The organism is Shewanella sedimentimangrovi (assembly GCF_017354965.1).
In the GTDB taxonomy this organism is placed as follows: domain Bacteria; phylum Pseudomonadota; class Gammaproteobacteria; order Enterobacterales; family Shewanellaceae; genus Shewanella; species Shewanella cyperi.
The window spans coordinates 2,638,387-3,561,132 of the sequence record NZ_CP071502.1 but is presented as its reverse complement, the minus strand read 5'-3'; the positions used below and the strand labels follow the sequence as shown (position 1 = coordinate 3,561,132).

The window sequence follows — 922,746 nt, the reverse complement described above, 5'->3', positions numbered from 1 at the left end:
GTTCGGCAGGGTCATTTTCAACAATACTGTGGCAATGGGCGCGTGCAGCAACCCGTGCTTGTCTCTCATGGCCTGGATGTGTCTCTTCTTACCTGGATGCATTACCGGGATGCATTGGCTGGATGCTGGCATGGTGTGTATGGCGCGACTTGGCGCTTTTAGCCTGTGGCAACCCAATTCGCGCGCCGATCTTAACAGGAATGACAGGCAATAAAAAATTCACCGCAAAAAAATCCAAAATTTTTTGGCCCCCGGACTTGTATCCCAAAGCAGCCATCCCCATATAGTTTCCATCCTGCAGCCTGGCTGCACATGTAAACATAACCGCCTCGATTATTGGGCAAAAATCATTAGGAGACTCCATAGATGAATATTCGTCCATTACATGACCGCGTCATAGTTAAACGTCTCGAAGTGGAATCCACTTCTGCCGGTGGCATTGTCCTGACCGGCAGCGCGGCCGAAAAATCTACCCGTGGTGAGGTTCTGGCCGTGGGCAATGGTCGGATCCTGGAAAACGGCACAGTACGTCCGCTGGACGTGAAGGTCGGTGACAAGGTGATCTTCAACGAAGGTTACGGCGTCAAGAAAGAAAAAATCGACGGTCAGGAAGTGTTGATCCTCTCCGAATCTGACCTGATGGCTGTGGTGGAATAATCCCCTCTCCATAGTGACATTTCAGTTTAACGCAAAGAATTTAAAGGAAATTAAACATGGCAGCTAAAGAAGTTAAATTTGGCAATGACGCTCGCGTGAAAATGCTCGCCGGTGTCAACGTACTGGCCAACGCGGTAAAAGTGACCCTGGGTCCCAAGGGCCGCAACGTGGTGCTGGAAAAGAGCTTCGGCGCGCCGCTGATCACCAAAGACGGTGTATCCGTGGCCAAGGAAATCGAACTAGAAGACAAGTTCGAAAACATGGGCGCCCAGATGGTGAAGGAAGTGGCTTCCAAGGCCAACGACGCCGCCGGTGACGGTACCACCACTGCAACCGTTCTGGCTCAGGCCATTGTTAACGAAGGTCTGAAGGCCGTTGCCGCCGGTATGAACCCAATGGATCTGAAGCGCGGTATCGACAAAGCCGTTATCGCCGCAGTGGAAGAACTCAAAGCCCTGTCCCAGGAATGTGCCGACTCCAAGGCCATTGCCCAGGTAGGTACCATCTCCGCCAACTCTGACGAGTCAATCGGTCAGATCATCGCCACCGCCATGGAAAAAGTGGGCAAGGAAGGCGTGATCACCGTTGAAGAAGGTCAGGCGCTGGAAAACGAACTGGACGTGGTTGAAGGTATGCAGTTCGACCGTGGCTACCTGTCTCCTTACTTCATCAACAAGCCTGAAACCGGCTCAGTGGAACTGGACCACCCCTTCGTGCTGCTGGTGGACAAGAAGATCTCCAACATCCGCGAACTGCTGCCTATCCTCGAAGGTCTGGCCAAAACCGGTAAGCCACTGCTGATCGTGGCCGAAGACGTGGAAGGCGAAGCCCTGGCGACTCTGGTTGTGAACAACATGCGCGGTATCGTGAAAGTTGCCGCCGTTAAGGCCCCTGGCTTCGGTGACCGTCGCAAGGCCATGCTGCAGGATATCGCCATCCTGACCGGTGGTACTGTGATCGCCGAGGAAATCGGTCTGGAACTGGAAAAAGCCACCCTGGAAGATCTGGGTACCGCCAAGCGTGTGGTCATCACCAAGGACAACACCACCATCATCGATGGTAACGGCGAGCAAGAGCAGATCAAGGCTCGCGTGGGTCAGATCAAGCAACAGATCGAAGAAACCACTTCCGACTACGACAAGGAAAAACTGCAAGAGCGTATGGCTAAACTGGCCGGCGGTGTTGCCGTAATCAAGGTTGGCGCTGCCACCGAAGTGGAAATGAAAGAGAAGAAAGCCCGCGTTGAAGACGCCCTGCACGCTACCCGCGCCGCCGTTGAGGAAGGTGTGGTACCAGGCGGCGGTGTGGCCCTGGTGCGCGTTGCCTCCAAGATTGCCAACGTTGAAGTGGCCAACGAAGATCAGAAGCACGGTGTGGTTATCGCCCTGCGCGCCATGGAAGCCCCACTGCGTCAAATCGCCACCAACGCCGGCGAAGAGGCCTCCGTGGTTGCCAACAACGTCAAGAACGGCTCAGGTAACTACGGTTACAACGCCGGTAACGACACCTACGGCGACATGCTGGAAATGGGTATCCTCGACCCAACCAAGGTAACCCGCTCTGCGCTGCAGTTCGCCTCTTCCGTGGCCGGTCTGATGATCACCACAGAAGCCATGGTCGCCGAGCTGCCAAAGCCTGAAGCTGCGCCAGATATGGGCGGCATGGGTGGTATGGGTGGTATGGGCGGCATGATGTAATATCATCGCCTTATCAGCCGATGATCTAAACTTCGTTTAGATTACGCCTGAAAGCTTAAAAACCCCGGTTCGCCGGGGTTTTTGCTTTCCGGCTGCCAGGAAAAGGCCCGCGTATCGAACGCGGGCCTTTTCCATTTCTGGGGTATCTGCGAGTGACTGGCACTACCTAATGGGTATCGAATGGCTGTAAGCATTGGATGCTACCCATTGCCTGCCGCAGGCCTTCGCACAGGCACCCCAGTGACACGCTGTGAATACGTCCCTGTACGCTCAACGGCGACGTCCTGCCGCCGATGGTCACTGGTGCGCCTGTGCTAGGAGTGGGTGTATCCCTCAGCGTGAGATGTTGTGTGAGTGTCTTTCTTAAATATTCAAATTCTTACGGAGCACCTCTAAAAGGCTCTGACATCTTATGTATATTCGGCCGATTCAAGCGGAATTGTTATAACCGTTTGACATAATGTTTTGCTTTCTTGGTCATTTGCGCCGCAATAGAAAAAGATAAGGCTGCTTCGAAAAGCAGCCCTCTTTAGCCTTTGACCTTATGTGTGTGCGCCTTTCGGCCAATGCAACGAATTTCTTCATCACAAGAATTCTCAAAAAGAGAAAAGACAGATAGAACTAAACAGTCAAACAGATAGAACTAAACAGTCAATAGGTGTCAGGCAAACCAAATCTAACAAAATTAGTATGTAGGACTCAACTCTTTTTTCAACAATATTTTGCGTATATCTAAGTTATTCCAGTTTGTAAACCAAAAGTTTGACTTGGAAAATTCAATAGCTTCCATTATGTCATCTGATAGCTTTTTCTTTGATCTAGGTATTGCATAACCAGCTGTGTGAGCTTTTTTCTTAAAGCTATCAGATGCCATTATTTTCATACTAAGGTTTGTTTTTCTTTGATCGTCAATATGCGGACAGCTTAAGTAGTCCAAATACATGTGCATTAGTTCTGTAAGAATAAAGCCATCAGAAGAACAAAGGTTTTCAATGTAATTCTCTAAAGAATCTATTAATGTTACCTTTAAATTAGAAAGACTTGATGACTTTCCTGAATAGTACAATAGAGTGATATAATCAAAGTATGTTAAAGATGGAATTTTATTTATTGTGGATTCAGATATGGTATCAGCAGTTGCCTCATATCCACCATTTAAGTGTTGAAGCGTTAATACAATATTATAGAACTCTACCTTATTACTTTCCTTTAACTTATCCAATGACGTTATTATTTTATTTCTCAAAAAATGTGAAATTTTATCATTAAAATATATTTGATAAACATCCGATGTTTTCTTTATAAATTCTACCAATATTATTATGGTCAAACAGAATGAAAATGACACAGTTGTTCTTCTATCTAGAGAGTAGAAGTATAAAAGTATATCTAAATAAATAGATAAATAATCAAAATCATCTTTTGAAAATGACATGGAGTATCTATGCGATATGTCAATATGATTAAATATCAAATTTTTTATAGATTTTATTATGTAGGGTGATAAGTCATTAATATTAACGTTTTCTTCGGATGTTATTGATTTTATCTCTCGAATAGTACTTGCGACAACTCCTTCCTTATCTTTTCTTTTTAATTTAGGCCTTCTTAACTTTATGTCTTCTAGAGTAATTAAATCTGTTATCGAAAAATTTAGCTCTTTTATAAGCCTTCTTACTTTGTCAATGGCAATATCTTTTGATGTATAAAAAGGTCTTTTCTGAAGAACTCTCTTACTCTCATTTTTTGACAGCTTGTATTCGAATAGAATATCAGAAAGAACACTCTCTATCTCTTTCAGAGTATCTTTAGAATTTGAGAAAATGAAGTAATCGTCTACATAGCGATAGAAAATATAATCAACACCAAACCTGTAACCTTTTTCTGTGAATTCATTAATTACACAGTTATCTATTTTTTGTAATATGATCTCACTAAAGATTCTTGATACTTCTGGTCCAACAACAATACCATTAGTTTCATTGTAATTGGCACGCTGCATAAGTTTATCAAAATTGTTTTCAAAGTTATCTCTAGAAGAGTTGCTCTTCGAAAATTTTTTGTCTTTTACAGCCCAACAAATTGAGTGTGTGTAGATAGACTCGAAACAAGATTGGATATCAAGTCTAAGGAGAAACTTGAAATCACCCTCAATATTTAAAAAATCGTTGGATGATGTGAAAAAGTTAATGTGTGCAAATTTTTCATATGCAAAATATGAGTTTTGATACGAAGTTTTATCCTGCATGTCTATAGTATCAACTAGTTCTGATTTTATTTCAGTATCGATTTTTTCATATTTACTAGAAGAGTACTTTGATGCGAGGGATTTTGGCCTTCTCAATGAGCATGGACTTAATCCGCACGAGTCAATTATTCTAAAGTTATTTTCATTGTAAAATTCTAACATTTCCATCTGTATAATTGGATGAATAAGCGCAAGTCTTCTCTCTGAATTTGAATCTTTGTCTATTTTAAAAGCGTATGGCACGGTGTAGCTATTCTTTTCTTGAGCCAATATGGATTTTATTACTATTGGCAAAGATTCAAAATTGCAAAAATTTTGATAGAATCCTGTATTTGAAAATATCAATGGAGTTTCGAAAGGAGTAAACTCAGTAATCAATGCTCTTGCTTTATCATTTAAATTTATTTTTTTAAGCATTGTTCCAACACTCCTTAATTTCATTTATGTCTTTAAAGTGATAAATTGGTTTTGACTTAAATGAAGAAGTAAATGACACGTTTCTTATAAAGTTACTTCTTGTAAGAGATATCCCTTTTCTTAAGAGCACTTTTTGAACTCTACTGTTTCTAGAAAATACTAAAGATTTGTAGTAATTATCAAGCTCTACCAGTGCAGTGGAGTTTTCTGGATTAATTTTACTATAACTGGCACTCAATCCTACACAAAAACTGAGTCCATTTTTTAATTCTATAAATCGGTTCCCAGTAATATATTTGATTCTTTTAATTAGAAGGTTGATATCCATATTTTTTGAGTATTCAATAAAAGCTTTTGTTAGCCTGAACTTAATTTTTTTTACTTTGTTGTCAGACAAATCAACTTTTATGCATTTTTTCTTATTTGCATGGAACTTATACCCTAGATAGCTAAATTCTTTTTGATCTGTATTATCTAGGTTCACCTCAAAACATTTATTATTGCTCTCATGTAGTTCCATCGGTTTTGGTAGGATATCTTGAATAATACTTCTGAAATTCACTTTCTTTTTATATGATACAATTATTATGTCATCAACAAATCTTGCATAGTAGTATACACCTTCTATGTCTCTAATAGCCTTGTCCATTTCTTTCATGTAGTATTCTGCTAATGCAGTGCTTAGGCTAGTTCCTCTACCAACGCCACGAATTGAATGACTTTCAATGGCATCTAAAAACAATCTTATCAGTTCTTTGTTTTTCGGTGATATAAGATGGTCGTCTAATATTTTATTATAAATAAGGTTAGGGTGTATAGATTCATAAAACCTTTTTATATCATATCTATAGACATATTTTTCTGTATCCTCGTCCATGATCTGAATTATGTTTGATACTATCGATGCTCTATTTTGTTGCTTGGCTGCATGAATGTTTTTTAAGACGCTAGACATGTGGTTTGTTATTAGCTTTGACTCTTTTGAAGTAAGCGTAACTACAGGTTTTTTTAGTATCCTAATAATTTTTATATTATTTTCTAATAATTGAGTTCCGTTTAACAAATTTACTGCGCACGATAAGAGCTGATGATTTTTCAGATCATTGGATAATGTTGGGGAGAGATATTGATTGCTAAATGTCTTCATGTATAACTCCAAATGAATCTAGCTATAAAAGCTACTGCTCTTGCTAACTGTTCAAGCGATCATTTTCCATTTTTCTTTGTTCGTTTGATGTCTCTAACCAATACCAAAGTTTTGTTTGGCTTACGAATCTCAAAAAGATCTATGGCGGCAAATAGATCTACAAGCTTCTTAAAGCCGTAGTTTCTCTGGTCAAAAGAGCTTTGGTTGGAAATATGGCTACCAATCGCTCCCAATTGAGCCCAACCATGCCCTTCCTCGGTAGCTTCAATAGCCTGGCGCAGTAGGTTGATGAGCTTGGTGTCACTTTTCAGATTGCACTTTTGCTGGGCGGCTGGTTTGGGTTGTGCTTGAGCGGCTTTGGTTGGCGAATCCTGCGCCGTCGGCACCACGGCTGGTTCTGCTTGGAGCGTCGTATCTGGAATCGCATCTATTTCTTCTGGTTCAGATACAGACACAGGTTCTGCGTCGAGGTAGAGGAAGCGGGAGCAGCTGTTAACGAAGGCCGAGGGGGCTTTGCGCTCGCCAAAGCCAAACACGGTTTTGCCGTCGGCCAAAGCACGGGTAACTAATGGGGTGAAGTCACAATCTGATGAAATCAGGCAGATGATATCGATATCTTTGGTGTAGAGAATGTCCATCGCATCAATGACCAAGGCAATGTCAGTGGCATTTTTGCCCTTGGTCAGGTCGAATTGTTGGATGGGTTGAATAGCGTATTCGTGCAGTATGTCTTCCCACTGCTTCAACCCTGGGCTCTTCCAGTTTCCATAGGCCTTACGAATGCTGATCACGCCATGTTTGGCAAGCTCTGCCAGCACCACATCAAACTTCTTTGCCGGTGCATTGTCGGCATCGATGAACACCGCAATTTTCTCTTTATCTCTCATGCTTATTTTTTAAATCCTTCCTCTGGATGTTTGAGCTTGGCTGAATCCAGTCATTATTCAGCCACCACTAAAGGCCTGTGTTACCACAGTAATCGCAGGTGGCACCGGTCACTTTCCCCATCGGTGCCGCTGAAGGGCGTTGGGGAAAATGGCGTGGCGAGGCATGGATGCCGATGCAGCGCCAGTCGAATCATGGATGAGCGTCTGGCGCGCTAGCCAATTTTCACCATAAGCCCGAGGGGCTGTCGGCACCGCCGGGGGCGGCAGGGGAGATCCAAGAGGGGATTGCTGTTGATCCCCTCTTGGCCGGGTGTGGGTTGGAGACCCACGACCTTCGCCAAGCACGGCTTGGCATCTGCTCCCACCGACATAACTTCCATCAGGGATGGCTACCGCACGGGCTCTGGCTGCCAGACAGCGTGCAAATCCAAATTAAAATCATGAAAAACAACGTTAAAAGTACCAGTATGTTGCGGCCAAAACCTTGGTTCAGGTCAACATCTGAGTTGGTGGGGGGAGAGCCTGCTGCTTATGCATAAAGCAAGGGGCAAAGGCGGGGGCGAAGCTGAGGGGGTAAAAGCTAATCCTTGCTGCGCGCATCTTCCCTGATCCACATTGTTGTTTTCGTCGTTGCTTAACTACCGCTTATTGTTCATAAGCTTATTCTTCAAAAACTTAGAGCTAAACGTCTATTCGCAAAAAGTTGAACCAGCGTACAACATACGGCTGACTTGGGCAATACACCGAAGGGGGGGCTGAGGCGCAAAAAGCCCCGATAGCTTTGGGGTTACCGTTGGAAATAAAAGAGTGAAATGAAAGGGTCAGAGCCGTTTTATTACTCACAATACTGAAGCCAACTGGAGTTTGTCTCAATGCACTAATCCTGAAGGTGGCACCCGTTTCCCCATCGAAGCCGCTTTGGCTGTTGGGCTAAGTAAAACGGCCGAGCCGAAACAGGGATGTTGAGGCAATGACCGTCGAGCAAGGGCGAGTATCGCAACGTGATAAGCTTACGAGCGCGAGGCTCTGACGCCGAGCTGGGGTGGATTTACACGGATGTAAATCCGGGAGTCGGTCATGGTGGTCGTTTTCAGCCCATAAGGCCAAAGCGCTCGGCTTCGTCGGGGGCGGCTGGGGGATTTATAAGGGCTCATGCTCGTCAGAGCGTTAATGAGCGCGAACCAAGGATGGAGAGCTGGCTCTTTTGCATGGACGCAATTGCCAGTCCGCACGGCCCCCTTTCCCCGGTGTGGTGCGGAGCACCACGACTCTGGTCGCTTGAAAAGCGACGTAAGCCCATAAATGGGATTAGGGCCATTTACCATAGGGGCTGGATCCAATCACCCATGGATGAATCCCATGCACTAGGATTTCGATGACTTGTAGCCGGTGATCATGGCCCGGACCAGATCTTCCTTGTGGGCCCTGGAGGAGAGGATCACCCCGGCGACGTGGAGCAACACCAGGAACACAGTGAAGTTGGCAAAGAATTCGTGGATCTCTTCCCACAGTTCATGATCCGGGCTTTCTTTTCCGTCGTGGCTCTTGCCTGAGTGCTCCTTGCCTGCATGCTCATCATCCTTGACCAGAGTCAGCTCGGCAGTCGTCTGGGTCACAGCCAACGGTCCCTTGCCCTCGTAACCGTAGGTCTTGAGGCCGGAGAAGCCGGTCAGGGCTATGCTGAGCAACAGGGCCAGCACCATCAGGCCGCCGGCCGGGTTGTGGCCGCGGTAGTGTTTGACATCACCGCGGCTCAGCCCCTTGAGGTAGTCTATGGCCGCCGCGGGTGAGCGCACGAAGTCGCTGAACCTGGCATGCTTGCTGCCGATAAAGCCCCAGAGGATGCGCACTGTCAGTAGCGCCAGGATCAGGTAGCCCGAGTAGACGTGCAGCGTGTCCCACTCGTCGCCGCTCAGGTAGCTGACCACAAAGGCCGTTACCAGCAGCCAGTGAAAACAGCGCACCAGCAGGTCCCACACATATACACGTTCAGTCATGGTTTTGTCCTTTGTTAGCCAGCTCAGAGGCCCAGGTCATGGGCCCGGTTCTTTGGTTCAGAGCATTGACCCAGTTCTTTGGTTCAGAGCATTGACCAAGCGCATTGGCTTAAGTGAATTTAGTCCTTATTATGGGAGCCGAAAGGGGAAAGCACATTGGGCAAATGCCTGAATAGCCTGTCTTTAGGACATATGTCCGATAGCCAGAACGGCCGTAGGCCTTGGAGGGTTTAATTGAGCCGGGATTCACTCACCATCACCTTGTTGCTGTTGGTCATCGTCGCCAGCGGCGCGGATATCACTTCGGATCTCGGCCAGGGGGCCTCGCCGCTGCACCTGGCCCAGGAAGGACTGCTGTTGACCCTGGCAACGGCGCTGCTTGGCTGGATCTTGCTGAGCCTCAGGCGGCAGCAACAGCAGATCCAACGGCTGACCCGGGAGCTGGACGAGGCCCGGCAACTGCCGCTGCCGCAGGACGAGATGCTGCTGGATGCCAGGCACAGGCTCGCCGACCTGATGGCGAAACAGTTTCAGATCTGGGGCCTGTCACAGAGCGAGAAGGAGGTGGGGCAGTTGCTGCTCAAGGGCTTGTCGCTAAAGGAGATTTCGCTGCTGCGCGGCACCGCCGAGAAAACCATACGCCAGCAGGCTTCCGCCATCTACAAAAAGGCCGGCGTCAGCGGCAGGCATGGCTTCGCCGCCTGGTTTATCGAAGACTTCCTCTAGCCGGGCTTGTCGGTAATGCTAGCCAGGCTCGCTGGCCACATCCCCACTTATCAAAGATTTCCTCTGGCCGGACTTGCCGACACAGTTAGGCAGGCTCATCGGCGACATCCCCACTTATCGAAGATTTCCTTTAGCCTGGCTCACTGGCAAAACTAGCCAGGCTCACCGGCCAAATCAGCGCTGAGCCACTGGGCCAGCTGGTCCCACACCGCCTCGGCGGCGCGGCTGCGACTGCTGCGGCCAAGGCACAGCAGATGGACCGGCAGGCTCTCGGGATGGTGCCAGTCCTCAAGCACCTGCAGCAACAGCCCTTGTTGCAGGTAGCGCCTGGCCAGCAGCAGATCTCCCATGGCTATGCCCTCACCGGCGAGCGCCAGTTCCAGCAGCGAACGGCTGTCGGAGCAACTGATGGCTGCCTGCACCTTAAGCTCCCGGATAACGCCCCGGGCGTCGCAAAAGCGCCACAGATCCAGCTGCAGTTGGCGGCCTTTGTACACCAGGCAGCTGTGCTGCCCCAGTTCCTCCGGGGTTTGCGGCGTGCCGCGGCGCTTGAGATAGGCCGGGCTAGCGAGCCAGCCAAGGCGCTTGGTGCCCACCCTGCGGGCCAGCAGTGAAGAGTCCGGCAGATGGCCAACCCGCACGGCTATGTCCACCCCTTCGGCCAGCAGATCGACCATCTCATCGCGAATATCCAGCTCCAACTCTATGTCGGGATACAGGCGCCTGAGCTCGCCGATACGCGGCAGCAGGTACTCGTGGGCCAGCAGGGTTGAACAGCTCGGGATAAAGGGGTCGGAGTTAATTAAAACCAATCATCGGGATAAAGGATAAAGGGGTCGGAGTTAATTAAAACCAATCATCGGCAACCTGACGGGCTAAGCAAAACAAGGCCACCCACAATTTCGCCCCAAGGATAAAGGGGTCGGAGTTAATTAAACCCCAGTTCTGTCGTAATGCACAGACCCTAAAGGTTGCACCCATTTCCCCATCGGTGCCGCCGAAGGGCGTTGGTGAAAATGGCGTGGCGAGGCATGGATGCCGAAGCAGCGCCAGTCGAATCATGGATGAGCGTCTGGCGCGCTAGCCAATTTTCACCAATAAGTCCGTAGATAAAGGTAATAAAGGGGTCGGAGTTAATTAAACCCAATAAAAGGGGTCACAGCCGTTTTAACAGTTAACTAAAACGAGAACACCCACAGTTCGGCCCCGTTGCACAAATCTTAAAGGTTGCACCGATTTCCCCATCAGAAGGCGCTTTGGCTGTTGAGCTGAGTGAAGCACCTCATGCGAAGGTTTTGCGTCTCTGTTGCGCCACTTATGTGCCAATGATACGGGCAGTGTCCTTTCAGACCTGACTGAAACAAATGACGCTGAACATTCACGTTAGTCAACGTTATAAGCATTTTCTTTACTGAGAATGTGCTTTCTAAAGCTATCACCAACTGCATTATAGATTATCGAATTCGATTCTTGATTGAACTCTGGTGTTTTAATATTGAATTTTTTATATGCAGGTGAGTTCATGAATTCAAGTATTTTCTTTTGCTCTGATTCTGTGAGTTTAACTTCCTCAGCTGAAGTGTCGCCCATGCTCGCACGATATTTATAGCGAAAGTGTGCAAGCATAAGTTTACCTGTGTTAGTTGAGAAAAATTCAGCTATCTCACTTAAAGTGGATAACTCAAAATATTTGTCATTAAGAGCTGCAAGCTCATTTTCTAGTTGTTTTTTGTCGGCATCCGGCATCGAAAAACTTTTTGCTGCGCTGCAAATTTCTTCGATATAGTCTTTGGGATTACATGCTCCATACATGAACCCTTCGATGGCCTGGTTTACGCTATTGAGTTCCACGACGACTTGTAAAGCTGCTTTGGATGGTTGTTCATTCGCATTGGCTATAGTAGAAAAAAATAGCGGGATAATTACTAGGTACTTAACATTCATTTTTTATCCTTGGTTGTTTCAAATACATCGAAAAAGACAGAACACCCATATCTCTGCTCCCATATTCCACCCCTTCAGATAGGCCAAACCCAGCTTGAAGCTGAAGCGGCTAAAGATAAAGGGGTCGGAGTGAATTAAACCCAATCATTGGCGACCTGACAGGCTAAGCAAAACAAGGCCACTCACAATTTTGCCCCAAAAGAAGAGTGCGGACACCCACAACTTTCGCCAAGCGCAGCTTGGCATCTGTCCCCAGCAGCGATGGCTACCGCACGGGCTCTGGCTGCCAGACAGCGTGCAAAATCAAATTAAAATCATGAAAAACAACGCTAAAGCTAACAGTTAGTCGTTGCCAAAACCTTGGTTTAGGTCAACATCTGAGTTGGTGGGGGGAGAGCCTGCTGCTTATGCATAAAGCAAGGGGCAAAGGCGGGGGCGAAGCTGAGGGGGTGAAAGCTAATCCTTGCTGCGCGTATCTTCCCTGATCCACATTGTTGTTTTCGTCGTTGCTTAACTACCGCTTATTGTTCATAAGCTTAGAGCTAAACGTCTATCCGCAAAAAGTTGAACCAGCGTACAACATACGGCTGATTTCGGCAATATCCATGGTGGCCGGGCAGAGCGGTGGCCAGCTCAGCTTGATTGCAGGTGTGCCTGACAGGCACTTTCAAGCAGCTCCACCAGCATGCGTTCCACGTGGCTGCCGCCGATGCCGATACGGGCTTCGGGGGAGAGGCTGGCGAGGGTGTCGGCGGCGCCCTGGAAGTCACCGCTGCTAAAGCGGTCGAGGGCCCGCACCAGGGCCAGGGACAGGTCGCGGTTGGCGCTCTGTGGCAGGGCGGCGAGGGCTTCCTCGCAGTATTGCAGGCCGTTGATATCCCCGGCGCTGGCGTAGAGGGCGGCAACGTGCAGGGCAATAAAGGGATGGCCCAGCATGCCCCAGACGGTTTCTATATGCTTGAGCACATCGGCATCCAGGGGGCGGGGCTGACCTGTTTTCAGGAAATCCCGCAGCAAAAAGCCGCCGCAATCGGCCAGGGTTAAAATGGGGCCGCAGCTGGTGGTGCTCGGGGCGCAATACCTTTGGTAGCGGGCCATGGCGGCGTCCCGCTGCCCCAGTTGCCACTCTGACAGGGCCAGGTGCCACTGCACATGGCCATACATCTGGCCTTCCCGGGCCCCCGCTTCATATTGCTTAAGCCAGTTTTGCAGCAGTTCGGCAGATTCTGCCGCCGCGCCTTCATCGTGCAGCAGATGGGCCATGCCGTGAATGCTGTACAGGGACTGGGGCCTGAGAGTCAGGGCCCGTTGCAGCAGCTCGCGTCCCCTTGGCCTTTGGCCGGCCTCACTGGCGGCAAAACCCAGGCGCGCCAGCAGTGCCCAGTCGTCACCGAGCGCCGGTGCCACCGACTCAAACAATGCCAGCACAGTTTCCAGTTTTTTCGGGCCATCGAAAAAGAACATACGTCCCGCCAGTTGCGACACTATCAACAGATCCGCCGGGTTCTGCTCAACATAGGCCATGGCCAGATCGCGACTGCTACCGGGGGCCTCAATCAAGTCCAGCAGCACTTCCACATGCTGCCTTTCCCAATCGCTGGCATCCTTGGCGGCGGTTTGTGCCTGGTCCCGAAAGCGCTCGGCATCGGGCTCACCCGCGTCCATGGCAATGCAATAGCGCGCCGCTGCCGCCAGAGCAAAGTGCTGGTCGAGGGTAAGGGCCCTGTCCAAAGTTTCCGCGGCGCCGGACTCTGACCCCAGAATGAGATCCACCCCCTCTTGGTAGAGTGTCGCCGCTTCAACCGAGCGGGTGCTCAGCGGTTTGCCGGTACGTGCTTCAAGCATAGAGGGATCCTTATGCCGACCCGAGTCGATTGCGGGAGTGTTCTGAAACTCTAGCAGCTGGAATGGGTGAATGCTCTTTGGCGTGCCTAAGGTCGCTCCTTCACGTCAATGCAAACGCGACATTGGCGTGCTCCTACCGTAGGTGATGCAGTACACACCTGACGTTGCAGTTTTAAAAAAGCTTATAAAGAAGCTGCGTTTTAAGCAGCATAAAGTCGTGGGTTTCAAACCGGGGGCGCCTAGCCCACACCCGGGCAAGGGGCTTAGCTCGTCCGCGAGCAACTTCCATGTTTAACGGCCAGCTCGCCATCCATGGCTCGCGCTCATAGCGCTCTAACGATCTTCGCCCTAGCATCCCAAAGGGCGGAAGCGGCCATGATAGTGGTAAAAACGCAAACAGTTTTGCGTTTTTAGCGAAAGCCGAAGCGCTCTGCGCGCCACGCGGGACGCCCCCAGTCGGAGCCGACAACCCCTCGGGCTTATGGGCGAAACAGCCAACGCGACAGACTCGCGTCCTGCTCGACTGTCGCTACTTCGGCATCCTTGCCTCAGTTGTCGCCGTTTCTTACCCAACACCCTCGGCGGCTCCAAAGGGGGGAGTTGTGGTGCAACAACCAAACTTCTTCATACTTGTTTGAATTTTGATGATCCAACGTTTGCTGGAGAGGAACACCAATAGCAGCACTGCCGCACCAGCGACCATCGGCGACAGGGACGTCGCCGGCGAGCCTCCAGGGAAGGACTTGCGGCGTGTCGCGGGTGCGGCAGTGCGAAAGTTCGCTCCTTCGCATCTGACCACCATGCGTCCACGACATTGGCGCATCCATGCGCGGCACCCACCGCAGGGGGATAAGCGTGTCGCCAGACAGCGAGATGAACAGTTTCATCTCGCGAGCGTTCCCCGAAGGCCTGTGGCCGCCACGCGGGGATTAGGCATCCGATGGTTGAAGTTGTGCAGCAACATAGAGGTAGCCGCTTTGCCAGCGACAGTCTGCGGCCAGACTTAAACAAGGTCCCCTTTGTTGACCTGGGCAACAAATTTCCCCACGACTTCACGGTTTCTTGATCAATGCTATTGTTTTAACAGTTATAAAACAGTTAAAAAAGAACCGTAGGCGGTTGCTTTTTGTTCAGCGACCGTGCCGTCCTGCAAACCCAGGCACCTGGCCGGCCAGGTGCGCCCCGCTGCCCGGTGGGCAGCGTCCAGATCAGGATGATGACCTTGAACAAGACCGACATTTCAGGTGTGCAGTACTTCCACAAGGTGGTGGACTGCCAATATGCCTGTCCGGCACACACTCCCGTGCCCGAATACATACGTCTCATCGCCGAACGCCGTTACACCGAAGCTTACATGGTCAACTGGCGCTCCAATGTCTTCCCCGGCATCCTCGGCCGGGTCTGCGACCGCCCCTGTGAACCCGCCTGCCGCCGTGGCCGTGTGGAAGAGCAGCCGGTGGCCATCTGCCGCCTCAAGCGGGTCACCGCAGATTACAAAGATGAAATTACCGGGCTGTTGCCCAAGATCCCGACCCAGAAAAATGGCCGTCATATCGCCCTGATTGGCGCCGGGCCCGCCTCGCTGACAGTGGCGCGGGATCTCTTGCCCCTTGGCTATGAGATCACCCTGTTCGACAGGGACCCCAAGGCCGGCGGCATGATGCGCTCGCAGATTCCCGCGTTCCGCCTGCCGGTCGAAGTGCTCGATGAGGAAACCGACCTTGTCCTCAATATGGGCCTCAACTGCCGCTTCGGGGTGGAAATGACCAGCATGGCCAGCCTGTTGGAGCAGCCCTTCGATGCCATCTTTGTCGGCACCGGCGCCCCCAAGGGCAAGGACATGCGCATTCCGGGGCGGGACGAGGCCGATGAGTGGGTGCACATAGGCATAGACTGGCTCGCCGGGGTCAACTTTGGCCATATAGACAGCATAGGCAAGAAGGTGCTGGTGCTCGGTGGCGGCAACACCGCCATGGATTGCTGCCGCACCGCCAAGCGCCTCGGCGGCGAAGACGTCAAGGTGGTGGTGCGTTCCACCTTCGAGGCCATGAAGGCCTCGCCCTGGGAGAAGGAAGATGCCGCCGCCGAAGGGGTGGAGATCATCTGTGAGCATACCCCGAGGGAGTTTGTGCTGGAGGACGGCAAGCTCAAGGGGGTGCTGTTTGACGAGGTTAAGTCTGTGTACGACAGCCGCGGTCAGCGGGAGCTGGTGCCAAGTGGCAAGACTTTGATGCTGGAGTGCGACGCTGTGCTCTGCGCCGTGGGTCAGGACAATGCCTTCCCCTGGATAGAGCGAGATCTGGGCATAGAGTTCAACCGCTGGGATCTGCCCAAGCTCAACAAGCTCAGCCTGCAGTCTACCCTGCCGCGGGTGTTCTTTGGCGGCGATGCCGCCTTTGGACCGAAAAATATCATCACCGCCGTGGCCCACGGCCACCAGGCGGCTATCTCCATCGACCTTTACTGCCAGGGTGAAGATCCCGCGGTGCGCCCGGACAGCGACTACCAGCTGGTGAGTCAGAAGATGGGCATTCACGAGTGGAGCTACCAGAGCGCCATCGATCACGGTGCCCGCAAGGCGGTGCCCCATCTGGACTGGCAAGAGGCGGTGGCGCAACTCAGCGCCGAGGTGGAACTGGGCTATGACGAGCGCCTGGCGCTGCAGGAGGCACACCGCTGCCTCAACTGCGATGTGCAGACGGTATTCGAGGAGGCCCGCTGCATAGAGTGCAGCGCCTGTGAGGACATCTGTCCCATGGACTGCATCAACTTTGTCGACAATGGCCCCGACGAGCAGGTGAAGGCCGCGCTGCGGGTGCCGGAGCTTAATCCCGACCAGGCCCTGTATGTGTCGGGGGCGCTGAAAACCGGGCAGATCATGGTCAAGGACGAGGACGTGTGCCTGCACTGTGGCCTGTGCGCCGAGCGTTGCCCCACAGGCGCCTGGGATATGCAGAAATTCAGTATCGACAACCTGGAGGCCGTGATTAAATGAACCAGAAAATCAATGATTTCGTTGTGAGGTTCGCCAACACCAACGGCACGGGGTCCGCCAGCGCCAACAACATGTTTGCCAAGGCGATTTTCCGCATGGGCATACCCGTCAGCGCCAAGAACATCTTCCCCTCCAACATCCAGGGCATGCCCACCTGGTACGAGGTCAGGGTCAGCGACAAGGGCTACCTCGGCCGTCGCGGTGGCCGCGCCGATCTGCTGGTGGCCATGAATGCCCAGAGTCTGACGGCGGATATCCAGAGCGTCGAGAGTGGCGGCTACCTGCTGTACGACTCCTCCAAACCCCTGGACGAGGCCGTGCTGCGGGACGACATCCATATGCTGGGGATGCCGATTTCGATGATCTGCGTGAAGGAGTACAGCGATCCGCGTCAGCGACAGCTGTTTAAAAACGTCATCTACATAGGCGCCCTGGCGGCGCTGCTGGAGATAGAGTTTCAGGTGCTCAAGGATCTGATTTCCGATCAGTTCAAGGGCAAGGAAAAGCTCATCACCCCCAATATTCACGCCCTGGAGATCGGCTTCCAGTTCGCCACCAGTCATTTTGACTGTCCGCTGCCGTTTCGGGTGGAGCGGCGGGAATACAACCGCGGCAAGATAATGATGGACGGCAACACGGCCACGGCCCTGGGGGCCCTGTACGGCGGCGCCACAGTAGTGGGCTGGTATCCCATCACCCCCTCCACCTCTGTGGTGGAGAAGTTCGCCGCCTACTGCCAAAGGCTGCGGATCGATCCCGCCAGCGGCAACAATAACTTTGCCATAGTCCAGGCCGAGGACGAGCTGGCGGCCATGGGCATGGTGCTGGGGGCCACCTGGAACGGCGCCCGGGCCTTTACCGCCACCAGCGGTCCCGGGGTGTCGCTGATGACCGAATTTTTGGGGCTGGGCTATTTTGCCGAGCTGCCGGCTGTGCTTATCAATGTGCAGCGGGCCGGTCCCTCAACCGGCATGCCGACCCGCACCCAGCAGGCGGATCTGCTGGCCTGCGCCTATGCCTCCCACGGCGACACCAAGCATGTGCTGCTGTTTCCCGCCGATCCCGAGGAGTGTTTCAGCCTTACGGCCCAGGCGTTTGATATTGCCGATCAGCTGCAGACCCCGGTGATCCTGATGAGCGATCTGGAGATCGGCATGAACGATCATCTGTGCTGCGAGCTGGAATGGCAGGATGACTACCAGTATCAGCGTGGCAAGGTGCTGAGTGCCGCCGAGCTCGACGAGCTGGAGCGCTACGGCCGTTACCTCGATGTGGACGGTGACGGCATCTGCTACCGGGTATTGCCGGGGGAGCATCCCCAGAAGGGCGCCTTCTTTACCCGAGGCACCTCCAGGGATCGCTTTGCTGTCTACACAGAGAAGGGCGATGAGTATGTACAGAACATGACCCGGCTGGCGGAGAAATTCCGCACCGCGGTGCGTTACCTGCCCAGACCCGAATGCCGCGAGGGTGACAAGAGCGCCGCCATTGGCCTCATCTATTACGGCAGCACCACTGCGGCCATAGAGGAGGCCCAGGATCTGCTGCGGGATCAGGGACTGAGTTCCGATTGCCTGCGGATCCGCGCCTTTCCCTTCCATAGCGAGGTGCAAGACTTTATCGAGCGCCATCAGCAGGTGTTTGTGATAGAGCAAAACCGCGACGGCCAGATGCGCACCCTGCTGACCATGGAGCTGGAGCAGGATCCGCAGCAGCTGCAAAGCGTGCTCCACTTCGATGGCTTGCCCATCAGCGGCCGTTTTATTGCCGCCGAGATAGTGGCCAGAATGGCCCGTGACGCCCAAACCCAGGAGGCAGGCTGATGAGTTTCCAGAAATCCAAGTTCCACCATCCCAGGTTACCGCTCAACGAGCTGGGACTCAGCTACCGCGACTACGAGGGCAGCCTGTCGACCCTGTGTGCCGGTTGTGGCCACGATGCCATCAGCGCCGCGGTGATCCAGGCCTGCCATGAGCTGTCTATTCCGCCCCACAGGGTGGCGAAGATGTCCGGCATTGGCTGTTCCTCCAAGGCGCCGAACTACTTTATGAACCGGGCCCACGGCTTCAATACCGTCCATGGCCGTATGCCGTCGGTGACCACGGGGGCCAACATGGCCAACCGCGAACTGATCTATATCGGCATGTCCGGTGACGGCGACACCGCCTCCATCGGCCTGGGGCAATTTGCCCACGTGGTGCGTCGCCGCCTCAACATGCTGTACATGGTGGCCAACAACGGCGTCTACGGCCTGACCAAGGGCCAGACCGCGGCCACAGCCGATCTCGGCAGCCACAGCAAGAGCGGCGAAGCCAATCTGTTTGCCGATATCGACCTGTGCGTGATGGCGCTGCAACTGGGGGCCAGCATGGTGGGCCGCAGCTTCTCCGGTGACAAGAAGCAGCTGGTGCCGCTGATCAAGGCCGCCCTGTCGCACCGGGGTTTTGCCTTCCTCGACATCATCTCCCCCTGTGTGACCTTCAACAATCACGCCACTTCGACCCGCTCCTATGACTATGTCCACGAGCATATCAAGGCCGCCGGGGTGGTGGATTTTGTGCCGGCGCGCACAGAAATCGTCAGCAAGTTCGACAACCAGAAGCTGGAGGATATCTGTCTTCACGATGGCTCGATTCTGCGCATCCGCCGCACCGACGATGACTATGACACCCACGACAGCCGCAAGGCGGTGGCGGCCATAGAGGAGCACAAGGCCAAGGGCGAGATACTCACTGGGCTCTTGTACATAGACCCGACGCCCCAGGAGTACCACGAAATGGCGGGCACCTCGGCCACGCCGCTTTCGCGCTTGAGTCAGGAAGATCTCTGTCCCGGCAGTCGGGTGCTGGCCAATATCAATGCCAGCTTCCGCTGAGGTCTGGGACAAGGCATAAAGGCACTTAAACAAACGCCGGGATTATCCCGGCGTTTTTTATGACAGCGTAACTTGAGCCCCGGTTATTCCAGGGAGCGAAAACGGGCGGTAAAGTGGCGCAGCACCGGCGGCTCATAGTCAAAGGCCAGGCCCTTGATTTGGCCGGCACGGCTTTTCAGTTCGATCAGGCAGTCGGCGATATAGTCCATATGGTCATTGGTATAGACGCGTCTGGGTATGGTCAGGCGCAGCAGCTCCAGCGGCGAAGCCTTTTGCTCACCTGTTTTGGCATCGCGCCCCAGCAGCAGTGAGCCAATTTCCACCCCGCGAATGCCACCCTCCAGATACAGGGCGTTGGCCAGGGCCTGGGCCGGGAACTGCTGGGCGGGAATGTGCGGCAGCAGCCGCGCCGCATCGACAAACACAGCATGGCCACCGGTGGGATACTGGATCGGAATGCCGCCCTCCAGCAGGCGGCTGCCGAGGTATTCCACCTGGGCGATGCGGTACTGCAGGTAGTCGAGATCCGTGCCTTCCTTCAGACCTATGGCCAGGGCCTCCATGTCGCGCCCGGCCATGCCGCCGTAGGTGACAAAACCTTCCATGGGCACACACAGGCACTGCACCTGACGGAACAGCTCCTCATCGTCCTTGAAGCAGCACAGGCCGCCGATATTCACTAAGCCATCCTTCTTGGCCGACATGGTGAACATGTCGCCGTAGCTGAACATCTCCAGGATGATGTCGCGGATAGGGGTATCCTGGTAGCCGCTCTCCCGCTGGCGGATAAAGAAGGCATTTTCGCTGAAGCGGGCGGCGTCTATCACCACGGGAATGCCATGGGACTTGGCCAGCTGGTAGACGGCGCGCATGTTGGCCATGGACACGGGCTGGCCGCCGGAACTGTTGCAGGTGATGGTGGTGATCACAGCCGCTATGTTGGACGCACCATGTTCCTTGATGGTGCGCTCCAGCGCCTCGAGATCGAAATCCCCCTTCCACTCGTAATAGTGGTGGGTGTCGAAGGCCCTGGGGGTCACCAGGTTCAGCGGTGTGGCACCGTTAAGTTCCACATGGGCGGCGGTGGTGTCGAAGTGGTAGTTGGACAGAAATACCGGAGCGCTGGAGTTCAGACGCTTGATAAGACAGGGAAACAGGATCTGCTCGGCGCCGCGGCCCTGGTGCACCGGCAGGGTATAGCGGTAGTTGAACAGCTCGGAGACAGTGTCCTGCAGATGGCGGAAGTTGCGGCTGCCGGCATAGGATTCATCCCCCAGCATCAGGCCGCTCCATTGGCGGTCGCTCATGGCACCCGTGCCGCTGTCGGTCAGCAGGTCGATGTAGACCTCGTCGCTGTTGAGCAAAAAGGGATTGTAACCGGCCCGGGCCAGGGCGGCCTGGCGCTCCTCTGGGGTGCAAATACGTATGGGTTCCACCATCTTGATGCGGAAGGGTTCGGGAATTCGACGCATGAAAAATACTCGCTCTTAATAAACGCTTGAATACACTGGCGCTCTGCCAGCAATGTCAGATTGATTTGCCCGGAAGGGCTGGTTTAATGGCGTGGTTCAGCGGCGAGGGAAGTCATAAGCAAGGCGGATATCCTGCGTATACCAGGCAGGGATCAGACAGGGCATACCTGAAACTGTGTTCATTTGGCTCTCCTGTTGCTTATGGGGGATGGTTCGATACTAGGACCTGCTCGGGGAACAAGTAAAGCCCGGGCCCTTTGGCGTGGGACAGCTCCCTGTCACGAAAAGTCTCCAGCCTGGCTCCGGGCGCTTGCTCCCGCGGGCGAAATCGTCAACTATGGTGCCAGTTAGCAATGCGGAGCCCCCATGTCCAATCCCTATTCCCGCCAGGAATGGCAACGCCTCAATCTCGCCTGCCAGGGCCTGCTTGATCCCCCCACAGATGTGGCCGATGCCGTTAATCGCTTGGGCTATGTGCAAATCGATTCCATCCATGTGGCCGCCCGGGCCCATCACCATGTGCTGCACAGCCGCTTGCCGGATTACAGCCAGACCGATCTCGATGCCGCCCAGGCACGGGGGGAGATTTTTGAATACTGGTCCCATGCCGCCGCCTATCTGCCGATGGCGGATTATCGCTTCAGTCTGCAGCGCAAGCTGGCGCTGAAAAACGGCGATCGCCACTGGTTCGAGCGCGACAGCCAGGAGATGCGTGAGGTGCTGGCAAGGATCCGCGCCGAGGGACCGCTGAGGGCGGCGGATTTTGAGTCGGCCAAGGGCCGCAATAATGGCTGGTGGGATTGGAAACCGGCCAAGAAGGCGCTGGAGCAGCTGTTTATGGAAGGGGATTTGATGGTGCTGCGCCGGGACAAGTTCCAGAAGGTCTACGACCTGACGGAACGGGTGTTACCGGCCCATGTCGATTGCCGGGAGCCTGGGGAGCAGGAGTTTGCCGGCTATCTTATCGACCGTTTCCTCGGTGCCCATGGGGTTGGCACAGTGAAACAGATGGCCTATCTGAGGCGCAATGTACAAGCCGCGCTGACCCGGGAGCTGGCTGAGCGGCGGGAGCAGGGGCGACTGCAAAGCTTTAAAGCCGACGGTCAGGAGCACTGGTTCGACCCGACCCGGGTGCCGCCTGCGGCGCTGCCGGATAAGGTCTGGCTGCTGAACCCCTTCGATAACCTCATCATCCAGCGGGAGCGTCTGCGCCATTGGTTCGATTTTGATTACCTGCTGGAGGTTTACGTGCCCGAGGCCAAGCGGCGCTTCGGTTACTACACACTTGCGGTGCTGTGGCAGGACAGCTTTATCGCCCGACTCGATGTGAAGGCCGACAGGGACAAAAAACTTCTGCTGCTGCGGCAACTGACCTTGGAGCCCCAGGCCTATGACGCAGCGGGAAACCTCAAGCCCTTCCTGCCCGCGCTGAAGCAGGCCGTCGCCGACTATGCCCGCTTCAACGACTGCGAGCGCTGGAAGCTGGAACTGTGCAGCGACAAGCAGCTGAAAAGCCACTACCGCCGTCAGCAGTGGCTATAGTCCGAACTGGCGCTCGCAGGGGATGCCGTCATGATCGCCATCCATCTTGGTATTTGGACAATTTTTCAGGAAAAACTCGGCTTCAGCGAAGGAGCGCATTTGGCTGCAATGTTGCCGGCCATCACAGGTAAATTGAGGTAATTGAGGTGTTTGCGAGAGTGGCTCTTGCTCAAACTCGCTCTCAATAACGTCTTCTTCCTGTATGTCGGCGCCATCGGACGTTGCCAAATTACGCTGTTGGTAATGCCAGGCAAGAGTTGCCAAGGCCAGAATCAAGATTAACTTTTTCATTTTCCTTGTCCTTGTCCTTAAATCCTTTGGAAGTCGCAGCTTATTCTGGTGCTTGAAAATATTCAAATTTTCCATCGCCGGTTATTACTGAGTGGCATGGATCTGCATCAAGCCCATTGGGTAAAATGCGCTTTTTTGGCAAGCAGGAAGATGGCATGACCGACATTCGCCTTGAAGTCACGGCCGATGGCTCCCACACCCTGGTCAACACGGCGCTGGCAGAGAGCTATCACGCCTTTAACGGTGCCCTGACCGAATCCCTTTATGTCTATATCGACTCGGGTCTTTGCGCCCTGGCCGAACATACTCAGGAAGTTCGCATTCTCGAGGTGGGTTTCGGCACCGGGCTGAACGTGTTGCTGACCCTGCAAAAGGCCCGCGAGCTGGGGCTCAGGGTGCACTACACCAGCCTGGAGCCTTATCCCGTGGCGGAAGCGCTGCTAGCCCACCTCAATTATCCGGCGCAGTTGGCCTCCCTGTATCCGGCGGCGCCGCTGGCGGACGATTTTGCCGCCATTCACCAAGCCCCCTGGGATGCGCCGGTGAAGCTGAACGGGGATTTTGTGCTGCACAAGCGCAACCTGGGGCTTGAATCTCTGCCATTGGCCGCTGCCGCTGCCAACCTGATCTATTTCGATGGTTTTGCCCCGTCAAAGCAACCGGAGCTTTGGGGGGCGGACAATTGCCGCAAATGCTTTGCGCTCTTGGACGCACCGGGCCTGTTGGTGACCTACTGCGCCAATGGCCAGTTCAAGCGGGATCTCAGGGCGGCGGGCTTTCGGGTCCAACCCCACCCAGGCGCTTTGGGGCGCCGGGAAATGACCCGCGCCTGGAAGGACTGAGTACATAGGGCTCGAAAGCAGCATAAGCTTCAGCCTTAAGACCAGGCCAAAAGATTAAACCAAAAGATTAAACCAAAAGATTAAACCAAAAGATTAAACCAAAAGATTAAGCCGAAAGATTAAGCCCAATGGCTCAGCAGAAAACACTCCAGCAGCAACAGGGTAAGGCAGACAAAGGCTCCCAGGCTGAAGCGCTGCGGCCAACGGGCCGCCAGGCATTGCAGGCCCAGGGTCAGGGCCAGTAGCAGCAGGGCACTACGCCAGCCGGGCAGCGCAGGCAAGCACAGGGGCAACATCAACGTCGTTTGGACCAATAGCAAGCCCTTGGCCTGGCGCTGCTTGGGCAGGCTCGCCAGCCACAGCTTGAGCGCGGCAAGCTCACGATTGAGCACGAATTGCCAGGAGGCCGCTATGCAGGCCAATAACCAGATAAGCATTAGCTGGCCGTAGGGTTGCAGTTCGCTGGGCAGGGAAGCGATGGGCGCCAGGCGCGCCAGCCCCAGACACAGAAGGGCCCGCAGCAGCCAGCCGCGACCTTTGTGTAGCAGCAGTGACGCGCTGAGTGCCAGGGCTGGAGGGAGCTTAAATGTTTGCCATCGGCCCTTGGGCTGTTTGGCATTCAGTTTTCCGGCCGCCGTCGCCATTCGGGGCAGGACAGTGAGCAATGCCAGCAGAGCAACTTGCCCGCTCGTGGACATCAGCCAGGAAGGCGGCAGGGTCAGCAGCGGTAGCGGCAGGAGCAATAACCAGGGCAGGCAATGGGGTCTGTGCAGCAGCAGGCGACTCAGCTGCGCCAGATTGGCCAACAGCAGAAACTGTGCCGCCAGTTCGGGCCAGCGGCCAGGCGGAATCGACAGCAGGATCAGCGCCGGCAACAGCCATAGCGGGCTCAGCAGCGCCAGCAGCAATTCCAGCCCTTGGTGCCAGCTGTGGTGGGATCGGGATTGGACTAACAGCAACTGAAATTCACTGGCCCTGAGCAGCGGCGTCAGAGTCCAGATCCCGAGTCCCTGCAGCAGCAATATCGCTTGCCAAATCTGCAGGCGTTCAGCTGCAGCCAGTTTGGGATCCAGCAATATGCCAAAGGCGTAAATGAGCGCAAACAGGGCTGCGGGTAAGGCACTGCCGAGCAGGGTCAGGGTCAAAAGACCGCTCTGGCGCAGGGCACTGAGCTGGGCCTTAAGTTGTTCCGCCAGCAGCAATAATCTCAGTTGCAGATAACTCATGGGGGGCTCAGCCTCAAGCTCGGCTCGAAACCTTTCTCAATGAATTCTTCAGCTTCATGGCTGGTGGCAATGATCTGACCGGGATAGTCGTCCAGCAGCTGCCAGAATACCTCCCGGCTTGCCTGGTCCATGGCGCTGTTGGCCTCGTCAAGCAACAGCAGCTCACTGGGGCGTGCCAGGGCCATCAGGAGCTGCAGTTTCTGCAGATTGCCGCTGGACAGATGGCTGATGCCTTGCCCCAGGTGGATCTCCAGGCCGAGACGCTGGGCCAGCGTCGCCATGGGCTCGGGCGCCAGCTGCCATTGCCCTCGCCAGTACTCCAGCAGAGCGCGGGCACTCATGAATCCCGGCAGGGTGACCAGTGCCGAGCACAGACTGGCCTGATTGGGGGCTTGCGGCAGGGGCTTTCCCTGCCACAGCAACTGACCGGCATCGGGGCGGTAAAGCCCGGCGATCAGGGCCAGCAGGCTGGATTTCCCTATACCGTTGGGCCCCAGCAACAGGCATCTTGGCGCCTCGAAGCTATGGTTGAGACCAAGGAAGAGTTGCCTCTGGCCCAGCTGGAAATGCAAATCTGTTATGGTAAGCATGTTAGGTATAACTGCGGTGACATGAGCTGTTAGGCGGGCAGTAAATCGAAAAGTTCCCTGTAATTTAAAGGGATTAAGGCCCCGAAACGGGGCCTTATATGGACAAACTTGTCACGCCGGACGGACGTCCAGTTCCTGACTGAGGGCGCGGATCCGCCGCTGCAGCAGGGCAATTTCACTGTGCAGTGCCTGTTCTCTTTGCCAGGGTTGCTGCTCGCTCTGGCGCACCCATTGGTAAAGGGTTTTGCTGGAAATGCCATATTCCTTGGCCACATCCGACAGCAGGCGGCCCCGGGCCTTGACCTCAGCTATCAGCAGGAGTTTGAGATTATCCTGATCGAGATTCATGTCTCAGCCCTCCCTTATGGCATCCAGTACCGGGTCCAGCTCCCATTGGCTGCATCCCACCCGGCTGAGATAGAACCACTCGCAATGGCACAGGGTTATCAGTCGTTGCAGTTGATTCATGGGTCACTCCTTGGTTGCTAACTTCGCCGCAGTCAGCCATGACAAAAGTGTGCCAAATTAGAGCTTTTATTTTTATTCAATAAGATCAGTACGATATAAGTGTTATGTGAATAGCTGCTTATCAGGGCCGAGATCCTCTTGGTGCACCTTGCCCCGATTTAGTGCTTGCACAGCTGCTTACTCCCTCGCCGCTTGCCATTTCTGCCATTGCCAGATTGCGTCAGGTCACTATACTGGCGGAAACACTAATATGAGGTGAAGCATGAAAATTAAAGCTATTTGCGCTGCGCTGGCGCTGAGCGTCGGCGTTTCCGGCTGTACCACGGTCAATCCCTATACCAATGAAGAGCAAACCTCCAAGGCCACCAGTGGCGCCATTATAGGTGCCATCGCCGGTGCTGCAGTGGGTGTGGCATCTTCCAGCAAGAAAGATCGCGGCAAGGGTGCCCTGATAGGCGCAGCCTCCGGCGCCGCCGTGGGCGGTGGTATCGGTTATTACATGGACGTGCAGGAAGCCAAACTGCGTGAACAGCTCAAGTCCACCGGTGTCAGCGTGACCCGTGAAGGCGATAACATAGTGCTGAACATGCCCAATGAAGTGACCTTCGAAGTCAACAAAACCGAACTGAACCCCGGCGCCAAGCGGGTGTTGGATTCAGTGGTACTGGTGGCCAAGGAGTACGACAAGACCCTGCTCAATGTAGAAGGTCATACCGACAGCAGCGGCAGCGACAGTTACAACCTGCGCCTGTCCCAGGTGCGCGCCAGTGAAGTGGGCAACTATCTGTTGACCAAGGGCCTGCCTGCCAAACGTGTTGCGACCGAGGGTAAGGGCGAGATGGAACCCATAGCATCCAACGCCGATGCCGCCGGACGGGCCGAGAACCGCCGGGTGGAAATCATCCTGTCGCCACTGCAATAAGCGCCGGACGGGCCCAGGGCTCGCAAGCGAATCCCAAAGCGCCGCCATCCGGCGGCGCTGTTTTTTCCCCGTCAACAATCCTTGGCACAATTTCGTCCTGTTTATCAGTCGGATAAAGCTTGCCTGAAGTTCAGATTCATTTTTTAATGGAACGACCTGCCGTAAAAATCAAATGAGGGTGGCATGAGTGATCCCAAAGGCCTGCCTATCGCCGTCGAGTGCCTCGGTGATGAGGTGTACCTGCAATCACTGCATTATGATCTGGCCGGCCTGTCCCTGTGCCTGAAGGTGGAAAATCGCCTGGTGGAAGTCTGCTTTCACTCTATTCAGGGGCTGCGGATGCTTAACGAAGGCGACCTGTTGGAGTTCTGGGCCGAATTCAGTCTGTCCAATGGCTGGTTGTATCAGCTGTCGGAAGGTGGTTGGTTTGCGCTAGAGTCCAACCGCAGCGGCTTTATGGCCAGCGGCGGCAAGGTGCTCAATGAATTTCTGATCGTGACCCGCAAGGAATGTGTTTCCGTGCTGTCGGCCGAGTCCATGCCCTCGGTGCGCTGGGGTTGATTGCTTAATCAGCGCAGCAGGAATAGGGTCGCCAGTCCCAGAAAGGCAAACAGGCCGATGACGTCGGTCACTGTGGTCAACAGCATGCCGCCGGCCAGCGCCGGATCCACCTTGAGTTTCTTCAGCAGCAAAGGTATGGCGGCCCCCGCCAGACCGGCAACCGTCATATTGATTAACATGGCGCCGCCAATCAGGGCCCCCAGCTGCCATTCGCCCTTCCAGACCCAGATGGCCAAGCACACCAGGCTTGACCACAGCAAACCGTTGAGAAATCCAATGGCCAGTTCCTTGCCTAGCAGCCAGCGGGAGTTGCTCTGGCCTATGTGGCCCAGGGCGATACCGCGGATCACCAGCGCCAGGGTTTGATTGCCGGCAACACCACCCATGCTTGGCACTATGGTCATCAGAATGGCTATGGTGGCAAATTGCTCCAGGGTGTTTTCAAACAGGTTGCTGACCGAGGCCGCCAGCAGAGCCGCGAACAGGTTGATGGTCAGCCACATGGAGCGGCGCAGGGTGCTTCTGAGTACGGGACCGAAGGTATCTTCGTCCTCGTCCATACCGGCCATCCCCATCATGGTGTGATCGGCATCTTCACGGATCACGTCCACCACATCGTCAATGGTGATCCGCCCCAGCAGGCGGCCGTCCTGATCTATGACCGGCGCCGATAGCCAATCGTGGCGTTCAAACAGCTGTGCCACTTCGGAATCGGTCATGGTGACGGGAATCGCCTCCAGATCCGCATCCATCAGTTCCCGTACCGGGGTGCTGGGATCCCGGGTCAGCAGGGTGGCGATATTGACGCCGCCGAGCAGTATGTCGCGCCTGTCGACCACATACAGGGTATCTGTGGCCTCCGGCAGGCTGCCGCGCTGCCTCAGGTAGCGCAGGATCACGTCCAGATTCACATCGGGTCTGATGGTGACAGTGTCGGTGTTCATCAGGCCGCCGGCGCTCTCTTCCGGATAGGCCAGGGCCTGCTCGGCGCGGCTGCGATCCTGGCTGCCCATGGATTGCAGCACCTGCTTGTAGAGGCTATCCGGCAGGCTGCGCAGTATGTAGGCCAGATCGTCGGTATCCAGACCGGCGGCGGCCCGGGCCAGACGTTCGGGGCTCATTTGGCGGATCAGCTGATCTTTCAGCTCTTCCCCCAATTCTTCCAACACTTCGCCGGTTTGTTCCTGATCTATCAGTTGCCACAGGATCTGGCGGGTGCGCGGCGGCGAGGATTCCAGTACCAGGGCGATGTCGGAGGCGGCCATATTGAGCAACATCTGCCGCACATGGACAAACATACCGCTGCCCAGTGCCTGGTTGAGCTGGCTGAGCCTGAGTTCCGTTTGTTCATTGTCCAGCAGCTCTACCGCCATGGCATCTTCCCCCAAGAATAGAAGGGCTTATGGTAACAAATTTATTGATACAGCAGGAGGGGGAAGCGTTGCGGTCGAATGCCGCAGTGAGTGAGCTGACTCAGCAGTCTTCGTCGAAGCGGGCCTTGACCAGGTTGCACAGGGCATCCATGGCTTGCTCTGCATCTTCACCTTCGGCCACTATGCGCATGGTTTTGCCCATGCCGGACTCCAGCATCAGCAGTCCCAACACACTGGACGCCGGTGCCTGTTTGTCGCCTTGGATCAGGGTCACGCTGGCCTTGAATTCGGACGCCAGTATCGCCATTTTGGTGGCGGCACGGGCGTGCAGGCCCAGTTTATTGACTATGGTGATATCACGTTCAAGCCTTGGCAAGATTAAGCTCCCTGTGGCGTGCCTCGACCTTGTGTTTGGTGTTGCTGAAGCGTTTGGCCAATTGTTCTGCGACATATACCGAGCGGTGCTGACCGCCGGTGCAGCCTATGGCTATGGTGAGGTAACTGCGGTTGTTGCGCTCCAGATGGGGCAACCAGGTTTCCAGCAGATTCTCTATCTGCCAGATAAATTTATTCACCAGCACCTGGCGTTCCAGGAACTGTTGTACCGGCTCATCGAGGCCGGTCAGGGGCCTGAGTGCAGTCTCCCAATGGGGATTGGGCAGAAAACGTGCGTCGAACATAAAGTCGGCTTCCGCCGGCATGCCATGCTTGAAGCCAAAGGATTCGAAAATGATCACCAGCTCCTTCTCGCTGCGGCCGAGGAGGATTTCACGCACCATATCACTGAGTTCATAGACATTGAGTTTGGAAGTGTCTATGTAGTGGTCCATCAATTGTGACAGGGGTTCAAGCAGCTTGCCCTCGAGCTTGATGGCGTCCGCCAGGGACATCTTGCTTTTGGACAGGGGGTGCAGTCTGCGGGTTTCGCTGTAGCGCTTGAGCAGCACCTTGTCGCTGGCATTGAGGAACAGGCTGATCAGCTCGGTACCTTCGGGCAGGGCGGCCAACTGTTGTTCCAACACCTTGTGCTGTTCCGGCAGGTTGCGGACATCGACACTGATGGCCACCAGTTCATTGCTGCTTTTCAGCTGGGCCAACAAGGGGCCTATCAGCGGCAGTGGCAGGTTGTCGACACAGTAATAGCCGAGGTCTTCCAAGACCCTCAGGGCAACGGATTTGCCCGAACCGGAACGCCCCGAGACTATGACCAGTTTCATCCGGTGATCACCTGATAGAGTTCACCGTCATCCTGGCTTTTGCGCAGTTGCTTGATGATCTGCTTGTCGTTGAGCTTTTCTGCCATGGCGGCGAGTGTGCTCAGGTGCTGCTGACATTGGTCCGATGGCACCAGCAGCGCAAACAGTATGTCAACCGGTTGTTTATCTATGGCGTCAAAGCTGATGGCCTCTTCACATTTGACCAGCACGGCGATCGGGGTCTCTATGCTGTTCAGGCGGCCATGGGGGATGGCAATACCATTGCCTATGCCTGTGCTTCCCATTTTTTCTCGGGCCAATAGGCTTTCGAAGATCTCTTGAGAAGAGAGGGTGGGGTACTGGGCGCTGGCGATATCGCTGATCAGTTCCAGTACCTTTTTCTTACTGCCCGGAGTGGCACAGGTGGTGCACTCCGGCCTCAGGATGGTACTCAGTTCCATCTTTTAGTGCTTAGTCAGTTTCTCTTTGTGTTTGATGACCTGACGATCCAATTTATCAATCAGAGCGTCGATGGCGGCGTACATGTCTTCATGCTCAGACGTGGCAAACACTTCACCACCATTGAGGTGCAGCTTGGCTTCTGCAATCTGCTGCATTTTTTGAACATTGAGAACAACGTGCACATTATTGATCTGTTCGAAGTGGCGTTCAAGCTTGGTAAATTTGCTCTCTACATAGTTACGCAGTGAATCTGTAATTTCGATATGGTGCCCAGTCAGATTGATTTGCATAGACACTTTCCTCCAGTATTTACAGTGAGTTATAAGCTTTTACGCTGGTTTGACGGCGGGATCAGCATTGCTTCACGGTACTTTGCAATGGTACGTCTAGCAACGTTGATTCCCTGTTCCGCCAGAAGTTCCGCCATTTTGCTGTCGCTCAATGGTTTCTTCTGATTTTCTGCAGCCACCAACTTCTTGATAAAGGCGCGGATGGCCGTAGACGAGCATTCTCCTCCGTCTTCCGTACTGACATGGCTGGAGAAGAAATATTTCAATTCGAAAATGCCCCGAGGGGTATGCATGTACTTTTGGGTGGTCACCCTGGAAATGGTGGATTCATGCATTTCCACCGCTTCGGCTATGTCGTTCAGCACCATGGGCTTCATGGCTTCTTCACCGTATTCGAAAAAGCCCTGCTGGAACTGCACTATGCAATTGGCCACCTTGAGCAGGGTGTCGTTGCGGCTTTCCAGGCTCTTGATAAACCACTTGGCTTCCTGCAGATGGCCGCGGATAAACTGGCTGTCGGCCTGACTGCGACTGGTGCGGGCCATGGCGGCGTAATGCTGATTGACGTTGAGCTTGGGCATGCAATCGGGATTGAGCTCCACCACCCAGCGGCCATTTTTCTTACTCACAGAGACGTCGGGGATAACGTACTCGTCCTTGCCGGACGTGACCTGTTCGCCCGGACGGGGATTGAGGCTCTGGATCAGCACTATGGCTTCACGCAGCTCATCTTCCTTCAGACGGGTTTTACGCATTAGGGTGCGGAAGTCCCGGGCGGCAATCAGATCCAGATGGTCGCGGATCAGTAGTTTGGCGTTTTCCAGGTGTGGTGTGTCGGCGGCAAAGTGGGCCAGCTGGATCAGCAGGCATTCACTGAGGTCCCTTGCCGCCACCCCTATGGGGTCGAAGTGTTGGATGCGCTTAAGTACGGCTTCCACTTCGTCCAGCTCCACTTCATCGTCGCCCATGGCTTCGAGTATGTCTTCCGTGGTCTGGGTCAGGTAACCGCGTTCATCTATGGCGTCTATGATGGCGGTGGCTATGGCCATGTCGGTGTCTGAGAAAGGGGTGAGGTTCTTTTGCCATTCCAGGTGTTCATAAAGACCGTCGCTGGTCTCTCCCTGGAAGGGCATATCATCATCGCGCATCATGGAGCCGCTGCCGGAAGCAGGGGCGGCGGTGAACACTTCGTCCCAGGTGGTATCCATGGGCAATTCATCGGGCATGGACTGCTGGGTCAGGGCGTCGGAGGTTTCCAGGGTGGAGCTGTCATCGTTACTGCTGGCGGTGACGGGCTCGGAGAAGTCGTCCTGCTCCCTGTGGTCTGAATCGCTGCGCTCCTGGCTGTCGAATTGGTCATCGTCCAGCTCCAACAATGGGTTGGAATCCAGCGCTTGTTGAATTTCCTGTTGCAGTTCAAGTGAAGAAAGTTGCAACAGCCTGATGGCCTGTTGCAATTGCGGCGTCATGGTCAGTTGTTGGCCCAGCTTGAGCTGGAGTGACGCTTTCATCTACTGCGGATCCTTGACTGTTATTGTTATCAGAAAGCTGTTTTCTATCAGTTTTGTGAACTGCTGGCCAGTTGCACTCTTCCTTAATGAGATAGAGATCAGGCTAAATTTAACTATAGCCTGAATTGCTCACCCAAGTACACCGCCCGCACCTGCTGATTGTCCAGAATCTCGGCAGGGGTGCCTTCGGCGATGAGGTTGCCATGGCTGACTATGTAGGCTTTTTCACAGACATCAAGGGTTTCTCTGACGTTGTGATCTGTGATTAATACGCCGAGGCCGCGGCTCTTGAGCTGCTCAATTATTTTCTTGATGTCGATGACCGAAATAGGATCGACGCCGGCGAAAGGTTCATCGAGCAGAATAAAGCGCGGATTGGCGGCCAGGGCCCGGGCGATTTCGACCCGGCGCCGTTCACCACCGGACAGGGACATGCCCATGTTGTCGCGGATATGGGTGATGTGGAACTCTTCCAACAGCTGCTCCAGTTCCTCTTCGCGCTGATCCTGGTCCAGCTCCTTGCGGGTTTGCAGTACCGCCATGATGTTGTCATACACGGACAGCTTACGGAAAATACTGGCTTCCTGGGGCAGGTAGCCTATGCCCTTGCGGGCCCGCAGGTGCATGGGGTCCAGGGTCAGATCGTCTTCGTTGATATGGATGCTGCCCTTGTCACTTTTCACCAACCCCACCACCATGTAGAAAGTGGTGGTTTTGCCGGCGCCATTGGGACCCAGCAGGCCGACCACCTGGCCGGTGCGCACGCTCAGACTGACGTCCTTGACCACGGTGCGGTTCTTGTAGCTTTTGGCCAGGTTGCTGGCCTTAAGGGTCAGTTCCGTCATTGGCGAACCGGCTCCTTATTCTGATCCTGTTCTTCGGGCTTGGGCTCCAGCTGTTCCTGGTAATTCTCGGGCTTGATGATGGTAATTACCCGCTCGTCACCCTTCTGGCTACTGTCGGCCTTCAGCTGCTGCTTTTCAATGTCATAGACGATTTTGTCGGCGCTGACCTGGCTACCTTCCTGCTCGATTTTGGCATTGCCCGTGAGCGTCATGGTGCGATTGTCCATGTTGTAGCTAATCTCATTGGCGCTGGCGCTGGCCTCGCGGCCGTCATCCAGGGTCTGACTGTAGGTGGCGGGCTGGCCCTTGGCCACCAATACCCTTTGTCCCGTGGCTTCATCTGTATAGGCACTGAGTTCCTGGGCGTTAATCTTCAGGCTGCCCTGGGTCAGCAGTACCGGCCCACCATAGACCACCCTCTTGTTCTTGATGTCGGCAAATTGGGTGGCGGCGGCAATTTTCACTTCCTGCAACAGGTCGTTGTTTTTGGCTGTGGCCATGGTGGTGCACAGGCACAGTGCCAGTGCCAGCAGGGTTTTACTTGGGTTCATAGCTTCCTTTTACCTGACTGAGCAGTTTGACTTCCTGGGCATTGAGATCGGCGTACAGACCTTGGCCGGTGACATTGAATCCGTTGCCTAAGACCAGAATTGGCCTATCCGAAGTCATTATCATAGTGTTCAAATCCAGCTCCAGATAGCTGGTGGACAGATTTTGCAGCGGTTCCTGTTGGCTGATGGCCTGGATTTGCACGTCCTGCTCCAGTACCACCTTGCCGCTGTTTTTGCTGAGCTTGCCGCGACCGGCGGACAGACGCCATTGGGCCGCACCTTCATTGGGGTAAATCAGATACACGGGCTCGGTGAATTCGGTAATGTTGCTGGCCTGGAAATGCTCCATGTAGCTGGCACTCACCTTGCTGCTGAGCTGGCCTTTGTCATTGTATTCGACACTGCGCAGCTCGGTGGCGATAAAGTCCGGTTGCAGTAAGGATGGGGTTTGCTTGCCTTCGCCCGCATTCTGTTTCGACTGCACCTGCCAGTAGAGCAGCAGCGCGGTGCCGAAGAAGGCGATAATGGCCAGGGTCACCCGGTTCATACGCTCATCCCGTGGGCGCTATCAAACTTGTCCTGGGCCATCAGCAACAGGTCGGCCAGCTCCCGCAGGGCGCCAAAACCGCCACCCTGGTAGGTGACCAGGTCCGCATGCCGTCTGACCCAGGGATGACCATCGGCAACACAGACCGACAGGCCTACCGCCTGCATGACGGGCAAGTCCACCATGTCATCGCCTATATAGGCCGTCTGTGTGGCGCTGACGCCGTAGAGCTTCAGCAGCTCCTCATAGGGTTCGAACTTGTTGTCCACGCCCTGATAAATGTGCTTGATGCCGAGCGCCTTCATGCGGTTCTCAACAATCTGTGACTTGCGGCCTGTGATCACTGCCACCTGGATACCTGCGCCGAGCAGGGCCTTGACCCCGAAGCCGTCGCGGGTGTGGAAGGTCTTGAGTTCTTCGCCCTGGTTACCCAGGTAAATTCGGCCATCGGAAAATACCCCATCCACGTCGCAAATAAGCAGTTTTATCTGTTCGGCTTTCTGCCAGTTGGTCTCTGAGACCGGGCCATAGAGTGCTTCTCTCATCAGATCACCCCGGCCTTGACCATATCCAGCATGTTGAGGGCGCCTATGGGACGCTTGTCGGCATCGACCACTATCAGGCCGTTGATGTTTTTGTCTTCCATCTGTTTCAGGGCCTGGGCCGCCAGAATGTCGGCGCTGGTGGTGATGCAGTTGCGGGTCATAACCTCGGCAATCCGGGTTTGTCTCAGGTTAATCTGGGCGTCTATCACCCTTCTGAGATCACCGTCGGTGAAGATCCCCTCCAGACGGCCGTCTTCATCGATAATGGCGGTCATACCCAGGCCTTTTTTGGAGATCTCGTAGAGGGCCTCGGTAATACAGATATCGTGTCCCACCAAGGGCAGGTCGTCACCCTTGTGCATCACATCACTGACCTTGAGCAGCAACTTGCGTCCCAGGGCGCCGCCCGGATGAGACAGGGCAAAGTCGTCCTTGGTGAAGCCCTTGGCCTGCAGCAGGGCCACGGCCAGGGCATCGCCCATCACCAAAGTGGCTGTGGTACTGGAGGTGGGTGCCAAGCCGAGGGGACAGGCTTCTTCCTGTACCTTGATACACAGATGCAATTGCGCCAGCTTGGCCATGGTGGATTCGGGCTTGCCTGTCATGGCTATCATGGGAATGCCCTGGCGCTTGATGACCGGCATCAGGGTCAGGATTTCGCTCGATTCGCCGGAATTGGAGATGGCCAGCACTATGTCATTGCTGCTCAGTACGCCCAGGTCGCCATGGCTGGCTTCGCCAGGGTGCACGAAAAATGCCGGTGTGCCCGTGCTGGCCAGGGTAGCGGAAATCTTGTTGCCAATGTGCCCGGATTTACCCATGCCCATGACTATCACCTTACCGGTGCATTGCAGTATCAGTTCGCAGGCGTCGGCAAATTCATCGCTGTCGACGAACTGGTACAGGTTGTCCAGCGCCGCTTTCTCTATATCGATGACCTTTCTGCCCCATTGGCGCAGCTGCTTTCTGTCTAGCATAAAACTCTCTCTCGTTATTGCCTGGTGCCTATGCGTGGCTTTGGAACAACAGGTATTGGTAGGCGCCAAAGATCAGCAGCAGTACCACGCCGTGCCAGCGTTGTAACTGACGCTTGCGACCCGTGGTCAATACCAGCAGCGCCAGGGCTGCGCTGGTGGCCAATACCATGTAAAAGTCACGTCCGGCAGCCTGGGCGTCAATGGCGCCGGGCGCTATCAAGCCCGGTAACGCCAGCACTGCCAGAATATTGAATATGTTGGAGCCGACGATATTGCCTATGGCGAGATCGTCTTCCTTTTTCAGCACCCCGGCGACGCAGGCCGCCAGTTCCGGCAAGCTGGTGCCAACGGCGATGATGGTGAGGCCAATGACCAGATCGGACAGGCCATAGAATTTGGCTATGCCCACTGCGCCTTCCACCATCCAGTTGGCAGCCAGTGGCAGCAGGATTATGCCCACGACCAACCACATCAGCGCCCTGGGCGTCGGTACATCCCGGGGAATTTCACTGTCGGCTTCATCGGCCAAGGGGTCCTGTTCCTTGCTGGTCGTGGCATGCCAGATAAGATAGGCCATCAGGGCCAGGAACATCAGCAGCAGTATCACACCTTCGGTGCGGGTGAACAGTTTGTCATGGAGAAAGACACCGGCGAGCACTGTGGCGCCCAGCATCAAGGGAATTTCCCGTTTGAGAGTCTGGGAGCTGACACCAATGGCACCCAGCAAGGCCGTCAGACCCAGGATCAGGGTGATATTGGCTATGTTGGAGCCCAACACATTGCCTATGGCCGTATCCATCATACCTTCCATGGAGGCGGTGGCAGCGACAAACATCTCAGGCGCCGAGGAACCCATGGCGACTATGGTCAAGCCTATCAGCATGGGGGGCAGTCCCATATTGCGGGCGAACGCGGCAGCGCCGTAGACGAACTTGTCCGCACTCCATACCAGAACGGCTAAACCGGCAACCAACAGGAAAATATTGAATAACATTTATTCACAATAATATTGGTGTTAAAGGCGCATTTTCGCTGGAAATCAGGCAAATTGAAAGTATCAGTAGGAAGTTAGTCTGCAGGCGGTTGTAGCCAGCTGTGCAATTCCGTACAATTTGCCCCTCTTCAGCACTGTGCCAGGACGGCCTATGTCACCCCATTTCAGTTACCGGAATCCACTATGAATCAAACTGCCAGTACGCTGGTCGAAATCCGTAATCTGGGATTCAGCCGCGGTGAGCGGATTATTTATGACGATATCAGTTTATCCATTCCCAGGGGCAAGGTGACGGCCATCATGGGGCCCAGCGGCATAGGTAAAACCACGCTGCTGAAATTGATCGGGGGGCAATTGACTCCGGATCAGGGCCAGGTGCTGTTTGATGGTGTCGATGTTCATCAGGCCAGTCGCAGTGAACTGTTTGAATTGCGCAAGCGCATGAGCATGCTGTTCCAGAGCGGCGCCCTGTTTACCGATATGAATGTGTTTGATAACACTGCATTCCCACTGCGGGAGCACTCGGGGCTGCCGGAATCCATCATTCGCCGCATAGTGTTGATGAAGCTGGAGGCGGTAGGGCTGCGCGGTGCCGCTTTCCTGATGCCCAATGAATTGTCCGGCGGTATGCAAAGGCGGGCGGCTTTGGCCCGCGCCATAGCGCTGGAGCCGGAAATGGTGATGTACGATGAGCCCTTTGCCGGTCAGGATCCCATTTCTATGGGGGTGCTGGTTAAGCTCATCAGGGAGTTATCCGACGCTCTCAATTTGACCTCGGTTGTGGTCTCCCACGATGTGGATGAGGTGCTCGGCATTGCCGATTATGTGTATGTGATTGCCGACCGCAAAATCATCGCTCACGGTACGCCTGCTGAGCTTAAACAGGCTGACAATCCCCAGTTGAAACAGTTTATCGGTGGTGAGCCCGATGGCCCGGTGCCATTCCATTATCCGGCGGCGGATTACAAAAAGGAGTTATTGGGTGTTGGTTGATGCAATCGCCCGTCTGGGCGGATGGACGATAGACTTGGTGACCGGTCTCGGTCGGGCCGGGGTCATGCTGTGGCGCTCCGTGATGCGGGTGCCAAGACCTGCCAAGGGCACGCCACTGCTGATCAAACAGCTTTACGTTGTGGGTGTGCAGTCCATGGTGATCATCCTGGTGTCCGGGTTGTTTATCGGCATGGTACTGGCACTGCAGGGATACACGATATTGGTGGATTTTGGCACGGAGGACAGTTTGGGCCCCATGGTGTCCCTGAGTCTATTGCGGGAGCTGGGGCCTGTGGTCACAGCGCTGCTGTTTGCCGGCCGTGCCGGTTCGGCGCTGACGGCAGAAATTGGCCTGATGAAAACCACAGAACAGCTTTCCAGCCTGGAGATGATGGCCATAGATCCCCTGCGGCAAATTATCGCGCCCAGATTCTGGGCCGGGGTGATCAGTATGCCGCTGCTGGCCATACTGTTTTCCACTGTGGGGATCTGGGGTGGCCACTTGGTGGGCGTGGAATGGAAGGGCATTGACAGTGGTTCCTTCTGGTCCATCATGCAGGCCTCGGTGGAATGGCGCCAGGATATAGTGAACTGTTTGATAAAGAGCGTGGTCTTTGCCGTGGTGGTGACCTGGATAGCCCTGTATCGGGGCTATGAGGTGGTGCCCAACCCCGAGGGGATCAGCAAGGCCACCACCTCAACCGTGGTGCAATCCAGCCTGGCGGTATTGGCCCTGGATTTTTTGCTTACCGCTATCATGTTTGGTTAATGCATACGTTGCTGAAGGATTTGCTACAAGGGTAAAGAGATGTCGACACGTAAAATAGAGATTTTGGTTGGAACCTTCCTGCTGGCCGGCATCGCCGCCTTTTTGGTGTTGGTGTTCAAGGTCGCCAATGTGGAAGTGAATACCAACGAGGGTACCTACACCCTGTACGCCAGATTTGCCAATGTGGGGGGCCTTAAGGTGCGCTCACCGGTGAAGGTCGGCGGTGTGGTGGTTGGCCGTGTCAGTGCCATTAACCTGGATGCTGACAAGCTGGAACCGGTAGTAACTTTGACCATGGACAAGCGTTATGCCGGCTTTCCCGAAACCAGCAGCCTGGCGATACTGACCTCGGGCTTATTGGGGGAGCAATTCCTGGGCCTGGTTCCCGGTTTTGTTGATGATGATATTGCCATCCTGGCCGATGGCGATCGTATTGAAGACACCCGTTCTGCACTGGTACTGGAGGATCTGATAGGTCAGTTCCTGTACAGTATGGGTTCCAAGGATAAATAGGAGAGCAAGCCATGTTTAAAGTCGTACTTGGCCTGATACTGAGTCTGTGGCTGGGCCTGGCCCAGGCCGCTGAGGTCAACACCATGGACCCCTACGCCATGGTGCGTGAGGTGTCCAACAATACCTTTGACCGTTTCAATCGCGATCACGACCTGATTGAAGCCAATCAGGATCACCTCAAGGTGATAGTGCGTGAAGAGCTGATGCCCTACATAGATTACAAGTATGCGTCATACAAGGTGCTGGGCCAGTATCTGAAAGAGACCACCGAAGACCAGCGCAATCGTTTCGTGGCGGCGTTCGAGGAATACCTGGTGGCTACCTATGCCCAGGCTTTTACCGAATACACCAATCAGGCGGTGGAGTTTTCCCCGGCGGCCGACTTTGCCGGTGAGAAAATGGTGGATGTCAATGTGCAGATCATTGAGAAAGGCCGTCCGCCAATCAAGCTGCTGTTCAAGGTACGTCGCTTGAAGGATGACAGCTGGAAGGCATTTGATCTGGTGGCCGAAGGTGTCAGCCTGCTGTCCTCCAAACAATCCGAAATAGGCAATATCATCCGCCAGCAGGGCATAGATGCTGTGATTAACATGCTGAAGGAAAAAGCCGTAGCCAAGGTGAGCCGCAAAGACAAAATCGAAAAGGTGGCCGCCCAGTGATCGAGTTTATCTGTGACGGTGACAGCTGCCGGATCAGGGGACGCCTGGATACCGCTGAGGTCAGGCGTCTGAGCGACCAAAAGGGAGACTTGATTGCTGCAAGCACAGGTCGCCTCGATTTGAGTGAGCTTGAATACAGCGACAGTGCCGGCATCGCATTTTTGCTGGAATTGTGGCAAGGTGCCGCAAGTCGTGGCCAAGCCCTGACGCTGGTCAATCCTGCGCCACAGATCAGTAAGCTGATCGCTCTGTACGATTTAGACGTCTTTTTTAATGAAAAGACCAGTAACTAAAGGTTAAGCCATCCATGGATTGCAAACAGATTGAAGAGATTTTGAAAGCCGCCCTGCAACTGGAAGAAGTGCGGGTGACCACCGACGGTAGCCATTACCAGGTTTTGGCCGTGGGTGAGTGCTTTGAAGGCATGAGCCGAATCAAACAACAACAGGCCATTTATGCCCCTCTGATGGAACAGATCACCAGCGGTGCCCTGCACGCCCTGTCAATCAAGACCTTTACGCCCACCCAGTGGAAGCGTGAAAAAGTCTTCAACATGTAAGCGAGCCGTAGTGGATAAATTAAAGATTCAGGCAAGCGGAGCGCTTGCCGGCGATGTGGTGATCTCCGGAGCCAAGAACGCGGCCTTGCCGATTCTGATGGCCGGTGTACTTGCCGAAGGTGAGTTTGTGGTAACCAACGTACCGCAGCTCAAGGATGTGGACACCAGCTGCAAGTTATTGCAATGCCTGGGGGCCAGGGTTGAGCAGCAGGATGGCACAGTGCGCATCGACTGCGCCGATATCAACCATTTTGTGGCCCCCTATGAATTGGTGAAAACCATGCGGGCCTCGATCCTGATCCTGGGTCCCCTGCTGGCACGCTACGGCAAGGCCGACGTGTCCCTGCCCGGTGGCTGTGCCATAGGTGCCCGCCCGGTTAACCTGCATTTGCAGGGGCTGGAGCAAATGGGCGCCAAAATTGAGGTCAAGGAAGGTTATATCAAGGCGCGGGTCGATGGTCGCCTCAAGGGCGCCCACATCTTTATGGATATGGTCAGCGTCGGTGCCACCGAGAACCTGCTGATGGCCGCAGCCCTGGCAGACGGCGAAACCGTGATTGAGAACGCCGCCCGTGAACCTGAAGTCATAGATCTGGCCCACTGCCTGCAGGCCATGGGGGCCAAGATTTCCGGCATAGGCACAGCCACACTGAAAATTACCGGTGTTGAAAAGCTGAGCGGCTGCCACTACCGGGTCATGCCTGACAGAATTGAGACAGGTACCTTTCTGGTGGCTGCGGCCGTGACCCGCGGCAGCATTCGTTGCCTGTCGGCGGATCCGGGTTCCATGGAGGCGGTATTGGCCAAGCTGGAAGATGCAGGTGCCGAGATTAGCACCGGGCCCGATTGGATTGCTCTGGATATGAAAGGTCAGAGACCCAAGGCAGTTAACATCAAAACGGCGCCTTATCCCGCATTTCCAACCGATATGCAGGCGCAGTTCTGTGTGCTTAACAGCTTGGCAGAGGGTTCTGCCAATGTGACCGAGACCATTTTTGAAAACCGCTTTATGCACGTGCCCGAGCTGATGCGCATGGGGGCGGATATGGAGCTGGAAGGTCATACCTGCATTATTCACGGGGTCGAGCGCTTGAGCGGTGCCCAGGTGATGGCTACCGATCTGCGCGCCTCAGCCAGCCTGGTGATCGCGGGTCTGATGGCCGACGGCGTGACCATAGTGGATCGCATCTATCATCTGGATCGCGGCTATGAACACATCGAGTCCAAATTTTCCGGTCTTGGCGGTTCGGTAGAAAGGATCCGCTGATTATTTTTTGGAATATGATGCTTAAAAAACCACCTTGACCGGTGGTTTTTTTGTTATAGGATGGTTACAAATCTCGGTTGGCATTGGGAGCCATGGACATGATGAAGATTGCAAGGTGGGCGGTGCCGGCACTGTTGCTGCTTGCCGCGGCGGTGAGTTATCTCGCCGGTGCAAAAATGCCATCCATGGTGCTGTTGGCCCTGGGGGTGTGTTTAGAAATGGCATTTTGGGTCCGGCTGGTGGATTTGGCCAGCCCTTCGGATAAGCGCTGATAGCCTACTCAACAAATACCTCAATAAAAAGCCCGGACACGCCGGGCATTTTTTTAGTATTTACGGAAGGGATGCGGGCTAATTGTACTGGCTCACCTTCTCACCAATTATCACGGGAACGGTATAGGACTCTCCCTTACGGATTATGGTCATAGTGATCTCGGTCCCGGGGGCGGTTTCGGCAATCCTGTCCATCAGCATATCCACACCGGGTACATCTTCGCCGGCATACTGAATTATCACATCCCTTGGCATTAACTTGGCTTGGGCGGCCGGTCCCGCGGCATCAATATCGGTAATGATAACGCCACGCAAATCGGGCAGCTTGAGGATCTGGGCCATCACGGGCACCACTGGCATGCCCGAGAAACCCATGGCGCCGCGGATAACCCGTCCATTTTCGATGAGCTTGCCCATGATGGAATAGGCCAATTTGATTGGAATGGCGAAGTTGATGCCATGGCCGCCACCCTCGCCGCCAATCTGAAATGCGGCGGTATTGATACCCACCAGTACTCCTGCGGTATCCACCAGGGCACCGCCCGAATTGCCGGCGTTAATCGCGGCATCGGTTTGTAGGAAATCCTGGTAGCCAGAGCTCAAACCATTTCGGCCTGTGGCGCTGATAATGCCCTGAGTGATGGTTTGTCCCAGGTTGTAGGGGTTGCCAATGGCCAGCACCACATCCCCCACCTGGGGCAGGGAATTGAGATTGAGTGGCACCACAGGCAGGTTATCGCCTTCAATCTTGAGTACCGACAAGTCGGTTTCCGGATCCGAGCCTACCACCTCGCCGCTGAACCTGCGTCCATCCTGAAGGGCCACCACTATTTCATCGGCCTTTTTGATCACGTGGTAATTGGTCAGTACATAGCCCTGTTTGCTCATGATAACGCCCGAGCCCAGTCCCTGCAGGGCGCCGGAATTGAGTGGTTGGCGCTGGTCTATGCTGAGGCTATAAATATTTACCACCGCCGGAGCCGCCCGGCGAACCGCCTTGGCAAAGGACAGTTCGGCGGTATTGTCATCGTTCGCACGGAACAGATTATTGGCCTGATTGCCTAGCAAGTGATTGACCAGCAGGAACACCGCAGCCATCAAGAGACCGAAGACAATGGCTTTGGTGAAATAGAGCAGTGTGTGTTTCATCATCAGGGACAGTGAACGTTAAAAAGTTGAGCTAGATTAGCATGGTTATCAAGAAGAAGCCCAGCATGGGAGCTGGGCTTCTGGGCTTAGCGCAGTACCAGATACAGTTGGGTTCTGCCCCGGAGGATCTTCAGTGCTGCGGCACCGTCCTGCTCCTTGAGCCTTTCACGCAGTTGCTTGAGATCTTTTACGGGGGAGCGATTGACGCCGACAATCAGGTCGCCTTTTTGCAGGCCACTGAGTGCTGCTGGAGAGCCCTGATCAAGTTCGGTGATCTCCACTCCTTTATCGGCATTTTCCAATTTTGCCCCCGAGAGTTGCGGATGTACTTCACCTGCTGCGGCCGTGGTTTGACTGGCTTCGCCGAGGGTGACCTTCACGGTTTTTTCGTCACCGTCGCGGATAATACCCAGCTCCACCTTGGCGCCGGCCCCCAGGGTGGCCACCTTGGCCCTCAGTTCCTGGAAGGATTTGATCTTACGGCCATTGACGCTGACTATGATATCGCCGGCCTTGATACCGGCCTTTTCGGCGGCGCTGTCGGCGAGGACTTCATTGACGAAGCCGCCGTGCTGGGTATCAAGACCGAAGCCCTGAGCCAACTGGTTGTCGAGATCCCGCCCGGAGATCCCCAGTACACCGCGGCGCACTTCGCCGTGCTCAATAATTTGTTGCACCAGGGCATGCACCATGTTGGCGGGAATGGCAAAACCAATCCCCACGTTGCCGCCTCCGGGGGCCACAATCGCGGTGTTGATGCCTATCAATTCGCCGCGCAGGTTCACCAGCGCTCCGCCCGAGTTACCACTGTTGATGGCGGCGTCCGTTTGGATAAAGTTTTCCAGCATCTCGATGCCAAGGCCGCTACGCCCCAGGGCCGAGACGATTCCCGAGGTAACCGTCTGTCCCAGGCCAAAGGGATTGCCTATGGCCACTGCAAAGTCACCCACTCGCAGCTTATCTGAGTCGGCGGCCTTGATGGCGGTGAGGTTCTTGGCTTCTATCTGCAACAGGGCGATATCGGACTCACTGTCGGTGCCAATTAACTTGGCTTCCACTTCCCGACCATCGTGTAAACCGATTTTGATCTCGTCGGCGCCATCGATCACATGGTTGTTGGTGACTATGTAGCCCTTGTCGGCATCGATAATCACCCCCGAGCCCAGGCCGCGGAAGGGCTGTTCCTGAACCTGCTCGCGGGGGGCGTTGGGGCCAAAGAAATAGCGGAACACATCCGGAACTCTTTGTTTGGACACATGGGTGCCGGAAACGGCGACCGACACGACCGCCGGGGTGGTTTGCTCCAGCATGGGGGCCAGGCTCGGCATGGTTTGACCTTCAAAGACTTGCGGTAAGGCTGCCTGGGATACGGCGGGTACCAGGGTCAGACTGGCACTGAGAATGGCGGCAGAAACTAGACTGAGTTTGGTTTTCATGGCTGTTAGGCTCCAAATCTGGGTATCGGATTATCTGGAATTGGCTCCAGTTTAATTCCTCCGACTCGGGGGTTGCATCAAAGTTCGTGTTGATTAACAAAGGTTAATCAATCCTTTAAGTCCAACTGCCAGCCCCGGTATCGGAACGACACCCTGCGGTCTGGCCGCTGCTATACCTTAGCCGTGCCGGCCATGGTAACATGCTGCGATTTTCATATAAGGCTAGAAGAGAAGAATTCAAGTGTCGCATCTGAGTCCCTGGCAGCATTACCAACAGGATTTGACCCGCGAAGGTTTTTCCCACGACCTCGCCCAGGAGCAGGCGGTCAAAGCCTTGCAACGGGTCTACGAGGCTTTGCTTGAGGCTCAGGCCCCAAAGGGCTTGCTCAGCCGCCTCGGCAGCCGCATTGGCTTTGGCAAGAGCGATGATTTTGTTCTGGGCTTGTACCTGTGGGGTGGGGTGGGGCGTGGCAAAACCTACCTGATGGATACCTTCTATGAGGCCCTGCCCGGTCAACGCAAGCTCAGGGCGCACTTTCACCGCTTCATGCATCAGGTGCATCTGGATCTGGACCGGCTCAAGGGCACCCGGGATCCGCTGCTGGTAATTGCCAAACAAATGGCCGAACGTTATCAGGTCATTTGTTTTGATGAGTTTTTTGTCTCCGATATCACGGATGCCATGCTGCTCGGCACCCTGTTTGAGGCGCTGTTCCGGGAAGGGGTAGTCTTGGTGGCCACCTCCAATATTATTCCCGACGATCTCTATCGCAACGGGTTGCAGCGGGCGCGCTTTTTGCCGGCCATTGCCCTCATCAACAAGCATTGTCAGGTATTGAACGTGGATTCGGGCATTGACTATCGTCTGCGCACCCTGGAGCAGGCGGAGATTTACCATCACCCGCTCGATCCCCAGGCAGATACCAACCTGTTGAGCTATTTTGCCCAGTTGGCGCCCGAGTCTGAAATCAGTCGGGACAGCATCGAAATTGAAGGACGGGATATAGTGATTCGCCAGCAGGCCCAGGGGGTGTTACTGGCGGACTTCCGTGCCCTGTGTGACGGCCCCCGCAGCCAACGTGACTATATGGAGTTGGCTCGCCTGTATCATACCGTGCTGCTCAGTGGTCTTGAGCAGATGGGGGCGCAGCAGACCGGCGATGACATTGCCCGCCGTTTCCTGGCCCTGGTGGATGAGTTCTATGAGCGCCATGTGAAGCTGATTATTTCGGCCGCGGTACCCCTGGAACAGATTTATACCGACGGTCAGTTAAGCTTCGAGTTCCGCCGTTGCCGCTCTCGCTTGATTGAAATGCAATCCCACGATTACCTGGCACTGGAACACTTGCCCTGATAGTCGCGGATTTTTATTTTCAATGTGAAAAAGCAGGTGATTTTTAACCAGGTCTTGGCTATAATCCGCCACCTGCCCACGTTACTCCGCCAATTGGGCGGATTTTAATAGCCAATTTCTCTGCTCGAAGGGGCACGGGAAAGGCAATTTTGTGTTATCTGACAACAGGTAACATGTGAGACAGAATTTAACTTTGGGTTTTTGTAATAATGAAGACTTTTACTGCTAAGCCAGAAACTGTAACTCGTGACTGGTACGTTGTTGACGCCGAAGGCAAGACCCTCGGTCGTATCGCTACTGAAATTGCTCGTCGCCTGCGTGGTAAGCACAAGGCTGAGTACACTCCTCACGTTGATACCGGTGATTACATCATCGTTGTTAATGCCGAGAAAGTGACTGTGACCGGCAACAAAGCAGCTGGCAAAATGTACTACTCGCACTCAGGCTTCCCTGGTGGCATCAAGCAAATCAGCTTCGAGAAGCTGCAAGCTCACAAGCCAGAAATGATCATCGAGAAAGCAGTTAAGGGTATGTTGCCAAAAGGCCCTCTGGGTCGTGAAATGTTCCGCAAGCTGAAAGTTTATGCTGGCGCTGAACATAACCACGCTGCACAACAACCTCAAGTTCTTGATATCTAAACGGGATTAAGCAAATGGCTGCAACACAGTACTACGGCACTGGCCGTCGCAAAACTTCTACCGCTCGCGTATTCGCTAAAGTAGGCAGTGGTAACATCATCGTTAACCAACGTCCTCTGGATGTTTACTTCGGTCGTGAAACCGCTCGTATGGTTGTTCGTCAACCTCTCGAACTGGTTGAAATGACTGAGAAGCTGGACATCTATGTAACCGTTAAAGGCGGTGGTATCACTGGTCAAGCCGGTGCTATCCGTCACGGTATCACCCGTGCTCTGATGCAACTGGATGAGGCTCTGCGTCCTACTCTGCGTGCTGCTGGTTTCGTTACCCGTGACGCTCGTGAAGTTGAGCGTAAGAAAGTGGGTCTGCGTAAAGCACGTCGTAAGCCACAGTTCTCCAAGCGTTAATATCGCGACGAGAGGTTTGTGCATCAAAAAACCCGGCCTGTGCCGGGTTTTTTATTGTCACCCTAAAACCACCTCCTATGGAGGTGGTGATCGTTCTGGTGGGGCTTTGCCCGGAGAATGCCCATGCTAAATACTCCCTCGGTTTGTTACCAGCAAATCAAGGAGTAAGTAGCATGAGCAGATATGAATCCGCGTCTCACGTATTCTATCGTTGTCAGTATCACCTCGTTTGGACACCCAAGTACAGGTACAAAATCCTGAAAGGTAATCTCGGCAGAGAGCTTTATCGAAGTATCTATGTTTACTGCAACATGAAGAAATGCAGAGTCGTGGAACTAAATGTTCAGGAAGATCATGTCCATCTAGTAGTCAGAACCCCACCCAGTCTAAGCGTGTCGGATTTAATGGGTTTTGTTAAAGGGAGAACCGCGATCAGGATGTTTGCCAAATTTCCTTATTTAAGAAAGCACAAGCTCTGGGGGAATCACTTCTGGCAACGGGGTTATTTTGTGGACTCAGTAGGAGCAAACGAAGACATAATCCGTAGATATGTACGGCACCAGGAAAAGACAGCCAAAGAAGAAGAGAAACGGCAAATAGCGTTAGGGTTGGAAGGTTAGTTTTTAAGCCCCCTTTTAGGGGGCTGTGTCAAAGCCACCTGCTATGCAGGTGGATTTTTACTGCCGTTAAAATGGCTGAAAGCGGCGAAAGTCAGGGTTTACCCGTTGGCCGTTCTTTGAGTAAAGGAAGTCACAGCTTGGGAGCTATTACCAGACAGAACATCCTGGCTGGATTTAAAGTGCCTTTGAAATAAAGACTTGCGATTCACTTGCCAGTTTTTGGTTGTCGGGTCACACTGGAAACTCAGGAAAAGGAGGGAAAGATGTCGCTGCAACTCATGATGCTGTCTCTGGCGCTGGTACTGATTTTAGAAGGTTTGGGTCCATTATTATTCCCAAATCGTTGGAAGCAATATTTGATCGAAATTTCCAATCAAAATCAGTATGTTTTGCGTCGGATCGGTGGTGGTTTGGTCACTGCGGGCCTGGTTTTGCTGATTATTTTTTCATAAATATCTTGCTTGTCCCCCCTGTTGGTCTGTTAAAATTCCACTTTAACCGCAACCTTGCAGCAAACAATGGGCAAAAACGTAGTTGTTCTCGGCACTCAATGGGGTGACGAGGGAAAAGGTAAGATTGTCGACCTTCTGACAGAACAGGCAAAATACGTAGTTCGTTACCAAGGTGGCCACAACGCTGGTCATACTCTGGTTATCGATGGTGAGAAAACCGTTCTTCATCTGATCCCTTCAGGCATATTGCGTGATAATGTGAAATGCATTATCGGCAACGGTGTGGTTTTGGCCCCCGATGCCCTGATGAAAGAGATCAACATGCTCAAAGAGCGCGGCGTTCCCGTTGAAGAGCGTCTGCTGATCTCCGAGGCCTGTCCTCTGATCCTGCCATTCCACTGTGCACTGGATATCGCCCGTGAAAAGGCCCGTGGCAACAAGGCCATTGGTACTACCGGTCGTGGTATCGGTCCAGCCTATGAAGACAAGATTTCCCGTCGCGGTTTGCGCGTGGGTGATCTGTTCAATGCCGAGCTGTTCGCCGAAAAGCTGAAGGAAGTGATGCAGTATCACAACTTCATGCTGACCGAATACTATGGTGTTGAGGCTGTTGACTACCAGAAGACCCTTGAGGATGCGCTGGCCATGGCCGACTACCTCAAGAGTATGTGCGTCGATGTGACCGACCTGCTGGACATCGCCCGTAAGAATGGTGAAAACATTCTGTTCGAAGGCGCCCAGGGCACTCTGCTGGACATTGACCACGGTACTTATCCGTTCGTGACCTCGTCCAACACCACAGCCGGTGGCGTGGCCACAGGCAGTGGTTTTGGTCCACGTCATCTGGACTACGTGCTGGGTATCATGAAGGCCTATGCCACCCGTGTGGGTGCAGGTCCATTCCCGACAGAACTCCTGTGTGAAATCGGTGATCACCTGGGTACCAAGGGTCATGAATTCGGTGCGACCACAGGTCGTAAACGTCGTCCGGGTTGGTTGGACGCCGTGGCCATGCGCCGTGCCATCCAGATCAACAGCCTGAGCGGCATCTGTCTGACCAAGCTGGACGTGCTGGACGGTCTGAAAGAAGTGAAGATTTGTGTGGGTTATCAGTTGCCTGACGGCACTGTGACCAAGGTAACGCCTCTGGCGGCTGAAGGTTATGAGCAGGTCACTCCTGTTTATGAAACCCTGCCTGGCTGGAGCGAAAACACCTTTGGTGCCACCTCCATGGATCAGCTGCCACAGGCGGCCATTAACTACATCAAGCGTATCGAAGAGATCCTCGAAACTCCAATCGACATCATCTCTACCGGTCCTGATCGGAACGAAACCTTTATCCGGGTGAGTCCGTTCAACTGATGCAGTAATAAGGCCGCGTAAAGCGGCCTTTTTATTGGCATCTTCCAACTCAAGAATTGAGTTATACTGCCGATGTATTGGTCATTGCTTCTTTGTTGGAAACCGATATGTTGCGTTCAGTCTCTGCATTGATTTTCAGTCTGTCAGTTGCCGGCCTGGTCCACGCCGAAACCAAGGCGGTGGATGTCTATACCCAGGAACAGTTGCTGGACATGATCCGCGGTGGTTATTACCTTACCAAGGTTAAGAACGACGAATGCCAGCTGGTCCAAGATATAGAAGCCAGGGCCGAAGTGCTTAAGCAGCCCCTTTACCAGTTCCTGTGGGGGGAAATGTTTATTCACGGTGTGTGCCTTAAGGCCGATCCCGCCCGCGGCGTTTCCATGTTGAAGGAAGCGGCGGAACAGGGCAGTGCCGAGGCCATGCTGAAAATTGCCCGGTATTATGAAGAGGGCAAATACGTGTTCAAGGACAAGAACCGCGCCGTCATGTACGTGTTACCGGCGGCGGCAAACGGTGATCTCCTGGCTCGTATGGCGCTGGTGCGCCTATATAATGAAGGTTACGGTAGCCCCCGTGACTATGAACTTGCCTATCACTGGCTCTATAACGAAGTGTTCGGTGATGAAAAAATGAAGCAGGACGCTTGGAAACTGCTGCAACAACTTGAATCCAAAATGCCCGCCAGTTCCGTGGCCAGAGCCCGGGGTGAGCATATGTGGAGTTATTGAACGCCCTCGGGAATGAGGGCAGAAAACAATGGAATTTGAATGATTAAAGACCCTCATTTTGAGCGTGAACAAGATAAGTACGACAACCCGATCCCCAGCCGGGAATATATCCTCGATTACCTGAGATCCCAGACCTCGCCCCTGACACGCGATCATATCGCTGACGCCCTCAATATTCATGATGAAGAAAGGCTGGAAGCCCTGCGTCGGCGTCTGCGTGCCATGGAGCGCGATGGCGAGTTGGTGTTTACCCGTGGCCAGAGCTATGGCCTGCCCGAGCGCATGGATCTGATGTGTGGCACTGTGCTGGGTCACAGAGATGGTTATGGCTTTTTCCGCCCCGACGAAGGCGGTGATGACCTGTTCATCAACGAACGCGATATGCAACTGTATTTCCACGGCGACAAGGTGCTGGCACAAAAGGCCGGAGTCGATCGCCGTGGTCGCCGCGACGCCCGCATCGTGCGCCTGGTGACCGAGCGCAGCGCCCCCCTGGTGGGACGTATGGTGGTGGATGCCGGCATGGCCTTTGTGGTGCCCAATGACAAACGCATCACCCAGGAAATCCAGATAGCCAATGAAGATAAGGCCGGTGCCCGTCACGGCGATGTGGTGGTGGTGGAACTTACCCGTCGTCCCGGGCGCTATGTGCGTGCCGGTGGCAAGATCACCGAGGTGCTGGGCAAGGAGATGGCGCCGGGCATGGAGATTGAAATTGCCCTGCGCAATTACGATCTGCCCCATACCTGGTCGGCATCCATAGAGAAAAAGCTCAAGCGCATTCCCGATGAAGTCACCGAAGAAGACAAGGCCGGCCGTGTTGATCTGCGCCAGTTGCCGCTGGTGACCATAGACGGTGAAGATGCCCGTGACTTTGACGATGCGGTGTATGCCGAGCGCAAGAAGGGCGGCGGTTGGCGCCTGTGGGTGGCCATTGCCGACGTCAGTCACTATGTGCGCACAGGCTCGGCCCTGGATACCGAGGCCCGTGCCCGCGGTAACTCGGTGTACTTCCCGTCCCAGGTGATCCCCATGTTGCCTGAGAAGCTGTCCAACGGCCTGTGCTCCCTCAATCCCGGGGTGGACAGGTTGTGCATGGTGGCCGAGATGACGGTATCCGCCAAGGGCGGGCTGTCCGGCTACAAGTTTTTCCCGGCTGTGATGCATTCCCATGCTCGCTTTACCTATACCCAGGTGGCGGCCATGCTGGAAGGGGGAGACATCAAGCCCGAGCATCAGGCGCTGTTTCCACACCTGAAGGTGTTGCAGGAGCTGTATCTGGCGCTGGATGAGCAGCGTGCCGGTCGTGGCGCCATTGCCTTCGAAACTCTGGAAACCCAGTTTATTTTCAACGATCAGCGCAAGATTGAACGCATAGTGCCCAGAGCCCGCAACCAGGCGCACAAGATCATTGAAGAGTGCATGATCCTGGCAAACGTGGCCGCGGCCAAGTTTGTCAAAAAGCATAAGGGTGAAGTGCTGTACCGGGTACACGAGTCGCCCTCAGAGCAAAAGCTGACCCAGTTCAAGGACTTTCTCGCCGAGCGTGGCCTGAGCATGGGTGGTGGTCTGGAGCCGCAACCGAGCGATTATCAGGCGCTGATGGAACTGGTTGCCGGTCGTCCCGATGCCGAGCTTATCCAGGTGATGTTACTGCGCTCCATGCGTCAGGCCATTTATACCCCGGATAACGAGGGGCACTTCGGCCTGGCGTTGGAGGAATACTCCCACTTTACCTCGCCGATACGCCGTTATCCCGATTTAGTATTGCATAGGGTGATCCGTTACCTGCTGAGCAAGGAGCAGGGCGAGGCCACTGAAAAATGGACCGCCGATGGGGGCTACCATTACCAACTGGATGAGCTGGATTTACTCGGGGAAGAGTGTTCCAATACCGAGCGCCGCGCCGATGAGGCCACCCGTGATGTGTCTGACTGGCTCAAGTGTGAGTTTATGCAGGATCACGTGGGAGATACCTTCAGTGCCGTGATTGCCTCTGTCACCAGTTTTGGTTTGTTTGTGCGCCTTGATGAGCTGTTTATTGATGGCTTGGTGCACATCTCCAGCCTGGGCAATGACTACTATCAGTACGATCCCAATCGCCAGCGCCTGATTGGCGAAAATTCGGGCCAGATCTACCAGATAGGCGATCCGGTCACGGTCAAGGTGGCAGCGGTGAATCTGGACGACAGGCAAATCGACCTGCTGATGGTGGGTGACGATGGCGGTCGACGCAAGGGAGCCAAACGTCCCATGAGCGCCCGTGAGCGGGTAAATCTGGAAGGGGCCAAGCTGGCGAAAGGCGACAAGGGCGCGAAAGGTGAGCGTGATGCCAAGAGCGGTAAGTCGCGCCGTGGCAAGCCCGCAGCCAAATCAGCAGCAGCGGCCAAGAAAGATGCCCCTAAAAAGCCCAAGGCAGCGAAAAGAGTCAAGAGAAAGAAGTAAATGAAAAAACAGGAATTGGTATTTGGTATTCATGCGGTCGAGTCCTTGCTGAAGCATGCCCCCGAACGTGTGCTGGAAATGTGGTTGCTCAGTGGCCGTCAGGACGAGCGCATAGTGCCGCTGCTGGACATAGCCCAGACCTGGGGGGTCAAGCCCCAGGCGGCATCCCGCAAGACCCTGGATGATAAGGCCGAGAGTCCACAGCACCAGGGCATTATTGTGCGGGTCCGTCCCGCAAAGGTGTTGACCGAGAACGATCTTGAGGTACTGCTCGACAAGACAGAAATGCCATTTTTGCTGATCCTTGATGGCGTGACCGATCCCCATAACCTGGGGGCCTGTCTGCGCAATGCCGATGCCGCCGGTGTCCATGGTGTTATAGTGCCCAAGGACAATTCCACCGGACTGACGCCAACCGTCAGCAAGGTGGCCTGTGGTGCCGCCGAGACGGTGCCTTTGTTTCAGGTCACCAATCTGGCGCGCACCATGAAACGTTTGCAGGAGCGCGGCGTGTGGATTGCCGGCGCTGCCGGTGAAGCCGACAGCAACCTGTTCCAGGCGGATCTTAAGGGCGCGTTGGCCATCGCCATGGGTGCCGAGGGCAAGGGGCTGAGACGCCTGACCCGTGAGTGTTGCGACAGTGTGATTTCCATTCCCATGGCGGGTAGCGTGTCGAGTCTCAACGTGTCTGTGGCGACCGGCATATGCCTGTTTGAGGTGGTACGCCAACGTTTAGCGTAACCGCAAGTCAATAAAAAAGGGATTGCAGTGCAATCCCTTTTTTTGTGTCTGCAACTTAGAACACCAGTTCTACACCGGCAAAGAAGCCCTTGAATTCCATGTTGCTGCTGACATCTGAGAAGTTGTTGACGTCGAAATTGAAGTCACGGTAACCGCCGCGCACCCGGGTATCCAGGGCCACACCATCGAATTCCCATCCCAGACCAACGGCATAGTCATAGACACTGGTTTCATCTATGCCGGTCAGCACGTCGGCAAAGCCATACAGGCCCAGGCCGGGTACGCCGATGCTGGCACTGGCATAACCCATGATGATACCGCTGTCGATATTCATCTGGCCGGGCAGGCCGTCTTGTTCAACCCGGATGGCGCCGTCCATCAGCTTGTAGGCGGCACCCAGATCCAGTGATACCAGATCGTTGTCCAATAATTCGTAATAGAGCACGAAGTCGGTATTGGTCAGATCGCTGTTGGCGCTCAGGGGACCGTTGAAGTCACGGCCGCCGAAGCTGAACTCGCCGTTAAGCTCACCGTCGGCATCGAGGCTGTTCTGACGGATCATCACATTGGGCAGTGCCGGTACCGGATGCTCCATCGCCACCCACAGACTGGTCTGGGCTGAGCTGTCATAGTCAAAGCCCTGGTGCTGGCCGCTGCCATCAGCAAAAGTACCGCTGACATCTGTGTGCCAGTAGTCGGCTCCCAATTTGAAGCCAATGACGGTGGCGGCCTGGGCCGAAGAAACAGAAGCGGCAAGCAAAGCGGTCGCCAGTATAGCTTTTTTCATAATTAACCCTGTGAAAGCAAGTTGGTTAAATCTATCACCGCGGCATTGGCGCGGGACACGTAGTTGGCCATGACCAGGGAATGGTTGGCCACCAGGCCAAAGCCGCTGCCATTGAGGATCATCGGACTCCACACCGTTTGCTGGGTGGATTCCAGTTCGCGGATGATCTGTCGCAGGCTGACTTCGGCGTTCTTCTTTTTCAGTACGTCGGCAAAATCCACTTCCACCGCGCGCATGAAATTAAGCAGTGCCCAGCAGGAACCACGGGCTTCATAAAACACGTCATCTATCTGCCACCAACCGGTTTTAATGTGCTGGCTGGCGAGATTGGGCGTGGATTGGCGAGCGGCGGTATCGCCGGCCAGATCCGTATTCAGCCTGTCCTGTCCCACACTGGCCGACAGGCGCTGGGACATGCTGCCCAGGCGCTTCTGCACTTCCTTAAGCCATTCGTTGAGATTGTCTGCCCGGGCGTAGAACTGGGCATTTTGGTTGTGGCTGTCGGCAATCCGGGCGCGGTACAGCTTGAGCAGTTTTATCGCATCACTGTATTGGCTTTCGGCACTGGGGATCAGCCAGTTGCTGTGGGCTATGTTGAGCTTGGAGTGGGCCTCGAACAGGTCGTTGTCGGCGGTGGACTGGGACTGGGAGCGGCTGAATTCCTTGCGCATGATCAGTGCCAGATCCCGCGCTTGTTCCAAAGCACCGAATTCAAAAGCCGGCATGTTGTCCATCAGCACCGACGGCGGTGCCACGTCGTTTGATAACCAACCACCGGGTTTGCTGAGCAAGGTATCCAGGGTATTTATCAGGGCACTGGTAGTGGCGTAGCCGGTAATGATTTCGCCGGTTTCCGTGTTCAGTACTTCGGGTTCAAGGACATCGGGTTCACTGCTCCACCAGATGCTGACACCGTACAGTATCAGTATGACTGTGGCAGCCAGGGCCAGGATCTTCTTCCATGTGATTTGCATCTAACATACTCCCTAGTGGTGATGTTCGTGTGGCGCTGCATTGGTCCCTTGTTTGGCAACCGGCAAAGTGATCTCCAGGCTTTGACCATCGGCAAAGGTCAGGGTCAGGGCGATCTTCTGTCCTTCCTGCAGCGGTGCTTTCAATCCCAGCAACATGATGTGGTTGCCGGTTTCACTGAGGCTGACTGTGCCATGCTCGGGTAACTCCAGGCTGTCGAGTCGGCGCATTTTAACCAGCTCATTTTCGGTGATCAGGGTATGCAACTGTGCCTCATCGGCCGCCGGCGAGGAGACTGACACCAGCTTGGTGGCCGGGCCGTGGTTCATGAGGGTGAAATAGGCGGCACTGTTGGGCACGGAGGGCGGCATGGCGCGTACATAACCGTCCATCACCATGACTTGGGCCTGGGCCGACAGGGCGAAAGCGGCCAGCAGACTGGCTTTAAACAGTTGTTTGAATATCTGTCTCAATGTCATAAACTCCATGTAAAACCATCATGTCTATGAGGACACAACGCATGAGTACCATTCAGGTTCAGGATGATCAGGGAGTGCGGGTTATTCGTTTTAACCGCCCGGATAAGCGCAATGCACTCGATCTTGATATGTACCGGCAGCTCACAGAATACCTTATGCAAGGCGAGAGCGACAACGACATTCGTGCCTTTCTCATCACCGGCGAGGGCCATTGTTTTACCTCGGGTAATGATGTCGGAGATTTTTTAAAAAATAATGACTTAGGCGCCAATCATCCTGCCGTCCGCTTTCTCTATTGCTTGCTGGAACTGAAGAAACCCCTGGTGGCTGCGGTCTCAGGCGCCGCTGTCGGTATCGGCACCACCTTGCTGCTGCACTGCGATCTGGTGTATGCCGACGAAACCGCCCGCTTCCAATTACCCTTCGTTAACCTGGCCCTGGTACCCGAGGCCGGTGCCAGCATGCTGTTGCCTGAGTTGGTGGGTTACCAGAAGGCTGCCGAGCTGTTATTGCTGGGGGAGTCTTTTGGCGCCGACGATGCTCTGTGCATGAGGCTGCTCAACGATGTGGTCCCCATGGACGAGTTGCAGGCATTTGCCCTGGCCAAGGCCCACAAACTGGCAGAGCAACCTCCCGAGGCTTTGGGGATCACCCGACAACTGATGCGACCCCATAAGCACAGGGTGCAGCATCAGATGCATCTTGAGCTGGAAGCCTTCTCCGAACGGCTCAAGAGTGATGAGGCCAAAAACCGCTTTGCTGCCTTCCTTGGCAAGAGCCGCTGATCCCCTCCTCCTGCGACAGGCTCTGTGACAAAACCTGTTGCAGGAGGAGCGCTTGTCCGGCGATTTACCAGAGATCAGCGCTCCCACTTGTCCATGACCAGCGCCAGGGCAAAGTAACAGAGCAGTGCCATGGCCGGATTGAGTATCACCAACACGGCTGTGACTATCCGGGTCCAGAAACAGGACCAGCCAAACTTGTGTGCCAGTGAGGCGGCCACGCCACACACCAGGCGGCGGGGATTGTGCATACGGGACTCGATTGACATTCAGCGTCTCCTAATCAACTTTTCAATATCAGAATCTGTGCCAGCGCATCAGGCAGATGAGCCAGGAGCAGAAGGCGAAGGTGACCACCGGCAGCATAAGTACAGCGGCGGTCATCAGCGATAATCCTGCTGTCAGCCACATACCCCTTACTCCTTGGCTTGAGTCAGCTGAGTGTCGGTGCTGTCGGCTTGCTCATTGCTCTGGGGCTCAGCTTCGACCATTTCATACCAAGCTGTGGCGACTTCTGCCTGCAATTGCAACTGCAATTCGGTGGCAAAGGCTTTCAGTGCTTCCTGGGTATTGGCGCTTACGGTTTGTTCAACGGCGCTCAACAGATCTGTGCTGCTCACCTCGGCGGCATTGGCGGTGGTACTTCCCAGTCCCAACATCATCAAGACAGCTATCGGGGCAGAGAACTTGCGTATTTGACGATTCAACATGATGGCATTCCTTTGTAGTTACCAGTGACATACAGGTGATTACAAATGGCGTGCCAACTTTTCAATCCTTATTAAGATGTTGATAAATAATTGATTTATTTATTTGAGGCTGATGTGTGACAGGATGAGTAGTTGCCCTTTGGTGAAATTTGCCACAAGTGTGGTGAATTTCACCAAAGGGGATATTGAATGTGCTTCAGTCGTTGCCGGCCATGGCTTTGATGGCGGCTTCCACCACTTCAATCCCGGCACCCGGCTTGTGGGCATTCTCGCTAAGATAACGCCTCCAGGCCCGTGAACCTGGAAGTCCTTGGTATAAGCCTATGATATGACGGGTAATATGGTTCAGCCGTCCGCCATCTGCCAGATGTTTTCCTATATAGGGAAGTAATTTCCCGATAACCTCATCCCGGGTGATGACGGGAGAGGTGCGGTTACAGAGTTCGGTATCAACCCCGGCGAGTATATAGGGGTTTTGGTAAGCTTCCCGGCCGACCATCACGCCATCCAGATGTTGCAGATGCTCCTTGGCCTGTTCCAGGCTGGTGACGCCACCATTGATGCTGATGGACAGCTGCGAAAAGTCGCGTTTGAGTTGATACACCCGGTCATAATCCAGTGGCGGGATTTCACGGTTTTCCTTCGGGCTCAGGCCCTGTAACCAGGCCTTGCGCGCGTGGATGATAAAGGTATCGCAGCCGGCCGCCTCGACTTTGGAAATGAAATCGGTCAGGAATTCATAGCTGTCCTGCTCGTCAATGCCAATGCGGGTCTTGACCGTCACCGGAATGCCGACCTGTTGCCGCATGGCATCGACACACTCGGCCACCAGTGTGGGTTCGGCCATCAGACAAGCGCCGAAACGACCATTTTGTACCCTGTCTGAAGGGCAACCGACGTTGAGGTTGATTTCATCGTAGCCACGGGCTTCGGCCAGCCTGGCACAGGCGGCGAGATCCTTGGGATCCGAGCCTCCGAGTTGCAGTGCCAGCGGATGCTCTTCTTCGTTATAGGCCAGGTAATCTCCGCGGCCATAAAGGATGGCGCCCGTGGTCACCATCTCGGTATAGAGCAGGGCTTCTTTGGACATCAGTCTGGCAAAAAAGCGGTAATGGCGATCTGTCCAGTCCAGCATGGGGGCGACCGAAAAGGTGCGGTTGAGTGCCGCGCTAGCCAAGTTGCCTGATTTTAAAGGGGTTTCACTGAGCTGTTTCAGAGTCATTTAACGCGTTTTCCAGTCTTGTTTGATTGCACTACCCCCTGGCTGCCCAAGAGCTTGAGGGACAGGTCAATTCCGAGAGGTCAGGAAGGGCGGTTACCGGATAGATAAACGCAAGAGCAGTAGGCTATCGCTGACCGTCAGGGAACATGGGAGTGGGGCGCCAGTATACAGTGAATTACGCTGCTTTGGCAGACCGGGGCTGTCCATGACGGCAAAGCGCGCAAGCTATGCCGCTTATTGGCTCGAGTTGGCTTCCACATGGGTACAAAAGGTTACTGCAAGTCACCGGCGCCATTTACCGATGGAGTTTCCAGCTTTTCTATATACAGCAGTACCTCTCCGACCCGGAAACCCCACTTCTGGATTTCGGCCCGGTTAATCAGTCGCTGCTGATCCAGCAGATACATCCAGTCATCAAAATCGACCTTCACCTGCTCACCGTCCGGCAGCCTGAGGTTAAGGGTATAGCGCCAATTGAGCGCAAACCCCTGGGTGTGGCCCGAGGCTTCACCCACAACGTCATCGGCACGACCTCGCCAACTGCCGTCGGCTGACTGCTCCAGGATCCAGGTGCGCGTTTCACGGCGACCATCGTCAAAGTAGAATTGTTCGAACAGACGGCCTTTACCGTTCTGCCAATCCCCCTGCAAGGTGGCGGTAAAGCGGCTGCCTACGCTACCCGAGCGGTCAAGCACTATGCCGTGGGCCACCAGCGGGCCGTTAAAAAAGTTCGCCAAATCCCAATTTGGGCTTGAGCCCCGATACTCCTCGATGCGATTGCCACAGCCACCGATAACTAATGCCATCAGGCTGGCCCACACGATACAAAACCTGTTGCTCATGGTTTACTCTCTCCTCGCAGTTGCCGGGTCAGGGCCGGGTTGCGGCTGCGTTCATCCAGCCAGATGGCCAGAAAGGCCGGGGCGAAATCAGGGGGCAGCAGCTGACCAAGCGCATGCTCCCCATGCCAAAACTGGCTGTGTCCCTCCTTATCGACATAGAGGGTCAGCCTGTCGCCGGCCTGTATGTCCGGCCAGGTGGCTGCCAGCTGTGAAAGCCACTTTTCCTGCAGGTCTCTTGGTTCCTGCAACAGGCGCTGCCATTCCTCACGGGTTGCTGCCAGCAAATCCTCTCGTTCAATATCACGGGCATAGAGGATGCTCAGCGCCAGGGGCCTAGCATCCTTGTGGTATCGTCCATTGGGGCTGTAGAGCGTGGCGTCATAGAGTTTGAACCAGAGCCAATGCATTTCGCCCTGGCCGACGGGCTGAAGCTCTGCCAGCATGGGGGCCCCAGCGGCAGGCAAGCCCAGCAACAGACTGGCGGTAAGGATCATGGCTTTCATTTTCTCTCCTTGGCATGGGGTGCGGCATGGGATGCGCTGGCCGGGGGCCTGCTCCGCTGTTTGACTATTGCTACCAGCACGGGCAGCAGAACTGCCCAGATAAGCGCCAGCACAACCGCAGACCAAGGCGCACCAAAGGGCAGTGCCACACCGCCGAACTTGGCTCCGACCAGATATGCCAGCGGGCCGACAATGGCACCAAGCAGTGCCACCCACAGCGGGGACCATTGCTCAAGCCATCCCATGCCGTGGGGCAGGGTCCAAACAAAGCCGACCCAAAGCCCCAGCAGCCATAGGGGAAATGCATTAAACGCCAGCACTCCCTGGCCCCAGAGCAGCAGGTCTATGCTGAAGCCGCCTGCCGCCAGCGGCAGCAGCCACAGGTCCCGCTGCCGTGACGGGGTTAGCCACAGATGCAGTGCCAACATTGGCAGCAGGGGCCAGGGCGAGCGGAGCACCACCGCCAGGGTCCAGTAGATATCGAACCCAAGTAATTGGCCCCAGCGCCATGCGGTCTGACGTCTCATGGATATTGCCAGGAGCCGGCCCCGGGTTTGGCCGCTTCAAAGTGCACCAGGCTGATGCTGCGCTCGCGGAAACCACCCTCGCAGTAGGCAAAATAGAAGTGCCAAAGTCGGATGAAATCATCACTGTAGCCCTGGCGTCGCAATTCAGGTGCCATGGCGAGGAAGCGTTGGCTCCAGTCGCGCAGTGTCTGGGCGTAATGCAGTCCGTGATCATGAAGTCGCACCAAGGCCATGTCGGTGTGGCGGGCCAGCAGGTTGGTCATGTGGGACACACTGGGCAGGCAACCTCCGGGGAAAATGTAGCGTTGAATAAAGTCCACGCCTTTCAGGTACTGCTCAAAGCGCTGATCGGCTATGGTGATGGCCTGCAGCAACAGACGGCCTCCGGGTTTGAGCAGATTCGACAGCCGCTGGAAATAATCGGGTAAGAAGGCATGGCCCACGGCCTCAATCATCTCTATGGAGACCAGCTTGTCGAATTGGCCCTCCAGCGCCCGGTAATCTTCCAGCAAGAGGGTGATGCGATCTCCCAGGCCTTCGTGCTCGATCCAGATCCTGGCATAGTCCTGCTGGGCCCGGGATATGGTGGTGGTGGTGACGTGGCAGCCGTAGTGCTTGGCCGCATGTATGGCAAGGCCGCCCCAGCCTGTACCTATCTCAAGCAAATGATCTCCCGGCTGCAGCGCCAGGCGTTGGCAAATCAGATCCAGTTTATGTCGCTGCGCTTCATCCAGGGATGCGCCGCCATGGGGGTAGATTGCCGAAGAGTACTGCATGTTAGGGTCGAGAAAACCCTGGTACATGGCGTTGCCGAGATCATAGTGGGCTGCGATATTGGCCCGCGAGCCTTTGAGTGTGTTGCGGTTGGCCAGATGACGCAGCCGATTGAACGGAAATGTGAGCCAGCCAAGGCGCCTCTCCAGGGTATCCAGCAGGCTCATATTACGGGCCAGCAGGCGCACCAGAGCAACCGGATCCGGGCTCTGCCACAGTCCCTCGACCCAGGTTTCTCCGGCGGCGATACTGCCTCCCAGCAGCAGGCGGCGCCAGAAGCGGCCATCGCTGACACACAGTTCGGCATAAAGCTCGCCGGCAGTGCCGAAACGATGGATTTGGCAATCGCCGTCACTCTCATCAATCAGCGTCAACTGACCGTCCCGCAGACGGGGCAGCAGGCGAAGCACAATATTGCGGGCCATGCGATCAAGCTGGCTCAAGGGGCGGGAAGGGGCTACAAGTTCCATTCAGAGTCTCTCCGGATGAGAATAAAAAGGGGTGCGTTTCAGCCACAGTCTGAGGGCATGCCAGTAGATGCCAAGCAGTACCGTCAGTGTCATGCTTGGCCAGCGTCGCAGCAGCTGCCCCACTCCCGCCTTGTCTAGGGGCCGGGGGGTCAGAACCAGGGTGACATCAAACAGCTTGCTGTCAGCCTGTTGTGGATGGGTTTCGATGTGCACGTTCAGATCGCCACGGCCCGCCTGCGGTGGTCGTACCCGCCAGTGGTAGTCCATGTTCAGGTGCATAAAGGGCGAAACATGGAATGCCTTGCCTTGGGGGCGAGGTGCATCGAGATCGATGAGATAGTGAAAACGCTCGTTCCAGGGGGTATTGGAGACTTCAGCAAGCAACCAGCGAGCATGCTCACCCTCATAGCAGAAGTAGAAATTGACCGGGCTGAAGTAAAGCCCCAGACAGCGGCCATGGCCGACAAACAGGACGCGCCCGTCGCCCTTGCCTCCCAGCTCATGCACCCGTTTCCACACGGCATCCTTGAGAGGCATCGCCGGGTCGCCGAGGTAGTCCTTGCGATGAAACGCCAGCAGTGCCGGCCGATCAACACCGAATCGCGCTCCGCCCTGGTCGAGCAGTGGCAACTCGTCAAGATCCAGGGCGAGCATATAAAGATCATAGGAAAAATGGTGTGCCCGCGGCGCAAAGCGGCGATGGCGCACCTGACCTGTCAGCAGGGCACTGTTCACAGCCGTCCCCCCAGGCGTTCCACCACATCGAGTGCGCTTCGTACGCCGTCCTCATGAAAGCCGTTGTACCAGTAAGCACCGCAAAAATGGGTGTGCCCTGTGCCGCAGATTTCGTCACGCCGCCCCTGAGCTGCCAGGGAAGCCTGGTTGAATACAGGATGATCATAGACAAAGCGGCGCAGCACACAGCGCTCGTCCACCGCGTCGCCGGGATTGAGGGTAACGCAGAAGGTGTGAGGTGCTTCGATACCCTGCAGTATGTTCATGTTGTAGGTGACCAGTGGCAGTGATGCGTCGTCCCCATTGAGGCGATAGTTCCAGCTGGCCCATGCCTTGCGCCGGCGTGGCAACAAGCGGGTGTCGGTGTGCAACCAGACCTCGTTGGCTTGGTAGGTCATGGCGCCGAGCACCTCGCGCTCTGCTTCACTGGCATCATCGAGAAGGGCAAGCGCCTGATCGCTGTGGCAGGCGAAAATCACTTCATCAAAGGCCTCATCACCGACCTTGCTGCGCACCACGACACCATCGCCGTTGCGGCTGACCCCAAGCACAGGGGTGGCCAGGCGTATCCCACTTTCCCAGCCTTGGGTGAGCGGGGCTATATACTCCCTCGAGCCGCCGGGAATGACATACCACTGGGGGCGATTGGCCATCTCAAGCAAGCCGTGATGGGCGAAAAAACGCAGGAAAAAACCGAGCGGAAAGGCGCGCATGTCGGCCAGGGTTGACGACCAGATGGCTGCGCCCATCGGCAGTATATAGTGACGGGCGAAATGTTCAGAGAAGCCTTCCCGGAGCAAAAAGTCTCCCAGGGTCAGTCCAAAGGCGTCGCCCTGGGCCAAGGCCTCTTTCCCCAGACGGTTGAAGCGCAGGATTTCGCGGATGAAGTTCCAGAACCTTGGGCGCAGCAGATTGCGTCGCTGGGCAAACAGGGTATCGAGATTATGGCCGTTGTATTCGAATCCCTCCGGCGTACTCACCGAAAAACTCATCTCGGTTGGTTGCGCCCCCAGGCCTGTGCGCGCCAGCAGGCGCTGAAACCTGGGGTAGGTGCGATCGTTAAAAACAATAAAGCCGGTGTCTATGGCATAAGTGCGCCCGTCCAGGGTTACATCCACTGTGGCTGTGTGGCCCCCAAGAGAGGGCGCCGCTTCAAACAGGGTGACGGCATGGTGGCGGTGTAGCAGATGGCCTGCGGTTAATCCTGAGATTCCGGATCCTATGATGGCGATTTTTTTCATGCGGTCGCGTCCTTGGAACGGGTGATAAAGCGTGACAGTCGCAGCCACAGACTGCTTGGCAAAGCGCCCAGCAGACGCAGCGGCCAAATCAGCCGGCGCGGGAAATGTACCTCGTGCTGGCCGCGCGCAAGACCATGGCGGATCAGGCAAGAGGCTCGCTCCACTGTTTGCAGGGCCGGCATGGGAAAATCGTTACGTGCCGTCAGGGGAGTCGCCACGAACCCTGGCCTGACCAAGGTTACCCCTATGCCTGCTGCTGCAAGATCCAGGCGTAGGGTCGCTGCCAGGTAGTCAAGGGCCGCCTTGGAGGCGCCATAGGCTTCGGCCCGTGGCAGTGGCAGCCAGGTTACCGAGGAGCTGACCAGGGCCAAACGGCCTCCGCGTTGCAGTCGGGGCAGGAATGCCGCCAATACATGGGCCGTGGCAATCAGGTTGGTTTCTATAACCCGGGCAAACAGCAGGCTGTCAAACTCGCGGGCATTGTCTATGTACTCGCAGCTCCCGGCATTGAGGATCAGCAAATCCAAGTCTTTAACCTCGTCGGCCACCTGATGACAGGCTTGAGGATTACGTCCGTCAAAGCACAGCACATTGGCCCCGAGTGCCTGTAGCTGAGCCAGTCGCCCGGCATCGCGCCCGCAGGCCCATACCTGGTGACCTTCCTTTAGGTAGTCCATGGCCAGCTGGCGTCCTATGCCTGAGCTGGCGCCAGTAATGAGCACCCGCTTCATGCACCAAATCTCCTTTTTAGCGCCCTGACCACGGGACCGAGCAAGGGCAGGTGCTCGTAGAGCAATGCCCCGAGATCAAAGTAATCCCTGTGATGCAATACCATGCCGTGTTCGTCAAAATTGAGCCGGCTTGCGCCGCTGACAGTCACTGATTTGCCGGACGCAAGCCTTGGGTGACTCAGGGTCATGGTCCAGCTCAACCAGGCATACTGATCCGCCATGGTGGCTGACTCAATCTCAAAATGAATCGAATCAAGCTCCTTGTAGAGTGCTGAAAAATAGCGCTCAAGTGCCATCCTTCCTTGTATGCGGTGCGCCGGATCTTCAAACAGGATCCCATCGGCATAGACTTCGGCAAGCAAATGAAGGTTGTCCTTGTCCAAGGTCCGGTAGAGCTCTATAACGCGCACCAGGCGCTGATCCTGTTTCATGTTTCACTCCAAGGGTTTCAACATGTCATTGCATGCACTTAAGGTAAAATTAATCTTGTACACAATGATTGATTTTGTACAACTATGTATAGTTATAGCACTTATACAAAAAAAAGGAAGTTGTACAAGTTGGGAAAGTGCACTTATCAGTGTCAAATAGTCATAAGTATTTGTATTTTAGTAATATGCAGAATGAAAATACCGTTAGTCTGCTTTGTGAGGCCAAGGGCAGCAGGATGTTATGAGTAATGGCGGGCGCTGACTTTGGGCAGATGGGCATTTGCTGAGGGGGGAATGCTGACGGCAATAAGGGGATGCCTGCCAGGTTGTTAGCCCTCAAAGACAAACCGGCATGGCAGCTCTTTGTAAGCAACAAGGCGCATAGGATTAATCTGTTGCAGCGCCTTATTCACCATTGCCGCAATTAACATAAACCCGGACCTTAATTCCGCTTTGCCAGTTGTGAACATTTGTCACAATCACGGGCACTGCAGTATGGCTTGTCGGGAAAATGACTTATGCTTTAGAGAATTGTGAACCTTTACTTGGAAAAAGTTTTGCTGTTGGTTCACCATAAAAGCAGAGGCTTGGGGTTCTGGGCAGGTTATATCTCAGGATGTGGGGCTCTGGTTTGTACTTCTTTTGATTTGCTTAAGGGTGTCCCGAGATATGAACGTAGAATTCATCAATCCTTTTCTTCAGTCGCTGTTGAATGTCATTTCCACCATGGCATCAATGCAGTTGAATCCGGGTAAACCCAAACTCAAAACCGATAACCTGGCCAAGGGAGATGTCTCGGGGCTGATTGGTATGGTGGGGCCCCAAACCAGGGGTTCGATGTCCATTACCTTTGAGCAGGGACTTATTCTGGAAATCATGCAGAACATGCTGGGAGAAAACCCCGGTACCATCAATGATGAGGTGACAGATCTGGTGGGGGAGATCACCAACATGGTGACCGGCGGCGCCAAGAACCTGTTGGGGGAGAAGGGCTATAACTTTGAAATGGCAACCCCAATGGTGGTGGCGGGCCTGGGCCACAGGATCTCCCACAAGGCCGATGGCAAGAAGATCATCATGCCTTTTACCAGCCCACACGGCACCGCCTACATTGAAATCTGCTTCGAAAACTAACTGCCTCAGGCGAGGCAGACAGCTACCCTCGGGGTTAATTTGGTCACCAGTTCATAGGCGATAGTGCCTATGTGCTGGGCCACTTCTTCCACCGGTAAGTCCCGGCCCCACAGCAAGGCTGAGTCTCCCACTTTGTCCGTGGCATCCAACCCCAAATCCACCGTCAGCATATCCATGGACACCCGGCCCACTATGGGCACCCGACGACCATTGATAAGTACCGGGGTACCTTCGGGCGCATTGCGCGGATAGCCGTCGCCATAGCCTATGGCCACCACACCCAGCTTGGTGTCCTTGGGGGCTGTCCAGGCCGCGCCATAGCCGACGGGTTCACCGGCGCTGTGATCACGTACCGCAATCAATTGGGATACCAGCTCCATGGCGGGAATAAGGCCATGGTTGCTGCCAAGATCGCCGCAGACAGGGGATACACCGTACAAAGCAATACCCGTGCGGATCCAGTCTCCCTGACTTTCGGGCCAGTAGAGGGCGCCGGCGGAATTGGCCAGGGTTCGCTCTCCGGGCAGATCCCGGGTCAGGTCGTTGAATACCTTGATTTGCCTGGCGGTAAAGTCGTTGTCCGGTTCATCCGAGCAGGCAAAATGAGTCATTAAATGGATTGGCTTGGCCACATTGGGGCAGGCCAGCAACCTTTGATACAGCTCGTGAAACCGCTCCGGCGTAACCCCCAACCTGTGCATGCCGGAATCCAGCTTGAGCCAGACGGTTACGGGGCGGCTCAGGGTGCAGGATTCCAGCATCTGTAGCTGGGACTCGTGGTGCACCACGGTTTCTATGTCGTGTTCTATCAGTAAGGGCAGGTCTTCCTGGCGGAAAAACCCCTCAAGCAGCAACAGCTTGGCCTTGACCTTGCCGGCTCTCAGTTCCAGGGCCTCCTCCAGGCGTGCCAGGCCGAAGCCATCGGCATCGGCGACGCACTGGGCCACGTTGAGCAGCCCGTGGCCATAGCCATTGGCCTTGACCACGGCCATGACCCGGCTGTCCGGGGCCAATTGTCTGAGTCTGGCAAGATTGTGTTTCAGGGCGCTACTGCTGATTTCTGCGCGGGGAAAGGGTTTCAATCCATCAACCTTGTGTTGCGAATGCCTGTTGCCGGATCAGTCTTCTTCAAACTGAGGACCGGCGTAATTGTCAAAACGGGAAAATTGTCCCTGGAAGGTCAGGCGCACCCGGCCAATAGGACCGTTACGCTGCTTACCAATAATGATTTCCGCCGTGCCCTTATCCGGTGAGTCGTCGTGATACACCTCATCGCGGTAAATAAACATGATGAGATCCGCGTCCTGCTCAATGGAGCCCGATTCACGCAGATCCGAGTTCACCGGGCGCTTATCGGCCCTTTGTTCCAGCGAACGGTTCAGCTGTGACAGAGCGATAACCGGAATTTCCAGCTCCTTGGCCAGAGCCTTGAGCGAGCGGGAGATCTCGGCAATTTCCAGGGTCCGGTTGTCGGCCAGGGCCGGCACCTGCATCAATTGCAGGTAGTCGACCATGATCATCGACAGGCCGCCGTATTCCCGGGCGATACGACGGGCACGGCTGCGCACTTCGGTGGGGGTCAGACCCGAACTGTCATCTATATACATCTTGCCCTGTTCGAGCATGATGCCCATGGTGGATGACACCCGGGCCCAATCGTCATCATCCAGCTGACCGGTACGTATCTTGGTCTGATCGACCCGGCCCAGTGAGGCCAGCATACGCATCATGATCTGTTCCGAGGGCATCTCGAGACTGAAGATCAGTACGGGTTTACCTTCGTTAAGGGCCGCCTGTTCACACAGGTTCATGGCGAAGGTGGTCTTACCCATGGACGGACGGGCCGCGACTATGATGAGATCCCCGGACTGGAAGCCGGCGGTCATGCGATCGAGATCCGAGAAGCCACTGGACACACCGGTCACACCGTTGTGTGGGTTGTTGTACAGCTGCTCAATCTTGTCGACGGTTTTTTCGAGAATGGTCTTGATGCCTTCCGGGCCCTCGTTGGCGTTGGCCCGCTGCTCGGCAATCTTGAAAACCTTGGATTCAGCCAGGTCCAGCAGGGCGCTGGAGTCCCGGCCTTCCGGGTTGTAACCCGCGTCGGCAATCTCGTGGGCGACGCGGATCATCTCCCGCACCACGGCCCGCTCACGAACAATCTCGGCATAGGAGAGTATGTTGCCGGCACTGGGGGTGTTCTTGGCAATTTCACCCAGGTAGGCGAAACCGCCGGCATCTTCCAGTTCGTCGTTCAGCTCCAGTCGTTCTGATACTGTGATCAGGTCGATAGGCTGGCCGACTTCCACCAGCTTTTGCATGGCGCCAAAGATCATCCTGTGGGAACGGGAGTAAAAATCTTCCCGTACCACGGCCTCGGCCACCTTGTCCCAGGCCTCTGAATCCAGCATCAGGCCGCCGAGTACCGACTGTTCGGCCTCGATAGAGTGAGGTGGCATTTTGATCGCATCCAGCTGGGCGTCCCGCGTGGGCGACTTAGACTTAAATGCGGCTTGTTGAGACATTGATGCTCCCGATTTCCAACGACTTTGCAAAATATGATATAACCCCGGGGCACCGAACGGGCGCCCCTAACCCGCCTGTTTTCCATCCACAAAGGACATAAGAACATTAAGGAATGCACATGCGTAACGCTCTGGCGGTAACCTTGTTGCTGTCTTCCGGCATCGCCATGGCCGACGAAGGTCAGTGGCAACCATATCAGATGCCGTCCATCGCCGACAAACTCAAATCCCGTGGCATTGAGATCCCAGCCAAGGAGCTGGCAGACTTAAGCCAATACCCGATGAACGCTGTGGTGGGTCTGGGCTATTGTACCGCCAGTTTCGTATCCCCCCAAGGGTTGGCGGTAACAAATCATCATTGTGCTTATCGAGCCATCCAATTTAACAGTGATGCCCAGCACAATTACCTGGAACAGGGCTTCCTGGCAGCCAGTCTTGAGCAGGAACCGTCGGCCGGCCCCAATGAGCGCCTGTATGTGACCGAAGCCGTAACAAATGTGACCGCTGAGGTGACGGCGAAACTCAGTGACGATCCGCTCACCCGTTATGAGCAGATAGACGCCAACCAGAAGGCGCTGATCAAGGCCTGCGAGGCCGATGACAATTACCGTTGCTCGGTGCGCAGTTTCCACAATGGTTTGGAATACTACCTGATTAAGCAGCTCATTATCCGCGATGTGCGTCTGGTGTATGCTCCGCCGGAAAGTGTCGGCGCCTACGGTGGCGACATAGATAACTATGAGTTCCCCCGCCACAGTGGCGATTTCAGCTTTCTGCGGGCCTATGTGGGCAAAGACGGCAAGCCGGCGTCCTATGCCAAGGACAATGTGCCCTATCAGCCCAAGAGTTTCCTTAAGATCAATGCCGGCGGCGTTAAAGCCGGTGAGGGCGTCTTTGTGGCCGGTTATCCCGGTACCACTAACAGATATAGACTGACCTCGGAGCTCAAATTTGCCAGCGATTGGCTTTATCCGACCCAGGCCAAACGCTTTCAGTCCCGTATCGACACCGTCAATGCCATGGGCGCCGAGGACGAGGCGCTGGCCATAAAGTATTCCGGCACCAAGGCGGGCATGGCCAACCGCATGAAAAAGCTCAATGGCTTGTTGGATGGCTTCAGGGCCACAGACATAGCCGCCATCAAGCAGCAGCGGGAAGATGAATTCCGCGCCTGGTATGCCAGCCAGCAAGGAGATAACACCCTGGTCGCCAGCCTGGAGGACTTGGTAGCCGAGCAGGTCCAACAGATCCAGACCCGCTACTATTTTGATAACGCCCAGTCCAGCGATCTGCTGCAGGCGGCTATCGCCTTGTATCGTTTGGCCAAGGAGCAACAAAAGCCGGATGAAGCGCGGGAGCAGGGCTTCCAGGAACGAGACATGAAGCTGTTTGCGGCCAAGCTCACGCGTTTGGATGCCAGCTTCGACAAGCGGGTCGATAAGACGCTGTGGCTGGCCGATTTGCAGGCTTACCTGGCCCAAAGCAATAGAGTGGCGGCATTGGATGCCTTCTTTGGGGATAAAGGCCCTGAGGCGCTCGCGGCTGAGCTGGAGGGTTTCTATGCTGCCAGTGAGTTGGGCGCGCAGGATAAGCGTTTGGCCTGGATCGGTAAGCCGCCGGCGGAGTTTGAAGCAAGTCAGGATCCTTTTATCCGCCTCGCCGTCGCTTTGTTCGATACCAACATGGCATTGGAAAAAGCCGATAAGACTCTGGAAGGCAAACTCAGCATAGCGCGCCCGGCCTACATGCAGGCGCTCATTGATTACAACAAGGCCAAGGGCTGGCCGGTTTATCCCGATGCCAATGGCACCTTGCGGATCAGCTATGGCATGGTGGATGGCTACCAATCCCGCGACGCTCTGTACAAGCAACCCTTTACCAAGCTTGACGGTATAGTTGCCAAACACACAGGGGTGGCTCCATACAAGGCGCCGCAGAAATTACTGGATGCGATTAAGGCCGACGATCTGGGGCAGCACAGGGTTGCTTCCGTTTATCAGGATCCCCGCAGCTGGTTGTGTCGCTTGTTTTCCTGCCTTGAAAAGGTCGAGGACTTCAACTCGGTGCCGGTGAATTTCCTCTCCAGTGTCGACACCACGGGTGGCAATTCTGGTTCACCGGTATTCAACGGCCGTGGCGAGTTGGTGGGGCTCAACTTTGACTCCACCTACGAGGCCATTACCAAGGACTGGTTCTTCAATCCTGAAATTACCCGCGCCGTGCATGTGGATATTCGTTACATACTGTGGATGATGGACAAGGTTGACCATGCCCAGAACTTGCTGGATGAGCTGCAGTTGGTTCGCGATTGATACTTTGCATTGAAAAGCCAGGCAAAGCGCCTGGCTTTTTATGTCTGTTTGTGGAACAACACATAAAAAAAACACCGCCGATTGGCGGTGTTTTTCTTGGGTCAAATCTGATTATTCAGCAACAACAGTTACTTTAACAACAGACTTAACTTCAGCGTGCAGCTGTACTTCAACTTCGAAGTCACCAGTGGTGCGCAGAGCACCCAGTGGCAGACGAACTTCGGACTTGGCCAGTTCAACACCGGCAGCAGTCACAGCGTCAGCGATGTCACGGTTGCCTACAGAACCGAACAGCTTGCCTTCGTCACCGGCTTTAGAAGCGATAACAACGGCTTCCAGAGCAGCGATCTTCTCGGCACGCTCGGTAGCAGCAGTCAGCTCGGCAGCCAGTTTGGCTTCCAGTTCAGCGCGACGAGCTTCGAATACTTTGGTGTTTTCTTCGTTGGCTACAACGGCTTTACCTTGAGGCAGCAGGAAGTTACGAGCGTAACCGGCCTTAACTGCAACTTGGTCACCCAGGTTGCCCAGGTTTGCGATTTTATCAAGCAGAATAACGTTCATTATCAAATCCTCTCTAAATAGGCTTCAATGCTGGAATTACTGATGCAGATCAGTGTATGGCAGCAGAGAAAGATAACGAGCACGCTTGATAGCACGAGCCAGTTGGCGCTGATATTTTGCACTGGTACCAGTGATACGGCTTGGAACGATTTTGCCGCTCTCAGTGATGTAGTTCTTCAGAGTAGCAATATCTTTGTAATCGATTTCTGCAACACCTTCAGCGGTGAAACGGCAGAACTTGCGACGACGGAAATAACGTGCCATTTTGACAGTCTCCTAAGTTTTCAATTCGACATTTTCGGCGTGCAGTACCAGGCGGCTTTGGCCATTGCGATTCTGTTGAAGCGCGATAAAACCTTGTACCTGAATCTCCACACCTGCTTTCAGCTTGTCTGCGATGCACTCAAAGTGCTTGCCGCTCATCACTACCTGTATCAGGCAGTAGACGTTTCTTGGCAACTCGGCCTCAAAACGTTGGCTCCGGTGTTCCAACTGGATCACACAGTGTGGGATCCCTGCTGGGCTGTTAAAGCGTCTGGCCCGAATAACGGTGCCAGCCAACACCAGGTGATTGGCGGTCACAAATAAACTTACTCAGCGATTTCTTCAGCGTTTTCTTCGGCTTCTTCAGCGGCTCTGTCGCTATGGGCGCTACGACGTGCATCGCGCTCATCTTTGGCTTTGGCCATTGGAGAAGTTTCGGTGATGGCACCCTTGGTACGCATAACCATGCTACGCAGAACAGCGTCGTTGAAACGGAAAGCAGTCTCCAGCTCTTCAACAGACTCGGCAGTGGCTTCAACGTTCATCAGAACGTAGTGGGCCTTGTGCAGGTCTTGGATTGGGTAAGCCAGTTGACGACGACCCCAGTCTTCCAAACGGTGGATTTTGCCGTTAGCTTCGGTGATAACACCGGTGTAACGCTCAATCATACCAGGTACTTGTTCACTCTGATCTGGGTGAACCATAAATACGATTTCGTAATGACGCATTTATTGCTCCTTACGGTTAGTAGCCTCGTTATTGACTCAGTCGGATCAAATCTGGAGGCAAGGAACGAATTAAAGTGACTGATTAAGGCGCGAAATGGTACATAAAGCAGGCCGGAAACTCAAGCAATAACTTTGCCTGCATAGCGGCAGAGGTTATGATTGGCCCTCGTTTTGGCTTTGTGAGCCAATTGTCCGGCAGCAAGCGGTAAAATTCACAATAATGACCATGAAAAGAACAGTGACGGTTTTGGGGACGCTTCTCCTTTCATCTCGAGCCTTTGCCTTGGTTCCTCCCGACTATCAGGATCCTCCGAGCGACTTTCGGGCGGAGATAGAGGCCGGGTTGCAGATCAATACCGGCAACACCGAATCCACCAGCTTTAACGGTCGCACCAAGTTGGTGTATGACACCCGCAAGGCCAAGCAGGAGGCGGTGATAAAAGGCTACTTTGCTTCCGATTCCGAAAAGACCACTGCCGAAAAATACGAGCTGCAATTGCAGTCCAACTACAAGATTTCCCCCGGCTACGTCTTTGGTCGCGGCGATTTCAGCTGGGATCAATTCGGCAGCTACACCCATCAGTCCACCATGTCTGTCGGTTATGGTTTTGATGCGATCAAAAGTTACAAGACCAAGCTGAGTCTCGAAATCGGTCCCGGTTACCGCTACAACCAACCCATAGACAGCATCGATGATCCCAATCCCGAAGCCAAATCCGATGTGATTTTGCGCACCGCGGCCAAGTTTGAGCAGCGGTTGCACGAATACACCAGTTTCGGTGCCGATTTGACCGGTGAGATAGGGGAGGAGAACACCACAGTGACCCTAGATATGGGGCTGAAAAGTATCCTGTTCCAGGATTGGGCATTCAAAATCGGCGTCAATGTCCGTTACACCGAAGTGGTGCCGGCTGGCAGTGAGCAGACGGATACCACCACCACCTTCAATTTGCTGTACACCTTCCAGTGATCAAACACGGTCAATAAAAAAGCCGCCCTTGGGGCGGCTTTTTTGGTTTCACATTATCAGAGACTCTTGAGGCCACTGTTAATGGCAATCACGTCATCCTCTGTGAGGGTGCCAGCGGCTTGCTTTAGCGCCATGACGGAACTGATATAGCTGTAGCGGGCTTCTGACAATTTACGCTTGGAATCGTACAGATCACGGGTACGGTTCAGCACGTCAACTATGGTACGGGTTCCCACTTCGAAACCGGCCTGGGTGGCTTTCAGGGCGCTCTCGGAAGAGACCACTGATTGCTCATAGGCGCGGATCGAGCTGATGGACGCGGCCACGTTGTTAAAGTTGTTGCGCACATCCTTGACTACCCGGCGATAGGTTTGCTCCAGCTTCTCGCTGGCTTCCACATAACGGAACTGTGCCTGGTCGACCTTGGAGCTGACCTTGAAGCCTTCAAAAATTGGAATGCTCAGGGTCAGGCCCACGTTGGACTTGTCAAAATCGGGCTCGTTTGCATCACCCGCCTTTTGTTCAATGCCCTTGGTGTAACCGGCATTCATGCTCAGGGACGGCATATGGCCGGCCTTGTACAGTGTGATAGTTTCCTGGGCAATGTCCTTGCCGATGCGCTGGGCCATCAGATCCAGGCTGCTGGACTCCGCCATCTTCAGCCAGTCGGCAGAATTGTTTGGCGTGGGGACAGAAGCGCTGAACCTGTCGGTATCGAGCACGTTGATAGACTTGTGATCTATGCCGGTGATTTCGCGCAACGCTTCGTAGCTGTTGGCCAGGGTGTTTTCTGCCAGAATTTCGGTGGCCGAGGCCAGGTCAAACTGGGCCTGGGCTTCGTGCACGTCGGTAATGGCGGTCAAACCCACGGCAAAACGCTGCTTGGTTTGCTCCAACTGACGCTCGATGGCACGCTTTTCTGCACCGCGGAACTCGTAGCTATCCTTGGCGGTCAGCACATCGAAGTAGGCCTTGGTTACCCTGGTAATCAGGCTTTGCAGCGCAGACGCGTAGGCCGAGTCAGCCTGTGAGGCAGCCTTTTCGGCCAGGCTCAGGCCTATCCAGGCGCTGTGATCATAGATCACCTGGGTTAGCTTGACGCCGCCCGAGATACCACTGGTGTCCTGGCCAGGATCGCTCCAGTTCTTGGCATAGCCAATGCTGCCGCTGATGGTGGGCAGCAGGGGTGAACGGTTTTCTTCAATTTGAGCGTAAAGGGTGTCGCGTTGAGCCTTGGCTTGCAGCACCAGAGGATCACTGGTCAGCGCCTGTTGATAGATTTGCAACAGATCGTCGGCCTGCACTGCTTGTGCAGACGCCGCCAGGGTCAAAGCCGCGCACAGAGAACGGATCTTGAATTTCATTGGCTGTCCTTATTAGACAAATAGCCCTTATGAGGGGTATTAACTGGTTTAAACTGAATGCCTTTGTATTCAGGCGGTTTGCGCTTCCCGACGCTTCCCAATACAGCTAAAAGTTAATGGCTCAGATACTAAAAAATCAACCGTTTTAAAGTCAAACCGGAAGTGTAACAGATTTTATTTTAAATTAATGGCCAAAAGGACTGATAATAGTGGCAAAACAGCCCAGGGAAATTCCAGATGATAAAACGCTTTTTTGGCCGGGAAGACGTTGAAGTGCTTGGTGAAAGAACCGCTTTCAAAGGTTTTTTCACCCTGAAGGAGTATCGCTTCCGTCATCGGTTGTTTGCCGGTGGCTGGAGTCAGGAAGTGACCCGGGAGGTGTTCGAGCGCGGCCATGCCGTGGTGGTCCTGCCCTATGATCCTCGCAGGGATCAGCTGGTGCTGATTGAACAGATACGTTTTCCGGCAGTCGAAACCAGTAATAACCCCTGGTTGCTGGAGCTGGTGGCCGGCATGATAGACGCAGGGGAATCTCCGGAGCAGGTCGCCGAGCGGGAATTGCTTGAAGAGGCCGGGTTGAAGGCCAGGGCGGTTCACAGGGTAGGCAGCTATCTCGCCAGCCCCGGGGGGACCAGCGAACGTTTCTATTTCTATTGGGCCGAGGTCAATGCCGATGAGGCCTGCGGTATCCATGGCCTGGCCGAAGAGCATGAAGACATCCGGGTCCATGTGCTGGGTCGTGAAGAAGCCTACAATTTGGTGATCCAGGGCGAAATTGACAATGCCTCGACCCTGATAGGCTTGCAGTGGTTGCAACTCAACCATGAGAAATTACGTCGAACAAGTGAGTGATAGATATTGATCCTGAACAGAGCTAAACCCCGTTATCAACCCGACGTGAATCGCTTTCTGGCGCTTTGCGGGCGCAACTATGCCTTAATCCTGCGTTGGCTGCCCAGAGATTGGCCCGAGGGACAGAAGTTGAGGGCACAGGGAACCAAGGGGCATTTATTGCTTACGTTGCAGGAAAATACCCGTTATACCCAGCTGGTGGAAATCAGTCGTCCTCTGGGCGGGGAACCACTGGTAAGAGATCCGAAACTCTTGGTTCGGATTTACCATGATGCTAAATTAGCGGAAGTGTTAACTGGACAACAGATTTCCCTCCTCAGTGCAGTGTATGATTACCCGAACGTCTGCATGTACCAGAGTGATGAAAAATATCAGGTAAATGCGTTCCTGGAAGACTTATTGACCATTGGCTGCCGTCACGCACTGGCAGTGCAATCCTGACCTTGGGTATTCAAAGTGCTGAAAGAGGCCGTTTCTTATCAACTGCCAGAGGGAGAGAGTCTGCGTCTTTTGCAGATCACCGACCCACATCTGTTTGCAGATCATGAAGGTGAACTGTTGGGGGTTAATACCGCCAGCAGCCTTCAGGCCGTGCTTGATACCTACAAAACCTCTGATTTTCACGCCCAGCTAATGTTGGCTACCGGCGATATCAGCCAGGATTTTTCTGCCGACTCCTATCGCAATTTTGTTAAAGCCGTGGCGCAATTGGATATGCCCTGTCATTACCTGCCCGGCAATCACGATGACCCACGTATCATGCACCTGCACATGCAGGGCTACAGGGTATTTGGCCAGCAACGTATTTTGGCCGCAGGCTGGCAAATATTGATGCTCGACTCAACCGTGCGCGGAAAACCCGGTGGACACATGGCGGAGGCGCAATTTGCCATAATAGAGGCGGCAATTGCTGCCCATCCCGATCTGCACACCCTCTTGGTTATGCACCACAATCCGGTGTTGGTGGGCAGTGCCTGGCTGGATCAACATTGTATGGACAATGGCGAGGAGTTTCTCGAACGGGTTGGTCGCTATGCCAATGTCAGAGGCGTGCTCTGGGGTCATGTGCATCAGCAGCTCGACAGCAGCTATCAGGGGCGCCATGGTGCTATTCAACTGATGGCAACGCCGTCAACCTGTATTCAGTTTGAACCCAAATCGTCCTTTTTTGCCCTCGACAGCCGCCAGCCGGGCTTCCGTTTGCTGGAGCTTGGTGCCGATGGTAGCATTCACAGCCATGTTCAGCGGGTTGCAGGCGACAGCTTCGCTCCCGATAACAGTGCCAGCGGTTACTGATAAGCTGTGACCGCAGCGTGAGGACCTATGCTGCTCTACATTCATGGCTTCAATTCATCTCCCGACTCGGAAAAAGGGCGGGTGACTGCTGATTATGTGCGTCGCTGCCATCCGCAAGTTAACCTGGTTCAGCCACAATTGCCCTGTGATACACGGGCCGCCATGGCGCTGCTTGGTGAGCTGTGCGAGCAGGCGTTGGCCAAGGGAGAAACCCTGAGTTTTATCGGCTCTTCCCTGGGTGGCTTTTATGCCAGCTTCCTGGTACAGCGTTACGGTGGCAAGGCGGTCCTTATCAATCCGGCGGTGGCACCCTATCATTTGTTTGATGAGTTTCTCGGCCCCCAGCACAATCCCTACACGGGAGAGGATTACCAGGTGCTGCCGGAGCATAAAGATGCTTTGCTGGACTTTGATTTGCCCGCAATAGCCAACCCGGAACGTTTTTTTGTATTATTGCAAACCGGCGACGAGGTGCTCGATTACCGCGACGCGCTGACCAAATACCATTGTTGTGAGATGCTGCTGCAACCCGGAGGCGATCACAGTTTTATCGGCTATGGCGCCCAGCTGCCTGCCATAGGCCGGTTTTTACAGTTACCTTGACAAATCGACACGCCGGGCCGCACCATGGCCTGAATAACGATATAACAATTGCGCTATGACTAACCAATACACCTCTGATGCCATTGAAGTGCTTAACGGATTGGATCCGGTTAAGCGTCGCCCCGGTATGTACACCGATACCACCCGTCCAAATCACCTGGGTCAGGAAGTCATAGACAACAGTGTGGACGAAGCCCTGGCGGGACATGCGACCCGCATCGATGTCACCTTGCACACCGACAACTCCCTGGAGGTCATTGACGATGGCCGTGGTATGCCGGTGGATATCCATCCGGAAGAAGGCATTCCCGGGGTCGAGCTGATCCTTACCAAGTTGCACGCGGGCGGTAAGTTTTCCAACAAGAACTATCAATTCTCCGGCGGTCTGCACGGGGTGGGTATTTCCGTGGTTAACGCCCTGTCGAAACGGGTGGAGATCACTGTGCGCCGTGATGGTCAGGTGTACGACATGGCCTTCGCCAATGGTGACAAGGTGGAAGAACTGCGGGTCAGCGGCACCTGTGGTCGCCGCAACACAGGCACCCGGGTGCATTTCTGGCCCGATGCCAGCTATTTTGACTCGGCCAATTTTTCCATTACCAAGCTGACCCATCTGCTCAAGGCCAAGGCCGTGCTTTGCCCAGGTCTGAGGATCAAGTTCACCAACAAGCACACGGGTGAAGTGCTGGAATGGTTCTATGAGGCGGGTCTGCCGGACTATCTCAAAAGTGCTCTGGGCGATGTGCCCATGCTGCCGGAAGAGCCCTTTATCGGCAGTTTCAGCGGCAATCATGAGGCGGCCGATTGGGCCATTACCTGGCTGCCGGAGGGCGGCGAGTGTCTCAATGAAAGCTATGTCAACCTGATCCCGACGCCGCTGGGTGGTACCCATGTGAACGGTTTCCGCCAGGGACTGCTGGAGTCCATGCGTGAGTTCTGTGAATTCCGCAATCTCATTCCCCGCGGTATCAAGCTGTCACCGGAAGATATCTGGGACAGATCGGCCTACATCTTGTCGATCAAGATGCAGGATCCCCAATTTGCGGGCCAGACCAAGGAAAAACTGTCCAGTCGCCAAAGCGCAGCCTTTGTCTCCGGCATAGTGCGTGATGCTTTTTCCCTGTGGCTCAACAGCCACACGGACCTGGCCGAAGCTCTGGCGGAGATGTGCATCAGCAACGCTCAGAAAAGGCTCAAGGCTGCCAAAAAGGTGGCCCGTAAAAAGGTCACCTCGGGACCGGCCTTGCCCGGCAAGCTGACCGATTGCAGTGGTCAGGATCCCATGCGCTCAGAGCTGTTTCTGGTGGAAGGGGACTCGGCCGGTGGCAGTGCCAAGCAGGCCAGGGACCGCGAGTTTCAGGCGATCATGCCGCTGCGGGGCAAGATCCTCAACACCTGGGAAGTGGATGCCTCTCAGGTGCTTGCCTCCCAAGAAGTGCACGATATTTCGGTGGCCATAGGTTGCGATCCCGACAGTGAGGATATTTCCGAACTGCGTTACGGTAAAATCTGTATCCTCGCCGACGCCGACTCTGATGGACTGCATATTGCGACCCTGCTGTGTGCCCTGTTCCTCAAGCATTACCGGGTGCTGGTGGAGCGCGGTCATGTGTATGTGGCCATGCCGCCCTTGTTCCGCATCGACATAGGCAAGGACGTATACTATGCCCTGGATGAGGCGGAAAAAGATGGCATACTGGATCGGATTGCTGCCGAAAACAAAAAGGGTAAGGTGCAGGTGACCCGCTTCAAGGGCCTGGGTGAAATGAACCCGCTGCAGCTGAGGGAAACCACCATGGATCCCAACACCCGTCGCCTGGTGCAATTGACCATAGACGATACAGAAGACACCCTGGCCATGATGGACATGCTGCTGGCAAAGAAACGTGCCGGCGATCGCAAAACCTGGCTGGAAACCAAGGGTGATTTGGCGTCACTGCTGTGATGCCAGCCGTTGCCGATAACCAAAACGATTAGGCATGAAGATACGGATAATGAGTAACAAGAGCAGGACATCTCCCGCAGCCTGGTTGCTGACCTTGTCAATGGGCGCCATGGGAGCAGCCGAGGCCGCAACCCAGTCGATCATGATAACCGTCACCAAGGGCTTTGGTCTGACCCTGTACGCCTCGGATGTGGGCGATGCCAAGCAGTTGGCCCTGGGCAGCGATGGTACCCTGTTTGTCGGTTCCGGCAAGAGCGGCACCATACAGGCGCTGGTGGACAGCAATCAGGATGGGCGGGTGGACAAACGCTACACCATAGCCAAGGGGCTGGAAAATCCCAGCGCCATCGCCTTTCATGACGGTTCCCTGTACGTGGCGCTGGAAGATCGCATAGTGCGCTATGTGGACATAGAACAGCGCCTGCGTCGTCCAGGTCGCCCCAAAGAAGTGTACGACAGGTTGCCGAGCGAGAGCCGCAAGAGCGATCGGGCCATGGCTTTCGGTCCCGACGGCCGTTTGTACGTAGCCATAGGCGCGCCCTGCAATGTCTGTGAATCCGAGGCGCCCTTTGGCTCCATCATAGCCGTCAATGTGGACTCGGGCGCCAGTGAGCAGATTGCGACCGGCGTGCGCAGTGTCCATGGTTTCGATTGGTCACCCCTCGATGGCAAGCTGTGGTTTGTGGATACCGGCCGTGACTGGATGGGGGATAACCTGCCTCCGGACGAGGTCAACCGGGTTGAGCAGAAGGGCGCTCATTACGGTTTCCCCTATGTCCATGCCACCGACATTCTCGAGCCGGCCTATGAAAAGCCGGAAAACCTCAAGGTGACACCGCCGGTATTTGAACTGCCGGCCCACGTATCCCCCATGGGGGCGTTGTTTTATCGCGGCGGGCAATTCCCCGAAAGTTATCGTCAACAACTGTTTATTGCCGAAAACGGCTCCTGGAACCGCTCCAGCAAGATTGGCTATCAGATAGTGGTGCTGTCACTGGAGGGGAACAAGGTACTCAAGCGTGAGACCCTGGTGAGTTTTCTTGATGGTGAATTCCCGGTGGCCAGACCCCATTCCATGGTGATGGCCGCTGACGGTTCGCTGTACATCTCGGACGATCTCAAGGGCAATATTTACCGTCTTTATTACCGCGATGCCGAGTCAGACGCGGAGCCGGAAGTGCAGCCGGAACCTGTACAGGAAGCACAAGAATGAGTGACGCTATAGATCTCAGCCTCGATGGCGTGGAGCAGATGCCACTTAGGCGCTTCACCGAGGAGGCTTACCTCAATTATTCCATGTACGTGATCATGGACCGGGCGCTGCCACACATAGGTGACGGTCTTAAGCCGGTGCAGCGCCGCATAGTCTACGCCATGAGCGAATTGGGCCTGTCGGCCCAGAGCAAACACAAGAAGTCGGCCCGTACCGTGGGTGACGTTTTGGGTAAGTATCACCCCCACGGCGACAGCGCCTGTTATGAAGCCATGGTGCTGATGGCCCAGCCCTTTTCCTACCGCTACCCGCTGGTGGACGGTCAGGGCAACTGGGGGGCGCCGGACGATCCCAAATCCTTCGCTGCCATGCGTTATACCGAGGCCAGACTGTCGCGTTTCTCCGAGGTGCTGCTGAGCGAGCTGGGGCAGGGCACTGTGGATTGGGGCGTCAACTTCGACGGCACAATGAAAGAACCGCGGGTATTGCCGGCGCGCTTGCCACACATTTTGCTCAATGGCATCACGGGTATCGCCGTGGGCATGGCGACCGATATTCCGCCCCACAATGCCCGCGAGCTGGCCAATGCCTGTATTGAATTGCTCGACAATCCCAACACCGAATTGTCACGGCTGATGGAGTTGGTACCGGGGCCGGATTATCCCACCGAAGCCGAAATCATCACCCCGGCCGAAGATTTGACCCGCATTTATGAAAGTGGCCGCGGCTCCCTGAAAATGCGCGCCGTCTGGAGCCTGGACAACGGTGAGATAGTGATCACTGCCTTACCCCACCAGGCCAGCTCCGGCAAAATTCTGGAGCAGATTGCTGCCCAGATGCAGGCCAAGAAGCTGCCCATGGTGACTGATCTGCGCGACGAGTCCGACCATGAAAACCCGGTGCGCCTGGTCATAGTGCCACGCTCCAACCGGGTCGACAGCGAGCAGCTGATGGCGCACCTGTTTGCCACCACGGATCTGGAAAAGAGCTTCCGCATCAACCTTAACGTGCTGGGACTGGACGGCCGTCCCCAGGTCAAGGGGCTCAAGGCCATGCTCAGCGAGTGGCTGGTATTCCGTACCGAGACGGTAAGACGCAGACTGCAATACCGTCTGGATAAGGTGCTGGCCAGATTGCACATACTCGAAGCCCTGATGATTGCCTTCCTCAATATTGATGAAGTAATTGAGATCATCCGCTTCCACGACGAACCCAAGGCCGAATTGATGGCCAGGTTCAACCTCAGCGACAAGCAGGCCGAAGCCATACTGGAACTCAAGCTGCGCCATCTGGCCAAGCTGGAAGAAATGAAGATCAAGGCCGAGCAAAGCGAACTGGAAGCCGAGCGCGATAAGCTGGAGCAAATTCTGGGTTCCGAGCGCCGCCTGAAAACCCTGATCAAGAAAGAGCTGACCCAGGATGCCGAAACCTACGGTGATGAGCGCCGCTCGCCACTGGTTGTGCGCCAGGAGTCCCGTGCTCTCACAGAGCAGGAGCTGACGCCCACCGAGCCGGTGACCGTAGTCCTGTCCGAGAAGGGCTGGGTGCGCTGCGCCAAGGGCCATGACATAGATGCCGCCGGCCTGTCTTATAAGGCCGGAGACAACTTCCTGTGCAGTGCCATGGGGCGCAGCAACCAGCAGACGGTGTTTATCGACAGCGGTGGTCGTGCCTTCTCTACCGATACCCATACCCTGCCGTCGGCCAGAAGTCAGGGTGAGCCCATTACCACCCGCTTCAATCTGGCCCCGGGGGAAACCATGGAGCATGTGCTCCTGGGTGACGAGCAGCAGTGCTTCCTGATGGCCAGCGACGCGGGATATGGCTTTATCTGTACCTTTGCCGACATGGTGTCCCGCAACAAGGCGGGTAAGGCGCTGCTGAGTCTGCCGGCCAATGCCAAATCCCTGCCACCACGAAGAGTGGAAAAGGATGCCAATATGTCGATTGTGGCCATTACCAACGAAGGCCGGATGCTGGTGTTCGGTGTCGAGGCCCTGCCACAATTGGCCAAGGGCAAGGGTAACAAGATCATCGGCATTCCATCTGAGCGGGCCAAGCTCAGGGAAGAACTGCTGACTCACCTGCATCTGGTGCCGGCGGATTCGTCGGTGACCCTGTGGGCCGGTAAGCGCAAGCTGACCTTAAAGCCTGCGGATCTCGAACACTACCGCGGTGAGCGGGGGCGTCGAGGCGCCAAGCTGCCACGGGGATTGCAGCGGGTCGACAGTGTAGAGCTGGGTGGCGATGAAGCACCAAGCTTGTAATAGCTGATGCAATTGCCCAATAAAAAACGCTGCCCAAGGCAGCGTTTTTTATTTGATTCAGTGCGGGTTCTGGATCAGGCGACTTCGTAGTAATTCGGCTCCACGTCCAGTTGCCTTTGGATCACTTCGGCGGCCATCTTGGCGCACTTGCCACATTGGCTGGCAACCCCCAAACGCTTTTTAACATCGCTCAGGCTGCAATCGCCCTTGCTGACGGCGTCCTTAATCTGGGTATCTGTGATGGCATAACACACGCAAACGTACATGAAATGGCTCCCGCTTGAAGATGACAGGATTATAAATGAAAACGGTTCTCATCCGTAATAACGGTTTTTTATAAGGAAGGCGCAAAAAATGGGCAGTCGTTATCGTTAAAAGCAGTAAAAACGGGCCGGAAACGGTGCGGCTGCGCGTAAGCTATGGCGCTGCCTGATTTTTTGCAGCCAAACCGCGCCGAGCCCGTGTCTTTGAGCGCTCAATAGCCCCGCTCGAAATTGACCTGATGGGTGAGAGGCTCACCCTTGAGCAGCAGGTGATAGTTGCTGCTGAAGATCTCGGCCACCTGTTCCGGAAAGCTGGGGGCAGCTATATGGGGGGTGATGATCACATTGTCCCTGTCCCAAATGGGATGATCCTGGGGCAGGGGCTCCTGGTTGAACACATCCAGCACCGCCTGTTGTTCCGGCTGGTTTTGCAGCTGCGTTGCCAGGGCGTCGAGGTCGAGCACATCGCCCCGTCCCAGGTTAAACAGCACGGCGCCGGGCTTCATCAGCGCCAGCATTTGGGCGCTGAGGGCACCGCGGGTTTCCGGGGTGCTGGGAAGAATGCTGGCGATGGCATCGGCGCCGGCGATAAATTCCGGCAGGGCGTTCAGGGTGGCGACCCGATCAAAACCGGCGGTGGGTTTGGCGCTGCGGTTGATGCCGGTCACCTTCATGCCGAAGTGCTTGGCGGTGGCCGCCAGGTGTTTGGCAATGGAGCCTGTGCCCAGCAGCAACAATTCCTGCCCCTGCAGGGTGCGGTAGCTGCCCGGCAACCAGATCTTTTGCTGTTGCTGGCTGCGGTATTTGTCGTGCTCCCGCTGGCGTGCCAGCAGGTAACCGAACAGGTACTCACTCATCAGTGGGCCGAAAATGCCGCGCACATTGGTGAGACAATAATCCCGTCTTTGTCTGGGCTTGACCAGGAGATCGACACCGGCAAAGGTGGACTGCATCCAACGCAGTTGATCGGCATGGGCGAGCAGGGGGGCGGCCAGGGCGGGCTCGGCCAGCCAGATGTCGGCACGGCGGATATTGGCGGGGTCATCGTCCAGCAATTGCAGTCCCGGCAGGTGACAGGAGGCCAGCAGCTGGCGGTAACGCTCATTTTCCCGGGTAAGTAACAGAAGCTTGTGTGACATGGGGGCTTGCTCTTATTCTTGTTGTTATTTTCCTATCATAACGATTTTCAAACCATGGACACAATTGTCACCCTGCTCAAAGACCTCGCCTATCCCATTTACCCCTGGATGAACCAGGTGGCTACAGCCATAGTGGCCTGCCTGATGCTGGTATTTGCCCCTGATATCAACCGCACCCTGCGCCGCTGGGTTGGGGCCCGTTCCTTCTTCGTTCGCACCCTGCTGTTTATTCTGGTCAACGCCTTCGTCTATGGCCTGCTGATCGTCGGTCTGAGCCCCTGGCTGGCGCGGCAACTGGTGCAGGTACCGCCCTTATGGCTGCTGGCATTGCTTTGTGGTCTGTTTGTGTTTATCGGCGTCTGGGCCCAGCGCCAAAGACAGATTTAGTCAAACCAGTGGCCGTAATCACGCACTGAGGCAACTGCCAGCGCCGCTTGGGCGCGGTCGGGATAATTGGCGAAGATGCCATCGACCCCCAGTTGCCTGAGGGCTTGGATTTCATCGGCATCATCCACAGTGTAGACATAGACCTTCACCCCGCGCCTGTGGGCATCATCTACCATGGCGCGGCTGATAAAGTCCACGTCGAGATGTATGGAATAGGCACCAAGAGAGCCGGCCACGGCGGCCAGATCCAGCGGCAATGACCCCAGCAGTGGTGCCAGTCTGGCCTTTGGCAGCTGTTGCCGCAACTGCGCCAGATAAGGGTGGTTGAAGGACGACAGCAGCAGCTGCTCAGGGCTGAAGCCCAGTTCGGCAATAGCCCTGTGGTACAAGGGCACGAGCGGCGCTACAGTCCCCTGGCCCTTGAGTTCAATATTGACCAGGCAGCGGCCACGAATAAGCTCCAGCACCTGCCACAGGCTGGGCACTGCTTCTCCCCGGACCCTGACTTTGCTGAGTTCTGCCAGGGTCTTATGGCGGATAAAACCCTTGCCATCGCTTTTACCTTCGAGCCTTCGGTCGTGGAACACCATCAGTTCGCCCTCCACCGCATGGATATCCAGCTCTATGGCCTCGGCTCCCAGCTCCAGCGCCTTTTCCATGGCGGCCAGGGTGTTCTCCGGCGCATAACCACTGGCGCCCCTGTGCGCAAATATCAGCATATTCGGTCCTTATCGGCTCAGCTGCAGGCCCTGCTGGCCACCAAGCTGGTTAATGGTGATTTCCATTTGTGGGTACGCCAGTTCCAGCTGGTTTTCCCTGAGTTTGGCGCTGATACGCTTGTGCAGGTCGTGACGCAGCGGCCAGCGGTTACCCATGTCCTTGGCATAAGCACGCACCTCATAGTCCTGGGTGTGTTTGCCAAAACCGGCAAACCAGACTTCGGCTTCCGGGGTTTGCAAGGCGTATTGGCATTCCTTGATGGCCTGATACAGGGTGGCTTCAACCCGGGCAGGATCCGAATCCCTGGCCACGGACACATAGACTGTCACCCTGGTGATGGGGTCCGACAGCGACCAGTTGACCAGCTGCTCGGTAATGAAGGCCTTGTTGGGCACTATGATCTCTTTGCGATCCCAGTCGATGATGGTGGTGGCGCGAATTTGGATCTTGCTGACGGTGCCGGTGAGATCGCGAATTGTGACCGTATCGCCGATACGGACCGGTTTCTCAAACAAGATGATGAGGCCCGAAATAAAGTTGGCGAAGATCTCCTGCAGGCCGAAACCCAAGCCCACAGACAGGGCGGCCACCAACCATTGCAGTTTGGACCATTCCATGCCGAAGGTGGAAAAACCTACCAGGCCACCTATCAGCACCACCAGATAGCGGCTGACAGTGGTGATGGCAAAGCCGGTACCGGGAGTCAGATCCAGCCGCTGCAACAGCACCAGCTCCAGCAAGCCCGGCAGGTTGGTGGCTATCATCAGTGAAAAACCCACTATGATTGAGCCAAACAGCACGGATTTAAGGGTAATGGGCAGGGGTTGCTCTAGACCGTTGATATTGGTGCTGCTGGTCCAGAGGGTAATGCCATCGAGGAAGGAGAACAGCGCCGAGTGGGTTTGGCTCCACAGGCCTATCAGGCTGGCGAGAAAAGCCAGCAGCAAGAGTGAACGCACCAGCCCCAGTGACTGGCTGGAGATGGTCTCCAGATCCACCTTGGGTTCCTCATAGGTGTCCATGCCGTCGCTGGATACGGCTTCTCCCCGCTCCCTTTGGGCCAGCTTCTCGGCCCGTTTGGCCTTGGCTCGGTCAAAGGCGATGCGCCGCCTCTCGATCAGCATCCAACGTTTAATCAATTGGAACAGCAACAGGAACCCCAGCCCCAGCAGCAGCGACAGTTGCAGTTGCAGCAACATTTGGAAGGCACTGAAGTAGTAGCCCCGAATGGCGAGCACGGCCGCCAGCGGCGGGGTGACCAGCAGTAGGGTCCACAGCAAGCGCTGCAGCAGTTTGCTGTTTTTGCCACCGGGCGTGGGTTCCTGATGGCGACGCAGCAGCGCCAGCACATCCTTGTACAGCCACAGCAGCAGGAGACACACCAGAATAAAAGCGCCGCGCCCCAGGCTGTTGCGCACCAGAGATACCTCAAGCACCTCACTCATGCCGATAATACCTACCAGTGGCAGGGCTATGACCAAGGTGAGATTGCAGCGTTTCAAAATCTGCTCCACCAGGACCTTGGGCCGTTTGAAGTGGCCAACCAGCAAGCCCTTGTCCTGGCACAGTAACACCACCAAACGTTGCAGCCAGTAGAGGCAGCCCATGGCCAGTAATCCCATACCCACGGCCTGTACCATGTTGCGCTCTGACAGCAGCCAAATACTGCCCGCGAGTATAATGACGGTCGGGCGGAGCAAGGAAAAACCCAAGGTATAAATCAGGGCCTTGAAGGTGAAGATGAAATTATCCTGGGTAACGTTACCGACACTGACCAAACAGCTGTCCATGGCCCTGTGGTAAAGGGGGGTGATCAGATCCTGCAATATCAGACTGAGCACCAATACCAGAATCCACCAGTACCAATAGTCCAGCTGCTCATCCAGAGCCAAAGACAGTTGATCCCACTGGGCCTGTTGCACCAGCCACACCAGACTGCGATGCACATCTATCAGCCATAGTTTGCCGATGGCTGCGGCATTGGGAACCCAGAACAGGTGCTCGCTGAGAGTGCTTTTCAGCTGATGGTGTTGCTGGGTCAGTTGGTCATAACTGACCTTGAGCTTGCCCAATTCCCCAAGCAACTGGTCATGGCTCTCCAGCAATTGCCCCAGTAGTGTTTGTTGGGACTGTAATAAAGCTTGTTGGTCCTTGCTGAACAGGCCGCTGCTGCCCAGTTGCTCTTCATTGATGGCCAGCTGTTGCTCCAATTGGTAGCGCGCCAGACGCAGATCGGCAATTTGGTTTTGCAGCTGGTCGACATTGGGTACCTTGGGCAGAGACTGCAGCATCTGCAGGAATCTGTCGCCAAACGCCGCATTGGTTTTAACCCAGGTCAGTTGCTCTTGAATGCTGCCAAGCTGCTGGGCCTGATGCTGGTAACGCTTTTCGGCTTTTTCCTGCAGCTCCAGTACATTGTTTATCTGTAGCGTCAGGGTCTGCAGCTTTTGGCCGTAGAGGGCATTGTCGTGCCTGAGCTGTTCGCTGACGGGATCGCCCTTATCGGCAGATTCAATCCGGCTGTCTGCCAGGGTCGCAGCCGTCTGCTGCTGCCGCTGCTCATTGCCGGCGCGATTGAGACGCTCTATTAACTGTTCCTGCTGCACCAGTAGCTGGCGGGTGAGTTGCAGTTCCAGTTGCCTGAGTTCGATACGCTTCTGACTGCTGGCCTGTTCATTTTCCAGGGTCAGCAGGGACTGTTCATAGAAATTACGCTGCAACAATTGCAGCTGACCTCTGGGGGTGTCAGCCGGGGCCAAAGGTGCTTTTTGGTGTTGCTGCAGATTTTGTCTGGCACTCTCTATGGCGCCCGGTAAAGCGTTGTGGCGGGCCAGCAGGGCATTGACCTCCTGGGTCAGTGCGGCTTCGCGCTCCTTGAGGTTGGACAATTGTACATAGGCAGCCTCGGACTGGCTGGCCAAGGCCTTTCTTTTGCTCAGTGGCAAATCCTTGAGTGCGGCCAGCATTTCTTCACGCAGAGCCTGTTGGCGGGCATCGAAGCCCAGCAGGGCCTGCTGATAGTCACTGGCCTGCTGCGCCAGAGCCCGGGTGCTGGCGGCCAGCTCAGTGGCCTGTTTATCCATGGGTTCGGGCGCCGTGGTGGTGGCTGTCAGCCCCAGGCGTTTATCCAGCTGCAGTGAGGGATTTGCGCCGGCGACCAGGGGAAGAAGAGTAAAAACAAAGAGTAAAATACGCAGCATGCTAACCGAACAGAACAGGATAATCTGCGGCCCATGTTAGCCAAATCATGGTGCAATTGATATGCGCAGCGGAGGGATTTTGCCCTGACTCAAGCGTCCTTTTGCTGGCGGCGTGATCTGTGGCTCTGCTGGGTTTCAAATACCGCAGTGGCGACCACCAGGGCACCGCCCAGCAAGGTCTTGCCATCGAGTCCTTCCCCGAGAATGAACAGTGCCAGCAGGGCGCCGTACAGGGGCTGCAGACAGGACACCAGGCCCACGGTTTTGGCGCTCAGACGCCGCAGCGCCGAGGTGAACAAGCCATGTGGCAGGGCGGTGAAGGCGACCCCAAGTAACAGCACCAGTTGCCAGCCATCGCTGTCCAGAGCGCCTGGGCCCTGCTGCATGAAGGGGGCCAGGAACAGCGCTGCTACCAGGGTTTGGTAGAACATGGCGTGGGGGCCGCTGTACTGGGCAAAATAGCGTTTGTGCATCAGGTTGCGGGCGGTGAACAGGGCCGCCGACAACACGCCCAGTGCGATACCCAGGGTGACATTGTTCCCCAGGCTGGCTTCGGGGATCAGCAGGGCCACGCCAACCAGTACCGCCAGACCGCAGACCAGATCCATGGCGCGCAAGCGGGTGCCGGTCAGCAGTGGCTCCACCAGCACTGTCATCACAGGATAACTGAAGAAGGCAATCATGCCGATGGCGACCGACGACAGCTGCATGGAGGCGAAGTAGGTCACCCAGTGCAGGCTGACCGTGATCCCAAGTCCCATGGCTATGCCATAGTCCTGCCAGCGCGAAAGTTGCAGGCGCTGACCGCCGAGGCGCACCAGGAGCGCCAGTACCACAGCGGCGATGGCGCTGCGCAGCACGGTAATATCCAGTGCCGGTAAGGGAATGAGTTTGGAGAACAGCGCAGTGCCGCCAAACAGCAACACGGCCAGGTGCAGCTCCAGCAGTCCGGAGCGTTCCTGGCCGCCGTTTGGCGAAGGTGGCTTAATCAATCCTTGATCCTGGCAAAGGGCTCGCCCATGCGGGTGACGCTGCCGGCTTCAACGCCGTCGGCAAAACCGTCGAGGGCATCCTTGGCAAACAACATGACCACAGTGCTGCCGAGTTTGAAGCGACCCATTTCCTCACCCTTCTCCAGGGTGATGGCTTCGGGGCCTTCGGTGGGGTAATCCCAGCTGAACACTTTTTTGCCTGTGGGTGGCGTGACTGTGCCGGCCCAGACGGTTTCAATGCTGGCGACTATGGTCGCACCCACAAGTACCATGGCCAGGGGGCCTTTTTCGGTTTCAAAGATGGCCACAACCCGCTCGTTGCGGGCAAACAGACCGGGGACATTGCGGGCGGTAAGCGGATTAACCGAGAACAGCTCGCCGGGAACATAGGTCATTTTTGACAGGGTGCCCTTGATGGGCATGTGCAGGCGATGATAGTCCTTTGGCGCTAGATAGATAGTGGCAAAGTCACCTTCCGCGAAGCGCTTGGCATCTGCCTCTATGCCACCCAGCAGGGCCAGCGCCGAATAGTGATGGCCCTTGGCCTGGAACAGGCGGCCATCTTCAATGGGGCCCAGTTGGCTGACGGCACCGTCCACGGGCTGCACCATGATGTCGGCATCCGGAGTGATGGGTCGCAGGCCGGGCTTGAGGGCGCGGGTAAAGAAGGCGTTAAAGGTGCGGTAGGCCTCGGGTTGGCTCTCCAGTGCCTCTTGCATATTGATGCCATATTGCTTGATGAACCACTTGATGAAGGCTGTGGTCAACCAACCGGCTTCGGCGGCGGCAAACTTGCCTACAATCCTTGAGATCAAGTGTTTAGGCAGCATGTACTGCAGGGCAATCTTCACTTTGTCCACGTTATTTGTCCTTTAAATCTTTCTATCCGAAATCGTCTTAGTCTTCGCTGCCACGAAAATAGCGGGCATGGCGCTGTTCGTCCAGGCTGGCGATGATCCTGTGATAATTATTGAATCTGTCTTCGCTGATCTTACCCTCGGCCAGGGCAACCTTCAGGGCACAACCCGGATCGTCCAGGTGCTTGCAGTCACGGAATTTGCAGGTGCCGAGGAAGTCGCGAAACTCCACAAAACACCAGCCAACCCTGTCCGCCGGCAGATGCCAGAGGGCAAATTCGCGCACGCCGGGAGAATCTATCAGATCGCCGCCGCTGGGCAAGTGCAGCAATTTGGAGGTGGTGGTGGTGTGCTGGCCCAGCCCCGAGGTTTCGGATACGGCGCCGGTGAGCAGTTCGGCTTCCGGCAGCAGCGAGTTAACTATGGAAGACTTGCCAACACCGGACTGGCCGACAAAGATGCTGACCTTACCGTCGAGCAAATGCTTGATGTCGTCGATACCTTCACCGGTTTTGCTGCTGAGGCGAAACACCCGGTAGCCTATGGCCTGATAGCGTTGCAGCGCTGCCTCGATCTCCGGCTCCTGTTCCGGCGGCAAGAGATCTGTCTTGTTCAGTATGATGGTGGGCTCAATGCCGGTATCTTCGGCGGCCACCAGATAACGATCGATGATCTGGGTGGTGAAAGCCGGTACCACGGAAGACACTATCAAAATCTGGTCTATGTTGGCGGCAATAATCTTGACCCCGTCATAGAGGTCGGGGCGGGTCAGGGTGGAGTGGCGGGGATGCACGGCCTCAACCACGCCGCCAATTGCTGAACCAGACTCTGTGCTCAGACGCACTATGACCTTGTCGCCGGTTACCAGGCTGGCTATGGTGCGGCGGATATTGCAACGAACCTGCTCGCCGTCCTGGGTCTCCACATCGGCGTGTTGACCGAAACGGGAAATCACAGTTGCCGCCTGCTCCTGGCCGAGGGAACTATCATTAATTTCAGTAAGTTGATTTTCCGTGCTGCCGCGGCTCAGGCGTTTCTCGTGATTGGCCCGCATCCGGCGCAATTGACCGTGGCTCAGGGGTTTCTTTTTACTCACAGGGTGTCTTCGTCAATTAGATGATGTTGTGTTGCTATAAAAAGCAGTATGATACACGGTCTTTGATTAAAAAGCCTGAAATTAAGGCCCCTGGATACTTTGAGGCAGGTATATGACTGCGGATGCGAGAAATCTTATTTGGATAGATCTGGAAATGACCGGGCTTGAGCCCGAGGTTGACCGAGTGCTGGAAATTGCCACCCTGGTGACAGATCAAGAGCTGAATATTATTGCGCAGGGACCGGTATTGGCTATTCATCAATCCGATGAGGTATTGGCGGCCATGGACGAGTGGAACCAGACGCATCATGGTGCCTCCGGCCTGATTGACAGGGTCAAGGCCAGCAAGGTGGATGAAGCCCAGGCCGTGGCCGAGACCATTGCCTTTCTGGAACAGCATGTGCCCAAGGGCGCGTCACCCATGTGTGGCAACAGCATAGGTCAGGACAGACGTTTCCTGAACAAGTACATGCGTGAACTGGAAGACTTCTTTCACTATCGCAATATTGATGTCAGTACAATCAAAGAGTTGGTTAAGCGTTGGCAGCCAGAGGTGATGAAAGGTTTCAGCAAACAAGGCAGCCATCAGGCCCTGATGGATATTCAGGAGTCCATTGCCGAGCTCAAGTTCTACCGGGACAAGGTATTTAAAATTTGAGCGATTGATAGCGAAAGCGCAAAATGGGGGTTGCAGGCCAATGAAATTTTCATATAATGCGGCCTCGTCTTTGCGCTGGCTCGTGAATAGCGATAAAGATGCGATATGACATTAGCTCGGTTACCGTTGGAAAGGTTGATGCCTGAAAACAGTGATAGCAGCAAGATGTCAAGAGATGCGACATTAGCTCAGTTGGTAGAGCGATACCTTGCCAAGGTATAGGTCATCGGTTCGAACCCGATATGTCGCTCCAAATTTCAGATTAGCGGCATCTTTAAAGCTGCATGCGATGCGACATTAGCTCAGTTGGTAGAGCGATACCTTGCCAAGGTATAGGTCATCGGTTCGAACCCGATATGTCGCTCCAAATTTCAGATTAGCGGCATCTTTAAAGCTGCATGCGATGCGACATTAGCTCAGTTGGTAGAGCGATACCTTGCCAAGGTATAGGTCATCGGTTCGAACCCGATATGTCGCTCCAAATTTCAGATTAGCGGCATCTTTAAAGCTGCATGCGATGCGACATTAGCTCAGTTGGTAGAGCGATACCTTGCCAAGGTATAGGTCATCGGTTCGAACCCGATATGTCGCTCCAAAATTCAGATTGGCGGCATCTTTAAAGCTGCATGCGATGCGACATTAGCTCAGTTGGTAGAGCGATACCTTGCCAAGGTATAGGTCATCGGTTCGAACCCGATATGTCGCTCCAATTCTCTCTACTTTCCCCCCCAATTTTACTTGATTCAGCAAAGCGTTAATCAACGGCTGACATTTGCCGTGACCGCCTATTTTCGCGCTTGCAGCGGAAACTTGAACTGGCGCAAATCTTTCATTTTCGATAGCTCGCATAATATCACCATAATCTGATGAAGTTTGGCCCAAGCGCTACCGGAGCAGGCATGATGAGAATGCAACAACTGAAAGAATGGCTCGATTACCTGGTGCATTGCCGTCAGGATATGGCCTTACTGTATGGCCGGTTGCAGCAGCAGGCTGATGCCTCCAGGGTGAAATTGCTTTTGGGGTATTTACAGAAACAGCAGGTCCATATAGCCCAGGCCATGGAGGACTATATAGATCAAGCCCAACCCGGGAGCCTCGACGTCTGGTACAAGGACGTGGAGTTTGAGGATTTTCTGCATCGCTGTCAGGCCCTGATGCTGCCGGCAAATATGAATTCTGAAGATGTGTTGGCACTGCATCTTGATCTGGAAAATCGTCTGATTGCCTTGCTTGAGATGCTGGCGCAAAAATCTGCGCACAGTGATACCTGCAGCATGCTTGAGGATCTGGTGCGGGTCGAGCGGGTGCAGCAGCAGAGACTGGTACACAGCGCCCAGAGGATGGAAGATATCTAGCCATTACCACAAGGGCGGTAATTATAGAAAAACCGGTATGTCATACCGGTTTTTTTGTGCCTGTTTGATCTCAAAAAGCGTTAAAAGCATGACCTGGGTCAAAGAATTCAGCTCTGCGGCTCTGGTAGGTTGAGCGGATCCGTCACTGGGTATCGTCATCCTTATCCTGGATGGGTTGGGAGATGGCGCGGTAAAGACCGAACGCTACCAGCAGTATGCAGATGATCAATAATGCCTCTATCAGGATATTGGAATACAGCGGCAGACTGAGCAGCAATACGGCCAGAGCGAGTATCAGCAGTGTAATCAGCATCATCCTAATGCTAGCCATCGGTAAGCTCCATGAAAGTGGAGGAAGAAAGCTCCTAGACTAAAGTGTAGAAACCATCATGGGGCGGTGCCAGAAAATGACGGGATCCGGATCAATAATTCGTTAAATATTCAGGGGATTCCCAATGCCAAATTCAGTGTCCAGCTTACCTATGGCCCTGTATCGGCGAGAACAGATACGCCAAGCCGAATTTGCAGTATGCCAAGGGGACAGTGATGCCCTTTATCAATTGGTGGAACAGGCTGCCGATGCGGCGCTGGCCTTGTTGCGCCTGGAATCCAGGCTGGGGTTGCAAACCGTGCTGCTGGCCGGCAGCGGCAATAACGGCGCCGATGCGCTGGCCTTGGCGAGGTTGATGCTTGAGCGGGGACTGCCGCTGCGGGTACTGGCGAGTGCCGACGGCAAAACGGTGGAACACCGCCGGGCCCAAAAGTCCTTTGAAGCTGCCGGTGGCGTGGTGGAGCCCTACAGCAAAGAAGCGCTGGATGGCGCCGAAGTCATCATAGATGGCCTGCTCGGCAGTGGAACCAATGGTGAACTCAGGGCTGCAATGGCCGGGATAATTCAGGATATCAACGCCAGTGGTGCCTGGGTGCTCAGTCTGGATCTGCCCTCCGGGGTGGATGCCGATACCGGCAACGTTAATCCCATCGCCGTATGTGCTGATATGACCCTGAGCTTTGGTGGCCTCAAGCAGGGGCTGTTTACCTCAAGGGCCAGGCATTTTGCGGGCGAAGTGCGTCTGGCCTCATTGGGGCTGGAAGCGGCATTGTCGCAGGAGACCCCGTCGGCACAGCGGGTCGATGGTCGGTTTCTGAAGGATCTATTGGGGCGCCGCCCCCGTGACAGCCACAAAGGGCAATCGGGCAAGGTGACTGTGATGGGCGGCAATCACGGTATGGCCGGAGCCGTGAGGCTGGCCGGTGAGGCCTGTTTGCGTGCCGGTGCCGGTCTGGTGACTGTGATAAGTCAGCCGGAGCACCAGTTGACCGTTAACGCCAATCGCCCCGAACTGATGTTCTGGGGCTGTGAACTGGTGGACATGGAGGTTTATCTGCGGTTGGGCTGGGCGGATGTCTTGGTACTTGGTCCCGGGCTTGGGCGGGATGACTGGGGTTATAACCTGTTTAAAGCCGTGGGAATGAGCGATAAACCCTGCGTGCTCGACGCCGACGCACTGAACTTCCTCGCCAAGGAGCCCAGGCGGCAGCAGAACTGGGTGCTGACACCGCACCCGGGAGAAGCCGCCCGCTTGCTTGATATGAGTGTTGCCGAGGTGGAGCAGGACAGGTTTGCGGCGGTGCAGAAATTGCAACAAACCTATGGTGGCGTGGTGCTGCTGAAAGGCGCCGGGACCCTCATCTGTGATGGCGAGCAAGTGGTGGTGGCCCCGGTAGGCAATCCGGGATTGGCAAGTGGTGGTTGTGGAGATGTGTTATCCGGTATTATCGCCGCTTTGATGGCACAGGGCTTAGCCCCCATGACGGCGACCATTGCCGGGGTTGTGGTCCATGGTGAGGCCGCCGATCTGGCGGCGGCAGCCGGTGAACGCGGCATGCTCGCCAGCGATTTGATGCCTTTTATTCGCCAATTGGTCAATAGTGATTTAATCTAGGCGGAAATTTTGCCGGCGGCCGGAGTGCGCTCCGGCGCCAATGCAGCAATTTGAACGCCTAAATGACAGAAACACGCATTTATTTAGCTTCCGAAGAAGACACCATAGCGCTGGGTCGCCGTCTGGCTGCGGCCCTCAAGCCGCCACTTGTGCTGTACCTGAGTGGTGAACTCGGTGCCGGCAAGACCACCTTCAGCCGTGGGCTGATCCAGTCTCTTGGCCACCAGGGCGCGGTCAAAAGCCCTACTTATACCCTGGTGGAACCCTATGAACTGCCGGATGTCGAAGTATATCATTTTGATCTCTATCGCCTGGCAGATCCCGAAGAACTCGAATTTATGGGAATTCGAGATTACTTCACGCCCAATAGTCTGTGCATAGTGGAGTGGCCCGAACGCGGTCAGGGACTGCTACCGGCTGCGGATATACAGCTACAGCTGAAATATGCTAATAGTGGACGGGAACTGATTTTGACGTCGGCGACTGCCGCCGGCGATGCCTTGATAAACAGCCTTAAGTAATGAATAAAAATATTAAAAATATCTTTAAGTTACTTTCTTCCTTCCTGATTGTGCTAGCGGCTGCGCCGGCACTGGCGGCCAATAAGCTTGAGGGCGTCAGAATTTGGGCCGCACCCGAATCGACCCGGGTGGTGTTCGATCTCAGCGCGGCGCCCGAATACAGCTCCTTCAGTTTGAATCAACCGGAGCGTCTGGTGGTGGATCTCAAGTCCACCAGTACCAAGCTGGACCTGAATAAGCTTGCCAACAACAGTAAGCTGGTTAAAAAGGTCAGGATCAGCAAGCCTGAAACCAAGGGCACCCTCAGGTTGGTAATTGACCTGCAAAAGTCGGTCAAGGCGAATTTGTTCGCCCTGGCGCCCACGGCACCCTACGGCAACCGCTTGGTGGTGGACCTGGAAGACAGCAGTGTTCAGGCCAAAACCATAGCGGCGCCCAACAGCAGTCTGCGCGACATTATCGTAGCGGTGGATGCCGGTCACGGTGGTGACGACCCCGGCTCCATTGGTCCATCGGGTATGTACGAGAAGAAAGTAGTGCTGCCCATCGCCAAACGGGTGGCCGAGAAGATCAATGCCACACCCGGGATGAAGGCGGTGATGACCCGCAGCGGTGATTACTTCGTTAACCTCAACAAGCGCTCCGAGCTGGCGCGCAAGAGCAAGGCGGATCTGCTGGTATCCATTCATGCCGACGCCTTTACCTCACCGCAGCCCAAAGGGGCCTCGGTTTGGGTATTGTCCATGCGCCGGGCCAATACCGAAATCGGTCGCTGGTTGGAACAAAAGGAAAAACATTCGGAGCTGCTCGGTGGCGCCGGTGAAATTATCCAGAACACGGATAACGAGCAGTATCTGGCGATGACATTGCTGGACATGTCCATGGACAGATCCATGGCCATCAGCCACTCGGTCGCCTCCGACGTGCTCAAGGATCTGGACCGGGTGACGGAACTGCATAAACCCCGGCCGGAGTCCGCCAGCCTGGCGGTACTCAAGGCACCCGATATCCCCTCCATTTTGGTGGAAACTGGTTTTATCTCCAACCCCAAGGAAGAGCGACTGCTGACCAGCGCCGGCCACCAGGAAAAATTGGCTAACGCCATTTATACCGGTGTTGTGCGCTACTTTGAAGCCAATGCCCCGGTCGACACCCTGATGGCCAAAAAGGCAGTTATCAAGCATAAGGTCAAAAAGGGGGAGTCCCTGTCGGTGATCGCCTCGCGCTACAATGTGTCGGTCAGCAGTCTTAAGCAGGCCAACAACCTCAGCACTGATACAGTGCGCATTGGCCAGCAACTGCTGATCCCCGGCGCCTGAGTTAAGGATTTTTGATGGCAATTCAGATTTTGCCACCTCAGCTTGCCAACCAGATTGCAGCAGGTGAGGTGGTTGAAAGGCCGGCTTCCGTGGTCAAAGAGCTGGTGGAAAACAGCCTGGATGCCGGCGCCAGCCGTATCGATATCGAAATTGAAAAGGGCGGCAGCAAGCTTATCCGTATTCGCGATAATGGCAGCGGCATTCCCAAAGACGAATTGGCGCTGGCCCTGGCCCGCCATGCCACCTCCAAGGTGCATAGCCTGGAAGATTTGGAAGCCATTCTGAGTTTTGGGTTTCGCGGTGAAGCCCTGGCCAGTATCAGCTCGGTATCGCGATTGACACTCACCTCGCGCACCGCCGAGCAGTCCGAAGCCTGGCAGGCCTATGCCGAAGGCTCTGAGATGGCGGTCAAGGTGATCCCCGCCGCCCATCCCCGGGGCAGCAGCATAGATGTGGTGGATCTGTTCTTCAATACGCCGGCAAGGCGTCGTTTTCTCAAGAGTGACAAGACCGAATTTACCCACATAGATGAATGGCTTAAGCGTATTGCCCTGGTGCGTGCCGATATCCATTTCACCCTGAGTCACAATGGCAAGTTGGTGCGCCAGTATCGTCCAGCCAATAGCGATAACCAGTATCTGCAACGCTTGGCTCAGGTCAGTGGTAAACCTTTTGCCGATCAGGCCATAAAGGTTGATTGTCTACACGATGGTTTGCATTTGACCGGGTATTTACAGCATCCACATTCGCAGCAGGCCGTGGACTGCCATTATTTTTATGTCAATGGCCGCTTGGTCAGAGATAGGCTGGTGAATCATGCGGTGCGCCAGGCCTTTGCACCCCATGGCGAAGCGGAGCAACCCGGTTATGTGCTGATGTTGAGTTTGGATCCCCACCAGGTGGACGTAAACGTGCATCCGGCAAAACATGAAGTGCGGTTCCACCAAGCCAGATATGTGCATGATTTTATTCTGCAGGTACTGCAATCGGCCCTGGCACAGCTGCAGGAGCTGCCGCTGGGGCACACGCCAGTGCCTCAGACCCGCGACTTTGCACCGGTACCAAGCCCAAGGGAACCCTGGTCCGAGAGTGATACGCCGGCACCACACAGGGAGCCGGCAGCTTATGGCTTTGGTGCGTACAAGGGTGGCGATTATACCGGCCACGGAACCTCAGGCAGTGGCAGTACGGGGCAGGGGCGTCAATATGTGCGCGAACAACTGAGTCCGCCGCCAAGAAGCGCGGTCGCAAGCTATGCCGAACTCTTGCATACGCCCGGGCAACCGAGTGCCGCAGAACCCGTGGTCACCCATGGTATGCCACCGTTATTGGCAGGCCAATTTTGGGTGCTTACAGAAGGCGACAATCTCGAATTGCTATCCCTTGCCGATTGCGCCAAGGCACTGCTGAAGCAAGAGATTGGTCAGCGCTTGCCAACCGGCTTAACCTCACAGCCGCTGCTGATGCCGGTGGCCGTCAATGCCGAAGCTGATTGGGCCCAGGTATTGACCGAACGGGACACCCTGCTGCGGCAACTGGGGCTGGAACTAACAATTCGTGCCGGGCAGTTGATAATCAAAAAAGTGCCCCCATATCTCAGGGACAGCCAGCTGGTTAGGGCTATCCCCGAACTGCTGGAGTGGTTGAAATCCGAAGTGCCGGCCCAGGAAGCCCTGGTTGCCTGGTTGAGTCGCGAAGCTACACCGGCCTTTAGTGCGGCGCCCGAATTGTGGCACAGGCTCAAGGCCTTGCCTGAAGCATTACAAGCGCCGATTTTTGCCGGCAGCAAGCGCTTGCCGTGGCGCTCTTGGGTGGAAGACTCAGGGCTGGAAGAAAATAGGTTGAAAGAGCAGAAAACGAATGACTGAAGCCAAACCCAGAGTCCTGTTTTTGATGGGGCCAACCGCCTCAGGCAAGACCGCACTGGCAATGGAATTGGCCGAACATCACAATTGCAGCCTGATTTCCGTCGATTCTGCACTGATTTACCGTGATATGGATATAGGCACGGCCAAGCCCAGCGCCGACGAACTGGCCCGGGCACCCCATGCGCTGGTGGATATTCTCGACCCCTGTGAAAGTTACTCGGCTGCCGATTTCCGCCGTGACGCAGTGCAGGCGATAGAAGCCGCACTGGCCCAGGGCAAGACCCCGCTGCTGGTGGGGGGCACCATGATGTACTTCAAGACGCTGCTTGAAGGCTTGTCACCGCTGCCCAGCGCCGATGAAGGCATCAGGGCACAGATAGCGGCAGAAGCTGAACAACGGGGCTGGCAGGCGCTGCATGAGGAATTGGAGCGCATAGATCCTGTATCTGCCGCCAGAATACATCCCAACGATCCGCAGCGTTTGGCGCGGGCGCTGGAAGTGTTCAGGATCAGTGGTAAAACCCTGACCGAACTGACAGAGACCAAGGCCGAGGCTTTGCCCTATGACATGGTGCAGTTTGCCATTGCCCCGAAAGAGCGGGCGACGCTGCACAAACTGATTGGTATTCGCTTTCAGCAAATGTTGGCGCAGGGATTGATTGCCGAAGTGCAACGATTGAAAGACAGGGGCGATCTGCACCTGGAACTTCCCTCGATGCGTTGTGTGGGGTACCGCCAGGTTTGGCAGTATCTCGATGGCGAATTTGACCATGATACTATGGTCGAAAAAGCTGTTGCTGCTACTAGGCAATTAGCCAAGCGTCAATTAACATGGTTGCGCGGATGGCCGGAATTGCAATGGCTGATAAGCGGCGAAGAAGGGAATTTATTGAAACTTGTGCAACAATGCCGCTAGTGGGCTAGCCTTTGCTGTATAATACTCAATCTAAACAAAAAACCATCTTGCTGCAGTTTTTGAATTTACATAAAAAAGGAAATAAAAATGGCTAAGGGGCAATCTTTACAAGACCCGTTTTTGAACGCACTGCGCCGTGAGCGCGTTCCGGTTTCTATTTATTTGGTTAACGGTATCAAACTCCAGGGACAGGTTGAGTCATTTGACCAATTCGTGATTTTGCTGAAAAACACCGTCAGCCAGATGGTGTACAAGCACGCCATCTCCACCGTTGTGCCTGCCCGCCCATTCAATGTTGGCAGTCATCAGAGCGGTGGCAGCAACTACAATGCCCAACAGGATGACAATGGCAGTGCCGAATAAGGTCATAAGGGGTTTGCTTCTTGTTTGATCGTTATGAGGCGGGAGAAACAGCGGTTCTTGTCCATATCGACTTTTCCGACGAAAACAGCCGGGAAGATCTTGTCGAACTGCAGCTATTGGTGGAATCGGCAGGCGCCCGCGCCGTCGGAGTGATAACCGGAAGCCGCCGCGCGCCGGATCGTAAATTTTTTGTAGGATCCGGCAAGGCCGAAGAATTGGCGGCCCTGGTCGCGGCCACCGACGCCAATGTGGTGATTTTCAACCACGCCCTGAGCCCGGCTCAGGAGCGTAACCTGGAACAGCTGTGTCAGTGCCGGGTGTTGGATAGAACCACTCTCATCCTGGATATTTTTGCCCAGCGAGCCCGAACCCACGAAGGTAAGTTGCAGGTGGAGCTAGCGCAATTGCGCCACATGTCAACTCGCCTGGTCCGGGGCTGGACCCACCTTGAACGCCAGAAAGGCGGGATAGGTTTGCGTGGTCCGGGGGAAACCCAGCTGGAGACCGACCGCCGTTTGCTGCGTGATCGGATAAAGCACATTAACAAGCGCCTGGAAAAGGTCGACAAGCAGCGGGAACAAAGTCGCCGGGCCCGGCAGCGGAGCGATATGCCCACCGTATCCCTGGTGGGTTACACCAACGCAGGCAAGTCGACCCTGTTCAATGCCCTCACATCTTCAGAGGTGTATGCGGCCGATCAACTGTTTGCCACTCTGGATCCGACCCTGAGAAAATTGGAACTGGACGATGGCGCCGTGATCCTGGCCGATACCGTGGGTTTTATTCGCCACTTGCCCCACGATTTGGTGGCGGCATTCAAGGCCACGCTGCAGGAAACCCGTCAGGCCGACTTGTTGCTGCACGTGATAGACTGTGCCGATGAAAAGATGCATGACAACGTGGCTCAGGTGCAGGCTGTACTGGAAGAAATTGATGCACACGAGATCCCTCAGCTGCTCGTGTACAACAAAATCGATCTATTGGAAGCTGTTGAGCCCAAAATAGATTATGACGAGGATGGCAAACCCTACCGGGTTTGGCTGTCCGCCAGAGCGTCCCAGGGATTGGAATTGCTCGGTAAAGCCATTACCCACCTGGTGGGCGAGGCCATTGCCGAACTGACGCTGAGGATCCCGGCCAAGGCCGGACATTATCTTGGCCAGTTTTACCGACTGGACGCGATACAGCAGAAAGAGTATGACGATCTGGGGAACTGTATCTTGTCTGTGCGACTTGCCGATGCCGATTGGCGTCGGCTGGCGAAACAGAGTCAAGGTGAGTTGGAAACCTTTATTGTCGATACAGCGACGGATAGGGTAGTTTGTTAACAATCTCGTTTATATCATCCGATTATGGAGCATTAAATGGCTTGGAACGAGCCCGGGAACAAGGGTAACGACCCTTGGGGAAACAGAGGTGGCAACGATAAAGGGCCACCGGATCTGGACGAAGTCTTTCGCAATCTCGCAAAGCGTTTTGGTGGTAAAGGCAATGGCAATGGCGGTGGCGTCGGCCTTGGCGGTCTCAGCCTGGTGCTGGGTCTGGGCTTGGCTGTTTGGGGCCTGTCCGGTTTTTACACCATCAAGGAAGCCGAGCGCGGGGTGGCACTGCGATTCGGTCAACACATTGGCGAAGTCGGCCCCGGCCTGCACTGGAAGGCGACCTTTATCGATGAGGTCAGGCCCGTGGATGTGGCCAGCCGCCGTTCGATTCCCGCCTCCGGCAGCATGCTGACCGCAGACGAAAACGTGGTGCAGGTGGAACTGGATGTGCAGTACCAGGTCACCAATGCCTATCAATATCTTTTCAGTGCCGTGGATGCCAACTCCAGTCTGCGTGAAGCCACAGACAGTGCGTTGCGCTACGTGGTCGGCCATGCCCGCATGGATGACATTCTCACCACGGGCCGTGACAAGATCCGCACCGATACCTGGGCTGAACTTGAGCGCATCATTGAACCCTACAACCTTGGTTTGACCGTGATCGATGTGAACTTCCTGCCTGCCAGACCGCCGGAAGAGGTTAAAGATGCCTTCGACGACGCGATTGCGGCCCAGGAAGATGAGCAACGCTTCATCCGTGAGGCCGAGGCCTACAAGCGGGAAGTGGAACCCAAGACCCGTGGTCAGGAACAAAGGATCCGCGAGGATGCCCGCGCCTACAAGGAGCAGGTGATCCAGGAAGCAGAAGGTGCCGTGGCGCGTTTCGAAAAGCTGTTGCCCGAATATCAGGCAGCACCCGAGGTGACCCGTCAACGTCTGTACATCGAGACCATGGAACGGATATTGGGCGACACCAACAAGGTGTTGGTTGATACCAAGAATAACGGCAATCTGATGTACCTGCCGTTGGACAAGATGATCCAATCGCAGGAAGCCGTGGGCAGCGATGTGATGCAGACCAGTGAGCCGCAAGTGAACTCCGTACCCAATCCTGTGGGACGGGTCAGCAGCACACCCATGAGTGGTCGCCCCACCCGGGAAGAACGCAGTCGCCAGGGGAGGCAATAATCATGAGTAAGTTTGTATTGGTAGTGATTGCCGCCATCCTGGGCGTGAGTGCATCGGCCCTGATGGTGGTCAGTGAAGGTGAACGGGCGATAGTGTCCCGCTTCGGTGAAGTGGTAAAAGACAATATCGACGGTAAGCCGGTCACCCGGGTCTATGGACCAGGCCTGCATCTCAAGGTGCCGGTTATCGACAAGATCCGTTACCTGGATGCCCGTATCCAGACCCTCGACGGCGCGGCCGACCGCTTTGTGACCTCGGAGAAGAAAGACCTGATGGTTGACTCCTACGTCAAGTGGCGCATCAAGGATTTTGAAAAGTATTACCTGTCCACCAATGGTGGTATCAAGTCCTTTGCCGAGTCGCTGTTGCAACGCAAGATAAACAGTGATTTGCGCACCGAATTTGGTCAGCGCACCATTAAGGAGATTGTTTCCGGAGTGCGCAGTGGTCAAGGTGCCGAGCAAGAGGGCAGCAGCCGTGATGAACTGCAGCGCCGGGCCCTGAGCAATGCCGCCAAGAGCGCAGAAGATTTGGGTATTGAAGTGGTGGACGTGCGGGTGAAGCAAATCAACCTGCCAACCAACGTCAGTTCCAGCATCTTCCAGCGCATGCGCGCTGAGCGTCAGGCGGTAGCCAAGGAACACAGGGCAAAAGGTCGCGAAGAGGCCGAGAAAATCCGTGCAACCACGGACGCCAACCGGGTGGTGAAGCTGTCTACAGCCAAGCGTAACGGCGAAGTGATCCGCGGTGAAGGTGACGCCATAGCAGCCAAGATCTATGCCGACGCTTACAACAAGGATCCGGAATTTTTCGCCTTTGTCCGTAGCCTGGATGCTTACCGCGCCAGTTTCGATGGCAATTCCAATGTCATGGTACTGGAGCCGGACAGCGAGTTCTTCCGCTATATGAAACACGCCAAGGCCAAATAAGCCTGGGTTAGATGAAAAACCGGTCGCTTGACCGGTTTTTTTATGGCTGCCATTGACTTAAAAGTGACCAAGCGCGATTGGCCGCCGATAACAAGTGGCCAATTAAATTAATTCAAAATTAATTACGTTTTTTGCACTCAAGCTCAAAAAATCGCAATTCAGGTCTCGCTGCCAACGTCTTTTAACTATGATCTGGCTCTGGTTTTTCGCTATAATGAGCCCCGCCTAAAACTTTGATCTTGGTATCTGGGATTTATCTCATGCTAAGGTCTTGATAAAACAAAAATTCCAACACCCTCTGGGAGATATGTGGATGAGCAATGCGCCAGTCGATACCGGACGTCGCAGATTCCTGACAGCCGCAACCGCCGTCGTTGGTGGTGCAGGTGCCGTCGCGGCCGCGGTTCCTTTTATTAAGTCATGGAATCCGAGTGCCAAAGCGAAAGCTGCAGGTGCGCCGGTAGAAGTAAATATCAGTAAGCTGGAACCAGGCCAGTTGATTCGTGTTGAGTGGCGCGGAAAGCCCGTATGGGTGGTCCGCCGCACCGAAGCGGTCCTGAAAGAGCTGCCGGCTCTGGATGAACAACTGCGTGATCCTGCCTCTGAAGAAGAGCAACAACCAGAGTACGCCAAGAACGGTGTGCGCTCCATCAAGCCAGAGTACTTCATTGCCGTAGGTATCTGTACTCACTTGGGATGTTCCCCCACCTATCTGCCGGATTCGTTCGGTGAGCAGGTTGAAGGTGTGACTTCAGGCTTTTTCTGTCCATGCCATGGTTCCAAGTTCGATATGGCCGGCCGCGTGTTCCAGGGCGTTCCAGCTCCATTGAACCTGGTGATTCCACCACACCAATACCTGGATGACGCCAACGTCATCATAGGTGTCGACGGAGGGAATGCATAATGTTCAAGAGCATGATCGATTGGATCGACGCCCGTATCCCGATGACGGCCACCTATAACCGTCACGTGGGACAGTATGCGACACCCACCAACTTCAACTTCTGGTACTTCTTCGGCTCTCTGGCCCTGCTGGTACTGGTTAACCAGCTGCTGACAGGTATCTGGTTGACCATGAACTATGTGCCAACCGCCGAAGGTGCTTTCGCCTCCGTTGAATACATCATGCGTGATGTGGATTACGGTTGGCTGCTGCGTTACATGCACTCCACCGGGGCATCAGCCTTCTTCGTGGTGGTGTATCTGCATATGTTCCGTGGTCTGATCTATGGTTCTTACCAGAAGCCCCGCGAACTGCTGTGGCTGTTCGGTATGCTGATCTTCCTGGTATTGATGGCCGAAGCCTTCATGGGTTACCTGCTGCCTTGGGGACAAATGTCATACTGGGGCGCCCAGGTGATTATCTCCCTGTTCGGTGCAATCCCTGTTATCGGTGACGACCTGACCCTGTGGATCCGTGGTGACTACGTGATCTCCGGTGCGACCCTGAACCGTTTCTTTGCCTTGCACGTGATTGCCCTGCCGCTGGTGTTGGTGGTACTGGTGTTCCTGCACCTGATCGCCCTGCACGAAGTGGGTTCAAACAACCCTGATGGCATCGAGATCAAGAAGAACAAAGACGAAAACGGTTGGCCGCTGGACGGTATCCCATTCCATCCTTACTACACAGTGAAGGATATCATGGGTGTGGCCGGTTTCCTGATCGTGTTCTGCTATGTGCTGTTCTTCATGCCTGAGGGCGGTGGTTACTTCCTCGAGAAGCCAAACTTCGAGGCTGCCAACCCAATGAAGACCCCTGAGCACATTGCGCCTGTATGGTACTTCACTCCTTTCTACGCCATCCTGCGCGCCGTTCCCAACAAATTGGGCGGTGTAGTGATGATGGGACTGTCCATTGCCGTGCTGTTCATTCTGCCTTGGCTGGACCGTTGTAAGGTGAAGTCTGTGCGTTATCGCAGCATGCTGCATCGTCTGAACATTGGTCAGTTTGCGGTTTCATTTGTGGTTCTGGGTTACCTGGGTGCAGTACCTGCAACCCCGACCCTGACCATAGTGGCCCGTATTTTCACTATCACCTATTTTGGTTTCTTCCTGGCGCTGTGGCTCTACAGCAAGAATGAAAAGACCAAGCCAGTTCCAACGAGGGTGACACACTAATGAAAAAATTACTGATTGCATTGGTTGCCATGGTGCCGGTTCTGGCGTTTGCTTCCGGCGGCAATGTGCACCTCGAAAAGGCCAATATTGATCTGCACGACACCGAGTCGTTGCAACGTGGTCTGAACCTGTTCCAGCAATATTGCTCAGGCTGTCACAGCACCCAGTACCAGCGCTATGAACGTGTGGCGACCGATCTGGGCGTGTCTTTGGACGATATGCGTGCCAACAACATCTTCACCGGTGCCAAGATCGGTGAGCTGATGGAAAACGCGATCCCAGCCAAAGATGCAGCCAAGTGGTTTGGTGCTACTCCTCCGGATCTGACTCTGGTGGCCCGTGTGCGCGGTGAGGATTGGGTTTACTCCTACCTCAAGGGTTTCTATAAGGACCCAAGCCGTCCCTTCGGCGTGAACAACACTGTGTTCCCGTCCGTGGGTATGCCACACGTGCTGCAGGAGCTGCAAGGTACACCTGTTAAAAATGAACACGGTGAAACCGTTGCCAATGGTGGCAAGCTGAATGCTGAAGAGTATGACCAAGTTGCCAAAGACATCACCGGTTTCCTGGTGTATTCAGCCGAACCCGTCAAACTGGAGCGTGAAGCGCTCGGTTGGTGGGTGATGGGCTTCCTGTTTATCTTCTTCATCATTGCTTACCTGCTGAAGAAAGAATATTGGAAGGATGTACACTAAGTACCAATAGCGGGTAAAATACTTTATCTGCATAGTGTCAACGGGGGGCTTTGCCCCTCGTTGTTTTTATTTTGTTTCGACTCTGGAGGGTATCAATGGCTCTTGCTGCCAATAAACGCTCTATCATGACCCTGTTCTCAGGCGCCGATGATCTGTATAGCCACCAAGTGCGCATAGTGTTGGCTGAAAAAGGGGTAACCGTTGATGTATTGCAGGTCGATCCCAATGACATGCCTGAAGATCTGCTGGAACTGAACCCTTACAATTCAGTGCCTACCCTGGTGGATCGTGAGCTGGTGCTGTACGAATCCCGCATCATCATGGAATACTTGGACGAGCGTTTCCCGCATCCGCCGCTGATGCCCGTGTATCCTGTTTCCCGTGGCCAAAGCCGCCTGATGATGCACCGCATCGACACCGACTGGTATACCCTGGTTGAGCGCATCAAAAAGGGCGATCGTGCCGATGCGGCCCGCAAGGAGCTGCGCGAAGGTCTGATCTCCATTTCCCCTCTGTTTGGTGAAATGCCGTACTTCATGAGTGAAGAATTCGGTCTGGCCGATTGCTACCTGGGCCCCTTGCTGTGGCGTCTGCCTGCCCTGGGCATTCAGCTCGACACCGGCATTGCCAAAGACATCAAGGCCTACATGGCGCGTATTTTCGAGCGTGACTCCTTCAAGGCGTCACTCACCGAGGCCGAGCGCGAAATGCGCATGGGACTGTGATGAAGCCTTTGTCACCCAGCCGTCCCTATCTGTTGCGGGCCTATTATGACTGGTTGATGGACAACCAGCTCACGCCCCATGTGGTGGTGGATGCCTTTTTCAAGGGCACCCAGGTCCCACAGCAATATGTGAAGGATGGCCAGATAGTGCTCAACATTGCCGCAGGTGCCGTGGGCAATCTGCAAATCGGCAATGATGCGGTGGAATTCAACGCCCGTTTTGGCGGTGTTCCCCAGCACGTGGTGTTGCCCATGGGCTCCATAGTGGCTATCTACGCCCGTGAAAACGGTGCCGGCACAGTGTTTGATGCCGAAGATGCCTATCTGCTCGATGAAGACGAAGCCGCCCTGCTGGACGTGGTTGACAGCCAAAAGCCCGATCCCGACAGCGAGCCGCCCAAGCCCGAGAGCAAGCGTCGTGGCCATCTGACCCTGGTCAAATAGCCCAAAGGCAAGTGCGTACAGAAAAGCCGGCAGTCGCCGGCTTTTTTATTGGCTGACATCGGGGTGATACTTAAACACGACTGTGTTAGCATCTGCGCCCTGCACCCGGATGCAGAAGCCAAACGAGTGAGACAGGGGACAGCCGCAGCCATGTTGCTGATGATAGACAATTACGATTCCTTTACCTTTAACCTGGTGCAGTATTTTCAGCAGCTGGGGCAGGAGATCATTGTCAAACGCAACGACGAGCTGACAATTGGCGATATCGAAGCCCTCGCGCCAACTCACCTGGTGATATCCCCCGGCCCCTGCAGTCCTAACGAAGCCGGTATTTCCCTTGCCGCCATCAGCCACTTTGCCGACAAGCTGCCCATCCTCGGGGTATGTCTTGGTCATCAGGCAATGGCCCAGGCATTTGGTGCCAAAGTGGTGCGCGCCAAGCGGGTGATGCATGGCAAGACCAGCGACATCAGCCACTGCGGCGAGCGTCTGTTCCATGGGCTTGCCCAGCCGCTGCGGGTGACCCGTTACCATTCCTTGTTGGTGGAATCCCTGCCAAGTGAATTTATCCTGGATGCCTGGTATGACGACCCGGTACACGGGCGTGAGATCATGGCCATGAGTCACAAACGGCTGCCGCTGTATGGAGTGCAGTTTCATCCCGAATCCATTCTGACGCAGCAGGGACACGAGCTGCTGGCTAATTTCCTCGGCCACTGAGCCAATTCCTGTTACAAGTTTTCCCCGCTTTTTTGGTCTTTGTCTGCCTCCATGCCCGCGCATCTGTGATATAACAGACGGCAAAAATTTGTCCCGCGGGAATAACAATAACAAGGACTCATGATGATTAGCCTCAAAAAACACTTTGCTGTCAGTGCCCTGGCATTAGCGGTACTCAGTGGTTGTGCCGCTACGGCCGATGCGCCCAAGGTGGCTTCCGAAAAGCCCCTGACTGCCAACTTCCTGCCGCCCCTGGCAACCCCTCCCAAGGCTGACCAAGCCCTGACCCTGAACCAGATCATGGCCAACCCCGATTGGATGGGGATCTTCGCCAAGGGTGCCTACTGGAGTGATGATGGCCGCTCTGTGTATTTTGAACGTCAGGCCAGCAATGCCCCGTTGAAAAGCTATTATCAGCAGGCGCTGATCGGTGAGGCCCGTGAACTGGCCCTGGATGAGCTGCATCAGGCGTCGCAAAAGGACGGCGTGCTCGACAACGGCAAACAGAGCAAGGCTTACATCTATCAGGGCAACCTGTTCGTTAAAAATCTGAATGACGGCAGCATACGCCAGCTGACCAAGACCAATACCGCCGTCGACGGGGTGCGCTTCCTTAATAATGGCGATCTGGCCTACTGGCAGGGGGATGCCATCTTCCGCATCCACGGCGACACAGGTCTGACCGAGCAACTCGCCGATATCAAGATGAGCAAGGCCCCCCAGGGCGTGCAGGAGCCATCCAGCTATATCGCCAAGCAACAACACCGACTGATCAATTACGTGGCCCTGCAACAGCAAAATGCCAAGGACAAGCAGGCCTATCAGGAAAAGCTCCTGGCCGCAGATGCCAGCATGAGTGCCAAAAGTTGGTTTCTGGGTGACAGCGAAGTGGTATCCGAACTGAGTCTGTCTCCCGATGGCCGCTATGTCCTCCTGTCTCTCTCCGACAAGGATTACAGCTGGCGCAAGGATCACGACATCATGCCCAACTATCTGGGCAAGGATGGGTATGTCGATCCGGTGCCCGTGCGTGCAAGGGTTGCCGAAGATAAGGCCCCCGGCGAGCGTCTGGTGGTGCTGGATCTCAAGACTCACCAACAGATCAACGTCACCATTGAAGGCCTGACCGGCTTCGATGAGGACGTGCTGGCCAAGGTTAAGGCGGAAAATGCCAAAGTCAGGGGGGAAACCTACAAGAGTGAAAAGGCACCGCGTAAGGTGCAGCTGATGCAGGACTGGGGCTGGAGCCAGAGCGCCATCCAGTGGCACCCCACCGAAAACCGGGTACTGGTGATGCTCGAGGCCCTGGACAACAAGGATCGCTGGATTGCCGAAGTTAAACTGGAGCAGGGCAAGTTGGTCACGGAGCACAGGCTGCACGATGATGCCTGGGTCAACTATGACTACAACCAGTTTGGCTGGCTGCCCGATGGCAGTATCTATTATCTGTCAGAAGAAAGCGGCTTCTCACACCTGTATCTCAAGTCCCAGGGGGGCAAGGTACAGGCCCTGACCCAAGGGAAGTTTGTGGTCAGCGACATCAGCCTGAGCCCGGACAACAAGTTCATCTACTACCGTGCCAACAAGCGCCACCCCGGCATTTACAATGTGTATCGGGTGGCGCTGGACAGCGGCAAGGATGAACAGCTGACCCAGTGGGATGGCAATCTGGAGTATGTCTTGAGTCCGGATGGCGACAAGTTGCTGCTGACCGCATCGCGCCGCACCGAGCCCAATGAGCTCTTTGTGCAGACCATAGGTGGCGAGTTGCAGCAGCTGACCCATTACACCAGCGACGCCTTCAAGTCCTATCCCTGGCAGGCGCCCAATGTGGTGGCTGTACCTTCCACCCATGGTGCCGGCGAGGTCCACGCCAGGGTTTACTTGCCCCAGGGTTATGATGCGAGCAGCGCCCAGACCTATCCCGCCGTGGTATTCAACCATGGTGCCGGTTACCTGCAGAATGCCGACTATGGCTTCTCCGGGTATTTCCGTGAATTCATGTTCCACAACCTGCTGACCCAGCAGGGTTACGTGGTGCTGGATATGGATTACCGTGGCTCCAAGGGCTATGGCCGTGACTGGCGCACCGCCATCTACCGCAATATGGGGCATCCTGAAGTGGAGGATCTCAAGGATGGCGTAAGCTGGCTGGCGGCCAATGCCAAGGTGGATCCCAAGCGTGTCGGTACCTACGGCGGCTCCTATGGTGGCTTCCTGACCTTTATGTCGCTGTTCACCGAACCCGAGTTGTTCCAGGCCGGCGCCGCCCTGCGTCCCGTGACCGATTGGGCCCATTACAACGCACCATACACCTCGAACATACTCAACACGCCCGATGATGATGCCTTGGCTTACGAGCGCAGTTCACCCATTGAGCATGCCCAGGGCCTCAACAAGCCACTGCTGATCATGAGTGGGGTCATGGATGACAACGTGTTCTTTCAGGACAGTGTGCGCTTGGTACAGCGCCTGATTGAACTGGAAAAACCGCAGTTTGAAACGGCCATCTACCCGGTGGAGCCACATGGGTTCCGCCAGCCATCGAGCTGGCTGGATGAGTACCGCCGGATCTTCAAATTGTTTGAAGCCGAGCTCAAATAATGACAGGCCCCGCAATAGCGGGGCTTTTTATTTGCAACACGCTAAAATTGCTGAGACTTTTTGCGTACAATGTGCGTTAGGGCTGCCCGGTTCACCGGCGGCAGTCCCTTGGAATTCAATTTGGTAACTGGAGTTGGTGTCAGGGTGGCAATATCAGTAGCGGGCGGTATCAGACCGGGACAAGTGATCGCCATAGAGCGCAGGCTGTATCAGCAGCTGATCGTCGGTAAGCTCAAGAACCAGCCGGTGCTGGATGAGGTCGATGTTGAGCTGGAAGCGGCAGCCCATAAGCTGGAAATCGAGCGGGCGGCGGTATTCGAGCGCCTGCAAAAACAATTGCAGGCCCGTGAGGTATTCGACGCCGTTTCGGCCCAGCTAATCGATACGGTTGCCCGTGACATTGAACTGAATCTGGCGGAGCCCAAACGCCTTTTGCCCAAGATTGGCCTCAGCGAAAACCAGCTGTCGCTGCTGGAAATGCTGCATCTGGCCAATCCCGAGTTTAATCGCATGCGCTTGTTGATTTCCGATCTGCACTTTCTGGTGCGGGATCTCACCAATATGGTCAACAGCCCTGCATTTCGTCTGCGCCACCCCCAGCGGGCCGATGTGCGGGTGGTGGATATCAAGTTGGTGATGAACTTTATCGGCCTGGAAAACCTGCGTACCCTTATTCCTTACTATTGTCTGCGCAACTGGCTGCCCAGCGGCCATACCAGTTTGCTGTGGACCAACCGCAAACTGTGGCGCTATTGCATCATGACCGCCCGTGCCGCCCAGGCGCTGGGCAAGCTGCACGAGCGCAATGAGGCGCTGCTGTATGGCACTTCCATGATGAGTCAGCTGGGAACCTGTGCCGTGCTCGGCTGTTGCGCCGCCGCCTTTGAAAAACTCTGGGGCACCTGGTTGCGGGAGGCGAGTGCCAGCCGCGACAAGGAGGTATACGACGCCGTTATGGCCACCGAATTGCCGCCGGATCTGCTACTCAATCAGGTGCTTGAGTATGCAGGCCACTTCAACTGGATGCTGCCGGAGCTGTGTAAGTTCTCCGACAGCCCCATGGTCAATCTGCTGCGGGAATTGGATCAACAACCCAGTTTTGCCGAGTTGTCATTGGATGCCAAGCTGTTGGCCAAGGCCAGTTGTTTTATCCGGGTGATGTTGTTGGAAGAAGCCAGAATGCTGGACCCCCAGGAACGACGTCTGATGTATGACTATTATGAGCTGACCGAACAGGAAGTGCTGCGTCTCAAGGCCCAGAATTACCGCAAGATAGACCTGTTCTGAGTAACAGTCCCGGTACCGCTGAACGGCATCGGTTGCAAGCCCTGGAGTTTGGTTAATTATGCGTTATTGCTGCATAGGTTAGATAAAACAGCATAAATAAGATTTTTTATGACTATTTATGTCGAATTTCCCCGGTGTTAACGCTTGGTTAATGCAAATCTCCAAATCTTTATGCACTGTGAACGCTGGCTTGCAGAATGATGATTGTGAAAAACTGGTATTTTGATCACAATTTAGCTAATAATGACTCTCCAGCAACACAAGCCTCTGCTGAGTCACTAACTCTAGATAAAGACAGGCAGCGATAACCGGCGATCTCAGCGGGGTCGCTTTCACACAAAGGATGATAAGGAATGAGTGACAAGATGAATCTGACACGTGCCCAATTTGATGAAGTTATGGTGCCTAACTATGCACCAGCGGCGGTAATTCCGGTCCGTGGTGAAGGCAGCCGTGTCTGGGATCAGCAAGGCAACGAGTATATCGATTTTGCCGGCGGTATCGCGGTTAACTGTCTCGGTCATTGCCATCCTGCCCTGGTGGAAGCACTCAAGACCCAGGGTGAGAAACTCTGGCACCTGTCCAACGTGATGACCAACGAGCCCGCGCTGGAGCTGGCCACCCGTCTGGTTAACGCGACCTTTGCCGAGCGAGTGTATTTTGCCAACTCAGGCGCCGAGGCCAACGAAGCTGCCCTCAAGCTGGCCCGTCGTTATGCGCTGGACAACTATGGCGAAGACAAGACCGAGATCATCGCCTTTGACAAGGCTTTCCACGGTCGTACCTTCTTCACCGTCAGCGTGGGTGGCCAGGCTGCCTACTCAGATGGCTTCGGTCCCAAGCCCCAGGCCATCACCCACCTGCCATACAATGACGTGGCTGCCCTCGAAGCCGCCGTGTCCGACAAAACCTGCGCCATCATGCTTGAGCCGCTGCAGGGCGAGGGCGGTATCATCAATGCCACCCCGGAATTCCTCAAAGCCGTCCGTACCCTGGCCGACAAGCACAATGCCCTGGTGATCTTCGATGAAGTTCAGACCGGCGTGGGCCGTACCGGTGAACTGTACGCCTACATGGGCACTGACGTAGTACCCGATATCCTGACCACGGCCAAGGCCCTGGGTGGTGGTTTCCCCATCGCCGCCATGCTGACCACGGCCAAGATCGCTGCCCACCTCAAGGTCGGTACCCATGGTTCCACCTACGGTGGTAACCCGCTGGCCTGTGCCATCGGCAATGCTGTGATGAAAGTGGTTAACACTCCCGAGGTGCTCGATGGCGTCAAGCGTCGTGAGCAGCTGCTGCGCGATGGCCTGAACCGCATCAATGACAAGTACCACGTGTTCTCCGAAGTGCGTGGTGCCGGTCTGCTGCTGGGTGCCGTGCTGAACGAAAAGTACCAGGGCCGCAGCCGTGACTTCCTCAATGCGTCGGTAGCCGAAGGCTTGTTCAGCCTGATGGCCGGCGCCAACGTGGTGCGTTTTGCCCCTTCTCTGGTGATCCCTGAGGCCGACATCGCCGAAGGTCTGGAGCGCTTCGAGCGCGCCGTGGCCAAGGTGGCCGCCGCCTGAATCCTTGGGCAGGGCTTGGTCCCTGCCGATTCTGGAACAAAAAGCTGAGCCCCCTGCACACCGCCGGGTACCCCTTGGGGTAGCCGGTCCGGGTTGCGGTGGGTGCAAGTGAGGAGAAACAGAGATGTTAATCATACGTCCTATCCGATCCAGCGATTTTGACGCGCTTTACCAGATCGCCGTGGAATCCGGCCATGGATTTACCTCTTTGCCGGTCAACAACGAGTTGCTGCAAAAGAAAATTGCCCGCTCCGAAGCATCCTTTGTCAAGACGGTGGAACGCCCCTTCGATGAAGGCTATCTGATGGTGCTGGAAGACACAGATACCGGCGATGTAGTCGGCACCTGTGCCCTGGAAGCCGCCGTCGGCATGGAAGATGCCTTCTACCATTACCGTTTGGGTACCGAGGTCTATCACTCGGAGCAGATCCATGTGCGCAACGAGGTGGAAACCCTGACCCTGTGCCATGACTACACCGGCGCCGCCGAACTGTGCACCCTGTTCCTGCGTGCATCCTACCGCCGTGACAATAATGGTCGCATGTTATCCCGCAGCCGTTTCCTGTTCCTGGCCCAGCATGCCGCCCGCTTCGGTGAAACCGTGATTGCCGAAATGCGCGGTGTCAGCGATGAGAGCGGCCATTCGCCCTTCTATGGTTGGCTGCAGAAGCACTTCCTCGGCATTGATTTTGTCGAGGCCGATTACCTGTCCGGTCTGGGGCAGAAGGCCTTTATGGCCGAGATGATGCCCAGAAACCCCGTCTATGTCTGTCTGTTGCCGGAAGAGGCCCAAAAGGTCATAGGCGAGGTGCACACCAACACCCGTCCAGCCATCAGTCTGTTGCAGGCCGAAGGTTTCCGTTGTCGCGGTTACGTGGACATTTTCGATGGTGGCCCCACAGTGGAATGCAACCTGGCCGATATCCGCTCCGTGCGTGAGAGCCGCTTGCTGACCGTGACCATAGGCGAGATGCCCGCTTCAGACAGCTGTTATATTTTGTCCAATACCAAGTTGGCCGATTACCGGGCCAGCAGCGCCGATCTGCTGGTAAACGATAACGACGACAAGGTGATCCTGAGCCCCGAGCTTGCCGCTGGCCTGTTGGTCAGTGAAGGTGAGCAGGTGCGTGTACTGGCAATGTAGGAATCGATAATGACGCAATTTATTCAAGGCCAGTGGCTTGCTGGCGAAGGCAAGGACATGCAGTCCATCAATCCGGCCAATGGCGACGTCATTTGGACCGGCAAGTCTGCCACCCCGGCCCAGGTTGATGCTGCCGTGATGGCGGCCCGCAACGCCCAGTTTGACTGGTTTATGCTGGGTTTCGAGGGGCGTCAGGCCATAGTTGAGGCCTATCGTGCCCAGCTGGAGGCCAACAAGGCCGAGCTGGCCGAGACCATAGCCCAGGAAACCGGCAAGCCGGTATGGGAAACCCTGACCGAAGCCGCCGCCATGATAGGCAAGATTGGCCTGTCCATCAGCGCCTACCACAAGCGTACCGGCACCGAAGTCAATGACACCGCCGCCGGCCGCGCCGTGCTGCGCCACAAGCCCCATGGTGTGGTGGCCGTGTTCGGTCCCTACAACTTCCCCGGTCACCTGCCAAACGGTCACATAGTGCCGGCGCTGCTGGCGGGAAATACCGTGGTGTTCAAACCTTCCGAAATGACCCCAAAAGTAGCCGAGCTGATGCTGAGCCTGTGGGACAAGGCCGGTCTGCCCAAGGGCGTGATCAACCTGGTGCAGGGTGAGGTGGAAACCGGCAAGGCGCTGGCCTCCCATCCGCAGCTCGACGGTCTGTTCTTCACCGGCAGCTCACGCACAGGTCACCTGTTGCACCAGCAGTACGCCGGCCATCCGGGCAAGATCCTGGCGCTGGAGATGGGCGGTAACAACCCGCTGATCATCAAGGGCGTGAGTGATACCCGCGCCGCGGTACACGACATCATCCAGTCCGCCTACATATCTTCCGGCCAGCGTTGTACCTGTGCCCGTCGCCTGTATGTGGAAAAAGGTGCCGCCGGTGATGCGCTGCTCAAGCAGCTGACCGAGGCAGTGAAAAAGATCCAGGTCGGTCCCTGGAATGCCGAGCCGCAACCCTTCATGGGCTCCATGATTTCCGAAGCTGCGGCCAAGGGCATGGTAGCCGCCCAGCGCAACCTGCAAAACCTCGGTGGCGTGTCCCTGGTGGAACTCAAGCATCTCAAGGAAGGCACGGGCCTGGTGTCTCCCGGTCTTATCGATGTGACCGAGGTGATCGAGCTGCCGGACGAGGAATACTTCGGCCCGCTGCTGCAGGTGGTGCGTTACAGCGACTTCGATGAAGCCATACGCCTCGCCAACGATACCCGCTACGGCCTGTCAGCCGGTTTGCTGGCCGACAGTCGCGATGACTTTGACTACTTCATGGCGCGCATCCGTGCCGGCATAGTCAACTGGAACAAGCAGATCACCGGTGCTTCCGGTGCGGCCCCCTTCGGTGGCGTGGGTGCTTCCGGTAACCACAGGGCCAGCGCCTTCTATGCCGCTGACTACTGCGCCTATCCGGTGGCCTCCATGGAGGCCGAGGCGGTCAGCATGCCCGCTACCCTGAGTCCGGGACTGAGCATATAATCAGTGACCAGAGTGGCCCCCGGGCCACTCTCTTTTTATCGGCTCATTTTAATAGCCCTACATTAACAGTCCCATTGAAATGCCTGCAGAACCTGCAGGCGTTGGTCGTGGCACCAGGCATCCCTGCCACGACCTTATGAAGGAGTGATAGATGCACACCGATGTAAACGCGCTGTTTGCCGCCCTGTGGCAGGATTATATTGAAATGACCCCGTCTGCGGCCCGCGTCCACGCGCTGCTGGGCAAGGGACAGGCCATCATCAATGACCACATTGCCCTGCGTACCTTCAATATTGCCAAGGTCAACCTGAGCGTGCTGGCGGCCCACTTCGAGGCCCTGGGTTATCAGGCCTGTGGCGACTATGTGTTTGAGGCCAAGAAACTCAAGGCCAAGCACTTCGAGCATCCGGACCCAACCCAGCCCAAGGTGTTTATCTCCGAGCTGCTGGTGGAGGAATTCAGCCCCGAGCTGCAGGCCACCATCCAGGGCCTGATCGCCCAGGTTGACGAGGCGGCCACCCGCGCCGAGAACTTCCTCTATTCCGGCCGTCACTGGGAACTGGATTACGGCACCTACCAAAGCCTGTTGGCCGAGAGTGAGTATGCGGCCTGGGTGGCGGCCTTTGGGTACCGCGCCAACCACTTTACCGTGTCCATCAACCATCTGCCGGGCTTCAGCAGCATTCTTGAGGTAAACGACACCCTCAAGCAGGGTGACTTTGTGCTCAACAGCGTGGGCGGCGAGGTGAAGGGCTCTGCCGAGGTGCTGTTGGAACAGTCATCCACCATGGCGGACAAGATCCCGGTGGCCTTCAAAGACGCCAGCGTCGAGATCCCAAGCTGCTTCTACGAGTTTGCCCTGCGCTATCCCAAGGCCAATGGTGAGCTGTACACAGGTTTTGTGGCGGCGTCGGCTGACAAGATTTTCGAGAGCACCAACGTTAACTAAGCTGGCGTTAGCCGATGCTGGTTTACTGATAAAAATCCCGGCCATGGCCGGGATTTTTATTGGTTGAAATTCATATGCCAGTCAGGGGCTTACTGGGGCGGCAGGCTGAGGGTGACCTTGAGGCCGCCGAGGCGCTCGCCACGCTCGAAACTCAATCCCAAGTCATACTGCTCGCAGATTTCCTTCACTATCGACAAGCCCAGGCCATGGCCGCTGACGGCCTCATCAAGGCGTTTGCCGCGCTCGGTCAGCTCATGCAGCCGCTGCTCGTCTACCCCGGGGCCATCATCCTCTATGCTGAGCCACAGCCTGTCATTGAGGGGGTAGAGCCTGAGAATGACTTCGGAGCGCGCCCATTTACAGGCATTGTCCAGCAGGTTGCCTATCAGCTCCATACCATCTTCCCGGTGCAGCGGCAGCCTGGCAATACCTCGGGCCAGTTCCAGGTGAATGGGAATTTGCCGTCCCTGATGCACCCGCTCCAGGGTGGCACTGAGGCTTTCGAGATCCTTTGGCACCTGCAACTGGGCCGCCGGCAGCATGTCGCCGGTGATCCTGGCGCTGGCCAGTTTGCGGGCAATCAGCCTGTGCATGGCATCGAGCTGCTGGGCCATGGTCTGGGCCAGTTCTGGTTGGCTCAGGGCCAGGGTTTCCACCTGCTGCTGCATCACCGCCAGGGGCGTTTTCAGCCCGTGACTGAGGTTGCCAAGGTTATTGCGGCTGCGGGAAATCTGTTTGCCCGTGTATTCCAGCAGTTCGTTGTAGGTGGCGGCCAGCGGGTGCAGCTCGGTGGGAATGCTGTCCAGCTCCAGGGCGCGGATCTCTCCGTTTTTGAGTTGCGACAACGCCTGTTTAATCTGCCTTAACGGCTTGAAGGATTGGCGCAGCACGATAAAGATCCCCGCCAGCATGGCCAGTAGCATCCCCAGATTGACCATTAACTTGGTGCCGTTGATTTCACTGAACACCTTGCGGCCAATACTGAGATCCTGGGCCACCGTCAGGGTGGCACTGACGCTGCCATCGCTGGAGGCGACCCCCAGTGACAACAGTTGCATATCGTGATTCTTTGGTCCCTTGGCCTGCCAAACCCGGGTCTGGCCGGCGCTCAGGGGCTGGGTGTCCAGCTGTTGATCCCACAGGGAGCGGGAGCGGATCACCTGATCGCTGAGGTTAAGCTGGTAATAGCGGCCGGAAAAGGCCGGACGATAAAAACCGGACAGTTGGCTTTCATCTATGTGTATGGCGCCATCGTGAATTTGGGTGGCCAGCACTATGTGCTCGAGATCTTCTTCCAGGCGATTGATGATGGAGTCGTGAAAGGCCTGACGGAGCACGGATTCAAACAGCGCCAGGGCCACCAGGGTGGCCACTATCACCAGGGTTGTCAGCCACAGGCTCAGCTTGGCACGGATTGAAATCATGGACTGATGCCGTGGAAAATATAGCCTTGGCCCCGACGGGTTTCGATGGCGCTCTTGCCGAGCTTTTTACGCAGGTGGGTAACATAGACTTCCACCACGTTGCTCTCTTTCTCGTCGTCAAACTGGTACAGCTTGTCTGAGATCTGCGCCTTGGACAGCAGTTTTTTCGGTGATAACAGGAATAACCGCAACAGACGGAATTCCATGGCGGTCAATTCGTATTCCCTGCCTTCGACGACCACGGTTTGCTGGGATTCGTCCAGGGTGATGCCGCCGAAACTCAGGGATTTCTGCTGGCCGGTGGGGCGGCCCTGAGCGCGCTGGATCAGCGCCTGAATACGTGCCAGCAGTTCCTGGGTATGGAAGGGTTTACCCAGATAATCATCGGCACCGGCATTGAAGCCTTCCACTTTTTCATGCCATTGGCTGCGGGCGGTCAGCATGATCACCGGCATCATCAGGCTCTCGGCGCGCCAGCGGCTCAGCAGCTCAAGACCATTGCCGTCCGGCAGGCCAATATCGAGAATCACGCAGTCATACTGGGCTTCACGGACCAGATAGTCGGCCTCGCTGGCATTGGCTGAGGTATCGGTAACATAGCCGGCTTGTTTGAGCTGTTTTTGCAGCTCCTGCACCAGCTCGGTATTGTCTTCAACGAGTAGCAGTTTCATCTGGGTGGCACTCTTGGGGTATGTCGGTTTGGGGATGGCCCGTGCTGGCATCCAGGCTCAGCCTGATTATCTGACCATGTTGCAGCGCAAACTGCAAATCGTAGCGCCAATGGTCGTCCTCGCTGTACAGTCTGGCATCAAGCAACTCACCGGGACACAATTCCCTGAGTCCGGCCAAGGTGGTTTCCAGGGAAAGGATTTGGCCTGCGGCCACCAATTGTTTGGCCTGATAGTGATGCAGTTCAATGGGGTTGGCTGCGGCGGTCAGGGAAACCAGGAGGCCGCAACAGAGCAGTAAGGGCCTGAACATGGGGACTCCAAAAAGCAAAAAGTGGCGCGGGAATTAACCCGGCCACTTTATCCAAGCAGGCTTAAGCCAAGATGAAGGCGTTTAGCGGGTACCGTATACCACTATGGTTTTACCGTGTGCCTGGATCAGGTTCTGCTCTTCCAGCATCTTGAGAATGCGGCCCACGGTTTCGCGGGAGCAGCCTACTATCTGGCCTATTTCCTGTCGGGTGATCTTGATTTGCATACCGTCGGGGTGGGTCATGGCATCGGGCTGTTTGGCCAGGTGCAGCAGGGTTTGGGCGATACGACCGGCAACGTCGAGGAAGGCCAGGTTGCCGACCTTTTGGCTGGTGCTTTGCAGACGCAGTGCCATCTGGGATGCCAGTTTCATCAGGATCTCGGGGTTAACCTGGATCAACTGCTTGAATTTCTTATATGAAATTTCTGCAATTTCACAGGCTTGCTTGGCACGAACCCAGGCAGTACGCTCGGCCTGTTCTTCAAACAGACCCAGTTCACCGATGAAATCACCCTGGTTCAGATAAGAAAGGATCATTTCCTTTCCTTCTTCGTCTTTGATCAGCACGGCCACCGAACCCTTAACTATGTAATACAGGGTGTCCGAACCTTCACCGGCATGGATAAGGGTGCTCTTGGCCGGATACTTGTGAATGTGACAGTGGGACAGAAACCATTCCAGTGTCGGATCGGGTTTGGGTTTGCCAATCAGTGCCATAGTGAGTGTTCCTCGACTGATAAATACGAAAGTAAGAATTTTCTAAATAAGGAGTCTACGTCATTTTATTGCCCTAAACCTTGATACAGATCTTAGTTCAGTACTTTCGAATGGACGCAATAACTTATCAAAATTAGGGATTTATTTTGGTGGATAGACGGAAACTGTCAACTAATACCTGAGTGGGATCTCAGGAAAGCACTTAAGAGTGCAAGCGGGATCACACTCGGGCATGGAGCCACAAGACAGCAGACTCTGCTGGCACTCAGGACTTTGGTACGGTTTGATACTCGACTTTGAGCAAAAATTCTGGCTAACTCTGGGGATGTGTGACTGCCTATGACTACAGGAGCCAAAAAGTGAAGTATTGGCAATGGACGCTGGCCGCAGCCTGTCTGGCGCTGGACAGCCTGGGATCGGCGGCGGCGTTTTCTCTTCCCCGTCCCGAAGCCGAGGTAACAGCCCTCAAGGTGGCCCATATCGAATTGCGGGCCCAGGAAGGGGATAAGGATGCCGAGTATCTCCTCGGACTCATGTATCTGTCCGGTCGCCACGTGGGACGGGACCTGACACAGGGGCTGGACTGGATCAACAAGGCCGCCGAAGCCGAACATCTCAAGGCGCAGCAGACCCTGGCGGACCTGCATTTTGAAGGTCAGCTGGTGCAGCGCAACCTGCAGCTGGCCGAACACTGGTATCTGCATATGGGCGAGCGCGGCGAGCGCTGGGCCAATTTTCGCCTTGGCTTTATCTATGCCGCCGGTGGTGATGGCATCAAGCGCAACTGCGGTAAAGCGGTGGAGCGTTTCAGCCTGGCGGGCGATCAGGTGTCCCTGGGCAATGTGGCCTGGATCCTCGCTACCTGTCCCGAGGCCGAGTATCGGGATGGCAACAAGGCCCTGACCCTGGCCCAGCAGTTGCTGGCGACCAATGCCGATGATCCTTCCATTCTCGACAATCTGGCGGCAGCCTATGCCGAGCTGGGTCAATTTGAGCGGGCGGTGGACGTGCAACAGCAGGCAATTAAGGCGCTGTTACGTTCCAGTGAAACCGCCAAGGTAGACGAATTCAACAAGCGTCTGGAAAGTTACCGCCAGAATCGCCCCTTCCGCGAAGTGATCCCTCTGTTTTAACCGAGACGCCGCGCTGAGCCCATAACCCCTCCTGCTGACCCCTTCAGCGGGAGTCTGTTGCCAGCGGCCGGTGCGGTGTGCGCGAATTGGCTATCCACTGGGGCAACAGGGAGCCGGCAAACATGCCGGAGAATGAGGCCAACAGGCCCGCCAGCTGGGCCGGGAATATTTCGCCCCAGGGCATGGCAAGGAACAGCAACCAGAAAGTCATGCCCAATACCACGGCCGCCACCGCCCCCTGGGTTGTCGCCCTTTGCCAGTAGAGACCACACACCAGAGGCACGAAGGCGCCCACCAGCGGTACCTGATAGGCGCCGGACACCAACTCATAAATCGACGTCCCCTGCATCTTAATCGCATAGCTCAGCACGGCAGTGGCGAACAGCAGCACGGTTATCCGCATTGTCAGCAGATTGGACTGGTCGCTTCCAGCGGGACGGAACTGGCGCCAGATGTTCTCGGTAAAGGTCACGCTGGGGGCCAGCAGGGTGGCCGAGGCGGTTGACATAATGGCCGACAGCAAGGCGCCAAAAAACAACACCTGCATGATAAAGGGCATCTTTTCCAGTACCAGGGTGGGTAGAACCTTCTGGGGATCTTCCGCCAGCAGGGCCGCGGTTTGCTCAGGCATGATAATCAGGGCGCTCGCCACCAGAAACATGGGGACAAAGGCGAACAGGATGTAGGCCAATCCACCTATGACCGGGCCGCGGGTGGCGGACTTGACACTGTTGGCGGACATAACCCGCTGGAACACGTCTTGCTGCGGGATGGAACCCAGCATCATGGTGATGGCGGCGGCGAAGAAGAACAGCATCTCAGTGAGGTTGGGTTCGGGCCAGAAATTAAACAGCTCCCTGCTCATGGCAAAATCAATCACCTTATCGGCACCACCGGCCATATTGCCGGCGAACATGGCGATCGTCGTCAGCCCCAGCACCAAAATGATCATCTGGATAAAATCCGTGACCGCCACGGACCACATGCCACCGAACAGGGTGTAGGCCAGGATGGATACCACGCCAATACACATTCCCAGTGGGATGCTGACGGCACCGCCGGACAAAAGGTGGAAAATCAGTCCCAGGGCGGTGACCTGGGCCGATACCCAGCCCAGATAACTGAGCATGATAATGAGTGAACAGGCTATTTCTATGCCGCGGCCGAAGCGTTCGCGGTAATAATCGCTGATGGTCAAAAGGGTCATGCGGTACAGCTTGCCGGCGAAGAACAGTCCCACCAGGATAAGACAGACGCCGGCGCCGAAGGGATCCTCGACCACCTCCCCAAGACCGCCTTCGATGAACATGGCGGGAATACCCAGCACGGTTTCCGAACCAAACCAGGTGGCAAAGGTGGTGGTGACTATCATGTACAGCGGCAGGTGGCGCCCGGCGAGGGCGAAGTCAGTGGTGTTCTTCACCCGCTTGGCCGCGTACAGGCCAATGCTGATGGTGAGCAGCAGGTAAGCGATAACCAGAGGAAGCAGCACAGGGCGTTCTCCCTATCGGCCTGGCCTTGGCGCGGCCACTGGCGGCAGGCAATTAAGTATCCTTTAAAAGATATAGTGACTTATCTGCGGTTCCGGCAAGAAAACTTCCTGCATTATTGACCGGATGCCGCTGCCAGAGTGTTCAAAAGGGGGGGCCTTAGCATTTTGGCGTAGCCGGCAGAAGGTCATTCTGAGTCCCACATCCGGACTCGTTAGTTGGCAGTGTCATTACAGCGAAGTGAACAGTTATAGCGATCCCATAAGCTTCTCTTGGAGTATAGAAGTGTTTTTGTTTTTTAAATTCAATATTATCAAATGTTTATGATTAATCAATCGAATATGCCATCTAGCGGAATTCCTTCGTAAATGGTAAAAAATTCATATAAGTCTATTTGGATGAAAGGAGCAATGGAGTGTTTATAAGGCTGGTTGCAATTGCAGGTCTATTTTTTAGTCTGTTAAGTTCTAATGCTACAGCGATGCAGATAGACTCTGAAGAAAATTATATGAGTGTTGAGTTGCTCCCATTATGCAGTGAGCTGGGGCAGGTGAAGGTAGTTTATAGCAATGTATCAGGGAAAAAGCTCTTGATTGATCCTTATTACGGCGACCCAGCACTATATGATGCCCATAATCACGGAGTGTCATTAAATAACATTGATTTTAAAGGATTTGTACAGTTGTGGGCAACCAAAGATGGCTCTAAAGCGCTGGACTATTACTCGGTAATTATGCCGGGGCAATCGGTGGAGCACATAGTGAACTTTAATGATCACAATCCAGACATAGACAAGTCAAAATCATATATAGTCATGGGCGGTGGTGCGTTTTTTGCGATTACCGAAGATGGACAGAGAATAATGTTGAGGTTGGAATCAGCATTTTTGAATAAAAATCTAGAAATAGGGCCAGATTGCTGGAAATAGCACATGTTTGAGGTGCTTGGCATATTTAATCTGAATGGTTGCTCGTGCTATCTGGCTGAATTTGTTGAGTAGTGCTAAATATCTCTATGTTTTGGTTTGGATGATAGGAGCATTAAAATGTCAATGAGATATATTGCTTTTTTTGCCTTACTCTTAGGTATGAAATGCTGGGCAGATGAGATTGGCAGAGATAGTGAAGAACATTATTTGCGCCTTGAGCTTGCTCCCATATGCTCAGCAGAAGGACAAGTGAAACTGATCTTCACCAATGTCTCAGGTGGCAAATTGTTGGTTGATCCCCGCTATGGTGATGTAGAATTTTTTGATGCAGGAAATCAGGCAGTTTATCTTTCCACCGCCGATGGGCACCCACTTAAATTGTGGCCGAGAAAAGAGCGCCGTCCAACGTCGGATTGGACCGTGTTTGCTGCGGGGCAATCGGTGGAACACATTATTGACTTTAGAAGACACAATAATGAGCTGGATCTTTCTGGTAGTTATATTGCATCAATCGCAGCCCATTTTAATGTGATCGCCGAGGAAGGGAAGGCTGTCAGATTGACCATGTATTCGTCATTTCTCAATAAAGACCTGGAGATTGGTCCAGATTGCTTTAAGTAACTACATATTCCGTAGGCTAATGATGAAGCTAAGCCTTGGCATACCGCAGTCAAAATTAAATGTGGAACGTAAATTTTTTGCTTATATATTGCGAAGGATCGTTGAGACATGGATTGTAAAAAGTACACCTTAGATGCGCTTTTTTCTCTGCCTTTTAATGACATGCTGGAGAACGGAGGGGTTACGTACTTGAGGGCGCCAAAAGATCAGCTGGAATATTGGGCCAAGCAGATGTTTGAAGTACACATCAGTGTGCTGTTCTGTAAATTCCCGAGTCTATTTTTAGACAACATTTATTTCTTTGAAAAATCTATGGAGAATGCTAATGGGACCTGTAAACCATAGCCGAATATTGACGACCCTGGCCTCTTTGCTGCTGTCTCTTTGTCTCTCGGCAGTTGCTTGTGCCGATGAACTCAAATCTACTAGGTTTAACCCAGAGTACGATAAGGATGGCCGTTATATCTCGGTGGATCTCTTGCCCCTGTGTACAGCCGAAGGCCAGCTGATCATCAAGTTTACCAATGTCTCAGATCAGGACCTGCTGGTGGATCCCCGCTACATGCGTGCAGACCTTTTCGATGCCTATAACGCTGGTATCGATTTAATTAGCATGACAGCAGAACAAAAGATGATCGATGGAGTAAAAATAGGTCGGATTAAAAATGAGCACCCCTATGAAGCGGTAGACTGGTTTCCCCTGGCGGCGGGCCAGATTGTGCAACATGTGGTTGATCTCAGGGATTATGTCAAGGAGCCACTGGATTTTAGTCTTATATACTTACCTGGCTTTACGACACGCTACATGGAAATACTGACCACCAAGGAAGGCAAGCATGTCATAGGAAGGGTTGGCAACTTCAATGATCCACTTGAGGATCTAATATATGCTGATTGCTGGAAATAAGCTGAATTTGAGGCGCCAGGCGCTTCGCATCTGAATGGCAATCTTTGCTTTCACTCTTGCAATAGGTGAAGCAAAAAAGCGCACCTTGGGTGCGCTTTTTTGCTGTCGTTCAACGACAAACTGGGTGCTGACATACTCGAGGGAGCAAACAGATCAAGATGGGGGAATTCACCCCCAGGAGTATGTCAACGTATCAGTATTTCGCCTGAAATCCCGATGACATAAGCATACCCGCCGGGCCTTAAGCCAAAATTAACGCCAGCTGAACTCAGCCCTTGCCGGATTCTTGCTCCAAAATACGTTTGCGGTTATCGCGCAGATCGCGGATAAGGGGCGTCAGGATCAACTCCATGGCCAGTGACATCTTGCCCCCCGGCACCACCAGGGTATTGACCCTGGACATGAAGGAGCCCTGCAGCATGGTCAGGTAGTAGGGGAAATCGACATTGTTGATGCCGCGGAAACGGATCACCACAAAGCTCTCGTCCAGTGACGGGATGGCCTTGGCGCTGAAGGGGTTGGAGGTGTCGACCGTGGGCACCCGCTGGAAGTTGATATGGGTGCGGGAGAACTGCGGCGTCATGTGATTGATATAGTCGTCCATGGAGCGAACTATGGAGTTCATCACCTTCTCGCGGCTGTGGCCGCGCTCCGAGGTGTCGCGGACGATTTTCTGGATCCACTCCAGGTTGACTATGGGCACCATGCCGATCAGCAGATCCACCTGGCTGGCCACATCGTGCTCGGCAGTGACCACGCCGCCGTGCAGCCCTTCGTAATAGAGCATGTCGGTGTCATTTGGCAGCGGCTGCCACTGGGTGAAGGTGCCAGGCATCTGGTTGAAGGGTACGGCTTCATCGAAGGTGTGCAGGTAACTGCGGGTTTCACCCTGGCCCGTGGCGCCGTAGTCGCTGAAACATTGGGCCAGACGACCGAAGTTGTTGGCCTCGGGGCCGAAGTAGCTGATATTGCGGTTCTCGGCCTTGGCCTTGCGGATCATCACTTCCATCTCGGCCCGGGTGTAGTTGTGAAAGCTGTCCCCCTCGACGAAGGCGGCATTGATCCCCAGCTGCCGGAAAATATGGCTGAACGCCGTGGTGGTGGTGGTGGTTCCGGCACCTGAGGAGCCGGTCACGGCTATGATGGGGTGTTTGGCTGACATCGGGGTTCCTGTTGCTTTGGCGACACTTTGTTTGTGGTCACTGGTCGCTCATTTAGCATGACTACACTTGGTTTCTTGTTTCGTGATCCCATCCTTCGTGAACAATGCCCCGCTAAGGCGATCACGGCTCACTGGGGCGATCAAGGCTCACCAGGGCGAGCAAAATCCAATCACAAAACGTTAACACGCCCTAGTTATAAGTTACCGGGGCTGCCGGGGTCAATAAGTCCCGGGGGCCGTATGTTGCCGCTGACGTATGGCGATGCTTTCCTGCTCCTCGGCATATTCCACCACCAATTCGCCGCGTTTCAGGGCGGCGCGGCATTGGGCCACGGCGGCGCTCATGTCACCTAGGCTGTCGAAGCCGCCGTCCTCCACCTGGGTCAGCAGGTACTCGCGGATCAAGTTGTCCAGGGTGTCATTGGGCAGTTGCAGTAAGGCGTCATAGGGAACCAGCATGTTCAGCTCCTGTCGGTTAAAAAGGCCAGCACACGGCGCTCAAGAAAATAGCGCGGCTTGAACGGATGACCGCCATCGATAAAGCCCACGTGGCCACCGTGTGGATAAAGTTCATAGTGCACCGCACCCGACAACTGCGCCTGGGTCGGGATCACCGCCTCGGTCATAAAAGGGTCGTCCGCTGCATGCAGAATCAGGGTGGGGCTGGCGATGCGGCCCAGAAAGGGCAGACCGCTGGCCCTGTGGTAGTAGTCATCGACCCCGGTAAAACCATGCAAGGGTGCCGTCACCTTGTCATCAAATTCCTTGAAGGTATTCAGGCTGTCCACCTTGTCGGCGGCCACCGGCATTTGCATGGCCGGGTTGGCGATTTTAGCGCGCAGCTTCTGCTGCAGTTGGCGCAGCAGATAACTCTGGTATACCCGGGAGAAACCCTTTTCCAAACGCTTGGCACAGGCACTCAGGGTCAGGGGGGCCGAGACCACGGCGGCCCGCGTCAGCGGACTGTGCTCACCCTGCTCGCCCTGAAACTTGGCCAGCACGTTGCCCCCCAGGCTGTAGCCCACGGCCAGCAGCGGTGAGTGGGGGAAGCGGCTGGCAATGTGCCGCAAGCTGAAGGCCAAATCTTCGGTGTCGCCGCTGTGGTAGCTGCGGGGCAGGCGGTTGGGCATGCCCGAGCAGCTTCTGTGGTGATGCACCACGGTCGCCAGTCCCTGATTGCGGCACTCCAGCAACATGCGCCTGGCGTAGTGGGATTGGGCACTGCCTTCCAGACCATGGATCAGCACCAGCACGGGCTCTCCGTTGGCCGGGGTCTGCTGCCAGTCGAGATCAAGAAAATCGCCATCCGGCAGTTCCAGACGTTCACGTTGCAGTTTGGGTCTGGGGACCTTGGTCAAGACAGGTAATATGGTCTGCAGATGTGGATTTCTTGCCCACCAGGGGGCAGTAAAACTGTGGCTCATGGTCTGGATCACCGAGTCCGGGGCTTGCCCGGAAATAAAACGTGTGTTTAATTGTCAGTTCACGGGATTGTAACACAGGCCTGCCGGATCCGCCGGGTGCAGGCAGAGGAACTCGATGGACAGACGCACCTTTCTTCTCACGGCCCTGGGGGGCACGGCAGCACTGGCGCTCGGCAGCCACTTCTATCGGCCGTCCCTTGAGCTGCCAAGCGACGACAGCGGCCACAGGTTGCTGTTTGCCGCCCTGCTGCCCGTGCTGTTGGACGGCGCCCTGCCCGAAGTGGCGGGCCCCCGCGTCGCCGCCGAAAACCGCACCCTCGATGCCATCGCCGTCAGTATCAGCCAGCTGCCAGCGGAGCAACAAGCCGAGCTGGAGCAATTGCTGGAGGCGCTGGAGAACCGTTTTGGTCTCTTGCTGCTCACCGGCAGCATGACACCGCTGCTGCTGCGCAGTCCCACCGAACTCGGGGCCATGCTGGAAGCCTGGCGTGGCCATTTCCTGGCCTTGGCCCAGCAGGCTTACCTGGGACTCAGGGAGCTGGTGTTGACCAGTTTTTACGGCTGCCCCGAGCATTGGAGCGGGCTCAACTATGTTAAGCCGGACCTGTTTGGCAGCGGTGCCAATCCCCCCGCAGCTTCAGCCGCTTCGCCTGTTCAACCCGACAGCAGCCAAACCGAAAACGATCCGCTGCCAACCCCTAACCCTGGAGGGCTGTAATGGCCGTAGTGGATCCCATACTCACGGGCCTGGCGACCGGTTGGCAGCATCTGGATGGTGCCCTGCTGGAGCAGGATCTGACCCTGGAGGCCGATGTGGTCATCATAGGCACCGGGGCCGGGGGCGGCACCGCCGCCGAGATCCTGGCCGAAGCTGGCCTTAAGGTGATCATGGTGGAGGCCGGGCCGCTCAAGTCCTCCAGCGACTTCGATATGGAGGAGCGCCACGCCTATCCCAATCTGTACCAGCAGGCCGCGGCCATGAAGACCGCCGACAAGGCCATAGGCATTTTCCAGGGCCGGGCCGTGGGCGGTTCCACCACCATCAACTGGACTACCTGCATCCGCACCCCGGAACAGACTTTGGTTCACTGGGCCAGACACCATGGGGTGAAGGGGCTGACGCCCGGATCCCTGCAGCCCTGGTTTGAGCGCAGCGAGCAGCGGCTCAATATCAGCGAGTGGCTGTACCAACCCAATCGCAACAATGGGGCCCTGATGCAGGGCTGCACCAGTCTGGGCTGGGACTTTACCCATATTCACCGCAACGTGCTGGGCTGCTGGAATACCGGCTATTGCGGCATGGGCTGCCCGGTCAACGCCAAGCAATCCATGTTGGTGACCACCATTCCCGCAGCGCTGGACAAGGGCAGCACGCTGCTGAGCCGGGTGCGGGCGGTGGAGATTGAGCATCACAAGGACCAGGTGTACGGCATCCGGGCCCAGGCACTGGACGAGTCACTCCGCCCCAATGGTCATCAGATCATGCTCAAGGCGCGGCACTATATCCTCGCGGCCGGTGCCATACATACCCCGGTGTTGATGCTGAGATCGCGCCTGGCCGATCCCTACGAGCTGATAGGCAAGCGCACCTTCCTGCATCCAACCCTGCTCAGCGGCGCCCTGTTCGACGAGGCAATCAATGGCCACAGCGGCGCGCCCCAGTCCATTTATTCGGACCAGTTTGTTTGGCAGCAGGGCGCTGAGGGGGAGCTGGGTTACAAGCTGGAGGTGCCACCTGTGCACCCCATGCTGCTGGCGTCCAAGACCCTGGGTTATGGTCGCAGCCACGCCGAGCTGATGGCCAACTTCAACCGGCTGCAGGTGGTGATTGCCCTGGTCCGGGACGGTTTCCATCCCGAGAGTCAGGGCGGCAGTGTCAGCCTCGATGGTGAGTCCTTTAAGCTGGATTACCCTTTGAATGAGCTGTTCTGGCGGGCGGCCCGCCGCGCCTTTGCCAGCATGGCCGAGTTGCAGTTTGCCGCCGGGGCCCGCAAGGTCATGCCCATGAGCGAGGGTATGGGCATGTTGAATTCCTGGGCCGAGGCCAAGGCCGCCATTGCCGACATGACCCTGGCGCCGTTAAAAACCGTGGTGGCTTCGGCGCACGTGATGGGCGGTTGTCCCATGGGGGAAGACAGGCGTCAGGCCATGGTCAATGGGTTTGGCCGCAGCCATTATCTGGAAAACCTGTCGGTGATGGATGGCTCTGTGTTTCCCACCAGTTTGGGGGCCAACCCCCAGCTCTCCATCTATGCCATCAGTGGCCGCAACGCCAGTGCTTTGGCAACCGAGCTGACCGCCAAGACACAAGCGCAATAACTTGGGATTGAGGGATTGAGCGAAGAATTGGGGCTTAGTCGCGCAGGGCGGCGGCCCTGTCGGCCGTCAGGCCAAAGAGGCCAAGGTAAAGACACAGGTTACTGACGGGATGGTCGGCTGGGTTATTGGCGGGGGAGCTGTCTGCAGGGAACTCGGACGCTGTCAGCTGTTCCAAACGACAGCGCAGCAGGTGTTGCACCTTGCGCTCCATCATCAGTTCCACATCCAGCATCTGCTGGTATTCGGCCGGCTCCAGATTGGGTTTGGCCAGGCGCCGCAGCCGGCGAAAGGGGGCGATGAGGCGCTCGTCCCATTGGCGGGCCTCATCCAGCAGACCCTGCCAATCCTGCTGGGTCAGCGCCAGCTCGCGCGCATCGAGCTCGGCCGCCAGCAACAGCAAATTGACGTTAACGCCGTGCTCATCCTGCAGCGCAAGGCACAGTGCGCTGTGCCTGTGATAGCGCTGCTCGCAGCTGGGCCACACTCCCTCGCAATCCATTTTTGCTCCCTGATTAGCCACCAGGATCAGGCCTCCAGCACCTGCTGCTCCATGGCATCGATTTGCTCCTGCAATTCCAGCCATTGCAGCTCACTGTCTTCCTGGCGCTGGCTGAGCTCGGTACGTTCGGCCAGTATGGCCGTCAGCTCCGCCTTGTTGGCGGCCTCGTACAGGCCGGTATCCGCCAAGCGGTTTTCAATCTCCGCCAGCCGCTCTGTGAGTTTGGCCTGCTCGGTTTCCAGCTTGGCCTGCTGCTTTTTCAGCGGTGACAGCTTTTGCCTCAACTCGGCTTCCAAACGCTTCTGGGCCTTCTTGTCCTGGGCCGGTTTATCGCCGGCCTCGGCGGCCTTGGCGTTGGCGGCGCGGGCGGCATCCAGCAGCCACTGATGGTAATCGTCCAGATCGCCATCGAAGCTTTGCACCTGGCCATCGTCCACCAGATAGTAGTCGCTGCAGGTCAGTCGCAGCAGGTGCCTGTCGTGGGACACTATCACCATGGCGCCCTCGAAGGTTTGCAACGCCATGGTCAGGGCGTGGCGCATCTCCAGATCCAGGTGGTTGGTGGGTTCGTCGAGCAGCAGCAGGTTGGGGCGTTGCCACACCAGCAGGGCCAGCACCAGGCGGGCCTTTTCACCGCCGGAGAAGGGACCCACAGGCTCCAGCGCCATATCGCCGCGGAAGCCGAAGCCACCGAGGAAGTCCCGCAGCTCCTGCTCGCGGGCATCCGGTGCCAGCCGTTGCAGGTGCAGCAGCGGGCTGTCGTCCAGATGCAGGTATTCCAGCTGATGCTGGGCAAAATAGCCTATGTGCAGTCCGGGGTTGGGCTCGTACAGGCCGGTCATGGGCGCCAGTTCACCGGACAGCAGTTTGATCAGGGTCGACTTACCGGCGCCGTTGCGGCCCAGCAGGCCGATGCGGGCACCGGGCACCAGGTTCAGATGCACCTTGCCAAGTATCTGTTTGCCTGGGTAGCCCACAGCGACGTTTTCCATCTTCACCAGTGGGCTTGGCAGGGCTGTGGGTTCGCGAAATTCCATCTGGAACGGGTTGTCGGCCTTGGCCGGCAGCAACTCGGCCATTTTCTCCAGCGCCTTCAAACGGCTCTGGGCCTGCTTGGCCTTGCTGGCCTTGTAGCGGAAGCGGTCTACGAAGGACTGCATATGGGCCTTTTCCCGCTGCTGACGCTCAAAGGCCACCTGTTGCTGGGCCATGCGTTCGGCGCGGGTGCGTTCGAAGGTGCTGTAGTTGCCCTTGTAGAAATTCAGCTTCTGGTATTCCACGTGGACTATTTCATCCACCAGGGCGTCGATAAAGTCGCGGTCGTGGCTGATGAGCACCAAGGTGCCGGGATAGCTTTTGATCCAGTCCTCGAGCCAGAAGGTGGTGTCGAGGTCGAGGTGGTTGGTGGGTTCGTCGAGCAGCAGCAGATCCGAGCGGCACAGCAGGGCCTGGGCCAGGTTGAGTCGCATACGCCAGCCACCGGAGAAGTGTTTGACGCTGGCGCCTTGCTGGGCCTCGGAGAAACCCAGACCCGCCAGCAGGGCACCGGCGCGGGCACGGATGCTGTAACCGCCTATGGCATCGAGCTTGCCGTGCAGCTCGGCGATGGCGTGGCCGTCATTGCTGTGCTCGGCTTGGGCCAGGGCCTGCTCCAGTTCGCGGAATTCCTGGTCACCGTCGAGCACATACTCGAGAGCCGAGATTTCCAGCGCCGGCGTCTCCTGGGCCACCGAAGCCAAACGCCATTCCCGGGGGACGCTGATGTCACCCTTGTCCAGTGACAGCTTGCCCTGGATCAGCGCCAGCAGGGAAGACTTGCCGGTGCCGTTGGCGCCCACCAGGCCCACCTTGTGGCCCGGATAAATGGTGAGGTTGGCGTCTTCCAGCAGGGTCTTGCTGCCGCGGATGAGTTCCGCCTGGGAGATGGTGATCATGGACTTCCGTTATTGGGTGCGTGCAAAGGGTTGCATGATAACCAAGTTCGCCCCGCGCATCCAGCAAGGGCGGCGCCATTGCCACCGGGGGGCGCTTCTGTGGCACAATAGCGTCAGTATCCTTCAGGACCGAGCAAGATGAGCATAACCAAGAAACGATTTGTCGCCGGGGCCAAGTGTCCCAAGTGCGGTGCCAAGGACAGCATAGTGCTGTTCAAGGACCATGGGGTCGAAACCGTCGAGTGTGTCGAGTGCGATTATCGCGAGCAACAGGCGGAAGAGCAGGTCGCCAAACAGGCCTCCGGCGCCGTGATAGGTGTGTTCAAGCCCGACTGACACTTCGCTTAAATCGAAAGAATATTGCGCTATTTTGCAATATTCTTTCGCCAAAACCGGGTATATGCTGCTCCCAATTCCCGGGAGGTGAGTATGCAAATCAAACATCGTTTATTCGCCCGTCCGGCCATGGATGGCGATGGCGTCAATATCCGTCGGGTGGCCGACTTCGAGCGGCTGCAACTGGACCCCTTCCTCATGGTCGATGAAATCAAATCCGACGACAGCAGTGACTATATCGGCGGTTTTCCGCCCCACCCGCACCGCGGCATCGAGACCTTCACCTATATCCGCAAGGGCGGCTTTGAGCACCGTGACCACATGGGCAATGTGCGCGCCATCCTGGCCGGTGATGTGCAGTGGATGAGCACCGGCTCGGGCGTCATTCACTCGGAAATGCCCTTGGCCGATGCCAAAGAAGGCCTGCACGGCTTCCAGATCTGGCTCAACATGCCCGCTAAAGACAAGATGCGTCCGGCCCGCTATCAGGACAGCAGCGCCATGGCCAAACCCCGTCACGACAATGGCCGCGGTGCCAGCCTGTATCCTTTGGGCGGCCAATGGCAATTTGAGGGGGAAAAGGTTGACGGGCTGATCCAGGGGCTGGCGGCCGATGGCGCGGTCGCCGATCTCAGCCTGGAACCACAAGGCAGTGCAAAGGTGGACTTTAGCGGTTTCGGTTTTGCCGGGGTCTATATCCACAGCGGTGAGCTTAAAGACAGTCAGGGCAGCAGCTATTTCGCCGGTGAATACCTGCAGCTGGAGCCTGCGGAAAGCGAGTTTATCGCTGGGGACCAGGGGGCTGGAGTGCTGCTGTTTGGCGGTAGTCCCATCAGGGAGGCCATAGTGCACATGGGCCCCTTTGTGATGAACACCCAGGCGGAAATCCAGCAGGCCATCCGCGACTACCAGCAGGGCAAGTTCGGCGAGCTGAGCCTCTGAGGGGCTTTGACCTTGGATGCTTTCAGGCTCTGGCCGGAGTGCTGCTGTTTGGCGGCAATCCCATCAGGGAAGCCATAGTGCATATGGGCCCCTTTGTGATGAACACCCAGGCGGAAATCCAGCAGGCCATCCGCGGCTGTTAGCAAGAAAAGCAGCAGGGCAAGTTCGGCGAGCTGAGTCTCTGAGGGGCTTTGACCTTGGATGTTTTCAGGCTCTGGCCGGGTGCTGCTGTTTGGCGGCAATCACAAAGGGGAAGCCCATCAGGGAGGCCATAGTGCCCATGGGCCCCTTTGTGATAAACACCCAGGCGGAAATCCAGCAGGCCATCCGCGGCTATCAGCATGAAAAGCAGCAGGGCAAGTTCGGCGAACTGAGTCTCTGACCCAAAAGCCTCATGTGGCCCTGGCCGGGGTGCGGATAAACATCACGGCCATCAGCACCATGCCGGTTAGCACCAGCAGGGACGAGAGGATAAGCACAGGCTCTATGGTTTCGGGGGCCACATATTTGCCGTACAGCAGGAACAGGCCCACGGCCATCAGCACCATACCGGCCTGATGGGCGCCGAATTGCACCTTGGCCAGCAGGTTGCACAGGTTATTGAGCCACAGCTTGTGGCACAGGCCATAGAGGAAGGACACCACAAAACCGGCCAACATAATGTGGGCATGGGTCACCAGCTGACCGTGATCATTGCTGGCGGCCATCACTATGCCAAGACACATGCCGAGGATGGCGTAAACCAAGCCAGTGATAATAAAGGCTCTGTCCATGATTGATTACCTTGGGTGGGGATAGAGGCTTAATTATAGGCCCGGCTTTGAAAATCGGCCCGCCGCCTCAGCGTTGCCGCAACACCTGCCAGGCTTCGCAGATTTGCCTGAAGCGGGCCGCTTCACCCTCTGGGCGATCCGGATGCCACATAAAGGCGAGGCGGCGCCATTGGCGGCGGATATCCCGCTCGCATGCTTCTTCATCCAGCTCGAAGATGCGCAGGGCCTGGGCTCTGTGCATGTCGCTGTGCCCCAGGCCTATGTAATCCTGGTAGCGGCTCCAGAAGGCTTCCAGCATTTCCCGCACCACGTTGGCGCAGGTGTCGTAGTTGCCCCAGTCCAGGTAATAGCTGCGCAGGGCCGCATCCTGGGCCAGTTGCAGCTGGGCATCGGCCGGCGGCAGGCGCAGCAGGCGAATGTCCATGGCCTGCACCTGCAGCCACTGCCGTGGCAACAGCATCTCCTGCAGCTCGAACAGGGCATTCATCAGCAGGAAATTACGCTTGAACAGGTCTTTTTCCGGATTGTCATCCAGGTGTTGCATCAGGCCGCGGGACTGGAGTTCGCTGGCGAGGTGATGCACCTTCCAGCTTTGTACCGAGGCTTGCAGCAGGCTCAGCAGCGGCCAAATGAGAGGGTTGTCACCCTTGGCGGCGGGGACGTCCGTGTTGGCGTTTTCAAGTTGTGGCACTGTGGGGGCGAGCAACATGGGCACGATTCATCCTGAATAAGGTTATCGGTCACTATGCCACAGGCTTTGGGGATGACAAATTCCAATCTTTTATGAATTGCGGACGCTAATTGGGGCCGCGGGCATAACAGCCCGGGCCCATTGTAACCTGGATAAGTGGCTCAGATCTGACTGAAAATTTGCGCTTGCGGCAGGCGGGATTTCGGCAGGGCGGCGTTGAAGTCTTCCTCGCTGCGATAGCCCAGGGCCACAACCACAGAGGCGGTGAAACCCTTGTCCCTCAACCCCAGCTCACGGTTGAGCACAGTGGCATCGAAGCCTTCGATGGGGCACGCGTCTATGTCCAGCGCCGAGGCGCCCAGCAGCAGGGTGCCGAGGGCCAGATACACCTGCTTCTCCATCCAATGTTGGGCATCCTTGAGCTCATACCTGTGCATGTTGACGAAGAAGGAGCGGCCATTGTGCTGGTTTTGCTTGGCTTCTTCACCGGCAAAGCGGCCATCGGCCTGTTCCTGGTTCAATACCTGATGCAGATGATCTTCGTCCATCTGTTGTTTGGTGCACAGCACCAGCACGTGGGAGGCGTTCATTATCTTGGCGGTGTTGAAGGCAAACTGCTCCGTGGCCTTGGCGATAGTGGCCTTGCCCGCCTCGGTTTGTGCCAGCACAAAGTGCCAGGGCTGGGAGTTGGTGGAGGAGGGGGCAAACTGCAACAGGGTTTTGATGTGCTCTATCTTGTCGGCGGCAATCTTGCGCTTGGGGTCAAAGGCTTTGGTGGTACGGCGTTTTTTTACCAGCGAGCTTAAATCCTGCATTTTTTATCCTATATGAAGGTACGGCAATGGCGGCATTGTAGCTTTGGCTGCGCTAAAAAAAACCGGGTCCAGGCCCGGTTTTATTTCAAAAATATTTTGATAATAGCTTAGGGCTTGTTGACGTTTCAGGGGGGGGCAGCAGCCCGGTCGGTTTTCTATTCTACATAAACTAGCACTAACGCAGCAGAAAGACCGACCAAGCCCTAGTGTTAACCCTGCTGTTGCAGCAAGCGCTTGGCGAGCTTCACAAAGTCCGACGAGGTCACTATGCCTATCACCCGCATGTCGGCATCCAGCACGGGCAGGCAGCCGGATTTATTGTCGATAAAGTAATCCACCACCACTGTCAGGGGCTCATCCGTGCCCAGATGCTGGCCGGGAATTTCCATCACCTCGGCTATGGGGGTAAAGCGTTCCTTGCGGTCGAGGGCGCCGGCACCATAGCGATTGATCATGCTGACCACGCTGGCAATCATTTTCTTGTGGGTGAGCACGCCGCGATAACGGCCATCACTCTCGGCGATGACCGGCAGATGGCGCACGCCACGGCTTTGCATCAGCAGGTGGGCATCCCTGAGGCTGGCGCCATCGCTGATGCAAATTGGGTTGGCTGTCATTATGTCCTTGACCTGCATTTGGGGCTCCTTAACTCGGGGGCTAAACTCGGCAATTTGGCGCCAACTCAGTATAGCATCCTGTATAAGCGCTTGTTTTTAAGTTATTTAAATTAGCACTTATCAAGTTGTCACTCTTATGTAATATTAATGTTTCAACATTTTGACTCATTAGACCTCATACCACTTAAACAGCAATAAACTCAAGGGAATAATAATAATGAAACGGTCTTTTTCACGTCGTGACTTCCTGGCCATGTCGGCCAAAGGGGTGGGTGCCGCGGTACTTTCCTATGGCCTGATGGGCTGCTCCAGCAGCGATGACGATACGCCTGCGGTTGCCGTTGCCTTTAACCATGGCATTGCCAGCGGCGATCCCGCCCATGATGCGGTGATCCTCTGGACCCGGGTCACCCCGGAAACCGACGCCGATGTGCGTGTGTCCTGGGAAGTGGCCGCCGACGCCGACTTCAAGGACATAGTGACCAACGGCAGCACCATCACCAATGCCGACAGGGATTACACGGTCAAGGTGGATGCCATGGGCCTGACGGCGGGCACGGCGTATTTCTTCCGCTTCAAGAGCGGCAGCGTTACCTCAGTGACAGGCAAGACCCGCACCCTGCCGGAGGGGGCCGTCAGCCAGGTCAAGCTGGCCGTGGTCAGCTGTGCCAATTTCCCCGCCGGTTACTTCAACGTGTATGAACTCCTGACCGAGCAGCAGGATCTCGACGCCCTGGTGCACCTGGGGGATTACATCTACGAATACGAGCGCGGCGGCTACGCCAGCGAGCATGCGGCCGAACTGGGCCGTGAAGTGTTGCCGGCACACGAACTGGTTTCCCTTGGCGATTACCGTACCCGTTACGCCCAGTACCGCGGCGATGCCAGCCTGCAAAAGCTGCATGCCATGGTGCCCTTTATCACTGTCTGGGATGACCACGAGGTATGCAACGACGCCTGGCGCGAAGGGGCGGAAAATCACAATGAGGGTGAGGGCGACTTCAGCGCCCGCAAACAGGCCGCCATGCAGGCCTATTTCGAGTGGCTGCCGATCCGCCCCTGGCGCGAAGGCAACCATGAGGAGATCTATCGCAGCTTCAGCTTTGGCGATTTGGTGGATCTGCACATGCTCGATACCCGTCTGCTGGGCCGTGACCAGCAGCTGGACTTCAACACCTATCTGGACCCCAACACTGGTGCCTTTGACGGCGAAGCCTTTATGGCCGATGTGACCGCCACCGACCGTACCATGTTGGGTGCGCTGCAACTGCTGTGGCTGCAGGGCACCCTGCTGTCCGCCACCGGCAAGTGGCAGGTGCTGGGACAACAGGTGCTGATGGGCAAGATGCTGCTGCCGGCGGCCATCGCCACCCAGCAACTGAGTATTCCCCAGTTTGCCGAGCTGGCCGCCCTGGCTCAGTTGGCTGCCCGTGCCCAGGCCAACGATCCTACCCTGACCCAGAATGAGCTGACCTATCTGGTGGCCAACCAGTACAAGCTGACTCCGGAAGTTATTGCGCTGCTGAAACTGCCCGCCATCCCCTATAACCTGGATGCCTGGGATGGCTATGCCTATGAGCGCGAGGTGATCCTCGGTACCGCCAAGTCGAAAGATCATAACCTGGTGGTGATCGCCGGTGACACCCACAATGCCTGGGCCAACGAGCTGCGCGACGTTAATGGTGACGTGGTGGGGGTGGAGTTTGCCACCAGTTCGGTGTCTTCACCCGGGCTTGAGTATTACCTCAATCTGCCCACAGAGCAGATCCCGGCCACCGAAGCGGCCGTGGTGGGGCTGGTGGACGATCTCAAATATGCCAACCTCAAGGATCGCGGTTTCATGACCCTGACCTTTACCCAGGATGCGGTGCGCAGCGATTGGCACTTCGTCAGCAGCATATTGGACAGTGAATTCACCGAGGCCGAGGACAGGGGCTACAGTGCCATGACTCTGGCCGGCAGCCACGCCATAGTTCCCGTGAGCGAAACCTGATAGCCTTGGAAAGATAGAAAAATCCACCTGCGGGTGGATTTTTTTTGCGCTGGCGCAGGATCTGATCACCGCAGCGCAGCAAATGGGACCATAATGCGCTAGAATGCCGCCCCAAATCCCGGCGGCTGGTCCGGCATTGGCACTGTGTGGTCAATGTCAAAGACAGCGCAATAAATACAAAGCAATAACACAGAGATGATGGGGCACTTGTATGTCAGATAAATACTATATTACCGCGCAGCAGCTGCTGGAGGATTCCTTCCGTTTGGCAGCCCAGGTCTATGAAAGTGGTTTCCGGCCACAATTTATCGTGGGTATCTGGCGTGGCGGCGCCCCCATAGGTATAGCCGTGCAGGAGTATTTTGACTTCAAACAGGTGGAAACCGACCATATAGCGGTGCGCACTTCTTCCTACTACGGCATAGGCACAGACAAGCAGAGCAAGGAAATCAAGGTCCACGGCCTGCACTACATAGTGGAAAACGCCAATGCCGACGACGGCCTGCTGATTGTCGATGACGTGTTCGACTCCGGCCGCTCAATCCATGCGCTCAAGGAAAAACTGAGCCAGCTGATGCGCCTCAACATGCCAAGGGACGTGCGCATCGCCTGTCCTTACTACAAGCCCAAGAACACAGCCGTACCCTTGAAGCCTGATTACTATATCCACTCATCCGAAGACTGGCTGGTGTTCCCACACGAAGTCTCAGGCCTGACCCCGGATGAGATTGCCAACGGCAAGGGCGATTTGAGAAACATCCGCGACCTGTTTATTTAAGCCGCGCTTAACCCCTCTCCAAAAGGCCGTGCCGCTGTAACAGGTACGGCTTTTTTGCTGCTATCCCACAGCCCCCCGAGTTTGCGTCTGCTGTGCACTTATTTCGTGCCTTAGTCAGGTCAATTTGAAACCGCATTTCTTAAGGCCATTTACCTGGGATGACAAAGACAGTGGCCATCAATTTTGCTTGATCAGGAAACAGGTCACTGCTTGACCCCATCTTCCTCCCCTTTATCGATGATTTCCCCCCGCTTATCTGAATTGGCTGTTTTGGCCCGCGATGCCTGGATACATTGGCCATATCAACTCAGGAGATAAGCACATGAACTCATTATCAATAGAAAAATCATTAAAAAAACAGAAGCTTCTCAATGCAATGTTAGCTTTGGGACTCTTGGCGGTAACGGGGAAGAATCTGTACTCAGCCACCCAGGTGGCGGAATTTGATGAGATATCTGTCAAGCGGATCAACGTGTTGGAAGAGGATGGTCAGCTGCGTATGGTGATGGCCAACTCGGAACGCTCCCCGCAGGCGATAAAAGAAGGCAAGGTCTATATGAATGTCGGCAAGCGCCCCGGGCTGATTTTCTATAACGACGAGGGCACTGAGAATGGCGGCTTGATGTTCAGGGGCAAGAAGGAAGATGGCAAGGTCAATCATGGATTGCACATGTCATTCGATCGCTACAATCAGGATCAGACCATGGCATTGCAACACATTGAATCAGAGGATTATATGATCACCGGCATGACCATACTGGACAGACCCGACAGCGACATGTTCAGCCTGGCGCCACTGGAGGAGGCGGCGCAGCGAGGTGACGAGCAGGCAAAGCAGCAATTGGCCGAGTTGAACGCTGACGGTAAGCTCTACGGTGTGCAGCGGGCGTTTTACGGCACCCTGAACGGCGATGCTCAATTGCGCCTCAATGATGCCGAAGGTAACATCAGGATCCGCATGGTGGTGGATAAGCTAGGAGTCGCAAGGCTGGAGTTTTTAAACACCAAGGGCGAAGTAGTGCAACGCCTGCCGGATGATAAACAAGGAAAATAGCCCAATGGAAGGCAAGATGAAACCCATCATCAATATCACCATACTCTTCGCCTTCGCCAATCTTATGGTGTTGTACTCGGCGCTGCTGCAGGGCGGCAGCTCCTTCGTATATCACCCGGATGCACCTGTCTGGATCTTTCTGCAATGCTTGCTGGCCCAGGGGCTGACGCTTTTTTTGTACCGCAGCCTCAGCTGTCGCCGCGGCAACCAACCCTTTGAGCTGAGGCACTTTTTTGCGGTATTGGTCGCGAGCAATATCAGTTTTGTGTTGCTGAGCGCAGTGTTATCTCTGGGAGTGGAGCTGTTGTTTGGCTTACAGCAGCAGGAAGCTATCCACATAGTACTGATGTTGCTGATGAGCTTCATTCTGCATCTGGTGGTCGGCGGCTTCACCCTGGCCTTTAAGGCATTTGTACGTGCCAATCAACAGCAAGTGGCATTGCAGGCATCACAAAAATCCTTGGCCATGAGCCAGCTGAAAATGCTGCAACAGCAAATAGATCCCCATTTCCTGTTCAATAATCTCAATGTGCTGTCGGCCTTGATTCAGCGCAACCCCATGGATGCGGACGAGTTTCTGAATGCGTTCTGTGAGATTTACCGCTATGTAATGCAATCGCAGGATAAAACTTACGCCTCGCTGGCGCAGGAACTGGCTTTTGCCGAAGATTATATGCACTTGCTTGGGCAGCGATTTCAGCATGCCTACCGGCTGCAGCTGGAGGTTGATCCCAAGATGCTCGAGCGTCTGATTGTACCCTGTGCGCTGCAACTGGCATTGGAAAATGTGACCAAGCACAATCAGGCAAATCATGACGACCCCATGTTGATCCGGATTTTCGTCGAGGACGAGCACCTGGTCATCAGCAATCCCATTCGTGAGAAGCCCTTCAGGCAGCCATCCAATGGGATTGGGCTGAACAATCTCAGCCAAAGGTATTTGTCGGTGTTTGACAAAAACATAGGGGTAAAATCCACAGCGGGACAATTTTCCCTGTCTCTGCCCCTGATGACCCAGCCAGCTTAGGAATGCAGTATGAGAATTGTGATCATAGAAGATGAACCCTTGGCGGCGCAGAAACTGACGGGTTATATAGCGCAATACTGGCCCGAGGCCGAGATAGTGGCCGAGCTTGGTCTGGTATCACAGGTGCTGGCATTCTTTGCTGAATCACAGCAGATAGATTTGATTTTTTCGGACATAGAACTCGGTGACGGCCAGGTATTTTCCGCCATGCAGCAGCTCGACTTGCCTTGTCCTGTGATATTTACCACTTCATACGATAATTTCTGGATGGACGCCTTTCAAAGCCAGGGGATTGAATACCTGCTCAAACCCTTTTCCTATAAAAGATTCTGCCAGGCATTGACCAATTATGCCCAGTTGAGTGCTGCCATGACCAAGGGGGCAGAGTCTTCAAACGATAAGCAATACAAGACACGCTTTATCGTCAAAAAAAGCACTGGTAGTGTGGTGCTGCCCATCGCAGACATCAGCTGCTTTCGCGCCGCCAATGGAGTGATTTTGGCAAGGGACAAGCAAGGGGAATATCACATCATCAGCGAGTCTTCCATCACGGAACTGGAGGGGCGCCTGGATCCGCGGCAATTCTTCCGCCTCAATCGCAGCGAAGTGCTTAATCTAACCTATCTGGAACGGTTCGAGCCCTATGCCAAAGACACACTCGCCGTGTACGTCAAACAGCTCAATGAGCCCATTATCACCAGCAAAACCCGCAGCGCCGGCTTCAGGCGTTGGCTTGAGGGTTAACCGGGCGCCGCGCAATTTAACTTCTGGAACCTGTGGTTCCTTCCCCAAAGCTCCTTACCCGACTGTGGGCTCGGCGCCCCCGATTTGATACCCATGACTTTTTACCGTCGACACAGCGGCTAACTTGTGCTTTTGGGCAGCCTCCGGCATGGGAAGTTATCAATCACCTGCGGTGGGCTCTCGCACTGCTACCCCTGTGACACGGCGTGCATCCGTCCTTGGAGCCTCCTCTCGCCATCGATGGCTCGGACGGTCACTGGTGCAGCAGTGCCTAAGTGGGTGTTCCATTCCAGCCAGTATCTAATTGGACAAATTCCGAGAAGTAATCGAATGCCGGAATGTTGGACTTCATTGACTCATTGCACGCTTCCCCCTGCGGTGGCTGGCTGGTAATAGGCGGGACAAATTGTTCAATCAAAGCCAGTGTTTGCGATAGAAGAGCACCAGTTGTACTACCACCAGAAATACCAGCAGGCCGCAAAAGGCAGGAAAAGCCCAAGCGGTTTCGGCGCCCGGGATACCGCCGATATTGACCCCCAGCAGGCCGGTCAGAAAGCTTATCGGCAGGAAGACGGCGGTTACCAGCGACAGGAAATATAATCTCTGGTTGAGTTCTTCGGACTGGCGACTGAGCAGTTCTTCCTGGGTGACGTTGGCCCTGTCCCTTATCGCCTCCAGATCTTCTATGGCCCGCACCAGGCGGTCACGGATTTCCCGCAGCCGCATCTGCTCATGGTGAGTGAGCAAGGTGTCTTCGTCGGTCTGCATGGCCGCAAAGGCTTCACGTTGGGGGGCCAGATAACGGCGCAGTGCCACGGTCTGACGCCTGAGTTCGGCGATGTCGCTGCGCAGGTCGTGCTTGCTGCCGCTGACCAACAGCTCTTCCAGTTCATCCATCTTGTCATCTAGCTTGGCGATGAACTCCGTTTTGCGCAGGGTCAGGCGATCGCAGATCTCCAGGATAAACTCGCCGGTGGTTTTGGGGCCCTGGCGCAACATGATTTTGTCGGCCAGTTCTTTTACCGAATGCAGGCTGCGGCGGCTGGTACTGATGATGCGCGTTTCGCTGGCCAGCAGACGCAGTGCCACCATGTCTTCGGGATCCGCATCCGGATTGAGGTTGACGCCCCGCAGCGCCAGCAGCATGCCCTGTTCGGTCACTATGGCCCTGGGGCGGGTGTCCCGGGTCAGGAGGGCATCTATTTCCAACCGTGGCAAGGTTTGACCGTAGAGCCATTCGCGGGCATGTGTTTCCTCATAATTGAGGTGAACCCACAGCAGCCCTTGCTCCGGTGTCCAGGCCTGCAGCTCCTCAAAGCTGAGCATACTGCCGGCACGCTCGCCGCTGAGCAGCAGGCAATAGATAAATCCTTTGCGCATAAGCCGTTCCAAATTCGGTTGTGATAACGCTAACTTACCTTAGGGCCTGTCCCAAGCTCAAGCCTGTGAGCCGGCACTTGTCAGTCCCGGAAGCAAGTCCTGCGGATTTGGGATAAAATTGCTGGAAGATATTTTTTGCTTTTCAGGAACAGACGATGGAGTTTGAGTTTCGCCGCAACAGTCTCGATGGCAGCCTGTTTGCCAATTTCAGCATGGAACATGAGGTCATGGGGCGCTGGTTTTGCGAGGAACTGGGGGAAGACAGGGACGGTTGCACCCGATTGCTGGCCAAGGTGTCCCAGCTGCAGGCTGCTGGGCATGGAGAGTGGCGTCAGATTGGCCGCGATTTTACCCTGGAGCTCGATGCCGAGCAGGCGAGGATCTTTGCCAATGTGCTGGGCTACGACAGTCTGGATGAGCTGGACGAAGGCATGTCCATGTATGACAGTGAATCCGAGGCCAGCTGCGGCCTGGAAGACTTTCAACATGCCCTTGAAAGCTGGCAGCTTTTTGTTAATGACAGCCGCTGAGCCATGCCCGCGGCTGTCTCCTGCCATTAACGGTTGAGGTAACGCACCGCCATTTCGGTGCGGGACTTGGCGTTGGCCTTGCGCAGCAGGTTTTTGACGTGGACCTTAACCGTTCCTTCGCTGATATGCAGTTGCTCGGAAATGGTGCGGTTGCTCAGGCCCTCGGCCAGTTGGGTGAGGATTTGCATTTCCCGTGGCGTCAGTGAGTTGATCCACTCGTCCTCATCGGCGGCCTGCTTAAGCTCCAGTTGGTAGGCCTCGACTGCTTCGCTGATCACCCTGTGGCCCTGCATGGCATGTTTCAGTTTTTCCAGCAATAAATCCGGTTCGGTATCTTTCAGCAAATATCCATCGGCGCCGGCCCGCAGCAGGCGGATCACATCGGCTTTGGCATCGGACACAGTCAATATCACTACCCGGGCGGTCACTCCTTCCTGGCGCAGGCCGCTGAGGGTATCGAGTCCCGACATACCCTTCATGTTCAAATCCAGCAGTATGATGTCGGGTTCATTGTCGCCCACCATATTCAGGGCCTCAATTCCGCTGCCGGCCTCCCCCAGGAGGGTGAAGTCAGGATCAGAGTTGATTAATTGGCAGATGCCTCGGCGCAGCAGTGGATGGTCGTCGACCACCAGCACTGAATAGGGTTTACCCATGGTTTGTCTCCTGATGAGGGGGAAGGGTCAGGGATACAGTGGCACCGCCGGCGGCATTGCCGGAGAAATTCAGGCGACCGCTGAGCTTGGCGGCTCGCTCCTGCATTATGCTAATGCCGAAATGATTGTCCCTTTCCCGTAAATGATTGATGCCTATGCCATCGTCACTGATGCTGATGTTAATCAAGCCGGCATCATTTTTACAGCAGCAAATTTCTATGCGTTTGGCCTGGGCATGCTTGATGGCATTGAGTGTGGCCTCACGGGTCAGCTGCAGTATGTGAATATGTTGATTGGCGCCCAGCAGTTGTTGCTCCAGCCCGTAATCGAGCACTATTTCACAGCTTGTCTGGTTCCGCAGTTGTTCCAGCATGGCCTCGAGCGCATGTTGCAGATTGGGTTCCTTGATGGTCAGGCGGAAGGTGGACAAGAGCTCCCGCAGTTGCACATAGGCGGCGCTGACCCCGTCGTTGATTTCGCTCAGCTGCTGTTCTACCTGGGGGCTCAGGCAGCAATCATCCAGGCCCTTGCGCAGCAAATTGAGTTGGATTTTCAGGTACGAAAGCACCTGTCCCAGTGAATCGTGCAGTTCGCGGGCTATCACGCCGCGCTCTTCCATTAAAGCCAGTTGCTGCTTCTGTTCCGACGCTTGGTATAGCAGCAGGCTGCGGGCCAGGATCAGGGCAAAATTTTCCAACAGGGGGCCATTGCAGGGGCGGGCAGAAATACACTCCAGTTTGCCGAGGACGCTGCCTTCGAATGTCAGCGGAATGTGATATTGCGCCAGGGCCTCTTCGGGCCAACCACCATCGGCAGTGATGATTTCCTGTTGCTCGTCCCCATGACTGATGCACAGCCGCAGGTATTGCATGGCTTCAAAATGTTTGAGCTTGTCGAGGGCGGGCTTGAGGGCCCGATAATCCGGTTGTTTGCCGTGGAGCATCACCAGGGTGTCATACAGCAGGGCCAGTTCGCCGTTGGCACGGCTGAGGGCGCGGGTTTTTTCCTGTACCTGATGTTCAAGATCGCCATAGAGGGCCGACAGCTCTTTGGCCGTGCTGTCCAGGGCGTGGGTCAGCGCCTGCAGCTCCAGGTATTCGGTTTCGGGCAACTGCACATCGAAGTTGCCTTTGGCTATGGTGTTGGCCGAGTGCATCAGTTGCTGCAGCGGTACCACCACCTTGCGACGGGTATAGCGCACCGCGAAAAAGGCCACCAGCAGCATCAGTCCCAAGCCCATGGCCTGACTGGCGGCCAGCAGTTTTAGTTTGAAGGCGGCGTGGAGTTCGGTTTCCAGCACCAGCAGATCTATGGTGTCGACAAAATCCTGCAACAGTGCCCCATAGCGCCCGGAATCCTCGGCCATGGCCAGCTGCTTCATATGCTGCCATTTGTTCTGAACCAGCAAATATTGCTGCCGCAAGCGCTCCGGACTGGTCCAGTCCTGTGAGCGTTTGAGCGCATCTGAGTTGAGCGTGGTCTCAAACTCCTGGATTTTGGCTTGCAGCTGCTCCTTGCCCGCGTGGGTGTAAAGCATCAGGCGGTAGCTCTGCATCCGCAATGAGCCGGAGGCGTTCACCGCTCTGGCATCCCCCAGGCTGTAGGACAGATTGGCTATGGCAAACAGGGCCAATCCGGAAGAAAGCAGGATCAGGGTCAGCATAAGGCCGAGGATCTTGGAAGTGAGACTGCCCCTGTTCATAAATGCGTTTCTCGGTGTGGTAAAAGCTCTGTTTTACATTAGCTTTTGCTGCAACACATCCTTTGAAGCGCGAAAATGTGAAAGGGGCCACGACTATGGCCCCATTTTATTTATGTTGGCGATTATTTAATCAGTTGCAGCAGCGATTTGAAGCGTTCACCGCTGGCTTCGTGTTGCAGCTCGAACAGTAAAGATTCGACGTTGGTTAATGTGGCTCCGGCCTGTTGCATCATGGCCAGGCCAAGTTGCCGATTGGCTTCGGTGCGTGAACCCACAGCGTCGGCGACCAGATGTACTTCAAAACCTGCGTCCAGCAGATCGCGGCAGGTCTGGTAGACGCAGATGTGGGTCTCTATGCCGCACAGGATCACCTTGCGTCTGCCGCTGAGGGTCAGGGCGTCGCGAAACTCGGCGTTGGGCCAGGCACTGAAGTGGGCCTTGGCTATGGGCTGGCAACGCTGACGCAGTTCGCAGGCCAGCTCTTCTGAGGTCGCGCCCAGCTTATCCGGCAATTGTTCCAGCCACAGGGTGGGAATATCGAACAGACCTATCCCGCGGATAAGAGTGAGCAATTGGCCGTGCAAGCCATCGCTGTCGTGCATCATGCGGGCCAGCTTGCCCTGTACATCCACCACCAGCAGCAGTGCCTGATGTTCCATCAACATAAGTTGTTTCTCCTGTCTGCGTTTTATTCCAGTAAACGCCTTTTAAGCGTGAAAGCCAATACTGCTTAGGTCCAGTGTATAAGACCGTGCCCTGGCCCTGCGCCAACATGGGGCAGTGGTTGCATAAATGCACTAAAAAGGTGCGTTTTTATGCGTCATTTATGCGCTAATTATTATTTATCCGTTTAATAACAATGAGTTGAATATCTGGCCCGATGCTTGAATTGTCTTTGTCACAATTTGATAACGACAGCTTATGTTGGAGGTTGGGATGAAACTGATCAGCGCAATCATCAAGCCATTCAAACTGGATGATGTCCGTGAGGCCATCGCCGGTATGGGGATTGAGGGGATGACAGTGACCGAAGTGAAAGGCTTTGGTCGACAAAAGGGGCACACAGAGCTGTACCGAGGTGCCGAGTATCAGGTGGACTTTCTGCCCAAGATTAAGTTGGACATTGCCACCAAGGCCGAAAACGTCGAATTGTTGCTGGAGGCCATCACCGCCGCCGCTCACACCGGCAAGATTGGTGACGGCAAGATTTTCGTGATGGATCTGGAACAGGCGATCCGTATCCGTACCGGCGAAACAGACACAGAAGCGCTTTAAGGGGGACCAAGATGGAAGAAATTACTAAGCTGGGCCTGACGGTGGCCGAACTGAGATTTGCGTTGGATACCTTTTATTTTCTGATATCCGGTGCGTTGGTGATGTGGATGGCGGCCGGTTTCGCCATGTTGGAGGCCGGTCTGGTGCGCTCCAAAAACACCACAGAAATCCTCACCAAAAACGTGTGTCTGTATTCCATAGCCTGCATTACCTACCTGATGGTGGGTTACCACATCATGTATGTGGATAACAGTGAGGGAGGCTTCCTGCCGAGCTTCGGCGCCCTGATAGGCAGCCAGGCAGGGGATGCCAGCCATGCCCTGGAGTCGGATTTCTTCTTCCAGGTGGTGTTTGTGGCGACCTCCATGTCGATAGTCTCAGGTGCCGTGGCCGAGCGCATGAAACTGTGGGCCTTCCTGGCGTTTTCCGTAGTTATGACGGCGGTCATTTATCCGGTGGAAGGTTATTGGACCTGGGGCGGCGGTTTTGTTTCCAAGGCCGGTTTCGTTGATTTTGCCGGCAGCGGTATTGTGCACATGGCCGGGGCTGCAGCCGCGCTCGCCGGTGTCCTGTTGCTCGGCGCCCGCCGTGGCAAATACGGTCCCAATGGTCAGGTCAATCCGATCCCCGGCTCTAACCTGCCGATGGCGACCCTGGGGATGTTCATCCTGTGGATGGGCTGGTTCGGCTTCAACGGTGGCTCACAACTGATGGTGTCCGATGCTGCCAATGCGACATCCGTAGCCAAGATTTTCGTCAACACCAACTCGGCTGCTGCTTTCGGTGCCATTGCGGCTCTGGTGGTGTGTAAGATGATTTGGGGCAAGGCGGATCTGACCATGATTCTTAACGGCGCCCTGGCAGGTCTGGTGGCCATCACAGCGGATCCCCTGTCTCCGTCTCTGGGCTTGGCGGCGGCCATAGGCCTGACGGCCGGTGCCATGGTGGTGTTTGCCATTGTCGCCCTCGACAGAGTCAAGATTGACGACCCGGTTGGCGCTATCTCAGTGCACGGTGTTGCCGGTATCTTTGGCTTGTTGCTGGTGCCCCTGTCGAACGCGGATGCGACCTTGCTTGGGCAGCTTATCGGCATAGGTGCCATTTTTGCCTGGGTCTTTGCTGCCTCTCTGCTGGTATGGCTGGCTTTGAAACTTACCATGGGGATCCGCGTCAGCGAAGAAGAAGAGTACAACGGTATGGATGCATCGGACTGCGGTATCGACGCCTATCCTGAGTTTGTCACTGTGAAAAGTGCCGGCTGATTGAGAGCCAGGTTTGATGAAAGAGCAGATCCCCGGATCTGCTTTTTTGTTTTCCGGGGCTTTTTGACGGCCAAGGCTGGGACCGTGAGCTCAATGTCTGCCGTTATTCCTGTCGGTGGTGCCGGCAGTGGCTATGCTCAATTTATAAGTACCCATTGAGAGAGGGCTATGGCATATCGATTCACACCGGGCATATTGCTGTTAGGCCTCTTTCTGGCCCAAGCTGGTCAGGTGATGGCTGGAGAGGTCATAGTCAGACGGGAGCCTCAGGCGTTCGACGCCTTTGCCGCGCGGGATCAGGCGGCCGAAGAGTGGCGGCGGCAACAATCCCTGAAGTTGGCGGAGCAACAACGGATATGGCACTCCTTGCCCGTGGATTGTCTGACCCTGAAGGGGCCTGTCTATCTTTGTGGTGACAGCTTGCTGTATCCCGTGAACCGGCGTGGTGTCAGAGTGTTTATCCAGCTTCAGCCACATTCATTGATTAAGACTAAAGAATGAACATGTTTTGTAACTTTTTTGTGCTGACATTGTTGGGGAGTATGGCTTAGTCTCAGACTAAAGAAGTCGCACCAGAGGGTGAGAAGATGAGATTATTGGTCTTTTCCGGGTTGATATTAGGCATTGTGGCGCTCAGTGGTTGCAGCCATACGACCTCTATCCAGAGTGTGGACCTCAATGGCTATTGGCACGATGAGCTGTTTAATCCTGTATCTGATGTTCCCTCTCCTGAACAAGTCTTTGCTTTGCCCCAAAAGGCAAAATCCGAGTTATTGCAAAGTTATAACCGAGCCAATATGGGCTCCGGTAACTCCATCAGCGCCCATGATTGGCTGTCTCAGCAGTTAAGAGCCGATAAGGGCGGCTTCCAGTACTACGATAATTACACCCGAATAGCCGAAGTGACCTACCAGGAGCGCCAGGGGAACTGTATGTCTTTGGTGGTGCTGTCTGCCGCTTTGGCTGACGTTTTGAATGTGCCGGTAGAGATATACGAGGTGCAGGTGGAACCCGTGTGGGATAAGCAGGGGGAGTTTTATTTACTGAATGGCCACGTGAATATCCGGTTAATGCCACCTGAATTGATGCACACAGCCTATGTCAGACCCGAAGCTATTCAGATTGATTTCTTGCCGGAAAGAGCCATGCGCGGTTATGCCAAGAAAAAGATAAGCAGACAGGCATTCTTGGCCATGTTTTATAACAATTTAGCGGCTGAGTCCTTGATACAGGGACATCAAGATAGAGCGTATGCTTTAATCAAACAATCACTGTTGCAGAAGCCAAACTTCACCCCGGCCTTGAATACGCTCGCCATTCTGTATCGCTATCGCGGTCATGAGGACTGGGCCGAGGACGCCTATCGATTGGCCTTGAGATACACGCCGGAGGATCTGACCACCCTGTATAATTTGGCTTTGTTGCTGGGAGAGCAGGAACGGTTGGAGGAATGGGCCGAGATCCACAAGGTGCTGGAACTCGCCAGGATCCGCAACCCTTATTACTACTATGATATGGCCCAACAGGCTTTTTCCGACCACGAGTATCAGCAGGCTCTCACCTGGTATCTGCGTGCGGTGGAGAAAGCCGATTATCGACACGAATTTTATTTCGGCCTTTCAAAGGCCTATTGGGCCACGGGCAATGAGCGTAAGGCCAAGCAAAGTCTGGAAAAAGCCTTGGCATTGAGCCGCGATGGCGACCGGAAGCGTTACCAATCCAAACTGAATGCCATGGAACATCATTAAAAAAGCGCCCCAATCGGGGCGCTTTACGTTAAGGCCTGGACCTCAGAAGCTGAGGGCCTGTTGCTGGAAACTCAATCTTGCCATTTGCCCCTGATCCCTGAGCTCCAATTCCCGTAAATGAAATGGTGCCTGAAGGCCGCTGGCCTTGATGAGGTTCGGTGACAGTGGCAGCACCAGCAGAGGATTATCCGGGGTAACCCAGGCCGCGACTTGGGTGTTGAATATCGCTATTTCCTCTCCCTTGCCATTGGTGCCGGTGAACACTGCCCCCAAGGTGAATCGTCCCTCGCTCTTGAGCTCCAGATTGAAACTCAGTTGCTCAGGAATATCGTCCTGCCACTGGCTCAGTACTGTGTCGGTTAATCTGGCGCTGGCGACGTAGGGCTTGAACACGGTTTTCACTGTGCGTCTTACCGTGGTAGTACCCACCTTGGCGGTAACATCCACCAGGATTTCGCTCAGCCCGGCGTTGGAGCTGACCTCCATTTCAGGCATAACCAATTGCCAGCCGTCATCCTGGTGGTTCAAGGACAGAGACGTTACCTGCCCCCGGCTATCCCGCAGTGTTGCGCCCAACACCTCGAAACTGTCACTGCCGCTCAAGGACAGGCCGAGGTGCATCTTGTTTTCGCCCTGTGCCAGCATGACCGGAGCCTGGGCTGTCAGCTGGTAGGGGCTGTTTTTCTCTTTAACATTCACCAGGTAATTGGCCGAGGGCACCAGGGCTTTACTGACCCGCAGCAGATAGTTGCCCGGTTGTGCCTGTGCCGACATCTGCAGCGCCGCTGAATTGTCATCCAGACCAGCGCTGGCCAGGGCATCCGCATCCGCCAATGAGCGTATCAATTGTCGGTTGGCCTGTTTTTCTTTGGGAGCGGTCAGTTCAATGTCCTGGGGGGCCACAGGTTCTGCCTGCATCAGAGCGCCCGAACTGTTATCGGTACGGGCGGCGACACGGATCATGGCCCCGGCTTGGCTGATGGGCAGGTTCAGACCCTGGTTGAGTTGTGCACCGGTCACATTCATCCAATACTCATCGCTCTGACTTTGCTGCGTCATTACCGGGTGTTGAGGTACATAGACTTGTCCCAATGGCTGGACAAAGCTCACCTTGTCCCGGGACGCATTGAGTCCCGGCAGACTGGGCTCGGCGATAACCTCAGCCGTCAAATCACCCTGTGCCGGTGGCGCCAGCTGCAGATCTTTGCTGACGGTCTGGTTCTGTTCTTCTTGTGGTGCCCGTTCCTGCTGACAGGCAGACACCAGGCCAAGCAAGGCCAATGCAGTGGCCAGTTTTGTCATGGTATGCATGCTGTTCTCCTAGATGTGATTGCGGATCAGGCTGTCGAGCTTGAAACAGGCCCGGCGGCTTTGCTGGTGGCTCAAAGGCTCGGCACCGGCAGTTTTTTGCTTGTCGGTAAACCACAATGTGCCGGCGGCGCTCTGGGAGCTGCAGTTTAGGAAGCCATCGGAGCAACTGTCGAGCCAGTTTTGGGTGGTTTCCAGCGCGACCTGGTACTGGTAGCCGGCACAATAGCTGTCGCTGTCCCAAATCGCCGAGTCCACATCTGAGCCCACCACGGTTTCGAATGGCTTACCCAGACCGGGACGACCGCTGGTGCCATAGAGCCAGGTACTGTTGTAATAACTCATCCAGCCCACTTGCTGTTGCTTGACCGCATCACTGTCGTAGCCCAGCAGCCATCCAAGAGAGGTTTCAAAGACATTGCCTTCACTTACGGCATCCGCCAGAGGTGTGCCTGCACTGGACGGTGCCAGCGCAATCACCCGGCTGGTGGCGTTAACTATCTTGGGGTAGCGCGCATCCCAGGTGGGATTTGACAGAACCCAGCGGACTATGTTGCCGCCATTGGAGTGGGTCAGCAGGATCAGGCTGTCGATGTTTTTGGCATCGATAAATTGCCCCAGCTGGTTAACCAGGCAACCCGAGGCGGCCTCGTCCCACATGTACTGATCGAAATCGCAGTTGATTACTGTGTAGTTGCCGCTGTTGGCCAGACCCTGACGCACCGAATTGACAAATTCGCTGGTCCAGTAGTCGTTCAGGGCATCGGTTTGTTTACCGGTACCGTGCACAAAGGCTAGTCCGGTGACGGCTTGACTCAGGGGGCTGACAGCAAACAGACCCAGCAACATTAATGTGTTGGAGATCTTCATTGGCTTATTTCTCTTTTAGAGTGTTGATTTTATAACGTCTTGTTGAACAGGTAAGACGTCTGACGTCTGACCTGTTTTTGTAACCTAGCGTTAACATTTGCCTTGGCGCAAGCCTAATTTTTGAGCGGTATTTTTCGCTGGGAATGCTGCTGTTTCAGCCTTCTAATTGGCAGTGATAAGCGTTTGTTACGGCTTGGTTAACTAATGGGAATGGCGTGCGGTGTTGTTTTAAACATCATCGGTGACAGATGAAAAAAATATTCCTTGAGCAGCAGAAGGTTAGACTTTTTCTGCCTGTTTTCGTCTGCCCCCACTGTCTGTCCGCAAACCAAGGCTTTATAAGGTATGTTTAAAGTTGCTAATGAAAAAATACTTATAAAACAATTAATTGAAATTATATTCTTGAAAAAATATCAACTTGATTGCTAACGCTGGCAATACTGGCTAAATTGACTGAGTCATTGCAAATAGAGAGAGTTTTGCTTAACCCCGGTTTTGGAGCCTGAATTACCATGTATTACCAGAATGATGATGTTCGGATTAATGAAGTCAAAGAGTTGTTGCCCCCGATTGCCATTCTGGAGCGATTTCCGGCCACCGAAGCCGCCTCAGCCACGGTATTTAATGCCCGCAATAGCATTCACAGGATCCTGGGCAAACAGGATGACCGTTTGCTGGTGGTCATAGGTCCCTGTTCTATCCACGATCCCAAAGCCGCCATGGAATACGGCGAGCGTCTGCTGGCCTTACGACACAAGTATCAGCAACAACTGGAAATCGTCATGCGGGTGTATTTTGAGAAGCCCAGAACCACAGTTGGCTGGAAGGGGCTGATCAACGATCCCTACATGGATAACAGCTTCAAGCTGAATGATGGCCTGCGGACCGCGCGCAAGTTGTTACTGGATCTCAATGATGCGGGCATGCCCACCGCCGGTGAGTTTCTCGATATGATTACGCCACAGTACCTGGCTGATCTTATGTGCTGGGGCGCCATTGGGGCCCGAACCACAGAATCCCAGGTGCACCGTGAGCTGGCATCGGGTCTGTCCTGTCCCGTGGGCTTCAAAAATGGTACCGACGGCACCATACGCATTGCCATAGACGCCATAGGTGCCGCCGCCGCGCCACACCATTTTCTGTCTGTGACCAAATTTGGCCACTCGGCTATTGTTTCCACCAAGGGTAATCCAGACTGTCACATCATATTGCGCGGCGGTCGTGAACCTAACTATGGTGCGGCCCAGGTGGCGGCCATAAGAGCTGAACTGGCAAGTTCGGGCCAGGCGGATAATCTGATGATAGATTTCAGCCATGCCAACAGCAGTAAGCAGTTCGCCCGGCAAATGTTGGTGGCTGAGGATGTGGGAGCCCAAATTGCTGCCGGCAACAACGGCATTTTCGGCGTAATGGTGGAAAGTCACTTGGTGGAAGGACGGCAGGATCTGGTGCCGGGCCAACCTCTGACCTATGGTCAGAGCATCACGGATGCCTGCATAGGTTGGCAGGACAGTGAAATACTTCTGGAAGGATTGAATCAGGCCGTGTTGGCAAGACGCAACAGAACCTGAAATCAGAAAAGGCGCCCAAGGCGCCTTTTTTAATGGTTAGGATTTCAATTTCTCGGCCAGGTATTCATTGGCCTTGGCCAGGCTGCCGAAGGAGGCGATAAGGTTTTGACGGCCCTTGGCCTGAAGTTCTGGATTGCCTGATTCGATCATCATCCATACCCAAGTCTGTATCAATGGCAACGGAGGGTATGGAACTTTTGAAGAATCCAACATAAATCTTCCTTAAGTATTTGTTTTGAAGGAATAAAATTGTCACTTTCCGCATGGGTGATCTTAGTGTCACCTTTGGGAGAATCAGGGTTTGCACTGGGTCAGGGTATCAAATTCTTTTTTACTTCTTAAGCCGGATCACCGCTCATTCACAAAAAAAATACTATAACCAACCGAAAAGTATTATTAAGCATGCTTTGTGGTAAGTCAAAGGTGGTATTTGATGAGGGTGCACAAACAGATCGAAGGCGCTTTTCGGTGAGTATTCAACAGCGGGTAGCACTGATACACTGGTTTTTTTCTTCCAGCATAAAGTGCCTTCATGCGTCCCTCCGCCTATATCGACGAACCAGTCACCCACCTCAACTGGCAGGTGTTGCGCCTGCTTTGGCCCTATCTGCTTGAATATCGAGGCCGCATAGTATTGGCGCTGGCGTGTTTGGTGATTGCCAAGCTTGCCAGTGTCGGTATGCCATTTTTGCTGAAAAACCTGGTCGATACCTTGAATTTGGGAACCTCAAGTGCCTTATTGGCTGTGCCCTTGGGCCTGGTGTTGGCTTACGGCGGGGTGAGGTTCCTGATGTCCTTGACCGGCGAAATCCGCGATACCCTGTTTGGGCGGGTGACGGAGCGCGCCATTCGCCGTCTGGGACTGGCGGTGTTTGAGCATTTGCACCGGCTGGATTTGGATTTTCATCTTGAGCGGCGTACCGGCGGCTTGTCCCGCGACATAGAGCGGGGCACCAGTGGTGTCAGTTTTCTGATGCGTTTTATGGTGTTCAACATAGTACCAACACTGCTGGAAATTGGTTTGGTGGTGTGCATCTTTCTGGCTAAATATGGCTGGCCCTTTGCGCTTATCACCCTGGCATCTGTGGTGATTTACTGCCTGTTTAGTGTGATGGCCACCGAGTGGCGCACTACCTATGTCAGGGACGCGGCCAGGGCCGACTCCAGCTCCAATACCCGTGCCATAGACAGTTTGCTCAATTATGAGACGGTCAAGTATTTCAACAATGAGGCCTATGAAGCCGACCACTATGATAATGCCCTGGCCGAATGGGAGCAGGCCAAACGCAAGAATCGTCTGTCATTGTTTGTGCTCAATGCCGGTCAGGCGCTGATCATTGCGCTGGCAATGACGGCCATGATGGCGCTGGCTGCCAAACGAGTTTCCGAAGGTAGCATGAGCATTGGCGATTTTGTGCTGGTGAATGCCTTTATGATGCAGCTGTTCATGCCACTTAATTTTCTGGGATTTGTGTATCGTGAAATCCGCGGTTCTTTGGCCAATATTGAACGCATGTTTGCGCTTTTGCGCCAGCAGCCCAAGGTGGTGGAACGGGAGGATGCCAGCTCGTTGAATTGCAGTCATGGCGCCGTCAGTTTTGAGCACGTGGGCTTCGGTTATGCGGACAGAGAAATACTCAAGGATGTCAGTTTTGAGATAGCACCCGGGGAAAAGGTGGCTGTCGTCGGGGACAGTGGTGCGGGAAAATCAACCCTGATCAAACTGTTATACCGATTCTACGATGTGGACTCGGGGCGTATTTGTATCGACGGTAAAGACATCAGGGATTTGACCCTAAGCAGTCTCCGCCAGGCCATAGCCATAGTGCCCCAGGATACGGTGCTGTTTAACGACAGCCTGCTGGAAAACATCCGTTATGGTCGACCCGATGCCAGTGATGAAGAGGTTCGCCGGGTAATTCAACATGCCCACCTGCAGCATTTTGTCGCAGCTTTGCCCGACGGTTGGGACACTAAAGTGGGGGAGCGCGGTCTCAAACTCTCTGGCGGTGAAAAGCAAAGGGTGGCCATTGCCCGGGCCATTCTTAAGGGCTCACCAATCCTGGTGTTTGATGAAGCCACTTCATCGCTCGACAGTGGTGCCGAGCAGGCCATTTTGCAGGCATTGCGCGAGGTGGCCCAGGGGCACACCAGTTTGGTGATTGCGCACCGCCTCTCCACCATAGTGGATGCCGATAGGATATTGGTGCTCAGTCAGGGCCGAGTGGTTGAGCAGGGCAGGCATCAGCAGTTGTTGCAGTTGGGGGGGCATTATGCAAGATTGTGGCAGTTGCAACATCAACATAGGCTGAAGTAACAAGTCAGCCGCGATTCAGCAAAGACTGAGCATAATCATCTGGATGCAAGGAAGGAGTCTATAGATGAAAAATATTGCGCTGCAGGTCAGTATTGAGGGAAAAACCGAGAAAATTACCACGGATTGGCAGGCGCTTTCGCCAGTGCTGAAACAACGCAAACTGACCGACGCCGAATTGATCGAGCTGTATCAACAGCTATCTGCCGGACTCAGGGTGTCGACCCGCGGGTTGACACTGGCTAAAAAAAGCGAGAGCTCAGTGTATTGAGAGGCGGTTATGCCAAAGCGCCTTTTGCTAAGGTGAACTGCAGGAGTTATTTGCCGGACTTATTGCCGCGCCATCCTTCGCACAACAGGGGTTGTTCAATTTTCTGCTCAGCAGGAAGTAACCGAATGATCTTCCCATCACGGAAACAAATTTGTTCCCCTTCGATTTCCGTCATGCGTCCGCAGTTCTGGCAGCTGACGCTCTTGACCTTGCTCGGCGGTAATCTGCTATCGTTCACTTGCCTATTTCCATCAGTGGATATGTGGTGCAGGTCACATAATCGGTGTTATTTGTGATCTGCCACGCCCGAATAATGTCCAGTATACCGGAATTGCACCAGGAATAAATCATATTTCTCTTATTAGGTATATTGGTCGTAATAATTGTCCAGCGTGATGGATAATCCTGGGGGCATCACTATTGGAAATTGATATCGTGTTAACCGCAACGCCACAGGCATGGGTCAGCATAACCGTATTCTGGTGTAAATTACGACTGTAATTGGCCACACTTACCGATCTGTTTCCCGACTCTAATCCCTGCTGATGCATGGGGTGATGGTTCGAGCGACGTTTTTGGCGGCCCGGTATACCCTGCTGTGTTCGGCGTGATTGAATGGCAGTTCTTCGCTGTTCTGATCAAAGAAAGATTGCCGAAAAAATTCACCTTGTTTTCAAATAGGTAGCAAGGGCAGCCTATGGCGGGATACTTGTGCCTGATGGCTTGCCGGGTTTGCAGCTTGTCCGCCAGATACAACTACACCGGCGCCTGTGCTCCCGCTTCTTATTCTCCTGACTTGGCGTTTGGCTCACCGTAATGGCTTGTTTTGAATCCGACCACTTGCTCTTGGCTCAGGGTGAGCTGGAACAGTTTGTTGTATTCATTTTCGCTGATGGGGGCGATTTCCGGTCCACCCAGCTTTTCTATCAGTGGTCCAAGGGTGTTGGAGTGGCCGGCTACCACCCAGTTACCTTCCCCCTGGAGTATCTGGCTGGCGATATCGGCCAGGCTGGTCGCCAAGGGTTGTTGCAAAGGTATCACTCGTATTGGCAGTTTTCTGTCTTCGCTCAGAGGTGTCAGGGTTGCCTGGGTGCGGATAAATTGGGATGCAATCAGCCCTTCAAGCGGAATGCCGTGCAGATGCCTGACCAGATCCCGGGCGCGTCTTTGTCCCTGTTCCGAAAGCTGTGGGTCTTTATCGGCGGAAAGTTGTTTCTCGGCGTGGCGCAGCAGAAAAATCATTCTTTCCTGGGCCCGGAGCGGGCTGATCTGACACAGTGCCATGGCCAGGGTAATAAGAGGTATCCATTTCATTTTCAGGCTTATTCTTCCGCAAAGTCGTAAAGCCGAGGATAAACTTTTTGTTTGCTTATAGAAATGATTAAAGTAGGTTAAAAATTAGCCGATAATAAAGACAGGGCGTAAAGGGTCGAGTGGAGGCCAGCATGGAAATCCGTCAAGCCAATAAATCAGTCAACAATCAACGGGGTCAGCAGGGGCAGCATGGTGCTGCCGTATCTACTGTTGCCAGGGATAAAAGCCAGGTCGACGGCAATCATGGTGGCGCCGTGTCAGAGGTGGCCAGCAGCAAAAGTGCGGCCCAGGTCAGCAAACAGTTGATGAACTCCGCCATTCTGGCCGCCCAGCAGGAGGTGAATCTCAGTGCGGGCAACGAACCCATGGCGCTGCTGTACCGGGCTGCCATTGAGGCCATCAACGAGGAATTGGCCCCCACCCTGGGCGAAAATGCCCTGCAGAAAGTTGCAGAGGAAGGCATAGATACCTCTCCCGAGGGAACCGCCGGCCGCATTGTGGACTTTGCGACCCAGTTTTTCAGTGTCTATCAGGAACAGAACAGCTCGATGGCGTTTGATGATCAATTGTCAAACTTCATGGATATCATAGGTGGTGCCATAGATCAGGGCTTTAAAGAGGCGCGGGATATCCTCAGCGGCCTCAAGGTACTTGAGGGCGACATAGCCGCCGGTGTCGACATGACCTATGACCTGGTACAGCAGGGATTGCAGGCATTCCGTGACAGCTTCAACAAGGATGAAGCACCACAGACCTGATATATCCCTCAGTAAAAAGGGTTTTTATTCTTCCCTGACGGGCTTATGCTGGTGTTGACGTCCCGCGTCGCCGGGACATAAACATCCGCTTGGCTCTGGGGGGAATATGTGGGTTGAAGGCACAGTCATTTCACGCATAGATTGGACAGATACCTTATTTTCCTTGCGCATTCGCGCACCGCTTGCCCCCTTTATTGCCGGGCAATTTATTAAACTCAGCCGCATCCTGGACGATAAGCGTATCGCCAGGGCCTATTCACTGGTTAATCCTCCCGGCAGCGATTTCCTGGAAATTTTGGCCGTGACTGTGGAAGAAGGCCAGCTGTCCCCCAGGTTGCAGGAGCTGAATCCCGGCGACAGGATAGAAGTCACAGCCACCGCCGCCGGTTTCATGACCCTCAACGAACTGCCCAAAGACATAGGTAAACACCTGTGGATGTTAGCCACGGGCACGGCGATCGGCCCCTTTGTTTCCATGTTGGCCACCGCCGAGCCCTGGGACAGATTCGAACGTCTGGTGCTGGTTTATGGTGTGCGCCACCGGGGCGATTTGGCCTACCTTGATGAGCTCAAGGCCCTGCAAGCCAAATATCCGGATAAGTTCTCCCTGATCCTCTCCGTCACCCGCGAAGCCGTTGACGGCGCCTTGCAGTGCCGTATTCCCGAGGCCCTGGCCAGCGGTGAACTGGAGCGATTGGCCGCTCTGGCACTCTCGCCGACCGATAGCCAGGTCATGATTTGCGGTAATCCCGACATGCTTGCCTCGGCTCAGCAGCTGCTGCTCGAGCGCGGGCTGACCAAGAATTTACGCCGGGCCCCCGGCAATATCACAGTGGAAAAATATTGGTAACAGTTAGCAAGGAAATGCCATGAAACTGCTTTGTTCTGATGCTTCACCCTATGCCCGCATGGTCAAAATCGTCATCCGCCATCTGGCCCTTGATGTGGAAGAGATCATCACCAACCCTTTTGACAATGGCCCCGAATTGATCGATGCCAACCCCCTGGGTCAGGTGCCCTGTTTGTTTCTCAATGATGGCTCAGCCCTGTATGACAGCGAGGTGATTTGCCGTTATCTGGATGCCAACTACGGCCAGGGAAAACTGTTTGGCAGCGACTGGCAGGCGCAGTGCCAGTTTTCCCTGTTAAAGGGGCTCATCGACAGCTCGGTTAAGCTCAGACAGGAGCAGATGCGTGAGGATGAAGGGGTACGCTCCCCCTTCTGGACCGCCCGCTTTGAGCAGGCCCTGCTGCGGGGCATGAAGGAGCTGGAGCGCCTGGGCTTGGGCGCCGGTGCCGAGATCAATGCCCGGACCATAGCCCTGGTGTGTTTACTCGATTATCTGGATTTCCGTCATCCCAACCTGGATTGGCGCAAGGTGGCACCTGCTGTGGCCCTGTGGTTTGGCGAGGTGCGCAACCAGAACATTTTCGAGCTGACCAAGCCCAAGTAAGACCGTCCTCCATCAAGGCCGTGGCTGGCGCTGCGGCCTGTTTTTCAGTTGTGCAATCCCTTTTTGTTCGCCGACTCCAAGCCAATATTCTGTTACAAGCTCACCAAAGTCGCAGGCTGTAATTTGTGACAGAACTCTGTACGCTAAAGCCTCGCAGGAGGAAACTAAAATGATAATAAGCAAGCGACGGATTTTATTTGGAATTGTTTTCGGGCTCGGCATGATATCGGCGGCACAGGCTATGGACAGGATCACAGGCCAGGGTTTTGCCAGCCGCTCCGAGGTGTACGCTGTCAATGGCATGGCGGCCACCAGTCAGCCCCTGGCCACCCAGGTGGCTCTGGATGTGCTCAAGCAGGGCGGCAATGCGGTTGATGCGGCGATTGCTGCCAACGCTATGTTGGGATTGGTGGAACCCACGGGTTCGGGTATAGGTGGGGATCTGTTTGCCATAGTCTGGAGCGCCAAAGACAAAAAACTCTATGGCCTCAACGGCTCAGGTCGCAGCCCCAAGTCTCTGACCCTGCAGATGTTGAAAGACAAGGGCGTGGATTACCTGCCACCCTATGGACCCTTGCCGGTATCTGTGCCCGGTGCGGTCGATGGCTGGTTCGAACTGCACGACAAATTTGGCAAGTTGCCCATGCAGGCCATTCTGGCACCGGCCATAAGCTATGGCCGCGAAGGTTTTCCCGTCTCCGAACTCATCGCCTACTACCTCAAGGGCAGCGTCAGCCGTCTGGGGCAATTCCCCGGTTTCCGGGAAACCTACATGCCAAGTGGCAGAATGCCGGGAGTGGGCGAAATCATGCGCAACCCGGCGCTGGCCAACACCTATGAAAAAATTGCCAAGGGTGGCCGGGATGCCTTTTACAAGGGGGATATCGCCAGAACCATTGCTGCTTACATCAAAGAGCAGGGTGGCTATCTGAGTTATGAGGATCTTGCCGGCCACAGCAGTGAGTGGGTAGAGCCTGTCTCGGCCAATTATAGGGGCTATGACGTCTGGGAACTGCCACCCAACGGTCAGGGCATAGCGGCGTTGCAAATTCTCAAAACACTGGAGCCATTCGATCTCAAGGCCATGGGCCGTGACAGCGCCGAATTTGTGCATCACTTTGTTGAGGCCAAGAAGCTGGCCTTTGCCGACAGAGCCAAATTCTATGCCGACATGGCCTTTGCCAAGGTACCTGTGGACGGGCTTATTTCGGCGGACTACAACCGCCAGCGGGCCGGGCTTATCGATCCTCAACGTGCCGCCAAATCGGTGGAGCCGGGCAATCCCAACCTGCAACATGGCGATACTGTGTACCTGACCACCGCCGATGGTGAGGGCAACATGGTGTCGCTTATCCAGAGCAATTTTCGTGGTATGGGCTCGGGTATGACTCCACCTGGTCTGGGTTTTGTGCTGCAGGACCGGGGGCAGTTGTTCGACCTGACGCCGGGCCGTGCCAACAGCTACGCCCCCGGCAAGCGACCATTTCATACCATTATTCCGGCCTTTGTCACCAAGGATGGCAAACCCTGGCTCAGTTTCGGGGTCATGGGCGGCGCCACCCAGCCACAGATGCATGCCCAGATCCTGATTAACCTTATCGACTTTGGCATGAATCTGCAGGAAGCTGGCGACGCACCGAGGATACTGCACTCGGGCTCCAGCGAACCGACCGGCGAGCAGATGCAGGATGGCGGCTTCATCAGCCTCGAATCAGGCTTCTCCATGGAAACCCGGCGTGAGCTGCTGAAAAAGGGCCATGTGCTCAGGGATGCTCTGGGGGATTTTGGTGGTTACCAGGCCATAGGCCGGGATCCCAAAACCAGGGTTTACCGGGGTGCCTCCGAGAGCCGTAAGGACGGTCAGGCGGCAGGATACTGAGAATAATCAGTTATCAAAACAGGCAAATGTGCACCGCTCGCTGCTATTTTGAATTAAAGTCAGGGATAATACTGCCGACAAGGGAAATCCTTTCTGAGGTCGATAGCAATGGATAATCAGGATATGCCGCGTGAACAATTGGGCGTGTGTGCCGAGGGAAACCTGCACAGTGTGTATTTGATGTTTAACGCCGTGGATGGCGAAGAGGCGGCGCTGCGTGCCTGTGTTGCCAGTGTGGCCCAGTACATCTATGAATTGTCGGATCAATATGCCGACAGCGCCTTCAATGGCTTCATCGCTATCGGGGCCAATTACTGGGACACCCTCTATCCCGAAGCCAGGCCGGCGCTGCTGAAGCCATTTCCGGCCATGGAAGCGGGGAGCCGCGAGGCTCCGGCCATCGAATTCGACCTGTTTGTGCACCTGCGCTGCGATCGCTTCGACATTCTGCATCTGGTGGCCAATGAAGTGGCACAAATGCTGGAAGATTTGGTGGAGCTGGTGGATGAGGAGCGCGGGTTCCGTTTTATGGACAGCCGTGATTTGACCGGCTTTGTTGACGGTACCGAGAATCCCAGGGGCCGTCACCGCCAGGAAGTGGCTTTGGTGGCAGAAGGCGATCCCCTGTTTCGCGGTGGCAGCTATGTTCATGTGCAGAAATTTGCCCACGATCTTGGCAAGTGGCACAGGCTGGCGGTGAAACGCCAGGAGGACATCATAGGCCGTACCAAGCTGGACAACATCGAATATGCGTCGGCCGATAAGCCGCTGACCAGCCACATCAAGCGGGTCAATCTCAAGGATGGCGACGGTAACTCCCTGGAGATCTTGCGCCAGAGCATGCCCTTTGGCTCGGTGAAGCAGCAGGGACTGATGTTTATTTCAGTGTGCCATACACCACGTCATTTTGAGCTGATGTTGCAGTCGATGATCCAGGGCGACGGCGCCGGTAATCACGACCATTTGCTGCACTTTACCAAGGCCATGACGGGGTCGTCTTTCTTTGCCCCCTCGCTGGACTTTATGGCGAGCTATGGTGCCTGAAATGAAAAAGCCCTCTCATGAGGGCTTTTTACTGCAGCTTATTCGCTGAAATTAAACAGGGATTTTACCGTTTCCAGGGTATCATCAATGGTTTTGATGCTGGATGGGCAGATAAAGATGGTATCATCACCGGCTATGGTACCGAGTATCCCCTCGGGCTTGCCGATGGAGTCCAGCAGGCGGGCGATGAGCTGGGCGGCCCCCGGGCTGGTGCGTACCACTATCATGGCTTGGTTGTGATCCACATCCAGCACCAGGTTTTTCAGTGGGCTGCCGGCGGTGGGCACTCCGAGTTCGGCGGGCAAGCAGTACACCATTTCTTGTTTGGCATTGCGGGTTCGCACCGCGCCAAACTTGCTCAGCATCCTGGATACCTTGGATTGGTTGATGTTGCTGAATCCTTCGGCCTGCAGTGCGGCGACGATTTCGCTCTGGGAGCCGAAACGCTCCTCCTTGAGGATCGCCTTGAAGGTTTTGATGAGATCGTCCTGATTTTTGCTTGTTTGCATGGTCGTTGTTATTCTATTATTCATAAAAACAGCGCCATTCTGCATACTTTTCACTTTTTTGTCAACAATGAATCGGTTTTTGTGAATAAAAATTCATGATAAACCGGGGTTTAATACCCGTCTTCAAACGACTGTTTCAAAAAGCTTACGCTTTCAGCGGATTTTGCCCTGCCAGCGGGTCTACCCGACCAAGGGATAATTGATATTTGGGTGGCAATCCATTAATGTTGCGCCATCATAAAGGTCCCATCTCACAAATATCCGAGACTAGACGGAGATAACTATGAAAGTTGCTGTTCTTGGTGCTGCTGGCGGTATTGGCCAGGCTCTTGCCCTTCTGTTGAAAACCCAACTGCCTGCTGGTTCAAAGCTGTCATTGTATGACATCGCTCCAGTGACCCCAGGTGTTGCCGTGGATCTGAGCCACATCCCTACCGCCGTTGAGGTAAAGGGTTTCTGCGGTGAAGACCCAACGCCAGCACTGGAAGGTGCCGACGTGGTGCTGATCTCTGCCGGTGTTGCCCGTAAGCCTGGTATGGATCGCTCCGATCTGTTTAACATCAACGCCGGTATCGTGCGCAACCTGATTGAAAAAGTGGCTGTGACCTGTCCCAAGGCGCTGGTGGGTATCATCACCAACCCGGTAAACACCACTGTGGCCATTGCTGCCGAAGTGCTGAAAAAAGCCGGTGTTTATGACAAGAACCGTCTGTTCGGTGTAACCACTCTGGACGTTATCCGTGCCGAGACCTTCGTTGCCGAAGCCAAGGGTGTTGACGTGAAAGACGTTAAGGTTAACGTGATTGGCGGCCACAGCGGCGTAACCATTCTGCCTCTGCTGTCTCAAATCGAAGGCGTGAGCTTCTCCGACGAAGAAGTTGCAGCCCTGACCAAGCGTATCCAAAACGCCGGTACCGAAGTGGTTGAAGCCAAGGCCGGTGGCGGCAGCGCGACCCTGTCCATGGGCCAGGCGGCATTCCGTTTCGGTATGTCTCTGATCCGCGGTCTGCAGGGCGAAGCCAACGTGGTTGAGTGCGCCTATGTTGACGGTGGCAGCGAGCACGCTGTGTTCTTCGCTCAGCCAGTGCTGCTGGGTAAAAACGGCGTCGAAAAAGTACTGCCTTACGGTGACATCAGCGCGTTCGAAACCAACGCCCGTGATGCCATGCTGGACACCCTCAAGGGTGACATCCAACTGGGTGTAGACTTCGTTAAGTAAGTCTCAGCCGGGAGAAAAACGGAGCCACAGGGCTCCGTTTTTTATTGTGTTTTTTCCAGCGAAATGAAGTTTTATCCACTGAAAAGTAGGCAATTTTTCCCATGCTTGGTAAGCTAAATCTTATCTTTTGCCAACAGAATCACTGATTCCAGTGGAGAGCTGTTATGAAGCCATGTGAGACCCGTTCACGGACACTATCGGGCCCAGGCCTGCTGTTGTCTCTGTTAATGCCCCTTCTGCTGTTATCCGGAAATGCCCTCGCGGCCAAGGAAAGACCCCGCCCGGTGAAGGTGATGCAGATTTCCCTCGCCGATGGCAGTGGCGAACGCGTTCTGCCGGGGCAGGTGAAGGCCAGCGAGCGGGCGGCACTGTCGTTTCAGGTCTCAGGCGAGATCAGCGCCATCAAGGTTCGTCCAGGTGAAGCGGTAAAGGCAGGTCAGTTGCTGGCATTGCTGGACCCGGCCATTTACGAGCAACAGCTGGAAGTCGCCAAGGCCCAATTTGAATTGGCCAAGGTCCTGTTCGAGCGTGCCAGCAGCCTGGTGGAACAGGGCGTGGTATCCCGCAACGATTATGACAAGTACAAGAGTGATTATGCCGTGGCCCGCGCGGCCTTGGACAAGGCGGAAACGGACTTGAGCTACACCCGTCTGCTGGCGCCCTATGATGGCATTATTTCCCAACGTTTCAGACGTCAGTATGAATTCGTGCCGGCCCAGCAGCAGGTGCTGGGGATCCGCAATGAAGCGGCAATCGATGTCAGCTTCCAATTACCAGAGCAATACATAGGTGCCCTGCAGCGCAGCCCCCAGGGCCAGGGAAAGGTGCTCGGTGCCGAGGTCAGGTTTGACAGCAGCGACCTCTGGTTCTCCGCCAGCCTTAAAGAAATGAATACAGTGGCGGACATCAGCACCGCCAGCTATACCCTGGTGCTGACCCTGCCAATGCCTGAAAAGCTTAACATTCTGCCGGGCATGTCGGCCGCGGTGAAGGTCAGGCTCGCGGGCGACGGAATGGTGGCCCAGCCAGCGCTGCCCGAGGGGGCTCTGGTTCGGGAAGACAAGGGCAACTTTGTCTATCGCTGGTTGCCTGCGGAACACAAGGTGGAGAAGGTGGCCGTCACCTTGAATGGCACTGTCCTGGAGTCCGGCCTCAGCGATGGTGACTTTGTGGTGGTTGCCGGGGTGGATGAACTCAGTGACGGTCAGACCGTTGAGCGCTGGGTGAAGGAAAGGGGACTCTGATATGCGCAACATCCGATTGGCGGCACTGCTGCTTTTGCTCTGTGGCTGCAATGGGGCCCAGCAAATGAGCCCCGAACAGGTGCGGGTGCAAACCTTCACCATTCCGAAAACCGAAAACGAGATGATCCGGGTGTTCAATGGTGTATCCCGGGCCCAGGATCTGACCCAGTTGTCCTTCAGGATCCCCGGTCGCATTGCCAGTATCCCGGTCAGCAAGGGCCAGGTGGTGAAGCAGGGCCAGGTGCTGGCACTATTGGACAAGAAAGATTTTGAAATCATCTTGAGCGATCGCCGGGCGCGGCTGGAAGTGACGGCCAAGCAGGCTGAGCGCGCCAAGCAATTGGTGGATCAGCAATTGATGGCCCAGGCCGAGTACGACCAGCTGCAGGCACAATTTCTGGTGGCCCAGGCCCAGGCGCGTCAGGCCGAACTCAATCTGCAATACACAGAGCTGAAAGCACCCTTCGATGGCACAGTCAGCGACGTGTTCCCCAAGTCATTTGAAAACGTGCAGCCCGGAACTCCGATAGTCAGCATGCACAAGAGTGAGCGCATCGAGGTGGCGGTGCAGGTGCCGGATGTGCTGATTGCCGTGTCCCGCCCCGTGGATCAATCCCACCCCAAAAGCGAGCTCAAGGTCAGCTTCGAGGCCTTCCCCGAGGTGTGGTTCAAGGGCAGTTTGCTGGAAATCACCTCGGAAAAAGATCCCGCTTCCCAAACCTATATAGCGACGGTGGCGGTGGAATTGGATGAAGGCTACAAGGTGCTCGAAGGTATGCCGGCCAAGGTCGAAGTGGATCTGGCCAAGGTCACCTATAGCTTCAGTCGCCAGTTCAAGGTGCCGGTGGCGGCCGTGGTCATGCCCGATGGCAGCGACATCGACAGGCAGGACGCCGGGGTCTGGTTGTTCGACCCGGCAAGTAATCAGGTGCATTTTCAACCCGTGACCCTGGGGGTGATTACCGGTGACAGGATAGAAATCCGCGCCGGTCTCAGCGAAGGCCAGATGATAGTCACCCAGGGCTTGTCCCGTCTGGTCGAAGGCCAGCAAGTTGAACGCATCCCAGGATAAGGAAAGCACATGAGCGTAGCAGGCTATTTTGTCAAAAATTCTGTCATCAGCTGGATGTTTACCCTGATCCTGCTGATAGGCGGCATCATGTCCTTCAACCGTCTGGGACAACTGGAAGATCCACCGTTCACCATCAAGGATGCCATAGTGGTAACCCTGTATCCCGGTGCCACATCTACCGAGGTGGAGGAGGAAGTGACCTATCCTCTGGAGAAAGCGATACAGTCCTTGCCCTATGTGGATAAATTGCGCTCCCTCAATACCTCGGGCATGTCGCAGATTATCGTGACCATGAAGAAAACCTATGGTCCCGACAAGCTGCCACAGATCTGGGACGAGCTGAGACGCAAGGTCAACGACATGTCGACCCGCTTGCCACCGGGGGCGCAGCAGCCACTGGTGAACGATGATTTCGGTGACGTTTTCGGCATTATGTTGATGATCAGCGGTGAGGATTACGGCTACCGGGATCTCAAGGACTACGTGGATTACGTTAAGCGCGAACTGGAGTTGATCCCCGGTGTCGGCAAGGTCTCCCTGGCGGGCGAGCAGCAGGAGCAGGTGTTTGTTGAGATGTCGCTCAACAAGGCCGCCAGCTCCAACCTGGATCCTTCGCTTATCACCAATCTGCTCAACAGCCAGAATATGGTGACGGATGCGGGCAATATCCGCATCGCCGGTGACAATCTGCGGATCCGTACCAGTGGCGGCAGCAAGTCGGTACAGGAACTGCAGGAGCTGATCATTCCCGGCACCAGTGGTGACAAGCTGATTTACCTCAAAGACGTGGCCACGGTGCGCCGCGGCTACCAGGAGATCCCCTCCAACACCCTGAGCTTTAATGGCCACCAGGCCATCAACCTGGGTATTTCCTTTGCCTCCGGGGTTAACGTGGTTGCGGTCGGTGAGGCCGTGGATGCCAAACTGGCGGAAATTGAAGGTGCCCGCCCGGCGGGGATGAAGATTGAGACCATGTACAACCAGCCGGTGGAGGTCAGCAAATCGGTGTCCAGCTTTGTCTGGAACCTGATAGCCGCCGTGGTGATAGTCATAGGTGTACTGTTGCTGTTCATGGGACTCAAGAGTGGCATTCTCATCGGCCTTATCCTGTTCCTCACCTGTCTTGGCACCTTTATCCTGATGAAACAGGCGGATATAGAGCTGCAGCGCATTTCCCTCGGCGCCCTCATCATTGCCCTGGGGATGCTGGTGGACAACGCCATAGTAGTGGTGGAAGGCATACTTATTGGCCGCCAGATGGGGCAGACGACCTTGCAGGCCGCCGAGGCCATAGTCAAACAGACCATGTGGCCGCTGCTGGGCGCCACGGTTATCGCCATTACCGCCTTCGCTCCCATAGGTCTGTCACCGGATGCCACCGGTGAGTTTGCCGGTTCCCTGTTCTGGGTGCTGCTGTTTTCGCTGTTTCTGTCCTGGGTGACGGCCATCAGCATCACCCCCTTCTTTGCGCGGCTGTTCTTCGGTGAGGCCGGTAAGGCCCAAACTGCCGGTGAAACCAAGGATCCTTACGGTGGTGCCTTCTTCCATGCCTATCGCGGCCTGCTCGATCTGTGCATGCGTTTCCGCTACCTGAGCGTGCTGGCGGTGGTGGCGCTGTTTGTGCTGTCCGTGGTCGGTTTTGGCTGGGTGAAACAGTCCTTCTTCCCGCCATCTACTACGCCAATCTTCCTGGTGGATATATGGATGCCGGAAGGCACGGACATTCGTGAGACCGGCACAGTGGTGTCCGCCATGGGCGATATGGCGGGCAAGCTCGACAACGTTGAGTTTGTGGCCGCCACAGTAGGCAAGGGTTTTCCGCGTTTTATGCTGACCTATTCGCCGGAGAAAAACTACGCCGCCTTTGGCCAGTTGGCGGTGCGTACCGCGGACTTCGACAGCTTGACCGGGGTCATGAAGCAATTCCGCACCGAGGCCGAAGCGGCATTCCCGCAAACCCAGCTCAAGTTCAAGCGCCTGGAAATCGGTCCCTCCACCGATGCCAAGATTGAGGCGCGTCTGTCCGGGGCCGATCCCGATGAACTGCGGCGTTTAGGTGCCGAGGTGAAGGCCATCTTCGCCGCCACCCCGGGCACGGTGAACGTGCGCCACGACTGGCGTGAACGGGTTAAGTACATAGCGCCCAGGTTCAACGAAACCCAGGCGCGACGCCTTGGCATAGTGAAAAGCGAGGTTGACCGGGCGCTGAAGTTCTCCTTCGCCGGACTGCAAATCGGTCTCTATCGCGAAGGCACCAGTCTGCTGCCCATTGTGGCCCGTCTGCCCGATGAAGAGCGGGTCGACATTGAGTCGCTGGAGAGCGTGCGCATCTGGAGCCCGGTGCTCAAGACCCTAATCCCGCTGCAGCAGGTGGTGGATGGCTTCGAGGTCAAATTCGAAGATCCCATCATTCAGCGCCGGGACCGCAAGCGCACCCTGACCGTGTTCGCCGATGCCGACTTTGAATACGACATACTGCCGGCGGCCCTGTTCGCCCAGGTGCGCGACAAGGTGGAGGCGGTGCAACTGCCGCCCGGTTACGAGCTGCATTGGGGCGGCGAATTTGAGTCTTCCCGCGACGCACAAAAGTCACTGTTCGCCACCTTGCCTTTGGGTTATGTGCTGATGTTCCTCATCACGGTATTCCTGTTTAACTCGGTGCGTAAGCCGCTGGTGATCTGGTGCTGTGTGCCCCTGGCCATCATAGGCATTACCCTGGGGCTGCTGGTGATGGACAAGCCCTTCAGTTTTATGGCGCTGCTGGGGATGCTGAGCCTGTCGGGCATGTTGCTGAAAAACGGCATAGTGCTGCTCGACCAGATTAACCTGGAGATCAACCAAGGGGTCGAGCCGTTCCGCGCCGTGTTTGAAAGCACCGTCAGCAGGGTGCGGCCCGTGTGTATGGCGGCGGTGACTACCATCCTGGGCATGCTGCCGCTGATCACCGACGCCTTCTTCGAGTCCATGGCGGCTGTGGTGATGTTCGGTCTCGGGGTGGCGACTATACTGACTCTTATCATAGTGCCGGTGTTTTACATCATCTTCTTCCGTATCCAGTACCGCGATTATCGCCACTTTGATTCGGAAGCCGCTAAGGAAACCGGGGGAGCCGCAGGATGAGAAACCATGATTTCAGCGCCGGCAGTCTGTTTGCGGCGCTGCCGGCAGCCCTGAATGATGAGGTGTTTGAAGATCTTATCCGGGCGCCGGGTTGCCGTATCGAGCGTATAGTCTCCAACGGCCAGGCCACCCCCGAAGGGGAGTGGTACTGCCAACAGCAGCATGAGTGGGTCATGCTGCTGCAGGGGGCTGCTGAGCTGGGTTTCGAAGATGGCCGCAGTTTGGTGATGAAGCCCGGCGATCACGTCAATCTGCCCAAAGGATTGAAACACAGGGTCAATTCCACCAAGGCCGATGGGATCAGCATCTGGTTGGCGGTGTTCTACGATTAAGCGGCTTTTCTGGCCCGCTGGCTCTGCTATACTCTGTGCCCTTAATTTCACTCCCACTGAAATAGCGGTAGAGCACAGAGCATGACCACAGGCGTTGAAATCTTTATTCCCGGCCAGGCGGCCCAGGTTCACTCCGAGCGCGAACAAGCGCCCAAGGTTGAACTGGCCGACAACAAGCTGGAGCTGCTGGCCCCGGCCAAAAATGCCGACTATGGCATTGAGGCCATACGCCACGGTGCCGACGCCGTCTACATTGGTGGTCCCGCCTACGGCGCCCGTCATACCGCCGGCAACAGTGTGGCCGATATCGCCCGCCTGTGTGAATTTGCCCACCGCTACCATGCCCAGGTGTTTGTCACCTTCAACACCATTTTGCTGGACGACGAGCTGGAACAGGCCCGGCGCCTGATTTGGGAAGTCTACGAGGCCGGCGCCGACGCCATTATCGTTCAGGACTTGGGCCTGCTGGAGTTGGAACTGCCCCCCATTGCCCTGCACGCCAGTACCCAGATGGACAACCGGGTGCCGGCCAAGGTGGCCTTCCTTGAGCACGTGGGTTTCTCCCAGGTGGTTCTGGCCCGGGAGCTGAGCCTGAGCCAAATCCGTGCCGTGGCGGCCGAGACTAAAATGCGCCTGGAGTACTTTATCCATGGCGCCCTGTGCGTGGCCTTCAGCGGCCAGTGCTATATCAGTGAAGCCTATACCGACAACCGCAGCGCCAACCGCGGCGAGTGTTCCCAGCAGTGCCGCATGCCCGGCAACCTCAAGACCCGCCAGGGCGATATTATCGCCAGCAACGAACACATGTTGTCACTCAAGGACAACAACCAGACCGAAAACCTGGAGGCGTTGATCGATGCCGGGGTACGCTCCTTCAAGATTGAGGGCCGTCTCAAGGATCTGAGTTACGTGAAGAACGTAACCGCCCACTATCGTCAGCAGCTTGATGCCATCATGGCCCGCCGCCCCGAGTTTGAACCCGCATCCCATGGCCGCTGCAGTTACAGCTTCCAGCCGGATCCGGACAAGAGCTTCAACCGCGGTAAGACCGACTATTTCACCCACGAGCGTCAGCCCAGTATTGCCGACTTCCGAACTCCCAAGTATCTGGGTATAGAAGTGGGCAAGGTCAGCCACATAGGCAAGGACCACATAGTGGTGGATTCAGACACCGAGTTTCACAACGGTGACGGTCTGGGCTTCTTTGCCAAAAACTATGAAAAGGCGCGCCTGTCCGATGACAAGCTGACCGGATTCCGGGTCAACCGCGCCGACGGCAATACCTTGTATCTGAAGGAAGTGCCCAAGGATCTGCGCCTCGGCGTGACCCTGTATCGCAACCACGATCAGGAATTCGAGATGCTGCTCTCAAAAGAATCTGCCGAGCGTCTGGTGCCGGTAAATTTCGCCCTGGCCGATCGCGAAGGCGGTTTGGCACTGACGGCCTTTGATAACCATGGCCATTCGGTGACAGTGACCGCTGACTTCGACAAGCAGCAGGCCAAGGACATTGAGCGCAACCGCGACGGCCTTATCAAGAATCTCGGCAAGCTCGGCAATACAGATTTCAGCCTGGGTGAGATAGATCTGGGCGATGCCGGGGCCGTGTTTGCCCCGGCATCCGTCATCAACGGTTTGCGCCGCGAGGCCATTGAAGCGCTGGAACAGGCCCGCATTGAAGGCTATCGTCGCCCCACGCCATGGCAGCGGGATATGAGTGCCCGCTATCCCCAGCGCAGCCTGACCTACCTTGGCAACGTGTCCAACCAGAAGGCCAAGGATTTCTACACCCGCCATGGTGTGGTGTCGATTCGCGATGCCTACGAGGTGCGGCCGGTGAAGGGCGATGCGCCGCTGATGATAACCAAGCACTGTATCCGCTACAGCTACAACATGTGCCCCAAGGAAGTGCCGGGTCTAAAAGCCGAGCCGCTGGAAATGGAACTGGGCGGCAAGCCGTTCAAGCTGGTGTTCGACTGCCACAAGTGTGAAATGCTGGTGGTGGGCTAAGCCATTCTTTAAAAAAAAACGGCGCCTGAGGGCGCCGTTTTTGTTTCTGATGCAAGGCGTCAGCGTCCCTGGCAGCTACCCGGGTAGCAGGCTGGTTGGCGCGGACAGGCGGCGCCCCGGCTGCAGATAAGCCGCGCCCCCTTATCTATGCCACGTTCGACCCAGTTGATATTGAGGATCCGCGCTATGCTCATTAGCTGACGGCGGATCGGAGCAGGTATGGGTCCCTGGCCACCGGCGCTGACGCACTGGTGCTTGAGTTCCTCCGCCAGACTCAAGGCATCCGTCCCCTGGGCCTCAATGGCGGGATTGAGATCTATACCGGCACAGAGCACATGATGGTTGCCTGCCAGATCGTCCACCTTCACCGACTCGCAGCAGTAGATCCTCGGGCTGCCGTCCACATCCAGGATTGAGATCTGCGCCGAGCTGCCATCGCTGGGCTCGCTCAACATACGAAATACCGCCCAATGCTGGCAGGGATCAGGTACCTGGCGCATATTGCCCCAGGGCAGGGGAATACCGTTACCCCGGTACACTGCCTTGAGTTTACCCGGGGCGTAGGCATCAAAATAGTGCCAGTGCGGATAGGGCGACACCACTGTCATGCGGCGCATGGCCACCGAGGCCGAGACGCCGATTTTGGCATGGGTGCCAATCTCGTAGCCATTGCGCTCCAGCAATTGGCGGAAGGGCACCTTGGGACACAGCAGGGCGCCGGCGAAAAAGCTGGATTCAAAGTCACGCCAGGCGCCGAGCATGTCCTGGGCATTGACCGTGGAGGACGCGGGTTCCGGGGCGCCCATGCCATCGCCAACCGTCAGCACCCGGTTCAGGCCGTCTTTGTTGTGCAGCACACAGTGGCCTATGTGCACCGCCAGGTCGTACTTGAGCCGCTCGGGCTGGGTCTTCAGCAGGTTGTTGATAAAGATGCTGGCGGGTGGCTCAAAATAGGAGGTCACCAACTGGCGCTGGGGGATCCCGTTCTCGTCCACCGCAGGTGCGGCCCCTTCACTGAAAAAGCGCACCTTCATGCCGAGGCGCTTGGCTATGGCCAGCAAATCTTCTGCGGTCAGATGCAGGTTTTTGCCACCCACTTCGTCGGCGGCCCGCTCCAGATCCGGAAAGTGATTCTGATGGTGTTCCTGGTGGGCGCGGATCAGCAGCTGGGCAAACTGGCGGCCGCTGACCCCGGTTTGGGACAGCATTTCCGGAATGGCTATTTGCAAAATATCGCGGGAAAACAAAAAGCTTGGCTCCAGCGCCATGCCGTTGATGCCACCGCGCCGGCCCTTGTCCGGGGTGATGTCCTCCTCCTCCGGCACGTCGTCGAGAAACCAGTCCGGCGACTTTTCAAATACCTTGGCAATGACCGCCAGCATGGCGCTGCCGGGCACCCGTTTACCGCGCTCAATCATAGACAGATAGGACACGGACGGCGCCAACTCGGGATCGATGCGTACGCAGCGGGCCGACAAATCTTCCATCGTCAGATGATTGCGTTTACGCAGGTTCCTGATCTTGGTGCCCATAAAATGGGACTTGCGCATCAAGCTTTTTTCACTGGCCATTTTGTAAAATTCACACTGTGAAATTTTTATTGTGAAATTACAGTTAAAAATACCCTAGACTAAAAATCAAGCAAATTCGTGAAGGCATTCTGCCCGCGACACTGCAATACCTTTGATGACCAGCGATAGGGGAAAGGCGATGAACATGACCATGATGGATAGCCGTGAACAGCATCTGCAAGAATGGATTGGAATGGGTGAAACCCGGGATGTCGCCGCCTTGCTCGACCGTCATTTTCCCCTGGCCCAGGGTTCCCACGCCGAGGTTCGCGGTTATCTGGTGTATTTCCAACACCTGTTGGCCTGTTTTGAGAATGGCAGTCAGACCGGCCTGGCACAGCCATCGCAGTTTGTGGCCCTGTGCGGCTCCCGCACCGAACCCGAGGCGCTGCTGCTGAAGTCCGGCGAGCACCATATCGCCCTGTTGCTGGCGCGCTGTGGCCAGGATTGCCGACTGGATGATGTGCAGTTGGAATCCCACTCCATGGGCTTGGATACCCGCAGCGGTGAGCTGCAACCCCAGTGGTTGAGCCTGTGTCACTCGGCCCCCATGCCAGGCTGCCGCTTCACCGCCAGGGAAGGGGGCGAATATCGTCTCTAGTATTCGCTGTCAGCCTTAAGCCGGACCCGGGTCCGGCTATTGCTTTTCTGTTTTGCCAAACACGCAAACCCGCTTTGGGCGATTATTCGGGAGTCTTTAATTGTTTTTCGGCAGTTCGGGGCCTGTGTGTCACGGCTATGATGGCGGCATAGTCAACCCGAAGGAGATCTCCATGACGATAGGCCGACGCCAATTTTTAACCGGCACCCTGACCCTTGCCGGTGCCACAGCCCTGGGTGGCAGCTTGCTTGGCTGTCGCGACAGCGGAGGCAACACCTCGGCACCGACCACAAGCCCAATGGCAACCAATCCCGAAGTCACGCCCAAAGGCGAGCCTACCGGGCTCAGGGCCAGAGCCGCGGCACCAGCGCGTTTTCGCAGCAGTGATACCCACCTTGAAGCCGGTTACCTTTGGGCTTCGGCCCAAGCCCTGTCGCTGGTGCGCCGTGGCGATGCAGTCGGTGACTGGTATGAGGCGGCATTGCCCAACCGCGAAGCCTTCTGCATGCGGGATACAGCACACCAGACCTCGGGGGCGGCCGTGCTGGGACTGGCGGATGTCAGCAAGAATATGCTGACCAAATTTGTGCAGGGGATTAGCGCCGAACGGGATTGGTGCAGCTATTGGGAAATCGACCGCCACGACAGGCCAGCGCCCGTGGACTACACCAGCGACCAGGACTTTTGGTACAACCTGCCGGCCAACTTCGATCTTATCGATTGCTGCTGGCGTCAGTACCTGTGGACCGGCGATAAGGATTACCTGGAGCACCCGGATTTTGTCGAGTTTTATGAGCGTACCGTCAGCGACTATGTACGCCGTTGGGATAGAACAGGTAACGGTATTATGGACAGCACCGCCGATCTCAGCCGTCGTGGTATCGCTTCCTATGACGAGGCGCTGAGCAACCTGCAAACCGCCTCGGATCAAATAGTGATCCAGGCCAGTGGTTACCGGGCCTACGGCGCCATGTTGGCGCTGCGGGGCGAACATGATCGCGCAGATATGATGCAGCAGGAAGCCAGCCGTTTATTGAATCTGTACAACCAGGAATGGTGGAATGACGCCGGCAACCACAGCTACGGCGCCCTGCTGCGCGATGGCAGCAAAACCGACATTGAGTATTACTATGGCCTGTATTTCGGCGCCTATAACAACAGCGACCACAGGCAGAAGGCCATGGCGACCCTGCTGGCCCATCCCGCGCCATCGGTGGAATACCTGAGCCACTTCCCCGACATCTGTTACCGCTATGGCCTGGCTGAGCAGGGCCATCAGCAGTTGCTGCGGTTGACTGCGCCTGAGCTGCCGCGCCGCGACTATCCCGAAGCCTCATTCTGTGCCGTCGGTGCCTATGTCGCCGGCCTGATGGGCATCAGCGCCGATGCCCGCAGCAACAGCGTAAGTACCAGACCGCAACTGAGCCAGGCAACCGAGTGGGCCGAAATAGATGAACTGAGCCTGCTGGGCCGTCGCATCAAGGTCAGCCACAGGGGTAATGGCGACACCGAGCTGACTCTGATTGCCGGTGAGCCGCTGCAATGGCGCGCCATGTTTGCCGCCGAAGCCCCCGTGCTTAAGCTCAATGGCCAAGCCATGACCACCAAGCAGTGCTTTGCCGAGGGGGAGATTAAGCTCAGTTACCTGGACGTGCCGCTGACCCCGGGGCAAAGCGCCAGGGTGCAGCTGGGCTGAGTTAGTGCTTGGTGATCTGGGGGGCGGTTTGTGGCTGTTGCCTGGAGCAGCATAAGGGCTTGCAGATTGCCATCCCGGCTGCCATTGTGGATTGTGACAGCAACGAATGCGTTGCTGTCATTTATTACGCCCCAGGAGCCAAGCCATGACAGATGCCAGCACCAACCTGACCTTCCCAATGACCGGCGGTTGTCTGTGCGGCGCGATACGTTTCTCAATCAGCGCAGCGCCTTTCGATGCCGATTACTGCCACTGCCGCCGCTGCCAGCAAAGTACAGGTGCGCCTGTGTCCGCCTGGATGGATTTCAAGTTTGAAGAGGTGAGTTGGCTCCAGGGGCTGGTGAAGGAATTTGCCTCCACCGACAAGACATTCAGAGGCTTTTGTGGCGACTGTGGCTCGACCTTAAGTTTTCGTCACCGCGACTATCCCCAGTACCTGACCCTGGCCATAGCCGCCCTCGATAGCCCTGAGTTGATTTCACCCAGATACCACATTTATACCAGCAGCCAAATGCCCTGGTTCAATCTGTGCGACGAACTGCCCAGGTATCCCGGATCACGAAGTCAGGGGAATCCTTAAATCCCGACTTCAGCGCTGCGCCGTTCCAACAGCATTACATCGCGCCACTGTCCGTGCAGTTGTCCGAGCTTGCTGCGTCTGCCCACAATATTGAAGCCGTTTTTCTGATGTAGGGCGATGCTGGCCTGATTTTCCGGGAAGATACCTGCCTGCAAGGTCCAGATCCCCTGTTGCTCAGAGGCGTCCACCAGGTGACTCAGTAAGGCCTGGCCTATGCCGCGACCACCAAGGCCGGTGTCGACATAGACGCTGACCTCGGCCACGCCGGCGTACACGGCGCGGCTGGAAATAGGGGATAACGCCGCCCAGCCGACCACTTCGCCGTCCAGTTCCGCCACCAGACGGCAATGGGGCAGCAAAGAGCTGTGCCACTCATCCCAGGACTTGGCCTGCAACTGGAAGGTGGCATGGCCCGTGTCTATGCCCATTTGATAGATGGCGCCGACGGCGGCAAAGTCGGCCTCACAAAAGTCTCTGATGATCATGCTGTTGCTCTAATTAAGGGTGCTCGCGTTATTGATACTGATCAGCTGCTCTGTGGCTGTTGCCCGCTTGGTTTAAGGCTAAAGAACTCCATTGGCTGATAGGAAATGCCATCGCGGTGGCCTACCTCACCGTGGGCCACAAACCCCAGCTTTTGATATACGGGCACGGAATACAGGGAAGAGCGCACCAGATAGCGCTCGGCGGGGCAGAGGACCATGGCCCTTTGCCACAACTGCCGCGCCAGTCCCCGGCCGTGGAAGGCTTCGGCCACAAACAGGTGATACAGGTAATCGGGTTTTTGCAACGACAGGTAGGCGGCGATGCTGCCATCGATTTCCACCACCAGATTCAGCTGCTTGTCACTGCTGAGTCTGGCATTGAAGGCATCCGGTGTCAGGGTATCGCTGAACCAGGCGGGCAAGGCTTGGCTCGGGTCATCCTGAAAATAGCCCGCCAGGGAAGTGACCAGCCCGGCCAGTGCCTGTGCGTCTGTAGTAAGCGCGGTGCGGATTAGCATGGGGTGACTCCCTTATTCTTCATTGGCTTGGTTAAAAGCTCGTCCTGGTTCAACAGCAATCTTGTCACAGCCAAGGCATGACTCCACTATCAAGCAGCGCCAGCTTTAACACCAGCAGGGTGGATACCACCAACAACATGGGTTTGACCAATTTGTTGCCCTTTAGATGTACCAGTTGCGAGCCGTATCTGGCGCCTATCCACTGGCCGCAGGCCATGGCTATACCCACGGACCAGGCCACCTGGCCGCCCAGGATAAAGGCGCCGAGGGCCGCGGCGTTGGATACCAGCAGAAACAATTTGGCATGGGCAGTGGCCTTTGCCGTGTTATGGCCCAGCAGAGCGAGAAAGCCGATGGCAAAAAAGGACCCCGACGCCGGACCAAAGAAGCCATCGTAAAACGACAGCAGGGGGACGACAGTCAGGCCAAACAGCAGCGGCGGGATCCTTTGCCGGGTGTCGAGATCCCCAAGCCTGGGCGACAGCAAAACATACAGGGCCACGGCGACTATCATCCAAGGCAGCCATAGCTGCAGCACCTCGCTGCTGAGTAGCTGGATAGCCAGGGCGCCCAGGGCCGAAAAGCCAAAGCAGAGCAGTAAAGGCAGCTTAAGCGAGCCCGGGGCAATCAGGCCTTGCTTCAGGAAATAGCGAACCGAGGAGAGCTTACCAAACAGAGCCTGCAGCTTGTTGGTCGCCAGCGCCTGGGCCGGGCTGAGACCGGCCAGCATCAGCGCCGGCAGGGAAATCAAACCGCCGCCACCGCTGATGGCATCGATAAATCCGGCCACCAGTGACACCAAAGATAATGCCAGCAGCGTGGTCAGGGGCAAGTCGGGCATAAGAAGCGCTTTATTCTTTGAGTTTTTGACATTTTTGACTCTGGATACCAGGTGCTACAGCTGGGTAAGATCAGCCTATCTCGAAGGACGTCACCCCGTACAGGCGCGAAAGCGGCAGCTCGGGCGCATCACCTGTGTACATTCTGGCGGTCTCGAATGACAACATCATTTTGTGCCGCTCGGCCAGCGCCATGGCGCTTGGGTTGACCTCGGCCACATCCAGAAACACGGCATCCCCGGTACTTACCTTGGCCTTCAGCGCCGTCAGCAGCCGCTCGGCAATTTCCGGGCTGTCTGCCTGCAGCGGCCCGATTTTATAGCCGTTGCGGCAGGGGCGAATGACCCCCTGTCCCAGCAGCTTACCCCTGTGTACCAGTCCTAAAGCGTGGCAACCGGGCTGGGCTATCCAACTCCGGGTAAAGCGACTCCGGTCGGCGGGGAAGAAGGACCTGTCATAGGCCTCAATCATGGCAAAGGGCAGAGAGGACAGCGGCACTATGTCGTCATCCGCCTGGGCTTGAGCACCACCCTGTCCCTGAAAACGGATATTGCTGTAGGCCAGCTTGAAGCCGGACTTACGGTAGTTGTCCTGCTGGGCAAGCACCCCGTCCAGGCCTATGTTGCAGCCATCGAGCCTGGCCATGGCTGCCTGCCACAGGGCCATGCCGTGGCCCTGGCCACGAAAGCCGGGCTTGACCAGATAAAAGCCGATAAAGCCGAATTCGCTGTCATACCTGACCGCGGAGATACAGCCTATGGCCTCGCCATTCAGACTGGCCAGCAGAAAACCGTCTGGATCGGCCTGGTAATAGCAGTCGCCATCGTTCAGGCCAGGATTCCAACCTTCGGCGGCGGCCCAGTCCAATGCCATATCCAGCTGGGGCCGGGTCATGGTGTCAATTCGCAGGCTCATGAGCGTGTCCTCAATGACTCTGGGTTGCTGCAAGGTTTACAGCATGTCGCGGTTGCAGTAGGTGGCGCGTTCAAAATCGCGGATATTGACCGCTATATAGGGCACCTGGGGGAACAGCTCGGTCAAACGCGTCACTATGGCCTTGGAAAGATTGGCCTTTTGCTCCGTGGTGCGGCCCTCCATCACGTTGGCGAACACGTGAATGAAATGCTGACGTTGGTTGCCCACGGAATAGGTCTTGAACGGATTGACCCTGACCTTGATGTCATTGTCATCGAACAGGCCTGAGGCGCTGGCCACCAGGAATAACTGTTCATTGATATATTCCTCGTCCTGAAACGAGAGCACTTCGTGGGCGCAATCAACAACGAAATGTGGCATGGGGACTCCTTGTACTGCCGGGGGATGGTATCAGTTTGCCTGGGTAACTTGGTTATTGCGGTACACGTTGGGATTCCAGGCGTGCATGAAAATCTCGGGGTTTTCTATGGCGGTAAAGCCGAACTGGGCATAAAGGCCGTGGGCATCCCGGGTGGCCAATACCATGCGCCGCAGCCCCTGCAGATCAGGATGGGCCACTATGGCCTGCATCAGACGCTTGCTCAGACCCAGCCCCCGGAATTCTTCCAGAATAAAGACGTCGGCCAGGTAGGCAAAGGTGGCTTTGTCGGTGATCATCCGGGCAAAGCCGACCTGGCGACCATCGTCCCGATACACACCAAAACAGAGTGAGTTTTCTATGGCCCTGGCCATTACGGCCTCGGGAATATTGTTTGCCCAATAGGTGTTGGAAATGAAACCGTGGATGACGGTGAAATCCAGTTTGCTCTTGTCTGTGCTGATTTCAAAGTGTGGCATGGCTATCTCCCTGAAGTGCCTTAGGCCTTATTGAGGGTGGCGGTCAGCAGGCCTGCGCCCACCAGCATACCACCACTGGCTTGGTTGAAACGGCGTTGAAAGTGGGCCGAGCGGATCCTGGTGCGCAGATATCCGGATGACAGGGCGTAAAAGGAGGCGCTACAGGCCGACACGGCGAGAAAACTGCAGGCCAATATCGCCATCTGCGGCAGCAGCGGCGCTTGGGCGTCGATAAACAGCGGGAAAAAGGCCATAAAGAAGATGATGCCCTTGGGATTCAGGGCTGTGACCAGCAGCGAGTCACGGAAAATCGAAGCCCTGTTATGCGGCGGCGCTGAGTCGCCATGTATGGCCTTGCTGCGCCAGGATTTGATCCCCAGGTAAATAAGGTACAGGGCACCTAGCCACTTGATGACACTGAACAGGCTGCTGGACAGCGCCAGCAGGGCACCGACTCCGGCCAGTGACAGGGACATGGCGATCAGATCGCCGCACAGCACTCCGGCAACCAGGGGAATAACGGACCTTTTACCGTGACTCAGGGCTTGTCCCATGACCAACAATACTGTGGGACCCGGCGTGAAACACAGCAAGATGGCGGCGGTGATAAAGGACAACCAAAGCTCGGGACTCATTTGCTACTCCATCAGACAAAAAGAGGCCGCCGTGGTGACGACTGCCGCCTAGCATATCAGGCTAAGCTGATGTATGTAAGGCTAAAAATGACTCGACGGGGCTGGACAGACGAGCGCCGGGAAGTCGGTAAACTCACCGGGGATCCCAAAGTCACCCATGCCCACGTATTCCACCTTGACCGTCTTGCCGTGCAGTTCTTCGATAAACACCAAACCCGGGCCGGGATTGCCGGGCTCGGGGCAATAGTACTTGTGCTCCACCGAGCCGGGATCCAGCGGGGTCCATTCTTTGATGACCAGGCAGTTGCTGTAATCGCCAAGCGCTATGTGCACCTCGGCATGGGTTCCCTTGACCGCTCCCCAATCCTCGGCCTCGTCTTCCTTGAATTCCTGGCGATAGCGCATGCCGGCTTCGGGCATGGCGAGCATCACCAGTCCGGGCTCGGCATCATCGCCTGCCAGCCAGGAGCCCTCGTCGGTACACATGCCTTCATCGTCATAGGATAAGGTATCTTCACCGAAGTACCAGACATTGCCCGCGCTGTCCTGGGCATAATAGTCCAGGGTGTCTTCCTCCAGCACGGCCTGGGCGGGATCGCAATCGGCATCCTCTTCGGGCTCATGTATCCAGGCTTGATCCCGTACAGTCAGCACCGGATAGCCCATGACTGTGTCAGTATCCCTGAGCACCGTTATCTTGTTGTATTCGCAGCCATCCTCGGTTTCGGCCAGGTACCTGAATGAGGCCCCCAGTGGCAGCGGCCAATAGGGATTGGAGATTGTGCTGCTGAAGTCTTCGGCCGGTGGCAATGGCAATTGCACTTCAACCGCCAGGGCCAGCGGGGCCGGCAGCGTCAGCAGTAAGCCAGACAGGAGACAGGAGGTTCTGATTTTCATTTACCGCTACCTCAACTTCGGAGAAAGTTACCGACTGAAGCGTGGCTTGATGGGCTTGAACCGGGTGTGGACTTGCCGGTTTTCGGGCGCTTTCGCGGGCGGAAGGCAGAGGCGATTCAAGGTCTATCAGGCAACGGATTCAGACAGACCTTCCTAAGTATGGGTTTATATCCACAAAGGACTAAAGACCCTTTTGATCCCACACATTGAATCTATATGCCCTATTTCCATTAGCGGCCGGGCAACGGCATTAACAGGTTATTATTCTGAGGCCTTCTTCCGCGGAAGGTGGTTCAAAATACTGACTGATTTGATAAAACATGGCTTCGGTGTCGAATTGGGCCCGCTGCGGCTGCTCGATACGGCGCTTGGCTATCTGAGCCAGACACTGCTCATCGGTGAGATTGAGATACACAAGCTCGGAGTCACAACCGACCTCTCTGCACAGTGCCAAAAACCAGCGCCGCTGGGCGGCGGTATTGGCCGGAAAGTCCATTACCACCTGGGTCCCGGCGCCGAGGATCCGCTGCACATGGGATTTGATAAAGGGCTTGATCAGTGCTGAATACTTAAGGTAGTCGGCAATGGAGTGGATCTGGTCCGGATAAAAGGCGGCCAGACACTCGTCCTCAGACAGCAAAACGGCGTTTTTCTCCTGCGCCAGCCGCTTGGCATGGGTGGACTTGCCGGCACCCATCTTGCCGCAGAAAAACGTCAGGCTTGGCCCCGTTTTTGGCTGTGCATCCTCTATTTGTACGGCTTGTTGCTCCATGCTGTCTCCTGTTGGGGCCGCCTCCAGAGTCTTAAGTCAGCGCTGGTTGAACCGCTCCCGATGCGAAAGCGAAATCAAAATCGTAGTAATGCTGGCCGGCCTCAATGCGAATAGCCATGGTGCCGGACAAACCTGCCAGCTCCCCGGTTCCCGAATCGGGTACCACTTCCAGCACCAGCCTGTCCTGACCCCGGTTCATGGTGCCAAAGTGTTGCAGCACAAAGCTGCCACGCTTGCCCATCAGGATGCCCGTCACCTGTTCAATGGCCACATAGCCGGCAGAGCCTTTGATCTCGGTCATGGCCGACAACATTTCGCCCTTACTGTCGGCGTTGAGTTCGCCCTGGAATTGTTTGTCGATGGACATGCGTCCGAGTCTGATGCCGTCCCGACCCTGGGCATAGCCTTCCAATGGTTTAAGTTGCACGCTAAAGCTGCCTGAAATTTTCATCCTGATCCCTTTTTCCTTGATTAACAATTCATTGCATTTTGACTAATGCACTGTCCAGATAGGGCAGTATGCAACATCCCCACAGATAAGACACTCAAAATAGAGTCGAACCGAGTGAGCCGGTTGCAGGCTTATCTTTGTAGCAGTCCTATGTTTTATGCAGCCTTATCTTTGTTGCAACCAGCGCTTCAAAGGTGTCAGCCATTCCTCTCTGGGCAGATAAAACTCCCCATGCATCCGCCCGGTATTGAGCGGTAGTTCGTCAAATGCGGCCAAATCCGGGCTCTGTTCCACCAAGTGTTTGCAGGAGCCGATCAAATCATCATGTATTTCGTAGATGGACAGCACCAGACCGTGGAGGATGAACTTGTAGTTATTGGGGGACGGTTTGGAGCAACCGGCCAGCACGGCGTAGCCCAGCTTGTCGTTGCTGCTCAGGGTCGATACCTGGGTGGTGATGCCGCCGCCGCGGGAAAAGCCCACCAGAGAAATGTGCTCCGGAGCCACACCTGCTGCCAACAATTGGTCCAGTTTGGCCACTACCTTGCGGGCGTAGTCCTTGGGCTTGGTACCGGCAGGACGTTGCTCGGCCACCAGGAAATAGTCCTCGGAATCCAGCGCCGCGATAATTGCATCAAAATCGTACACCCCAAAGCGACTGGATACGGGTTTTCTGTCCGTGCCCTCGGCGATGGCGCCGTGGAAAAAGAACAGATAATGGCCGGCTTTTTCCACTGGCAGGGCATCCATATCGGCAATCACCTTGGCGCCTGCCAAGGGTGAGATTAATGCCATTAAAAAGATCATTAAGTTACGCATTCGGCTTCCTGTCATTCTGTTTCCTGGCATTTTGTTTCCTGAGAATAAGTTTAACAATTCAATATTTCCTTTTGATGGGTGATTGCTTTTGCTGCAAGGCGTCAGGCGAGCTGTGCCAGTATTTCCCGGACCACGGGCACGACCGACAGCACCAGCAGGGCCGCCATGGCAAAATTAAATCCTTTGCGGCTACGCTCGCTGCCGAGCCAGTTCTTCAGCAGCGAGCCGAATACCAGCCACAGACCGACACTGGGAAAGGACACGATAAAAAAGATCAACGCTATGGTCATGTTTTGGCTGTAGAAACCGGCGCCTGCAGAAGTGAATGCGGCTATGGCTCCAGTGGCAACCACCCAGGCCTTGGCGTTGACCCACTGAAACAGGGCACCCTTCATAAAAGTCAGCGGCTTGCTCTGGTGTTTGGCGCTGATTTCCCCTGCGGATCTGGCGATCAGCAACGCCAGGTACAGCAGGTACAAGGTGCCTACGCATTTGATGAGCAGATGCAGCCCGGGAAATACCGCAAACAGCTGGGCAAAACCCAGGCCCACAAGCAAGAGCATCAGGGTAAAGCCCAGGCAAATTCCCGCCAGCAGCGGCAGGCTCTTCTTAACACCAAAGTTAAGCCCCGAGGTCATTACCATAATATTGTTCGGACCGGGTGTGACGGAGGAGGAGATCGCAAACAGCACCACAGCAAAATAAATAATCCATTTATCGTTAATCCTTAATCCCTAATCCTTAATCCTTAATCCTTAATCCTTAATCCTTAATCCTTAGTCCGTCAGTGAAGTTAAGAGCGGCTACTGCTTCCATCAGGATGGTCTGGGTTTGCCGTAACCTGAGGCTCTGATTTGGATCAGGACTCAGGCTTATCCCGCTTGTCATCCGATTCTTTATCGCTCAGTTTGGCGATAAAGCCAAAGTAAATACACACCAACAGCATCAAGGCGCACCAGATAAGGCTGAAGTAAAATCTCAGTGGTTCGTGTTCCGGGGTGATGAGGTGGTAATCTCTCCAGGCTGTACGGTGGCTAAAGGCTCCCTTTGTTATTGGGTCAATCAGGAACCAACCAAAACCAACACTAGCGACACGGGCAATCCAGCGGGAAGTGCGATCGACTCTCATCAAACTCTGCTCATATTTCAAGGTATTGGGTTAAGGCAAGCCGTAAAATGCCTGAATGCTCAAGGGCGATTTCGGTTTATGCCAGTCGTGCGCCGTTGGGCAGCGCCATATCAACGGCGGCGAGCACCACGGAACCATCGGGGCGATGCAATCCAGTTACCAGGCACTCGGATTTGAACGGGCCAATTTGCTTTGGCGGAAAATTAACAACCGCAAGCACCTGTTTGCCCAGCAGCGAATCCTTGGTGTACAGAGTCGTTATTTGAGCGCTGGATTTTTTGATACCAATTTCTTGGCCAAAATCGACCTTCAATTTATAGGCCGGACGACGCGCTTCGGGAAAGTCTTCAACTTCGATGATGGTGCCAACCCGGATATCGACTTTCAGGAAATCATTCCACTCGATATATTCCATATTCAGCCCACGTGTTTCAGAAAGAATATTAGGATAATCAAGAGTAACCGGCCGTAAGTCAACCAAGAGCCGACTGCGTCGCATGGCTTGGCAATAAGATTGGGGCTAGGTCAGTGTGTCACTGTGAGCTTGTCATCCAGCTCTGTTTCATTGTGGTTGTCACTGTGGGCGGTTCAGAGGGGCATTTGAATAAGCCCAAAAAACGGCGCCCAAAGGCGCCGTTAATTCTTGCTGTCGATATTGAGCACCGACAATTTTCTGGGGTTAAATGGCCGCTGTAGCCCGCTGCAGCCAGGCCAGCTCATCACCTGACATCAGTGGTGACAATGTGGTAAGCACCTTGGCGTGGTAGCTGTTGAGCCAGTTCAGCTCGGTTTCGGTCAGCAGTGCCTTGTCTACCAGACGGGTATCTATGGGGATCAGGGTCAGGGCCGAGAACTCATAGATTTCCCGCTCGGCACCGGCCAGGGCGGCGCAGGGCTGCACCACTTCCAGGTTTTCGATGCGAATGCCGAAGGCATGGCCACGGTAATAGCCAGGCTCGTTGGAGACCACCATGCCTGGCAGCAGGGCCACGCCGTTGCTGTTCTTGGCAATGCGCTGGGGGCCCTCGTGAACGCTGAGGAAATGGCCGACGCCGTGGCCCGTGCCGTGGTCGAAATCAAAGCCGTGGTGCCACAGGTGTTGACGGGCAAAGGCGTCCAGCTGCTGGCCGGTGGTGCCCTTGGGGAAGCGTGCCGTCGCCAGGGCGATATGGCCCTTGAGCACCAGGGTCACCATCTTGCGCTGCTCGGCGGTCACTTCGCCTATGGCCAGGGTGCGGGTGACGTCTGTGGTGCCATCCAGATACTGGGCGCCCGAATCCACCAGGTAGATGCTGTTCATGGTCAGCCTGGCCGGGGTGCCATTCTTGTGGTTGTAATGGCACATGGCGGCGTTGGCACCGGCGGCGGAAATGGTGTCGAAGCTGGGCTCGCGGTACAGGGGATCCTGCAGGCGGAAGCTTTCCAGTTTAACCGCCAACTGGTCCTCGTCGTGGAGACGACCGGCGCTGACCTCGGCATCGAGCCAGGCGAGGAAGCGGCTCACGGCCACGCCATCACGGACGTGACATTCGCGCATCCCCTTGAGCTCGCTTGGATTCTTGGCTGCCTTGATCAGGGCGACCGGGTCCATGCCTGCCACCAGTTTGGCGCCGGCGTCGCGGGCACAGAGTTGGGACCAGGCGTTGGCACTGTTGGGATCGGCCAGCAACTTCTTACCGCCCAGTGCCTGAAGTGCGGCTTGCAATTCGTTCTCGGGGTGGAAGCTGACGTTGGGCCCCACGTGGTCGGCGATGCCGTCCGGCACTTTGGCCGGGTCGACAAACAGCTGCATCCGGCCATCGGCCCACAGCAGCGCCGAGCCCAGTACCACGGGCAGGCGCGGTACATCGCGGCCGCGGATATTGAGCAGCCAGCAGAAGGAATCCAGGGCCGTGACGAGTGCCACATCGGCGCCGGCCTTGGCCACCAGGGCGCCTACTTCATGGCGCTTGTCTGCACTGCTGCGACCGGCACTCTGCTCGCTGAACAGCATGATGGGCTGAACTTGCGGCACAGGCCTGTCGTGCCAGTGCATGTCTATGGGATTGGTTATTACCGCCACCAGGCTGATGTCGGCCTTGGTCAGCACTGCGTTGGCCTGTTCATACCAGGCCAGGGTGTGCATGCGGGCATCGAAGCCCACCTTGCTGCCGGCGGGCAGGGTGTCGGCCAGGTATTGGGGTTGGGGCGTATCTGTCAGGCTCTCGTAATTAAACAGCTCGCCGTTGACCTGCTCACGCACCTGCACTGTGTAGCGGCCGTCAACGAAGATGGCGGCGCTGTGGGTCATCACTATGGCCATACCGGCGGAACCGGTGAAGCCTGTGGCCCAATGCAAGCGCTCGTTTTGCTCGGGCACGTATTCGCCCAGGTATTCGTCGGCGCGGGGAATGATAAAGGCATCAAGCCCTTGGCTGGCCATCTCGGTACGGATGGCGTCCAGGCGGGCACCAATGGCGGGGGACTGCTGTGCTGACATAGGGAGACCTTGAGTTAATGAGCCGCTTGTTTGAGTAAGAGTAAAGTGGCCGTCTTGGGCGACCTTGCTGCACCGATTATCGCAACCCGGACCCTGGTGGTGCAAGGCTTGCGGCAATGAAAATACTTTATACCAAAGCGACGGCCCTGGGCCGCCGCTTGTGGTTGAGCTTGAGTTCTTAGCCCGGGCCGAAGCCCCAATGGTGCCACTTCTCCAGGATCTTCTGCTGCAGCGGCAGCGGATAATTGGTGGCGAAACTCAGTACCTGCTCCAGGGGCTGATTCACCTGCTGCTGAATTTGCAGGCAGCTGTAGGCCACCAAGCCGCCGCGGCCCCTGAGTTTGGTGGCCACGTCCAGATAGATCTGCAGCCCGGTGCCGTCTGAGTCGTATTGGGGATAGTGGAATACCCCTTCCACCGGATTATTGCGGGTGGCCAGGGCCCAGGCCACCTTGTCGATATCGTCCGGCGGTATGTCTTCACCCACCACGATCAGCTTGGCCGTGGTCTTGCCAATATGGTGGGTCCAGAACACTTCGGCGAGGGCATCGATAAAGCCCTTGACCGTCATGCCGGTCAGTTTGTGCCAGTCGTCCCTTACCCGGATCACCAGCCAGTGTGACGAGGCCTCGAAGGGGCTGAAGCAGTCTATTACCGGCAGCCCTGAGCGTTCGAAGAACAGCCTGGCGGTGGCCGACAGGGAAAAGCAGCCCAGCATCAGGGTCGAGTCTATGGGAATGCCGGGTATGCAGATGGGCAGGATGGCCTGATCCCTGAAGGTGATGCAGTGGATCTTGGCCAGGGGCTCCAGGCCGCTTTCGTTGGACAGGTAACCGGGAAACTCACCAAAGGGGCCTTCCACCACCGATTCCCCTATGCTGACCACGCCCTCTATGATGATTTCACACTCCGCCGGCACCAGTATGTCGCAGGTTTCGGCCTTGACCATCTCCAGTCCCTGGCCGAGAAAAGACGAGGCATAGAGATATTCATCGTGCCAGGCCGGTGGTGCCGCCGACAGCAGCATGGTCACCGCCGGTGGCACCCCGAGGGCAATCACGAAGGGGCAGTCCTTGCCCTTGTCCTTCCACATGTTGTAAATCATGCCGTTGTGCTGAAAGGGCAGCCAGAGACCCACGACTTCGTTCTTGGAATAGTGTGGACCGGGTACCCAGGGCACGCTGCCGGGGCGGGGATCCGGGTTGGGAGTTGGTGGGGTGTTGGCCTGGGGACGGGAACCGGCAATCATGGCGCGGCTGAATGACCAGTTGGTCCAGGACTTGGGGTCGACGGTATAAGAATCGGGTGGCACCTCCTGCCCCGGCGGGGTGCGCACCATGATGGCGCCCGCGGTCTGGAAATAACGGCCACCGTCGCCGTCGTGCAGTATCGGCGCCGGGATCTTGGTCAGGTCCACCTCATCACCAAGCCATTTGTTCTGTTTGCAGGGAGCCTCGGAGGCGGGTACCAGCTTGGGATCATAGGGCTCACCCCCTATGGCCTCGATAAAGGCGTCCTGGATCTCCAGCAACTTGGTGTCCTCCGGCAGCCCCAGCATGATCGCCAGCCGCTGCCAGGGCTTGTCGGGATCGGCACTGACGGTCGGACCCATCTCGGCGGCACGAAAGCCCGGAGCATCCTTGACCTTGTTGAACAGCGGCATGGCACTACGGGTTTCGCAGGCGTGACGCAATATCGCGCCCATTTCCAGATACCAGTCCACCTCGTCATCTATGGCCACCACTTCGCCGAGCTTGGCGAGCCGTTCCAGGTATTCGCGGTAGGATTTGGGGATTTTTTTGGTATTGATTTTCAGCTTGCGTCTTTTAAAGGCGGCATCCGGCATGGCGACACTCCCTGTCTGGTTGTTTGCTTTCCCGTGTTTGAGTCCAATGAGTGTAGAAGTTTTTTATTGCTGCAGAGGATAAATGGCAAAACTCTCCTAATATTTAAGCTTCCGGACTGACACCAAGCGCCAGCCGGTTAATCCAATGACATCAGGAGGATGAAATGAAAAAAGTCATGACGACGCTGTTGGTTAGCCTGTTCAGTGCTCAGCTCTGGGCTGGCGCGTCCATGGGCAAGGTTGACAGTTTTGCGGCCCTGGAAAAAACCGTGACCGCTTTGAAATCTCCCACCAGTACCCTGTTGGTGATGGACGATGACGATACCCTGACCATGATGGCCTGCCCAGAAGGCGCGGCCGCCGCCGATTGCCAATATTTGGGGGGGCCAGCCTGGTTCAGTTGGCAGCAGAGCCTGCTCGGCACCGACTCGCCCTATCGAGTCGCAGGCAGCTTCAATGAGCTGCTGGACATTGCCAATGTGCTGTTTGCCCTCAATCGCATGTCCTACACGGATCAGAACATCTATCCCGTGCTTTCGAAACTCAGCGGCTCCGGGGTGCGCCTCTTGGTGGAAACGGCTCGGGGCGATGCCAACCTCAATGCCACCGAGCAGCAGTTTGCCCTCCTGGGGGATAGCTCGGGCCAGGGCTCCGGTCAGGGCTCCGGCCAGGGAAACCTGCTGCAGTTGTTGGCAAGCAACAGCCTGAAAATCTGGTCCGGTCGTCAGCCCGGTCTGGCGGCTCCCGGTTTGCCCTGCCACATTCCCGGCACCCGGGACGTGACCTTCCAGAACGGTATCTATTACCTGGGGGGGCAGAACAAGGGGGTGATGCTGGCCTGTCTGCTGATCCAGTTCGAACAGGGCAATTTGTTCGAACCCTCGCTGCCCATAAGCCATATCGTCTTTATCGATGACACCCTGGAAAATGTACAGGACGTGTATGACTATTTCCGCGACAGCAGCAGGTATCAGGTGACGGCACTGCACTACACCGCCCTGGAAAAGCATAAGGCGGCCCTGACCAAGGGGCCAAAAAGCCAGGGCCTGCAGGACATGGCCAACAGCCGCTGGCAGGCGTTGCAATCGGCCATGAAGGCCAACCTGGTCAGCCCGATTGTTCGTTGAGACTGGTTCGCTGAAATGGGTTCGTTGAAATGGGTTCGTGGTAATGGGTTCGTGGTAATGGGCACGTTGAACCGGGCTCGTTGAGCTGAGTGGGTTAACCTCAGGCTATTCCGCTCAAAAAAAGGCAGCCAAATGGCTGCCTTTGCGTTGGCCCAAAGCTGGCATCATGTACAGAGTTCCCGCGCCAGGGCAAAGGCCTGGGCCATTCCGGTCAGGGTCGGATTCCAGGAACCGGGGCGGGGGAATGACATGCTGCCGAGGCCAAAGACGTTGGGATAGTTGTGCAGTTGGCCGTTGGCGCGGCAAACCGAGGTGGTCGGGTTATCACCCATCCACAGGGTACCGGCCTCATGGACCAGTCCCTGGTTGCGTATGTTCGCGGGTTTGGTCTTTTCCCAACTGAAACTGCCGTCGCTGTGGTTGTGCTGATACTCAATGTCCGCATTACCCGCCAGGGCCTGCATCACATCAAAGGTGGTTCTGTCCATGGCTTGCCAGAAGGCTTCATCTTCCGGCTGCATTTCGATAAACACTTCCGAAACGCCAGACGCGCTGGTGCCGACCCGATTCCAGGAACCTGGTGCCCGTTCACCGAGGAACTCGCCCATGGAGTGCAGCATGATCACCACGTAATTGGGATCCTGGTAGGTGGCCACGGCCTCCGGCGTCGAGGCATCCGGCAGTATGCGGTACAGCACCTCGGCACTTGCGGCAGGCGTTGGGTTGTGCACCACACTGATATGGGTATGCATCAGGCGTCCGGTTGCCGCATCTTTGCCGGGCAGATAGAAGGCCACGGCCTGCAGGCCATCTGTCAGTGCCGGTATGGCGCTGGCGGGGATCCTGGCCGCCAGCCAGGAACGGATATGGCCGCAGAGGTTGTTGCCGGGCAAGGGATCCTGGGGGAAGGAACGGGTGAGGATAAATCCCGCCTCCAGGGTGTTACAGGCGAGGATCAGCTTGGCATTGCCTACCTTGAGGTTGCCATCCCGGGTTTGGATTTCCGTCACCTGGCCATTGTGGGCTATGAGTTTTTCCACCTCGGCATTGACCACCACCTTGAGATTATCGGGATGCAGCTGCGCCGCCTGCACCAATACGGGTATGGGGGCGAACTTGGCCCAGGCTTCCGGGGGTACACCCTGGCCCGTGGCCATGGCGGAATCCAGCGCCGCCGGGTTGGACTGGGGCGTGGCACCCTCAATCCGGCTCAGGCGGGAAAACAGCCGCTGGCCCATAAATTCATGGAGCTTTTCATTGCGGTTACCCGGAGTCTTCAGGGAATAGCGCCGCCCCATGTACTCACCTGTTGGATACCACTCGTTGTTGAGTCGCTCAATGGCTGCGGCCGGCCAATCGGGCATCTCGCTGCTGTCCGGCTGGGGTGTCCAGGCATTCCAGAACAGCGCCCGCCCGCCCACATAGGGGATCTGCGGCATAAAGTTCAGGTTGGGTGTGCCCTTGTATTCCCAGGGGCGGATGCCGGTGCTGGTATTGAGCTTGATAAAGCTGGCCGGCAGGTTCTGGATATGGTCCGGGATCAGGTAGCTGCCCTTTTCCAGCACGGCAATTCTGGCCCTGGGCTGATATTGCAGCACTTTATGGACGAATCCTGTGCCATAGGCACCGCCGCCAATCACAATAAAATCAAATTCCTGCCCCTGAATGTCGGCAAAATTGTGGAAATAAATCTGGTCAATTTCGTTCATGTTACCCCCAAGGTAAAAACGGAAAGTTGCGCCCCACGACCTGTGGGGCGGCTGTTGGCCTGCTGCTGGGTCTAGGGATAGTAGGCCCGACTCTGGATCGCGGCCGGTGCCGAGTTAAAGCAGCGCACCGCCACCGCGGGGCTGTTGGCCAACAGGGTCTCCATGTCGCGGCGCATCGGGTGATCGCTGGCACCGTAACGCAGGTCCACGGCACAGGGATTTTCCTGGGGAATAAAGAAGGTGTTCATGGCCTGGAGTATGTTCCAGCGGCAGCCAATGAGCTTGCCATCATGGGTGCCGTATTCGGTGATGGGCGAGATGTTGCCGGGGATTGGCGTCAGGCCGGCGGTGTTCACCTTGCAGGTGAATATCGCTGTGTTGCTGTCCTGGGGATCGTCGACCCTGAAGCCCCAGGTTTCGACCCATTGGGGTCTGTATATGGGGGTATTTTCCCGCACCGGATTGGGGGAGGACAGATTGACCTTGAAGCTGGTCTTGAATTTGGGCTCGCCGAACAGGGTCTTGCCGGCGCTGATGGCCACATCGGCATCGCAGGGTACCCATACCCTGTGGTTGCCGTACAGCTTGGTCTGATCGCCGTCGCTGAGGAACTCGCGATAGCCTATGGGGCTCACCTGGTCCTTGCGATTGGCCGGGTAGGCGACAATGTTGAGCTCCAGTTCCTGGGTAATGGCGGCGCCGCAGCTGCTCCATTGCTCCACCGGCACTTCGATACCCGAGGCAAACTGGCCGGCATACAGCTGGAAGTTAAAACTGACCAGGGCCTGACCATCGAACTCGGCCGGCAGCAGGCCAGTGCCCTGCAGGTAGGCCTCGGCCCGCGCCAGTGGCACCAGGTAATACACGCCCACATTGGTCAGCGAGGCGTAATAAAACGGCATGGTGAAGGGATAGGGGATGCTTGGCAAATCCTGTGTGTTACTCATGATTTTGCTTCCTTTCTGTTGCTTTGTGACTCAAGGGTCCATTGCCATAGGGCTCTGCCGCCAGGGCAGCGACGATGGCGCTGGGGTTAAAGTATTGACGCATCAAACTAATCTTGTGGTTATTGTCGAATTCATACTTCAGGGCCCAGTCGTAGTGATAGGGGGCTCCTGTGGCCAGAGCCTTGCCCTGCTCGCCGCCATAGGCCATGGCCTGATTGTCGTTGAAAAACATCTGTTCTATGCCGGCGCTGTCGATGGCGACCGTATCCCCAAGCAAGGTCCAGAAGCGGCTAAAGCCCTGATGGCCGTAAAACACGCCAAGATAGGGCACGCTGGCCGGGCCTGAGATATCCCAGATGACGTCTTCGGTCATGCAGGACAGGGCCAGCGGCAGATTGCCCTGGCTGTAGGCCTGCTGTAGCAGGTCCAGTGTGTCGCGATTACTTTGAGTCATGGGAGTGTGGGCCTTGGGACAATGGGTGCTGATGGCAACGTATTCAAAAGTAGGGGCACAGTTGAAGCCGTCGTCGCCGGGTAAGGGATTGGCCGTGATGGCCCTGAAGTCGTCACGCAGGCTGCACATGGCCACCACGGCAGGCATCAGCAGCAAGGGGGAGCCGCTCAGGGCCTGTTGCAGCTGGGCCAGCAGCCCACAGTATTTGCGGTTGAAGGCGGCGATGGCATTTTTGGCCTCCCCGGGAGGGTAATCGCTGAGTTTGAGATCGGGACGGATGCGAACCGTCTGCTCCCAGGGCACGGGCAGGGGCGCGCCGCTTGGGCCGCTTTCCACTGTATCGCCTTCCCGATACAAACGTTCCTCATAGAGTTCATTGAAGCGGAAATAGTGGGCCACCTCGCGAAAGCCGCCTTCGGCCTCGCTTTCTGCCCCGGTCCAAACGCCGTTGTTGGCGCCTTCGCCCTGATCTGTGATCAGTTTGAGGGCATCTACGGCGGTGTCGAGGTTGGTCACAGGCACTATGGCGCCGCCGCCATCGTAATAAAACACGTGTGCCGGCACCTGCCTGGCGGGATCGCCGCAGAAGATGGCGGTGTCGCCAAAGCGTTCCACCGCGGCCCTGAGCCGGGCTTCGATATAGGCATAAAACTCACCTATGGTCATATCGTTGCATTCGTGACTGGCCACCACCGCCGGGCGTATGTATTTGGGATGTTCTATCTGCATCCCCTGGGTGACCGCTTCCCTGGAGAAACCGAACAGCCGCACCTTGATGCCGTCTATGTCATAGGGCAGGCGCGATGGGTAATCGGGCAGGAACCCGGGTTCCGTCAGTTTCACCTGGCCATTGATGGCATTGAGCACGTTGGCGGCCAGCACGAAGTGCAGCATTTCCTCTATGACCACGGAGCGCACCACCTCGCTGATGCGCCAGTCCACAGTGGTGTCCAGGCTGTAGAGCATGGTCAGGTAGGGGGGGATGGTGGCGTGTTCCAATACCAGAGCGTTGTGCAGCAACTCCCGGAGCTGTTGCAGTTCGGTCTTCAGCGGGTTGTCGCAGCTCAGTTGCACATAGCCGAGCCGTTGAAAGCTTTGCTCTGCCGCTTGCTGTTGTTGGGCGGTCAATTTCATCTTATTGATTCCTTTCAATTATGTGTTTTGCGGTGGCGAAGGTCAGCGCCGTCATTGTCAGGGTAGGGTTGGAGGTGCCGAGGGTGGGCATGCTGCCGCAGCCGATAACGAACAGGTTGGGATGGTCCCAGGCCCTTTGATAGCGGTCGACCACCGAGTCTTTGGCGCTTTTGCCCATGCGATGGGTGCCGGCCACATGGCCAACGCCGGACCAGCTATAGCCCTGGTCCTGCCATTGGAAATAACCGGGATCATCGGGGCTGAACCGGGTAAAGTCCTGAATACCCAAGTGTTCAAACAGCTCTCTGGCCAGCTGCCTGCCGGCCACCAGACCGGCACGGCTGTAATCGTCCACATCGTAGTTGATCACCGGGCGGAAATTGCCCATGGCATCGCGCCAGTGGTCGCTGATGCTGACCCTGTTGCCGGCGTTTGGCAGCTGCTCTGTCATCATGTCGAAGCGAATTTGCCTTGGCACTGTGTGCCCCAGCTGTTGTCTTAGTTCGGTGCCGAACAGGCCCCGCTCATCGACAAATTGAGTGGTGCTGTCCACCGGCTCATTTTTGGGCCAGCTCCAACCCCAGTTGCCTATCTCCAACACGAAACCGGCCCGTTCGGCGCGGAAGTTGCCACCGCGGTAATTCACCAGGGTAGAGGTCAGCCCGGGGCCCCGGAACGCACCTATGCTTTGGGGCGCCAGTCCCCAGGACAGCATGGCCGGGTGATCCATCAAATTGCGCCCCAGCATGCCGCTGCCGCCGCAGGCGTTGGATGCCAACAGCAAAACCGCATTTTCTATGGCGTTGGCCGCCAGCACGTACAGGTCGGCCTCCAGTCGCACCAGCTGGTGAGCCGGGCTTCCATCGCTGTGCCAAACCTTGCAATCCAGCCCGGTGATCCTGCCGGTGGCCTTGTCTATGTGTAGCCTGGACACCACAGCCCGGGTCAGCACATCGACCTGGGTTTCCTGCAATGTTTTCAAACTGTTGTATCTGGCCTGAATAGGGCAGATGGGGATGCAACTGGAGTTGCCCATGCAGCGCTGCCCGATGGCTGGATCGCCCACGGCGCCCCTTGGCCGGTAACCGGCACCATCGGCGTGCTCGGGGTTGGGGACGCTGTTGCGGGCCTGGGGAATGGAGCGGATCTGTACCGCCCGACCATCCGGTGGCAGGCGCAGGGTGTCGAGACCCGCCATCAACCATTGGTCGAGGAAGCTCTGCGGCACCTTGTGCATGGGGTACTGGTAACCGGGCGGAAAATGAATGCCGTGAAATTGCTGCTCGGCCACATCCGCCGAGACGCCGATCTCGGCCTCCGCCAGGCTGTAAAAGGGCAGCAGTTCCTCATAGGTCCAGGGCCAATCGACACCGCGACCGAACCGGCTCGCCATGGCAAAGTCTTCCGGCAGCATCCGCGGACAACTGCCAAACCAGTGCAACGAGGTGCCCCCCAGTCGCCGGGTGTAGTTGCTTTCGAAGGGATAGGGCCCCTGCTGCACAAAGTAGCCCTTGGCCGACACCCCGCCGGGCGGGATCCTGGCCACATCGGTTACCTCCGGCTGGGGGGCATTGGGGCTGTCGGGATAAGGCGAATTGGGTGTTTTCGCCGTCGCCTGTTGGAAGTTGGCCACGTAGCCCAGGTGCTGCTCAAAACTTCCTGGTTCGCCGGCGCCCGCTTCCAGCAACAGCACACTGTGGCCGGCCCGGACCAATTGCTTGGCCATGATGGCACCGGCAAACCCCGAGCCCACTATCAGGGTGTCGTAACGCCGGCTCGCCGCCTCGCGCCAATCAAGGTGCCGCATTGGTCACCCCGTTGAGATCGTCGAGAATATTCTGCGCCGCCCACAGGGTCAGGGCCGACATGGTCAGGGTGGGGTTGGAGGTGCCCATGGACACCATGTTGCCGCAACCGACCAGATACAGATTGGGGTGGGCCCAGGTGCGTTGTTTGGGATTAACCACCGAGTTTTGGGGATCGTCGCCCATGCAATGGGTGCCGGCGAAATGGCCGGCACCGTTAAAGGTCAGCGCCTGGTTACGCCATTGGAAATACCCGGCGTCGCTGGGTTTGTAGAGGCTGGCATTTTCTATTCCGGCCCGCTCGAAAATGGCCTGGGCCGTTTCGTATGCCCTGCTAAAACCATTGCGGGTGTAGGGCGACAGATCGTAATGGATGATGGGGCGATAGTTGCCAATGGCATCCACATAGGCGGGATCTATGCTGACCCTGTTGTCGTACTCCCCAAGCTGCTCCACCAATATTCCGAAGCGGAATTGTCGGCTGACCTCGGTCTGTAACTGTTGCCTGAGCTGGGGGCCGTACAACTGCTCCTCATCCACCAGGGTTTGCACATCGGACACGGGCGCCCCCGTGGGCCAGAGCCAACCGTCATTGCCCATCTCCATGCGGAAGGCGGCGCGGTTGCGGCGGAAACTGCCGGCCCGCAAATCTTCAATGCCCGAGGTGGCCAGTGGCCCCCGCAGTGGCCACAGGGGTTCCTTGGCCTTGCCCCAGGTCAGCAGCTCGGGGTGATCCATCAGATGCCGACCCAGCGCCGGGTTGCCGGGGCAGGCGTCCGAGGCCATTAGCAATACGGCATTGGCGACCGCGTGTGCCGCCAGCACATAGCGCTTGCCTCGTACCTCGTACTCCTGAAACTGGGGGACATCCGGACTGGCATAGTGCTTGAAACGCACCGCAGTCACCTCTTGGCTGGCATCGTCGATGATGAGTTTCGACGCCACACTCTGCAGCACTATATCGAGGCGTTCGCCATCGGCACTGCTGAGGGTCTTGAGGGCATTGTACTTGGCCTGAATGGGGCAGATGGGCACGCAGCTGGTGTTGCCCATGCAGCGTTGGCCCACGGCTTCGTTACCGACGGCGCCCCTGGGCTGGTAGCCAAGGCCGCCATCATAATCCTGGTTGGGCACGCTGTTGCGTGAGGCCGGGGTACCCCTGACCCTGAGGCGGTAACCCTTGCCATCTTCCTGCACCTGCATGCCATCGACATGCCTGGCAAGGTACTTGTCGCTCCAGCTTTTGGGCAGGGCGTGCATGGGATACACATAGCCGGGAGGAAATTCCACCCCCAGGTACGTTTGTTCGGCCACCTCGGCCGACACCCCCAGCTCCCGCTCGGCCGCCCGGTACCAGGGCTCCAGATCCCGGTATTCAATGGGCCAGTCCCGATACTCTGTGGTGCAATCGGGATTGTTGCCGTAGAGGGCTTTCAGCTTGAAGTCTTCCGGCAACATCCGCAGCGAGGTGCCCAGCCAGTGCAGTGTGGTGCCCCCCAGATAGGTGGTGTAGGAAGAAGAAAACGGCAATGGCCCCATCTGCACAAAGTAGCCGGTCTCATCCGGTTGGGCCTCGCTGATACGGCGGGTGTCCGTCACCAGGGGCTCGGGCGCGTTGGGATTCACAGGGTAGGGCGCATTGGGGATCTTGACCGTGGCCTGATGATAGGTGGCGAGGAAATCGAGGTAGCCCTGGTAACTGGCACCGCCACCCGTGCCGGCCTCCACTATCAGGCAGCGTTTACCGGCCTTGGTCAGTTGCTTGGCCACCAGGGCGCCGGAGATACCGCCGCCGACTATTACCAGATCGTATTCCCGGGATGCGGCTTGCTCTGGGGTGATGAAGTTCATTGCGCCACCTCCCGTGACAGGTCGGGCTGTGACAGCTCGGTCGCAGGTGGCTCGGCCCAGGCGCCAAAGCCCTGTTGCTTGGCACCTTGGGGGTGGGCGTGAATGGCCTGCCACACCAGTCCTTCCTGATAGGCTTGAGGGCTGGGAATAAAGCTGTCATCGCCCTTGATGCTGTCCCATTGACCCAGGTACCAGAGTTTAATCAGGCTGCGGGCCAGGGGGCCGAGTTCGGTCGATTGCATTATCTGCACTTCGATAAAGGCGTTGAGGGGTTGGGGTTCGGCCGGGGCTCTGGAAAACAGCGCCAGCAGGGTCTCCAGTTTGTCGGGACACTGCTGTTGAACGAGCTGGAAATAGTTGTCTGCCTGGCCCGTGCCCAGCAGCTCGAAGCGGTTGAAGCCGGTCAACAGCACCGAGAGGGAAATGAATTGCTGAAAGCCGGGTTCGGCCGAAAAGGTGGTATGCATAAGTATATCCCTATAAGTGAGAGCGTTCCTTGCGGCCCTGTGCGTAATGACCTGGGCTAGAAATGAGTATAGACAGGATCCTTTGTTCGACTGTTTTTTTTAAACTGGTCGGCTGTGAAGGATTTATGTCACTGACACTGCGGCCCTTTCCCCGGCTCAATCGGCCGCCGAAGGGGCTTGTGTCGGTGGCGGAAAATTTTGGTGGTGAAATCTATAAATTTAGAAAAAGCAGAAGCTTAAGTCTATTCCATCGCCGCCGCTGGGGGACTGTGGTACACTCAGCCAACCCTGCTCGGGGTCAGAGCGGGGGAACAAGTGGAGTAGATGATGTACACATTAACGCTCGACGTGGGAGGCACCAAGGCGCTGTTTGAATTGCAGGGCCAGGGGCACACAGAACAATATAAAATTCCCACAGGTGAAGGTTTCAATATTCGAGATCTGAATGAACAGATCCAGGCCTTCGAACAGGATTTCAATCTCAGCAACTATCGCCTAGCCATTGCCGTGCCGGGTTTGGTGCGGGATGGCACCCTGGTCAGTTGTAAGTCCTTGCCCGGTTTAACTGGGCTCAATCCCGAAGACATCCAATGCAAGGGGCAATTAGCCTTTATCGTCAACGATATAGAAGCGGGGATCGAAGCCGTGTGCGATGCGCGTCACGACTGCGAGTTGTTGCTGATGTCGGGGACCGGCATAGGCATGGCCATCGCTCTCAACGGCAAGGTGTTCCGCGGCGCCAGCGGTTTTGCCGGTGAGCTGGGGCATTGCCGGGTGATGACGGAATCGGGGGAGTTCAGTCTGGAGCAATTGGCCAGTGGCGAGTCGGTGAGGGCCCGCAAACTGAGCCAGGGCGGGGACCTGTACCGGGCCGGCAGCTATCTCGGTATGGGGGTGGCCTGGGCGGTGAACCTGTTCAATCCCAGCCGGATCTGGCTTGCCGGTGGCATGATGAACAGCGCCGATTACTTCAAGGGCTGCGTCAACAGCCTGAGGGATCTGGCGCTGCCGGCACCCATGGCCAACTGTCAGGTTAACCGGGTCGATGATATGGAAACCCTGGTGTGCCGCGGTTTGCTGGCCCTGATGCGCCGTCGTGGTCTCGCCGACTAGCTTGTTTCAGTCGGATCCGGCTTGGGTCAAATGGCAGCCGCCTTGCGGTGGCTGCCATTCATAGACTTTGGATGGCTGGTAATCAAAGGTCATAAAGCGTTGCCCCAATATGTCCCGATAATCGCCCCGGGCATGCATTTGGCAAAGCACAGGTGAAATGGTGTCGACAAAGTGCCGGCCCTCATCATTGGCCCAGACTGTCATGTAGTCATAGCCCTCCAGGACGGCAAAGGCCGGGTCGTACTCCAGCTGGTCGAGCTTATCCAGCCAATCCGGCAGAAAACCTACCACTGCATCCACCCGCCCGAGTTGTAACCGCTTCAGTTGATGGCGCTCGTCGGCGACAAATTCCATCTTTATGCCTTGGGACGTCAGCTCCTGGTAATAATCCTCATAACCCAGCACCCCACCCACCAATAGGCCCCGCAACTGGGAGTAACTGCTGATCCTGGGTTTGCCCTTGGGGGTAAAGATGTGCAGGCGATACACCCCCAAGGGGTAGCTGGTCAGGATTTTCTCCGCCGGAGTTGAACGCAGCACGGCCTCCGTCATGCCATAGATGGCCAGGGCATCGCCGCTGCCGAAGAGCCGCACCGCCCGGCTGAGGGGATAAACCCTTTCATCCAGTGCGATCCCGGCCTCCCCGGCGGCTTTGTGCAGCAATTGCTGGTAGGGACCATCGCCTTGCTCAGTGATAATGTCGATAAAGACTCCGGCCGCAACCTTGACCTCTGCGGCCCGTGGGGCACAGCTGAGCAGGCACAACAGCAAAAGCAGGAGTTTTGGCATGCATAATTCCAAAGATCGTTAGTTTATCAGGCATAAGCATAGTGGTTGACGACCGTGGATCAAAGACATGCCGGGTGTGCTTGCACAGTGTTTGTTCTTTGTATATTTTATTCATCTTTGTGCGGGCCATTTCAGGCAGTAAGGGGCAAGATTATGACCAAAGGTGTGGGTGGCAAGACCCGGGATGAAGCGCTGGCAACATTGAGCGATATGACGGCGGGTATCATGCCGATTACGGCTGAGGAATTTGCGGCCAGGATTGCCAAGGCCCAGCGCCTGCTGCGGGCCCAGGGCCTCGATGCCCTGTACATCAATGCCGGCAGTAACCTCTACTATTTTACCGGCACCCGCTGGTATCCCAGTGAGCGCATGGTCGGCGTTGTTATTCCCGCCGAGGGGCCGCTGGAATACATAGCGCCGGCCTTCGAGCTGGACACCCTCAAGGGCTATATGACCATCAAGGGTGAGGTCAACACCTGGCACGAAGATGAGAGTCCCTACGCACTCTTCGGTGACATACTCAAGCGCCTCGGCTATGGCAAAGGCCGGATTGGCATGGACGAGTCTGCGGCCTTTTTTATCAGCGACGGTATTCGCCAGGCCTGTCCCGAGCTGGAGCTGGTCAGTGGCAAGGCCGTTACCGCAGGCTGCCGGATGCAAAAATCGGCCGCGGAGCTGGCGCTGATGCAGCGGGCCAAGGACATGACGCTGGCGGTGCACAAAGCCGCCGCCTCCATATTGCGCGAAGGCATCTGTGTCACCGAGGTGGAAGCCTTTATCGATGCAGCCCATCGCAAGGTTGGCGCCGCGGGATCCAGTTTCTGCATAGTGCTGTTCGGCGAGGACACGGCCTATCCACACGGGGTCAAAAATCCCAAGTGTCTGGAACTGGGGGACACAGTGCTGATAGACACGGGCTGCAAGTTGCAGGGCTATAACTCGGACATCACCCGCACCTATGTGTTTGGTGAGCCGAGCCCCCGTCAGCGTCAGTTGTGGGAGTTGGAAAAGCAGGCCCAGGCCGCCGCCTTTGAAGCCGCGCAATTGGGCCGTCCCTGCGGCAGTGTCGACAAGGCCGCCCGCAGTGTGCTTGAGGCCGCCGGCTTTGGTCCGGGTTACGCCGTGCCCGGACTGCCACACAGAACCGGTCACGGCATAGGCCTGGATATCCACGAATGGCCCTATCTGGTGGCCAACGACCAGACCCCGCTCGCCGAGGGCATGTGTTTCTCCAATGAGCCCATGCTGTGCGTGCCGGGGGAGTTCGGTGTACGTCTGGAAGACCACTTCTATATGACGCAGGATGGCCCACGCTGGTTTACCCAGCCCTCCCACTCCATAGACGATCCTTTCGGAATCTTGGTTTGATTCTTTAAGGTGCGAAATAAAAACGCCGGCATTAGCCGGCGTTTTTTATGGCGGGAATATCAGCCTTGCTTGGCTTCGATGGCCAGCAGTTCCACGTCGAAAATCAGTACCGAGCCGCCGGGGATCTTGCCTATGCTGCGGTTGCCGTAACCCAGTTCGGCCGGGATAAACAGCCGCATCTTGTCGCCCTCGTGCATCAGTTGCAGACCTTCGGTCCAGCCCTTGATAACCCGGTTCAGGGCGAAGGACAGCGGCTCACCGCTGGCGATGGAGCTGTCAAACACAGTGCCATCTATCAGTCGTCCCTCGTAATGGACCTTGACCGTATCGCTGGCCTTGGGTTGGGCGCTGCCCTGGCCTTGAGTCAGTAATTGGTACTGCAAGCCAGATGCCGTGGTCTTTACCCCCTCCTGGCTGGCATTTTGTGCCAGAAATTGTTTGCCCAGTTCGGCATTGGCCTGGGAGGCTTTTTGGTTATTCATCGAGGTGAAGAAATAAAAAATAACCCCGGCTATGACCAGGACCGCAAGCAGCATTCTCATAAAAGTTCTCTGATGTTAATGGGTTGAATGGTTGGGCAATTGATTCAAGACGTTAGTCAATTGCAGCCGCCTTGGCAAGGGGCAATGCACTCAGTTAGCGCGGCCTTCAGATTAAGGGCGTCAGCCACTGGCCCCTGATAGCCTGTCCCAGCAGTAATAGATTCAGGGTGCTGCAAAACACAAAGGCCAGTCTAAAGCTCAGCTTGCGGGACTTGTGACTCAAGTGGTGGCGGGCGATAAGCCCGCCGGGCCAGCCACCGAGCAGGGCCCAGAGCAACAAATGCCCCTCGCTGATGCGCCAGTCGCCCGCCAGGGCAGCGCTTTTATCCTTTGCATAGACGGCATAGGCCAGCAGGCTCAGCAGCAGATACACGCCAGGTAACCAGATGGGGATCAGTTTGTGCCACGCCAGCGTCGCCAAGACCAGGGCAAAAATGCTGACCAGCCCCAGGGCGCGCCCCAAGCGGCTCTTGGGCTGTGCCTTGCCCGGCCTGCGGGCCACTTTTGGGGTCTTGCTTTTGATTTTTTTGGGGCCCGGAGCCGACGCCATGGCTGCCGACTCCGGCAGCAGCCGTGCCCGCTTGGCCTTGAGCCGGCCGTCACTGTCCTTTACCGCCACAAACTCCAGCAGGTCTCCCTGCTTGGGGCGTTGCCCGGCATCGGGCAGTGCGCTGATGTGTAAAAAGATCCTTGGGCCCGAGGGCAGGGGGCTGATAAAGCCAAAACCCTTGTCATCCTGCCACTGGCTCAAGCGTCCCTGATTTTTCATCTATATGTCCCTGTGTTGATTGTGTCCCGGCATTGATTGTGTCTGAAGCGTATATGAATTGGGTTGGTGAGATAAGGTCTCAGGATAACCTGTGTGCCGACACCGACCAATGGTCTCTGTAGCCCCAGTGCCGCGTTTGTTGGCTCCAAGACAGTGAATGCTTCTTTTATCGGCGCAATTGCATTAACATTTGCGCCACAAAATAAGACCCAAGGACAGGAATCCACCTACCATGAGTGAAAACGGCGGCAAAAACAAAGGTGTTACTTATATCAGCCCTGGCACCCTGCTGGATGGCGAGATCCAGTTGGACAGTTCGGCCCTGGTGGCCGGTAAGCTGAAGGGCAAGATCCGCGCTGCCGGCCTGTTGATGATTGAAACCGGCGGAGAGATCCAGGGAGAACTCTGCTGTCAGGAACTCAGGGTCAATGGCCAGTTCAACGGCAAACTCAGCTGCAATCGCCTGGTGGTGCAGGCCGGTGGTTTGGTAAATGCCGAAGTGGCCTGTAACAGCATGGAAATAGTGGAAGGGGGCCAGTTTATCGGCAGTCGCAGCCAGGGGCCGGATCCCGAGAGCCTGCCCGTTGCCGATACCCCCTGCCCGGATCCAACGGCGCGCACTGGCAGCTCGGCCCCGGCGCTGAAAATCCTCGCCGGCATGGCGCTGGTGGCCGCCCTGGGCTACGGGGTGCAACAGGATGTGCTGGGCGATATCGGCGCGGCCCTGAGCCAATCCGAAGCCACAGTGACGCAGCCGCAGGTCGAGGCCGCGCTTGTCGCACCCCAGCCCAAGTCTCAGTCCCAGGCAAAGCCAAGCCAGGTTGAGGATGAACCCCAGGCCGAGACGCTTTCCCAGTCCCTGGTTGTCAATGCCGAAGCGCAGTTGGAACCGGCTTCCGATGAGACCATGGCCAGCGATATCGCCTTTGAAGATCAACAGGCCATGGATGCCGCCAATACCCTGCTGCTGCAAATGGGCCAGGCGGATGCCGGGCAGGAGCAGAGCAGTCAACTCGAATAACGCCTCACTCGGCTCTTTGTAACTGGAAATCCGGCAAGGCTTGCCTGAGGTCGGCCTCTATCCGCGCCGCATCGCCCTTGATCACTATGATGGGGGTCAGGGCCAGGAGAGCGGCGTTGTCGCTGTTGAACTGCATCAGATCCCGCGGTGCATGGCCATTGCTGCGACCGCGCTCCAGTTGCTGGCGATATCTGGTTTGCCAGCCGCCGGGGGCATCCTGCCACAGCCATTCGCGGCCGTTGAGGAAGCCTTCTGCCCGCCGCAACTCTGCTTCCGTACTACCCTTGGCGGCCAACAGCGCCAGGTGGTCGACTATGCCGCGCACGAAGGCGCCGGTACTCAGGGTGGCTGTGGCCCCCTGAAACTTGAGGCTGCGGCTTAAGGGATTGTCGATACAGCTGCCATAGACACCATAGGTGAGGCCGCGTTGCTCCCTTAAGTCCAGATACAGCCGGCCGCTGCCACCCCGGCCAAGCAGGGCCGCCAGCAGTTCGCAATTGCGGCTGTCACCTTCGGGGGCCAAGGCATAGCCGAGGCGGATCTGGCTCTGTACCGCCCCCGGTGAGTCCAGCAGCAGTATGCGCTTGTGGCTGTTGTCGGGCAGTAAGCCGGCTTTGGCTGTGTCTTGGCGGGGCTTGTTGCCGCTGAGCTTGCCAAGGGCTGCCACCAGGGGACTGGAAGCGGAAGGCAAATGGGCGGCGGCACCGGTAAGTAAATGCCAGCTGCCACCCGCCAGTGCATGTTGTCGCCAGCGGGCCAGCTCACCCTCGTCTTTGGGTGCTTCCTGCTCCAGCGCCCTGAGATAGGGATGGCTTTGCCCCAGCACTGCCTGGCGCCACAGTCTTTCTATGTCACGGCCGCTGAAGGCTTCGATATGTTTTTGCAACCGCACGCTGCGGCTCAAGCGCTCAAAGTCCCTGGGTAGTTGCTGCCAGGCGCTGATCATGGGGCCAAGGCCAAGATCGCTGCGCTCCGGGCAGTTTGCCTCCAGCACCAGGCTGTGCAGGCTGTATTGCACCGCAATGGACTCATAACAGGCATCGGCGCTGTCCAGGGCCAGGGCGCGCAGCTGCTGTTGCAGCGCCGCCGCCAGCCATTGGGCACCATCAATGGCACCGGTTTGCAGCAATACCAGCTGCAATCGGGTCTGTTCTGGCCCGGCGCCTTGCTCACGCCAGTGGCCGTAGACGCTACTGGCCAATTGTTGCGAAGCAACGGTCAGCGGTGGCGGTGGCGGCACCTGTACCTGCATTGGCGGCTGCACCGGCGTGAGCAGCTGTGGCGGCATCACCTCTGTGTACTGCTCCCGGGTTTGCTGACAGCCGCAGAGCGTCAGCGCCAGCAGGGATATCATCCAGAATTTCACAGCGCCAGATCCTCCAGTGTGTCGGCCACGCCCGCGGGCAGCCATTCCAGCAAACCCTTGCCGAATCGGGTGGACCAGCCCGGCTGCAGATCCAGCCTGATAGTCCGTTCCTGAAAATACTCCCGCGCCACCCGCATCAGGTCTTCGCTGTCCAGCGCCTCTACCCGCTGCCAGGGGCCTGAGAGGGGATGGTCAAGGTCGCGTGTTTCCACGTCCGCCAGCAGCAGGGCCAGTGACTCTGTGTGTTCGATTGCCGCCAAACGCTGCTTGAGCCACAGGGCCTTGAGGCTGCCAAGCTCACGCTCATTTAAAGGTTCACTCGCAAGACGGGCCAGCTGCGTCTCGACCCGCTCGGCCAAGGTATCCAGACTGGTGCGCGCCCTTGGTACCAGCACCAGATTGGTCATGCCGAACTCCTCCATCGTCAGCGGCAGCGAATAACTGAGCAGGCTGTCGCTACCGGCGATGCCGGCCCGTTCCAGCTCATTGGCCAATCGCTGGAACAGCTGCAACTCCAGCAAACGTACGGCTTCGGCATCGGCATGGCCGCGGCCAACCGTGGGCCAGGCCAGCAGCAGTCCGGGCCAGGGGGCCCGCTCATCCGTCACCCCCCCCTGGATTGGCCCCGGTCTTTGCCCCCGGGGCGGAGTCTTGAGCTCCGGGGCGTCGCCGGGCGGGTTTTGCCATGGACCGAATTCCTGTGCCAGCGCCTCGATGGCAGCGGGGCTGATATCCCCCGCCAGGGCCACAGTCACCGCATCGGGGCGATAGTGTTTGTGGTAGAAGGCCCGCAGGCTGGTGGGGGTCGCATTCTCTATGTCTTGGTGTGAGCCTATGATGGCGTGGGAATAGGGCGTGTCCTTGGCCTGGTCCAGCAGGAATTCCATGGCGACCCGGAAATAGGGCTGGTTGTCTATGGTCTGGGCCATTTCCGCCAGCACAGTGGCCTGCTGGTTGCCAAGGCCTTGGTCAGTGAGGCTGGGCTCCATCAGCCGATCCGCTTCCAGCATGATCCCAAGTGGCAGGGCCTGGCTTGGCAGGGTGAGATAAAAGTCGGTGGCATCGAACAGGGTGCGGGCATTGTAACTGGCCCCCAGGCTGCCGAGCCAGGCGCCGTAACTGTCACCCGGGGCCCTGGCGCTACCCTTGAACAGCATGTGTTCGAACAGGTGGGCGTAACCGGTTTGCCCGGCTGTCTCATGTCTGGAGCCCACGGCCACGTGGCTGGCGATGCTGGCGCTGTGGCGGCCGGTCAGGGGCAGCCAGCGGATGAGCAGGCCGTTATCCAGGCGGCGGCTGCTGACCTGGCCGTCCAGTTGCACCAAAGGCTGGGCCATGCGCTTCAGCGCCAGGCTATCCACGCCGGGGTTTTCCTCCGCCACCGCCGGGAGGCCGGGCAGTGCAAACAGCAGCATAACGACGGCGCTACGTGCCAGGTAAGCAAAAGCAGACAAAGTCCCTCTCCAAGTCTGTTGAATCACATTCAGTTTTTCACCTTTGCTGCTATCATGGCAAGGTTTGCCACTTCGCAGGAATTTTTTCATCCATGTTGACCCGTTCACCCTTTGAGCGTTTTTCCTGGCACAGCGATATTTTCGATTGTCAGAGCACGGACATTGCCCGTTTTTATCTTCAGCTGGAAGAGGAGGTGCAGCGTCTGGGGCTCAGTGCCCGCACCCTGGGCAAGGCCGGGTCCCATCCCGTGACCCTGTATCAGTCTCCGGCGCAAAAGGCCCAGGCGCCCAATTTGCTGATAAGTTCCGGCTTCCACGGCGAAGAGGCGGCCGGTCCCTGGGGCATGCTGCATTTCCTGTCCGGCATAGATGCCAGCCTGTTCGAGCGGGTCAACCTCAGCCTGTTGCCCCTGGTCAATCCCACCGGCTTCAGCCGTGGCCACAGGTTCAACCTGCAGGGACAGAATCCCAACCGCGGCTACACCCTGGAAGGCGGTCGCCCCGCCAGCAATGAAGACACCTCTGACGAAGGCAAGCTGTTGCTGGAACATGCCCGCCTGCTGCAAGCCGCCAGCCGCGACGGCATCCTGACCTGCCATGAGGATGTGCTTGAGGAACGCACCTATGTGTATTCCTTCGAACCAAGCCAGCTGCCGGGCCAGTTCAGCCTGCGCCTGCGCGATGCCCTGGGGCACTATTTCCCGCTGGCCATGGAAGGGGAAATCGACGGCCTGGCGGTGAAGGATGGGGTGATCTTCAATCACTTCGATACCTCGTTCGAATCCTTCCTGGTACGCAGCGGCGCCCGCTTCGGCATGTGCAGTGAAACCCCAGGGAAGCAGGTGTTTGACCAGCGGGTGCTGGCCAACAGTGCCGTAATGGCAGAGTTTTTGGCGCTGCTCGCACCAGAGGTGGATTGAAAACGCCTGGTGGCGTTTTGTGGATGGGGCAGGATTTCCCCATCTTTGCCCTGCAACCATGGGTGCCAAGCAGAGATTGTAAGCTTGCGAGTTCGCACTATTAAAATGTTAGGCGAAAATGACGATTATACCTAAGAAAGCACAAGTTGTTATTTTAACATCCTTTGTGCTGTTTATTGCTTGGATGCTTTTGAATTGGCTGCGTCTTAGTTATGAACTGAGCGATATCCGAGAGATTGATGCTATTAATCGTATCTACGTTGAAAAAAATGGTACTGAAATTGAAATTCCAAAAGAAAGTTGGAGCCTAATTATAGCTAGTATCACCGATACAAAAAAAAGGATACTTTCAGGTTATAAAGGTGAAAGTTGGACTTTTTACTGTGATCTGGTGATTGTTACCAACTCAGATTACGATTACATTTTTCAGTTTGCACAGCGGCCATCACATGGTGAGATGGTGTCCGTGCAATATTTAAGAGGTTCAGTTTCTAGCCACTGGTCATACAACTACTATGATGGCACAAAGTTAATGAAAATAATTAACGAAGTGGTAGCACTTAGCATAGCCAAGCAACAGAACAAAACTTCTATGCCACTACAGTTTTGCCGTTGATAGCGGCGTTAATTTTAAAATCGTTTTTTACATTATTTGGAAATTACTATGAAAAAAATAATCATGGCTTTAGCTTTCGCTCTTACTGTTGGATGTTCATCGACTTATCGTGTGATTGAAAGTGATATTAATACGGCAGAGATAAGTAACGGAATTGAGTCCTCGCAATCAAGTGTGGCAATATATTTACATAATGAGGGGACAGAAAGTGCGTCTATTCGATTTGAAACCAGATATAAGTCAAACCCAAAGCAAGTTCATAGACTTTATGTATTTGATCAAGATGTCCCTAAACTAAAAGAAATGCTTGCTAAATTTCAAGAACAAAAATTAACAGTAGAAGACATGTCGAATCCATTGAGCTTTGGACATGATAAAGGGATTTTTGGAGAAACTAGAGCAGATGGTAAACGTTACGTAAGAATTCTTACTGTTGAGGGGGCTTATTTATTTCCGGAGTCATCAATACCTAGTTTAATTAACGTCCTGACAAAACTTGAGCTGGCTGCAAAAATTTAAGCTAACAAAGCTCCAACCGAGTGTTAAAAGCTTGGCTAGCCGATCCTGCGTCGCTATGTTATAGCCAAGCTTTTCTCGCCTGTTATAGCTGTGCTAATTGCATGGAGGCAACATGATTGAAACACCAAGATTATTGCTCCGTAAATTTGAGCCATCTGATCGAGAATCAGTAGTTGAACTTTTAAGAAATTCTGAGTTCATGGCTTATTCACCAACTGGAGCAATGAGTTACGAACAAGCTGAATCTCGGTTTCAAGGGTTGTTGTCTGCCCATGAATTATACGGCGTCGGAAAGTTTGCATTAGTTGAAAAGTCTACCGGCGAACTTATTGGTTACTGTGGCATTGAGCGATTGTCATATCAAGGGAAAGACGTTGTCGAACTTGGTTATCGAATCAGGGAGCAATCAAGAGGTAATGGGTACGCATTTGAAGCGAGTTCAGCGATTTTGAACTATGCAAAACAAATGGGACACCGAAGTGTGTTGGCTTTAACTGAGCCTGAAAATGAGCCATCACAGCACATTTTGAAAAAGCTCGGCTTTGAACCATGTGGCTCAGGTATGTTTGATAATATGCTCGTAGATTACTTTGAGATATACATTTAGCCAGTTGTTCAAATGTAATCTGACCACAATGACCTCCACGCGCCGTTTTGCAGTGCTTCTGTTGGGCGTCCAAGTTCATCGCCCTCCGAGGGGAAACGGTGCAACAGTCCTGTAATGCTTTTCCCTTGTAAATACATAACCAGTTCCAGCATTGCTGGAGTGGAACCCCCATTAGCAAGCACTGCCGCACCAGTGACCGTCCGAGCCAAGGATGGCAAGGGGAGGCTACACGGATGTATTCACGCCGAGTCACTGGGGTGGCAGTGCGAAAGCCCACCGCAGGTGATTGATTGCATCCGACGCCGGACGTTGCACGAAAGCACAAGATAGCCGCTGTGCCAGCGGCACAAAGTCGTGGGTCTCCAACCCACACCCGGGCAAGGGGCTTTGCTCATCCAAAGCCCCTTGCAACCCAAAGGATGCCCCCAACCGGAGCCGAAAACCCCTCGGGTTTATGGGCGAAACGGCCAACGCGACAGACTCGCGTCCTGCTCGACTGTCGCTACCTCGGCTTCCTGCCTCGGTTGTTGCCGTTTCTTGCCCAACACCCTCGGCGGCTCCGAAGGGGGACATGGTGCAACAGTCAGACTTTGCAATACCTCTTTGAGTTTATGAGTTAATTTCCGCGATCTTTCGACAGGAACACCAGTAGCGAGCTATTCCTTTCCGCTTGTAAATACTTCACCTGTTCCGTCGTGGCTGGAGTGGAACACCTTTAATCAAGCACTGCCGCACCAGTGACCATCGGCGACATGGATGTCGCCGCTGAGCCTCCAGGGACGGATTTACGGCGTGTCACTGGGATGGCAGTGCGAAAGCCCACCGCAGGTGATTAACTGCATCCAGTGGTGGATGTTTAGACGTGGTTCAAGATAGCCAGTGTGTAAGCCTCTTTGAGCGCAGGGCTTAAGCCGATAGCGCCGAATTCACCCTCGGGCTAAGGGCCCAACAAAAAAGCCACCTGGGGTACAGGTGGCTTTTACAGAAGGGGCGGGTTGTGCCCGCCCAACTCAGGGATTGATTCGGGTGACAATTCCGGTTCTGTCTTCCAGTAGGCGCTTGAGCACGAAGGAGTCGGTTTCGGCGTGGGCCACGAAGCGGGTTATGTCGCGGCTCAGGCTCAGTACCGCAGGTTCATTGGATTCAAACTCTTCCACCGAACGGGACAGGGGTTGGTGCACTTCCAGCAGGCGTGAACCGTCGGGCTCGGCGGTGGCCTTGATGGGCTGGTTGACGAATTGCACCCGGGTGCCGACAGGTACCGAGTTGAACAGCATTTCTATGTCATCTTCCCGCAGGCGCACGCAGCCGTGGCTGACCCTGAGACCGATACCGAAACTGGCATTGGTGCCGTGGATGGCATACAGGTTGCCTATGTAGAGGGCATACAGACCCATGGGGTTATCGGGACCGGCTGGCCACACGGGCGGCAGTATTTCGCCCTTGGCGGCGTATTCCTTGCGCATCTTGGCCGTGGGGGTCCAGGTGGGGTTGGCGCGCTTGCGCTGTACCTTGGTCACCCAGTTTTCCGGGGTGTCGGTGCCGAGCTGGCCTATGCCTATGGGCAGCACCTGGACGATTTTCTTGCCCTTGGGATAGTAATACAGGCGCATTTCGGCCACGTTGATCACTATGCCCTCGCGGGGGGCGTCGGGCAGGATCAACCTGTGGGGAATAATCAGGGTGGTGCCCGGGGTGGGCAGGAAGGGGTCGACGCCGGGATTGGCCTCCAGCATGTTGGACAGACCCAGCTGAAACTTGGCGGCAATTTCCTCCAGGGTATGCTTGCCCTCGGGCACCTTGTAATACTTGTCTTCGCCCACCAGACGACTGTTGGCCGGCGGCAGCGGGTAGATCACCGCCATGGCCGACTGGCATACCAACAGTAAACCCAATACCAAACTTGCTTTAAAACCCTTGTTCATGACCTTCTCTGTTTCCTGCCGTCGATGACACATCCGGAATGTCGACGGACCCTGCCGCTTTGCCGCCTTGGCAAAGCACGCATCCTTCCCTATTTGGCGTCGAATTTCAATAGCCACGGCCCTTATGGCCTGCTTTTATTTTAACCCGAGACGCCTTGCCAAACGGTGTAAATTGCCGGGATCCAGCCCCAGGCGCCGGGCACAGGCGGCCCAGTTGTGGTTCTCCTGCACAAGACATTGATTAATATAATGAGTTTGAAAATCTTCCAAGGCTTGCTTCAGGGGTAACTGGCAATTGAACTCCAGGGTGCCCTGGGCGGACTGGGCAGGGGCGATGGCGCCCTGGGGCGTCAGTTCAAACTGGGCCTCGGTGATAAGCACAGTGTCTGCCTCGGCGTCCTTGAGCGCCGCCCGTGCCAGGGCGCTGGCCCTGTGAATGGCATGCTCCAGTTCGCGCACGTTGCCGGGCCAGTCGTATTGGCGCAGCTTCGACAGGCAGGATGGGCTCAGGCGCAGCTGGGTCAGTCCCAGACGCTGGCGGCTCTGCTCCAGGAAATAGCCGCACAGCAAGCCCAGATCGTCGAGCCTGTCTCTGAGCGGCGGCACATGCAGCGGAAATACGCTCAGCCTGTGGTACAGATCGGCGCGGAAGCGGCCGGCGAGTATCTCCTGTTTCAGATCCCGGTTGGTGGCGGCAATGATGCGCACGTCCACCTTGAGGCTGCGATCATCGCCGATGCGCTGCACATCGCCGTATTGCAGCACCCGCAGCAGCTTGGCCTGCAGCCCCAGGGGCAGCTCGCCAATTTCATCGAGAAACAGCGTGCCCTTGTCGGCACTTTCGAACTTGCCGCTCCTGTGGTTGATGGCACCGGTAAAGGCGCCCTTCACATGGCCGAACAGCTCGCTCTCGGCCACGGATTCCGGCAGGGCGGCGCAGTTGAGGTACACCAGGGGACCATTGACCCGCCGTGATAACTGATGCAGTTGCCGGGCCACCAGTTCCTTGCCGGTACCGGTTTCGCCCAATATCAGCACGCTTAAGTCGGTGGCGGCCACCGCCTGGATTTCCTGGCGCAGGGTTTCCATCACCTGGGTCTGGCCCAGAAGTTCGGTGTGTTTGTTCTGGCTGTTGTCGGGCAGGGCACTGGCCATGCTGCCCAGAGACAATTGTTCCAGCTTGGCGATCAGCAGGGCGTTTTTCAATGAGGCGGCGGCGAGTGCGCCGAGCGCCCGCAGGTCGAGATCGCTCAGGCCATCGAAACGAGCCGGATCGAAGGCATCCAAGGTGATGGCGCCTATCAGCTGCTCGCCGTCAAACAGCGGCAGGCCGATACAGGCATGGACCCGCAGCTGCTCGCCCTGGTTGGGGATAAGACCATCGTAGGGATCGGCCAGATCGCTGTCCGCCGGGAAGCGCACCAGATCGCCGGCACGGGCTATGGCTTCGAGTCTGGGGTGATCGCCGATAACAAAGTGACGTCCGGCCACATCTTCCGCCAGGCCGGCGGTGGCCAAAGGCACAAAATGTTGACCGCGGAATTCCAGCAGCGCCGCGGCATCACATAACAGGTGGAGTTTCACCGTATCCACCAAGCGGGCGAATCTGTCCCTGTGGGACAGGCCCGAGGTGATGTCCAGTGCTATCCGTGTCAGTACGGTTTGACTCAGGGCCATGGTGACTGCGCTTTTCTCAGTGGCTTGAATGACTGACAGCATACTCTATTCCTCGGCTCATTGTCATTTTGACAAAAAAAAGCCGGCGCCCCGGGGCGCCGGCATCAAAGGATTACTCAGGCTGTGACAGGACGGCCATCAGTGACGCGCTTGGTCACCAGCTGACGCAGCAGGCTCAGCAGGAAGGCACCCATCAGCAGACCACCGATACTGAAGATGACGTCGCCAACCACACGCAGCCACACCAGGAACTCAACCCGGGCACTGTGCAGCACTTCGGGAGAGCGGGCGAACCAGTAACCGTTTTCGAGCACGGCGAAGAACTGGGTCAGACCCACGGGCAGCAGCGACATGAACACCATGGCTGCCAGACCCAGGTTCAGAGTCCAGAAGGCGCCCTTGAGCAGCTTGTCGTTCCACACCAGTTGGTTGCTCAGACCGCGCAGACACACCAGCATCAGACCCATACCCAGCATACCGTACACACCCATGAAGGCGGCGTGACCGTGGGTGGCTGTGGTATTCAGGCCTTGGATAAAGTACAGGGCGATGGGCGGATTAATCAGGAAGCCCAGCATACCGGCACCCACCAGGTTCCAGAAGGCGGTGGCGACGAAGAACATGATGGCCCAGTGGTAGCGTTGCATCCAAGGGGCGGCATTGCGCATGCGATAGCTTTCCACGGCCTCGAAACCAATCAGGGCCAGTGGCACTACTTCCAGGGCGGAGAAGATAGAGCCCCAGGCGATGACAGAGGTGGTGGTACCTGTGAAGTACAGGTGATGCAGGGTACCAATCAGACCACCGGTCAGGAAGATGGCGGTGGCGAACATTACGGCACCGTTGGCGCTGCGGGCACGGATCAGACCCAGGCGTACCAGTACCAGAGCGATAACCGAGGTGGCAAAGGTTTCAAAGAAGCCTTCCACCCACAGGTGCACTACCCACCAGCGCCAGTATTCGGCGATGGCCAGGTTGGTGTGCTTGCCCATGAACAGGCCGGCACCGTACAGCAGGCCGATGGCAACACAGGAGGCATACAGCACCCAGGTGACCGGGGTCATGTCGTTGCGCACCTTGAGGGCTGGACGGATAGCGACGGTGACCAGGGTCAGCCAAATCATCAGACCGGCCAGCAGCAGGATTTGCCATACACGGCCCAGATCCACGTACTCATAACCCTGGTGACCTAACAGGAAGTTGGTATCCAGGTCGAAGTACTGTTGTACGCCGAGCCATTCACCAGCCATGGAGCCCAGCACTACAACCACCAGTGCTGCCCAGAGCACGTTTACGCCCAGGCGTTGGTACTTGGGTTCATAACCTGACAGTGCAGGGGCTATGTAGAGGCCGGTACCGAGCCAGGCTGTGGCAATCCAGAATACCGCCAACTGGGTGTGCCAGGTACGGGTCACCGAGTAGGGCAGGATTTCAGACAGGGGGATACCGTAGAAGGCCTGACCTTCCACCGAATAGTGGGCCGTGATACCGCCGAGCAGAATTTGCAGCAGGAACAGACCAATGGCAGTAAAGAAGTACTTACCGACCGCCTTTTGCGATGGGGTGGGGCGCAGGCTCAGCAGGGGATCCTGTTTCGCAGGCTCTGGCAGGGGCTCTTCTTTGCCTGACGCGTGGTGCCACACCAGGGCGCCGATACCGGCAATCAGGGTCACGATACTCAGGATAGACCAGACAATGTTGCTGGAAGTGGGGGTGTTACCCAGCTGAGGATCGTAGGGCCAGTTGTTGGTGTAGGTATGGTCGGTACCTGGACGCTCGGTAATGGCGGCCCAGGCACCCCAGAACAGGAAGGCGCTCAGTTGTTCACGACGCTCGGCATCGGGAATGGTGCCTTCTTTCATGGCGTACTGATCCCTGAGTTGGGTCAGGGCAGGATCGTCACCGAACAGGGAATCGTAGTGGCGCTGTACTTCGTGGATGGCTTCAATGCGGGTGGCCGACAGTGGTATCTGAATATGCTCTTCACCCACCAGGCTGTTGTGGCGCAGATCTTCACGCATGGCCTGTTCCAGGCCCGCTTGCTCAGCACTGCTCAAAGAGGCGAAATCTGTGCCGTAGGTTTTCTTGGCACTGATGTCCAACCAGGCATTGGCCTCGCGGTGCAGCCAGTCTGCGGTCCAGTCGGGTGCCACGTAGGAGCCGTGGCCCCAGATGGACCCCAGCTGGTGGCCGCCCATGGAGCGCCACACCAGTTGACCCCTTTCTATGTCATGCTGACTGAACAGCACTTGTCCCTGGGCATCGGTAAATGCTTCGGGAATAGGGGGCTTATCACGGTAAATATCACTGCCGATACTGAGCAGTATGCTGAAGGAGGTCACCAGCACTACCAATAGTGCGATGACCGTGAGCTTGAGTCGGGACATAGGGTCTCTCCGATCCTGGATTAATGATGTCCCTATTTAGCAGCTATCGTGCCAATATATTTAATTGTTTAAATACATGGTGTTAAGTATATTTGTATATTAGATGGTGTCGATATGACATTGTTTTTAACTGTTAAAAGTACAATGGCGATGTCATTGTGACACTGGTTGTCTTTTGGGCATTGCTATGGCAGGGATGAAGGTGCCACTCAAGGCTGTTGTGGCACAGCAGCGGTGGCACAGAGTAAGAAACAGGGGCTCACTTATACAGAGATGGGTTACTTATACAGGGAAGGATCCTTGGGATCCGGGCGGGTCTTGAAGCGCCGGTGCAGCCACATGTACTGGGGCAGATTGCGGCCAATAAGGGACTCCACTATGGCATTGCCGCGCAGGGCATCGCTGAGCTCATCTTCGCCGGGAAAATCCTCTAAGGGCGGCATGATCTCAATCCGGTAGCCATCGTCCCCTTCACAACGTTCGACGAAAAAGGGCAGTACCTTGGCCTTGCCAAGCTTGGCCAGGGTGGTGGCTCCGGTGATGGTGGCGGCATCGGGTACGGCAAAGAAGGGAATAAATACGGCACTGGAGCGGCCAAAATCCTGATCGGCCGTGTACCAGATCACCTCGGCACTGCGCAGGCAGCGCACCATCTGGCGCAGATCGCGCTTGGGCACCAGGCCCTTGGCGGAACGCATCCTGCCCTTGACCTGCAAATACTCCATCACCGCATTGTTGTGTGGCCGATAGACGCCTATGCCGGCCTTGAATTGGCCGAACACCCGGGCGCCCATCTCCAGCGGCAGGCAGTGCACCGCAAACAGGATAACCCCTTGACCGGCGTCTATGGTCTGCTGCACATGCTCGCGACCAACAAGCTGCATATGGCGCTGGATGCGGGCATCGCTCCACCACCAGGCATTGACCGTATCGAAGATGGCTTTGCCGGTTTCCTCGAAATTGCGCTTCAGCAGGGCATCGCGCTCAGGGGCCGGCATATCGGGGAAACACAGCTCCAGGTTGCGTCTGGCGGTATGGGCCCGGCTGCCGAGCAGTTTCATGGCAGTGCGGCCGAGGGCGGCCCCCATGGCCATCTGCCAGCGCAGCGGCAGGGCACTTAACAGGCGCATCAGACCGACACCCAGCCACAGGGGCCAGTGTTTGGGATGCAGGAGTTGCCGGGAAAATTGGGCGCTTTCTACCACTTGTTGCTCACTTACCAGTAAAAATTACCGCGTATTCTAACGCAAAACCGCGGCAAAATTGGGTACAATCACGCTTTAATTTCCGCATTTTAAAATGGGTGTGCGATGAAGGTAACGTTGCCGGCTTTTGAGAAGGCCAGGGTATTGGTCGTGGGCGATGTGATGTTGGACCGGTATTGGGTAGGCCCCACGGGGCGGATCTCCCCCGAGGCCCCTGTGCCAGTGGTACGCATCAACCAGATTGAAGACAGGCCGGGTGGCGCCGCCAACGTGGCCCTCAACATTGCCGCACTCGGTGGCAAGGTGCTGCTCTCGGGCCTGGTGGGCGAGGATGACAATGCCGCCGCCCTGACCACAGGGGTGCAGGCCCTGGGGGTTGAGCCCCGCTGGCTGATCCAAAAAGACAAGCCCACCATCACCAAGCTCAGGGTGTTGTCCCGCAACCAGCAGCTGATCCGCCTCGATTTTGAAGAGCCCTTCGATGCCGCCGCCAGCGCCGAGCTGATGGCCCGGGCCGAGCAGCAGCTCGGTGAGGTGGATGTGGTGGTGCTGTCGGATTATGCCAAGGGCGCCATCGCCAACCCTGCTGACTTTATTGCCAAGGCCAGGGCCAAGGGCGTCAAGGTGCTGGTGGATCCCAAGGGCAGCGATTTTTCCCGTTATCGCGGCGCCAGCCTGATCACTCCCAATATGAGCGAATTCGAGGCCGTGGTCGGCCCTGTGGCCAACGAAGCGGATCTGGTTGCCAAGGCACAGGGACTGCTCAAAGCCTTCAGCTTTGACGCCGTGCTGGTCACCCGCTCGGAAAAGGGCATGACCCTGATCACCGCCGATGCGCCCGAACTGCACATCCCCACAGTGGCCCGTGAGGTCTATGACGTTACCGGCGCCGGCGATACAGTGATTTCCGCCCTGGCCACGGCCATCGCGGCCGGGGCCGAACTGCCCCAGGCCTGCGCCATAGCCAACACCGCCGCCGGTGTGGTGGTCGGCAAACTGGGCACCTCCACCGTCAGCCGCATCGAGCTTATCGAGGCCCTCAAGAGCCACGATGGTGAGTCGGGCTTCGGTGTTATCAGTGAAGATCAGCTGGTATATGCCCTGGAACAGGCCAGACTCAGGGGCGAGCGGGTGGTGATGACCAACGGTTGCTTCGATATTCTCCACGCCGGTCACGTAAGCTATCTGCGTCAGGCCCGAGCCCTCGGCGACAGGTTGATAGTGGCGGTTAACGACGACGCCTCGGTCAAACGCCTCAAGGGCGAGGGCCGGCCGGTCAATCCGGTGGAGCGGCGCATGGCGGTGCTGGCGGGCCTCGCGGCGGTGGACTGGGTGCTGCCCTTCAGCGAGGACACGCCCCAGCGCGTTATCGCCCGCCTGCTGCCGGATCTCCTGGTCAAGGGCGGTGATTACAAGGTCGAGGATATTGCCGGAGGCGCCGAAGTGATGGCGGCCGGTGGCCAGGTCAAGGTGCTTGGCTTCGAGGAAGGAGTATCCACCACCGCCATTATCCAGAATATTATGGGCAGCAAGTGAGTTCCCTGGCCCTGACATTGTTGCTGGCGCTGCAAACGGCGCCCATTGCCGGCAAGGAGGCACTGCTGTGTCCCTTGCCGCAATTGCAGCAATGTCTGGCCGGTCTGCAGCCAGATACACGTCAGCAATTGCCCGGTGAGGCTGAGATCACGCGCCTGCTGGGCGGCCGCAGTGCCATGGTACTGCCGCTTGAAGACGCCAAGGTGGCCGGCCTGGTGCTGCTGGCACCGGAGCGCGATGCCAGCGAGCAATCCGCCATCATAGCCGGCAAGACCTATGTGCTGCCCTTGGCGCGGCAATCAGAATTGACCCTGTGGCACGAGCTGGGGCACCTGGAAGTACAGGCACTGCGCGGCACAGTGTTACCGGCCGAACTGACCGACTATCAGCAGGAATGGCTCGCCGATGCCTATCTGCTCTGGCGCTCGACTCGTGAGACAGGGGAGCTGACGCTGGCTTGGCAGCAGTTTCATCGCCGTAACCTGGCGGTGATGAGCGACATAGCCAACATCTCCCATTGGTCCTCCTTATTGCTGATACATTTGTTAAAAAAATACGACCTAAGTGTTATCGCTGAATATGCCAGCTTTGCGGCATTTTGTGGTGATTTCTACCCTGATATTCCAGAGTTGCAAGAGGCCGGTCTGGCGGAATTTTCCAGCCTGCTGCAGCGCACCTTTGGTCCGGGGTACAGCCAACCCTTACCCGGCTACATGTATTGGCGCAAGCCGGCGCTGGCCCAGGTAATAAGCCCAACTTTACTGAGGCTTATGGGGAAATCAGCCACCCGGGAGTGGCTGGAAAAGGACTTTGGTTTAGCGTCCGGACAATAACCCGGGGTGGTGTGCGGTATAAGCTGAACCTAAGCTGAACAAAAGTCAGAAACACTCTTTTGGCGCCATTTTTCGGCGGTATTCCTCTGGTTGCTTTGGTAAGCTCTCTGGCAACAAAAATAACATGGGGGATACAATCATCATGGCTAAGCGTTCCAAGGTGCAAACCGAGCAAACCATCAACCAGATCATGGATGAGGCACTGAAGCAGATCCTCACCATAGGGTATGAGGCAATGTCTTATACCACGCTGTCCGAGGCAACCGGCATCAGCCGTACTGGGATCAGCCATCACTTTCCCAAGAAAATGGATTTTTTGGTGCGCCTCGATGCGCGCATCGGTCGCCTGTTCGTGGCGGCACTGGATTTCTCCTCGGCCGAGGCGCTGGAGCGTTCCTGGCTGGTGGCCATGCATGAGCCTCACTACCGTGCTGTCATGCGTCTGTTCTTCAGCCTGTGTGGTTACGGTGCAGGTGAAATGACCCTGTTCCGCGCCGTACACAGCGCCCGTGAAACCGCGCTGCTGGAGCTGGGTATGGTGGGAGAAAAGACCATTAATTGCCTGCTGGGCTGGACAGCCATCATGCTGATGTCCGATTTGGAGCAGCAACTGACCTCCAAGGCGGCATGAGCCTGACAGCCTGCTGCGGAAAAACAAAAGGAGCCCAAGGCTCCTTTTGTTTTATGTCCCTTACATCGGCTTAATGGCGAAGGGTAATACCGGGATTGAAGTCTATTTCACCGCCTTCATCCACTGTCGCCAGATGGGATTGTTGGCGGGTAATGGCCAGTCGGCGATCGCCACTGATGCGCACAAACTGTAATTGATAACCCAGTTTGCCCAGGGTGTAGCAGGCAAAACGCTGGGCGTTGGTCAGCCTATCCCAGTTCTGGGAGGCCGTCAGGGTAATCGCCCGGCGATCACCTGTTGGTTGTTGCTTAACACGCATATGCACCTCCTCCCTATCGCCATCAGACAGGGTGACTCCACACTAATATATAGACAGGGGCACTGGGGCTGCGCAAGTCCCTGAAACCCGCATGGAGCAAGGGTTTTAGACATTTTCCACATTAAACAATCAGTTGTCGTAAAACCCGCGGGAAAGTATTTTTGCATCCCACTGTTTCTTGGCGCTTGCGGGCACTTGGGGCCTATTCCGGCCCCAGTTCCCACCACTCCCAGGATTCCAATTGCTGGTTCCTGGCCAGCGCCAGCGCCCTGGCATGTTGGGCCTCTGCTTTGGCTTTGTCTCCCACGGCAGCCAGGGCCAGACTCAGCTGCTGATGCCAGTCGGCACTGTGCTCACCCTGTTTGGCCACCCTTTGCAAAAGCGCCTGGGCCTGTTGCGGTTGTGCTTTCTTAAGGAAGGCCTTCACCAGCCCCAGGGTCAGCTCCAGCTCCGACTCGGGAAAACGCTCAACAAAGGCGCTTAACATCTCATCGACCTTATCCTGTTGCTTGCTGATAAACAGGTACTTGCCCAAGGTGTAGGATTGCAGCCACTCGAAGCGGAAACCGGCCCATTGTTGCTGTTTGGCAACAAAATGGTTCAGCACCTGACGATAGTCAGTCAGCGGCAGCAGTGTATCCAGATCGCTGTAATAGTTGGGCGCCAGGAATGCCAGACCGTCGAGCAGTGCCGGCATGGCCGTGCTGTAGTGGGTTTCGTTGGGATAGTGTTTGAAGTCCGTGTACCAGTTGGCCGGTCCCTTGGCATCGATCAGTGCTTTCAGCTCAGCCACGCCCATGCCCTGTTCATTGGCCACCGACAGGAACAGCGGCGGCAAAGGGATCTTCGCGGCCGTCATACAGGACTCCAGCTGCTGATTAAAGCCGTAATTGTCGTACCAGAGGCTGGGGCTCATGGCGAGAAAGGCGTTGAAGGGGCTGCCCGGCTCCACCATTGCCTGCAAAACCAGCAGGCCTCCGAGGGAATAGCCCGCCAGGGCTCGCCTGTCGTTGGTACGAAACTGCTTGTCTATGGTGGGCACCAGCTCATCTTTCAGGTATTTGAGCATGGTTGGGGCAGCGCCAAATTCAGGTCCCTCGGCGGCACTGGTCCAAGTGGTGGACTTGAGGTAGTCGGCCTCTCCCTGCATGGCCACGCCCACCACTATCATGGGCGGGATCTTGCCCATGCGGGCCAGGTTGTTCACCGCCGCTGCCACGTGGCGGAAGTGAAAATCGCCATCCAGTATGTAGAGCACGGGATAACGGCGCTCGCCTGCCAGATAGCGCTCGGGCAGGGCCACCATGTAGCGGCGATCCTTGTCGAAACTCTTGGCATGGTGGCTGAATTGCTCGCCATAACTCAGCATGGTACCGGCTGGGCTTTGAGCAAAGGCGAACTGGGGGCAGGTCAGTGCCAGCAGCAGGGCGACAATTTTGAGTAAGTCCATATAAGCATTTCCTTTTTATCAGGCCAGGCCCTGTTGTAACGGATTTAACCGGCAAAGGAAAGCGGGCCGGTTTACGCCAATGGCTTGCCCAAGTACACTTGGCTGTCTTTGACATCAACAGGATAGAAGTGATGAGTATCTGGTTCCGCCCCGTGACCCTGGAAGATTGCGCCAAGATGGACCAAGGCCTGCACGGCAGGGGCACCCTGATGCAGACCCTGGGGATCCGCATCAGTGAGATTGGTGATGATTATATGCAGGCCACTATGCCGGCGTCGGCGGCGGTGCATAATCCCCTTGGCATAGTGCATGGTGGCGCCAACGTGGCGTTGGCCGAAACCGTGGCCAGCTACGCGGCCAATTTTGTGGTGGATTTCGAGCGCTTTTACTGTGTGGGACAGGAAATCAATGCCAACCATCTGCGGGCGGCCCGCAACGGTGTGTTGACGGCGACCGCCAGACCTGTGCACCTGGGTAAACGCAGCTCGGTGTGGGAAGTGCTTATTCACAACAGCGGCGGCGAGCTGACCTGTATCTCCCGTATGACGGCGGCCGTGGTCGAGCGTTAAGCTACACTTAGGAAAAAACAGCGGAGATCCTCTATGGATAATGCAACTGTGTGGGAATGGGTCGGCTATCTGGCCTCTGTGGTGGTGGCTATCTCCCTGATGATGGCCAATATTAAAAAGCTGCGCTGGTGGAATCTTTTGGGCGCGGCGCTGTTTGTGGCCTATGGCCTGGCGATCGCCGCCTATCCCGTGGCCCTGGTGAACTTCTTTATTGTACTGATTGATGCCTACTACCTGGTGAAACTGTACAAGGCACCCGTAATAGAAGAGAGCTGAAAGCCCATTTGTCGCAGTGAGCCCCGATCAGTATCGGGGCTTTTTTATTGGTGGATTACCACAGCAGGGTGGCCAGTCCCAGCAGAGCGAACAGCAGGGCGCAGCCGCGGCGGATAAGTGTCAGCGGCAGGCGCTCGGCGCTTAAATGACCGGCCAGAACCACGGGGACGTTGGCCAGCAGCATACCCACTGTGGTGCCAAGCACCACGGCCACCAGGGCATCGTATCGGGCGGCTAATACCACTGTGGCGACCTGGGTCTTGTCGCCTATTTCGGCCAGGAAAAACAGCACCAGGGTTGCGAGGAAGGGGCCATATTTATAAAGAGGGCTGTCCTCCGCATCCACCTTGTCCGGCACCAGTACCCAGAGGGCTATGGCAAAGAAACTGCCGGCCACCAGGTAGCGCGCCAGCTCGGGGCTGATAAGGCCGCTGGCCCATTGGCCTATCCAGGCGGCGGCAAAATGATTGGCCAGGGTGGCAATCAGTATCCCCAGGATAATGGCGGTCTTGTTTTTGAATCTGGCTGCCAGCAGCAGGGCCAGCAATTGAGTTTTGTCACCTATCTCGGCGATGGCAACTGTGATGGATGAGGCGGAAAAAGCTTCAAACATGGGATTCCTTAAGGGGTGGCTAAAACCGTGAAGCACGATAAACCGCCACCCCTTTTATGTTGGTGGTTACCGTGCTCAGGTCTTGCCGGATAAATCTGCGATCTACCGTAAGCACCATGGCATGAGGCCAAGTATGTTGATGCTTACTCCCGGACACTGGTCCCGGGCTGGCTACTCCCCCGAAAGCGAGGCCGCCATTATAGCGCCCGCCGGGGAGAAGACAACAGGCCGAGGTTGCTTGCCGCCGGCTTGTGGCTCTGTTAATGTCCATGACAGTCAATTTTCCCCGCAGTTGCCGGCAATAACCGCGCCGGGCAGGGACTGACACCAATAACAATAATCACGCTTGATGCGACTTTTGACAGGACTGTTTTGTGAATTTGAAAATGCTTGGCTCGACAGCCATTGTGGCCGGGACCGCCATTGGTGCCGGCATGTTGGCCCTGCCTTTGGCCACCGCGGCACTCGGCGTAGTGCCGGCGCTGATCCTTTTGGTGCTGGTATGGAGCATCTCCGCCTATACCTCGCTGCTGATGCTTGAAATTAACCTGCGCAGTGGTGTGGGTGACAATGTGCATGTCATCACAGGTAAAACCCTGGGCAAGAAGGGACAGTTTATTCAGGGGGCTTCGTTTCTCAGCCTGTTGTTTGCCCTGACGGCGGCCTATCTCACCGGTGGTTCTTCTCTGCTGGCCCTGCGGGCCAAGACCATGTTCGACATCAGCCTGGATCATCAAAGCGCCGTGCTTATTTTCACCTTTGGTCTGGGTGCCGTAGCGGCATTGGGCGTGGCCTGGGTTGATAAGCTGTCGCGGTTGTTGTTTTCCCTGATGGTGTTGCTGTTGGTGCTGGTGGTGGTTTTTCTGTTGCCGGAAGTGGATATGGGCACCATAGCCGCGGACGCGGTGCAAAAGGCATCCGGAAGCGCCTGGATGGCGGCCATCCCAGTGGTGTTTACCTCCTTTGGTTTCCATGTCTGTATCGCGACCCTGGTGCGTTACCTGGAAGGTGATGTGACCAAACTGCGCAAGGTGCTGTTGACCGGCTCCAGTATCCCCCTGGTGTGCTATGTGCTGTGGCTCCTGGTCACCCTGGGCACTGTCGGTGGCAGCGCCATCGAAGGCTTTGGTGGTTCCCTGCCAAGCCTTATCGGTGCGTTGCAGGAGATAGCCGCCCAGCCCATGGTCAGCAAGTGCATTTCCCTGTTTGCCGATCTGGCGCTGATCACTTCCTTCCTCGGGGTGACCATGAGTCTGTTTGACTTCCTGGCGGAATTGACCCGTGCCCGTGGCGGCTGGGTGGGGCGTTTGCAGACCTGGTTTATCACCTTCGTGCCGCCGCTGCTGTGCGCCCTTTATGTGCCCGAAGGCTTCGTGGCCGTGTTGGGTTTTGCCGCCATCCCGCTGGTGGTGATGATTATCTTCCTGCCCATCGCCATGGCTGTGGTGCAACGCAGCACCCATCCTGCCGGTTACCAGGTCAGTGGCGGTCAGAAGGCACTGGTTGCCATAGGGCTGGCCGGTTTGGCCATTATCGCCGCCCAGCTCTGGGTTGCTTTGTAACAGCAATTTTCCACCACTGTGAACTGTTAAATCCCTGTGATAAAGTCGGGCCCTTGTGCCCGACTTTCTGTTTTTTGGGCGCCGATAAAACGACAACAGACAACATGGAATGATGACAATGAAAAAATGGTTACTCCCGGCCGCCATTGCTGCCAGTTTCGGTGCCCAGGCAGACGAAGGCATGTGGCAACCCCATCAATTGCCGGCCCTCGCCGATGTGCTTAAGGCCAAGGGCATGGAAATCAGTGCCGACAATATCTCCAAACTGACCGAATTCCCCATGAATGCCGTGATTAGCCTGGGTGGCTGCACCGCATCCTTTGTATCGCCCAAGGGCCTGGTGGTGACCAACCATCACTGTGCTTACGGCTCTATCCAATACAACTCCACTGCCGACAATAACCTGCTGGCGAATGGCTTCCTGGCCAAGAGCCTGGATGAGGAACTACCCGCGGCACCCGGTTCACGCATTTATGTGACCGAAGCCATCACTGACGTGACCGCCAAGGTCAATGACGGCCTGGATAAGCTCAGTGGTGAGGCCTTCTACAAGGGGGTTGAGGCCAAGGAAAAAGCACTGGTGGCCGAATGTGAGCAGGAAAAAGGCTACAGCTGTAAAGTTTACAGCTTCCATGGCGGTCTGGAGTACTACCTGGTCAAGCAAATGGAAATCCGCGACGTGCGCCTGGTGCACAACCCTGCCGCCTCGGTTGGTAAATACGGCGGTGATGTGGACAACTGGATGTGGCCAAGGCACACGGGTGACTATTCCTTCTACCGCGCCTATGTGGGTAAGGACGGTAAACCAGCCGATTTCTCCAAGGATAACGTACCCTTTGAGCCCAAGAGTTTCCTCAAGGTGTCGGCCAAGGGCGTTCAGGACGGTGATTTCGTGATGGTGGCGGGATACCCCGGCCGCACCAACCGTTATCGCAGCGCCTCCGAAGTGGCGAACCAGTTCGCAAGCAACTACCCCCAGAGCAAGCAGCTGCGGGAAGACATCATCAGTCTGATCAAACAGACGGCCGCCGCCGGCAGCGATGAGCGTATCAAGTACGAGAGTACCCTGGCGGGCCTGGCCAACTACGCCAAAAATTTCGGTTCCATGCTGGAGTTCTATGGCAAGTCCAGCATGCTGGACGATAGAAAGGCCCGTGAAGCCGAGCTGAATAGCTGGATTTCCGCCGACGCCAAGCGCCAGGCCAAATACGGTAAAACCCTGGCGACCCTCGATCAGCTGGTGGCGCAAAGCAATCAACACCTTGACCGGGATCTGTTGCTCTATTACATGGGCTATTCCTACGCCAAGGACACGGCCGAGCGGTTGTATCGTCTGGCGCACGAAAAAGCTAAGCCGGACATGGAGCGCGAGCCGGGTTATCAGGAGCGGGACATGGAACGCTTCAAGGCCGGTCTGGAGCGTATGGAGCGTCGTTATGCGCCCTCGGTGGATAAGGCCATACTGTTTGAGATGCTGAAGCGCTACGCCGCCCTGCCTGCGGAGCAGCACCTGGCGGATCTCGACAAATTCTTCGGCATCGACAAGAAGTTCGATGAGAAGAAACTGGCCAAGCAATTGGACAAGATGTATGGCGCCACTCAATTGGGTGACAAAGACATGCGTTTGGCCTGGATGGACAAGTCTGTTGCCGACTTCAAAACCAGCAAAGACCCCTTTATCCAACTGGCGGTCGCCACCTTTGACGGCAATATGGCCCGCGAACAGGAAGAAAAACGCCTGGAAGGTGAACTGTTGAGGGTGCGTCCGGCTTATATGGAAGCCATCATTGCCTACAACAAGGAATTGGGTAAGCCCGTGTATGCCGATGCCAACTCCAGCCTGCGGGTGAGCTATGGCAACGTCAAGGGCTACTCGCCCAAGGATGGTATGTTCGCCGTACCCTTTACCCGTCTTGAGGGCATCACAGCCAAAGACACGGGTGTTGAGCCCTTTGATGCTCCCAAGAAAGAGCTGGAGCTGATTAATGCCAAGCAATACGGTGATTTCTACGTGAAGTCTCTGGACTCGGTACCGGTCAACTTCCTCTCCACAGTGGACACCACGGGCGGTAACTCGGGCTCACCGACTCTCAACGGTCGTGCCGAGCTGGTGGGCCTGCTGTTTGACGGTGTGTACGAGAGCATCATAGGCGATTGGGCCTACGACGATAACATCAACCGTTCCATCCATGTGGACAGCCGCTACATGCTGTGGGTGATGAAGTATCTCGATCAGGCCGACAACCTGCTGGCCGAGATGGACATAGTCCGCTGAGTTGTTATTGCCTGAATTAAAAAGCGCCGCCTCAATGGGCGGCGCTTTTTTTGCTTTGTTGGTCAATACGAACCTGTGGCTTAACTGGCTTCTGACACCAGGCGCAGCGAGTTTTCCACTTCGTGGATCTTCTGGATTTCTTTCACCCAGCCACCGGTATTACTTTGGTACTGGTAGTGGACTTCGCCTTTTTCCCAGTTCTGATCCAGCAGCACTATGGCGCTGAAGTTTTTGGGGATGACAGGGCCAATACCGCCTTCCTTGGGCCAATTCACTATGGGGTAGCCGCAAAGATCGATACGGATCTTGGAGCCCGGACCCATAACTGTTTCATAGATCACATCGCCGGACACATGGGAAGTGCACACCACGGGATTTGCCAGCGCCTGGGTAACCTGGGCCATGCCGGTTGCCTTGGCATGGGGGGCGTCGATGCCCAGTTGCAGATGCAGGATTGGGGCGCCCATAAGACCGGATTCGGATTGCAGGTTCAGCAGGAAGAGGCCGGCTTTGGCATTGTGAGCTACTTTGGTTTGTTCGGTCATTTCAAATATCCTTATTTAACACGTTTTGACGGGAATACCTTGAACCTAAGTCCCTGTTCCTACATCATCGGGATATTGGCTCGGCGTGGCCCTCAAGGCCACGTCGCTAAACTCTAGTTGCTTATTTTGCTGCTGCCAGAAAGACCACAATAAAAATATGTGAAACTTTTATTTCCATCATTTAATCCGGTTAAAATTCAATATCTTTGTTGCTTTATCATTCCAAAGTGGTGTTTTAATTTAGCTATTTAGTCTGGTTGATTAGTAATTAATCTTTAAGTATTAACCTAGCGGGGTCTGTGCGGACATGGTTGCAACTTTAGCGCTGGAATGGCTCAGCCTTGCGTTAATCTATGGTAACTATGGGTGAGTTTTGAGGTAGAGAACGGGGCAGGATTGTGTTTCGGGTGGTTTCACAAAACGCATGAAAATAATGGCTGTTGGCTGCTAATTAAAAATAAATTGCACGACAGTAATTTAAACGTCTTTTTGTTTTATGTTTATTATTGGTTTTTATGTTATATCGCACCTTAATTAATATTGCTCTCAAAAGCTAAAGCGAAAATTTTAATTGACTTTTGAATGATTATGTTGGTCTCGATGCTGGTGTTTATATGGCTGCAGTGGCTATTTTAATTCTGGGAGTTGTGCCAGCGAGGCTTTAAGTTCGCTTATTTCGGCATTGGTCAAGGGCCGATATTTTCCCTCCGGCAAGTCCGCCAGTATCAGGTGCATTAAACGGGTACGGCACAGATCCACCACCCTGTTGCCCAAATGGCGACACATGCGGCGAATTTGCCGCTTCTTACCCTGAGTCAACACTATCTCGAAGCGGGTCGGGCTCAGGGCCCGCACCTGGCACTGTCGCACCTGGCCTTCACCATAGTCCATACCTGCTGCCATGACGGTGACAAAATCGGCATCCATTGGCCGGGCCAATTCCACCTCATAGTGTTTGGGGTGATGAAAATCCGGGTGCATCAGACGCTGGGTCAGCTCGCCATCGTCGCTGAGCAGCAGCAAGCCGCGGGAGTCTTTGTCCAGCCGTCCTGCGGGATAGACCCTGGGATAAAGGGGTCGGGATAAAGGGGTCGGAGTTAATTACACCCAATCAGGTGCTACACTTTTTCAACCTAGCCAATGCCCAAGGAAGGACCATGCCTAGAAAACCCCGCTTTTACCTACTCGATATCCCATACCATATTGTCCAGCGCGGTAATAACCGCACCGCCTGCTTCTTTTCACCAAGCGACTTTGGCATCTACATCAATGCACTAACCGATGCCCTGCAAACATTTCACGTCCAGCTACACGCCTTTGTACTGATGACCAATCACGTACATTTATTGATGACGCCCAGCGATTCTCAAGGCATTTCAAAGGTTATGCAAAGCGTTGGCTGCAACTATGTCCGCGCTATTAATGGCCTTTACCGACGTACCGGAACACTTTGGGAAGGTCGGCATAAGGCCAGTCCCATCAACAGTGAAGAGTACCTGCTGATTTGTCAGCGCTATATCGAACTCAATCCAGTGCGTGCCGGGATGGTGGATCACCCATCCGAATACCGTTGGTCTAGTTATCAAGCTAATGGCGCAGGCAAAGCCATTCGCTGCCTGACTCCCCACCCAACTTACCTATCCCTGGGCAATACCCATACCGAGCGCCAACATGCCTATCGCGAACTGTTTAACTGCGACATTTCCGGCGAACAACTGCATATCCTTCGCGACTGCCTTAACCACAATTATCCAATGGGCAATGAACGCTTTAAATCCGACATTGAAGCCGCGCTCAATCGAAAACTTGGTCATCTCAAACCGGGCGACCTTTGGCCTGGTAAAAACGAATGAGTTTTTTAATTCACTCCGACCCCTTTGCGCGGAGATTTGGCGCACCTCTAATCATGTTAGGGTTAAGCGCGCCTCCAGACAATCTAGTACATCGCTGATTAAATATTGAGATTTATATGTCGAGTTGATCACCTCAGATTAAGGTTTCCACTTATTGAGGTGATCATATGTACCCTGCTCTTTACTCGTTATCACTAGGGCCAAATTTATCTTCGTATTTTGACCATGCTAAGAACGCAATTATAATTCCGAAAAATATAGCAATAGGAAAATACATCAAGTAATTATTTACAAAGAACTTGAAGCTGAATTTTACAAGTTGATAGTTAATGCTTTTTAAGTATAGCAAAGCAAAAAATATCCCTCCACCAATCACTCCTAACTGGCAAAATCCAGTGAAAAAAAGATAGTAGGGTAGACCTTTTTTTCTAATAGCGTTCCATCTTGACTTGGTCATTTTTATATGTTTATTCACCCCTACCTCCTTTCAGGCAATTCACTAAAGTTGAATTGTAGGAGTTTATAACCTTTTGTTCTTCTGGAGTATATATGTTAGCTTGCCAGTTTTTAAAATCTGTAACTCCTGCGTGCCCCATACCTAAAAAAGTTCCAAACGCTACCGCCCCTAATGAAATCTCTGCTGCCCCTGTTTTTAAGTAAGTATAAAGTGCTGCTCCAGATGTAGCTACAAAAGTATTCTCCGCGTAGTCAGAAATAAAATTACTAGGTGTTCTATAGGTGGGATTCCAACGTCCAAATCTGAACACCTCGCTAGCTCCATTATTAACACGTCGTTTATCCCATTCCCCACCATCTGGTGTTTGGTTTTTGGCAATTTCTCCACAGTCACACAAGCCGGTAAAATCAATTCCTATCACTGGATTCCCCCCTACGTAAGCATAGGTATTCATCCCACCAGCCAGACCAATCGGGTCACTCTGAATATACCTGCCCAGCGCCGCATCGTAGTAACGGTTCCAGTTGTACCACAGGCCCGACTCGGTGTCATAGTACTGCCCTGGGAAGCCGAGGTTAAAGTCACCTATGCTGGTAGTTTGCACTGTGCGGTCAAATGCCTTCAAATTGGCACGCCACACCACCGCCTTGGCGGCATCGGTGATTAGCTCAGGTCTGCCGAGTTGGTCACTGTGCACAAAGTACAGCACATTGCTCTTGACATAGGCTACCGGCATACCGTTGAAGTAAATGTACTCCCTGGCACTGTTTGGCTCTGCCAGCAACAACCCCGATGGGTCATAGACATAACGCTCGGTGCTGCTACCGGTCTTCTTAAACATCCGCTGGTTCATGGCATTGTAACCATAACTGGTGGTGACTCCGCCCTTCACCAGCGATGCCATTCGGTTCAAGCCATTGTAGCTATAGGTGTTGCCCCGCACGTTGTCGGAAGTGATATTGCCGTTGCTGTCGGTCAGCAGCGTTTTGGTTTGGCCAATGCGGGTTACCTTATCCAGCTTGTTGCTGCCACTTTTGTAGCTGTAGCTATAGTTCAAGCCGTTTTCACTATGGGTCAGGCGATTGCCCACATCATCGTAACTGAGCGTCTGGTTATCCGCGGTGCTGCTGATGGACGACAGGCGATAAACATTGTCGTAGTCGAACGTCTGGCTGTAGCCGCTGTTATAGGCATTGTTAATTGCCGTGATGTTGTTGGCTAAATCGTAACCGAAATGCAGGTCCTGCTTACCGGCAATGTCCCTATCAGTTAGGCGATAGTCCTGGTCGTAGGTGTCGGTCTGTACCAGGCCGTTACCATAGGTCCAACTGCTTGCCGGGCCAAAGGGCTTATAGCTTACCCCGGACAGCACGGTTTTACTCACCCCGCCAATTACTGCGGTAACACTGCTGACCTTGCCTATGTTGTTGTAGCCATAGGTCACCTTGTTGCCACTGGGGTAGATGACGTCCTTCAGGCGGCCATAGCCGTCGGGGATGTACTGGGTGATCAGGTTCTGTCCTTGGATGCTGTTGGTCTTTCTAATCAGTTCACCATAGGTGTTGTAGTCATAGCTTGCGCAACCACTGCTGTCAGCTTGGCGGGTGAGCATGCCGGCGTCACCATTGCCGTCATACTCATAGGCCTGCATCTCATTGCCGGCCACCGTGACAGTTGGCCGATTGAGCGCATCATATGCGTAGCGATAGATAATCCCTTTGGCATCGGTCTTCTCCACCAAATTCCCGGCCGGGTCATACTTGAAGGTGGTTACACCGGTATCCGGAGAGGTCAGCTTGGTCAGTTGGCCAAAGCCATCGTACTGGTAGCTGGTCACATGGTTGTTGGCGTCGGTGACGCTGGTCACCAAGCCTTGGTCATTGTAACCATAGGTCGTGACGGTATTGTTGGCATCGGTACTGGTCGCCAGGCGGCCATGATTGTCATAGGTGAAGCTGGTGACATTCAGCTTGGCATCGGTGATATCTTTGATGTTGCCATCATCGAAGTATGTGATGGTTTCGGACTGACCGTTTTTCCCTTCTTTAAATCGCACCCGGCCCAGCTCATCATAATAAACGTTGGCACTAAAATGTGTCGTAGCGCCCAGCTTGAAACTGGTGGAGGTTGGGTTGCTCATGGCGTCAAAGCCGGTAGATATTATGGCGCCACTGTTGTCCACCGCGCTGGTGGCCCGGAAGCCTTCATCGAATGCCTGGTCCAGATAGGAGCCGTCGGGATTGGTGACCTTGTCCAATTGCCCCAGGGCATTGTAGGTAAAGGTCCTGGCCACACGAGTGCCTTGCTTGACGCTTTGCAGTCGGTTATTGACGTCGTAAGTGTATGTTGTCACCAAGCCATTAGGGGCCGTTTCTGAAGTGAGATTGCCGTTGCCGTCATAGCTGTTAAAAGTACGGGTGTTTCCAATGGCATCTACCATGCTGGTCATCAAGCCTTTGTCATTGTAATAAGTAACAGAGACATCATCGACATCGGTTCGCGGCCCATCAATGGTCATGCTTGCCACGCGGCCGTTAGGGTGGAAGGTGTAGTCTATGTCGGTAATCCGCACTTCTCCCGGAACACCATAGCTCGTCAGATTGGTTTTCTTTATCTGGGTTACATGTTGCTTATCATCGTAGGTAAATTCGGTCAGCAGGTAAGGTGTTTCTATGCTGTCCGGCAGATGCCCGAAGCTTGTGTTCCAGGTATAGCTGGTAGTGACCGCATCAGATGTGCCGTAGGCTTGGGTTATTGAGAGCAGTTGTCCTTTGTTGTTGTAGTCATAGTCCGTGACCTTGCCATCCCAATCGGTGACCTTGTCCTGCAATCCCAGGTTGTCATAGGTATAGCTTTGGTTGGCTGCACCGCAGAATTGCCCACCCTGGCGACTAACGGACACTATCCGCTTTTTATTGTTTATTATGGTGTAGTTGTAGTCCGTGACCTGCCCCAGGGGATTGGTGACTGTGGTTTTATTAGTGGTATAAGCAAAACTGTATTCTTCTATATTGCCGAGAGCACCGTGTCCGCTGGACGTCGCCTTGCCGCTGCTTGGGCTATAGGTAAATCGCGCATAGATTGCTCCATTCACCTTAATCATCGTTAAGGCATCGGGCCAATTGGCATCGGTATAGAAAAACTCCTTATAACTGCCATTCGGCATCGTTTGCTTGGAGAGTTTTCCGTTGGTGTACGCATATAGATAGCTATGCCCTTCACTATCGGTAATCTGGGTAACAAGCCCCCCAGTGTATGAAAGTGTCAGACTCTCACCGGTCGAAGCAGTGACAGAAGTTAACAGACCATTATTGTAGCTGAAAGCGTGCGAGTATCCGGCTGGGCTGGTGCGGCTAAGCACCTGACCATCACCGTTGTACACCTCCACCATGCCATCTACTTCATGTAGGGTAAACATGCCGTTGGCATAGGTAATGGTGGCACCATTGCCGAAATCATTATCATGCCACACATAAGGGGTCTCACTGGGTTCAAACACCCTTTTGGCACCGTCGGGTTTTAATACTGTCAGTATATCTTCAGCATTCGGTGTTGATGGAAATCTCTCATCACAACCGATAGAAGGCATCCCTTCCCCATCAATGAGGCAAGTGTCTCTGTCAGTGTAGAGCAATTTATAATCAAAGCTGCTGAGCCACATTTTGCCGAATACCCCGGTTCTGGCAGCAAAATGGTTGTAATTTTTTTCGATGGTTAATGGGAATGCGGAGCCTGACACAAAGTCAATTTCCGGCTGAATTTTATTTCCAGACGCAATCACTATGGGATTGCCGGCGGTTTTAGAACAGCCTGAATCACCTTCGCCCTCTTGTTGATCCTGATTGCTAGAATCATTCGAGCCCTCTCGACTCTCCGATGACCCTAGACTTGTGGTTAACTCTGAACCTGCAGTCTGGCTAGTGCGGTCACAAGTTGTGCGAACGGGCCACGCAGTACCATCAGCTGCAACGACCGTGCGGTAACAAACTAGATCCGCCAAAGCAAGATCACTATAAGAAAACAATATACACATACCAACAAGTTTCAAACTATTTTGCATATTCAACATAAAATCACTTCCAACGTTCTGCAGCGTAAGAAAACTAAAAATCCTTTCGTTTTCATTTTTATGAAAACAACAGATGCGAAATAACTAATATTAAATTACCATCAATTTCATATAGAACACTGTTCTATAGGTGATGGAATAATAACTGAAGTAGAATTACTCCAAAGACCGCATCCTGAATCATTGCACGCTCTGACTCTGTGATAATAAGTTCCGGGTAACATGGATTGATAAGCTTTTGAGGTAGTCAAGCCAAGACCAGTTGTTGCACTCCAACCTCTGCCAAATGGATTCTCTTGGAATTGATAGGAAGTAACTATGTCACCGGATACAGGGGTCCAATTAATGGTATATCCAGCCTGCCCGGCTTGGTAGTTGCTGGATATCTGTGGTGCATATGGTGGCGACGCCACTATTAAGGATGAGCTGTAAGCACTGCATGCTGAACTGGAGCAGGCTTTTATACGATAGTAATATATCCGATTGTTACGGCTGGAGAGGGTCAAGCTTTTGGGGAGATAATCAGTTGTGCAATCAATTAATGAAGGGGTGGATTTGGATGGTTTCTTGTTATTCGAAGCGGGATGATTTTCCCCTGATGGTGACAAAGGGCCGACCAAAGATGTTTCCATGCCACTATCACCGGGGCCGGTGTAAACAGTATTCCAGAACGCGTCATTTAAGGATTCTTGGATTGTATAAGTCAAGGTGCTTGCTGTACATTCAGGACTCCATTTTAAAGTCACTGTACTTTCTGGTTTGGTTCCGCTAAGAGAAGGGATAGAAGGAGCGGGTGTACCAATAGCAAAACTTTTAAAATTAGTGAGCAATAATATACCCACGGCAACGATCTTTAATTTGTTCATCCTTGATTTCCTAAATTTTTAAATCAATCCATTAATTAAATTTGCGCAGTTTTTATCATGAATCTTATTTGTTAGCAATGGGTAAATATGACCTCTCCCCCAACTTTAAGACCATGACATTGATGAGATTTCCAATACACTGGAGCCAATGGAGATCTCAACATGAAGAAACGCTACACCGAAGAACAAATCATTAAGGCCATCAAACAGCATGAGGCAGGGGCAAAGGTCGATGACATTTGCCGTGAAATGGGCATTTCTACGGGCACTTTCTATAACTGGCGCAGCAAGTATGCCGGGCTCGAAGTGAATGAAGCGAAGCGGCTGAGGGAGTTGGAGGCCGAGAACAACAAGCTCAAAAAGATGCTGGCCGACAAGATGCTGGAAGTCGAAGCCATGAAGGATGTGCTGTCAAAAAAGTGGTAACGCCAGCGGCAAAAAAGCCTGTTGCCCAGCACTTGATTGAAGGTTTCAGTCTCAGTGAGCGTGTGGCCTGCAAGCTGGCTGGGTTGAGCCGGACCGCGTTTCGCTATCAGCCCAGGACAAAGGCTGACAATGGGCTCAGACAGCGGCTGAAGGCGCTGGCGACGCAATATCCTCGCTATGGGTATTTAATGCTGCATGGTTTGCTCAGAGGCGAAGGCTGGGTCAAAAACCGCAAACGAACCTATCGGCTCTACACGGAGGAAGGCTTGCAGGTCAGAACGAAGAAGCGCAAGAAGCTAACCCGGCCAAGGCAGCCGATGGAGGTGCCGACAGCACCGAATCAACGTTGGTCTATGGACTTTGTGTCAGACCAACTCAGCAATGGTCGGCGCTTTCGGGTACTGAATGTCATGGATGATTATTCGCGGGAAATGGTCGGTCAATTAGTCTCTGTAGCCATCAGTGGCAGGCAGGTCGCCAGATTCTTGGACCAGTTGATGGAAGAGCGAGGCACGCCAAACAAGGTTACTTGCGACAATGGGACAGAATTTACCAGCAAGGCAATGTTCTTCTGGAGTAAGGAAACGGGCGTCACACTGGCCTTTATCCAGCCAGGAAAGCCGACGCAAAATGCCTTTGTGGAAAGCCTGAATGGCAAATTCCGGAACGAATGTCTGAACCAGCACTGGTTCAGAACCTTGGACGAAGCCAGATATGAAATCGAGCTATGGCGTGAACACTATAACCATGTTCGCCCACATAGTTCATTGAACTACACGCCGCCTGTTGAGTATGCCAAGCAGGCAGCATAAGCTGGAAAATCTCATCAAGGGATTGGTACTAATCTCGGGGAAAGGTCTAATATTATGTGATCTGTGGCTGGGTGTGTTTCAATGCAAAGGTTCCTCTATTCTCCAAAAGCTAAAACTGGCACTGCCTGTCCTCGTTCGAACCTGGGTTATGAGCCACGTGCATCTTTGACCACTATCTGAGATCCAAGCCCCTTTTAAGGTCATCAACCTCGGCATCCGTCAGAGGCCTGAATTGGCCCTCGGGCAGCTCTGCTAATGTCAGGTTCAGCAAACGGGTGCGGCACAGATCAACCACCCTGTTACCGAGATGGCGACACATGCGGCGAATTTGTCGCTTCTTACCCTGGGTTAGCACTATTTCGAAGCGGGTCTGGCTAAGGGCCCTTACACGGCACTGACGCACCTGGCCTTCGCCATAATCCATACCCGCTGCCATGGCGGTAACAAAAATGGCATCCATTGGCCGGGCCAACTCCACTTCATAGTGTTTGGGGTGATGGAAATCCGGATGCATCAGACATTGGGTCAGCTCGCCATCGTCGCTGAGCAGCAGCAAGCCGCGGGAGTCTTTGTCCAGCCGTCCTGCGGGATAGACCCTGGCGCCGGTGGGTAACAGGTGCAGCAAACTGGCGGGATCTTCGGGCCGCAGACGACAGTCAATACCAAGGGGCTTGTGATACAGCCAATAGCTGTGATGGCTGGGCAGGAACACCGGCTTGCCATCGACACACACGACTAAGCCGGATTGATCATTTACAGGCATTTCGCCTGTCTGATCATTCACTACAGGCACTTCGTCGGTGTGCTTGGCTGGCCGTCCATCCAGGGTCACCCTGCCGGCCTCTATCAGGCGGCAGGCCTGACGTCTTGAGGCGACGCCGGCATGGGCGAGAAACTTGGCGAGTCGCATCTGGTTATCGATTGAGGTCGCAGAGGTTATTGGGATTCGCGGGCCGTTATGGCCATATGCACCAGATGCCGGGCCACCAGCGCCAGGCCCAATCCTGCCAGCATAGTCATGGCGGTGTGCAGCCACAGGCTCAGGGCCAGGAAGCAGGGGTTCTGCCCAACCGGACAGGGGCGGTAATCAAAGGTGGCCGGATCGATTTGCGCCAGCAGGGTCAGGGTGGCCAACAGGCCCACAATGGCCACATAGAACAGCGGCAGGTTGCACAAATGCTTGTGGTTTATCCGGGTCAGGATCAGCAACACAAACATCGCCAGACTGGAAAGGACAAAGAAGAGGGACACCAGGCGGTGCGGCATGGCATCGTTATAGGGATAGATGCCGATAAGCATGATCCCCAAGCCGGCGCAGGCACCCACTATGGCCAGGTAGCGACTGAACTCGTTATAGCGCAGGTTATAGAGTCCCAGCATGGCAGTGATAAAGCTGACGCCGGCAAAAAGCAGGCTGATATTGTAGACGTAGGCCATGGGCGAGCTGAGATAGTCGCCGAGACGATCGACCCGCAGATTCAGTGTCTCCCAGCCCTGCTGCTGGAACACCCCGAACAGGGCAATAAACATGCCCAGGGCACAAATGCTCACCCCACCGATGGACATATGAAACACCAATCTATGGGGATCGTACTGGCCGTAGCCGGTTCTTTCTTCGTCTGCCATGACGCTCAGCCCTGTATGCGGGGTTAAATTGTTCAGCTGTCCCCACGTGTGACTCAGTGGCGCTTGCGCAGTACCACTATGGTCACGGCTACCACCGCGAGGATCAGGCAATACCAAGCATAGGATACAGCTTCCAGCGGGCTGATGGCAAAGGTTGTCGCCAACAACAGCGCTTGGGCACCGTAAGGAATAAGCCCCTGAACGATACAGGAAAAAATGTCCAATATACTGGCGGCACGCTTGGGGCTGACGCCGTGCTTGCGGGCCAGCTCGTGGGCAATTTCACCGCTGACCACAATGGAGACAGTGTTGTTGGCCACGCAGGTATTGGTCAGGGACACTATTCCGGCCATGCCCAGTTCGGCGGCGCGGCAGGATGCCTCGCCACGGGCACTGGAAAAGCGTCGGATAAGGGCTTCAATGCCGCGGCTGACAAACGCCAGACCACCTTGCTGTTGCATCAGTGCCGCAAGACCGCCCACCAGCATGGAGAGGATGAAGATCTCCTGCATATTGCCAAAACCTGTGTAAATGTCCTGGCCGAACTGCACCAGTCCATAGCCATCGCCCACCAGTCCGGTCAAACCCGCCAGCACTATGCCGAGGGTGAGCACCACAAACACGTTTAGACCGGCCACCGCCAACACCAGAATGGTGAGATAGGGCAGCACCTTGAGTAAATCCGGCTGGCCGGCGCTCAGTTGGGCCTCTCCCTGGCCTGCAAAAATGAATACCACCAGGGTGATCAGGGCTGCCGGAGCCGCAAACATCAGGTTTTCACGGAATTTGTCTTTCATGTCACAGCCCTGGGTGCGGGTTGCGGCTATGGTGGTATCGGAAATGATCGACAGATTGTCACCGAACAGGGCACCGGACAATACGGCACCGGCCATCAGCCCATGATCTATCTGGGCCTGATCGGATACCCCAAGTGCTATGGGCGCCACGGCGGCTATGGTGCCCATGGAGGTGCCCATGGCGGTGGAAATAAAGGCCGCAATCACAAAGAAACCCGGCAGCAGCAAATTGGAGGGGATCAGCGACAGCCCCAGGTTAACCGTGGCATCCACACCGCCAGTGGCCTTGGCTACGGCGGCAAAGGCGCCGGCCAGCAGGTAAATCAGGCACATGGCTATGATGTTGCTGTGGCCAATACCCTCCATAAAGGTATCTATGGCCCGGTTCAGCCTTTGCTTTGACAGGGCCAGCGCCAGAATAATGGCCGGCAATATGGCCACCACGCTGGGCAGTTGGTAGAAGGCGAATTCCACCCCCTGGTGTTGGAAATAGAGTCCGGCACCGATAAACAGGGCCAGAAATAAAAACAGTGGCAACAGGGCCACAAAGGAAGCGGGCGAGCGTTGGCTGGCCGCAGCGTTAGTCGCTTGGTTCAATCTGAATTCTCTCGTGAGTCCCGGCATCTGACCTACAAAGGTCTGTTTTTCCGGGAGAATGCTTATTAAGTACGGCTGGTTAGCCCTCAACTTAGGCGAAAGAATATGGGATAACCAGCCTTCTGTCAATTTAGACGTCTAGATGGTTAAACGTCTGTTTTGGACGTGTTGTATTTTTGTCGCATCGGCTGCAGCGTCACCGGGAGGGAGCGAAGGTGCATACCGTATGCAGTGTGCGCCCGATCACAGCCTTGAATAAAAACAAGAAATTTCCCGAAAAGCGCTTATGTCATTGTTTTTTATTCGACAAAACCACGGCTATGCTTAAGCGTTTGTTAAATAAATTGTCCTACATCAATAAAGGACTTTTTCTTCTCTGCTAGAAAGTGCTGCAACTTCTGTGGGAGCGGCTCCATCGACCAGTTTTTTAAGGAACACGCTATGGCAAGACTCTTTCGTAACATGATCGGCTCAGTCACCGGCAAGGTGTTTGCGTCCCTGTCTATTGTGTTTCTGTTTATCACTGTTGCCACCATTGCCACCGTTTACCACTCAGAGAAAAGCATGTCCTACGACATGGCCCGGCAGCGTGTTGACACCATGAGCTACTTCTACATCGATATGATGAATCTGATGATGATCAACGATGAAATGGAAGACAGGGATCTGGTGAAGCAAAAGGTCATGGCTCAGGAAGGGGTGCTGGATGTGCGCATGATCCGCCATCCGATTATGAACACCATGAATGACGGAGAGTTTGCTCCCGGACCTGCCGAACAGAAACCCAAGGATGAGCTGGAACGCCAGTCACTGGAAGGTTCCGGCCAGACCCTGGAACAGATTTGGGAAGGTGAAGATGGCCAGGTACTGACCATTATCAACCCCTTCTATGCTCTCGCGGACTACCGGGGCACAGATTGTCTGGGCTGTCATAAGGTCGATGACGGTACCCTGGTGGGGACTGTGCGCATCGACTACTCGCTCAAGGCGCTGGATGAGCAGATTTTCCAGAACATATTGAAATCCACCGCCATCCAGTTGCTGTTGTTTCTGGCCGGTTTCGGTCTTTTTGCCGTGCTGATCCGCACCGTGGTGACAGGCCCGCTCAACAACCTGATGAACAGCATAGTGCGCATCGAAAAAGACAGCGATCTGGTATCCCGGGTGGAAGTGGATTCCCGGGACGAGTTTGGCAAGGTGGGACGGGTGTTCAACCGCATGATGGAATTTATCCACGGCAGCATGGAGCAGGTGTCCGAGGCTACCGAAGAGGTCAACGAGGCCGTGGGTCGTATCAATCAGCAATCCAAGCAAACGGTGGAGGCCATAGAGTATCAGACGTCCTCCACCGAGCAGGTGGCCACTGCCATAGCCGAAATGGAGCAATCCTCCCTCGAAGTCAGTGCCAACGCCGCCCATGCCGCCAAGATGTCCGACGAAGCCAATGCCCTCAGTCTGGAAGGCATCAAGGTGGCCGAAGACTCGATTCAGGCCATCAGCTCCCTCGCCCATGAGGTGGAAAATGCCGCCATGATGATCACCAAGCTCAATGACAAGACCAGCGATGTCGGCAGCGTGCTTGGGGTGATCAAGAGCATTGCCGAGCAGACCAACCTGCTGGCACTCAACGCCGCCATTGAGGCCGCCCGTGCCGGCGAACATGGCCGCGGTTTTGCCGTGGTGGCCGATGAGGTGCGGGCCCTGTCGAAGAAGACCCATGATTCCGCGCGGGAAATCGAAGACATGATCGCATCGCTGCAGAAAGAAGCCGATGCCGCGGTGAAATTTGTTGAACCCGCCAAACAAACCGCCGAAAACGGCATCAATCAAGTGCAGCGGGCGGTGGATTCTCTGCGGGAGATAGCCGACAAGATTGCCGGGATCAACGAGCTCAACCATCAGATGGCCGTTGCCTCCGATGAGCAGAACCGGGTGACCCAGGACATCAATCACAACGTGCTGGAAATCAAGAGTATCTCTGAAGAGACCGCCAGTCATTCCAAGTCGAATCAGCAGCAAACAGAGCAGTTGTTGGCCCTGGTGCTGGAACTGAACCAAATGATCAAACAATTCAAACTCTAGGAACACACAAGATGAATAACAAATTCGGTTCATTGTCACTGTCACTCATAGGCCTGTGCTCCCCACTGTTGCTGGCATCTGCACCGGCACTGGCCCTGGATTGGACTGCGGCCCCGGTGAAAGAAGTTCCTATGTTTTACACCGGCCAGACTGGCATGGAATGGATGTACGACAAGAAGGCCCACGACGGTGCTGCCCGCTTTGAAAAACGCGGCATGCACTGCCTTGAGTGCCATACCGGGGATGAGAAGAAATTCGGTCCCAACCAGGTGGGCGGCAAGACAGACACAGATCCCTTCCCGGGCCGCACTCCCTTCGTCAACGCCAGGGTGCAGGCTGCCTTTGATGGCGGCAATTTCTACCTGAGGGTGCAGGTGCCCAAGACCTCCGGCGGCGGCAAGGTCATGGACAGCAAGTACCAGCAGAAACTGACCGTGATGCTCGATGACGGCGGTGTGCCCGAGTTTGCCCAGGGCGGTTGCTGGGCCGTGTGTCACCAGGACAGCACAGCCATGCCGGAAGCGGCAGGTCGTGAAATCACTAAGTATCTGGAAGGCAGTCGCACTGCAATCCAGAAGCGTATCGGTGGCGGCACAGATTTTGTCGCCGATGGGGACCTGGCCGGACTGATGGCCAAGGGTTATTTCCTCGAATACTGGCAAGCCAGGTTTAACAGTGCCGCCGATGTGAGCGTCATAGACGGCATCATTCTCAAGGATCGCCAAACCAACGACAGCCCCTTGGTGACTGCCCAGGTGACCGATGGCGGCGCCGACTGGGTGGTGGACTTCAGCCGGCCATTGGCGGCAGATGCCAATCACAAGGCGCTGGCACCCGGCAAGCAATACAACATAGGCCTGGCCCTCCATGACCAGTCCTCCAATGGCCGCTTCCACATTGTCAGCTTCGAATATTCGCTGACCCTGGGCGGCGATGGAACGATTAACGCAGTAAAGCAATGAGTTAGGAACGTAAACACAATAAAAAAACCATAGGGTGGAGTGATGATGAAAAAACTGAGCCTGCTGGCCGCAGTCGGCTGGTTGCTGCTTGCGCAACCAGCAATAGCCGACGATGGCCCCCAATACGATCCGCGGGGGACCAAGGGTTGTATGAAGTGTCACGACGTGGATGCCCAAAAGCCGATTATGGCAATTCAGCACACAGTCCATGCGGTGATAGCCGATAAAGATTCGCCTTTTGCCAAGGATAACCGCGGCTGTGAATCCTGCCATGGCCCCAGCGCCGGTCACGGTGCCAACCTGCAGGATGACGAGGTGCGTCCCGCGCCCGCCATCAACTTCAACACCAGCCTAGGGCTGTCGCCGGTTAAAGACCGCGAAGAAGCCTGTCTCAATTGTCACCAGAAACAGGGGCATGTAGCCCAGTGGCAGGGCAGTGCCCACGAACAGGCCGATGTCAGCTGCACCAGCTGCCACGAGCTGCACACCCAAAATGACCCCATGCTGGATAAAAAGCTCCAGGCCGAGAAGTGCTACAGCTGCCATACCAATGAGCGTATCGACAGCAACCGCGCCAGCCACCATCCGATGAAGGAAGGCCTGGTGACCTGTAGCGATTGTCACCAGGTGCACGGCAGCAATGGCCCGTCGCTGTTGACCGGCTTTACCGTCAACGAGACCTGCTACAGCTGTCATGCCGAGAAACGCGGCCCCTTCCTGTGGGAGCATGAGCCGGTGACCGAAAACTGCCTCAACTGCCATTTGGCCCACGGTTCCAACAATATGCGTCTGTTGAAGGTGCGTTCACCTTACCTGTGTCAGAGCTGCCACATGCAGAAGGGCGGTCACGACTCCGCACTCAACCTGCCCGGGGACTCCAAGTTTGACCAGAAGGGCTGTGTGAACTGTCACTCGTCGGTCCATGGTTCCAACCATCCATCCGGCATCAAGCGGCACAGATAAGGAGCGATTATTATGAAAACATCCAAACTGGCTTCCTGGATCCTGCTCGCTCTCTACGGTGCCCTGCCTTTATGTGCCAGTGCCGCCGATGACGAAGAAGATTCTGATTTTTATGATATTCCCTATGAAACTACCCGTCTGGTGGAATTCACCAACTGGATTGATATAGGCACCAAGTACATCTTTGATGACTCGCTGCGCTATGGCCAGTTCAACGGCGAATCCGAAAAAGGTCTGAGTGCCATACTCAACGGCCACATCTTCTCCCTGGATACCAAGGATGAAGAAAAGGCCCGTTTTTACGAGATGGACCTGCGGGATCTGGGCACGGATGCGCAGCAGTTGCAGCTGGCCTTCGGCTCCATTGGCAGCTACAAGGTAAACCTGGATTATCAGGAAAACTATTACCGCGAACTGTTTATGAACGGTGCCCAGAGTTTGTATCACGCCGCCTGGGGCACCACCAATCTGGGCGCGCCCGGCAGTGATATGGGCGATGTGGATTCGGCCCTGAGCCGGCAAAACCTGGAACTGGGCCTGAACTGGGACTTCCTGGAGCATTGGAATCTGGCACTGAGCTACAGTCAGACAGACAAAGACGGTTCCCGTACCCGCGGCGCCTACGGCGGCCCCGTGTTTCTGGCTGAAGCCATCGACAGTCTGACCACTGAACTGACCACCAAGCTGCAGTACCTGGGCAGTCACTACCAGTTCTCCGTGGGCTACCTGTATTCGGGTTATGAAAACAACTTCGACTTCCAGGACATCACGGTACTGAGCAAGGGCAAGTCTATCGCGTCGCGCCTCGGGGTGGATCCGGATAACCAGTTCCACCAGGTTAATGCGGATCTGCTGTATAACCTGGGCGATAAAACCCGCATACAGCTTTACGCAGCCAAGGGTAAGGCACGCCAGAATGCCCAATTCCTGGCTGCCTCAATCAATGCCGACATTGAACAGCCCGTCGACAGCCTCAACGGCGAGGTGGATTACCGGGATCTCAAGTTCTATCTGAACCACAGATTCTCTTCGGCCGTGGGCGTTAACCTGCTGATGCGCGACACCGACAGGGACAACCGCACCGCGCCACTGGAAATCACCTATTCCATGATTGATGGCACCTCGCCAAGGGGCACCTACAGCAGTATGCCGCTGTCCTGGAGCGAGCGTGAGTATGCCATTGACGGTTACTGGCGCATCAATCAACTGGTGAAACTCAGCGCCGGCGCCCAGACCAAGGCCTTCGAGCGCACCAGTTCTGTGGCCAAGGAAAGCGACACCGACAAGTTGTGGCTCAGGGTTAACCTGAGTCCGGTCACCAGCGTGGATGCCGAGCTTAAGGTCAGCCGTGAAGACAGGGAGGCCAATGAATACATTGCCCCCGAAAAGAGCGTGTTCGGCCAGCCCATCAATCCGCTGCTGCGTCAGCGTCACAAGGGCGATGTCCAGACCGACAGGCTGCAACTGAACCTCAGGTATAACCCCAGCGCCGAGTTTTCCATCGGTTTGATGGGTGACTACAAGGACCTGAGTTACGGTGAGCCGGATAACTTCGGCGTCCAGAACAGCAAGACCAAGAGCTATAGTTTGGATTTTGCTTATATGCCTACAGCTCAGAGCCAGATCACAGTTTACGCGGGTCGAAATGAGTATGATGAGGACCAATATGGCGAGCGCAATGGCACCTGGCGGGTATTCTTCGCCGATGCCGCCAATGTCTACGGTCTGAATGCCAAATGGGAGCTGGTTGAGGACAGTTTGGCCCTCGAAGCCGATGTCAATTACACCGATATCAACCAGGATCTGGATTCGCGGATCCTGACCGGTGATGACGCCGGCACAGAGAAAGACTATGGCCTGGTAGACAGCCGTGAAGTGTGGGCGACCGTGACCCTGATTTATCGTCTCGATCCCACCGCCGAAGTCAGATTGGGTTACGAGCACATGACCTACGATAACAACGACGAGCAATACTTCCAGCTCGACGATGTGGTCGGTGCCTTCAGCAACCTGGCCCTGGCCGATTCGGTGGACACAGTCTCGCTGAGTTACAAGAAGTTCTTCTGAGGATAACGGGAGCCTGCGGGCTCCCGACTACCCTGGGGGAGATCCTGCTTAGGAGAATCAAACATGATATCCAATCTTATCCATGACTATGGCTACAAGATAGCCAGGCTGTTGCACTGGATTTGTGCGGTGTATTTTATCATTCTGCTGTTTTCCATGCCCATCATGCTGGATTTCGCCAGTAACTCCAGCCAGCGTGCGGAGGCGACCTTGTACCACCAGAAGTTTGGTGGCTGGTTTATTCTGTTCCTGTTGCTGCGGTCTCTGTGGCTCTACATCATGGACAAGCGTCCGGTGCAAACCCATTACCGTCACAAGTATCAACTTGTGCTGGCAAGGCTGAACCACCTGACCTTGTATTTTCTGATGATTGCCATGCCGCTGACAGGTCTGGCCCTGGTGCTGGCCGATGGCAAGCCGCTGGAATTGTTCGGTGTGCTTTGGTGGAACGGCACTGATACTCCCTTTAGCGAAGATCTGGCCTACTACGCCAAGGAAGCCCACCTGTGGGCGGTAGATCTGATCTACTTTGTGTTTGGTCTGCATATTCTCGGGGTGCTGGTGCACTTCTTCGAGGAAAACGATGCCGGCGAGCTGGCTCAGTCCGCCGAATCCGATACCACATTGGATATGCCACCCAAAGCGCTCAAATAAACCAAAGCGCTCAAATGATCTTTCATCCGAAAAAGCCGTCTGTGAGCGGCTTTTTTAATGCTTCTTATCCGCCTAAAGCCCGTGCTCGCCACCTTGGGAGCATCTGGGTACAATAGCCGCTGATTATTTTTCTGGATGAGGCGCTCAGGCTTGGTCAAGCGCCCGGAATGGGGTCTATGCACGTACATATTCTTGGCATTTGCGGCACTTTCATGGGCGGCCTGGCGCTGCTCGCCAGGGCAATGGGACACAAGGTGACAGGGTCCGATGCCAATGTTTATCCGCCCATGAGCACCCAGCTGGAGCAGCAGGGGATTGCCCTTATCAGCGGTTTTGACCCTTCTCAATTGGATCCGGCGCCGGATCTGGTGGTCATAGGCAATGCCATGAGCCGAGGTAATCCCTGTGTCGAGGCCGTGCTGGACAAGGGCCTGGCCTATACCTCGGGCCCGCAGTTTTTGCGGGATCATATTTTGCCCGGTCGCTGGGTGTTGGCCGTGTCCGGCACCCACGGCAAAACCTCCACCTCAAGCATGCTGGCCTGGATATTGGAAGATTGCGGCTATGAGCCGGGCTTCCTTATCGGCGGCGTACCACAGAATTTCGGGGTTTCGGCGAGGCTCGGCAACTCGCCTTTCTTCGTGGTTGAGGCCGATGAATACGACAGCGCCTTCTTCGACAAGCGCTCCAAGTTTGTCCACTACCAGCCGCGCACTTTGGTTATCAACAACCTGGAATTCGATCATGCCGACATCTTCGATTCCCTCGCCGATATCCAGCGTCAGTTCAATCACCTGATCCGTACCGTGCCCGCCAGCGGCAAGGTTATCTGGCCCAAGGACAGCGAGGCGGTTAAGCAGGTGCTGGTCCAGGGGCTCTGGAGCGAGCAGGAAGCCTTCAGCCATGGGAATGGCGCCGACTGGCAGGTGCGTGCCCTGAGCGACGACAGCCACAGGTTTGAGGTGTTGTTCCAGGGCGAAGTGCAGGGCGTGCTCGATTGGAGCCTGCTCGGCAAGCACAACATGGAAAACGCCGCCATGGCCATAGCCGCCGCCCGCCATGTGGGCGTGGCACCTGCCGCCGCCATCGAGGCACTGGCCAAATTTGCGCCGCCGAAAAGGCGCCTTGAGCTGCTGGGTGAGGCTGGTGGGGTCAGGGTGTTTGATGACTTTGCCCATCATCCCACCGCCATTGCCACTACCTTGCAGGGGCTGCGGGCCGCCGTGGGCGAGGGCAGGATCATTGTGGTACTGGAGCCGCGCTCCAATACCATGAAGCGCGGGGTGCACAAGGACACCCTGGCGGGCTCCATGGCGCTGGCGGACCTGGCCTTCCTGTACCAGGCCGACAATATCGGCTGGGATCTGGCCGCTGCCATGGCCCAGGCACCGCTGCCGGTGCAGGTGGACTATGATATTGATACCCTGGTTGCCGGGGTGGTGGCGTCCAGCCAAGCCGGTGACAGCATAGTGGTGATGAGCAACGGTGGTTTTGGCGGTATTCACGGCAAGCTGCTGGACGCGCTCAAACACAGGGCCTGAATCGGGACTTAATTACAGGGACACACAGTGATCACAGCCAACCCCAAAAGTATCAGCCTGGCCTGGACCGGTGCCTCGGGCGCCCCCTACGGCCTGAGGTTACTGCAATGCCTGCTCAATGCCGAATACACTGTGTTCCTTATGGTGTCCAGCGCCGCCCGGGTGGTGCTGGCCACCGAAGAGGGACTCAAGCTCAGCAGCGACAGCAACAAGGCCGAGGCCCAGCTGCGCAGCCTGCTGGGCACAGATGCAGGTGAGTTGCGTCTGCTTGGCAAGGAAGAATGGTTTTCACCCCCGGCCTCGGGCTCGGCGGCGCCGAAGCAGATGGTGATTTGCCCCTGTTCCACCGGCACCCTGGCGGCCGTGGCCACCGGTATGAGCAATAACCTGCTGGAGCGGGCGGCGGACGTGGTGCTCAAGGAGCGCGGTCAGCTGATCCTGGTGCCAAGGGAAACCCCCTTCAATGCCATTCATCTGGAGCACATGCTGTCATTGACGCGCATGGGGGCCACCATAATGCCGGCGGCACCGGGCTTTTATCACAATCCCCAATCGGTGGCAGATCTGGTAGACTTCATGGTCGCCCGCATACTGGACCACCTGGGCATAGACCAGCAACTCCTGGGGCGTTGGGGCTATGGCAAGCTTGCCAGCCCGCAGGTATCTGATAATTGAGAGTAATATGAAACACACCATTGAAGAGATGATCTCGGCCGAGGCCATTGACCAGAAACTGAACGAGATGGCTGAGCGCATCAATGCCCACTACGCCAACAGTGAGCGCCTGCTGATGGTGGGCCTGCTCAAGGGCTCCGTGGTCTTCATGGCGGATCTGTGCCGCCGCATCAAGGGCCATGTGGAAATCGACTTTATGTCGGTCTCCAGCTATGGCAATGCCATGACCAGCTCCCGTGACGTCAAAATTCTCAAGGACGTGCAGTCGGATCTTGCCGGTCGCGATGTGCTGATAGTGGAAGATTTGATCGACTCAGGCAACACCCTCAACAAGGTGCGGGAAATGCTGTTGCTGCGTGAGCCCAAAAGCCTGGCCCTGTGCACCCTGCTGGACAAGCCGGAGCGCCGCGAGGTCAATGTGCCGGTGGATTTCGTCGGCTTCACCATTCCCGATGAATTCATCGTCGGCTATGGCATAGATTACGCCGAGCAGTACCGCAATCTGCCTTACATTGCCAAGGTCATTCCGCTGGAATAAGCTGCTTGTCTGCTGCGCATTAACGGGGGCCTGGCCCCCGTTTTTCATCGGGATACACAGAGATAAACCAAGCCTACAGAGAGAAAGCATGAGCTCCATTGCCGCACTCGAAATTGCTGAATTGCGCAAGACCTACGCCGGCGGTACCGAAGCCGTCAAGGGCATCAGCCTCAAGGTTGAGCAGGGGGATTTCTTCGCCCTGCTGGGACCCAACGGCGCCGGTAAGTCCACCACCATAGGCATTATTAGCTCCCTGGTACACAAGACCGGCGGCAAGGTGAAGGTCTTCGGCCACGATATTGACCGGGAGCTGGAGCAGGCCAAGCTGTGTATCGGCCTGGTGCCCCAGGAATTCAACTTCAACCAGTTCGAGACTGTGCTGCAAATCGTGGTCAACCAGGCCGGTTATTACGGGGTGCCGCGGCCGCTGGCCCTGGTTCGGGCCGAGAAGTATCTGAAGGAACTGGATCTGTGGGACAAGCGCAACACCGCCTCGCGGCAGTTGTCCGGCGGCATGAAGCGGCGCTTGATGATAGCCCGGGCTCTGATGCACGAACCCAAGCTGCTCATTCTCGATGAGCCCACCGCCGGGGTCGATATTGAGCTGCGGCGCTCCATGTGGACTTTTTTGCAGCAGCTCAATCGCCAGGGGGTGACCATAATACTCACCACCCACTACCTGGAAGAGGCCGAGATGCTGTGCCGCAACATAGGCATCATAGATCAGGGCGTTTTGGTGCAGTGCACCAGCATGAAGAAACTGCTGGCGACCCTGAATATGGAGACCTTTGTGCTGGATCTGGGGCAGGATCTTGAGGCCGTGCCCGAGCTGGGCGATATACCCGCCCGCCTGACCGATCCCCACACCCTGGAAGTGGACATCGCCAAGTCCCACAGCCTCAACAGCCTGTTTGCCCGTTTGAGCGAACTGGGTATCGAGGTGATCTCCATGCGCAACAAGGCCAACCGCCTGGAAGAACTGTTTGTGGCCCTGGTGGAGAATAAAGGAGCACGTCCATGAAGGCCCTGTACCTGACAGCATTCAAGAGCATTCTGTACAAGGAAATCACCCGCTTTACCCGCATCTGGGTCCAGACCCTCGTGCCGCCGGCCATCACCATGACCCTGTATTTCCTGATTTTCGGCAACCTGGTGGGCAGCCGTATCGGCGAAATGGGTGGCGTTTCCTACATGGAGTTTATCGCCCCCGGCCTTATCATGATGTCGGTTATCACCAACTCCTACTCCAACGTGGCCTCGAGTTTTTTCAGCGCCAAGTTCCAGCGTAATCTGGAGGAGCTGATTGTTGCCCCCGTGCCCCACTATGTGATGATTGCCGGCTACGTCGGTGGCGGTGTGGCCCGCGGCCTGTGTGTGGGCCTGATAGTGACGCTGGTGGCCATGTGCTTCGTGGATTTGAGCGTGCAGCATTTGGGGCTGGTGGCCCTGACAGTGCTGATGACCTCTGTGCTGTTTTCCCTGGGGGGGCTTATCAATGCGGTGTTTGCCAAGAGCTTCGATGACATCAGCATTATCCCCACCTTTGTGCTGACGCCGCTGACCTACCTTGGCGGGGTATTTTATTCCCTGTCACTGCTGCCGGACTTCTGGCGCGGCGTGTCGTCGCTCAACCCCGTGGTCTATATGATCAACATCTTCCGCTACGGCTTCCTCGGCTTTGCCGATATAGGCCTGGGCCTGTCCTTTGCTGTGATGTTGGGATTTTGCGGTGGCTTGTGGCTGCTGGCCTATTATTTGATTTCCCGCGGCATAGGCTTACGCACCTGAGGCTATTTCCTCGGCTGTAGCGGCAAGGTTTCGGCAGCTATCAGATCCCGGCGCAGGCTCAACTCGGCCATGGTGTCCTCGTTGAGCTTGATAAGGGCGTCAAAGCGGTCGTTGAGTTCTTTCTTGTCCGCCAGGTATTGGGCGTCGTCCTCTCGCTTTTCCTGCCAATAGCGCTTGCGCTCCAGTTTCTGCATCTCGCTGGCGCGCAGGATCTCATAGTAGCTGTTCTCCTGCTTCAGCCGGTACAGCTCGCTGTCGAGCAACTGCAGCAGCTTTTCCGGCGACAGGGCGTGTTTGCTCAGCAGCGCCTGCAGCGGGTCGTTCATCTTGGCATGATCCGAGTCCACCTCTGTGGTCACACCCAGTTGGTAGCTGATTTCGTGTTGTTTGAACTCACTGGGACACACGGATTGGGAGAACACCACCTTGTCGTCCTTGATGCACTTGTAGATGGTATTGGCCTGAGCGGCCAGGGGCAGTAAACAGAGGATGCAGGTGACAAGTTTTACCATCTGGCCTGGGTTCCCATGTCTGTGTTTGGAGCCGGCGATGCGGGTGAATGTGTTTAATATGGCCCAATCATTATCTAAAAACCAGTTTTTTTATAAGGGTTTGGGTGGTTAGGGCTGGCGTGTTCCACCACGCAAATAACAAGGGGGAGCCGGTGCTCCCCCTTGTTTATAGCCTGTGGCTCAGCGGTTAAAGCACAGATTGTCTATCAGCCGGGCCTTGCCCAACTGGGCGGCGGCCAGCACCACCAGTTCCCGATCGGCGTCTGTGGCCTCGGCCAGGGTTCTGGCACTGCGCACTTCCATATAGTCGGGGGTGAATCCCGCCTGGCGCAGGCTGTCATTGGCCTTGGTGCAGGCCTGCGCAACGGACATGCCGGCTTGAATGTCGCTCGCCAGTTGGTCGAGGGCGCGCTTCAGGGCCGCAGCGCGCTGCTTCTCGTCGGCAGTTAAATAGCCATTGCGTGAACTCATGGCCAGGCCCGAGGCTTCGCGCACTGTGTCTATGCCTACTATCTCCAGCGGCAGCGACAGATCTTCCACCATGGTCCTGATCACCAGCAGCTGCTGGAAGTCCTTGCGACCAAACAGAGCCACATCGGGCTGCACTATGTTGAACAGTTTCAGCACTATGGTGGCCACACCGCGGAAGTGCCCCGGACGACTGGCACCGCAAAGTACATCGGAAATACCCGGCACTTCCACAAAGGTCTGGGCGTCCAGGCCCTTGGGATAGATGATTTCGGGTGTTGGGGTAAACAGCAGTTCACAACCGGCGGCGGTCAGGGCCGCTTGGTCATCGGCCAGGGTGCGTGGATAGGCGTCGAGATCTTCATTTTTGCCAAACTGCATGGGGTTGACGAAGATGGATGCCACCACGTGGTCGGCACGCTTGCGGGCTTCATTTACCAGGTGAATATGGCCCGCATGCAGGTTACCCATGGTGGGCACAAAGGCCACGGTTTCGCCGCGGGCACGCCAGGCGCGAACCTGGGCGCGGATCTCATCAATTAACGCTGTGGTATGCATCTGGATCTCAATTAAATGTGTGTTCTTTGCCGGGGAAAGTGCCGTTGGCAACTTCCTCCTTAAAGGCTTTTACCGCGGCGCGAATTTCACCGGTTTGCGCCAGGTAGTTCTTGGAGAACTTGGGTATGTAGCCGCTGGAGATCCCCAGAACATCGTGCATCACCAGGATCTGGCCATCGGTGTCGGCACCGGCGCCAATGCCGATAACGGGTATGGTCAGGGCCTCTGTGATGGTCTTGGCAAGGGAGGCGGGGATGCATTCCAGTACCAGGAGTTGGGCACCGGCGGCCTGGAGGGCCTTGGCTTCCTCGAGAATGCGTTTGGCATTGGCCTCGTCGCGGCCCTGGATCTTGAAGCCGCCGAACACGTTGACCGACTGCGGCGTCAGGCCCAGGTGGGCACACACGGGGATGCCGCGCTCGGTCAACATGGTGACGGTTTGCAGCAGCCACTGGCCGCCTTCGAGCTTGACCATGTTGGCACCGGCCTGCATCAGGATGGCGGCATTGTGCATGGCCTGCTCAGGGGTGGCGTAGCTCATAAAGGGCATGTCGGCGATCAGCAGTGATTGTTTGATGCCGCGGCGCACCGAGCGGGTGTGATAGGCGATTTCGTCCGTGGTCACCGGCAGGGTGTCTTCATTGCCCTGCAACACCATGCCCAGGGAATCCCCCACCAGTAATATTTCAATGCCTTCGGCATCAAAGGCGCCGGCAAAGCTGGCGTCATAGGCCGTCAGGGCCGAGAATTTTTTGCCTTCCTGCTTCATTTTCAGCAGGCTTGATGTAGTCACTTTAGCCATATAGGTCAATCTTATACTGCGTGTGGAAGTGGAGTTATATGCCAACTCTGGTCGGACTTCAATCCTCTTGGCCCAGTTGATGAAGCTCGTCCCGTAATGCCTGGTTGACCAGGTCACCCAGGGACGTGCCGCAGGGCAGGACCAAATCCGGTGTCAGCTCATGCAAGGGCACCAGCACAAAACTGCGTTGTTTCATGCCGTAATGGGGCAGGGTCAGGCGCTCGCTGTCCATGGTGATATCGCCATAGAGCAACAAATCCAGATCCAGGGTTCTGGGGCCCCAGCGCAGCAGGCGCTCGCGGCCCTGGTCAAGCTCTATGGCCTGCAGCGCGTCCAGCAGCGCCAGCGGTGCCAACTCTGTCTCCAGGCTTGCCACCGCATTGACATAGTCGGGCTGGACCACCTCTCCCATGGGGCGGGAGGCGTAATAGGATGACACCCTGAAGCTACCGGGGGCCGCCAAAGCAGACAGGGCCGCACAGGCCCTGTCCAATTGTTGCTTGGGTTCGGCGAGGTTGGCGCCGAGGGCGATATAGACCCGGGTCATTCGCCGCTGGCCGCCTGTTGACCACCCTCTGAGGGACCACGGCGACGGCGGACCCGCGACTTGCGGTTCTTGCCGGCACCCTTGTTGCTGGCGCGGGCAATGTCACCGCGCTCGTCTTCGTCGGCTTCAACAAAACGCTGCCACCAGGCGGCGGTTTTGGCCAATGGGCCACCCTCGGCCTCGGCCCGAAGCAGCAGCAGATCGTAGGCGGCGCGGAACTTGGGATTTTCCATCAGCTTGAAGGCTCGGGTGCCCATGCTGCGCTCGAAGCGCATCTGCAGCTGCCAGATGTCCTTGGCCGGGGTGCTGAAACGGCGCGGAATACTAATGGTTTGGCATTGCTGCTCCATCACATCACCCATGGCGGCGAAATAGGCATCATAGATACCCAAGCCGCTTTCCAGGGCGATTTCCTCGGCGCGGGCCCGCAGCGGATACCAGAGCAGAGCTGCGTAGAAGAAGGCCGGGGTCACGGGCTTGTCTTCCAGCACCCGCAGGTCGGTGTTGCGCATCACCAGTTGCACCATGCGGGCCGCCGGCCCCTTGGTTGACTCGTTGATGCTGTTTTGCAGCAGCGGGAACAGGGGCTCGAACAGCTGATAGTCCTGCATCATCTGGTAGTTGGCCTGGGCCTTCCCGGCGAAGAACAGCTTGAGCACTTCCTCGTACATTCGGGCGGCGGGAATGTCACGCAGCAGTGGCGCCAGGGTACGGATTGGCGCTGCGGTGGCATCTTCGATGCGCATGCCGAGCTTGGTGGCAAAGCGTACGGCACGGATCATGCGAACGGGATCTTCGCGGTAGCGGGTCTCGGGATCGCCAATCAGGCGCAGCATGCCATCGTTGAGGTCTTCCATGCCGCCGCCGTAGCTGCGAATGGAGTAGTCGGCAATATCGTAATACAGGGCGTTGACGGTAAAGTCACGACGCTCGGCGTCTTCATCTATGTCGCCGTAAACGTTGTCGCGCAGCAAGCGGCCCTCGGCATTGGCCTTGGAAATCTTATCGCCGTCCTCTTCGCCATGGTGACCACGGAAGGTGGCTACCTCAATCACGTCACGGCCGAAGACTATGTGGGCCAGACGGAAGCGACGGCCGACGATACGGCAGTTGCGGAACAGTTTCTTGATGTCTTCCGGGGTGGCGTTGGTCACCACGTCGAAGTCCTTGGGTTCCATACCCAGCAGCAGATCGCGCACACCGCCACCGACCAGGTAGGCCTGATAGCCGGCCTTATTCAGGCGATACAACACCTTAAGGGCATTTTCGCTGATGCTCTTGCGGGAGATGGTGTGGGCATTTCTGGGAACGACGCTGAGACTCAATCCCGAACCGGATTCGGTCTGGCTGACCGCCTCAACGGTTGGAGCGACGGTTGGGTCTACAAACAGCTGTTTACAGAACTGACTGATACGGCGAAAAATGGGACACCTCGGAACGTCATGTTATCGGGTTAAAAATCTGGCGGGTATCATATACCAAATGACCGCCGATGAGTATATCAGCGGCCAAGCAGTATCTCTCTGCCCGGGCAATTGTGTGAGCAGGGCCAATGTGTGACAGCGGATCTGTTGCCGGCCCGAGCCAGGCAGCAATCCACCAAGCCGATGAATATATCAGCTGCCAAGCAGTATCTCCCTTTGCCTGGGGATGGAATCCAGGGTGAACTGGCTGACCGCCTGAGCCAACATGCGCTCCGGGCTGTCACTGTCCACCGGCGCCTGCCCCAAAAACGTCAGGGCCCTGAGCAGCGCCGGGGCCGGATCGTCATCATCCACCGGCTGGGCGCGGTTTTGCTTCGACAGTTTGAAACCGGGTTCGGCACAGGCCAGGGGCAAATGCAGAAAGTCGGGCTCGGGGGCGCCGAATTGGCGAAACAGGCTCAGCTGGCGGCAGCTGGCCTCAATCAGATCGCAGCCACGCACTATCTCGGTAATGCCGCTCATGGCATCGTCCATTACCACCGCCAGCTGGTAGGCATAGAGGCCATCGCTGCGCTTGATAATGAAATCTTCACCGGCAAAGCCGGGCTCGACCCGCACCAACCCGATGAGTTTATCTTCAAAGCTGGCCACGGCCGCGTGGTTGCGGATGCGGATGGCACCCGCCGTCAGGCCCAGATCCCGGCAGTGGCCATCATAGATACCGCCGGCGGCCTGGATTTGTTTGCGGCTGCACTGGCAGAAATAGGCCTCGCCTGCGCTGAGCAGTTGGGTTATCCGTTCCTCGTAGGCCTCGGTGCGCGAGCTTTGGTACAAGACCTCGCCATCCCAATGCAAACCGAAGGCCTCGAGGGTGCGCAGTATGGCATCGCTGGCGCCGGGCACTTCCCGTGGCGGGTCTATGTCTTCGATGCGCAGCAGCCAGTGTCCTTGCATGGCGCGGGCACGCAAATAGCTGCCGAGGGCGGCAATCAGGGAGCCAAAATGCAGGGCACCTGAGGGTGAGGGCGCAAAGCGGCCTATGTAGGGGGTGGATGCAGCTATCGGAGACATAAGCGGACGGGCGGAACTATCAGGGGCAGAAAAAGCAGGGGCAGAAAAAGCGAGCGGGGCCTTGGCCCCGCGCTGGATGTCACCGGCTTAACCGGCCATCTGCTTTTCTTTGATTTCGGCCAGGGTCTTGCAATCGATGCAGAGATCGGCCGTTGGACGGGCTTCCAGGCGGCGGATACCGATTTCCACGCCACAGGAATCGCAGAAACCAAAATCATCTTCTTCGATCTTTTGCAGCGTCTTTTCAATCTTCTTGATCAGCTTGCGCTCACGGTCACGGGCACGCAATTCCAGACTGAATTCTTCTTCCTGGGCAGCACGATCGACGGGATCGGGGAAGTTGGCGGCTTCGTCCTGCATGTGGCTGAGGGTGCGATCCACCTCTTCGCGCAGTTGGTTGCGCCAGGCTTCAAGGATCTTCTTGAAGTGGCCCATCTGCAGGTCGTTCATATACTCTTCACCAGGCTTTTCCTGGTAGGGTTCTACACCTGCGATAGCGAGTACGCCAAGTTTTTTAGTGCCTTCAGGCATAACGCATCTCCTGTAATCATTTGCGTTGTCGGGCGTCTGTAAGATCGGCCGCTATCTATAGCAAAATACGCCAAGGCTGGCAAACATTTTACTCTGTCAATGGCTAATTCTTTGACTATGTGCTTTTTAGCCACTGATTTCAATTATTTCGACCGGCATTTTTTCTATGCCGTCAACATTCTACCGGCAGTTCTTTGACGAGCTTCACTTCCCGGGGCGAAAGTTCGGCAGCCCAGGCCAGCAGCTCGACTCCGGCCGATTTTGCCTCACGCAGCAGCTCGCCGTAACGCGGGTCTATATGGTCTGCGGGCATTACTTTTTCTATGCCAGAATGCTGCACCACAAAGAGCAAAACCGCCCTTTTTCCGGCGGCGCGGACCGCCATCAGCTCGCGCAAATGTTTCTGGCCGCGCTCGGACACCGCATCGGGGAAACAGCCAGTGCCGGGGGCGAAATCCGGGCCCTGTTCCAGCAGGGTGCAGCTCTTGATTTCGATAAAGCAGTCGGGCTCGCTGCCCTGGCTCAGCAGAATATCAATGCGGCTGTTTTCCTCACCGTATTTAACCTCCCGCTTCAGGCTTTGATAACCGCTGAGGGCGGCAATGCGCCCGGCCAAAATCGCCTCCTCGGCCAGGGCATTGGCCCGGCCGGTGTTGATGCCGATAAGCTGCCCTTGGTCGTTCCGGGCCAATTCCCAGGTATGGGCATATTTGCGTTTGGGGTTGTCTGAGGTGGAAAACCACACAGGCTCACCGGGAAACAGACAATGGCGCATGGAGCCCGTGTTGGGGCAGTGCAGGGTGATTTCGCTGCCGTCCGGCAGCTGCACATCGGCCAGGAAACGCTTGTACCTTCTGAGCAGTATTCCCTGTGACAATGGCGGGTCGAATTGCATCTTGGCTCCTTGATTGTCCTGTCGCTTTCTATGTGGCTCATTAAGTGGGGCAGTGTACTGGAATTTGTCCGCCACGTAAGCCCGGCTTCAGAGATTAGCGTTCCGTTGGGGGCTTGGGTTAACCGGCGTGGATGCAGTACACTCATGCCATTTGCGGCATCCCGGTCCTGCAGTGGCAAAGCCGCACATACTCAAGCCAAATAAAGGAATTCCAATGACACAAGCAATGAGCGTTCTTCTTACCCAGGAAGCAGCCGCCCCCCAATGGGGCAAGGCCGATGTGACCTTTGACGGCGGTGCTGCCCGCATTCATCTGGGCAATGGCGATGAACTGCGCCAGATCCAGATGGCGGCCCGCAAGCTGCGCAATCAGGGCGTGACCACGGTCAACCTGGAAGGGCAAGACTGGGACCTGAATCGCCAGTGGTCGTTCGCTCAGGGCTTTGTCACCGCCAAACCGGGCTGGCAGCTGAACTGGACCGGCGATGCAGCAACCGTTGCCACCCTGGAACAACGTATGGAAGCGGCCCGTTTTGCCCGTGGTCTTATCAACGAAACCCCGGAAAACCTGCCACCACAAAAATTGGCCACCCAGGCCGCCAACTGGCTCAAGACCCTGGGTGGTGATGCCGTCAGTTTCCGCATCATAGAAGGCGAAGCCCTGCTGGAAGAGCAATGGGTGGGGATCCACGCCGTGGGCCGTGGCAGCGAGCGTCCACCCGTGATGCTGGAGCTGGATTATAACCCGCTGGGGGCCGACGCCCCTGTGTCCGTGGCCTTGGTGGGCAAGGGCATCACCTTCGACTCAGGCGGATACAGCCTCAAGGCTTCCGAAGGCATGCTCAATATGAAGTGCGACATGGGTGGCGCCGCCACCGTGACCGCCGCCCTGGGCCTGGCCATACGTCAGGGCCTGAACAAGCGGGTCAAGCTGTTCCTGTGCTGCGCCGAGAACCTGGTCAGCGGCCGCGCCTTCAAACTGGGTGATATCCTCAGCTACAAGAACGGTGTGACAGTGGAAGTGGTTAACACAGATGCCGAGGGCCGTCTGGTGCTGGCCGATGGCCTGCAGGCCGCTTCTGCCTCGGGTGCGCCTTTCATCATAGATGCAGCGACCCTGACCGGCGCCGCGGTGATGGCCGTGGGTGGCAACTACAACGCCATCTTCTCCCCCGATGAGGCCGTGCTGGACCTGGCCCGCACCAAGGCCAAGGCTGTGGCCGAGAAGGTATGGGCCCTGCCGCTGGAGCCCTGGCACAAGGACATGTGTCCTTCGGCCTATGCCGATACCGCCAACAGCCGTCCGGTCAAGGGGGGCGGTGCCGGTGGTGCCTCCAATGCCGCCGGTTTCCTGTGGCGCTTTGTGGCCCCCGAGGCCAAGTGGCTGCACGTGGACTTGGCCGCCGCCTTTGAAGACAGCGCCGGTGCCCTGTGGGCCGCCGGTGCCACCACCCACGGGGTGCTGACCATAGCCGAGCTGCTGAAGGACTGATTGAGTCTCAGCCGCTGTCGGCACTGAAAAGACGCCCCGCATTGTCGGGGCGTTTTTTTATCAGGGTTACCCGTCAGTTGATTCCATGGTAGCGTGAAACTTGGATTATTCAGGGAGTGGAGTACAGGCATGCAGAGGGAAACAGAGCTGAAAATTATCAAGGCCACGGCGGAAGACACCCAGGCCATTTGGAACCTGCGGGTGCAAGCCATTTTGGCCGGTTGCCCTGGTCATTATCCGGACGACCTGCTGGCCAGTTGGACCGAGGGCCAGCCCAGCGCCGGCTTCAGCGAGGTGGTGGCCGGGCACTTCTATATCGCCTGCCGCGGCGAAAGGAGTCAGGGTTCCCAGGTGGTCGGCAGCGTGATGCTCGATTGCGATAACCCTGAACTTTTGCCCGGTGAAGGTCAGCTGGAAGCCGTGTTTGTGGCCCCGTCGGAAATGGGCCGGGGCACGGGGCAGGCGCTGGTGACCTTCGCCGAAGCGCTGGCGCGAAACAAAGGGCTTAAGCGTCTGCGCCTGGAGTCCACCCTCAATGCCATCGACTTTTATCGCCGCTGCGGATTCGGCGAGGAGCGCATGGCCAGTTACCAAAGTCCCCGCGGCATCAGCCTCGACTGCTGCATCATGTATAAAAATCTCTGAGCCGGGGCTCGTCTTTAAGCTGGCGCTCTGGGTTCCGAACCAGAACGGTCTCAGCCAAGATCCCAGCTGTGCAATATCCGGTAGCGCACCCCGCTCGGGGTTGATTCCGACCAATATAAGTGCAGCTGCTCAGGTTTCAGGGTTAACGGCTCGGGCGACAGCGTTGGCAGCTGACCGGCCTTGGCCTTGCGAAACAGGGTAATGTGGGGATGGAAGCCATGCTCACTCTGCTGCAGCCCCAGCTTGCCCGCCAGGGTCTGGCTGTCCCGGTAAAGCTGCAGCAAGCCATCATCTTCGGCGTGCTCACCAAGGCACAGCACTCCCGGACCCCGCCAAAGCTGCAAGCGCTCGAGTCGCTGTGCAAATCGCGGTTTATGTATCTGGCCTATGCCCAGCTCCAGTTCCCGACGCTGCTCCGGGCTGCACCCCCCAAGAAAAGCCAGGGTCAGGTGCAGGTTATCCTTCAGCACCGGGCGCCATCCCTGGGGCGTCGTTTGCCTGTGCTGCAACTCCCTTTGCAATGCCTGCAGTTGCCGGCGCTGGGACTCGTCCGGAGCGAATCCCAGAAACAACCTCTGTTTCAGGGTCTTGGGGGAAGTACTCATGGGATTTTTCATCCAATCCTTATGATCTGGCTCTACTTATCATTGGGTTAGCTTTGCCTATACTGAATGCAGATTGCAACAATCACTTATGCTTTCGGGAAGACGCCACTGATGCAAGCCGAATCGATTTCTTCACTGCAAACCGCCCTGGCCGGGATCTTTGGCGACGCTCCCCTGGTGACCCTGGAGCAAAATGTCGACCGGGCGCTGAAGACCATCACGGCCCAGCTCGATTGTGACGGGGTGTTTGTGCTGTCGGCCTTTGCCGGTATCGGCGGCATCCGGCCCCGCAACCTCTATCTCAGACCCGGGGTGACCGGGGGAGCCAATCCGCGCCACTGGCCCCTGGAACGGATGCCTTTTTTCCGCCAGCTGATGCGCCAGCCCAAATTATTGAATGTTAAAGATATCGCCGAGCTTCCTTTGCAGGCCAATGCCGAGAAGCAATTGCTGCGTCAATGGCAGGTCAAGAGTCTGCTGGTGCTGCCGCCGGTGCAGTTCGGGGAAACCCGCATCGCCGTGGGGGCGGTCAATTGCCAGCGTCCGCGGGAGTGGGATGCAGGTTTTATCAACGAGTTGGGCACAGCTGCCACCCTGATAGGGGCGGCCATGGAGCTGACCCGCATCGCCCAGGCGCTGCTGGTGAGTGAGCACAAATACCAGGAATTATTCAACCAATTACCCCTGTCCTGTTGCCTGGTGGACAGGCACAACCGGGTCAGCATGCTCAATGCCATAGCGCGCCAGAATCTGCCTTTGGTGGAGGGCACGGATTTGCTCAGCCTGATAAAACCCGAAGAGAGCGCCATTTTGCTCGACACCCTCAAGGTGGTGCGCGACGGCGTGCTGCACCAGGCCTGGTGTGAGGTCTCCTTCAATCGCCCCCATCCCCTGTGGCTCAAGCTCAGTTTCAGCCGCATGAGCGACGATCCCCAGCACCTGCTGATGCTGGCGGACGATGTCAGTGAACGCCACAGGCTTGCCGACGAGTTGTCCTTCCACGCCAACTACGATGCCCTCACCGGCTTGCCGAACCGGTTTCATTTCGAGGCCCTGCTGGCCCGGCAGCTGCCGGTCAGCGGTGAGGAGCCCGTGTGCGTGGCCTTTTTGGATCTCGATCAGTTTCAGGTGATCAACAATGTCAGCGGCCATCAGGCCGGGGACAAGCTGCTGTGCCAGGTGGCATTGCGGCTCAAGCAGCTGGTGCGCAAGGGTGATACTGTGGCGCGGTTGGGGGGCGATGAGTTCGCCATCCTGATGCACTACTGCAACCTGGACACGGCCAGGGTCATAGCCCAAAGGATCTGCAGCCAGCTGGCCGGCCATGATTTCAGCTGGGAGCAGAAGCGCCACAATGTCAGCGTCAGTATGGGCATAGCGCCCCTGGATGCCGAGGCCAGCGACATTTATACCTATATGAGCCGCGCCGATGCCGCCTGCCGGGTGGCCAAGGAGCAAGGCCGCAATGGCTGGCATATTTACTGCCCGACGGATCCCCGAATGCACAGGCTCTACACCGAAATGGCGGCCTCGGTGGATATCATAGATGCGCTCAACCAGAACCGCTTCCAGCTGTATTGCCAGCCCATAGAACCCCTGACGGGGCAGCACAGGGGCGCCCATCTGGAAATCCTGCTGCGCCTGGAGCAGGAACCCGGCAAGATGCTGTCACCGGGGATCTTCCTGCCGGCGGCGGAACGCTACAACCTGGCGCCCCGTATCGATCGCTGGGTGGTGGATCACCTGCTGCGCTGGGGAGGCAGCAACCTGGCGCTGTGGCAGGAGCTGGAGCTGGTGTCGGTGAACCTGTCGGCCACTTCCCTTGGCGACAGCGAATTCATGGACTGGCTGGAGATGCGCCTGCTGGCTGAGCCCGAGTTGGTGGACAAACTCTGTTTTGAAATTACCGAAACCGCCGCCGTCAGCCAGGTGGAGCAGGCCCAGCAACTTATCGAGCTGCTCAGGCCCCTGGGCTGCAAGTTGGCGCTGGATGACTTTGGCTCGGGCTTTTCCAGTTTTGCCTACCTTAAGCGCCTGGATGTGGACCTGGTCAAAATCGATGGCCAGTTCGTGGTCAATCTGTGCGACAACAAGGCCGATCAGGCCATAGTGGCCGCCATCTGCCAGCTGGGTCATGAAATGGACTTCGAGGTGGTGGCCGAATTTGTCGAGTCCAGCGCCATAGGCGAGCGCCTGATGCAGCTGGGGGTCGATTATGCCCAGGGCTATGCCATTGCCAAACCCTCGCCACTGGACCATCTGACCACGGGCCTGCGCCAGCCCTGGCACAGGAACTGAGCAGGCCGAGTGCCTGCCATGGCACTCGCTGCGGAATCTTAGTACACTGGCCGCCATCCATTTGCACACCCAGAGCGGATTTGAACCAAGTTCCCATTACGGCCCTGCTGGCGCCGCTGCGTCAGGCCCTGGCCAGCCATAAGCAAATTATTCTCGAAGCTCCCACAGGTGCCGGTAAATCCACGGCGCTGCCGCTGGCCATGCTCGATTGGCCGGAACTTGACGGCAAGATCCTGATGTTGGAGCCCAGAAGGGTGGCGGCCCGCTCGGTGGCGCGTTTTATCGCCGCCCAGCGCGGTTGTGAACTCGGCGCCGAGGTGGGTTACCGGGTGCGCGGTGACAGCAAGGTCAGCCGCCATACCCGCCTTGAGGTGGTGACCGAAGGGATTTTGACCCGGATGATCCAGGACGATCCCGAATTATCCGGCATAGCGCTGATCATTTTCGATGAAATCCACGAACGGCACCTGAGCACGGATCTCGGTTTGGCGCTGGCGCTGGAGGTGCAATCCTCCCTGCGGGACGACCTTGGCATTCTGGCCATGTCGGCCACCCTCAGCGGCTTGCCGTTAACGACCTTGATGCCGGACGCCAAACTGCTGCAAAGCGAGGGCCGCAGTTTCCCGGTGACCCTGGGCTACAGCGCTCCCGGCAAGCGGGACTGGCTGGAGCACATGGGCGCCAGTCTGCTGGAGCTGCTGAGCGGCAAAGGCATGCTGCCCGAAGGTGTGGCCGCAGGCACTGTGCTGGCCTTTTTACCCGGCAAGGCGGAAATCGAGCGCCTGGCGGGCGTTATAGCCGAACGCCTCGGTGAACGCCTGGGTGACATAGCCATCTGTCCCCTTTACGGCGAGCTCGGCAATGCCGAGCAGGACCGGGCCCTGAGCCCGGATCCCTCCGGGCGGCGCAAGCTGGTGCTGGCCACCAACCTGGCGGAATCGAGTCTGACCATAGACGGGGTGACCCTGGTGGTGGACTCGGGCCTGGTGCGCCAGGCCGCCTTCAATCCCCGCACCGGGGTATCGCGTCTGGCGCTGCGGCGCATCAGCCAGGCCTCCAGTACCCAGAGGGCAGGCCGTGCCGGACGTCTGGCGCCGGGCTATTGCCTGCGGCTCTGGAGCCAGGAAGAGCAGGACCGCATGGCCAGGGCCGAGGAGCCGGAAATCGCCCGTGGCGAGCTGGTGTCCATGGCGTTGGAATGCGCCGCCTGGGGCGTGCGCGCCTTCGGTGAGCTGCCGCTGCTGAGCCCGGCACCGTCTGTAAACGAGACCCTGGCCTGGGAACTGCTGCACAGTCTGGAGCTGGTGGATGCCGAGCGCAAGCTGACGCCCCTAGGGCGCGAGGCCCACAAGCTGGGTTGCCATCCGCGTCTGGCGCACATGCTGCTCAAGTCCAGGCTGTTGGCGCGGGAACTGGATGACCCCCTGTTGGCACCGCTGGCCTGTGTGCTGGCGGCGATCCTCGAGGGCCGCGGCCTGCCAAGGCTCGGGGCCGATATCAGCAACTACCTGAGGTTTGGCACCACGGGCCAGAGTGCCCAGCAGGTGCGTCAGTGGCTGGCCAAGCTGGGGCTGAGTGCCGATCTGGCCCAGGTGCAGCGCGAAGCCCACCCAAGGGACATGGGCCTGCTGCTGGCGCTGGCCTTCCCCGACCGCATTGCCCTGGCACGCGGTCAGCAGGGCTTTTTGCTCGCCAACGGCACGGGTGTGTCCCTGGATGAGAGCGACCCCTTAAGCCAGGCCCCCATGCTGGTGGTGGCGGACTTTGGCGAGACCGAGGGCCGCAGCAGTGGCCGCATCTGGCTCGCCGCCGATTTTGACCCGCGCTGGCTCGATGGACCGCTGGCGTTTTTGACCCTTGAGCACGACCACAGTGGTTTCGATGAGGCCAAGGGGCGTTTTGTCGCCGAGCGGCAACTGAAACTCGGGCAACTGGTGCTGAAACGCACGCAGCTGCAGTCTGTACCGCGGGCGCTGAAAACCGCCGCCTGGCTCGACAGGATCCGCAGCAAGGGCTTGGGCCAGCTGAATTTGGACGAAGATTTTCAGCAAATCTGTCAGCGCCTGGATCTGGCCGCCGAACTGCTCGGCGGTGACTGGCCCGATTGCAGCGAGCAGGGACTGTTGGCCCGGCTTGAGCAATGGCTGGCGCCCTATCTGGAGCAGGTCAATAACCTGGAGCAACTCAAGGCCCTGAACTGTGCCCGGTTGCTGGAGCAGGGGCTCAATTGGCAGCAAAAGCAGCTGCTGGACGAGGCGTTGCCGACCCATTACCCCATGGCCACCGGAACCCGGGCACCGATCCGCTACGAGGCCGATGGCCGGGCCCTGCTCAGGGTCAGATTGCAGGAGGCCTACGGCATGGCCCAGACCCCTGTGCTGGCCCAGGGGCGGTTGAAGCTGACCATGGAGCTCTTGTCCCCGGCCCAGCGCCCCCTGGCACTGACCGCCGATCTGGCCAGCTTCTGGGCCGGCCCCTATGTGGAGGTCAAGAAAGAGATGCGCGGCCGCTACCCCAAACATTTGTGGCCGGACGATCCCGCCGGGACGCTGCCGACCAAATTTACCAAGAAAAAGACCCTGGCCAATTCCGCCGACTGAGGCGCAACGGACAGGGAGATGGCGATGGGCATATGCCGGCATCGCAAGCACAGTAACGCATTGACAGTGAACAAATGACAGTAAAGAAAGTGAGCAAAAAACGCGGCCGCACCAAGGCCGCAGCCAAACCCTCCTGGCTTAAGCGCAGCTGGTCCCTGGGCTGGAAGTTGGCCCTTGTCGCCATGGCGGCTCTGGTCATGTACAGCATTTATCTCGACCAGATCATTGCCCGCAAGTTTGAGGGCCAGAAATGGTATTTGCCGGCCCAGGTCTTCAGCCGCTCCATGGCCCTGTATCCCGGCGCCGCCGTGAGTCACGCCCAGTTGATGGACGAACTCAAGCTGCTGGGTTACCGCAAGGTGGCCAATCCGCGTCAGGTGGGGGAGTTTTCCGCGTCAAGCACGCGCATCGATCTCTGGCGCCGTCCCTTCCGCCATCCCCAAGGCAGTAAAAGTGCCGAGCGGGTGATGATAAGCTTTAACAGTGACGGCGTGGCCTCAGTGGCGCGCCAGAGCGATAAACGCGAGTTGGCGGTATTCCATCTGGAGCCGGTATTGCTGGACCGGATCATCGCCGGTGACGGTGAGGACAGGTTGTTTGTGCCCACCGCCGAGATCCCCAAGTCCATAGTGGACGCGCTGATCCTGGTGGAAGATCGCAGCTTCTACGATCACCATGGCATCAATCCCTTTGCCATTTTGCGGGCGGCCTTCGTCAATATCAGTGCCGGCCGCACAGTGCAGGGCGGCTCGACCCTGACCCAGCAGCTGGCGAAAAACTTCTTCCTCTCCAGCGAGCGCTCCCTTATCCGTAAGCTGCGCGAAGCCCTGATGGCCATCATCATCGACTTCCGCTACAGCAAGGACGAGATCCTTGAGGCCTACCTCAACGAGGTCTACATGGGCCAGGACAAGTCCCGCGCCGTCCACGGCATGGGTCTGGCGTCCCAGTTCTATTTCGGTCGCCCCATAGCCGAGCTGACGCTGGCGCAGCAGGCGTTTCTGGTGGCGGTGATCAAGGGCCCGTCCTATTACAATCCCTGGCGTTTTGCCGAGCGGGCCCAGGAGCGGCGCGATCTGGTGCTGCGGCTCTTGATGGAGGCCGGCAAGCTGTCGGTACAGGACTATCAGGTGGCGGCCGAGTCGCCGCTGGGGCTGCGCCGGGCCGACAAACCGGTGCATCAAAAGTTGCCGGCCTTCTTCGCCACTGTGAAGCAGGAACTGGCCCAACGTTGGGGCGACAGTCTGCTGAAAACCTCCGGCATCAAGGTTTACACCACGCTGGATCCCGTGGCCCAGGAAGCGGCGGAGCAGGCGGTGCGTGACACCATGAAGCGTCTGGGCAAGGACAGTCCCCAGCTGCAGGCGGCCATGGTGGTCACCGACAAGTATTCCGGCGGCATAGCCGCCATGGTGGGCGACCGCCATCCGGATTTTGAAGGCTATAACCGGGCCAGCGAAATGCGCCGACCCATAGGTTCACTGATAAAGCCTTTCGTCTATGCCACGGCGCTGGATCAGGGCGACAAGTATCACTTGCTGACCCCCATCAAGGATGAGCCCATCACCCTCACCAACGAGCAGGGCAAGACCTGGTCACCGCAAAACGTCGACAAGCAGTTCAGCGGCCAGGTAAGCCTGCTCACCGCCATCAGCAAGTCGATGAACGTGCCGACTGTGAACCTGGGCATGGCCATAGGGGTGGATTCGGTGGCAACCACAATGGACAAGGTGGGTTGGACTGAACCCGTGAACCCTTATCCTTCCATGCTGCTGGGGGCGGTCAACGGTTCGCCCTTGATGGTGGCGCAGATCTATCAAACCCTGGCCGACAATGGTCGTTACCGCTCCCTTGTCGCTGTGACCGATGTGCTCGACAGCAACAATGAGCCCCTGGCCGCAAGCCGGCCTTCGGCCAGCCAGGGCTTGACGCCCGAAACCGCCTTCCTGGTGCAATACGCCATGACCAAGGTGGTCAGTCAGGGCACGGCCGCCAAGCTCGGCGCCGCCTTCCCGGGGCAGGTGCTGGCGGGCAAGACGGGCACCAGCAACGACAGTCGCGACTCCTGGTTCGCCGGTTTTGACGAGCGTAACGTGGCGGCCGTCTGGGTCGGCCGTGACGACAACGGCAAGACCAGCCTTTATGGTTCCAGCGGCGCCATGGCCATCTACCAGGCCTTCCTGCAGCAAAGGCCGCCGGTGAGCCTGAGGATGACGCCGGAGAACGGCATAGTGAACGGTTACTTCGATCCCGCCACCGGCAAGGCGATGGAAAAGCAGTGCCGAGGTGTGGTGGCGGCCCCAGCACGGGCTGAGAGTTGGCATCCCGCTGCCAATTGCGGCGATCCGCTGCCCTGGTGGAAGCGGATCCTGGGTGGCTAAGGCTCACCTAGGACGGCAAGCTAGAGTAATCCTGTGCAATATCAGCTATTGCAGTTATGTTTTGGGATAGATTGCCTGTTTCACATTGGCTGGAGTGGAACGCCAATTAATAGCACTGCCACACCAGTGACCGTCCGAGCCATGGATGGCGAGGGGAGGCTCCATGGACGGATTCACGCCGTGTCACGGGTGTGGCAGTGCGAAAGCGCACCGCAGGTGATTGATTACTTCCCGTGTTGGAAGTTGCACAAAAGCACAAGATAGCCGCTGTGCCAGCGGCACAAAGTCGTGGGTCTCCAACCCACACCCGGCCAAAAGGGGCTCAACAGCGAGCCCCTCTTGGATCTCCCCGCCGCCCCCAGCCGGAGCCGAAAGCCCTTCGGGTTTATGGGCGAAACGGCCAACGCGACAGACTCGCCTCCATGCTCGACTGTCGCTACCTCGGCATCCATGCCTCGGTTGTTGCCGTTTCTTGCCCAACCCCCTCAGCGGCTCCGAAGGGGGAAACGGTGCAACAGTCAGACTTCATCATATTTCTTTGAATTTCTTTGCTAGTTTAATGTTAGTTGGGTGGGAACGATTATTGTCTGACTTTGTGTGCCGGTGACAATCGATCAAACAAAGACTGGCATAACTCTGTGCTCGCATAGTACACCGAACCCGCTTGAAGCGGCCGAAGGGCATTGATGCCTGAAGCGTGGCCGAGGCATGGACGCCGAGGCAGCGTCAGTCGAATCAGGGATGAGCGTCTGACGCGGTAGCGGGAAGGCGTCAAATGCCCGAGGGGCTTTCCGCTTCGTCGCGGGCGTCCTTTGGGTTGCAAGGGGCTTTGGACGTGCAAAGCCCCTTGCCCGGTGTGGTGTGGAACACCACGACTTGCTTCGGCCGGTAGGTCGACTATTCACCGCGTGGACGTAAGGACAATCTGTTGTGGCCAGCAACTTCTCGACTTCAGGCCGGGTTGAGCCTATGCGAGCAATAAGGGCCACCGAATTGCGAAGTCGAACATTAAATATAATGGCTCTGATCCCTTTTAATCTTTTGTGAGAGTGCGTATCGATCCCACCCCAACCTGTTAGAATTTCGCAAATTGTTCAGTAATGTTTTCGGTAAGAGTTGTCATTTTTTCATGACATTTATTTAAAAACGGAATGACTTCAACTGATTTACCATCAAACATAATTCTGTGTTTTTCAATTACTAATGTTGTGTCAGAATGTTTAACAATATTTACTTCTCCATTGTTGTCGACAAAAACATCATCTAATCGGACACCATTAGCATAATTATTATATAAGGTTATATTCCGTCCACCTTCGATATGAATGAAGTTTCCTTGTCGAACCGTAACACTCTTTTGATTTTCGGTTTTTGATAGATGATTGTGTTTTGCTTCATTAGTCAGTGAACATAAATCAATGATCCAATTGTCATGTGCTTTAAATGGCTGTGCATTCTCAATTACGGTATAAAGGTTATTATTAATTTTTTTAAGCTTAGGGAGATTTTTATCAATGCTTTTTTTGAAGTGATTTTCCCTTTGTTCATATGGGAAATACACTTTGTCTGGCACGGATATTTGCTTTTCCTTTAGCTTGATTGATATATCTTCACTATGGTAATCAAGAATGCTTCGTAAGTTTTCTAGGATATTCTTAAGTGAGACTTTGTTTATTTCACCATTGTTTGATTGTTGCGTTAATAATTCAATTTCAGATTTGGTGTGAATTAAAAGATCACTAATGTCTGGGTTCACCATGTTCTCTCCTAAAATTCTAACGCATGAATTAATCCGTGCTACGAAGCAAGTTTGGTGGAAATGTTAAGCGCGAGACAATGCCCCTTGTAGTGCCTCGCACAGTCTTTTGAATCTCAAGTAATAAGAGTCACACTGATCACCAGCTGATGACAACCCATCCATGTATGACGCCAACTCTAAATACCCTATTCCACGTAAATACTGCGCTAAATTCACTGCCGCAGCTGGTCGGAGATCTTCAAGGATATCCATATTGCCAGCATTTCTGACTGCGTAGTCCACTGCCCAGAAATCGTAGATTGCGCTCTCAGCGGGGCTGAGGCTCAATGCTCCCGCTGAATGTGCTTTGTGGATGATCTCGTCTCCGAGCTCAATGATCCACGTTTCAAGATCGTCGGTATCTTCCATATGATGCCTAACAATTTAATAATGAGAACACTCGTTTATCACCGCGATGCAGCCCTTTGACTATTGTAAAGCGAGAATCCGAATTGGTTTTATAATTATGAAGTTGCGCGATTTAGTCCAGATAAATTTTCTCTGAATGCGAGTATTCTCGTGATCTACTTTATTCAGTAGCTTGCTAGACAAGGCTATGTCAAAACGTAACGCGAATGCCTGAGTGGAACACCTTTCATCAAGCACTGGTGTGGCAGTGCGAAAGGTCGCTCCTTCGCATCCATGCGACCGCGACATTGGTGCATCCGTGCACAGCACCCACGGCAGGTGATTGATTACTTCCCGTGTTGGAAGTTGCACAAAAGCACAAGATAGCCGCTGTGTCAGCGGCACAAAGTCGTGGGGCTTCAGCCTTTGGTGCCGTACTCTGGCGCCCCTATTCCTCGGTAGAAACAAGTGTCAGCACAGAGGTACGGGAAACAAAATCCCGCGACAAATTCACGCTTGACCTGGGTGTAAGACACAGGTCTATGCTGAATACACGGGTAAGAGAAAAAGTCCTGCAGATGAAAGTATTGGAGCTTGCCATCGCCCTGTCTTCCATGGCCGTTACGGTGCGCCACTGCCCCCGCTTGAGGCTGCTGCGGCCGACAAGGCAGGCAAACAGCGACAAGCTCTATTGGACCTGGGAAGCGGAGTCTTTGCGCTTTATTTTAAGCGCCCGGCGAACAGGGCATTTGCCACCTCACAGGCCAGTTTAACGGCGACGAGCCGGGGCCAAGATGGCACTGCGGGCGATGTTGGGCGGGATCAACGGCAAGGATAACTGCACATGAGCAAATCAAGGGCTGTCACCTCAAACGAATGTCAATTGATCATCGATGGCGCAAGCTGTGCCAGCTGCGTTGGCAAGATTGAACGGGCCCTGACGGCGGTCAGCGGCGTCAGCAAGGCGGAAATGAACTTAGCCGATCGGACAGTGACCGTCAGCGGCACAGCGGCAACGGAGGCCCTGATCCGGGCGGTGGAGGCGGCCGGTTATCACGCCAGCTTGTTGGAACCGGCGGTGGATGCCATGGCCGAGCGGGAGCAGGCGGACTTGGCCTATTACCGCAAGCTTATGCGGGACATGGCGGCCGCGCTGGGGCTGGGGGTACCGTTGATGCTCTACAGCCTGGTTGTCGGCGACATGACGATCAACTCAGGCGCCGAGCAGTTGGCCTGGCTGGTCGTGGGGCTGTTGACCCTGGCGGTGATGTTGTTCTCTGGCCGGCACTTTTATGTGGGGGCCTGGCAATCTTTGAAAAATCATACCGCCAACATGGATACCCTGATAGCCCTTGGTACGGGCACGGCCTGGCTGTATTCCATGACAGTGGTGCTGCTGCCGCAGCTGCTGCCGGAAATGGCCCGCCATGTGTATTTTGAGGCCACGGCCATGATCATAGGGTTGATTGACCTGGGATTGGCGCTGGAAATCAAGGCCCGGGGCAGGACATCGGAAGCCATCAAGCGGCTGATAGGTTTGCAGGCTAAAACCGCCCGGGTCATACGGGATGGCGTGGAACAGGACATAGCCATAGAGCTGGTCAAATTGGAGGATAGCGTGCGGGTGCGCCCGGGGGAAAAAATTCCCGTGGATGGCCAGGTTATCGAAGGCCACAGTGCCATGGATGAATCCATGCTGACGGGGGAACCCATGCCGGTGGAAAAAGGTATCGGCGACGAAGTGGTGGCCGGTACGCTCAATAAGACCGGCACCCTGTTGTTCCGTGCCACCCGGGTCGGCAAAGACACAGCCCTGGCACAGATTATTGAAATGGTCCGGCGCGCGCAAAACTCCAAGCCCCCCATAGGCCGCCTGGCCGACGTGATCTCGGCTTATTTTGTCCCCGCCATCATGATCATTGCGGTGCTGAGTGCCCTGGTTTGGCTCAATGTGGGCCCGGAGCCATCGGTCGCCTTTGCCATGGTGTCGGCCACCACAGTGCTTATCATTGCCTGCCCCTGCGCCCTGGGGCTGGCGACCCCCATGTCGGTGATGGTCGGCGTTGGCAAGGCGGCCGAGGTCGGGGTCCTTATCCGTAACGGCGCGGCGTTGCAGACCGCATCCAGGATCAGCGCCATGATCCTGGACAAGACAGGCACCATCACCCTGGGTTCACCCAAGATCACCGATGTCCTGCCCCTGGGCTCATTTGAGCGCCAGCACGTGCTGAGGCTGGCCGCCAGTCTGGAGAGCGGCTCTGAGCACCCGCTGGCGCTGGCCATGGTGGCGTCGGCCAGGGAGCAGGGGATAACCCCGGGCAAACTGAGCCAATTCAATGCTCTTGCCGGCCATGGGGTAGAAGGGGAGGTCGAGAAACACAAGCTGCTGCTGGGCAATGAAAAGCTGATGCGCGAACGGGGCATCAATCCGGATAAGCAGCTTGAGACTGTGCAGGCCCTGGCCGATGAAGCCAAGACCCCCATGTATTTGGCTGTGGATGGGCAGTTGGCGGCCATCATAGCCGTGGCCGATCCCATCAAGCCCGATTCGGTTGACGCCATCAGGCGGTTGCAAAAGGACGGGATCCGGGTGGTGATGATCACGGGTGACAATCGCGCCACAGCCCGGGCCGTGGCGGCCAAGGTTGGCATCAGCGAATACTTTGCCGAGGTGCTGCCCCAGGATAAATCCCGCAAGGTGCAGGAGTTGCAAATGGCGGGGGAAATCGTCGGCATGACAGGGGATGGCATCAATGATGCCCCCGCTCTGGCGATGGCCGATGTGGGGTTTGCCATTGGCACGGGCACGGATGTTGCCATTGAAAGCGCCGATATCACCCTGATGCGCGGCTCGCTGCACGGCTTGGCCGATGCCATCGCCGTCAGCAAGGCCACCCTCAGGAACATCAAGCAAAACCTGTTTGGCGCCTTTATTTACAACGCCGCCGGTGTGCCTTTAGCCGCCGGCATTCTGTACCCGGTTTTCGGCCTGCTGCTGAGCCCCGTCATAGCCGGTGCGGCCATGGCCTTCTCGTCCCTGACCGTGGTCAGCAACGCCAACCGCTTGCGGCTGTTCAAGGCCCAGCGCCACTGAGAGGAAAAGCATTATGTGGATGGTAAATCTTGGCGGTCTGCTGTTGATAGCCCTGATAGTCTGGTGGTTCTGGCTGTATCGCCCCAGGACAGGCTCTCAGGCCTCGGAGGAGCTGGTGATCCTGGTGGAAAACGGCACCTACTCGCCGGCACGGATTAAAGTCGCGGCCCAAACGCCGCTGCGGCTGATCTTTATGCGCAAGGACCCCTCTCCCTGTGCTGAAACCTTACTGTTCCCGACGTTGCAGCTCAGTGAGACCTTGCCGCTGAACAAGGCCAAGACAATTCAATTGCCGGCGCTGGCCCCTGGGGAGTATGCCTTTCATTGTCAGATGCAAATGTATCGCGGCACCCTGCTGGTAGAGCAACAGGGCTGACAATACCGGGGGAGTGTAGGGGTCTATCACTGCCGTAGCAGCGACCAGCGGCGGTTGAATGGGGATTATGCCGTTACCGCCATGTCTTTGTGATCGCAGTAGACCCGGTTTCCCCCATCCTGTTTGGCCAGGTACATAAGTTGGTCGGCATGGCGGATTAGGCTTTCCACCGGGGTGCGGCAGCCGGTATCGACGCACAGCCCCACGCTGGCACTGACACTGAGATCGGCGCTTTCGCCGCCGATATTCAGCGCGGCAATATTGGTGCGGATCCGCTCGGCTATGGTTTCGGCGGCATGGAGTCCGGTTTCGGGCAGGAGGATCACAAACTCCTCGCCACCCCAGCGTCCGCAAATATCCTGGCTGCGAAGTGACTGCTTGATACAGGTGGCAATATCGGTCAGCACCTTGTCACCGAGGGCATGCCCCAGGGTGTCGTTGATGGTTTTGAATCTGTCTATGTCCAGCATCAGCAGCGCCGGCCCCAGATGGCACTTGTGACCCTGGGCGACCCAGGGACGGATCTGCTCATCAAAGGCGCGGCGATTAATGAGTCCGGTCAGCGGGTCAATTCTGGCCTGCTGCTCCGCCGCCAGGCGCTGGCGCTCAGCAATACGGAATTTTTCCGCCAGCGCCAGTGCCAGCAATATCATGTCTATCAAGACCCCAATTTCGGCTATCCGGAAGGTGAACTGATTGAAGGGGATAATGCCACGCACCGCCAGCCCGGTAATGGCGCAGCCCACCATGGAGGACAGGGACGCCAGTAAAAACAGCCTTGCGGTGTAGTTGCCCGAGGCCAAAGATATGGCGCCGAGCAGCGGCATCAGCAGCGAGAAAAACAGCACCAGATCGAAGGCCAGGATCAGCGACAGAGTGCGGCTGTCAAAGGCCAGTGCCAACAATTGCATCAGCCAAATCACCCCCAGCAGCCCCAGGACGATAAGCCGTAACCCTGGCCTGAGTTTGCCTATCTGCAAAAAGCGCAGCGCAAACAGCAGGCCCATGGTGCAGAAGAGGGTCATCAGCAACGGATTGAGCCATTGCTGCCAATGGGGGCCAGAGGGCCAGAGCCAGAGCATGCCATGGCCGGTATAGCTGAGATTGGTAAACAGGAAACTCAGTAAAAACAGAGAATAAAGCAAGTAGCTGCGGCTGCGCATGCCCACATACAGCATCAGGTTGTAGCCCATCAGGATGCTGATGGCGCCATAGAAAAAGCCATAACTGTACTGATAGAAACTGTTGCTTTGCCGCTGGACCTCAGGGGGCATCAGGGTCAGGGGCAGTACCAAAGGATCCTTGGACTCGGCCCGCAGCATCAGCAGGGTCTCGCCCGGCGCCAGGGTGAGCGTCAGGGTCGGTAAACGTTCCCTGTAGGGGCGGCCGGGAAAGCTGTCCCCCAAAACAAATTCCTGATCCTGGTCGGGGCCCAATTGCCACAGCTGAATTTCATCGGTCCAGGGAACGCCCAGTTGCAGCACGCGGGTGCTGTCCCCGGTTCCCGGATTTATCAGCGGCAGCAGGAGCCACACCGGGCTCGAACCTATGCCAAAGGCCGGCACTCCCTCGCCGGCCGTTTGCATTAAGCCGCTGCGATAGTAGGCCAGCACTTGCTCTGGTGTCAGCCGTTGCTGTTCTTCGCGAAGCTGCCACAGATGCTCGGCCATGATGGCTTGTTGGCTGCTGATATCCAGGTATTTGGTCGGCGCGAGTTGGCTCTCCGGTGCCCTGATGGCGAGGGCACACAGGGGCCACAACAGGCCAAATAATAGAAAGAGGCTGCGCATCATTGTTTGGTTATATTGGTTGTGCCATGGAATTCAGTGGATTAAGTATGGCAGCCCTATTGCTTTGTGGGTAAATATTCTTGCGGGGCAAGCCGGAGTCCGGGGATTGGCTGTCGCGGCATGTCAATCTTTGTTATCTTGCCAGCAAGTACTGAGCCGAATGGGTTGTGACCATGGCGCCCGAAGGGCATGAAGCGGCAAGGGGGCAAAAGGCCCAAATAAAGTTGGCCAGCCTCAATTTATTCAATTTTATCGAGCCGCCCCTGGCGGCCTATGAATTCGATCGTATCTACAGCCAGGAGCAATGGCAGAAGAAGTGTGCCTGGCTGCGCCACTGCTTGGGATCGTTGCAGGCCGATGTGCTGGGACTGCAGGAGGTGTTCAGCCCTCAGGCCCTGGAGCGCTTGCTGTGGGAACTCAACTATCCGCACTTTGCGCTGGTGGACACGCCTGCCGGAGATGAGCATGTGCTGCACAGTCCTGTGGTGGCCCTGGCCAGTCGCTATCCCATAGTGGAGTTGGCGGCGCTGCAACCTGAACCCAAATTGTTGCCGCTGCTGGGACTTGCCGCCGATTTTCGCTTCAGCCGCACTGTGCTGCGGGGGACTGTGCGGCTGCCGGACCTTGGCAAACTGGATGTCTACGTGGTGCACCTTAAATCCCAAAGGCCCGGGTTTGAGTTGGCCGAGCTGCCTGCCATGACAGACAATGCCGTAACCGACAACGCCTTGACCGAAAAAAAGGGCGCCAATGCACACATAGCCCGGTTGCTGACCCACAGCGCCCTGGGGCGTTTTTCTTCCACCCTGCGCCGCAGCGCCGAGGCCATGCTGCTGTACCACAATGTGCAGAGCCGTCGCCTGGAAAGCGGCAACCCCTTCGTTATCCTGGGGGACTTCAATGGCGAGCTGACCCGCCCCGAATTTGCCGGGCTCAATACCGGCGCCGCCGATATTCATCCCAGGGACAGGGCCGAATTGACCTCGCTGAGTGAGGCCGATTTTGAGGCCGGCGCTGCTGCCTTTGGGCTCCATGACGGTGCCGCGCTGTTCCTGCACTGGCTCAGGCAGCAAAGTCCCGGCACCGACTGGCAAGTGCGGCCAACCCATTACCTGGGCCCCAGGGGCAGCGTGTTGGATCATATTCTGCTGTCGGCGGAATTTGACGGCAGCTTAAGCTCGGCCCTGGCGGATGTGGTGAATTTTGAGCTGTTCGATGAGCATCTGCGCGCTCCCTTGTATGAGCGTGACAGCCAAAGCTCGGATCATGCCGCCGTCTGTGTGACCTTAAGCCCCAGGGAAAAACGCTAAAAAATAAATGGCCCCACACGCCCCATGGGCGGTCAAAGCGGGTAAAATGCGCCATCCTGTTTGGACCCCACTTTTTTGCTGCCCGTTGCGACACGGGCCGCAGTCAGTTTTTTAAGGGCAAGGCCATGGCTATCCGCATCAAACTTAAACCGGGACGGGAAAAGTCCCTCGAACGTCACCATCCCTGGGTATTTGCCAGCGGGATCCACAACATCAAGGGCCAGCCCGGCTTGGGTGAGACTGTGGATGTGGTGGCCCATGACGGCAAATGGCTTGGCCGCGGCGCCTGGTCGCCGGAGTCGCAGATCCAGGTGCGGATCTGGAGCTTCAACCGTGAAGAGGAAATCGATCGGGACTTCTTTGTTCGCCGAATCCGCCGTGCCCAACTGGGCAGGGATGAGCTCATCGCCGAGCAGGGCCTGACAGGTTATCGCCTGATTGCCGCCGAGTCCGATGGCCTGCCGGGGATCACCATTGACAGGTACGCCAATGTGCTTGTGTGCCAATTGCTGTCCGCCGGTGCCGATTTCTGGCGCGATACCCTGGTCTCCGTGCTCGCCGAGTTGTACCCGGACTGCGCCATTTATGAGCGCTCCGATGTGGATTCCCGCAAGAAGGAAGGCCTGCCGCTGACCACTGGGCTGCTGCACGGTGAGCTACCGCCCATGCCCGTCATCATTGAAGAGAACGGCATCAAGATTTCGGTGGATGTCACCAAGGGCCACAAGACGGGCTTTTATCTGGACCAGCGCGACAACCGCGCCATGGCGGCCCGCTTCGTTAAGGGCAAGTCGGTGCTCAACTGCTTCTGTTACACAGGCACCTTTGGCCTCTACGCCACCAAGGCCGGGGCCGCCAGCATTGAAAACGTCGACGTGTCGACCCTGGCGCTGGAAACGGCCAAGCACAATATGGCCATCAATGGTCTCGACGACAGCATGGTGAACTACCATGAGGCCGACGTGTTCAAGCTGCTGCGCCAATACCGGGACGAGGGCCGCACCTTCGACGTGATAGTGCTGGATCCGCCCAAATTTGCCGACAACAAGGCCCAGCTCAATGGCGCCTGTCGCGGCTACAAGGACATCAATATGATTGCCATGCAGCTGCTCAATCCCGGCGGTGTGCTGCTGACCTTCTCCTGCTCCGGCCTGATGCCGGCTGACTTGTTCCAGAAAATCGTGGCCGACGCGGCCCTGGATGCCAAACGCGATATTCAGTTTACCGAGCGCCTGTCCCAGGCGGCGGACCATCCCATAGGCGGCGCCTTCCCCGAAGGTTTCTACCTCAAGGGGCTGGTGGCCAGGGTTTGGTAACCAGGGTTTGGTAACCAGGAGCTGGTAACCATCATCTGCTTGCGAGCAAGAAAAAGGCGGCCACAGGGCCGCCTTTTCTATTTCTGCCTATTTATGTAGACCACTTATTCAGCTCACTTAAACCGGATTAAACCGGGGCACGCATGTCCTGCAACAGCACGCCGGCTGCCGCCGCTTCCGCTTCGTGGTCGGCATCGCGCCAGGGCTCTGCCAGGGCCGCCTTGTACCAGGCCTGCATACCGGGCAGGGCCAGCATCCGCTGTACCCAGGCATTGGCTTCCATGGACAGACTGGGCTGGTAGCTTTGGGCCCTGAAGGCCAGTGGCGCAAAAAACGCATCCACGGCGCTGAAATGCTCACCGGCCAGGAAAGGGCCGCCAAAATCATGCAGTCCCTGACGCCACAGGGCATCGATACGCTGCCATTCGGCTGAGAGCTTGGGGCTCCAGTGGTGCAATTTAACCCTCAGGCCGCAGTTCATGCTGCACAGGTTACGGATTTGGCCAAAGCCCGAGTGCATCTCGGCGCTGGCGCAGCGGGCCCAGGCCCGGGCCTTTGGGTTCTCGGGCCAGACACCGGCATATTGCTCATTGAGGTATTCCACTATCGCCAACGAGTCCCACACCAGCAGTCCCTCATCATCCAGGCAAGGCACCTTGGCTGTGGGGGAGAATTGGCCGAAACTGGCACTATTGTCGTCGCCAAAGGGCACCAGCCGTTCCTCAAAGGGAATGCCGAGTTCGGTCAACAGCAACCAGGGGCGCAATGACCAGGAGGAGTAATTCTTGTTGGCAATGTAGAGGATGGGCATGAAGGGCTCCTTTGTTTGCAGGAGCTCCATTGTTCACGCTTTAGGCGGCCTTGGCTAGCCCCGGAAAGTCTGGGATTTGTAAAAATTTTCCTGCGCTGTCAGTGTGCTGGCTTACTCACACTTTTTGCTGGGGAACAGGGTGGTTTCTTCCGGCTCACCGAGTTCGCCATCGGATATTTGTCGACGGTAACTGACGGTAATTTCGGAAAAATTCAGGTTCAAACTTTCCGTCAGCCGGTTCTGCTCGCCATTGACCCCTGAGCTGTAATCACTGACGGTGACGTTTTTCAGCCTGAGTTCAAAATAGTCGCGCTTGTCACCCTGACGATTCATGCTCAACTTGGCTTCGGGAAAGACGGTATCCGTCATTTGTCCCAGCAAGAGATCCACAGTGGCACTGTCGGTGTACTTGATGATGTGTAATTCTTCAACGCACTTGGTTTGTAAATTGCCGTTGGCGCCCCAGGACCAGGCCAGCAAATCAATCTCATCCTGATGGGATGGGGCAGTGCTTTCTCCCTTGATATCACCAATTTTAAGAAAGGCGGCGCCCTGGGCACTCAATATGGGAAGTGCCAATATTAACGTCAGCAGCCTGAAACATGCGCTCATGATTACTTCTCCCGTCTTTAGCTCTCTAAGCTGGGCCTAAGTATAGTAAAAACAAGCAGTCAGCCCAGTCAAAAGCACTGCCAGCCAACCAATTTTTCTGTAAACTTTGACCTTCGATCAATTTGCCCCGCAGACCTGAAAGGGAATATCGGGGTTGGGTCTTTATTAACAAAAGGAGTTGGACCGGATCGGGGTGCTTGTGGCTCTGATTCTGTCATTGTCACTATGCGCTTATTCTATGCCCTGTTGCTGCAGTTTTTGGTCCTGGGAGCCCCCCAGGCGGCTGAAAATGCCCCCGTAACTCTTCCTTTACCCGTCGAAGCCTATGGCAGCTTACCTGATCTGGGGCGTTTTGAAATGACCCCCGATGGCAGCAAGTTGGCCTATGTGATGAATAACCAGGGCGAGCTGACCCTGGTCATCTACGATCTTGAGCAACGCAAGCAGCAAATGGTGGCCAAGGGGGATAACAAAGAGGTATTCCTCAATTACTTCGTCTGGGCCAATGATGAAGACCTGTTGATATCTATCAAAGATATCAAATATGTACGTGGGGTGCGTTTCGCCGTTACCCGGCTGTTTCGCTACAGCATCAATGATGAAAAGAAACTGATGCCGGTACTCAGAACCCAGCCGGGGGATAACGAGCCTCAGTTTCAGGACAATATTATCAGCCTGTTGCCGGACGAGCCCGAAGAAATATTGATGGCGCTGGACTACACGGTGGTCAATCAGCCGGCGGTGTATCGGGTTAACATTAAAAGCAAAAAGCGTCGTTTGATAGAAAGGCCACGCAGCAATGTCCATGGTTGGATTGCCGATGAGCAGGGAAAAGTTCGAATAGCCATCGGTCGGGATGAAACGACTCAATTCTATGATTTGCTTGGTGACGATGGCCGGACACGGCTGTTTGAATTTGAAGTGTTTTCCCCCGAAACCGTCACCATCAAGGGCTTTGACCTGGATCCCGATGTGCTTTATTTCACCGCCCTGCACGAGGGCCGTGATGCCCTGTTTCGCCTGCGCCTGAGCGATCCCAAGCGCGAGTGGGAATTGGTTTATGCCGATGACACCTATGACGTGGCCGGCAGCCTGGTGTATTCCTCCGTCAGTGGCAAGGTGGCTGGCTTTACCCACAGCAATGCCCCCGACAGTCGGGTCTACTGGGATAAGGATCTGAGTAAACTGCAGCGCTCATTGGCGGCGGCCATTCCCGATGCCTTCAATTCCATTTTGGATATGAGCCGGGATGGCAATAGCTATCTCTTGTATTCAGAGTCCAAGAAAGACAGCGGCAGCTATTTCATCGGCAATCGCAAGGCGGGCAGCCTGGATTACATCGGTAGCCGCTATCCGCAGGTGGATGAGGCCCACATGCACGAAACCAGGCAAATCAGCTTCAAGGCCAAGGATGGTTTGGTCATTGAAGGCTACCTGACACTGCCGTCGAATGTGACCGCCAACAAACCCATGCCGACCATAATATTGCCCCACGGCGGCCCACACGCCCGGGATTATGATGGTTTCGATTATTGGTCCCAGTGGTTTGCCGAGCAGGGCTATCTGGTGCTGCAGCCCAATTTCCGTGGTTCCAGCGGTTATGGCTATGCGTTTGAGATGGCGGCCTTGCAGCAGTGGGGCAAGGCGATGCAGGACGATCTGCAGGATGCCGCCAATTATCTGATTGCAGAGGGCTTGGCCGATGAAAAACGGATCTGCGCCGTCGGTGCCAGTTACGGTGGCTATGCGGCCCTGATGGCTGTGGTAAAACATCCACAGACCTTTAAATGCGCCGCAGGTTTTGGCTCGGTCACGGATCTGGAACTCCTGGTCAGCCGTTCACGGGCCTTCACCAATCATAAGGTGGTGAAAGCGCAACTAGGCAGTGACAGCGATGCGCTGGAAGCCAGTTCCCCCATCAGCCATGCCGAGAAACTCAGCCGTCCTGTGCTGCTCATTCATGGTGGCGATGATGAAGTGGTTAACGTGACCCACAGTCGTGACATGGCCAGCGCCCTGAAAGGTGCGGGCAAGGATGTCCAATACATTGAACTGGAACATGGCGATCACCACCTGTCACATCAGGCGCACCGGCTGAAAACCTTGAGTGCCATCAAGGCATTTTTGGACAAACAGCTGCTGCTGTGACCCAGGGCGACGCTTGCCTGGGTGTAGCTGCTGGGGCAGTATTGATCTAACTGATTTCACTGGAGCTTATTCATGCTGGATGCCCGTTGTCAGCCCGAGAACGGGCCGGCTGTTACCTACAGTGTGTTTGGTTTCCAGGCGCTGACGGAGGCAGAGCAGGAAAGTTTGCGCCAGTCGCTGTTTTGCCCCGGCTGTGGCGCCAAGGCCTATTTTCGGCGGGCGTCCAGTGATGGCAAGCAGGCCTGTTTCGGTTCCTTGTACCACGCCGATGACTGCCCTGAGTTCAGGCCTTCGACCGGTCGCACCGAAGCCGAGCAGGCGCTGCGCGAACTGGCCCAGGCCCTGGATGAAAGCGACGCCCTGCGGTTGGATTTCTCGGCCCCGGTTACCGAGCCCGTGCGCCGGGACAGCCGTCAGAATGAAGGCCAGGGCACTGCTAACCAGGGAGCAGAAGCCAAGCCCAAAGGCGGTGCCACGGGGACGGAAGCTTCAAGCTCAAAGCTTGCCGATGCTGCCGCACCCAAGGTGGCAGCGCTGGGGCTTGGCAAGATCCTCAAAAGTCTGCTGAGGGGCAGTGAATTGGCCAGCTCGGATCTGTGGGTCTACACGGACGAGAAATATCGCTGGCGGGCCAAAAACCTGTTCGTCAACTTTGCCGACGCCGAGCCCAACGAGCGTGGCAGCCCCAAGATGTATTGGGGCACCTTGTCCCATGCCGACAAGGCCATGGCCTGGCTGAATCCCGCCGATTGTCGTGACCTGGGGATCCCCATAGACAAATTCAGTGCTGCGCTGCTCAAGCGCTTTGGCATCAGCGACAGGGCAGAGCTGGAAGGGGCGGGCATTATCCTGTTCGGAAAATGTTTTTGGAATAAGGATAAAACCAGAAAGATCATTCGTTTGTGGAATGATAATCTCAGCCGGATTTTGATTATCCCCTCAAAGGACTAGTCTTGCCGTCAGTGGCTGGCGGCTTGCCGATACAGGGCCTTCAGCTCAGGAGCCAACAGTCTGGCCTCGGCATCACCAAAGTATTCCAGATGGAACCTGAGTTGTGCCGCCTGCATTTGTGGCAGCTCAAATACCTTGTCAATCTCGTCTATGATGGCCTGCCCCCGGGCGGTTTTACTGCAAACTATATAGCCCTTCATGCTTTGATCGACGTACTTTATGGGTGCGGCTGTGTATTCAAAACCACTGTGCATCCGGTTCAGGTAACCTGTGACCGTGCGGCTGTATTCCAGCAGTGCCTGCAAATGACCGGCGACCAGCATTTGCACCTGCCTGTCGGTGGCATCCATGCTGCTGCGCACGTAAAACCATTCCGGATGGGTTTGGATAATGCGGTCCAGATAAACCCCATAGGAGCGCCCCCTGATAATGCCAATATGACCCTGAGGTTCAAAATGCTCCAGATCCACAGGCTGCATTTCGGCATCATTGGTTTTCGCCTGCACCAGACGTAATGGCGGGTACAGTATCATGGGGTAGCGACTGTAAATGCCTTTTTGCTCCCGCTCGGCGTTTTTTATCTGGTTGAACATGCAGCTGTTGTCGGTTTTGGTCAGTTCAAGCCAGGCACGACTTTGGGGGGCAAACTGGTTTTCAAACTGCAACTTGCCCTGACTCAAACGCTCCAGCGCCGCCAATATATGTATTGCCAGGGTGTCCGATTCTTCCTCATTTTGGAGGGTATAGTCGGCAATCAGTCTTGCCTGCAATGGATAGGCATGCTCGGCCATTGCCGTGCCACTTGCCAGCAAGGTGCACAATGCGGTGATGCGAACAATGCCGGCGACCGGGGCATGAAAGGACAGAGACATAGAGGCCTGAAGCGGTACTAAAGTATTAGCTGCAAGCCTAGTCGAAATGGCGGTTTATGTCTGCTCAAATTTGTATCCGGCCAAAACTGTCAGCCAAGACAAACGCCATTAGGCTGGAACTTTCTACTCCTGGCTGGGTCGAAAACAAACTTACTAATTTCCAAGGAGTTGGAATGAAAATACCGTTTGCGTTATCGCCCCTGATCTTGGCACTGTGCTGGCCCTTATCCGCGTCAGCGCTGGATCTCTCTGAGGCGGAGCAGTTGTGGCAGGCCAAGGATTACCCTTCGCTGCTGGCCATTGAGAGCAATGCCGGTGCAGAGTTATATGGTTACCGCCTTAAGGCCTTGGTGCAATTGGAACGGGAGGATGATGCCGAGGAGGAGCTTGCCCCTTTTCTGCTGAAGCATGCCGGGGAGGCCAAGGCCCAGTTTCTTGCCGGGAACATTTATATCATATTGGCCCAGAGGGCTTCGATCTTTTCCGCCCCCGGGTTGGCGGGCAAGGGGCTGGCAGCCTACGAACAGGCTCACGCGCTGGCACCGGAAGATCTGGAGGTCATGCAATCCCTGTTTGGCTTCTATCTGCATGCTCCTGGGATGGTGGGCGGCGACAGGGATAAGGCCCTGGCGCTGGCCAAGCAGATACAAGCACGCTCAGCCCATGAGGGCCAGCTGGCCATGTTGCAATACCTGCAGGTACAGGAAGACAAAGCCGGCTTTGAACGCCAGATGGCTGAGGCCAAGCGGGCGTTTCCCCAGGATCTCCAACTGGCACTGCTGGAGGCGCACTTCCATGAAGAAGATCACGGACGCGCCCTGGCCATACTGAGCGAGGCCCTGACCTGGCCGCAACAGGATCCCGAACAGCACACGGACTTGCGTTACCAGCTTGCCAAGCACGCGGTGAAAGGCAAGTTGAACACGGAGCAGGCCATACAGGCATTGGCGCCATTGTTGCAGCAAATCCCGGAGCGATACCAGGGCTGGGTGCAGCTCAGACGTGCCCAACTGGCGGAGCAACTCGGAGATAAAGCCGGTGCCAGGGACTGGTTGGCCAAAGCGCAGGCCGAGAAGCGTGAAGATGGAGAGCTTAAACGGGAGCTCAAGGCCTTGAAGAAAAGACTTAAGGCCTGAGTCGCTGGCAATTCAGAGTTGTTGTCCGTATGAGTGCTTTGGCGGCCAGGCTGCTGGCTTGAGTTTGGCCGCTGTGGCCCCATATCAATGTCATAACCCTGTCCTCGCCTTATCAGGAGCCCTTATGCTGATAGCCTGCCCCCATTGCTCTGCCCTGAACCGGGTACCCGACGAGCGCCTGACCCAGGGCCCCAAGTGCGGAGGCTGTAAACAGTCGCTGTTCCTGGGGCGGCCCCTGGAGCTAACCGAGGCCAATTTTGCCGCCCATGCGAACCGCTCGGAACTGCCGCTGCTGGTGGATTTCTGGGCCCCCTGGTGTGGCCCCTGTCGCCAATTCGCCCCCATCTTTGAGCAATGCGCTGCGGAAATGGAGCCTGGCTTACGGCTCGGCAAGCTCAACACCGAGTCGCAGCAGGCGCTGGCCGCCAGGTTTGGCATACGCTCAATCCCCACCCTCATGCTGTTCCAACAGGGTAAGTTGCTGGCAAGCCAGGCGGGCGCCATGCCCAAACAGGCATTGCAGCAATGGCTTAAGCAACATTTGCCCGCCGCTTGACCGTAGCCCATCGCCTTAACACCCCGGACTGGCTATTATGTGACGGCATTATTTCCCGTTCGGGATAAGCGTCGGTCAAGAGTAGGTTGATAAAGTGGCAAGCAATTTCCAGGGCGGTTTCAGAACTATCAGGCGTTGGTTTTGGCGGGCGGTCATAGCCGGGATGCTGCTGACCCTGCTGCCGCTTTTGGCACTGAAATTTATTGACCCGCCCAGCTGGAGTTGGCGCCTGCAGAGGCACTGGTTTCCCCCTGCGCCCATTACCCGGGTATCGCACCAATGGCGGGATCTTGCCGCCATCTCCAGTCGGTTACAGCTGGCGGTCATTGCCTCTGAAGATCAACGATTCCCTGACCACCTGGGGCTGGATTGGCAGGCCATTGAGAAGGCATTATCGACCAATAAGCAAGGACGCAAGGTGAAGGGCGCCAGCACCCTGACCCAGCAAACGGCCAAAAACCTGTTTTTATGGCCGTCCCGCAATCTGCTGCGCAAAGGCCTGGAGGCCTGGTTCAGCCTGTGGATGGAACTCCTGCTGGGCAAGCAGCGGATCCTGGAGCTGTATCTCAACATAGTGGAGTTCGGTCCCGGCATCTACGGTGCCGAGGCCGCGGCGCAGCATTATTTCCATAAGTCCGCCGGGGCCCTGTCGTCCCATGAGGCGGCGCTGCTGGCGGCGGTATTGCCGAATCCCTGGCAATATCGCATTCGGCCGCCCAGCGATTATATGCAGCAGCGGGCCGATTGGATTGAGATGCAGATGCGTCACTTGGGCACCCAAACCTTAAGAAGGCTCGATTGAGCCGATGCACCAACGAAGAAAAAACAGGGCCCAAGAAGGGCCCTGTTTGATTTACCAGGTGCTGAGTTCGGTGATTTTCAGTTGCAGCAGTTGCTTCTGCCAGCGGGATTTATCCAGTCCTTCGACCCAGATGATGTCCGAGCGTCTGTGCTGCCCCTTGCGCAGGTAGGTGTCGGGTAACCGCTTGATGGCGCGCCACACCTGCAATTCTTCTTGTTTGATCTTTTGTCCCTGATCGTCAAAAAAGTTGGCCTGCACCAGCACTTCCACCAGTTCTTCATTATGTTCGCTGCTGATATCGAACACCAACCCCAGGCGATCACCCTGCCATTGGGCCTCGGCAAAACTGACGCTGATGCCGTCCTTGCCCGCCTTACCGAGCAATTCCGGCATGGTCATGGCGGTACTGTTAAGTTGCACCGGCGCCGCCTTGGCAACGGGTGCCGCCGGTACTGCCGGTGCTGAAGGGGCCGCAGCAGCCAAGGGGGCGCTTGCCTCGGGAACCAGTTCCGTGTCGCCCGCTTCAGCGGCCTGTGCTGAGGCGTCCGGCGTTTCAATTATCAGGTATTCCCAGCTGAAATCGTCTTTCAGTATCACCCGGGCGCCGTTGTCCAGGGTGACTTCGGCAACCTTGGATGCCGCAAGGGCGGTTAAAGGCAGGCAGAGCAGGGCGGCTGTCAGGGGAAGTAACAAACGGCCTTTCAGTGGAGTCATGGTTTTCATTGGCAAATTCATCGATTTAACAAATAAAATAACAGGCTAAACAATAACTGTAGCCGTGATATCTGGCAATGCCGTTGCCGCTTGTTATGACCGGCTAAAAAAAGTGATATTCCTGCTTGCGTCTCACGTAACGTGAGACTGCAGACTGCTTTCTGTGCCCCCAAGGTCGTGCCGAAAAAAGCATGTCCATGGCGGGTATCTGGACCTTCAAACCGGGCGCAAGATGCTCCGGGCAGCAAAGGAGAGCGTTGTGGCTCAATACAATGTCAGCGAGTTGGCCCGCCTGGCCGGTGTCAGTGTCAGAACCCTGCATCACTATGATGAGATCGGTCTGTTACCCCCACGCGGTCGCACTCTGGGGGGTTATCGGCTCTATGGTGAGCGGGATCTGTTGCGCTTGCAGCAGATCCTCATGTATCGGGAACTGGGGCTTAAGCTGGCCCGTATTCGCGACATAATGACGGATCCACAACATGACCTGCTCACCAGTCTGAAGGAACAGTACAGCCAACTTGGCCAGCACATAGCCCACTTTCAACGACTGCGGCGTATGTTGGACCTGGCCATAGTTCAATTGGAACAAAGAAAGGAGTCAGATATGACCACAACACCGGGCAAACTCTTTGCCGATTTCAGTGAAGCCGCCCTGAAGGATGAAGCCATAGACAAGTGGGGCCAAGACGCGGTAAATCGTGGTGGCGCCGGCCGTGAGGCCATGGATAGCGAGGGCAAGGCTGCCCTGGATGCCGAAGGGGAGGCCATTGCCAAAGAACTGGCCACCCTGGTGGGACAGGCTGCCGACAGCGATGCAGTGCAGGCCCTGATGGCGCGTCAGCATGCCTGGCTGTGCGCCCATGGCGATTGCCCTGCGGCTCGTTTGCCCATGTTGGGGGAAATGTATGTGACCGATGAGCGCTTCCGTCACTTTTACGATCGCTTTGCACCCGGGACGGCCGAATTGATGCGGGACGGTCTGGTGCACTACGCCGTCAAGGCATGATTGGTCAGCCGGGTCGACTGGCCATCGGCCCCGGCTTTCAAATGAATACTTATGTCTGATGTGCGCACCGGCGACTGTCATTTATGTTCTATTGCCCTGATAAAGAGACGTTTTCATGGGCTAAACGGAATTGAGGAACCAAGGATGAAACCACTGTGTATTGCTGTCTTGTTGTCATTGTCTCCCCTGGGCTGGGCCATGGGTGAGTTACCGCATATGACCGAGGAACAACAACAGCAGATACTGCGCTTTGCTGTGACCCAAATGCGTGACAAAGGCGGTTTCGATCGTCTGGCCCGATGCAGCGGCAGTTCGGCGGCCAAGATGGAGAGCTTGTACTCCAAGGTGTTACGCCGGTGTCAGGTATGGGATGAACGTGAAGAAAATGCCGTGGAGCACTGCATTATTGATGCTATGTCCGAGGGGACTGGGCTGACTTCCGAGCAGCTGCATGCCTGTCTTCCGGACGATCCCGAAGATATCGCCGCCGACAGGGTGGAGGCATTGCAACATCAGGTGGCAACGCTGGAGTCCCAGCTCAATGAGCTAATGGACAATGATCACCTGAACGAGGCAGAGGAAAATAAGCTCGACACCATGGAGGCCCAGCTTGAAGCCCTGCGTCAGGAGTTGTATCAGGCGGAAGATGAACTCAATCGGCTGCAGATGACGGATGCGGAGCGTGCCATGGATGCCCTTTACCAGTCCATTGGCGACGCGGAGCCCACGGCAGCTCAAGTGGAAGAGCTGAAGCGGCTGGAGCTGCAAATGCTCAAAGAGCGGAAGCAAAATATGCAAGATCTTATGGGACAATAGGCGTTTACTGCCTTCTTGCTGCTATAGTCTGGCAAGCAGAAGGGGTGGGTAATGCCACTCATAGGAATGGAGACGAATATGAACGACAAAGATACCCGGGGCGCGTGCCTGTGTGGCGCCATCAGTTTTGAGATGGCGTTTCCCTCAAAATGGGTGGCCCATTGCCATTGCAGCCTATGTCAGCGTGCCCATGGTGCCGCCTTTGTGACCTGGGTGGGTGTCGAGGAAAGTCAGGTCAGTATTGAGGATCCCGAGGGGCAGCTTTGCTGGTTCGCCTCGTCTGCCCCCGCCAGCCGCGGCTTTTGCCGCCGCTGTGGCAGCAGCCTGTTTTTCCGCTCCAGTCGCTGGCCGGGGGAACTGCATATCACCCGGGCCAATTTCACCGGTCCCCTGGACAGGGAGCCCCAGGCCCACGCCTTCTACGACAGCCATGTGGACTGGTTTTTTGTGCAGGACGAGTTGCCCAAAATGCCGCAGCCCAATTAGCGCCGTTATGTCATCCAATCAACAGGCCCCGCTGCCAATTGACGTTGGCTGACAGCCAAGTTAATTAGCTGCGGGGCTTTCGCCCTTGCCGGCCTTGTAAACATTGAAATCAATATCCTTTACTTGCAGCTCGTTGAGCATGATCCCCATACCCAAGAGGGCGATGGCTTGCCAGTAGAGGCTATTGAACAGAATCTCATATTGATCGAGAGCAAAGCTGTTGGTGCTGATATTGATCATCACGAAGGTGCTTACTGCAATGCTGGTATAGAACAGAGACTTGATACCGACCTGGATTTGCCTGTATCTGTCCTCAGTTGCTTGCAGGGGGTTAACTTTCCTGCCGCGTAAATTTCGATAAATAATAAAGATAAACAATAGATTGCACAGGATTAGGCTGATACTTCTGGCAAAGGTGTCCACATCCAGTTGAAAGCGGAAATCCGGCATAAAGGCATCATAGAACAGACAAGCGAAAAACATCAGTACGGCCACTGTGATGGCTGTGGGGGAAATAAAATCAAACAGGCGTCGGGGTTGTAGTTCCGCTTTCCTGCTGGTGGAGCGATGCAATTGGCGCATCAGCTTGAATTGTTGCAGACCGGACAACTCCATGAGTGCAATGGGAGCAAATTGCAGCATGCCATAAAGTAGGGGCATGGATTTACCGAAATCTGGGGTGCCGAAGGTGTCTGGCCCCAAGGGGCCGAAGAATACCAGCACCAGGGCACCTATCAGCAGATTCAGCAGGTTAAGCTGCCAAAATCTCTTTACTCCTTTTTGTGATTTTTCTTGACCTGCCGGATAGAGCTTTGGGTGACTGGTTGCCGGATAGTGGTTGAATATATAGTGGCACCTGGCGACTATTTTTCTTGGAAAATAAAGCGAAATCAGCAGTATTTGACTAAGAAATACGGGGTAGAACAGTATGGCTTCTGACATAATTAATCCCTCAATTACCTAGTTATTCATGGCATTGCTGAAGGCAATGCGAATTTCGGAGTCCGTTACCCCGGCCTCTTTCAAGGTGGCTATCAGCTCGGCAATTTGTGCATTTACCCACTGATTCAAATCGGTCTGGCAATTGCTTCTCGCCTCCGGGTGGACAAAGGTTCCCCGGTAGCCCTTGCTTTGGATCACCCCGTCGCGCTCAAGCAGCCGGTACGCCTTGGCGACCGTTTTGCTGTTTAATTCCAGGTCGTTGGCTAACTGGCGAATCGAGGGCAATTGAGCTCCCGGTGCCAGGTGGCCGTCCAGAATCGCCTGTTTCAACTGCCTGATCAGCTGAGTAAACAGCGGCTCAGGATCATCCACATTGATAGTGACATGCATAAATCCATTCCCATGTTGTACCACTTGTGGTGATGGTACAAGTGGTTTTTGTGTTTTGCAAGTTTCATCAATGAATTTGAGCTTGACCTCTTGTATGGGCGGATGGCGTCCGGTGTAAGTTGGAAGCCGCCAGACTGGATAGCTGCGAATGGAAGGAGCGCACATGCCGCCGAATACTTCAGTCACCGGTTGGTTGGCACGGGTGTTATTTTCTGGGATCAGGACAGTTTTTGCTGCCAGGTCTTGATGTCAATCAAGCAGTGTTACATATTCGCTATGACTCAATTAGTGTGAATTAAAAAAGGAAAGGCCGTGCACAGCGACGTATCCCTCGCACGCTTTAAACAATTTCCCCGCCTGATGTGGGTGCTGCTGTTCGGGGCCTTTATCACCCGTGGCAGCTATTACATGGTGTGGCCGTTTCTGGCGGTGATCCTCTATCAAAAGTTTGCCCTCAGCGCCACCGAGGTTGGTCTGGTGCTCACCAGCGCCGCGGTGATTTCCGTGTTCACCAGTTTTGTCGGCAGCTCGCTGTCGGACCGGATAGGTCGCCGCAAGCTTATGTACCTCACGGGAGCCCTGTATATCTTTTCCTTCTCGCTGCTGGCGGAGGTGAACTCGGTCAGTGGCTATGTGGTGGTCATGACCCTGTGCTCCATTGCCACCTCGTTGTGGCGACCGCTGAGTTCAGCCACCATAGGTGACATTATCAGCGACCCCAAAACCCGCGAGCTGGCGATGCAATCAATGTATTTCATTGTCAACGTGGGTTGCGCCGTGGGGCCCATGGCCGGAGTCTGGTTTGGCCTCACCGGTGAACAGTCGAGCTTCTATATCACGGCCGCCGCCTTCGCCGTGCTGCTGGTACTGCTGCATTGGGGCTTTGGACAGCAGAGGCAAAGGCTGGCCGAAGCGCCGGAGACAGGTGCCGGGAAACCCAAGGTCAGCCGCCAGCAGATAATGTCCATCCTGATGCAGGACAGACTGTTACAGTGCCTGATCCTGGCCAACATACTGTGCATGTTTATCTATGCCCAGATGGACAGTTCCCTTATCCAATACCTGACCCGGGCCCAGGCGCCGGATTTGCTGGCGCTGATCTCGGCAATGATTTTTACCAATGCCCTGGTGATCATCTCCAGCCAGTTTATGTTGCTGCGACTGATGGCCGGGTACAGCCTGACCCGACGCATTCAGTTTGGTCTGTTGCTGCTGATAGTGTCGCAAATTTGGCTGGCCCTGAATCCCATCGACTGGTTCTGGGGCTGGATAGGGGCCGTGGTAGTGATGAGCGTGGCCGAAACCATACTCTTTCCCACCATGAACGTGCATATAGACCGCCTGGCGCCGGACCATCTGCGGGGCGCCTATTTTGGTGCTGCCTCCTTCTATGAATTCGGCTTTGCCTTCGCCCCCCTGGGCGGCGGCATCATCCTGGATCATTTCGGCGGTTTCTGGTTGTTTATGACCGGCGCAGCCTTGTCAGTGCTGGTGATCTATTTGTATGGCATCCTCGACCGGCTGCCACGGCCGGACTTCGGCCAACAGCTCAGCCACCGGGAAAAGTCGGCCTGAGTCGGCTTTTCCCTGGGATAATCACTATTGAACGGACAAGAGGGAGAGCATATGGATATCAGCATAGAGCAATGGATAGCCGCGCCGCTGGAGCGCGTTTGGCGCGCCTGGGTTAACCCGGAAGACATCATCCACTGGAACTTTGCCAACGACGATTGGTGTTGTCCCAGGGCCGAGCTGCAATTGGCGGTGGGCGGCAAGTTCAGCTATCGCATGGAAGCCAAAGACGGCTCATTCGGGTTTGATTTTGAGGGGGAGTTTGTCGCTATTTCCCCAAGGGAAGAAATCAGCTTCACCATAGCCGATGGCAGAATGGTAAAGGTGCAATTCCAGGCCTGTGATGGCGGCACCAGGCTGGTGGAAACCTTTCAGGCGGAAGACCAAAACAGCGCCGAGCAGCAAAGGCAAGGCTGGCTGTGTATCCTGCAAAACTTCAAAAAACACGTGGAAAGTCAGCGGGATTAAGCTGACTTTTGGTCGCGGGGCTGGGTGAGACTCCCAGCCCCGAGGCCCGTTCTAGGGCTCTGACTCAGGCGCTCTGATCCAGCTTGTCCTTGGCCGCTTGCACCTTGGCGAAATCCAGTCCCAGCTCGGTCACCGCATCCTTTATCAGGGTGGGGTTTTGCATCACCATCATCATCAAGCCCTGTAACTTTTCGGGCGCAATGCCCAGCTGACCCAAGGTGCCCATGGCCATCAGGGGATTTTCGGTCAGGCTCTGGAACAGGGCGTTAATCTGTGCATCGCTGATGTTGTGCTCTTTCAACAGGGCAATAATCGGGTTCATGGGTATGTCCTTGCTGCTGCAAAATTCAAAGAACGCCGATTTTAGCAGACTGGCGCCGCTTAACCAGAGCTCAGTTGCGGCGGCTGAGAGCGGGCTTGGTGATAGCCTTTGGCATGACACCTTTTCCTGTTGCCGGGCCTGATGCTGCAAAGGGCAATGCCTTAATGCTCCTGTGCCTCGCCCTGAAACACTTGTCTGGTGGTCGGGCGCCGAAAGGGCTCGCTGAAAAAACGCTCCACCGCGGCATTGAAGATGTCCGGCGCCTCGCTTGGCAGCATGTGGGTGGCACCGGGGAAAATCGCCAGCTGCGCCCGCGGGAGATGCCGGTAAATAGCGAGAGTGTGTTCGGGGCGGATCACGTCTTCATCGCCGGCCATGACCAGTGTGGGGGCGCTGATGTTTTGCAACTGCGCGTGGCTGATGGGAGTTTGCTCATCCATTAATTTGACCCTTTGCAGCAACAGCGGCCAGTCTTGGCTGTGGTCACCCTGTGCCAGTTGGTGCTCGATTTGCTCACGGTAGGCCTTAAGTGAGTCCAGATCCCAATCATAGGCGCCGTCCGGGGCTATGTTGACGCCCATGATAGCCATTTGGCTCACGGCATTGGGCTCGGTTAATGTCAGCCACAAGCCGACAATGCCGCCATCACTCCAGCCGATCAGCTTGACCGGGCCAAGCCCGAGCTGTTTCAGCAGGGCGGCAATATCGCTGGCGATGAGTTCATAGGTTAAGGCCCCGGTGGCCAGCGGTGTCTGGCCATGGCCGCGACTGTCCACGGCGATAACCCGATAACGTTTGGCAAAGTGGGCTATCTGGTGCTTCATGCCGGCGAGACTGTCACCATTACCGTGAAGCAACAGCAGGGGCTCGCCCTCACCATAGGTTTCAACATACAAGGAGGTCCCATTGACGTCATGGCGACTGGCGGCCGCAGCGTTATGGCCGTAGGGTGGGCTGTCGGTGGCCGCGGGCTGGAAGGCACAGGCACTGAGCCACAGTGTTGCGAGGATAAGTCCATGTTTCATCTGTTGTTCCTGAGGTGGTATCCGCCTTGGGGACCATGTCAGGGTTATACCACGGTTTCGCCCGGTTGGGGCAATGGGATGCTGCCTGGTCCGATTATCCCTTATGCCTGCGCAGACAAGGGCACCGGAGGCAGAAAATGGCGGCCGTCAAGGGGGTAAAAAATATATTGCCAAACCCTTGGTGGGAGCTGGTTTGCCGGGCAATTATTGCGTATAAATGCGGCAATTGCCGCACGTATCCGGCGCTGCCCGCCTCTGTGAGTCTCACCATGTCATCATCCAAATTATCTTCCCCGTCAGCAGCATCATCGCTGGACAGTCAGCGCTCGTCAGAGTCGGTTCCCGGCCGCAGTCGGGCGCTGCTAATCTCCATCCGCACTCCCCAGGTGACCACCGAAGAAGTGAACAGCTCCCTGGCGGAGCTGGCGCGGCTGGTCGGCACCCTGGGATTTTCCGTTTATTCCACCCAAACCCAGAGGCAAAATTCCACCAAACGCCTGTCTGTGCTGGGGGCCGGCAAGTTGGAAGAGTTGGCGCGCATGACGGGGGAACTGGATGAGGACACAGAGGACTCGCTGGCCAATATCGACGAGCAGGGGCTGGAGGAATTTCTCAGCAAGGCGCATGGTTCGTCAAACAGTGCGAAACACAGTCAGCAGGCCAATGTGGTGGTGTTCGATTGCGATCTCAGCCCGATGCAGCTGCGCAATGTCGAAGATGTGCTGGGGGTGCAGGTGTTCGATCGCACCGGCATCATAATCGAGATCTTCAGCCGCCATGCCAGCAGCAAAACCGCCCGCCTGCAGGTGGAACTGGCGCGGCTGAACTACCTCAGCCCCAGGGTGCGCCGCGAACACGGCGGCGATCGTCAGCGCCGTGGCGGCCGGGATGTGGGCGAAAGTGCGGTGGAGCTGGAACGGCGCAAGATCCGCGACAAGCAGGCCGAACTCAGACGCGATCTGAAAAAGGTTCAGGAAGTCATGCTGGAGCAGCGCAGCTCGCGCCTGGAGACCCCCTGCGCCGTCCTGGTGGGTTACACCAACGCCGGCAAGTCGTCCCTGATGCGGGCCCTGACCGGCTCAGATGTACTGGTGGAAAACAAGCTGTTCGCCACCCTGGATACCACTGTGCGGGCCCTGTCACCCCAGACCCAACCCAGGATTTTGGTGTCCGATACCGTCGGCTTTATTAATAAACTGCCACACGATCTGGTGCCGGCCTTCCACTCCACATTGGAGGAGGCCAAGGACGCCAGTGTGCTGCTGTACGTGGTGGACGCCAGCGACAGAGACTTCCGCTTGCAATTGCACGTGGTGCAGCAGGTCTTGGCTCAGCTCAAGCTGGGCAACAAAGACAGCTTGCTGCTACTCAACAAGGAGGATTGCCTGACCGACGCCGAGCGCCAGGAGTTGGCACATGAATTTCCACAAGCCATGCAGATCTCGGCCCTGAATCCCGCCGATGTCGCCCGGGTGCATCAGGCAATAGTGGCCGCCATCGCCGCCCAGATGCTCAGCGCCTGTTTCGATATCCCCTATGCCGCCAGCGCCATTATGGGCGAGATCCACGGTAAGATGCAGGTGGTTGAGGAGGAGTACCATGAGTCGGGCTTGCGAATAACCCTCAAGGCCCGCAGTGCCGATCTGGAACGGTTGAACAAGTTGCTGCAAAGGTGAGCGGGAACAGCCAAACCGCCATTGCCGGCCGTTAAGGTTGCAGCAGTTGTTTTTCCCAGCCGGTGCCATTGCGTTCAAACAATTCCCTCAGGTGCAGCCTGCTTTCCCGGAAGGTCAGAAATTCAATTGAAATGGGGTTGATACGGTAACCTCCCCAGTTCAAGGGCCTGGGCACGGGTTGACCAGCGAGCTTGTCGGACGTTTCCTGCAGCTGTGTTGTTAACCTGTCTTCAGAATCCAAAGGTTTACTTTGGTCAAAGGCGGTAGTAGTTAATTGGGCACTTCTGCTGCGGGTTTGCCAGAAATGCTCAGCCTCGTCGGCGCTGATTATCTCGGCCGTACCCACCACCCGAACCTGGTAGCCCACATGGTCCCACCAGATGGTCATGGCGGATTTGGGATTGCACTCAATATGCTTGCCCTTGGCCGATTCAAGGTAGGAACAAAATACAAAGCCCTTGTCACTCACGGCTTTTAGATCGACAAACCTGCCGGTCGGAAAACCGCTCTCATCAATGGTCGACACACACACGGCACTTTTTTGCTGCAGTGGGCTATCGGCCACCGCCGCCTGCCACCAGAGTTGGAACTTACTTATCGGATTGTCCATAAACCTCAGTCTCATCTGGTGATTACACCCATGGGGTACCAGTAAAAGAAGTACTCATGTGGAGCGATTTTTAACGCTTTGCTAAGGGGCTGGCGCATCGCGCCAGTCCCGCGGGGCCAGCCTTGGCTGGCGAAGTAAACTTGAGCAATTTGTTAGCCGCAGTCATGGAGCGTCCTCGGAGCCAAAATAGAATGACAGGAAAAGCGCGCATATGATGGTGACAACGGACAAAAGTACGCCTACGATGCCAAATTTTGTGAGCTTCCTCTGAAGTAAGTGGCGTAAAGAGCAGACCATTGCAACTAAAAATAAAACCCTAACTGAAACCGCAAATATCTGAATCATTGGTGCTGAGTATGCGTAACCGCAAACAAACTCTTTGCCGCCAGGATTTATTGCCGAGCAGAGCAATGAAGGATTTTCTTCTTTTAAAATAAAACTAGCCGCCACATAACAAGACAACAGAATTGTTGGTGACCATGCTAATAAGGTGCTTAGATTTATACGTTTACTTGTCATTGTGGCTAACGCCCGCATTTGCGGCTGGTTTGGAGCGCAGCGGAAAACCAGTCCGACAACATGCGCTTGTATGGTTCATTCCGTGTGTTTTTGGGTAAATTGAGGCCCACCCTCAACGGCCATTGAGGGCCTTCATGCAGCAGCTCGATTTAGCGCAGGCTCCTCTTGCGAGAGACCGGTAACAAGTGTGCAGCGCTGCATGACTCTTTAGCGACAACTCGAACAGTCATCGGGGCCTCGAGCCCGTATAGCAAGGCAGAGTCAGCTTATTATGAATACCACGGAAATCCAATCTGAAATCACAGTCGGAGTAGACGTCAGCAAGTCCAAACTCGACATCATGCTTTACCCGTTGAATCTGTATTTCACCGTTGCCAATGAAGCAGCAGAAATCCAAAAGGTGATTGTCTTACTGCAATCCCATCGCATCAGTCGCATTGTCACTGAAGCCACAGGCCGCTATGAACACGCCTTTGTGTTTGCCTGTGATAAAGCCGGATTGCCGGTCGTGGTGGTCAATCCCATTCAGGTCAGACGCTTTGCTCAGGCGATAGGCGTACTGGCCAAAACCGATAAACTGGATGCCGGCGTCCTTGCGCAGTTTGGCGCCACGCTCAAGCCAGAAATCAAGCCCATTCCAGATGAACAATCCAGGTTAGTCAAAGACTTACTCGTCAGGCGCACCCAATTACTGGAGATGTCCACCATGGAGAAAAATCGCCTGCAAATCCTGCCAAAGCCACTACACGCTTCTATCAAAGCCATGCTTAAAAGCCTTGAAAAGCAGATAGACACACTCACCAAACAGTTGGATACCCTGGTCATGCAATTCAAAGGCTGGCGTGAAAAAGCCGACATACTGACCAGCGTTCCCGGGGTAGGCAAGGTATTGGCATACACCTTACTTAGCGACTTACCCGAGCTTGGCAAACTCAATCGCAAAGAAATCGCCGCGCTGGTAGGCGTTGCCCCCATGAGCCGCGAGAGCGGCAGTTACACAGGTAAACGCCGTATTCGCGGAGGTCGAGCCAGGGTGCGAACCGTCATGTTTATGGCCATGATGTCAGCCATCCAGTGCAATCCGGTTTTCAAACGCTACTATGAACATTTAAAGGCCCAGGGAAAACTGCCCAAGGTGGCATTGATAGCCTGCATGCGAAAGCTCTTGGTCACTCTCAACACCATGATGAAAAACGGGACTCGGTGGGGCGAAGAATCACCTGAATTGGCGTAATAAATATTGACGGAATGCCACAGTCACTTGTTAGGCTTTCTACCTATTGTCGCTATCATAAGACTTAAGTATTCGGCGAACATTCAGAACAACTAGAGTGGCGCCAAGAAAAAATGCTGCGATACCTATGTTTTGGGACTTAAAAGTCTGACCAAAAAAAGAAAACTCAGTTTCTCCTGTTGCCCCCATGACTACCAATACAACTCCAAGTACAGACAACAGCGAACCAAATATGAAGGACCAATTTGTTAACAAAAACAAAAGTGGCGATTTGCCATTACCTTTAGATAGTTCTCGCGCGACCTTAAGAACTTCTTCATGGTCTGTGCCAGAGACATGGATTTCTCGCTTGTTATTACCCCTGCCATAGGTGACTCTTGCGCCACACATGGGACAGTTTTCTCCCTTGATATTTCGTCCTGTGCCACCGCACATGTGACACATGTTATCGCCATTCACCCCAACCTCCTTGGAAGCCTAACATTTTATTATTGCGACCTTGCAAGGTCCGTTACCTTACAAGCTATCCGACCTTACAGGTTTTGTATAGCTCGAACAGTAGACCTTAACTGTTTGAGCTATATGCGCTAATGGTAATAAATAGCCGCTGTGCCAGCGGCACAAAGTCGTGGGTCTCCAACCCACACCCGGGCAAGGGGCTTTGCTCATCCACGAACAACTTCCATGTTTAACGGCCAGCTCGCCATCCATGACTCGCGCTCATGGCGCTCTAGCGAGCTTCGCCCTTGCAACCGAAAAAGATGCTCCCAACCGGAGCCGAAAGCCCCTCGGGTTTATGGGCGAAACGGCCAACGCGACAGACTCTCGGATTTACATCCATGTAAATCCATCCCAGCTCGGCTCCATGCCTCGCGTTCGTAAGACAGTCGCTACCGCGACACTCACCCTGCTCGACCGAAGCAGCCTCGGGTTCTCTCCCTCGGCTACGCGCCCAAGCTCATCGTCCTCGACTCTGGCTCCTGCTTCGTCCTAACTCCCGCATCCATGCAGTCGTCGGCGGCTCCGAAGGGGAAGCGGTGCAACAGTCAAACTTCACAATATTTCTTCAAGTTTTCTCGCCTGTTCCGCCATGGCTGGAGTGGAACTCCCATTAGCCAGCACTGCCGCACCAGTGACCATTGGCGACAGGGATGTCGCCGCTGAGCCTACAAGGATGTATTCACGGCGTGTCACTGGGGTGGCAGTGCTAAAGCGCACCGCAGGTGATTGGTTATCGAAGAGTTGGCAGCCGGTCTTCCTCTAATTGGCAACAGCGGGCTTTACAGTAAGGCCTTGGGCGCCAGCCCAAAAAACCAAAGCCGCTCAATGCGGCTTTTGTTTTTTGCTTCCGAAGAGTACTGACGATTACTCCGGATCGTAATCCAACACCGGGGCCAACCACTTCTCGGTTTCGGCAACCGTCATGCCCTTGCGGCGGGCGTAGTCCTCCACCTGATCCTTGCCGATATTGGTGACGCCGAAGTAGCGGGACTGGGGATTGGCGAAGTACCAACCAGAGACCGCCGCCGTGGGGTACATGGCGTAGCTTTCGGTGATATTCAAATCGATACATTCATCGGGCTTGAGCAGTTCCCACAGCAGGCCTTTTTCTGTGTGATCGGGGCAAGCGGGGTAGCCGGGGGCGGGGCGTATGCCCTTGTACTTTTCCTTGATCAGCGCCTCGTTGTCGAGGTTCTCATCGGCGGCGTAGCCCCAAAATTCCTTGCGCACCCGCTCGTGCATGCGTTCGGCGAAGGCTTCCGCCAGCCGGTCCGCCAGCACCTTGAGCATGATGGCGTTGTAGTCGTCGTGGTTGGCTTCGAAGCGGGCCAGATGCTCATCTATACCGTGGCCGGCGCAGACCGCAAAACCGCCCATGTAGTCGGCGACGCCGCTGTCCTTGGGGGCGACAAAGTCTGACAGGCAGAAGTTGTGGTTGCCAACCCGCTCCAGCTGCATCCGCAGGTGGTGGGTGGTTTGCAGCACTTCGGTGCGGGACTCGTCGCTGTAGATTTCGATATCGTCGAAGTTGACCGTGTTGGCCGGGAACAGGCCTATGACCCCCTTGGCCGTCAGCCACTTGTCGCGGATTATGGTCGCCAGCATGGCCTTGGCATCGGCGAACAGCTTGCGCGCCTCGACGCCCACTACTTCGTCGTCGAGGATGCGCGGGAAGTGACCGTGCAGTTCCCAGGCGCGGAAGAAGGGGGTCCAGTCGATGCGATCGACCAGATCCTCCAGCGGGTAGTCGTCAAACACCTGAATGCCGAGCTTATTGGGTTTCAGCGGCGGATTGGCGCCCCAATCCTGCTGGCAGCGGTTGTCCCGCGCGGCTTCCAGGGAAACGATTTCCTTGCGCTTGGCCTGGGACAGGCGCTTCTGGCGCATATTGTCATAATCGGCGTATTCGGCGGCTATGGTGGCGGCGCGGGTCTCTGGGTTGATGAGCTTGGACACCATGGGTACGGCCCGGGACGCATCGGCAATATAGATGGCGCCGTGGGGGTAGTGGGGCGCAATTTTGACCGCGGTGTGGATCCTGGAGCAGGTGGCACCGCCGATGATGGCGGGCAGGCTCAGGCCCTCGCGCTCGAAGGCTTTGACGTTGTGCACCATCTCATCCAGGCTGGGGGTGATAAGGCCGGACATGCCGATAATATCGACCCGCTCGCGCTTGGCCACCTCGATGATTTTTTCCACCGGCACCATGACCCCGAGGTCAATCACCTCGTAGCCGTTACAGGCCAGCACCACGCCGACTATGTTCTTGCCTATGTCGTGCACATCGCCCTTGACCGTCACCATCAGCACCTTGCCGTTGCTCTGGCCCTCGATTTTTTCCGCCTCGATATAGGGGTTGAGGTAGGCCACGGCCTTTTTCATCACCCGGGCGGACTTGACCACCTGGGGCAGGAACATTTTGCCGGCACCAAACAGATCGCCGACCACGTTCATGCCGTCCATCAGCGGCCCTTCGATCACATCCAGGGGCCGGCTCGCCTGCAAGCGCGCCTCTTCGGTGTCGGTGTCGATAAATTCGGTGATGCCCTTCACCAGGGCATGCTCCAGGCGCTTGTTCACCGGCCAGCTGCGCCATTCAAGATCTTCCTTCTTTTGGGCGCCGCCACCGTCACCGCGGAAGCGGTCGGCGATTTCCAAAAGCTGCTCGGTATTGCTGGAGCCCGGCACCTTGCAGGGCAGGTTCAGCACCACGGCCTCCACCCGCTCACGCAGCTCGGGGTCAATATCGTCGTAAATCGCCAGCTGACCGGCGTTGACTATGCCCATGTCCATGCCGGCCTTGATGGCGTGGTACAGGAACACCGCGTGTATGGCCTCGCGCACCGGGTTGTTGCCGCGGAACGAGAAGGACACGTTGGACACGCCGCCGGAAATCATCGCGTGTGGCAGTTGGGATTTGATGTCCTTGATGGCGCCGATGAAGTCTACCGCGTAGTTGTCATGCTCCTCAATGCCGGTGGCAATGGCGAAGATATTGGGGTCGAAGATGATGTCTTCCGGGGCAAAGCCCACCTGCTCCATCAGGATGCGGTAGGCGCGGCTGCAGATTTCCGTCTTGCGGGCGCGGGTGTCGGCCTGGCCCTGCTCATCGAAGGCCATGATGATGGCGGCGGCGCCGTAGCGCTTCACCAAGGTGGCCTGCTCGATAAACTTTTCTTCCCCCTCCTTGAGGGAGATGGAGTTGACTATACACTTGCCCTGGACACACTTGAGGCCGGCCTCGATCACCTCCCACTTGGAGGAGTCGATCATCACAGGCACCCGGCTGATGTCGGGCTCGGAGGCGATAAGGTTGAGGAATTTCTGCATGATCTCGACGCCGTCGAGCATGCCCTCATCCATGTTGATGTCGATGATCTGGGCGCCGTTTTCCACCTGCTCCCGGGCTACGTCGAGGGCGGTTTCGAATTTGCCTTCCTTGATAAGCTTGAGGAATTTGGCCGAGCCTGTGACGTTGGTGCGCTCGCCCACGTTCACAAACAGGGAGTCGGCGTCTATGGTCAGGGGCTCCAGGCCCGCCAGACGACAGGCCACCGGCAGCTCCGGCAGTGGTCGGGGAGCGTGTTTGATCACCGCCTCACGGATCACCCGGATATGCTCCGGGGTGGTGCCGCAGCAGCCGCCCACAATGTTGAGCATGCCGTCTTTGGCCCACTGGCCTATGATGTCGGCCATTTCTTCCGGGGTTTCATCGTAGCCGCCGAACTCGTTCGGCAGACCGGCATTGGGGTGGGCCGAGACAAAGGTTTCGCTGATGCGGGCCAGCTCCTGCACATAGGGCCGCAGCTCCTTGGGGCCCAGGGCGCAGTTCAGGCCTATGCTGATGGGCTTGATATGGCGCAGCGAGTTGTAAAAGGCTTCAGTGGTTTGGCCGGTCAGGGTGCGACCTGAGGCATCTGTGATTGTGCCCGAAATCATCACCGGCCAGCGCTGGCCCAAATCGTCAAACACGGACTCGATGGCAAACAGTGCCGCCTTGGCGTTCAGGGTATCGAAAATGGTTTCCACCAGTATGATGTCGGCACCGCCCTCCAGCAGGGCTGTGGTGGACTCGCGGTAGGCCACTACCAAATCATCAAAGTGAATATTGCGATAACCGGGATCGTTCACATCCGGGCTGATGGAGCAGGTGCGGTTGGTGGGACCAAGCACCCCGGCCACAAAACGTGGGCTGCCGGTTTGGGCGGCCACCTCATCGGCCACCTCGCGGGCGATGCGGGCTCCGACCCGGTTGATTTCGGCGGCCAGACTTTCCATGCCATAGTCGGCCATGGCGATAGTGGTGGCGTTGAAGGTGTTGGTTTCTATGATGTCGGCGCCGGCCAGCAGGTAGTCGCGGTGGATCTGCCTGATGATCCCGGGCTGGGTCAGCACCAGCAGATCATTGTTGCCCTTGACGTCGCTGGGCCAGTCTTTGAAACGCTCGCCCCGGTAGTCGGCTTCCTCCAGTGCGTAGCCCTGGATCATGGTACCCATGGCGCCATCGAGCAGCAAAATGCGCTCCTTGAGCAGTGCCCTGAGTTGAAGCTCCAAGTGGCCGGGTGTTGCGGAAGTCGCCATAGCTGATACCTGTATACTGGGCCGTCGTTCGCAAACGTTCGCAAAAAACGCGGCTGAAAATTTTGGACATATAAACGTATAGACGTCCATAATATGCGAAACCGACGCCCAAGGGCAAGGCCGCTGGCTGCATTAGCCGGGGTTGCCGCGCTTTAAGTCGAACCAAGCTCAAATCGATTTAAGCTCAAATCGATCTAAGCCCAAGTCTATGCCAGATTGGCCCACCTGGGCAGGCACAAACCTGCTGTCCTCTCCGGTGGAAAATAAAAGGAATGCCATGTCAGAGCCAATAGCCGAGAAACAGACCCTGTACCTATTGCGCCACGGCGAATGCGAAGGCGGCGCCATATTGCGCGGCCATAGCGACGTGGCCCTCACTGCCAAGGGTTGGCAGCAAATGCGCACCGCGGCGGCAAAAGTGCCAGAGGTGGCCGAGGTTATCAGCTCGCCCCTGCGCCGCTGCCGTGAATTTGCGAAGACGCATGCGGCCGAGCGCGGCCGCACCTTGACCCTGGACAGTGCCTGGCGGGAGCTGGGCTTTGGTGCCTGGGACGGTCAGCCCCTGGCCGAGCTGTGGCAACAGCAGGCCATCGGGGACTGGTGGCAGGATCCCTGGACCCACACTCCGCCCGGGGGTGAACCCTTGGTAGAGTTCGAAGCGCGCCTCGACGCCGCGCTCGTGGCCTTGCTGGCACGCTGCCCCGGGACTGCCCTTATCGTCTGCCACGGCGGGGTGATCACCCATTTGCTGCGCCGGGCCCTGGGCCTGGGGCCCGAGGCCAGCTTTTACCGGCGCTTGCTGTTGCCGCCGGCGGCGCTGGTGCAGCTGGACTTTTATCCTCAAAGCGCTGCCTATAACAGCGGAAGTATCAGCCATGACAGCCAAAGCGGAAAGGACGAGCTTGAAAACTGGTTGCCGTCGGTTAACTGGCCGTCGGGATTGTGATTTTTTATAAACAGCCACAGGCGCGCCTTGCCAGTGTCAACAAAAGTCGGATAATGATCAGCTCGCGAAACAGCTGTGGCTGTCGATCTGCAGGTGCCGGGGACTTAGGTCAACCCGGCCGAACAGGGAACCGGGATAAGCCCGGACTGTGCCCGCAACTGTGTGAAGGCCATGCCTTCGAGTCAGGATACCTGCCTGTGGATTGTGTTTTTTGGTCTTAAACCCGGGCGGGTTACCCGGTGGAGCCTGAGTAAATGCTACCCTTTTTCGGCCCTCGTGGGTCAAGACTCTGTTTTCCTTGCCTTTTGAGGGGCGAGCGATGACGCCTGCGCTCAAGGTCGACGGCCTCTGTTGGCACCCCAAGGGCAATCAGGTGCTCGATGATGTCAGTTTTGAACTGGCGTCAGGGCAGATGCTGGGCCTTATCGGCCCCAATGGCGCCGGTAAATCCAGCCTGCTGCGCTGTCTCTACCGCTATCTCAGGCCCGACTCGGGGCGCATCTGTCTTGAGGGGCAAGACATCAGCCAGGTCTCAAGGCGCGACTTTGCCCGCAGCGTGGCCGTGGTGCAGCAGGACACGCCGCACTTTTTCGATCTCAGTACCCGGGCCCAGGTGGCCATGGGGCTTATTCCACACAAGGGTTGGTTCGAACAGGACAGGGCAGCCGACGGCGAGCGGGTGGATGCGGCGCTGGCTCAGGTGGGACTCAGTGACAAGGCCGACACTCCCTTTGAGCAGCTGTCCGGCGGCGAGAAGCAGCGGGCGCTCATTGCCCGCGCCATAGTCCAGCGACCCAAGCTGCTGCTGCTCGATGAACCCACCAACCATTTGGATGTGCGCTATCAGATCCAGATTTTGGAGTTGGTGCGCTCCCTTGGGATCAGCGTCATCTGCTCCATCCACGATCTCAACCTCGCCAGCGCCCTGTGTGACAGCCTGTTGCTGCTGGAGCGGGGCCGTACCGTCGCCTGGGGCACACCGGAAGAGGTGCTGACCGAGGCCCGTCTCGCCGCCGTGTTCGGCGTCTGTTGCAGCGTCTCGCCCCATCCCCAGCACGGTAAGCCGCAGCTGCAGTATTTTTACGGCTACCGCGATCAAGGGAGGCGCAACTAGATGCAAGGTTTCCTCAGGCTGCGTCTGGCCAAATGGCTGACCCGACCGCTCGGGCGGGAGGATTATCTGCTGCTGGCGCTGTTGCTGCTGGCCGGGCTGACGCCGCTCGCCGCCAGCGCCTTTGGCGCCGCCAACATAGACTGGTTGCAGGTGGCGAGTGTCTACTGGCACAAGCTGCTGGGGCTGCCACCGCCCCAGGATGTGCCCTTTGTGAACCAGCGGATTTTGCTGGAGCTTAGGCTGCCGCGGGTAATGCTGGCCTTTATCTGCGGTGCCGGTTTGGCCCTCTCCGGCTGGGTGCTGCAAACCGTGACCCGCAATCCGCTGGCGGATCCTTTCCTGTTCGGCATCAGTTCCGGCGCGTCCCTCGGCGCCATTGTCGCCCTGACCGTTAGCAGTGCCCTGTTTGGCAGTGCCATGCTGTGGCTGACCTTGCCACTGGGGGCCTTTGTCGGCGCCACCCTGTCGGTGGCTCTGGTGTTGGCCCTGTGTGGCATTGGGCTGCAAAGCCAGGTGGAGCGTATGTTGCTCGCCGGGGTGGCCACCTCGTTTTTATTTGGCGCCATGGGCAGCTTGCTGCTGTATTTCTCCACCCCCGAGGCCACTGCCTCTGTGCTGTTCTGGACCCTGGGCAGCTTCGCCCGCGCCAATTGGACCATGCTCTGGCAGCCGCTGCTGGTGTTTGTTCTGTTTGGCCTGGCACTGTTTGCCGGGCGGCGGCGGGTGCAGGCGCTGGCGGCGGGGGATGAGACGGCCCACGCCCTGGGGGTGGATGTGGCCCGGCTGCGGCTCGGCAGTTTGCTGGCCTGCTCGCTGATGACCGCCACCCTGGTGGCCAGTTGCGGCGGCATAGGCTTTGTTGGCTTGATGGTGCCGCATCTGGTGCGGCAGTTGTTTCCCGGCCGCACCCTATTGCTGCTGACCGCCTTGGTGGGGGGCCTGTTTATGGTGTGGGTCGATGTGCTGGCTCGCTGCCTGCTGCCGATGCAGGAGCTGCCGGTGGGTATCATCACGGCTGTCATCGGCAGCGGTTTCTTCCTGTTGCTGCTTTCTCGGCGCAGGCAGGGTTAATTCAATTCGGACAGGATGCAAGATGTTTACTATCGAGGCGGTCAGCGACCAATTTGACCAGCAGATCCAGCAACGTATCGACGACAAGACCAAGCCCCTTGGGGCCCTGGGGCGGCTGGAGTCCCTGGCGCTGACCATTGCCAGGGTGCAGGGCAAGGAGACACTGGAGATAACCCGGCCCACCATGCTGGTGTTTGCCGGCGATCACGGCATCGCCGCCGCCGGGGTGTCCATTGCGCCGAGCGAAGTGACGGCGCAGATGCTGCTGAACTTTGCCCGTGGCGGAGCCGCCATCAATGTCTTTTGCCGCCAGCTGGGCTGGGAGCTGGAGCTGATTGATTGTGGCATTTTGCAGCCCCTGGAGGGACTGAAGCCCAGTGACGGCGGCAAGGAGATAGTCAACTGCCGTCTGGGGGCGGGCACCAACCCCATACATCGGCAGGCGGCCATGACCCTGGGCGCCGTGCATCAGGGCTTTGAGCTGGCCAAGGGGCGGGTGGTTCATCACCACAGCCTGGGTTGCAACCTGCTGGGGCTGGGGGACATGGGCATAGGCAACAGCAGCAGCGCAGCAGCGTTGATGGCCGCCATGCTGGGGTTGGAGGCCGGTGATTGTGTCGGCCGCGGCACCGGCATAGATGCCGCCACCCTCAAGCGCAAAACCATGCTGGTGGAGCAGGCTTTGGTACAGCATCACGATGAGCTGACCGATACCTATAATAAACTGGCCTGCCTTGGCGGCTTTGAGATAGTGCAGATGACAGGCGCCATCCTGGCGGCGGCCGAGCGGCGCATGCTGGTGCTCATTGACGGCTTTATTGCCACCGCCGCGGCCCTGTGTGCCGTGGATCTGATGCCCGCCTGCCGCGATTACCTGGTGTTTGCCCATGCGTCGGCGGAGCGTGGCCATCAGCGGATGCTGCAACATCTGGGGGCCGAGCCGCTGCTGGATCTTGGCATGCGCCTGGGGGAAGGCTCAGGGGCCGCGCTGGCGCTGCCTCTGGTGCAGGCCGCGGTGAATTTTTATAACGATATGGCCAGCTTTGCCGAGGCCGGTGTCAACAAGGTGGTTTAGGAGCGCGTTATCTATCATGGGCGGATTCAAGCAAGAGCTGGAGTTGTTCCTTATTGCCGTGAGTTTCTTTACCCGCATTCCGGTGCCGCTGCGGCTGGAGATGAGCCCGGAGCGGCTTAACCGTGCCAGTCGCTATTTCGGCCTGGTGGGCACCCTGGTGGGCCTGGTGTCGGCGGCGGTGTTCTACCTGGTGCAATGGCTGCTGCCTGCCTCGGTGGCGGTGATATTGGCCATGTTGACCTCTGTACTGCTGACCGGCGGCTTCCACGAGGACGGTCTGGCGGACACCGCCGATGGTTTCGGTGGCGGCTGGAGCGCCGAAGAAAAGCTGAACATTATGAAGGACAGCCGCATCGGCAGTTACGGCGCCATGGCCCTGGTGCTGGCGCTGCTGCTGAAGTTTCAACTGTTGGCGGAACTTGCGCTTTACTCCCCCGCCAGCGCCGCCTCGGCCCTGGTGCTGGGCCATACCCTCAGCCGGGTGATGGCCGCCAGTATCATTATCAGCCAGCCCTATGTGCGCCTGGGGGAGGACAGCAAGTCCAAGCCCCTGGCGGAAAACATGCACTGGGATGAACTCCTGGTGCTGCTGCTGTGCGGCTTCGTGCTCAGCCTGCTGCTGACCGGCGTCGGCGCCACCCTGGTGCTGGGGCTGGGACTCTGGCTCGGGCGCATGCTGGCGGTGTACCTGTTTAAACGTCAGATCGGCGGCTACACGGGGGATACCCTGGGCGCAGCCCAGCAGGGGCTGGAGCTGTGGGTCTACATCATGCTGCTGTGGCTCTGGAGCCAGACGTGATAGGTCTTATCCTCGGCGGGGCCCGCAGCGGTAAGAGCCGCTATGCCGAGCAGCTGCTCGCTGGTCGCGCCGCCGTGTATTTGGCGACCGCCACCGCCGGCGATGCGGAAATGGCCGAGCGCATTGCCCGTCACAAGCTCGACAGGGCCGGCGGGCAGTGGCAGTTGTTGGAAGAACCTTTGAATGTCGTCGCCGCCCTGGATAAGCTCTCGGGCCGTGGCACTTCTGTGCTGCTGGACTGCCTGACGCTGTGGCTCACCAATGTGTTGCTGGCCGAGGACCGCGATGCCGAGGCTGAATGCCTCGATTTAGTGGCCGCACTCAAGCGCTTTGATGGCGAGCTGCTGCTGATAAGTAACGAGGTGGGTTCGGGCATAGTGCCTTTGGGACAGCTGAGCCGGGATTTCGTCGATAGGGCCGGTTGGCTCAATCAGGCCATAGCGGCGGTGGCGGACAAGGTGACCCTGGTGGTGGCAGGTTTGCCGCTCCAACTCAAGGAGGAGGGCCTGTGAGCTTCAACATCAATCCAAACTGCCACGTGCTGATGGTGCAGGGCACTACCTCAGATGCCGGCAAGAGCACCCTGGTGGCGGGCCTTTGCCGCCTGCTCAGGCGCCGCGGCGTGAAGGTGGCGCCCTTTAAACCTCAAAACATGGCCCTTAACAGTGCTGTGACCGTCGATGGCGGCGAGATAGGCCGTGCCCAGGCACTGCAGGCCATGGCCTCTGGCCTGGCGCCACACACGGATTTCAATCCGATACTGCTCAAACCCAGCAGCAACAGCCGTGCCCAGGTGATAGTGCAGGGCAAGGCCCTGACCGAGCTGGAAGCCGCCGCCTTTTTCGGCCCGGAGGCCGCCCATTACAAGGGGCTGGCCATGGACGCTGTGCTGGACTCCTTCTCGCGACTGCAAGGTGAATATGCTGCGCTGGTGGTGGAAGGGGCCGGCAGTCCGGCGGAAATCAATCTGCGGGCCAACGACATAGCCAACATGGGCTTTGCCGAAGCGGTGGACTGCCCGGTGATACTGATTGCCGATATCGACAGAGGCGGCGTATTTGCCCATCTGGTGGGCACCCTGGCGCTCTTGTCAGACTCGGAACGTGAACGGGTCAAGGGACTGGTGATCAACCGTTTTCGCGGCGACCCGTCGCTACTTGCCCCCGGTATTGACTGGCTGGAGCAGCACACCGGCAAACCCGTGCTCGGGGTGCTGCCCTATATCGAAGATCTGCAACTGGATGCCGAGGACGCGCTGCCCCGGAGCTTAAATCCAAACGAGGGCCAGCCAGAGGCAAAGGTTGGCCTCAGGGTCGGCATCCTGGTCTATCCCAGAATAAGCAACCATACGGATTTCGATCCCCTGTTGCAGCACCCGGCGCTGGAATGCCAATTCCTGGCCATCAATAAGCTGGAAGCGGAAGACTTGCAGGGTTTTGACCTACTGATCCTGCCCGGCAGCAAGAATGTGCGCGCCGATCTTGAGCTGCTGCGCAGTCGCGGCATGGATAAGGCCATAGCCAGGCATCTGAGATACGGCGGCAAGCTTATCGGCATTTGTGGCGGCTACCAGATGCTGGGACTGGAGCTGGATGACCCCCTCGGAGTCGAGCACGACGCTGGCGCCAGCGAAGGGCTGGGCTTGTTGCCGCTCATCACAGAGTTCAAACGCGACAAGACCCTGCTCAATGTCAGCGGTGAGCTGCGACTTTCTGGACAAATTGCGGCCATTCACGGCTATGAAATTCACTGTGGTCAAAGCCAGCTGTTGACCCAGGGCCCGCGGCCCTTATCCCTGTGTGACAGCGGCGGCACGCCCTCACCGGATGGCGGCTGCCTGAGCCAGGATGGCGCCATCTTTGGCACTTACCTCCATGGCCTGTTCGACAGCCCAAAGGCCTGTGACTTATTGCTGGCCTGGGCCGGGCTCAGCGAGCAGGGAAAGGCGGTGGATCTTGCCGTCCGCCGCGAGGCCGAGCTGGAGCGGCTGGCGGATGTGTGCGAGCAGCATCTGGATCTGCAGCGCCTGGCGGCCTTGCTGCCCTTGGCATCAAATTGAAGACAAGTTGAACATAAGCAAACAGAGACAAGCATGACTATTAACACTGAGCAGCGCCAACAACAGCGCCACAGGGAAAGGCAGCAGAAGGTCAAGGAGGCGGTGGATGCCAAGGTGGCGGCCGCCACCGAGGAGCGCGGTGTGCTTATGGTGCTGACCGGCAACGGCAAGGGCAAGAGCACAGCAGGTTTCGGCACAGTGGCCCGGGCCGTCGGTCATGGCAAGCAAGCCGCCGTGGTGCAGTTTATCAAGGGCAACTGGGACTGCGGTGAACGTAAGCTGCTGGAGGCCAACGGAGTCCCCTTCGAGGTGATGGCCACGGGGTTCACCTGGGAAACCCAGGACAGGGAGGCCGACACTGCGGCGGCGCTCAAGGCCTGGGAAGCGGCCGAGTGTTGGCTTGCCGATCCCGCCATAGACCTTGTGCTGCTGGATGAACTGACCTACATGGTCAGCTATCACTACCTGGAGCTGGAGCGGGTGCTGAGCGCTTTGCGGCAGCGCCCTTTGCATCAACACGTGATCATCACAGGCCGAAATTGCCATCGGCAACTGATTGAGCTGGCCGATACCGTCAGCGAGCTGGAGTGCGTTAAACACGCCTTTGAGGCCGGAATAAAGGCGCAGCCGGGCTTTGATTACTGACGCTGCCCGTAACGGCAGCTGACAAGCGCAATAAAAAAAGGAGCCGAGGGCTCCTTTTTTATTGCGCTCTTTATTTCGATAAGCTCAGGGCTGCTTCGAGCCTAACCCACGGCAAGGGTGCCTTCGGCTTCGGCTTCTTTGCGGGCATCCAGGCGGGCGATCACCTTGCCATAGATCACCAGGGAGATGGCCGACAGCAGGGCGATGGCGGCGAATACGTACCAGATGTAGTGGGCATTGGCTGAGGCCGCCTGCCACTCGGCTGCGGTGGCGAATTTCTTCGGATCCGGGCAGTAGGCGCTCAGCAGGTAACCGGACAGGCCAAAACCCACCAGGGAGCTGATAAAGGAATGCAGGTGTGAGAAGCCAAGGTACAGGCCTTCCTCACCCTTGGGGGCCTGCAGCGAGAAGAATTCCAGGAAGCGTGGTGAAATAAAGGACTCCGCCAGACCCTGGAACACAATGCCGAGGATCATCATCACAGCCACCGGGTGCATCTGCACAAAACCCAGATCGATGTTATTGCCATCGAGCATATTGCCCGACGCCATCAGCAGCGCCGACACCGGCATGATGAACATACCGACAGTCATGGAAAACAGCGAGCTGCGGTGCTTCATCATCGAAGTCACCAGGCCCACAGTCAGTACCACCACCAGCGGATTCACGTTGGCGTACCAAGAAGGAGAGGCGCCTTCTCCGGCCATACGCAGCACGTACTTGGGCATGGTGGCATAGAGCTGGTGTTGCACCATCCAGAAACCTGTGATGATCAGGATCAGGATGAACAGGCGGGCATTGGTCACCACCTTGATCAGCGCCTGCCAGATCTCGGCCACGGACTTGCTGTCCTGACGGCGCTCGGCATTTTTGTAGAACAGGTAAATACAGAAAAAGGCGATAGCCGTCATGGCGGCGGCAAAGTAGTTGAGGTTCACCAGACCCAGATCGCCCATGGATTCCCGCAGCGGTTTCACCACGGTTTTACCTGAGAAGGAGCCTATGTTGACCATCATGTAAAAGATGGAGAAGCCCTTGGCGCGGTTGGATTCACTGGTTTCGCAGGCCACAGTGCCGGTGATCACCGCCTTGATAAAGGAGCCGCCAATCATGATGACAATCATGATAGGGATAATGGCCCAGCGGATATCCGCCGTATCCAAGCCCTTGAATACCACTTCGCGGCCATACTCCACCAGGCCGTGGCTTTCCAGCAGCGCCGGGAATATGGCCAGGCCGGCGTAGCCTATGGTCAGCAGGCCAAAGGCCAGCAGCAGGGCGCTGCGAAAACCTATCTTGTCGGCCAGGGCGCCCGAAAAGGTGGGCAGAAAATACAGACCGGCGGAAAAGCTGCCCGCCAGCCAAGCGGCTTCTATGTCATCAAAGCCGAGGATGCGCGACAGATACAGGGTGATCACCACGAAAACACCGTAGTAGGCGGCGCGTTCCAGCAGTTCGACCGTATTGGCAATCCAGAATGCCCGGGAAAATCCCTTGGGGGCCTTGTCTGTCGTATTGGAGAGAGTGCTCATTGTTGCTCCTGTCATCGCCATGGTATTCGCGCTTCTCCCCCAAGAAGGCGGATAAGCCATGACTGTATTTTTGGGATCTTTGTTCATCGGCATGCCAATGTCTGGATGGCAGACTATCAAAAAGCGCTGGGCAAAGGAAATGCAGGCTGGGCTGACCAGCGTCGGCGCTAAAGAAAAAGGGGCTTGCGCCCCTTTCATTGTCACCCTAAAACCACCTCCTATGGAGGTGGTGATCGTTCTGGTGGGGCTTTGCCCGGAGAATGCCCATGCTAAATACTCCCTCGGTTTGTTACCAGCAAATCAAGGAGTAAGTAGCATGAGCAGATATGAATCCGCGTCTCACGTATTCTATCGTTGTCAGTATCACCTCGTTTGGACACCCAAGTACAGGTACAAAATCCTGAAAGGTAATCTCGGCAGAGAGCTTTATCGAAGTATCTATGTTTACTGCAACATGAAGAAATGCAGAGTCGTGGAACTAAATGTTCAGGAAGATCATGTCCATCTAGTAGTCAGAACCCCACCCAGTCTAAGCGTGTCGGATTTAATGGGTTTTGTTAAAGGGAGAACCGCGATCAGGATGTTTGCCAAATTTCCTTATTTAAGAAAGCACAAGCTCTGGGGGAATCACTTCTGGCAACGGGGTTATTTTGTGGACTCAGTAGGAGCAAACGAAGACATAATCCGTAGATATGTACGGCACCAGGAAAAGACAGCCAAAGAAGAAGAGAAACGGCAAATAGCGTTAGGGTTGGAAGGTTAGTTTTTAAGCCCCCTTTTAGGGGGCTGTGTCAAAGCCACCTGCTATGCAGGTGGATTTTTACTTCCTTGTCGCCATATCAGGCCTTGGTCTTTTTGCTGTCGACCTTTTTCTTTGGCTCGGCCTTGGCCTTCAATTCTACGGCGTCTTTCGGCAGGGAATAAACGCCACCCACGGTGCGGATATTTACCCTGTCTGCGTCGGCCGCCAGTTGATCACCGACCATTTCAAATTTGAACCTGGGACTGACAAAATCTGATACAAAGGTGATGGCCTGCTCTGTCTTTATCCCGCCTTGGCGCTCTGCAAGGAAGAGTTGCACCAGTTCATCGAAGCCCTGGGTCAGGGCCTGCTGTAAGCTGGCGTGCTCGGCTTCGGAAATGCCGTCTGCCATGTCGGCCTTGGCCATTTTGAGCTCGGTTTGGTACATATACTTGCCAACCCAGTTGCTCTTTTGACCCGGATGGGTTTCCACTATCAGGGCCGTGCCTATCAGCAGCTGTTCTTCATCCGTCTTGGTCACATAGATGTAAGGACTCAGCGACAGGGCCTGGGGATCCGTGTCAGTCAGGGTTTGTCCTTGCCCTTGAACTGCCTGGGTAAAGAGCGTTTTGGGATCAAAGTCCAGCTTGCCTTTGAGCAGTTTTACATCTTCTTCCGTTGCCGAGCTGATGGCGGCGGCATTGGCCGCCACGCCGAGGGGGCCAAATAGCAATCCCACTGTCATGCCACCACCACCGAAGTTTTGCTGGTACAAAATGTCCTGGGCATCATTGAGATGCATCAGGGTGCCTGCGGTTTGAGACAACAGCTCGGAATGAGCCAATTTAATTGAGGTGACATTGGACTCCACAGGTGGTGGCATTTGATATTGCACCGTGGCACAGCCACCGAGCAAGCTGCCAATTAATGTGACCATCAATAGATTTGTTTTCAATTTCATTGCCTAATCCTTTATTGCATCAGTGTTATTACATCAGTGTTATTGCCAAGGGCCATGGATTCTGGCCAATTCACTCTCTGTCATGACATCTTGGCTCTGTATTAATGGCTGCTTGGGCCTGAATTGTTGTTGCTCTTGGTAAATCAAATTAAATCATGGTGTTGTTATTTTTGGTCAGCCCATGTCTGTTTGATCATGGCTATTTCAGCCTTGCCTGTGGTTAACCAAACAGGGGCTCAGTAATTACCGTATATTGTTTTAATAATTGCAGATTATTTGAACAAACCGCCCCAATGTAGCTAATGGCAATATTAAAATGCAACAGGAATGTAAATTATTTTTGCAACTTTAGTTGCATGGCTTTCGATGGTTATTTTTACCGGTTGAAATACGTTATTTAAGTGTCTGTTTTAACAACGTCGAATATTTAGGAAAAAATAAAAAAAGAGCCGCGGGCAATAAGGCCTGCGGCTGTAAAAGGCAGTGGTTTAGTGAGAGCGTCGTGAACTACGACGATTTACAATCCCGTGGTTACAAGCACGGGGTTGGCCTTACTCCTGTTCGGATTCGGCCGGGTTATGGGTTTGCACTTGCTGCTCGCCCTGTTCTTGCTTGGTTTCGGGTTTGGCGTCTTGATTTTGTCCGCCACATGCTCCGCAACAACTCATTTCTGCTTCCTCGGGTTTGGATAACTGAGCGGATAATACCTGAGTAAAATGCTCAAATATTTGATCTTGATCATACTTGAGTAATTTGCTCGGATATTTGTTGTGCGTTGGTTGCGGCGCAGCCAAGGGGCAGGCCTTGGCTCTGCTGCTCAATCGCACAGCTAACAACCTATGGATACGGGCTTTAATGTGGTAAAACTGGCCAAGGGCCGCTACAGTAAAAAAAGCCAGGGACAGCATCAGCGGATCCGGGATCCTTAATAATAATCAGAGCTGCTCTCTAGCCATGAAATCCATATTTTTCAGTTGTATATTATTCCCTCTATGGCTGGTGTTTGCCGGTAACGCCAACGCCGAATTACAGGGGCAAGCTTCGGTGGCTGCATTGGGTGCCGAACGCCTGAGCCTGGATCCCTATCTGAGCCTGCTGGAAGACCCCCAGGGTGAATTGAGCTTTGAGCAGGTACAACGCCTCGCCGCCGAAGGACAATTTTCCCCCCTGGGGAATCGCTCGCCCAACTTCGGTTTCAGCAAGTCGGCCTGGTGGGTGCAGTTAACCCTGCATAATCCCGGTCGCACGCAGCAGGACTGGTATCTGCGCCAGGACTATCCACTGATTGATTTTCTTGACCTGTGGCAACCGCAAGAGGATGGTTGGCAGCTGATCTCCACCGGCGACAGGCGCCCCTTCCGCAGCCGACCGCTGGATAACCGCACCTTTGTGTTTCCCCTGACCCTGGCACCGGGGGAGACTAAAACCCTGTTCCTGCGGTTCCAAACCCAGGGCTCGCTCAATATCGGCCTGGAGGCGCTTTCCGCCGAAGGACTGGTCAGCCAGGTGGGCCATGAATACCTGTTCATGGGCATTTACTACGGCGGCTTTGCGGTGCTGCTGGTCTATAATCTGATTATTTTCATGACGGTACGTGAGCGGGCCTTTATCTTTTACGTGCTCTATGTGTTCAGCTATGGGCTCTACATGTCGGTGCACAATGGGCTGAGCTTCCAGTTTCTGTGGCCCGATAACAGCTGGTTGGCCAACAAGAGTTTGCTGTTGTTGCTGGCATTGTCACTGTTTGGTGCCCTGCGTTTTACCCGGGAGATCCTGGGTTCGGCCCAGTTGCTGCCGCGGGCCGATCGGCTCACCGCCATCATGGAGTGGGTGGCTGTGATTGCCCTGCTGCTCAGTCCTGTGCTCAGCTATCACCTGGTGATAGTGCCGCTGGCACTCTTGACCACGCTTTTGTGTGTGCAGCTGTTTGCCATGGGCGTGATGGCCCTGATGCGCGGCTCGCGTCCGGCACGTTACTTCCTGGTGGCTTTCTCGGCGCTCTTGCTCGGCGCCTTCACCTATATGCTCAAGAGTTTTGGCCTCTTGCCCCACAATGGTTTTACCCAGAACGCGTTCCAGATAGGTTCCCTGGTGGAGATGGTGCTGCTGAGTCTGGCCTTGGGCAGCCGTATGGGGGATATCAAACGCCGCAATCATCTGGATGTGCTGACCGGACTCTTTAACCGGCGTTTCTTCGATGAACAATTGCCGCTGGAATTCCAGAAGGCCCAGCGTCGCTCCCAGCCCCTGTCGCTGCTGGTGCTGGACATAGACAAGTTCAAGGAATTCAATGACAGCCGCGGTCATACCCAGGGCGACAAGGCACTGCGGGCGGTGGCCAGGGTGTTGGCATCGGCGATCCGCAAGCCGGGCGTCGCCTGCCGTTATGGCGGTGAGGAGTTTGCGCTGATCCTGCCGGAAACCGGCTCAGGCGAGGCAGCCGTGCTGGCCGAGCGCATTCGCGCCCGGGTGGCGGAAGAAACCGCCGGGCGATTCGATCTCAGCGTCAGCATAGGTCACGCGACCTTGGGTGAAGGCAGCTTTGCCAGCGGTTATGGGTTGTTTGATGCGGCTGATGCGGCCCTGTACCAGGCCAAGGCGGCGGGACGTAATTGCGTATTGGCCTTCTCGGGCACCACAGTGCCTTAAGGGCAGTGGTCGACAGCAACACAGAAAAGCATAACTAGAGGCATAAAGAAACGCCGCCCAAGGGGCGGCGTTTTATTTTTGCAGTGACTGCTGCTGTCAGTCCTGCAATTGCCAGTGGATCTGCTCACCGGCACGGATGGGCACCACACCGGCGCCGCCCAGTGGATAGGACTCGGGCACCTGCCAACTGCGCTTCACCAGGGTGATCTTGTCGCCGTTGCGTGGCAGACCGTAGAAGTCAGGACCGTGGAAGCTGGCAAAGGCTTCCAGCTTGTCCAAAGCTCCGGCAGCCTCGAAGGCCTCGGCATAGAGTTCAATGGCGGCGTGGGCCGTGTAGGAACCGGCGCAGCCACAGGCGGCTTCCTTCTTGTCCTTGGCGTGTGGCGCTGAGTCCGTGCCGAGGAAGAACTTGGGGTTGCCACTGGTGGCTGCCTGGATCAGCGCCTGCTGGTGGGTGTTGCGCTTGAGGATCGGCAGGCAATAAAAATGCGGGCGTATGCCACCGGCCAGCATGTGATTACGGTTGTACAACAGGTGATGGGCAGTAATGGTGGCCGCCACCTTGTCCGATGCGGCCATCACAAAGTCCACCGCATCCTTGGTGGTGATGTGTTCCAGCACTATTTTGAGCTCGGGGAAGTCGGCCACGACCTTGCTGAGGATATTTTCGATAAAGATGCGTTCCCGATCGAAAATGTCGATGGCGGAATCCGTCACCTCACCATGAACCAGCAGCAAGATGCCTTCTTCCTGCATGGCCTGCAGGGCGCCATAGATGTTCTTCACATCGGTTACGCCGGAATCCGAGTTGGTGGTGGCGCCGGCGGGATAGAGCTTGGCGGCAACGATTTTACCCGTGGCCTTGGCGGCGCGGATTTCCTCGGCGCTGGTCTTGTCGGTCAGGTACAACACCATCAGCGGTTCAAAGGCCGTGGTGCTGTGGGACTTGATGCGCTGATAGTAACCCAGGGCCTGCTCTGTGTTGGTCACCGGCGGCACCAGGTTGGGCATGACTATGGCGCGGCCCATGTAGCGGCCGGCGTCGCGGACCGTATCGGCAAGGGCGTCGCCATCGCGCAGGTGAATATGCCAATCATCGGGACGGGTAAGGGTAATAGTGGTCATTATCGGGTTCCGTTGCAGGGTTTGGGGGATCTTATGTGTCCCGGCCCTTGCTGTAAAGGGGCCCGGGGACGCTGTTTGTGGTTCCAAAGCACTGTTGTGTCGACGTTGTTAGACTTTGCCTGGCCGTGGCATTGGGCTATGCTCGGCGCTATTGCCAAGGGGATAGCCGTAATGCCCCATAATCCGATAAGGACATTGTCTTGAAATTACTGCCTATTTGCGCCGTTTTCGGCTTGAGCCTATACCTGCTGGCGGGAAGGGCCATCGCGCTCGACCTTGCTTTCGACAGCAAAGCAAAGGAGCCGGTCAGTGGTGCGCAGCGGATCATTGCCCTGTCGCCACACGCGGTGGAATTGCTGTTTGCCATAGGTGCCGGCGACAGGATAGTGGCCACCACGGACTACGCCGACTATCCGGAGGCGGCCAAGCAAATCCCCAGAATTGGTGGCTATTACGGCATCCAACTGGAGCGGGTACTGGAGCTTAAGCCGGATTTGATAGTGACCTGGTCCGGTGGCAACCGCGCCGAGGATATTTCCCGCCTGGAGGAGCTGGGTCTGCCGCTGTTTGCCAGTGAACCCAAGGCCTTGGCGGACGTTGCCGATGAGCTGGAGGCATTGGGCAGACTCACGGCGTTGGAGGCCAAGGCCACGGCCCAGGCGACCCAGTATCGCGACCGGCTGGAGCAGTTGCGCCTGGACAACAAAGACAAGGCGAAAGTGAAGGTCTTTTATCAGCTTTGGTCCGAACCCCTGATGACAGTGGCCAGTGGCAGCTGGGTGGCGCAAATTCTGGAAGTCTGCGGCGCCGACAATGTATTCGCCAACGCCAAGGGGGAGTATCCCCAGGTCAGCTTGGAGGCCGTGCTGCAAACGGCGCCCGAGGTCATTATTCAAACCGGGGATGCGGGCAATGTGCAGCTGCTGGACTGGAGCCGCTGGCCCGAAGTGCCGGCGGTGGCCAGGGACAGGATTTATCAGCTTAATGCGGATCTGCTTCACAGGGCGGGGCCGAGGACAATAGATGGAATTGCCCAGGTTTGCACCACCCTCGACCAGGCCCGCTCATCTGCTTTGTGAATGGCGGAATTGCTTCATTGTCTGCGTCTCGCCACCCCATCACATACTGATGTATGCTCAGGGGCCGGCTCAACTTGACGGCTTCGCACTGCCACCATTCACTGTGCAGCTGAATGTGAGTTGGAATTGCTTCACTTGCTTTCATTTCATCAATGCTCAGGGGCTGCAAAAACTCAGCGGCTTTGTCCTGGCCCGGATCGGATTGCGGGCTAATTTGGCTATAGTGCAGATGAATGAGAGGTGGGATTGCTTCCTTTCTTTGACAAGCAGCTAGCGTCTCGCCACCCCATCACATACTGAATCTATGCTCAGGGGCTTGCTCAACTTGACGGCTTCGCACTGCCACCATTTCAGGTGCGAAGTGGCTGTTATTCAGCGCTTTATCCGACTCAGCAGTTCTGTGGTTTCGGCGACCACCAGCTCGGGTTCTTCGAACTGGGTGTAGTGGTAGCTTTTGTCGGTCAGCACGGCTTTGCCCTGGGGGAAGGCATTGGCCCAGTCGCTGTGGAGCTTGCCCCACTTTTCCCGCCCGGCATCGCTGAAGAACAGTACCGGTGGATTGTCATATTTCTTGATGGAGGCTATCACTGTCACCGGTATATTCGGGATTTGTGGGTAGTCGGGCAGGGGGCGTTTGGCCCAAAAGTCCAGATACTGGTTCGACATGCCATTTTGCAAATCGTCCATTTGTACCTGGGCAATTTCCTTTTGTGCCTTGGCCAGGTCTATTTCGCGCATGATGTCGACATCATGCTCGGACGCCGGCTCCACCAGCATCAGGGCCGTGACTTTTTGCGGATAAGTTGCGGCAAAGGTGCGGGCGATATAGGCGCCGTAGGAATGGGCCATGTAGACCACGGGTTCTTTAATCTTCAGGGTGTCCAACAGCAACATGGCCTCTTCGGTATACTCTTCGCTGCTGTAGTTCTTGCGCAGTTTGGCCGAATTGCCGTTGCCAATGCGGGAGTAGCGAATGACCTTGGCCTTTTGGGCTAATTGCTGGTAAACGGGATCCCAATCCGACATTCCGGCGGAGCCGCCGGCTTCCAAAAAGATGGTGTGCTCTCCCTGACCCGAGATTTCATATTCCACCTCGTAGCCCTTGATTGTCACCTTGGCGGGAGTCGCCAAGGCGCTGAGGGGGAAAACCAACAGCAAAGATAACCAGCGAAATTTCATCTGCTACTCCTGTAACTCATCCGTGTGCGCAGCTGTGTTCAGGCATAAACCCGCCTCCTGGCTAGCCGGAAGCTATGTCCATATTTGTTGCTGCTGTTGAAAATGCAAAGGGAAAATACAGAGATTCAATTGCTTATACAAGAAAGGCGTGGGGATGCCCCATAGCGCTGGACGGAAAGTGTTTATTCCGCCCAGCTTAAGTAGTGTCATTTTGACGTGCCGCATCATGACCGAATGACAATGGGGTGCAGTGTAGCCCCAGCAAAACCAAGCGGGGGCGTTATTGGCAATGGCACCGCTTTTTTAGGGCGCCATGGTTTCGGCCGTGACCTCCCAACCCGCCTCTATGCCGCCGGGCAGCATCTGGCCGCGGTCTTCGCCCACTTCGGTGTCGATTAGCTGATTGAGCTTATCGTTCATGGCGACTATCAGCTCGCCGTGTTGCTTGCCATCGGCGCCCAGGTTGGTCATTTCCAAGGGATCGGCCGTGACGTCGTATAACTCCACATCATTCAGGCGGTACAGGTCTTCCAGGCTGGCAGGGCGATTGTGTTGTTTGGGGGAGAAGTAGCGGGCAAACACATGCTCGCCGTCGTAAACCATGCGCACGGCGCCGCGCTTCATCATGTCCGGCACTATGCCGGCTTCTTTCAGCTGCTTGGGATTGCCGCCCTGGTGGATATGGGCCACGGCCTTGTGCAGGAAGTCGCCGTCCAGGTAGGCAAACATGTTGTAGTTGAACAGCACCCCATCGCGTACCGCATTCACTCCCGCGGCTTCGGGGGCGGCCAGCACGGCGGAGAAATCCTTACCCGGCAGTCCCTTGGTGATGTCGGCGTGTTTTTCCGGCGTCACCCCCGTCAGTGACACCAGGGTCGGCGCCAGATCGAGATGGGAGGTCAGGGCCCGGCATTGCTTGCCACCGGGGTACGCCGGATGGGCCACTATCAGCGGCACGTTGTTTTGCTCGCGGTAGGCCACGGCGCCCTTGGCATGCAGCAGGTGGGCGCCGTCCATGTCACCGTGATCGGCGGTCAGTACCACTATGGTGCTGTCGCTGAGACCCGCTGCATCCAATTCGGCCAGCACAGTGGCGATGTTGCGATCCACATCCTGCAGGCAATTGAGGTAATAGTTGTGACGCCGGCGCCAGCGGGCTTCTTCATTGGGAATTTCGCCCACCAGGGCATCGTGGGCGCGCAGGAAGTCCAGGTGTGCGGCGGGTCGTCCGGGAGCATTCAGCGCCTGGGCGTGGTTTGCCGGCAGGCTAAAGGGCCATTGTTTGCCATAGAGGGGATCTCTGGGTTCGCGCACCACGTGGCTCAGGGCTTGGCTCGCCTGATGCTTGGTGTCCGGTGCATCTGTGTCGTAGAACATCACATCGTGGGGGTTCACCAGGTTGACCGCCAGGAACCAGGGCTTGCCTTCGGCCGCCAGTTCCCGTCCCTTGCCGCGCAGCCAGCTGACGGACATGGCGGCGATCACTCCATCGTGCAGGTAGCCGCCCTGATGGTGGGCTATGATGTCGCCCACACCCAGGTAGTCGGAGAAGCCATAGTCCTCCATTTCCTGGGTGAAAATCTTGGTTGGGGTGCCGAGTTTGTTGACCGTCTCGAATTCCTTGGTCAGGTGCCACTTGCCCTTGTAGGCGCTGTAGTAACCTGCGTCGCGCATCATGTCGCCCAGGGTGCGGATCTTGGTGGACATGCTGTCTATCCAAGGGAAATTGGTATTGTCGAACATCCGGGTGTGCTGTATGTGTTGCCCTGTGTAGATCAACGACCGCGACGGGGTGCAGACGCAGGAGTTGATCCTGTGGTTGGTGAAGCTGGTGCCGCGACTGGCCAGCAGTTCATGGGCCGGCAATCTGTAGCCAGACGGCAATTCGCCTGGGCGGAAAAAGCGCTCCTGATCGGTCAGGATAAAGAGGATATTATAAGGGCCTCTGTGGCTTGTGCCCGCCTGGGCCGACCGGTTTGCACCCGCGGCCGTGGTCACAGCTTGATCTGGCCCTGCCGGGGTTGCCGCATCGACAGTCCCCAAGCCCAGCGCTGCAATTCCGGCTCCGGCCATTTGCAAAAACTCACGCCTGGAAACCGAAGACGGGGAATCATCGTTCTTTTTCATCTCATCACCTTACCATCAAAGGATTGGAACCGGCCTGCTGCTGGCGTCTCCGGTGACTCTTTTCATCTTGGTCTTCAGTGACGTGACGCAGCTAAGCACACCAATACCAGCACTCAAACAAGTGTAGTTGCTGATGGTTGGATCCGATTCGACTGAAGAGAAAGACAGGGTTCCAAGATAAGACTTTGGGGGATCTCCTCGTAAAAGCTGCAGGTGACTGTTGGCGAAGCACAACTAACCATTTGGGATGGTTATCCTGTCACGACAGTTATTCGCGCTGCGTGGCTTTATTTCCACTGCCGTTTTTATAATGCATCACTATGGTGTGTATTAACTCCTGCGTCAGCTCATAGCCCGAGTCGCCGTTGTTGGCCAATGCCACTATCTCCAGATTGTATTTCGGGTAGAAGAACAGCTGGGTCTGATAGCCATCCTGGGAGCCGCCGTGGGCGAAGAAGGGTTCATCGCCATAACCAATTTCCCAGCCCAGGCCATAGAGGCCATCATTACCCATGTCGGCATGTACCTGGGTCATCAGCTTCAGTGTTTCCCTGGAAATGAGCGCGCCTTGCTTCAGGGCGATGATGAATTTGTTGAGGTCCTCCAGGCTGCTGATTTGGGCCATGGCTCCCGTGGTGTATTGCTCTATACCGAAAAAGCGGGGGCTTTTGCCAAAATTCAACGCCGCGTCAGCGCTTAGCTTGGTTCCTTTTTCCACCAGGTAGCTGTCGACCATACCGGCGGGAGCAAATATATGCCGCCGCATATAAGTGGCAAAGGACTCGCCGGAGGCGGCTGCTACTATCTCGGCGAGCAGGACGTAGCAGCTGTTACAGTAGATGGCTTCGTCTTGCTCCCTTGGCTTCACCTGCACCCGGCTCGAGGTGATAAACGCCAAGAGAGCCCGGTTGTCCGCACCATTGGCCAGAGCCAGGTTGGCGTCGGAGAAAAAGTCCCGAGAAAGGGAGACTCGGTGCGACAGTAACTGCCGAATGCTGATTTTCTGCCATTTTGCCCCGAGTGTTGGCAGGTAAGTGGTTACTGCATCATCCAGGGATAGGCTGCCCTTTTCGATCAGCTGCATTACAGCGATGGCGGTGAAGGGTTTGGCGATGGAGCCCAGTCTGAAACCTGTGTGGTTGTTGATCCCTAACTGTTCAATTTTGTTTGCCAAGCCTCGATGATATTGTCCCTGTACCTGGTCATTGTGCCTGACTAAGAGTGAAAGACCCGGTCCTTGGGGGTCAACCTTGCCTAAAAGGACCGAAATTTTGTCATTCAAGGTCAAAGGTTCGGATGCTCGTGCATCTTGGGTGACAAGCAGCAAAACCAGTGTGATCATGGCAATAAACAGATAAAAATGCGCAAAACCTGACATTAATTGAAGGCGCAAGCCAGCTTTCATTGTCCCTTTTTCATATGCAGAAATAACAGAGGTGGTGTTGGCTGAACTGGAATAATTCAAATTAGATTACCTGGATTAAGGGGCCGAAAGTTCATGCAGCTTATTCTCAATCTCCGTCCGTTGAATAGCAGACAAGGGTTGTTTTTGTAGCTGTTGCAGCGCCAATTTGTAGGCTGCATCCAATGCGTCATCTTGATTGGTTTGTACATCAGGTTGAACCCCTACACTTTCCCAATTGGAGTGGGTAATTGGATTGATGGCCTTGGCTGTGGGGATGGCCACCTTAAAGCCGTCAATGAGATTGAAATACTGCCAGGGATTGGCACCGCCCTTGGTGATTTCACCCACAATGATTGCGCGTTTGCGTGACTGAAGGTTGTAGGCAAATTCCTCAGCCGCGGAAAAGGTATTGGAACTGGTTAACACGTAAACGGGAACCGACGTCAGGGCGCTGAAGTTTTCGTCCGGTGTTGTCCAATATTCGACTGTGTTGCCGGTGCTCTTATTATAAATACTGTTAAGGTGCACTTTACCTTCGAACAGAGAACTGCTGATCAGGCGTACCATGTCAGGACTGCCGCCACCATTATTCCTGAGATCAAAAATGATTGCGTCTGCATCCGAAAGAAAAGCCATCGCGTGTTGTGCTCGTGCCGTGGATTTTTCATTCAAGAGATCAAAACCAAAAAAATCCAGGTAGCCGATATTCCCTTCTAAAACTTCCGCCCGGGTAAAGCCGGAGTTTTTCCGGTTTAATTTAGCAAACCAATTCTCGGTGGCCTTGCTGTCCTTGGCTTTTGAGCCATCTGCACCTTGCCACTTAACTGCGAAGTGTTTATCGAAATGCTGTAGCTTGGAGGTTAACGTCTTGGCTATCTCTTCGGGTGGTTGCGTGGCGTTAAGACTGGTCTGCTCAAGTGCCTTAAGGATCTCAGGTATGCTCTCTTCTTCAACATAGTGCTTACTGATGTTTTCCCGCAGCAGATCCAATAAACGGTCGTTGTCTACCTTTTCCTGGGCTACCGCCGGATGCATAAGCAGTATTAAAACCAGTGCAGTCAATGCTTTCATTCTGTCCTCTGAATGTTAAGCCAACTATTGCCATCCACTTTTTACTGGCAAAGCAATAAAGCTGGGTATCGGATAACCCATGAACAATGCCATTGAGACATCTGTGAGCCCGTCAAGTTCAAAAACCAAGTAAAAACAATATATAAGTCGTTGGTAACAGCGCTGCTTAAAGTGGGGCACCTACACGGTGGGGCCCACCTGGCAGATTGGAGCTGTTTTAACGCTTGTAGGTTTGTATTCGGAAAATGCTGCAGGTACAGGCAGGTGTCGTGTTTTTTACCAGCGCAAGGCTGCTGTTTTCTTGCCCAGCACTGTGCCATCGAAGATGAGTTGTGCCGTGCTGCTTTCATTGTCAGCATCGGCACCCAAACCCGCTCCGAAACCTACACCAAAGCCGGCACCAAAACAGACGTGTAGCGGCAGCAGGTGCTCTTCCCTTGGGTGACAATGGTGGGCACCGGGGGCCTGCTGCCAGTTTGTCAGCGCCCGGGTCTTGTGGCCGGCATCTGTCGCCGCATTGGTACAGGTGTCGATAAGCCAGGCCTCGAAGGCGAGATTATCCCTGTCAGGCTCGCTGCCACGGCCAAAGGCCCTCAGGTTGTGGAAGGAAAACCCCGAGCCCAGGATAAGCACGTTGTCATGGCGCAGCTCGGCGATGGCCTTTCCTATGGCTATGTGCTGCGACGGTGACAAGCCCTTGACCAGTGACAGCTGCACGCAGGGGATCTGGGCCTCGGGATACATGAGTGTCAGCGGTACGAACATGCCATGGTCGAAGCCGCGTTTCGCATCCAGTCTGGCGTCAATGCCTGCCTGTTCCAACAGCGTCTTCAGGTGAGCGGCCAGGGCCGGATGCCCCGGGACTGGGTAGAGGATCCGGTAGCTCTCAGGCGGAAAACCAGAGTAGTCGTAGATGAGTTCAGGTGCCTCGGCCGAGGTAATTGTGGCCACATCTTCTTCCCAGTGGGCGCTGATGATGACTATGGCGTCAGGGGCAGGAAAGCTCTGCGGCAGGGCCTTAAGAAAGCCTATAAGCTCCCTGTGACCGGGTTCATCGAGCAGTGGCAGCGGGCCACCGCCATGGGGAATAAAGATTGCGGGTGCGTTCTGGTTCAAGCTGAATACCTCTATTGTGAGTCACTGTCCTGAGAGTGAGCTGTGCTTCGGTCTCTGTCTGTCGATGTTCCAGTGCTTAAACGCTCAATAATCACTTTGGCCACCCGGCGGCTGGAGGGTAGCAGGGTATGGGGCAGGGGCAGTTCGATGCATTCTCCCAGGCGGTCCTCAAGCAACCAGGGGGCAGTGACTTCGCTTTTGGCCACTATGCCGTCATTGCTTTCCCCATAGAAGGGCGGCATGCGGCCGCCTATGCCACGGGTGCCTATGATGGCGGTGCAGGGAATGCCGAGCTGTAAATTGGGGGCGCCAATGGCGGCCATCCGCTGTGCATTGCCCAGCAGTTGCCCGGCGTCACCGGCAAACAGCCTGAACAGCGGATGATGTTGCAGCTTGTGGGCGAGCCTTGAGGCTCCTGTGGGAGAACCGAGCAGAAATACCCATAAGGGCAAATTTTTGGGTGCTTGGGCGCCGGTCAGCAGCTTACGGATAATCACCCCACCGAGGGAGTGACCGATAAGGATATAGGGCGCCTGGTTGAGTTTGTCTATCTTGCGTTTTAACCGGGCCGCCACCCGGTCCGTATCTTCGGTTGCCGCCAGATAGCCCAGCACATGGCAGGAAATACCCGCTTTCCTCAGGGGCAGCAGCAGGGGCAGGGCAGACAGGGGCGTGCGCCCAAGGCCATGAACAAAGATGGCGTGCATAAACAACTCCCGATACATTCCCTTGAAGCCTTTGTTTTTAGCTGGCTAAATGGGCTAACGCAAATGAATCATTGTCCATTTTGGACAACTCGGGAGGAAAAATGACCACACTGCTCGCTTGCCTGTTACTCGCCATGCTGCTGCCTTATCTTGCCAAGGCGCCGGTGGCCCTGGCCATGGCCAAATTGGGCGGCTATGACAATCATCATCCCCGCAGTCAGCAGGCCAGGCTCGAAGGCTTCGGTGCCCGGGCACTGGCAGCCCATCAGAACGCTTTTGAGTCCCTGTTGATATTCGGCCTGGCGGTACTGGCCGTGCTGGCAACCGACAGTGCCAACGGCATTGCCGAAGGGGCGGCTGTGGTGCATATAGTGGCGCGGCTGGGCTACCAGCTGGCCTATCTGTATGACAAGGACAAACTGCGTTCAAGTCTTTGGTTTGTTGGCATTATTGCCAGCTTTACCATATTGGCTCAGGCATTGTAGTACTTTAGTCCGTTTTAAAGCTTTTTTACCGGGCGACTGCCGGAGAATAGTTCCCAAGTAGCATAAGAATGAGAAAAAAGGGCCGTTGTTCATTGATTGACCTTGATTTAGCTTGGTTTGTGCTCAGGAATGAGCGCTGAAGTTAACTAATAAGCCAAGATAAACAAGGGATTAAAATGAACAAGACTATGAGTAACATGCTGAAGGCTATTGGGGTAATGGCCGCTTTGGGTTTCGGTCAATCCGCGTTTGCGGCCGATATGGTTTGCAATCTGAACGTGAAATCAGGCGGTTATGTGGATGGCAACGGTACCGCTCACTGTATTGGCTTTGATTACAGTTTCGGTAGCAGCACCTCAGGCACTTATTCCATTGAGAACGTCACCAAGCCTATTTCCTCCGTTATCTGGAGCGGCAACGCCAAGTGTTCCGGTGGCGTATCCTGCGGAGTGACAGTTCGTGCCTATTCCATCAATAAGGCCAGCGCCACTATCCTGTACAAGGACGGTACCTGGGAGCAAACCAATACCGCCAACATGAGTTACGAGACAGGCTACTAAGCCGAATTCAGTTTGATAAAAAGAGAGGCCTTGGCCTCTCTTTTTTGTTGTCACCCTAAAACCACCTCCTATGGAGGTGGTGATCGTTCTGGTGGGGCTTTGCCCGGAGAATGCCCATGCTAAATACTCCCTCGGTTTGTTACCAGCAAATCAAGGAGTAAGTAGCATGAGCAGATATGAATCCGCGTCTCACGTATTCTATCGTTGCCAGTATCACCTCGTTTGGACACCCAAGTACAGGTACAAAATCCTGAAAGGTAATCTCGGCAGAGAGCTTTATCGAAGTATCTATGTTTACTGCAACATGAAGAAATGCAGAGTCGTGGAACTAAATGTTCAGGAAGATCATGTCCATCTAGTAGTCAGAACCCCACCCAGTCTAAGCGTGTCGGATTTAATGGGTTTTGTTAAAGGGAGAACCGCGATCAGGATGTTTGCCAAATTTCCTTATTTAAGAAAGCACAAGCTCTGGGGGAATCACTTCTGGCAACGGGGTTATTTTGTGGACTCAGTAGGAGCAAACGAAGACATAATCCGTAGATATGTACGGCACCAGGAAAAGACAGCCAAAGAAGAAGAGAAACGGCAAATAGCGTTAGGGTTGGAAGGTTAGTTTTTAAGCCCCCTTTTAGGGGGCTGTGTCAAAGCCACCTGCTATGCAGGTGGATTTTTACTGAGTAATCTCGGTCAGGTGTTTTACCGCCACACAAGTTGTTTGTTTTTTAAAACGCCACCTTTCTCCCCCTGCCATTGCTTGAACAATCCCGCCGGACAAGCTGCTGTCCGTGTCCGCATAACGGACACGGAACATCATGGGACATCGGACACTTTTCATCGTGTCCGCGGACAGTTTTAACTTCTCTGCTAATGCTTAAGGTGTTGTAAATAAATAAAAAACAATCTTGGCATGATCCTTGATTGTTTATGCTCAACCAGATTAGGGCGGACGGGCCGGACAGGCTCGGTCAGACAGACCCGGAACCAGATTGACAGGAGAAACAAATGATCAGGGATACCAGCGGACAGGACCAGATAGTGGTTTCCAACCCAAGTCGCAGCAAATGGTTATGGCTCAGCGGCGGCCTGGTGGCTTTAGGGCTTTTAGGCTCCTGGGCCTTGGCAAGTGGCAACGACGGGGTGGCACTGTCGGTCAAGCGCAGCGAGCTGGTGACCGCCACCCTGACCCGCGGCACCCTGGTGCGCGACATCATCACCAGCGGCAAGATAGTGGCCGCCAATGCGCCTGTGCTCTATGCCAATGCGGAAGGCATGGTGACCCTTATCGCCAAGCCCGGCGACAGCGTCGCCAGGGGGCAGGTGCTGGCGCAGATTGACAGCCCGCTGCTGGCCAACACCCTGGCCCAGGAGCAGGCCCGTCTGGCCGGACTGGAAGGTGAAGTGGAACGGGCCACCCTTAATGCCCGTCGCGAGCAGCTCAGTGCCCAACAGGTCATGGATACGGCGCAGGTGGAGCTGGATGCCGCCGAGCGTGAGAGCCGTCGTGGCGACCTGCTGATAGCACAGGATCTCATCAGCCGCATCGATTTTGAAAAGACCAAGGACGATTTCAAGAAGGCCCAGTTGAGATTTGCCCATGCCAGTGAAGAGGTGGCCCTGATGCGGGATACCCAGGCCTTTGAACTCAAAAACAAGGGACTGGAACTCAAGCGCCAGCAACTGGTGGTGGATGATCTGCGCCGTCAGGTGGCGGCCCTGGAAATCAAGGCGCCGGTGGATGGCATCATAGGCAACTGGCTTACTGAGCAAAAGGCCCGTCTCAGTCGCGGCCAGGCCATTCTCACCGTGGTGGATCTGACCGCCTTCGAGGCCGAACTGGCGGTGTCCGAAAGCTTTGCCGATGAGCTGGGGCTGGGCATGGAAGTGGAGCTGGATCTGGGCGGCGTCAAGACCCACGGCACCCTGTCATCCATATCCCCCGAGGTCAGCCGTGGTGAAGTCTTGACCCGGGTTCGTTTTGACAATCCAGAAGGACTGAAACTCAGGCAAAACCAACGTCTCAGTGCCCGTATCCTGCTGGAAAACCTTGAAGATGTGCTTATGGTGCGCCGCGGCAGTCTGGCCAGTGACGGTGGCACCTTTGCTTACCGGATAGAAGGCGACCTGGCCAGTCGGGAAGCCATCAAGCTCGGTGCCCGCAGTGTCGCCTATGTTCAGGTGCTCGAAGGCGGGCAGGCCGGGGATGAGTGGATTATCTCAGGCACGGAAAAACTGAAGAAAGCCGAACGTGTCCGCCTTTACTGAGTATCGGGAGCCCAAATCATGACGACCCAAGTTATAGACAAGGCCGGCCCTTGGATGGCAACGGCACTGATATTGTCCCTGGCATTGCTGGTCCAGGGGCTGACGAGCAACCCCAGCCTGGCGCTTTTGCTGCTGCGCTGAGAACCCATTTCGATTAACCACAGATTTTGATTAGCAACCGCTTTCGATTAACAAATAAGGGAATAATCACATGTTAACAATGAAGAATATCAACAAGCTGTATCGCACCGAACTGGTGGAGACCCATGCGCTGCGCGATTTCAACCTGAACGTGGCCGAAGGGGAATTTGTGGCCGTAACCGGTCCCTCTGGCTCAGGCAAAACCACCTTTCTCAACATTGCCGGTCTGCTGGAAAATGCCAGCGGCGGTGAGTATCTGCTCGATGGCGTCAATGTGGCCCAGCTCAGTGACAGCGCCGCCGCCAAGGTACGCAATCAGAAAATCGGTTTTATCTTCCAGGGCTTTAACCTGATCCCCGATCTGAACCTGGCGGAAAACGTCGAACTGCCACTGCGCTATCGCGGTTTCAACGGCGCCGAACGCAAACGCCGCGTCGAACAGGCCCTGGCTCAGGTGGGACTGGCGTCAAGGCAAAAGCACCTGCCCTCCCAGCTGTCCGGCGGCCAGCAGCAGCGGGTGGCCATTGCCCGCGCCCTGGCCGGTGAACCGCGCTTTCTGCTGGCGGACGAGCCCACGGGTAACCTCGACAGCCTGATGGCCCGTCAGGTGATGGAGCTGCTGGAAGAGATCAACCGCGCCGGCACCACCATTATCATGGTGACCCACGATCCCGAACTGGCCCGCCGCGCCGCCCGCAACATCCAGATAGTGGATGGCCAGGTGTGCGACTTCAATACTTTCCAGGGCGCCCCCCGTGCCGTGGTCAACGGTTAAGGAGCCTGCCATGCTGATGCATTATTTGGATCTCGCCTGGCGCTCGCTGCGCAAAACGCCGCTGATGTCGTTGCTGATGGTGTTCGCCATCTCTATCGGCATAGGCATCACCATAATGACGCTTAACGTCCACCAGGTGATGAGTGCCAACCCCTCCGCTGAGCGCAGCGATAAGCTGCTGAGTGTGCAACTCTGGTCCCAGGGACAGGATACCTGGCGCGACTACAGTGCCATTCTCACCTATCAGGATGTGATAAACCTCAGGCGTGGCACTGTGCCCGTGCGTCAGGCGGCCATGTTCCGCACCGGCAAGGCGGTCACCACAGACAATCCGAATATCGAGGCTGAAATGCAGTCTATTCGGATAACCGACAGTGATTTCTTCGCCATGTTCTCTGTGCCCTTTCTCTATGGCAACGTGTGGGACAAGGCGGTGGATGAGGTGCCCGAGCACGTGGTGGTGATTGGCAAGGAGCTGAACGATAAGCTGTTTGACGGTCGTAACAGTGTGGGTGAAACCCTGTACCTGAACACCAAACCCTATCGTATCGTCGGGGTTACTGATCGCTGGTCACCCAAGCCCAGGTACTATGACCTGACTACGGGCAGCATGAATGATGCCGAGTTGCTGTTTGTGCCTTTCTCGCTGACGCCAATAGAAGAGTTTGAGGTATGGGGCAACACCAACGGCTGGAAGTTTGAACCCTTGCGCACCTTTCAGGACCGGATGGCGTCAGAAAAAGCCTGGTTGCAATTCTGGGCCGAGGTGGACTCGCCGGAGCAGAAAAAGGCCTTTCAGGACTACCTGAATGCCCATGTGGACAGTCAGCAACAACTGGGTCGTTTTACCGACAAGAGCCGTGACTCCTGGGCCCGAACCATGAACGTGGCCGAACTGCTGGACTTCCATGAGGTGGTGCCGGAAGACAACAAGATCCTCATCGGTCTCAGCCTGCTGTTCCTGCTGGTGTGCCTGGTGAACATTCTTGGCCTGATGCTGACCAAGTTCCTCAAACGGGCCCCCGAGGTGGGGGTACGCCGTGCCATCGGCGCCAGCAAGCGGCAGATTTTCGCCCAGCATTTGGTGGAAGTGGGCTGTATTGGCGCCATAGGCGGTGCCTTGGGGTTGCTGTGGGCCTGGGCGGCGCTGCAATACCTGGCCAAAAAGTTTTTCCTGGAAGAGGCCATGACCAATCTTGATCCCAGCATCTGGGTCATTGCCCCTGCCATCGCCATAGTCTCGGCCATGCTGGCCGGCATGTATCCAGCCTGGGTGATCTGCAAGACCAAGCCCAGCGTTTACCTCAAGAGCCAATAAGGAGCGGCCATGACTGCCATAAAACCCATACTCAGTGCCATGCTCAGAAGCCGCAGCGCTCCTTTGTTGTTGCTGGCACAGATCATCTTGTCGATAGCCATAGTGGCCAATGCCGCCTTCATCATTCAGCAGCGCCTGGAGTTGATGGCCAGGCCCTCAGGCATTACCGAAACCGAATCCTTTGAATTTTCTGTGTTTAATTTTGGTGAGGATATGGATCTTCTCGCCAGGGATGAGCGGGATCTGCAAATTCTGCGCAACCTGCCGGGGATCAAGGCCGCCGCCCCCACCAATATGGTGCCCTTGAGTGGTTCGGGCTGGAGCGATCGCTTCGTCGATGGTCCGGATCCCGAAAATGCCAAGGCGCTGCCCCATTTTGCCTTTTATCTGAGCGATGAAGAGCTGGTAAACGCCCTTGGGCTTAAGCTGGTGGAGGGCCGTACCTTCCACAAGGGACAGATCCTCAGGCGTTTTGACGACAAGAGTGTCCAACGGGAGGTGATTCTCAGCCAGCATCTTGCCAAGGCCTTCTGGGGCGAGGAATCTCCCATAGGCAAGGTGGTGTATCAGGGCGATGATGAGCCCATTACCGTGGTCGGTGTGGTGGAACGCCTCCAGGGCGCCTGGGTGGACAATGACGGTCTGGACGACAGCGTCATCATGAACATCGACTTCAACGGTCGTTCCAATAATGCCAGCTACATTATCAGAGCCGAGGTGGCGGATATTCCGCAGCTCAAGGAAACTATCAAGGCGGCCTTGCTCAAGGATGAACCGCGCCGGGTGATCCGCGGCTTCAGCACCATAGCCGAAAACCGGGAGCAGAATTATGCCAACCACGCCATGATGGCCTTTGTACTGGGTTGCATGATAGTGCTGCTGTTGGTGATCACCGCCCTGGGCCTGTCCGGCATGGTGATGTTCAATATTGAGCGCCGCACCAAGCAGATAGGTACCCGCAGGGCCCTGGGGGCTAGCAAGGGCGCGATTCTGAGCTGGTTCCTGACCGAGAATTACCTGATCCTCGGCACGGGGGCCCTGGTGGGTGTGCTGCTGGCCTTTGAACTGGGGCGTCGCCTGATGAACTTCTTCAGCCTGCCGGCACTGGATTGGCGCTACCCCGCCATGACAGTGGCCCTGCTGTTTGTGGTGACCACTGTGGCGGTAATACTGCCGGCCCGCAAGGCCGCCAGGATCTCACCGGCCACAGCGACCCGCAGTGTCTGAGTGAGGCATTTAGACTGACCCGGGGCTCGCAATTGCGGGCCCCTTGGGTTAAGGTGTGCGCAAAGGATTTATTGCAAAAGAACAAAGTATTCAAATGGATAAGATTCTTATCGTCGATGACAACCTGGATGTGTGCCAGGCCCTGGCCCTGATGCTGGAGTTGAACGGCTACAAAAGCCATTTCTGCCTCAACCCCGAGGCGGCCCTCAAGGCCATGACAGAGCAGGACTTTGCCTTGGTGATCCAGGACATGAACTTCACCCGCGACACCACCAGCGGTGAGGAAGGCCGAGAGTTGTTCCATGCGCTCAGGGCCATACGGCCGGACATTCCCATTATCCTGCTGACCGCCTGGACCGAGTTGGAAATGGCGGTCACCCTGATGAAGGCCGGTGCCGCCGATTATCTCGGCAAGCCCTGGGATGATCACAAGCTGCTGACCAGCATTGCCAATCTGATTTCCCTGCACAAGCTGACCCTGGATAACCGCGAACTCAAGCGCCACCAGGCCGAACGCCAGTCCGTGTTCCGGGAAGCGGATCTCTGCGGTCTGGTGTTTGGCAGTGCCGCCATGGAGCGCTGCGTCGACCTGGCGTTGCAACTGGCCAAGTCCGATGTGTCAGTGCTGATCACCGGGCCCAATGGTGCCGGCAAGGATCGCCTGGCGGACATACTGCACGCCAACTCGCCGCTGCAAAACAAACCCTTTATCAAGGTCAACGTTGGTGCTTTGCCCATGGAGCTGATGGAGGCCGAGCTGTTCGGTGCCGAGGCCGGAGCTTTCACCGGTGCCACCAAGGCCCGCATCGGCCGCTTCGAGGCCGCTGACGGCGGTACCCTGTTTCTCGACGAGATTGGCAACCTGCCACTGTCCGGTCAGGTAAAACTGCTGCGGGTGTTGCAGACCGGCGAATTCGAGCGCCTCGGCAGCCACCAGACCCGCAAGTGCAAGGTCCGGGTCATCAGCGCCACCAACGCCGATCTGCGCCAGGACATTATCGATGGGCGTTTTCGTGAGGATCTCTTCTATCGCCTCAACGTGGTGGAGCTGAATCTGCCACCGCTGGCGGCCCGCAAGGACGACATACTGCCGCTGGTGGACCATTTCACCGGCAAGCGTGAACTGAGCGACGATGCCCGCCGGGCCCTGTTGGTCCATGACTGGCCTGGCAATGTGCGCGAGCTGGAAAATGCCTGCAAACGCGCCTCTATCCTCGGGCGGGGTGAGAGCCTCAGCGCGGCTGATTTTGGCCTCGGCAGTCTGGCCGCTGTCGCCAACAGCAATGAAGTGCCACAGCCATTGGCCAGAGGCGCTTCCCAATCCCAGGAGCCGCTGCGCGGTGAACCGGACAGGGATGAGATTGAAGCTGCTCTCGCCCAGCACAAGGGGGTCATTGCCAAGGTGGCCAAGTCCTTTGGACTCAGTCGCCAGGCCCTGTACCGGCGCATGGAAAAATTCGGTATCGACGGCAAAAAGCTCGACTGAGGAGGCGCCATGTTGAACGCGGTGGGCCTGAAAGGGCGCTTGCTCCTGTCACTGCTGTGTGGCTGGTTGCTGGGGATCGGCCTGACCCTGGGGCTGGAATCCTGGCTGGGACAGGGCTGGCAATGGGTTGGCCTGGGTGTGGGGATGCTGCTGTCACTGTGGTTTTCCGCGCTGCTTATCAGCCCCCTGGGGGATGCCCTCAAGGCCATGGAGCTGGGGCTGCTCAATCTTATCGACAATGACTTCAGCGTGTCGCTGCCTGTGGGGCGGGACAACGAGCTGGGGCGCCTGTCGGCCCTGTTCAATCAGGCCTCGGCGGCACTGCGGCGGGAACGTCAGCACATCTACCAGCGTGAACTGCTGCTCGACAAGGTGATCCAAAATTCCCCCAACCTGATGCTGCTGCTCGATGGCTCGGGACATATTATCTATGCCAATGATGCCGCCCGGCATCAATTCAATCAGGGCAAGCCATTGAATGGTATGCTGTTCTCTGAGTTGCTGCAGCAGCAAAGGGACGATATCTGCGCCATGCTGCAATCGCCCACCGATGGTCTGTTCAGCCTGGGTGAAGCGGGTTCAGATGCCGAAACCTGGCACCTGAGCCGCGGCCAGTTCAACCTTAACGGCGAGCAACACCAGTTGCTGCTGCTCAAGCAAATGACCCGCGAGCTGAGTCGTCAGGAAGTGGCGGTGTGGAAGAAGGTGATCCGGGTCATCAGCCATGAACTCAACAACTCCTTGGCGCCCATCTCCTCCATGGTCAATTCCGGCCGCATGCTGGCGGGCCAATTGGCCGAGCCACGGCTCAATATCATCTTCGACACCATAGACAAGCGCACCCGCCACCTGAGCGAGTTTATCGAGGGCTACGCCCGCTTTGCCCGCCTGCCCAGGCCCATCAAGGCGCAGGTGGATCTCGCCCAGCTGTGCCGGGAATTGAGGTTGCAGTGCCAATTCAACATAGAGGGCGAGTTGCCGGACTTGCCTCTGTGGGCCGACGAGGTGCAACTGGAGCAGGTGCTGCTTAATCTGCTGAAAAATGCCACCGAGTCGGGTTCAGACCCCGGGGATATCGCCATCCATGCCAGGCGCGCCAGACTGGGTGGTCAGGGGATGGCCGACGAAGTGGGGCTGGAAATTGAGGTGTTGGATCGGGGGCCGGGCATGTCACCTGAGGTGCTGTCCCAGGCGCTGCTGCCCTTCTATTCCACCAAGCAGCAGGGCACAGGTCTCGGCCTGGCCCTGTGCCGGGAAATCATTGAGGCCCACGATGGGCGCATCAGTTTGCAAAACCGCGAGGGCGGCGGCCTGAGCGTGCGACTGTTCCTTCCTTCTGCGGGTGCCTGAGCATCCAGCTGCGTCACAGCGCCAGTGCCCGCCAGAACAGGCGGAAGCTGGCCTCCCTGTGGCCATGGTCCTGGCCAAGCGCGGGATGATCGAGGAAAAAGCGGGTCGCGGCCAGATACTGGCCGTGGCAGTTTTCCAGCATCAAGGCCAGCGGCAGTTCGGCCACCAACCCCAGCCTTTGGCCCTCGGCTATCATAGCGCCGATAAAGCCCAGTATCTCCTGCATCGCCTGTTCCCTCAGTGCCAGCGGAATTTCCACCGACAAAGAGAACTGCTGGAAAAACTGCTGCTTGTCCGGGTGCTCCAGGGCCCAGTCTATGGCCCCCAGCCACAGGCGCCGCGCCTGCTGCTCCAGCGGCCCATCGGGGGAGGCCATGGCCTGGATTGCTGCGGCAAACTCCTGTTTCACCGTCAGGAACAGGGTCTGTAACAGGGCTTCCTTGTTCGGGAAATGATGGAACAGGGTGCCGGTGGCGACCCCGGCCGCCTTGGCTATGCTGGCGGTGGAAGTGCCGTGAAAGCCCTGAGCATTGAACAGCATCAGGGCCGCGTCCAATATCTGCTGCCGCTTGTCTTTAATGTCCATACTCAATCACCTCAGCGCTGGAACCAAGCCAGCAATAACCTTTGCAAGGCCTTGCCATAGGGGGGATGCACCAGTTTGCCGGTATGCAGCCGCCCGCTTTTCAGCACTGTGCGGGCATGGCTGAAGCTGCGAAAGCCTTCCTCGCCGTGGTAGTGACCCATGCCGGAGGTGCCTATGCCGCCAAACGGCGCATCGTCCGCCGCCACGTGCAGCACGGTTTCGTTGATACACACCCCACCCGAGTGGGTCTCTTCAAGCACCCGCTGCTGTACCTTGGTGTCGAAACTCATTAGATACAGGGCCAGCGGCCGCGGCCGGGCGCGGATGAAGTCCAGCGCCTCATCCAGGCTGTCATAGGGCAGCAGGGGCAAGAGGGGACCGAAGATCTCCTCCTGCATTACCAGCATCTCGTCGGTTACCCCCAGCAGTAACTGGGTGGCCAGCTTGCGCTGTGCATCCAGTGGCCCTTCGCCGGAGGCGCTGACAACCTCGGCGCCCTTGGCCTCGGCATCGTCCAGCAGATCCAACAACCGTTGCCATTGGCGCTCGTTGATGATGGCGCTGTAGTCGGCATTATCCGCCACCTTGCCATAGAGGGCGGCAAACTTCTTCTGAAAGGCCGCGACAAATTCCGGCACCCTGGCCCGGGGCAGCAGTACATAGTCAGGCGCGACACAAATTTGTCCGGCGTTGAGACACTTGCCGTAGATCAGCCGTTCCACCGCCGCCGTCATGTCCATGTCAGGGGCCACCAGCACCGGCGACTTGCCACCCAGCTCCAAAGTCACAGGGGTCAGGTTGGCGGCAGCGGCTTTCATCACGTGGCGGCCGACGGCGGTGGAGCCGGTAAACAGCAGATGATCGAAGGGCAGGGCTGAGAAGGCCGCCGCCTGTGCCGCTTCGCCTTCCACCACACACACCTGCTCTTCGTCAAAGGCGCTGCCCAGCAGCGCTTTAAGCACCTTGTTGGTGGCAGGGGTGAACTCCGACAGCTTGAGCATCACCCTGTTACCGGCCGCCAGGGCCGTCACCAGGGGCCCCAGGGACAGCACGATAGGGAAGTTCCAGGGCACTATGATGCCAATCACCCCCTTGGGCTGGTAATGAACCCTGACCTTGGCCGGCGCCAGCAGCAGGCCGGCGTGGCGGCGGTTGGGTTTCATCCAGCCCTTGAGCCTGGCGAGGCTGTAATTGAGCAGGTTGAAGGTGGGCAGTATGTCGGCAATCTGCGAGTCATGACTGCTGCGGTGGCCATAGTCCAGGCTCAGGGCGTCAACCAGTTGCTGCTGGTGCTGCTTGAGCGCACTTTTAAGTGCCAGCAGCGCCTGACGTCGCTGCTCGTAATCAGGGTAAGGTGCGGCATCAAATGCCTTTCGTTGCGCCTTGAACAGCAACTCCATGGCTTTGATTTTCGCCACTGCCGGGGTCGCCGCTGGCGTGGGGCTGGTTTGCTGCGGGCTGGTTGGTAATGGTTGGGCGCTGGGCATCTGGCTTTCCTTGACTTGTCCTGATAGCGGCACTGTTTAAATTTAGCCGACTGATTGGTCGGTCTAGTATGGCGCCGGTGTGAAAAATAAGCAACAGCACGGGGAAATGTGAAGCGGATCATGGGGCGGGCCAACCCCGGCGACTACACTCAAAAGAGGGCCACAGAGGGAGATAGGCGATGAAAGTCACAAGACACGGGATCAGCATAGGGGTCGAGCGCCATGGCGATGACGACTTCTTTGTGGTGATGAAGGTGGTGGGTAAGTTAACCCACGAGGATTATGAGCAGATGGTGCCCGTGCTGGAGGCCGCCATTGCCGGAGTCAAGGATCCTGATCTGTACGTGATCCTCGACGCCACCGAGCTGGAGGGCTGGGAACCCAGGGCTCTGTGGGATGATTTCAAGTTTGGCCTGCGCCATGGCCGTCACTTTGAAAAAATTGCCATAGTGGGCGAGCCCGGTTGGCAGGAATGGCTGGCACGTATAGGTAACTGGTTCACCGCCGGTGAGGTGAAGTTCTTTGTCGACTACCAGGACGGCGTCGACTGGCTAGGGGACTAGGGCTTGTTGACGTCTCAGGGTTATTTTTGCAGCAACCAGGCCGGTTTTTATGCAAGGCGGTGCGAGTGCAGTGTAGTTATTCTACATAAACGAGCACTAACGCTGCAGAAAGACCGGCCAGGCGCTGCCCTTCGGGTTCGTCTGGCGGCGCCCTGCACTTTGTCACTCGTCGCTTATTTAGAATAGCTAAACCTCGCTCCTCGTTTCGCGTTCAGAACGCCGCCAGAGCGAACAAAATTTAATCTCGAAACGTCAACAAGCCCTAGGAGGTAATCATGCGTGGCAAAGACATTCTCTGGCCGACGGATTTTTCCGACACTGCCTCACACGCACTGCGTTACGCGGTGGAGATGGCCAATCTTTACAAAGTGGGCATTCGTATTCTGCACGTGGTGCCAAGGCCCATGGGCGATGAAAATTTTATGATTTTGGCCATCACCCCGGACGAACTGGCCAAAAGCATGGAAGAGGCCGCTGCGGCCAAGATGAAGGCCTTGCTGGCCGGGCTGCACACAGAGCTCAAGATAGACACCCGCATCCGTCAGGGAGATGCCATAGAAGAAATCGTTGCCGAGGCCAACAGTGGCGAGGTGGGCATGGTGGTCATCGCCAGCCATGGTTACACCGGCTTTGCCCACTTCCTGCATGAAAATGTGGCCGAGGCCGTTGCCAACCAGGCCCATTGTCCAGTGCTGGTGGTCAAATAGCCCTGCTGGTTAAGTCACAGCCAAAACAGTGAAAGCCGGGCCCGGCATGGTCCGGCCTTTTTGTTCTCGGTTGCCTGAGTGCAATGCTTTATTTTTCTTGGAATTTTATATAGATTGGCTGCTTTAGGGACTATTATCCAAAGCGCTTTTCAAAGGACATGCCATGAAATCTTCTGCCATTCTGCTCAAACCCGCTCCACTGATGCTGGCCCTGCTGCTCAGTGCCTGCGGTTCAACCCAGAAAACCACAACTCAGGCCGAGACCAATGCGCCCAAGGCTGAAGTGAGTCAAAATGCTCAGTCTGCGCCAAAGCCACCAGCGGCACCAGCGGCACCAGCGGCTCCAGCCGCCCCGGCTCAGGCCGAGCAGGGGGTTATCTATGTGCTTAACGACATCCCCTATAACCCGGACAGCACCATAGATGAAAAGGTGGAAAACGAGTGTGTGCAACTGGGTCGCCAGTTCAGCGACTCAGTGGTGAAGTACGCCAAGGGCCAGAAGCTCAAGGTCAAGCGGGTCGAGAGCTTGCCGGAAGAAGGTGCTGTGGTGAAACTGACCATAGACCACGTATTCAGCGAGGGCCATGCCGGTGTGCCCTTTAATGGCCATCAAAAGTCGGTGACAGTGACGGCCCACTATTGGCTCAATGGCCAGGAAGTGGACAGCAAGGAGTTCAGCCGTAACTCCACCGGTGGCTTCTGGGGCGGTTTCAAGGGCTCCTGCTCTGTGCTGCAACACACGGTCAATACCCTGGGCAATGACGTGGCCAAGTGGCTTAAGACCCAGGCCTGAACAGCAGTTGCAATGGAAATAAAAAAGGCTGCCTATGGCAGCCTTTTTATTTTCCGAAGCCGGTTTATTAAGCTGTTTGCAGCTGCGCCTGCTGACTGCGCTGCATCCCCAGCAACCACTTGCCGTAGATGAAGATCCCCACAGCGGAAATGGTGCCTATGGCACCGATTATGTACCAGGCAAAACCTATGTTGTGGGCCTGGTAAAGGGTTTGGGTCAGCACTTCCGGGGTCTGGCCGGTAAATTCCACCAGGCGATGGAAGGCCTCGCCCTGGGGAATGGCGCTCAGCTCATCGCTGCCCATGCCCTGTTCCGCCAGCATCAGGCGGGAGAAACGCTCCTTGGAGGCAAAAATCTCGTACAGTTTGGGACCGAAATAGCCCTCCAGACCCCAGCCAATGCCCTGGGGCAGCATCACAAAACCCAGGTACATGGCCTTTTTGCCTTCGGGGGCGATATTGCTCATGAACTCGTTCTTCTTGGGGCTGATCATCATCTCGCCCAGCGAAAACAGGGCGATGGCCAGCACTATCATCCAGGCGGCATGGAAGGCGCCAATCAGCACAAAGGCCAGAATCGACAGCAAACAACCGGCCAGCATGGCGCTGGTGATGCGGTATTTGGCGGTCAGGGCGGCCACCAGGAAGCAGCTGGTCATGATCATCCCGGCGTTCAGGTTCAGCATGCCTTCGGGCATCACCTTGGTGCCGGCGTTGTCGAGCCCGAGCCAGAATTGCAGTATGCCATTGCTGGTGCCTTCGGGGCCGAACAGGCCGTTGACTATCACGCTGGTGTCGACCCATTCGGCAATGTGAATGGGCAGCACATCAAACAGTGAGTTGTACAAAAACCAGAAGGCCGCGAACACCAGCATGTAGTAGATGACCACGGGCTTTTTCAGTTCGTTCCAGGCGTCCTTCCACAGCAGGTCCTGCTTGAGTTCACCGGAGCGGATTTTGCGCTTGCGCTCCAGGCGCGCTTCCTTGCCGGGTTCCCTGTAGGTCATTAAAAACAGCAGGTTGAGGGAGATAATCGCGGCGCAGGCGTAAAACACATTGTCCCAGGACAGCTGGCGCATGTGCACCGCCACCAGGGGGCCGAGGAAGCCGCCTATGTTGACCACCTGATAGAAAATCCCCCAGGCCATGGAGCTGTTGCTGCGGTTGGTGGACAGGGCCAATGTGCCCTGAATGCCGGGCTTGAATATGCCTGTGCCCGTGGCCAGCAACATGGCACCAATCAGGAAGCCCCAGAAGTTGGGCATCCAGGCCATGCACAAATAACCGCTGATCTTCACCAGAGTGGAGGCAAAAATGGTTTCCTTGTAGCCGATGCGGTCGGATATACCGCCGGAAAACACCGGGATAAAGGTTTGCAGCAGGGCCCAGACCGAGATGATAACCCCGTAATCGCTGAGGCTGATCCCCAGTCCCCCCTGGGAGGCAGGTGCCTTGGCATATAAACCGGCACTGGCCTTGACGCCGTAGTAGGCGATACGCTCCACCAGCTCCATACCGCCCACCAGCCAGAACACATAACTGAGGCTGGCGATGGAGGCCCACATGCCCAGCTGCTTGACTTCGGTCAGGTCATTGCCCGAATGATGATTGGATTGATTCATAGTCGTTCCATATTGTGAATGGGATGCCATAGGCATCCTTGAGTCTCCCCCGTCCCCCACGCACGCGGGCCAAAGGCCACACTTTACCTGCTTTGTCACCAAAGACCAAAAATTAAGGCCACCAGGCTGGTGGCAGCAGCTTGGGTTGAGCCAAACCATTGGCATGCCTCGAACTCTGTTTCTTGGCTGAACATTGCATTCATGTCGGAGTGGAACACCCACTATTGGCACTGCCGCACCAGTGACCATCGGCGACATGGACGTCGCCGGTGAGCCTCCAGGGAAGGATTCACGGCGTGTTACTGGGGTGGCAGTGCGAAAGCGCACCGCAGGTGATTGAGTACACCAGAAGGTGGCAGCGCCTGAGTTGCTTAAAAGAAGCTGCTTTTCAAGCAGCAGAAGGTCGTGGGTCTCCAACCCACACCCGGGCAAGGGGCTTTGCTCATCTGCGAACAACTTCCATGTTTAACGGCCAGCTCGCCATCCGTGGCTCGCGCTCATAGCGCTCTTACGAGCTTCGCCCTTGCAACCCAAAGGGCGGTAGCGGCCACGTCTGTGGCAAAAACGCAAAAAGTTTTGCGTTTTTAGCGAGAGCCGAAGCGCTCTGCGCGCCACGCGGGATGCCCCCAGCCGAAGCCGAAAACCCCTCGGCCTCTTGAGCTTGGTCTTGCTACAGCTTCGGACTCGCGTCCTGCTCGACCGAAGCAGCCTCGGTATCCCTACCTCGGCTACGCGCCCAAGCTCATCGTCCTCGGCGGCTTCGAAGGGGAACGGTGCAAGGTTCTGGCTGAGGTGGAAATTTAGAGGTGATTAATAGTTGTACGCACCAACTGATGGTCACACATTGGCGCCATAAACGGCGCCAAAAAAAAGGCCACCTTGGGGAGGTGGCCTTAGGTAAGCGTTAATGCAATCTGACGCTATCAGGATTGCAGGACTTCTTCCTGTTCACCGTCCTGATAGATACACACCCGATTGCGGCCGCCGTGTTTGGCGTCGTACATGGCGCGGTCGGCATTTTGCATCAGCACGGCGAGATCATAGCCTGAGCTGTTGGAGCTGCTGACGCCAAAGCTGGCGCTGAGGTTGAAGTCGTGACCGCTGCTGCTGGTGTCGACCTCGGTGAGGGCGCGGCGCAGGGATTCGGCCAACTGGGAGGCGTTGTCCTCGCTGCATTCCGACAGCACAAAGCAGAATTCCTCACCACCGATGCGGCCTATGACCTCGTGTTCGCGGCAGGTCTCGCGGCAAACCCGGGCGACCGTCTGCAGTGCCCAGTCACCGGTGGCATGGCCAAGGGTGTCGTTGATGCGTTTGAACTTGTCCACGTCCAGCAGTATGCAGCTCACCGGGGCGCCCAGCACCTGGGCATAGGATACGGCGGCCTGGGCCACCTGGGTAAAGTGGCCGCGACTGAACAGGCCCGTGAGGCTGTCATATTCCGCCAGTTGCCTAAGCCGTTTTTGGCTCTGCCAGGAATGCCAGCCCCAGCTGCCAAGGCCCAGGGCGGCGCAAAACAGTACGGCGATCAGCAGGCGGTTGTTAAAGGCCTCGGCCTGGTCCAGCTGTTGCTGTACCTTGAGCAGCTTGTTCTGCTCATCGAGCAGGGCGATCTTGTTTCTCTGCTCTATGCTCTGATGTTCGGCAATCTGAAATGCCAGAGTCTTGGTCTTGATTTCATCCAAATTGGCCTTGTCGGCTTCGGCATACTTGATATAAGCCTCCAATGCTTTTGTACTATCGCCCTTGGACAGGTAATAGTCATAGAGGACTTTTTGCGAGCGGATTTCGGCTTCCAAAGCGTTGAGTGTGGATGGCGAAATAGAAAGTGCATAGGCTGTGTTGAAAGCTTTTTCTCGCTCTCCCAGCTCCCAATAGGCCTTTGCCTGCAAACTTTGGAAACTAGCCGTTATTGGGGCATATTTGGCTGAAGATATTAGATCGACATTTTCATCCAATAATGCTTTCGCTCTGTTAATTTGATTTTGGTTTTCCAACAGATATTGCACATAAAGTCTGACGATAATAGCTTGTAATACCTTTTCATCAGCGGATTCACAGAGGTTAATTCCGCTTTGATACGAATTTGTTAGTTCATCAATCGGGCGTTCAAGATGTAATAAAGCTTCAAATCTAAGCTGTTCGGCAGCGCACTGATTTCTAGGGTCTTTGAAATCGCTTTTGAGTCGAGTGCTGTATTCCAATCCCAGAGCATATTGACCCAATTGGTTATAAAAAACTCCGGCTATGCCAATAGCCAAAGCTTGTAAATTGTTGCTTTCTACAGAGGGGAAAAGAATTAATGCTTGGTTAAGGGCCAGAAGACCTTCATTCCAACGCCTTTGAATGGCATAGGCATTGATTAGTGTGAGTAAAGAGCGAAACTGAATTTCTTGGTTGACAGCGCTTTTGGATAATCTTTCTTGTGTTACAAGTGCTGTCGCAAAATCTCCCTTGAAAATAAGCTCATAGGCCTCAAGGTATTCAAGATAATCCTGCTCAGTTTGATTCATTTCTTTTTTATGCAGCGCCAAGTCCCGCAATTTTAAACTGAATGCTTCTGGGGCGCTGGAACGAATTTTATCAGCTGCTTTTAGTTCAGCATTCCAGTCTGCAGCTAATGCAAAATTGCAGATTGCCTGGAATATCCAGGCAATCAACACAAACCGGTACTTTCTAAGCACAGGCAGAGATCTCTTCTTTGGCTGGGGTGTCGCCTTGTTCATTTTCACCCTGATCGTCTTCATCCTCTGCCGGAAGCAAAGCGCAAACAATCTCGGGGGCCACATCCAGCTCGGCCTTCAGGGCTTCAATGTCTTTGGCCTCGATCATGGCGATAATGTGCACCGGCAGCTTGGCCAGGGCTTCCTGGGTTTGCAGTGAGGCATCGCTGCCGAGTGTTACCAAAAATTGAATGGCTTGGTTCATGGTCTCTTCCTTTCCTTTTTTGCTGAGAAGGGTAACACTTTTGCCGTGTCACCCGTGGTTTTTCCTTCGCTGCGCGCCTTGGCCAGAGCCTCAAGTTTAGCGCGCATTTCGTTGTTGGGTTTCAGCCTGCTCAATGGCGGCAGCACCAGGGTCGTGTGCAGCTCAAGCTTGGCCAGGGGCAGATCTTTCAGCGGCAATCGCTCGATACGCCCCGATTGCAGCGGCATGGTGGGCGCCTCGTACAAAATGCACTCGTGCTCAAGCGGGTAGTCCCGGGCCAGCAGGTCCACCAATAACTGACGCTCGGCGCGGCCGGTAGGGCGTATACCCAGTTTCAGGTCTCCAGCCAGGGCGGGTTGCCACAGCACCAGCAGTGCAGTGGGGTCAATTCGCCTGTGATAAAGCATCAGCTGGGTGGTCTCGAAGTGCTGACAGCCCACCTTGCCGGGGTCCAGTCCCAGGTCCGCATAGAGGCAGTCTTCCGAGCTGATGCCGGGCAACATTTTGGCCTCGAATCCTTCGCTCTTGGCCAGGGCCACAGCCTCGTGGGGCGATTTGGCAAAGATACCTGGATGGCCATAAAAGGCGCCGACTACCTTTTTGCCCTGGCGAACTTCTGCCAACATGACTTCCACCATCTCGCGGTAGGTGATGTTGCGCGACTTGCCCTCACCATAGAGGGATTGCAGGCTGCGCACATCCTTGTTCAGCTCCTTGAGCCAGAGCTCGACAAAGCCGTCGGAGACGCCGGAGAACACCACATCGGCCTGTTCTATATGGCTGCGGGCTATGGGGCTTAAGTGGGCGCCGAGCATCATACCGACGCCGACACAGGTAAGGCTGCCTTGCACTTGGGTCATGTTATCTTGTTGTAGTGAATTGTATCGAAAGTTATCAGCATTTAGATGTATTTGAAACTCTTAATTGGCTAATCGAGGGTATAGAAAGCACTGCTGCCAACCTTCTTTGTCGGCCAGCGGCTGCGGCTCGGTAAACCTCAGTTTGCGGGTAATACGTTTGGTGGCCAGATTGCCGGCCATAAATTCCGCCCTGATATGTACCAGTCCCATGATATTAAATCCATGTTCCGCCAGTAAGACCACGGCCTCATCGGCAATGAGTTTTCCCTGGGCATGGCGGCTGAGCATGATGCCGATGTCCGCCCCCAAGGACTTACCCAGTGCAGAAAAGGAAATAATGCCAAGCGCCTGTGGCTCATGCTGGAGGAAAATGGTCCAGCACTTGGTATCGGAACCTTCAGTTCTGCTGACCTTCAAGGTCTTGGCAAAGGCTCTTTTTGCCCTGTCCTCGCCAAAACTGGCACCTATGTTGGCCATGATGTTATCCGAGCAGAACAGCTCCATAAACAAGGTTTCGTCAGTGTCATCCATGGGCCTGAGGCAGAGCCTGGTTGAGGTCAAAGTACTCATGGTGTCACCTTGGGCTTGGCAAAGCGCACCTGGCCATATTCACCCTTATCGCGTTGGAACAGCACAAAGTAGGCGCTCAGCAGCGGCAAGCCCAGAATGCTTTGGGCGGGCCAGTTTGGCAGTTGGCCCATCAGTTTAAACACGGCACGACCGGGGGCGGGGCTGTTCAGCTGCCAGTAGCAGTGGGGCGGGCATTCTAAAGTGGCTTTTTGTGCGCTATCGCTTGGGCCGCAGGCGCTTTGTGCGTTATCGCTGCTGACGCAGCTATCACTTGGGCCGCAGGCGCCCTCTTGATCGCTCTCTTGATCGCTCACGCTATCGCTCACGCGGGCGCTTTCGCTGTCGACGCCCTCAAAATGAAATTGCAGTGTCGGCCATAGGTCTAGGTCGAGCTGCTGCATGTCTATGCCCTCGGCCTGGGCTTGCTTTATCTGTGTCATGTCGCCGAGAAAAGGCTCCAGCAGCGCTTCGGCATTGGGCACGGTCTGCTTGAAACCGGCAATGACTTCGTCGAAGGCCTGGGCCGGCAGCGCCAGCAGGGAAGCGCCTGTGTCGAGTATGGCGTTGCTGGAGCCGCGGCTGAGCCCCGCTTCTACTGCGCTCGGTACGCTGATGGCCTCGAACCCGGACACCGGCTTGCCGTGCAATACCAGGCTGAGCCCCAGCAGATTGACGTTGTAATACCTGTCGTGGACCAGTTTGAGGTCGGTGAAGTCGCCCTCGAAGTGCCGGCTCAGGCGCTCATCTCCACCAAGGATAAGCCAGCCCTGATTGAGTGGGTCCAGGGCCAGTTGCTCGCGGCTCAAGTCGGTCTTTGCATAGTGAATGCTTGAGCGGCGGGCGATAAAGGCGAAGCGATTGCTCACCACGCCCTGCTGCTCCATCTGGGTAAAGGCGGTGGGAACATCCTGCTCCGGCATGCCGGTCAGCAGCTGTTTGAAGTCATTCAGCTCGCTCTGAAAGAGCGGATGACCGCTCTCAGGAAAAGGCCAGGGAAAGGTGAGCCTGGGATCGGCACCGTGCTCTGTCAGGTACGACTCCATGTTATAGCCACGGTTGAGGCTGTGATAGGCCATGCCCCAGATACCGTCACAGTCGAGGAAGCTGTGCTCGGCTTCGGCATGCACCAGGGCCAGCGGCATGGCCTCAAGCCCGGCGTCAAGGGCCTCAAAGCGGGTATGGACAACCGGTCCCAGCCAACCGCCCTGACCGTAGCAAACCTCCTGGGCCAGCGTGGTGGCGCTTAAGTTTTTGTCGTCCTTGGGTTGATAGCGGTTCTCGTGCACCACCAGGGTCGAGCTGCCCGTGTCTATGATGAGATTCACCTTGTCCTGCTGACTGCCAAGGCGCACGGCGGCGCTGTAGCCGCCCTCAGCCAGCACATTGGTCAGCGGCAGGGCAAGCACCCGGGCGTGGGTCTGTGCAGGCTGCTCGGAAGAAGCACTATTGTTTTGAAGCGTGTCCGTCATGCCATACTGCCAATGTCTTATTATCGACTGGTTATCTATTTGAATAAGAAACCGTTATTGCAAAGCTTACCCCGGGTGTCAAGCTATTCGGCGCTGGTCGCGCCAGTACCCCGGTCATGGGCTTAGCAGGCTGGTGAAACTATCGCCAAAAAGGAGAGTTGTGCGGTAAAGCTAAACGGGGAAAAGCTAAGCGGTGAAAAAGCAAAGCAGTAAGAAAGCTAAGCAGTAAGAAAGCAAAGCAGTAAGAAAGCAAAGCTTAATGCTGTTCAAAATCCAATCCCAGCCAAATGAGGCTATTTGAAATGTGTGCCCTGGGCACAAACGAATTAGCCGTCTGTTCGCAGGTCGCGAATCATATAGCAGAACCTCTAAAGTACCTGATGGAATTGAAGCTGTAACTGTCATGACTCCAGTACTTGAGCCATTTTTTGATGGGTACTAACCCGATTGCGGCCATCTTGTTTGGCCTGATACATGGCGCGATCGGCATTTTGCATCAGTGCTTGAAGCCGATAGCCCGAAACTGCCGAACTGCTGACCCCAAAGCTGGCGCTGAGGTTGAATTCGTGGCCGCTGCTGCCTGTGTCTATCTCTGCAAGGGCCCGGCGCAGGGACTCGGCCAGTTGGGCGGCATTGTCCTCGCTGCACTCTGGCAGCAAGAAACAGATTTCCTCGCCACCGATGCGGCCTATGACATCGTGTTCACGGCAGGTGTCGCGGCAAACCCGGGCAACTGTCTGCAGCGCCCAGTCGCCAATGGCATGGCCTTGCGTATCGTTGATGCGCTTGAATTGGTCCACGTCGAGCATGATACAGCTGATTGGCGTTCCCAGCGTTTGGGCATAGGATACCGCTGCCCGGGCCACCTGGATAAAGTGGCCGCGACTGAGCAGGCCTGTGAGGCTGTCATACTCGGCCAATCGGCGCAGACGTCGCTGATTCTGCCAGGAATGCCAGCCCCAAGCGCCGAGGCCCAGCGCAGCGCAAAAGAGCAAGGCTATCAACAGGTGATTGTTGAAGGTTTCTGTCCTGGCAAGATGCTGCTGCACCCGCAGCAGCCTGTTCTGCTGATCCAGCAGCTTGAGTTTGTTCTGCTGCTCCAGGCTTTGATGCCGCGCCAACTGAAAGGCCAGGGTCTTGGTTGTGACTTCATCCAGAGAAGCCTTGTCGGCCGCTGCATATTTGACATAGGAGTTCAGGGCTTGGGCGCTGTCGCCTTGCTTGAGGTAGTAGTCATACAGTACTTTCAGGGCCAGGGTCTGGGCTTCAATGGTGTTGGCGTATGAGGCGTCATTGACGACACCCTGTGCCAGAACAAAGGCCTGCTCCGCTTCGCCAAGTTGCCAATGCGCCGTGGCCAACAGGCTTTGAAAGATGGCGATGATGGGCGCATAGTGGCCTTCCTTCACTTCCTCAAAATTATCTTCCAGCAGCTTTCTAGCCGCCTGCGGTTGCGCCTTGGTTTCCAGTAAGTGTTTGGCGTAATTGTGTGTTATCACGGTCTTTAAGACCTTTTCTCCTGCCGCATAGCATGTACGGGCGGCCTGTTGATATTGTTGCCGGTAATCCTCGCTTGGCTCCAGCATGATGAGGGATTCAAATCTTAACTGGGCTGCTATGCATTGATTGCGTTTATCTTTAGAGACGTTCGCCAACTGGGCGCTGTATTCCAGACCCAGGTCATATTGACCAAGCTGGTTGTAAAATATACCCGCGACCCCTAAGCCAGACTCCTTTAGCTGTTCATCTTTGATGGAGGGCAATAGCGTCAGGGCATTATCTAAGGCCGCGAGTCCTTCATTCCAGCGATGCTGTATGGCATAGACGTTAATAAGGGAAAGTTGGGATCGAAATTTAATCTCTGTATTGACTGAGTTTTTAGCCAGTTTTTCATATATGGCCAGGGCCGTTGGAAAGTCGCCCTTGAAGATCAGTTCGTAGGCTTGCAGGTGCTCAAAGTAGTCCTGTTCGATAGGGGAAAGCAGCTCTTTATGGGCGCGGATGTCACTCAGTTGCCTGCTGAATTCTTTGGGATCGCTGGAGCGGATCTTATCGGCAGTCTTGAGTCGTGACTGCCAATCTTCGGCCACGGCAAGATTGCCGCCACACTGGAGTATCCAGATGAGCAACAAGAACAACAGCTTGGGCAAAGGCCTCAACTTCAATCAGGTGGTCTCCCAATTTGTTCTCTTCTGCGACCGGAATGAACAGACAAAATACACAGGACATTGTTTTAAGCGCAGCCAGGACAATCTTGGTAATGCCCAGCTGGTTAATCAGAGTGGTATGGCTGCCTGCGTCAATGGCGTGGCGGTCTGCACAGTTGGGACTGGCTTTTTATAATTATTATAAGTTCAACGCCATAATCTTGGGGTAAACAATTGCTGCGAGCAATTGATGTTGGCAAGCAAGTTGATTCAATCAAGAGTCAGACGAACCCAAAACTGCACATCATTCTTTATAGGATTTCAACGGGGCAGAAAACAAGAAACCAGCCCTGGGGCTGGTTTCTTTTCGGGACGAGTTGCAACTAAGGCCTGATTACTGAATCAGGCTTCCAGCTTGGCCAGTTCAACCTTCTGCTCGGCCAGCTTGTCCATATCGCGCTTGAGATCGGCGGCCTTGGCGCGCTCTTTCTCAATCACTTCGGCAGGGGCCTTGGCCACAAAGCCTTCATTGGACAGCTTACCTTCGATACGGGCCACTTCGCCGGACAGTTTCTCCAGCTGCTTGTCGATACGGGCCATTTCGGCGGCCACGTCGATAAGACCGGCCATGGGGATCAGCAGCTCCATTTCACCAATCAGCTGAGTGGTGGCCATGGGGGCGGCTTCGCCATCGGCCAGTATGGTCATGCTTTCCAGCTTGGCAAGCGTCCCGAAGAAGGCCTGGTTGGCTTCGATGCGGGCCTTGTCTTCGCTGCTCACGCCGCGCAGCAGTGCCGCCAGCGGCTTGCTTGGAGCTATGTTGAGTTCGGCGCGGATGTTACGCACGGCCACAATCACCTGCTTGACCCACTCCAGATCATTCATGGCCTTGGCATCCACCTTGGCGGCATCGAACTCGGGGAAGGACATCAGCATCAATGTCTCACCTTCAACGCCTGCCAGCGGCTTGACGCGATCCCAGATGGTTTCGGTGATGTACGGCATCATGGGGTGCATCAGGCGCAGCAGTTGCTCCAGTACAGTCACCAGGGTGTGACGGGTGCCGCGCTGCTCGGCCTCGGAGCCGTTTTGCAGTACTGGCTTGGTCAGTTCCAGATACCAGTCACAGAACTGGTTCCAGGTGAACTCGTACAGGGTGTTGGCGGCAAGGTCAAAGCGGTAGGCATTGATATGCTCGTCGAAGCTCTTGACGGTTTCCTGGAACTTGCCGATCACCCAGCGGTCGGCCAGGGACAGTTTCATTTCGCCACCCGGCTTTCCGTTTGGAGAATTGGGGCCACAATCCTGCTCTTCGGTGTTCATCAGCACGTAGCGGGAGGCGTTCCACAGCTTGTTACAGAAGCTGCGGTAGCCGTCGAGGCGCTTCATGTCCCAGTTTATGTCACGGCCGGTAGAGGCCATGGCCGCCAGGGTAAAGCGCAGCGCGTCTGTGCCGTGTGGCTCTATACCGTTTTCGAACTCCTTGCGGGTGCTCTTTTCAATCTTGGCGGCGAGCTGGGGCTGCATCAGGTTGCCGGTACGCTTTTGAACCAGAGATTCAAGGTCGATACCGTCGATCATATCCAGCGGGTCCAGCACGTTACCCTTGGACTTGGACATCTTGTTGCCCTGCTCGTCGCGGATAAGACCGGTCACGTACACCGTCTTGAACGGCACTTGCGGCTTACCGTCTTCGTCTTTAACGAAGTACATGGTCATCATGATCATCCGGGCAACCCAGAAGAAGATGATGTCAAAGCCGGTCACCAGCACGTCTGTGGGGTGGAAGGTCTTGAGCTCTGGCGTTTGTTCCGGCCAACCCAGGGTAGAGAAAGTCCACAGGGCGGAGGAGAACCAGGTGTCGAGCACGTCGTCATCCTGGCGCAGTTTCACGTCGGCGCCGAGGTTATGGTTCTGGCGCACTTCGTCTTCGCTGCGACCCACGTACACCTTACCGGCCTCGTCGTACCAGGCGGGAATGCGGTGACCCCACCAGAGCTGACGGGAGATACACCAGTCCTGAATGTCGCGCATCCAGGAGAAGTACATGTTTTCGTACTGCTGGGGCACGAACTTGATGTCACCGTTTTCCACCGCTTCGATGGCGGGCTTGGCCAACTTCTGTACCGCCACATACCACTGGTCGGTCAACAGCGGCTCGATCACCACCCCTGAGCGGTCGCCGTAGGGCACCTTGAGGGCGTGTGGGTCGATTTTTTCCAAGAGGCCCAGGGTTTCAAATTCGGCCACCACGGCATCGCGGGCCTTGAAGCGGTCCAGACCGGCATAACGCTCGGGCAGGGTAGCGTCCAGCTCGCTATTGTGGCTGCCATCGCTGTTCAGCACTTCGGCCACGGCGCGGATGGCCGCGTCTATGGTGAGAATGTTGAACATGGGCAGGTTGTGACGCTTGCCCACTTCGTAGTCGTTGAAGTCGTGTGCCGGGGTGATCTTCACGCAGCCGGTACCGAATTCCTTGTCGACGTATTCATCGGCAATGATGGGGATACGGCGGTTAACGATCGGCAGTATGATTTCTTTGCCAATCAGGGAGGCGTAACGCTCGTCTTCCGGGTGCACGGCCACGGCACTGTCGCCGAGCATGGTCTCGGGGCGGGTGGTGGCCACCACCAGGTAGTCTTTGCCATCGGCGGTCAGCTCAGTGCCGGCCAGCGGATAGCGGAAGTGCCACATGTGGCCCGCTTTTTCCTTGTTTTCCACTTCCAGATCGGAAATGGCGGTGTGAAGCTTGGGATCCCAGTTCACCAGGCGCTTGCCGCGGTAAATCAGCTCATCCTTGTACAGGCGCACGAACACTTCCTGCACCGCGGCCGACAGGCCTTCGTCCATGGTGAAACGTTCGCGGTCCCAGTCCACCGAGGCGCCCATGCGGCGCAGCTGGCTGGTGATGGTGCCGCCGGACTGACCTTTCCACTCCCATACCTTGTCCATAAAGGCGTCGCGGCCCAGGTCGTGGCGACTCTTGCCTTCTTCGGCTTCCAGCTTGCGCTCAACCAGCATCTGGGTGGCGATACCCGCGTGATCCGTGCCCACCTGCCAGAGGGTGTTCTTGCCCTTCATGCGCTGATAGCGGATCAGGGTGTCCATGATGGTGTCCTGGAAGGCGTGACCCATGTGCAGGCTGCCGGTGACGTTCGGCGGCGGGATCATGATGCAATAGTTGCCTTGGGACTCGTCACCGTGTGGCTTGAAGTAACCTTTCTCTTCCCAAACGCGGTAGAGGGCCTGTTCTATGGACTGCGGATTGTATGTTTTTTCCATGGGAGCTTAATTTCTCAAACTAAATTAAGGGGTTGTGTCGCCAGATCCTGGGTGGACAGGGCTATGCCCAGATCCCGGTACGCCTTGTAGCGTGCCCGGGCCAGGGCCTTGGTGGCCTCGTCACCGGCGACAAAGTCGATAATGTGGCCAAAGTTTACCGCAAAAGCGGGGATCTTTTCTGCAAGATTAATCAGTATGCCGCGGTGTTTGCCCGGACCCAGGCGATCGGCACCGATTTCCACCGGCGCGCCGCCCTGGGGACCTTCGCCCTTGAGGTTGTGGGGCACGAAGGCATCGGGCTCAAATTGCCACAGCAGCTCGTCGATGGCGAAGCTCTGGGCCTCGTCCCGGCAATGTATGTACACCCACTGGCCCTGGCGGTAATGCTGCTCCGCCAATTGGCAGGCCAGGCGATCCCGTGCTGCCATCGCCTCATCGGCCGGGCCATTGTCCGGCAGCAGATAAAACAGGGCTTGGGTCATGGTGGGCATAGTCCTTGGCTTGGCGTCTTTTGTTAGTGCCTTTTGGGCAACCGGGCATAAAGAGGGGATTCTACCCAAGAAACCCTTGTGGTTAAAGGAAAAGCAACAGCCCGGTGGCCTTTGGGGCGCAACCGGGCTGTTTCGGGACTGGTAACGGGTTATCCCAACTGTTCCAGGGACTGGCCGCCGGGGGGCAGCACAAATCTGTCGGTGACCTGTTTGAGGTTCGACGCCAGTTGGTTCAGCTCGGCGCTGGCGGCGGATGTTTGCTGGGCACCGACGGCATTTTGCTGGCCCACCTCGTTGATCATCACCAGGCATTGGTTGATCTCTTCGGCGGCCTCGGATTGCTGCACCGCGGCCGTGGCTATCTGACCGGCGCTGGCGGCAATCTGCGCCATGGCGGCCGAGGTCTGGCGGATGGCATCCTGGGTGTGCTTGGCCCTTTCTATGGTGGCGCCGGCGTGCTCTGTGCTGCGCTGCATCACCTGCACCGCGTTGCCCGTGTTGTGCTGCAGGGTTTCAATCATGGACTCGATATGACTGGTGGATTGCGCCGTCTTGTGGGCCAGCTGGCGCACCTCGTCTGCCACCACGGCAAAGCCGCGGCCCTGCTCACCGGCACGGGCGGCCTCGATGGCGGCGTTGAGGGCCAGCAGGTTGGTCTGATCGGCGATATTGCGGATCACCTCCAGCACCGAGCCTATGTCCTGACTCTGACTCTCGATTTCCTGAATAACCGTCTTGGCCTTGCCGACTTCCTCCGACAGACGCGAAATGACCTCAATGGTCTGGTGCACACTGGCGGTGGCGTTATCGGAAACTTCGGCGACACCTGAGGTGGCGTCGGCCACTTCGCGGGCATTCATGGCCACATCATTGATAGTGGCCACCATTTCGTGCATGGCGCTGGACACGCTCTGGATATTGGCCTGCTGCTCCTGCAGGCTGATATTGGATTGCTCGCTGGTGGCGCTGGTCTGCTGGGCCGTGGCAGACAGCTGACTGATGGCATCCACTATGTTGCCTATGACGTGACGCAGGTTGTGGCTCATGGTGCGCATGGCACCGTAAACGCCCATCAGCTCAGTGTGCTCGAAGTGGACGCTGAGATCGCCACCGGCAATGCGCTCGGTAATGGCTTGCATCACCTTGGGTTCACCGCCCAGCGGTCTGAGGATGGAACGGGCCACGAAATAGGTGGTCAGTAATATGGCGACTATTGCCAGCAACGCCACTGTGGCCAGCACCCAGCGCAAATGGCTGACGGCGGCAAGGGCCTCTGCCTCGTCTATCTCCACTATCAGGGCCCAGTTGACGTCGCGTATGGTGACCGGGGTATAGGAGGACAGCACTGGGTTGCCGTTGTAGTCGATGATGATGCGGGTGTCGGCCAGGCCCTTCAGCGCCTCGCGGGCGGCGACCGTGTCGACACCGTTGCTGCGTACCGTACCGGCAAAACTGGCGATAACCGAATGGCCCTTGGGGTCGAGGAAGGAGTCGGAGCGCATCTTCAGATCCGGGCCCACCAAATAGCTTTCTCCCGTTTCGCCCATGCCGGAGCGCAGCTGCATTATGCCGTTGACCGCTTGCAGTGACAGTTGCAGGGCCACCACGGCCTGCACCCGACCGTGTTTGATGATGGGCTCGGCGATAAAGGCCGCCGGTTCATTGTTACTGGGGGCATAGGGAGCAAAGTCGGCGACGTGGAAGGCTCTGTCCTGTAGCACCTTGCGGTACAGTTCCCCCAGGTTGCTGTCGCGATAGGGACCAGTATTGAGATTGGACTGGAAATCGGCTTCCTTGGCGACGGTAAACAGCACCTGACCCCGGGTATCTATGACGAAGGCATCGTAATACTGGTAGGTGGTGGTAAAGCGTTTGAGGTAGTCCTCGGCGCTAAACGCGCTCTCTTCAAGGCCGTCATTGCTGTCAAATCGCAGTTGCTCCGCCAGATTCTGGCTCAGCAGCTGCAAGTCGCCCTGGCGCTCGGCAAAATAGGTTTCAATCTGGCTCTTTTTTATCGCCTTGATGGAGTCCAACTGGTTATAAGCCTGCTGGGTGAGTGAATTGCTGCCAATATACAGTACGACAACACTGATTAATAAGACGGGTAATATTCCCAGCGATAAAAACGCCAGCAGTAACTTATGTTTCAGTTTCATTTTGTTAACCTTGATCTGTCCTGGTTCTAGAACTTTGTCTATCTGAATCCATTCAACAGGTTGATTGTTGGCAGATATCACCCATTGCTTGTTATTACCCCAACAGGCTCGGCGGCCATTATTGGGTTAATGTAATTAAAACAGTTGCATATGATTCAATACTGAACCGCTGGAGAAGGCCGCGTCGTGACTTTCAGGCATGCCGTGCGGGCTTGTGTCTGCATTGGAGTCGGCATAATAGAATAATTTCGCCTTCACTTGAATGGCTGACAACATTAAATTTAGTCATGACTAAAATAGTGACCATTAGCCTTTGGTATGATTTTGGGCTGGTTAAAGTGGCTGTACGACGTATTGATTAGTTCAAATTGAGTGATGCTGGATAATTACCGTTTTGCGTACCGATTGCCTTTTATTTAAATTAATAAAAAGCATGGAGAAATTATGCGGGAGTTAATTAGAACGCCACCCTGATTAAGCTTTGAGTAAATATTCAAAATAAAAAAGCGAAGCCTTGGCTTCGCTTTTTTATTGATGACCTTGCTTGGGTCCCGATTACTCGCCCTGCTCGACACCGGCGCGGTTGATCAGGAACTGGCTCAGCAAGGGAACCGGACGACCGGTGGAGCCCTTGTTGGCACCGCTGTTCCAGGCGGTACCGGCCACGTCTATGTGGGCCCAGTTGTACTTCTTGGCAAAGCGCGACAGGAAGCAGGCAGCTGTGATGGAGCCGGCCGGACGACCACCGAGGTTGGTCATGTCGGCAAAGGGGCTGTCTAGCATGTCCTGGTACTCATCCCACAGCGGCATGCGCCAGGCGCGGTCGCCACTCTGTTCACCGGCATTGAGCAGCTCATGGGCCAGCGGGTTGTGGGAGGAGAACAGGCCTGAGGCGTGTTTGCCCAGGGCAATCACACAGGCGCCGGTCAGGGTCGCGGTATCCACCACCAACTCGGGGTCAAAGCGCTCCACATAGGTCAGCACGTCACACAGCACCAGACGGCCTTCGGCGTCTGTGTTGAGCACTTCCACGGTTTGGCCGCTCATGGTGGTGAGAATGTCGCCGGGACGGTAGGCTGTACCAGAGGGCATGTTCTCACAGCCGGCAAGTACACCTATCACATTGATTGGCAACTTCATTTCGCACACGGCCTTCATGGTACCCAGGACACCGGCGGCGCCGCCCATGTCGTACTTCATCTCGTCCATGGCTTCGCCGGGCTTGATGGAGATACCGCCCGAATCAAAGGTCAGGCCCTTGCCCACCAGCACGATTGGCTTGGCGGTGCTGTCAACGGCACCCTTGTACTGCATCACAGTCATGATGGATTCGTTGGCGCTGCCACGGCCCACGGCCAGATAGGAGTTCATGCCCAGTTCAGCCATCTGCTCTTCACCTATGGTGGTGACGGTCAGATGCTCATGGACTTCCGCCAGTTGGCGTGCCTGGGAGGCCAGGTAAGCTGGATTACAGATGTTCGGTGGCATGTTGGCCACATCGCGGCACAGGTGCATACCGGCGGCCACGGCCACGCCGTGTTCAATGGCACGTTCGCCGACGGTCAGTTCCCGGCGGGTTGGCACATTGAATACCAGCTTGCGCAGTGGCCTGCGGGTTTCACCCTTACGGGTCTTGAGGGCGTCAAAACTGTAGAGGCTGGCCTGGGTGGTTTCCACCGCTTGGCGAACCTTCCAGTAAGTATCGCGGCCCTTGACGTGCAGCTCGGTCAGGAAACAGACCGCTTCCATGGAACCTGTTTCGTTAAGGGTATTGATTGTCTTGGCGATGATCTGCTTGTATTGGCGCTCATCCAGCTCACGCTCTTTACCACAACCTACCAGCAATACGCGCTCGCTCAGGACATTGGGCACATGGTGCAACAGCAGCATTTGGCCTGGCTTGCCTTCCAGGTCGCCGCGGCGCAGCAGGTTGCTGATATAGCCTTCGCTGATTTTATCCAGTTGCTCGGCAATGCCGGACAGGCGGCGGGGTTCATAAACACCCACAACTATGCACGCCGAACGTTGTTTTTCCGGGCTGCCGCTCTTTACGCTAAACTCCATGAGCACTCCTAGATTCTTAAAGACAAATTTTTATATTTATTGGATAATGCCTGCTTGTGTCCGGGGTCGGGCACGTGGATTTCTGCCCCCTGTAACGGCCCGTAACAGGGCTTGCTGTATAAGGACTTTTCCGTCAGCAGCCAAGGGAATTGCAGTGGATAGCCTGTTCAGATTTCAATGAATTCTGTTCAGAAAACTATCAAAAGTAGACAGTTTACATGAAAGTTGGACTGACACCAGTAAAAAGATAAGTTTCGATACCGGATCCTGCCTGTGATTGTATTTAGATATCTGTTCCGTGAAGTTTTGAAGGCGCAAATCGCGGTGCTTTTGGTGCTGTTAACTATTTTTATCAGCCAACACTTTGTCCGTGTTTTGGCCGACGCCTCCGACGGTGAATTTCCTGCCACCCTGGTTGTGACCCTGCTGGGGTTGAACCTGCCATATCTGGCCGTTTTGGTGCTGCCCCTCAGCCTGTTCCTGGGGATATTGCTGGCCCATGGTCGCATGTACGCCGAAAATGAAATGGTGGTTTTTCACGGTGTCGGTATCAGTGAATGGTATGTCACCCGGGTGACCCTGCTGCTCGCCGTGATCAATATGTTGGCCACCGGCTTCCTGTCCATGTATGTGGCCCCCTGGGCCGAAGAGCGCCAGAATCAGGTGTTGGAGAAGGCCCAGTCCGAAGCGGGGCTGGCGGCACTGGTGCAGGGACGGTTTCAGACCAGTCCCAATGGCCGCGCCGTGCTGTTCGTGGAGAAGATTGGCAAGGATAACGAGCTCGATAAGGTGTTTGTGGCCCAATTGCCGGAAGAGGGCGATGAGAGCGGTCAAACCAATCTGGTGATGGCGCACGGCGGCCGGGTGGTGGAAGACGCCAGCGGTGCTCAGCAGCTCAGACTGAACGATGGCGCCCGTTATCAGGGAACCCCGGTATCCCGTCAATATCAGGTTATTGAATTCGGCGGCTACGGCATGCAAATCAAGGAACAGGAAGTGGATCAGCGCCGCCGTAAACTGTCGGCCCTGCCGCTGAAGGATCTGATGCAGCAACAGGGGCCCGCGGTGAGTGCCGAGCTCCATTGGCGTTTGGCCATTCCGCTGGCGATTCCGCTGATGACGCTCATAGCTGTGCCGCTGGCGCGGGTGAATGTGCGCCAGGGCAAGTTTGCCAAGATGTTGCCGGCCATTTTGCTGTACCTGGGGTATTTCGGTCTGATGGTGGCCGGTCGCAAGGCTCTGGAGGATGAAGTGATCCCCGAGGTGTTTGGTATGTGGTGGATCCACCTATCGGCGCTGTTTATGGGCATGATGTTGCTGGGCAAGGAAAGGCCTTTGGGGGCTCGGGTGACCGGAGCCCTCAGGCGCAGGAGGCTGGCGCCATGAAAATCCTTGACTGGTACGTCGCCAGGGCATTGCTGAGCAGTTCCTTCCTGACCCTGCTGGTGCTCACCGGCCTGTCGGGCATCATCAAATGGGTCGATCAGTTGCGCCTGGTGGGCCGCGGTACCTATACCATGATGGACGCGGGCGTCTATGTGCTGTTCCTGATCCCCCGCGACATTGAAATGTTTTTCCCCATGGCGGTGCTGATAGGCGCCCTGATAGGCATGGGTATGTTGGCGTCGAATTCCGAGCTGGTGGTGATGCAGGCCTCGGGTTTGAGCCGGTTGCAGATTACCGCTTCAGCCATGAAGACCGCGATTCCGCTGATGTTGCTGGTGATGGCGCTGGGCGAGTGGGTGGCCCCCGTGGCCGAACAGCGTGCCAGTGAGCTCAAGGCCAGCATGATTTCCGGTGGCCGGCTGATTAAGTCCCACCGCGGCATTTGGGCCAAGGACGGAGACCTGTTCGTCAATATCGGCGAACTGGAAGACACCAATAAGTTGGGTAACCTGACCCTGTACGATTTTGATGATCAGCTGAAGCTGACCCACGTGGTCCATGCCCGCAGTGCCGTGTGGGATGGCGATCACTGGCGTCTGCAGCAGGTCAAACGCACCCACCTGCAGGAAGATAAGGTGGAGCTGGAGTTGCTGGACGAAGAGCCCTGGCAGTCCACCCTGACCCCCGACAAGCTCAGCGTGGTGTCGGTTAAACCCGAGTCCCTGTCCATTAGGGGCTTGGTGGATTATCTCGAATACCTCAAGGTGAACAGTCAGGATCCCAGTCGTTACGAACTGGCACTGTGGCACAAGCTGGTGCAGCCATTGACCGTGGCTGTGATGATGCTGGTGGCGCTGTCGTTTGTGTTTGGACCGCTGCGCAACGTGACCATGGGGGCCAGGATCCTGCTCGGCGTGGTGGCGGGTTTCAGCTTCTATATCAGCAATGAAATTTTCGGCCCCATGAGTCTGGTGTTCAACCTGCCCGCCATGGTCGGCGCCATTGCACCGGCGCTGTTGTTTACCGGTTTGGCGCTCTACTACATACGTCGCTGACGTTCAGGCAACAAAAAGGCCGCCCCGGGGCGGCCTTTTTGATGCAAACTGTTTGCGAATGAGCGCTATCTGCTCAGACGCCGCGCCAATTGCGCATTTGGTTTGCTGCCTCCGACAATACCACCACCTCAGAACTGGTCATTCTATCCTGCAGCGCCAGCTTATCACCGTGGATCAGGATCCACAGATTACCCAATCCGCCAAGGGACCAGAACAGTCTGGCGAAGGCTGTCAGCAGGCTCAGGTTCTGGCCATTGGGGTGCTGTACCTTGAGGCGCCAGGCGCGCATGCCCAGGGTTTGGCCACCCTTGCTCCAGAACAGGGCATAGAACAGGCCGACACAAAAGAGGATCCAAGTTAAATTCAGTCCCTTGTAAAGTGAATTGCCATTGAGCACATCCACCACATGCTGTTCACCCTGCATGCCGATCAGGCCGGTTTTCACCAGCAGGGTGAAGATGCCGAAGCTGATGCTGCCGGCCAATATCCATACGGCCACCGCCAACAGCAGATCGTAAACCGCGGCACCGAGGCGACGGAAAAAGCCGGCGCGGGGAAAATTGGCGTGTTCTTGATTGATCATTGTGGATCCTTGTTGTCATCATCCCGCAGCATGCGGATATCGCTGAAACCCATGCGGGCAAATTCATTGAGGCGGAAGCTCTTGAGCGCGCCCTTGCCCTTGGCGGTCATGGCCACCTGCTGTTCCATGGCGAGGAAGCGGGCCAGATCGACCCCTTCGGCAGCTGCGGCAGCCTCGTACATATCGTGATACTTGTCATAGGCAAAGTTGATAACCTTGGCCTGGCCTTTGAAGGTGTAGGCGACCTGACGTGCCATTTGAAATTCCTTTGGGTGAAGTTAACCGATTTCGCTGCGAAAAATAAAATACACAGCGCCGAGAATGCAGAGTCCGGCCCAGAGATAATCCAGCTTGAGCGGCTCCTTGAGGTAGAAAAAGGCAAAAGGCACAAACAGTGACAGGGTGATGACCTCTTGCACTATCTTGAGTTGGCCCACGTTCATCACAGTGTAACCTATGCGGTTGGCCGGTACCTGCAGCAGGTACTCGAACAGGGCAATGCCCCAACTGACCAGGGCGGCCACTATCCAGGGTTTGCTGCCCAGACTCTTGAGATGACCGTACCAGGCAAAGGTCATGAAGATATTCGACAGGCACAGCAGGCCTATGGTGATAAGGGTGGGTTGCATGTTTCCTCACAGGGGGCGGGTCATATACAGGGCATCCGGACCATAACTGTCCAGTGGCTTGGGGCTGGGGATGGCGCTGAAACCCTGCTTTTGCCAGTAACTGTCTGCGCCGAGCACGGCCACCAGTGCCAGGGCATTCAACTGCCATGCCCTGGCCTGCTGCGTCAGTTTGGCCAGCGCCTGTTTTCCCAGGCCTTTGCCACGGGCATGGGCCGAAAATGCCATATCATGCAGATACAGCTTACCGTGTCGCTCCAGGGGCGGCAGTGTTTGGTACAGGGGTGGTGGGGTGTCGTGCTGCCAGGGATGGGCCAGGCAATAGCCCAGCAGTTCACCTTGCAGTTCCATCACAAAGCAGGAGCCGGGGGAACTGTGCCACTTGCTTTGCATCACCTCCAGGGACTCGGGGCCCAGGGCACCATAGCACTGGGCCTGGATAGCCATGATGCCATCCCAGTCTGCGTCCGTGATTGGCCTCAGTGTCGTCTTGTCGTGTGTCATGCCTGTGTTTGTCATGCTGTAATGAGCCGCTGAGCGGCCGGACGCCGCCCGCTGTAAAAGGCGACCATTATAGCAAAAGGGTCGTTATTCGCCCAGATACCGGCTGCGGAGGTGGCGCTCGAGATAGCGGCCGCTGAGGGGCTTGCCTGTGGCTGCCTGGATCAGGTCGTCGGTTTGCAGTAATGAACCCCTGGACCAGATGTTGCGCTCCAACCAGGCAAAGACGTCAGCCAGGCGCCCCTGCTCCAGCAGGCTGTCGAGGGAAGAGTCCAACTCGGCTTCCAACGCATAGCGCAGCTGGGAAGCCACCATGGCCCCCAGGGTATAACTGGGGAAGTAGCCCAGTTCGCCCAGGGTCCAGTGGATATCCTGCATACAGCCGTCGCGGTAATTGCCGTCTGTATTGATGCCCAGCAGCGTCTGCATCTGGGTTGACCAGAAATCGGGCAAATCGGCCACCTCCAGGCTGCCGTTTACCATGGCCTTTTCGGCCTCATAGCGCAGCAAAATGTGACAGGGGTAGGTGACCTCATCGGCATCGACCCGGATGAGGCCGGGGTTCACCCTGCTGTAGATCCGCGCCAGCCCCTCGGCCGACAACTGCAGTCCCAGGTGGCGATTAATCAGGGGCGACAGCAGGCCGAGGAAGGCCTCACTGCCTGCCAGTTGCATTTCGAAAAACAGGCTCTGGCTCTCATGCAGTCCCATGGAGCGGGCCAATCCTCCCGGTTGGCCACGCCAGGCCTTGGGCAATCCCTGTTCATAGCGGGCATGGCCTGTCTCGTGGATCACCCCCATCAGGGCGCTGGAAAAGTTGTTGCTGTCGTAGCGGGTGGTCAGACGCACATCGCCCGGCACACCGCCGCAGAAAGGATGGTTGCTGACATCAAGCCGTCCCTGATTGAAATCAAAACCCAGCAGTGTCATGACTTCGCGCCCCAGGGCTTCCTGGGCCGGGATTGGATAGTGGCCACTGAGCTGTGGCACCGCCTGACCCAGTTGCAGATCCGTCACTTCGGCAATCAGCTCCGGCAGCCAGTTCTTCAGCTCACCAAAGGTGTTGTCGAGCATGGCTTGGGTGACGCCGGGTTCAAACTTGTCCAGCAGAGTATCGTAGGGTGTCATGCCCAGAGCCTGGGAGCGGCATTGGGCCTCTTCCCGGGTCAGGCGTATGACTTCCTCCAGCTTGGGTTTGAATCCCTGCCAGTCGTTGGCGCGGCGCTGCTCGCGCCAGGCATTTTCGCAGCGATAGCCCGCCAACGTCTTGGCTTCCACCAGAGACTGGGGCACTGCGGTGGCCTGACGGTATTGATGGGCCATTTCCCTCAGATTGGCTCGCTCGTCGTCGTTTTGGGCTTCAGCCCGGGCCTTGTCCAACGCCTCAGCCAGCCAGGGCGCCGTCTTCAGGGCATGAATATGGCCCGCCAGGGTGGCCATGGCTTCGCTGCGGGCCTCGCCGCCACCGACTGGCATCATGGTGGCCTGGTCCCAGTCACCTAAAGCGGAAAAATGTTCAAAGTGGGCAATCTGTTGGAAGTGACGGCACAGGCCATCATAGGCAGAGGCGGACATGGAATGCTCCTTTATTGCTTTGGGGTCATTCTAGCGCAAAAGAGGCCCGCTGGCAGGTGGCAAAAGTCGTTTGGCTTTGGCCGTGTCTTTGATATGCTCTGGCGATACAGATTCGTGTCAAGGAATTAGAATCTTAGAGGGTTCAAGGAGTTGAATTTGCTTTCCTTCCTGTTTTCCGATCCCAACCTGCCGTATTCCATCGCCATTGCCATGGTGGTCTTGTTGGGGATTATCGAGGCTTTGGCCATGGTGGCCGGGCTCAGCATCATGGGTGTGCTGGATGATTGGTTACCCATAGATAATGACTTTTCCGCCGACGTTGCCGGCGGCGGTTTCACCGGCCTGGTGGGTTGGCTGTGCCTCAACCGCTTGCCGCTGCTTATCTGGTTGGTGCTGGCCCTGTGCTGCTTCGCCATCTCTGGCCTGATTATCAACTTCGTTTCCGTCTATGCCGCCAACGTGCTGTTACCCACCTGGCTGACCTTGCCCTTGTCGCTGTTTGGCGGTGCCCTCGGTTGTCGCCTGATGGGGCAACCGCTGGCGCGCCTCTTGCCCAAGAACGAGTCATCCGCCGTATCCATTGACGATCTGTGTGGTTGCATTGGCACTGTGACCCTGGGGCGGGCGGTCAAGGGCAACCCGTCAGAGGCCCTGGTGCACGATAAATACCAACAGAAGCATTATGTGCTGGTGGAGCCCGAGCACGAGCAGGGAGAGTTTTTGCAGGGCACTTCGGTGGTGCTGCTGCGCCGTCAGGGACGCGTCTGGGCTGCAAGCCCCTTTGAACAAACACAATCCGAGCATTAATAGGGAGATTTATGGAAGCTTTTCAAGTCGATGGAATGGGCACAAGCTTTGTATTGCTGATTGCCGGCATCATAGTAGTGGGCCTGTTGGTGATAGGTCTCATTTTTGCCAAGTTGTATCGCCGCGCCACCAAGGAAACCGCCTTTGTGCGCACCGGGTTTGGCGGCGAGAAGGTGGTTAAGGATGGCGGCGCCATAGTATTGCCTGTGTTGCATGAGACCATAGCGGTCAATATGAATACCCTGCGCATTGAGGTGGAAAAGACCCAGAAGGATGCGCTTATCACCAAGGACAGGATGCGGGTTGATGTGAAGGCCGATTTTTACCTGCGGGTGGCCCCCCATGCCGAAGGCATTTCCATGGCGGCACAGACCCTGGGTACCCGCACCACCCGGGTGGAAGAGCTGAAAAAGCTGATGGAATCCAAATTTGTCGACGTGCTGCGTGCCGTGGCCGCCGAGATGAACATGACTGAAATGCACGAACAGCGCGCCGACTTTGTGCAGCGGGTGCAGAACAACGTTGCCAACGATCTGGAAAAGAACGGTTTGGAGCTGGAGTCCGTGTCTTTGACCGGCTTCGACCAGACCGAACTGGGCTTCTTCAACGAGAACAACGCCTTCGACGCCGAAGGTCGTGCCCGTCTGGCGAAGATCATCGAAGAAAAGCGCAAGGAAACCAACGATATCCAGCAGGAAAACCGCATCAAGATAGAGCTGCGTAACCTGGAAGCGGAAAAGGAATCTTTGGAGATTAAAAAGTCCGAAGAAGAGGCCCGCCTGGTGCAGCAGCAGGCGCTGGAGTTCAAGCGTGCCGAGCAAAAGGCGGAGATCGCCAAGCAGCGTGAGCAGAAGGCCAGGGAAGAGCGCGAGGCGGAAATCGCCAAGGAGCGCGCCATCGAATCGGCCGAGATTGAGAAGACCAAGGACATAGAAACCCGCGAGATTGAGAAGCGCAAGGCCATCGAGCAGGCCAGGATCCAGCAGCAGCGTGACATTGAAGTGTCCGAGCAGGAGAAGCAGATCGCCGTTGCCGCCAAGTCTGAGGAAGAGTCCGCAGCCCGCGCCCGCGCCGCCGAGGCCGAAAAGCTCAAGGTCGAGAAGGAAGAAGCGGTTATTACCGTGCGCCAGGTGGCCGAGGCCAACCGTCGCAAGGAAATCGAAGTGATTGACGCCCGCAAGGAGGCCGAACGTGAGGCCGTGGGCGTAACGGTTGAGGCAGAAGCCGAGAAGCGTGCCGCCGAAGACAGATCAGCGGCTATTTTGACCGAGGCCCGTGCCGCAGCCGATGCCAAGAAACTCAAGGCCGAGGCCGATGAGAAGGTGTATGCGGTGGAAGCGGCCGGTAAACAGGCCCTGTACGAGGCAGAAAACGTGCTCCGTGACGAGCAGATCGCATTGCAAAAATCCCTCGCCATCCTTAAGGCCTTGCCTGAAATTGTCGCCAATGCGGTCAAACCGCTGGAGAACATCGAAGGCATCAAGATTTTGCAGGGCTATGGTTCAGGCAGCGTGCTTGGAAGCGGTGAAGGTCAGGCCCAGGGCGGCATGGCTGAACAGGTGACCAGTGCCGCCCTTAACTACCGCGCCAATGCCCCGTTGGTGGATGCCATGCTGCGGGAGTTGGGCCTGGTGGACAAGGACAAGGGCGAACTCAAGGACCTGCTGACCGGCAATAACGCGCTCACCACCGATGCGGTCAGGATGGTGAACGAGGCCGGCATTCGTTACAACGGCCACCATGAGGCCAACGACTGACGCTCATCGCCATTGCAATGAAATAAAGCGCCCTTGGGCGCTTTATTTTTTAGTCTGGGACCGATTTTAAGGGGACAACCTCAGGGCTGCAATCTCTGGGTGTATTTGGCGATAATCGTCTTGATGGTGCCGTCCTTTTTCAGCTCGGCAATCGCCGCATCTATGGCCGGCAGCAGGGCTTCATGTTCCTTGCGCAGGCGGAATACCAGATCGCCACTGGAGTGCTCTGCCGCTATGGCAATGGGGAGGTTGAGCTTGGCCGACCAGTAGAGCGCCGGATAATCACCGCTGATGGCCGCCGGGATCCTGTGCTTGTGCAGCGCCTTGATCAGCTCCTGCTCTGAGCGGAAATCGGCGCGGATAAAATCCTTGTCGTCGTGGTACAGGTAGCCCATGACAGTGCCTATCTCGCGGCCCTTGATGGCGCCAATGTCCTGCCATTCCTGCTCATGGCCGGGCAGGGTGATCACATGCTCCTTGATCAGCATAATCGGGCTGGATTTAACGAACTTGGGACCGAAGTCACCGTTGGGGAACCAGCTGGGGCTGACGATATCGAAGTCCAGCTGACCGTTTTCCAGAGCCTGGTTGGTGCGCTTGGGGGGAAGGGGGACTATCTCACCACCAACACCGGCATGGGACAGAATTTGCGGCAACAGCTCACTGATGATGCCGGGGCTCTCCGGACTGTTGGGAATATAGTAAGGATACCAATTACTTGAGCCGCTGACGTTGTATTTGAGCTTGATTTGGGGTGATGTTTTCCCCCCAGGCTCGGCCATGAGCGGCATTGGGCCGGCCACCAGAAACAGCGCCGTCAGCAGTGAAAAGATCCTGTTTTTCCTCATGTTGCACTCCACAACGTTCCCTGGGCAACACAGTAACCAATTTTGGTTACTTTGTCAGCAGTGCCAGACAAGGTAACTGATTTTGTGGAAAAAGACGGTAGCTCTTATGGTGTTTAATAAGGGAGGCCTTTTTATCCCCTGCGCTCAGCAACAGACCACAGTCCAGGGCCATTTGTGCCAAAAGTCCTTCATCGGCGCGAACATAGAGGGTCAGCGGGCCCAGAAGTTCGCCGTCCTTGAGCTGGCTGGAGTAGGCATCATGGCTGATGACTATGCTGGGCACGCCATCGGCATCGAGCTTGAGTTTGCCGTCGACCACTGTGTCGGTAAAAACCAGAAAGCCCTGCTCTTTGGCCTTGGCCAGCAATTGTTCCAGCCTGTGGCCCAGACCTGTGCTGACGTCGGTTATCTGACCGTACTGATGACTGATGCGCTCAAGCAGCTGGCGCAGACCGGCATTGGCACCCAGGCTGCGGCCCTGACGCACCCATAAGGTCAGCTCATTGGCTATCAATTTGGGATAACGCTTTTCCTTGAGGGCTGTGGCCATGAAATTACACAGGAAATGGCTTTTCTGTGCCTCTGTGGCCTTGGGACCTATGGCACTGGAGGCGGCCAGTGCGGCCAGACCGTCGCGGGCGAGGGCCAAAATGGCCTGGTTATAGCTGATTTGCATATTGGACTTTGCCTCGGGGCCTGGGATGGAAACGGCGCCCATTGTAGGCAGGGTCATGGTTCCTGTCTATCTTCAGGGCACCGCCTCAGCGGCTTGAATAAAAAAGCCGCCCTGGGGGCGGCTGTTTCTATGTCTGTAGCTTGCTTGAGTCGGCAGCTTGTTTGGGTCAGTAGCTTACTTGATTTTCTTGGTGTTGCCCTGGGAGCCGACCTTAACCTTGACCCTGCGACCGGCCATGCTCTTTTCCGCGACGATTTGGGCGGCGGCGTTGTCATCGCGCTCTTTCTTCGTGGCGATGGCTTTGGTCGCTGTTGCAGTTTAACACCCGTTACTTGATTTTCTTGGTGTTGCCCTGGGAGCCGACTTTAACCTTGACCCTGCGACCGGCCATGCTCTTTTCAGCGACGATTTGGGCCGCGGCGTTGTCATCGCGCTCTTTTTTCTTGGCAAAGCTGCGGCGTTTTTGCAGCTGCTTTAGCAGCAGATCCCGGTTGCTGACCTCGTAGCCGGGCACCATGATGCGTTTGAGCTTCTGGCCAATCAGCTTTTCTATGTCCGACAGGGTGCGCTCTTCTTCGCGGCTGACAAAGGAAATGGCCACACCGCTCTTGCCGGCACGCCCGGTGCGACCTATGCGATGCACATAGTCTTCCGGCAGGAAGGGCAGGTCATAGTTGACCACGTATTCCAGATCCGGAATATCCAGGCCGCGGGCCGCCACTTCGGTGGACACCAGCACTCGGATCTTGCCTTCAATAAATTCCCGCAGCGCGCGGCGACGGCTGCCCTGGGCCTTTTCGCTGTGTACCACGGCGGCCGTGATGCCATCGAGATTCAGCTCGGCGGTCAGTTGGTCGGCATCTTCACGGGTGGCGGAAAACACCAGCACCCGCTGCCAGTTCTTGCGGCCGATAAGCTCGGACAAGAGTTCGCGCTTGCGGCGCTGCTCCACCGGATACACCACCTGGCTGACGGTCACGGCCGTGGTGTTCTGGCGATCGGCACTGATCACCTTCGGCTTGTTCATTATCTCATCGGCCAGGCGGCGCACCGGACCCGAGAAGGTGGCAGAGAACATCAGGTTCTGACGCTGTTTGTTTACCGCTTGCAGTATCTTGTTGATGTCATTAAGGAAGCCCATGTCCAGCATGCGGTCGGCCTCATCAAACACCAGCACTTCAATGTCGGACAGGGTCAGGTTGCCGGCCAGCAGGTGCTCCAGCAAACGCCCCGGCGTCGCCACTATGATGTCGGTGCCGCGGCGCAGTTTTTGCGCCTGGATATCGGCCTTGCCGCCACCAAACAGGGTCAGTACGGTCAGGTTCATGTACTTGCCATAGGCATTGAGGTTGACCGCTATTTGCTCCGCCAGTTCGCGGGTGGGGGTCATGATAAGAGCCCGGCTCTTGGTGGGTTCCAACGGCTTGGGATTGTCCAGCAGCCGCTGCAGTATCGGCAATGCAAAGGCTGCGGTTTTACCCGTACCTGTCTGGGCGCTGGCGAGCACGTCCTGACCGCGCCGCACGGGAGGTATGGCCTGGCGCTGGATAGGGGTCATGGTCTGGTAACCACAGTCTGCGATGGCGCGCAAAATCTCGGGGGCAAAACTGAAGGATTCAAATCTCATGATATTTCCTGGCATTGGCTTAACACTCTCGTCGCCGGCAGACGACAGCGGTCGTTTGCCTTAAAGCGGGCGCGGAGTATAGCAGATTTTTCCGCCAGTTCCCGAAAAAATACCGCCGACATGCATTAAAGCATGATTGGGCTTTTTGCTTGCTCTGGTTTGACTTGATCCTTTGCTGAACTAGGCTTAATTACCAAGCCTATACAGCATGAATTCAGGGATGTACCGGTACCACAGCACTGTGTGACCTGAATGGCAAAGGAGATGCAATATGACGCTGAACGTGCTTATCATCGATGACTCCCTGAGTACCTGCCAACTCCTCAGCCGTTATTTTTCCGAACTGGACGTTGACCAGGTGGAATATTGCCGTGATGGTCTGGCGGCGTTGCGGCTGCTGACCAAATACCGGGACCATTATCATATTCTGGTGGTGGATCTGCACATGCCGGGCATGGATGGCATAGAGCTGCTGTCGCGCCTGAGCCGCATCGGTTTTCGCGGTGGTGTCATCATAGCTTCCGGCATGGAGAGTCGCATCATAGAAGCCGCCTCCCAGGTGGTGATTAATTCCCGCCTGCGCCTGCTGGGGGCGCTGACCAAACCCGTGTGCCAGACACAATTGCAGATCTGTATCGAACGCCTGATGATGATGGCGCCGGATCTGGGCAGGCCTACATCCAGGTTGTCGGCAGAGCAAATTCGTCAGGCCATCCAGGATGACAAGGTGGTGCCCTATTATCAGGCCCAGGTGGATTCCAAGGGACGTATAGAAGGTTTTGAGGTGCTGTGCCGGTTGCAGGACGGTGACCATTTGCAACTGGTGGGGCCGGATGCTTTTATCGATATGGCCGAGCAGCATGGCTTGCTCAATGCCATCAGCGAAAAGTTGATCAACTGCGCTATGCGCGAATGGCTGGAGATTGGACGGCATCCCGAATGCCAGCACAGCCGTCTGTCCATCAATCTTACACCCAAGCAATTGGCCAGCAACGGTTGGCCGGCCAAGCTGCTGGAATACTGTGATACCTATGAGCTGGATATCAGCCGTTTGACGGTTGAGATCACCGAAAACCAGGCGCTGGATCAGCACAGCCAACACGCCAGTATCAGCCGTCTCAGGCTGCACAGCGTAGGGGTCGCCATAGATGATTTCGGTACCGGCTATACCAACCTGACCCAACTGTGCCGCTTGCCCATCAGTGAACTCAAGCTGGATATGAGCCTGGTGCGCGGCATTCACATGGATGCCCTGGCCCAGACCATTCTCAAGTCCTTGGTGGAGATTGGTGCGCGTCTTGGCGTAGCTGTGGTGGCCGAAGGAGTGGAAGATCCCCGCGACTATACCTATCTGGAGCAATACCCCAACATCATTATTCAGGGTTTTCTTATCTGTCGTCCCAAACCTTGCCAGGAGATTATGCGCTGGCTCGATGCACATCAGAAGGTCGTGCATCTGCATGCGCAGCCACAGCCGGGCATGCTGCACTGAGTGACATTTCTATTGGTTGTACAAAAATACTACTCATGTATAGGTTTGTGTGTCATACTCACAATACCTATACAAGGAGTATCGCTATGTATAAGTTTAATCCGCAGCGTATTCAGGTTGGTATCAGTGCCTGTTTATTGGGTCAGCAGGTGCGTTTTGATGGTGGCCATAAAAGATCAAGCTATTGCGACAACGAACTGGGTAAGCAGTTTGATTTTGTCGAAATATGTCCGGAGATGGCCATTGGTTTAGGGGCGCCGCGTCAAAGCCTGCGTCTGGTGCGTGATCGAGGTGAGATACGGATCCGCAATGCAAACATGGATGTGACCGACAAGCTCCGGGATTTCAGTGAACGTCAGGTCGAAAGACTGGATTTCATCAGTGGCTATATCCTGTGCGGCAAGTCACCCTCCTGTGGCATGGAGCGGGTCAAGGTCTATAAGGCCGACACCAATCAAGGCGCCAAAGAAGGCACAGGCATTTTCGCTGCGGCCTTAAAGGCCCGTTGGCCACAGCTGCCGATAGAAGAAGAGGGACGCTTGCATGACCCTCTGCTCAGGGAAAATTTCATTACCCGGGTGTTCGCCTTTCATGAATGGCAGTGTTTGCAGGCAGAGGGGATGACCCGCGCCGCACTGATGGCGTTCCATGCCCGTTACAAATACCTCCTGCTGGCCCACAACCCGGCTATTTATCGCCAATTGGGTCCCATGTTGGCCCACTCGGATCTGCCATTGCCGGCCTTGGCCGAGGCCTATCTGCAGGGCTTTATGGCTGCCCTGGCACAACCCGCCAGCCGCCGCAATCACAGCTGTACCCTTGAGCACATCCAGGGCTATTTCAAGCACAGGCTTGACGGTGAGGAAAAGCAGGAATTGTGTGAAGCCATCAGTGCTTATCGCCTGGGGATGCAGCCTTTGCTTGTGCCTTTAACCCTGATCAAGCACCATTTACGGCAACATCCTGATGACTACATAGCGTCCCAGGTCTATCTCAATCCCCATCCCCAGGAGCTTAAACTGCGTTATGGACTCTGAATTGGATCAACCCCTTTACAGTATCGGCGAGGTGGCCACTCTGTGCGGCGTCAACCCCGTCACCCTGAGAGCCTGGCAAAGGCGTTATGGTCTGGTGGTGCCCCTGCGCACTCCCAAGGGCCACAGACTCTATACCCAGGACCATCTTGACCGGGTACGGGAAATACTGGCCTGGCTCGATAAAGGGGTCGCCATCAGCAAAATCAAGCCCTTGCTGTCGGATAGCAGTGCGCGGCCCGAATTTGGCGATGAATGGCAGCAACTCAGCAGCAGCCTGGAGCAGGCGGTCATTCGGCTCGACAGCGACGGATTGCAACGTCTGCTGGACGATGCACAGCGCTTGTATCCCTTTGGTGTCCTGAGGCGTCAACTGTTACAGCCCTGGCTGAGGCGGCTTGAGTTACTCCTGGCCGAGCGTCAGGATGGTGGTTTGCTGGGGGATTGGCTGGAGCAGGAGTTGCTCAGGCACTGTACTCTGATGCAGCAGCATTTGCCCCCCAAGTCCCCCCGTTTGCTGTTGCTGGCAACAGGACCACAGCCGCGCTGGCTGGTAACCCTGTGGCGGCTGACTCTGAATCAGTCGGGCTTTCGGGTGTTATTTTTTGCCTTGCCCGATGCCGACACAGCGCAGCTGGCATTGTTACAGGACAGAATAGCCTGCGGACATATGCTGTTATTGCCCGGTCCGTACCGTCAGAAAGCTGAGCTTGCTTCAGTGCTGAGCCTTTGCCAACAGATGGGCATGACTTGTGTCAGTCCGGAGGCTATCGAAGAGGTGACGCAACTGGATGAGGCCGAGGTGGAGCAATGGTTCGGGCGCCTGAGAGCCGAATCATGAATTTGCTTATCTGGTTCCGGCAGGACCTGCGCGTTAGCGATCACCAAGCCCTGTGGGCCGCCTGTGAGGAAGCCAGGGACACTGGGGCCAGGCTGTACGCCCTCTATATCGCGACACCAAAGCAGTGGCAGGCCCATGATGTGGGACCCATGCAGCTGGATTTTATCGAACGCAATCTCAACTGCCTGGCCGCGTCGCTGGCAGCATTGGGCATTGAGTTGGAATTGATGACGGTGGCGGACTTTGCCGCCGTACCCGCCGCCCTTGGGCAATACCTGGCGCAGCGCAATATCAGCAAGGTGTTCGCCAGCGAAGAAGTGGAACTTAACGAGCGCCGCCGTGATGCCGGGCTGTTGGCGTCGGGCATTGACCTGCGCCTCTTTGGGGGCCACTGCCTGTTGCCGCCGGGCACAGTCACCACGGACGCGGGGGCCATGTACCGGGTATTTACGCCCTTCGCCCGCCGCTGGTGTGCCTTGGCCAGCCGCCAGGCCATACGCCCTTTGCCGGCGCCACAGCCCTTGGGGCCGGCAAAGGTGCCCTCGCATTTGCGCCTTGACGTGGAAAAGCGGGCTTCCGATTATTGGCCAAGCGGTGAAGTGGCCGCCAGAGAGAGATTGCTCGCATTCAGCGGCGGTCCGCTTGGAGCTTACGGCCAACAGCGTGACTTTCCGGCCATGGCGGGAACCAGCAGCCTGTCCCCTTATCTGGCCCTTGGGGTGCTCAGTCCCCGCCAGTGCATGGCCGCGGTACTGGATGCGTATCCCGCCGCACTGGTGGAGGAGGGCAGTCCCGGCCGCAACTGGTTGATGGAACTGGTGTGGCGCGAATTCTATCGACATCTGCTGCAGGCCTACCCCGGTCTGAGTCGAGGCGAGAATTTCAACGCCCTGGGTGACGGCATACGTTGGCGTAACGATGCAACAGAATTTGCTGCCTGGTGCGAAGGGCGCACGGGTTATCCCATAGTCGATGCCGCCATGCGCCAACTCAATACCATTGGCTGGATGCACAACCGCCTGCGGATGCTTGCTGCCAGCTTTCTTACCAAGCATCTGCTGATCGACTGGCGTTGGGGCGAAGCTTACTTCCGGCGCCAACTGGTGGATGGCGATCTGGCCGCCAACAACGGTGGCTGGCAGTGGTCCGCCGGTACCGGCTGCGATGCCCAGCCCTATTTCAGGGTCTTCAATCCCCAGCTGCAAAGTGAAAGGTTCGACCCCGAAGCTCGCTTTATTCGCCATTGGCTGCCGGAGCTGGCCGGCTGGCCCCTTAAGGCGCTGCACAGACCGGCAAAACGTGCCCCAGACTTATTTGCCGAGACTTACCCCGCGCCCATCATAGAACACAGCTATGCCCGGGAACGTGCCCTCAGTGTCCTTGCCGTGCTCAAGCGTGGCTGACCCGGATCACACTTTGGCGCTTATCTGCTGCCGGGAGGCAGAATTACTTGGCTCCCGGGTGTGACAGCCATCTATGATTGAGCACTTTCCAAGTGTTTTTCCGTGAGTGGGGATCAATATGAACAAAGGCTGGATTGCCGCCGCACTGCTGGGGCTGCTGGCGCCCTGTGCCCATGCCGTCAAGGTGGTGTTTGACGAAGGCCATGGGCAGCAGTTTACCCTGGCCCAGCGCTTGCCGCTGGGGCTGTCGGGCCTGGGGGAACAATTCGGTGCCCAGGAGCTGATTAGCCACAAAGGTGTGCTGGATAAGGCGGCGCTGGCGGATGTCAGGGTGCTGGTGATCTCCGGCGCCTTCGACCCCTATAGCGAGGCGGAGCTGGCTGCCATTAAAGCCTTTGTGGAGCAAGGTGGCCGTTTGGCTGTCATGCTGCACGTGGGGCCGTTGAACGGTGAATTGCTGAACCGCTTCGGCGTCGCCGTGACCAATGCCGCCATTCGTGAGCAGCAGCATTTGCTCGGTGAAAATTCCCAGGATTTTGCCGCGGCCCGCATTGACAGGGAGCATCCCTTGTTTGCCGGTGTGAATAAGGTGGGCTTTTATGGCGTCTGGGCCATCAAGGCCCAGGCCGAGGGACTCATGGATCTGGCCTTCACTTCCGACAGCGCCTGGATTGATTTGAATCGCAATCAGCTGGCCGACGCTGATGAACCCCGGGATGCCTGGCCCCTGGTGGTTGCCGGCAAGGTGGGCGCCGGCAAGCTGGCGGTATTTGGCGATGATGCCATGTTTCAGAATGCGTTTTTGAAGGGAGACAATCTGCGTCTGGCGCAGAATCTGGCAGCCTGGCTGCTGCAATAAGGTCTGTTTGCGCCCGTCAGGCTTTCTGCCATTTACTGTGACAGAAAGCCAGGGCCAGGCCGCTCCAGGCAAGCAACAATACCAATCCCAACCGGAACAGCTGGGTTCTGCTCTCCTGCTTTATGTTATCCAGCTGTGTTTTGGGTACCAGGGTGACGGTTTTCCAGATGTTTTGATCAAATATCATCGGCGTTTGCCCCGCTGGCGCATGTAAATTGGCTGCGAAATCACTGTAGATAAGAAACTGGCTTTCCCAGGTCCACAGACCCGAAGTCAGTGATACTTGCCCCTTGTTGGTGTTGCGGATCCGACTCCAGATATCCGGCTGGCTCTGGGCCAGGGTCAGATCGCTGCGGTTGCGCATAAAGCCCCACTCCTTGTCGGGATCCGGTGCCACAATCCAAAAGCCGTCGGTATTGAGCAACATCACCTCACCGGGAACTTCGCGGGTGGCATCGCGGAAATATTGCAGCAGCAGGGCGGCGCGGTAATTGAGGATCAACATGCCCTTGAGTTGATCCCCTGCAAAAATCGGCGTCGACAGCCGCACCATGGGTTCAAAAGGGGTGCTGACCTTGCCACGCTCCATATTAAGATCTATGGGTGACACGTAGATGTGGCCGGGGGCTAACCTCAGGGTTTCCTGCACATAGTAGCGATCGGCTTTGTTCTGCAGTTGTGGCTGAGGTGTGATGCTTATCCCCGTATCCGTCAGGTTTACCCTTACCCGTTCCATACCGGATGCATCCAGCAATCTGAGCTGACTGTAGATGGGTTTATGGGCAACAAATTCAGCCAGTTGCTTTGCCAGTTGTTCCCGGGCCGCCTCAGCGTCGTCATTCAAGGCGTCGTGGATGGGAGCCAGGGCTGCCAGGTAAGCCACATCCCGGAACAGGGCTTCAAAGTCTTCCTTCAGCGCTTCATTGCCAAGGCGGATCCCCAGGCTTTGTTGCTGACGAAGATGGCGAAAATCCTTGTCGAAGCGATCTTCGGCCAGCAGATGCAGCCAATAACCAATCAGCAGGCTGAAGGGAAGCAGGAGGGCAAGAAACACCAATACAATCCGTTTACTGGTCATGGTCATCCCTGAGAAGTTTATTGCTGCGGCCTTAGATGCCTTTGAGCTTAGACCAAGGCCGGTAAACCGGCAAAAAATCCCATCAATTCATTGCCCTGTGAATTGCAGTTCCAAGTAGTTAGCCGATTCAGCTCTTGGTTGGCTTTTGTGAAATCCACAGTTTGATATGGCCCTTGACCACCACAATGCCCTGATTGTCGTAGGCCGTGACCGGCACCAGCAGATCGCCTTCCCGCCAATCTTCGGGTTTAACTTCGGCCACGCAGCGGATATCGCTGCCGGCCTTGGCCGTGTAGTCCAGACTCATGCCCTTGGGGATCCAACGCAGGTGTTTGGGAATCGACGCTTCGGCCATCACGCCCATGGCCATTTCCAGGCCGTTACAGATGGCGATGACATGGACTGTTTTGATGTGATTGTGCACCCCATGGCGTTTCTTTATCAGGCACTCGCAATGGTTGGGCCTGAGCTCGGTAATAAGGGGCCTTATGGTGCTGAAGTAGGGGGCCATGCGGGCCACCATGATGGAAAAAATCTTCTTGCCCATGGGCCAGGATTGCAGGCGTTGGTAGAGCGCCAGTACTTTATTGGGACGGGTGTCTGTGGTCATGGTGATTGTCCTTTCCTTGGCCACTGGGGCGGGCTGTTGTTCTGAATCAGTGTGTTGAACTATTTTTCTGAACTAATGATGCTGAATCATCGTTCTGGTCGGATGAGTCTAGCATCTTGGCGGCCAAAGTCACCAGTGTCTTGGCCTCGGCTCAAAGCCACCCACAAACTTCATTTTCAGTTGCGCGCCGGGGCACGTATAATCGGCCCCACTTTCAGCTGTGAAAAGGATGTTTTGTGAAGCATTTTCTGACTTATCTCAAGGGCATGGCCATGGGGGCCGCCGACGTGGTACCCGGGGTATCCGGCGGTACCATAGCCTTTATCACCGGCATTCTCGACACCCTGCTCGACAGTGTTCGCCGCATTAACCCCTCTCTGGTGGGCATATTGCGCCGCGAGGGAGCAAGGGCCGCTTTTGTCCATATCAACGGCGCCTTTCTGCTGACCCTGTTGGCGGGGATCCTCACCAGCATCTTCAGTTTCGCCAAGCTGATCTCCTATTTGCTGAACCACCACCCCATTCCCGTGTGGTCGTTCTTTTTTGGCCTGATCCTGGTATCCGTGTGGCACATGCTGCGCCAGGTCAAGGGATTCTCTGCCATGCGTTTGGCGCTGTTTGGCCTCGGCGTGCTGGTGGCCTGGGGCATTACAGTGTTGAACCCGGTGGAGGTGGAACCCAGTTATCTGAATATCTTGCTGGGCGGTGCCGTGGCCATCTGCGCCATGGTGCTACCCGGGATCTCCGGCAGTTTTATCCTCTTGCTGCTGGGCCTGTATCCGGCGGTACTGGGGGCGGCCAAGAACCTGCAATTTGATATTCTCGGCTGTTTCGCCGTTGGTGCCGTGGCCGGGATACTCAGCTTCAGTCATCTGCTGTCGGCTTTGCTGCGCCGTTTCCACGATGCGACCGTGTTTTTCCTTACCGGCCTGATGCTGGGAACCCTGGGCAAGATCTGGCCCTGGAAACAAACGCTCACCTGGCGCACTAATTCCCATGGTGAACAGGTGCCGTTGCAGCAGCAAAACCTGTCCCCCTGGGGCTATGAGCAACTGACCGGCGAAGCCTCACAGCTGGTGTTCGCCATCTTCTGCGCCCTGACGGGTATAGCCCTGGTGTTGCTGATAGAAAAACTGGGTGCAGGACAGGAGGCAAGCTGATTTCCTTGTCATTTCAGACAAAAAACGCCCGCTATCGCGGGCGTTTTTTTAGCTGTTGTGCCTCGCCCGCTGCGCTTGATATCGCGGCTCAGGGGGCAATGGCTGCTGAACACGGATTTTTACAATTACCATTCCCGTTCCCCCTCGTCAGTATAAATGGCTTAAGTTATTGTGATTTGGACATATATCTATCGGAGCTATGCATGATGCAGGGACGGAAAATTAGACAGGTATTTCTTAAGTTGCTGGTGGCCGCAGTGATCATGGTCGGTGTGGTCGGCTTGTTCCGCTGGGGCCTGCTGCCCCTGACCCAGTGGGCCTTGGCGTTGGATGAGGCAACTATTTCCACTGTGCGCCGCGTCGGGATCCTGTTGTCAGTGGTTTTGGCCTACTGGGTCTATGTTCGCTTCTATGAAAAACGTGCCATGCCGGAGATGAGCCCTGCGCCCCTGGCCATCACCGCTGGCGCCCTGTCTGGGGCTGCCATGATAGCCCTGGCTTCAATACCTCTGTTTGCCTTCGGTGTTTATGAAATCAGTGCCGTCCGTGGCCTGAACGCCGGGCTGCTGGGCGTTGCCGGGGTGATATTGGTGGCGGCCACCATGGAGGAATTGGTTTTTCGTGGCCTGATATTCCAGGCCTTGGAGCGGGCCTGGGGCACTGTGCCGGCACTCTGGTTGCAGTCGCTGCTGTTTTCCGTGCTGCACATTGCCAACCTGGACAGCAACATGGGCACACCTGAGCTGGTGATGACTGTCATTTCCGGTACCTTGATTGGCGCCTTCTGGACAGTGCTGTTTGTCAAAACCCGCAACCTGTGGGTGGTGGCCGCCAACCACGCCGCCTGGAATTTTGCCGTGGTGCTGACAGGTTTGCCGCTGTCGGGACTGGACGACTGGCGCGCGCTGGCGCCGTTGGAGAGCCAATATCACGGCCCCAACTGGCTCAGCGGTGGCCTGGTGGGACCGGAAGACTCCATAGTGACTGTGCTTATGGTCGCCGCCGCGCTCGCATTGCTACTGCTGTGGGCACGCCGGGACAAGCGATTTCTGGCGGCGCAGGTGGCTTAAAGTGTATTAAAAGTATTGAGCCGAGGTTCCTGTGATAGGGCACAATTGTTGGGGCGCAAAAGGGGCTGTGAGCTGATAGACTCCCTGGTGACCGAAACAGAGGCGGCGCTGGCGGGTTTCGCATAACAGGCAAAACACAGAAACACCAAGGCCCGCTAGTGCGGGCCTTGTTTTAAAACCTTCAACTTGTCAGCGCAGCACAGATTTAAGCACCCGCTGCCAGTTGCCGCCGACTATCTTGTCGGCCTCGGCAGCCTTGAAACCGGCGCCCTTGAGTGCGTCATAGATGCGTGACATGCGTTCTATGTGGTTGAGCTCGGGGATCACCACATGCACCGGCTCATGATCGAAGCCTAGGACTTTTTTGGCCCTCAGGCTGTGCCACCAGTCGAGGTATTCCTTGACGCCTTCGGCATTGTCATTATTGAGTTTGAGCAGGTTTTCGTGGCCCCGCAGCGGATAGTCGTTGGCTATGGCCACGGCATCCAGGCCACCCACCTTGGCCACATGTTTGAGCTGGGCCAGATAATGGTCCGTGGTCGGTACGGGATCATGGGTGAGCCAAAAACTCATCATGAACACCCCGAATACGCCGCCGCTGTCGGCAATAGCGCGGATCACGCTGTCCGGTGAGCAGCGCGCGTGCGGCACTATGGCCCGCACGGCGCCGTGGCTCTGTACCACGCTCTGGCGCGATGCCTTGATGGCGTCCAGGGCGGTTTGTTCGCTGGAGTGACTGACATCCAGCAATATCTTTTTATCATTGAGTTTCGCTATCAGGGCATAGCCCTTGGGCGTCAGTGGCAGGTTGAGACCGCCATTGGCATCTGAGTCCAGGGCGCCGCCGGCAAAGCTGTTGCCGTAGTGGTGGGTCAGTTGCAGTACCCGCAGGCCCTGGGCGTAGAATTCATCCACCTGGCCAAGGTGGTCCTCGACGCAATCGGCTCCCTGGATTTGGAAAAAGATGGCGCAGCGACCCGAGTCCATGGCCCTGTCTATGTCGCTGCCGCTGAGTCCCTGCAACAGGGTTTGCGGATGATCGGCCACGCGATTGGCCGCGATGCTTATGGACTCCTTACAGGCCTTGTAGGTGCGCTTGTAGTTGACCGTGCCATCGGCTTGTTTGACTTCTTCAATGGTGGAGATATCGCACAAATAGGCACTCAGACCGGATGCCTGAATATCGGCGAGATCTTCCGGCAAAAAGCTCATTCCGTCGATAAAAAGCGGTCGCTTGCTCTGGGTGGCCGCGAGCAGCCCTGTGGGCAGGGTTGACAGCAAAGTGCCGGCACCCAATGCCTGTAAAAGTTGACGACGTTTCATGGGGTTTCTTCCTTGTTTGCCTGCGTTTTTATTTGCGTTACCAGGGCATAGAGGCCATTGGTGCGTGACGGGCTGAGCTGGCCGCCCAGTCCCAGGCTGTCAAAGTATTGAATGGCATCGAATTGGGCTATCTCGCTGCCGCTGTGGCCATTGAGGGCCGCCAGCAACAGGGCTATCAGGCCCTTGACTATGCGGGCATCGCTGTCGGCGAGGAAATAGTGTTTCCCTTCCTGATGGTAATGCCAAAGCCAGGCGGCACTCTCGCAGCCCCTGACCCTGGCGTCTTCAGTTTGCCAGATCTGTTCGAAGGCGGGCAGCAACTTGCCGGCCTGCATCAGCTGGCGGTATTTCTCCTGCCAGTTGGGGGCGGCGGCGACGGAGGTGGCCAGGGTGTGCAGCGCATCGCGGCTGTGCTCATAACCGGTTATGAAGTGTTCGGCCCGTGGGGCGACATTTGTCATTACAACCTCTTTCATTGCAGCATGTCGGCACAGGCCTTCATGGCCTGGATAAACTGATCTACGTCGGCCTTGTTGGAGTAGATCCCAAGGGAGGCCCGGCAGCAACCACGCACTCTCAGCAGGCCCATCAGCGGCATGGCACAGTGATGGCCACAGCGCACCGCCACTCCCTGTTGATCGAGCAATATGCCTATGTCCTGGTGATGTTCATCGCCAAAGTTAAAGGCCACGGCGCCGATGTTATCCGGATGGGCAGCATACAAACGGACGCCGGGGATGGCGCCAAGCTCCCGCTGCAAATAGCGCAGCAGTTGCGTTTCATGGCGTGCCATGGCCGCGCGATCCAATCCCTGCAGAAATTCGATGGCCGCGCCCAGACCTATGACCTCGGCAATGGGCGGGGTACCCGCTTCCAGGCGATTGGGCAGCTCGCCAAACTCGGTCTGTTCGAAACTGACGGTTTTGATCATTTCGCCGCCGGTCAGCAGCGGTTCCAGGCTGTCGAGCAAATCATGGCGACCCCAGAGCACACCGACCCCCGTGGGTCCGTACATCTTGTGGCCGGAAAAGACGTAAAAATCACAGCCCAGTTCGGCCATATTCACCGGCATATGGGCCACGGCCTGGGCCCCGTCCACCAGGGTCAGGGCGCCGTGGGCCCGGGCCTCGGCGCACAGGGCCCGAATGTCATTGACAGTGCCGAGCGCATTGGACACCTGGCTCAGGGCCACCAGTTTGGGCTGTTGCGCCAGCAGGGCACGAAAGGCCATCCGGTCGAGACGCAGTTCGGCATCCAGCCCTATGGGCAGCACCTTGGCCCCCGTTGCCTTGGCCAGCTGTTGCCAGGGCACCAGGTTGGCGTGGTGGGCGGCGCTGTCGACCAGGATCAGATCCCCGGCGTTAAATTGTCCGCGCAGGCCATGGGCCACCAGATTGATGGCCTCGGTGGTGCCGTGGGTAAAGATAATCTCTTCCCGGCTGGCGGCGCCGAGAAAGTTAACCAGGGCGTCACGCACGCCTTCGTAGGCGGCGGTGGCCTTTGATGACAGGGCGTGGGCCGCCCGGTGCACATTGGCGTTGTGGGTTCGGTAGAAGCTTTCCATGGCCTCCAGCACCTGTAGCGGCTTTTGACTGGTGGCGGCCGTGTCCAGGTAGCACAGGGGGTAGTCGCCCAGCTGCTGTTGCAGTGCGGGAAATAGGGCGCGCAGAGACTCGTGATCCATGGTGTGTTCTATTGGTTTGGGTTTATGGACCGATCTTCAAAGATTTGCCCTGTGAATGCAAGTGCCCGGCCAGGCCGGGCACTGTTCAAAAACCACTGGATGTATTCCGGTGTTTGCTTATAAGCGTGGTTCGCCGCTTTATGGGCAAGGCAGGCGATAGATTTGCCCTAGGGCGTCGATGGCCGCCAGCACTTCGTCGCTCAGGGTCATCAGGTGGCTGTCGATGTTTTCCTCCAGCTGCTCCAGCGTGGTGGCGCCTATGATGTTGCTGCCAACGAAGCGGCGTGAACTGACAAAGGCCAGCGCCATCTGCGCCGGGCTCAGGCCATGTTCCTCGGCCAGGGCCACATAGGCATCCGTGGCCTTGAGTGCCATCTCGCTGCTGTTGTAGCGGGCAAAACGCTTGAACAGGGTCAGGCGGGCGCCCTCGGGCCAGCGGCCGCCACGGTACTTGCCGCTGAGCATGCCGAAGGCCAGCGGTGAATAGGCCAGCAGTGGCAGCTCCTCGCGGTGGCTGATTTCGCTCATGCCCACTTCAAAGCTGCGGTTGAGCAGGTTATAGGGATTTTGCACCGAGACGATTCGCGGTAGGCCGTGTTTGTCGGCCAGATGCAGGTATTTCATCAGGCCCCAGGGAGTCTCGTTGGATACCCCTATGTAGCGCACCTTGCCGGCGCGGATCACTTCGGCCAGGGCCTCCAGGGTTTCTATTATGGGGGTCTGCTGCTCGTGATCATCGGCATTGAACATCAGCTCGCCGAAAAAGTTGGTGTGCCGATCCGGCCAGTGCAGTTGGTACAGATCTATGGTCTCGACCCCCAGACGCTCCAGCGAGGCATCCACGGCCGCATGGATGTTGTTCCAATCCAGGGCCATATTGGGGCGAATATAGTCGCTCTTGCCACCGGGGGCGGCAATCTTGGTGGCTATGATAAGTTCATCTCTGTTGCCGCGGGCCTTGAGGTAATTGCCTATGATGCGCTCGGTTTCACCTTGGGTTTCAGGCCTTGGGGGCACGGGGTACATTTCGGCGGCGTCGATAAAGTTGATGCCGCGGCCTATGGCGTAATCCATCTGGGCAAAGGCTTCAGCCTGGGTGTTTTGCTCACCCCAGGTCATGGTGCCCAGGCACAGGGTGCTGACCTCTAAACTGGAGTGGGGGATGCGTCTGTATTCCATGGGGACTCCGTTGCCATTGCATCTTTGCTTTCGAAGCTATCAAGTTTTGCTGATAAAGCAAGGCACGCCGGGGGGCTCCGGCGTGCAAGCGCGTAAAAAAACGTCAGGATTTGAGTTGTTTAAGCATGGGCATCTCGCAGGCATCGTGACCCGTGTTGCCAAGGGGGCCCGGCAGATGCTCAAAACCTATGGATTCGTACAGCTTAACCGCCTCGGACAGCACCGCCGTGGTCTCCAGATAGCAGGCCCGGTATCCGGCTTCAACGGCAAAGGCCAGGGCATGATTGGCTAAGCGCCGCGCCAGCCCCTTGCCGCGAATTTGTGGCATAAAGTACATCTTCTGCAGCTCGCACACGCCGGGCTCATTGGCCAGCGGCGCTATGCCACCGCCGCCCAGCACCTCGCCATCCAGGCTTATCACCCAATAGCAGGCGCCTTCGCCACCGTAAACCTGACTTAAAAAGTCCAGGGTCGGATCCGCCACGCCATAGCCCTTGTCGGCGGTCAGGCCGTATTCGGCCGACACGGCGCGGATCACCGCGGCGATGGCGGCATCGTCACCGGCCTGCAGGGGACGGATTTCAAAGCCCTCCTGGGCCTTGGCCTGCAAAATAGCGCGATGGAACCTGTCCAGTGATTGGGCTATCTGCTGCGACTCTTCCCGGCTCAGTTGGGCCAGCACCTGGTGATACAGGGTATCCTGTTGTTGGTCGAGTTTCTCCAACATGGTGCGGCCTCTGGGGGTCAGCTGAACCTGCAGACTGCGGCTGTCCCTGTGATTAACCCGGGTCTGCACCAGGCGCTTTTCCGTCAGCTTGCTGACGGCACGGCTGGCATTGGACTTGTCAATGTTTAGCAGCTGCGCCAGTTGCTTGATGGATAACTCCTGCTGCCCCAGCTCAATCAGGGCATGGGCCTGCACCGGTGATAAAGGCAGGGCACCGCAGGCGGAACTCAGTATGCCCAGCTGGCGCACCACCAGACGGGACAGACCGCGGATCCGGCGGGCCAGGGAAGGAGAGGTAAAGGCTGAATTATCCATGGCGTCTCCAATAATAGTTGCGAAATACAACTAAATTAGCCGCCATGGTTCAGTTTAGCAAGTGCTCAATTCATACAACTCGGGGTGCAGCATGGGCGCCAGCGCCAGGATCAGTGCCTGGGTGTAGCTGCTGCCGCGGGTGGCGGCATTGGCCGTCAGCAGGCCTATGGCACCGCCCGCGTGCTTGACGTTGACGGTATTGAACAGGGCATCCATCACATGCCCCAGCTCTTGCCCTTGTTGCAAAGCTTGGTAAACCCGCGGCGGCAGCGGCAGCTGGGCGCTGCGACCGACACTGAGCCTGCCTTGATGCACTATGGCCACATAGGCGAAGGTGGCAGGACCGTCCTCGAAGCAGTCCACACCACCTTCCATGGCCAGGAAGTAATCGGCACCGCCCTGGTTTTCGCAGAAGCGGGCGCGGTTGATGGCACCAAGACGGGTGTCTTCCCGGGTCATGGGTTGATCGGCCACCCCGGAAGGCGAGGAGATACCCCGGCACAGGATCTCGCAGTTTTTGAACACGGCGCCAAAGGCTTCCCGCGCGGCGGCTATCTTGACCGGGTTGGTGGAACCCACCAGCAGGGATATTGAGGTTTTCATGGTCATTCCGTTTTTGAGTGCGCTGTTCATTCAGTGGATAAACCGTGCCAAAGGCTATTTGCTTTGGGGCTTTTCTTCGTACATCAGGTAGTAGCTTTTGCCCATGCCGAGCGCTTCATAGGTGTGCTGGGCCTTGGTATTTTCCTGCTCCACATAGAGACGGAAGCTGGCGGCGCCGCCATTGGCTTCGGCCAGATCCTTCACCGCCTGGTACAGCTGGCGATAGACGCCCTGACGACGATTTTGCGGACGGATGTACACGCTTTGGATCCAGTAATAGTCCTTGGCACGCCAGTCGCTCCACTCGAAGGTGACCATCAGGGAGCCGAGGATCTCACCTTCGGCCTCAGCCACCAGATAGAAGCCTTTGGCGGGAGTATTGAGCAAGGTGGCCACACCCTGCTCCAGGATGGCGCTGTCCAGTTGCAGGTCTTCGGTTTCATGGGCCATGGCCTGATTGAATGCCACCAGGGCCGCCAGATCTTTCGCTTCGCCTTTACGTATCAGCATGGATTTTTCCTCTTTTAGTTTTTGTGCTGCAGCTCTTGCACTTTAGCGCTTGTGCCGTGGGCGCTTACTCTACCACCCCGTTTGCGAAGTGCCAGTGCCAAAATGTAATCAGATTATCGGACTACGACTTTAGTCGAGTGTGGCTACAATAAAATGAGGTCAGGCAGAACAAGTGGGGACGATCGTGGGCAGATCCAAAACCAGAGTGAGGCGACCACGCCCGGGGGATTACAGTACACAATCCGGACTTGGGCGGGGGCGCAAGACACGCGGATACGTATGTCACCCGCTGCATTTTCTACTGACCTTGCTGACGCTAGGCGCCTGGGCTCCCGTGTGGTGGTACCTGATTGTCAGGGCCGAGGGACGCAGCTGGTTGAGTGGCTTTGACGACGATTATTGGAGTTATCTGTTGGAGCGGGAAATGCCACCGGCAGCATTGCATCCACTGCAAATAGACGATGAGCCAAGGGGCTGGTTTGATGCTTAGTCTGGTGCCAGCCAATACGGATTGTATAACCGCTGGCGCTGTGCTGCCTGCTTTCTGCTGCAGCGCGGCGCCGTGTTTGACAGTCTAACGGCGGCTTAACACCAGTTGCTTGTGGCCGCGCTCGTCGAGCAAGATGAGCTTGCCCTGGGTAAAGCGCAACCGGTTTATCCGGGTCAGTACCTGCATAATCCTTTGCTCCTGCTGCATCAGGGCGTCGACACAGGCTTTTTTACTGCTGCCGGCAGGGCTCAGGCGCAGCACCGAATCCTCGTGGACATAGTCGCCGAAGATGTTGTTGCAACTGTTATTGCCACTGAACTTGTTGTCGGCGGCAAAAGTTAACTGGGCCGGGCTGTAGTCGATAAGCGGCTTGCCGGCGGCCTCTTCAATCTGCCAGGTACCGATAAGCTCCAAAGGAGGTGCTGCCTCAGGGGTGGACTGGCAGCCGACGAGCAGCATTAACAGGCTTGCACCGAGAGAAATCTGTTTTAACATGATGAACTTCCAACTGTAATGCCCCGGATGAATGGATTGCGGGGGCAGGGGATTATGTGGTCTGAGACATGAAAAGTGTATTAAAAGTTCTGAAAACTCTGCATTGGCTTGGACTGGGAATGTTGCTGGTGGCAGTGGGGCTGTATTTTTTTACCCCCAGTCAGCAGGGGCTGGCGGGCATAATGCTGATCTCTGTGCTGGCCGGATTGGGGTTGGTACTGATGTCACCTTACCCTGTGGTGCTGTTTATTGAATGGGCCCGCAGCCAACCGCGGGCCCTCGACTGAAACCGCTATTGGGGATATAGCCGCTGCTTTTCCAACTGCAGTTTGGCATTGGCCTCGGCAATCATGGGATCCAGCTCGATATTGGCATCGGGGCTGAAAAAACTGTAGCCGGTGACGACCCGCAATGAAGGTTCTGTCTTGAGGAGTTGCTTCTTCATTCGGCTTTCAAGGCTTTGCAAATTGGCCTCGTTGTCGACAAAGGCCAGGATAACCACCTGCTGGTTTTCGAGTCTGGCGGCCAGGTCGGCTTCGCGCATATTTTCATGGACCACCCGCGCCAGTTTACGCAGCTGGGTCTGCTGCTCATCCATGCTCAGTGAACTTTGGCAGTTTTCCAGCAGCACTATGCCGGCATGGGAGCCGAGGCGGCGACTGAGATTCAATTGTCTTGGTGCCATCAGGCTAAAGCCATAGGGATTGAGCATGCAGGTGTGCTCATCCTGAAATGACAGCATCTCCAATTGTTGCATCAGGTACATGTGCTTGAGTTCAGCCTGGATCAGTGCCCGTACCGGTTCTGCCAATTTCAGACAGGTGTCGAGAATGGCCGGTTGCTGCTTGCAGGCTATGAGTATCTGACCAAAAGACTGGGTGTCGGGCCAGTGCAGGTCGAGGGCGATTAAGCCATCCTGCCAGGCTGGGTGCTCGCCGGGTTCTCCCTGTTTCATCGCCGTCAGCAATTCATCCCAAGGCAGGGTTTCGCCCGCAGTCCAACGTTCCTGCTGTTGCTTCACTGTGACTATGTGCGCCTGCTCATCCAGATGCTGCACTATCAGGCAAGTGTCAGCCTTAAACAATTGGCAAAGCAATTCAGTGTGTTGCTGCCAACGGCTCAGGCTGATGGCGGGGTGTGATTGGCTGGTGAGCCAGGTGTCTCTCAGGTGTAAAGTTGCCGACATGGAAGTCCTGCTTATCGTTATTCTTGTTCGGCCCAAGCATAACGGATTGCGAATGTAAAACAAATGTCATTCTTTTGTTGAATCAAAGGGCAACACACAAAAAGCTCAATCACCGGCTTCTTCATCGTCACTGGTATTGGCCAATTCGGCCTGGCGACGCCGGTGTGACTGCAAGTCCTCCCGGGCCATGGCCAGCATGGGGGCCAGCTTGGCGGTGGAGTCCGGGGTGAAGTAACGGAATGAGTAGTCCAAACCCACATTGTCACTTTGTTGCTTCAATTGGCGATCGACTCTATTGACTATGTGCATCAAATCCCGCTCGGCATCGACAAAGGCCAGCACCACAAACTCCGACGGGCTGAAATGGGCGGCAATGTCGGCGGTGCGTATGGTACTTTGCACTATGTTGCCCAGCAGACGGTTGTTCTTTTCGATCTCTTCATGGGGGGCGCCATCATTGCCCAGCAGTTCGAAAAACAGGATCCCGGCATGGGCCCCGAAGCGGCGTCCCAGATTGAGCTGCCGTGGTGCCATCATGATAAAACCGTAATGATTGAGCATGCCGGTGTCGCGATCGCGCATCGACAGGGATTCAATGCGGTGACTCTGACACAGCAGTGCCAGATCCTGTTGCAGCAGGATTTGGAACGGCTCCAGCATCAAGCCATTAAGGCCGGCATTTTCCATCGGATGATGATTGAGTATGCACATGCAGCCGAACAGGGTGCCGTCGGGCCACAGCAGGGGACGACTCAGCAGGCCCAGGCAACCGTCGAATTCCTTGGGCAGTTCTTCCTTGCTGTAGCGGCTGAGGTTGAGTGACAGACCGTCGGGCGGTGAACTAATCAAGGCATCAAACAGGCTGAATTCCTTGCCAAATACCTGGCCCGAGGTGAATTTGGGGACCCGGGCGATGGCGCTGACCAACACCTCGTAGCCCAGTTTGGTTTTTTGCATGACAAATACATAGTCGGCCTGGTAATAGCGCTTAACCAGCTCACACTGGTGCATCCAGCGCACCAGGTTAACCTGAGGGGCATCGCTCTCAAGCAGGCTGACATCCGGGTTGACTGTATCGGGCAACATAAAAGCTTCCGGTTTGGGGCTGCGGTCTGTGGTAAAGTGTGGGTGCAGTAAGGCGAATTCGCAACTCTACCGCCCTAATGCAGTGATAAATCAGCCTTTGCTTCTTTGACTATTCGGAGTCCTTGTGCCGCAGATCCGCACCGCTACCGCCGCCGACATCAGCCAAATCGCCCAGCTGGAACAGCTGCACCTTGCCGATGAACTGACGTCGAATCGGGGAAATCTCCAGGGGGAGGGCTTTGATATCCGGGCCCTGACCGAACTTGCCACCAAGCAGCAACTGCTGGTGGCTATCGAAGGTGAGGAGATCCTGGGCTATGTGATGGCGGCGGACTGGCGCTTTTACGGAAACAGGCACATCTATGGTGCCATTGGCAAACAATTGCAACGTTTGGGCGGTTTTGAACGCAGCTGCCAATATGGACCCATCTGGGTCAGTCCGGCGGCTCGTGGTACTGGAGTATTCCAACTTCTGGTGGATGCCCTCTGGCCCAGGTTGGCCGAGCGCTTCAGCCATGCCGTGACCTTTATCGCCGAGGACAATGAGCGTTCCTTTGCGGCGCATACGGCCAAGGCCGGGATGCAGGTGCTGGATCTGTTTGGCTTTGAAGGGCGGGATTTTTACCTGCTGGCGCGAAGCCTGAATTCAAGTAATGAGAGCAGGTCATGAGCGCTGAATTATTGCCCCTGGCGCTGCAACCTTGGACCGGGCTGAGATTGAGCCCCTTTGACAACCTGAGGTTCTGTTTCTCGACCCTGTACCATCAGGGCATAGAGTGCCGGGCTTTTGAGGCCAAGGCCTCTGATGGCAAGCGTCATTACTTGCTTGAGGGGGACGACTGGTTGCTTGATTGTGGCGTGGTGACCCGCGCCAGCGCCGAACTGGTGCCACTGGTGTCAGATGAGGGCTGGAGTGAACTTGAATCCCTGGACTTGGTGCCGGTGGCGGAAAGCCAGTTGGTCTTTTTAACCATTCAGCATGCCCATTTTGATCATCTGTGAGCCTCAGCAAATATCGGATTTAGCAGCCAATAAAAAACCGCCCTGAGGCGGTTTTTTTGTGCTTGGCGGACCTTAGAGGCCGGCGTCGGCACGCAGGGCTTCTGCCTTGTCTGTCTGTTCCCAGGGGAACTCGTTACGGCCGAAGTGACCGTAGGCGGCAGTGGCCTGGTAGATTGGACGGGCCAGGTTCAGCATTTCGGTCAGGCCGTAGGGGCGCAGATCGAAGTGACGACGCACCAGCTGGATCAGCTTGTCTTCGTCGAGTCTGGAAGTACCGAAGGTTTCCAGGCTGATAGAGGTTGGCTCGGCTACACCTATGGCGTAGGACACTTGCAGTTCGCAGCGCTCGGCGAGGCCGGCGGCAACAATGTTCTTGGCCACGTAACGTGCTGCGTAAGCGGCGGAGCGGTCAACCTTGGACGGATCTTTACCGGAGAAGGCGCCACCACCGTGACGGGCCATGCCGCCATAGGTGTCGACTATGATCTTGCGACCGGTCAGACCGCAGTCACCCATAGGACCACCGATAACAAAACGGCCAGTTGGGTTGATAAAGAACTTGGTGTCCTTGTTCAGCCACTGGGCAGGCAGTACCGGCTTGATGATGGTTTCCATCACGCCTTCGATCAAATCGGCCTGGGATACGCTGTCGCAATGCTGGGTAGACAGTACCACGGCGTCGATGCCGACAATCTTGCCCTGGTCATAGGCGAAGGTCACCTGGGACTTGGCATCGGGACGCAGCCAGGACAGGGTTCCGTCCTTGCGCACTTCTGATTGACGCTTCACCAGTGCGTGGGCGTAGGTGATGGGCGCAGGCATCAGCACATCGGTTTCATTGCTGGCATAGCCGAACATCAGACCCTGGTCACCTGCACCCTGTTCTTTGGGATCGGCGCGATCAACACCCTGGTTGATGTCGGGGGATTGCTTGCCTATGGCATTGAGCACGGCGCAGGAGTCGGCATCGAAACCCATGTCTGAATGGGTGTAGCCGATTTCGCGCACTGTTTTGCGGGTCAGTTCTTCAATGTCGACCCAGGCAGAGGTGGTGACTTCGCCACCCACAAGTACCATGCCGGTCTTGACATAGGTTTCACAGGCCACGCGGGCCTTGGGGTCCTGGGCCAGAATGGCGTCCAGTACCGCGTCGGAAATCTGATCCGCAATTTTATCGGGATGACCTTCTGAGACCGACTCAGAGGTAAACAAGTGTTTTGCCATGTTAGGAAAATCTCGTCGTTTAACGTAAAAACGTGTAGCAGCATCTACATCTAGACGGCCATTTTAGTTGAAATCGGGGCCGCGATCACCCGCTTTGTGCAAAATTTCCGTCATATTGTGACCATCCGCCGGACAATCACGGCTTTGGCGCTATTTTCACCGCCCATTGGCGCAGAATTGTAAACTGAGTGTTCCAGTCTGAAATCAGCCTTGAACACCTGGAAAAAGGGTCGGGATTCCAGGCCCTTGGGCTGGGGCCAATTTAAATTTGCGCCCTGTCCGCAGTTAAGGGAAAATATGCCACCCAATTGCCCTTAAAGCCTCAAAACCAGCAGGAGAGAGCATGTCTTCCCGTAAAGAACTCGCTAACGCCATCCGTGCCCTGAGCATGGACGCAGTGCAGAAAGCCAATTCCGGTCACCCAGGTGCCCCCATGGGGATGGCCGATATTGCCGAAGTCCTTTGGCGCGATCATCTGAAACACAACCCCACCAATCCACAGTGGGCCGACCGCGACCGTTTTGTGCTCTCCAATGGCCATGGTTCCATGCTGCACTACTCGCTGCTGCATCTGGCCGGTTACGATCTGGGCATCGAAGATCTCAAGCAGTTCCGTCAGCTGCACTCCCGTACCCCGGGCCACCCTGAATACGGTTATGCCCCCGGCATTGAAACCACCACAGGTCCCCTGGGTCAGGGCATCACCAACGCCGTGGGTATGGCCATTGCCGAGAAGACCCTGGCGGCTCAATTCAACCGCGACGGGCACGACATAGTTGACCACTTCACCTATGTGTTCATGGGCGACGGCTGTCTGATGGAAGGTATCTCCCACGAGGCCTGCTCCCTGGCCGGCACTCTGGGTCTGGGCAAACTGATCGCCTTCTGGGATGACAACGGCATTTCCATTGACGGTCACGTGGAAGGCTGGTTCACCGATGACACTGTCAAGCGTTTCGAGTCCTACGGCTGGCACGTGGTTGCCGGTGTTGACGGTCACGATGCTGCTGCCATCAACGCAGCCATCGAGGCGGCCAAGGCCGATCCCCGTCCATCGCTCATCTGCTGCAAGACCATTATCGGTTACGGCTCACCCAACAAGTCAGGTTCACACGACTGCCACGGCGCGCCACTGGGCGATGCTGAAATCGCTGCCGCCCGTGAGTTTCTCGGTTGGAAGCACGACCCATTCGTGATCCCTGCCGACATCTATGCCGCCTGGGATGCCAAGGAAGCGGGTATTGCTGCCGAGAAAAACTGGGATGCCAAGTTCGCTGCTTACGCTGCCGCTCACCCAGAGCTGGCTGCCGAGTTTGAGCGCCGTATCAAGGGCGAACTGCCAGCCAACTTCCAAATCGAAGCCCAGGCCTATATCGAGAAGCTGCAGGCCACTCCTGCCAACATCGCTTCCCGTAAGGCGTCACAAAACGCTCTGGAAGCCTTCGGTGCCATGCTGCCGGAATTCCTCGGTGGCAGTGCCGACCTGGCGCCATCCAACCTGACCATGTACTCGGCTTCCAAGTCCATCACGGCTGATGATGCCAGCGGCAACTACCTGCACTACGGTGTGCGTGAGTTCGGTATGACCGCCATCATCAACGGTATCGCCCTGCACGGTGGCTTTGTGCCCTACGGTGCGACCTTCCTGATGTTCATGGAATATGCCCGTAACGCCATGCGTATGGCGGCGCTGATGAAGGTGCAAAACATCCAGGTTTACACCCACGACTCCATCGGTCTGGGTGAAGACGGCCCAACCCACCAGCCGGTGGAGCAAATGGCGTCCTTGCGTATGACCCCCAACATGAGCACCTGGCGCCCCTGTGATCAGGTGGAGTCTGCCGTGGCCTGGAAATACGCCATCGAGCGTAAAGACGGCCCGACTTCGCTGATCTTCTCCCGTCAGAACCTGGCGCAAATGCCACGTACTGCCGAGCAGCTGGCCAACGTCAACAAGGGCGCTTACGTGCTGGTTGACAGCGCTGCGGCTCCCGAGCTCATCATCATAGCCACCGGCTCCGAAGTGGAACTGGCGGTTAAGGCCCAGGCCGAACTGACTGCCAAGGGCAAGCAGGTGCGCGTGGTATCCATGCCCTGTACCGATCTGTTCGACAAGCAGGATGCGGCCTACAAGGAAGCGGTTCTGCCGGCAAGCGTCACAAAACGCATCGCCGTGGAAGCCGGTATTGCCGATTACTGGTATAAGTATGTGGGCCTGAACGGTCGCATTATCGGTATGACCACCTTCGGTGAGTCTGCGCCGGCCAACCAGTTGTTCGAAATGTTCGGCTTTACCACTGCCAAGGTGGTTGCCGCCGCAGAAGAACTGCTGGCTTAAGCGTCAAGGGGGCAGGAAGCCCGCTTCCTGTCCACAATCCCGGGTGAGTTCAGGCTCATCCGGGTTTTGTCTATCTGCCTCCTGTGTGGGCTGAATTGAGGATTGTTGGCTGGGTATGATCAGAGTTGCGATCAATGGTTATGGCCGAATCGGCCGCTCGGTGTTGCGTGCCCTGTATGAGTCGGGCAAGCGGCAACAGTTCCAAATTGTCGCCATTAATGAACTGGCCAAACCCGAAGCCATAGTGCACCTGACCAACTATGACACCACCCACGGCCGTTTTCAGACCCGGGCCCAGCTCGATAAAGATGCTGCAACGGGGGAGTCCTGGATGGTCCTCGGTGATGACTCGATACGGCTGCTCTGTGAAGAAGATGCCGCCAAACTGCCCTGGGGCGAGCTTGGCATAGACCTGGTGTTTGAAGCCACCGGCGCCCTGATTGAGCGCAGCGCCTGCGAGGCCCACCTTATTGCCGGTGCCCAAAAGGTACTTATCAGCCACCCCTCTTCCGCCGATGTGGACGCCACCATAGTCTATGGCGTCAATGAAACCAGCCTCAAAGCCACAGATACCATAGTGTCCGCCGCCTCCTGCACCACCAACTGCCTGGTGCCGGTTATCGATGTGCTCGACCGCCATTTCGGCGTCAAGAGCGGCGCCATCACCACCATACATTCGGCGATGAACGATCAGCAGGTGATTGACGCCTACCATGACGACCTGCGCCGCACCCGCGCCGCCAGTCAGTCCATTATCCCGGTCGACACCAAGCTGGCCCGTGGCATAGAGCGCATTCTGCCGCACATGAAAGACAAGTTTGAGGCCATTTCGGTACGGGTGCCGACCATCAATGTCACCGCCATCGACCTGTCCGTGACCCTGGAGCAGCGGGTGGATATCGCCATGATCAATGACGCCCTGTCACACGCCGCCGGCGGCAGTGCCAGCGGTATTCTGGGCTATACTGATGAGCCCCTGGTATCCTGCGATTTCAACCACGATCCCCGCTCCAGCATAGTGGATGGCACCCAGACCCGGGTCAGCGCCGGTCATCTGGTGAAGCTGCTGCTCTGGTGTGACAACGAATGGGGCTTCGCCAACCGCATGCTGGACACGGCTCTGGCGATGGCTGGCATAAAAGCGCAATAGAAATAAGAGATTATATCCGGGTGGCAGGGAGCCGCCCGTCGATGACAGAATTGTTTTTTGATTAAAAAGGAAAGATGAAATGGCAATTATCAAGATGTCAGACCTGGATCTTAACGGCAAGCGCGTGCTTATCCGTGAAGATCTGAACGTACCTGTGGCAGATGGCGTGGTCACCAGCGATGCCCGTCTGCGCGCATCCCTGCCCACCATCAAGCTGGCGCTGGAAAAAGGCGCCGCCGTGATGGTGATGTCGCACCTGGGTCGCCCCACCGAGGGTGAATTCAACGAGGAGTTCTCCATGAAGCCCGTGGTGAACTACCTGGCCGCCGCCCTGGATTGCCCGGTGCGTCTGGTCAGCGACTACCTCGAGGGTGTCGATGTCGCCGTGGGTGAAGTGGTGGTGTTCGAGAACGTCCGCTTCAACAAGGGTGAGAAGAAAAACGACGAGGCACTGTCGAAGAAGATGGCGGCCCTGTGCGACGTGTATGTGATGGATGCCTTTGGTACAGCACATCGCGCCGAAGCCTCCACCAATGGCGTCGGCCTGCACGCCCCCATCGCTTGCGCCGGTCCGCTGCTGGCGGCCGAGCTCGATGCCCTGGGCAAGGCGCTGGACAATCCTGCCCGTCCTCTGGTGGCCATTGTCGGTGGCTCCAAGGTGTCTACCAAGCTGACCGTGCTGGAGTCCCTGTCCGGCATAGTGGATCAGCTGGTGGTGGGTGGCGGTATTGCCAACACCTTTATTGCCGCTGCCGGCAATCAGGTGGGCAAGTCCCTGTATGAAGCTGATTTGATCGACGAAGCCAAGCGTCTGGTAGCCAATGCCCAAAGCCGTGGCGGCGATATTCCCGTGCCGACCGATGTGGTGGTGGGCAAGGAGTTCAGCCCAACAGCCGTCGCTACCCTGAAAGATGTGAGCGAAGTGGCCGCCGATGACATGATCTTCGACATCGGCCCAGACAGCGCCGAGGCTCTGGCTGCCATCCTCAAGAACGCCGGTACCATAGTTTGGAACGGTCCTGTTGGCGTGTTCGAGTTCGACCAGTTCGGTGAAGGCACCAAGCGCATCGCCCAGGCGATCGCCGAGTCTCCCGCCTTCTCCATCGCCGGTGGTGGTGACACCCTTGCCGCCGTGGACAAGTACGGTATCGCCGACAAGGTGTCCTACATTTCCACCGGTGGCGGCGCTTTCCTCGAGTTCCTCGAAGGCAAGGAGCTGCCGGCCGTGGCCATGCTCAAGGCCCGTGGCAACTGAGCCGCAGCGATAAAGCATTTATAAAAAATTATTAAAAAAACCGCCTCCCGGCCCGACCGGGAGGCATAAAAATCAGTCCAAACGATAGCGACCTCGGTGACCTACTTCTCAGCAAAGTGGATCACCCTATTAATGGAGTAAAAAATGGCCCTTATTTCCCTACGTCAATTGCTGGACCACGCCGCCGAGCATGGTTACGGTGTGCCCGCGTTCAACGTTAACAACCTGGAGCAGATGCGTGCCATCATGCAGGCCGCCGAAGCCACCGACAGCCCTGTGATCTTGCAGGCCTCCGCCGGTGCCCGTAAGTATGCCCGCCCTGTGTTTCTCAAGTACCTGATGAATGCCGCCATTGAGCAGTATCCTGATGTCCCTGTGTGTATCCACCAGGACCACGGTACCCATCCAGACGTGTGCCAACGTTCAATCCAATTGGGCATGAGCTCGGTAATGATGGACGGCTCTCTGATGGCCGACGGCAAGACCCCAGCTTCTTACGATTACAACGTCGACGTGACCCGCAAGACTGTGGCTTTCGCTCACGCCTGTGGTGTGTCTGTTGAAGGTGAAATCGGCTGTCTGGGCAGCCTGGAAACCGGTACTGCCGGCGAAGAAGACGGTATCGGCGCCGAAGGTATCCTGAGCCATGACCAGCTGCTGACCACTGCTGAAGAAGCCGCCCGCTTTGTGGCCGACACCCATGTGGACGCCCTGGCCATCGCCATAGGTACCAGCCACGGTGCTTACAAGTTCAGCCGCAAACCTACCGGTGATGTGCTGCGCATTGACCGCATCAAGGAAATCCACGCCCGTATTCCCAACACCCACCTGGTCATGCACGGTTCTTCTTCCGTGCCCCAGTACTGGTTGGAAATCATCAACCAATACGGTGGTGACATTCCAGAGACCTACGGTGTGCCGCTGGAAGAAATCGTGGAAGGTATCAAGCACGGCGTGCGCAAGGTGAACATAGACACCGACCTGCGTCTGGCCTCTACCGGCGCGGTACGTAAGTTCCTGGCCGAGAACCCAAGTGAGTTCGACCCACGTAAGTTCCTCAAGGCCTCAATGGAAGCCATGGCAGACATCTGTACCGAGCGCTATGAAGCCTTCGGTTGCGCCGGTATGGCGTCCAAGATCAAGCCGCTGTCACTGCAAGCCATGTACAAGCGTTATCAGACCGGCGAGTTGGATCCCAAGATCAACCGCTAATCGCTTGATTAAAAAAGCCCGCACAAGCGGGCTTTTTTATTGGCTGAATTTTGTAATTCAATCGGGCCAGCATTCAAATCATGCGGCAATCATGCTTGCCAATCCTCGCCAAGGCCGTGTGTCACGGCGGCGGCCTGCCTCTGGCCATGGCTATACTTTAAGGGTTATTCAGGATAGCGGGGGTGTTTTATGAGCATGTCAGAGCGATTGACCCATTTCCTCAGTGACCGACATATCAAGTACGATCTGGTCAGGCACAGCCACAGCCAAAGCTCCCTGAGTTCAGCTGCAGCGGCCCAGGTGCCGGTGAAGCAGTTGGCCAAGGCCGTGATACTGGAAGATCATCAGGGCAGAAATCTCATGGCGGTATTACCGGCCATGAACAAGGTCAGCCTGAGTGTTTTGGGGGACAGCCTTAACCGCGGCTTGCATCTGGCCAAGGAAAAAGCCGTATACAACATTTTTGCCGATTGCGATCATGGTGCCGTGCCACCTGTGGGTGAGCCCTATCATATGGATGCGGTATACGATGATTTGCTGCTGGAAGGGCGGGATGTGTACTTTGAAGCCGGTGACCACGAACATCTGGTGCATGTCAGCGGTAAGGAATTTGCCAAACTGGCGGCGGATGCCAAGCATTTGCGCTTCAGCCACGAGGTATTCCACTAACAGCTTAGCTGTCGCTTAACAGCTGGTTTAACTGCGCCTCGGCTTCAGGATCATCTTTCATGATCCTCTGGCTGAGGGCTTTTATTTGGCGCATTTTTTCTTCTTCCCGGCGTCGCCAGCCATCAAGATGCTGCAGTACTTCATGATCCGGAGCCGCAGGCAATTGGCTGGCCGATACATCCAGCCTGCCCATGCGGAACAGTCTTATTCTGAAGGCGGAAATGATGCGGCCGATATTCCTTCCCCACAGACCATTGGCTATCAGCAGTGCCACAAAGTTTATCGCTGACATAAACACTACAACCCAGGCGAGCTCCAGCAACAGCAGTTGCAAAAAGCTGTCCTGTGCTGCCACATGGATGCTGAACATCCGCTCTTCTATCAGGGCAGAAAAGCGCCAGTAGAGATAGAACATGGCCAATATCACCATCAAAGACTCCAGCAGCACCAGGGCGGCCATCAATTTGCCTTGCAGTGAGGGATCGATAAATTTGATGCGGCGTTGATGTTGAGTCATGGTCCTTCCTATAGATCGTGGCAGCTGAAACAGAGTTGTGAGCCTTCGTTGCTGCTCACCAATTTGCCGTGGATGTCGCCATAGGCAATATGGCAGGAGACGCAGCTGAGGCGCCCCTGGGGTAAGGATATATAGCCCGGCAGCATGGACACGGGTCTATAGCCGCCCCCCAGGCTGACCTGTTGATAGTCACTGCCCACTGGATGATTGCTGCCACCACTGCTGTGGTTGATTACACCGGAAGCGCTGATGGAAACCGCCAGACTGCCTTGCTCATCGGCATGGCAGGTCATGCATTGGAAGGAAAAGTCGTCTATGGTACCCGCTTCCACCAAGGTGGCCAGATCCGGCACCAAATGTCCCGATGACACCAAGGTGGTGCCACCGTCCGCCATGGCATCAAAAAAGGCGCTGTCATGGCAGCTTTGACAATAATCCCGACCTCGCAGGCTGGTACGCATTAGGCCTGCGCGCTCATCATGGACGCTATGGCAGGTGCTACAGGTCAGTTCACCTTTCCAGTCCAGCGGAAAATCCGCCGGTAAGCTGCGGCCTGGACTAAAGCCGGTGGGATGACTTGCGGTCAACGCCTTGGGATGACAGTCCTTGCACAGCTTCTCCTGGCTGGCGAGCAGACGGCCGGCGTTGATTGGGGTGATTTCCCCCTGTACCAGGTGGCAGCTGCGACAATCATTGGCCATCAGGTGTGGGGATTTGGCCGGCAGCAAACGCCAAGCCAGAATGGCCGTGGTCAGCAGCAGAATATAGCCAAGGCGTCTAGTCATCCGTGATCACCTTTGATGCCAAGTGGTCCAGGGTTTGTTTACAACGTTGCAGCTCAGCGTGATCCAGATTCTCTCTGGCCCGTTGTAACGCCTCCACAGTATCCCTCAATTCGGCATAGTGCAGCTTGATCTGCAGCAGGGTTTCGTCCAGCAGCAGACATTCCTCCTGAAGGTAGTCATCACGACGAATATTTAGCAGCGGGGCGTCGCTGCCCATTTCCCGTAATTGCAGATCCTGGGTGAAGCGATACAGAGGGCCCGCCAGCCTGAAACTGGAATAGAGGGTAATAAGCCAGGTGGTAGCTGCAGTCGCACCAAGCAGCCAGGCGCCGGCTAGAGCCATCATCCAGCCTAAATTGCGTTGGGTCAGGGCCAGCGCCTGTATGGATTTTTGGTAATCCTGGTGACTATCATCTATGGCCAGTATCAATAACAGCAGACTGGCCACGGATAGTGCTGCCACCACCAGACTGATACGGGCGACACGTTTGAAACGGCCAAGGGTTCTGGCGTATTGCTGAAAATCTGCGGGGAGATCGCCGGTGCCGGGCTGAGGCATGAAGTCATCTCGTGATTACATCAATGAAGCTGTAATGTTAAGACAGGGTTGTGGCAAGTCTCCAGTGGCCCGGTAGCAGGAGGGCTTGATAATGTTAACAGGATCACTCTTTATCCCGAATTGCCCAACTCAAGGCAGAAAAAAGCCCCGATCTTTTGAAGATCGGGGCTGGGTTCCTCGGAGCGCTATTGACCGGAAACCATCACATAGACAGTCTGGTGAGCACCTTTCGGCTCTGCATAGGTCAGGTCCTTAATAGTGACTTTTTCGTCGTATAAATATTTGTTTTTTGTCAATGGGGCCAGATAATTATAGGTTTTTTGCGCGCCGTATTGGTGTGCAAATTGTGCCAAGCTCGCGCCATTACACACTATGGTGTTGGCATGGTATCTGGCATTGGCCCGATCAGAGGTCATTCGCATCCTTAATGCGCTGCGATTGTCGCTGCCGGCTGCTATGCACATCTTGGTTTCAAGACTGCTGTCGTTTGCGACAAAGACATAATCAGTAGCATGTGCGAGGGATGACAGGCCAGCAGCAATCAGCGATGCGAAAATTAGTACTTTTTTCATAATCAATTCCTTTTCTGTGCTAGCAATATTTTTCGGCTTTTTTGCCAAACTTATGTTTAGCAACCGACGAGGTGACCATTTAAGTTAACGACAATTAGTTCTTTCCTGCCCAACATACGGAGGGGAGATTTGTAACTATTAACATGGTTGGTATCTGGATGTTTTTTCTGGTAAGCGAATATGACTGGCCCATCAGTCTACTGAATACCAGTTTGGATTGGAGTCTGTTAGATGAACATAAATCTGCAGGGATTGGACCACATAGTGCTGCTTTGCGCAGATCCGCTAGTCATGGAGCGTTTCTACGTTGACGTGCTTGGTTGCAGTGTGGCGCGACGTACCGTGTCTCTGCTGCAGCTACGTGCCGGGACTGCATTAATTGATCTTAAACCTGCGACACCCTTGCCGGTCGAGTCCCGTCTCGATCACTTTTGTCTCCAGTATCAACCCATGTCAGAGTCGGCATTGCTGGCACACCTTGATGCCCACAAGGTACCCCGTGGTGAGTTTGAGTCCCGATTCGGGGCTCAGGGGCAGGGGCTTAGCCTGTATATTCAAGATCCTGAAGGAAACCGGATAGAGCTCAAGCCGTCCTCTGGCGCCTGAGGTCAAATTGCCTCCGTATTCTTCCCGAAAGCACTGCTGACACCACAGGTGGTAGCTGAATTTCGACTTTACCACCATAGGTGGTACCATTGGCGCCGAATTCAGGGAATCGTTTACGGAGATACATGATAATGAAGAAGATGTTGACTGCGGCTGCCGTGGTATTGGCGCTGCCATTCAATGCGTTTGCCGGCGCTGATTTCATCAAGGGTGATAAAACCTTTGCCGGAGAAGCGGAGTTGGGGGCCACCCTGACCACGGGCAATACCGAAACCTCTTCCGTCAAAGGCCGTTTGGCGCTCAAGCACGAATTGGGCAACTGGGAAAATCAGTACCTGCTGGAAGGCTTGTACAAGGAAGATACAGGAGCCGTGACTGCGAAACGCTACATTGCCGCAGCCCAGGGGGATTACAAATTTGATGATAATGACTACCTGTTTGCCAACCTGAACTACGAAGTGGATCCCTTTACCGGTTACGAATACAAGATCACTTCGGCCGCAGGTTATGGTCACCGTTTCTATGAGACAGACACTACCCTGCTCAGTGGCGAAATCGGTCCCGGTTACCAGTATCAACGTTTGGACGGCGAGCAACAGGTCCTGCGCGGTTATACCTCCGATTCCAGTTGGGTTGCCCATGGTGTGGTGAACTTCGAAACCGAGATCAGTGACAGCGCCAAGTTTAAACAAGTATTGGTTGCGGATTATGGTGACAAGCTGGAGGCCCGCTCAGAGACCTCGCTCACAGCCAACATCATTGGTGCCCTGGCAATGAAATTTGCCGTGATAGTGCGTTACAACAGTGAGCCACTGGACGACAAAACGAGCACGGACACTGAGACCAATATGACCTTGCTGTACTCCTTCTAAGGGGGACTGGAATTGAAAAGAGGGCACCCCAGGGGTGCCCTCTTTGTTTTTCATTGAGCAACAAAAATCTGCCAGCTCATTGGTTATCAGTCAAACCACTTGGCTGAGGCGATCACATAGACCTTCCCGGGTTCAGCTTGGGGGGCTGCATAAGAGATGTCTCTGATGATGACTCTTTCGTTATAGCGCAGGCTCTCTCTGGTCAGGGGGACCAGATAGGCATGGGTTTGGTCAGCGCCATATTGATGGGCGAATTGTGCCAGGCTTTTCCCGTTACACTGCACTGTATTGGCGTTATAACGTGCTGTGCCATAGCTGCTTTGATGAAGCTGTAGCCTCAGTGTATCGCGGTCGTTGCTGCCTGCTGATACGCACATCTTGGTTTCCGGCGTATTGTCCATTGCGACGAATACGTATTGAGTTGCCTGGGCTGTTGCTGATAAGCCGGCTGCCAGGACAGCGGCGAGTATGATTATCGATTTCATAATCCAATCCTTAGAGCGTGGGTGGTTGTTCGTGGGTGCTGGTATCCCTGTCTGCACATTGGACACATTGGAGAAATGCGATTGTTACCCTTAAGTAAAGGTCAGTCTTGCCAACAATGCTGCAACCAAGAGAGGAGATTTGTATCAGTTTGCTAATGGTGTATGGGATTGTGTCTACGGGTAAGCAGATGTGTGAATCGTGACGCCATAGCGGCGCTATGGTTCGGTTTCAGCTTTCCATCTTCCGATTAAAAAGGGGCGAGTATTGCAACATCGGGAGGCGGTAAGTGAGGAACTGGTTAACCAAGACCAGAGCAAAGGTCCCGCCGGAACTTTCAGATTAAGGATAGTTTTTCGCTGATCTATTTATTTTTCTGCTACTTATTTATGGGTACCAAGGAGCTTTTTTGTTGCACAAGCGAGAAAAAAGTGTGCTTAAGCTTAAAAGGAATCTCTAAAATTTGCGTTAGCGCAAATAGTGGTCGCCATCGCCTGTGCTAAATTCCCGCCGTCATTCAAACAATAGGGCAAGCTATGAAAAACAATTGGGGAGCTAAAGGGTTGATCGCTTTATGCGGCGGCCTGTTGATGCCAGTGGCCCATGCCACCGAAGCCGCGACAGAATGGCTGGATTTGACCGCATCGGGGGCCGGGTATGTGGCATTGGCGATTTTTGTATTGGCCTACCTGCTGGTCATGGCCGAAGAAAAGCTGCATTTGCGCAAATCAAAACCCGTGCTGGTGGCCGCCGGGATCATCTGGGGGATTTTAGGGTGGATTTACAGCCAGCATGGCATGCCAGAGCTTGCAGAAGAAGCCTTTAAACACAATTTGTTGGAATATGCCGAGCTGCTGCTGTTCCTGTTGGTGGCCATGACCTATATCAACGCCATGGAAGAGCGGGGCCTGTTTGATGCACTGCGGGCCTGGATGGTCAACAAGGGCTTCAGTCTGCGCCAGGTTTTCTGGCTCAGTGGTTTCCTGGCGTTCTTTATCTCACCTGTGGCCGATAACCTGACTACCGCGTTGTTGATGTGCGCCGTGGTCATGAAAGTGGGCGGCGACAATAAAAAGTTCATCGCCATGGCCTGTATCAACATAGTGGTGGCCGCCAACGCCGGCGGTGCCTTTAGCCCCTTCGGTGATATCACCACCCTGATGGTATGGCAGAAGGGCTTGGTTCCCTTTGCCGATTTCTTTGACCTCTTTATTCCTTCTTTGGTTAATTTTGTCGTGCCGGCGTTCATCATGAACCTGTTTATCGAAACAGCCTGTCCTATGGCGCTGTCAGAAAAGGTCTATATGCGTCGTGGTGCCAGACGCATTGTGGGGCTGTTTTTGCTGACCATAGCGATGGCCGTTACCGCTCACTCCGCCCTGGGCATGCCGCCGGTGCTGGGTATGATGACGGGTTTGGGCCTGTTGCAGTTCTTCGGTTTCTACCTGCGCAAAACCTTTGAGCATGGCCTGGCGAGAGCCAAAGCCAAGGCCATAGAAAATCAGGACGATGTCAGATTTGCCCAGTTGGGTCAGGTTGTACCTTTTGACGTGTTCAGTCGTGTGGCTCGCGCCGAGTGGGACACATTGCTGTTCTTCTATGGTGTGGTGCTGTGTGTTGGCGGTCTGGGCTTTATGGGCTACCTGCACATGGTATCAGAGGCCATGTATACCCATTGGGATCCCACCTATGCCAACGTGGCTGTGGGTTTGCTGTCGGCCATTGTCGATAACATCCCGGTCATGTTTGCCGTGCTGACCATGAATCCCGACATGGCCATGGGCCAGTGGCTGCTGGTCACACTGACCGCCGGTGTCGGCGGCAGTCTGTTGTCTATCGGCAGTGCCGCCGGTGTGGCCCTGATGGGGCAGGCGAGGGGGATTTACACCTTTGGTGCCCACCTTAAATGGGCTCCCGCGATTGCCCTGGGCTATGTTGCCAGCATATTGGTACACATGTGGCTCAATGCTGCCACCTTCTGATCTCTGCGGGGCCTCAGGGCCCCGCAACTATCGACGTATTCGCTTTAATTAAGCTATATTGATTCAATCACTTAATTGCCTTAATTCACTGCGTGTCGAGGTTATGTGTCCGCTATCCAGATCAAACAAGAAGATGCCCTGTCGATAAAGTTCAGCCATCAGATTGCCATGGGCCAGAGCCGTAGCCTGGATCTTTATTTCGCCCTGCCCAAGGAGATGGGGATTGGCCCCCAAAGCCTCAATGAAGAGGAGTATTATTACAGCGCCATCGTTGGCCGCAGGGCCTATTATTCAGATGGTTTGCACCTGCCTTTGGTGCAAAGTCGCTTCGCCAGTTTTACCAAACGCACGGTAGAAGAGTTTCGTCTTTACCTGAACCTGTTCGCCTACCAGTTTGCGGTCGCGGTGGAAAATGACACCAAGGAGCTGCAACGCCTTACGGAAGCGGAGCAGTTCTACCCGGCCCTGGCCGAGGTTACCGAGCAGCTCAGCGGTCTGCTGAAAAAATTCCGGCGCAGTGAGCCTGCCGATCCCAAATGGAAGTCCTACTTCGAGAATGCCGATAATTACCTGTCCTGGTTTTGCGAACAGAAACTGCTGAAGCTGCTGGCCCATGGTCCCCGGGCACAGGGGTTCAATGAGGTGGCCGAAGCCTGTTTGGCCCTGTGCCGCGCCGAGAACAATTACCGCAATGACAGACGCTATAACTCGGCCCAGACCAAGGCGGATCACAATCGCATTTCCAACAAGATGTTGTTGCTCAGACGCCTGATTCAACAGGGCGTGGTGCTCAAAGAGGAGCTTAAACCCCTTGGCGGCGGACTGAAGAAGTTCATCAATGGTTTGGCGACTGGGTTGGTGATGCTGGTGGTGTCAGCCCTGGTGATTGAAGCGCAGGGGGTCTTTTCCGGTTTTACCCTGTCGCTGGTATTTGCGCTGGCGGTGATCTATGGCTTTCGCGAAATCTTCAAGGAAGATATCCGCAATGTCATGTGGCGTAAGATCCAACGGGGGCGCCCCCGTTGGAGCAGGATCCTCCGGGACACCACCAGTCAGGAGGTCGTTGCCAGGCAGCTGGTATGGCTGGAATTTATGCGGCCGCAGGATGTGCCCACCGCAGTAACCGAAATCCTCAAACGCCGTCACAGACAAAACAAGGTGGACGTGGAGTTCCTGCATTACGGCATACACACCAAGGTCAGTGAAGAAGGTTTTCTTGCCGGCTATGACACTATTTCCGAGCAGGTGGTCTTCAGTCTGGTGCCTTTTGCCCGCTATCTGGAGCGGGGTAAGTCCAAGGTGTATCGGGAGGTGGATGGCAAAATCAGCAACGACTCGGCGGAGCGTCGCTACCAGGTAAATTTGGTGTTGGTATACCGGGAGGGCAAGGGCCAAAACCACTATGCCCGCTACAAGATTGTCATGAATCGCTCCAGCATAATCGAAATCAGCAAGAGCGAATTACCCGAAGAACTGTTGGCCGTCAGCGGGTAAAGGCCTGACAGATACGCTGCTCACCGGTTTGTTTGGCGCGCTTGAGGGCAACCTCGGCATTGGACAGGAATTGCTCCAGGCTTTGCCCCTCATGGAAGGCCGCAATGCCTATGCAGATACCTTCTCCCAGGCCATTGTCATCCAGGCGCTCCAGAGTCTTGCTGGCCAGAAGATGGGCATGGTTTGCATGGGTATCGGGCAAGATCACCACCAGCCTGCCCAATTGCCAGTGCGAAATCTGCAAACTGCTTGGCAAGTCCCGCAATAATTGCATTTCCACTTCCTGCTGGCGCTTTTCAAGCTGACCTATATCGCTCATGTGGCTCAGCATGCCGGCGGGACTGATATCCAGCAACATCAGGCTGGCATGATTGCGGCTCTTGCCCGGCAGTGACTGGAAATAATGTTCCAGGTCATTGAGGTTCGACAAAATGGTGCTGCGGTGGGGCACCAGATCGCCGCTTTCCCGCAACTTCTGCCTCGGAGCCGCCAGCTCCAAGGTGCAGACAATAAACTCCACTTCCCCATCTTCGTCCAAATGGCCTTTGAGCGTGGCCTGCAGGCAGGACTGCAGGCGACTGCGGTCGGTGCACAGAATCTGCCCCTGCCACTGTCCCTGCATGGCGATTTGCTGCACTATCCTGGGCCATTGGTTGCCCAGATCGTTTTCCAGCAGTTCTGCCAGATTGTGACATTGCAGCTCACCGGGTTGCAGCAATTGATCAAAGGCGGCGTTGGTTTTCAACAGACTGCCATCGGCGCGGGTGAGGGCTGCGGCCACAGCGCTTTCACCAAGCAACTGATTGTGTTTGAGTTCCTGCTGGCAATGTGCCAATTCGCTGATTTCCTCCAGGGTCACCAGCGAATAGCTCTTGGCTTCATGGCCTTGCTGGGCATGGCGGATATGGACCCTGAGCACACCGCCTTCCTCGGGCCCCAGATCCACTTCACCACGCCAACTGCCATTTTGTTGAAGTGTTTGTTTAAGGGCGCTATAGGCTTCATCATCCAGTTGCAGACAACGTTGCAGACTGCGATCTTTCAACTCATCGGGCGCCAACATCAGTGCTTTCGCAGCGGCGGGGTTGGCACTCAGAATACGGCCATTATCATTGACCAGCAGGCTGCCGGTATCGCCGGCAAACAGGGTGTTGGCCAGCCGAATACCCACATGACGGGAGCGCTGTTCAAGGCGGAACAGGTGGCTGAGCACTATCACTGCGGCCGCCAGCAATGTCACCAGAATAGCAACCACTATCAGTAGGGTGTGCCACTGGCTGAAACGTGTGGCTATATCTTCATTGCGGATGTAGGACACCAAAAAATATTCCCGCCGCGTTTCATACTGGGTGGTCAACTCCACCTTGAGATAAACGAAGGTGGCATCATCACCATGGAATTGGCCAAAGTTGCTCATGGCCATCTGGCGCCACAGTGCCGGATAGGTTTGCCTCAGGCTGCCGCTGAGGGTGTCTGGCAGCCTGGGTAACGGCGACATGGAGGATGCGCCGGCATACAGCAGGCCCTGGGTATCAAACATCATCATGGGAGACTGGCTGCCCGATATGGCAGGTTTTATCAGTTCCAGGGTACGCAGCATGGAGTTATAGGTCACCAGATAGCCCCTTATGCTCTGATCGGGATTTTCCAACCAGGCCAACTGGTACATATAGGGCTCAAGATTGCCGTCCTGATTCAGGAAGTCCATCGGCGAGGTGTAAATTTCATTGCCGCCCATGTTGCGATTGTTACCCAGCAAAGGAGCGGGTACCGGCCCCTGGCCAAAGACATCGTTACTGGAGAAGCGGAACTTGCCATTGGCATCAAACAGGGCCACCCCCATGAGTTCGGGAATGTTCTTCTGCAGCGACTGCCACTGGGACAGCAGGCGGGCTTTTTCCTCTTCCCCCGGATTATCCAAATACTGCCTTAAGCTTTCGCCCCGGGCGAAGGTCTGGGTTCGGAATTGCTGAAAAGTGACCTTGTCGGCGATCAGGGTTCCGACGGTTTGCAGTTCACTGTACCTTTGGGTCGCCCACTCCTCCTGCAAGCGGCGCTCGCCCAGGGTGATGATCACATTGGTGATCAGCACCATGGTGATCACCAACATTGCCAGTTGGCTGCCAAGGGCCAGCATGCGTTGTTGGGACCAATGAACACCCTGCGCATCTATCAAAAGAGACGAAAGCGATGGCAAACCAGGAGAGCGCTTGAACATGGGAAACAGGATTCCGCTGGGCTGAAATTGACAGGTATGTTAACACGAATCGCCCCGGTTAACAGACGCAAGCCAAGAGAAGCAGAGTCCCGAAATTGCGGCGTTGGACAATAAAAAAGGGGAGCACGGGCTCCCCTTTTATATGCGGCATTAATCCAGTGGGTCGGTCAGCAACTCAGACCTGCCAAGTTGTGGCTCTGCTGCCGCATCCGGGCTTGTCTTGGCCTTGGGTTGCCACCACCAATTAAAGAAGCGGCGCCATAACCTGGCGACATCATCGAGCACTATGTACAGCAGTGGCACCATTATCAGGGTCACCAGGGTGGAGAACAGGATACCGAAAGCCAGAGAGGTGGCCATGGGGATCACTATCTGGGCCTGCAGGCTGCGCTCCATAATGATGGGCACCAGGCCAACGAAGGTGGTCAGCGAGGTGAGGATAATGGCGCGGAAACGATAACAGCCGGAATTGACCGCCGCGTCCTTGATGGCATAGCCCTGTTCCCGGGCCCGGTTAACAAAGTCCACCAGGATCAGCGAGTCGTTCACCACCACCCCTGCCAGGGCTATGATGCCGCAAAGGCTGAGCACGCTCATGTCCAGACCCAGCAGCAGATGGCCAAACAGGGCACCAATCATGCCGAAAGGGATCACCGACATGATGATCATGGGCTGGCTGTAGGACTTGAGCGGTATGGCCATCAGGGCGTATATGGTAAACAGGGCAAAGAACAGGCCCTGCACCAGGCCGATAATGGCATCTGCCTCGTCCTGGCTGGCGCCATCCAGCGCTGTATCTATCCTGGGATACTTGCGCTTGAGCTCGGGGATAAATTCCTTTTCAATTTCGGCCGTTACCTTGGAGGGTTCTACCTTGTCCTTGTTGGCGTTGGCGGTAATGCTGATGGCCCTGTGGCCATCAACCCGGGTAATGGAGGAGAAGGACTCGCCCATCTCTATTTGGGCCACATTGCCAAAAGGTACGGCAGTCCCATCGGGGGTACGGATCAGCATGTTCTCCAGATCGCCCACGGTACGACGCTGCTCCAGTGGGTAGCGTACCATGACCTTCACTTCTTCCTTGTTGCGCAAAATGCGCTGGGCCTCGTAACCATAGAATCCATAGCGCACCTGACGGGCCAGATCCGACAGGGTCAGGCCCAGGGCTTCGGCCTCGGGTTTGATCTTGAGGCGAATTTCATGGCTGCCGGAAGAGTAATTGTCGGCAATGTCATACACGCCTTCGTAGCTGGCGAGTTTCTGCTTCAGCTCTCTTGATGCGGCAGCCAACTGCTCCAGATCCGATGAGGTCAGGCGGAAGGAGATATCGCCGCCACCGTCATTGGTGCGGGCATTCATGCTGAGCTTTTTCACTGCCACCAGTTCCGGCAGCGCCTTGCGCCAGGCTTCGGCTATCGTCTCGCCATCCACCTCACGATCCTCACCCTTGGTGAGTTCGGCGAAGATAAAGGCTGAGGTGCGGGAATTCATGGCTATAAAATTGTGCTTTACCACTGGAGCACCGGTTTCCTGCTCCATTTGCGCATTCATGCGGTACAGACCATCTTCAATCTGCTGCACTACTTTGAGGGTGTTCTCCTCTGAGCTGCCCTCGTCCATCTCCAGATTCACCTGGATGAAGTCCGATGGAATGTTGGGGAAAAACACCCAGCGCACCTTGCCACTGGCCACCAGGGCTATCGACAGGATTAACACCCCTACGAAGGCGCTGATCACCGAATACCTGTGGCGAATGGCGGTCTCAAGGAAGTTACGGTACTTATGATGGATAAAGAACTGAACCCGCTCGTTGAAACGCACTTTCCAACGTCCCAGTGCGGTGCGCGGTTCACCGGTTTTGGCCTTCATGTGTGCCAGGTGGGCCGGCAGTATTAACTTGGACTCCACCAGTGAGAAGGCCAGACAGAGAATGACTATCAAACCAATGGATTTCCAGATGATCCCCATGGGACCGGATACCATCAACATGGGAATAAAGGCCGCAATGGTGGTCAATACCCCGAAGGTGGCCGGCATGGCCACTTTTTTTGCGCCACGGATAACATTCTCTACCGATTGGCCGTGCCGCTCCACTTCGGTGTGGGCACTTTCCCCTATCACTATCGCATCGTCCACCACTATCCCCAGTACCAGGATAAAGGCGAACAGGGTCAGCATATTGATGGAAAGATGGAAGGGTTCAAAGGGCATCAACAGCATGGTGCCGAGGAAACACACCGGCAGCCCCATCATCACCCAGAAGGCGAGCTTGAGATCGAGGAACAGCGCCAGGATGATAAATACCAGCAGGGCGCCATAGAACATGTTCGACAGCATCATGTTCAAACGGCCCTTGAGGTAGTGGGTCAGATCGCCCCAGGTGTCGAGTTTGGCACCGGCAGGTAAATCTCCCTGTTTCTTGGCCACATAATCTTTCACCTGCTGGGCAATATCGAGGGCGTTTTGCTTATCGACACTCAGCACTTCAATAATGGCTGCAGGTTTGCCATTGAAGCGGGTGTATTCCAGACGTTCTTCGAAATCGTCCTTGATATTGGCCACCTGGGGTAACAACACCCGGCTGCCATCGGGACGGGTGCTGACCACTATGCCGGCAAAGTCATCACCCGTGTAGGCCTGGCCCTTGGTGCGCAGCAAAATATCACCGTCTTTGGCGCGGATGGCACCACCGGGCAGGTCCAAAGAGGAGCTTTGTACCGCGGCAGCCACCTGGGAGAAGGTCAGGCCGTATTCCCTGAGCTTGTCTTCCGAAACCTCAATACCAATTTCGTAGTTGCGGGTACCCGTCACCTGGGCCCGGGTCACCGCGGGGAGGGCATTGATGTCGTCACGAATCGTCTTGGCCAGTTCCTTCATCTCGTGCAGGCTGAGATCGCCATAGACAGAGACCCAGATGACATTGTTTTCGGGCTTTATCTGGTAGATGTTGGGTTTTTCGATATTGGCCGGGAAGGTGGCAATGGCATCGATACGCAGCTTGGCCTCATCCAGCACCCGCTTGGCATCGAAGCCGTCTTCCACTTCTATGTTGACCGAACCGACACCGTCGCTGGCCACAGAGGTCATCTTTTTGATACCACTGATGTCCTGGATGGCTTCCTCGATTTTGATGGTGATCCCTTCTTCAATCTCCTGCGGTGCAGCGCCCGGATAGGCTACGGAAATGCGCAGGTAATTGAGATCAAAACTTGGAAACACTTCCTTGTTGATCAGCATGGTGCTGAACAGACCGCCGATGATCAATACCCACATCAGCAGGTTGGCCGCCACTGTATTGCGGGCGAACCAGGCAATAATTCCCTTATTGGTATCCATCAGTTGCTTCCTGCCTGTGCCAGTCGGGTGTCCTTCTGCTCATCTTCGTCACGCTTGGTCTTGTCTTCCTCACCGGAAACCTTGACCAGCTGGCCGGTGGCCATGTTGTTGAGGCTGGTCAGTGAAATGCGCTCGCCGTCCTTGAGGCTGTCTTTCACATAGGCAAACTCGGCATCGCTGCGCACCACATTCACCTGGCGTATTTCCAGGGTGTTGTCGGCGCGCACCACGGCGACTGTATCATTACGCACTATGTGGCGTGGCAACTTAACTATACCTGCCACTGTGCGCCCCTTGATGGTGGCATTAACAAAACTGCCATACTTGAGCGGCAGTTGACCGGCTGCCTTGTGGGCCCGCAGATAAGGGTCCTTCACTTCGGCCACCAGGTACACCATGCGATTGGCTTCATCAATCATGTTTTCGCTGCGAACTATGGTACCGGCCCATTCAATGTCCTTACCCGCCAGCGAGGCGCTCAGGGTCACTTCGGTATCGGGGTTTTCCACAGATTCCAGATAGGCGAGATCGTCATTGGCCAGCGGCAAACGGACCTCGGCGATGGCGGTGTCGTACAACTCACCCAGATTGGTGCCCAGGGTCACGTATTGCCCCAGATCCACGTTGCGGGACTTGATAATGCCATCGAAGGGGGCGCGGATCACAGTGCGTTCCAGATTGCGTTTGGCGCGGGCCATGGCGGCTTCGGCGTATTTGACATTGGCCTGCTCCTTCTTGAGCTGCGGAATACGCAGACCCAGCTCCGGCGGCATGCCCTTGTCGTAGCCCTTGAACTCAATCTTGGCCACTTCACCGCGGGCGATTTCTTCGTTGAGGGCTGCGGTGGCCTGGGCCAGGCTTGCTTCCGCCTGCATCAGATCGGCCTCGTAGTCCGAAGGTTCAATCACCGCCAGTTCTTCACCCTTGGTCACAATGCCCCCGGCAACAAAATTGTTGGAGATGCTCAGTAACCGCCCTTTGACCTCTGTCACCAGTTGGGTCTTGTATTTGGGGCTGACCACCCCATAGCTGGGGAGATTCAGCGACAAGGTCTGTTGCTGAATTTGGGTGACATCCACTATGGGAACCGGGGCTTCATCGGCCTTTTGTTCCGGCTCTGTTTTTGTGAACATCAACAGTTTTGCAAGTAAAACAAAGGCGATCAATATGAGAACAGGGGGTAAGGCCCGGCGCAAAATGAGTTTGAACATGTTATCCCGCTTATCCATTTCAGGTGTAATGGCGCTAAAGGTATCAAAGACAGGCGGTGACATAAATCACTTTTTGTAACGCAAATGTATCAGAAATTAATGGTTTGTCGCATTCGTTGCCGAATGGAGTTCGGTTAGCTGAATTTCGTGGCGAATAAAATTTCGACAGAGGCGAGTGGGGAATGCGCAACGCATTGTTATTCAATGATAAAAAAAGACCTCCGTGGGGAGGTCTTAATCTTAAAGGGATGTCAACTTTGACACAAAAGCTTACTTTTTCGGCTTCTTGGGTTTCTTTGGCTTTTTGACATCCTTGGCTTTTTTCTTGCCGGGGACCTTGGCTTCTTTGTGCTTGGGGCGCAGCTCTTCGATGACGCGGCGTTTCAGCGGCATCTCGATATAACGCTCAATTTTACCCACCACCCGCATATCGTGGGCTTCAACCAGGCTGATGGCGGTGCCCTTGGCTCCGGCGCGGCCGGTTCGGCCTATGCGATGCACATAGGTATCTGCCGAGCGTGGCATGTCGTAGTTGATCACATGGGTGATGTCGTCAATATCGATACCGCGGGCGGCCACGTCCGTGGCGAGCAGTACATTCACTTCACCCTTGGTGAATCGGCCCAGGGCCTGGAAGCGTTTCTTCTGTTCCATATCGCCGCGCATAAAGGCGCAGGCAATGCCGGCCTGTTGCAATTGACCTTCGAGGCTGGCCACCACGTCGCGGGTTTTGACAAACACTATGGCGCGTTTAACTTCTTCCTGTCTGAGCAGATGACACAGCAGGGCAAATTTGTGTGCCTTGTCATCGGCCAGATGGATCCATTGGTGGATCTTGGCCTTTTCGCTGCGGGGAGCTTCGACGTCGATAAACACCGGCTCATTCAGCAACTCACGGGCGAAGCGGGCCACGCCGCCACCTTCCAGCGTTGCCGAGAACAGCATGCCCTGTTTGCGACCCTGGGCTTCAATGGCTATGGTCTGTACCGCCTGGGAGAAACCCATGTCCAGCATGCGGTCGGCTTCGTCTATAACCAGCACTTCCACCAGCTGCGCGTCGAACAGATCCTTGTCCAGGTATTCCATCAAACGGCCCGGGGTGGCCACCAGAATGTCCACATTGCCTTTGAGGGCGGCCTCCTGGGGACCATAGGGGACACCGCCGGTGATGATGGCGATATCGAGATCTAATCCGGTCGCCAGATGGCAGGCATAACGGTGGATCTGGCTGGCCAGTTCACGGGTCGGGGTCAGGATAAGCACCCTGGCCTGGCCGGCTCTGTGACGGGGAAAGTCGATGAGATGCTGCAGTGCCGGCAGCAAAAAGCTGGCGGTCTTGCCTGTTCCTGTGGGGGCGCGGGCCAGTACATCCTGCTGGTTCATGGCCAGGGGGATGGTTTCACGCTGGATGGTGGTGGGGGCATTGTGGCCCATGGCCTTCAGGTTTATGAGCAGGCTGGGGTCGAGCTGGAAATCTTCAAATTGCATGCGTGGCATCTCAACAGGTTCAAGCGCGGTATTATAGGTGCTTTGCCGACGGACTGAAACCGCAATCAGAGATTCAGGTAAAAGTCGCGGGTAAGGGCGGCCATTTCATGGCTGTAATGCCCGGTTTCATCGCGGATACACAGACTGGCATGTTCAAGGATTTGTTGGCCTGGGCCGATTTCAAGCAGCAGGCGATTGGGGGCCTTGCCCGGGATACTTTGCACCAGGGTGCGGCGGCTAAGGCACAGGCCCGCGCCGTCGGCGGCAGCCAGCAGTGCTCCTTCGGCATAGGTGGGGAGGATCAGGCTTGCCCGGCCCAGGGGCGTCAATAACCGGGCGATGATCCGCAGCAGCTTATCCAGGCTGAGGTGGTTGTCGTGCCTGGCCTGGGCCCGTCCCTGCTTGTTCGATTGGGGCCCAGAGCTGAAATAGGGGGGATTGCAGACTATGTGTTCAAAGCCGTTTGCCAGGTGGGGCGTATCGAACGCAAGTTGTTGAACGTCGCCTTCGAGCAGTTGCAGCCTGTCATTCCAGGGGCTGGCGGCAAAATTGCGCCGGCATGCCTCGGCTGCCCCGGATTCAATTTCTATAGCGACTATGCTGGCAGGGCAGCGCTGGGCCGCCATCAGACTCAGCAGCCCGCTGCCGGCGCCAATATCAAGAACCCGTCCCGTGTTCGGCAGCCGCGACCAGGCCCCCAGCAATACGCCGTCGGTGCTCACCGGCATACCGCAGTTGCGATCGTCAATATGGAATTGTTTAAAGCTGAAGGGCATAAAATCGCTTCCGCACTGGAGTTTGGGTTGGGAGTCCGGGCCTGGGCCTGATTGAACCGCGCCTATTCTAACAAAAAAGTTGCCGAAGCAAGTCAGCAAAACGTGGCTGGCATAAGCCGGCCTGGCTATTGCCCTGCTTGCTGGTCTGAGCTGTCGGCCCAATTCACTCAGGTTCGACGCCGAAACTGCCCTGGGCCTGGAAACCGGCCCGCCTCGCCTTGGGAATGGATGGGGACTTTTTAGCTGCTCGGAGGCCGCAAGGCTTGTGGGCAGTGGGCAAGTCTGGTAATAGTCTGAACTTTCCAACCGTGGCAAAGTGCCCGTTCCCCCGGGAAGTACGCACTTTAAACGGACATCTCTGTCGTACCTGGCCCCGATTGGTCAGGAATTGAACCAAGGATTGGGATTTTTGCGGCGCTACCCTGTCATTCAGGGTTTACACCTCAGGATTATGGACTTGCCCCTCTGGTCAAGAACCGAATAATTCCGTAGGTTTGTTAAAAAAAACATTATAAAGTTGGAATACTTAGTGAAAAGCACACAAATGACACTTTCGGATACGCTGGGGTTGGGTTTTATGACCTTTGCGTTTTTCCTCGGCGCCGGAAACCTGATTTTTCCTCCCTTTGCCGGTATGTTGGCTGGTGAAAACATGTCTTTGGCCATGGCCGGATTCCTGATCACTGCGGTTGGCATGCCATTGATTGGCCTGATTGCCGTTGCCAAGTCCCAGGGTAAGGTGATGGCCTTATTACCGACATTTGCGGCAACCGCCCTGGCGATAGCCATCTATATCATCATAGGACCTGCCTTTGCGGCGCCGCGCACGGGCCTTGTGGCCTATGAAATAGGCGTCAAACCCTTTCTCGGCGATACCAATGCCGTTTGGCAGCTTGGCAATCTGAGTCTCAATGTCTCCCAGTTGCTGTTTACCCTGGTGTTTTTCTTTATCACCATGATGCTGTCGTTGTTTCCCGGCAAGTTGCTGGACAGTGTCGGCAAAGTGTTGACTCCGGTGTTGTTGACCCTGCTGGTGGCCCTGGCTGCGTCGGTTATGCTGTTGCCTGCAGGTGAGTTCGCCGCTCCCCAGGGGGAGTATGCCAAGAGCCCTTTGATTAAAGGGATTCTGGAAGGCTACAACACCATGGATACCCTGGCGTCGATTATGTTCGGTATGCTGATTATCGACCTGCTGCGCAAAAAGGGCATAGACACACCGGCCGATCAGACCCGCTATCTAATCCGGGCAGCCTTTATCGCTGCCTCGGGACTGGCCTTTGTGTACGTATCCTTGTTTTTCCTTGGCGCCAGCGCCGGCGATCTCGCTGCTGGTGCCGGCAACGGGGGAGAAATTCTGACCCGTTACGTCACCCGTGAATTCGGCACTCCAGGTTCGGCCTTGCTCGCCCTGGTGGTCAGCCTCGCTTGCCTGACCACGGCCGTGGGCTTGGTAACCGCCTGCTCCGAATACTTCAGTGAACTCTTGCCTACGGTCAGTTATCGCCGTTTCGTGGTGCTGTTCAGCCTGATCTGCGCCGTGGTGGCCAACGTGGGGCTGACCCAACTTATCAGCATCAGTATCCCAGTGCTGGTCAGCATTTATCCGGTAGTGATAGCCCTGGTGGCTGTGACCTTCCTGACCGAACGTTTTGCCAACGCCGCCTTTGCACACAGATTGGTATTGTCGGTGGCCCTGGTGTTCGGTGCCATTGATGGTCTTAAGGCTGCCGGTGCCGATATGAGCCTGTTCCAGTTTATGCCCTTGCATGACGAGGGGATGGCCTGGCTGTTGCCGACCCTGGTCACCATGGTGATCTGCCTTTTCATTGGCCGCCGTCAGGTGCAGTTGGTGTGACAGCTATAGCGGGAGAAGTCTGTTGTCTGTGCTGAGTCCGGCCGGTGACGATCCACTGATCGAACTGTTTCTCGATGATCTTTGGTCCATGCGCGGTCTGGCCGACAATACGCTTGAGGCATATCGCAGCGACTTGCGCCATTATTCGGCCTGGCTAAGCGGTCAGGGCAGTAGCTTGCTGCTGGCCGACAGCGAACAGATCCGAGACTACCTTGCCCTGCGCTATGCCCAGGGCAAGGCCCGCAGTTCCGGTGCCCGTCTGCTCAGCAGTTTGCGGCGCTTCTATCGCTATTTGCTGCTCGGGCAACGGATTGCCAAGGATCCCTGCGCCCTTATCGAGTCCCCCAAGCTGGCGCGTAAGCTGCCGGGCACCCTGAGTGAGGCCCAGGTGGAAGCCTTGCTGGCCGAGCCCAATGAGGATGACCCGCTGGAAATCCGCGATAAGGCCATGCTCGAGTTGCTGTATGCCACCGGGCTACGGGTAACCGAATTGGTCAGCCTGGACATGTCGGGTATCAGCCTGCGTCAGGGGCTGGTGCGGGTAACAGGCAAAGGCGGTAAGGAACGGCTGGTGCCCATGGGCGAAGTGGCCCTTGAGGCGCTGGAGCGTTTTTTTGCCCGTGGCCGGACCGAACTGCTGCCCCAGGGGCAAAGTGAGGTGGTGTTTCCATCCCGGCGCGGTCAGCAGATGACCCGCCAGACCTTTTGGCACAGAATCAAGCTTTACGCCCTGAGGGCCGGTATCGACTGTAACATCTCGCCCCATACCCTGCGCCACGCCTTTGCCACCCATCTGCTCAACCATGGCGCCGATCTGCGGGTGGTACAGCTATTGCTGGGACACAGTTCCCTGTCGACCACACAGATCTATACTCATGTGGCCAAGGCGCGTTTGGCGGCATTGCACAGTGAACATCATCCCCGGGGCTGAGGCTCGATGCTATTCCGGGTTTGCTTTTAATTGCCCCAGGCTGTAACTTTTCAGCCCTGTTACGGGTCAAATAATTAAATGGTGGCCTAGAGGCCCCAAATAAGGAATGAAAATGAAACTTGCCCTAAGCCTGATTTTTTCTCTGGTCATGGTGCCCGCGACCCTGATCGCGGCCCCCATAGCGCCTGAGCAGCTCAAACAAAAGCTGACCGACACCCTGGGGGTGGACGTGCTTTCTATCGAGCCAGCGCCCGTGAAAGGCCTTTTCCAGGTCATCACCAATCGTGGTGTGCTTTATATCAATGAGGACGGTAGCAAGCTGTTCCACGGTAATCTGTATGATCTCGACAAGGGCATGGATAACCTGACCGAAGCGGCACTGGCAGGACCGCGGATGGAAATGCTCAAGCCTTTTGAAGACAAGATGTTGGTATACAAGGCCAAGGATGAAAAGCATGTGGTGACTGTGTTCACCGATATCACTTGCGGCTATTGCCGTAAACTGCACAAGCAAATGGCTGAATACAATGACCTAGGGATCTCAGTGCGCTACCTGGCATTCCCCCGTCAGGGTGTGCCGTCTGAAAACGCCGAGCAAATGGAAGCCGTGTGGTGTGCCAAAGATCCTCACCAGGCCATGGATGACGCCAAGGCCGGTAAGGCCATAAAGGCCGCCAGCTGCGATGCGAACATTGCCGAGCAGTACAACCTGGGTGCGACGTTCGGTATCAACGGCACTCCGGCGCTTATCTTGGAAGACGGTACCCTGATCCCCGGCTATCAGCCGCCCAAGGATCTGTACAACAATCTGGAACGTCACGCCAAGCGTTAGTGACAGTAAGCTTTAGTTGACCAAGGTGGGCCCAGGCTCACCTTTTTCATTATGCCAGTCGAAGGAAATCACTCTCCCGTGTATCACCAGATAGTCCGACGCCCCCAGGTGGATGACAGTCATCTGCCAAGCCATTTACATCCCTTGCTCAAACAGCTGCTGGCCCGACGCGGAACCAAGGCCGAAGAGTGTGAGCCGGAATTAAACCGTTTACTCAGGCCCGAGACCATGAAGGGATTGGCAGCGGCGGCCGTATTGGTGGCCGATGCCATGGCGGCGGGGCGAAAGATTTTGATCGTGGGTGATTTTGATGCCGACGGTGCCACCTCCACCAGCGTCTGCCTGCTGGCGCTGGCCATGATGGGGGCCGGCAACACCGACTTTTTGATCCCCAATCGTTTTGACTTTGGCTACGGCCTGAGTGTGCCCTTGGTGGCGGTGGCCAAAGAGCGCGGGGCCGAGCTGCTTATCACAGTCGATAATGGCATTTCCTGTGTTGAGGGAGTGGCGGCCGCCAAGGCAGCCGGTATGCAGGTGGTCATTACGGATCATCACCTGCCGGGCGCAGAATTACCGCTTGCCGATGCCATAGTCAATCCCAACCAGCCGGGTTGTACCTTTGCCAGCAAGTCCATTGCCGGGGTTGGGGTGGCCTTCTACCTTATGCTGGCACTGCGGGCCGAGCTCAGAAGCCGCGATTGGTTTGTCTCCAGGGGATTGGCAGAGCCCAACCTCGCCTGCCTGCTGGACATTGTGGCCCTGGGCACAGTGGCCGATGTGGTCAGCCTGGACGCCAATAACCGCATTTTGGTGGATGCGGGCCTCAAACGGGTGCGCAGCGGTCGCTGTCGTCCCGGAATTACCGCCTTGCTGGAAGTGGCCAAGCGTAATCCCGCCCGGATTGTGGCCTCGGATTTTGGTTTTGCCGTCGGTCCCAGGCTCAATGCCGCCGGTCGCCTAGATGAGATGTCCCTCGGGGTTGAAACCCTGCTGTGTGACGATTTCATGCAGGCCAGACGCATGGCCGCCGAGCTTGACGGTCTCAACGCCGAGCGCCGTGAACTGGAGGCCGGGATGCAGCAGGAGGCGCTGGCCAGCCTGCAGCGCCTGAGCCTGGCAGACAGCGAATTGCCCTGGGGCATAGCCCTTTACCGGGATGACTGGCACCAGGGGGTGATCGGCATACTGGCGTCGAGAATTAAGGACAGGTATCACAGGCCTGTGATTGCCTTTGCCGATGCCGGCGATGGCGAAATCAAGGGCTCGGCCCGTTCCATCAAGGGCCTGCATATGCGCGATCTGCTGGAACTGATCAACAGCCGTCATCCGGGGCTGCTGCTCAAGTTCGGTGGCCATGCCATGGCGGCGGGCTTAAGCCTGAGGGCCACGGATTTTGGCGCTTTCGCAGCCGCCTTTGAACAGGCAGTGCAGCAGCTGCTGGCGCCTGAACAGTTAACCGGTGAAATTTTGAGTGACGGTGAACTTGAGCCCCGCTGGTTAACCCTGGAGACTGCCGAGCTGCTGCGCGGCGCCGGTCCCTGGGGCCAGGGATTTGAAGAGCCGTTATTTGACGGCCGGTTTCGCTTGTTGCAACAGCGTCTGGTGGGCGACAAACATCTGAAAATGGTGCTGGAGACCGGCTGTGGCAGCCTGATGCTTGATGCCATTGCCTTCAATATAGACACAGCCATCTGGCCCGATGCCGGTATACGCGAGGTGCAACTGGCCTATCGGTTGGATGTGAACGAATTTCGCGGCAATCAGAGCCTGCAGCTGCTGGTGGAGCAGCTGCAGCCGCTGTGAGTCAGAGTTCGAGCTTGATATCGCCCTGGGGAATGGCGCAGCAGGCAAGGATTTTGCCTTCGGCCCGCTCGGCGGCGCTCAGTGCCGGAGCCTTGGGCTGATACACTTCCCCTTCCAATAACTGGTGCCTGCAGGCACTGCAGATCCCGGCGCGGCAGGACCAGGGCATGGACAAGCCCTGCTGTTCGGCCTGATCCAATATGGGTCGCTGATTATCACCGGTAAATACCTGTTCACCTATCTGGATCCGGACCTGTTTGGGCGCCTGCTTGGGTTTCCTGCCGGGTTTGCCGAACAATTCCTGCTGAATCTGATCAGCTGCCAGCCCCAATGACAACAAGACTTGCTCTATCTCGGCCATAAAGGGCGCCGGGCCGCAAAGATAAACGTCTCGCTCCAGCAAATCCTCAATCCCTTGCAGATGATGGCGATCAAGTCGTCCCCTGAGACCCGGCCAGTCGTCACCTGGCTGGCTGAGCAGCAGCATCAAGGGCATGCCGGCGCCGGTTAAGTGCGCCAACTCGGCCTCGGGAACATCTGCCTCGGTGCGGCACAGGTGAATAAAACGGGCCGCAGCCAAGCGCTTGCCGTCATCAAACTTATCCTGCTGCATCAAGGTGCGGGCCATGGATAACATGGGCGTAATGCCGGAACCGGCGCTGATGAACAGCGGCGCTTTGCCGCTGCGCAGCCGGAATTTGCCCGACGGAAGGTCAGCAAGCAGCACATCGCCGGGCTGTAATCTGTCGTGGATGATATTGGACATCACCCCTCCGGCGGCCCGTTTGACACTGATGCGCCAGCCCGGCTCCAGCGGTGAGGCACTGAGGCTGTAGCGACGAATATGGCGCTTACCGTCGATATCAAAGGCCAGCTTGAGGTGTTGGCCGGCGATAAAGTTTGGCAGCGGCTTGCCATCTTCGGCCTGCAAATACAGCGAGACAAAGTCCGCTGCCAGGGTGTCCTTGGAGACAAGTCGCAGCCGCCGCTTGGGGGTTGCACCATCGGCATAGTGCTGCGGCTCTTTGTAGCTCAGCACAGTCAAACTGTCACCGGCCCTTATGCTTCCTTCATTGAGCGGGATAAGATTCTGGCCAAAATCGACATCGCCATTGCCGCTGCGACGATAGCGACTGAGGGTGTCGAGGGGCTCCTTCAGCGGATGGAACTCGGTGCTGTCCTGCTCCAGGGTGGTCATCACGCAGCGACCGCAGGGTTTGGCCACCTTGAACTCCACTTCACCGATACGGATCCTGTCCCAGCTATCCTCGGCAAAGGCGTCAACGCCTTCAATGACCAGATTGGGGCGAAACTGCGCCATCCGATTGAGTCGGTCGCTGCGATTGTTGAGATCTTCCAGTGAGGCCTGGCTTATCAGCAGCAAGGGGTAACCATCGGCAAAACTGACCCGGCCACCGGTTTGTTGGCGAAAACGGGCCGATTGTTCGCCAAGCCATAACAGTTTGGCCGGCTCCCCCAGTACCGCGGTGATCCAGGCATCCGCCTCTTTCGTGGTGGTCAGAGCACTGAAGCTATCTTTCCAAACACCGGTGGCCAAGGGGGCGGAAGCAAATCGGTCTGGCTCCAGCCTGAGGGGGGGCATATCGTCAAAGTGCAACTCCAGGGCGCCGGCATGGACGGCCTGTGGCGAGACGTATTCACTGTAGATCAGCGACAGTCTCGGATGCGTGCGGGCGGTAAAGAAACGACCATCGAGGCCGCACACCATGAAGCGTCTGTCGCCAATCAGGCCTTCCTCTGCCACCCTGGCCTCCGGGAGTGTTTGGCCGCGGATGGATTTGACGGGATAGATATGAATACTGCTCAGGCTGGCCATGAAACGTCCTTATTGAATCTTGCATGCAGGCTGACAAAGAGACATGCGGATAACGGAATTGCGTGGTGGCAATATACCTTGTTGCCCCCGGCCGGTCCATGGATGGGACTTCGCCGGACCGGAAGCATATTTGGAAATCCTACCTTGCTGAAGCAGAACCTATTTTTTACGCTTGTATCTGGTCACACCAGTTTTGTCAGTCTAAATAACGACTTGGCCTCGGTGCCTAACGTGGTAAAGTGAATCTCAGCACCAAATAGGTGTAGTATGTTGATGTTAAAGGATTAAAGTGGGAATTCCCAATTAAGGAGCTGGAATGCAATATTTTATTGGTGCCATCGTCAAGTACGCCGACTTCACCGGGCGCGCCCGTCGTACCGAATACTGGATGTTTGTGCTGTTTTACTTGATTTTTTATGTCCTGCTGGCCGGTCTTGACTATCTGCTGGGTGCATCCTGGATTGTGAACCTGTTTGCCCTGGCACTATTGCTGCCGTCTCTGGCCGTGGGCGCCAGGCGTTTGCATGATACCGGCCGCAGCGGTTGGTGGCAGCTGCTCAACTTCATCCCCGTTATAGGTTGGATAGTGCTGCTGATCTTTATGGTGCAGGACAGTGCCGAAACCAATGTCTATGGGGCAAATCCCAAAGCGCTGGCATAAAGACACACCGGCAAAAATACAACGCCGCAGCTGCGGCGTTTTTTTATCTGCTTGACATTTAATGCTTAAAGGAAATGATAGCTACACAATCTGCGATTAAGATTGTGACGCTTGGGTCATGTGGACAGGGAAAGTCGGCACACAACAGGGAGTTTAATGATGAAGTGGAATAATATTGTTTGGATAGGTTTGACGGCATTGGTTGCTGCTCAGCTCCCTGCCGGGGCGGAAGAGCTGAAAGTTTACGATACCGTATTGAATTTTCAATTGCCTGACAACTGGCGCCAGGTCGGCACCGATGAATTGTTGTATGTTCAGCGCTGAATTCCTGCCACAGGAGCAGCGTTTGGCCGATTGGACCAGCCTGGTCTGTGTCCAGGGGTTCCATGGCATGGGCGACAGGATAACGCCGAAGGCCTTTTTCGAAACCTTCACAAACAATTACAAGGCCAGTTGTCTGGGGGAAATGGTGTATGAACCCCTGGGGGCGCTCGAGATGGCAACCGGTGAACAATCCGGATTTCAGGCCATACTCGGCTGCAGCCGCATGCCGGATACGCATCTTCATGGTGAGTCGTCGTCCCGGGGCGAAATAGGCTATTACGCCGTGCTGGGTGGCGGCGAAGATCTGCTGCTGATGCACAAATCCATGCGCGGCCTTGAGTTTACCGCAGCCAATGTCCCGCTCAACGGCAGCAATTACCGGGAGTTTATTGCGCCCTTGCAGCCCATCAAGCTTAACCAATCCAATTAGACATTTATCCATATAGATGTCTATAATGCGCCGGCCCGCCAACACTCGGCGGGTTGTCAACCTTCCGGGTGCCCGAATGTTCGGGATAATCGGGAAGCCGGCGCAATTCCGGCACTGCCCCCGCAACGGTAAATGGTGAGATCCCGGCGCGCCCTGGCCTTTAAAGCTAATGGGCGTTTAAAGCTTATGATCGCAGGCCAATCGGCCCTAACCAAAGTCCGGAGACCGGCCCTCCAGGTTATCCCCAGATTTCGGTGGGCAGATCTGCGGGTGCGACCGGCCTTGGGCCATCGTGGCACTTTTGCCCCGTTTTCCTTGATGGAGTCAAAGGTTAATGGGTTCACATCCAACATCTCTCGCCCTTCTTACCGGCATGCTGCTCGGCACCTTCGCCGTCCAGGCCGCAGAAGGCAATTCCAACACCACAGATACCCTGGTGGTCATAGGCCGCAGCGCGGATACGCCGCTGAACCTCGCCGCCAACGTCAATGTCATAGACGCTGCCGCCATTGCCATGAGTGGTGCCACCAGCCTGGGCGAACTGCTCCGGGGCCAGAGCGGCATTCAGCTCAGCGATAATGGTGCCGGCCCTGTGCTGGCCATGCGTGGCTTCGCTGCCGGCCAAGCCGCGAGCAATACCCTGATATTGGTGGACGGTCGTCGGCTGAACAATATTGATATCGCCGCACCGGATCTCAATGCCATTGCCCTCAACCAGGTGGAGCGTATTGAAATTCTCTCCGGCAGCGCCGGGGTGCTTTACGGCGATCAGGCCGTGGGTGGGGTGATTAACATAGTCACCAAGGCACCGGATGCAGGCAGTGGCTCGCTGCAATTGCTGGCTGGTAACTATGCCACCTATGAGGCTCGCGGTGATTACGCCGGAGCGATCAACGACAACTGGCGTTATTACCTGACGGCCAATCGTCGTGACAGCGATAACTATCGCGACCACAGCGAGAGTGAAACCAGTGCCCTGCTGGCGCGGGTGCAGTACGAGCAGGGGGAGCGCAGCCTGTTTATAGAGGCCGGTTTCAATGATGATGAGCGTGAATTGGCCGGGGCGCTGACAGACGAGCAGTTCCGGGACAATCCCCGCCAAGCTGCCTATGACGGCATAACAGACAACAACCACAGCATCAGTCGCAATGCCCGCCTGGGCTATCAGCAGGCCTTGTCCAGTCATTGGCGTTTGCTGCTGGATGCCGATTACAGCGGCACGGATGTGGATTCGATAAGTTTTGGATCCAAGGGCAACACCCAAAGACGTCTGTTGAGCCTGAGTCCCAAATTCAGCGGCCGTTATGATATCCAAGCCGGCGAGCTTAAGCTGATTGCCGGGGCCGATTTGTCACGGGGCGAGTCCAAGTTTGATTACTCATACATGGACAGGTCCAACACCCAAAAGCTGGCGGCAGCCTTTGTGCAGGCCAGTGTGCCCTTGAGCTCCAGCCTCAGCTACGTGATTGGCGGTCGCTACGCCGAGGTCAGGGACGAGCTGCGTGACGACTTAACTTATCCCGCCGGTGTGAACCTGGACAACGATGCCCATGCGCTGGAGTTGGGCCTCAATTACCGTCCCAACCAGCAGCAGCGCTTTTACCTGAGGGCGGAAGACAACTTCCGTTTCGCCAAGGTGGATGAGCAGGCCTATACATCCGAGGGCGTATTGGGCCTAGATCCACAAACCGGTCGCTCCTATGAGGCCGGCTGGGATTATCACAGCAAGGGTTACAGCCTGCGCCTGAGCGCTTTCCGTCTCGACCTTGAGGATGAAATCGTCTGGGATCCCTCCGCACCCAAGCCAGATCCAAGCGCGTATTTCAATGGCGCCAACGTCAATGCCGACAGCTCGCGCCGTTATGGTGTGGCCCTGGATCTGGATTGGCAGCCCCTGGATGCCCTGGCGTTGGGGTTGGACTATCAGTTTACCGATGCTTTCTTTACCGCAGGAAGCAATGACGGCAAGGCGTTGTCCTGGGTGGCCCGCCACAGTGGTCGCGGTTTTGCCAGCTATGATCTGGACGACAACTGGCAGCTGTATCTGGATGCCCAGTACACGGGTAAACGCTATATCGAAGGGGATAACGCCAATCTGGCGGACAAACTGGATGCCTATACCCTGGTCAACCTGGCGCTGAATTATCGCCGCGGTCAGTGGCTGGCCAGTGTCCGTGCCGACAACCTGCTGGATGAGGACTATGTCAGCGCCGGTTATTACAGCGATTGGGGCAATGGCTATTATCCCGGCAGTGGCCGGATGGTGAGCGCCAGCATCAAATACCATTTCTGATCCGCAAATCTGTTGTGCAAATGAAAGGCCGGACTTGTGTCCGGCTTTTTTTTCGGCGATAAATGAGTAAGTTGCAAATTGAACCGGAATTCCTGTGCGGCGAACCCTGCTGTTTCTGCTCTTGCTCTGTGGCTGCTCTGGCCCCAAGTTGCCTTATCTGGGGGAAAATGCGCGCATCCTGGCCTTTGGTGACAGCCTGACCCAGGGTGTGGGGGCGGGCGAGGGGCGGGATTACCCGGCAATGCTGTCGGCCCTGTGTGAGTGTGAGGTGATCAACGCCGGCATTTCAGGTGAAACCAGCGCCCAGGGATTGGCACGTATCGCCGATGTGTTGGACCAGACTCAGCCGGATCTGCTGCTGTTGCTTGAAGGCGGTAATGATGTGCTCAGGGGACTCGATAAAAGCCAATTAAAGGCTAATCTTGAAGGTATGATCCTTGCGGCCCGGACCAGACAGGTGCCCGTGCTGCTGTTGGCAGTGCCGGATAAATCCCTGTTGTTGTCGCCCATGCCCCTGTATGAAGAATTGGCTGACCAGTATGGTTTGCCGTTGCTGGACGACACTGTCAGTGATCTGTTGTCGACAGCGGGCATGAAGTCGGATGGGGTGCATTTCAACAACCAAGGATACCAGGCGTTGGCCGAGGCGGTATTTGTCAATTTGCAGGCCAGCGGTGCCTTTTAAATGCGGCTCACGAAATTTAGTGGTAACAATGGAATACAGCTTGACCATAGGCAGGATTTTGTGGGTAAATTCCCCGATAATTAAAAATCGAGGTGGGATGGATGCGGTCCTTTGCCGACGGCATTTGTCAGGGTTCCCCGGATAAAAGGTTTAAAAGTGTTACATGACTGAGCTTGAGCATCAGGTGTTTTCCCAGATCAGGGCCATCATTGCCAATGAAGAGCAGGTGATCGGGCGGCGGGGTATTTTGGTTCCGCTGAAAAAGGCCATCATAGCCGATGGAGACATACGCAATGTGATCGATATAGTGTCCACCGATCCTGCGTTGGCGGCCCATCTGTTGTGGCGCAGCACCACGGCTCAGGTGGCCACAGTCAATCCCGGCAAGACCCGCAGCCTCAAGGATGCCCTGATCCGTCTGGGGCAGATAAACATCTATCGTTATGCCTTCAGTTTCTACCTCAAGGAGAGGCTCGATGAGCTGCCCCAGCCCTATAAGAAGTTGGTGCAGGGCTACTGGCGCCTGACCGAGAGCATTGCTGCTTCTGCGGTAGACAGCTTAATCGAGATGGATGGGGTTAAGATAGATCCCGATGAAGTCCAGACCTTGGCGCTGTTCAGTGTCTTTGGTCAAATCATCGCCCTGACCGCTTTTGCGTATCTCAATGCCGAGTCGGAAGAATCTTTCCCCCTGGGCATCATCAAGAGCATCATAGATACCCAGCAGCAAACCCTGACCCTGGAGGCCTTTGAGTCCCTGGGGCTGGATGAAGAGCTCAAAGATGAATTTATGATTGCCCATAACCTGCGCCAGACCCGCAACCCCAATTCACCGGGTTTGATCTTGCGCCGAGTACTGTCCATGCGTGGCCTGCTGCTCAATCCGCTCTGAGTGAGCTTCGCTTAATAAAAACGCCTGCAGTTGCAGGCGTTTTTATTTCACATAAATAGCTTATCAGCGGTTGCCCTGACGCGCCAAACCTTCGCCGGCCACCAGTTCCAGCCAGTGCTGGATCAATCTGGATGCGCCGGCATCGCGGCGATAGGCACCGAACAGCGGGCGTTTCAGCCCTTCAATCCCCAGCTTGAGACTGGTGAGGCTCAGTCCCTGGGCTTCACTGATGGACCAATTCGGCAGGGCGGCAACGCCTTCCTGACAGGCGATACGCTGCAGCAGCACAGAGGTCAGATCGCTGCACTTCTGGGGGCCGGGCTCGATGCCGGCCGGTTCCAGAAACAGTCGATAGAAGTCCAGTCGCTCCAGCGGTACCGGATAGCTAATCAGGGGCTGGCCCGCCAATTGCTGCGGCACCACGTAGGGTAAACTGGCCAGCGGATGATCCTTGGCCACCACCAGCTTCACCTCAAAATCAAACAGGTGCTGATAGGCCAGGGTGTGGCCGGGCACGGGATCCGAGGTCAGCACTATGTCCAGTTCCCCTGTTTCCAGGGCATTGAGGGAATCAAACAGATGGCGGCTGGAAATATCGAGCTCGGCATGGGGATACTGATCTCTGAACGCCTCCATGACCGGCATCAGCCAGCGAAAACAGCTGTGACATTCAATACCCACCCTGAGCCGGTTGCTGTCTGGATCCAGCCCGCGCTTGAGATCCGTTTCCGTCTCCATCACCCGCGGCAAGATTTCCTCCGCCAGATGTAGCAGGCGTGAGCCCTCCTGGGTGAAAGACAAAGGTTTGCTCTTGCGCACAAACACCGGTGAATTGATCCGGGTTTCCAGCTCTTTAATCTGATGGGATAGCGCAGATTGGGTGACAAAGCGTTTCTTTGCCGCAGCCGCCAGGCTGCCGCTTTCTTTGAGTGCCATCAAGGTGCGCAGGTGTCTCAGCTCTATCATTTTCTCTCCACATGAATGTTGCTCATGTTGCCCGTGAATCCAATTCGATTGCTTGCCCTGAGACTACCACAATAAACTTCTGGACGTCCAGACGCCCATTGAGAATATGTCAACCGGGCCTTGGTTGCAATTTGCTCATATTACATCAACAAGGTATACAATATGCAATTAAATAGTCTAGGTTTTCCAAGAATAGGTCGGCGCCGGGAATTGAAGTTCGCCCTGGAGCAATACTGGCGCGGTGAAATCAGCCAGCAGGCATTGCTGGAGCAGGGGCAGCGGCTGCGCCGTCAGCATTGGTTGTGGCAGGCGGAAGCCGGGGTCGAGCAATTGCCGGTGGGGGATTTCGCTTTTTACGATCAGGTGCTGACCCTGGCGGCGACCCTGAACGTGATCCCCGAGCGTCACCGTGATGGTGATGCCATAGATCTCGACACCCTGTTTCGGGTCGCCCGTGGCCGGGCGCCCACAGGCAAGAGCGCCGCGGCCGCCGAGATGACCAAGTATTTCAATACCAATTATCACTACCTGGTGCCCGAGTTGCATCGGGACCAGCAGTTTGCCATCGCCTGGCAGCAGTTGTTTGATGAGGTGGAAGAGGTCAAGGCCCTTGGCTACGATCCCAAGCCCTGTCTGCTGGGTCCCCTGTCTTTCCTGTACCTGTCCAAGACTCAGGGCGAGCCCTTTGACAAGCTGAGCCTGTTGCCGGCATTGCTGCACTCCTATGGCGAGCTGCTGGCGCGCTTCAAAGCCCAGGGCGTAGCCTGGGTGCAAATTGAGGAGCCCATACTGGCACTGGATCTGGATAAGGACTGGCAGCAGGCCTTTGCCCCGGCCTACGAGGCGCTAAGCCAAGCGGCTCCCAAGCTGCTTCTGACCAGCTACTACGGCTCCATTGCTCACCACAGCGCGCTGGTGGCTGCCTTGCCGGTCGCCGGTTTGCACCTGGATCTGGTGTCGGCCCCGGAGCAATTGGACGATTTTCTGCCGCTGCTGCAATCCGGGCAGGTACTGAGCGCCGGGGTGATAAACGGTCGCAATGTCTGGGCCGCCGATCTGGATTTGCTTGCCAAGCGCCTGGTACCGGTGGCAGACGCCCTTGGCGAGCGCCTGTGGCTCGGCAGCTCCTGTTCGCTGCTGCACTCGCCGGTGGATTTGGACGTCGAAACCGCCCTGGCACCTGAGCTCAGGCAACAACTGGCGTTTGCCAAACAAAAATTGCATGAATTGAATGAGCTGCAGCAGCTGTTGCAAACCCCGGCATCCGAGCCTGCCAGGGCCATCATTGAGCGTTGCAAGGCGCGCCGCGAGGCCAAGCGTTTGGCCGCCGATACCGCCGTCGCCCGGCGTATTGCAGCCCTGAGTCAGGCAGATTTTGAGCGCGACAGTGAGTTCGTGTTGCGACAACAGCAACAGCAGGCGAAGCTGCGGCTGCCCTTGTTGCCCACCACCACCATAGGATCTTTTCCCCAAACAGCGGCCATCCGCAGTTTGCGCAATCGCTGGCGTAAAGGGGAGTTGGCCGAGGCTGAGTATCGTCATCAGCTGCAGCAGGTGACCCGTGACAGCATCTCGCGCCAACTTAAGTTGGGCCTGGATGTGCTGGTCCATGGCGAAGCGGAGCGCAACGACATGGTGGAGTATTTCGGTGAGCAATTGGCCGGCGTCGGCTTCACCAAAAACGGTTGGGTACAAAGCTACGGCAGCCGCTGCGTTAAACCGCCGCTGATCTATGGTGATGTGTCCCGCCCCAGACCCATGACGGTGGAGTGGGCCGAATTTGCCCAGAGCCTGACCGATAAACCGGTTAAAGGTATGCTCACCGGCCCCGTCACCCTGCTGCACTGGTCTTTTGCCCGGGAAGATATCAGTCGTGAGACTATCTGCACCCAGCTGGCGCTGGCCATCAGGGATGAGGTGGCGGATCTGGAGGCTGCCGGCATAGGCATAATCCAGATTGATGAACCAGCGTTCCGCGAAGGCTTGCCGCTAAGGCGCGACCAGTGGCAGCACTATCTGGATTGGGCCGTGGCCTCATTCAAGCTCAGCGCGGCCTGTGTGCGGGATGAAACCCAGATCCATACCCATATGTGTTACAGCGAGTTTAACGACACCATAGCCGCCATCGCGGCCATGGATGCGGATGTGATCACCATAGAGACCAGTCGTTCAGCCATGGAGCTGCTCGGCGCTTTTGAGGCCTTTGATTATCCGAACGAGATTGGCCCCGGCGTCTACGACATCCACTCGCCCAATATCCCCGATGTGGCGGCCATGGTGGCGCTGATGGAACGGGCCGCACAGCGGATCCCATTGCGGCAACTGTGGATCAATCCGGACTGTGGCCTTAAGACCCGCAGCTGGGATGAGGTGGAACCGGCACTGCGCAATATGGTGGCTGCCGGTCGGGAATTGCGTCGTCGCTGCCCGCTGCCGGCTTAAGCAACTATACTCAGGGGGTTCCCTCAGTGCACTGGAGGTCCCCCATGAATCACACCTACAAAATCATTGAACTGACAGGCTCTTCCGCCATCGGATCCGATGATGCCATCAAAAATGCCATTGAATCCGCGGCCCAGTCATTGCACAAGCTGCGGTGGTTTCAGGTGGTGGAAACCCGGGGCCACCTGGAGGCCGGGGTGATTGCCCATTGGCAGGTGACCATCAAGGTGGGCTTTACCCTGGATCAGCCCTGAGGTTCAGGCGTCCCTGGCTAAGCCCTTTTCAATGCAGCGGATAAGGCGTGCCGTTTTACGGGCATCCAGTGCCAGTTCCTGTTGCTGGAGTGCCTCTTGTTGGCGAGAAAGCGCCCAGTCTATGTGTTCACGCACCATGTCATCCACTTCGGCGCTGTCTCGCCGCGCGTTAAGGGCGGCGACTATGGCTTCGCTCGCCGGTGCATTACCAAGGGCGATGGCAATATTGCGCAGCCAGCGCCTGTGGCCAATGCGGCGGATGGCGCTGCCTTCGGTATTGGCCAGAAATTCCCCCTCGCTCCAGGCAAACAGCTCCAGCAGCTTGGGTTGGCGCAGCTGAGGCCGGATCTGGAAATCACTCTCAAGGCTCAGTGGCGCTTCAGCGTTCACCGGGCAGATCAGCTGGCAGTCATCGCAGCCATAGATGCGGTTGCCCATCAGGGGGCGCAGTTCCAGCGGAATGGGGCCGTCAAGCTCTATGGTGAGATAGGAAATACAACGGCGGCCATCTACCACATAGGGGGCCACTATGGCGCCGGTGGGGCAGGTGGTGATACAGGCCACGCAGCTGCCACACTCTTCCTTGACCGGAATATCCACCGGCAGCGGCAGGTTAATCAGCAGTTCACCCAGGAAAAACCAGCTGCCGGCCTGACGGCTCAAAATCAGTGAGTGTTTACCCGTCCAGCCAATACCGGCCTTTTCCGCCAGAGGCCGCTCCAAAATGGGGGCCGAGTCGACGAAGGGGCGGAAGTTGGAAGGGGCTGCTCCCAGTTCCGCCAGGGCGCCATCGAGCTGCTCACCAAGCTTCTTTAACCTGTTGCGCATCAGTTTGTGATAGTCACGACCTCCTGCGTAGCGGGAAATGTATCCCAGCTCAGGATCCTTGAGGTTGCTGGCAAAGCCGGCGTGCTCGGGTAAATAATCCATGCGCACCGCAATCACCCTGAGGGTGCCCGGGTGCAGCTCGGCGGGGCGTGCGCGCATCATGCCATGGTTGGCCATATAGGCCATGTCGCCGTGGAAGCCATTGTCGAGCCAGGCCTGAAATTTCGGCTCTTCGGCGCTCAGGTCGGTATCTGTGACCCCAACCTCGGCAAATCCCAGAGCCTTGCCCCACTGTTTAATCTGCAGGCTGAGTTGCTGCAACTCACTGCTGTCGGGAACATGGTGCGGTTCTGGGATCATGGGAATTGCTCCGCAAGGGGGAAAATTGAGCCGCATAATAGCAGCTTCAGGCCCTGACGTCAGGCTCACAGCTTGTGGGATTGGTCAGAGTGCCCCTATGCTGTAGTGTGGGTGCAAGTTCCTGTCACTCCTATAACTCTTCGGGAGCCTTATGCGCACTTTGGCAATCTTGTTACTTAGTGTATTGAGCAGCCTCTCCGGGGCTGCGGCAGAGCTGCCGCAGACGGTGAAGCTGCTAACCGAGCCTTTGCCGCCTTTAAGTCAGTACGCAGATGGCCAGGCCAGCGGTTTTTCGGTGGAGCTGGCCAGGCTTATCCAGCGTCAGCTGGGGGAGGGCGCCGAGGTGGAGGTCCTGCCCTGGGCCCGAGGCTATGCCATGGCATTGCGGGAATCCAATACTGTGCTGTTTCCTACCTCCCTCAATGACAGTCGGCGTCAGCAGTTCGATTTTGTCGGTCCCTTTGCCGAAGTGCGTATGCATCTGTATGCCCTCAGCAATGATGCCAGTCGCCCCAAGGATTTGGCCGAGGCCGCCTCTCTGGGAACCATAGGCGCTTACCGGGGCTCGCCGGCAGAAAAGTTGTTACTTGATAGCAAGATCCCGGGGCTGCTGATTGCCGCATTTCCGGATCAATCCCTGCGGCAGCTATTGGCGGGGCGGATCCGATTTTGGTGCCACGCGGATCTTTTTATTGGTCCCTTGTTGTCGAGGGCGGGAGTGGATGAGGGCGAGATCCAACCCGTGTTGGAACTTAAGCGTATCGGGCTGTATTTTGCTTTTTCGCGAGGTACGGCGCAGGCCCGGGTGGAAGCATGGCAGCAGGCACTGCAGAACCTGATGCAATCGGGCGAGTTTGCCCGCTTGCATCGACAGTGGCTTGGCCGTGAGGCGACTGAGTTGTCAGCCAATATCTTATGGCGAGAGGAATAATCTGTGCGACTTTCGCAATTGGGGCTGTAGCAGATAGCGGCTTAAATCTCTGCGGCAGGATCTGCGGCCAGGCTATGCGGTCCGTCGAGTACCACCTGATTGCGACCGGCGGCTTTGGCCTGATAAAGGGCATGATCGGCGCGATTCAGCAGGGCGGAAAAACTCTTGTCCTTGTCCAGGCTGGCTACACCGGCAGAAATGGTCAATGACAGGCCCGTGCTGATGTCATTCATGTCGGTATCATCCATAGCCTTGCGCAGGCGCTCGGCAATCTCACCTGCCTGGGCCAGGCTGGTGCCAGGCAACAAGACCAGAAACTCCTCTCCGCCGATCCGTCCCACCATATCCGTCTTGCGCATTTGGGCTGCGGCGCAATCGGCCAGTACCACCAAGGCCTTGTCACCCACATCGTGGCCATAATGGTCGTTAACTTTCTTGAAATGATCGGCATCAAACAGGATAACCGACATGGCTGACTGTTGCTTTTTGGCTTGTTGTACACAAAGCTCACCGCGGCGGTATATATGGCGCCGATTGGGCAGCTTGGTCAGGAAGTCTGTCAGTGCCAGATGCTCCATTAACTTTGAACGTTGGGCCTGTTTATAGGCAAACACTGAAACTATGGCCAGGATCACCAGTACCAACACCATGGTGGTCAATTGCAGCAACTTGTTCTGCTGCAATATCTTCAGCTCATGTTCCTTGAGGCGTTGATTCTCCAGCAGTTGGCGGTTTTCATTGGCCATTCTGTCAGTGTCAAAGCGGGTTCGCATTTCTGTGGTGCGCTGGCTTTGCAGCTGGTTTTGCAGTTCGTTTTGTAAGCGATTTTGGGTTTCCAGGGCGCCATAGGCCGAATGCCAATCACCCAGGGCGGCGAAGGTTTGGCTTTTGGTGGTATAGAGTTCGGCCAAACCGCGTTTGTTCTGAATACTGTTAAAGGCTTCTTCGCCTTCATTTATCAGTGCCAGAGCCTTATCCGGCTGGTTTTCCTGTAATGCGATCTGGGCCTGATACAACTTCATAAAACTGTAGAAACCGGCATGCTCGATTTTGATCAGTTGTTCGGCCTTGGCGAGCTTTTGTTTGGCTTCGGGGACCAATCCCTGCTTGATGAGGGCGCCACTCATATTGACATAAATGCTGGCGGCGGCGAGGGGTTCATTGGCCGATTCCCAGTAGTCGGCGGTTTTCCGATAATATTCCAGCGCCATGGCATTTTCGTTCATGGCCTCATAGGCCATGGCGATCTCTGAGTTGACCAGTGTGGCGGCATTGAACTCGCCCTGGCTGCGGTACTTTTCTTCCAGTTGGCGGTAATAGCGGATGGCGGTCTGGGGATCACCAAAACGTCGATAGCTGGTGGCCAATTCGGTCAGGTTGTTCAGGCTCCAGACTTCCATGCCGAGGCTTTCATATAAATGCTGGGCCGTGATCAGATCTTCCAGTGCCGGACTGAAATTGCCTTCAAAGGATAAAATTGCCCCCCGCAAGCTGCGGGCATCGGCGATTAATCTGGGAGATTCTACCTGGTATGCAAGCTTGACGGACTCATCATAATCCGCAAGTGCGTCTTTTGGGCGGCCCGCCAAGCGACTGAAATACCCCCGGCAGAGCAAGAGGTCGGCACGGGTGAGGGTATCGTTTTTGGGATCGCCGAGCAGTTTATTGGCATACACAACGGCGGCGGCCGCCTTTTTTTCTGTGTCGGCTTCCTGATTCCAACAGTGCAATCTGGATAAACGCAATACCCTTGGTAAGTCGTCCTTGTCTATTGCTGCTTCCAGGCTGGCAATGGAATCGTTTATGGCCTGAGGTTCGCTGATATCGGCTCGTTCAATTTTGTCGAACAGTTGATCAATTTCGTCCAAATTCATAGCCAAGGCGTCGGCCACGGACAAGAGTGCCGTTATGACCAATACTCCGCTGGCGATGAATTGCCGAAAGAGGCTCATGAAATCGAGTCTACCTTTGTTATTTTAATTGTTACCAACTGGTTAAGGATAACCGGCCTGGGTGTTGTTTGGCCAGTAATATCTGTTAACAATTAGACTTTGTCATGAATGTATTTTTGCCTTTGGTGACCAAAATCGGTATAAGGCACTTTTTATGCCGTATGGGGCAGGGGCCCTTGGTTCTGAGGTCAAAATGACAGATATTTCTTCCGCATACCGTGAACAAGCTTTCAAAATTGCAGACAATGTCGCCGGCAAGGTGATTGCCTTGGACAGAATGCCCGAGACCCTGCGGGATGCATACCGCAGTCTGTGTGAAGAGCTGTTAGTTGATGCAGATGGCCGTTTTGCTGCAGCCTGGGATGCCTTGCCCAAAAGCGCTGCCGGTTTGTTTGAGCGCGCTGATTTTCACGGCTTCTACCTGGCCAACGCCTGGTTGCAGCTGAGTATTCTGGCCCGGGATATTTCTGAGATGGAAGATACCGATGCGGCAATCGAGGAAAAGGAATACGGCGGATTGTTTGTGAAAGTGGCCGACGCCGCGCTGAAAGAGAGTGTGCGCAAGATTAAAAAGGCCAGGACAGACAGAAGCATGTTTAACAGCATGCGTCAGGTGATGGCAGATTAAATAAAAAACGCCCGGCTTAGCCGGGCGTTTTGTTGTCAGAATGACGTGCGCTTGTAGCGGCGGTATTCGGGATACCAGAAGTTATTTTCGATGGACTGCAACAGCAGTTCGTCTGTGGTATCCAGCGCCAGTCCCTGTTGCACTGCCACCTTGGCCACGGCAAAGGCGATATGTTTGCTGACCTGATGAATATCTTCCAGTCTTGGCAATAGTGCGCCACTGCCATTGATTGCCAGTGGTGAACATTCAGCCAGGGCGCGGCTGGAGGCCATCAACATTTCATCGGACACTCGTTTGGCGCCGCTGGCCAATACGCCAAGGCCAATGCCGGGGAAGATAAAGCTGTTGTTGCACTGGGCAATCTCGTAGGTTTCGCCTTCAATGACTACGGGTTCAAACGGACTGCCGGTCGCTACCAGCGCCTGGCCATTGGTCCAATGGAGTATGTCCTTGGGCGTTGCCTCAACCCTGCTGGTTGGGTTTGACAGCGGGAACACTATTGGTCGCTCACAATGGTTGTGCATGGCACGGATAATTTCTTCGGTGAACAGGCCCGGCGCACCGGACACGCCGATTAACACGGTCGGTTTGGCGTTATTGACCACATCCAGCAATGACATATTGTCGCTGAAGTTTTGCCAGCTGCTGAGGTTGGCACACTTCTGGGCCAGCTTTTGCTGGAAGGGCAGCAGGTTCGGCATGTTGTCGAGCAGCAGTCCCCAGCGGTCGACCATGAACACCTGACTGCGGGCCTGCTCATCGCTTATGCCTTCAGAAACCATTTGCGCCACTATGGCTTCGGCGATACCACAACCGGCGCTGCCGGCCCCGAGGAAGGCGATGCGTTGCTGGCTGAGCTGGGTGCCGGCGGCTTTGCTGGCGGCCAGCAGAGAGCCGACGGTTACCGCCGCAGTACCCTGAATATCGTCGTTAAAACAGCAATATTTATCCTTGTAACGCTCCAGCAAAGGCATGGCATTCTTCTGGGCGAAATCTTCGAACTGGATCAGCACATCCGGCCAGCGACGATAAACGGCTTCGAGGAAGGCTTCGATAAACTCGGCATACTCTTCACCGCCGATCCGCTGGTGACGCCAACCCATGTACATGGGGTCTTCCAGCAGATGCGGATTGTCCGTTCCCACGTCCAGGGTAATGGGCAGGGTGTAGGCTGGACTGATGCCGCCGCAACTGGTGTACAGCGACAACTTGCCGATCGGGATCCCCATGCCGCCAATGCCCTGATCGCCCAGACCCAGGATACGTTCACCGTCGGTGACCACGATGATCTTCACCTTGTGGCGGGTGGAATTGTTGAGTATGTCGTCGATCCTGTCCTTGTTGGGATAGGAGATAAACAAGCCCCGGTTGCGGCGATAGTTTTTGGAGAAGCGCTCACAGGCCAGCCCCACTGTGGGGGTGTAGATGATGGGCATCATCTCGGTAATGTGGTTTTGCACCAGGCGATAGAACAGGGTTTCGTTGGTGTCCTGAATATTACGCAGGTAAATGTGCTTATCCAGATCGTTGCTGAAACTGCGGAACTGATCGTAGGCCCGCGAGGCTTGCTCTTCAATGGTTTCAATCACATGGGGTAACAGGCCTTCGAGGTTGAAGAACATCCGCTCTTCTTCGGTGAATGCGCTGCCCTTGTTGATCAGAGGGGCTTCGAGGATCGCAGGTCCGGCAAACGGAAGATATAGGGGGCGTTTATTATCGTCCATAGATTACCTTGGTTTGATTTATTCGTTGTTTGTAAGCGGCTGTCAATGGCTCAGAGAGTAACATGTTTTGGCTTTATTGGTGCGCCATGTTGTTGAAAAATTCTCGGGCTTTTGGCGAATGGCTGTTTAAAACATCTGATATATATCAAGGCGCAAGCAGGCGCGATAAGGTACGAAAAAGCACGGTCTTGGCCGTGCTTCTACCGGGTGACCAGAGGGATTAAAGTCCCCTGTGTTTCAGTGACAGCCCTTTCAGGAAATTGCGCAGTATCTGATCGCCGCAGGGTTTGAAGTGCTTGTGATCCGGATTGCGGAACAGGGCACCGAGTTCGGACTTGCCAAGGTTGAAATCCGCCAGTTTCAGAATGGCGATGATATCTTCTTCCTTGAGTTCGAGAGCGATACGCAGCTTCTTGAATATTAAGTTGTTGTTCAGTGCCGTTGGTTTGGGAAGTTCGGCGCCTGGCTTAAGGCCGCGCTTGTCCAAAATGAGCCCATCAAGGAACTGGCATAGGGTAATATCGTTGCAGGCGCTGTAACCTTCTTCTTCCTCTTTCTTCAACATGGCCAGAAGCCTGTCTTCGGCCATGTCCTGTTGCACCTTGGCGAAAATCTTGATGACCTTGGAGTTGCTGAAGTCAAAAATGAAGCGCAAGCGGCGCAGAATATCGTTGTTGGTCATGTCAATCCTGTTATTTGGGCACTGTTACTTGGGGAGAGCCCCAAATCGGGCCATTATAGCACTGAACCTTATTCGGGCCGTCGCATTTATTTTTTCAAAGGCCCATTTTGCGCGAGGTTCTGGAGCCATTGATGCAGCACATCGTGCAGGGCGAAGGTCCACTGTGGATCCTTGAGGTCCCAGGCACTGTTTTCCAGTACCACCAATTGCAATTGGCTGTCGGGATAATAAATGGCGGTGGTCATATAACCTGGAACATAGCCGCTGTGGCTGACTTCCCTGGGGGCTTGGCCGAGCTGCAACCCCAAACCGTAACCCAGTTCTCACCAGCGGTGGGGACGAGTGGCTCTGGGGGTGAGCATCTCCTGATAACTCGCATCGGACAGCAGGGTACCTGTGTGCAACTTCTGCTGGAAGTCGGCAAAGCCCCTGGCGCTGCCTATCAGGGTTCCCGAGGCCAGACTGACATCCGTACTGCTGAAGTCCGCCGGTATGGGCAGCCATTGCCCATCTTTTTGTAACCTTCCCAGTACCAGGCGCGGATGGCGAGCTTTTATCTCTTGCACCGTACCTGTGTCGGCCAGTAAATCCAATTGGTTAGTCTGAAACAGGGACCGCAGCGTGGCAACCGTACTTTGTCCTTTCAGGTTTGCAAGCCAGTGGGCGGCAATCTGGTAATTGGCATTGCTGTATTCAAAGCCGTTACCCGGTGAGCCGTTTAACTTGTTACCTGACTTGGCTATCCCTGAAGTATGACTCAGCAATTGGGCCATGGATACCGGGTTAGTTGATTTCAATGCCTCGGGCAGGGCGCTGTTTACTGTGTCAGAGAGTGTGAAAAGTTTGAGGTCTACTGCTTTAAGTGCGGAGGTGGCGAATACTTGCTTGGACAGTGAACCCAGGATGAAGAGGGAGTCGGCGCTGATACCCTCACCATAGGTTCTGAGGGCCAGCTCCCTGTCACCCTGACGCACGAGAATCACGCCGCTGAAATCCCGCCCATCCTGTTTGACCAGGGCGTCAAGCTGCTGCGCCGTGTCGGCCCAGACAACTTTCGTCGCGAGCAGGAGTACAAGGAGCATTAACTTTGTTGTCAATTGGGTCCATCCAGTTGCATGGCTTTTTGAGCTCAAAATTCTGGATTGTGAACACGTCGTTAAATCATGTTGATGCATATACATTTGGTTACCGTATGAGGTGATTTTATGTTGCACAAATGGATTGACTTTGTGTGGTTTGTTATTAACTTAGAGGTGCAAATCAACAATCGTCGGCGGCAGCATGCTGTACTTCGGCGAATAAAACAATAATCAATTCAGTTAGGGAAGATCATGAAAAGACCTCTGTTAATGCCAAGTGCCTGCGCACTGGCCGTCGCATTTGCCATGCCCTCAATGGTGTTTGCTGCGGATGATGGTGCCAAGGTTGAACGTATCGAAGTGACCGGTTCTCGCATCAAGCGTACCGATATCGAAGGCCCTTCTCCTATCCAGTCAATCAGCAAAGATGACATTGCCAACATGGGATTTGATAACCTGCAACAGTTGCTGGAGCGCATGCCAGCTAACGGTGCCGGTGCTTTCTCCACCCGTGGTAACAGTCAGGATTCCACTGCCAACGGTTCTGCCTCCATCAGTTTGCGGGGCCTGGGTCCCGACGCAACTTTGGTATTGATCAATGGCCGCCGTGTGGCCATCAGTTCGTTCGCTGAAAACGTGAGCAACTCCTTCGTGGATATTAACAATATTCCGGTTTCAGCCATTGAGCGCATCGATATTCTCAAAGATGGTGCCTCGGCTATCTATGGTTCTGACGCCATCGCCGGCGTGGTTAACATCATTCTCAAGAAAGATATCGAGGGCCTGGAAATTAATCTGGGCTATGGTGAGGCCTCTGGCACAAATTACGATGAAAAAACTGCCAGTTTGGTGTGGGGTACCAAGTCAGATAAAGGTAGCGCCTCGATAATCGTTGATTACTTTAAAAACAGTACTCTGGGTGCCGATGAGCTGGGGCGTTTCGGCACAGCCAATCAAAGCCCATATGGTGGTGAAGATTTCCGTTCTTCCCGTGGCTTCCCAGGCTATTTTTATGTTGATGGTGTGAAAACCATAGATCCCTCTTGCCCGCCGGAAAATGCCACCAGCAGTGGCAGTTGTTTATTCGATTACGGTCCATATAACTTGGTAATTCCACAGGCTGAACGCGTTGGTGCCATAGGTCAATTCGAATATCATTTCAGTGATGATGTCACCGGCTTTATGGAGCTGGCTGCTCAGCACAATACCTCCAAGGCCGGCGGCGCAGCGACACCATTGGATGAGGATGCGGGCCTGACAGTACCCGGCTCACATCCCAACAACCCGTTTGGTATGGATATAGATATCGGTCGTTTCCGTCCGGTTGATGCTGGACCGCGTCGTTGGGATATCGAATCAGATACCATGCGTATGGTGCTCGGTCTGCGTGGTACCTTGAATGACTGGGACTGGGAAGTATCCGCCCAGAAAGGTCGTCAGAAACAGGTTCAGACAGGCGACCGCAGCCAGGGATGGGTGCGTGTAGATTATCTGCAACGGGAAATCGATGCCGGTCGTTACAACCCCTTCGGTGGTACCTTTAACTCACCCGAAGTGATTGATGCCATCACCACCAGTTTAGTGCGTCAGGGTAAGTCTGTAATGACTGCCTATGAAGCCAGTATCACAGGTCAGGCCTTTACCTTAGCCGACCGTGACGTAATGATGGCAGCCGGTGTTGAATATCGTGAAGAAGAAATCAGCGATGTTCCGGATGAGCAGTTCCAGCAAGGTTTGATTTTTGGTACCGAGGCAGTTTCTGCCGCCGCGGATCGCAATCAGTGGGCGGCCTACATGGAATTCTCCATTCCTGTTACCGATAACTTTGAATTGCAGCTGGCCGGCCGCCATGACCACTACAGTGATTTCGGTTCGACTACAAATCCAAAAGTTGCCTTCCAATGGGGCATTTCCGATGACATCACTGCCCGTGGTTCCTGGTCAACAGGCTTCCGTGCACCGTCTTTGGCCCAAATCGGTCTTGGGCCATCGGAAGAAAGCGGCTTTTTCATCGATACTGCCCGTTGTGAAACAGATGGTGTTGATTGTGAAGCATTGGACTATAACACTGTGTTCACAGGTAATCCTGATTTGGAGCCTGAAGAGTCAAAGACGTGGAACCTCGGGGTTATCTGGGCACCTAGCCAGCGCATGGACGTAGGCTTTGACTACTTCAATATTACTCAGGATCATAAGATTGACAGAGAGAATTTGGATTCAATTCTTCAAGTCGACTGCTACGATCAGAACAGTACAGTCTGTACGCGTTTGGCACCACAACCTGGTCAAACCCTGGGGCCGATAGATCAAATCCATTCAACGTTTGTTAACCTCAGCTCTCAAGAAGTACAGGGTGTTGACGTATCGGCTCACTATGGCCTTGAACTTGATAACTATGGCGATCTCAAGTTTGGTCTGGAATGGAGCTACCTGATCAATTTTGATAAAGATGATCGTGATTGGACCGGTGAATACAAGTTCCCAAGATACCGTTGGTTGGCGACATCCAACTGGACCATGGATAACTTCTCGGCCAACTTGAACATCAGCTACATTGGTGAGTTTGAGGATACGCCGGACATTGACTTCGATGGTATCCTGGATTTTGATGTGTATCAGTCCCGTATGGTGGATGCTCAGGTGTTGGTGGATGTATCCGGCTCATACCGTTTCAACGACACTGTCAAGTGGACAGTCGGCGTGAACAACCTGCTGGATGAAGAGCCGCCATTTGCCATAGGTGATGGTAATAATGATCTGTATGGTTATGTGCAATCAGTACATAACCCAATGGGTCGCTACATCTACACCAAGGTACAGGTTAACTTCTAACTGTTTGTCTGAAACTGAAAACGGCGCCCTGGGCGCCGTTTTTTTTGTCACCCTAAAACCACCTCCTATGGAGGTGGTGATCGTTCTGGTGGGGCTTTGCCCGGAGAATGCCCATGCTAAATACTCCCTCGGTTTGTTACCAGCAAATCAAGGAGTAAGTAGCATGAGCAGATATGAATCCGCGTCTCACGTATTCTATCGTTGTCAGTATCACCTCGTTTGGACACCCAAGTACAGGTACAAAATCCTGAAAGGTAACCTCGGCAGAGAGCTTTATCGAAGTATCTATGTTTACTGCAACATGAAGAAATGCAGAGTCGTGGAACTAAATGTTCAGGAAGATCATGTCCATCTAGTAGTCAGAACCCCACCCAGTCTAAGCGTGTCGGATTTAATGGGTTTTGTTAAAGGGAGAACCGCGATCAGGATGTTTGCCAAATTTCCTTATTTAAGAAAGCACAAGCTCTGGGGGAATCACTTCTGGCAACGGGGTTATTTTGTGGACTCAGTAGGAGCAAACGAAGACATAATCCGTAGATATGTACGGCACCAGGAAAAGACAGCCAAAGAAGAAGAGAAACGGCAAATAGCGTTAGGGTTGGAAGGTTAGTTTTTAAGCCCCCTTTTAGGGGGCTGTGTCAAAGCCACCTGCTATGCAGGTGGATTTTTACTTACCTCTCCACATCTGATATCTCTGCTTTAATCAAATGGTTCATTAAGCAAAAGGATGGCAGTTATGATTGAGCTTTATGGTACGCCCCGCAGTCGGGCACTGCGGATTTCCTGGTTGCTGGAAGAGCTTGGGATCCCCTGGGAGTTTCACTATATTGATTTCGCCAGGGGCGATAACCGCACTGAGTCCTTTCTGGCGCTCAACCCCTGCGGCAAGGTGCCTGTCATTCGCGATGGTGAATTGGTGTTGACCGAGTCCGCAGCCATCATGATGTATCTGGCGGAGAAATATGGTGCCGGCAAGTGGCTTCCTGCCCCCGGGACGCCCGCGGCTGCGCGCCACTATCAATGGCTCAGCTACATCATTACCGAGTTGGAACAGCCGTTGTGGACCATGGGCAAGCACAAGTTTGCCCTGCCCGAAGCACAGCGCGTACCGGCTGTGCGGACAACCGCGGTATGGGAGTTTGATAAGGCAGCCGCAATAGCTGAAGACTGGTTGCCTGCCAGCCCCTTCCTGCTGGGGGAGCAGATCCAGGTGGCGGACATTCTGCTGGCCCATACCCTGCTGTGGGCCACAGTGTTTGAACAAGATATTCCGCCCAAACTTGCGGCATATCGCGACAGACTGAGCGCCCGTCCCGCAATGAAAAAGGCGCTGGACAAGACCAGCGCCTCAGCACAGTAAAGGCGGGAATTAAAGCTGAGCCGCGGCCCACTTGGCGCGGCTTTCGCGGCTTTCACCCAGTCCCTGAGCTTCGCGAAAGGCCTTGTAGGAATCCACATTGAGCGGTACCAGGGTGACGTCTACCTCCAGTACCAGCTTGCATTCCTTTTTAATGCGCCAGGCTGCGGTGTTGTACAACTCGGTCAGCGGCAGGGTGCCGAGAAACTCGGGATTGTATTGCTGGTACAGGGCCTGGGTGGGGTAAACCACAAAGGCCAGGCGACGTTTGGGTTCTTTCTTGAACAGGGCTTCGATGCCATCACAGGTATTGAGCACCTGCATTTCAATGACATCGTCCAAATCCAGCAGTTTTTTCTGGGCCAATTCGGGGGCTTCAGCGGACGCCGCTTCCCAGGCTTGCACCTCTGCCTCACTTGTTTGGGTGAGGTCGGCAACCTGAGCCTGGGTAAGCCCCAGCGACAGGCGCAGGTATTGCATTTCCACGGCATTCAAGCCGATATCTTTTGCCATTATCTTATTTCCAATCGGATGTCAGCTTGGTAACCAGACGTCTTCGGTCCAGGCCCAGAAGGATTCCCAATAGTCTTCGGTAAAGTCACCGTGGGCCCAATAGTGTACCTGACCTTCCTGGTCGATACAGTAAAAGTTGTCGCCCAGCTGACAGATGGGGATCATATCCCGCGGCAGGCCAATGGACCAGGCGTAGGCGGTCACTTCCGGTAAGTAGGTGTGTGAAAAAGGGTCGGCGGCCGTCACCGGCTCCAGACAACCGACAATTACATCGCTGGCGTGCAACAAATACTCTTTCAGTTCAACCGGCAGGGGGATCAGTATTTGTTCCTCTATCTCCACCAGTTGCTCAAAGCTGGGCAGCTCCAGCGGCACAGGCACGGTCTCACTCAGTTCCTGCAATTGGTCTATCAGTTCATGCATCTTCGGCTCCCGGCCTGTGACTCTGGGGCTGGAGTATAGCGGCTTTGGTTGCGCAGGCAATATTTGGCGCAGCCGCAAATGAAAAGGGCACCCTGAGGTGCCCTTTGCCGTGATTAAATCCTTACCAGATTTTCACGCGCTTTTCCGGTGCTATGTACATGGCATCGGACTCTTTCACGCCGAAGGTGCTGTAAAATTCCGGCATGTTGGACAATGAGCCCAAGGCACGGAATTTACCGGGTGAATGAGGATCTGTGGCCACGCGGTTACGCATGGCTTCTTCTTTTATCTTGCCACGCCAAATCTGGGCGAAGCCGATGAAGAAGCGCTCATCACCGGTCAGGCCGTCGATGACAGGGGCTTCCTTGCCATTGAGTGACTTTTTGTACGCCTTGTAGGCTATGGTCACACCGGACAGGTCACCGATGTTTTCACCCAGGGTCAGCTCACCGTTAACGTTCAGATCGTCAAACACGGCATAGCCGTTGTATTGCTCGACCAGCGCCTTGCCGCGGGCAGCGAACTCTTTCAGATCCTGCTCGGTCCACCAGTCACGCATATTGCCTTCACCGTCGAACTTGGCGCCCTGGTCGTCGAAGCCATGGCCCATTTCGTGGCCAATAACGGCACCGATACCGCCATAGTTGACCGCATCATCGGCTTCCATGTTGAAGAAAGGTGGCTGCAGTATGGCCGCAGGGAACACGATTTCGTTCATGGTGGGGTTGTAATAGGCGTTCACTGTTTGTGGTGTCATATGCCACTCATCGCGATCGATAGGTGCACCCAGCTTGTCCAGACCACGGTTATGTTCAACCACGGCGGCACGCATCACGTTACCCACCAGATCATCGCCCTTGATGTCCAGCTTGCTGTAGTCTTCCCACTTGTTGGGGTAACCGATTTTGGGATTGAATTTGGCCAGCTTGTCCTTGGCGGCGGCCTTGGTGTCGGCGCTCATCCAGCTCAATTCGTCAATGCTGTCAGCGTAGGCGCCACGCAGGTTTTCAACCAGTTGTTGCATGCGGGCCTTGGCTTCGGGGGCAAAGTGATGCTTAACGTATACCTTGCCGACCACTTCACCCAGCAGTTGGTTCACCTTGGCGACACCGCGTTTCCAACGTGGCTCGGGTTCGGCCTGACCGTTGAGGGTTTTGGCAAAGAACTCAAAGTTTTCCTTGTCCAGGGCATCGCTCAGATCACCGGCGAAGTGGGTCAGTGTCTGCCACTGCATGTAGGTTTTCCAGTTGGCAAGATCCTGGCTCTTCACCAGCTCGCCCAGACCCTGCACGAAGCTTGGTTGGTTGATGATGATGTCGGCCTGCTTGTCTGCACCCAGGGTACCCAGGTACAGGGACCAGTTGATGTCCGGTGCCAGGGCTGGCAAGTCGGTCAATTGGTACAGGTTGTAGGTCTTGGTGCTGTCACGCACTTCCACCACATCCCAATGTTTCTCGGCGATGGCGGTTTCCAAAGCCATTACGGTTTCAGCGGCGGTTTTACCGTTTGGCAGACCCGCCAGCTCATACATCTTTTCGATGTGGGCTACGAAGGCCGCGCGGATTTTCTGGAAACGCTCGTCCTGGTTGAAGTAGTAATCTTTCTCCGGCAGGCTCAGACCGTATTGCCAAATGTGGGTGGCGTAGCGGCTGGAATTTTTGGCGTCCACGTCGATGTAGAAGGCCATTGGGGTGCCACCGCCGATCATTTGGCTGTGGGCAAAGTACTTGATCAGGTCGTCCTTGCTGGCAATGGCTTCGATGGCATCCAGTTCACCCTTGATAGGGCTGACGCCCAACTTGTTCAAGGTCTCGGTGTCCATGAAGGAGCGGTACAGGTCAGCCACTTTCTGCTCGTCGGTGCCCATGGCCAGGTTAGGCGTGGCAGCGGTTTCTTCAATGATGGCCTTGACGTTGTCCTTGGATTGCTCGCGCAAATCATAGAAAGCGCCTACGCTGGTGCGATCGGCCGGGATTTCGGTGTTCTTTTCCCAGGTGCCGTTCACATAGCTGTAGAAATCATCCTGTGGGCGCACTGTCTTGTCGAAGTTGGCGAACTCGATGCCTGAACCCAGGGCCTGGGCCACGGCAGCAGCTGCGGCTGTCTTGGCACTTTCCGGAGCCTTACTGGTCGTGGCAGCATTATCATTACAGGCTGCAAGACCTGCTATCAGCGAGGCGCACAATCCCCCGATAAGTACTTTTTTCATTGTCTATCCTTTGTGAATTAATTTTGCGTTCAAGGTCGGCGGCAATACCGCATAACTGCCTGTAACCCAGGCAGTTACCCGGGCAAAGTAACGGATATGTTAAATGCAACAGCCCAGAGGACACAAGGCTTGCAGCGGTTTTTCCTCTGTATCAAATAGTGTCAGTTGTAAGCAAAGATTACGGTTTTGCCAATTGGCCAATCTCGGCTCATAATGTCGCCCCTGCAACCTATTTGACTGGAGTTTCCGTGCGTTTGGATAAATTTTTGGCCGAGGCCACGGGGCTTAGCCGTTCTATTGCCAAAAAGGCCATGCATGCAGGGGAAGTCACCTGTGACGGCGTGATGGTGAAAGACCCGGCATTCAAGGTCACGGCCGAGACCAGGGTATGTCTCGATGGTGAGCAGGTGGCGCTGGTGGGGGTACGTTACCTGATGCTGCATAAGCCCCTGGATACCATTTGCTCCACAGTGGACGAGCATTACCCGTCGGTTATTTCCGGTTTGGACATTCCCCGCCCGGATAAACTGCACATCGCCGGGCGACTGGATGCGGATACCACGGGATTGGTGCTGATAACCGATGACGGCCAGTGGTCCCACAAGGTGACCTCACCCAAGAAAGAGTGCGGCAAGCGCTACCTGGTACAACTGGCCGATCCCATTGATGCAAGCCTCATCGCAACCTTTGCCGCAGGCATAGAGTTAAGAAATGAAGATGGTCCCACCAAGCCGGCATTGTTGGAATTGATTGACAGTCACCAGGCCAGATTAACCATCACCGAGGGTAAATATCATCAGGTCAAGCGGATGTTCGCCGCCGTCGGCAACAAGGTGGTGAAGTTGCATCGGGAAGCCATAGGGGCCATAGAGCTTGATCCCGAGCTTGCTCCAGGCGAGTGGCGATATTTGACCGCAGCGGAAATCGCGTCGGTGGGCTGAATGGCTGGTGGCTATGGTTTTGTGCCCTGCAGGGCGCTGGCAGAGCGGAACTCCACAAAATTGTTTACCACCTTGGGGGCGGCAGTGATAAGCACTGAGTCTGGGCCCGTATCGGGTTGTTCGAGCACCGAATTCAGGTTCAGTGCTCGTGCCAGACCAGCCTGATAGGCTTCGGAAATAAAGTAGTTGGCAGCGATTTCTGCCGCCATCAATTTTCCCGCCTTGAGGCGACGGGAAAAGGCCAGGGTATCCAGCCAGGTCATGTCGCCTTCCTTAAATCGTATTTTTTCCCATTGTTCGCCGCGATTGCGGGCCGCGGCAATTTCCGGTCCCCAGCTGCTGACTATGGCTATGCCAGGCTGGTCAAGCCCGGGGCTATCATCCCAAAAAGCGCCGGCCTGGGCATAGAGACTATGAAAATGCTTATCTATGGCGCTGCCCTCTTTGGCCATGCTCAACACCTGATCCCGTCCGCCATCGGCATAGGCTTGGTTCAGGGCGAGTGGACTCAGCCCCAGTGATTGCAAGGTCAGCCCCATGTTGTAAATGGGTTGTGCCCGGCAGAGACTGAATTTACCGCGATAGTCTTCAGACCAGAGTTCCGCCACACTCGCGGGGGCCTTCAGCTCGGGATAACGGCTGCGGTTCAGATAAAAGCCATAGCTTCCCTGGGCAAAAGGAATGTAATAGGGGTTGCCGTCGCTGCTGCCATCCGGCAGATGTGTCAATTGGGCACTGATGGCCTGGTATTGGGGCAAGGTGGTCGATTTAGTGTTGACGGGCTGCAGTACCTTGAAGAAGTCTCCCTGATAGCCCTTGAAGAAGGACAGGGTGACAAAAGCCATATCTATCTGGGCCGTCCGCAGCAGATTATAAATCTGCCCGGCATTGGTGGCATTCTCCGGATAGAGTCTGATGCTGTAGGGTGAATGTCTTCTTTCAAGTTCTTGATTGATAATGTTTAAATCATTTTCTGAAACATAACCTTCCCAGGATAGCAAGGTGAGATGTTCCTTGGCCATGGCTTGGGAAGCCAACAGCAACATGGTTAAAAAAAATGCGCTGATTTTCACCAGTGGCACTCCTGAAACCCGACCAGGCATTGGGCGGTATCTGTCTTCAAGCCGGGAGCTTAGCGCACTTCCGCGCATATATCCTTGAACTCAGGCTTGTTTTTTGTACAAAATTGCAACAGGGAAAGGAAAGGGCCTTCAAATCGAAGGCCCTTTATCTTATTGCTTAAGCTCAGCGTTGTCTGCGACGCAGACCCAGCAGAGACAGCAGACCCAGAGACAACCAGCCAAGGCTGCCGCCACCACTGGACTCGGGCGTGACGGGCGCTGCCGGTGGTGCCGGGTATTGGCAGGAACCATCGTCAGTGTTGGCATTGGCATCAAAGTTGGTTGCGTTGGAATCCATACAACCTTTTTCTATGCCGTCTGACAGCACGGTTAACATGAAGCTGGCAGAAGCTGTATCGCTGCTGTTTGCTGCATCGCTGACCGTGATGGTCACCAGGGTCTCACCATGCCAATCGGCATCGGGAGTGATATCGACCTTGGAACCTGGGGTATGGCCATGCACTGTGCCTGTGATGTGCTCACCGCTGACACTGATCTGCTTGGTGCTGCTGGTGGTGCTGCTGAACAATACGGCCAGGTCTTTCAGGCTGGTGTTTTCATCTATGGTGGCCGCATTGAACTGACCCATCTTGATGTTGCCGTTGACCTTGATGCTGTGGCTCAGGGTAGCCGGGCTGGCGTTGTCATAGTCACTGCTCACCTTAAGCTGCAGATCCTGACCTGCGGCGGCATTGTTAACCACGGCGTTGAACTTGACCCGTACAGCGGATTGCTCAGGTCCCTCATAGTTACCACACACCATGGAGAACTCGGACACCCGGCTCAGCACGTTGTCGTATGCAAAGGTATCGGCCAGCCAGCCTTCGTTGGGGCCAAATGGGTTGCGGAAACCGTGATAGCCACGGGTACCGATTGAGCCCTGACCCTTCAGTGCCGGATCCAGACGCTTGTAGGCGAAGATGATTTCATTCTTGCCTTCGTTAAAGTCCGGCTCCACCGCATAGATGGTCTGGAAGGTATAGGAACCCTCACTCCAACCCATCCAGTTTTTGATTTGCATATCAGACCACTGGAAGAAGATTTCCTTATCGGAACGGGCGAAGAACAGACCGGTATACAGGCCGGTATTCCAATCGACACCGGGCGCTATACTGCCATTGTGGTGCCACAGCGGTGCGACCATGGTATCAGGGAACGCCAGACCTTCCATCGACATATGCCACCAGTTCATGTAAGGCATGCCGTCGAAGGCGATAAAGCCGGCCGGGTTGATTTGCATCAGCCCATCTCTGTCCTGACCATAATGGTTTATCTTCTCAAAACCTGTGGCCCAGATATCGACGTAGAAACTGTCCCACACGTTCCCCTCAATGCCTGTGGGGAACATAAAATGACTCAGGTCGATGAAGTTGTCCTGATTGTCCAGATCTTCATAGGGCTGACGGCAGTTGGGATCGGTTTCGTTGGTGGTCCAAACGTAGCGTCGTGGGGTGTAAGCCGAGGTGGGCTGCACACCTTCAATCACCAGGTCGTTGCCTTCAACGCTGGTCATATCGGCATAAATACCTTCCACCTGCACGCTTTCCTTCACCAGGGTCAGACCTTCGGGCAGCATGGTCTGCAGGCGGAAGTTGCGATCCCGTTCCATCATGTTGGCATCGGCCTGCATTTGGAATTCAATCACATCACCAATCTTGGCCGCGTCCTGGCTGGCATGCAGGATGAAATCCACCGGCTTGCTTTCCAGACGAACACCCATCATACCCACATCGCCATTCTGGCTGTCGTTGCCGTTAAATTCGACTGCCGCGTAATAGACGTCACCTTGCTCGGCATCTGGTACATCCCAGCTCATGTTAACGCGATAGGCGTCGGCACCATTGGCTTCGCCGACAATGGCGGCGTCCATGCTGCCGTTTGCGCCTTCGGGGATGATGGCCAGTGAAGTGGTGATGGCCAGGGGTTGATCCAAGCCTCGGGTGTAGTTGGGGTCAAACAGGGTGTAGTTACCTACCAGGGCCCAGTAGTTACCCGGCTTGGGGTTTTCCACACTACAGAAGTCGCGATCGTAACTCCAGGAGTAGCAGATGGCCTCTTCATGCCACTGTACCTGGCCGTCGTTGTTGGCGTCGTAACCAACATCGATAGCGGTATCGTGGTAAATGGTATAGCCGTCGATGCGTGGTACTTCAAACACGAAGCGCTTGGTGCCTTCGGGAATGGTGAAGTTGATCTGGGCTATGCCGGGATCGTTGGCAATATCTTCCGGGGTGTTAATCCCCAGGCTGTAGGGCACCAGGTTGTGCACCTGCTGCTCGCCCTTCACCAGGCCGTTGACCTTGACGGATGCCACTTCCTTGGTGCGCAGCGGCGGAGTGAGATTTTCACTCTTGGTTCTGGGCATATCCATAGAAAGATCGTTCGGCAGACCATCGTTATTGAAACCCACGCGCATCGGCAGGGTTTGTACTGCCTTGTTGCTGTCATCTGGCGTGATGGTCACATGGCCTTCAAACTGTACGTCCTGAATACCGCCATAAATGTTACTGATGTCGTTCACCGCTGCTGTAAACACCACGGTTTGCACTTCACCTTTTTTCAGGGTGAAGTTGCTTGGCATGGCGTTCAGGTTCAGCAATGGCAGGCCATCTTCACTGTGCTCCGCCATATCAATCTTCCAGCTGCCATCTTCGGTGGCGCGGAAGGTGCGGACAAAGCTGCAGTTCATTTCACAGCTGGTGGCAAACAGATAAGGGGTGTTGAGCGATGACAGGTTACCACCGTTGTTGGGGTTGGCGGCCCGATAATTGTCAGCGGTCTCATCCATTATCAGCCCCGCCATGGAGGCGGCCTTGACATCAATCACACCGGCCCCGACATCATCCAGCCCGGCGGTGATGGTATCACCCCAGTAGCCCAGATACTTGGCGGAGTTTCTCGCTGTAGACACCAATGCCGATTCAATTTCAGCTGCGGTCCAGTCCAGATACTGCTGACGCAACAGTGCCATGGCGCCCGCCACATGTGGGCCGGCCATGGAGGTACCGGACATCAGGGTATAGTCGCCGGAGAAGGGGGTGCGGGTGAATGGATGGTCGTCGGCAAAGGCGGCGAATACATCGACACCCGGCGCACCCACATTCGGCGCCATGGAGTCCGGGGTGGTGCGGCTTGGGCCACGGGAAGAGAAGGGGGCCACATAGTCGGCCTCACCCATCTTGGTGCTGATGGTGGAGGCATTGATGGTGCCCATGTGGCCCGTGCCGGAGGACAACCAGGACACCAGTTGCTGGCCGGGCCAGCTTGGCAGCAGTATTCCGGGGATCACATAAGGATCGTTGGGCTCTTTATAGCCCCAGGGCGCATCCTGGGTGTAATCGGCGTTATAGAGCACCATGGCACCGGCGCCACCTGCCTGCACGTTAACGGCCTTTTCCAGTCGGGGAATGTCACCGCGCTTACAGACCACGATTTGGTTCGCCGTGAAGGTGTCCGCCGGGAATGGGGTGTTACACAGGGCATCGCCGAAGTTGGCGGCCAGCACAAAATTACCGGTGAAGCCTTCGGCGGTGTAACCACCACCCACCAGATCGCTCGGCGGTGTGGTATCACCACCGCTCATGGCTTCGAGGCGTTTTTCTGAAAACTCAATGCTGCGGCCGTGGGTGGTGGCGGCAACACTGGTCACCCAGGGAGAGACGTGGTCAATGTTGTCCCAGGCGGAGTTACCGGCAGAGGCCGCAACCACGATCCCTGCTTCACGGGCGGCCAGGAAGGCCATTTCCAGGGAGCTTTCCCATGGGCTGCGCTCACCGCCGCCGATGGAAAAGTTGATCACATCCACCTTGTCGAGAATGGCATCTTCAAAGGCGGCCAGCAGGGCTTCGCTTGGACAGCCCTGATATTGATCTGTTGTCGAACCATCCGAGTGGCTGTAGGAACCGTCGCCGGCATAGCACACCTGATAGGCGATGATGTTGGCCCGTGGCGCCACACCTGAGATGTGGGGGAATTTCAGATCTGTATCAATACCATCGGAGCGCTCGGCAAATTCAGAGATTTGGTAAGGCACGTCATACTGATCGTTACCGGCCACCGTGGAGGCCGTGTGGGAGCCATGGCCCTGATAGTCTTCACCGTTCTCGGGACGCTTGGGATCAACCTGTTCATAGAACCAGCGATCCTGAAACACAGGCAAACTGTAAGTGTCGGTGATAATAGGATAGGAACGGACACCGATCAGCTTGTCGTTACACATGTCGGCGAACTCGGGCTTTTCACAGTCACCGTAAAATCTGCCTCTGGGGTTGCTGTGCACATAGCCATCACCTGCGGTGGCGGCGAAGGATGGATGGTCTGAGTTGATACCTGTGTCGAGGATACCGACCACGACGCCTTCACCCTTGTTGGCGAGTCCCAGGGTGCCGGGGATCCAGATTTCGTTGGCACGAATGTGAGTTGGACCCACGTCTGTGTTCAGGGAATAGTTGACCGAGCGCTGCACGTTACGTACGCCGGGCAGACGGGACACCTTGGCCGCCTGCTCTTGTGTCATGGGCACTGTGGCACCGTTCAGGGCAAATTTAAAGCTGCGCTTGACCTGCATGTCACTGCCGACAATGGCGGCGACCTTGGCCAGTTGCAGCTGTTGCTTTTGCTCCAGGTAATTGACGTAGTTTTTGACCTCGGGGCTTTGGGCATCAATCTTGTAGGACGAGGTTGTGGCCAGGCTCGAAGGGACCTTGGCCAGACTGCGACTGGCGGTTGCCGCCAGGCCACGGATATTGCCATTGTAAGTCGCTACAGCATCGTCATTGAATTCGATAATGTAGGTATGCACACCTTCCACATCATTTTCCCAGACGAAGTCCACTTTCTGAACCGGAGCCCTGTGGGTATTGGGTTGTGATGGGCTGGCGGCCTGGGTTTTGCCGTGATGGAATCTGTCGGCGCGGGTACTGCGGGCCTTGCTGGCCTCCATCATTTCGGGAGTAATTTTTATTTCTTTGATGAAGTCAGGCATGGCCTGTGGCAGAGCCACAGCGGCATTATCCACCGCCCCGGCACCTGCACCCGCAGCGTACATGGCCGCGATAGTCATCATGCTTATTTTTTTAAGTTTCATAGGGTGTACTCTTTGACGTTTTCTATCCGCAACAGTTACAGACAGTCCTGCGTGGTCGATTTTTAAACGTCACCCCGAAGGCAATCCAATGCATTAGGGCTATGACTAAATGCACGAAATGCATAGTCAAATGGCCGGCAGCAGCAAATAAGAAAGCTTGTGCATTCGGATGCGGGGAAAATACCGCGGCCCATATCGGCAGGAGTATTTTTCAGGTGGATGAAATCACGACAGATTTACGCTGTGACAGGCCTCTGGTTTCTGGGCTTCCAGTTGGCTCCCTGGTACAGGGGGAAATGTAATCGCAGCGGATACAGATGATGCAAAGTGTCACATTTGGCAACGGGGAGTAGCCGCTGTTGCAGCTATGTAAGTCAATTGCTTGGTTAACTGTGGTTTTTGAGCTGGCCGAGGTCGCTTCAGGGATACTGAAAACACCCGCGATACAAATTGTCACCGCTTCAGACCTTGTCCCTTGGGAAAGCCGGGCACAAGATTGGCGCTCAGGGCGGCCATCACAGGCCCGAAACCACAGTGCATGAAGGGGGGCGTATGGAACTCAGGCATATCAAGCATTTTTTGGCTCTGTGCCGCCAGCAGAGCTTCAGTCGCGCCGCCGAACAGTTGAATCTTGCCCAGCCCACCTTGTCCCGCAGCATTCAAAAAATGGAAACCTTGCTTGGGGTGAGCTTGCTGGATCGCAGCGCCGGCGGTTTTGCTCTGACCCCCGATGGTGCCCTGGTATATGAACATGGAGAGCAACTGGTTAAGCAAATGGACGCCCTGGAGACGGCGTTGCTGACCTTACGTGGCGAGTATGCCGGCCAGATAGCGATCGGCTGTGTTGCGGGCCAGGCGGGGGTATTGGGGCCGGTACTGGGCAAACTGATGCGGGATTATCCGGCAATTACCCTGGATTTGAGCCTGGGCGACAGTGAGCGACTGTTGCAACTGCTCTTGGTGAATCAGATTAATCTGGCAATAGTCGACACCCATCTGCTGCCTGCGCTGGCGCAGGATGAATTGAGCCGGTTGTCTTTGCCCGCCTCGGCTCTGGGCTTTTATTGTCGGCCTGAGCATCCGCTGCTTGGTGAACCGCGGCTTTATCTGGAGCGATTGCGGGATTTTCCATTGGCCGTTCCGGCCGGGCTGGCACCCGACATAGGAAGTAAATTCGGCGATATTTTTGACTCGAACAGACACGATTTTGCCGGGATAGTGCGGTTCAATGATTTTCGCTCGGTGGACGCTGTCCTGGCAGCCAGTGACCTGGTGGCGCTGACTACAAGAGAATCCATACAGCGGGAGCTGGCCACGGGGGCCCTGGTACAGCTTGAACCGGCAAACATGCCCGAGGCCTGTGTTCAATACAGCCTGGTGTGGCGCAAACAAGCCCACGTTAATCCCCTATTGGAGCATGTGATTTCCGGTATTCTGGAACAGGCGTGGCCTGGGGCGAATTTTCCTGCCGAATAAAAACAGGCAGCCTTAAGCTGCCTGTTGCTGAGAATTGTGCTTATTGTTTCAGGGTGATATCGCCGCTGATGGTGGAGATATCTATCCTGCCCGCACCGCTGCCGGCACTGAACTCGAGTTTGCTGCCGCGACCGTATTTGGGCTTGGCCGGCTTGTCGCCACTGAGCTTGTTGTGAATATCGCCACTGGGACCGCCATTGATACTGAAACGGCTATCGGCCTTGCCATCAAAACTCAGCTCAAGATCGCCACTGACGCTTTCGAGTTTGGCATCCAATTTTCCGGGCACCCGCAACTGACTGTCACCACTGACGGTACTGAAACGCAGTTGTTCGGCCTTGGGCAGGGCAAACTTTACTTCACCGGAGACTTGCTCAATGCTGATTTTTTTGCCTTGGCTTATGCCCTTGAGATCGCCGCTGACCAGTTGGTAATTCACCTCGCCGCTGCTGTCCTCATCCATGATGGCACCGGAGACGGTAATCAAATACAGCTCGCCCTTGAGCGCCTTGGCCTTTATATCGCCGGACACTGTATTAAGGGCAACCTCACCGCTTAAGGACTCTGATTGTATGTTGCCGCTGACGCTGGACAGCTCCAGCTTGCCGCTGAAATCCTTGAGGCGGTAATCGGTTGAGATCCCCTCGGCACTGAGGCTCAATTCCTTTGGCAGATACAGGGTCAACTTGGAGCCATCCTTGTTATCATTGTGATGCTTGCGGCGCAGATTGGCCTTGTCCCTGATATGCACCACGCCACCGCGCTGTTCCAGTTCCAGGCCTTCACTTTCCTCGTCCAGGGTGCCTTCCACCCGCACCTCGGACTTATTCCAGCTAACGAGGTTGACTTCGCCGCGTGGGACTTCCAGTTCCACCTTGGGCTTGCTGTCGACCTTGATGGTGCGATCCACTTTTTCGGCGGCCTGCAATTGCGGCACAATCGCCAATAACAGGGCCAGGGTGCTGTGGGTCAATTTCATATACTCTCTCCTTGTGGCTGGCCTGTTCGCGGCAGGCGCTGGCTTTGTTTCAATAACTCGATTTCGCGGCGCTGGGTCCAAAGCCACAGTTGCCACAGTTGTTTGTCGGTGGGGTGCTGTTTGAGGGCCTGACGTATCTCCTCGGCGGCGCGCCGTAGTTCATCCAGGCCATCATTCAGGGCTTGTTGCCAGCCTACGGTTTGCCATAGGCCGGTTTGCATGGCGGCAACATCCTGTTGGTGACGCAGGGCTATGCCCTCGATCAGGGTTTGCAGGGCCACTTGCTCTTCATCCCTTCGCTCACCGGACCACTGACCATAGAGCACCAGCGCCAGCAGCACTGTGGCCGCTGCGGCCAGGAAGCCTTTACTGTGGCCTTTGTGGGGCTGGGGCTTATCCAGGCGGGCTGAGATACCGGGCCAGAGATCCCGCTCGGGTGCCAATTCCCGCGGCAGCTTTTCCAGCAGGGTATCCAGAGGATCTTTGTCGTTAACAGTCATGACAACATCTCCTTGAGCAGGGTTTTGGCCCTGTGATATTGGGCCTTGCTGGTGCCTGTGGCTATGTTCAGCAAGCGGCCGACCTCGTCGTGTTGGTAGCCTTCAATGGCGCAGAGCACAAATACCACCCGTGCCCGTTCGGGTAGACGCAGCAGCAGGGTATCCAGATCCTTGTGTTCCAAAGGCTTATGTTCTGCAGCGGCGAAGTGAGTTGTTTCCGCATCATTCAGCGGCCGGAAGCGACTCCAGAAGCTGCGTTGCTGTTTCAAATGATTCATGGCGACATTGACGGTGAGACTGTGCAACCAGGTACCAAACTGGCTGTCGCCGCGGTACTGGGCCAGTTTGTGCCAGGCACGGATAAAGCTGGCCTGGGTGACATCTTCAGCACAATGGCGGTTGCCGCACAGTCGCAATGCCAGGGCGTACACCCGCTGGTGATGGCGCTGATACAGGGTCTCGAAGGCCTGGCGATCGCCTCCGGCCGCCTGGTGGGCCAGTTGCGGATCCGTGATCGCCAGGGCGGGGTTGTCGAGGGGCATATTCACACCGGAGTTTCCATGTCGGTTATGCAATTAATCCTTAAGACAGATTGATAACACTAAAAGGTTTAAACCCGGTGCGAATATTTTTAATTTCCCGTTCCGTTGAACACTGTGCGGGCAGCGGCAAGGTCGGCCAGGGCGGAGCCGACGCTCTTGAACAGGGTGCGCTCTTGGGGATTTTTGCGCCCAATGCTTGTACCGCGGCAAAGATCTGCCAGTTCACCCAGCACATGGGATTCATTGATAAGTCCCTCGGCCATGGGGATCAGTAGTTCACCTGCTTCATGCAGCACATTGGTGCGGCTATCCACATAAACGCTGGAATTCAGCACCAGCTGACTGTCGCATTCTCGGCCATCCCTGTGGTGATTGCCGACCAGATCGCAATGACTGCCGGGACTGACCCATTCGCCGTTAAACAGCGGCCCGTGGGCCCCGGTGGCGCAGCTGATGATGTCAGCCTGAGGCACTTCCTCGGCCAAGTCGCCCACAGGGCTCAGGTGCAGATCCGGTCTTTCCCTGGCCACATTCCTGATGACCTCGGCCACAGCTTCGGGGCGCCGTCCCCAGATACGGATCTCGGTCAGCGGTCGCACACTGGCGTGGGCCAGGGCCATAAAGGGGGCCAGATTGCCGGTGCCGAGCAGCAACAGACGTTTGGCGTCTTGCCTGGCGAGGAAGTCTGCTGCCAAGGCTGACACGGCCGCGGTGCGCCAGTAGGTGACACTGGTGCCATCAATCAGCGCCTGGGGCTGACCTGTGTGGCGGTCAAACAGCAATATCTGCGAATAGAGGCTGGCCAGGGCCGGATCTTTTTTCGGGTTGTCCGGCATATAAGTGAAGGCCTTAACCGCTATGCCCTGATCATCCCAGGCGGGCAGTACGGCAAATGCATCCGCTTTGCCCGGTTCCAGCGGATACACCTGGCGCCTTGGCAGGTCTGCGCTGTTGGCAAAGGCCAGTTTCAGGTTGGCGATCAGCAGGGGAAAGTTAAGTCGTTGATGAACCTCGGTGGCACTGAAAATCTGCATTTAACACTCCTATGAATCTATTGGGATAATGTATGCAATTTAAATGTAAATTTCAAAGTCCAGTTTGTGACAGAAAAATTTCAATCCGCCACAGTTAAAACCTGTAAAAAAGAATGATTTACGTGATAGCTTTGTCTGACAAATGGATGTCAGTCATAACAAACAACTAGTTCCTTTAACCGAGGGAGTGGTTTTTTGCTATTCACTGCCCAAATGCCCTGAAATGACTATCTTTAATAAAGGCATAACGCCACCTAGAAAAACCGTCCGGAGAAGCCAGAATGCTCATTCGCCAGAAATTGTTGTTAAGTGCCACCTTATCCGTGGCCGCCCTGGTCGCCATGCTCGGCCTGCAATTGTACGCCGGAGGCCAGCAGGAAGAATTGGCTGAGGCCGCACAACAAGTTATTGAGTTGGAAAAGGACATTCTGATTTTGCGCAAAGACGAAAAGGATTTTCTCAGTCGTCTGGATTTGAAATATGTAGAAGACCACGCTCGTCACGGTGCTGAGCTGCAACAAAAACTGGAGCAGGTAGAGGCGAAATTCCTTGATTACAGGATGCCGCGCAGCGCCATCGACAGTTTTGAGCACGCCATTGACGAATATCTGGCCACCTTCAAGCAAGTAGTGGCACTGCAGCAGGAAATTGGCCTGACTCCAAAGTCCGGGCTCTACGGCAATCTGCGTCAGGCGGTGCACGATGTTGAATCTTTGGTGGAAGAGCACCACCGCCCCGAATTGCTGGCGGCCATGCTGCAATTGCGCCGTAATGAGAAGGACTTCATGTTACGCCGTGACATGTCCTATATGGATAAGTTTGACTCCAACGTAGCCAAATTTAATCAGACGCTTAGCGCTGCCGGTTTGGAAGGAGGCGTGGAGAGTCGAATTCGGGAGTTGATGGGCAACTATCAGAGGGACTTTAAGGCCCTGGTTATTAAGGAGCAAGCCTTTGGCTTGGGTAAAGAGGATGGTGCCATAGGCAAGCTGCGTGCGGCGGTGTCCCGCGCCGAAGCGGCCAGCACTGAATTGGGCCAATTGGCCTCAGCCGAAATTGCTGCGGCCAAGCAAAGTGCCGTGCGGTGGGGATTTGTGATTTTTGGCCTCATACTGGTCATAGTAGCTGTGACCACCTACCGAATCATTCAAAGCGTGATTACCCCGGTGACCCGAATCAATCAGGTGATCACTGAAATCGGCCGCAACAAAGATCTCACCCGGCGCTGCGATGAGTCAGGGGGGGATGAAATGGCTGAGATTGCGGTTCATTTCAATGAAATGCTCGATATTATCCGTAAGCTTATTGATCAGGTCGTTGAGTCAGTGGCCATAGTGAATCAATCCTGCACCTCACTGTCGAGCAATGCCGCTGCGGCGTCGGACGGAGTGATGCGGCAGTTGAACGAAACCGATATGGTAGCCACCGCCATTACCGAAATGGGCGCCACCATAGACGAAATTGCCAAGAATACCGAGCTGGCAGCCGAGCGCGCCGGTCATACCCATGAAAATGCCCAAAGTGGCCAACATGAGGTGGTGCAGACCATAGACAAGATCCAGTCGCTGGCCAGGCAGCTTAATGAATCGGCCAAGGTGGTGGCGGAGCTTGAGCGTGACAGCAGTACCATAGGCAGTGTGCTGGACGTGATCCGTGGTATTGCCGAACAGACCAACCTGCTGGCGCTTAACGCGGCCATTGAGGCGGCCCGGGCCGGTGAACAGGGGCGGGGCTTTGCTGTGGTGGCCGATGAGGTTCGCAGCCTGGCGATGCGCACCCAGGAGTCCACCGAGGAAATTGCCGGTATTATTCAAACCCTGCAGAGTCGTACCCGTTCCATAGTGCAACTGATGGAGGCCAGCCAGCGTCAGGGCACCGAGAGTGCGGAGCAGGCCGCCAGTGCCGGGGCCCTGTTGGAGCAGATTAACCAGGATGTCACCAACATCATGGATATGAGCACCCAGATCGCAGCCGCCATTGAAGAGCAGAGTTCGGTGGCCGCAGAGGTCAATAAGAACGTGGTGATCATCCGCGATATCGCCGAAATGTCTTCCGAAGCCGCCATGAACAATGCCCGGGCCTCAGATGAGGTCAGGGACAGGGCGGCACTGCTGCAAAAGGCTGTCAGCCAGTTCAGAACCTGATAAGCACCAGCGGCACCCAAGGGTGCCGTTTTTTATTGTCACCCTAAAACCACCTCCTATGGAGGTGGTGATCGTTCTGGTGGGGCTTTGCCCGGAGAATGCCCATGCTAAATACTCCCTCGGTTTGTTACCAGCAAATCAAGGAGTAAGTAGCATGAGCAGATATGAATCCGCGTCTCACGTATTCTATCGTTGTCAGTATCACCTCGTTTGGACACCCAAGTACAGGTACAAAATCCTGAAAGGTAATCTCGGCAGAGAGCTTTATCGAAGTATCTATGTTTACTGCAACATGAAGAAATGCAGAGTCGTGGAACTAAATGTTCAGGAAGATCATGTCCATCTAGTAGTCAGAACCCCACCCAGTCTAAGCGTGTCGGATTTAATGGGTTTTGTTAAAGGGAGAACCGCGATCAGGATGTTTGCCAAATTTCCTTATTTAAGAAAGCACAAGCTCTGGGGGAATCACTTCTGGCAACGGGGTTATTTTGTGGACTCAGTAGGAGCAAACGAAGACATAATCCGTAGATATGTACGGCACCAGGAAAAGACAGCCAAAGAAGAAGAGAAACGGCAAATAGCGTTAGGGTTGGAAGGTTAGTTTTTAAGCCCCCTTTTAGGGGGCTGTGTCAAAGCCACCTGCTATGCAGGTGGATTTTTACTGGATTTTAGCGCCTCCATGGGCGTCACAGACTAAGCTGTAAATAAGATCGGGCGGGGGCTGCGCCATGAAACTAAACCACTTTTCCTTATTGCTTATCGGTGGCTTGACCCTGTTGTCCAGCTTGACCGCCTTTGTGCTGTTCGGGGTTTTCCTGCGCCCTGAGTTGGCAAAGGAAATCCGCGATCAGCAGCAGATGGAAGTCCGGGCCCTGACCGCGGGGCTGGAATTTTATAAGCGACCCCTTAAAACTTTTGCCTTTGACTACGCCGTCTGGGATGAAATGGTCGACTTCATTCGTCGCCCCTCCGACACCTTTATTGAATCAAACCTTTATCCGGCAGCCTTTTCCGTGGCGGACATAGATGCCGCCATGTTGTTTGACCCCCAGGGTAAGGTGATTTGGCAGTACCAGGGTATCCCCGCGCCTTTGCCCAGGGACATAGAAACCCATCCGTTATGGTTTGGTGGCTTGTTGCCGTCGGCTGAAGAGGTGGCAAGTGCCCGTCCCAGCACCCGTACCGGACTGTTGCGATCGGGCAATAAAGTGGTGTTGTTCAGTAACGCCGCGGTGCTGCCATCCGATGGTGATGGCCCAGTGGTTGGCAGTTTCATGGTGATCCGGGCGATTAAGCCGAGCCTGACCGACGAGTTGCAACGTTTAACCCTGGTGGACTTCAATCTCGACTTGGCGCAACCCAGATTGCACAAGCAACTGTCACTGCTAACAGAAGATTCGCGCATAAATGAGATCCGCGCCAGCCATACCTGGTTGTTGAACGATGTGCTTGGACAACCGGCTATGGTATTGACACTCAGGCATAAAAAGTCCGAGGCGCCGGCCTTCTTTTCCAAAGAGGCCTCATTGATTTTCTTCACCTTTATCAGCGTTTTTCTCTGTGGTCTTTTGCCTATCACCCTGGTGATATTGAATCCTTTGCGAGCCATTAACCGGGTGCTGGTGAAAATGACGTCGAGGGGCCGGCTTATCAAGATGAAGCCGCAATTCTTTATCGAGGAGATCTCCCGGGTCGCCCAGTCCTTCAACCAATTGGCCGACATGTTGGAGCGGCACCAAAACTATCTTGAATCCCTGTCATTGCAGGATCCTCTGACCGGGATTGCCAATCGTCGTGGACTGGAGGCCTTCGCCTCCCGGGCCCATGAGGAGTGGCTGGCGGGAAAGGGCACCATAGGTTTCCTGATGCTGGATTTGGATGAGTTCAAAAGTTACAACGACAGTCTGGGACACACCGAAGGGGATAAGGCACTACTGACCATAGCCCAGGCGCTGCTGATTGAATGCCGTCGCCGTGGTGAGTTGGTGACCCGTTTCGGTGGCGAGGAGTTTTGCGTGGTGATCCATGGTGATAATTTGCAGCAGATGGAACGTCTGGCCAACCGCATGCTGGAGCGGGTGAGGGAGCTACAGATTGTTCACCCCAAGGGGCAGTATGGCCTGATGACTGTGAGTATTGGCGGCATATTTTACGAGCATTTTCACCCGCAGTTTGTAGGGGTGAGCTGGCATGACATGTTGGCCATGGCCGACAAGCAGCTTTATATCGCCAAGTCCGAGGGCCGCAACCGTCTGTCGCTGCGCTATATGCAGGCGGCAAAGCTGGTCAAGTCCGTAAGCTGAGGCATGGCAACAGTAAAAGGGCCCTTTCGGGCCCTTTTACTTTGGTATTTGAGGGTTAAAGCGTAAAGGCGGCGACCTGTTTTCGCATATCGCCGGCGAGGCTGGCCAGTTGTCGAACCGATATCGTCAGCTGGTTGGTGGCACTGCTGGAGCTTTGGGCGATATCGCTGATATTGATGATGCTTTGATTGATGCTTTCGGCCACGCTGCTTTGCTCCTCAGCGGCGGTGGCTATATGGATGTTCAGTTGCGAGATATTTTCCACGGCACTGACAATTTCTTTGAGCGCTTCGCCGGCCATATTGGCCTTGCTGTTGGCGGCTTCCACTTGCGCCATACCCGTGGCCATGGCGCTGACCGCCTCCTGAACCCCATGTTGCAGGCCATCTATCATGGTCTCAATTTCCCGGGTGGACTCGGCGGTGCGTTGTGCCAGGGTTCGCACCTCATCGGCCACCACGGCAAAGCCCCGTCCCTGTTCACCGGCGCGGGCCGCTTCAATGGCGGCGTTAAGCGCAAGCAGGTTGGTTTGTTCGGCGATGTTTTTGATGACATCCAGAACCCGGCCTATGTTCTGACTTTCCTGGGCCAATTGGGTGATGACTTCCGAGGTGGATTGGATCTGCCGAGACAGTGATGACATGCTGTCAATGGACTCCAGTACAATGCGATTGCCCGATGCGGCGCTGGCGTCGGCGGCCCGGGCGGAGTCTGCGGCAGCGTTGGTGCTTTGGGCCACTTCGGATACCGTGGTGGTCATTTCATGCATGGCGGTGGCGGTCTGCTCGGTTTCGGCTTGCTGCTGGCTCATGCGCTCGCTGGTTTGGGCGGCAAACAGATTCAGATTGTCGGCTGACTCATTGATGGTGTTAGCGGCGATGGCAATGGACTGCAATATGCCACGCAAATGATTGATGACGTCGGTCAGGTTGGATGATATCTGACCCAGCTCATCCTGGTTGAATACTTTGAATTGCAGGGTTAAATCGGACTTTTGGCGAATGGTTTTCAATTTGCCGAGGATATCGGTAATAGGCAGCATCACACTGCGATTGACCCAGACGCCGAGCAGGGCGCTGCCGAGCACGGCCAGGGTCGCCAGACTGGTAAACCAGAATACAGAACTGTCGTAGATGCCCTCGACCTTGTCTCTTTCCTCCGCTGCGACTGTCAGCTGCAGGGTCACCAAATCGGCAATCTTGCCGCTGATGGGATCGATTACGTGGTACAGCGGAGCTATGTCCTGGGTCAACTGGCCGCTGACATTGCCTCTCAGGTTGCTGAGACGGTCGATAAGCTTGTCGATGTAATCATTGGCTGGAATAAAGAGCCGCTGGGCATCACTGGCAAGCCGTGATTCCTCCTGAGTAAGCTCGGTGGCCATGTATTTATTCCAGCGGGAATCGATGTTCTGCCTGGCGGTTTGCAAGCCTTCCGCCGCCTCTTCGGCGCTGAATTCGCCAACGTTGGCCTTATTGATGGCATCGATAACAAATACCGCGTAGTCGTCGCCAATCAGTTTCAGATCCTGCAGCGGTACCACTCTGTCATTGTAAATACTGACGACACCGCGGTTGATTTCGCCCATCATCTGAAACGCCATGATACAAATGCTGACAAGCAGCACTAGGGGCATGACAAACCCCAGCAGCATTTTCTGTTTGATTTGTAGATTGAGCATGAGAATGGCCTCGGTGTGTGACCAGCCCATCCATTCCTGACGCTGTTAATCCGTTAAAGGCTGTATAAATAACAGTTATAGCAAATGACGAGTCTTTTGCCCGAGGGGCTATGAGAGAGGGGCGAACTGAGGGAATTTCAGATACAAAAAAACCTCGCATTGCGAGGCTTATTTGTTGGTACAGGTGAGAAGACTTGAACTTCCACGCTCGTAAGAGCACCAGCACCTGAAGCTGGCGTGTCTACCAATTCCACCACACCTGCACTGTATTTTTTTAGACTCTTTGTGTTAATTGGTACAGGTGAGAAGACTTGAACTTCCACGCCCGTAAGGGCACCAGCACCTGAAGCTGGCGTGTCTACCAATTCCACCACACCTGCACAATGAGTCTATCGTACAGCTAACTATCAATCGCAAAGTGGTACAGGTGAGAAGACTTGAACTTCCACGCCCGTAAGGGCACCAGCACCTGAAGCTGGCGTGTCTACCAATTCCACCACACCTGCCCTGTACTGCTTTGCAATTTTTCCCAGTCGCCTGAGCACCTTAAGTTGAAGGTGGTGCCCGAACCCGGAATCGAACCAGGGACACGCGGATTTTCAATCCGCTGCTCTACCAACTGAGCTATTCGGGCGACGGGGTGCATTAAATAGCTTTTGCGGTTTTGAGTCAACTCTTTTCTTAGGAATGTCACAAAAACCGTATCGATTGGACAAGATTTGCCCGAAAGCCCCTGTGACAGCGGGTTTGCTGTATTTTTTGTGTGCATTTGGCCCCGTTCTCCGGGAGCTGGGGCGGAAGATATTGGCAACAGGATTGCTGACAGCGCCACGTTTGCGGGTGTTTTTTGAACGCTTGCTGGAGGGAAGAACATGGCCAGCGGTTTGCACTAAATTCGATCGGCTGAAAAGTAAACGCCCCGCAGTGCGGGGCGTTTACTTTTATCAGTGTTTCAGCATTTCGTTGTTGGGGAAGTTGGCCTGCATCACCATCATCACATGCTGTTTAAGTTGATTTTGCCCCAATTCATCGTAGGCCTGGGCCATGATTTCCAGGGCGCGCTCGGTGGCGGGGGTGCCTGAATAGGTTTCCATCACACTTTGGGCCCTGACCGCTGCCGCACTCCAGGCATTCATCTTGATATAGTATTCTGCCACCTGGACTGAATATTGTGCCAAGCGGTTTTTCAGATATTGCATGCGTTTGCGGGCATCGGCGGCATATTTGCTGTTGGGGTAGCTTTTTATCAGCTTGTCGAAATCCTTGAAGGCGCTGATGGCATTTTGCGGATCCCTGTCGGTACGATCGATATTCATCAATTCATGGAAGAAGTAACGATCGGCCTGCATGTTCATCAAACCACGCATATAGAAGACGTAGTCAATGTCCGGATGGGTTGGATTGAGACGAATAAAACGGTCTATGTTGGCCAGTCCTTGGGCGGCGTCATCCAACTTATAGTAGGCGTAGATCAGATCCAGCTGCACCTGGGTTTTGTGCGGGCCAAAAGGAAAACGCGAGTCCAAAGCCTCCAGGGATTTCACCGCCTTTGCATAATTGCCAAGTTCCATTGAGGTACGGGCCTGGGTATAAAGTGCGTCGGGAGACTTTTGATTGAGCACCAGATCTTCTTCACTTCCGGTACTGCTACAGGCGCCGAGGGCCAGGGTTAGCAAGGCAACTGCGGTGCCTTTGGCAAATTTAGACATACTTGAATTCAATTCTTTTGAAGTTGTAGTTAAGAATTTCTCCATTTCACTATAAAATGGAAAACATCCGATTGTAACAAATAGCACACCACTTTGGACCCCAAAACCGGGGTACGGTTCATATGACTCAAGAGATTAATCTAAAAAGCGAGATTTCAGCAACACAAACCGGGCTGAGATTGGATCAGGCCGTGGCCGAGTTGTTCCCTGATTATTCGCGCACACGGATCAAAGAATGGATCCTGTCCGGCGCAGTATACGTTGATGGCGTAGCCGTAACCAAGCCAAGGGAGAAGGTGCTGGAGTCCCAGATCATTGAGATCGAAGCCACCTTGGAAGAAGAGGTCAGTGCCCAGGCCGAAGCCATAGATCTCGACATAGTCTATGAAGACGAACATATCTTGGTGATCAACAAGCCCGCCGGGCTGGTGGTGCATCCCGGTGCCGGCAATGCCGATGGCACCCTGATGAATGCGCTGTTGCATCATTGCCCTGATATAGAGCATGTGCCCCGCGCCGGTATTGTGCATCGTCTAGATAAAGACACCACCGGCTTGATGGTGGTGGCGAAAACGGTCGAGGCTCAAACTCATTTGGTCGCTGCGCTGCAGGCCAGGGAAATTACCCGTGAATACGAGGCCATAGTGCTGGGCACCATGACTGCCGGCGGTACTGTTGATGAGCCCATTGGACGTCATCCCACCAAGCGTACCCATATGGCGGTGCATCACAGTGGTCGTCCCTCAGTGACCCACTACCGGGTGGCGGAGAAATTCCGTGCCCATACCCGCTTGCGTTTGCGTCTGGAAACCGGTCGCACCCACCAGATCCGCGTGCACATGGCCCATATAGGTCACGTGTTGGTTGGGGATCCTGTGTATGGCGGCCGTCCCAAGCCCCCCAAGGGCGCGAGTCCAGAGTTCTTCGAAATTCTCAAGGGCTTCAACCGTCAGGCCTTGCATGCGGTCAAGTTGGAGCTGGTGCACCCCGTGACTCTCGAAGTTATGAGCTGGCAGGCGCCTATTCCGGAAGACATGGTGCTGCTGACCAAGGCTCTGCGTAAAGACACCGAAGAGCACCCGTTGGAGTACCTGTAAGTGTTCCGGCCCGATTGGCCCACACCAGCCGGTGTTCACATCGCCATGACAGACAGACATGGCGGGGTGAGCGCTGCGCCCTTTGACAGCCTCAATCTGGGGCTGCATGTGGGCGATGATGAGGCAAAGGTGTTGGCCAACAGGGCCTTGCTGTGTGAGTCTCTTGTTTTACCTTCCGAGCCCGTTTGGCTGGAGCAGGTGCACGGTACCCGGTTACTGGATCTGGCCTTGGTGACGGATACCGATCCAAGAAAGGCTGATGCCAGTTACAGCAATCAAGCCGGCAAGGTATGTGTGGTGATGACCGCCGATTGTTTGCCTGTGCTGCTGGCCAGCGACGATGGCCAGGAGATAGCCGCCGTACACGCAGGATGGCGCGGTCTTTGTGATGGTGTTATCGAAACCGCGGTGGCTCGTTTTCACGCCAAAGGCGAGAGCATAACGGCTTATCTTGGCCCGGCCATAGGCCCGGATGCCTTCGAAGTGGGTGCCGAGGTGCGTCTTGCATTTCTGGAACAGGACTCGGATTGCGGTGATTGTTTTCGTCCCCATGGGGCGGGAAAGTTCCTTGCCGATCTGTATCGCCTGGCCGAAAGACGGCTCCGGGCTCTCGGGGTTGAGCGGCAGTTCCATGCCCGCCAATGTACCTTCAGTCAGACCGGGTATTTCTCCTATCGCCGCGATGGCATCACCGGCCGCATGGCCTCGCTAATCTGGCGCGATTAATTTCCGATCACTTGAAAAAAGCGTCGTCATCCCCATCTTTTAAGTAACTTGAGATTTCCTCTTGGTGCTTTTAAGGAGGCGCTATGCGACTCGATCGTATGACCAACAAATTCCAGATGGCGATATCCGATGCCCAATCGCTGGCACTGGGACGCGATCATCAATTCATTGAACCCGTGCACCTGATGATGGCCCTGCTTAACCAGGATTCGGGCTCTATCCATCCCTTATTGACCCAGGCCGGGATCCGCGTCAGCAATCTGCGTTCACTGCTCAGCCAGGAGCTGGAGCGCTTGCCCCAGGTTGAAGGCACCGGTGGTGATGTGCAATTGTCCCAGGCCCTGATCCGGCTGCTGAATCTGTGCGACAAGCTGGCACAAAAGCGCAAGGATAAGTACATCTCCAGCGAATTGTTTGTGCTGGCAGCGCTGGAGGGCGGCGATACCCTGGCCCAGCTGTTGAAACAGGCCGGCGCCACCAAGGAATTGCTGGAAAAAACCATAGAGCAACTGCGTGGGGGCCAGAATGTGGACGACCCCAATGCCGAGGACAACCGTCAGGCACTGAAAAAATACACCATAGATCTGACCGAACGGGCCGAGCAGGGCCGTCTGGACCCGGTAATTGGCCGCGATGATGAAATCCGTCGCACCGTGCAGGTATTGCAGCGCCGCAGCAAGAACAATCCCGTGCTGATTGGCGAACCCGGTGTGGGTAAGACCGCCATTGTTGAAGGGTTGGCACAGCGCATAGTCAATGGCGAGGTGCCCGAAGGCATCAAGAATAAACGGGTGCTGTCCCTCGATATGGGGGCTTTGGTGGCCGGTGCAAAGTACCGTGGCGAGTTCGAAGAAAGACTCAAGGCGGTGCTCAACGAGCTGGCCCAGGAAGAGGGGCAGGTGATCCTCTTTATCGACGAGCTGCACACTATGGTGGGCGCCGGCAAGAGCGAAGGGGCCATGGATGCAGGCAACATGCTCAAACCGGCCCTGGCCCGTGGTGATCTGCACTGCGTCGGTGCCACCACCCTGGATGAATACCGTCAATACATAGAGAAAGATGCCGCCCTTGAGCGTCGTTTCCAGAAGGTGCTGGTGGATGAGCCCAGTGTGGAAGACACCATAGCCATATTGCGTGGCCTCAAGGAGCGCTACGAGCTGCATCACCATGTGGAAATCACAGATCCTGCCATAGTAGCGGCGGCGACCATGTCCCATCGCTACATTTCCGACCGCAAGTTGCCGGACAAGGCCATAGATCTGATTGACGAGGCCGCTTCCAGCATACGACTGCAGATCGACTCCAAACCAGAACCCCTGGATAAATTGGAGCGTCGCACCATACAGCTCAAGCTGGAGGAGCAGGCACTCGCCAAGGAAAATGATGAAGCCAGTCGCAAGCGCCTGGAGCATTTGCGCCATGAACTGGTGGAGCTTGAGGCCAAATCCGCCGAGCTGAATGAGATTTGGCACACGGAAAAAGCGGCCCTGGCCGGTACCCAGCATATCAAGGCGGATCTGGAGCAGGCCCGTTTGGATCTGGAGGTGGCCCGCCGCGCCAGTGATCTGGCCCGGATGTCGGAGCTGCAGTACGGCCGCATCCCCGAGCTGGAAAAGCAGCTGGATTTGGCGTCCCAGGCAGAAATGCAGGACATGCGCTTGCTGCGCAATAAAGTTACCGACATAGAAATTGCCGAGGTGCTGTCAAAGGCTACCGGCATCCCCGTCGCCAAAATGCTGGAGGGGGAAAGGGAAAAACTGCTGCAGATGGAAAAAGCCCTGCACGAGCGGGTGATAGGTCAAAACGAAGCCGTGGATGCCGTGGCTAATGCCATTCGCCGCAGCCGCGCCGGTCTTGCCGATCCCAACCGACCCATAGGCTCTTTCCTGTTCCTTGGTCCTACCGGGGTGGGCAAGACAGAGCTTTGTAAGTCACTGGCCAAGTTCCTGTTTGACACAGAGTCGGCCCTGGTGCGCATCGACATGTCCGAGTTTATGGAGAAACATTCGGTCTCACGTCTGGTGGGAGCGCCTCCCGGCTATGTGGGTTACGAGGAGGGCGGCTATCTGACCGAGGCGGTGCGCCGCAAACCCTATTCGGTGATCCTGCTCGACGAAGTGGAAAAGGCTCACCCGGATGTGTTCAATATTCTGTTGCAGGTGCTGGACGACGGTCGCCTGACCGATGGTCAGGGCCGTACCGTGGATTTCCGCAATACCGTGGTGATCATGACCTCCAACCTGGGATCCGACATCATTCAAGAGCATTTTGGCAGTTTGAGTTATGCCCAGATGAAGCAGGAAGTGATGAATGTGGTGGTACACAGCTTCAGGCCTGAGTTCCTGAACCGGATTGATGAAACTGTGGTATTCCATCCGTTGGATGCAGCCCATATCAAGAATATTGCCGCTATCCAGATTGAGTCACTGCGTCGGCGCTTGTTGGAGAAAGAGTTTGATCTCCATCTGAGCGAAGAAGCCCTGGCTTATATTGCCCGTGCCGGTTTTGACCCAGTCTACGGCGCCCGACCACTTAAACGCGCTTTGCAACAGGAAATTGAGAATCCACTGGCGCAACGTTTACTGCGAGGGGAGTTCGTGCCGGGTAAAACCATAGAAGTGGATTGTCAGGATTCCGAGCTGATATTCCTGCATTAAGCCTGTAAAAGGATAAAAAGAAGGGGGAGCTTGGCTCCCCCTTTTTTGCCTCGTTCGGCTTAGCCCCAGATTAGGGGACTTATTCCTTGCAATACAACTCGATGGTTTTACGGGTCTCGGCCGTGGCTTGCTGCTTTTCTTCTTCCGACAGTACCACAGGTTCGTCACTGCCTTCTTTGGTTTGGCGTATCCTGGCGTAGCTGGTCAATATATCCAGCCTGCGTTTGGCATCCTCACAAACTTCCTTGGCTTTTTCCTCATTTTGTATCTTGAGTATGGCGGCCTTTTTCTCGTCTTCGGTCATTTCGGGTTTGCGTTCACGCGCCTTTGGCGCCACCGAACCGACCTTACCCGGCTCTATGTCTTCGCTGTACAGGGTCTTGGCGCCCGTCTGTTCTTCGGTAGGCGGTTGCTCGCTGTAATGGGTGACACCATTCTCATCAACCCAGGTATAAATAGTGGTAGCCCAGGTTGCTCCAGATAACAATGAAAGCAACAGCAAGGCGATGGGGGTTCTGGCAAACATGGAATTCACTCTCCTTTGGGCCGACATTGGTCCGTGGCAAAAATATGCTATCTTGTTGGCGATCTTAGCCCATTTAGTGCCAGTGTATGAAAAATCTCGACAAGCCTACAGTAAAAAATCGCGGCATCTATTTATTGCCCAACCTGTTTACGACCGCTGGATTGTTTTCCGGCTTTTATGCCGTTATAGCCTCGATGAATGGGCATTTTGAATCCGCGGCCGTGGCGGTGTTTGTCGCCATGCTCTGTGACGGGCTGGATGGCAGGGTTGCCAGATTGACCAATACCCAGAGTGAATTTGGTGCCGAGTACGACAGCATGGCCGATATGGTGTCCTTTGGTATGGCTCCGGCGCTCATCGCCTATAACTGGGCCTTATCTGATCTCGGCAAGGTAGGCTGGTTGGCTGCCTTTATCTATTGTGCCGGAGCGGCACTCAGACTGGCGCGTTTCAATACCCAGGTTGGCGTGGCCGATAAGCGCTACTTCCAGGGGCTGGCCAGTCCGGCTGCTGCCGCCGTCATTGCCGGCAGTGTTTGGGCGGGGAACCAGTACCAGATCGCGCCTCAAAGTATTAGCTACCTGTTCGCCTTGCTAACCGCAATGACGGGACTGCTGATGGTCAGTAATTTCCGCTATCACTCCTTTAAGGAGGTCGACTGGCGCGGTAAGGTCAACTTTATCGTCATGTTGTTGGTAGTTGGCGTTTTCGTGGTGATCTCGGTGGAACCTGCGCTGGTGTTGTGCGCCATATTCTATCTATATGCTCTTTCAGGTCCGGTTATCACCATACGCAGTGTTCGTAAGCTTAAGGTGGCTCATGTGGTGGGGGATGATGAAGATACCTATGAGTTGGAGCAGCCAAACGAAGCGGCAAGCGAGCAGGATAAGCCGGAAGAAAACGTAGACTCATCGCCTGAGAGCGCAGATAAAAAGCAGGCTGACCTCTAAATCGACTAGACGTTCTGCCCCCTCTGCGCAGGTCTGCCAGCGCAGGGGGACTTGGTGATCATCTTTGCCCAATAACTGATTTGAAAATTCTTCTCTTGGGAACCATACTCTTCCTCCGCCCGCTTTTCAGGTAGCAAAAATCCCATGTTTATGGGCTGTAGCAGAGTGGTTTGCAGCTGTTATGGATGACACTTGAACACATTGGTTGAAAAGTGTGCGCTTGGTGTGGTTTGTACCAAAAAGCCCTTGCGTAATCCAAAGGGCTGCCTATAATGCGCATCCACTGACACGGCGGGCAGCAAACGCAGCTAACTGAGTCAGTAGCAAAGCGAAAAAGATGATGAAAATCACTTGACGCGAAAACGGGGTTCTGTAGAATACGCAGCCCTGACCCGCTGAGAACTCGGTGGGATGCCCAAAGGGCACCGTTCTTTAACAAGTTATTAAGACAAGCAAATCTGTGTGGACACTCGCAGAGCTGATGACATCGACAACGATATTCATCAGTGAATGATGTCCATGCAAACATGCAGTTTGCGACTGTTTACAGTTGCAAAATCGACAGAATTCATTGAGCAGTTTGGCGTAAGCCAAACACCAAAACTTTTAATTGAAGAGTTTGATCATGGCTCAGATTGAACGCTGGCGGCAGGCCTAACACATGCAAGTCGAGCGGTAACACAAGGGAGCTTGCTCCTGAGGTGACGAGCGGCGGACGGGTGAGTAATGCCTGGGAACTTGCCCATTCGAGGGGGATAACAGTTGGAAACGACTGCTAATACCGCATACGCCCTACGGGGGAAAGCAGGGGAACTTCGGTCCTTGCGCGAATGGATAGGCCCAGGTGGGATTAGCTAGTTGGTGAGGTAAAGGCTCACCAAGGCGACGATCCCTAGCTGTTCTGAGAGGATGATCAGCCACACTGGGACTGAGACACGGCCCAGACTCCTACGGGAGGCAGCAGTGGGGAATATTGGACAATGGGCGCAAGCCTGATCCAGCCATGCCGCGTGTGTGAAGAAGGCCTTCGGGTTGTAAAGCACTTTCAGTGGGGAGGAAAGGTTGTAGGTTAATACCCTATAGCTGTGACGTTACCCACAGAAGAAGCACCGGCTAACTCCGTGCCAGCAGCCGCGGTAATACGGAGGGTGCAAGCGTTAATCGGAATTACTGGGCGTAAAGCGTGCGCAGGCGGTTTGTTAAGCGAGATGTGAAAGCCCCGGGCTCAACCTGGGAATTGCATTTCGAACTGGCAAACTAGAGTCTTGTAGAGGGGGGTAGAATTCCAGGTGTAGCGGTGAAATGCGTAGAGATCTGGAGGAATACCGGTGGCGAAGGCGGCCCCCTGGACAAAGACTGACGCTCAGGCACGAAAGCGTGGGGAGCAAACAGGATTAGATACCCTGGTAGTCCACGCCGTAAACGATGTCTACTCGGAGTTTGGTGTCTTGAACACTGGGCTCTCAAGCTAACGCATTAAGTAGACCGCCTGGGGAGTACGGCCGCAAGGTTAAAACTCAAATGAATTGACGGGGGCCCGCACAAGCGGTGGAGCATGTGGTTTAATTCGATGCAACGCGAAGAACCTTACCTACTCTTGACATCCAGAGAACTTGGCAGAGATGCCTTGGTGCCTTCGGGAACTCTGAGACAGGTGCTGCATGGCTGTCGTCAGCTCGTGTTGTGAAATGTTGGGTTAAGTCCCGCAACGAGCGCAACCCTTATCCTTACTTGCCAGCGGGTCATGCCGGGAACTTTAGGGAGACTGCCGGTGATAAACCGGAGGAAGGTGGGGACGACGTCAAGTCATCATGGCCCTTACGAGTAGGGCTACACACGTGCTACAATGGTCAGTACAGAGGGTTGCGAAGCCGCGAGGTGGAGCTAATCCCATAAAGCTGGTCGTAGTCCGGATTGGAGTCTGCAACTCGACTCCATGAAGTCGGAATCGCTAGTAATCGTGGATCAGAATGCCACGGTGAATACGTTCCCGGGCCTTGTACACACCGCCCGTCACACCATGGGAGTGGGCTGCAAAAGAAGTGGGTAGCTTAACCTTCGGGGGGGCGCTCACCACTTTGTGGTTCATGACTGGGGTGAAGTCGTAACAAGGTAGCCCTAGGGGAACCTGGGGCTGGATCACCTCCTTACCTAAGCGATGCGTCGCACTGTTGAGTGTTCACACAGATAGGTTTGTCTTAAAACCTGCATTATCGAAAGATGATGTTGCTCTTTAACAATTTGGAAAGCTGATAGTAGAAACTGGACCCTCTCTTAGAGATGGATTCAGTTAATACAAAAATTGAGTTCTCAAACACTTCAATCAAGTGTTTTGGGTATTCTTCAAGGCGGGTCCATTTCCTACCCTGGAAATGAGACCAAGTAAAACCAGCTGGTCGCAATGCAGCTCAAGTGAAACTCATTTGGGTTGTATGGTTAAGCGACTAAGCGTATACGGTGGATGCCTTGGCAGTCAGAGGCGATGAAGGACGTAGTAACTTGCGAAAAGCGTTGGTGAGGTAGTAACAACCGTTATAGCCAGCGATGTCCGAATGGGGGAACCCGGCAGCATAAGCTGTCATCACTAAGTGAATACATAGCTTAGTGAGGCGAACGAGGGGAACTGAAACATCTAAGTACCCTTAGGAAAAGAAATCAACCGAGATTCCCTAAGTAGCGGCGAGCGAACGGGGATTAGCCCTTAAGTCTTTGGGGTGTTAGTGGAATGTGTTGGAAAGCACAACGGTACAGGGTGATAGTCCCGTACACGACAACTAACCAGAGATGAAAACGAGTAAGGCGGCACACGTGATATGTTGTCTGAACATGGGGGGACCATCCTCCAAGGCTAAATACTCCTGACTGACCGATAGTGAACCAGTACCGTGAGGGAAAGGCGAAAAGAACCCCTGTGAGGGGAGTGAAATAGAACCTGAAACCGTATACGTACAAGCAGTGGGAGCGGTTCTTGAGACCGTGACTGCGTACCTTTTGTATAATGGGTCAGCGACTTACATTTAGTAGCGAGGTTAAGCGAATAGCGGAGCCGTAGGGAAACCGAGTGTTAACTGCGCGTTTAGTTGCTAGGTGTAGACCCGAAACCCGGTGATCTAGCCATGGGCAGGTTGAAGGTTGAGTAACATCAACTGGAGGACCGAACCGACTAATGTTGAAAAATTAGCGGATGACTTGTGGCTGGGGGTGAAAGGCCAATCAAACCGGGAGATATCTGGTTCTCCTCGAAAGCTATTTAGGTAGCGCCTCGGACGAACACCTTTGGGGGTAGAGCACTGTTAAGGCTAGGGGGTCATCCCGACTTACCAACCCTTTGCAAACTCCGAATACCAAAGAGTGCTATCCGGGAGACAGACGGCGGGTGCTAACGTCCGTCGTCAAAAGGGAAACAACCCAGACCGTCAGCTAAGGTCCCAAAGTAATTGCTAAGTGGGAAACGATGTGGGAAGGCTTAGACAGCTAGGATGTTGGCTTAGAAGCAGCCATCATTTAAAGAAAGCGTAATAGCTCACTAGTCGAGTCGGCCTGCGCGGAAGATGTAACGGGGCTAAGCAATTCACCGAAGCTACGGGTGTGCACGATAACGTGTACGCGGTAGAGGAGCGTTCTGTAAGCCGTTGAAGGTGAAGGGGTAACCCACACTGGAGGTATCAGAAGTGCGAATGCTGACATGAGTAACGATAAAGGGGGTGAAAAACCCCCTCGCCGAAAGACCAAGGGTTCCTGTCCAACGTTAATCGGGGCAGGGTGAGTCGACCCCTAAGGCGAGGCCGAAAGGCGTAGTCGATGGGAAACGGGTTAATATTCCCGTACTTCTGCTAACTGCGATGGAGAGACGGAGAAGGCTAGGCCAGCACGGCGTTGGTTGTCCGTGTTTAAGGTGGTAGGTGGTGTGCTTAGGCAAATCCGGGCACACATACACCGAGAGCTGATGACGAGGTGCTACGGCACTGAAGTGGTTGATGCCAGGCTTCCAGGAAAATCTTCTAAGCTTCAGGTTAGCAGGAATCGTACCCCAAACCGACACAGGTGGTCGGGTAGAGAATACCAAGGCGCTTGAGAGAACTCGGCTGAAGGAACTAGGCAAAATGGTACCGTAACTTCGGGAGAAGGTACGCTGCTGTTGGTGGAGGGACTTGCTCCCCGAGCTGACGGCAGTCGCAGATACCAGGTGGCTGCAACTGTTTATCAAAAACACAGCACTGTGCAAACTCGCAAGAGGAAGTATACGGTGTGACGCCTGCCCGGTGCCGGAAGGTTAATTGATTGGGTTATCGCAAGAGAAGCTCATGATCGAAGCCCCGGTAAACGGCGGCCGTAACTATAACGGTCCTAAGGTAGCGAAATTCCTTGTCGGGTAAGTTCCGACCTGCACGAATGGCGTAATGATGGCCACGCTGTCTCCAGCCGAGACTCAGTGAAGTTGAAATTGCGGTGAAGATGCCGTATACCCGCGGCTAGACGGAAAGACCCCGTGAACCTTTACTATAGCTTGGCACTGAACATTGACCCTACATGTGTAGGATAGGTGGGAGACTTTGAAGCGGGAACGCCAGTTCTCGTGGAGTCGTCCTTGAAATACCACCCTTGTAGTGTTGATGTTCTAACCTGGGCCCCTAATCGGGGTTAGGGACAGTGCCTGGTGGGTAGTTTGACTGGGGCGGTCTCCTCCCAAAGAGTAACGGAGGAGCACGAAGGTTGGCTAAGTACGGTCGGACATCGTACGGTTAGTGCAATGGCATAAGCCAGCTTAACTGCGAGACAGACACGTCGAGCAGGTACGAAAGTAGGTCATAGTGATCCGGTGGTTCTGAATGGAAGGGCCATCGCTCAACGGATAAAAGGTACTCCGGGGATAACAGGCTGATACCGCCCAAGAGTTCATATCGACGGCGGTGTTTGGCACCTCGATGTCGGCTCATCACATCCTGGGGCTGAAGTCGGTCCCAAGGGTATGGCTGTTCGCCATTTAAAGTGGTACGCGAGCTGGGTTCAGAACGTCGTGAGACAGTTCGGTCCCTATCTGCCGTGGGCGTTGGATGATTGAGGGGAGTTGCTCCTAGTACGAGAGGACCGGAGTGAACGAACCGCTGGTGTTCGGGTTGTCATGCCAATGGCATTGCCCGGTAGCTACGTTCGGAATCGATAACCGCTGAAAGCATCTAAGCGGGAAGCGAGCCCCAAGATGAGTCATCCCTTGGACCTAGAGTCCACATAAGAGCCGTTCGAGACCAGGACGTTGATAGGTCAGGTGTGTAAGCGTTGTGAGGCGTTGAGCTAACTGATACTAATGACTCGAGAGGCTTAACCATACAACCCAGATGGGTTTTACTGAAAATGTTCCAGACATTTTCCAGTACTTCCTCCTTCCCTGGAGGTCGTACGTAAGAATATCCAAACTTGATTGAAGTCGAGACTCAAGGCTCGTAAGAGCAGCAGCACAGAATTTCCGGTCGCTTAGCTCAGCCGGGAGAGCACCTCCCTTACAAGGAGGGGGTCACTGGTTCGATCCCAGTAGCGACCACCATATTTCACTGCACAGCTTTCCAAATTACCCAATTTGTCTGGTGACAATAGCATTGTGGTCCCACCTGATCCCATTCCGAACTCAGAAGTGAAACGCAATCGCGCCGATGGTAGTGTGGGGTCTCCCCATGTGAGAGTAGGTCATCGCCAGACGCCTAATTTGGGCCTAGCCCAAAGGAGCGGTAGTTCAGTTGGTTAGAATACCGGCCTGTCACGCCGGGGGTCGCGGGTTCGAGTCCCGTCCGCTCCGCCAACATAAAGACGAAAGCCTCTGCAGCAATGCAGAGGCTTTTTCGTTGTGTGATAAAAATTCAATAGCAAGAGCGGTAGTTTAGTTAGCTTATCCATTAGAGAAAGGCGGCCCGTTATGCGTGCTTATGGCACACAGGTTAGAGTCCCATCCCCTTCGCGAACTTGGATAGAGCCTCGCGAGAAACAGTAAGACTTTTAGTATTTAAAGGTGTCTGAGGGACTAAAGAAAAGGAGCCTGAAAACAGGCTCCTTCTACTTATGCAAAGCTATCCTCGTTTAGAAGAAAGTATAATCCAGGCGTACAGTAATCGAGCGGCCCTCCAAGAATTCAATATATTCCTGAGCCACAGTGTTATTGATGCTACGGCTACGTGCCCGCTTGTATTTCTCCGCTTCCTTATCGAAAACGTTATTGATATGAACGCTTAACTTTATGTTGTCCGATACTTCATATCGTCCAGACAAGTTGAAGTAGCTGTAAGACGGGACAACGTCTTCCGGGCGCACATTGAAGTGAGTCTTGTACTCACCATAGTAGGTCCAGTCGCCACGGATGTATGCTTGCTTGCCGAACATTTGGAAGCCTTGATCGAGCGCCAGGTAGCCATTCCAATCCGGTACCATGGTCATCTTATCGCCCTTCTTTCCTCCAATAGAATCGTTATCTTCCAACAGTTCAGAGTTGGTATATGAGGTGTTAAAGGTCATTGTCAGATCATCGGTCAGACGAGCCGTGGATTCAAATTCAAAACCGCGGGAGCGCGCTTCACCGGCATTGGCTGTATAGGAGAAACCACAGGTATCCATATACACGTCGGTTTTAATGCCTGTCCAATCGATCTGGTACACGGCCGCTGCAAAGTCGAATCTGTTATCAAGCACGGATGCCTTGATACCCAGCTCGTAGTTGTCGATAGAATCTGAGGTATAACGATTTTTGCGATTGGGGGCCTGAGGGTCGTCTATACAGGAGCCCGGCAATGGACCATTATTGCCACCTGGGCGATAACCTTCTGAATATAAGGCGTATACAGAGAAGTCATTCGAAGGGCGCCATGATGCACTAAACTTGTAGCGATTACCGGATTCTTCACCGTCGGTGTTTGTTTCCACATCTTCCCATGGCTCATCCCAGTTGGTCCATATGCCGCGTTCGGTGGCAATAAATTCATCTTTGAGGTCAAAGCGACGTATACCACCGTTTAATTCCAGTTCACCCATGTCTCCCAAATCAAAGGTATAGGCCACGTCGGCAAACATGGCGAACTCACGGGCATAGTCAAGCTGGGTGGCGCTATTCCAGTTGTGTTGGTTATTGCCAAAATACTGCTCACCCATGGCTGCCCAGTCTACTTCATACCAGTAGTTCATTATGGCCCAGGCCTTATCGCCACCTTCGTGATACTGATTTTGAGTGTTGGGATTGTCCTTCGTTTCTGTTTTGTCGTAGAACATGCCAACGGTCCAACTAAGTGGGCTGTTGGCATCCAGGTTTTGCAGACGCAGCTCGTGAGTGGTTTCCTCGTAATAATCATCATTGATTATCCAGGTCAGGAACAGATCGTCTCCGTCAAGACGGGTCCAGTTATCCAGCCCATCGGTTTTGTTTTTCCGAAAGGAGCCGGCATAGGTCAAAGTGGCAAAATTAAAGAAGTTTTCATCTTGGATATTCAGGGTAAACAGGTTGTCGGTTTCCTTATACCAAGGATCCAATCGCTCCCAAATCTGATATCTTTCCGGTACGCCTCCTTTTGCCCGAGGTGCGGTACCCAAGCGGCACTGCGGACGAGAGGCTCCGTCCGGGCACTCGACTTCAAATACGTCAACATCGTACCCATAAGCCGCATCAGGATTTTCGCTTAGGCTGTAGTCATAGTAATAGCCGGGTTGCGATGTGTCGCCCAAGGTATTTCCACGGCTATCAAACTCTACGCGTGCAAAGCCAAATATCACATTCAGGTCATCGGTGGCCTTCCATAGCAGCTGGCTGCGGACAAAGCCGCTATCCGCATCCGATTGCAAACCGGTATTGACGTTGACCAGGGGGCGTTGGTCGTGTCCCAGGTTACCATTGACTCGTAGTGCCAGTTTGCCATCGATAAGTGGCATATTGATACCTAAAGAGATATTGCTGTCGTAGCCATCAACATCTTTTTCCGAGCCGGCCTGTACCGAGCCAAACAGTTCGAATTCATCCAGCACCGGCTTTTTAGTGATTATACGGACGGTACCACCGATGGCATTGGAGCCATAGAGCGTTCCCTGAGGACCGCGTAGCACTTCTACTCGCTCTACATCAGACAGGTTGGTGAAATCATAGGGAACATCATCAACGAAAGTAGTTGTGGTATCGGGAGTTGTTGAATTGCCGCCACTCAGGCCACGAAGAATTAGCTGGCCACGCGGCATGGCTGCACCTGCGAGGGTGCGATAAAGATCAGTGGCGCTGGTATAGTTTCTATCGGCGATTTCCATGGCGGAAACACTGGAAATAGCCATTGGAATTTCTACCAGGGTTTCGGTTTTACGACGCGCAGTCACCGTCACTTTCTCAATACTTGTGGTATTTTCAGCGCTTTCCTCTGCAATGGCTGATACAGGTACTGTTGTTAAGGTGGCTAAAATAGCGCTACACACCAAGCTTACTCGCATTGCTGCAGGTTTATTTGCGGACATAATATTCCCTTATACTCGTTATAGTTTGAGCCCGATTCATGGGCAGGGAACACTATATCTTTGGGGGTTTGTTAATAAAATGTTTGCTACCACTTGCGCTATCCAACTGGAATGAATATTTCAACAAACCAATCAAATGTGGTGTCTATCTCTAAAAATGGGCTCAATTTATTTATTTTGAGCTGCTCGCCTCATGCCTGTTGGTAATTTTGGAATAACATATAACCAACATTGCTTGGTATCTGGCTATTTTTCGAAATCGGGTATTTCTCTTTGTGGGCAAAGTTGCAGCAGTGGTGAATAATTATGCCTTTATTTAAGTTGTTACAAAATGTTAATGCTGGCTGGGGAGTAATCATTATGTCTTTTACGGCTACCGCGATTTGATTCATTCATCTTTAGGGGATAGCCCCAACCAAAAGTTTGGATTGAATGGCCCACAGGGGCTCATGTGTTATTGCGTTAGCATCTTTGACGGCATGAATAATTTGGAACGAAGGTTCCGGATGCTTCAGTTATGACTTGTTTGTATTTTGGCCGCTTTAGAAGGGCCGTAACAACTTAAGGGGCTGGTCTCCTTATTTTTCTGTATCCACATGATTTTTATTAATATATAGAGCTGGCTTGCTATGATTTTAACTAATCCCCCACTTGTCTTTGGGCTTAGAAGGGGTTAGCTAACTGTTCTTTGGCTAAAAAGGCTGCAAACAGCCGTTTTACATGAAAAAGTACTTTACCTTTGGGGGGGCATTCTGCATAATGCCCTCCGTCAACAGGGGTGTAGTTCCAATTGGTAGAACAGCGGTCTCCAAAACCGACGGTTGCGGGTTCGAGTCCTGCCACCCCTGCCATATTAAGAAAGGCCGTTCATTATGAACGGCCTTTTGCTTTTCTGTTCCGGACATTTTGCTCCCGTGTCTTGTGGCCTGATTTACCTATCGTTTTCGCACCTGGACTAAACAGGGTACACTGTAGTCATACTTGCACTGATGCCGGTGATGAACCTTTGATGCAACAATCCGACTTTCTCGATGCCATGGGCATTCGGCGTTGGCGACGTGCCGATGCGCCATCTGAACCGATTGCGACCCTGTCACCCTTGCCGGAACCCTGGCAGCAAGCCATTGATTCTTTGTCCCGTTATCCTGGTGTTACCGGCCGTATTGAGGTGCGGGAGACGGCTGCTGGCCTTGACTGGTTTCAGGATGGCAATTTGCTTGGCAGCAGCCCCAAGGTGGCGCAATTGCGCCAGGGCAGTGAGGGAAAAAGGGCGCTGTGGCGCTTGCTGATGGGAGTTGGTAAATGAGCGATATCATTATGCTGCAGCCGGACAGCGTGGCTGAGATGGCAGTTATCGAAAGCCTGGCACACAGCCACCCCTGGAGCGAGCAGGCACTGGCGGATTGTTTTGGTCCCTTGTATCGGGTCTATGGCTATCAAGACACCGAAGGGCTGCTGGGGTTTGCCATAGTGCAACAGATAGTGGATGAGGTGAGCCTGCTGGACATCTGCGTGCTGCCGAGTCATCAGGGGCAGGGCATTGGGGCCAGATTGCTTGATACCCTGATTGCCGATGCCCAGGATAATCAGGCAAGCGTTATCATGCTGGAGGTTCGCTCGGGTAATCAGACAGCGCTGGAGCTGTATCAACGCCATGGGTTTGTCGAGACTGGACGGCGTAAGGGCTACTATCCGGCGGCTGATGGCCGGGAAGACGCCGTGCTGATGAATTTGCCACTCGCATGAACGCGGCTGGCAGGAAATAAAAACGGCGCCTTGGCGCCGTTTTTATTGTCTCGAAGTCTTACTTTACTTCTTTGTTTTTACTTCACTTCTTTACCTTGGGCCTGGAGATCGGCATGGTAGCTTGAGCGTACCAGGGGACCGCAGGCGGCATGGGTAAAGCCCAGATCTTCGGCGATCAGCTTGAGCTCATCGAACTCCTGCGGGCTGACATAACGCTCGACTGGCAGGTGGAACTTGGAGGGTTGCAGGTATTGGCCCAGGGTCAACATTTCAACCTTGTGCTCACGCAGATCCTTGAGTACCTGAACGATTTCTTCATTGGACTCACCCAGGCCCATCATCAGACCAGACTTGGTCGGAATGTGGGGGTGGCGCTCTTTGAAACGCTTGAGCAGATCCAAAGACCATTGGTAGTTGGCGCCGGGACGGGCCTTGCGGTAATGGGCCGGTGCGGTTTCCAGGTTGTGGTTGAACACATCCGGCGGCTCGGTGGCCAGGATATCCAGTGCGGCGTCAATGCGGCCACGGAAGTCCGGTACCAGGATCTCAATCTTGATATGCGGATTCAGCTTGCGGATTTCACGGATACAGTCGGCAAAGTGCTGGGCACCGCCATCGCGCAGATCGTCGCGATCCACCGAAGTGATCACCACGTACTTGAGCTTCATGTCACGTATGGTTTTGGCCAGCTTCACCGGTTCTTCGGCATCGGGCTTGAGCGGACGACCGTGTGCAACGTCGCAGAAGGGGCAGCGACGGGTACAGATGGCGCCCAGGATCATAAAGGTCGCAGTACCGTGGTTAAAGCATTCGGCGAGGTTGGGGCAAGAAGCCTCTTCACACACGGAATGCAGACCATTGCTGCGCATCGCCTGTTTGATTTCCAGAATACGGTGATTGGAGGCAGGCAGTTTCACCCGCAGCCAATCGGGCTTGCGCAGCATGGTGTCACGCTCGGAAGGCACAACTTTTACCGGAATGCGGGAAACTTTATCGGCGTCACGTAGTTTGACGCCCGGCTGCAATCTTTCGGGTCTGTTCATTTTATTCTGCTAATCCTTGGTGGTGAACCAGGTGCTCATAGCCCAGAAGCTGGCTAAAGGTTTCGATAAGTTGCTCGCCGGCTTCAGTGACTGTCTGAGGCCCGCCAAGCTGTTTACACTGCACCATTTCCAGGCCGGCATAGCCGCAGGGATTGATGCGTCGGAAGGGGGAAATGTCCATGTCGACATTGAGTGCCAGGCCGTGGAAGGAGCACCCCTTGCGGATCCTAAGGCCCAGTGAGGCGACCTTGCGTTCGTCCACGTACACGCCGGGCGCATCGGCCTTGGCATAGGCCTTTACCTCATAACGGGCCAGCATTTCCACTATGCTCTGCTCTATGCTGGTCACCAGTTGACGCACACCTATTTTGAGGCGCTTGATGTCGAGCAGGGGATAAGCCACCAATTGACCGGGGCCGTGATAGGTCACCTGACCGCCTCGGTCGACCTGGATCACCGGGATATCACCGGGATTGAGTATGTGTTCGGCCTTTCCGGCCTGACCCTGAGTGAAAACCGGTGGGTGTTCAACCAACCAGAGTTCATCCTGGCTGTCGCCGTTGCGGTTGTCTGTATATTGTTGCATGGCGTGCCAGACCGATTCGTAGTCTTGGCTACCCAAGTGTCTGATATGCAGAGTTTTGGCTTGCAAGGGCAACGTCTCCCCTCAGTGGATGGTGGCGCTATTATACGCCGTGACCGGGCAAATGTAACACTGAACAGCTCTGTCCTGTCAGGACTGGGGTTTTACAGTACCCGGCGTACGCCATCTACCTCTGCCAGGGCAATATAAAGGGATTCAATGTGTTCTTTACTGGTGACCTTTACCCGCACAGTTACCGACAGGTAGCTGCCCTTGCTGGACATCTTGCTGCTGGGGCTGTAATCACCCGGGGCATGTTGTTGCACAACAGCAACCACACGCTCGGCCAGGGTGTCGCTGGCGTCGCCGACAACCTTGAACGGAAAGCTGCAGGGGAATTCCAGGTATTGGTCAAAGGTGGTGTTTAACATGGATTTACTACTCTGGCTGAAAAACTCAAGCTTAATATGGCGGCTATTATAACCGAATCAAGGGGGGCGATGGGCAAAAAAAATGCCACCCGGAGGTGGCATTTAATTTCAAATGCTTAGCCGAGCCAGCCGGCGATAAGTTGCTTGAAGTAATCCATCAGCTTGCTGAACCAGCTGCCTTCATTGACTTCTTCCAGGGTTACCAGCGGGAATTGGGCTATGTCCTTGCCATCCAGTTGGAAGAAGATCCGCCCCACGGTTTCGCCCTTGGCCAAAGGTGCGCTCAGCTCCTTGGTCAGCTCGAAATTGGCCTGCAGATCTTTACCCTTGCCACGGCTGATGGTGATGGGCGTGTCGGTGGCAAATCCCAGACTGACGGTTTCACGGTCACCGTACCAGATTTTCTGGGTAACGAAGGTATCGCCCGCCTTGTAGGGGCTGATGGTTTCGAAGAACCGGAAACCGTAGTTCAGCAGCTTCTTGCTTTCGGCCTTGCGTGCGGCTTCACTGGCGGTGCCCATAACCACGGAAATCAGGCGCATACCTTCCTGGGTGGCCGAGGCCACCAGGTTGTAACCGGCGCCCGAGGTGTGACCCGTCTTGATCCCGTCCACATTCAGGCTGTTGTCCCACAGCAGACCGTTGCGGTTGTACTGCTTGATACCGTTAAAGGTAAAGGACTTCTCGGAATAGACCTTGTACTCCTCGGGGACATCACGGATAAGCGCCGCGCCGAGCAATGCCATATCGTAGGCCGTGGTCTTGTGGTTGTCCGAATCCAGGCCGTGGGAGTTTTCAAAATAGCTGTCACGCATACCCAGCTGTTTGGCCCAGGAATTCATCAGGTCAACGAAGGCACCTTCGGTCCCGGCGATATGCTCTGCCATGGCAACACAGGCGTCGTTGCCGGACTGGATGATGATGCCGCGATTGAGATCTTCAACCTTGACCGTCTTGCCCACCTCAATAAACATCTTGGAGGAGTCGGGGAAGTTCTTCGACCAGGCGTTCTGGGTCACGGTGACATCGTCCTGGGGACTGATATTGCCGGCCTTGATCTCCTGACCTATCACATAGCTGGTCATCATCTTGGTCAGACTGGCGGGGTTCAGGCTCTCATAGGCATTGTTTTCGGCAATGACCTGACCCGTGTAGTAGTCCATCAGCACAAAAGCCTTGGCGGCCACGGTAGGTGCGTCCGGTACCACCATGGGAGGGGCTGCATGGGCGGAAACAGACACCAGGCCAATAAGAAGCAGCGATTTTGGGGTGAAGCGTTCAAATAATTTCATCGTTAACTACACACGTACTCGGTTGTTTTAGTTAAAGGGACGTAAACTGCCACAGTGTAACACTAATCGACAGACAATTTCCGTGAAGGTTCCTTAATGGATTAGCTTTTAGGCTCGGTGACCAGATAGCCACTGGGGTATCCCTCTGCCTGCACGGTTTGCAGCAGCTGATTGGCCAATCTTTGCTGGCCTATGGGGCCGAGCTGCAGGCGGTACAGTTGCTGCACCTGGACCAGGCGGAAATTGAGCTGATATTTGCGCTGTAACTCCTGTCCCAGTCGCTCCAGCTTGGCCCTGTCTGCCGAGGCCAGCAGCTGGATAAAATAGCTTTGATTGTCAGCCAATTCTGCAAGTGGCAATGCACTTGGCGGTGGAAAGTAAATGGTTTCAATCTGAACTCTGGCGGTCCCAGTTTGCAGCACCCCGAGTTTATGGGCGGCGGCATAGGACAAGTCGATAATACGCCCCTCATGGAACGGGCCTCTGTCGTTGACCCTCACAATGATCTGCTTGCTGTTATCGAGATTGGTCACCCGAACGTAACTTGGCAGCGGCAAGGTTTTGTGGGCCGCCGACATGGAATACATGTCGTAGGTTTCACCGTTGGAAGTGAGGTGGCCATGAAATTTTTGCCCGTACCAGGAGGCGATACCGCTTTGACGGAAATTCTCACCGCTCGGCAGTACCTGATAGGACTTACCCAGCACAGTATAGGGCTTATTGCCCTGGCGGCTGTACGGCTCATACCGCGGATGGGCATCCTCAATCCCGCTGACATCGGGGGCGTTTTTCGGAGCCTCATCCTGGCTCATACTGTAACGGCCCTTGGGCGGGGGGGAGGAACAGGCCTGCAGCAACAGCAGCAGAACCAGCAGCAGATTAACCTTTAAGGCGGGCATCTTTGAGGCGCTCACTGAATTGATATACCGCCATAGCGTACAGCGGACTGCGATTGTAGCGGGTGATCACATAGAAGTTTTCCAACCCCAGCCAGAATTCATCTTCGCTGGCTTGCTCCAGTCTTACCAGCATGGCCTTGCGTGATACATCCAAATCCTGCGCCTTGGCCAGCGCCAGGGAGGGGCTGAGAATATCGGCGGCGGTCAGCGACAGGGGTTCGCCCGCCCAAGGGGCTACCTTGGGTTTGCCCTTATGCCTGAGCTTCAGCGCCACCGGTTCGCCGGCACGCCAGCCGTGGCGGTGGAAGTAGTTGGCCACGCTGCCAATGGCATCATCGGCGTTGCCGAGCAGATCCCGTTTGCCATCCTGGCTGAAGTCCACCGCAAAGTGACGGTAGCTGGAGGGGATAAATTGACCAAAGCCCATGGCGCCGGCGTAGGAGCCCTTGAGCTGGTCGAGATCCAGTCGCTCTTCCATTACCAGGGTCTGCAGGGCGGCAAGCTCCCTGCGGAAAAAGTCGGCCCGCGGCGGATAATGAAAACCCAGGGTATAGAGGGCATCCAGTACAGGGTATTTGCCCATGTTCTGGCCATAGAAGGTTTCAATGCCAATGATGGCCACGATAATCTGTGGCTCGACGCCGTACAAGTGGGCGGCCCTGGCAATACTGGCATCGTGTTCACGCCAGAAATCCAGCCCGGCCTGGAGCCGTTTATCGGTCAGGAAAATCGGATAATACTGATCCCATGGCTTGGCCTCCCAGGGACGGGAGATGGCATCCAGCACCGCCTGATTGAACTGGGCCTTGGCCAGGAATGCCTCGGTGTCGGCCTTGCTGAAGCCCTGCTGTTGCTGGGCTTCAATAAAGGCTTCACGTAAAGGTGGCGGGCTGTCGGCCACGGCACTAAAAGGGGTTATGGCCATCAGGGCCATCAATACTGCGCTGGAACGGCTTATCAAAGTCGCTGCTTCCTATCGGTCGACAAAACGCCTGTGGGTGTGAATGCTCATTAGAATGCCAAATCCCACCATCAATGTCAGCATGGAGGTACCACCATAGCTGATAAGCGGTAAGGGGACTCCCACTACCGGCAATATGCCCGACACCATGCCTATATTCACAAACACATAGACGAAGAAGGTGAGGGTGATGGACCCGGCCAGCAAGCGGGCAAAACTGGTTTGGGCCCGGGAGGCAATGACCAGACCCCGGCCTATGACATACAAGTACATGCAGAGCAGGAACAGTGAGCCTATAAGACCGAATTCTTCGCCTATCACGGCAAAGATAAAGTCGGTGTGGCGCTCGGGCAAAAACTCCAGCTGAGATTGGGTACCTTGCAGCCAGCCCTTGCCCCAGACGCCGCCGGAACCTATGGCGATCTTGGACTGAATAATATGGTAGCCCTTGCCCAGCGGATCGGATTCGGGATCCAGCAGCATCATCACCCTGGCGCGCTGGTAATCGTGCATCAGGAAGTACCAGAGGATGGGAAGGAACATCAGCACAGCAGCGACAAATCCCAGCACTATGTACCAGCTCATGCCCGACAGAAACAGCACGAAGATCCCCGAGGCGGCCACCAGAATAGAGGTGCCGAGATCCGGCTGTTTGGCGATAAGCAGGGTGGGGATAAGCAATATCACCCCGGCCGCCGCCAGGTAGCGTTTCTTCGGCGGCAGCGGAAACTTACTGATAAACCAGGCCATGGTGATGGGGAAGGCCAGTTTTATCAGCTCTGAAGGCTGGAATTCCATAAAGCCCAGGTTGAGCCAGCGGCGGGCACCCTTGTTGATTTCACCAAAAAAGGCCACCCCCAGCAATAGAATCACCCCTGCGATATAGATGGGCAGAGCCCAACGGCGAAACACCTCGGGATTGATCTGTGCTACCACCAGCATGATCAGTAGCGACAGCCCCATACGCACTAACTGCCGCTCCATCATACCCATGTCTTCACCGCTGGCAGAGTAGATGACCACCAGGCCAAAGCCCATCAGCGCCAGCAAGCCCAGCAGCAATGGCAGGTCTAAATGCAAGCGCAGCCAGATATTTTTGCGACTGTGTTGGCTATTCATGGCTTACCTTCCCGCTTGGCTTTAATTCCCATTTATCCCTGAGCATGAATTCATCCAGCATGGCCCGGGCCACGGGGCCGGCGTTCAGGCCGCCCCAGCCGGCGTTTTCCATCACTATGGCGAGTACGATTTTGGGGTTCTCGAATGGTGCGTAGGCGACTACCAAGGCGTTGTCGCGCAGGTGCTCCTGAACCTTTTCTGCATCGTATTTTTCATCTTGGGCCACGCTGTACACCTGGGCCGTGCCGGTTTTCATCGCTGCCGTGTAGGGGGCATCGGCAAAGCGTGATTTCATGGCGGTCTGGCGCATGGCCTCATTGATAATGTCCCAATTGCGGGCATTGCGCAGCTCTATGGGGGGCTGTTCATCCACCGGGTTGTTGATAAGCGCAGTACTGTCCTTGATAGACTTGAGCAAATGGGGCGTGAAACGTTTGCCGTGGTTGGCCATGATGGTGGCGGCATTGGCCAGCTGCAAGGGCGTGGTGGTCCAGTATCCCTGGCCAATACCAATGGAGATGGTGTCGCCTATGTACCAGGGTTGGTTATAGCGCATCCGCTTCCAGTCTTTGGACGGCATGATGCCGGCAGATTCTTCAAACAGGTCTATACCGCTGCTCTGGCCAAAGCCGAATTGCTCCATAAAGCGCGATACCTCATCGATACCAATTTTGTACACCAGATCATAAAAGAAGATGTCACAGGATTCGCTGATGGCGTGGTAGACATCGACCCAGCCGTGGCCCCACTTTTTCCAATCGCGGTATTTACGTTCCACGCCGGGAATTTGCCAGAAGCCCGGGTCCCAGACGCGGGTCTTTTCACTGATGGCGTTGAGCTCCAGGCCCAGCAGTGCCATGTGCGGCTTGATGGTGGAGGCCGGGGAATACAGGCCCTGGGTGGCGCGGTTGATCAGTGGCCGGGATTTGTCGTTCAGCAGGTCGCTGTAGGCCTTGCCGCTGATGCCGTAAACAAAGGGATTGGGATCGTAGCTGGGGCTCGACACCATGGCCAGCACACCGCCGTCATTGGGGTCGATGGCGACTATGGAACCGCGCTTTCCGGCCAGTAGCTCCATGGCTTTCTTTTGCAGCCCTATGTCCAGGGTCAGATAAATATCCTGGCCCGGTTCCGGAGGTACCTGCTTGAGTACCCGTATGGTGCGGCCACGGTTATTGACCTCTTCCTCCAGGTGGCCGGGTGCACCATGGAGCAGATTTTCGTAAAATTTCTCGACGCCTTGCTTACCTATGTCCTTGGTGGCAGCGTAGTTCTGCCATTGATCGCTGCGCTCCAGTGCCTGGCGATCCTTGGTGTTGATCTTGCCCACATGACCGAGCACATGGGTCAGCAATTCAGCGTGGGGGTAGTGCCGCTTGAGGCCGGCCTCCACCTGAATGCCGGGAAACCTGTGCTGATTGACGCTGAAAATGGCCACTTCTTCCTCTGTGAGGCGATTCTTCAGGGTAAGTGGCTTGAAGCGGCGATGGAATTTGAGCGCCTCGAGGAAGGTGTCCCGCTCCTCATCGGACAGGGATATGACGTCTTTAAGATCATCCAGTACTGCCGGGATGTCTTTCACCTTTTCCGGGATCAGCTCCAGGGAATAGAAGGGTTGGTTTTCCGCCAGCAGCACGCCATTGCGGTCATAGATGAGACCGCGGCTCGGCGCTACCGGTACCACGCGGATGCGGTTCTCGTTGGAGCGCGTGGCGTAGTCGCTGAAGGAGGTGACCTGCAAATGATGCAGGTTGGCCACCAATACACTCAGCAGCACCACCACACAGCAGAAAGTGAACAGGGCGCGACGTTTGAACAGTGACGCCTCGGCGGCGTGATCGTGCATGGTTATCCGCTTTCTGGGGGACACTCGCGGGGCTCCTGAACTGTGACTTATTCCCTGTGATAGGGGTGGTTGTTATTGATACTCCAGGCGCGATACAGGCTCTCGGCGACCACCACCCGCACCAGAGGATGGGGTAAGGTCAGCGCCGACAGGCACCAACTCTGGCCTGCGGCCTGTTTGCACTCCGGTGACAGACCTTCGGGGCCGCCTATCAGCAGGCTGACATCCCGGCCATCAAGTTGCCATCTTGAAAGCTCCCTGGCAAGCTCCGGCGTGGTCCAGTTTTTACCGGGCAGATCCAGGGAGACTATATGGTTGCCCTTGGGAATGGCTGCCAGCATGGCCTCGCCTTCCTTTTGCAGTATCCGGGCTATGTCGGCATTCTTGCCCCTTTTGCCGGCGGGAATTTCCACCAGCTCCAGGGCCATGTCCCGCGGGAAACGCCTTTGGTATTCCTCGAAACCGCGACTGACCCAGTCCGGCATCTTGGTTCCCACGGCAACCAGTTGCAGCTTCATCAGGCGTGTTCTTGCCAGAGCTTTTCCAGCTGGTAGAAGTCGCGGGTTTGATCCTGCATTACGTGCAGTATCACATCACCCAGATCCACCAGAACCCATTCGCTGGCATCGCGACCTTCGCTGCCCAGAATGTTGAGACCGGCCTGTTTGGCTTCGGTGATCAGATTTTCGGCGATGGCGCGGACATGGGTCTTGGAGGTGCCGGAACAAATCACCATGAAATCCGTGATATTGGATTGCTTGCTGACGTCGAGTACCACTACGTCACGGGCCTTCAAATCATCGATTTTATCGACCACAAATTGCTTCAGTTCTGCGCTCTGCACGCCTAATACCTCATGAGTTTAAAAAACAGCGCGCCAGTATAGCAGCCTTGGGGGCGGGAATACACTCCGGCTTGGGGCGGATCAGCGGTGGCGGTAGAGCCTGTGGTGGCGGATATAGTCGCCAACCGCCTTGGGCATGGCACCATCTGGCAGCTCGCCGTGCCGGAGCGCGGCGCGGATCTCGGTGGAAGACCAGGACTGCTCTGTGATGGGCACTTCGATAACCGCGCCGCAGTCTGCCTGTGGCAAGCCGGCTTCGGCCTTTTGGCCCCGGGCCTGCAGCTGCGCCATCATGGGCTGGGCTTCATCGAGCTGCCAGCCTGGGCGCTCGCACAGGATCAGGTGACAGAGGTCAAACAGCGACTGCCAGCGGTGCCATTGGGGCAGGCTCAGAAAGGAGTCCATGCCCATGATGAAGTAAAAGCGGCAATCCGGGTGCTTGTGGCGCAGGCGCTCCAGGGTATCGACTGTGTAACTGGGGCTGGTGCGCTCCAACTCGATGGTGCAGGGACTGAGCCGGGTATTGTCACCGCACAGCAAAGACACCATGTCCAGGCGCTGACCGGCACTGGCGTGGGTGCCTGCCTTGTGGGGCGGAATATGGTTTGGCAGCAGCCAGATTGAGTCCAGTGGCAGCTGGGCCAGAATTTCCTGCAGCGGCAGCAGATGGCCGTGGTGCGGGGGATCGAAGGTGCCACCCAGCAGACCTATGTGGCGGATTGGGGGACGGACTCTCTGATTATCGAGTGTTTGCTGCTGGCTCATAGACCCAGGTGTCCAAGGGTCGCGTGGGCGGCGGGGTCAAACAGCAGGCACAGGTGGCTGATCCCGGTCCAGTCCTCTTCTCCCCGTTGCTTGAGTTTCAGCTCAATGGCCCCGGCCATGGCCAGCATATGTTCAAGCTGGGTAAGCTCCAGGCGCTTGAGGCTGGCCTCATACAGGGGCTGGCGTTTGTCCCAGATCCGATACTTGCTCCACAGCGGCTGCAATGGTTCGCGGCGCTGGCGCGCCCCCTGTAATGCCACCAGGGTGGTCAGTTCCCGGAACAGGGCCCAGAGCACAATCGGCAGGGCCGTGCCTTCGGCCTTCAGCTGCGCCAGCATGTGCTGCACCCGGGCCTGTTGATTGCCAAGCAGGGCATCGCCCAGCTGAAACACGGTGAAGCGGGATTGATCGTCAAAGTACTGCTCCAGCTCGGCGGCCTCGATGCGCCTTCCCGGGCTCAGCAGCGCCAGCAGCTGCATGGCCTGATCCGCTGCCAGCAAATTGCCTTCGTACAGGCTCAGCAGCAGGGTGCGGGCATCCGGAGACAGGCTCAGTCTGTGGGCCTGGGTCCGGCCGTCAAGCCAGCGCTGAAACTGTGGCCCTTCCGGTGTCAGGCAGGGCAGGTAAATGCAGGCACTGTCGAGGGCCTTGAACCATTTGCTGTTGGTCTGCTCCGCCGCCAGTTTGGGGCCGCGCAGCAGCAGTAAAATATCGGGATTGGGAGCTTGCAGCAGGCTCAGCAGCATGGCGCTGCCTTCGCTGCCGGGTTTGGCCTGGGGCAGGTGCAGCTCTATGATGCGGCGGCTGGCGAACAGGCTCATGGCCTGCCATTCGTTGGCCAGCTCCTGCCAATTGAAGCTGTTATCCTGCTCCAGTTGTACCCGCTCCTCAAAGCCCTGCTGGCGGGCGGCGGCCAGCAGCTGATCCTTGCAGTGTTCCTGCAACCAGGGATCGTCGCCAAACAGCAGATAGCACTGGGCCAATTGGCCCAGATGGCGGTGCAGTTGATCAGGATAGACCCGCATCAACGGATCTCTGTGGTGGCCAGGGTCTGGATCAGACTGTCGGCGGCCTGCAGGCGCATCTCCCGCAGCAGCATCTCCATCTCGCGGCTCTTGGCCAGGGCGGTGCGGGGATCGTCGAGGTAGTCGCGGCGGATCTCGACGCTGAAAGGCTGGGCCTCTTTACCCGGCATGCGCACGGCGAAATCCACATGGTAAATCAATTCGTACTCGGCCACGTTGCCGGTGGGATACAGCGACAGTGTGGTGCGGGACAGCGAGTCTTTCAGTAACCTGACGGCCGGGATCTGCTCGCTGCTTGCCACCAACTTGACTCCGGACAGACGCAAGCGCTCCTTCACCAAACGGGTCAACTCACTGTATTCATCACCGCTGTCGACGCTGAGGGTGTTGAGCTCGGCGGGCATGGAGTAACTGCCTTGCAGCTTGAAGCCACAACCTGCGAGCAACAGGCTCAGGGACAGGATGACAAGGGTAAAGACTCGGGTCATGGATTTATCCTTGGATGCAGAAGGAAAACCCGCCAGGGGCGGGTTTTCACGGGGGCTATCAGTTGGCAACTATGTTCAGCAGTTTGCCCGGCACATAGATAACCTTGCGAACGGTCAGGCCGTCGGTGTGCTTGCGCACCGCATCTTCGGCCAGGCCCAGGGCTTCTACCTGCTCCTTGGTGGCATCGGCTGCAACGGTCAGTTTGGCGCGTACCTTGCCGTTCACCTGTACCACCACCAGCTTGCTGTCTTCCACGAGGGCGCTGTCATCGGCCACAGGCCAACCGGCGTCCTCGATGTCAGTGCTGTTGCCGAGCGCCTGCCACAGGTTGAAACACACGTGCGGGGCTATGGGGTACAGCAGGCGTACCACGGCGGACAGGGCTTCGTTCATCAGCGCCTTGTCCTGAGCCGAGTCAAGCGGTGCCTTTTGCAGGTGGTTCATCAGCTCCATCACGGCGGCAACGGCGGTGTTGAACATCTGACGGCGACCAATGTCGTCACCTACCTTGGCTATGGTCTTGTGCAGTTCGCGGCGCAGTGCTTTTTGATCGGCACTGAGGCTCGCCACGTCCAGGGCTTCGGTAGCGGGTGAGGCCACGTACTCGCTGGCCAGCTTCCACAGGCGCTTGATAAAGCGATGGGCACCCTCAACGCCGGACTCCTGCCACTCCAGGGTCAGTTCCGGTGGCGAGGCGAACATCATGAACAGACGCACTGTGTCGGCGCCGTATTTTTCCACCATTACCTGGGGATCGATACCGTTGTTCTTGGACTTGGACATCTTGCTCATGCCTGTGTACACCAGCTCATGACCTTCGTTGTCCACGGCCTTGGTGATCCGGCCCTTGTCGTCCTTCTCCACCACGGTCACGTCCAGAGGCGATACCCAGACGCGGGCGCCCTTGTCGTTGTTGTAGTAGAAGGCATCGGCCAGCACCATGCCCTGGGTCAGCAGTCGCTTGGCGGGCTCGTTGGAGTTCACCAGGCCGGCATCGCGCAGCAGCTTGTGGAAGAAGCGGAAATACAAGAGGTGCATACAGGCGTGTTCGATACCGCCTATGTACTGATCTACCGGCAGCCAGTAGTTGGCCTTGGCGGGATCCAGCATTTCATTGGCCTTGGGCGAGCAGTAGCGGGCGTAGTACCAGGATGACTCCATAAAGGTGTCGAAGGTGTCGGTTTCCCGCAGCGCGGCCTGGCCGTTAACGCTGGTCTTGGCCCATTCCTTGTCTGCCTTGATGGGGCTCTGCACACCATCCATGACTACGTCTTCGGGCAGGATCACCGGCAGTTGTTCTGCAGGAGTTGGCATCACAGTGCCGTCTTCCAGGGTGACCATGGGGATAGGGGCGCCCCAGTAACGCTGACGGCTTACGCCCCAGTCGCGCAGGCGGAAGTTAACCTGACGCTTGCCTTTACCTTCGGCGGCCAGCTTGGTCGCGATGGCATTGAAGGCGGCGTCGAAGTCCAGGCCATCCAGCTCTGGGAATGAGTCGCCCGAGTTGAACAGCACACCCTTCTCGGTATAGGCGGCTTCGGAAATATCCAGTTCACCTTCAAGGGGTTTGATCACCGCCTTGATGTCGAGGCCGTATTTTTTGGCAAATTCGTAGTCGCGCTGATCGTGGCCCGGAACCGACATTACGGCGCCGGTGCCATAGTTCATCAGTACGAAGTTGGCGGCCCACACGGGCACCTTGTCACCGGTCAGTGGGTGAATGGCGTACAGGCCGGTGGCCACGCCCTTCTTCTCCATGGTGGCCAACTCGGCCTCTGAGGTGCCGCTGTGCTTGCACTCGTCCACGAAGGCGGCCAGCTCAGGATTGTTCAGGGCGGCTTTTTCGGCCAGCGGGTGACCGGCGGCTATGGCCACATAGGTCACGCCCATGACTGTGTCGGGGCGGGTGGTATAGATATCGAAACTGTCGTCGGAATCGGCGACCTTGAAGGTCATTTCCACGCCTTCGGAGCGGCCAATCCAGTTGCGCTGCATGGTCTTGACCTGTTCGGGCCAGCCTTCCAGCGTGTCTATGTCATTGAGCAGCTCTTCGGCATAGGCGGTGATCTTGATAAACCACTGGGGAATTTCTTTTTGCTCCACCGGAGTGTCGCAGCGCCAGCAGCAACCGTCCTGCACCTGCTCGTTGGCCAGTACCGTTTGATCGTTCGGGCACCAGTTCACCGCGGCGGTCTTCTTGTACACCAGGCCTTTTTCGTACAGCTTGGTGAAGAACCATTGTTCCCAGCGGTAATACTCAGGGGTACAGGTGGCGATTTCACGGCTCCAGTCGTAGCCAAAACCCAGCATTTTCAGCTGGTTCTTCATGTAGTCTATGTTTTCATAGGTCCATGGGGCCGGGGCGGTGGCATTCTTGATGGCGGCGTTTTCGGCAGGCAGACCGAAGGCGTCCCAACCGATTGGCTGGAGCACGTTTTTACCCTGCAGACGCTGGAAGCGGGCAACCACATCACCTATGGTGTAGTTGCGCACGTGACCCATATGCAGTCGGCCTGAAGGGTAAGGGAACATGGAGAGGCAGTAGAACTTCTCTTTATTCGGGTCTTCAGTGACTTCAAAGGTTTTGTTTTCGGCCCAGTGCTTTTGCACCAAGGCCTCGATTTCTGAGGGATTATATTGCTCTTGCATCAACTTTTTCCGGCAATGCCGCCTATTATTTGATCATGCGCTTAGTCCGCGCCGCGGGATCTGCATAGAATAAACCAGAAGAGCCGCATTAAAAAGGTTCCCTTGAAGGAGTATTGAGCATGAGCAACAGAAGTTCGCAACTACTGGCACAGTATCAGATATTGATTGACGATCTGAAACGGCGATTCGCGGAAAATCCGGACCTGAATGCCAAGCATCTTTATCAGCAACTTACCGCAGGGGATGCCTTCAGCCAATTGCGCGACGAGATAAGCGACAAGGAAGCCGAGCTGGTGCTGGAGTTCCTCAAACGGGACATAGCGGCCTTCCTGCAGGAGCACAATGCCGAGTCGCTGAGCCACAGTCCCTCTGTTATCGCCCTGGAAAACACCCTTTGGCATTGGCTCGGTGAAATTACCGACCGCAGCCAGGTGGAATGGCATGAACTGGCACAGGATTTTAAACACCACGGCTACTACCAGAGCGGCGAAATTATCAGTCAGGGCAGGTTGGTTTGCACCAGCTGTGGCCACGGCATGGACATTAATTTCCCGTCGGTGATCCCCGACTGCCCTGAATGTGACAACGACGAGTTCATCCGAGAGGCCCTGACACCCTAATCCTCAGCGCCCTGGCCCCGGACTAACGGCACAGGGCGTCTTTCGGCGCCCTGGATGTCGCAAAAATACAATTTTCCTGCCTTTTGCCTTGGCAGTATGTGCTCAGTCATAACGAAAGGAGCACATGATGCAAGACACTCAATTTGATACCACTGTGGCCGTAGAGGCAAAATTGCACGGCGAATGGCTGCCACGGATGCAGGTATTTCAGCAACAACCCGAATTGCCGCGGGCCTTGATAAGCCTTGGCGAGTCGGCCGCCAAAACGTTTGACCCCAAGCTGGTGGAACTCGTCAAGCTCAGGGCGTCGCAGCTTAACGGTTGTGCCTTTTGTTTGCGGATGCATGCCGAGGAGGCGCGCCAACTTGGCGAAGCCCAGCACAGGCTGGATTTGCTCAGCGCCTGGCGTGAGAGCCAGGTATTTTCAGCACGGGAGCGTGCGGCGCTGCATTGGACCGAGGCACTGACCAAGCTGATCACGGGCCCGGTAACCGCCGAGGATATAGCCAAGGTGCGCGCCCAGTTCAGTGACGAGGAGATAGTTGACCTGTCCGCCACCATAGCCACCATCAATGCCTGGAACCGTATTGCCGCCAGTTTTCACTTTACCCCCGAGGTGCCTGTATAAGGCCTGGCGTTATCACGGTGATGAACCAAGAAAGTAAAAAAGACGCCCGGAGGCGTCTTTTTTACTGCTGATTTGTTTCAACGGCGTCGATAACTCAGCCCGATTCCTGCTAACAACAGCAGTGACATCAGGGCGAGCACCGGAGCGTGGCCAAAACGGGCAAACAGGGTTTGTCCCTTTACCAGGGGCACCTCTGCCTTGAGCACAGCAGCCTCAAATTGGGGCAACTGCTTCACCATTTTGCCATGTTCATCCACCACGGCGGTGACGCCATTATTGGTGGCCCGCAGCAGCGGCCGCCCCAGCTCAATGGCGCGCATTCTGGCGATCTCCATGTGTTGCAGCGGTCCATTGGACTCACCGAACCAGGCGTCGTTGGAGACTGTCAGCAGCAAGTCCGTTTGTTCGCTGAAGTTGGCCCTGAGCTGCTCGGGGAAGGCGATTTCGTAACAGATGGCCGGCGCCAGGCGATACCCCACGGCCTGCAGATTGGGCTGAATAAAGTCACCGCGGTTGAAGGACGACATCGGCAGGTTGAACAAAGGTGCCAGGGGCCGCAGCAGATCTTCAAAGGGCACAAACTCGCCTATGGGCAGCAGGTGATGTTTGCGATAATCGTTGCCGTCACCGATTTGGTAATCCGGTGCATCCTGCTGTTTGTTGAAATGATTACCCAGCACTATCAGCGAGTTGTAAAACTCTTGCTCCGGATGGCTGATGATGCCCGTGATGATCGCCGTGTCTGTCAGATTGGCGGCGCGGTTGGCATTGTCGAGAAAATCGCTCACCACATTTTCCCAAATAGGCACCGCGGCTTCGGGCCAGACCACGATATCAACGTCAAAATTCGGCCGGGTCATGTCCAGGTGCTTGAGCAGAGATGGCCACAAGGTTTCTTTCTGCCATTTCATGCTCTGGGGAATATTGCCCTGTACCAAGAGCACCTTGACGCTTTCATCCCGGGACTGGATTGGGCTGAAGGTCTGGGCTGCCCAGGTTGCCAGCGCCAGCAGCGGCAGCAGGGCAAGCAGTGGCAGTCGTTTACCTTCGACAAACAGCAGCAGGGCACCGACGCACATCATCAGCAGCAGGCTAAGCCCCTCTACCCCAATCACGCTGGCAAGGGGGGCCAGCGGGCCATCTGTCTGGCTGTACCCGGCGAGCAGCCAGGGAAATCCCGTCATAACGGAGCCGCGGCCAAGCTCGGCCAGCAACCACAACGCCGGAAACAAGCCCACGAGGTCAAAGTAAGAGCGGCCGGATTTCAGTTTGGCAAAGGCGGCTCCCACCAGGGCAGGATACAGCGCCAGGTAGAAGGCCAGCAGGGCCATCAGTCCCAGGGACACCGGCAGTGGCAAGCCGCCATACCTGTCTATGCTCACATGCACCCAGCTGATGCCAAAAACAAAGGCACCAAAGCCGAAGCTCAGCCAGTGGCGGAAGGCGGCGGCGGGGCCAAGCTGCCGGCCTAACCAGAGGCAAAAGGCCAAGGCCAGGGGATAAAAAGGCCACAGACCATAGGGGGCAAAGGCTAGGGCGGTACTGGCCCCCGCCAGGAAGGCGAGGGGCAGGCGTATCCGCGATTGGCGGACGGTGTCAACTAAGGGACTCAATTGGAATTAACTTTCCGTGACTTCGGCTTGCTGGGGATCGGGCAGTTTAACCCGCAATTGGATAAGACGGCGGGTGTCGGCATTGATCACCTTGAATTCGATGCCGTTGATCACCACTCTTTCATTGCGCTCCGGCAGATGCCCAAAGGCGTGGGCAACCATACCACCTACTGTGTCGAATTCCTCGTCACTGAAATGGGTGCCGAATTCGTCATTGAAATCTTCGATGGGGGTCAAAGCCTTCACCAGGTAGACGGTATTGCCGACCTTGCGAATTTCGGTCTCTTCGACGCTGTCATGGTCAAACTCGTCTTCAATCTCGCCGACGATTTCTTCCAATATGTCTTCAATGGTGACCAGACCGGAAACGCCACCGTACTCATCGACCACTATGGCCATATGGTAACGCTGGGAGCGGAATTCTTTCAGCAGCACATCAACCCGCTTGCTCTCGGGAACCACCACGGCGGGGCGGATCACCTTGTCGAGGGAGAAGGGCACTTCGCTGTTGTTGAAGCCGTATTGCAGCAAATCTTTGGCCAGCAATATGCCTTCGACGTGGTCCTTGTCTTCGTTGACCACGGGGAAACGGGAGTGGGCCGAACTGATTACCGTCGCCAGCAGCTCTTCCACTGTGCTGTCGACCTTCAGGGCCACAATCTGGGATCTGGGGATCATAATGTCCCGCACTCGCAGATCGGATACCTCTAAAACACCTTTAATCATCTCGCGGGTATCTTCGGTGATGAGATCACGTTGCTCGGCATCGTGGATCACTTCCACCAGTTCATCGCGATTTTGAGGTTCGCCCTGGAACAACTGGCTGAAACGTTCCAGCCAACCTTTCTTGTGGGCGTTGGTACTCGGGGGGATATCGTCACTCATAGTGTTTTCTTCGGCAACTGGGCCGATTATAGCTCCTGGTAAGGGTCAGCAAAGCCAAGGCCCTGAAGCAGCTCTGTTTCCAGTGCTTCCATTTCTTCGGCCTCGGCGTCTTCAATATGGTCATAACCTAGCAGATGCAGGCAACCATGTACAACCATGTGAGCCCAATGGGCTTCCAAGGTTTTGTGTTGTTCAGCCGCCTCATTCTCGACGACCTCGGCGCAAATGACAAGATCGCCAAGCAGTGGCAGTTCCACACCCGGCGGTGCTTCGAACGGAAAAGACAACACATTGGTGGGTTTGTCCTTGCCGCGGTAGCTGTGATTAAGGCTGCGGCTTTCGTCACTGTCCACCAAACGAATGGTCAGTTCGGCCTGGGGCAGTGTGTTGCCAAGGGCGGTGCGAACCCAGAGTTCAAACTGGGCTTCGCTCGGTACTTGCTTGCTGGTGCAGGCGTTTTGCAGATCCAATTCCAACTCAAGACTCATTTTGACCGGGCTCCGTTAGCAGATTGTCCTTGCGGTCCTTGATGGCCTGCATTTTCTGCTCGTGTTCTTCGTAGGCCTCAACGATGCGGGCCACCACGGGGTGGCGCACCACGTCCTTGGATTGGAAGAAGTTGAAACTGATTTCGTCCACATCGCCCAGCACTTCGATGGCGTGGCGCAGGCCGGATTTTTGGCTGCGGGGCAAGTCCACCTGGGTGATGTCACCTGTGATCACTGCCTTGGAGTTAAAGCCGATACGGGTCAGGAACATCTTCATCTGCTCCACCGTGGTGTTCTGGCTTTCATCCAGGATCACAAAGGCATCGTTGAGGGTGCGGCCGCGCATATAGGCCAGCGGTGCAATCTCAATCACGCTGCGCTCAATCAGGCGCTCCACCTTTTCAAAACCGAGCATTTCAAACAGGGCATCATACAGAGGGCGCAGATAGGGATCGACCTTCTGACTCAGATCGCCGGGCAGGAAGCCGAGCTTCTCACCAGCTTCCACCGCAGGGCGGGTCAGCAATATGCGGCGCACTTCCTGGCGCTCCAGCGCATCCACGGCGGCTGCCACCGCCAGATAGGTCTTGCCGGTACCGGCCGGGCCTATGCCGAAGGTGATATCGTGGCGCACTATGTTGGCCACGTACTGGGTCTGGTTGGGATTGCGCGGCTTGACCACACCACGGCGGGTCTTGATGTAGTGTTCCCGGGCCTCGTCCGAGTTGTCTTCGGCCTCCAGGGCTATGGCTTCCTGGATGGCGATGTGCACTTTCTCCGGCTCAAGATCCGGAGTGCTGCCCTTGACCGGGGCGGTTTCCACATACAAGGACTTGAGCAGATTGTTGGCGGTCAGACAGTTGCGCGGCAGGCCGACAATCTGGAAGTGGTTGTTGCGGTAGCTTATCTCCACGCCGATGCGGCGCTCGAGTTGCTTGAGGTTATCATCAAAGGGGCCACAGAGGGATGCCAAACGGCGGCTGTCTGCCGGCTCCAGATACAGATTCATTGTAGTGAGTTTACTGGCCAAATATTGCTCCGGCTCTTGATAAGGTTGAGTTCGCGACCACCTCGGGTGGCAATGCAGGTCTATGCCAAATATACCGCTTTTTGCCCCGGCCATGCAAAGCGCCATGTTAAGCAAAGGGCGGCCTTGGGCCGCCCTGGGATTTGACTTGGGTGCGGGATGAGGTCGCACCCGATGTGGCTATTGCTTTATCAAGGGATAAACTTGCTTACGCCCAGGGCATCGTCCTGCTGGCGTTTGGCCAATATGTCTTCCGGACGCAGGCTGCGACGCAGATCCATTTCATCCTCACCGCGGATAAACTTGCCGCGCAGGGAGTTGGTGTAGACATCAACGATTTCCACATCGACAAAGCTGCCTATGTGCTTGGGTTGACCTTCGAAGTTCACCACCCGGTTGTTTTCGGTGCGGCCACGCAGTTCCATGGGGTTCTTCACCGAAGGGCCTTCCACCAGGATGCGCTGCACAGTGCCCAGCATCTGGCGGCTGTAGCGCATGGCCTGGTTGGTGATCTTGTCCTGCAGCTGTGCCAGACGCTGTTTCTTCTCTTCCATATCGACATCATCCGGCAGATCCGCTGCCGGGGTACCGGGACGGGCGCTGTAGATAAAGCTGAAGCTGTGGTCGAAGCCCACATCCTCAATCAACTTCATGGTGTCGTTGAAGTCATCCTGGGTTTCACCGGGGAAACCTATGATGAAGTCCGAGCTAATCTGAATGTCCGGACGTGCCTTGCGCAGGCGGCGGATGATGGACTTGTATTCAATGGCCATGTGGCCGCGCTTCATGGCGGTGAGGATGCGATCCGAACCCGATTGCACCGGCAGGTGCAGGAAGCTCACCAGCTCAGGGGTGTCCTCGTAGACATCTATGATGTCCTGAGTGAATTCAATCGGATGGCTGGTGGTGAAGCGCAGGCGGTCGATACCGTCAATGGCGGCGACGTAGCGCAGCAGTTCGGCAAAGCTGCAAATCTCGCCATCATGCTTGGCACCGCGATAGGCGTTAACGTTCTGACCCAGCAGGTTGACTTCACGTACCCCTTGTTCCGCCAGTTGAGCGATTTCAAGGATGATGTCGTCCATGGGGCGACTCACTTCCTCGCCTCGGGTGTAGGGCACCACGCAGAAAGAGCAGTACTTGCTGCAACCTTCCATGATGGATACGAAGGCGGTGGGGCCTTCGGCGCGGGGCTCGGGCAGGCGATCGAACTTTTCAATCTCGGGGAAGGAGATGTCGATTACCGCCTTGTCGCCATTGCGGACCTGTTCAATCATGTCGGGCAGGCGGTGCAGGGTCTGGGGACCGAAGACTATATCCACACATTGGGCCCTGTCCTTGATGGCCTTGCCTTCCTGGGAGGCAACGCAACCGCCGACACCGATAATCAGGTTGGGGTTCTTGTCCTTCAGGGTCTTCCAGCGACCCAATTGGTGAAACACCTTCTCCTGCGCTTTTTCGCGAATGGAACAGGTATTGAGCAGCAGAATATCTGCCTCCTCGGCCTCTTCGGTCAAGGTGTAGCCCTGATATTCGCCAAGCAGATCGGCCATCTTGGATGAATCGTATTCGTTCATCTGACAGCCCCAGGTTTTGATATGGAGTTTCTTACTCATCGGTGCGTCGCTCTAGGAACCCATGGGAAAAATAGCGCGACATTTTACCCCCTGCGCCCGGTCATGGCTAGGCGCAGGGGGTAAATAGTATGAATTATGATCCTGCCGGGGGCTGGTCTCGTCGACCTTGGCCGGCAAAAGCCATCAAGACTCAAGGGCTTGTCAGTCGGCAATACCCACAGTTCAATTCCGCCGGGCGGTAAGCCAAACCGATTGGGGCGGGTAAAGGCGAGTGTCAGCAACGCCATTCTGAGAAAGATAATGGCTAGCCATGGCCCGGCTGCTGGCCCTGGATTGGGCGAGAATATCCTGCGCCAGCTCAATGCGGAAAAAGCTTATGGTTTCCGTGGTCTGTTGATATAGGGCATAATCCAGCGGACTGCGGTAGGTGACCGTCAGGGTTTCCATTTCGGGTGCAGCCATTGCCTGGCCGTTTATACCCGCCAGCAGTGTCAGGGGTAACAGGATATTCATGTTGAACCTCGCTCTTCCTTGATGATGTTTGATGGACCATGGGCCCCGTCTTTTTATTGGACATCGCCAGTATAGGAAGGCCTTGGCAAAGAAAATGTGGCCGAATGTAAGGGGTTATGACCAAACCCGCTTTTGGACACATTTGCAGACCTTTGCCCACTCTTTATTTACAAAAAATATTTACAAGCAGTAGTTACAGCAGCAGACCGGGTGAAGGGACAGTGACAGTGACAGCGACAACGACCGCAACAGATAGCGTGCAGCAGGACGTGGTGATCCAGGACGTGGTGATCATAGGTGCCGGCATGGTGGGAGCGGCGACGGCCATAGGCCTGGCCAAACTGGGCCTGGCCGTGACCGTCATAGAGAATCAACCTCTGGCGCAGTTCGACCCGCAGCAGCCTCTGGATGTACGGGTGTCGGCCCTGAGCCTGGCGTCGGAAACCTTGCTGTCACGCCTCGGCGCCTGGGAGCATATCAAGGCCATGCGCACCGCCCCCTATCTGGGACTGGAAACCTGGGAAATGGAGGGCTTTATCACCCGTTTTCATGCCAGTCAGTTACAGCAGACTCACCTTGGCCACATAGTGGAAAACCGCGTGGTGCAGCTCGGCTTGTGGCAGGCCATGGCTGAGTTCGACAATCTTAGCCTGAGGTTGCCCGCCAAGGTGGAGCGCTTTGGCAGAAATGCAGATGGTATAGAGGTGGTGCTCGAAGATGGCACTGTACTGCACACCAAGCTGCTCGTCGGTGCCGATGGCGCCAATTCCAGGGTGCGCGACTTTGCTGCCATCGGCATCACGGCCTGGGATTATGACCAATGGGCCATGCTGATCAATATCGCCACCCAAACCGGGCAGCAGGATGTGACCTGGCAACAGTTCACTCCGGCAGGCCCCCGCTCCCTGTTGCCGCTGCCGGGTAAGCACGCCTCTTTGGTGTGGTACGACAGCCCGGCGCGCATCCGTCAGTTGTCACAGCTGTCCAACAGCGCCCTGGCGCAGCAAATCCGTGCCCACTTCCCATCGCGGCTCGATCCTGAATTTGAGGTGCTGGACAAGGGCCACTTCGCCCTGACCCGGCGCCATGCCCAGAGATATTACCGACCCAACCTGGTGCTCTTGGGGGATGCCGCCCATACCATCAATCCGCTGGCGGGGCAGGGGGTAAACCTGGGGTTCAAGGATGTTGAAGCCCTGCTGGCCGTGGTGAGCGAAGCTCAAAGAGCGGGCGACTCTTGGTATAGCGACGCCGTGCTGGGCGAATATCAGCAGCGCCGTTACCGCGACAACCAAATCATGATGACCGCCATGGACAGCTTTTATGCCGGTTTCAGCAATGACCTGTTGCCATTGAAACTGGCCCGCAACGCGGCCCTGCGCCTGGCCAATATCGACGGTCCCCTCAAGCGACGGGTGCTCAAATACGCCCTGGGATTGGGCTGATTTATTCGGCCGTAAGAGTTTCATCTGACCGTTTGTCTTGGACGCTGAGTCCTGAAGACTGCTGTGAAATGGCCTTTGGGTATCTGAGATTGGCCGTTTTCCCTGAGGGTGGTTTTACCTAAATACTGGTATGAACCTGGCCTTTGGGTATCTGAAATTGACCGTTTTCCTTTGTGTGTGGTGAAGCAGTCAGGTCCTTAACGCTGGAATAGACACTGCCTTTGGGTATAAAATGCGCCGTTTTCCATTCCCGGTGGCGGCTTTGCCGATGCCGGGCAATTAAGATTGCAGCAGATGAGTGAGATTAAACTGATCGTCGGCCTGGCCAATCCGGGCGCCGAATACGCCCAGACCCGTCACAATGCCGGGGCCTGGTATGTCGAGGAACTGGCGAGAATCGCGGGTGTGAACCTGGTGCCCGACAGCAAATACTTTGGGCTCACTGCCAGGGCCATGCTGTGTGGCAAGGATGTACGCTTGCTGATCCCCAGCACCTTTATGAACCTCAGCGGCAAATCCGTGGCGGCCCTGGCCAATTTCTTCCGGATTGAACCGGAAGAAATACTGGTAGCCCACGATGAGCTGGACATGGAACCCGGGGTGGCCAAGTTCAAGCTGGGTGGTGGTCACGGTGGCCACAATGGCCTCAAGGACATCATTGCCCGCCTGGCCAACAACAAGAATTTTTATCGTCTGCGGATAGGCATAGGTCATCCGGGCGACAAGACCAAGGTCAGCGGCTATGTGCTCGGCAAGGCGCCTGCCGCCGAGCAGGAAAAGATTAACGCCGCCATAGACGAAGCCGTGCGCTCAACCGAAGTGCTGTTCAAGCAGGACATGCTCAAGGCGATGCACAGATTGCACAGCTTCAAGGCCGAATAAATTTACAGTATTAACAGCACCGGGATTTGTCCCGGATCAGAGAGAGAAAGGGTTTTATTATGGGTTTTAAATGCGGGATTGTGGGTCTGCCAAACGTCGGTAAATCAACGCTGTTCAATGCTCTGACTCAGGCGGGCATTGAAGCGGCCAACTTTCCGTTCTGTACCATCGAGCCCAACACCGGCGTGGTACCAGTGCCGGATCCGCGTCTTGATGCCCTGTCCGAAATAGTCAAACCAGAGCGTGTGGTTCCAACCACCATGGAATTCGTGGATATCGCCGGCCTGGTGGCCGGTGCCTCCAAGGGTGAAGGTCTGGGCAACAAGTTCCTGGCCAACATTCGTGAAACCGATGCCATAGGGCACGTGGTGCGCTGCTTTGAAAACGACAACATAGTGCACGTGGCCAACAAGGTCGACCCTGCCGGCGATATCGAAGTGATCAACACCGAGCTGGCCCTGGCCGACTTGGACAGCGTTGAGCGCGCCATTCTGCGCCAGCAAAAACGCGCCAAGGGCGGTGACAAGGATGCCAAGTTCGAAGTCGAGGTGCTGGAAAAGCTGCGCCCCGTGTTGGATGAAGGCAAGATGCTGCGCACCCTGGAGCTGTCGAAGGAAGAGCTGGAGGCCGTGGCCTACCTGAACCTGCTGACCCTCAAGCCCACCATGTACATTGCCAACGTGTCTGAAGACGGTTTTGAGAACAACCCGCACCTGGATACAGTGCGAGCCATTGCCGCTGCCGAACACGCAGTTGTGGTGCCCGTGTGTGCCGCCATCGAATCCGAGCTGGCCGAGATGGATCCCGCCGACCGCGACGAGTTTATGGCCGAACTGGGCCTGGAAGAGCCTGGCCTGGATCGCGTGATCCGCGCCGGTTACGAGCTGCTGAACCTGCAGACTTATTTCACCGCCGGGGTGAAGGAAGTACGTGCCTGGACGGTGGAAGTGGGTGCCAGTGCGCCACAGGCCGCCGGTAAAATTCACACCGACTTCGAGCGTGGTTTTATCCGTGCCCAGGTTATCTCCTACAATGACTTCATTACTTACCGTGGTGAGTCTGCCGCCAAGGAAGCCGGTAAACTGCGGGTGGAAGGCAAGACCTACGTGGTCAAAGACGGCGACGTGATGCACTTCCTGTTCAACGTCTAAGCTTGGGTTCAAGTCTTTCCTAAGCAGAGTCTAAGCTCCTGTGGCGGGCGGCATTTGTCGGCATTTGCCTAACTGTTGCCCGCTTTGGTGAAGTATTAGACGAACAGCGTGCCGGGGGCGATTTTCAGTTAAAAAAGCAGTTGACCTGCCAGAACTGAATCAGCATAATACGCCCCGTTCCTCGCCAAGAGGGACTGCAAAAACGTAGTGGCTATGTAGCTCAGCTGGTTAGAGCACAGCACTCATAATGCTGGGGTCGCAGGTTCAAGTCCCGCCATAGCTACCATCCTCTCATGATGTAAACTTGAGGCTAAGCGGGAGTGGTGAAATTGGTAGACACGCCAGATTTAGGTTCTGGTGCCGCAAGGTGTGAGAGTTCAAGTCTCTCCTCCCGTACCATTTGAACTAAGCTGCTGCTTAGTTCAGGAAAATAAAGCAGGTGGGGTATCGCCAAGCGGTAAGGCACCGGGTTTTGATCCCGGCATTCCAAGGTTCGAATCCTTGTACCCCAGCCATCCTTTACGCTTCCAAATCTTATTGGGGTATCGCCAAGCGGTAAGGCACCGGGTTTTGATCCCGGCATTCCAAGGTTCGAATCCTTGTACCCCAGCCATGGCTATGTAGCTCAGCTGGTTAGAGCACAGCACTCATAATGCTGGGGTCGCAGGTTCAAGTCCCGCCATAGCTACCATATATTTTCGGAAGGTGTGCAGTGCGCATTGTTCGAAACCCGAATTGGGGTATCGCCAAGCGGTAAGGCACCGGGTTTTGATCCCGGCATTCCAAGGTTCGAATCCTTGTACCCCAGCCATATAAAAAAGCCCGTCATTGACGGGCTTTTTTATTTTCCCTTATCCATCCATTGCTGATTGCCTCGGTCATAGTCTTGATATGACGATAAGGCCCCTGGTGCGCCGCTAAAGCGTTTTTACAGGATTGCCTCTCAAGCATGGCTATGAGCTTAGCCAAGGCCATTGGCTTGGTTTGTGGGCCCAATTCGGGGGGATAAGATTTAGAGCCAATTTCGAGCCAATAAAAAACGCACCCCTGGGGGTGCGTTTTATCATCTATCGCCAGTATTAATGCTGGAACATGGCGGAGATGGATTCTTCATTGCTGACGCGACGGATGGCTTCGGCCAGTACCGCTGACATGGTCAGCTGGGTCACATTACCCACCTGCAGCATTTCTTCGCTCAAAGGCACAGTGTCGGTCACTATGACTTCGTCGATTACTGAGTTCTTGATGTTCTCGGCGGCTTTGCCGGAGAACACGGGGTGAGTGGCGTAGGCGAATACGCGGTTGGCGCCGTGCTCTTTCAGGGCTTCGGCGGCCTTGCACAGGGTGCCACCTGTGTCGATCATGTCGTCGACTATGATGCAGTCACGGCCTTGTACGTCACCTATGATGTGCATAACCTGGGCAACGTTGGCCTGTGGGCGACGCTTGTCGATGATGGCCAGATCGGAATCGTTCAGCAGCTTGGCCACGGCGCGGGCGCGAACCACGCCACCAATGTCCGGAGATACCACTACAGGGTTGTCCAGTTTCTTGGCAATCATGTCTTCCAGCAGCACTGGGCTGCCAAACACGTTGTCCACCGGTACGTCGAAGAAGCCTTGGATTTGCTCGGCGTGCAGGTCACAGGTCAGTACCCGGTCAACACCCACGCTGGAGAGGAAGTCGGCAACCACTTTGGCGGTGATAGGCACACGGGCACTGCGTACACGGCGATCCTGACGGGCATAGCCGAAGTAAGGGATCACTGCAGTGATACGGCCGGCGGAGGCACGACGCAGGGCATCGACCATCACTATGAGTTCCATCAGGTTATCGTTGGTTGGCGCACAGGTGGATTGGATGATAAAGACATCGGCTCCCCGTACGTTTTCATTGATCTGGACACTGATTTCACCGTCGCTGAAACGGCCTACCTCAGCCTCTCCAAGTTTGCAAAATAAACGGTCGGCAATCTTTTTTGCGAGACTGGGGGTAGCATTCCCAGCAAAGAGCTTGATGTCGGGCACTGTAAGAACCTCAGGCGTTTGCTTGATATTGTAATAACCATGCCAGGCGGATCGACATGGATGAAAATTCAGAGTTGAACGCGTCTCAACTCCAAGGGCGAACGATTTAGTCCTTTTGCAACAAAGCCTTGCAAGTTATCAGGCTTAAGGGCCAGCGCCTCGAGCGCGGCTTGCTGCGTAGCGAACTCCCCGAACACGCATGCACCGGTTCCGGTCATTCTGGACGGCGCATATTCTAGCAGCCAGCTCAAGGCATTGGCAACTTGGGGGTATTTGGCTTGCACCAGCGCCTGGCAGTCGTTATGCCATTGTCCGGCGAGGAGACTGCCTTGGTCCAACTTGGGCGTATCGCGCACCAGCTCAGGGTGTTGGAAGATTTCGGCCGTTGAAACATGCACATCCGGCACCAGCACCAGATACCAGGGCTCGGGCACAGTCACGGCCTGCAACTTTTCCCCCACCCCTTCGGCAAAGGCGGTCACGCCATTAATAAAAACAGGCACATCCGCGCCGAGTTTCAACCCCAGCGCCATCAGCTCCTGCTTGCTGAGCCCGGTTTGCCACAGCTCATTGAGGGCCACCAGGGTCGTGGCGGCATCGGAAGAGCCACCACCCAGTCCGCCGCCCATGGGCAGGCGTTTGTCGAGCCAAATCTCGGCGCCGCCTGGATAACCCGTATGGATCTTGAGGGATTTTGCGGCTTTGAGAATTAAGTTATCGCTGTCAGCGACAACCGCCCCCATGTTGCTGTGCAGCTTGAGTTCGTTCTTGGTGGTCGGTTTAAAGTCCAGCCAGTCACAGTGATCGATGAACTGAAACAGGGTTTGCAACTCGTGGTAACCATCGGCGCGGCGGCCGGTGATATGTAAAAACAGGTTGAGCTTGGCCGGGGCCGGCCAGCCCAGTGAGGGAGCGTTAGCCATGGGAAGGCTCCTTTGGAGACGTCTTGGGGCGGGCCAGGCCTGGGAATGCAAGTGCCTGCCACTGGTTTATCTGGATTTTTATCCGTGACTTGGGATGGAGCAGGTTTAGGGCCCGGGGCACCCAGGCGCCGCTTTGCTGCTGCCAGCTTTGGTATCTGATTTGCCAGCCGCTGGCCTTGTGTTCGATCAGTTCGGGCCGGCCGGCGTCATCCAGGGTCAGGCTGTCGCCTGGATGGCTTTGTCCGGTGATCCACAGGGGTAACTCTTCCAGAGGCAGGGGCCAGCCGCTCAGACGCTCAAGCAGTTCTGCCGCACTGCGGCCCCGGTATTGCTTGCCATCAAGCTCCAACTCGGCGCCCCGGGTATCCTGGGTCAGCAGCAGCACTGTGGTGCCGAGCATGCTGGTCAGGCGAAGCTCTTCCCTATCGGGACCGTGCAGCCAGTAGATATTGGTACTGACATTATCGGCATCTGTCTTGACGGCTATCTTGCCCTTGAGCTCCCAGGCGAGGGCCTTGGCGGCGTTGTCGACATCGACCGGCAGCAAGTCCTGTGGCGGTGTGATGCCGCAACCACTCAGGGCCAAAGACATGACCCAACACAGGGCGATGGTGAATTTTGTGAAACGGCTCAAATTAATCAACTATGACAGAAGTGAATAAATTCTTATGATACGGGGGCTTGTTAATAATACCAATGCCCGCGGTCTGTAAAATAGGCCGCAGCGTGCCACAACCGGCAGCCAGAGGGTAAAAATCGGTCCTTCATCGCGCTTTTGTTAAGAGGATTCTGTTTTTACCCCGGTCATTTCAGTAGAATGGCGCCATTAAATGCGTCGCCCAGAACCAGAACGAGTCAGATGAGCCTTGTAGCAATCGGGATTAACCATAAGACGGCCACGGTGGATTTGCGTGAGAAAGTCGCTTTCTCACCGGACAAGATCCATGACGCCATGCGCAGTCTCGCCAGCTGTACAGCATCGGGCGAGGCCGTGATAGTGTCGACCTGCAACCGTACCGAGTTGTACTGCAATCAGGCTGACAAGGCCGATGTGCTGCGCTGGCTCGAAAGTTACCACAACCTGCAGCACGATGAAGTCTCACCCTGCGTCTATTATCATCAGGGGCAGGAAGCGGTACGGCATTTGATGCGGGTAGCCTGTGGTTTGGACTCCCTGGTGCTGGGTGAGCCACAGATCCTGGGGCAGGTGAAACAGGCTTTTGCTAACGCCAAAGAGGCCGGTACAGTGGCCGTGACCCTGGACCGCTTGTTCCAAAGCACTTTTTCCGTGGCCAAGAAGGTCCGCACCGAAACCGAAATCGGTGCCGCTGCCGTCTCTGTGGCCTTCGCCGCCGTAAGCATGGCCAAGCATATTTTCTCGTCCCTGAGCAGTACCAAGGTGCTGCTCATAGGTGCCGGCGAAACCATAGAACTGGTTGCCAGACATCTTAAGGAAAACGGGGTCGATTCCATGGTGGTGGCCAACCGCACCATAGAGCGAGCCCAAGCCATGTGCGCCGAGTTCGGTGCCACCGCTATTACCCTGTCGCAGATACCGGATTTTCTCCCCAAGGCCGATATCGTGATATCCTCTACCGCCAGTCCGCTGCCTATCCTTGGCAAGGGCATGGTCGAAAAAGCGCTTAAGCAGCGTCGCCATCAACCTATGTTATTGGTTGATATAGCAGTTCCCAGAGATATTGAAGCCGAGGTCGCCGAATTGGACGACGCCTTCCTGTACACTGTGGACGACCTGCAAAGCATCATTGAACAGAATATGGCCTCCCGCAGAGAGGCGGCCGAGCAAGCAGAAGTGATAGCCCAGGAACAGTCCTTCCTGTTTATGGATTGGATCCGTTCCCTGGAGACGGTCGACAGCATCCGCGAATACCGCGATGCCAGTATGGCCGTTCGGGATGAGTTGGTAGAGAAAGCCCTCAACAAGCTGGCGCAGGGGGCAGACAGTTCGCAGGTAATGCTGGAACTGGCCAACAAGCTGACCAACAAGCTCATCCATGCCCCGACCCAGGCGCTGTCGGCGGCAAGCCGTCAGGGCGATCTGAACCAGATAGGGCAACTTCGCAGCGCGCTTGGCTTGGACAAACACTAAGGTTTTAAAGCTCCATGAAGGAATCCGTGATCCGCAAGCTGGAAGGCTTGCTCGAGCGTAATGAAGAAGTGATGGCGCTGCTCAGCGATGCCAGTGTTATTTCGGATCAGGAGCGTTTTCGCGCCCTGTCCAGGGAATATGCCCAGCTGGAAGAAGTGGTCAAGGGTTTCAAAGCCTTCCAACAGGCACAGGCCGATCTCGACACCGCCAAGGACATGCTCGAAGAAGATGACCCCGAGCTCCGGGAAATGGCCCAGGAAGAGCTGAAAAGTGCCCGTGCTACCCTGGAGCGTCTGGAAGACGAGCTGCAAATCCTGCTGCTGCCCAAAGATCCCAATGATGATACCAACGCCTTCGTGGAAATCCGCGCCGGTGCCGGCGGTGACGAAGCGGCGATTTTTGCCGGTGATCTGTTCCGCATGTACAGCCGCTATGCCGAGGCCAATCGCTGGCAAGTGGAAATCATGAGTTCCAACGACGGCGAACACGGTGGCTACAAGGAAATCATTGCCAAGTTCAGCGGTGATGGCGTTTACGGCAAGCTCAAATTTGAATCCGGCGGTCACAGGGTGCAAAGGGTACCGGAAACCGAATCCCAGGGCCGGGTACATACCTCAGCCTGTACCGTCGCCGTGCTGCACGAGGTGCCAGAGGCCGAGGCCATCGCCATCAATCCGGCCGAGCTGCGTATCGATACCTTCCGCGCCTCAGGTGCCGGTGGTCAGCACGTGAACAAGACAGACTCCGCCATCCGTATCACCCACTTGCCCACAGGCACTGTGGTGGAGTGTCAGGATGAGCGCTCCCAGCACAAGAACAAGGCCCGTGCCCTGTCGGTGTTGGCGGCCCGTTTGCAGGCGGCCGAGGACGAGAAGCGCCGCAGCGCCGAAGCGACCACCCGCCGCAATCTGGTGGGCAGCGGCGACCGCTCCGAGCGCATCCGCACCTATAACTTCCCCCAAGGGCGGGTGAGCGATCATCGCATCAACCTGACCCTGTATCGCCTTAGCGAGGTGATGGAAGGTGATCTCAATGCCCTTATCGATCCCGTGGTGCAGGAGCATCAGGCGGATCTGCTGGCGGCACTGGCGGACGAGCAGGGCTGATTTTGACCACCCAAGCCACCATAGGTGAGGCCCTGCAATGGGCCTTCGTGCAATTGCAGAACGTCAGCGACTCGGCCAACATAGATGCCGAAACCCTGATGCAGTATTGTCTCGGCAGACCCCGCAGTTATCTCTATGCCTGGCCGGAACGGGCCCTGACCCAAGAGCAGTGGAAGCACTTCGAGCAGATGGTGCAGCGCCGTGCCCAGGGACGCCCCGTGGCCCATATTGTCGGTGAGCGCGAGTTCTGGTCCTTGCCCTTTATGGTCAATGACAGCACCCTTATTCCCCGTCCCGACACGGAAATTCTGGTGGAAACCGCCCTCAATCTGACCTTACCGGACAATGCCAGGGTGCTGGATTTGGGCACGGGCACAGGTGCCATAGCCCTGGCACTGGCGTTCGAGCGTCCACATTGGCGCATCACGGCCCTGGACAAGGTCGAAGATGCGGTGGCCCTTGCCATGGCCAATCGCGAAAATCTGGGCCTGTCCCGGGTGGAAATACTGCAAAGCGACTGGTTCAGCGCCGTCAAGGATAGAGACTTTGACCTGATAGTCTCCAATCCGCCCTATATCGATGAGCAGGATGAACATCTGAGCCAGGGCGATGTACGCTTCGAGCCCATCAGTGCCCTGACCGCCGCCGATGAAGGCTTTGCCGATCTGTTCCATATCGCGGCCACCGCCCGCGACTTCCTCCGTCCCGGCGGCTATTTATTGCTGGAGCACGGTTATGCTCAGGCGATGGCACTGCGGGAACGCCTGGCCGAACTTGGCTATGACAAGGTCGCCACAGTGAGGGATTTCGGTAGCAATGACCGCTGCACTCTGGGACGCTGGCAGCCCCGATAGCCCTTGGTATCCCATCGCCGATTAAGGTACACTAGCGCCTTTGTCGGTTACTGCCTTGAGATGCAATGGAAACTTTTTACAGCATGTATCCTGCCGTTAAGCACCTGCACCTGACCCTGATAGGCGTCAGCGTGCTGTTTTTTATGGTGCGCTTTGTGATGAAGATGCGCGAGTCCGCCCTGCTTGAACGTAAGCTGTTCAAGGTGGCTCCCCATGTGATAGACACCTTTCTGCTGCTGTCGGGCCTGACCCTGTGTCTGCTGATCAAACAGTACCCCTTTGTCGACACCTGGTTGACCGAGAAGATCATGGCGGTAGTGGCCTATATACTGCTGGCCATCATGGCGATGAAATCCAGTCGCGGTAAACTGTTCCGCTCTTTCGCCTTTCTCGGCGCCCTGGCCTGGGTGGTGTATGCCGCCAAGATGGCCCATTTCAAACAAGCGATTCTGCTGGCTTCATGAGTGATTTTTGTCTCGATAGCGGGATTTCCCTGCCGGAAACCCCGCTGGCTGTTATTGAGCATTTGGGACTGGGCGACAAGGCCCAGGCCCAGTGGGCATGGTACGAATTATCCGGCGCGGTACTGAGCCACTATCTGGTGGATCAAACCCAAAGATTCAAAGCGCTGCTGAACTGGTTTTACCGGGATTTGGGGTTCAGCTGCCACAGCGATTACTTCGGTCTTGATGCCGCCAACTTCAGCCTGTGCCTGCATCGGCGCCAGGGCAACAGCACCTGCCTGGCCGTGATACTCATGTTGCTCGGCAAACAGTTGGATCTGAAACTGGATGCCTTGCTGCTGCCGGGCATGACGGTTCTGGTTTGGCGCCAGGGCAAGCAACCCCTGTACCTGGATCCGCTGACCGGTGAGCTGCTCAGCCGCCAACGCCTGCACGCCATAGTGCGCGGAGAGCTGGGTAACAGCGCGCCATTCAAACCCACTTATCTGAAGGGGGCCACGGTTAAGCAACTGCTCAGCCGCATGCTGCACGAGCTTAAGGCCGGCGCCATTGTGGCCCATAAATTTGAGGCGGCGCTGGAGTGTTGTAATCTTTTGATGCAGTGGTATCCGGAAGACGCCAGCCTGAATCGCGAGCGGGCCTTTATCGCCCAGCAGCTGGGCGCCATTCAGGTGGCGGTCAGCGATCTGCGCCACTTTATCGACATGAGCCCCCATGATCCAGTAGTGGAGCTGGTGAAACTGCAGCTGCGTGAGCTTAAAGAACAACAGCAGATACTGCACTGATATTATCGATATGAGCACCATGCAATATCCCGTAGTGGAGCTGGTGAAACTGCAGTTGCGCGAGCTGAAGGAACAGCAGCAGATACTGCACTGACAGATTCCGTTTCAATAACGAAAAACAACAAAGATAAGCGAGGGAGACAACCCAATGACAGGTACCGCCTTGGTCACCAATGATGCCACCGGACTCGGCTTGCTGGCCGCGATCCTCGGTTTTGTATTTTACACCAACAGCAGCGCCCATCCCTTCTGGCAAAAGTTTTATCGCTACATCCCGGCGCTGTTGCTGTGCTACTTCCTGCCATCCCTGCTCAATACCTTCGGGGTCATCGACGGCCACAGCAGCCAGCTGTATTTTGTCGCCTCCCGTTACCTGCTGCCGGCTTGTTTGGTGCTGCTGATCCTGAGTGTGGATCTCAAGGCCATTATGGGGCTGGGGCCCAAGGCGGTGATCATGTTCCTAACCGGCACCCTGGGGATAGTCATAGGGGGCCCCATTGCCTTGCTGGTGGTCTCAGCCTTTGATCCGTCCCTCATCGCTGATCAGGGGCCCGATGCCGTTTGGCGCGGCATGACCACACTGGCGGGCAGCTGGATCGGCGGCGGCGCCAACCAGGCGGCCATGAAGGAAGTCTACGAAGTGGGCGGTAACATCTTCTCCGTAATGGTGACAGTGGATGTGCTGGTGGCCAACGTCTGGATGGCGGTGCTGCTGTTTATGGCCTCCAGAGCCAAGGAAATTGATGCCAAAACCGGTGCCGACACCAGTGCCATTGAGACCCTCAAGGCCAAGGTGGAGCAATACCATGCCGAGAACGCCCGCATTGCCAGCACCCGCGATCTGATGCTGATGGTGGCCGTGGGCTTTGGCGTGACAGGTCTGGCCCACCTGGCGGCCGATTTCCTCGGCCCCTGGTTTACCGCCAACTACCCCTGGACCGAAGACTACAGCCTGACCTCGAAATTTTTCTGGCTGGTGGTGATAGTGACCACCATAGGCCTGGGTCTGTCCTTCAGTCCTGTGCGCCATCTCGAAGCCGCCGGCGCCTCCAAGGTCGCCTCGGCCTTCCTTTATGTGCTGGTGGCCACCATTGGCCTGCACATGGATGTCAGCAAGGTGCTCGATACCCCGATTTACTTCTTGGTGGGCATCACCTGGATGTTGGTGCACGCCGGCTTTATGTTGCTGGTGGCCAAGCTTATCCGCGCACCGCTGTTTTACATGGCGGTGGGCAGTCAGGCCAACGTGGGCGGGGCCGCATCGGCCCCCGTGGTGGCCGCGGCCTTCCATCCGGCACTGGCGCCCGTGGGGGTGTTGTTGGCGGTCTTTGGCTATGCTTTAGGCACTTATATGGCCTGGCTCTGCGGTCAGATTTTGCAGATAGTAGGTTGAGCGGGACAGCTTTGTAGCAGCTGACTGTTTTTGGCCATGCTTTAGGCATCTTTTATGAAGGCTTGGCTCTGCGGTCAAATCCTGCAAGTGGTGGATAACACTGCAAGTGATGGGTTGATCCGGACAATCGAATGTCACTGCGGCCATGACAACTGGTCGCGTTTTAATTTTGTGAGGTGGTGATGAGTAATAAAACTATCCAGCTGGGCAACATTGCCATAGCCAACGACAAGCCCTTTGTGCTCTTTGGTGGCATGAACGTGCTTGAGTCCCGGGATCTGGCCATGAGCATCGCCGAGACCTATGCCGAGGTGACCCAGAAGCTGGGGATCCCCTATGTGTTCAAAGCCTCCTTTGACAAGGCCAACCGCTCATCGGTCAATTCCTATCGTGGTCCCGGCATGGAAGAAGGGCTGAAAATCTTCCAGGAGATCAAGGACACCTTCAAGCTGCCGCTGATCACCGATGTGCATGAACCCTATCAGTGCGCCCCCGTGGCCGAAGTGGTGGACATCATCCAGCTGCCGGCCTTTCTGGCGCGGCAAACGGATCTGGTGGTGGCCATGGCCAAGACAGGCGCCATTATCAACGTCAAGAAGCCGCAATTCCTGGCGCCTCACGAGATGCGCCACATCATCAAGAAGTTCAACGAGGCCGGTAACGACAAGATCATTCTCTGTGAGCGCGGAAGCTGCTTTGGTTACAACAACCTGGTGGTGGACATGCTGGGCATGGATGAGATGAAGCAGAGTGGTTATCCGGTGATCTTTGATGCCACCCACGCACTGCAGCGTCCGGGCGGGCGAGAAGAGTCCGCCGGTGGTCGACGTGCCCAGGCCACCGAGCTGGCCCGCTCCGGTATGGCGTTGGGTCTGGCGGGACTGTTTATCGAGGCCCATCCGGATCCGGACAATGCCAAGTGTGACGGCCCCTGCGCCCTGCCGCTGCACCAGCTGGAAGCCTATCTGACCCAGATGAAAGCGGTGGACGATTTGGTGAAATCTTTTCCAGCTCTGGATACCAGCAAATAAATCTCGGCCTTAGCCTGCTGTGATATGCTCAAACGCCCGGCTCAGCCGGGCGTTTTGTATTCAGCCTTTCTCCGGAGCAAGAGTTGATGTGGGTATTACTCACCCTGATGGCCGCCTTTATGCAGGCCTGGCGCAATGCATTCCAGAGCCGCTTAAGCCGCGAGGTGGGGGTGGTGGCCGTGACCCTGGCACGTTTTATTTTTGCCGCGCCGCTGGCGGGCTGTTATCTCGCTGCCCTCTATCTTTGGCAACCTGCGCCCATGCCCCAGGTTTCATCTGCAGCCATAGGCTATGTGTCCGGCGCGGCACTGGCGCAAATTCTTGCCACGGCGCTGATGGTGCGCCTGTTCAAGCTGCAAAACTATGCGGTCGGTGCGGGTCTTGCCAAAAGTGAGGCTTTGGTGGCCGCCATCCTTGGGATGTTGTTCTTCGGCACCCAACTGAGCTTGCTGGGTTGGGGCGGGGTATTGGTAGGCACTGCGGCGGTATTTCTGCTCAGCAATAAAGTTAGCGGCAGGCTGTCCCTGGGCACCTTGGGCCTGGGTCTTGCCTGCGGCACCAGCTTTGCGCTGACCTCCCTGTGGGTGCGCGAGGCGAGCCTGGCGCTGGCCCTGCCATTTCCTCACAGTGCAGCCTGGGTGCTGCTGGCGGTGATCCTGCTGCAGTGTTTGTTGCTGCTGGCTTATCTGCTGCTGTTCCAGCCCCATCAATTGCTGGCCCTGTGGCAAAGATGGCGCCTGACCCTAATCATCAGTGCCTGCAGTTGTCTGGGCTCCATTGGCTGGTTCAGTGCCATGTCGCTGACCGCCGTGCCATACGTCAAAACCCTGGGGCAGGTCGAAGTATTTTTCATGATGCTGGTGTCGCGATTTTTCCTGCGTGAGCCGGTGAAACGTGCCGAGCTGCTGGGCTTGGTGCTGATCGCTCTGGCGGCGATTCTGGTGATGTGGAATTAACCAGGAGTATTGGCAAGGGACCTTAATAAGGGGCTTAAACAAGGCACATTAACAAGGGACTTAAACAAGCGAAATGAACAAGGAGCAATAGATGGCAAAGATAGAGTTTCCGCCAGAGCAGAAGGCGCGCCTGGTGGCCAAGTTGCAAAGCTACCTGGACCGGGAGCTGGAGGTGGAGTTGGGCCAGTTTGATGCCGAATTTATGCTGGATTTTCTCGGACGTGAGTTTGGCGCATATTTTTATAACCAGGGCCTGCAGGATGCCCAGGCCATGATGCTGTCCCGTCTGGAGACAGTCTCCGAGGCTATCTGGGAGTTGGAGCAGCCGCTGGGCTAAGGGCGTTGATTCGGTTAACCAATTCCTGATTGACCGGCAGCGTCAGCCCATGGCGCTCGGCCAGGGTGAGCAGAAAGCCGTTGATGGCATCTATCTCGCTGCGCCGCCCTTGCGTCACATCCTGATACATGGAGGAAAAGTTGGCCGCGGTCAGCTCAATTACCTTGTAGATACGCTCCAGCAGCACTTTCCGATCCAGCCTTATGCCTTCGGCACCGGCCACCAGTAACAGTTCATCGACAATCGCACTTATGGTGGCCGTGAAACGCGGCTCGGCCAGTACGCCATTGTTGACCCGCTCCAGCGCCGTCAGCGGATTGATGGCGGCATTGACCGCCAGTTTGTGCCACAGGGCGGTTTCGATATCGTCACACCATTCACTGCCCGGCACTGTGAGCAGTCTTTGCCTGAGATCGTTGTCCAACTCAGGGCCACAGAAGTGGCCATATTGGGTCAGGCCTGTGCCTGTTTGCCGCACCTCAAAGGGGCCCAAACGCAGCGCGCCCTGGCTGGTGGTGCCGAGCAGCAGCCCTCGGCCGCCGAGCTTTGACTCCAGCGCCTTATGGGGGCCCATGCCGTTGTGCAGTAACAGCAACTGGCAATTATGGGGCAGTTTGTCGAGCAGACTGTCAACGGCCTCTTCCACCTGATAGGCCTTGAGGGTGACTATCAGCAGTCTCAGTCCCTTGAGGGCGTCCGGGGTGACATCTGAGAGGGCCAACATGGGCAGCTTAAGGGAATGCTGCTTATCGGCGCATTGCAGTTGTAAATGGCACTGGGGCTGGGTTTCGCGGCCTATCAGTAACAGCTGGTCCGGCAACAGCTTGTCGCCACCGAGCTGGTGCGCCAGCAGTTGGCCAATGGCCCCCGGGCCCAGAATGGCGATATCGGCCAAGTTACTGCTCCAGCTGCGCTGCGCGGCGATAGCGCTGGTACAGCCACAGACAAATGTAGAAGGCGAGTACGCCGGCCATATCGGCTGCCATGTCGCCCCAGGAGGCGCTGCGGTAGGGCAGACGGGATTGCACCGCCTCAATCAGGCCGGCATAGGCGCCTAGTGCCAACGTCAGTTGCGGCCAGTTGGGTCTGAACGCCAATTGGGTCAGCCAGGCGAGCAGGAAAAAGCTGCCGAAATGACCAATCTTGTCGATATTGGGGATGGTTTGCGGGTAGTTGGGCTTGGAAAAAACCAGGTAGCTTATCCCCAGCAGGGCGAGCAGCAGGACCCATTTGAAAAATGTCTGGCTGTTGTTCACAAATACGGTTCATCAGGGAGACTCTGGCGGTCATGATAGGGAAATGTGCGGTCGCTGTCATTGAAAATTCGATGGCTGTGGGCACTGCACGGCTACACACTTTGGCCTTCAGGGGCTACACTATCGCCGGTTTGTGAATAACAGGGTAAAGAGAGCCATGCCTTCATTTGATATCGTTTCCGAAGTAGATGCGGTGGAGCTGAAAAACGCCGTGGAAAACACCCGCCGTGAAATGGACAGTCGTTTTGACTTCCGTGGCGTCGAGTATGCGGTGGATTTCAAAGACTTCGTTGTGATTCTCAAGTCAGAGTCGGACTTCCAGTGCAAGCAGATGGTGGACATACTGCGGGGCCAGCTGGCCAAGCGCAATGTGGATGCCAAGGCAATGGATGTGGAAGACAAGATAGTGCACACAGGCAAGACCTTCGCCCTGAACGTCAAGTTCAAACAGGGCATTGAGCAGGATGTGGCCAAGAAGCTGGTCAAGCTTATCAAGGACAGCAAGGTCAAGGTTCAGGCGCAGATCCAGGGTGACTCGGTGCGGGTTACCGGCAAGAAGCGCGACGATTTGCAGGCCATCATGGCCCTGGCCCGTGGTGCCGAGTTGGGCCAGCCGTTTCAGTTCAACAACTTCCGCGATTAAGCACAGTCCTGGTTGCTCACCTCGGTTTCATCCCCGGCCCGCTTCTGCGGGCCGTGTTTTTGTACCAGCCACACCAGCAGCAATACCGGCAGGCCGATAAGACTGGCGCTGACAAAGAAGTTCACATAGCCATAGGCATCAACCCAGGCGCCGGAAAAGCCGGCAATAAACTTGGGAAACAGCAGCATAATGGATGACAGCAGCGCGTATTGGGTGGCGCTGTAGCCCGAGCTGGTCAGTCCCGACAGGTAGGCGATAAAGGCCGCCGTGGCTATGCCGGCACTGAAGTTGTCCACTGAAATGGCGAAGGTCAGCAGGGGCACGTTATGGCCCACCATCGCCTGCAGGGCAAACAGCAGATTGGTGGTGGCCACCAGCAGGGCACCCAGGAAGAGGATTTTCATGGTGCCGTAGCGGGCCAGCAGCACGCCGCCAAAGGCCGAGCCCACCAGGGTCATGATCAGCCCATATACCTTGCTGATAAAGGCGATTTCCTCCTTGGAAAAGCCCATATCGACGTAGAACACATTGGCCATGATCCCCATGACTATGTCGGAGATCCGGTAGCAGGAAATCAGTGCCAGGATCAGCAATGCATGCCAGCCGAAGCGGCGGAAAAAGTCGATAAAGGGCAGGGCCACGGCTCGGTACAGCCAGGCACCGGCCCGCGCCATCAGGGGATTGCAGTTTGCGCTCAAGTGGGCGCGCATTGCCAGCTCTTCATCACTGGCCTGATGGGTGTCGGTCACCGGCTCTTTCGCCAGCAGGGTGGTGATGATGCCAATGCCCATCAATAGCGCCATCACCAGATAAGCGGTTTGCCAGTTGGCCAAATGGTAGCTGTCATCTCCGGGGGATACCCAGGCCGCTATGCTGAGCGCGCCGGCGGTGGCCACTATCATGGCGCTGCGGTAGCCCAGTTGGTAGGCGGCGGCGAGGGCCGCCTGCATATTTTCCGGTGCCGATTCGATACGAAAGGCATCTATCACTATGTCCTGGGTGGCCGAGGAGAAAGCCACCAGCAGGGCAAAGATCACCAGATGATTGAGGTGTGTCAGGGGATCGCTCATGGACATGCCGATGATGGCCGACACCAGGATAAGTTGCGAGAACAGCATCCAGCCCCGGCGGCGCCCAAGCCAGCGGGAAAACAGCGGTAGTGGCATTCTGTCCACCAAAGGTGACCAGAGCCATTTGAAGGCATAGGCCAGGGCAATCCAGCTGAAATACCCTATGGCGGTTCTGTCTATGCCCGCTTCCCTGAGCCAGAAGGACAGGGTGGAGAACACCAGCATCAGTGGCAAACCGGCGGAAAAGCCCAGAGACAACATGACGAGCACCCGCTTATGGCGGTAGACGGACAGGGCATCCCGACAGCGGGACCAGGTGTGGGCAACGGGGGACATGGCGACCATGGCAAGCAAATGATGGCCTAGGATAACCGAATACCGCAGCAGTTTTCCAAGTACCTGTTAGAAAAAGACCCGCCGTTGCCGGCGGGTCTTGGGGACAGCAGGGTGAATGCGGTATCAGCCGGGGCGAACCCCGTGACAGCCAGATGGCAACTGACCACCAATGCTGAGGTATTCACAACAATCCTGGATCTGCCTGCGCAGAAACTGATTGCCACGGATCACCCAGTCGGGCCAGCGATCGAAGCTGTGCATCAGATACCAGAACACCCGTTCCACATCGGATTGCGCTTCGCCCTGGGGATTGAGCTGTTGCCATTCCTCCAGGGTATCCCATAAATACAGCTGGATTTCGCGGTACTCAAGCTGGTCACTCAAGAATGCTCGTCCATACTGAGCCAGTTGGGGCGCTTTGCTGTCGATGAATGCAGATGTCTCTGTCATCGTATCGCCTCCTTTTTGTAGCAATTCCAGTATAGACAGCAAATCCGAGTCTATGCTCAAATTTTTTAAGGCCGGGGTCGCCAAATTTTTATGGGCGGGGCAGCAAAGTGGCGCGTTTGAGTATCACAGGGGTGACCGGTACATCGGGCCAGCCCAGCTTGGCATTGTTTTCTGTGGGCACCAACGCCATGGCCTGCAGCACGTCGGCGCCTTCCACCACCTCACCGAACACGGCATAGCCCCAACGGCGCTTGGACGGATTAAGCTTGGTGTTGTCGGCCACGTTGAAATAAAACTGGCGGGTGGCTGAATGGGGTTCATTTTCCCGCGCCATGGCTATGGTGCCAAAGGCGTTGGACAGGCCGTTGCCGGATTCATTGACTATAGGCTTGTCTTCTTTTTTCTCTTCCAGTTTCAGATCCAGACCACCGCCCTGAACCACGAAATCGGGGATGATGCGGTGAAAAACCGTGTTGTCGTATTCGCCCTTCACCACATAGGTGAGAAAGTTATCCACTGTGATCGGCGCGCGGGTGCGGTCAAGTTCCACCACTATCTTGCCCATGCTGGTGTCCAGCTCAACCCTGGGGTACAGGGTGTCCGGTTGAATATCTATGGCATTGGCGAAACTGGCTGAAGCCGCCAGCCACAGTGCGAGTATCCATTTCATGGCTTTTCCTTATTTTATCAGCGGGTTAAAAATTGGTGCAGCTCAGAGTCGTTGAGTATGTCGGCACTGAGCTTGGTGATCAGCTTATTCATGTCCAGTTCAAGCGTAGCGAAGTCGGCACTGAAGGGACCCTTGAGGGTGCCGCGGGCCGTGTAGCGTTTGCTGAAATACTGCTGCTCATTGCCGCCGCCGGGACGGCGAAAGGCCATCACGCTGATCACCAGATTGCTGTTGGCTTCAAAGCCGAAGGTGCCTTCGTTGACATCGGTCAGCAACTGCTCCAGTTGGAATTCGACGCTGGTGTCAGAGCCGGCGCCTATCTGATAACCGGCCTTGGTCAGCCCCTGGCGCAGCAAGTCCTCTATCTGGGCTCTCGGTGGTTCACCCGGGGCCACCAGTCTGGCGGCCTTACCGTCTTCGTTGATGCGGACAATAAAATTGGCCTTGCGGGTGTCAACCGTGCTCAGGCTCACTACCTGACCCACAGCCACAGGCGAGACAGCGGGCAGTTCCGGACTCAGGGCAATGTAAGAAGGTTGACTTGCACAACCGGCGAGCAGCACGGCGGCGAACAGGGCGGGAAGAGTGACTTTCATGAAAATCCTTATGGGCCGGCAAATAAATTGGCATCAGGATACCAGATTTGCTTCAGGCTTCCAGCGTGGGGCAGTAATAGCCATTTGCAGCATATTTTTAACATTTGTAGCTTGAGGGGCTTCAATCCACCTTTGTGACGGGTTAGAGTTATCATTCGATTTTGAAACCGCCAGGTAAAAGGACGACAGGATTGTGACCGCAGCGCACACTTTGGTGACCCATGAACAGCTGGATTGCCTGCTGAGCAAGGAAGGCAGGCCGAAGTTTGGCCACTTTGATCTGCCACCACGTACCTTGGGCTGTGCCGGTTATCCACTGCACAACGAGATGGACAGGCCTGTGTCGCGCCTGGGACGACATTTCAGCTTCAAACAATTCGAATTTGTTGCCATCCATACCCCAAGATATGTGCTGGGGCTGGCGATAGCCGATATTCGCTACCTTGGCAGCGGCTTTTGTTATCTCTATGACAAAACTGCCGCCAAGCTGTACCAGAAGCAGTGGCTGCGGCCGCCTGTGGCAAGCTACCAGCTTGCCGAGTCGCCCTGGCAGGGAGAGAGCGCCATGGGGCCGGTGCGCTTTTACCGCGACCAGGGCCTGTGGCGGGTGCAGTTGGATACGGATATCCAAGGTCGGCCGGTGAAGGCCGAACTGGAGCTCAGGCCCTTACCGCTCAGTTTACCCATGGCCCTGTGCAGCCCCACGGGCTACAGCGGCTGGACCTATACCCAGAAACACAATGCCCTGACGGTTGGCGGCAGCCTCACAGTCAATCACGAACCCCAACCCCTGGGGCGGGCGCTGGCGGGATACGATTTTTCGGCGGGCTATATGCGCCGGGAAACCAGTTGGCGTTGGGCCTCCATTAACGCCTGGCTCGGTGAGCATACCCTGGGGCTCAATTTGGCGGCCGGGGTCAACGAAACCGGCTCCAGTGAAAACGTGCTCTGGCTCGACGGTGTGCGTCAGCACCTGTCGCCGGTGCATTTCGACTTTGATCGTCATGTCGGGGAGGACGGTTTATGGCGCATCTGGTCCGAACGCAGCGAGCTGGAACTCAGTTTCCGCCCCGATGCCTGTCGCAAGGAAAAGCTCAATCTTGGGCTGCTGAAGAGCAACTTCCGTCAATACCTGGGCCATTTCGACGGCTGGGTGGTCGATACCCAGGGCAAGAAACATCAACTCAAGGCGGTGCCCGGACTCACGGAAGATCACTTCGCCAAATGGTAATCACACGCAAGGAATCCTGAATCATGGGCCTCGAAACTCTGGTATCCCACCCGGAATTTTTACTGCTGGCGCTGGCGCCGGTGTTCTTTCTCTTTATAGCCCTGGAGTGGTATCTGGGGGACGTTCGCGGCCGCCTGCCGGCCAGCGCCCGTTACCGTTTGCCGGAAGTGCTGTGTAACTTATCCCTGGCCGGTATGCACCAGGGGGCGGATCTGCTGGCCGGGCTCGCCATCGCCAAGCTGTACCTGTGGCTCTTTGGCTGGCGTTTGTTTGATATCGACATGAATTGGCAAAGCTTTTTACTGCTGTTGCTGGCCCAGGATTTTTGCTACTACTGGTTTCACCGCGCCAGCCACAGGGTGCGCTGGATGTGGGCGGCCCACGTGGCCCATCACAGCTCGGAAAACATGAATTTTTCCACCGCCTTTCGCCAGAGCATGCTGTATCCGCTGGCGGGCATGTGGATGTTTTGGATTCCCTTGGTGATCATAGGTTTCGATCCCGCCTGGGTGGTGTTTTCCGTGTTGGCGAGTCTGGGATTCCAGTTCTTTGTCCATACCCAGCTGGTGGGCAAATTGGGCTGGCTTGAGTCGCTGTTCAATACCCCGTCCCACCACAGGGTGCACCATGGCAGCAATCCCCAATACATAGACAAGAATTATGCCGGGGTGCTAATCATCTGGGACAGGTTGTTCTGCACCTTTGAACCTGAAATCGAAACCGTGCGCTATGGCATCACCAAGCCGGTGAACAGCTTCAATCCGCTTAAGGTTACCTTCGGCGAGGCCCGCGACATGCTGCGTGAGGCCTGTGCCCCGGATCTCAGCCTGAAGCAGCGCGGGCGTCTGCTGTTTGCGCCGCCCGCTGCCGCTGTCGTCGAGAACAGTGCCACAGGCGCTGAAAATAGTGGCAGCACCGAAGTGACGGCTGCACCCGACAGGGGCTGAAACTCAGCCGGTGCCCCGGGTTTTGGTGTTGTGGTGGGTTTGATGGGCCTCGATAAAGCCGATGATCTTGCCGGCCACGTCTATGCCGGTGGCCTCCTCTATGCCCTTGAGGCCGGGTGAGGAATTCACCTCCATCACCAGGGGGCCGTGCATGGAGCGCAGTATGTCGACCCCGGCCACGTTCAATCCCATGGTTTTGGCTGCCCGCACGGCGGTGGAGCGCTCCTCCGGCGTCAGCTTGACCAGGGTGGCGGTGCCGCCCCGGTGCAGGTTGGAGCGAAATTCCCCGGCGATAGCCTGGCGTTTCATGGCGGCGATGACCTTGTCACCAATCACGAAGCAGCGTATGTCAGCCCCGCCGGCTTCGGCTATGTATTCCTGCACCATGATGTTGGCCTTGAGCCCCATAAAGGCTTCGATCACGCTTTCCGCCGCCTTGCGGGTTTCGGCCAGCACCACGCCTATGCCCTGGGTCCCCTCCAGCAATTTAATGACGCAGGGGGCGCCACCCACCATTTGCAGCAGATCCGGCACATCCGCCGGCTTGCTGGCAAAGCCCGTGACCGGCAAGCCGATGTTTTTACGTGACAAAAGCTGCAACGAACGCAGCTTGTCGCGGGAGCGGGTGATGGCGACGGATTCATTCAGGGGTTGCACCCCCATCATCTCAAACTGTCGCAGCACGGCGGTGCCGTAGAAGGTCACCGAGGCACCAATGCGCGGGATCACGGCGTCGAACTGCGGCAACACCTCGCCCTTGGCATGTATGCTGGGGGATTTCATATTGATGTTCATGTAGCAGGTGAGGGGATCGATCACCAGAACCTCATGGTCCCGTTTCCGGGCTGCCTCCACCAGGCGGCTGGTGGAATAAAGATTTTTATTGCGGGATAGAATGGCAATTCGCATCAGTCTACTCCTGTTAAATAGGATGCCGCCGGATCCACCAGGAAGCGGCCATTGAGGGCTCTTCTGCCCAGCAACATGCGAAAACGCATGTTGTCGCGCCGGCTCAGCGTCAGCTCCAGTTCGAACTGATGGGCGCCCAATACCAGGCAGGTTTTGATCACATACCTCAGCTGTTTGTGGCCGCCGGAGTCAGTGACCAGGCGCCTGTCATGGACCGGAAACTCACAACGCACCGCGCGGGAGGATTTCTGTTCCGGATGGAGCCAGATCTCAACCCACTTAACCTTGTCACGGTAAAAAGGCTTGATTTTAAAGGCGTGCAGGCAAGAGGTTTTGGCGCCGGTATCTATTTTGATCTTGACCCTTTCATTGCCCACGTCCGGAAGTATGCCCCATTCACGCCAGCCTATGACCGGAAGTGAAGCTGCTGTCATGGTTCATCCTGTTGGAAGAAACGTGCACTGTTAAGGATAGTTGATGGGGCCCAGTGCCGCGATCAGTTCGCCCCCTATGTCCGCGGCGTGAAAATCGGGTAAGCTTTGGGCCATTCGCCCAAGGCTTGCCAAGGAAACTCAATGAAGCTGTTTGTGTTTGAACATTGCCCTTACTGTGTTCGCGCCATGATGCTGGTGGGATTTAAGGGACTGAAAGTCGAAAAAGAAATTCTGCAAAATGACGATGTGGACGCCCGTGTTGCCATGGTCGGTGCCAATATGGTGCCGATTCTGCAAAAAGCCGATGGCAGCTTTATGGGCGAAAGTCTGGATATAGTGGCCTATCTGGATGCTATTGATGGCAAACTTGTGTTGAGTGATGCGGAGCATGAAGAGGTCATCAAGGCCTGGCAGGGGAGCGTAAGTTTCTATGCCAATCGCCTTATCTATCCCCGCACAGTGCGTTTGGGGCTGCCGGAATATGCCACTCAAGCCGCCATAGATTTCTACATCGAGAAAAAGAGTGCCCTGATTGAGATGAGCTTTGATGATGCGCTGGCCCACAGCGCGGACTATATCGCCAATCTGGAACCCCTGTTGTCCCACCTTGAATTTATCGCCTTGCCATCGGAGCGGGATGACAGCCTGGGATACGACGACATACTGCTGTTCCCAACCCTGCGCAATCTGACCATGGTCGCAGGACTTGAGTTCCCCCACAGAGTGCGGCGCTATATAGACGAAGTGGCACGTTTGACCCATGTTCGCCTGTTCGATGATGCCGCCCTTTAAGGGGAGTGTGTAAGGGGACAGTGCGATAAAAAAAGGGACCTGCCAGGGTCCCTTTTTTATTGGCGTCTTAAAGTTCTCAGCGCCACGCTTGCAGTATGACAAATTTGCCATTGCTGGCGACGGTTTTGCAGTTGCCAAACAGCCGCTTGAGTTTGATGTGATAGCCTAAATGGCGGTTGCCCACCACCTGCAGCAGACCACCGGGCTTGAGGCGTCGTTTGGCGTCGTTGAACATCTGCCAGGCGATATGGTCCGTGATGGCTTCACCCTGATGGAAGGGCGGGTTGCAGAGGATGAGATCGGCGCTGATGCTCTCATCCAGGTGACTGAGGCAATCATCCCAGTGGAAGTGGCCCTTGTCCTTGAATCCGTTGGCCTTCCAGTTGGCCTCGGCACTGGCGACGGCCATTTCGGACTCATCGACAAAATGTACCTGGGCCTCAGGGTATAACTGCGCGGCCCGCAGACCCAAGACCCCGTTACCACATCCAAGATCGATGACCGACGTAAAATTGTCCGTCGGCATGTGTTCCAGCATCAGACGTGCACCAATGTCGAGCTTGCTCGCTGCAAACACATTGCTGAGGTTGGAGAGGGTGAGATCATATTCGGGAACCGACCAGCGGCTGATGCTCAATGGCGGCCGTGGCTTGCCGTCGGCAACGACGGTGATGATTCGGGTCTTTTTCCACGCCAGGCTTGCCTGGGCAGGGCCCAGATGGCTGCCGATATTCTCCAGCAGCGCCTTGTTGATGGACTTGGCCTTGGCACCGATAAGCACCCGGGTGCCGGTCGGTAACAGCCCGGACAACTGCTGCAGCTGGTCGGCCAGAAAGTTCAGGTTTTTTGGCAGCTTGGCGAGTACCAATCCCGGGACGGGCAAGCTGGCCAGCTCACGGCTGGCATGAAAACCTGTGTTTCCCGGCGCCAGGTCATTGAGAGTCAGGTTGGCCTGGGCTCCCAAATGGCCGGTGCGGGCATCGGAGCAAAACAGCAGCTCGGTCTCGGGCCAGCGCTGTTTAAGGGCACAACAGAGGGCGCCGAAGCTGTCGTTCAGCAGCATCACTGGCCCCTTCGGCAATTCCCCTGCTTCGCAAAGGTGTTGCAGCAGATGCTCGTCGGCAGCATCCCAGGCCTGCAGGTTGGCATCGGCCGTTTCAGGATAACGACGCAGTTGCATTTCGATACCGGCGGCTGAAAATCGGGTGGTCATATGGCAAAGTAACAGATGAGCAAAGCGGGGATTATCGCAGATCCCAACCACAGAGGCGATGGTAAATGTTAAAGGGAGTGCAACTGGATTTTGGCCTGGGTGATGTCGAGATGCCGCCCATGACCTATATTCCGGGATTTCTCGACCAGGCAAGACAGGATGCGTTGTGGGCCGAGGCCGGCAGGTATCCCTTCGATAGTCCGTCGATTAGAGTCTACGGCAAGTGGCACCCCATTCCCAGGCAGCAGGTGTGGTTTGCCGATCCCGGCTGCGACTATGTCTATTCTTCGCTGCTGGTAAAGGCCTTGCCCTGGCCGCCGCTGGCGGCGAGGCTTCGGGCCAAGCTGGCGCGGGAGCTGGGTTTTGTCAGCAACGGTGTGCTGGTCAACCGCTATCGCAGCGGAGAGGATGCCATGGGCTTTCACAGCGACGACGAACCCGAGCTGGTGCCCGGCAGTGATATAGCTTCCATCACCCTCGGGGCCAGCCGTGAGTTTGTGCTCAAGGACAAGCTCACGGGGCGGCGGCTGAGCCTGATACTGAACAGCGGCGATCTGCTGCTGATGCATCATCCCATGCAGCAGCATTGGCAACACGGCCTGCCCAGATGCAAGGGCGTCGGCGAGCGGCTGAACTTCACCTTTCGTCTGCTTACCCCGGGATTTCACGGCACTGTTAATTGATCAGCTGATTGACCGGCACGATTGACCGGTAAGAATGACGGCAGTAACCTTGCGCACATACCAAGCCTCAAATTGCGGAACAGAAAATGTCTTTAGCCCAAATCATTGAAGCCAAGCTGACCCAGGCACTGGCGCCCACCCATCTTGAGGTGAACAACGAGAGCCACATGCACAATGTGCCACCCAATTCAGAGACCCATTTCAAGGTGATAGTGGTCAGTGAGCATTTCAGTGGCCAGCGACTGTTGGCTCGCCACCGTGCGGTTAACCAGACCCTGGCTGACGAGCTGGCCGGCGGCGTTCACGCGCTGGCGATGCACACTTATACCCCCGAAGAATGGCAGGCCCAGGGGGCGGCCCCCGACTCGCCTAAGTGCCGCGGCGGTTGAACCGGCAGCTGTGATATGACAAACCACGCTCAGGCGTGGTTTTTTTATGTACAGCCGACAATCCACAGTGCTTAACGGCTGTTTATTCATTGTGTTTTTTCTGTTATCAATAGGTTGCGATTTTTACGGATAACAAGAGCAATGAAACACTTAATTGAATGGGCCGAGGCGCTGACCGAAGGTTGCGGCCGGCTTGCGGGTTGGTGCAGCCTGGCTATTTTGCTGTTGACCCTGACCGTGGTGCTGTTGCGCTACGTATTTGGCATCGGCGCCACCGCCATCCAGGAAACGGCCCTTTATCTGCACGGCGCCATTTTTACCCTGGCCGCCGGTTTTACCCTCAAACGTGACGCCCATGTGCGGGTTGATGTTTTCTATCGCCGTTTTTCGGCCCGCAGTCAGTGCTGGATTGATTTTCTCGGCACCCTGCTGTTCCTATTCCCCCTGGCGCTGACCATTTTCGGTTTCAGTTGGGGTTATGTGTTGGGCGCTTGGCGCATTCACGAATCCTCGGTGGAGGCCGGTGGCCTGGCTTATGTCTACCTGCAAAAATCCCTGCTGCTGGTGCTGTCCACCAGTCTGGTACTGGAGGGACTGGCTCAGCTGTATCGCAAGGGCATCAGCCTGAAGCGGGGGGAATATTGATATGGCGCTGGCATTGTTTGCTGTTATTTGTCTGGTGCTGATGCTGGGGTACCCCGTGGCCCTGACTCTGGGGGGGACGGCACTGCTGTTTGCTTTTATTGCCAGTCTGTTTGGCGAATTTGACCTCAGCCTGCTGGGGCTGCTGCCGAACCGCATTTATGGGGTGCTTAACAACGGCATCCTGATGGCGGTACCCCTGTTCGTGTTTATGGGCGTGGTGCTGGAAAAATCCCGGGTGGCCGAACAGTTGCTGACCACCATGGCGGCGCTGTTTGGTCGTTTGCGTGGTGGGCTTATCTTCAGCGTGTTTTTTGTTGGCATGTTGCTGGCGGCCAGTACCGGCATTGTGGGCGCCACAGTGGTTACCATGGGGCTGATGTCGCTGCCGACCCTGCTTAAACGTGGCTATTCCGCGGAATTCAGCGCCGGTGCCATTTGTGCCACCGGAACTTTGGGGCAGATTATCCCACCCTCCATCGCCCTGGTGCTGCTGGGAGATGTGCTGTCCAATGCCTATCAGCAGGCACAGCTGAAAATGGGGATCTTCAATCCCAAGTCGGTGTCCGTCGGTGATCTGTTCGCCGGTGCCCTGATCCCCGGGCTGCTGTTGGTGCTGCTGTATGTGCTGTATACGGCATTGATGCTCTGGTGGCGGCCAAACGCCTTTGGCAAAACGGAAGAGGCCAATGGGGCTGAGGCCATATCGTGGGGCCAGGTGCTGACGGCACTGCTGCCGCCCATGCTGCTGATTTTTTTGGTATTGGGGTCAATTCTGTTTGGCATAGCCACCCCCACCGAGGCCGCATCCGTTGGCGCCGGTGGTGCTCTGGTCATTGCCCTTATCAAGGGACAGCTGTGTCGGCGGGTGCTGGGTGAGGTGATGCACGCGACGGTCAAGATCACCTCCATGGTGTTTTTGATCCTCATTGGTGCCTCGGTGTTTTCCCTGGTGTTTCGCGGTCTTGGCGGTGAGGAGCTTATCCATCAGTTGTTTTCCAATATGCCCGGTGGCGTGATTGGCGCGACAGTCTTGGTGATGCTGGTGATCTTCCTGCTCGGCTTCATTCTCGACTTTATCGAGATCACTTTTGTGGTGGTGCCGCTGGTGGCGCCGATTTTACTGGCAATGGGGCTGGACCCCGTGTGGCTTGGGATAATGATCGCCATTAACCTGCAGACCTCGTTTTTGACCCCGCCCTTTGGTTTTGCACTCTTTTATCTGCGGGGTGTGGCAGGGCAGATGGTCAGCAGTGCCCAGATTTATCGCGGTGTGGTGCCCTTTGTCGCCATACAACTCTTGTTGCTCTTGGTGCTCAGCCTGTGGCCTGCACTTGCCACTTGGTTGCCGGAAGTGATTTATGGTCAGGGCTGAGTCCCCTGACAAAATGGAAAAGGAGTCGTTTGTATGAAATTCAGGATAGGGGCGGCATTGCTGGCGGCGGCCATGCTGCTGGGCTGTAATCAGCAGGACGGACAGCAAGCGGGCAAAGTCCAGGCCGAGATTAAACCCATAGAATGGAAGCTGGCCACCTCCTGGCCAAAGAATTTTCCGGGCCTCGGCATGGCGCCGGAGCGATTCGCGACCATGGTGGAGGAGATGTCCGCCGGCAGACTGAAAATCAAGGTCTACGGTGCCGGAGAGCTGATGCCGGCCTTCGAGGTATTCGATGCCGTCAGTCAGGGCACGGTACAGATGGGGCACGCGGCCGCTTATTACTGGAAGGGCAAGGCGCCGGCGGCGCAGTTTTTTACCTCCATTCCCTTTGGCCTTAACGCCCAGGAGATGAACGGCTGGTTCACCTATGGCGGCGGCCAGCAATTGTGGGAGGAGGTTTACGCACCCTTTGGCATACTTCCCTTACCGGGTGGCAATACCGGGGTGCAGATGGGCGGCTGGTTCAACCGTGAAATCAATAACATGGAAGATCTTAAGGGCCTGAAGATGCGCCTGCCCGGTCTCGGTGGAGAAGTGCTCAAGCGTGTTGGTGGTGTGCCGGTAACCCTGCCGGGACGCGAGCTTTACACCGCTTTGCAGACTGGGGCCATAGATGCCACCGAATGGGTGGGGCCCTTTAACGATTTGGCCTTCGGTTTGCACAAGGCCGCCAGGTATTACTATTACCCCGGTTGGCATGAGCCGGGTTCATCGCTGGAGTTTCTGATTAACCAGCAGGCCTTTGCGGCATTGCCCAAGGATTTGCAGGCCATAGTCAAGGGGGCTGCCAAGGCCATCAACCAGGACATGCTCGATGAGTACACAGTTCGCCATGTGGCGGCGCTGGATTCCCTGGTGAACGAGCATGGGGTGCAACTGCGCCAGTTCCCCGAGGATGTGATAGCCGAGCTGCGCAAGGTGTCCGCGGAGGTGATTGCCGAGCAGTCGGCCCAGGACCCCATGATGGAAAAGGTCTATCAGGCCTATAAGGAATATGAGCAGGGCGTCAGGCGCTATCACGCCATTTCCGAGGATGCCTACACCCGGCTGCGGCAATAATTGGCGTCAGCCAACATGAATATTTCTGAGGATGGGCGGCGGGTCAGGGCCGTGTAGGCCGGCCGCCTTTGATGCTATGCTAATCCCGGGCACAGGCCCAGGTTAGAGATTGGAGATCCAGCATGCCGTTACTTGACAGTTTTACCGTCGATCACACCCGTATGAATGCTCCCGCTGTGCGGGTGGCCAAGACCATGAAGACCCCCGGCGGTGATACCATTACCGTGTTTGACCTGCGTTTTTGTGCTCCCAACAAGGACATTTTAAGCGAACGGGGCATTCACACCCTGGAGCACCTGTTCGCCGGCTTTATGCGTGATCACCTGAACGGTAATGGAGTGGAAATTATTGACATTTCCCCCATGGGTTGCCGCACCGGTTTCTACATGAGCCTGATAGGCGCTCCTACGGAAAGCCGGGTGGCCGAAGCCTGGCTGGCCGCCATGGAGGATGTGCTCAAGGTGCAGGATCAAAAGGCGATTCCCGAACTCAATGAGTATCAATGTGGCACCTATGAAATGCATTCGCTGTCCCAGGCCCAGGATATCGCCAGGGCTGTCATCGCAGCAGGCGTCAAGGTTAACCGTAATGATGAACTCAAGCTTGCCGATGAGATTTTAAACAAGCTGTGACATTTTGACACAGTGTCAAAAAAGCGGCGTTTGCCGCTTTTTTTTATGCCCCGATTGGGATAGCTTAGTTTTATCAAATAATTCTAATACGGCGAGGCGCTTAACCGCATCCATCGCCCAGCGCTATTTTTTCGGGTGAATAAGCATAATGAAGCCAAGTTCGGCGAACCGATTTTTCCTGCTGCTTTATTGTCTCTTGCCATATTGTCTCTTGCCATCCCGGGTCATAGCCAACGACAGCGATACCCTACAATCAATCAAGCTTGATAGCTCGGTGGCGGGACAGTTCCACTACGGCACGCTGACGCCTCTGCTTGATCTGCTGCCCGGTATCAGCCAGGTTCCCGGAAATTATCCGGAAAGTGATTTTCGTCTGCACCATGGCCGTGCAGCGACACTGTCCCTTGATGGCATCAGTTTGCTCGCCGCGCCCTTGACCGCCCCTGCATTGGAAATCCCTCTGGCTGTGGAGTTTATCGATACCCTGGCGCTGTGTAATGGGGCGGCTGATTGCCACCAGGGCGATATTCAGCTGTCCAGCCGCGCCTTAAGCAAGACTGGCAATCGCTTTGGATTGGAACTCGGTGACAGGGATGCAAACAATGGTGACATCGGTTGGTACCAACAAGGTGATGGTGTGGAGTTTATGTTGCTTGGCCAATATGCCAGGGGCCAGGATGAACAGCAGTGGCAATACCGCGAACCGCAGAGCGATTCACAAAAGGGCCTGCTGATGAAAATGGCGGCCGACAGTTTGCCAGGGGCACGCAAATGGCAGCGCACCGAGCTCAGTTACCAGTACAGCTATCGGGATGCGTTTGACTCCCCCTGGGGGAGGTCGTTTACCGCAAAAGTGGCGCCGGAGCCTTTTCAGGCGACGGCGGCCGACAGGGTTAAACAGCAGGCCCACAGAATCCTGCTGGACCACAGATTGGGCGCAGCTGGCGTGCGGCAAACCCATACCCGACTTTACTACCAACAAACGGAACGCCAACAACGCTCTCTGACCGCCGGGGAGGAGACACCTGTCGATATGCTTGACGCCCTGGCCCTTGCCTCGCAAGTGACCCCTTACTTTTTTGATGGCCAACAGGGCGGAATCGATGCGGACCTTTTGGCTTATGGCCTGCGGATTGACGGTCGGCCTGCGGGCTCAGAGGGCGTGCATTACGGTTTGGGTTTTCAGGAGGACAGGGGCGAATACCATCCCCGGCAGGCGGGGATGCTGTGGTCGCAGGGAGAAATGAACCTCGAATTGCCGGTAACGGGTATATCGATTGCGGATTCCGGCAGACAACTGGCGGCAAATCTGGGGGCTGGGTTCAGGTTAGCGAGCATTCACCTCGGGCTGGATTTGGCATATCTCGACAGCCGAATTGAGCGCAACATCGGCCCGGGCGCCGAAGGCTTGGGAAATGGCGCTGCAGCCTTGCAAGCCGGCGAGTGGGTGAACACTGACTTTCAGGACCGCAGCTGGCAGCCATCGCTGCAGCTGAGCTATGGTCTCGGAAACTGGTCCCTGACCTTGGCCAGCCGCGCCGAGTGGCAAGCCCCGGCCGCAGGCAACAGTGCTATGCGGCCCCAGGAGTCCTGGCACCATAGCGTGAGTTCCAGATGGCAGGGGGAAAACCTTGCGCTTGAAGCCACCCTTTGGCAGCAAAGTTTTGCCAACTGGCATCTGGACTGCCGAGTCATTTCGGCCTGCAACTCTGACCTGATGCTGCAGCAATTTAACCTGCAGGATGTCAATGCCAGGGGCGGGCACCTGACGCTGGATGCCCAGTGGCACAGCGGTGACTGGCATTGGCCTCTGAGAGTCAACTATGACTTCAGCCACAACGAGGCCGAGGCCAACGCTTGTGTGGACAATCTTGGCCTGTGTGCCGGCGAGGATGGCGCGCTGGGTTGGTTGCCCGAGCATAGTCTTAAACTGACGGCCGGTGTGCGTTACGCCAATATCAGCCTGACCCTTCAGGGGCAATATCTTGAAATGGCTGATGCCGAACTCGATGGGGTAACCCGGGTCGATCTCAATCTGGATTATCGGCTTGGCAATCATACATTCTTCCTGCGGGCCGAGAACCTGAGTGGTGAAACAGAGCCCCAAATAAGGGGGCCAATTGGCGTGCAAACTGGGGCAGGTGCTGCCGTTTTTATGGGCTATCGCTGGCAAGGGTGATCCAGCTCCCATTGCGACAATTTAACCCTTCGACACACAAAGCCCGGTTTAAGCCGGGCTTTGTGATCTTGATTGTGGCAAGCGCTTGTAAAATTGGAAGTTAAGATGTTGCTTGCATTAATAAATTTTAATGATTAGGGGGCCGAAAAATTGGGTAGGGAAAGTGTGGCAAAAGGGTGTAATTTCAACATTTTCCCGTTTAAATGTGCCTATAATTTTCGTGGCGATGGCAATGCAATTGGGGTAAAATGCGCGCGACCAGCGTGATTGCGATCGCATTTCTGTGATAAATCAGCGCTAATTCCAGGCGAACGGTTTTGTTTAAAACCGGCTGTTTAAACGGAACGCGGCGCATTGTCTTTCCTTCAAACGTAGTGCATGTGGATATGATTACAATTAAGAAAGGATTGGATCTGCCCTTAGCAGGTGGACCAGAGCAAGTTATCCATGATGGCCCAGCCATTAAACACGTAGCTACATTGGGTGAAGAGTATATTGGCCTGCGTCCTACCATGAAAATCAAGGTAGGCGACAAGGTTCAAAAAGGTCAGGTGATTTTTGAAGACAAAAAGAATCCTGGCGTGAAATATACGGCTTTGGCCAGTGGAACTATTTTCGAAATCAACCGGGGCGCCAAGCGTGTTCTGCAATCTGTGGTGATTGAGGTGGAAGGCAACGATGCCGTCGCCTTCGCCAAGTATGATGCGGCAGCACTGGATTCGCTTGAGTCGCAGCAAGTTCGCGACAACCTGATCGAATCAGGTCTGTGGACTGCATTGCGTACCCGTCCTTTCAGCAAGGTACCCGCTGTGGATGCAATCCCGGCCGGTATTTTTGTGACTGCCATTGATACCAACCCCCATGCTGCGGACCCTGTTGTGGTTATCCGTGAGCACAAGGAAGATTTTGCCAACGGCCTCAAGGTGCTGGCGAAGCTGACCGAAGGAAAGGTTTACCTCTGCAAGGCACCAGGTGCCGATGTACCGGCCGCCAACGCCGAAGTACACGAATTCGCCGGTGCTCATCCTGCAGGTTTGGCTGGTACTCATATCCACTTTATTCTGCCTGCCTCTGCCCACCGCAGCGTATGGCATGTTGGTTACCAGGACGTGATCGCCATTGGTCAACTGTTCACCACAGGTGAACTGAACACCAATCGTGTGGTTGCCATTGGTGGTCCAAAGGCGGCCAAGCCGCGTCTGGTCCGTACCCAGCAGGGTGCCAGCATCGAACAGCTGGCTGCCGGTGAAGTACAACCAGGTAACGTGCGCAAGATCTCCGGCTCTGTGCTCAACGGTCGTACCGCCTCGGGTCCACATGCGTTCCTCGGTCGCTATCATCAGCAACTGAGCTTGCTCGAAGAAGGTACTGAGAAAGAGTTCATCGGCTGGATGTTGCCCGGTGCCAACAAATACTCTATCACCCGCGCCTTCCTCGGCCACCTGTCTCCTTCACGTCTGTTCAACATGACCACCAGCACCGGCGGTTCTGATCGTGCCATGGTGCCGATTGGTAACTACGAGCGCGTCATGCCTCTGGACATCCTGGCTACCATGCTGCTGCGTAACCTGCTGGCCGGCGATACCGACGGCTCGGTTGCTCTGGGTGCATTGGAGCTGGACGAAGAAGATTTGGCACTGTGTACCTTTGTTTGTCCCGGCAAGTATGACTACGGTTCGTTCTTGCGTAGCTGCCTGGATACCGTGGAGAGGGAAGGCTAATGAGCTTGAAAGATTTTTTTGAGCGTATTGAACCGCAATTTGAAAAAGGCGGTAAATACGAGAAGTGGTACGCGCTCTTTGAAGCCGCGTACACCATTTTTTATACGCCAGGTAAGGTGAACAAGGGCCGCACCCACGTTCGCGATAACCTCGATCTGAAGCGTATGATGATCACTGTGTGGGCCTGTGCATTCCCGGCGATGTTTGTTGGTATGTACAACGTGGGTCTGCAGGCGCAACTGGCCCTGGCTGCCGGTTTCGGTACTCCGGACGTGTGGCAGGTTGACCTGTTCGGCATTTTCGGTACCCAGCTGACCGCTGAATCCGGTTGGGCTGCGCTGATGTGGTACGGTGCCTGTTTCTTCCTGCCTATCTATGCCGTGACCTTCGCCATCGGCGGTATCTGGGAAGTGCTGTTTGCAGCCGTACGTGGTCATGAAGTGAACGAAGGCTTCTTCGTTACCTCCATCCTCTTTGCTTTGACCCTGCCCGCGACTATCCCATTGTGGATGGTGGCTCTGGGTATCACCTTCGGTGTGGTCATTGCCAAAGAAGTGTTCGGTGGTACCGGACGTAACTTCCTTAACCCAGCCCTGGCCGGTCGTGCCTTCCTGTTCTTCGCCTATCCGCTGAACATGTCCGGTGACACCACCTGGGTTGTGGCCGATGGTTTCTCCGGTGCAACTGCCCTGAGCGAGGCTGCTGCCGGCACTCTGGACTATGCCTTCAACCAGAACTGGTGGGATGCCTTCTATGGCTTTATTCCTGGTTCTGTTGGTGAAACCTCTACCCTGGCTATCCTGCTCGGTGGTCTGGTTATCATCTATACCCGCATCGCTTCCTGGCGCATCGTCGGTGGCGTGATGCTGGGTATGATTGCCGTGTCCATGCTGCTGAACCTGATCGGTTCCGATACCAACCCCATGTTCGCCATGCCTTGGTACTGGCACCTGGTGCTGGGTGGTTTCGCCTTCGGTATGATGTTTATGGCGACCGACCCTGTGTCCGCGTCATTCACCAACCAAGCCAAGTGGGCCTACGGTGCCCTGATCGGTGCCATGGTGGTGTTCATCCGTGTGGTTAACCCCGCATTCCCGGAAGGTATGATGTTGGCGATTCTGTTTGCCAACCTGTTTGCACCACTGTTCGACCATTTCGTGGTTCAGGCGAATATCAAGCGGAGGATCGCCCGTGGCTAGTCATAAAGATTCGTTCGGAAGAACGCTGTTTATCGTTGTTGGCCTCTGCCTGATTTGCGCGGTATTCGTATCTGTTGCCGCCGTGGTGCTCAAGCCAACCCAAGAAGAAAACAAGCTGCTCGACAAGCAGAAGTACATTCTGGAAGCCGCCAGCCTGATCGATTCCAAGGCCGGTAAGGTGAGCAAGGCGCAGATCATCGACACCTATAAAAAGTACGTTGAAGCGCGTCTGATCGACATCAAGACCGGTGAATTCGTTCAAGGCGATGCCGATGCTTTTGACCAGAAGAAAGCGGCCCGCGATGTGAAGACCTCCTTCGTGCCTGAGAATGACATTGCTTCTGTCAAGCGTGTTGCCGACAACGCCGTTGTGTACCTGGTGCACGATGACGCCGGTAAGCTGACCAGCGTGATCCTGCCGGTTCACGGCTACGGTCTGTGGTCAACCATGTATGCCTTCCTGGCCCTTGAGCCTGACATGAACACAGTTCAAGGTCTGGTTTACTACGATCAGGCGGAAACTCCTGGTCTGGGCGGCGAAGTACAGAACCCCAAATGGAAAGCACTGTGGCAAGGCAAGAAGCTGTTTGATGAGCAAGGTAAAGTGGCCATTACTGTGACCAAGAACCCTGCTACCGCAGCCACCATTCACGGTGTGGATGCCCTGTCCGGTGCGACGCTGACCAGTAATGGTGTGCAGCACTCACTTGACTTCTGGCTGGGCAAAGAAGGTTTTGCGACTTTCATTGAAAAAGCACGCAACGGAGGGCTGAGCTAATGGCCGATTCCAAAGAACTGAAACAGGTCCTCACCGGACCTATTCTGAACAACAACCCCATTGCCCTGCAGGTACTGGGTGTATGTAGTGCCCTGGCGGTAACCAGCAAGCTGGAAACTGCCCTGGTGATGACCCTGGCACTGACCGCGGTAACCGCGTTCTCCAACCTGTTCATCTCCATGATCCGTAACCACATTCCAAGCAGTGTGCGGATCATTGTGCAGATGACCATCATTGCCTCTCTGGTAATTGTGGTGGATCAGGTGCTGCAGGCTTATGCATACAGCATCGCCAAACAGCTGTCGGTATTCGTGGGTCTTATCATCACCAACTGTATCGTGATGGGCCGCGCCGAAGCCTACGCCATGAAGACACCGCCAATGATGAGTTTCATGGACGGTATAGGTAACGGTCTGGGTTATGGTGCCATCCTGTTGTCTGTTGGCTTTATCCGTGAACTCTTTGGTAACGGTTCGCTGTTCGGTGTGGAAATCCTCAGCAAGGTCTCAGACGGTGGCTGGTATCAGCCAAACGGTCTGTTGCTGCTGCCACCCAGTGCGTTCTTCCTGATCGGTGCGCTGATCTGGATCATCCGCACTTACAAGCCTGACCAAGTTGAAGCAAAAGGATAAGGTCAATGGAACACTACATCAGTCTGTTAATCCGTTCTGTTTTCATTGAAAACATGGCGCTGGCCTTCTTCCTCGGTATGTGTACCTTCCTGGCGGTATCCAAAAAAGTGACCACCGCCATGGGTCTGGGTATTGCGGTTATCGTGGTACTGGCCATTTCGGTTCCCGCCAACCAAATCATTTACCAGGGCCTGTTGGCTCCCGGCGCACTGGCCTGGGCCGGTTTGCCTGAGGCCGATCTGAGCTTCCTGAAGTTCATCACCTTCATCGGTGTGATCGCAGCCCTGGTACAGATCCTGGAAATGGCGCTGGATAAATACTTCCCACCACTGTACAACGCCCTGGGTATCTTCCTGCCGCTGATCACAGTGAACTGCGCCATTTTCGGTGCCGTATCCTTCATGGTTGAGCGTGACTATAAGTTGGGCGAAAGCGTGGTGTTCGGTATTGGTTCAGGTATCGGTTGGGCCCTGGCTATCGTGCTGATGGCCGCGGTTCGCGAAAAGCTGAAGTATGCCGATGTTCCCGAAGGTCTGCGTGGTCTGGGTATTACCTTTATCACTGCCGGTCTGATGGCGCTGGGCTTTATGTCGTTCTCTGGTGTGTCCCTCTAAGAGGCACTCAAAGAAGGCGATTAATTTAGATCTTCTGATTAATTTAGACCTTCTAAGGATAAGTTAATGGATAGTAATATTATTTTTCTGGGCGTCGGGATGTTTACCGCGATCGTTTTGGTCCTGGTACTGGTGATCCTGTTCGCCAAGTCCAAGCTGGTATCCAGTGGCGACATCACAATCGGTATCAACCATGATCCGGAAAAAGGCATCACTACCGGTGCCGGTGGCAAGCTGCTGAACGTACTGGCCGACAATGGTATCTTCGTATCTTCTGCCTGTGGTGGCGGTGGCTCCTGCGGTCAGTGCCGCGTGGTGGTTAAGTCCGGTGGCGGTGACATTCTGCCAACCGAACTCGACCATATCAGCAAGGGTGATGCCCGTAAGGGTTGTCGTCTGTCCTGTCAGGTAAACGTAAAATCTGACATGGAGATCGAGCTGGACGAAGAGATTTTCGGTATCAAGAAGTGGGAATGTACTGTTATCTCCAACGATAACAAGGCAACCTTCATCAAGGAACTCAAGCTGGCCATCCCAGATGGTGAGTCTGTGCCTTTCCGTGCCGGTGGTTATATCCAGATTGAAGCTCCAGCTCACCACGTTAAGTACGCCGATTTCGACGTACCTGAGAAATATCGTGGCGACTGGGAACACTTCGGTTTCTTCAAGCTGGAGTCCAAGGTTGATGAGCCGGTGATCCGTGCTTACTCCATGGCCAACTACCCTGAAGAATTCGGCATCATCATGCTGAACGTGCGTATTGCCACACCACCACCACGTAACCTGAGCCTGCCTTGCGGTAAGATGTCTTCTTACATCTGGAGTCTGAAGGCCGGTGACAAGGTGACCATCTCCGGTCCATTCGGTGAGTTCTTTGCCAAGGATACCGATGCTGAAATGGTATTCATCGGTGGTGGTGCCGGTATGGCCCCAATGCGTTCGCACATCTTCGACCAACTCAAGCGTCTGAAGAGCAAGCGCAAGATGAGCTTCTGGTACGGTGCCCGCTCCAAGCGCGAAATGTTCTACGTGGAAGATTTCGACGGTCTGGCGGCCGAAAACGATAACTTTGTATGGCATGTGGCCCTGTCCGATCCTCAACCCGAGGATAACTGGACCGGTTACACCGGCTTCATCCACAACGTATTGTACGAGAACTACCTGCGTGACCACGACGCTCCGGAAGATTGTGAGTTCTACATGTGTGGTCCTCCAATGATGAACGCGGCCGTGATCGCCATGCTGAAAGATCTCGGTGTCGAAGATGAAAACATCCTGCTGGATGACTTCGGCGGTTAATGCCAGTGTCCCCCGGCTTGCCGGGGGACAAATCGCAAAGAGATGCAGGTCCCAATGAAAAAGACCTTATTAAACTGGCTGGCCCTCGTCGGGCTGGCCTTTTTTATTTCGGGCTGTGCCAAAGAGCCCGAGCTGATTTCCCTCTCCGGCAACACCATGGGGACCACCTATCACATAAAGCTGGTGCCCAATGCCAAGGTGCCAAAGGCCGATAAGCTGCAGGCCGAGATCGACACGGCGCTGGAGTTGGTGAACGATCAGATGTCCACCTACAGGCCCAAGTCTGAACTCAGTCAATTTAACCAATTGCCACTGGAGCAGAGCATTGAGGTGTCCCCCGATACCATCAAGGTGGTGCGCGAGGGCATGCGTCTGTATCAGGTGACGGGCGGCGCCCTGGACATTACCCTGGGTCCCCTGGTGAACCTGTGGGGTTTTGGTCCCGACAAGCGCCCGACCCATGTGCCGACGCCGGCAGAAATTGCAGCTGCCAAGGCCCGCACCGGCATAGATCAGCTGTCCATTGAAGGCAACAGGCTGTCCAAGCACAATGCCATGCTCTATGTGGACCTGTCTTCCATCGCCAAGGGCTTTGGGGTCGACAAGATTGCCCATGTGCTCGACGGTTACGACGTCAGTGGCTATTTGGTGGAAATAGGCGGAGAATTATCGGTAAAGGGTACCAAGGCCGACGGCAGTGCCTGGCGGGTGGCGGTAGAAAAACCCACCAGTGAGGGCAGGGCCATATCCCAGGTAATAGCGCCCGGCACCATGGCCTTGGCCACCTCCGGTGACTATCGCAATTACTATGAGGAAGAAGGCCTGCGCTATACGCACCTTATCGATCCTCGCAGCGGTTACCCCATTAAGCACAAGTTGGCGTCGGTAACCGTGATGCACAAGGACTGCATGACCGCCGACGGTTTGGCCACGGCCATGATGGTTCTTGGCACCGAAGCGTCACTTGAGCTTGCCAAACGCGAGCAGCTGGCGATAATGCTGATTGAAAAGCAGGGTGAGGGTTTCAAGGTCTTCTACAGTGATGCCTTTAAACCCTATCTGATAGGCGAGCAGGAGTAGTATATGAGCACCTTTATTGCGGCATTTGTCGTGTTGATGCTGTTTTTCCTGTTGATGTCCGTGGGATATCTGATCCGGAAAAAAGTAGTGCAGGGAAGTTGCGGCGGACTGGGCGCCCTCGGGATTGAAAAAGCCTGCGATTGTGATGAGCCCTGCGACAGACGCAAGGCCCGTGAGGCCGCCAAGGCCGAACGCGAAGAAAAGCTGAACAAACACAGGATCATCTGATCTGAAACGGCTCCCATGGGAGCCGTTTTTGTTGTCACCCTAAAACCACCTCCTATGGAGGTGGTGATCGTTCTGGTGGGGCTTTGCCCGGAGAATGCCCATGCTAAATACTCCCTCGGTTTGTTACCAGCAAATCAAGGAGTAAGTAGCATGAGCAGATATGAATCCGCGTCTCACGTATTCTATCGTTGTCAGTATCACCTCATTTGGACACCCAAGTACAGGTACAAAATCCTGAAAGGTAATCTCGGCAGAGAGCTTTATCGAAGTATCTATGTTTACTGCAACATGAAGAAATGCAGAGTCGTGGAACTAAATGTTCAGGAAGATCATGTCCATCTAGTAGTCAGAACCCCACCCAGTCTAAGCGTGTCGGATTTAATGGGTTTTGTTAAAGGGAGAACCGCGATCAGGATGTTTGCCAAATTTCCTTATTTAAGAAAGCACAAGCTCTGGGGGAATCACTTCTGGCAACGGGGTTATTTTGTGGACTCAGTAGGAGCAAACGAAGACATAATCCGTAGATATGTACGGCACCAGGAAAAGACAGCCAAAGAAGAAGAGAAACGGCAAATAGCGTTAGGGTTGGAAGGTTAGTTTTTAAGCCCCCTTTTAGGGGGCTGTGTCAAAGCCACCTGCTATGCAGGTGGATTTTTACTTCTGCTTGGAGCGAAATTCAATTCTGAACAATAATTATTCTTGTTCTATATAATTTTGAAATAAAACGATAAATTTGAGAAATCGGCACTTGTGTACTAGCTTGAAATAGTTGATCTGGATCAAATTTCAGCCAAGGGACACTCACCATGAAAGGCCAAGCCAATGTTGTGGCTCAGTTAAATAAGGTACTTACCGCCGAACTGACCGCAATCAATCAATATTTTCTGCACGCACGCATGTTCGGCAACTGGGGGCTGGAAAAGCTCAACGGCAAGGATTACAAAAAGTCGATTCAGGATATGAAACATGCCGACAAACTTATCGAACGTATTCTGTTTCTTGAAGGACTGCCAAACCTGCAACAGCTGGATAAGCTGCTGATTGGCGAGCATGCCCAGGAAATGCTCTCCTGCGATAAGGATCAGCTGGAGCAGGAGTTGCCCCTGCTGCGCTCGGCCATTGCCCTGTGCGAGCAGGAGCGGGATTATGTCAGTCGCGACATTCTGGAGGACATTCTCGAGGATGAGGAGGAACACCTGGATTGGCTGGAATCCCAGTTTGATCTCATCCGCATGACCGGCCTGCAGAACTATCTGCAAAGCCAGATGGATGACTAAGGAGGCAACAGATGAAAGGTCAACCCGAGGTGATAGCCGCGCTCAATGCCTTGCTCACGGGTGAGCTGTCGGCCATGGATCAGTATTTTGTTCACGCCCGCATGTACGAGGATTGGGGCCTGAATGAACTCTACGAACGTATCAAGCATGAATCCGATGATGAGCGGGAACACGCGGCGAAATTGGTGTCGCGGATCCTTTTCCTGGAGGGCACCCCGGATGTCGCCAGTCGCGATAAGCTGCACATAGGTTCCAATGTCAAAGAGATGCTGGAAAACGATCTGGCCTACGAGAAGAAGGTGGTCGCCCACCTGCGTGAGGTAATCGCTCTGTGCGAGCAGAAAGGGGATTATGTCAGCCGCGAATTATTGGAGTTGCTGTTGGATGAAACCGAAGACGATCATCTCTACTGGTTGGAGAAACAGCTGGGATTGATAGACAAGGTGGGCCTGCACAATTACCTACAGTCCAAGATGTGATCCTGATTGTTCCCTATGGCCAGCGCTCGCTGGCCTTTTTGTTGCTTTTTTGTGCACCAATGACAAGTGAATCACTATTTAGTGCCGATATGGTAATCGAATGTGTTTTCATGCTGCTGCTTCTTGGTGTAAATATCTGCGTGTCGCAAAATCCCTGTCACTTCCCAGTGTTAAGGTCCCGTCTTTCTTGGTAGATTGGAATATTCCGGATCCGGCTCACACTTTGGCATTTTGATTTGCCCTGGATGGCAATGGCAGTAGCCAGTGTGGAACGCCGCCGGAAATGACAACAATAATAGATAGGATAAGAACATGGGATATATCAAGCGTTCACTGAGCCTGCAGTTGGTGCTGACCCTGGTGGGGGCCCTGGCCGTGCTGCTTACTTTGGTCGCCGCCTTGCTGGTTAACCGCGCCAGCGATTCCACCCGTCAGGAAGTGGACACGGATATCAGTGGTCTGGTGCAGCTGAAAGGCAACGAGATCCGCAGTTATTTCATCGCCAAGGGACAGGTGATCCATTCGATTTTCGCCGAACCCGGACTGCGCAACTGGTTTGCCAACTACAGGGACCGGGGCAGCAATCTGGATATGGACCGCCAATATCGCGACATAGTCCAGTATTTCCACTTTTTCTCCGATAAGGACAGCGACATTAAATCGGTGTTTTTCGGCTCCGCCAACACCTTTGAATATTTTGATCTCAATGGCCGCTATAACGGTGATCCCAACTATTACACCAACAAGCGCCCCTGGTGGCAGGAAGCCATAGACAAGGGCGGTTTGTTTGTGGGCGATCCGGCTGTGGATGCCAACGACGGTTCCATTTCTGCCACGGTGAAAACCCCCGTTTATGACGACAAGGGTAAATTGCTCGGTATAGGTGGCATGGACATTCTTATCGATACCATAGGCAAGCATCTGCTGGGCCCCATCAAGTACCAGGGCGAAGGCCAGGCCTTCCTGATGACAGACGATGGCAAGCTGGTGTATTTCCCTGGCTTCAACAGTGCTTTCCCACCGGGGTCGCAGATTGACAAGGTCGATGGCCTGGCCGGCGACAACCAGGGCTTTTCTGCTCTGGGACGCCTGATGCGCCAAAACAAACAGGGCTTTGCCGAAGTGGACTATCAGGGTGAGCCACAGCGGGTGGTATATACCGCCGTCGGTGGTGACTATCCCCAGCAGCAATGGCATTTGGCCTTTATGTTGCCCACCTCTGCCATTGAAGCGCCGGTGCGGGCCGCCTTCTGGGATGCCTGCCTGATGGCCATTGGTATCATGTTGCTGGTGGGTGTAACCGTGTGGTTGCTGCTTATTCCCCTGCGTCGCCAGCTCAGCGCCCTGTTGGCAGCCATGGAGGATATCGCCCGCGGTGATGGCGACCTCGCCAAACGTATCGAGATAGAGCGTGAGGACGAACTGGGGCAAATGGCCACCGCCTTTAACCGTTTTGCTGAGAAGGTGCAGCGTATGCTGATAGATACCCGCGCCCTGACCCGGGATGTGGGCGACGGCATCATAGAGGCACGCAAGATTTGCGATCTGGCGGTTGGCGCTGTCTCGACCCAGAAACACCAGATTGATTCGGTGGCCACGGCAGCCACGGAAATGGCCCACACCAGTCAGGAAATGGCGGCCACGGCCCAGCGCACCAGCGACTTTGCCGAGCAGGCCCAGCAGCAGGCCCGCGATGGTCGCAAGATAGTGACCGAAGCCACCGCAGGTATTCAGACCCTGTCGATCCGGGTCACCGAAGCCGCCAGTGTTATCAAGGCCCTGCGCGCCAGTTCCGAACAGATCGGCGAGGTGCTCAGCGTGATCCGCGGCATCGCCGAGCAAACCAACCTGTTGGCGCTCAATGCCGCCATTGAGGCGGCCCGTGCCGGTGAACAGGGCCGCGGCTTTGCCGTGGTGGCTGACGAAGTGCGCACCCTGGCATCCCGCACCCAGGATTCCACCGCCAATATTCAGGGCATCATCCAAAGCCTGCAACAGGGCGCCCTGCAGGCCGAGTCCGCCATGGAAGCCGGAGTGGAACAGGCGAGCGTGGGTGAGAACCTGACCAGGAAAGTGGAGCAGGCCCTGTTTGACATCACCTCGGCCATTGAGTCGGTGCAACAGCAAACCACAGACATTACCGTGGCCATAGGCCAGCAGGCCGTGGTTGCCGAAGAGGTGGCCCAGAACGTGGAGAATGTCCGCTCCCTGTCGAACGATTCTCACAGTGCCAGTGAGGACCTGGCCGGCACCCTGAGGGCCTTTGAGCAATTGACCCAGGCCCTGACCAAGAACATAGGTCAGTTCAAGATCTGAGCCTCCGAATTTTAAAGGCGCCTGCGGGCGCCTTTTTTATTGCCTTCATCCTGTTTACCACTGTTTATCTATACAGTATATTTGCAGGTGGAGGTGTCTGGTGAAAAAAATCATTCATATCGACATGGACTGCTTTTTTGCGGCGGTGGAGATGCGCGACTTTCCCGAGTATCGCGACAAGCCCCTGGCCGTCGGCGGTGCCAGCGAACGCCGCGGGGTGATCAGTACCTGTAATTACGAGGCGCGCCGCTTTGGTGTGCGTTCGGCCATGGCCACAGCTTACGCCATGCGCCTGTGTCCCGACCTTATCCTGGTGCCGGGACGGATGGAGGTCTACAAGCAGGTGTCGCAGCAGATCCGCGCCATCTTCGACCGTTACAGCGACCTGATTGAGCCCCTGTCGCTGGATGAAGCCTATCTGGATGTCAGTGACTGCCAGTTGCACCAGGGCTCGGCCACCCTGATAGCCGAGGCCATCCGGGCCGATATCCTGGCGGAAACCGGGTTGACCGCCTCGGCCGGGGTGGCACCGGTTAAGTTTCTTGCCAAGGTGGCCTCGGATCTCAACAAACCCAACGGCCAATACGTGATAACACCGGCGGCGGTGGCCGGGTTTGTCAGTGGCCTGTCCCTTGGCAAGATCCCCGGTGTCGGCAAGGTAACCCAGGAAAAACTCAAAACCCTGGGGTTGGAAACCTGTGCCCAGGTGCAGGCCTGTTCACCGGCCATGCTGGCACAGCACTTTGGCAAATTCGGCGCCGTGCTGTGGGAGCGGGCCCACGGCCGCGATGAGCGCGGCATCTCGCCCCACAGGGAGCGGAAATCCGTTGGCGTCGAGACCACGCTGGCGAAGGACATTCACAGTGAAGCAGATTGCTTGCAGGTAATGGCTTCACTGATCCCCGAACTCAATCGTCGTATAGGTCGCAGCGGCAGTGCCCGGCGTATTCACAAGCTGGTGGTGAAACTCAAGTTCAGCGATTTCCGCCAGACCACTATAGAGCAGCGTGCCGACGAGCCCTCGGTGAAGCTGTACCAGGCCCTGCTGTCCCAGGCGCTGACCCGCGCCGAAGGGCGGGGGATACGCCTGGTTGGGATAGCCGTGGGTCTGTCGGCCAGCGAAGCGTGCAGCGAGCGCCTGACCCAGCTGGATTTGGCGCTTTAACGCCGGTTGCCAAGGGCTGGCACTGCAATGAAACGTGCCGGTTTGGGGTGTTGGCGGCGCCGAAGTTAGACTTTCGGGGGCTTATTTATCCGGTCACCTTTGTGTTAGCTTCGACCTAAGATCTGCTAGCCTGGATTCAACTTCTTCTACCGCAATTGCACAGGGACAGAGTCAATTGACAACACAAGCCATTTCTCAGCAGTTGGCACAGCACTCGCGGGCCAGCTTCGCCACCCTGATCCGCCTGCTTGGTGATTTTGATCTCGCCGAAGAAGCGCTGCAGGAAGCCTGCATGGCGGCGCTGCAGCAGTGGCCCGAGCAGGGGATACCAGCCAATCCCAGGGCCTGGTTGGTGTCCTGCGGTCGTTTCAAGATTATCGATAGCCTGCGGCGCCGCAGCCATTTCGAGCAGCATCTGTTGCCGCAGCTGAGTGAGCTGGAACTGCAATCCCAAACCAGCAACCCCTGGGACGACCCCGACATAGCCGATGATAGCCTGAGGCTGATTTTTGTCTGTTGCCACCCGGCGCTGTCCCAGGAGGCGCAGCTGGCGCTGACCCTGAGGGAGGTCTGTGGCCTCAGCACAGAGCAGATTGCCAAAGCCTTACTGCTGAAGGCGCCCACCTTGGCCCAGCGCATAGTGCGCGCTAAGAACAAAATTCGTGATGCCGGCATCCCCTATGAAGTGCCGGAGCGGGGCCAATTGCAGCAACGTCTGGATGCAGTGCTGCAGGTGATTTATCTGGTGTTCAACGAGGGCTATGGCGCAGCCTTCAATGACAACTACATCTGCCGCAGCCTTACCGGCGAAGCCATCCGCCTTTGCCGCTGGTTGCATACCCTATTGTCCAAGCCCGACAGCGAGGTCATGGGCCTGCTGGGTCTTATGCTGTTGCAGGATGCCCGCAGCGAAGCGCGCCTTGATGCCAATGGTGAGCTGGTATTGCTGGAAAATCAGCACCGTGATCTTTGGAACCGGGAGCAAATAGCAGAAGGCCTGGACTGGACCACCCTGGCACTGAGTTCGGGACCGGCGGGTTTCTACAGCCTGCAGGCTGCCATAGCTGCCGTCCATGCCGAAGCAATCAGTTATCAAGACACGGATTGGCCGCAAATAGTCGGCCTCTATGAGGTGCTCTATTCCCTGCACCCGGGACCTGTGGTGGGACTGAACCGCGCTGTGGCCCTTGCCATGGCCCATGGACCAGAGGTTGGGCTGCCCCTTATCGATGCGCTGATAGGCCAAGGGGAGCTGAGCGAATACCATCTGGCATTTGCCGCCCGGGCTGAATTATTGCAGCGGCAACAGGCCTTTACCGCTGCCGCGAGCGATTTTCGCCGGGCTTTGCAACTGTGTAACCAACCTTGTGAGCAACGTTTTTTGCAGACCCGTTTGGCTGAATGCGAAAAAAATAACTGAATTTTTTGTGGTGCTGTCGAAATTGCGCTTTGAGGTTCGACTACTTAACGGAATTCACTTACAGGAGTACAACAATGAGATTCATGGTTATCAGAAAAGCCGATGCCGCCACAGAGCAAGGCGTCATGCCGAGCGAGCAGTTGCTAGGGGAAATGATCCGGTTCAACGAGTGTCTGGTCAATGCCGGAGTATTTGTCAGCGGTGAGGGACTGAGGCCCAGTGCCGATGGCGCCAGGATCCGTTTCCAAAACGGCCGGCCCACAGTGGTGGAGGGGCCCTTCGACGGCACCGAAACCCTGGTTGCGGGCTACACCATCATTCAGGTCAGGGACAAGCAGGAAGCGCTGGAATGGATGCAGCAGTGGCCCAAAAGCGATGGCAACGGCAATGTGGAGCTGGAGTTGCGGCGCATGTTTGAGCTGGAAGATTTTGCTCCCGGCGAGGCCATAGAGCAGGAGCGGACCCTGTGCGAGCGGCTGCAACGACAGCCCAGTTCCTCCTGCAGTTACCTGAACTTTAATGGTAATTGTCGTGAGGCCTTTGAATTATATGAACGTTTGCTTGGTGGCAAAATTGAGAAAATGATCGGTTTTGCCGATATGCCGCCGGACATGGGGGGCGAAGGTTGTGGCGCCATGGCCGACGGTGTCATGCATGCCTGTCTGTCCTTCGGTGGCGGCACCCTGATGGGATCGGATGCTCCGGCGGACCGGTATCAGCCGCCCCAGGGCTTTTATGTTCAGCTGCATATAGATTCGCTGCCACGGGCCAAGGAACTGTTCAATGCCCTGGCCGAAGGCGGCACAGTGCACATGCCCTTTGGGGAAACCTTTTGGGCCGAGGGATTTGGTATGTTGGTGGATGCCTTTGGCATCCCCTGGATGATCAACAGCAACCACAAGGCGTAAATACAGCATTCAGCAGGAGGCACAATGAAATATTTGGCACTTGTTTATTACCAGCAGGCCGCCATGAACCAAATGTCACAGCAGCAGTGGGATGCACTAAATCGCGAGTGCATTGCCTGTGGTGACGCCCTGCAGCAAGCGGGACACTATCTGGGGGGCAATCCCCTGGAGCCGGTGGACTGCGCAACCACTGTGCGGGTACGTGACGGCAAGGTTCTAACCACGGACGGCCCCTTCGCCGAGACCAAGGAGCAACTGGCCGGTTATTACCTGTTGGAGGCCCGGGATCTTAACCAGGCGGTGGCATTGGCTGCCAAGATCCCGCCGGCCCGCTACGGCTGTATTGAGGTGCGGCCGGTGCGGGAGCTGCAAAGCGAAAACAACAGCGGCGTCAGTCTTACGGCGTGAATCGCAGTCCGCATTTGAAAGTGAGTGCCAAAGGGGGATCACTAGGTCGCCTTTGGCTTTTTCAGGTGGGGGAATTGCAGCGGTCTGTATCTTTATTGTCGGATACCGCCCGGGTAAACAGGCCTGTAATGACGTTTAATATGCCATTTATCAGGTTTGTCTCGTTATCCTGGGATCTCTGCTCCTGCTGAGCACGCATTTCACTTTCTGTGGCACCAACCACAAAATCGCAGCTGGTGTGGGTTACATCCGTTGAACTGCAACCGGTACATACCAAACTGACGCCAAGTAGCGCCACTTTCAAAACCTTCGGATGATTTGGGTTCACATTTCCTCCTTGAAACCGATATCTGCCCGCCGACATTTGTTTTTGGAACAGGGCAACAGGCGCGAAAAATAACAGATATGACGGCCTTATGACACAGAAATTAAAGCGAAAGTTCATAAGGCGCTGAACTATCAGCCAAGACTTCAGTCAATCCTGGGCAAGAGGTAAATTGGGAGAATGCCCCCATCAATGGGAAGTTTGGAAATCAGCTTGCTGATTGATCTTTGGTGAATAGCCCGCATAACATGCAGAGCTACATAAGGATTTTGGGATTAGAGAGGAAGGAATCCATGATCAAAATACTGGCTGTTTGCGGCAGTCTAAGGAAAGACTCCTACAATAATGCCCTACTCAAGGCTATGCAGGCGCTGGCACCTCGGGATATGGAAGTTACCCTCTTCAGCGGTCTGGCGGATATCCCGCCTTTCAATCCCGACAGAGATCCCAGCACAGTGGCCGAGATAATCGCCTTGAAAGCCTTGTTGGTTAGCTCGGATGGGCTGTTTATTTCCAGTCCGGAATACGCCCATGGTATCAGTGGCGTATTGAAAAATGCCTTGGATTGGCTGGTGAGCGGCGAAGAGTTTATCGAGATGCCGGTGGCTATCTTTAACACTTCACCCAGGGCTCACCATGCCCTGGCGTCGCTCCATGAAATCATCCGCACCATGTCGGGCCGGATAGTGACAGATGCCTGCATGACTGTGCCCTTACTCGGAACAGAATTTGATGCAGAAGGCATCATTGCCGACCGCAATATGGTGGCGGCAATAGAACAGGCATTTGGTGCATTCAGGGCGTATCTAAATGGGCCAAGAATATTGCTTGACGTCAGCGAGGTGTAGACCAGACACTCTGAGCCTGCTGTTTGAATAGCCAAAGTCAATCTAACGCTGCAATCAACCATGTGTATTTTATTGAGTAACTCATGAACAAAATTCTTTTATTAATTTTTATCGTTTTGATATCGGTATTGACCCCGGCAGTTTATGCGAATGGAACATTTGAAATTAAAAATTCGGAAATTCACACCATAGACTCCAAGGTGTTGGGGCGAAAATATGATCTCTATATAAAACTTCCCAATGATTATTTTGATAAGGCCAATGAGTCAAAGCGCTACCCCGTGCTTTATCTCAATGACGGACCTTATACCTTCAAGGTCGCGGCGGGCGTGACACATTTTACTGCTATGGATAAAGCCATAGTTGTCGGAATATCTTTTGCTGATGGTGATGATGGACAATTCAGCCGGGTCCGGGATCTGACACCTGAAAAGGATAAGAGTTGGGTAAAGTATGAAACAGGTGGGGCGCCGGAATACTTGAAGTTTATTGAGCAAGAGGTTTTCACCTTTGTGGAAAACAAATACCGTATCAATGTCAATAAGCGAATATTGTCCGGGCAATCTTTGGGGGGATCTTTTGGTGCCTGGGTGTTGCTGACTAAACCGGAACTTTTTTCAGATTATATCTTAACCAGCCCGTCGTTGTGGTTTAAGGATGACTTGATTTTTGCGATGGAAGAGAAGTATTTCAGTCAACATAAATCAATAAAAGCAAAGGTGTTTATTGCGACCGGGGCTTTGGAAATCCCCGAGTTCGGCTCACGAAACGATATGGTGGATGGCCATCAGAGATTTTTGCAACGTCTGCGCTCAAGGCATTATCAAGGGTTGCAGCTCATTGGCGAGGTGATTGACGGAACCGACCATTACTCCACTTTTCCGGTTGGCTTGGCAAAGGGGCTGAGGTGGATTTATCAGGATCTCTAGCCAGTGGTATTGGTTGTGTCGATTTTTGGCTTGTTAACCAGAACGCAGGACAAAGCAGGACTAAATGATGAAGACTATCGGCTTGTTGGGGGGTATGAGTTGGGAGAGTACCCAGGGTTATTACAGGGCCATTAACCAGGGCGTCAGGCAAGCCCTCGGGGGCCTGCACTCGGCGCAAATTGCCCTCTACAGCGTCGATTTCGAGCCGATTGAAAAGCTGCAACATGCAGGTGACTGGCAGCAAACGGCCAGGCTTCTCGCCGATGCCGCCAAAAGGGTCGAAGCCGCCGGGGCCGATTGCCTGCTTATCTGCACCAACACCATGCACAAGGTGGCGCCGGAGATAGAACAAGCGATAGATATCCCCTTGCTGCACATTGCCGATGCCACGGCCGAAGTGCTGATGAATCAAGGCATCAAAAAAGTGGGCTTGCTGGGTACCGCCTTCACCATGGAACAGGAATTTTATAGGGGACGGTTGAGTGAGGGGTTTGGCCTTGAGGTGCTGGTGCCTGATGCCGCAGACAGAAAACGGGTTCACGAGGTGATTTACCGGGAGCTGTGCCTTGGCAAGATAATGCCCGACTCCAAGGCCGAGTATCTGCGCATCATAGCGTCACTGGCGGAGGCTGGGGCCGAGGCGGTGATCCTGGGCTGTACCGAGATAGGGCTTTTGGTGGAACAGGCAGATACCGAGATCAGGCTGTTTGATACCACCGCCATACATGCCGCCAAGGCCGTGGAGTTTGCTGTCTCGTAGTTTTTGGCGCCAATAAAAAAGCCACCCTCAAGGTGGCTTTTTTGTCTGTTATTCTGCGCGATAACCTGACTGTCGGCGCTTTCCAGATAATGGGTTAAGCCTTTTCCGGAATGCGCTTCAGCACCGCCAGCAGCAGTTCCCAGTATTGGCCGACCGTGGTGACATTGACCATTTCATCGGGGCTGTGTGGGAAGCGGATGGTGGGGCCGATGGAGACCATGTCCATATCAGGATAAGGTTGTTTGAACAGACCGCACTCGAGACCGGCGTGGATCACCATGATCACCGGTTCCTTGTGATAGATGTCCTGGTAAGTGTCGCGGACTATGGCCATTACCGGCGAGCTGTTGTCCGGTTTCCAGCCGGGGTAGGCGCCGGAAATTTCGATTTCGGCACCGGCCAGGTTGGACAGGGCGATCAGCATGCCCTCAATCTGGCTGCGGCCTGAATCGATAAGAGAGCGGATAAGGCAGAGGATATCGACGGTTTCTTCGCCTGTGGTGATGACCCCGACGTTGAGAGAGGTCTCGGTCACGCCCGCCACTTCATCGCTCATGCGCATGACGCCATTGGGGCAGGCGTGCAGCAGGTCGATAAGGCTGTTCTGGCTTTGCTCGCTCATCACCTTGGAGGGCGTGGGGATTTCGCTCAGGGTCAGGCTGATGCCCGGATCGGCCACCGCCAGCTCGGCTCTGACCATGGCCTCAAACGCCGTGATCTTGGATTGCAGTTCGGCAACCTGCTCGGCAGGCAGCATAAAGCTGATCCCGGCCTCGCGGGGAATGGCGTTGCGCAGGGAGCCGCCGTTGAATTCCGCCAGTTCCAGTTGCAGACCGTCGGCCTGTTCGAACAGGAAGCGGCCCAGCAGCTTGTTGGCATTGCCGCGGCCCAGGTGGATGTTGACACCGGAGTGACCGCCCTTGAGACCCGAGAGGGTCAGTTTGAAGGCGCTGTAACCGTCGGCGGGGGCTTCCCACACCATGGGCAGGCTTAGCTGGGCATCCACGCCACCGGCGCAGCCCATGTAAATTTCACCTTCTTGCTCAGAGTCGGTGTTGATCAAAATCTCGGCATTCAGCATACCCGCTTCCAAACCAAAGGCACCTGTCATACCGGCTTCTTCGTCCACTGTCAGCAATACTTCCAGCGGGCCGTGGGGGATATCGTCGCTGCCGAGTATGGCCAGGGCCGAGGCCATACCTATACCGTTGTCGGCGCCCAGCGTGGTACCACGGGCCTTGACCCAGTCACCGTCTACCCAGGCTTCAATGGGATCCTTGGTAAAGTCGTGCACCTTGTCGTTGTTCTTTTGCGGCACCATGTCGATGTGCGCCTGGATCACCACAGTCTTGCGGTTTTCCATGCCGGCGGTGGCACCCTTGCGGATGATAAGGTTGCCGACCTTGTCTACTGTTACGGCCAGGCCCTTGTCCTTGGCCCAGGCCAGGATATGTTGGCTCAGGGCGGCTTCGTGTTTGGACGGGTGAGGAATGGCGCAGATCTGTTCGAACCATTGCCACAGGGGCTGGGGATAGAGCTGATTGAGTGTTGTCACTGAAAACTCCCGATTACGGCATAGATGATACGGCACATATGTTACGGCGCAGATGTTACTGCACAGATAAAGCGGCGCAGACCGCTTACTTGGCGGCAGTTTACCATAAGCCGCCCAAGGGTTTCATATTCCAACTGGTGGGACGAGTGGCAGCGAGGGTTTCCACTTCGCTCTGTCCCTGTGGGATGGCAATTCCTTGAGATAGCAATTGCGGCGCCGACAGGGAATAATGCCACAGACATGTTTCGCCCGGCGTTGCCGGGCAGGCGGCAAAGCAAAAATTAAAAAAAGGATGGGTCATGTTTGCGGCGAATTTTGTGGATGTATCAGATAAAGAAGCGATTTTTGACGACGCCAACTGGGATGCGGTGCTGGTGCTCAGCCAATCCCTGGCGGAGATAGAGATAGAAGAGATAGCCCTGCTGGCCAGTCACGGCGCCACAGTGGACAGGCGGGTGGGTAAGAGCGCGACCCTGCTGTTTGCCCCCGGACTGGCCGGTGGCCGCCTGATTATCTCCCCCATCAAGGCCACGGCCGGGGATTACGAAGATGTGCGCAGCGTAGCCGAGGCCGCTCGCACGGCCATTGCCATCGCCCGGGACGCCGGTGCCAAGCGGCCGCTGTTGCTGGTGGCCAATTCCGCCTACGCCAAGGCGCTGGAGGTGGCGGCCCTCGGCTGCGGTCAGGAGCTGTGGCAACCGCTTGAATCCCGCGAAGCCGGCGGTGAGCCCTGTGCCATCGAGGCCATAGGTTTGCTGCAATCGGATACCGCGGCGCTGCTCAACGCCCTTGAGGCCGGTCGTAACCTGGCGCGGGATCTCTGTGGTACCGAACCCGAGCGCATGGCGGCACCGGCCTTTGCCGATTATTGCCTCAACGCCTTCAAGGGCAGTGGTATCCAAGTGAGCGTAGTGGAGCACAGGGACGAGCTGGAGCGGGATTATCCGCTGCTGTGTGCCGTGGGCCGCGCTTCGTTTGCCGTTGCCCGTCATCAGCCCCGGGTGGTGAAATTGGAATACCTGGGCGAGGGTGACACCCAGCGTACCCTGCTGTTTGCCGGCAAGGGTGTGGTCTATGACACCGGCGGTGCCGACTTGAAAATCGCCGGAGCCATGGCCGGCATGAGCCGCGACAAGGGCGGTGCTGCGGCTGTGGCTGGTCTGTTCAAGACCCTGTCATTGCTCAAGCCCAAGGGGATCCGGGTCATGGCCGAGCTGGGGCTGGTGCGCAACAGCATAGGCTCAGAAGCCTTTGTCACAGATGAGATAATCCAGAGCCATGCCGGTGTGCGGGTGCGTATTGGCAACACCGACGCCGAAGGGCGTCTGGTGCTGGCGGATTTGCTCAGCCATCTGCGGCTCAAGGCGCTGACGGCGGTGGCGCCGGAGCTGTTTTCCGTGGCGACCCTGACGGGGCATGTGGTGCGGGTTTACGGCGGATATACTGCTGCGGTGGCCAATGCCGTGGCTCACAAGGCCGGAGTGGATCAGAAATTGTCGGCCATTGCCGAAGAGCATGGCGAAGCGCTGGAGGTATCGCGCTTGCGGCGGGAAGACTTTGGCAAAATACGTGAGGTGTCCGGCGCGGCCGATGTGCTGTCCTCCAATAACGCACCTTCGTCCGTGACCGCCCGTGGTCATCAATACCCGGCGGCGTTTTTGCTCAAGGCCTCGGGGCTGGCGGAGCATGATTTGTCTTCCAACAAGCCCTTGCCCTATGTGCATCTGGACATTGCCGGCAGTGCTACCGAGGGGGATCCTCTCTACGGTAAGCCCACGGCAGCACCTTTGGTAACATTGTGTCATTATATTACAATGTGATCACAATCACGCAAAACAAGCTAACCACCTGAAATGCAAAGGGTGGTTAGTTTTCTTCGATACAGATTATGTGAGCGGTCGCAAATTATCCCGCAATTAAAATGTGTAATTAAATTACCAAAACACACCAAAAAGAAATTTTTCACAAAAATAGTTGTAATAAAACTACACTTTGCTATACTGCATTTCGTCGGCAGGGGAGAGCGATTTTCCTGCCCCGTCTATCCAGGATGGATACTTCTCCAGGGAATCGAGTGACAAGTTGTCTCAATGGATTTGAGAACGCCCAGTTCCATGGAACCGAGCCACACTTAACCGGGCAATGATGTATCACAACTTTGTTAATTTGGAGTATGACCATGTCTTATTCAGGCAACTACACATTTGTATGGCAAAACACCTGGTTCAAGGCCGAAACCCTGCGTGGTGGTTTGTTCGCGATGAATTTCAAGGGCTGATCTTACCTTTAACAGGATCCAGGGGCGGACTGTCCCCTTCCCAAACAGTTCCATCATCCATCAACCTTTGTTCGCCCATTTTGGGTGTGTTTAGACTCAAGTTGTGTGTTGATCCCCTTTGACACACCGAGGTGTTTTCCGCTCACGCGGTATTATCTTTCCCATATGGGACGCTTGAAACATGTCTTTGCCTGCTCTCTGAGCAGGTTTTTTTTTATCTGAAATTTAGCAACTCCTTGCCTTGGCTGTGATTTTCACTGGTGTATTTACTCTGGCCTGCCATGGGGAAAATCCCTATAATCTGCCGCTGGTGAAAATTGCCGGCGAAAGCTGTTTTTGAAACAGCTTGTAAAATCGGCGCCAGGCCCATTTTCTGCCACCCTACCCAAATACATAAAAACACCAAGGAACCCGGTTCCATGTTAGAAAAACTGTTCAAACTCAAACAAAACCACACCACGCTTAAGCAGGAAGTGATTGCTGGGGTCACCACCTTCCTGACCATGGCCTACATTATTTTCGTGAATCCCATGATCCTCGCCGGTGCCGGTATGGATCAGGGCGCCGTGTTCGTGGCCACCTGTCTGGCCGCCGCCGTGGGCTGTCTGGTCATGGGCCTGATGGCCAATTATCCCATTGCGCTGGCGCCCGGTATGGGTCTCAACGCCTTCTTCACCTATACGGTGGTGGGCGAGATGGGCTACAGCTGGGAAACGGCCCTTGGCGCCGTGTTCATGTCCGGTATCTGTTTCCTTATCCTGTCGTTGGTGCGTATTCGTGAGTGGATAGTCAATTCCATCCCCATGTCGCTGCGTCTGGGGATTGCCGCGGGTATCGGCCTGTTTCTGGCACTTATTGGCCTCAAGAGTGCCGGTATAGTTGTGGCCAGCCCTGCGACCCTGGTGACCATGGGCGATGTGACCGCTTTTCCCGCAGTAATGTCGGTGTTGGGCTTTTTCCTGATCATTGCTTTTGTTAACCGCGGCATGAAGTCTGCGGTGATCCTGAGCATACTCGCCATCACCGGTCTGGGGCTGTTGTTCGGTGATGTGCAATATAATGGTCTGGTGTCGGCACCACCTTCTATTGCACCCACCTTTATGAAGATGGACCTCTCGGCCGTGCTGGAAGTGAGCATGCTGACCGTGGTGTTTGCTTTCCTGTTCGTCGACCTGTTTGACACCTCGGGTACCCTGATAGCCGTGGCCCATCGCGGTGGTTTCCTGGATGACAAGGGCCGTTTGCCAAGGCTGAATCGTGCCCTGTCCGCAGACAGCCTGGCCACCATAGCCGGTGCTGCCCTCGGGACCTCCACCACCACCAGTTACATCGAGAGCACCTCGGGCGTCAGCGCCGGCGGCCGTACCGGTTTGACCGCTGTGGTGGTGGGTGTTCTGTTCCTGCTGTCGCTGTTTATCTCGCCGCTGGCGGGGATGATCCCGGCCTACGCCACCGCAGGAACCTTGTTTTATGTGGCAATCCTGATGATGTCAGGCTTGGTGCATGTGGAATGGGAAGACCTGACCGAAACCGCACCCGTGGTGGTGGTCTGTTTGCTGATGCCGCTGACCTTCTCCATTGCAACCGGCATTGCCTTTGGCTTTATTTCCTATGCTGCCATCAAGCTGATGTGTGGTCGCTTCCGTGACCTCAACGCCGGCATCCTGGTGCTGGCGGCACTGTTCCTGGCGAAGTTTATCTACGGCTAAGCCAAGGCTCAGGTATCGAAAAAGGCCACATTAAGTGGCCTTTTTTTATGGAATAACCAAAGGATATTGAATTAATCGATGAGAGCCCGCCGTGGCTATGTTAATCCCCGGCGGGATTGGGTATAAGGAAAGTTCGGCAAAAATCAGCCCTGGACGTGCAGTATTCGAAAAGGGCTCTTGGGAAAAGATGAATTCGATGCAAAGTGGTTATCGCAGGGTAGTGGTTAAATTGGGCACCAGCGTGTTGACCTCGGGCAGCAAATGCCTCGACAAGGCGCACATGGTGGAGTTGGCACGGCAGATGGCCGCCATGATGAAGGCCGGAGTGGAAGTGGTACTGGTGACGTCCGGTGCCATTGCCGCCGGTCGAGAACATCTCAATTACCCGAGTCTCCCGGATACCATGGCCAACAAGCAATTATTGGCGGCAGTGGGGCAAAGCCAGCTGATCCTCGCCTGGTCACAGCTGTTCAGCATCTATGGTTTGCACGTGGGCCAGCTGCTGCTGACCCGTGCCGATCTGCACGACCGTGAACGTTATCTCAATGCCCGCGATACCCTAAATGCCCTGCTGGCGCAGGGAATAGTACCCATAATCAATGAAAACGATGCGGTGGCCACCGCCGAAATCAAGGTGGGCGATAACGACAATCTGTCGGCCCGTGCGGCGCTGCTGTGCGATGCGGACCTGTTGCTACTGCTGACGGACCAAAAGGGCCTGTTTGACGCCGATCCACGCAACAACCCCAATGCCCGGCTGATCCCCGAGGTGCAGCACATAGATGACAGCCTGCGCTTACTGGCGGGCGGCTCGGTCTCGGGCCTGGGTACCGGTGGTATGGCCACCAAGCTGCAGGCGGCGGATATTGCCCGCCGTGCCGGCGTGGAAGTGGTGATTGCCTCGGGCCACCACAAGGACGTGATCAGCGGCGCGATTGGCGGTGAGGCGGTGGGAACCCGCTTCCTGGCGTTGGAGAGTCCACTTGAAAGCCGCAAGCAGTGGATACTCGCCGGACCCAAGGCTCATGGTCGGATCCTGCTGGATGATGGGGCCGTCAGTGCCGTCTGCGGCAAGGGGCGCAGTTTATTGTCCAAGGGGATCATTGCCGTGGAAGGCAAATTTGAACGCGGTGCCACCCTGGAGCTGTGCAACAACAGTGGCCGGGTGGTGGCGCGGGGCATGTGCCGCTACGGTGCCGAAGCATTGGCGGCCATTGCCGGAAAACACTCTGACGAAATAGAAGCCATTTTGGGTTATGACTATGGCGACGCCGTGGTCCACCGCAACGATATGGTGGTACTGGAAACGGGGGCAATATGATGATTTCCGAATACCTCAAGGGCTTGGGCCAGCAGGCCAGGGCCGCCAGTTTCAGCCTGGCCAACCTGGGCGCTCCTGCGAAAAGGGCGCTGCTGCAGGCCATTGCCGCCGAGCTGGCGGTGAGCCGCAGCGATATTCTTGCCGCCAACGGTCGTGATGTGACCGCAGCCCGTGCCGCCGGTTTGAATGATGCCATGATAGACAGATTGCTGCTGAACGAAGCGCGCCTCGATGCCATCATTGCCGACATAGCCACAGTGGTGGCGCTGCCCGACCCCATTGGCGAGGAAATTGACAGCCGTTTGCTCGACAACGGTCTGCGACTGTCCAGGCGCCGGGTTCCCCTGGGTGTCATAGGGGTTATCTACGAAGCCAGACCCAATGTGACAGTGGAAATTGCCGTGCTGGCGCTGAAAACCGGCAATGCGGTGATCCTGCGCGGCGGCAAGGAGACCATAGAGACCAATCTGCTGCTGGCCGGGGCCATTCGCCGCGCGCTCCAGAGCGAAGGTTTGCCGGCCGATGCGGTGCAGCTTATCGATAATCCCGACCGGGCCCTGGTCAACGGTTTGTTGCGGCTCGACCGCTACGTGGACATGATAGTCCCCCGTGGCGGCCAGGGCTTGCAGCGCCTCTGTGCCGAGCAGGCCACCATTCCGGTGATCCTGGGCGGAATTGGCATCTGCCATATGTACCTCGACAGCCAGGCCGATTTGAGCCGGGCCTTGCCGGTGATCATCAATGCCAAGGTGCAGCGCCCAACCGTGTGCAATGCCCTCGATACCTTGCTGGTGCATCGCAAACAGGCGGCGAGTTTGCCGCGCGTCGGTCGAGAGCTCGCGGCCCTGGGGGTAAAATTGGTGGCCTGTGCGGACAGCCGGGCCCTGCTGAGTGATGCCGGCATAGGGGCTGAGCTTGCCGATGACGACAGTTTCGCCACCGAGTGGCTGTCACTCACGCTTGGCATCAAACTGGTGTCAGATGTGGATGAGGCCATTGAGCATATCCGCCGTTATTCCAGTGGTCACTCGGAAGCCATACTCACAGACAATGTGCACACCGCAGGTCATTTCCTGAATGAGGTGAATTCCGCTGCCGTGTATGTCAATGCCAGCACCCGCTTTACCGATGGTGGCCAGTTTGGCCTGGGGGCGGAAGTGGCGGTCAGTACCCAGAAGCTGCATGCCCGCGGGCCCATGGGGTTAGAGGCGCTGACCACCTATAAATGGTTGGGGATAGGCGACTATACCTGTCGGGGATAAGCTAATAAAAAAGGCCGCACAGCGGCCTTTTTTATGTGGGTTACTTTACCATGTCGCCCGGAAAGACCGGTGGGTTGAAGTTGTAATCCAGAATCGAGTAACCCCAGATGATCAACAGCAGCAGCATCAGCATGCAACTGAAAATCCTGAACGCTATGATAGGTGATTGGGTATGGAAGAAGTATCTGACCTGCACCGCCCGGGTGAGCAGTAATGCCGGTACCATGAATACCGCATACAGCAGCACTGCGGTGTTGGTGAACAGGTTGCCGAAGTAATAATCCACGACCATGATAAAGACGCAGATCAGCATTGCGGTCAATCTGAATTTTTTTTCTGCCTCCCGCGACAGAAAGAAAAGCGGCTTATCCATTGCCGTGCTCCCTTGTGTGTGAGCCATTCTGGTGAATGGTGGGTTCTGCACTCCCTTGACTTCCGGGACCCTGGTTCGGTGATTATTTTCAGACCCTGTTCCAGTTATAAACTTGTTAACAAATATTTTCAAACTTCCTTTGAACCCTTCATTCAAACTCTGGTGAGATTCACCACACTTTGGTGAGCTTGCTCACCATTCGAATGCGGTTCATTACGTTTAATTCTTTAAAAATAAATGGTTATGGAATTTGGCCCGCTTTCTGCATTGTTGGAGGAAATCACCGAGACTCAAATTCCGAGGGAATGCACTATGAAACACACCAAGATTGCCGCTGCTTTAGTAATGACCACAGCCTTCGCAGGTTCAGCCCTGGCCGATGACAGCCGTCAGCTGTCACAGCGTTATGATTATCAAGGCGAGACCCTGGTATTCGATGTGGGCGTTGGCGAAGCCGAGCTGTTGGCGTCCGATGACAATGAAATTCGCATTGAAGTGCAAATCGAAGCCGCCAGCGGCAATTGGCTGAGTTTCTGGAAGCATGTGGATCTGGAAGACCGCGAATTGACCGTGAAGCAAAAGGGTAATCGTCTGCTGCTGTCTGTCAATGACCAGGACGATATCAAACAACACTGGCGTGTGTACCTGCCCAAGCAGGCTCCGGTCAGCCTGGAAGTTGGGGTAGGTCAGGTGGAAATCACAGGTCTGGTGGCCGATCTGGACGTGGAAGTGGGTGTTGGCCAGGTCAGCATTGAACATGGCCATGCCTATCGCCGGATTGAACTGCACTCGGGGGTGGGTGAGGTTAACTATTCCCGCCAGGGCCGCCAGCAACAGGTGGAACGCAACTTGGTGAGCCAGAATTTCGAAACCCTGCTGGATGGTGAGGGGGATCTCAAGGTCAACGTGGGCGTGGGTGAAGTGGACGTTCGCGAGCTCTGATTAAACCGGGCCTTTGCCCCTGTGGTTGTTGAGTGAAAGTGGGCCTGTGGGCCCACTTTGCATTTTTGGCTCGGCCCCGCCTGAGCCAAGCTTATGAACAGAGAACTCAGATCTGCTCTGCCATGGGTTTGGGACTGAATCTTGCTTTTACTTTTGGCCACAATTGCTGCATCGCCAGGGCCAGCAATATCAGCCCCAGTCCCAGCACAGTGGCTGGCGCTATGGTTTCCCCGAGCACCAGGGTGATAACGCCCATGGACAGCACGGGAGACAGGAACACCAGGGTACTGATGGACGCGGTGCGCTCAGCGTTTTTAAGCGCCAGCAGCCAAAGCACAAAGGTCAGTCCCATCTCAAACAGGCCCACGTAGATCCCCGGCAGCAGGGCGTTAAGCGCCAGACTCGGCACTGTGCCCTGATATGCAAGACCCAGCAGAATAAAGGGCAAGCCCAGCAGGAAGCTCAGCATCAGACTGACCACGGGATCGCCCTTGTCTTTGGTATTGATTATCCAGTACAGACACCAGAGCAAGGTACTCAGCAGCGCCAGGGCGACGCCTTCCGGGGCGGCAAATTCCAATGCCATAGGTTTACCGCCACAGGCGATGATAAAGACCCCCACATAGGCCAGCAGCGCCGCACTCAGATCCGATTTACGCAGCTTTTGCCCCAGCAGTGGTACCGAGAGCAACGGCAGCAGCACGGCCCAGGTGTAATTGAGCGACAACGCCTGCTGGGCCGGCAGCAATTCATAGGCCTTGAACAGCACCAGATAATAGAGAAAGGGATTGAGCAGTCCGGTTTGCAGGTATAAAAACGGGCTTGAGCGCAGTTGACGACCAAGCAATGCCAACTTGCCCTGGCAGATGAGAATAATACCCAGGGCCAGAATGGAACTCACACTGGCAACCAGCAGCAATTCCAAAGGAGAATAGTGAGCCAGTGCCAGTTTGAACGCTGTGGCGACCGTGGACCAGAGCAACACGGCTCCAAGCCCAAAGCCATAGGCCTTGTGGGAGTTTTTCAAGGATGGTTTTCCTGGGTTAAGACTGCATCTGCCGCGGCGGCAGAACTTCGCGGTGCATATTATACGCCGCCGACACTGGCTAATCTCGATGCCAAGGCAAATTTTTTCACTCTGCCCTTGTAATCCATTCTCCTGACCCAATATAGGGGTTAAGGATGAAATGCAGGTGACGAAAACCCCGGACTTGAAAAGTCCAAACACCGTCCCCATATCCACACCAGATAACGAATTAGCGTAAGAAATTTTTTCGGAGGACCCCATGGGTAAAATTATCGGTATCGACTTAGGCACAACCAACTCTTGTGTAGCAGTTCTCGATGGCGGCAAGGCGCGCGTACTGGAAAACGCTGAAGGCGATCGCACTACGCCCTCCATCATCGCCTACACCGGTGAAGAAACCCTGGTTGGCCAGCCTGCCAAGCGTCAGGCCATCACTAACCCCACCAACACCTTCTTTGCTATCAAGCGTCTGATCGGTCGTCGTTACAAGGACGATGAAGTTCAGCGCGATGTGAACATCATGCCATTCAAGATCATCCAGGCCGACAACGGTGATGCCTGGGTGGAAAGCCGCGGCAACAAGATGGCGCCTCCACAGGTGTCTGCCGAAGTGCTGAAGAAGATGAAGAAAACCGCCGAAGACTTCCTCGGTGAGGAAGTGACCGAGGCCGTTATCACTGTACCTGCGTACTTTAACGACTCTCAGCGTCAGGCCACCAAGGATGCCGGTCGCATCGCCGGTCTGGACGTGAAGCGTATCATCAACGAGCCAACCGCAGCGGCGCTGGCCTATGGTATCGACAAGAAGCAAGGTGACAACATTGTTGCCGTTTACGACCTGGGTGGTGGTACCTTCGATATCTCCATCATCGAAATCGACAACAACGACGGCGACCAGACCTTCGAAGTACTGGCCACCAACGGCGACACCCATCTGGGTGGTGAAGACTTCGACAACCGTCTGATCAACTACCTGGCCGACGAGTTCAAGAAAGAACAGGGTATGGATCTGCGCAAGGATCCTCTGGCGATGCAGCGTCTGAAAGAAGCTGCCGAAAAGGCCAAGATTGAGCTGTCCAGCACCAACCAGACCGAAGTGAACCTGCCGTACATCACTGCCGATGCCTCAGGTCCAAAACACCTGGTGGTCAAGGTGACCCGCGCCAAGCTGGAGTCCCTGGTGGAAGATCTGATCCAGCGTTCTCTGGAGCCGCTGAAAGTGGCCCTGGCCGATGCCGACCTGTCAGTATCCGACATCAATGAAGTGATCCTGGTGGGCGGTCAAACCCGTATGCCCAAGGTTCAGGAAGCCGTGGCAAACTTCTTCGGCAAGGAACCACGCAAGGACGTGAACCCCGATGAAGCCGTGGCCGTGGGTGCTGCCATCCAGGCCGGTGTACTGGCCGGTGACGTGAAAGACGTACTGCTGCTGGACGTTACCCCGTTGTCTCTGGGTATCGAAACCATGGGCAGTGTGATGACCAAGCTCATCGAGAAGAACACCACTATTCCTACCAAGGCTCAGCAGGTGTTCTCCACCGCCGACGACAACCAGAGCGCCGTGACCATTCACGTGCTGCAGGGTGAGCGTAAGCAGGCCAGCGCCAACAAGTCACTGGGTCAATTCAACCTCGACGGTATCGACCCTGCGCCACGCGGCATGCCACAGATTGAAGTGACCTTCGACATCGACGCCGACGGTATCCTGCACGTGTCTGCCAAGGACAAGAAGACAGGTAAAGAGCAGAAGATCACCATCAAGGCCTCTTCCGGTCTGTCCGAGGAAGAAGTGGCAAAAATGGTGCGTGACGCCGAGGCCCACGCCGACGAAGACAAGAAGTTTGAAGAGCTGGCCCAGGCCCGCAACCAGGCCGATGGTCTGGTGCACGCCACCAAGAAGCAGGTGGAAGAAGCCGGTGACGCCCTGGGTGCAGACGACAAGGCCAAGATCGAAACCGCCATGGCCGCAGTAGAAACTGCCACCCGCGGTAACGACAAGGAAGCCATCGAAAAGGCAAGCCAGGAGCTGATCGAAGCCTCTGCCAAGCTGGTGGAAATTGCCCAGGCCAAGGCCCAGAGCCAAGGTGCTGACGCAGGTCAGGGCAGCAGCTCTGCCGGTGCCGATGATGTTGTCGATGCCGAGTTCGAAGAGGTTAAAGACGACAAGAAGTAATCGGGCGCAAGCTTGATTCTTTCCGGCGGGCGTTACGGGGAAACCCTAACGCCCGTTCGTTCAACGCCAGTTAAGAAAGCGTGGAAATATGTCAAAGCGAGATTATTACGAAGTATTGGGCGTTGGTCGTGACGCCAGCGAACGGGACATCAAGAAGGCCTATAAGCGCCTGGCGATGAAGTATCACCCGGATCGCAACCCGGGAGACAAGGCCGCCGAGGCCAGCTTCAAAGAGGTCAAGGAAGCTTACGAAATCCTCACCGATGCCGACAAGAAGGCCGCCTATGATCAATTCGGCCATGCCGGTGTCGATCCCAACCGCGGTGGCGGTGGTTTCGGTGGCGGCGCCGATTTCGGTGATATCTTCGGCGATGTATTCGGTGACATCTTTGGCGGTGGTCGTCGTGGCCAGCGTCAGGCGGCCCGTGGTTCAGATCTGCGCTACAACCTGGAGTTGTCCCTGGAAGAGGCCGTCCGCGGTCTGACCAAGGAGCTGAAGATCCCCACACTGGCCAGCTGTGACGCCTGTGATGGCTCGGGCGCCAAGAAGGGCACCTCGGCCACCACCTGCGGCACCTGTCACGGTGCCGGTCAGGTGCAGATGCGCCAGGGCTTTTTTGCGGTGCAGCAACCCTGTCCCACCTGTCACGGCCGCGGCAAGATCATCAAGGATCCCTGCAGCAAGTGTCACGGTGATGGCCGCATGGAGCGCACCAAGACCCTGTCGGTCAAGATCCCGGCCGGTGTTGATACCGGTGACCGCATCCGTTTGGCCGGCGAAGGCGAAGCGGGCGAGTTTGGCGCACCTCCGGGGGATCTCTACGTGCAGGTGACAGTGCGCGAGCACGCGATTTTCGTCCGCGATGGCAATAACCTGTACTGTGAAGTGCCGATTTCCTTTGCCAAGGCTGCCCTTGGCGGTGAAATCGAAGTGCCGACCCTGGATGGCAAGGTCAGTCTGAAGATCCCGCCGGAGACTCAGACCGGTCGCATGTTCCGTCTGCGTGGCAAGGGCGTCAAGTCGGTACGCAGCCATGCGGTGGGCGATCTGCTGTGCAAGGTGGTGATGGAAACGCCGGTGAATCTGTCCGAGCGTCAGAAAGAACTGCTGCGTGAATTTGAGGCGACACTGTCGGGGGAGTCAAAAAAGCACAGCCCAAAGGCTGAAGGCTTTTTCGATGGCGTGAAGAAGTTCTTCCAGGACCTCAACAGCTGACAGCCCGTCATATAAAAAAGCCTGGCATTGCCAGGCTTTTTTTATGCGGTGATCAGAGGTTGAAGCGGGACAGGTCTCCCATGGCCTGCAGCTTGGCAATGGCCGGGCGATCGCAGCAACGTTTCAAATAATCCAGCACCTTGGGCTCCTTGATGCTCATCTTGGCTTTAAGGTAAGTCATCAGGGTCACCGCCAGCTGAATATCCGCCAGTGAAAAACCACTTTCGAGCACATAACCGCTGGCCTTGATACCCTTGGCGAGTATGCCCATGGCGCGATCGGCCTCACAGTTCATGGCGGCCAGCAGCGCCTGATTATCCAGCTTAACCGCGTCGGGATAGACCCGCAGATTCTTGATCATCATCCAGGGTGGCGGTTCCAATTCCGACAACTGAAAATCGCACCACTGGTTCATTTGCGCCCGCTCCAGGGCCGAATCTGGAATAAGTCCGGCGTCGGGTGCCTGCTCGGCAATGTAGCGGCAGATGGCATTGGTTTCCAGCAGTACCTGGCCGTCCACTTCCAGGCTGGGCACCTTGGCGTTGGGATTGATTTCCAGATATGGCGGCTTTTGGTGTTCACCACCTTCAAAATCAAGCCGCACATAATCATAGGGAAGGCCGGTTTCTTCCAGGGTCCAAAGGGCGCGAATGGTACGGGTATTGGGGCTGCCGTAGAGTTTCAGCATGGGATCTCCTTATTGCTGTGAGGTTTACGCCGTCCAGCTTAAGGCTTGTGGTCGATGGAAATAATGGGCATATTTGCCCATAAATGTGCGAAATGAGACAAGAATCCTATGCCGAAAATAGTGCTGCTGGCGATGCCGGGCTGCATGGGGGGCACAGTACATGCCGCTCTGGACATCTTTTATGTGGCCAATGCCTGTCTGCAACGACTGCATGGCGCCGCCCTGGCGCCCGGGGCCCGCTTTGAGGTGCAGCTGACAACCGCCGGGGATGCGCCGGTGCAGACCCGCAGTGGCCAGACCCTGGTTCCCGACACCAGCTTGACCCAGATAGCCAAGGCCGATGTGGTATTGATTTCCAGCATACTGGCAGCCGAATCCGGACGCGCCGAGGTGGCAGAGTATCTGGCCCGGCAGCAGGATACCGTGGCCTGGATCAGGGCCCAGGCCCAAAGCGGCACCCTGATGGTCAGTGCCTGCAGCGGCAGTTTTCTGCTCGCCGAGGCCGGGCTGCTTGATGGCCGCGAAGCCACCACCCACTGGTTTTTGGAGCGTATCTTTCGCGAGCGTTATCCCCACGTCGGTTATAACAGTCAAAAACTGTTGCTGGAGTATGAGGACCTGATCTGTGGCGGCGCCTACACCGCCTTTAATGATTTGCTGCTGCGGCTGGTGGCCCGCTTCGCCGGGCGCGAGGTGGCGCTGCTTTGTGCCCGATTATTGTTGCTGGATCCGGGCCGTGAATTGCAGCAGCCGTTTCATCGTTTGCTGCCCGGTCGGAGTCACGGTGACGCGGAGATCAAGGCCGCCCAGGAGTGGCTCGCCGCCCATTATGCAGAGCGCATTACCATGGAACAGCTGGCCGAGGCCGTGGCCATGGGCTCGCGCAATTTCAAACGCCGCTTCAAGGCGGCCACGGGTGAGACTCCGCTGGAGTATTTGCAACAGTTGCGGGTCGAAGCCGCCAAACAGCAACTTGAAATGACCGGTCGCAGCAGTAACGAAGTGATCTGGGCCGTGGGCTATGAGGACATCAGCTCATTTCGGCGCCTGTTTAAAAAGCTCACCGGGATCACCATGGAGCAGTATCGCAAACGTTTTGGTCTACCTGCCTGAGGTGCATTTAATATTGGCCTAGGTTTGGCATCAGACCCGCTTCTGGGTAGAATCCCTGCCAAACCGGGCTTCGATGCCCAATGGCCATATAAGGATGAAGCCAATGAAACGTCTCGCAATTTCGCTCCTGACCCTGTCGCTGCTCGGTGGTTGTGTCACCACCCAGTCTCCCACTGGCCGCAGCCAGACCCTGCTGTTTTCCGCCGCGGAAATGAACCAAATGGGCGATGCCTCTTTCGAGGAAATGAAAAAGCAGCAGAAGATCAGCAAGGATGCCAAGCTCAATGCCTATGTAAATTGCGTCGCCGAGCGGGTAACAGGTGCTTTGGAGGGCCCGGCCCTGCGCTGGGAAGTGGTGGTATTTGACTCTCCCCAGGTCAATGCCTTTGCCTTGCCGGGGGGGCATATTGGGGTTTACACAGGTTTGCTCAAGGTGGCCAATAACCAGGATCAACTGGCGGTGGTATTGGGGCATGAAGTGGCCCACGTACTGGCGAACCACAGCAACGAGCAGGTATCCCGGGCCCAGATGACGGGTACCGGGCTTAAGCTCGCCGACATGGCCCTGGGGGCCGGTGGCGTGGCCAACAAGGATCTTTACATGGCGGCCCTGGGCCTGGGCGCTCAGGTGGGCTACATCTTGCCCTATGGCCGTGCCCAGGAGTCCGAAGCGGATATAGTCGGACTGGAGCTGATGGCCCGCGCCGGCTTTGATCCCCGAGCCGGTGCCATCTTGTGGCAAAACATGGCCAAGGCCGGCGGAGCACAAGGCCCCGAGTTGCTGTCGACCCATCCATCACACGATACCCGCATCTCGGGACTGCAATCACTGGCGCCCAAGATGCAGCCCCTGTACGACGCCGCCAAGGCCAAGGGGCTGCCCAAGTGTCAAATTGCTAAATAAGCCCCTGGTTTATCAGCACAGGGCGTCATTTCGTGATAGAATGACGCCCGAATTTTTATCCTAGCTTACTGAGAGAATCCCAAGATGTCTGAGAAATTCAGCACTGTAGAACAACAGGCCAGCTACGGCGTCGGCCGTCAACTGGGCGAGCAACTGGCTGCCAACTCTTTTGAAGGTCTGGACATTCCAGCAGTACAGGCCGGTCTGGCCGATGCATTCGATGGCAAGGACAGCGCAGTGTCCATGCAGGATCTGCAACTGGCCTTCACCGAGATCAGCCGCCGCCTGCAACAAGCCCAGGAACAAGCTGCCGAAGCCACCATCGCCGAAGGCAATAGCTTCCTCGAAGACAATGCCAAGCGTGACGGTGTGTTCGTGACCGAATCCGGCCTGCAATACGAAGTGCTGACCCAGGGCAACGGCGACAAGCCTACCTATGAGTCCACAGTACGCACTCACTATCACGGTTCTTTCATCAGCGGTGACGTGTTCGACAGTTCAGTGGTTCGCGGTCAACCTGCCGAGTTCCCGGTATCGGGCGTTATCGCCGGTTGGACCGAGGCCCTGCAGCTGATGAACGTGGGCTCCAAGTTCAAACTGTATGTGCCATACCACCTGGCCTACGGTGAGCGCGGTGCCGGCGCTTCCATCCCGCCGTTCTCGACCCTGATCTTTGAAGTCGAGTTATTGGACATAGTGTAATTCCCCAAATCGCCTAAGCTTTGCTTGGGCGTTTTTTTAGCTGTAAATGGAGAAGTGGCATGAGTGGACACGTGAGAGTAGCAGTCATAGGCGCCAGCGGCCGCATGGGACGCACCCTGATCGAGGCCGCCTGCAACCAGGAAAAAATCCGTCTTGGCGCCGCCATAGAAAAGCCGGGCTCCAGCCTGGTGGGGGTGGATGCCGGCGAGATGGCAGGCGTCGGTCGCCTGGATGTACGCCTGGTGGATAACCTGGATCTGGTGGTCAATGCCTTTGACGTGCTCATCGATTTCACCTCTCCGGAAGTCAGCCTGCAGAACCTCGATTGGTGTGTCCGCCATGGCAAGGCCATGGTCATAGGCACCACGGGTTTCAACCATGCTCAGAAAGAGCAGATCGTGGCTCTGGCCGAAGAGATCCCCGTGGTCATGGCGCCCAATATGTCTGTGGGCGTCAACCTGATGTGGAAACTGCTGGAATTGGCGGCCAAGGTGATGGGCGACTATACCGATATCGAGATCATCGAAGGCCATCACAGGCACAAGAAAGATGCACCGTCCGGTACCGCACTGAAAATGGGTGAGGTGATTGCCCAAACGCTGGGGCGGGATCTGGAGAAGGTGGCGGTTTATGGCCGCGAGGGCATTACCGGTGAGCGCGATCGCCAGACCATAGGTTTTGCCACTGTGCGTGCCGGCGATCTGGTGGGCGAACACACCGCCATGTTTGCCGATATAGGCGAACGGCTGGAAATCACCCACAAGGCCTCAAGTCGTATGACCTTCGCCAATGGCGCCATGCGTGCCGCCGTTTGGTTGGCGGAGCAAAAACCGGGTCTGTATGACATGCAGCAAGTGTTGGGGCTCAATTAACAGAAAAACCGCCATTTGGCGGTTTTTTTACGCGTTCCGTCCGCTTAAGTGTGGACGAAATGCGATTTTCCGGGTAAAATCATTGGAATTTGTCAAAATTTCGTGTTTTAGCGGAAATTGGTATCTTAAAAAACAAAAAATCATTAAATTCTAATGGCTTGGCTCTTTTTCGGAGGTCGCGTTGACAAAGTCTGCCTTACTCGTACTCGAAGATGGAACCCTGTTCTCAGGCACAGCAATCGGTGCAGATGGAATTGCCGTTGGAGAAGTTGTTTTTAACACTTCCATGACGGGCTATCAAGAGATATTAACAGATCCCTCTTATTCACGACAGATTGTAACCTTAACCTACCCCCATATCGGTAACACCGGTACCAATGATGAAGACACGGAATCCAGCGCTGTCCATGCCTGTGGCCTCATCATTCGCGATCTTCCCCTTATCGCCAGCAGTTTCCGTTCTACCCAGTCCCTGAGTGACTACCTGAAAGCCAACAATGTGGTTGGTATCGCCGATATCGACACCCGTAAGCTGACCCGTATTCTGCGTGAAAAAGGCGCTCAGGCCGGTTGTATTCTGGTGGGCGATCTGGACAGCGACAAGGCTCTGGCCGCTGCCAAAGCCTTCCCAGGTCTCAAGGGCATGGATCTGGCCAAGGAAGTGACCACCGCCGAGCGTTATCAGTGGCGCAGCGGCAGCTGGCGTCTGGAAGGCGGTCTGCCATCCGATACCCCTGAGTCTGAACTCAAGTTCAAGGTGGTGGCTTACGATTACGGCGTGAAAACCAACATCCTGCGTATGCTGGTGGACCGTGGCTGTGACGTGACAGTGGTGCCCGCCAAAACTCCTGCCAGTGAAGTACTGGCGATGAATCCGGACGGTGTGTTCCTGTCAAATGGCCCTGGTGACCCAGAGCCATGTGATTATGCCATTGCCGCCATTCAGGAAATCCTGACCACAGACATTCCGGTATTCGGTATCTGTTTGGGCCATCAGTTGCTCGGCCTCGCCAGCGGTGCCAAGACCCTGAAAATGAAGTTTGGTCACCATGGCGCCAACCACCCAGTGGGTGATGTTGAGAAGGGCACTGTGATGATAACCAGCCAGAACCACGGTTTTGCGGTTGATGAGGCGACTCTGCCTGCCAACCTCAAGGTGACCCACAAGTCACTGTTCGATGGTTCTTTGCAGGGCATTCACCGCACCGACAAGCCTGCGTTCAGCTTCCAGGGCCACCCAGAAGCCAGCCCAGGTCCTCACGACTGTGCCCCGCTGTTCGACCATTTCATCGAACTGATTGAAGAGTATCGCAAGAACGCCAAGTAAGCCGAGCTGGAGAAGATAGAAGCAATGCCAAAACGTACCGACATAAAAAGTATTCTTATCCTGGGTGCTGGCCCAATCGTTATCGGCCAGGCCTGTGAATTCGACTACTCTGGCGCCCAGGCCTGTAAAGCCCTGCGCGAAGAAGGCTACCGTGTCATCCTGGTGAACTCCAACCCGGCCACCATCATGACCGACCCGGAAATGGCCGATGCCACCTACATCGAGCCTATCCACTGGGAAGTGGTGCGCAACATCATCAAGAAGGAGCGCCCCGATGCGATTCTGCCTACCATGGGTGGCCAGACCGCACTGAACTGTGCCCTGGAGCTGGAAGCCAAAGGCGTTCTGAAGGAATTCAACGTTGAGATGATAGGCGCCACCGCCGATGCCATCGACAAGGCCGAAGACCGCGCCCGTTTCGACAAGGCCATGAAGAAGATTGGCCTCGAGTGTCCACGCGCCGGTATCGCCCACAGCATGGAAGAGGCCTACGCGGTACTCGACCAGGTGGGTTTCCCTTGTATCATCCGTCCATCCTTCACCATGGGTGGCTCCGGCGGCGGTATCGCTTACAACAAGGAAGAGTTCGAAGAAATCTGTTCTCAGGGTCTCGAACTGTCTCCCACCAACGAGCTGCTGATTGACGAGTCGCTCATCGGTTGGAAAGAGTACGAGATGGAAGTGGTCCGCGACCGCAACGATAACTGCATCATCGTCTGCTCCATCGAAAACTTCGACGCCATGGGCGTGCACACGGGTGACTCCATCACGGTGGCCCCAGCCCAGACCCTCACCGACAAGGAATACCAGATCATGCGTAACGCCTCCATGGCGGTACTGCGTGAAATCGGTGTGGAAACCGGCGGCTCCAACGTACAGTTTGGTATCAGCCCGACAACCGGCCGTATGGTGGTTATCGAGATGAACCCCCGTGTATCCCGCTCTTCAGCGCTGGCCTCTAAAGCAACAGGTTTCCCGATTGCCAAGGTTGCCGCCAAGCTGGCTGTGGGCTTCACCCTCGATGAGCTGATGAACGACATCACAGGTGGCCGCACCCCGGCGTCCTTCGAGCCGTCCATCGACTACGTGGTCACCAAGGTGCCACGCTTTAACTTCGAAAAATTTGCCGGCGCCAACGACCGTCTGACCACTCAGATGAAATCTGTGGGCGAGGTGATGGCCATAGGCCGTACCTTCCAGGAGTCTGTGCAAAAGGCCCTGCGTGGCCTGGAAGTGAGCCGCAACGGTTTCGACCCTATCGTTGACCTGAACGATGCCGACGCACTGCAGAAAATCCGCCATGAGCTGAAAGAGCCTGGCGCAGACCGTATCTGGTACATAGGCGATGCCTTCCGCGCCGGTCTGTCTGTGGACGATATCTTCAGCCTGACCAACATCGACCGCTGGTTCCTGGTACAGATTGAAGAAATCATCCAGCTGGAAGCCAAAGTCAAAGAGCTGGGCGTAACCGGTATCGATGAGGACTTCCTGCGTAAGCTCAAGCGCAAGGGCTTCTCCGATGCCCGCATGAGCGCACTGCTTGGCATCAGCGAAGGCGAAATCCGCAAGCTGCGTGAGCGCTTCAACGTGTTCCCCGTGTACAAGCGCGTGGATACCTGCGCCGCCGAGTTTGCCACCGACACAGCTTACATGTACTCCACCTATGAGGAAGAGTGCGAAGCCAATCCGTCCGACAAAGACAAGATCATGGTATTGGGCGGTGGTCCAAACCGTATCGGTCAGGGCATCGAGTTCGATTACTGCTGCGTGCACGCAGCACTGGCGCTGCGTGAAGACGGTTATGAAACCATCATGGTTAACTGTAACCCTGAAACAGTGTCTACCGACTACGACACTTCAGACCGTCTGTACTTCGAACCAGTCACCCTGGAAGACGTACTGGAAATCGTCCGTATCGAGAAGCCAAAGGGCGTTATCGTGCACTACGGTGGTCAGACGCCACTGAAACTGGCCCGTGCCCTGGAAGCCGCCGGCGTACCTATTATCGGTACCAGCCCCGACGCCATTGACCGCGCCGAAGACCGTGAGCGTTTCCAGCAGGCCATCAAGCGCCTGAACATGAAGCAGCCGGAAAACGACACCGTGACCACAGTGGAAGGTGCTGTTATCGCCGCCGAGCGTATCGGTTACCCGCTGGTGGTTCGTCCGTCCTATGTACTGGGTGGCCGCGCCATGGAAATCGTGTATGACGAGCAGGATCTGCGTCGTTACTTCAACGAAGCCGTGAGCGTATCCAACGCCTCTCCGGTATTGCTGGACCGCTTCCTGGATGATGCCACCGAGGTGGATATCGATGCCGTGTGTGACGGTGAAACCGTGGTTATCGGTGCCATCATGGAGCACATCGAACAAGCGGGTGTTCACTCTGGTGACTCTGCCTGTTCTCTACCGCCATACACACTGTCCAAGGCGATTCAGGACCAGATGCGCGAGCAGGTAACCAAGCTGGCGTTTGAGCTTGGCGTAGTGGGTCTGATGAACGTGCAGTTCGCCGTGAAGGATAACGAAATCTACATGATTGAAGTTAACCCACGTGCTGCCCGTACCGTGCCATTCGTATCCAAGGCCACAGGTGTGCCCCTGGCCAAGATTGCCGCCCGTGTGATGGCAGGTCAGAGCCTGAAGCAGCAGAACTTTACCAAGGAAGTGATCCCACCTTTCTACTCAGTGAAAGAAGTGGTACTGCCTTTCAACAAGTTCCCCGGCGTAGACCCGCTGCTCGGCCCTGAAATGCGCTCTACCGGTGAGGTAATGGGTGTGGGTGATACCTTCGCCGAAGCCTATGCCAAGTCTGAACTGGGCTCTATCAAGGACGTACCACGCTCAGGCCGTGCGCTGTTGTCTGTGCGTAACAGCGACAAGAACAAGGTTGCCGACCTTGCAGCCAAGCTGCTGGAGCTGGGATACGAGCTGGATGCCACCCACGGCACCGCTGTTATCCTCGGTGAAGCCGGTATCAACCCACGTCTGGTGAACAAGGTGCACGAAGGCCGTCCACACATTCTTGACCGCATCAAGAACGGTGAATATGCCTACATAGTGAATACCACCGAAGGCCGTCAGGCCATCGAGGATTCACGCCAACTGCGACGTGCTGCGCTGCGTTACAAGGTGAACTACACCACTACCCTGAACGCTGCATTCGCCAACTGTATGGCTCACAATGCCGATGACCGTAACAACGTGTCTTCGGTGCAGGAGCTGCACGAGCGCGTGAGAAATGCCAAGGCCTGATAGGCCCTGAGTAAAAAGGCCACCTATGGGTGGCCTTTTTTATTGGCTGTCGCTTAAAGCCGTCAGAACAGAGACAGGTTGGGGGACTCGCTGATCCTGTCGATTACCGGCTCCAATGCCAGCTCCACTGTGACAGGTGCTTGCAAAAGTGGCAGCAAGGCGTCGGGATGGCCACGCAGAAAGAATTCGCACTCATTTGGGGGGATCAGCAGCGGCATGCGGGAATGGATAGCTTGGCACTGTGAAGTGGGTGATGTGGTCAGGGTCACCAGGCGTCGTTCCCCTTCGTGCTCAAATCCAATGGCCGCCATGTAAAGTGGCCGGCCCTCGGCCTCACGCAGCAACCATTTCTGCTTGCCGCCGGGACGCTGTTGCCATTCAAACCACCCGGTGACGGGTACCAGCATGCGTCTGTTGGCGAAGGCGTCGGCAAAGGTACTTCTCTGATTGACCGTTTCAACCCGGGCGTTGATCAGCGGTCTTTTTGACCATTGGGGATGAATGCCCCAACGGCACAGCCAGCTGCGCAGTTGGCCCTGCTCGACTCCTATGGCGGTAACAGGATCTGTGGGCCTGAGATCTTTTTTATCCTCGGTGACGAAGTCCAGACCTAACTGCTCGCTGACCAGTTGGCAGAGGGGATCGGCTATCACATTCAATCGGCCACACATATGCTGCTCCCGGGACTCATGCTTTCGGCATAATAGCAAAGTTGGAAGCGCTTTCGCACTTGTTCTGGTCGGGCCTGTTAATCAGCTTTAGCTGTGATATCACTGGACACTAAATCGCCAGATTGTTTGCCGCTGATGAGGGATCCCCTCGTGGCAATGGCCAAGTTTACAAGGAAACTGTATGACACTTGTCCGCCCCGCCAGTAAGTTTCAGGAAGCCAGGCAATTGCTCAATGAGCCTTTGAATATAGGCAGTTTGCGCCGTTACCGGGAGTTGGCAGCCGATAGGCAGCACCCGGAGGCTGCTGCCATTGCCTCGCTTAATCAGGCCTTTCGCGATGCCGTCTCCGGTGACGAAGAGCTGTTTTTTATGGCCCTGGAGCAGGGCCTGCTCTGACGGCCCTCAGTGGGCCGCTACTTCCCAGGCATCGCCTTGACCGCACAGGGCATGCCATGCGGCTGTTGCCTCCGGCTGACCATTTTTAAAGCCGATGTAGGTATTGAGTTTGTGGCAGGTTTCGCTTTGGCTGTCCCTGTCGACGCTGGTGGGGATCTCCAGCAAATGCAAACCACCATTCTTCGCCGCGGCCTTGAGCGCCGCTATCAATGAGGCCTGGCTGTCGCAGCTTTGGTGTTGGCCTCCGTAGGCGCGGATCAACAACTCGGGGCTGAACCTCTCGTCATTACAGGCATAGATGGGGGCATCACCGGCCTTTCCCAGATGGAAAATGTTGTTGCGCATATAAAGGATGATGAGGTTGGCATTCTGTTTTTGCAGGTTAATCAGCTCATTGGACTGGAAGTTGAAACCACCGTCACCTGTGAGCAGCAGCAAGGGTTGTTGCTTGCCGCGGGCTCTCAGTTCATCAGCCACAGCCCTTGCGTAGGGCAGGCTGGTGCCCATGGCCGCATACCAGGGGTTGGCCAGGAAACTGCGTCCAAGTGGACTGCCAAGGGCCTGCAGTTCAAAGCTGGCGAACAGGGCATTGCCCACTTCGGGAATAAAGATGAAGCCCTGGTCGAGTTCCTTTTGGGCCTGGTTAATGGCGCTGGCCAGGTTGGCGTAGCCCAGGGTTGATGTGAGTTCACCCTGAGGCAATTTCTGCAGCTGATTGCACCAGACGTTAGCGCAGGGGCGCAGATCGGCGCGTTGTTCCAGTGCATCGAGCACGGCCACTATATCCCTTTCCCAACGGGCCGTTCCCTTGAGCATGGTTTTGTTGTCATGGGTATCTATCCTGTGGGTACCGCTGGCAAAGGCGTTGTTGGTGTCCGATGCCAGGATGGCCGTGCCTATCTCCAGCACATAATCGGCTACTTTATCTATGTACTCCTGGCCGGCGCAGCTGCTGAATACGCCGTTATAACTACCAAGGCACAGGGGGGCTGATTCATCCACCATACCTTTGGCAAACCAGCTGACGGCGTAGGGCAGTTGCAGGCGCTCACACATACGCACCAATCTGTCCAACAGTGGCTGATTCAGGCGCAGTTTTTCCCCGAGAAATACCATGGGGTGACTGGCGGCCGTCAGCTTGGCAGAGATTTCAGCGGCGATAAGCTCGGCCCCCATCAGATTGAGATTCTGGCTTTCTTTCAATGTGCCCAGAGAGTCTGGCAGCGACAGCGCCTGGGTGGGCTGATACACCAGATCCCTGGGAACCTCGATATACACGGGCTGGCGATTGAGCAGCGCCCAGCTCAGCAGCTCCAGGCATTGCTCGGCAGCAATATTGGGCTGGCCACTGTGACGCTGGCCCTGAAGACGTTCAGCGCGGATCCCCAGTGCCCGGAAGGCATTGAGGGCTGCGTCTAAATCCCTGTGCCAGCCACTGCCGGGATGCACAGTGTGGTGCAGTGCCAAACCGCTGTTTTCATTTTCACCCGGAGCGCCGGAGAGGAAGATCACCGGTAATCCTTCGGTACGGGCGAGGGCGGCGGCACTGACGCAGGGCAGGCTGCCAACTGTATAAGTGGTCAGGCAAACCCCCATGCCGGCCAATTCGGCCTGGGCGCAGGCGCTGAAGCCGGCGTGCATTTCGTTGCTTGAAGGCAGTACCTCAAGCTCGGTGGCCAGGCTGTTGATCAGGTTGGCAACGAAGTCACCGCCAACGCCGTACAGGCGTTCAACACCAAAAAAACGCAACAACTTGGCTATGCTGTGGCCGAGTTCTGGAAGTTGACTGCTGTAGGCGTGACCGAAATTCTGTTCTATGGTGGGCAACATATGCCGTGGCTCCAATGGAAAATATTGGCCGCAGCTTAAGTAATATTTGGTCGGTAAAATTTGACCTGGATCAGTATCGCCGGCGCGGACGCCATGGAGCTTAAAGTTAAATTGGCACTCCAGCCTGACAGTTGCGGGTGCTATTTGTGTAAGTTAATGATATTGAATGGCTTATTGCTGTATCGCTGGCTTGACAGCACAGGAGGGAATTCTGATGCTTCTGGCACGCGGATCCGGCACTTGCCCCCGGATCCTTGAACCCGGGGACTCCAAGGGTTTTAACCCGCCAACAGTTCGCGGGCGTTGGCCAGGGTATTGCTGGTGATGGTGTCACCGCCAAGCAAGCGGGCCAATTCCTGAACCCGCTGTTCCTTATCAAGCGCTTGCATTGTGGTTTCCGTTTGGCCGGCCTTGCTGTGCTTGTTGACCAGCATGTGCTGATGGCCATTGCCTGCTACCTGGGGCAGGTGGGTGACGCACAGCACCTGGGTTGATTCACCCAGGGTGCGCAGCATGCGGCCCACCACAGCGGCGGTGGGGCCGGAGATCCCGACGTCCACCTCGTCAAATATCAAGGTAGGGGTTGCCACCTTGCGGGCGGTGATCACCTGGATCCCGAGACCAATGCGGCTAAGCTCGCCGCCGGATGCTACCTTGGCCAGTCCCGCCAGGGGCTGGCCCGGGTTGGTGGTCACCAGAAATTCCACATTGTCGCTGCCGTTGGGGCCCATAAGTTCGGGGTTGAAGTTGACCTCAATGCTGAACTTGCCCTTGGGCATATTCAGTTCGTGGATGGACTGGGTCACCAGTTTATCCAGTTCCTTGGCATAGCGGCTGCGGCTTTGGCTCAGTTTCTGGGCTTGCTGCAGGTAGGCCTCGCGACTGGCCACAACCTGGGCCGCCAGTTCTTCAAGCTGCTCTTCATCCGAGTCCAAGGCCTGCAATTCGTTCGCCAGCGCCCTGTAATGCTCATGGAGCTTGTCGGCGCCGACATGGTGTTTACGGGCCAGGGTCATGGCCTTTGACAGGCGCTCTTCCAGAAAAGCGAAGTGCTCGGGATCCAATTCCAGATTTGACAGGTAACGTCCAAGTTCGCTGCTGCTTTCCTGCACCTGGATCAGGGCCTCATTGAGCATATTGCCAATGGGAGCCAGGGTGGGATCCAAGCCTTCCAAGGTGGCGGCCAGGGAAACTGCCTTGTTGAGCAGGGATTCGATATTGCCCTCATCGGACTCAGACAACAGCGCCAGGGTATGCTGGCAGTCTTCAATCAGCGCCGTGCCATTCGCCAGACGTTTATGCTCGACTTCAATTTCTTCAAACTCGCCGGCCTGCAGGTTGAACTCATCCAGTTCTTCCACCTGATACTGCAACAGCTGCTTGCGGGCAATACGTTCCTGCTGCGATTGTTGCAGTGACTCAAGCTCGGCTTCCACCTGGCGGCAGCGTTGGTAGGCGGCCAACACGGCGTCACTCAGCAGTTTGTGATTGGCGTAGCTGTCGAGCAGGTTGAGCTGATGCTCGCTCTTCAGCAAAGCGTGGTGGGCGTGCTGACCGTGGATGCCGATAAGGAATTGCCCCACGGCCTTGAGCTGACTCAAGGGGACAGGGTTGCCGTTAATATATGCCCGGGAGCGGCCATCGCTGGTGATGGTACGCCTCAGGATGCATTCATCATCCAACTCAAGATCATTGTCTTCCAACCAACGCTTTGCCAGGGGCACATCTTCCAGGGTGAAGCGGGCGCTGACTTCGGTCTTGCTGGCGCCGGGGCGCACCGCGGAAGCATCGGCACGGTTGCCAAGGCACAGGCCGAGGGCGTCGATGGCAATGGATTTACCCGCCCCCGTCTCGCCCGTGATGCTGGTCATGCCGGGGCGAAAATCCAGTTCAAGAAAACGGACGATGGCAAAATTGTTGATGCTGAGTTGGCAAAGCATAATGAATTCCTGTCGAATAACTCACCAAAGCACTGTATTGATGAACAGTATATACTGATTTTATATACAGTAAATATGCGGGTGAGGATCTTGCGAAGGTATTTACTTATCTTATTGAATAAAAAGTGTATTTAGTACTGCCAGCCAAAGCGGTAACGCCAACAGCGTCAGTACTGTCCCCAACATTATCCACTGGGCAGACTTTTCATCAAGGGTTTGATAGCGCTGGGCCAGCAGATACACACTGGCGGCCGTGGGCATGGCGGCCAGCAGGGTGCCCATGACCCTGAGCTCACCGGAAACCCCGAAAAGGGAAAACAGTACCAGGGCCAACAGGGGTTGCAGTACCAACTTGGCGAAATTGATCAGGGTCTGCTCAGTAGCACTGCTGAACTGGCTGCCATCACCCGTTTGACGTCGCATGGCCTTGGCCAGCACTATGCCGATGGCAAACAGGGCACAGGGACTTGAGCTTTTGCCTATCAGTTGCAGTGCTGTATCCAGGGACGATGGGATCTTAACCGTCAATGCTGAAACCACTATGCCTGCCAGACACCCGAGCACTATGGGATTGGTCGCCAGGGTGCGCGCCATGGTGAGCAGGGGATGGCGGGGGCTGTTGTTGCGGGCCAGATCCAGCTTGACCAAGGCGAAAGCGAACATGCCCACAGATAACAGGCTGGTCATGGCGGTGGCCATCAGGGCCAGGGGATCCTCGGGGTACAGCATCATCAGCACCGGGATGCCGATAAAGGCAGTGTTGCCAAAGGTGACGGCGAGGGCGCGGATGTTGGCCTCACTGTGGCTGCCATAGCGGAGCGACAGCTTCTGGCACAGGCCATAGGTCAGCACCATGGCCAACAGGTAGGCGGCGATAAAAGGGCCGTTAAGTATGGTGGCTATGGGGGTTTTGGCCAGGCTGATGAAGAGGATGGCCGGGAAGGCGAGATAGTAGACGTATTCGTTGAGCCAAATGTCGGTTTTGGATGGCAGCCATCTGAAACGCTGGGCCAGGGCGCCCAGCAGCATTATGGCCAGCACTGCCAGCAGTGGCAGTAAAATCATCAACATGGCTAAGGAATCCTCGACGGGCCTGTTGGATGCACTGGGGGCAGATTAGCATGATGGCGACCGGGGTCGCCATCCGTCTATGGTCGAAGGGTTATTGGGCGCTGATGCCTATGTTGGACACCCCTTGACTCACCAGCTCCTTGCGCAATGCCTTGATGAAATCGGCATCCATTTCCGGATTGTCTTCCACCAGATCCAGCAGCCAGGCCTGCAGTTCCCGCTCTTCCACCATGGCTTCGTGGCCGTAGATAAAGTCATCCAGCGCATCATCTTCCAGGTCGGTATCGCTGATGGCTTCGATATAGTTGGCGACCGTACTGGAGGACAGTTTGCTGATATTGGTGATGTCTTCTTCAATCTTACTCTGCAGCGCACCGAGCAGGGCGCTTACTGCAACGATTGCGTCCATGGCCGGATAGGCACCATAGACATCAAAGTTTTCCGGGTCCGGAGTGATTTCGTCGAGCTTTTCCAGATACATTTCCAGATTCAACTTGAGCTTGCGGTCATACAGGGATTGCCACAACAGGTTAAGTACCGTATCGAGCAGCTTGGCATCACCGAACTCACACACCTCGGCAAACAGTTGGTAATTGGGATACATACGCTGGCACAGGGCGGTGGCAAACAACTGCTTCTGTGGCAGAGATAAGGCCTTGAGGCGCTTGAAGAATCCGGGTTTTTCACTCATGAAGAAGGTCCGCTGACATCTGGGAAATCACTTGGGTTGCCGCCGATTCTACCTTAGTTAGTTCATCAAGTAACTCAAGGATTTCCGGTTCCACATCGCTAATGTCACCACCGCGTTTGAGACTGGACTCTATGTCCTGGCACAGCTTTTGGGTGGTGGGTACACCGCAGTAACAACTGGCACCGTGTAATTTGTGCACCACGGTGACCATCTGCTCATTGTCGTGCCGGTCGAGCGCCAGTTCAATTTTGGCCACGGTATCGGGCAGGGATTCTACCAGCATCTGCAGCATGTCCAGCGCCAGATCCTGTTTGTTATTGGCCTGGGTAAGGCACAGCTCCCAATTGAGGGTGCGGCTGTCGAAATGGGTAAACTTGGGGCGGGTGAGCCAACGGCTGATGACCCCTTTAAGGGCGGCCTCATCTATGGGCTTGGGCAGGTAACCATCCATGCCGCTGCCGAGGATCCGCTCCCGTTCCTCGTTGATGGCGTGGGCGGTGACCGCAATGATGGGGGTATTGCGGTTGAGTGAGTCCTGACGGATAAGGCGGGTGGCGGTGATCCCATCCGTGCCGGGCATTTGTATGTCCATGAATATCAGATCAAAACTGCGGCTCTTGGCCAGGGCAACCGCCTCATCGCCGCTGCCGACGGCCACCACGTGGGTCACCAGTTCCTTGAGCAGGGTATCAATCAATTTCAGGTTGGCCAGGTTGTCATCCACCGCCAGCACATTGAGGGCATGGCGCCGCTCCGGTACCGGCTCGGGCAATGGCGGCGGTTGATAGCCGCTATCTACGGCCGGATACAGCAGTAATTGCGCCAGGGTGGTTTCTATCAGCGGCAACTCCACCAGTTGATCAACCCCCGCCTGCAACTCACGGGTATAGACCTCGGGTTCCAGGCAGTCATTGAGCAGCAACAGGTTGTCGGTTTGTTGTCTGGCTTCATATATTTGCTGCTTGAGTGCCTTGAGATCGGCAAAATCATGGCAGCTCATGAGTATATGTTGGAAGCGCCTGCCATTGAGCGCATGGTGCAGCGAGTTGAGATCCTGCGCCAGGGCCAGATCCATTTGCCAATGGCTGAGCATGTTGGCGATGGCACTGCGGGTGAGTTTGCGCGGTTCAAACAGCAGCACGGTCTGGCCGGTTAGTTTGCTCAGCGGCAGGGTGTCGGCTATCGGGAACTGGCTCAATTGCAGCGGGATCACAAACCAGAAGCTGGAGCCCCGTCCGGGTGTTGAGCTGAAACCAATCTGACCGCCCATCTGGTTCACCAGACGCTTGGTGATCACCAATCCTAAGCCGGTTCCGCCAAAGCGGCGGGAAATGGAGGAGTCGGCCTGGCCAAAGGCCTGGAACAGCAGTTCCTGCTGGCCTTCTTCTATGCCTATGCCCGTGTCTATGACTTCACCCCTCAGGGTGACCGAGTCCTCATCCTGAGCCGCCAGCAAGATCCGCAGCCGCACGCTGCCCTTGTCGGTAAACTTGATGGCATTGCCCACCAGGTTGGTGACTATCTGGCTGACACGCATGCCGTCACCGGTCAGGTTCTCAGGGATGGCGGGGTCGATATCGACCACCAGCTCCAGCGATTTTTCCCGGGCGGCACCGGCCACCAGGCGCAGGGTGTCTTCCAGACTGCCGCGCAGGGCGAAGGGCATATTTTCCAGCACCATCTTGCCGGCTTCCAGCTTGGAGAAATCGAGAATATCGTTGATGATGCCGAGCAGGTTGGTGGCGCTGCGCTCAATGGTTTTGATGTATTCCAGTTGGCTCGTATGCAGCGGTGTTTTCAGTAGCTGCCGGGCAAAGCCAATGACACCGTTCAGCGGGGTACGCAGCTCGTGGGACATGTTGGCCAAAAATTCCGACTTGATACGGCTGGCCTCCAGGGCCCGCTTTTTGGCCAGATCCAGCTCCACGTTCTGGATCTCAATCTGCTCCAGGGTTTCCCGCAGATCCGAGGTGGCCTGGTCAATGTTCTGTTGCATCTCGTCGTGGTATTCCGACAAAGAGCCCGCCATGGCGTTAATACCGCGTTTGAGCAGGTCCAGCTCACCTATCAGGTTGCCCTCAAGGCGGGTATCCAGCTTACCCTCACGGATCTTGGCCACCACCCGCACCATCTCGGTAATGGGCTGGGTGACGTTTTTCACAAGACGGAAGGTAAACAGCAGGTTCAGCTGCACGCCGATGAGCACTATGATAAAGGCCGCCACCGCCGCCCTGTGCTGTTCCAGCAGCGCCTTTTCCTTGTTGAGTAACAGCGAGACATAGCCCAGCAGCTTGGCATTGGACTGGTCAGGCATCAGCACAGTATCACCCTCAACCTCGGACTCCCCCAAGGGAGAGGCTGCCTCGTCGAGGGCGCCGGGCTTGATGGAGCTGTAAATGGGGGCACGCAGGATCAGGGTATCGCCCACCTGCTCGTGTTCTGTGCCGGCCAGCTGGGTAATGGCCTCCTTGTAACGCATTACCTCAAAGTCCTTGTGGTAATGGGAGGTCACAAACAGCTGGTTGTTGATATCGAAGATGGCGATGGATTTGACTAGGGTGGACTTGTTCAGCTGTGCCGCGGCCAGCAGGCGTTTGCTCGCTTCCCGGTTGTTGGCGGCCAGGCCCACTTCGCTGGCAATGGCCAGGGGCTCTATGATGTTACTGCCCTGTTCTATCAGGGTTGCTTCGAGCTCATAGAAGCGATTTATGGTAAAGTAACTGCCCAGCAGAATACCCACCAGTATGGTGGGGGCCAGCGCGAGCACCAAAACCCAGGAACGCAGACTGTATTTGGTCATGTTGTTGGCGCTGTTCATGGGGCTGCGTATGTCCGTGATAAGAATATCCTTATTGGGTTATTAGACTGCCAGAAAGGCACCTGTCTTGACCAGATATTTATTGATTGTGAGACCTTAATGGCACAATTTTTTAAAGCAAAACCAAACAGATCGAAAAAACTGTCCGCCAAACTGAGCCTGGAGGTGACCCAGTTGGATCACCTGGGCGCCGGTATGGCCGAACACGAGGGCAAGTGGGTGTTCATTCCCGGGGCCCTGCCCGGCGAACGGGTACAGGTGCAGCTCATTGAGCAGAAAAAAAACTATGCCCGGGCCAAATTATTGCAGATTGAAAGCGCATCTGCCGCCCGCATTACCCCGCCTTGCCCCCATTATGCTGAATGTGGTGGTTGCGACATGCAGCACCTGTCGCTGGAAAGTCAGCGTGAATTCAAGAGCCAGGCCCTGGAAAACATCCTCGCCCGCAGCACGGGTGTCGGCAGCGATGCCCTGGAACAGCCCCTGATCGCCGATGGTTGGCACTATCGTCGCCGGGCCCGTTTGGCTACCTTGCTCGACAAGGATACGCAACAGTTGCAGCTGGGATTTCGTGCCGAGGCCAGCAAGGCCGTAGTGCCTATCTCTCAGTGCCCGGTACTGGCCAAAGCCCTGTCGGATTTGATTGCGCCTTTGGCAATTGTGCTCAATCGCCTTAAGGGCAAGCAGCGCCTGGGGCATGTGGAGCTGATTGAGGCCGACAATGGCCGTTTCCTGGTGCTGCGGATTACCGCCCCCCTGGTGGCCGCAGACAGAAAGCAACTGCAAGCCTTCGCCGAGGAGCACAAGATAAGCCTGCTGTTTGTCGACAACGAGGGTGAGCTGGAATATCTCCATGGTGAAGCCCGGCTGCCCAGATACCAACTGGAACAGGGCAAGCTGTCACTGGCCTTTGCCCCGGGCAACTTTATCCAGGTCAATGGCGTCATCAACCAAGCCATGGTGCAGCAGGCCATGGACTGGCTCGACATTCAACCCGGCGAGCGGGTGCTGGATCTCTTCTGCGGTGTGGGCAATTTCAGCCTGCCGCTGGCCAGCCGCGGCGCTGAGGTGGTGGGTGTGGAAGGGGTGACCGAGATGGTGCTCCAGGCCAGGAGCAATGCCGCCGACAATGGCTTTGAGACGCTGCGCTTTTTCGGCGCCGATCTCAGCGCCGATCTCAGCACCGAGCCCTGGCTCGGCAAGATTGACAAGCTGCTGCTGGACCCGGCCCGCGCCGGTGCCTATGAGAGTCTCAAGTGGCTGAAGAAGATGAAACCAACTCGGGTGCTCTATGTGTCCTGTAATCCGGCGAGCCTGGCCCGTGATGCTGTGTTGCTGCTGGATGCGGGATACAAACTCACTCGCCTGGGGCTGGTGGACATGTTCCCCCAGACCCATCACAGCGAGGCCATGGCCTTGTTTGAATTGGCTAAATAGCGCCATAAAGCAAATTTAATGTGCAAACGGGACGCCAGCGTTTGACAAGCGCGTGGCAATCCTGAAGATAGGGTGTTTAACCTCAGCAAGGGATAAGGAATCCGCAACAGATGGTGTCAGTTCGCGAAGCGCACTTCAACGATCCCGATTTTCACCTCGACCAGTGGGTAGCCCGCTATGTCGAAGAACCGGCTGAAGCGGCCATGCTGCTGGAGCTGCTGCGCACAGTGGAAGCCCTGCCGGTCAAGGACAAGGTTGCCCACCAGGCGCTGCTGGCCCGTGCCCGCGAAATGATAGAGATATTGGCGCCACTGAATATGGATATAGAGACGCTGCAGGCAGCTGTGCTCTTTACCGTGCAGGAGGCGGGGCTGCTCAAACACGACAAGCTGTGTGAGCAATTCGGTGAACGTTTGGGCAAGCTGGTGGCCAGTGTGGTCACCATGAACGCCATCAGTACCCTGAAACTCAATAATCTGGGGCGCGACAACGAATCCCAGATAGACAATATCCGCAAGATGTTGCTGGCCATGGTGGAGGATGTGCGCGCCGTGGTGATTAAACTGGCCGAGCGGGTATGCCTGCTGCGGGCGGTGAAAAATGCCGACGAGGAAACCCGGGTGCTGCTGGCGCGGGAAATCGCCGACATCTACGCCCCGCTGGCCAACCGCCTCGGCATAGGTCAGCTCAAGTGGGAGCTGGAGGACATTTCCTTCCGCTACCTGCATCCCGAGACCTACATGGAGATCGCCAAGCAGCTCGATGGCAAGCGCATTGATCGGGAAACCTTTATCGATCGCTTTGTCAGCGATTTGCAGGCCAAGCTGGACGAGGAGCACATTCGCGCCAAGGTCTATGGCCGGCCCAAGCACATCTATTCCATCTGGCGCAAGATGAAGGGCAAGCACCTCAAGTTCGATGAGCTGTTTGACGTGCGCGCGGTGCGCATAGTCACAGACCGCTTGCAGGACTGCTATGGCGCCCTGGGTGTAGTGCACACCCTGTATCATCATATTCCGCGGGAATTTGACGACTATGTCGCCAACCCCAAGCCCAACGGTTACCAGTCCATCCACACTGTGGTGGTGGGGCCCGAAGGAAAAACGGTGGAAATTCAAATTCGCACCGAGGCCATGCATCAGGATGCCGAGCTCGGGGTCGCCGCCCACTGGAAATACAAGGAAGGCCACGCCGGCAAGCAAAGCGGCTACGAAGAGAAGATCAACTGGCTGCGCAAAATTCTGCAATGGCAGGAAGACGTGGTCGAGAGCGGCAACCTGGTGGAGGAAATCCGCAGTCAGGTGTTCGAGGACAGGGTCTATGTCTTTACCCCGTCCGGCGAAGTGGTGGACTTGCCCGCAGGGTCAACCGTGCTCGATTTCGCCTATTACATTCACTCCCAGGTGGGCCATAAGTGCATTGGCGCCAAGGTGGATGGCCGCATAGTGCCCTTTACCTATCAGGTGGAGACGGGGGAGCGGATTGAAATCATCACCTCCAAGCACCCCAATCCCAAGCGCGATTGGCTTAATCCCAACCTGGGCTACATCAAGACCTCCCGTGCCAGGAGCAAAATTCAGCACTGGTTCAAGCAACAGGACAGGGACAAGAACCTGGCCGCCGGCCGCGAAATGCTGGAGAGCGAGCTGGCCCGTGTCGGCCTGACGCTGAAAGATGTCGGCAGTGCCATCGAGCGCTTCAACATGACCAATATGGACGACCTGCTGGCGGCCATAGGTGGCGGCGATGTGCGTCTCAACCAGGTGGTCAACCACGTCCAGAGCCGGATGCGGGTACACGAGATCTCCGATGAAGAGGCGGTGGAAGATCTGGTCAAGAAGGGCCAGCTGAAACCCATCACCAAGAGTCGGGATCAGATTGAGGTTAACGGCGTTGGTAACCTGCTGAGCCATATAGCCCAGTGCTGCCGTCCTGTGCCCGGCGATGAAATCTTTGGCTTTATCACCAAGGGGCGCGGTATTTCGGTGCACAGGGCCGACTGTGAGCAGGTCAAGGAACTGATGCGCGCCCATCCGGAGCGCAGCGTGGATGTGGTTTGGGGTGAGAACTACTCCGGTGGCTACAAGATCCGTTTGCGGGTGCTGGCCAATGACAGAACCGGGTTGCTTAGGGATCTCACCTCCGTGCTGGCAGCGGAAAAGTCCAACGTGCTGGCCATGAGTTCCTCGTCCGATATTAAGACCCAGACCGCCGCCATAGAGCTGGAGCTGGAGCTGTATAACGTCGATGGCCTCTCAAGGGTGCTGTCCAAGCTCGGCCAGGTGGATGGCGTGATAGAAGCAAGAAGACTGTAGCTCAATAGCGTCAAGAGGCTGCCCGGCAGCCTCTTTTTTTATGGCGCGAATTTTATGACCCGACTTTTATGACGTTACCTTTTATGAAGTCACCTTTTATGACGTCAGCGCCGCGTTAAGGAATGTATCCAATGAGTAAATCCATCCATAGCGATATCCAACCCCTGCTGGATATTATGGAGAAACTGCGGGACCCAGACACGGGCTGCCCCTGGGACAAGGCCCAGAGTTTTGCCACCATAGTGCCCTTTACCCTGGAGGAAGCCTATGAGGTTGCGGATACCATAGAGCGCATGGATTTGCAGGAACTGCCCGATGAACTTGGGGATTTACTGTTCCAGGTGGTGTTTTACTGTCAGCTTGGCAAGGAGCAGGGGCTGTTCGATTTTGGCGAGGTGGTGAAGCGCATATGCGCCAAGCTCACCTCGCGCCACCCACATGTGTTTGGCGATCTAGAGCTGAGTTCAAGCAGCGAGGTCAAGGACAACTGGGAAGCCATCAAGGCCACAGAGCGCAGGGCCAAGGACAAACATTCGGTGCTCGATGATGTGCCCCTGAGTCTGCCGTCCCTGAGCCGGGCGCTGAAAATCCAGAAGCGGGTCGCCAGGGTGGGTTTTGATTGGCCTGATCTTGATCCCGTGGTGGCCAAGGTGCACGAGGAAATCGAGGAAGTGCTGGTGGAAACCCGCGCCGCGACCGTCGACCGTGAGGCCCTGACGGCTGAAGTGGGCGATCTGTTATTTGCGGTGGCCAACCTGTCCCGGCATCTGGGTATCGACCCCGAGCTGGCGCTGCGCCAGGCCAATCGCAAGTTTGAAACCCGCTTCCGTTCGGTGGAAGAATTGGCCTGTGCCGATGGCAAATCATTGACCGATCACGACCTCGCCAGCCTTGATGCTTTCTGGGATCAGGTCAAGTTGGCTGAAAAATCTGCCGATTGAGGTTTGTCGAAAGCGGGCGGCTTTGATATACTGTCGCCCCGTCCTGGTGCTTTCTTACAAGCACATATATTCACACTCATTTTTCTCAGGTTCAGCATGACGACAAGGTATATCTTCGTGACTGGCGGCGTGGTTTCGTCGCTGGGTAAAGGCATTGCAGCAGCATCACTGGCAGCTATCCTCGAGGCACGGGGCCTCAACGTGACCATCATGAAGCTGGATCCTTACATTAACGTCGATCCGGGTACCATGAGCCCAACTCAGCATGGTGAGGTATTTGTGACCGAGGACGGCGCAGAAACCGATCTGGACCTGGGCCACTACGAGCGTTTCATCCGTACCAAGATGAATCGCCGCAACAACTTCACCACCGGACGTATTTACGAAGAAGTATTGCGTAAAGAGCGTCGCGGTGACTATTTGGGTGCCACCATTCAGGTGATCCCGCACATTACCAACGCCATCAAGGAAAAAGTGCTGGCCGGCGGTGAAGGCCATGATGTGGCCATTGTCGAAATCGGCGGCACAGTGGGTGATATCGAATCCCTGCCGTTCCTCGAGTCCATCCGCCAGTTGGCGGTGGAACTGGGCCGTGACCGCAGCCTGTTCATGCACCTGACCCTGGTGCCTTTCCTCGGCGCTGCCGGCGAAGTGAAAACCAAGCCGACCCAACACTCGGTGAAGGAGCTGCGCTCCATTGGTATTGCGCCTGACGTGCTGATTTGCCGTGGTGACCGCGCCATCCCAGCTAATGAAAAGGCCAAGATTTCCCTGTTCTGTAACGTGGAAGAGCGTGCGGTTATCTCCCTCAAGGACGTGGACTCCATCTACAAGATCCCGGCGCTGCTGCGTTCACAGGGTCTGGATGAACTGGTTTGCAAGCGTTTCCACCTGGAATGCCCCGAGGCTGATCTGTCCGAGTGGGAAAACGTGATTTATCAGGAAGCCAATCCCAATGGCGATGTCACCATAGGCATGGTCGGCAAGTACATTGAGCTGCCTGATGCCTACAAGTCGGTGAACGAAGCGCTGAAACACGCGGGTCTGAAGAACCGTCTGACGGTCAACATCAAGTACATCGATTCACAAACCGTTGAGGCCAAGGGCGATGAAGTGCTCGAAGGTCTGGATGGTATCCTGGTTCCCGGTGGTTTCGGTGAGCGCGGCGTCGAAGGCAAGATCCTGGCCGCCAAGTATGCCCGTGAGCACAAGCTGCCTTACTTCGGTATCTGCCTTGGTATGCAGGTGGCACTGATTGAGTTCGCCCGTAACGTGGCCGGCCTCACAGATGCGCACTCTACCGAGTTCAACAAGCAAACGCCTTATCCGGTTGTGGGTCTCATCACAGAATGGATCGATAAAGAAGGTAATATTGAGCAGCGTGATGAAGCCTCGGATCTGGGCGGTACCATGCGTCTGGGTGCGCAGCTGTGCCATCTCAAGGAAGGCACCAAGGCAGCACTGGCTTATAAGGGCAGCAGCTGTATCGAGCGTCATCGTCACCGCTATGAAGTAAACAACAATTACGTGGAACGACTGGAACAGGCTGGTCTGGTATTCAGTGGCCTGTCATCTGACCGCAAGCTGGTGGAGATGATCGAACTTGCCGATCATCCTTGGTTTGTGGCCGGTCAGTTCCATCCGGAGTTTACCTCCACGCCCCGTGACGGCCATCCGCTGTTCGAAGGCTTTGTGGCGGCAGCCAGTGCGTATCAGAAACGCAACCTGAGCTAATCCCATGGGCCGGCGCTGCACTTGCAGCTCCGGCCTTTTTGTCCCCAAGTGGGGACAGCTAAAATCAAATACCCATGCCAGTTTCTTAAGGGGTACCAGGCGCTGTTATAGGTATTGGTTTTTTCTTTTCACTTTAACCTTAAGTCGAGGACATTATGGCTAAGATTATCAACGTGATTGGTCGTGAAATCATGGATTCACGCGGCAACCCCACTGTGGAAGCCGAAGTGCATCTGGAAGGCGGTTTCATCGGCATGGCAGCAGCTCCATCGGGCGCCTCTACCGGCAGCCGTGAAGCGCTGGAACTGCGTGATGGCGACAAGAGCCGCTATCTGGGCAAGGGCGTGCTGACTGCCGTTGCCAACGTTAACGGCCCTATCCGTGAAGCCCTGCTGGGTAAAGATGCCACCGCTCAAGCCGAGCTGGACGGCATCATGATCGCTCTGGACGGTACCGAGAACAAAGACAAGCTGGGTGCCAACGCCATCCTGGCCGTGTCTCTGGCCGCCGCCAAGGCCGCCGCTGCCTTCAAGGGTATGCCTCTGTACGCTCACATCGCTGAACTGAACGGCACTCCCGGCCAGTACAGCATGCCAGTACCTATGATGAACATCCTCAACGGTGGTGAGCACGCCGACAACAACGTCGATATTCAGGAATTCATGGTGCAACCCGTGGGTGCCAAGAATTTCCGTGAAGCCCTGCGTATGGGCGCCGAAATCTTCCACAACCTGAAGAAAGTGCTGCAGTCCAAGGGACTGAACACCGCCGTGGGTGACGAAGGTGGTTTTGCCCCCAACCTTGCCTCCAACGCCGATGCTCTGGCCGTGATCAAGGAAGCCGTTGAGGCAGCCGGTTACAAGCTGGGCACAGACGTGACCCTGGCCCTGGACTGCGCAGCTTCCGAGTTCTACAAGAACGGTCAATACGATCTGGCCGGTGAAGGCAAGGTATTCAGCTCCAACGGTTTCTCTGATTTCCTCAAGTCGCTGACCGAGCAATACCCCATAGTTTCCATCGAAGACGGCCTGGACGAATCCGATTGGGACGGTTGGGCTTATCAGACCCAGATCCTCGGCGACAAGGTGCAGCTGGTGGGTGACGATCTGTTCGTGACCAACACCAAGATCCTGAGCCGCGGTATCGAGCAGGGCGTAGCCAACTCCATCCTGATCAAGTTCAACCAGATTGGTTCGCTGACCGAAACCCTGGCCGCCATCCGCATGGCCAAGGAAGCCGGTTACACAGCAGTGATTTCTCACCGCTCAGGCGAAACCGAAGATGCCACCATCGCCGATCTGGCCGTGGGTACCGCTGCCGGTCAAATCAAGACCGGTTCTCTGTGCCGGTCCGACCGGGTTGCCAAGTACAACCAGTTGCTGCGTATCGAAGAGCAACTGGGTGAAAAGGCGCCTTACCGTGGTCTGAAGGAAATCAAAAGTCAGGCATAATCTTGTTCGCAAGATAAAAAGTGTCTGATCGCTAAAAGGTCGCCCCCCGGGCGGCCTTTTTTGTTGTAATATCTTGCCTAGTTCCGCTTACTAAGTGTTTATTGGTTCATGAAGCGATTTATTCTGGTGTTAACCCTGCTCTTGGGTATGTTGCAGTATCGCCTTTGGTGGGGCGAAAACAGCCTGCCCGAATATTTCAGTTTGCAGGAGCAGATCCACAGCCAGCAGACCAGCAATGCCAAACTGCTGGAGCGCAATCAGGTGCTCAAGGAGGAGATCATTGATCTTCGCAGTGGCACCGAGGCCCTGGAAGAGCGGGCCCGCAACGAGCTGGGCATGGTCAAGGAAGGGGAAACCTTCTTCCGCGTGGTCGGCAATGATGTCAAAAGTTTCAAGCAGTAATGCTCAGATGAATTCAAATAATTCCCTTTCCAATGCAGACAGCGCCCCTGTTATCGCAATAGTGCCCGCCGCCGGTATCGGCAGCCGCATGGGGGCCGCCCTGCCCAAGCAATACCTGCCCTTGGGCGAACAATGCATCCTCGGCCATACCCTGGATTGCCTGCTGAGCCATCCGGCCATAAACAGTGTGATCGTGGCCATCAGTGCCGATGACACTTGGTTTGCCGATTTGCCCCAGGCCCGTCACCCCAAGCTTGCCACAGTACTTGGCGGCAAGGAGCGGGCGGATTCGGTGCTGGCGGCGCTGTCCGCGATAAAGGAAACAAACGCCTGGGCCCTGGTGCATGATGCGGCCAGGCCTTGTCTGAGGGCCGAGGATATAGATGCGCTGCTGGCGTCCCGCGGCCAATTTCCCCTGGGGGCAATTCTGGCATCCCCGGTGCGTGACACCATGAAACGGGCCGGTGCCGATGGCACCATAGCCAACACCGTCTGTCGTGAGGCCCTGTGGCATGCGCTGACACCGCAGCTGTTTCCCGCAAGTCAATTGCAGCAATATTTAACATCGGCCCTGGCGGCCGGCGTGGCCGTGACCGATGAAGCCTCGGCCATGGAGTGGGCCGGTGTTGCCCCGGGGCTGGTGCCCGGCAGTGCCGACAATATCAAGGTCACCCATCCGGATGATTTACGCCTGGCGGCGCTGTTTCTCGCCGCCCGCACGGCAGCATGTGAGGACTCAAGATGAAATTCAGAATTGGCCACGGCTTTGATGTGCACAAATTTGGTGGCAACAAGCCGCTGATGCTGGGAGGCGTGCAGGTGCCCTATGAATGTGGCCTGATAGCCCACTCGGATGGCGATGTAGTGCTGCACTCCATTTGTGATGCCCTGCTGGGGGCCATGGCCCTTGGCGACATAGGCAGGCACTTTCCCGACACTGATGAGGCCTGGAAGGGCGCAGACAGCCGCAAACTGCTGCGCCACTGCATGGGATTGGCGAGGGACAAGGGTTACTGTTTGGGAAATCTGGATGTGACCATTATCGCTCAGGCCCCCAAGATGGCGCCCCATATAAATGCGATGCGTGCCGTACTGGCCGCAGATTTACAGGCTGAACTTGACGATATCAATGTCAAGGCGACCACCACAGAAAAACTCGGCTTTACCGGCCGCAAGGAAGGCATTGCCGTTGAAGCCGTGGTGCTGATGCTGCCTGCCTCCTGCTAAAAGAGAACATATGAACGAATTGACCTTCCTCCATGGCGCACCCACTGTCAGCGCCGATATCCGCAGCCGCAACAGCGACTTTGTCGTGCAGGAGATCCTGCCATTCTTGCCCAGCGGCGACGGTGAGCATCATTTGCTGCACGTGCGCAAGGATGGCCTCAACACAGTGCAGGTGGCCGAAATGTTGGCCAGGTTTGCCAAGGTGCATCCCAAGGAAGTGACCTTCGCCGGTCAGAAGGACAAGAACGCCGTGACCGAGCAATGGTTTGGTGTGCGTATTCCCGGCAAGGACACGCCGGCATGGACCGAACTCAACAGCGAGCAGCTGACCATTTTGAGTTCAGCCCGTCACAACAAAAAGCTGCGTACCGGCGCCCTCAGCGGCAACCGCTTTACCCTGACATTGCGCAATGTTTCGGACATGGCGGCCCTGGAAGCGCGGCTGGCGTTGATAGCCCAAAGTGGCGTGCCAAATTATTACGGTGAGCAGCGCTTCGGCCACGACGGTCGCAACCTGGTGCAGGCCAGACAGATGTTCCAGGGCCGCAAGGTCAAGGACAGAAACAAGCGCAGTATCTACCTGTCGGCGGCGCGATCCATGCTGTTTAACGAGGTGGTGTCAGGGCGTTTGGCGCGCATTGGTCTGGAACTGCTCGACGGTGACTGTGTGATGCTCGCCGGCAGCCGCAGTTTCTTTGTTGCCGAGCAGTGGGATGATACCCTCAAGGGCCGTCTCGCCGAAGGCGATATTCAGTTGTCGGCGCCCCAGTGGGGCAGAGGGCAACAGCTTAGCCAAGGTGCGGCAGCGGCGCTGGAAACCGAGCTGCTCGAGCCTTTTACGCTGGAGCGTGATGGCTTGGAGCAGGCCGGGCTGGAGCAGGAGCGTCGCCCCCTGTTGCTCAAACCCGAGACCCTGTCCCACAAGGTTGATGGTGATACCCTGGTACTGGATTTCATCCTGCCCGCCGGCAGCTTCGCCACCAGCGTATTGCGGGAGCTGTGTCAATACACGGATGTGCAGGAGCAGGCTTGGCGGGAGGCCGTGGCAAATAAGGCGGAGGAAGCCGATGTTCCTGCTGGTCAGTAATGACGATGGGGTGCAGGCGCCGGGCCTCAGGGCCCTGGCCGAGGCGCTGTCAGCCATAGCCAAAGTGCAGGTGGTGGCACCGGATCGCAACTGCTCCGCCGCCAGCAATTCGTTAACCTTGACGAATCCATTAAGAATTAATAGCTTAGATAACGGTTACCTGGCGGTTAATGGTACGCCCTCCGATTGTGTCCATATTGCCATCCGCGAATTGTGCGATGTGGAGCCGGACATGGTGGTGTCCGGCATTAATGCCGGTGCCAATATGGGCGACGACACCTTGTACTCGGGCACAGTAGCGGCGGCCATGGAAGGGCGCTTTCAGGGCTTGCCGGCCATCGCTGTCTCCCTGGTGGGGCGCGAGCTTAAGCATTACGCCACTGCCGCCGAAGTGACGGTGCGCATAGTGCGAGGGCTGATGAGTCATCCGCTGCCAGCAGATCAGATCTTGAACGTCAATGTGCCGGATCTGCCCCTGGAGGACATCAAGGGGATAAAGGTGACTCGCCTGGGGGCCAGGCACCGCGCCGAGGGCGTGGTCAGAACCCGGGATCCGGCCGGGCGGGAAATCTTCTGGCTGGGCCCTCCGGGAGCGGAGCAGGACGCCGGAGCGGGCACGGATTTTGGCGCCGTGGCGGATGGATACGTGTCCATCACCCCCTTAACCGTGGATCTGACCGCCTACGGACAACTCAATGCACTTACAGATTGGATAGAGAAAATATGACCCGGCTTTCCCGTGCAGTGGCAATCAACCTGGCAAAACGCCTGCAAGAGGCGGGGATCAGCTCGCCACGGGTTTTGGAAGCCATTGCCAACACGCCAAGGGAGCTGTTTCTGGATGCGGCTCTGGCCCACAAGGCCTATGAGAATACCGCGCTGCCCATAGGCCAGGGGCAAACCATATCCCAACCCTACATAGTGGCACGCATGACGGAAATGGTGCTGGCACGCAATCCCAAGCGGGTACTTGAGATAGGGACTGGCTCGGGCTACCAGGCGGCAATTTTGGCCCAGCTGGTGGATGAGCTTTGTACCATTGAACGCATTAAGGGACTACAGATCCAGGCGCGGCAGCGCCTTAAACGACTGGATCTGCACAACGTGTCGTTTAAGTACGGTGACGGTTGGCAGGGCTGGCCCAGCAAGGCCCCCTTTGATGCCATCATGGTGACGGCTGCGGCCAGTACTGTACCCCAAGCATTGCTCGACCAACTCGCCGACGGTGGCCAGTTGATTATTCCTGTCGGAGACGAATTGCAGCAACTGATGCGCATCAGCCGCAGCGGTGAGCAATTTATTTCCGAGGTCGTTGAGCCGGTGCGCTTCGTGCCGCTGATAAGTGGTGAGCTGGCCTGATCACATGAGATCCCTGAGCCTGATCCTCTGCCTGCTCATGGCAGGCTGCAGTTTTCAAGCCCATCGTCCAGCACCGGTGGAGAGCATCGGCCAGGGAAAATCCGCTGGCCGGGATCGCGGCACACTGCAAAGCAACAGCTATAAGGTTAAACGCGGGGATACTCTTTACTCCATCGCATGGGCTGCGGGCCGCGACTATACCGAAATCGCCTGGCTCAATCGCCTGAAAAAGCCCTACACCATCTATCCCGGCCAGGTTTTGGTCCTCAGAACGACACGCAAACTTACAAAAAATCAGGCGGAAGCCGAAGCGGCACAGCGTCTGGCTGCAGTGCAAAAGCCTAAAGATAAAATATATAAAAAACAAGAAGATAAGCGGAATGGTGCGCAACAGAACGCCAATCGGAATAGTACAAAAAAAACACTTGATCCGGCTACCAAGTCTGCGTACTCTGTAACAAGTTCCCAACAAAAAGTTAACCCTGTTATCCACAGCCCCGACGGGCTTCCGGAAGAGGTAAGCCGCTGGGTGTGGCCTGTAAAGGGCACAATGATTGGGACCTTCTCTGCCACAGAGCAGGGGAATAAAGGGATCAAGATCGCGGGGCGCCGAGGAGAACTCATCAGTGCCGCGGCAGATGGCAAGGTGGTTTATGCCGGTAGTGCCCTCAGGGGATACGGCAACTTGGTCATCATCAAACACAATGATGATTATCTCAGTGCCTATGCCCATGCAGACAAGATCCTGGTTAAAGAAAAGCAACAGGTCAGAGCAGGTCAGACGGTTGCGAAGATGGGAAGTACGGGCACAAATCAGGTAATGCTCCATTTTGAGATCCGTTACCACGGACAATCCGTCAACCCACTTAACTATTTGCCAAAACAATAATTTTTTTGGCTGCCATATTGGCAACGGAGGATAAGAAAGTGCAGTAAATAACTCAACGAATCAATGGTTTGGGAGAGCAAATTATGAGCCTTAAAAACAATACCCTTGTTGCTAGAGAGCTTGTAGATTTTTCCGGAAAGGAACCAGTAATTGAAAAAAGTATGGACGCTGAAGACGTCAATCTGGTGCAGGACCTGGAACTTGAACAACAAGTACAGGACGATTTACAGCGGAATTTGGATGCCACACAACTCTATTTAAGTGAGATTGGTTTTTCCCCGCTGCTGAGTGCAGAAGAAGAAGTCTATTTTTCGCGAAAAGCGTTGAAAGGTTGTGAAAAGTCACGCAACCGTATGATCGAGAGCAACCTGCGTTTGGTTGTGAAGATCGCCCGTCGTTACAACAATCGGGGCCTGGCCCTGCTGGACCTTATCGAAGAAGGCAATCTGGGACTTATCCGCGCCGTGGAAAAGTTCGACCCGGAGCGCGGCTTCCGTTTCTCCACCTATGCCACCTGGTGGATCCGTCAAACCATTGAACGTGCCATCATGAATCAGACCCGTACCATCAGGCTGCCAATTCATGTGGTGAAAGAACTCAACGTTTATCTGCGCACCGCCAGGGAACTGGCACACAAACTCGACCATGAGCCCACTGCCGAAGAGATTGCCGCCAAACTGGAATTACCCAGCGGTGATGTCAGTCGCATGCTCAAACTCAATGAAAAGATTACCTCAGTGGATATCCCTCTGGGGGGCGATAACGACAAGGCGCTGCTGGATGTGTTGGCAGATGACGACTCCGTCGGCCCCGACTTCAAGGTGCAGGACGAGGACATCTCCAACTCTGTGGTCAAGTGGCTCAACGAATTGAACACCAAGCAACGGGAAGTGCTGGCGCGCCGTTTCGGTCTGCTGGGTTACGAGCCTTCTACCCTGGAAGATGTGGGCGCCGAAATCGGCCTGACCCGGGAGCGGGTAAGACAAATTCAGGTGGAAGCCTTGAAGCGGTTGCGGGATCTCCTGAGTGCCCAAGGGCTGTCGGTGGAAGCCCTGTTCCAGAGCTGATAAATAACGGCTGGCGCATAAATCTATTAGCTAGCGCAAAAGCCTATTAGCTAGCGCAAAAGCCTATTAGCTAACGCAGAAGCCTATTAACAGAAACGCCTCAGATGAGGCGTTTTTTTATGGCTCCAATGTCAGCTATTTTACCAAGGCCTTGAGTTCATAGAGCAAATCCAGCGCCTGACGTGGGCTGAGTTCGTCCGGCTTCAGCTGCTTGAGCCTGGCTTCGGCCGCCGATGGCTCGGCCGGCAGACTCAAGGCCAGGCTCTGTTGAGCCAGATTTTGCTTACCCGATGTCGGTACCTGGTGATCCCGGTTCTCCAACTGATGCAACTTGTGCTTGGCCAAGGCGATCACCTGACTCGGCACCCCCGCCAGCGCTGCCACCTGCAAGCCATAGCTCTTGCTGGCGGCGCCTTCCTGCACCGCGTGCATAAAGGCAATGGTGTCGTCGTGTTCCACCGCATCCAGATGTACGTTGTGGACTCCGGCAATCAGCTCAGGCAACTGGGTCAGTTCAAAATAGTGGGTGGCGAACAGGGTCATGGCGCCCAGACGCTGGGCCAGGTACTCGGCCGCCGCCCAGGCCAGTGACAGGCCATCATAGGTGGAGGTGCCGCGCCCAATTTCGTCCATCAGCACCAGGCTGTTGGCACTGGCGTTGTGCAATATGTTGGCGGTCTCGGTCATTTCCACCATGAAGGTGGAGCGGCCGGAGGCCAGATCATCGCTGGCGCCGATGCGGGTGAAGATCCTGTCCACCGGGCCAATAATGGCCCGCTGTGCCGGCACAAAGCAGCCTATGTGGGCCATCAGGGTGATCAGTGCCACCTGGCGCATGTAGGTGGACTTACCGCCCATGTTGGGGCCGGTCACCACCAGCATGCGCCGCTCGTTTGAGAGCTCCACCGGATTGGGAATAAAGGGTGTCTGGTTGACCCTCTCCACCACGGGGTGGCGACCGGCCTCAATCAAAATTCCGGTTCTGTCGCTCAGTTCCGGGCATTGATAGCCAAGGGTTTCGGCGCGCTCGGCGAAGTTGGCCAGCACGTCCAGTTCCGCCGCGGCGCGGGCAAAGGCCTGCAGATCGTGCAGCCTTGGCAGCACCAGATCGAAAAGCTCATCCCACAGCTGTTTTTCCAGCGCCAGCGCCTTGCCCTGGCTGGACAAAACCTTTTCCTCGTATTCCTTGAGCTCGGGGGTGATATAGCGCTCTGTGTTCTTCAGGGTTTGGCGTCTTTGGTACGACAAGGGCACCAGCGCCGACTGAGCTCGGCTGACTTCTATGTAATAGCCATGGACGCGGTTATAGCCAACTTTAAGGGTGGCTATTCCGGAGCGTTCCTTCTCGCGAATTTCCAGCTGCTGCAAATAGTCGGTCGCACCTTCGCTGAGACCGCGCCACTCGTCGAGTTCGGCGTTGTAGCCGGGACGGATCACGCCGCCATCGCGGATAAGCATCGGCGGGTTGTCGACTATGGCACGCTCCAGCAAATCCTGCTCCGCCGGGAATTCCCCCAGCAGCAGCGCCAGTTGTCGCAGGTGCTGACTTTGGCTTGCTTCGAGATGTTGTTTGAGTTCGGGCAAGAGTCCCAGTGCATCCCGAAGCCTGGCAAAATCCCTGGGTCTGGCGCTTCGAAGCGCCAGACGGGCGAGGATCCGCTCAATATCCCCTAAGTTCCGCAGCGTGTGGCTGAGTGCTTCAAAGCCTTGAGTGTCCAAGAGTTCGGTCACCGCGCCCTGACGGGATTCAATGTGTGTTCTGTTGCGCAGTGGTTGATGGATCCAGCGCTGTAACATGCGACTGCCCATGGCGGTGGCGGTATTGTCGAGCACGCTCGCCAGGGTGCTGTCGCGACCACCTGAGAGGTTCTGCGTCAGTTCCAGATTGCGGCGGGTCGCCGCGTCCAGCACTATGGCGTCGCTCTGGTTAAAGCGCACTATGGAATTGATGTGGGGCAGGGCGGTGCGCTGGGTATCGCGTACATATTGCATCAGGCAGCCGGCTGCCTGCAGTGACAGGCGCGCATCGGTAATGCCAAAGCCACGCAAGTCCCGGGTACCAAATTGCTCCAGCAGCAATTTGACGCAGGTGTCATAGTCAAATTCCCATTCGGGACGGCGGCGCTTGCCCTTGAAATGGTTAATCAGTACCAGCTCGGCAAAATCTTCGCTGTACAGGAGTTCGGCCGGACTGGTCCGTTGCAACTCTGCCTCCAGAGCCTCACGGCTGTCGAGTTCGGCCACCACAAAGCGGCCCGAGGCCACATCCAGGGTGGCATAGCCGAAACCGACCTTGCCCTGATAGACGGCGGCCAGCAGGTTGTCCTGGCGCTCCTGTAGCAGAGCTTCATCGGTCAGGGTGCCGGGCGTGACCACCCGCACCACCTTGCGCTCCACCGGTCCCTTGCTGGTGGCGGGGTCACCTATCTGTTCGCAGATGGCCACCGACTGGCCAATTTGCACCAGCTTTGCCAGATAGCCTTCCACCGCATGATAGGGGATACCGGCCATGGGGATGGGATCGCCGCCGCTCTTACCGCGGGCGGTGAGGGAAATGCCCAGCATCTGCGAGGCGCGTTTGGCATCCTCATAGAAGAGTTCATAAAAATCACCCATGCGGTAAAACAGCAGCATATCCGGATGGGCTGCCTTCATCGTCAGGTACTGACGCATCATGGGAGTGTGTTTTTCCAAATCGTCGAAATCTGTGCTGTTCATGGACGGCCGTATCTGCTGGGTGGCGCTGAAAACTGTGGCGCCAATACTAACAAGGTTTTCGTTGAAATTGAGCCCCATAGCGCTAAAAGCCCCTGCGTCGGTGCAAATTGCCACCAGGGCCGGGGCTGCGGGCACAGGGAAAAAATATTTTACCTGGGCTTGATACTGTATGATTGTACAGTATACTAGCCTCAGTTAAGTACAAACATGCCGACGCCGTTCGGGGTTGCGCCAACAGAATAATCGCGACTTTATTGACAGCCACAGGGCTGCTTTAAGAGGGAACAGGAATGAAGATAGATCCAAACAAAGAGAAAGCGTTAGCCGCCGTTCTGGGCCAAATTGAGAAGCAGTTTGGCAAGGGCTCCATCATGAAGCTGGGTGAAGACCGCTCCATGGATGTGGAAACCATCTCCACAGGTTCGCTGTCTCTGGACGTGGCTCTGGGGGCCGGTGGTCTGCCAATGGGCCGTATCGTTGAGATCTATGGTCCTGAATCTTCAGGTAAAACAACTCTGACACTGGAAGTGATTGCCGCTGCCCAGCGTGAAGGCAAGGTGTGCGCCTTTATCGACGCCGAACACGCATTGGACCCCATCTATGCCAAGAAGCTGGGCGTGGATATCGACAATCTGCTCTGCTCTCAGCCGGACACGGGAGAACAGGCGCTGGAAATCTGTGATGCCCTGACCCGCAGCGGTGCCGTGGATGTGATCATCGTCGACTCGGTTGCGGCCCTGACCCCCAAGGCTGAAATCGAAGGTGAAATCGGTGATTCCCACATGGGTCTGGCGGCGCGCATGATGAGCCAGGCCATGCGTAAGCTGGCGGGTAACCTCAAGCAATCCAACACCTTGCTTATCTTCATCAACCAAATTCGTATGAAGATTGGTGTCATGTTCGGCAACCCGGAAACCACCACAGGTGGTAACGCGCTCAAGTTCTACGCCTCAGTGCGTCTGGATATCCGTCGCACCGGCGCCATCAAGGAAGGCGACGAGGTGGTGGGTAACGAAACCCGCGTTAAGGTGGTTAAGAACAAGATTGCTGCACCGTTCAAGCAAGCCGACTTCCAAATCCTTTATGGTCAGGGTATCAACCGCACCGGCGAACTGGTGGATCTGGGTGTGATGCACAAGTTGATTGAAAAATCCGGTGCCTGGTACAGCTACAAGGGCGACAAGATTGGTCAGGGCCGCGCCAATGCCGGTAAGTTCCTGATTGACAATCCACAAATCGCCGCCGAAATCGACAAGACCCTGCGCGAGATGTTGCTGCACCGTGCCGATGGCAGCAGTGCCGCCGCCAGCAGCAGTGACAGCAGTGGCGAAAACGTCGATTTAGAAACCGGGGAAGTGTTCTGAACCCAGAACTGATGCAAGCCGCGCTGACTTTGCTGGCGCGGCGGGATCACGGTCGGGAAGAGCTTAAAACCAAGCTGCTGGCCAAGGGCCATGAGCTACAGGAAGTGGAAACCGTGCTCGCCGAATGTGAGCTGCGCGGTTATCTGGATGATGGCCGCTATGCCGGGCAGCTTATCCGCAGTCACATTGCCAAGGGCCATGGTCCGACTCGTATCCGCCAGGCCCTGTTGCAAAAAGGCCTGTCGCGGGAGTCCGTGGAAACCGCGCTCAACGGCTGCGATCAAGACTGGTTTGCCCTGGCGCGCACCAAGGCGCGCAAGAAATTTGGTCTCGCCCCCATAGCGGATGCCAAAGACAAGGCCAGACGGGTGCGTTACTTGCTGGGCCAGGGCTTTGGCTTTGACCAGGTAGCCCATGGCCTGGAATTCGACCCCTATGAATGATTGGCAATGATCAGACAATCAAAGGCCCCGACTGCGTCGGGGCTTTTTGTTGTCACCCTAAAACCACCTCCTATGGAGGTGGTGATCGTTCTGGTGGGGCTTTGCCCGGAGAATGCCCATGCTAAATACTCCCTCGGTTTGTTACCAGCAAATCAAGGAGTAAGTAGCATGAGCAGATATGAATCCGCGTCTCACGTATTCTATCGTTGTCAGTATCACCTCGTTTGGACACCCAAGTACAGGTACAAAATCCTGAAAGGTAATCTCGGCAGAGAGCTTTATCGAAGTATCTATGTTTACTGCAACATGAAGAAATGCAGAGTCGTGGAACTAAATGTTCAGGAAGATCATGTCCATCTAGTAGTCAGAACCCCACCCAGTCTAAGCGTGTCGGATTTAATGGGTTTTGTTAAAGGGAGAACCGCGATCAGGATGTTTGCCAAATTTCCTTATTTAAGAAAGCACAAGCTCTGGGGGAATCACTTCTGGCAACGGGGTTATTTTGTGGACTCAGTAGGAGCAAACGAAGACATAATCCGTAGATATGTACGGCACCAGGAAAATACAGCCAAAGAAGAAGAGAAACGGCAAATAGCGTTAGGGTTGGAAGGTTAGTTTTTAAGCCCCCTTTTAGGGGGCTGTGTCAAAGCCACCTGCTATGCAGGTGGATTTTTACTTTCCAGTACTTTCAATGATTACTGTTCATTTAAGTATGAGGTTGGCGAGTCCTATCCCATGCTTTTTCCTGTTCCCGTCTAATACCGTTGGGCACCTGATTAAGGGTGTCTATACCGGCCCCAAAAAGCGGAACGGGAAAATGCCTGTTTGCCGTCACTTGATCCCCAACGCAAAGTCAAAAATCCAAGGCAGTTCAAGGCCTGCACCGGTACTGGATTTCTCGGTAGGGCGCTATCATCTTGGCTTTGCTTATGGTTATAATGGCCCCCAAATTTTCGTCGGCAGCCCGGGAACCTGGCTGCGGCTTGTGATTCAGGCTAATTCATAATTCAGGACGTTTTCATGTATCAAACCACAGCAGCGCTCCGCAGTGCTTTCCTGGAATATTTCAGACAACAAGGTCACCAGATCGTGGACAGCAGTTCACTGGTGCCAGGCAATGATCCCACCCTGTTGTTCACCAACGCGGGTATGAACCAGTTCAAGGACTGTTTTCTGGGAATGGAGAAGCGCAGCTATGTGCGCGCCACCACAGCCCAGCGCTGCGTGCGTGCCGGTGGCAAGCACAACGATCTGGACAACGTAGGTTACACCGCCCGTCATCACACCTTCTTTGAAATGCTGGGTAACTTCAGCTTTGGTGACTACTTCAAGGAAGACGCCATTCGTTTTGCCTGGGAATTCCTGACCGTTACCCTGAAATTGCCTAAAGAACGTCTGTGTGTGACCGTCTATGAAACAGACGACGAAGCCTTTGAAATCTGGAACAAGCAAATCGGCGTACCAGCCGAGAGCATTATCCGCATCGGCGACAATAAGGGCGCCCCCTATGCCTCGGACAACTTCTGGCAGATGGGTGATACGGGTCCCTGCGGCCCCTGTACCGAGATCTTCTACGATCACGGCGAGCACATCTGGGGTGGCCGTCCCGGCAGCCCGGAAGAAGATGGTGATCGCTTTATCGAGATCTGGAACATAGTATTCATGCAGTACAACCGTCATGCCGACGGCACCATGGAGCCGCTGCCCAAGCCTGCCGTGGATACCGGCATGGGTATTGAGCGTATTTCCGCCATCATGCAGGGCGTACACTCCAACTACGAAATCGATATTTTCCAGAAGCTGATTGCCAAGGCCGCCGAGATCATTGGCGTTAACGATCTGGAAAACAAATCACTGCGCGTAATTGCCGACCATATTCGCTCCTGCGCCTTCCTGGTGGCCGATGGCGTGATGCCTTCCAATGAAGGTCGCGGCTATGTGCTGCGTCGCATCATTCGCCGCGCCGTGCGTCACGGCAACAAGCTGGGCGCCACCGATACCTTCTTCTACAAGTTGGTGCCAACCCTGATTGAGGCCATGGGCGATGCCGCCAAGGAACTCAAGGCCACCCAGGCCATAGTGGAAAAGGCGCTCAAGGCCGAGGAAGAGCAGTTTGCCCGTACCCTGGAGCGTGGTCTGGGGATCCTGGATTCGGCCCTGGCCGAGCTCAAGGGCGATACCCTCGATGGTGAAACCGTCTTCAAACTCTACGATACCTACGGCTTCCCTGTGGATCTGACCGCTGACGTGTGCCGTGAGCGCAACATCAAGGTCGATGAGGCCGGCTTCAATGCCGCCATGGCCGAACAGCGCAGCCGCGCCCAGGCTGCCGGCCAATTCAGCGCCGACTACAATGCCGCCCTCAAGATAGATACCGACACCCAATTCTGTGGTTACAGTGAACTCACAGGTGATGCCAAGGTGTTGGCTCTGTACCTCAATGGTGAGGCCGTAACCCAGGCCAATGCCGGCGATGAGTTGGTGGTGGTGCTGGATAATACGCCTTTCTACGCCGAGTCCGGCGGTCAGGTGGGTGACAAAGGCCAGTTGCTGGCCGATGGCGTTGAGTTCGCCGTCAAGGATACCCAAAAATTCGGCCAGGCCACAGGTCATAAGGGTGCCCTGGTGTCCGGTAGCCTCAAGGTGGGTGACACGGTCAAGGCGCTGGTGGACAAGAAGCTGCGCCATCGCACTCAGCTGAACCACTCTGTGACCCATTTGCTGCACGCCGCGCTGCGCCAGGTGCTGGGCAGCCACGTGACCCAGAAGGGGTCTTTGGTTGACCCTGAGCGTCTGCGTTTCGACTTCTCCCACTTTGAAGCGGTCAAGGCCGATGAACTCAAGCAAGTGGAAGAGCTGGTCAACGCCCAGATTCGTCGCAACCATGAACTGGGTGTTGAGGAAATGGACATTGACGCCGCCAAGGCCAAGGGCGCCATGGCGCTGTTCGGTGAGAAATACGATGCCAAGGTGCGCGTGGTGACCATGGGGGATTTCTCCATCGAACTCTGTGGTGGTACCCATGTGGGCCGCACCGGTGACATAGGTCTGTTCAAGATCACCTCAGAAGGCGGTATTGCCGCCGGTATTCGCCGTATTGAAGCCGTGACCGGCGCCGCTGCCATGGCCTATGTGGCCCAGCAGCAAGCCGAATTGGAAGAAGCTGCGGCCCTGCTCAAGGCCGATGCGTCCTCTGTGGTGGCCAAGTTGAAGGCGCAGCTCGATAAGGCCCGCCAACTGGAAAAAGAAAACGCCCAGCTGAAAGACAAGCTGGCCGCTGCGGCCAGCGCCGATTTGGCCGGCGATGCGGTTGAAATCAATGGCATCAAGGTGCTGGTGAAGCAACTGGAAGGTGTCGAAGCCGGTGCCCTGCGTGGTTTGCAGGATGAGCTTAAGCAGAAGCTCAAGTCCGGTGTTGTGGTACTGGGTATTGGTGCCGGCGACAAGGTTAACCTGATTGCCGGTGTTACCCAGGATTTGACCGCTAAGGTCAAGGCCGGTGAACTGGTAGCCATGGTGGCGTCCCAGGTGGGCGGCAAGGGCGGTGGTCGTCCCGACATGGCCCAGGCCGGAGGCACCGAGCCGGCCAAGCTGAGTGCGGCCCTGGCTTCCGTGTTGCCATGGTTGACCGAGCGTCTGTAATTTTAAGTCTGTTGGGCATGTATCACGCTGGGCAGTAGCAGGCTTTTTGTGAATAAACTTTATGTGAAGAAGTTCGGTGGCACCTCGGTTGGGTCCCTCGAACGTATTGAGGCGGTGGCCGATGCCATCGCCAAGGCTCACTTTAACGGTGAGCAACAGGTCTTGGTGTTGTCGGCAATGGCCGGTGAAACCAACCGTCTGTTTGCCCTGGCGGCCGAGGTGGATCCCAAGGCTCACCCCAGGGAACTGGATATGCTGGTGTCCACCGGTGAGCAGGTGAGTATCGCCCTGATGACCATGGCGCTGAGCAAGCGTGGGGTCAAGGCCCGCTCTCTGTGCGGTGGCCAGGTGAAGATACTGACCAATAGCCAGTTTGGCCGGGCGGCCATAGACAAGGTGGAAACCGAGTACCTGAAGGCCCTGCTCGATTCCGGGGTGCTCCCCGTGGTCGCGGGATTTCAGGGGGTAGACCCCCAGGGGGATATCACTACCCTGGGGCGCGGTGGCTCGGACACCACGGCGGTGGCAATAGCTGCGGCGCTCAAGGCCGATGAATGCCAGATTTTCACCGATGTCTGCGGTGTGTACACCACGGATCCGAATCTGGAACCCAGTGCCCAGAAGCTGGATGAAATCAGCTTTGAGGCCATGTATGAAATGGCCAAGCTGGGAGCCAAGGTGTTGCATCCCGACAGTGTCGCCTGTGCCGAGCGCTACCGGGTGCCTCTGAGGGTGCTGTCGAGCTTTGAGCATGGCAGCGGCACCCTGATCCGCTTTGACGGCACCGACATGGCCGAGGCCGGCATAGTGGGGATAGCCGTCAGCAAGGGCTTGGGTCTGGTGTCACTGAGCGAGGTGGCAAAAAACACCGAGATTGAGAAGGCCTTATTTCAGTGTCTGCTCAATGGCGGCGTGGAGACCGACCTGGTGGTCAAGCTCGATGCGGCCGATGGTCTTGGTCTCACCTTGCCGGTGAATGCCATGGAGCAGTGCCTGAGGTTACTGGACGAGCTTGGCAGCCAGCATTCGCTGGGCACGGTTAGTTACGAGACCGGTTTGGCCAAGGTGTCCCTTGTCAGTAACGGCGAGCTGGCGCTGACGGATGTGGCATCCAGGGTATTTGAAATTTTGGCTGGCGTCGGTATACAGGTTAAGCTACTGTCGACGTCTGAAATCAAGCTGTCAGTGGTGATAGCTGAAGAGAAACTACAACACGCCGTTCGCGCACTGCATCACGCTTTCGCCTTAAATAAGGTGTAAGTAAATGACGGTTTTAGTATTGAATACTATTAATTTGTACTAAGCTGACCTTATAATAAGGACGTATGCGGGGCAGTGCCGTGTGTATGATATGGGAACTTAAGGAGCAAACGAATGCTGATTTTGACTCGTCGTGTTGGTGAAACACTGATGATTGGTGATGAAGTCACAGTGACAGTGCTGGGTGTAAAGGGCAATCAGGTCCGTATCGGTGTGAATGCGCCTAAAGAAGTATCTGTTCACCGTGAAGAGATCTACCAGCGTATTCAGTCAGAAAAGACCGGTACCTCAGAAGGCGGTAACTACTGAGACCCGCAACCGCTTGGAAAGGGCAATAGAAGAGTCAGTATTATACTGGCTTTTTTATTGTCCAAAATTTGGATAAAGCCGCTTGATTTTTATCATTTTTTGCTCAATAAACTCGCAGTTTTGCTCCTGGATGGATGTGGATTCAGGCCCGTTGCCAAAGCAGCTGATTAAAAACAGGGCAAACGGAATTCCTTTCCCAAAAAGGGTTTGACTTATTTCCGTCAAACAGTAATATGTGCGCCAAGAAAACCGGAGAGGTGGCCGAGTGGCCGAAGGCGCTCCCCTGCTAAGGGAGTATGGGCTTTATCTCCCATCGAGGGTTCGAATCCCTCCTTCTCCGCCATTTTCTTAAAGCGTTAAAAGTGTGCGCATGTAGCTCAGCTGGATAGAGTACCTGGCTACGAACCAGGCGGTCGGAGGTTCGACTCCTTCCATGCGCGCCAGCTTTTTTCGTTTTTAGCAGTAAAGAAAACAATTCGCGCATGTAGCTCAGCTGGATAGAGTACCTGGCTACGAACCAGGCGGTCGGAGGTTCGACTCCTTCCATGCGCGCCACTTCTGCTTCTGTATTTCTGATTTATCACGCGCATGTAGCTCAGCTGGATAGAGTACCTGGCTACGAACCAGGCGGTCGGAGGTTCGACTCCTTCCATGCGCGCCATTTCAGACTTCAGAATACTGCACAGACTCTTTGAAACGCGCATGTAGCTCAGCTGGATAGAGTACCTGGCTACGAACCAGGCGGTCGGAGGTTCGACTCCTTCCATGCGCGCCAAGAGTCCCTAAAGATTGACCCGAATTCAATGCGCATGTAGCTCAGCTGGATAGAGTACCTGGCTACGAACCAGGCGGTCGGAGGTTCGACTCCTTCCATGCGCGCCAAATTCGCGGAGAGGTGGCCGAGTGGCCGAAGGCGCTCCCCTGCTAAGGGAGTATGGGCTTTATCTCCCATCGAGGGTTCGAATCCCTCCTTCTCCGCCATTCTTTACTATACTCACAGGCAATCGCCCGAGTACCGATTTATGCGCATGTAGCTCAGCTGGATAGAGTACCTGGCTACGAACCAGGCGGTCGGAGGTTCGACTCCTTCCATGCGCACCAAATAAAAGCCCCTGAGTTTGACTCAGGGGCTTTTTTATTGTCACCCTAAAACCACCTCCTATGGAGGTGGTGATCGTTCTGGTGGGGCTTTGCCCGGAGAATGCCCATGCTAAATACTCCCTCGGTTTGTTACCAGCAAATCAAGGAGTAAGTAGCATGAGCAGATATGAATCCGCGTCTCACGTATTCTATCGTTGTCAGTATCACCTCGTTTGGACACCCAAGTACAGGTACAAAATCCTGAAAGGTAATCTCGGCAGAGAGCTTTATCGAAGTATCTATGTTTACTGCAACATGAAGAAATGCAGAGTCGTGGAACTAAATGTTCAGGAAGATCATGTCCATCTAGTAGTCAGAACCCCACCCAGTCTAAGCGTGTCGGATTTAATGGGTTTTGTTAAAGGGAGAACCGCGATCAGGATGTTTGCCAAATTTCCTTATTTAAGAAAGCACAAGCTCTGGGGGAATCACTTCTGGCAACGGGGTTATTTTGTGGACTCAGTAGGAGCAAACGAAGACATAATCCGTAGATATGTACGGCACCAGGAAAAGACAGCCAAAGAAGAAGAGAAACGGCAAATAGCGTTAGGGTTGGAAGGTTAGTTTTTAAGCCCCCTTTTAGGGGGCTGTGTCAAAGCCACCTGCTATGCAGGTGGATTTTTACTTCTTCAAGCTGTTCGATTTCCAAGCTGATTATCTCTCATGTTCTGTAGCCACAAAGCGATAATGATTGTGTGCTTATTGAGCATTTTGTTATAGATTTCTCATTTAATCAGCATAAAAACGACACTTTCCTGAATTCCCCGTCTTAGCCCATTAGACATTGGTCATACCATTTTACAAAGCTTGTGGCTGAATTGTTGTATATTGGTTATCTTATTGTCAGCGCTATTGCGTTCGACTCGATAGCCTATCGGGCTTGGCACGCTGCTGTCCGGCGTTTAGAACAGACAAAGGTATTGCTATGACATCTATCATTTCACAGCTGGGCGACGCCCTTGGGCTCCTGTTACTGGGCATGGGCCTGGTTTACCTCTTTCTTGGGTTGCTGATCCTCGGTATTCATTGGGTAGCGCGTATTTATGGTCCCGAGGCAAAGCCACAGCCGGTTCCTTCGGCTGACCGGCCTGCCATTCCACAGGGGCTGGACCCAAAGGTACTTGAAGCCATACGCATTGCCATTTTTCAACACAGAACCCGGGAGGGACAGAATCAATGAGTAAGCCACTGGCCCTGACCGATGTGGTGCTGAGGGACGCCCACCAATCCTTGCTGGCGACCCGGTTGCGCATCGACGATATGTTGCCCATTGCGGCCAAACTTGATCAGGTGGGTTACTGGTCGCTGGAAACCTGGGGCGGCGCCACTTTCGATGCCTGCATTCGTTATCTGGGGGAAGATCCCTGGGAAAGATTGCGGCTGCTGAAGCAAGCCATGCCCAATACGCCGCAGCAGATGTTGCTGCGGGGACAAAATCTGCTGGGCTATCGCCACTACGCTGATGATCTGGTGCACAGGTTTGTCGAGCGCGCCCACGAAAATGGTATGGATGTATTCCGTATTTTTGATGCCATGAATGATGTGCGTAACTTGCAGGAAGCGGTGCGGGCCGTCAAACAGGTCGGTGCACACGCTCAAGGTACCATCTCCTACACCACCAGTCCGGTACACAATCTCGATACCTGGGTGGACATGGCCAAACGCCTGGAAGACATGGGCTGTGATTCCCTGTGCATCAAGGATATGGCGGGATTGCTCAGGCCCATGGAGGCCTTTGAACTGGTCAGCCGACTCAAGAGTCAGACCGGCCTGGTGATTGCCATGCATTGCCATGCCACCACGGGACTGTCCACCGCCACCTATCAGAAAGCTATTGAGGCCGGCATAGACGTGCTGGATACCGCCATTTCCTCCATGAGCCAGACCTATGGTCACAGCGCTACCGAAACCCTGGTGGCCATGGTGGAGGATACCGAGCGCAGTACCGGTCTGGATCTGGCGCTGCTGGAAGACATAGCGGCCTATTTCCGCAAGGTCCGCAGGAAGTATGCCCGTTTCGAGGGGGCATTACAGGGCATTGATTCCCGTATTCTGCGGGCCCAGGTGCCCGGCGGCATGCTGACCAATATGGAGAGCCAGCTCCGTGAGCAGGGGGCGCTGGACAAGCTGGATCTGGTGCTGGATGAAATCCCAAGAGTTCGGGAAGATTTGGGTTTCCTGCCGTTGGTGACCCCCACCTCTCAGATAGTGGGCACCCAGGCGGTGATCAACGTGCTTATGGGGGAAAGATACAAGTCCCTGACCCGGGAAACCGAGGGCGTGCTTAAAGGGGAATACGGTGCCACCCCTGCGCCGGTGAATCCCGAGTTGCAGGCGCGGGTGCTGGCGGGTGCTGAGCCCATCAACTGCCGTCCGGCAGATCTGCTGCAGCCCGAATTGGACAGGTTGCGCAGCGAGCTCAGTGCCCGCGCCGCCAGTGAGCAGTTTCTCCTTTGTGACGGCCTCGATGACGATGTACTGACCTACGCCCTGTTTCCGCAAATCGGGCTGCAATTTTTGCGCAACCGCGGCAATACCGATGCCTTTGAGCCTGCACCGTGCACTGAGCCTCCGCCATCCGTCAGCAGCGGGCCTGAAACCTACACTGTGACGGTCGAAGGCCAGCGTTTTGTGGTTGAGGTGTCCGCCGGCGGTGAGATAAGCCAAATCCAACCCCTTGGCGGTGCCTCAAAGCCGAGCCCTGTGGTGCCTGAGACAGGCGAATGCAGGCTGGAGATGAATGCTCCCTTGTCCGGCAATATCTTCAAGGTTCACGTGTCGCCGGGAGACAGGGTTTGCGCCGGAGACGTGGTGATCATCTTGGAAGCCATGAAGATGGAAACCGAGATCCGCGCCCAGGCCGATGGTGTTATCGCCAAGCTGTGGGTCAAGGAAGGGGACTCGGTGACGGTCGGTGCCCAGCTCTTGTCATTGGTTTAAAGCCATGTCCTTGCTTTAGGAGACGTTATGGATGGATTGCTGGCCTTCTGGGCCGAGACGGGCCTGGCCCACTTCAGCGCCGGTCAGGCACTTATGATGGCTGTGGGTGGCCTGTTACTTTACCTGGCCATAGTGCGGGGATTTGAGCCGCTGCTGTTGTTGCCCATAGGCTTTGGTGCCGTGCTGGCCAACATCCCCAATGCCGGCTTTACCGAAGAGGGTGGCCTCTTGTACTACGCCTATCATGTGGGCATAGAAACCGGGGTGTTTCCCTTGCTGATCTTTATGGGGGTGGGTGCCCTGACGGACTTTGGGGCGCTTATCGCCAACCCCAAAACCTTGTTACTGGGGGCGGCCGCCCAATTCGGCATTTTTGCGACTCTCATCGGTGCCATTGCCCTGAACCTGGTGCCTGGGTTTGAATTCAGCCTTAAGGATGCGGCGGCCATCGCCATCATAGGCGGCGCCGACGGTCCGACGGCAATTTTCCTGGCTTCCAAACTGGCGCCTGAGCTATTGGGGGCCATTGCCGTGGCGGCCTATTCCTATATGGCACTGGTGCCCATCATACAACCGCCGATTATGCGCGCCCTGACCACGCCTCAGGAGCGGGCCATCAAGATGGAGCAGCTGCGGGAAGTCAGCAAACAGGAGAAAATTATTTTTCCGCTGATGGTACTGGGCCTGACAATTCTGTTTCTGCCGGCGGCCACGCCCCTGGTGGGCATGTTTTGCCTGGGGAACCTGATGCGCGAGTCCGGGGTCGTGGACAGGCTGTCCAATACCGCCCAAAACGAGCTTATCAACATAGTGACCATATTTCTCGGCTTGGCGGTGGGCTCCAAACTGTCGGCGGCGCAGTTTTTGCGCATGGAAACCCTGGGGATCCTGGTGCTTGGAGCCATAGCCTTTGCCATTGGCACCGCGGCCGGGGTATTGATGGCCAAGCTGATGTGCAAACTCAGTGGTGGCAAGGTCAATCCGCTCATAGGTGCTGCAGGGGTGTCGGCTGTGCCCATGGCGGCGAGGGTGGCCAATAAAGTGGGACTGGAAGCCAATCCCCACAATTACCTGTTGATGCATGCCATGGGCCCCAATGTGGCCGGTGTGCTGGGCAGTGCGGTGGCAGCGGGTATCTTGCTTGCGGTACTGGGCTGACTCAGTGCGTCAGCCACAGCAGCAGGCTGAGCAGGGCAATCAGAATGCCACTGCCACTGAGGATATAAACATAGCCTTGCTTACCTTCGGCAAGGGGGATGCGCCTGAAGTACAGGAACATGCTCCACAGCAGGCAAAGTAACAGGGGTAAAAGAAAGAGTCTGGTCATTGCACTTACTGGTGATTGTTGATGAATCCAGTTTAGGCGCCATAACCGGAATCACCAAGTGCTTGTAAAACAAAAGGCCGCCCCAAGGCGGCCTTTAATTTGGTTGCAGTTTAGGCGCGAACTTCTTCCTGCTCTTCTTCCACGACTTCTTCGACAGTAGATTCTTGCTGCTCAAACTTGGCCAGATCCAGTTGGCCTTCCGATTTACCTACCACCACAGCGGTCATCATGTCGCCGGTGACATTGGTACAGGTGCGTATCATGTCTATCACCCTGTCGATGGCGGCGATAAAGGCTATACCCTCCAGAGGCAGGCCAATGACACCCAGGGTGACGGTCAGCATCACCATGGCGCTGCCGGGAACCCCGGCTGTGCCCACCGAGGCCACTGTTGCGGTCACCGCAATCAACATATAGTCGGTCATATCCAGCGGGATGCCGTAAATCTGGGCGATGAAGATGGCGGCGATGGCCGGATAAATACCGCCACAGCCGTCCATGTTCATGGTGGCGCCCATGGGCAGGACAAAGGCGCTGTAATTCTTGGACACGCCCATTGCCTCGGTACAGCGGGTCGTTACCGGCAGGGTGCCAAAGCTTGACGCGGTGCTGAAGGCCACCAGCTGCGCCGGCATGGCCTTGCGGAAAAACTGCAACGGACTCAAACCCGCGCCGAATTTCACCAGGCCGCCATAGACAAAGATGATGTGAATAAGGGCGGCAATATAAATCGCCAGGATGAACTTGCCCAGGGGCAGCAGGGTTGAGAGACCGTATTCACCCACCACCCAGGCCATCAGACCAAATACCCCAAGGGGGGTCAGCTTGAGTACCATGCGGGTCAGTTGGAACATGACCTCGGCACCGGCCTCAAAGGTGCGTTTGAGTGGCTCGGCTTTTTCACCCACGCCGTTGATGGCGATACCGATAAGGGCGGCAAAAACGATGATCTGCAGCACCTTCCCATCGGCCAGGGACGCAAAGGGGTTGACCGGGATCATGTCCAGCAACACCTGGGCAAAGCCGGGGATATTGCGCTCGCGCACCTCTGTGGTGGCCAGTGCCATTGAGCCACCCATATCAATGGCGCTGCCAACGGCCAGACCTATCAGTGAGGCTATGGTGCCGGTCAGCATGAACATACCGAGGGTCTTTATGCTCAGGCGCTTGAGATTGGCGGCGTTGCCAAGGGAGGTGATACTGACCACTATGGCACAGAGTACCAGGGGCGCAACCAGCATCTTGATGGCGCTGATAAACAGTTCGCCCAGGGGCTTGAGCAGGGTCGCACCCTCGCCGAAAATGACCCCGGTGACAGTACCCAGAGCAAAACCCAGCAGCACTTTCTGCCAGAATGGAATTCGATTAAGTGTTTGAAGCAACATGCAGATCCCCGAAATTAGCTGGTGTGGCACTCAGTGTCCGTCGATGCCCGCCGAGAACCACCATAGGTCATTGTAACGGCAGGGGGCGAGTGCGACCAAAACGTTTTTCTTATAACTTATTGTGCGGCAAGCGTTTGTTTTGTTGTCGTTAACATGACACCCTTTTGCAACATGCACAAGTCCGGCAACCGGAGCGCTTTGTGGAAAAATCTGCTTACAGCCCGGCAACAGGCCCGGCTTGAGCCGGCGTGATTGTCTGTTATAGTCAGCCCTTGGCTGAATCATTTGCTTTGTATATAAGGAACTTGCCATGAAAAAATGGATCCTCGCCGCCGCGATATCGGCAGCTTTGAGCGGCTGTGCCCACCAAAGTCCCGCTCCGGAATTGCCCCAGGGCATTAGTTTGCTGGAAACCGTATCGCCCTCTTCGCAGCAGGTTGGCATTCCTTACAAGAAATACCGGCTGGCCAATGGCCTGACCGTCATACTGCATCAGGACAACTCGGATCCCCTGGTGCATGTGGACGTGACCTACCATGTGGGGTCAGACAGGGAGCGCGCCGGTCGCAGCGGTTTCGCCCATCTGTTTGAACACATGATGTTTCAGGGCTCCAAGCACGTAGCCGATGAGCAGCACTTCAAGGTGGTGACCGAGGCCGGTGGTGAACTCAATGGCACCACCAATACCGATCGCACCAATTATTTCGAGACAGTGCCGAGCAATCAGCTGGAAAAAATGCTGTGGCTGGAATCTGATCGCATGGGCTTCCTGCTACCGGCCCTGACCAAGGAAAAATTCGAGGTCCAGCGGGAAACGGTGAAGAACGAGCGTGCCCAGCGCATCGACAACCAGCCCTATGGCCGCATGTCAGAGAAATACAATCAGGCCCTGTATCCAGTCGGACATCCCTATTCCTGGCCCGTTATTGGTTGGCCCGAAGATCTGGAGCGCGCCAGCGTCGACGATGTGAAACACTTTTTCCAGCGCTGGTACGGTCCCAACAATGCGACCCTGACCATAGGCGGCGATTTTGACGAGGCCCAGACCCTGGCCTGGGTAAACAAGTATTTTGGTGAAATCCCAGCCGGCCCCGAGGTGCAGCCCCTGCCCAAAAAACCGGTGACCCTGGACAAAACCCGCTACATCTCCATGGAAGACAAGGTGCACCTGCCGCTGCTGCGGATGGGATTCCCTACGGTTTACGCCCAGCATGAAGACGAGGCCGCCCTGGATCTGCTGGCCAATATACTCGGTGGCGGCAAAACCTCCCTGGTGTACAAAAATCTGGTGAAAGATGGCTTTGCGGTGCAGGCCGGCGCCAGCCATCCCTGCCTGGAGCTGGCCTGTCAGCTGGCGTTTTATGCGCTCGCCAACCCGTCCCGTGGCGGCAGCCTCAAAGAGCTTGAAGCCAGGTTGCTGGAGTCCATCAAGGAATTTGAACAGCGCGGCGTGACCGATGAAGATCTTGAGAAGGTCAAGGTGCAATTTGAGTCCGATACCATATTCAACCTCCAGAGCGTGCGCGGTAAGGTATCGACCCTGGCCTACAACCAGACCTTGTTCGACAACCCCAACATGGTGGCCCACGATCTTGAGCGTTATGCCAGCGTGACCAAGGCCGACGTGATGCGGGTATTTGCCAAGTATGTCAAAGACAAACCCATGATGGTGATGAGTGTGGTACCTGAAGGTGCCATGGCGCTCGCGGCCGCCGAGGACAATTTCAGCGCGCCGGCTCCCTTGGTGGCGGCATCGGCGGTGGAAGGCAAGTTGAGCGACGCCAAGCCCATATCCAGTTTTGATCGCAGCGTCATGCCGGCCTCAGCCAAGGCACCTGTGCTAAAAGTGCCGACCCTGTGGCGCAGCACCCTGGCCAATGGTATTGCGGTGCTTGGCACCGAAAGCCGCGAAACCCCGACCACGGAAATTGTCATTTATCTCAACGGCGGTCACAGACTGGCACCCGTGGCCAAGGCCGGCTTGGCCAGCCTCACAGCCTCTGTGCTTAATGAGTCCAGTGCCAATCGCTCCACCGAAGAGCTGACCCAGGCCCTGGAGTTGTTGGGGGCCAGCGTTGAATTCGGCGCTGCCGAGTACCAGAGTCACATCAAGATCTCCACACTCACCAGCAAGCTGGACGCTGTCCTGGCCATAGTGCAGGAAAAACTGCTGCAACCGGGTTTGTTGCCGGGGGACTTTGAGCGTGCCAAGCAGCAGACGCTGCAATCCCTGCAGCATCTGGCCTCGGATCCCAACTTCCTGGCATCCAGTGCCTTTGCCAAACTGCTTTATGGTGACAGTCCATTGGGCGTCAATGACAAGGGCACTGTGGCCAGCGTGGCCTCCCTGACATTGGACGATGTCAAAGACTTCTACGCCTTGCAGTACCAGGCCGGCAACGCCCAGATTGTGGCCGTGTCCAGTGCGCCCAAGGACAAGTTGCTCAAGTCCTTGGCTGTGCTCGGCCAGTGGCAGGGCGAGGCCGTGCCCATGCCGTCCTTGCCCCCCTTGCCAACGCTTGCCGGCGGCACCCTGTATTTGCTCGACAAACCAGGTGCGGCCCAGTCGGTCATTTCCATTGGCAAGGTGGCCATGCCCTATGATGCCGATGGTGAATACTTCAAGTCTTTCCTGATGAACTATCCCCTTGGCGGCGCGTTCAACAGCCGCATCAACCTCAATCTCAGGGAAGACAAGGGCTATACCTACGGCGCCAGAAGTTTCTTCAGTGGCGGTGTTGAGACCGGCAAGTTTATGGCCACCGCCAGCGTCCGTACCGATGTGACCGCCGAGGCCATTAAAGAATTTGTCAAAGAAATAGCTCAATATCGGGAGCAGGGGATCCGCGCAGATGAGCTGGCCTTTATGCGCAACTCGGTGTCCCAGGGGCAGGCACTGGATTATGAAACGCCTTTCCAGAAAGCGGGCTTTATGCGGATGATCCAGCGTTACGGCCTCAAGGATGATTTCACCGTGCGTCAGGGAGAAATTACCGACAGCATCAGCGCCGCCGAGCTGAATCAACTGGCGGCCAAGCAGCTGGATTTGGGACAGATGGTGATCCTGGTGGTGGGCGATAAAGCGCGGATTGAAGCCTCGCTCAAGGCCCTGGGATATCCTGTTGAGCCGCTGGTATTGTAAAAGGGGGCGACCATCCCCATATAAGCAGCAGCCGGGATAACCGGCTGTGCTGATTTGCTTGCCTGCCAACCGGGTTTGGCATTATTTTGAAATCAGTCTGAAAGCAGGCGGTCGGCTACGCGGTCTGGCTGTACTCTGTGCCCTAGGGCGCGACAGAATGTAGAGAAAAATCAATTGACACAATTCAATGAGAAGCTGGAATTTCTCTCCGATGAAGCAGGGCGCAATGCGCTGCTGGGGATGCGCCGGGGTATAGAACGTGAGGCCCTGAGGATCAACGCCTGCTGCCAGCTTGCCATGGATGAGCATCCCAAGGCGCTGGGTTCGGCCCTGACCCATTCGCGCATTACCACGGATTACAGTGAAGCCTTGTTGGAATTCATTACTCCCGTGGCCCACGACATTGACAGCCTGCTGACGGGCCTGACCGAGACCCATGCCTACAGTGTCCGCAATCTCAATGGACAGAAGCTCTGGCCCGTGAGCATGCCCTGTTATGTGGGTAAGCTGGAAGACATTCCCATAGCCCGATACGGCAGCTCCAATAATGGCAAGCTCAAGACCCTGTACCGCAAGGGACTGACCTACAGATATGGCGCCCTGATGCAGATTATTTCCGGGGTGCATTTCAATTTTTCCGTTGCCGACGAACTCTGGCCCCTGTTGCAAGCCTATAGCCGCAAGCAGGGCAGGGAACCGGTCGGGGATTTTGTGTCCGAGTCCTATTTCGGACTTATCCGCAACTACCGCCGCCTGGTGTGGGTGCTGCCCTACCTGTTTGGTGCCTCGCCGGCACTCTGTTCCTCCTTTATCAAGGGGCAAAAAACAGACCTGGCCTTTGAGCGCACCGGCAAGGGCACCCTGTATCTGCCCTATGCCACCTCGCTGAGGATGAGCGATTTGGGCTATACCAACCGCGAACAGGAGTCACTGAACCTGAGCTATAACTCGCTGCCGGATTACCTGGCCGGTATTCAGGCGGCGATTCATATGCCATCGGCCAAGTTTGCCGAGATTGGCGTCAAGGTGGACGGCGAATATCGCCAGCTCAACAGCAATATATTGCAGATAGAAAACGAATTTTATGCCCCTATCCGCGCCAAGCGGGTGACCCGGGCGGGCGAGAAACCCTCCGAGGCCCTGGCCCGCGCTGGTGTGGAATACATCGAAGTGCGCGCCCTGGATGTGAACCCCTTCAGCCCCGTGGGTGTGGAGGCCAGTCAACTCAGGCTGCTGGATCTGTTCCTGCTGTACTGCCTGCTTGAGGAGTCACCGGCCTCCGATGCCACAGAGGAAGCGGAAATCGCCGCCAACCTGCGCAAGGTCATTCTCGAAGGGCGACGCCCTGGACTTATGCTCAGCCGCCGCGGTGAAACCCTGGGCCTCAAGGATTGGTTGCTGGAAATTTTTGATCGCATGGCGGCGCTGGCGGATTTTCTCGATGATGACACCCAGGCTTACCACGAGGCCTTATCCGTGTGGCGTGCAGCGGTTGAGAATCCCGCCTATACCCTGTCCGGACGCATTCACCAGGCCATAGTGGTTGAGGGAAAGGACCACAGTGATTGGGTAATGACCCTGGCCAATCAGTACCAGGAATATTTCAAGGCCTATCCACTCAGTGCCGAGGTGGAGCAGGGGTACAAAGACGAAGCCAAGGCCTCGCTCGACAAGCAGCAAGCGCTGGAAGCGGCTGACACCCAGGATTTCGACAGCTTCCTGGCCGATTATTTCAAGGTACCATCGTGAGAAAGCTTTTGCCCTTGCTGTTGCTGCTGGGGGGCTGCTCTTCGGCCCCCGATGTGCAGCTCAGTTGCGGCATAGTCTCGGGCTATCTGGAACCCCCGGCTGCTGAACATCTGTACCGGGTGGTGGTGACCCATCTCAATGACAAGGCGGTATTGTCCCGGCCCAATTTTCGTTTGAGCCCCGGGGTGTATCGTTTTACCCTGGCCGAGCTTATCGACGATCCGCGCCTGAAGGTGGCCCTGGCCGCCCGTGGCGCCAAGTATCTGGATCTTAAGGTTGAGGCCGGTAAGCGTTATCACCTGGCGGCGCAGCTGTATACCGACAAGCCCTACGTGGGCAATAACCCGGATTACTGGCAGCCCAAGGTGTGGCAGGAAGAGGCTGTCGAGTGTGAACCGGATGTGCAAAACTGAGCCACAGTGCATTGCATCCCATTGAAGTTAATGGGACACTTTTTTCCTCACTCTCAGAATGGATGCCCTATGACCCTCAAGGCCAAGGCTGTCCTCCCGCTGTTGCTGCTGAGCCTGGGAGGCTGCGCCACATCCCCGCCAAAGGACCCCGATAACCTCTGTGCCATCTTCAAGGAGCACAGGGGCTGGTACGACGCTGCGGTGGCGACCCGTGACAAATGGGGCGTTCCCGTGCATGTGCCGCTGGCGATGATGTATCAGGAAAGTTCGTTCAAACACGACGCCGCACCGCCCATGGAGTATGTGCTGGGCTTTATCCCCATTGGCCGCGCCAGTGACGCCTATGGCTATGCCCAGGCCAAGACCCTCACCTGGGACGACTATGTCAGGGAGACGGACAACGGCTGGGCCAGTCGCAGTGATTTTGATGATGCCATGGATTTTATGGGCTGGTTTATCACCAAGACCCATAAGTTGAATGGCGTGTCCAAATGGGACGCCAGGGCCCAATACCTCAATTATCACGAAGGCTGGGGCGGATATCGCAGGGGAACACACAAGGGCAAGCCCTGGCTGCTGAAGGTGGCCGCCAAGGTGGATGCCAGATCCAAACGCTATGCTGCCCAGTACAAGGGCTGCAAGGAGGATCTGGACTCATCCTGGCTGTGGCGGGTATTTTTCGGCTAACCGGGCTCTTTAGTCTGACGGCCTGTTAGAGGTTGGCCACCCTTTTGCGGTTGTCCTTGTGGCGGTACATGGCGGCATCGGCCAGGGTAAAGGCCTGCTCCCAATGGCCGGCATAGGGCACTATGCCGTAACTGAATCCCACCTTGATGGGGCCGTCGGCCAGCTCTTCCAACATACATTGCAGTTGCTCCTGCAGGCGGTATTCGGGCCCCTGACACAGGGCAACGAATTCATCACCACCGAAGCGGGCCAGCAGTTGCTTCTTGCCCCAATATTTCTGCATCACCTGGCTCAGGTGTTTCAGCGCCTGATCCCCCTGGGTATGCCCGAGCTGATCATTGATTTTCTTTAAGTTATCCATATCTATCAGCACCAGGAAGCTGCCCAGGCTGTCATTGTGTTGCCAGTTGGGCACCTGCTCTTCGAAATGACGCCTGTTGTGCAGTCCGGTCAGGGGGTCGAATTGGGCCAGCTGGGTAATGCGGCGGGATTTCTGGTACAGAGAAATGGCGTTGGCGGCTTCGTGGGTGAGTATCGACACCAGGTTGCGGTCATAGTCGCTGAAGGCGCCCATTTGGCTGCTGTCGAGGTTCAGCATGGCGTAGAGTTTGCCGTCGATGTGTATCGGGCTGGATAGGGTTGAGCGTATGGGCTCCTTGGCCGCCGTCAGCAGTATTTCCTGCTCTTCCTCTGACAGTGTGCTGCCGGCATTGATATTGCGCATATCGTCTATGACCACCACCCGGTCGCATTTGCCCTTGGTGAGTCGGTACTCAAAGGATTGCTCCAGGGTGAAGTGAATTGTCTTCAGGCGGCTGATATCTATGCCAACACAGGATTCGAACTCCAGCTGATGGGTGTCGGGGTCAACCCGAATAATACTGCCCATTTCGGCGCCATTGATCACACTGACCGCCTTGTTGAGCAGGGCATCGAGAAAGGCGTGTTCGTCCTGATAATGGCTGGAGAGATGCACCAGCTCATAGGTGGCGTCATTGATCCCGACCACCTGTTCCAGATGGTGCCAGAGGCGGCTGATCCTGCCCTGATGCAGATAGTAGCTGAGGCTGTATCCCAACAGATAGACCAGGCATACCAGCAACAGGGCCATCCAGTTCACCCCGCTTTCGGGGGCAAACAGCATAAACAAGCCCATAAACAGGGCCAGTGGCAGTGCCAGCAGCAGAATATGAAAGCGGTAGTCGAGGGTATCTATGCGTTTACGTTTGAGGCTATCCCGTTGCTTCACTTTATGCAGTCCATTTTGCCAAAATCAGCTGAGCCATTATAGCCAGGTTGCCTGCCAAAGTACCACAGATAGCAAACAGCCCCGTAGAGACGGGGCTGTGATCCGGGCCGCATTACGGGATTTAATGCTGCTTAAAACTCACTGTTGCGCAGGATCCACTCCAGCGGCGCCTGGTATTGGAGCGGCATCCAGGACTTGAGTTTGGCTATGCTGTCTTCCAACATGGCACTGTTATGTACCGACAGGTTCAGGTGGCCCACCTTGCGGCCGGGGCGCACTTCCTTGTCGTACCAGAACAGCTCGGCGTTGGGCAGACTCAGCCAGCGGTCGTCCTTGTCTATGCCAATAAGGTTAACCATAACGCAGGGGAAATTCACCTGGGGCTGCTGGATGGGCAAGTTGCACAGGGCCCGCAGATGCAGCTGGAACTGATCCATATGGGTGCCGGCCTGGGTCCAGTGACCCGAGTTGTGTACCCGTGGCGCCAATTCGTTCACCAGCAGATGTTCACCGACCCGGAAACATTCCATGGCCATCACGCCCACATAGTTAAGTCCGTGCATTATGGTGCCGAGCATGGCATTGGCTTCGGCCTGCAGCGGCTCAAGCCTTGGCAGCGGCGAGATGGAGGCCATCAAAATGCCATCCTGGTGCAGGTTCAGCGTCAGCGGATAAAAGAAGCACTCACCACTGTGGGTACGCACACCTACCACAGACACTTCTTCATCGAAGTTGATGGCCTGCTCGGCGATGGCCAGGTTGCGCCAGTCAGCGGGAATCTGGCCGTTTTCGGCCTGCTTGAGCCAATGCTGGCCCTTGCCGTCGTAGCCGCCGGTGCGGCGCTTCATCAGCACCCGCTCGCCATATTTGGCATACAGGGCGTTGACGTCTGTGTTGTCATCCACCAGTTCCCAGGGGGCGGTGGCGACCTTGAGTTCATCGAGCAGGGATTTTTGGCTGTAGCGGTCCGCAAGGCGACCAAACACCGGGCCATTGATGAAATTTCTGTGGCTGGACAGTTGCAGGCTCAGGGCCGATTCCGGCCACTGCTCACGTTCGGCGGTGATAATGTCATCGTCGGCCAGCAGCAGTTTGACATCTGTCGGGGTCATAATGTCCACCGGCAGCACTTCTATGGCCAGTGGCTGACCCGCATGGCTCAACATGGCACCGAGCTGACCATTGCCCAGTACCCAGACTTTTTGCTTGCTCGCCATGATTACTCGTCCCTCGGATCCGGATTGTCCAGTACACTTTGGGTCTGCTCGGCGCGGAAGGCCTCCAGGCGTTCGGCCAGGGCAGCATCATTGTTGGCCAGGATCTGGCAGGCCAGCAGACCGGCATTGAAGGCACCGGCTGTGCCTATGGCCAGGGTGCCGACGGCAATGCCTTTGGGCATCTGCACTATCGACAGCAGGGAGTCCATGCCATTGAGCGCCTTGCTCTGTACCGGTACGCCCAGCACAGGCAAACGGGTCTTGGAGGCGAGCATGCCCGGCAGGTGGGCCGCGCCACCGGCGCCGCCGATGATCACCTGAAAGCCCTTGTCTGCTGCGGTGGCGGCAAAATCCATCAACTTGTCCGGGGTCCTGTGGGCGGAAACCACCTCAACATGATAAGGCACCTGCAGTTTATCCATGATCTCTGCGGCAGCTTCCATGGTGGGCCAATCACTCTTGGATCCCATTACGACAGCAACGAGGGCTTGCATGATAACTCCTTAACAACTGATTTTATTTATATTTGCCTGTGAGCAGGCTAGGGTACTTGGGCTTTCGCGCAGGCTTGGCGCCTGCGGGAGCTTGAATGGGGCGAAATGATAGCATGGCGGCGTGGTTTTGGCTGCCTTTTCGATCGCCCCCGATAGGATGGCACGGGCCTGAAGACCTGTGCCCGGTGAGCGGCGGTTTGGCTTATACCGTGGGTTGGCTTATACAGGGAGTTGGCTTACATCGGGGCCTGATTTAGGCCGGGGCCTGGCTGGCAGACGCTGGATGCTGGTCACTGTGCTGTGGCAGGGCCGCCTGCAGTTCATGGTAAAAACTCAGGTGTCCCGGGATCTCCCTGATGCCGGCCTTGGCCAGCACCCGCAGGCCCTGGAAAGGCACGGCCGCAATCAGCAGCTCTTTCTGCTCCTGAATCACCCACTTGATGCAGCGCTCCAGGGCAGCCAGCCCCCCAGCATCCAGCAGGGACACGTTTTGCCAGTCCAGCACCAGATAACGGCTGTCCTTGCCTCGTAACATGAGTTCCGAAAACAGATTGTCGGCGGCGGCAAAAAACAGCGGCCCATCAATGCGATACACCTGCCAGTCGGCCGGCAGAGGCTGGGGCACATGCCTGGGATTTTCGCTGATGTCGGTTAAGCGGGTCATGGCGGCAATTTCTTTCATAAACAACAAGGAGGCCAGCACTATGCCGACCGTGATGGCTATGACCATGTCAAACACCACGGTCAGGCCAAAGCAGCACAGGAACACCAGGATGTCGCTGCTCGGAGCCTGGCGCAGCAGCTTCAGGGCTTTGGGGGCTTCGCTCATGTTCCAGGCCACCAGCATCAGCAGGGCTGCCATGGTGGCCATGGGGATGTAAGCCAGTATCCGGGTTAACGCTAGCAAGGCCAGCAGAACCACCAGAGCGTGGAAGATGGAGGCCAGCGGGCTGCGGGCTCCGGCGCGGACATTGGCGGCGCTGCGGGCGATGGCCGCGGTGGCGGGAATGGCGCCGAAAAAGGGTCCGATCAGATTACCCAGTCCCTGGCCCAGCAGTTCGCTGTTGGCACTGTGGCGGGTGCCTGTCATGCCATCAAGCACCACGGCGCACAGCAGCGACTCTATGGCACCCAGCATGGCAATGGCAAAGGCCGACGGCAGCAAGGCCTGGATAAGGGACAAGGACAGTTGCAGCGGCTGGCCCTTGGCATCTACCTGATCCCAGGGCCAGGCAAATTGCGGCAGCAGTGGCGGTATGCCGTCACCGCGGCTGCCATCGGCAAGCAGGTAGTGAAAGCGACTGCCGATTGTGTCCACAACCATGCCCTGTTGTCCCAGATACCAGGCCAGCAGGGCTCCGACCAGTATTGCGGGCAGATGGGGTGGCAGAGGGGTTTTCAGTCTGGGCCAGAGGATCAAGGTCAGCAATGTCAGCGAGGCCACCAGCAGCTCGGCCAGATGCCAGTTTGGCAAGGCCTGCCAGAGCGCGTGCAGCTTGCCGGGGTAATCGGCGGGCAGTGACTCGAGCGGTAATCCCAGAAAGTCCTTTAATTGCAAGGTGGCGATGACCACAGCAATACCTGCGGTAAAACCCAGGGTGACAGGCTCGGGTATGTACTGGATGAAACGGCCAAGGCGCAGCACTGCCATGCTAATAAGGATAAGCCCGGACATCAGGGTCGCCAGCAGCAGGCCGCCGAGACCAAATTCGCTGGCAATCGGATACAGTAGCACCACGAAGGCCGCTGTCGGTCCCGAAACACTGAAGCGGGAACCGCCACTGAGGGCAATAATCAGTCCGGCTATGATGGCCGTATAAAGGCCGTACTGTGGCGGCACTCCGCTGGCAATTGCCAGCGCCATGGCCAGCGGAATCGCTATGATACCAACCGTGGTGCCAGCGAGCAGATCCTGGAATAACGCGCCGGTTCCGTAACCGCTGCGCAGGCTTTCCCGCAGGGCGTGACCGGGTTGAAGAGACGTCAGGTGGCTTCGGGGCATGTTCAGTGGTCGGAGAAGGTGTGGGAGGGCAACATTGTAGAGGCTGCCGGTCGCGGTATTTTGTGATCCAGCTAACAATTTTTGATGGGTATATCAGTTCATAAACAAATCCCCCTTTTTCCCGGATTCATCGTTGATAAGTGCAAGGGCTATGGTCGGCACTGGCGGCCAGCGTCGAAAGCGGGGCTGGGTTATGGGCTGCATGGACAAGCGGGCGGGCAAGGGGCAAACTGTTGTTATTCATGCCTTAACAGAGCAACAGATGACAGCCTTATCCGCGGTGGCAAGGGATACCCAGAGCGATGAAAGCCTGATGCTGGATTATGCCGGTGGCGATATCCGCGCCTTCGAATGCCTGTACCTGAGGCACAAGGGCGGACTTTACCGCTTCTTTGTGCGCCAACTGGGAGATAAACAGTTGGCGGAAGATTTGTATCAGGAAACCTGGGGAAGGGTGATCAAGGCGGCAGCAGGCTACAGGGTCAGTGCCAAATTCACTACCTGGCTGTATCGCATCGCCCACAATTTGCTGATAGATCATGTGCGGGCGGTTAAACCCCTGGAGCAGCTGCAGGAGCTTGAGTTGGAACCTGTTTGTGACGCCAATACGCCCGAATCTGCGGCGCAGCAGCAACAGCAGGCCTTGGCCCTTAAGCTGTGTATTGGACGCTTGCCGACGGTACAGAAGGAGGCATTTTTGCTCAGCAGTGAAATGGGGCTGACTGCCCAGGCCATCAGCGAGATTGCCGGGGTATCCCTCGAGGCTTGCAAGAGCCGCATACGCTATGCCTATCAGAGTTTGCGTCAGTGTTTGAACCGGCGTTTGCAGGAGAGTGTCGATGAAATCCTCTGAGCAAAAATTTGCCGATATGGGCACCGAAGAGCGCCGCAGCGCGGAGCAATTGGATGCGCTTTACCGGGAGGGGGCCGAAGAGTTGCCCGGCGAAGCCGTCGATAGCCGTATTCTGGAAATGGCGCGGCAAGGCTTGGGACAGCCCAAGGTGCACCGCCCTTGGTGGCGGGCGAATCCTTTGGCCATCAGCAGCGCAGCGTCCTTGCTCTTGGTGGTGGCCCTGGTGTGGCTCAACCCCGCCATGCAGGGAGGTGATCCCTTGCCCCTGAACCCCGAGTCCTTGCCCTTGAACCCCGAGCCCTTGTCCCTTGAGTCGCAGGAACAGGCGTTACCTGCACCTGTGATGAGCTCGCCAGGCAGTGCAGATGTGAGCAGCGCAGATTCTGCCGCGCTGGCGCCGTCAGCCTCAATGTCCCCTGTCGCCAAGCAGGCACCGGTGGCGGCCAGAATGGCCTTGCTGCCCGAGCCTCTGGATGTGGATACGATGCTGGCGGAGGTGAGCGCCTTGCTGGATCAGGGCGATAAAGAGACCGCCGGTAAGCGCCTTGCCGCACTGCTTGAGGCTGAGCCAAGCCTGACAGATGCCCAGCAGCAACGCCTGAAGAGTCTGCAACAGCGCCTGGCACAGCCTTGAGGGGCTGGCTTTGTCAGCGACAATGGGGCCCTGCCTAAGACTTGCGGCAGTGCGAACTATACTCAGTTGAAGTGACTTAACCCTGCCCGGGAGACAGTGCCCTTGCGTTTATTAAGCTTGCTGTTGCTACTGATGATTGCGCCTGTGTGGTCTGCTCCCGACTGTGAACAGCCACTGCGGGTGGGCTTTAATCACTGGCCGCCCTACGCCTGGCAGGAAAGCGACGGGGTAAGCCGGGGCCTGGACGTGGACATTTTGCGTTTGCTGGCGACCGAGGTGGGCTGCGAGCTCGATTTTCAGCTGCTGCCGGCGAAACGCAGTCACCAGCTGCTGCGTCAGGGGGCGCTGGATCTCATGATGGGGGCCAGTTTTACCGCCGAGCGGGCCCAATATGGGCATTTTTCCCTGGCATACCGGGAGGAAGAGGTTGCGCTGTTTGAGCTTGATTCGGCTTCCCAGCTGGAATCGATTCACAGTTGGCAACAGCTGCTGGATCTGGGCTATCGGCTGTTGCTGCCTTCCAGTGGCTGGTACGGCAATGAATTTGAGCGGCTGCGTAATCAGCTCAGCAACCGGCAGCAGTTGATCGCCAGTCCGGATGCGGAGCGCAGTATTCAGATGTTGGCCCATGGCCGTGGCGAGGTGGTGATTGGTGACAGCCTGGCCTTACCTTATATCGCCCGTCAGGTGGAAGGGGTCAGGCTTGAACGTCAGCCCCTGGTGCCGAGCCGCGAGCCTATTCATCTGCTGTTTGCACGCAGCTCTGTCTCCCCGCAATTGGTGGCCCAGTTTGATGGTGCCATCAGCCATACCCGCAAGGATGGCCGGCTGCAAAAATTACAGCAAAGCTGGCTGGATAAGATCTCCGGGATGGTCGCTCAGGATGAAGTCAGGCGATGAAACATCACCGCCCTAACTGGCCATGGACTGTTGCTCGGCGGCATCCTGCTGTTTTGCCTGCGCAATAAAATCGGCTTCGTTGGTCAGAAACACGTCCACCAATTGCGGATCAAAGTGTTTGCCACGACCCTCGATAATGATTTGCCGCGCCTCTTCATGGCTGTAGGGGCGCTTGTAACACCTTTGACTGGTCAGGGCATCATAAACATCCGCCAGGGCCACAATTCGCGCCGCAAGCGGAATGGCTTTGCCTTCAAGTTGCCTGGGGTAGCCGCTGCCATCCCACTTCTCATGGTGTCCGGAGGCTATCTGCTCCCCCAGTAACAGCAGTTGGCAGCTTGGCGCGTATTGCTGCAGATCCCTCAGTACCCCCGCCCCTATCTGCGGATGACCCTTGATGGTTTCAAACTCTTCATCGCTGAGGCGCCCGGGCTTGAGCAATATGGCATCGGGGATGCCGACTTTTCCTATGTCGTGCAGGGTCGAAGCCAGCCCTATGTAATCGATAAATTCCTCTGTCAGCTCATCCGGAGGATTTTGACTGCCCGCCAACCGGGTCGCGAGTAATCTGGCGTATTGGGCCATACGCAGCAGGTGCTCTCCGGTGTCGTTATCCCGATATTCGGCCAGTTTGGCCAGACCTATGACGGTGGCTTGCCTGGAACTGATGGCCTCTTCCAGCGACTTGCTCAGCTTATCCATCAAAAAGGCGATGGACAGGCTTAACATGGCATTGAGCACCATAAAGTTAATCAACACCACAAAGTAAATTGTGGTGCTGTAGGCCGGCAGCGGTGGCCACTGCAATTGCTGTTGCTGATATGCGATACCTATGGCAATCAGGGTCAGGGCATTGATTACCTGAGCCCAAATACTGGCGTTGAATCCCAGTAGCAGCGCGGTGAGCAGGGGAAACAGGAACATCCAGAACCAACCGGCCCCGGTGGGTCCCACAGATACCATAAAGGCGGCGCCTATGCCGTAGCAGAGGCCGCAGCCCATAAGGTAACGTTGCCTGTCACTGAGTTCGGGGAAGAACAGCAATCCCAGCAATAACAGATAGGCCAGGGTGTCCACTATCACCATGGCCCACAGACCCTGGGCAATGCACAGGTAGATGCTGGTCACATACACGGGGATGCAGAAGACGGCCATAAAGCCGAACAGGCGGCGAAATATGGTGTAGCGCCATTGGGGTAAATGGGAGGCGTTAAGACGGAATTCGCTCGCTGGGAACATGGTGCTATCCGATTGAAAAATGACACCCAACAAGCATAAGAGTCCCACAGGCATAACTCAAAGGTTAATTGCGTCATGCCTGCGGGTTGAGGCAGGAGTTTATTCTGCGTCGGGCAGACCGCCCAGTACATCCACCAGGCTGGTCATCAGCGCCACCAGCTCAGAGCCCATCAGGGCAAAATCGGCATCCAGGCGGGCCATGGGGTCGTCATTGCCGACCTCGTCATTGCCGGCACGGAATTCTTCCGAGAACTTCAGGCGCTTCAGGCTGGCATCCGCCTGCAGCAGGAAGGCGATGCTCTGACCAAAGTGCAGTGCCAGTTTGGTCACCTGCTTACCGGTTTCCAAATGGGCCAGCACTTCATCTTCGGTCAACACCTGTTGCTTGAAGCGAACTATGCCGCCTTCATCGGCCACCGCCTTCAGTTCGGCTTCATCCTGCATCTCAAACGGGGCCGGCGCATGACCCTGCTTGAGCCATTCGGTCAATTGCACTTCCAGTGGTTGCTCAAAGCTCACCGGGATAACCGGCAGGCTGCCGATGGCTTTGCGCAGCAAGGCCAGCAGCTCTTCCGCCTTGGTGGCGCTGGAGCTGTCCACCAGGATCATGTTGATCTCAGGCAGGATTAAGGCATGAATTTGGCTGCGGCGGGAGAAGGCCCTTGGCAGCAAGCTGGTGGTGATTTCATCCTTGAGGGCATCTTTTTCCTTCTTGGTCAGCTTGCGGTTTTCTTCTGCCTCCAGCTGGCCCACTTTTTCTTCCAGTGCTTCCTTGATGACCTGGCCGGGCAGGATCTTTTCTTCCTTGGTGGCACAGATCAAATGGCGGTTGTTGGCACTGTGAACCAGGGCATCGCCCTGCTTGCCCAAGGCCTTGGAGAAACCGAACTTGCTGATGTCCTGGCTGGAACAGGGGGAAAAGGTGAAATCGGCCAGGGCTTTTTCCAGCGTCTCCGCGTCCAGTGACACCGGCTTGTTGAATCGATACAGGGTGAGATTTTTAAACCACATAGCTTAGGCTCTGCCAAAAAATAAAACCGCAGTGTAAGCCATACACCTGCGGGGGTAAACCCGTATTGAAATTGCGGCAGCCACAGAATTCATCAAACTGTCATATAGCGTGAGATAATGTCCAAGTGATTGTTGTGTATTGATAATGTTGTTTTTGATGCTGCATTATTCACCGAATAATACAGCTTACTGCAGCAGTGAAATAAAACTGCAATATATCCGTTGCAAACTTGCGCTCGTTCCAAACCAATAACCAAGACGAACAGAACGTCGAAAGGATTAAATGATGAACGTGTTTTGCAAAACTTTGCTCGCTTCTGCACTGACCGCTGCCACTCTCGCGTCTGCCCAGGCCGCTGAGCCTCTGACTGTTTATGGTAAGGTTAACGTAACTGCCCAGTCCAACGACGACGGCGTTGAGTCTGAGACCACTGTACAAAGCAATGCTTCTCGTCTGGGTGTTAAGGGCGAATTCGAACTGAGCAGCTCTCTGGCAGCTTTCTACACCGTTGAATACGAAGTAGATACCGGCAACGATTCCAAAGGCAACTTCCTGGCCCGTAACCAGTTTGTTGGCCTGCAAGGCGCATTCGGTGCCGTTTCTCTGGGTCGTAACGACACCATGATGAAAATTTCCCAAGGTAAGGTTGACCTGTTCAACGACCTGTCAGGCGACCTGAAACACCTGTTCAAGGGCGAAAACCGCGTTGAGCAGACTGTGACCTACATGACGCCTTCCATGAACAATTTCCGTCTGGGCGTGACCTATGCTGCCGAAGCTGCCCATACTCAAGTAAAAAATGAAAGTGACGATGGTTTCTCTCTGGCCGCCATGTACGGTGACAAGGATCTGAAAAAGACTCCAGTATATGCCGCTCTGGCCTATGACTCAGAAGTTGCCGGCTATGACATACTGCGTGCCACTGTACAAGCCAAATTTGCCGACTTCGTTGTTGGCGGTATGTTCCAGCAGCAAGAAAAATCTGTTGGTGGTACCAGCACCGACGGTTTCCTGCTGAGCGCGGCTTACCATATCGATGCCGTGGTTCTGAAAGCCCAATATCAGGACATGGAAGATAAAGGCGATTCCTGGTCTGTCGGTGCCGACTACAAGCTGGGCAAGCCTACCAAGCTGCTGGCCTTCTACACCACTCGCGATATGGATGCTTCAACCGAGTCCGAGGACTACATCGGTTTCGGTATCGAACACAAGTTCTAAGCTTGACTTGCGTGTAACAAAAAGGAGACCTTGGGTCTCCTTTTTTCATGGCATTCTACTGACAATGAAATCAGCTAAATTATTGCAATTATGACAATTTTTTGGATTTAATGACATCGTTGACCGCTCGCTTCATAATTTTGTAATAAAACTGACCAATAATGGCAGTGTGGAAATTCACTGAAGAATATCGCTTATGACTGCACGGATTTTGATAGTTGAAGATGAGTTGGCCATCCGCGAGATGCTGACCTTTGTAATGGAACAACACGGGTTCACCACGATAGCGGCAGAGGATTTCGATTCGGCACTGTCCTTGCTCAAGGAGCCCTTCCCGGATCTCATCCTGCTGGATTGGATGTTTCCCGGAGGCAGTGGCATCCAGCTGGCCAAACGCCTTAAACAGGATGAGTTCACCCGCCAGATCCCCATCATAATGCTCACCGCCCGCGGAGAGGAAGAGGACAAGGTCAAGGGCCTGGAAGTGGGCGCCGATGACTACATCACCAAACCCTTTTCCCCCAAGGAGCTGGTGGCCAGGATCAAGGCCGTGTTGCGCCGGGCCGCACCGACCCGTCTGGAAGAGACCATAGATGTTCAGGGGCTGATGTTGGACCCGGTCAGTCACAGGGTGTCTGTCGGTGACACTGTGCTGGACATGGGCCCCACCGAGTTTCGCTTACTGCATTTCTTTATGACTCACCCGGAGCGGGTTTACAGTCGCGAGCAGCTGCTGGATAACGTTTGGGGTACCAACGTCTATGTGGAAGACAGAACCGTGGATGTGCATATCCGTCGTCTGCGTAAGGCGGTGGAAGTGTCAGGGCACGACAGGTTAATCCAGACAGTGCGCGGCGCCGGCTACCGCTTTTCAACACGCATATAGTGGCTGGCTATAGGCACGGATGGCCTTTTCGGCTATCTTGTGCCCCCATAGCACGACGCTTGGACACTTGAGATGTTCGACTCCTATTCAGGGTATCGCCTGGCCTCCAGGTTGATGATTTACCTTGCCCTTGCATTGCTCATAGGCCTGCTCAGCGGTCAGCTGTTGTGGGTATTGTTGTTGACCTGCATCATTCTGCTGGGCTGGCACTATCGCCAGCTTGGCCGTCTTAATCATTGGTTGTGGCACGATCGTCGTCTGACCCCGCCCCAGGGCAGCGGCAGTTGGGAAGGGGTATTCAACGGCATCTACCGCCTGCAGGGCAAGAACCGTCGCCGGGTCTCCCAGCTGGCGTCCCTGCTGGGCCGTTTTCGCCAGGGGGCGGAGGCCTTGCCAGATGGTGCCGTGGTGCTGGATTCGGATCTCAATATCCTTTGGTGCAACAAGCTGGCGCAGTTGATCCTGGGATTGGTGTGGCCCCAGGACAATGGTCAGCGCATAGATAACCTGCTCAGGGATCCGGATTTTTCCGCCTACCTGAAGAAGCAGCAGTTCCGTGAACCCCTGGAGCTGGCGTCACCTGTGTCTGACAAACGCCGTCTGGAAGTCAGATTGATGCCCTATGGCGACCGGCAGCTCTTGCTTATCGCCCGCGACATCACCCGCATCCGCCAGCTGGAAGGCATGCGCAAGGAGTTTGTTGCCAACGTGTCCCATGAGCTCAAGACGCCTTTGACCGTGTTGCAGGGCTATCTGGAGATGATGCAGGGAATGGCCGAGCCCGATTCGCTGCAGGCCAGGCCGCTGGCGTTAATGGAGCAGCAGACCAGGCGCATGCAATCCATGGTGGAACAGCTGCTGGCCCTGTCACGGATTGAAGATGCTTCGGATATCAGTCTGGAGCACACGGTCAACATGGGGCAGATGATGCAAATCCTCAAGGATGAAGCCGAGGCCCTGGCGCAGGGCCAGTATGAGCTGAGCTTCAGCTGCGAACCGGGGCTCAATACCCATGGCAACGAGCTGCAGCTGCGCAGTGCCTGCTCCAATCTGATTTCCAACGCCATTCGTTACACCGAGCCCGGTGGCAAAATCAATGTCAGCTGGCGCAGTGTCGCCAACGGTGCCCGTTTCTCGGTTACCGACTCCGGCGAGGGTATTGCACCCCAGCACATCAGCCGCTTGACGGAGCGCTTTTACCGGGTCGACAGTGCCCGCTCCCGGGCCACAGGTGGCAGTGGTTTGGGCCTTGCCATAGTCAAGCACGCCCTGAGTCATCACCACAGCGAGCTTGCCATCAGCAGCGAGCTCGGCAAGGGCAGTACCTTCAGCTTTGTTATTCCGACCCATCTGCTGGAGCATGCCGACAGCAAGCGCGCCTGAAATGACGGCCCCATGACAATAAAACAGGTCCTTTGGGGCCTGTTTTTTTTTGCTCGAACCATAAAAGGGTAAAAACCGACCTTTGTCATACAAGTGTCATTTACAGGTAATAGACTTGTCATTGTGGCAGTTGATACTGGCTGCGTTTTAGAAACCAAGTACGCTAAACACTGGAGCAAAAAATGAAACTGAAACAGCTTGTCGGCGCGGTTACCTTAACGGCCGCTGGTGTATTCTCAGCCACTTCCATGGCTGCCCTGGATCCTTCACTGCCTGAATATCAAAAGACCAGCGGCGTATCGGGTAATCTGTCTTCCGTTGGTTCAGACACCCTGGCCAACATGATGACCCTGTGGGCCGAAGAATTTAAGCAAGTTTATCCAAACGTAAACATCCAAATTCAGGCTGCCGGTTCTTCCACTGCGCCACCAGCCCTGACCGAAGGTACTTCTCAGTTTGGCCCAATGAGCCGCAAGATGAAGCCCAACGAAATGGAAGCGTTTGAAAAGCATTATGGCTATCAGCCAACCGCCATTCGCGTTGCTATCGATGCCCTGGCTGTATTCGTGCATAAAGACAACCCAATCAAGGGTATGAGCATGGAGCAGGTTGACGGTATCTTCTCTTCTACCCTGAAATGTGGTGGTACCAACCTGGAGCGTTGGGGCGATGTGGGTCTGGATGGCAACTGGTCAGCCAAAGACATCCAACTTTATGGCCGTAACTCTGTATCCGGTACCTACGGTTACTTTAAAGAGCACGCCCTGTGTAAGGGTGACTTCAAGGCCAACGTGAATGAGCAACCAGGCAGCGCCTCTGTGGTTCAGTCTGTGTCTCAATCCCTTAACGCCATTGGTTACTCTGGTATCGGTTACAAGACTGCCGGCGTTCGCGCTCTGCCTATCTCCAAGAAAGGCAATGAGTTTATCGATGCGACCACTGAAAATGCGGCCAACGGTACTTACCCACTGTCACGTTACCTCTACGTGTACGTGAACAAGCACCCCAACAAGGATCTGGCCCCAATGGAGCGCGAATTCATCCGCTTCATCCTGTCCAAGCAAGGTCAGCAAGTTGTTGAGAAAGATGGCTATGTCGCTCTGCCTAAGAGTGTTATCGCCAAAGATCTGGAAAAAGCCGGTATCCGCCTGTAATTCCAGCGCCTGCCAAGAGCCTCCTTCGGGAGGCTTTTTTTGTTTTTACGGGTATTGTTTATTGCCAAGGGGACTTTTTCGCTTTTACGGCCAAAAATAACAGGCAAAAAAAATGCGACCCGGAGGTCGCAGCAGTTCCAATTCTGAAACTCGTGATGGTTCCACAGGACGCCATCTGAAGGGAGGGTGATGATCTACGCAAAATCAGTTCAGTTCACATGTTCAGACAGGGCCCTTTGGTCAGGGTTCCCGTCACCGGAAAATATTTTCCAGCGGCGCTGCGATTGCATCTTAAGGCGCGTTCGGCTACTGCACTGGCTGACTCAGGCCGTTGCGGGCATAATAGTCAATCATCCATAGATGCCGGGACTTACACTTGAGTCAGCACTATCACCCCCAGAGGGATTTTCACTCTTTCGCCAATCCGGAGCAGATCCGGGTGGAACACCTGGATTTAACCCTCAGCGTCGATTTTGAGCAACAAAGGCTTCAGGGGCGGGTGCGTCTTATGCTGGATTATGTTGCACAGGACAGCCGCTGTCTGTGGCTGGATTGCCGGGATTTGGCGATCTCGGCCGTTTACGATTCTAAGGGTCGCCCTTTGGATTGGCAGTTGTGCCAGTTCAGCGAAGTATTGGGGCAGGGGATGCAAATAAGCCTCAAGGAGGCCAGCCCCTGGATTGAGATAGAATACCAAACCTCACCATCGGCACAGGGACTGCAGTGGCTGAGCCCGGCGCAAACCCTGGGAGGCGAACTGCCATTCCTGTTTTCCCAGTCCCAGCCCATTAATGCCCGCAGCTGGATCCCGCTGCAGGATACCCCCAAGGCCAGAATAAGCTTCAGTGCCAGGGTTATGGCCCCAGAAGGGATGCAGGTGGTGATGAGCGCCTTGAATCTGGGACAGCGCGGCGCCGACGGTGCCTTCTGCTTTGAGATGGACAAACCTATCCCGACCCATTTGCTGGCCATAGCCGTCGGCGATATAGCCCGGCAGGAGATTGGTCCACGCAGCGCCGTGTTTGCCGAGCCCGGTATGCTGGCGGCCGCGGCAAAGGAATTTGAAGACATAGAACAGATGATGCAGGTGGCCGAGAATTTGCTCGGTCCCTATCGCTGGCAACGTTACGATATGCTGATCCTGCCGCCGAGTTTCCCCTTCGGTGGTATGGAAAATCCCTGTTTGGCCTTTTTGACCCCCACCCTTATTGCGGGAGATAAGAGCCTGGTGGCCACAGTGGCCCACGAGCTGGCCCATTCCTGGACCGGTAACCTGGTCAGCAATGCCACCTGGCGCGATCTCTGGCTCAATGAGGGCTTTACCACCTATTTCACCAACCGCATAGTGGAAGCGGTTTATGGTACCGAGCAGGCGCAACTGGAGCTGATGATAGAGTACGGCCGGTTGCGGGAGGAGATGGCTTCTACCTTGAGGTCACAACAGACCTTGCCCGCCAATCTGCAGCGCAGCGATCCCAACCTGGCCTTCAATCGCTTTACCTACGACAAGGCGTCGATGTTTGTCCATTTCCTCGAAAGGCGCATTGGCCGCGAGCGTTTCGACGGGGCTTTGCGCGATTATCTGGCGCATTTCGCCTTTCAGGCCATTACCACGGAAGATTTTGTCGCCTATGCCGAGCAGCATCTGCTGTCGGCCTTCGCCGATTGCCTGACCAAAGCGGAACTCATGGAGTGGATTTATGGCTCGGGCCTGCCCCAAAGCTTTGTGGCCCCCAGCTCTTCCAGTCTGCTCAAGGTCGACGACGCATTGGCGAGTTGGCTTAACGGCCAGCCGGCACTGTCCCTCGATGTGGCCAAATGGCGGGTGCAACATTGGCAATATTTCTTTTCCCGTTTGCCTGAATGTCTCAGCCAGGCACAGTTGATGGAACTGGATGACAGCTTTGGTTTCAGTGACAGCGGCAACAGCGAAATAGCCTGCGACTGGTTCCGGGTCGCCATTCGCAATAACTACGATCCTGTATTGCCTGCGCTGGGGGCGTTTTTAGCCCGTATCGGCCGGGCGAAATTTGTCCGCCCCCTGTATCTGGAGCTGCAGTTGGCGGGTTATCAGCAGGAGCTTGGCGACATTTATCGCCGTTCCCGCTCCGGCTACCACCCGTCACTGCAGGTGCAGTTGGATCGCATTTTGGCTTGGGGATAGGCGGAACAGGGATGAGCTGATAAACAGGTAAAAAAATGGCAACCCAGAGGGTTGCCGAACAATTCAGTGTCAGGATAAGCATCGAGGTTTGCGCTAGCGGTTACGATGCTGTCCCTAAAGGGAGATGATGACGAACGTGAAACTCAGCTGTTAAGCCCGAAGGCACACATACAAAATTCGGTTCACTTATTCAGAGTCCCGGCAAAAACAAAAGTTCACGATTTCTCAAAAAAATTTTCTGCATGGCATAAAAAAAGGCAACCTACCTCGGTTGCCTTCGATCCTTCTTGGATCAAGGGGACTGCGCTAGAAGTCCCAGGGAGAATGATGAACATGAAAAACCTATTCCAGTGTTCATACATTTTGAGAGCCCCATGCGGTAAAAGTTCCCGTCGTTCCGAGTATTTTTTAAACAATTTTATTTGTCACAGACTATCAAAGACTTGCCTATGAGTGCGGCAGCAGCGCCTCGATTTTTTGCGTCAGCGCCTCGGGTTTGGTGGTGGGCGCAAAACGCTCCAGCACCCGACCATCAGCATCGACCAGAAACTTGGTGAAGTTCCATTTGATGCTGCGGCTGCCGAGCAGGCCGGGGGCGGCGTCTTTCAGATGCTGGTAGAGAGGATGGCTGTTGGCTCCGTTGACCTCAAGCTTGGCGAACAGGGGAAAACTGACGCCGAAATTCAGCTCACAGAAGGATTGGATCTCGCTCTCACTGCCCTGTTCCTGGGCGCCGAACTGATTGCAGGGAAAGCCGAGTATGGCAAAACCTCTGTCCTTATAGTCCCGGTACAATTGCTCAAGTGCCTGATACTGCGGGGTGAAACCACACTTGCTGGCGGTATTGACTATCAGCAGCACCATACCGCGGTAGTCGGCCATGGACTGGGTACTGCCATCTATGCGGGTCACGCTCACATCGTAAATTGAACTCATGGAAAACCTCATGTCGGATCACTGGTTAACAAACAGTCTAGAGTAAAATAACTAATTGCACAATTAAATTGTGCGCAATATAAATGTGTCGTTGCGAACACCCGGGTTTGCCAATATAGTCAGCCCAAATGTGAACGGATGGACGGCCCGGTGACAGAACTCAATAGCGAACAAGACATTAACTTGCATCCCCAGAATGAAGTCGGGGTAGTGGTACAGCAGTTGACCGGCGCCGAGGGTGAAGAGCAGGCCGAGATGTTCAGTGACATTCTCGAGGAAGCCGAACCCGGCACTGTGGCCCTGTTGCTGGAAGCGCTGCCGCTGGATGAGCGTTATGAGCGTTGGCAACAAGTGCAATTCGCCGACCGGGTGGAAGTGCTCAGCCTGATGCGTGCCGATCCCCGCATGGGGATTTTGCGGCAAATGCCCGACAGCGAAGTGGATTTGCTGTTTGCCCAGTTGAGTCCCGAAGATTTGATCGAGTGGAGTGACTACCTGCCGGAGAGCTACACCGACAGGGCTTTGGCCCAGATGGGGGAGCGCCAGCGGCAGCACTTCGAACTCTACAACCAGTACGATGAAAACGAGATCGGCCGTTATGCCGATCACCAGATGCTGGTGCTCAGCACCAAGGCCACGGTTGGTCAGGCGCAACGCTTTTTCCGTCGCATCGATTTGGACTGCAATGACAACCTGTTTTTGGTGGATGAGCAGGAGCACTACCAGGGCACGGTACGGCGCCATGATGTGTTCCGGCACGGTCCGGAACAGCCCCTGGCCAGCCTGTTGTCGGAAGACAGCCGGGCCCTGAGCGCCGATGCTTCACTGTTGGAGGCCGCCGAAGCCCTGGAGCACAGCCGTGAGGTGGAGTTGCCGGTGGTGGACGATGAGGGGGGCCTTATCGGCCGGGTGACACTGAGAACCGCCACCGCCCTGGTGCGTGAGCACTACGAGGCCCAGTTGATGGCGACCGCCGGTATGGATGAGTCCCACGACCTGTTTGCGCCCATACTCAAGGGCGCCAGGCGCCGCGCTGTGTGGCTTGGCATTAATCTGCTGACCGCCTTTTTGGCCTCGGCCACCATTGGCCTGTTCGAGAACGTGTTGGCTCAGGTGGTGGCGCTGGCGGTCTTGATGCCCATTGTGGCCTCCATGGGCGGTATTGCCGGCAGTCAGTCCCTGACCCTGATGATCCGTGGCATGGCCATGGGACAGATTTCCGGCGGTAACCTGATGTCGCTGATGAAGAACGAACTCGGCATTGGGGCGGTCAATGGCCTGCTTTGGGCTCTGGTGATTGGCGCCGTGGCATCCTGGTGGTTCAATGACAGCGTCATAGGTATTGCCATCGCCTGCGCTATTTTGATCAATATGCTGGTGGCCGCGGCGGCGGGGGTAGCCATTCCCATGCTGCTGCAAAAATTCAATCAGGATGCGGCCCTGTCGGGGTCGGTCATCCTGACCACTGTCACCGATGTGGTGGGCTTTTTCACCTTCCTCGGTCTGGCGACCCTGCTGTTTTTGTGAGTCTGACATGGAGCTTGAGATAACCGCTGCCCGCAGCCCCGAGGACTTCGATGCCGCCATTGCCCTGCTGCAATCCCGGGATGATAACCACCATCCGCTGGATCCGGAGCAATTGCGCCGGGCCCGGCTGCTGTTGCTGGCCCGTCAGCAGGGGCAATTGCTCGGCTGCGCCGCCATCAAGGCCGGTACGGGTGAGGTGGGGGAACTGGGTTATCTTATGGTGGCTCCGGGCTCACGCCGCAGTGGGATTGCCAAAAGTCTGACCCAGGCCAGGATGGCGGCCGCAAGGGAGATGGGCTTGAGTCTGCTGTTCGCCACAGTGCGTGCCGAAAACAGTGCCAGCCGCGACAATCTGCTGCGGGCCGGCTGGCAATTCTTCGGCGATTACCTCAGCATTCGCGGCACCGGCAACCGCATAGGTTGGTACTTTTTTCCGCTCAAGGCGGATATTGATGCCCTTGCCCTGATGCAACAGCAAGTGGGTGATAGGGTGAGGCTCTGCAACCCTGAATGAGATAGGTTGGCAGCTTGGTTGGAAGCTTGGTTGGAAGCTTGGTTGGTGATTGGGTTGGTTAACAGGTCGCGAAGTTTGTCGTTTGGGCAAGTTGAATACTCAACCTGCCCCTGGCTTAGTGAACTGGCTGTACTATGACTGTCTGTACTATGACTGACTGTACTATCGGGATCAGCGGCTCATTTGTGGGGTTCAAGCTAAACCCCGGAGCACCTTACTTCCATTTATTCTGGAGAAATTCCACCTCTGCATGCTCATCTGAGTAACGGCGCTTGGTATCACGGCGGCGTTGCTTAACCCGTTTGTTCTTTTGCTTCCCTTTGACATGGTCGCCCCATGGCGATTCTTCATCATCAAATTCGTAGGAGTGTGACATGGTAACTATTTCCGAATAGAACTGTGCCATTCTCGGCACGGCTTCTTTTTACCCAAAGGTCTCAATAAGCTAAAGCGAATTTTTTACCGTTTTATGGTGAAAAATATTGCATGAGTTGCACTCATTCGCGGCAGCCGAGGCTTGAGGCAATTTAAAGTACAAACCATTGCTTATTGCCCTGATATAAAAGGGAAATATTTAGCAAGTCAGTGTGATGGGCTGAGTCTGGTATTCGGGGCTTGACCTTGGCGCTCAAGGTGGCTCCGGTGTCGGACACAAATTGGATCAATTCAGGCGACTAATAGCGGGCGACAAACATACCGCTGCTGTTGGCCTATTGTGGGCGAACAGTGGCCAGACAATGGCCATACAGTTGTCATGGTGCAGCGCTCACCGCTGAAAGAAAAAGTATGAGTGAATTCCCCGGGGCCATTCCTTAACGGACAAGGCGGCCCCGAGGGCAGGATCAATCCAGGCGCCGAAAGCGGGCGACGAACATGCCGTCGCTGTTGGCTTGCTGCGGCCAGACCGTGGCCATAGTGCAGCGCTCGCCACTGAAGGGATGGGTGAATTCCTCGGGAACAAATTCGGGGTGCGCAGCGAGAAACGCCTCGGCCACGGCCCGGTTTTCCGCCTCGGCCAGGGAGCAGGTGGCATACACCAGTACGCCGCCTTTTCTGACCGCGGCACTGGCACGGTGCAGTATGTCCAACTGCAGTTCAGGTTTGTCAGTGACCGCGGTGGCCGAGTCCAGCCAGCGCATGTCCGGATTGCGGCGCCAGGTGCCGGTGCAACTGCAGGGGGCATCCACCAACACGCCATCAAAACTGCCTGCATCCACCGGCAGGGCGTCACTGCGCCAACGGGCGACGCTGATGTTGGCAAAACCGGCGCGCCGGGCTCGCTTGCCCAGCTCTTCCAAGGCCTGGGGGCGGATATCCGAGGCGACGATTTGGCCTGCATTGGCCGATGTAGCTCTGTTGGCCATCAGCGAGCTGAGTTGCAGGCTTTTGCCACCGGCACCGGCGCAGGCATCCCACCAGGACTCACCCGGCTTGGGGTCACTGACCTGGCCTATCACCTGGGAGGACAGATCCTGCACCTCCAATTTGCCACTTGTGTAGAGGACAATTTCATTGAGATTGATGCTCTTGCTGCCAAGGCTCAGGGCATCGCTGAAATAGGGGGCCGCGCTGGCGTCTATGCCGAGGGCGCGCAATTGGCTTACAGCCTGATCGCGATCCATGTTCTGGGCACGGGCCCAAATGGGCGGGCGTTTGCACAGGCTGGCAAGCAAAGCCTCACGCTCTGCTTGATCCTGGGGTGGCAGCAGGGGCCAGAACCAGTCGGGCACCAGATCGCTTGCATGAAATTGCACCGGCGCCAGCAGTTGGCTCAGCTGCAGAGCGGTGGCTGAGGGCGTATCAAAGCCGGGCAGTGCCAGTTGCTGCCAACCGGCCTCCATGGCCCAGGCGGCGCGAATGTCTTCCCAGGGATGTTGCTCCAGCGCGGCACACAGGGCCAATTGCCCGTGCCAAAGTGCATCGCCCTCAAGGGGCAGTTTGCGGGCCCAGCCCCACCAGCGAAACAGGGCAAATAGGGTCTCACGAATAAGCTTTCTGTCCTTGGAGCCATGTTTGCGATTGAGCTTGAAATAGGCGGCCAGCACCCTATCGGCACTCTGGCCACTTTCCATTATGTCGTTGAAAAGCTGCTTGATGGTGTGGCTGTGGCTACCCGCTCTTTTAACGGCAACCTCGGCCGGGGAAACTTGTGCACTCAAAATTACTGCGCCCGCTGAAAATCAGGGTGCCAGTGTAACAGAATCGGTTGCGCTGTGCCTCTTCGGCTCAGGTCTCTTAGGGTTAAAGTAACCTGCGCCTTTTCCAACCTCAGTAATCCAGGTTCAGGGCAAAGCACAGGTAGGACATCAGTGCCTGGGTGGCCTCAAATTGCTGCAGTAACCGGGCCGGGAACTCCTCTGCCAATATCTGCTCACGACTTAAGGGCTTGGTGGCGATAAAATCCTTGCGCTTAAGCTCATCAATCAGTGCATGGCTCTTGTCATAGCCCCGAGGAGGCCGGCTCAGTTTATCACCGTCCATCTCGAAGCCGCCGGCCTGCAACTGCGCCAGTGCCTTGCGGTAAGCGTTGGGGTTCTCATCCATGCAGCTGCGGATGGCATTGAGAGCCTGGGCCTCGGGGTGCCAAATTCCGGCACCGATAAAGCAGCCGTCGGTGGCAATATGCAGATAGAGCCCGGGGGCGTGCACATCCTTACCCTGAAAATGGCGGAACTGAATGCCGACGTTGGTCTTGTAGGGGCGCTTGTCGGCACTGAAGCGACTGTCGCGCTGGGGCCGCATCAGGCTGCCGCCGACTTTTTTTGCCACCGCCGTCAGTCTGGGTGACAGGGCCTGAATCCCCGGCGCCAGGGTGGTTATCAGCTGCAGCGCTGGCGTGCGGACCTTATCTTCGTAACGCGCTTGGTTGGCTTTGAACCAGTCCCTGTCATTGTTTTGCTCAAGTTCGCTGAGGAAGCTGAACGTGTCTTGGGTGAACATGGCATTATCCCTTACTTTGATTAGGTCTATCTTTCTTTCGCCCGCCCCGGATGGCGGACAAGAACGGCAATTCCTGTTACAATCCGCATTTACGTTCGTTTTAAGTGAAAGATCAAGATGACAGATGCAATCAGCCGCGCCGGCGGCAAATGTGAATTATGTGGCAGCGAAGGTGAATTGTCGCTGTTTGCGGTACCCGCCAGTGGCGACAGACGCGACAATGAAATCGCCCTGTGTGCCACCTGTAGCGGCCAAATCGCCGATACCGACACCCTGGATGTGAACCACTGGCGTTGCCTCAACGACAGCATGTGGAGCCAGGTACCTGCGGTGCAGGTGATGGCCGCCCGTATGCTCAAGGAACTGGCCAGCGAGACCTGGGCCCAGGATCTGCTGGACATGCTGTACCTGGACGAAGATACCCAGGCCTGGGTGGATGCGGCAGCGGCCGAAGCCGCCCTGGATGCCGATGCGGCGCCGACCCTGGACTCCAATGGCACCCAACTGGCCGCCGGTGATACAGTGGTTATCATCAAAGACCTCAACGTCAAGGGCACCAGCTTTGTGGCCAAACGCGGCACTGCGGTGCGTAACATTGGTCTCACCAGCAACCCCGAGCATATCGAGGGTCGCGTCAATGGTACCCGTATCGTGATTCTCAGCTGCTACGTGAAGAAGTCCTGAGCTTCACAGCTTGCAGTTTAAGCCGCCCCGGGGCGGCTTTTTTGTGCCCTTCTTTTTTTAGTGAATTCAGACTCGACTGGTGGCGGCCAAGCTTAACTGTTATAAATAAGCCATTGAAAACACTGGATGCTGCTATGGCAAAACGACGGGAAGCATTTGAATTCGCCGGTGAGGCCGTGGCTGCGGGGACCGCCCGCACCCTGAGGCTGCCGGCGGCCAGGCTGTACAACGACACTCAACTGGATTTGATGGTGGAGGTGTACCACGGTAACAAACCGGGGCCGACCCTGCTGGTGTGTGCCGCCATTCATGGTGATGAACTCAATGGCATAGAAATCTGCCGCCGGCTGATGGGGCGCATCAATCCCAAGGCCCTGCATGGCACAGTGCTCCTGGTGCCGATAGTCAATGTATTCGGTTTTATTCAGAAATCACGCTACCTGCCTGACAGGCGCGATCTTAACCGCTGTTTTCCCGGCTCGGAAAAAGGTGCCCTGGCGAGCCGTCTTGCCAATCTGGTGGCTACCGAACTCCTGTCCCGCGCCAGCCATATCATTGACCTGCACACAGGGGCCATTCACAGGGACAACCTACCACAGATCCGCTGTGACACTTCGGATCCCGTGATGATGGCCATGGCCGGAGCCTTCGGCGCGCCGCTGATTATGGACAGCCGCGCCAAAGGGGTGTCCCTGCGCGGGTACGCCAATCAAAAGGGGATTCCCTGCATACTGTACGAGGCCGGCGAAGCCCTGCGCTTCAGCGAACTGGCTATTCGCACCGGCGTTCGCGGGGTGCTTAACGTGATGCGGATGCTGGAGATGCAAAAGGGCCCCATACGCCGAACCACGGCGGTCAGCGCCATCCACAGTTATTGGCTGCGCAGCGATGCCGATGGCCTGGTGAACAAAAAAATCCGTCTTGGTCAGCGGGTCAACAAGGGCAATATTATCGCCCACATTGTCAGTCCCCATGGAACAGAGGCCCTGCCAGTTCGGGCGCCTTCCGATGGTATCATCATAGGCATCAGCAATATCCCCGTGACCAACGAGGGGGAAGGCATGTTCCATATCGCCCAGTTCCAGGGCGATGAAATCGAAATCCTCAATGAGCAACTGGATGAATTCCTGATGGAATTCGCCTGATTTTACGTTTGTGTTTTAAAGGATAGTGCATGACTGCAATTCATTTTGACAACCAGAACATCACCCCGGGCAAGATAGTCTGCGTCGGCCGCAACTATGTGGCCCATATCGAGGAGTTGGGCAATGAGATGCCGGACGACATAGTGCTGTTCAATAAGCCCGCCAGTGCCCTGACCAATGAACTCAGGGCCTTTGCCGGTGAGGCGCTGCATTACGAGGCCGAGCTGAGCTTTTTAATTCGCACCGGCAGGATAGTGGCCGTGGCCCTGGGGCTGGATCTCACCAAGCGCGACCTGCAATCCAGACTCAAGCAAAAGGGCTTGCCCTGGGAGCGTGCCAAGGCCTTTGACGGCTCTGTGTTGCTGAGCGATTTTGTCACCATAGAAGATATCGCCGGCTTGAGCTTTGAGTTCCGCTGCGACGGCGAGCTGTTGCAACAGGGCAGCCTGGAGCTGATGATCCATCAACCCGCCACAGTGATAGCTGCCCTGGAAGGCTTTATGGCGCTGCAGGACAACGATGTGCTGATGACGGGCACCCCGGCGGGCGTCGGCGCCCTAAAAGCCGGTGCAGTCTATAGCGGGGCCGTGTACCAGCATGGCCGCTGTTTGCTGACCAAGGAGTGGCGCTGCCGCTGAAGGAGCCGCTGCAGGCTCTTCATAAGCAGCATTGGCGCTGCGGCTGAAGGCTGTTTATAGACAGCAATGATGCTGCGGCTCAAGACTGTTTATTCGCAGCAATGACGCTGGAGGCTCACTTGAGGCAGGGATGGCCGCCAACCATACTCAGATTATTGCCTTAGGAGAATGCCCATGGGGAGAAAGCACGCGATCCTGCTGTTGTTGGGCTTGTGCTGCCTGTCCTTGCAGGCCGGGGCCACACCCAGGCTCAGGGCCTGTGTTGATGAATATCCACCCCAGCAGCGTCTGCACCCCAAAGCCGAGGGGGAGAACATCGCCGCCTTGGAGGCCCTGTCGCAGCTGTTGTCATTGGATCTGGTGCTGGTGGAAGGTCCCAACTTCGCCCGTTGTCTGCTGATGCTCGACAGGGGGGAAGTTGATGTGGTTCCCGGGATCATCCCCAGTGAAGAGCGTGCCCGCCAATACCTGTTGCTGCCGTTTCGCCATGACAGCCGCTATGTATTTGTCAGTCACAAGGGCCTGCAGCCTTTGCTTCGCTATGAAGATCTCTATGGCAAGCCCATAGCCGTCAGCCGTAACACCTTGTATTTCTCCCGATTCGACAAGGATCCCGCACTGCAAAAGGAACAGGTGGGAAGCTTGAATACCGCGATCCGTATGTTGCTGGCGGAGCGGATCCAGTTGGTGATAGTGCCTGAGGTCAATCTGGGGGGATTAAGGTCGCAATTTGAGGACTTTGACCGCCTGTTGCAGGTGAACCCTTTGCGGATAGGTGAGGACAGGATAATTCAGTTCGGATTCAGTCGTTTTCACGGCTTGGGGCTCAGCGAGCAGACACTCAGGGACAAGGTGGAAACGGCCTTTGCCGCCGGGGTGTTTGAGGATGCAATCCGGGAGTTTATTGACACTCATCCTCACTGGTATTGAACCGAGCCTTCAGGAAATAACCTTATGCCTAATGCAGCGCTTGTTGCTCTTTTATCCCTGATCCTCACGGCCTGTCAGCATGGCGAGCCGGAACCTGAATCGAACGGGGAGCAAGTCTTACAACCAACAGCGCTGGCCTGTGGCGAACATGCTGCGGAGCTGAGCTTGCAATTACCCGAGTCCGAATTGCTGTTGACACTGTCTGAGCGCACAACCTGGGATGGACGCAATTTTCTGCAAGGGGATTTTACCCAAGACGAGGTGCGGGGCCGGGCAATACTGGACTGCAGCCAGACCCTGGTCCTGGAGGGCGAAGCCCGGGGGCTGCGGCTGGCCACCTTTGCCGTCAATTATCAGGGCACGGGGCTGTTCTGGTACCTGGGATTGTTCCGGGACAATAGCGCGGGGACTGTGGAGCACCTGGCCAGCGCTTTTCTCGGCGACAGGATTAAGGTGCAACAGTTGAGCCAGCAGGATGACAGATTGGGCGTTGAATTGCTGCGTCACGGTGAGCAGCAGGCCATGGCCGACGAACCGGCCGAGAAGGCGCTGCTGTGGTTTCACTGGCAGGCGGCTTCAAGCCGCCTGGAGCCCGTCCTGCAGAAGCAAGAGTAGGGATCCTTGCCGCGCGATTGAGCCTGGAAATTAATCCATTTCCAGTTCAATATCTGTGCAACCCTTGTCGCAGCGGATATGGCCTATGGGATCTTTTTTGGGATTGGCTGGCAATAGGGCATGCAGTGGTTTGCCGCAGACATCACACTTGATGCTTTTGCCGGAAAGCAATTGCTTGATAAGCTGTTTTTGCTTGTTGAATGACTCTGTGCTGCTGCTGTTAATCTTTGAAAAATCACCCATATTGATATCTCTGTTCCTTTTGGGGCTCAAGCTGCGCCCAGTATACGACAAGCCAGGCATCCGGCCCAGCCCGTTTGCCGCCTGGGGCCGGGCGTCATTCATTTGTGTTTACATTCGAGTTCCGGAAGTCGCTTTACAGTCCAAGTCCCGCGGCCCTACACTTGGCCATCCATTAGCCCTGTGACCTTGCCCATGAAGCTCTCGTCCCTGTTGCAACTTATTCTGCTGTCCGCCATTTGGGGGGCCTCTTTCCTGTTTATGCGTATTGCGGTGCCCGAGCTGGGCCCCGCCTGGCTGATGTTCGGCCGGGTGGGCATGGCGGCGCTGTTTTTGGCGCTGACCGCGCTGACGCTGAAAAAGTCGCTGCATTTTGGCCGTTACAAGGGCCACTACCTGATGCTGGGCATGTTCAATTCGGCGCTGCCTTTTCTGCTCTACGGCTATGCTGCCACCGAGTTGCCGGCGTCGCTGCTGTCGATTCTCAATGCCACCGCGCCGCTGTGGGGTGCACTGATCTCGGCCTTTTATCTTAAACACTGGCCGACGGGCAGGGCCTTGCTTGGACTGGTGACAGGCTTTGCCGGTGTGGTGCTGCTGGCAGGCGTTGAAAGCCTGGCCCTGTCGACGGACGGGCTGCTGGCGCTGCTGGCCGGATTGGCGGCCGCCGTTTGCTATGCCATCGCCTCCATTTACAGCAAACAAGCCAAGCAGACCGATGCCTTCGGTAACGCCCATGGCAGTATGTGGGCGGCCACCGCCATACTGCTGCCGAGCCTGTGGCTGGTACCGGCGCCGGTTGCCATGCCATCCAATGGTGCGCTGCTGGCGGTTCTGGCCCTCGGGGTGCTGTGCAGCGGCATCGCCTATCTGTTGTATTTCCGGCTGGTGAATACCCTGGGCGCCATGTCGGCCCTGACTGTGACCTTCCTTATTCCGGTATTCGGTATTTTCTGGGGGGCACTGCTGCTGGATGAGCACATAGGCTGGCATACCCTTTCTGGTACCGCCATTATCCTGCTGGGCACGGCCCTGACCACAGGGATTCGCCTGCCGTCCCTGTTTAAGCCTAAACTGAGTCGTTCATCATGACCCTGGATATTCTGGAAGATGAATCATCGGCCTTTGCCGATGAGATGAAGGCCCGTATTGCGGCCTTCAACGCCCAGCACTGGGATGCCAGTGCCCGCAAACCCCTGGGACTTAAATTACTTGGCGCCGATGGCAGCTTGCTTGGCGGGATCAGTGGTCGCACCTTCGGCAACTGGTGCCATATAGAGTATCTGTGGGTCAGTGAGGCGGGGCGGGGCCAGGGCCTCGGCAGCCGCTTGTTAAGCCGAGCGGAAGAGCTTGCCAGGGCAAGGGGGTGTCACAGTGTGCTGCTCGATACCCTGGAGTTTCAGGCGCGGGATTTTTACCAGCGCCACGGTTATCGGACCGTGTGGGTGCAGCAGCAGTATCCCTTCAGCGGTGAGAAGTATTTTATGGTGAAGCAACTGGATATGGTGAAGCAACTGGGGCAATAGCGCCAGGCTTGGCACCCAGGCAATAAAAAACGCAGCCAAGGCTGCGTTTTTTATCAGTCAATCAAAGTGTTATTTCACTTTCATTATTCGACTATCTGGGCATTGTGATACACGTTTTGCACGTCGTCACAATCTTCCAGGGCGGCAATGAACTTGTCGAAGGCCACTACGTCTTCACCGCTGATTTCGGTCATGGTCTGGGGCACGAAGGTGATTTCTTCCACCACGAACTGGATGTCCGGCATGGCTTCGGTCAGGGCGGTTTTCACCTTGTAGAATTCGGTGTTGGGAGCAAAGACGCTGATCATGCCATCTTCCACTTCCACATCGGACACATCCACATCGGCCATCATCAGGATTTCCAGTATGGCTTCGTCGTCCTCACCCTTGAACACGAACACCGCCTGGTGATCGAACATGTGGCCCACGGTACCGGGACCACCGAGCTTGGCATCGTTCTTCACAAAGGCCTGACGCACTTCGGTAAAGGTACGCTTGCCGTTGTCGGTCAGACAGTCAACTATCACCATGCAGTTGCCGGGACCGAAGCCCTCGTAACGGGCAGTATCATAGTCTTCACCGCCGCCACCCTTGGCCTTGTCCAGGGCGCGCTCAATCACGTGGGCAGGCACCTGATCTTTCTTGGCGCGTTCAATTAAACGGCGCAGTGCCAGGTTGCCGTCAGGATCGACCCCGCCACCCTTGGCACACACATAGATTTCCTTGCCATAACGGCCATAGATCCTGGTCTTCTGTGTGGCGGTTTTCGCCATGGATTCTTTACGGTTCTGATACGCTCTGCCCATCTTGTTCGTCTCGGATTAAGCCTGTGAAAAAAGTGCCGCGATTTTAACAGCTTTCCTTGCCGCTGTGCACCCACAGAGGCAACACTGCTCACAAAGCACGGATAAATTAAGAAAAATTGTGTTCCTGGCGGGTTCTGAGCTGTTGCTTTCTGAAGCAATTTATAGTGTTATGGAACGGTGTTGTTAACATTTACTTCACTTTAGTGAACGGCATACAGCGTACCGGCACGCACAGCCGGCATACCCAGGACATTAGCTATGCAAGGCGGACATAATAAAGAACAAGAGCTTGCCAACCTGGCAAACGACTTGCGGGAAGAAGACACTGGTGCCACGGTCACTGTGCTTTACTACGATGCCCCGGCCGGGCTTATCATGCACAATGCTGTGCTGACCGATCTGGTGGTCAGCAGCTCGGGCAGGGTGATGATCCCCCAATCCTTCCGGGACGGTAAATCCATCATTGCCGTGCTTGAGGGGGAGTGCAAAATTCTCAACTCCCTGGGTGAGCGGGTTTATGCCCAGAAGAGTCTGGATCTGGTATAACCGACAGCAAGATTTGATAACAAAACGCCCGCAACTGCGGGCGTTTTGTTTTACTGAGAGCGACCTCAGCTACACAGATCCTGGTACAAACGTTCTGTCAGTTGTGCCAAGGTATCCCCTTGGGGATGGGCCTGGGCATAAGTACGCAGACCATAGATCCCCATCACCAGGTATTGGGCCAACAGGGCAGGATCCCTGTCCGGTGCCAATTCACCTTCGGCAATGGCGCGGGCAAACTGTTGCTCAAGACCCTGTTGCCAGCGGCGCAGGCTGTCGCACAACAAACTGCGGATTTCGGCATCCTCTTCGTCCACTTCATTGAAGGTTTTGGTTAACAGGCAGGCCTTGTCGCTTTCACAGCTGCTGCATTCCTGCACCAGATTGTCCAGGTAGGCCCTAAGACCGGTCAGCGCCGGCACCGACGGCGAAAAAAATTGCTCAAATTGTCTGCCCCTGTCCAGCTGATATTGCTCCAGCGCCGCCAGTAACAGGCCGCGCTTGTTATCGAAGGCGCAATAAATGGATCCCGGGTGCAGGCCGGTGGCTCTGGTGAGATCCTGCATACTGGTCTTGGCAAAGCCCTTGGCCATAAAGGCTTTCATGGCCTGTCTCAGCACCTGTTCCCGATCGTATTCCGCGGTACGCATCTGCTCTTATCCTCTGTGAACTCAGCGCCATTCTAACCGATATTGAATGTTCGTTCAAAAAACATCTTGAATGATCGTTCAAGAATGGTTATCTTGAGCGCACATTCAAGAAAGGAGTGACCCCTTTATGACAGCCCAACTTTTTCAGCCCTACAGGCTCAATGACTCCCTGGTACTGGACAACCACATTCTGATGGCGCCCCTGACCCGTTGTATGGCCGATGCCGATCTGGTGCCGACCCAGGCCATGGCCGACTACTATGCCCGCCGTGCCGATGCCGGTTTGATTATCAGCGAAGCCACCATTATCCGTCCCGACGGTCAGGGCTACCCCAATACTCCGGGGATTTTTACCCAGGCGCAAATTGACGGCTGGCGTAAGGTTACAGATGCGGTACATGCCAAGGGCGGCAAGATATTTATGCAGCTGTGGCATACGGGCCGGGTAGCTCACCCCTTCTTCTGGGGCGGTGAAGCCCCCATTGCGCCGTCAGCCATTGCCGTAGAAGGCACAGTGCCGAGAATGCGTGAGCTGGTATACCTGACACCCAAGGCAGTGACAGTCACCGAAATTGCCGAGCTGGTGTCCGATTATGCCAAGGCGGCAGAAAATGCTATCGAAGCCGGATTTGACGGCGTGGAAATCCACGGTGCCAACGGTTACCTGATTGACCAGTTCCTGCACCACGACAGTAACCGCCGTGAGGATGAATATGGCGGCAGCCCCGAGAACATGAGCCGTTTCGCTCTGGAAGTGGTGGATGCGGTTATTGCCCGTATCGGCCATGAGCGCACCGCGCTGCGTCTGTCACCCGGCGCCTATTTCAATATGGCCGGCGATGCCCGTGACAGGGAAGTATTTGACTACCTGTTGGCTGAGCTGGAAGGGCGTCAACTGGCGTACCTGCATGCCGGGATCTTCGACGATGCCATGGAGTTCGATTACCTGGGTGGCCGGGTGTCCGACTACATGCGCGGCAAGTATGGCAAGACCCTGGTGGGTGTCGGCAGCTACACAGCCCACAGCGCCAGCCTGGCCATCAGTGAAGGTCGCTTCAACCTGATTGCCATAGGTCGTCCCTTTATCGCCAACCACGACTATGTGGCCAAGGTGAAGGCCGGCAGCGAGCTGGTGGCCTACTCGGACGAGATGTTGGCCAATCTTTACTGAGGCCTGAAATTTACAGGGCGTGCCTGGCGCCCCATCCACCCCAGGTCCCTTGCCCCGTTCCCAAGCGGGGCTTTTTTATGCCCGGCTTTTATGCCCTGCTTGTATTCCCGGTTTGTATTTCCGGCTAATATTTCAGAGTCTTATGGCTGGCTTGGGAAGGGATAAGTTGCTGCGAAGCTTGCCGCGAGCAGGCATAAAAAAGCCGCCCTGAGGCGGCATTTTTCTTGTTTGGGATCAGATAAGGCTCAGGGTCACATCCACGTTGCCGCGGGTGGCGTTGGAGTAGGGGCACACCTGGTGCGCCTTTTCAATCAGAGCCTGGGCCAGGGCTTGCTCCAGACCCGCAAGCTTAACGCCCAGCTCCACAGCTATGGCAAAACCCACGCCCTTGGGGTTGGCACCTATACCAACCTTGGCCGTGACCTCGGGTTCGTTTGGCAGGCGCAGCTTGTCCTGACCGGCGACAAACTTCAGTGCACCAATAAAGCAGGCGGAATAACCGGCGGCGAACAGCTGCTCCGGATTGGTGCCCGGACCGTCATTGCCACCCAGGGCCTTGGGTGTGCTGAGGCTGACACTCAGGCGACCATAGTCGGAAGCGGATTTTCCTTCGCGACCACCTATGGAGGTGGCGCTGGTGTTGTACAGTGCGTTCATAAGTATTCCTCTTTATATGGGGTAAGTTTGCGCCCGTGAGCCGATGCTATTTCGATAGCAGTTATCTCGATAATAGTTATTGCAATAACTGTTGATTGAAATAAAAAGCCGCTCAGGCGTCTTGTTAATAAAGTTATCGCGATAACTAAATGCGTGCAAGCATAATAATCAATGACAGCTTGGTGAGATGGCGTTTTGTGAGCAGGATCACATGGCGGTGTTGAGCTTTGGGCAATGGCCCTCCGGCTTGGGATTAGGCTAGCTGCCCAGCTTACGGCGCAAATTGTCCAGCAACTGCTTGAGCGCCTGCAATTCGGGGATGTCCATGCCGCAGCGGCTGATGATGCATTGATTGACCTCAAGGGCCTGTTGTTCCATAGCCTTACCTGCGTCTGTGAGGGTGATCGCCAGGGAACGCTCGTCCTCGTCGCTGCGGCGCCTTTGCACCAGGCCCTGGTTCTCAAGCCGCTTGATGACGGGGGTCAAGGCTCCCGATTGTTGCCCCAGCCGCTCGGCTATGTCTTTGAGGCCCATACCATCCTGCTCCCAGAGGATCAGCATGATGAGATATTGGGTATAGGTCAGACCCAGGGGTTCCAGCAGCGGCTTGTAGAGTGAGGTCATGGCCAGCGAGGTGGAATAGAGGGCAAAACAGAGCTGGTTGTCCAGAAGCAGGCGTGGATGGCTGGTCATGATGTGTTTCTTCAAAGACTTGAGTGCAGGCACTATAACAAAAGCGACAGAGCAAATGCCACAGAGTAAAAAACGCCAGGTGGGCAAAAAGCCTGGCGGCCCAGATAACAGGCCGCTCTAAAAAGAATAACAAAGCCGGGCAGGGGCCCGGCTTTTTGTCTATGGAGGACTTGTCAGGATTCCAGTGGCTTGAGGCCGCTCAGCCTGAGCCTTGCCAGCCCGAACAGGGTGTCGCTGCCGCTCTCTTCCACATTGCCGGTTTCCATGCCGGTCAGCAGCGACATGGCCTCGGTGACATGATCTATGGCATAGATGTGGAATTCACCGGCATTGACTGCGGCCACTATGTCCTGCCTCAGCATCAGGTTGGCCCGGTTGGCGGTGGGGATGATCACCCCCTGGCCCTTGTGTCTGCCCTTGATGACACAGACATCAAAGAAGCCTTCGATTTTCTCATTGACCCCGCCTATGGGCTGGGCCTCGCCGAACTGATTCATCGAGCCCGTGATGGCCAGGTCCTGGCGCAGCGGGGCACCGCTGATGGCGGAGATAATGGCGCAGCATTCGGCCATGGAGGCGCTGTCACCGTCGACACCGCTGTAGGACTGCTCGAAGGTCAGGTAGGTGGTCAGCGGTATGTGGGCGGTTTTGCCGAGCACAGACGACAGGTAGGCCGTCAGGATCCACACCCCCTTGGTGTGGATGCGGCCACCGAGCTTGACCTTGTATTCGATATCGAGGATTTCTCCCTTGCCATAGGCGGTGGCGGCCGTGACCCGGTTGGGCACCCCAAACTCGTGATCCGAGGTGGCTATCACAGACAAGGCATTGATCTGGCCCACCACCTGTCCTGTGGTGTCGAGCAGTGTGGTGCCGTTTTTAAACTGCTGCATGATTTGATCTTTAAGGCGGCATACCCTCAGCTCCTGGTTGGCCAGGGCCTGCTCTATGTGCTCCCGCGCCATCAGCTCGGCACCGGCGCTGCGGGCGCAGTAGTTGCTCTCCCTGAGCAGATTGGCAATATTGGCCGAATGCAGCGACAGTTTGGTCTGATCTTCCGCCTGGCGGGAGCTGTACTCTATGACCCGCGACAGGGCGCCGGGGGTGCAGTGCAGCATCTGATTATCGTGCACTATGCTGGAGATAAATCGGGCATACATGGACTCGGATTCGGCGGTGCGCGGCATCACGTCCTCAAAGTCGGCGGTCACCCGGAACAGTTCGCTGAAGTCGGGATCGTAATGCTGCAGCAGCTGGTAGGTTTGGTAGTCGCCGAACAGGATGATTTTCACATCCAGGGCTATGGGCTCGGGGGCCAGGGAGATGGCGCCGGACAGGGACACTTCCCGCTCCAGGGAGCTCAGGTCCAGCTGCCGTGAACGCAGTGCTTTTTTCAGGCCATCCCACACGTAGGGACGTTCCAGTACCTTGATGGCGTCCATCAGCAGCACGCCGCCGTTGGCCTTGTGCAGGCTGCCGGGGCGGATCAGGGTAAAGTCGGTAAATACCGTGCCCTTGAAGGTGGCGCTTTCCACATAGCCAAACAGGGTGTGGTAGTTGGGGCTTTCTTCCACCACCACGGGAAACTTGTGTTCATCCTGGTTGACCAGCACATTGACCTGATAACGGCGGGGCATCTTTTTATCCAGCGAGGCGTAGGCCAGCGCCAGTTGCTCCTCGCTCTCCTCCAGGAAGATGTCCAGGTTGTCCAATATGTCTTTTTGCATGGCGGTCAGGAAGCCGCGCACCTCGGGCTGGCTGCGGTACTTGTCCTTGAGCGGCTTGAAAAAGTGGGTCAGCACCTCCCTGGCCACCTGCTCGTCGTGTTCCTGCTGCTTGTTGGAAAACTCCTCTTCCCATTCGGTCAGCTGGCGAATGATGCCACGCAGGCGTTTCTCCAGCTGCTTGATGGCGCTCTCGAAGCGGTTGCGCTCGGCCTCATCCAGGGCATCGTAGCTCTCGTCGGTGTGGGGCTCCTCGCCGTTCATGGCAATGAGTTGGTAATCCCCCTGTACCGTCAGTGACAGGCTGATGTTCTCCGCCTTGGCTTCCTCGGTCAGTTCGGTCAGGGCCGCCTGCTGCTGCTTGGCCAACTCGGTCTTGAGCTTGTCGGCGCGGGAATAATACATCTCATTGTCGAAAGCCAACGGCAACGCCTTGACCAGGCGCAGCATCAGTTTTTCCATTTCCTTCCTGAAGGTGTTGGCTGTGCCCGCCGGCAGCTTCAACACTTTTGGGCTGCGGGTGTCATCAAAATTGACCACATAGCACCAGTCGTGCAGGCTGTGCTCCTCGAACTCGTGGCGCTTGAGGTAGCGCAGCATCATGGTGCGCTTGCCCAGACCGTTCTGGCCTATGGCATAAATGTTGTAGCCCTTCTCACGGATGGACATGGCAAATTCCACCGCACTCTGGGCTCTTTCCTGACCAATAATGTCGTCCAGCGGTGGCAGCTGGGCGGTTGAGCTGCAATCTGTGCCCAGCGCGTCCAGATTGGCGCAGCGGTACAGTTGCTCGCCCGTGAGAGTCGTGATGGCCATGGCCGTTCCTTGTTGAATAATGCTTTTACTGACAATAAGATGGCTGGAGGCGCAACGCAAACACTCCCTTGCCGACTGCTGCAATTTTATACGCTGTTGGCCCGATTGGCCCCTCGGGGATGCCACTTGTTTGGCTAATTGTCCTGCCAGGGTTACACTGGCGTCCTATGCATGATGTGGCGAATGACCGCAGGCTACCGGATACTGAAAGTATTCTGATCTCAAAGGAATTAGCATTGACTCATCAACGTGTGGTTTGGCACCCGGAGATGCTGGACTTATGTCGCCGGCAATTGGACATACTGGAACGGGCAACGGGCCGGGATGTCTGCCTGCGGGACTGCGAAGGCCAGGTGCTGTGTGGCAGTGAGTCAGGAATAGGCCTGTGGCACGATATTGCGGTTGACTGTGGCCAGGGTGACAACCCCCGTCTGGTGGTGGCCTGTCTTGGTCTTGGGCTGGGCGGCAAATGCAGTGACGAGCTTGCTGATGGCCTGTTGCTGATGGCCTGTGACAGCCTGGGACAGTTGATTGGCCGCAGTGGCCTGACTCCCATGCACCACAGCCTCAGTGACGCCGGCCCCGATGCCATGGAGTTACTGCAAAACTATATTGATTCTTTCCACGAACACATCTGGATTAAAGACACCAGCGGCGTATATCGCATCTGCAATATCAGCGCCTCCCTTTCCTGGGGCAAGCCGCTGGCCGAGATTGTCGGCAAAAGCGACGATGAGCTCAATCCCGATAATGCCGACAGTTTTGTCCGCACCGACGCCGAAGCTATCCGCCGTGGCGTACCCATAGTGGTGGCCGAGTGCGTCGATAGGGATCTGCACAAGGGCCGTATCTGGCTCGAAACCACCAAGGCCCCCATGCTGGACAGGGACGGCCGCCTTCTTGGCATTATCGGTATTACCCGCGATATCGCCCGCTACAAGGCCGCCGAGGAACAGTTACTGTTGGCGCGGCGGGTATTCGAGAACTCGGTGGAAGGGGTGATGATCACCGACCGCCATGGCAAGATCAGCGAAATCAACGGCGCCTTCTTTGATATCACCGGCTACAGCCGCGAAGAGGTCATAGGCAAGAATCCGCGTATGCTCAGCTCGGGCCGCCATGAAAAGGCCTTCTTTGCCAAGATGTGGCAATCGCTGCTGACAGATGGTCAATGGCACGGCGAGATCTGGAACCGGCGCAAGGACGGTAATCTGTTTCCACAGCAGATCCGCATCAGCGCCGTGTACGGCGACAACGAGGAAGTGCAGTACTTTGTGGCGGTGTTTTCCGACATTTCGCGCCAGAAGCAGAGCGAGGCCGAACTGGCCCACATGGCCTATCACGATCCGCTGACCCGCCTGCCCAACCGTATAAAGCTGGCCACAGTGATGGAGCAGCAACTGCGCACGGCGTTGCACCATGGTCAGCAATTGGCGCTGGTGCTCATTGACGTCGATTTATTCAAACACATCAACGACAGCTTCGGCCACCTCATTGGGGATGAGGTGCTGCTGGAGCTGTCAAAACGCCTGGACGACAGCGTCAGCTCCGAAGACATGTTGGCCCGCATCGGCGGCGATGAATTCGTCTTGCTGTGCAACATAGACAATAACGAAGACGCCTCGCTGGCGGTCAGTCGCCTCAAACGCGCCTTCGAGCAGCCTTTCAGGGTCAGTACCGGTGATGAGCTCAGGCTCACCGCCAGCATGGGCATAGCCACCTTCCCCAATGACGGTGGCGATCCCGATACCCTGCTGCGCAATGCCGATGCCGCCATGTACCGCGCCAAGCAGGAAGGGCGCAACAGTCATGCCTTCTATACCGAGCAGCTGACCAAGGCCTCCGTGGTTCAGCTCAGGATGCAAAGCGCCCTCTATGGTGCCCTGGCATCCAATGCCTTCCATCTGGTGTATCAGCCCAAGGTGGATTTGAGCAGTCGCAAGGCAATGGGCTTCGAAGCGCTGATCCGCTGGCACGATCCCTTGCTGGGCTTTGTCTCACCTGCGGTCTTTATTCCCATTGCCGAATCCGCCGGGCTTATTCATGAAATAGGCCTCTGGGTGCTGCGCCAGGCCTGTATGCAGGGACGGCGCTGGCTTGATGCCGGTTATGAGATAGGCCGGATTGGGGTCAACGTCGCCGGACCTCAGCTGCATAGGCCGGGTTTTGTTGAGGAAGTGCAGCAGGTGCTCCGTGATACCGGCTTCCCAGCCGCTTGCCTGGAGCTGGAAATCACCGAAAGCATGATGATGCAGGAACCCGAGCAGGTGATAGACACCCTCAAACGGTTGGGCGATCTTGGTATTATGCTGGCGGTGGATGACTTTGGTACCGGCTATTCATCACTCAACTATTTGAAAAAATTGCCAATTCACATTCTGAAAATCGATCAGTCCTTTGTACGGGATCTGCCGGATGACAGCGACAACGGTGCCATCGCCGGGGCCATCATTGCCATGGGGCAGGCGCTGCGGTTGCAGGTCATTGCCGAAGGGGTGGAAACCGAGGCCCAGGCCAGGTTCCTCAGCGCGCTTGGCTGTCAGCAGGCCCAGGGCTATCTGTTTGCCAAGCCTGCGGCAGCGGAAGAACTGGGGGCTTTTCTGAACCCGTCCCCGGCCGCCGCCGGGCAAAAGACGGTTACCAATGCTGGAAAAGACCGCTGATTTTGCTAGGATCCGCCCCCTGATGTATTAACAGCGGATCCTGCCATGTCCTTTCACGCCTTCGCCCTGCCAGAATCCTTGCTAGCCAACCTGCAGCGCCTCGGATTCTCCGAGCCCACGCCCGTGCAGGGGCGGGCCATCCCGGCCCTGTTGGCGGGCAAGGATCTCCTGGTCAAGGCACAAACCGGCACCGGCAAAACCGCGGCCTTTGGTCTGCCGCTGCTGAGCCGGTTGCTGAGTGAGCCCGCCATGGCACTGAACCTGCCGGCCCCCAGGGCCCTGGTGTTGACTCCGACCCGGGAGCTGGCGCAGCAGGTATATGACAGCCTGCGTGACTATGGTCGCGGCAGCGGCCTCAAGTTGGCCCTGGTCTATGGCGGTGTGTCATTGGAAGGCCAGCTCAAGCAACTCAAAGAAGGCGTGGATTTGTTGGTGGCGACCCCGGGACGCCTGCTCGATCATCTTAAAAAACGCACCCTGAGGCTCGACAAGGTGCAGTTTCTGGTGTTTGACGAGGCCGATCGCATGCTCGACATGGGCTTTGAGGATGAGATCCGCGCCCTGATGAAAAAGCTGCCCGCCGAGCGCCGCACCGCGCTGTTCTCCGCCACCTTTAACGACGGTATCTGGCGCCTGGCCAAGAATCTGCTGACTGAGCCCGAACACATAGAACTGGCCCACTGCGAGGACACCGCCGCCCGTATTGAGGAGCGGGTGTTCACCATAGATGCCCCAAGGCGGCACGAAATAGTAGCCCATCTGCTGAAGACCAACCCCTGGTCACAGGTGCTGATCTTCAGTCGCACCAAACAGGGGGCCGATGCCTTGGTGGACAGCCTTGCCCGGCAGGAGATTGCCGCCGTGGCCCTGCATGCGGATCTTTCCCAAAGCCAGCGTGAGCGCAACTACAGCGATTTTCGCCAGGGCCAATGCCGGGTGCTGGTGGCCACCGACGTGGCAGCGCGGGGGCTGGATGTGGAAGCCTTGCCCTGTGTCATCAATCTGGAGCTGCCGTTCAAACGCGAAGACTATGTACACCGCATAGGTCGCACCGGCCGGGCTGGGGCCAATGGCCTGGCAATCACCTTGCTGGCGCCTGAGGATCTGCGTCTGCTGGAGGAGCTGGAGGCCATGCTCGACAGGCGTCTACCCCAGCAATGGCTGCCGGGGTTTGAGCCGGATCTCAACGCTCCGTCCCCGGAAGGCCGCAGTCTCAGCCGCGCCGCCCAGCGCCAGCGCGCCAAAAAGCGCGCCATGGGGCGCAAGTAGCTTTAGCTGCGAAAAGGATTGGCTAAACAAGTGGTAACACTCGGTTTGTTCTGCCAAAGCACCAGGTAAGTGGTGGGAGTGGTCCGCGGCGGATAACTGGTTTTTCAACCCATGCAATACCGAGTCTTCAGCCGCGACCCGTACGCTCCAGGCGCTCGCTGACCATCTTGTGATACAGGCGTGACAGCCAGGGACGGATAAAAGGCAGGCCGATAAACCAGGCCAGGGGGTTGAGCAGCCACACTCTCTGCATCAGCAATATGTAGGCATCCATTTCCACGTGCAGCTGTTGCTGCTCATCGCGCACATGCAGTTCCCGCAGCGCCTTCTTGGGATCTATCCCCAGTTCACACAGGGCGTCATCCTTTCCTGTGATATCAACCCACTCCACCTCGGCGCCATCTTTCCCGGCCAACTTTTCATAATTGGCCCTGTCCCGCACGCAGGTAGGGCAGGCACCGTCGTAATACACGGTCAAACGTTTTTGGGCCATAACTCCTCCGTGAATTTGTCACTGGAACTTGGGGCTCACTTGTATCATACCGCCATTCGTGACGATGCCCCAAAGCTACAATTTAAGCTCTCTCGAATGTGCGCCGTCTCTTTTGCTACCGCTATTGAGCCCCCGACTGGGATTGCCTACAATGGCGCACGATTTCTATTTTGCAATTGATGAGCAGATAACAAGCATGAACGACACAAAATCACAGCCTGCATTACCGGACCGCCTTTCCATCAACCCCCGCAGCCCGCACCATGTGGCCGCCGTGTTTGAGTACGATATCGGCATCAGGATTAACGGCAAAGAGCGTTTTGATGTTGAAGAATATTGCATCAGTGAAGGCTGGATTAAGGTTGCATCCCGCAAAGCACTGGACCGCCGTGGCCAACCGTTGCTGATGACCATTAAAGGCACTGTGGAAGCTTTCTACAAGTAAGCCTTTTTGAAGTAAGTCATTCTGGCAGCTTTGAATGTGTTATGGCGTTAAAAAGACAGGGCTTAGCCCTGTCTTTTTTATTGTCACCCTAAAACCACCTCCTATGGAGGTGGTGATCGTTCTGGTGGGGCTTTGCCCGGAGAATGCCCATGCTAAATACTCCCTCGGTTTGTTACCAGCAAATCAAGGAGTAAGTAGCATGAGCAGATATGAATCCGCGTCTCACGTATTCTATCGTTGTCAGTATCACCTCGTTTGGACACCCAAGTACAGGTACAAAATCCTGAAAGGTAATCTCGGCAGAGAGCTTTATCGAAGTATCTATGTTTACTGCAACATGAAGAAATGCAGAGTCGTGGAACTAAATGTTCAGGAAGATCATGTCCATCTAGTAGTCAGAACCCCACCCAGTCTAAGCGTGTCGGATTTAATGGGTTTTGTTAAAGGGAGAACCGCGATCAGGATGTTTGCCAAATTTCCTTATTTAAGAAAGCACAAGCTCTGGGGGAATCACTTCTGGCAACGGGGTTATTTTGTGGACTCAGTAGGAGCAAACGAAGACATAATCCGTAGATATGTACGGCACCAGGAAAAGACAGCCAAAGAAGAAGAGAAACGGCAAATAGCGTTAGGGTTGGAAGGTTAGTTTTTAAGCCCCCTTTTAGGGGGCTGTGTCAAAGCCACCTGCTATGCAGGTGGATTTTTACTTTGATATCAAAGGTATGTGGCCTGTTTTACCGGAAAGCAGAAATAAAAAGGGCCATCCGTGTGGATGGCCCTTTTCATCTAGGTTTGGTGGGGCGGCGTCATCTGAACTTAACTGGTAATCATTTGACGATTAACGGCTTTATGCTTAGTTGAGTTTGGTTGGTGTACCCTGTTGTGTACCCATTTTTGTTTGTCACAGGAATTTTTATCAGAGCAGTTGTCTTGAGTGGGTGAAAATCAAGCTGTTCTAGATCTTTATGCTGACTGTAGCTCTTTAGTTCCCGTTCTGCGCTGGATCTCAATAACTTGTAGATGCCATTTCTAAGCCCTTGTCCAATAAGATACTATATGTACCATTTTTATCTTGTATGCATGTGCCTTATAAAAGAGTGGATTTTGAGTAAATTATTGAAATTAGACGGTTTTGTTTCGATGGCCGATGCTCAGGAATACCTAGGTAAAGCTATCGGAGAGAATTTATCATATGCCGAGATTTATCAGCTTGTTCTTAACCAAGATTTGGTGGTTTCGGCTAGGTTCGATGCACATGAATGTGCCTTGCTCGGGAAATATATCCCTTTTACGCCCGAGCAATATGTTGAGCTTCTGAGTCAGCAACAGGTTCCTGAGGAGTGGAGTTGGATTGATCTCAATCATATTCACTATGATGGCGATAAAGCGCAGTACTATGCTTTCAACCCATCACTAACAAGCATAACAGGCTGCTGGGACTTTACGATGCTTGGTGCTGAAGCGGTAGCAATCGATCATTACTTTCGTATACAAGCAGCTAATAGCGTACATGGCGGTTTGTGCGGGGTTGAGTTGAATATACCAAGAGAAGGAATTCTATTAAGTAATGGTGAACAAATAGCCAGGTTGCAGGCGCGGACCCAATTAGATCAAAGTATCAAGTTCGACTATTTCTTGAACAAGTTAGTGTTTAAGAAGCATGAAATAAATCGCTTTCTCCAGTCGCTGGAAACCCAGCCTGATGGGGGGGTAAAGGAAAAGTCATTGTCGGGCAAAGAGCGCAATACATTTCTACTTATTATCAATGCCTTGTTGGCGGAGTTAGGTATATGCGCTTCAGATAAAGGCATAGCACCTGCAATAAGGTTGATTACTGAAACAGCAGGAACGCCAATATCTGAGAACACTATCCGCAGCATTCTTAAACAGATTTGCGATAGCGCCAGCTAGGCTCTTACAACAAAACGATAGCGCAAAAAAACGCAATTGAGTATTTGCTTTCCTCAATTGCGTTTTTGTACCTCCTTTTCCCAATAACCTTTTCGCCATCCAATAAACACCGAAAAGGTTTTACTATGTACAATAAAATCATGCGACTACCTGAAGTTATGAGCCAAACAGGCCTGTCGCGCAGCAGTATCTATTTACGCATTTCCAAGGGGAAATTCCCCTCAAGCATCTCATTGGGTGATCGCGCTGTTGGTTGGCTTGAAGCTGATGTTAACCAGTGGCTTGATGAACGCATCGCTGATTCAAAGGGGGTGCACAATGGGTAAGAACTACAACCCTAGTCGGGTAAAAATCAACCGCTCCTATACCGTCATTGAAGTCAGTGAAATATTGGAGGTCCACCCAAAAACCGTGCGTAACTGGATTCATGCAGGCTTACCTCTTGTGGATGAAAAGCGGCCACTGTTGATTGATGGCGTTGATTTACGAATTCACTTAAAACGTAAGCGAAAAGCTGACATGTATCCATGTAAAGCACATGAAATGTACTGCTTCAAATGTAGGGAGCCGAAATCCCCCTGCGTTGAGTCTCTGCAATTCATTGCGAAACCTGCTGGTATGGCGCAAATGTCGGGGCACTGCTGTGAGTGTGGATGCCATGCAAATAAGTATGTTTCATGGCGCGACGTAAACCAAATTTGGGTCGAGCTTGGAGGGAAATTACCGATAGCTGAAAAGCACTTAATCCTGATGGGGCAAGCCCTCTTAAACTGTCCTTTGGCTGAGGTATTTGATCATGAATAAGAATAGTACAAATAACGCTCGAATCATTCATGATTACATCAAGTATTTGAGGGATGCTAAGCGCCAAGATCACTCAACAATCGATGGCGCTATGAAGTCAATTAATCGCTTCGAGCAATATACGGCTTTTGCTGATTTCAGTAAGTTTAGGGCTAAGCATGCTATCGGTTTTAAGAAGCATCTCCTTTCTCAAAAATCTTTAGTCACTGGAGATAAATTGAGCAAGGCTACGGTGCTGACGATAACTCGCCACTTAAAAATGTTCTTCCAGCATTTAGTTACTCAGATGGGCTATAGAGCAAAAATTTCGTACAGCGATATCGAATATTTCAACTTGTCTGAAAAAGACACTCGTATCGCCAACGCCAAGCGTAAAAGAAATGTGGCTACTCTGGAGCAGATTATGCAAATGCTGGAAGCGATGCCTTGCTCAACAGCGATAGAAATGCGGGATAGAGCTGTTGTTGCTTTTGTTATCTTGACAGGGGCGAGAGACGGAGCGGTTGCATCCGCAAAAATCAAACATATCGATATTGCAGACCAGAGCTTTTACCAGGATGCAAGGGATGTAAATACAAAGTTCAGCAAGACCTTCTCGACCTATTTCTTTCCTGTGGGTGAGTTTCCCTCCCAGGTTTTGAATGAGTGGATTGATTACTTGGTTAAGGAGCTTGGGTTTAACCAAAACGATCCGTTGTTTCCGAAAACAAAGATGGCTCACAACAAGAATCAGCAGTTCGAAGCTGCTGGGTTACTACGGGAGCATTGGAGTAATGCGACTCCTATTCGCAAAGTCTTCAAACAAGGATTCGAAGCTGTTGGTTTGCCATATTTTAATCCCCATAGCTTCCGTAATACGTTGGTAAGGCTTGGTGAAAACTTGTGCCGCACACCTGAAGAGTTCAAAGCATGGAGCCAAAACCTAGGGCATGAAAGTGTGCTGACAAGTTTTTATAGCTATGGTGATGTGCCTGATTACAAGCAAGCAGAGTTATTGCGCAAGCTAGCAAAACCTGCTGAATCTGCCTCGCCAGATATGGAAGAGCAGTTCAAGCAATTTATGCAGTTCCAAAAAATGATGGGAAACCAATAAAACCTACCAAGAAAATCTAGTTGAGCCTGGTATCAATAAACATTCGTATATTGATACCAGACTTTTCAACTCAAAATGGGTATCATAAATTTAGGGTTTTGATTTTATGATGCTTGATCTTTATGATACCCATATATTTGATACCTTCTATAAAGTGAATGACCTATGCGTATCTTTTCTTACTGCCGTGTTTCAACAACAGAGCAAACCACCGAGAACCAAATCCTCGCTATTCGGCAAAAAGGGTATGAGGTGAATGATTCTCGTGTTGTCAGCGAAACTGTCTCAGGCTCCGTTGAAGCGATGAAGCGTGAAATGTTCAAGATGCTAATCAATCACCAGATGGAAAGCGGCGACTTGCTGGTGGTCTTAAAGCTAGACAGGTTAGGTCGAGACAACATTGACGTACAAAACACCATTAACCTGCTGACAGATAAAGGCATCAAGGTTGTTTGCCTGGATTTACCCGTAGCAGACCTCTCTAGTGCAGAGGGCAAGTTGATGCTGCAGATGTTTTCGGCCTTTGCAGAGTTTGAGCGAAACCGGATCAGAGAGCGTACGAAAGAAGGACTTGTACGAGCACAAGCCCAAGGCAAGAAACTGGGCAGACCAAAAGCTTACGGGACTACCAGCGCAGTTCAGGCCAAAAAAGCAGCAGGGTTATCGCAACGTAAAGCCGCGGAAACGCTTGGTTTGGGTATTGCGACTGTCAAAAGGCATTGGAACGAGACAGTCTCGGTCTAACTCATACCTATGCCCAGATCATTGTTCATTCCCCAATTTTCCCATATTCTCTCATCATTAAATCCACCAACGAAATTGGCGAGAGATAACACGCTGAAATGAGTGATCAAATTTTAACCTTGAAAGAGGTGGCGGAGTATTTGAAGCTTACGGAAAAAACTGCCTATAGGCTTGTCAGTGAAGGCAAGCTACCTGGCTTTAAAGTGGGTGGTTCTTGGCGGTTTAGGTACGCAGATCTAGATGCCTGGATTGATGTACAAAAATCCAAGTGAAACTGCCAAAGAAATGTGTGGCTACTGGGCCATTCAGTTTTACAAAGCAGTTTTGAAACATTTTTGAGCTTTTAACGAGACCAATGTATGAATACCGAACAGCTTAAAAAGCTTGAAAAAGACCTTTGGTCGGCCGCAGATAACTTGCGTGCAAACAGTGATTTAAAATCAACAGAATATGCAACACCTGTACTTGGGCTTATCTTCCTCAAGTTTGCCGACAACAAATACTCTCAGGTCGAAGATTCGATCGTCGCCGAGCATGCCAAACTTAAAGGCACTCGCCGAGAAAAGCCTTTTTCAGACGTGGCTATCGAGAAGTGTGGGTTCTATCTACCTGAGCATTCCCGTTACGATTACCTTCTAAACTTGCCTGAAGAGCAAGACATTGCTAAAGCAATCAAGAAAGCGATGGAAGGTATTGAAGAATACAAAGAGTCTCTCGAAGGTGTGCTGCCTAAAGATGAGTACTTTGCACTGACTCGTACTGATAGAACCTTACCTGCCCAGTTACTCAAAACTTTTTCCGATATTCCTCGTGACGCCACAGGCGACATTCTGGGTAAAATCTACGAGTACTTCCTTGGTAACTTTGCACTTGCTGAAGGCCAAGGCGGTGGCCAGTTCTTTACCCCGACTTCCGTTGTTCGTTTAATGGTTGAGGTTATCGAACCATACAAGGGCACGGTCTACGACCCCGCTTGTGGTTCGGGTGGAATGTTTGTTCAGTCTCAGCAGTTTATTGAAGACCACAGAGCAGAGCTAAATGCTCTGGGCGAAGCACACGATGAGAACCAGTTGTTTGTTTATGGTCAGGAAAAGACCTTGGACACCGTAAAGCTGGCAAAAATGAATATCGCGGTAAATGGGCTGCGAGGTGACATTAAGCAAGCCAACAGCTACAAAGAGAACCCTTTCGATTCATACTGTAAGTTTGACTATGTTCTCGCTAATCCTCCATTTAATGTCGATGACGTGCCTCTGGCCGATGTAGAGGAAGACATCCGTTTTAATGAATTTGGTCTTCCAAAGAACAAAACCAAAGCTAAGAAAAAGGATGAAGGGAAAGAGACTGTTCCTAATGCAAACTACTTGTGGATTAACCTGTTTGCCACCTCACTCAAAGACAAAGGCCGTGCGGCACTGGTGATGGCCAACTCAGCTTCTGATGCCCGTCATTCTGAAGCGGAAATTCGCCAACGCCTGATTAAAGAAAACCTTATCTACGGTATGCTCACCCTGCCGTCTAATATGTTCTACACGGTCACGCTTCCTGCCACACTTTGGTTCTTCGACCATGATAAACAGGATGATCGAATTCTATTTATCGATGCTCGCAATGTGTTTACTCAGATAGACCGAGCCCACCGCGAATTTAGTCCTGAACAAATCAGCAATCTGGCGATTATTAGTAAGCTCCACAAAGGAAAACGCCGGGAGTTCGTACACCTTATTGATAGCTACTTTGCAAAAGGCATGGCACTGCTGGCAGAAAACAGGGAGCAAGTTGGGCCTGTAAGCGAACAAATTCTAGAGGTTTTAGACGACGCTGAAGGCAAACTGGCTGTAGGCGAATTGATGAAGCAGTGGTCTGTTCTCACCCAGCTACAAGCTCACCACAAAGACTACACAACACAGGTAGAAGGAAAGTTTGCAGATAAAGGCAAAGTTGATGAACTCAATACCGCTCAACATCAGCTACAGCAGCACTTTGAACCTTTTTTTAAAGCACTCCACCTAGGTCTGAAACAGCTCGACAAAACCGTGCGCAAGCATGAAAAGGCCAAGGCTGAAAAAGCCATAGCTAAAGGCAAACGAGCAACAACAGATCGCCAAACCAAGCAGCTGAAAATGGCCTTAGAACAATTGCACAAAGAGGTTAAGAGTGCCGAAATTTACTTTAAACACATTCATTGGCTGCAAGAGCGCTTCCCTAGGGCGGAGTATGAAGATGTCACCGGGCTATGTAAGTTAGCGACGCCAGAAGATGTAAAAGAACAAGACTATTCATTAAACCCTGGCCGCTATGTTGGTGTAGTGATTGAAGAGGACGGAAGGACTGAAGAAGAGTTTCTAGAAGAGCTGGTGGCTCTGAATGAACAGCTTCAGGAGCTTCAAGAAGAGTCAAATAGGCTAACTGATGTAATCAATAGCAATGCAAATTCGATGGTGGAATTATGACGTCGAATTGGACAGAAAAGCCCATTAAAAGCCTTGGTAAGGTTGTAACCGGCAAAACACCAGCAAAAAGCGAAGATCAGTACTATGAAGGGGGTACGTTTCCGTTTGTATCCCCCAAAGATCTTGATAAAGACCAGTACTTTGTTGCAGGCACAGAGACAAAAATAACCCAGAAAGCGATGGAAAAACATCGTAATCAGGTTATACCCCAAAATTCAGTTCTGTTTACTTCATTGAGTTTTGCCTTTGGAAAAATGGCGATAGCAAGTGAACCTTGCATGACGAACCAGCAAATAAACTCAATAGTTGTTAATGATGAGCATGACTATAAATTCGTTTATTACCTACTTCAGGCTTATCGCCCAATTATCTTTTCATACAACTCTGGCATTGATACCCCTCTTGTACCCAAATCAGTTTTCGAGACGATTAAGGTTAAATGTCCGGATTTACCTATACAGAGAAAAGTCGCTGCTGTTCTCTCTGCCTACGACGACCTAATCGAAAACAACAAGCGCCGTATCGCTGTTCTGGAAAATATGGCGGAAGAGATTTACCGAGAATGGTTTGTTCGCTTTCGTTTTCCCGGTTATCAAACTGCTGAGTTTGAAAAAGGAATTCCAACAGGGTGGGAAGTTGAAAAGCTAGGTAACATCTGCGAGCTCGCTTATGGAAAAGCACTAAAAAAGGAAGACCGAGAAGATGGTCAAATTCCTGTCTATGGTTCCAGTGGAGTAGTCGGCTATCACAACAAAGCATTAACGAAGCAAGGTGGAATAATTGTTGGTAGAAAAGGAAATGTTGGAAGCGTGCATTGGTCAGCCTCTCCCTTCTTTCCGATAGATACCGTTTATTACGTAAAGTCAGATATTAGCAATTATTTTCTCTATTACCTCATGGGTAATATGAATTTTATTAATAATGATGCAGCAGTACCTGGACTAAATAGGAATCAGGCATACTCAAACACTCTTCTGCTGCCAGGTGATAAGTTGATTAAACAATTTGAAATCCGAGTGAAACCGTTGTTTGAACAGAGACAAATTATCTTGGAAGAAATAAGTAACTTAAATTCAACAAAACTCGCTCTTTTACCTCGTCTAATCTCAGGCAAACTCTCTTTAGATGAGTTGGATATCAAATCCCCACCAAGTATGCAGGAAGAGCACAAGGTAGATTTAGGAAAATAACAAGGAAGACAAATGGTTAAAGGCAAGGTTAAGAACATAATTAGCGAAGATGATATTGAACAGCAGCTATTGCAGCAGCTTCAACACCTACATGGCTTTGATGTACTGAATTGCTTCACCGCTAAGCCAGATGAACTTAATGACGGTTCAAATCGCACTGATAAGCGTGATGTCATATTCGCTGATAGATTGCGTGAAGCTTGCCTTGACCTAAATCCACATATTCCAGAGAAAGTTATCGATGAGCAGGTGCTCAACAAGATAACCGATCGCCGTGCAGCGATGAACCCGACTGCGGCTAACCGAGAACTCTACGGCTACATCCGTGATGGTGTACCCGTAGAGTTTGACGATAAGAACGGCAGAAAGCAGAAAGAAACTGCCAGGTTAATAGACTTTAACCAACCATCGCCTAAAGCTAAACGCAACCACTATTTGGCGGTGTCTCAGTTGTGGATTAAGTCCTCGGCTCAGGCTCCATATTCGGCTTATCGCAGACCGGATGTGATCCTTTATGTAAACGGTATACCGCTAGTTTTCATTGAACTTAAAAACTCAAATGTCAAGTTGCGCTCAGCTTTTGATGACAACCTAAAAAACTACAAGCACGATATTCCTCAGCTGTTCCTCTGTAATGCTTTTTGCATTCTTTCAAATGCTATTGAAACTAAAGTGGGTAGCTTTACTGCCGGTTGGGAGCACTTCTTTAACTGGCTGCGAGTCGACAGTGAGAAAGAGAAAATCAACCGTCAAAAAATACGTGAAGAGGGGATCAGTGTTGAGCGAGCGATAAACGGCCTGCTAGCTCCCTCAAAGCTACTCGATTACATCGAGAACTTTATTCTTTTTCACAAAGAAAGCACCAAGATTATCGCTCAAAACCACCAGTTTATGGGGGTTAATCAAGCCTTTTATCGCTTCCTTAAACGTGAAGACCTCGATGGTAAGCTAGGTATTTTCTGGCACACCCAAGGCTCGGGTAAGAGCTTCTCGATGGTGTTCTATGTTCGCAAGATTTTCCGCAAGGTAACCGGAAACTTTAGCTTTGTTGTGGTTACAGATCGCCAAGATCTTGATGGTCAGATCTATCGCAATTTCCTTAATTCTGGCGTAGTGAAGGAAAAGGATGCCGCCCAACCTGCGAACTCCAATGAGTTACGTGATTTTTTAGGGCAAAACAAGAAAGTTGTCTTTACGCTAATTCAGAAGTTCCGTTACAACAAAGGCAAGCAGTACCCTAAGCTGTTTGATCCAGATAAAGAAAAACGAGAAGTCATAGTTATTGTTGATGAGGCGCACCGTACTCAATACAAATCGCTCGCAGAAAACATGCGAGCGGGCCTTAAAGGTGCTCACTTCCTTGCTTTCTCTGGTACTCCACTGTTGGGCAAAAAGTACAAAAACAAAACCTTTATCGGGAAAACCGAAGAATGGTTTGGTGGCTATGTTTCTGAATATACCTTCCAAGATGCCGCAGAAGATGGTGCAACAGTACCGCTTTATTACGAAAAGCGCGTCCCAGAGGTATTAATCCAGAATGATGATCTTAGTGATGAGTTTTATGAGCTTCTGGAAGATGAAGGTTTGGACGATGCTCAGCAGCAAAAATTAGAAAAGAAGTTTTCTAAAGAAATGCAGGTGATAGTTCGTGATGACCGCTTAGATACTATAGCCAAAGATATCGTCTATCATTTTCCGCGTCGGGGCTATCTTGGCAAGGGTATGGTGGTGTCGCTGGACAAATTCACTACTGTGAAAATGTACGACAAGGTTCAGCAGTATTGGAAAGCAGAGATAAAGCGCCTGCGTGGGTTAATCAGTAAATCTACCAGTGATATAGAAAAAGCGCGATTTAAGAAGATAGTTGATTACATGCGCTCTGTTGAAATGGCTGTTGTAGTTAGTGATCCGCGAGCAGACGAAGAGAAGTTCATGAAGGCTGGTTTAGATATCAAGCCACATATTGCGCGCCTTGAACAGCTGGATGAAAACGGCCACGACATCGAATACAACTTTAAAGATCCAGAACATCCACTTCAGCTAGTTTTTGTATGCGCCATGTGGCTGACAGGTTTTGATGCGCCTACAGTGTCGACTCTGTATCTCGATAAACCGATGAAAGACCACACCCTAATGCAAACGATTGCGAGAGCGAACCGAGTGGCATCGCATCGTATTAGGGGCTATAGCGGGGACTTTATCGAGAAGAGGAACGGCGAAATTGTCGATTACTACAACGTATTCCGCAATATGAAAAAAGCACTTCGAGATTATGCCCAAGGTGCGGATGAGCCCGGTGAAGAAGGTGAAGCTTTACCTATTCAAGAGAAGACCGAACTTTTCAACTTGCTGGATGATGCGATTAAGCAAGCCGACAATTGGTGCAGGGAAAGAAATATTAACCTGCATGCTATTGCTGATGATGACGATGTATTTAAGAACATCGCTCTATTTGAAGATTACGCCGATACGCTTCTTTCAACAGACGAATGGCGAAAAACCTTCTATGTATACAACAACACAGTATCTTCGTTGTATGAAGCATGTAAGCCAGAAATTCTGGGCCAGCAGCGCCGACCTTTGATTGCAGTAATTCAATACTTGAGAGGGGTGGTTGACGCTCACATTGAGCAAGTTGATGTGGACGAGCTCTCTCGAAAAATAGCCGAACTACTCGATGAAAGCGTAGTTGTTGATAACACTGAGAAGTTTGCGGCTAAGGAGCACAAGGCTAGCTATGAGATCATTCAAAAAGGCAAAACCTGGGACCTGAGCAAACTCAATTTTGAAAAGCTCAAAGAAGAATTCCAAAAGGCTAAGCATAAGCATGTTGAGATCGCTGAATTAAAGGCGTTCATTGAAGACAAGCTCAGAAAAATGATGGAGCAAAATTTCACTCGCACAGACTTTGCGGAAAAGCTCCAGGAAATAGTGGATCGTTATAACTCTGGGGGCTCATCTACAGAAAATTACTTCGATGATTTGATGCAGTTTGCAGAAAATATGAAGGAAGAGGACGAACGTCATGTTCGCGAGGGACTTACAGAAGACGAGCTCGAACTTTTCGACCTACTGAAAAAAGATAAACTCACTAAAAATGAAGAGCAAAAAGTTAAGCTTGCTGCCAAGAACTTGATTCTGCGCTTACTTGATGGCCACCCCAAGGTACTTGTTCAGGATTGGTGGAAAGATGGCCAAACTCAGTTGCAAGTAAAAAATGCTATTGAAGAAGTTCTAGATAAAGACCTACCCGTTAGTTATGGGCGAATTGATTTCAAAGATAAGTGCGATAAAGTCTATGATTTAGTTGTTGATTTTTCAGCAAAAAATAAGAAATGGGTGGCGTAGTAAACGTAATGGATGTACAACATTTTATTAAGCAATATTTGAGAGAAATTGAAAGCGGCAATGCTGCCATTTTTGCAGGGGCAGGCCTGTCTGTTGGGGCGGGATACGTTAACTGGAAAGAACTTCTACGACCTTTAGCTGAGGAATTAAAGCTCAATGTTGATGAAGAACATGATTTGGTTGCACTAGCTCAATACCATGAGAACAAATTTAATCGCCAGCGTATTTCACAGCAGCTCCTAAATGAGATGGCTATTGAGCAGGCTCCAACAGCAAACCACAAGTTGTTAGCTTCTCTTCCAATATCTACCTATTGGACAACGAACTACGACAAGTTAATAGAGAGCACTTTGACATCAGTAAAAAAAGTTGTTGATGTTAAATATACAAACGATCAATTAGCCGTCACTAAGCCTAAACGAGATGTCGTCCTTTATAAGATGCATGGCGACATAGACACGCCCAACAACACTGTCCTTACCCGAAACGAATACGAAAAATATCCCCATTCTCACGCCCCATTTATCACCGCTCTATCTGGTGACCTTGTTTCGAAAACCTTTCTGTTTATTGGTTTTAGTTTTACTGACCCCAATTTACATCACGTGCTGACAAACATCAGAATTCAGTTCGAAGGGAACCAAAGAAATCATTACTGCATACTACGGCGAGAAAACAGAGCTGATTATAACGATGAAGCGACCTTTGTTCGTGCTGAAACTCGTCAACAACTTTTCGCAGATGATTTAGGGCGATTTCATATCAATGTTGTTTTCATCGATGAGTTTGAAGAAGTTACTCAAATCCTTGAACATATAAGCCGCCTTTACAAAAGAAAAACCGTATTCGTATCAGGTAGCGCATCTGATTTTGGGAACTGGAGTCAAAGTAATACTGAAGATGCTCTTCAAGGGTTAGGCCGCACGTTAATCGACCAAGACTACAGACTCGTGAGTGGTATTGGGCTTGGAATTGGTAATGCACTTATATCTGGAGCTATCCAATCTGCATATCAAAAGCAGTTCTCTCACCTCGATGAAAGGCTGATCATGAGACCTTTTCCGCAGTATATAGAAGACCATGTACAAAGAGCAGAGATTTGGCATTGCTATCGACAGGATCTGATAGGGAAAGCGGGTATCGCAATATTCATATTGGGTAACAAACAGTCCGATGGCGATGTTGTTGTCGCTGATGGGGTGCTCAAAGAATTCGAGATCGCGAAAAAGTTGAATCTAGCGATTGTACCGGTAGGTTTCTCAGGATTTGCCGCAGAACAGATTTGGCAAGAAACGATAGCTCATTTCGAAGAAATTTTCCCTGGGGATAATGGTGAGATAAGAGCTTTGTATGAAACGTTGGGGAGGGCAACTGACAACCCAATGGAGATGATTTCTAGAGTTTTAGACGTGTTAAACGCGTTATCAAAGGAGTAGCTATTTGTGGCAAGGAAAATTTTTGTGTCCTACAAATATGGGGATGAACAAGTACAGGACATCTTGAATAGCTTTTGGGAAACCACAAAGGTAAGAGACTACGTCAATAAGCTTGAGGAAGTCTTAGGCGAAAATGACGAAATCTATAAAGGAGAGAAGGATGGCCAAGACCTTAGCGATTTCAAAGACTCAACTATCGAAACGCACCTAAAAAATAAGATATTCGATAGCAGCATTACAATTGTACTCGTTTCGAAAGGAATGAAAGATTGGACGTTTTTTACTCCGGAAGATGATCAGTGGATTCCGTGGGAAATTTCATATTCGTTAAAAGAAATTACCCGCAATGAGAGAACCAGTCGCACTAATGCAGTTCTGGCGGTCGTTATTCCTGACGAAAACGGATCTTATGACTATTACATCCAAGAAAATACTTGCCCCCATTGTAACTGCAGCACTCTAAAAACAGACTTCCTCTTTGGTATATTGAAAAGAAACATGTTTAACAAAAAAAATCCTGAGATCATAGAGTGCGATGGCCATACTGGGGGAACCGTTTATACGGGCAGGCACTCCTACATACAGTCCATTAAGTGGGAAAACTTTATCAATAACCCTACCTTGTATCTTGATATAGCAACAGAAATTAAAGATGACCTCGAGAGCTACAACATTTCCAAACTTGTTACAGTTGAAGAGTAATTTCAGGCTTAAATCGAACCGTATTTGGTTCGCTTTTTCTAATTTCCAGAGACGGACTAGCCATTACGCTAATCGTAACCAGATGCTAAATGTAGGGCATTGATTTATTGGGTTGGTTTTACAATTCAAATTTGAAAATTGTCAACATTGCAGGTGAGAGCCAGCCCAGGGCTGTACTAACTCACCATTTTCTCAAATGGAGAGCATGCAACCACACTAAATGACTTTCAACTGCTTGGTTCCGGTCATCGACAGGTTGCCTCTGGCGGCCTCTTCAATATGCCCACTCCACCAGCTCATCATCGGACGACGACGTTCTAGGTAATCAGTGCGGTTATAAGCGCCGCGAACCTGATTTTCTTCGACGTGTGATAGTGCTGCTTCAACTAAATCCCTATCAAAACCTTGTTCATTCAAGGTAGTGCTGGCTAGTGAACGTAGACCGTGACTGACTAATCGTCCCGCAAACCCCATGCGTTTGAGTGCCATATTTGCCGTTTGGCTGTTACACGGTTTAGTTGGTTCGCGATCTGAGGGAAACACAAATTCACGATGGCCGCTTATAGGCTTGATTAAATCCAATAGAACAAGCATTTGCTGTGTTAACGGGATACGGTGTTCGCGCTTTTTCTTCATTCGCTCAGCAGGGATGGTCCAAACTCTGTTATCCAAGTCAATTTCGTCCCATCTGGCACCAGCGGCTTCACTTGGGCGAGTCATAGTATGCAGTTGCCATTCGATTAAGCATCGTGTCGTTAACTTGATACTCGCATAGGACAGTGAATGCATCAGCTCTGGTAGTTCGGCAGGAGTCAGAGAGGCCATACTCTCTTTTTTAGGCTTTTTGAAAGCTGCTTTGATGCCTGACAAGGGGTTCGCATTAACCAAACCGCAGTTGGTGGCAAAGGTCATAACTTCGTTCAAGCGTTGAGACAAACGTTTAACCGTCTCAAGACTGCCCTTCGCCTCGATTGGTCTGAGAAGTTCGATGACACGTGGTGCCGTGATGTCCTTGACCGGTATGTTAGCTAGGCTGGGAAAAACGTGTAGTTCCAATGATCGCCAGGTATCAACTGCATGGTCAGCCGATACTGAATCTTTTTTCATATCAAACCATTCTTTCGCTACGTTATAGAAAGTGTGCTGGTGGATGGCATCAACTTCTTGTTGGCGCAGTTTTCGTGCATCTTGGGGATCGATATTTTGGGCGATAAGCTCCCTTGCTTCTAATGACAGTCTGCGAGCGTTTGCTAGCGATAGATCGGGATACTTGCCTAAGCTGAGATTTGCCCTTTTCCTATTGGTGGGCTTGTAATAGTTCAGAATCCACTGCTTGGAGCCGTTCGGCTTTATTCTCAAGCGGAGTCCATCACCGTCAAAGAGGTTGTACTCTTTATCCTGTGGCTTGGCGGTTTTGATTTCTGTATCTGTTAGGCGAGTGGTACTGATGGCCATATTGGGTACACCAAAGTATCGAAGTGAAAGCAGTGTACCCTTGTGTGTACCCAAAAATCAAAGCTGTAGTAAGACGCTATAAAACGTTAATGCATCATAAGTCATTGATTTTTGGTTTTTCAGATAAGAAAAAAGACGTCCTGGGACGTCTTAGTTCAGAGGTTTGGTGGAGGCGGCGGGACTTGAACCCGCGTCCGAAAAACCTACGCTCAAGGCGCTACATGCTTAGTCTTTCTATTGTTTAACCGCTCGAACTCCGAAAGACAGGATTCCTAACGGTGAGCCTGGAACTGTTTCGCGGTTCACCCCCAGACAAGGTTCCCTCGCTAGCACTATGTAAGGTGACCATCAAATCCACTGCCCATGTGCGAGACCTGTGGTAGATGGCTGGCGCTAATTAAGCGGCCAGAGCGTAGTTATCGTCGTTTGCAACTATAACTGTGCGGCTTTTTACGAGGCCAACCGCCCCTCGGCATGCTCCCGGAGTTTCGCGAATCCCGTCGAATCCAGAATCGCCCCCAAGATGGTTTGATTGTACTCCCATGGTGCCCGGTTTACCAAGGCATTATTTGGCAGTGCCAATCAACTGTTTGTTTTACGTTCGAAAATAAACAGCTTATTTGTTCTTCATCACCCGGGCTTTTTCGATGGCCCATTCGCGCTGCTTGGTGTCTTCGCGCTTGTCGTGTTCTTTCTTACCTTTACCCAGACCAATTTCTACCTTGACCCAGGCGCCTTTGCGCCAGTACATGGAAATCGGCACTATGGCATAACCCTGGCGTTCCACCAAGCCGGCGAGCCGGTCGAGTTCCTTGCGATTGAGCAGCAGCTTGCGCGGCCGGGTCGGATCGCAGATCACATGGGTGGATGCCGTGTTCAGCGGGGTGATATGGCAGTTGTGCAGGAAGGCTTCACCGTTTTTGAGCAGTACGAAGCTGTCCGACAGGTTTATCTTGCCGACACGGATGGATTTGACTTCCCAGCCCATCAGGGACAGGCCGGCCTCGAATTTTTCGTCGAAACGGTATTCAAAGGTCGCGCGTTTATTTTTCGCGATTTGCGCCGGAGTGGCGGATTTTTTGGAGTTTTTCTTTACCATAGGCCGGCTATTATACCCACGGGCCGCCAATTTGGAATTGCCAGACCGGGATTATTTAGTGGCTTTGCGAGGTGGGGTTGCTTGTTGTTGCATTTTTGTCCGCTGATAACCGGCTTTAATCTTGCAGGATCTTGGGGCTGGCGTGGTAAAATTCCCCACCTAAGTTTAAGCGCAAAAGAGTGAAGTCAGGACGGATGCCGAAAATCTCCCGCAGTGTGCTGGTCAGGTTCAGCGCCAAGCAGATGTATGAACTTATTAATGATGTTGAATCATATAAGGAATTTCTTCCAGGCTGTGTTGGTGGTCGGGTGCTGGAATTTGACGGTCAGACCATGTTGGCCTCGGTGGATGTCAGCAAGGCCGGCATAAGCAAAACCTTTACCACCCGTAATCAGGTCGTTCCCGACAGGCAGATTAGCCTGCAGTTGGAAAATGGTCCCTTTAAACATTTGACCGGCCACTGGCGTTTTACCGAACTGGCGGAAGATGCCTGCAAGGTGGAGTTTGAACTGGATTTTGAGTTTTCCAACGGTCTGACCGAATTGGCATTTGGCAAGGTTTTTAAAGATTTGGCCGCGTCCATGGTGACCGCGTTTACCAGTCGGGCAAAGGTGGTATATACCCCATGAGTAATGAACAAGAACAATTTCCAGTCGATGTGGTGTATGCCTTACCGCAACAGCAGAAAGTGGTGCATATCATGGTTACGCCGGGCACCACCTTTATTGAAGCTGTGCGCCAAAGCAATATTTGTGCTTTCTTTCCCGAGATAGATCTGGAAACGGTAAAGCTTGGGGTATTCAGCCGAATCGCCAAACATGATGAGGTATTGCAGCCGGGGCAAAGGGTGGAAATCTACCGGCCACTGATTGCCGATCCCAAGGATGTGCGGCGCAAGCGGGCGGAAAAGGCCAAGGACGAAGGCCGGGCCAGTAAGGTGACTGGCGGCCGGGTTTCCTGAGCCGCTCAATAAAACTGTAACTTCATCAATTGAACTCAATAAAAAAGCGCCCCGGGGCGCTTTTTTATTGAGTTCAAATAACAACCGGTGATCAGAAGTTTTTCACGGGTTTTGGGGCCGGGTTATTTTCCTGCACCAGTGGCTTTTCATCGCCACGGGCGGCCGGTACCAGAGGTTCACCCACATCCTGATTGGTTGTTGGCAAGCCGCTCTTTTCCAGCGGTGTGTTGAACTCAGGACTCAGCTCATAGTCACCATCGACCTTGGCCAGTTTGCCATCAACGAAGCGCAGGATTAGTTCTTTGTGAATGATGCTGGCGTCACGACCGCTCTTAAAGTGGTACACGTAATACCAGGTGTCATCGGAAAAACTGTCCCGCAACACAGGACGTCCGAGCACATATTCAGCCTGCTCTTTGGTCATGTCGATACGCAGCTTTTCAACCTGCTGGGTTTCCATATAGTTGCCTTGCGGCACATCCGGCTTGTACACCAGCCAGTCAAATGCACTGCAGGCACTCAGGGACAGCGAGAGCGCAACGGCCCCCAACAGGGTCAGACTTTGCTTTTTTATCAACATTATTCAGGCTACTTCCATAAAAACTGCCGGCCATCATACCCAAGCTAAGGGTTAACTGACAAGCGCCGGCATTATCTGGCGGTCAATTTAGGCATTCGACTCCTGCGAAGGCTCCGGGTTCCACTGTGGGAGGAAAATAGTCTTCATACTTCGGACTGATTACCGTCGCCTTGTTGTTAGAATGAAAGATCTGCACTGGAATATCCGGCAGAAGAGAACCATGCTTAATTAACTTCGCAATATATAAGTACTGCGTCACATTAATCGGTTTAAAACTGCATGAGGCTCGTATTTTGGGCACAGGGAGGATAGCCAGATGGAGAAAAATGGATCTTTGGTTTGCATAGGAACAGGTCTCAAACTTGCCGGTCAAATCAGTGTTATCGCCAAAAGCTATCTAATGAACGCCGATGTGGTATTCAGTCTGATGCCCGAAGGCTTCAGTCAGGGTTGGGTGGAGGAGCTGAACCCCAACGTAGTGAATCTTCAACAGTTTTATGCCCGTAATGGTGAAGTGAAAAACCGTCGTACCACGTATGATCAAATGGTTGCGGCCATAGTCGAGCAGGTGCGGCTGGGAAAAGATGTGGTTGGTGCCTTTTATGGCCATCCCGGTGTATTTGCCTGTGTGCCTCATATGGCGATTGAACAGTGTCGCAATGAGGGGTTTGAGGCGCTGATGGAGCCAGGGATTTCCGCCGAGGACTGTTTGTGGGCGGATTTGGGTATCGATCCCGGAGAGTCGGGGCATCAGAGTTTTGAAGCCAGTCAGTTCATGTTTTTTCAACATATCCCCGACCCGAGCTGCCACCTGTTACTGTGGCAAATTGCCATTGCGGGCGAGCATACACTTACTCAATTTCATACCAGCAGCGACAGGCTGCAGGTGTTGGTGGAACAATTGGGTCAGTGGTATCCACCTGAACATCAGGTCGTTATTTACGAAGCTGCCAATCTTCCGGTGCAACCGCCCAAGATTATTCGCATTCCATTATCGAAATTGCCCTTCGCTGAGCTTACGCCAGCCAGCACATTATTGATCCCACCCTCGAAAAAGTTGGAGTACAACCTGGATGTGCTTCAACGCCTTGGGCTAACGCCCGGGGATCTGGCTTGAAAGCCAAGGAATTCAAGGAGGAGTATGTCACTTGCTGACGAGAAAATTGATCTGTGAGAAGGAAGATTATCATGTCAAAACTAATGGAATCTTTAAAGAAATTAGGCGAAGATGCAATCTTGTTGAACGCATATAAGCGGGATCCAGAGAGTGTATTACGTCGACAAGGGCTGAACGATGAGGAGATCGGAGCCGTAATGACCGCAGACATAGACAAGCTTAACAGGCTTGGCGGCCACGCCGATTACCAAATGTTTGTACTTATTCATCATGGTAGCGGTAGAAAAGAAAGAACCCTTTGATTAAAAGTATGTTCTTGACAGCGGCGATACTGTTTTCCGGCATTGTCGCCGCAGATAACTTTGATCAGGCTTTATCTGAGCTTGAGGCTATGTTGCAAAATCAGCAAGAGGGGGCAAATCACTACCTTGATACCCTGTCAAGGGATTACGCAAAGCTTAACGGCAATCAGAAAGCCAGGTTTTTAATGTTAAGTGGTGTAAAAGATCTTTACTCGGGGAATTATCAGACATCTCTTGATAGCTTGAGTAAAGCACTCAGCCTAGCTTCCTCCCAGCAATTACTTTCTCAAATTCTAAGCTATCAGGCGACCGGTTATATTCTAAAACGTGACTTTAGCAATGCCTTAACTTCCCTGCAGAAAAACCTCGCCATGATTGAAAGACTCGGTGATCAGCAAATTCAGGCGGAGACTTATCTTCGGTTGGCTGGACTTTATTATCAAATGGAGTTGTTCGAGGATGTTGGGCTGTTTGCCAATAGGGCTTTGAAGCTGGTTTCCAAGGACGACACCAAAAATACGTGCTATGCGAAGCTGTATGTTGGCGCTTATGCGATTGAGACCAATCAACTACAGCAGGCTCTGAGTGCATTTTCTGAGACCCGGGAATATTGTCAGCTGCATGGGTGGCAACTCACCGCAGCCATGGCCACCAAGGGGGAGGGGCGGGCAGCTTCTGAATTGGGGGATTGGGATAAGGCCAAGCAACTTTTGTTGGATGCACTGAACCTGTATATAAAATTGGACTATCGACGTGAAATTGGCAGCACGCAGGGGCTATTGGCACAAACATATCAAAAATCAGGTGATGCAGCGAAAGCCAAATACCATGCCGAGCAAGTGTTGGCACTAAATGCCAGTGATGAGCGGGCAAAGAAAATTGCCTATGAGGTATTAGCCAATTTGTACGCTGAATCCGGTAACTATGAGCAGGCTTTTAAGGCGCAAAAATTAGAGCAGCAATACCGCATGGAATTACTGGATGCGACCAAGGCCAAGGCTCAGGCCTACGAGGCGGCGAAATTCAACGCCGTTGAGCAACAGCGAGAAATTGCCTTGCTCAATAAGGAACGTGAACAATATCTGGCCCAGCAGAACATCAATGAAAGAGAGCGTTCCAATTCGTTGATGTTCTCGATTATTTTTTTTGGCAGTAGCCTGTTTTTGCTGATCATGCTGTTGGCGGGCGCTATACAGCGCAATAAGTACAAGCGCTTGTCACAAAGAGACGGCCTGACAGGGGTGTTCAATCGCAGTACCGGCCAGGAGTTTGCCGAGAATCGGCTGATACAGCTGATGGCAAGAAACCAATCTTTCTCACTTATCCTCTTGGACTTGGATGGCTTCAAGCAAATCAATGATTCCTTTGGGCACGGTACCGGCGATTGGGCACTGAAGAAGGTGGTGGAGGTATTGAGCGCCCTGCTGCATCCCGAAGACATACTGGCACGTTTTGGCGGCGAGGAGTTTTTTATCGCTTTGCCCGGTGCGGGAGTGGATAAGGCCTTGGAAGTAGCAGAGCGATGCCGCCTTGCCATTGAAGGTATAGATACCCACTATTCGGGCCATTCGTTTGAACTGACGGCCAGCTTTGGGGTGACCTCACTCAATGAGGACGATTTGAGTTTGGATCCGCTGCTGCACAGAGCCGATCTGGCGCTGTATCAAGCCAAGAGTAGCGGCAGAAACCAAATCTGTGTTGAATTGGGCAAGAAGGGAAGTTCCAAGTCAGTCCTTACGTCCGGTGCACAATCTTTGGCCCAAACCGGGCAATAATAATTCAAGAATTCTTGTCACTTCAGAAAAGACACTGATATGCAAAACTCAGATCTGCTTCCTTCGGTGTTGTATTTCCTGTTGGCCGCAGTGCTTGTGATCCCTTTGGGAAAAAGGCTGGGGCTGGGGCCTATTCTCAGCTATCTCGCCGCCGGCGTATTCCTCGGCCCAGGAGGTTTGGGGCTGATATCGGACCCTCAAGCTGTACTGCATTTTGCCGAGCTCGGGGTCATTCTGATGCTGTTTGTGCTTGGGCTAGAGCTCAATCCCGCCAAATTATGGGAGCTTCGCAGTGCTATCTTCGGCTTGGGCAGCAGCCAATTGTTGCTGTGCTGGGCACTGCTGGGAGCCTTGACCTGGCTCGTTGGCTTGTCTTGGCAAGCCGCCCTGGTGATTGGTGCCGCTTTGTCACTGTCCTCTACCGCGTTTGCGGTGCAATTAATGAATGAACATCGATTGCTGACCACCCCCTTGGGTCGTGATGTATTCGGTATCCTGTTGTTACAGGACTTGGCGGTAATCCCCATACTGTTACTTACCGGCTATCTGGCACCGGCTCAAGCGTCACAGGAGCCGGTGTTGCCTTGGTATGGGGTCTTGCTGGCTTTGGGGCTGTTTTTATTGGCCGGCAGATTCATTTTGCCGCTGTTTTTACGTCTGGTTGCACAAAGCGGTGTTCGTGAAGTGCTTACCGCATTTGCCTTACTGCTGGTTATCGGCAGCGCCGAACTCATGAATTGGCTCGGGTTATCTGCCGGACTGGGTGCCTTTGTTGCCGGCATTATGCTCGCCAACTCCAGCTATCGCCATCAGCTTGAAACGGATATCGAGCCCTTTAAAGGTCTGCTGCTTGGGCTGTTTTTTATGGCTGTCGGCATGAGTATGGAATTGGGGCTGCTGCTGAGTCAGCCACTGTTGTTGCTGGCATTGTTGTCAGCTCTGCTGCTTTCCAAGGCCTTGGTGATAGGGCTGCTGGGCAAGCTGCGCCATCATGGCTGGCGTGCCAGCATTGCCATGGGCCTTATTCTTGCGGAAGGTGGTGAGTTTGCCTTTGTGCTCCTGACCCAGGCAAAGCTCGGCGGCTTGCTGGATGAAGACATTGTCAATGCTCTGGTGTTGGCCATTGGTCTGTCCATGGCCCTGACGCCTTTGCTGTTTGCTGCCTTCAGGGCCACCAGGCGCAAGCAACAGGATAACAGGCAGCCTGATGCCATAGAGGCCTCACAAAGTGAAGTGATCATCTGCGGTTTTGGCCGGGTAGGGCAAATCAGTGGCCGACTGCTGGCCTCTTCCGGTATACCCTTTGTGGCGCTGGATAAGGATCCCCGCCATGTGGATGTGGTGCGCCAGTTCGGTGGCGAAGTGTATTTTGGGGACGGGACCCGTTTGGATATGTTGATGGCCGCGGGCATCGCCAGGACGAGGGTCTTGTTGCTTGCGGTGGACGGCGTTGAGGATTCGTTGGCAATTGCTTCCCTGGTGCAACAGCATTTTCCCCATGTCACCCTGATAGCGAGGGCAAGAGACAGAAATCACGCCTATCGGTTATTGGCTCTGGGCGTAAAGCAAGTCTTCAGGGAAACTTTCGGTTCGGCATTGAACGCTGCCGAGCAGGTTTTACAGGGGCTGGGGTTATCCGAGGTTCAGGCCGCTGATATGGCGCGAACCTTTGCTGAACATGACCAAGCGCTGGTACTTGCCGGCGCTGCTCACCATCACGATCTTGATGCGCTTATCCGAATATCCAATGAGGGAAAGGCCGAATTGGCATCCCTGTTGAGGGGAGATAGGGAGAGAAATAAGCCCTGAAAACCTTTGCCGAATACTACCTTCCTGCGTACTTCTGCCAGTGCAATTGGATGTCCGGTGCCTGACAAGCATCCCTGACAATATCTTTTAGCCTTTTCTCTGCCCACTAGTTTCAGGTTTTATCCTGTTTCTTTGGACGGCATTTCAGCTATTTCCCTGGCAGTAACGTCAATTTTTGCTTTTTTGTGAAAAAATTTTAAAAAAATTTTTAAAACCCAAGCTGTAAACCAAATCCCATCTGGCTGTTGATCGGGCAACGCAAAGCCATTATTGCATTTTCCCAAACGCGACACCTTTAACCATTACGTAAAGGTAAGAGTTAAACGCTTGTTTTAATTCGGTCTGTTGGGGTTGTAGCTTAACATGTTGATTAATAGGGGTATATCATATTAACCCTTGGGGCAGTTCAAAACAAATCAGTAGAATTATACTAAAGTCAAATGGGTAAAATGCCGTATTTAATAAGTAACAACATGTAAACAAATTACGTAATATATTTCTTTGGTTCGTTCTTGGTTAACTGGTAAGACAAATTTTTCCACAAGCATTTGCTCTCTGCTGTGAATTATTGAAAAGAATATTAAAAACAAGTGGCTAACTAGCTAAAGTTTTCTTGGTCAGACCAATTCTTATGTTTCTTTGGTACCTGTTTTCGACTAATTCTTAGACTTCCTGACTGTTGCAATTACAAAAGAACGTGGTTAATTTTTTGTTGAAAACGAACATTTGGTGGTCAAAATCGAGTTTGTAATGTTTTAGCATTACGCTCTCGAAGTAAGAGGTAAAATCATGGAGCAGAGCTTGGCTACAGAATCAAAACAGCAGTCACTGCAAATTACCGGACCTGATATTGCGGGTCAGGAAATTGTGTTCACCGAGGGGGCAGTCGCTTTCTTGCATACTCTGTGTGACCTATATGCAGACGAGGTGGAGCAACTGCTGGAGCAGCGCCGGGAGCGCCAATCACGCATTGACGCCGGAGAGCTTCCTGACTTTTTGCCGCAAACCCGTGCCATCAGAGATGGTCAGTGGACGATTCGTGGCATTCCGGCCGACCTTCAGGACCGACGGGTAGAAATCACCGGGCCGGTAGATCGCAAAATGATCATCAACGCCCTCAATGCCAACGTGAAAGTGTTTATGGCGGATTTTGAGGACTCGCTGGCCCCCAGTTGGGAAAAAGTGGTACAGGGCCAGCTGAATCTGCGTGATGCGGTGCGTGGCACCATCAGCTACACCGCACCGGATACCGGCAAAGAGTATCGCTTAAAGGAAGATCCGGCCGTGCTTATCGCCCGGGTCAGGGGACTGCACCTGAAAGACAAACACGTGTTGTTTAACGGCAAGCCCATTCCCGGTGCGCTGCTGGACTTCGCTCTTTACTTCTATCACAACCATCATCAGTTGCTGGCCAAGGGCAGTGGACCTTACTTCTATATTCCCAAGCTGGAGGGCCATCTGGAAGCCCGTTGGTGGGCCAAGGTGTTTGCCTTCACCGAAGAGCGTTTTTGTCTGGCGCCTGGCACCATCAAATGCACTTGCCTGATTGAAACCCTGCCTGCGGTGTTTGAGATGGATGAGATCCTGTTTGAGCTGCGCTCCAACATTGTGGCACTCAACTGCGGTCGTTGGGATTATATCTTCAGCTATATCAAAACGTTGAAAAACCATCCCGACAGAGTCTTGCCCGACCGCCAGCAGGTGACCATGGATAAGCCATTCCTCAGTGCCTATTCCCGATTGCTGGTCAAAACATGCCATAAGCGTGGCGCACTGGCCATGGGTGGGATGGCAGCCTTTATTCCCGCCAAGGATGAAGAAGCCAACCGTCAGGTATTGGCCCGGGTGTGCCGTGACAAGGAACTGGAGGCCCGTAACGGCCATGACGGTACCTGGGTGGCGCATCCAGCTCTCGCCGACACCGCCATGAGCGTATTCAACGGCTTTATCGGGGAAGACCATGTCAATCAATTGCATATTACCCGGGATGTCGATGCGCCGATTCTGGCCAGTGAGTTGCTCAAGCCCTGCGATGGTGAGCGGACAGAAAGCGGTATGCGGCTCAACATACGGATCGCGCTGCAATATCTGGAAGCCTGGATCAGCGGCAATGGCTGCGTACCCATCTACGGTCTGATGGAGGATGCCGCGACAGCCGAGATCTCACGGGCTTCCATCTGGCAGTGGATCCACCATGGCAAAAGTTTGGCCAACGGCAAGGCCGTTACCAAAGGACTGTTCCGCGAGATGTTGGTGGAGGAACTCGCCAACGTCAAAGAGGAAGTCGGCAGCGAGCGCTTCAGCCACGGCCGATTTACCGAGGCGGCCGTGCTACTGGAAGAGATCACTACCGCCGATGAGCTGGTGGATTTTCTCACCTTACCCGGCTACGAACTGCTGACCCGCAGCGAACACTAAACACCATTAAATAAGGAACTCTCTCCCGCCACCCAAGTGGCAGGCTGGACCCCTACACCCCGAAAAAGGAGCCACACCATGAGCAGCAAATACATTAGCCGTCAGCAACAAATCGACGCCCTCAAAAAGGACTGGGCCGAAAACCCACGTTGGAAAGGGGTTCGCCGTCCCTACAGCGCCGAAGAAGTGGTGTCATTGCGCGGCTCATTCGTGCCCGAAAATACCGTTGCCCAGCGTGGAGCCGCCAAGTTGTGGGAGCTGGTTAACGGTGGTGCCAAGAAAGGCTATGTCAATTCCCTTGGCGCTCTGACCGGCGGTCAGGCGGTGCAGCAGGCGAAGGCCGGCATTGAAGCCATTTACCTGTCTGGTTGGCAGGTGGCTGCCGACGCCAACCTGGCCGGCACCATGTATCCGGATCAGTCCCTGTACCCGGCCAACTCTGTGCCTGCGGTCGTGGGACGCATCAACAATTCCTTCCGCCGTGCCGATCAGATCCAGTGGAGCAATGGCGTGGGGCCCGAAGATGACAAATTTGTCGACTATTTCCTGCCGATCGTTGCCGATGCCGAAGCCGGTTTTGGTGGTGTGCTCAACGCCTACGAGCTGATGAAGGCCATGATCGACGCCGGTGCCGCCGGGGTGCATTTTGAAGACCAACTGGCCTCGGTGAAGAAATGTGGCCACATGGGCGGCAAGGTACTGGTGCCAACCCAGGAAGCGGTACAAAAACTGGTGGCCGCCCGTCTGGCTGCCGATGTGTCCGGTGTTGAAACCCTGGTGATCGCCCGTACCGATGCCAACGCCGCTGACTTGCTGACTTCGGATTGTGATCCCTATGACAGGGATTTCGTCACCGGAGAGCGCACCAGCGAAGGTTTCTACCGGGTTCGCGCCGGCCTTGACCAAGCCATCGCCCGTGGTCTGGCCTATGCGCCCTATGCGGATCTGATCTGGTGTGAAACCGCCAAACCTGATCTGGAGGAGGCCCGTCGCTTTGCCGAGGCAATCCACGCCAAGTACCCGGATCAGCTGCTGGCTTACAACTGCTCTCCCTCCTTTAACTGGAAGAAGAATCTGGATGACGCCACCATAGCGCGCTTCCAGCAGGAGCTGTCCGATATGGGCTACAAGTACCAGTTCATCACCCTGGCGGGCATCCATAACATGTGGTTCAACATGTTTGATCTGGCCTACGACTACGCCCGTGGTGAAGGGATGAAACACTATGTCGAGAAGGTGCAGGAAGCCGAATTTGCCGCCGCCGGCAAGGGTTACACCTTTGTGGCCCATCAGCAGGAAGTGGGCACAGGCTACTTCGACAAGATGACCAACATTATTCAGGGCGGCGAGTCGTCGGTGACGGCCCTGACCGGTTCCACCGAGGAGGAACAGTTCCACTGAGTTGTCCCGCTGCTTCGGCAGCTGTTCCCCCGGACCCTGTTTCCTACGCAGGGTTCGGTTTTTTCTCCCTGTGCCGGGGAGCTTTCAACCAACGTGCTTGTGTTTGGCGGCCTTCGGGCCGCATTTTTTTTGATTTATTGATGATTTATGCAACAGATGTGTTTTAGGAGGTCGCCTGCGGGGCGCTCCCTTGTCTATAATCGCAACAGCCATCAATTACATTGGGTTAACCTTGAAAGCACAAGCGAGCAGCGCCAAAGGCGTCGACTATTGGACCCAGAGGATCAGTGAGCAGGAAATGCCGGCCCTTTGCTCCACGGTAAAAACTCTGGAAAGACTGGCCAAGGATGACGTTTCATCCATGACTATCCTCGGTCGCAGCATCATGCACGACAATGCTTTGACTTCGAGAATTTTGCGGGTTGCCAACAGTGCCACCTACAACAAGGGGATCAGTCAGGTGACCACTGTCAGTCGTGCCGCTGTGGTGCTGGGGTTCGACACTATCCGCAATATTTGTATCACGGCCAAATTGCTCTCCAGCCTGTTGGAAAACAAAAACCTGACTCCTGCGGTTTATCAGCGCTTGCTCAAGCTGATGGCCAAGTCGTTCCAGGCTGCCATGCTGGCCCGGATGATGTTGTCGGGCTATGAGGAGGAAATACAGGAAGAAGCCTTTATTGCGGCCCTGCTATATCACCTGGGTGAAAGTGCCTTCTGGAGTATGGGCGGTGAGCTGGCCATTGAGCTGGACAGGCAGCTTGAAGGGGTTGACGATGGCCTGGTTGCCTTGTCGCGGGTGAGGGATTTGCTGGGCGCTTCTTTTACCCAATTGACCCAGGGACTGGCGCGCAACTGGGGACTGGGGGAGGTATTACTTAAATCCCTTAATAACCCCGATGAACGTACTCCGGAGATCCGGGCAATATTTCTTGCCAACAAACTCAGCGAAGCCCTGGCGGAAGTGCGTCCCGATCCGGTTGAGATGGAAAAACGCATCAAGCAGGCGGCGGATCTGCTGGGGATAAAACCCGATGAATTCCGCAATCAGGCCTTTATGTGTGCCCGTTCGACCCACAAATTGGCAGAAGCCTATGGTGCCAAGGTGTTGGTGGATTTTCTGCCGGAGCCGGGCAAGTTTCTGCCACCGGAAGAGGAAGAGATCCAGATCACCATCCGCGAACCGGATTTGGTGTTGCAACTGAAGAAGCTCAAGGAGCTTACCGGTTTTGCCGTCAGCAAAACCGAAATCAATCAGGTGATGCTGACTGCGCTGGAAGGGATCCTCGATGGCGTGGGGGTGGACCGCTGCGCCGTGCTGCTGCTCTCTCCCAGTCGCAAGATGCTCCAGCCCCGAATCGTCCTTGGGGAAAATGCCGATGATATGAAGCGTGATTTTGTCATCGAACTGGATGAGGACAACCTGTTCCGCCAGGCGGTGGAGCTCAAAACTCCCATGTGGATTGATGCCCCGGACTCGGCCCGCTGGCGCATGAGTATTCCGGAATCAATGCGCAAGCGCCTGTCAAGCAAGGGGTTTCTGATGGCTCCCATGGTGGTGGAAAACAAGGTGATCGGCATGTTTTATGCGGATCGGGGCATTTCCGACCGCAGTTTTACTGGTGAAGAGTTTGACAGCTTCACCCATTTCACCCAGTTGGCGAACGTCTGTTTCTCAACGTCAATGCGCCCCTGAACCCTTACCGGCCGCCGCCCGAATGCGGCCGGTGATCTCCTTGGCGATGTCGTTGGGGATGGGAAAGCTGAGATGGTATTGCAATATACGCCAGCCTCCGGCCGTTTTAACCAGGACTCCGCTGCCCCTGGACTGGCCGTAGGCCGGGCTGTCGAGCAGCTCGTCGAATGCTATGATATCCCCGTGGCGCAGCAGGTGCCTTTGGATCGGCAGATAACGCCAACCCTGGGTCGGCCTGGCATAGGAAGCAAAATCGGCCATGGTCCAGCGTTCGCCGGCATCTGTCCCCAGAAACAGCGCATCTTCGGTGTACAGGGTAAAATACTTGTCCCAATCCGCGCTGGCTGCATACTCATGCAGCTTATCCAATACGGCTTCGGGCGCTTCCTCGGCCTGCAGGGCGAAGTTAAGCAATAAACACAGCAGGGCTATAAATCGCATGGTCTTGATCTCGCTAAATTTGCACTCAGCATACGCTATCACTGCCAGCTTGCCGGATCCAGTTGGTAGAAGCGTTCCAGCTCGTGATACAGGGCCGGGTGCAGTAATTTGAATTCCGCTGCCCGGGTAAAAAAGGCTTCACTGACAACGGCAAAAAATTCCGCCGGATTGCTGGCGCCATAGTAGTCGAACAAACTGGGAAACCCCTCGGCGGCACAGCGTCTCAGAGCCGCATATTCTTCGCTCAACACCGCAGACCATGACGGATAGTCGGTGATTGACGACAGCAGCGGCGCCCCATCGGCAATGCCGTCTTCCTGATCCAACTGGTGGGCAAATTCATGGATCACCAGGTTGTGACCCGAGCCGGGCGCGTTGGCATCATTGAGCAGGGTTTGCCATGACAGCAATACCTGGCCCTGTTGCCAGGATTCCCCCGCCAGCAGGTGGCGTTGCTCGCTCACCAGGCCAATGTCGTCCCTGTGCTCCCTGTCCACATAAAAAGCATCGGGATACACCAGTATTTGTCTCAGCCCGGGATAGAAATCCGTTTTACGGTTCAGCAACAGCAAGCAGGCCTGGGCGGCAATGGCCACCCGGATTTCATCTGTGATTTCCAATCCACCACAACCAATAAACTGCTTTTCACTGAGGAACACCTGAATATGGCGCTTGAGTTGCAGCTGCAAATGGGGAGGCAATGTCTGGTACAGCGGCAGACGCCGCTTGAGTATGGCGCGCCAGGCTTTGGGAAAGGGCCTGGCGGCAACGGCTGCCCGGCGCCTTGAGCTGCGCCAGCGACCGCTGACAATCCAGGCGATGGCGATGGCTCCCGCCAGACTTACCAAAATCAATGCCAGCATCCGCGCTCCCGTTGTGCTGTGTGTCGCTATCTGTTCCCTGTATCAGGTAATGGGGGTAGGAGGGACGGATATCAAGCCGGGTCTTGAAAGAGGGGCGGAAAGAATGCCGGGCGAGTTGGAATTGGAGGCGGTGATAGATGCCGGCTTTGGATTCAGTAACCTGGGGCAGTTGGAAATAAAAAAAGGCCGACAGCTGAAGTAAGGAGTATTAGCCGGTGCTGCCAGCCTGAAGGGTGGGAGATGATAAGTCTGTTAATCTATGTCTAACCCGGCCTCAATCAGGTGACGTTCCTTGGGGGTGAGCCTGTAATGGTGCTCTATCAACAGGCGCACCAGTTTGGATTTTGCCCAATCACAATTTCGGGCCATTTCGGCAAGATGACTGATGGCATTCTCGCTCAGGGTAAAGGTCGCCTTGCGAAAAGGTTCGTGTCTTGTCTTGCCGATGTTCAGTTCTGTGTTTGCCACAACCTGGGGCTGACGTCTGCTGCTGAAATCGATGATCGTTGCCTTGCGGCCCGTCAGTCCCATGGCATACAGATTGGCGCCGTCGATAAAGTCATCCAGCGACAGTTGGGCCTGCAGCTCGGCAGCCCGGGTCAACTCAGATGGCGTAGAGTTTTTCTTGAGATCTGCCAGTCCCATAATTACCTCGCATTTTGCTCATATGTGCCTGTTGCAGTTGATTGCGGATCTCAACGGCATTTTTGACTTCCAGCATTTCGCAGGCAATGGCGCGGATCTCGCCGGCCGCCTTGCCCTTGGGTTCGATTTCTATGACAGACAAACCCGACTCTTCGCTGTCGTCATAAATGTTGCGGCTATAGGTGATGGCATCGAGCACATTGATATCGTAGGTGCGGCAGACCTCTTTGGCTTCGACAATGCGATTGGCTTGGCTCGGCAGGTTGGGGCACTGGGTAATAACAAAAGATGCCTTCATTTTGGGGTTAATCATCATACAGGTGGCGACTACGTCATCCATATGACTGACGGTTTTGAGATCCCGACGCTTGGGACGCAGAGGCATCAGAATGTGGGACGCAACCGACATGGTGGCACGCAGTGCCAGGTTGTCCTGACCACCACAGTCCACTATGACGTAATCGTAATGTTGTTCCAGGCTGAGCAGATCGTTGCGGATCTTGCCATAGAGCTGCACGCAGTTGATGGCGGGAAGCTTGGGGTTATTGTTTCTGGCCTGGATCCAATCCGATGTGGTTCGCTGAGGATCGCAGTCCACCATAATCACTGAGGCCCCGCATTCCTTGGTGAGGAATACCGCGATGTTTTGGGCCAGGCAGCTTTTGCCACTGCCACCTTTTTCACCACCAACCAAGATGATCATTGTTTGTACCCCTGTCCTTGCAGATGAGCTAAACGAGCCTGCTGTTTTCTTTGGAAATGCTCGACCGTGAACCTACTCTAGTAACTGTGCTTTGATAGGTCAATTACCTGATTTTTGACGTTTTTTTATATTCGACATCCTGACGGTAAATTGGCGTTTAAGGGGTAAATGACAAATTATTGACCCGGGGCGCGTTTGTTGGGTGTAAATGTAAAAAAATATTAATAATCAACAGTATGACTTACTGGTTTGTACAATTTGTCCCGCTAAAGTTGAACCTGCGGCTGGGGAGATTGGGTGCGGGCGGATACATGTGAGGCGGAAATGGAATATAAAATTGATAATTAATGAAAAAATAGTATATGTGAGTGGGGAGTCGATATTTCGTCGGTTAAAGCGGCTGTCATTTTTTTGCCAAATGGCTCCACTAAGCTTGGACTTCAGCCAGCGTACCGCAAACCGAAGGGAAGCAAGGAATGGATCAAGTCATTATCGAAAGGCCCTGGTTCACCATAGAAAGAGTTGTGCCACAACAGCATGAATTAATTGCCATAAAGGAAAAAGCGGGCACCTTAATCGCCGATGATATTGCCACTCCGGCACTGGCCATGAGCATACGCCTGACGGCCGAAGATGCTGTGCCGGTGGCGACCGGCCTCAGATGCGGCCAGCTCATCGGTGTTGCCATGGTTGTCGAGGTGCCCGAGTGGGGACTTTTGATTCAGGATTTCATTATCCGCCCGGAATTTGCTCATTATGGGCTCGCCCGGGTGCTGCTTGAGCAACTGCTGCAACATGTTTTGGCTCACTGCCCTAAAGGGACCAAACTGGGGATCCTGGCGGGCACTGAATATCGCAGGATTTGCAGTGAGTTTGGCTTTGAACCCGAGCAGTGCGGTGCCTTCGGTCTGGACATGGTGTGGCGCGGCTGAATCCGGCTCCTTGCCACAGTGAGCATGGAAGCTTGTCACTGTGATGGGCTTTAGGGACAATAGCCCATCAGATCTTTGCCGGAGTTCAGTTTGGATCCCGCCTTTCTCAAACTCGCCATCAATCAGAAAATGCCCTTTGGCAAATATGCCGGACGGCCGCTGCTGAATTTACCCGAGCCTTATCTGGTGTGGTTCCATGGCCAGGGATTTCCTCCCGGGCTGCTGGGACAGCAGTTGGCCCTGATGTATGAGGTCAAACTCAATGGCCTGGAGCCCATGCTCAGACCTTTGCTGGACGAGTGAGCAGGGCACCATGCCAGTCCCACAACCAGCTATCATGCCGCTGACGCCTGCCATGCTGCCGCAGCTGGCTGGGCTTTACCATGCCGCAGTGCAGCAAAGCATGCACTCATCTTACAGCGCTATGCACAAACACATCTGGTCACCCAGGGTGCGGGATCGTCGCCACTGGCGTGCTCGGCTGCGGGGCTATCAGGTATTTGTCTGCTGTGAGCGCGATGCGGTACTGGGCTTTATCGCTTGTCAGACGCGATTTCCGCAGCGGGGCGAGCTGGACTATTTATATGTGGCGCCCGAGGCTCAGGGGCGGGGGATAGCCCGGGCACTGGTGCAGCACCTGCTGGCCTGGGCCCGGGAGCAGCATTGGAGTGAGCTGAGCACTCAGGCGTCCCATCATTCCCGGCCCCTGTTTGCTGCTTTGGGGTTTGAATATCAGGGACGCTGCTATCAACGCCGGGCCGGGCTGGTATTTGAGAGTTTCAATTTTTCACTGACTCTGCCCACGCAAAAGGCTCTGCCCACACAAAAGACGCTGCCTGCACAGAAAGCGCAGCCCACACAGAAGGCAACTGTCCCGCATCACGGGGAAAGCAACTAACGGAACACATCCATGACCATCAAAGTAATTGAGGCCGATGAGGAGCATCTCGGCCAGATAGCCGAGTTGTTTCACGCGGCTGTCCACGGTGCCGGGGAACACTACAGCGAAGCCGAGCGCCAGGCCTGGTCTCCAGAGCTGCGCTCTTTGGAGCAGTGGCAGACAAGGCTGGCACCGACCAAGGTTTGGGTCGCACTGGAAGACGAGGCGGTACTGGGTTTTATCAATCTGCTGCCAAGGGAGCAGGGAGAGGCGGAAATCGATTGCCTGTTCACCCATCCCAATGCAGCCCGCAGGGGTATTGCGTCTTCCCTGTATCGGTCGCTGGAAGCCGAGGCCTGGGAGGCGGGATTTAAAAGCCTCAGGGTGGAAGCCTCGTTTTATGCCAAGCCGTTTTTTGAAAAACAGGGTTTTAAGGTGTTAAGCCGTAACGAGCATCCCCGTGGCGGCGAAACCTTGGTGAATTTCAGCATGACGCTGGCTTTGGGTTGAAAAGCCCCTTGCCTGAAAAGAGGCTTGAAAAGGATCAGGGCAAATCAAACAGCAGGCCGGATACAGGAGCGCTGGCACTGGCTATCAGCTGCTGTTCGTGGCTTATTTTGGCGCCATCCCCGGGCAACAGGGTCACATCACCCAGTTGCAGTTCACCCGATATGAGATGCAGGTAATAGTGCCGTTCCGCCGTTAACGGCCATCTCAGCTCATCACCTGTTGCCAGCGAAAGCTGATAGACGGTGGCGTCCTGTTTTATGCTCATGGTGCCGCTCCGGCCGTCCGGGGTGACCACGGGCGTCAGGGCGGCTGTCTGGACTATATTCTGCTGCTGGTACCCGGGAGTGCCGCCTTTGACAGAGGGCTGGATCCAAATTTGCAAAAACCGTAATTCCTCCTCTTTCGATGCGTTGAATTCACTGTGGAAGATACCGCTGCCGGCGGACATCAGCTGAAACTCACCCTCGGGCAGGGCCTTGATGTTGCCCTGGCTGTCCTTGTGATTGATTTGCCCCTTGAGCACACAGGTGAGGATTTCCATGTCCCTGTGGCCATGGGTGTCAAAGCCGGCGCCCGGCGCCACCCAGTCATCATTGATAACCCTCAGGGCCGAAAAGCCCATATGCTCGGGATCGTAATAATTGCCGAATGAGAAGCTGTGTCTGCTGTCGAGCCAACCGAAAAAGCCGTGGCCACGCTCACTGGCCTTGCGTACCTGGATCATGTCTTTCTCCCGGCGCCGGGCGCTGGGCCCGGCATTCATTGAATGGATTGCTTCTGCTTTAAACCACAGCAGCTTATTTGAAACGGCGACTGATGAATTCATCCAGCGACAGCTTGCCGGCACCGCTGATGGCCAGGGACACGGAAGCCGCCAGCAGGGCCAAACCAAATTCGTAGCCGTTATTGGCCATGAACAGGCCATTGCCTATATGAACAGCAAAAATGGCCACCAGCATGGTGACCGCCAGTACCGCGGCTGTGGGGCGCAGCAACAGGCCTATTAGAAGCAGCAGGCCACCGAAAAACTCACTGGAGCCGGCCAGCAGCGCCATCAGGTAACCCGGACTCAAACCTATGGAATCCATCCACTGACCAGTACCCTCAAGGCCGTAACCTCCAAACCAGGCAAACAGCTTTTGTGCGCCGTGGGCCATAAAGGTGATGCCAATGGGAATACGCAGGGCCAAGGGGGCAAATCCGGCATCGCTGTGTATCAATTTGGAGATTAATGCTTTCATTTCAGTTTCCTCAATGTTTTTGATGATTGGCTCTAAGGCATTGTTACCTTTTCGAGCGACTGATAATGAGTCTATGCTTGACCTTGGCAAATGAAAAACGGAACATTTTGACATGAATGTTCAAATAATTTGATGTATGGAGATGCCATGGCCCACGCCATCAGCCTGGATGCCCTGCGGGTATTGGATGCCATTGATCAAAAAGGCAGTTTCTCTGCTGCGGCCGAAGCCCTGCACCGGGTACCTTCGGCTCTGAGCTACACAATGCAAAAGCTGGAAAGCGATCTTGGCAGCCAATTGTTTGACCGGCGTGGTCAGCGGGCGCGACTGACCGAGGCCGGTTTGCTGGTGCTGAATCAGGGGCGGGAGCTGCTGCTGGCCGCGGCTCGCCTGGAAGAGGCGGTACAGCAGCTTGAATCCGGTTGGGAGCCGTCGCTGACCCTGGCACTGGATACTGTGATCCCGGAAGAGCCGCTGCTGGCTCTGATAGGCGAGTTTGTGGCCCTTGGCAAACAGGTGAAGATCAACCTCATTCAGGAGTCCCTTGGTGGCGGTTGGGATGCCCTGTATGCCGGCCGGGCGGATCTGGCCATAGGTGTGTCCGGAGAGCTGCCCCGTGGTCATTACCATTTGCAGGCGCTGGGGGATTTGGAGTTTGTCTTTGCCCTGGCCCCCAGCCATCCTTTGGCGCTCTTGCCCGAGCCCATCGGCATAGAGGCCCTGGCGGCCTGGCCGGCGGTGGTGGTGGCCGACAGTTCCCAGTCACTGGCACAGCGCTCCAGTGGCCTGTTTGACAGCCGTCAGCTTATTCGGGTGGCCAGCATGGCCACCAAGATCAAGGCCCAGCGCATGGGGCTCGGCACCGGCTTTTTGCCCAGACACCTGATCCGCCATGAGCTGGCCCACGGGGATCTGGTGGACCGCAGAGTGGAATTGCCAAGGCCGGCGCAGACCTTGTATCTGGCGTGGCGTAAAGGCGAGGTGGGCAAGGCGCTGAACTGGTTTGTCGAGCGCCTGCCCAATTTGGATTGGGGCCTCTAGTCAGTCGGTCAGTGACCGGCTGTGGCTAAGACCCTATCTGTGACTGATATAGTGCAGCTGAGGTGCCAGAGGTTCGTCGAGGTTGGCGTGGCGCCGGATAAAGCCCATAAAGGCGCCGGGCAGGGTGAGTTCCGCCACGGTTTCCTGCCAGGCGCAGGACTGCAGTGCCTGGTAACCCTCTTTACCGGAAGCGGTATAGGCAGTGGATACCCCAATCACCAATTCATGTGCTTCCAGGGGACGCCAATGGCCGTCATGCTGCAGATGCAGTGACAGAATTCGCTCCCCCAAGGGTTTGCGACCGTCGTAATGATATTTGAGTCCGTAGGTATAGGGAAAACTGCCGGCGCCCGTGCCTATCACGCTGTTGTTGGTGGCGGCGTTGATGGCCGATTCCAGCGCCTGGTACAGAAAGCGGCCTTCGATGGCGTATTTGACCAGGGGCAACTCGAAGGGTAACAACCTGCCGAGTACGTCGGCAACAGTCACCTGCCCCTGGGACAGGGACTGGCGCACCCCGCCGGCATTGTGCAGGGCGAACTGCACCCTGGCATCCAGTTGCCTGGATTCCTCGTACATGCTGCGACTGACCCAGGGAGCCAGCTCACTGCCGTGGGGCAGGGCTTTACTGGGCAAGCGGCTGTGCACCAATTCCCGGGGGACGAATGCCAGCACCTGGTGTTCCATGGCATGGATTGCCGGGTGGTAGTTTTCCTCAATTGCGCGTTTGACCCCGGCATCTTCCTCTGACCAGAGGATCCCCGGATGGCGCTTGAGCTGGGCCAGCACATCGTGGTAGTCGAACTCACTGTCTCCTGCTTCGACGATCAATTGCTCATCCAGCATAAAGAAATTGTTGCCTTCAAGGAACTCAACCCGGCCGTTGGCATCGAAACTGATGCTGGCCAATCCCAGGGTTTCGGCATACTTGCCTGCATGGACTATGGGGCAGCCATTAATGCGCTCACCATAGGTCATGTCTCCCAGGCCCAACTCGCTGAAATCCCCCTGCAGGGTATGGCTGTGACCGCCCACTATCAGGCTGATGCCTGGCACGGCGGCTGCCAGCTCCCTGTCCTGATCCAGTCCCAGGTGACTCAGCACTATGATGTGGTCTATGCCCTTGGCCTTGAGCGCAGTGACGGTGCGGCGGCAACAGTCGATGGCATTGACAAACAGGGTGTCTGGATCGGGCCTGGCGATAATCGCCATCTGGTCGAGCGTGATGCCGAAAATAGCCAGGGTGCGATCTCCCAGTGGCTTAAGCAGCACCTTGGCACAACCGCTGGCATTGTCGTAATCAAGCAGTTGCGGGTGTCCCCCGAGGGCGGCTGCCTTACCGGGTACTTCCCGGCTTAAATCCATGTTGCCCGCCAGCAGTGGAAAGTCGATGCGGTCGAGAAAACTGCGCACCGGGCCATTGCCGGCATCAATTTCATGGTTGCCCAGCACCATGGCGTCCGGCGCCAGCAGATTAAGCAGGTGGGCGTTGGCCTTGCCCTTGAACTGGCTGAAGTACAAGGTGCCCTGAAAACTGTCGCCGCCGTGCAAAAACAAAAATGACTCTTGGCGGGCGAGGGCGGCGTCCCTGGCTTGGTTTATCTGAAAGGCAATGCGGGCATAGCCGCCGCTGTGACTGCGCACGCGCAGTGACTTTCCCCCCAATTGCAGCTGAAATTGCTGCATGCTGGGGTCGAAATTGGAATGGGTGTCATTGATGTGGGCTAGGGTCAGCCGGTAACTGCTTGAATGCTGCAAATCTCAAATTCCTGGCCAGGTGGCCATGTGCTGTCTGAACGGGAGCCATTGTCTGCGGGCGAGGGCCAGTCCGGATGCTTTGCCATGGCGGTAAATAGGTCCAAGGCAGATAATATGAAAGGAAGGGCTGACCTGTGTCTTTGCCTTGCAGCAATGAGCGGCAGATGGTAACACAGTCTTGCTATCGCTGCTGGTCAAAATCCCGCTGGATCGGTATAATTCGCGGCCCCCGTTCCGGGGATGACTGTTTGAGGTTAGACGAATGAGTGAAAAGAAAATCAATCTACTGGACCTGGATCGCAAGGCGATGCGGGCACTGTTTGCCGAACTGGGTGAGAAGCCATTTCGTGCCGATCAGTTGATGAAGTGGATTTATCACTTTGGCGTCAGTGACTTCGAACAGATGACCAATATTAACAAGGTGCTGCGGGGTAAACTTGCGGCACGTTGCGAGATTGTGGCGCCGGAAATTTCCAGCTTCCAGAAGTCCAAGGATGGCACCATCAAGTTCGCCATTAACGTGGGCCAGGGTCAGGAAGTGGAAACCGTGTATATTCCGGAAGACGACCGCGCCACCTTGTGTGTCTCGTCCCAGGTGGGTTGTGCCCTGGAATGTACCTTCTGTTCCACGGCCCAGCAGGGCTTTAACCGTAACCTGACGGTATCTGAAATTGTTGGTCAAATCTGGCGCGTGTCCCACTTCCTCGGTTTCCAGAAGGAAACCGGCGAGCGCCCCGTCACCAACGTGGTGATGATGGGCATGGGTGAGCCGCTACTTAACCTGGCCAACGTGATCCCCGCCATGGATATCATGCTGGACGATTTCGGTTTTGCCCTGTCCAAACGTCGGGTGACTGTGTCCACCTCGGGTGTGGTACCGGCGCTGGATAAGCTCGGTGATGCCCTTGATGTGGCCCTGGCTGTGAGTATTCACGCCCCCAATGATGAGCTGCGCGATGTGCTGGTGCCCATCAACAAGAAGTACCCATTGCAGGAGTTCCTCGCCGGGATCCGCCGTTACCTGGAGAAATCCAATGCCAACCGTGGCCGGGTAACAGTGGAGTACGTGATGCTGGATCATATCAACGACAGCACCGAACAGGCCCATGAATTGGCCGAGTTGATGAAGGATACCCCTTGCAAAATCAACTTGATACCATTTAACCCCTATCCGGGATCGCCCTATGGCCGTTCCTCCAATTCCCGCATCGACCGTTTCTCCAAGGTGCTGATGGACTACGGCCTGACCGTGATAGTGCGCAAAACCCGTGGTGACGACATTGATGCCGCCTGTGGTCAATTGGCCGGTGACATCAGGGATCGCACCAAGCGACTGGCAAAAAAACGCATGCAAGAATCCCAGATTTCAGTCACAATGGAATAACTCTTTGTTTGCACAGATTAATGGGCTTGCACATGAAGCAAGGATTGGCTGCGATTTCCCTGATGGCACTCCTGTCGGTTTCACTGACAGCTTGCGTGACCGAGCGTACCTATAGCGGGACCGATACTCCTGTCACCGAACGCCAGTTCGACAAACTGGCGGCGGCCCGCGAACGCATGCAATTGGGACTGACTTATCTCAAGCGCGGCAACACAGAACAAGCCAAATTCAATCTGGATAAAGCCATGGATTATGCCCCCGAACTGGAAGAGGTGCATATTGCCATGGCTTATTACTATCAGACCGTGGGCGATCTTATCCGCACCGCCGAGGCTTATCGCCGCGCCATCAATACCCGCGATGCCAGCGGCGACTCAATGAATAACTTTGGCGTGTTTTTGTGTCAGCAAAAAGAGTTTGATGAATCGGAAAAAATGTTCCTCAAGGCCATAGAGCAGCCCAAGTACACCCGTACCGCGGCAAGCTATGAAAACTTGGGAATTTGTAGCCGTGATGCCGGTCAAATAGAAAAAGCGCGACACTATTTTGATATGGCGCTAAAGTATGACCCGCGCCGTGCCACCTCACTGTTGGAGTTGGCGGAAATGGAAGCCGAAGGTAAGGATTTTGCCGCGGCCAAGGCCCAGTTGGCGCGTTACCATAATGTTGCTTCCGAATCGCCGCAGAGTCTGGCGTTGGGAATAGAAATTGAGCGTGGCCTCAACGACAGTGAAGCGGCCAAGCATTTCGTAATTTTGCTGTTGGCCAAGTTTCCCGCTTCCCCTGAAGCCAAGCAATACCGGGCAAGTTTACATTGATGAACGATGAAGAAAAGCAACTGCACACGGACGAACAGCAGACTGAAACACGCCCCAGTCTAGGGGCCATACTCCAGGCCGCCCGCGAGGCCAGGGGACAAACCGTGGCCGACGTGGCAACCGCATTGCATTTACGGCCGTCCATTGTCAGCGACATAGAAGCGGACGATTTTTCCAATATTGCCTCGTCCACCTATGTGCGTGGCTATGTCAAAAACTATGCCCGTTTGGTGGAGGCCGATAAGGCCCTGATCGACGCCTGCCTGGAACAGCAGGTGCCGACGCCCGGTGCCCCTTCAATGCAGAGTTTTTCCCGCAAAACCACCCGTCAGGCCAGAGACAGCCGCCTGACCCTGGTCAGTTATCTGATAGCCATAGTGCTGCTGGCGCTGTTGGTGCTCTGGTGGGTGCAAAAGGCGACCTTGTTTACCGGGGTTGATTTCTCCAAGCCCACGGTGGAAGAGGTGGAAGCGCTGCGTGAGCAGGCAAGAATGCCGCAGCCAGAGGTGATTTCACCGCAAACCGACCCGGCACAAACCGGCCTGGAACACTCGGGTTTGGAACAGCCAGGCGTTGAACAAGGTGCTCTGGCTGTTGACCACCAGAGCACGGCAGACATACTGGCCACAGAAACCACCGCCGGCAGTGCCAGTACTTCCATGGAAGTGCTGGATGAGACTCAATCCGAGCCGCCGCTGCAGGATACCCAAATCAGCGCCACCGCCCAGGGGGTGGATCGCATCAGCTTTACCCTGAATGCCGATTGTTGGATCCAGGTGACAGACGCCAGTGGCAAGGTGCTGCTGAGCGATGTTAAAAAGCCTGGTCAGGCCGTACTGGTCGAAGGCAAGGGGCCATTCAAGCTGATCCTCGGCGCGCCCCAGGCCGTGAGCCTGGAATTTAACGGCGCACCTGTCAGTCTGGAACAGTATCCCAAAAACCGGGTGGCCAGGTTCAGCCTGCCCATGGCCGGTTAACGGCGCAGGCCTTTTTTGTAGAGCACGTCTTTTGTAGAGCAGAGCTGAGATGTACAACGAGAACCCCATCAAACGTCGTCCCTCCACCCGTATTTATGTTGGTCAGGTGCCCATAGGCGATGGCGCGCCGATTGCTGTGCAGTCCATGACCAACACCCGCACCACGGATGTGGCCGCGACCGTGGCGCAAATTCGTGCCCTGGAAAAGGTGGGAGCCGACATAGTGCGGGTCTCTGTGCCGACCATGGATGCCGCCGAGGCGTTCAAATTGATCAAGCAGCAGGTGCAGGTGCCGCTGGTGGCCGATATTCACTTCGACTATCGCATTGCCCTGAAGGTGGCCGAATACGGCGCCGATTGTCTGCGCATCAACCCGGGCAACATAGGCAATGAAGAGCGGATCCGCGCCGTGGTCGAATCGGCCCGGGATCGCAATATCCCCATCCGCATCGGCGTCAACGGCGGCTCGCTGGAAAAAGACCTGATGGACAAGTACAAGGAGCCGACCCCGGAAGCCTTGCTGGAGTCTGCCATGCGCCATGTGGACATACTCGACCGGCTCAACTTTGACCAGTTCAAGGTCAGCGTGAAGGCCTCGGACGTGTTCCTGGCGGTGGAGTCCTATCGCCTGCTGGCAAAACAAATTAAGCAGCCGCTGCACCTTGGGATCACCGAGGCCGGTGGTGCCCGTTCCGGTTCGGTTAAATCGGCCGTGGGCCTGGGCATGTTGCTGGCCGAGGGCATAGGTGACACCCTGCGGATCTCCCTGGCCGCCGATCCCGTGGAAGAGATCAAGGTCGGCTTTGATATCCTCAAATCTCTGCGCATTCGCTCCCGCGGCATCAACTTTATTGCCTGCCCTTCCTGCTCACGGCAGGAGTTCGATGTGATAGGCACAGTCAATGAGCTGGAGCGCCGTCTGGAAGACGTCACCACAGCCATGGACGTGTCCATCATAGGCTGCGTGGTCAACGGTCCAGGCGAGGCGCTGGTGTCCCACCTGGGATTGGCCGGCGGCCACAACAAGAGCGGTTACTACGATGACGGCGTGCGCCAGAAGGAGCGTTTCGATAACGACAATCTGGTCGATGCCTTGGAAGCCAAGATCCGCGCTAAGGCGACCCTGATGGAGAGCCGCATCGACATCAAGGACACCACAGACTGAGGTGACCCGCGCCCGGAGAGCCGCTCTCCAGGCGCTGTTTTATTTTTGGTGCCCGATTGCCTATAATGCGGGACATTTTTTGAATTTACAGCTTATCCAACGAGTCAAATACCGTGGCAAAACAGATCCAAGCGATTCGCGGAATGAACGACATTCTGCCCACCCAGTCTCCCCTGTGGCAAAAACTCGAAGGGGTTCTGCGTGACTGTGTAGCAGCCTATGGCTACAGCGAAATCCGTACTCCCATAGTGGAAAGTACCGATCTTTTTAAGCGCTCTATTGGTGAAGTCACTGATATCGTTGAAAAAGAAATGTACACCTTTGAGGACCGCAACGGCGACAGCCTGACGCTGCGTCCCGAGGGCACGGCCTCCACCGTGCGTGCCGGCAACGAGCACGGCCTGCTGTACAACCAGGAACAGCGCCTGTGGTACATGGGTCCCATGTTCCGCCACGAGCGTCCCCAAAAGGGCCGCTATCGCCAGTTCCACCAGTTTGGTGTGGAAGTCTATGGCATAGGCTCGGCCGACATAGATGCCGAAGTGCTGATGCTGTCGGCCCGTCTGTGGGAAAAGCTTGGCATCACCGAGCAGGTCACCCTGGAACTCAATACCTTGGGTGACAGCAACGAGCGCGCCGATTATCGTCAGGCCCTGGTGACCTTCCTTGAGCAACACAAGGACAAGCTGGACGAAGACAGCCAGCGCCGCATGTACACCAACCCGCTGCGGGTACTGGACTCCAAGGATCCCCAGGTGCAGGCGCTGCTGGCCGATGCCCCGGCCATGATGGACTACCTGGGCGATGAGTCCCGGGCACATTTTTCCCGTCTGTGTGAACTCCTGGAGGCCGTTGGCATCCAATACCGGGTTAACCCCCGTCTGGTTCGCGGTCTGGACTATTACAACCGCACAGTATTTGAGTGGGTCACCGACAGCCTGGGTGCCCAGGGCACTGTGCTGGCCGGCGGTCGTTACGACGGTCTGGTGGGCCAGCTGGGTGGCAAAGACACCCCTGCCGTGGGTTTTGCCATGGGCCTGGAGCGCATAGTGCTGCTGCTGGAAACCCTGGAGTTGACCAAGGACATTCCGGCGGCAGTGGATGTGTATGTGACCGCCATGGGAAGTGACTGTGAGGTTGAAGCCTTGCGCATAGCCCAGGAGCTGCGCAACGCGCTGCCGGGGGCTCGCATCATGAGCCACTGCGGCGGTGGAAACTTCAAGAAGCAAATCAAGCGCGCCGACAAGAGCGGCGCAGCGTTCGCCCTGATTGTCGGGGAGAGCGAACTGACCCAGGGCCAGGTGGCGGTCAAACCGCTGCGCAATGACAACGAACAACAGCTGGTGGCCCGTGAAGCCCTGGCCGATTATCTGAAGAATTTGATCTAGCACTGCACAGGCAAGCGCTGATAACAACAAGAGGACGTGCGCGTGGATATTTATAGCACCGAAGAACAACAGGTCGAGGCGATAAAGCAGTTTTGGAAGGAATACGGTACCTCTATCCTGGTGGGCGCCGTGGTGGGCCTGGGTGGTCTTTATGGCTGGAATACCTATTCCGACATGAAACTGGCCAAGGCCGAGTCCGCCAGCCAGGCATTTGAAACCATCAGTCAGGCCGGTGATGAAGCCGCCATGCTCAAGGCTGCCGAAAACTTCAAGGCCGAGCACGATCAGGCCGGTTATGAAACCCTGCTGGCGCTGATGATGGCCAAGTCTGCTGTGGATGCCAAGGATTACACCAAGGCCGAAGAACTGCTCAAGCAAGTGATTGCCAACAAGGCCGCCGGTGAGCTGGCCATGGTGGCCACCCTGCGCTTGGCACGGGTACAGGCCGAGCAAGGCCAGCTGGCCACGGCGCTGACCACTCTGGATGCAGTGACTGTGCCTGCCTTCGAAGCCCAGCGTGAAGAACTCAAGGGTGATTTCCTGGCTCGCCAGGGCGAGAACGACAAGGCCAAGGCCGCTTATCAGAGCGCGCTGGACAAGAGCGGTGTGGGTGCGTCACCCATGCTGCGTATGAAGCTCGACAACCTGAATCAGGCATAAGGAAGGGCCGATGAAGTCTTGGTGCAAAAACCTGCTCGTAGCCGGGCTGAGCTTGGCTGCCCTGTCGGCCTGTTCTTCCAACGATGTGGAAGAAGAACCCGTCAGTGAGCTCAAGGAAATCAATGCCACCGTTTTCCCCCAGATCAACTGGGATGAAAAGGTCGGCAGCGGTGTTGGTGACTATTACTCCCGCCTCCGTCCCGCGGTGCGTTACGGCAAAATTTTCGTTGCCGATCGCTACGGTGAGGTGACGGCCTTTGACGAGGCCAGCGGTGACAAGGTCTGGTCCCAGGACTTCAGCGAACTGTTCCGTGACAATGTGCTGGCCAAGAACAAGGGCGCCCGTCTGGCCGCCGGTGTCACTGTAGCCCAGAATAAGGTGTTCATTGGCGGCGAGAGCGGCCTCCTGGGTGCCCTGGATGCGAATACCGGCGAGGTGGTGTGGTATGCCTTGGCCGGAGGCGAGCTGCTGTCGGCCCCAACTGTCGCCGACGACATGGTGGTGGTGAATACCGGCGCCGGTGCCCTTGAGGCCTTCAACATAGACACAGGCGCCAAGGTCTGGAGCTATGATAACGGTCTGCCGAATCTGACGTTGCGTGGCACAGGTGCCGCAGCCTATGAAGGTGGTGGCTTCTTTGTCGGCACCGCCGATGGCAAGGTGGCCGTGGTTATCAAGCAAAACGGTCAGCCCGCCTGGGAACAGGCCATCTACAGCCCCAGCGGTGGCAACGAATTCAGCCGCATGGCCGACGTGGATATGACCCCGCTGCTGATAGGTGATAACCTGTACGCTGTCAGCTATAACGGTAACCTGGTTTCCATGGAAGCCCGCACTGGCCGAGTGGTGTGGACCCGCAAGTATTCCAGCTTCAACGAGCTGGCAAGCTCTGGGGTGCAACTGTATCTGGTGGATGACCACAGCCGCATCTACGCCATCGACAGGCGCAACGGTCTGGAAATGTGGAGCAACTCAGAGCTCAGCAACCGTGCCGTGACATCACCTGAGGTGTTCGGTGATTACCTGGTGGTTGGTGATTTCGAAGGCTATCTGCACTTTATCGACCGTGCCGATGGCAAGTTGGTGGGTCGCATCGAGGTAGACAGCAGCGGCCTGTATGGCCAACCGCTGGTGGTGGACAACAAGATTTATGTCCAGGGCCGCAGCGGCAAGGTGGCCATAGTCACACTTCCTTAAGTCAAGGTTGAACCTTGCCAAGCCCCTGGAAGTGCTTCCGGGGGCTTTTTATTGAAAAGTTTGTAATAGAGGCAAAAACATGATCCCTGTAGTGGCCCTGGTGGGTCGTCCCAATGTGGGCAAATCGACCCTGTTCAATCGTCTCACCCGTACCCGGGATGCGCTGGTTGCTGACTATCCGGGCCTGACCCGCGACCGTAAGTACGGCCGCGCGTTTTTGTCCGGCTATGAATTTATCGTGGTGGACACCGGCGGTATCGACGGCACAGAAGAAGGCATTGAAACCAAGATGGCCGAGCAATCCCTCGCAGCCATCGAGGAAGCGGATGTGGTGCTGTTTATGACCGACGCCCGTGCCGGTCTGACCGCCGCCGATCTGGCCATTGCCCAGCATCTGCGCAGCCGCGAGAAAACCACCTTCGTGGTGGCCAACAAGGTTGACGGCATAGACGCCGACTCCGCCTGTGCCGAGTTCTGGTCTTTGGGCCTGGGTGAGGTGTACCAGATGGCTGCCGCCCAGGGCCGTGGCGTGACCAATATGATCGAATACGCCCTGGCGCCCTATGCCGAGGCCATGGGGATCAGCCGTGACGGTGAAGTCGAGGAAGAAGCCGACGAGCGTCAGTACACAGAGGAAGAGGCCGAGGCCGAGCAGCAGCGCCTGCAGGACCTGCCCATCAAGCTGGCCATCATAGGCAAGCCCAATGTGGGCAAATCGACCCTGACCAACCGTATTCTGGGTGAAGAGCGGGTGGTGGTGTACGACGAGCCCGGCACCACGCGCGACTCCATCTATATTCCGATGCAGCGCGAAGATCGCGAATACATCATTATCGACACCGCCGGTGTGCGTCGCCGTGCCAAGGTGCACGAGGTCATTGAGAAGTTCTCGGTGATCAAGACCCTCAAGGCGGTTGAAGATGCCAACGTGGTGCTGCTGGTTATCGATGCCCGCGAAGGTATTGCCGAGCAGGACTTAGGCTTGCTGGGCTTTGCCCTCAACGCCGGTCGCGCCCTGGTGATCGCGGTCAACAAGTGGGACGGCATAGACAACGATATCAAGGACAGGGTCAAGACCGAACTGGACCGTCGTCTGGGCTTTATCGACTTTGCCCGCATTCACTTTATCTCCGCCCTGCACGGCACCGGCGTAGGCCACCTGTTCGAGTCCATCGAAGAGGCCTACGACAGCGCAACCCGCCGCGTCAGCACCTCAATGCTGACCCGCATCATGCAGATGGCCCAGGACGATCACCAGCCGCCGCTGGTCAACGGCCGCAGGGTGAAGCTCAAGTACGCCCACGCCGGTGGTTACAATCCGCCGATCGTTGTGGTGCACGGCAACCAGGTGAGCAAGCTGCCGGACTCCTACAAGCGCTACATGATGAACTACTATCGCCGTTCGCTGAAGGTGATAGGTACGCCCATCCAGCTGCGTTTCCAGGAAGGGGACAACCCCTTCGAAGGCAAGGTGGAAAAACTGACCCTGAGTCAGGAGCGTCGCCGTAAGCGCATGATGACCCACATCAAGAACAAAAAGGCCTGATCCGGGCCCCGCGCTTCGTACCACAAACAGCAAAACACCAGGCAGTGCCTGGTGTTTTGTTTTCTGAAGCCCGAAATTCTCCGTTTATGGGAAGTATTAGCCGTTTGAGTTCGCGTCTAAGTCAATAGCCTCGATGCGGGATACCAGGTTCCCCTGTCTGAGCCGGCTGTGAATAAGCTCGCCAACGGCCACGTCCTGCGCCTGCTCCAGCACCCGGCCCTCGCTGTCCTTGGTGATGGAATAACCCCGTGACAGGGTCGCCAGGGGGCTTACGCTCTCCAATCTGTGGGCATTGGCCGCCAGCCGCTGTTTGGCGTCTGTAAGGCCGTCCGCCATGGCGGAATGCATCCGGCTGTCGAGATAGCCCAGGCGCTGACGTGCCAGGGCCAACTTTTGGGCGGGGGATTGACGGCTCAGACGGGCACCGAGGCGCTCCAGTGTCAGGGTGGCTTGGGCGAGCTTGCGTTCAAGGGCCGCTTCCAGTCGTAGCGCCAGCTCATCCACCCGCTGCATCTGCCGTTCCAGTGCCCGCTTGGGATCCTGCCTGTCGAGCCTTGCCTGCAGCCTTGCCAGGCGCTCGGCCTTTGACAAGCGGTAATGACGCCAGCCCTGTCCAAGGCGCGCCAGCAGGGCGCTCAGGCGCTGGCGTTTGTAGTCCTGATCCTGGGACAGCAGCTCGGCACCGGCAGACGGAGTGGGGGCGCGCACATCGGCAACATAGTCGGCAATTGTGGTATCCACCTCATGACCAACGGCGCTGACCACTGTCAAAGCACTGTTGTAGATGGCATGTGCCAGCGCCTCGCTGTTGAAGCACCAGAGATCTTCCAGGCTGCCACCACCGCGGGTCAGCAGCAGTACGTCTACCTCGAGCCGCTGATTGGCCAGCTCTATGGCGCGGATAATCTCCTTGTCGGCACCTGTGCCCTGCACAGCTGTCGGGTAAATAACGATTTCCAGGGACGGATCGCGCCGTTTCAGCACATTGAGCACATCGCGGATGGCGGCACCTGTGGGGGAGGTGATAACCCCTATGCGCTGCACGTGGGCCGGCAGCGGCCTTTTGGTCGCGGCGGCAAACAGGCCTTCACTGGCCAGTTTTAATTTCAGCGCTTCGTATTGCTGGGCCAGCAGGCCATCGCCGGCCGGTAACATGGCGTCCAGCAGCAGCTGATAGTCGCCCCTGGGTTCGTAGACGCTGATCCCGCCGTGAACTATCACCTGCTGGCCGTTCTGGGGCCGGAAGCTGACGGCAGTGTTGCGACCCTTGAACATGGCGCAGCGGATCTGCGACTGGCTGTCCTTCAAAGTCAGATACCAGTGACCCGAGGCGGGGGCGGAGAAATTGGAGATCTCGCCGCTGAGCCAGATCTTACCCAGCTGTCCTTCCAGCAGTTGCCGTACCTCGCCGTTGAGGCGGGAAACGGTATAAATCGAGTTTTTAGGGACTTGCATGGATTTTTCCGGACAAACGCGAATTTTTATGTATTTTCCATTTACCAGTGCCAGCTTGCAAGGTATAATGCCGCCGCAATATTTCACCTCTTATATCCTACACATGGGGAGATGTTGCAATGCTACGTTTGATTAAAGAAGCGCTTACCTTTGACGATGTGTTATTGGTGCCAGCGCACTCCACCGTACTCCCTAATACCGCGATCCTCAAAACTCGTCTGACCAAAAAAATCGAGCTCAATATACCTCTGGTGTCTGCTGCCATGGATACCGTGACCGAGGCACGCCTGGCGATCGCCATGGCCCAGGAAGGTGGTATTGGCTTTATCCATAAAAACATGAGTATTGAGGCCCAGGCCGAAGAAGTCCGCAAGGTCAAAATCTACGAAGCCGGTGTGGTACAGCAACCCGTGACAGTGACACCGGAAACTACCCTGGCCGAGCTCAAGGTACTTACCGAGCGCAACGGCTTTGCCGGTTATCCCGTGGTTAACCAGGCCAACGAACTGGTGGGCATAATCACAGGTCGTGACGTGCGTTTCGTGACCGACTGGAGCCTCCAGGTTGTTGAGGTCATGACACCAAAAGAGCGTCTGGTGACTGTGCCTGAAGGCACCAAGCTCGACGAAGTGCAGAAGCTGATGCACGCCAACCGCATCGAGAAGGTGCTGGTGGTGGATGACAACTTCCGCCTCAAGGGCCTGATCACTGTTAAAGATTTCGAAAAAGCCGAGCGCAAACCCAACGCCTGTAAGGACGAACTGGGTCGTCTGCGTGTCGGTGCCGCCGTCGGTGCCGGCGCCGGCAACGAAGAGCGTGTCGATGCCCTGGTCAAGGCCGGTGTGGACGTGCTGCTGATTGACTCCTCCCACGGCCATTCCGAAGGCGTGCTGCAGCGTATCCGTGATACCCGCGCAAGACATCCCAATCTGCAAATCATAGGTGGCAACGTGGCCACTGCCGAAGGTGCCCTGGCACTGGTGGAAGCCGGTGTTGATGCGGTGAAAGTGGGTATTGGCCCAGGTTCCATCTGTACCACCCGTATCGTGACCGGTGTGGGCGTACCGCAGATCACCGCCGTATCCGATGCAGCCGCTGCGGTTAAGCACCTGGACATCCCTGTGATTGCCGATGGCGGTATCCGCTTCTCCGGCGATCTGGCCAAGGCGCTGGCCGCCGGTGCCTCAGTGGTGATGGCCGGCTCAATGTTTGCCGGTACCGACGAAGCCCCGGGTGAAACCGAGCTGTATCAGGGCCGTGCCTACAAGTCATACCGTGGTATGGGATCCCTTGGCGCCATGAGCCAGGGTTCTTCCGACCGCTACTTCCAGAGCGATAACGCCGCCGACAAGCTGGTGCCGGAAGGCATCGAAGGCCGTGTACCCTACAAGGGCAAGCTCAAGGAAATCATCCATCAGCACATGGGCGGCCTGCGTTCCTGCATGGGCCTGACCGGTTGCGCCACCATCAAGGAGCTGGGTGAGAAGGCCCAGTTCGTCAAGGTGACCTCCGCCGGCATGGGCGAGTCCCACGTGCACGACGTGACCATTACCAAGGAAGCCCCGAACTACCGTACCGGCGGCTGACAATGACAAGGGCGGCCCAGAGTCGCCCTTGCTGTACCTGATGGTCTGGCCCATGCTTGTGGGCCCGGCCAAAAAATTCGCTTAACGATGAGATAAAGGTTACCCATGAGCAATATTCATGAGCACAAGATACTGATCCTCGACTTCGGCTCCCAGTACACCCAGCTGATCGCCCGCCGTATCCGCGAAATCGGCGTGTACTGCGAACTCTGGGCCTGGGACGTGACCGAGGCCCAGATCCGTGAATTCGCCCCCAACGGTATCATTCTGGCCGGTGGCCCCGAGTCTGTGACCGCCGACAACTCACCCCGTGCCCCCGAGTACGTGTTCAACGCCGGTGTGCCTGTGCTGGGGATCTGCTACGGCATGCAGACCATGAGCGAGCAGCTCGGCGGCAAGGTTATCCAGGGCGTGGGTGAGGGCGAGTTCGGTTATGCCCAGGTGGAAGTGCTGGCCGATTGCGCCCTGCTGCGCCACATCGAAGACGGTCTGTCCGATTCCGGCAAGCCGCTGCTGGACGTGTGGATGAGCCACGGTGACAAGGTATCGGAAATCCCCGCAGGCTTCGTGGCCGTCGCCAAGACCGAGACCTGTCCTTTCGCCGTGATGGCCAACGAAGACAAGAAATTCTACGGCGTGCAGTTCCACCCCGAGGTGACCCACACCCGTCAGGGCAAGCGCATGCTGGAACATTTCACCCTGGATATCTGTGGCTGTGATGCCAAATGGCAACCTGCCTCCATCATTGAAGATGCGGTCGAGCGCATCAAGGCCCAGGTGGGTGACGATGAAGTGATCCTCGGCCTGTCAGGTGGCGTGGATTCCTCAGTGACCGCCATGCTGCTGCACCGCGCCATCGGCAACAAGCTGACCTGCGTATTTGTCGACAACGGCCTGCTGCGTCTCAACGAGGCCCACCAGGTGCTGGAGATGTTCGGTGACCACTTCGGTCTCAACATAGTCCACGTGGATGCCGAAGCCCGCTTCCTCGACGCCCTCAAGGGCGAAAATGACCCCGAGGCCAAGCGCAAGATCATTGGCCGCGTATTCGTGGAAATCTTCGATGAAGAAGCCTCAAAATGCGTCAATGCCAAGTGGCTGGCCCAGGGCACCATCTATCCGGACGTGATTGAATCCGCCGGCAGTGCCACAGGCAAGGCCCATGTGATCAAGTCTCACCACAACGTCGGCGGTTTGCCGGACGATATGGAGCTGGGTCTGGTGGAGCCGCTGCGTGAACTGTTCAAGGACGAAGTGCGCCGCATAGGTCTGGAACTGGGTCTGCCCTACGACATGCTCTACCGTCATCCATTCCCCGGCCCTGGCCTGGGTGTACGCGTGCTGGGTGAAGTGAAGAAGGAATACTGCGACCTGCTGCGCCGCGCCGATGCCATCTTCATCGAAGAACTGCACAAGGCCGACTTGTACAACAAGGTCAGCCAGGCCTTCACAGTGTTCCTGCCGGTACGCAGTGTGGGTGTGATGGGCGATGGTCGTAAGTACGACTGGGTTGTGTCCCTGCGTGCGGTGGAAACCATCGACTTTATGACCGCCCACTGGGCCCACTTGCCATACGATTTCCTCGGTCGGGTGTCCAACCGTATCATCAACGAAATCAACGGTATCTCCCGTGTGGTGTACGACATCTCCGGTAAGCCACCAGCGACCATTGAGTGGGAATAAGCCTCGCGGCTTATCACAGTTGAAGAATAAAAAAGGCGCTCCGGCGCCTTTTTTATTCCCTTATCCTATGTTTATCCGTAGCTCTGGCGCCCGAGAAGCATCCTCAAAGGACGACCAATCTTCTTGCAGTTCTTGATGTTCACAACTATGATTTGTTCATGATTCATGAACGTTGATTTTGTATGAACAAAGAGGCGACCTTGCTAATGCTTGCCATGGATAATCTGCCCCCCCATATCCAAGGCGAGTCTACATTTGATCCAAAGCCAGATGGCCATCTGTACACCGATGCAAAAGTGACTTTAATAGCATATGGTGAACGCTACCCGTTTGACGTTGAAATCAAGTACATTCACCGTAAAGAAAGCCTTGCTGCATTGTTGGATACTGCTCGTCCCGACACCTTACTGGTATGCAACAGGCTGTCGCCCTTTTTGGCAGACTTTTGCTCCAGCCATTCGATCAACTTCATTGATGAGGCTGGTAATGCCAGGGTGAATTATAACGGGTTACATCTATGGGTTGAGGGCAAGGATAGCTTGGTAAGTGCCCCTTCAAGTAACCGGCAGGGAAAGCCGGGGCTGGGTTTTATGAAGCTGTTGTTTGCCTTATTGGCACAGGAAGAGGTATTACACTTACCGTTTCGAAACATTGCCGATATGGCGAATATCTCATTAGGTATGGTCAGTAAGGGATTTCAATATTTGGCGTCCGAAAAGCTTGTCAGTCTAGGCAGTACCAGACGTATTCTGGATAGGGAAGCGCTTTATCATATTTGGATTGAATACTATCGCACGGTATTAAGACCAAAGCTTGGTGGGTTAAGGCTGATTGCTCCGGATGATTGGCGCGAAATCCCGTTAACCTCCGATGATTGCTGGGGGGGGGAAGTGGCCGCCGATGAGTTGACACACTATTTGCAACCTTATGATTTACAGCTCTTCACGTTTGAGCCATTGCAAAAAAAGCTTGCTCTGCTAAAGGCAAAGTCAAACCAGACCGGAAGATTCTGGTTGGTTCCCGCATTCTGGGGGAAAGAGTTGAAAATCGACAGTAAAGCCAAGGCGCTACTTGCAGTTGCGGAACTGCTTGCCAGCAACGATAGCCGAAACAGAGAGGTCGCCGGACTAATAAATGAGCAATATCTACACCTTAAAGCACTCCCTAAAACTTGGGTTTAAACCTGTATTGATGCTGATTGCGGCCACAACCAAGCAAACCGGAATGCCATTTTTTGTAGCAGGAGCAACAGCGAGGGATATTGTCTTGTTCAATGTGTTTGGCCGGGATCCCGGGCGCCAAACCCGTGATATTGATACAGGCATACTGGTACCGGATTGGGAAGCCTTTTCCAAAGTAAAACAGGCCTTGCTTAATGCCGGTTTAACAGAAACTAAAAGCATCCATCGATTACAAGATCCTCACAGTGCCTTGCCAATCGATATTATTCCATTTGGCGGCATAGCAGGCGATAAAGGAGATATACAGTGGCCACCTGAGCATGCAGTCACCATGTCAGTCGCAGGTTTTCAGGAAGCTTACGATGCTGCGTTATCAGTGGACATTGGGCAGGGCAATATCATCAAGGTCGCGTCTCTGGCTGGGCTGACTTTGCTCAAACTCATTGCCTGGCAGGAACGGGGAAATGAGGCTGGCAAGGATGCGGCCGATTTTTTAACCGTTTTGCTTGAATATCAACATATACAAGAAGATCGTCTGTGGGAACCTTTTATTCCGGCAGAGCGATTGAATTATGACATTGAAAGGCAGGGTGCCTTCCTCCTCGGATATGACTTGAAAATGATCTTGTCTGAACCCGCTACCAACCCACAGACTGTCTGCCGGATAAAGGCCTTGGCATCTGATTTGGATCGATTTGTTGGGGCTCTGTTTAAACATCAGCACACATATGGTCACGACAGGATAGAACGACTCCTGTGGGATTTCTGGACTGGGTTGGATTTATAAGGCTTTTTAAATCATTCATGTTACAGAAGGTCAAACTGAGTTAAGGGCGCTGCGGCGCCCTTTCTTTTTTGCGGCTTGGCGGGGTGGCTGGCTATAATGGGCGCCCCGTTTTTTTGAATCGACAGAATCGACAGGATTGAGCTTGAACCCAATAGATGATGATGAACACTGGATGCGTGAGGCTTTGGCCCAGGCCGCTTTGGCCGAGGCCGAGGGGGAGGTGCCGGTGGGGGCGGTGTTGGTGAAGGATGGTGAGCTGATTGCCACGGGCTTCAATCACAACATAGGCCTCAACGATCCCAGTGCCCACGCCGAGATGCAGTGTTTACGCCTGGGTGGCAAGTTACTGGATAACTACCGCCTGCTGGGCACCACACTGTATGTGACCTTGGAGCCCTGCGCCATGTGTGCCGGTGCCATGGTGCACAGTCGCATCCAAAGGTTGGTGTTTGGTGCCAGGGATGAGAAGACGGGGGCGGCGGGAACCGTGGTTAACCTGTTGCAGCACCCGGCGTTCAATCATCAGGTGGAGATCAGCGCCGGGGTCTTGGCCGAGCAATGCTCGGCGCAGCTAAGTGAGTTTTTTCGGCGTCGCCGGCAGGAGAAAAAAGCCTTGAAACAGGCGGCGAAACCGCAGGACTGATCAGTCCTCGGCCTGGATGAAGTTGAAGAACTGCTTTTGACGGTTGAGCAACTGCTTGTGACGGGCCTTCAGTACTGTGCGGCGCCGCGCGGCGGCATTGTTGAATATCTTTCGTTTCATTTGGGGTACTCCTTTTTCCCGGGTCCCTGTGACCACTAGGGTGTTTTTCAGAATTCTCTGTTTTAAAAACATTAACAGCGACGGCCTTTGCTGGCAATAGGGGGCCGGGGAACTGCTTGGCTGTTTCTTGGGCAGATGAGCGGGATATTTGATCTCTGAGGGTATTAGTCCCCAAACGGTTGTCTTTCGGGACTATTTGGGGGCCGTGACCTGGTCCGTCAAGGTATCGCTGTCGGGGGGCGTTTCCTGGGCCAGGGGTTGATCCGGGCTATTCTGGTTGTCAAGCCACACCAGGGTATCGTAGTAGCGGCGGATGGAGTCCACGTAATGCACCGCTTCGCCGCCACGGGCATAGCCGTAGCGGGTACCCTGATAGTATTTGCGTTTTTGCAGCAGTGGCAGGGTCTGTTTCACATCGCGCCAGGCGCTGGGGTTAAGTCCCTGGGCCTCGGCCAGTTTGCGGGCATCCTCAAGGTGCCCCAAGCCTATGTTGTAGGCCGCCAGGGCAAACCACATCCGCTGATTCTCGGGAATCGATTCCGGCAGCCGGGTCAGCAGATCTTTAAGGTAGGCGGCACCGCCACGAATGCTTTGCTCGGGATCCAATCTGTTGTCTATACCAAGTTGACCGGCGGTGCTCAAGGTCAGCATCATCATGCCGCGTACACCTGTCGGTGACCGCGCATTGGGGTTCCAGTGAGATTCCTGATAGCTGGCCGCGGCCAATTTGCGCCAATCCAACTCCCCCGCATAGGCCTCGAACAGCGGCCGGTACAGGGGCAGTTTGGCGTCGATGGCGCGGATAAAGGCACGGGTGTCCACATAGTCGAAGCGTTTGACGTGACCGAAGTATTTTTCGTTCAGATGATCCAGGGTGCCGGCCCGGCGCTCCTGGTGCCAAAAACTCAGCAGCTTGCTCATCAGCACATCGCTGCCCGTGGCCGACAACAGCCAGACCACGGGCTGTTGCTCCGCCAGCACCAAACCGGCCCGCAGCTCCGGCAGAAAGCGGCGGTTAATCTGCAAGCTGGTGGAATGGCTGAGGGTGTATTTGAGCTCCCCCTGGGCCACCTGAGCCAGCAATTCGTCGTTATCCTTGTCGCCGGTTTGTTCCCATACCAGTTCGGGACGCGCCTGCTGCAGGCGGGTCAGGCTTTCCACAAAGGCGGAGTCGGCCACCACGGTAATCTGACCGCTCAATTCGTCAACGTTCTGGGGGGCTTGATTGCCTTCCTTATAGACCACCACTTCGTTGACATAATACAGTGGTGGGCCCATGCGAAAGCGGTCGCGGCGAAAGGGGGTTTCGGTCATGCCGGCGGCGATAATGTCTATCTCGCCGTGGGCGAGGGCATCGAACAGTTCGCTGCGGCTGCCATAGGCCTTCATGTTCAGCGGCAGCGCCAGATAATCGGCAAAGCGCTCCGCCATTTCATAGTCAAAGCCGCTGAGGCCCTGACCTGAGCTCATGTAAATCTGTTGGGCATAAAGGGTGCCGACCCTGAGTTCCTGTTGGGGTTCGGGTTCGACCGGCATTGGTTCATGCACCGCCGGCTGACAGGCGGTCAGCAGCAACAGCAGGATGAATGTTAACCAATGTTTATGCATTTCAATAAATTAGCCTAATATTAGTGCCTGTGAGGCTTGGGTTGAACGACTTGCAGTTTACCATGCTAGCCGTCCTTGGCTGAGGCCAGGCTGAATAGCCTGGAAAAAGTCTGTTCTGGAGCCCTGTCGCTTTGCGAGAAACACTGTTTTGTGTCGCAGCAGCAGGTGATTTACGGAGCACATTTCCCTATAATAGCGCCACCTCTGACCCTGTAATTATAAATAATAAGGTGAAAAGACGTGATGGAGATCATCCGCGGAGCCCCTGCACTCTCGGCGTTTAGGGTGCAAAAGCTGATGGAGGCCTGTGCACAAGCAGCGCTTCCGGTACGCCAAATTTACGCAGAATACGTTCATTTGGCCGATCTTAGCGAGTCGCTCGACGCCAATGAAACCGAGCAACTTGGCAAGATCCTGACCTACGGCCCCGCCATCGAAGCGCACGCCCCCACAGGTCAACTGCTGTTCGTGACTCCCCGCCCCGGTACCATTTCCCCCTGGTCCTCCAAAGCAACAGATATCGCCCAAAATTGCGGTCTTGGCAAGATAAAACGCCTCGAGCGTGGTGTGGCCTATTACGTTGAAGCCGATGCGCTCAGCGCCGAGCAGCAAAAGCAGCTCAAGGGCCTGCTGCACGATCGCATGGTTGAAGTGGTGCTCGACAGCTTCGAGTCTGCCACCGTGCTGTTCGCCCGTACCGAACCCGCCCGCTTCACCAGCGTTAATATCCTGGGTGAAGGTCGTCGTGCCCTGGAAGTGGCCAACCGCGACATGGGCCTGGCCCTGGCGGAAGATGAAATCGATTACCTGGTGGACAACTTTGTCCGCCTGGGACGCAACCCCAACGACGTCGAGCTGATGATGTTTGCCCAGGCAAACTCTGAGCATTGCCGTCACAAGATCTTCAACGCCGACTGGACCATTGACGGCGAAGTGCAGCCCAAGTCGCTGTTCAAAATGATCAAAAACACCTTCGAGAAGACCCCGGATCACGTGCTGTCCGCTTACAAGGACAACGCCGCCGTGATGGAAGGTTCAGTGGCCGGTCGTTTCTTCCCGGACCCTGACGGTGTCTACAACTATCACACCGAACCCATGCACATCCTGATGAAGGTGGAAACCCACAACCACCCGACCGCCATCAGCCCTTATCCGGGGGCGGCCACGGGCTCAGGCGGTGAAATTCGTGACGAAGGCGCAACGGGTCGCGGCTCCAAGCCCAAGGCCGGTTTGACAGGCTTCAGCGTGTCCAACCTCAAGATCCCCGGTTTCGTGCAACCCTGGGAAGGCAACTACGGCAAGCCCGAGCGTATCGTCAGCGCCCTCGACATAATGATCGACGGCCCCCTGGGTGGTGCCGCCTTCAACAACGAATTCGGCCGTCCGGCACTGCTGGGTTACTTCCGTACCTATGAGCAGCAGGTCAGCAGCCATAACGGCGTCGAAGTGCGTGGTTACCACAAGCCCATCATGTTGGCCGGTGGTCTGGGCAACATCCGCGAAGAGCATGTGCAGAAGGGCGAGATTTCCCTCGGCGCCAAGCTTATCGTCCTCGGTGGCCCCGCTATGAACATTGGTCTGGGTGGTGGCGCCGCCTCATCCATGGCCTCGGGTCAGTCCAGTGAAGATCTGGATTTCGCCTCTGTGCAGCGTGAAAACCCGGAAATGGAACGCCGCTGCCAGGAAGTGATCGACCGTTGCTGGCAGCTGGGTGACAAGAACCCAATCCAATTTATCCACGACGTGGGTGCCGGTGGCCTGTCAAATGCCTTCCCCGAGCTGGTAAATGACGCCGGTCGCGGTGGCCGCTTCGAGCTGCGTAACGTGCCTTCCGATGAGCCCGGCATGAGCCCGCTGGAGATCTGGTGTAACGAGTCCCAGGAACGCTATGTGCTGTCTGTGGCCGCCGAGGATCTGCCGCGCTTTGCCGCCATCTGTGAGCGCGAGCGCGCACCTTTTGCCGTGGTGGGTGAGGCGACCGAAGAACGTCACCTGAGCCTGTCCGACACCCATTTCGACAACAAGCCCATCGACCTGCCGCTGGAAGTGCTGCTGGGCAAGCCACCCAAGATGAGCCGCGATGTGGTCAGCAAAAAGGCGGTATCGCCTGCGCTGATCCAGGACGCCATCAAGCTCGACGAAGCCGTTAAGCGGGTATTGAACCTGCCGACCGTGGCCGACAAGACCTTCCTGATCACCATTGGCGACCGCACCGTGACCGGTCTGGTGGCCCGGGATCAGCTGGTGGGTCCATGGCAGGTGCCCGTGGCCGACTGCGCCGTGACCGCCGCCACCTTCGACACCTATGCCGGTGAAGCCATGTCCATGGGCGAGCGCACTCCGCTGGCGTTGCTGGACTTTGGCGCCTCTGCCCGCATGGCGGTGGCCGAGTCCATCATGAACATCGCCGGTGCCGACATTGGCTCCTTCAAGCGTATCAAGCTGTCAGCCAACTGGATGTCTGCCGCCGGTCACCCGGGTGAAGACGCGGGTCTGTTTGAGGCGGTCAAGGCCGTGGGCGAAGAGCTGTGCCCAGAGCTGCAACTGACCATTCCCGTGGGCAAGGACTCAATGTCCATGAAGACCGCCTGGGAAGAGGCCGGTGAGCAGAAGACGGTAACCGCGCCCATGTCGCTGGTGATCTCCGCCTTCGGTGCGGTGCGCGATGTGCGCAATACAGTGACCCCAGAGCTGCGCAGCGACAAGGGTGAAACCGTGCTGCTGCTGGCAGACCTCGCCAAGGGCAAGGTCCGCCTCGGTGGTTCCTGTCTGGCCCAGGTGTATGGTGAGCTGGGTGATGTGGCGCCGGATCTCGAGGATGCCGCCAGCCTGCGCGGTTTCTTCGAAGTGACCCAGTCTCTGGTGGCAAGCCGTCAGCTGCTGGCCTACCACGACAAGAGTGACGGCGGTCTGTTCACCACCTTGGTGGAAATGGCCTTCGCCGGTAACACGGGTCTGGATATCGACCTGTCGGCACTGCCTGGCACGGATCTGGAGCGCCTGTTCAACGAAGAACTGGGTGGCGTTATCCAGGTGGCCAAGGCCGATGCCGATGCCATCATAGCCGCCTATGGCGCCGCCGGCGTTGCCTGCCATCAGGTTGCCGAGTTGGTCAACGAAGACAAGATCAGCATCCGAGACGGTGAGCGTGCCGTATACAGCAACAGCCGCGTGGCTCTGCGCACCCTGTGGTCCGAGACGACCTATCGCATGCAGGCCATGCGCGATAACCCTGAGTGTGCCCGCGAAGAGTTCGAACTCAAGCAACGCGCCGATGAGCCGGGTCTGACCGTTAAGCTGGGCTTCGACCCAAGCGAAGATGTGGCTGCACCCTACATACTCAAGGGCGTGGCGCCAAAGATGGCTATCCTGCGTGAGCAGGGCGTAAACTCCCATGTGGAGATGGCGGCCGCCTTCGATCGCGCCGGCTTTGAAGCCCACGACGTGCACATGTCGGACATACTCTCGGGCCGCATCAGCCTGGAGCAGTTCCAGGGCCTGGTGGCCTGTGGTGGCTTCTCCTACGGTGACGTGCTGGGTGCCGGTGAGGGTTGGGCCAAGTCCATCCTGTTCAACGGCCGTGCCCGCGACGAGTTCAGCCGCTTCTTCGAGCGCGACAGCAGCTTTGCCCTCGGGGTCTGTAACGGCTGTCAGATGATGTCGAACCTCAAAGACATCATCCCTGGTGCCGAGCACTGGCCGCGTTTCGTGCGTAACCGCTCCGAGCGTTTTGAAGCCCGCTTCAGCCTGGTGGAAGTGCAGCAGAGCCCATCGCTGTTCTTCAGCGGCATGGAAGGTTCACGCATGCCAATTGCCGTGTCCCACGGTGAAGGTTTTGCCGAGTTTGCCAATGCCGAGGCACTGGCCCGCGCCGAAGCGACCGGCACCATAGCCCTGCGTTATGTGAATGGCCATGGCCAGGTAGCGACCCAGTATCCGCAGAACCCCAACGGCTCGCCAAACGGCTTGACCGGTATTACTACTCTGGATGGTCGAGTCACCATTATGATGCCGCACCCAGAGCGGGTATTCCGCACCGTGGCCAACTCCTGGCATCCGGACAACTGGGGTGAAGACAGCCCCTGGATGCGCATGTTCCGCAATGCCCGGGTCAAGATCGGCTAATCAAGATAGATCAGTCGTCTATCTCTAATAAAAAGGAGCGCCTCGGCGCTCCTTTTTTATTGATTGCTGATCTGTAATTAGGTGGTTGGAAAGCTTGCTGCACAAGCAAAAAAAAAGCCCCGGGGTGGGCCGGGGCGGTTTTGCGCTAACAAAACAATAAATCACTTCAAAAGGGAACGTTTTACTCTTACAGCTCCTTGGCTGTGTAGAGTTCAACAAAGACACGCTTATAGCGGTTAACCAGACGATCGAGTAAGTTTTTCATTTGGGCTTCTCCACAAAAATTGTTGAATCACGCGGAGTTGGGTTTCGCCTACAGCACAGATGGCAATAAAAACCGTCTCCTTAACACTGGGCATATATTAGCCGCAGTCAATCTTCGCTTCAAACGAGAAAAACTTGAATTAGATATAAGAAAAACTAATCATAAATATGTGGTGTATTTTTCATCTTTAATTAAATACCTATTAAAACAATAAAATACGGTTTATTTGCGTTGCCTGTCATTCTAATTGCTTATCTATTTTAATGAAGCTGTGCCGAATTTAATGGAAATTCAGGGTCAGAGCATAATTAATTAATAATCTGCTGTTAATGGCGTGGTTCCTATGGGGCTCAACCGACGTGGTCATGACCAATTGCCCCGGTTAGGGCATGTCTGCGCAAACGTGCTGTGGTCCGCAAATTTGGCATAAAAAATCACCTTACATTGATCTGGATCAATTTGCGGTGGTATAAACTCGCTGTCGCCAATGGGGCTTATTTAATTAACAGATTGATAAATAAGCTAATGAGTCGGGTTGCCTTTCCAAGTAACGCAGGTTTCCAGGTATCACTCGGCGGCGCTGTGGCACTTATGCCCCCAATCCTGCACGGTATGACCTGATGTCTCCCGGGAGATGTCATTAAAGGAGTCTCTGATGATAGTTGAAGAGGTTGTCGAGCTATCGCGCCTGCAATTCGCGCTGACGGCCATGTATCACTTCCTGTTTGTTCCCCTGACCCTCGGCATGGCATTTCTGCTGGCCATCATGGAGTCCCTCTATGTGATGACGGATAACCCCATCTACAAGGACATGACCAAGTTCTGGGGCAAGCTGTTCGGCATTAACTTTGCCCTCGGGGTGACCACGGGGCTGGCGATGGAATTCCAGTTTGGCACCAACTGGTCCTATTACTCCCATTATGTGGGCGATGTATTCGGGGCGCCGCTGGCCATTGAGGGCTTGATGGCCTTCTTTATGGAGTCCACCTTTGTCGGCATGTTCTTCTTTGGCTGGGATCGTTTCAGCAAGCGCCAGCATCTGGCGGTAACCTGGTTGGTGGCCTTGGGTACCAATATGTCGGCCCTGTGGATCCTGGTGGCCAATGGTTGGATGCAAAACCCCGTGGGGGCCGAGTTCAACTATGAAACCATGCGCATGGAAATGACCAGTTTTGCCGAGGTGCTGTTCAACCCTGTGGCCCAGGTGAAATTTGTCCATACCGTGGCCTCCGGTTACGTGACCGGTGCCATGTTCGTACTGGCCATCAGTTCCTATTACATCCTCAAGAAGCGCGATCTGCCCTTTGCCCGCCGCTCCTTTGCCATCGCCGCCAGTTTTGGCATGGCGTCAATCTTGTCTGTAATAGTGCTGGGTGACGAATCCGGTTACACCGTAGGTGAGGTACAGCGGGTCAAACTGGCCACCATTGAGGCCGAGTGGCATACCGAGCCGGCACCGGCAGCCTTTACCCTGGCTGGGTTGCCCAATCAGGACACAATGCACACCGATTACGCCATCAAGATCCCTTATGCCATGGGCATTATCGCCACCCGCTCCCTGGATGAGGAAGTGATTGGCCTTAAAGATCTTATCGACGGCCACGAGCAGCGCATTCGTAACGGCATGCAGGCCTACGCCATGCTGGAGCGCCTGCGCGGCGGTGACACCTCGCCGGAACTGCGTGAACAATTTGAGGCGGCCAAGGGCGATCTCGGTTATGGCCTGCTGCTCAAGCGTTACACCGACAAGGTGGTCGATGCCAGCGAAGAGCAGATCAAGGCCGCGGCCCTGGATTCCATTCCAAGGGTGGCGCCGGTGTTCTGGAGTTTCCGTGTCATGGTGGGGGCGGGGATGATCATGTTGCTGGTGTTTGCCGCCGCCTTCTGGCAAAGCACCCGTCACCGGATTGAAGAAAACAAGTGGGTACTGCGGGCGGCGCTGTTCAGCCTGCCGTTGCCCTGGATTGCCATCGAATGTGGCTGGTTTGTGGCCGAGTACGGTCGCCAACCCTGGACCATCTCCGAGGTGTTGCCGACCTTCATGTCCGCTTCCAGCCTGACGCCGGGGGACATCTGGTTCAGCATTATCTCCATCAGTGTGTTTTACACTGTGCTGCTGGTGATAGAAGTGTATCTGATGCAGAAATTTGCCCGCCTGGGCCCCAGCAGCCTGAAAACCGGTCGTTATCATTTTGAGACCCACAAGGCCTGAGTTGAGGATCTAACTATGTTTGATTATGAAACCTTGAGATTTATCTGGTGGGCGCTCATTGGGGTGTTGTTCGTCGGCTTTGCCGTTACCGATGGTTTTGATATGGGCGTGGGTATACTGCTGCCCGTGATTGGCAAAGATGACACAGAGCGGCGCATCATGATTAACTCGGTCGCCCCCCACTGGGACGGTAACCAGGTGTGGCTCATTACCGCAGGGGGCGCCCTGTTTGCCGCCTGGCCCATGGTGTATGCCGTGTCCTTTTCCGGTTTTTATCTCGCCATGGTACTGGTGCTGTTGGCGCTGTTCCTGCGCCCGGTAGGTTTTGACTATCGCTCCAAGATAGAAGATCCGCGCTGGCGCAAGTCCTGGGACAAGGCGCTGTTTATCGGCTCCTTCGTGCCGCCACTCATCATAGGCGTGGCCTTTGGCAACTTGTTGCAGGGGGTGCCCTTCGACTTCGATGAATACCTGCGCGCCACTTACCACGGCGGTTTGCTTGGGCTGCTCAATCCCTTCGGCTTGTTGTCCGGGGCGATCTGCGTCGCCATGTTTATGATGCAGGGCTCGGCCTGGTTGCAGATGAAGACCGAAGGGGAGCTCAGGGTTCGCGCAGCGAAGGTTTCCGTGGTGGTTGCTTTGGTGCTGGTAGTGCTGTTTACCGCCGCCGGTTTCTGGGTAGCCAATGGCATAGAGGGTTACGTGCTGACCTCTGTGCTTGATCACGGCGCCGCCTCCAATCCGCTCAACAAGACGGTGGAAACCGTGACCGGCGCCTGGATGGCCAATTACCAGAGCTGGCCGCTGACCCTGATATTGCCGGCCCTGGGACTCATGATGCCGCTGTTGGTGGTCATGGCGAGCCTGCTTAATCGCAGCGGTTTGGCGTTTCTGGCAAGTTCACTGGCAAGCAGCGGGGTGATCCTCACCTGCGGCGCCGCCATGTTCCCGTTTGTGATGCCATCCTCCCTGGTGCCCAACGTCAGCCTGACCATGTGGGATGCCACCGCCAGCGCCACCAGTCTGACCGTCATGACCCTGGCTGCCATGGTGTTTGTGCCCATAGTGCTGAGCTATACCATCTGGACCTATTTGAAAATGTATGGCCGGCTTAATCGCCAGTTTATCGATTCCAACAAGACATCACTTTACTAGGAGGCCCTATGTGGTATTTCACCTGGATTTTGGGCGTATTGCTGGCCTGTGCCTTTGGTATCATCAACGCCCTGTGGCTAGAGCATACCGAGAACATGGATCGCAAAACGGAAAGCGACTGAGCCTGCGCCTCGCCATGACAGCCATAGTTGATTGTCGCAATCTGGGCCCAAAGTCGGCGGCCCTGTTGGCCGAGGTCGGTGTCTGCAATTTGCAACAGCTGCGGGAGTTGGGGGCCATTAATGTCATGCTGCGATTGCAGCGACTGGGGCACAAGCCCAATCTGAACCTGCTGTATGCCCTGGAAGGGGCCATCACTGACAGTCATTGGCAGCAGGTGGCCCGCAGCCGCAAGGGGGAACTGTTGTTGGCACTGGATGCCGCCCTGGCCTTTGACAGGCTGTGACTCTGAGAAAGCCGCTCCGATGAAGCGGCTTTTTTGTGGCGCAATGGCGGCTAAAGTCGCTTTTTTAGATGGGAATAGCAGCAAGTTGCGTGGGGGAATTTGCCAATGTGGCCGGCAGGGATTATGGTTAATTTATGGCTGCAAATTAACCAAGGGAGGGCCATGCATGCTGGGTGAAAAGCATCTTCTGTCTACAGAGTTTCCTGAATACAGTGCGGTTATTCAGGATCTGAAATCCACGGATCCTGAATTTATGGGCATGTCAAAACGCTATCACCAACTGGACCATAAAATTCGTGGTCTGGAACTCAATAAGGTCCCCACCACAGATGAGCACTTCGGTACGCTCAAACTGGAACGGGCCGAGTTGAAAGACAAGCTGTATCGTATTTTGGTGTCCAAGGGGCACTGACATCCATGGTCGGGAAGCCGGAGTTTATCTCCGGCTTTTTGCTGCCCGTTGCCGGGGGCCTGCTCTGAAAGCCAGACAATAAAAGAAAAGGCGCCATCGGGCACCTTTTCTTTATCTTGGGAAGACTCAAGCCTCGGCGCACTGCAGAGTTTGGGCTTTGGGGCGCATCCATAACCGGTACATGATCGGCACCCATAACAGTGACAGCAGGGTTGCCAGGGCCGTACCACCGGCGATGGCGATGGCGAAGGGCGGCCAGAAGCCTCCCCCGGCAATGATCAGCGGCAGGAAGCCCCCCACAGTGGTGATTGTGGTGGAGCTGATATGGCGGGTGCAACTGGCGACTGTCCGTACTATCAGATCATTGTCGGCAGCGCGGCCTTCGGGCACATCCTCCAGTTCGGCAAGTATCACTATGGCGGCGTTAATGGCCAATCCCATCAGGCCCAGCAGGCCAATGATCACGGTAAAACCGAAGGGATAGTCGAACAGGTATACAGCCAGCAACCCCAGCCCCGCCGATTGCACTGCGCTCAGCAAGATAATGCCGGTCAGGCGGAAGGAGTTGAACGATAACACCAGGGTCGCCAGCAGCAGGGTGATCACCAGCACTATGTTCGACAACAGGTTGCCGACCGCTTCGTTTCGTTTGGCGCTCTCACCGCCCACCTCAATGCGGTAGCCAGGTGGCAGGGGCAGGGCATCCACCTCGGCACGTACATCGGCCAGCACCTTGCCGGGCAGAACGCCGGCACGAATATAGGCTTCCAGGGTGGTAACCCGCTGGCCGTTGCGTCTGGGGATGGCGCCGCGGCTGACGCTTAAATGGCTGCTGGACAGGGCGGACAGCGGAATGCCGCCGGCGGCACCCGATACCAGTTGCAGCTCACCTAAGTCCTGTTGCTGCTGGCGGTGGCTGTCATCCAAACGCACCCGCACCGGCAATGACTCGGTCTGCTCCACCAGGCTGCCACCACTGCGGCCGCTGGTGGCCATCTGTACCTGATTGGCTATGTCCGACAGCGACAGGCCGCTGAGCAGCGCCGCGTCCTCATTCACTTCCAGCCAAACCTTGGGGGCACCGGCACTCAGGGTGCTGCGGGTATGGATCACATCCGGATGGGTGGCCAAAATCGCCCGTACCTGTTCACCCAGTTCATTGAGCTGTTCCAGTGACGGACCGTAGACCAGCATTTCCACCGGAGCATTGAACGGCGGCCCCTGTTCCAGCTTGCGGACCAGGATCTGTGCCGCCGGGAATTCACTGTCAAAGCGGCGCTGCAATTCGGGGATCAGGCGATTGGCGCTGCGGAAATCCCGGGTTTTGACCATGGCCTGGGCATAGTTGCTCGACCCCTGCTGGCGTTGGGTAATGTTGTAGTAGAAGGAGGGAATATTGCCGCCCACAACCCAGTCGATGCGCTCTATGCCATCGGTTTCTTCCAGCACCTTGTCGAGCTTCTCCACTTCGGCCCGGGTGCGGGCCAGGCTGACCTGGGGCGCCAGATGCAGCTCTATCTGGAACATATCCCGGTCTGAGGGGGGGAAAAATTGCTCCGTCATGCGCCCGGCGGCTAGAAAGCCCAGCAACGGCAGCAGGCCAATGACCAAAGCGCTGAAGACGGGACGTTTCAGCGCCAGGCTTAAGGTGGCGTTAAAGCGTTTGGCGAGTTTGGGCATACGCACGCCATGGGCCCATACAGAGTCGTGCTCGTGGCTGGGACTGAAGCGGCCGGCGAGACCGGCGATAAGGCTGTGGGAAATTAGATACGAACCCAGCAGGGCAAACATCACAGATATGGCGATACCGCTGACGAATTCACCGGCGGCGCCCGGCATCAAGACTATGGGGGCGAAGGCCAGTATGGTGGTAATGCTTGAGCCCGCCAGCGGCAACCACAGGTGCTTGAGCGTTTCGGTTACGGCCTGCAGTTTCCCCTGTCCCGCCTGGCGGCGTTGGGAAATGGCATCGACTATCACAATGGCATTGTCCACCATGATCCCGAGCGCCACCACCAGACCCGTGACCGACATCTGATGTATGGGCAGACCTATATATTTCATGCAGGCCAGGGTAAACAGCGCCGTCAGCGGCAGGGACAGGGCCACTATGACAGCGTTGCGCAGACCCAGGGTCAGCATCAGTACCAGCAATATGATCGCGAAGCCCTGTAACAGGTTGACTGCCAGCTCCCCCAGACGGGTACTGGTGTAACCTTCCTGCTCAAACAGCCATTGGATTTCCACGTTGGCCGGCATACCTGCCTCTAGGTTGGCCACGGTTTCCCGGACCTGGGCCATCCAGATATCGACCCGGGTGTTGTTGAGCATGCGGGCGCTGACCATCACCCCCTGTTCACCCCGCAGCAGCGCTTCGGTTGCCGCCGGGCTCTTGGGTTGGCGGCTGATGCTGGCCACATCGCCCAGGCGCACGATTTCGCCCTGGGCATCGACCTTGAGCGGCACCTGGCGAATGCGGGTCTGGGAATCCAGCTCACCGGACACTTCCACCAGGGCGCGAAATTGATCATTGTGCAGCTCGCCTGCGGCAATCTTGCTGTCTGCCGCACTGAGGATTTGGGCTATGGCGCCCGGGGTCAGCTGCAATTGGCTGATCTTGCGTCCATCCAGTTCCACCAGAATTTCTTCGGCAGGCTCGCCGTACAGGCGCACAAAGTCGGTGCCGGGCAAGAGGCGCAGCCGGCTTTGCAATTCCTTGGCATAACGGCCGAGAATATCCAGCCTGGGCTGCGAGTCTCCGCGCCAGGCAAGACCCAATATGGCGGTATTGGCGTAACCTATCTGATCGTCAAGCAAAGGGTTGTTGACGCCACCGGGTAGGGCCTGGCGGCTGTCGGCAAGCAGATCCCGGGCGCGGGACCAGACGGGATCGGTTTCCATCACATCGTCTTTCAGCTCCAGTTGGATAACCGAGATCCCCGGCCTGGAGGTGGACTGGATAAGCTTGAGTTCCTCGAGACGACGGAGCTGGTTTTCCAGTACCTCGGTCACCAGGGCTTCAACCCGTTCGGCGGGGGCGCCGGGATACTGGGTTATCACCGAGGCGAAGCGGTTGGTGATATGGGGATCTTCCATCCGTGGCAGGCTGTGGATGGCCCCCAGACCGGCCACGATCAACAAAGCGATCAGCAGGGCCGCCAGGCGGCCGTTTTCGACAAAGGCCTTGATCATGACTTACCTCGTCGCGAGTTGGCTGATGGGGGAGACTTGCTGGCCAACCACCAGTTTATGCAGGCCCTGGGTAATGTAGGCCTCTTTGTCGCCGAGGGCACCGGTCAGATAAGCCCTGTCCTTGTCTGTGTAGAGGATTTCCACGTCCCGGCGTTCGACCCGGTATTCCCCCTGGTCATTTCTGACCACCACGTACAGATTCCACAGACCGCGCAGGCCGTCGGTGAGGGCCGACATGGGCACCCAGTAGCCGGGGGTATTTATCTGTTGGCTGAGGTTGAGATAGAGAATTTCGCCATTGAGCAGGGCCGCATCGCCGGGCAGTGCCAGGCGCAGACCCACGGTGCGGGTGAGGGGATTGAGGGCAGCGCTGATCCCTTCAAGCCTGGCCTGGTAATGGGTATTGCCGACGCGGACATCCAAAGCAGAGCCGACACCCAGGTTGCGGACCAGCTCCGCCGGAACCCCCACATGGGCCTGGGGATTGCCGCTTTGGATCAGGGTAAATACCGGCTGACCCTGTGGCAGGACTTCGCCCAGGTTAAAGTGACGAATGGAGATGGTGCCCTCAAAGGGGGCTGTCAGGCTGGACTTGTCGAGTTTGAGTTTGATGGCATCTCTGGCGGCTTGCAAACGGGCGCGACCGGCTTCGAGGCTGGCCAATTGGCCGCGCAGTTCATCCAGCTGCTGGCCCGAGGCGTATCCCTGTTGATTCAGGGCTTCGCTGCGCTTCAGTGTTGCTTGCGCCAGGGTAAGATCGGCGCTGTTTTGCGCCAGGCTGGCTTCCAGTTCCCTGAGTTCCGCATCCAACAGCCGGGTGTCCAGCCGCGCCAATACCTGACCCGCCTGCACCTTGTCACCGGAGTCGGCCATCAGCTGACTCAGTTTGCCGCCGAGCTCAAACCCGACACCCGTGGTGTTACCGGCCCGGACAGTGCCGCTGAATTCCAGGGTCTGTTGATAATGGTCTTGGGCTTCAAGCACCTGGGTGGTGACGCTTGGGAGCGTTTTGGACTGTTTGCTGTCGGGGTCACCGTCGCAACCGGCAAGCAGGGCCAAACCCAGCAGCACTGAGATTGAGTGAATACGGCGGGAACGGCTGAGTCTATCCATGGGCGCTTATCCTGTTCGACAATCCTGAAAACGAGCCAACCCTTCCAGTATAAGGTCAGCCAAACCAGTCTATGGTGGTCAGACTGGACTGTCTAGTCTAATTTGTGGTTAAATGCAGAAATTACCACCAATACCGGAGTTGTGCATGGCAGCCAAAGAAGCCCCCATGAGTCGCAGCGAACAGAAGCGCGCCCAGATCCTTGAGGCGGCGATAGCCTTGTTTTGCGGCCAGGGATTTCCCAACACCAGCATGGACGAGGTGGCCAAAAAAGCCGGTGTATCCAAGCAAACCGTCTATGCTCATTTTGGCAGTAAAGATGATCTTTTTGTGGCTTCCATTGAATCCAAATGTGTGGTGTATCAGCTGACGGATGTGTTGCTTGCCGATGCGGCGCAGCCGGAAAAGGCCCTGACCCAGTTTGCGGTTCATTTTGGGGAACTGATTGTCAGCGACGACGCCATCACTGTCTATCGTGCCTGTGTTTCTCAGGTAGAAAGCCATCCCGACACGGCACAGCTGTATTTTGATGCAGGGCCTGAGCATATGTTGGGCCTGCTGGTGGAATTTTTTACCCGGGTTGAGACCCATGGACGTTATCTGTTTGGCAACAAGCGCCAGGCAGCCATCCGTTTCTGTTTAATGTTGTTCGGCGAACTGCGGCTCAGAAAGGAGCTGGGGCTGGATACCGGGGAGCTTGAACAGGAGCACAGGCAGTATTGCATTCAAAGCGCTGAGTTGTTTCTCCGGGCCCACCGCCTGGATTAAGCTGTGGTTATACTTGAGCTTTTGATGATGGCATTGAGGACATTGGATGAAAAAGTTCGCAGCATTGCTGGCACTTGGGTGTCTGTCTGCCAGTCACTGGGTGTTGGCCGGGGAAGGTCGGGGCGACAGTTATAGCCTGAGTTTTACCGCCATAGATACGGCCGACGCGGATCTGCAGGGCGGTGGCGAGCTTGGTCGCCAAAGCTATCTCCTGGGAGCCAGGGCCAATTGGCAACTGGACGAGACTTGGGGATTGGGACTGCGCCTGGGTGCCGATAAACTGGACTGGGATTTTTCCGGAGTGGCGGAAAGTATTGCCACAGACCCCGCAGTGACTGCCGCCCAATTCGATTCAGCCACACGCTATAGCGCGGCTATCAGTCTGACTTATAACCTCAATCGCCACTGGAGTGTGATGCTGACTCCGCAACTGCAATACGCCTACAGCGATGAGGTGTCGGCGGCTGATGCGGCCAGCTACGGGATTGTCGGCGCCGCAGTACGCAGATTTGATTCCGGCAACATCCTGGGCTTTGGTATTGCTTATCTCATTGATATCAACGAGGTGAGAACCATCCCTTACCTGGTTATCAATTGGCAATTGAGTGATAAATGGCGGGTGGCCAATCCATTCCAGACGGGATTCAGCGGTCCGGCGGGTATTGAATTCAGCTACCGCATCTCACCCGGGTTGGAATTGGGCCTGGGGGCAGCCTACCGTACCGAACGCTTTTTGGTGGGGGCCAATGAACAGACCTTGGAACTGACAGAAACCAGCAGCTTTGCCCGTCTGGGTTGGCAACTGGGTAAGGGTTTCAATCTCAATGCCTATCTGGGGTATTTTATTAACCCCGAATTGGAGTTGAGTGAGCCCAACAGGGTCAGGGAACTGGACAGTTATCCGGCGGGCGCCCTGCATCTGGGCTATCGTTTCTAACACCCCAACGCGGCTGAGCCGCTATCGCTGCCAACATCCGCTCAATTTATTTAGCACCATGGCTCGATGGGCATGGTGCTTGAGTGTCAGCGTCCCAGCATGGCCTTTTTAAGGCTGCCTTGGGCCGGTGCGTCACCCAGCCAAATGTTCAGCAAGGCCTGGCGAAAGGCCTCTCCGGTGATGGTGTCCTGCAGCTGGCCGTTTTTAAAGGCACTGACTCCGGTTTCCTTACTGGCATAAAGCAGAAACTGATCCCCTTCCTTTATTTCTTCCTCAAACAAACCCATAAAGCGGGTGATATCGGCCTGGATCGCCTCTGTGTTGCCAGCGGTTGCCTCATTGAATCCTTCGCTGATGGCGGCACGCATTTTGTCGGCGGTAATAAGGCCGGAAATAATATGCAAACTCACAGCCGCAACCGGTTGCTGTAAGGCATTGGCGGCGGTATCGGCCTTGTTTGGCAGGTAAAGGCCGCCCACATAAAGATCCATAAAGAACTTGCTGCGCACTCCGGCGCCGTTAAGTTGCAATGGAATGCCCTGTTGGGTCAATTCGGTCGGAATTGAGATCCCTGCAATCTCATAGGGGGCGGAGCTGGCTTGGGTCGGCAGTGACGCACTTAGCCCCAGAGCCAAGAGTATGGCAAAGCAAAATTTCATGAAATGTCCTTTCGGTGGCCCAGGGTGAGGCCTGATTCAGGGGCGGGTGCCCAGATGATACTTGCCCGATTGCTCGAACCACACAGCCTGTTTGGCGCTGTCACTCAGCAGCAGGGGACCATCATCGAAAAACAGAAAGCATTTCCAGTTCCGGCGGTACACGTCCCAGCAGGTCTCTATTACCTGATATTTTTCATAGCAGAAATACACCCGGGTATCGTCCGGCCAATGGATAAACTCCGCCAGCATTGCTGGCAATTCGGCAGCTTCCGAATCCCAGGCTGACTGCCAGAAATCGGTTTTGACCCAGGTCTTGGCCCTTGTCTGCCAATCACCCTTGCCAAATTGTTCAGCATGGCTGCTTTGATTGCTGACCAGCGCCTTCCACACAGCCATGGCACTCTTGTCGTCCAGGGGACGGATCCTGGCCTTGTCTTCATCGCTGACGGGCAGATCCTTGTGATTGAAGATCCATTTGCGACGGTATTGGTCGAGCGGAATATAACTGTGGGTCAAGCAGGACTCCCGGTGGTGCAGGCAGAAAGTGGCAGCATTATAACGGTATAGCCAACACCGGCATAGCCCGGTGTCGGCATTGCGAACCATCTGTAAGATAACAGCATCAACTAAAGCGCACCAAGCATGCCTGGTGCGCTGTGTTGTCAGTCCAGAGCCATGAGTTGCTTCAGGTAGTGGGAGGCTATGGCATTATCCGGGTCGGCCTGCAGGGCGTTGCGGAAGGAGGTTATTGCTGCATCGGGTTCATTCAATTCCACCATGAATTGACCCAGCTTAATCCATGTCGGCACGTCACCCGGGTATTTCTCCAAGTAGTCAACATACACATTGACCGCGGCTTGCCACTGCCGTTGCAGCTTCAGCACCTGAGCGTATTGGGGGGCATATTCATCACTGTATGACAGAAGTTGGCTCAGCACTTCGGAAGCCTGATCCAGTTTCTGCAACGACAGGGACAGTACCACTATTTCCCTAAGTTCTGTTTCTGTCCTGTCCTTCTCCGGAATGCTGAGAAGGCTGTCCAGTGCTTCCTGTGACTTGTTTTCCAGTTGGTACACATAGGTTTGGGCAAGGCGGTAAAGCCTGTGGGCCTCAGGTTCCCCTTTGCTTAACGGTTCAAGCAATTTTACCATGTGGTTGAGGGCGGCTGAGTTCTGATGGCGATACAGCATGATGAGTTTTTGTTGCACGCCGGAGAGTGAGTTCGCTTTTTTTGCAATTGCAGAGATCCCCTGGCTTCCCTGTGACATCTCGCTCTCGAACGCCCTTTGCAACCGGACGATACACGCTTTGTCTTCTTCTGTGAGGTCCCCTGAGATTGCTGCATGCCTGTCCAACCAGACATACACCCTGCCTGGTTCGAGATTGTTCAACCAAAATGATTCCAGTGTGTTTAATTGTGTGGGGACCTGTAACTCAGACTTACGTGCATCAAGTATCAGCTCACAGTCATGAACCATGTCTGCCAGGACATGACAGTTTTCTTCAAAGGCCTTGTAATAGGCCTCTGTCATGTCGAGCATCTTGTCTTGCTGCCATTCATCCGTTGCAGCCGGGTTGAGAAAGCGGGCGAATTCGCCATAGCCAAAAAACTTGAGAAACCGTGCCTGCCTGGAATACTTGTCGTTAATCTCTTGTTCAATGGATTCAATACGTTGCTTTAGGTTGCCCACCTGGCTTTGCGATCCCTGCGGATTGGCCAATTTAGTCCTGAGGGATTGATTGCATTTGATGGCTTCTTTTGCCAGCTTGGCAATGGCGAGCAATTTCTTGTGTGTGGCCTTGATGTTGCTGACACAGACGTTGAGATCCCGCCTGATGTCGTCTGGAGTTGTGTGCGGAATCAAGCTGTGCAGTTTGGCAAAAACATCAATGTCGGCCGCTTCAAAGGAGAAGGATAAGTGACTTCTGTAAGCTATGCCCTCAATTTTGGCGGCATCTTTTGACAGGTTGTAAATCGTACAGTTTTGCAGGTTCTGGGTCTGTTCGGCCAATGACTGCATCGCGTGCAGCAACTGGATCGGCGTTTCGGCCTGGTGACCTGAGTAGGTTTCCACCCATTCTCCCATACTGCTCAGGCTTGGGCCTATCTTGGCTTCAATGCTGCCCTGTGTATGGCTGAATCCCGTAGGTGAATAACAAAAGTCGACTCCCGAGAGCAGGATTTCGCTGAAGCCCATCTCAACCGCAAGATGAATGGCAGCATTGGTAACCGTGGGCCCCATGGTTTCTATGTTGTCCTGAGCGTCATCTTCGTCACCCCATGGATACCTTGCCCCCAGATAGGCGCTCTTGCCCCGCCATTGTCCTATGAGACTTGGTGTGACGTGATTTGAGTTGATGAAAATGGTTTGGTTGGTCAATTTCAGCAGGTCTTTACTGACCTCCATGCTCATCTGCTGGGGGTCAACAGAGACGACTATGTGTGGGGTAATGCCTTTTTCTATCAATTGCTTGCTTAATCTGGAAACCGCAAAGATCACCATATCCTGCTGATGGGATTTAACCCAGTCGATATGGCTATCCAGCGATGGACCACCGGCCAACACTATGCATCTGTGGCCAGTAAACTGATTGCGTAGCAAGGCTGCCGGGTGACGATCATCGGCCAGGTTTTGCAGCTGCCTTTTGACAAAGATTTTCTGGGTAAAGCCTATTTGATGATCGAAGGCTTCATGCTGGAGCAGCTTTTCTACTTCGGCAGCCAACAGCAGATAATCTTGCTGATAGGCTAACTCGGCCCCCATAGATTTGTGCAGGCTGACGGCATTTTTGGCTATGTAGATTTCGTTATTGTCGGTTGAGATGCGCTCAGTAAACTCACTTAAAGACATCACCTGCAGCCGGTGTGCCAGCCGCTGCGGTATGTCTATGTCGAGTAACCCGAGCACAGGGTCTAGTTCGACAAAGAGATACTTGCTGCCCGCTGGTAGCTCGGTATCCAGCAGGTAATTGGCCAGCAGACCCGAGTCCAGACCTATGATGACAAACAGGTGTTGCTGCTTGTGCAACAAGTCTTTCAATTTGGTCCGGTACAAGGTCTTGGAGTCCAGTTTTTCAAAGGTTTGCCTGTTTACCGACGGTAAATAGACTTCGTCAAACTGGCTGATGGCAAATACGGGATTGATCTGTTGTGATGATCCTGGCATAGCATCCTCTACTGGTGTCCATTAGCTGTATCAGCAAACCGTCAAAAAAATGCGATTCCTGGCAAGACAGTTTCTGCGTCGGAAGCACAGGCCGGTGAGCCAGGCTAAGTTTGGCTTACTGTAGCAATTACATGAAAATCAAGCAAATTTAAGGTTTTCAGCCGGTTCCGCATGCTCAGTAGCGACGGAATCATGATTTTTTAAGCCATTGGCATGCTGTTTGCTATCCGTTGAGTTAAGCAAATTTCTGCAGGGCTTTGTGGCCCATAAACTAAAAGTGATCTGAAGTAGACATTTGACGCCGTCAGGTTATGCTCTATCTAATATCATGAATTAAAGCGAAATTTATACCGTCACCGGTAATAACCCTAGCTGTGGGAGTGAGTATGTTTAATGATAAGACTATTTTGATAACGGGTGGCACAGGGTCCTTTGGCCACCAATATGTCAAAACGCTCCTGGAGCAGTATCGTCCCAAGCGTCTGATCGTGTTCTCGCGGGACGAACTCAAACAGTTCGAAATGCAACAGCGTTTCAATGCACCCTGTATGCGGTATTTTCTCGGAGATGTACGCGACGTTGACCGTTTAATGCAGGCCTTTCGCGATGTCGACTTCGTCATTCATGCCGCCGCCATCAAACAGGTTCCTGCGGCCGAATATAACCCCATGGAATGCATCAAAACCAATATCTATGGTGCGGAAAATGTAATTAAGGCGGCCATAGCCAACAATGTGGACAAGGTGATAGCCCTGTCCACAGACAAGGCCGCGAACCCTATCAATCTGTATGGTGCCACCAAGCTGGCCTCCGATAAGCTGTTCATTGCTGCCAATAACATTGTGGGTGGCGGGCGGACCCGGTTTGCGGCCGTGCGTTATGGCAACGTCGTAGGTTCTCGGGGGTCTGTGGTACCTTTCTTCAAAGGTTTGGTTGCCAAAGGCGCCACCTCTTTGCCCATCACGCACCCTGAAATGACCCGTTTCTGGATCACCTTGCAGGATGGGGTTAATTTTGTGTTGAAAAATTTCGCCAGAATGCAGGGGGGGGAAATCTTCATCCCCAAGATCCCGTCAATCAGGGTCGTTGACCTGGCGACCGCCTATGGCCCGAATTTGCAACAGGAGATAGTGGGGATCAGACCTGGGGAAAAGATGCACGAAATTATGTGTCCAAGTGATGATTCTCACCACACTCTGGAGTTTGATGATCATTTTGTCATTACCCCCAGCATACAGTTTTTTGGTGGTAATAATGATTACAGCCAAAACAAGTTGGGTGAGAAAGGCGCCTTGGTTAAAGCAGGCTATGAATATAACTCAGGTACCAATACCCATTTCCTGACGCCAAGTGAAATTCTCAGCATGGATGCCAAGGCATGATTTTATATGGCAGACAGGACATTTCCCCACAGGACATAGCTGCCGTTGTTGAGGTGCTCAATTCCGATTTCCTGACCCAAGGGCCCCGTGTACCGGCTTTTGAGCAGGCAATTTGTGATTTGACCCAAGCTACGCATGCGGTTGCGGTGAACAGCGCCACATCGGCGCTGCATATTGCCTGTCTGGCTCTGGGGGTGGGGGCCGGGGATCTTGTGTGGACCTCTCCCATAACTTTTGTTGCCTCTGCCAACTGTGCACTTTATTGCGGCGCTGAGGTGGATTTTGTCGATGTGGAGCCAACCACCGGCAATATGAGTCCAGCGGCACTGAAGGCCAAACTTGAAACGGCCCAAACGCGGGGACGATTACCCAAGGTCATTATTCCCGTGCACCTGGCCGGGCATAGTTGCGATATGAAAACAATCGGTGCGCTTGCCAGACAGTATGGTGTGAGCCTGGTTGAGGATGCCTCCCACAGTGTGGGCGGGACCTATGACGGGGATCGGATAGGTGCATGCAGCTATTCGGATATCACGGTATTCAGCTTTCATCCGGTCAAGATAATCACCACGGCCGAGGGGGGCGTGGCGACAACCAATGATGCCCGGCTGGCCGAGAAAATGGCGCTTTATCGCAGCCATGGCATCACTAAAGCTGTTGAGAAATTGCAGCGACCCGACGAGGGCCCTTGGTACTATGAGCAACAGGAACTGGGCTTTAACTACCGAATGACGGAATTGCAGGCTGCGTTGGGACTGAGCCAGCTTGACCGGCTGCAAACCTTTGTTGAAATCCGCAATAGGCTGGCCGAGAGTTACCGAAGTGCGTTGACCGGTTCTGCGGTCAAGACGGTCGATCCTTTGGCCGGCAGTCTGAGTGCCTATCATCTGCAAATAGTACGCCTCCCCGATCCCGCAAAGCGCCGTGCTGTATTTGAGAAGATGCAAGCCGATGGTATTCAGGTACACGTACACTATTTCCCCGTGCACCTGCAGCCCTATTATCTGGGGCTGGGCTTCAAGGAAGGCGATTTTCCCGATGCTGAGGCATTTTACCGTAAAATCATGACGCTGCCGTTGCACCCCGGGATCAAGGTAAAAGAGGTGGATTATATAGTCGAATGCTTGTTGACCCATGTGTCGACCTGAAAGGTGGTTCAACTGGTCGGGTTAATCAACAGGAGTAGCTGAACATGGCGATGGCAATGATCCCCGCCCGTGGTGGAAGCAAGCGAATACCGGGCAAGAATATCAAGCTGTTCAACGGCAAACCTATCATTGCCTATTCGATAGAGGCGGCTATTGCCTGTGGTTGTTTCGAGCGCATCATAGTCTCCACTGATGACAGTGACATTGCTCGTGAGGCCATTTCCTGCGGAGCCGAGGTGCCTTTCATCCGTCCGGCAAGCCTTGCCGATGATTATGCCACCACATTTGATGTCATCAAGCACACCTTGCATTGGTTGGATGAGCGCGGAGAGTGTCCCGAGTTTCTCTGTACCTTATATGCCACTGCACCGTTTCTTGAGGCCGACAGCATCCAAAAGGCATTTCAGTTATTACAGCAGGATAGCGCCAAGCAATATTGCTTCGCCGTAGCCGAATATCCCTCACCTATCCAGAGAGCTTTCAGGATTTCTGCGGCCGGGGAGATAGAGATGTTCTCTCCCGAATACTTCCTGAGCCGCTCACAGGATCTGGAGAGAGCCTATTTCGGTGCCGGTCAGTTTTACTGGGGCAGGTCCCGAGCCTTCATGGAGGACGTGCCTTTGTATTCAACGGCCTCTATTCCCTACTTGTTACCAAACTATAAGGTGCAGGATATCGACACGCCCGATGATTGGCTCAGGGCTGAGGCCATGTACCGAGCGCTCAAGAGCATTGAGGCGGAGCCCGGGGGCAGTGAAAATTGACGGCAAGACAATCACACAATACGAGACAGTGAAAGATTGGCATTAAAAATTCAAGTGATGACAAGCTGGTTTAAAAACCAGAGGGCATCTTGTCGGCTGAGCTGACCTATTGTTGCGCCGAGGTTGAGGTGTTCTCACTGGTTATTGAGTCATCCCAGCAAAGCTTGCCTGAGCCTTCAAGGCTGGGCTGGACAGTGGCCATCTGAGTCGTACCATGATCAACAATTATGTTTTCGTTCAAGTGGCCGATAATCATGTAGCGTCCATCCGACATTTTTGCCGTGATGGGGCCCTTGAGACATGTAGCAATTTAAGTCAGTAGCCGATGTTGGAGAAATTCTGTGAACGTTGCCGTTATTCCAGCCAGAGGTGGCAGTAAGCGCATTCCCCGCAAAAATATAAAGTTATTTCACGGGAAGCCCATGATTGCCTGGTCCATTGAAGCGGCGTTGAAGTCAGGTTGTTTCGAGCGGGTGATTGTCAGTACCGATGATCCTGAGATAGCGGCGGTTGCAAGGAATTATGGTGCCGAGGTTCCCTTTATCAGACCCGAAAATTTAGCTGATGATTATGCCACTACGACCGATGTTATTCGGCACGCTGTCACTTGGTTAACTGAGCAAAGGATACAAGCGGAATTAGTATGTTGTCTTTATGCCACCGCGCCATTTGTGGAACCACAGGATATACGTCGGGGATTGGAAATCATGCAATCCACAGATTGCCTGTATGCTTTCAGCGCCACGAGTTTTGCTTTTCCTATTCAGCGTGCCCTTAAGGTTGATTCACTGGGCCAGGTATCCATGTTTAATCCTGAGCACTTACTGACACGTTCACAGGACCTTGAAGAAGCCTATCATGACGCCGGCCAATTTTACTGGGGGAGAGTTGCGGCGTGGCAATCCGCGATACCGCTTTTTGGGCCTCATTCGCGCTTAATTATGCTTGCCAGGCACAGAGTACAAGATATAGACACGATTGAAGACTGGCAGAGAGCGGAACGTTTGTTTCAAATAGGGTAAGTTTATGCATGTCGTTATTCGGGCGGACGCATCACGCTGGATTGGTTCCGGTCATATAATGCGTTGCCTTGTTCTCGCCGATGCGATCAAAGCGGCCGGACATGATGTGACTTTTGTTTGTCGGCCTCAGCCAGGCGACCTGACGGGACTGATTAAAGAGCGCGGCCATAGGTTAATCACATTGCCTGTAGTCAGGGCGCCTCTAATACCCCGGCATAGTGCTGATTATGAGGCGTGGCTGCAAGTTGCTTGGGAAACAGATTCTGCACAGCTGTTGGTGAAGGTGGCATCGGCTGACTGGATCCTTGTCGATCATTATGGCTTACCTGCTGAGTGGGAGCAGGAGGTGGCCAAGGCTTTAAGATGTCGTGTGTTAGCCATTGATGATCTTGCGCGACCTCATAGTTGCGACATATTGGTTGATCCGACGGCACTGAGGTGTCATTCCGCATATTATGGATTGGTTCCAGCGCATTGCCTGTGCCTTGTGGGGGCAAAGTACGCTTTACTGGCCCCAGGGTTCAAGGAATGGCGCAAGATAATACGTAAAACACACAGGGACCCTCGGCGTGTGCTTGTCTCTATGGGGGGCATTGACGAGCCGAATGCGACACTCAGAGTGCTCAAAGTACTCAAGGCAGTGGCTGAGAAGTTGTCTGTGACCGTATTGCTAAGTCAAAGAGCGCCTCATTATCATCCGGTGAAATCCTATTGCGACTCAAACAAAGATTGGATCCAGCACATAGACTTTTGCGACAACATGGCTGAACTGATGGCAGAGCATGGCGTGGCAATAGGCGCTCCGGGGTCTACGTCTTGGGAGCGGGCTTGTCTTAGCCTGCCGAGTATTGTCATTCCGCTTGCAGAAAACCAAGGGGCAATATGCGCGAGTCTGGTAAAAGCAAAAGCTGCAATCAGTATACCCATCGATGCGATAGAAAATGAATTATTGTCAGCCTTAGGTCATTTACAAGAACATTATGAAATCTATCAGGATAACAACTGGATTTTATGTGATGGTGATGGTTGTGAGCGAGTTTTAGGGTATTTAATCAATGAATAAAAACACTGTCACAATATTGTGTACCGATCCATGTCATCCTGTATTTCCCTATTTGTCCCGTTGGCGTGCATTGAATGGTGAACAATATGATGTCCAGCTGGTTAATAGGACTACCGATATAACAAGATTTGGTGGCATACTCTTTTTGGTATCTTGTTCCGAATTGCTAACCGCAGAATTCAGGCAAAAATTCGATTTTAGCTTGGTCCTGCATGCGAGTGAACTACCTGAAGGTCGTGGTTGGTCACCACATATATGGGATGTCATTAAGGGCTGTCATAACCTGACCTTGACACTGCTTAATGCCGAAGACAAAGTCGATACGGGGGACATTTGGCATCAGCTCAAAATACCCCTTAATGGCACAGAACTTTATGATGAGATAAATCATCTGCTGTTCGAAGCTGAACTGACCCTTATCACATGGGCTTGTGAAAATATTTGGCATAGCCGACCCAGAGTTCAGGCTGAAGGTGGAAGTTATTATCGAAAGCGTACACCTCAGGATAGCAGGATTGATCCTCACAGTACCTTAGCCGCGCAATTCGATTTATTGAGAGTTTGTGATCCAGAAAGATTTCCTGCTTTTTTTGAATTCCGTGGTAAACGTTACAACATTAGGTTAGAGAGAGAGGATTAATGAACGATTTTATTGAAATTGAAGGTCGTAAGATTGGGCATGATTACCCTCCGTACATAATTGCAGAGCTGTCAGCAAACCATAATGGCGATATAAATAACGCTTTCAGGATTATTGAAGAGGCAAAAAAAGCCGGTGCAGATGCGATAAAATTACAAACCTATAGACCCGATACAATAACCATTGACTGTGATAAAGAAGATTTTCAAATACACGGTGGCCTGTGGGATGGTCGTTCACTTTATGAGCTTTATGAATGGGCACATACCCCATGGGAATGGCATCAAGCGCTGTTTGAGAAGGCAAGGGAACTGGGAATTACGGTTTTCAGCTCGCCGTTTGACTTCAGTGCTGTTGATTTGCTCGAGTCCCTGGATGCGCCCGCCTATAAAATAGCCTCGTTTGAGCTGGTGGATCTTCCCTTGATAAAGCGCGTTGCGCAGACCGGTAAACCGATGATCATGTCCACCGGCATGGCAAATGAAGCAGAAATTCAAGAGGCGATTGCGACCGCCAAAGATAACGGTTGTAAAGAACTGGTTATCTTGCATTGTGTCAGTGGTTATCCAGCTCCGGCAGAGGAATATAACCTGCGCACAATTCCGGACATGGCACAACGTTTTGGAGTTTTAACCGGGCTTTCGGATCACACCATAGACAATGCGACAGCGGTAGCCGCAGTGTCGCTGGGCGCCTGTGTGATAGAAAAGCACGTCACTTTGGATCGCAACGGTGGTGGGCCGGATGACAGTTTTTCACTGGAGCCTCAAGAGCTGGCGGCACTGTGTCGGGATGCAAAAATCGCTTGGTCGGCGCTCGGCAAAGTGAATTATCAAAAAACGACGGCGGAGTTGGGGAGTGTGAAATTCCGCCGCTCCTTATATGTGGTGAAAGACATAGCCAAAGGTGAGCTGTTGACCGCCGATAATATCAGAAGTATTCGCCCGGGCTTTGGCTTGGCACCCAAGCATTATGAAGCCGTGCTTGGACGAAAGGCTAAGCATGGCCTTGCAAAAGGAACGGCCTTAAGTTTTGAGTTAATAGAATAAGCACATCATTTGCGGGGAATTAAAGGTGACTTACAAGACTGAACAGGAAAGATTTTGGGCTGGGGAATTTGGTGATGAATACCTGAAACGCAACCAAGGGGCCAGGGCGATTGCCGCCAACATCGCTTTCTTTGCCAAGGTATTGCGACGGACGCAAAACATAGGAAGCTTTATCGAGTTTGGGGCCAATATAGGTTTGAATATTGCCGCTTTCGGCTCAATCATGCCGCAGGTAAAAATGTCGGCAATTGAGATCAATGAGAAGGCGGTTGCACAGCTTAAGCAGTTTCAGGATCTCACCGTATATCATTCGTCAATACTGGATTTCGTACCTGAAACTCGTTATGACTTTGTGCTGATAAAAGGGGTACTGATCCATATCAACCCCGACGAGTTGCAGGGGGTATATGACAAGCTGTACAACAGCAGCCAACGCTATATTTGCATCGCCGAATATTACAACCCCACGCCGGTTGAAGTGCCGTATCGCGGGCACAGTGGCAAGTTGTTCAAGCGGGATTTCGCCGGCGAGATGCTGGACAAATACCCCGATCTGCAACTGGTGGATTATGGCTTCATGTATCACAGGGATAACAACTTCCCTCAGGATGACATAACTTGGTTCCTGTTGGAGAAGCGCTGATTGCGGGATTCAGAATGCCTGACCGGTCAGGCATTCGGGAACAGCTGACATTCAGCCTTGGCTTATAGCCGACTGCTGCAACAATAACGGCAATTCATATTCAAGACAGTCGGCCAGGGCAAGCCAATCGTGTCTTTCCTGCGCCGCGAGCATATTTTGAAATAAGGCCATCAAGGCCCCGCTGTCTTGCAATTCCGGCAAAATGCCATTGATTAAATCAAGGCATTCACCAAAATCATGTGAGCCATCGGCTTCATGGCCCAATCGCAATTTATGGGCCGTGCTTATCAGCTTGGGAACCAGGATGATATTGACTTCAGGCTTCATATTTTACACTCCTGATACAGGGTACCCTCAATGGCGGCCCCCTCCAGACTCGAGTTATAAAATGCAACCTGAGGTTGAGTCCGGATATAGTGCTCAAGTGCTAGCAAATAGCCCCTGAAATTCAGGTCGGTAACCACTTTTTCACCATAGCCGTTGATAACCCAATGATGTTTTTCACCTGTTATCTTGGGTCCCAATTTGCCTTCGGGCCAAAAGGCATGAGTCTTGTTTTGGGGATAACTGAAGTCACAGCCAAATAAGATGATTTGCTTACTCTTGAGGTATACCGCCAAATCTATGGCCGGATGGATAACGCTGCCGTTGGCAAACAAGCGCAGCTTTGGATAGCGGCTGTTGAGCTCATTATAGGTTTCATTGAGCGAATAGGCAGCGAAGCGTTCACCCGGCCAGGCATGCAAAACTTGTGGTTGGGTCTTGGGAAAATAGACCAACTTAACATTCGTTGGCAGCTCTTCGGGCAAGTGAGCAAGCGAAATGTTGAAGTCCACGCTCATGACAATATCCGGAATGATATTCTCGTGAGCCAAGGCCTTTAAGGCTGTATCTACGGCAATCATCAGGGGCCGCGTTTCCAAGGGCAACGCCCTTTGTGCCCTCAGATAGTGGTAATGCTGTTCCAGCGAAGGTCCTGTGCCTACGACCAGAGTCTTGCTTGGTTGATAAAGCATGCTCAATGAAGCAGCATCGGGATCCTGCTTTATGGTCTCAAGATTGTCAGCCAGCCGGCGCTGAAATTTCACATCGTCATCGCGGTGTCGTTTGTTGGCAAAGGCAAGATTATTTTGAAACATCAACAGATCGCGCAGTCTGGCATTATCGTCACTGATCAGTAACAGATCCGGTATTACCGCAATGTGATGCTGTGCCAGCGCATCTTGCCGTGGCTGAGGTTCCAACTCCACTCGCATATCGCCTAACCACTCACTTTGATCTGTGTAGCTGAGCAATAACACGAACAGATTCAAATTGAGCGGGCAGATACGGATCTGTTCCAAGTGCTTGTTATCAGCCAGTAAGGTGGGGACATCTCCCATACCTATACCGTAAACCGAGACGGTTCTGCACCCGGCCGGAAGCTGATTTATCAAAAGTTCCGCTTCAGCCAGGCGGTTATGACGGCTGCTGAGCTGGATGCCGTTGACGCTGATGGTTTGATTGGCTCCGGTCACCAACATGGCATCCAGGCTGTCGGTATCCGCTGCATCCATGGCCTGGGCCACTTCCGGCCAGCGCCGGCGGATAATGGCCATGTTGTGTTGCAGCAAATCTGTCATGGGGCAAATTCCTTGAACGGCATTGATTCTGCTTTAATACTAGAGCTTTCTCCAGGCATGAAAAAGCCTTTTTTACTTTAGTAGCAAGCTGTTAGCGCATTTTAAAGGGGAAGGTGTCATGGGGGGAGACATCCTTCCCCTTTTGAACTACAAAAGGCTTCAGGCTTCCTGACGCACGTGGGGGGCGAGGAATACCATAAAGTCGGCCTTGCCGAGCGGTGCGCCCAGGTGACGCAGTATGGCGTAGGCGGTGGTGATGTGGAAATACAGGTTTGGCAGCAGGTATTCACTCAGGTACTGGCGCGCCGGCAGTTCGCAGTAGCGTCCGGGGCCAAGGCCTATGCGTTTGATGTCGTCAAGCTTGGCATCATCGACAGCTATGCTGTTAACCAGCTCCTTGGTCTGGGCAATAATTTCACGGGCCCGGGCCAGGCTTTCCACCTCTTTCCCAAGGTTGTCTATGGGCTGATTAGCACACCACTGGGCAAAACCCCTGGCCTGATTGCACGCCAGGGCCACCTGGGCGCCGAGGGGGAACATGTCCGGCGCCAGGCGCTCGTCCATCTTGCTGTCCAACTCGCCAAAGTGCTTTTCGGCCTGGCTCAGCACATGGCCAAGTGCATCCAGTCTGCTGAGAAACAGGCGTTTGATTTCATTGATTTCAAAGTGACTCATGTTATTTCCCTGTCATGTGATTGGTGATTGCCGCCAAAGCGGCCGCAGATGCCCCGCTCATCTATACAAAGGCAAAATCGCCCCGCTAGCAAGTCCCCTTTGTCGGCACAGCATTAATTTTTAGTGTCATCGCACTGGCTGTCCGGGAATTGGTTCCCCGGGATTGGGCTGCCGACAATAAGACAGAGCAGGGGCTATCTTTGCTTGGCTTGGACTGGCTTAGCTTGGCAAAAGCAGGTCCTGCTTTGACCCAGGCGGCCAGCAGTGGGCTGACGGAGATTGGAAGACTGGTAAAGAGCTGCCCTGGCGACCGCCGGCGATGGCTGATTCAGTGGCCGGGTTCAGTGATTGAGCTCTGGGCCCTCAGCGCAATAACCATTGCGACCGGCGGCCTTGGCGCGGTACAGCTGGCTGTCTGCGGCCGCCAGCAGGCTGTGAGGCAGTTCTGTGTCCGGTACCATGGCGGCAATACCGGCCGAGAGGGTGACCGAGGGGGCTATGTTGGATGCCGGGTGGGGCAGGTCCAGGTTGTACAGGGCTGCGAGGCAGTTCTGTACCAGTTGCACTGCCTCGCGGCTGCCGCTGTTGGGCAACAGCAGGACGAATTCTTCACCACCATAGCGGGCCAGCAGATCGGTGGATCTGTGCAATTGGCTGTTCAGACCGGCGGCCACCCGTCGCAGGCATTCGTCACCGGCCTGATGGCCCAGCCTGTCGTTGTATTCCTTGAAATAATCCAGGTCGAACATCACCAGAGCCAAACTCTGTTTTTGCCGGCGTGCCTCGTGCCAGGCCCGCTCCAGGGCAAAGTCGAAATGGCGCCGGTTGGCTATGCCGGTCAAACCATCCTGAAACGACAGCTGCTGCAACTGCTCGTTGAGCTTGAGCAACTCGGTCTCGGCCTGTTTGCGGGCGCTGATATCACTGATGAAAAAGGACAGACCCATCAAGGCCGACTGGTTGTTGCAGATCTGCGCCAGCTTGACCTCCAGCACACAGTCGCGGCCATTGCCGAGGCGGCAACGCAATTCCAGGCGCAGCTGGGCATGCTGTGGCTGGGCCATTTGCTCGAGGACCTCCGGCATGCGGCGCTGCCATTCGTCGCCGGCGATATCACAGATACATTGATTGCTGAGCTCGCTTGGCTCCAGATCAAACAGGTGCTCCGCGGCCCGGTTCCAGCGCACTATGCAGCCGTTGACCGCCGTGGCCAGCATGGCCTCGTTGGCGGTGTCGAACAGATGCCGCAGAAAGTCTACCGACTGGGTATAGCGTTGCAGGGCCTGGGCACTGTTGCCGCCGCTCTGTTGCAGTTGGTTGTTGATCCGGCCTATAGCCTGCTCATGGCGATAACGCAGCCTGGCCTTGTGCAGCAGTTCCGGCAGCGGTGCCAGTGAATGCCTCGGCAGCACGCTTAGGTGTTGGCTGAAGCGATTCAGGGGCGAGGGCGGTTGCGGCTCTGGCTCATTGGACAGCAGTATCCAGTGGCACAGGGGCGCCAGGGGAAACAGTTTACGAGCGCCGGCCAGGGGCGAGTCCAGATCCGGCGCCAGCAGGCACAGCAGCAACGGCGCATGGGCTTGTTGCAACAGTTGCATGGCCCGGTCGACACCGTCAACACAGCTCAGCTGTACATCGCTTGCCTGAAGGACTGCATGCAGCTCCGGCAGCAGCGGATCTTTTTGTTCATCAGGCTGGGTCTGCGCCGGACTTTTAGTTAGATAAAGTACCAAGCCATCCATGAGCACTTACCTCTACAGCAGCGGCAAGTCGAGCAGTTGCCGACCAATCCAGGTTTTGAGCAGGTCAGTGGTGGGCGACATCACGTGGCCCGCCCTGGCGTCCCGCAGGCGCCTGCCTTGGGGGCCGTTTTCCCGGTAGGCCTGACCGCCCCCCAGGCTCATGGCCTCGTTGGTCACCCAGGTGGCGGTGTCGGCGGCATCGGCCTTGGCCATCATCAGATGCAGGGCGGTATCGGCCCGGCCCTGATCGCCGCGAAACGCCGCCTGATACAGCAGCGCCCGGCATTTTTCCACCCGCAGTTTCATCTCGGCCAGGCGCACCTGCAGCAGCGACACATCCGCCAATGATTGGCCCGAATGCTGGTAAACCCGTCGGCGCAGATGCGTGACGGCATCCTGCAATGCCGCCTCGGCCAAACCCAGATAAGTGCCGGCCATGGCGGTGAGGAAGAAGGGCGCCACCACCTCAAATACGTACCAGATTTGGTCGCCTTCCTCCCCCAGCAGATTGGCCACAGGTACCCGCAACTGCTCCAGCTGCAATCCCCGTGAAGAATTGCCGCGCATCCCCAGGCCATGCCAGGCATCAAGCCAGCTCATGCCGGGTCTGTCGCGGTCGACGATAAGGCAACTGAAATCACCGGCATCCGTGGCCTGGCCGCTGACCTGGGTCGAAATGACATAGGAGTCCGCATGGCCGCCATTGGTGACAAACTGCTTGGTGCCATTGACTTCGAAATAGTCACCATCGCGGCTGAGGCGGGTCTGGGGCAAATAGAAATGGCTGCCGGTGCCGGATTCGGACAGGGCCAGGGTAGTGAGGTGCTTGTTCTCGGCTATGGGGACCAGATACTGCTGTTCGTGAAAGGCAGTGGCCTTGCTGGCGATAACGGCGCTGCCGACGCAGTGCATACCAAAGCACAGGGCCGAAGAGGAGCAGCCCCTGGCTATGGTCTCGCTGAGCAGCGCCAGCGCCAGCAGGCCCTGGCCGTGACCACCCAAACGCGTGGGCACATGCAGCCCCATCAGATTGGCATCCGCCAGGGCCGCCATGGATTCCCTGGGCCAGCGGGCCTCTTCATCCACCCTGGCGGCATTGGGGGCTATGACTTCATCCGTGACGGCCTGCGCCACGGTTTGCAATTCCCGCAGCGCGGGGGAGATCAGTTCGTGCATAGCAGTGCGTACTACCTTAGTTCCAGCCGATGCCCTCATTGACGTTAGCCCCTTGCCCTCCAAGCTGCAACAAAAATTGGCTTGGGTTCCGAAAAAAATCATTATCATCATGCACTTTGTATCAAAGTGTACCTTTGATTCGGCGCTGTACTGGCCCGGGGTTAAACCCGGTTGGGGGCCTTCACTGTGCAAGGGAGAGACAATTTCAGCCTGTGGGCCGGTGGGATTTAATAGGGAGAAATAAGGTGGAGAAATGGGTGCGAGAACAGGGCCCTGCAAATCAGGGATGTAAGTCAGCGCCCTGCCTTTTGGGGCGAATATTTCCCTTAGTGAGCCCTAAAGGGAAACTCATGGCCCACAAGATATGCCATGCACCACTTCATTCAGATAAGGTTCCAAATCGATTGTAACGACAAACTTCAGTAAATAGGCCAGAGCGGCAACCGTGATAAGGGCAAGGAAGTAAAAGGTTATCGCATTCAATTTCGCCCACCAGCCGGTATGGACACGTGTCTTGAACAGCACGGCTGTTCCAGGTGCCGGCCATTGCCCTGAGTGCCAAACCCTTTGTCCGGCGCGATAACACAAATATGCGAATGCCGCGAGGATAACTGTAGCCGTGAAGAGAACAAGTCTTATCCATGGCAGCTGTTCGCTTATTGGTAGCGGGGCGACCCAGTCTCTATAAAGGCCTGCAGCGAATATGCAGACGTAGGCTGCCCCCAAAGGCAGCAGGCTCTGCAACAGGGCAACAAACCTTTGCCTGTAAGTTGGAGTGATATAAGTAGTCATGCTTTGCAGGATCCCGGACTTGATCGACTCTTATCAATAATGTGAGCGCTCATACGCCCTGGCCACCCAGGGGCAGGGTTTCAATCCGCTGGCCGAAACCGGCGATAAGTGGCCGTCCCTTTGCTATTGCATGCCTGACCGAATCCTGTGACAGTGACGCCCCATGTTGCGCCTTACTTTGCCAGACCTCGGTGACCCAGAGGGCATTTTCATCCTGCAGATCGTTGGAGACTATGTAGCTCAAACAACCCGGCATACCGGCTATGCCATTAATCAGAATCGAGGCAAGCTCATCCCGCTTTCCCGGGGTGGCGAGGATCTGGCCTATGAGGCCATACATCTGCTCCCCTGTGTCACTTTTGGGGGCTTGCGGCTCTTTATCTTCAGCGCCTGCCAGCAGCGGCGCCAAAGCGAGCCAACCAATAAGGGTTCTTCTGGAAATCATCCTGATTTACCTTTTGTTTGCGATGGGCCGGCTATCTTGGCCTGCCCGATGGAGTGAATGCCTATAGTGGCACCTTGGTTGCCCGATTGCACCTCCCATCTGTACAGCCCCGGGTTTGAGACCCTGTTTTCAAAGCATTTTCTGTTTTATTTCATGATATGAGTCTGGGTTTCCACCGACTAAAGTGCAGTATGCTGCGACTTCCACCACTATTACTATGATTAGATGACGGAAGCATCATTGAGCCTGTAGAGCAGTGTGTCCTGCCCAAGGGCGATAGATGGGGGCCGCGGGCCTCGATGCTGATAGATGGGTGCATCCAGGCTGCCGCGGCTTGTATGGAAGGGTTACCCCTTTGGCTCGGTCTTTGGGGACAGTCATTTGGCACTGCTTTTCGGTGCCGCCTTTTGGCAACAGAATCAAAAAACCAACGCTGGCGAATATCGAGGTGCTTATGCTTGGCAAATTCCTGAGAAACTACAAAATATCCCGCCGCATTCTGTTGATGCTGGTGCTGTCGTTGCTGGCTACCTTGCTGATGTTTGCCTATGCCCTGCGCAGCATGGATTCTGTGCTGGTAAAGGAAAAGGAAGCGCGGTTGCAGGCATTGACCGATGTCGCCATCAGCATAGTCAGTGACTTCCACGCCAAGGCCCGCAGCGGGCAGCTCACCGAAGCCGATGCCAAGGCCAAGGCCCTGGCGGAGCTCGACAGCATGAGATACGCGGGCAAGGAATACTACTTCACCATCGACAGGCAGGGGATGATGATCCAGCACCCCTTTGCCAAAAAGCTTGAGGGCACCAGCGTGCTGGCCATGGCCGATCCCAACGGCGTTAAGCTGTTTGCTGACATGATCCGTGTCACCGAGCGCAGCGAATCGGGCCTGGTCCGGTATATGTGGAATAAACCCGACGCCGACGAGCCCAGCCCGAAAATGACAGTGGTCAAACGCTTCAATGACTGGGATTGGATAGTCGGCACCGGCATCTACATCGATGACATTGCCGCCCAAAAGCGTGAATTTACCTGGCAATACCTGCTTATCTTCATTCTGGTGTGGGGCCCGGTACTGGCGCTGTTGCTGATGATAAGCCACAGCGTGACCGAGCCCTTAAGAGAAACCCTCAGCGCCTTTAAAAATATCGCCGAGGGCGAGGGCAATCTGACCCTGAGGCTGGCGGAGCGGGGCAATGATGAGCTGACCCAGGTGGCACTGTACTTCAACGCCTTTATCGGCAGAATTCAAACCCTGGTCAGTTCGGTGCGTGACTCGGTTGACGACAGTAAAAACCTGGCCACCGACCTGTCCAGGGTCGCCCACGAAGCGGCAAGCGCGACCCACAAAATGCAGCAGGAAACCGAAAGCGTGGCCACCGCCATTAACCAAATGGCCGCCACCGCCTCGGAAGTGGCCTCCAATGCCCAGCTCGCCGCCCGCTCGGCCGCCGATGCCGACAATCAGGCCGACAGCACCAATCTGGTGGTGACCCATGCCATGGGTAACATACGCCAGCTTTCCGGTGAACTTGAGGTGACCTCGGATGTGGTCCAGGCGCTCAAGGTCAGCTCCGGCGAAATCGGTCAAATTCTCGATGTTATCGTCGGCATTGCCGAGCAAACCAACCTGCTGGCACTCAATGCCGCCATCGAAGCCGCCAGGGCCGGCGAGGCAGGACGGGGCTTTGCGGTCGTTGCCGACGAAGTGAGAACCCTGGCCAGCCGCACCCAGGAATCCACCCGCGAAATCAACGCCATCATCGAAGCCATCCGCGGCTCGGTGGATAAGGTCAATGCCTCGGTAGCCCGGGCCCGGGATCAGTCCGACAAAACCGTTGCCGAAACTGCCCAGGCCATGGACGCCCTCGGCCTGATCAAACAGGCCATCGGCGAAATCAATGACATGAACGTCCACATCGCCACCGCCACCGATGAGCAAAGCGCCGTCATTGCCGAGCTCAACCTGAACATCACCCGGATCAACGACATCTCCCGCGACAATCAGTCCAAGAGCGAAACCGTCGGCCAAACCAGCGACCGTATTGCCGAAGACTCCCGGCAGATGGAGAGTCTTATCGCGGTGTTTAAGGTGTAATGGTTCAATAATCCCGCCTCAGCCAAGCGACGGAAAGTGGGGCGAGGCGTCGCCAGCCGCTATTTCAAGCACATCTTTGTCGGTACTTGTGGCAGGTGGGGCAGTTTTGAAATTCAGGAAGGGAACTCTCGCCGCAAGAGCGGCGAGAGTTGATGGGCGGAGCTATTAAATCAAATAATATTTAAACACATGTTATACCCTTTTCTTTTTGAATTCTTTACCGACATTAAGTGCCTTTGCTAAGCCATAAAATATTTGATATTTAACACCAGTCTTAACTTTAGGGGATATGTTTGCGTAGCTTCTATCCTTAAAACACCAGTGAATAAATGGCTTGTTATCTTCAGTATGCTCGATGTAGCAAATAACATTTAGATCGAACAGGAACTGAAGGAAATCGTTTGGCGTAGCCATGAATTTTGGTTTGTCGGCGGCAATTGAACGGATATGTTCTTGAAGTTTTTCAAATGCAGAAAGATAGAGCTCATAGTTAAACGAATCTTTGCCAGAAAGATATTCAAAGAACTTCAGAAAAATTTCGTAGTGATCTGCCCCGTAATAAAACGAAAGGTGATCCTTAACTTCTCCTAGTAGGTAGTTAGAATATTCGCGCTGAAAGTGAGAGTTTTCAAAGTCGTTCAGTGAGAAACTGGCCTTTGTTTGGTCCCCATTTGTATTGGCCTTCAATAGCTCAAGCATCGTCACGATGTCGCGCGGACGGTAATAAGACCAACGCAAAAAATTAATGAACGAAGTTGTTGTCGAATATTGCTCGTAGACGTTAGGAGAGTCCCAAGGGAAGTAGTTGTCCCAAGCAATCCCCTTCTCCGATGGCGGATCCTGTTGAATGCCAAGCATGTGATCAACTACTTCAAATAGTTGTGAGTTACGATGTGCGTTGTACTCAGTTCGCCAGTCGAGGAAAACTGAATTGTCGCGTATTTTTGTATTCTGATTCTGTAGTCCGATTGATTCGAAGATGTCAGGGCGAATTAGTAGCACCACCCTCATTCTACCCTTTCCGCCTTTTATTGATGGAAAGAAGTCGTTATTCATTTCCCATATGGCATTTGCAAGCCCTTTGATACATTCTAGATACTCTTCGTATGGTATTGAAGATGGTCGAATGTCAATGCCATCAATAAAAAGAATATGGTTCTGGTCTAATCGTATCTGTGAAAATGCTTCTTCGAATTTCTTTTGAATATAGAATAAGTTAATTTGAAATCGGCTTTCTGAAAATGCAATTGAATGTTTTTCTTCGCTTTTTAATGCAGCATGCTTATGCAGCAGTTCAGCTGCAAGTTTAGACTCTTGAACAAAACTAAGTGCCTGGATTATTTCTGGGGAGAAAGCACTTAAATAGTACTCATCAATGGCTGCATTCAGTGCGGCAAACTTCGTGTAATTAAGAAGTTGTGAAAAAACCCCTTCTTTATCCTGGACTTGCTTTGCTAATAGTAGGTATAGAATTACTTTCCAAATGCTTGAAAAGTCGGAGAGGGTTAAGTGCTTTTCTCTCTTAAGCGAAATGAACTTTTGATATTCAGTTTCTCTTACGTATCTAATATTGGCTGACGTATGTTTGTAATTATTATTGGAAAGGTAAATTGAATAGGCAGTTTTTCCTGTGCCCTTTTCACCAATTAAAAATGAAACATTAGGTAGGCAAAGCTCATCCAGATGCGTATCGCGGATGAATACACGATTTAGCAGATCCTTGTTTTCACGGCGCTTGTAATTCTCTGCATCAGCATAACCAAGCTCAAGGTCTTTAATTGGTTTCATTGTCACCTCTGCGTAAGTTGAGGGTATAACATTTCAATATATTGCCCTACAAATTAGGGCTACTTTGCAAGATTGGTCCACCTTCCAAGGAAGGAAGCGTATTACGTATCGGCGTAGAGAGCTAGTCCCCGCTGTTGCTAGTGAACTCGCTACACTCAAATTATGCTGTAGTCTGGCAGACTCGTTACCGGTTAATTCCATACAGCCCGTGCTTTCAGTGTCCTTGCACTCACTAAAAAGGTTTGAATGTATGGTACAAGAGTCCTACTTAGTTCGAACGTACCACAGCACTTTTCAATCGTCTGTAGGACATTTGCTCTTTTTTACAAAAAGTTGTGCTTGCTCAATTCCTGAATTTGCAGGCTTACAGGCAAGTTAGCCATGACCCTAAATCGTCTTCTTCAGTTACTTTGCCTCTGCACAGACTTTGTCTCTACGTTTGGCCAATTCTGGGCTGCTGTCTTGCATCGCCTTCAGGATGAGTACATTACATTCCTTATCTTTAAGCTCTTGCTCTGTTTTCTGCCTTGGTTTGCTTATGGTGGCAATCATGGGCTTGTAGTTCAGCGAAGCGTTGCAGTACATCCGCGACAGGCTGCGGCCTTTTTGACTGAGGTTTTTCATGGCCGATAGCTGATTACACAAATCGGTGAACATGGCTTTGGCTTGCTGGGTGCACTTGGAGTAGGGCGTTGCTTGTTGCTGAAGGTCGGCACAAACACTTTCTTGCTTTATCTGCCAGAGAAAGTGCTGGAAACGAATGTCGGTGCCCTGATAGGTGATCGTTTGAGCTGTGACCGTCATGTTCGCCGCATCAGCATAGGCGTTGGTGATGTTATTGCTCACCATCTCTACATAGGCAGCGAACAGTTGCGACAGTGGATCCATAACTCTTCCTTAAGTAACTGTTGGTGTTCCGGTTTGTTAGCTAGGGATATTAGCTATTCTCATCCAATTTTTAAATGCCTTGTGTCATTGGGGTAACAGTGCGAAAGGTTGCTCCTTCGCATCTGACTTCCACGGATGGAGGAAATGCCTGTTTTGTCAGGAACAAAACAGGCCATGCGATAGCGACATTGGTGCATCCATGCACGGCACCCACGGCAGGGGGATAAGAGTGTCGTCAGACTGCGAGATGAACAGTTTCATCTCGCAAGCGTTCCCCGAAGGCCTCTGGCCGCCACGCGGTGATTAATTGCATTAAATGGTGGATGCTGCATCACCTCAAGAGATTGCCGCTTTGCCAGCGGCACAAAGTCGTGGGTCTCCAACCCACACCCGGGCAAGGGGCTTTGCTCATCCAAAGCCCCTTGCAACCCAAAGGATGCCCCCGATCGGAGCCGAAGGCCCCTCGGATTTATGGGCGAAACGGCCAACGCGACAGACTCGCCTCCATGCTCGACTGTCACTACCTCGGCATCCATGCCTCGGTTGTTGCCGTTTCTTGCCCAACATCCTCGGCGGCTCCAAAGGGGGGAATCGGTGCAACAGTCGGACCATTGCTTTTCATTTCGGTACTTGAGAGATAAGTCCAATGCCGGAGTGGAACACCCTTAGCTTGCACTGCTGCACCAGTGACCATCGGCGACAGGACGTCGCCGCTGAGCCTCCATGGACGGATTCATGGCGTGTCACTGGGGTAGCAGTGCGAAGGCCCACGGCAGGGGGATAAGCGTGTCGTCAGACTGCGAGATGAACAGTTTCATCTCGCAAGCGTTCCCCGAAGGCCTCTGGCCGCCACGCGGGGATTAATTGCATCAAATGGTGGATGCCGCATCACCACAAGAGATAGCCGCTTTGCCAGCGGCACAAAGTCGTGGGTCTCCAACCCACACCCGGCAAGGGGCTTTGCTCATCCAATACCCCTTGCAACCCCAAGGACACCCCACCGACGCTGAAAGCCCCTCGGCCTTATGCCGAAAATTGGCTAGCGCGTCAGACGCTCATCCCTGATTCGACTGACGCTGCTTCGGCATCCATGCCTCGCCACGCCATTTTCGGCAACGTCCTCAGCAGCGTCGGAACGGGGAAACGGTGTCATGGTCACGCTTATGGGGAGGTTTAAGTTGCTCTGCATTCTGGATGTACATCAAATTTGATACTGGGGAACGGCAACAAATGCTGGCAAGGCGGCACATAGGCGGCACAGCCGATCAATACAGATACTGTAGCGGCAACAGAAACACAAAAATTGGCAGAAAAAGAGGAACTGAAAGAAAAGCTTGAAACTTGTGCAAGCAGTCACAAGCAGAAGTGACTGGTCTCCCCACAGGGACTCGAACCCCGATCGGTCGCTTAGGAGGCGACTGCTCTATCCTGTTGAGCTATAGGGAGACGCAGCTGATTATACTGGTTTTGGCTCCGATTAAAAGTCTTGAATTTTAATTGCTTAAATCTTAATCGCTATGTCGTTGAGCTGAATATTCAAGGTCGCCTGCTGCCCCTTGAGCACCGCAATGGCGCTGTCTTCGGTCACTTGCTCTATCTTGATGTTTGTATGTGAATTATTGGCAAGGGTACGCATCCGTGACAGGCGATCGCCGATATTGTGGGTCAAGACCAGCTGCAGCTCGTCGCCATTTTTCAGGCCATGGCGGCGGCCGAGGTTGATGATCAGGGTTTCGCCTTCGCGGGCCACCACCTGGCCGAGCACGGGGCGACACATCAGCGCCTCATCCATGGCGCGGCCGGCGTCGGCCAGCAGCTTGTCTATGCCGCGGCCATAGGCGGAGCGCCAGAAGCGGTCGCTGTCGGGGTCGACGCTGGCCTGCAACTCAAATTCCCAGGGCGCCGAGGTGTCCAGTTCGTTCTGCCAGATCACTTCGCCGCTGATGCCGTGGTACAGGGTCAGCCGCAAACGGAACTGGCGCAGTGGATCGCTGTGCCACAGTCCCAGCATGGAGGATTCGGCAGGCTCGGTGGCAACGCTGATAAGCTCAGGCAGCAGTACATATTGGCTGTCGCTGCTGTCGGCAAGCCAGGACGGCAAATGCTTGCCGCCACTGCCCATGGCCAGCACTTTGTCGGCGGCCAGATGAATAAAGCCGGTGCTGGAAGAGCGTTCCAATTGCGCCCCCAGCCGACGGGAAATGGCGGCGGGCAATTGGGTCAACTGGCCGTGGCGCAGCTGGGCGCGGTCGCGGATCTGCGCCTGGGGCAGCAGTATCGCGGCCTTCAATTGGCCCTTGGCGCAATTGGGCTCGACATCATCCAGGAGTTCCAGCTGCAGCTTGACCGTCAGCTTGTTGTGGCGGATCTCTTCGCTGATAAGCTCGATGCGGTTGGTCATCAGCATTTGTGCCAGGGTCAGGGTATTCTGGGTCAGGCGGCCATTGACCACCTGTTGCTCGGCATTAAAGCTGGCACCACTGGCAAGGCCCGCATAGCTGATGGCCTGGGCCACGGCTTGTTCACGGGCCTTGGCGACATCGCCGTCGACTATGATGGCTTCGCCTGTGGCCTGCTGCCATTGGGCGGTGCCGGGGCCGGACACCAGGGCCAGCAACAACAATAGGGTACGCATGGGCGAATATCCTCCCGGAGTAAACAGGTTTGGCGGCGGACACGGGCGCCCGCTCACCTTCGACCTGGACTAAAGCAAGATGCGTGCCTGAATAATTGCATTGCGGCAACTAAGCGGGGTCAAGTTTTGCTGCCCCGGGCCGATAAGAGACTATCCCTAGTCGGGGGATATGGCATCGGACAGGAGTTCGACTGCAAATTTTCCCTCATTATCAGGTGGTTGGAAATGAATAAAAGCCTAATTATTGCCACTGTACTGGCGCTGCTGGCGCCCATGGCCGGCCAGGCCGAATCCCTGCCCAAAGAGTCTCTGTACCAAGCCGAAGGTTATCCGGCCCGAGGCCAGGTCAATGTATTGGCGCAGCAGATGGTCAACGAGCTGTTGCTGCAAAACGATGGCCTGTTGCCAGAGCAGCCCCTGCTGGTGGCGACCCCGGTTTCCGTGGCGGATTTTCGCGGCAGTAATGAATTGGCCCAACAGTTGCAGCAAGGTTTGATGGCCGCCCTCCATGCCCGTTATTTCAACGTGGTGGATGTGAACCTTGGTGAGGCGGTGCGGGTGACGGCCCAGGGCGACTTGCTGCTCAGTCGCGACTGGCAACAGTTGGGGCAGAATATTGATGTGGGCCACGTGCTGGTGTCCAGCATGAGCCTGGCCAAAGACGGTCTGGTGCTGAACAGCCGAATCGTTGACACAGGAAACAAGCGGGTGGTGGCGGCATCACAAGCCTTTGTGGCTCCGGCACAATTGGCCGGCTACCTGGCACAATCGGAAAAAGTGGTGTCCCGCGATGGTCTGCTGTATCGCTATGAGCAGCGCGGCGAGGACAAGGTGAAGGTATTGGGAGACAGACCATGAAACATTTGATGCTGTGCCTGGTGGCGGCATTGACTCTGGGCGGCTGCGCCGGCCGCGATCGCTATGTGCAGTGGGAAACCGAAGCGCCGGAAAGCTTCCCCAAAATTACCGCCATAGGCTATGCGCCCCTGGACAGTCAACCGGCCAAGGAGCAATCCCAGAAGGTATTGATGGCGATGCAGGCCTCCAAGATTGCCGCCTATCGGGAGCTGGCCGAGCAGGTTTATGGCCAGAACATCAGTGCCGGTACCAGTGTCAACGACTGGATGGTGGCCGATGACAAGGTTAAGGCCAGTGTCTCCGGAGTGATCCGCGGCGCCCGGGTGGTCAAGAGTTACCCCGCCGGTGATCACTACGTCACCGAGCTGGAGCTGGATTTTGCCCAGGTGTGGGCTCTGTACCAGCAAACCCACAGGCCGCAGAAGGTGAAAGACATCACCTATTTCTAGGGAAACCGACTTGCTGACAACAAACCCGGCCATGGCCGGGTTTTGTTTTATCTGGAAGACAGTTTAAGCGCTGAAATCATTGCCCAGGGTGGAGATGGTCGAGGTCTTGCCCTTGTCGTTATAGGTCAGGGAACTGGCATTGCGGCTGACCTGCAGTGCCTGGGCCAGGCGGTTGAGGCTGGCGAGGTTGTGCTCTATCAGTTGGCCATTGAGTTCATTGAGCTGTTGGCACTGTGCCAGGCGCTCTTTGGCGTCCTCGACCCTGGCCTTGAGTTCGGCATCCTGACTGAGCTGCGCCCGATCCGGATGGGCCTCCAGTTGCTTGTCGTTGTGCTGAAGGGCCTGCAGTAACTCGGCCTTGGTGCCGCTTAAGCGCAACAGCTCTTCTGCCGCCTGTTGGATCAGTGCCTGCTTTTCGTCGGTGATCAGTTGCATCAGGCCATCAAGCAGGCGTTGCTGTTGCGTAAGCAGCGCGAGGAGTGTGTGTTCTGTCATTGCTGGGTCCCCTGATGTTAAACACAAGATCAAAAGCAGGCGTCAAAAACGTCGACATTGACCCTACTTTACAGGCAAATAAATGCAAAAGCCCGGCCAACTCTGTCGGCCGGGCTCGCGCTCAGTCTGTTTCCGCTTCAGTCGGTCACGCAAGATCAGACATCAGAATCGAGATCCTGCATATCCTTTTCAAAGCGGGCGATGTTGGCGGCCAGCTTTTCCGGGTCCACCTTATAGCGGCCTTCTGCTATGGCCTGCTTGATTTCGGCAATCTTCTTTTGATCCACATCGGGCAGGGCGGCCATGCGCGACTGAATGCCTTGCAGTTGTTGGGCCTGGGAGGTGATGACCACAGAATCATTCTTGTGGGCAGCACTGTTACCCTGGGTTTGCTCGGTCTTGGCAGACTGTTGCTGCACCTGTTGTGCAGGGGTATTTGATGCGCGTACGCGGGCAGCGTTGGCCGCGTTGCTCTGTTTGATGTCCATTGCCATGATAGGCTCCAAAGTGACTGAAACGGATTACTTAAACTTGTATCGGCGCTGCTGCCAAAAGCTTTAGCTATTTTTACATTTTAACTTCAACTTCTCCAACACCCGTCACTTTTGCTTCCAACTCCTTGTTGGAACTGCTGTTTCTAACTCTAATTTTGTCACCGATATTACCATCTGCCAGGGCCTCGCCCAATGTTTTTATCTGGAAGTGCTCACTCCTGGCGATAATGGCCACCGAATCGCCGCGGCAGACGAAACACAGATTACCGGCGTACACCGGGGCATCCTGGGCAATACGGCGTTTTGCCCGGGTGCCTATCACTTCACTTTCGGCGGCAAACTGTTGCCCCCGCAGCAGGCTTTTATCGACAAACGCCAGGGTCACATCGCCCTCGCCAATCAGCTCTCCTGCCCCCACCGGCCGGGTGGCCACCACCATGGGGAAAAGGATATCCACCCGCACCGAGAGAAATATCTGCCAGGGGTAGTCGAGATCGGGACTGTGGCACTGGACCTTGACCGTGTTGTTCTTGCCTATTTCGCGGTTGCTGGCAAGGGTGGCACTGATGCCGTCGCTGCAGCGTGGTGGGCTCATGCGGTTGTCCAGATTTTGGGCCTGGATTTCCACCCGGGCCTCGTCCGGTGCCTCGATTTTTTGTGCCACCGCCTCTTCAGCCGCTTCCCGTATGGCCGATAGGGTGGGGACAGTGGCAAGGTCGGCGGCCCAAACCGGGGACGTCGAAACTGCGAGAAAGATCCAAATAAACTGTGCTAACTTTAGTTTCATAATGAAGAGACTAGCTTGTCACGCCAGAATACACCTATACTTTCAAAAAATTGGCCTCAATGGCAGTCATCCGTCGCGGTGTGCTGTCAAAAGTTTGACGGCAATGGAATGCGATGGGTCATAGCGGGATTAAAGCAAGTTATATGCCTATACTCTTCAGCATGACAAGGCACCCTCATTCAGAATCATAACTAAGGCGAACTTATGTCGAGCATTCTTGAGTCAGTCAATAAACGTACCCAGTTGGTGGGGCAAAACCGCTTGGAGTTGTTGCTGTTCAAGCTCAACGGCCGCCAACGGTATGGGATTAACGTTTTCAAGGTCAAGGAAGTATTGCAATGCCCACCTTTGACCGCGCTGCCCAGACTCAATCCCTTTGTACGTGGGGTCGCCCATATACGCGGCTCTACCATTTCCGTCATTGATTTGAGTGCCGCCACCGGTGGTCGCCCGATTGAGAACATCCAGAACTGTTTCATTATTATCTCAGAGTACAACCGTTCGGTGCAGGGCTTTCTGGTCAGTTCGGTGGAGCGGATCATCAACATTAACTGGGAAGCCATCATGCCGCCTCCCAAGGGCGCCGGTCGTTATTCCTATCTGACTGCGGTGACCGAGATCGACGGCGAGCTGGTGGAAATCCTCGATGTGGAGAAGATCCTCGATGAGATCTCCCCGGTCAAAACGTCCATCAGCGAAGAGATGGATGCCAACCTGACCATAGACAGGGATCAGCACTTCCACATTATGGTCATCGACGATTCGGCCGTGGCCCGTAAGCAGATTATTCGTGCTCTGAGTTCGCTCAACCTGCAGATCGATACCGCCAAAGACGGTCGTGAGGCCCTGGATAAACTGAAATCCATTGCCACCGAAATGGACAATGTCGCCACCGAGATCCCTTTGATTATTTCGGATATCGAAATGCCGGAAATGGATGGCTATACCCTGACGGCGGAAATTCGCGACGATCCCAAGCTCAAGCACATCAAGGTGGTGCTGCATACCTCCCTGAGCGGCGTGTTCAACCAGGCCATGGTGCAAAAGGTTGGTGCCAACGATTTTATTGCCAAGTTCAACCCCGATGAATTGGCGGCTGCGGTCAACAAACACCTGAGCCTGTAGCAGGAAAGGGCAGTCGAGCTTGTGTTAGGGATTGCCATGCTGTATAAAGCGCCGCTTGTTTTATAGAAGTGTTTCAGAAGCTTGGCTCCGGCGGGGCGGACTTCAACAGAGTGCAGGAAGTAAAGGGTGACTGATAAATCACTGGCTGAGGCTGAGTACAATCAATTCAGGTTGTTCCTGGAACAACACAGCGGCATAGTGCTGGGTGAAAACAAGCAATACCTGGTACGCAGCCGTCTGGCCCCGCTGATGGGCAAGTACGGCCTGCCGTCCCTGAATGAAGTGGTCAAGCACGCCATGAAGCCCACGGAGCGGCAGTTGCGCACCGAAGTGATTGACGCCATGACCACCAACGAGACTTTGTGGTTCAGGGACAGATACCCCTTCGAGCTGTTGGCCAGCGCCCTGTTGCCCGAATTTGGCCGCCTCGGCCGCCCCTTGAAAATCTGGTCGGCGGCCTGTTCCTCAGGTCAGGAACCCTATTCCCTGGCCATGACCATTTTGGAATATCAGCAGAAACGTCCCGGGGCCTTGCCCATGGGGGCAGCCATTCAGGCCACGGATCTGTCGCCTTCCATGCTGGATCGTTGCCGCAACGCCGAATACGATAATCTGGCCCTCGGCAGGGGACTGTCTGAGGAGCGAAAGCGTCAATTTTTTGAGGCTCTTCCCGGCGGCAATATGCGGGTCAGGGACAATGTCCGCCGTATGGTCAACTTCCGTGCCCACAATTTGCTGGAAAGCTATGCGCTGCTCGGCAAGTTTGACATTATCTTTTGCCGCAACGTGCTTATCTATTTTGCCCCCGAGGCAAAGGCAAAGATACTGCGGCAATTTGCTGCCGCCCTCAATCCCAAGGGCATACTCTTTCTCGGAGCCTCCGAATCCATTGCCGGCCTGACCGATGAGTTTGACATGATCCGCTGTAACCCGGGGATCTACTACCAGAAACGCACCTGAGTTAATAACTCACTGTTTTAAAATAATTAATCAGTAATCCTCTCATCGCTGGCAGGTATCTGTCAGCGCCTTCTGAATAAAATCTCCTTTCGATATTTTTTTGGCACGCGTGTTGCTTAATCTCAGTCCAAGTGACAGAGGAGGCAATTTTATGGCGATCAGTTTTGACAAGGCATTGGGAGTTCACCAGTACACCCTGGGGATCCGCGCCGAGCGTGCTGAAGTGCTTTCCAGCAACATTGCCAATGCCGATACCCCCCATTACAAGGCCCGGGATGTGGACTTCCAGGCTGCGCTGCAATCGGCCAAGAGCCAGCAACGCGGTTTGAGCATGAGTCAAACCAGCGAGCGCCACTTCGATCTGGCAGCCCTGACCCGGCAGCATATCCAGTTCCGGGTGCCCAACCAGCCGGATACGGGTGATGGCAACACTGTCGATATCCAACAGGAGCAGTCGGCCTTTATGCAGAATGCCCTCGAGTACCAGATGTCCCTGGGTTTTCTCGAAGGCAAGTTCAACGGCATGAAGAAGGCGATTAAAGGAGATTAACCATGAGCTTGTTTAATATCTTCAATGTGTCTGGCTCGGGAATGACGGCCCAATCGGTCCGGCTCAATACCACCGCCAGTAACATAGCCAACGCCGACTCTGTTTCCAGCAGCGTTGATCAGACATACAGGGCCAGACATCCGGTATTTGAGGCCGAAATGGCCAAGGCCGCCAGTCAGCAGCAGGCCTCCACCGCCGTATCGGTGCGCGGTATTGTCGAGAGCGACAAGCCGCTGCAAAAGGAATATGCCCCGGATCACCCCCTGGCGGACACCGATGGCTACATATACAAGCCCAATGTGAATGTGATGGAAGAGATGGCAGACATGATCTCCGCCTCCCGCTCCTACCAGATGAATGCCCAGGTGGCTGATGCGGCCAAGTCTATGCTGCAACAGACACTCAGGATGGGAAGATAATATGACGCACAGCGCAGGAGGTCATAAGTGAGCCTCGTTAACTCAGTAGGTCAGACGCCGGCCAGGACCCAGTCCAGCAGTGGACAGGTTCAGAGCAGTTCCGGCAACCCGTTTCTGGACAATATCAGGCTGCAGGGAGAACCGGCAGAGCCCGAAAACAAAAACCAACAGCTGGACCAGGACGATTTTTTTGCCCTGCTCAGTCAGCAGTTGTCGATGCAGGATCCGTTCAAACCTGTGGACAACGATCAGATGATCGCCCAGATGGCGTCCTTCTCGACCGTGGATGGGATCTCCAAGCTCAACGACGAGATACTTAACCTCAACGGCGTCATGTCTTCCAGTCAGGCGCTGCAGGCGTCGGGCCTGGTGGGGCAGAAGGTATTGATCCCGTCTTCGACCGGTTACCTGTCGGCTGCGGATCCGGAAATTCGCGGCGTGGTCAGCACCCCCGAGGTGATTAAGGACATCACGATTCGTATCGAGGATGACAAAGGTCAGTTGGTGAAGTCTTACACCATTGACGGCAGTGCCGGCGGCAACGTCGAAGTGGCCTGGGATGGCTTGGATAAGGATGGCAAACCGGCCCCGGATGGTGCTTATACCATCAAGGCCAGCGGCAAGGTGGATGGCAAGGCCCAGGAATTGCCTGTATCTACCTATGCCCACGTATCAAGTGTGTCTCTGGGAACTGCGGCCACCGGCGCAATTTTGAACCTGCGCGGTATCGGCGGCATTAAATTGGCGGACGTCCTGGCGGTTTCTGAAACCTGACCGGACTTGGATTCGGGTCAAGGCCCGGGATGAACAGCTTAATAGAGGTGAATTATGTCTTTTAATATTGCACTCAGTGGTATCGCGGCGGCGCAAAAAGATCTCAATACCACGGCCAACAACATTGCCAACGTCAACACCACGGGCTTCAAGGAGTCCCGTGCCGAGTTTGCCGATGTGTATGCCAACTCCATTTTCTCCAACAGCAAGACCACAGTGGGCGGCGGTGTGACCACCACCCAGGTGGCCCAGCAATTCCATCAGGGCAGTTTGCTGTTTACCAGTAACGCGTTGGACATGGCCATCAGTGGAGGTGGTTTCTTCGTGACCGCCTCTACAGCCGGCTCCCAGGATTATTCCTTCACCCGCGCCGGTGCCTTCAAGGTTGACGCCAATAACTTTATGGTGGATTCCGCCGGTAACTTCCTGCAGACCTTCCCGGTAGACAAGGACGGTAACTCCACTTCTGTGAGTTTGACCACCACCAGGCCGGTGCAGATCCCCGATACCGCAGGCAGTCCTGTGATGACGGAAAACGTCGGTATCCAGATGAACCTCAATGCCGGCGAGAAAGCTAAGGACCCTGCGGCCTTTAATCCGGATGATTCGGATAGTTACAATAACTCCACTTCGGTCACCATATATGACTCCCTCGGTGAGCCCCATATTCTGACCACCTATTTTGTGCGCCCTGAGAACGGTGCCTATACCGGGGTGAACAACTGGGTAACTTTTTATGCCCTCGATGGCCAGCAGGTGGATCTGGGCGGTGCCGCCGGTACCTATAACACCGACTCAGATGGTGACGGTGCGCCCGATGACCTCAATGGTGATGGTGTCCTTGATACCACCCTGGCCCAGACCGCAGGTGGCTGGCGCGGTGCGGTGATAAGCTTCGATTCCGCCGGCGCCTACACCGGCAGTAATCCGGCGGTGATCACTACCGAGGCCCTGGGGGTGTCGGGAGCAAGTGTGCTCGGCCCCGGTGCCGATGGTGCCCAAACTTTGACCATCACTTATGGTAATCCGACCCAATATGCCTCGGCGTTTGAGGTGACCGAACTGACCCAGGACGGTACCACGGTAGGACGTCTGACCAACGTGGAAGTGGGCGCCGATGGTTTGGTTAACGCCAGTTACTCCAACGGTTCGACCGTGCCTTTGGCTCGGGTGGCACTGGTGCGCTTTGCCAACGAGCAGGGTCTGACCCAGGTGGGCAACACCTCCTGGAAAGAGAGTCTGGCCTCGGGCCCGGCCCTGGCCGGTGAAGCCAACAGCGGCACCTTCGGCAGCATTCGTTCCTCGGCCCTGGAGCAATCCAACGTGGACCTGACCACAGAGCTGGTGGACCTGATTTCGGCCCAGCGTAACTTCCAGGCCAACTCCCGTACCCTGGAAGTGAACAATACCCTGCAGCAGACAGTACTGCAGATCCGTTAATCCCCAAGCTAAGCGTTGCCGCCCCGGCGGCAGCGCTTTTCCGCCCAGGTGGCATACCTGGAATATTCCCCAATCTTTTCCTTCGCTTAATATTAAACACCATTGCTCAATTTTTTGGCATAACTTTTGCTTTTCTTTAGCTATGCAAAAAGTTTGACGGAGCAGCCGGTGGATAAACTTCTCTACATAGCCATGAGTGGTGCCAAGCAGAACATGAATGCGCTGGCATTGCGGGCCAACAATTTGGCCAACGCCAATACCGACGGCTTCAAGGCCGATCTGGAGCAATCCAGGGCCATGCAGGCCTTTGGTGAAGGTTTGCCGACCCGGGTGTTTTCGATGACCGAAAGTCCCCAGGCCAATTTCAGCGCCGGTCCCCTAAAAACCACGGGACGGGATCTGGACGTGGCGGTCAAGGGGGATGGCTGGATTGCGGTGCAGGCGGAGGATGGCAGTGAGGCCTATACCCGCTCCGGCAGCCTGAGTTTTGACGCCAACGGTCAGCTGCTCAACGCCTCCGGTAACCCCATCATGGGTGACACGGGGCCCATAGTGTTGCCGTTGCCCATCGATAAGGTGGAGATAGCCCAGGATGGCACCATCACTGTCCGTCCCCAGGGGGCAACCGCCGAAGTCATCGAAGAGGTGGGCCGCATCAAGTTGGTCAACCCCGGTAACGGCCAATTAATGCGTGGCGCCGATGGTCTGTTCCGTCTTGTTTCGGGTAACAGTGCCGCAGCGGCTCCCGAGGTGACTCTGGAAAGCCGGGCCGTTGAAGGCAGCAACGTCAACGCAGTACATGAAATGGTGTCTCTGATTGATATTCAACGTCAGTTTGAGATGCAGGTAAAAATGATGAAGACCGCGGAAGAGAACGACAAGGCTTCCGCGGCCCTGATGCGCATTAGCTAACAGGAGATTGGATTATGCATCCCGCGTTATGGATCAGTAAAACTGGCTTAGATGCCCAGCAAACCGATATCGCCGTGATATCCAACAACGTGGCTAACGCCAGTACCGTTGGTTACAAGAAGAGCCGTGCCGTTTTTGAGGACCTGCTCTATCAAACGGTTAACCAGGCCGGTGGCATCAGTGCCTCCAACAACAAGCTGCCCAACGGTTTGAACATAGGTGCCGGTACCAAGGTGGTATCGACCCAGAAAATGTTTACCCAGGGCAATATGTTGACCACGGACAACTCGCTGGACCTGATGATTGAAGGTCCGGGGTTCTTCGAGGTGCAAATGCCCGACGGCACCACGGCCTATACCCGCAACGGTCAGTTCACCCTGGATGATGCCGGACAGATAGTGACCTCGGGTTCAGGTTATGTGCTGCAACCGGCCATCACCATCCCGGATGATGCCATCAGCATTACCGTGTCCCAGGAGGGCGAGGTGTCGGTGAAGACACCGGGCACCGCCGAAAACCAGGTGGTGGGTCAGCTGACCATGTCTGATTTTATCAACCCCTCGGGCCTCGACCCCATGGGCCAGAACCTGTACCTGGAAACCGGCGCCAGCGGTACTCCCATTCAGGGGACTGCATCGCTGGATGGCATGGGCGCCATTCGCCAGGGGGCACTGGAAACCTCCAACGTCAACGTGACCGAGGAACTGGTGAATCTGATCGAAAGCCAGCGGATTTACGAGATGAACTCAAAAGTGATTTCCGCCGTGGATCAAATGCTGTCCTACGTGAACCAGAACCTCTGAGGAGTCTGCATCATGGTTAAGTACCTGATTTTGGTTGCTGTTGTGCTGCTTAGCGGTTGTGCCAGCACGGAACAGAAACCGATCCCGGACGATCCTTTCTATGCGCCCGTGTATCCGGAGCCGCCACTGACCCAGCTGGAGCCGACCGGTTCCATTTACCAGGATGCCCAGGCTGCCAGCCTGTATTCAGACATTCGTGCCCACAGGGTGGGCGACATCATCACTGTGGTGTTGACCGAATCGACCCAAGCCAAGAAAAGCGCCAACAACGAGATTAAAAAGAGTTCGGACATCTCGGTGAACCCGCTGTACGCCGGCGGCAAAAACGCCACCATCAACGGTATTCCTTTGGATTTTGGTGCCAGTGACAGTGCCGACACCAGCCGTGAAGCGGGTGCCGATCAAAGCAACAGCCTCAAGGGCAATATCTCCGCCAATGTGATGCAGGTGCTCAATAACGGCAACCTGGTGATCCGCGGCGAGAAGTGGATCACCATCAACAACGGTGACGAGTTTATCCGGGTGACCGGCATAGTCAGGGCCCAGGATATTCGCCCGGACAACACCATTGATTCCACTCGCGTGGCCAATGCCCGCATCCAGTACAGTGGCACAGGGGCCTTTGCCGATTCCCAGAAAGTGGGCTGGCTCAGCCGCTTCTTCCTCAGTGACTGGTGGCCCTTCTAAGGAGAATCACGATGAAATTCAAGATGATTATGGCCACAGCCCTGTTGGTGTTATCACCTTTGTCACAGGCCGAGCGCATCAAGGACATAGCCAATGTCCAAGGGGTCCGCAGTAACCAGTTGATAGGTTATGGTCTGGTGGTCGGTTTGCCCGGCACGGGGGAGAAGACCAGCTACACAGAGCAGACCTTCAAAACCATGCTGAAAAACTTCGGCGTGAACCTGCCGGACAATGTGAAGCCCAAGATTAAAAACGTCGCCGTGGTCGCTGTGCACGCCGATATGCCTCCTTTTATCAAGCCCGGCCAAACCTTGGATGTGACAGTGTCCAGTCTGGGGGAAGCCAAGAGTCTGCGCGGTGGCACCTTGCTGCAAACCTTCCTCAAGGGGGTAGACGGCAATGTTTACGCCATCGCCCAGGGCAGTTTGGTGGTCAGCGGCTTCAGCGCCGAGGGCCTTGACGGCTCCAAGGTGATCCAGAATACCCCCACTGTCGGTCGTATACCCAACGGTGCCCTGGTGGAACGCAGCGTGGTGAGCCCCTTTGCCACAGGTGATTACCTGACCTTTAACCTGCGCAGCGCCGATTTCTCCACCGCCAAACGTCTGGCGGATGCGATCAATGAACTGCTGGGCCCCGATATGGCCCGTGCCCTTGATGGTTCCTCGGTACAGGTCAGTGCGCCCCGGGATCCGTCCCAGCGGGTGTCATTTCTGGCGACCTTGGAAAATATCGAGGTGGAGCCTGCCGATGAAAGCGCCAAGGTCATAGTCAACTCCCGCACCGGCACCATAGTGGTGGGGCAGAAGGTCAAATTATTGCCGGCCGCGGTAACCCATGGCGGGCTGACAGTGACCATTGCCGAGTCCGCCCAGGTGTCGCAACCCAATGCCCTGGCGGGCGGCGATACCGTGGTGACCGCTCAGAGCACTGTCGATGCTGCCGAGTCCAATAACCGCATGTTTATGTTTGACCCTGGCACCACCCTGGATGAGCTGGTGCGGGCGGTCAATCTGGTGGGGGCCGCGCCTTCGGATGTGCTGGCAATACTCGAAGCGTTAAAGATGGCAGGCGCTTTGCATGGTGAGCTTATCGTTATCTGATTTTTGGCACTGAGGCTGGCAGACGATTATGGAAAAGCTTGCAAACGCATCTCACTTTCTGGACCTGGGGGGCTTGGACTCCCTGCGCGCCAGCGCCCAGAAAGATGAGAAGGCCGCCCTGAAAGAGGTGGCCAAGCAATTTGAGGGCATCTTTGTACAGATGCTGCTCAAAAGCATGCGTGATGCCAATGCCGTATTCGAGTCAGACAATCCGATGAACAGCCAGTACACCAAGTTCTACGAGCAGATGCGTGATCAGCAGCTGTCGGTGGACTTGTCGAACAAGGGCATGTTGGGACTGGCCGATCTTATGGTGCAGCAACTGTCCCCCAAGGACAGCCCCATTACTCCAGCGTCGATGGCCGCGGCCAAGGGAAGAACCGATGTCGTCGGTGAAAACCGTGCTGCTGAAAGGCCTTTGCACAGTGATGCCCACGACCTTAATGCGCCTGTTCGTCAGGCTCATCACGCCAATCCGATGGTGTCTGTGCCTTTCACTGCGCAGCAACCGCTTCCCGAAGCCAGCGTGTTGATGGGGCAGGCCCCGCGTCTGGACAGCCCCTTTGAGCGGGTCTTGACCGGTAAGGTCACCGCCACCGAGCAGCTGCAGGTTGAACGTGAGATTGCCCGTGAGAATGTGCAGTTTGGTGAACGCAGTGAGTTTGTCAGCGTGCTTTACCCCCATGCGCAAAAAGCGGCCAAGGCCCTGGGAACTACTCCGGAAGTACTGCTGGCACAATCGGCGCTGGAAACCGGCTGGGGGCAGAAAATGGCCCGCCGCGGTGATGGCACCGGCAGCAATAACCTGTTCAATATCAAGGCCGACAGCCGTTGGCAGGGTGAGCGCACCAGCGTCAATACCCTGGAATTCGAACAGGGCGTGGCGGTAAGACAAAAATCCGATTTCAGGGTCTACGACACTCTAGAGCAAAGTTTCAGCGACTTTGTCGCCTTTATTCAGGGCGGCGATCGTTATCAGGGCGCCCGGCAGCAGGCAGCGCGGCCCCAGGAGTTTATCCAGGGGCTGCAAAACGCCGGTTATGCCACCGATCCCCAATATGCCGACAAGGTCATGCGGGTGATGCAATCGGTTACCGCCGAACTCAAGGCCCTGGCCATTGGGGGCCGTAATGAATAACCACACCAGAGTCAACGCCGGGAGTAAGCCAGCATGACAATCGATCTTCTGAATATTGCCCGTACCGGTGTGATGGCATCCCAGTCACAGCTGGGGGTCACAGGCAACAACATAGCTAACGTCAATACCGAGGGCTATCACAGGCAGGTGGTGAATCAAACTACCTATGAATCACAGCGGCTGGGTAACAGCTTTTATGGCACTGGCGCCTACGTGGCCAGCGTCAAGCGGGTTTATAACGAATATGCTGCCCGCGAATTGCGTCTGGGGGTGACTGCCCAGGCCGAGGCACAAACCAGTTACAACAAGATGAGTGAGCTGGATCAGCTGTTTTCCCAGGTTGGCCAGGCCATCCCCAACAGCCTGAACGACCTCTTTGCCGGCATTAACAATCTGGCGGATTTACCCGCTGATTTGGGGATCCGCGGCTCAGTGTTGACCTCGGCCTCCCAAATGGCAGCCTCGGTCAACCAGATGCAGGCGCAACTGCACGGGCAGATGACACAAACCAATGATCAGATTGAGGCCATCACCGACAGGATCAACGAGATCAGCAAGGAGCTGGCAAATATCAATCAGGAGTTGATGAAAACCGGCGGCGCCGATAACCAGTTACTGGACAAACAGGATGCACTGATCAACGAATTGAGCGAGTTCGCCCAGGTTAATGTGATCCCGCTGGAAACCGGTGCCAAGAGCATCATGCTGGGCGGGGCCGTGATGTTGGTGTCGGGCGAAGTGGCCATGACCATGGGCACCAGTGTCGGCGATCCTTATCCCGATGAACTCAAGCTCAGCGCCACCTCGGGGTTCCAGTCGCTGAACATCAATCCGTCACGCCTCGGCGGTCAGCTTGGTGCGCTCTATGATTTTCGGGACAACAACCTGATCCCCGCCGGCAATGAATTGGGCCAATTGGCTCTCGGCATCGCCGATGCTTTCAACACGGCCCAGGCCCAAGGCTTCGATATGAACGGCAATGTGGGTCAGGATCTGTTTTTGGAAATCAACGATCCGCTGATGTCCAACGGCAGGGTGGGGGAGTTCTCTACCAACGCCGGCAGTGCCAATTTGCGCGTCAATATCGATGATGTGCAGGCGCTGACCGGCAGCGCCTATGAGTTAACCTTCACGGCTCCTGGAACCTATGAGCTGAAGGATTTGGACAGCGGCAACATCACACCACTGACCTTGAGTGGCACAGAGCTGTCCGGTGGTGCGGGTTTCAGTATCCATTTGGATTCGGGTGCCTTTGCCGATGGCGACAGGTTTGAAATCCGTCCCACGGCCGGTGCTGCCGCCGGGCTGCAGGTGGTGATGACAGATCCCAAAGGTATTGCCGCCGCAGCCCCCAAGATTACCGCTGCCAGTGGCAACTCGGGTAACACCCAAGTGCAGATCACCGCCATTACCGATCGCAGCGCCGCCAATTTCCCGGGATATGGCAGTGAGTTGACCTTCAGCATCAATACCGCTGCCAATACCTATGATGTTACCGCGGCCGATGGCACCGCGCTGGCGACCGGTGTGTCTTATACGCCCCCGTCTATCAGCGCCTTTGGCTTCACCATGGATGTGAGCTCCACTGCCGCAGCGACCGACAGTTTCACCCTGGATCTCAGTTTTGCCCCTGGTGATAACAGCAACGCCATCGCCATGGCCAAGCTCAGTGACAGCAAATTGATGAACGGGGGCAAGTCTACCCTGGTGGATGTGTTTGAAAATACCAAGCAGGACGTGGGCTCACATACCAAGGCTGCCGAGGTCAGGGTAGGTTCGGCCGATGCCATCTATCAGCAGGCATTCAGTCGGATGGAGAGCGAGTCCGGCGTCAATCTGGATGAAGAGGCGGCCAATTTGTTGCGCTTCCAGCAGTCCTATCAAGCCTCTGCGCGGATCATGCAAACCGCCCAGCAAATTTTTGACACCTTGTTCAGCTCGGTTCGTTAGGAGTAAATGGTCATGCGAATTTCTACTGCTCAGATGTTTTCCCAGACCACCACCAGCATTTTGCAAAAGCAGACTGCGGCGGCCAAGAGCCTTGATCAACTTTCCAGCGGCAAAAAGATCAGTACTTCTGGAGAGGATCCCGTGGCGGCGCTGGCGATTGATAATCTGCGTCAGGAAAACGCCCTGGTTGAGCAATATATGAAGAACATCGATTACGCCACCAATAGGCTTGGGCTTGCCGAAAGCAGTCTGGGGGGCGCCGAGGATGTTGCTTTTTCTGCCCGAGATCTGATCTTGCGGGCAGCCAATGGCGCGCTTACCGACAATGAGCGGCAAACCATTGCCGATGAATTGCAGAGCAATTTGGATCAGTTGCTGGCGATAGCCAATAGCCAGGATGAATCAGGAAGCTTCTTGTTTGCCGGTTTCAATAATGAAACCCAACCTTTCGCCTTCAACAACAGCGGCGACATGGTGTATCAGGGGGATGCCGGAGTGCGTCAGGCCCTGGTGGCCAGAGGCGTGTCTGTGGGCTCCAATATTCCCGGCGATCTGGCTTTTATGCAGGCCCCCAATGCCATGGGTGATTACAGCGTCAACTATTTGACCGGTCAGCAGGGCGACTTTCGGGTGACCTCGGCCAGCATAGCCAATACCGGTGCCTATACGGCCGAATCGCCCGATACTTACGGCTTCGCGTTTTCTGATAACGGTGCCGGCGGCATAGCCGTTCAGATCACTGGCGGATCCGGCACCACCTGGAATATCGACCCCGTCGATCCCGCAGCGCCGCTCAGTTTCAACGGCCTGGAGGTCAGGTTGAGTGCGGTGCCGGCGGCCGGTGACAGTTTCAGCCTGGAGCCTCAGTCAGAAGTCAGCATTTTTGACTCCATGAGCCAGGCCATTAGCCTGATGCGGGATGAAGCCCGTTTCACCTCGTTAACAGGGAAGGCTGAGTTGGCACAGATATTGAATAACTATGACAGTGGTTTAGAGCAGTTAGGTAACGCCAGAGGTTTGGCGGGGAATGGCCTCAAGAGCCTCGAAAGCAATGACGCCAATCATGCGGAATTGCAGCTGGTAAACAGTTCGGCCTTGTCGCTGCTTGAAGACCTGGATTATGCGTCTGCGATTTCGGAATTTGAAAAGCAACAGCTTGCACTGAACGCGGTCTCAAACGTATTTGGCAAAGTGAATGGGACTTCTTTGTTTGATTACATCTAGCTTAAAAGTCAATCACTTAATTTAGAGCGTTAATTTATTAAAAGTTAGCCAAGCTCCACGTCTTGGCGGAAACACTAGGAAGAGGAACTCACTATGGCTATTACAGTTAATACCAACGTCACCTCCATGAAGGCCCAGAAAAACCTGAACATGTCCAGTCGTGATTTGGCCACCTCCATGGAACGCTTATCATCCGGTTTGCGCATCAACAGCGCCAAGGATGACGCCGCCGGTTTGGCGATCTCCAACCGCTTGAACAGTCAGGTTCGCGGCTTGGAAGTCGGTATGCGCAACGCCAACGATGCAATATCTCTTGCACAAATTGCCGAAGGTGCGATGCAGGAGCAGACCAATATGCTGCAGCGTATGCGTGATCTGACCATTCAGTCTGAAAACGGTGCCAACAGCACCGACGATTTGGTTGCGCTTAAAGCAGAAATGGATCAACTGGCCCTGGAAATTACCGCGATTGGTAACAGCACTGCATTTGGTAATACCAAACTGATGACTGGAGCCTTTTCAGCTGGCAAGGTTTTCCAGGTAGGTCATCAAAATGGCGAGGATGTGACAGTTACCATCAATACCAATAATGCGACCAGTTTGTCTGTTAATGCGCTAGCCAACGCGACTTCGGCCAACCGCAGTACCGCTTTGACCCAAATAGATGCAGCTATCAAGAAAATCGATAGTCAGCGTGCAAGCCTTGGTGCGATACAAAACCGTCTGGCACACAATATCAGCAACAGCGCCAATACCCAGGCCAACGTCGCCGATGCCAAGAGCCGGATTGTGGATGTGGATTTTGCCAAAGAGACCTCGGTGATGACCAAAAACCAGGTGCTGCAGCAAACCGGTTCAGCCATGCTTGCGCAGGCCAATCAACTGCCTCAGGTTGCCCTGTCTCTGCTTGGCTAATCCTTTTCATCGGATTCGGATGCGGCATTGTCTGCGCCTTTGGTATACTCGAAAGTGTGCCGGGGGAGCAGGCAGGCCGCTCTGCTTTTTTATGGAGGACTTGGTGTAGGTGTTTGAGAAATAATCAATTTTAAAAAAATTGATTATTTTTTAAAAAAAGATCTAAAGGAAAGAATGGCCGTGCCGTTATATAGGTTGTAACGAGTATGACCCGCCTGGCTGTAGAAGACAGGCAGTCTCCAGCCAGGTAAATATGAGGAATCAATCATGGCCATTACAGTAAACACTAACGTAACTTCCCTGAAGGCACAGAAAAACCTGAACTCCTCTGCGTCGGGTCTGGCCACTTCAATGGAACGTCTGTCCAGCGGTCTGCGCATCAACAGCGCCAAAGATGACGCTGCCGGTCTGGCGATCTCCAACCGTCTGAACAGCCAGGTTCGTGGTCTGGAAGTTGGTATGCGCAACGCCAACGATGCTATCTCCATCGCTCAGATTGCCGAAGGCGCGATGCAAGAGCAGACCAACATGCTGCAGCGTATGCGTGACCTGACCATCCAGTCCGAAAACGGTGCCAACAGTACCGATGACTTGACTGCACTGAAAGCTGAAATGGACCAGCTGGCTTTGGAAATCACCGCGATTGGTAACACAACTGCGTTCGGTGGTACCAAACTCCTGGCCGGCGGTTTCTCTGCGGGTAAAAACTTCCAGGTTGGTCACCAAAATGGTGAGGATGTAACTGTAACCGTTAAGACTACCAACGCCACATCATTGTCTGTGGCGGCGCTGACCAACGATACCTCGGCTAACCGCAGCACTGCTTTGACCAAAATTGACGCGGCCATTAAGACCATTGATAGTCAGCGTGCAAGCCTTGGTGCGATACAAAACCGTCTGGCACACAACATCAGCAACAGCGCCAACACCCAGGCGAACGTTTCAGATGCCAAGAGCCGTATCGTGGATGTGGATTTTGCCAAAGAAACCTCCACTATGACCAAGAACCAAGTGTTGCAGCAAACCGGTTCGGCCATGCTGGCCCAAGCCAACCAGCTGCCACAAGTGGCACTGTCCCTGCTGTAAGCTGAGACAGTTCCTGGTTAGGCTTGAGGGAGGTTCGGCAACGGATCTCCCTTTGCCACATCTGGAAAGCTGGCTTTTTAATCGCATCTGAGAGACAGTCAAAGCAGGCGGTGAGGTGAATCATGGATATTACTATTTCAGGCAATAGCACTCCACAAGGCGCTAAAATAGAAGTTGGTACCCTGCCAACGAAAGCGGCGGTTCGGGACGCCGAGCTAACCCGGGAATCTCTGATTCAGGCCGTTGATGAGGCTGACAATACTCAGGCAACCGCCAAGGAAGGTGAGCAGAGCCCGGAACAACTGGAGCAGGTTGCGGCTGAAATGACAGACATGATGTCGCTGATGCGTAAGGGCTTGGCGTTCAAAGTGGATGACAAATTAGGCATGCCTGTTGTCAGCGTCATGGATATTGATTCAGGTGATTTGATCCGCCAGATCCCCAGTGAAGAGGCGCTGGAATTAGCGCGGAAAATGTCTGAAGTGACAGGCGTTTTGATGAAGACCGAAGCTTAAAACAACTTTGTTTAGATTGAGAGGTAACTATGGCATTAACAGCGACCGGGATAGGCTCCAACCTGCCCATCAATGACATAGTCTCGGCCATAGTGAATGCCGAGAAGGCGCCCAAGGAAGCTTTGTTTGCCCGCAATGAGCAAACCATTGAGGCCAAAGTGTCTGCCATGGGAACACTCAAGAGCGAGTTGTCCAAATTTCAGGACGCGTTGAAGAAATTGCAAACCGGGGACAATCTTAATCTACGTAAGATCAGTACCGGAGACAGCATCTACTTTAAGGCGACCGCCGATAAGACTGCCCAAAGCGGTTCATACGGTATTAAAGTTGAGCAGCTGGCGACCAAACACAAGGTCGGAGGTGCATATACCACAGATGCCAGCCAGACAGTGGGTGAAGGACGACTGGACTTCACTGTTAATGGTAACGGTTTCGGTGTAGACATTGCGGCGACGGACTCATTGAGTGCCATAGCCAGTAAAATCAACGATGCATCCGACAATGTGGGAGTGACCGCTACTATTGTCACCAGTGATGCCGGCAGCCGTTTGGTGCTGACCTCCAATACCGAGGGGACAGACAGTCAGATAAGCGTGACTGCGACCGACACCAGCGGCACAGGCCTCAATGACATGTTCAATGGCGCCAATCTGACCGAGCTGCAGCCTGCGGCTAATTCCATCATTTACATAGATGGCGACAAGGTGACCTCACAAACCAATGAGGTCAAGGATGCCATTGCCGGTGTGACCCTCAGTCTGACAGATGCCGATGTTAACAAAACCAGTACCCTGACCATTGAACAGGATACGGATGCGGTCAAAAGCAATATCAAAGAATTTGTTGATGCCTATAACTCCCTGATGAGTTCAATCGACAAACTGTCTTCCTATGATGCAGACACCAAAAAAGCTGCCGCATTGCAGGGGGACTCAATGATCCGTGGATTGGAATCCCAACTGCGTAGCATGATCAGTGAACGGGTGGACATTGGCGGTGGGGAAACACTTGCCCTGTATGATATGGGCATTAAAACCGACCGCTATGGCAAACTTTCTATCGACGATACTAAGCTCGATAGCGCTATAAAAAATGACATGGGTAAGATAGAGGGGTTGTTTTCTACAACCGATACCGGTCTGGCCAATCGTCTTGAAAGCCTGGCTAATGGTTACGTCAAATCAGGTGGTTTAATCCAAGGGCGTAATAACTCTTACACCAGCGATAAGCAGCGTATTGCCGATCAGAAAGAAGCATTTACCCTGAAAATGGAGCAACTGGAAGCAAGATTGTACAAACAGTTCAATCATATGGATCTGGTTGTTGCCAGTTTGAATCAGCAGTCATCAGGCTTGGCCGATAGGTTAAACTCTTTGCCCGGTGTCGTTAGGGAGTAAGATAGGGGAAACTTTTGCAAGCATTGGATGAATTGAACAGTCAACTGGATCGCCTCCTTGCTGCTGTTGAGCAAATTGCAGCTGCAGATGAAAAATCAGATGACTTGGTATCAGAATTGCAGGTTAAGGTTGAGGAGCGTCAACTTTTACTCGCTGAACTGCTCGCCGATGAGTCCATGGATGACAGAAACTATCTTGAACATCAATTGATGTTGAGCAATAGCTTCACCCAAAGGGCACTGGCTATACAATCTCAGAGGCTATCTCTGCTGCAGGCGGGAAATAAAAGCAAACGACAGCTCGATGTATATAAGTCAATTGATGCGGATAGGTAGGTACTTATGAGAGGGTCACTGCAATCATATCGTAAAGTTTCGCTGGAAAGCGAAATTGCCGTTGCGTCCCCACACAGGATTATTCAAATGATGTTTGCCGGGGCGCTGGAGCGTTTGGCCCAGAGCCGCTACGCCATAGAGCAAAATGATATTACTAATAAGGGGATATACATTGGCAAGGCGATTGGCATTATTACCGGACTCAGTAATAGCCTGAACATGGAGGCCGGCGGTCAAATTGCGACAAACCTGCATGATTTGTATGACTTCATGCTGCGCAGAGTATCCGAAGCCAATCTCAATAATGATGTGCAGGCCATTGATGATGTTATGGAAATACTGCGTACCATTAAGGAAGGCTGGGATGCTATTCCGCAGGATAAACATCACATTAGCTCACATTCTGAAGCGGTTTGATTCCTGTGTGTTTTTTCATCACAAAAAGGCGCCCTGAGAGCGCCTTTTTTGACTAACGACAAAAAATTGACTAAATCGCCAAATTCAGCAAGAAAATTAGGCTAGAATCAGTGTTGGAACAGCTTATTGCGTAACATAAGCTTGCTTCTCGTGAGCCGATAATACAATATTCCCTCTTGGTAACTTTTCTTAATATTTTGTTACCGGATAATGAGACAGTTATCAGCAACGAACACCAATAATTAATGCGATTTTTCTGGTATTTGAGCGTTACGGCCGACTGAATGATGCAGACAGACCAACGAATTTTGCTTGTAGGAACCCAATCTGAGCGTATTAGTCGCCTTTCCTGCATTCTTGAGTTTTTAGGCGAGCAGCTGGAACTTGTGTCCCCTGTGCAGCTGAACGAAAAAGTACAGAATATCCGATACAGGGCCTTGATCGTTGAAACCGATGCTATCCCTTTGGATAAGCTGAGGCCCATTGCCGCCCAAATCCCGTGGCAACCCATACTCTTGTTGGGACCGGTTGATGCTTTGGGTGGTAGCCTTATCGGCCAGCTTGAAGAGCCATTCAACTACCCCCAGTTAACCGAAATGCTGCATTTTTGCCAGGTCTACGGTCAGGCGAAACGCACCGAAGTTCCCACCAGTGGTAACCAGACCAAGTTGTTCCGCAGCTTGGTGGGACGCAGCGAAGGCATTGCCCAGGTAAGACATCTGATAAGCCAGGTGGCGGGTTCAGATGCAACCGTTCTGGTGCTAGGTCAGTCAGGCACCGGCAAGGAAGTGGTGGCCCGTAATATCCATTATTTGTCTGATCGCCGCGATGGCCCCTTTATTCCGGTCAACTGTGGTGCTATTCCACCCGAGTTGCTTGAAAGTGAGCTCTTTGGTCATGAAAAAGGCTCATTTACCGGCGCCATCAGCTCCCGCAAAGGTCGTTTTGAATTGGCCGAAGGTGGCACCTTGTTCCTCGATGAAATCGGCGATATGCCACTGCAGATGCAGGTTAAATTGCTCAGGGTGTTACAGGAGCGCGTCTTCGAACGCGTTGGTGGCAGCAAGCCCTTGCAAGCGAATGTCAGGGTGGTGGCCGCCACCCATAGGAATTTGGAGCAGATGATAGAGAACAACGAGTTCCGTGAGGACCTCTTCTATCGTCTCAACGTTTTCCCCATTGAAATGCCGGCATTGGCCGAACGCAGCGACGATATTCCCTTGTTGCTGCAGGAGCTGGTGAGCAGGGTATTCAATGAAGGACGGGGTAAGGTGCGCTTCACCCAGAGAGCCATCGAATCCCTCAAGGAGCACGACTGGTCGGGCAACGTGCGTGAGCTGTCGAATCTGGTGGAGCGCTTGACCATCCTTTACCCGGGCGGTTTGGTTGACGTCAACGATCTGCCCATGAAGTATCGCCATATCGACGTGCCTGAGTACAGTGTTGAAGTCAGTGAGGAAATGCTGGAGCGCGATGCGCTGGCATCCATCTTCAGTGATGATGAACCCGTCGAGATCCCTGAGACCCGTTTCCCCAGTGAATTGCCTCCGGAAGGGGTCAATCTGAAGGATTTGTTGGCTGAATTGGAAATCGACATGATCCGCCAGGCGCTGGAGCAGCAGGATAACGTGGTGGCCCGCGCGGCTGAGATGCTGGGGATCCGCCGTACTACCCTGGTGGAAAAAATGCGCAAGTATGGCATGAGCAAGGAATAGTTCATCGCTCAGCAAATGTAAAAGGCCGGCTCTGCCGGCCTTTGTTGTTTTTGTCCCCCAATCATACCCGCTCTTACTTAGATATTTTCATATCTATCATGCAGATAATGTTTACCGCTGATTGGCACGCTTCGTGCAGTTACTGAGCCATGTTCATTTTTTGACGGGGGCAGTATGTCTGCCAAACCTCAGGCTCAGGTAAGCGAATTTCCGGCGTTGCAAGTGTCTTCCCTCAGGGGAGCAAAAGCGAATGCCGTTGCCATTTCCATGGACGAAGTGTTGCACGCCATGCCATCCGGTGTGGTGATATTGGATGGCAATGGTGTAGTGCGACAGGCCAACCCCATGGCCGCCGAATTGCTGGGAATGCCTTTGGTTGCCGAACGCTGGCTCAGCATTATCAACCGGGCTTTTGCTCCCCGTGAGGATGATGGTCACGAAGTGTCCTTGCGCAATGGCCGCAGGGTCAAGTTGGCCATTACCCCTTTACTGCAAACCCAGGGGCAATTGATTGTACTGACGGATCTGACCGAGACCCGTTTGTTGCAAAAACACGTGGCACACCTGCAACGTTTGTCTGCCTTGGGAAAAATGGTAGCCACTCTGGCACACCAGATCCGTACCCCCCTGGCGGCGGCATTACTTTATGCGTCCAATCTTGGCAGTGCCAAGTTAACTGCCGAATCCTCATCCCGCTTTCGACAAAAATTGGTGGACAGGCTCAACGAGCTTGAGCGTCAGGTCAATGACATGCTGTTGATGGCCAAGGGGCGTCACGAAGCCATGGGTGAGCGTACTCAACTGGCACCCATACTGGCCACAGTGATGGATAACTGCGCTCCCCTGGCACAGCGCAGCCAAGCTCAATTGCAGCTTATCGATTCCAGTCAGGGACAAATCCTGGCCAATGCCAATGCCCTGGGGTCAGCGATAAATAATTTGTTGATGAATAGCCTTGAGGCAGGTGCCAGCCGGATAGAAGTAAGGGCCGAGGATACAGAGGGGCAGGTGCTGCTGACGGTCACGGATAACGGTAAAGGCCTTGAGCCAGCTCTACAGCAAAAAGTGCTGGAACCTTTTTATACCACCAAAGCCCAGGGAACCGGGTTGGGATTGGCCGTGGTGCAGACCGTGGTCCGCAATCACGGCGGCGAGTTCAATATGCAATGCGCGCCCGGGCAAGGATGCTGTGTGACATTGCGTTTTCCGCTGGTGGCCGAGTCCATCAAAGAGGAGGTCAACCATGGCTGAAGCAAGCATATTGCTGGTGGAGGATGATGCCGCGCTGCGTGAGGCGCTGGTGGATACCCTGATGCTGGCTCACTACGATTGTCAGGAGGTTGCCAGTGCCGAAGAGGCCATTCTGGCGCTCAAGCATCGCCGTTTTGATATGGTGATCAGTGACGTACAGATGGAAGGTATAGGTGGCATGGGCCTGCTTGGCTATCTGAGGCAACATCATCCCAAGATCCCGGTGTTGCTGATGACTGCCTTTGCCACCATAGGCAGTGCTGTCAGTGCCATTAAACTGGGGGCGGTTGATTATTTGGCCAAACCCTTTGCCCCTGAGGTGCTGCTCAATCAGGTCAGCCGTTATCTGCCGGTGGCAGCGGCTCCCGACAGGCCGGTGGTAGCCGATGATAAGAGCTTGGCACTGCTGTCTCTGGCTGAGCGGGTGGCAAAGTCGGACGCTTCCGTAATGATCCTGGGCCCCAGCGGTTCGGGAAAGGAAGTGCTGGCGCGGTATATTCACAACAACAGCCCGAGGGCCGAGGGGCCATTTGTGGCCATTAACTGTGCCGCCATTCCGGAGAACATGTTGGAGGCGACCCTGTTCGGCTATGAAAAGGGCGCCTTCACCGGTGCTTTCCAGGCTTGCCCCGGCAAGTTTGAGCAGGCCCAGGGTGGCACCTTGCTGTTGGACGAGATCTCCGAGATGGATCTTGCGCTGCAGGCCAAGTTACTGAGGGTATTGCAGGAGCGTGAAGTTGAACGGCTCGGCAGTCGCAAAACCATCAAGCTGGATGTCAGGGTGTTGGCAACCTCCAACAGGGATCTTAAGTCCATGGCCGAGCAGGGGGATTTTAGGGAAGATCTTTATTACAGGATCAATGTGTTCCCTCTGACCTGGCCGTCGCTGAACCAACGTCCGGCAGATATATTGCCGTTGGCCCGTCATCTTCTGGCCCGCCATTGGAGTCGCAATGGTATTGGCGCGGCTCCCGAACTGGACGATGGTGCCTGCCGTCGTTTGCTGTCCTACCGTTGGCCCGGCAACGTGCGGGAGTTGGATAATGTCATCCAGCGCGCCATCATTCTGTGCCACGATGCGACGGTGACGGCCCAGGACATTATTCTGGATGCCCAGGAAGTGGCCTTTACCGAACATACAGAGGAAGGACGCTGTGAGCCGGATGGCCTGGGGGATGAACTCAAGGCCCAGGAGCACGTCATCATTCTTGAAACCCTGTCCCAATGTAAAGGCAGCCGCAAACTGGTGGCCGAGCGTCTGGGGATCAGTGCCCGCACGCTCAGGTACAAGATGGCCAGGATGCGTGAAATGGGCATTCAATTACCGGCCTGACCGCTGATCCCCACCCATAAAAGCAGAGCCTGTCTCTGCTTTTCCTCGTTTCTGCTTTCTTGCCCTGATACAGTTGGCAAAGATTTTGCTTTATCTTGTTATCGCGTTTAATCGCCGTCAAATTAGTGACAAGGGAGCCGGATATGCAAATTGGAAATTCTTCACTGCTGCAGGAGATGCAAGCGCTGACGCGCGAAATCTCGCCGCAGATGGGCATAGAAGCCAATCCTCTGCGCCAGGTTAACAATACCGCGGGCACCGATTTTGGTGATCTGCTGGTCAATGCCCTGGGTAACGTCAGCCAGCTTCAAAGTACCTCCAGCAATCTGGCCACCCGTCTTGAGATGGGGGACACCACAGTCACTCTGTCCGACACGGTTATTGCCCGGGAAAAGGCCAGTGTCGCCTTCGAGGCCACGGTACAGGTGCGCAACAAGCTGGTAGAAGCATACAAAGAAATCATGAGCATGCCTGTATAGGCCCGTAACGCATTTAAAGGGTGACTGACGTGAGCACAGATATGATAGTCGGAGGCGGTGCAGGAATGGGCGCCGAGGGGCTGGAAGGAATGGCACAGGAAAACAAACCCGGCATGCTAGGCAGCCTGGGGGGCGTCGACATGATGCGTCAAATCACCATGATTTTGGCCCTTGCCATCTGTTTGGCCCTGGCGGTGTTTATCATGATGTGGGCTCAGGAGCCTGAGTACCGTCCCTTGGGTAAGATGGAAACCCAGGAAATGGTGCAGGTGCTGGATGTGCTCGACAAGAACAAGATCCCCTACCAGATTGATGTGGATGTGGTGAAGGTGCCCGAGGACAAGTATCAGGACGTCAAGATGATGCTGAGCCGCGCCGGTGTCGACAGCTCTCCGGCGGGCGGCGAGGACTTCCTCAGTCAGGACAGTGGGTTCGGCGTCAGCCAGCGCATGGAACTGGCCCGTCTGAAACACAGTCAGGAGCAAAACCTGGCCCGCGCCATTGAAGAGTTGAAAAGTATCAGTCGCGCCAAGGTGATCCTGGCGCTGCCCAAAGAAAACGTATTCGCCCGCAATAAATCCCAACCCAGCGCCACTGTGGTGGTCACTACCCGTCGTGGAGGTTTGGGCCAGGGTGAAGTGGATGCGATTGTGGACATTGTGGCCTCGGCCGTGCAGGGGCTGGAACCCACCAAGGTGACAGTCACAGACTCCAATGGCCGTTTGCTCAACTCCGGCAGCCAGGATGGTGTCTCTGCCCGCGCCCGTCGGGAGCTTGAACTGGTACAACAGAAAGAAGCCGAATACCGCAGTAAGATTGACGCGATTTTGATGCCGATACTGGGGCCGGAAAATTTCACCTCCCAGGTGGATGTCAGCATGGACTTTACCGCGGTAGAGCAGACTGCAAAAAGATTCAATCCCGACCTGCCCGCGGTTCGCAGTGAAATGACGGTCGAAAACAGCAGCGGCGGCGCCGGTGTGATGGGGATCCCGGGCGCTCTGTCCAATCAGCCTCCCATGGAGTCCAACATCCCGCAAACCCTGGCGGCTGCGAACCAGTCTGCCTCTCAGAACAATGGTTCCAGTCACAGGGAAGCCACCCGTAATTATGAGCTCGACACCACTATCAGCCATACCCGTCAACAGGTTGGGGTATTGCGCCGGGTGAGTGTTTCTGTGGCGGTGGATTTCAAGAACGGCGGCGCCAACGGCGAAGGTCAGGTGGCCCGCGTGCCCAGAACGGAGCAGGAGCTGACCAATATCCGCCGTCTGCTGGAAGGCGCCGTGGGCTTCAACAGTCAGCGTGGCGACATGCTGGAAGTGGTTACCGTGCCCTTTATGGACCAGCTTATTGAGGAGGTCCCCGAGCCCGAGCTTTGGGAGCAACCCTGGTTCTGGCGTGCCCTCAAGTTGGGACTGGGTGCCTTCGTTATCCTGGTGCTGATCCTGTTCGTGGTCCGCCCCATGCTGAAGCGGCTTATTTATCCCGATGGCATTGCCATGCCCGATGAACCCCGTCTGGGTCATGAACTGGCAGAAATCGAGGACCAGTATGCGGCCGATACCCTGGGCATGTTGTCGGCCCCCGATGCAGAGTACAGTTATGCGGATGACGGCTCAATTTTGATCCCAAATCTGCACAAAGATGATGATATGATTAAGGCCATACGCGCACTGGTGGCCAACGAGCCCGAACTATCCACCCAAGTGGTGAAGAACTGGTTACAAGACAATGGCTGAGACTAAAGAGAAAGTGACAACCGGCTTCAATGTCAAAGACTTGTCCGGTATTGATAAGACGGCCATCCTGCTGCTGAGCCTGAGCGAGGCCGATGCTGCCGCCATCCTCAAACATCTGGAACCCAAGCAGGTGCAAAAGGTGGGTATGGCCATGGCGGCGATGCAGGATTTCGGTCAGGAAAAGGTCATCGGGGTACACAAGCTGTTCCTGGATGATATCCAGAAGTTTTCCTCCATTGGCTTCAACAGCGAAGAGTTTGTGCGTAAGGCATTGACCGCAGCTCTGGGTGAAGACAAGGCCGGCAACCTTATCGAACAGATCATCATGGGTGGCGGTGCTAAGGGGCTCGATTCACTCAAGTGGATGGATGCCCGTCAGGTGGCCACCATCATCCAGAACGAACACCCACAAATTCAGACCATAGTGCTGTCCTATCTTGAGCCGGATCAGGCGGCGGAAATTTTTGCCCAGTTCCCGGAAAATACCCGTCTTGATTTGCTGATGCGGATTGCCAACCTTGAAGAAGTTCAGCCAGCGGCCTTGCAGGAACTGAACGACATCATGGAGAAACAGTTTGCCGGCCAGGGTGGCGCCCAGGCGGCGAAGATGGGCGGCCTGAAAGCGGCGGCCAACATCATGAACTACCTGGATACCGCCATCGAGAGCCAGCTGATGGAAACCATGCGCGAATCCGACGAGGAAATGGCGCAACAGATCCAGGATCTGATGTTTGTGTTCGAAAACCTTATCGACGTGGACGACCGCGGTATCCAGACGCTGCTGCGCGAAGTACAACAGGATGTGTTGATGAAGGCCCTGAAGGGTACCGACGAACCACTCAAGGACAAGATCCTTGGCAACATGTCCAAACGTGCAGCCGAGTTGCTGCGTGACGATCTTGAGGCCATGGGCCCGATCCGGGTCAGTGAAGTTGAATTGGCCCAGAAAGAGATCCTGTCCATTGCCAGACGCCTGAGCGATGCCGGTGAGATTATGCTCGGCGGCGGTGGCGGTGAAGAGTTCATCTAACTATGACCTACAGCAAACCCGCCAAACACCTGCTGCGCCCCGAGAGCGACAAGGACTTCAGTCACTGGCAGTTGCCCGATGTGACCGAAGTCCAGCAATCGGTGGAGTCCAACCTGCTTGGACGTAAACCCGGTGTTTACCAGCCTGCGCCGGCCGAAGAGGTGGTGGCGCCGCCGACCATGGCGGAAATCGAAGCCATTCGTGAGGCCGCCGAACAGGAAGGCTTTACCGCGGGTCAGGAACAGGGATATGGCGAGGGGCTGGAAAAGGGCCGTCTCACCGGACTGGAACAGGGCCATAAGGAAGGCTTCGTCCAGGGGCACGAACAGGGATTGGCGGAGGGCCTGGCGCAAGCCGGGCATTTGGTTGAACGCTTTGAAGCCTTAATGGCACAGTTTGCCGCCCCCCTGTCACACCTGGATAAAGAAATTGAACTGTCACTGGTGGAGTTGGCCATGACCCTGGCGCGCCAGGTGTTGCTCCATGAGCTTAAGACTCACCCCGAACAGGTATTGGCCGCACTTCGAAAAGGGGTAGAGTGTTTGCCCATCAAGGAGCAGCGGATCAATCTGCGCCTAAATCCCGACGACGTTGAATTGCTGTCAGGTCTTTATAGTCAGGCCCAGCTGGAGCGACAAAAGTGGGAAATTGAAGCGGATCCCACTCTGGCGCGGGGCGATTGCATTATCGAAAGCCAACGCTCCAGCGTGGATCTGCGCATTGAACAAAGAATGGCCGCTGTGTTTGAAGGCCTGGAGCAGCAGACCGGTATTTTGAAGCAGCAGCTGGCAAATCATGAGCAGCATCTGGAACAAGCCGAACAAACGCTTGCCGCGGCTGAAGAGGACCAAGCCGGGGTGCAGACCTCGGAACCGGGAGACGATGATGTCAGCTCGCAGCCAACACCTGCTCCATAACCTGACGCAATACACCCAGGGTATTGCCCCTTTCAGACCCGTGGCCTCCGGCCAATTGGTACGCGTAGTGGGCTTGACCCTGGAGGCCAGTGGCTGCCGTGCCCCAGTCGGCAGCCTGTGCGCCATCGAGACCATGCAGGGTGAGCTGGTGGCCGAAGTCATAGGTTTTGACGACGAACTCCTGTACCTGATGCCCATAGATGAACTCAGGGGCGTACTTCCCGGAGCCCGGGTTATCCCTTTGGGCGAACAGAGTGGCCTCAATGTTGGCATGTCGCTGCTGGGGCGGGTGCTGGACGGCAGTGGCCAGCCACTGGATGGCCTGGGGCCGCTGAACACAGATCAAAAAGCCTCCCGCCACAGTCCTGCCATTAATCCTCTGGCCAGAAGGCCCATTCATGAACCCCTGGATGTGGGGGTGCGCGCCATCAATGCCATGCTCACCGTGGGTAAAGGTCAGCGTATGGGCCTGTTCGCCGGTTCGGGGGTGGGTAAGTCGGTGTTGCTTGGCATGATGACCCGGGGGACCACCGCCGACATTATTGTGGTGGGCCTGGTGGGCGAGCGTGGCCGCGAAGTAAAAGAATTCATTGAGGAAATCCTGGGGCCCGAAGGCCGGGCCCGCTCCGTGGTGGTGGCGGCACCTGCCGATACCTCGCCCCTGATGCGTCTGCGGGCCTGTGAAACTTCCACCCGAATTGCCGAGTATTTCCGTGATTTGGGTTACGACGTGCTGCTGTTGATGGACAGCCTGACCCGTTATGCCCAGGCCCAGCGTGAAATTGCCTTGGCCGTGGGGGAACCCCCCGCAACCAAGGGGTATCCGCCATCGGTGTTTGCCAAGTTGCCCAGGTTGGTGGAACGCGCCGGTAACGGTGGTCCGGGGCAGGGCTCGATTACCGCTTTCTATACCGTGCTGACCGAGGGGGACGACCAACAGGATCCCATTGCCGACGCCAGCCGGGCGATTCTCGACGGTCACATAGTGCTTTCCAGGGCTTTGGCCGACTCCGGGCATTACCCTGCCATTGACATCGAAGCCTCCATCAGCCGGGTGGCGCCCATGGTGATTTCCGATCTGCATCTGGAGTGCATGCGCAAAGTTAAACAGGTGTATTCCCTGTACCAGCAAAATAAAGATCTGATTTCCATCGGGGCTTACGCCCAGGGCAGCGATCCCCGCATCGACAATGCCATTCGACTGCAGCCGGTGATGAACGCCTTTTTGCGCCAGACCATGCGCGATGCCATTTCCTTTGCTGACAGCGAGATGATGCTGACCCAGCTTGCCGCCCAGTGCAAGGTGTAATCCATGGCCGCCCGGGATCCACTGCTGACAGTGCTCAAACTCGCCTCCGAAGCAGAAGAGCAGGCGGCCTTGCAGCTTAAGGCAGCCCAGCTAGATGCCCAGAAACGCAAGCAGCAGCTTGATGCCCTCAATCAGTATCGGCTGGACTATATGCAACAGCTGACCGGGCAGCAGGGCAAACAGATCAGTGCCAACTATTACCAGCAGTTTCACAAGTTCATCCAACAGATAGATCAGGCCATCAGCCAACAATTACGCACCGTTGCCAGTGCCAACACCCAGGTGCAGCATCGGCAGCAACATTGGCTGGAAAAGCAGCAAAAGCGCAAGGCCGTGGAACTGCTGCTTGAGCACAAGGCGCAGAAGCGCGAGCGGGCAGAAGCCAAGCGCGAGCAAAAGCTTGCCGATGAGTTCGCCATTCAACAATTTATCCGCCGCTGAACAATTTATCCATTGCTGAAAGATATTTAGCATTTCTGGTTCGATTTTTGCTTAATCCCATTAAGGTAGAAGCGCCAGTCATAATGCCGACGGTCGACTGGGCCCCGGGTTGCGCTTAGGCGCAGCAGGTGAGGAGAACGCAATGCAACAAATGAGCAATGTGCTGTTGGGTGGTGGAGCCAAGGTGCAGGCCACTGCGGGAAAAGACAGCGTCGACAGTAATGAAAACGGTGATTTTTCAGCGTTTTTCGACAAGGCAACCGCCAGTGGTGAAACACAGGAAACGGTCAGGGTTGATCGTGCCAGTCCCGGCGATAAGTCCGAAGAACTTGACGCCAAAACGTCAGCCGACAACGAAGATAACGTCGCCCTGGTCTTCGCGCAAATTCAGTACTCAAGCATTATTCAGGAGCCGCAAAGCCAATCAGGTGCGACAGACTTTGCCGCCGATCTTGCCGCTGACGTTGCCGCCGATCTTGCCGTTGCCACCCTCGATGGTGACAGTTTGCAGCAGGATCCGGATCTGCTTCCCAAGCTGACTGAAGGTGAGCCGGCTTCCGGCACCATGTCGCCGTTGCAGGCCATGGACAGGTTAATGTTTGAATTGGAGTCGGGTAATCCGGAAATCCTCAGCGAGTTGGCCGAGCTACTCGATGTCGATCCCAAGATGTTGCAGCAGATGTCGGACGAAGAGTTGCAGCAATGGCTGAACCAAGAATTCAAAGACCCCTCCGCCATGGCCCAGTTGCAGCAGTTGATGGGCTCCCAGGGAATAAACGACCATCGTTTGGTCGATGGCGCAGCTAGCCAGGACGATGCCCTGAACATATCCAAAGGCCAGCGACTGCCCCCTGAATGGGGTGCGGGCAAGCCTTCCGGTGCGGAAAAAGACCATATAATGCCGATTAAGCAGCAGATCACCGGCAATGTTGACGGACAAGAGAGCACGGATACCGCGCCTGTGGTGCCTTTGGCAAAAGACGCCAAGGTAGAGCAGGGACAACAGACTGTGGCCGAATTTAAGTTGCAGCCGGTGGCAGTCTCCCAGGCTCAGGTTAATTCTGCTGCGCCAAACGTAGCTCAAGGCGTTTCGCAAACTGTCAATCCATTGGCGGCTGGCGCCATGCAGGATGGAATGGCGATGCCGGTGGCCGATGCAGCGAAACAATTGGCCAACAGTGAACTCATTGTGGTGGAAGGAAAAGAGCCCCAGGTGCAGCTGAAAGCCCAGGATGCTCTATTGTTTGCAGGCATGAATGGCGAGGGCCACAAAGATCTCCAGGCCTTGTCACAGCCCAGCCGTTCCGAGATGCCACAGTTGCAGCTGTCATTGCGACAGGGCATGGAGCAGACCCAGAACATGCATGACATGATCCAGCGTTTTGCCCCCATGATGAAGCAGCAATTGGTCACCATGGTCAGCCAGGGGATCCAACAGGCGGAAATCCGTCTTGACCCGCCGGAACTGGGACAAATGATGGTGCGCATTCAGGTGCAAGGGCAGGAAACCCAGGTGCAATTCCATGTCACCCAGTCACAGACCCGTGATGTGATGGAGCAGGCACTGCCAAGACTCAGGGAAATGCTGGCAGAGCAGGGCATGCAGCTGACCGATGGTCAGGTGTCCCAGGGCGGTGGTGGCCGAGACTTCGGCAGTCGCGAAGGCAGTGGTGGTGCATCCGAGGAATCCATGGATGAAAAAGCAGCAGAAGAAACTTTGTTAAGCGTAAATCAGACAACAAGTTACGGCTCGGGTATAGATTATTACGCTTAACGAGGTAACCTATAGGCAATCGCAAGCATCAGGGTTGTCATTGGCAAGGACAAAGGCGGATACATGGCTGAAGAAGAAGATCTGAAACTGGAAGAAACGCAGCAGCCCAATAAGCGCAACAAGTTATTGTTGTTTGGCATCGGTGGTGGTGTGTTACTGCTGCTGATTGTGCTGGGATTGTGGTTTTTCCTGTCAGGGGATGACGAGAGTGCCGGGGAATCCCCTGCCACAGACACCGCAGAAATGAGTACCAGCGCCGACCCCGCCACCAAAAGCGAAGCTTACTATGTGGGGATGCCGCGCCCATTTTTGTTCAACCTGCCCGGTGCCAATCGTACGCGCTTGGTGGAAATCAAGGTGCAGTTGATGGTACGTGGCTCCGAAGATGATGTTCTGGTCCGTAAGCACATTCCTTTGATTGAGGATGCCCTGCTGACCACTTTCAGCGGTGCCGACGAGCAGAAAATGACGACCCAGGCCGGGAAGGATGAACTCAGACAACTGGCGCTGCTGAATGTGCAGAACACGCTGCAGCCGGTGACCGGCCATAAAGTGGTTGAAAAAGTATTGTTTACCGGCTTTGTGATGCAATAGGCATCCTGGCATTGATGGATAAAAGGCGGAATCGTGACTGATTTATTAAGCCAAGACGAAATTGACGCGCTACTTCACGGGGTCGATGATGTCGAAGAGGAAGATGTCGACGAGAGTGGCATAGAGGCGCGTGCCTACGACTTTTCTTCCCAGGACAGGATCGTCCGTGGCCGGATGCCGACGCTGGAAATCGTGAACGAGCGTTTTGCCCGTCACCTGCGGATCAGCATGTTCAATATGATGCGCCGTGCCGCCGAAGTGTCCATCAACGGCGTTCAGATGCTCAAGTTCGGCGAATACGTCCATACCCTGTTCGTGCCCACCAGTCTTAACATGGTGCGTTTTCAGCCCCTTAAGGGCACGGCGTTGATCACCATGGAAGCCCGCCTGGTGTTTATCCTGGTGGACAACTTCTTCGGGGGCGACGGTCGATTCCATGCCAAGATCGAAGGCCGTGAATTTACCCCGACCGAGCGACGTATTGTCCAGTTACTGCTGAAGATCATTTTCGAAGATTATAAGGACGCCTGGGCGCCGGTGATGGACGTGGAGTTCGATTATCTGGACTCGGAAGTCAACCCTGCCATGGCCAACATCGTCAGCCCCACCGAGGTGGTGGTGGTGAACTCCTTCCATATAGAAGTGGATGGTGGTGGTGGAGACTTCCACATCACCATGCCCTATTCGATGATAGAACCCATAAGGGAACTGCTCGACGCCGGTGTGCAGAGCGATAAGCAGGACACGGATATGCGCTGGTCCCAGGCACTGCGGGACGAGATCATGGACGTGGACGTGGGCTTTGATGCCACCCTGGTCGAGCATGAACTGACCCTGCGTGACGTGATGGAAATGAAGGCCGGCGATATCATCCCGGTGGAGTTACCCGAATACGTCTTGATGAAGATTGAAGACTTGCCGACCTACCGCTGCAAACTCGGCCGCTCGCGGGAGAATCTGGCGCTGAAGATTTGTGAGAAAATTCCACGTCCGGAAACGGTCAAGAGTGAATTACAACTGGTGACCCGCAAAGGAAAATCCAGAGATATCTCTGATTTGTAAGGTGAACTGATATGAGTACAGAAGACGATTGGGCAGCGGCCATGGCCGAACAGGCTTTGGAAGAAGCTCAGATTGCTGAATATGAAGAGCTGAAAGATGAAAGCAAACCGCTGACCTCGGAAGACGCGGCCAAGCTGGATACCATTATGGATATTCCTGTGACCATTTCCATGGAAGTGGGTCGCAGCTTTATCAGCATCCGCAACCTGCTGCAGCTGAACCAGGGCTCTGTGGTTGAGCTGGACAGGGTCGCTGGTGAGCCTTTGGATGTCATGGTCAACGGCACCCTGATAGCCCACGGTGAAGTGGTGGTGGTGAACGATAAATTCGGTATCCGCCTGACCGATGTGATCAGCCAAACCGAACGGATTAAGAAACTCAAGTAAGAGGAAAGCGCCTGTGACAGGTACCCTGTTTGCCGCCTTGGCACCCGCCAGTACAGCCGCCGAAACACAGGCGCCTGCATCCAATCTGGCGCCTCTGGCCAGCATGCTCGGGGGCCTTATCCTGGTATTGCTGCTGATTTTTATACTGGCCTATCTGCTGCGGCGCCTCAATTTGGTGCCCGGCAGTGGCAGTCTGATGAAGACGCTGGCCGTGACCCCATTGGGACAAAAGGAAAAGTTGGTGTTGGTGGATGTTGGCGGCGAGCAATATCTGCTGGGGGTAACGCCAAGCAGTGTCAATCTGATTGAAAAACTCGCCTCTCCCCTGGACATCCCCCAAAACAATACGTTTGCAGCGCGCCTGAAGCAGGCTAAGGCAAAACAGGCATGAGCAATTATTTTTTCCGTATTCTGGCGCTGATGTGTTGTATCTTGGCTTTGCCTGCGGGCGCTGCCGATGGTGTATTGCCGGCTGTCACTGTAACCACCACCCCCGATGGCGGCAGCGAATACTCGGTTACCCTGCAAATTCTGCTGTTGATGACGGCGCTGAGTTTTTTGCCGGCCATGGTTATCATGCTCACCAGCTTTACCCGCATCATAGTGGTGCTGTCGATATTGCGGCAGGCCATTGGCCTGCAGCAGACGCCCTCGAATCAGGTGCTGGTGGGAATGGCAATGTTCATGACCTTCTTCATCATGGCGCCAGTGTTTGACAAGATTTACGAGCAGGGCGTTAAGCCCTATCTGGATGAGCAGCTTACGGTGACCCAGGCCTTTGATCAGGGCAAGGAACCGCTCAAGGCCTTTATGCTGTCTCAGGTGCGCACCACGGATCTGCAAACCTTCATCGATATTGCCGGCTACAAAGACATAGACAGTCCCGAAGCGGCGCCCATTACCGTTTTAATCCCGGCCTTCATTACCAGTGAACTCAAAACCGCGTTCCAGATAGGCTTTATGCTGTTTGTGCCCTTCCTTGTGATCGATTTGGTGGTGGCCAGTATCCTGATGGCCATGGGTATGATGATGCTGTCACCCATGATTGTGTCGCTGCCGTTCAAGATCATGTTGTTTGTGCTGGTGGATGGCTGGAGCCTGGTGCTCGGTACCCTGGCCAACAGCTTTGGGCCCTAGGGAGACAGCACATGACTCCAGAAGCCCTGATTGATATCTTCCGTGATGCCCTGGCGGTCATAGTGATGGCGGTGTCTGTCATTGTGGTGCCCGGGCTGGTGGTGGGCCTGATAGTGGCGGTATTCCAGGCCGCCACCTCCATCAACGAACAGACCTTAAGTTTCCTGCCGCGTTTGCTTATCACCTTGTTGGCACTGATGTACACAGGGCATTGGCTGGTGCAGACCCTGATGGACTTCTTCGTCGAGATGGTCAACCTCATTCCCTCGGTTGTGGGTTGATATGGACTGGCTGCTGGCGACACTCATGGACAGTATCAAGGGCTATCTTTGGCCCCTGTTCCGGATTGCCGCCATGTTGATGGTGATGGCGGTATTTGGCGCCAATACCACCCCAGCCAGGGTCAGATTGCTGTTGTCCGTGGCCATGACCTTCGCCGTCGCCCCCATGTTACCCCCCATGCCCTCAGGGGAACTTTTTGCCCTGAGCTCGGTTTTTATCAGTGCCCAGCAGGTGCTTATCGGGGTGGCCATGGGCTTTGTCAGCCTGATGATGATCCAGATTTTTGTGCTCATGGGACAGATAGTGGGCATGCAAACCAGTTTGGGTTTCGCCTCCATGGTGGACCCGGGTTCGGGGCAGCAAACCCCTGCAGTGGGTAACTTTTTCCTGCTGCTGGCAACCATGATATTCCTGGCGGTAGACGGGCATTTGCTGATGATCCGCATGTTGATTGCCAGCTTTGAGACGGTGCCAGTGTCAATGGAAGGCATCAATATTTCCAGTTATCGGGCCTTGGCCGAGTGGGGCAACTACATGTTCGGCGCCGCCCTGACCATGTCCCTGTCCGCCATTACCGCCCTGTTGCTGATAAACCTCTCCTTCGGGGTGATGACCCGGGCTGCCCCGCAGCTGAACATTTTTGCCATAGGTTTTCCCGTCATCATGATCTGTGGTCTGTTGATCCTCTGGTTGACCCTGGAGCCCATCATGGGCCATTTCGACGAAATCTGGCAGGCTGCCCAATTGCTTATGTGCGATATCAGCCGCGTTCAATGCAAGGTGAATTAGACCATGGCAGAGAACGATACCAGTCAGGAAAGGACAGAAGAACCCACGTCGAGGCGCCTTGAACAGGCGCGCGAGAAAGGTCAGGTTGCCCGATCCAAGGAATTGGGCACAGCCGCCGTATTGCTGGCGGCAGCGGCCGGCTTTTTAATGATGGGCCCAATGCTGGCCCGCAGTATGTACCTGATGATGGGCAGTGTGTTCACCATGACCCGCGATCAGGTATTTGATACCCAAAGCATGTTGCTGGTGTGGGGCGCGGTGGGGCGCGAATTGGCCTTGCCCATGCTGGGGTTTTTGCTGATGTTGGGGCTGATAGCTTTTATCGGCAATATAGTGCTGGGGGGGATCACCTTTTCCGCCAGCGCCTTTATGCCCAAGGGCAACAAACTCAACCCCATGAACGGCTTCAAGCGGATGTTCGGTGTCCAGGCCCTGGTGGAGCTGGTGAAGGGCATCGCCAAGTTTTCCGTGGTCGCGCTGGCGGCGTACGTGCTGCTTTCGGTGCATTTCAACGAAATCATGCAGCTGTCCAACGACCATCTGCCGGGTAATGTATTCCATGCCCTTAAGCTGGTGATGTGGATGTTCCTGTGGATCAGTGCCTCCATGCTGCTCATCGCCGCCATAGATGTGCCATTTCAGCTGTGGAATCACAACCGCCAGTTGAAAATGACCAAGCAGGAAGTCAAGGACGAATACAAGGACACCGAAGGTAAGCCCGAGGTGAAGGGCAGGATCCGCCAGATGCAGCGGGAAATGGCCATGCGACGTATGATGGCAGAGGTGCCAAAGGCCGACGTGATAGTGGTCAACCCGGAGCATTATGCGGTGGCAATCAAATATGACGTCACCCGCTCACCGGCGCCCTTTGTGGTTGCCAAGGGCGTGGACGATGTGGCCTTCAAAATCCGCGAGATTGCCCGGGAACACAAGGTGGCGATAGTGTCGGCGCCGCCACTGGCCCGCGCCATTTATCACACCACCAAACTCGATCAGCAGGTGCCGGAAGGCCTGTTCACCGCCGTGGCCCAGGTGCTGGCCTATGTATTCCAGTTGCGGCAATACCAGAAGGGCAAGGGCACCAGACCCAAACCCATCCCGCTCAACCAGCCAATTCCGGACGATTTGAAATACTGAGTCATCTTGGCCTGCTCTTTGCTTTATCCCTGCCACAGCGTCAAATTTCTGGTTGAATGTGAATGGATCTGTTAGCGACTCTCGGGCAAATCAAGCAGGTTAAACCCAAAAATATCAAGGGACTGGGTACTCCTGTCCTGGTGTTGGCCGCCCTGGCCATGATAGTGCTGCCGATCCCGGCATTCCTGCTCGATATTTTGTTTTCCTTCAATATCGCCTTGGCTCTGGTGGTTCTGTTGGTGGCCATTTACACCGACAGACCACTGGATTTTGCTGCTTTCCCCACAGTGCTTCTGGTGGCCACCTTGCTGCGCCTGGCGCTGAACGTGGCATCAACCCGGGTGGTTCTGCTCGAAGGTCATAATGGTGGCGATGCGGCCGGTAAGGTGATTGAAGCCTTCGGTTCAGTGGTCATCGGCGGCAACTACGCCGTGGGTTTGGTGGTGTTCCTGATCCTTATCATTATCAACTTCGCCGTGGTCACCAAGGGTGCCGGCCGTATTTCCGAAGTCAGTGCCCGCTTTACCCTGGATGCCATGCCTGGCAAGCAAATGGCCATCGATGCCGATCTCAACGCCGGCATCATCAACCAGGATCAAGCCCGTACCCGCCGTGCCGAAGTGACCCGTGAGGCCGACTTTTACGGCGCCATGGACGGTGCGTCCAAATTCGTAAAGGGCGATGCCATCGCCGGTATGCTGATCCTGGCCATTAACATTCTCGGTGGTTTCGTCATTGGTATGGTGCAACATGGTCTGGACTTCTCCACAGCGGTAGAAATCTACACCCTGTTGACCATAGGTGACGGCCTGGTGGCCCAAATCCCCGGCTTGCTGCTCTCCATTGCCGCCGCGCTGATGGTGACTCGCCAGAATGAGTCCGGTGACATGGGCCAGATGGTCATGAGCCAGATGTTTGACAGTCCCAAGTCGCTGGCCATCGCCGCCGGGGTGCTGTTTATCATGGGCATAGTGCCCGGCATGCCTCACCTGGCCTTCCTGACCTTTGCACTGCTGACCGCAGCAGCGGCCATTTGGGTCAACAAACGCAATGAACTGAACAAACAAAAGGCGTTGGAAAAGGCTTCTCAAGGCACGGTGGAAAAACTCGACCATGAACCCAAGGAGCTGGGCTGGGATGATGTGCGTCATGTTGACACTATCGGTCTGGAAGTGGGTTATCGCCTCATTCCCTTGGTGGACAAGGGGCAGGGCGGTGAACTGCTCGGTCGGATCAAGGGCGTACGCAAGAAGTTGTCCCAGGAGCTGGGCTTCCTGGTGCCGGCGGTTCATATTCGTGACAACCTGGACTTGTCACCCAATGCTTACCGGATTTCCCTGATGGGTGTGGTGGTCGGAGAGGCGGATGTACGCCATGACTGCGAGCTGGCCATCAACCCTGGTCAGGTATTCGGCAAGCTGGATGGTATTGAAACCCGCGATCCTGCCTTTGGTTTGGAAGCGGTCTGGATTGCGCCCGAGCTGAGGGAACACGCCCAGACCCTGGGATACACTGTGGTGGATGCCGCGACTGTGGTGGCAACCCACATCAGTCAGCTGCTGACCAATAATGCCGCCAAGCTGCTCGGTTACGAGGAAGTCCAGCAATTGATGGATATGCTGGCCAAGCGCTCACCCAAGTTGGTTGACGGCTTTATTCCGGATGTGATGTCCCTTGGCAATGTGGTCAAGGTGATGCAGAACCTGCTCAATGAAGGCGTATCGGTAAGGGATCTGCGCACTATAGTTCAAACCCTGCTGGAATACGGCACCAAGAGCAATGATACCGAGGTACTGACCGCGGCGGTGCGTATTGCCCTGAAGCGGATGATAGTGCAGGAAATCGCCGGCCCCGAGGCGGAAATCCCTGTCATAACATTGGCGCCAGAGTTGGAACAGATGTTGCATCAATCTATGCAGGCGACCGGGGGAGAGGGACCCAATATCGAACCCGGCCTGGCAGAGCGGATGCAGCAATCACTGGCTGATGCCGCCCAGAGACAGGAAATGGTGGGACAACCTGCCATTCTGCTGACCTCGGGGATGTTGCGCTCCACCCTGTCGAGATTCGTGAAATACACCATTCCAAACCTGAGGGTTATATCCTATCAGGAGGTGCCGGATGAGAAGCAAATCCGCATCGTGTCGGCGGTGGGCCAGTAGGGGATAAATAATGAAAATTAAACGTTTTTTTGCCAAAGATATGCGTGCGGCACTGGCTCAGGTAAAAGAGACTCTGGGTTCCGATGCGGTCATCATGTCCAATAAAAAGGTGACCGGCGGCATAGAAATTGTTGCAGCCGTAGACTACGACGATCCCAAGCCGGTTGCTGCCAAGCCCCAGTCTATTTCCCCTTTTGAAGAGGTGGCCGACGACAGAGTTTCTCTCGGCCTGTCCCCATCCGCTATCAAGACCAGCCGTCAAAAAGTTGCCGCGGCACCCGCCGATTCGCTGCAGGCTTTGCTGGAAAAACAACAAAGCCGTATGCAGCAGCTGAGCGGACAACAGGAAAGTGAGCTGGATATGCCTGCCTGGGCCCGCGGACTGGAAGCTCCTGCACCCAAATCGGCGCCCCAGCCTGCGACCTTTACACCGTCCCCCGATAAACAGCGCGCCCAGCAAAAGCCCAGCGCAGAGCTGGATGCCATGCGTGAGGAATTGAGTTCCCTGCGTAATTTGTTGACTCATCAAGTTGCCGCCCTGATGTCGGAGCAAAAGAAACGTAACAATCCGGTAGGGGCCATGCTGGAGAGCCGTTTGATTGACGCGGAGTTTTCCCCTGCCGTGGCAGCCAAGCTGGCAGCCCTGTCTGAGCATTATTCACCTGTCGAGCTGGTCAGGGCCTTGCCCCAGAGTCTGGCCAACATGTTGGACAATCAGGGCGATGACATAGTGCGTCGCGGTGGCGTGGTGGCTTTTGTCGGCCCAACCGGTGTCGGCAAGACCACTTCCATCGCCAAATTGGCGGCGCGATTCGCTGCACAACATGGCCCAGATCAAGTTGCGCTCATTACCACGGATCATTATCGCATTGGAGCCTTTGAGCAATTGGCAACTTATGGCAAAATAATGGGCTGTCCGGTAAAGCAAGCTCATGATCTCAATGAGTTGGAACAAATACTTTATCAGTTCAGGAATCGCAAGCTAGTATTGATAGATACGGCAGGAATGGGGCAAAGGGACATGCGTCTGGTGGAGCAACTGGACAACCTGACCGCTAATCGAGCCTTGCCGATCCGCAGTTATCTGGTATTGTCAGCGACATCACAACGTCGGGTGTTGCAGGATGCAGTGGAACACTTCAAAAGGATCCCCCTTTCCGGGGCTGTGTTGACCAAGCTGGATGAAGCCTGTTCTTTGGCAGGCGCCCTGAGTGTGCTGATCCAAAGCGGATTGCAGTTGAGTTATGTGACCGATGGTCAAAGGGTTCCTGAAGATATGCAAGTGGCTGATACCCTGGCGCTGGCCAAACAAGCGCTGGCAGCCATGAACGACAATGAACACAGACCCGTGAAAGAAAAGAAATGGGCAGAACAACCGACCTATGCATTTGAGTAAAGCTATGACCCGGGATCAAGCAAGCGGTTTACGTATGATGAATCAACCATATAACGAAAAAGTCAAAGTAATCGCCGTCAGCGGTGGCAAGGGCGGGGTCGGTAAGACCAGCGTTTCCATCAATACGGCGGTTGCGCTTGCCGAGAAGGGCAAGCGGGTGTTGGTACTGGATGCCGACCTGGGTCTGGCCAACGTGGATGTCATGTTGGGCCTGAGGGCCGAAAAAAACCTGTCCCATGTGCTGTCCGGCGAGGCGGAACTCGATGACATCATTCTCCGGGGCCCAAAGGGCATTGGTATTATCCCGGCGACATCGGGCGCCCAGGCCATGGTGGAGCTGACCCCAGCGCAGCACGCAGGTCTCATTCGCGCTTTCAGCGAAATGCGCACCCAGTTTGATGTGCTGATTGTGGATACCGCAGCCGGTATCTCCGACATGGTGCTGAGTTTTTCCCGCGCCGCCCAAGATGTGCTGGTGGTGGTGTGTGATGAACCCACGTCCATCACAGATGCTTATGCCCTGATTAAGATCCTCAGCCGTGAGCACGGAGTATTCAGATTCAAGATAGTGGCCAACATGGTCCGTAGCCTGCGTGAAGGTATGGAACTGTTTGCCAAGCTGAGTAAGGTCACCGACAGGTTCCTGGACGTGGCGCTGGAGCTGGTGGCGACTATCCCCTTCGATGAAAACCTGCGAAAGTCAGTGCGCAAGCAAAAGCTGATTGTCGAGGCTTATCCCAAATCACCGGCGGCCATTGCCTACCACGGTCTGGCGAACAAGGTCATGAGTTGGCCTATTCCGCAACAGCCGGGTGGTCACCTGGAGTTCTTTGTTGAACGTTTGGTGCAGCGTCCTGAGTACCAAGAGGATAGATCGAGTGAATAAAGCCGCGGCGTATACCGCTTTGGATAATAAAACATCCATCGTTGAACAGTACGCACCGCTGGTTAAAAGAATCGCGCACCACATGTTGGCCCGGTTGCCGGCTTCCGTACAGTTGGATGATTTGCTGCAGGCAGGCATGATAGGCCTGCTTGAGGCGTCGACTAAGTTTGACGGCAGCAAGGGTGCCAAGTTTGAAACATTTGCCGGGATAAGGATCCGCGGCGCCATGTTGGATGAAATCCGTCGTGGCGACTGGGTTCCCCGCTCGGTGCATCGCAATCAGCGGCGGGTCGCCCAGGTCATAGATGAGTTGGAGCAGGAACTCGGCCGTGATGCACGGGACACAGAAATCGCAGAAAGACTTGATATGACGCTGGATGAGTACCATCATATCTTGAGCGATGTTTCTGTAGGTAAAATCATAGGGATAGAAGATTTAGGCATCTCTCAGGACGTCTTGGTTCCAGAGGGTGAGCAGTCTGATGGCATCTTTGATTCTTTGGCCGACAGCCAATTTCATGGTGCTTTGGTCGAGGCCATCAAACAATTGCCAGAGAGAGATGCATTGGTATTATCGCTTTATTATGATGAAGCGCTGAACTTAAAAGAAATTGGTGCCATTCTTGATGTCAGTGAGTCCAGGGTGAGTCAAATACACAGCCAAGCTATGCTGCGACTCAAGGGCAAACTCAAGCATTGGACACACGTATAATTACTAATTGAGCATTTAGAGTGTCAGCTCACCGGAGGAAACCTTGGACAAGAATATGAAGATTCTCATTGTTGACGATTTTTCGACGATGAGGCGTATCATCAAGAACTTGTTGCGAGACCTGGGGTTCAACAATACCCAGGAGGCAGATGATGGCTCCACTGCGTTGCCCATGCTGCAAAAAGGCGATTTTGACTTTGTGGTCACGGATTGGAACATGCCCGGCATGCAGGGTATTGACCTGCTGAAGGCCATTCGTGCCGACGAAAACCTGAAGAATATCCCAGTGTTGATGGTAACTGCCGAAGCCAAGCGAGAGCAGATCATTGCCGCGGCACAGGCCGGGGTAAACGGCTATGTCGTTAAGCCATTTACCGCTGCCACCCTGAAAGAAAAGCTGGACAAGATATTCGAGCGCCTCAGTTAAGCAAGGACGGGCTATGCAGCTAAACACTTCAGGGCTCATCAGTCTCGAACAGGCGCAAATGCTTGTCGAACTCTTGTCCGCCGGTGAGCAGGATCAGGCCGATGCGCTGTTCCGTGATTTTGCCATGCCGTTGCAGCGTGAGTTGTTTGATGAAGTCGGAAAACTCACCCGCCAGCTTCACAGTGCCTTGATGGACTTTCAAGTTGATAACAGATTGTTGGAATTGGCCAATACCGAAATTCCGGATGCCAAGGAAAGACTCAATTACGTTATCGATATGACGGAACAGGCGGCCAATAAAACCATGGACGCCGTTGAAGAATGTCTGCCGCTGGCCGATGCATTGATAAACAATATTCAGACTGTGACTCCTGCATGGGACAGACTGATGCGCCGTGATATAGAGTTGAATGAATTCAAAGCGCTTTGTCACGATGTACAGCAGTTGATGGTCCGCAGCGAGAACGATTCAAACCGCCTGCGAGAACTCTTGAATCAAATTCTGATGGCGCAGGATTTCCAGGATCTTACCGGGCAAATGATCCGTCGGGTAATAGAGTTGGTTCGGGAGGTGGAGAGCAGTCTGGTCTCCATGTTGACCGTGTTTGGTGAACATACTCCCCAGGAAACCACCGAGCCCCAAAAAAGCAGCATAGAAGCCGAAGGCCCCATCATGAACGCGGAGGCGCGTCAGGATGTGGTTACGGGCCAGGATGAAGTCGACGACTTACTTTCAAGCCTGGGTTTCTGATTAAGGAGTCAGTTTAATGGCATTTGACGTAGATGAAGAGATCCTGCAGGACTTTTTGATCGAAGCCGGTGAAATTTTAGAGCTGCTGCAGGAACAATTGGTAGCGCTGGAAAACAACCCCGGTGACACGGATCTGCTTAACGCGATTTTCCGTGGTTTCCACACTGTGAAAGGTGGTGCGGGCTTCCTGGGATTGGCTCCCATGGTTGACGTCTGCCATGAATCGGAAAACACCTTTGACCTGCTGCGTACCGGCAAGCGTCATGTCACCGCCGAATTGATGGATATCATCCTCCAGGCGGTCGATGCCATTAATACCATGTTTGCTCAAACCCAGGCCGGCCAGGAGCAAGACCCTGCCTCCCCTGAGTTGCTGGCCAAGCTTAAACTCCTGTCTTCGGGGGCGCCGCTTCCCTCCGAAGGTGGTGCGGTTGCATCCGCGCCTGAACCAGAGCCTGAACCAGACCCCATTCCTGAACCCGTAGTGGCAGCGCCAGCTTCCAAAAACACCAGTGGCGGCGAATCCAGCATTGATGAAATTAACGAGGCTGAATTTGAGGCCTTGCTTGATGCACTCCACGGTTCCGGCAAGGGACCCGGCGTCAAGGCTGGCGTCCCACAGGATGTAGCTGGCAAAGCCACCGCCGCTAAACCCAGTCCAGCACCGTCAGGTGACGATATTACCGATGATGAGTTTGAGGCCTTGCTCGATGAGCTCCATGGTGCCGGCAAATTCAAGAGCGCGGCCAAGGGTGAAGTGGCCAAAGTGGAAGTCAGTGCTGCCGACAAGGTCGATGCAGACGAAATTACCGATGAAGAATTTGAACGCCTGCTGGATGAATTGCATGGCAAGGGTACCGGGCCAGGCAAATCTGCCGCAGAGCCAGCTGCACCCAAGCCATCAGCGCCCAAGCAAGCCGCTGCAGTAACACCTGCTGCGCCTCAGCCCCAGATGGCTAAGGCTGCCGCGGTGCCAGAAGCGCCGGCAGCCCAGGCAAAAGCTGCAGCGACCAACGTGCCCCAGGGTGAAACCACAGTGCGGGTGGATACCGCCCGTCTCGACCAGATCATGAACATGGTGGGTGAGCTGGTACTGGTGCGCAATCGTCTCGTGAGTTTGGGCGTAACCCGTGAAGACGAGGAGATGTCCAAGGCGCTGGCAAACCTGGATTTGGTGACTGCCGATCTGCAGGGCGCGGTGATGAAAACCCGCATGCAGCCCATCAAGAAAGTCTTTGGTCGTTTCCCTCGGGTGGTCCGTGACCTTGCCCGCAGTCTGAACAAGGAAATCGATCTGATTCTGGTGGGTGAAGAGACTGACCTGGATAAAAATCTGGTGGAGGCCCTGGCCGATCCCTTGGTGCACCTGGTACGGAACTCGGTGGACCATGGCATTGAGATGCCCATCGAGCGCGAAGCCGCAGGTAAACGCCGCACAGGTACCATTACACTGTCTGCCAGTCAGGAAGGCGATCATATACTGCTGAAGATAGAAGATGACGGCGCCGGTATGGATCCCGAGAAGCTCAAGCAAATCGCCATCAAGCGCGGCGTGCTTGACGAGGATGCCGCTGCGCGGATGTCTGATAATGATGCTTACAATCTGATTTTTGCGCCGGGATTCTCCACCAAAACCGAAATTTCCGATATTTCCGGTCGTGGGGTGGGGATGGACGTGGTGAAAACCCGTATCACCCAGCTCAACGGTACTGTGCACATAGATTCCATGAAGGGCAAGGGTACTTGTCTGGAAATCAAAGTGCCCCTGACCCTGGCGATTATGCCAACCCTGATGGTGGAAGTGGCCAAGCAAGTGTTTGCCCTGCCGCTGTCCAGCGTCAATGAAATATTCCATCTGGATCTGACCAAAACCAACATAGTCGACGGCCAGCTGACGGTCATAGTGCGCGACAAGGCCGTGCCCTTGTTCTACCTGGAGCATTGGTTGCGGCGAAACAAAACCACCTTCAAACACGGTGACAAGAAGCACGGCCATGTGGTGATAGTGCAGCTGGGCACCATGCAGATAGGTTTTGTGGTGGATGCACTTATCGGTCAGGAAGAAGTGGTTATCAAGCCTCTGGGTGCCTTGTTGCACGGCACTCCCGGTATGGCCGGCGCGACTATCACCTCCGATGGTGGTATCGCTCTGATCCTCGATGTGCCAGGGCTGCTCAAGCACTATGCCCGCAAGAAGTAATGCAGTAATACGGGTACCCCAATGACAATTAAAGTACTGGTGGTTGACGATTCAAGCTTCTTCCGCAGACGGGTGAGCGAGATAGTCAACCAGGATCCTGAGCTGGAAGTGATCGGCGCCGCCGTTAATGGTGCCGAGGCAGTTAAAATGGCTCAGGAACTCCAGCCTCAAGTGATCACCATGGACATAGAGATGCCGGTCATGGACGGCATCACAGCCGTGCGTGAAATCATGGCCAAGGTGCCGACTCCGATTTTGATGTTTTCGTCCCTGACCCACGACGGCGCCAAGGCAACGCTGGATGCGCTGGATGCCGGGGCGCTGGATTTTTTGCCCAAGCGCTTCGAAGACATTGCCACCAATAAAGACGAAGCCATCAAGCTGTTGCAGCAAAGGGTCAAGGCGCTGGGAAGACGCAGGGTTTATCGCCCAGTGTCCAGACCTGCTGTGGCCGTCCCCGAGACTACCCGGCCTGCCCTGGGCACTCGTCCGCCTCTGTCGCAATCTTTACCGCGGACAGCCTCGCCAAGTGCGCCGATCCGTGCCAGCGGAAAAAGCTATAAGCTGCTGGCCATTGGCACCTCTACCGGCGGTCCTGTGGCGCTGCAGAAGGTATTAACCCAGTTTCCGGCGAATTATCCTCATCCTATTTTGCTTATCCAACATATGCCGGCAGCCTTCACTCCCGCCTTTGCGAGCCGGCTGAATGGTCTTTGTCGCATTTCGGTAAAAGAGGCCGCCAATGGCGATGTGTTGCAGCCCGGCTGTGCCTATCTGGCACCGGGGGGAATGCAGATGATGGTGGAAAAGGCCGGTGCCACGGGACGGATCAAGATAGTGGCCGGCAGTGCCGACATGAATTACAAGCCCTGTGTGGATATCACCTTTGCCTCGGTATCCAAGGCCTATGGTGGCGATGTGTTGGCCGTGGTGCTGACCGGCATGGGCGCAGATGGTCGAGAGGGCGCCCGCATGCTCAAGAGCGCCGGTGCGACCATTTGGGCTCAGGACGAGGCCAGCTGTGTTGTCTATGGCATGCCTCAGGCCGTGGCTGCAGCCGGTATTGCCACTCAGTCCATTGCCCTTGAAAGCATGGCCGATGCCATACTCAAAGAGTCGGGCCGTGTCTGAAAAGCAAACAGTGGGAAGACTGTGGCTGTTTTTGCTCGGTCTTGCCCTGGTGGCAGTCCTGGCGCTGTATCTGGATGTACATCGCAAAAATCGTGTCTTGCAACAGGAAATACAGAGGTTGCAAAACAGCCAGGTGCTGTTGATGGTGCCAGATGCGCAGGCCGAGGCCATTGCCGAATGGCTGAGTCGGCATCCTGACGCTACCGATGTCATTATCCGCGATGCCCGTAAGCAGCAACAGCAAGATCCTGCCGCTGGGGCTTCATTGCAACCCCAAGAACAATTGCCTTTGTCGCCGTTGAAACCGGTCAGCGACTTGCCTCATACTGATGAGCCTGATGCTCCCTCATTGCAACCTGTGGTTGTCTCCGAGAGTGCCGATGGGGTGAAGGTGATCAATCTGCCCCATGGCGGGATCAGGGTCACCACCAGAGAAGAAAAACACTGATAATAAATGCGCGCATTTCGGGGGCCTGAGTCTTGAAAGTCTGGACCATCGCGAATCAAAAGGGTGGGGTCGGAAAGACCACCACAGTTGCCAGTCTGGCCGGAACCCTGGCCAAAAGGGGCAAGCGGGTATTGATGATTGATACCGATCCCCATGCATCCCTGGGTTATTACCTGGGCATAGACTCGGAAGAGGTGCCCGGCTCGCTCTATGACGTATTTCTGGCGCACAAGCACCTGACACGGGAGCTGGTGCGGCAACACACAGTACCTACCCTGGTTGAAAATCTTGAGCTTTTGCCCGCCACCATGGCATTGGCGACCCTGGACAGGGCGCTTGGCCACCAGGAGGGCATGGGATTGGTGCTGCGCAACCTGTTGCAATTGGTTGACGATGATTATGATGTGGCCCTGATTGACTGTCCGCCCGTGTTGGGGGTGCTGATGGTCAATGCCCTGGCGGCGAGCCAGCACATAGTGATCCCGGTGCAAACTGAATTTTTGGCTATTAAAGGTCTCGACCGGATGATCAAGACCATGGAGCTGATGGGACGCTCGAAACAGACCCGCTACAGTTATACCGTGGTGCCGACCATGTACGACAGGCGCACCAAGGCCTCTCCGGCGGCACTGCAACAATTGGCAGAGGACTATGGGGATACCCTGTGGCCCGATGTGGTGCCGGTGGACACCAAGTTTCGCGATGCCAGCCTGGCACATCTACCTGCGTCACACTACGCTGCCCACAGCCGCGGTGTGAAGGCCTATGAGCGTTTGCTGGATTTTCTGATGGCCGGAGAGTTTGACCATGTCAAAATCGGTTGACGATACCGTAATCGATTATTTCCGGATACTGCTGGCGGAAACCGAGCCGTCACAGTCAACAGAGCCAGCATTAGCATCTTCACAGGACGTTTTGACGCGCGCTGCCGAAGTACCGCTGGCGAGACAGACCGCCATTGTCGCTGCAGCCCCACAAGCGGCCGTTCAACCGCAGGAGCCTGCGCCAGTGACAGCCGGCGCCACCGCGAAAGCGGTACCTGCGGATGTGCTGCAAAAGCAAACCCTGGAAAAATTGCTGGCCCCTGTGCTGCAACAGGTAAAAGTTGACGCGGCGCCTGCGCCACAGGTTGAAGTCGCAGTTGCTGCTCAAACGGAGGTCACTCCCCAAGCGGTTGAGGCTCAGGTTGTGCCGCAGCGCCTTGAGCCCGAGATGGTGGCCGAGGTCATTCCCGAGACGCAAACCGGCAGCGAACCGCCAAGCCTGACCTATGACCTGCAGCAACAATTGGATGAAGAGTTTCAGGTACTCTTTTTTAAGGTTGCAGGTTTGACACTGGCGGTACCCCTGGTCAGCTTGGGCGGCATAGTTAAGGTTGAACGTATCAACCAGATCTTCGGTCGTCCGGATTGGTTCCTGGGGGTGCAAACCCACAGGGAGTCACAACTGAATCTGGTGGACACCTGCGCCTGGGTCATGCCAGAAAAATATGATGAAGAGCTGGCGCAAACCGTAAATTATCAATATCTTGTACTATTGGAAGACAGTAATTGGGGCCTCGCCTGTGAATCTCTGGTCAATTCAGTGAGAATAAAGCAATCCGAGGTCAATTGGCGCAGCAAGGCAGGAAAGCGGCCCTGGCTTGCCGGCGTGGTGAAAGAACAAATGTGTGGCATCTTGAATGTGCAGGCACTGGTCGAGATGCTCAACGCGGGATTAGGTTGTCAGGATCCTATTAACTGAGGTAGATATGGCAGATTCAAGAAACGTGGCGGCCGTAGCGGCCGGTAAAGACGATGCAGTATTGCAGTGGGTCACCTTCAGGCTCGATAACGAGACCTATGGCATCAATGTGATGCAGGTGCAGGAAGTGCTGCGTTACACCGAGATCGCTCCCGTGCCAGGTGCACCCCACTATGTGTTGGGTATCATCAACCTGCGTGGCAACGTGGTGACAGTCATAGATACCCGCTCTCGTTTTGGCCTGGCGCCGGCTGAAGTGGATGACTCTACCCGGATAGTGATTATTGAGGCCGAAAAGCAGGTGATTGGCATTTTGGTCGACAGCGTGGCGGAAGTGGTTTATCTGCGTCGCTCCGAAATCGATAACGCTCCCAATGTCGGCACCGAGGAAAGCGCCAAGTTTATTCAGGGCGTCAGCAACAGGGACAACGAGTTGTTGATCCTGGTGGATCTGGATAAATTGCTGTCAGATGAAGAGTGGGCCGAATTGGCTCAGATCTGACACTGAAGTCTTTGACCGGCGCCAGACCGGTCAATTTTTATGAATACAGGTGATAGATGGAAGGCAATGAATTATTGATCGCGGCCCTGGTCTATGTGATCGCCTGTCTTGGCTTGGTGTTGTACCTGCAAAAGCAATTGAATAAATTGCGTTCCAAGGTGGATGCCATGACCTTGCTGGTTAAGGACAGTGACAAGCAACGGGATGCGGTCAAGCAGGAGCTGCATGAGCTTCGCAGTGGCACCATCGGCGTGGGCAGAAGGGTGCTGGAGCTTGAAAAGCGCCTGGCACAGCAGGCTGCCAAATTGGATGAGTCCCGTGAGCAGGATCCCCAGGCTCGACTCTATACCCGGGCAATGAAGATGGTGTCTCTGGGGGCCGGCATCGAAGAGCTGATGGCGGAGTGTGAATTGCCCAGAGCCGAGGCTGAATTGCTCATTCGCCTCCACGGCAGGCAGTCAGCAGGCTGAGGCATTCAGGCCTCGGCGACAATTTTCTTGTGCAGGTTATTCCACTGTTCCGGAAACTTACCATCCAGCATATAAACAAAGGCCAGCAATTCTGCGATGAGCAAATATAGCTCCTTGGGGATGGCCTCTCCCAACTCCAACATATTCAGAAAGTTTGCCAGATGCGGATCCTCGTGTATGTGGATCCCATTGGCTTTGGCCAGAGCAATGATTTCCTCAGCCAGCAAATCCTGACCTTTGGCCGTAACCGTCGGGGTATTCTTGCCATCATAGCTGAGCGCAATCGCTGTTTTTCTCTCTGGGGTGTCCGTCATATGGGCTCCTAAGCTCTGGTGTGTACCAGATAATGGTCACCGGGCAGCAGGGTTGCCGGTATGGGGGCAGCTTTGGTGGTCAGCTTGTCCGGCTTCAATCCCAATTCATTGAGCTTGGTCGCCAGCGGCGGCAGGAAATTCTCTATCCTGTGCAGCAGGGATTCGGAAGAAGATTCAAAATGCAGGTTCAGACCTGTGTCGGATTTCTGGGCCTTGATCAGCAAGGGCCCCTGGGTCAGCACAAACTTGAGTTGTAACTTCCAGCCTCCCCGGCCGAGGCCCCCTTCCTCTTCCTGCTCACGTTCAAAATAGCCTTCCATTTGCTCATTGCGCTGGCCCATCTGATAGGGCAAAGCGAAAAACCAGTGTACCGGTGTGGCCGGATTATCCAGACTGGCCTGCTGATATTGAGCCATTGATTGTCCCAACTGCACCAGGGATTCAAGGCTCTTGTGGCGCTCCAGCAGCGCAAGCAGCGGTTGGCTCAGGCCGGTTTGCTGCTGCAAAGAGCCAAGATACTCTTTCATGGTTGGGCTGAGTGGCTGCTTTTGTGTATCGGCTTTTACGCCGAGCAGTAATTGGAACAATATACTCAGGGGATTATTGCCTTGCAGCTGAGGTGCGGCAAATTGGGCCAGGTTTACCGTTGCGCCCTGTTTAAGAGTATCGGCCAGCAGTTGTGGCTGGATCAGACTGGAAAGGGGCAGGGGGGCCAGCTCGGGAAGCAATCTTAGCACTTCGCCGGCGATGTTCTCATTGGTTGAGCGGGCCAATTGTACCAATGGCAGAGCCCCGGTGCGTGATAACACCTTGGATAATATTGCCTGAGGTGGTGGTGTATCGGGTGTCAGCCCTTTGGCGGTGCTCTTTTCTGCCGGCTCCTTGCCTGAGGTGGGGGCGGTGTCCCCGGGTGCTGTTTGCAGCAATTTTTCGCCGGCCTGTAATGTGCTGCCCTGGTTTCCTGAAACCGGGGTTTGGGCTTTGTCAGTTGCGGCGGGAGCACCTTGTGGGACATCAAGCCTTAAATTGGACGCCTGGACTTTCGCTGCTGTTGCCAGCGCTGCTTGGTTTTTGCCGCCTTCGCTCACCTGTGATGATTGCTGGATTTCCTGCTGCTGGGGTTGCTGCGAGATTTGTTGCTGCAACGCTTGCTGCGCCGCTTTTACCTGAGGTGGTAATGGCTGTTGTTCCAGGTTTTTAAACAACTGATTGAGGATGCCGGCAGCTTCCGGCTTGGTGATGATAATTTTGGCCTCGGGAGGCTGGGGAGCGACCCCGGATTGCGTCTTGATACCGGGCTCTGGGGCTGTTTTGAGCAGGGGAGCGGCGCCAACCTGCACTATGTCCAGGATTTGCACCAACCTTAACATTAACTGACGCCCCTGCTGCACCACGGCGACCTGATAATGCCCATCCCCCTGGCGTGCGGCCTGGGCGGAGTGGATACTTACTCCATTCTCAAAACTGATCTGACCGCCTTTGATAGTGGCGTTTGGTAAGGGGTAGCCCTGTGGTCTGGATGCGAGGTTGACCAGTTGCTCGAAGGCAATTCCCTGTTGGCGTGACATTTCCACCAAGGCGCTGGGCAAGGGTAGCAGTCGAGTTTGCCCCAGCAATGCCAGCGCCAGTCTGTCCGGCAAGCTGGTTAGCTTGCTGTCTTCAGCCAGAGGTAAGGCAAAGGACTGGGCCTGAAGCAACAGCCTGGGATGAAACCTGTCCGGCAGAGTGAGTGTATACTGACGGTTATCGACGGTCAGTACTATGCCGTCTGCGCCCAGAGTGACAGAAACAGGGACCTGTTTTGTTGCTACAGCGGCACTGCCTGTCTGCAGGCTGCCCAAAGGTTCCATCGGAGTCATCTTTACATCCGGCGTCAATAGGGCCGACGCCACAGCCAAAGAGTTATGATTTATCACAATTTACCGGTTGACCTTATTGTCCGGGCCGCTATCCTTAGCGCTCTGTGCGGGTAGACAAAATATTGACCCATACCGGTTTATCGACACCTGCACCTGGTTACTTTAACCCGATTCCAAAACGGCTGGCAGTACTTTTAGTCAAAGAGAGCGTTATGAAATTCAAATGGATGATGTTATGTGTGGGCATTCTGACCGCCACCAGTGTGGTGGCCGAAGACGCAAAGGAAAGCGACGCCCAGGGAATCAAAGTTGAATATGTGGATCCGCGCGACCCGTTCGAGGGCTTTAACCGCGCCATGTGGGATCTCAACTACAACGTGCTCGACCGACATATTTATCGCCCTATTGCCCATGGTTATAAGGATTATGTGCCTTTGCCGATCAAGAGTGGCCTGAATAACCTGGTGCTTAACCTGGAAGAACCCAGCTCGTTGGTCAACAACACCCTGCAGGGCAAGTGGGGCTGGGCTGCCAATGCCGGTGGTCGCTTCACCATCAACTCCACCATTGGTTTGCTGGGAATTTTTGATGTGGCGGACATGATGGGCATGTCACGCAAACAGGATGATTTCAATGAAGTTCTGGGTTACTACGGCGTACCCAATGGCCCATTTTTCATGGCGCCATTTTTTGGTCCCTACGTTACCCGTGAACTCGCATCTGATTGGGTGGATGGACTATACTTCCCATTGTCAGAGTTGACCATGTGGCAGTCAGTGGTTAAGTGGGGACTTAAAAGCCTGCACGCCCGTGCCGCAGCGATAGATCAGGAAAGGTTACTCGACAATGCGCTCGATCCATACACTTTCGTCAAGGACGCTTATATCCAGCATGTGGATTACAAAGTGTATGATGGCAACGTTCCGTCAAATCAGGATGACGATGAGTTGCTGGATGAATATATGCAGGAGCTTGAATAGCACATTCCAAGGTCATTTTTCCTTATCCCGGTATGGTGGTCAGAGCGAAAAATAACAGCCAACCGGTGGCAGTGCTGTAAGTTCCTTTTAAGGGGTAGTTATGGCGCTGAATGATGTCTCTGTATTACTGGTTGAGGACGATCCTGTCTTTCGCAAGATAGTGGCTTCCTTCCTCGACAGCCGTGGGGCTCTGGTCATAGAAGCGGATGATGGCGAAAAAGGCCTGGCCCGCTTTCGGCAACAATCTTTCGATATCGTTCTGGCTGACCTCAGCATGCCCAATCTGGGTGGATTGGACATGCTGCGGGAAATGTACCGTCTCGATCCCTCTCTGCCTTCCATTGTGATTTCCGGCAACAACGTCATGGCCGATGTGGTCGAAGCCTTGCGGATAGGCGCTTCCGACTTTTTGGTCAAGCCGGTGTCCGATCTCTACACGATAGAACAGTCCATCAAGCAAAGTCTGGTTGGCAAGACCGAACAGGTGAAGGAGTTCGCCGAATTGGATGAACTGTCGCGGATGGAACTGGATGAGCACTTGCGCTTGCTGGAACAAAGCACCGAGGCTGCACGGCACTTGCAACATCAGTTGTTCCCGGCATCAAGTGTGGTTTACCCCCAGGCCCAAATAGATTACAGCCTGTATCGTCGCGATAACATCAGCGCTTATTTTATCGATTCCACCATGGCCGACAGCGAACACCTGCTGCTTTATATGGCGCATTTTCATCCCGAGAATAACAGCGCCGCATTTGCCGGCGTAATGCTGCGCAGCTTCGTGAACCAAAAGCTCAAGGCGATGCGCAATGGTTTGGGTACCATGGTGCTCGAGCCCTTCAATATGCTGTGTTATTTGAATGAAAGGGTGGTTAAGTCAGGCCTGGATATCACAGTCGACATCATTTACATAGTGGTTGAACTCAAGCATTATCGGGCCGCGATTGCCCAGGCGGGGCACGGCCTGCGCTGTTATCTTCGCAACAAAAAAGGGCTCAGTCCTTTGGCTTTGCCGGATGCCTTGCAACTTGGCGTTCTGGATTGGGGCAAGCCCAGTACCCAGTTCCGTACTTTGCTGCCGGGTGAAAAGCTGTGTATCTCCACCAGTGAACCCGAGCACAAATCTATGCTGCTGCAAGACCGATTCGATGGATTGGCATTTGAACCGGATCTCGCCAGCGGTGGTTATGTACAGGTCAGTTTCTAATGCCGGTAGCAGATAATAAAAAACGCCTCAATTGAGGCGTTTTTTATTACTGATACGTTCAGCCTATCAAGAGCGCTTCAGCGCCTCGTGATCGCCGGTCACAGCAATCTCTTCTTCCAGAGCTTCTTCCTCGGTGTGATGGATTTTGCTCTCGGCACCGTGCATCCAGTCAACCAGTTTGTCGGCCATGAAATAGAGAATAACGCCTGACAATGCAGCCGTAATGGCAATACCGGAGAAGATGGACATGGCGTTCGCCAGTTGCTCTTCCGCTTCACCACCGTGGCCAATGAATGAACCCACTACGCCGGCAATCTTGTTGGCGGCAGCGATAAACAGGAACCAGGCACCCATCATCAGCGATACTATGCGCAGCGGAGCCAGTTTGGTCACCATGGACAGACCGATAGGGGACAGACACAGTTCACCCAGAGTGTGGAACAGGTAAGCACCCACCAACCACCACATACTGGATTTGGCAGAGGCATCGCCGCCCATTTCCAATACGGCACCAATCATAAACAGGAAGCCTGTGGCCAGCAAAACCAGACCCAGGGCAAACTTCACCGGAGAGTTGGGCTCTTTAGCCCCCAGGCGTACCCAGATGGAAGCGACCACGGGGGCAAAAATCACGATGAACATGGCGTTCAGTGACTGGAACCAGGTAGTGGGCACTTCCCAGCTGCCGATCATGCGATCGGTAAAGTCGTTGGTGAACAGGTTCATCAGACCACCGGCCTGTTCAAAACCGGCCCAGAAAATAATAGTGAACAGACCCATCACCATAATAACCTTGATGCGATCACGCTCGACTTTGGTCAGGGGCTCTTTGCGTTCCTGGCCACGGGCCATGTCTTTTTGTTTTTCCAGCTTGGCGGCAGGAACAGTGCCAATGTCACCCAGCAGCTTCTGAGCGAACAACAATTGAATTATCAGGGACAACACCATACCGATACCGGCACAGATAAAGCCTGCCTGGAAGTTGCCGTCAAAAGCGTTAACTACCGAACCAACAATGATACCTGACAGGAAGGCACCCACGTTGATACCCATGTAGAAGATGGTAAAGGCACCGTCACGTCTGTGATCGCCTTCCTGATACAGATCGCCCACCATGGTCGAAATGTTTGGTTTAAACAGACCGTTACCCAGAATGAGTACACCCAGACCGAGGTAGAAGGCTTCCAGCTCCATGCCCTGAACCCAGGCGTGAGGGGTACCGAGAATAAACTGGCCGGCCGCCATCAAGGTGCCACCGATCATAATGGCTTTGCGCTGGCCGAGGATATTGTCGGCCAACCAACCACCAATAAGTGGTGTCAGATAAACCAGACCGGTGAAGGTACCGTAGAGGGAAATAGCGTCAGCCTGAGACCAGCCCAGACCGTGGCCGCCATCTGTCTGTACCCGGTCAACTAGATACAGCACCAGAATGGCTCGCATTGCGTAATAGCTGAATCGTTCCCACAGTTCGGTTGTAAACAGCAGGAACAGTCCCTTGGGATGCCCGAGCATCGTTCCTTGGTTATTTGTTACGCTCATTAAGTCTTCCACCTTAAGCTTGTGATTGCCTGCAGGACCAGTGTCTCCGCAGAAAGAGTATTCCATTCAAGGTTTCTGATTGTGACGGTTGTTTGTAACCTTTTGATATTGATTCAAAAAATCACTCACCCCGTTCCTGCGCCACTATCAGTGTTTTCTTATTTATTATAATTTAGTTGCCAGTTTCGCATTCAAATACGAAAAAGCCCACCCTATATACCCTCTAAAGTGCGCCAAAGTCAATTTTGGCGCCAGCTGCAGGCCGATACTGTCGAACGGCTAACGGCGGAATTTCTCATTTTCATTGACGTCATGCTTTGCTATGATTGCCGACCGTGAACAGGATGTCACTCAGCCAAGATGAGAGTATGCATGAAGGCCTGGTATTTACTTTACTGTAAGCCTCGCAGCGAAGCGCGGGCACAACAAAACCTGATGTTACAGGAGGTCGAGACCTATCTGCCCAAGTGCAGGCAGCAGGTGCGGCAACCTGATGGCCAGATCCATGTATCGGAAGCGCCACTCTTTCCCAATTATCTGTTTATCTATTTCGACCCGCTCGAGACCAGTGTCCGCAGTATCCAGGCCACCCGTGGCGTATATCGTCTGGTGGATTGCCGCGAGGATATGACTCCCATAGATGATGCCATTATCAGGGCTATCAAGCGCAAGGAACAGAAGATCTTCAAGCTGCCGCAACTGCAGCGATTGAAGAAGGGCGACAGGGTCCGATTCAAGGAAGGCCCCTTTGTGGATTTGGAGGCGGTCTTTCTGGAGCCCTGTGCCGATAAACGTTGCAGCGTATTGTTCAGCATCATGGGGCAACTCCAAAGTGTGGTGGTACCTGAGTCCTGTATCGAATCCATTTGTGCGTAATGACTTATTCAATTTGTAAGACATTTGCCATACTGGATCATTGTTCTGTCATATAAATGTCATTAAACTGACTTACTCTCCCAGCTTAACTGGTTGAGATGTAAGTATATTTGATGTTTTTTTGACGGGTGCTGTTTTTCTGGCGGATTGCCGGTTTAGCAAATCGTTGCAAAAAGGGCGCTTGCCGGATATTTATACAACGCCTAAGACCGCGACAAGGTACAATCCCGGCGCTGTATGGAAGCTCTCAGAATACTGTCAGAATAGTCATCAGCGGAAATAGGGCCTGAGATTCTGGCGGCCGCAGTGGTGACGGCGACACAAAAGCTGCGACTGTGCAGGGGTTCGACTTGTGATGTTCGTTGAATTCCCATGCAGTAAAGTGACACAAAATTCTTGCTATTCAACCTATAGTCTCATTTGCAGGTCTATGTTTTGCAAGATAAAAAATTAAGATGGCACGTTGGAAGCCGAAATCCATGGGCGGTAGCGTGTCTGCAGGGCAAGCGGATGAACAGTTTCATCTGCTTAGTGAACGCCGAAGCCCTTACGGGGCGCCACGCGGATCGGTAGCGTGCCTGTCAGAGCGCAGCGAAAGGCGCTGCTTCTAGAATGTCACTGCTAGAACCTAGATGCAGAAGCCCCTTTTGGACGACCTTCTTTTCATTTTATCCAATCACCAATCACGGAGATTTCTGGTGCTACAACAAGTCAAACAATTCATTATCGCCGGTACAGCGATGCTGGTTTTGGTTGCGGGACAAGCCAATGCCTTGACTCCGTCACCACAAATGATTGAGCAGTTTAAGCAATTGCCAAAGGCAGAGCAGGAACGCATTGCCCGTCAATATGGCATAGATCCCGCGATTCTTTCGGGCGGTACCCAAGCTGCTAAACCTGTTGTTAATCCAGAGGTGGTAACGCGCAGGGAGCTCTCTGATAGATCAGAAAAGCCCTCAGATAAATCTGAGGGTTTAGTCGATCAGTCAGAGACCGATGACTTCAATCAGGCAACCAAAACCGAAGAGGTGGTTGAAGCCTCGGAAGAAGAAAAAGAAAAGCAGCTGAAGCGATTCGGTTATGACCTGTTTGCCGGTGAACCATCCACTTTTGCTCCAGTGTCTGACGTTCCTGTACCGGCAGAATATCGCATGGGGCCAGGTGATACCCTGAATATTCAGCTTTACGGCAAAGATAATAAGAGCTTTGCCTTAACAGTTGGTCGAGATGGCAGTATTCAGTTCCCTGATCTTGGTCCTATCAGCCTGGTTGGTCTCAGCTTTGCCGAAGCAAAGGAGCTACTTGTCAATAAAATATCCCAATCGATGATTGGGATTCAGTCCAGCATCAGCATGGGTGAGCTGCGATCAATACGTATTTTCGTGGCTGGTGATGCCTACAAACCAGGCTCTTACACAGTCTCCAGTCTGTCGACTATTACCCAGGCACTGTTTGTATCCGGCGGCATCAATGAAATTGGATCGCTTCGCAACATACAACTTAAGCGCAATGGCAAGTTAGTTGGTACTTTCGATCTGTACGATCTGCTGCTGCGTGGCGACGCATCTGGTGATCTGCGCCTGCAATCGGGAGACGTTGTGTTTATTCCCTCGGTTGGGGGATTGGTGAGTGTTACAGGTGAAGTGCGTCGGCCAGCTATTTACGAAGTCAAATCCGGTGAGACAATGGCCGATGTAATCAAGATGGCCAGCGGCGTGAAGCCTGGCGCTTATCCAAAGGCCAGCACCATTGAACGCTTTACCAATGAATCCAAAACCATTGTCAACATTGATCTTACCCAGGAGTCGGGGTTTGCCATCCAAGCAAAGGCCGGCGATTTGGTTCGGGTAAAGTCCGCATCTGCCCGGGTGGATAATGCTGTCACCCTGATAGGCGCTGTTGTACGTCCAGGGAAGTATCAATATAGGCAAGGAATGCGGGTTGCCGATTTGTTGCCATCCATTTGGGGTGACCTGACGATAAATGCCGATCTGGACTACGGCCTATTGGTCAGGGAAGTCAATCAAAGAGGCGACATCAAGTTATTCCATCTCAATATAGGTAAGGCGATTGCCGATGCCAACAGTGCAGACAATCTGGTGCTTAAGCCAAGAGACAGTGTAATTGTGTTCGATTATGCTGATCGTGTGACCTTGCTTGAGCCTGTTATAGAGCAGCTCAGGCAACAAAGTCGTTATGGGGAAGCCATAAAACTGGCTGATATCAATGGCAATGTGCGTTTCCCCGGTAAGTATCCCATTACCGAAGGCGCCAATATTCGCGATCTTTTGATTGCAGCCGGCGGCTTGGAAGAGGGCGCTTATACCCTGATTGCCGAATTGACCCGTCAACAGATATCTGAGATGGATGGCGTCTTAATTGAACATCAACAAGTCAATTTGGCAGACGTGCTACAAGGTAAAGCCAGTATTGCTTTGCAGAGCCGTGATGTATTGACTGTACGCACTCTCCCTGACTGGCAAGAAACGCGCTGGGTTAAGATAAAAGGGGAAGTGCGTTTCCCTGGCACTTACAGTATCCAACGCGGTGAATCACTTAAAGACGTGCTCGACAGAGCCGGCGGCCTGACACAGGACGCAGCTCCTCGCAGTGCGGTATTCCTGCGCGAATCGGTTAAGCAAAAAGAGCAAACCGAACTTGCCAAACTCTCAGATGAACTGCGTCGTGAGATAGCTGCAAAGGCGCTGACCAAAGATGGTGTGACTGTGGGTTATGCCGATGCGCAAAGCATGCTTAAAGAGCTTGAAAATGTGCAGGTACTGGGGCGTTTGGTGGTTGATATCAACGCCATTGAACTCGGAATAGCTGAGGCCGATCTTAAGCTGGAGGATGGGGATGCACTTTATATCCCACCACAGAATCAAACCGTTTCCGTCATGGGACAAGTGCAGCATCCAAGTACCCACAGATACAAGCAGGGATATACCTTTGATCAATACTTGGAACTTGCCGGTGGTGCACGTAAGCGCGCTGATGATGACCGCGCCTATATTCTTCGCGCAGACGGCTCGGTGGCCATGCCGGACAGTTCATTGTGGTTCAACACCTCAGAGGACCTACAGCCAGGCGATACCATAGTCGTTCCCTTGGATACAGAGTACAAGGACAACCTGACCCTCTGGAGCCAGGTGACTCAAATCGTTTACAACACAGCAGTAGCAATTGCCACGATAAGCAGGCTTTAGGCCGAAGGCCAGAACGCCCGCGTTGCGGGCTGCTAGGCCCTAGAGTCTAAGACGTTACTTCGCAACTGCTAGGACGCAGCGACAACCGCTGCTTCTAGGCCCTAGAACCTAGAAGCGAAGCGTTCTGCTTTTTCTAGAAGTCGCGTAGCGACGCTCTAGCAGCGAAGCGCTCTGCTTTTAGATTCTGACGACTAAAAGGAGTCTACAGATGCGCTTTGAACAATTGGATGTTTGGAAACGCGCTTCCCGGCTGGCTTGTGACGTTTATAAAACGACTGAGGAGGTACAGAACTGGGGATTTAAGGATCAAATTACCAGAGCTGCTCTTTCTGTTCCCTCCAATATAGCGGAGGGTGAGGAACGTGAGTCTGTCAAAGATAAAGTACGATTTTTGTACTATGCCAAAGGATCCCTTGGCGAACTGGTTACTCAACTTTATATAGGTGCAGAGATTGAGTATATCGACAGGCAGACTGCGTTGGCGATGGTTAAAGAAGCCAAAGAGCTTGCGAAGATAATCGGTACCCTGATTAAAAATAAGGAATCACAGATTAAAGAAGAAAACGCTGATTATCATGTTGACTAACACTGCGGTGGATTGATTTGTATTTTGCTTTTATAGCAGCACAGCGCTCTATCCGCGAAGCGTCCTAGAATCTAGAATCTGAAAAACTAATGACTACACATATTACTCAAAACACACATAGTTCTCCGTCAAATGCAGACGTCGATTTTCCTCGTGCAAGACCGATGGAAAGTTCCGATGAGATCGATTTGAGGGAGTTGTTCTCTGTCATCTGGCAAGGCAAATGGCTCATCATAGCTATTACCGTCGTTTTTGCCGTTGGCTCGGCAATTTTCGCCATTAATCAACCGAATATTTATAAATCTGAGGCGCTGCTTGCGCCAGTGAGCGCGGACGCTAACAACGGTGGTCTTGCAGCCCTTGCATCCCAATTTGGTGGTCTCGCTAGTATGGCCGGTGTTAATTTGGGTGGGGGTGTTGGCACAGATAAAACCAAATTGGCTATTGAGGTGTTAAAGTCACGCCAGTTTTTGGGGGAATTTATTGAAAGGCACCAAATACTACCGCAGCTGATGGCAGTAGATAAATGGCATATGTCCGATAATCGTTTAAGCTTTGACCCGAAGCTTTATAACAGTGAAACCAAGACTTGGGTTCGGAAGGTTAAGCCGCCATTTAAACCTGTGCCATCATCGCAGGAGTCCCATAAAGAGTTTCTAAAAATCTTAGCGGTAAGCAGAGACAAAGAGACGGGAATGGTAAAACTTGCGATGGAGCACCAATCCCCCTTTATCGCTAAGCAATGGCTAGATTGGCTGGTTGCCGATATCAACCGAGTGATGAAAGAACGTGATGTTGCCGAGGCGATGCGTAGCACCGAGTTTTTGAAAAAACAGATTGAACTTACCAATGTCGCCGACATTCGTGCCATTTTATATAAGCTTGTTGAAGAACAGGCAAAAACCATTATGTTTGCGGAAGTACGTGATGAGTATGTGTTTAAAACCTTAGATCCGGCATTAGTACCAGAAGAAAAGGCCAAGCCCAAACGAGCATTAATCTGCGTATTAGGGACCATGTTCGGTGGTTTTTTAGCCGGGATAATTGTTCTTATAAGACATTTTGTTAGAAAGGAAATTTAGAGCCAATGTAAATAGTGCGACTAAATGTAGGACTGTTGAAACTGATTTTGAAAAAGCGGAACAATCCAAGTTATCCAATTGATAGCAAATTATTGTCTGCCTCAAAATGAATAACGTGTCTAAGGTTGATTTTAACATACTCAGTTGGTTTCAAGAGTTTAAACGTTCTGCAATTAATTCAAATATATTTCTCCCTTACTTCCAAGGGAATTGATCAAATTGGTAGTTTAAATGAGAATTCTTGTCACAGGTGGAGCGGGTTTTATTGGCTCGGCAGTCATTCGTAATATCATTGAAAACACACAAGATAGTGTAGTTAATATAGATAAACTCACTTATGCAGGTAATTTAGAGTCGCTAGTTACAATTGAAGATAATGAACGTTATTCTTTTGAACAAGTCGACATTTGTGATCGAGCCGAGTTAGACCGGGTTTTTAATACTTACCGTCCGGATGCGGTTATGCATCTTGCGGCAGAAAGCCATGTTGATCGCTCCATTGCAGGCCCAGCGGATTTTATTGAGACCAACATCGTAGGCACGTATACCCTGCTTGAGGCTGCCCGAGCCTATTGGAATGGGTTGGAAGAGGTGCGCAAAGCAACTTTTCGCTTCCATCATATCTCCACCGATGAGGTTTATGGTGATTTGCCGCACCCGGATGAGCAAGGTGGTGTACTGCCTCTGTTTACCGAATGTACATCATATGCCCCAAGCAGCCCATACTCTGCGTCCAAAGCCTCGAGTGATCATTTGGTGCGCGCTTGGCGGCGCACCTACGGACTGCCAACCATTGTGACCAATTGCTCTAATAATTATGGTCCTTATCACTTTCCGGAAAAGCTTATTCCATTGGTAATCTTGAATGCTCTTGAGGGGACACCTCTTCCGGTATATGGCAAGGGCGATCAAATCCGTGACTGGTTATACGTAGAAGATCACGCAAGGGCACTCTATAAAGTTGTAACAGATGGCGCTGTTGGTGAGACCTACAATATTGGTGGTTATAACGAAAAACGGAACTTGGAAGTAGTTCAAACAATCTGCTCAATCTTAGATTCATTAGTGCCAAAAGATACGAAGTATGAAGACCAGATTATTTTCGTAGAAGACCGACCTGGTCATGACAGACGCTATGCAATTGATTCAAGTAAAATACAGCGTGAGCTTGGCTGGGTGCCGATTGAAACATTTGAAACTGGACTTAAAAAGACTATTGAATGGTATTTGGCTAACCGAGAATGGTGTCAACACGTAAAAGATGGAAGCTATCAGCGTGAACGTGTAGGTATAGAGGTATATACATAATGAAAGGAATTATATTAGCCGGCGGTTCGGGAACAAGATTACACCCTATAACAAAAGGTGTATCTAAGCAGTTGCTGCCAATATATGACAAACCTATGATTTATTATCCTCTATCAGTGCTTATGCTAGCAGGAATAAACGAAATTCTTGTTATTACAACACCAGCGGAACAGGATGGATTTGTACGCTTATTAGGCGATGGTTCTCAATTTGGCATCAAATTGACTTACGAAGTACAACAAAGCCCGGATGGGCTTGCACAAGCATTTATAATTGGTGAGTCTTTTATAGGCAAGGATGATGTTTGCTTAGCCCTTGGTGACAATATTTTTTTCGGACAGGCATTCGGTAAGCAGTTAAAGCATGCAGTGCAAAATCTCACAGGTGCGACTGTATTCGGTTATAAAGTAATGGATCCTGAACGTTTCGGTGTTGTAGAGTTCGACGAGAATTTCAATGCATTATCGATCGAAGAGAAACCAGTTGTACCTAGATCTAATTGGGCTGTTACTGGCTTATATTTTTATAATAATTCAGTTATTGATATTGCAAAAAGTGTGAAGCCTTCTGTAAGAGGCGAGCTTGAGATTACTTGTGTTAATCAGGCCTATTTGAAGTTAGGTACCTTAAAAGTAGAGCAACTAGGCAGGGGCTTTGCTTGGCTAGATACCGGAACTCATGATTCATTGCTAGAAGCATCTCAGTTTGTACAAACAGTTGAGAAGAGACAAGGTTTCAAGATCGCTTGTTTGGAAGAGATCGCATTGAATCAAGGTTGGTTAACAAAGCAGCAAGTTAAGGATAGAGCTAAGAGTTTGTCCAAAACGGGTTATGGCCAATATCTTTTGAATATTACTAAGTGATGTAAAGATATGAAAGTTATTAAAACTAAAATCAAAGATCTTGTTGTAATCGAACCAAAAATATTTGGTGATGAACGGGGTTTTTTCTATGAAATGTTTCAATCTGAACGTTATAAGAACGCGGGCATAAACGAGAATTTTGTTCAAGATAACCGCTCTCGTTCAGCTAAAGGAGTTCTTAGAGGCTTACACTTCCAAAAAAATAAGCCTCAAGGAAAATTAGTATCAGTAACAATTGGTGAGGTGTTTGATGTCGCGGTTGATTTGCGGAAAGACTCAGAGACTTTTGGTCAATTTGAGTCTGTTCTGTTAACCGGTGAGAATAAGTTACAGTTTTATGTGCCTCCCGGGTTTGCGCACGGTTTTTGTGTGCTTAGTGAATCGGCAGACTTTCAATATAAGTGTACGGATTATTACGACCCATCAGATGAAAGTGGCTTAATTTGGAACGATCCTGATTTAAATATTCCATGGCCTATAAGCTCGCCTTTATTATCTGAAAAAGATATGACTCTACCGACACTCGCTGAAATTAAGTATAAGATTATCAATGGATGGGAGCAATAAATGGCATTTTATACTGTATTGGGAGGTAAGGGATTTATAGGTAGTGAGGTCGTACAACAACTTCGTTCTAGTGGTGTTGAAGTATTTGTTCCAGAAAAAGAAGACAAGAGAATATTTGAACGCAACTTAGGAACAGTAATCTACTGTGTTGGGCATGGGGATTGCAAAAACAATCCATTCAAGGTTTTTGATTCAAATGTTTTTTTATTAATTACTCTATTGAAAAAAGCTAATTTCGATAGACTAATTTATATTTCATCTACTCGCTTATATATGAATCAGACTTGTTCAAATGAAGACTCTGATTTAACGATATCCAATATTGATGAACGTAAACTGTTTAATTTGACTAAATTAACTGCTGAGGAAATGTGTTTAAAAAGTCGCCTTAATACATGCATTGTCAGGCCATCAAATGTTTATGGATTAGCTTTAAACAGTCCTTTGTTCTTACCTGCTATTACCCGCGATGCTATTAATCTTGGCGTTGTCAATATGTATGTCAGGCCATCATATGAGAAAGACTATGTTTCCGTATTAGATGTTGCAGAGATGATAATAAAAATTAGTAAAAAACAGTCTGTTTGCGGAGAAATATATAATATTGCAAGTGGAGTTAATGTTTCTGCCGAACAAATTGCGAATATTTTACAGCGCGAAACAGGTTGTAAAGTCAATTGGCACCCTTGTGAGAGTAATGAGCAATTTCCAGTTGTGTCAATCAACAAGATTCGAGAAGAGTTCCGTTTTTCTCCACGAAATGTTTTAGAAGATCTAAAAAGTATGATAAATGACTTCAAAAAAGTACTTTAAATGAGAATATTGTTAATTACCCCAGAGTTTTTTGGATATGAGCGCGCTATAGAAAAAGCGCTAGTGAAGTTAGGGTGGGAAGTAGATTGGTATCCGCATATATATGCCCCCAATAATCTATATAAAGCGCTTTATCGATTCTTTAGCTTCGTTATGAAACCGCACTACTACAGATATCTGCTGTCTCACATTAATTATAGTCGTGATTATGATAAGATAGTTATTATCAAGGGTGAGGGTGTTGGTGAAAAATTACTGATTAAGTTAAAGTCGTTGTTTCCAAAAGCGAAATTAATTTTCTATAACTGGGATTCGTTTAAAAATAACAGTATAAGCTCTGAAGAACTTTCTATTTATGATAAAGTTAAGTCCTTTGACGGCGAGGATTGTGCAAGAAATAAAAGCATTGAACATCTACCATTATTTTATTCTAATGAGTTTAAATTAGATGAAAACGTAGAGGCCGATTATTTATTCTTTTTTGCTGGGACTCTACATAGCAACCGCTACTTGGATGTAAAGAAGATTGCATGTTCCATTAAAGGTGACAATGAAAGCTATATCTACTTTTATTGTCAAAGCAAACCCATTTTTTATTTAAAAAAGGCTTTTGGAAAGCTGCCAAAAGATCTGTCCATTTCAGAGGTCGGGTTTGTTAAGAAGTGCAAGACTGAACTCCGAAATTCACTATTGAAGTCTAACTGTGTTATAGATTTTGCCCATGATCTACAAGTTGGCTTGACGATGCGTACGATAGAAGCTCTTGGTATGAAGAAAAAGATTGTTACTAATAACTCATCTGTTGTTGACTATGATTTTTACAATGAAAATAACATTTACGTTTTAGGCAAAAGCAAATGCACGTTAGATGAGTTTCTTTTGAGACCTTATTCTGATGTACCCGATGAAATTTATGAGCGCTATGACATCGATAATTGGGTCCTTAGGTTGATAGATTAGTCATTTACTCGCGTTAGAGTACTTAAATTAGGTTTTAGTTGAGCGATATTTTAAGCTATGCATAAAAAACTAATTTACGTGAGAGACATTGCTTGGATTTATAAAGTAAATAAGATGCTCGAAATAAATGTTGAAGCTTTAAATGTTTTTAGGTTCTATAATAAGTTGTTTTTATTTCTTGACTCTCTTCTGTTGTCGGCAAGAAGGTATAGTATTTATTGATGATGTAGCTGTTAATGATATAAAATTTGGTTGATTTTCTATAGTTGTAATGAACAAAGGCTGAGAGTGTGGATTAAGTAGCTTATTTAGTATTAAGTTGAGCTCCCGCATTAATTTAATAACGCTAGTGACTTGCTATACTGTTAAGGTTAAGTTAATTCTTAAGTTGTAGCAGAAAGGCCCTGAATACTTAAATTGTTTATGATCATTCATCTTTCTTCAATAGATAATAGATAATAGATAAATTTAGTTACCACTAAGCTTATAGTTTAAAGAGATCACAGTAATGAAATTGGAAAATTTAAATATTGGTATTATTGGGCTAGGTTATGTTGGACTACCGTTAGCGGTTGAATTCGGTAAAAAATATAGAACTCTTGGGTTCGATATTAATGAAAGCCGTGTTCTTGAACTCAGAAATGGAAGAGATTCTACACTTGAGTGCAGCAGCGAAGAGCTAGCAGAAGCAGATTTGCTTCAATATACCTCTCTACTGGAGGATATTAAAGATTGTAATTTTTATATAGTTACGGTTCCTACTCCCATTGATGATAGCAATGTTCCTGATTTAAATCCTTTAAAGAAAGCATCGGAAGCTTTAGGCAAGGTGATTTCAATTAACGATGTTGTTGTGTTTGAATCAACTGTTTATCCAGGAGCAACAGAAGAAGTTTGTATACCGATCATTGAACGTGTTTCTGGATTAATCTTTAATAAGGACTTTTTTGCAGGTTACAGTCCAGAGCGCATTAATCCCGGTGATAAGGTTAATCGCTTAACTACGATCGTAAAGATTACTTCTGGTTCAACTCCTGGAGTTGCTGATTTTATTGATACAGTATATAGTTCTATAGTGACCGCCGGAACTCATAAGGCATCTTCCATCAAAGTCGCTGAAGCTGCAAAAGTAATCGAAAATACTCAACGAGATTTAAATATCGCAGTTATTAACGAGTTTGCTAAAATTTTTAACAGACTTGATATCGATACTGAAGAAGTACTTAAAGCTGCGGGTACGAAGTGGAACTTCTTACCATTTAAGCCGGGATTGGTCGGCGGACATTGCATCAGCGTAGACCCTTATTATCTTACCCATAAAGCAAAAGAAGTTGGTTATAGCCCTGAAGTTATTTTAGCTGGTCGTCGTATAAACGATGGTATGGGAAGTTACGTTGCCACTCAAATGGTTAAGAAGCTTTCTAGCAAAAAGATTCATATCGATGAAGCTAAAGTGCTAGTGATGGGCTTTACCTTTAAAGGCGATTGTCCGGATGTGCGTAATACAAAAATTATAGATATTGTTAAAGAATTGAAAGATTTTAATATGACTGTTGATGTTTATGATTCATGGGCGTCCAAACAGGAAGTTCGTCACGAATATGGTATAGAATTAATCGATGACTTAAAAGTTGGCGCTTATGATGGAGTAGTTATTGCGGTCGATCATAGTGAATTTAAACTGATGGGTGTTGAGGCAATACGTGCATTAGGCAAAGAAAACCATGTTTTATATGATGTCAAGCACGTACTGAAACCAAACGAAGCAGATATTCGCCTGTAGTATAGGAATGAACATGAAAAAATTTGCACTTATAGGCGCGGCCGGTTACATAGCGCCACGTCATCTACGGGCCATTAAAGAGACTGGGAATGATCTCGTCGTTGCAATGGATATTAATGACTCTGTTGGTATTATGGATAGCCATTTTCCTAATGCGGAGTTTTTTACAGAATTTGAAGATTTTTCTGCTTTTGTAGAAGATCAAGCGCTGAAGGGAAATAAGCTAGACTATATAGCAATATGCAGCCCCAACTATTTGCATGCGCCTCACATGAAATATGCGCTCAAGAATGGCATAGATGTTATTTGTGAAAAGCCACTTGTGCTTGAATCATCAGATATGGACGTGATTATAAAGTACGAGGAAAAATATGGTGCGAAAGTTAACTCAATATTGCAATTAAGACTACATCCCTCGATTATTGCTCTGAAAGAAAAAGTGGCAGCAGCTCCGGTAGGTCACGTGTTTGATGTAGAGCTGACCTATATGACTTCTCGCGGTAAGTGGTACATGAAATCATGGAAGGGCTTTGATCATAAATCCGGAGGCGTGGCCACTAATATAGGCGTGCATTTTTATGACATGCTGCATTTTGTGTTTGGCAAATTAAAACATAATGAAGTTCACTACCGTGATGAAAAGGCTGCCAGTGGATTTTTGCAATATGAGCGGGCTCGAGTTCGTTGGTTCTTGTCTATAGATGCAAACCACCTACCTGATAATGCTATCCAAGGGGAAAAGCTGACTTATCGCAGCATTACTATAGGTAATGAAGAGCTTGAATTTTCTGACGGGTTTACTGACCTTCACACACAAAGCTATCAAAACATTCTTGCAGGGAATGGGTTTGGTGTTGATGAAAACCGCGTCGCGATTGAGACTGTGGAGCAAATTAGGATAATGCCATTAGTCGATGCAGGCGATAAGGCTCACCCTTTGCTGTCAAAGGTACTAAGATAATGCGCGCCAATTACCAAGTCCACGAAAGCGCCATTGTCGATGATGGCGCCATAATAGGTGAAGGCTCGCGCATTTGGCATTTTGTTCACGTATGCGGTGGAGCACAAATTGGGGCTGGTTGTTCCCTAGGCCAAAATGTCTTTATTGGTAATAAAGTGACTATTGGGAACAACGTTAAAATTCAAAATAACGTTTCGGTGTATGATAACGTGCATCTAGAAGATGACGTATTTTGTGGCCCGAGCATGGTTTTCACCAATGTTTATAATCCACGCTCGTTCATTGAGCGAAAAACCGAATACCGGGACACAATAGTCAAGCGAGGTGCTACATTGGGTGCCAACTGTACCATTGTATGTGGTGTTACTATCGGAGAATATGCTCTGGTTGGTGCAGGTGCTGTTATCAATAGAGATGTGAAAGCATTCGCCTTAATGGTTGGAGTGCCGGCAAAGCAAATCGGTTGGATCAGTAAATATGGAGAGCAATTGGATTTGCCATTGCAGGGAAATGGTATCGCTGTTTGTGAGCACACTGGTGAGCAGTACTTGCTACAGAATGGTCTAGTGACTGTCAAATAATCAATTGAAGTATCAGAGTATGCAATTCATAGATTTAGCCGCACAATATCAACATCTTAAAGATAAAATTGATGCCAGGATTCAAACTGTGTTAAACCATGGTCACTATATAATGGGGCCTGAAGTAAAGGAATTGGAGCAAAGGCTTTCTGAATATGTGGGGGTGAAGCATACCATTACCTGTGCTAATGGCACTGATGCATTAACACTAGCACTAATGGTATTGGGTGTAAAAGAGGGCGATGCTGTCTTTTGCCCAACCTTTACATTTTTTGCGACAGCAGAAACTATTGCTTATGAAGGGGCAACTCCCGTTTTCGTTGATTCAGATATAGATACGTTTAACATTTCTCCGTTTGATTTAGAAAAGCGTATTAAGGAAACCATATCTGAAGGTAGGTTGACTCCCAGGGCTATTATAGCTGTTGACTTATTTGGTCTGCCGGCCGATTACCCAGCAATAAAGCGGATAGCGGAAAAATATAACTTAAAAATCATTGAGGATGCCGCCCAAGGATTTGGCGGAGAAATTAATGGCCAGCGAGCAGGTTCTTTTGGTGATATAGCAACAACAAGCTTTTTCCCGGCTAAGCCCTTAGGGTGTTATGGCGATGGTGGCGCATTATTCACTAATAATGATGATTATGCCGCGCTGTTGGAGTCTTACCGTGTTCATGGGAAAGGAAAAGATAAATATGACAACGTTCGTATTGGCATGAACTCTCGATTAGATACAATTCAAGCTGCCATCCTATTGGAAAAATTAGTCGCATTTCCTCAGGAGCTAATCAACCGCAACAAGGCAGCAGAGAAATACAGCAAAGACTTAAAAGGGATTTATAAAATCCCAACTATCCCTGAAGGATATTTAAGTTCTTGGGCGCAGTATACTCTTGTGGCCGATGATAGAGAAGCCGAAATGGCTAAGTACAGGCAGCAAGGTATCCCAACTATGGTTTACTATGCTACTTGTATGCATCAACAGACTGCATTTAAAAACATGGGGTACAAAGATGGTGATTTTCCAGTAGCGGAAATGCTGGCGAAAACAGTATTTAGTTTGCCAATGCACCCATATCTACCCGAAGAGCACCAAAGTGATATTTTGGAAATTGTCAATGCTTGAACTTCGGATTAGATATTCACAGAGTATATCAAATATTGTTTAACGAACTCTATGCATTCGCTAGAACGCATAGAGTGTCGCTAATAGCCACCTGTATAAAAACTACAACACTTTCATCGTAAGCTCTTTGACGCTAAAAAAGATTTAATTTAGTGTTTACAAGATAAGAGTATTTTTCTGTTGGTTAAATACTATCTGGTAAAGAATAAGGCGTACGATGGAAACTGTAATATTCAACTGAAAGGTTTAAATCCTTAAAAATTATAAATTGGTACATCGTAATGATGCTTCGATCTCGAAATGATTATTAAATTCTGGGTAAAAGCGAACCACTCATTCTTACTGTGAATTAATTAGTTGGACATATAGCTCTATGAGAAATAGGTAAAGTTTTTATTTTCGAATATGAAAACGAAAGCTTAACTTTAAAGTGTAGAATTCTTTCTAATATTTATAAGCTTAAACGATATTTCATAGCTTATGAAAAGCAATAGAAGGTTTGAAAACAAATACATAAGGCTTAAGAAGAGTCGTTAATGATATTAAAGGTAAGAATCACTGTATCGGCTGCTAGTATGTTATTTGAGTTATATGGGGATATGTTTTGTTAAAAAATGTCTTAAAAGTCTTGTCGGGAGGAGTTTTAGCTCAAGCGCTAAATTTTTTTTCATTCCCTATTATAGCTAGTTGGTATGGGCCTGCCACATTTGGAGATTATGCAATATTTGCTTTTTTTATTGCATTCATGCCTATGCTAATGACACTCAGAATGGAAATGGCCTTAATGCAGGATCCAGATGAATCAGAGAAAAACTCTTTGATACTACTATCATTGATAAACAGTGTATCGATATTCATTTTGGGTTTGCTAGCAAGCCAATTTTTCTCTGAGAAAATTAAAATAGAGATAATATTAGTTACTTTTACCTCTTTGCTGATTGCAATTCAAAATATGGCAATTTCGATAGCTAACCTGAAGGAGCGGTATTGGGTAATAGCAATTTCTAGGATTTTATTTCCTATTTTTTTCTTATTAATTATTTGGCTTGCAAAAGATCATTCTGTACTTTTTCCGCTCGCAACTTCTCATATGCTTTCAACAATGTTTGTTTTAGGATTTATATTAAAAGCTTCTGAATATAAAGTTAAACTTACAAGTCTAACACAGATGCCTGTGGTACTGAAAAAATATGAAAATTATGTTAAGTTTGATCTTCCATCAGGAGCATTAAATGCCAGCGCATTACTTTTGCCAGCATACTTAATTGGAATGTTTTTTGATGAAAAATCCTCTGGTCTATATTTTTTAGCTTTCAAACTTATTTTGTCACCGTTAGGCACTTTAACAATGGCTGTAGGTTATGTTTATCGTAGAGAGGCTGTGAAGGAATACAAAGAAAATAAAGTCTTTTTCAAAAGCACTCAAAAGATGTTTTTGTTTCTATTCTTACTCGCTGTAATGATGTTGCTTGCATATTATTTTATGGGTCCAACTGTATTTGGAATTTTCTTCAAAGAAGATTGGTTAGCAGCTTTACCGATTATATCAGTATTGATGCCTATGTTCGCATTAAAGCTAGTTGCATCACCATTGAGCTTTTCTTTCTATATTGTTGATAAACTCAAATTAGATCTTTATGGTCAACTGCTTTTCATTGTCTCTAGTGTTTTAGCTATATATATCGGCTATCTTTTGGGCGATTTCATCAAGGCCGTCTATTTTATAGCGATATCTTCTGGCTTGGTTTATCTTATTTACGCAGTAATGTCAATTCAGTTTAGTAAAGGTAAAGTAGCATGAAATATTATATATTGCAGATTTTATCAAAAATACCGGTATTAAAAATTTTGGTAGAAACGAGAAAATCACAAACGCCTGTGAGGCTACGTCACTTGTTGCAATATATCACAAAGTCTAAAGTATATTGGCCTGTGCATCATTCTAGCCTAGTCTCCTCTCCAGAAAAGATAGTAATTGGAATAGATGTAAGTCCAGGGTATATGCCAGGTTGTTACATACAAGGAGGTGGTGGAATTGTTATTGGTGACTATACACAAATATCATGCAACGTCGGGATAATATCAAGAAATCATGATGTCTTTGATATAAGCAGACACGTTGACACTGAATTTCCCAGCATAAAAATTGGTAAGTATTGTTGGATTGGGATGAATGTAACCATATTACCCGGTGTTCAGATACCTGACTATTGCGTGATTGGAGCTGGTGCTGTAGTAACAAAATCGGTACAAAAGATGGGAAGTGTTCTTGTCGGTAACCCAGCTAAAGTAATTAAGATACTTGATGTAGATAAAGTAAAGGATTTCAAATCTGAATTTGAATATGTTGGCTTTATTCCAAGTGCTTCATTTGAAAAGTATAGGAAAAGAGAGTTAAAGTTATGATCGGTGTGATAGATATCGGCATAAGTAATATTGGTTCAGTTTTGAACATGTTTAAATACGTTGGGCATGAAGCCAAGGCGATATCAAATGCTAACGAACTAGAGGAGTGTGAGAAGATTGTTCTTCCTGGTGTCGGGAGTTTTGATAAAGGTATGGCTAAATTATTTAGTTCTGGTCTTATTGATACTTTAAATAAAAGGGTTGTTGAGGACAAAGTCCCGGTATTGGGAATATGCCTTGGTATGCAACTTATGTGTTTATCTAGTGAAGAGGGAAGGTCTCCAGGATTGGGATGGATTGACGCTACTGTCAGAGATTTTAGAAAATCTGAAACTCCTCCTAAAAAAACTCCTCACATGGGGTGGAATAACGTAAACATTAAGAAATCTATAGCGTTGACCGCAGACATTGTATCAGAATCACGTTTTTACTTTGTTCATTCTTATTATGTCGATTGTAACAACAGTACTGACGCATTCCTGACAACGAACTATGGTATTGACTTTGTAAGTGCCTTTCAGGTTGAGAATATAATGGGCGTTCAATTTCACCCTGAGAAAAGTCATATATTCGGCGCGGCTATGTTTAGAAGTTTTGGGTCCATGTGATGATTAATAACCGTGTTATTGTTAATTTGCTAATTAAGAACGGAAAACTAGTAAAGACTAGGCGTTTCGGAAAAAGCCAGTATGTAGGTGACCCGATCAATGCAATTAAAATATTCAATGAAAAAGCAGTTGATGAGTTAGTTATCACTGATATGACTGCCACTGAAAATGGCATCGATTTTGATCTTGTTCATAAGATGGCCACCGAGGCTTTTATTCCTATTTGCTATAGTGGTGGTATAAAAACTGAGGAAGATGCACATAATCTGTTCAAGTTGGGTATTGAAAAAGTCTGTTTGACATCCGCCGCCGTATCAAATAAATTTTTACTAAAACAACTGGTTGAAACCTATGGTTCTCAAAGTGTTGTTGTGAACATTAATGCAAAAAAAAATATATTTGGGAAGCTAAAGGTTTTCGATGCTGAACGGAAAAAGAATACATCTCTTAGTTTGATAGAACACGTTAACTCTGTCGTAGATATCAATATCGGTGAATTAATTCTTACTGATGTAGATAGAGATGGTGAGCTTTGCGGATTAAATCTTGAATTACTACAGTATGCTAAAAGCGTTTCAATGCCGGTTGTCATTGCTGGCGGAATGAAGTCCGCACATGAGTTAGTTGATGCAAGTATGCATGGAGCGTCAGCGGTAATGGGTGGGAGTTGTTTTGTGTTTCATGGCCCGCATAGAGCAGTATTAATTAGCTACCCTTTTGGTGGAGGCTATAAAATCATGAAGGATGTTAGAAAAAATGATTGAGTGTAAAAGATGTTTGATGAATTCAAATGTGCCAGAATTTGTCATAACCGAAGACGGTTGTAATTTTTGTGATGCGATGGTTAATGCAAACAAAAGAGAATTATTGACCGATAGAGAGAGAAACAGTTTTATTGAGAGTGTTAAATTTTCTGGAAAATCTAAACCCTACGATTGCATAATTGGTCTGTCCGGCGGATTAGATAGTAGTTATGCATTACATCTTGCGGTCAATGCAGGGCTAAGACCATTAGCAGTGCATATGGATAATGGATGGAACTCTGAGCTAGCACAGAATAATATTGCAAATCTTGTAAGTGCATTGGGTGTCGATCTATACACACATGTTATCGATTGGGACGAATACCGGGAAATGATGCAATCGTTTTTTGACGCAGACGTTCTTGATATTGAACTTTTATATGATAATGCCATGCTCGCGGTTAATTACCAATTAGCCAAAAAATATAATTTAAAGTATATATTGGCGGGTACAAATAATGCTACAGAAGGTATACCAATGCCCAAAGGATGGAACTGGTATAAATATGATAAAAAAAATATCCAAAGTATTGGTTCTAAATTGGGTAATAAATTAAGTGATAAATCGTTCCCTTACATATCAACATTGGACAGGGTTATATTCAGACAATTTTACAAGATCAACTGGGTTTCTTTTCTAGACTATTTTCAATATAACAAAGAAACTGCTAAAGAATTGCTCGTTGAGAACTATAAATATAAGCCATACCCATATAAACATTATGAATCCGTTTTCACGCGCTTTTACCAAGGTTATATTCTGCCAGAAAAATTTAAAGTTGATAAAAGGTTGCCTCATTTAAGTGCATTGGTAGTGAATGGTCAAATTAGCAGAGCTGAAGGGATTGAGCTATTGAAAACATCTCCTTATCCAAGCGAGAGAGAACTGCAACTTGATAAGGATTATTTTCTAAAAAAAATGGGTTGGAATGAGAAACATCTAGAGGAATACTTGAAAAGGCCTGAAGTGAGTCATAATGCATATGACTCAGAGGTTCCTTTCAATCAACTTATTGGTAGAATTAAATCGTGGATTCGATAATCAACAAAACCGCTTTCTTTGTTATATCTAAGGGAAAGCCAGGTGGTGCCGAACGCAGATATTATTATTTGTACGAATATTACCTTAGTAAAGGTAAGGTTCCACTATTAATAACAAATACTGAACTATTTGATAGTTTGTCAGTAGACGGATTGTTGGATACGAATGTTTTCAATATGAACCTTAAGGGGAGCAGATTTATAGCTCCTTTTAAGTTTATTTTTAGTTCACTTCTGTACATAAGAAAAAACAATGTTAAACATGTTCATTTTTGTGTTAATCCATCAATTTACTCTTTTTTGATGGTTAGAACGCTTAAAATATTAGGTTGTACAACTAGTGTATCAATAGTCAACTCTATAATTCGTGGCAATTCAGACCTGTCTGTGCTTAATAAGTTCTTCTGGGAAAAAACCATACAGTCGGTTGATATTATTGATGCACTTTCACCATCCATAGCAACTAATATGACCAACATTTTTGGTATTGAAAAGTTTCGGAAAAAGAAAATGTCTATTTCGCCATGTTCATTTTCTAGGATTGCCGATTTAATAAGTGATGATGAACGAAATCGCATAAATTTCCATAGTAGGCCATATGATTTTGTTTTTGCATCAAGGTTAATTGAAGGAAAAGGATTGGAGCTTCTTTTAGATGCTTTAATATTATGTGATTCAGAAGGTCATAGTTTCACTGTATTGATTTGTGGTAATGGCCCATTAGAATCCAAAGTAAAGACTATAAAATTAAAAAATATTAAGTTAGTATACCTCGGTTATATAAAGGATATTTATGAAGTTCTATTGCTATCAAAAGTAGCTTTGAGTTTACAAACCTATGAGAATTATCCGTCACAGTTTTTATTAGAATCACTTGCTGCAAATTGTAATATTATTTGCACCGATGTAGGGGATACTAGATTTTTATTGAATGATGAAATCTCAGTTTTAATTGAAAACAGTGTATTAAGTTTGAAAAACGCGTTGTTAGAAATTAAATGCGATTATTCACCCAAACGTAGAAACTCTGTTTCCCGCGTGTTAAAAAAGCACTCGGTCTCGTCATTCGCCGATTATATTGAAGGGGTTGTTTTGGAGTGTCAAATATAAATGTACGGGGTTGTAAATGATTTTATGCAACTTCATTGGTTACCTTTTTTGGGGGTTGCAACATTTACGTTAATCGTAATTCTTGAGTATAAATCAACTTTAGGCATTTTTTCGCCTTCAGGATTGGCTTCTTTATATTCATTAATTAAGTTTTTTATGGAAAGTTTGCTTGTAATTAATTATGCTTCATTAGTTTCTCTTGCGGACATTTACGGGGTTTCAGAACAAGAGCACATTTCGCAAGCAATTTTGATATCGTTTTTAGTCTCTTCAGTTTCCTATGGCATTCTCTGGATTTGTTCTTATCCAATAAGAAGTTCTTATTCTCACGATATTGCTTATAAGTTTCGTCAGCGTATGCGAGTCAATCAAACATTAATTAAAGATGGATGGACAATATCTAAAACATCATTTGGATATTTAATTCTGTTTAATTTTGGTTTGATTTTTTTGCTAATTGTTTTTCAGAGTGCTGGAGGGATATCTAATTATGTAAGTAGTTTCTCTAGCCGTACCGAAATGCTTGCAGGTTATGGTGCTTTAGTTAAATTTTGTACGCTTTTTATTCAGTTGGCCACTCTGTATTTTTTTGCGAATAGATATAAGCTATCACCCAAATTTTCTTATTTTATAGTGCTATTTGGAATGTTGACGTTGTTCTCCTTGGGGGGGCGTACAGCTCCTATATTTTTGCTTTTTACTTGTCTGATATATGTTCATTTTTATCATCAAAAATTTTCAATTAGCTTAAAGCTTCTGGTTTTCATATCAGTTCTTTTTGTTGGTGCCTTATTTATTAGCCTTTTGAGGTTTGGGAATTATGAAAGCATTATTGAAATGGAACTATCTGAGATACCTTTCAGTATATGGTTTAGTGTCATTGGTGCATACTTCAGTTATATCATCCGAGATTCGGTAATTATTTCTTATTTTTCAGAAAATGATTTTTGGTATGGCGCTGGTTTGGTGTCTTTCTTGTTGGCATTTTTTCCTAGAGGTATCTATCCCGAAAAGCCCGTAGTGGATAATGGTGTCTACGTCATTGCAATGTCTGATGGGCAACGGGTAACCCCTCCGATGGTTCCAGCAGACCTACCACACTATGGATGGCCTGAGTCTTACATGTCAGGCTATATGGAGGCCGGTTGGATAGGTTTACTTCTAGGAGTATTTTTATCTTGTTATTTAGTCTATTTTATTTTTCTAAGGTTAGTGAAAAGTGATTTTAAAATAGAATGGGTTTTCCTTTACAGTTTTTTTATCTTTAGGCAACCATTATACTTAACGAGTATTGATTTGTTTAATATTGTTTTTCATACTATTTTTGTGCTAGGGGTTGGGTTTGTTATTCGAACTAAATTTGTTTATAAGAAAAGCTAGTTTTTTTCAAAGAATAACGATCGTTCTACATTGATATATCTTATAAATGCAGATTTCAAATTTTATCCCAATATAGTTTCAAAGCATATGTAGAATAAGAGCCATGAATAATACACCCTATTTGCAGTAGGGAGCGGAGTTATAAATTGACAAAGATAATTTTTTCACACGCCTTAGTTTTTAAGTTAACACAGAGTGGCAGAATACTTACTCCTGGTGGAATTGATAATAACTATCTAAGGAGATTTTTTGACGCAGGATTTGATGACATTTATTTGCTCTCTCGTTCTTCAGTTTCGGATGTTGAAGATGTTGAAGGTTATAGAGAGTTGGAGAATGTTAATTCTTTCTTTTTAAGTAAGTACACAGGCGGTTATAAATTTCTTTTTTCTTATTCCTTTTATAGGGATCTTTATAAACTGCTAAAAAATGATTCATTATTGATAATTAATTATCCGAGCAGTACCGGGTTGTTTTTGATTTTATTTGCATATTTATTTAAGCTTCCTTATGTCGTTGAAGTTGCATCTGATTCTGATCAGTATAAAGAAAAAAGGTTTGGTATAGTTGTTGATGTGGTTTCCAATTTGCTCGGCAAAATTTGCATACCTAGGGCAGTCGGGGCATTGTATGTGGCGCAGTTTCTAAAGGATAAATGGAATTGTAATAATGGTGACATTGTCAGTAATGTGCACATTGAAAATATAAGTAGTGCAAAATTATTTGAACCTAAAGATGGAAAATATGTTGTTACCACTGTCGGTGCGATTTCATATAGAAAAGGTATCGATGTTATTGTAGATGAATTTGAAGATTTATCTTTTAGTCATAAAATCGAACTAAATATTATAGGTCCCGTAATCGATGAGGGGTTGAAACAGAGAATTGATAACTTAAAAATTCATAATGTTGACATCATATGTCACGGAATCTTGAAAAGAGACGAGGTCATTAGCATATTGGACCATACAGACCTATATATTCAAGCTAGTCGTTCTGAAGGGCTTCCAAGGTCTGTTATTGAGGCAATGTCTAGAGGCGTGCCAGTAGTTAGTAGTAATTTGCCAGGATTAAAGGGCATTGTCGATGAACAATTTCAGTTTAGATTGAATCAATCGGGAAGTCTTAAAAAGATAGTGAGTGAAGTACTCTCGTCTAGGGAAATATTAAGTAAAATGTCTGTTTCTTCAATTAGAGTCGCAAGTGGGTTTCATATTGACTTTACCAGATTGAAAAGAAAACAGTTTTATTCAAACTGTAAAAATCTTATACAATGATAGTGTGAGGCGGTAATGATAAATAGAGAGAACTCGAATAACTTCGACTTAACAAGAAATGTACTTTCATTTCTTGTTTTCTTTACCCACTGGAACATCCTAACTAATGGTGGTTATGACTTCTTTTTGTTTCACCTCAGTGGCTTGGCAATAGATTTGTTTTTTATTGTTAGCGGTTTTTTAATTTGGTGGAGCTATAAGTCAGACAATAACATTATCAATTTTTATTTGAAACGATTTTTCAGAATTTTTCCTCTTTATTTTTTCTTGATACTGCTACAAACATTATTTTTTGCGTTTTATTCAAATGGTTCTATTTATGATTTGCATAAATATTTTTTATCAAACATATTATTTTTGAATTTTATATCCCCAACGGTTGGTGATTTACTTAGTGGCTTGGAAGTTAACGCGATTAATGGAAGTTTATGGACGCTTAAGAATGAAGTAATTTTTTATGTATTAGTTCCATTGCTTTTTAAACTATACGAAAAGTATGGACTTAAGTTTTTATGTTTAATTTATAGCTTTTCTATATTATATATTATTTACTTTCATTTGCTTAATAATGAGAGGATGTTATTTCAGTTTCCTGCGCAAATTAGGCTTTTCTTGTCTGGCATATTAGCATATATTTATTTCGATAGAATTGGAAGATTTAGTCAGTATAAAGTTGTGACCTTAAGTCTGATTCTTGTAATTTTGTTCCGAGAGAATGTTTATTTCAGATTTACTGTCTACCCTCTATTTTTGAGTGTAATTCTTATTTACTTTGTCTACTATGTAAAAACATACGTTATAAAGTTTGATTTCTCTTATAGTTTTTATATTATCCATTTTCCGTTAATACAGTTAGCAATTTTGTTCGATCTTAATCCATCTAATCCATTCCTGTCATTAGTGTTATTGTTTTCTTTAACGGTTCTACTTTCTTATTTGTCTGAGTTGTATATTGAGAAACGTTTCGTTATTGTTGGTAGAGAGATTATAAAGCGAAGAAAAAACGCAGATTTATTGAGGCTCAAAAGTCGGTGATTTTTGTTTTATAAAGATTTTTATTTTTCACAAGTAGTAAGTTTATGGTGTGGTTTTTTGAATGATTATATATTAGTTTTGTTTGTAAAATGACTAATCATTCGGACTGGATTTGTTAATTTCTGAGTTTTGCGTTTCAATTTATTAAGTTAAAACTCAGTGGGAGTTTAAGGCCTGTTGGTTGATAGTCGGTGAAAGTTCTTATGTCATAGATTGTCGTAGTTCTTACATTGAACTTTAATTCGAATTATTTGGTTAATTACAAGAGTTTTTTATGAAAGTATTATTAACTGGCGCTTCAGGATTTATAGGTCAACACGTTAGTTCTCCGGAAATTAAGTTTAGGCGTGTTATAAGAGGCCAGAAAAATAAGTTCCATAGAGATGATTTTTTTTATATTGATAAGCTGGATAATTTAACGTCTTGGGATGGTGCATTTACAAACATCGATGCAATTATTCACTTGGCGGGAGTTGCGCACTCTAAAACTACCAATTTACAAGATTACCAATCTATAAATGTAGATGGTACGCTTCACCTAGCAAATGAGGCTGCGAAGGCAGGTGTTAAACGGTTCATTTTTGTTAGCTCGATTGGTGTAAATGGTACGTTTACTAGAGGTTCTCCGTTTTTATCAACATCCAAGCCAAGCCCTCATAATGAATATACCCAATCTAAATATTTGGCAGAGTTAGGTTTAGAAAAAATTGCCTCTAAAACGAAAATGGAATTGGTTGTCATTAGACCTACCTTAGTCTACGGTCCTCAGGCCCCCGGTAGTTTTGGTATGTTGTCTCGTTTGGTTAGCCAAATTCGTGTTTTACCGTTTAGTCTTGTTGAAAATAGGCGTGATTTTATATCTGTGCAGAATTTGGTCGATCTGTTGATTACTTGTGTGAAACATCCTAACGCAGCCGGTCATATTTTTCTTGCTTCAGAGGGAGAGACTGTTTCGATAAAGCAGTTTACAAATGCTATTGCAAAAGGAAAAGGCCACAAATTAATTCAGCTGCCGCTTTTCATTTGGCTGATACGCTTAATCGGTACAGTCGTTGGCAAATCAAAAATGGTTGAGCAATTAATTGGTGATTTAGAAGTGGACTCGTCTAATTTAAAAGATATATTAGATTGGACTCCACCTTATACAATGGAAGAGTCAATGGCTTTTCTTAAAGATGATTAAAAAGAGTATTTTATATATGATCCGTTTGATTGATATCGTTTCAGCCTTTTTGGGATTACTTTTTTTGTGGCCTGTATTACTCGTCGTCACTATAATCGGTTTTTTTGACACTGGTTCGCCAATTTTTGTGCAGCAAAGAGTCGGGAGGCATAAGAAACCGTTTAAGCTCGTTAAGTTTCGCACAATGTCGGTTGACACACAGTCTGTTGCCTCGCATCTTGCTAGTGCAAGTTCAATCACTAAACTTGGTGCGTTTTTACGTAAAACTAAGATTGATGAACTACCACAACTCTGGAATGTGCTTAAAGGCGAAATGAGTTTGGTTGGTCCGCGCCCAAACTTATTCAACCAGTTCGAACTGATTGCAGAGCGCGATACGTTGAGGGTTTATGAGGTGCGTCCTGGTATTACCGGATTGGCACAAGTTTCCGACATTGACATGTCAACACCTAAATTACTAGCTGAAACGGATGCTAGAATGATAGCTGATATGTCATTAAAAACATATTTCAAATACATTATTAAGACTGTTTCAGGAAGTGGGCAGGGTGATCGAGTAAAGTATTAAATCTAGTCTGTCTTTATTTGTTTTGATAGGGATTGCAAATGAAACTTTTTCAGTTTTTATTCTCACTTAAGCGGGCGCATAAACGTATTGTTAGCGTTGCAGTCGATTCATTTTTTTTAGTCATGTCATTTTGGTTGGCTTTAATCGTAAGACTAGACTCGGTTAATGTGGTTCTTAACAGTCAGTTTTGGCTTTTGATTGCGCTGGTCTGCCCGATGAGCATCATTGCTTTTATCAAGCTTGGGCTTTATCGAGCGGTGTTGCGATACCTTGGGACCCAAGCGATGACGGCAATTGTGGTTGGGGTTGCTGTAAGTACTCTGGCTATGGTGTGTGTGGCTTATTTTTTGTCGGTTGACCTGCCTCGTACAGTGCCGGTAATTTATGCATCTTTTGCCTTGATACTCGTCGGTGGGGCGAGAGCTATGATGCGTTCTATGGTGGGTAATGGTATAAGTCGCCGAGGGGAACCGGTCATCATTTATGGCGCTGGCGTGAGTGGCAGGCAAACAGCGATGGCTCTTTCACAAAGTCACGAATACCATCCATTAGCTTTCGTAGATGATGATGAAACCCTGCATGGCACAGTAATTCAAGGTCTGCATGTTCATTCGCCTTCGATAATTCGTAAGCTGATTAAGCAAAAGCAGGCTACAAGGGTACTGCTTGCTATGCCAAGTGCAAGCAGGGCAAGGCGTCAACATATTTTACAAGCACTTGAGGTTTTAGCGGTTAAAGTAATGACTTTGCCAGCCATGGCCGATTTGGTCAGCGGCAATAAGTTGTTCAGTGATGTAAAGGAAGTTGAGATTGAGGATTTACTCGGACGGGACTCGGTAACGCCACGTTCGGATTTGATGGCATCGAATATTACCGGAAAAGTCGTAATGGTGACTGGTGCCGGCGGTTCAATAGGATCCGAGCTTTGTCGACAAATTATTAGATTGTCTCCAGTTAAGTTAGTTTTGTTTGAACTGTCAGAATTCGGTCTTTACTCCATTGAACGCGAACTGCAGGCTATTAGAAATGAGCTCGGTCTCACTATTGATATCTTTCCTATGATGGGTTCGGTACAGCGGCAAAATCGTGTTCAGGCCGTCATGGAAGCCTTTAAGGTACAAACTGTTTATCATGCAGCAGCATATAAGCATGTGCCTTTGGTCGAGCACAATGTTGTTGAAGGAGTACGTAACAACGTTTTTGGTACGCTTTATTGTGCTCAGGCCGCGATCGCCGCCGGAGTTGACACCTTTGTGCTGATTTCGACAGATAAAGCGGTACGCCCAACTAACGTAATGGGCACAACAAAGCGAATGGCCGAATTAGTACTGCAGGCGTTATCAAAACAGCACACCTCAACCCGTTTTTGTATGGTTCGTTTCGGAAATGTGCTTGGCTCAAGCGGCTCGGTAGTGCCTTTATTCCGTAAGCAAATCGCCAACGGCGGACCGGTAACTGTAACTCATCCAGAAATTACTCGTTTTTTCATGACTATTCCAGAGGCATCCCAGCTAGTTATTCAGGCTGGCGCTATGGGTAAGGGGGGCGATGTGTTTGTTCTTGATATGGGGCAGTCAGTTAAAATTGTCGATCTTGCCCGTAAGATGATACGTTTGTCCGGATTTGAAGTGAAGGATGAGCACAATCCTGACGGTGACATAGAAATTCAATTCAGTGGTCTTCGTCCAGGCGAGAAGCTTTATGAAGAGCTGTTGATTGGCGATAACGTTGAAGGGACAGACCATGAGCGGATAATGACCGCGAACGAAGTTTGTCTCATGTGGGACGATCTTAAAATTGTGCTTGATAAGCTTGATATGGCTTGTCATGGCTTCGATCATGAGTCCATACGTGAACTTATGCTTAAGGCGCCCACCGGTTTTAATCCTACCGATGGGATTTGCGATCTCGTGTGGTTGAATCGAAAATCGTCTGACATTTTAAATGAAAATGGTAGTTCACAAACCAATAATATTGTTAATTTAAGCCGTTAAGGGGTATAGGTGTACAAATTTGCTAAATCTAGTGGCCAAATGTTTTTGGCCACTAGATTGCAGCAGTCCTAAGGGAGAAAGTCTCATCGAGTGAATAGTATCTTTTTAGGAGAAAGATCAGCATAGGGGACAGGCTGTCGGATTTATCCTCTTACCTGAGGCGTATCTAAAGGTTGATGCCGGTGTATGACAAAAACATGATTTACTAGCCTTTCTCAGTATTGATATTGGCCAGTGCCAGGGAGAACCTGATCTAGGGTCATTTCGATTTTGCTGTGCGATTGCACCGAGTTTGGTATTTCGCTTAGCTATACAACCCATATCCCAGCGTATAGTGCCATTGTGCTAGTGGATTTCTTCATAGTACCTGACAGGGAGCTTTGGTGCTTTGGAAGAATGTTTTTTATAATTAGGACTTCTCAGTCAAGCTTAAGAACGCTGTCGCCAAGACAAAAGGCACAATTGTGTTCGCATATCATGATGATGACCATGGCCAGTTTTTTGGGGGGACTGACGGTGACACGAAAGCCCCGTGCATAGAAGAAAAGCCCCCGAAGCGTCTAAATCCAATTACGCCGTCACTGGTTTTTGTCTCTGTGGTAATTATCTGGATAATTTGATAAAATAACCGTAGCTGGAGCGCCAGGAATTAATCAAACTTTTCTGCAAAAGGGGAATTGGATGTCTGTTTGCTGGGGCTCAGATTTGCTTAGTTGGTCAGTGGATTTATTAGCGGCACGCCATTTGGTGCAGATGATTGAGCTGCGCCAGGGACTCAAAATCGGTTGTTTGGGTACAATTGCCTTCCTCCACGGTTGGATAGATAACGTAACGCTGCTTAATTTGACTCTCCGATATCAACATACTGGCTATTGTGACTACCTTAATGCCATAGCTGCAGAAATTTCCGTTTCATAAGCTGATTGTTGGTATAGAAATGAAAGTGTTGATTACCGGTGGCCGTGGTCAAGTGGCGAATGCCTTGTTGCAAACGTTGCCAGAGGGATGGCAGTGCGTTGCTCCTGATCATGAGAAACTGGATATCTCAAATGCCAAGTCTGTCGCGGCCTATGTTGCCATGGAGAAACCGGACTTGGTTATCAACTGTGCCGCATACACCGCCGTGGATTTTGCCGAACAAGATGCTCAACAGTGTTATGCCGTAAATCGTGATGGGGCCGCTATTATCGCCGAGATGACTGCTGGGGCTGATGTCCCCCTCATTCACCTTTCAACTGATTATGTGTTTAATGGTCGCAAGGCTGCACCTTATACGGAGGATGATCTTCCTGCCCCTTTATCTGTGTATGGTAAAAGTAAGCTGGCGGGGGAACTGGTGGTAATGGCTATGAACCCTCGACATATAATTCTGCGGACTTCTTGGGTGTTTAGCGCCGAGGGTCACAATTTTGTCAGAACTATGCTGCGGTTGGGTAGGGCTCAGCTTGCAGGCGACGGCAACGCACTGAAAATAGTGACTGATCAAATAGGTGGCCCAACCCCGGCAAAGGATTTAGCAATGGCGATTTGGACCATTGCAGTACGTATTGCGATTGAAAATAATCAATGGGGTATCTATCACTACAGTGGTACGCCTTGTGTGAGTTGGTTTGAGTTTGCATTGCAGATTTTCAGCGTTGCTAAGTTGCAGGGCTTATTACCGGCAATACCGTTATTGCGGCCGGTCAGCAGTGCGGAATTTGGCGCCGACGCTGCACGGCCGAGAAACTCCTGTTTGAATAATAGTAAGATTCACAATACATTTTTGTTGCAGCCTTCAGATTGGCGCAAGGCGTTGCGAGATATGCTAAAGGCTTGCAAAAATTGACATTACCTATCAAATGTTCGATTACGCTGTAGCAGAGAGCTTTTTCTAGGTGATGAAACGTGAGTAGATCAAACGTAAGATTTACTCAATCCGTGAAGCAGCCAGAAGAGATCTATTTGATTACTTCGAAAGGTTTACAACAGCAAACGGAAATATGGTTCCAGTTATCAGCTATCACCGTAGTGTATGAAAACCCATACCCAAGACGGCTGGAAAGTGTCTAGTTTATTGATAGAAATTCAATCCTGAAGATGAGGACCCAATGCTCGCCATCGACTGGTCTTTGAAGGTCGGTCCGATCGTATTCGGGAAAGATTCTCAAGGCGGCAATTTTGCTACTACGGTAGAAAAAATGAACGGTTAAGTTGGTGGCTGGACAGTACGCAAAAAGGAATCATTTTGCGGCAGGTAGAGGAGGGAGTATCATCGGCTGATGTTTGCTGGTTGTGAGTTTGATTTTTACCTGTAGTTTTTAGGAGATAGGCAGATTTTTATGAAGATAGCGGTTGCGGGTACAGGTTATGTAGGTTTGTCCAATGCAGTGCTCTTGGCGCAGAATAACGAAGTTGTTGCTGTTGATATTGTTGCTGAGAAAGTTGAATTAATTAACGCGGGTAAATCACCCATCGTTGATACTGAAATTGAGCAATTTCTGGCTGAAAAACCGCTGCAATTGACTGCCACATTGGATGCAGAAGCTGCCTACCAAGACGCAGATTTTGTTGTAATTGCAACACCTACCGATTATGACCCCGCGAGCAACTATTTCAATACCAAGTCGGTCGAGGCTGTTATAGCGAAGGTTATAGAAGTGAACCCTCAGGCGGTGATGATTATCAAGTCCACTGTGCCTGTGGGTTACACCAAAACGGTGAGTGAAAGTTTTGGCAGTGGCAATATCCTCTTTTCCCCGGAGTTTTTGCGGGAAGGGCGGGCTCTCTATGACAACCTGCATCCCTCCAGAATTATTGTTGGGGAAGACTCTGAGCGGGCTCGGGTATTTGCAGGTTTGCTCCAGGCAGCAGCGGTAAAACAAGATATTCCGGTGCTATTTACAGGTAGCACAGAGGCGGAAGCTATTAAGCTGTTTGCCAATACTTACCTGGCGATGCGGGTGGCCTATTTCAATGAGCTCGACACATACGCCGAGACCCATGGCTTGGATACCAGGCAGATCATAGATGGTGTTTGCCTCGACCCTCGTATTGGTGGGCATTACAACAATCCCTCCTTTGGTTACGGCGGCTATTGCTTACCCAAGGATACCAAGCAGTTACTGGCCAATTACAACGACGTGCCCAATAACCTGATAGCCGCTATTGTGGATGCCAACACCACCCGCAAGGACTTTATCGCCGACTCTATTATTCGCAAGCAGCCAAAAGTGGTTGGGGTATATCGCCTGATTATGAAGGCCGGCTCAGATAACTTCCGCGCCTCTGCGGTTCAGGGGGTGATGAAACGCATCAAGGCCAAGGGGATTGAGATGGTGGTTTATGAGCCTGTGCTGAAGGAAGACGAGTTTTTTCGCTCAAGGGTTATCCGCGATCTCAATGAATTTAAACAAATGTGCGATGTGATTATTTCCAATCGCATGGTTGATGAACTCGCCGATGTGGCTGATAAGGTTTATACCCGGGATCTGTTCGGGCAGGATTAAACCCTGCTGGCATGAAAGAATCAATAAATGCCGCCGTTGGCGGCGTTTTACATTTGAGAGGTTGATATGAAGTATTTGGTGACAGGCGCAGCCGGTTTTATCGGTGCCCGTGTGGTTGAATTTCTCTGCCGTGATGGCCATCAGGTGGTGGGTATAGATAATCTCAACGACTATTACGAGGTCAGCCTGAAACAGGATAGGCTTGGGAAGTTGGCAGGCCATTCCAATTTTTCTTTCATGCAGATGGATCTTGCCGACAGAGAGGCTATGGCCGAGTTGTTCGCCAGGGAGCAATTCCAAAGGGTCATTCATCTCGGGGCCCAAGCCGGCGTGCGTTACTCCATTGACAATCCAATGGCCTATGCAGACTCAAACTTGGTGGGCCACCTGACCGTGCTTGAAGGCTGTCGCCGGCACAAGGTCGAACATCTGGTGTATGCCTCTTCCAGTTCCGTGTATGGGCTTAACCAAAAGCTGCCCTTTGCCACCGCAGACAGTGTTGACCATCCTATTTCGCTGTATGCGGCGACCAAGAAGGCAAACGAGCTTATGTCTCACTGCTATTCCCATTTGTATGGCTTGCCAACCACGGGCCTGAGGTTCTTTACCGTGTATGGCCCCTGGGGACGCCCCGACATGGCCCCTATGCTGTTTGCCAAGGCCATTATGGCAGGTGAGCCCATCAAGGTATTTAACCAGGGGGAGATGAGCCGTGACTTCACGTTTGTCGATGACATTGTCGAGGGTATAGTGCGGGTGGCGGATTTACCGCCGACAACCCAAGCTGACTGGACCGTGGAGCAGGGGACACCGGCAGAGAGCTCAGCCCCCTATCGGGTGCTCAATATCGGCCACGGCAGTCCGGTAAAACTGTTGGATTTCATTGAAACGCTTGAGAATGCATTGGGGCGTAAGGCCGAAAAAATATTGATGCCAATGCAGCCCGGTGATGTTAAAGCCACTTGGGCTGATACCGAAGATCTATTCAAGCTGACCGGTTACAGTCCGAAAGTTGGTATTAAAGAGGGGGTCGAGGCATTCGCCAACTGGTATGTTGAATATTATTCAAATGATTAAGCGAGAATATAGAATACTTATTAATACAATAACTGAGTAATACCACCCTAATTTAAATACTTAAAAGCACCTCTTTTATGAGGTGCTTTTAATCATTGCCTGATTATTTTTTTGACTTTAGTTCATTTAGCTCATTTTGCATTGACTCTATTTTTTGATTTTGATCCTCTAATTTTTCCATAAGAGCCTTGATAGCTGCAAGTGAGATTCCTGACGTGTCTGTCGGGGATATGTGTTTATTATCAACACCTACATTAAATGTATCGAAAAACTCTTCAGCCATAGGGCCTATATGCATTATCTTCCCTGCGTCTCTTATATAAGACCATGAGTAAATGTCAAGATTGGTTAGCGTTTGCAATATCTTATGGCCATCAATTAGATTTATATTATTTTTGGTTGCACGACTAGAACCTGGACTTATAGTTCCTTGTGCGACAATATTTCCACCAACATCCAAATCATCAGATAGTAATACTTTTCCAGTAGTTTTCTCTAATTGAAAGTTCCAGCGCGAACCTTGAGCTGTACCATTATGCATATAGATATCGCCATCAGGTTGTAGGACGATGCCCATAAACGTTAACGGGTCTACCCCTTGATTAGTAATCGCAAATCCATTGCCTAATGTGGCCTCAATACCTGCTGCCCATGAGTTTGCGGCTACGCCATTTTCATCGAAATATATCTTTGGATCATCTGACTGGCGAATGTGTAAAGCTTCTGAAGGGTTCTTCGTACCTATACCAATATTTCCGCTGGCCGCGATGACAAAAGAGTCAGTGGGGGCTGAAGGCAAAATCTTGAACGGCAGTTTGGAGCTGTGGGTCACGTCACGGATAAAAAAGTTGGTCTCGTTACCGACAACATCCCAAGTCTGTGCAGACCAACCTGAGGACGTATTTTGTTCAAGGCGTATGGATGGAGAATCACCTTGTGCCATATGAAGTCTCACCACAGGGGTAGATGTGCCCAAGCCGATATAACCATTGTCTTTAACGTAAAGCGAATTGGTTGGTGCATTGCCGAGGATGGTAAAAGGTACTTTGCCTGCCGTGATGTCTTCGATTGAAAACTTGTTCAATCCACCGTTATCACTTTCGTTGGCGGTAAGTTGCCAGTCATGATTCGGGAAGCTGCCTGAAGAGCTGGTGTCATCGAATTTTATTCGAGTGTTATTCTCTTTCAACCTCAGGGTATCGAAACCGAAATTTTCTCCATTGACGCAATCGTTACCGATACATTCGCTCATAGTGACGATCAAGTCATCAGCGATGACCTGATCAGCGCTAGCGGTATGTGAAAGAGCCATTGAAAGAGCCAGGGTAACGCCCGACAGGGCTAATTGATTATTTTTCATTGTTCTGTCCTTGAGTGGAAGATTCTACAACTTCAAAGTTGCTGATATCGTTGAAGCTATTGCTTTCATTGGTGGCGCCGGTCATTTCCTTTTCCGATATGGCTTCTTCAACTGTCACCAATTGATTTTCAAACACTCGGAAATGGCCGTTTTCTTGCTTGGTCGAGCCCAGATTTCGTATGGCCTTTACGCGGCCAGTAGTTGGATCTGTAATCTCCTGCTGTTTACCTTGGTTGGCATACTGAATCTCATATTGGTAGTCGCCATCGGCGGTAATGCCAATGGCTTCAATGTCCATGCGGGTGTCATTACCGTTTAACTGAACCTGCTTGTAAAAGCCATTGGGGCCGGTGATGGTGACTATGGCTTGATCAAAATGTTGTTCATTTGCGGGTTCCAGGGTTTGTTGGTCGGCAACAATGGATTTAGCCCACAGGGGGGCCACTGCCGTCAGACAACATCCCACCAGGATCAGTCTGATACCGGAAGAAAGTCTCATACTTAGTCCTTAAGTTGTTATTTAACTGTGTAATTGTAACTGTGGAAAAATATGTTTCAAATCAAGAATTGACTGCATGATGAGGTTCGACCAGCGAAAAAAGCCATCAGTCGAGTCACCAACAATGACAGAGTCCTTTCTATCTGGCTGATTTTCAGTTACTTTAACTGCTGTTTTTCAGGGTGTCAATTTTTTGACGAATCTTGTGCGGTTTGGCCAAATTGCTAGACGGCACTACAAGCGCCTGAAATAGATGTTATTATACTGTAAACCTCCAATGATACTTTCAGGGCATTCGGTTTGTCGCCGAGTGCCTTATTTTGTGAATACAGGGACGACACATGAAAAAGCCAGACCGGTTGACCAGACTGTGCGTAAGAGCCAGTAAATCTGTATTTCCGCTTCTTTTTCTCGCTCCAGCCATCAGTTTGGCTGCGGGTACTGACTTATCCATCAGTGGTAATTTTTCAAATGCTACCGTGGCAACAGGACAGGTTAGCCAGCTGACCTATACCCTGAGCAATGCGTCGACCTCGGATGCAACAGATGTGGGCTTTGATGTCACCCTGGATTCACCGGCATTGAGTTTTGCCGGCGTGAATAGCCTGACTACCAACTGTGATGCAAGTACCGGCAGCGCGGTTTTCAATGGCAATCAGCTCACATTGAGCGGCTACCGGGTGACAGGATCCGGCAGCTGTGTTGTGAATGTCTATGTGGCCGCCGATACCACAGGTGCAGCCACTGTCGCCAATTTAAGCTCCAGTCTTGGCGCCGGAACCGGCCGTTCCGATACCCTGACCGTTGATGGCACTATTATCACAGCCGCCATGACTGCCGCCGAAGCCTCGGTAAACGTTGGCGCAGTAAATCGCATGACGGTTTCTTTCAGTAACTCAGCAGATAACAGCTGGGGCTATTCTTTCTCGCTGCCATTACCCACAAATGTTGCGTTGGCATCACCGGTTAACTTCGTCACCGATTGTCCCAATCTTGCCAGCAGCAGCGTGGCAGGGGCGACAACTGTTTCCATGACATCAACTGGTAATCCAATCTTTACCGTGATTGGCAACGGTGCCAGTTGCAGTGCGTCATTTGATGTGTTGGCTTCCAGCGCCGGTTCCTATGATTTGGTCAGCAATAATTTCACCTACTACAACCAAAGTAATCAGCAAAAGAACAGCGGCAGGGTCGCTGCGAGTTTTGATGTTGTGATGCCGGCGGTGTCTGTTTACGCCAACCCCCACAGCCTGGTGCCGGGAAGCAGTGGCAGCCTGGAATTTACCATCAGCAACTTTGACCGCAGCAACGATGCCAGCAATATCGGCTTTACCCTGGATCTGGACACAGCCCTGAGCGGGTTGGTGGCGACCGGTCTGCCTATCACCGATGTCTGTGGCTCCGGCGCAACGCTGTCCGGCACTGGTGTGGTCACCTTGAGCGGTGCCAACCTGACAGCGAGCGACACCTGTAGTTTCAGCCTGCCAATCACTGCTCCGGCAAATGCAGCCGTGGGTGATTACACCCTGACCGTCAGCAATATTGCTTTGGACCGTGGTGGTTCAACCGAAAACCTGCCGGACAATACCACTGGTTTGGCTATCATCAACGCGCCGCAGTTGGCCATGACCTTGCTGGAAGCATCAGCTACCGCGGGAAGTACTGTCACGCTTCACTATGTGCTCACCAATATAGATACAGTGAATGCGGCCTCGAATATCAGTTTCAGCTCGGTATTCAGCGCACTCCCCGGTGTGGCCCTGGGTTTGCCGGGCAGCAATTACTGTTCAGGAAGTGGCAGTTCCATTCAAACTACGAACCTTGACGTTGTCTATGCCAATTATTCAGGTATCAGCTTGGCAGCCGGCGGGTCCTGTAACTTTGATTTAACCCTGACCTTGCCATCGGATATGTCCTCCGGCAGTTATACCGTTTACAGCAATCAGGTCAGCGCCACCATCAACAGTAATGCCGTATCGGGCAATGCCCCATCTGCCAGTGTCGACATAGCGGTTGATGCTGCGCCTTCACTGACTGTGTCATTTGCCGATACCGTGGTTCAACCCGGGGATAGCACCACCCTGTATTTGGAAATAGCCCATGGCATCAATTCTTCGGCCGATGCTACGGATATTGCCTTTACCGTCGATCTCGACAGTGTCATGTCCGGTTTGGCGGCGACATCGCTGCCAAGCACCTTGTCCTGTGGTAGTTCCTCATCACTGACAGGTACCGGTCAGCTGAGTTTCAGCAGTGGCAGCCTGGCTGCCGGTGATTCCTGCACACTCGCCATTCCGGTGCAGATCCCGGTATCAGCCCTGGGTTCTTATACCCTAACCAGTTCCAGCCTTACGGCTATGGTGAATGGCAATGCGGTGCAACAAAGTGGCAGCAGTGCCGGCATCACTGTCAGCGGACTCACCTACAGCAAGAGTTTCAACCCAAGCTCAATCCGGGTAGGCAGCGGCGGCACTACCATAGATCTGGACTATGTGTTTACCAACCAGGCGGGTGGCACTGACGCGACTTCTGTGTCATTCACCGAAAGTCTAAACAGCATCTATAGCGGTGTGACCATAGCCTCGGCTACTCAAAACGATTTCTGTGGTGCAGGATCAGCTACCTCAGGTACCACAACCTATATTTTCTCTAATATGACAATCCCGGCCGGTAGTAGCTGTGCCTTCAGCATTACGCTCAATATTCCGGCCGCCATTCCCGTCAACAACATCTATGGCAGTACCAGTTCAAATGTCAGCGCCGATATAGGAGGGGTTTTGTCGTTGCCGAATATGTCGGCCAGTTTCACGGTAGACAGTTTGAGTGTGTTGACCTCGGTTAACGTCAGCAGCCCGACCTCACAATCCACTGTGCTGATGAGCATCAGCTTCAGTGCCGATGTGACGGGGTTCGACGTGAGTGACATCAGTGTCACCAACGCCACCCTGAATAACTTTAGCGGTTCTGGCACCGATTACACGGTTGAAGTCACGCCAACACTGGATGGTGATGTGACTCTGGATATTGCCGCAGGTGTCGCCATGGATGCGTCTGACAATAGCATCACCAACAAGGCAGCAACCCAGATCAGTTTTGAGTACCAGACAACACCACTGATCCCGACACCCAGTCTGACCATTGGCAGTCCATCGGACAGCATTGCCAGTCAGGGCCCGATCACTTTTGCCGTTTCTTATCTGGATGTTGAGCAGGTGAATTTGCTGGCTTCCGACATCAACCTCAACACTACCGGTGATGCTTCGGCCACGGTTTCTGTGCTTAATGGTGATACCAGCTCTGCTACCGTGGTACTGAATAACCTGACAGGTAACGGTACCTTGGGTATCAATATTGCTGCCGGAACCGCAAGATACAGTGTCAATGAGGCGCCCGCCGCAGGACCTTCCGGAGTATTCTCCGTGGATACCCGCAAACCCTTGGTGAGCCTGTCATCCTTAGCCAGTCAGTACACAGGAAACTTTACGGTCAATATTCAATTTGATGAGAATGTCACAGGCTTCAGTGTTGACGATATAGGTGTCAGCAACGGCAGCTTGTCAAACTTCCAGGTCACGGACGCCAAGAACTATTCCGTGACCGTCAGCGCCAGCGGCGAAAGCACAGTGACCCTGTCCCTGGCGGCGGATGTTGCCAGTGACACTGCCGGTAACGGCAATGATGCGGCAACCAATCTGGTCATAGGTTATGACGACGTGAGCCCCACCGTGACTCTGGGTGGGGCCTCCGGTACTGTTGCCACTGCCTTTACTGCGACTATAGATTTCTCGGAAGATGTTAGCGGCTTCGTCGTGGGTGATATTCAGGTAAGCAATGCCAACCTGAGCAGCTTCACCAGCATCAGTGCCAGCCAATATACTGTTTTGGTGACTCCCGTCACCCAGGCTGAGGTTACCTTGGATGTCGCCGCCGCTGTGGCCGACGACAGTTTTGGTAATCTCAACCTGGCGGCGACTCAGTTGGCTGTGGTCTATGACTACAATGATGCGCCGGTGATCTCGGGCTCTCCTTCCTCCAGTGTGGCGGAAGACAGTGCCTACAGCTTTACCCCTGTTGCAACAGATGCAGATGTGGCCGATACCCTGAGCTTCAGCATCAGTGGCCAGCCATCCTGGGCCAGCTTTGATACCGGCACCGGCACCCTGAGCGGTACTCCGGTAAATGATGACGTCGGCAGCTACAGCAATATCATCATCAGCGTCTCCGATGGTAGTCTGTCTGATGCCCTGGCAACCTTCAGCATCACTGTAACCAACACCAATGATGCACCTGTGATCACTGGTACACCTGCCACCAGCGCCAACGAGGACAGCGCTTACAGTTTCACGCCAAGCGCCAGCGATGTGGATGTGGGTGACGTACTGAGCTTCAGCATCAGCGGTCAGCCAAGCTGGGCCAGCTTTAATACCAGCACTGGTACTTTGAGTGGTACGCCGGTCAATAGTGATGTGGGCAGCTACAGCAACATCATCATCAGCGTCTCCGATGGCACTGTGTCCACCGCTTTGAGTGCCTTCAGCATCACAGTGGTTAACACCAACGATGCGCCGGTGATAAGCGGTACTCCAGCCACCAGCGTTAACGAAGACAGTGCATATAGCTTCACCCCAAGTGCCAGCGATGTGGATGTGGGCGATGTGCTGAGCTTCAGCATCAGCGGCAAACCGAGCTGGGCCAGTTTTGATAGCAGCACAGGTACCCTGAGCGGTACACCGGTCAACGGTGATGTGGGCAGCTACAGCAACATCATTATCAGCGTGTCCGATGGCACTGTATCCGTTGCGCTTTCCGCTTTCTCCATCACTGTGATCAATTCCAATGATGCACCTGTTATCAGTGGTACTCCGGCGACCAGCGTCAACGAAGACAGTGCTTACAGCTTCACCCCAAGTGCCAGCGATGTAGACGTGGGCGATAGCTTAAGCTTCAGTATCAGCGGCCAGCCGAGCTGGGCAAGCTTCGATGCCAATACCGGCACTCTGAGCGGCACCCCGGTCAACAGTGACGTGGGCAGCTACAGCAACATTATTATCAGCGTATCCGACGGTACAGTGTCTACTGCTCTGCCAAGCTTCAGTATCGCGGTTATCAATGCCAATGATGCCCCGGTGATCAGCGGCATTCCTGCGACCAGCGTTGATGAAGACAGTGCTTATAACTTTACCCCAAGCGCCAGTGACGTGGATGTGGGTGACGTGCTGACCTTCAGCATCAGCGGCAAACCTGCTTGGGCCAGTTTTGATACGACCACCGGCATGTTGAGTGGCACGCCGGTCAATGCTGATGTTGGCGTCTATAACAACATAATTATCAGTGTTTCCGATGGTACCGTTGAAGCGTCATTGCCGGCGTTCAGCATTGAAGTTGTCAACGTCAACGATCTGCCGGTGTTTGAGTCTTCTCCTGTGCTGCAGATAGCGGCGCTGGAAAACTACAGCTATGCGCTGGTGGTCACTGACGTGGATGTCGGCAGCGAAGTCAGCCTGACGCTCATTCAGGCGCCGGATTGGTTGACGCTCAACGGCACAGAGCTGACAGGTATGGCTCCGTTGTCTGCCATAGGTCAGAGTTTTGCGGTGACAGTATCTGCCAATGATGGCGTTGCGCTGGAATCGGTAGAGCAAAGCTTCAATATCGAAGTGACAGAGCCGCTTGAGACTCAATTGCAGGGCAAGCTGCAGATTTCACCTGCTCCAGCAGCCAAGGGTGATGTAGTGTCGCTGACGCTTGAGCTTGAAAACCTGGGCTCCACTGCGGCTCATGGTGTTGGTTTTGAGCTGATGCTGACCAACGAGTTGGCCTTTACCCAAGTGCCCAATGTCTGTAGTCAGATATCAAGTACTCATATCGAGTGCGTTCCGAATGACAGCATTGCCAGCAAATCTACCGCCAAGTGGATCGCCAAGGCAGAAGTGAAAAAGGTCAGCACAGGATTCAGCACTGCGTCCCTGATGGCCACTGCGGACAATCTGTCCGAACCCATGCAGCAGGTACAGGCAACGGTATTGCTGGCCAATGTGGTGGCCAGTTTGCCCGGGGATGTGCTGACCAGCACTTCATCGGGAGTGGGTTATGTGGCCGACATCAATGGCGATGGTTTCACTGACCTGCTGGATTATGTCGCAGCTTCCGAAAGTCTGGAGCTGTGGCTGAACAATGGCAGCGGCGCCTTGGTGAAAGATGCCAGTATCCAACTTGGTACTGACATCAATTCCCTGGTGGTGGCCGATCTGGATATGGATGGGCAGTTGGATCTGCTGACCACGGGCGGCAGTACTGCGACCAACCATGCCTTTATGTTGGAAAGCGATCTGAGTATCCGTGCTGACATCACTCTGGATGCGGTGCAGGCAGACCTGGCGTTGGTGGCCGATTTGGACAATGACCAGATCCCCGAAGTGGTGTTGGCCGGCCAGTATCAGAGCAGCATTGCCCTGTATCAGTTTGTCGGCACCGATGCCCAAACCCTGACTTTGTTGGAGCTGCCTGCATTGCAGGCACAAGCCCAGGCCAAACGCCAAGCGGTAGCTGCTCAAGCGGCAGGAGGCATTCTTGGACTGACCCTGACAAGCAATAATGGTCAAGCGGCCTTGTTGGTCAGTGATGGCAGTCAATTGGTGCTGCTGAGTTTTGATGGGGCCGATTGGACACAGAGCTCCTTGAGTGTCGCAGTGTCGGCACCGGGTAAACTGGTCAGTGGTGATGTTGACGCCAATGGCGAAGACGATCTCTTCATCGACGGCGCCGATGGTTGGACCCTGGTACTGAATGGCTATACAGATAATGCCGTTAAGGTAGAGCAGGCATTCCCGGTCGCTGAAGATGTGGTCATCACAGATCTTGATGATGACGGGGTGGCTGAAGTGCTGTTTGTAACAGGGCAGGGTGTCAGCATCTGGCATTACGATGCTGCGCAAATGCTGGTGTTGGATCCTCAAGTGATTGAATCGGCCAATCTGGTAGATCTCGGCTTACTCGATATCGACGGTGACGGTGATCTGGACCTGTTGACTTTTGATGCGGTAAACGGCATCTCCGTGTGGTATTTCAGTCAGGACGGTGACATAGGCAAGCAGGATGTGGAGCTGGTGCTCTATACCGATATGCCATCGTTCCCGCAACTGGGTATGTCTTCTCCGTACCGTTGGCGGATAGATAACCTGAGTACGGCAGAGGCCAAAGATGTCTCCGTGTTGCTGAGGATACAAGCGGGTCTGCGTCTGGATAAGGCCCCAGCGACCTGCCTGGCCACTGGACTGGGTTTGCGTTGCAGCCTGGGTAGTCTGATGGCTGCTGACAGCAAGAGCGTCGAGCTGTGGTTGACGCCGATGAACGCAGGTAACTTCAGTATTACGGCATCTGTCTCCGGCAGTGACAATGACAGAAATCCCGACAACAACAGCGTGACCAGTGGCATTTCCGTCGCCGAACCTGCCAAGCGTGACAGCAGTGGCGGAGCCTTGGGCCTACTGGCGTTGATGCTGATGGGTATGACCCTGATAGCTCGCCGCAAAATGCGTTATTAATTTTCCAAGACGATGACAGCACACCCAGGTGTGCTGTCTGTTTTTAAGCCTCCCAAGAGAGGAATTCAGGAAGACATTATGAATAAAACCGGAAATACCTTACTGCTATCCATGATGCTTGGCTTGCCGGTCAATGTACTGGCGGCGCCCGTGACCAATACCGAGCCCGATGTGCTGGCATTGATGGGCAAAATGGAGTCGGTACGCGATCCCAAGTGTCACGCCACGGCCACTCGTCTCGAAGGTCTGATTTACGGTACACCGCTGACGGACGAAGCCCGTTATCTCAAGAGCGAGATGCAAAAGACGTTGGCGAAAACCATTTGGCAGCAGGCTGCTAAAATGTCCGCGGCCGATACTCTGGAGCAGCCTCAGATCCAAAAAGCGGCCGATGGTTTGTTTTCCATTGCCCAGACCGACAAACGTTGGCAGTTGACAACCCCAACCATGACAGTGGATATCGAAGGTCGGGATAAGGATCACTACGGTTCCATTGCTTACGGCCTGAGGGCCATGCTGGCGGTGGAGCAGGAGAGCTTGTTGGACCTGACCGGTGAACTGCCCATGCTGAGTGAACAGGCATCGGCTGAGATGGTAACACGTCTGGATCTGGCGACCTTGGCGCTGCTCAAACAGGCCGATATCCGGGCCCGTTTGGGAGACGAATACAAGATCACTCCCAAGGATCTGACGCAGGCCTGGCAGGCCTTGTTCCCCTCTCTGGCACTGGCGGCAAATGCGGATCTGCCAAAGCAGGCTGCCGAACCTCGCCAGACTGGGCTGATGCATAAGGTAGTCGAGCAAAAAATCCAATCCTTTGCCAAATACAACCAGGTCAGTCAGGCGCTGTTTGCCCGTAATTTACAGGTCTATTTTGCCCGCATGTCACTGCCCAAGGATGAAACTGCGGCCAAAGAGTTCAAGCAATACTTCACCGAGGCCATGATTGCCTTCTCGGCAAATTTCTATCTGCTGGCCCAGGCCCAAGCGGGCAGTGATGCCATGATCCGTGAATCCCATGTGGAGCATGCAATGCAACAGATATTGCCCCACAAGGTGAATCAGTATGAGGATGTGATCTTCTATCCCAAGTATCCATCAGACATGCGCCGCGAAATTGAAGCCTACGATATGGATGCCTTCCGGGACGGTGGTTTCCACTGGATTTACCTGCGAGAGGCACTTAAGGATTTGGGTGACAGAATAAAACTGGAAACCGATCCCTATGCCGCCGAACTGCTATCCGAAGGCATAGCCCACTATGGCGTGTTGCTGCTGCGTGAAGCCGGCGAACTGGGCAAGGCACAGCAAAAGGAGGCATTGTCATCGGCACTGGTGACCGAGGCTTACAAGCAAATTGAAGCCGAAATAGCCGCATATCACGCCTATAAGGTGCCTGCCAGTCCGGCCAAGGGCATAGTATCGGCTACCGACACCGGTAAGCCGGGACATTTCCGCGATGTGACCCAGGCAAAAGAGCTTAACGCCGAGCACAGAACCTCGGATTGGCTCAGTCGTCAACTTCGCAGCTACCTGCGAAAGGATGCCGAAACCGGTGTGTCCACCATTCCACCGGCCTTTGGCGGCGGTGGCATCGCGGCGGAAGATGTCAACGGTGATGGACTTATCGACGTACTGGTGCTCAGCGGCAGTGGCAATAAACTGTTTATCAATAAGGGTGACCACTTCGAGGACGCCACCGAAGGTTCTGGGCTGGATAATACCAGTCGTCACCCCGTGCCCAAGGATCAGCCGGTGCGCGCCGGTGAGCCGCGGCAGCCTTTGATTGCCGACTGGGACAACGACGGCGATCAGGACATTTTCATCAGTTATGTCGGAGAGCCACATCGAATCTACGCCAACCAGGGGGACGGTCATTTTAAAGAAATGACAGATATCGCCAAGCTCGGTGGCGCCGATGCTGTGGGCGGTCCTGCGACCACATTCGACGTCAATAACGACGGCTTGTTGGACATCTATATCGAGTATTTCGGTAACTACCTCAAGGGCGAACTGCCGACGCTTAAGCGCCGCAATGACAATGGCGGCCGCAACGTACTGTTTATCAACAAGGGGAATTTCAAGTTCGAGTTGGCCGCCGATGCCTTGGGCGCGGACAACAATGGTTGGGGTCAGGCGGTGACCCATGCGGATCTGAACCAGGATGGTTGGCAGGATCTGATAGTGGGTAACGACTTTGGCGTGAATGCTTACTACATCAACCAGCAGGGCAAGAAGTTTGTCGACTATGCCGCCAAGTTGGGGACAGATAAGCCGTCCTATACCATGAACATAGGTCTTGGGGATCTCAACCGCGACGGCATTGCCGACGTGTATATCTCCAACATTGTCACCATGAACAAGGACCAGAAATACGTGTTGCCGAATGAGGACATGACGGCTCAGTTCAACCCGGACAAGTTGGGTAACATGCGTGTGGTGGAAGGAAACGATCTGTTCATGTCCGGTCGCAGTGACAAGGGCGTATTGTCCTTTGCCTTGTCCGACAAGGTGGGTCGTGGCTACAGCTCCACGGGGTGGGCCTGGGATGCAGATTTCTTCGACGCCGACAACGACGGTGATGAAGATCTCTATGTACTCAATGGCATGAACGATTACTTTGTGTATTCCAGTAAGAATCCCTATTACCAGGATCCCAATAACTTGACCGCCAGCACCACGGCTTACTTCCCGGATGCGAGCCGCGCTGCCAATGTTTTCTTCAGCAACAGTGATGGCAAACTCAACAATACCTCGGCCGACAGTGGCCTGGATTTTGTAGCCAACTCGCGCTCGGCAGCGTACCTGGACATGGATAACGACGGCGATCTGGACATAGTGGTCAATAACTTCCATGACAAAGCCAGGCTGTTCGAAAACCAAAGTGAATCCTTACATAACAACTGGCTCAAGCTGCATCTGGTGGGCGCGCCCGATAAGGGGGTAAACCTGGATGCCATTGGTGCCCAGATCCTCGTGGGCTTCGATGAGAAGGGCTATGGTTGGCGCCAGGTTACCGGCGGCCAGGGCTATATGTCTGTGCATCCCAAGGAGCAACACTTTGGCCTGGGTAAGGCGAGTGAGGCTCGGGTGATGGTGATTTGGCCTAACGGCAAACACCAAACCCTGGGCAAACTGGCCGCCAACAAGCGCTACGAAGTTACTTATGCACCGGATTCCGGCAATTAAGATGTGGCGTTGGCTACTAGCCATACTGCTGTTGTCACTGCCCGCGTTTGCGGGCAGTGATTTGTTGCAGCAGGAAAAAGTCAGGCATGCCTGGTTTGTTGAGCAGGGACTGCTTGGCACCAATGAAACGCCGGCCCATGTCAATGAATTGATATGGGCCGATTCCCCCTATCTGCTCAGTCATGCATTACAACCGGTGAATTGGCGTGAGTGGTCGCAGCAGGCGTTGAATGACGCCCGCGAAAAGCAACAACTTATCTTTCTTTCCATAGGGTATGCTACCTGCCATTGGTGCCATGTCATGGCCGGTGAATCCTTCAGCGATGCAGGCATAGCCGAACTGCTTAACAGCAATTTCCTCAGTATCAAGGTCGACAGGGAGCAGTTGCCTACTGTGGATAACCAGTATCGCTTCGCCATGGAGGTGCTTAAGGGGGAGCCAGGCTGGCCCCTGAATGTGATACTGACACCGGCCGGCGATATTATTTGGATAGATGCTTACCAAAGTCGCGAGCAGCTGCAGCGCTTGCTTTCGGCATTGGCACAGCGCTGGCAAAGCAAGCCGGAAGCGTTGACTAAATTGGCCAAGCGCCACAGTTTGCTGCTCAAGCAACATTCCCTGGGCCAACCCGGTGACGCTGGACAATGGCCGCAGCAAGTTGAGGCGGTACAGCAGCGCATTATGACCAGTCTGGCGGCGGATACTGGTCCCCGTTTTTTGCATGAAACCTGGTTATTGGCTATGGCCTCGGATGCCATGCAGGGAGACAAGGAACAGGAAAGGCGGCTATTTGACCAGTTGGACAAGACGCTTGCCAGCCCGGTGTACGATGTCATTGATGGCGGCTTTCACCGCTACGCTGAAGATGCCAATCGGCAACAACCCCACTTTGAAAAAATGCTTTATACCCAGGCGCTGATGGCAAGTGTATTGGCCAAAGCCTGGAGCCTCAGTGCGGAGCCAAGATATAAGAATGCGTTTTGGCAAACCTTGGCCTGGGTGGACCAATACCTGTACACCAATGGGGGGTATGCCTCCGCCATGTCCGCCGTATCTTCTGCTGGTGAAGGCAGCTACTACCGCTTTGCTGATATCGAGGCCCAAGAACTGGTCAGCAAGGGATTTCTGAGCAATAGCATGGCTTCCACAGGGCGTTTACTGTGGCTGGACCCGTTGCTGCCTGGCTGGCCGAATCTATCGCTACTGCAGCAAGCCAGGGACATTAGAAAACAAGACCCCATACCTCCCATTGATACCAAGGTCATTCTCAGCTGGAATGCCTTGTACCTGAATGCCTTGCTGGATGCATATTGGGCCACCGGCGAGCTCTCCCTGGCACAAAAAGCAGAGCAATTGGGCAAGGTTCTGCAGCAGAACTTTGTCACCCCATCCGGGCTAATGCGTATTGGCTTTGAAAATCGCACCAGCATAGTTGCGGGTGTCGAAGATAGAGCCTGGTTTGCCTTGGCCTTGTTGCAACTGGCGCAGCTGAACAGGAGCCGTGGTGACCTTGGAACAGCTGAAAAACGCCAGCGATATGCATATGCATTGTTAAGAGAGGGGGGCTGGCTGGAAGAGGTGCGAGACGGCGAATTACCCGCTGCCGCCGCTGCTGCCTATCGGGCACTGAATTTGGCCGCCGAACTGGCGCCTGATGAGGGATTTCGCCAGCAGGCCAATGATTTGGCAAAGCGTCTGGCGGCAGAGCCTGCGGGCTTGCTCAGTCAGTACTCCCTGCTCAGGGCTGTGCAGGAAAGCAAGCCGGATAGCCCCAAAGGACTCAGAACATTCGCTGGCGGTCACGGCAGCATTTGGGCGGAACGCCTGGGCAAGGATATCAAGCTGAACGTCAGAATGGATGACGGCTGGCATATCAATGCCCATGGGGCTGAGGCACGCAAGCTAATCGGTACAGAGGTCTTATCACCGGCTTCCCATTGGATACTGACCTATCCAGAGCCACATTGGCGTCGCTTGGGTTTTACCAATGAGACTCTGGCGCTGTATGAGGGGGATAGCGCCATTCTTTTGAGCTGTAAGCCGGAGCAAATTTGCCGCGAGGGGGAGATACTCAAAGTGAAACTTCAGGCTTGTTCCGATAAATTATGTTTGTTACCCCAAACCCTGAGCTTGTGGGCGCCGGCATCTTAACCTCCTCGCCGAATCAAAATCACCTTATTCGTTATCGAACTGGCAGTTTCTGCTCTGTTGGTTGAACCGTGATTTTTGCTGAATACGAATGCACACGGGCGGCCGGGGCTTTCCTGCCTCGGCCTGCTGGCTTAGTATCATTTCCCGGGAATATGATGAATTTGTTATAAATCCGGGGATGCTGAAGTGGCATAATGGCCGGCAGTTTAGCCTCATGTATCCCGGAGAATCCAATGACAATCATCACCATAGGGCCTGATTTACTCGACAATTTGGCCGACATGGCGCGCCGTGCCGGTGACGCCATTTTGGCCATTTATGGTCGTGAGCAATTTGATGTGGCGCTTAAAAGTGACGACAGCCCGGTCACCGCGGCAGATTTAGCCAGCCATGCAGTCATTGTGTCGGCCCTGGCGGAGCGCTATCCCGGTGTGCCCGTATTGTCGGAAGAGGCGGAGGTGCCCTGGACGGTACGGCAAGGTTGGCAGGAGTATTGGCTGGTGGATCCCCTGGACGGTACCAAGGAATTCATCAAGCGCAATGGCGAGTTTACCGTCAATATTGCCCTTATACGTCAGGGACAGGCGGTAGCCGGTGTGGTTTACGCCCCCTGTTTTGAAGGGGCAGAAGGTCAGGGCGCCTGTTACATCGGTGCCAAAGGCCTGGGGGCCTGGTTGAGAGTGCCAGGTGAACCGGCAAGGCCACTGACAGGAGCTGAGCATGTCAGACAGGTTCCCCTGGTGGTCGGCAGTCGTTCCCACGGCTCACCCGGGCTCGACGCTTATCTGGCCGGGTTGGGCGAGCATGAGGTGCTCAGCGTTGGCAGTTCGCTTAAGTTTTGCATGCTGGCCGAAGGGCGGGCGGATCTCTATCCGCGCCTTGGGCCCACGAGTGAGTGGGATACCGCGGCAGCCCAAGCCGTATTGGAAGCTGCCGGTGGCAAGGTGCTTGAATATGAAAGCCGTCAGCCCCTCAGGTATAACCAAAAAGAAAGCTTGCTCAACCCCTGGTTTCTCGCTTTGGCGCCAGGGCAGGGCACGGAATAACAGCACTATGTGAAAGTGCTGACAGAAAGAGGCAAGTTTCATTATGCGTATGGGTATTGATCTCGGTGGCACCAAAATAGAATTGGTTGCCCTTGGCGAAGAAGGTGAAGAGTTGTACCGCAAGCGGGTGCCAACGCCCCGTGAATATGAGGGGACCCTTCAAACCCTGACCGCTCTGGTGCAGGAGGCCGAGGCCGAGCTGGGCATGGGCGGCACCGTGGGTATTGGCATCCCGGGGGTGGTTTCACCCTTTACCGGCCTGGTAAAGAATGCCAACTCCACCTGGATCAATGGCCATCCGCTCGACAAAGATTTGGGGGCGCGGCTTAATCGCGAAATACGGGTGGCCAACGATGCCAATTGTTTTGCCGTATCCGAAGCCGTTGACGGCGCCGCTGCCGGCAAGGGTGTGGTATTCGGGGTCATCATAGGCACAGGTTGCGGCGCCGGTGTCGCCATTAACGGCCGGGTGCATGCCGGTGGCAATGGCATTGGCGGCGAATGGGGTCATAACCCCTTGCCCTGGATGCGTGCCGATGAGTTCAATACCACCCAATGTTTCTGTGGCAATGCCGACTGTATCGAGACCTTTATTTCCGGTACCGGCTTTGTCAGGGACTTCAATGCCCACGGTGGCAATGCCAAGACGGGCAATGAAATCATGGCCTTGGTTGAGCAGGGGGATGAGCTGGCCATTGCAGCCTTTGAACGCTATATGGACCGTCTGGCGCGCTCCCTGGCCCATGTGATCAATGTGCTCGACCCCGACGCCATAGTGCTCGGTGGCGGCATGTCCAATGTTGAGGCCATCTATCCCAAATTGCCGGCACTGCTGCGAAAATATGTGCTCGGCGGTGAATGTGATACCCCGGTGGTGCCGAACCGTTTCGGCTGCTCCTCCGGAGTTCGCGGCGCCGCCTGGCTGTGGAGTAAGTAAAGCCACTGTGATGACCAAACGCCAGCCCCGGGGCTGGCGTTTTTATCTCTGCAGCAGTTATCCTTAGCCGCCGGTCCGCTGCCATGGTTCAGAGCCATGGTTCAGAGCCATGGTTCAGAGTAATGGGCCAGCGGCTAACCTTGACCGATAAGGAGCTTGGTCCATGTTTTGGTTGAAAAAAATCCTCTCGCTGTTTGTTATGCCCTTGCCACTGGTATTGCTGCTGATACTGCTGGCATTTATCCTCATTCGCTCCCGAGCCAAGGCCAGGTTCCTGTTGGCCTGTGCCGCCGCTTTGCTGCTGGTGTTGTCCATGCCCTGGGGCAGCAAGTTGTTAACCGCTCCTTTGGAGGCGCAGTATGAGGTCAATCGCAGCCCCATTGAAGGAAGCTGCCAGGTGATGGTGCTGGGCTCGGGACACGATGACGGCATCGGTGGCAGCGCGGTGCAGCAGTTGTCGCCTACTGCTTTGGCGCGTCTGACGGAAGGTTTGTCCCAATTGCGCCTTGGCAAGGATTGTGTGTTGATTGTCAGTGGCTGGAATGGTGGCCGTGGTCGGGCGCATGCGGACGTGATGGCGGATGCGGCGGTCGAACTCGGTGTGGCACCCGACCGAATTCTGCGTTTGCCCGAGGCTCGGGACACCTTGGAAGAGGCCGAGTACCTGAGCCAGGCTCTGGGTGATTTGCCTGTGCGTTTGGTGACCTCCGCCACCCACATGCCCAGGGCCATGGCGATTTTCAAATTGCGCGGTATCAAGGCGACTCCCGCCCCCACGGATTTTTATGGCCGCAGCGGCTACTGGTGGCGTCCCGATGGCAGCTTCCTGCTTGCATCCCAGCTGGCAATCCACGAATATGTGGGCCTTTTCTGGTTTTGGCTGAGGCATGCATGACATCTCCCCTGTTCACCGTTAAACCCCGCGCCAAGCACAATGGCCTGACCCTGAGTCTGGGAGGGCTGGTGCTGGCACTGTTGGGGCTGGGGATTTTTCTCAATTCTCAGTCCTTGTTTGCGCTGGGACTAACCTGTTTTTCTCTTGGGGTGCTCGCCATGGTGCTTGGCTGGGCTAAATTGGCCGAGCCCGACGAAAGCCTTATCGGTGATGAGCAGGGATTTACCTTTAAACACCGTCGTGGTCAGTTGTATGTACGCTGGGACAATATCCAACGTATTGATGTTCCAAGACTCTCCCAAGGGCTGGAGCAGCTGGAGTTACCCTTTATCGGGCTGCGGCTCTATGCCATCAACCCTGTGTTAGATTCGATTTCGCCCAGGCTGGCCACCGGTCTTTTGTCTGAGCAAAGGCCACTGATGATGACGGCCGTGGCCAATGAAGAGAGCCTGAAGGGGTTGGAAGATTACTTGGGTACCGAATTCACACCGCTTCTGGTCAATGGCGAGCGCTATCGCGGTGTCTTGGCCATGTTCGGTCATCGTTGTGAGTTGCTGGCCAAGCATCTGGGTTATCATCTCTATATTCCCGCCGATGCCCTGGATAGGGAACCAATGGAGGTGGCGCGGTTGCTGCGTCAGACCCGGCAGGCGCAGTTGGCGGACAACCCGCCTGAATAACCCGTCTTTTATTACCTTGCCCATTGTCCCCATTCCCTTAGCTCCACAGTACGGGTGAGTCTTATGATGGTGGTGGGGCCGCATCCGACTATGGCGACGAGGCATATTCGCTTATGGTGACGGGTTAAAGCGGCAGGTTTTTCCGAGTATATAGACTGGCTCACTTCCGGTTATCAAGAGAGTTTTACTTGCCGTTATAGCAACTGGTCCGTCGCAATAAGCCCACAAAGTTGAAGCATAAAAAAGGGGACCGGCAGGTCCCCTTGTTGGTTTAGCTTTAGCTATTAGTTGGCGTGCATCTTATCGACACCGAATTCCTTGCCTTCGGCGTGACAGGTTGCACAGCTTTCAACCGGCAGGTCCTTACTGGTTGCTGCATCACTGGCAACTATGGCGCCCATGCTCTTGAAGTGGGCCAAGGCTGCGTCATCAGAGTGCTCGTGACAGGCGCGGCAGGCTTCGGCCACAGGTGTGACATAGTTACTGCCCACAAGTACGGCACGCTTGCCGGATGTCAGGCCACCATCGGCGGCGAAGAACTTGGCATTGTCCTGGTGACAGGCGCTACAGTCGTTCTCAACTCCAGGGAAACCATTCAGTTTCATGTCCTTGTCACGGTAGATTGCTGGAATACTGCGTCCTGCATCCCAGTTACCACTGTGGAAACGGTGGGCAACAGTCACCAGATCTCTCTGTCCAAAGGTCAAACCCGGTACAGTGGCGAATATCCTGTTGCCGTCAACGTCTACAGTTCCGGTGTCATATTGCACTGTGGAGTGGAAAGACCTTCCGGTGTTTTCGTTGTGACAGTTCATACACTGGGTGAATTCGGTAACACCATGGGTACCCTTGATATGGGTCAGGTTCTGGTGACAACCGTTACACTTGGCTTCATCTATGGTGATCCTGCTTGGGTCATCCATGCGGGCTACCACAGTGGCACCGGCTGGGTCGTCCAGATTGAAGTAGGCAAGTGGGGCAGAGTTGGCCAAACCGTGGTCGGCACCAAACTCCAGACCTTCCAACGCTGTGCCGGCGCCATCACGACATTTAACCACTGCGCCCTTGTCAGCACACACCTGTACTTCGGCAGTCACATAGACAGTACCTGTCAGCTGGGCGTCAGTGAACTCCTTGCTGTTGGTTAAGATTCCGCCCGCAAGGGTTGCGCCGCTGGTGATGCTGATCGCAGCAGAAGTGCCGTTCAGTGCGGTTACACTGCCATTGGCATCGATATTACCGATCAGCATACCGCGAGTGGTGCTGGTCATGTAATCGGCAAGCACAGTGCCATCGGCTACAGGTGCACCGTTCATGGTGATCTTGGCACTGACAGTCAGCGTCTTCATGCCATCGCCGGGGGTTGGATCTGTGACAGTGGCAGTTTGAGCTTCAATCTTGAACAGATCGGCATACTCGGCGCGTTTACCCACATTGTGGACAACGGCAGGGCTCAGGCCTCCAGCACCGTGGCAGTTCTTACACTGGGTGTCGCTGGTTTGCACCAGGCTGAATTCAGAGTGGCCTTCACCTGTCTCGAAGTTGACATTGATATGACAACCCTTACAGGCTTCGCGATACAGATTTTGTTCCCAGCTGTCGCCATTATTGTGGCAGCTGGTACATTCGCGCAGTTCACCCGGGAAGCCAATTTCACCGAAGTATTCCTTGGCTTCACCTGACAGGTAATCACTGATGTGATGACCGGCGTGGATACGGTGGACCATGGGGCCGAAATCAAACACCCAGCCTTCGGCCAACTGCTCTTCAGAGGGCTGATTGTCGGGGTTGTGACAGGTGATACAGTTTTCCGGATTTTCATAGTTGCCGTGAGCACGGATCTTGGCAATATGACCATCTTTGTTACCGTGGCAGTTGATACAGGCTTCCACTGTCACTGTGTCTTTGCCGGTATCGGCTACCAGTTCACCGGTAGCAGGGACAAAGTCGAGGCGATCTGACAATACCTTGCCGGAGACGCTGTTGCCTTCGCTGTCTTTAACGTTGTAAGCGCGCATAAAGAAGCGGTGAGTGGCATTCAAATCGTCATTGGGGTTCATGATGGGCGCGGCGCCCGCATGGGTCCAGGTGCCGGTATAGGTACCTGGTTCATTGGCGTCTTCCACCATGGTACAGGCATTGCCGGTGCGGCCGCGGGAAGAGTAGGTGCCTGTGAGGGTACAGTACATGGAAGAGCCAAGGCCCTGGGTCATGGCATTGTTGACCCACTGCAATGGTGCACCGTCACCGGAGGTGTTTTCTTTGACCGTTATCGAGTACAGAGACACCATGTCAAGTCCGGTAAAGGGCACTGTCTTGCCCTGTGGGGTTTTACCCATCGCTTTGAACTTGATTGCAAAGGTGCCACCACCGGCAACATTGATGTCGGCGGGTTGGATTTCAAAGGTCACATCGGCAGCCGAATCCACGTAAGAAACTGTAGATCCGGCAGGTGCGCCGGGTGTGCCTGGGGTTCCTGGAGTACCTGGGGTACCGGGTGCTCCATCTTGGCCATCTTTCCCGTCTCCGCAAGCGGAGAGGGTCAGGGCACTGAAAAGTGCCATGGCCATCAGAGAGTTATTGTAGTTTTTCATCATCGCGTCCCTTTGTAGCCTTTCAGACTGCGTATGCAGTACCTTAACTATAAGGTGCTGCTCCTATACATAAAGAGGTAATTGCTTCTTTGTTTTGTATTTGTGAACAAAGACTTAAACCTCAAGTATGTAAATTCCCTTTTTTAAAATGCGCAATTGCAAATGATGAGATAAGTGCTGTTTATGAAAGCAATCCGCGCAACAATTCAATGACTTCCACACGCTGTTGCTCGCTGTATCTGCGGTAGCGCATGGGCTTTTCAACCAGATAAAACACGGCGGGTTGAACCTGAGAGTTCAGGCGGCCGCCTTGTCCTTCATCCATGGCTTGCACCTTAAGCCGGGGCAGACAGGTCAGTAATCCCTGTTCGGCGGCGGTCACCAGCGCCAGGCTATCCTGAGTCAACAGGTTGGCATACCATTCTTCCTTATCCTGGCTGATGATCTGGCTTGGGGCCGCAATGCCCTCGCGCTGGCAAAAAAGCACCAGTGAAGCCAGTGGTCCATTTGTATTGGGATGGGCAGGGCTCAGCAGGGGGTACTCACACAGCTGCTCCAGGGTCGGCATGCTGGTTTGCCAGATAGGGTGGTCATCACGACCCACAAGGCACAATTTCTGGGGGGTACCGAGCGCTTCATAGCTCAGTTCCGGATGTTCGTTGGGAGACAGGCAAATGCCCATATCCAGTTCACCGCGATGAATTAAATCGGCAGACTGGTTTTGCCAGCTGTGAAGTCGAAAACGGCTCTTGTGTGGTGCCGTGGTAATGGCCAGAGCCAGTGGGGCCACAAAGCCTTCGCACACGGCCAATTGTAGGCAAGGGCTGTGCTGCTCCTGTGTTGCGGTAAAGGCACAGTGTCCCAGGGCAAACAAAGAATCGGTCAGCTGACAAACAATGGGATAGAGCTGCTCTGCCAGCGGAGTGGCTCTGAGGCCTTGGGCGCGTCTGTAGAACAGTTCATCCGTAAATGCTTGTCTTAAGCTGTTGAGGCTGCGGCTTATTTTTGGTGGCGAAACATCCAGCTGTCTGGCCGCAATATTGGCGTGTCCGGATTCGAAAATGGCGCGAAATACCTGCAAAGCAAACACATCCAGTTCGCCGATTTGCCGGATAAGCTGCTGTTGCATAGCTTAATGCCTGCTTAAGAAAGAGATGAATAACAGGGTAGCACAGGCAAATAACCTTACTATGATCAATGTCAAAATTTAACAGACAGCTTACTTTTGACTGAATCTTAGAGGGGAATATCAGGCTTGTTCCAACAACGGCTCGGATGATGTGCCGGGATGCAGCAGCTCGCCCTGAATGGCATCTCTCTGGCGAATGCCGACAAATTGGCCACCTTCGTAGATTTCCATGGCGTTGCATCTGACTTCACCTTCCACCAGGCCTCCGGCGGCAATGACCAGCTTTTCACACTGCAGTTTACCGGAGAAGTGTCCCGAGACTTTCATTTCCTGACAATGGACTTCGCCATCAACCAGGCCACCGGCTTCTATGGTAATTTTGGCTTCCGATTGCAACTTGCCGGAGACCGCGCCTCCCACCAGCAAGTTACTGCTGAATTGGCTGTTGCCCTTGAATGAACATCCCTTGGCCAGGTAGGTCAGCTCTGCGCCTGATTTGTTTTTTGCAAACATAATACTTTTGTCCAGCTACACAATTTCCAGCGATATTACCGTGCTTTTCGGGCCGGCAAAACCACTAAGTTTTGGCGCTTGGGAGTCAGAATTTTGGCTGTCCCACTGGTGGCAAACTTGGATTGAAGTCCTTTTGCCGCCGGGACTTAAGCGGTATTTCCCGGTGGCAGACTGATGGCATGGCTGGGGCAGGGGGCGACGCAGGCGCCGCAACCGGTACAGGCGTCCAAATCCACATGGGGTGAGGGAGGTTTGCCCACCGCCGGGGTGAACTTGATTGCGCCGGGTTCACAGATATCCCGGCAACTCTGGCACCAGATCCCCTGCTGCGTGAGACAGGCATCCGAGATCTGTGCCTTCAGTGTCCAGGGCGGACTTTTGAGTTTATCAAACAGAGGTTCGGGACAGACATCAACACAGGCGTGGCAGAAGGTGCATTCACCCTGGGTAAAATTGACCTCGGGAAAGCCGCCATCACCCCGGAACAAGATACCGGTTTCGCAGGCCTTGATACATTTGTCGCAGCGGGTGCAAATGTCGGTGAACTCTGTATCCTCGCGTACAAAAGGTGGGCGAATGGCGTTATCGGCTTTGCGCCCGAACAGACGTCTGCGGCCTAAATTAATACTGTCACCCATGTCTATGTCCTATTGTCCGTAACCGTTGGGGTTATTTGACTGCCAACGCCAACTGCTGACAACCATTTCTTCAATACCGTATTCGGCTTGCCAGCCCAGATCACGTTTCGCTTTGTCGGGATTGGCATAGCAGGCGGCTATGTCACCGGGACGTCTGGGAGCAATCTGGTACTTGATGGGTTGCCCAGACGCATGTTCAAAGGCCTTTACCATGTCGAGCACACTGTACCCCACACCTGTGCCCAGGTTATAGGTTACCAATCCTGGCTGTTGAGCGAGTTTTTCCAAGGCTTTGAGGTGGCCCCTTGCCAGATCAACCACATGGATATAATCACGAACCCCGGTACCATCGTGGGTGGGATAGTCCTGACCGAACACGCTCAGGCACTCGCGTTTACCCACCGCAACCTGGCTGATAAAGGGCATCAGGTTATTGGGGATATCGTTGGGTTCTTCACCAATAAGACCGCTTTCATGGGCGCCTGCCGGGTTGAAGTAACGCAGTCTGGCGATGTTCCAACTGGGGTCGGCATGGTGCAGATCGGCGAGGATCTCTTCCACCATCAGTTTGGAGCGGCCATAGGGATTGGTGGCACCGGTAGGAAAGTCTTCGGTAATGGGCAAGCTGGCCGGATCGCCATAGACAGTGGCCGAAGAGGAGAACACCAGCTGTTTGACGCCGAAATCGGCCATCACCTGGCACAGGACTAAGGTACCTGTGACATTGTTCTCGTAGTATTTCAGCGGCTTGACAACAGATTCGCCGACCGCCTTGAGCCCGGCGAAGTGTATTACCGCGTCAATCTTGTAGTCTGTGAACAGTTTTTGCAGTAACGGCCTGTTGAGTATGTCCCCCTCAATAAAGTCGACCGACTTGCCGGTGATCTGACCGACTCGCTCGAGCGCCGCGATGCTGGAGTTGGACAGGTTGTCCAGCACCAGCACCTCAGCTCCCGCCTGCAGCAATTCGACTACCGTGTGGCTGCCGATATATCCGGCGCCGCCGGTAACCAAAATCGTCATTACTTCAATCCTTTAACCAAATGTTTGAGATAAGAGGCAAATTCTTCTGCCAATTCGGGATGACGCAGGGCATATTCCACATTGGCGCGCATATAGCCTTGCTTGTTACCGCAATCGTGGCTGCGACCCTGCATGTAATAAGCATTCACTGTGTGTGAGCCCATCAACATGGCGATGGCATCGGTCAGCTGGATTTCATCGCCGGCACCGGCCGGGGTTTTGGCCAGCAGGGGCCAAATTTCTGCCGGCAACACATAGCGGCCTACCACAGCCAGGTTGGAAGGGGCCTCATCCAGCTCGGGCTTTTCCACCAATTCAATCAGGGGTTCGGACTCGCCGGGCTTGAGATCGTGGCCATTGACGTCGGCTATGCCATATTGGTGTACCAGCTCGTGTGGCACGCCTTCGACCATGATTTGGCCAACGTCTGTGTCGTTAAACAGCTGCACCATGGCCGCCAGATTGTCATGGGTCAGATCGCAACTGCCCTCGTCAATCAGTACATCCGGCAACAGCACGGCGAAGGGCTCGTTGCCGACCACGGGACGGGCACAGAGAATGGCATGACCCAAGCCCTTGGCCTGGGATTGACGCACACTGATGACGGTCACGTCCTTGGGGCAAATGGACTGCACCGCATCCAGCAGTTGGCGCTTAACCCGGCGCTCCAACTGGGCTTCCAGCTCAAAACTGGTGTCGAAATGGTTTTCAATGGAGTTTTTACTGGCGTGGGTCACCAGGACGATTTCCTTGATCCCCGCGGCGATGGCCTCGCTGACCACGTACTGGATCAGTGGCTTATCGACCACTGGCAGCATTTCCTTGGGAATGGCCTTGGTGGCTGGCAACATACGGGTCCCCAGTCCGGCAACCGGGATTACAGCCTTACGGATCTTGCTTGGCTTCATACCTTTCCTTTTTTGAAACCTTATTGGTCATGCCCTCAGTATTCTAAACACCGCAGGGCAGTATGTTAGTTCTGCTGTCGCAGACACTTGTCCGCCTATTGTAAAGGACTCGGAGGTAAAAACCATTGGCTGGTACCCGGTTATGCGAAATTTTCCGGTTTGTGGGATTTCGGGAACCATCCGTCATGGTCCCGATGGCGGCAGGGATAAAAACGCTGTAAATACAACATTATTGTAGTGCTTTTGTAATAAAAGCTTTACAAAATTCCCTAGCGGATCCCGCGGGAATAAAACGTGAAGGAGTTAACAAAAAACATCCGTTGGAACACTATTGGGGGGTTGCAGTTGACGTGAAGTGAAACACTATGACGAAAGGAACCCAATATATTGCCCGCCAGGCGGATGCCCAGGGCTTTATCGCTTACCCGGATGATGAGCACCAGATCTGGAGTGAGCTCTATGCCCGTCAGGCGGTAAAGCTGCCCGGCCGCGCCTGCCAGCAATATCTTGATGGACTGGATGCGCTGGATTTACCCAAGGACAGGATCCCCCAGCTGCCCGAGCTGGACAAGGTATTGATGGCTGCTACAGGCTGGAAAACGGCTGCAGTACCGGCATTGATTTCCTTTGGCCGCTTTTTTGAACTCCTGGCCAGCAAGCAGTTCCCGGTGGCGACCTTTATTCGCAGCCGCGAAGAGTTTGACTACCTGCAGGAGCCGGATATTTTTCATGAGATCTTCGGTCACTGCCCGCTACTGACCAACCCATCCTTTGCCAACTTTTCCGAAATGTATGGCAAGCTGGGTCTGGCCGCCAGCAAGGAAGAACGGGTGTATCTGGCCCGGCTCTACTGGTTCACTGTGGAATTTGGCCTGTTGCAGCACAAGGACGATGAGCTGAGGATCTACGGTGGCGGCATCCTGAGCTCGCCCGGGGAAACCATGTACGCTCTGGGTGACGTGCCCCAGCGCAAGCCCTTTGAACTAATGGATGTGCTGCGTACCCCCTATCGCATAGATATAATGCAGCCCATATACTATGTAATCGAACATATTGATTTTCTTGATGAGATTGCCCGTATGGATATTATGCAGTCCATCACCCGTGCCAGGCAGCTTGGGTTGTTTGCCCCCCTGTTTGAACCCAAGGCCAAGGCCGTTTGACCCCAGAACAACAATAAGGAGCAGTAATGAGCGATTTAGCTACCATGAAGTGTGAGGCCTGCCAGGCCGATGCGCCCAAAGTGTCCGATGCCGAACTGGCAGAACTTATCCGCATGATCCCCGATTGGGCCGTGGAAGTCCGTGACGGCATCATGCAGCTGGAACGGGTATACAAATTCAAGAATTTCAAACTGGCCATGGAATTCACCAATAAGCTGGCGGATCTGGCCGAGGCTGAATTTCACCATCCCGGCATCCTGACCGAGTGGGGCAAGGTGACTGTGACCTGGTGGTCCCACTCCATCAAGGGGCTGCACCGCAATGACTTCATCATGGCAGCCAAGACCGACCAGTTGCTCGGCTGATAATGAGTCAATAAAAATCAGTGTGTTAACTAAGGTTGCACACTGATTTTTTTCATCCGCCGTTTATTCCTCTGTAAACATCGCTTGCCACTTTTCATGTTAAGCTCTACCGTATTAGGCCAAGTACGCTACGCCTCCGCAGCGCCTTGCCACTTGTCGCTGCGGTCACAGACGTTCCCATAAAAATGAACAAGCTAAAGGGACAATCAACCATATGCGCTTGGAAGTGAGTTGCCAGGACCGGGTGGGTCTGGCCAAGGACATCCTGGTCGTACTGGAGAAATACGGCATCAATTTGATTGCCATCGACGCCAGTAACCTCGGATTTCTGTATTTGCAGTTTGCCGAAATCAGTTTTGAAACCCTGAGCGCCTTGATGCCGCAGATCCGCAAGGTTGAGAGCGTCTATGATGTGCGCACCGTTGCCTTTATGCCTTCCGAGCAGGAGCATTACGCCCTCAAAACCCTGCTGCGCACCTTGCCCGACTCGGTGTTTTCCATCGATGCCAAGGGGCGTATTCGTATTGTCAACGAGTCTGCCCTGATGACCCTGGGAATGGCCGAACATGAAGTGGTGGATGAGTCCCTGAATCACTGGGTGCAGGGCTTCAACTTCAGCCGTTGGCTCAGCGAGCCCCAGGTGTTGGCCCAAGCGACCCGGGTGAATATTGGGCCCAACGAATATCTGGCAGAAATGCTGCCGATTTACCTGCCCGATGAGAATGACAAGAGCATACTCGCCGGCGCCGTGGTCTCCCTCAAGTCGCCGGCCCGCGTCGGTAAGCAGTTCAATGCGCTGCAAAGCCAGACCAAGGGGTTTGAGAACGTACTTGCCATCAGCGACAAGATGAAAGAAGTGCTCAAGCAGGCCAGGCGTATGGCGCAGCTTGACGCGCCTTTGCTTATTACCGGCGAAACAGGTACCGGCAAGGAGTTGATGGCCAGGGCCTGCCACGATGCCAGCATGCGCCGTGAGCACCCCTTTATCGCCATCAACTGTGCCGCCTTGCCTGACAGTGCCGCCGAGGAAGAGCTGTTTGGCTTTGTCCGCGACGGGGTCATAGTCAAGCGGGGCCTGTTTGAAGAAGCCAAGGGCGGCACCGTATTTCTCGACGAGATAGCCGAGATGTCCAAGGCGGCCCAGGTCAAACTGCTCAGGCTGTTAACCGAGGGCTCTTTCAGACGTATCGGCGGCGATGACGAGGTGAGGGTAGATGTGCGTATCATCTGCTCCAGTCAGAAAAACCTTGCCGAGCTGTGCCAGTTGGGCGAGTTCCGCGAAGATCTCTATTACCGCATCCATGTGCTCAGTTTCCACATGCCATCCCTTCGGGAGCGGCGGGTGGACATCATCCCGCTGACGGAAATGTTCCTCGAGCATTACAGCCAGCAATTATCCAGCCCCATGCGCAGGATTTCGGCCCAGTGCCGGGATCATCTGCTGACCTATGCCTGGCCCGGCAACGTGCGTCAATTGAAGAATGCGGTGTTTCGCGCCGTGTCCATGTGGGATGGCTCCACCGAGTTGACCGTGGAGCAGCTGAAGCTGCCGTCCTACGCCGAAGGGTTTGGCTATTTCGATCACCAGTTTGACGGCAGCCTCGATGATGCTATGAAGCAGTTTGAGGCCAGTCTGCTCAGGCGCCTGTATCCCGCGTATCCCAGCACCAGGCAGCTGGCGAAAAAGCTCGGGGTCAGCCATACGGCCATCGCCAACAAGCTCAGGGAATACAAGATAAGCAAAAAGCGCTGACGCCCGGCGTCAGCGCTGTAAATAGAAACTGCCATGTTGGCGCGCCCCAAATGCCCGCCAATGTCGCACCGCCGCCATGGGGCCACAGGGATCTCTGGCGTGTATCAATAAATTTACAAACCCCGGGGACACCGCGTGAAATGTGATTTTGCTCACGCTATTCTCTTCTTCGGCCCCTTGGGGTATTTGTATCGCCAATTTCAACGTCGTTCCGACGACGGGATAACAGGACAGGAGCAGATATGAAGTTAGCAAGTTACCACAATGGACGCCGTGACGGTCAGCTGATGCTGGTAAGCCGCGATTTGACCAAGGCCGTTGCCGTGCCCGCCATCGCCCACACCATGCAGCAATTGCTGGATGGCTGGGATCTGCTCAGCCCACAGCTGAATGAGCTGTACGATGCCCTCAATGCCGGTCAGTTGGAAAACACAGTGGCGTTCGACGAGACCAAGTGTCTGTCACCTTTCCCCCGTGCTTTCCAGTGGGCCGATGGCAGCGCCTACGTGAACCACGTTGAGCTGGTGCGCAAGGCCCGCGGTGCCGACATGCCGGAAACCTTCTGGACCGATCCATTGTTCTACCAGGGCGGTTCCGACAGTTTCATTCCACCGCGCAGCAATATTGAGCTGGCCAGTGAAGACTGGGGCATAGACTTCGAATCCGAGATTGCCGTGGTGACCGACGATGTGCCCATGGGTGTCAGCAGCGAAGATGCCGCTCAGCACATCAAACTGCTGATGCTGGTCAACGATGTGTCGCTGCGTAACCTGATCCCGGCCGAACTGGCCAAGGGGTTCGGTTTCTTCCAGTCCAAGCCATCCAGCAGTTTCTCGCCCGTGGCCATCACCCCGGATGAGCTGGGAGAGCGCTGGCAGGACAGCAAGGTTCACCTGCCGCTGGTGACTCATCTCAACGGTGAGCTGTTCGGCAAGCCCAATGCCGGTGTCGACATGACCTTCAACTTCAGCCAACTGGTGTCACATGTGGCCAAGACCCGCCCCATTGGCGCCGGTGCCATCATAGGCTCTGGTACCATTTCCAACTACGATCGCAGCGCCGGCTCAAGCTGTCTGGCCGAGAAGCGTATGCTGGAAGTGATTGCCGATGGCAAGCCGAGTACGCCCTTTATGCAGTTCGGCGATCGCGTGCGTATCGAGATGTTTGACGATGCCGGCAACAGCATCTTCGGCGCCATCGATCAGCAAGTGGTGCAATACCAGCGCTGAGTGCGCTATCTTTGCAAAAAAGCTTGATAACAAATTGAATAAAACGGGGCACTGGCCCCGTTTTCTGTATGGAGGCAAACATGAAATTATACGGTTACTGGCGCTCCAGCGCGGCCTACAGAGTGCGTATCGCCCTCAATCTCAAGGGCCTGAGTTGTGAGCAGCAGTCTGTGCATCTGGTTAAAGATGGTGGTCAGCAGCATCAGGACGACTATGTGGCGCTCAATGCCCAGCATCTGGTACCGACCCTGGTGTTGGATGACGGTACGGCCCTGACCCAGTCCCTGGCCATCATGGATTACCTGGATGGTCTAAACGACGACAATCCCTTGCTCCCCAAAGACGCGGTTGCTCGGGCCCAGGTACAGGCCATGGCCCTGTCCATTGCCTGTGACATACACCCGCTGAATAACCTGCGGGTGCTGCAATACTTAAGCAAGGATCTGGCCCTGTCCGATGAGGCCAAGAATGCCTGGTATCACCACTGGATCCACACGGGCTTTGCCGCCATTGAACAGCAATTGCAGCAGCACGCTGGACGGTTCTGCTTTGGTGACAAGCCCACCCTGGCAGATGTTTGCCTGGTGCCCCAGGTCTACAATGCCGAGCGGTTCAAGGTGCCGATGGACAGGTATCCCAACATAGTCCGCATTTGCGCCAACTGTAATGCCCTGCCGGCATTCATGGATGCGTTGCCGGAAAATCAGCCGGATGCCCAGTAGGCAGACAGAAAAAAGCGACCCCAGGGTCGCTTTTCTTTTATCTACTTCATTTGAAATACGGTATTTCATCCCGCCATGTTGTAGTCATTTTGACTGATTAATTTTCGGAAGTTTTATTTCTTATAAATAAATTTATTGAATTGGTAAAAAATATTATTGAGAATTTTTCAAGCTAATTTACCGGGTGTTATCCGCAATAAAATATGCGGCATTACCGTAATTCAAATACTTGCCATATAAAAAAATGCCGACTCATTCAGGCAGTGTTCAGCTATAGCATTCAATGTGTTACAAGTTGTGAGCTTGTGGGTTAATACCGCTTCTTGTTCTGTTAACCACATGTTTTCAATTGAATATTCCTGTGCTAAAAATCTGCCGCCGATAGAGCACACATTAATAAGTAATCGCCAACACATTCATGGTCACCAAATTAATTAGAATGGCGTTCCATGGATGATTCAATTGACAAGAAGGAATGTTCAGAATGCGTAAGTCTGTTATTGCCTTAAGTATCACGGCAGCCCTGCTCACCGGCTGTGGCAGTGACAAGGCCCCGGCTCCCAAACCCAATACCGTCCCCACCAGCCAGGATGTGGCCTACAGCATAAGCCAATCGCTGACCCTTAATGGTCAACTTGAAGGTGCTGATGCCGAGGGCAGTGTCAGCTTCTCCCTGGTGGATCCGGCCGAAGTGACTTTGGGCACCCTGACCATCACCAATGCCGCGACCGGCGCCTTTACCTATGTGACCGAGGCCGAAAGCGGTACCGAAGTGGTGCGTTTCAAGGTAAGCGACGGCAAGGCAGAATCCATTTCTACCCTGACCATCAAGATTGATGGCTTCGATCCCCTGTATGCCGAGCAATGGCACCTGAAAAACACCGGCCAGAATGCCTTTGCCAAAATGCGCGGCAAGGCCGGTGAAGATATGAATGTCGCCGGTGCCGTTGCCCAGGGCGCCATGGGCCAGGGCATCACGGTTGCCGTGGTGGATGACGGTCTGGAGATAAGCCATCCTGATCTGCGTGCCAACGTGGTCGCAGGGGGCTCCCATAATCTGATCACTGGCACTATCGACCCCACTCCCTTTGACGACGAGTCTGCTCACGGTACCGCTGTGGGTGGCATTATTGCAGCAGAAGGTTGGAACGGTATTGGTGGCCGGGGTGTCGCACCCAAGGCCAAGCTTATTGGCTTTAACTATCTGGATGATGACCCAACAGGTGAAGTGAAGAGTGTGCAAACCTTTGAAAACTTTGCCCTGAGCCACGGCGCCAGCGCTTACAGCGACAGCGCCCGGGTATTCAACCAAAGCTATGGTTACTCAGTGCCTTTCCCCCACGGTTTCGATGAAGATGAAAACGATCTCTATCAGGAAGTGACTACCGAGAGTGCAGATGGCAAGGGCAGTATCTTTGTTAAGTCTGCCGGCAACGGATACAACTACTTCCGTTCCATGGGCTATTACTGGATGCCAATTGATTACTTTGATGCCCGTAAGGCAGGCATAGCGGCCAATAATGGCCTGCCATTCCACAACTCCAACATGTCCACCGATAACGGCAACGTCTATAACCTGGTGGTCAGTGCCATCAATGCCGATGGGGTGCGCTCAAGCTACTCTTCGGTAGGCGCCAACATCTTTGTAACCGCGCCGGGCGGTGAGTACGGCGAAGATCATCCTGCAATTGTGACCACAGACAGAGCCGGTTGTGACAAGGGCTGGGCAGTGACCGAAGACAGGCCTTCCACGCCTTTCCATGGCGGCTTGCATCCAATGAACCTGGAGTGTGATTACACCTCGGTGATGAACGGCACTTCTTCCGCTGCGCCGAACACCTCGGGTTCCATCGCCGCAATATTGAGCGCCAATCCTAACCTCAGCTGGCGTGATGTGCGCCACATCCTGGCATCCACTGCGACCCAGGTGAATGCGGACGTCGCACCTATTGCAGTGGCCGTGGGCGAAGGTGAAGATGCGCCGCAATACGATGCCATTCCAAGCTGGACCACCAATGCCGCCGGTTACCATTTCCACACCGAATATGGCTTTGGCCGTATCGACCTGGGTGCTGCGGTTAAGATGGCCAAGGATTACAAGGCCAATCTGGGCGAGTATCAGGTAACCGAGTGGCTGGGCAGTGATGAGCTGGACAAGGCTATCCCCGATGCCGAGGTGGCCGGTGTGACCGATGCCATCAGCGTGGAGGAAGACTTGGTTATTGAAGCGGTACAAATTGAACTGACCGCCGACCATCTGCGTTTGCCGGATGTGGCGGTGGAGCTGATTTCTCCCGCCGGCACCCGCAGTGTGCTGATGACGCCCTACAACGGCATGGTCTATCAGGGCGTCATGGATCCTACCGACCCAACAGATCTGGTAACGGGTTACGATGCCACGCCCATGTTGTCCAACGCCTTCTATGGCGAGAGCAGCAAGGGTGAATGGACACTGAAGGTGATAGACGTTAACAGCGGTGAATATAGCTTCAAGATTTACAAAGTAGCTGACGTTGAGATCCCCAACGAAGCCAACGGCAAACTGAAGGGTTGGTCAATCCGTTTCCACGGCCACAAGGCCTGAGCCGGAAGATAAGGAGAATAGATTATGAAATTGTCTAAATTAGTACTGGCTTCAACCCTGACCGGCCTGATGAGTTGTGGTGCCGCCACTGCCGCGCCTCACGAAAAGGCGCCTGCTGAACAGGCAACCCCATCTAAAATGCAGGTCACCCGCGCTGATTTCCTTGGCCTTAAGGATCAATATCTGGTCAAAACAGATAAGGGTGTCCAACCTGCCAAGTCGTTGAAAAAGGGCAATGAGTTGGTGACTCAGGGCGGCGAGCCTTTTGCAGTGCTGACCGGTAAGCTGGTGGTCAAGTTGGCTGAAGGGGTTTCCGCCGATGAATTTGCCAAGTCCATGGATCTGCGCCTTGACTGGCAGAGCAGCAACCAATTGGTGCTCTTGTCCGCAGCCGCCGACGCCGATCTGCTGGGCTTGCTGGAACGGCTGAAGGCCAATCCCCAGGTACTGCGCGCCAAGCTGGACCGGGCTGCCAACAAGCAAGAACCCATGTAATCTGATGGGGCTGATTGAAGAGCAGGGCTTAGGCCCTGCTTTTTTTATCTGCTCTCCAGCAGAAAGTCCACAAAGGCGCGGTCGGCCAGGCTCACGGGCCGGTCTTTTTTCCAGCTGATATGCAGGTCCAGATAAACAGGTGGGGAAAAGGGGCGGGCCACTATGTTATCGCGCTCGTTGATCACCATTTCCAACACACTGGTGATGGCAAAGCCCTGGGTGACCACCTGCTTTATCAGATTGATAAGGTTGGTCTCGAAGGCAATATTGGGTTGTTTGTTAAGCTCTTTTGCCCGCCCCAGGATCCATTCGCGGTGAAAATAGCCGGGCTTGAACATCACCAGCTCGTGCTCGAAGAAATCCTCCAGACTGACATTGCGTTGCTGAACAAGCGGATGTTCCTGGCCCATGGCCACCACCATCTGCTGGCGCACCAGCAGGCAGGAATCAAATTCCGGTTTCAGATCCTGGGCGGTGATCACCGCAATATCCACTTCTTCCTGCTCCAACATCCGTAGCGCATCGCGGGTGCCACCTTCGAACAGACTGAGCTTGAGATCCGGATAACGATGGCGGAAGGCCATTAAGCGCGAAGGCAGGTAAAAGGAGCCCAACATACCGGGAACGGCAATGCGCACCTCGCCCCGGGTCAGATTGGCCATGGCGCGGATTTGTTGTTTAGCTTGCTCCAGCTGCTGCACTATGCTTCTGGCATGCCCCAGCAGCAGCTGTCCCTCTGCCGTCAGCGTCAGTTGCCTGTCAGCCATGCCCTGGCTGCGGTTGACCAGGGTGACCCCCAGTTCCGATTCCAGGCGCTTGATGCTTTGACTCAGTGCCGGCTGCGCCAGATTGAGGCGTTTGGCGGCCCGGGTAAAACTGCCGGCCTCACTCAATTGCAGCAGATGATTCAGCTGTTTGATGTCCATGGGGGCCCCAATGATTCAAATATAAAAAACAGTAATCAATCGTATAACAAACATCTATTATGGTTATGTTATTAGGCTTGATATCCTGTGTCCATTGCCAACTATCAGGGGCGCAAGATGGCCGATTCCCAGACTTATTCTCTCTCCGGAACTGATGGTCAACGTTTGATTTATGGTTTGTCGCTGGCTTCTGTGGCTATCTTCATCAACCTCTATCTGACCCAGGGCATGCTGCCCATGTTGGCCGAACGTTTCGATGTCAGTGCCGGTCACAGTACCCTGGTGGTATCGGTAACCAGTTTTTCCCTGGCTCTTTCTCTGCTGGGCTATGCCTTGTTGTCGGACAGAATTGGCCGCCGCCGGCCTTTAATCGCAAGCCTGTGGCTGCTGGCCCTGTCCAATCTGTTGCTGTTTTGGGTGCCTGACTTTGATGCGTTGCTGTGGCTGAGATTGGGGCAGGGCATGCTGCTGGCTTCGGTACCGGCCATCGCCATGGCTTATCTTAAGGACAGACTGCCTCCTGTGATGCTGATGACGGCAGCAGCGCTCTACATTGCAGCCAACAGTTTCGGCGGCATAGCCGGTCGCTTGCTGGGCGGCGTAATGGCTCAATATCTGGACTGGAATCAGGCTGTGCTGTTGCTGACTGTGTTGACCTTGCTGCTGGTGGCCTCGGCACAGTGGCTGCTTGGCATAGACAGGGGCGCTGACAAACGCCACGTGCGCCAGGGGCAGGGCGCTCTCGGGGGATTTGTGCTGCACCTTGGTAATCCGTATTTGCGTGGTCTCTATCTACTGGGGGGATTGGCCTTTATGGTGATGGTGAACCAGTTCAGCTTTATTCAGCTGCATCTGATGGCCGAACCCTTTGGCTGGAACCGGTTTCAGGCCACTCTGATATTTTTGTGTTATCTGAGCGGTACCCTGAGCTCCGGTCAGTCGGCCCGGTTGATGAACAAGCTGGGGACTGTGCCCCTGCTTATTCTGTCCATTGGCCTGATGGCGCTGGGCAGCGTTTTGACTCTTGCCAATACCGAGTTGGCCATTTGCCTGGGATTCCTTTGCAGCGCCTGTGGTTTCTTTCTGATCCATGCCTGCTGTAACAGTCTGGTGGCGTTGGGCGCCGAGCAGCACAGGGCCAAGGCCACAGCGCTTTACCTGTGCAGCTATTATCTCGGCGCGGCCCTGGGCGGCCCCTTTTTAATGCCCTTCTGGCAGACCTGGCATTGGCAGGGCGTGGTGGCGGGATCCTTGCTGTTGATTGCGGCCAATGCCCTGGCATTATGGCGCTGGCAGCACCTGGCAAAATCCCGTCAACTTGATACTCCGGTCAGTCTTCGCCGCTGTCGAAATTGAGATAGTGTTTGCGGTCGAGTTCATACTTGCGCATCTTGTCGTACAGGGTTTTGCGGGGCAGCTCCAGTTGCTCCATGGTTAACTTGATGGATCCCTTGTTGTGACTGAGGGCCTCTTCCAGCAACATCTTCTCGAAAAACTCCACCCTTTGGGTCAATGACATACTCGAATGCAGCTGGCTGCTTGTTCCCAGATTGCCAGCAAAGGCCGCTTCGGCTCCCAGCAGCACGTAACGTTCGGCCAGATTGCGCAGCTCGCGGACGTTGCCGGGCCAGTCGTGTGAACTCATCAGTGCCTGCTGGGCGCTGCTTGGCGCTATGAGTTCCCTGTGGTAACGGGCCGACGCCAGGCGGGCGAAATGCAGAAACAGCAACGGAATGTCTTCACGACGTTCCCGCAGCGGCGGGATGGGCACTGTCACCAGGTTGAGGCGGTAGAGCAGATCCTGGCGAAATTCGCCTTTGTCGGATAAGGCTTTGAGATCCACCTTGGTGGCGGCAACCACCCGAATGTCCAGGGGGATGCTTTTGTTTGATCCCAGGCGTTCCACCCTTCTGTCCTCCAGTACCCGCAGCAGCTTGACCTGCAAGGACATGGGGGTGCTTTCGATTTCGTCGAGAAACAGGGTCCCGCCATTGGCGTACTCGAACTTGCCGATACGGGTTTTGTCCACCCCGGTAAAGGCCCCGGCCTCGGCGCCGAACAGTTCGCTCTCAATCAGATTTTCCGGAATGGCGCCGCAGTTGATGGCGACAAAGTTGGCTCCCTGGCGATTACTGTGATCGTGCAGGTAGCGGGCCACCAGTTCCTTGCCGGTGCCGGTTTCGCCCTCGATAAGCACATCCGCCGGGGTATCCAGCACCCTGTCTATGATATGGCGCATATGCACTATGCCGGGGCTGTGGCCGAGGATCCTTGGCCCGGGCACCTTGTGGGATTCCAGTTCCCGTTTCAGGTTTCGGTTCTCCAGCGTCAGGGCCCGTTTCTCCAGCGCCCGCTTGACCACATCCAGCATATGCTCGTTATTGAAGGGTTTTTCCAGGAAATCGTAGGCGCCTTGCTTAAGCGCATTGACCGCCATGGCGATATCGCCGAAACCGGTGAGCAGCACCACAGGCAAATCCGCATCGATGGCGCGAATTTTGGAGAGCAGGCTGATACCGTCAAGGGCCGGCATGTTGACGTCCGATACTATGACGCCGGGCCAATCGCGGCTCAGGGCGGCGCTCACGGTGCGCGGATCCGTGGTGTGGACCGCACTTAAGCCTTCCAGCTCAAACAATTGCACCAACACTGTGCCTATATGATGCTCATCATCGACGATAAGTACCTGGATATTTTCAAGTTGCGGACTGCTCATGACGCGTGGGATCCTTCGTGCCGGTAGAGGGGCAAAATAATGTCAAAAACGGCGCCGCCAGTATCGGCATTGGACACCTGGATGCTGCCCTGCATGGATTCGATAATCCTTTGGGAGATGGACAGCCCCAGGCCAAGTCCCTGGCGTTCATTGGTGGTGTAATAGGGTTCAAATATTTTCTGCATCTGGCTTTCACGCACCCCGGGACCGTTGTCCTGAATGCGGATCCGCAGTTTTTCATCGGCGATGGCGCTAAGTTGCAGTCTCTTGTGGGGGCATTGGGCCATGGCCACTATGGCGTTGCTCATCAGGTTCACCAACACCTGTTGCAATCGTACCTTATCGCCCCAGACTTCAATTTTCTGATCCGGCAGCGCCAACTTGAGCTCCACCCCTTGCTTGTCGATTTCCGGCTGCACTATGGTCAGGGACTGGCGTATGCATTCACCTATGTCGGTGGCCGTATCGGTGCCCTGACTCTTGCGGGTAAAGCTTTTGAATTGGCCGACGATTTCAGCCAGCCTGTCGGTGAGCTCCACTATGATGCGGATATTGTCGCCGGCCCGTTCACGCATGTCGCGGGCCAGGAAGGTCTGGGTATTTTGCGCATAGCTGCGAATAGCAGCCAGCGGCTGGTTAAGCTCATGGTTGATGCTGGCTGACAGGCTGCCGATGACTGTCAGCTTGGCCGCCTGAATAAGCTCATCCTGGGTGTCTTTGAGTTTGGTATTGGCGGCTTCCAGATCCCGGGTGCGTTCCCGCACCCTTTGTTCCAATTGATCCCTGGCCTGCAGCATGCGGGCCAGGCTGCGTTTGCGCTCGTTATGCAGCAGCAAACCCACCACCAGCAAGCCATAACAGCTGGCGGCCAGCAACAGCAGCATCGGCAATTCATCATGGAGTGGCTTCATGGGCGACAACACGTGCACCCGCCAACCGGCCTTGGCCATTTCCTGTTGGGTATCCATGTAGTAAAGACGCTTTCCGTTCGTTGGGATCTGGTAGCTTTGGGGGGCCTTCTCCTTGCCTGCTCGACTGTAAGGCGGGCGGATCAGCAGCTCATTGATGGCGCGATTGGCGTAGCGCTTGCTGGCATTGAGGGCAAAACGTTTACTTTGGGTCAGAGGTGTCAGTGAACTTAAGCGCCACTCGGCCCGGCTGGATAAGAACACTATGTCGTCGGGATCGGTTATCAGGTACTCATATTGGCCGGCTTCGGCAATGCCGGTGGCCTGTTGTTCTATATCGGCAATATCAACCTTGACCACTATGGCACCCAATATGGTGCCCCGGTCGTATATTGGGTAGGAAAAATAAAAACCCCTTTTATCGCTTGAGGTGCCGACGGCATAGTACCTGCCTAGTCGCCCGGAGATAGCCTCGATAAAGTAGGGCCTGAAAGAGTAATCCTGGCCAATGAAGGAGAAGCTCTGTTTCCAGTTGCTGGCGGCCACCGCAATCCCCAAGGCATCAATCAGGTAGATATCCGAGGCTTCGGTGACGTGTTGCAGTTCTTCCAGATACAGGTTCAGCTCGTGGCGCTTTTGGTCATTTTGTTGGTCGAGCAGGGCGCTGGCCAGGGTGGGGTTGGTGGACAGTACATGGGGTATGGTTTCGAATCGGGACAGCAAGCCGTCGAGCAGGCTGATCAATTGTGACAGTTGCTGCCGTGACTCCTGAGCCAACGCTTGTTCACCCTGGTGCACATGATACCAGGCTGTCAGCCTTAACGTCAGGAACAGGCCGGCAGCAATAAGCAGTGCCAATAGCATTTTTCTGCGGATTTTTGCCGTCACAGGCAGCATCTATGTCTCCCGAAAAACCTTAAACCATGCACTCGGCATGGTCTAAGGCTCGCTTAAAAATCAACGAGAATCAAGGCTATTGCCCGGTACTTACCTATAACCTTGCAGTGCATCAAGGTATTCGGGCAGGAACAGCGAAATTTGCGGCACATAAGTGATAAGCACCAGGAAGCCGAGCAGCAATAGCAACCAGGGCAGACAGGCATGGATAACCCAGCCTATGCTGCGTCCGGTAATGCCTGCGGTCACGAACAGATTCAGCCCCACCGGCGGTGTCAGCATGCCTATTTCCATGTTGACCACCATGATGATGCCAAGGTGTATTGGATCTATACCCAGTTGGGTGGCAATGGGGAACAGAATCGGGGCCATGATGAGCAAAATGGCGGAAGGTTCCATAAAGTTACCCGCTGCCAGCAACAGCAGGTTGACTATGATGAGGAATCCCCAGGCCGGCAAGCCCCAGCCCACTATAGTTTCGGCAATCACATGAGGAATACGTTCCGTGGTTAATACGTGGGCAAACAGCATGGCGTTGGCAATGATAAACAGCAGCATGATGCTGACCTTGGCACCATCACGCACCACCTGGCGGATCTCCCTGTCCACCGGCGTTTTTATCAGGGTCAGCAGACTGAACCAGATATTTCGGCCACAGGCTTTGAGCAGATTTTCACCGGGATTACGCCAGGCAATGCCTTTCATCGGCCCAATATCACGGTAGCCATAGACGGCGATTAAGTAGGCGTAAACGCAGGCCACCGCCGCCGCTTCTGTGGGGCTGGCGACACCGCCATAGATGGAACCCAACACGATGAAAATCAGCGCCAATCCACCCATGGCCTTGGCACTGGATTTCAGCAATGGCTTTACCCCGGGAAAGGGCCGTGAAGGCAGGTTTTTCCAGCGGGCGACTATGTAGATGGCCAGCATCAGCAAGAAGCCCATCAGCAGACCGGGGATTAAACCGGCCATAAACATGCGGGCCGCCGAGACCTCGGTGGCTGCGGCATAGACCAGCATCACAATGGACGGTGGGATGAGAATGCCCAGGGTGCCTGAGGTGGTGATAACACCGGCGGCAAATTTTTCAGGGTAACCGGCGCGTACCATACCGACGATAACGATTGAACCAATGGCGGCTACGGTCGCGGGGGAAGAGCCGGATACGGCGGCAAACAGCATACAGGCCATGACAGAGGCCATGGCCAGACCGCCGCGAATATGGCCGACACTGTCCATGGCAAATTCGATAATCCGCCGTGCCACCCCGCCGGTGGACAAAAAGGCGGAAGACAGAATGAAAAAGGGGATGGCCAACAGGGTGTAGTGCTCGGCGGTCGAGGCATAGAGTTTCAGTGCGACCGATGCCAGGGAATCATTGGAAAAGAGCAAAATGGTCAACATGCTCGAAAAGCCCAGCGCGATGGCGATGGGCATGCCCAGCAGCATGCACAGAAACAGGGATAGAAACAGGGTGGCGATTGTCATGGCTGGGCCTCGTTATCTTTCTTATCGGTATCAGCGTCAATCAGGTGCATGCTTTCTTTGGCTTCATCATGGAAACTGAATCCCACGGATTGATTGCGCAGTATGGCAATGAACAGCTCGATAAAGCGCCAGGTGAGCATGGAAAAGCCGATCAGCAGAATGCTCTGGGAGATCCACAGTGGAACAGCGGGGTCTTCCGGGTCGATTCGCAGTGTGTCCCAGGTAAAGTCGGGATCCATTTTGGCAATCAGCCAGTGGGGAAAATCTATGTCTTCCATGGGCACGCCTATCTGGTACATCTGCCCCAAATAATCCCAGCTGCCCACCAGAAACATCACGCAATAAACCAGGCAGACCAGTGCAGCTATCACTGCGGTTGCCTTGCGCGGCCCGGGTGACAGGGTGCGTACAAAGGCGTCCACCCCAATGTGGGCCCCGACCTTAACGCCATAGGACATACCAAATAATACAAACCAGCCGCAGATGGTCAGCGTCAGCTCTTCAATCCACAGGAAGCCGGTATTGAAGAAAAAACGGGCGATAACTTCGCCAAACACCAACAAGGTCATGAGGGTGATCAGCAGGTTTAGAAACCCTTCTTCAAAATAACCCAATATACGAGATATCACTTTGTTTTCCCCAACTTAGCCACTGCCTCCTGGCATTTTTAACCATCCCTGGCGTGCTTGTGTGTGTCCGGCCCCGGGTTTGGGGCCGGACGGTTTCATCATTGCTTGTTGGCAGCCAGAGCGGCCTCAATCATGTCTTTGCCAATCTGATCTTCGAACTTGGCCCACACGGGCTTCATGGCATTGACCCACTGCTGGCGCTGGGCGGGTGTCAGGGTGACCAGGGTGCTGCGACCGGATGCCAGGATAGCCTGCTTGTCTTCTTCATCTTTGGCAGCAGCGATTTCATTGCCGAATGCGATTGCTTCGTCGAGGGACTTTTTAATGACATCGCGCTTGTCTTTGGGCAGGCCTTTCCAGAAGGTGTCGCTGGTGACGACCATGTAGTCCAGCACGCCGTGATTACTTTCGGTGATGTGGCTTTGGACTTCATAAAACTTCTTGGAGTAAGTGTTTGACCAGGTGTTTTCCTGGCCGTCGATGGCGCGGGTCTGCAGCAGGGTAAACACTTCGGAGAAGGGTTTTTTCACCGGTATTGCACCAATGGCATCAAACTGGGCGGCAATCACGTCGGAGGCCATGATGCGGAATTTTTCGCCTTCAGCGTCCTTTGGCAGGTGCAGTGGGTTGTTGGCAGAAAATTGCTTCATGCCGTTGTGCAGATAACCCAGGCCAACGATGCCTTTACGGTTCATGGAGTTCAGCAGCTTCTGGCCGGCTTCGCTTTGCTGGAAGCGATCAACGGCGGCCATATCGTCGAACAGGAAGGGTAGATCAAAAATTTGCAATTTCTTGGTGTAACGTTCGAACTTGGACAGGGAAGGGGCAACCAACTGCACATCGTTCAAAAGCAGGGCCGCCAGCTCGTTGTTGTCACCAAACAGCTGTGAGTTGGGAAACACGCTGACCTTGTACTCGCCGGGAAGACGCTCTTCTACCAGCGACTTGAATTTGAGTGCCATCTGACCCTTGGGAGTGTTTTCTGCCACCACATGGGAAAACTTGATCTCTACCGGCTCTGCCAATGCACCAAAGCTGGTGCCGAGCAGGGCCGCGAGTGCGGTAACCTTGGTCAGGGCAAAGAGTTTATTGCGAAAGCCTTGTTGATAGCTGTGTTTCATTTTGGTTTCCCTTTTGTTGTCGTGGGTATTGTCCTCGGCGGGACAGCTGTCCTGCCTTGGGGGATCTACTGCCTTGAAATCCCTCGAGGTATGAAACAGTATAGGCAAAAGCCAAGCCAACTCTATTCACAATTGGTTAACCCATTTAACATCAGCGTGTTATGAATATGATCTGGGTCACGAACCCGGCTTGATTGGGTGAGATATCGCTCACGCCGATGTGGGGGGTGGGTGGGTTTCCACCCATTTATTTGGAGGCGCCCAGACGGCGCAGCACTGCATCGCTGGGCAGGAGTTCCAGGTGACCCTGTTCATCAAAGTACCAGCCATCAATAAATCCCTTCTGACGCATGGTGACCAGATTGTGCATGACTTCCCGGGCTTCCCTGAGGGCGGTTTGCTCGTCGTAATTGTGTGCCAGTTTAAGATAGGCCGCGATACTGGTAAGCGAAGCTGATTGACTGACGTGTGCCATGGTCGTGTCCTGTGCTGTACCTAAGGCAAAGCATAGTTCAGCGGGGGATGATTTACTAAAAAACGGCGCTGTAGATGCGGGTTTTGCGGTGCCGCAAGCGAGGGACCAATATGGCGTGTTGGGGCAGGGCGCGTCAGACTTTCGTCCCCGATGCCGGGACTATGCCGGTGGCGGGAAGGACTGACTGGAGTGGATGGTTTTCCAATCCTTGATTTGGCTGGTAGAATATCGCCACTTTTTATCTGTGTCCGGCTCAAGGGCCGTTTCTTCTATATAGGTTAATGTCCGCTTATGACAATCAAAACCCGCTTTGCTCCCAGCCCAACAGGATTCCTGCATGTGGGCGGTGCTCGTACCGCGCTTTATTCCTGGCTCCACGCCCGCGCCAATCAAGGCGAATTTGTGCTGCGCATTGAAGACACCGATATTGAACGTTCTACCCAGGAAGCCTGTGATGCCATTCTGGAAGGTATGCAGTGGCTGAACCTGAACTGGGATGAAGGCCCTTACTACCAAACCAAGCGCTTTGATCGTTACAACGAGATCATCGCCCAGATGCTGCAAGCCGGCACCGCCTATAAATGTTATTGCTCCCGCGAGCGTATCGAAGCACTGCGTGAAGAGCAGGCCGCCAAGGGCGAACGCCAGAAGTACGATGGCTGCTGTCGCAATGCTGCACCGCGCACTACCGACGAGCCGTTTGTGGTGCGCTTCAAGAACCCGCAAGAGGGCAGTGTGGTATTTGATGACCATGTGCGTGGTCGTATTGAGATTGCCAACGAAGAACTGGACGATCTGATCATTTCCCGCAGCGACGGTACCCCTACCTATAACTTCTGTGTGGTGGTGGATGATTGGGATATGAATATTACCCATGTGGTGCGTGGTGAAGACCATATCAACAACACCCCCCGTCAGATAAATATTCTCAAGGCCCTGGGTGCCCCTATCCCTGAATATGCCCACGTATCAATGATCCTGGGCGATGATGGTGCCAAGCTGTCCAAGCGTCACGGTGCCGTAAGTGTGATGCAATACCGCGACGATGGTTTCCTGCCGGAGGCGCTGCTGAACTACCTGGTGCGTCTGGGCTGGTCCCATGGCGATCAGGAGGTGTTCTCCATCGAGGAAATGAAGCAATACTTCAGCCTGGATGATATCAACAAGGCGGCCTCAGCTTTCAACACCGAAAAACTCTTGTGGCTGAACCAGCACTATATCAAGAGCCTGGATCCCGTTTACGTTGCCAGTCACCTTGAGTGGCACATGAAGGACCAGGGTATAGACACAAGTAATGGTCCTGCCTTGGCTGAAGTGGTATCGGCTCTGGCCGAACGCAGTAAGACCCTCAAGGAGCTGGCCGCTTCCAGCCGCTACTTCTATGAAGATTTTGAAGAGTTCGATGCCGAGCAAGCCAAGAAACATTTGCGCGGCGTGGCACTGGAACCATTGAAGCTGGTACAGCAGAAATTGGCGGCATTGCCTGAGTGGACCCTGGAAGCAATTCATCAAGCCATCGAAGCCACGGCTACCGAATTGGACGTGGGTATGGGCAAGGTGGGAATGCCTCTGCGGGTGGCGGTGACAGGTGCCGGTCAATCGCCCGCATTGGATCTGACTTTGCTGCTCATTGGAAAGGCCCGTTCTGAGCAAAGAATCTCCAAAGCGGTTGATTTTGTAGCAGATAGAATAAATGCCTAAAAAAGGCGTTGACACATTTGGGTGTGCTGCATAGAATGCGCCTCGCAGTTGAGACAAGGGGCCGCTAACGCTGGCAACGCACTCAAATGCGAGGTGAGATAGCTTGGGGCTATAGCTCAGCTGGGAGAGCGCTTGCATGGCATGCAAGAGGTCGACGGTTCGATCCCGTCTAGCTCCACCAAGTTATCTTTGCCTTGGTCAACCTACCTAAACGGTAGGTTGAATGCTCTTGGAGACCTGAGTTTAATCGGTTTTCGTCCAGGGTCCCCTTCGTCTAGAGGCCTAGGACACCGCCCTTTCACGGCGGTAACAGGGGTTCGAATCCCCTAGGGGATGCCACACTCCTTGAAGCCGGAGTCAAAACAGGTTTCGTCCAGGGTCCCCTTCGTCTAGAGGCCTAGGACACCGCCCTTTCACGGCGGTAACAGGGGTTCGAATCCCCTAGGGGATGCCACACTCCTTGAAACCGGAGTCAAAACAGGTTTCGTCCAAGGTCCCCTTCGTCTAGAGGCCTAGGACACCGCCCACTTTCTCTGGTAGAGAGTCGGCGGTAACAGTGGTTTGAATCCCCCAAGGGATGCCACACTCTTCTAAGCGAGTCTAAACACTTAGGTCCAGGGTCCCCTTCGTCTAGAGGCCTAGGACACCGCCCTTTCACGGCGGTAACAGGGGTTCGAATCCCCTAGGGGATGCCACAAATTCTGAAATATTTGCCATTCAGCGAAGATTTCGGGGCTATAGCTCAGCTGGGAGAGCGCTTGCATGGCATGCAAGAGGTCGACGGTTCGATCCCGTCTAGCTCCACCAAATACTCTTCACAGAGTTTAACTGTGAGTCCAGGGTCCCCTTCGTCTAGAGGCCTAGGACACCGCCCTTTCACGGCGGTAACAGGGGTTCGAATCCCCTAGGGGATGCCACACTCTTCTAAGCGAGTCTAAACACTTAGGTCCAGGGTCCCCTTCGTCTAGAGGCCTAGGACACCGCCCTTTCACGGCGGTAACAGGGGTTCGAATCCCCTAGGGGATGCCACACTCTTCTAAGCGAGTCTAAACACTTAGGTCCAGGGTCCCCTTCGTCTAGAGGCCTAGGACACCGCCCACTTTCTCTGGTAGAGAGTCGGCGGTAACAGTGGTTTGAATCCCCCAAGGGATGCCACACTCTTCTAAGCGAGTCTAAACACTTAGGTCCAGGGTCCCCTTCGTCTAGAGGCCTAGGACACCGCCCTTTCACGGCGGTAACAGGGGTTCGAATCCCCTAGGGGATGCCACAAATACTGAAATGTTTGCCATTCAGCGAAGATTTCGGGGCTATAGCTCAGCTGGGAGAGCGCTTGCATGGCATGCAAGAGGTCGACGGTTCGATCCCGTCTAGCTCCACCAAATACTCTTCACAGAGTTTAACTGTGAGTCCAGGGTTCCCTTCGTCTCGAGGCCTGGGACACCGCTCACTTTCTCTGGTAGAGAGTCGGCGGTAACATTGGTTTGAGTCCCCCAGGGGATGCCACACTCTTCTAAGCGAGTCTAAACACTTAGGTCCAGGGTCCCCTTCGTCTAGAGGCCTAGGACACCGCCCTTTCACGGCGGTAACAGGGGTTCGAATCCCCTAGGGGATGCCACAAATTCTGAAATGTTTGCCATTCAGCGAAGATTTCGGGGCTATAGCTCAGCTGGGAGAGCGCTTGCATGGCATGCAAGAGGTCGACGGTTCGATCCCGTCTAGCTCCACCAAATACTGCTCAGGCAGGAAAAAGCCACCTTAGGGTGGCTTTTTTGTTTTCAATGTTTTTTCTATCAATCAGCTAATTAAATCAAGCCAATAAACAGTACTGCCACAGCTCACCGGTCAGATATCTTCGAGCCCGGAAACTGGTGCGTTTATGGTGTTGAATGACGTGGCTTACAAAGCCTGTGTCTTTGTCTTGTTTGCGGGAAAACAAAGGGGCTGCCGGCGAACCGGCAAGCCGTTGTTATCGCGATCATTCGACGCCGAGGAAGCCGCCGGTCTGGTGTGCCCAAAGCTGGGCATAGATACCGCCGCTTTTCACCAGCTGCTGGTGGCTGCCTTGTTCAACAATTCTGCCTTCATCGAGCACTATCAGGCGATCCATAGCCGCTATGGTCGACAGGCGGTGGGCAATGGCTATCACAGTCTTGCCTTCCATCAGTTGATACAGACTTTCCTGGATCGCCGCTTCCACTTCGGAATCCAGTGCCGAGGTGGCCTCGTCCAGGATCAATATCGGCGCATCCTTGAGCAGCACCCTAGCGATTGCAATACGTTGCCTTTGGCCGCCCGACAGTTTGACCCCACGCTCTCCCACCTTGGCGTCCAGTCCCTGATGACCATCGGGATCGGACAACTCGGCAATAAAGTCTGCTGCCTGGGCCTTGCGTATCGCCTGCAGCAATTCTTCTTCACTGGCATCGGGACGACCATAAAGAATGTTCTCCCGAATGGAGCGATGCAGCAACGAGGTATCCTGGGTCACCATGCCTATGTGGGCCCGCAGTGAATCCTGATTGACCTGAGTGATATTTTGGCCATCGATGCAGATCTCACCGCGCTCCACATCGTGGAAGCGCATCAGCAGATTCACCAGGGTTGACTTACCGGCGCCGGAGCGGCCCACCAGACCGACCTTTTCGCCGGCGGCGATGGATAAATCCAGTCCCTCTATGACGCCGTGTGATTCGCCATAGTGAAAGCTGACGTTACGTATGTCTATCTGGCCGTGTTTGACTTTCAGTGGCGGCGCATCGGGCGCATCCTGGATCTGGGTTGGCTTCGACAGGGTATTCATGCCATCGGCAACAGTCCCTATATTTTCAAACAGCGAGCTGACTTCCCACATGATCCACTGGGACATGCCGTTGAGTCGCAGTGCCAGGCTGACGGCAATGGCGATGGCGCCTATGGTGATGGCACTCTCGCTCCACAGCCAAATGGACATGGCGGCGACGCAAAAAACCAGCAGGTAGTTTAGGATCTGCACGCTGACGTTGATGCCGGTCACCAGGCGCATCTGCCGGTACACAGTCTGCAGAAAGCCCTCCATGGAGGATTGGGCATAATCGGCTTCTCTTTGGGTATGGGCGAACAGTTTAACCGTGGTGATATTGGTGTAGCTGTCGACAATGCGGCCGGTCATGGTGGAGCGGGCATCGGCCTGTTCGGTGGCGACCTTTTTCAGGCGTGGCACGAAATACCATTGCAGGCCGATATAGCAGCACAGCCACAGCAGCATTGGCAGCACCAGACGCAGATCGGCCTTGGCTATCATCACCACCATGGTGGTGAAATACACCAATATGTAGACCAGCACATCCAGCAGTTTCATCACGGTTTCCCGTACGGCGAGCGCCGTTTGCATGACCTTGGTGGCAATGCGACCTGCAAAATCATTGTGATAGAAAGACACACTCTGGCGCAGTAAATATCTGTGTGCCAGCCAGCGTATGGCCATGGGATAGTTGCCGAGCAGGCTCTGGTAGACAATTAGCGCGTGCAGCAATACCAACACGGGAATGGCTACCAGCAGCAACAGCGTCATCCACAGCAAGGTTCGGCCTTCCTCGGCGAACAGGGTGCTGGGATCCTTGTCCACCAGCCAATCCACCAGCTGGCCCATAAAACCAAACAGCGACACTTCCAGCATGGCCAGCAGTGCGGTGAGCACCGACATGATAATTAACTGCAGTTCAAAGCCGCGGGTGTAATGGCGGCAAAAGGCATATAGGCCGCGGGGCGGCTGCGTGGCCTCATCGGCCGGCAGCGGATTGGTCCAGCGCTCGAAGCGGGAAAAAAGTTTATCCATTTTGTGTTCTTCATTATCCAACCAGTGCTTAGCATATCCGCTTTTCAATCCGGATGCCTCATGTGCACCTGTGCTTTCGGTTCGGTTCCGATTATCGCTGGTGGGGGCCGGTGGTTTTGGTTACTCTGGCTACAGAAATTCAAGCCAGACCGCCATTGAGGCTGATTGCCATGCCCAACTTACCTACGCCCCAGGCTTGCCGCGAAGCCAGACTCAGTCGTGATGCCCGCTTTGACGGACTGTTCTTTGTCGGGGTGCTGACCACGGGCATTTATTGCCGCCCCGTGTGTCCGGCCGTGGCCCCCAAGGAAGAAAACGTGCGTTATTTTGCCAGTGCCCAGGCCGCGGCCCATGCGGGGCTGCGTCCTTGCCTGAGGTGCCGTCCCGAGTCGGCTCCTGGCTCCTTTGCCTGGAAGGGCACGGGCACCACGCTGGAGCGGGCGCTGAAACTGATAGACCAAGGCTTGCTGAATGATGGCGGCGACAACCAGGCCATGGAACATCTGGCCGAGCGGCTTGGGATCAGCAGTCGCTATTTGCGGCGCCTGTTTCAGGAGCAATTGGGGCTGTCGCCCAAGCAATACGCGGATTACCAACGGCTGCTGTTTGCCAAGCAGCTGTTGCATCAAACAGACATGAAAATCACAGACGTGGCCATGGCCGCCGGTTTTGGCAGTCTGAGGCGCTTTAACGAAGTATTCCGTGACACCTTGCAACTGACACCGAGTCAGTTGCGGCAGAAACGTGGTGTGCAGGCACAGACCTGCCTCTTGCTCAACTACCGCCCGCCCTATGATGCACAGGCCATGCTGGCATTTTTCCGGCTGCGGGCGGTCGATGGCATGGAGTGGTTTACCAGTCAGGAAGGCGAGCCCTGTTACGGGCGAACTCTGAGGCTCAACGGCCTGCTGGCCTGGTTTGAGGCCTGCCATGAACCCGAGCAGCACAGATTCAGGGTGCGTATCGGTTTCGACGAGGGCAGCGATATGAGTCAGCTGCGGCCCTTTGTTATGGCCATTCGCCGTATCCTGGATCTCGACGCCGATATGGACAGCGTCGCCCGTTGCCTGCCGCTTGGGCTGGTCACCGAAGGCAAGGCGCTGCCGCGTTTGCCGGGTGCCGGTAGCATGTTTGAGGCGGCCTGCCGCGCCATATTGGGGCAACAGGTTAGTGTCAAACAGGCCACCCAACTGCTGGGCAAGCTGGTTCGGGAATGCGGTGAGAGGCGTACCGTGGCCGGGCGTGAACTGTGGTTTTTCCCGGCAGCCGGCGCCCTGGCACAAGCCACCCTGGATGAATTGCGAATGCCCGGCAGTCGCAAGGAGGCGCTGCGCGCCCTGGGGGCCAAATTGGACGCCGAACCCGATATGGGCGCCGATGCGATGCTGGCCATCAAGGGCATAGGTCCCTGGACCGTCAATTACGCCAGAATGCGCGGCGAGGGCGATCCCAATGTGTTGCTGGTGGGCGATCTTGTGGTGCGTAAACGCCTGCAGGCCGTGTCACAGCGCCAGGGAGAGGCCATAGATACTGATGCCCTGGCCAAACAGGTGGCGCCCTGGGGCAGCTACCTGACGTTGGTGCTGTGGGCCATGGAGGACTCGCCGTCATGAGCATGAATATGAGCATGGGCATGAGCAGGCATTGAATTTGGAAGAAAGTAGGAGACGAGCAATGAAATCACTCAGCAGCAACCGCATTTGCTGGCAGGCCGCGGCCGAGGTGCTGGCCAGCGCCGAGTATCAGTCCAGCGTTGGTCGGCTGTATTTGGCGGCAGGTGCCGCAGGATTAACCCATTTGACGGCGGCCCCCTTGACCGGGGTTGAGTTGGGGCAGGGGGACGAAGCGGCCCTGGCAAGTGCCAAAGGGCACCTTGCTGAGGCGATAGCGCAACTCGATGAGTATTTTGCCGGCCAGCGCCTTGGCTTTGAGTTGATGCTGGCCCCCAAGGGCACCGCCTTTCAGCGCCGGGTCTGGCAGGCACTGGTGGATATAGCTCCCGGCGCCACCTGCAGTTACAGCCAACTGGCTGATGAGATAGGCAATCCCAAGGCGGTGCGGGCCGTGGGCTGCGCCAACGGCGCCAATCCCATTGCCATTATTGTGCCCTGCCACAGGGTGATAGGCAAAAGCGGCAATCTGGTGGGCTATGCCTGGGGTCTGTCAATGAAACAGGCGCTGCTGGATCTGGAAACTCCGGCAGCTGGATAAAAGGGCCTGGCTGGCTCGCGTTGCTGAATTTACGGGCCTTTGGGGCCCGTTTCTTTTAGAATACCCGGTCATTTGAATTTAACGGTGTTGCCATGATTGAAGTTTCAGCCCCGGACGCGGGTTTTGCTGCCTTACCCTTATCTGCTGCCCTGCAGGAAAGGCTTGTCGCCCTGGGATTCAAGATCCCGACGGCGGTGCAATGGCAAGCCATTCCCAAGCTGGCGGCAGGTGAAGACCTGCTGGCGGTCGCAGACACGGGCCAGGGCAAGACGGCCGCCTTCGCCTTGCCGCTGCTGGATCTGCTGGCCAAGGGCGCCCGCCGCCGCGGCCAGGGTAATCAGGTACGTCTGTTGGTGTTGGTGCCGACCCGGGAATTGGCGCAGCAGGTTGCCAGCGCGTTCGAAAGTTTCTGCGAATCCGCCAAGGGCCACAGCGCCAAAATCCTCGCCGCCTATGGCGGTGTTTCGGTCAACAGCCAGATGCTGGCGCTGCGCGGCGGCGCCGATGTGCTGGTGGCGACGCCTGGACGTTTGTTGGATTTGCACGGCAGCAATGCGGTGCGCTTCGATGCCCTGGAAGCCCTGGTGCTGGATGAGGCCGATCGCATGTTGAGCCTGGGCTTTGCCGAGGAGCTGGCGTCCATCCGTGAACTCCTGCCCGTCAAACGCCAGACGGCGCTGTTTTCCGCCACTTTCGGTGAGGAGCTGCAATCCCTGTTGCCCCAGTGGCTGAAACCGGGATTTCAGGAGCTGCAACTGAGCCAACCCAAGGCCTCCACCCTGGTGCAGCGGGTGATCACAGTCAACAAGGAAAACAAGGCGGCGCTGCTGGCGTCCCTTATCAAACAATACGACTGGCGCCAGGTGCTGGTGTTTGCCAGTGCCAAGAGCAGCTGTCAGCACCTGTGTACCAAGCTCGCCAAGGCCGGCATCGAGGCCCAGGTTTTTCACGGTGACAAGAGCCAGGGCAGTCGTGACCGTACCTTGGAGGATTTTCGCAGCGGCAAGACCCGGGTGCTGATCGCCACCGATCTCGCCGGTCGCGGCATCGATATAGATGACCTGCCTGTGGTCATCAATTTTGAGCTGCCCCGCAGTCCGGCGGACTATATGCACCGCATCGGCCGCAGTGGTCGGGCTGGGCGCGAGGGACTGGCGCTGTCGCTGATTTGCCACGAGGAGTATCACCACTTCCGGGTGATAGAAAAGAAACACAAGCTGAGGCTGGAGCGGGAGCAGATCCCGGGCTTTGAGGCCAGCGCCGATGCGCCAGAGGGAGTGGATATAGCCAAACCCCAGGCCAAACCCGAAGGCACCGGCAAGAAAAAGCGTAAAAACTTGCCCCCGGTCAATGCCGGGATCTGGCGCAAACCCTCATAGTGTGAGTGTCTGGCTTGTTTGAGGAGTGCCGCTGATGCAACAGGTGTTCTGGTTGATTGAAGGTGTGTTGGCCGGTCGCAGTGGTCCCAACAAGGATGCCTGGGATCCCCGTGCCCTGAGGGCGTCCGGCATAGGTGCCGTGCTGTCGGTCAATGGCGGGGAAGGTTGCGATCCCAAGGCGCTGGCGGAGGCCGGTCTGGACTATGCCTGCTTCCCATTTTCCACCAATGTGCCGCCCTTGCCGGGCGATGACGCGCTGTGTGCCGAACAGGCCGAAAAGGCGCTCGCTTGGCTGCTCGAGCATGAAGCGCGCGGTGTACCTGTGCTGGTGCATTGTCGCAACGGCCGGGACAGAACCGGGATCCTGATGGCCTGTTATCTGATGCACAAGGGCGCAGCCCCTGTGCATGCCGTCAGTCAGGTGCGCAGCATCCGCGAGACGGCCTTCAGTTCTGAGGGTTGGGATCAATTGGTTTACGACGTGCTCTACCGGATGCAAAATTAACCAAGGTCAGTAACAGGGCAGGAGAACAGCGATGGTTCGCCGGGGCAGCAAACGCTTGGCACGACTGCGCAATCGACTGCTGACGCTGCTCGGGTATGTGCCCCTGCGGGATCTGGCCAAGGCGCGAAGTGCCCGTGAGGCGCAGACGGTCGAATCGCCGGCTATGGCCGGGACCGAAACTTCCCCCCTGGATTTAACCTTACTCGGCGCCTCTCGACCGGAACAATGCGGCGCACTGCCGCTGTACGATGGTGTGGATGCCATGGTGGCCCGCCTGGCGCTGATCCGCAGCGCCAAACATTGTATCGATGTGCAATATTATCTGTTCCGCCACGATGAGGTGGGAAAACTGCTCATCTGGCAACTGCTTGAAGCTGCCGATCGCGGCGTCAGGATCCGTTTGTTGCTCGATGACACCACGGGTATGCGTCAGGATGCCGAGCTGCGCGCCCTGTCCTGTCACCCTCAAATCAGCGTCAGATTGTTCAATCCAGCCCGCCTGCGCCGTTGGCGCTCGCTGTCTTTGTTGTCTGATTTCGCCCGCCTCAACCACAGAATGCACAATAAATCGCTGTCGGTGGATGGCCTTTTGGCCATAGTCGGTGGCCGTAACATAGGTCGGGAATACTTTGGCGCCGATACCGAGCTGGAGTTTGGCGATCTTGATTGCCTGTTGACCGGGCCCGTGGTGCAGCAAGTGTCTACCCAATTCAATGCCTTCTGGGATGGACCCGATACCTTTGGTATAGAGACCATCAGGCCCGAAGATGATTTGGGATTGACTGCTTTGCAGGACGACATCGAGCGGGCGCGGCCAATGCTGGGCCATTCCCCCTACCTGGAACGCTTGGCAAGCAGCAGTCTGTTACATGCCATCTCGAATCGGGAATTGGGCTGGTTTTGGGGCCCGGCAAGCGTGCTCAGTGACCCGGCACACAAGGCAAGGCAGGACAGTCAAAGGGATTGGCTGATAATGGCCCTGGCGCAGCGTATGCGGATGGTCAAAAAGCAACTTGTCATCATTTCTCCCTATTTTGTGCCTTCCCGCGCCGGGCTGGAATTATTGACCTCCCTGCGAAACCGGGGTGTGGGTATCAGGGTTATCACCAACAGCCTGGCAGCAACCGACGTGCCCCTGGTGCATGGTAAGTACCGAGGTTACCGGCAGGCGTTGCTGCAGGCCGGTGTCGAGATTTATGAGCTTAAAAGTCAGGTGCGGCGCCACCACCGTGTCTGGCGGGGCTCCCGTGCCAGTCTGCATGCCAAGAGCTTTGTGTTTGATGATGCAGGCTTGTTCGTTGGTTCATTCAATTTCGATCCCCGCTCCGCCTGGCTCAACACAGAGATGGGGGTGATGCTGGAAAACCCGGCCTTGGTGGCCAATCTGGATCTGGTACTGTCAGGGATACTCGCCAGGCAGGCTTATCAGCTGATTTGGGATGCTGATGGCATGGGCTGGCGCGATCCTCAAACCGTCAGGGTGTGGCGCCGGGAGCCCGAGGCCGGCGTCTGGCGCCGTTTGCTGGTGACTTTGCTGGCCTGGTTGCCCATAGAAAAACTTTTATAATTGGGTGCTTTGCCCCCTTTCTGCCGGGCCATAAACTGTTAGGATAGAGATTGAGGTTTCATCAAGGTTAACTGAATGAAAAGCAAGGCTAATCAATCACAAGGATTATTGCTCTTCCATTTGAGCAAGTCGCAGCTGTTTGCGCTGGGGACATTGAAGATCCGCGAACTTGTTCCCTACAGCCCGCTCAATGCAATGCCCCAATCTCATCCAGCCGTGATGGGAACGGCGACGGTAAGGGGCCAAACCATAGCTGTGGTGGACATGGCGGCAGCAGTGGGTTATCCCCCGGTCACCGAAGATGAGCGTGCCAGCTGTTACATCATTATCACCGACTGTCAGCGGATGCTGATAGGTTTTCTGGTGCGGGGCATAGACAAGATCATCGAGTGCAACTGGCGCGACATAGAGTCGCCACCGGATAATCTCGGCAAACAGGCCTTTCTGACCGGGGTAACCCGTTATCAGGACCGCTTGGTGCAGTTGCTGGATGTGGAGCTGCTGTTGTCCAAGGTATTCCCCATACAGGACGACAAGCGCATCGCCGTTTTGACCGATGTGCAGCGAGAACAGATTAAGCCCCTCAACATCCTGCTGGTGGACGATTCCAAGGTGGCCCGCAAGCAACTCAGCGACGCGCTGGATGCGATTAACATTCCCTATCAGGTTGCCAGTAACGGCAAGGATGCGCTGGCCATCATGGAGCAAAATGCCCGGGATCACAGGCCGGTGCAACTCTTGGTCAGCGACATCGAAATGCCCGGTCTTGATGGCTATGAACTGGCCTTTGAGGTTAAAGATAATCCAGCTTTGTCAAAAGCTTATATTATTCTTCACACCTCGCTTTCCAGTGAAATCAGCGTAAGCCAGGCCCATCAGGTGGGGGCGGATGAGGCGCTCACCAAATTCGACGCCCAGGAGCTTATCGCCGCCATGTTGCGTGGTGCACACAAGGTCAGTGGTAACTGATCCGCTGGACAAGGCGTCCGAGTCCCTGTAAAACCGGCTGGGGACCAGCGCAGGCGCAGGCATTCGAACCAGTGCGTCACCATGATAATAATTGCTAAATTGCGACGGATTTAACATGCAAAACAATAACTCTTTGCTGGCCAAATTGACCAGCGGCAGCCTGGTGCTGCAAATTCTTGTGGGGATCATCGCCGGTGTGGCTTTGGCCAGTATCAGCCCGGAATGGGCCCATCAAATGGCGTTCCTCGGCGATCTGTTTGTTGGTGCGCTCAAGGCCATAGCCCCTGTGCTGGTCTTTGTGCTGGTGGCTTCCTCCATCGCCAACCAGAAGCAGGGCAGCCATACCAATATGAAGCCTATTTTGGTGCTGTACCTGGTGGGTACCTTCGCCGCGGCGCTGACCGCCGTGTCACTGAGCTTTATGTTTCCCACCACCCTGGTGTTGCAGGATACCGCCGCCGCTGCCAATCCGCCCCAGGACATAGGCCAGGTACTGCACACCCTGCTGTTCAAGGTGGTGGATAACCCGGTCAATGCCCTGATGACGGGTAACTATATCGGCATTCTCGCCTGGGGCGCCGGGTTGGGACTGGCATTGCATAAGGCCGGGTCGGCCACCAAGACGGTATTGTTTGATATCAGCCACGGTGTTTCGCAAATGGTGCGGGTGGTGATCCGTCTGGCCCCCTTGGGTATCTTCGGTCTGGTCACCGAAACCGTGGCCCAAACCGGATTTGCGGCCTTTGACGGTTATCGGCAGCTGTTGGGGGTCTTGCTTGGCGCCATGCTGATCATTGCACTGGTGATTAATCCCCTGATCGTCTTTATCAAGATCCGCCGCAATCCCTATCCTCTGGTGTTAACTTGCCTGCGCGAGAGTGGTGTGACAGCCTTCTTTACCCGCTCATCGGCCGCCAATATTCCGGTCAATATGGCCCTGTGTGAACGTTTGAAGTTGCATGAAGACACCTATTCGGTGTCCATCCCCCTGGGCGCCACTATCAACATGGCCGGTGCCGCCATCACCATTACCGTGCTGACACTGGCGGCGGTGAATACCCTGGGTATTACGGTTGATCTGCCCACAGCGCTGCTGCTCAGTATTATCGCCTCTGTGTCCGCCTGTGGAGCCTCTGGCGTTGCCGGTGGTTCACTGCTCTTGATCCCGCTGGCCTGCAGCCTGTTTGGTATCTCCAACGAGGTGGCCATGCAGGTGGTTGCCGTGGGCTTTATCATAGGCGTTGTCCAGGATTCGGCCGAAACGGCGCTGAACAGCTCCACCGATGTGCTCTTTACCGCTGCCGCCTGTGAGGCTGCAGAGCAGCGTGGCTGATAGCTGAAACGTCCCTCAGTAAATGGCAGCCCGGGCTGCCATTTTTATTGTCACCCTAAAACCACCTCCTATGGAGGTGGTGATCGTTCTGGTGGGGCTTTGCCCGGAGAATGCCCATGCTAAATACTCCCTCGGTTTGTTACCAGCAAATCAAGGAGTAAGTAGCATGAGCAGATATGAATCCGCGTCTCACGTATTCTATCGTTGTCAGTATCACCTCGTTTGGACACCCAAGTACAGGTACAAAATCCTGAAAGGTAATCTCGGCAGAGAGCTTTATCGAAGTATCTATGTTTACTGCAACATGAAGAAATGCAGAGTCGTGGAACTAAATGTTCAGGAAGATCATGTCCATCTAGTAGTCAGAACCCCACCCAGTCTAAGCGTGTCGGATTTAATGGGTTTTGTTAAAGGGAGAACCGCGATCAGGATGTTTGCCAAATTTCCTTATTTAAGAAAGCACAAGCTCTGGGGGAATCACTTCTGGCAACGGGGTTATTTTGTGGACTCAGTAGGAGCAAACGAAGACATAATCCGTAGATATGTACGGCACCAGGAAAAGACAGCCAAAGAAGAAGAGAAACGGCAAATAGCGTTAGGGTTGGAAGGTTAGTTTTTAAGCCCCCTTTTAGGGGGCTGTGTCAAAGCCACCTGCTATGCAGGTGGATTTTTACTGTCCCTTTCCAAAATGCGCAGTCAGTCGGCTTTTACCAACGTCGTTTGCATGTTCCAGCAGAAAAAGTGAATTTGATCGCGTTTTTGTCCGCAAATTAGGCTACACTTTCCGCCGTAGGTTAGGGGCATGGCGTACCGAGTGGTCAACCGGGTGTTTTGTCCTTGCATGTTACTGTTTTGTAACCCGTGATTAACACTTGGGGTATTTTTGGAGTGATAACGCCAATGGCATCCATGCTTAACGCTTCCTCATATTCTGGACTGAATGAGACGGCATTCGAACTGCATAGGAATGCAAATGTATCCGCGATAGAAAAACGCAAACGCCTGCATTGGCGGGAGGCAACAATGAGCGCACGTGAAATTGTGGGATCCTGGTTGGATGAAAGGCCCGAATTGGGGGACAGGATCACCCTGTACCGCGAGGGTGAGCGTTACTTGCTGGAAACCTGGTTTAACGATGGTTGTCATAGCCTGGATGACATGCTGGCGACGGAAACCGAGTCGGGACTCAAACTGGAAGACAAGGGCGGCAACTTCTTCGGTGAGTACTTCATCGTGGTCGAAGCTGGACTGCAGTTTTGCAACTTCAAAGGCTGCTATTACACAGCACCGGTGGCACCGGCTGTGATGGTGGCCTGAAAAACGGGCGACATACGCAATTAAGCCGACGGCATTTGACTGTTCGGCTCCAGGCATCCAAAGAGATGCCGCTGATAAAGAAATAGAAAAAGTAAGCGATTGAAAAAGCCAAAACGCCCTGCGTCTTGGCTTTTTGCATTTCTGAGCTTTTTGCGTTTTTGACCTTAGCTGCCACTGAAGGGATGGGGGCTGACAAACTGCAAGGGTTTGCCGCTGTAGGGATGGCTGAGGCTGAGACTCTGGGCGTGCAGGCAGAGGCGTGGGCGTGCCAATTCAACCGTGGTATCGGCGAAAGGCGTGTCCTGGCCGTAAAAGTCATCACCCAGTATGGGATGGCCCAGGGCCAGCATGTGTACCCGCAGCTGGTGGGTGCGTCCGGTTAACGGCATCAGCTGCAGCAGGGTCGAATCCTGGCGTCGCTCCAGTACCTTGAACCGGGTCAGGGCACTTTTCCCCTCGATATCCACTTGCTGCCAGGGCGGGTTCAATTTATCTGCCCCCAGTGGTAAATCGATTTCGCCCTCATCCGGTTCCACAATGCCGGCGACCTCGGCGATATACAGCTTCTCTGTGTGCCTGTCCTGAAACTGGGTCTTGAGATTGGACTCGGCCTTTTTGTTACGGGCAAACACCATGATTCCCGAGGTGGCGCAGTCGAGCCTGTGTACCAGCAAGGTGTCGGGATAGAGCCGTTGCAGCCGGGTCAGGGCGCAGTCGTGGGTTTCCGGGGCGCGCCCCGGATTGGACAATAGCCCCGAGGGTTTGCTTATCACTATCAGGTCGCGATCGCGGTATCGAATGTCGAGCCAGGGCAGGGCCGGTGGCTGGTAGTGGAAAATTTGCATCTGGAACTCCTTTGGCGCGGCATTCTACCTCAAAGACGACCCCTTGTGAGCCAGCTTAGGTTCGCCATCAAAGAAATTCGGCAGGTGTGGTGCGAGCCAGGCGGCGGCTATAGGCCATCAGCTGGGGATAGAGGGTGCGAAAGGCAATCTCGATTTCCACATCCATTTTTTCCACCACTTTTTCGGCATTGTCCAGCAGTTCGGGGCGACTGAGGCGTTTGCGCACGCCACTGATGGCCTGGTTCAGGCCCTGACGACCGGCATAGGCCATCAGCCAGTCTTCCTGCGCCATGCGTGGTAACACTGCCCGCAGTGATTCGGGCAAATCGGCGCTGGACTTGAGACTGGCGTAGGCCCGCTGACTGAACTCGGCCAGCGGCTGATGATGGTATTCATCCCAGTAGCGAGCCAGCATGTGATCAAATGCCAAATCCATCAGAATGCCGGCGCCGCGGGTGAGGCTTTTTGGAAACTTGGCCAATAATTCCCGGCTCAGTTCATGCTCGTCGGTAATTTTATCTATCTGACGGTGCAGCCAGATCCCCTGGCGCAGTGATTGTGGATGACCGTCGATGGCACCTTTGGCAAAGTCCCCGGCAAGGTTGGCTGCAAGGCTGGTATTGCTGATGTCTGCAAGATGCAAGTGAGCGAGAAAGTTCATAATTTACACTTGGTGAATATCCGGGTTTCACGGTATCATGCGCGCCGGTGCGAAGGAACCCCCGCAATGCGGTAAGGGAACCTTGAGGATGTCGCGCCAGGATAGCAATTGAGTAATCCATCATGAAACGGTTTGAGGATCATGGATGATGTGGAACTGGTTCACTAAAATGTTGGGGATACGTCCGCAGCCGCAGCGAAAACGGGTGCAGGTGGAGATCCCCATGGAACTGCACGAATACCGCGCCGAAATTCAGCGGCAGCCCATAAATAATGGGCCCAAGCCCGACAACGAGGGGTCCTGACCTGCCTGGTGCGTGGATCCCTTACCAAGCCAAGCAGAGTAACTTGCCCATGCGTTTAGCCGATTTTTCCTTTGAATTGCCCGATGAGCTTATTGCCCGCTACCCCATGCCGGAACGCAGTGCCTCCAGGCTTTTGACCCTGGATGGCAACAGCGGCGCCCTGGCAGACAGGCAGTTTGTTGAGCTGCTCGAGTTGATCGAGCCGGGCGACCTGATGATATTCAACAACACCCGGGTGATCCCGGCCCGCCTGTTCGGCCAAAAGGCCACTGGTGGCAAGCTGGAAATCCTGGTGGAGCGTATGCTGGATGACAAACGCATCCTGGCCCATGTGCGCAGCTCCAAGTCTCCCAAACCCGGCACCGAGATCCTGCTCGACGGTGGTTACCGCATGACCATGCTGGCCCGCCACGATGCCCTGTTTGAATTGGCACTGGAAGATGAGCTCAGCATTCTCGACGTATTGGAGGCCGTAGGCCATATGCCGTTGCCACCCTACATCGACAGACCCGATGAGGATGCCGACAAGGAACGCTACCAGACCGTCTATAACCAGAAGCCCGGTGCCGTGGCGGCGCCAACCGCCGGACTGCACTTTGACCAGCAAATGCTGGCCGATCTCAGGGCCAAGGGCGTCGACATGGCGTTCGTCACCCTGCATGTGGGTGCCGGCACCTTCCAGCCGGTACGGGTCGACAATGTGCTGGAACACAAGATGCACTCCGAGTGGGCCGATGTACCCGAAGAGGTGGTGGCCAAAATTCTCGCCACCAAGGCCGCAGGTAAAAGAGTCATCGCCGTGGGCACTACCTCGGTACGTTCATTGGAAAGTGCGGCCCGTGCCAGCGAGGGTGAGCTGAAGGCTTTCCGTGGTGATACCGACATCTTTATTTACCCCGGATTTCGCTTTCGGGTGGTGGATGCCATGGTGACCAATTTCCACCTGCCCGAGTCCACTCTCATCATGCTGGTGAGCGCCTTTGCCGGTCATGCCGAAGTGATGCGGGCCTATGAGCACGCGGTTGCGCAAAAATACCGCTTTTTCAGTTATGGCGACGCCATGTTTGTGACTAAAAAAGCCCCCTGACAGGGAATTTTGTTTTAAAATGCCTGCCCAACCTGACGGTTGGGCATTTTTTTGGCCGCGCCGGCTTGAAGCCGGATGGCGGTGTCCCCATGTGTAAACAACGGCTTGATGCCATTTGAAGAGTCAGACTGTTTCTCTGACGAGGTCATTATGAAATTTGAATTGGATACTACCCAGGGCCGTGCCCGTCGTGGCCGCCTGATATTTGAACGCGGTGTGGTGGAAACCCCGGCTTTTATGCCTGTGGGTACCTATGGCACGGTCAAGGGCATGACGCCCGAGGAAGTGCGTGCCACAGGAGCCGACATACTGCTGGGCAATACCTTCCACCTGTGGCTGCGTCCCGGGGAAGAGATCATGCGCAAGCACGGTGATTTGCACGACTTTATGAACTGGCAACGGCCGATCCTCACCGATTCGGGTGGTTTCCAGGTGTTCAGCCTCGGCGATATCCGCAAGATCACCGAGGAAGGAGTACACTTCCGCTCGCCCATCAATGGCGAAAAAATCTTTATGGATGCGGAAAAGTCGATGCAGATCCAGCACGCCCTTGGCAGTGACGTGGTGATGATTTTTGACGAGTGCACCCCGTATCCGGCCACCGAGGACGAGGCCCGCAAGTCGATGCAGATGTCGCTGCGCTGGGCCCAGCGTTCCCGTGACGAGTTCGATCGGTTGGAGAACCCCAATTCATTGTTCGGCATTATCCAGGGCAGCGTCTATGAGGATCTGCGTGACGAGAGCCTCAAGGGGTTGCTGGAAATCGGCTTTGACGGTTATGCCATAGGTGGTCTGGCCGTGGGTGAACCCAAGGAAGACATGCACAGAGTTCTGGAGCATGTCTGCCCGCAGATCCCCGTTGACAAGCCCCGCTACCTGATGGGCGTTGGTAAGCCGGAAGATCTGGTGGAGGGCGTACGCCGCGGTGTTGACATGTTCGACTGCGTAATGCCGACCCGTAATGCCCGTAATGGCCATTTGTTTACCAGTGAAGGGGTGATCAAGATCCGCAATGCCCGTCATCGCGATGACACTTCACCGCTGGATGCCAAGTGTGACTGTTACACCTGCAAAAACTATTCGCGGGCGTATCTGTACCACCTGGATCGTTGCAACGAGATACTCGGTGCCCGCCTGAACACCATACACAACCTGCGTTATTACCAAAGGTTGATGGAGGGTTTGCGCACCGCCATAGAGACGGGTACATTAGACGCCTTTGTTGAGGACTTCTATACCAGTCAAGGGCGTGAAGTTCCCGAGTTAAAAGACTGATTAACTAGCTAAAAAGAAGAGAAAAACTATGTTCATTGCAAACGCGTATGCGGCAGGCCCGGCTCCCCAGGGCGGTGGTACCATGGAACTGGTACTGATGTTGGCGATTTTCGGCCTGATTTTCTATTTCATGATTTTCCGTCCCCAGTCCAAGCGGGTCAAAGAGCATAAAAATCTGATGTCCTCCCTGTCCAAGGGTGACGAAGTGCTCACCAGCGGCGGCATTGTTGGCAAGATTGCCAAGATAGGCGACGACAATGACTACGTCCTGCTGGCCCTGAACGACAGCACCCAGATCACCATCAAAAAGGATTACATTGCGGCGGTATTGCCTAAAGGCTCTATCCAGTCCCTGTAAGCCAAGAGGGCTAAGGCGTGTTAAATAAATACCCAATGTGGAAGAACCTGATGGTGATGTTCATCATAGTCGTCGGTTTTTTCTACGCAATACCGAACCTGTTCGGTGAAGACTACGCGGTGCAGGTGGTGGCAACCCGTGGCGCTGAGGTGACTGTGTCTACCCAAACCCAGGTCAGCGAGTTGCTGGCCGGCAAGGGCATAGTCGTCAAGCGCAGTGAACTGGAAAAAGGTCAGCTGCTGGTCCGCGTGAATAACGCCGAAGATCAACTGCTGGCCCGCGAAGCCATCAGCGACACCTTGGGCGACAAGTTCACCGTGGCGCTGAACCTGGCCCCGGCAACCCCAGAGTGGCTGGAGTCCCTCGGTGGCTCCCCAATGAAGCTGGGTCTTGACCTGCGCGGCGGGGTGCACTTCCTGATGGAAGTGGACATGGGCGAAGCCATCCGCAAGATGGAAGAGGCCAAGATTGCCGATTTCCGCACCCAGTTGCGGGAAGAGAAGATCCGCTACGCCGGTGTACACCGTACCGTCAAGGGCATAGAGATCAAGTTCCGTGACGCCGACACCCTGTCTCAGGCCGAGGCTTTCCTCAAGTCCCGTGGCAACGACATGCTGTTCACCGAGCAAACCGGTGATGGCAACTTTGTGTTGTTGGCCACCATGAGCGAAACCTACCTGCGCCAGGTGAAGGAAGAAGCCCTGCTGCAGAACATCACCACTATCCGTAACCGGGTGAATGAGCTGGGTGTGGCCGAGCCTGTGGTGCAGCGTCAGGGTGCCGAGCGCATCATAGTCGAATTGCCAGGGGTACAGGACACTGCCCGCGCCAAGGAAATCCTCGGTGCCACGGCGTCCATTGAATTCCACATGGTGGATGACAAGGCCGACGTGGCCGCAGCCCTTGCCGGCCGTGTGCCCGCAGGCTCAGAGCTGTATCAGCGCCGCGAGGGCGGCCCGGTGGTGCTGAAGAAGGAAGTGATGCTGACCGGCGATCATATAACCGGTGCTCAACCTTCGTTCGATCAATACAGCCGCCCCCAGGTATCCATTCAGTTGGATGCCAAGGGTGGCAGCATCTTCTCCGATGTCACCAAGGACAATATTCACAAGCCAATGGCGACCCTGTTCATCGAGTATAAGGACAGCGGTGAGCGTAATCCCGACGGCAGCGTGAAGATGAAGAAGATAGAGGAAGTGATCTCGGTTGCCACTATTCAGGCACGCCTGGGTCGCAATTTCGTGATCACAGGTCTAGGTCATGCCGAATCCCAGAACCTGGCACTGCTGCTGCGTGCCGGTGCCCTGATTGCGCCCGTATCCATAGTTCAGGAACGTACCATAGGTCCAAGCCTGGGTGCCGAGAACATAGCGAACGGTCTGCAGGCGATGATCTGGGGTATGGCTGTGGTGCTGCTGTTCATGATGGTTTACTACCGCGCCTTTGGTGTGATAGCCAACCTGGCCCTGTCCGCCAACCTCATCATGGTGGTGGGGGTGATGTCCATGATCCCCGATGCGGTACTGACCCTGCCGGGTATTGCCGGTATGGTGTTGACCGTCGGTATGGCGGTTGATGGCAACGTGCTGATTTACGAGCGGATCCGTGAGGAATTACGCGCCGGTCGCAGCGTACAGCAGGCCATTCACGAAGGTTACGGCAACGCCTTTTCGACCATTGCCGATGCCAACATCACCACCTTCATCACGGCGTTGATTCTGTTCGCCGTGGGTACCGGAGCCGTCAAGGGCTTCGCCGTGACCCTGATGATAGGTATTTTGACTTCCATGTTCACTGCAATTGTGGGTACCCGCGCGATAGTTAACGCGCTTTGGGGCGGCAAACGCGTGAAGAAACTGTCTATCTGAGGGAGCGACAATCATGTTTCAGATTTTAACCCTCAAAAAATCGGTAGACTTTCTCAAGCACGCGCTGCCGATCAGCATAATGTCCGCCATTCTGGTGGTGGCGTCACTGGTGTCGCTGGCCACTGTTGGTATCAACTGGGGTCTGGACTTCACCGGCGGTACCGTGGTGGAGATGGAGTTCTCCCAGCCCCAGGATCTCAACAAACTGCGGGTGGCCCTCGACCGGCCGGAAACCAGTGGTTCAGTGGTGCAGAACTTTGGTTCCAGCCGCGATATCCTGGTACGCCTGCAGGTGCGTGACGGCATCAAAAGCGATGATCAGGTCAAGCTGGTGATGGCCGAAGCCACCAAGCTGGATGCCTCCGTGGTGCAAAAGCGCGTTGAGTTCGTTGGTCCCCAGGTGGGTGAGGAACTGGCGGAGCAGGGCGGTCTGGCGGTACTGGTTGCGCTGATCTGTATCCTGATCTACGTGTCCTTCCGTTTCGAGTGGCGCCTGGCGGCGGGCTCGGTGGCGGCACTGGCACACGACGTGATAGTGACCCTGGGCGTGTTCTCCGTGCTGCAGCTGGAGTTCGACCTGACGGTACTGGCCGGCGTGCTGACCGTGGTGGGTTACTCGCTCAACGACACCATAGTGGTGTATGACCGCATTCGTGAGAACTTCCTCAAGATGCGTAAGGCCACACCCTATGAAGTGGTGAATGCCTCCATCACCCAGACCATGAGCCGGACCATTATCACCACGGGTACCACGCTGATCACGGTGGTAGCGCTGTTCCTCAAGGGCGGTACCCTGATCCACGGTTTTGCGACCTCACTGCTGCTGGGTATCTTTGTCGGTACCTATTCCTCCATTTATGTTGCCAGTTATTTGGCAATCCGTTTGGGGGTGTGCCGCGAGCACATGATGCCGGTGGAAGTGGAAAAAGAAGGCGCCGATCAGCCATCCATGATGCCCTGATAGCCAAATTTCACGCTTCACAGTTAAAAGCCACCTCAGGGTGGCTTTTTTATCGGCTGAAACTGTGGAATATATGCTCGATTTTGTCACATTTTCCCGTTAGCATGGGCCCGTACCCCGCCCGGAAAACCTTTGGACCTGAAAAGTCATAGCAGAGGATTCTCCCGGGCCATAACAAAAATAAACTCCATAGACAGGTAGTAGCATGGAAGAGCGCAAATGTTTGCTGACCGGCGGTAATCTGCTGCAGGCCCACACCTGGAAAGGGCTGTTGCAGCTCAGTGGCATTGAGGTAGAACTCAGGGGCGAGGCCCTCTTGGGGGGGATAGGTGAGTTGCCTGTGGATCTGCAAAACGTCGAGCTGTGGGTGTGCCAGTCACAATTGCCCCAGGCCCAGGCGCAACTCGACAGCCTGCAATGCGATCTGCCCAAGTGGCAGTGTGTCCAGTGTCACGAATTCAATGAGGGCAGTTTCGAGCTCTGTTGGCACTGCAGTGCCGAACGCAGTGAGGCCCACAACTGAACACTTGTTTCCCCTTTGGCACGGCACTACACTTGAGCCAAAGGTTGGGATAAGGAGTTCAAAATGCAACATAATCCGGGATTTCTCGCCTTGGTCGAGTCTATTTTGCCCAAGGTTACCGAGATCAGCGTCGAGGCCTATCAGGCAGATGACAGCTGGCAACTGCTGGATGTGCGCGAAGATCATGAATGGCTCAAGGATCACCTGCCCGGTGCCCGTCATTTGGGACGTGGCATTCTTGAGCGCGATATCGAAACCCGCTATCCGGATAAAAGCACCCCCTTGCTGCTCTACTGCGGTGGCGGCTATCGCTCGGCCCTGGCGGCTTATAATCTGCAGCTGATGGGTTATACCCGGGTCGCTTCACTGACCGGTGGTTATAAGGCCTGGGTGGCGCGGGATCTGCCCCTGGTCAACGACTGAGAGTCAGATGCAATATTTTCCCCTGTTTGTCGACACCCATAATCTCAAGGTGTTACTGGTGGGTGCCGGTGATGTGGCCGCCCGCAAGCTGGCACTGCTGAACCGCACCCAGGCACAGATCACTGTCATAGCCCCCGAGGTATGTGATGAGGTGCAGGCCTTGGCCGCCAGCGGCCATGTGCAGCTGTTGCAACGCCCAATCTGCGATGCGGACATCAGCGATTGGGATTTACTCTATCTTGCAACCGCCGATAACGAGCTTAACCGCCATTATGCCAATCTCGCCCGGCACAAGGGTATTTGGGTCAATGTGGTCGACAGCCCCGCCGAATGCCGCTTTATCACCCCCTCCATAGTCGACCGGGGCCGTTTGGTGGTGGCCATCAGCACGGCCGGTGCCGCGCCGGTGTTTGCCCGCGACATTAGGGCCCGGCTGGAAACCTGGTTGCCGCCCTCCCTGGCACCCCTGTTTGATTTTATTGCCGACAAGCGTCCGCAGGTGCAGCAAAGATTGGCCTCAGTGCCCCAGCGGCGCCGCTTCTGGGAACGTTTCTTTGCCCTCAATGGCGACCGGTTCGATGACAGCACAATGGATCATTTCGAGCAGGCCTTTGGCTGTGAGAATTGGGGCGGTGAAGGACGGGATGGCGAACTGTGGCTTATCGATGATGCTACCCGCGCCGATCTGTTGCCGATTGCGGCATTGGCCCCCTTGCAGCGTATTGACTGTATCTGCAGCGATATATCGCTGCCACTGGAGCTGAGTGAGCTGCTGCGCCGGGACGCCGACCGCAAGGCCTTGCCAGCGTCAAGCGAGTTGAGCCACGCCCTGGAGGCCGGCCAGCGGCTGCTGGTTTATGGCGATGCCGACGCCATAGACAGGCTCAAGGCGCAATTCCCCATGGCCAGGCATTTACGCCCCGGCGCCCTCTGAGGTGTTTTTGCTGGGCCTGGCCCTTTTGATCGGCTAGACTGCCGCCTATTTGGATGCGGGAGTTCCCATGGCACTCAAGGCCACAGTGTTCAAGGTCGAGCTGGATATCGCCGACATGGACAGACATTATTATCAACAGCATGCGCTGACCCTGGCGCAACATCCCTCCGAAACCGACGAGCGCATGATGGTGCGCTTGCTGGCCTTTGCTTTGAACGCCAGCGACAGCCTGGCCTTCAGCAAGGGGTTGTGCGTCGATGACGAGCCCGAACTGTGGGACCGGGAGCCGAGCGGTGAGATTAGGCTGTGGATTGAATTTGGCCAGGCCGATGAGAAGTGGCTGCGCAAGGCCGCCGGCCGAGCCCGGGAGGTGCAGCTGTTCGCCTACGGTGGTCGCAGTGTGCCCATCTGGTGGCATCAAAATGCCCAGGCCCTTGAGCGCTACCGCAATCTGAAGGTGATTGAGATCCCCGAGGCCCAGGTCAAGGCCATGGCCACCCTGGTGGGCCGCAGCATGAAACTCAATTGCTCCATCAATGAAGGCCAGATATGGTTGTCCAACGAAAGCGATTCGGTACTGATTGAGCCCGTGGTGCTTAAGCCAAGTCTGCAATAGAATAAAAAAACGGGAGCCAGAGGCTCCCGTTTTAATTCCAGCGAAATCGATTATTGGAAGGTCAGAGACCAGGAATCGATATAACCAGTGTCTTGGCTGGCGCTGTCTACGGCTTTCAGCTTCCAGGTACCGCTGGACTCAACACCTGACATATCGGCAGTGTAAGTCTTGTTGATGTTGTCTGCGCTTGAACCTGTGTTGCTGTGCAGTGTCGCTACCTGGCCGGTTGGGCTCACCAGTTGAACCTTCAGATCACCAATGTAGGTGTGAACTATGTTCACTGCTACGGTCACAGTGCCTGAATCGCCGGTACGGGTCACGCTGATTGGGCTGGTGATACCGGTGGCATTGTTGTCAGGGATGCTGTAGTTGCTGTCATTGGTATAGGTCACAGGACCTGTGCTGCCACCACCAGTGCTGCCTTCGGTGTAGCTGCCTACCAGGCTCACGCCGCTGAAGGCACTGTAGCCACGCAGCATCACATAGTAGGTACCTGCCTGAACGTTGCTGATTGGGCAAGACTCGGCATTACCACCCTTGTATGGACGGCAATCGTAGTCAGTGGTGGTTGGGGCTGCACCAAAGTTCACGTACAGATCCGCATCACCGCTGCCACCGCTCATGGCGAAGCTCAGGTTGGTGGCGCCGGCTGGCACGTCCATGGAGAAGTGCAGCTCTTCAGCCTTGGCACCGCTCAGGTTGGTCTTGGCTACACCGTTTTCCAGCACGTTGCCGCCAACCGGACCGGTAGGACCGTTACAGGAGGCATCCAGGAATTCCTTGGCGGCAACCGCGTTGACCAGACCATAACCTGTCTTATCATCACGACCGGCAGTGCCCAGATCTTCGGCAGTGGCTTTCAGGGCCTGACGCACCTGGGCTGCGGTACACTCTGGGTGGTAGCTCCACACCAGGGTAGCAACGCCGGACACGTGTGGGGTGGCCATGGAAGTACCGTTGTAGTACTCATAGTCCTTGCCACCGGTGTTGGATACGGTCACGCTGGAACCCACCAGGTTACGCAGCTCCAGACCGGTAGCACGGTCAACAGATACTGACACCTTGGTCAGCTCGCTGTTGGTGTCCACCAGGAAGGGGTTTTGCAGACCGGGCAGGGCAGTGTTCGAGTAAACTATGGTGGCCGCGGCGCCGGCGGTTTGACAGGCCTTGGCAGCATCGATTTCAGGGTAGCTGGTGCCCTGATTACCCACACGCTCAACCAGACACACCTTGTTGGTCATGTTGCCACAGTTGAAGGTGCCGTTGGTCACGGTACATTCGGCCAGGGTACCGGTGGCGGTGCCGTTGATTGGCGCGCCAACGTAGCTGGTGCCTGACTTGACGAAGCGGTGATGGGGGACCACACCCTTGTCAAAGTAAGATTGACCATTGATCACTATGTCAGACAGACGACCTTCACCGCGGGTAACGGTAGAGAGAATCGCTTCACCCGGACCTGAGATTTCTACCTGGTTGGTGTACTGGGAGAAAGCAGCGTGGTCTTTGTTATTGTCCACGGCAGCCACAGACATTACCGCATCGTAGGATGCTGGGTAGCTGTGGGTGTTGTCACCGGCGTTACCGGCGGCGGCGATCAGCAGCACACCGTTGTTGTAGTGGGCTGCAAGGGCGTTACGCTCTGTGGTGCTGGAACCTGAACCACCCAGGCTCATGGTCACGACGTTGGCACCGTTTTGCACGCAGGTGTCTACCGCACCAACCAGATCGGAAGAGTAACCCCAACCTGCAGAGTTGAACACCTTGATCACGTGGATGTTGGCATTTTGGTTGGGCATCACACCCACAACGCCGTCACCGTTGGCGATGGCGGCAATGGTACCGGCCACGTGGGTACCGTGGGCGTTGTCTGCACCTGGCTCAAACCAGTTGCCGGTACCTGAGTTGTTGGTACCTGTTACGTTGTTGCCGGACAGCTCGGAGTGGCCACGATCGTAACCTGAGTCGATGATACAGATGGTACGGTTGCCGGCCAGGCTGTCGGACAGTTGGGTGGCGCCCACGAAGTTCTGACCCCAAGGGGTGGTTTCAGACAGCAGACGGCGTGGCATATCTTCTTCAACGTATTCCACGTCGGCGCGGGCACGCAGAGCCTTGATACCTTTGGCATCGAGCTTGGCACTGTAGGCGTTGCTGCGGCCAATACGCTTCATTTCCTTGGCTGCGGCGGCGTTCAGGGCCTTGTGATGACCAGAGACTTCCAGAGCAGCTGGTTCATAGGCCATGCTTTGGACAGCAGCGTTGGCGGCAGCCCTTTCATTCTTGAATTTCACCACGTAGCGCTTTGGCAGCGGTGATACCTGTTCCTTGGCGGGTAAAAAACCTGTGGCAGCAGGAGCTGCATGCACACTGGCGGAAATGGCGAGGGCGAGGGTGGATAAACCCAACACCATTTTAGCTTTATTATTGATTGTCATACTTATCTTCCGTGTTGCAAGAGTCAGAACTAATCGTTGTTATTGGATGCTTTGCCAGCGAAAGCCGCACAAAGCCGTTACTCCGGCAGTGAATTTAACTACTGATGCTACACATGTAAAACAAATGTTAACGGAATGCTGTGTGGTTTTTTCGGCCGACCGGAATGCTTTGCGTGACTAAATATGCATGAATACGATTGCTTTATTCATAAAGCTGGCTAAAACCGCATCAATATTCGATGTGGGTACTTGGACGGCATACGGACGTTTATGCGTCTGTTATGCGCCTAAATCGGGTTTTGCTGTTATATCGTCATGAAAATGCGTAAGTATTTTTTCTTATTCCAATATGGAATAAGTTATCCTTAAATGTCGAGTGGTGAGCGGGGAAGTGTGAGCAACTGACATCTTGTTCAGCCCTGGTTCAGTTTCGGTCACCGCGAGCGCGCCAAAAATGTTGATGTGCACATTCGATGGGGGAGAGGATTCAACAACTTCGCCTCTGTGAAAAGGAAGTTGCGTCAATAAAAAAGGCACCCAAGGGTGCCTTTTCAATGTAACTGAAATCAGGGTTTGGCTGCCGCCAGGGATTCAAAGCCGCCACCGTTATAGGTGTGCTCGTACCCTTCGGCCATCAGGCTGTCCTGGGCAATGCCGCTGCGGCGTCCACTGCGACAGTAAAGCACCACTTCTGCATCCTTGGCGATACCGCGCTTGGCAAACTCGGCCGCAATCCGCTCGAAGGGGATGTTGATGGCGCCTTCCAGGTGTCCGGCAGCATATTCCTCGGCGGTGCGTACATCCACCACCATGGCGCCGGCCTGGATTTTTTGCCAGGCGACGGCAGGATCTTTGCCTTCTCCGGCCCAGGATGTGATTGGCAGCAGCAGGGTCAGGCACAGCACCAGGCCGCGCCAAAGTGTCAGTAATTTCACAGTCTCTCCTTGTGTGAGTGGATTATTTCTTTGCCAACTCGGCCTCTGACTTGATCCCCATCTTTTTCATCAACATGGCGGCGGGGCAGAAGCCGGTAAAGGCGCTTTGAAACAGGTTAGCGCCAACGAAAGCCGTTAGCCAGACAAAATTATGATGTACAAAGGCGGTCAGCAGCAGTGACAGCAGCACCATAAAACCGGCAAATGCCATAACAGAACGTTCAAGTGACATAATGACTCCTCGCGCCAGGGCGCATTGGTTTAAGACTCCATACGGTGGCGCATCAGTGCATAGTAAAGCACGGGTATCACCACCAGAGTCAGCAGGGTTGATATAAAGATACCGAAGATCAGGCTGATGGCCAGACCGTTGAATATGGGATCATCAAGTATAAACAGGGCGCCAATCATGGCAGCCAACGCCGTCAGCATGATGGGCTTGGCCCGCACGGCCCCCGAGTGGATCACAGCCCGTTCAAAGGGCACGCCGGCGGCGGACTCCTGATTGATAAAATCTACCAATAATATGGAGTTGCGCACTATGATCCCTGCCAGGGCTATCATGCCTATCATGGAGGTTGCGGTGAACTGGGCCCCGAGCAGGGCATGCCCCGGCATCACGCCTATGACTGTCAGTGGGATGGGCGCCATGATTATCAGCGGCACCAGGTAGGAACGGAACTGGGCCACCACCAGCAGGTAAATGGCTATCATGCCCACCGCATAGGCCAGACCCATGTCGCGGAAGGTTTCGTAGGTGATTTTCCATTCACCGTCCCAGAGTATACCCGGCATGGCCAATCCGGATGGCTGCTGGATGTAGTTCTGCTCAATACCGCCCCTGGCATCTATCTCCGCTGCCATATCAAACATGCCATATAGCGGGCTGTCCAAAGGTCCGGCCATATCCGCCACCACCATCACCATGGGGTTGAGGTTCTTATGGATGATGGGGGCATCCATCACCTCGGTTCGGATAGCGACCACTGCCGCCAGGGGAAAGCTTTGCCCCTGGGCGCCACTGATGTTCATCGCCAGCAACTCTGACAGGTCCAGCTTACTGCCTTCTTCCAGCTGCAAGCGGATAGGCACACTCTTACTCTGACCCTTGAGGTGTAATACCCCCACATCCTTGCCGCCGATGGCGCTGCTGATGAGATCCACTATGGTGTCATAGCGGATGCCAAGCAGGGCAGCCTTGCTGCGGTCTATCTGCACCTGCCATTTTTGCTGGGGATCGGGCAGAAAGATATCTATATCGACCACATCCGTCGTGGCGGCAAACAGGGACTGAATTTCCCGGGCCGTGTTCTCACGACTTTGCTGATCCGGGCCATAGATCTCGGTCACAATCGGTGACCAGACCGGAGGTCCGGGTGGCACTTCCACCACTTTGACATTGGCACCATAACGCTCGGCGACCGGGCGCAGGGCTTCACGGGCGGCCAGTGCTATGCTGTGGCTGTCTCTGTGTCTGTGGCGCTTGTCCAGCAGGTTGACCTGAATGTCGCCAAGCTCAGGACTGGAGCGCAGATAATAGTGACGCACCAGACCGTTGAAGTTCATCGGCGCCGCCGTTCCAGCATAGAGCTGCAGGTGTTCAACTTCTTCCAGCTTCACCAATTCGGCTGACAAGGCTTTCAGCACCTTCTGGGTTTGCTCAAGGGGCGTGCCCTCGGGCATGTCCAGCATCACCTGAAACTCGGACTTGTTGTCAAAGGGCAGCATCTTGAGCACCACCAGTTGCACCGCTGGCAGTACCAGGGCCACCAGGATAAGTCCGACAATGCCCAGTCCCAGTCCCAGTCTGGCTTTGCGGCCCTCGCTCCCCTTGAGGAAGGGGCCAATCAGGCGGGTGAACAGCGTCAGCAGACGAGGATCGGCGCCGGCATGTTCGCTGGCTCCTGTTTCGGTCTCGGACTCGGCACTGGGCTCATGGTGCTGGTGACGGATAAACTTGCGGCTCAGCCAGGGGGTCAGCACAAAGGCCACTGCCAGGGAAATCAGCATCCCCATGCTGGCGTTGATGGGAATTGGGCTCATGTAGGGGCCCATAAGGCCCGAAACAAAGGCCATGGGCAACAGGGCCGCGATAACCGTCAGGGTTGCCAATATGGTGGGACCGCCTACTTCATCGACGGCCACCGGAATTAATTCCAGCAGGCTGCGTTTGCCGAGCGCCATATGGCGATGGATGTTTTCCACCACAACAATGGCGTCATCCACCAGAATGCCGATGGAAAAAATCAGCGCAAACAAGGATACCCGGTTCAGGGTAAATCCCCAGGCCCAGGAGGCAAACAGGGTCAGGGCGAGGGTGATAATGATGGCCACGCCCACCACCAGGGCTTCACGGGCGCCCATGGTAAACAGCACCAATACTACTACGGCGGCGGTTGCAAAAATGAGTTTGAAAATCAGCGTATTGGATTTATCTGCCGCAGTAACCCCATAGTTGCGGGTGACGGTCAGCTGCACATTGTCAGGCACCAGTTGGCCCTTGAGTTGCTCAACGCGGGTCAGTACCGCATCGGCAATATCGACCGCGTTGCTGCCGTTTTGCTTACCTATGGCTATGGTCACGGCAGGAACCGTGCCTTCACGGTCCACATGGAAAACCTGTTGCCTGGGAGCGTCTGCCTTGAGGCTGATGGTCGCCACATCCTGCAGGTATACGGGAGTTTGGCTGCCGTCGTTTTCCTGGAATACGCCAACCACAAGTAAACCCACATCGTCGGCGGAGCGCAAAAACTCGCCGGTCTGTACCCGGATTTCCTGATTGTCCTGTACCAGGGGCACGCTGGCCGCCATCAGGTTATTACCGCGAATGGCACTTTCCAACTGGGTCAGGCTCAGACCGTAGGCCGACAGTGCCTGGGGATCGATGCGCACATTGAGCACCAGTTGCTGCTGGCCCATGGCGGAAATCTCCCGGGTGCCGGGAATGCGCTTGAGCTCGGCTTCCAGGGTTCTGGCCACGTCGGTAAGTTGCTGGGCCGATACCTTGGGGTCGTTGCTGTGCAGGGTCAGGCTGACGATGGGCACATCATCAATGCCGCGGGGTTTGATCAGCGGCTCACCGACGCCGGCCAGGCGCGGCACCTTGTCCAGATTGGAATAGATCTGGTTGTAAAGTTTGACTATGGCGTCATGGCGTTTCACCCCCACCTCGAAGATGACGATAATCAGGGCGCCATCGGGTTGGGAAAAAGAATACAGGGTATCTATGCCCTTGATTTCCGATATTACCCGCTCCGCCGGCAGGGTCACCAATTGCTCGACTTCCGCCGGTGTGGCGCCGGGGAAGGGGATAAAGACATCGGCAAAAGTCACATCTATCTGTGGCTCTTCTTCCTTGGGGGTGATCAGCACGGCGAACAGGCCCAACAACAGGGCCAACAGGGCCAGCAAGGGGGTTATGGCACTGTGCTGGAAGCTGGCGGCGATGCGGCCCGAAATACCCAGGGCCTGGGATTGCTTGGTCATTTTGCCTCCCTTACCTGGCCGTAACCTGATGTGCATTGAGGGCGATTTCATCCCCTTCTGCAAGTCCTGAAAGCACGGTCAGCTCATCACCTTGCTCCTGGCCCAGGCGCACCTGGGTCAACACAAAAGCGTCGGCTTGTTTGAGGTAGACGGCATTGAGTTCGTTGCGCACTATCAGGGCACTCTTGGGGATCCGCAGCTGTGAGCGCATTTCCTTGATAAAGCGCACCTTGGCCCAGGAGCCGGGCGTCACGGCGGCATGCTCGGGCAATGCGACGCGCACTCTTTGGCTGTGACCTCCGGCGGAGGCAAAGTCGAACAGTTCAATGCGGTCACTGTCTATCTTGCTGCCATCGGCCAATTGCAGTTCCACCTTGGCGTTGCCGCGAAAGGCGCTGACCCATTGCTGCGGCAGACTGAACACGGCGCGCATCGCATCACTGCCATAACCGGACAGCAATGGTTGACCTGGATTGACGGTTTCACCGACTTCCACATGGCGCGCCGTCAGAACACCGCTGAATGGGGCGTACACCACGGTGTAATTGAGTGATTCCCTGGCCCGGGTCAGACCGGCCTTGGCGGCCGTCACGGCTTGTTCTGTGCTGCGGGCACGGGCGATGGCTTCATCCATGGAGTTGCGCGATACCGCGCCCTTGGGAAAGAGTTCGCTGACTCGTTTAAGCTGGGCCTGGGCCTCAATATTCACCGCCTGTGCCTTGGCAAGTTCGGCTTCGGCGGCCG

At 54.9% G+C, this 922,746-nt stretch carries 843 protein-coding genes, 38 tRNA genes, 3 rRNA genes, 1 other RNA gene, 5 pseudogenes and 2 riboswitches (2 of these 892 cut by a window edge); of the genes and pseudogenes, 540 read left to right on the top strand and 350 right to left on the bottom strand.

Translation table 11 applies throughout. The annotated features are described in order from the left end of the window. On the bottom strand, window positions 1-69 hold the 5' end (the start) of the coding sequence (locus JYB85_RS15900) for an MATE family efflux transporter (RefSeq protein ID WP_207380069.1). Its footprint begins 1,308 nt before the window's first position; the window shows 69 of its 1,377 coding nt (coding positions 1-69); its start codon is at window positions 67-69; its stop codon lies off the left edge, out of view. A 19-nt stretch (window positions 70-88) separates the two neighbouring features. After that, entirely contained in the window at window positions 89-382 is a 294-nt protein-coding gene (locus tag JYB85_RS15895; RefSeq protein WP_207380068.1) for a hypothetical protein, read from the bottom strand. Here JYB85_RS15895 and JYB85_RS15890 point away from each other — a divergent pair. Further along, complete coding sequence (locus JYB85_RS15890; RefSeq protein ID WP_207320912.1) at window positions 367-657, top strand: co-chaperone GroES; 291 nt, start codon at window positions 367-369, stop codon at window positions 655-657. The two genes, JYB85_RS15895 and JYB85_RS15890, sit on opposite strands and share 16 nt — an antisense overlap. Window positions 658-713: 56 nt before the next feature. Beyond that, on the top strand, window positions 714-2,354 hold the full coding sequence (gene groL, locus JYB85_RS15885; protein ID WP_207380067.1) for a chaperonin GroEL: 1,641 nt from the start codon (window positions 714-716) through the stop codon (window positions 2,352-2,354). Between the two features lie 685 nt (window positions 2,355-3,039). Here groL and drt3b read toward each other — a convergent pair. The 4 genes from drt3b to JYB85_RS15865 all read right to left on the bottom strand — a co-directional run bounded on the left by drt3b (window position 3,040) and on the right by JYB85_RS15865 (window position 9,050). Further along, window positions 3,040-5,043 (bottom strand): antiviral reverse transcriptase Drt3b, encoded by a 2,004-nt coding sequence (gene drt3b / locus JYB85_RS15880; protein WP_207380066.1) that lies wholly within the window; start codon window positions 5,041-5,043, stop codon window positions 3,040-3,042. Beyond that, window positions 5,012-6,166: an antiviral reverse transcriptase Drt3a gene (gene drt3a, locus JYB85_RS15875; protein ID WP_207380065.1), complete on the bottom strand. Its 1,155-nt coding sequence runs from the start codon at window positions 6,164-6,166 to the stop codon at window positions 5,012-5,014. The genes drt3b and drt3a overlap by 32 nt, the downstream gene beginning before the upstream one ends. 59 nt (window positions 6,167-6,225) lie before the next feature. Then, the gene (locus tag JYB85_RS15870) at window positions 6,226-7,053 is read right to left on the bottom strand and encodes an NYN domain-containing protein (RefSeq protein WP_207380064.1); all 828 of its coding nucleotides are present in this window, start codon (window positions 7,051-7,053) and stop codon (window positions 6,226-6,228) included. 1,364 nt (window positions 7,054-8,417) lie between these two features. Continuing rightward, on the bottom strand, window positions 8,418-9,050 hold the full coding sequence (locus JYB85_RS15865; RefSeq protein WP_207380063.1) for a cytochrome b/b6 domain-containing protein: 633 nt from the start codon (window positions 9,048-9,050) through the stop codon (window positions 8,418-8,420). A gap of 234 nt (window positions 9,051-9,284) precedes the next feature. On the opposite strand from JYB85_RS15865, the gene JYB85_RS15860 reads away from it, so the two are divergent. Further along, entirely contained in the window at window positions 9,285-9,776 is a 492-nt protein-coding gene (locus tag JYB85_RS15860; RefSeq protein WP_207380062.1) for a helix-turn-helix transcriptional regulator, read from the top strand. A gap of 152 nt (window positions 9,777-9,928) precedes the next feature. On the opposite strand, the gene JYB85_RS15855 is transcribed toward JYB85_RS15860, so the two are convergent. The 4 genes from JYB85_RS15855 to JYB85_RS15840 form a co-directional block, all read right to left on the bottom strand. Next, window positions 9,929-10,588 carry a substrate binding domain-containing protein gene (locus JYB85_RS15855; RefSeq protein ID WP_207380061.1) on the bottom strand — a complete coding sequence of 220 codons (660 nt, stop codon included), beginning with the start codon at window positions 10,586-10,588 and terminating at the stop codon, window positions 9,929-9,931. A 571-nt stretch (window positions 10,589-11,159) separates the two neighbouring features. Beyond that, window positions 11,160-11,720, bottom strand: a complete 561-nt coding sequence (locus JYB85_RS15850) for a DUF2059 domain-containing protein (RefSeq protein WP_207380060.1) — start codon at window positions 11,718-11,720, stop codon at window positions 11,160-11,162. Window positions 11,721-12,353: 633 nt separating this feature from the next. Next, window positions 12,354-13,565 carry a hypothetical protein gene (locus JYB85_RS15845; protein ID WP_207380059.1) on the bottom strand — a complete coding sequence of 404 codons (1,212 nt, stop codon included), beginning with the start codon at window positions 13,563-13,565 and terminating at the stop codon, window positions 12,354-12,356. Between the two features lie 548 nt (window positions 13,566-14,113). Next, complete coding sequence (locus JYB85_RS15840; protein ID WP_207380058.1) at window positions 14,114-14,452, bottom strand: hypothetical protein; 339 nt, start codon at window positions 14,450-14,452, stop codon at window positions 14,114-14,116. Window positions 14,453-14,787: 335 nt separating this feature from the next. Between JYB85_RS15840 and JYB85_RS15835 the strand changes: the two genes are divergently transcribed. Genes JYB85_RS15835 through JYB85_RS15825 form a run of 3 tightly spaced genes read left to right on the top strand, consistent with a single transcriptional unit; the run spans window position 14,788 to window position 19,435 of the window. Then, window positions 14,788-16,560 carry an FAD-dependent oxidoreductase gene (locus tag JYB85_RS15835; RefSeq protein WP_207380057.1) on the top strand — a complete coding sequence of 591 codons (1,773 nt, stop codon included), beginning with the start codon at window positions 14,788-14,790 and terminating at the stop codon, window positions 16,558-16,560. Then, complete coding sequence (locus tag JYB85_RS15830; RefSeq protein WP_207380056.1) at window positions 16,557-18,383, top strand: 2-oxoacid:acceptor oxidoreductase subunit alpha; 1,827 nt, start codon at window positions 16,557-16,559, stop codon at window positions 18,381-18,383. Before JYB85_RS15835 ends, JYB85_RS15830 begins: the two co-directional genes overlap by 4 nt. After that, the gene (locus tag JYB85_RS15825) at window positions 18,383-19,435 is read left to right on the top strand and encodes a 2-oxoacid:ferredoxin oxidoreductase subunit beta (protein ID WP_207320898.1); all 1,053 of its coding nucleotides are present in this window, start codon (window positions 18,383-18,385) and stop codon (window positions 19,433-19,435) included. Before JYB85_RS15830 ends, JYB85_RS15825 begins: the two co-directional genes overlap by 1 nt. Window positions 19,436-19,518: 83 nt before the next feature. Here the strand turns inward: JYB85_RS15825 and JYB85_RS15820 are convergent, their stop codons facing one another. Further along, window positions 19,519-20,907 carry a tryptophanase gene (locus JYB85_RS15820; RefSeq protein WP_207380055.1) on the bottom strand — a complete coding sequence of 463 codons (1,389 nt, stop codon included), beginning with the start codon at window positions 20,905-20,907 and terminating at the stop codon, window positions 19,519-19,521. A gap of 366 nt (window positions 20,908-21,273) precedes the next feature. Here JYB85_RS15820 and JYB85_RS15815 point away from each other — a divergent pair, with 366 nt between their 5' ends. Continuing rightward, complete coding sequence (locus JYB85_RS15815; protein ID WP_207380054.1) at window positions 21,274-22,449, top strand: winged helix-turn-helix domain-containing protein; 1,176 nt, start codon at window positions 21,274-21,276, stop codon at window positions 22,447-22,449. Here the strand turns inward: JYB85_RS15815 and JYB85_RS19010 are convergent. Further along, window positions 22,444-22,587, bottom strand: a pseudogene (locus JYB85_RS19010) (excalibur calcium-binding domain-containing protein); the annotation flags it as partial. The gene JYB85_RS15815 and the pseudogene JYB85_RS19010 sit on opposite strands and share 6 nt — an antisense overlap. 308 nt (window positions 22,588-22,895) lie before the next feature. On the opposite strand from JYB85_RS19010, the gene mnmD reads away from it, so the two are divergent. Beyond that, window positions 22,896-23,582 carry a tRNA (5-methylaminomethyl-2-thiouridine)(34)-methyltransferase MnmD gene (gene mnmD / locus JYB85_RS15805; protein ID WP_207380052.1) on the top strand — a complete coding sequence of 229 codons (687 nt, stop codon included), beginning with the start codon at window positions 22,896-22,898 and terminating at the stop codon, window positions 23,580-23,582. A 119-nt stretch (window positions 23,583-23,701) separates the two neighbouring features. Here the strand turns inward: mnmD and JYB85_RS15800 are convergent, their stop codons facing one another. The 3 genes from JYB85_RS15800 to JYB85_RS15790 all read right to left on the bottom strand — a co-directional run bounded on the left by JYB85_RS15800 (window position 23,702) and on the right by JYB85_RS15790 (window position 25,746). Beyond that, complete coding sequence (locus JYB85_RS15800; protein WP_207380051.1) at window positions 23,702-24,808, bottom strand: DUF6136 family protein; 1,107 nt, start codon at window positions 24,806-24,808, stop codon at window positions 23,702-23,704. Then, on the bottom strand, window positions 24,805-25,398 hold the full coding sequence (locus JYB85_RS15795) for an ABC transporter ATP-binding protein (RefSeq protein WP_207380050.1): 594 nt from the start codon (window positions 25,396-25,398) through the stop codon (window positions 24,805-24,807). Before JYB85_RS15795 ends, JYB85_RS15800 begins: the two co-directional genes overlap by 4 nt. A gap of 111 nt (window positions 25,399-25,509) precedes the next feature. Then, the gene (locus JYB85_RS15790) at window positions 25,510-25,746 is read right to left on the bottom strand and encodes a transposase (protein WP_207320892.1); all 237 of its coding nucleotides are present in this window, start codon (window positions 25,744-25,746) and stop codon (window positions 25,510-25,512) included. 382 nt (window positions 25,747-26,128) lie between these two features. Here JYB85_RS15790 and JYB85_RS15785 point away from each other — a divergent pair, with 382 nt between their 5' ends. Next, a complete protein-coding gene (locus JYB85_RS15785) occupies window positions 26,129-26,788 on the top strand; it encodes an OmpA family protein (protein ID WP_207380049.1) in 660 nt (219 codons plus the stop codon). A 183-nt stretch (window positions 26,789-26,971) separates the two neighbouring features. Then, window positions 26,972-27,349: a hypothetical protein gene (locus tag JYB85_RS15780; protein ID WP_207380048.1), complete on the top strand. Its 378-nt coding sequence runs from the start codon at window positions 26,972-26,974 to the stop codon at window positions 27,347-27,349. Window positions 27,350-27,357: 8 nt separating this feature from the next. Here JYB85_RS15780 and mgtE read toward each other — a convergent pair whose 3' ends face one another. From mgtE to JYB85_RS15720, 12 genes are all read right to left on the bottom strand, one after another. Continuing rightward, window positions 27,358-28,722, bottom strand: coding sequence for a magnesium transporter (gene mgtE, locus JYB85_RS15775; protein ID WP_207380047.1), 1,365 nt, complete (start codon window positions 28,720-28,722; stop codon window positions 27,358-27,360). Window positions 28,723-28,822: 100 nt separating this feature from the next. Continuing rightward, window positions 28,823-29,098, bottom strand: a complete 276-nt coding sequence (locus JYB85_RS15770) for an HPr family phosphocarrier protein (RefSeq protein ID WP_207324655.1) — start codon at window positions 29,096-29,098, stop codon at window positions 28,823-28,825. Continuing rightward, window positions 29,085-29,939 (bottom strand): RNase adapter RapZ, encoded by an 855-nt coding sequence (gene rapZ, locus JYB85_RS15765; RefSeq protein WP_207380046.1) that lies wholly within the window; start codon window positions 29,937-29,939, stop codon window positions 29,085-29,087. The genes JYB85_RS15770 and rapZ overlap by 14 nt, the downstream gene beginning before the upstream one ends. After that, window positions 29,936-30,379: a PTS IIA-like nitrogen regulatory protein PtsN gene (gene ptsN / locus JYB85_RS15760; RefSeq protein ID WP_207380045.1), complete on the bottom strand. Its 444-nt coding sequence runs from the start codon at window positions 30,377-30,379 to the stop codon at window positions 29,936-29,938. The genes rapZ and ptsN overlap by 4 nt, the downstream gene beginning before the upstream one ends. A 3-nt stretch (window positions 30,380-30,382) precedes the next feature. Further along, window positions 30,383-30,670 (bottom strand): ribosome hibernation promoting factor, encoded by a 288-nt coding sequence (hpf, locus tag JYB85_RS15755; protein ID WP_207320885.1) that lies wholly within the window; start codon window positions 30,668-30,670, stop codon window positions 30,383-30,385. Window positions 30,671-30,699: 29 nt separating this feature from the next. Next, window positions 30,700-32,181, bottom strand: coding sequence for an RNA polymerase factor sigma-54 (locus JYB85_RS15750; RefSeq protein ID WP_207320884.1), 1,482 nt, complete (start codon window positions 32,179-32,181; stop codon window positions 30,700-30,702). A gap of 113 nt (window positions 32,182-32,294) precedes the next feature. Further along, window positions 32,295-33,026, bottom strand: a complete 732-nt coding sequence (gene lptB / locus JYB85_RS15745; RefSeq protein ID WP_207380044.1) for an LPS export ABC transporter ATP-binding protein — start codon at window positions 33,024-33,026, stop codon at window positions 32,295-32,297. Continuing rightward, the gene (gene lptA / locus JYB85_RS15740) at window positions 33,023-33,577 is read right to left on the bottom strand and encodes a lipopolysaccharide transport periplasmic protein LptA (protein WP_207380043.1); all 555 of its coding nucleotides are present in this window, start codon (window positions 33,575-33,577) and stop codon (window positions 33,023-33,025) included. The genes lptB and lptA overlap by 4 nt, the downstream gene beginning before the upstream one ends. Beyond that, a complete protein-coding gene (lptC, locus tag JYB85_RS15735; RefSeq protein ID WP_207380042.1) occupies window positions 33,564-34,124 on the bottom strand; it encodes an LPS export ABC transporter periplasmic protein LptC in 561 nt (186 codons plus the stop codon). Before lptC ends, lptA begins: the two co-directional genes overlap by 14 nt. Then, window positions 34,121-34,669: a 3-deoxy-manno-octulosonate-8-phosphatase KdsC gene (gene kdsC, locus JYB85_RS15730; protein ID WP_407695864.1), complete on the bottom strand. Its 549-nt coding sequence runs from the start codon at window positions 34,667-34,669 to the stop codon at window positions 34,121-34,123. The genes lptC and kdsC overlap by 4 nt, the downstream gene beginning before the upstream one ends. Then, entirely contained in the window at window positions 34,669-35,646 is a 978-nt protein-coding gene (locus JYB85_RS15725) for a KpsF/GutQ family sugar-phosphate isomerase (protein ID WP_207380041.1), read from the bottom strand. The genes kdsC and JYB85_RS15725 overlap by 1 nt, the downstream gene beginning before the upstream one ends. Window positions 35,647-35,674: 28 nt before the next feature. Continuing rightward, complete coding sequence (locus tag JYB85_RS15720; protein WP_207380040.1) at window positions 35,675-36,640, bottom strand: calcium/sodium antiporter; 966 nt, start codon at window positions 36,638-36,640, stop codon at window positions 35,675-35,677. A gap of 183 nt (window positions 36,641-36,823) precedes the next feature. On the opposite strand from JYB85_RS15720, the gene mlaF reads away from it, so the two are divergent. From mlaF to JYB85_RS15680, 8 genes are all read left to right on the top strand, one after another. Beyond that, window positions 36,824-37,633, top strand: a complete 810-nt coding sequence (gene mlaF, locus JYB85_RS15715; RefSeq protein WP_207380039.1) for a phospholipid ABC transporter ATP-binding protein MlaF — start codon at window positions 36,824-36,826, stop codon at window positions 37,631-37,633. Continuing rightward, the gene (gene mlaE, locus JYB85_RS15710; protein ID WP_407695863.1) at window positions 37,623-38,402 is read left to right on the top strand and encodes a lipid asymmetry maintenance ABC transporter permease subunit MlaE; all 780 of its coding nucleotides are present in this window, start codon (window positions 37,623-37,625) and stop codon (window positions 38,400-38,402) included. Before mlaF ends, mlaE begins: the two co-directional genes overlap by 11 nt. Before the next feature lie 39 nt (window positions 38,403-38,441). Then, complete coding sequence (gene mlaD, locus JYB85_RS15705; RefSeq protein WP_207380037.1) at window positions 38,442-38,915, top strand: outer membrane lipid asymmetry maintenance protein MlaD; 474 nt, start codon at window positions 38,442-38,444, stop codon at window positions 38,913-38,915. Between the two features lie 11 nt (window positions 38,916-38,926). Further along, entirely contained in the window at window positions 38,927-39,574 is a 648-nt protein-coding gene (locus JYB85_RS15700) for an MlaC/ttg2D family ABC transporter substrate-binding protein (protein WP_207380036.1), read from the top strand. Continuing rightward, window positions 39,571-39,867 (top strand): STAS domain-containing protein, encoded by a 297-nt coding sequence (locus JYB85_RS15695; protein ID WP_207380035.1) that lies wholly within the window; start codon window positions 39,571-39,573, stop codon window positions 39,865-39,867. The genes JYB85_RS15700 and JYB85_RS15695 overlap by 4 nt, the downstream gene beginning before the upstream one ends. Before the next feature lie 14 nt (window positions 39,868-39,881). Further along, window positions 39,882-40,133, top strand: a complete 252-nt coding sequence (locus JYB85_RS15690) for a BolA family protein (RefSeq protein ID WP_207323259.1) — start codon at window positions 39,882-39,884, stop codon at window positions 40,131-40,133. Between the two features lie 10 nt (window positions 40,134-40,143). Then, window positions 40,144-41,400: a UDP-N-acetylglucosamine 1-carboxyvinyltransferase gene (gene murA, locus JYB85_RS15685; protein ID WP_207380034.1), complete on the top strand. Its 1,257-nt coding sequence runs from the start codon at window positions 40,144-40,146 to the stop codon at window positions 41,398-41,400. A gap of 98 nt (window positions 41,401-41,498) precedes the next feature. Beyond that, entirely contained in the window at window positions 41,499-41,672 is a 174-nt protein-coding gene (locus JYB85_RS15680) for a hypothetical protein (RefSeq protein ID WP_207380033.1), read from the top strand. 78 nt (window positions 41,673-41,750) lie between these two features. On the opposite strand, the gene degS is transcribed toward JYB85_RS15680, so the two are convergent. Beyond that, window positions 41,751-42,827 carry an outer membrane-stress sensor serine endopeptidase DegS gene (gene degS / locus JYB85_RS15675; RefSeq protein WP_207382103.1) on the bottom strand — a complete coding sequence of 359 codons (1,077 nt, stop codon included), beginning with the start codon at window positions 42,825-42,827 and terminating at the stop codon, window positions 41,751-41,753. Window positions 42,828-42,907: 80 nt separating this feature from the next. Further along, on the bottom strand, window positions 42,908-44,257 hold the full coding sequence (degQ, locus tag JYB85_RS15670) for a Do family serine endopeptidase DegQ (RefSeq protein WP_207380032.1): 1,350 nt from the start codon (window positions 44,255-44,257) through the stop codon (window positions 42,908-42,910). Between the two features lie 241 nt (window positions 44,258-44,498). On the opposite strand from degQ, the gene zapE reads away from it, so the two are divergent. The 9 genes from zapE (at window position 44,499) to rlmB (ending at window position 53,007) form a co-directional block, all read left to right on the top strand. Next, window positions 44,499-45,611 carry a cell division protein ZapE gene (zapE, locus tag JYB85_RS15665; RefSeq protein ID WP_207380031.1) on the top strand — a complete coding sequence of 371 codons (1,113 nt, stop codon included), beginning with the start codon at window positions 44,499-44,501 and terminating at the stop codon, window positions 45,609-45,611. A gap of 209 nt (window positions 45,612-45,820) precedes the next feature. Further along, complete coding sequence (gene rplM / locus JYB85_RS15660) at window positions 45,821-46,249, top strand: 50S ribosomal protein L13 (RefSeq protein ID WP_207320870.1); 429 nt, start codon at window positions 45,821-45,823, stop codon at window positions 46,247-46,249. 14 nt (window positions 46,250-46,263) lie between these two features. After that, entirely contained in the window at window positions 46,264-46,656 is a 393-nt protein-coding gene (rpsI, locus tag JYB85_RS15655; protein WP_207320869.1) for a 30S ribosomal protein S9, read from the top strand. A gap of 173 nt (window positions 46,657-46,829) precedes the next feature. Further along, complete coding sequence (gene tnpA, locus JYB85_RS15650) at window positions 46,830-47,276, top strand: IS200/IS605 family transposase (protein WP_207381940.1); 447 nt, start codon at window positions 46,830-46,832, stop codon at window positions 47,274-47,276. 263 nt (window positions 47,277-47,539) lie between these two features. Next, window positions 47,540-47,728, top strand: a complete 189-nt coding sequence (locus JYB85_RS15645; RefSeq protein WP_207380030.1) for a DUF2065 domain-containing protein — start codon at window positions 47,540-47,542, stop codon at window positions 47,726-47,728. A 66-nt stretch (window positions 47,729-47,794) separates the two neighbouring features. Beyond that, entirely contained in the window at window positions 47,795-49,090 is a 1,296-nt protein-coding gene (locus JYB85_RS15640; RefSeq protein WP_207380029.1) for an adenylosuccinate synthase, read from the top strand. A 107-nt stretch (window positions 49,091-49,197) separates the two neighbouring features. Continuing rightward, window positions 49,198-49,821 (top strand): tetratricopeptide repeat protein, encoded by a 624-nt coding sequence (locus tag JYB85_RS15635; protein WP_207380028.1) that lies wholly within the window; start codon window positions 49,198-49,200, stop codon window positions 49,819-49,821. A gap of 39 nt (window positions 49,822-49,860) precedes the next feature. Next, window positions 49,861-52,266: a ribonuclease R gene (rnr, locus tag JYB85_RS15630; RefSeq protein WP_207380027.1), complete on the top strand. Its 2,406-nt coding sequence runs from the start codon at window positions 49,861-49,863 to the stop codon at window positions 52,264-52,266. After that, window positions 52,267-53,007 carry a 23S rRNA (guanosine(2251)-2'-O)-methyltransferase RlmB gene (gene rlmB / locus JYB85_RS15625; protein ID WP_207380026.1) on the top strand — a complete coding sequence of 247 codons (741 nt, stop codon included), beginning with the start codon at window positions 52,267-52,269 and terminating at the stop codon, window positions 53,005-53,007. Window positions 53,008-53,062: 55 nt separating this feature from the next. Here rlmB and JYB85_RS15620 read toward each other — a convergent pair whose 3' ends face one another. From JYB85_RS15620 to JYB85_RS15610, 3 genes are read right to left on the bottom strand one after another with little or no spacing between them, the layout of a single operon-like run. Next, window positions 53,063-53,794 carry a TIGR04219 family outer membrane beta-barrel protein gene (locus JYB85_RS15620; protein WP_207380025.1) on the bottom strand — a complete coding sequence of 244 codons (732 nt, stop codon included), beginning with the start codon at window positions 53,792-53,794 and terminating at the stop codon, window positions 53,063-53,065. Between the two features lie 2 nt (window positions 53,795-53,796). After that, entirely contained in the window at window positions 53,797-54,768 is a 972-nt protein-coding gene (locus tag JYB85_RS15615) for a DUF2333 family protein (RefSeq protein ID WP_207380024.1), read from the bottom strand. A gap of 12 nt (window positions 54,769-54,780) precedes the next feature. Beyond that, complete coding sequence (locus JYB85_RS15610) at window positions 54,781-55,254, bottom strand: copper chaperone PCu(A)C (RefSeq protein ID WP_207380023.1); 474 nt, start codon at window positions 55,252-55,254, stop codon at window positions 54,781-54,783. Between the two features lie 32 nt (window positions 55,255-55,286). Between JYB85_RS15610 and JYB85_RS15605 the strand changes: the two genes are divergently transcribed. Then, window positions 55,287-56,030: an enoyl-CoA hydratase gene (locus tag JYB85_RS15605; RefSeq protein ID WP_207380022.1), complete on the top strand. Its 744-nt coding sequence runs from the start codon at window positions 55,287-55,289 to the stop codon at window positions 56,028-56,030. 74 nt (window positions 56,031-56,104) lie between these two features. Here the strand turns inward: JYB85_RS15605 and JYB85_RS15600 are convergent, their stop codons facing one another. The 11 genes from JYB85_RS15600 to JYB85_RS15550 form a co-directional block, all read right to left on the bottom strand. Next, the gene (locus JYB85_RS15600; RefSeq protein ID WP_207320859.1) at window positions 56,105-56,296 is read right to left on the bottom strand and encodes a PspC domain-containing protein; all 192 of its coding nucleotides are present in this window, start codon (window positions 56,294-56,296) and stop codon (window positions 56,105-56,107) included. Window positions 56,297-56,443: 147 nt separating this feature from the next. Further along, a complete protein-coding gene (locus JYB85_RS15595; protein ID WP_207380021.1) occupies window positions 56,444-56,737 on the bottom strand; it encodes a hypothetical protein in 294 nt (97 codons plus the stop codon). A gap of 196 nt (window positions 56,738-56,933) precedes the next feature. Continuing rightward, window positions 56,934-57,959 carry a tRNA dihydrouridine(20/20a) synthase DusA gene (gene dusA / locus JYB85_RS15590; RefSeq protein WP_207380020.1) on the bottom strand — a complete coding sequence of 342 codons (1,026 nt, stop codon included), beginning with the start codon at window positions 57,957-57,959 and terminating at the stop codon, window positions 56,934-56,936. A 272-nt stretch (window positions 57,960-58,231) separates the two neighbouring features. After that, window positions 58,232-58,801 (bottom strand): DUF3833 domain-containing protein, encoded by a 570-nt coding sequence (locus tag JYB85_RS15585; protein ID WP_207380019.1) that lies wholly within the window; start codon window positions 58,799-58,801, stop codon window positions 58,232-58,234. Then, window positions 58,798-59,304: a chalcone isomerase family protein gene (locus JYB85_RS15580; RefSeq protein ID WP_207320855.1), complete on the bottom strand. Its 507-nt coding sequence runs from the start codon at window positions 59,302-59,304 to the stop codon at window positions 58,798-58,800. Before JYB85_RS15580 ends, JYB85_RS15585 begins: the two co-directional genes overlap by 4 nt. Beyond that, a complete protein-coding gene (locus JYB85_RS15575) occupies window positions 59,301-59,831 on the bottom strand; it encodes a DUF2878 domain-containing protein (protein WP_207380018.1) in 531 nt (176 codons plus the stop codon). Before JYB85_RS15575 ends, JYB85_RS15580 begins: the two co-directional genes overlap by 4 nt. Continuing rightward, window positions 59,828-61,075: an SAM-dependent methyltransferase gene (locus JYB85_RS15570; protein ID WP_207380017.1), complete on the bottom strand. Its 1,248-nt coding sequence runs from the start codon at window positions 61,073-61,075 to the stop codon at window positions 59,828-59,830. Before JYB85_RS15570 ends, JYB85_RS15575 begins: the two co-directional genes overlap by 4 nt. After that, window positions 61,076-61,810 carry a DUF1365 domain-containing protein gene (locus tag JYB85_RS15565; protein ID WP_207380016.1) on the bottom strand — a complete coding sequence of 245 codons (735 nt, stop codon included), beginning with the start codon at window positions 61,808-61,810 and terminating at the stop codon, window positions 61,076-61,078. Next, window positions 61,807-63,051: an NAD(P)/FAD-dependent oxidoreductase gene (locus tag JYB85_RS15560; protein ID WP_207380015.1), complete on the bottom strand. Its 1,245-nt coding sequence runs from the start codon at window positions 63,049-63,051 to the stop codon at window positions 61,807-61,809. The genes JYB85_RS15565 and JYB85_RS15560 overlap by 4 nt, the downstream gene beginning before the upstream one ends. Beyond that, on the bottom strand, window positions 63,048-63,782 hold the full coding sequence (locus JYB85_RS15555; protein ID WP_207380014.1) for an SDR family NAD(P)-dependent oxidoreductase: 735 nt from the start codon (window positions 63,780-63,782) through the stop codon (window positions 63,048-63,050). Before JYB85_RS15555 ends, JYB85_RS15560 begins: the two co-directional genes overlap by 4 nt. Beyond that, a complete protein-coding gene (locus JYB85_RS15550) occupies window positions 63,779-64,213 on the bottom strand; it encodes a nuclear transport factor 2 family protein (RefSeq protein WP_207380013.1) in 435 nt (144 codons plus the stop codon). The genes JYB85_RS15555 and JYB85_RS15550 overlap by 4 nt, the downstream gene beginning before the upstream one ends. A 669-nt stretch (window positions 64,214-64,882) precedes the next feature. Here JYB85_RS15550 and JYB85_RS15545 point away from each other — a divergent pair. Further along, window positions 64,883-65,347, top strand: a complete 465-nt coding sequence (locus JYB85_RS15545) for a chemotaxis protein CheX (RefSeq protein ID WP_207320849.1) — start codon at window positions 64,883-64,885, stop codon at window positions 65,345-65,347. Between the two features lie 5 nt (window positions 65,348-65,352). On the opposite strand, the gene alr is transcribed toward JYB85_RS15545, so the two are convergent. Both alr and dnaB read right to left on the bottom strand, forming a co-directional pair. Continuing rightward, window positions 65,353-66,429: an alanine racemase gene (gene alr, locus JYB85_RS15540; RefSeq protein WP_207380012.1), complete on the bottom strand. Its 1,077-nt coding sequence runs from the start codon at window positions 66,427-66,429 to the stop codon at window positions 65,353-65,355. Window positions 66,430-66,465: 36 nt separating this feature from the next. Beyond that, the gene (gene dnaB / locus JYB85_RS15535; protein ID WP_207380011.1) at window positions 66,466-67,872 is read right to left on the bottom strand and encodes a replicative DNA helicase; all 1,407 of its coding nucleotides are present in this window, start codon (window positions 67,870-67,872) and stop codon (window positions 66,466-66,468) included. Between the two features lie 119 nt (window positions 67,873-67,991). Here dnaB and JYB85_RS15530 point away from each other — a divergent pair, with 119 nt between their 5' ends. After that, window positions 67,992-70,184 (top strand): S46 family peptidase, encoded by a 2,193-nt coding sequence (locus tag JYB85_RS15530; protein ID WP_207380010.1) that lies wholly within the window; start codon window positions 67,992-67,994, stop codon window positions 70,182-70,184. 111 nt (window positions 70,185-70,295) lie between these two features. On the opposite strand, the gene rplI is transcribed toward JYB85_RS15530, so the two are convergent. From rplI to rpsF, 4 genes are read right to left on the bottom strand one after another with little or no spacing between them, the layout of a single operon-like run. After that, window positions 70,296-70,745: a 50S ribosomal protein L9 gene (gene rplI, locus JYB85_RS15525; RefSeq protein WP_207380009.1), complete on the bottom strand. Its 450-nt coding sequence runs from the start codon at window positions 70,743-70,745 to the stop codon at window positions 70,296-70,298. A gap of 36 nt (window positions 70,746-70,781) precedes the next feature. Continuing rightward, on the bottom strand, window positions 70,782-71,009 hold the full coding sequence (gene rpsR, locus JYB85_RS15520; RefSeq protein ID WP_011761169.1) for a 30S ribosomal protein S18: 228 nt from the start codon (window positions 71,007-71,009) through the stop codon (window positions 70,782-70,784). Between the two features lie 12 nt (window positions 71,010-71,021). Next, entirely contained in the window at window positions 71,022-71,327 is a 306-nt protein-coding gene (gene priB / locus JYB85_RS15515) for a primosomal replication protein N (protein WP_207320843.1), read from the bottom strand. An 8-nt stretch (window positions 71,328-71,335) separates the two neighbouring features. Continuing rightward, entirely contained in the window at window positions 71,336-71,737 is a 402-nt protein-coding gene (rpsF, locus tag JYB85_RS15510; RefSeq protein WP_207320842.1) for a 30S ribosomal protein S6, read from the bottom strand. 226 nt (window positions 71,738-71,963) lie between these two features. On the opposite strand from rpsF, the gene JYB85_RS15505 reads away from it, so the two are divergent. Continuing rightward, complete coding sequence (locus JYB85_RS15505; protein WP_207380008.1) at window positions 71,964-72,707, top strand: DUF481 domain-containing protein; 744 nt, start codon at window positions 71,964-71,966, stop codon at window positions 72,705-72,707. Between the two features lie 56 nt (window positions 72,708-72,763). Here JYB85_RS15505 and tolC read toward each other — a convergent pair whose 3' ends face one another. After that, window positions 72,764-74,071 carry an outer membrane channel protein TolC gene (gene tolC / locus JYB85_RS15500; protein WP_207380007.1) on the bottom strand — a complete coding sequence of 436 codons (1,308 nt, stop codon included), beginning with the start codon at window positions 74,069-74,071 and terminating at the stop codon, window positions 72,764-72,766. 237 nt (window positions 74,072-74,308) lie between these two features. On the opposite strand from tolC, the gene nudF reads away from it, so the two are divergent. The 7 genes from nudF to parC all read left to right on the top strand — a co-directional run bounded on the left by nudF (window position 74,309) and on the right by parC (window position 82,247). Continuing rightward, on the top strand, window positions 74,309-74,923 hold the full coding sequence (gene nudF / locus JYB85_RS15495) for an ADP-ribose diphosphatase (RefSeq protein WP_207380006.1): 615 nt from the start codon (window positions 74,309-74,311) through the stop codon (window positions 74,921-74,923). Window positions 74,924-74,929: 6 nt separating this feature from the next. Further along, window positions 74,930-75,364, top strand: a complete 435-nt coding sequence (locus tag JYB85_RS15490) for a DUF1249 domain-containing protein (protein WP_407695862.1) — start codon at window positions 74,930-74,932, stop codon at window positions 75,362-75,364. Between the two features lie 15 nt (window positions 75,365-75,379). After that, window positions 75,380-76,219, top strand: coding sequence for a 3',5'-cyclic-AMP phosphodiesterase (gene cpdA, locus JYB85_RS15485; RefSeq protein WP_207380005.1), 840 nt, complete (start codon window positions 75,380-75,382; stop codon window positions 76,217-76,219). 27 nt (window positions 76,220-76,246) lie between these two features. Next, on the top strand, window positions 76,247-76,822 hold the full coding sequence (locus JYB85_RS15480) for a YqiA/YcfP family alpha/beta fold hydrolase (protein ID WP_207380004.1): 576 nt from the start codon (window positions 76,247-76,249) through the stop codon (window positions 76,820-76,822). A 55-nt stretch (window positions 76,823-76,877) separates the two neighbouring features. Beyond that, window positions 76,878-78,767, top strand: coding sequence for a DNA topoisomerase IV subunit B (gene parE / locus JYB85_RS15475; protein ID WP_207380003.1), 1,890 nt, complete (start codon window positions 76,878-76,880; stop codon window positions 78,765-78,767). Window positions 78,768-78,867: 100 nt separating this feature from the next. Then, entirely contained in the window at window positions 78,868-79,980 is a 1,113-nt protein-coding gene (locus JYB85_RS15470; protein WP_228730271.1) for a PQQ-dependent sugar dehydrogenase, read from the top strand. Then, window positions 79,977-82,247 carry a DNA topoisomerase IV subunit A gene (parC, locus tag JYB85_RS15465; protein WP_207380001.1) on the top strand — a complete coding sequence of 757 codons (2,271 nt, stop codon included), beginning with the start codon at window positions 79,977-79,979 and terminating at the stop codon, window positions 82,245-82,247. The genes JYB85_RS15470 and parC overlap by 4 nt, the downstream gene beginning before the upstream one ends. Window positions 82,248-82,321: 74 nt before the next feature. On the opposite strand, the gene JYB85_RS15460 is transcribed toward parC, so the two are convergent. Together JYB85_RS15460 and JYB85_RS15455 are read right to left on the bottom strand one after the other, a co-directional pair. Beyond that, window positions 82,322-82,513, bottom strand: a complete 192-nt coding sequence (locus tag JYB85_RS15460; protein ID WP_207320833.1) for a bacterioferritin-associated ferredoxin — start codon at window positions 82,511-82,513, stop codon at window positions 82,322-82,324. Window positions 82,514-82,722: 209 nt separating this feature from the next. Next, on the bottom strand, window positions 82,723-83,649 hold the full coding sequence (locus JYB85_RS15455; RefSeq protein ID WP_207380000.1) for a D-2-hydroxyacid dehydrogenase: 927 nt from the start codon (window positions 83,647-83,649) through the stop codon (window positions 82,723-82,725). Window positions 83,650-83,703: 54 nt separating this feature from the next. Between JYB85_RS15455 and JYB85_RS15450 the strand changes: the two genes are divergently transcribed. After that, the gene (locus JYB85_RS15450) at window positions 83,704-84,036 is read left to right on the top strand and encodes a DUF3392 domain-containing protein (RefSeq protein WP_207320831.1); all 333 of its coding nucleotides are present in this window, start codon (window positions 83,704-83,706) and stop codon (window positions 84,034-84,036) included. On the opposite strand, the gene JYB85_RS15445 is transcribed toward JYB85_RS15450, so the two are convergent. From JYB85_RS15445 to rsgA, 5 genes are all read right to left on the bottom strand, one after another. Further along, entirely contained in the window at window positions 84,033-84,755 is a 723-nt protein-coding gene (locus JYB85_RS15445) for a glycerophosphodiester phosphodiesterase (RefSeq protein WP_207379999.1), read from the bottom strand. The two genes, JYB85_RS15450 and JYB85_RS15445, sit on opposite strands and share 4 nt — an antisense overlap. Before the next feature lie 9 nt (window positions 84,756-84,764). After that, window positions 84,765-87,956, bottom strand: a complete 3,192-nt coding sequence (locus JYB85_RS15440; protein WP_207379998.1) for a mechanosensitive ion channel domain-containing protein — start codon at window positions 87,954-87,956, stop codon at window positions 84,765-84,767. Window positions 87,957-88,045: 89 nt separating this feature from the next. Then, a complete protein-coding gene (locus tag JYB85_RS15435; protein ID WP_228730128.1) occupies window positions 88,046-88,948 on the bottom strand; it encodes a DMT family transporter in 903 nt (300 codons plus the stop codon). Further along, window positions 88,945-89,808, bottom strand: a complete 864-nt coding sequence (asd, locus tag JYB85_RS15430; protein WP_207379997.1) for an archaetidylserine decarboxylase — start codon at window positions 89,806-89,808, stop codon at window positions 88,945-88,947. The genes JYB85_RS15435 and asd overlap by 4 nt, the downstream gene beginning before the upstream one ends. A gap of 37 nt (window positions 89,809-89,845) precedes the next feature. Next, the gene (gene rsgA / locus JYB85_RS15425; protein ID WP_207379996.1) at window positions 89,846-90,901 is read right to left on the bottom strand and encodes a small ribosomal subunit biogenesis GTPase RsgA; all 1,056 of its coding nucleotides are present in this window, start codon (window positions 90,899-90,901) and stop codon (window positions 89,846-89,848) included. 112 nt (window positions 90,902-91,013) lie between these two features. Here rsgA and orn point away from each other — a divergent pair, with 112 nt between their 5' ends. From orn to JYB85_RS15390, 7 genes are all read left to right on the top strand, one after another. Beyond that, window positions 91,014-91,559 carry an oligoribonuclease gene (gene orn, locus JYB85_RS15420; RefSeq protein ID WP_207320826.1) on the top strand — a complete coding sequence of 182 codons (546 nt, stop codon included), beginning with the start codon at window positions 91,014-91,016 and terminating at the stop codon, window positions 91,557-91,559. Window positions 91,560-91,736: 177 nt separating this feature from the next. After that, window positions 91,737-91,812, top strand: a tRNA-Gly gene (locus JYB85_RS15415). A 38-nt stretch (window positions 91,813-91,850) separates the two neighbouring features. After that, window positions 91,851-91,926, top strand: a tRNA-Gly gene (locus JYB85_RS15410). 38 nt (window positions 91,927-91,964) lie between these two features. Further along, window positions 91,965-92,040: transfer RNA gene (locus tag JYB85_RS15405), tRNA-Gly, on the top strand. A 38-nt stretch (window positions 92,041-92,078) separates the two neighbouring features. Beyond that, window positions 92,079-92,154, top strand: a tRNA-Gly gene (locus JYB85_RS15400). Window positions 92,155-92,192: 38 nt separating this feature from the next. Continuing rightward, window positions 92,193-92,268: transfer RNA gene (locus JYB85_RS15395), tRNA-Gly, on the top strand. Window positions 92,269-92,461: 193 nt separating this feature from the next. Then, window positions 92,462-92,917, top strand: a complete 456-nt coding sequence (locus JYB85_RS15390) for a hypothetical protein (protein WP_207323254.1) — start codon at window positions 92,462-92,464, stop codon at window positions 92,915-92,917. Window positions 92,918-93,059: 142 nt separating this feature from the next. On the opposite strand, the gene JYB85_RS15385 is transcribed toward JYB85_RS15390, so the two are convergent. Next, window positions 93,060-93,248 carry a hypothetical protein gene (locus JYB85_RS15385; RefSeq protein WP_207323300.1) on the bottom strand — a complete coding sequence of 63 codons (189 nt, stop codon included), beginning with the start codon at window positions 93,246-93,248 and terminating at the stop codon, window positions 93,060-93,062. A gap of 124 nt (window positions 93,249-93,372) precedes the next feature. Here JYB85_RS15385 and JYB85_RS15380 point away from each other — a divergent pair, with 124 nt between their 5' ends. The 21 genes from JYB85_RS15380 (at window position 93,373) to JYB85_RS15280 (ending at window position 117,015) form a co-directional block, all read left to right on the top strand. Then, window positions 93,373-94,863, top strand: coding sequence for an NAD(P)H-hydrate dehydratase (locus tag JYB85_RS15380; RefSeq protein WP_207379995.1), 1,491 nt, complete (start codon window positions 93,373-93,375; stop codon window positions 94,861-94,863). Window positions 94,864-94,925: 62 nt separating this feature from the next. Continuing rightward, a complete protein-coding gene (tsaE, locus tag JYB85_RS15375; protein WP_207379994.1) occupies window positions 94,926-95,384 on the top strand; it encodes a tRNA (adenosine(37)-N6)-threonylcarbamoyltransferase complex ATPase subunit type 1 TsaE in 459 nt (152 codons plus the stop codon). Further along, window positions 95,384-96,703, top strand: coding sequence for an N-acetylmuramoyl-L-alanine amidase (locus tag JYB85_RS15370; protein ID WP_207379993.1), 1,320 nt, complete (start codon window positions 95,384-95,386; stop codon window positions 96,701-96,703). Before tsaE ends, JYB85_RS15370 begins: the two co-directional genes overlap by 1 nt. Window positions 96,704-96,717: 14 nt before the next feature. Then, entirely contained in the window at window positions 96,718-98,571 is a 1,854-nt protein-coding gene (gene mutL, locus JYB85_RS15365) for a DNA mismatch repair endonuclease MutL (protein WP_207379992.1), read from the top strand. After that, a complete protein-coding gene (gene miaA, locus JYB85_RS15360) occupies window positions 98,564-99,487 on the top strand; it encodes a tRNA (adenosine(37)-N6)-dimethylallyltransferase MiaA (RefSeq protein ID WP_207379991.1) in 924 nt (307 codons plus the stop codon). Before mutL ends, miaA begins: the two co-directional genes overlap by 8 nt. An 87-nt stretch (window positions 99,488-99,574) precedes the next feature. Beyond that, window positions 99,575-99,850, top strand: coding sequence for an RNA chaperone Hfq (gene hfq / locus JYB85_RS15355; RefSeq protein WP_207320820.1), 276 nt, complete (start codon window positions 99,575-99,577; stop codon window positions 99,848-99,850). Window positions 99,851-99,870: 20 nt separating this feature from the next. Beyond that, window positions 99,871-101,178, top strand: coding sequence for a ribosome rescue GTPase HflX (gene hflX, locus JYB85_RS15350; protein ID WP_207379990.1), 1,308 nt, complete (start codon window positions 99,871-99,873; stop codon window positions 101,176-101,178). Between the two features lie 36 nt (window positions 101,179-101,214). Continuing rightward, complete coding sequence (gene hflK / locus JYB85_RS15345) at window positions 101,215-102,360, top strand: FtsH protease activity modulator HflK (protein WP_207379989.1); 1,146 nt, start codon at window positions 101,215-101,217, stop codon at window positions 102,358-102,360. A gap of 2 nt (window positions 102,361-102,362) precedes the next feature. Beyond that, a complete protein-coding gene (gene hflC / locus JYB85_RS15340) occupies window positions 102,363-103,289 on the top strand; it encodes a protease modulator HflC (RefSeq protein WP_207379988.1) in 927 nt (308 codons plus the stop codon). 313 nt (window positions 103,290-103,602) lie between these two features. Next, window positions 103,603-104,193: a ubiquinol-cytochrome c reductase iron-sulfur subunit gene (petA, locus tag JYB85_RS15335; protein ID WP_207379987.1), complete on the top strand. Its 591-nt coding sequence runs from the start codon at window positions 103,603-103,605 to the stop codon at window positions 104,191-104,193. After that, a complete protein-coding gene (locus tag JYB85_RS15330) occupies window positions 104,193-105,407 on the top strand; it encodes a cytochrome b (protein ID WP_207379986.1) in 1,215 nt (404 codons plus the stop codon). Before petA ends, JYB85_RS15330 begins: the two co-directional genes overlap by 1 nt. Then, complete coding sequence (locus JYB85_RS15325; protein ID WP_207379985.1) at window positions 105,407-106,102, top strand: cytochrome c1; 696 nt, start codon at window positions 105,407-105,409, stop codon at window positions 106,100-106,102. The genes JYB85_RS15330 and JYB85_RS15325 overlap by 1 nt, the downstream gene beginning before the upstream one ends. Before the next feature lie 95 nt (window positions 106,103-106,197). After that, window positions 106,198-106,827: a stringent starvation protein SspA gene (gene sspA / locus JYB85_RS15320; RefSeq protein ID WP_207320813.1), complete on the top strand. Its 630-nt coding sequence runs from the start codon at window positions 106,198-106,200 to the stop codon at window positions 106,825-106,827. Next, window positions 106,827-107,270, top strand: a complete 444-nt coding sequence (locus JYB85_RS15315; protein ID WP_207379984.1) for a ClpXP protease specificity-enhancing factor — start codon at window positions 106,827-106,829, stop codon at window positions 107,268-107,270. The genes sspA and JYB85_RS15315 overlap by 1 nt, the downstream gene beginning before the upstream one ends. 150 nt (window positions 107,271-107,420) lie before the next feature. Further along, window positions 107,421-107,990 (top strand): anthranilate synthase component II, encoded by a 570-nt coding sequence (locus tag JYB85_RS15310; protein ID WP_207382100.1) that lies wholly within the window; start codon window positions 107,421-107,423, stop codon window positions 107,988-107,990. A gap of 123 nt (window positions 107,991-108,113) precedes the next feature. Further along, window positions 108,114-110,594, top strand: coding sequence for a S9 family peptidase (locus JYB85_RS15305; RefSeq protein WP_207379983.1), 2,481 nt, complete (start codon window positions 108,114-108,116; stop codon window positions 110,592-110,594). Between the two features lie 144 nt (window positions 110,595-110,738). Next, on the top strand, window positions 110,739-111,881 hold the full coding sequence (locus tag JYB85_RS15300; RefSeq protein ID WP_207379982.1) for an HDOD domain-containing protein: 1,143 nt from the start codon (window positions 110,739-110,741) through the stop codon (window positions 111,879-111,881). A 353-nt stretch (window positions 111,882-112,234) separates the two neighbouring features. Then, a complete protein-coding gene (locus JYB85_RS15295) occupies window positions 112,235-113,452 on the top strand; it encodes an aspartate aminotransferase family protein (protein WP_207379981.1) in 1,218 nt (405 codons plus the stop codon). Between the two features lie 124 nt (window positions 113,453-113,576). Then, the gene (gene astA / locus JYB85_RS15290) at window positions 113,577-114,596 is read left to right on the top strand and encodes an arginine N-succinyltransferase (protein ID WP_207379980.1); all 1,020 of its coding nucleotides are present in this window, start codon (window positions 113,577-113,579) and stop codon (window positions 114,594-114,596) included. A gap of 9 nt (window positions 114,597-114,605) precedes the next feature. Further along, the gene (astD, locus tag JYB85_RS15285) at window positions 114,606-116,066 is read left to right on the top strand and encodes a succinylglutamate-semialdehyde dehydrogenase (RefSeq protein WP_207379979.1); all 1,461 of its coding nucleotides are present in this window, start codon (window positions 114,606-114,608) and stop codon (window positions 116,064-116,066) included. A gap of 151 nt (window positions 116,067-116,217) precedes the next feature. Continuing rightward, window positions 116,218-117,015, top strand: a complete 798-nt coding sequence (locus tag JYB85_RS15280; protein ID WP_207379978.1) for a DUF1338 domain-containing protein — start codon at window positions 116,218-116,220, stop codon at window positions 117,013-117,015. An 89-nt stretch (window positions 117,016-117,104) separates the two neighbouring features. On the opposite strand, the gene JYB85_RS15275 is transcribed toward JYB85_RS15280, so the two are convergent. The 4 genes from JYB85_RS15275 to crp all read right to left on the bottom strand — a co-directional run bounded on the left by JYB85_RS15275 (window position 117,105) and on the right by crp (window position 120,137). Next, window positions 117,105-118,439: a sensor histidine kinase gene (locus JYB85_RS15275; RefSeq protein WP_207379977.1), complete on the bottom strand. Its 1,335-nt coding sequence runs from the start codon at window positions 118,437-118,439 to the stop codon at window positions 117,105-117,107. After that, a complete protein-coding gene (locus JYB85_RS15270; RefSeq protein WP_207379976.1) occupies window positions 118,436-119,110 on the bottom strand; it encodes a response regulator transcription factor in 675 nt (224 codons plus the stop codon). Before JYB85_RS15270 ends, JYB85_RS15275 begins: the two co-directional genes overlap by 4 nt. Beyond that, the gene (locus JYB85_RS15265; RefSeq protein ID WP_207379975.1) at window positions 119,091-119,420 is read right to left on the bottom strand and encodes a PepSY domain-containing protein; all 330 of its coding nucleotides are present in this window, start codon (window positions 119,418-119,420) and stop codon (window positions 119,091-119,093) included. The genes JYB85_RS15270 and JYB85_RS15265 overlap by 20 nt, the downstream gene beginning before the upstream one ends. Before the next feature lie 81 nt (window positions 119,421-119,501). Beyond that, window positions 119,502-120,137: a cAMP-activated global transcriptional regulator CRP gene (gene crp, locus JYB85_RS15260; RefSeq protein WP_207320802.1), complete on the bottom strand. Its 636-nt coding sequence runs from the start codon at window positions 120,135-120,137 to the stop codon at window positions 119,502-119,504. A 359-nt stretch (window positions 120,138-120,496) separates the two neighbouring features. Between crp and JYB85_RS15255 the strand changes: the two genes are divergently transcribed. Further along, the gene (locus JYB85_RS15255; RefSeq protein WP_207379974.1) at window positions 120,497-121,270 is read left to right on the top strand and encodes a tetratricopeptide repeat protein; all 774 of its coding nucleotides are present in this window, start codon (window positions 120,497-120,499) and stop codon (window positions 121,268-121,270) included. A 43-nt stretch (window positions 121,271-121,313) separates the two neighbouring features. Here the strand turns inward: JYB85_RS15255 and JYB85_RS15250 are convergent, their stop codons facing one another. Beyond that, entirely contained in the window at window positions 121,314-122,762 is a 1,449-nt protein-coding gene (locus tag JYB85_RS15250; RefSeq protein ID WP_207379973.1) for a sodium:solute symporter family protein, read from the bottom strand. Window positions 122,763-123,175: 413 nt separating this feature from the next. On the opposite strand from JYB85_RS15250, the gene JYB85_RS15245 reads away from it, so the two are divergent. The 3 genes from JYB85_RS15245 to JYB85_RS15235 all read left to right on the top strand — a co-directional run bounded on the left by JYB85_RS15245 (window position 123,176) and on the right by JYB85_RS15235 (window position 125,216). Beyond that, entirely contained in the window at window positions 123,176-123,688 is a 513-nt protein-coding gene (locus JYB85_RS15245) for a hypothetical protein (RefSeq protein ID WP_207379972.1), read from the top strand. A 117-nt stretch (window positions 123,689-123,805) separates the two neighbouring features. Further along, window positions 123,806-124,309, top strand: a complete 504-nt coding sequence (locus JYB85_RS15240; RefSeq protein ID WP_207379971.1) for a hypothetical protein — start codon at window positions 123,806-123,808, stop codon at window positions 124,307-124,309. A 325-nt stretch (window positions 124,310-124,634) separates the two neighbouring features. Next, on the top strand, window positions 124,635-125,216 hold the full coding sequence (locus JYB85_RS15235; RefSeq protein WP_207379970.1) for a hypothetical protein: 582 nt from the start codon (window positions 124,635-124,637) through the stop codon (window positions 125,214-125,216). A gap of 268 nt (window positions 125,217-125,484) precedes the next feature. Here JYB85_RS15235 and JYB85_RS15230 read toward each other — a convergent pair whose 3' ends face one another. From JYB85_RS15230 to JYB85_RS15220, 3 genes are all read right to left on the bottom strand, one after another. Next, window positions 125,485-126,378: a phosphoribulokinase gene (locus JYB85_RS15230; RefSeq protein ID WP_207320799.1), complete on the bottom strand. Its 894-nt coding sequence runs from the start codon at window positions 126,376-126,378 to the stop codon at window positions 125,485-125,487. Between the two features lie 219 nt (window positions 126,379-126,597). Beyond that, window positions 126,598-126,837 carry a YheU family protein gene (locus JYB85_RS15225; RefSeq protein WP_207324610.1) on the bottom strand — a complete coding sequence of 80 codons (240 nt, stop codon included), beginning with the start codon at window positions 126,835-126,837 and terminating at the stop codon, window positions 126,598-126,600. Between the two features lie 2 nt (window positions 126,838-126,839). Next, on the bottom strand, window positions 126,840-127,802 hold the full coding sequence (locus tag JYB85_RS15220; RefSeq protein ID WP_207379969.1) for a hydrolase: 963 nt from the start codon (window positions 127,800-127,802) through the stop codon (window positions 126,840-126,842). Between the two features lie 115 nt (window positions 127,803-127,917). Between JYB85_RS15220 and JYB85_RS15215 the strand changes: the two are divergent. Together JYB85_RS15215 and JYB85_RS15210 are read left to right on the top strand one after the other, a co-directional pair. Continuing rightward, window positions 127,918-128,412, top strand: a pseudogene (locus tag JYB85_RS15215) (TAT leader-containing periplasmic protein); the annotation flags it as partial. Between the two features lie 107 nt (window positions 128,413-128,519). Continuing rightward, a complete protein-coding gene (locus JYB85_RS15210; RefSeq protein WP_207379968.1) occupies window positions 128,520-130,121 on the top strand; it encodes a GMC family oxidoreductase in 1,602 nt (533 codons plus the stop codon). A gap of 34 nt (window positions 130,122-130,155) precedes the next feature. Here JYB85_RS15210 and JYB85_RS15205 read toward each other — a convergent pair whose 3' ends face one another. Together JYB85_RS15205 and JYB85_RS15200 are read right to left on the bottom strand one after the other, a co-directional pair. Then, complete coding sequence (locus JYB85_RS15205; RefSeq protein ID WP_207379967.1) at window positions 130,156-130,620, bottom strand: TIGR02444 family protein; 465 nt, start codon at window positions 130,618-130,620, stop codon at window positions 130,156-130,158. Window positions 130,621-130,646: 26 nt separating this feature from the next. After that, window positions 130,647-132,554, bottom strand: a complete 1,908-nt coding sequence (locus JYB85_RS15200; protein WP_207379966.1) for an ABC transporter ATP-binding protein — start codon at window positions 132,552-132,554, stop codon at window positions 130,647-130,649. A gap of 138 nt (window positions 132,555-132,692) precedes the next feature. Between JYB85_RS15200 and JYB85_RS15195 the strand changes: the two genes are divergently transcribed. From JYB85_RS15195 to JYB85_RS19005, 4 genes and pseudogenes are all read left to right on the top strand, one after another. Next, window positions 132,693-132,890 carry a YheV family putative zinc ribbon protein gene (locus JYB85_RS15195; protein ID WP_207324605.1) on the top strand — a complete coding sequence of 66 codons (198 nt, stop codon included), beginning with the start codon at window positions 132,693-132,695 and terminating at the stop codon, window positions 132,888-132,890. A 93-nt stretch (window positions 132,891-132,983) separates the two neighbouring features. Next, the gene (locus tag JYB85_RS15190) at window positions 132,984-133,832 is read left to right on the top strand and encodes a pirin family protein (protein WP_207379965.1); all 849 of its coding nucleotides are present in this window, start codon (window positions 132,984-132,986) and stop codon (window positions 133,830-133,832) included. A gap of 32 nt (window positions 133,833-133,864) precedes the next feature. Then, window positions 133,865-133,975, top strand: a pseudogene (locus JYB85_RS15185) (pirin-like C-terminal cupin domain-containing protein); the annotation flags it as partial. 107 nt (window positions 133,976-134,082) lie between these two features. After that, window positions 134,083-134,214, top strand: a pseudogene (locus JYB85_RS19005) (pirin-like C-terminal cupin domain-containing protein); the annotation flags it as partial. A gap of 10 nt (window positions 134,215-134,224) precedes the next feature. On the opposite strand, the gene JYB85_RS15175 reads toward JYB85_RS19005, so the two are convergent. From JYB85_RS15175 to JYB85_RS15160, 4 genes are all read right to left on the bottom strand, one after another. Continuing rightward, complete coding sequence (locus JYB85_RS15175) at window positions 134,225-134,605, bottom strand: TonB-dependent receptor (RefSeq protein ID WP_207379964.1); 381 nt, start codon at window positions 134,603-134,605, stop codon at window positions 134,225-134,227. A 67-nt stretch (window positions 134,606-134,672) separates the two neighbouring features. Beyond that, window positions 134,673-135,314, bottom strand: coding sequence for a DNA-J related domain-containing protein (locus JYB85_RS15170; protein ID WP_207323251.1), 642 nt, complete (start codon window positions 135,312-135,314; stop codon window positions 134,673-134,675). Between the two features lie 143 nt (window positions 135,315-135,457). Then, on the bottom strand, window positions 135,458-136,111 hold the full coding sequence (gene nfsB, locus JYB85_RS15165; RefSeq protein WP_207379963.1) for an oxygen-insensitive NAD(P)H nitroreductase: 654 nt from the start codon (window positions 136,109-136,111) through the stop codon (window positions 135,458-135,460). Window positions 136,112-136,320: 209 nt separating this feature from the next. Then, the gene (locus tag JYB85_RS15160) at window positions 136,321-136,746 is read right to left on the bottom strand and encodes a CBS domain-containing protein (RefSeq protein WP_207379962.1); all 426 of its coding nucleotides are present in this window, start codon (window positions 136,744-136,746) and stop codon (window positions 136,321-136,323) included. A 199-nt stretch (window positions 136,747-136,945) separates the two neighbouring features. Between JYB85_RS15160 and JYB85_RS15155 the strand changes: the two genes are divergently transcribed. From JYB85_RS15155 to JYB85_RS15135, 5 genes are all read left to right on the top strand, one after another. Continuing rightward, window positions 136,946-138,721: an alkaline phosphatase D family protein gene (locus tag JYB85_RS15155; protein ID WP_207379961.1), complete on the top strand. Its 1,776-nt coding sequence runs from the start codon at window positions 136,946-136,948 to the stop codon at window positions 138,719-138,721. Between the two features lie 211 nt (window positions 138,722-138,932). Beyond that, window positions 138,933-139,499 (top strand): phosphoribosyltransferase, encoded by a 567-nt coding sequence (locus JYB85_RS15150; protein WP_207320787.1) that lies wholly within the window; start codon window positions 138,933-138,935, stop codon window positions 139,497-139,499. Window positions 139,500-139,875: 376 nt separating this feature from the next. Then, window positions 139,876-140,553 (top strand): hypothetical protein, encoded by a 678-nt coding sequence (locus tag JYB85_RS15145; RefSeq protein ID WP_228730127.1) that lies wholly within the window; start codon window positions 139,876-139,878, stop codon window positions 140,551-140,553. Between the two features lie 16 nt (window positions 140,554-140,569). After that, entirely contained in the window at window positions 140,570-141,580 is a 1,011-nt protein-coding gene (locus JYB85_RS15140) for a sensor histidine kinase (protein ID WP_207379959.1), read from the top strand. 9 nt (window positions 141,581-141,589) lie between these two features. Next, a complete protein-coding gene (locus tag JYB85_RS15135) occupies window positions 141,590-142,324 on the top strand; it encodes a LytR/AlgR family response regulator transcription factor (RefSeq protein WP_207379958.1) in 735 nt (244 codons plus the stop codon). A gap of 414 nt (window positions 142,325-142,738) precedes the next feature. Here JYB85_RS15135 and JYB85_RS15130 read toward each other — a convergent pair whose 3' ends face one another. Continuing rightward, window positions 142,739-143,704, bottom strand: a complete 966-nt coding sequence (locus JYB85_RS15130) for a zinc transporter ZntB (RefSeq protein WP_207379957.1) — start codon at window positions 143,702-143,704, stop codon at window positions 142,739-142,741. A 155-nt stretch (window positions 143,705-143,859) separates the two neighbouring features. Here JYB85_RS15130 and JYB85_RS15125 point away from each other — a divergent pair, with 155 nt between their 5' ends. Continuing rightward, window positions 143,860-144,234, top strand: coding sequence for a YacL family protein (locus JYB85_RS15125; protein WP_207379956.1), 375 nt, complete (start codon window positions 143,860-143,862; stop codon window positions 144,232-144,234). Window positions 144,235-144,260: 26 nt separating this feature from the next. Here JYB85_RS15125 and JYB85_RS15120 read toward each other — a convergent pair whose 3' ends face one another. From JYB85_RS15120 to JYB85_RS15110, 3 genes are all read right to left on the bottom strand, one after another. Beyond that, the gene (locus JYB85_RS15120) at window positions 144,261-144,890 is read right to left on the bottom strand and encodes a response regulator (RefSeq protein ID WP_207320784.1); all 630 of its coding nucleotides are present in this window, start codon (window positions 144,888-144,890) and stop codon (window positions 144,261-144,263) included. After that, window positions 144,883-146,592 (bottom strand): nitrate/nitrite two-component system sensor histidine kinase NarQ, encoded by a 1,710-nt coding sequence (narQ, locus tag JYB85_RS15115; protein ID WP_207379955.1) that lies wholly within the window; start codon window positions 146,590-146,592, stop codon window positions 144,883-144,885. Before narQ ends, JYB85_RS15120 begins: the two co-directional genes overlap by 8 nt. 122 nt (window positions 146,593-146,714) lie before the next feature. Beyond that, on the bottom strand, window positions 146,715-147,257 hold the full coding sequence (locus JYB85_RS15110) for a hydrolase (RefSeq protein WP_207379954.1): 543 nt from the start codon (window positions 147,255-147,257) through the stop codon (window positions 146,715-146,717). A 271-nt stretch (window positions 147,258-147,528) separates the two neighbouring features. On the opposite strand from JYB85_RS15110, the gene JYB85_RS15105 reads away from it, so the two are divergent. The 4 genes from JYB85_RS15105 to JYB85_RS15090 all read left to right on the top strand — a co-directional run bounded on the left by JYB85_RS15105 (window position 147,529) and on the right by JYB85_RS15090 (window position 150,877). Further along, complete coding sequence (locus tag JYB85_RS15105; protein WP_207320781.1) at window positions 147,529-147,867, top strand: P-II family nitrogen regulator; 339 nt, start codon at window positions 147,529-147,531, stop codon at window positions 147,865-147,867. 11 nt (window positions 147,868-147,878) lie between these two features. Next, window positions 147,879-149,129, top strand: coding sequence for an ammonium transporter (locus JYB85_RS15100; RefSeq protein WP_207379953.1), 1,251 nt, complete (start codon window positions 147,879-147,881; stop codon window positions 149,127-149,129). Window positions 149,130-149,297: 168 nt separating this feature from the next. Beyond that, window positions 149,298-149,630: a hypothetical protein gene (locus tag JYB85_RS15095; protein WP_207379952.1), complete on the top strand. Its 333-nt coding sequence runs from the start codon at window positions 149,298-149,300 to the stop codon at window positions 149,628-149,630. Window positions 149,631-149,716: 86 nt separating this feature from the next. Further along, complete coding sequence (locus JYB85_RS15090) at window positions 149,717-150,877, top strand: tetratricopeptide repeat protein (RefSeq protein WP_207379951.1); 1,161 nt, start codon at window positions 149,717-149,719, stop codon at window positions 150,875-150,877. Window positions 150,878-150,919: 42 nt separating this feature from the next. Here JYB85_RS15090 and JYB85_RS15085 read toward each other — a convergent pair whose 3' ends face one another. Both JYB85_RS15085 and JYB85_RS15080 read right to left on the bottom strand, forming a co-directional pair. Then, entirely contained in the window at window positions 150,920-152,188 is a 1,269-nt protein-coding gene (locus tag JYB85_RS15085) for a DUF4785 domain-containing protein (protein WP_207379950.1), read from the bottom strand. Between the two features lie 9 nt (window positions 152,189-152,197). Then, the gene (locus tag JYB85_RS15080; RefSeq protein ID WP_207379949.1) at window positions 152,198-153,055 is read right to left on the bottom strand and encodes a lipase family protein; all 858 of its coding nucleotides are present in this window, start codon (window positions 153,053-153,055) and stop codon (window positions 152,198-152,200) included. Window positions 153,056-153,567: 512 nt separating this feature from the next. Between JYB85_RS15080 and aroG the strand changes: the two genes are divergently transcribed. From aroG to JYB85_RS15065, 3 genes are all read left to right on the top strand, one after another. Continuing rightward, window positions 153,568-154,626, top strand: coding sequence for a 3-deoxy-7-phosphoheptulonate synthase AroG (aroG, locus tag JYB85_RS15075; protein WP_207379948.1), 1,059 nt, complete (start codon window positions 153,568-153,570; stop codon window positions 154,624-154,626). A gap of 532 nt (window positions 154,627-155,158) precedes the next feature. Next, window positions 155,159-156,943, top strand: coding sequence for an ABCB family ABC transporter ATP-binding protein/permease (locus tag JYB85_RS15070; protein ID WP_207379947.1), 1,785 nt, complete (start codon window positions 155,159-155,161; stop codon window positions 156,941-156,943). Between the two features lie 64 nt (window positions 156,944-157,007). Then, window positions 157,008-157,211, top strand: a complete 204-nt coding sequence (locus JYB85_RS15065; RefSeq protein WP_207379946.1) for a hypothetical protein — start codon at window positions 157,008-157,010, stop codon at window positions 157,209-157,211. 556 nt (window positions 157,212-157,767) lie between these two features. On the opposite strand, the pseudogene JYB85_RS18995 reads toward JYB85_RS15065, so the two are convergent. Together JYB85_RS18995 and JYB85_RS15060 are read right to left on the bottom strand one after the other, a co-directional pair. After that, window positions 157,768-157,967, bottom strand: a pseudogene (locus tag JYB85_RS18995) (FMN-binding glutamate synthase family protein); the annotation flags it as partial. Window positions 157,968-157,994: 27 nt separating this feature from the next. Further along, on the bottom strand, window positions 157,995-158,525 hold the full coding sequence (locus JYB85_RS15060; protein ID WP_207379945.1) for a SixA phosphatase family protein: 531 nt from the start codon (window positions 158,523-158,525) through the stop codon (window positions 157,995-157,997). A 131-nt stretch (window positions 158,526-158,656) separates the two neighbouring features. Between JYB85_RS15060 and JYB85_RS15055 the strand changes: the two genes are divergently transcribed. The 5 genes from JYB85_RS15055 (at window position 158,657) to JYB85_RS15035 (ending at window position 163,660) form a co-directional block, all read left to right on the top strand. Then, window positions 158,657-159,283, top strand: a complete 627-nt coding sequence (locus JYB85_RS15055) for a DUF5610 domain-containing protein (RefSeq protein ID WP_207379944.1) — start codon at window positions 158,657-158,659, stop codon at window positions 159,281-159,283. Between the two features lie 106 nt (window positions 159,284-159,389). Further along, complete coding sequence (locus tag JYB85_RS15050; RefSeq protein WP_207379943.1) at window positions 159,390-160,133, top strand: ferredoxin--NADP reductase; 744 nt, start codon at window positions 159,390-159,392, stop codon at window positions 160,131-160,133. A 19-nt stretch (window positions 160,134-160,152) separates the two neighbouring features. Next, window positions 160,153-160,737: a glutathione S-transferase gene (locus JYB85_RS15045; protein ID WP_207379942.1), complete on the top strand. Its 585-nt coding sequence runs from the start codon at window positions 160,153-160,155 to the stop codon at window positions 160,735-160,737. Between the two features lie 169 nt (window positions 160,738-160,906). Next, window positions 160,907-162,616, top strand: coding sequence for a gamma-glutamyltransferase (ggt, locus tag JYB85_RS15040; RefSeq protein WP_207379941.1), 1,710 nt, complete (start codon window positions 160,907-160,909; stop codon window positions 162,614-162,616). Between the two features lie 108 nt (window positions 162,617-162,724). Beyond that, on the top strand, window positions 162,725-163,660 hold the full coding sequence (locus tag JYB85_RS15035; RefSeq protein WP_207379940.1) for a Dyp-type peroxidase: 936 nt from the start codon (window positions 162,725-162,727) through the stop codon (window positions 163,658-163,660). A 38-nt stretch (window positions 163,661-163,698) separates the two neighbouring features. Here the strand turns inward: JYB85_RS15035 and argR are convergent, their stop codons facing one another. After that, window positions 163,699-164,169 carry a transcriptional regulator ArgR gene (gene argR / locus JYB85_RS15030; protein ID WP_207320765.1) on the bottom strand — a complete coding sequence of 157 codons (471 nt, stop codon included), beginning with the start codon at window positions 164,167-164,169 and terminating at the stop codon, window positions 163,699-163,701. Window positions 164,170-164,452: 283 nt separating this feature from the next. Here argR and mdh point away from each other — a divergent pair, with 283 nt between their 5' ends. The 6 genes from mdh to JYB85_RS15000 all read left to right on the top strand — a co-directional run bounded on the left by mdh (window position 164,453) and on the right by JYB85_RS15000 (window position 173,166). Further along, entirely contained in the window at window positions 164,453-165,388 is a 936-nt protein-coding gene (gene mdh / locus JYB85_RS15025; protein ID WP_207379939.1) for a malate dehydrogenase, read from the top strand. A 164-nt stretch (window positions 165,389-165,552) separates the two neighbouring features. Further along, complete coding sequence (locus JYB85_RS15020; RefSeq protein WP_207379938.1) at window positions 165,553-166,632, top strand: efflux RND transporter periplasmic adaptor subunit; 1,080 nt, start codon at window positions 165,553-165,555, stop codon at window positions 166,630-166,632. A gap of 1 nt (window position 166,633) precedes the next feature. Further along, window positions 166,634-167,704: an efflux RND transporter periplasmic adaptor subunit gene (locus JYB85_RS15015; RefSeq protein WP_207379937.1), complete on the top strand. Its 1,071-nt coding sequence runs from the start codon at window positions 166,634-166,636 to the stop codon at window positions 167,702-167,704. A gap of 9 nt (window positions 167,705-167,713) precedes the next feature. Beyond that, window positions 167,714-170,824 carry an efflux RND transporter permease subunit gene (locus JYB85_RS15010; RefSeq protein ID WP_207379936.1) on the top strand — a complete coding sequence of 1,037 codons (3,111 nt, stop codon included), beginning with the start codon at window positions 167,714-167,716 and terminating at the stop codon, window positions 170,822-170,824. Next, window positions 170,821-171,156: a cupin domain-containing protein gene (locus JYB85_RS15005; protein ID WP_207379935.1), complete on the top strand. Its 336-nt coding sequence runs from the start codon at window positions 170,821-170,823 to the stop codon at window positions 171,154-171,156. The genes JYB85_RS15010 and JYB85_RS15005 overlap by 4 nt, the downstream gene beginning before the upstream one ends. A gap of 81 nt (window positions 171,157-171,237) precedes the next feature. Further along, window positions 171,238-173,166 carry a peptidase U32 family protein gene (locus JYB85_RS15000; protein WP_207379934.1) on the top strand — a complete coding sequence of 643 codons (1,929 nt, stop codon included), beginning with the start codon at window positions 171,238-171,240 and terminating at the stop codon, window positions 173,164-173,166. Window positions 173,167-173,225: 59 nt separating this feature from the next. On the opposite strand, the gene JYB85_RS14995 is transcribed toward JYB85_RS15000, so the two are convergent. Further along, complete coding sequence (locus JYB85_RS14995) at window positions 173,226-174,737, bottom strand: DUF3612 domain-containing protein (protein WP_207379933.1); 1,512 nt, start codon at window positions 174,735-174,737, stop codon at window positions 173,226-173,228. A gap of 139 nt (window positions 174,738-174,876) precedes the next feature. Between JYB85_RS14995 and JYB85_RS14990 the strand changes: the two genes are divergently transcribed. The 3 genes from JYB85_RS14990 to JYB85_RS14980 all read left to right on the top strand — a co-directional run bounded on the left by JYB85_RS14990 (window position 174,877) and on the right by JYB85_RS14980 (window position 177,614). After that, window positions 174,877-175,338 carry an aldolase/citrate lyase/malate synthase family protein gene (locus tag JYB85_RS14990; protein WP_207379932.1) on the top strand — a complete coding sequence of 154 codons (462 nt, stop codon included), beginning with the start codon at window positions 174,877-174,879 and terminating at the stop codon, window positions 175,336-175,338. A 172-nt stretch (window positions 175,339-175,510) separates the two neighbouring features. Next, entirely contained in the window at window positions 175,511-177,034 is a 1,524-nt protein-coding gene (locus JYB85_RS14985; RefSeq protein ID WP_207379931.1) for a glucosidase family protein, read from the top strand. Window positions 177,035-177,179: 145 nt separating this feature from the next. Beyond that, window positions 177,180-177,614, top strand: coding sequence for a GFA family protein (locus JYB85_RS14980; protein ID WP_207379930.1), 435 nt, complete (start codon window positions 177,180-177,182; stop codon window positions 177,612-177,614). Here the strand turns inward: JYB85_RS14980 and JYB85_RS14975 are convergent. The 16 genes from JYB85_RS14975 to JYB85_RS14900 all read right to left on the bottom strand — a co-directional run bounded on the left by JYB85_RS14975 (window position 177,611) and on the right by JYB85_RS14900 (window position 190,257). After that, on the bottom strand, window positions 177,611-178,099 hold the full coding sequence (locus tag JYB85_RS14975) for a GNAT family N-acetyltransferase (protein WP_207379929.1): 489 nt from the start codon (window positions 178,097-178,099) through the stop codon (window positions 177,611-177,613). The two genes, JYB85_RS14980 and JYB85_RS14975, sit on opposite strands and share 4 nt — an antisense overlap. A gap of 41 nt (window positions 178,100-178,140) precedes the next feature. After that, window positions 178,141-178,617 carry a GNAT family N-acetyltransferase gene (locus tag JYB85_RS14970; protein WP_207379928.1) on the bottom strand — a complete coding sequence of 159 codons (477 nt, stop codon included), beginning with the start codon at window positions 178,615-178,617 and terminating at the stop codon, window positions 178,141-178,143. A 64-nt stretch (window positions 178,618-178,681) separates the two neighbouring features. Continuing rightward, window positions 178,682-179,458, bottom strand: a complete 777-nt coding sequence (locus JYB85_RS14965) for a TSUP family transporter (RefSeq protein WP_207379927.1) — start codon at window positions 179,456-179,458, stop codon at window positions 178,682-178,684. A gap of 70 nt (window positions 179,459-179,528) precedes the next feature. Beyond that, window positions 179,529-180,371 carry a GNAT family N-acetyltransferase gene (locus tag JYB85_RS14960; protein ID WP_207379926.1) on the bottom strand — a complete coding sequence of 281 codons (843 nt, stop codon included), beginning with the start codon at window positions 180,369-180,371 and terminating at the stop codon, window positions 179,529-179,531. Window positions 180,372-180,407: 36 nt separating this feature from the next. After that, window positions 180,408-180,752 carry a 5-carboxymethyl-2-hydroxymuconate Delta-isomerase gene (locus JYB85_RS14955; RefSeq protein WP_207379925.1) on the bottom strand — a complete coding sequence of 115 codons (345 nt, stop codon included), beginning with the start codon at window positions 180,750-180,752 and terminating at the stop codon, window positions 180,408-180,410. A gap of 30 nt (window positions 180,753-180,782) precedes the next feature. Further along, on the bottom strand, window positions 180,783-181,229 hold the full coding sequence (locus JYB85_RS14950) for a GNAT family N-acetyltransferase (protein ID WP_207379924.1): 447 nt from the start codon (window positions 181,227-181,229) through the stop codon (window positions 180,783-180,785). 20 nt (window positions 181,230-181,249) lie between these two features. After that, on the bottom strand, window positions 181,250-181,864 hold the full coding sequence (locus JYB85_RS14945) for a LysE family translocator (RefSeq protein WP_207379923.1): 615 nt from the start codon (window positions 181,862-181,864) through the stop codon (window positions 181,250-181,252). 81 nt (window positions 181,865-181,945) lie between these two features. After that, entirely contained in the window at window positions 181,946-182,761 is an 816-nt protein-coding gene (locus JYB85_RS14940) for a hypothetical protein (RefSeq protein WP_207379922.1), read from the bottom strand. Between the two features lie 250 nt (window positions 182,762-183,011). Then, window positions 183,012-183,533 carry an AAA family ATPase gene (locus tag JYB85_RS14935; RefSeq protein WP_207379921.1) on the bottom strand — a complete coding sequence of 174 codons (522 nt, stop codon included), beginning with the start codon at window positions 183,531-183,533 and terminating at the stop codon, window positions 183,012-183,014. A 31-nt stretch (window positions 183,534-183,564) separates the two neighbouring features. Further along, window positions 183,565-183,984, bottom strand: a complete 420-nt coding sequence (locus JYB85_RS14930) for a DUF3224 domain-containing protein (protein WP_207379920.1) — start codon at window positions 183,982-183,984, stop codon at window positions 183,565-183,567. 165 nt (window positions 183,985-184,149) lie between these two features. After that, entirely contained in the window at window positions 184,150-184,803 is a 654-nt protein-coding gene (locus JYB85_RS14925; RefSeq protein WP_207379919.1) for an alpha/beta hydrolase, read from the bottom strand. 101 nt (window positions 184,804-184,904) lie between these two features. After that, window positions 184,905-185,447, bottom strand: a complete 543-nt coding sequence (locus tag JYB85_RS14920; RefSeq protein ID WP_207379918.1) for a LysE family translocator — start codon at window positions 185,445-185,447, stop codon at window positions 184,905-184,907. Window positions 185,448-185,662: 215 nt separating this feature from the next. Further along, window positions 185,663-185,932, bottom strand: coding sequence for a hypothetical protein (locus tag JYB85_RS14915; protein WP_207379917.1), 270 nt, complete (start codon window positions 185,930-185,932; stop codon window positions 185,663-185,665). Window positions 185,933-186,008: 76 nt separating this feature from the next. Then, entirely contained in the window at window positions 186,009-186,347 is a 339-nt protein-coding gene (locus JYB85_RS14910; protein WP_207379916.1) for a tRNA-binding protein, read from the bottom strand. Window positions 186,348-186,611: 264 nt separating this feature from the next. After that, the gene (locus JYB85_RS14905) at window positions 186,612-188,411 is read right to left on the bottom strand and encodes an aminopeptidase P family protein (RefSeq protein ID WP_207379915.1); all 1,800 of its coding nucleotides are present in this window, start codon (window positions 188,409-188,411) and stop codon (window positions 186,612-186,614) included. A gap of 178 nt (window positions 188,412-188,589) precedes the next feature. After that, on the bottom strand, window positions 188,590-190,257 hold the full coding sequence (locus JYB85_RS14900) for a UbiD family decarboxylase (protein ID WP_207379914.1): 1,668 nt from the start codon (window positions 190,255-190,257) through the stop codon (window positions 188,590-188,592). 164 nt (window positions 190,258-190,421) lie between these two features. On the opposite strand from JYB85_RS14900, the gene JYB85_RS14895 reads away from it, so the two are divergent. After that, complete coding sequence (locus JYB85_RS14895) at window positions 190,422-191,384, top strand: DUF2608 domain-containing protein (protein ID WP_207379913.1); 963 nt, start codon at window positions 190,422-190,424, stop codon at window positions 191,382-191,384. A gap of 164 nt (window positions 191,385-191,548) precedes the next feature. Here JYB85_RS14895 and JYB85_RS14890 read toward each other — a convergent pair whose 3' ends face one another. The 6 genes from JYB85_RS14890 to JYB85_RS14865 form a co-directional block, all read right to left on the bottom strand. Next, entirely contained in the window at window positions 191,549-193,093 is a 1,545-nt protein-coding gene (locus tag JYB85_RS14890; RefSeq protein ID WP_207379912.1) for a GMC oxidoreductase, read from the bottom strand. 71 nt (window positions 193,094-193,164) lie between these two features. Next, a complete protein-coding gene (locus JYB85_RS14885) occupies window positions 193,165-194,040 on the bottom strand; it encodes a hypothetical protein (RefSeq protein WP_207320742.1) in 876 nt (291 codons plus the stop codon). Further along, window positions 194,033-195,628, bottom strand: coding sequence for a ferritin-like domain-containing protein (locus JYB85_RS14880; protein ID WP_207379911.1), 1,596 nt, complete (start codon window positions 195,626-195,628; stop codon window positions 194,033-194,035). Before JYB85_RS14880 ends, JYB85_RS14885 begins: the two co-directional genes overlap by 8 nt. Before the next feature lies 1 nt (window position 195,629). Further along, window positions 195,630-197,435, bottom strand: a complete 1,806-nt coding sequence (locus tag JYB85_RS14875; protein WP_207379910.1) for a GMC family oxidoreductase — start codon at window positions 197,433-197,435, stop codon at window positions 195,630-195,632. Continuing rightward, the gene (locus tag JYB85_RS14870; protein WP_207379909.1) at window positions 197,422-199,284 is read right to left on the bottom strand and encodes a GMC family oxidoreductase; all 1,863 of its coding nucleotides are present in this window, start codon (window positions 199,282-199,284) and stop codon (window positions 197,422-197,424) included. The genes JYB85_RS14875 and JYB85_RS14870 overlap by 14 nt, the downstream gene beginning before the upstream one ends. Continuing rightward, on the bottom strand, window positions 199,281-199,751 hold the full coding sequence (locus JYB85_RS14865) for a sugar dehydrogenase complex small subunit (protein ID WP_207379908.1): 471 nt from the start codon (window positions 199,749-199,751) through the stop codon (window positions 199,281-199,283). The genes JYB85_RS14870 and JYB85_RS14865 overlap by 4 nt, the downstream gene beginning before the upstream one ends. 327 nt (window positions 199,752-200,078) lie before the next feature. On the opposite strand from JYB85_RS14865, the gene JYB85_RS14860 reads away from it, so the two are divergent. After that, the gene (locus tag JYB85_RS14860) at window positions 200,079-200,864 is read left to right on the top strand and encodes an ROK family protein (protein ID WP_207379907.1); all 786 of its coding nucleotides are present in this window, start codon (window positions 200,079-200,081) and stop codon (window positions 200,862-200,864) included. 6 nt (window positions 200,865-200,870) lie between these two features. On the opposite strand, the gene JYB85_RS14855 is transcribed toward JYB85_RS14860, so the two are convergent. Further along, window positions 200,871-201,653 carry a substrate-binding periplasmic protein gene (locus JYB85_RS14855; RefSeq protein ID WP_207379906.1) on the bottom strand — a complete coding sequence of 261 codons (783 nt, stop codon included), beginning with the start codon at window positions 201,651-201,653 and terminating at the stop codon, window positions 200,871-200,873. A gap of 153 nt (window positions 201,654-201,806) precedes the next feature. Between JYB85_RS14855 and JYB85_RS14850 the strand changes: the two genes are divergently transcribed. Continuing rightward, the gene (locus JYB85_RS14850; protein ID WP_207379905.1) at window positions 201,807-203,021 is read left to right on the top strand and encodes a M24 family metallopeptidase; all 1,215 of its coding nucleotides are present in this window, start codon (window positions 201,807-201,809) and stop codon (window positions 203,019-203,021) included. Window positions 203,022-203,080: 59 nt separating this feature from the next. Here the strand turns inward: JYB85_RS14850 and JYB85_RS14845 are convergent, their stop codons facing one another. Together JYB85_RS14845 and JYB85_RS14840 are read right to left on the bottom strand one after the other, a co-directional pair. Continuing rightward, a complete protein-coding gene (locus JYB85_RS14845) occupies window positions 203,081-203,563 on the bottom strand; it encodes an FKBP-type peptidyl-prolyl cis-trans isomerase (protein ID WP_207379904.1) in 483 nt (160 codons plus the stop codon). 106 nt (window positions 203,564-203,669) lie between these two features. Further along, window positions 203,670-204,332: a cold shock and DUF1294 domain-containing protein gene (locus JYB85_RS14840; RefSeq protein ID WP_207379903.1), complete on the bottom strand. Its 663-nt coding sequence runs from the start codon at window positions 204,330-204,332 to the stop codon at window positions 203,670-203,672. Between the two features lie 232 nt (window positions 204,333-204,564). Between JYB85_RS14840 and JYB85_RS14835 the strand changes: the two genes are divergently transcribed. Beyond that, the gene (locus JYB85_RS14835) at window positions 204,565-205,353 is read left to right on the top strand and encodes a bactofilin family protein (RefSeq protein ID WP_207379902.1); all 789 of its coding nucleotides are present in this window, start codon (window positions 204,565-204,567) and stop codon (window positions 205,351-205,353) included. Between the two features lie 4 nt (window positions 205,354-205,357). Here the strand turns inward: JYB85_RS14835 and JYB85_RS14830 are convergent, their stop codons facing one another. Next, on the bottom strand, window positions 205,358-206,719 hold the full coding sequence (locus JYB85_RS14830; RefSeq protein ID WP_207379901.1) for an insulinase family protein: 1,362 nt from the start codon (window positions 206,717-206,719) through the stop codon (window positions 205,358-205,360). Continuing rightward, window positions 206,716-208,173, bottom strand: coding sequence for a M16 family metallopeptidase (locus JYB85_RS14825; RefSeq protein WP_228730125.1), 1,458 nt, complete (start codon window positions 208,171-208,173; stop codon window positions 206,716-206,718). Before JYB85_RS14825 ends, JYB85_RS14830 begins: the two co-directional genes overlap by 4 nt. Window positions 208,174-208,265: 92 nt before the next feature. Here JYB85_RS14825 and JYB85_RS14820 point away from each other — a divergent pair, with 92 nt between their 5' ends. The 4 genes from JYB85_RS14820 to JYB85_RS14805 all read left to right on the top strand — a co-directional run bounded on the left by JYB85_RS14820 (window position 208,266) and on the right by JYB85_RS14805 (window position 210,835). Further along, window positions 208,266-209,093, top strand: a complete 828-nt coding sequence (locus tag JYB85_RS14820) for an N-acetyl-ornithine deacetylase (RefSeq protein WP_207379900.1) — start codon at window positions 208,266-208,268, stop codon at window positions 209,091-209,093. Window positions 209,094-209,211: 118 nt separating this feature from the next. Then, window positions 209,212-209,709 (top strand): hypothetical protein, encoded by a 498-nt coding sequence (locus JYB85_RS14815; protein ID WP_207379899.1) that lies wholly within the window; start codon window positions 209,212-209,214, stop codon window positions 209,707-209,709. Between the two features lie 48 nt (window positions 209,710-209,757). Further along, window positions 209,758-210,228 (top strand): hypothetical protein, encoded by a 471-nt coding sequence (locus JYB85_RS14810; RefSeq protein WP_207379898.1) that lies wholly within the window; start codon window positions 209,758-209,760, stop codon window positions 210,226-210,228. Window positions 210,229-210,340: 112 nt separating this feature from the next. Continuing rightward, on the top strand, window positions 210,341-210,835 hold the full coding sequence (locus JYB85_RS14805; RefSeq protein WP_207379897.1) for a GNAT family N-acetyltransferase: 495 nt from the start codon (window positions 210,341-210,343) through the stop codon (window positions 210,833-210,835). A gap of 1,010 nt (window positions 210,836-211,845) precedes the next feature. Here the strand turns inward: JYB85_RS14805 and JYB85_RS14800 are convergent. From JYB85_RS14800 to JYB85_RS14785, 4 genes are all read right to left on the bottom strand, one after another. Further along, complete coding sequence (locus JYB85_RS14800; RefSeq protein WP_207379896.1) at window positions 211,846-212,760, bottom strand: L,D-transpeptidase family protein; 915 nt, start codon at window positions 212,758-212,760, stop codon at window positions 211,846-211,848. Between the two features lie 135 nt (window positions 212,761-212,895). Next, a complete protein-coding gene (norR, locus tag JYB85_RS14795; protein ID WP_207382097.1) occupies window positions 212,896-214,437 on the bottom strand; it encodes a nitric oxide reductase transcriptional regulator NorR in 1,542 nt (513 codons plus the stop codon). A gap of 116 nt (window positions 214,438-214,553) precedes the next feature. Then, window positions 214,554-216,824 carry a nitric-oxide reductase large subunit gene (locus tag JYB85_RS14790; RefSeq protein WP_207379895.1) on the bottom strand — a complete coding sequence of 757 codons (2,271 nt, stop codon included), beginning with the start codon at window positions 216,822-216,824 and terminating at the stop codon, window positions 214,554-214,556. Window positions 216,825-217,102: 278 nt separating this feature from the next. After that, window positions 217,103-218,029 (bottom strand): LpxL/LpxP family Kdo(2)-lipid IV(A) lauroyl/palmitoleoyl acyltransferase, encoded by a 927-nt coding sequence (locus JYB85_RS14785; RefSeq protein ID WP_207379894.1) that lies wholly within the window; start codon window positions 218,027-218,029, stop codon window positions 217,103-217,105. 105 nt (window positions 218,030-218,134) lie between these two features. Here JYB85_RS14785 and hldE point away from each other — a divergent pair, with 105 nt between their 5' ends. The 3 genes from hldE to JYB85_RS14770 all read left to right on the top strand — a co-directional run bounded on the left by hldE (window position 218,135) and on the right by JYB85_RS14770 (window position 221,029). Then, entirely contained in the window at window positions 218,135-219,565 is a 1,431-nt protein-coding gene (gene hldE, locus JYB85_RS14780; RefSeq protein WP_207379893.1) for a bifunctional D-glycero-beta-D-manno-heptose-7-phosphate kinase/D-glycero-beta-D-manno-heptose 1-phosphate adenylyltransferase HldE, read from the top strand. After that, on the top strand, window positions 219,562-220,398 hold the full coding sequence (locus tag JYB85_RS14775; protein ID WP_207379892.1) for a hypothetical protein: 837 nt from the start codon (window positions 219,562-219,564) through the stop codon (window positions 220,396-220,398). Before hldE ends, JYB85_RS14775 begins: the two co-directional genes overlap by 4 nt. 142 nt (window positions 220,399-220,540) lie before the next feature. Then, the gene (locus JYB85_RS14770) at window positions 220,541-221,029 is read left to right on the top strand and encodes a TetR family transcriptional regulator (protein ID WP_207379891.1); all 489 of its coding nucleotides are present in this window, start codon (window positions 220,541-220,543) and stop codon (window positions 221,027-221,029) included. A gap of 70 nt (window positions 221,030-221,099) precedes the next feature. Here JYB85_RS14770 and JYB85_RS14765 read toward each other — a convergent pair whose 3' ends face one another. Both JYB85_RS14765 and JYB85_RS14760 read right to left on the bottom strand, forming a co-directional pair. Next, complete coding sequence (locus JYB85_RS14765; RefSeq protein WP_207379890.1) at window positions 221,100-221,348, bottom strand: hypothetical protein; 249 nt, start codon at window positions 221,346-221,348, stop codon at window positions 221,100-221,102. A 202-nt stretch (window positions 221,349-221,550) separates the two neighbouring features. Further along, entirely contained in the window at window positions 221,551-222,798 is a 1,248-nt protein-coding gene (locus tag JYB85_RS14760; protein ID WP_207379889.1) for an alpha/beta hydrolase, read from the bottom strand. Window positions 222,799-222,929: 131 nt separating this feature from the next. Between JYB85_RS14760 and JYB85_RS14755 the strand changes: the two genes are divergently transcribed. Together JYB85_RS14755 and JYB85_RS14750 are read left to right on the top strand one after the other, a co-directional pair. Continuing rightward, complete coding sequence (locus JYB85_RS14755) at window positions 222,930-223,367, top strand: PaaI family thioesterase (RefSeq protein WP_207320695.1); 438 nt, start codon at window positions 222,930-222,932, stop codon at window positions 223,365-223,367. 33 nt (window positions 223,368-223,400) lie between these two features. Continuing rightward, on the top strand, window positions 223,401-223,643 hold the full coding sequence (locus JYB85_RS14750) for a YgjV family protein (RefSeq protein WP_207320694.1): 243 nt from the start codon (window positions 223,401-223,403) through the stop codon (window positions 223,641-223,643). A 55-nt stretch (window positions 223,644-223,698) separates the two neighbouring features. On the opposite strand, the gene JYB85_RS14745 is transcribed toward JYB85_RS14750, so the two are convergent. After that, window positions 223,699-224,256, bottom strand: coding sequence for a TMEM165/GDT1 family protein (locus tag JYB85_RS14745; protein ID WP_207379888.1), 558 nt, complete (start codon window positions 224,254-224,256; stop codon window positions 223,699-223,701). A 386-nt stretch (window positions 224,257-224,642) separates the two neighbouring features. Between JYB85_RS14745 and JYB85_RS14740 the strand changes: the two genes are divergently transcribed. Continuing rightward, the gene (locus tag JYB85_RS14740; protein WP_207382096.1) at window positions 224,643-225,818 is read left to right on the top strand and encodes an aromatic amino acid transport family protein; all 1,176 of its coding nucleotides are present in this window, start codon (window positions 224,643-224,645) and stop codon (window positions 225,816-225,818) included. 118 nt (window positions 225,819-225,936) lie between these two features. Then, a complete protein-coding gene (locus JYB85_RS14735; RefSeq protein WP_207379887.1) occupies window positions 225,937-228,093 on the top strand; it encodes a S46 family peptidase in 2,157 nt (718 codons plus the stop codon). 80 nt (window positions 228,094-228,173) lie between these two features. On the opposite strand, the gene JYB85_RS14730 is transcribed toward JYB85_RS14735, so the two are convergent. Together JYB85_RS14730 and JYB85_RS14725 are read right to left on the bottom strand one after the other, a co-directional pair. Then, window positions 228,174-228,638, bottom strand: a complete 465-nt coding sequence (locus JYB85_RS14730) for a DUF1842 domain-containing protein (protein WP_207379886.1) — start codon at window positions 228,636-228,638, stop codon at window positions 228,174-228,176. Between the two features lie 627 nt (window positions 228,639-229,265). Beyond that, window positions 229,266-229,661, bottom strand: coding sequence for a pseudouridine synthase family protein (locus JYB85_RS14725; protein ID WP_407695861.1), 396 nt, complete (start codon window positions 229,659-229,661; stop codon window positions 229,266-229,268). Window positions 229,662-229,795: 134 nt separating this feature from the next. Here JYB85_RS14725 and JYB85_RS14720 point away from each other — a divergent pair, with 134 nt between their 5' ends. Next, window positions 229,796-230,491 (top strand): transposase, encoded by a 696-nt coding sequence (locus JYB85_RS14720; RefSeq protein WP_207379885.1) that lies wholly within the window; start codon window positions 229,796-229,798, stop codon window positions 230,489-230,491. Between the two features lie 181 nt (window positions 230,492-230,672). Here JYB85_RS14720 and JYB85_RS14715 read toward each other — a convergent pair whose 3' ends face one another. The 3 genes from JYB85_RS14715 to JYB85_RS14705 form a co-directional block, all read right to left on the bottom strand. Next, window positions 230,673-230,966: a hypothetical protein gene (locus tag JYB85_RS14715; RefSeq protein WP_207379884.1), complete on the bottom strand. Its 294-nt coding sequence runs from the start codon at window positions 230,964-230,966 to the stop codon at window positions 230,673-230,675. Beyond that, on the bottom strand, window positions 230,959-235,017 hold the full coding sequence (locus tag JYB85_RS14710; RefSeq protein ID WP_207379883.1) for an RHS repeat-associated core domain-containing protein: 4,059 nt from the start codon (window positions 235,015-235,017) through the stop codon (window positions 230,959-230,961). The genes JYB85_RS14715 and JYB85_RS14710 overlap by 8 nt, the downstream gene beginning before the upstream one ends. Window positions 235,018-235,124: 107 nt before the next feature. After that, window positions 235,125-235,883 (bottom strand): fibronectin type III domain-containing protein, encoded by a 759-nt coding sequence (locus JYB85_RS14705; RefSeq protein WP_207379882.1) that lies wholly within the window; start codon window positions 235,881-235,883, stop codon window positions 235,125-235,127. Between the two features lie 162 nt (window positions 235,884-236,045). On the opposite strand from JYB85_RS14705, the gene JYB85_RS14700 reads away from it, so the two are divergent. Beyond that, a protein-coding gene (locus JYB85_RS14700) for an IS3 family transposase (protein ID WP_207379396.1) occupies window positions 236,046-237,121 on the top strand; the annotation gives its coding sequence in 2 pieces (ribosomal slippage) (window positions 236,046-236,295 and window positions 236,295-237,121; 1,077 coding nt in all). Window positions 237,122-237,293: 172 nt separating this feature from the next. Here JYB85_RS14700 and JYB85_RS14695 read toward each other — a convergent pair. From JYB85_RS14695 to JYB85_RS14685, 3 genes are read right to left on the bottom strand one after another with little or no spacing between them, the layout of a single operon-like run. Then, a complete protein-coding gene (locus JYB85_RS14695) occupies window positions 237,294-238,031 on the bottom strand; it encodes a pseudouridine synthase (RefSeq protein ID WP_207379881.1) in 738 nt (245 codons plus the stop codon). 26 nt (window positions 238,032-238,057) lie between these two features. Continuing rightward, window positions 238,058-238,747, bottom strand: a complete 690-nt coding sequence (locus JYB85_RS14690) for a DUF998 domain-containing protein (RefSeq protein ID WP_207320690.1) — start codon at window positions 238,745-238,747, stop codon at window positions 238,058-238,060. 53 nt (window positions 238,748-238,800) lie between these two features. Continuing rightward, on the bottom strand, window positions 238,801-240,168 hold the full coding sequence (locus JYB85_RS14685; protein ID WP_207379880.1) for a Na+/H+ antiporter NhaC family protein: 1,368 nt from the start codon (window positions 240,166-240,168) through the stop codon (window positions 238,801-238,803). A gap of 414 nt (window positions 240,169-240,582) precedes the next feature. Between JYB85_RS14685 and JYB85_RS14680 the strand changes: the two genes are divergently transcribed. The 10 genes from JYB85_RS14680 (at window position 240,583) to JYB85_RS14635 (ending at window position 251,411) form a co-directional block, all read left to right on the top strand. Continuing rightward, complete coding sequence (locus JYB85_RS14680) at window positions 240,583-242,223, top strand: methyl-accepting chemotaxis protein (protein WP_207379879.1); 1,641 nt, start codon at window positions 240,583-240,585, stop codon at window positions 242,221-242,223. An 11-nt stretch (window positions 242,224-242,234) separates the two neighbouring features. Then, window positions 242,235-243,185: an ethylbenzene dehydrogenase-related protein gene (locus tag JYB85_RS14675; protein WP_207379878.1), complete on the top strand. Its 951-nt coding sequence runs from the start codon at window positions 242,235-242,237 to the stop codon at window positions 243,183-243,185. A gap of 45 nt (window positions 243,186-243,230) precedes the next feature. Beyond that, window positions 243,231-244,148: a DmsE family decaheme c-type cytochrome gene (locus JYB85_RS14670; protein WP_207379877.1), complete on the top strand. Its 918-nt coding sequence runs from the start codon at window positions 243,231-243,233 to the stop codon at window positions 244,146-244,148. Window positions 244,149-244,160: 12 nt separating this feature from the next. Next, the gene (locus tag JYB85_RS14665; RefSeq protein WP_207379876.1) at window positions 244,161-246,215 is read left to right on the top strand and encodes an MtrB/PioB family decaheme-associated outer membrane protein; all 2,055 of its coding nucleotides are present in this window, start codon (window positions 244,161-244,163) and stop codon (window positions 246,213-246,215) included. Window positions 246,216-246,278: 63 nt separating this feature from the next. Continuing rightward, window positions 246,279-246,869 (top strand): cytochrome b, encoded by a 591-nt coding sequence (locus JYB85_RS14660; RefSeq protein WP_207379875.1) that lies wholly within the window; start codon window positions 246,279-246,281, stop codon window positions 246,867-246,869. Window positions 246,870-247,045: 176 nt separating this feature from the next. Beyond that, window positions 247,046-248,410 carry a UDP-N-acetylmuramate:L-alanyl-gamma-D-glutamyl-meso-diaminopimelate ligase gene (mpl, locus tag JYB85_RS14655; protein ID WP_207379874.1) on the top strand — a complete coding sequence of 455 codons (1,365 nt, stop codon included), beginning with the start codon at window positions 247,046-247,048 and terminating at the stop codon, window positions 248,408-248,410. A gap of 27 nt (window positions 248,411-248,437) precedes the next feature. Then, window positions 248,438-249,085 carry a flavin prenyltransferase UbiX gene (locus JYB85_RS14650; RefSeq protein ID WP_228289633.1) on the top strand — a complete coding sequence of 216 codons (648 nt, stop codon included), beginning with the start codon at window positions 248,438-248,440 and terminating at the stop codon, window positions 249,083-249,085. A 7-nt stretch (window positions 249,086-249,092) separates the two neighbouring features. Beyond that, window positions 249,093-249,623 (top strand): hypoxanthine phosphoribosyltransferase, encoded by a 531-nt coding sequence (hpt, locus tag JYB85_RS14645; RefSeq protein WP_207320682.1) that lies wholly within the window; start codon window positions 249,093-249,095, stop codon window positions 249,621-249,623. Between the two features lie 88 nt (window positions 249,624-249,711). Beyond that, window positions 249,712-250,644: an ABC transporter ATP-binding protein gene (locus tag JYB85_RS14640; RefSeq protein ID WP_207320681.1), complete on the top strand. Its 933-nt coding sequence runs from the start codon at window positions 249,712-249,714 to the stop codon at window positions 250,642-250,644. Then, on the top strand, window positions 250,641-251,411 hold the full coding sequence (locus JYB85_RS14635; RefSeq protein ID WP_207320680.1) for an ABC transporter permease: 771 nt from the start codon (window positions 250,641-250,643) through the stop codon (window positions 251,409-251,411). The genes JYB85_RS14640 and JYB85_RS14635 overlap by 4 nt, the downstream gene beginning before the upstream one ends. Before the next feature lie 2 nt (window positions 251,412-251,413). Here JYB85_RS14635 and JYB85_RS14630 read toward each other — a convergent pair whose 3' ends face one another. From JYB85_RS14630 to sfsA, 8 genes are all read right to left on the bottom strand, one after another. Beyond that, a complete protein-coding gene (locus JYB85_RS14630) occupies window positions 251,414-251,923 on the bottom strand; it encodes a DUF4124 domain-containing protein (RefSeq protein ID WP_207379873.1) in 510 nt (169 codons plus the stop codon). A gap of 180 nt (window positions 251,924-252,103) precedes the next feature. Continuing rightward, the gene (panC, locus tag JYB85_RS14625; RefSeq protein WP_207379872.1) at window positions 252,104-252,949 is read right to left on the bottom strand and encodes a pantoate--beta-alanine ligase; all 846 of its coding nucleotides are present in this window, start codon (window positions 252,947-252,949) and stop codon (window positions 252,104-252,106) included. A gap of 7 nt (window positions 252,950-252,956) precedes the next feature. Continuing rightward, a complete protein-coding gene (gene panB, locus JYB85_RS14620; RefSeq protein ID WP_207379871.1) occupies window positions 252,957-253,751 on the bottom strand; it encodes a 3-methyl-2-oxobutanoate hydroxymethyltransferase in 795 nt (264 codons plus the stop codon). Window positions 253,752-253,809: 58 nt separating this feature from the next. Further along, window positions 253,810-254,298 carry a 2-amino-4-hydroxy-6-hydroxymethyldihydropteridine diphosphokinase gene (folK, locus tag JYB85_RS14615; protein ID WP_207324539.1) on the bottom strand — a complete coding sequence of 163 codons (489 nt, stop codon included), beginning with the start codon at window positions 254,296-254,298 and terminating at the stop codon, window positions 253,810-253,812. Further along, window positions 254,295-255,623, bottom strand: a complete 1,329-nt coding sequence (gene pcnB, locus JYB85_RS14610; protein WP_228730124.1) for a polynucleotide adenylyltransferase PcnB — start codon at window positions 255,621-255,623, stop codon at window positions 254,295-254,297. The genes folK and pcnB overlap by 4 nt, the downstream gene beginning before the upstream one ends. Window positions 255,624-255,914: 291 nt before the next feature. Continuing rightward, window positions 255,915-256,793 carry a tRNA glutamyl-Q(34) synthetase GluQRS gene (gluQRS, locus tag JYB85_RS14605; RefSeq protein ID WP_207379870.1) on the bottom strand — a complete coding sequence of 293 codons (879 nt, stop codon included), beginning with the start codon at window positions 256,791-256,793 and terminating at the stop codon, window positions 255,915-255,917. Between the two features lie 87 nt (window positions 256,794-256,880). Beyond that, a complete protein-coding gene (dksA, locus tag JYB85_RS14600; protein ID WP_207320674.1) occupies window positions 256,881-257,324 on the bottom strand; it encodes an RNA polymerase-binding protein DksA in 444 nt (147 codons plus the stop codon). Window positions 257,325-257,496: 172 nt separating this feature from the next. After that, on the bottom strand, window positions 257,497-258,219 hold the full coding sequence (gene sfsA / locus JYB85_RS14595; RefSeq protein WP_207379869.1) for a DNA/RNA nuclease SfsA: 723 nt from the start codon (window positions 258,217-258,219) through the stop codon (window positions 257,497-257,499). A 214-nt stretch (window positions 258,220-258,433) separates the two neighbouring features. Here sfsA and pepB point away from each other — a divergent pair, with 214 nt between their 5' ends. Beyond that, window positions 258,434-259,711, top strand: coding sequence for an aminopeptidase PepB (pepB, locus tag JYB85_RS14590; RefSeq protein ID WP_207379868.1), 1,278 nt, complete (start codon window positions 258,434-258,436; stop codon window positions 259,709-259,711). Between the two features lie 129 nt (window positions 259,712-259,840). Then, on the top strand, window positions 259,841-260,356 hold the full coding sequence (locus JYB85_RS14585; protein ID WP_207379867.1) for a GNAT family N-acetyltransferase: 516 nt from the start codon (window positions 259,841-259,843) through the stop codon (window positions 260,354-260,356). A gap of 50 nt (window positions 260,357-260,406) precedes the next feature. Here the strand turns inward: JYB85_RS14585 and thpR are convergent, their stop codons facing one another. Further along, window positions 260,407-260,961: an RNA 2',3'-cyclic phosphodiesterase gene (gene thpR / locus JYB85_RS14580; protein ID WP_207379866.1), complete on the bottom strand. Its 555-nt coding sequence runs from the start codon at window positions 260,959-260,961 to the stop codon at window positions 260,407-260,409. Between the two features lie 111 nt (window positions 260,962-261,072). On the opposite strand from thpR, the gene JYB85_RS14575 reads away from it, so the two are divergent. The 3 genes from JYB85_RS14575 to mrcB all read left to right on the top strand — a co-directional run bounded on the left by JYB85_RS14575 (window position 261,073) and on the right by mrcB (window position 268,240). Continuing rightward, on the top strand, window positions 261,073-263,259 hold the full coding sequence (locus tag JYB85_RS14575) for a bifunctional diguanylate cyclase/phosphodiesterase (protein WP_207379865.1): 2,187 nt from the start codon (window positions 261,073-261,075) through the stop codon (window positions 263,257-263,259). Between the two features lie 80 nt (window positions 263,260-263,339). Continuing rightward, window positions 263,340-265,859 (top strand): ATP-dependent helicase HrpB, encoded by a 2,520-nt coding sequence (gene hrpB, locus JYB85_RS14570; protein ID WP_207379864.1) that lies wholly within the window; start codon window positions 263,340-263,342, stop codon window positions 265,857-265,859. A gap of 74 nt (window positions 265,860-265,933) precedes the next feature. After that, window positions 265,934-268,240 (top strand): penicillin-binding protein 1B, encoded by a 2,307-nt coding sequence (gene mrcB, locus JYB85_RS14565; RefSeq protein ID WP_207379863.1) that lies wholly within the window; start codon window positions 265,934-265,936, stop codon window positions 268,238-268,240. Between the two features lie 1,075 nt (window positions 268,241-269,315). Here mrcB and JYB85_RS14560 read toward each other — a convergent pair. Both JYB85_RS14560 and JYB85_RS14555 read right to left on the bottom strand, forming a co-directional pair. Beyond that, complete coding sequence (locus JYB85_RS14560) at window positions 269,316-269,996, bottom strand: hypothetical protein (protein ID WP_207379862.1); 681 nt, start codon at window positions 269,994-269,996, stop codon at window positions 269,316-269,318. Between the two features lie 66 nt (window positions 269,997-270,062). Further along, the gene (locus tag JYB85_RS14555) at window positions 270,063-270,407 is read right to left on the bottom strand and encodes a hypothetical protein (protein ID WP_207379861.1); all 345 of its coding nucleotides are present in this window, start codon (window positions 270,405-270,407) and stop codon (window positions 270,063-270,065) included. A gap of 823 nt (window positions 270,408-271,230) precedes the next feature. On the opposite strand from JYB85_RS14555, the gene JYB85_RS14550 reads away from it, so the two are divergent. Then, window positions 271,231-273,480 (top strand): heavy metal translocating P-type ATPase, encoded by a 2,250-nt coding sequence (locus JYB85_RS14550; RefSeq protein ID WP_207379860.1) that lies wholly within the window; start codon window positions 271,231-271,233, stop codon window positions 273,478-273,480. Window positions 273,481-273,493: 13 nt separating this feature from the next. Then, complete coding sequence (locus JYB85_RS14545; protein WP_207379859.1) at window positions 273,494-273,856, top strand: cupredoxin domain-containing protein; 363 nt, start codon at window positions 273,494-273,496, stop codon at window positions 273,854-273,856. Window positions 273,857-273,921: 65 nt separating this feature from the next. Here JYB85_RS14545 and JYB85_RS14540 read toward each other — a convergent pair whose 3' ends face one another. Beyond that, window positions 273,922-275,649 (bottom strand): sensor domain-containing diguanylate cyclase, encoded by a 1,728-nt coding sequence (locus JYB85_RS14540; RefSeq protein ID WP_207379858.1) that lies wholly within the window; start codon window positions 275,647-275,649, stop codon window positions 273,922-273,924. A 170-nt stretch (window positions 275,650-275,819) separates the two neighbouring features. Between JYB85_RS14540 and JYB85_RS14535 the strand changes: the two genes are divergently transcribed. Then, complete coding sequence (locus JYB85_RS14535) at window positions 275,820-276,956, top strand: endonuclease/exonuclease/phosphatase family protein (protein ID WP_207379857.1); 1,137 nt, start codon at window positions 275,820-275,822, stop codon at window positions 276,954-276,956. Window positions 276,957-277,081: 125 nt separating this feature from the next. Then, window positions 277,082-278,272 carry a class I SAM-dependent methyltransferase gene (locus JYB85_RS14530; protein ID WP_207379856.1) on the top strand — a complete coding sequence of 397 codons (1,191 nt, stop codon included), beginning with the start codon at window positions 277,082-277,084 and terminating at the stop codon, window positions 278,270-278,272. A 127-nt stretch (window positions 278,273-278,399) separates the two neighbouring features. Here the strand turns inward: JYB85_RS14530 and JYB85_RS14525 are convergent, their stop codons facing one another. Both JYB85_RS14525 and JYB85_RS14520 read right to left on the bottom strand, forming a co-directional pair. After that, entirely contained in the window at window positions 278,400-279,083 is a 684-nt protein-coding gene (locus tag JYB85_RS14525; RefSeq protein ID WP_207379855.1) for a glutathione S-transferase family protein, read from the bottom strand. Window positions 279,084-279,194: 111 nt separating this feature from the next. Beyond that, window positions 279,195-279,695, bottom strand: coding sequence for an Hcp family type VI secretion system effector (locus tag JYB85_RS14520; protein WP_207379854.1), 501 nt, complete (start codon window positions 279,693-279,695; stop codon window positions 279,195-279,197). Window positions 279,696-279,920: 225 nt separating this feature from the next. Here JYB85_RS14520 and JYB85_RS14515 point away from each other — a divergent pair, with 225 nt between their 5' ends. Together JYB85_RS14515 and JYB85_RS14510 are read left to right on the top strand one after the other, a co-directional pair. Beyond that, window positions 279,921-281,843, top strand: coding sequence for an alpha/beta hydrolase family protein (locus JYB85_RS14515; RefSeq protein WP_207379853.1), 1,923 nt, complete (start codon window positions 279,921-279,923; stop codon window positions 281,841-281,843). A gap of 72 nt (window positions 281,844-281,915) precedes the next feature. Then, window positions 281,916-282,794, top strand: coding sequence for a hypothetical protein (locus JYB85_RS14510; RefSeq protein WP_207379852.1), 879 nt, complete (start codon window positions 281,916-281,918; stop codon window positions 282,792-282,794). A gap of 8 nt (window positions 282,795-282,802) precedes the next feature. On the opposite strand, the gene JYB85_RS14505 is transcribed toward JYB85_RS14510, so the two are convergent. Beyond that, window positions 282,803-283,666 (bottom strand): hypothetical protein, encoded by an 864-nt coding sequence (locus JYB85_RS14505; RefSeq protein WP_207320658.1) that lies wholly within the window; start codon window positions 283,664-283,666, stop codon window positions 282,803-282,805. A gap of 173 nt (window positions 283,667-283,839) precedes the next feature. On the opposite strand from JYB85_RS14505, the gene JYB85_RS14500 reads away from it, so the two are divergent. The 3 genes from JYB85_RS14500 (at window position 283,840) to mtgA (ending at window position 286,160) form a co-directional block, all read left to right on the top strand. Next, window positions 283,840-284,802, top strand: a complete 963-nt coding sequence (locus JYB85_RS14500) for a tetratricopeptide repeat protein (RefSeq protein WP_207379851.1) — start codon at window positions 283,840-283,842, stop codon at window positions 284,800-284,802. A gap of 124 nt (window positions 284,803-284,926) precedes the next feature. After that, window positions 284,927-285,358, top strand: coding sequence for a thioredoxin TrxC (trxC, locus tag JYB85_RS14495; protein WP_207320656.1), 432 nt, complete (start codon window positions 284,927-284,929; stop codon window positions 285,356-285,358). Between the two features lie 163 nt (window positions 285,359-285,521). Then, on the top strand, window positions 285,522-286,160 hold the full coding sequence (gene mtgA / locus JYB85_RS14490; RefSeq protein ID WP_207382093.1) for a monofunctional biosynthetic peptidoglycan transglycosylase: 639 nt from the start codon (window positions 285,522-285,524) through the stop codon (window positions 286,158-286,160). A gap of 51 nt (window positions 286,161-286,211) precedes the next feature. Here the strand turns inward: mtgA and JYB85_RS14485 are convergent, their stop codons facing one another. Beyond that, window positions 286,212-286,883: a DUF3157 family protein gene (locus tag JYB85_RS14485; protein WP_228730122.1), complete on the bottom strand. Its 672-nt coding sequence runs from the start codon at window positions 286,881-286,883 to the stop codon at window positions 286,212-286,214. Between the two features lie 250 nt (window positions 286,884-287,133). Here JYB85_RS14485 and JYB85_RS14480 point away from each other — a divergent pair, with 250 nt between their 5' ends. The 3 genes from JYB85_RS14480 to JYB85_RS14470 all read left to right on the top strand — a co-directional run bounded on the left by JYB85_RS14480 (window position 287,134) and on the right by JYB85_RS14470 (window position 289,185). After that, window positions 287,134-287,883 (top strand): MerR family transcriptional regulator, encoded by a 750-nt coding sequence (locus JYB85_RS14480; protein ID WP_207379850.1) that lies wholly within the window; start codon window positions 287,134-287,136, stop codon window positions 287,881-287,883. Window positions 287,884-288,027: 144 nt separating this feature from the next. Next, window positions 288,028-288,699 (top strand): HlyD family secretion protein, encoded by a 672-nt coding sequence (locus JYB85_RS14475; RefSeq protein WP_207379849.1) that lies wholly within the window; start codon window positions 288,028-288,030, stop codon window positions 288,697-288,699. A 78-nt stretch (window positions 288,700-288,777) separates the two neighbouring features. Continuing rightward, a complete protein-coding gene (locus tag JYB85_RS14470; RefSeq protein ID WP_207379848.1) occupies window positions 288,778-289,185 on the top strand; it encodes a GFA family protein in 408 nt (135 codons plus the stop codon). A 60-nt stretch (window positions 289,186-289,245) separates the two neighbouring features. Here JYB85_RS14470 and JYB85_RS14465 read toward each other — a convergent pair whose 3' ends face one another. Next, window positions 289,246-290,127, bottom strand: coding sequence for a hypothetical protein (locus JYB85_RS14465; RefSeq protein WP_207379847.1), 882 nt, complete (start codon window positions 290,125-290,127; stop codon window positions 289,246-289,248). 18 nt (window positions 290,128-290,145) lie between these two features. After that, entirely contained in the window at window positions 290,146-290,517 is a 372-nt protein-coding gene (locus JYB85_RS14460) for a GntR family transcriptional regulator (protein ID WP_207323242.1), read from the bottom strand. A gap of 312 nt (window positions 290,518-290,829) precedes the next feature. On the opposite strand from JYB85_RS14460, the gene JYB85_RS14455 reads away from it, so the two are divergent. Continuing rightward, the gene (locus tag JYB85_RS14455) at window positions 290,830-292,092 is read left to right on the top strand and encodes an MDR family MFS transporter (protein ID WP_207379846.1); all 1,263 of its coding nucleotides are present in this window, start codon (window positions 290,830-290,832) and stop codon (window positions 292,090-292,092) included. Between the two features lie 51 nt (window positions 292,093-292,143). Beyond that, the gene (locus JYB85_RS14450; protein WP_207324513.1) at window positions 292,144-292,557 is read left to right on the top strand and encodes an SRPBCC domain-containing protein; all 414 of its coding nucleotides are present in this window, start codon (window positions 292,144-292,146) and stop codon (window positions 292,555-292,557) included. A gap of 64 nt (window positions 292,558-292,621) precedes the next feature. Here JYB85_RS14450 and JYB85_RS14445 read toward each other — a convergent pair whose 3' ends face one another. Both JYB85_RS14445 and JYB85_RS14440 read right to left on the bottom strand, forming a co-directional pair. Next, window positions 292,622-292,879, bottom strand: a complete 258-nt coding sequence (locus JYB85_RS14445; protein ID WP_207379845.1) for a DUF2999 family protein — start codon at window positions 292,877-292,879, stop codon at window positions 292,622-292,624. A 161-nt stretch (window positions 292,880-293,040) separates the two neighbouring features. Further along, the gene (locus tag JYB85_RS14440; protein WP_207379844.1) at window positions 293,041-293,904 is read right to left on the bottom strand and encodes an alpha/beta fold hydrolase; all 864 of its coding nucleotides are present in this window, start codon (window positions 293,902-293,904) and stop codon (window positions 293,041-293,043) included. Window positions 293,905-294,173: 269 nt separating this feature from the next. Here JYB85_RS14440 and hflX (JYB85_RS14435) point away from each other — a divergent pair, with 269 nt between their 5' ends. Further along, the gene (gene hflX, locus JYB85_RS14435) at window positions 294,174-295,580 is read left to right on the top strand and encodes a GTPase HflX (RefSeq protein WP_207379843.1); all 1,407 of its coding nucleotides are present in this window, start codon (window positions 294,174-294,176) and stop codon (window positions 295,578-295,580) included. A 31-nt stretch (window positions 295,581-295,611) separates the two neighbouring features. On the opposite strand, the gene JYB85_RS14430 is transcribed toward hflX (JYB85_RS14435), so the two are convergent. Both JYB85_RS14430 and JYB85_RS14425 read right to left on the bottom strand, forming a co-directional pair. Continuing rightward, window positions 295,612-296,205, bottom strand: coding sequence for a pyridoxine/pyridoxamine 5'-phosphate oxidase (locus tag JYB85_RS14430; protein ID WP_228730121.1), 594 nt, complete (start codon window positions 296,203-296,205; stop codon window positions 295,612-295,614). 147 nt (window positions 296,206-296,352) lie between these two features. After that, complete coding sequence (locus JYB85_RS14425) at window positions 296,353-296,709, bottom strand: hypothetical protein (protein ID WP_207379842.1); 357 nt, start codon at window positions 296,707-296,709, stop codon at window positions 296,353-296,355. Between the two features lie 271 nt (window positions 296,710-296,980). Here JYB85_RS14425 and JYB85_RS14420 point away from each other — a divergent pair, with 271 nt between their 5' ends. Then, entirely contained in the window at window positions 296,981-297,943 is a 963-nt protein-coding gene (locus tag JYB85_RS14420) for an IS110 family RNA-guided transposase (protein WP_207379841.1), read from the top strand. Window positions 297,944-297,982: 39 nt separating this feature from the next. On the opposite strand, the gene JYB85_RS14415 is transcribed toward JYB85_RS14420, so the two are convergent. Further along, the gene (locus JYB85_RS14415; protein WP_207379840.1) at window positions 297,983-298,402 is read right to left on the bottom strand and encodes a hypothetical protein; all 420 of its coding nucleotides are present in this window, start codon (window positions 298,400-298,402) and stop codon (window positions 297,983-297,985) included. 906 nt (window positions 298,403-299,308) lie between these two features. Continuing rightward, window positions 299,309-303,025: a methionine synthase gene (gene metH, locus JYB85_RS14410; RefSeq protein ID WP_207379839.1), complete on the bottom strand. Its 3,717-nt coding sequence runs from the start codon at window positions 303,023-303,025 to the stop codon at window positions 299,309-299,311. A 277-nt stretch (window positions 303,026-303,302) separates the two neighbouring features. On the opposite strand from metH, the gene JYB85_RS14405 reads away from it, so the two are divergent. The 8 genes from JYB85_RS14405 (at window position 303,303) to cobO (ending at window position 310,734) form a co-directional block, all read left to right on the top strand. Continuing rightward, window positions 303,303-303,971 carry a histidine phosphatase family protein gene (locus tag JYB85_RS14405; protein WP_207379838.1) on the top strand — a complete coding sequence of 223 codons (669 nt, stop codon included), beginning with the start codon at window positions 303,303-303,305 and terminating at the stop codon, window positions 303,969-303,971. A 74-nt stretch (window positions 303,972-304,045) separates the two neighbouring features. After that, window positions 304,046-304,184: riboswitch (cobalamin riboswitch) on the top strand. Between the two features lie 106 nt (window positions 304,185-304,290). After that, on the top strand, window positions 304,291-305,085 hold the full coding sequence (locus JYB85_RS14400) for an ABC transporter ATP-binding protein (RefSeq protein ID WP_207379837.1): 795 nt from the start codon (window positions 304,291-304,293) through the stop codon (window positions 305,083-305,085). Continuing rightward, window positions 305,086-306,156 (top strand): FecCD family ABC transporter permease, encoded by a 1,071-nt coding sequence (locus tag JYB85_RS14395; protein WP_207379836.1) that lies wholly within the window; start codon window positions 305,086-305,088, stop codon window positions 306,154-306,156. A gap of 22 nt (window positions 306,157-306,178) precedes the next feature. Continuing rightward, window positions 306,179-307,231, top strand: coding sequence for a nicotinate-nucleotide--dimethylbenzimidazole phosphoribosyltransferase (gene cobT / locus JYB85_RS14390; protein ID WP_207379835.1), 1,053 nt, complete (start codon window positions 306,179-306,181; stop codon window positions 307,229-307,231). Window positions 307,232-307,247: 16 nt separating this feature from the next. After that, window positions 307,248-308,030, top strand: a complete 783-nt coding sequence (locus tag JYB85_RS14385; protein WP_207379834.1) for an adenosylcobinamide-GDP ribazoletransferase — start codon at window positions 307,248-307,250, stop codon at window positions 308,028-308,030. Further along, window positions 308,027-308,542, top strand: a complete 516-nt coding sequence (gene cobU, locus JYB85_RS14380) for a bifunctional adenosylcobinamide kinase/adenosylcobinamide-phosphate guanylyltransferase (RefSeq protein WP_207379833.1) — start codon at window positions 308,027-308,029, stop codon at window positions 308,540-308,542. Before JYB85_RS14385 ends, cobU begins: the two co-directional genes overlap by 4 nt. 32 nt (window positions 308,543-308,574) lie before the next feature. Next, on the top strand, window positions 308,575-310,089 hold the full coding sequence (locus JYB85_RS14375; RefSeq protein ID WP_207382090.1) for a cobyric acid synthase: 1,515 nt from the start codon (window positions 308,575-308,577) through the stop codon (window positions 310,087-310,089). Window positions 310,090-310,122: 33 nt separating this feature from the next. Beyond that, window positions 310,123-310,734 carry a cob(I)yrinic acid a,c-diamide adenosyltransferase gene (cobO, locus tag JYB85_RS14370; RefSeq protein ID WP_207379832.1) on the top strand — a complete coding sequence of 204 codons (612 nt, stop codon included), beginning with the start codon at window positions 310,123-310,125 and terminating at the stop codon, window positions 310,732-310,734. A 101-nt stretch (window positions 310,735-310,835) separates the two neighbouring features. On the opposite strand, the gene JYB85_RS14365 is transcribed toward cobO, so the two are convergent. Beyond that, on the bottom strand, window positions 310,836-312,266 hold the full coding sequence (locus JYB85_RS14365) for an MFS transporter (RefSeq protein WP_207379831.1): 1,431 nt from the start codon (window positions 312,264-312,266) through the stop codon (window positions 310,836-310,838). Window positions 312,267-312,582: 316 nt separating this feature from the next. Here JYB85_RS14365 and tnpA (JYB85_RS14360) point away from each other — a divergent pair, with 316 nt between their 5' ends. Then, complete coding sequence (tnpA, locus tag JYB85_RS14360; protein WP_207381940.1) at window positions 312,583-313,029, top strand: IS200/IS605 family transposase; 447 nt, start codon at window positions 312,583-312,585, stop codon at window positions 313,027-313,029. Window positions 313,030-313,105: 76 nt separating this feature from the next. Here tnpA (JYB85_RS14360) and JYB85_RS14355 read toward each other — a convergent pair whose 3' ends face one another. Then, complete coding sequence (locus tag JYB85_RS14355; RefSeq protein ID WP_228730120.1) at window positions 313,106-313,969, bottom strand: hypothetical protein; 864 nt, start codon at window positions 313,967-313,969, stop codon at window positions 313,106-313,108. A 551-nt stretch (window positions 313,970-314,520) separates the two neighbouring features. Further along, window positions 314,521-314,877: a hypothetical protein gene (locus JYB85_RS14350; protein WP_207379830.1), complete on the bottom strand. Its 357-nt coding sequence runs from the start codon at window positions 314,875-314,877 to the stop codon at window positions 314,521-314,523. 46 nt (window positions 314,878-314,923) lie between these two features. Between JYB85_RS14350 and JYB85_RS14345 the strand changes: the two genes are divergently transcribed. Further along, window positions 314,924-316,618 (top strand): diguanylate cyclase, encoded by a 1,695-nt coding sequence (locus tag JYB85_RS14345; RefSeq protein WP_207379829.1) that lies wholly within the window; start codon window positions 314,924-314,926, stop codon window positions 316,616-316,618. A gap of 96 nt (window positions 316,619-316,714) precedes the next feature. Here JYB85_RS14345 and pyrC read toward each other — a convergent pair whose 3' ends face one another. Then, window positions 316,715-317,743 (bottom strand): dihydroorotase, encoded by a 1,029-nt coding sequence (gene pyrC, locus JYB85_RS14340; RefSeq protein WP_207379828.1) that lies wholly within the window; start codon window positions 317,741-317,743, stop codon window positions 316,715-316,717. Between the two features lie 200 nt (window positions 317,744-317,943). Here pyrC and JYB85_RS14335 point away from each other — a divergent pair, with 200 nt between their 5' ends. Continuing rightward, complete coding sequence (locus tag JYB85_RS14335) at window positions 317,944-318,822, top strand: cobalamin-binding protein (RefSeq protein ID WP_407695860.1); 879 nt, start codon at window positions 317,944-317,946, stop codon at window positions 318,820-318,822. 372 nt (window positions 318,823-319,194) lie between these two features. On the opposite strand, the gene JYB85_RS14330 is transcribed toward JYB85_RS14335, so the two are convergent. The 6 genes from JYB85_RS14330 to JYB85_RS14305 all read right to left on the bottom strand — a co-directional run bounded on the left by JYB85_RS14330 (window position 319,195) and on the right by JYB85_RS14305 (window position 326,427). After that, a complete protein-coding gene (locus tag JYB85_RS14330) occupies window positions 319,195-320,001 on the bottom strand; it encodes an alpha/beta fold hydrolase (RefSeq protein ID WP_207379827.1) in 807 nt (268 codons plus the stop codon). A 303-nt stretch (window positions 320,002-320,304) separates the two neighbouring features. Beyond that, complete coding sequence (locus JYB85_RS14325) at window positions 320,305-322,128, bottom strand: sulfatase-like hydrolase/transferase (protein WP_207379826.1); 1,824 nt, start codon at window positions 322,126-322,128, stop codon at window positions 320,305-320,307. 268 nt (window positions 322,129-322,396) lie between these two features. Further along, entirely contained in the window at window positions 322,397-323,470 is a 1,074-nt protein-coding gene (locus JYB85_RS14320) for a serine hydrolase domain-containing protein (protein ID WP_228730267.1), read from the bottom strand. Between the two features lie 138 nt (window positions 323,471-323,608). Further along, entirely contained in the window at window positions 323,609-324,604 is a 996-nt protein-coding gene (locus tag JYB85_RS14315; protein WP_207379824.1) for a S41 family peptidase, read from the bottom strand. Window positions 324,605-324,880: 276 nt separating this feature from the next. After that, window positions 324,881-325,720 carry a DODA-type extradiol aromatic ring-opening family dioxygenase gene (locus JYB85_RS14310; protein ID WP_207379823.1) on the bottom strand — a complete coding sequence of 280 codons (840 nt, stop codon included), beginning with the start codon at window positions 325,718-325,720 and terminating at the stop codon, window positions 324,881-324,883. 11 nt (window positions 325,721-325,731) lie between these two features. Beyond that, window positions 325,732-326,427 (bottom strand): esterase/lipase family protein, encoded by a 696-nt coding sequence (locus tag JYB85_RS14305; protein WP_207379822.1) that lies wholly within the window; start codon window positions 326,425-326,427, stop codon window positions 325,732-325,734. A 101-nt stretch (window positions 326,428-326,528) separates the two neighbouring features. Between JYB85_RS14305 and JYB85_RS14300 the strand changes: the two genes are divergently transcribed. The 10 genes from JYB85_RS14300 (at window position 326,529) to JYB85_RS14260 (ending at window position 336,031) form a co-directional block, all read left to right on the top strand. Continuing rightward, window positions 326,529-326,912 (top strand): MAPEG family protein, encoded by a 384-nt coding sequence (locus JYB85_RS14300; RefSeq protein ID WP_207320625.1) that lies wholly within the window; start codon window positions 326,529-326,531, stop codon window positions 326,910-326,912. Between the two features lie 176 nt (window positions 326,913-327,088). Then, window positions 327,089-327,472 carry a hypothetical protein gene (locus JYB85_RS14295; RefSeq protein WP_228730119.1) on the top strand — a complete coding sequence of 128 codons (384 nt, stop codon included), beginning with the start codon at window positions 327,089-327,091 and terminating at the stop codon, window positions 327,470-327,472. A gap of 166 nt (window positions 327,473-327,638) precedes the next feature. Continuing rightward, window positions 327,639-328,085, top strand: coding sequence for an IS200/IS605 family transposase (gene tnpA / locus JYB85_RS14290; RefSeq protein WP_207381940.1), 447 nt, complete (start codon window positions 327,639-327,641; stop codon window positions 328,083-328,085). Window positions 328,086-328,474: 389 nt separating this feature from the next. Further along, window positions 328,475-329,734, top strand: a complete 1,260-nt coding sequence (locus JYB85_RS14285) for an efflux RND transporter periplasmic adaptor subunit (RefSeq protein ID WP_207379821.1) — start codon at window positions 328,475-328,477, stop codon at window positions 329,732-329,734. A gap of 18 nt (window positions 329,735-329,752) precedes the next feature. After that, window positions 329,753-329,875, top strand: coding sequence for a hypothetical protein (locus tag JYB85_RS19035; RefSeq protein WP_266097104.1), 123 nt, complete (start codon window positions 329,753-329,755; stop codon window positions 329,873-329,875). Window positions 329,876-329,945: 70 nt separating this feature from the next. Beyond that, window positions 329,946-330,650: an ABC transporter ATP-binding protein gene (locus JYB85_RS14280; protein ID WP_207379820.1), complete on the top strand. Its 705-nt coding sequence runs from the start codon at window positions 329,946-329,948 to the stop codon at window positions 330,648-330,650. 10 nt (window positions 330,651-330,660) lie between these two features. Next, window positions 330,661-331,968, top strand: a complete 1,308-nt coding sequence (locus JYB85_RS14275; RefSeq protein ID WP_207379819.1) for an ABC transporter permease — start codon at window positions 330,661-330,663, stop codon at window positions 331,966-331,968. A gap of 9 nt (window positions 331,969-331,977) precedes the next feature. Next, window positions 331,978-333,195, top strand: coding sequence for an ABC transporter permease (locus JYB85_RS14270; RefSeq protein WP_207379818.1), 1,218 nt, complete (start codon window positions 331,978-331,980; stop codon window positions 333,193-333,195). A gap of 94 nt (window positions 333,196-333,289) precedes the next feature. Next, window positions 333,290-334,681, top strand: coding sequence for a sigma-54-dependent transcriptional regulator (locus tag JYB85_RS14265; RefSeq protein WP_207379817.1), 1,392 nt, complete (start codon window positions 333,290-333,292; stop codon window positions 334,679-334,681). Between the two features lie 9 nt (window positions 334,682-334,690). Further along, window positions 334,691-336,031 carry a sensor histidine kinase gene (locus tag JYB85_RS14260; RefSeq protein WP_207379816.1) on the top strand — a complete coding sequence of 447 codons (1,341 nt, stop codon included), beginning with the start codon at window positions 334,691-334,693 and terminating at the stop codon, window positions 336,029-336,031. Between the two features lie 13 nt (window positions 336,032-336,044). Here JYB85_RS14260 and JYB85_RS14255 read toward each other — a convergent pair whose 3' ends face one another. Next, the gene (locus tag JYB85_RS14255; protein ID WP_207379815.1) at window positions 336,045-336,617 is read right to left on the bottom strand and encodes a TetR/AcrR family transcriptional regulator; all 573 of its coding nucleotides are present in this window, start codon (window positions 336,615-336,617) and stop codon (window positions 336,045-336,047) included. An 11-nt stretch (window positions 336,618-336,628) separates the two neighbouring features. Continuing rightward, window positions 336,629-338,017 (bottom strand): coniferyl aldehyde dehydrogenase, encoded by a 1,389-nt coding sequence (locus tag JYB85_RS14250; protein ID WP_407695899.1) that lies wholly within the window; start codon window positions 338,015-338,017, stop codon window positions 336,629-336,631. Window positions 338,018-338,283: 266 nt separating this feature from the next. Between JYB85_RS14250 and JYB85_RS14245 the strand changes: the two genes are divergently transcribed. The 3 genes from JYB85_RS14245 to JYB85_RS14235 all read left to right on the top strand — a co-directional run bounded on the left by JYB85_RS14245 (window position 338,284) and on the right by JYB85_RS14235 (window position 340,167). Beyond that, window positions 338,284-338,667, top strand: a complete 384-nt coding sequence (locus JYB85_RS14245; protein ID WP_207379813.1) for a SpoIIAA family protein — start codon at window positions 338,284-338,286, stop codon at window positions 338,665-338,667. 275 nt (window positions 338,668-338,942) lie between these two features. Continuing rightward, window positions 338,943-339,374: a universal stress protein gene (locus tag JYB85_RS14240; RefSeq protein WP_207320614.1), complete on the top strand. Its 432-nt coding sequence runs from the start codon at window positions 338,943-338,945 to the stop codon at window positions 339,372-339,374. Window positions 339,375-339,537: 163 nt separating this feature from the next. Continuing rightward, window positions 339,538-340,167 carry a hypothetical protein gene (locus JYB85_RS14235; protein WP_207379812.1) on the top strand — a complete coding sequence of 210 codons (630 nt, stop codon included), beginning with the start codon at window positions 339,538-339,540 and terminating at the stop codon, window positions 340,165-340,167. Between the two features lie 67 nt (window positions 340,168-340,234). Here JYB85_RS14235 and JYB85_RS14230 read toward each other — a convergent pair whose 3' ends face one another. The 7 genes from JYB85_RS14230 to JYB85_RS14195 form a co-directional block, all read right to left on the bottom strand. Then, entirely contained in the window at window positions 340,235-341,788 is a 1,554-nt protein-coding gene (locus tag JYB85_RS14230) for an MFS transporter (protein ID WP_207379811.1), read from the bottom strand. A 923-nt stretch (window positions 341,789-342,711) separates the two neighbouring features. Beyond that, window positions 342,712-344,451 carry a GGDEF domain-containing protein gene (locus JYB85_RS14225; protein WP_228730118.1) on the bottom strand — a complete coding sequence of 580 codons (1,740 nt, stop codon included), beginning with the start codon at window positions 344,449-344,451 and terminating at the stop codon, window positions 342,712-342,714. Window positions 344,452-344,464: 13 nt separating this feature from the next. Beyond that, a complete protein-coding gene (locus JYB85_RS14220; protein WP_207379809.1) occupies window positions 344,465-344,716 on the bottom strand; it encodes a hypothetical protein in 252 nt (83 codons plus the stop codon). Next, window positions 344,713-345,576 carry an SAM-dependent methyltransferase gene (locus tag JYB85_RS14215; protein ID WP_207379808.1) on the bottom strand — a complete coding sequence of 288 codons (864 nt, stop codon included), beginning with the start codon at window positions 345,574-345,576 and terminating at the stop codon, window positions 344,713-344,715. The genes JYB85_RS14220 and JYB85_RS14215 overlap by 4 nt, the downstream gene beginning before the upstream one ends. Before the next feature lie 60 nt (window positions 345,577-345,636). Next, complete coding sequence (locus JYB85_RS14210; protein WP_207379807.1) at window positions 345,637-346,146, bottom strand: GNAT family N-acetyltransferase; 510 nt, start codon at window positions 346,144-346,146, stop codon at window positions 345,637-345,639. After that, complete coding sequence (locus tag JYB85_RS14200; RefSeq protein WP_228730117.1) at window positions 346,143-347,615, bottom strand: pepsin-like aspartic protease; 1,473 nt, start codon at window positions 347,613-347,615, stop codon at window positions 346,143-346,145. Before JYB85_RS14200 ends, JYB85_RS14210 begins: the two co-directional genes overlap by 4 nt. Window positions 347,616-348,016: 401 nt before the next feature. Next, complete coding sequence (locus JYB85_RS14195) at window positions 348,017-349,747, bottom strand: GGDEF domain-containing protein (protein WP_228730116.1); 1,731 nt, start codon at window positions 349,745-349,747, stop codon at window positions 348,017-348,019. On the opposite strand from JYB85_RS14195, the gene JYB85_RS14190 reads away from it, so the two are divergent. Further along, complete coding sequence (locus JYB85_RS14190) at window positions 349,737-349,958, top strand: hypothetical protein (RefSeq protein WP_207323299.1); 222 nt, start codon at window positions 349,737-349,739, stop codon at window positions 349,956-349,958. The two genes, JYB85_RS14195 and JYB85_RS14190, sit on opposite strands and share 11 nt — an antisense overlap. 206 nt (window positions 349,959-350,164) lie before the next feature. Here JYB85_RS14190 and JYB85_RS14185 read toward each other — a convergent pair whose 3' ends face one another. From JYB85_RS14185 to pepA, 4 genes are all read right to left on the bottom strand, one after another. Next, on the bottom strand, window positions 350,165-353,044 hold the full coding sequence (locus tag JYB85_RS14185; protein ID WP_207379806.1) for a valine--tRNA ligase: 2,880 nt from the start codon (window positions 353,042-353,044) through the stop codon (window positions 350,165-350,167). A gap of 14 nt (window positions 353,045-353,058) precedes the next feature. Continuing rightward, complete coding sequence (locus tag JYB85_RS14180) at window positions 353,059-353,526, bottom strand: DNA polymerase III subunit chi (protein WP_207379805.1); 468 nt, start codon at window positions 353,524-353,526, stop codon at window positions 353,059-353,061. A 158-nt stretch (window positions 353,527-353,684) separates the two neighbouring features. Further along, window positions 353,685-355,691, bottom strand: a complete 2,007-nt coding sequence (locus tag JYB85_RS14175; RefSeq protein WP_207379804.1) for a methyl-accepting chemotaxis protein — start codon at window positions 355,689-355,691, stop codon at window positions 353,685-353,687. Between the two features lie 555 nt (window positions 355,692-356,246). Continuing rightward, complete coding sequence (gene pepA, locus JYB85_RS14170; RefSeq protein ID WP_207379803.1) at window positions 356,247-357,755, bottom strand: leucyl aminopeptidase; 1,509 nt, start codon at window positions 357,753-357,755, stop codon at window positions 356,247-356,249. Between the two features lie 273 nt (window positions 357,756-358,028). On the opposite strand from pepA, the gene lptF reads away from it, so the two are divergent. Together lptF and lptG are read left to right on the top strand one after the other, a co-directional pair. Next, window positions 358,029-359,141, top strand: a complete 1,113-nt coding sequence (gene lptF / locus JYB85_RS14165; protein WP_207379802.1) for an LPS export ABC transporter permease LptF — start codon at window positions 358,029-358,031, stop codon at window positions 359,139-359,141. Then, window positions 359,138-360,196 (top strand): LPS export ABC transporter permease LptG, encoded by a 1,059-nt coding sequence (lptG, locus tag JYB85_RS14160; RefSeq protein ID WP_207379801.1) that lies wholly within the window; start codon window positions 359,138-359,140, stop codon window positions 360,194-360,196. The genes lptF and lptG overlap by 4 nt, the downstream gene beginning before the upstream one ends. A gap of 73 nt (window positions 360,197-360,269) precedes the next feature. Here the strand turns inward: lptG and JYB85_RS14155 are convergent, their stop codons facing one another. The 5 genes from JYB85_RS14155 to JYB85_RS14135 form a co-directional block, all read right to left on the bottom strand. Further along, window positions 360,270-360,779, bottom strand: coding sequence for an RDD family protein (locus tag JYB85_RS14155; RefSeq protein WP_207379800.1), 510 nt, complete (start codon window positions 360,777-360,779; stop codon window positions 360,270-360,272). Continuing rightward, the gene (locus tag JYB85_RS14150) at window positions 360,776-361,036 is read right to left on the bottom strand and encodes a DUF2960 domain-containing protein (protein WP_207320599.1); all 261 of its coding nucleotides are present in this window, start codon (window positions 361,034-361,036) and stop codon (window positions 360,776-360,778) included. Before JYB85_RS14150 ends, JYB85_RS14155 begins: the two co-directional genes overlap by 4 nt. Before the next feature lie 21 nt (window positions 361,037-361,057). Then, window positions 361,058-361,408, bottom strand: a complete 351-nt coding sequence (locus JYB85_RS14145) for a DMT family protein (protein WP_207379799.1) — start codon at window positions 361,406-361,408, stop codon at window positions 361,058-361,060. Window positions 361,409-361,414: 6 nt separating this feature from the next. Beyond that, the gene (locus tag JYB85_RS14140) at window positions 361,415-361,924 is read right to left on the bottom strand and encodes a GNAT family N-acetyltransferase (RefSeq protein ID WP_228730115.1); all 510 of its coding nucleotides are present in this window, start codon (window positions 361,922-361,924) and stop codon (window positions 361,415-361,417) included. A 69-nt stretch (window positions 361,925-361,993) separates the two neighbouring features. After that, window positions 361,994-363,481 carry a carboxypeptidase M32 gene (locus tag JYB85_RS14135; RefSeq protein WP_207379798.1) on the bottom strand — a complete coding sequence of 496 codons (1,488 nt, stop codon included), beginning with the start codon at window positions 363,479-363,481 and terminating at the stop codon, window positions 361,994-361,996. A 156-nt stretch (window positions 363,482-363,637) separates the two neighbouring features. Between JYB85_RS14135 and JYB85_RS14130 the strand changes: the two genes are divergently transcribed. Next, on the top strand, window positions 363,638-364,288 hold the full coding sequence (locus JYB85_RS14130; protein WP_207379797.1) for a YqiJ family protein: 651 nt from the start codon (window positions 363,638-363,640) through the stop codon (window positions 364,286-364,288). 11 nt (window positions 364,289-364,299) lie between these two features. Then, window positions 364,300-366,045 (top strand): flotillin family protein, encoded by a 1,746-nt coding sequence (locus JYB85_RS14125; protein ID WP_207379796.1) that lies wholly within the window; start codon window positions 364,300-364,302, stop codon window positions 366,043-366,045. Window positions 366,046-366,125: 80 nt separating this feature from the next. Here JYB85_RS14125 and JYB85_RS14120 read toward each other — a convergent pair whose 3' ends face one another. The 3 genes from JYB85_RS14120 to JYB85_RS14110 form a co-directional block, all read right to left on the bottom strand. Beyond that, window positions 366,126-366,836 (bottom strand): substrate-binding periplasmic protein, encoded by a 711-nt coding sequence (locus JYB85_RS14120; protein ID WP_207382085.1) that lies wholly within the window; start codon window positions 366,834-366,836, stop codon window positions 366,126-366,128. A gap of 103 nt (window positions 366,837-366,939) precedes the next feature. Beyond that, on the bottom strand, window positions 366,940-367,569 hold the full coding sequence (locus tag JYB85_RS14115) for a DUF2913 family protein (protein WP_407695898.1): 630 nt from the start codon (window positions 367,567-367,569) through the stop codon (window positions 366,940-366,942). 328 nt (window positions 367,570-367,897) lie between these two features. Next, window positions 367,898-369,196, bottom strand: a complete 1,299-nt coding sequence (locus JYB85_RS14110; protein ID WP_207320591.1) for a DEAD/DEAH box helicase — start codon at window positions 369,194-369,196, stop codon at window positions 367,898-367,900. A 271-nt stretch (window positions 369,197-369,467) separates the two neighbouring features. On the opposite strand from JYB85_RS14110, the gene JYB85_RS14105 reads away from it, so the two are divergent. From JYB85_RS14105 to JYB85_RS14085, 5 genes are all read left to right on the top strand, one after another. Continuing rightward, a complete protein-coding gene (locus tag JYB85_RS14105) occupies window positions 369,468-370,688 on the top strand; it encodes an EAL domain-containing response regulator (protein ID WP_207379795.1) in 1,221 nt (406 codons plus the stop codon). Window positions 370,689-370,774: 86 nt separating this feature from the next. Then, window positions 370,775-371,725 (top strand): YbgA family protein, encoded by a 951-nt coding sequence (locus JYB85_RS14100; protein ID WP_207379794.1) that lies wholly within the window; start codon window positions 370,775-370,777, stop codon window positions 371,723-371,725. Beyond that, window positions 371,715-372,563 (top strand): MerR family transcriptional regulator, encoded by an 849-nt coding sequence (locus JYB85_RS14095; protein WP_207379793.1) that lies wholly within the window; start codon window positions 371,715-371,717, stop codon window positions 372,561-372,563. The genes JYB85_RS14100 and JYB85_RS14095 overlap by 11 nt, the downstream gene beginning before the upstream one ends. After that, window positions 372,560-373,966, top strand: coding sequence for a deoxyribodipyrimidine photo-lyase (gene phrB / locus JYB85_RS14090; protein WP_207379792.1), 1,407 nt, complete (start codon window positions 372,560-372,562; stop codon window positions 373,964-373,966). Before JYB85_RS14095 ends, phrB begins: the two co-directional genes overlap by 4 nt. A gap of 118 nt (window positions 373,967-374,084) precedes the next feature. Continuing rightward, window positions 374,085-374,825, top strand: a complete 741-nt coding sequence (locus JYB85_RS14085) for a DUF4350 domain-containing protein (protein ID WP_207379791.1) — start codon at window positions 374,085-374,087, stop codon at window positions 374,823-374,825. Window positions 374,826-374,841: 16 nt separating this feature from the next. Here JYB85_RS14085 and JYB85_RS14080 read toward each other — a convergent pair whose 3' ends face one another. Together JYB85_RS14080 and JYB85_RS14075 are read right to left on the bottom strand one after the other, a co-directional pair. Next, window positions 374,842-375,903, bottom strand: a complete 1,062-nt coding sequence (locus tag JYB85_RS14080) for a PDC sensor domain-containing protein (protein ID WP_207379790.1) — start codon at window positions 375,901-375,903, stop codon at window positions 374,842-374,844. Window positions 375,904-376,030: 127 nt separating this feature from the next. After that, window positions 376,031-376,513 carry a hotdog fold domain-containing protein gene (locus tag JYB85_RS14075; RefSeq protein WP_207379789.1) on the bottom strand — a complete coding sequence of 161 codons (483 nt, stop codon included), beginning with the start codon at window positions 376,511-376,513 and terminating at the stop codon, window positions 376,031-376,033. 236 nt (window positions 376,514-376,749) lie between these two features. On the opposite strand from JYB85_RS14075, the gene JYB85_RS14070 reads away from it, so the two are divergent. Both JYB85_RS14070 and JYB85_RS14065 read left to right on the top strand, forming a co-directional pair. Beyond that, complete coding sequence (locus tag JYB85_RS14070) at window positions 376,750-377,673, top strand: DUF368 domain-containing protein (RefSeq protein ID WP_207379788.1); 924 nt, start codon at window positions 376,750-376,752, stop codon at window positions 377,671-377,673. Between the two features lie 203 nt (window positions 377,674-377,876). After that, window positions 377,877-378,743, top strand: coding sequence for a CPBP family intramembrane glutamic endopeptidase (locus JYB85_RS14065; RefSeq protein WP_207379787.1), 867 nt, complete (start codon window positions 377,877-377,879; stop codon window positions 378,741-378,743). Between the two features lie 189 nt (window positions 378,744-378,932). Here the strand turns inward: JYB85_RS14065 and JYB85_RS14060 are convergent, their stop codons facing one another. The 7 genes from JYB85_RS14060 to JYB85_RS14030 all read right to left on the bottom strand — a co-directional run bounded on the left by JYB85_RS14060 (window position 378,933) and on the right by JYB85_RS14030 (window position 385,084). Next, a complete protein-coding gene (locus JYB85_RS14060) occupies window positions 378,933-380,066 on the bottom strand; it encodes a membrane dipeptidase (protein WP_207379786.1) in 1,134 nt (377 codons plus the stop codon). Beyond that, entirely contained in the window at window positions 380,063-380,527 is a 465-nt protein-coding gene (locus JYB85_RS14055; protein ID WP_207379785.1) for a SufE family protein, read from the bottom strand. The genes JYB85_RS14060 and JYB85_RS14055 overlap by 4 nt, the downstream gene beginning before the upstream one ends. Window positions 380,528-380,538: 11 nt before the next feature. Beyond that, window positions 380,539-381,750 (bottom strand): cysteine desulfurase, encoded by a 1,212-nt coding sequence (locus JYB85_RS14050; RefSeq protein WP_207379784.1) that lies wholly within the window; start codon window positions 381,748-381,750, stop codon window positions 380,539-380,541. A gap of 138 nt (window positions 381,751-381,888) precedes the next feature. Further along, complete coding sequence (locus tag JYB85_RS14045; protein ID WP_207379783.1) at window positions 381,889-382,929, bottom strand: NADP(H)-dependent aldo-keto reductase; 1,041 nt, start codon at window positions 382,927-382,929, stop codon at window positions 381,889-381,891. A gap of 103 nt (window positions 382,930-383,032) precedes the next feature. After that, window positions 383,033-383,971, bottom strand: a complete 939-nt coding sequence (locus tag JYB85_RS14040; RefSeq protein ID WP_207379782.1) for a bifunctional helix-turn-helix transcriptional regulator/GNAT family N-acetyltransferase — start codon at window positions 383,969-383,971, stop codon at window positions 383,033-383,035. A 54-nt stretch (window positions 383,972-384,025) separates the two neighbouring features. Beyond that, window positions 384,026-384,580, bottom strand: a complete 555-nt coding sequence (gene yjjX / locus JYB85_RS14035) for an inosine/xanthosine triphosphatase (RefSeq protein ID WP_407695897.1) — start codon at window positions 384,578-384,580, stop codon at window positions 384,026-384,028. Between the two features lie 48 nt (window positions 384,581-384,628). Further along, a complete protein-coding gene (locus JYB85_RS14030) occupies window positions 384,629-385,084 on the bottom strand; it encodes a GNAT family N-acetyltransferase (protein ID WP_207379780.1) in 456 nt (151 codons plus the stop codon). Window positions 385,085-385,418: 334 nt separating this feature from the next. On the opposite strand from JYB85_RS14030, the gene JYB85_RS14025 reads away from it, so the two are divergent. Beyond that, window positions 385,419-385,574, top strand: a complete 156-nt coding sequence (locus JYB85_RS14025; RefSeq protein WP_207379779.1) for a hypothetical protein — start codon at window positions 385,419-385,421, stop codon at window positions 385,572-385,574. 84 nt (window positions 385,575-385,658) lie between these two features. Here the strand turns inward: JYB85_RS14025 and JYB85_RS14020 are convergent, their stop codons facing one another. Beyond that, complete coding sequence (locus JYB85_RS14020; protein ID WP_207379778.1) at window positions 385,659-386,069, bottom strand: META domain-containing protein; 411 nt, start codon at window positions 386,067-386,069, stop codon at window positions 385,659-385,661. A gap of 68 nt (window positions 386,070-386,137) precedes the next feature. Here JYB85_RS14020 and JYB85_RS14015 point away from each other — a divergent pair, with 68 nt between their 5' ends. Further along, window positions 386,138-386,356, top strand: coding sequence for a hypothetical protein (locus JYB85_RS14015; RefSeq protein WP_207379777.1), 219 nt, complete (start codon window positions 386,138-386,140; stop codon window positions 386,354-386,356). A gap of 5 nt (window positions 386,357-386,361) precedes the next feature. Here the strand turns inward: JYB85_RS14015 and JYB85_RS14010 are convergent, their stop codons facing one another. After that, window positions 386,362-387,255, bottom strand: coding sequence for a GGDEF domain-containing protein (locus JYB85_RS14010; protein WP_207379776.1), 894 nt, complete (start codon window positions 387,253-387,255; stop codon window positions 386,362-386,364). Window positions 387,256-387,360: 105 nt separating this feature from the next. After that, on the bottom strand, window positions 387,361-388,341 hold the full coding sequence (locus JYB85_RS14005) for a GGDEF domain-containing protein (RefSeq protein WP_207379775.1): 981 nt from the start codon (window positions 388,339-388,341) through the stop codon (window positions 387,361-387,363). 124 nt (window positions 388,342-388,465) lie between these two features. On the opposite strand from JYB85_RS14005, the gene JYB85_RS14000 reads away from it, so the two are divergent. Both JYB85_RS14000 and JYB85_RS13995 read left to right on the top strand, forming a co-directional pair. Continuing rightward, window positions 388,466-389,011, top strand: coding sequence for a GNAT family N-acetyltransferase (locus JYB85_RS14000; RefSeq protein WP_228730113.1), 546 nt, complete (start codon window positions 388,466-388,468; stop codon window positions 389,009-389,011). Beyond that, the gene (locus tag JYB85_RS13995) at window positions 389,008-389,343 is read left to right on the top strand and encodes a hypothetical protein (RefSeq protein WP_207379774.1); all 336 of its coding nucleotides are present in this window, start codon (window positions 389,008-389,010) and stop codon (window positions 389,341-389,343) included. The genes JYB85_RS14000 and JYB85_RS13995 overlap by 4 nt, the downstream gene beginning before the upstream one ends. A 72-nt stretch (window positions 389,344-389,415) precedes the next feature. On the opposite strand, the gene metK is transcribed toward JYB85_RS13995, so the two are convergent. After that, complete coding sequence (gene metK, locus JYB85_RS13990) at window positions 389,416-390,567, bottom strand: methionine adenosyltransferase (RefSeq protein WP_207320566.1); 1,152 nt, start codon at window positions 390,565-390,567, stop codon at window positions 389,416-389,418. Window positions 390,568-390,910: 343 nt separating this feature from the next. Between metK and tkt the strand changes: the two genes are divergently transcribed. The 5 genes from tkt (at window position 390,911) to JYB85_RS13965 (ending at window position 397,191) form a co-directional block, all read left to right on the top strand. Continuing rightward, window positions 390,911-392,905: a transketolase gene (gene tkt / locus JYB85_RS13985; protein ID WP_207379773.1), complete on the top strand. Its 1,995-nt coding sequence runs from the start codon at window positions 390,911-390,913 to the stop codon at window positions 392,903-392,905. 115 nt (window positions 392,906-393,020) lie between these two features. Then, window positions 393,021-394,055 (top strand): erythrose-4-phosphate dehydrogenase, encoded by a 1,035-nt coding sequence (epd, locus tag JYB85_RS13980; protein ID WP_207379772.1) that lies wholly within the window; start codon window positions 393,021-393,023, stop codon window positions 394,053-394,055. Window positions 394,056-394,134: 79 nt separating this feature from the next. Next, window positions 394,135-395,310, top strand: coding sequence for a phosphoglycerate kinase (locus JYB85_RS13975; protein ID WP_207379771.1), 1,176 nt, complete (start codon window positions 394,135-394,137; stop codon window positions 395,308-395,310). 144 nt (window positions 395,311-395,454) lie between these two features. Continuing rightward, window positions 395,455-396,522: a class II fructose-bisphosphate aldolase gene (fba, locus tag JYB85_RS13970; RefSeq protein ID WP_207379770.1), complete on the top strand. Its 1,068-nt coding sequence runs from the start codon at window positions 395,455-395,457 to the stop codon at window positions 396,520-396,522. A 189-nt stretch (window positions 396,523-396,711) separates the two neighbouring features. Further along, entirely contained in the window at window positions 396,712-397,191 is a 480-nt protein-coding gene (locus tag JYB85_RS13965) for a YbaK/EbsC family protein (protein WP_207320561.1), read from the top strand. 4 nt (window positions 397,192-397,195) lie between these two features. Here JYB85_RS13965 and JYB85_RS13960 read toward each other — a convergent pair whose 3' ends face one another. The 4 genes from JYB85_RS13960 to JYB85_RS13945 all read right to left on the bottom strand — a co-directional run bounded on the left by JYB85_RS13960 (window position 397,196) and on the right by JYB85_RS13945 (window position 399,624). Beyond that, on the bottom strand, window positions 397,196-397,708 hold the full coding sequence (locus tag JYB85_RS13960) for a hypothetical protein (RefSeq protein WP_207379769.1): 513 nt from the start codon (window positions 397,706-397,708) through the stop codon (window positions 397,196-397,198). An 8-nt stretch (window positions 397,709-397,716) separates the two neighbouring features. Then, window positions 397,717-398,493 carry a cytochrome c3 family protein gene (locus JYB85_RS13955; RefSeq protein WP_207382082.1) on the bottom strand — a complete coding sequence of 259 codons (777 nt, stop codon included), beginning with the start codon at window positions 398,491-398,493 and terminating at the stop codon, window positions 397,717-397,719. Beyond that, entirely contained in the window at window positions 398,486-399,052 is a 567-nt protein-coding gene (locus tag JYB85_RS13950) for a hypothetical protein (protein WP_207379768.1), read from the bottom strand. The genes JYB85_RS13955 and JYB85_RS13950 overlap by 8 nt, the downstream gene beginning before the upstream one ends. A 185-nt stretch (window positions 399,053-399,237) precedes the next feature. Then, window positions 399,238-399,624 carry a DUF3718 domain-containing protein gene (locus JYB85_RS13945; RefSeq protein WP_207379767.1) on the bottom strand — a complete coding sequence of 129 codons (387 nt, stop codon included), beginning with the start codon at window positions 399,622-399,624 and terminating at the stop codon, window positions 399,238-399,240. A 231-nt stretch (window positions 399,625-399,855) separates the two neighbouring features. Between JYB85_RS13945 and JYB85_RS13940 the strand changes: the two genes are divergently transcribed. Both JYB85_RS13940 and JYB85_RS13935 read left to right on the top strand, forming a co-directional pair. Beyond that, entirely contained in the window at window positions 399,856-400,230 is a 375-nt protein-coding gene (locus tag JYB85_RS13940) for a VOC family protein (RefSeq protein WP_228730112.1), read from the top strand. A 131-nt stretch (window positions 400,231-400,361) separates the two neighbouring features. Then, entirely contained in the window at window positions 400,362-401,102 is a 741-nt protein-coding gene (locus JYB85_RS13935) for a DUF481 domain-containing protein (RefSeq protein WP_207379766.1), read from the top strand. An 86-nt stretch (window positions 401,103-401,188) separates the two neighbouring features. On the opposite strand, the gene JYB85_RS13930 is transcribed toward JYB85_RS13935, so the two are convergent. Continuing rightward, window positions 401,189-401,587: a DUF3718 domain-containing protein gene (locus tag JYB85_RS13930; protein ID WP_207379765.1), complete on the bottom strand. Its 399-nt coding sequence runs from the start codon at window positions 401,585-401,587 to the stop codon at window positions 401,189-401,191. A 534-nt stretch (window positions 401,588-402,121) separates the two neighbouring features. Here JYB85_RS13930 and nhaD point away from each other — a divergent pair. Both nhaD and JYB85_RS13920 read left to right on the top strand, forming a co-directional pair. Further along, a complete protein-coding gene (gene nhaD / locus JYB85_RS13925; RefSeq protein ID WP_207379764.1) occupies window positions 402,122-403,567 on the top strand; it encodes a sodium:proton antiporter NhaD in 1,446 nt (481 codons plus the stop codon). Between the two features lie 105 nt (window positions 403,568-403,672). Next, entirely contained in the window at window positions 403,673-405,061 is a 1,389-nt protein-coding gene (locus JYB85_RS13920; protein WP_207379763.1) for a hypothetical protein, read from the top strand. On the opposite strand, the gene JYB85_RS13915 is transcribed toward JYB85_RS13920, so the two are convergent. The 5 genes from JYB85_RS13915 to JYB85_RS13895 all read right to left on the bottom strand — a co-directional run bounded on the left by JYB85_RS13915 (window position 405,051) and on the right by JYB85_RS13895 (window position 414,090). Beyond that, the gene (locus JYB85_RS13915; RefSeq protein WP_207379762.1) at window positions 405,051-407,279 is read right to left on the bottom strand and encodes a PAS domain-containing protein; all 2,229 of its coding nucleotides are present in this window, start codon (window positions 407,277-407,279) and stop codon (window positions 405,051-405,053) included. The two genes, JYB85_RS13920 and JYB85_RS13915, sit on opposite strands and share 11 nt — an antisense overlap. A 150-nt stretch (window positions 407,280-407,429) precedes the next feature. Next, the gene (locus tag JYB85_RS13910; protein ID WP_207379761.1) at window positions 407,430-410,615 is read right to left on the bottom strand and encodes an efflux RND transporter permease subunit; all 3,186 of its coding nucleotides are present in this window, start codon (window positions 410,613-410,615) and stop codon (window positions 407,430-407,432) included. Continuing rightward, window positions 410,615-411,826 carry an efflux RND transporter periplasmic adaptor subunit gene (locus JYB85_RS13905; RefSeq protein ID WP_207379760.1) on the bottom strand — a complete coding sequence of 404 codons (1,212 nt, stop codon included), beginning with the start codon at window positions 411,824-411,826 and terminating at the stop codon, window positions 410,615-410,617. Before JYB85_RS13905 ends, JYB85_RS13910 begins: the two co-directional genes overlap by 1 nt. A 270-nt stretch (window positions 411,827-412,096) precedes the next feature. After that, entirely contained in the window at window positions 412,097-413,314 is a 1,218-nt protein-coding gene (gene srmB, locus JYB85_RS13900) for an ATP-dependent RNA helicase SrmB (protein ID WP_207379759.1), read from the bottom strand. A gap of 65 nt (window positions 413,315-413,379) precedes the next feature. After that, on the bottom strand, window positions 413,380-414,090 hold the full coding sequence (locus JYB85_RS13895; RefSeq protein WP_207379758.1) for a tRNA1(Val) (adenine(37)-N6)-methyltransferase: 711 nt from the start codon (window positions 414,088-414,090) through the stop codon (window positions 413,380-413,382). Window positions 414,091-414,619: 529 nt separating this feature from the next. Between JYB85_RS13895 and brnQ the strand changes: the two genes are divergently transcribed. The 4 genes from brnQ (at window position 414,620) to recJ (ending at window position 419,511) form a co-directional block, all read left to right on the top strand. Then, window positions 414,620-415,945, top strand: coding sequence for a branched-chain amino acid transport system II carrier protein (brnQ, locus tag JYB85_RS13890; RefSeq protein ID WP_228730111.1), 1,326 nt, complete (start codon window positions 414,620-414,622; stop codon window positions 415,943-415,945). An 88-nt stretch (window positions 415,946-416,033) separates the two neighbouring features. After that, the gene (xerD, locus tag JYB85_RS13885) at window positions 416,034-416,876 is read left to right on the top strand and encodes a site-specific tyrosine recombinase XerD (protein WP_207382079.1); all 843 of its coding nucleotides are present in this window, start codon (window positions 416,034-416,036) and stop codon (window positions 416,874-416,876) included. Between the two features lie 106 nt (window positions 416,877-416,982). Beyond that, window positions 416,983-417,708 (top strand): bifunctional protein-disulfide isomerase/oxidoreductase DsbC, encoded by a 726-nt coding sequence (gene dsbC / locus JYB85_RS13880; protein ID WP_207379757.1) that lies wholly within the window; start codon window positions 416,983-416,985, stop codon window positions 417,706-417,708. A 78-nt stretch (window positions 417,709-417,786) separates the two neighbouring features. Further along, on the top strand, window positions 417,787-419,511 hold the full coding sequence (gene recJ / locus JYB85_RS13875) for a single-stranded-DNA-specific exonuclease RecJ (RefSeq protein WP_207382078.1): 1,725 nt from the start codon (window positions 417,787-417,789) through the stop codon (window positions 419,509-419,511). A 1-nt stretch (window position 419,512) separates the two neighbouring features. Here the strand turns inward: recJ and JYB85_RS13870 are convergent, their stop codons facing one another. Continuing rightward, window positions 419,513-421,348 carry an MOSC N-terminal beta barrel domain-containing protein gene (locus JYB85_RS13870; RefSeq protein WP_207379756.1) on the bottom strand — a complete coding sequence of 612 codons (1,836 nt, stop codon included), beginning with the start codon at window positions 421,346-421,348 and terminating at the stop codon, window positions 419,513-419,515. Window positions 421,349-421,664: 316 nt separating this feature from the next. On the opposite strand from JYB85_RS13870, the gene JYB85_RS13865 reads away from it, so the two are divergent. The 6 genes from JYB85_RS13865 to JYB85_RS13840 all read left to right on the top strand — a co-directional run bounded on the left by JYB85_RS13865 (window position 421,665) and on the right by JYB85_RS13840 (window position 426,633). After that, complete coding sequence (locus tag JYB85_RS13865; RefSeq protein ID WP_207379755.1) at window positions 421,665-422,009, top strand: DUF805 domain-containing protein; 345 nt, start codon at window positions 421,665-421,667, stop codon at window positions 422,007-422,009. Between the two features lie 159 nt (window positions 422,010-422,168). Continuing rightward, a complete protein-coding gene (locus JYB85_RS13860; protein WP_207379754.1) occupies window positions 422,169-422,333 on the top strand; it encodes a hypothetical protein in 165 nt (54 codons plus the stop codon). After that, the gene (locus JYB85_RS13855) at window positions 422,320-422,763 is read left to right on the top strand and encodes a hypothetical protein (RefSeq protein WP_207379753.1); all 444 of its coding nucleotides are present in this window, start codon (window positions 422,320-422,322) and stop codon (window positions 422,761-422,763) included. The genes JYB85_RS13860 and JYB85_RS13855 overlap by 14 nt, the downstream gene beginning before the upstream one ends. A gap of 49 nt (window positions 422,764-422,812) precedes the next feature. Next, a riboswitch (cobalamin riboswitch) is annotated at window positions 422,813-423,011 on the top strand. Between the two features lie 86 nt (window positions 423,012-423,097). Next, complete coding sequence (locus tag JYB85_RS13850) at window positions 423,098-425,056, top strand: TonB-dependent receptor (protein ID WP_207379752.1); 1,959 nt, start codon at window positions 423,098-423,100, stop codon at window positions 425,054-425,056. A 94-nt stretch (window positions 425,057-425,150) separates the two neighbouring features. Further along, the gene (locus JYB85_RS13845) at window positions 425,151-425,741 is read left to right on the top strand and encodes a GDSL-type esterase/lipase family protein (RefSeq protein ID WP_207320543.1); all 591 of its coding nucleotides are present in this window, start codon (window positions 425,151-425,153) and stop codon (window positions 425,739-425,741) included. Window positions 425,742-425,904: 163 nt separating this feature from the next. After that, a complete protein-coding gene (locus JYB85_RS13840; protein WP_207379751.1) occupies window positions 425,905-426,633 on the top strand; it encodes an HDOD domain-containing protein in 729 nt (242 codons plus the stop codon). A 63-nt stretch (window positions 426,634-426,696) separates the two neighbouring features. On the opposite strand, the gene JYB85_RS13835 is transcribed toward JYB85_RS13840, so the two are convergent. Further along, entirely contained in the window at window positions 426,697-427,599 is a 903-nt protein-coding gene (locus JYB85_RS13835) for a LysR family transcriptional regulator (protein WP_207324434.1), read from the bottom strand. Window positions 427,600-427,761: 162 nt separating this feature from the next. On the opposite strand from JYB85_RS13835, the gene metE reads away from it, so the two are divergent. Further along, window positions 427,762-430,041, top strand: coding sequence for a 5-methyltetrahydropteroyltriglutamate--homocysteine S-methyltransferase (gene metE / locus JYB85_RS13830; protein ID WP_207379750.1), 2,280 nt, complete (start codon window positions 427,762-427,764; stop codon window positions 430,039-430,041). 44 nt (window positions 430,042-430,085) lie between these two features. Then, a complete protein-coding gene (locus JYB85_RS13825) occupies window positions 430,086-430,295 on the top strand; it encodes a dodecin (protein WP_207320539.1) in 210 nt (69 codons plus the stop codon). Between the two features lie 3 nt (window positions 430,296-430,298). Here JYB85_RS13825 and queG read toward each other — a convergent pair whose 3' ends face one another. Continuing rightward, window positions 430,299-431,483, bottom strand: coding sequence for a tRNA epoxyqueuosine(34) reductase QueG (gene queG, locus JYB85_RS13820; protein WP_207379749.1), 1,185 nt, complete (start codon window positions 431,481-431,483; stop codon window positions 430,299-430,301). Between the two features lie 151 nt (window positions 431,484-431,634). Here queG and JYB85_RS13815 point away from each other — a divergent pair, with 151 nt between their 5' ends. Continuing rightward, on the top strand, window positions 431,635-432,414 hold the full coding sequence (locus JYB85_RS13815; RefSeq protein ID WP_207379748.1) for a substrate-binding periplasmic protein: 780 nt from the start codon (window positions 431,635-431,637) through the stop codon (window positions 432,412-432,414). Between the two features lie 41 nt (window positions 432,415-432,455). Here the strand turns inward: JYB85_RS13815 and JYB85_RS13810 are convergent, their stop codons facing one another. Next, window positions 432,456-434,366 carry a tetratricopeptide repeat-containing diguanylate cyclase gene (locus tag JYB85_RS13810; protein WP_207379747.1) on the bottom strand — a complete coding sequence of 637 codons (1,911 nt, stop codon included), beginning with the start codon at window positions 434,364-434,366 and terminating at the stop codon, window positions 432,456-432,458. 193 nt (window positions 434,367-434,559) lie between these two features. On the opposite strand from JYB85_RS13810, the gene JYB85_RS13805 reads away from it, so the two are divergent. Beyond that, on the top strand, window positions 434,560-434,994 hold the full coding sequence (locus JYB85_RS13805) for a DUF3069 domain-containing protein (protein ID WP_207379746.1): 435 nt from the start codon (window positions 434,560-434,562) through the stop codon (window positions 434,992-434,994). Window positions 434,995-435,029: 35 nt separating this feature from the next. On the opposite strand, the gene JYB85_RS13800 is transcribed toward JYB85_RS13805, so the two are convergent. The 4 genes from JYB85_RS13800 to JYB85_RS13785 all read right to left on the bottom strand — a co-directional run bounded on the left by JYB85_RS13800 (window position 435,030) and on the right by JYB85_RS13785 (window position 438,482). Next, window positions 435,030-436,718 carry an NAD-dependent malic enzyme gene (locus tag JYB85_RS13800; RefSeq protein WP_207379745.1) on the bottom strand — a complete coding sequence of 563 codons (1,689 nt, stop codon included), beginning with the start codon at window positions 436,716-436,718 and terminating at the stop codon, window positions 435,030-435,032. A 220-nt stretch (window positions 436,719-436,938) separates the two neighbouring features. After that, entirely contained in the window at window positions 436,939-437,400 is a 462-nt protein-coding gene (locus tag JYB85_RS13795; RefSeq protein ID WP_207379744.1) for a YehS family protein, read from the bottom strand. 86 nt (window positions 437,401-437,486) lie between these two features. After that, window positions 437,487-437,702 carry a hypothetical protein gene (locus JYB85_RS13790; protein WP_207379743.1) on the bottom strand — a complete coding sequence of 72 codons (216 nt, stop codon included), beginning with the start codon at window positions 437,700-437,702 and terminating at the stop codon, window positions 437,487-437,489. A 21-nt stretch (window positions 437,703-437,723) separates the two neighbouring features. Further along, window positions 437,724-438,482, bottom strand: coding sequence for a serine hydrolase domain-containing protein (locus JYB85_RS13785; RefSeq protein WP_207379742.1), 759 nt, complete (start codon window positions 438,480-438,482; stop codon window positions 437,724-437,726). 249 nt (window positions 438,483-438,731) lie between these two features. Here JYB85_RS13785 and JYB85_RS13780 point away from each other — a divergent pair, with 249 nt between their 5' ends. The 3 genes from JYB85_RS13780 to JYB85_RS13770 all read left to right on the top strand — a co-directional run bounded on the left by JYB85_RS13780 (window position 438,732) and on the right by JYB85_RS13770 (window position 442,671). Further along, a complete protein-coding gene (locus JYB85_RS13780) occupies window positions 438,732-441,311 on the top strand; it encodes a TonB-dependent receptor (protein ID WP_207379741.1) in 2,580 nt (859 codons plus the stop codon). Between the two features lie 163 nt (window positions 441,312-441,474). Further along, window positions 441,475-441,921 carry an IS200/IS605 family transposase gene (gene tnpA, locus JYB85_RS13775; RefSeq protein WP_207381940.1) on the top strand — a complete coding sequence of 149 codons (447 nt, stop codon included), beginning with the start codon at window positions 441,475-441,477 and terminating at the stop codon, window positions 441,919-441,921. A gap of 126 nt (window positions 441,922-442,047) precedes the next feature. Continuing rightward, a complete protein-coding gene (locus JYB85_RS13770) occupies window positions 442,048-442,671 on the top strand; it encodes a glutathione S-transferase family protein (RefSeq protein ID WP_207379740.1) in 624 nt (207 codons plus the stop codon). A 9-nt stretch (window positions 442,672-442,680) separates the two neighbouring features. Here JYB85_RS13770 and JYB85_RS13765 read toward each other — a convergent pair whose 3' ends face one another. The 3 genes from JYB85_RS13765 to JYB85_RS13755 form a co-directional block, all read right to left on the bottom strand. Then, window positions 442,681-443,181 carry a DUF4447 family protein gene (locus JYB85_RS13765; RefSeq protein WP_207379739.1) on the bottom strand — a complete coding sequence of 167 codons (501 nt, stop codon included), beginning with the start codon at window positions 443,179-443,181 and terminating at the stop codon, window positions 442,681-442,683. Window positions 443,182-443,202: 21 nt separating this feature from the next. Continuing rightward, window positions 443,203-443,604, bottom strand: a complete 402-nt coding sequence (locus tag JYB85_RS13760; RefSeq protein ID WP_207320528.1) for an SMI1/KNR4 family protein — start codon at window positions 443,602-443,604, stop codon at window positions 443,203-443,205. Between the two features lie 121 nt (window positions 443,605-443,725). Next, on the bottom strand, window positions 443,726-445,813 hold the full coding sequence (locus JYB85_RS13755; protein ID WP_207379738.1) for a M13 family metallopeptidase: 2,088 nt from the start codon (window positions 445,811-445,813) through the stop codon (window positions 443,726-443,728). 248 nt (window positions 445,814-446,061) lie between these two features. On the opposite strand from JYB85_RS13755, the gene rsuA reads away from it, so the two are divergent. Next, entirely contained in the window at window positions 446,062-446,754 is a 693-nt protein-coding gene (gene rsuA, locus JYB85_RS13750; protein WP_207379737.1) for a 16S rRNA pseudouridine(516) synthase RsuA, read from the top strand. An 11-nt stretch (window positions 446,755-446,765) separates the two neighbouring features. Here rsuA and JYB85_RS13745 read toward each other — a convergent pair whose 3' ends face one another. Both JYB85_RS13745 and JYB85_RS13740 read right to left on the bottom strand, forming a co-directional pair. Next, window positions 446,766-447,827 carry an extracellular solute-binding protein gene (locus JYB85_RS13745; RefSeq protein WP_207379736.1) on the bottom strand — a complete coding sequence of 354 codons (1,062 nt, stop codon included), beginning with the start codon at window positions 447,825-447,827 and terminating at the stop codon, window positions 446,766-446,768. Window positions 447,828-447,999: 172 nt separating this feature from the next. After that, window positions 448,000-452,961, bottom strand: coding sequence for a S8 family serine peptidase (locus tag JYB85_RS13740; RefSeq protein ID WP_207379735.1), 4,962 nt, complete (start codon window positions 452,959-452,961; stop codon window positions 448,000-448,002). Window positions 452,962-453,513: 552 nt separating this feature from the next. Between JYB85_RS13740 and JYB85_RS13735 the strand changes: the two genes are divergently transcribed. Further along, window positions 453,514-454,437, top strand: a complete 924-nt coding sequence (locus tag JYB85_RS13735; protein ID WP_207379734.1) for a LysR family transcriptional regulator — start codon at window positions 453,514-453,516, stop codon at window positions 454,435-454,437. 40 nt (window positions 454,438-454,477) lie between these two features. On the opposite strand, the gene JYB85_RS13730 is transcribed toward JYB85_RS13735, so the two are convergent. From JYB85_RS13730 to lhpI, 4 genes are all read right to left on the bottom strand, one after another. Continuing rightward, window positions 454,478-455,416, bottom strand: a complete 939-nt coding sequence (locus tag JYB85_RS13730) for a DUF4097 family beta strand repeat-containing protein (protein ID WP_207379733.1) — start codon at window positions 455,414-455,416, stop codon at window positions 454,478-454,480. Next, window positions 455,413-455,916: a hypothetical protein gene (locus JYB85_RS13725; RefSeq protein WP_207379732.1), complete on the bottom strand. Its 504-nt coding sequence runs from the start codon at window positions 455,914-455,916 to the stop codon at window positions 455,413-455,415. Before JYB85_RS13725 ends, JYB85_RS13730 begins: the two co-directional genes overlap by 4 nt. Next, window positions 455,913-456,458, bottom strand: coding sequence for an RNA polymerase sigma factor (locus tag JYB85_RS13720; protein ID WP_207382077.1), 546 nt, complete (start codon window positions 456,456-456,458; stop codon window positions 455,913-455,915). Before JYB85_RS13720 ends, JYB85_RS13725 begins: the two co-directional genes overlap by 4 nt. An 89-nt stretch (window positions 456,459-456,547) precedes the next feature. Continuing rightward, window positions 456,548-457,492: a bifunctional Delta(1)-pyrroline-2-carboxylate/Delta(1)-piperideine-2-carboxylate reductase gene (gene lhpI, locus JYB85_RS13715; RefSeq protein ID WP_207379731.1), complete on the bottom strand. Its 945-nt coding sequence runs from the start codon at window positions 457,490-457,492 to the stop codon at window positions 456,548-456,550. 281 nt (window positions 457,493-457,773) lie between these two features. Here lhpI and JYB85_RS13710 point away from each other — a divergent pair, with 281 nt between their 5' ends. From JYB85_RS13710 to JYB85_RS13700, 3 genes are all read left to right on the top strand, one after another. Next, window positions 457,774-459,636: a methyl-accepting chemotaxis protein gene (locus JYB85_RS13710; protein WP_207379730.1), complete on the top strand. Its 1,863-nt coding sequence runs from the start codon at window positions 457,774-457,776 to the stop codon at window positions 459,634-459,636. A gap of 154 nt (window positions 459,637-459,790) precedes the next feature. After that, window positions 459,791-460,237, top strand: coding sequence for an IS200/IS605 family transposase (tnpA, locus tag JYB85_RS13705; protein WP_207381940.1), 447 nt, complete (start codon window positions 459,791-459,793; stop codon window positions 460,235-460,237). A gap of 127 nt (window positions 460,238-460,364) precedes the next feature. Then, window positions 460,365-461,939: a sensor domain-containing diguanylate cyclase gene (locus JYB85_RS13700; RefSeq protein WP_207379729.1), complete on the top strand. Its 1,575-nt coding sequence runs from the start codon at window positions 460,365-460,367 to the stop codon at window positions 461,937-461,939. 55 nt (window positions 461,940-461,994) lie between these two features. On the opposite strand, the gene JYB85_RS13695 is transcribed toward JYB85_RS13700, so the two are convergent. From JYB85_RS13695 to JYB85_RS13670, 6 genes are all read right to left on the bottom strand, one after another. Further along, a complete protein-coding gene (locus JYB85_RS13695) occupies window positions 461,995-463,620 on the bottom strand; it encodes a methyl-accepting chemotaxis protein (RefSeq protein WP_207382076.1) in 1,626 nt (541 codons plus the stop codon). A 176-nt stretch (window positions 463,621-463,796) separates the two neighbouring features. Then, window positions 463,797-463,883 (bottom strand) — tRNA-Leu (locus JYB85_RS13690). 30 nt (window positions 463,884-463,913) lie between these two features. Then, window positions 463,914-464,000, bottom strand: a tRNA-Leu gene (locus JYB85_RS13685). A 39-nt stretch (window positions 464,001-464,039) separates the two neighbouring features. After that, window positions 464,040-464,126, bottom strand: a tRNA-Leu gene (locus JYB85_RS13680). Window positions 464,127-464,178: 52 nt separating this feature from the next. Beyond that, window positions 464,179-464,254, bottom strand: a tRNA-Phe gene (locus tag JYB85_RS13675). 310 nt (window positions 464,255-464,564) lie between these two features. After that, complete coding sequence (locus tag JYB85_RS13670; protein WP_207379728.1) at window positions 464,565-465,329, bottom strand: outer membrane protein assembly factor BamD; 765 nt, start codon at window positions 465,327-465,329, stop codon at window positions 464,565-464,567. A 122-nt stretch (window positions 465,330-465,451) separates the two neighbouring features. Here JYB85_RS13670 and rluD point away from each other — a divergent pair, with 122 nt between their 5' ends. The 3 genes from rluD (at window position 465,452) to clpB (ending at window position 469,809) form a co-directional block, all read left to right on the top strand. Then, the gene (rluD, locus tag JYB85_RS13665; protein ID WP_207379727.1) at window positions 465,452-466,426 is read left to right on the top strand and encodes a 23S rRNA pseudouridine(1911/1915/1917) synthase RluD; all 975 of its coding nucleotides are present in this window, start codon (window positions 465,452-465,454) and stop codon (window positions 466,424-466,426) included. Next, window positions 466,427-467,152 (top strand): peptidoglycan editing factor PgeF, encoded by a 726-nt coding sequence (gene pgeF, locus JYB85_RS13660; protein ID WP_207379726.1) that lies wholly within the window; start codon window positions 466,427-466,429, stop codon window positions 467,150-467,152. Between the two features lie 83 nt (window positions 467,153-467,235). Further along, window positions 467,236-469,809 (top strand): ATP-dependent chaperone ClpB, encoded by a 2,574-nt coding sequence (clpB, locus tag JYB85_RS13655; RefSeq protein ID WP_207379725.1) that lies wholly within the window; start codon window positions 467,236-467,238, stop codon window positions 469,807-469,809. Window positions 469,810-469,888: 79 nt separating this feature from the next. Here clpB and JYB85_RS13650 read toward each other — a convergent pair whose 3' ends face one another. Continuing rightward, entirely contained in the window at window positions 469,889-470,335 is a 447-nt protein-coding gene (locus JYB85_RS13650; RefSeq protein ID WP_207379724.1) for a DUF4124 domain-containing protein, read from the bottom strand. An 86-nt stretch (window positions 470,336-470,421) separates the two neighbouring features. On the opposite strand from JYB85_RS13650, the gene pssA reads away from it, so the two are divergent. The 6 genes from pssA (at window position 470,422) to JYB85_RS13620 (ending at window position 477,079) form a co-directional block, all read left to right on the top strand. After that, the gene (gene pssA, locus JYB85_RS13645) at window positions 470,422-471,285 is read left to right on the top strand and encodes a CDP-diacylglycerol--serine O-phosphatidyltransferase (RefSeq protein WP_207379723.1); all 864 of its coding nucleotides are present in this window, start codon (window positions 470,422-470,424) and stop codon (window positions 471,283-471,285) included. A gap of 607 nt (window positions 471,286-471,892) precedes the next feature. Then, window positions 471,893-473,435: ribosomal RNA gene (locus tag JYB85_RS13640) — 16S ribosomal RNA — on the top strand. A 284-nt stretch (window positions 473,436-473,719) separates the two neighbouring features. Next, a 23S ribosomal RNA gene (locus tag JYB85_RS13635) occupies window positions 473,720-476,612 on the top strand. Between the two features lie 139 nt (window positions 476,613-476,751). Beyond that, window positions 476,752-476,827 (top strand) — tRNA-Val (locus JYB85_RS13630). Window positions 476,828-476,863: 36 nt separating this feature from the next. Next, window positions 476,864-476,979: ribosomal RNA gene (rrf, locus tag JYB85_RS13625) — 5S ribosomal RNA — on the top strand. The 16S, 23S and 5S rRNA genes sit together here with 2 tRNA genes alongside, the layout of an rRNA operon. 23 nt (window positions 476,980-477,002) lie before the next feature. Further along, window positions 477,003-477,079: transfer RNA gene (locus JYB85_RS13620), tRNA-Asp, on the top strand. A gap of 275 nt (window positions 477,080-477,354) precedes the next feature. Here JYB85_RS13620 and JYB85_RS13615 read toward each other — a convergent pair. After that, window positions 477,355-479,754: a TonB-dependent receptor gene (locus JYB85_RS13615; RefSeq protein WP_207379722.1), complete on the bottom strand. Its 2,400-nt coding sequence runs from the start codon at window positions 479,752-479,754 to the stop codon at window positions 477,355-477,357. 774 nt (window positions 479,755-480,528) lie between these two features. On the opposite strand from JYB85_RS13615, the gene JYB85_RS13610 reads away from it, so the two are divergent. The 3 genes from JYB85_RS13610 (at window position 480,529) to rimI (ending at window position 481,500) form a co-directional block, all read left to right on the top strand. Continuing rightward, window positions 480,529-480,605: transfer RNA gene (locus JYB85_RS13610), tRNA-Trp, on the top strand. Between the two features lie 158 nt (window positions 480,606-480,763). Continuing rightward, window positions 480,764-481,060: a hypothetical protein gene (locus JYB85_RS13605; RefSeq protein WP_207379721.1), complete on the top strand. Its 297-nt coding sequence runs from the start codon at window positions 480,764-480,766 to the stop codon at window positions 481,058-481,060. Continuing rightward, window positions 481,057-481,500 carry a ribosomal protein S18-alanine N-acetyltransferase gene (rimI, locus tag JYB85_RS13600; RefSeq protein ID WP_207379720.1) on the top strand — a complete coding sequence of 148 codons (444 nt, stop codon included), beginning with the start codon at window positions 481,057-481,059 and terminating at the stop codon, window positions 481,498-481,500. Before JYB85_RS13605 ends, rimI begins: the two co-directional genes overlap by 4 nt. Before the next feature lie 77 nt (window positions 481,501-481,577). On the opposite strand, the gene lipA is transcribed toward rimI, so the two are convergent. The 14 genes from lipA to leuS form a co-directional block, all read right to left on the bottom strand. Then, complete coding sequence (lipA, locus tag JYB85_RS13595; protein ID WP_207379719.1) at window positions 481,578-482,543, bottom strand: lipoyl synthase; 966 nt, start codon at window positions 482,541-482,543, stop codon at window positions 481,578-481,580. Window position 482,544: 1 nt separating this feature from the next. Next, window positions 482,545-483,195: a lipoyl(octanoyl) transferase LipB gene (gene lipB, locus JYB85_RS13590; RefSeq protein ID WP_207379718.1), complete on the bottom strand. Its 651-nt coding sequence runs from the start codon at window positions 483,193-483,195 to the stop codon at window positions 482,545-482,547. Window positions 483,196-483,290: 95 nt separating this feature from the next. Next, window positions 483,291-483,557, bottom strand: coding sequence for a DUF493 family protein YbeD (gene ybeD, locus JYB85_RS13585; protein ID WP_207379717.1), 267 nt, complete (start codon window positions 483,555-483,557; stop codon window positions 483,291-483,293). 116 nt (window positions 483,558-483,673) lie between these two features. Beyond that, a complete protein-coding gene (locus JYB85_RS13580) occupies window positions 483,674-484,849 on the bottom strand; it encodes a serine hydrolase (protein WP_207379716.1) in 1,176 nt (391 codons plus the stop codon). 101 nt (window positions 484,850-484,950) lie between these two features. After that, window positions 484,951-485,748: a septal ring lytic transglycosylase RlpA family protein gene (locus JYB85_RS13575; RefSeq protein WP_207379715.1), complete on the bottom strand. Its 798-nt coding sequence runs from the start codon at window positions 485,746-485,748 to the stop codon at window positions 484,951-484,953. After that, window positions 485,729-486,682, bottom strand: coding sequence for a lytic murein transglycosylase B (gene mltB / locus JYB85_RS13570; protein WP_207382075.1), 954 nt, complete (start codon window positions 486,680-486,682; stop codon window positions 485,729-485,731). The genes JYB85_RS13575 and mltB overlap by 20 nt, the downstream gene beginning before the upstream one ends. A gap of 39 nt (window positions 486,683-486,721) precedes the next feature. Next, entirely contained in the window at window positions 486,722-487,828 is a 1,107-nt protein-coding gene (rodA, locus tag JYB85_RS13565) for a rod shape-determining protein RodA (protein ID WP_207379714.1), read from the bottom strand. After that, on the bottom strand, window positions 487,821-489,698 hold the full coding sequence (gene mrdA, locus JYB85_RS13560; RefSeq protein ID WP_207379713.1) for a penicillin-binding protein 2: 1,878 nt from the start codon (window positions 489,696-489,698) through the stop codon (window positions 487,821-487,823). Before mrdA ends, rodA begins: the two co-directional genes overlap by 8 nt. Window positions 489,699-489,721: 23 nt before the next feature. Further along, complete coding sequence (gene rlmH, locus JYB85_RS13555) at window positions 489,722-490,192, bottom strand: 23S rRNA (pseudouridine(1915)-N(3))-methyltransferase RlmH (protein WP_207320500.1); 471 nt, start codon at window positions 490,190-490,192, stop codon at window positions 489,722-489,724. Next, window positions 490,192-490,518: a ribosome silencing factor gene (gene rsfS / locus JYB85_RS13550; RefSeq protein WP_207320499.1), complete on the bottom strand. Its 327-nt coding sequence runs from the start codon at window positions 490,516-490,518 to the stop codon at window positions 490,192-490,194. Before rsfS ends, rlmH begins: the two co-directional genes overlap by 1 nt. Window positions 490,519-490,599: 81 nt before the next feature. Next, a complete protein-coding gene (nadD, locus tag JYB85_RS13545; protein WP_207379712.1) occupies window positions 490,600-491,283 on the bottom strand; it encodes a nicotinate-nucleotide adenylyltransferase in 684 nt (227 codons plus the stop codon). Then, the gene (gene holA / locus JYB85_RS13540) at window positions 491,280-492,308 is read right to left on the bottom strand and encodes a DNA polymerase III subunit delta (protein ID WP_207379711.1); all 1,029 of its coding nucleotides are present in this window, start codon (window positions 492,306-492,308) and stop codon (window positions 491,280-491,282) included. The genes nadD and holA overlap by 4 nt, the downstream gene beginning before the upstream one ends. Continuing rightward, window positions 492,308-492,796 (bottom strand): LPS-assembly lipoprotein LptE, encoded by a 489-nt coding sequence (locus JYB85_RS13535; protein WP_207320496.1) that lies wholly within the window; start codon window positions 492,794-492,796, stop codon window positions 492,308-492,310. Before JYB85_RS13535 ends, holA begins: the two co-directional genes overlap by 1 nt. Window positions 492,797-492,854: 58 nt before the next feature. After that, the gene (leuS, locus tag JYB85_RS13530) at window positions 492,855-495,446 is read right to left on the bottom strand and encodes a leucine--tRNA ligase (protein WP_207379710.1); all 2,592 of its coding nucleotides are present in this window, start codon (window positions 495,444-495,446) and stop codon (window positions 492,855-492,857) included. Between the two features lie 119 nt (window positions 495,447-495,565). On the opposite strand from leuS, the gene JYB85_RS13525 reads away from it, so the two are divergent. Further along, entirely contained in the window at window positions 495,566-496,066 is a 501-nt protein-coding gene (locus JYB85_RS13525) for a zinc ribbon-containing protein (protein WP_207320494.1), read from the top strand. Window positions 496,067-496,193: 127 nt separating this feature from the next. Beyond that, the gene (locus tag JYB85_RS13520; RefSeq protein WP_207379709.1) at window positions 496,194-496,694 is read left to right on the top strand and encodes a carboxymuconolactone decarboxylase family protein; all 501 of its coding nucleotides are present in this window, start codon (window positions 496,194-496,196) and stop codon (window positions 496,692-496,694) included. Between the two features lie 77 nt (window positions 496,695-496,771). Here the strand turns inward: JYB85_RS13520 and lnt are convergent, their stop codons facing one another. The 6 genes from lnt to JYB85_RS13490 all read right to left on the bottom strand — a co-directional run bounded on the left by lnt (window position 496,772) and on the right by JYB85_RS13490 (window position 502,797). Beyond that, a complete protein-coding gene (gene lnt, locus JYB85_RS13515; RefSeq protein ID WP_207379708.1) occupies window positions 496,772-498,307 on the bottom strand; it encodes an apolipoprotein N-acyltransferase in 1,536 nt (511 codons plus the stop codon). A gap of 6 nt (window positions 498,308-498,313) precedes the next feature. Continuing rightward, window positions 498,314-499,192 carry a CNNM family magnesium/cobalt transport protein CorC gene (gene corC / locus JYB85_RS13510; RefSeq protein WP_207320492.1) on the bottom strand — a complete coding sequence of 293 codons (879 nt, stop codon included), beginning with the start codon at window positions 499,190-499,192 and terminating at the stop codon, window positions 498,314-498,316. Window positions 499,193-499,218: 26 nt separating this feature from the next. Continuing rightward, complete coding sequence (ybeY, locus tag JYB85_RS13505) at window positions 499,219-499,680, bottom strand: rRNA maturation RNase YbeY (protein WP_207324401.1); 462 nt, start codon at window positions 499,678-499,680, stop codon at window positions 499,219-499,221. Then, complete coding sequence (locus JYB85_RS13500) at window positions 499,670-500,710, bottom strand: PhoH family protein (protein WP_207320490.1); 1,041 nt, start codon at window positions 500,708-500,710, stop codon at window positions 499,670-499,672. The genes ybeY and JYB85_RS13500 overlap by 11 nt, the downstream gene beginning before the upstream one ends. Window positions 500,711-500,898: 188 nt before the next feature. Next, a complete protein-coding gene (gene miaB / locus JYB85_RS13495; RefSeq protein ID WP_207324399.1) occupies window positions 500,899-502,323 on the bottom strand; it encodes a tRNA (N6-isopentenyl adenosine(37)-C2)-methylthiotransferase MiaB in 1,425 nt (474 codons plus the stop codon). Window positions 502,324-502,506: 183 nt separating this feature from the next. Then, window positions 502,507-502,797 carry a hypothetical protein gene (locus JYB85_RS13490; RefSeq protein WP_207379707.1) on the bottom strand — a complete coding sequence of 97 codons (291 nt, stop codon included), beginning with the start codon at window positions 502,795-502,797 and terminating at the stop codon, window positions 502,507-502,509. A gap of 305 nt (window positions 502,798-503,102) precedes the next feature. Between JYB85_RS13490 and JYB85_RS13485 the strand changes: the two genes are divergently transcribed. From JYB85_RS13485 to JYB85_RS13445, 9 genes are all read left to right on the top strand, one after another. Beyond that, complete coding sequence (locus tag JYB85_RS13485; RefSeq protein WP_407695896.1) at window positions 503,103-504,242, top strand: FAD-dependent monooxygenase; 1,140 nt, start codon at window positions 503,103-503,105, stop codon at window positions 504,240-504,242. A 294-nt stretch (window positions 504,243-504,536) separates the two neighbouring features. Further along, complete coding sequence (gene pth / locus JYB85_RS13480) at window positions 504,537-505,124, top strand: aminoacyl-tRNA hydrolase (protein WP_207379705.1); 588 nt, start codon at window positions 504,537-504,539, stop codon at window positions 505,122-505,124. 59 nt (window positions 505,125-505,183) lie between these two features. Further along, the gene (ychF, locus tag JYB85_RS13475; protein ID WP_207379704.1) at window positions 505,184-506,275 is read left to right on the top strand and encodes a redox-regulated ATPase YchF; all 1,092 of its coding nucleotides are present in this window, start codon (window positions 505,184-505,186) and stop codon (window positions 506,273-506,275) included. 209 nt (window positions 506,276-506,484) lie between these two features. Further along, a tRNA-Met gene (locus tag JYB85_RS13470) sits at window positions 506,485-506,561 on the top strand. A 28-nt stretch (window positions 506,562-506,589) separates the two neighbouring features. After that, window positions 506,590-506,674: transfer RNA gene (locus JYB85_RS13465), tRNA-Leu, on the top strand. A 41-nt stretch (window positions 506,675-506,715) separates the two neighbouring features. Continuing rightward, a tRNA-Gln gene (locus JYB85_RS13460) sits at window positions 506,716-506,790 on the top strand. Window positions 506,791-506,813: 23 nt separating this feature from the next. After that, window positions 506,814-506,888 (top strand) — tRNA-Gln (locus tag JYB85_RS13455). Between the two features lies 1 nt (window position 506,889). Further along, window positions 506,890-506,966: transfer RNA gene (locus JYB85_RS13450), tRNA-Met, on the top strand. 45 nt (window positions 506,967-507,011) lie between these two features. Continuing rightward, a tRNA-Gln gene (locus tag JYB85_RS13445) sits at window positions 507,012-507,086 on the top strand. A gap of 268 nt (window positions 507,087-507,354) precedes the next feature. Here the strand turns inward: JYB85_RS13445 and JYB85_RS13440 are convergent. From JYB85_RS13440 to lolB, 3 genes are all read right to left on the bottom strand, one after another. Beyond that, complete coding sequence (locus JYB85_RS13440) at window positions 507,355-508,302, bottom strand: ribose-phosphate pyrophosphokinase (protein WP_207379703.1); 948 nt, start codon at window positions 508,300-508,302, stop codon at window positions 507,355-507,357. Between the two features lie 68 nt (window positions 508,303-508,370). Continuing rightward, entirely contained in the window at window positions 508,371-509,225 is an 855-nt protein-coding gene (ispE, locus tag JYB85_RS13435) for a 4-(cytidine 5'-diphospho)-2-C-methyl-D-erythritol kinase (protein WP_207379702.1), read from the bottom strand. Next, complete coding sequence (lolB, locus tag JYB85_RS13430; protein WP_228730108.1) at window positions 509,218-509,859, bottom strand: lipoprotein insertase outer membrane protein LolB; 642 nt, start codon at window positions 509,857-509,859, stop codon at window positions 509,218-509,220. Before lolB ends, ispE begins: the two co-directional genes overlap by 8 nt. A 225-nt stretch (window positions 509,860-510,084) precedes the next feature. Between lolB and hemA the strand changes: the two genes are divergently transcribed. The 9 genes from hemA (at window position 510,085) to JYB85_RS13385 (ending at window position 518,261) form a co-directional block, all read left to right on the top strand. Then, window positions 510,085-511,335 carry a glutamyl-tRNA reductase gene (gene hemA, locus JYB85_RS13425; protein ID WP_207379700.1) on the top strand — a complete coding sequence of 417 codons (1,251 nt, stop codon included), beginning with the start codon at window positions 510,085-510,087 and terminating at the stop codon, window positions 511,333-511,335. A gap of 14 nt (window positions 511,336-511,349) precedes the next feature. Continuing rightward, window positions 511,350-512,441, top strand: coding sequence for a peptide chain release factor 1 (gene prfA, locus JYB85_RS13420; protein ID WP_207379699.1), 1,092 nt, complete (start codon window positions 511,350-511,352; stop codon window positions 512,439-512,441). A gap of 2 nt (window positions 512,442-512,443) precedes the next feature. Beyond that, window positions 512,444-513,295 (top strand): peptide chain release factor N(5)-glutamine methyltransferase, encoded by an 852-nt coding sequence (gene prmC, locus JYB85_RS13415; protein WP_207379698.1) that lies wholly within the window; start codon window positions 512,444-512,446, stop codon window positions 513,293-513,295. Between the two features lie 65 nt (window positions 513,296-513,360). Further along, a complete protein-coding gene (locus tag JYB85_RS13410) occupies window positions 513,361-513,759 on the top strand; it encodes a SirB2 family protein (protein ID WP_207379697.1) in 399 nt (132 codons plus the stop codon). Then, window positions 513,756-514,544 (top strand): transglutaminase family protein, encoded by a 789-nt coding sequence (locus tag JYB85_RS13405; protein ID WP_207320477.1) that lies wholly within the window; start codon window positions 513,756-513,758, stop codon window positions 514,542-514,544. Before JYB85_RS13410 ends, JYB85_RS13405 begins: the two co-directional genes overlap by 4 nt. 148 nt (window positions 514,545-514,692) lie before the next feature. Then, the gene (locus JYB85_RS13400) at window positions 514,693-515,937 is read left to right on the top strand and encodes a DUF819 family protein (protein WP_207379696.1); all 1,245 of its coding nucleotides are present in this window, start codon (window positions 514,693-514,695) and stop codon (window positions 515,935-515,937) included. Between the two features lie 182 nt (window positions 515,938-516,119). Continuing rightward, on the top strand, window positions 516,120-516,968 hold the full coding sequence (kdsA, locus tag JYB85_RS13395; RefSeq protein WP_207320475.1) for a 3-deoxy-8-phosphooctulonate synthase: 849 nt from the start codon (window positions 516,120-516,122) through the stop codon (window positions 516,966-516,968). Window positions 516,969-517,054: 86 nt separating this feature from the next. After that, on the top strand, window positions 517,055-517,924 hold the full coding sequence (locus JYB85_RS13390) for a DMT family transporter (protein ID WP_207379695.1): 870 nt from the start codon (window positions 517,055-517,057) through the stop codon (window positions 517,922-517,924). A gap of 91 nt (window positions 517,925-518,015) precedes the next feature. Then, a complete protein-coding gene (locus tag JYB85_RS13385; RefSeq protein ID WP_207379694.1) occupies window positions 518,016-518,261 on the top strand; it encodes a DUF2164 domain-containing protein in 246 nt (81 codons plus the stop codon). On the opposite strand, the gene JYB85_RS13380 is transcribed toward JYB85_RS13385, so the two are convergent. Beyond that, the gene (locus JYB85_RS13380) at window positions 518,230-519,156 is read right to left on the bottom strand and encodes a ketopantoate reductase family protein (RefSeq protein ID WP_228730107.1); all 927 of its coding nucleotides are present in this window, start codon (window positions 519,154-519,156) and stop codon (window positions 518,230-518,232) included. The genes JYB85_RS13385 and JYB85_RS13380 overlap by 32 nt on opposite strands. A 1-nt stretch (window position 519,157) precedes the next feature. Next, on the bottom strand, window positions 519,158-519,517 hold the full coding sequence (locus JYB85_RS13375) for a VanZ family protein (RefSeq protein ID WP_207379693.1): 360 nt from the start codon (window positions 519,515-519,517) through the stop codon (window positions 519,158-519,160). Between the two features lie 157 nt (window positions 519,518-519,674). On the opposite strand from JYB85_RS13375, the gene JYB85_RS13370 reads away from it, so the two are divergent. Then, window positions 519,675-520,160: a YajQ family cyclic di-GMP-binding protein gene (locus tag JYB85_RS13370; protein ID WP_207379692.1), complete on the top strand. Its 486-nt coding sequence runs from the start codon at window positions 519,675-519,677 to the stop codon at window positions 520,158-520,160. Here JYB85_RS13370 and JYB85_RS13365 read toward each other — a convergent pair. From JYB85_RS13365 to JYB85_RS13350, 4 genes are all read right to left on the bottom strand, one after another. Then, window positions 520,157-521,566 (bottom strand): AmpG family muropeptide MFS transporter, encoded by a 1,410-nt coding sequence (locus JYB85_RS13365; protein WP_207379691.1) that lies wholly within the window; start codon window positions 521,564-521,566, stop codon window positions 520,157-520,159. The genes JYB85_RS13370 and JYB85_RS13365 overlap by 4 nt on opposite strands. Window positions 521,567-521,689: 123 nt before the next feature. Next, window positions 521,690-522,016, bottom strand: a complete 327-nt coding sequence (locus tag JYB85_RS13360) for a hypothetical protein (protein WP_207320469.1) — start codon at window positions 522,014-522,016, stop codon at window positions 521,690-521,692. Window positions 522,017-522,104: 88 nt separating this feature from the next. Next, complete coding sequence (locus JYB85_RS13355; protein ID WP_207379690.1) at window positions 522,105-522,686, bottom strand: peptidylprolyl isomerase; 582 nt, start codon at window positions 522,684-522,686, stop codon at window positions 522,105-522,107. Window positions 522,687-522,703: 17 nt separating this feature from the next. After that, window positions 522,704-523,282, bottom strand: a complete 579-nt coding sequence (locus tag JYB85_RS13350) for a YajG family lipoprotein (RefSeq protein ID WP_207379689.1) — start codon at window positions 523,280-523,282, stop codon at window positions 522,704-522,706. A gap of 193 nt (window positions 523,283-523,475) precedes the next feature. Here JYB85_RS13350 and JYB85_RS13345 point away from each other — a divergent pair, with 193 nt between their 5' ends. Next, on the top strand, window positions 523,476-524,513 hold the full coding sequence (locus JYB85_RS13345; RefSeq protein ID WP_228730106.1) for a DUF2804 domain-containing protein: 1,038 nt from the start codon (window positions 523,476-523,478) through the stop codon (window positions 524,511-524,513). 23 nt (window positions 524,514-524,536) lie between these two features. Further along, entirely contained in the window at window positions 524,537-525,460 is a 924-nt protein-coding gene (locus tag JYB85_RS13340; RefSeq protein ID WP_207379688.1) for a sterol desaturase family protein, read from the top strand. A gap of 3 nt (window positions 525,461-525,463) precedes the next feature. Here the strand turns inward: JYB85_RS13340 and rimK are convergent, their stop codons facing one another. Together rimK and JYB85_RS13330 are read right to left on the bottom strand one after the other, a co-directional pair. Beyond that, a complete protein-coding gene (rimK, locus tag JYB85_RS13335; protein WP_207324389.1) occupies window positions 525,464-526,369 on the bottom strand; it encodes a 30S ribosomal protein S6--L-glutamate ligase in 906 nt (301 codons plus the stop codon). Further along, window positions 526,369-526,803, bottom strand: a complete 435-nt coding sequence (locus tag JYB85_RS13330; protein WP_207320464.1) for an ATP-dependent zinc protease family protein — start codon at window positions 526,801-526,803, stop codon at window positions 526,369-526,371. The genes rimK and JYB85_RS13330 overlap by 1 nt, the downstream gene beginning before the upstream one ends. 141 nt (window positions 526,804-526,944) lie before the next feature. Between JYB85_RS13330 and grxB the strand changes: the two genes are divergently transcribed. Beyond that, complete coding sequence (gene grxB / locus JYB85_RS13325; protein WP_207379687.1) at window positions 526,945-527,595, top strand: glutaredoxin 2; 651 nt, start codon at window positions 526,945-526,947, stop codon at window positions 527,593-527,595. Window positions 527,596-527,671: 76 nt separating this feature from the next. Here grxB and JYB85_RS13320 read toward each other — a convergent pair whose 3' ends face one another. Further along, the gene (locus JYB85_RS13320) at window positions 527,672-528,808 is read right to left on the bottom strand and encodes a methyltransferase (protein WP_207379686.1); all 1,137 of its coding nucleotides are present in this window, start codon (window positions 528,806-528,808) and stop codon (window positions 527,672-527,674) included. 65 nt (window positions 528,809-528,873) lie between these two features. On the opposite strand from JYB85_RS13320, the gene JYB85_RS13315 reads away from it, so the two are divergent. The 23 genes from JYB85_RS13315 to JYB85_RS13205 all read left to right on the top strand — a co-directional run bounded on the left by JYB85_RS13315 (window position 528,874) and on the right by JYB85_RS13205 (window position 551,354). Continuing rightward, a complete protein-coding gene (locus JYB85_RS13315) occupies window positions 528,874-529,491 on the top strand; it encodes an alpha-ketoglutarate-dependent dioxygenase AlkB family protein (RefSeq protein WP_207379685.1) in 618 nt (205 codons plus the stop codon). Window positions 529,492-529,577: 86 nt separating this feature from the next. Continuing rightward, the gene (locus JYB85_RS13310; protein WP_207379684.1) at window positions 529,578-529,880 is read left to right on the top strand and encodes a BolA family protein; all 303 of its coding nucleotides are present in this window, start codon (window positions 529,578-529,580) and stop codon (window positions 529,878-529,880) included. A 141-nt stretch (window positions 529,881-530,021) separates the two neighbouring features. Further along, complete coding sequence (locus JYB85_RS13305) at window positions 530,022-530,525, top strand: TRAP transporter small permease subunit (RefSeq protein WP_207379683.1); 504 nt, start codon at window positions 530,022-530,024, stop codon at window positions 530,523-530,525. 1 nt (window position 530,526) lies between these two features. Then, window positions 530,527-531,897 (top strand): TRAP transporter large permease, encoded by a 1,371-nt coding sequence (locus JYB85_RS13300; protein WP_207379682.1) that lies wholly within the window; start codon window positions 530,527-530,529, stop codon window positions 531,895-531,897. Window positions 531,898-531,969: 72 nt separating this feature from the next. Further along, window positions 531,970-533,019: a TRAP transporter substrate-binding protein gene (locus JYB85_RS13295; protein ID WP_407695895.1), complete on the top strand. Its 1,050-nt coding sequence runs from the start codon at window positions 531,970-531,972 to the stop codon at window positions 533,017-533,019. Window positions 533,020-533,141: 122 nt separating this feature from the next. Next, entirely contained in the window at window positions 533,142-533,651 is a 510-nt protein-coding gene (gene luxS / locus JYB85_RS13290; protein WP_207379680.1) for an S-ribosylhomocysteine lyase, read from the top strand. Window positions 533,652-533,799: 148 nt separating this feature from the next. Then, entirely contained in the window at window positions 533,800-535,830 is a 2,031-nt protein-coding gene (locus JYB85_RS13285; protein ID WP_207379679.1) for a TonB-dependent receptor domain-containing protein, read from the top strand. Window positions 535,831-536,216: 386 nt separating this feature from the next. Next, window positions 536,217-537,551: a Na(+)-translocating NADH-quinone reductase subunit A gene (locus JYB85_RS13280; RefSeq protein WP_207379678.1), complete on the top strand. Its 1,335-nt coding sequence runs from the start codon at window positions 536,217-536,219 to the stop codon at window positions 537,549-537,551. Then, the gene (locus tag JYB85_RS13275; RefSeq protein WP_207379677.1) at window positions 537,551-538,750 is read left to right on the top strand and encodes an NADH:ubiquinone reductase (Na(+)-transporting) subunit B; all 1,200 of its coding nucleotides are present in this window, start codon (window positions 537,551-537,553) and stop codon (window positions 538,748-538,750) included. The genes JYB85_RS13280 and JYB85_RS13275 overlap by 1 nt, the downstream gene beginning before the upstream one ends. Continuing rightward, window positions 538,743-539,528 (top strand): Na(+)-translocating NADH-quinone reductase subunit C, encoded by a 786-nt coding sequence (locus JYB85_RS13270; RefSeq protein WP_207379676.1) that lies wholly within the window; start codon window positions 538,743-538,745, stop codon window positions 539,526-539,528. The genes JYB85_RS13275 and JYB85_RS13270 overlap by 8 nt, the downstream gene beginning before the upstream one ends. Continuing rightward, window positions 539,528-540,160, top strand: a complete 633-nt coding sequence (locus tag JYB85_RS13265; protein ID WP_207379675.1) for an NADH:ubiquinone reductase (Na(+)-transporting) subunit D — start codon at window positions 539,528-539,530, stop codon at window positions 540,158-540,160. The genes JYB85_RS13270 and JYB85_RS13265 overlap by 1 nt, the downstream gene beginning before the upstream one ends. Before the next feature lie 5 nt (window positions 540,161-540,165). After that, a complete protein-coding gene (nqrE, locus tag JYB85_RS13260; RefSeq protein WP_207379674.1) occupies window positions 540,166-540,774 on the top strand; it encodes an NADH:ubiquinone reductase (Na(+)-transporting) subunit E in 609 nt (202 codons plus the stop codon). A gap of 66 nt (window positions 540,775-540,840) precedes the next feature. After that, the gene (gene nqrF / locus JYB85_RS13255) at window positions 540,841-542,073 is read left to right on the top strand and encodes an NADH:ubiquinone reductase (Na(+)-transporting) subunit F (protein ID WP_207379673.1); all 1,233 of its coding nucleotides are present in this window, start codon (window positions 540,841-540,843) and stop codon (window positions 542,071-542,073) included. Window positions 542,074-542,127: 54 nt separating this feature from the next. Continuing rightward, entirely contained in the window at window positions 542,128-543,153 is a 1,026-nt protein-coding gene (locus JYB85_RS13250) for an FAD:protein FMN transferase (RefSeq protein ID WP_207379672.1), read from the top strand. 3 nt (window positions 543,154-543,156) lie between these two features. Beyond that, window positions 543,157-543,381, top strand: coding sequence for a (Na+)-NQR maturation NqrM (gene nqrM / locus JYB85_RS13245; RefSeq protein WP_207379671.1), 225 nt, complete (start codon window positions 543,157-543,159; stop codon window positions 543,379-543,381). Between the two features lie 150 nt (window positions 543,382-543,531). Next, complete coding sequence (gene tnpA / locus JYB85_RS13240; protein WP_207381945.1) at window positions 543,532-543,978, top strand: IS200/IS605 family transposase; 447 nt, start codon at window positions 543,532-543,534, stop codon at window positions 543,976-543,978. A gap of 209 nt (window positions 543,979-544,187) precedes the next feature. Then, window positions 544,188-544,658 carry a bacterioferritin gene (gene bfr, locus JYB85_RS13235; protein ID WP_207379670.1) on the top strand — a complete coding sequence of 157 codons (471 nt, stop codon included), beginning with the start codon at window positions 544,188-544,190 and terminating at the stop codon, window positions 544,656-544,658. An 11-nt stretch (window positions 544,659-544,669) separates the two neighbouring features. Then, window positions 544,670-545,137, top strand: coding sequence for a bacterioferritin (gene bfr / locus JYB85_RS13230; protein ID WP_207320446.1), 468 nt, complete (start codon window positions 544,670-544,672; stop codon window positions 545,135-545,137). 312 nt (window positions 545,138-545,449) lie between these two features. Then, window positions 545,450-547,453, top strand: coding sequence for a methyl-accepting chemotaxis protein (locus tag JYB85_RS13225; protein WP_207379669.1), 2,004 nt, complete (start codon window positions 545,450-545,452; stop codon window positions 547,451-547,453). Window positions 547,454-547,553: 100 nt separating this feature from the next. Further along, window positions 547,554-548,618, top strand: a complete 1,065-nt coding sequence (dinB, locus tag JYB85_RS13220; protein ID WP_207320444.1) for a DNA polymerase IV — start codon at window positions 547,554-547,556, stop codon at window positions 548,616-548,618. 175 nt (window positions 548,619-548,793) lie between these two features. Next, window positions 548,794-550,038, top strand: coding sequence for an RNA polymerase sigma factor (locus JYB85_RS13215; protein ID WP_228730105.1), 1,245 nt, complete (start codon window positions 548,794-548,796; stop codon window positions 550,036-550,038). A gap of 74 nt (window positions 550,039-550,112) precedes the next feature. Next, on the top strand, window positions 550,113-550,946 hold the full coding sequence (locus JYB85_RS13210; RefSeq protein WP_207379668.1) for a YciI family protein: 834 nt from the start codon (window positions 550,113-550,115) through the stop codon (window positions 550,944-550,946). Window positions 550,947-550,970: 24 nt separating this feature from the next. Further along, window positions 550,971-551,354, top strand: coding sequence for a YciI family protein (locus JYB85_RS13205; RefSeq protein ID WP_207379667.1), 384 nt, complete (start codon window positions 550,971-550,973; stop codon window positions 551,352-551,354). A gap of 61 nt (window positions 551,355-551,415) precedes the next feature. Here JYB85_RS13205 and JYB85_RS13200 read toward each other — a convergent pair whose 3' ends face one another. Further along, complete coding sequence (locus tag JYB85_RS13200) at window positions 551,416-551,682, bottom strand: hypothetical protein (protein WP_207379666.1); 267 nt, start codon at window positions 551,680-551,682, stop codon at window positions 551,416-551,418. 290 nt (window positions 551,683-551,972) lie between these two features. Here JYB85_RS13200 and JYB85_RS13195 point away from each other — a divergent pair, with 290 nt between their 5' ends. The 3 genes from JYB85_RS13195 to JYB85_RS13185 all read left to right on the top strand — a co-directional run bounded on the left by JYB85_RS13195 (window position 551,973) and on the right by JYB85_RS13185 (window position 554,216). Beyond that, a complete protein-coding gene (locus JYB85_RS13195; protein ID WP_207379665.1) occupies window positions 551,973-552,527 on the top strand; it encodes an NADPH-dependent FMN reductase in 555 nt (184 codons plus the stop codon). 83 nt (window positions 552,528-552,610) lie between these two features. Continuing rightward, entirely contained in the window at window positions 552,611-553,456 is an 846-nt protein-coding gene (locus tag JYB85_RS13190; protein WP_207379664.1) for an alpha/beta hydrolase, read from the top strand. Window positions 553,457-553,523: 67 nt separating this feature from the next. After that, complete coding sequence (locus JYB85_RS13185) at window positions 553,524-554,216, top strand: aspartate/glutamate racemase family protein (protein ID WP_207382072.1); 693 nt, start codon at window positions 553,524-553,526, stop codon at window positions 554,214-554,216. Between the two features lie 94 nt (window positions 554,217-554,310). Here JYB85_RS13185 and JYB85_RS13180 read toward each other — a convergent pair whose 3' ends face one another. After that, a complete protein-coding gene (locus tag JYB85_RS13180) occupies window positions 554,311-555,771 on the bottom strand; it encodes an aminoacyl-histidine dipeptidase (protein ID WP_207379663.1) in 1,461 nt (486 codons plus the stop codon). Window positions 555,772-556,070: 299 nt separating this feature from the next. On the opposite strand from JYB85_RS13180, the gene JYB85_RS13175 reads away from it, so the two are divergent. Beyond that, window positions 556,071-557,591, top strand: a complete 1,521-nt coding sequence (locus tag JYB85_RS13175) for a M17 family metallopeptidase (RefSeq protein ID WP_207379662.1) — start codon at window positions 556,071-556,073, stop codon at window positions 557,589-557,591. 672 nt (window positions 557,592-558,263) lie between these two features. On the opposite strand, the gene JYB85_RS13170 is transcribed toward JYB85_RS13175, so the two are convergent. Beyond that, on the bottom strand, window positions 558,264-558,419 hold the full coding sequence (locus tag JYB85_RS13170; RefSeq protein WP_207379661.1) for a hypothetical protein: 156 nt from the start codon (window positions 558,417-558,419) through the stop codon (window positions 558,264-558,266). 49 nt (window positions 558,420-558,468) lie between these two features. On the opposite strand from JYB85_RS13170, the gene JYB85_RS13165 reads away from it, so the two are divergent. The 3 genes from JYB85_RS13165 to JYB85_RS13155 all read left to right on the top strand — a co-directional run bounded on the left by JYB85_RS13165 (window position 558,469) and on the right by JYB85_RS13155 (window position 562,341). Further along, a complete protein-coding gene (locus tag JYB85_RS13165) occupies window positions 558,469-559,758 on the top strand; it encodes an NCS2 family permease (RefSeq protein WP_207379660.1) in 1,290 nt (429 codons plus the stop codon). A 187-nt stretch (window positions 559,759-559,945) separates the two neighbouring features. Then, on the top strand, window positions 559,946-561,079 hold the full coding sequence (gene proB / locus JYB85_RS13160) for a glutamate 5-kinase (protein WP_207379659.1): 1,134 nt from the start codon (window positions 559,946-559,948) through the stop codon (window positions 561,077-561,079). Further along, on the top strand, window positions 561,076-562,341 hold the full coding sequence (locus JYB85_RS13155) for a glutamate-5-semialdehyde dehydrogenase (protein WP_207379658.1): 1,266 nt from the start codon (window positions 561,076-561,078) through the stop codon (window positions 562,339-562,341). The genes proB and JYB85_RS13155 overlap by 4 nt, the downstream gene beginning before the upstream one ends. Window positions 562,342-562,381: 40 nt before the next feature. On the opposite strand, the gene JYB85_RS13150 is transcribed toward JYB85_RS13155, so the two are convergent. Then, on the bottom strand, window positions 562,382-562,714 hold the full coding sequence (locus tag JYB85_RS13150) for a hypothetical protein (RefSeq protein WP_207320436.1): 333 nt from the start codon (window positions 562,712-562,714) through the stop codon (window positions 562,382-562,384). A gap of 312 nt (window positions 562,715-563,026) precedes the next feature. On the opposite strand from JYB85_RS13150, the gene JYB85_RS13145 reads away from it, so the two are divergent. Next, window positions 563,027-563,656, top strand: a complete 630-nt coding sequence (locus JYB85_RS13145; protein WP_207379657.1) for a hypothetical protein — start codon at window positions 563,027-563,029, stop codon at window positions 563,654-563,656. A 106-nt stretch (window positions 563,657-563,762) separates the two neighbouring features. Here JYB85_RS13145 and JYB85_RS13140 read toward each other — a convergent pair whose 3' ends face one another. Beyond that, complete coding sequence (locus JYB85_RS13140) at window positions 563,763-564,683, bottom strand: DMT family transporter (RefSeq protein WP_207379656.1); 921 nt, start codon at window positions 564,681-564,683, stop codon at window positions 563,763-563,765. A gap of 259 nt (window positions 564,684-564,942) precedes the next feature. Between JYB85_RS13140 and dnaK the strand changes: the two genes are divergently transcribed. Beyond that, window positions 564,943-566,856, top strand: a complete 1,914-nt coding sequence (gene dnaK, locus JYB85_RS13135; protein ID WP_207379655.1) for a molecular chaperone DnaK — start codon at window positions 564,943-564,945, stop codon at window positions 566,854-566,856. An 88-nt stretch (window positions 566,857-566,944) separates the two neighbouring features. Beyond that, window positions 566,945-568,072: a molecular chaperone DnaJ gene (gene dnaJ / locus JYB85_RS13130; protein ID WP_207379654.1), complete on the top strand. Its 1,128-nt coding sequence runs from the start codon at window positions 566,945-566,947 to the stop codon at window positions 568,070-568,072. A 52-nt stretch (window positions 568,073-568,124) separates the two neighbouring features. Here dnaJ and JYB85_RS13125 read toward each other — a convergent pair whose 3' ends face one another. After that, complete coding sequence (locus JYB85_RS13125) at window positions 568,125-568,760, bottom strand: glutathione S-transferase family protein (RefSeq protein WP_207379653.1); 636 nt, start codon at window positions 568,758-568,760, stop codon at window positions 568,125-568,127. Window positions 568,761-568,868: 108 nt separating this feature from the next. Here JYB85_RS13125 and JYB85_RS13120 point away from each other — a divergent pair, with 108 nt between their 5' ends. The 6 genes from JYB85_RS13120 (at window position 568,869) to carB (ending at window position 576,933) form a co-directional block, all read left to right on the top strand. Further along, on the top strand, window positions 568,869-569,873 hold the full coding sequence (locus tag JYB85_RS13120; protein ID WP_207379652.1) for a GlxA family transcriptional regulator: 1,005 nt from the start codon (window positions 568,869-568,871) through the stop codon (window positions 569,871-569,873). Window positions 569,874-569,976: 103 nt separating this feature from the next. Beyond that, window positions 569,977-570,777 (top strand): M48 family metallopeptidase, encoded by an 801-nt coding sequence (locus JYB85_RS13115; protein ID WP_207379651.1) that lies wholly within the window; start codon window positions 569,977-569,979, stop codon window positions 570,775-570,777. A gap of 84 nt (window positions 570,778-570,861) precedes the next feature. Further along, window positions 570,862-571,479, top strand: a complete 618-nt coding sequence (locus JYB85_RS13110; RefSeq protein WP_207379650.1) for an FKBP-type peptidyl-prolyl cis-trans isomerase — start codon at window positions 570,862-570,864, stop codon at window positions 571,477-571,479. Between the two features lie 59 nt (window positions 571,480-571,538). Further along, window positions 571,539-572,351: a 4-hydroxy-tetrahydrodipicolinate reductase gene (gene dapB / locus JYB85_RS13105; RefSeq protein ID WP_207379649.1), complete on the top strand. Its 813-nt coding sequence runs from the start codon at window positions 571,539-571,541 to the stop codon at window positions 572,349-572,351. 181 nt (window positions 572,352-572,532) lie between these two features. Continuing rightward, window positions 572,533-573,678 carry a glutamine-hydrolyzing carbamoyl-phosphate synthase small subunit gene (carA, locus tag JYB85_RS13100; RefSeq protein ID WP_011760613.1) on the top strand — a complete coding sequence of 382 codons (1,146 nt, stop codon included), beginning with the start codon at window positions 572,533-572,535 and terminating at the stop codon, window positions 573,676-573,678. Between the two features lie 24 nt (window positions 573,679-573,702). Further along, window positions 573,703-576,933: a carbamoyl-phosphate synthase large subunit gene (gene carB / locus JYB85_RS13095; protein ID WP_207379648.1), complete on the top strand. Its 3,231-nt coding sequence runs from the start codon at window positions 573,703-573,705 to the stop codon at window positions 576,931-576,933. A 62-nt stretch (window positions 576,934-576,995) separates the two neighbouring features. Here the strand turns inward: carB and JYB85_RS13090 are convergent, their stop codons facing one another. Further along, window positions 576,996-577,604: an SOS response-associated peptidase gene (locus tag JYB85_RS13090; RefSeq protein ID WP_207379647.1), complete on the bottom strand. Its 609-nt coding sequence runs from the start codon at window positions 577,602-577,604 to the stop codon at window positions 576,996-576,998. A gap of 181 nt (window positions 577,605-577,785) precedes the next feature. Here JYB85_RS13090 and JYB85_RS13085 point away from each other — a divergent pair, with 181 nt between their 5' ends. After that, window positions 577,786-578,001 carry a hypothetical protein gene (locus JYB85_RS13085; protein WP_207379646.1) on the top strand — a complete coding sequence of 72 codons (216 nt, stop codon included), beginning with the start codon at window positions 577,786-577,788 and terminating at the stop codon, window positions 577,999-578,001. A 6-nt stretch (window positions 578,002-578,007) separates the two neighbouring features. Here the strand turns inward: JYB85_RS13085 and JYB85_RS13080 are convergent, their stop codons facing one another. The 5 genes from JYB85_RS13080 to barA all read right to left on the bottom strand — a co-directional run bounded on the left by JYB85_RS13080 (window position 578,008) and on the right by barA (window position 586,351). Next, window positions 578,008-579,831 (bottom strand): thiamine pyrophosphate-binding protein, encoded by a 1,824-nt coding sequence (locus JYB85_RS13080; protein ID WP_207379645.1) that lies wholly within the window; start codon window positions 579,829-579,831, stop codon window positions 578,008-578,010. Between the two features lie 278 nt (window positions 579,832-580,109). Next, window positions 580,110-581,771, bottom strand: a complete 1,662-nt coding sequence (recN, locus tag JYB85_RS13075; RefSeq protein WP_207379644.1) for a DNA repair protein RecN — start codon at window positions 581,769-581,771, stop codon at window positions 580,110-580,112. Between the two features lie 111 nt (window positions 581,772-581,882). Next, a complete protein-coding gene (locus JYB85_RS13070; RefSeq protein ID WP_207382071.1) occupies window positions 581,883-582,839 on the bottom strand; it encodes an AEC family transporter in 957 nt (318 codons plus the stop codon). A gap of 94 nt (window positions 582,840-582,933) precedes the next feature. After that, window positions 582,934-583,533 (bottom strand): YjaG family protein, encoded by a 600-nt coding sequence (locus tag JYB85_RS13065; RefSeq protein WP_207320420.1) that lies wholly within the window; start codon window positions 583,531-583,533, stop codon window positions 582,934-582,936. Continuing rightward, a complete protein-coding gene (gene barA / locus JYB85_RS13060) occupies window positions 583,526-586,351 on the bottom strand; it encodes a two-component sensor histidine kinase BarA (protein ID WP_207379643.1) in 2,826 nt (941 codons plus the stop codon). The genes JYB85_RS13065 and barA overlap by 8 nt, the downstream gene beginning before the upstream one ends. 99 nt (window positions 586,352-586,450) lie before the next feature. Between barA and rlmD the strand changes: the two genes are divergently transcribed. The 13 genes from rlmD (at window position 586,451) to rpoS (ending at window position 600,260) form a co-directional block, all read left to right on the top strand. Further along, the gene (gene rlmD, locus JYB85_RS13055) at window positions 586,451-587,788 is read left to right on the top strand and encodes a 23S rRNA (uracil(1939)-C(5))-methyltransferase RlmD (protein ID WP_207379642.1); all 1,338 of its coding nucleotides are present in this window, start codon (window positions 586,451-586,453) and stop codon (window positions 587,786-587,788) included. A 110-nt stretch (window positions 587,789-587,898) separates the two neighbouring features. After that, window positions 587,899-590,103: a GTP diphosphokinase gene (gene relA, locus JYB85_RS13050; protein WP_207379641.1), complete on the top strand. Its 2,205-nt coding sequence runs from the start codon at window positions 587,899-587,901 to the stop codon at window positions 590,101-590,103. 131 nt (window positions 590,104-590,234) lie between these two features. Then, window positions 590,235-591,044, top strand: coding sequence for a nucleoside triphosphate pyrophosphohydrolase (gene mazG / locus JYB85_RS13045; RefSeq protein WP_228730104.1), 810 nt, complete (start codon window positions 590,235-590,237; stop codon window positions 591,042-591,044). Between the two features lie 96 nt (window positions 591,045-591,140). Further along, window positions 591,141-592,778 carry a CTP synthase gene (locus JYB85_RS13040; RefSeq protein ID WP_207320415.1) on the top strand — a complete coding sequence of 546 codons (1,638 nt, stop codon included), beginning with the start codon at window positions 591,141-591,143 and terminating at the stop codon, window positions 592,776-592,778. Window positions 592,779-592,933: 155 nt separating this feature from the next. Further along, window positions 592,934-594,229, top strand: a complete 1,296-nt coding sequence (gene eno, locus JYB85_RS13035) for a phosphopyruvate hydratase (RefSeq protein ID WP_207320414.1) — start codon at window positions 592,934-592,936, stop codon at window positions 594,227-594,229. Between the two features lie 108 nt (window positions 594,230-594,337). Beyond that, a complete protein-coding gene (ftsB, locus tag JYB85_RS13030; RefSeq protein WP_207320413.1) occupies window positions 594,338-594,631 on the top strand; it encodes a cell division protein FtsB in 294 nt (97 codons plus the stop codon). 7 nt (window positions 594,632-594,638) lie between these two features. Continuing rightward, window positions 594,639-595,376 (top strand): 2-C-methyl-D-erythritol 4-phosphate cytidylyltransferase, encoded by a 738-nt coding sequence (gene ispD / locus JYB85_RS13025; RefSeq protein WP_228730103.1) that lies wholly within the window; start codon window positions 594,639-594,641, stop codon window positions 595,374-595,376. Then, the gene (gene ispF, locus JYB85_RS13020) at window positions 595,373-595,858 is read left to right on the top strand and encodes a 2-C-methyl-D-erythritol 2,4-cyclodiphosphate synthase (RefSeq protein ID WP_207379638.1); all 486 of its coding nucleotides are present in this window, start codon (window positions 595,373-595,375) and stop codon (window positions 595,856-595,858) included. Before ispD ends, ispF begins: the two co-directional genes overlap by 4 nt. A 10-nt stretch (window positions 595,859-595,868) precedes the next feature. Then, window positions 595,869-596,945 carry a tRNA pseudouridine(13) synthase TruD gene (truD, locus tag JYB85_RS13015; RefSeq protein WP_207379637.1) on the top strand — a complete coding sequence of 359 codons (1,077 nt, stop codon included), beginning with the start codon at window positions 595,869-595,871 and terminating at the stop codon, window positions 596,943-596,945. Beyond that, window positions 596,926-597,672, top strand: a complete 747-nt coding sequence (gene surE / locus JYB85_RS13010; RefSeq protein WP_207379636.1) for a 5'/3'-nucleotidase SurE — start codon at window positions 596,926-596,928, stop codon at window positions 597,670-597,672. Before truD ends, surE begins: the two co-directional genes overlap by 20 nt. Beyond that, on the top strand, window positions 597,669-598,304 hold the full coding sequence (locus JYB85_RS13005) for a protein-L-isoaspartate(D-aspartate) O-methyltransferase (RefSeq protein ID WP_207379635.1): 636 nt from the start codon (window positions 597,669-597,671) through the stop codon (window positions 598,302-598,304). The genes surE and JYB85_RS13005 overlap by 4 nt, the downstream gene beginning before the upstream one ends. 4 nt (window positions 598,305-598,308) lie before the next feature. Beyond that, window positions 598,309-599,193 carry a peptidoglycan DD-metalloendopeptidase family protein gene (locus JYB85_RS13000; protein WP_207379634.1) on the top strand — a complete coding sequence of 295 codons (885 nt, stop codon included), beginning with the start codon at window positions 598,309-598,311 and terminating at the stop codon, window positions 599,191-599,193. Window positions 599,194-599,276: 83 nt separating this feature from the next. Continuing rightward, complete coding sequence (rpoS, locus tag JYB85_RS12995) at window positions 599,277-600,260, top strand: RNA polymerase sigma factor RpoS (RefSeq protein ID WP_207379633.1); 984 nt, start codon at window positions 599,277-599,279, stop codon at window positions 600,258-600,260. 135 nt (window positions 600,261-600,395) lie between these two features. Here the strand turns inward: rpoS and mutS are convergent, their stop codons facing one another. Further along, a complete protein-coding gene (gene mutS / locus JYB85_RS12990; RefSeq protein ID WP_207379632.1) occupies window positions 600,396-602,978 on the bottom strand; it encodes a DNA mismatch repair protein MutS in 2,583 nt (860 codons plus the stop codon). A 290-nt stretch (window positions 602,979-603,268) separates the two neighbouring features. On the opposite strand from mutS, the gene recA reads away from it, so the two are divergent. From recA to JYB85_RS12900, 18 genes are all read left to right on the top strand, one after another. Beyond that, window positions 603,269-604,342 (top strand): recombinase RecA, encoded by a 1,074-nt coding sequence (gene recA / locus JYB85_RS12985; protein WP_207379631.1) that lies wholly within the window; start codon window positions 603,269-603,271, stop codon window positions 604,340-604,342. A gap of 11 nt (window positions 604,343-604,353) precedes the next feature. Further along, on the top strand, window positions 604,354-604,785 hold the full coding sequence (locus JYB85_RS12980) for a regulatory protein RecX (protein WP_324032791.1): 432 nt from the start codon (window positions 604,354-604,356) through the stop codon (window positions 604,783-604,785). A gap of 168 nt (window positions 604,786-604,953) precedes the next feature. After that, window positions 604,954-605,400: an IS200/IS605 family transposase gene (gene tnpA / locus JYB85_RS12975; RefSeq protein WP_207382069.1), complete on the top strand. Its 447-nt coding sequence runs from the start codon at window positions 604,954-604,956 to the stop codon at window positions 605,398-605,400. Between the two features lie 405 nt (window positions 605,401-605,805). Continuing rightward, complete coding sequence (gene alaS / locus JYB85_RS12970; RefSeq protein ID WP_207379630.1) at window positions 605,806-608,427, top strand: alanine--tRNA ligase; 2,622 nt, start codon at window positions 605,806-605,808, stop codon at window positions 608,425-608,427. Window positions 608,428-608,475: 48 nt separating this feature from the next. Continuing rightward, window positions 608,476-609,687 (top strand): aspartate kinase, encoded by a 1,212-nt coding sequence (locus tag JYB85_RS12965; protein ID WP_207320403.1) that lies wholly within the window; start codon window positions 608,476-608,478, stop codon window positions 609,685-609,687. Window positions 609,688-609,801: 114 nt separating this feature from the next. Continuing rightward, window positions 609,802-609,996, top strand: coding sequence for a carbon storage regulator CsrA (csrA, locus tag JYB85_RS12960; protein WP_207320402.1), 195 nt, complete (start codon window positions 609,802-609,804; stop codon window positions 609,994-609,996). 251 nt (window positions 609,997-610,247) lie between these two features. Further along, window positions 610,248-610,339, top strand: a tRNA-Ser gene (locus tag JYB85_RS12955). 23 nt (window positions 610,340-610,362) lie between these two features. Continuing rightward, window positions 610,363-610,439, top strand: a tRNA-Arg gene (locus tag JYB85_RS12950). Window positions 610,440-610,474: 35 nt separating this feature from the next. Continuing rightward, window positions 610,475-610,551, top strand: a tRNA-Arg gene (locus tag JYB85_RS12945). A 29-nt stretch (window positions 610,552-610,580) separates the two neighbouring features. Next, window positions 610,581-610,657, top strand: a tRNA-Arg gene (locus JYB85_RS12940). Between the two features lie 37 nt (window positions 610,658-610,694). Further along, window positions 610,695-610,771 (top strand) — tRNA-Arg (locus tag JYB85_RS12935). A 30-nt stretch (window positions 610,772-610,801) separates the two neighbouring features. Beyond that, a tRNA-Arg gene (locus JYB85_RS12930) sits at window positions 610,802-610,878 on the top strand. Window positions 610,879-610,885: 7 nt separating this feature from the next. Beyond that, a tRNA-Ser gene (locus JYB85_RS12925) sits at window positions 610,886-610,977 on the top strand. A 43-nt stretch (window positions 610,978-611,020) separates the two neighbouring features. Then, window positions 611,021-611,097 (top strand) — tRNA-Arg (locus JYB85_RS12920). 156 nt (window positions 611,098-611,253) lie between these two features. Continuing rightward, window positions 611,254-611,700: an IS200/IS605 family transposase gene (gene tnpA, locus JYB85_RS12915; RefSeq protein WP_207381940.1), complete on the top strand. Its 447-nt coding sequence runs from the start codon at window positions 611,254-611,256 to the stop codon at window positions 611,698-611,700. A 361-nt stretch (window positions 611,701-612,061) separates the two neighbouring features. Beyond that, a complete protein-coding gene (locus JYB85_RS12910; RefSeq protein ID WP_207379629.1) occupies window positions 612,062-612,316 on the top strand; it encodes an OadG family transporter subunit in 255 nt (84 codons plus the stop codon). Continuing rightward, window positions 612,313-614,076: a sodium-extruding oxaloacetate decarboxylase subunit alpha gene (oadA, locus tag JYB85_RS12905; RefSeq protein ID WP_207379628.1), complete on the top strand. Its 1,764-nt coding sequence runs from the start codon at window positions 612,313-612,315 to the stop codon at window positions 614,074-614,076. Before JYB85_RS12910 ends, oadA begins: the two co-directional genes overlap by 4 nt. A 27-nt stretch (window positions 614,077-614,103) precedes the next feature. Then, window positions 614,104-615,234, top strand: coding sequence for a sodium ion-translocating decarboxylase subunit beta (locus JYB85_RS12900; protein WP_207320399.1), 1,131 nt, complete (start codon window positions 614,104-614,106; stop codon window positions 615,232-615,234). Between the two features lies 1 nt (window position 615,235). On the opposite strand, the gene JYB85_RS12895 is transcribed toward JYB85_RS12900, so the two are convergent. Both JYB85_RS12895 and JYB85_RS12890 read right to left on the bottom strand, forming a co-directional pair. Then, a complete protein-coding gene (locus JYB85_RS12895; protein ID WP_207379627.1) occupies window positions 615,236-615,403 on the bottom strand; it encodes a hypothetical protein in 168 nt (55 codons plus the stop codon). Window positions 615,404-615,513: 110 nt separating this feature from the next. Then, the gene (locus JYB85_RS12890; protein ID WP_207379626.1) at window positions 615,514-616,788 is read right to left on the bottom strand and encodes a dicarboxylate/amino acid:cation symporter; all 1,275 of its coding nucleotides are present in this window, start codon (window positions 616,786-616,788) and stop codon (window positions 615,514-615,516) included. 310 nt (window positions 616,789-617,098) lie between these two features. Here JYB85_RS12890 and JYB85_RS12885 point away from each other — a divergent pair, with 310 nt between their 5' ends. The 4 genes from JYB85_RS12885 (at window position 617,099) to JYB85_RS12870 (ending at window position 622,779) form a co-directional block, all read left to right on the top strand. Then, window positions 617,099-619,930, top strand: coding sequence for a M16 family metallopeptidase (locus JYB85_RS12885; RefSeq protein WP_207379625.1), 2,832 nt, complete (start codon window positions 617,099-617,101; stop codon window positions 619,928-619,930). A 174-nt stretch (window positions 619,931-620,104) separates the two neighbouring features. Then, complete coding sequence (gene gshA / locus JYB85_RS12880) at window positions 620,105-621,679, top strand: glutamate--cysteine ligase (RefSeq protein WP_207379624.1); 1,575 nt, start codon at window positions 620,105-620,107, stop codon at window positions 621,677-621,679. Then, on the top strand, window positions 621,676-622,092 hold the full coding sequence (locus tag JYB85_RS12875) for a hypothetical protein (protein ID WP_228730102.1): 417 nt from the start codon (window positions 621,676-621,678) through the stop codon (window positions 622,090-622,092). Before gshA ends, JYB85_RS12875 begins: the two co-directional genes overlap by 4 nt. Before the next feature lie 69 nt (window positions 622,093-622,161). Next, window positions 622,162-622,779, top strand: coding sequence for a transglycosylase SLT domain-containing protein (locus JYB85_RS12870; RefSeq protein ID WP_207379623.1), 618 nt, complete (start codon window positions 622,162-622,164; stop codon window positions 622,777-622,779). Between the two features lie 25 nt (window positions 622,780-622,804). Here JYB85_RS12870 and JYB85_RS12865 read toward each other — a convergent pair whose 3' ends face one another. From JYB85_RS12865 to dauA, 4 genes are all read right to left on the bottom strand, one after another. Beyond that, on the bottom strand, window positions 622,805-624,028 hold the full coding sequence (locus tag JYB85_RS12865; RefSeq protein WP_207379622.1) for a sensor domain-containing diguanylate cyclase: 1,224 nt from the start codon (window positions 624,026-624,028) through the stop codon (window positions 622,805-622,807). 131 nt (window positions 624,029-624,159) lie between these two features. After that, window positions 624,160-625,245, bottom strand: a complete 1,086-nt coding sequence (gene purK, locus JYB85_RS12860; protein WP_207379621.1) for a 5-(carboxyamino)imidazole ribonucleotide synthase — start codon at window positions 625,243-625,245, stop codon at window positions 624,160-624,162. 2 nt (window positions 625,246-625,247) lie between these two features. Continuing rightward, complete coding sequence (gene purE / locus JYB85_RS12855; RefSeq protein ID WP_207320391.1) at window positions 625,248-625,739, bottom strand: 5-(carboxyamino)imidazole ribonucleotide mutase; 492 nt, start codon at window positions 625,737-625,739, stop codon at window positions 625,248-625,250. Between the two features lie 253 nt (window positions 625,740-625,992). Then, complete coding sequence (gene dauA, locus JYB85_RS12850) at window positions 625,993-627,741, bottom strand: C4-dicarboxylic acid transporter DauA (RefSeq protein ID WP_207379620.1); 1,749 nt, start codon at window positions 627,739-627,741, stop codon at window positions 625,993-625,995. Between the two features lie 262 nt (window positions 627,742-628,003). Here dauA and JYB85_RS12845 point away from each other — a divergent pair, with 262 nt between their 5' ends. From JYB85_RS12845 to JYB85_RS12835, 3 genes are all read left to right on the top strand, one after another. Next, window positions 628,004-628,594, top strand: a complete 591-nt coding sequence (locus tag JYB85_RS12845; RefSeq protein ID WP_207379619.1) for a sigma-70 family RNA polymerase sigma factor — start codon at window positions 628,004-628,006, stop codon at window positions 628,592-628,594. Then, window positions 628,581-629,228, top strand: coding sequence for a hypothetical protein (locus tag JYB85_RS12840; RefSeq protein WP_207379618.1), 648 nt, complete (start codon window positions 628,581-628,583; stop codon window positions 629,226-629,228). The genes JYB85_RS12845 and JYB85_RS12840 overlap by 14 nt, the downstream gene beginning before the upstream one ends. 102 nt (window positions 629,229-629,330) lie before the next feature. Continuing rightward, window positions 629,331-630,128 carry a substrate-binding periplasmic protein gene (locus tag JYB85_RS12835; protein ID WP_207379617.1) on the top strand — a complete coding sequence of 266 codons (798 nt, stop codon included), beginning with the start codon at window positions 629,331-629,333 and terminating at the stop codon, window positions 630,126-630,128. A 12-nt stretch (window positions 630,129-630,140) separates the two neighbouring features. On the opposite strand, the gene JYB85_RS12830 is transcribed toward JYB85_RS12835, so the two are convergent. Continuing rightward, window positions 630,141-631,367, bottom strand: a complete 1,227-nt coding sequence (locus tag JYB85_RS12830) for an HD-GYP domain-containing protein (RefSeq protein WP_207379616.1) — start codon at window positions 631,365-631,367, stop codon at window positions 630,141-630,143. Window positions 631,368-631,466: 99 nt separating this feature from the next. Next, window positions 631,467-632,378 carry a recombination-associated protein RdgC gene (gene rdgC / locus JYB85_RS12825; protein WP_207324332.1) on the bottom strand — a complete coding sequence of 304 codons (912 nt, stop codon included), beginning with the start codon at window positions 632,376-632,378 and terminating at the stop codon, window positions 631,467-631,469. A 283-nt stretch (window positions 632,379-632,661) separates the two neighbouring features. Here rdgC and JYB85_RS12820 point away from each other — a divergent pair, with 283 nt between their 5' ends. From JYB85_RS12820 to JYB85_RS12800, 5 genes are all read left to right on the top strand, one after another. Further along, window positions 632,662-633,597, top strand: a complete 936-nt coding sequence (locus tag JYB85_RS12820) for a porin (protein WP_207379615.1) — start codon at window positions 632,662-632,664, stop codon at window positions 633,595-633,597. Window positions 633,598-633,793: 196 nt separating this feature from the next. Beyond that, on the top strand, window positions 633,794-634,483 hold the full coding sequence (phoB, locus tag JYB85_RS12815; RefSeq protein ID WP_207320383.1) for a phosphate regulon transcriptional regulator PhoB: 690 nt from the start codon (window positions 633,794-633,796) through the stop codon (window positions 634,481-634,483). Between the two features lie 72 nt (window positions 634,484-634,555). Further along, window positions 634,556-635,866, top strand: a complete 1,311-nt coding sequence (phoR, locus tag JYB85_RS12810) for a phosphate regulon sensor histidine kinase PhoR (RefSeq protein ID WP_207379614.1) — start codon at window positions 634,556-634,558, stop codon at window positions 635,864-635,866. Between the two features lie 182 nt (window positions 635,867-636,048). Then, window positions 636,049-637,020: a PstS family phosphate ABC transporter substrate-binding protein gene (locus JYB85_RS12805; RefSeq protein ID WP_207379613.1), complete on the top strand. Its 972-nt coding sequence runs from the start codon at window positions 636,049-636,051 to the stop codon at window positions 637,018-637,020. A gap of 376 nt (window positions 637,021-637,396) precedes the next feature. Then, entirely contained in the window at window positions 637,397-639,184 is a 1,788-nt protein-coding gene (locus JYB85_RS12800; RefSeq protein ID WP_228730101.1) for a M1 family metallopeptidase, read from the top strand. Between the two features lie 447 nt (window positions 639,185-639,631). On the opposite strand, the gene JYB85_RS12795 is transcribed toward JYB85_RS12800, so the two are convergent. Continuing rightward, on the bottom strand, window positions 639,632-640,120 hold the full coding sequence (locus JYB85_RS12795; protein WP_228730100.1) for a glutathione peroxidase: 489 nt from the start codon (window positions 640,118-640,120) through the stop codon (window positions 639,632-639,634). A 150-nt stretch (window positions 640,121-640,270) separates the two neighbouring features. Between JYB85_RS12795 and JYB85_RS12790 the strand changes: the two genes are divergently transcribed. Next, on the top strand, window positions 640,271-641,647 hold the full coding sequence (locus tag JYB85_RS12790) for a magnesium transporter (RefSeq protein ID WP_207379611.1): 1,377 nt from the start codon (window positions 640,271-640,273) through the stop codon (window positions 641,645-641,647). A gap of 7 nt (window positions 641,648-641,654) precedes the next feature. Then, entirely contained in the window at window positions 641,655-642,161 is a 507-nt protein-coding gene (locus JYB85_RS12785) for a GNAT family N-acetyltransferase (protein ID WP_207379610.1), read from the top strand. A gap of 214 nt (window positions 642,162-642,375) precedes the next feature. On the opposite strand, the gene JYB85_RS12780 is transcribed toward JYB85_RS12785, so the two are convergent. The 3 genes from JYB85_RS12780 to JYB85_RS12770 form a co-directional block, all read right to left on the bottom strand. Then, the gene (locus JYB85_RS12780; RefSeq protein ID WP_207320376.1) at window positions 642,376-642,537 is read right to left on the bottom strand and encodes a small highly charged protein; all 162 of its coding nucleotides are present in this window, start codon (window positions 642,535-642,537) and stop codon (window positions 642,376-642,378) included. A gap of 466 nt (window positions 642,538-643,003) precedes the next feature. Then, the gene (locus JYB85_RS12775) at window positions 643,004-644,320 is read right to left on the bottom strand and encodes an RsmB/NOP family class I SAM-dependent RNA methyltransferase (protein ID WP_324032790.1); all 1,317 of its coding nucleotides are present in this window, start codon (window positions 644,318-644,320) and stop codon (window positions 643,004-643,006) included. A 109-nt stretch (window positions 644,321-644,429) separates the two neighbouring features. Then, window positions 644,430-645,101 carry a DUF2461 domain-containing protein gene (locus JYB85_RS12770; RefSeq protein WP_207379609.1) on the bottom strand — a complete coding sequence of 224 codons (672 nt, stop codon included), beginning with the start codon at window positions 645,099-645,101 and terminating at the stop codon, window positions 644,430-644,432. A 117-nt stretch (window positions 645,102-645,218) separates the two neighbouring features. Between JYB85_RS12770 and JYB85_RS12765 the strand changes: the two genes are divergently transcribed. The 5 genes from JYB85_RS12765 (at window position 645,219) to JYB85_RS12745 (ending at window position 649,113) form a co-directional block, all read left to right on the top strand. Next, complete coding sequence (locus JYB85_RS12765; protein ID WP_407695859.1) at window positions 645,219-645,785, top strand: PhnA domain-containing protein; 567 nt, start codon at window positions 645,219-645,221, stop codon at window positions 645,783-645,785. A 134-nt stretch (window positions 645,786-645,919) separates the two neighbouring features. Next, complete coding sequence (locus JYB85_RS12760; RefSeq protein WP_207379608.1) at window positions 645,920-646,930, top strand: succinylglutamate desuccinylase/aspartoacylase family protein; 1,011 nt, start codon at window positions 645,920-645,922, stop codon at window positions 646,928-646,930. Between the two features lie 29 nt (window positions 646,931-646,959). Beyond that, window positions 646,960-647,568 (top strand): fumarylacetoacetate hydrolase family protein, encoded by a 609-nt coding sequence (locus JYB85_RS12755; protein ID WP_207379607.1) that lies wholly within the window; start codon window positions 646,960-646,962, stop codon window positions 647,566-647,568. A gap of 174 nt (window positions 647,569-647,742) precedes the next feature. Next, window positions 647,743-648,498 (top strand): substrate-binding periplasmic protein, encoded by a 756-nt coding sequence (locus JYB85_RS12750; protein WP_207379606.1) that lies wholly within the window; start codon window positions 647,743-647,745, stop codon window positions 648,496-648,498. Between the two features lie 24 nt (window positions 648,499-648,522). Next, complete coding sequence (locus JYB85_RS12745; RefSeq protein ID WP_207379605.1) at window positions 648,523-649,113, top strand: hypothetical protein; 591 nt, start codon at window positions 648,523-648,525, stop codon at window positions 649,111-649,113. Window positions 649,114-649,143: 30 nt separating this feature from the next. Here the strand turns inward: JYB85_RS12745 and JYB85_RS12740 are convergent, their stop codons facing one another. Then, complete coding sequence (locus JYB85_RS12740; RefSeq protein ID WP_207320370.1) at window positions 649,144-649,356, bottom strand: hypothetical protein; 213 nt, start codon at window positions 649,354-649,356, stop codon at window positions 649,144-649,146. Between the two features lie 192 nt (window positions 649,357-649,548). Between JYB85_RS12740 and JYB85_RS12735 the strand changes: the two genes are divergently transcribed. Beyond that, the gene (locus JYB85_RS12735) at window positions 649,549-650,445 is read left to right on the top strand and encodes a DMT family transporter (RefSeq protein WP_207379604.1); all 897 of its coding nucleotides are present in this window, start codon (window positions 649,549-649,551) and stop codon (window positions 650,443-650,445) included. Then, window positions 650,442-650,879 (top strand): GNAT family N-acetyltransferase, encoded by a 438-nt coding sequence (locus JYB85_RS12730; protein ID WP_207379603.1) that lies wholly within the window; start codon window positions 650,442-650,444, stop codon window positions 650,877-650,879. Before JYB85_RS12735 ends, JYB85_RS12730 begins: the two co-directional genes overlap by 4 nt. 83 nt (window positions 650,880-650,962) lie before the next feature. On the opposite strand, the gene JYB85_RS12725 is transcribed toward JYB85_RS12730, so the two are convergent. Then, the gene (locus tag JYB85_RS12725; protein WP_207320367.1) at window positions 650,963-651,685 is read right to left on the bottom strand and encodes a YebC/PmpR family DNA-binding transcriptional regulator; all 723 of its coding nucleotides are present in this window, start codon (window positions 651,683-651,685) and stop codon (window positions 650,963-650,965) included. Window positions 651,686-651,943: 258 nt separating this feature from the next. Here JYB85_RS12725 and JYB85_RS12720 point away from each other — a divergent pair, with 258 nt between their 5' ends. After that, window positions 651,944-652,231 (top strand): TIGR02922 family protein, encoded by a 288-nt coding sequence (locus tag JYB85_RS12720; protein ID WP_207320366.1) that lies wholly within the window; start codon window positions 651,944-651,946, stop codon window positions 652,229-652,231. Window positions 652,232-652,296: 65 nt separating this feature from the next. Here the strand turns inward: JYB85_RS12720 and JYB85_RS12715 are convergent, their stop codons facing one another. Then, complete coding sequence (locus tag JYB85_RS12715) at window positions 652,297-652,878, bottom strand: TetR/AcrR family transcriptional regulator (protein ID WP_207379602.1); 582 nt, start codon at window positions 652,876-652,878, stop codon at window positions 652,297-652,299. Between the two features lie 127 nt (window positions 652,879-653,005). Between JYB85_RS12715 and JYB85_RS12710 the strand changes: the two genes are divergently transcribed. Next, window positions 653,006-654,049: an alkene reductase gene (locus JYB85_RS12710; protein WP_207379601.1), complete on the top strand. Its 1,044-nt coding sequence runs from the start codon at window positions 653,006-653,008 to the stop codon at window positions 654,047-654,049. 234 nt (window positions 654,050-654,283) lie between these two features. Here the strand turns inward: JYB85_RS12710 and JYB85_RS12705 are convergent, their stop codons facing one another. From JYB85_RS12705 to JYB85_RS12695, 3 genes are all read right to left on the bottom strand, one after another. Beyond that, window positions 654,284-654,706 (bottom strand): organic hydroperoxide resistance protein, encoded by a 423-nt coding sequence (locus JYB85_RS12705; protein WP_207379600.1) that lies wholly within the window; start codon window positions 654,704-654,706, stop codon window positions 654,284-654,286. A gap of 258 nt (window positions 654,707-654,964) precedes the next feature. Further along, entirely contained in the window at window positions 654,965-655,399 is a 435-nt protein-coding gene (locus JYB85_RS12700; RefSeq protein ID WP_207320362.1) for a MarR family winged helix-turn-helix transcriptional regulator, read from the bottom strand. 173 nt (window positions 655,400-655,572) lie between these two features. Then, window positions 655,573-657,939 carry a Lon protease family protein gene (locus tag JYB85_RS12695; protein ID WP_207379599.1) on the bottom strand — a complete coding sequence of 789 codons (2,367 nt, stop codon included), beginning with the start codon at window positions 657,937-657,939 and terminating at the stop codon, window positions 655,573-655,575. A gap of 236 nt (window positions 657,940-658,175) precedes the next feature. On the opposite strand from JYB85_RS12695, the gene JYB85_RS12690 reads away from it, so the two are divergent. Together JYB85_RS12690 and JYB85_RS12685 are read left to right on the top strand one after the other, a co-directional pair. After that, complete coding sequence (locus tag JYB85_RS12690; RefSeq protein ID WP_228730099.1) at window positions 658,176-660,602, top strand: putative bifunctional diguanylate cyclase/phosphodiesterase; 2,427 nt, start codon at window positions 658,176-658,178, stop codon at window positions 660,600-660,602. 45 nt (window positions 660,603-660,647) lie between these two features. Beyond that, a complete protein-coding gene (locus JYB85_RS12685) occupies window positions 660,648-661,871 on the top strand; it encodes a DEAD/DEAH box helicase (RefSeq protein WP_207379597.1) in 1,224 nt (407 codons plus the stop codon). A 127-nt stretch (window positions 661,872-661,998) separates the two neighbouring features. Here the strand turns inward: JYB85_RS12685 and JYB85_RS12680 are convergent, their stop codons facing one another. Next, window positions 661,999-662,364, bottom strand: coding sequence for a thiol-disulfide oxidoreductase DCC family protein (locus JYB85_RS12680; RefSeq protein ID WP_207379596.1), 366 nt, complete (start codon window positions 662,362-662,364; stop codon window positions 661,999-662,001). A gap of 196 nt (window positions 662,365-662,560) precedes the next feature. Between JYB85_RS12680 and JYB85_RS12675 the strand changes: the two genes are divergently transcribed. The 13 genes from JYB85_RS12675 (at window position 662,561) to JYB85_RS12615 (ending at window position 676,490) form a co-directional block, all read left to right on the top strand. Beyond that, a complete protein-coding gene (locus tag JYB85_RS12675; protein WP_207382065.1) occupies window positions 662,561-662,809 on the top strand; it encodes a DUF3297 family protein in 249 nt (82 codons plus the stop codon). Between the two features lie 199 nt (window positions 662,810-663,008). Continuing rightward, window positions 663,009-663,455 carry an IS200/IS605 family transposase gene (tnpA, locus tag JYB85_RS12670; RefSeq protein WP_207381940.1) on the top strand — a complete coding sequence of 149 codons (447 nt, stop codon included), beginning with the start codon at window positions 663,009-663,011 and terminating at the stop codon, window positions 663,453-663,455. A 458-nt stretch (window positions 663,456-663,913) separates the two neighbouring features. Further along, window positions 663,914-664,720 carry a hypothetical protein gene (locus JYB85_RS12665; RefSeq protein ID WP_207379595.1) on the top strand — a complete coding sequence of 269 codons (807 nt, stop codon included), beginning with the start codon at window positions 663,914-663,916 and terminating at the stop codon, window positions 664,718-664,720. A 125-nt stretch (window positions 664,721-664,845) separates the two neighbouring features. Beyond that, the gene (locus JYB85_RS12660) at window positions 664,846-665,046 is read left to right on the top strand and encodes a helix-turn-helix transcriptional regulator (protein ID WP_207379594.1); all 201 of its coding nucleotides are present in this window, start codon (window positions 664,846-664,848) and stop codon (window positions 665,044-665,046) included. Further along, entirely contained in the window at window positions 665,039-665,524 is a 486-nt protein-coding gene (locus JYB85_RS12655) for a helix-turn-helix domain-containing protein (RefSeq protein ID WP_207379593.1), read from the top strand. Before JYB85_RS12660 ends, JYB85_RS12655 begins: the two co-directional genes overlap by 8 nt. Beyond that, window positions 665,517-666,617 carry a tyrosine-type recombinase/integrase gene (locus JYB85_RS12650; RefSeq protein ID WP_228730098.1) on the top strand — a complete coding sequence of 367 codons (1,101 nt, stop codon included), beginning with the start codon at window positions 665,517-665,519 and terminating at the stop codon, window positions 666,615-666,617. The genes JYB85_RS12655 and JYB85_RS12650 overlap by 8 nt, the downstream gene beginning before the upstream one ends. 165 nt (window positions 666,618-666,782) lie before the next feature. Continuing rightward, complete coding sequence (locus tag JYB85_RS12645; protein WP_207379592.1) at window positions 666,783-667,361, top strand: recombinase family protein; 579 nt, start codon at window positions 666,783-666,785, stop codon at window positions 667,359-667,361. A gap of 98 nt (window positions 667,362-667,459) precedes the next feature. Continuing rightward, window positions 667,460-667,633, top strand: coding sequence for a methylation-associated defense system helix-turn-helix domain-containing protein MAD1 (gene mads1 / locus JYB85_RS12640; protein WP_207379591.1), 174 nt, complete (start codon window positions 667,460-667,462; stop codon window positions 667,631-667,633). Between the two features lie 87 nt (window positions 667,634-667,720). Beyond that, on the top strand, window positions 667,721-669,814 hold the full coding sequence (locus tag JYB85_RS12635; RefSeq protein ID WP_207379590.1) for a type I restriction-modification system subunit M: 2,094 nt from the start codon (window positions 667,721-667,723) through the stop codon (window positions 669,812-669,814). After that, window positions 669,811-671,004, top strand: a complete 1,194-nt coding sequence (locus tag JYB85_RS12630) for a restriction endonuclease subunit S (protein WP_207379589.1) — start codon at window positions 669,811-669,813, stop codon at window positions 671,002-671,004. Before JYB85_RS12635 ends, JYB85_RS12630 begins: the two co-directional genes overlap by 4 nt. Window positions 671,005-671,016: 12 nt before the next feature. After that, on the top strand, window positions 671,017-674,352 hold the full coding sequence (locus tag JYB85_RS12625) for a type I restriction endonuclease subunit R (RefSeq protein WP_207379588.1): 3,336 nt from the start codon (window positions 671,017-671,019) through the stop codon (window positions 674,350-674,352). After that, window positions 674,340-675,788, top strand: a complete 1,449-nt coding sequence (locus tag JYB85_RS12620) for an SIR2 family protein (protein WP_228730097.1) — start codon at window positions 674,340-674,342, stop codon at window positions 675,786-675,788. Before JYB85_RS12625 ends, JYB85_RS12620 begins: the two co-directional genes overlap by 13 nt. A 24-nt stretch (window positions 675,789-675,812) precedes the next feature. Then, on the top strand, window positions 675,813-676,490 hold the full coding sequence (locus tag JYB85_RS12615) for a TIR domain-containing protein (RefSeq protein ID WP_207379587.1): 678 nt from the start codon (window positions 675,813-675,815) through the stop codon (window positions 676,488-676,490). 216 nt (window positions 676,491-676,706) lie between these two features. Here the strand turns inward: JYB85_RS12615 and JYB85_RS12610 are convergent, their stop codons facing one another. From JYB85_RS12610 to smpB, 3 genes are all read right to left on the bottom strand, one after another. Continuing rightward, window positions 676,707-677,945, bottom strand: a complete 1,239-nt coding sequence (locus JYB85_RS12610; RefSeq protein WP_207379586.1) for an integrase domain-containing protein — start codon at window positions 677,943-677,945, stop codon at window positions 676,707-676,709. A gap of 164 nt (window positions 677,946-678,109) precedes the next feature. Then, window positions 678,110-678,465: a transfer-messenger RNA gene (gene ssrA, locus JYB85_RS12605) on the bottom strand. A gap of 96 nt (window positions 678,466-678,561) precedes the next feature. Beyond that, the gene (smpB, locus tag JYB85_RS12600; RefSeq protein WP_207320340.1) at window positions 678,562-679,044 is read right to left on the bottom strand and encodes an SsrA-binding protein SmpB; all 483 of its coding nucleotides are present in this window, start codon (window positions 679,042-679,044) and stop codon (window positions 678,562-678,564) included. Between the two features lie 194 nt (window positions 679,045-679,238). Here smpB and JYB85_RS12595 point away from each other — a divergent pair, with 194 nt between their 5' ends. Then, entirely contained in the window at window positions 679,239-679,673 is a 435-nt protein-coding gene (locus JYB85_RS12595; protein ID WP_207320339.1) for an SRPBCC family protein, read from the top strand. Further along, a complete protein-coding gene (locus JYB85_RS12590; RefSeq protein WP_207379585.1) occupies window positions 679,670-680,005 on the top strand; it encodes an RnfH family protein in 336 nt (111 codons plus the stop codon). Before JYB85_RS12595 ends, JYB85_RS12590 begins: the two co-directional genes overlap by 4 nt. A 91-nt stretch (window positions 680,006-680,096) precedes the next feature. Here JYB85_RS12590 and JYB85_RS12585 read toward each other — a convergent pair whose 3' ends face one another. Beyond that, the gene (locus tag JYB85_RS12585; RefSeq protein ID WP_207379584.1) at window positions 680,097-680,585 is read right to left on the bottom strand and encodes an outer membrane protein assembly factor BamE; all 489 of its coding nucleotides are present in this window, start codon (window positions 680,583-680,585) and stop codon (window positions 680,097-680,099) included. A 316-nt stretch (window positions 680,586-680,901) separates the two neighbouring features. Here JYB85_RS12585 and JYB85_RS12580 point away from each other — a divergent pair, with 316 nt between their 5' ends. From JYB85_RS12580 to JYB85_RS12565, 4 genes are all read left to right on the top strand, one after another. After that, the gene (locus JYB85_RS12580) at window positions 680,902-681,702 is read left to right on the top strand and encodes an SAM-dependent methyltransferase (protein ID WP_207379583.1); all 801 of its coding nucleotides are present in this window, start codon (window positions 680,902-680,904) and stop codon (window positions 681,700-681,702) included. A 71-nt stretch (window positions 681,703-681,773) separates the two neighbouring features. Next, entirely contained in the window at window positions 681,774-682,004 is a 231-nt protein-coding gene (locus JYB85_RS12575; protein ID WP_207379582.1) for a hypothetical protein, read from the top strand. Further along, complete coding sequence (locus tag JYB85_RS12570; RefSeq protein ID WP_207379581.1) at window positions 682,001-683,779, top strand: tetratricopeptide repeat-containing diguanylate cyclase; 1,779 nt, start codon at window positions 682,001-682,003, stop codon at window positions 683,777-683,779. Before JYB85_RS12575 ends, JYB85_RS12570 begins: the two co-directional genes overlap by 4 nt. A gap of 39 nt (window positions 683,780-683,818) precedes the next feature. Next, window positions 683,819-685,588: a monovalent cation:proton antiporter-2 (CPA2) family protein gene (locus tag JYB85_RS12565; RefSeq protein ID WP_207379580.1), complete on the top strand. Its 1,770-nt coding sequence runs from the start codon at window positions 683,819-683,821 to the stop codon at window positions 685,586-685,588. Window positions 685,589-685,707: 119 nt separating this feature from the next. Here JYB85_RS12565 and JYB85_RS12560 read toward each other — a convergent pair whose 3' ends face one another. Next, window positions 685,708-685,872 carry a hypothetical protein gene (locus tag JYB85_RS12560; protein WP_207379579.1) on the bottom strand — a complete coding sequence of 55 codons (165 nt, stop codon included), beginning with the start codon at window positions 685,870-685,872 and terminating at the stop codon, window positions 685,708-685,710. A gap of 505 nt (window positions 685,873-686,377) precedes the next feature. Here JYB85_RS12560 and aceB point away from each other — a divergent pair. From aceB to JYB85_RS12545, 3 genes are all read left to right on the top strand, one after another. Continuing rightward, window positions 686,378-688,006: a malate synthase A gene (gene aceB, locus JYB85_RS12555; protein WP_207379578.1), complete on the top strand. Its 1,629-nt coding sequence runs from the start codon at window positions 686,378-686,380 to the stop codon at window positions 688,004-688,006. Window positions 688,007-688,084: 78 nt separating this feature from the next. Beyond that, entirely contained in the window at window positions 688,085-689,407 is a 1,323-nt protein-coding gene (gene aceA / locus JYB85_RS12550) for an isocitrate lyase (protein WP_207320332.1), read from the top strand. Window positions 689,408-689,639: 232 nt separating this feature from the next. Continuing rightward, a complete protein-coding gene (locus tag JYB85_RS12545) occupies window positions 689,640-691,103 on the top strand; it encodes an HDOD domain-containing protein (protein ID WP_207324304.1) in 1,464 nt (487 codons plus the stop codon). Here JYB85_RS12545 and JYB85_RS12540 read toward each other — a convergent pair. The 4 genes from JYB85_RS12540 to JYB85_RS12525 all read right to left on the bottom strand — a co-directional run bounded on the left by JYB85_RS12540 (window position 691,089) and on the right by JYB85_RS12525 (window position 693,755). Beyond that, window positions 691,089-691,544 carry a nuclear transport factor 2 family protein gene (locus tag JYB85_RS12540; protein ID WP_207379577.1) on the bottom strand — a complete coding sequence of 152 codons (456 nt, stop codon included), beginning with the start codon at window positions 691,542-691,544 and terminating at the stop codon, window positions 691,089-691,091. The two genes, JYB85_RS12545 and JYB85_RS12540, sit on opposite strands and share 15 nt — an antisense overlap. Window positions 691,545-691,582: 38 nt before the next feature. Then, a complete protein-coding gene (locus JYB85_RS12535) occupies window positions 691,583-692,407 on the bottom strand; it encodes a M90 family metallopeptidase (RefSeq protein ID WP_207379576.1) in 825 nt (274 codons plus the stop codon). 252 nt (window positions 692,408-692,659) lie between these two features. Further along, window positions 692,660-693,052, bottom strand: a complete 393-nt coding sequence (locus JYB85_RS12530) for a CopG family transcriptional regulator (RefSeq protein ID WP_207379575.1) — start codon at window positions 693,050-693,052, stop codon at window positions 692,660-692,662. Further along, window positions 693,012-693,755, bottom strand: a complete 744-nt coding sequence (locus JYB85_RS12525; RefSeq protein ID WP_207320327.1) for an AAA family ATPase — start codon at window positions 693,753-693,755, stop codon at window positions 693,012-693,014. The genes JYB85_RS12530 and JYB85_RS12525 overlap by 41 nt, the downstream gene beginning before the upstream one ends. 476 nt (window positions 693,756-694,231) lie before the next feature. Here JYB85_RS12525 and JYB85_RS12520 point away from each other — a divergent pair, with 476 nt between their 5' ends. The 4 genes from JYB85_RS12520 to JYB85_RS12505 all read left to right on the top strand — a co-directional run bounded on the left by JYB85_RS12520 (window position 694,232) and on the right by JYB85_RS12505 (window position 696,077). After that, entirely contained in the window at window positions 694,232-694,687 is a 456-nt protein-coding gene (locus JYB85_RS12520) for a GNAT family N-acetyltransferase (RefSeq protein WP_207379574.1), read from the top strand. Window positions 694,688-694,777: 90 nt separating this feature from the next. Further along, window positions 694,778-694,990, top strand: coding sequence for a DUF3820 family protein (locus JYB85_RS12515; protein WP_207320325.1), 213 nt, complete (start codon window positions 694,778-694,780; stop codon window positions 694,988-694,990). Window positions 694,991-695,000: 10 nt separating this feature from the next. Further along, a complete protein-coding gene (locus JYB85_RS12510; RefSeq protein WP_207379573.1) occupies window positions 695,001-695,585 on the top strand; it encodes a GNAT family N-acetyltransferase in 585 nt (194 codons plus the stop codon). 12 nt (window positions 695,586-695,597) lie between these two features. Then, on the top strand, window positions 695,598-696,077 hold the full coding sequence (locus tag JYB85_RS12505; protein ID WP_207379572.1) for a GNAT family N-acetyltransferase: 480 nt from the start codon (window positions 695,598-695,600) through the stop codon (window positions 696,075-696,077). 34 nt (window positions 696,078-696,111) lie between these two features. On the opposite strand, the gene JYB85_RS12500 is transcribed toward JYB85_RS12505, so the two are convergent. Further along, a complete protein-coding gene (locus JYB85_RS12500) occupies window positions 696,112-696,801 on the bottom strand; it encodes a pirin family protein (RefSeq protein WP_207379571.1) in 690 nt (229 codons plus the stop codon). A gap of 73 nt (window positions 696,802-696,874) precedes the next feature. Then, window positions 696,875-697,318 carry a DoxX family protein gene (locus tag JYB85_RS12495; protein ID WP_207379570.1) on the bottom strand — a complete coding sequence of 148 codons (444 nt, stop codon included), beginning with the start codon at window positions 697,316-697,318 and terminating at the stop codon, window positions 696,875-696,877. 147 nt (window positions 697,319-697,465) lie between these two features. Between JYB85_RS12495 and JYB85_RS12490 the strand changes: the two genes are divergently transcribed. Next, a complete protein-coding gene (locus JYB85_RS12490) occupies window positions 697,466-698,359 on the top strand; it encodes a LysR family transcriptional regulator (protein WP_207379569.1) in 894 nt (297 codons plus the stop codon). Window positions 698,360-698,392: 33 nt separating this feature from the next. On the opposite strand, the gene JYB85_RS12485 is transcribed toward JYB85_RS12490, so the two are convergent. Next, window positions 698,393-700,117 (bottom strand): bifunctional metallophosphatase/5'-nucleotidase, encoded by a 1,725-nt coding sequence (locus tag JYB85_RS12485; protein ID WP_228730095.1) that lies wholly within the window; start codon window positions 700,115-700,117, stop codon window positions 698,393-698,395. 262 nt (window positions 700,118-700,379) lie between these two features. Here JYB85_RS12485 and JYB85_RS12480 point away from each other — a divergent pair, with 262 nt between their 5' ends. The 8 genes from JYB85_RS12480 to der all read left to right on the top strand — a co-directional run bounded on the left by JYB85_RS12480 (window position 700,380) and on the right by der (window position 709,253). After that, window positions 700,380-701,501 carry a bifunctional tRNA (adenosine(37)-C2)-methyltransferase TrmG/ribosomal RNA large subunit methyltransferase RlmN gene (locus tag JYB85_RS12480; RefSeq protein ID WP_207320320.1) on the top strand — a complete coding sequence of 374 codons (1,122 nt, stop codon included), beginning with the start codon at window positions 700,380-700,382 and terminating at the stop codon, window positions 701,499-701,501. Window positions 701,502-701,533: 32 nt separating this feature from the next. Further along, window positions 701,534-702,319, top strand: coding sequence for a type IV pilus biogenesis/stability protein PilW (pilW, locus tag JYB85_RS12475; protein ID WP_207379568.1), 786 nt, complete (start codon window positions 701,534-701,536; stop codon window positions 702,317-702,319). Next, window positions 702,319-703,296, top strand: a complete 978-nt coding sequence (locus JYB85_RS12470; protein WP_207379567.1) for a RodZ domain-containing protein — start codon at window positions 702,319-702,321, stop codon at window positions 703,294-703,296. The genes pilW and JYB85_RS12470 overlap by 1 nt, the downstream gene beginning before the upstream one ends. A 49-nt stretch (window positions 703,297-703,345) precedes the next feature. Continuing rightward, the gene (ispG, locus tag JYB85_RS12465; protein WP_207320317.1) at window positions 703,346-704,461 is read left to right on the top strand and encodes a flavodoxin-dependent (E)-4-hydroxy-3-methylbut-2-enyl-diphosphate synthase; all 1,116 of its coding nucleotides are present in this window, start codon (window positions 703,346-703,348) and stop codon (window positions 704,459-704,461) included. Window positions 704,462-704,574: 113 nt separating this feature from the next. Beyond that, window positions 704,575-705,849, top strand: coding sequence for a histidine--tRNA ligase (gene hisS, locus JYB85_RS12460; RefSeq protein WP_207379566.1), 1,275 nt, complete (start codon window positions 704,575-704,577; stop codon window positions 705,847-705,849). A gap of 42 nt (window positions 705,850-705,891) precedes the next feature. After that, window positions 705,892-706,509 (top strand): tetratricopeptide repeat protein, encoded by a 618-nt coding sequence (locus tag JYB85_RS12455; RefSeq protein ID WP_207379565.1) that lies wholly within the window; start codon window positions 705,892-705,894, stop codon window positions 706,507-706,509. Window positions 706,510-706,519: 10 nt separating this feature from the next. Continuing rightward, window positions 706,520-707,707 carry an outer membrane protein assembly factor BamB gene (bamB, locus tag JYB85_RS12450; protein WP_207379564.1) on the top strand — a complete coding sequence of 396 codons (1,188 nt, stop codon included), beginning with the start codon at window positions 706,520-706,522 and terminating at the stop codon, window positions 707,705-707,707. A 79-nt stretch (window positions 707,708-707,786) separates the two neighbouring features. Further along, window positions 707,787-709,253 carry a ribosome biogenesis GTPase Der gene (der, locus tag JYB85_RS12445; RefSeq protein ID WP_207324293.1) on the top strand — a complete coding sequence of 489 codons (1,467 nt, stop codon included), beginning with the start codon at window positions 707,787-707,789 and terminating at the stop codon, window positions 709,251-709,253. Between the two features lie 96 nt (window positions 709,254-709,349). On the opposite strand, the gene xseA is transcribed toward der, so the two are convergent. Further along, window positions 709,350-710,708 (bottom strand): exodeoxyribonuclease VII large subunit, encoded by a 1,359-nt coding sequence (gene xseA, locus JYB85_RS12440; protein WP_207379563.1) that lies wholly within the window; start codon window positions 710,706-710,708, stop codon window positions 709,350-709,352. Window positions 710,709-710,827: 119 nt separating this feature from the next. Between xseA and guaB the strand changes: the two genes are divergently transcribed. The 5 genes from guaB to tadA all read left to right on the top strand — a co-directional run bounded on the left by guaB (window position 710,828) and on the right by tadA (window position 716,588). Then, the gene (gene guaB / locus JYB85_RS12435; RefSeq protein ID WP_207320311.1) at window positions 710,828-712,294 is read left to right on the top strand and encodes an IMP dehydrogenase; all 1,467 of its coding nucleotides are present in this window, start codon (window positions 710,828-710,830) and stop codon (window positions 712,292-712,294) included. A gap of 105 nt (window positions 712,295-712,399) precedes the next feature. Further along, window positions 712,400-713,977, top strand: a complete 1,578-nt coding sequence (guaA, locus tag JYB85_RS12430; RefSeq protein WP_207379562.1) for a glutamine-hydrolyzing GMP synthase — start codon at window positions 712,400-712,402, stop codon at window positions 713,975-713,977. A gap of 182 nt (window positions 713,978-714,159) precedes the next feature. Then, entirely contained in the window at window positions 714,160-715,158 is a 999-nt protein-coding gene (locus tag JYB85_RS12425; RefSeq protein WP_207379561.1) for a type IV toxin-antitoxin system AbiEi family antitoxin, read from the top strand. Then, entirely contained in the window at window positions 715,112-715,945 is an 834-nt protein-coding gene (locus JYB85_RS12420; protein WP_207379560.1) for a nucleotidyl transferase AbiEii/AbiGii toxin family protein, read from the top strand. Before JYB85_RS12425 ends, JYB85_RS12420 begins: the two co-directional genes overlap by 47 nt. 172 nt (window positions 715,946-716,117) lie before the next feature. Then, window positions 716,118-716,588 (top strand): tRNA adenosine(34) deaminase TadA, encoded by a 471-nt coding sequence (gene tadA, locus JYB85_RS12415; protein ID WP_267459520.1) that lies wholly within the window; start codon window positions 716,118-716,120, stop codon window positions 716,586-716,588. Between the two features lie 312 nt (window positions 716,589-716,900). On the opposite strand, the gene mltF is transcribed toward tadA, so the two are convergent. Further along, a complete protein-coding gene (mltF, locus tag JYB85_RS12410) occupies window positions 716,901-718,316 on the bottom strand; it encodes a membrane-bound lytic murein transglycosylase MltF (RefSeq protein ID WP_207379558.1) in 1,416 nt (471 codons plus the stop codon). Window positions 718,317-718,559: 243 nt separating this feature from the next. On the opposite strand from mltF, the gene purL reads away from it, so the two are divergent. The 6 genes from purL (at window position 718,560) to JYB85_RS12380 (ending at window position 726,891) form a co-directional block, all read left to right on the top strand. Next, window positions 718,560-722,441 (top strand): phosphoribosylformylglycinamidine synthase, encoded by a 3,882-nt coding sequence (gene purL, locus JYB85_RS12405; protein WP_207382061.1) that lies wholly within the window; start codon window positions 718,560-718,562, stop codon window positions 722,439-722,441. A 920-nt stretch (window positions 722,442-723,361) separates the two neighbouring features. Further along, entirely contained in the window at window positions 723,362-724,918 is a 1,557-nt protein-coding gene (locus JYB85_RS12400; RefSeq protein ID WP_207379557.1) for a cytochrome ubiquinol oxidase subunit I, read from the top strand. Window positions 724,919-724,933: 15 nt separating this feature from the next. Next, a complete protein-coding gene (gene cydB / locus JYB85_RS12395) occupies window positions 724,934-726,073 on the top strand; it encodes a cytochrome d ubiquinol oxidase subunit II (RefSeq protein ID WP_207379556.1) in 1,140 nt (379 codons plus the stop codon). A gap of 8 nt (window positions 726,074-726,081) precedes the next feature. Next, the gene (gene cydX, locus JYB85_RS12390) at window positions 726,082-726,195 is read left to right on the top strand and encodes a cytochrome bd-I oxidase subunit CydX (protein ID WP_207324285.1); all 114 of its coding nucleotides are present in this window, start codon (window positions 726,082-726,084) and stop codon (window positions 726,193-726,195) included. A gap of 14 nt (window positions 726,196-726,209) precedes the next feature. Continuing rightward, window positions 726,210-726,479: a TfoX/Sxy family protein gene (locus JYB85_RS12385; protein ID WP_207379555.1), complete on the top strand. Its 270-nt coding sequence runs from the start codon at window positions 726,210-726,212 to the stop codon at window positions 726,477-726,479. Between the two features lie 166 nt (window positions 726,480-726,645). Further along, window positions 726,646-726,891 carry a YdcH family protein gene (locus tag JYB85_RS12380; protein WP_207320303.1) on the top strand — a complete coding sequence of 82 codons (246 nt, stop codon included), beginning with the start codon at window positions 726,646-726,648 and terminating at the stop codon, window positions 726,889-726,891. A gap of 126 nt (window positions 726,892-727,017) precedes the next feature. Here JYB85_RS12380 and JYB85_RS12375 read toward each other — a convergent pair whose 3' ends face one another. Together JYB85_RS12375 and JYB85_RS12370 are read right to left on the bottom strand one after the other, a co-directional pair. Further along, a complete protein-coding gene (locus JYB85_RS12375) occupies window positions 727,018-730,083 on the bottom strand; it encodes an efflux RND transporter permease subunit (RefSeq protein WP_207379554.1) in 3,066 nt (1,021 codons plus the stop codon). Window positions 730,084-730,086: 3 nt separating this feature from the next. Continuing rightward, window positions 730,087-731,196 carry an efflux RND transporter periplasmic adaptor subunit gene (locus tag JYB85_RS12370; RefSeq protein WP_207379553.1) on the bottom strand — a complete coding sequence of 370 codons (1,110 nt, stop codon included), beginning with the start codon at window positions 731,194-731,196 and terminating at the stop codon, window positions 730,087-730,089. Window positions 731,197-731,341: 145 nt separating this feature from the next. On the opposite strand from JYB85_RS12370, the gene JYB85_RS12365 reads away from it, so the two are divergent. Then, window positions 731,342-731,962: a TetR/AcrR family transcriptional regulator gene (locus JYB85_RS12365; protein ID WP_207379552.1), complete on the top strand. Its 621-nt coding sequence runs from the start codon at window positions 731,342-731,344 to the stop codon at window positions 731,960-731,962. A gap of 46 nt (window positions 731,963-732,008) precedes the next feature. Continuing rightward, on the top strand, window positions 732,009-732,899 hold the full coding sequence (locus tag JYB85_RS12360) for a DUF6268 family outer membrane beta-barrel protein (RefSeq protein WP_207379551.1): 891 nt from the start codon (window positions 732,009-732,011) through the stop codon (window positions 732,897-732,899). 86 nt (window positions 732,900-732,985) lie between these two features. Here the strand turns inward: JYB85_RS12360 and JYB85_RS12355 are convergent, their stop codons facing one another. The 3 genes from JYB85_RS12355 to JYB85_RS12345 form a co-directional block, all read right to left on the bottom strand. Further along, window positions 732,986-733,558: a chalcone isomerase family protein gene (locus tag JYB85_RS12355; protein WP_207379550.1), complete on the bottom strand. Its 573-nt coding sequence runs from the start codon at window positions 733,556-733,558 to the stop codon at window positions 732,986-732,988. A 36-nt stretch (window positions 733,559-733,594) separates the two neighbouring features. Further along, complete coding sequence (locus JYB85_RS12350; protein WP_207379549.1) at window positions 733,595-734,074, bottom strand: DUF2947 domain-containing protein; 480 nt, start codon at window positions 734,072-734,074, stop codon at window positions 733,595-733,597. Between the two features lie 146 nt (window positions 734,075-734,220). Beyond that, window positions 734,221-736,725 carry a motility associated factor glycosyltransferase family protein gene (locus JYB85_RS12345; protein ID WP_207379548.1) on the bottom strand — a complete coding sequence of 835 codons (2,505 nt, stop codon included), beginning with the start codon at window positions 736,723-736,725 and terminating at the stop codon, window positions 734,221-734,223. 386 nt (window positions 736,726-737,111) lie between these two features. Here JYB85_RS12345 and pseB point away from each other — a divergent pair, with 386 nt between their 5' ends. The 8 genes from pseB (at window position 737,112) to JYB85_RS12305 (ending at window position 744,436) form a co-directional block, all read left to right on the top strand. Further along, complete coding sequence (gene pseB, locus JYB85_RS12340; RefSeq protein WP_207379547.1) at window positions 737,112-738,107, top strand: UDP-N-acetylglucosamine 4,6-dehydratase (inverting); 996 nt, start codon at window positions 737,112-737,114, stop codon at window positions 738,105-738,107. Beyond that, window positions 738,104-739,255 (top strand): UDP-4-amino-4,6-dideoxy-N-acetyl-beta-L-altrosamine transaminase, encoded by a 1,152-nt coding sequence (gene pseC / locus JYB85_RS12335; RefSeq protein WP_207379546.1) that lies wholly within the window; start codon window positions 738,104-738,106, stop codon window positions 739,253-739,255. The genes pseB and pseC overlap by 4 nt, the downstream gene beginning before the upstream one ends. 44 nt (window positions 739,256-739,299) lie before the next feature. Next, window positions 739,300-740,019 (top strand): pseudaminic acid cytidylyltransferase, encoded by a 720-nt coding sequence (gene pseF / locus JYB85_RS12330; protein ID WP_207379545.1) that lies wholly within the window; start codon window positions 739,300-739,302, stop codon window positions 740,017-740,019. 341 nt (window positions 740,020-740,360) lie between these two features. After that, window positions 740,361-741,041 (top strand): pseudaminic acid cytidylyltransferase, encoded by a 681-nt coding sequence (pseF, locus tag JYB85_RS12325; protein WP_207379544.1) that lies wholly within the window; start codon window positions 740,361-740,363, stop codon window positions 741,039-741,041. A 4-nt stretch (window positions 741,042-741,045) separates the two neighbouring features. Then, a complete protein-coding gene (gene pseG / locus JYB85_RS12320; RefSeq protein WP_207379543.1) occupies window positions 741,046-742,104 on the top strand; it encodes a UDP-2,4-diacetamido-2,4,6-trideoxy-beta-L-altropyranose hydrolase in 1,059 nt (352 codons plus the stop codon). Next, window positions 742,097-742,744 carry a formyltransferase family protein gene (locus tag JYB85_RS12315; protein ID WP_207379542.1) on the top strand — a complete coding sequence of 216 codons (648 nt, stop codon included), beginning with the start codon at window positions 742,097-742,099 and terminating at the stop codon, window positions 742,742-742,744. Before pseG ends, JYB85_RS12315 begins: the two co-directional genes overlap by 8 nt. Then, the gene (gene pseI, locus JYB85_RS12310; RefSeq protein ID WP_207379541.1) at window positions 742,744-743,793 is read left to right on the top strand and encodes a pseudaminic acid synthase; all 1,050 of its coding nucleotides are present in this window, start codon (window positions 742,744-742,746) and stop codon (window positions 743,791-743,793) included. Before JYB85_RS12315 ends, pseI begins: the two co-directional genes overlap by 1 nt. Window positions 743,794-743,818: 25 nt before the next feature. Further along, the gene (locus JYB85_RS12305) at window positions 743,819-744,436 is read left to right on the top strand and encodes a pseudaminic acid biosynthesis-associated methylase (RefSeq protein ID WP_207379540.1); all 618 of its coding nucleotides are present in this window, start codon (window positions 743,819-743,821) and stop codon (window positions 744,434-744,436) included. Window positions 744,437-744,487: 51 nt separating this feature from the next. On the opposite strand, the gene JYB85_RS12300 is transcribed toward JYB85_RS12305, so the two are convergent. From JYB85_RS12300 to JYB85_RS12270, 7 genes are all read right to left on the bottom strand, one after another. Then, complete coding sequence (locus JYB85_RS12300) at window positions 744,488-744,763, bottom strand: hypothetical protein (protein WP_207379539.1); 276 nt, start codon at window positions 744,761-744,763, stop codon at window positions 744,488-744,490. After that, on the bottom strand, window positions 744,760-746,058 hold the full coding sequence (locus JYB85_RS12295) for a motility associated factor glycosyltransferase family protein (RefSeq protein ID WP_207379538.1): 1,299 nt from the start codon (window positions 746,056-746,058) through the stop codon (window positions 744,760-744,762). The genes JYB85_RS12300 and JYB85_RS12295 overlap by 4 nt, the downstream gene beginning before the upstream one ends. Window positions 746,059-746,217: 159 nt before the next feature. Beyond that, complete coding sequence (locus tag JYB85_RS12290) at window positions 746,218-746,733, bottom strand: DUF1993 domain-containing protein (protein ID WP_207379537.1); 516 nt, start codon at window positions 746,731-746,733, stop codon at window positions 746,218-746,220. Window positions 746,734-747,074: 341 nt separating this feature from the next. After that, a complete protein-coding gene (locus JYB85_RS12285; RefSeq protein WP_207379536.1) occupies window positions 747,075-748,475 on the bottom strand; it encodes a sensor domain-containing diguanylate cyclase in 1,401 nt (466 codons plus the stop codon). Between the two features lie 12 nt (window positions 748,476-748,487). Next, on the bottom strand, window positions 748,488-749,651 hold the full coding sequence (locus JYB85_RS12280) for an acyl-CoA dehydrogenase family protein (RefSeq protein ID WP_207379535.1): 1,164 nt from the start codon (window positions 749,649-749,651) through the stop codon (window positions 748,488-748,490). Between the two features lie 348 nt (window positions 749,652-749,999). After that, window positions 750,000-750,443: a hypothetical protein gene (locus JYB85_RS12275; protein ID WP_207379534.1), complete on the bottom strand. Its 444-nt coding sequence runs from the start codon at window positions 750,441-750,443 to the stop codon at window positions 750,000-750,002. A 49-nt stretch (window positions 750,444-750,492) separates the two neighbouring features. After that, window positions 750,493-750,888, bottom strand: coding sequence for a putative quinol monooxygenase (locus JYB85_RS12270; RefSeq protein ID WP_207379533.1), 396 nt, complete (start codon window positions 750,886-750,888; stop codon window positions 750,493-750,495). A 454-nt stretch (window positions 750,889-751,342) separates the two neighbouring features. Here JYB85_RS12270 and JYB85_RS12265 point away from each other — a divergent pair, with 454 nt between their 5' ends. After that, the gene (locus JYB85_RS12265; protein ID WP_207379532.1) at window positions 751,343-752,983 is read left to right on the top strand and encodes a methyl-accepting chemotaxis protein; all 1,641 of its coding nucleotides are present in this window, start codon (window positions 751,343-751,345) and stop codon (window positions 752,981-752,983) included. A 192-nt stretch (window positions 752,984-753,175) separates the two neighbouring features. Here the strand turns inward: JYB85_RS12265 and JYB85_RS12260 are convergent, their stop codons facing one another. The 4 genes from JYB85_RS12260 to JYB85_RS12245 form a co-directional block, all read right to left on the bottom strand. Further along, window positions 753,176-754,771 (bottom strand): P-loop ATPase, Sll1717 family, encoded by a 1,596-nt coding sequence (locus tag JYB85_RS12260; protein WP_207379531.1) that lies wholly within the window; start codon window positions 754,769-754,771, stop codon window positions 753,176-753,178. 405 nt (window positions 754,772-755,176) lie between these two features. Continuing rightward, window positions 755,177-755,659 (bottom strand): hypothetical protein, encoded by a 483-nt coding sequence (locus JYB85_RS12255; protein WP_207379530.1) that lies wholly within the window; start codon window positions 755,657-755,659, stop codon window positions 755,177-755,179. 1,370 nt (window positions 755,660-757,029) lie between these two features. Next, a tRNA-Arg gene (locus JYB85_RS12250) sits at window positions 757,030-757,105 on the bottom strand. Between the two features lie 55 nt (window positions 757,106-757,160). Continuing rightward, the gene (locus JYB85_RS12245; protein WP_207379529.1) at window positions 757,161-758,294 is read right to left on the bottom strand and encodes a flagellar assembly protein FlgT; all 1,134 of its coding nucleotides are present in this window, start codon (window positions 758,292-758,294) and stop codon (window positions 757,161-757,163) included. Window positions 758,295-758,519: 225 nt separating this feature from the next. Here JYB85_RS12245 and JYB85_RS12240 point away from each other — a divergent pair, with 225 nt between their 5' ends. Both JYB85_RS12240 and JYB85_RS12235 read left to right on the top strand, forming a co-directional pair. Then, complete coding sequence (locus tag JYB85_RS12240) at window positions 758,520-759,152, top strand: FlgO family outer membrane protein (RefSeq protein ID WP_207379528.1); 633 nt, start codon at window positions 758,520-758,522, stop codon at window positions 759,150-759,152. After that, window positions 759,149-759,601, top strand: a complete 453-nt coding sequence (locus JYB85_RS12235; protein ID WP_207379527.1) for an LPP20 family lipoprotein — start codon at window positions 759,149-759,151, stop codon at window positions 759,599-759,601. The genes JYB85_RS12240 and JYB85_RS12235 overlap by 4 nt, the downstream gene beginning before the upstream one ends. A gap of 63 nt (window positions 759,602-759,664) precedes the next feature. On the opposite strand, the gene JYB85_RS12230 is transcribed toward JYB85_RS12235, so the two are convergent. The 3 genes from JYB85_RS12230 to flgA form a co-directional block, all read right to left on the bottom strand. After that, window positions 759,665-760,096, bottom strand: a complete 432-nt coding sequence (locus tag JYB85_RS12230) for a flagella synthesis protein FlgN (protein WP_207320277.1) — start codon at window positions 760,094-760,096, stop codon at window positions 759,665-759,667. Window positions 760,097-760,251: 155 nt separating this feature from the next. Then, window positions 760,252-760,590 (bottom strand): flagellar biosynthesis anti-sigma factor FlgM, encoded by a 339-nt coding sequence (gene flgM, locus JYB85_RS12225; protein ID WP_207379526.1) that lies wholly within the window; start codon window positions 760,588-760,590, stop codon window positions 760,252-760,254. A 73-nt stretch (window positions 760,591-760,663) separates the two neighbouring features. Next, window positions 760,664-761,377, bottom strand: a complete 714-nt coding sequence (gene flgA, locus JYB85_RS12220) for a flagellar basal body P-ring formation chaperone FlgA (protein WP_207379525.1) — start codon at window positions 761,375-761,377, stop codon at window positions 760,664-760,666. A 204-nt stretch (window positions 761,378-761,581) separates the two neighbouring features. On the opposite strand from flgA, the gene JYB85_RS12215 reads away from it, so the two are divergent. From JYB85_RS12215 to JYB85_RS11970, 50 genes are all read left to right on the top strand, one after another. After that, window positions 761,582-762,502 (top strand): chemotaxis protein CheV, encoded by a 921-nt coding sequence (locus tag JYB85_RS12215; protein WP_207379524.1) that lies wholly within the window; start codon window positions 761,582-761,584, stop codon window positions 762,500-762,502. A gap of 126 nt (window positions 762,503-762,628) precedes the next feature. Next, window positions 762,629-763,462 (top strand): CheR family methyltransferase, encoded by an 834-nt coding sequence (locus tag JYB85_RS12210; protein WP_207320273.1) that lies wholly within the window; start codon window positions 762,629-762,631, stop codon window positions 763,460-763,462. Between the two features lie 151 nt (window positions 763,463-763,613). Then, window positions 763,614-764,012, top strand: a complete 399-nt coding sequence (gene flgB / locus JYB85_RS12205; RefSeq protein WP_207320272.1) for a flagellar basal body rod protein FlgB — start codon at window positions 763,614-763,616, stop codon at window positions 764,010-764,012. 2 nt (window positions 764,013-764,014) lie between these two features. Continuing rightward, complete coding sequence (gene flgC, locus JYB85_RS12200; RefSeq protein WP_207379523.1) at window positions 764,015-764,431, top strand: flagellar basal body rod protein FlgC; 417 nt, start codon at window positions 764,015-764,017, stop codon at window positions 764,429-764,431. A 27-nt stretch (window positions 764,432-764,458) separates the two neighbouring features. Then, window positions 764,459-765,205, top strand: coding sequence for a flagellar hook assembly protein FlgD (flgD, locus tag JYB85_RS12195; RefSeq protein ID WP_207379522.1), 747 nt, complete (start codon window positions 764,459-764,461; stop codon window positions 765,203-765,205). A gap of 54 nt (window positions 765,206-765,259) precedes the next feature. Next, window positions 765,260-766,645 (top strand): flagellar hook protein FlgE, encoded by a 1,386-nt coding sequence (gene flgE, locus JYB85_RS12190; protein ID WP_207379521.1) that lies wholly within the window; start codon window positions 765,260-765,262, stop codon window positions 766,643-766,645. Between the two features lie 168 nt (window positions 766,646-766,813). Next, entirely contained in the window at window positions 766,814-767,557 is a 744-nt protein-coding gene (gene flgF, locus JYB85_RS12185; protein ID WP_207379520.1) for a flagellar basal-body rod protein FlgF, read from the top strand. Between the two features lie 14 nt (window positions 767,558-767,571). Further along, on the top strand, window positions 767,572-768,360 hold the full coding sequence (gene flgG, locus JYB85_RS12180; RefSeq protein WP_207379519.1) for a flagellar basal-body rod protein FlgG: 789 nt from the start codon (window positions 767,572-767,574) through the stop codon (window positions 768,358-768,360). Window positions 768,361-768,372: 12 nt separating this feature from the next. Then, window positions 768,373-769,047, top strand: a complete 675-nt coding sequence (gene flgH / locus JYB85_RS12175) for a flagellar basal body L-ring protein FlgH (RefSeq protein WP_207379518.1) — start codon at window positions 768,373-768,375, stop codon at window positions 769,045-769,047. 11 nt (window positions 769,048-769,058) lie between these two features. Beyond that, the gene (locus tag JYB85_RS12170) at window positions 769,059-770,150 is read left to right on the top strand and encodes a flagellar basal body P-ring protein FlgI (protein WP_207379517.1); all 1,092 of its coding nucleotides are present in this window, start codon (window positions 769,059-769,061) and stop codon (window positions 770,148-770,150) included. A gap of 28 nt (window positions 770,151-770,178) precedes the next feature. Beyond that, a complete protein-coding gene (gene flgJ, locus JYB85_RS12165; protein ID WP_207379516.1) occupies window positions 770,179-771,288 on the top strand; it encodes a flagellar assembly peptidoglycan hydrolase FlgJ in 1,110 nt (369 codons plus the stop codon). A gap of 33 nt (window positions 771,289-771,321) precedes the next feature. Continuing rightward, window positions 771,322-773,238, top strand: coding sequence for a flagellar hook-associated protein FlgK (gene flgK / locus JYB85_RS12160; protein WP_207379515.1), 1,917 nt, complete (start codon window positions 771,322-771,324; stop codon window positions 773,236-773,238). A gap of 12 nt (window positions 773,239-773,250) precedes the next feature. After that, window positions 773,251-774,462: a flagellar hook-associated protein FlgL gene (gene flgL / locus JYB85_RS12155; RefSeq protein WP_207379514.1), complete on the top strand. Its 1,212-nt coding sequence runs from the start codon at window positions 773,251-773,253 to the stop codon at window positions 774,460-774,462. Window positions 774,463-774,555: 93 nt separating this feature from the next. Further along, a complete protein-coding gene (locus tag JYB85_RS12150) occupies window positions 774,556-775,377 on the top strand; it encodes a flagellin N-terminal helical domain-containing protein (RefSeq protein WP_207379513.1) in 822 nt (273 codons plus the stop codon). A 267-nt stretch (window positions 775,378-775,644) separates the two neighbouring features. Continuing rightward, window positions 775,645-776,463, top strand: coding sequence for a flagellin N-terminal helical domain-containing protein (locus tag JYB85_RS12145; RefSeq protein ID WP_207379512.1), 819 nt, complete (start codon window positions 775,645-775,647; stop codon window positions 776,461-776,463). A 122-nt stretch (window positions 776,464-776,585) separates the two neighbouring features. Next, window positions 776,586-776,978 (top strand): flagellar protein FlaG, encoded by a 393-nt coding sequence (locus JYB85_RS12140; protein ID WP_207379511.1) that lies wholly within the window; start codon window positions 776,586-776,588, stop codon window positions 776,976-776,978. A gap of 29 nt (window positions 776,979-777,007) precedes the next feature. Then, window positions 777,008-778,375, top strand: a complete 1,368-nt coding sequence (gene fliD, locus JYB85_RS12135; protein WP_207379510.1) for a flagellar filament capping protein FliD — start codon at window positions 777,008-777,010, stop codon at window positions 778,373-778,375. A gap of 14 nt (window positions 778,376-778,389) precedes the next feature. Next, window positions 778,390-778,710 (top strand): flagella biosynthesis chaperone for FliD, FliT, encoded by a 321-nt coding sequence (locus JYB85_RS12130; RefSeq protein ID WP_207379509.1) that lies wholly within the window; start codon window positions 778,390-778,392, stop codon window positions 778,708-778,710. A gap of 6 nt (window positions 778,711-778,716) precedes the next feature. Continuing rightward, the gene (fliS, locus tag JYB85_RS12125) at window positions 778,717-779,127 is read left to right on the top strand and encodes a flagellar export chaperone FliS (protein ID WP_207379508.1); all 411 of its coding nucleotides are present in this window, start codon (window positions 778,717-778,719) and stop codon (window positions 779,125-779,127) included. Window positions 779,128-779,411: 284 nt separating this feature from the next. Next, window positions 779,412-780,842, top strand: a complete 1,431-nt coding sequence (locus tag JYB85_RS12120) for a sigma-54 dependent transcriptional regulator (RefSeq protein WP_324032786.1) — start codon at window positions 779,412-779,414, stop codon at window positions 780,840-780,842. Window positions 780,843-781,016: 174 nt separating this feature from the next. Then, window positions 781,017-782,093 carry a sensor histidine kinase gene (locus JYB85_RS12115; protein WP_207379507.1) on the top strand — a complete coding sequence of 359 codons (1,077 nt, stop codon included), beginning with the start codon at window positions 781,017-781,019 and terminating at the stop codon, window positions 782,091-782,093. After that, complete coding sequence (locus JYB85_RS12110) at window positions 782,086-783,426, top strand: sigma-54-dependent transcriptional regulator (RefSeq protein ID WP_207379506.1); 1,341 nt, start codon at window positions 782,086-782,088, stop codon at window positions 783,424-783,426. The genes JYB85_RS12115 and JYB85_RS12110 overlap by 8 nt, the downstream gene beginning before the upstream one ends. Before the next feature lie 143 nt (window positions 783,427-783,569). Continuing rightward, a complete protein-coding gene (fliE, locus tag JYB85_RS12105; RefSeq protein ID WP_207379505.1) occupies window positions 783,570-783,905 on the top strand; it encodes a flagellar hook-basal body complex protein FliE in 336 nt (111 codons plus the stop codon). 41 nt (window positions 783,906-783,946) lie between these two features. Next, window positions 783,947-785,647, top strand: coding sequence for a flagellar basal-body MS-ring/collar protein FliF (fliF, locus tag JYB85_RS12100; RefSeq protein ID WP_207382059.1), 1,701 nt, complete (start codon window positions 783,947-783,949; stop codon window positions 785,645-785,647). Then, a complete protein-coding gene (fliG, locus tag JYB85_RS12095; protein ID WP_207320249.1) occupies window positions 785,640-786,677 on the top strand; it encodes a flagellar motor switch protein FliG in 1,038 nt (345 codons plus the stop codon). Before fliF ends, fliG begins: the two co-directional genes overlap by 8 nt. 2 nt (window positions 786,678-786,679) lie before the next feature. Then, on the top strand, window positions 786,680-787,594 hold the full coding sequence (gene fliH, locus JYB85_RS12090; RefSeq protein WP_207379504.1) for a flagellar assembly protein FliH: 915 nt from the start codon (window positions 786,680-786,682) through the stop codon (window positions 787,592-787,594). Next, window positions 787,563-788,903, top strand: coding sequence for a flagellar protein export ATPase FliI (gene fliI / locus JYB85_RS12085; protein ID WP_207379503.1), 1,341 nt, complete (start codon window positions 787,563-787,565; stop codon window positions 788,901-788,903). The genes fliH and fliI overlap by 32 nt, the downstream gene beginning before the upstream one ends. A 3-nt stretch (window positions 788,904-788,906) precedes the next feature. Beyond that, window positions 788,907-789,344 carry a flagellar export protein FliJ gene (gene fliJ / locus JYB85_RS12080; protein ID WP_207379502.1) on the top strand — a complete coding sequence of 146 codons (438 nt, stop codon included), beginning with the start codon at window positions 788,907-788,909 and terminating at the stop codon, window positions 789,342-789,344. 142 nt (window positions 789,345-789,486) lie between these two features. Further along, complete coding sequence (locus tag JYB85_RS12075) at window positions 789,487-791,118, top strand: flagellar hook-length control protein FliK (RefSeq protein WP_228730094.1); 1,632 nt, start codon at window positions 789,487-789,489, stop codon at window positions 791,116-791,118. A gap of 63 nt (window positions 791,119-791,181) precedes the next feature. Beyond that, window positions 791,182-791,712 carry a flagellar basal body-associated protein FliL gene (fliL, locus tag JYB85_RS12070; protein ID WP_207379501.1) on the top strand — a complete coding sequence of 177 codons (531 nt, stop codon included), beginning with the start codon at window positions 791,182-791,184 and terminating at the stop codon, window positions 791,710-791,712. Between the two features lie 33 nt (window positions 791,713-791,745). Continuing rightward, window positions 791,746-792,774, top strand: coding sequence for a flagellar motor switch protein FliM (gene fliM / locus JYB85_RS12065; protein ID WP_207379500.1), 1,029 nt, complete (start codon window positions 791,746-791,748; stop codon window positions 792,772-792,774). A gap of 11 nt (window positions 792,775-792,785) precedes the next feature. Next, complete coding sequence (gene fliN, locus JYB85_RS12060; RefSeq protein WP_207320244.1) at window positions 792,786-793,160, top strand: flagellar motor switch protein FliN; 375 nt, start codon at window positions 792,786-792,788, stop codon at window positions 793,158-793,160. Between the two features lie 13 nt (window positions 793,161-793,173). Further along, window positions 793,174-793,551 (top strand): flagellar biosynthetic protein FliO, encoded by a 378-nt coding sequence (fliO, locus tag JYB85_RS12055; protein WP_407695858.1) that lies wholly within the window; start codon window positions 793,174-793,176, stop codon window positions 793,549-793,551. Continuing rightward, on the top strand, window positions 793,548-794,297 hold the full coding sequence (gene fliP, locus JYB85_RS12050; protein ID WP_207320243.1) for a flagellar type III secretion system pore protein FliP: 750 nt from the start codon (window positions 793,548-793,550) through the stop codon (window positions 794,295-794,297). The genes fliO and fliP overlap by 4 nt, the downstream gene beginning before the upstream one ends. A gap of 11 nt (window positions 794,298-794,308) precedes the next feature. Next, window positions 794,309-794,578 carry a flagellar biosynthesis protein FliQ gene (fliQ, locus tag JYB85_RS12045; RefSeq protein WP_207379499.1) on the top strand — a complete coding sequence of 90 codons (270 nt, stop codon included), beginning with the start codon at window positions 794,309-794,311 and terminating at the stop codon, window positions 794,576-794,578. A gap of 1 nt (window position 794,579) precedes the next feature. Continuing rightward, window positions 794,580-795,368, top strand: a complete 789-nt coding sequence (gene fliR, locus JYB85_RS12040; protein ID WP_207379498.1) for a flagellar biosynthetic protein FliR — start codon at window positions 794,580-794,582, stop codon at window positions 795,366-795,368. Window positions 795,369-795,371: 3 nt separating this feature from the next. Beyond that, the gene (gene flhB / locus JYB85_RS12035) at window positions 795,372-796,505 is read left to right on the top strand and encodes a flagellar biosynthesis protein FlhB (RefSeq protein WP_207379497.1); all 1,134 of its coding nucleotides are present in this window, start codon (window positions 795,372-795,374) and stop codon (window positions 796,503-796,505) included. Window positions 796,506-796,567: 62 nt separating this feature from the next. After that, window positions 796,568-798,667, top strand: coding sequence for a flagellar biosynthesis protein FlhA (gene flhA, locus JYB85_RS12030; protein WP_207379496.1), 2,100 nt, complete (start codon window positions 796,568-796,570; stop codon window positions 798,665-798,667). A 10-nt stretch (window positions 798,668-798,677) separates the two neighbouring features. Then, window positions 798,678-800,063, top strand: coding sequence for a flagellar biosynthesis protein FlhF (flhF, locus tag JYB85_RS12025; protein ID WP_207379495.1), 1,386 nt, complete (start codon window positions 798,678-798,680; stop codon window positions 800,061-800,063). Between the two features lie 4 nt (window positions 800,064-800,067). After that, window positions 800,068-800,949, top strand: coding sequence for a MinD/ParA family protein (locus JYB85_RS12020; protein ID WP_228289602.1), 882 nt, complete (start codon window positions 800,068-800,070; stop codon window positions 800,947-800,949). Then, a complete protein-coding gene (locus JYB85_RS12015) occupies window positions 800,942-801,661 on the top strand; it encodes an RNA polymerase sigma factor FliA (protein ID WP_207320236.1) in 720 nt (239 codons plus the stop codon). Before JYB85_RS12020 ends, JYB85_RS12015 begins: the two co-directional genes overlap by 8 nt. Before the next feature lie 43 nt (window positions 801,662-801,704). Continuing rightward, complete coding sequence (gene cheY / locus JYB85_RS12010; protein ID WP_207320235.1) at window positions 801,705-802,088, top strand: chemotaxis response regulator CheY; 384 nt, start codon at window positions 801,705-801,707, stop codon at window positions 802,086-802,088. Window positions 802,089-802,101: 13 nt separating this feature from the next. Then, entirely contained in the window at window positions 802,102-802,839 is a 738-nt protein-coding gene (locus JYB85_RS12005) for a protein phosphatase CheZ (protein WP_207379494.1), read from the top strand. Between the two features lie 16 nt (window positions 802,840-802,855). Beyond that, complete coding sequence (locus JYB85_RS12000) at window positions 802,856-805,039, top strand: chemotaxis protein CheA (RefSeq protein WP_207379493.1); 2,184 nt, start codon at window positions 802,856-802,858, stop codon at window positions 805,037-805,039. Window positions 805,040-805,060: 21 nt separating this feature from the next. Further along, window positions 805,061-806,170, top strand: coding sequence for a protein-glutamate methylesterase/protein-glutamine glutaminase (locus tag JYB85_RS11995; protein WP_207379492.1), 1,110 nt, complete (start codon window positions 805,061-805,063; stop codon window positions 806,168-806,170). A 64-nt stretch (window positions 806,171-806,234) separates the two neighbouring features. After that, the gene (locus JYB85_RS11990; RefSeq protein WP_407695894.1) at window positions 806,235-806,618 is read left to right on the top strand and encodes a membrane anchored protein in chemotaxis locus; all 384 of its coding nucleotides are present in this window, start codon (window positions 806,235-806,237) and stop codon (window positions 806,616-806,618) included. A gap of 32 nt (window positions 806,619-806,650) precedes the next feature. Then, entirely contained in the window at window positions 806,651-807,442 is a 792-nt protein-coding gene (locus JYB85_RS11985) for a ParA family protein (protein WP_207320230.1), read from the top strand. After that, entirely contained in the window at window positions 807,426-808,361 is a 936-nt protein-coding gene (locus tag JYB85_RS11980) for a chemotaxis protein CheW (RefSeq protein WP_207379490.1), read from the top strand. The genes JYB85_RS11985 and JYB85_RS11980 overlap by 17 nt, the downstream gene beginning before the upstream one ends. A gap of 7 nt (window positions 808,362-808,368) precedes the next feature. Beyond that, window positions 808,369-808,863 carry a chemotaxis protein CheW gene (locus JYB85_RS11975; protein WP_207320228.1) on the top strand — a complete coding sequence of 165 codons (495 nt, stop codon included), beginning with the start codon at window positions 808,369-808,371 and terminating at the stop codon, window positions 808,861-808,863. A 56-nt stretch (window positions 808,864-808,919) separates the two neighbouring features. Beyond that, entirely contained in the window at window positions 808,920-809,333 is a 414-nt protein-coding gene (locus JYB85_RS11970; RefSeq protein ID WP_207320227.1) for a DUF2802 domain-containing protein, read from the top strand. A gap of 5 nt (window positions 809,334-809,338) precedes the next feature. Here the strand turns inward: JYB85_RS11970 and JYB85_RS11965 are convergent, their stop codons facing one another. After that, complete coding sequence (locus tag JYB85_RS11965; RefSeq protein ID WP_207379489.1) at window positions 809,339-809,647, bottom strand: EscU/YscU/HrcU family type III secretion system export apparatus switch protein; 309 nt, start codon at window positions 809,645-809,647, stop codon at window positions 809,339-809,341. Window positions 809,648-809,655: 8 nt separating this feature from the next. Further along, window positions 809,656-811,506 carry a hypothetical protein gene (locus JYB85_RS11960; RefSeq protein WP_207379488.1) on the bottom strand — a complete coding sequence of 617 codons (1,851 nt, stop codon included), beginning with the start codon at window positions 811,504-811,506 and terminating at the stop codon, window positions 809,656-809,658. A 212-nt stretch (window positions 811,507-811,718) separates the two neighbouring features. On the opposite strand from JYB85_RS11960, the gene JYB85_RS11955 reads away from it, so the two are divergent. Together JYB85_RS11955 and JYB85_RS11950 are read left to right on the top strand one after the other, a co-directional pair. Next, window positions 811,719-812,486 carry an MlaA family lipoprotein gene (locus JYB85_RS11955; RefSeq protein ID WP_207379487.1) on the top strand — a complete coding sequence of 256 codons (768 nt, stop codon included), beginning with the start codon at window positions 811,719-811,721 and terminating at the stop codon, window positions 812,484-812,486. Between the two features lie 100 nt (window positions 812,487-812,586). Further along, window positions 812,587-813,690 carry a response regulator gene (locus tag JYB85_RS11950; RefSeq protein WP_207379486.1) on the top strand — a complete coding sequence of 368 codons (1,104 nt, stop codon included), beginning with the start codon at window positions 812,587-812,589 and terminating at the stop codon, window positions 813,688-813,690. A 66-nt stretch (window positions 813,691-813,756) separates the two neighbouring features. On the opposite strand, the gene JYB85_RS11945 is transcribed toward JYB85_RS11950, so the two are convergent. Continuing rightward, a complete protein-coding gene (locus JYB85_RS11945) occupies window positions 813,757-815,232 on the bottom strand; it encodes a peptide MFS transporter (RefSeq protein ID WP_207379485.1) in 1,476 nt (491 codons plus the stop codon). A gap of 372 nt (window positions 815,233-815,604) precedes the next feature. Here JYB85_RS11945 and rfaH point away from each other — a divergent pair, with 372 nt between their 5' ends. The 28 genes from rfaH to JYB85_RS11805 all read left to right on the top strand — a co-directional run bounded on the left by rfaH (window position 815,605) and on the right by JYB85_RS11805 (window position 847,914). Further along, window positions 815,605-816,108, top strand: coding sequence for a transcription/translation regulatory transformer protein RfaH (rfaH, locus tag JYB85_RS11940; protein ID WP_207379484.1), 504 nt, complete (start codon window positions 815,605-815,607; stop codon window positions 816,106-816,108). A gap of 698 nt (window positions 816,109-816,806) precedes the next feature. Next, window positions 816,807-819,314 (top strand): SLBB domain-containing protein, encoded by a 2,508-nt coding sequence (locus tag JYB85_RS11935; RefSeq protein WP_207382056.1) that lies wholly within the window; start codon window positions 816,807-816,809, stop codon window positions 819,312-819,314. A gap of 208 nt (window positions 819,315-819,522) precedes the next feature. Further along, window positions 819,523-819,900: a four helix bundle protein gene (locus JYB85_RS11930; RefSeq protein WP_207379483.1), complete on the top strand. Its 378-nt coding sequence runs from the start codon at window positions 819,523-819,525 to the stop codon at window positions 819,898-819,900. Window positions 819,901-819,989: 89 nt separating this feature from the next. Continuing rightward, window positions 819,990-820,982, top strand: a complete 993-nt coding sequence (locus tag JYB85_RS11925) for a Wzz/FepE/Etk N-terminal domain-containing protein (protein ID WP_207379482.1) — start codon at window positions 819,990-819,992, stop codon at window positions 820,980-820,982. Between the two features lie 231 nt (window positions 820,983-821,213). Then, on the top strand, window positions 821,214-822,290 hold the full coding sequence (rfbB, locus tag JYB85_RS11920; protein ID WP_207379481.1) for a dTDP-glucose 4,6-dehydratase: 1,077 nt from the start codon (window positions 821,214-821,216) through the stop codon (window positions 822,288-822,290). Then, complete coding sequence (gene rfbA / locus JYB85_RS11915) at window positions 822,290-823,153, top strand: glucose-1-phosphate thymidylyltransferase RfbA (RefSeq protein ID WP_207379480.1); 864 nt, start codon at window positions 822,290-822,292, stop codon at window positions 823,151-823,153. The genes rfbB and rfbA overlap by 1 nt, the downstream gene beginning before the upstream one ends. Window positions 823,154-823,162: 9 nt before the next feature. Beyond that, on the top strand, window positions 823,163-823,720 hold the full coding sequence (gene rfbC / locus JYB85_RS11910; protein WP_207379479.1) for a dTDP-4-dehydrorhamnose 3,5-epimerase: 558 nt from the start codon (window positions 823,163-823,165) through the stop codon (window positions 823,718-823,720). After that, entirely contained in the window at window positions 823,721-824,533 is an 813-nt protein-coding gene (locus JYB85_RS11905; protein ID WP_207379478.1) for an NAD-dependent epimerase/dehydratase family protein, read from the top strand. Next, complete coding sequence (locus tag JYB85_RS11900) at window positions 824,534-825,493, top strand: CgeB family protein (RefSeq protein WP_207379477.1); 960 nt, start codon at window positions 824,534-824,536, stop codon at window positions 825,491-825,493. A 508-nt stretch (window positions 825,494-826,001) separates the two neighbouring features. Further along, the gene (tviB, locus tag JYB85_RS11895) at window positions 826,002-827,276 is read left to right on the top strand and encodes a Vi polysaccharide biosynthesis UDP-N-acetylglucosamine C-6 dehydrogenase TviB (protein WP_207379476.1); all 1,275 of its coding nucleotides are present in this window, start codon (window positions 826,002-826,004) and stop codon (window positions 827,274-827,276) included. A gap of 13 nt (window positions 827,277-827,289) precedes the next feature. Continuing rightward, complete coding sequence (locus JYB85_RS11890) at window positions 827,290-828,237, top strand: Gfo/Idh/MocA family protein (RefSeq protein ID WP_207379475.1); 948 nt, start codon at window positions 827,290-827,292, stop codon at window positions 828,235-828,237. Continuing rightward, the gene (locus tag JYB85_RS11885) at window positions 828,237-828,818 is read left to right on the top strand and encodes an acyltransferase (RefSeq protein ID WP_207379474.1); all 582 of its coding nucleotides are present in this window, start codon (window positions 828,237-828,239) and stop codon (window positions 828,816-828,818) included. The genes JYB85_RS11890 and JYB85_RS11885 overlap by 1 nt, the downstream gene beginning before the upstream one ends. 19 nt (window positions 828,819-828,837) lie before the next feature. Next, complete coding sequence (locus tag JYB85_RS11880; protein WP_207379473.1) at window positions 828,838-829,944, top strand: DegT/DnrJ/EryC1/StrS family aminotransferase; 1,107 nt, start codon at window positions 828,838-828,840, stop codon at window positions 829,942-829,944. A 604-nt stretch (window positions 829,945-830,548) separates the two neighbouring features. After that, window positions 830,549-831,745 (top strand): lipopolysaccharide biosynthesis protein, encoded by a 1,197-nt coding sequence (locus JYB85_RS11875; protein ID WP_207379472.1) that lies wholly within the window; start codon window positions 830,549-830,551, stop codon window positions 831,743-831,745. Further along, the gene (locus JYB85_RS11870; protein WP_207379471.1) at window positions 831,742-832,350 is read left to right on the top strand and encodes an acyltransferase; all 609 of its coding nucleotides are present in this window, start codon (window positions 831,742-831,744) and stop codon (window positions 832,348-832,350) included. Before JYB85_RS11875 ends, JYB85_RS11870 begins: the two co-directional genes overlap by 4 nt. Next, entirely contained in the window at window positions 832,347-832,958 is a 612-nt protein-coding gene (hisH, locus tag JYB85_RS11865) for an imidazole glycerol phosphate synthase subunit HisH (protein WP_207379470.1), read from the top strand. The genes JYB85_RS11870 and hisH overlap by 4 nt, the downstream gene beginning before the upstream one ends. Further along, window positions 832,958-833,722, top strand: a complete 765-nt coding sequence (locus JYB85_RS11860; protein WP_207379469.1) for a HisA/HisF-related TIM barrel protein — start codon at window positions 832,958-832,960, stop codon at window positions 833,720-833,722. Before hisH ends, JYB85_RS11860 begins: the two co-directional genes overlap by 1 nt. A 16-nt stretch (window positions 833,723-833,738) precedes the next feature. After that, complete coding sequence (locus JYB85_RS11855) at window positions 833,739-834,803, top strand: N-acetyl sugar amidotransferase (RefSeq protein WP_207379468.1); 1,065 nt, start codon at window positions 833,739-833,741, stop codon at window positions 834,801-834,803. Beyond that, complete coding sequence (locus JYB85_RS11850; RefSeq protein ID WP_207379467.1) at window positions 834,791-835,912, top strand: glycosyltransferase; 1,122 nt, start codon at window positions 834,791-834,793, stop codon at window positions 835,910-835,912. Before JYB85_RS11855 ends, JYB85_RS11850 begins: the two co-directional genes overlap by 13 nt. Continuing rightward, on the top strand, window positions 835,913-837,292 hold the full coding sequence (locus tag JYB85_RS11845; protein ID WP_207379466.1) for an oligosaccharide repeat unit polymerase: 1,380 nt from the start codon (window positions 835,913-835,915) through the stop codon (window positions 837,290-837,292). 146 nt (window positions 837,293-837,438) lie between these two features. Further along, the gene (locus tag JYB85_RS11840) at window positions 837,439-838,569 is read left to right on the top strand and encodes a glycosyltransferase family 4 protein (RefSeq protein ID WP_207379465.1); all 1,131 of its coding nucleotides are present in this window, start codon (window positions 837,439-837,441) and stop codon (window positions 838,567-838,569) included. Window positions 838,570-838,584: 15 nt separating this feature from the next. Then, entirely contained in the window at window positions 838,585-839,604 is a 1,020-nt protein-coding gene (locus JYB85_RS19075; RefSeq protein ID WP_207379464.1) for an acyltransferase family protein, read from the top strand. 274 nt (window positions 839,605-839,878) lie between these two features. Beyond that, the gene (locus JYB85_RS11830; RefSeq protein ID WP_207379463.1) at window positions 839,879-840,787 is read left to right on the top strand and encodes an NAD-dependent epimerase/dehydratase family protein; all 909 of its coding nucleotides are present in this window, start codon (window positions 839,879-839,881) and stop codon (window positions 840,785-840,787) included. Between the two features lie 16 nt (window positions 840,788-840,803). Continuing rightward, window positions 840,804-841,355: a sugar transferase gene (locus JYB85_RS11825; RefSeq protein WP_207379462.1), complete on the top strand. Its 552-nt coding sequence runs from the start codon at window positions 840,804-840,806 to the stop codon at window positions 841,353-841,355. Window positions 841,356-841,393: 38 nt separating this feature from the next. Then, window positions 841,394-843,349, top strand: a complete 1,956-nt coding sequence (locus JYB85_RS11820) for a polysaccharide biosynthesis protein (protein WP_207379461.1) — start codon at window positions 841,394-841,396, stop codon at window positions 843,347-843,349. 937 nt (window positions 843,350-844,286) lie between these two features. Next, window positions 844,287-845,177 (top strand): dTDP-4-dehydrorhamnose reductase, encoded by an 891-nt coding sequence (rfbD, locus tag JYB85_RS11815; protein ID WP_207379460.1) that lies wholly within the window; start codon window positions 844,287-844,289, stop codon window positions 845,175-845,177. A gap of 493 nt (window positions 845,178-845,670) precedes the next feature. Then, a complete protein-coding gene (locus JYB85_RS11810) occupies window positions 845,671-846,837 on the top strand; it encodes a nucleotide sugar dehydrogenase (protein ID WP_207379459.1) in 1,167 nt (388 codons plus the stop codon). Between the two features lie 66 nt (window positions 846,838-846,903). Continuing rightward, window positions 846,904-847,914, top strand: a complete 1,011-nt coding sequence (locus tag JYB85_RS11805) for an NAD-dependent epimerase (protein WP_207379458.1) — start codon at window positions 846,904-846,906, stop codon at window positions 847,912-847,914. 103 nt (window positions 847,915-848,017) lie between these two features. Here the strand turns inward: JYB85_RS11805 and JYB85_RS11800 are convergent, their stop codons facing one another. Together JYB85_RS11800 and JYB85_RS11795 are read right to left on the bottom strand one after the other, a co-directional pair. After that, on the bottom strand, window positions 848,018-849,274 hold the full coding sequence (locus JYB85_RS11800; protein WP_207379457.1) for a tail fiber domain-containing protein: 1,257 nt from the start codon (window positions 849,272-849,274) through the stop codon (window positions 848,018-848,020). Next, entirely contained in the window at window positions 849,264-849,773 is a 510-nt protein-coding gene (locus JYB85_RS11795) for a hypothetical protein (RefSeq protein WP_207379456.1), read from the bottom strand. Before JYB85_RS11795 ends, JYB85_RS11800 begins: the two co-directional genes overlap by 11 nt. 479 nt (window positions 849,774-850,252) lie before the next feature. Here JYB85_RS11795 and JYB85_RS11790 point away from each other — a divergent pair, with 479 nt between their 5' ends. The 7 genes from JYB85_RS11790 (at window position 850,253) to JYB85_RS11760 (ending at window position 866,216) form a co-directional block, all read left to right on the top strand. After that, on the top strand, window positions 850,253-857,317 hold the full coding sequence (locus JYB85_RS11790; RefSeq protein WP_207379455.1) for a putative Ig domain-containing protein: 7,065 nt from the start codon (window positions 850,253-850,255) through the stop codon (window positions 857,315-857,317). A gap of 78 nt (window positions 857,318-857,395) precedes the next feature. Then, entirely contained in the window at window positions 857,396-860,506 is a 3,111-nt protein-coding gene (locus JYB85_RS11785) for a CRTAC1 family protein (protein ID WP_207379454.1), read from the top strand. A gap of 1 nt (window position 860,507) precedes the next feature. Beyond that, complete coding sequence (locus JYB85_RS11780) at window positions 860,508-862,658, top strand: thioredoxin domain-containing protein (protein ID WP_207379453.1); 2,151 nt, start codon at window positions 860,508-860,510, stop codon at window positions 862,656-862,658. A gap of 233 nt (window positions 862,659-862,891) precedes the next feature. Continuing rightward, window positions 862,892-863,704 carry a 3'(2'),5'-bisphosphate nucleotidase CysQ gene (cysQ, locus tag JYB85_RS11775; protein WP_207379452.1) on the top strand — a complete coding sequence of 271 codons (813 nt, stop codon included), beginning with the start codon at window positions 862,892-862,894 and terminating at the stop codon, window positions 863,702-863,704. Window positions 863,705-863,744: 40 nt separating this feature from the next. Then, entirely contained in the window at window positions 863,745-864,641 is an 897-nt protein-coding gene (gene mak / locus JYB85_RS11770) for a fructokinase (protein WP_207382055.1), read from the top strand. A 163-nt stretch (window positions 864,642-864,804) separates the two neighbouring features. Beyond that, window positions 864,805-865,536, top strand: a complete 732-nt coding sequence (locus JYB85_RS11765) for a YdcF family protein (RefSeq protein ID WP_207379451.1) — start codon at window positions 864,805-864,807, stop codon at window positions 865,534-865,536. Continuing rightward, window positions 865,533-866,216: a DUF2982 domain-containing protein gene (locus JYB85_RS11760; RefSeq protein ID WP_207379450.1), complete on the top strand. Its 684-nt coding sequence runs from the start codon at window positions 865,533-865,535 to the stop codon at window positions 866,214-866,216. The genes JYB85_RS11765 and JYB85_RS11760 overlap by 4 nt, the downstream gene beginning before the upstream one ends. A gap of 284 nt (window positions 866,217-866,500) precedes the next feature. Here the strand turns inward: JYB85_RS11760 and JYB85_RS11755 are convergent, their stop codons facing one another. The 6 genes from JYB85_RS11755 to galU form a co-directional block, all read right to left on the bottom strand. Next, window positions 866,501-868,813, bottom strand: coding sequence for an OmcA/MtrC family decaheme c-type cytochrome (locus JYB85_RS11755; protein WP_207379449.1), 2,313 nt, complete (start codon window positions 868,811-868,813; stop codon window positions 866,501-866,503). A gap of 178 nt (window positions 868,814-868,991) precedes the next feature. After that, window positions 868,992-869,939: a LysR family transcriptional regulator gene (locus tag JYB85_RS11750; RefSeq protein WP_207379448.1), complete on the bottom strand. Its 948-nt coding sequence runs from the start codon at window positions 869,937-869,939 to the stop codon at window positions 868,992-868,994. 120 nt (window positions 869,940-870,059) lie between these two features. Continuing rightward, window positions 870,060-870,452: a bactofilin family protein gene (locus tag JYB85_RS11745; RefSeq protein WP_207379447.1), complete on the bottom strand. Its 393-nt coding sequence runs from the start codon at window positions 870,450-870,452 to the stop codon at window positions 870,060-870,062. A gap of 146 nt (window positions 870,453-870,598) precedes the next feature. Beyond that, on the bottom strand, window positions 870,599-871,090 hold the full coding sequence (gene napF / locus JYB85_RS11740) for a ferredoxin-type protein NapF (protein WP_207379446.1): 492 nt from the start codon (window positions 871,088-871,090) through the stop codon (window positions 870,599-870,601). 9 nt (window positions 871,091-871,099) lie between these two features. After that, window positions 871,100-872,113 carry a UDP-glucose 4-epimerase GalE gene (galE, locus tag JYB85_RS11735; protein WP_207379445.1) on the bottom strand — a complete coding sequence of 338 codons (1,014 nt, stop codon included), beginning with the start codon at window positions 872,111-872,113 and terminating at the stop codon, window positions 871,100-871,102. Next, complete coding sequence (galU, locus tag JYB85_RS11730) at window positions 872,113-873,021, bottom strand: UTP--glucose-1-phosphate uridylyltransferase GalU (RefSeq protein ID WP_207379444.1); 909 nt, start codon at window positions 873,019-873,021, stop codon at window positions 872,113-872,115. Before galU ends, galE begins: the two co-directional genes overlap by 1 nt. A gap of 365 nt (window positions 873,022-873,386) precedes the next feature. Between galU and phhA the strand changes: the two genes are divergently transcribed. From phhA to JYB85_RS11695, 7 genes are all read left to right on the top strand, one after another. After that, window positions 873,387-874,184, top strand: a complete 798-nt coding sequence (phhA, locus tag JYB85_RS11725; protein ID WP_207379443.1) for a phenylalanine 4-monooxygenase — start codon at window positions 873,387-873,389, stop codon at window positions 874,182-874,184. 26 nt (window positions 874,185-874,210) lie between these two features. Continuing rightward, window positions 874,211-874,549 (top strand): 4a-hydroxytetrahydrobiopterin dehydratase, encoded by a 339-nt coding sequence (locus tag JYB85_RS11720; protein ID WP_207320193.1) that lies wholly within the window; start codon window positions 874,211-874,213, stop codon window positions 874,547-874,549. A 214-nt stretch (window positions 874,550-874,763) separates the two neighbouring features. Next, a complete protein-coding gene (gene tyrR / locus JYB85_RS11715) occupies window positions 874,764-876,302 on the top strand; it encodes a transcriptional regulator TyrR (protein ID WP_207379442.1) in 1,539 nt (512 codons plus the stop codon). 242 nt (window positions 876,303-876,544) lie between these two features. Next, complete coding sequence (locus tag JYB85_RS11710; RefSeq protein ID WP_207379441.1) at window positions 876,545-877,531, top strand: fumarylacetoacetate hydrolase family protein; 987 nt, start codon at window positions 876,545-876,547, stop codon at window positions 877,529-877,531. A gap of 80 nt (window positions 877,532-877,611) precedes the next feature. Continuing rightward, entirely contained in the window at window positions 877,612-878,253 is a 642-nt protein-coding gene (gene maiA, locus JYB85_RS11705) for a maleylacetoacetate isomerase (protein WP_207379440.1), read from the top strand. Between the two features lie 484 nt (window positions 878,254-878,737). Further along, a complete protein-coding gene (locus tag JYB85_RS11700) occupies window positions 878,738-880,837 on the top strand; it encodes a S8 family serine peptidase (RefSeq protein ID WP_207379439.1) in 2,100 nt (699 codons plus the stop codon). Between the two features lie 24 nt (window positions 880,838-880,861). Beyond that, window positions 880,862-881,332 carry a hypothetical protein gene (locus tag JYB85_RS11695; RefSeq protein WP_207379438.1) on the top strand — a complete coding sequence of 157 codons (471 nt, stop codon included), beginning with the start codon at window positions 880,862-880,864 and terminating at the stop codon, window positions 881,330-881,332. 44 nt (window positions 881,333-881,376) lie between these two features. Here JYB85_RS11695 and JYB85_RS11690 read toward each other — a convergent pair whose 3' ends face one another. Next, a complete protein-coding gene (locus JYB85_RS11690) occupies window positions 881,377-882,258 on the bottom strand; it encodes a LysR family transcriptional regulator (protein WP_207379437.1) in 882 nt (293 codons plus the stop codon). Between the two features lie 117 nt (window positions 882,259-882,375). On the opposite strand from JYB85_RS11690, the gene JYB85_RS11685 reads away from it, so the two are divergent. Continuing rightward, window positions 882,376-883,614 carry an MFS transporter gene (locus JYB85_RS11685; protein WP_207379436.1) on the top strand — a complete coding sequence of 413 codons (1,239 nt, stop codon included), beginning with the start codon at window positions 882,376-882,378 and terminating at the stop codon, window positions 883,612-883,614. Here the strand turns inward: JYB85_RS11685 and JYB85_RS11680 are convergent. The 6 genes from JYB85_RS11680 to JYB85_RS11655 all read right to left on the bottom strand — a co-directional run bounded on the left by JYB85_RS11680 (window position 883,589) and on the right by JYB85_RS11655 (window position 890,495). Continuing rightward, a complete protein-coding gene (locus JYB85_RS11680; protein ID WP_207320185.1) occupies window positions 883,589-884,974 on the bottom strand; it encodes a sigma-54-dependent transcriptional regulator in 1,386 nt (461 codons plus the stop codon). The two genes, JYB85_RS11685 and JYB85_RS11680, sit on opposite strands and share 26 nt — an antisense overlap. Then, window positions 884,971-886,779, bottom strand: a complete 1,809-nt coding sequence (locus JYB85_RS11675) for a sensor histidine kinase (RefSeq protein ID WP_207379435.1) — start codon at window positions 886,777-886,779, stop codon at window positions 884,971-884,973. Before JYB85_RS11675 ends, JYB85_RS11680 begins: the two co-directional genes overlap by 4 nt. A gap of 90 nt (window positions 886,780-886,869) precedes the next feature. After that, window positions 886,870-888,270, bottom strand: coding sequence for a TRAP transporter large permease (locus tag JYB85_RS11670; protein ID WP_207379434.1), 1,401 nt, complete (start codon window positions 888,268-888,270; stop codon window positions 886,870-886,872). Next, complete coding sequence (locus tag JYB85_RS11665; RefSeq protein WP_228730091.1) at window positions 888,267-888,899, bottom strand: TRAP transporter small permease; 633 nt, start codon at window positions 888,897-888,899, stop codon at window positions 888,267-888,269. Before JYB85_RS11665 ends, JYB85_RS11670 begins: the two co-directional genes overlap by 4 nt. 98 nt (window positions 888,900-888,997) lie before the next feature. After that, window positions 888,998-890,020: a TRAP transporter substrate-binding protein gene (locus JYB85_RS11660; protein ID WP_207379433.1), complete on the bottom strand. Its 1,023-nt coding sequence runs from the start codon at window positions 890,018-890,020 to the stop codon at window positions 888,998-889,000. Window positions 890,021-890,267: 247 nt separating this feature from the next. Next, window positions 890,268-890,495 (bottom strand): hypothetical protein, encoded by a 228-nt coding sequence (locus tag JYB85_RS11655; RefSeq protein ID WP_207320181.1) that lies wholly within the window; start codon window positions 890,493-890,495, stop codon window positions 890,268-890,270. A 291-nt stretch (window positions 890,496-890,786) separates the two neighbouring features. Between JYB85_RS11655 and gltX the strand changes: the two genes are divergently transcribed. The 12 genes from gltX to JYB85_RS11595 all read left to right on the top strand — a co-directional run bounded on the left by gltX (window position 890,787) and on the right by JYB85_RS11595 (window position 893,923). After that, window positions 890,787-892,196, top strand: coding sequence for a glutamate--tRNA ligase (gene gltX / locus JYB85_RS11650; RefSeq protein ID WP_207379432.1), 1,410 nt, complete (start codon window positions 890,787-890,789; stop codon window positions 892,194-892,196). A gap of 105 nt (window positions 892,197-892,301) precedes the next feature. Further along, window positions 892,302-892,377: transfer RNA gene (locus JYB85_RS11645), tRNA-Ala, on the top strand. A gap of 82 nt (window positions 892,378-892,459) precedes the next feature. Further along, a tRNA-Glu gene (locus JYB85_RS11640) sits at window positions 892,460-892,535 on the top strand. Between the two features lie 39 nt (window positions 892,536-892,574). Then, window positions 892,575-892,650: transfer RNA gene (locus JYB85_RS11635), tRNA-Glu, on the top strand. A gap of 165 nt (window positions 892,651-892,815) precedes the next feature. Continuing rightward, window positions 892,816-892,891, top strand: a tRNA-Glu gene (locus JYB85_RS11630). A gap of 36 nt (window positions 892,892-892,927) precedes the next feature. Further along, a tRNA-Ala gene (locus JYB85_RS11625) sits at window positions 892,928-893,003 on the top strand. A gap of 34 nt (window positions 893,004-893,037) precedes the next feature. Next, window positions 893,038-893,113: transfer RNA gene (locus tag JYB85_RS11620), tRNA-Glu, on the top strand. Between the two features lie 36 nt (window positions 893,114-893,149). Further along, a tRNA-Glu gene (locus JYB85_RS11615) sits at window positions 893,150-893,225 on the top strand. A 162-nt stretch (window positions 893,226-893,387) separates the two neighbouring features. Then, window positions 893,388-893,463: transfer RNA gene (locus JYB85_RS11610), tRNA-Glu, on the top strand. A 36-nt stretch (window positions 893,464-893,499) separates the two neighbouring features. After that, window positions 893,500-893,575, top strand: a tRNA-Ala gene (locus JYB85_RS11605). Between the two features lie 160 nt (window positions 893,576-893,735). Then, a tRNA-Glu gene (locus tag JYB85_RS11600) sits at window positions 893,736-893,811 on the top strand. A 36-nt stretch (window positions 893,812-893,847) separates the two neighbouring features. Beyond that, window positions 893,848-893,923 (top strand) — tRNA-Ala (locus tag JYB85_RS11595). A gap of 248 nt (window positions 893,924-894,171) precedes the next feature. Here the strand turns inward: JYB85_RS11595 and JYB85_RS11590 are convergent. Next, window positions 894,172-896,010, bottom strand: a complete 1,839-nt coding sequence (locus JYB85_RS11590) for an ABC transporter ATP-binding protein (RefSeq protein WP_207379431.1) — start codon at window positions 896,008-896,010, stop codon at window positions 894,172-894,174. A 170-nt stretch (window positions 896,011-896,180) separates the two neighbouring features. Here JYB85_RS11590 and JYB85_RS11585 point away from each other — a divergent pair, with 170 nt between their 5' ends. From JYB85_RS11585 to JYB85_RS11545, 9 genes are all read left to right on the top strand, one after another. Beyond that, on the top strand, window positions 896,181-897,623 hold the full coding sequence (locus tag JYB85_RS11585; protein ID WP_207379430.1) for an AlkA N-terminal domain-containing protein: 1,443 nt from the start codon (window positions 896,181-896,183) through the stop codon (window positions 897,621-897,623). 61 nt (window positions 897,624-897,684) lie between these two features. Next, a complete protein-coding gene (locus JYB85_RS11580) occupies window positions 897,685-898,221 on the top strand; it encodes a methylated-DNA--[protein]-cysteine S-methyltransferase (protein ID WP_207379429.1) in 537 nt (178 codons plus the stop codon). Window positions 898,222-898,313: 92 nt separating this feature from the next. Further along, complete coding sequence (locus JYB85_RS11575) at window positions 898,314-899,600, top strand: DEAD/DEAH box helicase (RefSeq protein ID WP_207379428.1); 1,287 nt, start codon at window positions 898,314-898,316, stop codon at window positions 899,598-899,600. Window positions 899,601-899,634: 34 nt separating this feature from the next. Continuing rightward, complete coding sequence (locus JYB85_RS11570; protein WP_207324195.1) at window positions 899,635-900,105, top strand: phosphatase domain-containing protein; 471 nt, start codon at window positions 899,635-899,637, stop codon at window positions 900,103-900,105. Window positions 900,106-900,136: 31 nt separating this feature from the next. Then, window positions 900,137-901,672: a phospholipase D family protein gene (locus JYB85_RS11565; RefSeq protein WP_207379427.1), complete on the top strand. Its 1,536-nt coding sequence runs from the start codon at window positions 900,137-900,139 to the stop codon at window positions 901,670-901,672. 75 nt (window positions 901,673-901,747) lie between these two features. Continuing rightward, window positions 901,748-902,641 carry a chemotaxis protein CheV gene (locus JYB85_RS11560; protein WP_207379426.1) on the top strand — a complete coding sequence of 298 codons (894 nt, stop codon included), beginning with the start codon at window positions 901,748-901,750 and terminating at the stop codon, window positions 902,639-902,641. A 115-nt stretch (window positions 902,642-902,756) separates the two neighbouring features. Continuing rightward, window positions 902,757-903,974 carry a serine/threonine transporter SstT gene (gene sstT, locus JYB85_RS11555; protein WP_207379425.1) on the top strand — a complete coding sequence of 406 codons (1,218 nt, stop codon included), beginning with the start codon at window positions 902,757-902,759 and terminating at the stop codon, window positions 903,972-903,974. A gap of 166 nt (window positions 903,975-904,140) precedes the next feature. Further along, the gene (tnpA, locus tag JYB85_RS11550) at window positions 904,141-904,587 is read left to right on the top strand and encodes an IS200/IS605 family transposase (RefSeq protein WP_207381940.1); all 447 of its coding nucleotides are present in this window, start codon (window positions 904,141-904,143) and stop codon (window positions 904,585-904,587) included. 287 nt (window positions 904,588-904,874) lie between these two features. Next, window positions 904,875-905,291, top strand: coding sequence for a hypothetical protein (locus tag JYB85_RS11545; protein WP_207320171.1), 417 nt, complete (start codon window positions 904,875-904,877; stop codon window positions 905,289-905,291). 164 nt (window positions 905,292-905,455) lie between these two features. On the opposite strand, the gene JYB85_RS11540 is transcribed toward JYB85_RS11545, so the two are convergent. Beyond that, entirely contained in the window at window positions 905,456-906,136 is a 681-nt protein-coding gene (locus JYB85_RS11540; RefSeq protein WP_207379424.1) for an RluA family pseudouridine synthase, read from the bottom strand. A 67-nt stretch (window positions 906,137-906,203) separates the two neighbouring features. After that, entirely contained in the window at window positions 906,204-906,797 is a 594-nt protein-coding gene (locus tag JYB85_RS11535; RefSeq protein ID WP_207379423.1) for an acyl carrier protein phosphodiesterase, read from the bottom strand. A 148-nt stretch (window positions 906,798-906,945) separates the two neighbouring features. On the opposite strand from JYB85_RS11535, the gene JYB85_RS11530 reads away from it, so the two are divergent. The 10 genes from JYB85_RS11530 to JYB85_RS11485 all read left to right on the top strand — a co-directional run bounded on the left by JYB85_RS11530 (window position 906,946) and on the right by JYB85_RS11485 (window position 915,146). Beyond that, window positions 906,946-907,101: a hypothetical protein gene (locus tag JYB85_RS11530; protein ID WP_207379422.1), complete on the top strand. Its 156-nt coding sequence runs from the start codon at window positions 906,946-906,948 to the stop codon at window positions 907,099-907,101. A gap of 49 nt (window positions 907,102-907,150) precedes the next feature. Further along, window positions 907,151-908,188, top strand: coding sequence for a tRNA preQ1(34) S-adenosylmethionine ribosyltransferase-isomerase QueA (queA, locus tag JYB85_RS11525; RefSeq protein WP_207382053.1), 1,038 nt, complete (start codon window positions 907,151-907,153; stop codon window positions 908,186-908,188). 150 nt (window positions 908,189-908,338) lie between these two features. After that, entirely contained in the window at window positions 908,339-909,463 is a 1,125-nt protein-coding gene (tgt, locus tag JYB85_RS11520; RefSeq protein ID WP_207379421.1) for a tRNA guanosine(34) transglycosylase Tgt, read from the top strand. Window positions 909,464-909,491: 28 nt separating this feature from the next. Next, on the top strand, window positions 909,492-909,821 hold the full coding sequence (yajC, locus tag JYB85_RS11515) for a preprotein translocase subunit YajC (RefSeq protein ID WP_207379420.1): 330 nt from the start codon (window positions 909,492-909,494) through the stop codon (window positions 909,819-909,821). Between the two features lie 17 nt (window positions 909,822-909,838). Continuing rightward, entirely contained in the window at window positions 909,839-911,689 is a 1,851-nt protein-coding gene (gene secD / locus JYB85_RS11510; protein WP_207379419.1) for a protein translocase subunit SecD, read from the top strand. A gap of 13 nt (window positions 911,690-911,702) precedes the next feature. Further along, window positions 911,703-912,650, top strand: coding sequence for a protein translocase subunit SecF (gene secF / locus JYB85_RS11505; protein WP_207379418.1), 948 nt, complete (start codon window positions 911,703-911,705; stop codon window positions 912,648-912,650). Between the two features lie 205 nt (window positions 912,651-912,855). Then, window positions 912,856-913,173 carry a putative signal transducing protein gene (locus JYB85_RS11500; RefSeq protein WP_207379417.1) on the top strand — a complete coding sequence of 106 codons (318 nt, stop codon included), beginning with the start codon at window positions 912,856-912,858 and terminating at the stop codon, window positions 913,171-913,173. A 63-nt stretch (window positions 913,174-913,236) separates the two neighbouring features. After that, window positions 913,237-913,596, top strand: a complete 360-nt coding sequence (locus JYB85_RS11495; protein ID WP_207379416.1) for a rhodanese-like domain-containing protein — start codon at window positions 913,237-913,239, stop codon at window positions 913,594-913,596. A gap of 7 nt (window positions 913,597-913,603) precedes the next feature. Continuing rightward, window positions 913,604-914,530: a precorrin-2 dehydrogenase/sirohydrochlorin ferrochelatase family protein gene (locus JYB85_RS11490; protein WP_207379415.1), complete on the top strand. Its 927-nt coding sequence runs from the start codon at window positions 913,604-913,606 to the stop codon at window positions 914,528-914,530. 67 nt (window positions 914,531-914,597) lie between these two features. Beyond that, window positions 914,598-915,146, top strand: a complete 549-nt coding sequence (locus tag JYB85_RS11485; RefSeq protein WP_207379414.1) for a YaeQ family protein — start codon at window positions 914,598-914,600, stop codon at window positions 915,144-915,146. A 50-nt stretch (window positions 915,147-915,196) separates the two neighbouring features. Here the strand turns inward: JYB85_RS11485 and JYB85_RS11480 are convergent, their stop codons facing one another. From JYB85_RS11480 to JYB85_RS11460, 5 genes are all read right to left on the bottom strand, one after another. After that, complete coding sequence (locus JYB85_RS11480) at window positions 915,197-917,581, bottom strand: S8 family serine peptidase (RefSeq protein ID WP_207379413.1); 2,385 nt, start codon at window positions 917,579-917,581, stop codon at window positions 915,197-915,199. A 566-nt stretch (window positions 917,582-918,147) separates the two neighbouring features. Beyond that, a complete protein-coding gene (locus JYB85_RS11475; RefSeq protein ID WP_407695893.1) occupies window positions 918,148-918,489 on the bottom strand; it encodes a rhodanese-like domain-containing protein in 342 nt (113 codons plus the stop codon). A 49-nt stretch (window positions 918,490-918,538) separates the two neighbouring features. Further along, window positions 918,539-918,748, bottom strand: a complete 210-nt coding sequence (locus JYB85_RS11470; RefSeq protein ID WP_207320158.1) for a YgaP family membrane protein — start codon at window positions 918,746-918,748, stop codon at window positions 918,539-918,541. Between the two features lie 29 nt (window positions 918,749-918,777). Continuing rightward, window positions 918,778-922,002, bottom strand: coding sequence for an efflux RND transporter permease subunit (locus tag JYB85_RS11465; RefSeq protein ID WP_207379411.1), 3,225 nt, complete (start codon window positions 922,000-922,002; stop codon window positions 918,778-918,780). A gap of 10 nt (window positions 922,003-922,012) precedes the next feature. Further along, window positions 922,013-922,746, bottom strand: the 3' portion of a protein-coding gene (locus JYB85_RS11460; protein WP_407695892.1) for an efflux RND transporter periplasmic adaptor subunit. 220 nt of this gene lie beyond the right edge of the window; the window shows 734 of its 954 coding nt (coding positions 221-954); the start codon falls outside the window, past its right edge; its stop codon occupies window positions 922,013-922,015.

Excerpts from the sequence above, each read along its gene's own strand:
- JYB85_RS14540 (WP_207379858.1), bottom strand. The coding sequence starts at position 275,649 with ATGATGCGCAGCCTCTTTCTATTATTTGGCCTGTTGTGGCCCCTGTGT.
- JYB85_RS14175 (WP_207379804.1), bottom strand. The coding sequence starts at position 355,691 with ATGAAACTGAAACATAAGTTACTGCTGGCGTTTTTATCGCTGGGAATA.
- flgE (WP_207379521.1), top strand. The coding sequence starts at position 765,260 with ATGTCTTTTAATATTGCACTCAGTGGTATCGCGGCGGCGCAAAAAGAT.
- JYB85_RS13535 (WP_207320496.1), bottom strand. The coding sequence starts at position 492,796 with ATGACCCGAGTCTTTACCCTTGTCATCCTGTCCCTGAGCCTGTTGCTC.
- JYB85_RS14325 (WP_207379826.1), bottom strand. The coding sequence starts at position 322,128 with ATGAAAAAGAACGATGATTCCCCGTCTTCGGTTTCCAGGCGTGAGTTT.
- JYB85_RS12830 (WP_207379616.1), bottom strand. The coding sequence starts at position 631,367 with ATGTTCCCAGCGAGCGAATTCCGTCTTAACGCCTCCCATTTACCCCAA.
- JYB85_RS15480 (WP_207380004.1), top strand. The coding sequence starts at position 76,247 with ATGCTGCTCTACATTCATGGCTTCAATTCATCTCCCGACTCGGAAAAA.
- JYB85_RS13760 (WP_207320528.1), bottom strand. The coding sequence starts at position 443,604 with ATGCATGAACTGATAGACCAATTGCAGGAACTGAGTGAGACCGTGCCT.
- metE (WP_207379750.1), top strand. The coding sequence starts at position 427,762 with ATGCAATTAAATAGTCTAGGTTTTCCAAGAATAGGTCGGCGCCGGGAA.
- JYB85_RS14055 (WP_207379785.1), bottom strand. The coding sequence starts at position 380,527 with ATGACAAATGTCGCCCCACGGGCCGAACACTTCATAACCGGTTATGAG.
- JYB85_RS12480 (WP_207320320.1), top strand. The coding sequence starts at position 700,380 with ATGAGTGAAAAGAAAATCAATCTACTGGACCTGGATCGCAAGGCGATG.
- phrB (WP_207379792.1), top strand. The coding sequence starts at position 372,560 with ATGAATTTGCTTATCTGGTTCCGGCAGGACCTGCGCGTTAGCGATCAC.
- mdh (WP_207379939.1), top strand. The coding sequence starts at position 164,453 with ATGAAAGTTGCTGTTCTTGGTGCTGCTGGCGGTATTGGCCAGGCTCTT.
- JYB85_RS14280 (WP_207379820.1), top strand. The coding sequence starts at position 329,946 with ATGTTAACAATGAAGAATATCAACAAGCTGTATCGCACCGAACTGGTG.
- JYB85_RS12235 (WP_207379527.1), top strand. The coding sequence starts at position 759,149 with ATGAAACATTTGATGCTGTGCCTGGTGGCGGCATTGACTCTGGGCGGC.
- bfr (WP_207379670.1), top strand. The coding sequence starts at position 544,188 with ATGAAAGGCCAAGCCAATGTTGTGGCTCAGTTAAATAAGGTACTTACC.
- JYB85_RS11955 (WP_207379487.1), top strand. The coding sequence starts at position 811,719 with ATGAAATTCAAATGGATGATGTTATGTGTGGGCATTCTGACCGCCACC.
- flgH (WP_207379518.1), top strand. The coding sequence starts at position 768,373 with ATGGTTAAGTACCTGATTTTGGTTGCTGTTGTGCTGCTTAGCGGTTGT.
- prfA (WP_207379699.1), top strand. The coding sequence starts at position 511,350 with ATGAAGGAATCCGTGATCCGCAAGCTGGAAGGCTTGCTCGAGCGTAAT.
- JYB85_RS12370 (WP_207379553.1), bottom strand. The coding sequence starts at position 731,196 with ATGGATAGACTCAGCCGTTCCCGCCGTATTCACTCAATCTCAGTGCTG.
- luxS (WP_207379680.1), top strand. The coding sequence starts at position 533,142 with ATGCCGTTACTTGACAGTTTTACCGTCGATCACACCCGTATGAATGCT.
- JYB85_RS13305 (WP_207379683.1), top strand. The coding sequence starts at position 530,022 with ATGAAACACTTAATTGAATGGGCCGAGGCGCTGACCGAAGGTTGCGGC.
- JYB85_RS14125 (WP_207379796.1), top strand. The coding sequence starts at position 364,300 with ATGGAAGCTTTTCAAGTCGATGGAATGGGCACAAGCTTTGTATTGCTG.
- miaA (WP_207379991.1), top strand. The coding sequence starts at position 98,564 with ATGACTGAAGCCAAACCCAGAGTCCTGTTTTTGATGGGGCCAACCGCC.
- flhB (WP_207379497.1), top strand. The coding sequence starts at position 795,372 with ATGGCAGAGAACGATACCAGTCAGGAAAGGACAGAAGAACCCACGTCG.
- JYB85_RS11690 (WP_207379437.1), bottom strand. The coding sequence starts at position 882,258 with ATGGACATCAAACAGCTGAATCATCTGCTGCAATTGAGTGAGGCCGGC.
- JYB85_RS14220 (WP_207379809.1), bottom strand. The coding sequence starts at position 344,716 with ATGAACCAAGCCATTCAATTTTTGGTAACACTCGGCAGCGATGCCTCA.
- carB (WP_207379648.1), top strand. The coding sequence starts at position 573,703 with ATGCCAAAACGTACCGACATAAAAAGTATTCTTATCCTGGGTGCTGGC.
- JYB85_RS13575 (WP_207379715.1), bottom strand. The coding sequence starts at position 485,748 with ATGCCCGCCTTAAAGGTTAATCTGCTGCTGGTTCTGCTGCTGTTGCTG.
- mutL (WP_207379992.1), top strand. The coding sequence starts at position 96,718 with ATGGCAATTCAGATTTTGCCACCTCAGCTTGCCAACCAGATTGCAGCA.
- JYB85_RS15045 (WP_207379942.1), top strand. The coding sequence starts at position 160,153 with ATGAAACTGCTTTGTTCTGATGCTTCACCCTATGCCCGCATGGTCAAA.
- sfsA (WP_207379869.1), bottom strand. The coding sequence starts at position 258,219 with ATGCAATTCGACCCGCCATTGTCACAGGGAATACTGCTCAGAAGGTAC.
- JYB85_RS13040 (WP_207320415.1), top strand. The coding sequence starts at position 591,141 with ATGACGACAAGGTATATCTTCGTGACTGGCGGCGTGGTTTCGTCGCTG.
- JYB85_RS12110 (WP_207379506.1), top strand. The coding sequence starts at position 782,086 with ATGGCTGAAGCAAGCATATTGCTGGTGGAGGATGATGCCGCGCTGCGT.
- JYB85_RS12795 (WP_228730100.1), bottom strand. The coding sequence starts at position 640,120 with ATGAGTTCAATTTACGATGTGAGCGTGACCCGCATAGATGGCAGTACC.
- ispD (WP_228730103.1), top strand. The coding sequence starts at position 594,639 with ATGAATTCAAATAATTCCCTTTCCAATGCAGACAGCGCCCCTGTTATC.
- JYB85_RS13165 (WP_207379660.1), top strand. The coding sequence starts at position 558,469 with ATGTTAGAAAAACTGTTCAAACTCAAACAAAACCACACCACGCTTAAG.
- oadA (WP_207379628.1), top strand. The coding sequence starts at position 612,313 with ATGAGTAAGCCACTGGCCCTGACCGATGTGGTGCTGAGGGACGCCCAC.
- JYB85_RS14790 (WP_207379895.1), bottom strand. The coding sequence starts at position 216,824 with ATGTCCCGACTCAAGCTCACGGTCATCGCACTATTGGTAGTGCTGGTG.
- JYB85_RS12530 (WP_207379575.1), bottom strand. The coding sequence starts at position 693,052 with ATGGGACTGGCAGATCTCAAGAAAAACTCTACGCCATCTGAGTTGACC.
- JYB85_RS15100 (WP_207379953.1), top strand. The coding sequence starts at position 147,879 with ATGGAAGAAATTACTAAGCTGGGCCTGACGGTGGCCGAACTGAGATTT.
- JYB85_RS11860 (WP_207379469.1), top strand. The coding sequence starts at position 832,958 with ATGATTAATAACCGTGTTATTGTTAATTTGCTAATTAAGAACGGAAAA.
- JYB85_RS15445 (WP_207379999.1), bottom strand. The coding sequence starts at position 84,755 with ATGCTGATATTTGCGCACAGGGGCGCCAGTGGTTATGCGCCGGAGAAC.
- JYB85_RS14690 (WP_207320690.1), bottom strand. The coding sequence starts at position 238,747 with ATGGCAGACGAAGAAAGAACCGGCTACGGCCAGTACGATCCCCATAGA.
- JYB85_RS15265 (WP_207379975.1), bottom strand. The coding sequence starts at position 119,420 with ATGTTCAGGCCCTTACTGCTCTGTTGCGGCCTCCTGGTTTCCCTGACC.
- JYB85_RS12820 (WP_207379615.1), top strand. The coding sequence starts at position 632,662 with ATGATGAACGTGTTTTGCAAAACTTTGCTCGCTTCTGCACTGACCGCT.
- JYB85_RS14270 (WP_207379818.1), top strand. The coding sequence starts at position 331,978 with ATGACTGCCATAAAACCCATACTCAGTGCCATGCTCAGAAGCCGCAGC.
- JYB85_RS12020 (WP_228289602.1), top strand. The coding sequence starts at position 800,068 with ATGACCCGGGATCAAGCAAGCGGTTTACGTATGATGAATCAACCATAT.
- JYB85_RS11565 (WP_207379427.1), top strand. The coding sequence starts at position 900,137 with ATGGTTCGCCGGGGCAGCAAACGCTTGGCACGACTGCGCAATCGACTG.
- JYB85_RS12745 (WP_207379605.1), top strand. The coding sequence starts at position 648,523 with ATGCCTAATGCAGCGCTTGTTGCTCTTTTATCCCTGATCCTCACGGCC.
- JYB85_RS15580 (WP_207320855.1), bottom strand. The coding sequence starts at position 59,304 with ATGAAAGCCATGATCCTTACCGCCAGTCTGTTGCTGGGCTTGCCTGCC.
- JYB85_RS14840 (WP_207379903.1), bottom strand. The coding sequence starts at position 204,332 with ATGAAAAATCAGGGACGCTTGAGCCAGTGGCAGGATGACAAGGGTTTT.
- JYB85_RS13340 (WP_207379688.1), top strand. The coding sequence starts at position 524,537 with ATGGGCCTCGAAACTCTGGTATCCCACCCGGAATTTTTACTGCTGGCG.
- JYB85_RS13205 (WP_207379667.1), top strand. The coding sequence starts at position 550,971 with ATGAAATATTTGGCACTTGTTTATTACCAGCAGGCCGCCATGAACCAA.
- ybeD (WP_207379717.1), bottom strand. The coding sequence starts at position 483,557 with ATGTTAAACACCACCTTTGACCAATACCTGGAATTCCCCTGCAGCTTT.
- JYB85_RS13360 (WP_207320469.1), bottom strand. The coding sequence starts at position 522,016 with ATGACAGAGACATCTGCATTCATCGACAGCAAAGCGCCCCAACTGGCT.
- orn (WP_207320826.1), top strand. The coding sequence starts at position 91,014 with ATGACTGCGGATGCGAGAAATCTTATTTGGATAGATCTGGAAATGACC.
- groL (WP_207380067.1), top strand. The coding sequence starts at position 714 with ATGGCAGCTAAAGAAGTTAAATTTGGCAATGACGCTCGCGTGAAAATG.
- JYB85_RS13525 (WP_207320494.1), top strand. The coding sequence starts at position 495,566 with ATGAGCAACAGAAGTTCGCAACTACTGGCACAGTATCAGATATTGATT.
- dnaJ (WP_207379654.1), top strand. The coding sequence starts at position 566,945 with ATGTCAAAGCGAGATTATTACGAAGTATTGGGCGTTGGTCGTGACGCC.
- JYB85_RS15305 (WP_207379983.1), top strand. The coding sequence starts at position 108,114 with ATGATTAGCCTCAAAAAACACTTTGCTGTCAGTGCCCTGGCATTAGCG.
- JYB85_RS15220 (WP_207379969.1), bottom strand. The coding sequence starts at position 127,802 with ATGAGCCACAGTTTTACTGCCCCCTGGTGGGCAAGAAATCCACATCTG.
- JYB85_RS11710 (WP_207379441.1), top strand. The coding sequence starts at position 876,545 with ATGAAGTTAGCAAGTTACCACAATGGACGCCGTGACGGTCAGCTGATG.
- JYB85_RS14015 (WP_207379777.1), top strand. The coding sequence starts at position 386,138 with ATGAAAAGTGTATTAAAAGTTCTGAAAACTCTGCATTGGCTTGGACTG.
- flgC (WP_207379523.1), top strand. The coding sequence starts at position 764,015 with ATGAGCTTGTTTAATATCTTCAATGTGTCTGGCTCGGGAATGACGGCC.
- JYB85_RS13365 (WP_207379691.1), bottom strand. The coding sequence starts at position 521,566 with ATGTCCCCCGTTGCCCACACCTGGTCCCGCTGTCGGGATGCCCTGTCC.
- galE (WP_207379445.1), bottom strand. The coding sequence starts at position 872,113 with ATGACGATTTTGGTTACCGGCGGCGCCGGATATATCGGCAGCCACACG.
- JYB85_RS14420 (WP_207379841.1), top strand. The coding sequence starts at position 296,981 with ATGAATACCACGGAAATCCAATCTGAAATCACAGTCGGAGTAGACGTC.
- JYB85_RS14905 (WP_207379915.1), bottom strand. The coding sequence starts at position 188,411 with ATGTCAGCACAGCAGTCCCCCGCCATTGGTGCCCGCCTGGACGCCATC.
- JYB85_RS15225 (WP_207324610.1), bottom strand. The coding sequence starts at position 126,837 with ATGCTGGTTCCCTATGACGCCTTACTGCAACTGCCCAATGACACCCTG.
- tviB (WP_207379476.1), top strand. The coding sequence starts at position 826,002 with ATGAAATTGGAAAATTTAAATATTGGTATTATTGGGCTAGGTTATGTT.
- degQ (WP_207380032.1), bottom strand. The coding sequence starts at position 44,257 with ATGAAAACCAAACTCAGTCTAGTTTCTGCCGCCATTCTCAGTGCCAGT.
- JYB85_RS14475 (WP_207379849.1), top strand. The coding sequence starts at position 288,028 with ATGAAACCACTGTGTATTGCTGTCTTGTTGTCATTGTCTCCCCTGGGC.
- xseA (WP_207379563.1), bottom strand. The coding sequence starts at position 710,708 with ATGCAAGTCCCTAAAAACTCGATTTATACCGTTTCCCGCCTCAACGGC.
- alaS (WP_207379630.1), top strand. The coding sequence starts at position 605,806 with ATGTATCAAACCACAGCAGCGCTCCGCAGTGCTTTCCTGGAATATTTC.
- JYB85_RS12005 (WP_207379494.1), top strand. The coding sequence starts at position 802,102 with ATGCAGCTAAACACTTCAGGGCTCATCAGTCTCGAACAGGCGCAAATG.
- JYB85_RS11495 (WP_207379416.1), top strand. The coding sequence starts at position 913,237 with ATGCAACATAATCCGGGATTTCTCGCCTTGGTCGAGTCTATTTTGCCC.
- JYB85_RS12910 (WP_207379629.1), top strand. The coding sequence starts at position 612,062 with ATGACATCTATCATTTCACAGCTGGGCGACGCCCTTGGGCTCCTGTTA.
- JYB85_RS15615 (WP_207380024.1), bottom strand. The coding sequence starts at position 54,768 with ATGCAAATCACATGGAAGAAGATCCTGGCCCTGGCTGCCACAGTCATA.
- JYB85_RS13080 (WP_207379645.1), bottom strand. The coding sequence starts at position 579,831 with ATGTTGCCCACCATAGAACAGAATTTCGGTCACGCCTACAGCAGTCAA.
- JYB85_RS13410 (WP_207379697.1), top strand. The coding sequence starts at position 513,361 with ATGGAAACTTTTTACAGCATGTATCCTGCCGTTAAGCACCTGCACCTG.
- JYB85_RS12150 (WP_207379513.1), top strand. The coding sequence starts at position 774,556 with ATGGCTATTACAGTTAATACCAACGTCACCTCCATGAAGGCCCAGAAA.
- smpB (WP_207320340.1), bottom strand. The coding sequence starts at position 679,044 with ATGGTAAAGAAAAACTCCAAAAAATCCGCCACTCCGGCGCAAATCGCG.
- rdgC (WP_207324332.1), bottom strand. The coding sequence starts at position 632,378 with ATGTGGTTTAAAAATCTCACCCTGTATCGATTCAACAAGCCGGTGTCA.
- JYB85_RS11470 (WP_207320158.1), bottom strand. The coding sequence starts at position 918,748 with ATGTCACTTGAACGTTCTGTTATGGCATTTGCCGGTTTTATGGTGCTG.
- JYB85_RS14860 (WP_207379907.1), top strand. The coding sequence starts at position 200,079 with ATGTACACATTAACGCTCGACGTGGGAGGCACCAAGGCGCTGTTTGAA.
- JYB85_RS14745 (WP_207379888.1), bottom strand. The coding sequence starts at position 224,256 with ATGTTTGAAGCTTTTTCCGCCTCATCCATCACAGTTGCCATCGCCGAG.
- pilW (WP_207379568.1), top strand. The coding sequence starts at position 701,534 with ATGAAGCAAGGATTGGCTGCGATTTCCCTGATGGCACTCCTGTCGGTT.
- JYB85_RS15070 (WP_207379947.1), top strand. The coding sequence starts at position 155,159 with ATGCGTCCCTCCGCCTATATCGACGAACCAGTCACCCACCTCAACTGG.
- JYB85_RS15865 (WP_207380063.1), bottom strand. The coding sequence starts at position 9,050 with ATGACTGAACGTGTATATGTGTGGGACCTGCTGGTGCGCTGTTTTCAC.
- JYB85_RS13520 (WP_207379709.1), top strand. The coding sequence starts at position 496,194 with ATGCAAGACACTCAATTTGATACCACTGTGGCCGTAGAGGCAAAATTG.
- JYB85_RS11905 (WP_207379478.1), top strand. The coding sequence starts at position 823,721 with ATGGCATTTTATACTGTATTGGGAGGTAAGGGATTTATAGGTAGTGAG.
- JYB85_RS15645 (WP_207380030.1), top strand. The coding sequence starts at position 47,540 with ATGTCGCTGCAACTCATGATGCTGTCTCTGGCGCTGGTACTGATTTTA.
- JYB85_RS14555 (WP_207379861.1), bottom strand. The coding sequence starts at position 270,407 with ATGGAAGATACCGACGATCTTGAAACGTGGATCATTGAGCTCGGAGAC.
- JYB85_RS11465 (WP_207379411.1), bottom strand. The coding sequence starts at position 922,002 with ATGACCAAGCAATCCCAGGCCCTGGGTATTTCGGGCCGCATCGCCGCC.
- JYB85_RS13700 (WP_207379729.1), top strand. The coding sequence starts at position 460,365 with ATGAAACTAAACCACTTTTCCTTATTGCTTATCGGTGGCTTGACCCTG.
- lptB (WP_207380044.1), bottom strand. The coding sequence starts at position 33,026 with ATGACGGAACTGACCCTTAAGGCCAGCAACCTGGCCAAAAGCTACAAG.
- JYB85_RS14135 (WP_207379798.1), bottom strand. The coding sequence starts at position 363,481 with ATGTCCGCCTCTGCCTATGATGGCCTGTGCCGTCACTTCCAACAGATT.
- flhF (WP_207379495.1), top strand. The coding sequence starts at position 798,678 with ATGAAAATTAAACGTTTTTTTGCCAAAGATATGCGTGCGGCACTGGCT.
- tnpA (WP_207381940.1), top strand. The coding sequence starts at position 46,830 with ATGAGCAGATATGAATCCGCGTCTCACGTATTCTATCGTTGTCAGTAT.
- JYB85_RS13225 (WP_207379669.1), top strand. The coding sequence starts at position 545,450 with ATGGGATATATCAAGCGTTCACTGAGCCTGCAGTTGGTGCTGACCCTG.
- JYB85_RS14935 (WP_207379921.1), bottom strand. The coding sequence starts at position 183,533 with ATGGAGCAACAAGCCGTACAAATAGAGGATGCACAGCCAAAAACGGGG.
- ggt (WP_207379941.1), top strand. The coding sequence starts at position 160,907 with ATGATAATAAGCAAGCGACGGATTTTATTTGGAATTGTTTTCGGGCTC.
- JYB85_RS14180 (WP_207379805.1), bottom strand. The coding sequence starts at position 353,526 with ATGACCCAAGCCCTGTTTTATCTGCTGCCGGACAATGGCCCGGCCGAT.
- JYB85_RS15295 (WP_207379981.1), top strand. The coding sequence starts at position 112,235 with ATGAGTGACAAGATGAATCTGACACGTGCCCAATTTGATGAAGTTATG.
- rfbC (WP_207379479.1), top strand. The coding sequence starts at position 823,163 with ATGAAAGTTATTAAAACTAAAATCAAAGATCTTGTTGTAATCGAACCA.
- JYB85_RS11810 (WP_207379459.1), top strand. The coding sequence starts at position 845,671 with ATGAAGATAGCGGTTGCGGGTACAGGTTATGTAGGTTTGTCCAATGCA.
- lptC (WP_207380042.1), bottom strand. The coding sequence starts at position 34,124 with ATGAACCGGGTGACCCTGGCCATTATCGCCTTCTTCGGCACCGCGCTG.
- JYB85_RS11675 (WP_207379435.1), bottom strand. The coding sequence starts at position 886,779 with ATGCTGCCTGTGACGGCAAAAATCCGCAGAAAAATGCTATTGGCACTG.
- JYB85_RS12360 (WP_207379551.1), top strand. The coding sequence starts at position 732,009 with ATGAAAAAGTTCGCAGCATTGCTGGCACTTGGGTGTCTGTCTGCCAGT.
- purL (WP_207382061.1), top strand. The coding sequence starts at position 718,560 with ATGGAGATCATCCGCGGAGCCCCTGCACTCTCGGCGTTTAGGGTGCAA.
- barA (WP_207379643.1), bottom strand. The coding sequence starts at position 586,351 with ATGAACAGCGCCAACAACATGACCAAATACAGTCTGCGTTCCTGGGTT.
- JYB85_RS15310 (WP_207382100.1), top strand. The coding sequence starts at position 107,421 with ATGTTGCTGATGATAGACAATTACGATTCCTTTACCTTTAACCTGGTG.
- epd (WP_207379772.1), top strand. The coding sequence starts at position 393,021 with ATGATCAGAGTTGCGATCAATGGTTATGGCCGAATCGGCCGCTCGGTG.
- JYB85_RS11780 (WP_207379453.1), top strand. The coding sequence starts at position 860,508 with ATGTGGCGTTGGCTACTAGCCATACTGCTGTTGTCACTGCCCGCGTTT.
- recN (WP_207379644.1), bottom strand. The coding sequence starts at position 581,771 with ATGCTTTGCCAACTCAGCATCAACAATTTTGCCATCGTCCGTTTTCTT.
- JYB85_RS13860 (WP_207379754.1), top strand. The coding sequence starts at position 422,169 with ATGAAGTGGAATAATATTGTTTGGATAGGTTTGACGGCATTGGTTGCT.
- JYB85_RS15620 (WP_207380025.1), bottom strand. The coding sequence starts at position 53,794 with ATGAAAAAAGCTATACTGGCGACCGCTTTGCTTGCCGCTTCTGTTTCT.
- nqrE (WP_207379674.1), top strand. The coding sequence starts at position 540,166 with ATGGAACACTACATCAGTCTGTTAATCCGTTCTGTTTTCATTGAAAAC.
- JYB85_RS12625 (WP_207379588.1), top strand. The coding sequence starts at position 671,017 with ATGGTTAAAGGCAAGGTTAAGAACATAATTAGCGAAGATGATATTGAA.
- JYB85_RS15605 (WP_207380022.1), top strand. The coding sequence starts at position 55,287 with ATGAGTACCATTCAGGTTCAGGATGATCAGGGAGTGCGGGTTATTCGT.
- metH (WP_207379839.1), bottom strand. The coding sequence starts at position 303,025 with ATGGCGACTTCCGCAACACCCGGCCACTTGGAGCTTCAACTCAGGGCA.
- fliS (WP_207379508.1), top strand. The coding sequence starts at position 778,717 with ATGAGAGGGTCACTGCAATCATATCGTAAAGTTTCGCTGGAAAGCGAA.
- nqrM (WP_207379671.1), top strand. The coding sequence starts at position 543,157 with ATGAGCACCTTTATTGCGGCATTTGTCGTGTTGATGCTGTTTTTCCTG.
- tnpA (WP_207381940.1), top strand. The coding sequence starts at position 459,791 with ATGAGCAGATATGAATCCGCGTCTCACGTATTCTATCGTTGTCAGTAT.
- JYB85_RS14200 (WP_228730117.1), bottom strand. The coding sequence starts at position 347,615 with ATGACGGACACGCTTCAAAACAATAGTGCTTCTTCCGAGCAGCCTGCA.
- JYB85_RS13810 (WP_207379747.1), bottom strand. The coding sequence starts at position 434,366 with ATGAGCCTCTTTCGGCAATTCATCGCCAGCGGAGTATTGGTCATAACG.
- dsbC (WP_207379757.1), top strand. The coding sequence starts at position 416,983 with ATGAAAATGAAACTTGCCCTAAGCCTGATTTTTTCTCTGGTCATGGTG.
- dnaB (WP_207380011.1), bottom strand. The coding sequence starts at position 67,872 with ATGTCTCAACAAGCCGCATTTAAGTCTAAGTCGCCCACGCGGGACGCC.
- JYB85_RS12885 (WP_207379625.1), top strand. The coding sequence starts at position 617,099 with ATGAAAAAATGGATCCTCGCCGCCGCGATATCGGCAGCTTTGAGCGGC.
- JYB85_RS11545 (WP_207320171.1), top strand. The coding sequence starts at position 904,875 with ATGGCATCCATGCTTAACGCTTCCTCATATTCTGGACTGAATGAGACG.
- JYB85_RS13400 (WP_207379696.1), top strand. The coding sequence starts at position 514,693 with ATGACAGGTACCGCCTTGGTCACCAATGATGCCACCGGACTCGGCTTG.
- JYB85_RS14275 (WP_207379819.1), top strand. The coding sequence starts at position 330,661 with ATGCTGATGCATTATTTGGATCTCGCCTGGCGCTCGCTGCGCAAAACG.
- JYB85_RS14805 (WP_207379897.1), top strand. The coding sequence starts at position 210,341 with ATGATTGAAACACCAAGATTATTGCTCCGTAAATTTGAGCCATCTGAT.
- mtgA (WP_207382093.1), top strand. The coding sequence starts at position 285,522 with ATGCTGCTGACCCTGCTGCCGCTTTTGGCACTGAAATTTATTGACCCG.
- JYB85_RS11845 (WP_207379466.1), top strand. The coding sequence starts at position 835,913 with ATGTACGGGGTTGTAAATGATTTTATGCAACTTCATTGGTTACCTTTT.
- JYB85_RS14925 (WP_207379919.1), bottom strand. The coding sequence starts at position 184,803 with ATGCGTAACTTAATGATCTTTTTAATGGCATTAATCTCACCCTTGGCA.
- JYB85_RS12895 (WP_207379627.1), bottom strand. The coding sequence starts at position 615,403 with ATGACCAGACTCTTTCTTTTACCCCTGTTACTTTGCCTGCTGTGGAGC.
- JYB85_RS12115 (WP_207379507.1), top strand. The coding sequence starts at position 781,017 with ATGTCTGCCAAACCTCAGGCTCAGGTAAGCGAATTTCCGGCGTTGCAA.
- JYB85_RS12730 (WP_207379603.1), top strand. The coding sequence starts at position 650,442 with ATGACCCTGGATATTCTGGAAGATGAATCATCGGCCTTTGCCGATGAG.
- JYB85_RS13110 (WP_207379650.1), top strand. The coding sequence starts at position 570,862 with ATGTCTGAGAAATTCAGCACTGTAGAACAACAGGCCAGCTACGGCGTC.
- JYB85_RS13915 (WP_207379762.1), bottom strand. The coding sequence starts at position 407,279 with ATGTTCAAGCGCTCTCCTGGTTTGCCATCGCTTTCGTCTCTTTTGATA.
- JYB85_RS15850 (WP_207380060.1), bottom strand. The coding sequence starts at position 11,720 with ATGAATGTTAAGTACCTAGTAATTATCCCGCTATTTTTTTCTACTATA.
- bfr (WP_207320446.1), top strand. The coding sequence starts at position 544,670 with ATGAAAGGTCAACCCGAGGTGATAGCCGCGCTCAATGCCTTGCTCACG.
- bamB (WP_207379564.1), top strand. The coding sequence starts at position 706,520 with ATGAAGTCTTGGTGCAAAAACCTGCTCGTAGCCGGGCTGAGCTTGGCT.
- JYB85_RS14995 (WP_207379933.1), bottom strand. The coding sequence starts at position 174,737 with ATGGCCAGTGAAAAAAGCTTGATGCGCAAGTCCCATTTTATGGGCACC.
- JYB85_RS13965 (WP_207320561.1), top strand. The coding sequence starts at position 396,712 with ATGAGCATGTCAGAGCGATTGACCCATTTCCTCAGTGACCGACATATC.
- JYB85_RS15680 (WP_207380033.1), top strand. The coding sequence starts at position 41,499 with ATGATGAAGATTGCAAGGTGGGCGGTGCCGGCACTGTTGCTGCTTGCC.
- JYB85_RS12120 (WP_324032786.1), top strand. The coding sequence starts at position 779,412 with ATGATGCAGACAGACCAACGAATTTTGCTTGTAGGAACCCAATCTGAG.
- JYB85_RS15800 (WP_207380051.1), bottom strand. The coding sequence starts at position 24,808 with ATGAGTTATCTGCAACTGAGATTATTGCTGCTGGCGGAACAACTTAAG.
- JYB85_RS15720 (WP_207380040.1), bottom strand. The coding sequence starts at position 36,640 with ATGTTATTCAATATTTTCCTGTTGGTTGCCGGTTTAGCCGTTCTGGTA.
- JYB85_RS13955 (WP_207382082.1), bottom strand. The coding sequence starts at position 398,493 with ATGACTAGACGCCTTGGCTATATTCTGCTGCTGACCACGGCCATTCTG.
- JYB85_RS14385 (WP_207379834.1), top strand. The coding sequence starts at position 307,248 with ATGGGCGGATTCAAGCAAGAGCTGGAGTTGTTCCTTATTGCCGTGAGT.
- JYB85_RS13910 (WP_207379761.1), bottom strand. The coding sequence starts at position 410,615 with ATGGATACCAATAAGGGAATTATTGCCTGGTTCGCCCGCAATACAGTG.
- kdsA (WP_207320475.1), top strand. The coding sequence starts at position 516,120 with ATGAGTAATAAAACTATCCAGCTGGGCAACATTGCCATAGCCAACGAC.
- recA (WP_207379631.1), top strand. The coding sequence starts at position 603,269 with ATGAAGATAGATCCAAACAAAGAGAAAGCGTTAGCCGCCGTTCTGGGC.
- JYB85_RS14315 (WP_207379824.1), bottom strand. The coding sequence starts at position 324,604 with ATGAAAGCATTGACTGCACTGGTTTTAATACTGCTTATGCATCCGGCG.
- rluD (WP_207379727.1), top strand. The coding sequence starts at position 465,452 with ATGACTCAAGAGATTAATCTAAAAAGCGAGATTTCAGCAACACAAACC.
- trxC (WP_207320656.1), top strand. The coding sequence starts at position 284,927 with ATGCTGATAGCCTGCCCCCATTGCTCTGCCCTGAACCGGGTACCCGAC.
- JYB85_RS12575 (WP_207379582.1), top strand. The coding sequence starts at position 681,774 with ATGTCAAAACTAATGGAATCTTTAAAGAAATTAGGCGAAGATGCAATC.
- JYB85_RS12215 (WP_207379524.1), top strand. The coding sequence starts at position 761,582 with ATGTCGAGCATTCTTGAGTCAGTCAATAAACGTACCCAGTTGGTGGGG.
- JYB85_RS15205 (WP_207379967.1), bottom strand. The coding sequence starts at position 130,620 with ATGGATTGCGAGGGAGTGTGGCCCAGCTGCGAGCAGCGCTATCACAGG.
- JYB85_RS15230 (WP_207320799.1), bottom strand. The coding sequence starts at position 126,378 with ATGTCAGCCAAACACCCCATCATAGCCGTGACCGGCTCCTCAGGTGCC.
- JYB85_RS12700 (WP_207320362.1), bottom strand. The coding sequence starts at position 655,399 with ATGACCAGCCATCCACGCCTGCTTCTGGACAACCAGCTCTGTTTTGCC.
- JYB85_RS14505 (WP_207320658.1), bottom strand. The coding sequence starts at position 283,666 with ATGTCTCTGTCCTTTCATGCCCCGGTCGCCGGCATTGTTCGCATCACC.
- JYB85_RS14260 (WP_207379816.1), top strand. The coding sequence starts at position 334,691 with ATGTTGAACGCGGTGGGCCTGAAAGGGCGCTTGCTCCTGTCACTGCTG.
- JYB85_RS14510 (WP_207379852.1), top strand. The coding sequence starts at position 281,916 with ATGCTGGATGCCCGTTGTCAGCCCGAGAACGGGCCGGCTGTTACCTAC.
- JYB85_RS12295 (WP_207379538.1), bottom strand. The coding sequence starts at position 746,058 with ATGACAGATTTGCTGCAACACAACATGGCCATTATCCGCCGGCGCTGG.
- JYB85_RS13185 (WP_207382072.1), top strand. The coding sequence starts at position 553,524 with ATGAAGACTATCGGCTTGTTGGGGGGTATGAGTTGGGAGAGTACCCAG.
- pth (WP_207379705.1), top strand. The coding sequence starts at position 504,537 with ATGAGTGAGATTAAACTGATCGTCGGCCTGGCCAATCCGGGCGCCGAA.
- JYB85_RS12265 (WP_207379532.1), top strand. The coding sequence starts at position 751,343 with ATGCTTGGCAAATTCCTGAGAAACTACAAAATATCCCGCCGCATTCTG.
- JYB85_RS11535 (WP_207379423.1), bottom strand. The coding sequence starts at position 906,797 with ATGAACTTTCTCGCTCACTTGCATCTTGCAGACATCAGCAATACCAGC.
- panC (WP_207379872.1), bottom strand. The coding sequence starts at position 252,949 with ATGCATACCACAGCGTTAATTGATGAGATCCGCGCCCAGGTTCGCGCC.
- JYB85_RS12145 (WP_207379512.1), top strand. The coding sequence starts at position 775,645 with ATGGCCATTACAGTAAACACTAACGTAACTTCCCTGAAGGCACAGAAA.
- JYB85_RS14085 (WP_207379791.1), top strand. The coding sequence starts at position 374,085 with ATGAACAAAGGCTGGATTGCCGCCGCACTGCTGGGGCTGCTGGCGCCC.
- JYB85_RS12510 (WP_207379573.1), top strand. The coding sequence starts at position 695,001 with ATGCCAGTCCCACAACCAGCTATCATGCCGCTGACGCCTGCCATGCTG.
- JYB85_RS12585 (WP_207379584.1), bottom strand. The coding sequence starts at position 680,585 with ATGTTGATAAAAAAGCAAAGTCTGACCCTGTTGGGGGCCGTTGCGCTC.
- JYB85_RS11995 (WP_207379492.1), top strand. The coding sequence starts at position 805,061 with ATGACAATTAAAGTACTGGTGGTTGACGATTCAAGCTTCTTCCGCAGA.
- JYB85_RS12535 (WP_207379576.1), bottom strand. The coding sequence starts at position 692,407 with ATGCTGGCATTGATTTTGGTAAGTCTGGCGGGAGCCATCGCCATCGCC.
- JYB85_RS12765 (WP_407695859.1), top strand. The coding sequence starts at position 645,219 with ATGACAGATGCAATCAGCCGCGCCGGCGGCAAATGTGAATTATGTGGC.
- JYB85_RS15240 (WP_207379971.1), top strand. The coding sequence starts at position 123,806 with ATGTCAATGAGATATATTGCTTTTTTTGCCTTACTCTTAGGTATGAAA.
- JYB85_RS14765 (WP_207379890.1), bottom strand. The coding sequence starts at position 221,348 with ATGCGTGTTAAGCAACAACCAACAGGTGATCGCCGGGCGATTACCCTG.
- JYB85_RS13150 (WP_207320436.1), bottom strand. The coding sequence starts at position 562,714 with ATGGATAAGCCGCTTTTCTTTCTGTCGCGGGAGGCAGAAAAAAAATTC.
- JYB85_RS14440 (WP_207379844.1), bottom strand. The coding sequence starts at position 293,904 with ATGAAACATGGACTTATCCTCGCAACACTGTGGCTCAGTGCCTGTGCC.
- JYB85_RS14155 (WP_207379800.1), bottom strand. The coding sequence starts at position 360,779 with ATGATCAATCAAGAACACGCCAATTTTCCCCGCGCCGGCTTTTTCCGT.
- JYB85_RS12595 (WP_207320339.1), top strand. The coding sequence starts at position 679,239 with ATGCCGAAAATCTCCCGCAGTGTGCTGGTCAGGTTCAGCGCCAAGCAG.
- JYB85_RS15125 (WP_207379956.1), top strand. The coding sequence starts at position 143,860 with ATGGAGTTTGAGTTTCGCCGCAACAGTCTCGATGGCAGCCTGTTTGCC.
- lhpI (WP_207379731.1), bottom strand. The coding sequence starts at position 457,492 with ATGCAGATTTTCAGTGCCACCGAGGTTCATCAACGACTTAACTTTCCC.
- fliR (WP_207379498.1), top strand. The coding sequence starts at position 794,580 with ATGGACTGGCTGCTGGCGACACTCATGGACAGTATCAAGGGCTATCTT.
- aceA (WP_207320332.1), top strand. The coding sequence starts at position 688,085 with ATGAGCAGCAAATACATTAGCCGTCAGCAACAAATCGACGCCCTCAAA.
- JYB85_RS13120 (WP_207379652.1), top strand. The coding sequence starts at position 568,869 with ATGCCGAAAATAGTGCTGCTGGCGATGCCGGGCTGCATGGGGGGCACA.
- JYB85_RS11540 (WP_207379424.1), bottom strand. The coding sequence starts at position 906,136 with ATGCAAATTTTCCACTACCAGCCACCGGCCCTGCCCTGGCTCGACATT.
- JYB85_RS13265 (WP_207379675.1), top strand. The coding sequence starts at position 539,528 with ATGGCCGATTCCAAAGAACTGAAACAGGTCCTCACCGGACCTATTCTG.
- JYB85_RS12740 (WP_207320370.1), bottom strand. The coding sequence starts at position 649,356 with ATGGGTGATTTTTCAAAGATTAACAGCAGCAGCACAGAGTCATTCAAC.
- JYB85_RS13115 (WP_207379651.1), top strand. The coding sequence starts at position 569,977 with ATGAAACGTCTCGCAATTTCGCTCCTGACCCTGTCGCTGCTCGGTGGT.
- JYB85_RS11855 (WP_207379468.1), top strand. The coding sequence starts at position 833,739 with ATGAATTCAAATGTGCCAGAATTTGTCATAACCGAAGACGGTTGTAAT.
- JYB85_RS12780 (WP_207320376.1), bottom strand. The coding sequence starts at position 642,537 with ATGTCACACTCCTACGAATTTGATGATGAAGAATCGCCATGGGGCGAC.
- JYB85_RS12230 (WP_207320277.1), bottom strand. The coding sequence starts at position 760,096 with ATGACAGAACACACACTCCTCGCGCTGCTTACGCAACAGCAACGCCTG.
- JYB85_RS12705 (WP_207379600.1), bottom strand. The coding sequence starts at position 654,706 with ATGAACGCACTGTACAACACCAGCGCCACCTCCATAGGTGGTCGCGAA.
- JYB85_RS14285 (WP_207379821.1), top strand. The coding sequence starts at position 328,475 with ATGATCAGGGATACCAGCGGACAGGACCAGATAGTGGTTTCCAACCCA.
- JYB85_RS14300 (WP_207320625.1), top strand. The coding sequence starts at position 326,529 with ATGACCACACTGCTCGCTTGCCTGTTACTCGCCATGCTGCTGCCTTAT.
- JYB85_RS15275 (WP_207379977.1), bottom strand. The coding sequence starts at position 118,439 with ATGATTTCAATCCGTGCCAAGCTGAGCCTGTGGCTGACAACCCTGGTG.
- JYB85_RS13940 (WP_228730112.1), top strand. The coding sequence starts at position 399,856 with ATGAACATAAATCTGCAGGGATTGGACCACATAGTGCTGCTTTGCGCA.
- JYB85_RS14320 (WP_228730267.1), bottom strand. The coding sequence starts at position 323,470 with ATGATCACACTGGTTTTGCTGCTTGTCACCCAAGATGCACGAGCATCC.
- JYB85_RS14210 (WP_207379807.1), bottom strand. The coding sequence starts at position 346,146 with ATGAGTACTTTGACCTCAACCAGGCTCTGCCTCAGGCCCATGGATGAC.
- JYB85_RS14190 (WP_207323299.1), top strand. The coding sequence starts at position 349,737 with ATGAGCAACAAGAACAACAGCTTGGGCAAAGGCCTCAACTTCAATCAG.
- JYB85_RS15035 (WP_207379940.1), top strand. The coding sequence starts at position 162,725 with ATGGATAATCAGGATATGCCGCGTGAACAATTGGGCGTGTGTGCCGAG.
- JYB85_RS14330 (WP_207379827.1), bottom strand. The coding sequence starts at position 320,001 with ATGAAATTTCGCTGGTTATCTTTGCTGTTGGTTTTCCCCCTCAGCGCC.
- flhA (WP_207379496.1), top strand. The coding sequence starts at position 796,568 with ATGGATCTGTTAGCGACTCTCGGGCAAATCAAGCAGGTTAAACCCAAA.
- JYB85_RS14465 (WP_207379847.1), bottom strand. The coding sequence starts at position 290,127 with ATGTCAGAAGCCATACTGTTCTACCCCGTATTTCTTAGTCAAATACTG.
- nudF (WP_207380006.1), top strand. The coding sequence starts at position 74,309 with ATGATAAAACGCTTTTTTGGCCGGGAAGACGTTGAAGTGCTTGGTGAA.
- JYB85_RS15455 (WP_207380000.1), bottom strand. The coding sequence starts at position 83,649 with ATGTCACACAAGCTTCTGTTACTTACCCGGGAAAATGAGCGTTACCGC.
- rfbB (WP_207379481.1), top strand. The coding sequence starts at position 821,214 with ATGAGAATTCTTGTCACAGGTGGAGCGGGTTTTATTGGCTCGGCAGTC.
- JYB85_RS14305 (WP_207379822.1), bottom strand. The coding sequence starts at position 326,427 with ATGCACGCCATCTTTGTTCATGGCCTTGGGCGCACGCCCCTGTCTGCC.
- JYB85_RS13280 (WP_207379678.1), top strand. The coding sequence starts at position 536,217 with ATGATTACAATTAAGAAAGGATTGGATCTGCCCTTAGCAGGTGGACCA.
- JYB85_RS14030 (WP_207379780.1), bottom strand. The coding sequence starts at position 385,084 with ATGCTGATACGTAAAGGCGAAGCGAAAGATCTGGCGGCCCTGGTGGCA.
- csrA (WP_207320402.1), top strand. The coding sequence starts at position 609,802 with ATGCTGATTTTGACTCGTCGTGTTGGTGAAACACTGATGATTGGTGAT.
- pseF (WP_207379545.1), top strand. The coding sequence starts at position 739,300 with ATGGCGATGGCAATGATCCCCGCCCGTGGTGGAAGCAAGCGAATACCG.
- tadA (WP_267459520.1), top strand. The coding sequence starts at position 716,118 with ATGCGTGAGGCTTTGGCCCAGGCCGCTTTGGCCGAGGCCGAGGGGGAG.
- mpl (WP_207379874.1), top strand. The coding sequence starts at position 247,046 with ATGCACGTACATATTCTTGGCATTTGCGGCACTTTCATGGGCGGCCTG.
- JYB85_RS12890 (WP_207379626.1), bottom strand. The coding sequence starts at position 616,788 with ATGTTGCTTCAAACACTTAATCGAATTCCATTCTGGCAGAAAGTGCTG.
- rimI (WP_207379720.1), top strand. The coding sequence starts at position 481,057 with ATGAGCGATATCATTATGCTGCAGCCGGACAGCGTGGCTGAGATGGCA.
- JYB85_RS14375 (WP_207382090.1), top strand. The coding sequence starts at position 308,575 with ATGGTGCAGGGCACTACCTCAGATGCCGGCAAGAGCACCCTGGTGGCG.
- JYB85_RS14515 (WP_207379853.1), top strand. The coding sequence starts at position 279,921 with ATGCGCTTATTCTATGCCCTGTTGCTGCAGTTTTTGGTCCTGGGAGCC.
- JYB85_RS15090 (WP_207379951.1), top strand. The coding sequence starts at position 149,717 with ATGAGATTATTGGTCTTTTCCGGGTTGATATTAGGCATTGTGGCGCTC.
- JYB85_RS13145 (WP_207379657.1), top strand. The coding sequence starts at position 563,027 with ATGAAACACACCAAGATTGCCGCTGCTTTAGTAATGACCACAGCCTTC.
- JYB85_RS14880 (WP_207379911.1), bottom strand. The coding sequence starts at position 195,628 with ATGAAATTGACCGCCCAACAACAGCAAGCGGCAGAGCAAAGCTTTCAA.
- pyrC (WP_207379828.1), bottom strand. The coding sequence starts at position 317,743 with ATGACCACTATTACCCTTACCCGTCCCGATGATTGGCATATTCACCTG.
- JYB85_RS11575 (WP_207379428.1), top strand. The coding sequence starts at position 898,314 with ATGATTGAAGTTTCAGCCCCGGACGCGGGTTTTGCTGCCTTACCCTTA.
- JYB85_RS13580 (WP_207379716.1), bottom strand. The coding sequence starts at position 484,849 with ATGAAATTATTTGAACGCTTCACCCCAAAATCGCTGCTTCTTATTGGC.
- nqrF (WP_207379673.1), top strand. The coding sequence starts at position 540,841 with ATGGATAGTAATATTATTTTTCTGGGCGTCGGGATGTTTACCGCGATC.
- rapZ (WP_207380046.1), bottom strand. The coding sequence starts at position 29,939 with ATGAAACTGGTCATAGTCTCGGGGCGTTCCGGTTCGGGCAAATCCGTT.
- argR (WP_207320765.1), bottom strand. The coding sequence starts at position 164,169 with ATGCAAACAAGCAAAAATCAGGACGATCTCATCAAAACCTTCAAGGCG.
- JYB85_RS15840 (WP_207380058.1), bottom strand. The coding sequence starts at position 14,452 with ATGAAACTGTTCATCTCGCTGTCTGGCGACACGCTTATCCCCCTGCGG.
- JYB85_RS15315 (WP_207379984.1), top strand. The coding sequence starts at position 106,827 with ATGAAGCCTTTGTCACCCAGCCGTCCCTATCTGTTGCGGGCCTATTAT.
- ispE (WP_207379702.1), bottom strand. The coding sequence starts at position 509,225 with ATGGCTAACGCTCCCTCACTGGGCTGGCCGGCCCCGGCCAAGCTCAAC.
- JYB85_RS12400 (WP_207379557.1), top strand. The coding sequence starts at position 723,362 with ATGATAGTTGAAGAGGTTGTCGAGCTATCGCGCCTGCAATTCGCGCTG.
- JYB85_RS13350 (WP_207379689.1), bottom strand. The coding sequence starts at position 523,282 with ATGAAAGTCACTCTTCCCGCCCTGTTCGCCGCCGTGCTGCTCGCCGGT.
- JYB85_RS14010 (WP_207379776.1), bottom strand. The coding sequence starts at position 387,255 with ATGTCGGCAACTTTACACCTGAGAGACACCTGGCTCACCAGCCAATCA.
- JYB85_RS13770 (WP_207379740.1), top strand. The coding sequence starts at position 442,048 with ATGATTGAGCTTTATGGTACGCCCCGCAGTCGGGCACTGCGGATTTCC.
- pseC (WP_207379546.1), top strand. The coding sequence starts at position 738,104 with ATGATTTTATATGGCAGACAGGACATTTCCCCACAGGACATAGCTGCC.
- nhaD (WP_207379764.1), top strand. The coding sequence starts at position 402,122 with ATGAAAAACAATTGGGGAGCTAAAGGGTTGATCGCTTTATGCGGCGGC.
- JYB85_RS11680 (WP_207320185.1), bottom strand. The coding sequence starts at position 884,974 with ATGAGCAGTCCGCAACTTGAAAATATCCAGGTACTTATCGTCGATGAT.
- ptsN (WP_207380045.1), bottom strand. The coding sequence starts at position 30,379 with ATGGAACTGAGTACCATCCTGAGGCCGGAGTGCACCACCTGTGCCACT.
- JYB85_RS15050 (WP_207379943.1), top strand. The coding sequence starts at position 159,390 with ATGTGGGTTGAAGGCACAGTCATTTCACGCATAGATTGGACAGATACC.
- JYB85_RS11960 (WP_207379488.1), bottom strand. The coding sequence starts at position 811,506 with ATGACTCCGATGGAACCTTTGGGCAGCCTGCAGACAGGCAGTGCCGCT.
- JYB85_RS14855 (WP_207379906.1), bottom strand. The coding sequence starts at position 201,653 with ATGCCAAAACTCCTGCTTTTGCTGTTGTGCCTGCTCAGCTGTGCCCCA.
- JYB85_RS11900 (WP_207379477.1), top strand. The coding sequence starts at position 824,534 with ATGAGAATATTGTTAATTACCCCAGAGTTTTTTGGATATGAGCGCGCT.
- JYB85_RS15235 (WP_207379970.1), top strand. The coding sequence starts at position 124,635 with ATGGGACCTGTAAACCATAGCCGAATATTGACGACCCTGGCCTCTTTG.
- pseI (WP_207379541.1), top strand. The coding sequence starts at position 742,744 with ATGAACGATTTTATTGAAATTGAAGGTCGTAAGATTGGGCATGATTAC.
- fliD (WP_207379510.1), top strand. The coding sequence starts at position 777,008 with ATGGCATTAACAGCGACCGGGATAGGCTCCAACCTGCCCATCAATGAC.
- JYB85_RS14685 (WP_207379880.1), bottom strand. The coding sequence starts at position 240,168 with ATGCCGGGACTCACGAGAGAATTCAGATTGAACCAAGCGACTAACGCT.
- JYB85_RS14885 (WP_207320742.1), bottom strand. The coding sequence starts at position 194,040 with ATGAGTAACACACAGGATTTGCCAAGCATCCCCTATCCCTTCACCATG.
- drt3b (WP_207380066.1), bottom strand. The coding sequence starts at position 5,043 with ATGAAATTAAGGAGTGTTGGAACAATGCTTAAAAAAATAAATTTAAAT.
- JYB85_RS14400 (WP_207379837.1), top strand. The coding sequence starts at position 304,291 with ATGACGCCTGCGCTCAAGGTCGACGGCCTCTGTTGGCACCCCAAGGGC.
- JYB85_RS12840 (WP_207379618.1), top strand. The coding sequence starts at position 628,581 with ATGAAATCCTCTGAGCAAAAATTTGCCGATATGGGCACCGAAGAGCGC.
- JYB85_RS14660 (WP_207379875.1), top strand. The coding sequence starts at position 246,279 with ATGATATCCAATCTTATCCATGACTATGGCTACAAGATAGCCAGGCTG.
- gltX (WP_207379432.1), top strand. The coding sequence starts at position 890,787 with ATGACAATCAAAACCCGCTTTGCTCCCAGCCCAACAGGATTCCTGCAT.
- eno (WP_207320414.1), top strand. The coding sequence starts at position 592,934 with ATGGCTAAGATTATCAACGTGATTGGTCGTGAAATCATGGATTCACGC.
- JYB85_RS13930 (WP_207379765.1), bottom strand. The coding sequence starts at position 401,587 with ATGAAATCGATAATCATACTCGCCGCTGTCCTGGCAGCCGGCTTATCA.
- JYB85_RS15200 (WP_207379966.1), bottom strand. The coding sequence starts at position 132,554 with ATGATCACCATCTCCCAGGCGGAACTCATCCGCGGCAGCAAGACCCTG.
- JYB85_RS15575 (WP_207380018.1), bottom strand. The coding sequence starts at position 59,831 with ATGAGACGTCAGACCGCATGGCGCTGGGGCCAATTACTTGGGTTCGAT.
- JYB85_RS14430 (WP_228730121.1), bottom strand. The coding sequence starts at position 296,205 with ATGAGACTGAGGTTTATGGACAATCCGATAAGTAAGTTCCAACTCTGG.
- JYB85_RS14585 (WP_207379867.1), top strand. The coding sequence starts at position 259,841 with ATGCAGAGGGAAACAGAGCTGAAAATTATCAAGGCCACGGCGGAAGAC.
- JYB85_RS13190 (WP_207379664.1), top strand. The coding sequence starts at position 552,611 with ATGAACAAAATTCTTTTATTAATTTTTATCGTTTTGATATCGGTATTG.
- JYB85_RS13850 (WP_207379752.1), top strand. The coding sequence starts at position 423,098 with ATGGGTTCACATCCAACATCTCTCGCCCTTCTTACCGGCATGCTGCTC.
- JYB85_RS12720 (WP_207320366.1), top strand. The coding sequence starts at position 651,944 with ATGCAAGGCGGACATAATAAAGAACAAGAGCTTGCCAACCTGGCAAAC.
- JYB85_RS15120 (WP_207320784.1), bottom strand. The coding sequence starts at position 144,890 with ATGGGTAAACCCTATTCAGTGCTGGTGGTCGACGACCATCCACTGCTG.
- JYB85_RS12755 (WP_207379607.1), top strand. The coding sequence starts at position 646,960 with ATGACTGCAATTCATTTTGACAACCAGAACATCACCCCGGGCAAGATA.
- dnaK (WP_207379655.1), top strand. The coding sequence starts at position 564,943 with ATGGGTAAAATTATCGGTATCGACTTAGGCACAACCAACTCTTGTGTA.
- JYB85_RS14680 (WP_207379879.1), top strand. The coding sequence starts at position 240,583 with ATGGCAAGACTCTTTCGTAACATGATCGGCTCAGTCACCGGCAAGGTG.
- JYB85_RS15000 (WP_207379934.1), top strand. The coding sequence starts at position 171,238 with ATGACCACAGGCGTTGAAATCTTTATTCCCGGCCAGGCGGCCCAGGTT.
- JYB85_RS13895 (WP_207379758.1), bottom strand. The coding sequence starts at position 414,090 with ATGCCCTTCAGCTTTAAACAATTCCATATTGACGATCGCAACTGCGGT.
- JYB85_RS11695 (WP_207379438.1), top strand. The coding sequence starts at position 880,862 with ATGAAATTGTCTAAATTAGTACTGGCTTCAACCCTGACCGGCCTGATG.
- JYB85_RS13065 (WP_207320420.1), bottom strand. The coding sequence starts at position 583,533 with ATGAGTGAAAAACCCGGATTCTTCAAGCGCCTCAAGGCCTTATCTCTG.
- narQ (WP_207379955.1), bottom strand. The coding sequence starts at position 146,592 with ATGAACAGGGGCAGTCTCACTTCCAAGATCCTCGGCCTTATGCTGACC.
- JYB85_RS13405 (WP_207320477.1), top strand. The coding sequence starts at position 513,756 with ATGAGTGATTTTTGTCTCGATAGCGGGATTTCCCTGCCGGAAACCCCG.
- JYB85_RS14240 (WP_207320614.1), top strand. The coding sequence starts at position 338,943 with ATGCGTGGCAAAGACATTCTCTGGCCGACGGATTTTTCCGACACTGCC.
- flgJ (WP_207379516.1), top strand. The coding sequence starts at position 770,179 with ATGGAAAAGCTTGCAAACGCATCTCACTTTCTGGACCTGGGGGGCTTG.
- JYB85_RS14695 (WP_207379881.1), bottom strand. The coding sequence starts at position 238,031 with ATGCGACTCGCCAAGTTTCTCGCCCATGCCGGCGTCGCCTCAAGACGT.
- kdsC (WP_407695864.1), bottom strand. The coding sequence starts at position 34,669 with ATGAGAGAAGCACTCTATGGCCCGGTCTCAGAGACCAACTGGCAGAAA.
- JYB85_RS14040 (WP_207379782.1), bottom strand. The coding sequence starts at position 383,971 with ATGGATAATTCAGCCTTTACCTCTCCTTCCCTGGCCCGCCGGATCCGC.
- yajC (WP_207379420.1), top strand. The coding sequence starts at position 909,492 with ATGTTCATTGCAAACGCGTATGCGGCAGGCCCGGCTCCCCAGGGCGGT.
- tgt (WP_207379421.1), top strand. The coding sequence starts at position 908,339 with ATGAAATTTGAATTGGATACTACCCAGGGCCGTGCCCGTCGTGGCCGC.
- JYB85_RS14900 (WP_207379914.1), bottom strand. The coding sequence starts at position 190,257 with ATGCCGGATGCCGCCTTTAAAAGACGCAAGCTGAAAATCAATACCAAA.
- rfaH (WP_207379484.1), top strand. The coding sequence starts at position 815,605 with ATGAAGGCCTGGTATTTACTTTACTGTAAGCCTCGCAGCGAAGCGCGG.
- JYB85_RS13000 (WP_207379634.1), top strand. The coding sequence starts at position 598,309 with ATGAGATCCCTGAGCCTGATCCTCTGCCTGCTCATGGCAGGCTGCAGT.
- napF (WP_207379446.1), bottom strand. The coding sequence starts at position 871,090 with ATGGGTGACAGTATTAATTTAGGCCGCAGACGTCTGTTCGGGCGCAAA.
- mltF (WP_207379558.1), bottom strand. The coding sequence starts at position 718,316 with ATGCATAAACATTGGTTAACATTCATCCTGCTGTTGCTGCTGACCGCC.
- JYB85_RS14105 (WP_207379795.1), top strand. The coding sequence starts at position 369,468 with ATGACGCTGAACGTGCTTATCATCGATGACTCCCTGAGTACCTGCCAA.
- JYB85_RS15610 (WP_207380023.1), bottom strand. The coding sequence starts at position 55,254 with ATGGAGTTTATGACATTGAGACAGATATTCAAACAACTGTTTAAAGCC.
- hemA (WP_207379700.1), top strand. The coding sequence starts at position 510,085 with ATGAGCCTTGTAGCAATCGGGATTAACCATAAGACGGCCACGGTGGAT.
- JYB85_RS14670 (WP_207379877.1), top strand. The coding sequence starts at position 243,231 with ATGAAAAAACTGAGCCTGCTGGCCGCAGTCGGCTGGTTGCTGCTTGCG.
- flgK (WP_207379515.1), top strand. The coding sequence starts at position 771,322 with ATGACAATCGATCTTCTGAATATTGCCCGTACCGGTGTGATGGCATCC.
- tnpA (WP_207382069.1), top strand. The coding sequence starts at position 604,954 with ATGAGCAGATATGAATCCGCGTCTCACGTATTCTATCGTTGTCAGTAT.
- JYB85_RS11585 (WP_207379430.1), top strand. The coding sequence starts at position 896,181 with ATGCCCAACTTACCTACGCCCCAGGCTTGCCGCGAAGCCAGACTCAGT.
- mrcB (WP_207379863.1), top strand. The coding sequence starts at position 265,934 with ATGACAGTAAAGAAAGTGAGCAAAAAACGCGGCCGCACCAAGGCCGCA.
- rplM (WP_207320870.1), top strand. The coding sequence starts at position 45,821 with ATGAAGACTTTTACTGCTAAGCCAGAAACTGTAACTCGTGACTGGTAC.
- JYB85_RS14675 (WP_207379878.1), top strand. The coding sequence starts at position 242,235 with ATGAATAACAAATTCGGTTCATTGTCACTGTCACTCATAGGCCTGTGC.
- JYB85_RS14985 (WP_207379931.1), top strand. The coding sequence starts at position 175,511 with ATGACGATAGGCCGACGCCAATTTTTAACCGGCACCCTGACCCTTGCC.
- rpsR (WP_011761169.1), bottom strand. The coding sequence starts at position 71,009 with ATGGCACGTTATTTCCGTCGTCGCAAGTTCTGCCGTTTCACCGCTGAA.
- JYB85_RS13785 (WP_207379742.1), bottom strand. The coding sequence starts at position 438,482 with ATGCTCCTTGTACTCCTGCTCGCGACGAAAGTTGTCTGGGCCGACACG.
- JYB85_RS12255 (WP_207379530.1), bottom strand. The coding sequence starts at position 755,659 with ATGGATCCACTGTCGCAACTGTTCGCTGCCTATGTAGAGATGGTGAGC.
- JYB85_RS13780 (WP_207379741.1), top strand. The coding sequence starts at position 438,732 with ATGAAAAGACCTCTGTTAATGCCAAGTGCCTGCGCACTGGCCGTCGCA.
- JYB85_RS13650 (WP_207379724.1), bottom strand. The coding sequence starts at position 470,335 with ATGTTTGCCAGAACCCCCATCGCCTTGCTGTTGCTTTCATTGTTATCT.
- tnpA (WP_207381940.1), top strand. The coding sequence starts at position 441,475 with ATGAGCAGATATGAATCCGCGTCTCACGTATTCTATCGTTGTCAGTAT.
- JYB85_RS12000 (WP_207379493.1), top strand. The coding sequence starts at position 802,856 with ATGGCATTTGACGTAGATGAAGAGATCCTGCAGGACTTTTTGATCGAA.
- fliH (WP_207379504.1), top strand. The coding sequence starts at position 786,680 with ATGACCTACAGCAAACCCGCCAAACACCTGCTGCGCCCCGAGAGCGAC.
- truD (WP_207379637.1), top strand. The coding sequence starts at position 595,869 with ATGAACGAATTGACCTTCCTCCATGGCGCACCCACTGTCAGCGCCGAT.
- JYB85_RS14450 (WP_207324513.1), top strand. The coding sequence starts at position 292,144 with ATGGATATCAGCATAGAGCAATGGATAGCCGCGCCGCTGGAGCGCGTT.
- JYB85_RS15820 (WP_207380055.1), bottom strand. The coding sequence starts at position 20,907 with ATGCGTCGAATTCCCGAACCCTTCCGCATCAAGATGGTGGAACCCATA.
- JYB85_RS14545 (WP_207379859.1), top strand. The coding sequence starts at position 273,494 with ATGTGGATGGTAAATCTTGGCGGTCTGCTGTTGATAGCCCTGATAGTC.
- JYB85_RS15570 (WP_207380017.1), bottom strand. The coding sequence starts at position 61,075 with ATGGAACTTGTAGCCCCTTCCCGCCCCTTGAGCCAGCTTGATCGCATG.
- JYB85_RS13195 (WP_207379665.1), top strand. The coding sequence starts at position 551,973 with ATGATCAAAATACTGGCTGTTTGCGGCAGTCTAAGGAAAGACTCCTAC.
- rfbA (WP_207379480.1), top strand. The coding sequence starts at position 822,290 with ATGAAAGGAATTATATTAGCCGGCGGTTCGGGAACAAGATTACACCCT.
- rpsI (WP_207320869.1), top strand. The coding sequence starts at position 46,264 with ATGGCTGCAACACAGTACTACGGCACTGGCCGTCGCAAAACTTCTACC.
- tnpA (WP_207381945.1), top strand. The coding sequence starts at position 543,532 with ATGAGCAGATATGAATCCGCGTCTCACGTATTCTATCGTTGTCAGTAT.
- JYB85_RS12505 (WP_207379572.1), top strand. The coding sequence starts at position 695,598 with ATGACCATCAAAGTAATTGAGGCCGATGAGGAGCATCTCGGCCAGATA.
- JYB85_RS11560 (WP_207379426.1), top strand. The coding sequence starts at position 901,748 with ATGAAAAGCAAGGCTAATCAATCACAAGGATTATTGCTCTTCCATTTG.
- JYB85_RS11655 (WP_207320181.1), bottom strand. The coding sequence starts at position 890,495 with ATGGCACACGTCAGTCAATCAGCTTCGCTTACCAGTATCGCGGCCTAT.
- xerD (WP_207382079.1), top strand. The coding sequence starts at position 416,034 with ATGCGCGGTCTGGCCGACAATACGCTTGAGGCATATCGCAGCGACTTG.
- JYB85_RS13330 (WP_207320464.1), bottom strand. The coding sequence starts at position 526,803 with ATGACAGCAGCTTCACTTCCGGTCATAGGCTGGCGTGAATGGGGCATA.
- aceB (WP_207379578.1), top strand. The coding sequence starts at position 686,378 with ATGGAGCAGAGCTTGGCTACAGAATCAAAACAGCAGTCACTGCAAATT.
- JYB85_RS15845 (WP_207380059.1), bottom strand. The coding sequence starts at position 13,565 with ATGCTTGAAGCACGTACCGGCAAACCGCTGAGCACCCGCTCGGTTGAA.
- JYB85_RS14100 (WP_207379794.1), top strand. The coding sequence starts at position 370,775 with ATGTATAAGTTTAATCCGCAGCGTATTCAGGTTGGTATCAGTGCCTGT.
- tnpA (WP_207381940.1), top strand. The coding sequence starts at position 312,583 with ATGAGCAGATATGAATCCGCGTCTCACGTATTCTATCGTTGTCAGTAT.
- JYB85_RS15635 (WP_207380028.1), top strand. The coding sequence starts at position 49,198 with ATGTTGCGTTCAGTCTCTGCATTGATTTTCAGTCTGTCAGTTGCCGGC.
- JYB85_RS11800 (WP_207379457.1), bottom strand. The coding sequence starts at position 849,274 with ATGAAAAATAATCAATTAGCCCTGTCGGGCGTTACCCTGGCTCTTTCA.
- tnpA (WP_207381940.1), top strand. The coding sequence starts at position 904,141 with ATGAGCAGATATGAATCCGCGTCTCACGTATTCTATCGTTGTCAGTAT.
- JYB85_RS14250 (WP_407695899.1), bottom strand. The coding sequence starts at position 338,017 with ATGGAGTTGCTGTTCAAGGCGCAACGAAAGGCATTTGATGCCGCACCT.
- leuS (WP_207379710.1), bottom strand. The coding sequence starts at position 495,446 with ATGCAAGAGCAATATAATCCCTCAGAAATCGAGGCCTTGGTGCAAAAG.
- JYB85_RS11945 (WP_207379485.1), bottom strand. The coding sequence starts at position 815,232 with ATGAGCGTAACAAATAACCAAGGAACGATGCTCGGGCATCCCAAGGGA.
- JYB85_RS15060 (WP_207379945.1), bottom strand. The coding sequence starts at position 158,525 with ATGAAATGGATACCTCTTATTACCCTGGCCATGGCACTGTGTCAGATC.
- JYB85_RS15505 (WP_207380008.1), top strand. The coding sequence starts at position 71,964 with ATGAAAAGAACAGTGACGGTTTTGGGGACGCTTCTCCTTTCATCTCGA.
- JYB85_RS15190 (WP_207379965.1), top strand. The coding sequence starts at position 132,984 with ATGCAAATCAAACATCGTTTATTCGCCCGTCCGGCCATGGATGGCGAT.
- parC (WP_207380001.1), top strand. The coding sequence starts at position 79,977 with ATGAGTGACGCTATAGATCTCAGCCTCGATGGCGTGGAGCAGATGCCA.
- JYB85_RS13805 (WP_207379746.1), top strand. The coding sequence starts at position 434,560 with ATGACAGATATTTCTTCCGCATACCGTGAACAAGCTTTCAAAATTGCA.
- JYB85_RS13995 (WP_207379774.1), top strand. The coding sequence starts at position 389,008 with ATGAGCGCTGAATTATTGCCCCTGGCGCTGCAACCTTGGACCGGGCTG.
- cobT (WP_207379835.1), top strand. The coding sequence starts at position 306,179 with ATGTTTACTATCGAGGCGGTCAGCGACCAATTTGACCAGCAGATCCAG.
- JYB85_RS12075 (WP_228730094.1), top strand. The coding sequence starts at position 789,487 with ATGCAACAAATGAGCAATGTGCTGTTGGGTGGTGGAGCCAAGGTGCAG.
- JYB85_RS13975 (WP_207379771.1), top strand. The coding sequence starts at position 394,135 with ATGGCAATTATCAAGATGTCAGACCTGGATCTTAACGGCAAGCGCGTG.
- JYB85_RS13935 (WP_207379766.1), top strand. The coding sequence starts at position 400,362 with ATGAAGAAGATGTTGACTGCGGCTGCCGTGGTATTGGCGCTGCCATTC.
- JYB85_RS12650 (WP_228730098.1), top strand. The coding sequence starts at position 665,517 with ATGAATAAGAATAGTACAAATAACGCTCGAATCATTCATGATTACATC.
- JYB85_RS12645 (WP_207379592.1), top strand. The coding sequence starts at position 666,783 with ATGCGTATCTTTTCTTACTGCCGTGTTTCAACAACAGAGCAAACCACC.
- surE (WP_207379636.1), top strand. The coding sequence starts at position 596,926 with ATGTTCCTGCTGGTCAGTAATGACGATGGGGTGCAGGCGCCGGGCCTC.
- JYB85_RS11805 (WP_207379458.1), top strand. The coding sequence starts at position 846,904 with ATGAAGTATTTGGTGACAGGCGCAGCCGGTTTTATCGGTGCCCGTGTG.
- JYB85_RS12170 (WP_207379517.1), top strand. The coding sequence starts at position 769,059 with ATGAAATTCAAGATGATTATGGCCACAGCCCTGTTGGTGTTATCACCT.
- hflC (WP_207379988.1), top strand. The coding sequence starts at position 102,363 with ATGAGTAAGTTTGTATTGGTAGTGATTGCCGCCATCCTGGGCGTGAGT.
- JYB85_RS15280 (WP_207379978.1), top strand. The coding sequence starts at position 116,218 with ATGCACACCGATGTAAACGCGCTGTTTGCCGCCCTGTGGCAGGATTAT.
- JYB85_RS14500 (WP_207379851.1), top strand. The coding sequence starts at position 283,840 with ATGAAAATACCGTTTGCGTTATCGCCCCTGATCTTGGCACTGTGCTGG.
- mads1 (WP_207379591.1), top strand. The coding sequence starts at position 667,460 with ATGAGTGATCAAATTTTAACCTTGAAAGAGGTGGCGGAGTATTTGAAG.
- JYB85_RS14640 (WP_207320681.1), top strand. The coding sequence starts at position 249,712 with ATGAGCTCCATTGCCGCACTCGAAATTGCTGAATTGCGCAAGACCTAC.
- JYB85_RS14235 (WP_207379812.1), top strand. The coding sequence starts at position 339,538 with ATGAAATCTTCTGCCATTCTGCTCAAACCCGCTCCACTGATGCTGGCC.
- phoR (WP_207379614.1), top strand. The coding sequence starts at position 634,556 with ATGTTCGACTCCTATTCAGGGTATCGCCTGGCCTCCAGGTTGATGATT.
- JYB85_RS13720 (WP_207382077.1), bottom strand. The coding sequence starts at position 456,458 with ATGCCCCTCGACAACCCCGCCCTGGCGATCACGGATCCGCAACTGGCC.
- JYB85_RS12870 (WP_207379623.1), top strand. The coding sequence starts at position 622,162 with ATGACCCTCAAGGCCAAGGCTGTCCTCCCGCTGTTGCTGCTGAGCCTG.
- JYB85_RS12785 (WP_207379610.1), top strand. The coding sequence starts at position 641,655 with ATGGAGCTTGAGATAACCGCTGCCCGCAGCCCCGAGGACTTCGATGCC.
- JYB85_RS13310 (WP_207379684.1), top strand. The coding sequence starts at position 529,578 with ATGTCTTTAGCCCAAATCATTGAAGCCAAGCTGACCCAGGCACTGGCG.
- ybeY (WP_207324401.1), bottom strand. The coding sequence starts at position 499,680 with ATGAGTCTTGAGTTGGAATTGGATCTGCAAAACGCCTGCACCAGCAAG.
- norR (WP_207382097.1), bottom strand. The coding sequence starts at position 214,437 with ATGGCCCTGAGTCAAACCGTACTGACACGGATAGCACTGGACATCACC.
- JYB85_RS15175 (WP_207379964.1), bottom strand. The coding sequence starts at position 134,605 with ATGGACAGAGCCTTTATTATCACTGGCTTGGTTTACGCCATCCTCGGC.
- petA (WP_207379987.1), top strand. The coding sequence starts at position 103,603 with ATGAGCAATGCGCCAGTCGATACCGGACGTCGCAGATTCCTGACAGCC.
- JYB85_RS13740 (WP_207379735.1), bottom strand. The coding sequence starts at position 452,961 with ATGAAACTTAAAAAAATAAGCATGATGACTATCGCGGCCATGTACGCT.
- JYB85_RS14520 (WP_207379854.1), bottom strand. The coding sequence starts at position 279,695 with ATGAGCGCATGTTTCAGGCTGCTGACGTTAATATTGGCACTTCCCATA.
- mgtE (WP_207380047.1), bottom strand. The coding sequence starts at position 28,722 with ATGGCGGTAGAGCTGCTGGACAATGAACAAACGGAACTCAGGCTCAGC.
- JYB85_RS13170 (WP_207379661.1), bottom strand. The coding sequence starts at position 558,419 with ATGGGCCTGGCGCCGATTTTACAAGCTGTTTCAAAAACAGCTTTCGCC.
- JYB85_RS14835 (WP_207379902.1), top strand. The coding sequence starts at position 204,565 with ATGAGTGAAAACGGCGGCAAAAACAAAGGTGTTACTTATATCAGCCCT.
- JYB85_RS11785 (WP_207379454.1), top strand. The coding sequence starts at position 857,396 with ATGAATAAAACCGGAAATACCTTACTGCTATCCATGATGCTTGGCTTG.
- pseG (WP_207379543.1), top strand. The coding sequence starts at position 741,046 with ATGCATGTCGTTATTCGGGCGGACGCATCACGCTGGATTGGTTCCGGT.
- JYB85_RS14895 (WP_207379913.1), top strand. The coding sequence starts at position 190,422 with ATGAAAAAAGTCATGACGACGCTGTTGGTTAGCCTGTTCAGTGCTCAG.
- JYB85_RS12565 (WP_207379580.1), top strand. The coding sequence starts at position 683,819 with ATGCAAAACTCAGATCTGCTTCCTTCGGTGTTGTATTTCCTGTTGGCC.
- phhA (WP_207379443.1), top strand. The coding sequence starts at position 873,387 with ATGACGAAAGGAACCCAATATATTGCCCGCCAGGCGGATGCCCAGGGC.
- JYB85_RS15750 (WP_207320884.1), bottom strand. The coding sequence starts at position 32,181 with ATGAAAGCGTCACTCCAGCTCAAGCTGGGCCAACAACTGACCATGACG.
- JYB85_RS13960 (WP_207379769.1), bottom strand. The coding sequence starts at position 397,708 with ATGACTCAACATCAACGCCGCATCAAATTTATCGATCCCTCACTGCAA.
- JYB85_RS12500 (WP_207379571.1), bottom strand. The coding sequence starts at position 696,801 with ATGATCCAGGTACGCAAGGCCAGTGAGCGTGGCCACGGCTTTTTCGGT.
- JYB85_RS12140 (WP_207379511.1), top strand. The coding sequence starts at position 776,586 with ATGGATATTACTATTTCAGGCAATAGCACTCCACAAGGCGCTAAAATA.
- JYB85_RS15130 (WP_207379957.1), bottom strand. The coding sequence starts at position 143,704 with ATGCGCAAAGGATTTATCTATTGCCTGCTGCTCAGCGGCGAGCGTGCC.
- JYB85_RS11975 (WP_207320228.1), top strand. The coding sequence starts at position 808,369 with ATGGCAGATTCAAGAAACGTGGCGGCCGTAGCGGCCGGTAAAGACGAT.
- JYB85_RS13285 (WP_207379679.1), top strand. The coding sequence starts at position 533,800 with ATGAAGCCAAGTTCGGCGAACCGATTTTTCCTGCTGCTTTATTGTCTC.
- JYB85_RS13950 (WP_207379768.1), bottom strand. The coding sequence starts at position 399,052 with ATGCCTCAGCCCGGCACCGGCGATCTCCCCGCAGATTTTCAGCAATAC.
- rlmH (WP_207320500.1), bottom strand. The coding sequence starts at position 490,192 with ATGAAGCTGCAACTGGTTGCCGTGGGAACCAAGATGCCGGACTGGGTC.
- grxB (WP_207379687.1), top strand. The coding sequence starts at position 526,945 with ATGAAGCTGTTTGTGTTTGAACATTGCCCTTACTGTGTTCGCGCCATG.
- JYB85_RS13765 (WP_207379739.1), bottom strand. The coding sequence starts at position 443,181 with ATGGCAAAAGATATCGGCTTGAATGCCGTGGAAATGCAATACCTGCGC.
- JYB85_RS14215 (WP_207379808.1), bottom strand. The coding sequence starts at position 345,576 with ATGACCCAAGTGCAAGGCAGCCTTACCTGTGTCGGCGTCGGTATGATG.
- JYB85_RS13370 (WP_207379692.1), top strand. The coding sequence starts at position 519,675 with ATGCCTTCATTTGATATCGTTTCCGAAGTAGATGCGGTGGAGCTGAAA.
- JYB85_RS13300 (WP_207379682.1), top strand. The coding sequence starts at position 530,527 with ATGGCGCTGGCATTGTTTGCTGTTATTTGTCTGGTGCTGATGCTGGGG.
- fliE (WP_207379505.1), top strand. The coding sequence starts at position 783,570 with ATGCAAATTGGAAATTCTTCACTGCTGCAGGAGATGCAAGCGCTGACG.
- JYB85_RS14730 (WP_207379886.1), bottom strand. The coding sequence starts at position 228,638 with ATGACCGAACAAACCAAAGTAGCTCACAATGCCAAAGCCGGCCTCTTC.
- JYB85_RS15585 (WP_207380019.1), bottom strand. The coding sequence starts at position 58,801 with ATGAGCAACAGGTTTTGTATCGTGTGGGCCAGCCTGATGGCATTAGTT.
- JYB85_RS14850 (WP_207379905.1), top strand. The coding sequence starts at position 201,807 with ATGACCAAAGGTGTGGGTGGCAAGACCCGGGATGAAGCGCTGGCAACA.
- tyrR (WP_207379442.1), top strand. The coding sequence starts at position 874,764 with ATGCGCTTGGAAGTGAGTTGCCAGGACCGGGTGGGTCTGGCCAAGGAC.
- maiA (WP_207379440.1), top strand. The coding sequence starts at position 877,612 with ATGAAATTATACGGTTACTGGCGCTCCAGCGCGGCCTACAGAGTGCGT.
- JYB85_RS12280 (WP_207379535.1), bottom strand. The coding sequence starts at position 749,651 with ATGCACGAACTGATCTCCCCCGCGCTGCGGGAATTGCAAACCGTGGCG.
- mazG (WP_228730104.1), top strand. The coding sequence starts at position 590,235 with ATGAGTAAATCCATCCATAGCGATATCCAACCCCTGCTGGATATTATG.
- JYB85_RS15140 (WP_207379959.1), top strand. The coding sequence starts at position 140,570 with ATGAAACCCATCATCAATATCACCATACTCTTCGCCTTCGCCAATCTT.
- JYB85_RS12540 (WP_207379577.1), bottom strand. The coding sequence starts at position 691,544 with ATGCGATTTATAGCCCTGCTGTGTTTATTGCTTAACTTCGCCCTGCAG.
- JYB85_RS14355 (WP_228730120.1), bottom strand. The coding sequence starts at position 313,969 with ATGAAATTGAAAACAAATCTATTGATGGTCACATTAATTGGCAGCTTG.
- JYB85_RS13085 (WP_207379646.1), top strand. The coding sequence starts at position 577,786 with ATGACACTTGTCCGCCCCGCCAGTAAGTTTCAGGAAGCCAGGCAATTG.
- JYB85_RS14770 (WP_207379891.1), top strand. The coding sequence starts at position 220,541 with ATGGCTAAGCGTTCCAAGGTGCAAACCGAGCAAACCATCAACCAGATC.
- JYB85_RS15020 (WP_207379938.1), top strand. The coding sequence starts at position 165,553 with ATGAAGCCATGTGAGACCCGTTCACGGACACTATCGGGCCCAGGCCTG.
- pssA (WP_207379723.1), top strand. The coding sequence starts at position 470,422 with ATGAAAAATCTCGACAAGCCTACAGTAAAAAATCGCGGCATCTATTTA.
- JYB85_RS13815 (WP_207379748.1), top strand. The coding sequence starts at position 431,635 with ATGCGCACTTTGGCAATCTTGTTACTTAGTGTATTGAGCAGCCTCTCC.
- JYB85_RS13825 (WP_207320539.1), top strand. The coding sequence starts at position 430,086 with ATGAATCACACCTACAAAATCATTGAACTGACAGGCTCTTCCGCCATC.
- rpsF (WP_207320842.1), bottom strand. The coding sequence starts at position 71,737 with ATGCGTCATTACGAAATCGTATTTATGGTTCACCCAGATCAGAGTGAA.
- JYB85_RS15825 (WP_207320898.1), top strand. The coding sequence starts at position 18,383 with ATGAGTTTCCAGAAATCCAAGTTCCACCATCCCAGGTTACCGCTCAAC.
- folK (WP_207324539.1), bottom strand. The coding sequence starts at position 254,298 with ATGACCCGGGTCTATATCGCCCTCGGCGCCAACCTCGCCGAACCCAAG.
- hpt (WP_207320682.1), top strand. The coding sequence starts at position 249,093 with ATGAAACACACCATTGAAGAGATGATCTCGGCCGAGGCCATTGACCAG.
- corC (WP_207320492.1), bottom strand. The coding sequence starts at position 499,192 with ATGAGTGACGATATCCCCCCGAGTACCAACGCCCACAAGAAAGGTTGG.
- JYB85_RS15015 (WP_207379937.1), top strand. The coding sequence starts at position 166,634 with ATGCGCAACATCCGATTGGCGGCACTGCTGCTTTTGCTCTGTGGCTGC.
- JYB85_RS12290 (WP_207379537.1), bottom strand. The coding sequence starts at position 746,733 with ATGAGTCACTTTGAAATCAATGAAATCAAACGCCTGTTTCTCAGCAGA.
- JYB85_RS12770 (WP_207379609.1), bottom strand. The coding sequence starts at position 645,101 with ATGTTCACCCAAGACACGTTCAGCTTCCTCAGCGAACTTGAGCAAAAC.
- JYB85_RS14525 (WP_207379855.1), bottom strand. The coding sequence starts at position 279,083 with ATGCCCATCCTCTACATTGCCAACAAGAATTACTCCTCCTGGTCATTG.
- rnr (WP_207380027.1), top strand. The coding sequence starts at position 49,861 with ATGATTAAAGACCCTCATTTTGAGCGTGAACAAGATAAGTACGACAAC.
- cobO (WP_207379832.1), top strand. The coding sequence starts at position 310,123 with ATGACTATTAACACTGAGCAGCGCCAACAACAGCGCCACAGGGAAAGG.
- dusA (WP_207380020.1), bottom strand. The coding sequence starts at position 57,959 with ATGACTCTGAAACAGCTCAGTGAAACCCCTTTAAAATCAGGCAACTTG.
- rimK (WP_207324389.1), bottom strand. The coding sequence starts at position 526,369 with ATGCGAATTGCCATTCTATCCCGCAATAAAAATCTTTATTCCACCAGC.
- JYB85_RS11570 (WP_207324195.1), top strand. The coding sequence starts at position 899,635 with ATGCAACAGGTGTTCTGGTTGATTGAAGGTGTGTTGGCCGGTCGCAGT.
- JYB85_RS14045 (WP_207379783.1), bottom strand. The coding sequence starts at position 382,929 with ATGGAATACAGACGCATCCCCCACTCCAGTTTAGAGGTCAGCACCCTG.
- JYB85_RS12275 (WP_207379534.1), bottom strand. The coding sequence starts at position 750,443 with ATGACTACTTATATCACTCCAACTTACAGGCAAAGGTTTGTTGCCCTG.
- JYB85_RS12345 (WP_207379548.1), bottom strand. The coding sequence starts at position 736,725 with ATGCCAGGATCATCACAACAGATCAATCCCGTATTTGCCATCAGCCAG.
- JYB85_RS15370 (WP_207379993.1), top strand. The coding sequence starts at position 95,384 with ATGAATAAAAATATTAAAAATATCTTTAAGTTACTTTCTTCCTTCCTG.
- JYB85_RS15470 (WP_228730271.1), top strand. The coding sequence starts at position 78,868 with ATGGGCGCCATGGGAGCAGCCGAGGCCGCAACCCAGTCGATCATGATA.
- JYB85_RS15390 (WP_207323254.1), top strand. The coding sequence starts at position 92,462 with ATGAGAATGCAACAACTGAAAGAATGGCTCGATTACCTGGTGCATTGC.
- ychF (WP_207379704.1), top strand. The coding sequence starts at position 505,184 with ATGGGTTTTAAATGCGGGATTGTGGGTCTGCCAAACGTCGGTAAATCA.
- JYB85_RS13945 (WP_207379767.1), bottom strand. The coding sequence starts at position 399,624 with ATGAAAAAAGTACTAATTTTCGCATCGCTGATTGCTGCTGGCCTGTCA.
- dapB (WP_207379649.1), top strand. The coding sequence starts at position 571,539 with ATGAGTGGACACGTGAGAGTAGCAGTCATAGGCGCCAGCGGCCGCATG.
- JYB85_RS14710 (WP_207379883.1), bottom strand. The coding sequence starts at position 235,017 with ATGTTGAATATGCAAAATAGTTTGAAACTTGTTGGTATGTGTATATTG.
- tnpA (WP_207381940.1), top strand. The coding sequence starts at position 611,254 with ATGAGCAGATATGAATCCGCGTCTCACGTATTCTATCGTTGTCAGTAT.
- JYB85_RS14265 (WP_207379817.1), top strand. The coding sequence starts at position 333,290 with ATGGATAAGATTCTTATCGTCGATGACAACCTGGATGTGTGCCAGGCC.
- guaB (WP_207320311.1), top strand. The coding sequence starts at position 710,828 with ATGCTACGTTTGATTAAAGAAGCGCTTACCTTTGACGATGTGTTATTG.
- JYB85_RS15010 (WP_207379936.1), top strand. The coding sequence starts at position 167,714 with ATGAGCGTAGCAGGCTATTTTGTCAAAAATTCTGTCATCAGCTGGATG.
- flgL (WP_207379514.1), top strand. The coding sequence starts at position 773,251 with ATGCGAATTTCTACTGCTCAGATGTTTTCCCAGACCACCACCAGCATT.
- JYB85_RS11685 (WP_207379436.1), top strand. The coding sequence starts at position 882,376 with ATGGCCGATTCCCAGACTTATTCTCTCTCCGGAACTGATGGTCAACGT.
- flgM (WP_207379526.1), bottom strand. The coding sequence starts at position 760,590 with ATGGCAATGGACATCAAACAGAGCAACGCGGCCAACGCTGCCCGCGTA.
- JYB85_RS11925 (WP_207379482.1), top strand. The coding sequence starts at position 819,990 with ATGACTACACATATTACTCAAAACACACATAGTTCTCCGTCAAATGCA.
- hisH (WP_207379470.1), top strand. The coding sequence starts at position 832,347 with ATGATCGGTGTGATAGATATCGGCATAAGTAATATTGGTTCAGTTTTG.
- JYB85_RS14980 (WP_207379930.1), top strand. The coding sequence starts at position 177,180 with ATGACAGATGCCAGCACCAACCTGACCTTCCCAATGACCGGCGGTTGT.
- JYB85_RS13210 (WP_207379668.1), top strand. The coding sequence starts at position 550,113 with ATGAGATTCATGGTTATCAGAAAAGCCGATGCCGCCACAGAGCAAGGC.
- JYB85_RS13005 (WP_207379635.1), top strand. The coding sequence starts at position 597,669 with ATGACCCGGCTTTCCCGTGCAGTGGCAATCAACCTGGCAAAACGCCTG.
- ftsB (WP_207320413.1), top strand. The coding sequence starts at position 594,338 with ATGAAGCGATTTATTCTGGTGTTAACCCTGCTCTTGGGTATGTTGCAG.
- hpf (WP_207320885.1), bottom strand. The coding sequence starts at position 30,670 with ATGCAAATCAATCTGACTGGGCACCATATCGAAATTACAGATTCACTG.
- JYB85_RS14990 (WP_207379932.1), top strand. The coding sequence starts at position 174,877 with ATGAACATGACCATGATGGATAGCCGTGAACAGCATCTGCAAGAATGG.
- JYB85_RS14930 (WP_207379920.1), bottom strand. The coding sequence starts at position 183,984 with ATGAAAATTTCAGGCAGCTTTAGCGTGCAACTTAAACCATTGGAAGGC.
- JYB85_RS14365 (WP_207379831.1), bottom strand. The coding sequence starts at position 312,266 with ATGAGCACTCTCTCCAATACGACAGACAAGGCCCCCAAGGGATTTTCC.
- JYB85_RS15790 (WP_207320892.1), bottom strand. The coding sequence starts at position 25,746 with ATGAATCTCGATCAGGATAATCTCAAACTCCTGCTGATAGCTGAGGTC.
- JYB85_RS15555 (WP_207380014.1), bottom strand. The coding sequence starts at position 63,782 with ATGAAGCGGGTGCTCATTACTGGCGCCAGCTCAGGCATAGGACGCCAG.
- JYB85_RS12425 (WP_207379561.1), top strand. The coding sequence starts at position 714,160 with ATGAACAAAGAGGCGACCTTGCTAATGCTTGCCATGGATAATCTGCCC.
- purK (WP_207379621.1), bottom strand. The coding sequence starts at position 625,245 with ATGGCGAGCAAGCAAAAAGTCTGGGTACTGGGCAATGGTCAGCTCGGT.
- JYB85_RS14970 (WP_207379928.1), bottom strand. The coding sequence starts at position 178,617 with ATGCTAATCCGCACCGCGCTTACTACAGACGCACAGGCACTGGCCGGG.
- JYB85_RS14550 (WP_207379860.1), top strand. The coding sequence starts at position 271,231 with ATGAGCAAATCAAGGGCTGTCACCTCAAACGAATGTCAATTGATCATC.
- JYB85_RS11580 (WP_207379429.1), top strand. The coding sequence starts at position 897,685 with ATGAAATCACTCAGCAGCAACCGCATTTGCTGGCAGGCCGCGGCCGAG.
- JYB85_RS12470 (WP_207379567.1), top strand. The coding sequence starts at position 702,319 with ATGAACGATGAAGAAAAGCAACTGCACACGGACGAACAGCAGACTGAA.
- JYB85_RS13870 (WP_207379756.1), bottom strand. The coding sequence starts at position 421,348 with ATGGCCAGCCTGAGCAGTATTCATATCTATCCCGTCAAATCCATCCGC.
- JYB85_RS13725 (WP_207379732.1), bottom strand. The coding sequence starts at position 455,916 with ATGACTGTTAACGACAAAGATCCTCTGGATACCCTGCTGGAAAAGCTG.
- JYB85_RS14955 (WP_207379925.1), bottom strand. The coding sequence starts at position 180,752 with ATGCCACATTTCGTTGTTGATTGCGCCCACGAAGTGCTCTCGTTTCAG.
- JYB85_RS14720 (WP_207379885.1), top strand. The coding sequence starts at position 229,796 with ATGCCTAGAAAACCCCGCTTTTACCTACTCGATATCCCATACCATATT.
- JYB85_RS11660 (WP_207379433.1), bottom strand. The coding sequence starts at position 890,020 with ATGAAACACAGCTATCAACAAGGCTTTCGCAATAAACTCTTTGCCCTG.
- JYB85_RS12375 (WP_207379554.1), bottom strand. The coding sequence starts at position 730,083 with ATGATCAAGGCCTTTGTCGAAAACGGCCGCCTGGCGGCCCTGCTGATC.
- JYB85_RS13125 (WP_207379653.1), bottom strand. The coding sequence starts at position 568,760 with ATGCTGAAACTCTACGGCAGCCCCAATACCCGTACCATTCGCGCCCTT.
- JYB85_RS13730 (WP_207379733.1), bottom strand. The coding sequence starts at position 455,416 with ATGAAATTGACCCACAGCACCCTGGCCCTGTTATTGGCGATTGTGCCG.
- JYB85_RS14635 (WP_207320680.1), top strand. The coding sequence starts at position 250,641 with ATGAAGGCCCTGTACCTGACAGCATTCAAGAGCATTCTGTACAAGGAA.
- JYB85_RS14975 (WP_207379929.1), bottom strand. The coding sequence starts at position 178,099 with ATGATCATCAGAGACTTTTGTGAGGCCGACTTTGCCGCCGTCGGCGCC.
- JYB85_RS12660 (WP_207379594.1), top strand. The coding sequence starts at position 664,846 with ATGTACAATAAAATCATGCGACTACCTGAAGTTATGAGCCAAACAGGC.
- JYB85_RS14735 (WP_207379887.1), top strand. The coding sequence starts at position 225,937 with ATGAAAAAATGGTTACTCCCGGCCGCCATTGCTGCCAGTTTCGGTGCC.
- JYB85_RS14845 (WP_207379904.1), bottom strand. The coding sequence starts at position 203,563 with ATGAGAATGCTGCTTGCGGTCCTGGTCATAGCCGGGGTTATTTTTTAT.
- JYB85_RS12495 (WP_207379570.1), bottom strand. The coding sequence starts at position 697,318 with ATGAAAGCATTAATCTCCAAATTGATACACAGCGATGCCGGATTTGCC.
- flgA (WP_207379525.1), bottom strand. The coding sequence starts at position 761,377 with ATGAAACTAAAGTTAGCACAGTTTATTTGGATCTTTCTCGCAGTTTCG.
- JYB85_RS15005 (WP_207379935.1), top strand. The coding sequence starts at position 170,821 with ATGAGAAACCATGATTTCAGCGCCGGCAGTCTGTTTGCGGCGCTGCCG.
- galU (WP_207379444.1), bottom strand. The coding sequence starts at position 873,021 with ATGAAGCCAAGCAAGATCCGTAAGGCTGTAATCCCGGTTGCCGGACTG.
- hflK (WP_207379989.1), top strand. The coding sequence starts at position 101,215 with ATGGCTTGGAACGAGCCCGGGAACAAGGGTAACGACCCTTGGGGAAAC.
- JYB85_RS12715 (WP_207379602.1), bottom strand. The coding sequence starts at position 652,878 with ATGCGTACCGCGGAATACGATCGGGAACAGGTGCTGAGACAGGCCATG.
- JYB85_RS11745 (WP_207379447.1), bottom strand. The coding sequence starts at position 870,452 with ATGTTTGCAAAAAACAAATCAGGCGCAGAGCTGACCTACCTGGCCAAG.
- JYB85_RS12270 (WP_207379533.1), bottom strand. The coding sequence starts at position 750,888 with ATGATTTCCAGAAGAACCCTTATTGGTTGGCTCGCTTTGGCGCCGCTG.
- JYB85_RS14890 (WP_207379912.1), bottom strand. The coding sequence starts at position 193,093 with ATGAACGAAATTGACCAGATTTATTTCCACAATTTTGCCGACATTCAG.
- ispF (WP_207379638.1), top strand. The coding sequence starts at position 595,373 with ATGAAATTCAGAATTGGCCACGGCTTTGATGTGCACAAATTTGGTGGC.
- aroG (WP_207379948.1), top strand. The coding sequence starts at position 153,568 with ATGTATTACCAGAATGATGATGTTCGGATTAATGAAGTCAAAGAGTTG.
- JYB85_RS11890 (WP_207379475.1), top strand. The coding sequence starts at position 827,290 with ATGAAAAAATTTGCACTTATAGGCGCGGCCGGTTACATAGCGCCACGT.
- JYB85_RS13355 (WP_207379690.1), bottom strand. The coding sequence starts at position 522,686 with ATGAAATGGATACTCGCACTGTGGCTGGCGGCTTCAGCCAGTTTCGCC.
- JYB85_RS15385 (WP_207323300.1), bottom strand. The coding sequence starts at position 93,248 with ATGGCTAGCATTAGGATGATGCTGATTACACTGCTGATACTCGCTCTG.
- JYB85_RS14750 (WP_207320694.1), top strand. The coding sequence starts at position 223,401 with ATGGATAATGCAACTGTGTGGGAATGGGTCGGCTATCTGGCCTCTGTG.
- JYB85_RS15440 (WP_207379998.1), bottom strand. The coding sequence starts at position 87,956 with ATGCTGCGTATTTTACTCTTTGTTTTTACTCTTCTTCCCCTGGTCGCC.
- JYB85_RS15210 (WP_207379968.1), top strand. The coding sequence starts at position 128,520 with ATGGCCGTAGTGGATCCCATACTCACGGGCCTGGCGACCGGTTGGCAG.
- JYB85_RS12735 (WP_207379604.1), top strand. The coding sequence starts at position 649,549 with ATGAAGCTCTCGTCCCTGTTGCAACTTATTCTGCTGTCCGCCATTTGG.
- JYB85_RS13695 (WP_207382076.1), bottom strand. The coding sequence starts at position 463,620 with ATGCTCAATCTACAAATCAAACAGAAAATGCTGCTGGGGTTTGTCATG.
- tnpA (WP_207381940.1), top strand. The coding sequence starts at position 663,009 with ATGAGCAGATATGAATCCGCGTCTCACGTATTCTATCGTTGTCAGTAT.
- cydX (WP_207324285.1), top strand. The coding sequence starts at position 726,082 with ATGTGGTATTTCACCTGGATTTTGGGCGTATTGCTGGCCTGTGCCTTT.
- JYB85_RS14020 (WP_207379778.1), bottom strand. The coding sequence starts at position 386,069 with ATGTTAAAACAGATTTCTCTCGGTGCAAGCCTGTTAATGCTGCTCGTC.
- JYB85_RS14965 (WP_207379927.1), bottom strand. The coding sequence starts at position 179,458 with ATGCCCGACTTGCCCCTGACCACGCTGCTGGCATTATCTTTGGTGTCA.
- JYB85_RS14755 (WP_207320695.1), top strand. The coding sequence starts at position 222,930 with ATGAGTATCTGGTTCCGCCCCGTGACCCTGGAAGATTGCGCCAAGATG.
- JYB85_RS13795 (WP_207379744.1), bottom strand. The coding sequence starts at position 437,400 with ATGACCAACAACGATATTCTGCGCCGCTTGCGCTTCATTTTTGACTTC.
- JYB85_RS14910 (WP_207379916.1), bottom strand. The coding sequence starts at position 186,347 with ATGGAATATATCGAGTGGAATGATTTCCTGAAAGTCGATATCCGGGTT.
- JYB85_RS14960 (WP_207379926.1), bottom strand. The coding sequence starts at position 180,371 with ATGAGCCTGCGAATTGACACCATGACCCGGCCCCAGCTGGATATGGCA.
- JYB85_RS15545 (WP_207320849.1), top strand. The coding sequence starts at position 64,883 with ATGAACGTAGAATTCATCAATCCTTTTCTTCAGTCGCTGTTGAATGTC.
- mlaF (WP_207380039.1), top strand. The coding sequence starts at position 36,824 with ATGAATCAAACTGCCAGTACGCTGGTCGAAATCCGTAATCTGGGATTC.
- JYB85_RS14425 (WP_207379842.1), bottom strand. The coding sequence starts at position 296,709 with ATGACAAGTAAACGTATAAATCTAAGCACCTTATTAGCATGGTCACCA.
- JYB85_RS15105 (WP_207320781.1), top strand. The coding sequence starts at position 147,529 with ATGAAACTGATCAGCGCAATCATCAAGCCATTCAAACTGGATGATGTC.
- JYB85_RS15550 (WP_207380013.1), bottom strand. The coding sequence starts at position 64,213 with ATGAAACAGGATCAGCGCCTGGTGCGCGTTATAGAGCTCTACCGGACC.
- JYB85_RS11965 (WP_207379489.1), bottom strand. The coding sequence starts at position 809,647 with ATGACGGACACCCCAGAGAGAAAAACAGCGATTGCGCTCAGCTATGAT.
- JYB85_RS14345 (WP_207379829.1), top strand. The coding sequence starts at position 314,924 with ATGAAATCCATATTTTTCAGTTGTATATTATTCCCTCTATGGCTGGTG.
- JYB85_RS12635 (WP_207379590.1), top strand. The coding sequence starts at position 667,721 with ATGAATACCGAACAGCTTAAAAAGCTTGAAAAAGACCTTTGGTCGGCC.
- yjjX (WP_407695897.1), bottom strand. The coding sequence starts at position 384,580 with ATGACCATGAAAACCTCAATATCCCTGCTGGTGGGTTCCACCAACCCG.
- holA (WP_207379711.1), bottom strand. The coding sequence starts at position 492,308 with ATGCGGGTCTATCCTGATCAACTGCACCGCCATCTGGGCCAATTGGCC.
- JYB85_RS12365 (WP_207379552.1), top strand. The coding sequence starts at position 731,342 with ATGGCAGCCAAAGAAGCCCCCATGAGTCGCAGCGAACAGAAGCGCGCC.
- JYB85_RS14140 (WP_228730115.1), bottom strand. The coding sequence starts at position 361,924 with ATGACAAACACAGGCATGACACACGACAAGACGACACTGAGGCCAATC.
- thpR (WP_207379866.1), bottom strand. The coding sequence starts at position 260,961 with ATGAGTACTTCCCCCAAGACCCTGAAACAGAGGTTGTTTCTGGGATTC.
- JYB85_RS13385 (WP_207379694.1), top strand. The coding sequence starts at position 518,016 with ATGGCAAAGATAGAGTTTCCGCCAGAGCAGAAGGCGCGCCTGGTGGCC.
- JYB85_RS11870 (WP_207379471.1), top strand. The coding sequence starts at position 831,742 with ATGAAATATTATATATTGCAGATTTTATCAAAAATACCGGTATTAAAA.
- fliN (WP_207320244.1), top strand. The coding sequence starts at position 792,786 with ATGAGTACAGAAGACGATTGGGCAGCGGCCATGGCCGAACAGGCTTTG.
- JYB85_RS14535 (WP_207379857.1), top strand. The coding sequence starts at position 275,820 with ATGGCGCCCGAAGGGCATGAAGCGGCAAGGGGGCAAAAGGCCCAAATA.
- queA (WP_207382053.1), top strand. The coding sequence starts at position 907,151 with ATGCGTTTAGCCGATTTTTCCTTTGAATTGCCCGATGAGCTTATTGCC.
- JYB85_RS11530 (WP_207379422.1), top strand. The coding sequence starts at position 906,946 with ATGTGGAACTGGTTCACTAAAATGTTGGGGATACGTCCGCAGCCGCAG.
- JYB85_RS14110 (WP_207320591.1), bottom strand. The coding sequence starts at position 369,196 with ATGAGATTTGAATCCTTCAGTTTTGCCCCCGAGATTTTGCGCGCCATC.
- hldE (WP_207379893.1), top strand. The coding sequence starts at position 218,135 with ATGAAGGTAACGTTGCCGGCTTTTGAGAAGGCCAGGGTATTGGTCGTG.
- JYB85_RS15640 (WP_207380029.1), top strand. The coding sequence starts at position 47,795 with ATGGGCAAAAACGTAGTTGTTCTCGGCACTCAATGGGGTGACGAGGGA.
- JYB85_RS11980 (WP_207379490.1), top strand. The coding sequence starts at position 807,426 with ATGTCAAAATCGGTTGACGATACCGTAATCGATTATTTCCGGATACTG.
- clpB (WP_207379725.1), top strand. The coding sequence starts at position 467,236 with ATGCGACTCGATCGTATGACCAACAAATTCCAGATGGCGATATCCGAT.
- JYB85_RS14115 (WP_407695898.1), bottom strand. The coding sequence starts at position 367,569 with ATGCAAATCAGCTATAACCAGGCCATTTTGGCCCTCGCCCGCGACGGT.
- JYB85_RS15815 (WP_207380054.1), top strand. The coding sequence starts at position 21,274 with ATGTCCAATCCCTATTCCCGCCAGGAATGGCAACGCCTCAATCTCGCC.
- tolC (WP_207380007.1), bottom strand. The coding sequence starts at position 74,071 with ATGAAATTCAAGATCCGTTCTCTGTGCGCGGCTTTGACCCTGGCGGCG.
- JYB85_RS15160 (WP_207379962.1), bottom strand. The coding sequence starts at position 136,746 with ATGCAGGTCAAGGACATAATGACAGCCAACCCAATTTGCATCAGCGAT.
- JYB85_RS13320 (WP_207379686.1), bottom strand. The coding sequence starts at position 528,808 with ATGACCACCCGATTTTCAGCCGCCGGTATCGAAATGCAACTGCGTCGT.
- JYB85_RS13485 (WP_407695896.1), top strand. The coding sequence starts at position 503,103 with ATGGTGGGAGCGGCGACGGCCATAGGCCTGGCCAAACTGGGCCTGGCC.
- JYB85_RS15785 (WP_207380049.1), top strand. The coding sequence starts at position 26,129 with ATGAAAATTAAAGCTATTTGCGCTGCGCTGGCGCTGAGCGTCGGCGTT.
- JYB85_RS14575 (WP_207379865.1), top strand. The coding sequence starts at position 261,073 with ATGCAAGCCGAATCGATTTCTTCACTGCAAACCGCCCTGGCCGGGATC.
- JYB85_RS14865 (WP_207379908.1), bottom strand. The coding sequence starts at position 199,751 with ATGCATACCACCTTTTCGGCCGAACCCGGCTTTCAGCAATTCATTTCC.
- JYB85_RS11830 (WP_207379463.1), top strand. The coding sequence starts at position 839,879 with ATGAAAGTATTATTAACTGGCGCTTCAGGATTTATAGGTCAACACGTT.
- JYB85_RS13175 (WP_207379662.1), top strand. The coding sequence starts at position 556,071 with ATGTTTGCGGCGAATTTTGTGGATGTATCAGATAAAGAAGCGATTTTT.
- flgG (WP_207379519.1), top strand. The coding sequence starts at position 767,572 with ATGCATCCCGCGTTATGGATCAGTAAAACTGGCTTAGATGCCCAGCAA.
- JYB85_RS15055 (WP_207379944.1), top strand. The coding sequence starts at position 158,657 with ATGGAAATCCGTCAAGCCAATAAATCAGTCAACAATCAACGGGGTCAG.
- JYB85_RS14095 (WP_207379793.1), top strand. The coding sequence starts at position 371,715 with ATGGACTCTGAATTGGATCAACCCCTTTACAGTATCGGCGAGGTGGCC.
- JYB85_RS12750 (WP_207379606.1), top strand. The coding sequence starts at position 647,743 with ATGGGGAGAAAGCACGCGATCCTGCTGTTGTTGGGCTTGTGCTGCCTG.
- JYB85_RS12680 (WP_207379596.1), bottom strand. The coding sequence starts at position 662,364 with ATGGCCCAAAAACGTTTGACCGTGTATTACGACGGTGCCTGCCCTACC.
- JYB85_RS11930 (WP_207379483.1), top strand. The coding sequence starts at position 819,523 with ATGCGCTTTGAACAATTGGATGTTTGGAAACGCGCTTCCCGGCTGGCT.
- JYB85_RS12685 (WP_207379597.1), top strand. The coding sequence starts at position 660,648 with ATGTCCTTTCACGCCTTCGCCCTGCCAGAATCCTTGCTAGCCAACCTG.
- nadD (WP_207379712.1), bottom strand. The coding sequence starts at position 491,283 with ATGAGCCAGCAGCAAACACTCGATAATCAGAGAGTCCGTCCCCCAATC.
- JYB85_RS12610 (WP_207379586.1), bottom strand. The coding sequence starts at position 677,945 with ATGGCCATCAGTACCACTCGCCTAACAGATACAGAAATCAAAACCGCC.
- JYB85_RS11765 (WP_207379451.1), top strand. The coding sequence starts at position 864,805 with ATGTTTTGGTTGAAAAAAATCCTCTCGCTGTTTGTTATGCCCTTGCCA.
- JYB85_RS14150 (WP_207320599.1), bottom strand. The coding sequence starts at position 361,036 with ATGGCACGTCAGGTCGCCTACACCTTCAAAGGCCAGGCCAAGGTTATC.
- srmB (WP_207379759.1), bottom strand. The coding sequence starts at position 413,314 with ATGCAATTTGAAGATTTCCAGCTCGACCCCAGCCTGCTCATAAACCTG.
- JYB85_RS14485 (WP_228730122.1), bottom strand. The coding sequence starts at position 286,883 with ATGAAAACCATGACTCCACTGAAAGGCCGTTTGTTACTTCCCCTGACA.
- JYB85_RS15560 (WP_207380015.1), bottom strand. The coding sequence starts at position 63,051 with ATGAAAAAAATCGCCATCATAGGATCCGGAATCTCAGGATTAACCGCA.
- JYB85_RS11720 (WP_207320193.1), top strand. The coding sequence starts at position 874,211 with ATGAGCGATTTAGCTACCATGAAGTGTGAGGCCTGCCAGGCCGATGCG.
- JYB85_RS11490 (WP_207379415.1), top strand. The coding sequence starts at position 913,604 with ATGCAATATTTTCCCCTGTTTGTCGACACCCATAATCTCAAGGTGTTA.
- JYB85_RS13905 (WP_207379760.1), bottom strand. The coding sequence starts at position 411,826 with ATGTTCAAACTCATTTTGCGCCGGGCCTTACCCCCTGTTCTCATATTG.
- JYB85_RS12805 (WP_207379613.1), top strand. The coding sequence starts at position 636,049 with ATGAAACTGAAACAGCTTGTCGGCGCGGTTACCTTAACGGCCGCTGGT.
- JYB85_RS11950 (WP_207379486.1), top strand. The coding sequence starts at position 812,587 with ATGGCGCTGAATGATGTCTCTGTATTACTGGTTGAGGACGATCCTGTC.
- JYB85_RS12240 (WP_207379528.1), top strand. The coding sequence starts at position 758,520 with ATGAATAAAAGCCTAATTATTGCCACTGTACTGGCGCTGCTGGCGCCC.
- JYB85_RS11670 (WP_207379434.1), bottom strand. The coding sequence starts at position 888,270 with ATGACAATCGCCACCCTGTTTCTATCCCTGTTTCTGTGCATGCTGCTG.
- mlaD (WP_207380037.1), top strand. The coding sequence starts at position 38,442 with ATGTCGACACGTAAAATAGAGATTTTGGTTGGAACCTTCCTGCTGGCC.
- pepA (WP_207379803.1), bottom strand. The coding sequence starts at position 357,755 with ATGGAGTTTAGCGTAAAGAGCGGCAGCCCGGAAAAACAACGTTCGGCG.
- JYB85_RS12695 (WP_207379599.1), bottom strand. The coding sequence starts at position 657,939 with ATGGCCATCACGACTCTCACGGGCGAGCAACTGTACCGCTGCGCCAAT.
- JYB85_RS15095 (WP_207379952.1), top strand. The coding sequence starts at position 149,298 with ATGGCATATCGATTCACACCGGGCATATTGCTGTTAGGCCTCTTTCTG.
- fliL (WP_207379501.1), top strand. The coding sequence starts at position 791,182 with ATGGCTGAAGAAGAAGATCTGAAACTGGAAGAAACGCAGCAGCCCAAT.
- der (WP_207324293.1), top strand. The coding sequence starts at position 707,787 with ATGATCCCTGTAGTGGCCCTGGTGGGTCGTCCCAATGTGGGCAAATCG.
- fliQ (WP_207379499.1), top strand. The coding sequence starts at position 794,309 with ATGACTCCAGAAGCCCTGATTGATATCTTCCGTGATGCCCTGGCGGTC.
- JYB85_RS12285 (WP_207379536.1), bottom strand. The coding sequence starts at position 748,475 with ATGGATGGCTTGGTACTTTATCTAACTAAAAGTCCGGCGCAGACCCAG.
- JYB85_RS12385 (WP_207379555.1), top strand. The coding sequence starts at position 726,210 with ATGACAGCCATAGTTGATTGTCGCAATCTGGGCCCAAAGTCGGCGGCC.
- JYB85_RS15870 (WP_207380064.1), bottom strand. The coding sequence starts at position 7,053 with ATGAGAGATAAAGAGAAAATTGCGGTGTTCATCGATGCCGACAATGCA.
- JYB85_RS13755 (WP_207379738.1), bottom strand. The coding sequence starts at position 445,813 with ATGAAAAAAGTACTTATCGGGGGATTGTGCGCCTCGCTGATAGCAGGT.
- JYB85_RS14080 (WP_207379790.1), bottom strand. The coding sequence starts at position 375,903 with ATGACCAGTAAACGGATTGTATTGGTGTTTCTTGCCCTCCTGCTTCCC.
- JYB85_RS15135 (WP_207379958.1), top strand. The coding sequence starts at position 141,590 with ATGAGAATTGTGATCATAGAAGATGAACCCTTGGCGGCGCAGAAACTG.
- mnmD (WP_207380052.1), top strand. The coding sequence starts at position 22,896 with ATGACCGACATTCGCCTTGAAGTCACGGCCGATGGCTCCCACACCCTG.
- JYB85_RS14870 (WP_207379909.1), bottom strand. The coding sequence starts at position 199,284 with ATGAACTTCATCACCCCAGAGCAAGCCGCATCCCGGGAATACGATCTG.
- JYB85_RS12900 (WP_207320399.1), top strand. The coding sequence starts at position 614,104 with ATGGATGGATTGCTGGCCTTCTGGGCCGAGACGGGCCTGGCCCACTTC.
- fliI (WP_207379503.1), top strand. The coding sequence starts at position 787,563 with ATGTCAGCTCGCAGCCAACACCTGCTCCATAACCTGACGCAATACACC.
- JYB85_RS12980 (WP_324032791.1), top strand. The coding sequence starts at position 604,354 with ATGCAAGCCGCGCTGACTTTGCTGGCGCGGCGGGATCACGGTCGGGAA.
- fliP (WP_207320243.1), top strand. The coding sequence starts at position 793,548 with ATGAGCAATTATTTTTTCCGTATTCTGGCGCTGATGTGTTGTATCTTG.
- JYB85_RS15530 (WP_207380010.1), top strand. The coding sequence starts at position 67,992 with ATGCGTAACGCTCTGGCGGTAACCTTGTTGCTGTCTTCCGGCATCGCC.
- flgB (WP_207320272.1), top strand. The coding sequence starts at position 763,614 with ATGGCGATCAGTTTTGACAAGGCATTGGGAGTTCACCAGTACACCCTG.
- fba (WP_207379770.1), top strand. The coding sequence starts at position 395,455 with ATGGCCCTTATTTCCCTACGTCAATTGCTGGACCACGCCGCCGAGCAT.
- JYB85_RS15830 (WP_207380056.1), top strand. The coding sequence starts at position 16,557 with ATGAACCAGAAAATCAATGATTTCGTTGTGAGGTTCGCCAACACCAAC.
- fliG (WP_207320249.1), top strand. The coding sequence starts at position 785,640 with ATGGCTGAGACTAAAGAGAAAGTGACAACCGGCTTCAATGTCAAAGAC.
- JYB85_RS15380 (WP_207379995.1), top strand. The coding sequence starts at position 93,373 with ATGCCAAATTCAGTGTCCAGCTTACCTATGGCCCTGTATCGGCGAGAA.
- JYB85_RS13155 (WP_207379658.1), top strand. The coding sequence starts at position 561,076 with ATGATGATTTCCGAATACCTCAAGGGCTTGGGCCAGCAGGCCAGGGCC.
- JYB85_RS14815 (WP_207379899.1), top strand. The coding sequence starts at position 209,212 with ATGACGATTATACCTAAGAAAGCACAAGTTGTTATTTTAACATCCTTT.
- JYB85_RS15450 (WP_207320831.1), top strand. The coding sequence starts at position 83,704 with ATGGACACAATTGTCACCCTGCTCAAAGACCTCGCCTATCCCATTTAC.
- JYB85_RS12620 (WP_228730097.1), top strand. The coding sequence starts at position 674,340 with ATGGGTGGCGTAGTAAACGTAATGGATGTACAACATTTTATTAAGCAA.
- drt3a (WP_207380065.1), bottom strand. The coding sequence starts at position 6,166 with ATGAAGACATTTAGCAATCAATATCTCTCCCCAACATTATCCAATGAT.
- JYB85_RS15085 (WP_207379950.1), bottom strand. The coding sequence starts at position 152,188 with ATGCATACCATGACAAAACTGGCCACTGCATTGGCCTTGCTTGGCCTG.
- astD (WP_207379979.1), top strand. The coding sequence starts at position 114,606 with ATGACGCAATTTATTCAAGGCCAGTGGCTTGCTGGCGAAGGCAAGGAC.
- phoB (WP_207320383.1), top strand. The coding sequence starts at position 633,794 with ATGACTGCACGGATTTTGATAGTTGAAGATGAGTTGGCCATCCGCGAG.
- JYB85_RS14060 (WP_207379786.1), bottom strand. The coding sequence starts at position 380,066 with ATGAAACGTCGTCAACTTTTACAGGCATTGGGTGCCGGCACTTTGCTG.
- nfsB (WP_207379963.1), bottom strand. The coding sequence starts at position 136,111 with ATGCAGGATTTAAGCTCGCTGGTAAAAAAACGCCGTACCACCAAAGCC.
- JYB85_RS14630 (WP_207379873.1), bottom strand. The coding sequence starts at position 251,923 with ATGGTAAAACTTGTCACCTGCATCCTCTGTTTACTGCCCCTGGCCGCT.
- JYB85_RS13710 (WP_207379730.1), top strand. The coding sequence starts at position 457,774 with ATGCTCATTCGCCAGAAATTGTTGTTAAGTGCCACCTTATCCGTGGCC.
- JYB85_RS15150 (WP_207320787.1), top strand. The coding sequence starts at position 138,933 with ATGTCAGATAAATACTATATTACCGCGCAGCAGCTGCTGGAGGATTCC.
- JYB85_RS15460 (WP_207320833.1), bottom strand. The coding sequence starts at position 82,513 with ATGTACGTTTGCGTGTGTTATGCCATCACAGATACCCAGATTAAGGAC.
- JYB85_RS14295 (WP_228730119.1), top strand. The coding sequence starts at position 327,089 with ATGAACAAGACTATGAGTAACATGCTGAAGGCTATTGGGGTAATGGCC.
- JYB85_RS15325 (WP_207379985.1), top strand. The coding sequence starts at position 105,407 with ATGAAAAAATTACTGATTGCATTGGTTGCCATGGTGCCGGTTCTGGCG.
- cysQ (WP_207379452.1), top strand. The coding sequence starts at position 862,892 with ATGACAATCATCACCATAGGGCCTGATTTACTCGACAATTTGGCCGAC.
- JYB85_RS15145 (WP_228730127.1), top strand. The coding sequence starts at position 139,876 with ATGTTAGCTTTGGGACTCTTGGCGGTAACGGGGAAGAATCTGTACTCA.
- rplI (WP_207380009.1), bottom strand. The coding sequence starts at position 70,745 with ATGAACGTTATTCTGCTTGATAAAATCGCAAACCTGGGCAACCTGGGT.
- JYB85_RS14005 (WP_207379775.1), bottom strand. The coding sequence starts at position 388,341 with ATGTTGCCCGATACAGTCAACCCGGATGTCAGCCTGCTTGAGAGCGAT.
- JYB85_RS12300 (WP_207379539.1), bottom strand. The coding sequence starts at position 744,763 with ATGAAGCCTGAAGTCAATATCATCCTGGTTCCCAAGCTGATAAGCACG.
- parE (WP_207380003.1), top strand. The coding sequence starts at position 76,878 with ATGACTAACCAATACACCTCTGATGCCATTGAAGTGCTTAACGGATTG.
- JYB85_RS11480 (WP_207379413.1), bottom strand. The coding sequence starts at position 917,581 with ATGACAATCAATAATAAAGCTAAAATGGTGTTGGGTTTATCCACCCTC.
- fliF (WP_207382059.1), top strand. The coding sequence starts at position 783,947 with ATGATAGTCGGAGGCGGTGCAGGAATGGGCGCCGAGGGGCTGGAAGGA.
- JYB85_RS12710 (WP_207379601.1), top strand. The coding sequence starts at position 653,006 with ATGACAGCCCAACTTTTTCAGCCCTACAGGCTCAATGACTCCCTGGTA.
- JYB85_RS15890 (WP_207320912.1), top strand. The coding sequence starts at position 367 with ATGAATATTCGTCCATTACATGACCGCGTCATAGTTAAACGTCTCGAA.
- JYB85_RS13275 (WP_207379677.1), top strand. The coding sequence starts at position 537,551 with ATGAGCTTGAAAGATTTTTTTGAGCGTATTGAACCGCAATTTGAAAAA.
- lptG (WP_207379801.1), top strand. The coding sequence starts at position 359,138 with ATGAAAATCCTTGACTGGTACGTCGCCAGGGCATTGCTGAGCAGTTCC.
- JYB85_RS13835 (WP_207324434.1), bottom strand. The coding sequence starts at position 427,599 with ATGATAGAGCTGAGACACCTGCGCACCTTGATGGCACTCAAAGAAAGC.
- JYB85_RS14705 (WP_207379882.1), bottom strand. The coding sequence starts at position 235,883 with ATGAACAAATTAAAGATCGTTGCCGTGGGTATATTATTGCTCACTAAT.
- JYB85_RS12845 (WP_207379619.1), top strand. The coding sequence starts at position 628,004 with ATGACAGCCTTATCCGCGGTGGCAAGGGATACCCAGAGCGATGAAAGC.
- JYB85_RS12260 (WP_207379531.1), bottom strand. The coding sequence starts at position 754,771 with ATGAAACCAATTAAAGACCTTGAGCTTGGTTATGCTGATGCAGAGAAT.
- JYB85_RS12380 (WP_207320303.1), top strand. The coding sequence starts at position 726,646 with ATGCTGGGTGAAAAGCATCTTCTGTCTACAGAGTTTCCTGAATACAGT.
- JYB85_RS13090 (WP_207379647.1), bottom strand. The coding sequence starts at position 577,604 with ATGTGTGGCCGATTGAATGTGATAGCCGATCCCCTCTGCCAACTGGTC.
- JYB85_RS12245 (WP_207379529.1), bottom strand. The coding sequence starts at position 758,294 with ATGCGTACCCTATTGTTGTTGCTGGCCCTGGTGTCCGGCCCCGGCACC.
- rlmB (WP_207380026.1), top strand. The coding sequence starts at position 52,267 with ATGAAAAAACAGGAATTGGTATTTGGTATTCATGCGGTCGAGTCCTTG.
- JYB85_RS14065 (WP_207379787.1), top strand. The coding sequence starts at position 377,877 with ATGATGCAGGGACGGAAAATTAGACAGGTATTTCTTAAGTTGCTGGTG.
- JYB85_RS15080 (WP_207379949.1), bottom strand. The coding sequence starts at position 153,055 with ATGAAGATCTCCAACACATTAATGTTGCTGGGTCTGTTTGCTGTCAGC.
- JYB85_RS14875 (WP_207379910.1), bottom strand. The coding sequence starts at position 197,435 with ATGCGGCACCTTGATTGGCGCGAGGCGGCGAGCCGGCGTTACGACACC.
- JYB85_RS11885 (WP_207379474.1), top strand. The coding sequence starts at position 828,237 with ATGCGCGCCAATTACCAAGTCCACGAAAGCGCCATTGTCGATGATGGC.
- JYB85_RS15895 (WP_207380068.1), bottom strand. The coding sequence starts at position 382 with ATGGACGAATATTCATCTATGGAGTCTCCTAATGATTTTTGCCCAATA.
- JYB85_RS13670 (WP_207379728.1), bottom strand. The coding sequence starts at position 465,329 with ATGTCTAAATTTGCCAAAGGCACCGCAGTTGCCTTGCTAACCCTGGCC.
- JYB85_RS13615 (WP_207379722.1), bottom strand. The coding sequence starts at position 479,754 with ATGTCCGCAAATAAACCTGCAGCAATGCGAGTAAGCTTGGTGTGTAGC.
- JYB85_RS11755 (WP_207379449.1), bottom strand. The coding sequence starts at position 868,813 with ATGATGAAAAACTACAATAACTCTCTGATGGCCATGGCACTTTTCAGT.
- JYB85_RS13490 (WP_207379707.1), bottom strand. The coding sequence starts at position 502,797 with ATGAATATCCTGTTACCCCTGACACTGCTGGCGGGTATAAACGGCCAG.
- JYB85_RS12675 (WP_207382065.1), top strand. The coding sequence starts at position 662,561 with ATGAACGACACAAAATCACAGCCTGCATTACCGGACCGCCTTTCCATC.
- guaA (WP_207379562.1), top strand. The coding sequence starts at position 712,400 with ATGAGCAATATTCATGAGCACAAGATACTGATCCTCGACTTCGGCTCC.
- JYB85_RS11820 (WP_207379461.1), top strand. The coding sequence starts at position 841,394 with ATGAAACTTTTTCAGTTTTTATTCTCACTTAAGCGGGCGCATAAACGT.
- JYB85_RS12655 (WP_207379593.1), top strand. The coding sequence starts at position 665,039 with ATGGGTAAGAACTACAACCCTAGTCGGGTAAAAATCAACCGCTCCTAT.
- JYB85_RS13800 (WP_207379745.1), bottom strand. The coding sequence starts at position 436,718 with ATGGACGATAATAAACGCCCCCTATATCTTCCGTTTGCCGGACCTGCG.
- rpoS (WP_207379633.1), top strand. The coding sequence starts at position 599,277 with ATGAGCCTTAAAAACAATACCCTTGTTGCTAGAGAGCTTGTAGATTTT.
- JYB85_RS11500 (WP_207379417.1), top strand. The coding sequence starts at position 912,856 with ATGGAAGAGCGCAAATGTTTGCTGACCGGCGGTAATCTGCTGCAGGCC.
- queG (WP_207379749.1), bottom strand. The coding sequence starts at position 431,483 with ATGATCCCAGAACCGCACCATGTTCCCGACAGCAGTGAGTTGCAGCAA.
- JYB85_RS15195 (WP_207324605.1), top strand. The coding sequence starts at position 132,693 with ATGAGCATAACCAAGAAACGATTTGTCGCCGGGGCCAAGTGTCCCAAG.
- JYB85_RS14075 (WP_207379789.1), bottom strand. The coding sequence starts at position 376,513 with ATGACCACAGACACCCGTCCCAATAAAGTACTGGCGCTCTACCAACGC.
- JYB85_RS13315 (WP_207379685.1), top strand. The coding sequence starts at position 528,874 with ATGTTAAAGGGAGTGCAACTGGATTTTGGCCTGGGTGATGTCGAGATG.
- miaB (WP_207324399.1), bottom strand. The coding sequence starts at position 502,323 with ATGAGTAAGAAACTCCATATCAAAACCTGGGGCTGTCAGATGAACGAA.
- JYB85_RS11700 (WP_207379439.1), top strand. The coding sequence starts at position 878,738 with ATGCGTAAGTCTGTTATTGCCTTAAGTATCACGGCAGCCCTGCTCACC.
- dauA (WP_207379620.1), bottom strand. The coding sequence starts at position 627,741 with ATGCCCCGAAGCCACCTGACGTCTCTTCAACCCGGTCACGCCCTGCGG.
- JYB85_RS12525 (WP_207320327.1), bottom strand. The coding sequence starts at position 693,755 with ATGATCATCTTGGTTGGTGGTGAAAAAGGTGGCAGTGGCAAAAGCTGC.
- JYB85_RS15690 (WP_207323259.1), top strand. The coding sequence starts at position 39,882 with ATGGATTGCAAACAGATTGAAGAGATTTTGAAAGCCGCCCTGCAACTG.
- JYB85_RS15170 (WP_207323251.1), bottom strand. The coding sequence starts at position 135,314 with ATGTTGCTCGCCCCCACAGTGCCACAACTTGAAAACGCCAACACGGAC.
- JYB85_RS12630 (WP_207379589.1), top strand. The coding sequence starts at position 669,811 with ATGACGTCGAATTGGACAGAAAAGCCCATTAAAAGCCTTGGTAAGGTT.
- JYB85_RS11880 (WP_207379473.1), top strand. The coding sequence starts at position 828,838 with ATGCAATTCATAGATTTAGCCGCACAATATCAACATCTTAAAGATAAA.
- gluQRS (WP_207379870.1), bottom strand. The coding sequence starts at position 256,793 with ATGTCTCCGATAGCTGCATCCACCCCCTACATAGGCCGCTTTGCGCCC.
- JYB85_RS15795 (WP_207380050.1), bottom strand. The coding sequence starts at position 25,398 with ATGCTTACCATAACAGATTTGCATTTCCAGCTGGGCCAGAGGCAACTC.
- JYB85_RS19035 (WP_266097104.1), top strand. The coding sequence starts at position 329,753 with ATGACGACCCAAGTTATAGACAAGGCCGGCCCTTGGATGGCAACGGCA.
- JYB85_RS12580 (WP_207379583.1), top strand. The coding sequence starts at position 680,902 with ATGGAGAAAAATGGATCTTTGGTTTGCATAGGAACAGGTCTCAAACTT.
- JYB85_RS14820 (WP_207379900.1), top strand. The coding sequence starts at position 208,266 with ATGTTGACCCGTTCACCCTTTGAGCGTTTTTCCTGGCACAGCGATATT.
- JYB85_RS14230 (WP_207379811.1), bottom strand. The coding sequence starts at position 341,788 with ATGAATCAATCCAATCATCATTCGGGCAATGACCTGACCGAAGTCAAG.
- relA (WP_207379641.1), top strand. The coding sequence starts at position 587,899 with ATGGTGTCAGTTCGCGAAGCGCACTTCAACGATCCCGATTTTCACCTC.
- JYB85_RS11970 (WP_207320227.1), top strand. The coding sequence starts at position 808,920 with ATGGAAGGCAATGAATTATTGATCGCGGCCCTGGTCTATGTGATCGCC.
- rlmD (WP_207379642.1), top strand. The coding sequence starts at position 586,451 with ATGGCACAATTTTTTAAAGCAAAACCAAACAGATCGAAAAAACTGTCC.
- JYB85_RS15780 (WP_207380048.1), top strand. The coding sequence starts at position 26,972 with ATGAGTGATCCCAAAGGCCTGCCTATCGCCGTCGAGTGCCTCGGTGAT.
- JYB85_RS14945 (WP_207379923.1), bottom strand. The coding sequence starts at position 181,864 with ATGAGTCCCGAGCTTTGGTTGTCCTTTATCACCGCCGCCATCTTGCTG.
- lipA (WP_207379719.1), bottom strand. The coding sequence starts at position 482,543 with ATGAACAGACCCGAAAGATTGCAGCCGGGCGTCAAACTACGTGACGCC.
- JYB85_RS11750 (WP_207379448.1), bottom strand. The coding sequence starts at position 869,939 with ATGCAACAGCAGCTTATCCGGCAAATCGGCGAACTGGATGTGTTTGCT.
- JYB85_RS15700 (WP_207380036.1), top strand. The coding sequence starts at position 38,927 with ATGTTTAAAGTCGTACTTGGCCTGATACTGAGTCTGTGGCTGGGCCTG.
- JYB85_RS13840 (WP_207379751.1), top strand. The coding sequence starts at position 425,905 with ATGACTGAGCTTGAGCATCAGGTGTTTTCCCAGATCAGGGCCATCATT.
- lptA (WP_207380043.1), bottom strand. The coding sequence starts at position 33,577 with ATGAACCCAAGTAAAACCCTGCTGGCACTGGCACTGTGCCTGTGCACC.
- JYB85_RS12315 (WP_207379542.1), top strand. The coding sequence starts at position 742,097 with ATGAATAAAAACACTGTCACAATATTGTGTACCGATCCATGTCATCCT.
- JYB85_RS14665 (WP_207379876.1), top strand. The coding sequence starts at position 244,161 with ATGAAAACATCCAAACTGGCTTCCTGGATCCTGCTCGCTCTCTACGGT.
- JYB85_RS14530 (WP_207379856.1), top strand. The coding sequence starts at position 277,082 with ATGGCTATCCGCATCAAACTTAAACCGGGACGGGAAAAGTCCCTCGAA.
- JYB85_RS13865 (WP_207379755.1), top strand. The coding sequence starts at position 421,665 with ATGCAATATTTTATTGGTGCCATCGTCAAGTACGCCGACTTCACCGGG.
- sstT (WP_207379425.1), top strand. The coding sequence starts at position 902,757 with ATGCAAAACAATAACTCTTTGCTGGCCAAATTGACCAGCGGCAGCCTG.
- JYB85_RS13605 (WP_207379721.1), top strand. The coding sequence starts at position 480,764 with ATGCAACAATCCGACTTTCTCGATGCCATGGGCATTCGGCGTTGGCGA.
- hflX (WP_207379843.1), top strand. The coding sequence starts at position 294,174 with ATGTCATCATCCAAATTATCTTCCCCGTCAGCAGCATCATCGCTGGAC.
- proB (WP_207379659.1), top strand. The coding sequence starts at position 559,946 with ATGAATTCGATGCAAAGTGGTTATCGCAGGGTAGTGGTTAAATTGGGC.
- tnpA (WP_207381940.1), top strand. The coding sequence starts at position 327,639 with ATGAGCAGATATGAATCCGCGTCTCACGTATTCTATCGTTGCCAGTAT.
- fliJ (WP_207379502.1), top strand. The coding sequence starts at position 788,907 with ATGGCCGCCCGGGATCCACTGCTGACAGTGCTCAAACTCGCCTCCGAA.
- JYB85_RS11590 (WP_207379431.1), bottom strand. The coding sequence starts at position 896,010 with ATGGATAAACTTTTTTCCCGCTTCGAGCGCTGGACCAATCCGCTGCCG.
- mltB (WP_207382075.1), bottom strand. The coding sequence starts at position 486,682 with ATGGCCCTGATGGCCATAACCCCTTTTAGTGCCGTGGCCGACAGCCCG.
- pseB (WP_207379547.1), top strand. The coding sequence starts at position 737,112 with ATGTTTAATGATAAGACTATTTTGATAACGGGTGGCACAGGGTCCTTT.
- JYB85_RS15330 (WP_207379986.1), top strand. The coding sequence starts at position 104,193 with ATGTTCAAGAGCATGATCGATTGGATCGACGCCCGTATCCCGATGACG.
- JYB85_RS12355 (WP_207379550.1), bottom strand. The coding sequence starts at position 733,558 with ATGAAATTTTGCTTTGCCATACTCTTGGCTCTGGGGCTAAGTGCGTCA.
- JYB85_RS13855 (WP_207379753.1), top strand. The coding sequence starts at position 422,320 with ATGTTCAGCGCTGAATTCCTGCCACAGGAGCAGCGTTTGGCCGATTGG.
- JYB85_RS14395 (WP_207379836.1), top strand. The coding sequence starts at position 305,086 with ATGCAAGGTTTCCTCAGGCTGCGTCTGGCCAAATGGCTGACCCGACCG.
- JYB85_RS13295 (WP_407695895.1), top strand. The coding sequence starts at position 531,970 with ATGCTGCTGGGCTGTAATCAGCAGGACGGACAGCAAGCGGGCAAAGTC.
- panB (WP_207379871.1), bottom strand. The coding sequence starts at position 253,751 with ATGGCTAAAGTGACTACATCAAGCCTGCTGAAAATGAAGCAGGAAGGC.
- JYB85_RS19075 (WP_207379464.1), top strand. The coding sequence starts at position 838,585 with ATGATAAATAGAGAGAACTCGAATAACTTCGACTTAACAAGAAATGTA.
- dksA (WP_207320674.1), bottom strand. The coding sequence starts at position 257,324 with ATGCCTGAAGGCACTAAAAAACTTGGCGTACTCGCTATCGCAGGTGTA.
- JYB85_RS15110 (WP_207379954.1), bottom strand. The coding sequence starts at position 147,257 with ATGTTGATGGAACATCAGGCACTGCTGCTGGTGGTGGATGTACAGGGC.
- JYB85_RS13250 (WP_207379672.1), top strand. The coding sequence starts at position 542,128 with ATGAAAAAGACCTTATTAAACTGGCTGGCCCTCGTCGGGCTGGCCTTT.
- hfq (WP_207320820.1), top strand. The coding sequence starts at position 99,575 with ATGGCTAAGGGGCAATCTTTACAAGACCCGTTTTTGAACGCACTGCGC.
- JYB85_RS11795 (WP_207379456.1), bottom strand. The coding sequence starts at position 849,773 with ATGAGACTTTCTTCCGGTATCAGACTGATCCTGGTGGGATGTTGTCTG.
- JYB85_RS14145 (WP_207379799.1), bottom strand. The coding sequence starts at position 361,408 with ATGCAACCCACCCTTATCACCATAGGCCTGCTGTGCCTGTCGAATATC.
- JYB85_RS14245 (WP_207379813.1), top strand. The coding sequence starts at position 338,284 with ATGAAAGTCACAAGACACGGGATCAGCATAGGGGTCGAGCGCCATGGC.
- tkt (WP_207379773.1), top strand. The coding sequence starts at position 390,911 with ATGTCTTCCCGTAAAGAACTCGCTAACGCCATCCGTGCCCTGAGCATG.
- tsaE (WP_207379994.1), top strand. The coding sequence starts at position 94,926 with ATGACAGAAACACGCATTTATTTAGCTTCCGAAGAAGACACCATAGCG.
- JYB85_RS11760 (WP_207379450.1), top strand. The coding sequence starts at position 865,533 with ATGACATCTCCCCTGTTCACCGTTAAACCCCGCGCCAAGCACAATGGC.
- JYB85_RS14810 (WP_207379898.1), top strand. The coding sequence starts at position 209,758 with ATGAAAAAAATAATCATGGCTTTAGCTTTCGCTCTTACTGTTGGATGT.
- JYB85_RS12420 (WP_207379560.1), top strand. The coding sequence starts at position 715,112 with ATGAGCAATATCTACACCTTAAAGCACTCCCTAAAACTTGGGTTTAAA.
- JYB85_RS15595 (WP_207380021.1), bottom strand. The coding sequence starts at position 56,737 with ATGTTGAATCGTCAAATACGCAAGTTCTCTGCCCCGATAGCTGTCTTG.
- crp (WP_207320802.1), bottom strand. The coding sequence starts at position 120,137 with ATGGCACTGATTGGCAAACCCAAACCCGATCCGACACTGGAATGGTTT.
- JYB85_RS15155 (WP_207379961.1), top strand. The coding sequence starts at position 136,946 with ATGAAACGGTCTTTTTCACGTCGTGACTTCCTGGCCATGTCGGCCAAA.
- JYB85_RS12490 (WP_207379569.1), top strand. The coding sequence starts at position 697,466 with ATGGCCCACGCCATCAGCCTGGATGCCCTGCGGGTATTGGATGCCATT.
- JYB85_RS12760 (WP_207379608.1), top strand. The coding sequence starts at position 645,920 with ATGGCAAAACGACGGGAAGCATTTGAATTCGCCGGTGAGGCCGTGGCT.
- JYB85_RS14350 (WP_207379830.1), bottom strand. The coding sequence starts at position 314,877 with ATGCTGTCCCTGGCTTTTTTTACTGTAGCGGCCCTTGGCCAGTTTTAC.
- rodA (WP_207379714.1), bottom strand. The coding sequence starts at position 487,828 with ATGAATAGCCAACACAGTCGCAAAAATATCTGGCTGCGCTTGCATTTA.
- ispG (WP_207320317.1), top strand. The coding sequence starts at position 703,346 with ATGTACAACGAGAACCCCATCAAACGTCGTCCCTCCACCCGTATTTAT.
- JYB85_RS15270 (WP_207379976.1), bottom strand. The coding sequence starts at position 119,110 with ATGAAACTGCTACTCGTTGAAGACAATACCGAGCTGGTGCAGGAGCTG.
- JYB85_RS14445 (WP_207379845.1), bottom strand. The coding sequence starts at position 292,879 with ATGAACCCGATTATTGCCCTGTTGAAAGAGCACAACATCAGCGATGCA.
- metK (WP_207320566.1), bottom strand. The coding sequence starts at position 390,567 with ATGGCAAAACACTTGTTTACCTCTGAGTCGGTCTCAGAAGGTCATCCC.
- JYB85_RS13390 (WP_207379695.1), top strand. The coding sequence starts at position 517,055 with ATGTGGGTATTACTCACCCTGATGGCCGCCTTTATGCAGGCCTGGCGC.
- JYB85_RS14760 (WP_207379889.1), bottom strand. The coding sequence starts at position 222,798 with ATGGACTTACTCAAAATTGTCGCCCTGCTGCTGGCACTGACCTGCCCC.
- JYB85_RS14120 (WP_207382085.1), bottom strand. The coding sequence starts at position 366,836 with ATGCCGCTCATGGCCGAGCCTGGGGGGAAAACATCACCCCAAATCAAG.
- cydB (WP_207379556.1), top strand. The coding sequence starts at position 724,934 with ATGTTTGATTATGAAACCTTGAGATTTATCTGGTGGGCGCTCATTGGG.
- JYB85_RS14915 (WP_207379917.1), bottom strand. The coding sequence starts at position 185,932 with ATGAGAGTCGATCGCACTTCCCGCTGGATTGCCCGTGTCGCTAGTGTT.
- JYB85_RS15725 (WP_207380041.1), bottom strand. The coding sequence starts at position 35,646 with ATGCTAGACAGAAAGCAGCTGCGCCAATGGGGCAGAAAGGTCATCGAT.
- sspA (WP_207320813.1), top strand. The coding sequence starts at position 106,198 with ATGGCTCTTGCTGCCAATAAACGCTCTATCATGACCCTGTTCTCAGGC.
- secF (WP_207379418.1), top strand. The coding sequence starts at position 911,703 with ATGTTTCAGATTTTAACCCTCAAAAAATCGGTAGACTTTCTCAAGCAC.
- JYB85_RS11485 (WP_207379414.1), top strand. The coding sequence starts at position 914,598 with ATGGCACTCAAGGCCACAGTGTTCAAGGTCGAGCTGGATATCGCCGAC.
- JYB85_RS14405 (WP_207379838.1), top strand. The coding sequence starts at position 303,303 with ATGTCAGAGCCAATAGCCGAGAAACAGACCCTGTACCTATTGCGCCAC.
- JYB85_RS11825 (WP_207379462.1), top strand. The coding sequence starts at position 840,804 with ATGATCCGTTTGATTGATATCGTTTCAGCCTTTTTGGGATTACTTTTT.
- JYB85_RS15600 (WP_207320859.1), bottom strand. The coding sequence starts at position 56,296 with ATGTCAATCGAGTCCCGTATGCACAATCCCCGCCGCCTGGTGTGTGGC.
- mutS (WP_207379632.1), bottom strand. The coding sequence starts at position 602,978 with ATGAACAGCACAGATTTCGACGATTTGGAAAAACACACTCCCATGATG.
- JYB85_RS15065 (WP_207379946.1), top strand. The coding sequence starts at position 157,008 with ATGAAAAATATTGCGCTGCAGGTCAGTATTGAGGGAAAAACCGAGAAA.
- JYB85_RS14740 (WP_207382096.1), top strand. The coding sequence starts at position 224,643 with ATGCTTGGCTCGACAGCCATTGTGGCCGGGACCGCCATTGGTGCCGGC.
- JYB85_RS12520 (WP_207379574.1), top strand. The coding sequence starts at position 694,232 with ATGGATCAAGTCATTATCGAAAGGCCCTGGTTCACCATAGAAAGAGTT.
- JYB85_RS12725 (WP_207320367.1), bottom strand. The coding sequence starts at position 651,685 with ATGGGCAGAGCGTATCAGAACCGTAAAGAATCCATGGCGAAAACCGCC.
- JYB85_RS14950 (WP_207379924.1), bottom strand. The coding sequence starts at position 181,229 with ATGCCACACTTTGAAATCAGCACAGACAAGAGCAAACTGGATTTCACC.
- JYB85_RS14920 (WP_207379918.1), bottom strand. The coding sequence starts at position 185,447 with ATGGTAATGACCTCGGGGCTTAACTTTGGTGTTAAGAAGAGCCTGCCG.
- JYB85_RS14800 (WP_207379896.1), bottom strand. The coding sequence starts at position 212,760 with ATGAACAAGGGTTTTAAAGCAAGTTTGGTATTGGGTTTACTGTTGGTA.
- rfbD (WP_207379460.1), top strand. The coding sequence starts at position 844,287 with ATGAAAGTGTTGATTACCGGTGGCCGTGGTCAAGTGGCGAATGCCTTG.
- JYB85_RS14940 (WP_207379922.1), bottom strand. The coding sequence starts at position 182,761 with ATGAAAATCAGAACCTCCTGTCTCCTGTCTGGCTTACTGCTGACGCTG.
- purE (WP_207320391.1), bottom strand. The coding sequence starts at position 625,739 with ATGCAAGCCCTCGTTGCTGTCGTAATGGGATCCAAGAGTGATTGGCCC.
- JYB85_RS14470 (WP_207379848.1), top strand. The coding sequence starts at position 288,778 with ATGAACGACAAAGATACCCGGGGCGCGTGCCTGTGTGGCGCCATCAGT.
- JYB85_RS12590 (WP_207379585.1), top strand. The coding sequence starts at position 679,670 with ATGAGTAATGAACAAGAACAATTTCCAGTCGATGTGGTGTATGCCTTA.
- JYB85_RS14050 (WP_207379784.1), bottom strand. The coding sequence starts at position 381,750 with ATGGATCACGAGTCTCTGCGCGCCCTATTTCCCGCACTGCAACAGCAG.
- JYB85_RS14255 (WP_207379815.1), bottom strand. The coding sequence starts at position 336,617 with ATGGACATTAAAGACAAGCGGCAGCAGATATTGGACGCGGCCCTGATG.
- JYB85_RS13735 (WP_207379734.1), top strand. The coding sequence starts at position 453,514 with ATGGAACTCAGGCATATCAAGCATTTTTTGGCTCTGTGCCGCCAGCAG.
- pepB (WP_207379868.1), top strand. The coding sequence starts at position 258,434 with ATGACACAAGCAATGAGCGTTCTTCTTACCCAGGAAGCAGCCGCCCCC.
- JYB85_RS14460 (WP_207323242.1), bottom strand. The coding sequence starts at position 290,517 with ATGCATGTCACTATCAATGTGGATGATCCTGAGCCGCTGTTTACTCAG.
- astA (WP_207379980.1), top strand. The coding sequence starts at position 113,577 with ATGTTAATCATACGTCCTATCCGATCCAGCGATTTTGACGCGCTTTAC.
- JYB85_RS14185 (WP_207379806.1), bottom strand. The coding sequence starts at position 353,044 with ATGGAAAAAACATACAATCCGCAGTCCATAGAACAGGCCCTCTACCGC.